The organism is Sinorhizobium prairiense, assembly GCF_029201645.2.
Classification (GTDB): Bacteria; Pseudomonadota; Alphaproteobacteria; order Rhizobiales; family Rhizobiaceae; genus Sinorhizobium; species Sinorhizobium meliloti_A.
On sequence record NZ_CP104131.1, the window covers coordinates 420,001 to 1,335,235 of the forward strand.

The following is a 915,235-nucleotide window of genomic DNA, read 5'->3' on the forward strand; positions in this document are numbered from 1 at the left end:
ACCTTAGATGCTTGGAAAATCATTTTGGTTGGCCGCTGGTATCGAAGCCTTGAGGCTTCGCAAGGCCAGAGGCCGTCGCCGGTTATCCGGCGTCAAGAAACCAAAGTGGTTTCCAAGCATTGTTGAAAGGTATCTTATCCTGAATTCAATAGGGATAAGAAGCGAACGCAGGGAACTGAAACATCTAAGTACCTGCAGGAAAGGACATCAACCGAGACTCCGCAAGTAGTGGCGAGCGAACGCGGACCAGGCCAGTGGCAATGAGGAATGAAGTGGAAGGATCTGGAAAGGTCTGCCGCAGTGGGTGACAGCCCCGTACACGTATAACACTCATTGTCCTTGAGTAAGGCGGGACACGTGAAATCCTGTCTGAACATGGGGAGACCACTCTCCAAGCCTAAGTACTCGTGCATGACCGATAGCGAACAAGTACCGTGAGGGAAAGGTGAAAAGCACCCCGACAAGGGGAGTGAAATAGAACCTGAAACCGGATGCCTACAAACAGTCGGAGCCCGCAAGGGTGACGGCGTACCTTTTGTATAATGGGTCAACGACTTAGTGTGACATGCAAGCTTAAGCCGGTAGGTGTAGGCGTAGCGAAAGCGAGTCTGAATAGGGCGTTTAGTATGTCGCATTAGACCCGAAACCGAGTGATCTAGCCATGAGCAGGTTGAAGGTTGGGTAACACCAACTGGAGGACCGAACCCGCATCTGTTGCAATAGATTGGGATGACTTGTGGCTAGGGGTGAAAGGCCAATCAAACTCGGAAATAGCTGGTTCTCCGCGAAAACTATTTAGGTAGTGCGTCGACCGAATACCCTCGGGGGTAGAGCACTGGATGGGCTATGGGGACTCACCGTCTTACTGATCCTAACCAAACTCCGAATACCGAGGAGTACTAGTCGGCAGACACACGGCGGGTGCTAACGTCCGTCGTGAAAAGGGCAACAACCCTGACCTCCAGCTAAGGTCCCCAAGTCATGGCTAAGTGGGAAAGGATGTGAGGATCCCAAAACAACCAGGATGTTGGCTTAGAAGCAGCCATCATTTAAAGAAAGCGTAACAGCTCACTGGTCTAAATAAGGGTCTTTGCGCCGAAAATGTAACGGGGCTGAAGCCATGCACCGAAGCTGAGGCTTATACACTTAGGTGTATAGGGGTAGCGGAGCGTTCCGTAAGCCAGTGAAGGGATACCCGTGAGGGGTCCTGGAGGTATCGGAAGTGCGAATGTTGACATGAGTAACGATAAAGAGGGTGAGAGACCCTCTCGCCGAAAGACCAAGGGTTCCTGCTTAAAGTTAATCTGAGCAGGGTTAGCCGGCCCCTAAGACGAGGCGGACACGCGTAGTCGATGGGAACCACGTTAATATTCGTGGGCCTGGTGGTAGTGACGGATTGCTCAACTTGTCCGGACTTATTGGATTGTCCGGGCGGGGACGCGGTTCCAGGAAATAGCTCCACCGTATAGACCGTACCCGAAACCGACACAGGTGGTCAGGTAGAGTATACCAAGGCGCTTGAGAGAACTATGTTGAAGGAACTCGGCAAATTGCACGCGTAACTTCGGAAGAAGCGTGACCCTTTTCTACGCAAGTAGGATGGGGTGGCACAGACCAGGGGGTAGCGACTGTTTATCAAAAACACAGGGCTCTGCGAAGTCGCAAGACGACGTATAGGGTCTGACGCCTGCCCGGTGCTGGAAGGTTAAGAGGAGGGGTGCAAGCTCTGAATCGAAGCCCCAGTAAACGGCGGCCGTAACTATAACGGTCCTAAGGTAGCGAAATTCCTTGTCGGGTAAGTTCCGACCTGCACGAATGGCGTAACGACTTCCCCGCTGTCTCCAACATAGACTCAGTGAAATTGAATTCCCCGTGAAGATGCGGGGTTCCTGCGGTCAGACGGAAAGACCCCGTGCACCTTTACTATAGCTTTACACTGGCATTCGTGTCGGCATGTGTAGGATAGGTGGTAGGCTTTGAAGCGGGGACGCCAGTTCTCGTGGAGCCATCCTTGAAATACCACCCTTATCGTCATGGATGTCTAACCGCGGTCCGTCATCCGGATCCGGGACAGTGTATGGTGGGTAGTTTGACTGGGGCGGTCGCCTCCGAAAGAGTAACGGAGGCGCGCGATGGTGGGCTCAGAGCGGTCGGAAATCGCTCGTCGAGTGCAATGGCATAAGCCCGCCTGACTGCGAGACTGACAAGTCGAGCAGAGACGAAAGTCGGTCATAGTGATCCGGTGGTCCCGCGTGGAAGGGCCATCGCTCAACGGATAAAAGGTACGCCGGGGATAACAGGCTGATGACCCCCAAGAGTCCATATCGACGGGGTTGTTTGGCACCTCGATGTCGGCTCATCGCATCCTGGGGCTGGAGCAGGTCCCAAGGGTTTGGCTGTTCGCCAATTAAAGCGGTACGTGAGCTGGGTTCAGAACGTCGTGAGACAGTTCGGTCCCTATCTGCCGTGGGTGTAGGAATATTGACAGGATCTGTCCCTAGTACGAGAGGACCGGGATGGACATATCTCTGGTGGACCTGTTGTCCTGCCAAGGGCATAGCAGGGTAGCTATATATGGAAGGGATAACCGCTGAAGGCATCTAAGCGGGAAACCCACCTGAAAACGAGTATTCCCTTGAGAACCGTGGAAGACGACCACGTTGATAGGCCGGGTGTGGAAGTGCGGCAACGCATGAAGCTTACCGGTACTAATCGTTCGATCGGCTTGATCGTTCCCATTGCTTATGCTCATCAAAGATGAGCATCATTCTTCTGTCCTCAAGCTGCCGCGATCGCAAGATCGCTGCGCTGCGGACGGCGCGCCGGACAACCGGCGGCTCGGCTCTGCCGGCTGCTGGAATGATCCGGACAAGACATCAAAAAAGACGTGTTCAAAAGAAGTCGAGCGTTAAACCGCCCGCTTCACCAGCTTCTCAATTCGGTTTGCGCCCATAAGGCGCAAATCTTGCGCTTTGCCGACCTGGTGGTTCTGGCGGGGTGGCTGCACCCGTTCCCATTCCGAACACGGCCGTGAAACGCCCCAGCGCCGATGGTACTTCGTCTTAAGACGCGGGAGAGTAGGTCGCTGCCAGGTCTGCAAATCGCAAGAGAAACAAACCGATCATCTTCTCTCACACGGCCGAAACAAAACGGCCAACAAACCGACCTTTGCTACGCAAAACTCGGACGGAATAACGAGATTTTGCTGCGCAAAACTCGGATAACGCGGGGTGGAGCAGCCCGGTAGCTCGTCAGGCTCATAACCTGAAGGCCGCAGGTTCAAATCCTGCCCCCGCAACCAAACACATATACATACGCATACACACGAAAAGGCCCGCATCAGCGGGCCTTTTCGCGTTTGGGGGAGGTCGAGCACGATCTCCTCTCACTGGATTAGAACTGCCAACTGACCGGAACCCAGGCATAGCCGGCGTCCGTCTTGAGCATTCGGCCAAGGCCCGGGAACGGATAGTGGAAGCCGAGGACGAGGAGCCGGTCTGCAGCCGCCATGTCGAAGATGCGGCGGCGGGATGCGAGTGCGGCGTCCTTGTCGCGATCTGGGCCGGGCAACCAGGGCCGGTCGACATTGACGATCGGGTGGTAGGCGAGATCGGCCGTCAGCAGCAGCTGATCGTTCCCGGATTGAACAAGGAAGTTCGCCATGCCTGGCGTGTGGCCGGATGCCGGAAGCGTGGTCAGCCCGGTAACGATCTCCGCGCCGGCTTCGTACAACTCGATTCCCTTGGTGACGGGTTCAACGCTCCGCTTGATAGCCGCTGCGAAATTGCGGCGAAAGTCCTCGGGCACCGGCATGTAGGAAAGATCCGGAACGTTACGGACGAAGAAGTCCCAATCGGCATGAGGCGCAAAGACGGCAGCCCGCGGAAATGCCTTGCCGCCCTCCGCTGTTCGAAGGTTGCCGACATGGTCCGGGTGCGTGTGCGAGACCACCACAACGTCTATGTCCTCCGGCCGTAAACCAACCGCGGCCAGGTTCTCGAAGATGCGACCGCCTTGCGGACCCATGGTTTGCCCGGCTCCGGCTTCGAGAAGGATCCGCTTGCCATTCGTCTCGAGAAGAAGCGTGTTGAGATTCAACGTCAGCCGGTCGGTCGGCAGGAAGGCGCGCCTCAGAACGTCCTGCAGCTCTGCCTCTGGCGCATTGCTGGCGTAGATGCGGGGAGGGCCGCCGATCAGCCCGTCGCTCAGCACGGTCGCCGAGATGTCGCCGACGCGGAAGCGGTAATAGCCGGCATTTCCCCCTGAGGCGGAAGCGACGCGGCGGGGGCTGCCCGCGCAGAGGCCGCCATCCCGGTCGGCAAGATCATTCCCGTGACCGCCGATGCGGCTGTCAGCATGATCTTCCTACGATTCAAAGTAATTTCACTCATGCTTTTGATCCGTTCGAATAGCTGATCTCAGGTGCTGCATCTGGTGCCGCCGTCTGGCGACTTCTTCTAGGGATGACACAGGTTGGACGTGAGGATAAGCTAATCAAAACCGATCAGCTTATTAAGCAGAGCTTTGCAATGCGGCCACTACGCCTCGACAGCTTGGAGATCTTTGAGGACGTCGTGCGCTGTGGTGGCTTTAGAGCCGCCGCGCTTGGCAGGGGTGTTTCGTCGTCCGCCATCAGTCAATCGATCAGCGTGCTCGAAGAAGCGCTGGGGATCCGGCTTCTGAACCGAACGACACGCAGCGTCGCGCCTACTGAAGCGGGCGAGCGGCTTCTCGAGCGGCTAAGGCCCGCTCTTTACGAAATCAGAACAGCGGTCGACGACCTCAATCAGCTTCGCGAGCGCCCATCAGGCACCGTGCGGATCAACGCACCGGGACCGGCCGCCGACCACGTTCTGTGCCCTCTGACCTTTGAGTTCATGAAAATTTATCCCGACGTCAATGTCGAGATCGTCAGCGATGCTGCGATCATCGATATCGTGGAGCAAGGTTTCGACGCCGGGGTGCGCTTCGGGAACCAGCTCGCCCAGGACATGATCGCCATGCCCCTCGGTCCGGCCTTGCGATATGCGATCGTGGCCTCGCCTGACTATCTTCGCAAATGCGGCCGACCCGGCTCACCAGGCGATCTCTTACAGCACGACTGTATTCGCCGCCGCTTCCCCGGCGGGACCATGGTGACGTGGAAATTTGCGCGTGACGGCGACGAAGTGGAAATCACCCCGAAAGGTCGGTTGACATTGAGTTCAGCGCATCAGGAGCTCCAGGCCGCGCTCGCGGGATCGGGAATCGCTCACCTGTTCGAGGATTATGTCCGTGACGATGTCGAACAAGGCAGACTTATTGAGTTGCTCTGCGACTGGAAGCAGAAGCTGCCGAGTTGGTATCTGTATTATCCGAGCCGGCGACATACGAGCGCGGCCGTGCGGGCTTTCCTCGAATTCATCCGCAATCAGAGATGGTATCCCGATCGCAAGGAAAGATGAAAGCAGCCCCGCAACAAGAGACATAAGAGCCGCAAAAGGCCTTTTCGGCGCCGGGTAAGGAGCGGCGAGCTCACCTCGAAAAAATGTCAGCGATGGTCGGTTCTCTAAAGCCTGTTGAGATTCGGGCCGCCCGCCGCCGCTTGTTTGATTTCCTCGTTCCTGTGATGCGCACAAGCATCTGACAGGATTACCTTTGCGCTATGAGTTATAGTGCGGTACATTACCTCCGCGGTGGAGATGAGGAATGATCGTTGGTTTTCGGGATGATTGGTTGCGGGCTTTTTTCGTGGACGATGCCCATTCTCGCAACATCCCGTCGGACCTTGAGGTCCGGTTGTTCCGCAAACTCCAGATGATCGATGATGCCACGACAGATCAGGACTTACGTGTGCCGCCCAGCAACTTCTTCGAGAAACTGCGCGGCAATCTGGCGGGTTTCCATTCGATCCGTGTGAACCAGCAATGGCGGCTGATCTTCCGCTGGGATGGCGAACGCGGCGAGGCGGACGGGATTTACCTGGACGATCACAGCTACCGATGAGAGCGAGGCAGATATGCTGACGACCAAGCGCAAGCCGGCGACTGTCGGCGAGATTTTGACCGAGGAATTCATGGAGCCGATGGGTCTGACGCAGGGCGCATTAGCCGAGGCGATGGGCGTGCAACGCAAGCACGTCAACGAGTTGTGCGGGAACCGCAGGAACGTGACCGCCGCAACCGCACTCATCCTTGCCCGCGTTTTTGGCAACAGCCCGGACTTCTGGCTCAACGTGCAGCGTCGCAACGATCTTTGGGAGGTAATGAACACGCCCAAGGAACGCGAGCGTGTCGAGCGAGCGCGACCGTTGAAGCACGCGGCATGAGCTGCATTATGGGAACCGCACTCGTCACGGGATGAGAGTAGAGAGGGTGCGGTCCCTCGGCGCGCTTCATAAACCGTGAAGATAGCGAGGCGGCGCGGAAGCTCCCGCCCGTATACATCGTCCCGCTTCGCTTCGATGCGAGATGTAGACGTACCTTTCATTGCGTCGCAGGTCGACCGTCCCCTCGCATATTCGCCATCGGAGATTGTAATCGCCACATATCCCCGGTTCCTCATTCCTGTGCATGTCACAGGAATCCAGCCAGACCAAGTCCTTGGGCTGAAAGAACGCGTTCCCGCGCCGCGGACGCGGCGCTGCTGGATCCCTGTGACGGAGCACAGGGATGAGGAAAAGGAGAGGGTGCAGTCCTCCGAAAACTTTCCTACAGCGCCGCGCTTCCTATGATACGCGCACCTGGAAGTGCTTTAAGCGCAAACCTTGTGACTGGCCGCGGTTTTGATTCGGGGATAGGCGTAAGCGTTGAGCTTGGAAGTCGTGTATCCTGCGCCAAGCAGCGCTTCGGCCATCTTTACTGCAGCAGTCACTCCATCGATTACCGGCACTCCCGTCGCTCTCTGGAGGCGGGCACACAAGGATGACATTCCCGCACAGCCAAGGACGATCGCTTCGGCACCATCCTCGGCTTTGGCGATCTCGATTTCCTTGAGCAGCAGCCGCTCGGCTTTTTGCGGATCTTCCTCGAGGGCAAGGACCGGAAGATCGATAGCACGGACTTTCCGGCAATGACGCTCGGCGCCGTAATCGCTGACCAGATCCTCGATGATCGGAACCGAGCGCGGAAGCGTCGTTATGACGGAGAAGCGACGGCTGATCGTCATGGCCACCTGTACCGCAGCCTGGCAAATACCGATCACGGGGCCTTTGGCGACTTCGCGCGCGGCATGCAGTCCGGGGTCGTCGAAACACGCTATGACATAGGCGTCGACGCCCTGCGCTTCGCCCTGGCGGATCTCCGCGAGCATTCCCGGAACCGACATGGCTTCATCTGCACCACCTTCAATACTGGCCGGCGTATCGGTCGGATTGGAGGCGGAGACGTGCGTGTGGGCATGTTTGACCAGCAAGGCGCTTTCGAGCGCTTGCGCGGTCATGGAGGCTGTGGAATTGGGATTGATGAGATGAATATGCATGATGAAATTCTCGGTTGCCTCTCATTGACGCCTATTTCTTTTTGACGAAATCGGCGATCGGCGGGGCCTTCAAAACGAACTGGCGGTCTGACGTGATGTAATTGTCGGCATGAAGCCGGGCGATCGGCTGGTAACGTTCCGGGTCCACATAATGACCGTCGGCGTCGAGGCAGTCGCGGCGCACATGCATGTGCACCACCTCGCCCAGTACGAGGGTGCGGCGGGGATAGTCGATCAGGCGCTCGACGCGGCACTCGAAGATGCACGGCGCCTCCTCGGCATAGGCAACATCGATCTTGCGGCACCGGGCGGCTTTCAATCCGGCCATTTCGAGCTCGTCGACCTCGCTGTCGAAGCCAAGGCCGCAGATCAACATCTGTTGAGACAACGCCATATCGACCATGCTGATGGCAAATTCACCGGAGCGGCGAATATTGACCATCGTGTCCTTCGGCTCACCGGTCAAACGCGGCTGGATGCCCAGGACGACGATGGCCGGATCATGTGAAAACACGTTGAAGAAACTCATCGGCGCAGCGTTGCTATGCCCGCTCTCGGAGCGGGTCGTCACGAGCGCGATCGGGCGCGGGCCGATGAAATTCGTCAGCAGCCGATAGCGGCTTTGCGGCTCAATTTCTTCGAAGTCGAATTCCATCGCGGTCCCAGAATGTCAGTCTTATGATCTACAATAAGCTTTCATATTGTAGACAATATTGCAAGCCATTTGAATCCGCGAGTTGACTTTTTCACGCGCTTGGCGATTGTCTGTTTCAGCAAGGAGAACAGGGTATGCGCGAACAAGCCGCGATGTCGGTCGAGCAGATTGTCGAAAGGGTATGGCTTTCCATCGCTGAACGGCGATTGCGTCCTGGCGTGCAACTCAAAGAAGAACAGCTGGCCTCGATTTTTCACGTCAGTCGCGCACGTGTTCGTCAGGCGTTGACCGTTCTGGCACGCGACGGCCTCGTAACGATCATTCCCAATCGCGGTGCTTTTGTTTGCAAGCCGTCGGTGGAAGAGGCTCGCGACGTGTTTTTCGTTCGCCAGGCGGTGGAGAGATGCGTCGTGGAGCGGCTCTGCAGTTCGATGTCGAAGGATAGCGTGAAGCGGCTCCGCGATCATGTCAAAAATGAGCGGATCGCCAATGCCGAAGACAGCACCACGGATATCATCAAGCTTTCCGGGGGCTTCCATCTTTTGCTGGCCGAACTGACCGGGTCGGATTTCCTGTTTACGACAATGCGCGACCTTATCGCCCGCAGTTCGCTGATTACGGCCGTTTACCGGAACACCACGCGCTTCAATTGCGGCCCCGACGAACATGCCGACATCGTCAAGGCGATTGCGGCGAAAGAAGCCCAGAGAGCCGTCCATCTCATGTCGCATCATCTGGAACATGTGGAATCCGAGCTCGACTTGAGCGAGATACGCGACTTTTCGCACGATCTGCGCGCAGCACTGGCTTGAAACGGCCGACCGCCGGCATTGTGATCTATTCCAAGACGTTGAGAGGCGGGACGCGGGCGGAAAACCGCACAGACTTTTCCTCATCCCGCTTCAGGTAAACGTTCCGCGATCACGTCCTCTGCCAGATGACAGGCTACCCGGGTGCCGTTTTGCAAGACCCGCACCGTAGGCACTTCCTTGGAGCAGCGCGCCGTGGCGATCGGGCAACGCGGGTGGAAGGCGCAGCCGGACGGCGGTTTCAGCGGGCTCGGCACTTCGCCGCTGGCCGGCTCGCGGTTGCGGTTCGGTGCCTCGATGTTCGGAATCGTCTGCAGCAGGAGCCGCGTGTAGGGATGGCGCGGCTGAGCGAACAACTCTTCCGTGTCGCCTTCCTCGACGATACGGCCCAGATACATCACCGCAATGCGGTCCGACATTTGGCGAACGACGCTCAAGTCATGGCTGATGAAGAGATAGGTAAGCCCCAACTCGTCCTGCAAACGGCGCATCAGGTTCAGCACCTGCGCCTGCACGGACACGTCGAGCGCCGAGGTCGGCTCGTCGCAGACCAGAAATTCGGGCTCGCTCGCCAGCGCGCGGGCGATCGAGATACGCTGGCGCTGCCCGCCTGAAAATTCGTGCGGGAACTTCTCGCCATCGGATGGCGAGAGCCCGACAATGCCCAGAAGCTCTTCGACGCGCTCCGTCACCTCGGCCGCGGTCTTGCGAAGCTTCAGTTCGCGCAGCGGTTCGGCAATGATGTTCTTCACCCGCCAGCGCGGATTGAGCGAGGCGTAAGGGTCCTGAAAGATCATCTGCGCCGAAAGCGGCGCGCCGCTCCGGCCGGGCGCAAAGCGCATTTCGCCGCTCGTCGGACGATGCAGGCCGGTGACGAGGCGCGCAACGGTGGATTTTCCGCAACCGCTCTCGCCGACAATGCTGAGACAACCGCCGGCGGGAACGGTAAAGCTGATATCGTTCACGGCCTGCAGATACTGTCGGGGCTTGCGCTCCACTACCCTGTTGAGCCAGGGAGCGGACACGTCGAATGTCTTGACCAGCCGGTCGACTGTCAGAGCCGGGATCTTTTGCAAAGGTTTGGTCATGCGGTGCCTCCTGCGCTCAGCCAGCAGGCGCTTGCACTCTGGCCGGCAAAAACGAGTTCCGGGCGTTCGCGCCGGCAGCGCGGCCCCGCCATCTTGCAGCGCGGATTGAAGGCGCAGCCCTCTGGTATCGCGTCCAGCCGCGGCATGGAGCCGTCGATCTGGTTGAGCCTCTCGACACGCGCGCCGAGCGACGGAATCGAAGCCATCAGGCCCTGCGTATAGGGATGGCGCGGCTGGTGCAGCACCTGTTCGACAGCTCCGATCTCGATCAGCCTTCCGGCATACATGACCGCGATGCGGTCGGCAGCTTCCGCGATCACGCCCATGTCGTGCGTGACGAGCATGACGGCGGCCTGCTTCTCCTTGCACAATTTGCGCAGGAGCGAGATGATCTGCGCCTGGATCGACACGTCGAGCGCCGTCGTCGGTTCGTCGGCGATGACGAGTTTCGGCGAGGCTGCAAGCGCCAGCGCAATCACGACACGCTGGCGCATGCCGCCCGAGAACTGATGCGGATACTGATTGACCCGCTCCTCCGGCGAGGGAATGCCGACATCGCGCAGCAATTGCACGGCGCGGGCGCGGGCTTCGGCCTTGCCGAGACCGAGGTGCCGGCGAATGGTTTCGACGAGCTGTGCGCCAACCGAAAACAGCGGATTGAGAGAGGTAAGCGGATCCTGGAAAATCGCACCGATCTCTCGGCCGCGGATTTTTTCCATGGCGCGATCATCGAGCGTATCGATGCGACGCTTGCCGAGCCAGACCTCGCCGCCGGCGATATGGCCCGGCGCTTCGAGCAGGCCTTGAATGGCGAGCCCGGTCATGGACTTGCCTGCGCCGGACTCGCCGACGACGCCGAGAATCTCACCCGGCCGGATCGACAGGCTGACGTCCGACAGCGCGGTCACCGTGCCGCGACGGCCCGGAAAATCCACACGCAGATTGCGAACTTCAATGACTGGTTCCTGGATGTCACCCATTTGCGTCCCCCTCTATCGGATAGCTGGGCGGGAAGATTGCGGCGACCGGAGGATTGTTCCAGCTCCGCTCGGGATATTTGGCGATCAGCCCGTCATATTGAGCCTGCGCCTGAATGCGCGCCTCTTGCATGTCGAAGCCGGCGAGCTGGCGATCCAGCATGGAGACGCGGCCATCGACGAAGACCGCATGCGTGATCTTGCCAGACCCCCCGGTGACGATCGTGGTGATCGGATCGATGGACGGAGCCATGACGGTGTCGTCGAGGCGGAAGACCGCGATATCTGCACGGGCCCCCGGTGACAGATGGCCGAGATCGGAACGGCCCAGTGCCTTTGCGCCGCCAATCGTCGCCGCATCGAACAGGTCGGCAGAACGCAGGCGGTCGGGTGCGCCGTCGGCGATGCGGCCCGTGATAAGGCCCGTAAGCAGGTTCATCAGCATGTCCGGCGGTGTCGTATCCGTCCCCATGGCAATATTGATCCCGCGCCTGACGCAGGCGGAGAAGGAGTTGAGGATGGAGCCGCCACGGCCCGAAACCAGCGGACAATGGACGATGGAAACGCCATTCGCCGCGTAAAGACCGAGATCCTCGTCCGTGGCGTTGGTGGCATGCGGCGCGATGAGGCGGTCGCTCAACAGACCGTGCTTTGCAAGCCAGCTCGGTGCGGTCGAGCCGTGCAGCATCCGCACCGTCTCCACTTCCATCGCGCCCTGTGCCATGTGCAGCCGGAATTTGCAGCCGAGATCGCGGGCGGCGGCATCGGTGCGCTGCAAAAGCTTGATCGTCGAGGTCTCGACACGGTCCGGCGCCAGCATGCCGCGCACCAGATCGCCATGGCTGCCATTCTGGCGTTCAATATAGGAAATGGCGTCGTTCAGACCCTGAAAGCCGCGCTCCTCATCGAAGACCGGCACCATCTTGCCCGGTGCTTCCAGCACCATGCCGCCCGAACGGTAGGCGGGGCTGAGATAGACACGCAGACCCAGTTCGCCGGCGGCTTGCGCAGCCGCATCGAACTCGGCGACCGTTTCACCCCATTCACGGTAAAACAGCGACGCAATGGGAGCGGCAGTGGTGATGCCGTTCAACAGCAGCTGGCCGAAAGCGAACCGCTTCTGAAAGGCCAGCGCCTCCTGCGTGTACATTTCATAAGGACCAGCTTCGACATAGGAACGCGGCCAGACGCGGCCCTTTGCCCAACCGGGATGATTGTCGATGCCGAGGATCGTCGTATCGAGATCCGACAGTGCGTCGAGATCGATCAGTCCAGGGCTGATCAAGGCATCGCCGAAGTCGATTCGGCGGGCCACTTCGCCGGGGAAACGGTGCCCGACGAATAGGATCTCGCCGTTCTCGAAAACGACCTCGCCATTGCGCAGAAGCCGGTGGCTGCCGTCTTTATGTCCGACCACCCAGCCGGCGGTGATCAGTGTGCGCCCATCCGGACGACGGCCGAGCGGAAGAGTATCGAATGTCTCGCTCATTACGGCATCTCCACCACAGCGACGCCCTGACGGGCCGTGACGCGACCGCCCTTGACGACCAGCGGACGCGGAGCGACGTCCACCACCGCATGCGCCAGCGTTTCACCGGTCAGCAGGGTGAAATCGGCATTGCAACCGACCTCGAGGCCGTAATTTTCCAGGCGCATGACATCCGCACCGCCCTGCGAGACGATGTGCAGCACATGTTCCAGATCGTGATCCGAGCGCACGCCGTTCTTCATCCCGATGACCTTGGCGCGATCGAGCATGTCCGGCTGACCCCACGGACCCCAGGTGTCACGGATGCCGTCACAGCCGCCGCCGATGCGCACGCCCGCTTCCTTCAGGCGCTTGATCGACGGCACTGTGGCCGAAGGCGCACCTGTCGTGAGGATGGCGACATCCAGAATGGCGAGCTGTTCGATCAGCTGGCCGACGCGCAGATAATCGTTCATGCCGAGCGCAAAGGCGTGGCTGATCGCCACCTTGCCTTCCATGCCGTTGGCGCGGATGCGCTCGAAGATGAGTTCCATGGTGAAGGCGCCGAGATCGCCCGTCTCGTGCAGGTGAATGTCGATCGGCACGCCATGCTTTGTGGCGAGCGCGAACAGAATGTCGAGCTGTCCCTTCGGATCGCGGTCGATGCCGCACGGATCGATGCCGCCCAGCACTTCGCAGCCCTGACGCAGCGCCTCGTCGAGCAGCTCCTTCGTGCCGGGCATGACCATCAGGCCCGACTGCGGGAACGCGACGATTTCGATGTCGATGACGCCCTTGAGTTTTTCGCGCGTTTGCCAGACGCCCTCCACCAGCGACAGGCCGTGGACCGGATCTATGTCGACATGGCTGCGGATATGGGTTGCGCCATGAGCCGCCAGACCGATCGCATGGCGCATCGACTGACGATGCGGATCTATGCCGATGTCCAGACGGTGCTCGCGCTCGAAATCGATGCGCTCGCGCAGGATCGCGGCGCGGTTGTTGACATGCCACGGCATGCCCCAGGTGGTCTTGTCGAGATGGGTATGCGCATCGATCAGGCCGGGCGCGACGATGGCGTTGCCGCCGTCTTCCACGGCCATTCCCGGTTCAGCCTCAAAACGCCCGAAACCGGCAATCTTTCCGTCCCTGATCAGGACATCGCAGGATTCTCCTGCCATCGGCCGGACATTGCGGAGCAAAAGGTCGTTCATAAGGCTTACCTCAGTTTCGGATTGAGAGCATCACGCAGCCAGTCGCCGAGCATGTTGACGGCCACGACCAGCAGGCAGAGCTGAATGACTGGGAAGAGCACGATCCACCAGGATCCGGAAAACAGGAACTGATTGCCGATGCGGATCAGCGTTCCCAGAGACGGCTGGCTCGGCGGCATGCCGATGCCGAGGAACGAAAGCGTGGCTTCGGTGAGGATCGCCATGCCGAAGTTGAGCGTGGCCGCCACCATGATCGGCGTCAGCGTGTTGGGCAGGATATGATTGGCCATGATGCGCCGGGCAGGGACGCCGATCAGCCGCGCCGCCGACACGTAGTCCTTTCCGGCTTCGACGATGGCCTGCGCGCGAACCGTGCGGGCATATTGCACCCAGGCGGATAGGGCGATGGCGAGGATGAGCACCGCAGACGCCCCGACCTCTCGCAGGCTGACGGGCAGCATCTGACGCACGACCGTCGAGACGAGAATGGCGACGAGGATGGTCGGAATGGACAGCGTGATGTCGCCGAAGCGCATCAGCAGATTGTCGATGAACCCGCCGAAGTAGCCGGCGATCAGCCCCGCGCTCATGCCGATCAGCAGGGAGAGCGCCACCGAGGCGATGCCGATGACGATGGAAATGCGCGTCCCGTAGAGAATGGCCGACAGCATGTCGCGGCCCTGCGTGTCGGTGCCGAGAAGATAGGGCCATTCTCCGCCTTCCTCCCATACCGGCGGCAGTTCGGCCTTCCACATGTCGAGCGCTGCGCCGTCATAGGGGTTCTGCGGTGCGATCAGCGGTGCGAACAGTGCCGTCAGGATCAGGATCGCCAGCAACGCGGCGCTGAACATCGCCGTCTTGCTATGGGTGAACGACCACCACAAATCGCTTTGGCGGATACGCTGGAAAAGCGATGGACGGGTGACGGGCGGAGTTTGAGAAGTCTGGATACTCATCGGTCTTGGCCCCACAGTCGGTTCAACGGGCGTTTCAGCGGGCTGTACGCAAGCGGGGATCGATTACCGCATAGGCAATGTCCACCAGCGTGTTGAGCACGACGAAGATGAAGGAAATGATGCAGAGATAGGCCGCCATCACCGGAATATCGAGGAAGGTCACGGCCTGGATGAAGAGCATGCCCATGCCTGGCCACTGGAACACGGTTTCGGTGATGAGCGCGAAGGCAATCAGCGAACCGACATTCATCGCGGTCATGGTCACGACCGGCATCAGGCAGTTGCGCAGCGCATGGCGGAAATAGATGCGCCAGCGCGGAATGCCTCGGGCGCGGGCAAATTTCACGTAATCAGATCGCAGCACTTCCAGCATTTCAGCGCGGACAAGACGCATGACCAGCGTGACCTGATAAAGCGACAGAGCGACGGACGGCAGCAGGATCGCCGCGCGGCCCGAAGGCGTCAGGAGCCCCGTCGACCAGAAGCCAAGCTGCACGACATCGCCGCGACCGAAAGCCGGGAGCCAGCCGAACGTAACCGAGAAGACGAGGATCAGCAGGATGCCGACGACGAAGCTCGGCAGCGAGACCCCGACAATGGAGATAAACTGCAGGCCCTCCGTATACCATTTGCCGCGCTTGATCGCGGTCAGCACGCCGAGGGGCAGGCCGAGCAGCAGGGAGATCAGCGTGGCAACCAGCACCAGCTCCAGGGTCGCCGGAAAGCGTTCGGCGATCAGGCTCAGCACGTCCTGGCCGTTGCGGTAGGAGATGCCGAAATTACCCTGCGCGGCGTTGACCACGAACCGGGTATATTGTGTCATCAGGCCATCGTTGAGGCCCAGCCGTTCGCGCAGATTATCGCGGTCGGTCTGCGTCATCTGCTCGTTGGCCATCATCTCGACGGGATCGCCCGCCAGCCGGAAAATCAGAAAGGCCAGCAAAGCGACGGCCAACATCACCATGACGGCGTTTGCCAGGCGCTTTATGATAAAAACCAGCATAGGAATTCCTCGGTCACAGGACGCTCCGGGAGTCCGTCCCGGAGCGTCGTGGATGAATTATTCGGCAAACTGCGTCAGCCAGTGGCGCGGCTTGTTGTCCGGCAGCTGCACGATCTTTTCGATCTTGTTCGACATGACCCAGGCCATCGGCTGCTGGTGCAAGGGCAGCATCACGATCTCGTCCTTCACCATTTGCAGCGCCTTGCTTTGCAGCGTCAGGCGCTTGGTGCGGTCCATTTCGGTCGACGCCTGCACGATCAGCTTATCGATCTCCGGATAGCTCCAGCCGCCCCAGTTGAAGACGCCGGCATTGGCCGTCTTCGTCTGAATCATCTGGAGAAGGATCGAATAGCTGTCGAGCATCGGTTCCGTGGCCCAGCCGATCAGATAGACGTCGGCCTTGCCGCTCGTACGCTTCGGCGCCTGTGCGGCGGTGGGGGCAATGTCGAGCTGCGGTTTGAAGCCTGCGCGGCTCAGCAGGTTCACCAGCCCCTGGCAAAGCTCTTCCTCGTTCACATAGGCGTCGGTCGTGCAAACCAGCGTGAACGGATAGTCCGAAGCGCCAGCCTCGGCCAGAAGCTTCTTCGAGAGGGCAGGATCGAATGCCAGCGTCGTGTCCAGCTCGGGAGCGTAACCCGGAATTTCCGGCGCGACCACCGCGCCTGCCGTGCGCGACTTTCCGCGCATGACGCGCTGCTGGATCAGATCCCGGTCGAGCGCATGGGCAAAAGCCTGACGCACGCGCAGGTCGTTGAACTTGTTCTCCGAACCGTTCGCGAGTTCCGGCTTGCGGTTGAAGCCGACCATGACGGTACGCAGATCGGTGCGCTCCATGACCTTCAGGTCGGGCTGCGCCTGCAGCCGCGGCAGATCCTGCGACGGTGCGTTTTCCGTGAAGTTGACTTCGCCGGAAAGGAGCGCGGCGACGCGCGTCGCCGCCGAGGTGATCGGCGTGAACTCGATGCGGTCGATGTTGGACTTGGAGGTCTTGTCCCACCAGTCCGGGTTCTTCACCAGGACCGTCTTGGAATCCGGGACCCGGCTTTCCAGCTTGAACGGACCGGTGCCGTTGGTGTGATAGGTGGCGTAGCCTTCGATCTTCGCGCCGACATCGGTCGGCTTTTCCGAATTGTTGGTCTTCAGCCAGCCGGCGTCGAAGACGTGGATGTTGGTGAGGTCGTTGAGAAGCAGCGGATAGGGCCCGCTTAGCTCGATATCGATCGTATGGTCGTCCACCTTCTTGGAGGACTTGTAGGCCGGCAGATTGCCGCGAAGCGGCGAAACCGGATCGCTGACGCGCTTCAGGGATGCGAGCACGTCGTCGGCAGTGAAATCCGCGCCATCGTGGAATTTCACGCCTTTGCGCAAGTGAAAGCGCCAGACCGTCTCGGAGACGGTTTCCCAGGATTCGGCTAGGGCCGGTTCGATCTTCAGATCGGCGTCGTAACGCACCAATCCTTCATAGACGTGATTGAGGAAGGACAGCGTATAGCTGTCGCCATAGGAATAGGGATCAAGCGAGTAGATATCGCGCGCCGCTCCCCATTTCAGCGTTTCGGCATGGCCGGACAAGGTCAGGCCCATCAGCATCGTGGCCGCGAGGCCAAGTTTCTTCATCATATGTTTGCTCCGCTTCTGGAAATTTGCGCCTCCTTTTCGGAGGTCTGTTGTCATGCACCGCCGCATCCGTCGCCGGTTGCGGTATTCTCAAATGCTTGCGCCGGATGGGCGCACACCGGGGTTGGGTGTGATTTTCCTCCATACGATATGACCTGCCTCCCAGGTCATATGAGGACAGTATGGCGATCGGCAAAAAGTTGTCAACGTGATTGTAGACAATATTTGTCCTGTCGGCAGTATCGGATATGTCGACAAAATGCTCGGTTCCGGGTGAGTCCCTACTGGACCTTCCATACCGGATAGCTCGGCTGGAAGATTTTCCCGACAGGCGGATGCTGCCAACTGCGATCCGGATATTTGGCAATCAGGCCGTCATATTGTTGCTGCGCCCGCTCGCGCGCCGCAATCATGTCGATGCCGGCGACCTTGCCGTCCAGCATCGAAAGCCGCCCGTCGACAAACACGGCCTGTGTCACCTTGCCGGAACCGCCGACGACCAGCGTGGTGACCGGATCGACGCTCGGGGTCATATGGACATCGTCGAGACGGAAGACGGCGATATCCGCTTTGGCGCCGGCGGCGAGCCTCCCGAGGTCGCTGCGACCCAGCGCTTTCGCGCCGCCGAGCGTGGCGGCATCAAACAGATCTCTGGAGAATACCGCATCCGCAGCCTTCTCGCCGATACGGCAGGCGATCAGCCCGACCAGCAGGTTCATCAACATGTCGGGCGGCGCGGTATCGGTTGCCATGCCGATATTGATGCCGAGCCTGCGGCAGGCGGCGAAGGAATTGAGAATGCTGCCCATGCGCGCCGAGACCAGCGGCGAATGCGCGATCGAAACGCCATGTTGCGCGTAAAGCTGCAGATCCTGTGGCGAGGCGTAGGTTCCATGCGGCGCGATCAGCCTTTCGCTCATGAGCCCATGATCCGCCAGCCATTGCGGCGCGGAAACGCCATGCAGTCTGCGCATGGTGTCGAGTTCCAGATTGCCCTGCGCCATATAAATTCTGACGCGGCAATCGAGATCGCGCGCCGCGGCCATGGTGCGCTGCAACAGAGGCAATGTGCAGGTTTCGATACGGTCCGGCGCCAGCATTCCGTTGACCAGGCCGTTATGACGGCCATGGTTGCGCTCGATGAAATCGATCGCGTCCGCAAGGCCTTGCAGTCCCCGCGCCTCATCGAATACCGGCTCGATACGCCCCGGACCCTCCAGGATCATCCCACCGGAGCGATAGGCGGGGCTCAGAAAGACCCTGAGCCCGAGATCGCCCGCCGCGTCGGCTGCAGCTTCGAATTCCGCAACGGTCTCGGCCCATTGGCGATAGTAGAGCGACGCGATTGGCGCGGCGGTGGTGATGCCGTTCAACAGCAGGAGGCCGAAACCGAACCGCTTCTGGAACGCCAGCTCCTCGGCGGAATACATCTCATAGGGTCCGCTCTCCACATAGGAACGCGGCCAGATGCGCCCCTTGGCCCAACCGGGCTGGTTGTCATGGACGAGCAGGTAGGTATCGAGATCGGACAGGGCGTCGAGGTCGATCAGGCCGGGGCTGACCAGCGCCGTACCGAAATCGATCCGGCGCGCCACGTCCCCCTCGAAACGCGGCCCGGCATAAAGCACCTCGTTTCGCTCGAGGACGATTTCGCCGTCGTGGATCAGAGCGTGACCGCCATCGCGCCAGGCGAGCACCCATTGTGCGGTTATCAGCGTTCGCCCCTCGGGCCGCTCACCCAGAACGAGCTGGCTGGAAAGATCAGGTTTCATGGGATTTTCGATCCTGCTGCATATCAAAAGAGCGCCTCACCGGGGTGAAACGCTCTGATTGCGGGCTGGAAGGTCAGGCCTATTCGGCCATTTGCGTATGCCAGTGGCGCGGCTTGTTGTCGGCACGGAAGTCCACGCTCTTGACCTTGTCCAGCATGCCCCAGGCGATCGGCTGCTGGTGAAGCGGGATCAGGATCGCCTTGTCCTTGGCGATTTTCAGCGCCTGTTCTTCCAGCGCGAGACGCTTGGCGGTGTCAGGTTCCTGTGCCGCCTTCTTCACCAGATCGTCGAGTTCCGGATAGGACCAGCCGCCATAGTTGGACACGCCCGTCGAGCCGCTGCGCGTGGAGAGAACCTGAGAGAGCAGCGAATAGGCATCGAGCGTCGGTTCGTTTGCCCAGCTCAGATTGAACATGTCGGCCTTGCCATTGGTGCGCTTCGGCTGCTGCACGGCGCGCGGGCCCATGTCGATGGTGGGCTGGAAGCCGGCACGCTTGAGCATGTTTGCAATGCCCGAGCAGATGTCTTCCTCGTTGATGCTCTCGTCGTTCATGCACAGATAGGTGAAGGCGAGATCCTTCTGGCCGGCCTCTTCGAGCAGCTTCTGGGCAAGCTTGGAATCGGCAGGCTGATAAGTGTCGAGCGACTTCGCATAGCCGGCGATTTCCGGTGCTATGAGCGAGCCGGAAGGCCGCGCCAGCCCTCGCATGATCTTCTTGTTGATGAGATCGCGGTCGATGCTTGCTTCCACGGCCTGGCGCACGCGAAGGTCCAGGAACGGGTTCGGACGCCCGTCTTCGAGCTTCTCCTTGCCGTTGAAGCCGATGAAAACCGTGCGCAATTCCGTGCGCTTGCTCACGGTGATACCCGGCGAGGATTCCAGACGGGGAAGATCCTGAATGGGGGCGGAATCGAGCAGATCGATTTCGTTGGAAAGAAGCGCTGCAACACGCGTTGCCGCCGACGAGATCGGAATATACTCGATCCGGTCCAGATTGTGCTTCTTCTGATCCCACCACTGATCGTTGACGAGGAGAACGGTCTTGCTGTCCGGGACGCGGCTTTCCAGCTTGAACGGGCCTGTGCCGTTCGTGTTGTGCGTGGCGTAATTCTCGGTGTTGGACGCAATATCGGTCGGCTTTTCTGCGTTGTTGTCCTTCAGCCATTTGGCGCTGAACATGAAGATATTGGTCATGTCGTTCAGGAACAGCGCGGTCGGTGCCGAAACCTCGATATCGACCGTGAAATCATCGACCTTCTTGACGCCGACATAGAGCGGAATGTTGCCGCGCAGGGGCGAAGTCGGGTCCGAAACGCGGTTCATCGAGGCGACCACATCGTCGGCCGTGAAATCCGCGCCGTCGTGGAACTTCACGCCTTTGCGCAGGGTGAAACGCCAGTGTTTGCTGTCGATCAGCTTCCACTCGGTGGCGAGCGCCGGCTCGATCTCGAAGTTCGGGCCATAACGGATCAGACCTTCATAGATGTGGTTCAGGAAAGCCAGATTGGATGTCGAGGGAACGGAATCCGGGTCGAGCGAATAGATATCTGCCCGGCTGCCCCAGCGCAGCGTGGCGGCACTTGCCGAAGTGGCCAGCACCGGCGCGGCAATAGCCGCTGCGGCCAGCGCCGATATCAGAAACCTGTTTAAACGCGACATGAACTTCCCCTTATGACGGTCGATAGAGTGGTTGGCCCGAATTTTTGGGCAGTATCATAATCGATTGTTTTATTGTCAACGATATTGTTGGCAATTATGAATCAGAACATCGACAGTTCGGAATGACATTACGGGGCGCGGAAACCACGCATCGAATAACGCCAACGGCATTTTTTAAGGGGAATAGGAAATGGATGGGCTCCTGCTGCTTCACGGGACGATCGTCACCGTCGACGAGACACGGCGGATCATCGACGATGGTGCGCTGGCAATCGAGAAGGACAGGATTGTCGACATAGGCACGTCGCAAGCGCTGGCTCCTCGTCATGCCGGAAAGAAAGTGATCGACTGCCGGGGCAAGATGATCATTCCCGGGCTGATCGATGCTCATGGGCATGCCGGCCATGCGCTTATCCGCAGCATCGGCGCCGACACCAATTCGCTGTGGATGCGCATCGTGACGCCGACCTACTATCACTATGTCACCCGCGATTACTGGTATGCGGATGGCCTCGTCTCGGGCCTGGAAAGACTTCGTGCGGGCGTGACCACCTCGGCCAGCATCATCACATCGATGCCGCGCAGCGACGATCCGGTATTCGCCATCAATCATGCTCGCGCCTATTCGGAACTCGGGCTTCGCGAGATCATCTGCGTTGGCCCAGCGGGTCTGCCCTGGCCGCAATCGGTCACGCGGTGGGAAAGCGGCAAGCCGGAGCGGCGCAGCGTCTCCTTCGAAGAGATGATCGAGGGCGCCGAAGCCGTCATCGAAAGCCTGAACGGAACCGCCGACGGGCGCATCAAGGTCTTCCTGACGCCATTCACGATCGTGCCTTCGGTCGAACCGTCGAACGCCTCGACGCCGGACTTTGCCGTCAATCTGACCGAAAACGACCGGATGCAGGCGCGGCGCATCCGTGAAACCGCGCGCAAATGGGGCGTGCGCATCCATTCCGATGCCTTCGCCGGACAGATACGCATGGCCTGGCAGGACAAGGAAAATGCGCTGCTGGGCCCCGATGTGCACCTCCAGCATTGCTGGGGAATATCCCACGAAGAGATCGACATCCTGGCCGAAACCGGCACCCATGTCACCCACGCGCCACCCGGACGCTCCACGCCGATCATGGAGATGATGGCCCGGGGCGTGCCGGTCGCGATCACTTCGGACGGCGCGGCTCCGAGCCGTCATTTCGATATGCTCCAGATCGCGCGCAGCGCCCAAGCCACCCAGCACATCCTGCACAATCACGACCGCTACATCCTGCCGCCGGGCAAGATCTTCGAGATGATCACCATCGATGCGGCCAGCGCCATCGGCATGGATCACGAGATCGGTTCGCTCGAGGCGGGCAAGAAGGCGGACATCGTCATCATCGACATGCGCAAGCCGCACCTGACGCCCAACTGGATGCCGGTTCACCGGCTGATCCACCAGGTTGTCGGCAGCGATGTCGATACGGTGATCGTCGACGGCAGGATCATCATGGAGGAGGGCAGGGTACTGACCGCCGACATGTATGAGGCGCTGGCTTTCGGTGAAGCCGAAGCAAAGGCGCTCGTGGAGCGGGCCGGTCTGCACGCTCACATGCACGATCCCGGCTGGAAGCAATTGCATCGCACGTTTCAAAGGCCTGTTCCGCTACCGCCCGTGCCGGAGCATTGAACTCACGCAGCTGATTGGAGACCGGGAAGCCCGCAATCATCCATGAAAGGCCAGCGACGCCGTTACCAGCCCGCGAAATCTCCAAGCAAGGCCCCATCGATGCGTCCGGCGGCCACATCGGCGAGCGCCTGGTCGAGCAGAGCGACACCCGCCTCGGCCTCCGCCTGCGTCAATGTCAGCGGAGGCGTGAGTTCGAGCACGTTGGACCGCATGCCGACATAATAAAGTACGAGGCCGAGTTGGAAGGCGCGGTAGACGGTGAGCGCCGCCTGACGCGAAGCCGGTTCGCGGCTGGCGGGATCGGTCACAAGCTCGACGCCGAGGGCGAGGCCGCGGCCACGCACATCGCCGATCAGCGCATGGCCGGCGGCAAGGCGGTCAAGCGCAGCGCGCAGCACCTTGCCGCTTCTTTCCGCATTCAGGACGAGGTGGTCGCGCTCGATCGTCTGCAGCACGGCCAGCGCGGCGGCCGCGCAGACGGGATTGCCGTGCACGGTCTGCAGCGAGAAGGCAACGCTGTGATTCATGATGGCTTCCGGACCGGCCACCGCAGAAATCGGCAGGCCGCCGCCAAGGCCCTTGCCGAAGACGACGATGTCCGGTTCGATACCGGAATGCTCGAAGGCGTTGAAGCGGCCGCTGCGGCCGAGGCCGACCTTCACTTCGTCCGAAACGATCAGAATGCCGTGCCTGCGGCAGAGCGCTTCCACCGCCTTGAAGAATCCGTCCGGCGGCACCAGCATGCCGCCGTCCGACTGAATCGGTTCGATGAAGAACGCTGCGACCTCTTCCGGCGGCACTTCGGTCGCGAAGAGCCGCTCGAGGCGGGCGAGCGCCGCGTCCCTTGCAACCTCGGGGCTGCCGGCGGCATAGCTGTTCGGATAGGGCACGAGCGTCAGGCCCTGGGCCCGACTGCCCTGTTGTGCCGGATGGCCGGAAACGCCCATGGAACCGATGGTGCCGCCGTGATAGGCCCCGTGGAACGCAAGAATGCGCGGCCGGCCGGTGGCGGCGACGACCATGCGGGCGACCGTCTCATTGGCGTCGGAGCCGGAATGGCCGAACCAGACGCGGCCGCGGGCGCGCTCAGGCACGAGCGAAAGCAGCTTTTCGGCAAGCAGCACGCAAGCCTCGTTGGCCGATGAAAGATAGCTCGCGCCCGCCTGATCGGAGAGCGCGCGGCCCACCGCCTCACGGATCGCCGGATGAGAGTGGCCGAGGCTCGCCGCGCCCCAGGAGGCGGAGAAATCGAGAAGCTGCCGCCCGTCGTCGGCGGTCAGATAGGCGCCGCTGCCCCCGACGACCGCCTGCGGAAAAAACCGCAGATGCGCCATTTTCGAAACCGAGCGGCTTTCGCGGGCGTAGAGATCGGGCACGCAGGCAATCTCCTCTATCTGAAAAAGGTGAGAACCTCTTCGAGCGAGACGACATGGCAGTAGATCATGTTGATGATCTCCAGTTCCCGCCGGTGCAGATCGTCCGTCGCCGCGGCGCCGCAATCGTCGACGACGACCACGCCGAAACTTTCATCCGCAAGGCTGCGCACGGTCGAGGAGACGCACTGGTCGGTGAAGATGCCGCAGCAGATGACGTCCTTGATGCCCATATTGTGCAGGACGAGGCGAAGGTTCGTACCGGTCAGCGCGCTGTCTGTCGTCTTTGTGACGACGATCTCGTCGCTACGCGGCTCCAGTTCCGGAACGATCTGGCCCTCGGGCAGCTCCTTCGGCAGGAGCAGGTAATTGAAGCCGGGCTTCTTCTGGCTCAGCGAGCGGTCGCGCCCGTCCGGCTTCAGGCAGGCGATGCGGGCGAAGATGACCTCCACTTTGCGCTTGCGGCATTCGTCGATCAGCCGCGCCGTGTTCGGTATCACCGTCTTGCGCATACGGTCGTAGAAAGGCTGCCAGCGGGCGGTTTCCTCAGGCGTATCCTTCGGGTCGAGATAGGTGTTCTGGATGTCGATGACCAGCAGCGCCGTCGTCGCCGGATCGAGCACGATGTCGTCCGGCTCCTCGGCACCGGCATAGTAGAAAGATCGGTAGGCGGTCTTCCAGCTCATGCAATTGTCTCCTTCTTGCGGCGGGCGCGGTTGAGGATGTGGCCTATCTCGCGGTTCGGGAAGAGGCCGCCCGGCTTGACGATCATTACCGCGATCATGGCGAGCGCGAGGACGATTTCCGTGAGGCCGACGACCTGGCCGGCGCCCAAGGCGGTGGCGTTGAGCGCGCCTTCCGTGCCGCGCAGCCCCTCATAGGCGAAGGTGACGAGAATCGTGCCGGCCACCGCGCCTGTCACCGTGTTGGCGCCGCCGATCACCAGCATGGTGATGATGAGGAACGTCTCCTTCAGATAGAAGGCCTTCGGCGCGAACGAGGTGATGAAATGTCCCCACAGCGCCCCGCCGATGCCGGCGATGAACGCGGCGAGGATGAAGGCGCGCCAGCGCAGATGCGGGATGTCGGCGCCGAGAGCCGCCGCGGCGACCTCGTCCTCCCGCGAGGCGCGCAGCAGCTTGCCTGTCCGCGATTCCTTGAAGGCAAGCGCCACAACCACCACGATCGCCGCGACGATGGCGGCGATCGGCATGTCCGTCGTCTTCGGCAGGCCGAAGAGCGTGCGCGGGCCGTTGGTGAAGGCGCTCCAGTTGTTCATGACCGTGTAGAGCACGACGAGCAGCGCGAAGGAGGTGATCACCGACGCCGCATCCGAAAGCCGCATCAGCGGATAGGCGACGACGGCCGCGACGACGGCGGCCAGCACGCCCGCCGCGAGCATGGCGAGGAGCGGCGAAACTTCCACGACCTTCATGAAATCGTAGAGATCGGGCAGCGCCATGCCCTTCATCTGAGCCGGGATGGTGAGCACGGCGGACGTGTAGGCGCCGAGGCCCATGAAGCCGATATGGGCGAAGGAGAGCAGGCCCGAATTGCCCATGAAGGTCTGCAGGCCGATGACCAGCACGAGCGAGATCAGCAGGTTGGTGGCGATACGGTCATAGAGGCGGATGCCGAGGAGCTGGCTTCCGACGGCGATGATGGCGATGACGCCGATGAGGATGAGGGCGGTGAAATAGGAGTGTTTCATGGTCGCGCTCCCCTCAGGTCCGCTGTCCGCTCGCCGGACCCCTGATGAGGCCGTCGGGGCGCCAGAGCAGGATCAGGATGACGAGGCTGAAGGTGAAGGCGTCGCGGAATTTCAGCAGGTCCTGCGACAGGGTGTAGTTGAGCGTGGTGTCGATGAGCGCGAGCAGGAAACCTCCGACAACGGCGCCGGGCAGGCTCCGCATGCCGCCGATGACCGTGGCGATGAAGGCGACGAGCAGCGGCTCCAGGCCGATGCCCGGAACGACGGTGCCGATGCGGCCGATCCAGAGAATGCCGACGACGCCGGCGAGGAAGCCGGAAAGGGCGAAGGCGGACGAGATGATGAGGTTCGCCGGCACCCCCAGCATGCGCGCCATGGTGAAGTTCGTCGCCGCCGCGCGCATCGCGATGCCGAGCGTCGTCCTGCGCATCAGGAAGGCGACGCCGGCGAGCAGCGCGATGGAGGCGGCGATGGTGATGAGGTTGCGGACCGGGGTGATCGCACCGGCGATCGAGACGGTCTGCGAGAAATGTCCGGCAGCGGCACGTTGCGTGGTCGCGGCGAGATGAACAGCAGCGCCGCGTTCTGCAGCAGGTTGGAGAAGGCGAAGGAGGTGATCAGCACCGCCGTCACCGATTTGGCCCGCACCGGACGGAAGGCGGCGTAGTCGGTGATGATGCCGAAGAGGATCGCCATACCGACGGCGAGCACCGCCATGACGAGCCAGGGCAGGCCCGAGCCGCTGGCGAGAAACATCGTATAGCCGGCCACCATGATGAGTTCGCCATAGGCGAAGTTCACGAGGCGAAGGATGCCGTAGATGATGACGAGGCCGAGTGCCATCAGCGCATAGGCGCCGCCGAGGCTGAGGACGTCGATGACGAACTGGATCGCGAAAGCCATGGATCAGCCTCCCAGATAGTGCGCGCTGAGGTCGCTGGTCGAGCGGATTTCCTCAGCCGTGCCGGATGCGACGATGGCGCCGAGGCGCATGACGAAGGCGCGGTCGGCGACGGCGAGCGCCTGGTTCACGTTCTGCTCGACGAGCAGGATGGTGAGGCCGGATTTCTTCAGTGCCTCGATCATCTCGAAGATGCGTTCGACGATGGCCGGCGCAAGGCCGAGCGAGGGTTCGTCCAGAAGAAGCACCTGTGGCCTCGCCATAAGCGCGCGGGCGATGACGAGCATCTGCTGCTCGCCGCCGGAGAGCGTGCCGGCCGCCTGTTTCGAGCGCTCGGCAAGGCGCGGGAAGAGCGTGTTCAGCTTCTCGAGGTTGTCGCGGTTGCCAGCTTGGTCGCGGCGATGGATATAGGCGCCGAGCATCAGGTTTTCGGCGACCGTCAGGTCCGGGAAGACGTCGCGGGTTTCCGGCACGGTGGCAAGGCCCGCGCGCACGACCTGTTCGGGGCTCGCCGCGGTGATGTCCTTGCCTTCGAGCGTGATCGTGCCGCCGGAGGCTTTGAGAGCGCCGGCGATGCACTTGATGGTCGAGGATTTGCCGGCACCATTGGCGCCGAGCAGGCTCACCAGCTCGCCCTTTCCAAGGGTGAAGCTGATGCTGCGCACAGCGCGGATCGCACCGTAGCTGACGGAAAGGTCGGCGACGTCAAGCATGGGCCGCCCCCTTGCCGAGATAGGCTTCGATTACGGCCGGGTGGCTGCGGACGTGGGCGGCGTCGCCCTCCGCGATCGTGCGGCCGGAGGCGAGCACATGCAGCCTGTGGCAGAGGCGCATGATGAGACCCATGTCGTGGTCGATGATGAGAAGGCCGAGCCCGCGTTTCTCGGGCAGTTCGGCGAGCGTGTGCAGCAGGGTTTCCGTCTCGGCATCGTTCATGCCGGCGGCGGGCTCGTCGAGCAGCAGAAAGCGCGGTTCGGCGGCGAGCGCCCGGGCGATTTCGACGCGGCGCTTGTCGCCATAGCTGAGGCTTTCGCCAAGCTCGTCCGCCTTCGCCGTCAGGCCGAGTTCGGCCAGCAGGTCCTTCGCGCGTTCAGCCGACACAGTGCGGGAGGCGCCCTTTGCCAGCGCCGCCGCCTCGACATTCTCCAGGACGGTCATCGAGTTGAAAATGCGCACGATCTGAAAGGAGCGGCTTACGCCCGCAAGCGCGATCTCGCGCGGCGAGAGACCCGACAGGGTGGTGTCGCCGGCGACGATCGTGCCGGTCGCCAGCTTCACCTGGCCGGTGATGGCATTGATGAGCGTCGTCTTGCCGGAGCCGTTCGGCCCGATGAGGCCGACGACCTCACCGGCGGAGACCGAGAGCGAGACATGGTCGAGTGCGCGCAGGCCGGTGAATTCCACCGACACGTCGTTTACCGCGAGACGCGTTTCAGACATGGCTTTTCCGAGGTGATGGGGCCGGCCTTGCGGCCGGCCCGAATTGACCGATCAGGGCTTGGGCAGGGATTCCGGCTTACGCCATCCAACGAAGCTCGGCTTGCCGCCCTTGAGCTCGATCACGGCCGCAGCCTTGTTCGGCACATGGCCTTCCTCGTTCGTGCCGTAGTCGAGATCGCCGGTCAGCAGCTTGAACTGGCCATCTTCAAGTGCCTTGGCGAGCGCTGCGCCTTCGGTCGTTCCGGCCGCCTTGACCGCCTCGGCGAGCAGCATGATCGTATCCCAGCCCGTCGAGACGAAGGACGTGTCCGGCGCCTTGCCGAACATCTCCTTGTAGAGCTCGATGAACTTCGGCATGTCCGGATGCGCTTCCGGGCCCATCCAGGTATGCGTGACGAAGTAGACGTCATTGCCGAATTTTTCGCCGAGCGCCTCGTGCATGGCCGGGTCGTCATAGGCGTCGCCACCGAGAACCGGCGCATCGTAGCCGACTTCGCGCAACGCGCGGATGATCACACCGATGTCCGTGCCGTAGGAGGAGACGAAGATCACGTCCGGCTTCTTGCCGAGCGCCTGGAGACGGGCGAGCTGGGCGGAAAAATTATTGTCGCCGTTCGTATAGGTGTCTTCGAGCAGAATCTCGCCGCCATCGGCCTTGAATTGCTCCACGAAATATTTCGAGAGCGATTTGGTATAGGCGATGAACTGGTCGGTGACGACATAGGCCGTCTTCCAGCCCTTTTCCTTGACGGCGAAATCGGCGGCCGTCGCACCCATCGTGGTATTCCACATGGAGAGCGTGAACTGCTTGTCGCCGAGCGACCAGGAGGAATAGAGCGGGTCGGAGGCGCAGGTCGAGATGCCGACGAGGCCCGCCGACTGCGCCTCACGGCTCGCGGGCGAACCGAAGTCGAAATCGCAGGGTGCGACGATGATCTCGGCGCCCTTGTCGATCAGTTCGACCGCGACATTGCCGACCGTCACCGGATCCGACTTGCCGTCGATATTGACGAATTCGACCTGCTTCCCCAGCAAGCCGCCATTGTCGTTGAGATACTTCACGGCGACCTTCGCGCCGTTGTAGCCGGGCGTGTCGAGGGGAGCCTGAATGCCCGTCATCGAGAGTGCGCCGCCGATCAGGATCTTGTCGTCGTCGGCAATGGCTGTGGAAGAGGCAAGCGCGAAGCTTGCCGCTGCCAGAAACAGTCTGGAAGTCTTGATCATGGTCGTTCCCCTTATTGATGCCATTCGGCGGTGATCGTTGTGCGGCCTGGTCTTCTGACCTTCTTGTGCGGACCGCCCTCGTATGCTCCCTATTTGCCTCCCGTCGGCCGTTCGGACAGGTTACTGCCCGATTTCCTTCAAAAGATCGTCGGTCGATATCTGGCGGCAATAGCCCTTGATTGCGCTCAGCGAGGTGTAGTGGCGTTCCTCCGAATAGGTGCCGCAGGCATCCGGTACGAGCGTCACCAGATAGTTGAGGTCGCAGGCGTCGCGCACTGCCGATTCCACGCATTGGTCGGTCAGGAGGCCGCACAGCACGATCTGCCTCACCCCGAGATTACGCAGCACATAGTCGATATGGGTGGAGACGAAGACACTGGAGGAACTCTTCGGGAAGACGATCTCGTCCTCCAGCGGTTCGAGCTCGTCGATTACCTTACCATCCCAGGAGCCTTTCGGCACGTTGAAGCCGGTGATCTTGTAGTCGAGGCTGCGGTCGCGGCCGTCCTTCGTCAGGCTCTCGATCGTCGTGTGCAGCACCTCGATGCCGGCCTTGCGGAAACCGGCGAGCAGGCGCTGCATGTTCGGTATCGCCACCTCGCGGATACGGTTGAAGTAGTAGCCGTACTTGCCGGCAATATCCGCATCCGAGACATCCTTGAACTCGCCCCCCTCGCGGCTGACGGAAAAGTTCTGCACGTCGATGAACAGGATGGCGGAAGCGGCCGGGTCGAGCGGCACGTCGCGGGTGGTCGGATGGTCAGCGGCCATCATTGGTTCCTTCGATGCTTTCTGCCGCAAGTCGGAGGGGGCCGGCCAGCCGGTCCGCCCATTCCTGTTGTCCGCGGGCGTCGTTGATGAGATCGTTGCGCACTTCGAGAAGCACATGCGGAATGCCGCGCCGCTCGCCGTGCACGGGGATCGTGTAGTCGGAGAGATCGTCGACGTGGTACGGCTCGTTGAGCCTGACGGTAACGTCCGGATTGGCGGCGCGGAAGACTTCGGCCAGCCGTTCGGCGAAACGGGCGTCGCGATTGTAGAGAAGGCCGAGTTCGAAATCCCGGACGGCGCCGGTCGCGCGCATGACGGGCGTGAAGCTATGTACCGAGACGAGGAAGAGCGGCTTGCCGGCCGCCTGTCGCCGGTCGAGCGCGACGGCGATCGCCTCGTGCAGCGGCTGATGGATTTCCACGTAGCGGCCGCGACGTTCGCGATCGGACAGGTCGGCATTGACCGGAACGACGGTTCCGTCGCTCTGCGCCACGAAGCAGTCCGTCGCTTCCAAGGGGCGATTGCAGTCGATGACGAGGCGGCTGTAGCGCTGCAGGACGAGTGCTGCATCGAGGCGTTCGGAAATGCCGCGTGCAACACCCTCGGCGCCGACGTCGTAGGCGATGTGACGGTCCATTTCCTCGGGTGCAATGCCGAGATCGCCAAGCGCTGCAGGCAGCGCGCGGCCCGCATGTTCGCAGGTCAAGAAGATCGCCGATCGGCCGGTAGGATTGATCCATTCTACGGGATCCGGGTCACCCGCCTGCAGCAATCTGGTCGTGTCGCGATCTGCGAGCCTGAGCATGAGATGAGATCCGTCGTGCGGTCCGGCGGTGTGGCCTTCGATGGCGAACAGTCAAAGAAATTTTTCAATCATAGTCAATCTGATTTTTCCGTTTGACTAATTTTTTTCAGGACGCGAATATTCGTTCCAACCAAGGGAAGACACACCGATGAGCGATGGGAAATCGTCGACGACGATCCGCACGAGGATCCGCGAGGCCGCCGGGCAGCTGACGGCCAGCGAGCGAAAGATCGCCAATGCCATTCTCGCCGATTACCCCTTCACCGGCCTGGAAAGCATTCAGGAACTGGCGGCCAAGACTGGCGTCAGCGCGCCCTCCATCACCCGTTTCGTCAGTAAGATCGGCTGCGGCGGTTTCCAGGACCTGCAACGGCAATTGATCGCCGAGCTGAAGGAGGGCCGGCGCTCGCCCCTCGACCTCAAATCCAGCCAGAGGCCGGTCGGCCATTCGGAGTTCCTGTCGGAATATGTCGCGCGTGTTTCGGCCGTCATGGGGGAAATGACGGGAATGGTTTCGCAGGCACAGTTCGACATTCTGGCCGAGCTTCTCGCCGACCCGTCGCGCAACATCTTCCTGCTCGGGGGGCGCGTCAGCAACAGCATCGCTTCCTTCCTGTCGATCCATCTCAGGCAGATCCGCAGCGGCATCTACCACATGGCCGACAACCCGGAGTTCTGGCCGGAGCATGTGCTGCGCATGCGCAGGAAAGATGTCGTGCTGCTGATCGATTTCCGGCGTTACCAGCTCAGCCTCGCACGCCTTGCCGAGAACATCGCCCAGAAGCGTGGCGCGACCATCGTCGTCGTCACCGACAAGTGGATGTCGCCGGCTGCCCGCAACGCCGATCACATCGTCGCGCTGCCGATCGACGCCGGCACGGCCTGGGACACGGTTTCCGCTGCCATGGCGCTCGTCGAGGCACTCATCGTGCGCGTCTCGGAGACCGATTGGGAGGCGACGCAGAAGCGCATCAAGGATTGGGACGGCATCCGCTTTGCGATGCCGGGCTACGACCAGGACAGGATCAACGGGGACGCAGATGAAACGTGAGGAAATGATGGTCGCCTGCTGCGGCGATCTCTCGGGCAAGGTGCGCGGCAAGGCCTTTCCGCTGGCGCAGATGGACAAGCGCTTGCAGCGGGGCGTCGGCTGGACGCCGACCAATGTACAGATCACCTGCTTCGACGCGATCGCCGAAAGCCCCTTCGGCTCGCTCGGCGACCTCGTGCTCATTCCCGATCCGTCGACCTGCGTCAGCTTCGAAAGCGAAGAAGGGGCGCCGAAGGAGAACTTTGTTCTCGGTAACATTCGCTATACCGACGGCCGCCCCTGGGAATTCTGCACGCGCTCTATTCTCGAGGCCGCCCTTGAGCGATTGCAGAGCGTGGCGGGTGTCACGCTTTACGGTGCCTTCGAGCATGAATTCCAGCTCAAGCACCGCGTTGGCGAAGTCGGCAAGGCCTTCACGCTCGGAGGGTTCCAGGAGGAACGGCATTTCTGCGAGGCGATCATCGCGGCAATGCGCGAGGCTGGCGTGACGCCCGATACGATCCTGAAGGAGTTCGGCGCCGGTCAGTTCGAGGTGACGATGGGTCCCCAGAGGGGCGTCACCATCGCCGACCATTCGCTGATTACCCGCGAACTTGTCGGCCTCGTCGCGCGCGAGCTTTCTTATGAGCCGACCTTCACGCCGATCCGCGATCCGGCCGGGGTCGGCAACGGCGTGCATGTCCACTTGAGCATGCTGGATTCGGCGGGTGCCCCGGTCACTTACGATCCGAACGGCAAACATGAGCTTTCCGAAGTTGCGGGAAAATTCGTCGCCGGCATTCTGAAATATCTCGACTCGATCATTGCGATCACGGCGCCGAGCGTGGTCTCCTACCTGCGTCTCACACCGCATCGCTGGAGCGCAGCCTTCAACAATCTCGGTTTTCGGGATCGCGAGGCATCGGTGCGCATCTGCCCGGTTTCCGACATCAGCGACATCGCCCGCGCCGCCCAGTTCAACTTCGAGTTTCGTGCGGCCGATGCGACCGCCAATCCGCATCTTGCCCTCGCGGCAATCGTCCACGCCGGGGTACAGGGCATCGAGGAGGGGCTCGCGGTGCCGGAGGCGACGCAGGAAGATCTTTCGCTCCTGAGCGCGGAGGCCCTTGCCGCCCGCGGCTACGTCCGCCTGCCGCAGACACTCGAAGCGGCCCTCCAGCGCTTCAAGGGCAATGCGACAGTGTGCAGCTGGTTCCCCGAAGGCTTTGCCGACGTCTACGTCAAGCATAAGGAGGGCGAGATCGCCTATCTGGCGGACAAGACGCAGACGGAGATTTGTGCGGCCTACGACAGCGTCTATTGACGGCAACTGCCGCCGCTGCCGTTTACGGCCTGATCCGTGTCGGGCAGATTGCCGCATTCTGCAGTTCGGCTTTGGGCGCGACGTCCGCAATCCCTATATAGTGGGCAGCAGATGTGACCGAACCGGGCGGATGGTATGAGCGACGAATTGCAGGGCCACGCTGTGCAAAGCCCCGCTATGCGCGAAAGCGCAAAAGCGGAGATGAAAGCACTCGGGATCGATGAAGCGTTCATCGGTAGGCTGGTCGACACGTTTTATGCGCGTGTGCTCGCGCATCCGGAGCTTGGGCCGGTATTCGACGCAAGGCTTTCGGGACGCTGGCCGGAGCACATGGAGAAGATGAAAAGCTTCTGGTCCGCCGTTGCCTTCCGCAGCGGCGCTTACGGGGGAAAGCCGGTGCAGGCGCATCTCGGCGTCGCCAATATGTCTCCGGAACTCTTTCCGAAATGGCTGGGGCTCTTTGCTGGGACGCTGGACGACATTGCACCGAATGAGGAAGCGAAGGCCTGGTTCATGGCCACAGCAGAGCGCATCGCGCGTAGCCTGACGCTCTCGCTCTTCTACAATCCGGCGCTCGACGACCCGGCACTCAAGCGCTCCTGAAGTTGGCCTTGGCGAGAGGTGTGCCGCTAGGCGAAATTTGATCAACCGACTTGGATGCGCGCGGCCGATGCTCAAGACCCGTGCCTACCGGCAGGGCGTCGTCATCGTGGTCGTGGTGATCTTCGACCAATGGCGCCGTCGCAGCATGACCCGCGTTTGAGGTCCATGAAGAGCAAGCCTCGAACCCGGCGCTGCAATAGAGCGGAGGCGGGAAAGGGTGCGCGGTTTTCCGTCGGGAAGTGCGTAGATTCAAAACGACAGAGCGTTTCAGCCTTTAAATGACACACTGAAACGCTCTATCTGGCGGTCACCTATTGCTTTGTCGGCGGCGAAGAGCTTCCTCTGTCGAAGATACCGCCGGCCTTCCAGCAGGGCATTTCCGGCTGGCCGGGACGAACATGCCGCCATCGAAGGTGTTGACCCCATGAACATCAAGCAACTGGAAGTCCTGCGGACACTCCTTGCAACCGGATCGACCATCGCGACCGCGAAGGCCATGGGTCTCAGCCAGTCGGGAGTGAGCCGCATGCTGCAGCAGCTTGAAAGCGATCTGGCTATCACGCTTTTCGCCCGCGACAAGGGCCGGTTGATTCCGACTCCGGAGGCGACGGTTCTTGGGCGTGATGCGCAAAACGTCCTGCTGGCCATCGAGCGCATGTCCGGCCATGCGGAGGACCTTCGCAACGGCTCCTCCGGGCCGGAGATCGTCCGCATCGGGCTGCCGAGCAGCATGTGGGAAAATTTCGCACCCGCCATGTTGATCGATTATGTCAGGGATTTTCCAGGCGTTCGCATCGAAACGTTCTTCGAGACGACCACGGCGATCACCAAACTGGTCGAGGAACGCGTGATCGACCTCGGTTTTTTACGTATCGAAGGCGAAACGGGGCCGGGCATTGCGATCGACAAGGTTGCGACCGGTGAAAGCGTCTGCGTCGTTCCGAAAGATCACTCGCTTGCCGAACTGCCCGAGATCACCATCAAGCATCTGAGAAACGTGCCGCTGATCCTGATCGGTCGGCAACGGCCGAACCGCATGGCGCTCGACCAGGCCTTTCAGCGGGCGGGGGTAAAGCAGATGGTCAAGATCGAAACCCACACCAACAGTTCTGCGTGTTCCTATGTCGCGCATGGACTGGGCGTGTCGATCATCAGCAGCTTCTATGCGAATCTCTACCGTCACCTGCCCGTCGTATACCGGCCGTTCGTGCCTCGCGCGACACAGGAATTCGGATTGGTGCGTGCCGCCGGAGTTCCGCTCTCCATCGCCGCCCAGGCGCTCAGCGACGCCCTGAAGAAGCAGATCCGGCTTTCGCAAGAAGGTCAATAAAAGCAAAATATTGGCTCTTTTTAAGCCCTCAGTTCCATTGCTCCGCAATCTTCCAAAGCCCGCATAAGGCTATGACGAATATGCATAATATTGCGCGGCATTCCTCATTCCCGCATAGTCTGGGCCGAAGAAACCGATGATGGCTCGATTTCAACTCGACCATCAATCGTGGGGAACCGATGCTACGCTTTATCCTGAGCCGTCTGATGATGGCGATTCCGACGATCGTGCTTGTCGCCGTGGCGGTCTTTGCACTGATCCGCTTCATTCCCGGTGACCCCGCCGCGTTGATGCTGGGGGACATGGCTCAGCCCGATCAGATCGCAGCAATGCGCGTGGAGCTCGGTCTCGACAAGTCCATGCCCCAGCAATTCCTGATCTGGGCCGGCGATGTGCTGCGAGGCGATTTCGGCCGCTCGATCGTCAATGACGAGGCCGTGCTGCCGCTGGTCGTTTCGCGCTTTCTGGTGAGTGCGGAGATCGTTGTCGTCGCCGTGCTTCTGGCAAGCATGATTGCCGTACCGGCCGGCGTAATTGCCGCGTGGCGTCAGAACAGCCTGACGGACCTGGCTCTGGTTGGAACGGCAACGGTTCTTCTGTCCATCCCGACCTTCTGGCTCGGCTTGCTACTGCTGTTGCTTTTCGGGCTTGAACTCGGCTGGCTGCCTGTTCTGGGCTATGTCTCGATCGGCGACAATCTGACCGCCGGTCTGCTCTATCTCGTCCTGCCCGTCGTGACGCTGGTCATCCATGAAGCGGGAGTGCTGATCCGCATGGCGCGTGCCTCAACGTTGGAAGTGCTGCGTCTCGATTACATTACCCACGCCCGTGCGAAAGGGCTGTCGGAAAGCGCCGTGCTCTGGCGCCATGCGTTCAAGAACGCCTTCGGTCCGACCTGGACGATGATCGGTCTCATCCTGGGCAATCTGCTGGGCGGCATTGCCGTCATCGAGACGGTGTTCACCATTCCGGGGCTCGGTCGACTGATGGTGGACAGCATTTTCGCGCGCGACTACCCGGTCATCCAGGGATGCCTTCTGTTCGTTTCGCTCTCCTATGTGCTGGTCAACCTCGTCGTCGACCTTCTCTACCCTCTCTTCGATCCGCGTGTTGTCGCCGAATGAAAAAGTTCACCCTCAACGGACTGATCGGCGGCATTCTGATCGCCATCCTGATCGTCACCGCTGCCGTCGGTCTCTTCTGGACACCGTTCGACCCTATGAAACTCTCCTTCACCGCGCGGCTTGCAGCTCCCGGCAGCGCGCATCTGCTCGGCACCGACGAATTCGGCCGGGACGTCTTGAGCCGCCTGATGGTCGGCGCCCGAGCCAGCGTCTGGATCGGCGCGCTCACCGTCGGCTTTGCCACTATCTGCGGGACGCTCATAGGCCTCATCAGCGGTTATGCGCGCGGCTGGGTGGACGGCATCATCATGGCTGTCAACAACGCGCTTCTCGCTTTTCCCGGCATATTGCTGGCGCTCGGGCTGCTCGCCGTCTTCGGCGCCAACCAGTACGGCATCATTTTCGCGCTCGGCATCGCCTATACGCCTTCCATGGCGCGCGTCGTGCGCGGCGCCGTGCTTTCGCTGAGGGAGCGGGAGTTCATCGAGGCCTCGCGGGTGATGGGCAATGGCGAACTTTATACGATGTTGCGCCATATCCTGCCGAATTGCGTCGCGCCGATCACGGTTCTCGCCACCTCCATGTTCGGCTGGGCCATCCTGTCGGAAAGCGCGCTCTCGTTTCTGGGCCTCGGCGTGCCGCCGCCGGCGCCGACCTGGGGCAACATGCTGGCGGCCGGGCGGCCATTCCTCCAGCAGGCCGCATGGCTCGGATTGTTCCCCGGCCTGTGCATCGCGCTGACGCTGCTTGGCATCAATCTTCTGGGCGACGCGCTCCGCGACCGGCTCGACCCGCGCATGAGGGGCCTGAAATGACGATGGACAAGCTTCTCACCGTCTGCGGCCTTTCGCTTGAAGTCGCAAGAACCGGCCATCAGGTCGTCAAGTCGGTCTCCTTCGACCTCGCGCCGGGCGAGATCTTCGGCATCGTCGGCGAAAGCGGCTCCGGCAAGACGCTGGCGACCCGAGCGCTGATCTCGCTGCTGCCGCCGACCGTCAAGGTCGCCGGCGGGTCGGTGTCCTACAGGGGCCGCGACGTGCTGAAGATGAAGGAAAATGAGCTTCGCCATCTGCGCGGTGCAGAGATCGGCGTCGTCTTCCAGGAGCCGATGACCTCGCTCAACCCGTCGATGACGATCGGCCGGCAGCTGGAGGAAGGCCTCATCCTGCACACCAAGGCCTCGGCGCAGGAGCGACGCTCCCTCATCCTCGACATGTTGAAGCGGGTCGGAATCCGCGATCCGGACGGGGCGCTTGCCTCCTATCCGCACGAGTTTTCGGGCGGCATGCGCCAGCGCATCATGCTCGCCTCCGTCATGCTCTTGAAGCCGTCGCTGCTGATTGCCGATGAGCCGACCACTGCACTCGATGCAGTCATCCAGCGCGACGTAATGGAACTGATGGTGGAACTGACGCGGGCGGAAGGTACGGCCGTTTTGCTGATCAGCCACGATCTTCCGATGGTGGCGCGCTACACGAGCCGTATCGTCGTGATGGAAAAGGGCTCGATCGTGGAACAGGGCCGGACCGAGGACCTGCTCACGGCACCGCAGCACCCCTACACAAAGAAGCTCCTCTCCTCGCTGCCCTTCCGCGGCCGGCCGCGCCAGATCGACATGACGAGGGTGCCCATGATCTCGGCCCGCGATATCATCGTGGACTATGCAGGCCGAAAGTCGCTGTTCAGGAAGAACAGGCCGAAGCGCGCGCTGCATGGCGTCAGCATCGACATTCACGAGGGCGAGGTCGTGGCACTCGTCGGCGGTTCCGGTTCCGGCAAGACGACGCTCGGCCGAACCATTGCCGGTCTCGTCACGGAAAGCGAGGGCCGCATCCAGTTCCAGGGACGGCCGCGCACCGAAAACTGGACCGATTATCGGCTCAACTGCCAGATGGTGTTCCAGGATCCCTATTCATCGCTCGATCCGCGCATGACCATCGACGCGCTGGTCGAGGAGGCGCTGAGGCTGGTCCCGGGCCTCGATGGCAAGGCCAAGCGCAAGCGTACCCTGGAAACGCTGGAGGAAGTCGGCCTCGGGGTCGACTATGCCGGCCGCTATGCGCACGAACTCTCCGGAGGTCAGCGCCAACGCGTCGCCATTGCGCGTGCGATCGCGCGGCGCCCGCGCTTCCTGATCGCGGACGAACCGGTATCCGCGCTCGACGTGACGGTCAGGGCGCAGGTCCTCGATCTCTTCTCGGATCTGCAGAAACGCTACGGCTTTTCCTGCCTATTCATCAGTCACGACCTCGGCGTCGTCGAACAGGTGGCCGACCGCGTCGTCGTCATGCAGGACGGCCGGATCATCGAGGAGGGAGATCGCGACACGATTTTCGACAGTCCGAAGGAAGCCTATACGCGCCGGCTTCTCTCGGCCATTCCCGCCCTCGACCAGAACGAAAAGGGCGGCGTGACACTCAAATGGCGTCTGGAGAATTGATGTGGATAGGCTAACCGATTCTGGCCCGGTGAAGGAAAGGCTTGCGGAGATCTGCGAGGCGCAGCCTTTCGTGTCACGCTTCGTTGTGCACAACCTCAGGACCGGAGAGACGATCGAACGCGGGGCCGACGAGGAAACGCCTTCTGCCAGCACGCGCAAGACCTCGATCATGATGGCGGCGCTGAAGGCGGTGCACGAGGGGCGGCTGGATCTCGACGAGCCCATCACTTACGAAGCCCGCTTTGCCGAGGAAGTCGCCAGCGGCATGTTCCGGTATCTGACGCCCGGGATCGTGATTTCGTTGCGCGACGCGATAACCGGTATGATGGTGCTGAGCGACAATGTCTGCACTAAGATGGTGTTCGAGCGTCTGACGCTGGAGGAAGTGGACAGCTACTGCAAATCGATCGGCATGCACGGTACGCATCATCGCTTCCTCATTCCGCCGCTGGCCCTGCCGCCGGACCATTCGCTGACCTCGGTCACGACCACGACAGCCCGCGACCAGGCCTTCCTGTTGCAGACGATCCTGGACGCGCAGACCTCTCCCGACGCGATCGCGAAGCTCGGCACATCGCCGCAGTTGTGCGCCTATGCCCTGCAGACGCTGAAGAACCAGATCCTGCGCTATGCCATTCCGTCGCGCCTGCCGTTCGGCACGGTGGTTGCGCACAAGGGCGGCACGGGCAAGCGCGGTCGCATGAATGCCGGCATCGTCTATCGCGACGGCGCCCCCTTCTACATCATCTCCGCCTATACCGACGAAGTGCCGCAGGTCATGCCGGACGGCACACCGGGTTACACGATGGCGCTCGAGACGATCGGCAGGCTCTCGCGTGCCTGCTGGGACGGATTCCACTCATAACGATCAATAAAGAGGGTAGAACAATGAAAAAGCTTCTTCTTGCGGGCGCCGCACTGCTCGCCACGGCCAATATGGCAGCAGCACGCGACATCACGATCGCGCAGAGCTCCGATCTGCGCAGCAACAATCCGGGCGTCAACCGCGACGGCAATACCGACAGCATCATCCTGCACATCGTCGAAGGCCTCGTCGGCTACAACAATGTCGGCGAAGTGAAGCCGCTCCTAGCCAAGAGCTTCGAGATGTCGGCCGATGGGCTGACCTATACGTTCAAGCTGCGCACCGACGTGAAATTCCACAACGGCAGACCGATGACGGCCGACGACGTGGTGTGGAACTGGACGCGCTACCTCAAGCCCGAGACGAAGTGGACCTGCCTGAAAGATTTCGCAGAAGGCGGGGCCGCGCCTGTCGCCGGCGTCAAGGCCACAGATGCGGCAACCGTCGAGATCACGCTCGCAAAGCCGTCGGCCGTTTTCCTTGGCCTGATGTCGCGTCCCGAATGCGGCTTTACCGGCATGATTTCGCCTGAATCGGTCGCTGCCGACGGCAGCTTCGTCCAGCCGATCGGGACCGGCCCCTTCATGTGGGGGGAATGGAAGAAAGGCGAGTACATCCATCTCGAGAAATTCCCGGATTATGTATCGCCGGCAAACGAAGGAAAGCCGGATGGCATGGTCGGTTCGAAGCGGCCCCTTGCAGACGGTGTCAAGTTCATGGTCATTCCGGATGCCTCGACCGTGAAGGCAGGTCTGGAATCCGGTGTGCTCGACACGGCGGAAATCTCGCCGGATCTCATTCCCGAATTCCAGTCGAGCGAAACGATGCAATTGATCGTCGCGCGCAATAACGGCAAGAACCTCTTCTACATTCAGACCCGCGACAAGGTCCTGAGCAATCCGGGCGTGCGCCGCGCCATGGCGATGGCGCTCGATCTGGATCAGCTCGTTGCTGCGGCCTCCAACGGCACGGGCGAGGCGAACGGCTCGATGGTGTCGCAGGACTCGGTCTATTTCAGCGAAACGCAGAAGAAGCGTCTTCCCTATGACATCGAGGCCGCCAAGAAGGAGCTGGCGGATGCGGGCTACAACGGCGAGCCGATCTCGATCATCGCCAACAAGCGCGGCAATGTGCCGAGCTTCCCGGCCGCCGTCATGGCGCAGGCGATGATGCAGCAGGCCGGCCTCAACGTACAGATCGAGGTTCTGGATTACGCAACTCAGGTCGACCGCCGCCGTTCCGGCAATTACCAGGTCATTTCGCAGTCGGTCGCGCCGCGTCTCGACCCCGCCCTGATGTATTCCTTCTACGTTGGCGACAAGGACGAGAACGCTTCCCTGATGTGGGACGATCCGAAGGCTATAGAACTGATGAACGCAGCCTATGCCGAGGCTGATCAGGGCAAGCGCCAGAAGATCTTCGACGAGTTCCACGAGCTCATGCTGAAGGAAATGCCGGGCATCTTCCTTTACGACATGGTCGATGTCTGGGGCGCGACCAGGAAGCTGAAGGGCCAGCCGGTCTGGCAGTCGAACGCCCGCCTTTGGGAGGTGTCGGTCGCCGACTGAGCCCCCTGATCGCCTGCGCCGGGCGGCAGAACACCGACCCGGCCAATCCATCACCCATCGGACCGACCCGGCGAAGCGACCTTTGCGTGTCTGAAGAGACGCGCAGCGCTGCAGGCGCCGGGGCGATCTCCTGCGCCCGCCCTTCGAAATGCGAGGACATGTCATGAACCGAGAGGACGTGATCTCGATCGCCACGGCGATCGAATCGATGAAACCGGAGTTTACCCGCTTGAGCGACAGCATCTGGGATTTCGCCGAGCTGAAATTCGAGGAGCAACGCTCGGCCGCGCTGCTTGCCAAGGCTCTCGAAGACAATGATTTTTCCGTTCGGCGCGGCGTGGCGGGCATGGGCACGGCCTTCATCGGCGAGTCCGGCAGCGGCAAGCCGGTGATTGCCTTTCTGGGGGAATTCGATGCACTCGCCAGCATGAGCCAGACGGCCGGGATTGCCGAGGCGAAGCCGCTTGTCGAAGGCGCCAGTGGCCATGGCTGCGGCCATAACCTGCTCGGCGTCGGTTCGCTGATGGCGGCAATCGCACTCGCCCGGCATCTGAAGGCCCACAATCTGCCCGGGACGGTGCGCTATTACGGCTGTCCCGGCGAGGAGGGCGGCTCCGGGAAGACCTTCATGGTGCGTGCCGGCCTGTTCGACGACGTCGACGCAGCGCTTACCTGGCATCCGGCACCGTTCAACGGAGTGCGCTCCACCAACAATCTTGCCGTTCTCGAATATTTCTACCGCTTCAAGGGCGTGGCCGCGCACGCCGCGAACGCAGCCCATCTCGGCCGTTCGGCACTCGACGCTGTCGAACTCATGAATGTCGGCGTCAACTTTCTGCGCGAGCACATGCCGCCGGATTGCCGGGTGCACTATGCAATCACCGATACCGGGGGCAGGGCGGCGAATGTCGTGCAGGCGAACGCCGAAGTGCTCTACCTGATCCGCGCGCCGGAAATGCTTCAGGCGCTGGATCTCGCCAGCCGCGTCGAGAAGGTGGCGCGTGGCGCAGCCATGATGACCGAGACGGAGGTGGAAATCGTCTTCGATACGGCCTCGACCAACCTCCTGCCCAATATCACGATCGAGACTGCCATGCATGACAATATGGTGGCGCTCGGCCCGATCGCCTTCGACGAGGCCGACGTCGCATTCGCCCGATCCATTCAGGAGACGTTCTCGCAAGAGGCAATCAAAAGCAGCATCCGCCTCTACCAGATGAAGCGCGACGTCTTCTCCAACGCCAATGTCGATGGATCGTCACCACTGCATCTCGGCCTGCGCGAATTCGAAGGCCATTCACACTTCCGTGCCGGCTCGACCGATGTCGGCGATGTCAGCTGGGTGACGCCGACGGCGCAGTGCTGGGCGCCGGCATGGGCGATCGGCACCAACCCGCATACCTGGCAGGTCGTTGCGCAGGGCAAAAGCCCGATCGCCCACAAGGCCATGGCGCATGCCGCCAAGACGCTCGCCACGACGGGTCTGTCGCTGATGACTTCGCCGGACCTGCTTGCCGCCGCCAGGGCGGAATGGCTGGAGAAGACGGACGGGAAATCCTATGTCTGCCCCATCCCGGCGGATGTCATGCCGGGGTCGCATTTTCATGATCCATCGGTCCGATGATGGTTTCGGTTTCGATCCTTCCGTCAGGGTCGACCGTCCCCACCACCTCGTGAGATGTTCTGCATCGGCAAATAAGCTTCGCCGGGCGTTCTTCTCTTCATCGAATCGCAAAAACACACTAGCTCTTCTGCCTTGATGGAATTGCTGACGGAAATCGCTGCGCGGGTCTTCCGGATTGCTGCAGAGGCGGCACGGGCCCAAAAACCATCTCGATCCAGGGCAGTAAACGGCAACTTATTGTACGAGGAGAACGGGTAGTGGCAAAAGCGCTTGTACTTGAAAAGAAGGGACAATTGTCGCTGCGCGACATTCCGGTCAGGCGGGATCTGTCGCCCGCCGACGTGCTGATCGGAATCCGCACCGTCGGCGTTTGTGGCTCCGATGTCCACTATTATACCCATGGAAAGATCGGGCCCTTTGTCGTCAACGAACCGATGATACTGGGTCACGAGGCCGCGGGCGTCGTCCTGGAGGTCGGCTCGGAAGTCCGGCATCTGAAGAAGGGTGACCGTGTCTGCATGGAGCCCGGAATTCCGGACCTCTCCTCCCGGTCATCCAAGCTCGGCATCTACAATGTCGATCCGTCCGTACGGTTCTGGGCCACGCCGCCGGTCCATGGATGCCTGACGCCCGAGGTCGTTCATCCGGCGGCCTTCACCTATCGCCTCCCCGACCACGTGTCCTTCGCGGAAGGGGCGATGGTCGAGCCGTTCGCGATCGGCGTGCAGGCCGCCCTTCGCGCGGGCATCAAGCCGGGGGATGTCGGCGTCGTCATGGGGGCCGGTCCGATCGGCATGATGACGGCACTGGCTGCGCTCGCGGGGGGATGCTCCAAGGTCTATGTGGCTGACCTCGCGCAGCCGAAACTGGATGTCATCGGCGCCTATGAAGGTATCGAGACAATCAATGTCCGCCAGCAGGCGGCATCCGAGGCTCTCGCGCAAGCGACGGGCGACTGGGGGCGGCATGTGGTCTTCGAGTGCTCCGGGGCCGCACCCGCAATCCTTGCTCTTCCGGGTCTTGCGCGTCCTGGCGGAACCGTCGTGCTCGTCGGCATGCCCGTCGACCCCGTCCCCTTCGACATCGTCGGTATGCAGGCCAAGGAGCTGCGGATCGAGACCGTGTTTCGCTATGCCAATGTCTACGACCGCGCCATCGAACTGATCGCCTCCGGCAAGGTCGATTTGAAACCGCTGATCTCTGCTACCATTCCGTTCGACGAGAGTATCGCCGCCTTCGACCGCGCCGTCGAGGCGCGCCCCACGGACGTGAAGATACAGATCGAAATGCCGGCGTAAGAGCCCGTGGCGCGGCTCTTCGAACGCGGGCGACGTGCCGGGGGTAAAGCTGATCGGCGTCACAGGTTGACTCTTCCCTCGCATATTCGCAAGCGAAAGTTGTAGGAGCCGCACATCTCGGTCCCTCATTCCTGTGCTCGTCGCGGGAATCCAGCCAGACCAAGTCCTTGGGCTGAAAGAACGCTTCCCGCGCCGCAGACGCGGCGCTGCTTTCATCCCTGTGACGAGCACAGGGATGAGGGTGGAGAGATTGCAGTCCTCCGAAAACTCTCCTACAGCGCCGCGCGTCTTATGCTGCATGTTTTCGTCCTTTGATCGACTACGAACAAGGAAACATGCCGACAAACCCGGCCAGAGCTTCCACGTGGTTTCCCGCCGGATCGGCCTGAAACCACGGGCAGGTTCTCCGGCCCGGTTACGTCCGCGGCTTCAGGTTCTCCGGGTCGTAGAGCGGCTTGTAGCCGACGCCGGCAACCTCGACCGGATAGGTCTCGGCAAAATACTCGACATTGAGCTTGCGGCCGACCTGGCAGTAGGACCAGGGCAGATAGGCGAGCGCGATGTTCTTCCCGATCGTCGGGCCGTAGGCGATGGAGGTGGTGTAGGAGCGGCGGCCGAGTTCGTCGACCAGCACCTCGCCGGTCTCCGGGTCCATGACCGGCAGGTTGCCGACGGGATAACGCTTCACCCCGTTCCTGTCGGTGTTCTCGGTCATGAGGAGCGTGCAGAGCATGGCGGGCTGGTGCTCGCGCGCCTTGTACTCCATATGCTTCGCCTTGCCGCGGAAGTCCGCTTCCTTGACCTTCGGACGGGCAAGGTCCGCCTCGATAAGATTGTAGTGGGTGAGAAGATCCGCGTTCTGCAGGCGGAGGCTCTTTTCCATCCGGCGCGAGTTCGCGTAGGTCTCGACGCCGAAGGCCATGACGCCCGTGGCGCGCAGCGCATCCCAGACGGCCAGGCCGTCCTCGTATTTCATGTGCAGTTCCCAGCCCTGCTCGCCGACATAGGAGATGCGGAAGGCGGAGACGGGCCTGCCGGCGATCTCGATCTGCTTGATCGCGGCGAAGGGGAAATTCTCCGGATCGAGGCCGGCCGGTTCCGCCACGACCTTCTTCAGCGTTTCGCGGGCATTCGGGCCCCAGATGCCGATGGTGACGAACTTCTCCGAAACGTCGGTGATGGTGACGTCGAGCCCCCGGTCTTCCGCGACACGGCGCATATAGTGGAAGTCACGCGGGCCGGCATCGGCACCGTTCACGAGGCGGCAGCGGTCGCTCATGCGGAAGACGGTGAAGTCGGCCCGCACCATGCCCTCGTCATCGAGGAAGTGGGTGTAGATGCCCTTGCCGATATTGCCGTCTCCGCCGATCTTGGCGGCGCAAAGCCACTCGAGAAGCTCCACATGGTCCGGCCCTTCGATATCCACCATGTGGAAGTGCGAGAGGTTGACGATGCCGCAATCCTCGCTCATCGCCAGATGCTCGGCGTTGGAAACGCGCCAGAAGTGGCGGTTGTCCCACTCGTTCTCGCGAACCGGAATGCGGTTGCCGTATTTTTCGAGCAGGTGCTCGTTGGCGGCATAGCCGTGGGCGCGCTCCCAGCCGCCGAGTTCCATGAAGTAGCCGCCGAGCTCCTTCTCGCGCTCGTAGAAGGGCGAGCGCTTGACGTTGCGGCCGCTCGCATAGGGCTCGCGCGGATGCACGGCCGGGAAGTAGATCTTCTGCGCCGCCTCGAAGCAGCGGCCTTCGATGAACTTCTCTTCGAGCTGGTGCGGGTAGAAGCGCGCGTAGTCGATCGAGGCGTGGTCGGTATGGGTACGCCCGTCCGTCATCCAGTCGGCGATCAGCTTGCCGTAGGCCGGTCCGTCCTTCACCCAGATGGCGACGCAGTACCAGAGGCCGCGTACCTTCTGGCTCTCGCCGCAGGAGGGGCCGCCGGCGGCCGATACCTGCAGCAGGCCGTTGAAGGAGTGGCCCTCGTTATAGCCGAGCTCGCCGAGGATCGGCGTAAGTTCCATGGCGCGCTCGAGCGGCTCGATGATCTGCTCCATATCGAGGTCGCGCTGCGAAGGCGACAGGCGTGCCTCGTGCTTTTCGAGGATGTCGCGCGGATGGCAGAGGCGCGGATTGTCGGTTTCGTAATAGCCCCATTCGATCTGGCCGCCCTCGGTGGTCCTCGGGTCGCCGGTGTCGCGCATATAGGCCGAGTTGCCCTGATCGCGCAGCAGCGGGAAGCCGATTTCCTTGCCGGTGCCTTCGAATTCGTTGTAGGGGCCGAAGAAGGTGAGCGGATGATCGACCGGCATGACAGGCAGGTCCTCGCCGACCATTTCAGCGATCAGGCGACCCCAGATGCCGGCGCAGACGACGACATGGTCGGCCATGATCGTACCGCGATGTGTGACGACGCCCTTGATACGGCCGTTTTCGACGAGCAGCGCAGTTGCCGGCGTATTGCCGAATATCTGCAGCTTGCCGGACTTTTCCGCCGCATCGACCAGCTTGCCGGCCACCGTCTGCGAGCGCGGGATGACGAGGCCGGCATCCGGATCGAACATGCCGCCCATCACCTGATCTTCCTCGATCAGCGGGAACAGCTTCTTGATTTCGGCCGGCGAGACATAGTGTGCGCGGGTGCCGAAGGCCTTGGCGGAGGAAAGCTTGCGCTTGATCTCCTCCATCCAGACGTGGTCGCCGGTGCGTGCGACTTCCAGCCCGCCGATCCGGGCGTAGTGACCCATCTTCTCGAAGAAGTCGATCGAATACTGCGTCGTCCAGACCGAGAGATAGTCGTGGCTTGTGGTGTAGCAGAAGTCGGATGCATGTGCCGTAGAGCCGATATCCGTCGGGATGCCCGACTTGTCGATGCCGACGATATCGTCCCAGCCACGCTCGATGAGGTGGTGGGCGATCGATGCGCCGACGATGCCACCCAGTCCTACGATTACGACCTTCGCCTTTTCCGGAAACTCTGCCATTGATGCGACCCTGGTTTGGTTTTGAAGCCGGATATTAGAGCCTGCCGCGCCGCGAGTTGAGCCTGTCTACGACATAATCGTCGTGCTGCACGACCAGAATGTTGCGGGCGGCGGGCGGGGACGGTCGCGGCCGCGAGGATGCTCATCTAGCTGATATAGCGAGAAAATACACCCTGCGGGGCGGCGAGGAACAGGTTTTTCCTCGAACAGGGAGGCGGCAGGCGGACGCGCCGCCGAAACGCGACCTTTCGGCAGCCGCCTTTACTCGCCGCCACCGAAGAAGGTGAGGCGCGTGAAGAGGACATAGTTCGATTCCGACACCATCAGCGCCACGAAGACGAGCACCAGCAGCGGGGGCAGAATGATCGCGTAGATCAGCGCCAGGCGTTCCCACGCCATATGCATGAACACGGCCACGATGAGGCCCGCCTTCAGCATCATGAAGATGAGGATCAGCGACCAGCGGAGATAGCCCTGCAGGCCGAAGTAATCGACGAGGTATGAAAGAGCGCTGAGGACGAAGAGCAGCCCCCAGACCAGGAGGTAGAGCTTGATCGGGTGCTGCTGGTGCTCCGTATGGGCGACCGCAGGTTGTGCCGGATGTATTTCCGCGTGAGCCACGATGCCCTCCCTCACCAAAGATAGAAGAATGCGAAGATGAAGACCCAGACCAGGTCGACGAAGTGCCAGTAGAGGCCGGTTATCTCGACGATCTCGTAGCGCCCCTTGCGGCTGGTGAAGAAGCCGCGCCGCTCCGTTTCAAAATCGCCGCGCCAGACCTTGCGGGCGACGATCAGCAGGAAGATCACGCCGAAGGTGACGTGGGTCCCGTGAAAGCCGGTGATCATGAAGAAGGAAGAGCCGAATTGAGCGGCTCCCCAGGGGTTGCCCCAGGGCCGCACACCCTCGGCGATCAGCTTCGACCATTCGAACGCCTGCATGCCCACGAAGGTGGCGCCGAAAAGCGCCGTCAGAAGCATGAGCGCCGCGGTCTTCCGCCGGTCGCGGCGGTAACCGTAATTGACGGCCATGGCCATGGTGCCGCTGCTCGAAATGAGAACGAAGGTCATGATGGCGATGAGGATCAGCGGCATGTGCGTTCCGCCGATTTCGAGCGCGAAGACCTCGCTCGGATTGGGCCATGGAACGGCGGTGGACATCCGCGCCGACATGTAGGCAAGCAGGAAGCAGCCGAAGACGAAGGTGTCGCTGAGGAGAAAGATCCACATCATGGCCTTTCCCCAGGAGACATCCTTGAAGGTGCGCTGGTCGGAGGCCCAGTCCGACGCGAGCCCGGCCAGACCGGCGGGGCGCGGGAGCGTTTCTGCTGCGGGCTTCTTCATCGGTGCAGACATGTTCAACGGTTCCTATGTCAGCAGTTGGCGGCAGAAATCGATCACGCCGCTGGCCCAGCCGGCAAAAAGAGCGAAGAGAACCAGCCAGACGATCAGCATGAAATGCCAGTAGATGGCGCAAAGCTCGATCGACAGGCGCGTTCTGTTTTCGAGCGGTGTTTGCGAGGCATGTGCGGTTACCCGGCCGAGAGCAAAAAGCCCCCCGATGATGTGCAGGCCGTGCATGCCCGTAAGCAGATAGAAGAAGCTGTTGGCCGGATTCCCGGCCAGGAAATATCCGGCGTCCGACAGCGCACGCCAGGCGAAGAGCTGACCCACGAGGAAAGCGAGGCCAAGGGCGAGCGCCGCCAGGAGACCGATCCGAGCTGCCTCGTCGTTCCGCCGCTCTGCCTCGACCCTGGTCCAGTGCAGGGTGATGCTGCCGGCGGCGAGGATGCCCGTATTGAGCCAGAGAAGGCCGGGCAAAGGCAGCGCGCCCCAGTCGGATGACGCCATGCGCATGAAATAGGCGCTGATCGCAAGTGAAAACAGCGCACCGACGACGGTGAGAAATACGCCGAGGCCGATTTTCGCCGGCGGCAAACGCGTTGCGCCCCGGCGGTCGTGGAAGTGACCGACCTCGAGCCAGGGGCGCGATGTCAGGCGTTGCCCTGCGAGCCACCAGACGACGATGGCGGCGATCGCCGCCAGAAAGAAGGCGGCGATGCTCATGAGACGGACTCGTGACTGAGGCGGCCGGGCGTCGGCTGGTTCTGCGGGATGAAATCTTCCGGCGCGCCGGGGACGCTGTAGTCATAGGCCCAGCGATAGACGACGGGCAGTTCATCGCCCCAGTTACCGTGAGGCGGCGGCGTCTCGGGCGTCTGCCATTCGAGCGTCGTCGCGCGCCAGGGATTGCCCCCGGCCTCCCGGCCATGGCGCAGGCTCCAGGCGAGATTAAAGAGGAACAGGATCTGCGCAGCGCCGACGAGAAACGCCATGACGCTGATGAAGGCGTTGAGCTCGGCGATCGAAGCCGTCACGAAAGCTGCCTCGCCGAGCTCGTGATAGCGGCGCGGGACGCCGATGAGGCCGAGATAATGCATCGGAAAGAAGATGGCGTAGGCGCCGATGAAGGTGACCCAGAAATGGATCTGGCCCATCGCCTCGTTGAGCATGCGCCCGGTGATCTTCGGATACCAGTGATAGATGGCGCCGAAGATCACCATGATCGGCGCCACGCCCATGACCATGTGGAAATGCGCGACAACGAACATCGTATCGGAGAGCGGCACGTCGACGACGACATTGCCGAGGAAGAGACCCGTCAGCCCGCCATTGACGAAGGTGACGATGAAGGCGAGGGCGAAGAGCATCGGCAGGGTCAGATGGATATTGCCGCGCCAGAGGGTGAGGACCCAGTTATAGACCTTGATCGCCGTCGGCACCGCGATGATCAGCGTGGTCGTGGCGAAGAAGAAGCCGAAATACGGGTTCATGCCGCTGACATACATGTGGTGCGCCCAGACGATGAAGGAGAGGCCGCCGATGATGACGATCGCCCAGACCATCATGCGGTAGCCGAAGATGTTCTTGCGGGCATGGGTGCTGATGAGATCGGAGACGATGCCGAAGGCGGGCAGCGCGACGATGTAGACTTCGGGGTGGCCGAAGAACCAGAACAGGTGCTGGAAGAGAATCGGGCTGCCGCCGCCATATTGCAGCTGCTCGCCCATCTCGACGATCGCCGGCATGAAGAAGCTCGTGCCGAGCAGCCGGTCGAAGAGCATCATGACGCAGGCGACGAAAAGGGCAGGGAAGGCAAGCAGCGCCATCACCGTCGCGGTGAAGATGCCCCAGACGGTCAGCGGCAGCCGCATCAGCGTCATGCCGCGTGCGCGGCCCTGGAGAACCGTCACGACATAGTTGAGGCCACCCATGGTGAAGCCGATGACGAAGATGATCAGCGACGAGAGCATCATGACGATGCCCCAGTCCCTGCCGCCGGGCGTGCCGGAAAGGACGGCCTGCGGCGGATAGAGGGTCCAGCCGGCGCCGGTCGGTCCTCCGGGGGTGAAGAAGCTTGCGGCCAGGACGATCACGGCGAGCAGATAGATCCAGTAGCTGAGCATGTTGGCGTAGGGAAACACCATGTCGCGCGCGCCGACCATCAGCGGGATCAGATAGTTGCCGAAGCCGCCGAGGAAGAGGGCGGTGAGCAGGTAGATCACCATGATCATTCCGTGCATGGTGATGAACTGATAGTAGCGCTCGGCATCGATCAGCTCGAATGTTCCGGGAAAACCGAGTTGCAATCGGATCAGCCAGGACAGCACCAGCGCCACCATTCCGATGGCGATCGCCGTCGTGCCGTATTGAATGGCGATGATTTTCGCATCCTGGCTGAAGACATAGCGCGTCCACCAGCTATGCGGATGGTAAAGCTCAACATCCTCGACTTCGGGAGGCGGAAGTGCCTCGCCAATACCGGACCGGACGTCGACCATCATATCTCCTCCCCAGGGGCTACTTCACGGCACCTCCTACTGCGCCGCTGAGGCGGCGACCGTGGTCGCCGCCGGGCCGAAGCATTCTCGCTCTTCTTCAAAAAGCGCGAATGCTCCGGTTCCTTGTTCGATCGCAACTCCGGACGAAAAGCCGCTACACGCTTTTCCTGGAATTGCTCTTGTTTCCGATGATGCGGACAGTTGCGAAAAGGTCTGCTGCTCGGCGAGCCAGGCCTGGTAGTCTTCTTCGGTGTCGACCACGACGGTACCGCGCATCTGCGGGTGCCCGACGCCGCAGAGTTCCGCGCAGAGTATCTCGAAGGTTCCGGTCCGCGTCGGCGTCAACCAGAAATAGGTGACCATGCCGGGCACCATGTCCATCTTCGCGCGGAATTCGGGGACGTAGAAATCGTGCAGGACGTCGACCGACCTAAGCAGCATCTTGACCGGCTTGCCGACCGGCAGGTGAAGCTCGCCGCCTTCGATGATGATGTCGTCCTGCCCGGCGGCGTCGTCCCGATTGACCCCGAGCGCGTTTTCGGGGGCGATATCGCGCGCTTCCGTCGTGCCCAGCTTACCGTCCGCGCCGGGCAGCCGGAAGCTCCACAGCCATTGCTGGCCGATCACCTCGACTTCGGTCGCATCCTGCGGGACGGTGACGAACTGGTTCCAGACGAAGAGGCCCGGCGCCAGCATCGCCGCGACACCGAAGGTCGTGCCCGTCGCGAGCCAGCCTTCGAGCCGCCTGTTCTCGGGCTCGTAAGCGGCGGTATTGCCGGGTCGGTGGCGGAAACGCAGGATGCAATAGGCCATGAACAGGACCACGGCGGTGAAGGCGATGCCGGTGATCCAGAAGGTGATGGTGATGGTATTGTCGATGTAATTCCAATTGGAGGCGATCGGGGTCCACCACCAGGGACTAAGCAAATGGAACAACACCGAGCCGACGGCCAGCAGAACCAGAATTACTACCACCGCCATTCCCTGACCCTCCCCCGCCGTGATCGGCCGTGAGACGAATACGCAATCGCAGAGTTCCGATCACAATTATTGCACGAACGGAAAATACTGGCAAATCATCGGGACGAGATCGAATTCTCGCTTCCCGCAAGTATTCCTATTTGGGATGCTGCTTCAGGTAGGCGATCACATTGGCAATCTCCTCGTCCTTCTTGAGGCCGGGAAATACCATCTTGGTGCCTTTGACCATGGCCCTGGGGTTATGGAGATACTCGGCGAGCGTCGCCTCGTCCCAGACGAGACCACCCTTGCCCGCATCGATCATGGCTTGCGAATATTTGAAGTCAGCATGGGTGCCGGCCGTCCGGCCGATGACGCCTTGCAGCGAAGGACCGACCTTGTTCTGGTCCTTGTCGATCACGTGACAGGTGGCGCATTTCTTGAAGACGGTGGCGCCGGCCTCGGCATCGCCCTCCTGGGCAAGCCCGGCGACCGGACAGAGCGAGAGTGCCGAAAAAGACAGGGCAGCAAGTGCAATTCGCATGATACTTCCTCAATTTCGCCCGGCGCGGGGCAAGGAAGGCTATCGTCAAATCTGCTTTGGCGGTGCTTGCTTCTCTTAAGGAATGGTGCGCCGGGGCGGTTGATACGTGCGACAGGAAAGAAGCTAGTCCTTGTCGTAGAGAAGTCAATTGCTCCTTCTGGCTAAGCCTGAACCTGCGGGCCGCCATTCGGCGCGTGCGTCAGACGCGCTTGCCCTCCGCATCGAAGAAATGCAGGTGGTGGGCGGGGAAGTGGACGGGGATCGTGCCGGACGCCGTCAGGAACGACCGGTCGTTGGTGAAGACCTTGAAGGGCGCCCGCCCGAGCGAGAGATGCAGGATGATGCCGAAGCCCGTCGGCTCGACGAGATCGACGCCGGCAAGCAGCGTCTCCGGGCCGTGGCCGGCAAGCACGACATGTTCGGGACGGATGCCGAGCGTCACCTTTGCGTTATTCGAAAGGGGCGCGGCCGCGTCGAGCGGGATGCCGATCTCATCCGACATCTCGAAGCGCGGCGCGTCGCCCGCGTGGTAGGTACCTTCGAAGAAGTTCATGCCCGGCGAGCCGATGAAGCCGGCGACGAAAAGATTGGCCGGACGGTCGTAGAGATCGAGCGGGCTTCCGACCTGCTGGACCACGCCGCCGTTCATGGCGACGATCCGGTCCGCCAGCGTCATCGCCTCGATCTGATCGTGCGTTACATAGATGGAGGTGGCGCCCAGATCCTTGTGCAGTTTCTTGATCTCGGCGCGCATCTGCTCGCGCAGGCGCGCATCGAGATTGGAGAGCGGTTCGTCGAAGAGAAACGCCTTCGGCTCGCGCACGATGGCGCGACCCATGGCGACGCGCTGGCGTTGGCCGCCGGAGAGCGCCTTGGGGCGGCGATCGAGCAACGGGTCGAGGCCGAGCTTGGCAGCGGCGCCAGCAACGACCGTCGTTATCCTATCCTTGGCCGTCTTGCGGAGCCTCAGGCTGTAGCTCATGTTTTTCGCGACCGACATATGCGGGTAGAGCGCGTAGGACTGGAACACCATGGCGATGTCGCGGTCCTTCGGGGCGAGTTCGTTGACCCGCCTGCCGGCGATGCGGATCTCGCCGCCGGTCACGCTCTCGAGCCCGGCGATCATGCGCAGAAGGGTGGACTTGCCGCAGCCGGAGGGACCGACGAGCACGACGAATTCGCCGTCGCTGATCTTGAGGTCGACGTCGTGCAGCACCGGGTGGGTACCGTAGGACTTCTTGATGTTGGCGATGTCGATGGAAGCCATTGCGTTTCAGCCTTTCACCGCGCCGGCCGTGAGGCCCTGGACGAGATAGCGTTGAATGAGGAGGAAGAAGAGGCAGGCCGGTATCAGCGCCAGCACGCCGGCGGCCATCATCTGCCCGAAGTCGACCGAGAATTTCGAAACGAAGGACAGGAGCCCGACCGGGAAGGTCGCCTGCGCGTTGCCGGAGATCAGCATCAGCGAGAAGAGCAGTTCGCTCCAGGCGGCGGTGAAGACGAAGCCGAGGGTCGCGGCGATTCCGGGCAGCGTCAGCGGCAGGATGATCTGGCGGAAGGCGACGAACTGCGTCGCGCCGTCGATCATCGCCGCCTCTTCCAGGTCCTTCGGAATGCCGTCGAAGAAGGACTGCATCAGGAATGTCGCGAAGGGAACGTTGAAGGCGGTGTAGACGACGACGAGACCGGTGAGGCTGTTGGTCAGCCCCAGCGGCGAGAGGATCTTGAAGATCGGCGCGACCAGCATCACCAGAGGAAACATCTGCGTCAGCAGCATCAGCGTGACAAGCCAGTATTTGCCGCGGAACCGGAAGCGCGAGAGCGCGTAGCCGGAGAGCGAGGCGAGGATGGTGACGATGACGGCGGTCGACCCGGAAACGATCAGGCTGTTGCGGAAGAACACCGGGAAGGCGCTGTGCCGCAGCACGAAGTCGAAGTGTTCGAGGCTCGCCCGCGACGGCCAGAGACGAATGCCCTCCGAATAGAGGAGATCGTTCGGCGTGACGGCGACCTTGAGCAGCCAGAAGAGCGGGAAGAGCGCGAAGGCGATATAAGCGAGGATCGCCAGGCGATGCGCAATGGTCAGAAATGCTTGTTTGGCGCGCATGGTCTCAATCCTTGCTCAGGAGCCACTGCCGCAGGATCACGATCAGCAATGAATAGGCGAGGAGCAGCGCCAGCAGCACCAGCGCGATCGCCGAGGCATAACCGAAATCCAGCCGCTTGAACGCCTGGGTGAAGATGTAGCTTGCGACGATCTGGGTTCGGTCCGCCGGCCCGCCATTTGTCATGACGATGATGAGATCGGCGAAATTGGAGATCCAGACCGTACGCAGCAGAATGGTGATCGCGATCGTGGGCGCCAGGAAGGGAAGGGTGATCGAAAGGAAACGCTGCACCGGGCCGGCGCCGTCGATGCTCGCTGCCTCGTAAAGGTCGCGCGGGATCGCCTGGAGCGCTGCCAGCAGTGTGATCGCGAAAAAGGGGATACCCCACCAGATATTGGCAATGATCGGTCCCCACATGGCAAGCTGGGGATCGGACAGAATGTTGGTCGGCTGGCTCATGATGCCGAGGGCGAAGAACCAGTGCGGCAGCGGACCGACGACGGGGTTGAAAAGCCAGGCCCAGTTGAGGCCGGCCAGGAAACTCGGCACCGCCCAGGGCAGGAAGACGAGCGCCTGTGCAACCGCACGCCCATAGAATGGCTTGTCGAGCAGGAGTGCCAGGATGAGCCCGAAGGCGAACTGCAGGAACACGGAGGCGCCGGTCCACCAGAGCGTGTTGCGCAGCGAACGGAAGAATGCCTGGTCCTGGGCGAGCGCACGGAAGTGATCGAGGCCGACGAAACCGCCGGAGAAGGGGTTGAGCAGCTGGATGTCGCGGAAAGCGTAGGAGATGCCGAGCACCAGAGGCACGAGCATGACCGTAACGATCAGGATGAGCGCCGGAGCGGTATAGAGATAGGGCGCAGAGGCGTCGGCGATCCGCTTCATCAGCGGCGGACGGGTTGCGGGCAGGCCGTCATGGCGTGCGGCATAGGCCATCGATCGAAATTTCCCCTTTTTGACCGCCGTTATCGATCGGCGTGCCTTTTCCTGCGTCGGACGACCGGCGGCGGCTGACCGCCGCCGGTGCCTGCGTTACTTCTTGCTTGCGAGGTACTTCTGCTGCGCCTTGGTCAGGTAGTCGGCCCATTGATTGGCGAGCTCTTCCGGCGTGATGTCGCCGAGCAGGGCCTCCTGGGTCGTCTTGATGGCGAGCGAATCCTTGAAGAAGGCGAATTCTTCGAGATAGGTCGGCATGACCGTCAGCACGACGTCCTTGTCGGCGAGTTCGTCGAACCAGCCCTTGAACTGCGGGCTCGCATAGAAGGGGTCCTTCTCGGCCGACTTATGGACGGGCAGCGCGCCGGTGCGCTTGTTCCACTCGATATTGCCTTCGGGGCCTTCCAGCGTTTCGATCAGCTTCCAGGAGAGATCTTTGTTCTGGCTGGCGGCAAGAATCGACCAGCCGGCAAAGCCGATCGTGGTAAAGGCCTTGCCGCTCGGCCCCTTGGGCATGGTGGTGACGCCGAAATCCTCCGGCTTCATGCGCTGGGCGATCGCGATCAACGCGTCCGGATCCTGGTCGAGGAAGGCGCAGGTGCCGCTGTAGAAGCCGGCGACGATCTCGTTGAAGCCCCAGTTGACGCTATCCTTGGGGGCGAGGCCGTTCTTGTAGAGGTCGATGACCCAGGTGAGGCCCTTGATCCAGCCCTCGCTGTTCATCGTCGAGGTGCCGTCCTCGTTGAAGAACTTGTTGTCGCCGGCCATGGTCGCGCCGAACATCACCCAGCCGTTGAGACCGCCCGGACCGCCGCGCAGGCAATAGCCCGATTTGCCCGGCAGCTTGGAGACCGCCTCGGAAGCCTTGACGAAGTCGTCCATCGTCTTCGGCGGTTCGGAGACGCCCGCTTCGGAGAGCAGCTTCTTGTTGTAGAACATCGCCCGGAGATAGAAGCCATAGGGCAGCATATAGGCGGTGTCGTTGACGTCGCGGCCGAGTTCGAGCGCGCGCTCTGTGAGGCCGGGGGTGTGCTCCCACTTTTCGAGATAGGGCTCGAGGCTTTCGAGCATGCCGTTATTGGCGTAGAGCGACAGCCAGGTGTCCGGCATTTCCATGACGTCGGGGATTTCGCCGGCCGAGACCATGGTCGCGAATTTCTGGAAGGCTTCGCCCCAGGGCAGCGAAATGATCTCCACGGTCGTGCCGGGGTTCGCCTGTTCGAACTTGGCGACGATCGACTTCAGCGTTTCGGTGCGCTCGGGGCTGGTGATGACCTCGACGAGCTTCAGCTTGGTGTCGGCAAGGGCGCTGCCGGCCATCAGCGTGGCAAGCAGGGTGGTGGTGATCAGTTTCCTCATTTTATCGTTCCCTTTGTTCTCGCTGGTTGCGTGTTCGTCAGCCTGATGAAGCGGCTGTCATCGCCGTTTCGAGATCGCTCCAGAGGGCCTCCGTTCCCTCCAGGCCGACATGGAGCCGTACCGACCGCGGTGAAATGCCGAAGGCTGCCGCGGAATTGGGCTCGGCTTTCTGCGCCAGGACGACTTCGCCCGGCACGATGAGGCTTTCGTGGCCGCCCCAGGAGACGCCGAGCTTGAAGAGTTTCAGGTGATCGGCGAAGCGGCGCACGTCGACGCCTTCGCGGAAGATGAAGGAGAAAAGTCCGGAGGTGCCGGAGAGACCGGGGGGCAGATGGTTGCCGAGGCCCGGGTGGCAGACGGTTTCGACCAGCGGATGCTCGGCCAGACGACGGGCGACCGCGAGCGCCGAGCGCTCATGTGCCTTCATCCGCACCGGCAGCGTGCGCATGCCCCGGATCAGCAGCCAGGCGTCGAAGGGCGAAAGCTTGCCGCCGAGATAGGGATAGGCTTCCGAACGGATGCGGCCGATCAGGTCGCTCGACCCGGCGACGACGCCGGCGACGACATCGCTATGGCCGCTCAGATATTTCGATGCGGAGTGAATGACGAGGTCGACGCCGAGCGAGACCGGCTGCTGAAACACCGGACTGGCCCAGCTGTTGTCGATGACCGTGACGATCCCCTGCCGGCGTGCGAGAGCCGCAAGCGCTGCGACATCGTGCGCGTCCATCACCCAGCTTGTCGGGCTTTCCATGTAGAAGAGCTTGGCGCCTGGAAGCGCCCTGGCAACCGCCTCTTCGTCGCGCCCGTCCACATAGGTGACCTCGATACGCATGCGCTTCAGATGCGTGCCGAAGAGGCGGAACGCATCGGGATAGACATGTTTCACGGCGACGATGCGGTCGCCCGGCTCGACGAAGGAGAGGACTGTGGAGGAGATCGCCGACATGCCGCTTGCGAAACCGATGGCGTCTTCGGCGGCTTCGAGCTTCGCCAGCATCTCCTCGAAATGCCTGACCGTCGGGTTGAGGCCGCGGGTGTAGATAGGCCGCACGCGCTCGCCCCGATAGGAAGCGACCATCTCGTCATAGTTCTTGAAGGTGAAGAGCGAGGTCTGCACGATCGGCGGTACGACTGCATCGAAAGCGTTGCTTTCGTCATGCGCGACGATAAGGGAGGCTCTCTCGAACGGATCGAGGCCGTTGTTCATTTGGACATTTCCTTGATGTCTTCCTCGACGACCGCGAGGATTTTCAGCGTTTCCGCGCGCGCGGCCTCGGCGTCCTGCGCCGCGATCGCATCGAAGAGCGTTCGGTGAAAGGGAAAGGAGCGCCTTGCGAAGTCCGAGCGGTCGAAGGGCTCGTCCCAGAAGCGTTCGAAGGCCTCGCGCATCTGTTCGAGCAGTTGCTTGAAGAGCGGATTGTGGGTCGCGTCGTAGATTGCAAGATGGAAGGCGAGGTCTTCCGGGCCGGAGGTTCCCTTGGCGAGATGGACCCGCTCCATCTCGTTGAGCTTCGTTTCGATGTTGACGAGGTCGGCCTCCGTGCGGCGCCGCGAAGCGACCATGCCGGCCTCGACCTCGATGCCGCGCCGCACTTCGAGCGTCTGCAGCAGCGCGTCGCGAAGGTGCTCCGTGTCGAGCGCCAGCGGCATGTGGATGGTTGCGGTGGAAATGGCGCGCAGGAGATAGGTGCCGCTGCCCTTGCGCGCCTCGACAACGCCGAGCGCCTGGAAATGGCTCAGCACCTCACGAATGGTGGAGCGGCCGACGGCGAGCGCCGCCATCATTTCCCGCTCGGCAGGCAAGCGATCCCCGGGGTTCAGCCCCGATCTTTGAATGAAATCGGCAAGAGCGGATATTACCTGCTGCGCCCGGTCTGCGGGCGGCAGGGGCAGGAGCATCGCTCTATCCTGCAGGGGCATCCGGTTCTCCCAAGAACCATAATTGGTCTGACATCTGAGCAATATGCAGGGGACAGGAGAGGTGGTCAAGGGCCAGATGAGCGTCGCGTTGCGTCTTGAGGTCTGCCCCTCACCCTAGCCCTCTCCCCGCTTGCGGGGAGAGGAGACGAGTCCGTATTGACCCATCGAGGCTGAAGCGGAACACAGGGGTGTCCCCTCTCCCCGCGCGCGGAGAGGGCTAGGGTGAGGGGCAGATCAGGGTGGTTACCCTACTGGAGCAGACGCAAGGCCTCATTCACCGCGCAAGCGCGAGCAGCTTGCCGATCGCCTGCTGATCGAAGCCGCCGATGCCCTCGCGGATGTCGGCGGCGATGGCTTGCGCCACGGCGTCCTCGTCACGCCGTCTCAGGGCCTCGATGGCCTCACGGTGACGGTCGATGACATAGAATTCCGTGACGTGCTCCATGGCAATGCCGAGGATCGGCCCGAGCTGGAGCCAGAGGCTCTCTACGAACGGCATGACGACCTGATCGGGATTGGCCGTATAGATCCGCCGGTGAAATTCCTGATTGGCGATCAGCGCCTGCGCTTTCTGTCCGGCCAGGATCGCGGCCTCGATCGCGTCATCCAATGCGATGATGCGGTCTATCTGCCGGTCGGAGAGATGGGCGACGGCCCTGCGCGCGGCGTGGCTTTCAAGCGCGATACGAAGCGAGATCAGCTCCTCGAAACGCGCCGGCGTGATTCGCGGCACGACGATCCGCCGGTTCTCCAGAAATTGCAGGGCACCGATCGAGGTCAGCTGACGCAGTGCTTCGCGCACCGGCGTGGGGCTGCTCTCCAGCGCATTTGCGAGCCCGCGTATGGTGACGGAGGTTCCGGGCCGGAAGGCGCCCACCATGATCGCCTGCCTGAGACGCGCAAAGGCATAGTCGTGGGTCGTCATGCCTTCCGGCCGATCAAGGGCGGGCAGAGCAAGGGTCTTCAAGACGGCGATTCCTCCCGCACGCGGGCGTTGGAACGAGTCGATCCTACCGACCCGGGGCAGCTTGACTTCAAAACTGCAACTATGTCAATTTCCCGATAATGTGATCACAAAAAGAAATACGATATGTCAATCGATGCGGACGACCCGGAAGTGTTCCAGTCCTGGCTTGAGCAGAACGGCCCGATAGAAAGTATCCAGGCGGTGATTTGCGACCTGAACGGCATCATGCGCGGCAAGCGGGTGCCGGTGGAGCAGGCCAGGAAGGTGCTCGGCGGCGGCATCCGCATGCCGCTCTCGATCGTAGGCGTCGACGTCTGGGGTGAGGACATCATCGGCAGCGCGCAGGTCTTTGCGACCGGCGACCGCGACGGCATCTGCGGCGTCACGGGGCGAGGGGCCCTGCCGGTCAACTGGACGTCGCGGCCGAGCGCGCTGGTTCCGCTCTGGCTGTTCGTCGAGAACGGCAGGCCCTTTCTTGCCGATCCGCGCCAGGCGCTCGCGGCGATCATGCGCGAATATCGCGAACTGGGGCTGCGCCCGGTGGTGGCGACGGAGCTGGAATTCTATCTCATCGATCCCGAGCCGGACAGCGCCGTCCCGCCGATCTCGCCCTATACCGGCAAGCGGCTCGATTCCGACGCGATCCTTTCGATCGACGAGCTCGACGATTTCGGCGAGTTCTTCTCCGACGTCTACAGGGAGTGCGCGCGGCAGAACGTGCCGGCCGATGCGGCGATAGCCGAAAACGGCATCGGCCAGTTCGAGATCAATCTGCTGCACAGCGACGATCCGCTGAAGGCGGCGGATGACGCGATCTTCTTCAAGCGCATCGTCAAGGGGGTCGCCCGCAAGCACGGGCTCGCGGCGACCTTCATGGCCAAACCCTACGGCACCCGTTCCGGCAACGGCATGCACATCCATTTCAGCCTGCTCGACGAGGAAGGCGACAACGTCTTCGACGACGGCAGCGACGAGGGATCGGCCGTGCTCAAGCATGCGGTGGCCGGCCTCCTGCGCGGCATGGCCGAGACGACGCTCATGTTCGCCCCGCACTTCAATTCCTACCGGCGGCTGCGGCCCGACACGCATGCGCCGACCTCGATTTCCTGGGGTTACGAGAACCGCACCTCGGCAATCCGCATTCCGGGCGGCAATCCGGCGGCGCGGCGGATCGAGCACCGCGTCGCGGGCGCCGACGCCAATCCCTATCTCGTCATCGCCGCGATCCTCGGCGCGGCGCTCGTAGGCATCCGCAACAAATGGAAGCCGCCGGCGCCCGTCGAGGGACGAGCCTATGCGACGGAGAAATTGCCCAAAATTCCTGCCGATTGGGGGCAGGCGGTCGACGCCTTCGAGGCCGGACCGATCGCCGCCGAGATCTTCGATCCCGTGCTTCGCTCCATGCTGATCGCCTGCAAGCGCCAGGAGATCGCCGGCTTCGCCGAGCAGGTCACGGATTACGAATTCAGCGCCTATCTGGAAATCGTCTGATGGCACGGAAGCAGAAATCCTACGCCGGGGACGGCAGCTACCCGACGAGCTATTACGCCGCCTCGCGCAACATCATCCGCAATCCGGTCATGCTGGAAGGCCGGATCGAAACCGACATCTGCATCGTCGGCGCGGGGTATTCGGGCCTGTCCACGGCCATTCATCTTGCCGAAAAGGGCTACAAGGTCACCGTGGTCGAGGGCGCGCAGGTGGGCTGGGGCGCCTCCGGACGCAACGGCGGCCAGATCGTCAACGGCCTCAATGCCGGCCTGGCGACGATCGAGCGCCGTTACGGCGAGGATGCCGCCCGCTTCATCGGCGGCCTTGTGCAGGAAGGCGGACGGATCATTCGCCGGCTCGTCAGCGAGTATCGGATCGAGTGCGATCTGAAGCCCGGCAATATCTATGCCGCCTATACCGGAGCCCACATGAAGGAGCTCGAGGCCAAGCAGGCGCTCTGGCGCAAACACGGAATGGACGATCATCAGCTTCTCGACCGCGAGGCGCTGCGCAAGCTCGTCGATTCCGAGGCCTATTGCGGCGGCATGCTCGACACCACCGGCGGCCATATGCATCCGCTCAATCTGGTGCTCGGCGAGGCACGCGCCCTGGAGAGCCTCGGCGGCGTGATCTACGAGATGTCACCGGTGACCCGTGTCGACCACGAATCGGCCCGGCCGACCGTCCATACCGAGAGGGGCGAGGTTTCCGCCCGGATCGTCGTGCTTTGCGGCAACGCCTATCTTGGCGATGCCGTGCCGAAGCTCGCCACCCGCGTCATGCCCGTTTCGACCCAGATGATCACCACCGCGCCGCTCGGCGAGGAGCTTGCCCATTCGCTGATCCCGAGCGACATGTGCGTGGAGGACGTTCGCTACATTCTCGACTATTTCCGGCTGTCCGCCGACAAGCGGATGATTTTCGGCGGCGGCACCGTCTATGGCGGTACCGACCCGGCGGATGTCGTGGCAAAGCTCAGGCCAAATCTCGAAAAGGTCTTTCCGCGGCTCAAGGGCGTGAAGATCGACTATGCCTGGAGCGGCAACTTCGCACTCTCCTTCACGCGCGTGCCGCAAATGGGGCGGATCGGCAGCAATACCTATTTCGCCCATGGCTATAGCGGTCATGGCGTGACGGGCTCCCACCTTTTCGGCCGCACTCTTGCCGAAGCGATCGACGGGGACGCGGCGCGCTTCGATGTCTTCGCGAAGCTGCCCTGGTATCCATTCCCCGGCGGACGGATGTTCCGCGCGCAGTATTCGACTGTCGGATCGTGGTGGTACATGCTCAAGGACGCCGTCGGCTGGTAGCCGGGGCGATCGCTTCTGGGCATCGGAGACCTTCCGCACTGCCCGGCAGGCCGGTTAAACGAATTTTTCATTTCTCGTTTGATCCGTGGGAAAAAATTATCTAGGAATTCGATCAAGAATATAGGAGAACAACGGCTACAGGCCACGCCCCAACAGCGGAGAGACATAATGAACGCGACCAAGGCGATGACCCAATCCCGCTATACCGTCTACCGGGCTCGACCAGGCCGTCGTCCGATTGCCAGACACTTTACCCAGGCCATCGCGGTGGCTGCAGCCTTCACTTTCATCTGCGCGCTCCTCATCGGCGCGTTCTGATTTCGCAACGGCTGCAGGTGCTCATGCATCTGCAGCCGTTCATCGGCCGGTGCCGTTTCCCGACACGCTCCCTTCCGCTTTTCCGCCCTTGTCCGCGTGCAGCCGCCGTCGTAGCCTTGCCGGCGGAAATCAGACGGGATGGAGGAGCGAATGCTCGACAAACGGAAATTCTACATCGACGGCAAATGGGTTGAGCCGGCCACGCAGAACGATCTTCTGGTGCTCAATCCGGCGACCGAGAAGCCGATAGCGGTTATCTCGCTCGGCACCGCTGCCGACGTCGACCGGGCGGTTGCAGCCGCCAAGAAGGCATTCGCAAGCTATAGCCGGACGAGCGTCGAGGAACGGCTGGCGCTGCTCGAAAAGCTGCTCGCGATCTACAAGCGGCGTTACGATGAAATGGCCGACACCATCACGGCCGAACTCGGTGCGCCGAGAACGATGAGCCGCGAGCAGCAGGCGGATGTGGGCGTCGGCCATCTTCAGGGCTTCATCGATGCCCTGAAGCGCCTGAAACTCAAGGAAAAGCTGCCGAACGGCGACACGCTCCTGCGTGAGCCGATCGGCGTCTGCGGTCTTATCACGCCGTGGAACTGGCCGGTCAACCAGATCGCGCTCAAGGTCGTCCCGGCGCTTGCGACCGGCTGCACCTGCGTCCTGAAACCCAGCGAATTCACGCCGCTGAACGCCATGCTCTACGCCGAGATGATCGAAGAGGCGGGCTTTCCGGCCGGCGTCTTCAACCTCGTCAATGGTGACGGCATTCATGCCGGGGCGGCGCTGTCGAAGCACAAGGACATCGACATGATGTCCTTCACCGGTTCGACGCGGGCGGGTATCGCCGTCAGCAAGGACGCCGCCGATACGGTCAAGCGCGTCACGCTCGAACTCGGCGGAAAGTCGCCGAACATCGTCTTTGCCGATGCCGATATCGAGGAGCGGGTGACCGCCAGCATTCTCGAATGCTTCAACAATTCCGGCCAGTCCTGTGATGCCCCGACACGTATGCTCGTCGAGCGCAGCGCCTATGACGAGGTCGTGGAAATCGCCAGGCGCGTCGGCATGGAGGCGAGGGTCGGCGATCCGACGAAGGATGGCTCCCATATCGGCCCGCTCGTCAGCCATATTCAGTTCGAGCGGGTGCAGGCGCTGATCGAAGCGGGCGTTGCCGAGGGCGCGACGCTCCTGGCCGGCGGCCCCGGCAAGCCGGAAGGCTTCGAGACCGGATATTTCGTCCAGCCGACGATCTTCGCCGATGTCGACAATTCCATGCGAATCGCGCGCGAGGAAGTGTTCGGACCGGTGCTTTCGATCATTCCCTTCGATACGGAAGAGGAGGCGATCGCGATCGCCAACGACACGAAATACGGCCTCGCGGCCTATGTCCAGACGCGCGACCGCGAAAGGGCGGAGCGGGTGGCATCGCGTCTCCGCGCCGGCATGGTGCACATCAACGGCGGTCCGCACCGCTACGGAAGCCCCTTCGGCGGCTACAAGCAGTCCGGCAACGGCCGGGAAGGCGGGATGTTCGGGCTCGAGGACTTCCTGGAGGTGAAAACGGTTCACCTGCCGGACGCAGCCTGACCGGTCGTTTCTCCCACGGCCGCACGTTTTCGCGTGTGGTCGTTTTTCGCCTATCGGGCGAATTCGGCTGTCGTTTGCGGCGGGATTCTGATAGCTGGCTTGCCGCGCGCCGGTTCTGCGCGCGCTTCCCAGCCATCGGACATCGCCGTGACCCAAGCCGCCAGTTCCGCCGCTCCCCGTAACAGACTTGCCATGGCCGCGCTCATCATCGGCGGTGCCGCCATCGGCGGATCGCCGATCTTCGTGCGGCTCTCGGAAGTGGGGCCGATGGCCACTGCCTTCTGGCGTGTCGCGCTGGCGCTGATTCCGCTGCTGGCCTGGTCACGGCTGCGCGGCGGCACAGCCGCGGACAAGCCCCCGCAGCGCCTGTCCGATTACGCTCAACTTGTCCTGCCGGGCGTATTTCTGGCCATCGATCTCGCAGCCTGGCACCTTGCGCTCACCATGACCTCGGTCGCCAATGCGACGCTGCTTGCCAATCTGGCGCCGGTCTTCGTGACGCTTGCCGGATGGGCTCTGTTCCGCTCGGCGGTCAGCGGCATCTTCCTGGGCGGCCTCGCCACGGCGATCGCCGGCGTAGTGGTCCTGAAAGGCGGTCCGACGGCACTCGGCGGCGGCGATCTCGCCGGCGATGGGATCGCCATCGTCGCGGCCGCGTTCTATGCCGGCTACATTCTCGCGATCGGGCGTCTGCGAAGCCGCTTCAGCACCAACCGGATCATGATCTGGAGCACCGCATCGGCAGCCGTTTGCATGCTGCCGATGGCCCTGTTGGCCGAGCCGTCGCTTTTCCCGACGAGCGCCTTCGGCTGGGCCATGCTCTTCGGACTTGCCTTCGTGAGCCACGCCGGCGGACAGGTGGCGATCACCTATGCGCTCGCTTTTTTGCCGCCGGCCTTTTCTTCGCTGACGCTGCTCCTGCAGCCGGTCGTGGCTGCGCTGCTCGCCTGGGTTCTGCTGAGCGAGCCGGTGGGCGCCATGCAGGCGATCGGCGGCGCGATCGTGCTGATCGGCATCCTGATCGCCCGCCGCGGCTGAGCCACTCAGATACCCGGCAGCTCGAATCGCGCGAGGCGCTCTTCGAGCTTGAGGATCGTAGCCACGTCCGCATTGGCGAAGGCGAAGCGCAGGTAGTTCTCCTGACCCTCGCCGAAATAATCGCCGGGCAAGCAGAGGACGCCGGCGAGCTTCGCCAGCTTCTCGGCGACGAATTGCGAACTCGATATCGGGGAAGGGGTGGCGGATATAGGCAAAATAGGCGCCCACTGCCTGAAGGTTCCATTGCGGCAGCCGGGTCATGATCGTCCTCAGCGCCTCGGCGCGGGCGGCGATTTCGGCGCGGTTGGCAAGCCGCCAGTCGGCAAGCGCCGGTATCGCTCTCGCGACGGCCGCCTGGGGGAACGCGGGGCGCAGATCTGGAGATTGTCCATGATCTTGGCGACCTGCTCGACCACCTGCGGTCCGGCGGTGATCGCGCCGAGACGATGGCCCGGAATGCAGAAGGACTTCGAGAAACTGTAAAGACCGATGAAACCGTCCTCCCAGCCCGGGGTTCGAAGCAGGCCGTGCGGCGCGGCGGCCGCATCCGGCAGGAAGTCGCGATAGGTTTCGTCCAGAATGAGCCAGGTTCCGTTCGCGCGGCAGAGGTCGTAGATGCGCTGCAGCAGTTGGGGCGGGTAGACCGCTCCCGTGGGATTGTTGGGCGAAACGAGCGCGAGTGCCCGGATGCCCGGCCGCAAGGCAGAGGCGATGGTCTCGACCTCGGGCAGGAACCCGGCGCCCGCATCGAGCGGCGCAAGCTCGACATCGATCCCCAGCATCGCCAGCGTGGTCTCCTGGTTGAAGTAATAGGGATTGGTCATCAGCACCGTATCGCCGGCCCCGGCAACGGCCATCGCGGCACAGATGAAGGCCTGGTTGCAGCCTGAGGTGATGTGGACGTTGCCGGCGGCGACCGCCGCGCCATAGAGCGACGCCACGTGCTCGGCATAGGCCTGGCGCAGTTCCGCTTCACCCTCGATCGCTCCGTAGCCCGTGTAGGCCGCCGACGCCGCGGCTTCGCCCAGCCATTTCAGCATGTCGGGATGAGCGGGATAGCCGGGCACGGCTTGGGAGAGGTCGATCAGGGGACCTTTTGCCCCGTCATAGGCCTTCGCCCACGCGAGCACCGAGGGTATCGGCGGCGGCGAGAGCTTTTCGACGAGGGGATTGAAATGCGGCATGGCGGATTTCCTGTTGTTGAAGCGGACGGGATTCTCAGCCCCGCATCATGATTTGATTTTGCGCCTCTGCGGACGTTCCGGACGCCGGTTGCGCGGCGGCGAACGGGGTTGAAGGCTCTTCGGTGTTGTCTTGCGGCCGGCATCTTCCGGCTTCGACATGCGGCTGCGGATGATCGTGCGGGCGGACATCTGCAGCTCCGGCATCGGATCGCTTTCGAGAGCGGCAAACAGCCAGTCGATGAAAACGCGGACGATCGGCGCGGCGCGAACTTCATTACGGCAGGCGACGAAAAAGGCGTCGTTGGCCGGAACCGTCAGGTCGAAAGGGGCAATCAGCTCGCCGCGGGCGATCAGGCTGCCGGCGGTGATCGTATCGCCGAGCGCAACGCCCTGATTGTGGAGGGCCGCCTCGGTCGAAAGCCGCGCATCGCTCATGAAATGCTGGCGGCCGCGCTGGAAATCGATCGCGTCGGCTGCGGCGAGCCAGGTGTTCCACTCGCGGCCGTCGTCGCCATGCAGCATCACGTGGTCGCGGATGTCCCGGATGGAGCGCAGCGGCCGCATGTTGAGGAGCGTCGGGCTGACGACCGGGAAAAGCTCGAGCCGGCTCCAGAGCCTCGACCAGCAGTCCTGCCAGTTGCCGTCGCCATAGAGCAGGCAGACGTCGACGTCCGGGGAATCGAGGTTCGCCTCGTCATTGGTGGCGATCAGCCGCAACTGGACATCGGGGAACTGCTCGGTAAAGAGGTGCAGGCGCGGAATCATCCAGAAGGAGAGCAGTGCCGGGACGCAGGTGACGGTGAGTTCCCCGCTCGTCGCGGGCCGCGTCATCGCCGCCGTTGCCGCGGCGATCTCGGCGAAGGCATGCGTCACCGCAGGCAGGAGCAGCGCGCCCTGCGGGGTCAGCTTCAGCCGCTTGCCGCCCCGCTCGAAAAGGGGCGCGTTGAAGGAGAGTTCGAGCGCGCGGATCTGATGGCTTACCGCGCCGTGGGTGACATTGAGCTCACGCGCCGCAGCGGAAACGGAGCCGCGCCGGGCGGTTGCCTCGAAGGCGCGCAGCGGATTCAGCGGAGGCAGGCGGCTCGACAAGAAGAAGCTCCGGAGAGGCGGCATCTATGTGAATTTTTCTCACATCAAACGCTATAACAATGTCAATTGCTTTTCCAGAAGAATTGTCTCCTGAATATGCGCAACAAAGGCAAAAGCCGGGGAACCTGATTGCGCCGCTTCAGATCGGCACACCGCAAGTCGTGACTTGCGGTGCATCATGTGCCAGCCCCGGCCGAACGATACGGAGGTCCGGCGCATGGCTTGGGATGAACAGAAGCTCAACGCATTGAAGGCGAAATATGGCGAGAGCCATGGCGGCGAGCTCTTCGATCCGACCTTCCGCAAGGTCGCGGACAAGATTTTCACGAAGAGCGGCACGCGGCTGGCGCCCTATTCCGGCATTCCGACATTCCTGACCGCACCTCACATGCCGGTCGATGCCGATGAGCCCGATTTCGGCAATCTTCAGGTGGCGATGATCGGCGTTCCCATGGACCTCGGCGTCACCAATCGCCCGGGATCGCGCTTCGGACCACGGGCGCTGCGCGCGATCGAGCGGATCGGGCCCTATAATCACGTGCTCGGCTGCGCACCGGTGCACGATCTCAGGGTCGCCGATATCGGCGATGTTCCCTTCCGCAGCCGCTATCGGCTCGAAATCAGCCACGAGGACATCGAGAAGCGGATCAACCAGATCGTCGATGCGGGCGTCGTGCCGCTCTCCGTCGGCGGCGACCATTCGATCACGCATCCGATCCTCAAGGCCGTGGGCAAGAAGCAGCCGGTCGGCATGATCCATATCGACGCGCATTGCGACACTGGCGGCGCCTTTGACCTGACCAAGTTCCACCATGGCGGCCCGTTCCGCAACACCGTCCTCGACGGCGTGCTCGACCCGACCCGCGTCATCCAGATCGGCATCCGCGGCTCGGCGGAATATCTGTGGGAGTTCTCCTACGAGTCCGGCATGACGGTCGTTCATGCGGAGGAGGTCACCGGACTGGGTATTCCGGCCATCATCGAAAAGGCGAAGAAGATCGTCGGCGACGGTCCGACCTATCTCTCCTTCGACGTCGACAGCCTCGACCCGAGCTTCGCGCCGGGCACCGGTACGCCGGAGGTCGGAGGCCTTACGACGCGTGAGGTGCTGGAGTTGATCCGCGGGCTGAAGGGCGTCAATCTCGTCGGCGGCGACGTCGTCGAGGTGGCGCCGCAATACGACACGACCACCAATACGGCCCATGCCGGCGCCCAGGTGCTCTTCGAGATCCTGAGCCTGATGGTCTTCAGTCCGGCCGTTGCCGGCAAGGGCTGATGCGCGGATGAACGATCCGAAATCGATGCGCATGGCGGGCACGAGCGGATCACGATAATCTATTGCCAGATCATTTTCCTTGCTGAAGCGAAGCGGGGACAAAGGGCGCAGGGAATCAACTAGAACAAGGGAACGCGGCGCAATCCGCCAAAAACAAAGGAGACATGCGATGATCATCAATTCCATCAAGCGCCGCACGCTGCTCGGTGCGGGGCTTGCCGGCGCGTCGATGCTGGCGATGCCGGCGGTGCTGAGGGCGCAGGACAAGTCGCTGAAGGTTGGCGTCTATGGCGGCTACTTCAAGGACTCATTCGACAAGAACATCTTCCCCGAATTCACCAAGGCGACCGGCATCGCGATCGAATCCGTCGCCGAGCCCACCGGCGAGGCATGGCTCGTCCAGCTCGAACAGGCCGCCCGCGCCGGCCAGGCGCCCGCCGACGTTTCCATGATGTCTCAGGTGGCAATGCTCAAAGGGCAGGCGACCGACCTCTGGACGCCGATCGACATGGCCAAGATCAAGAACGGCTCGAACCTGCTCGACCGCTTCGTCAACAAATATCCGGACGGCCGCATCGCCGGCATCGGCGCCGTTTCCTGGTACATCACGCTGGTGACCAATACCGACGTCTACAAGGAGGCGCCGACCTCGTGGCAGGCGTTCTGGGATCCGGCGAATGCCGACAAGCTCGGCCTCCTGGCGCTGGTCTCCAACTCCTTCCTGCTCGAAGTGACAGCCAAGACCTTCATGGGCGGCACCAATGCGCTCGACACGGAAGAGGGGGTTCTCAAAGCGTTCGAAAAGCTCGCCGAAGTGAAGCCGAACGTCCGTCTCTGGTACCGCGACGAAGCGCAGTTCGAACAGGCGCTGAAGTCGGGCGAAATCCCGATGGGGCAATATTATCACGACGTGACGGGGCTTGCCGCGGCGGATGGTCATCCGGTGCGTTCCACCTTCCCCAAGGAGGGCGGCATCCAGGATTCCGGCTGCTGGGCGCTTTCGCGCGCGTCGCAGAGGGTCGAGGAAGCCCACATCTTCATCGACTACATGTGCCAGCCTGCGGTTCAGGCGACGCTCTCGCGCAAGGTCGGCACCTCGCCGACGGTCAAACGCGAGTCCACCGATCTGACCGATAAGGAATTCGCTGCCGTCTCCTCGGACATCGAGCCGATCGTTCCGCGCTACGATCTCTACCAGACGAAGTCGGATTGGCTGAACCAGAAGTGGACGGAACTGATCGTCGGCTGAGGCCGGCCATGAGCCGCCGCCTCGGTATCCCGGGGCGGCGCAGCGTATTGCGCGACCTTAAACCGGAAGCGGTTTGGGGATAAGCTGATTTGATATTTCGAAAGTGTCACCGCGGCAGCGTCTGACGTGGCCGGTGACATCCGCGCATGAGGCGCGAAACGGGGAACATATGTCGGGACTTGCCCTTCAAAACGTCGTCAAGGAATTCGGGTCGTTCAGGGCCGTCAACGATGTCGACTTGATGGTGCCGCACGGCACATTCGTCTGCATGCTCGGGCCGTCGGGCTGCGGCAAGACCACGCTCTTGCGCATGATCGCAGGTCTGGACCTGCCGACCTCGGGCTCCATAGGGCTCGACGGCGAGGACATCACCCGGGTTCCGACGCATAAACGCAATCTCGGCATGGTGTTCCAGTCGCTGGCGCTGTTCCCCCACCTGACCGTCGGCGAGAATATCGCCTATCCGCTGCGCATCCGCGGCGCGCCCAAGGACGACCAGAGAAAACGGGTCGACGAGCTGCTTTCGATGATCCACCTGTCGGGCTATGCCGACCGGCCGGTCTCGAAGCTCTCCGGCGGCCAGCGCCAGCGCGTGGCGATAGCCCGGGCGCTGGCGATTTCGCCGAAGCTCTTCCTGCTCGACGAGCCCCTGTCGGCGCTCGACGCCAAGCTGCGCGAGGCGATGCAGGTCGAGCTCAGGCAGTTGCAGCAGAAGCTCGGCATCACCACCATCGTCGTCACTCACGACCAGCGCGAGGCGATGACCATGGCCGATACGGTCGTGGTCATGAACGGCGGCGAGATCCGGCAGGCTGCCTCGCCGATCGAGATCTACCGCCGGCCGGCCGACAGCTTCGTCGCCGACTTTATCGGGCAGACCAATCTGATCGAAGCGGAGGCGGACACTTCGGGCCGCGTGACGGTGCTCGGCCAGCCCGTGCCGGGCCTGCAGTTGCCGCCGGGTGCGGCGAAGGCGATGCTTTCGATCCGCCCGGAAGACGTGCACCTGACCGCGCCGGGTACCGGAGCGCTTTCCGGCACCGTGACCTTCGTGCGCGACCTCGGGGGCACGATCGAGACATTCGTCGATGTCGCCGGCCGGCAGATCGTCGCGGTCTCGACGCCGCGCGCCCGGCCGCAGGTGACGGTCGGCCAACAGGTCGGCGTCGCTCTCACGCCGGATGTCTGTGTGGTGCTCGCCAGATGAGACGCGAACCGCCCCGAACCTTCGGTGATTACCTGCCGATCCTCTTCCCTGCGGGAATGCTGACGATCTTCTTCGTGGTGCCCTTCGGCACGATGATCGCAGTCAGTTTCTTTCAGCGCCAGCAGGGCGGCTTCTATACGCCGGCCTTCGTCTACGACAATTATGCCCGCTTCCTCTCAGCCTTCTTCGGCGGCGTGCTCGGCTTTTCCTTGATGCTGGCGATCGCGGTCGCCGCGTGCTGCGTGGTCTTGGCGCTGCCCTTCACCTATCTGCTCACGCGTATGGCGCGCCGGGTGCAGGTCGTGTGGCTCGTCGCTCTGCTCTCCGTGCTTCTCTCTCCGAAGTCATCATCGGTTTTGCATGGTCCACCCTTTCTCGCGCACGGCCGGCATCACCAACATCCTCGTGGCGCTCGGGCTCATGGGTGAGGCGAAGGCGCTCACGCCGAGTTTTGCCGCTGTGCTGACCGGCATGGTCTATCAGGCCTTTCCCTATACCGTGCTCGTGCTTTTCCCCGCGCTCGTGCGCCTCGACCCGACACTGACGGAAGCCGCCCGCACACTCGGTGCCTCGCCGCTCAGGGCCTTCTTCACCGTCGTCGTTCCGGCGCTGAGAAACACGATCACCGCGACGCTGATCATGGTCTTCATCTTCGCGCTCGGCTCCTATCTCCTGCCGCAACTCCTCGGCCGGCCGCAGCACTGGACGTTGTCGGTGCTCATCACCGATCAGGCGATCTATCAGTCCAACATGCCCTTCGCCGCGGCGATGGCGGTGTTTCTCGTCCTGGTGACGCTTGGGCTGGTGGCTCTAACGGTCATCGCGGGACGGAAGGGAGAGGCGGCATGAGCACCATTTTCCGCAAGGTCTACTTCTCGCTGATCGGGCTCTTTCTCGCTTTGCCGCTGATCGTCGTCGCCGGCGTCTCGGTCAACGCCAAGCAGACGCTCGCCTTTCCCCCAGGGTTTCTCCACATCCTGGTACGGGGAAATCTTCCTGAACCCCGAATGGCGCAGCGCGCTTTTTGCCTCGGTGACGCTGGCGCTCCTTTCCGCCGTACTTGCGGTCGCGATCGCGCTGCCGCTTGCCTGGTTCCTGTGGCGGCGCGTCGCGCCATGGGCGAACGTCTTCCAGCTTCTGGGGGTCGCGCCCTTCACGCTGCCGCCGGTCATCACCGCGCTCGGCCTGCTCACCTTCTGGGCGACGGCCGGCTTTTACGGCCAGCCCTGGACCGCCGTCGTCAGCCACGCGATCTTCTTCGTGACCCTGCCGCTCGTCACGCTGTCTCTCGGCTTCACCTCGATCGACCGCTCGCTGGTCGAGGCGGCCTCGACGATGGGCGCGGACGACCGCACGGTCTTCCGCACCGTCGTTCTGCCGTTGATCCTGCCCTATATCGTTTCCGGCTATGCCTTCGCCTTCGTGCTGTCGCTCAATGAGTATATCGTCGCCTACATGACCGTCGGCTTCACGATGGAGACGCTGCCGATCAAGATCTTCAACGCGCTTCGCTACGGCTATACGCCCACCATGGCTTCCGTGACGATCCTCTTCGTCACGACGGCCGCGGTCATCTTCAGCCTCGTCGCCCGCTTCGGAGACCTGCCGAAGCTGCTCGGCGCCATGTCGTCGGACGGAAAATGATGAAGTTCGCTGCCCTGCAGATGAAGAGCATTGGCGGCGACGTTGCCGCCAATCTCGCCCGCATCGAGCGGGCGGCGATCGCGGCTTGCGGGAAGGGGGCGAGCCTGCTCGTCGCCCCCGAACTCGCAATCACCGGCTACGGCGCGGGGAAGCCATCCGCAGGCTCGCGGAGCCGGCGGATGGGCCGATCGTTCGAGAATTGGGGCGCATCTCGCTGCAAACCGGCATCGCCATCGTTGCCGGATTCGCGGAGCAGGACGCGGACGCCATTTACAACAGCGCCGTCCATGTCGACGCGGATGCCACCCCGATTGTCTATCGGAAGTCGCATCTCTATGGCGATTACGAGCGTTCGCTCTTCACGCCGGCGGAGCCCTCGACACGCCTGTTCAAACATCGCGGCGTCACTTGCGGCATGCTGATCTGCTACGACGTCGAATTCCCCGAAAACGTCCGTCGCCTGGCGCTTGCGGGTGCCGATGCGGTGCTGGTGCCGACGGCCCTCCCGGCCGGATGGTCCGGCACTTTCATCACCGACCATATGATCCGGACGCGGGCCTTCGAGAACCAGCTCTTCGTCGCCTATGTCAATCACTGCGGTTCGGATGACATGTTTTCCTTTGCGGGACTCTCGCTGATAGCGTCACCGGATGGCCAGGCACTGGCAAAGGCCGGTTCCGCGGATGAAACCCTGATCTTCGCCGAAATCGACCCGCAGGCATTTGCCATTTCCCGGGCGGAGAATACTTATCTCATGGACTTGAAACGCGGCTGATCTGCCAGATCGTTCTTAATCGGAGAACAATCTGTTCGCGTCGTCCCCCTTTTGGAAACGCTCGGTCGGATCGATATTGTGCTCAACCGAAATGCCCGCCCTGCAGCGCCGCGCAACTGACGCAAAAGGTGCTGCAGCATAGCGATAGGAGGCAATCATGAGCTTGCAACTGACTGGTATTCACCATCTGACCGCGATAACCGCCAATGCGCCGGAGAACCTGCGCTTCTACACGGGGACGCTGGGTCTCCGCCTGGTGAAGAAGACCGTCAACCAGGACGACACGACGGCCTATCATCTCTTCTATGCCGACGGGCAGGCGACCCCCGGCACGGATCTGACCTTCTTCGACTGGCCGGTCGGACCCGAGGGACGCGGCACGCACAGCATTTCGCGGACCGGGCTTCGGGTCGGCAGCGCAGAAACCGTGCGGTGGTGGAAGCGCCGTTTCGATGAGTTGGAGGTCGCTTCCGGCGAGGTCGCCGAAATCGACGGCCGTATCTCCCTCGATTTCGAGGACGGCGAGGGCCAGCGCTTCCGGCTCGTCGACGACGGTGGATTGGCGCCGTCCCACCCTTGGGAAAGGAGCCCGGTTCCGGCCGAGCACCAGATCAAGGGCCTTGGGCCGATCACCATCAGCGTGCCGGACCTCAGCAACACCGCGCTCGTGCTGACGCGTGTCATGAACATGGCCGAACTGCGGAGCTATCCGTCGCCCGATGGTGTCGGAGAGGTGCATGTCTTCTCGATGGGCGAGGGTGGGCCGGCGGCGGAACTGCATGTAGCGGTCCAGCCCGATCTGCCGGCCGCTCGCCAGGGGGCGGGCGCCGTCCACCACGTCGCTTTCCGGGCGCCGGATGTCGAAACGCTGCATCGGTGGACGGAGCGGCTCGGCGAGTTCCGCCTGCCGTCGAGTGGCGAGGTCGAGCGCTTCTACTTCCGTTCGCTCTACTTCCGCGAGCCGAACGGCATCCTCTTCGAGATCGCCACCGACGGGCCCGGCTTTGCGGTCGACGAACCGATGGAAACCCTTGGCGAAAGCCTATCGCTGCCGCCGTTCCTCGAGCCGAAGAGGGCTCAGATCGAGGCGAGACTGAAGCCTCTGGAGTAACGGCTGCCGTTCTCGCCGGGCCGGGACATGAAGAGCCGGAAGCGATTCCGGCTTTCCTTTTGCCGCGAGCCCGCTAGTTTTTTGACTGACGCGGGATTTGCGCGGCATCGCGCCAGCGAAAGGAATTTGTCGTTCATGACCAAGCTTCTCGGCATATCGGGCAGTCTGCGGAAGGCCTCCTTCAACACTGCATTGCTCAAGGCCGCACAAGCGGTGGCGCCGGACGGGGTGGAATTCGAGACCGCGACCTTGCATGGCATTCCGCTGTATGACGGAGACGTGGAGGCCGAAAGCGGCGTTCCGGCCGCTGCGGAAGCGCTGAAGCAGAAGATCGTCGCGGCGGACGGCGTCATTTTCTTCACGCCGGAATACAACAATTCGGTCCCGGGTGTTTTCAAGAATGCGATCGACTGGCTGAGTCGCCCGCCAGCCGACATAAAGAAGGTCTTCGGCGGCCGGCCGTTCGCGCTCGCCGGCGCATCTTCGGGAAGCTTCGGGACCATTCTCAGCCAAAACGCCTGGCTGTCGGTGATGCGGACGCTCGGCGCCGAAATGTGGTCGGGCAAGCGGCTGATGGTGCCGAAAGCCGATACATTGTTCGACGGCGACGGACAGCTGAAGGACGATCAGACCCTGGAGAGGCTGCGCGGCTTCGTACAGGCCTTCGCCGATCACGTCGCCGGCAAGGCATGACGCTCAGAGGCCGGATTCCGCGAGCCAGGGCCGGATAACGGCGATGTCTTCGACGCCTATTCCGTGGCCGGTATCGAGGTCGACTTCCTCGAAATCGGCTCCGCTGGCCCTGAGCGCCCTCTTCAGTTCCGGCGCGTGCTTGCCGTAGGGGTCGTCCTTGCCGGTGAGCATCAACACTTTGGTGCCCGCAAGGTCCGGTTCCGGCGCGCTTTCGAGCGCCGCCATCGCGCGCATCAGCACCGCGTTCCTGACAATGCCCGGGTGGAGATGCAGCACCGCGGCGAGCAGGTTGGCGCCGTTCGAGTAGCCGATGAACACGGTTTTCTCCGGGTCGAGGCCGTAGCTCTCGCGCGCGCCCTCGACGAAGGCGGCAAACGCTTCCGCTTCCGAGCGAATGTCCTGCTGGTCGAATTTCGTCATCGAAAAACGCCGGAACCAGCGCGGGAAGCCTTCCTCGGTGCTGCGGCCGCGCACGCCCAGGAGAGTCGCATGCGGATCGAGCTGACGGCCGAAGGGCAGCATATCGATTTCGTTGCCGCCGCTGCCGTGCAGCAGCACGAAGGTGCGATCGTTCGCCTTCTCCGGACGGTGGAACCGATGGATGAAGGGAAGCTCGCGCTGCGGCACCCTGGGTTCGCCGGGCAGCGCAAATTGCGGCAGCCTGACCAGCGTTGCCGTGGGATCGCTCGCCAGATGCGGGGGCAGGAACAGCGTCGTGCCGAGAGCATCCGGAGCTTCGTCGACGGTAAAGCCGGGCCCGTCCGTAGCGAGCTCGCAGAGCGCACCGCCGGGCTCGCGCACATAGAGCGAGAAGAAATATTTCCGGTCATGCGCATTGGTGGCGCCGGCGTGCTCCTGCTCGAGATCGGCTCTCACCGCAAGCACGGTCGCCTCATCGGGGGCGCGGAAGGCGATGTGGTCGATCGTGCCGGTACCAGGGGCGGCACTCCAGAAGCCGCCGGCATCGCGGACATCGATCACGTCCCCGGACGAGGAGGTGAGGCGGCGGATGCTCTCCGTCGCTCCGGTCTCGGTGTAGCCGAAGTGGTTTTGAAGGAAGTGCGCCGTGTCTTTAGGCTTTTCCGTGAGCACCGTCGCGCCGCGTAAGCGGCGGATCGAGTCCGTTTCGGGGATGTCGTCTCCCGCCCAGGGCGCAGGCTCCGCAAGCGCGTTCGTTCCCACCAGCTTGACGATCACGCCGTCCGGGTCCTTCAGACGCAGGACCGGTTCGCCGAATTCCTGCGACGGGCCGGTTGCCTGGATGTTGAACTTCAGCGCTCGCGTCATCCAGTAGCCGATGCTGTCAGGCGGAATGGCGAAGGCGATCTCGCTCGGCTGGCCGTGACCGACCCGGCCCGGAGAGCCGTCCTCCCAGACCAGGAAACTCACGAGAGAGCCCGGCGAGCCCGCGGCGTCGCCATAGAAGAGATGCAACTGATTGGGATCTTCGTAGCCGCCGGTCCGCTTGACGAGGTGCAGCCCCAGGAAGCCGACATAGAAATCGACATTGGGCTGTACCTTGCGGGCGATCAGGGTGATGTGGTGAATGCCGCTCGTCACGGTTTTGTCCTCCCTGCCGTCGTCCCGGCGAGAAACGACTGGAAGGCTTCGCCGTAATCCGGGTGCCAGCGTGAAAGCGGCGGCCGGTTTTCGACGATGTCTCCCGCTGCCCAAAGGATGCGCTTTTCATCCGTTGAACGCGCGACCTCGTTGTCGGGGCAAAGGATATAGAAGTCGCCGCGGGCAAGGCTCTCCATCATGAAGTCCACCGTCTGTTCCGGCGTCCAGGCGCCCGCCGGCTTCTCGGTGCGTCCCTGCGCGGTGAGGGACGTGTAGACGAAACCGGGGATCAGCAGATGCGCATTGACCTTGCAGTCCTCGGTATTGCGCAGTTCGTGCTGCAGGGCTTCCGTGAAGACTTTTACGCCCGCTTTCGAAAGGTTGTAGGCGGGATCGCCGGGCGGCGTGGTGATGCCCTGTTTCGAACCCGTGTTGATGATGAGCGCCGGCTGTCCGTGGGCAATCATCGCCGGGGCAAAGATGCGCGAACCGTTTATGACGCCCCAGAGATTGACGCCGATCACCGCTTCCCAGTTTTCGAGCGGCCCGAAGAGGAAACTGCCTGGCTGGACGCCGGCATTGTTCATCAGCACATGAACGTGGCCGAAGCGCTCGCGCGTCGCCCGCGCCAGGGCCACGAGGTCGTCCGCCCGCGACACGTCGGTTTCGACCGCGGCGACATCGCCGGAGCCGCCCGGAGCCGCCTTCGCTACCTCGGCTGCAGCTGCTTGCAGCTTTTCGCCGCCAAGATCCGCGAGCACGACTTTCATTCCGAGGCTCGCAAACCGCCGTGCCGAGGCAAGGCCGATGCCGGAGGCGGCGCCGGTCACGACGGCGACGTTGTTCTTGGCTATGGCGGAGTAGGACAACATGGGCTTCAATCCTGCTAGATGACGTTCATGAATTCGGGTCGGAGCGGGATAGGGGCGGAAACCGCGCCCATTTTCCTGCCCCGCTCCAGCGAAGGATAGAGGCAGACATAGGGTCTGGCCGCGGGCAAGTCCATGATCCGAGGCGGCGTTCACCAGCTTTCGTCTTCGGTCTTGTCGTTCTTTTGCGCCATGCTAGTGTGTCAAGTCTGCCCCATCCGCTCCGGTCCGCCGGGCCTCGAGATACCTCATGATAACCGAAGGCAAATTCAACAAAGGCACGCCCTGCAAAGAGTGTACCTTGCGCCCGCTTCCGCTGTTTCGCCCCTTCAAGGCGGAAGAACTTGCATTCGTCTCCCACTTCAAGATCGGCGAGCTCGTCTTCGATGCGAGCGCGACGATACTCGCGGAGGGGGAGCAAAGCGAGCATCTGTTCACCGTGCTTTCCGGATGGGGCTTTCGCTACAAGATGCTCGATGACGGCCGGCGGCAGATCCTGAACTACGTGATGCCGGGCGATATCGTCGGGCTGCAAGGCACTCTCATGGGCGAGATGCAGCATTCGATCGAGGCGCTTTCGCCGGTCGTGCTCTGCGTCTTCCAGCGCGACAGGCTCGGCGAACTTTACAGGCAGCATCCCGACCTCGCCTACGACCTGACCTGGATCGCAGCGCGTGAGGAGCGGATGCTGGACGAGAATCTGCTGAGCATCGGCCGCCGTTCCGCTCTGGAGCGGGCAGCCTACCTCATCGCCTTTCTTTACCAGAGAGCCGCCACGCTGGAGCTCTTCCGCGGCGGCTGGACTGTTATTCCCGTCACGCAGCAACACGTTGCCGACACGCTCGGCCTCTCGATCGTCCACACCAACAAGACGCTGAAGAAGCTGGCTGCCAGGGGCCTCCTGCGCTGGGCCGAGAAGGGCTGCGCCGTCCACGATATCGACGGCTTGCTTGCGCTTGCGGGCTGGGACGGATTCAGCGAGCCGAAGCGGCCGCTGATTTGATGCGAATCGTCATGCGTCTAATTACGTACAACATGTCTTTTTTAAATGCGCCCGGCCTCCCGGGTGTTCTATTAGCCGCTTCTTTATGGTCTCGGAAAAACGAGAGGCCGAGGATGCAGATATAATGCCAGTCAGTCAGGTTCCGCCGGCCATCAAGTCAGTCCTCGTCCTCGAGGACAATTTCCTTATCGCTCTGGACATGGAAGAGATGCTCGTCGCTCTCGGGGTGACGAGCGTTCACGTCGCCACCACCAGAGCAAAGGCGATGGAACTCATCGCCGATCATACGTTCGATTTCGCAATTCTCGACATCAACCTGGGGGACGACACGAGCTTTGCCGTTGCCGATGCGCTGATGGCGCGGGGCATCAGCTTCGGCTTCACCAGTGGCTACGGGGAACTGTTGGCGCTGCCGAGCCATCTTCGCGATGTTCCGAGGATCGACAAACCCTTCAGCGAGGGAACGCTCAGCAGCCTCATCGCCACGGCCGCCTCTTCAAGAGACATGTGACTGCCGTTGCGGCCTACGCCCTGCCGCGCGAGATGAACCAGGGATTGGCGAAGTCGCTGTCATCCGGTTGATTGCGCTTGCCGTAGCCGAGCGGATTGCCCGCCATTGTCAGTGTCTGGCCACCTGCCGCCCTCAGGATCGCGTCGCCTGCCGCGGTGTCCCACTCCATCGTCCGGCTGAAGCGCGGATAGATGTCGGCAATGCCTTCCGCCAGCAGGCAAAACTTCAGCGACGAGCCGACGGCCTCATGGTCGCTGATGCCCTGATCGGTGAGGAAGGAGATCGTTTCGGGGCTGTTGTGCCAGCGGCTGGTCAGCGCCATCGGCCGGTCGCCGCAGCGGCGGCAGCCGATGGTGGTCCATTCGCCCGTGACCTGGCCATCCCCGACCACCGCCTTCTTCGCCATGCCCGCAGCCGCCGAATAGATGAGGCCGAGAGCCGGTGCATAGACGACGCCGGCGACGGGTGCGCCGCTTTCTATGAGGCCGATATTGACGGTGAAATGGCTGTTGCGCTCGACGAATTCCTTCGTGCCGTCCAGCGGGTCGACGAGGAAGAAGCGCGTTCCGGCGATATCGGCAACGTGGCCTGCGGCGACCTCCTCCTCCGCGACGACCGGTATATCCGGGAAGGCGGCCGCCAAATCGGCAAGGATGATCTGCTCGGCGCGGTGGTCCGCATCGGTCACGGGCGAGGCGTCAGCCTTGTAGGTGACGGCCGGCCCGGCCCGGTAAATTTCCAGGATTGCTTGTCCGGCGGCGAGCGCCGATGTCTCCAGTATGTCCAGCATTGCTTCCTGTTCTTGCGGTCGAGGCGATTCGCTTTGGAGCGCTTCGCCTCTTATCAGACGGGCAACGGCCACTGTAGCACTTGAATTGCTGCGCGGGTCATTTGCCGCGGCGGGATGGGGCTTCCGCCCACGGTAATGCGCCCCGCTTCATTGCCGCTTTCTGCCCTTTGCTGCCGAAGGAGGCTATTTCGCAAGCGAATGCTGCTGAAATTTTCATTTTTCCGGCTCGAAAAGTGTCAAATCGATTTTATCGCGGAACAATTTGGTGGTGGCGCATTTTTAGCTTTCATTTTCAATTGAAAGCGGTATGAAATCGGGCCTAGCACATGCTCGAAAACGAGTATTAAAAAACAAGAGATCGGACCGACAGGATCCGGTCCAGGGGAAGATTGATGGAGTATTTTGTCCAGCAGCTCGTCAACGGGCTGACGCTTGGGTCTATTTATGGTATGATCGCGATCGGTTATACCATGGTCTACGGCATCATCGGCATGATCAACTTCGCCCACGGCGATATCTTCATGCTTGGCGGCTTTGCCGCATTGATCGTCTTCTTGCTTCTCACGACTTTCATTGCCGGCGTGCCGGTTGTACTGGCGCTTTTGATCATGATGGTCGTCGGTATGCTGACGGCTGCGCTTTGGAACTGGACCATCGAACGCGTGGCCTATCGCCCGCTTCGCGGTTCCTTCCGTCTGGCGCCGCTGATCACGGCGATCGGCATGTCGATCGTGCTGTCGAACTTCATCCAGGTGACGCAGGGCCCGCGGAACAAGCCTATCCCGCCTCTGGTCTCCTCGGTCTATGACCTGTTCGGCATCTCGGTTTCTCTGAAGCAGATCATCATCGTCGTCATCACGGCAATCCTGCTCTCGGTCTTCTGGTACATCGTCAACCGAACTCCGCTCGGCCGGGCCCAGCGTGCGACCGAACAGGACCGCAAGATGGCGGCGCTGCTCGGTGTCGATGTCGACCGCACGATCTCGGTGACCTTCATCATGGGCGCCGCACTCGCCGCCGTCGCCGGGACCATGTATCTGATGTATTACGGCGTGGTCGTCTTCACCGACGGTTTCGCCCCGGGAGTCAAGGCGTTTACCGCTGCCGTTCTCGGTGGGATCGGGTCGCTGCCCGGCGCCGTGCTCGGCGGCTTGCTGATAGGCCTCATCGAGTCGCTGTGGTCCGCCTACTTCACCATCGACTACAAGGATGTCGCGACCTTCTCGATTCTCGCGATCGTCCTGATCTTCAAGCCGTCGGGTATTCTCGGACGACCGGAAGTCGAGAAGGTATAGTTCCATGGCAAATGTCGCATCCACAACCGCAAGCGCCGGCAGCGAGCTGACGGCGCGGGCGCTCCGCGAGGCTGTCTTTGCGGGCCTCATCACGCTCGGAATGTTCGTGCTCTTCGTCGGCCTTAAGACCGACCAGAACATCCGCAACGAGCTCATCCTCACGCCGCGATTTGGCCTGCTTGCGACCTTCGTGGCCATCGCCATGGTCGGCCGCTTCCTCATGGTCGCCTATGTCCAGCCACGGTTGGCGCAGCGCAAGGCGGCAAAGGCGGCCGCGCCCGATGTGGTGAAGGAGGAGACCTTCTTCAGCCGCAACTGGTCGAAGATCGCGGTCATCCTGCTGCTGTTCTACCCACCGGTGATCGTCGCGCTCGTGGGCGTCCAGGGATCGCTGAAATGGGTCGACAATTTCGGCATTCAGATCCTCATCTACGTGATGCTTGCCTGGGGCCTCAACATCGTCGTCGGTCTCGCCGGGCTGCTCGATCTCGGCTATGTGGCCTTCTATGCCGTCGGTGCCTATTCCTACGCGCTGCTCTCCAGCTATTTCGGCCTGTCCTTCTGGGTGCTGTTGCCGATTGCCGGCCTTCTCGCCGCCTGCTGGGGCGTCGTTCTCGGCTTTCCGGTGCTGCGCCTCAGGGGTGATTACCTCGCGATCGTGACGCTCGCCTTCGGTGAGATCATCCGCCTCGTGCTGATCAATTGGACGGAAGTCACCAAAGGCACGTTCGGCGTTTCCGGCATCGCCAAGGCGACGCTCTTCGGTATCAAGTTCGATGCCACGAAGGACGGCTTCGCGGCAATGATGGGCCTGCCGATGTCTTCGGCCTATTACAAGATCTTCCTGTTCTATCTGATCCTCGGTCTCGCCCTGCTGACGGCGTTCGTCACGATCCGGCTGCGCCGGATGCCGATCGGCCGCGCCTGGGAGGCATTGCGTGAAGACGAGATCGCCTGCCGTTCCCTCGGCATCAACACCGTCACCACCAAGCTGACGGCGTTTGCGACGGGCGCGATGTTCGGCGGCTTTGCGGGTTCGTTCTTCGCGGTGCGTCAGGGATTCGTCTCGCCGGAATCCTTCGTCTTCCTGGAATCGGCCGTTATCCTCGCCATCGTGGTTCTCGGCGGCATGGGCTCGCTGACGGGTATCGCCATTGCCGCCGTCGTCATGATCGGCGGCACGGAAATCCTGCGTGAACTGACCTTCCTCAAGATGATCTTCGGACCGACCTTCACGCCGGAACTCTATCGCATGCTGATCTTCGGCCTCGCCATGGTCGTCGTCATGGTCTGGAAGCCGCGCGGCTTCGTCGGATCACGCGAGCCGACCGCGTTCCTGCGCGAACGCAGGGCAATCTCCGGCAGCTTCACCAAAGAGGGGCACGGCTGATGGCCTTGGGGACCGACACCATGACAAAAGACCCCATCCTCAAGGTTGAACGCCTGTCGATGCGCTTCGGCGGTCTCATGGCCATCAACGACTTCTCCTTCGAGGCGGAGCGTGGCGAGATCACAGCGCTGATCGGTCCGAACGGAGCGGGCAAGACGACGGTGTTCAACTGCATCACCGGTTTCTACAAACCGACGATGGGCATGATCACCATGCGGCAGAAGTCGGGCGCCGAATTCCTTCTGGAACGGCTGCCGGATTTTGAAATCACCAAAAAGGCCAAGGTGGCTCGGACCTTCCAGAACATCCGCATGTTCTCGGGTCTGACGGTGCTCGAAAACCTGCTCGTTGCCCAGCACAACAAGCTGATGCGGGCATCCGGCTATACCATTCTCGGCCTGTTCGGCTTCCCGGCCTATCGCGAGGCATCCAGGGAATCGATCGAGCTCGCCAGGCACTGGCTCGAAAAGGCATCGCTGACCGAGCGGGCCGACGATCCGGCCGGCGATCTGCCCTATGGTGCCCAGCGGCGGCTCGAGATCGCCCGCGCAATGTGTACCGGGCCGGAGCTTCTCTGCCTGGACGAGCCCGCGGCGGGTCTCAATCCGCGCGAATCGCTCGCCCTCAATGAACTGCTCCAAGAAATCCGCCGCGATACCGGCACCTCCATCCTGTTGATCGAGCACGATATGTCCGTTGTGATGGAAATATCGGATCACGTCGTCGTGCTCGAATACGGTCAGAAGATTTCCGACGGCACCCCGGACTTCGTGAAGAACGATCCAAAGGTCATTGCGGCCTATCTGGGTGTCGAGGACGAAGAGGTTGAAGAGGTGATCGGAGAAATCGAGGAAATCGAAGGCGAGCGTGGGGGGCCCGGACAATGACTGCGCCCCTGCTGCATGTGAGAGGCGTCGAGACCTATTACGGCAATATCCGCGCGCTGAGCGGCGTGGACATGGAGGTCCATCGTGGCGAGATCGTCGCGCTGATCGGCGCCAACGGCGCCGGGAAGTCGACGCTCATGATGACGATCTGCGGCAGCCCGCAGGCGCGCACCGGCTCGGTTCACTTCGACGGCCAGGACATCACGCGTCTGCCCACGCATGAGATCGCGCGTCTGAGGATTGCCCAGTCGCCGGAAGGGCGCCGGATTTTCCCACGCATGACGGTGCTCGAAAACCTCCAGATGGGTGCGAGCCTCGACAATCTGAAGCACTTCAAGGAAGACGTGGAGAAGGTCTTCACGCTTTTCCCGCGGCTCAAGGAGCGGCAGGCGCAGCGTGGGGGGACGCTTTCGGGAGGCGAGCAGCAGATGTTGTCGATCGGCCGTGCTCTGATGGCCCGTCCGAAGCTCCTGCTGCTCGACGAGCCGTCGCTCGGGCTTGCGCCATTGATCGTCAAAGGTATCTTCGAAGCGATCAAGGTGCTCAACAAGAACGAGGGCCTCACCGTATTCCTCGTCGAACAGAACGCCTTCGGAGCGCTCAAGCTTTCCGATCGAGGCTATGTAATGGTCAACGGCCGTGTGACGATGAGCGGGTCAGGCAAGGACCTCCTCGCCAATCCGGAGGTTCGCGCGGCCTATCTCGAAGGCGGCCGCCATTGATCCGCCGTGTGTGGAGTTGAGTGAGATGCAGGGAATTCTCTACGAAGAAGCCTCGATCTGGCAGTTTGTTTTCATCACCTGCGTTCTCGGGGGCTGGACCGCGTGGCGGACCGGCAAGAGCGTCGCGGAAAGCTGGGGTGACGTTCCGCGGCTCGTGATTTATGTCGCACTTTTGGGCTGGGGCATCCGGTTCATCCACCATGCGCTTTTCAACGGAACGATGTTCACCCTGCAATACTATGTAGTGGACACGGTCGTCCTTTTATTGTTTGCTGCCGCTGGTTTCCGTTACTATCGGACCAAGCAAATGGCCAGCATGTACTATTGGCTTTATGAAAAAACTTCGCCTTTCTCCTGGAAGGCAAAATAAGGGAACGGCGCGTGCCGGTCCGCGGCCGGTGCGAAAGAACACCGGCGCAATGATGGTGGGCATTGCGCAGGCTTATGAAACGAGACCCGCTCGAATATTTGGGAGTAACAAGATGAAAAAGTCTCTTCTGTCGGCCGTTGCGCTGACAGCAATGGTCGCCTTCAGCGGCACCGCGTGGGCTGACATCCTGGTCGGTGTCGGAGCTCCGTTGACTGGTCCGAACGCCGCCTTCGGCGCGCAGATCCAGAAAGGTGCAGAGCAGGCGGCCGAGGACATCAATGCTGCAGGCGGCATCAATGGGGAACAGATCAAGGTCGTACTCGGCGACGACGTTTCGGATCCCAAGCAGGGTGTTTCCGTCGCCCAGAAATTCGTGGCCGATGGCGTGAAATTCGTCGTTGGTCACTTCAACTCGGGCGTCTCGATTCCCGCATCGGAAATCTATGCGGAAAACGGCATCCTGCAGGTGACGCCGGCCTCGACCAACCCGCAATATACTGAACGTGGCCTGTGGAACACCTTCCGCACCTGTGGCCGTGACGACCAGCAGGGCGCCGTTGCGGGCGCTTATATCGCGGCCAATTTCAAGGACGCAAAAGTCGCCGTCATTCACGACAAGACCCCCTATGGTCAGGGCCTTGCCGACGAAACCAAGAAGTCGATGAACGAAGCCGGCGTCACCGAGGCGCTCTATGAAGGCATCAACACCGGCGACAAGGACTTCTCCGCACTTATCGCCAAGATGAAACAGGCTGGTGTCTCGATCGTCTATTACGGCGGTCTGCACACGGAAGCCGGCCTGATCATGCGCCAGATGAAGGACCAGGGCCTGAACGCGACGATGATGTCGGGCGACGGCATCGTCTCGAACGAACTGGCCTCGATTGCCGGCGATGCGGTCGACGGCACGCTGATGACCTTCGCACCAGACCCGCGCAAGAGCCCGGCTGCCAAGGACCTCGTCGAGAAGTTCCGCGCCGCCGGCTTCGAGCCTGAAGCCTACACGCTCTATGCCTATGCGGCCCTTCAGGTGATCGCAGAAGGCGCCAAGGCCGCCGGCAACACCGATCCGCAGGCGGTCGCCGAAGCCATCAAGGCCAAGGGTCCGTTCAAGACGGCAATCGGCGAGCTCGGCTTCGACGAAAAGGGCGACATCACACGCCCGGACTACGTCATGTACACCTGGAAGAAGGGTGACGACGGAAAGTTCAGCTACTTCCAGAACGAATAGTTCTTCTTACAGGCAATCTGGAAGGCCCGGCGGCAAACGCCGGGCCTTCTGCCGTTGTGCGCCCGGCATGGGCGCACTCTTGTCGCGGCTGACGCGATCCAGCGCCTCGGCAAGCACCATATCGAAGCGGCAGCGCGCGGAATCCATGACCAGCGCCTGGAGACCGGGCCGCTGGATCATGCTGGAGCCGGAGATGGAAGGGTCCACCTGCCTCCTTCTCGGCCCGTAGCCGGCACATGCGGAGCTGGTCGGCGATCGAGGCCTCGCGCTGCAGGTCCGAGGAACAGCGGGCGTAGACGGCAATCTTCACTGAGATTCGCTCCGAAGCATCAGGTGGTGCGCTTCCTCCGTCGCTTCGTCATCTGTATTCTTGAGCATAGCATTCCCTTGCCAACTGCCGTGCCAGGAAATCGACCACGCGCAGCCAGCGCGGGTCCGGATTGCCGCGGGGGGGGCGGCCACCGCGCTATCGCGCACTGTGGTATAGCGCGATGACCTATGGGATTCCCGCCTTGGCATCGCCATATCCCGCTCCGTCCCGCCTCTCGCCGACAACTTCGGCCATTGAATTGACCATCTCGTATTGCAGTATGCGATACAAACCCCTATATTCCCCCGAAGGAGACGAATGATGGCCAGCACAGCGGAACGCAAGGAATATCCCATCTCGATGCGCCTGCCCGAAGCAGACGTGGCGATGATTGATCGCGCTGCCAGCCTGCGGGGACGCTCGCGCACCGAATTCGTGCGCGATGCGGCGGTGCGCGCGGCCGAGGAAGTGGTCATGGAGCAAAGCCCGATCCGGATGAGCCCCGACAGTTTTGCCGCCTTCATGGAGGCCCTGTCCGCTCCGGCCGAACCTGTTCCCGAGATGGTCGAGCTGGCCAAACGGCCTGCTCCATGGGAGCCTGGCTACGTTCCGAGACGGTAATACCCGGTGCTATCCGTTCCCGAGCCGCTCTCCGCAGCGCATGATGTCTCGCAATTCTCGTGTGGCAAGCCGTCGCTCGATCACTGGCTGAAAACGCGCGCCCTGACCAATCAGGAGAAGGGGTTCACCGCCGTTCTCGTGGTGCATGAGGAAGGCCGTGCCGTCGGCTACTACGGTCTGGCGCCCACGGCGGTCGTGCCGTCGGTCCTTCCGCGTTCGATCCGCACTGGCCAGCCACCTGATCCCGTTCCCTGCCTCCTTCTCGGCCAACTCGCCACCGACACTCAGTGGGCAGGCTTGGGTATCGGGACGGGTCTGGCGAAGCACGCGCTACAACGCTGCGTCCGGGCGGCCAGCCTTATCGGCGGCCGCGCTGTGATGGTTAATGCGATTGACGTCGAGGCTTCGCTGTTCTGGCAGAGGCGTGGTTTCACGCCCTCGAAGGAAGATCCCTTCGTCCTGTTCCGATCCATCAGCGCCATCGCCGCCTCCTTCGCCGAGCGGTGACTATTCGGTCTTGGTGTTATCGGCTTAGCGCTGGTGTTCGAGCGCCGACGCTTCCTGTTCAATGATGCACTTTATCGCAGCAGCGATGCCCGGAGAGCCGCGATCTCTTGTTTCAGCCGGGCGACCTCTGCCGGCTCCATCCCCGTCGCATCGGCAATGCCGATCGGGACGCGGCTTGCTTTTTCCCGGAGCGCGCGGCCCGTCTCGGCCAGGCGCACGCGCACTTGCCGCTCATCGGCCTTGTCGCGGGTGCGCAAAATGTAGCCCATGGCTTCCAGCCGCTTCAGCATGGGAGTGAGCGTGCTCGACTCCAGGAACAGCTTCTCGCCCAGACTGCCGACGGTCTGGTCGTCCTTTTCCCAAAGAGCCACCATCACGAGGTATTGCGGGTAGGTCAGGTCGAGCTCGTCGAGGAGCGGCTTGTAGACACGCGTGAAGGCGTGATTTGCGGAGTAGATCGCGAAGCACAGGAAGTTGTCGAGCTTCATGAGTTCCTCCGAAGGAGGGAGGTTTGCCTTTGCCATCGCTTCGGTCCCGATTGTCTTTCCGACTATAATAAATCGTTCGCGATATAATCGCAAGGTATTGACGTTTGCCGCAGTCCGCGATAAATATCGTGCACGATTTAATTGTTGCCTATATAACTCCCGCGGCGATGATCGGATCGTGTGAATTTTGATCGGATTTCAGGGAAAGGAACATTTCCAATGACCAAGGCTCAGGCGAAGACAACCACGAACGACGTCTCCCGCAGAGAAATTCTGGCAGGCGCAATCGGCGCCGCTACCGCCGCGGCCGCACTCTCGGCCACCAGCCCGGCCGTCGCCGGTGGCGCCGAGCCGCAAGCCGGTGCGGCGGCCACGAGAGTAACCGGCAGCAGGATCAACACGCGTGATGGCGTCGAGATCTACTACAAGGACTGGGGTCCGAAGGACGGACCGGTGGTCGTCCTCAGTCACGGCTGGCCGCTTTCGTCGGACAGCTGGGAGGCACAGGCCTTCTATCTCGCCAGTAACGGCTTTCGGGTCGTCACCCATGACCGCCGCGGCCACGGCCGCTCGAGCCAGCCATGGGACGGCAACGACATGGACCATTACGCCGACGATCTCGCCGATCTGATCGAAACGCTGGACCTCAAGGACATCTTCCTTGCCGGCTTCTCGACCGGCGGCGGCGAAGTCGCCCGCTATATCGGACGCCACGGGACCGCCCGCGTCGCCAAGGCAGGACTGATCTCGGCAGTGCCGCCCTTGATGGTCAAGACCGACGACAACCCCGGCGGTCTGCCGAAGGAGGTCTTCGATGGCCTGCAGGCCGCCAGCCTCGCCGATCGCTCGCAGCTTTACCGGGACATCGCCTCGGGCCCGTTCTTCGGCTTCAACCGGCCCGGCGCGAAACCTTCACAGGGCATGATCGACAGCTTCTGGCTGCAGGGCATGACGGCCGGTCACAAGAACGCCTATGACTCCATCGTCGCCTTTTCGCAGACGGATTTCACGGAAGACTTGAAGAAATTCGACGTGCCGACGCTCATCATACACGGCGACGACGACCAGGTCGTGCCGATCGATGCTGCCGCCCGTGCCTCCAAGAAGCTGGTGCCTCAAGCCGAGTTGAAGGTCTATCCGGGTGCGCCGCACGGCATCACGGATACCCACAAGGACCAGCTCAACAAGGACCTGCTCGACTTCGCAAGGTCCTGAGCCAGCGGGAATGCAAAGCAGCTGAAAAGGGCACCCTCGGGTGCCCTTTTTGTATCCGACCGGCTACCCATCGGCTCGATTTCATGCACTATCCGGAAGGATTCCGGGAGACATATGATGACCGCCAAGCCGCGCATTCTTATCACTCGCCGCTGGCCGCAGGCCGTGGAGCGGGTTTTAGACGTGTCGGCCTCCTCGCTTTTGCGAGGCTTCGGCTCTTCCTGTGAAACAATGGTTTGACTTCTGCAACGCGGTTCGGGCGAAAACCCGTCCCAAGGGGAGCTTCGGCGAACGTCCATGGAAACGGCAGCGATCATCGCACCGCAGCGGGCGAGAGGAGAGGGGCGGCTCGTCGCCAAGGCCGAAGGCGGACGCACGCGCATCGCCGAGCTCTACCAGGAAGGCTGTGCGAAGATCCGTCTGCCCAGAACCTTCGATGCCTCGATGGAGGCCGTGCTCATCAATTCGTCGGGCGGCGTGACGGGCGGTGACCGGCTTTCCTGGGAATTCAGGGCGGGAGAAGGCACGAAACTCACGCTGACGACGCAGGCCTGCGAGAAGATCTACAAGGCAAGCGCCGGCACGGCCGAGATTGCGACGCGCATAGCGGTCGCCGCCGGCGCTCACGTCGACTGGCTGCCGCAGGAGACGATTCTGTTCGATCGGTCGGCCCTGTCGCGGAGCCTGGAGGTCGACCTCGCCGCCGACGCATCCTTTCTCGCGGTGGAGGCAGTTCTGATCGGCCGCAAGGCCATGGGCGAGGAGGTGCGCGCCGGCCTCTTCCGCGACAATTGGCGAATTCGAAGCGGCGGCAGGCTGATTCACGCAGAGAACCTCGCCTTGGCCGGAGACGTCGCGGCGCTTGCGTCGCGGCGAGCGGTCCTCGACGGCGCTTCCGCCTTCGCGACCCTCGTCTATGCCGCGCCGGATTGCGAGTCGCAGCTTTCCAGAATGCGTCTGGCGCTCGCGGGACATGCCCTGTCCGGCGTCAGCCATTACCAAGTCGGCGGTCGGGACAAGATCGTCGCCCGCCTTGCTGCGGCCGATGGGTTCGCGCTCAGAAAAATCCTGATCCCGCTCATTTCGCACTTGCGTAAAGACGCGTCTGTGCCGAAAGTCTGGACTCTCTGATCCCTGCAATCGATCTGGACGGCGACGCATGAATCTCACTCCGCGCGAAAAAGACAAGCTGTTGATTTCCATGGCGGCGATGGTCGCGCGGCGGCGGCTCGAGCGGGGCGTGAAGCTCAATCATCCCGAGGCTATCGCCCTCATCACCGACTTCGTCGTGGAAGGCGCGAGAGACGGCCGTTCCGTCGCCGATCTGATGGAGGCAGGCGCCCATGTTCTTACCCGCGATCAGGTGATGGAGGGCATTGCGGAGATGATCCACGACATCCAGGTCGAGGCGACTTTTCCCGACGGGACGAAGCTCGTCACCGTCCACGAGCCTATCCGCTAGCGAGGAGGCACCATGCTCAGCCTGCGTCCAAACTGCGAATGCTGCAATCGAGACCTGCCACCCGATAGCGACCATGCGATGATCTGCACCTTCGAGTGTACTTTTTGCGCCGGCTGTGCGGAAACGAAGCTTGGCGGGACTTGCCCGAATTGCGGAGGCGAACTGGTCCGGCGCCCGGTGCGGCCTGTGGCAATGCTGAAGAAATATCCGGCATCGACGGAGCGCGTCCTGAAGCCCGAAGGCTGTGCGCCCGAACGAGCCGTCTGAGGGGAACGAGCATGATTCCAGGTGAGATTATCGCCGCCGCCGGTGAGATCGAGTTGAATGCGGGCCTCGAAACCGTCAGCATCGAGGTTGCCAACTCCGGGGACCGACCGGTGCAGGTCGGCAGCCATTATCATTTCGCCGAGACCAATCCGGGCCTGATCTTCGACCGTGACGCCGCGCGCGGCAAGCGGCTCGACATCCCTGCGGGTACGGCCGTCCGCTTCGAGCCTGGACAGACACGGCAGGTGACGCTCATCCCGCTTTCGGGAAAGCGCGAGGTTTTCGGCTTCCGCCAGCAGGTCATGGGGAAGCTATGAGAGCGGCCGCTCCTGCTTTGAGCCTGTTGTTGTGCTGCACGGCTTCCGCCTATGCGCAACAGCCCGAGCCGGATTGCGGGAAGGCCGTGACCCAGATGGATCTCAACATATGCGCCGATCAGGACTACCGGGCGGCGGATGCGGAGCTGAACAAGACCTACCGCCTTGCGGTCGCGGCCATGCAGGCGACCGACAAGGAGCTTGGCGGCATCGACGCGGCGTACGTCGGAGCGCTCGAGGCACTGAAAAAAGCCCAGCGCGCCTGGATCGGTTATCGCGACGGCCAATGCGAACTTGCCGGGTTCGAGGCGAGGGGCGGCTCGATGGAGCCCATGCTGGTCTCCGGTTGCCTCGCAGAGCTGACACGCAAGCGCACGGCCGAGCTCAAGAAACTCATGGAATCTTCGGAGAATTGATCATTGCAAAGCGGCCGCGTCATCATGATCGTTGGCAATGGTGACGTGCCCGAGGGCGCTGCCGCGACGATCGATGCAGCCGATCTGGTGATCCGTTTCAACGATTGCCGCTCGGTCGGGAAGGGCGGCAGCAGGACCGATATCATCGCCGTCTGCAACACCGGCCGCCCGGCACTGTCAATGCTTGCCGGCGGGCGCTGGAAGACGAGCGCGCCGGTCCGGCAGGCACGCGAGCTATGGAGCGTCCGCGCCGGAGCCAGGTTCGCCGCGATGCGGGCAGCACTTGCCGAGACACATCCGGATCTCGACGATTTCTGCGACGACTATACGGCCGGCTTCGAGAGCTTCGCGCGGGCTACGGCACGCAAGCACCGGGTCATCGCGGCCGAGACGCATGACCGGCTGGAGCGCGATCTCGCCCGCTTCGCGCCGTCGCCTTATGTCGCGCCGTCGAGCGGCTTGGTGGTCATTTCCGACATCGTGTCGAGCTTTGCCGCAGCCGGCGACGATGTGGTGCTTGCCGGCTTCGGCCATATCGGCTGGCAGTGGCACCCGTTTGCCGCCGAGCGCCGCTATGTCGATGCGCTCGCAGCGCAAGGGCGGCTTCGCAGGCTTCATCCATTTGTCTCTTCAGATTTGCCCCAGGGAGCCTGAACCATGTCCTACAGAATGTCGCGCGCGGCCTATGCCAACATGTTCGGTCCGACCGTGGGCGACAAGGTGCGCCTCGCCGACACCGAGCTCTTCATCGAGGTCGAAAAGGACTTCACCACGCATGGCGAGGAGGTGAAGTTCGGGGGCGGCAAGGTCATCCGCGACGGCATGGGCCAGAGCCAGGTGACGCGCGAAGGCGGCGCGGTCGACACGGTGATCACCAATGCGCTGATCCTCGATCATTGGGGAATCGTGAAGGCGGATATCGGGCTGAAGGACGGGCGGATCGCGGCAATCGGCAAGGCCGGCAATCCGGACACGCAGCCGGGCGTCACCATTATCGTCGGTCCGGGCACGGAGGTTATCGCCGGCGAGGGCAAGATCGTCACGGCCGGGGGCATGGATAGCCATATACACTTCATCTGCCCGCAGCAGATCGAAGAGGCGCTGATGAGCGGCCTGACATGCATGCTCGGCGGCGGGACGGGACCGGCGCACGGTACGCTCGCCACGACCTGCACGCCCGGACCCTGGCACATCGCCCGCATGATCGAAGCGGCCGATGCGTTTCCGATGAATCTCGCCTTTGCGGGCAAGGGCAACGCGTCGCTGCCTGGAGCGCTCGTTGAAATGGTACTTGGCGGCGCGACTTCGCTGAAACTGCACGAGGATTGGGGCACGACGCCGGCCGCCATCGACTGCTGCCTCTCCGTGGCCGATGAATACGACGTGCAGGTTATGATCCATACCGATACCCTCAACGAAAGCGGATTCGTCGAGGATACGATCGCGGCGATCAAGGGCCGGACGATCCATGCCTATCACACGGAAGGCGCCGGCGGCGGGCATGCGCCCGATATCATCAGGATCTGCGGCCAGCCGAACGTCATCCCGTCCTCCACCAATCCGACGCGGCCCTATACGGTGAACACGCTTGCGGAACATCTCGACATGCTGATGGTCTGCCATCACCTGTCGCCCAGCATTCCGGAAGACATCGCCTTCGCCGAAAGCCGCATCCGCAGGGAGACGATCGCGGCGGAGGATATCCTCCACGATATCGGCGCCTTCTCGATCATTTCCTCCGACAGCCAGGCGATGGGGCGTGTCGGCGAGGTGGCGATCCGCACCTGGCAGACCGCCGACAAGATGAAGCGCCAGCGCGGACGGCTCCAGGAGGAGACCGGCGACAACGACAATTTCCGCGTCAAGCGCTATATCGCCAAATACACGATCAACCCGGCGATCGCGCACGGCCTCAGCCATGAGATCGGCTCGCTCGAGGTCGGCAAGCGCGCCGATCTGGTCCTCTGGAATCCGGCCTTCTTCGGCGTGAAACCCGACATGGTGCTCCTCGGCGGCACGATCGCAGCAGCACCCATGGGCGACCCCAACGCCTCCATCCCCACGCCGCAGCCGGTCCACTACCGGCCGATGTTTGGCGCCTATGGAAAGAGCCGGACCAACTCCTCGGTCACCTTCGTCTCGCAGGCGTCGCTCGATGCCGGGCTTGCCGGCAGGCTCGGCGTCGCCAAGGAGCTCGTCGCCGTCCAGAACACCCGCGGCGGCATCGGCAAGGCGTCGATGATCCACAACAGCCTGACGCCGCATATCGAGGTCGACCCCGAAACCTACGAGGTCCGCGCCGACGACGAGCTCCTGACCTGCGAGCCGGCGACGGTGCTGCCGATGGCGCAGCGCTATTTCTTGTTCTGAGCCGAACAGCCATGCATCGGCCGCATGGCTGCCATGCGGGAGGCCTCGAACCGTCGCTTTGATGCTGCACTGCAGCGGAAATTTCGTTAGGAAGGGCCTCGATTTCGCCGGTGCGCCTGTCCTCCCAAGACTGCGCCGCCGGCAGCCAGTTTTTAGGAGATGATGATGCTCGGCAGAAAAGTTCCCGCTGTAACCTTCCGCACCCGCGTCCGCGACGAGTCCGTCGGCGGTTCCAATCCGTTCCGCTGGCAGGACGTTACCTCGGACGACTATTTCGCCGGCAAGCGCGTCGTGCTGTTTTCGCTGCCGGGTGCTTTCACCCCGACCTGCTCGACCTACCAGTTGCCGGACTTCGAAAAGCTTAGCTCCGAATTCCGGGGTCTCGGGATCGACGAGATCTACTGCGTCTCCGTCAACGACGCCTTCGTGATGAACGCCTGGGGCAAGTCGCAGGGCCTTGAGAACGTCAAGCTCATTCCGGACGGTTCGGGCGAGTTCACCCGCAAGATGGGCATGCTCGTCGCCAAGGACAATCTCGGCTTCGGAATGCGCTCCTGGCGCTATGCCGCCGTCATCAACAACGGCGTTGTCGAGCAGTGGTTCGAAGAGGAAGGCTACTCCGACAATTGCGACAGCGACCCCTACGGTGTCTCCTCGCCGCAGAACATTCTCGCGGCGCTGAAATCCAAGAAGCTCGCCGCCTGATCCCGATTCTACCGAATCGATAAAGCCCCGGCTGCCGCAAGCAGGTTCCTGAAAATCCACGCGATTTTCGCCTTCTTGCTGGTGCCGGGGTTTTTTCTTGCTACAGTGAAGACTTCCAAGAGGAAGCGGAAGTGGGGGCGAGAACCGTTCACGTTTCCTCTTTCACCGGCAAGGGGAATGCAGAAATTCATGGTTTACATCATTGCATATCTGACGGCGCATGCGGGCAAGGGCGACGAGATCGTGGCGCTGACGAAGCCGCTGATCCAAGCGACGCTGAAAGAGGCCGGTTGCGTCAGCTATGAGCTCTATCGCAAGCCCACGGATCCCGATGCGCTGGTGTTCGTGGAAACATGGAAGGACAGGGCCGCTATCGATGCCCATTTCGCCGAACCGCATCTGAAGGCCTTTCAGACCGCGGCGGCAAGCCTGCTGGCGAGCGCCCGCGTCGAGATCGTGCATCCGGAAAAGATCGAGGTGGTCTGACGTGCCCTATCGCTCGACCGAAGTTCGTTCGCCCGGTCCGGGCGAGAGGGCGCCGCTCCATCGCCTGACCCTGACGCATGAGCAGCGCCATCTGCGCCGCAAGCTCCTGCACCTCGAAAACGACGATGTGGTGATGCTGGATCTCAAGGAGCCCGTGATGCTCGCCGATGGCGATCTCCTGGTGCTTGAGGGAGGCGGCCATATAGAGGTGAAGGCGGCAGCGGAGGCGCTTTACGACATCCGCGCGCGAAACGCGCTGCATCTGATAGAGCTTGCCTGGCATCTCGGCAACCGGCACCTGCCGGCGGCAATGGAAGCGGGGCGGATTCTGATAGCCCGCGACCCGGTCATTCGCGCCATGCTCGAGGGCCTGGGCGCCACCGTCGACGAAGTGATCGAACCCTTCCATCCCCTGCACGGCGCCTATCACCAGCACGGTCACGGCGCTCACCACCGTCATGGCTGAGAATGCCGATACGCAGTCGCTCCTGCGTCTCGTCACCTGGCTCTCGCCCGCCTTTCCGGTCGGCTCCTTCTCCTATTCCGGCGGTCTGGAGCAAGCGATTCATGACGGGCTTGTCACCGGTGCCGACGATTTGCGGCTCTGGTGCGAAACGCTCCTGGATCACGGCACGACGTGGAACGACGCGCTGCTTCTGGCGGAAGGTTACCGTGCATTTGACGATGCCGCGCGGTTGATTGCGGCATCGGAACTGGCCGAGGCGCTTGCCGGATCGCGCGAGCGGCACATGGAAACCATGCTCCTCGGCGAGGCGTTCCTGGCCGCCGCCGGCCACTGGCCGCACGCGGCGCTTAAATTTCCCGGCGGGAGAGCCGCCTATCCGGTGGCGGTCGGCGCGGTCGCCGGAGCGCACTCGACCGGCCTCGAAGCGGCGCTCGCCGCCTTCCTCAACGCCACCATATCGAACGCGGTGTCGGTGGCTATCCGCTGCGGCGTTACCGGCCAGCGCGACGGGGTCGGCATGCTTGCGTGTATGGAGGAGACGATAGGGGCGGCGGCAGCGCGCGCCGCGCGCGCCTCGCTCGATGATCTTGGCGCCGCGACGATCATCGCCGACATTGCCTCGCTGCGACACGAGATCTTGCATTCACGATTGTTCCGCACTTAACGGAACGACGGACGGACTTCGAAAGGATAGAAGAGATGCCATCGAAAAACGGTCCTCTGCGCATCGGTATCGGCGGCCCGGTCGGGTCCGGAAAGACGGCACTAACCGACAAGCTCTGCAAGGCCATGCGGGAGAAATATTCCGTCGCGGTGGTCACCAACGACATCTACACCAAGGAAGATGCCGAAGCGCTGGTGCGTATGCAGGCCTTGCCTTCGGAGCGGATCGTCGGGGTCGAGACGGGCGGATGCCCCCATACGGCGATCCGCGAGGATGCGTCGATCAATCTTCAGGCGATTGCCGATCTCAACCGCCGCATTCCCGATCTCGATGTCGTCTTCATCGAGTCGGGAGGGGACAATCTGGCAGCGACCTTCTCGCCCGATCTCGCTGATCTTACGATCTATGTGATCTCGGTCTGCCAGGGCGAGGAAATTCCGCGCAAGGGCGGACCGGGAATCACCAGGTCCGATCTGCTGGTGATCAACAAGAAGGATCTCGCCCCTTACGTCGGTGCCGACCTCGGGGTCATGGAACGCGATGCGGCACGGATGCGAGCCGAAAAGCCGTTCGTGTTCTCGGATATGAAACGCGGCGACGGGGTGGAGCGGATCGTCGACTTCCTGACGGTGCACGGGGGACTCTGAGGAGAGCACCCGGGCGCAGCTCTCGTCCTATTCCGCGGCCAGCGCCGGATGGCTGATGACCTTGCCGTCGGACTTGCGGCGCTTCTCGTCTTCGAGCGCCTTGATGCGCTCTTCGAGGCTCTCGATCGTGCTGCCCTGTTCGGCGGCAAGCTTGCTCAGCGCCTCCTGGTCGAGCGGCGGTTCTTCCTCGTCCTTCTTGCCGATGAAGCGGCCGAAAGCCCAGGCGAGGAGACGCGAGAGGTCGTCCATGATCAGGAAGAAGGACGGAACCACGACGAGGCTCAGGACCGTCGAGACGATAATGCCGCCGATGACGGCGATCGCCATCGGTGCACGGAAGGAACCGCCTTCGCCGACGCCCAGCGCCGAGGGCAGCATGCCCGCGGACATGGCGATCGATGTCATGACGATCGGACGGGCCCGCTTCCGTCCCGCCTCGATCATGGCAAGCGTCCGGTCCATGCCGTGATGCATCATCTCGATACCGAAGTCGACGAGCAGGATAGCGTTCTTGGTGACGATGCCCATCAGCATCAGGATACCGATCAGCACCGGCATGGACAGCGCGTTCTGGGTGAGGATCAAGGCGGCTGCCACGCCGCCGATCGCGAGCGGTAGCGAGAACAGGATGGTGAAAGGCTGTATCACATCCTTGAACAGGAGGATGAGCACGACCAGAACCATCATCAGACCCAGCAGCATGGCGTTGCCGAAGCTCTCCTGCATCTCGGCCTGCACCTCGGCGTCGCCGCTTTCGAGGAACTGGACCGTCGCAGGCAGATCGGCGTCGGCGGCGATTTCCCTGAAGCGGGCCGATGCCGTGTCGAGCGCCACGCCGGCGGGCAGATCGGCGCCGAGCTTGACGACGCGGTAGCGGTCGTAGCGCTTGATCGAACTCGGCCCTTCCGCATAGTTGATGTCCGCGACGCTCGACAGCGGCACGGTCGCTCCGGATGCCGTCTGGACCTTCAGGTTGCGGATCGCCGCCAGGTCTGTGCGAAAATCACGGTCGAGCTGCACCCGGATCGGGATCAGGCGCCCATCGAGCGCGATCTTCGCCAACTGCGCGTCGATATCGCCGATCGTGGCGATGCGGATCACCTCGGAGATCTGCGCCGTCGTAATGCCAAGGCGCGACATCTGGTCGTCGCGGGGCCGGATCTGCAGTTCCGGTCGGGGCAGCGCGCCCTCGGGGCTGACGTTGGCAAGCAGCGGGTCTCGGCGCAGATCCGCTTCCAGGGTGGCGACCGCCTTGTCGAGATCCTCCTCGTTGTTGGAAAGCAGGTTGAACGACAGGTCACGTTCGCCGCGATCGTTGAGCTTGGTAACGCGGACATCGGGAATCGATCGCAATCGGGCGAAGATTTCCCTCTCGATCTCGGATTGCGGCTTGATCCGCCCGGCCGGGGGCAGCTTCGGCAGGTATTCGCCGATCAGCGGCGTGCGGCCGATCACGTCGTTGACGACCTTGTTGATCAGCGAATGATCGAGCTTCTCGAGCAGCACCGTGACGGCAGCGCGTCGCAGCTCGAGGTCCCCCTTGGGCGAGGCGCCGCCGAGCACGAAGACGTTTTCCACGCCGTCGATATCCTTGACGCGATTGTAGATCTCGGTGGTGGTCCGGTCCGTGTCCGCGAGCATTGCGTCCGGCGGCAGTTCGATCGACAGGCTTACGCGCGAGCTGTCTTCCGGCGGCAGGAAGCTGCCCGGGACGAAGACGAGCAGCGCGACCACCGAACCGACCGAGAGCAGGATGGCGACGAGCAGCGTGGAGTAGCGCGTGTACCAGCGTTTCGTGGTGAAGCGTACGAGGCGCGTGTACTGGCGCATCATGAAGCCTTCATCATCATGATGCCCGCCGGCATCCGAAGGCTTCATCAGATAGGCCGCCATGACCGGCGTGATCAGGCGGGCGACCAGGAGCGAGAAGAACACCGAGACGGCGACCGTCAGGCCGAACTGGATGAAGTACTGTCCCGGAATGCCCGGCATGAAGGACACGGGCACGAAGACGGCGATGATCGTGAAGGTGGTGGCGATCACCGCAAGGCCGATCTCGTCCGCAGCCTCGATCGCTGCGCGGTAAGGCGACTTGCCCATCCGGATATGACGCTCGATGTTCTCGATCTCCACGATCGCATCGTCGACGAGAATACCCGTCGCGAGCGTCATCGCCAGGAAGCTGACGAGGTTCAGCGAGAAACCGAGCAGTTCCATCACCCAGAAGGTGGGGATCGCCGAGAGCGGCAGTGCGACCGCCGAAATCAAGGTCGCGCGCCAATTGCGCAGGAACAGCATCACGACGATGACGGCGAGCAGCGCGCCCTCGATCAGCGTATGAATCGCCGCCTCGTAATTGCCGTAGGTGAAGTAGACCGAATCGTCCACCATCTCGATGGAAACGTCCGGGTGCTTTGCCCGGATTTCATCGAGCGTCTTGCCGACGGTTTCCGCGACCGACACTTCGCTCGCCCCCTTGGCGCGGAACACGGCGAAGGTGACGCCGGGCTGCCCGTTGAAGCGGGAGAACGACTTCGGCTCCTCATAGGTGTCGATAACATTGCCGAGTTCCGACAGACGGACGAAGCGGCCGTTCGGCAGCGAGATCATCGTACTCGCCAGCGCCGTTACGTCGCGCGTGTCCCCCAACGTGCGGATCGCCTGTTCGCTGCCGCCCACCTGGCCGCGGCCGGAACCGAGGTCCATGTTCATCCGGCGAAGCTGGGCGTTGACGTCGGCGGCGCTGATGCCAAAGGAATTCAGGCGGTCCTCATCGAGCTCGACCCGGACTTCGCGGTCGGAGCCGCCGTAGCGGTCGACACGGCCGATGCCGGTCTGGCCTTGGATGGCGCGCTTGATCGTGTCGTCGACGAACCAGGAGAGCTCTTCCAGCGTCATGCCCGGCGACGAGACGGAAAATGTCTGGATCGCCTGGCCTTCCACGTCGACCTTGGAAACGATCGGCTCTTCGATCGAGGTCGGAAGATCGCTGCGGATGCGATCGATGGCATCCTTGACATCCTGCACGGCCTGCGTTGTCGGGACTTCCATGCGGAAGATGACGGCGGTCGTCGAAATGCCGTCGGTGATCGTCGACTCGATATGGTCGACGCCGGAGACGCCGGCGACCGCGTCCTCGATCTCCTTGGTGACCTGGGTTTCCAGTTCGGCGGGCGCCGCACCGCTCTGCGTGACGGCGATCGAAACGATCGGCACGTCGATGTTCGGGAAGCGGGTGATGGGCAGCGAATTGAACGACTGCCACCCGAGCACCACGAGCACGAAAAACGCCAGGATGGGCGCGACCGGATTGCGGATAGACCAGGCGGAGAAATTCATGGTCTCATGTTCCCGTCAGTTGGTTGCCGGCTCGGCGGATTCGACCGGATTGATGCGGTCGCCATCGCGCACATAGGCACCGGCCTTCGCCACCGCCTGTTCACCCGGTTCGATGCCGGAGAGTATCTCGATGAATTGTCCGTCCTGGATGCCCGTTTCGACAGGTACCAGGCGCACGACGCCGTCTTCTACCTTGCGGACGATGGACTTGCCGTCCTCCGATGTAACGGCCGTTTGCGGCAAAACCACCGTTTCCTTCTGCTCCGCCACGATCACCGCGCTGGCATACATGCCCGCGCGCGCCTTGGATGCGTCGGTCAGGCTGATACGCACCGTGCCGAGGCGCGTCTGCGGGTCGACCGTAGGGGCGATCAGGCGGATCTTCCCCTCGATGGTGGTGGTGCTGCCGGCAAGCTTGACTGTTGCGGTCTGCCCCACGGCAAGCTTGATCACATCGGACTCGGCGACATCGGCCCACATCTCGATTTCGCCGTCGCGAATGATCGCGAACAGCGGCTCGCCGCTGCCGCTGGCAATCGCCCCGACCTTGGCGTTCTTTCGCGAGACGACGCCGCTGACCGGCGCCTTCACGGCGGTCCGTGCAAGACGCAGGTCGACGTCGTCTATCTGGGCCTGCACTACCTTGATATCTGCCGTTGCGACGCTCACCGACTGCTCCGCCGAGCGGACGCGTGCGCGGCCCGCTGCGGCAAGCGCTTTCAAGCGGTCGGCCTCGGCAGTCGAGACCGTACCGTTTTCCGACAGCTGCACAGCACGGTTCGCGACGCGCGTCGCCTCTTCCGAATTGGCCGTCACTTCGGCAAGCTGGGCGTGCAACTGGGCGAGCGATGCCTCGGTCTTTGCGAGGTTGGCTTCGAGCTGACTTCTTTGCAGAAGCAGGGCGTCCTCGTTGAGGGTGGCCAGCGTGCTGCCTTTTTCCACCCGGTCACCGACGTCGACATTGAGCGACCGTATGGCGAGGCCATCCACCAGGGGAGAGACATAGATCTCCTCCACCGCCTCGATGGAACCGGTGGCGATGACGCGGTCGGTGATCGCACGCTTCGTCGCTTCGGTCACTACGATGGAGGGCGGCGCCTGTTTTTGCGGCGGCTTGGCGGCCTCTTCGGCCGAAGCGCTCACAAGCGCGGACAGGAGCATCGCTGCACAAGCGCCGATGAGAGGCAGGAGTTTCTGAGCCATAGGCCTGTTTTCCCGAAGCTGAAGCACACGTGCCCGATCACGCCCGCGCAGGGGCGAATATCCGGCCGCAATCACGCTATTTCACCTACAGCGCCGCGCGTCTTTTCGGACGCGCAAGGACCGCTGCAGCATTTTGAATCGCTGCCCGGGCAGCGGTTTCAAGCCACAGGCACCGGATGGGAAGAAAATTCCCTGATGGGCAATCCTAAAGAAATAAAGATTCCTCCATTCGCTTGCCCTCCAGTCAAACGTTCCGGCCTATGTAGTCGCCGGAGCAAATGCTTACAAGAGCGGCGAAGCAATGGTGCCTCACTATTTCTACTGTCATGCGTCTTCGGATGCAATACGGGTGCAACCTGAAGGTAGTCTTAACAACCACAGCGTGGTGAGCGATTTTCGCCGTTCGACAGCGGACCCGCCACGCCAAGCCATTGGAATCGAGCCTTTGTGGCGCGGGCGGGCGCTGGTCGGTGCGCTTCTCCGAGGAGTAACGCTGCGACCTTTGACCACGGGTGCGAGTTCGCGGCAAGCGGCACGCCTCCGCATAAGGAGCGCGCGGCGAGACCCACGCGCTCCTAATGTCATGCGGCGCCTTATTTCAGCGCCGCGTCCGTGATCTCGTGGGTCCAGGCGCCTTCCGGCTCCTTGGAAATGACCGGGTCGGAGCCGCCGGCCAGCAGCGACTGGACGGTGCGCTTGTAATCCGCCTCGTCGAGCGCCCCGCTGGATCCTGCAGTCAGCTTGGCGACTTCGCCCATCATGCGCTTCTGGTGCTTTTCCGTCTGCGCGCCGGTCGAGTCGTTCTCGAGCACGATATCGGCCGCCTCGTCCGGATTCTCCTCGGCATATTTCCAGCCCTTCATCGAGGCGCGGACGAACTTCACCATCTTGTCCTTGAAGGCCTCGTCCTTGAGCTTGTCCTCGAGCACGTAGAGGCCGTCTTCGAGCGTGGCGACGCCCTGGTCCTCGTATTTGAAGGTGACCAGATCCTCCGGCTTGATGCCGGCATCGATGACCTGCCAGTATTCGTTGTAGGTCATGGTGGAGATGCAGGCGGCCTGCTTCTGAATCAGCGGATCGACGTTGAACCCCTGCTTCAGCACGGTCACGCCATCCGGTCCGCCATCCGTCGGGATCTTCAGATGCGACATCCAGGAGAGGAACGGATATTCGTTGCCGAAGAACCAAACGCCGAGGGTCTTGCCCTTGAAGTCTTCGGGACCCTTCACCCCGGATTCCTTCAGACAGGTGAGCATCATGCCCGATGTCTTGAAGGGCTGGGCGATATTGACGAGCGGCACGCCCTTTTCGCGCGTGGCGAGGGCGGATGGCATCCAGTCGACGATGACGTCGGCGCCGCCGCCGGCGATCACCTGCGCCGGAGCGATATCCGGTCCGCCGGGCTTGATTTCGACGTCGAGGCCCTCTTCCTCGTAAAAGCCCTTGTCCTTCGCCACGTAGTAGCCGGCGAACTGCGCCTGGGTCACCCACTTCAGCTGCAGCGTGACCTTTTCGGCGGCATTGGCGTGGAAAGCGGCAAGCGAAAAGACGCTCGCTGCCAGCAGAATTCCAAGTTTCTTGTTCATTTCAGTTCCCTCTTATCGTTGCCTTGTCGTTCTAACACTTTGAAACTACGCATTTCGGCCGGGAAGGCCATTACGCATTTTCCCGGAAGTGCCCTGGAGCATTTCAATGTTTCATGGAAACACTGAAATGCTCCAACCCTTTGGTCCAACGCACTTCCGGACGGAAAACCGTTACACACTTTTCCTGGAAGTGCTCTAGGCTCGCCCACTGCGGATGGACGGATGCCAGAACGTGACCGCGCGCTCGATGAGCGCGACCACCCCGTAGAAGACGGAGCCAGCCACCGCCGCCACGGCGATTTCGGCCCAGACCATGTCGACGTTCATGCGGCCCACTTCCGTGGAGATCCGGAAACCCATGCCGACAATGGGCGTTCCGAAGAATTCGGCCACGATCGCACCGATCAGCGCCAGCGTGGAGTTAATCTTGAGAGCGTTGAAAATAAAAGGCCAGGCGGCCGGCAAGCGGAGCTTGACGAGTGTCTGCCACCAGGATGCGGCATAGGTGCGCATCAGATCGCGCTCCATGTGGCTGGCGGCTGCAAGGCCCGAAACCGTGTTCACCAGCATCGGGAAGAAGGTCATGATGACGACGACCGCCACTTTCGACTGCCAGTCGAAGCCGAACCACATGACCATGATCGGGGCGACACCGATGACGGGGAGGGCGGAGACGAAATTGCCGAGCGGCAGCAGCCCTTTCTGCAGGAAGGGCGAACGGTCGATGAGGATTGCGACGACGAAGCCGAGGCCGCAGCCGAGCGCGTAGCCGGTCAGCACGGACTTCAGGAAGGTCTGCCGGAAATCGGCCGCGAGTGTCGGCAGCGAGTTGATCAGCCGCTGCCAGATCATCGACGGCGCCGGCAACAGCACCGATGGGACGGCGAAGCCGCGGACGATACCTTCCCAGAGGACGAGTATGGTGATGCCGAAGAGGAGAGGCACGGCAAGTCGTGCCGCGTTGTTTGCGGCGTCGCTTGCGAACTGCTGCCGGACCAGCCATTCGTTGAAGGCCCAGGCAGCGAGCCAGAAGAGGATGGCGCCGGCGAGAGCGGCAATACTCATGGTTTTGCCCCCATGCGCTTCAGGACGGCCGTATGCGCCAGGCCGACGATCATGACGAGGACCGCGGCGAGTGCCGCAGCCATGAACAGCGCCGCCCAGATCTGCACGGTCTGTCCGTAATAGGACCCGGCGAGCAGGCGTGCTCCGAGCCCGGCAACTGCGCCGGTCGGCAGCTCGCCGACGATCGCGCCGACGAGCGAGATCGCGACGGCAACCTTCAGCGAGGTGAAGAGATAGGGCATGGACGAAGGCCAGCGCAGCTTCCAGAAGGTCTGGGCGGGCGAGGCGTTATAGGTGTGCATCAGGTCGAGCTGGATCGTTTCGGGGCTGCGCAGTCCCTTGACCATGCCGACGACCACCGGGAAGAACGAAAGATAGGTGGAAATCAGCGCCTTCGGAAGCAGGCCGGAAATCCCGATGGCGTTGAGCACGACGATGATCATCGGCGCGATCGCCAGGATCGGGATCGTCTGACTGGCGATCACCCAGGGCATGAGCGATCGGTCCATTGCGCGGTTGTGGACGATACCGACAGCCAGCAGCACGCCGAGCACCGTGCCGATGCCGAAGCCGAGCAAAGTGGCCGAAAGCGTGATCCAGGCATGATAGACGAGGCTGCGCTTCGAGGTGATGGCCTTATTGGCAGTCGTATCCCAGATTTCGGCGACCACCTGATGCGGAGCGGGCAGCACCGGGCGTTCCTGGGCCATGGTATTGCGGAGGATTTCGGAAAAGCCGATCTCGGTGCCGGCACGCGCGGCGGTATCTCTTTCGAAAGGTGCGTTCAGGAAAACCGCTGCGACGTACCAGCCGGCGATCAACAGGAAAACGACCGTGGAGACGGGAAGCAGTTTGTCCTTAAGGAAGCTCTCCTCGCGCATGGTCACGCTCTCCCGCCAGTCGTCGGACGCAGGTCGCGCAGCATGTTCCACATCGCCGCTTCGGCTTTGGTCATCTCCGTCCGGCGGCTACTCGTCATAGCTGTGCCCCGCTCTCAAGCCCTCGCGCACGCGATGCGCGATCTCGAGGAATTCCGGCGTCTCCCGAATGCCGAGCGGCCGTTCCCTCGGCAGCGTCGATTCGATCACGTCCGTGACGCGGCCCGGGCGGGGGCTCATGACGATGATCTTGGTCGAGAGGTAGACCGCCTCCGGAATGGAGTGGGTGACGAAACAGATGGTCTTGTTGGTGCGCGCCCAGAGTTTGAGGAGTTGTTCGTTCAAATGGTCGCGGACGATCTCGTCGAGCGCCCCGAAGGGCTCGTCCATCAGCAGGAGATCGGCATCGAAGGCCAGCGCCCGGGCAATCGACGCGCGCTGCTGCATGCCGCCGGAAAGCTGCCAGGGATATTTCTTTCCGAAGCCCGAGAGGTTGACGAGTTCCAGAGTCCGCTCGATCCGCGCCTTCCGGTCCTCGCTGGAGTAGCCCATGATCTCCAGCGGCAGCGCGATGTTCTTTTCGATCGTGCGCCAGGGATAAAGGGCGGCCGCCTGGAAGACATAGCCATAGGCGCGCTGCCGGCGGGCCTCCTCCGGCGTCATGCCGTTGACGGAAATGGTGCCGGCCGTCGCCTTTTCGAGATCGGCGATGACGCGCAGAAACGTCGTCTTGCCGCAGCCGGATGGGCCGATGAAGGAGACGAAGTCGCCCTTGACCACGTCGAGATTCACGCCGGTGAGTGCATTGACCGGACCGTCGCTGGTCTCGAACGTCAAACCGAGGTTCCGGGCCGAGACCACGGAGGCGGGATTGGATGTCATGGACGGATTCTCATTATCGACTGCCTGTGTCAGACTGCTATCCGGACCCGCAACATGCAATGGCGGATTTGCCGGCGAGGTCGCCTGCTGCTGGTTTTTCAGCGTATTCTGGAGGACGGTCATGTCTCGATCACCCAATCCTGGCTGTCGCGTGGTTCGCCCGGGCGATGCCTTTGCCGGCAAGCAGGGGCTCGATTATTTCGAGGGTATCGCCGCGGAAACGGTCGGCTCCACCGGCATCTGCATGCATCTCGTGACCATGCCGCCCGGTGCGCGCGCCAAGGCGCATCTTCACGAGACCCACGAAACGGCGATCTACGTGCTCTCCGGCGAAGCGCATACCTGGTTCGGCGAGCGGCTCGAAGAACACGTGATCACCAGGGCCGGAGATATGCTCTACATTCCCGCCGGCGTGCCGCACCTGCCGGCGAACCTCTCGCACGCCCCTTGCACGGCGGTGATCGCCCGGACGGATCCGAAAGGAAACGAGAGCGTCGTGCTGCTGCCCGAGCTCGACGGGCTCGTGCCCGCCTAGATCAATTCCGGGAAAAGTCATCAGCGCGATCGCCGTTTCTCGCATGCGATAAGGTTGCGGCATCTCTCAGACGCCGCTTGCGGGAATGCCGCTGCGCTGCACCGCCCGTGGCGCCGTCACTTCCTTCCAGGTGGAAAGCGCGGTGCTGACCGCCGGGAAGGGATCACGCCGGACGAATTCGCCGTGGCCCTCCCGGGTCTTCACGGTTCCGTCCTCGATCGAAACCACGCCGCGCGTCAGCGTGAAACGCGGAAGACCGGTGACCGTCTTGCCCTCGAAGACGTTGTAATCGATCGCCGATTGCTGCGTCTTCGCCGAAATCGTCTTGGAGCGCTTGGGGTCCCAGACGACGAGGTCCGCATCGGCGCCGACGAGGATCGCGCCCTTCCTGGGATAGATATTCAGGATCTTGGCGATATTGGTGGAGGTTACCGCCACGAATTCGTTCATGGTGATGCGGCCGGTCGCAACACCATAGGTCCAGAGCATCGGCATGCGGTCTTCCAGTCCGCCGGTGCCGTTCGGGATTCTGGTGAAATCGCCGACGCCGAAGCGCTTCTGCTCGGTCGTGAAGGCGCAATGGTCGGTCGCGACCACCTGGAGCGAACCGGAGGCAAGCCCCGCCCAGAGGCTGTCCTGGTGAAGCTTGTTGCGGAAAGGCGGCGACATAACCCGGCGGGCGGCGTGGTCCCAGTCCTTGTCGAAATATTCGCTCTCATCGAGCGTCAGGTGCTGGATCAAGGGCTCGCCGAAGACACGCATGCCCTTGGCGCGGGCGCGCCGGATCGCTTCATGCGCCTGTTCGCACGAAGTATGAACGATGTAGACGGGACAGCCGGCCATGTCGGCGATCATGATCGCGCGATTGGTGGCCTCTCCCTCGACCTCCGCCGGCCGCGAATAGGCATGTGCCTCCGGGCCGCTATTGCCTTCCGCCAGCAGCTTCGCCTGCAGTTGCGCCACCACGTCGCCGTTTTCGGCGTGGACCAGCGGCAGCGCGCCGAGCGCCGCACAGCGCTGGAAGGAGGAAAACATCTCGTCGTCGTCCACCATCAGCGCGCCCTTGTAGGCCATGAAGTGCTTGAAGGTGTTGATGCCCTTTTCCTTTACGATCGTCTCCATCTCGTCGAAGACCTGCTCGCCCCACCAGGTGATCGCCATGTGGAAGGAATAATCGCAGTTGGCGCGCGTCGACTTGTTGTCCCACATGGTGAGCGCCTCAAGCAGCGACTGGCCGGGCGAGGGGAGCGCGAAATCGACGACCATCGTGGTGCCGCCGGCGAGTGCCGCGCGGGTCCCGCTTTCGAAATCGTCGGAGGAATAGGTGCCCATGAAAGGCATTTCGAGATGCGTATGTGGGTCGATGCCGCCCGGCATCACGTAGCAGCCGGTGGCGTCGAGCGTCTCGGCGCCGGAGAGATTCGGTCCGATTTCGACGATCTTGCCGCCTTCCACCTTTAAATCGGCCTTGTAGGTCAGGTCGGCCGTGACGATGGTTCCACCCTTGATGACAGTGCTCATTGGTTCGTTTCCCTGGAAGGTGCCTTCGGCGGCTCAGGCCACCACGAAAAAGGGCGGAACCACCGTCCCGCCCGCAAAACTCATTCCACGATCTCCGCCGTCTCGAGCACGGCGTGGAACAGGACGTCCGCGCCGGCCGCGGCCCATTCCCTGGAGATGTCCTCCGCCTCGTTATGGCTGAGCCCGCCGACGCAGGGGCACATGATCATCGTGGTCGGCGCGACCTTTGCGGCCCAGCAGGCATCGTGTCCGGCGCCGGAAACGAGATTCATGTGGCTGTAGCCGAGCTTCTCGGCGGCGCCGCGTACAGTCTCGACCAGTTTGGGGTCGAAGGTGACGGGATCGAAATGCCCGACCGCCTCGATGGAACAGCCGACGCCGAGCCGCTCGCAGATTTTTGACGCTTCGGCTTCGATCCGGGCGCGCATGCCGTCCAGTTTGGCCTGGTCGGGCGAGCGGATGTCGACGGTGAACACCACTTGGCCCGGCAGGACGTTGCGCGAATTGGGCGAAAAGAACATCTGGCCGACGCCGCCGACGGCGCCCGGCTGGTTCTCCATGGCGACGGTCTGGACCATTTCGAGGATCCGCGCCATTGCGAGGCCCGCATTGACGCGCATGTCCATCGGCGTCGAGCCGGTGTGTGCTTCCCTGCCGGTCAGCGTGAACTCCAGCCACCAAAGACCCTGACAGTGCGTGACGACGCCGATCTGCCTGTTCTCGGCCTCTGAGGATAGGTCCCTGCTCGATGTGGTATTCGAAATAGGCGTGCATCTTGCGCGCGCCGACCTCTTCGTCGCCAAGCCAGCCGATGCGCTTCAGTTCGTCGCCGAAGCTCTTTCCTTCGGGATCCTTGCGGGCATAGGCGTATTCGAGGGTGTGGACCCCGGCAAAGACGCCGGATGCGAGCATGGCAGGCGCAAAGCGCGCGCCTTCCTCATTGGTCCAGTTGGTCACGACGATCGGGTGCTTCGTCTTGATGCCGAGGTCGTTCATCGTGCGTACGGCCTCGAGGCCGCTCAGGACGCCGAGGACCCCGTCGAACTTGCCGCCGGTCGGCTGTGTGTCGAGATGCGAGCCGATGTGGACCGGCAGCGCATCCGGATCGGTACCGGGTCGGGTCAGGAACATGGTGCCCATCTTGTCGACACCCATGGAGAGCCCCGCCTCTTCGCACCAGGACTGGAAAAGCCGGCGACCTTCGCCGTCCGCATCCGTCAAGGTCTGGCGGTTGTTGCCGCCGGCAACGCCGGGGCCGATCTTCGCCATTTCCATCAACGAATCCCATAGACGGTCGGCATTGACGCGCCTATTCTCGCCAGGTGCTGCCATGGCGTTCTCCTCTATTGTCGGCCAGTCCCTCCCGGGGATAGCCCTCATGTTCCCGTCGGCCGAATCGGGGCCTTGTTGTGATGCCCTTCGATCAGGCGTTGCCTTTGTCGGCAATCTGACTGATAATTTGACCGGTTGGTAAACATTACAACTTCCGTGGCGGCACTCAAGCCGGAAAAAGAAAAAAACAGGAGTTACTGCTCAAGAAATCGGCGCGTCCGAATATTGGGCAAATTGTGCCGACGTCTTTCGCTGGGGGCTTAGACAGGGGACGAGATGGTACTTCCGAGAGCGGCAAGAACCCAGAGGCGCACGCGCATCCAGGAGGAGAAGGAGGAGCAGATCCTCGAGGCCGCGCTGGAGGTGTTTTCCGCAAACGGCTTTCGCGGGTCGACGATCGATCAGATCGCTGACGTGGCGGGCATGTCGAAGCCGAACCTGCTCTATTATTTCCGCACCAAAGAGGCGATGCATCGCGCGCTGATAGACCGCGTTCTCGACACCTGGCTCGATCCTCTGCGCGCGTTCGATGCCGAGGGCAACCCGGTCGCCGAGATCCGCAGCTATATCCGGCGCAAGCTCGAAATGGCGCGCGACTTCCCGCGCGAAAGCCGGCTGTTCGCCAACGAGGTCCTGCAGGGCGCCCCGCGTATCGTGGACGAGCTCAAGGGTCCGCTGAAGCAATTGGTGGACGAGAAGGCCGAGGTTATCCGCAGCTGGGCCAAGGCTGGCAAGATCGCAAAATGCGACCCTTATCACCTCATCTTCGCCATCTGGTCGACGACGCAGCATTATGCCGACTTCGACGTTCAGGTGCGCGCCGTGCTCGGCCAGGAGAATGCCGGCGAAGGGCGCTTCGAGGACGCCGCGCGCTTTCTCGAGCGGCTGTTCGTCGACGGGCTGCAGGTGCGGGAGTAGCCTATCCGGCTGTGGGCAGGGATCGGGAGAGCTGCGCGGCGTCACCGACGATCCAGGTTTCCAGCGTTGCCTTGCGGCCCCGCAGGCTGATTTCGAGCCGTCTGTGGCCCTCGAAGCTTAAACCCGCGCGCTCGACCAGTTCGGCCGAAACGGCAAGCTCGACGTCGTGCTCCTTCGCGAGGCCTTCCAGTCGGCTCGCGGTGTTGATCGTGTCGCCGACGACTGTGAGCGAGGTTGCCTGGCCGTAGCCCATTTCGCCGATGATCGCCGGCCCCGCGTGAAGGCCGATGGCGAGCCTCAGCGGCTGCTCGAGCTCCCCTTCGAAAGTCTGGTTGAGCGCCCGGATTCCTTGCGACAACCGGGCGGCGGCCGAGAGGGCCTGGCGGCAGGCCTCCGGCAGAGGGGCCTTCAGTCCGAAGATCGCGAGCGCCCCGTCGCCGATGAACTTGTCGACGACGCCACCGGAACTTTCGACGGCTTCGCCGACGACCTCGAAGTAGCGGTTGAGCAGAAAGACCGTGTCGTAGGGCAGCCGGTGTTCGGCGATGCGGGTGAAATCACGCAGGTCGCAGAAGAGCACTGCGACGCGGCGCTCGCGTCCGCCGGCGTTCTGGCGGGCAAGCTGCGTCTTGATCCCGATGCTGTCGGTGTCGAGGATGGGCACGACGCTCACATTGTGCACGGGTCGAAACTGGCAGGCGAGGCGTACGTTCTCGGGAGCGCCGATGCGGGTCAGCGTCGCGAGTTCTGCGGCTTCCGGCGTCGGTTGGCCTTCGAGCCCCTGCGTTATCCGCACGCGACAGGTCGAGCAGCGGCCGCGTCCGCCGCAGACGGACACATGCGGGATTCCAGCCGCCCGACTCGCCTCCAGAACGCTGAAGCCGAGGCTGACGGCAGCGACCCGGCCGTCCGGATAACGAATGCGAATACGGCCGCGCGCCGGCAGGGCGCGCAGAACGAGGGTGCCGCCGATCAGGCTTGCGAAGGCGCCATAGAATGCCAGCCTGATCCTATCGAGGAGGGCAGGGTCGACGCGAGGTGCCTCGCTGGCATAGGCCCTGTCGCCATAACCGCCATGTTCGGCGTAGTCGCGCTCCAGCGATCGGGCGCCGTTGACGAAGCCGAGCAGTGCGAAGATCGGCACCAGCAGGGCGACGGTATAGAGCAGCGTTTCGTACTTCGGAAACCAGGCGCGGCCGCGCATCCAGAACCAGGCACCAAGGCAGGCGTGACCCCAGACGACGATGAGTGCAAGCGACTGGCGAGAGGTGTTGAACGAGCTTGACCAGAGAGTGCGCAGGATTGCGGGGTAGTCGGGGTAAACACCTGAAAGAAGCGGCTCCACGCGGGCGGCGACAACGTGAGGAATGAGCAGAAAGGGCAGGCTCAGGCCGAAGATGATCTTCAGGGCTTCGCCGACAGGCATCCGGAAGGTTTGCCGCCGGTAGAGACTGTCGAGCGCCATCAGGAAATGCAGCAACAACGCGCCGTAGAGGAGGGCCGTTCCGGGGATGCTCTGCCAAACCGAGGTGAAGAGCCGCCGGCCCGTTTCCATGGCTCCGATCGACACCAGGCCGAGCGCATGGTTCGAGAAATGGAGGAGCACAAAGACGCCGAGCACAGCCCCCGAAATCAGGTGCATCTTCTTGCGCGTGCTGGCGGATAGGATCGTCAAACAATCTTGCCTGGGTCTGGCGGCCTCGAAACAGGCTCGCGTCAATGTCCTCCTTATTAACCAGATCACCGATGCCGGCAACTTACGTTTTCTAAACGAATTGTTTCGCTTTTCGGGTCTTGCGCGGAGTGCGCATCTCCCATGCCGTCCTACTCCATGATGCGCGGCAATCCTGCGGCGAGTTTGTCGATCACCACCCGCAGTTTCGGCAGCATGTGCTGCGTTCGCGGCCAGACCGCATGCGCCTTGAAGATCAGCCCGGGGCGGTCGGTGAGGACGCGGACAAGCTCGCCTTTCTGCACGCGCTCGCGCACCAGCCAGCAAGGCAGCCAGGCAAGGCCGTGCCCGGCGGAAGCCGCATCGGCGATCGCGGCGAGATCATCGAGCCTCAGCCGCGTTTGCGGCAGCACGATTTCGGCCGCTTTGCCGTCGGATGGAAAGGACCAGGATAGCGGCTCGCCTCCACGGGCGTAGACGATGCCTTCATGTGCTGCGAGTTCGGCCACCGTTCTCGGCGTGCCGTGCGTTTCAAGATAGGCAGGGGAGGCGCAGACGGTCATCCGCTGTTCCGCCACCGTGCGCATCATCAGGCCGGAGCCGTTGCCGAGCGGGCTGTTGCGGATGGCGAGATCGAAGCCTTCGTCGAGAAGGTCGACGACCCGGTCGTTGAAGGAGAGATCGAATTCCAGACGGGGATGCGCCCGCAACAGGTCGCGAAGCAGCGGCGCCACGCATTGGCGGCCGAAGAGGACCGGCATCGAGATGCGCAGGCGGCCGCGAATTTCCCGCTTCCCGGATTCGAGGAGGTCTTCGGCCGTTCTGATTTCGCCCAGCGCTTTTTGGCAGCTCTCGTAGAAGAGCTGCCCTTCTTCGGTAAGACTCTGCGTCCTTGTGGTGCGGTGAAAGAGGCGCACGCCGAGCCGTCGTTCGAGCCGGGATACCGTCTTGCCGACGGCCGAGCGCGAAAGGTTGAGCCGCGCGGCGGCGGCGGAAAAGCCGCCGGCATCGGCAACTTCCACGAAAACCGAAATGCCGTTGAAGCGCTCCACGAATTGCGTCCTCTAAGGAACCAATGATGGGAAATCATATCGCAACCGAAGACGAATGTTCAACAGTATGGTCGCTTTACCGCAACGGATGAAAAGGAACGGGCATGTCCAAATGGATGCAGGAATGGAGCACGCAGACGGTGGGCCCCCACAATCTCAAGCGTGCCGAACGGCCGGTGCCGGAGGTCGGCGAGCAAGATATACTCGTGCGAACGCTTGCCGTATCGCTCAACTATCGCGACAAGCTGGTATTGGAGACCGGCATGGGGCTCGATCTCGCCTTCCCCTTCGTGCCGGCCTCGGATATGAGCGGAGTGGTCGAGGCCGTCGGCAAGAGCGTGAGGCGTTTCCAGCCGGGCGATCGCGTGATCTCCACCTTCGCCCCCGGTTGGCTTGACGGCTTACGACCCGGCACCGGCAGGACGCCTGCCTATCAGACGCTCGGAGGGGCGCATCCGGGCGTCCTGTCCGAATATGTGGTTTTCCCTGAAGGCTGGTTCGTCGCAGCGCCGAAGAGCCTCGACGCGGCGGAGGCGAGTACCTTGCCCTGTGCGGGCCTGACCGCCTGGTTCGCTCTTGTCGAGAAGGGGCATCTGCGGGCGGGCGACCGTGTCGTCGTGCAGGGCACCGGCGGCGTTGCGCTGTTCGGGCTGCAAATAGCCAAGGCGACCGGAGCCGAGGTCATCGTGACCTCGAGCAGCCGCGAAAAGCTCGATCGGGCTTTTGCGCTCGGTGCCGATCACGGCATAAATCGCCTGGAGGAGGACTGGGTGGAGCGCGTCTATGTGCTGACCGCGGATCATGGGGCCGACCACATTCTGGAGATCGCCGGCGGCGCCGGGCTCGAGAAGTCCCTGAAGGCAGTCGCGCCGGACGGGCGCATCTCGGTGATCGGCGTGCTCGAGGGCTTCGAGGTCTCAGGTCCGGTCGGGCCGCTTCTCCTGAAGTCTCCCGTGGTGCAGGGTATCAGCGTCGGTCACCGCAGAGCACTCGAAGATCTGGTCGGGGCCGTCGATCGCCTTGGACTGAAGCCCGTCATCGACAGCCGTTACAAGTTCACCGAGGTCCCCGAGGCCCTCGCGCATCTCGACCGCGGCCCCTTCGGCAAGGTGGTGATAGAGTTTTGACGCGATAGAAACGCGGGAGGGCGCCGGCGATGCCGGCGGCCCTCCGTCTCACTCGTATGTCTTCACTCGGCGGCCTGGCGGGCCATCGGATTATTCGGATGGGTCGTCCAGTTGGCGTAGTTCGGGTCGACCGGTTTCCCGGTGCGCCGGTCGAGCGTGCCGGCCGCGAGCGGCTCCATGGTGATGCAGTTCTCCACCGGGCAGACATTGACGCAGAGGTTGCAGCCGACGCATTCCTCCTCGATCACCTCGAAATGACGCACGCCATTGACGAATTGGGTGATCGCCTGATGCGAAGTGTCCTCGCAGGCGATATGACAGCGGCCGCATTTGATGCAGGCGTCCTGATCGATCTTCGCCTTGGCGATATAGTTGAGGTTGAGATATTGCCAGTCGGTGACGTTCGGGACGGCACGGCCGCTGATGTCGTCGAGCGACCGATGGCCCTTGGCGTCCATCCAGTCGGAGAGGCCCGTAATCATCTCCTGGACGATCTTGAAGCCATAGGTCATAGCCGCCGTGCAGACCTGCACGTTGCCGGCCCCGAGCACCATGAATTCCGCCGCATCCCGCCAGGTGGTCACGCCACCGATGCCGGAAATCGGCAGGCCGTGGGTCTCGGGATCACGGGCGATCTCGGCCACCATGTTGAGCGCGATCGGCTTCACGGCCGGGCCGCAATAACCGCCATGGCTGCCGCGGCCGTCGATCGAGGGCTCCGGCGAGAAAGTGTCGAGATTGACCCCGGTAATCGAGTTGATCGTGTTGATCAGCGATACCGCGTCGGTGCCGCCGGCCTTGGCAGCGCGGGCGGGCTTGCGGATGTCCGTGATGTTCGGCGTCAGCTTGGTGATGACCGGCATGCGCGTATATTGCTTGCACCAGCGCACCACCATCTCGATATATTCCGGCACCTGGCCGACCGCCGAGCCCATGCCGCGCTCGGACATGCCGTGCGGACAGCCGAAATTGAGCTCGATGCCGTCGGCGCCGGTCTCCTCGACCAGCGGCAGGATCGCCTTCCAGGCGTTCTCCTCGCAAGGCACCATGATCGAGGCGATCAGGGCACGGTCCGGCCAGTTCATCTTCACCTGCTTCATTTCGCGCAGATTCACATAGAGATCGCGGTCGGTAATGAGTTCGATATTGTTGAAACCCAGCAGCCGCCGGTCGGCGCCCCAGATCGCGCCGTAGCGCGGGCCGTTGACATTGACAACGGGCGGTCCTTCCTCACCCAGGGTCTTCCAGACGACGCCGCCCCAGCCTGCCTTGAAGGCGCGTTCGACGTTGTAGGCCTTGTCCGTCGGCGGCGCCGAGGCGAGCCAGAACGGGTTCGGGGATTTGATGCCGACAAAATTGTTGCGAAGATCAGCCATTGTTCTCGTCCTCTCGATCCTGTTCTGCTTTTCAAGCAACGGCGCTCGCCAGCGGCTGAGCCGCGGCGAAAGCCCGGTCGATCGATCCGGCGGCATCGCGTCCCATCGCGACGGCGGAAACGGTGAGGTCCTCGCCCCCGAGCACGCAGTCACCGCCGGCCCAGACCTTGTCGAGCGAGGTGCGCCCTTCCGCATCGACGACGATGCGTCCGCTTTCCATGCGTAGCGCACCGAGGCCGGAGGCCTCGAAGGTCTGGCCGATGGCCTTGAAGATCTGGTCGGCGGCAATGATTCCGGTCTCGCCGGTCGTCGTCAGCCTACCGTTCTCTAGCGTGGTGTAGTCGAGCTCGATGCCGGCGACCCTGCCGTCCTTGACGGCGATGCGCTTCGGCTGCAGCCAGTGGCGGATGGTGACGCCCTTGGAAGCCGCGAGATCCTGTTCGAATTCCGAGGCGTTCATGTGCTCCTTGCCGCGGCGATAGCAGATCGTCACTTCCTCGGCGCCGAGCAGCTTCGCCTGGACGGCCGCGTCGATCGCAGTCATGCCGCCGCCGAGAACCACGACGCGCCGGCCGACCGGAATGTCGGCCTTTGTCTTCGACTGGCGAAGTGCGGCAATGAAGTCGACGGCATCCTCGACGCCTTCGGCATTCTCGCCTTCGATCCGCAGTGCATTGACACCGGCAAGACCGAGGCCGAGAAAGACGGCATCGAATTCTTCCGCCAGATCGGCAAGGGAGAAGTCGCGGCCGAGCGCCTTGCCGTGGCTGACCTCGATGCCGCCGACCGAAAGCACGTATTCGACCTCTTTCTGGGCGAAGTCGTCGACCGCCTTATAGGCAGCGATGCCGTATTCGTTGAGGCCGCCGGATTTTTCGCGCGCGTCGTAGATCACCACGTCGTGGCCTTTTACGGCCAGCCGATGCGCGCAGGCGAGCCCCGCCGGCCCGGCGCCGACGACGGCGACCCTGCGGCCGGAACGAGCGGCGCGCGTATAGAATTGCTTGTTCTCCCGCATTGCGATGTCGGTTGCGTAGCGCTGCAGGCGGCCGATTTCGACCGGCCGCTCCTCGGCCGTGTTGCGTACGCAGGCCTCTTCGCAGAGCGTTTCGGTGGGACAGACGCGGGCGCACATGCCACCAAGTATGTTCTGGTCGAAGATCGTTTTCGCCGAGCCGATCGGATTGCCCGTCGCGATCTGGCGAATGAAGAGCGGGATGTCGATGGAGGTGGGACAGGCAGTCATGCAGGGCGCGTCATGACAGAAATAACAGCGGTCCGCGGCGACCAGCGCCTCGTGCCTGTCGAGTGGCGCATGAAGGTCGGAGAAATTGGCTTCGTACTCGGCAAGCGGCAGCCGCCCGCCGAGAATCCCAGATTGCGTCGTTCCCATTTTTGGCTCCCAATGTTTTCTCAGGATGACGGAACGGTAACACGCTTTATTTTTTTATCAAACGGTAAAATTTCCTTCCAAACCGCTGCAAAAGCCTGGAAAAGCGGACCTTGCCGGTGCCAAGGCGCGCCGCATATCGCCCCCCGTTTGACAGCGCATGGAAAATAGTGGCAGCAAATCAAGGGGAAGGGAGGCAATCGATGGCACGCAAGGCGGAAAGCAGCAACAGGCTGGACGATGCAGCCCGCGCAGGCTGGCTCTATTATGTCGCCGGCCGGACGCAGGACGAGATTGCGTCGGTCATGGGAATTTCGCGGCAATCGGCGCAACGGCTCGTGTCGCTTGCCATGGCCGAGCGGCTGATCAAGGTGCGCCTGGACCATCCGATCGCCGCCTGCCTCGAAATGGCGGCGCGTCTCAAGGAGAAATACGACCTCAAGCATGTCGACGTCGTTCCGAGCGACCCCGGTTCCCAATCCACGACCGTCGGCATTGCCGAGGCCGGAGCGGCGGAAATCGAGCGCTGGCTGAAGTCGGCCGAGCCCGTGGTGCTGGCGATCGGCACGGGCCGGACGCTGAAGGCGACCATCGACCAGCTGCCGTCGATGGAATGCCCGCAGCACCGTATCGTTTCGCTCACCGGCAATATCCGGCTCGACGGGTCGGCTGCCTATTACAACGTCATCTTCAGCATGGCGGACACGATCAAGGCGCGGCATTTTCCCATGCCCTTGCCGGTTCTCGTCTCCTCGCCGGAAGAGCGGGAAGTCCTGCACAAGCAGAGCCTGGTGCAGATCGCCCTGGAACTCGGCGCCGAGGCCGACGCCGCCTTCGTGGGCGTCGGCGAACTCGGGCCCGACGCGCCGCTTTGCGAAGACGGGTTCCTGGCGCGCGATGAAATGGCACGGCTGATGGCCGCGGGCGCTGCCGGCGAGATCTGCGGTTGGATGTTCGACCACGAAGGCGTGCTCCTGCCCGACAGCATCAATGAGCGCGTCGCCTCGGTTCCGCTGCCGCCGCGCGACCGCGCCTCGGTCATCGGGATCGCCAAGGGCAGGCGCAAATACGAAGCGCTGCGCGCCGCACTCAAGGGCAGGATCATCAACGGTCTCGTCACCGATGAGGCTACGGCCGACTATCTGCTCCGCGTCTAGATCGCGCAGCCGGCCGCGGGGCCGCGGCATCGGCGTCCTTCTCGTGAAATCCCTGTAAAAAATCCAAAGCTAAAACATCTTCTTAGCTGCTCTGCCGCACCGGAACGACAAATGCGGATTGACATTTCGTCTCAATCGGTGAGTAATTGCTCAAGAGCAAGGCAAATGCTCAATTTCTTCTGGGAGGAAGTCGATGAATTTGAGAACTTTTCTGCTGGGCACGTGCTCGGCAGTCGCTCTGGCGGGTCTGGCCCAAGCGGAGACGCTGACCATTGCCACCGTGAACAATGGCGACATGATCCGGATGCAGAAGCTGACGGACGATTTCACGTCGAAAAATCCCGACATCCAGCTTGAGTGGGTCACTCTTGAGGAAAACGTGCTGCGCCAGCGCGTCACGACCGACATCGCGACCAAGGGCGGTCAGTACGACATCATGACGATCGGCACGTATGAAGTGCCGATCTGGGCGAAGCAGGGCTGGCTCCTGCCGCTCGACAATCTCGGTCCCGAATACGACGTCGACGACCTTCTGCCGGCGATCCGCAGCGGCCTGACGATCGACGGTAAGCTCTATGCAGCACCGTTCTACGGCGAGAGCTCGATGGTCATGTACCGCAAGGACCTGTTCGAGAAGGCCGGGCTTAGCATGCCCGATGCGCCGACCTGGGATTTCATCGCCGATGCGGCCCGCAAGATCACCGACAAGGGCAACGAGATCTACGGTATCTGCCTGCGCGGCAAGGCCGGCTGGGGCGAGAACATGGCTTTCCTGACGGCCACGGCAAACGCCTTCGGCGCCCGCTGGTTCGACGAGAACTGGAAGCCGCAGTTCGATCAGCCGGAATGGAAGAACACACTCGACTTCTACGTCAAGCTGATGAATGACGCAGGCCCGCCCGGCGCCTCGTCCAACGGTTTCAACGAGAACCTGTCGCTGTTCCAGACCGGCAAGTGCGGCATGTGGATCGACGCGACCGTGGCCGCCTCCTTCGTGACCAATCCGAAGGAGTCGACCGTTGCCGACAAGGTCGGTTTCGCGCTCGCTCCCGACACCGGCCTCGGCAAGCGCGGCAACTGGCTCTGGGCCTGGAACCTCGCAATTCCGGCAGGATCGCAGAAGGCCGAGTCGGCGCAGAAGTTCATCGCCTGGGCCACGGGCAAGGATTATCTGAAGCTCGTTGCCGAGAAGGAAGGCTGGGCGAACGTTCCTCCCGGTACCCGCACCTCCCTCTATGAGAACCCGGAGTACCAGAAGGCGGCCCCCTTCGCGAAGATGACTCTGGACTCGATCAATGCCGCCGATCCGAAGAACCCGGCGGTGAAGCCGGTGCCCTATGTTGGCGTCCAGTTCGTGGCGATCCCGGAATTCCAGGGTCTCGGCACGGCGGTCGGGCAGGTGTTCTCGGCGGCGCTGGCCGGTCAGATGAGCGTGGATCAGGCGCTTGCCAGCGCGCAGCAGCTGTCGACCCGCGAAATGACCAAAGCCGGCTACATCAAGTGAGCTCCCAAGGAGCCGGAGCGTCTGCTGGAAACAGCGAACGCCCCGGCTACCTCCAGAGCGGGACGGGGAAAGGGGCAACCGCCTTCGATCCGCGTTCCGCTCTGACTTTTCCAATTCATGGCGCGCGTTCGGATGGCAATAACCGCGTCGACTTCACACGGGGAACGCCATGGCGACCTTGCACACCCGCTCCGCCGCGCGATTGATGATCGCGCCCTCGGTGCTCCTGCTTCTGGCCTGGATGATCGTGCCGCTGGCCATGACGGTCTATTTCTCGCTGCTGCGCTACAACCTGCTGATGCCGGGGATGGAGGAGTTCGCCGGGCTTACGAATTACACCTATTTCCTCACCGACCCGGCCTTCTTCCAGGCGATATTCAACACGCTCGCCATCGTTCTCGGCGTGCTCTTCATCACCGTAGTCGGCGGCATCGGGCTGGCGCTTCTTCTCGACCAGCCGATGTTCGGGCAGGGGATCGTGCGCATCCTGGTGATCGCGCCCTTCCTCATCATGCCGACGGTGGCGGCGCTGGTCTGGAAGAACATGTTCATGAATCCCGTGAACGGACTTTTCGCCTGGCTTGCCAAGCTGCTCGGATTGCAGCCGTTCGACTTTCTCGCCAACGCGCCGCTTCTCTCGATCATTCTGATCGTCGCCTGGCAGTGGCTGCCTTTCGCCACGCTCATCCTGCTGACGGCGCTGCAGTCGCTCGACGAGGAGCAGAAGGAAGCCGCACAGATGGACGGCGCAGGCGCGGTAAGCCGCTTCATCTATCTCGTCCTGCCGCATCTCTCGCGTGCGATCACGGTGGTCATCCTGATCCAGACGATCTTCCTGCTGTCGGTCTTCGCCGAGATCCTCGTCACCACCAATGGCGGTCCGGGTACGCAGAGCACGAACCTCACTTTCCTCGTCTACGCCCAAGCCCTTCTGCAGTTCGATGTGGGCGGCGCCTCGGCGGGCGGGATCATCGCGGTCATCCTCGCCAATATCGTCGCATTCTTCCTGATGCGCATGATCGGCAAGACGCTGGAGGCTTGAGACCATGGCACGCAATGTCTCTACCGGGCGTAAGCTCATCACGACCGTGGTGGCCTGGACGATCGGAATCCTGATCTTCTTTCCGATCCTCTGGACCTTCCTGACGAGCTTCAAGACGGAAGCCCAGGCGATCGCCTCTCCGCCGGTCTTCCTCTTCTTCGACTGGACGACCGAAAACTATTCCGAGGTGCAGAGCCGGTCGGATTACCTGAAGCACTTCATGAATTCGGTGGTCGTTTCCTTCGGCTCGACCCTGCTCGGCCTGTTGATCGCGATCCCGTCAGCCTGGGCGATGGCGTTCTCGCCGACGAAGCGCACCAAGGACGTGCTGATGTGGATGCTCTCCACCAAGATGATGCCGCCGGTCGGCGTGCTGGTGCCGATGTATCTGATATTCCGCAACTGGGGACTGCTCGACACGCGCACAGGGCTCGTGATCGTGCTGACGCTGATCAACCTGCCGATCATCATCTGGATGCTCTACACCTATTTCAAGGAGATCCCCGGCGAGATCCTCGAAGCGGCGCGCATGGACGGCGCCTCGCTCTCCAAGGAAATCATCTATGTGCTGACGCCGATGGCGATCCCCGGCATCGCCTCGACGCTGCTGCTCAACATCATCCTTGCCTGGAACGAAGCGTTCTGGACCTTGAACCTGAGCGCCGCGAAGGCCGCGCCGCTCACCGCGTTCATCGCCTCCTATTCGAGCCCGGAGGGCCTCTTCTACGCCAAGCTGTCGGCGGCCTCGACGATGGCGATCGCCCCTATCCTCATTCTCGGGTGGTTCTCGCAAAAACAGCTCGTGCGCGGCCTCACTTTCGGCGCAGTCAAGTAAGGGCGACGCGGTTCAAATAAGGGTAAAACCATGGGAAGCATCACTCTCAAGAACGTATCGAAGGTCTTCGGCGCCCACGCCGTCATTCCCTCGATAGACCTCGATATCACCGACGGCGAATTTGTCGTCTTCGTCGGCCCCTCGGGTTGCGGCAAGTCGACGCTTCTGAGGCTGATCGCCGGACTGGAGGACGTCAGCGACGGCGAGATCGTCATCGACGGCCGAAACGCCACCGAGCTGCCGCCGGCAAAGCGCGGCCTTTCGATGGTGTTCCAGTCCTACGCTCTCTATCCGCATATGAGCGTGCGCTCCAACATCGCCTTTCCGCTGAAGATGGCGGGCGAGGACAAGGCCACGATCGACAAGAAGGTCGAGGACGCGGCGCGCGTCCTCAACCTCACCGACTATCTCGACCGCAAGCCCCGCCAGCTTTCCGGCGGCCAGCGCCAGCGCGTCGCGATCGGTCGGGCGATCGTCCGCCAGCCGGAAGCCTTCCTTTTCGACGAGCCGCTGTCGAATCTCGACGCCGCGCTGCGGGTCAACATGCGACTGGAGATCAGCCAGCTTCACCAGCAACTGAAGACGACGATGGTCTACGTGACGCACGACCAGGTGGAGGCCATGACCATGGCCGACAAGATCGTCGTGCTCAACCGCGGCCGCATCGAGCAGGTGGGCTCGCCCCTCGACCTCTACCGCAGGCCGGACAATCTATTCGTCGCCGGTTTCATCGGGTCGCCGAAGATGAACTTCGTCACCGGTGCGCCTGCCGCGGCCCATCAGGCCCACACGATCGGCATCCGCCCGGAGCATATTGCCCTTTCGAAGGAACAGGGCACGTGGCGGGGCACGGTGGGAGTGGCCGAGCATCTAGGCTCGGACACCTTCCTGCACGTGCATGCAGACGGCATCGGTACTTTGACGGCGCGCGTCGGCGGCGACTTCGCGGTGACCCATGGCGATCAGGTCTATTTGACGCCGGATCCCGAGCGCCTTCACAGGTTCGATGAAAAGGGAATGGCAATTCGATGAAACGTCTTGAAGGAAAGAGCGCGTTGATCACCGGATCGGCGCGGGGTATCGGCCGCGCTTTCGCCGAAGCCTATGTGCGCGAGGGCGCCACAGTTGCCATCGCCGACATCGATATCGAGCGGGCGAGACGGGCGGCGGCGGAGATCGGGTCCGCGGCCTATGCGGTCGAAATGGATGTGACCCGGCAGGACTCCATAGACGCCGCGATCGCCGCGACCGTCGAACATGCCGGCGGGCTCGACATCCTCGTCAACAATGCCGCGCTCTTCGACCTCGCGCCGATCGTCGAGATCACCCGCGAGAGCTATGAGAAACTGTTCGCGATCAACGTCGCCGGCACGCTCTTCACGTTGCAGGCGGCCGCCAGGCAGATGATCGCGCAGGGCAGGGGCGGCAAGATCATCAACATGGCGAGCCAGGCGGGCAGGCGTGGGGAAGCTCTGGTGGCGATCTATTGCGCCACCAAGGCTGCGGTCATCAGCCTTACCCAGTCGGCCGGTCTCGACCTCATCAAACACCGCATCAACGTCAACGCCATCGCTCCCGGCGTCGTCGACGGTGAGCACTGGGAGGGCGTCGACGCGCTTTTCGCCAAATACGAGAACCGTCCGCGCGGCGAGAAAAAACGGTTGGTCGGGGAGGCCGTTCCCTTCGGACGCATGGGCACCGCAGAGGACCTGACCGGCATGGCGATCTTCCTCGCCTCGGCGGAAAGCGACTACATCGTCTCGCAGACCTATAACGTCGATGGCGGCAACTGGATGAGCTGAGGCTCGTTCGCGAAAGGATTGAAAGGATGGCGACCAAACTCTCCCTTGCCACGCTCGACGCGGTCAAAGCCAGGGCCGGCGTCCCGAACTACGGCCGGCATGACCTTCGGGCCGGCATCGTGCATTTCGGCGTCGGCAATTTCCACCGTGCGCATCAGGCGGTCTATCTCGATGACCTTTTCAACCTGGGACGCGATCGCGATTGGGCGATTATCGGCGCGGGTGTCCTGCCATCGGACAAGGTCATGCGCGACAAGCTCGAAGCGCAGGATTTCCTGACGACGGTGGTCGAGCAGGACAACAACCGCACGGGCGCGCATGTCACGGGCGCCATGATCGCCTATCTCGAGCCTGGCGACACGCCCGCGATCGTGGCGCAGCTCGCAAGCCCGCTCATCCGCATCGTTTCCCTGACGATCACCGAAGGCGGCTATTTCATCGATCCGGCATCCGGCGTCTTCGACCCGGCGCATCCGGCGATCGTCGAGGATGCGCGCGATCCGACGGCTCCAAAAACCGTCTTCGGCCTCATCCTGGCGGGGCTCGCCGAACGCCGCGCCAAGGGCATTCCGCCGTTCACGATCATGTCCTGCGACAATATTCCTGGAAACGGAGAGGTCACCCACGCTGCCGTCTCCGGTCTGGCGCGCCTTTCCGATCCGGGCTTTGCGGACTGGATCGATGCCAATGTCGCCTTTCCGAACGGCATGGTCGACCGCATCACGCCGGCAACCGGTGCCCGCGAGATCGGCATCGTCGCCTCGCAATACGGAATCGACGATGCCTGGCCGGTCTTTTGCGAGGAATTCAAGCAATGGGTGCTGGAGGACCGTTTCCCGCAAGGCCGCCCGGCGCTCGAAGAGGTGGGCGTGCAGTTCGTGCCGGACGTCGCGCCATACGAGCATATGAAGATCCGTATCCTCAACGGCGGCCATGCGGCGATCGCCTATCCGGCGGCACTGCTCGACATCCATTTCGTTCATGAGGCGATGGAGGAGCCGTTGATCCGCGCCTTCCTGTCAAAGCTGGAGCACGACGAGATCATCCCGGTGATACCGCCGGTTCCGGACACGGATCTGAAGGATTATTACAAGCTCATCGAGACGCGTTTCTCCAATCCGAAGATCGGCGACACGGTCGCGCGGCTGGCGCAGGACGGCTCCAACCGACAGCCGAAATTCATCCTGCCGTCGACGGCCGACCGCCTGCGCCGCGGCGAAGACGTCGTCGGGTTGTCGCTCGTTTCGGCGCTGTGGTGCCGCTATTTCGCCGGCAAGTCGGACAGCGGCAAGGAGATCGTTTTCAACGACGCCAACGCCGACCGGCTGCAGGCCGCCGCAGTTGCAGCGAAGGACGATCCAATGGCGTTCCTTGCGCTTGCCGACATCTTCGGCGATGTCGCGCAATCCGATCTCTTCCGCCGCCGTTTCGCTCACGCGTTGAAAGTGCTTTGGGAAAAGGGTACGCGTGCCACGCTCCAGCTTTATCTGGACGGAAACCTCGGGGAATGACGATGGTGGGGCACGCCTCCAGGCTGGTGATTTTCGATTGTGACGGCGTATTGGTGGACAGCGAACCGATTTCGCTCGGGGTCCTCGTCGACGCGCTCGCGGCTGCCGGCGTTTCGATGACGACCGAGGAGGCGAGCGAGCGCTTCCTCGGCCGCAGCTTGAAGACGATGTCGACGATCCTGCACGAAGAACACGGACTTGCGACCGACGAGGTTTTTCTCGAAGGCATGCGGACACGGCTCTATGCACGATTTCGCGAGGAACTGAGGCCAATCGCCGGCATACGCGAGGCGGTGGAAGGGCTGGGCACCGCCCATTGCGTGGCTTCGTCGAGCCAGCCGGAGCGCATCCGCCTCTCGCTGGCCGTGACGGGGCTCATCGATCTCTTCGAGCCGAACATCTTCAGCGCCAGCATGGTGGCGCGCGGCAAGCCGGCGCCTGACCTTTTCCTGCATGCAAGCGCTAAGATGGGCTATCACCCGTCCGATTGCATCGTCATCGAGGACAGCCCGGCCGGCATCGAGGCGGCAAAGTCCGCCGGCATGCGCGTCTTCGCCTTCGCGGGGGGCAGCCACGCACGAAACGACCGCCACCGGCGGACGCTCGCCAGCCTCGAACCCGACGTGCTGTTTGACGACATGGGCGAATTGATACAGTTTGTCCGTCAATAGGGAGAGCAGGACGGGGCGGTTTTGCTGCCGCGTCGTCCGGCTCGGCGAACATCCATCATTTTTTCGGGACGGGGGCATCCATTGATGCGCGAATATGTCGTGGCGGTCGATATTGGAACCGGCAGCGCCCGTGCCGGCGTCTTCGACCGGCAAGGTAGGCTCCTGGCGCGGGCCGATCGGACGATTGCGATGAACCGTCCGGAGGAAAACCACGCCGAACACGATTCCGAGGACATCTGGGCTGCGGTCTGCGGGGCGGTCGGATCGGCGCGCGAGAAGGCGGCTGTGCCGGCGGAAAGCATTGCGGCGATCGGCTTCGACGCCACCTGTTCGCTCGTCGTGCGCGATCGCGACGGCCTCCCGCTCTCGGTCAATCGTCAGGGGGAGGCACGCTGGGACACCATCGTCTGGCTGGACCACCGGGCGTTGGCGGAAGCGGATTTCTGTACGGCGACGAAACATCCCGTTCTCGATCATTCGGGGCGGGTGATGTCGCCCGAGATGGAAATGCCGAAGCTGATGTGGCTGAAGCGCAACCTCCCGCAGCAATGGGAACGGGCGGGGTATTTCTTCGACCTCGCGGACTACATGTCCTGGCGGGCGACCGGAAGTCCGGCCCGCTCGCGCTGTACGCTGACGGCAAAATGGAACTATCTCGCCCACGAGAAACGCGGGTGGCAGCAGGACTATCTGGAGCAGATCGGTCTTGAGGACCTCCTCGAACGTGGTGGCTTGCCCGAGGAGACGCTGCCGGTGGAGCGAGCCGTCGGGCGTCTGAGCGCGAGCGCGGCGGAGGAGCTCGGGCTCGACACCGCATGCCAGGTCGCGCCGGGGCTGATCGATGCCTATGCCGGGGCGCTCGGCGTGCTCGGCGGCTTCGCGGACGCGCCGGCGAAGCTGGAGCGCCAGCTCGCACTGATCGGCGGAACCTCGAGCTGCATTGTCGCCTTTTCCAAGGACATGAAGCCGGGTTTCGGCATGTGGGGGCCTTATTTCGAAGCGGTCTTGCCTGGGCTCTGGCTCATCGAAGGCGGTCAGTCGGCGACCGGAGCGCTGCTCGATCATATCGTGCGGCTGCACGGAGGCGGACTGCCACCGACGACCGAAACCCATGCGAAGATCATCGAGCGGGTGCAGGAAATGCGCGCGCTTCATGGCGCGGACTTTGCCCAGCGCCTTCACGTGCTTCCGGATTTCCACGGCAACCGGTCGCCGCTTGCCGATCCGCATGCACTCGGGGTCATCAGCGGGCTGCCGCTCGACTCCTCCTTCGATGCGCTGTGCCGGCTCTATTGGCGGACCTGCGTCGCGATAGCGCTCGGGATTCGCCACATCCTGGAGATGATGAAGGAAGCGGGCTACGAACTCGACACGCTGCACGTGACCGGCGGGCATGTGCGCAACCCCCTGCTAATGGAGCTTTATTGCGACGTCACCGGCTGCCGGGTCGTCGCACCGCAGGCGCCCGACGCCGTTCTCCTCGGCACGGCAATGACGGCGGCCGTCGCGGGCGAGCTCTATCCGGACCTCGCCAGCGCCGGACCGGCGATGTCGTCGGCTGGAACGGAACGGCTCCCCGACCCGGCGCTGCGCCGCATCTACGACCGGGATTATCGGCGCTTCCTCGCGCTCTATCGGCATCGCGAGGAGCTGGAGTCGATGGAGTGAATCGACATGCGAGGGGTGCAGATTTTCATCTGCAGATCTTGCCGATTATCCGCGGAACCTTTTTTCGCCTCGTGCATTATGGCGATAACCGGACGGTGACGCACATCGCCCCCAATGTGACGTCGGAGGCATACCGCCGGTTGCCAACTCACATCCCCCCTCAGTGAGTTGCCAAAGCTCAGCCAGTGCCCTTCCCTCGGCACTGGCTGTTTTGCTTCGGGCGATGCGACCGAGTTCCTGATGCGGGCGTTTGCTATGCGATGATCTTAGGCGCGGCGTTCCTGTGCTTGTCACAGGAATCCAGTCAGTTCAAATCTTCGGGCTGAAAGAAGGTTCTGGGCCGCAGACGCGGCGCCCTCATCCTGTGACGAGCATGGGGATGAGGGCCCCGACACTGTAGCAATGCCGCCGGGGCCCCTGTGGGTGAGGGCAAATCTCGACTCAGGCCGCAGCCTTCGTCGTCTCGTTGAAGAACAGCGCCTGGCTGATCAGGGCCTTCACCATTTCCGGATTGAAAGGCTTGGTGACGAGGAACGTGGGTTCGGGACGTTCACCGGTCAGGAGACGCTCCGGGAAGGCCGTGATGAAAATCACCGGAACGGCAGCCGTCTTCAGAATTTCGTTGACGGCATCGATTCCCGAGCTGCCGTCGGCGAGCTGGATGTCTGCGAGCACCATGTTCGGCTTCGTCGTCTCATAGAGGGCGATCGCTTCATCCTTGGTGCGTGCAATCCCGGTCACGCTGTGGCCGAGGCTTTCGACCATTTGCTCGATGTCGATCGCGATCAGCGGCTCGTCCTCGATGATCATGATCTCGGTTGCAACCTGACGGGAAATTTCCTGGGATGCGCGGTCGAGAAGTGCGGCCAGCTTGGCGGCGTCTACATCGAGTACTTCGGCGGCTTCCTGTGGGGTGAAGGCTTCGACCGATACGAGCAGGAACGCCTGGCGTGCGAGCGGCGAGACGGCCGCAAGGTTGACGGATGCGCGCTGTTCCCAGGCAAAGGGCGACACCGGCTCCGGCACGAGGACGGAAGACGATCCGAACATGGACGTGAAAAGACGGAACAACGCTACCCTGTCGCTGCTTGCTTCCGGAAAGATCGACGTATCCGCGATAAGTGCCTCAAGCACGGCCGCGACATAGGCATCTCCAGAGGTCTGCGACCCGGTCAGGGCACGCGAATAGCGGCGCAGATAAGGAAGAAATGGAGCAATACGGGTGGACAATGTCATTCAGGGACTCCCTCAATCCATGGGCGTAATATCGTTGCGAAAACGTTTCGCCGAAAAATGGTTCCGCTTCGGAACATTTCATTTTTCCGCTGCGTTATGGAGCAGGCGAACTTTCAAGGGCGAAATTGCAACAATGAGATATACGACAGGGGCAGGGCGGATGAGCGGTAAAAGTCCGTCCTCCGACGATCCGAATGCGCAGATTGCGGTGAAGCTGAAGGCCCTCTATCAGTCGGTGCAGGAGGAAGCGATACCGGCACGCTTTCTCGATCTACTGGAAAAGCTGGAAGCTGCGGAACAGCAATCGGCTCTGCAGGGCAAGGAGTAAGCGCCGGATGTCATCCGAAAATCAAGAGTTCAAGCGTGAGATGCTTGCCGCGCTGCCGAGCCTGCGCGCCTTCGCGATGTCACTGATCGGGCGACATGACCGGGCCGACGATCTCGTGCAGGACACGATCATGAAGGCCTGGGCCAAGCAGGATCATTTCGAGATCGGTACCAATATGAAGGCCTGGCTTTTCACCATCCTGCGCAACGAGCTTTACAGTCAGATGCGCAAGCGCGGGCGCGAGGTGCAGGACAGCGACGGCCATTTGACGGAGACGCTCGCCCACCACCCGGAACAATACGGCTCGCTCGATCTGCAGGATTTCCGTCGGGCGCTCGAACAGTTGCCGCCCGATCAACGCGAAGCGATCATCCTTGTGGGGGCCTCCGGCTTTTCCTACGAGGAGGCCGCCACGATTTGCGGCTGTGCGCTCGGAACGATCAAGAGCCGTGTCAACAGAGCGCGTCAACGGCTGCAGGAAATTCTCCAGGTTCAGGGAGAAAACGACTACGGGCCCGACGAGACCTCCGCACCCATCACCTCGCGTGCCTTCGTTTCCTGATGCGATCCTGCAGCGTCCTGTCGGCCGCGCGAAGTCGCTGTAGCACCTCGATCTGCTGCATGTTTTGTCCTTGAATCGATAGCGGTTCAAGGACATATGCATAGACCGGTGCCGGATTGAAGTTCGTGCGGCGCTCGAAAGAGGGCATTCGGAGGGCTGCGTTCGACCGAGGGAGCGTGGTCGCCATATTGCTCCAATTTGCTGTATGTTTTCCGCCCTAGACCGGCTCCGGTCGAAGGCAACATTCAGCGGAGCTGAAATTCAGGTGCCTGCGCGAGTTTGGAGTTCAGGCCGAATGCGTGAAAAGACAGAGGCGATGCTTCCAGCGGTAGCGCAGGTGCTCGACGCGCCGGAGCGGCTCGGCGTCCTTCAGGCCGCCGTGCCGGACATGTCGGTTCCCGACGAGGATTTCGACGGGCTGGCGCGGCTTGCCGCGAGCCTTTTCGACGCGCCTATCGCTCTCGTCAGCCTGGTCGACCGCGAGTGGCAATGGTTCAAGGCGTGCATAGGCACGGCTGAAACGCGGTCGCACGTTCGCGAGTCCTTCTGCGTCCATACGATTGCGGCAGGCGACGGCGGCCCCTTCCTCGTGCTTGATGCCTCCCGTCATCCGGCGTTCCGCCACCGCCGGGCGGTCGCCAGCCCGCCATTCCTGCGCTTTTATGCGGGCGCGCCGATTATTCTGGACGGTCAGGCGATCGGAACCGTCGCGGTTCTCGATGTCGAGCCCCGGTCCGAGGTCTCGGCCAAACGGCAAAGCGAGCTGCAGCGCATCGCAGGTGTCGCCGCCTCGCTGTTCAAGCTCAAGGACGAGACGCGCCGGCGTGCGCTCAAGGAGGCCGCGCTTTCCCGCGAGGAGCAGCGGCTCGCCATGGCGCTCGACGCCGCCAATGTCGGCAGCTGGCTCTGGGACATTCGCGCCGGCACGGTCTCCGGCAATGGCGCGATGATGCGCATGTTCGGTCTTCCGCCGGAGCGCACCGTCGGCGCCAAGGCGATCTTTTCCGCCATTCATCCCGAGGATCGCATCCCGACCTTCTCGAAGCTCCGTCAGGCGATGGCTGCCAACGAGGAATATGACGGCATGTTTCGCATCGGCACGAACGGGCGATGGCTTCTGGGCCGCGGCCGCGTGCACGACCGCGACAGCAAGGGCGCGCCCCTGAGCTTTCTCGGCATGACGATCGACGTCTCGGACCAGCAGGCGTCGGTGAACCGTACGCGACTGTTGCTGAAAGAGCTGAACCATCGGGTCAAGAACACGCTTGCAATGCTCCAGTCGCTCGCCCGCCAGACGCTCCGGCAAACGAGTGACCCGGCCGAGTTCATGACCGCCTTTGCCGGCCGCCTTCAGGCGATTTCCGAGGCGCACGGGCTCCTTTCCGACTACGAATGGGGCACGATCCACCTGTCGGAACTGATTTCGAAACAGTTGCTGCCCTATGTCAGCGATTATTCCCAACAGGTCGAGCTGCACAAGGACGAGATTCTTCTAGGTCCCGACCAGGCCGTTGGGCTTGGATTGGTGCTGCACGAATTGGCGACCAATGCGGTAAAATACGGCGCGCTCTCGGTGCCGACGGGGAAAATCGTGCTGACGGCGCGACGCGTGGTCGAGGACGGCGAGACCGTCCTGCATCTGACCTGGACCGAAGTGGGCGGACCGCCTATTCGCGAGCCGCGTCGCCGCGGTTTCGGCTCGATCCTGATCGAGCGCAGCCTGGACAAGATCATCGGGAGCTCGGTGAAAGTGGAATATCTGCCTGCGGGGGTCACGGCATTGATCCGACTGCCGCTTTGAGTGCAGTCTGAGGGACCGCGCCTCGGCGCACGGAAAAGGCCCCGCCGGGGCCTTTTCCGTGCGGAATCAACTATCGTCGCTGCGCTTGCGGCCCCGGCTCAGTCCCAGCAGCGCGGCAACGGCAATCCCGGTCGCGGCTCCCAGAAGCGGCTGTTTGCGCAGGATGCTTGTCACCGCAACGAGCGCAAGATTCGTCCGCATCGCCGAGCGGCGGCGGCGTTCGTCGGCAAGCCGGCGGTCGCGGGCGTTCAGCCCGGCCATGACGCCGATGACGACCAGAGCGGTCACGATCAGGGCGACGGTCACCGTCAGCGCTGCGGCGACCGGCGAATAGCGCGCCGAGAGAAGCAGGGCAATTGCTATCAGGGCGAAGACGTAGGCGCTGCCGAGAAGCACGGCGACGATGGCCCAGAGGACCACATTGCGTTTATAGCGCGACGCCGCAGCGGCGGCGTCGAACGCAAGCAGGGCCGACAGGACAGTTCCGAGTGTCCCCATAAGGTAGCTCCCCTTCATACTCGGTCAACGCGACGCCTGGCATCTCCTCACCGGCGCAGCAAAGCGGCTGCGATGAGGCCGATAACGGCTGCGGTGCCGAGCGTCGCAAGAGGGTGCTCGCGTATCGTGCGACGAACCTCTCTTTCCGTATCCGCATAGCGGCTGCGCAAGTCGGAAAGCATCTGCTCGCCGCTCTCCAACAAGGCGTGCAGATCGGTTTCGGCCTGGTCACGGGCGCCGCGCGCCTTGACCTTTGCATCACGCGAAGCCGCAGCCCCGCGGTCGGCAATCAGCGTCATGAGCTGCGCGATGTCTTCGCGTATTTCGTTGAGCTGATCCTCCATCGACGGGTCGATTGCGCTGCCGTTGCGCTTGCGGCTGCCCGAGCCCGAGAACATGCCTGTCGCCATTGTCTTTTCCCTCGCTGCTGTGCCGGCGCGAAACGGCCGGCATGTGGTCGGTTCATGCGAATCGGCCGGCGAAGGCACACTTCCCGGCTCTTTGTGCGCCCGATAGGACACGCGGCACTCCAAGCGGGCGCGGTCTACACGCCGGCATTGTAGATCAACGCATGAGGGAGGAATTTGTTTCGGTAATCCTGACGTTGCCGCTGTGAGCCCGGCTTCACATCGTGGCGGACTGCGGCAATACGAACGGGATATCCTGTGCCGGAGCGACGCTCACCCGCATGCGGCAGCCGAAGACCGCTTCCATGGTCTCGTCGGTCAGCACGTCTTTCGGCGCTCCGCGCGCCCGGATGCGGCCGGCTTTCATCATCACGATCTGATCGGCAAACATCGATGTAAGGTTGAGATCGTGCATGACTGCGACGACACCGCCGCCGTCGGCGCAGAATTGGCGCGCAAGCCGCATGATCGTGAGCTGGTGGCGGATGTCGAGGCTCGATACCGGCTCATCGAGCAGGAGATAGCGCGGTTCGCCGTCTGCGACCGGCGCCGAGATCTGGCAGAGGACGCGTGCGAGCTGCACCCGCTGCTGTTCCCCGCCCGAGAGTTCCTGGTAGAAGCGGCCGGAGAAGCCGGCGAGATCGACGGCCTCCAGAGCTTCGTCGGCTGTCCGGTCGCCGGCGGCCGCCTTGCCGCTTCCGGCTGCCTCGAGGCCGAGGCGCACGATTTCCCTGACGGTGAAGGGAAAGGAGATGACCGTCGATTGCGGCAGCACGCCCCGCTTCAGTGCGAGCTCCCATGGTTTCAGGCTTGCGATGTCGCGACCGTTGATGGTGACCTTACCGGCCGAAGGCGTGAGCTCGCCTGAGATCGCCTTCAAGGTCGTGGTCTTGCCCGATCCGTTCGGGCCGACGATTGCAGTCATCGCACCGGGGGCGGCGTCGAGGGAGACGCCGTGCAGCACCTGTCTTCCGGCAAGGCGGACGGAAATGTCGGATGCTCTGATCATGTTCGCAATCAAAGTCCCAAGTTCGACCGGCCCCTGAGCAGGACCCAGAGAAAGAAGGGCGCACCCACGAAGGCGGTGATGATGCCGATCGGCAGTTCGGCCGGCGACACGATGGTGCGGGCCAGCATGTCGGCGAAGATCAGCAGCGTGCCGCCAAGGAGGGCGGAGGCGGGCAGCAGGTAGCGGTGATCCGGGCCTATGATCAGCCGCAGGAGATGCGGAACGACGATGCCGACGAATCCGATGCCGCCGCTGACGGCCACCGACGCGCCGGTGGCGCCGGCAACGCTGAAGATGGCGATGTTCTTCAGCCGCTGAACCGGGACGCCCATGTGATAGGCGGCGGCTTCGCCGAGCGTGATGGCGTTGAGCCCGCGCGCCAGGAAGGGGACGACTGCAAGTGACAGGAGAATGATCGGTCCGGCGGCGCCGATCTTGGTCCAGTTGGCGCCGGCGAGCGATCCGAGGCCCCAGAAAGTGAGATCGCGCAGTTGTTTGTCGTCCGCGATGAAGACGAGTACGCCCGTCACTGCACCGGCAAGCGCGCCCAGCGCAATGCCCGCCAGCAGCATCGTCGCGACCGAGGTCTGGCCGCCGCGCGTAGCGATCCGGTAGAGCAGCAGCGTGGTGGCGAGGCCGCCGAGAAAGGCGCCGAAGGGGAGGGCATAGAAGCCGAAGACCGCGAACAGCGGGCCAAAGGCAACGTCACCGAGCACGATCAACAGCACCGCGCCGAGGCTTGCGCCGGAGGAAACTCCGACAAGGCCGGGATCGGCCAACGGATTGCGGAAGAGGCCCTGCATCACGACGCCGGAAACGGCAAGCGACGCGCCGACGAGCATGCCGAGAACGGCACGCGGCAAACGGATATCGAGGATGATGATTCGGTCGCGGGCGCTCATGGCCTGATCGGCCTCGCCGAAAAGCCACCGAAGGATATTGCCGAGCGAAGCGTCGGCGGCGCCGGTGGTGATGGAGGTCATGAACGTCACGGCCGCCAGTATCGCCAGAACGAGGATCAGGCCACGCGCCAGGCCCGCCCGGTCTCCGTTGCGCCAGTCGCGGACGATCCGGGCGGCAAGTGCCGGCTGGCGCATCGGGCCTTCCATGGCCTCACTGCGAGGCATTGGTCTTCTTTCCGTAAATTGCGGCGTTGAGTTCGCGGATAGCGCTTGCCGTGCGAGGGCCGAAGCCGAGCAGATGCAGCCCATCCATGCGGATCAGCGCCTTGTTCTTTGCCGCCGGGGTGAGGCTGAGGGCCGGAAGCGCGAAGAGTTCGTCGGGGCCTGCAGCATGGCTATCGCCGCGGTTCATCATCAGGACCACATCGGGCTTGGCCTCGATGATCGCCTCCTCCGTCAATGCCTTGTAACCGGGCGAGGTGCCGACGGCGTTGACCGCGCCGGCAAGCTCGATGATGCCGGCGGCGGCGGTGCCGGTACCGGAGGCGAGGATTCTGCCGCCCTGGGTGCTCAGAATGAAGAGGACACGCTTGCGCTCGCCTTCCGGGCGAGCGGCACTGTCGGCCACGGCGGCGGCGAGATCTCTCTCCACGGATTGCGCGAGCGTTTCGGCCTTTTCCTTCACGCCGAGGAAAGCTCCGACGGCGCGGATCTTGTTGACGATGCCGTCCTTGTCATAGGTCTCGGGGATGCTGGTGAAGGGAATGTTCGCCTCTTGGAGCACGGCGAGCGTTTCCGGCGGGCCGCTGCCCTCGACGGCCACGATTGCCGTCGGGTTGACGGCAAGAACGCCTTCGGGCGCCAATCGCCGCATGTAGCCGACATCCGGCAGCTTGGTCGCCGCCTCCGGGTAAATGCTGGTGGAGTCGCGGCCGACCAGGCGGTTCTCCTCGCCGAGCGCATAGATGATTTCGGTAATCGCGCCGCCCACGGAAACGACGCGGGAGGTGTCCGGCTGCTCGAGCACCTCGGCCATCGCCGGGCGCAGGAACGGAGGAGTTCCCGGCGCAAGCAGGGGCAGAGCGAAAGGCGCCGACAGCGCGAAGGCCGCGAGGGCCATTTCCCAACGCCGAAGACGGCGGATACCGAAGCCGTTCATCATCACTTCCTTTGATCTGTGCGTGTCGTCCCAAATCGCCGCCCGGTCGGGCGGCGCCATCAGGCCGCGACGACGGCTTCCAGGCGGGGCAGCGCCTCGACCAGGCTGCGCCATTCGGCCCTCTCCGAGGAACCTTCCTTCCGCTTTCCGAAAAACTGGATGATCATCTCGCCCTTGGCGTCGAGCGCTTCGAGGGAGGTCACGTGTCCGTCCGCGGTCGGCTTGCGCACGGCCCAGAGTTCGGCGATGTGATCGGTGCGCAGATGCAGATGGAAGGTTTCGTCCATCACGTTCAGCCACGGCCCCATGGTGCCGATCTTGACGACCGGACCGGAATGAATCTGGATGACGCCGCGGTTGCCGACGAAGCACATGATCGGCAGGGCCGTCTCTGCGGCATTGCGCATCATCATCTCGATGCAGGCCGTGTCGAGCCGCCAGGCAAAGTCGTCGCCGATCGCGTGCAGCGCCCGGCGCCGTCCGATATTGAGCTTGCGCAACATGCCGGGGAACTGATGCGTGTCCGTGAGCTTCGACCAGCGGTCGCGCAGCTCCGCCGTATCGACTGCCGCATCGGCCGAATCGTCGGCCGCGGGTGCGCCGGGATCGGCGATGAAGTCCTGCGACTGATCGTCCAGGCGAAGGTCTTCGACGATCTTCTCATAGGCGGCCAGGTTCGAGAGAGGACGCAGGTGAACCTTGTGGACGGCATTGCCCCACTTGTCGAAGAACTGCAGGCTGCGGCGAACCTCCCCTGTCGCATCCGTCTTGGTCACGGCGAAACCATGTGCCCAGGCGCCGGGAAAGATGCGCAGGTCGATTTCGGGACCAAGCACCAGAGCCGCGCCGTGCCCTTGCTTGATGTTCTCGTAGACGCCGACCTTTTCGTGGACGGCGCTTTCGTTGCGGGTAAGCGCAAGGACTTCGCCCAACTCCTCGACGCGCTCGAGGAAGCGGCTGGCGCTGCAGTCGATCCGGACGGCGGTGAGGCCGCATTCGGCAGCGACGAGCGCTGCCTCGGAGATGCCGAGCTTCGCGGCGATGTCGCGTTCGCGCAGCTTCGGATTCTCGGCGCGATAGGCCCGGATATCGGACGGGGTGGGGTGAGCGCTCTCAGTCATCGTCATCTCGTTACTTGTTCAGAATCAGCTTGCCCTGGCGGGTGATCTTCATTCGATAGATCGCCCCGTCGTGGGAAATGAGAATCTCGTTGTGGCCGCGGAAAAGGTCCTGGCTCTCGACGATCGGTTGCGGCCGGTTCAGCGGCGTCTCGGTCCGCCGGGATCGTGGATTATCGTTGTCGTTCGGTGTCACGGTTTTGCCGGTTCGCGAGTAGGAGACGAGACGAGTGCGTCATCCATTGATCCCGCCCATTCCAGTTAGTATCTTGACTTCACTACTCATATTTCATTAAGGACGCAATACCGGAATGTTGCGGTCAAGTTAAAAGGAACGCGTGCGGGAACCGAAAGGACCGCCGCGGACAGCGAGTGGTGCCAGGATGACTTATTTTTCCCGTTTTGCCTTTGCGGCCTTTGCAGCTCTCTTCACGGCAGGGGCAGCCGGAGCGCAGGATGCTGCCGCGCCAGCCGGCCTTTCGATCGAGCTCAACGAGATCGCGTCGTCGGAAAAGGGATGCAAGTTGACCTTCGTCGCCAGTAGCGCGCTCGCTCTTTCGAAGGTCTCGTTCGAATTCGTGCTCTTCGATCAGAAAGGTCTGGTCGAGCGCATGGCCGTGCTCGATTTCAGGGATCTTCCCGCGGGCAAGACGAAAGTCAGGCAATTCGATCTGCCGGGTACGAAGTGCGAGGCGGTGAAAAGCCTGCTGATCAACGATGCGCCGACCTGCGTCGGCGAAGGCGTCGACAAGGGTGCATGTATGACGGGCCTGAAGACCGGCTCGAAATCGGCCGTGGAGCTCAAGGGCTGAGGTTCGCGTTCTCGAAATTGCCGGCGGAAGGCAAGACAGAATGAAACACATGGTGAAATGGGCGGCGGCGATCGGCCTTTCCCTGCTGGCGCATGCCGGCGGGGCGATGTTGCTTGCTCCTGATGAGGAAAAGGAGCTGGCGCTCATCGCCGGCGGCTCCACCGTGGAAGTGTCGATGCTCGGCAACGCCTTCGAAGATGCCGTTCAGGCGGGGGACCCATCCGAAGTGGTGGAGCCGACGGAAGAGACGCCCGAGGAACTGAAGCCGACCGAGATCGAACCGACGGAAGAGGTGGTCGAAGCCGTAGAGCCGGTGCCGACCGAACCTGTTGCCCAGGAGCCGTCCGCGATGACGCCGACGGAGGCGGACGTCATACTCCCCGCGGAAGAGATGCCGGCGAGCCAGGCCGAAGAAGCAGACGTGATCGCAAGCATCGCTCCGGTCGAGACCGTCATTCCGCAGGAGAGACCGGACCCTGACGAAGTCTTGAAGCCCGAGGTCGAGAAGGTGGAGCCGAAGAAGGAGCCGGCGAAGAAAAAGAAGGTCGTCCGAAAAAAGGCAGGTGAGGGCGGCGCCCAGGCGAAATCGCAGAAAAAGGGCAAGACCGACGGCGTGGAGAATGCCACGGCGGCTGCCGCCACCGGCGAAAGCCGCGGTGCGTCGCGGGAAATCGGCAATGCCGCGGTGTCGAACTATCCCGGCAAGGTCAGAAGAAAGCTGACCCGCGCTATTCGCTACCCGGCCGAGGCCAGAAGGCAGGGGCTGCGCGGTGTTGCCCATGTCAGCTTTACCGTAACTTCCGGTGGTGGGGTGGCAAGGGTCGGCATAACGAAAAGCGCCGGTTCACCCGTCCTCGATCAGGCGGCGTTGGAAACCGTGCGCCGGGCGGCACCTTTCCCGGCCATTCCCGCCGGTGCGGGCCGCGACAGATGGGAATTCAACATCCCGGTGTCCTTCACCCGGTGAATTCAGGGCTGTGAATCTGCTTCCGCGAGCGAGGAAAAAGTCGCGAAGGCGAGCATCGAAATATATGATAAAAACACTCATGTTTATACTTTACTCCTGCTATCAAGTTTTATAGGTTGCCTCCGTCACGCAACCGATCGGTGTGTGCCAAATCTGATTGGCGATGGGCCGCAGGGCCGGCGTCGCGGAGCAAGACGGAGACGACGGATGGGTGGCAAGCGGCACCAGAATGCAGGCAAGGGCGGCAAGGGCAGGGCAAAGGATGCGCAGAGCGAGCCGCAATCCAATGCCGGAAAGGCGACGCTCGAGGGCCGCAGCTTCCTCTATGTCGGCGGACGCGACTGCCAGGTTGCGCATCTGCGCCAGATCGCCAGTTCCTACGGCGCGGAACTCATCCACCATGACGGCGGTTTACGGGAGGCGGTGTCGCGCATCGATCGCGTCCTGCCCTCGGTCGACTGCGTCTTCTGCCCGATCGACTGCATCAGCCACGATGCGTGTCTTCGCGTGAAGACCGGCTGCAAGAAGTGGGGCAAGGCCTTCGTGCCGTTGCGCAACGGCTCGAAGTCGAGTCTCGAGCGGGCGCTTCAGGATCTGACCGGAAACGGCAGCGAGAACTGAATCTTTTACGAGCGGTCAGACGGCATTCTCGCCGGCCGCATGGAGCTTCCAATGCATGACGAACGTCCCGATCAGATGACGATGATCGGTCTTCACAAACTCGCTTCGCAATTCGGTGACGGACTGGTTACCGAGCTCTACGAGCTTCTCACGCGCCGAGCACGGATGCTTGAGGAAAACGAAAACGTGACCGAATTTCCGACCTGGCAAGCGCGCCCGCCGGCGAGGGATACTCTCGGCCTTGCGCCGCCGAGCGGGGGATCTGTCCTGCTGTTTCCGTCAACGACAGCGCAGCCCGTCTCGCAAAAGAAGGCCTAGATCGCTTCCAGGAAACGTGTGTAACGGCTTCCGTCCGGAAGTGCGTTGGACCAAGGGTTAGGGCCTTCCAGTGTTTCCATGAAACATTGGGATGCGCTAATAGTTGAGGCGCGGGATGCGGGCGAAAAACCGCACACACTTTCCTCATCCCGCTACAGGAGAGCTAGCCATGTTTTTCGCCATGAACCGTTTCCGTGTCGCAGCCGGCCAGGAGGAGGCCTTCGAGGCGGTCTGGAAGGCGCGGGACTCTCTCTCTCGGAGATGCCGGGCTTCATCGAATTCCATCTGCTGCGCGGCGACAGCGTGCCGGAGGAAGGCTACACGCCTTTTATTTCGAAATCGGCCTGGGAGACCAAGGACGCCTTCATCGCCTGGACCAAGTCCGATAATTTCCGGGCGGCGCACCGAAGCGCCGGCGAAAACAAGGCAATGTATCTCGGTCCCCCGAAGTTCGAGGGCTTTACCGTCGTCGAGGGTGCCTGATCTTCAGCGCGCCGTCATGCTTGGCGAACCCGCGGCGGCTTGTTTGATTTCCTCATTCCTGTGCTTGTCACAGGAATCCAGCCAGACCAAGTCCTTGGGCTGAAAGAACGCTTCCCGCGCCGCAGACGCGGCGCTGCTGGATCCCTGTGACAAGCACAGGAATGAGGCGAGGAGAGATTGCAGGCCTCCGAATCTCAACAGGTGTGGTTCACTTTCATCCGGAAGGCCAGTTTGCCTCCGAAAATGTGCGACTGCATACTGAAACTCCCCTCTTACCGGAATTCCTGTACTTCGGGCTTGTCCCTCCTCACGCTTCCGGGCGCAGGAATGCCCCGATCGCGACGGCAAGCCAGCCGGCCATCATCGTCAGGCCCCCGAGCGGCGCCGACATTGGGAAGAGGCCGTGGCCCGAGAAATGGCGCATGGTGAGGTCTCCGGCAAAGAGTGCCGTGCCTGCCGCCAGCAGCAAGGCGGCGAGGGCGGCGGTGCGGAAGTGCGCCCATCCGGCATGAAGCGCGACGAGCGCCGGTGCGTGGGCGAGGCACATGGCCGATGCGCCGCCGAGAAGACGCGGATCGCCATGCGAAGCGGCGGCGGCACTCGCGACGCCGAAGAGGCCCATGAGGCCGGCTACGAAAAGCATGGTCGAGCGCAGTCCGCTGTTCGGCATCCTGGCTATTCCTTGTTCTGCATATGATGGGCGAGCCGGGTGATCGGCTCCAGAATGATCTCCCTCAGCTTCGGGTGGGAGACGGTTTCTTCGAGTGCGCGGGTGAAGCAGAGAAGCCATTCGTCGCGCTCGACAGGCCCGATCCCGGCAATGAAGTGCCGGCGACGCAGCATGGGGTGGCCGCGTTTCTGCACATAGATCGGCGGTCCACCGAGCCATCCGGTCAGATATTCGTAGAACTTTTCCTCGCTGCCGGTCAGATCCGGCGGGTGGATGGCGCGGCAGTTCGCCGCCTCGGGCAGGCTGTCCATCAGTTCGTAGAAGCGCCGCGTCAGGGCGCGCACGGTGGCGTCGCCACCGATCGCCTCGTAAAGCGTCGCCGTTTGCGGTTCCGTCATGGTCACATTCCTCGCCGGGATTGGTACAGCGCGCGACCCGTGCGGGCAATGGCTTGCCATTCCTTCGCTTGCGGCTTTTCGGCGCGGCAGACATCGTCGACTGCCTTCCCGCGCGACGAACATCGCCCCGAGGAAAGCCACTTGACAAACCGTCCAGACGGTATGTTTATGAGCTATGACAAACGCCCCTTCAAGAAAGAAGCAGCCGCAACGCGTCCGCCGGCAATTGCTGGAGGTCGCGGGACGCCTGTCGCTGGAGCAGGGCATCGCCGCGGTGACCCTCGACGCCGTATCGCAGGCGGCGGGTGTCAGCAAAGGCGGGCTGTTGCACCATTTCCCGAACAAGCTGGCTCTGCTCGACGCCCTCTTCGATGACCTCGTCGTGCGTTTCGACAGCGCCCTCGACGAAGCGATGGCCGGAGATGACGTCGAGAAGGGACGCTTTACGCGTGCCTATCTCGGCGTCTGTTTCGCGCTCGATGCGGAGGCGCAAGGCTGGCAGATGCTGACCATTGCGCTCCTGGCCGAGCCGCACCTCAAGGAGCGTTGGCGCGAATGGGTGGCGCGCCGGTCCGCGCAATTCGCCGCGACGGACAGTTCGCCAAATTGCCTGCTCGCCCGCTTCGCCGCCGATGGCGTCTGGCTGTCGGATCTGATGCGCAGCCACGACATCGAACCGTCGACCAGGGCAATCCTGCTTCAGAAACTCAACGCGCTTTCGCTGGAATAGAGGGCAGACCCGTGCCGCTTTCCCATACTTCGATCGGAGACGTTCCGTGAATCCCGCCACGCTCTACACCGTTCTGGTGATCGCCATCGTCTTCGAAGTGCTCGGCACGTCCGCCATGCAGGCGGCGCAGCACTTCACGCGGCTGACGCCCACCGTGCTCATGGTTCTGTGCTACGCGGTCGCCTTCTTCTTCCTCTCCTATGCGCTCCGCTACATCCCGGTCGGCATCGCCTATGCGCTCTGGAGCGGCCTCGGCATCGTGCTGATCTCGATCGCCGGCTACGTGGTTTTCGGTCAGAAGCTCGATCTGCCGGCCATTCTCGGGCTGGGGCTCATCATCGCCGGCGTGCTGGTTCTCAACCTCTTCTCGAAATCCACCTTCCATTGATCGCGGGGACGATCGCGGCCGGCTTCCTGCAAGTTTTCGCTACAGCCTATCCACTGAAATTCCCGGATATTCATTGAAATGCGCAATCCGTTTCAATAGCATCGCCTTTCGTCTCCGTCCGGACGCGAGGTGGCGATGTCCCATCCGATCCCCCTGATATAACGAAGGAAATTTGGGAATGCAGGCGGTTTTCGACGGCCATAACGATGTGCTTTTGCGCCTTTGGCAACATGCACGCGGCGGTGCCGACCCGGTGGCCGAGTTTTCGGAAGGCACCGATAAGGGCCATATCGATGCGGCGCGCGCCAAGGCAGGCGGTCTCGCAGGCGGCCTCTGTGCGATTTACGTCCCGTCCGGCGATCTGGTGCTCAAGACGCCGGATGAGAATGGCCATTACGCGACGCCCATGGCGGCGCCGCTCGACCACTTGCCGTCGCTCGCGACCGCCATGGAGCTCGCAGACATTGCGTTCAAGCTCGACCGTGCCGGCGCCTGGCGGCTTTGCCGTTCGGTTGAAGAGATACGCGCGGCAATGGCCGACGAGGTGTTTGCTGCCGTCCTGCATATGGAGGGCTGCGAGGCGATCGGGCCCGACCTCGCGGCGCTGGAGACCTTCCACGCCGCCGGACTTCGCTCGCTCGGCCCCGTATGGAGCCGCCATAACGTGTTCGGTCATGGCGTTCCCTTCGCCTACCCGATGTCGCCCGATACGGGGGCCGGCCTTACCGAAGCCGGCTTCGAACTCGTGCGCGCCTGCAACCGGCTCGGCATTCTGATCGACCTCGCGCACATCACGGAAAAGGGTTTCTGGGACGTGGCCAAGACGACCGACCAGCCGCTCGTCGCCAGCCATTCCAATGTTCATGCGCTGACGCCGGTCGCCCGTAACCTGACCGACCGGCAGCTCGACGCCATCCGCGAGAGCCGCGGCATCGTCGGCCTCAACTATGCGACGACGATGCTGCGCCCCGATGGGCAGGAGAACGCCGCGACGCCGCTTTCCGACATGGTCCGCCACGTCGACTATCTGGTCGAACGTATCGGTATCGATTGCGTGGCGCTCGGATCGGACTTCGACGGCGCGACCATCCCCGAGGAAATCGCCGACGCGGCGGGAAATCAGAAGCTCGTTGCCGCGCTGGAAGACGCCGGATATGGTGACGCCGACCTGGCGAAAATATGCCGGGAGAACTGGCTGAGAGTTCTGGGTCAGGCGTGGCACAAGCATGCCTGATCATCATGAAGAAAAGCCCGAGAAGGGTTAAAAGAGGGAAGCGCGATATGATGCACAAGCTCAACGGACGTTTTCGAGTTCTTGCCGCCTCGGCGGCACTCGCCATGGCAATGGGTGCGGCCCAGCCGTCCTTCGCGGAAACGCCGAAGGATACGCTGGTCGAGGGCTTCGCGTTCGACGACATCATCACCATGGATCCGGGCGAAGCTTTCGAGCTGTCGACCGCCGAGATGACCAGCAACACCTACAGCCTGCTCGTCCGGCTCGATCTCAACGACACGTCCAAGGTCATCGGCGACCTCGCCGAAAGCTGGACGGTCTCCGATGACGGCCTGACCTATACGTTCAAGCTCAAGTCCGGCATGAAATTCGCCTCCGGCAATCCGATCACCGCCGAGGACGTCGCCTATTCGTTCGAACGCGCCGTCAAGCTCGACAAGAGCCCGGCCTTCATTCTTACGCAGTTCGGCCTCACCGGCGACAACGTCACGGAAAAGGCGAAGGCCGCCGACGCCGAGACCTTCGTCTTCACGGTCGACCAACCCTACGCGCCGAGCTTCGTGCTCAACTGTCTCACGGCGACCGTCGCCTCCGTCGTGGACAAGAAGCTCGTGCTCGAGCACGTGAAATCCGTTACGCCGAGCGACGAATACAAATACGACAACGACTTCGGCAATGAATGGCTGAAGACCGGTTACGCCGGATCCGGTCCGTTCAAGCTGCGCGAATGGCGCGCAAACGAGGTCGTGGTTCTGGAGCGCAACGAAAACTTCTACGGCGAACCGGCGAAACTCGCCCGCGTCATCTACCGTCACATGAAGGAAAGCTCCGGCCAGCGGCTGGCGCTCGAAGCCGGCGACATCGACGTGGCGCGAAACCTCGAGCCGGGCGACTACGAGGCGGTCGGCAAGAATGCCGATCTGGCGATGGCGAGCGCGCCGAAGGGCACGGTCTACTACATCAGTCTCAACCAGAAGAACGAGACGCTGGCAAAACCCGAGGTGCAGCAGGCCTTCAAGTATCTGGTCGACTATGACGCGATCGGCTCGACGCTGATCAAGGGCATAGGCGAGATTCACCAGAGCTTCCTGCCGAAGGGCGTGCTTGGTGCTCTCAACGAGAACCCCTACACGTTCGACGTTGCCAAGGCGAAGGAACTGCTGGCGAAGGCGGGTTATCCCGACGGCTTCACGGTCACGATGGATGTGCGCAACACCCAGCCGGTGACCGGCATTGCCGAATCTTTCCAGCAGACGCTGGCCGAGGCGGGCGTGAAGCTCGAAATCATTCCCGGTGACGGCAAGCAGACGCTGACCAAGTACCGCGCCCGCAACCACGATATGTATATCGGTCAGTGGGGCATGGATTATTTCGATCCGCACTCCAATGCCGATACCTTCACCAACAATCCGGACAATTCCGACGAAGGCACGAACAAGACGCTCGCCTGGCGCAACGCCTGGGACGTTCCGGAACTCAGCAAGAAGACCAAGGACGCGCTCCTCGAACGCGACAGCGCCAAGCGCGCCGATATCTACAAGGAGCTGCAGAAGACGGTTCTCGAGAATAGTCCTTTCATCCTGATCTTTCAGCAGACGGAGGTCGCCGGCCTCCGTGGCAACGTCGAGGGCTTCAAGCTCGGACCGAGCTTCGACACCAACTACGTCTGGAACGTATCCAAGGAATAGTCGAAAGGACCGTTCCCTTGAGCATGAGCGGAATTGAACCCATGAGCGGGCGCCGGCGCGCCCGTTCCCGGAAGGCGTTTGTCGCGGTACTGCAGTTTCTCGTCGTCGTGGCAACCACCTATCTCGGCCTTCTCGCCGTCACCTTCTTCATCGGCCGCGTCATCCCGATCGATCCGGTGCTCGCCGTTCTCGGCGATCGGGCGCCGAATCACGTCGTGGAACGCACGCGCGAGGCGATGGGGCTCAACCTGCCGCTTTACCAGCAGTTCTTCATCTATTGCCGGCAAGCATTCACCGGCGACTTCGGGACCTCGGTGCTGACCACCAATCCGGTCATGGCGGATATCCGCCGCGTCTTTCCGGCCACCATGGAACTCGCGACGCTCGGAACCCTGATCGGCGCATTCATCGGCGTGCCGCTGGGCGTTCTCGCCGCCGTCAAGCGCGGCAGCATCGCCGACCAGGTTGTTCGCGTCATCGGCCTCGTCGGCTATTCCGTGCCGATCTTCTGGCTGGCATTGCTCGCGCTGCTCGTCTTCTATGCGCGGCTGCAATGGGTCGCCTATCCCGGCCGCATCGATATCGTCTACGAATACAGCTTCACGCCGGCCACCGGTTTCTACCTCCTGGACTCGGCCTGGCAGGGCCAATGGGACGTTTTCCGCGACGTCTTCCGGCACATCATCCTGCCGGCTTCGCTGCTCGGCTATTTCTCGCTCGCCTATATCAGCCGCATGACCCGCAGCTTCATGCTGAACGAGCTGCAGCAGGAATATATCGTTGCGGCGCGAGCCAAGGGCCTTTCGGAGGCGCGGATCATATGGACGCACGCGCTGCGCAATGCGGCGGTTCCACTGGTGACGGTGATCGCGCTCTCCTATGCCGGCCTGCTCGAAGGGTCGGTCCTGACGGAGACCGTATTCGCCTGGCCGGGGCTCGGCCTCTACATCACCAATTCACTGCAGAATGCCGACATGAATGCCGTTCTCGGCGGCACGATCATCATCGGATCGGTCTTCATCGCCATCAATCTCCTGTCCGATCTTCTCTACCGCACGCTTGACCCGAGGACGCGCGCCCGATGAGCCTTGCCACCGAAACACGCCCGATGACGCGCCGCGAGTGGCTGCTTTCAGATCGCCCGCAGTCGCGGACCCAGGCTCGGCTCGGCCGCGCCTATATGACCTGGCGGCGCTTCTCCGCCAACCGGCTTGCGGTGCTCGGCCTTTGCATTCTGCTGGCGCTCGTATTCGTTGCTATCTTCGCCGATGCGCTCGCGCCTCACTCTCCGGTCATCGGAAACCTTGCCGGCGCGCGGCTTCTGCCGCCCGGCAGCGAAGGCTACCTGCTCGGCACGGACGACCAGGGCCGCGATATTCTCTCACGGCTGATACACGGTTCGCGGCTGACGCTCCTCGTCGTCCTTCTCGTCGCAGTCATCGCGGCACCGGTCGGCCTGATCGTCGGCGCCGTCGCCGGCTATGCCGGCGGATGGGTCGACGCGGTCCTCATGCGCATCACCGACATCTTCCTCGCCTTTCCGAAGCTCGTGCTCGCGCTCGCCTTCGTCGCGGCGCTCGGCCCGGGGATCGAAAATGCGGTGATCGCGATCGCCATCACCTCCTGGCCGCCCTATGCGCGCATCGCCCGCGCCGAAACGCTGACAGTGCGCAATTCCGATTACATCGCCGCTGTGCGGCTGATGGGCGCCTCGCCCCTGCGCATCGTCTTCCGCCATGTCATGCCCATGTGCATGTCGTCGCTGATCGTCCGCGTTACGCTCGACATGGCCGGCATCATCCTGACGGCCGCTGGCCTCGGCTTCCTCGGCCTCGGCGCGCAACCGCCGCTGCCGGAATGGGGCGCCATGATCGCCTCCGGCCGGCGCTTCATCCTCGACCAGTGGTGGGTGGCGACCATGCCCGGCATCGCCATCCTGATCGTCAGCCTCGGCTTCAACCTTCTCGGTGACGGGCTGCGCGATGCGCTCGATCCTCGGGAGAGCGGCCAATGAGCGCGCTTCTGACAGTCGAGGACCTCCGGGTCCGTTTCCCGACGCGCACCGGGGTTGTCGAGGCCGTTCGCGGGGTTTCCTTTACCCTCGGGCGCGAGCGCCTCGGCATCGTCGGCGAAAGCGGCTCCGGCAAGTCGCAGACGGGCCGTGCCATCATGGGGCTGACGCCGCCGCACGCGGAAGTGACGGCGAAACGGCTTGCCTTCGAAGGGATCGATCTTCTTACGGCCTCCCCAAAACTCCGGCGGGACCTGCGTGGCAAGCGCATCGCCATGATCCTGCAGGATCCGAAATATTCGCTGAACCCGGTGATGAGCATTGGACGACAGATCGTCGAGACCTTGCGACGGCATGAGAAGGTCGGCCGCGCGGAAGCGCGGGAGAGGGCGCTCGACATGCTCGCGGCCGTGCAGATCCGCGATGCTTCCCGCGTCTTCGACCTCTATCCGCACGAGGTCTCGGGCGGCATGGGACAACGGGCGATGATCGCCATGATGCTGGTTGCCGGGCCGGAACTCCTGATCGCAGACGAGCCGACCTCGGCGCTCGACGTGACGGTTCAGCTCGAAGTCCTCGCGATCCTCGACAAGCTGGTGGCGGAACGCGGCATGGGGCTGATCTTCGTCTCGCACGACCTGCGCCTCGTCTCCTCCTTCTGCGACCGCGTTCTGGTGATGTATGCGGGCAGGATCGTCGAGGAGATCGCCGCTTCGGAACTCGGCAATGCCAAGCATCCCTATACACGAGGTCTCCTGAACTGCATGCCGGTGATCGGGTCGGATCGCCATCCGTTGCCGGTGCTCGACCGCAAACCGGAGTGGGCGCTATGACCGAGGCCGTATCCGTCGAAAATCTGAGCGTCGTCTTCGACGAGTTCAAGGCGCTCGATGCCGTCCGCGTGGATGTCGCGAAGGGCGAGTCCTTCGGCCTCGTCGGCGAATCCGGCTCGGGCAAGTCCACCCTGCTGCGCGCCGTCGCCGGCCTCACCGCGGCAAGTGAAGGAACGATCCGGGTTTCAGGCCGCGAGGTTCGTGGCACGCGTCGTGACAAGGCCTTTTATCGGGCGGTGCAGATGGTGTTCCAGGATCCTTACGGGTCGCTGCATCCGCGCCAGACGGTCGACCGGCAGCTGATGGAGCCTCTGGCGATCCACGGCATCGGCGACGGCGAGCGCCGCATCCTGAAGGCCCTGGACGAGGTGGGCCTCGGATCCGGTTTCCGCTTCCGCTATCCGCACCAGCTCTCCGGTGGCCAGCGCCAGCGCGTCGCGATCGCACGCGCCCTCATCTTGGAACCCTCGATCCTGCTCCTGGACGAGCCGACCTCGGCGCTCGACGCGTCCGTGCAGGCGGAAGTGCTGAACCTCCTCGAAGAGGTGCGGCGCGACCGCGGCCTGACCTTCATCATGGTGAGCCACGATCTCGGCGTCGTCACTCATATGTGCGAACGGCTGGCGGTGATGCAGAACGGCCGCGTTGTGGAGCGGCTGACCTCGGCCGACCTCGTCGCCGGCCGCATTGCGGAGGAATATACGCGCAATCTCATGGTCGCGAGCAAGGGGTTCCGGCGGGAAGCGGTGGCACGAAGCGCATAGTGTACCCCTCCGGCCGGCAGCGGGCTTGCTGCCACCTTCACCCGGATCGCGCTTTAACCCCGCGGCAGCTTGTCCCGTCCGATCAGCGCGCCATGGTGACCGATCACGGCGGCCGCAACGCGGGCGGCGAAGGCCGCGGCATCGGCGGGACTGTCGCCGCTGGCAAGGCGGGCGAGGAAGGAGCCGTTGAAGCTGTCGCCGGCGCTGGTCGTGTCGACGACGGCGGAAACCTGCGTGGCGGGAACGTGAACCCGGTCTTCACTCGTAAAATCGAGCGTGACGCCGTTTTCACCATCCTTGACCACAACGTTTTCGGCGCCGAGTGCCCGATAGCGCTCGATCGTCGCTTCCACGGATGCATCGCCGAAATGCGTGGCCTCGTCGTCGAAGCTCGGCATCACCATCGTTGCCGCCCGCGCACCGGCTTCGATCGTCGCGCGCATCCGAGCGGCGTCGTCCCAAAGGCGTGGCCGGATGTTCGGATCGAAGACGACCTGCCGCCCGCCCGCCTTTGCCCGCCGAAGCTCCGCAAGCAATGTTTCTGCCGCCTCCGGCGACAGGATCGCCAGGGTGATTCCCGAAAAGAACACCACATTCGCCGCCTCGATCGCCGTCCGGAGCCGATCGGGATCGTCCGCGAGCAGTTTCGCAGCGGAAGTCGAGCGCCAGTAGGAAAAGCTGCGCTCGCCGTTCTTGAGGTGGATCATATAGAGGCCGGGCGTTCGTCCTTCGATCCTGCGGATGTGCGCCGCGCCGACGCCGGTGCTCTCGATGAAGGCCAGCAGCTCGTCCGAAACCGTGTCGGTTCCGACGGCCGTGAAATAATCGACCGTCCAGTCCGCCGGCAGGAAGAGCCGGGCATAGTAGGCGGTATTGAAGGTGTCGCCGGCATAGCCCTTGCGCAGCATGTCGCGTTCCGCCTGCATGAGCTCCACCATGCATTCGCCGATCGAAAGCAGTTTGCCCGTCATTCAGTCCTCCCTTTCCGCTGATCCGAATTAAGCGCATGTCACTGCGCGAGCAAGCGAATGTTGACGGCGGCGTTTACTCGAAGAAGCGGTGAAGATAAATCTGGGTTGCTGAACCAACCATGGAGAGCTGCGCATGCCGGCGGCATCTGGATCGAACGAAAACTGGTGGCGCGGAGCGGTGATCTATCAGGTCTATCCGCGCTCCTTCCAGGATACGGACGGCGACGGAATGGGCGACCTTCGCGGTGTCACCCGGCGGCTTCCCCATATCGCCTCGCTCGGGGTCGATGCCATCTGGCTTTCGCCCTTCTTCACGTCGCCTCAGGCGGACATGGGCTATGACGTTTCGGATTATTGCGACGTCGATCCCATGTTCGGCACGCTCGCCGATTTCGACGAGATGCTGGCGGAGGCCCATCGGCTGGGGCTCAAGGTGATCATCGACCAGGTGATCTCGCATACATCCGACCGCCACCCCTGGTTCGTCGAAAGCCGCTCGAGCCGGACCAATGCCATGGCGGATTGGTATGTGTGGGCCGACCCGAAGCCGGACGGAACGGCGCCGAACAACTGGCTTTCGATCTTCGGCGGTCCGGGCTGGGAATGGGACGGGGTGCGCCGGCAATATTACCTGCATAACTTCCTGTCTTCGCAGCCGGACCTCAACTTCCACAACCCGGAGGTTCAGGAGGCGGTGCTCGCGACGGTCCGCTTCTGGCTCGACCGCGGGGTCGACGGTTTCAGGCTCGATACGGCGAATTTCTATTTCCACGACAAGCTTCTGCGGGACAACCCGCCGCTGGTGCCGGATCCGGACGCAACGAGCCGCGATGCTCCGGAGGTCAATCCCTACGGCATGCAGGACCACCTCTATGACAAGACGCAGCCGGAAAACCTCGGTTTCCTGCGCCGGTTTCGAGCGCTGCTCGATGAATATGGCGGCCGTGCGACGGTGGGGGAGGTCGGCGACGGGTCACGCTCGCTGCAGACGGTTGCCGCCTATACGAGCGGCGGCGACAAGCTGCACATGTGCTATACCTTCGACCTGCTCGGGCCGGAATTCACCGCGCGCCACTTCCGCCGCTGCGTCGAGAATTTCCAGTCTACGGTGACGGACGGCTGGGTCTGCTGGGCCTTCTCCAATCACGACGTCATGCGTCATGTCAGCCGCTTCGCGCCGCGCGAGGCCGACCGGCAGCGCGTGGCGAAGCTTGCGATCTCGCTGCTTGCCAGCCTTCGAGGCACCATCTGCCTTTATCAGGGAGAGGAGCTCGGCCTGCCGGAGGCGGAGCTTGCCTTCGAAGAATTGCGCGACCCATACGGTATCCGCTTCTGGCCGGCCTTCGCCGGACGCGACGGGTGCCGGACCCCGATGGTCTGGGAACGAGAGCTGACGAATGCCGGCTTTTCCGAGGGGCTCCCTGGTTGCCGGTGCGCGACGGGCACCGAAGGCTGGCGGTGGATGCACAGGAGGGCGTCGAAGGATCGGTGCTCGAGCATTATCGCCAGACCCTTGCGTTCCGTCGGGCGCAGTCCGCGCTGGTCGACGCAGACATGACCTTCCTGGGCACCAACCAGGACCTTCTGGTCTTCACCAGAGAAAAGGAAGGCGAGCGGCTGCTGTTCGTCTTCAACCTGACCCAGGAGCCGCAGACGTTTCACCTTCCGACGACGCTCGTCGCCGAGCCGCATCCCATGCCCGGTTTTGCACCGGTTTTCGCTGATAATGCGATCAGTCTCGCCGCGCTCGACGTTTTCTGCGGAAGGTTGCGCTAGTGGAGTCGAGGTGCGGCTGCGTCAGCGAATGCCGCGCCTCGACCCTCACCCGATCAGCATGAACCTGTCCACATCGACAAGCCCGCGGTCGGAAATCTTCAAATGCGGGATCACCGGCAGCGGCAGGAAGGCAAGTTGCAGGAAGGGCTCTTCCAGCGTGGCGCCCAGCGCAAAGGCGGCCTGACGCAGATGGTGTAGCGTATCGCGCACGCGCTCGTGCGGTTCTAGGCTCATCAGGCCGGCGACGGGCAGGGCGATCTCGCCGGTGACCTTGCCGTCCTCGACGACGACGAAGCCGCCTTTGATCTCGCGGAGCCGGTTGGCGGCGACTGCCATGTCCTCCTCGCTCACGCCGACGACACAGATATTGTGGCTGTCGTGGCCGACCGTGGAGGCGATCGCGCCCTTTTTCAGGCCGAAGCCCTGGACGAAGCCATTGGCATGATTGCCGTTGACCCCGTGGCGCTCGATCACGGCGACCTTGATGATGTCGCGGTCGAGATCGACGCCGGTCCGGTTGCCTTCGGCGGGCAGGCGATATCGGCGGTGTTCGGTGATGATCTTGCCGGGCAGGACGCCGAGCACCGAAGTCTCGCCTTCATTGTAGGGGAGGCCGAAGTCCGCAGCCTTGACCTCGCGTGCCTTGACGCTGTCGAGCCCCACCGGCTCGACCGGCTTGCGCCCGGCGAAGAGAGCATCCGTAACGCGCCGGCCGGCGGAGAGGACGAGTTCGGCCTTGCAATTTTCCAGGCTGTCGACGACGACGAGGTCGGCGCGCCAGCCAGGTGCCACGAGGCCGCGATCGCGCAGGCCGAAGGCGCGCGCGGCGGAAATCGAAGCGGCACGATAGATGGCGAGCGGCTCGACGCCGGCGGCGATAGCCGTGCGGATCATGTGGTCGAGATGGCCCTGCTCGGCGATATCGAGCGGGTTGCGGTCGTCGGTGCAGAGGGCCAGATAGGGCGACAGCCGCTCGGTGAGAATAGGCATGAGGGCCTGCAGGTCCTTGGAAACGGAACCTTCGCGAACGAGGATGTGCATGCCCTTGCGTATCTTTTCGAGCGCTTCCTCTGCGCTCGTGCATTCGTGATCGGTGCGGATCCCCGTGGCGAGATAGCCGTTCAGTTCCTTGCCGCGGAGCAGGGGGGCATGGCCGTCGATATGACCGTCCTGGAAGGCATCGAGCTTGGCGAGGCAAACCGGATCCTTGTTGACCACCCCGGGAAAGTTCATGAACTCGGCAAGGCCGATCACCTTCGGGTGGTGGCGGAAGGGCGTGAGGCGCTCGATCGGCAGGTCGGCACCGGACGTTTCCAGATGGGTCGCCGGCACGCAGGAGGAGAGCTGGACGCGGATGTCCATGATCGTCTCTGTCGCCGAATCCAGGAAATATTGTATGCCTTCGGTGCCGAGCACATTGGCGATCTCGTGCGGATCGCAGATAACAGTGGTGACGCCGAGCGGCAGCACGCAGCGGTCGAATTCGTGCGGGGTGACGAGTGACGATTCGATGTGGAGATGCGTGTCGATGAAGCCGGGAACGACGATGCGGCCGGTAACGTCGATCTCCTCACGGCCCTGGTAGTCGCCGCAGGTGCCGACGATCCGCTCGCCCGAAATGGCGATGTCGGAGGCGACCAGCTCGCCGGTGACCAGATCGAAGAACCGCCCGCCCTTGAGCACGATGTCCGCCGGCTCGCGGCCGACGCCCTGATCGATGAGACGCTCCAGCGCTTCGGACATGCGTGCACCTCGTCCTTGATATTGATTTCATGACAATAACCCTCTCCCCGTATCCGGGGAAAGGATTTGCCTTTGGCAGGAATGCCTCAGATATTGTTCTTCAGAACGTCGCGCAGCTTGTCGAAAAGCTCGTCGATCTGTTGCTTTTCGATGATCAGCGGCGGCGACAATGCGATGATGTCGCCCGTAGTGCGGATCAGCAGACCTTTCTCGTAAGCCTTGAGGAAGGCGGAGAAGGCGCGCTTTGTCGGCTCGCCGGCGATCGGCTCGAGTTCGACCGCGCCGATCAGCCCGATATTGCGGATGTCGATGACATGCGGGCAGTCCTTCAGCGAATGCAGCGCCTCCTCCCAGTAGGGCGCAAGTTCGGCCGCGCGCGTCAGCAGCCCTTCTTCCTTGTAGGTATCGAGCGTTCCAAGCGCCGCGGCCGAGGCGATCGGATTGCCCGAATAGGTGTAGCCGTGGAAGAACTCGATCAGGTGTTCCGGCCCGGTCATGAAGGCGTCGTGGATTTCCGATGTCACGAAGACCGCGCCCATCGGAATGACGCCGTTGGTAAGCCCCTTGGCCGTGGTGATGATGTCCGGCTTCACGTCGAAATATTGAGCGGCAAAGGGCGTGCCGAGGCGGCCGTAGCCGGTGATGACCTCGTCGAAGATCAACAGGATTCCGTGTTTGGTGCAGATTTCGCGCAGCTTCTGGAGATAGCCCTTCGGCGGGATGAGAACACCGGTCGAGCCGGCGACGGGCTCGACGATGACTGCGGCGACCGTCGAGGCGTCATGCAGGGTGACGATGCGCTCGAGTTCGGCCGCGAGGTCGGCGCCGTGCTCGGGCTCGCCGCGGGTAAAGGCGTTCTTGGCAGGCAGATGCGTGTGCGGAAGGTGATCGACGCCCGTCAGCAGCGTGCCGAACATCTTTCGGTTGGCGACGATGCCGCCGACCGAAATACCGCCGAAATTGACGCCGTGATAGCCGCGCTCGCGGCCGATGAGGCGGAAGCGCGAGCCATTGCCCTTGGCGCGGTGATAGGCGAGAGCCACCTTCAAGGCGGTATCGACCGATTCCGATCCTGAGTTGGTGTAGAGGACGTGGTTCATGCCCTCGGGCGCGATGTCGACCAGCCGGTTTGCGAGCTCGAAGGCTTTCGGATGGCCAAGCTGGAAGGCCGGCGCGTAGTCGAGTTCGCCCGCCTGTTCGCGAATCGCCTCGGTGATCTTCGGACGGCAGTGACCTGCATTGACGCACCAGAGCCCTGCAGTTCCATCGAGAACCGTCCGCCCGTCATGGGTGGTGTAGTACATGTCCTTGGCGCCGACGAACAGCCGCGGTTCCTTCTTGAACTGCCGGTTGGCGGTGAAGGGCATCCAGAAGGCTCTGAGGTCGTTGGGCGTGGTGTTCAGGCGGTTGGACATGTCTTTCCTCCTCGTCGAGTCCCGGCAATCTGGATTTGCCGGGGCGGATTCTCTACCCGTTGGTCAAACTATCAGCCCGCCGATGGGCGTCAAGCCAGGCGAAACGATCCGCTTTCCAGGGCCTCGATCAGGGCACTCAGCGTGTCCTCCCGAGTGTGTCCTTCGGTCGGGAGAACATGCCGCTCGAGGGGGCCGAGCGATGAGAGCTGCTGATGAAGCGCCGCGATGGGCACGGGGTCTGTCAATGTGCCCCCGCCGCGCTGTTGGCAGCGCCGGATGGCGACATCGAGCGACGGACGCAGAACGACGTAGTGGAGCGGTGCCGTGATTTTCCTGAATGGTTCAAGGAACCACGGTCCGACGATGCCGTCCACAATGACGAAATAGCCGCCATGTGCGTAGGTTGCGGCAACTTTCGTCAACACGTCGACAACGACGGCGTTTTGTTCGTGAGCTTCGGGCAGATAGGGCGGTATCGCCCCGTGTTTGATGAAATGCCAGAAGTCGTCGCAGTGAAGATGGACCTTCGATGATCCTGGCTCTGCCGCGAGCGCCTGCGCTGTCGTGGTCTTTCCGGAGCCGGGTGGCCCGGTGAGGATGAGAATTTCGCTTTCAAGGTTCATGGCATGATCATGTAGCACGATGTTGCGGGCCAGTCTGCGACGGGACCGAGAAGGCTCGCCCGCCAAAAATGAAGCCCCGCGATCGGATCGGCGGGGCTTGATGAGGCGTGCTGTTCGGTCGAACGGACGTGCTGGGAGGTTACGCCGATTTGCGAACCAGAGGCTTTTCGTCCACGGCATCGGTGTCTTCGCCGTAGATGTCGGATAGTGCGCCCAGAATCTTCAACACGGCGCCGGACGAGCTCGAATAGTAGATCGTCTGTGCGTCACGACGGGTGCTGACCAGATTCTGCGCACGAAGCTTCGAGAGGTGCTGAGAAAGAGCCGATTGGCTCAGCCCGACCTTATGGGCCAGGGCGCCAACCGCCATTTCCTCCTTGACGAGAGAGTCGAGGATGAGCAGGCGTTTCGGATTTGCCATGGCCGAAAGGAAACCGGCTGCTATTTCGGCGTCCTCGTGTTTTTCAGGCGGAAGAGGCTGCATCGTGTGCTCCATGCGAGAATTCATCACACGTAGTTATGATTGATGAAGCACGATAATTAGCCGTGATGCATAAAAGGGCAACCACCCCCTGCAAGAAATGGGGGTAGCTAAGATGCGATTAACGGTAAAGTTTTTTTAGAATTGGCCGTAATTCGGCCTCGTCGGCAAGGGGCGTCTCGAACTCCAGGCGGCGCAGACGGTCGCCGTCCGACAGGTCGAGCCCTGCCGAATCGATGCCGACGATCTTCCAGTCGCCTTCCGGTGCGCGGCAATGAGTGGTTGCATAATATCGCACGGCTTCGGCGTGATCGGCGTTCATGTGCTCGATCGCGCCGCCTTCCATTTCCGCGATGGCGGCAGCGGCCGGCGAAGCGATGGCGAGATCCTCCGCCGTCAGCACATAGGCGCGGCCGAAGCCGCCATTGAGGCTTGCCCGAAGCGGGTTGAGACGGAAGAAGCCGAAGTCCGGAAAATCGGCATAGAGCTTGGACTTGGGGTGCCGGCGAAGGAATCGTTCGCGAAGACGCAGGTGGAGCGCGCAATCGCGCGGGACGGCCTCCGCCTCGCACTGGACCGTCAGGCGCGGATGGGCGAGCGGGTCGCCTTTGCCCGGCTCGCCGGTCAGCAGCGAAGCGCGCCGGTCCGCCGTGAGCGCTTGAGTATGCGTCGACAGCCGCGACACGAGGATGACCGGCGTTCCGTCGATATCGATGCCGACGAGTACACGGCTGACGAAGGGATAACCATCGCTCCCCGGCTCGATCCCGGCAAGCGCGCCGCTTCTCGCCGAACGAAGAAGCACCCGGGCGAGCTTGCGTGCTTCCTCGTCCGTCTCGCGCAGCACACTGGGTTTCTCGCTCATGATCGACTCCTTCCGGCGGGCCAGCGTGCCGCGTCAACTTTTCTTGCGGTGGCGCGTCAATCCTTCGACGATGTTCTGGGCGTCGATGGTCCCGACGACGGAGCCGTTGTCGACCACACCTATGCTGCCCGGCTGACGCGACATGGCGTCGAGAATATCGACGAGCGGCGTAGTGGGCCTGGCCGTTGCCGAAACGCCGGTACTGGCGGCGGCTCGCCCGACGCCGGTCTGCATCACATCCTTCGCCGTCAGCATGGTGATCGGGTTCATGTGCTGGACGAAATCGGCCACGTACTGATTTGCCGGCTCCTTCACGATCTCCTGTGGCGTCCCGCACTGGATGATTCTTCCGCCTTCCATGATGGCGATGCGGTTGCCGATACGGAAGGCCTCGTCGAGATCGTGGCTGACGAAGAGAATCGTCTTTTTCAGCCGCCGCTGGAATTCGAGCAGTTCGTCCTGGAGGCGCGTGCGGATCAGCGGGTCGAGAGCCGAGAACGGCTCGTCCATCAGGAGGATCGGGGCGCCGGTCGCGAAGGCTCTTGCGAGGCCGACCCGCTGCTGCATGCCGCCCGAGAGCTCGTTGACCTTGCGGTCCGCCCACTTGGCCAGGTTGACGAGTTCAAGCTGCTCGCCGACGCGCTTTCTTCGTTCGGCATCGGCAACGCCGGCCAGTTCGAGCCCGAAGCCGACATTGTCCGCCACCGTTCGCCACGGCAGAAGCGCAAACTGCTGGAACACCATCGAGACCGTATGCATGCGGAAGTCGCGCAGAGACTTGGCGTTGCAGCGATAGGGGTTCAGCGATCCGTTCGCGGTCTTGACCTCGACCTCGCCGCGCACCACCGGCGCGAGGCCGTTGACGGCCCTGAGCAGCGTCGATTTGCCGGAGCCGGACAGCCCCATCAGAACGAGGATCTCGCCTTCATTGATGGTCAGCGAAGCGCCGGCGACGCCCAGTACTAGGCCTGTGGCGGCACCGATCTCGTCGCGCGTCTTGCCCTGGTCGACCATCTGCACCGCAATCTGCGGGTTTTTGCCGAAGATGATGTCGACATTCTTGAAAATGACGGCGTCGGTCATGCGCCTTCTCCTTCATCGGACGAGCGGAAAAGACGGTCGAGAACGATCGCGAGAATGACGATACAGAGACCGGACTCGAATCCCCTTGCGATGTTCACCGTGTTCAGCGCCCTGAGGACGGGCACGCCAAGACCGTCGGCACCGACGAGCGCTGCGATCACCACCATCGAGAGCGACAGCATGATGGTCTGGGTCAGGCCTGCCATGATCTGCGGCATGGCGAAGGGCAGTTCGACCTTGCGCAGCACCTGCCAGGGCGTCGCGCCGAAGGATTCGGCGGCCTCGACCAGCGCCGGCGGCGTCGAGATGATGCCGAGCCGCGTCAGCCGGATCGGCGCGGGAATGGCGAAAATGACGGTGGCGATCAGCCCCGGTACCATTCCGAGTCCGAAAAGGATCAGCGCCGGAATGAGGTAAACGAAGGTGGGGATCGTCTGCATCAGGTCCAGAATCGGCCGCATGATCGAGTAGATCCAGGCACGGCGCGCCGCAGCTATGCCGAGGGGCACGCCGACGGCCATGCTGACAAAGGTTGCCGCAAGAACCAGCGCCAGCGTTTCCGTGGTCTCCTGCCAATAGCCCTGATTGACGATCAGGAGTAGCCCGAGACAGGTGAAGGCGGCAATGCCGAGGGAGCGGCGGAACCACCATGCGAGCGCCGTCACGACGGCGATGATGATAAGCGGGTGCGGCGTCTGGAGGATGTAGAGCAGGACCGAAATGATCGCCGAAAGCACGTTGGCGAGCTGGTCGAAGAACAGGTTGAAATTCGTCGTCAGCCAGTCGACGAAAGACTTCGCCCAGGCGCCGATCGGGATGGGGTTTTCAGTCAGGAATTCCACGAAACAGGGTCCCTCTTGCCAGGGTCAACACTCAGGTCAAAAGACCGGTGGAAAAAGGCGGGGTGTTTCCCCGCCTCACTGCATTTCCCATATCGGAGCCGATTTGAGCACGGAACATGCAGCAATTCAAAATGCCACGCGTGATCTGCCGCCGGTCAGAGGCCGAGGGCGGTCTTGACCGCGGCCAGTCCGTCGCCGCCATCCTTGGTCGTGACCCCCGCAAGCCAGGGTTCGATGCTCTGCGGATTGTCCTTCAACCACGCGGCCGCAGCTTTCTCCGGGTCTTCGCCGTCGTTGAGGATCTTGCCCATGATCTCGTTCTCCATCTGGAGGGAGAATGAAAGGTTCTGGAGAAGCTTGCCGACATTCGGGCATTCGGTCGTGTATCCGGCGCGCACATTGGTGTGCACCGTCGCGCCGCCGTAGTTCGGGCCGAATACGTCATCGCCACCGGAAAGATAGGTGAGCTTGAAATTGGCGTTCATCGGATGCGGTTCCCATCCGAGGAAGACGATCGGGTCGCCGGACTTCTCGGCGCGGGCGACCTGCGCCAGCATCCCCTGCTCGGAGGATTCGACGACTTCGAAGCCCTTGAGATCGAAGGTGCCCTTTTCGACCATGTCGATGATCAGGCGGTTGCCGTCATTACCCGGCTCGATACCGTAGATCTTGCCGTCGAGTTCGTCCTTGTGGGCTGCGATATCCTTGAAGTCCTTGATGCCCAGTTCCACGCCCTTGGCATTGGTCGCAAGCGTGTATTTCGCGCCTGCGAGGTTTTCGCGCACCGTCTCGACGGATTTATCCTCGCGGTAGGGGGCGATATCCGCTTCCATGGTCGGCATCCAGTTGCCGAGGAAGACGTCGATGTCCTTGTTCTTCAGCGATGTGTAGGTAACCGGCACAGACAGGACCTTCACGTCCGTTTCGTAGCCGAGTGCCTCGAGGATGGTCGTCGCGGTCGCCGTGGTCGCTGTGATATCGGTCCAGCCGACGTCGGAGAAGCGGACCGTGCCGCAGCTTTCAGGTTCGGCTGCAAAAGCGTTTCCGGCGGTCAGGGTTGCCATGCAAACGGCTCCCGCCAGCGTGAATTTGAGAGAAAGCGTCCTTATCATCGTCGTCGTTCCCCTGCCTTGTGTTCTTTTTTAGCCAAACACCAATGAAGCGTTAGCCAAACACCAATGAAGCGCGAATTCAAGCGCCCTGGCGTTTAAAGAAGTGTATTGCCTCAGTACATTAACGGGATGCACAAAGCGACGCCTGATGTCGCAATGCCCGCGAAATACCGCCCCCCGATGCGAGCAGGACTTGCGGGCCATCGCATGTGCGCCCTCTCGGAAATCTGTGAGTCGCTGCGGGATGCTCTGGTCATCGGACGCGTGCCCCGTCATGTAGCGGGCACGATGTCCGGAGATGGGACCATGTCCAAACTTTATTTCAGCTATGCGACGATGAATGCGGGCAAGAGCACGCTGCTCCTGCAGGCCGCCTACAACTATCAGGAGCGCGGCATGCGCGTCGTGATGCTGATCGCAGCTTTCGACGACCGCGCCGGCCAGGGTCGCATCGCGTCTCGCATCGGGCTGGAATCGGGGCGATCCCCTTCCGCAGCGAGGACGATCTCCATGCGCTGATCGAGCGCCTGAACGGCGACGGCTCCGGTGAAATCGCCTGCGTCTTCGTGGACGAGGCGCAGTTCCTCGGTGAAGATCAGGTCTGGCAGTTGGCGCGTGTGGCGGATCGCCTCGGCATTCCGGTCATGGCCTATGGCCTGAGGACGGACTTCCAGGGCAAGCTCTTCCCCGGCTCCATGGCTCTGCTCGCTATCGCGGATGAGCTGCGCGAAGTCAGGACCATCTGCCATTGCGGGCGCAAGGCAACGATGGTCGTTCGCCTCGACGGCTGCGGCAAGGTCATGCGGGAGGGCGCTCAGGTGGACGTCGGCGGCAATGAGAAATACGTCTCCTATTGTCGTCGCCATTGGGAAGACCGGATGCGCGAAGGCTGAGGCGCAAGCCGGCCGGCGGCGATGCACCGGCCCTACTGTCGTGCGCTTGAAAAAGCGGCCACCGCCCTTGTCGATCCGTGCTAAACATCCTTTATATAAGTGCAATCAAGGGCTGAAATAGTCCGCTCGCACTGCTGGCTGGCTTAGGGGAGAAGGCAATGGCGACGCTTCAGAATTTTGACACCGAGATCGAGAAGACCAGAACCGTCGTCAAGGAGATGCGCAGCAAGCTCGAGCAGTCCGGCGTCGTTCTCGAGCAATTCGCCAAGGCGGACACCAAGCTCGGCGACGTCAATTTCGATATCGAGAACGCCCGCATTCAGGACGTCGTCAACCAGCAGAAGGTGATGGAAGCCAACATCGCCGATCTGATCATCGGACTGGAGGACGCCACCAACGTCTTCGGTGCCGAGTTCGAAAGCATGAAGAGCTACACCGGCTACGAGAAGTTCATCGGAATCTTCTCGAAGCAGAAGATGCAGAGGCTGCGGACCGATCGCGTGCGCAACATGTCGCTTGCCGGCAACCTGCAGGAACTGCTGTCGAAATCGGATACCATCGTCGGCATCCTCAAGGACCAGAAGGCGATTCTCGACCAGCGCTACAAGACCTCCGAGCAGAGCCTCATCCAGGTGATCGAGCGCCGCAAGGGCACGATGGCTGCGCTGGAACAGACTCAGAAGCGGATCGAAGAGCTCAACCCGCTGCTGCTCGATATCGAGAACAGGATCGCCGCCTCGACAGACCAGAAGACCCGAACCGACCTCGAAGGCGAACGCTCGCAGCTTGCGACCGAATACAATGAAAAGCAGGCGAAGGAACAGGAGCTTCTGGCCGAGAGCCAGACGCTCGAGCGCTACACGGCCATGTTCCAGACCTTCGTCGATTCTTTGAACAACCAGATCGCCGCCCAGAACACGCTGATCAACAAGCTTACCATCGACACGGAACAGCGCATCGTTCTCTACAAGGCACTGGAAGATTCGTTGAAGACGGCTGCGCAGCAGGACGTGGCGCACAAGATCAACACGCTCGGCAGTCAGGTGGACACGGCCGCCGAGGAGACCATGGCCGGGATCGGCGCGGCCGCACAGCGCCACATCGGCGATTTGCTCGAGATGCATGAAAAGAACATGCTCGCGACGCAGGATATCCAGCGGCGCAAGAAACTCGCCGACGACGCCTTCGCGCGCCGCTTCCAGACGGTGATGGACAAGCATAATGCAGCAAATTATGTGAAGCAGTGATCGGCAAGGCGGCAATGATCCGATCTGCGACCGCCTTTCGGCATTTGCCGGGAGAGCTGCCATGAATACCGCCATTCCTTCGGCCGTCAGGCAATATTTCGGCTCCGTCCGGGCGGCGCTCGCAGGGCTCGAGCTCTTCCTCGGAGACCGCAATTCGCCGCTTTACCGCGACAGCGTCGTCGGCGAAGTCATCGGTCCCTATCTTGCCCGGCTGAAAGCCTCGATCGCCTGCTGGGAAAACCGGATCGGTTTCGTCGAACAGTTTCGCATCTCGCGCGCCGAAAGCGGCTTTCCGGTTTTCCAGAACGTGCTGGAACTCGAAAACGACCGGCAGAATGCGGAGAAGCGGCTTGCGAGCATTCCTTCCGCCGATGCGCTGCGCGAGGAAATGGTCGATTTCATCCTGAGGCAGAGGGCGTTCCCCGAGGCGCTTCAGGTTCGCATGGCCGAAAGGCTCTATCTGGAGCAGATCGGCAAGGGGGATATCTTTTCGCCGTTCATCCTGCCGGAGACGATCCGGGTCGCGGTCAATCCGAAGACGATGCGGCCCTATTACGTCGTTTCCTGGGGCGCGTTCGACGGCAGTCAGACGCTGCCGATGATCTATATGGCGACGATCGAGGATTCCTCGGAGAATATCGTCGAGATGCTGGTGACCGAGGATGGCAAGCTCAATCCTGGAGTCGAGATTCCGCTGCCGGTCGGTGGCCTGCTCAATCCGGAGCTCGCAAGCCGTTTCGACGATTTCGCCTCCAAGAACAGCGCCTATTCGCTGACGCCGGCGACGATCGCCACAAATCTCGACAGGGACTTCCCCGAACTGCATCCGAAGCAGCTTCGCCGGATCGTGCTCGGCCCCTTCTATTCGGCGGGCATCACCGAGAACAATGCGAGGGTCAACGACATTCTCTCCAGGGTGCGCAAGACCGAGAATGCGTGGCTGCTCACCTGGACGGTGCAGGAGGTCTTCTCGAAGGCGGAGCGGCCGGCAACGCGTGGCTTCTGGTCCTCCACCCAGGCGCAGGAGGAGTTCCACATCGACACCACGGATCTGGAGGCGGCGCGCATGGGGGTAAGCGCGTATGAGAAGCATGCACTGGTGCCGCACGACGCGTACCAGGCGCTCTATGCCTCCGGCGAGGCCGCCCAGGTCTTCGGCGATTACAAGGTGCATGTCATATCCGGCAACCAGGTGGTGAGCGAGGTCTGAGCCATGGCATTGAACACAGGGCTGACGACGCTGCATGAGGACGAGATCGCCAGACATCAGGCGGTGGCGCAGAGCCTGGTCACCAAGCTTGCCGTTATCGAGCGGGACGATGGCGCGGCCGCCACGCCGCTGGCAGGGACGGGGCGCCGTTTCGTCTCGACGGTATCGACCGGCGGTCAGCGCCGCAGCCGCGAGGTCGAACTCGCACGCACCATCCAGGCGGTTCGCAGCGCCGACCCGCTCCTGTCGCCGGCGCAGCATTCGGTGCTCTATCGCACCCGTCGCGGCATCCAGGTGGCGCTGGCTGTTGCCGATGTCTTCGCGCGGCAGACGAACCTTGAACAATTGCAGGCGCGTAACGCCACCGCGCCGCTTACCGGCGAGGATGCGGCTCATTTCAAAGCGCTGCTCTCCGCTTCGGCCTATATCGCCGCCTTCACGCTTGCCGCCTATCTCGGCGCGACGCTGCAGGAAGAGGGCGAGCCGGTGGACGATGCCGCGGAGCCGGATTTCCTTTTCGACACGCCGCAGGATGCGCTGAAAACCATGGTCGCCGGTCTCGACCGCAGCATCGCCGGTGCGCCGGACGAGCTCGCGCTGGTCGCACGAGCCCGGGCCTTTTCCCGCATCGCGATCGAGGGTCTGATTGCGCGCAAGGCGCGTTTCACCGGTCTGCAGAATTTCGAGAGCGTGCATATCCGGCTCGACCAGGACGATTTTACGCTCAACGGTTTCGACGTCGCGCCGGGGCAGAAGCGCAAGCCGCTGGTGATGACCTTCAAGAAGCCCGAGGAGATCATCGGCAATCACATCGCCAAGTACCAGGCGCTGAAGCTCGCCAAGATGCTGATGGCCTACGACTTCGACCGGCAGATGAACCCTTTCGTCGAACTCGGCGGCTTTCTCTTCACCTTCATCGGCGACGGCATGCCCGGTACCGGCAAGACGATCCTGATCCAGATGCTAGCCGGCATGCTGCACGAATATTGCGGCATCGCCGGTTATCCCTTCCATTACGAGAATTTCGGCGTCGACCAGATTTCCTCCTATCAGGGCAAATCGGGCCAGAACTGCAAGGAATTCGTCAACAACGTCGTGAACCCGCGGGTGATCGGCTTCGGCACGATCGACGATGTCGACCAAGTGGCGGCAAAGCGCTCCGACGACCGTGCCTCGGCCGGTCAGCACGAGGTGACGGCAGTGCTGATGGAGAGCTTCGCCGGCGCCTCGACGGTGGTGCGCGGCAACTGCACCTTCGGCATGTTCTCCAACTATCCCGAGAATGTCGACGACGCGCTGCGCCAGCGGGCCGGTGCGCGCTGGCTGGTCGACGGGCCGCAGACGGAGGACGACTACATCGACATCTTCGCGCTGCTCGTCGGCAAGAACCACAAGATCCCGCTCGGCGAGCACGATCTCTACGCCGGTCAGGAGATCAAGCGCGCCGTCTCGCAATCCTATGCCGCGCATGCGCGACCGCAGGAGGAGGGGCTTGCCGCCGTCTGGGAGCGGTATCAGAAGGAGAAGGGCAAGATCGCCACGCTCGCCGATGTGGGCGCGTATCTGCACATGATCAAGGAGGCGGAACCCCGCTTCACCGGGCGCGCCATCAGGAACATCACCGATGCCGTCAAGCTGAGGGCCATGGACGTCGAACTGCCCGACGACTGGTTCCGGGACGCCGGCTCGTTCATGCATAGGTCCTACGACGAGAAGAAGGCGATGATCGAGCAACTGCGAGGCCCGATCACCATCGACATGGTGCTGCAGGAAATCAACCGCTATGCGGATAGCGAGTTCCGCTACACCGACAAATCCGACGATGCGGCCGTCGGCGAGATCATCCGCCGGGAGCGTCAGCGCGAGAGGGCGATCCGAGAGATCGAGACGATGAAGCGCGAGGGCAGGTGGCAGGGATGAAGGTTGTGCGTTCTAGACTGCCCCTCACCCTAACCCTCTCCCCGCAGGCGGGGAGAGGGGACGAGATCCTTTGGGCGCGTTATCGGGTGCGATTGAACACAACGGTGTCCCCTCTCCCCGCGCGCGGGGAGAGGGCTAGGGTGAGGGGCAACCCGCAAGCATGAGGGGCAAACCGCAAGCATGAGAGGAGCGAACGAACGACAGACAGAACGCGCGAGAGGTCTGCGGCAAAGCGACAATGAAGCAGAAGCGCTCCTTTGGTCGGAACCGAGAGGCCGGCGACTAAACGGCTTCAAGTTCGTCCGGCAGGTCCCCATCGGTCGTTACTATGCTGATTTCGCCTGCCGTGATGAGCGGCTGGTCGTCGAGGTCGACGGCAGTCAGCATCAGATCGGCAGCGGCGATGAGAGGCGCGACGCGTTCATGATCACGAATGGCTGGAGTGTGCTCCGCTTCTGGAATACGGACGTCTTCAATGACCGCGCGGCGGTGCTGGAGACGATCGTGGCGGTCCTGGAAAAGCGGATGGTGGGAGCAATGAGGAGTGCTGATTTGACCTTCATTCCGGGGAGAAGAGATGAGTCGGGCGTCGAAATCGGCGTCTCGGTCCGCCCCTCACCCTAACCCTTTCCCCGCAGGCGGGGAGAGGGGACGAACTTGCTTCTGGCCGGGGAGGTTGAAGCAGACCACGACGGTGTCCCCTCTCCCCGCGCGCGGGGAGAGGGCTAGGGTGAGGGGCAGAATGCTGAGGAGCATCGCCGCATGAAGCGCCTTTTGGAAGCGGAGCTCATCTATGGACGGCTGCTCGACATTTCCGAACCGCATCTCGTCTCGCGCTATAACAAGGCTCTCAAAGGCTTCGGGCTGAAACCGACGGCTCTTCAGCGGTTCAGCATCGACATGACCGGCTTCTCACCCGAAATCGCCGAGGAAATCGGCGACCGCGACTATCTGGATCCGAACCGGGTCAACCGGCGCTTCATCATCCTGACGCCGGCGCAGGCGGAGCTTCCGGTCGTGCACACGAGCTTCTCAAACACCGCGGCGCTGATGCACGAATTCTTCAACGCCAATGGCCGCGCGATCAATGCGATCACCATCAAGGATGCGCTCTACGGCGAGATCGAGGATTCGGTCTCGGTCGTCGAGGACATTGACGATCTGCTTTCCATCAACGAAGTCCGCTTCCGGGTGCTCTCGGCCGAGGACATGCTTGGCAAGGCGACCGAACTGCGCGAGCTCGTCGACCGGCTGAAAAAGGTGCCGAACGCGTGGGCGGACGACGCGATGCTCGATCGGATGGTCGAACTCGCCAGGACGACCGGCGACATAAGGCAGAACGTGCTCGTGCCGGACGAACTCGTCTTCCGCCATGAGGCCTTCTGGGCAAATCACTTCGGCGGCGTCTACGTCTTTCTCGACGAGAAGACGACGACGGTCATCTGCGACCCTTCCGTGCCCGGTTTTCGCCGTTCGCGGCCCTGGCAGGTCAGCTACATCGCCATAACCGACCACGCCCGCATCTATGACTTTCTGGCGACGACCAACCGGCTGCAATTGCCGCAGGCATCCTGGGTGCAGGAGTCCGGCCTCTTCCAGCATCGCGCGGACATGGTGATCCGTGGGCTCGTCAACGATGCCGATCCGCAGGCCGATCTGACGAGTGTCGACCGGATATGGCTCCAGACCTGGATCCACCGCAATGCCGCGCTCGTGGCGCGCGACGGAATTTACCCCTTCCTCCAGGAAATGGCGCGGGCGATCGCCGCGACGGGTACGATCAGGATGCAGGACGTCGCCCCGGAGAACCGGTTTCTGCTCGTCCGGGCCGCCCCGCAGCATCCGGATCAATGGCTCGTCAACCGCCTGATCTCCGAACTCGTCCCTCGCGATTTCGTCTCGCGATTCGTATTCGACAAGCAAGGCTTCTACAAAGCCTATGAGGGCTACAGCGAAAAGTTCCGCGAATATGTTGTTGCGACACTGACCGGCACATATCTCAAGGACAAGGCCGCCTTCCGTCATAAGCTCTACGGTCTCAAAGAGGAATAAAACATGTTCGATCCGATCGTTGCGTTCTTCCAGCGTGTATTCACGGCGATCGGCCGTGGCATCGGATTGGCGGTGGCTTGGCTTCTGTGGCCGTTCGTCGCGCTCGGCAACTGGTACCGGGGACGAAGCTGGATCATCAAGGGGCCGATCGGCCTGATCCTCCTCTGCCTCGTGCTCTTCTACGCCTACTTTGTCTGGCAGACGCAAGCCTGGACGAATTTCGACCCGGACTATGTCGACCGCTACAAGCTCGCCGACCGCAGGACTCCGGCCGGTTCGCCCGTCAGCGGACCTGGAACGACGACGGGCCAGTCCGGTTCTGCGGCTGACGCGAACCGAGCTACGGTCGCACCCTCCGCTGCGGACAGCACGACCGAGGCTCTCGCAGTGGCGGAGCTTCCGGCCGGAACGGTTTGCCAGACCTCGGCCGTCGTCGAGGTGGCGGCCGATCTCATCGACCTCAACGTCAATCAGAATGCCTGGATCTCGTCGATGCTCGGCTACAAGCTCGGCTTTTTCGGACTGGACTGGGACGATACGCCCTGGCTGGACAACAAGGCGTCCTTCCAGCGCGGCATCAATCAGGCGGTCCGGCGCACAGCGGTGGAACTGGTGGATTCGCTCGGCCGTGTCCGCGGTACATCGGAAGTCAATGCGGACCTGCAGAGCGCGCGCGGCAATATCCAGTTCGACGAGGAAACCTGGTATTTCGGCCTTAACCCCTTTGGTCCGAAGACCCCGACGCCCAGCTTCTATCGTTCGGCGATGCGCGACCTCAGGAAGTTCAACGTCTCGCTCGGCAAGTGCGAGGCGATCTTCGACGGACGGTCCGACAACATGGTCGAGTTCCTCGATCGCGTCGCCAATGATCTCGGCAACACCTCGGCGATCATCCGCGAACGATCGGAGTTCCACAATGGCGGCTGGTTCGACACGCGGGCCGACGACCGCTTCTGGTTCGCCTTCGGCCAGCTCTACGGCTATTACGGCATTCTCTCGGCTGCCGGTGCCGATTTCGAGAATGTCGTCACCCAGCGTGGCCTGGGGCCGATCTATACCGAGACGATGAAGCAGCTTCGCGCGGCGCTCAGAATCCAGCCGCTCATCATTTCGAACGGCCGCGAGGACGGCTGGATCATGCCGACCCATCTCGCGACGATGGGCTTCTACATTCTCCGCGTCCGGTCGAACCTCGTGGAAATGCGCGACATTCTTGCCCGTTGACGGGCGACGTGCGAGCCTAGGCAAAGGAACGGACCTGCGCACCCCGCGGAGGAGGCGGGATGCGCGAGGCAAACTGGGGGGAAGCCGTGGGAGAGGTAAAGTCCGACATCGAGATCGCGCGTGCCGCGCGCAAGCAACCGATTATGGAGGTGGGCGCCAAACTAGGCATTCCGCCGGAGCATCTGCTTCCCTATGGCCATGACAAGGCCAAGGTAAGCGCCGAGTTCATTGCGGCGCAGCAGGAAAAAAGGGACGGCCGGCTCATCCTGGTGACCGCCATCGATCCGACTCCGGCGGGCGAGGGCAAGACGACGACCACCGTCGGTCTCGGCGACGGCCTGAACCGGATCGGCAAGAAGACGATCGTCTGCATTCGCGAGGCGTCGCTCGGCCCCTGTTTCGGCATCAAGGGCGGGGCGGCGGGCGGCGGTTACGCCCAGGTGGTGCCGATGGAGGACATCAACCTTCATTTCACCGGCGATTTCCATGCCATTACGTCGGCGCATAATCTTCTCGCCGCCCTGATCGACAACCACATCTATTGGGGCAACGAACAGGCGATAGACATTCGCCGCATCGCCTGGCGGCGGGTCATGGACATGAACGACCGGGCGCTTCGCCAGATCGTCGGCTCGCTCGGCGGCGTCGCCAACGGCTATCCAAGAGAGACCGGCTTCGACATCACCGTCGCCTCGGAAGTCATGGCGATCCTGTGTCTGGCTATGGACATCAAGGACCTCGAAAGGCGGCTCGGCAACATCATCATCGGCTACCGCCGCGACAAGAGCCCCGTCTTTGCACGCGACATCAAGGCCGACGGGGCGATGGCGGTGCTGCTCAAGGACGCGATGCAGCCCAATCTGGTGCAGACGCTCGAGAACAATCCCGCCTTCGTACACGGCGGCCCCTTCGCCAACATCGCGCATGGCTGCAATTCGGTCGTGGCCACCACGACGGCGTTGAAGCTCGCCGACTACGTCGTGACCGAGGCCGGTTTCGGAGCGGATCTCGGCGCAGAGAAATTCTTCGATATCAAGTGTCGCAAGGCAGGTCTCAAGCCGGATGCAGCGGTGATCGTCGCCACCGTCCGGGCGATCAAGATGAACGGAGGCGTCAAGAGAGAGGATCTCGCCAGGGAGAACGTCGAGGCGCTGAGGAAGGGATGCCCGAACCTCGGCCGCCACATCCAGAACGTCAAGAAATTCGGCGTCCCCGTGCTCGTCGCGATCAACCACTTCACCTCCGATACCGAGGCCGAGATCCGTGCGATCAAGGACTATGTCCGCACGCTCGGCTCCGAAGCGGTCCTCTGCAAGCACTGGGCCGAGGGTTCGGCGGGCATCGAGGAGCTCGCGCGCAGGGTGGTGGATCTTGCCAATGCCGGCCATTCGCAGTTCTCACCGCTCTACGCGGACGAGATGCCTCTCTTCGAAAAGATCGAAACGATCGCCAAGGACATTTATCATGCGAGCGAGGTGATCGCCGACAAGGTGGTTCGCGATCAGCTGCGCACCTGGGAAGATCAGGGCTACGGCCATCTGCCGATCTGCATGGCTAAAACGCAGTATTCCTTTTCCACCGACCCGAATCTGCGCGGAGCGCCGACCGGTCACACCGTGCCAATTCGCGAGGTCCGGCTGGCGGCCGGCGCCGGCTTCATCGTCGTCATCACCGGCGAGATCATGACGATGCCCGGCCTGCCGAAGGTGCCTTCTTCGGAACGGATACGGCTGAACGAGCAGGGGTATATCGAGGGGTTGTTTTGAGGCGGCTCGGCCGCGCTGGCGCTCGCCGCAAGCCCCTTCTCCCCGCATGCGGGGAGAAGGTCGCGGCAGCAGGTTGAGAGGCGACCGCGCCTCCTCAGCGGCAATAGCGGTATCCGTTCTTTCTTTCGATAACGTCCAGATGCAGATGATCTTCATGCGCCGCGTCACTGCCGGGGTCGAGGACGGTCGTGAAATACAGGCAGGCCGAAGCCGTGACCGCCCGCTGGAACGCGCCGGTGAGTGTGCCGTCCTCGTCGCGGGGCTGGATCTCGATCGTCTTGTCGTTGCTGAGCGTGAACGAGGCGATGTCGACCGCGTTGCCGCGCGCATGTTCGGATATCTTGCCGGTCTCCGCATTGTTCCTCAGGCGGCAGATATAGGTTGATGCCTGGTTCAAGGCGACGATGCGGGTCTCGGCCCCGAAGGCGCTTCTGGTGGCCGGTGCCGCCGTTTCCTTCGTCCAGCGCGCGAGCGCCAGCGCCGCCTTGCAGCGCATCACCCCCTCGGGCTTCAGCGTCACATCGGGCAGTATCGCACTGACCCGGATCGGCTTGTCGATGCCGCAGCCCTTGCCGTCATCGATGCCATCGACCTCGGCAAAGGCGGCGCCGAGCGATTTCAATTCCGAGAGACAGGATGCATATTCCTTAGGGTTCTCTTTCTCGATCGTCAGCACAGGGCCGACGTCGAGGGCGTCGTCCTTCCAGCTCGGAGGCAATTCCTGCGCCGCCCGCGCACCGTCCTTCTTTTCTCCGCCGGATTTTTCCAGGCTCTCAGCATCACCCGGCGGTGGCGTAACGGGCTTGGGCGTGGGCGTCGGCTGGCCGCTGCCGGCGGACGGACGCGGCGCGGGTACCGGTCCGGTCTTCGGCAAGGCCGCTCCTGAAAGGAGAAACGCGGAGATCAGAATGATTCCGGCGTGGCGCATGAGGTCCTCTCCATCTTTTCTGCAGCCCCAGGCTTTTCTGCAACCCCAGACGGCGAAACGCACCGGGAACGATCCTGTTTCAAATTGTGCTGAAACTGAGGACGAAGGTCACACCGCAGGCATAAAGATGAGGAAGAACCCCCAAATATATATTGACAATTACACTCATGTTTTCTTATGTGGCTGAAATAAGGCGGAAATCGCCGCCTTGTTCGATTTCGCACTGCCCAGCCAGCCCTTGAGTTCGCCGCTCAACAGCAAGCCCGGCCAACACTTTCAAAGGACTGGTCCATGCTCAACCGGCATCATCGCCTGGCGCTTTTGGCTTGCACGGCATTCGCTACCCTCGCCGGAGCAACAATTTCTCATGCGCAATCCATCGAAGAGGCGGCGGGCGCCGCCGAAAAGCAGGGGCGCGTAACGGTCTTAAAGAAACTTTCCGTCAGGGGGAGAGAAAGAGGGCGTGGCGGACACACCGCTTGCAGAGCAGGTGACGGAAGAGGAACTGGACAACAACCAGATTTCGAGCTTCGAGGATCTGGGCAGGAGCCTCGAGCCAGGGGTGAACTTCAACCGCACGAATGGCAGCGTCAATATACGGGGCCTCGAAGGGCCGCGCGTGCTGACGACGATCGACGGTATTCCCATCCCCTTTATCGACGATGGGGCGCGCGACGCCGATGGAGGCATCGACAGCTTCGATTTTGCCGCCCTTTCGACGATCGACATCGTTCGCGGCGCCGATTCCAGCCGTGCGGGCGGCGGCGCGCTCGGGGGAGCCGTGGTGCTGCGCACACTCGAGCCGGAGGACCTGATCGGCGAGGGCAAGACCTGGGTGGTATCTTCAAATTCGCCTATGACGGCGAGGACGAAAGTCTCGGCGGGTCCGCTGCAGTTGCCGCGCGCTACGACGATACGGCGGTCCTTTTCCAGGGCGGCTACAAGAAAGGGCATGAGCAGGAAAGCAACGGCAACATTGGCGGCTATTCCACAACGCGCACCGAGGCCGACCCTGCCGACTACGATCAGAACAATCTCCTCTTCAAAGTAAGGCAATATACCGATAGCGGCCACACCTTCGGCTTTACGGCCGAGCGCTTCGACCGTGACAAGGACATCGATTTCATGTCCGGCCAGAGCCCTACCGGCAATTATCGGCCAGGTAACTACGACAAGCTCGACAACACCCGGCGCGAGCGCCTGTCGCTCGATTACGAATTCGAGGCCACCGACGACAACGCCTGGTTCGACAGCGCCTCGGCCACGATCTACTGGCAGCGCCTGCTTCGCGAGAACGGTAGCGACGCCTATCGCAGCACCTCGGTGATCGGGGATTATTCCCGCCTCAACGAGGCCGAAGAAGAGAGCTTCGGCGCCAGCGGTTATGTCGACAGGTACTTCGACACTGGCTCCCTGCAGCATAAGGTCACGCTCGGCGGCGACTTTGCCATCGGCAAGCTGCACCAATATTCCTCGGGCGAGGATAGCTGCGACACGGCGCCGAGTCCTTCCTGCAACTTCCTGCACACAAACCAGTCGGACAGCCCCGACGTCGACAGCAGGAAGATCGGCATCTACCTGCAGGATCGCATCTCGATCGGCGATGGTCCCTTCGCGCTGACGCCGGGCCTGCGCTTCGACTGGTACGATTATTCGCCGGAGAATACCGCCGCCTATATGCGCAACCCCAATTATGACGGCTTGCCGCCGGGACAGAGCGATCTGGCGCTGTCGCCGAAGCTTCTTGCAACCTATCAGGCAGCGCAAGAGGTCGAGCTTTTCGCGCAGTGGGCGATGGCTTTCCGGCCGCCGACGGCCGAGGAACTCTATCTGAATTACGGCGCGCCGGGCAGCTATCTGAGCATTGGCAATCCCGATCTCAAGCCCGAAACGAGCCATGGTTTCGAAATCGGCGCGAATCTTGGTGACGACGAGTTCGGCGGCCGAGTCAGCGCCTTCTACAACCGCTATAAGAACTTCATTGACGAACGCTTTTCTCGCGATCCGACCGGCATCTACCCGATCGGCATCACGGAGGCGATCAACCGTGCCAATGTCTCTATTCATGGAGTCGAGGTATCGGGCCATAAAGTCTTCGGCAATGGCGTCCATGTTCGCACCGCACTCGCCTATGCCTATGGCCGAGATCTCGATACCGACGAGGTGCTTGGCTCCGTTGCCCCGCTGAAGGGAGTCCTCAATGTCGGTTACGCCGCCGAAACCTGGGGGACTGACGTCATTCTGACGGCGGCGATGGACGTTTCGGACAAATCGACGAACACTTTCAAGGCACCGGGTTACGGCATCGTCGATGTCACCGGCTGGTGGGAGCCGGAGCAGTTGCCGGGTCTGAGGGTGAATGCAGGGGTCTACAACGTCTTCGACAAGACCTATTGGGATGCGGTGAACACGCAGAATGCGTTCACGCAGCCTGCCGAATTCTATTCGGAGCCGGGGCGAACCTTCAAGGTTTCGATGACGCAGCGGTTCTGAGGATCCGGCGGCACACATAGAGAGCGCGGCCGCTGTGGCCGCCTTCTTTTTTAAGGGACAGATTGGGTCCGCGGTTTTCCCGCTTGCGCGCCACTGCAAGCCGCGCTAACACTTCCGCCCATGGCAAACACGCAGAACATTTCGATCTGGTGGTGGGCTCGCTGAGGCGGCCTTGACCAGTCATGCGTGATTGAGAGATGGAGCCGCCCGGAGATTTCGAGGCGGCTTTTTTCGTATTCTGGCCGCGTGGAAGGACCGGGCTTTTACGGAGCGAGACGAATGGCAGCGGTAATTCTGGAAGACGGCGCGGAGAGTTATACCACGAAGGGTGGCATCGTCGTCACCCGCAAGCGGCGCGAGGCATCCTACAGCGACGCGATCGCCGGCTATGTCGACAGGCTCGACGAGCGGCGCGGCGCGGTCTTCTCCTCGAACTACGAATATCCCGGCCGTTATACCCGTTGGGACACTGCGGTGGTCGACCCGCCGCTTGCCATCTCCTCCTTCGGTCGCTCGCTCTGGATCGAAGCCTATAACGAACGCGGCGAAGTGCTGCTGGCGCTGATCGCCGAGGATCTGAAGTCCGTTGCCGACATTACGCTCGGCGCGCTTGCGCCCCGTCGTCTCGACCTCACAATCAATGAGCCCGATCGTGTCTTCACCGAGGAAGAGCGGTCGAAGATGCCGACGGTCTTTACGGTTCTTCGCGCGGTGACGAACCTCTTCCACTCGGAGGAGGGACTCGAACCTCGGCCTCTATGGCGCCTTCGGCTACGACCTCGCCTTCCAGTTCGATGCGATCGAACTGAAGCTCACCCGTCCGGACGACCAGCGCGACATGGTTCTCTTCCTGCCGGACGAGATACTGGTGGTCGATCACTATGCGGCAAAGGCCTGGATCGACCGCTACGATTTCGCCAGGGAGGACCTTTCGACCGAGGGCAAGGCAGCGGACATCGCTCCCGAGCCGTTCCTGAGCGTCGACAGCATCCCGCCACACGGGGATCACCGCCCGGGCGAATATGCCGAACTAGTCGTCAAGGCGAAGGAAAGCTTCCGGCGCGGCGATCTCTTCGAAGTGGTGCCGGGGCAGAAATTCTACGAGCGCTGCGAAAGCCGCCCGTCCGAGATTTCCAATCGGCTGAAGGCGATCAATCCGTCGCCCTATTCCTTCTTCATCAATCTCGGCAACCAGGAATACCTCGTCGGTGCTTCGCCGGAGATGTTCGTGCGCGTTTCCGGCCGGCGCATCGAGACCTGCCCGATTTCCGGCACGATCAAGCGCGGCGACGATCCGATCGCAGACAGCGAGCAGATCCTGAAGCTCTTGAACTCGAAGAAGGACGAGTCCGAACTCACCATGTGCTCGGACGTCGACCGCAACGACAAGAGCCGGGTCTGTGTGCCGGGCTCGGTCAAGGTGATCGGTCGCCGTCAGATCGAGATGTATTCGCGGCTGATCCACACGGTCGATCACATAGAGGGGCGCCTGCGCGACGATATGGACGCCTTCGACGGGTTCCTCAGCCACGCCTGGGCGGTGACCGTTACCGGCGCGCCGAAGCTCTGGGCCATGCGCTTCATCGAGAGCCACGAGAAGAGCCCGCGTGCCTGGTACGGGGGCGCGATCGGCATGGTCGGCTTCAACGGCGACATGAACACCGGGCTGACCTTGCGTACCATCCGCATCAAGGACGGGATCGCCGAGGTGAGGGCGGGTGCGACGCTCCTCTATGATTCCAATCCGGAAGAAGAAGAAGCCGAAACCGAACTGAAGGCCTCTGCCATGATTGCAGCCATCCGCGACGCCAAATCCGCAAACAGCGCCAAGGCCGCGCGCGACGTCGCTGCCGTTGGCGCCGGAGTGAGCATCCTGCTCGTCGATCACGAGGACAGCTTCGTCCATACCCTGGCGAACTACTTCCGCCAGACGGGCGCGATTGTCACCACCGTGCGCACGCCCGTGGCCGAGGAAATCTTCGACCGGGTCAAGCCCGACCTTGTCGTGCTTTCGCCCGGTCCCGGCACCCCGAAGGACTTCGACTGCAAGGCGACGATCAAGAAGGCGCGGGCGCGGGACCTGCCGATCTTCGGCGTCTGCCTGGGGCTGCAGGCGCTCGCGGAGGCTTATGGCGGCGATCTTCGTCAGCTGGCGATCCCGATGCACGGGAAACCCTCGCGCATCCGCGTGCTCGAACCCGGCATCGTCTTCTCCGGCCTCGGCAAGGAGGTGACGGTCGGGCGCTATCATTCGATTTTCGCCGATCCGTCCAACCTGCCGCGCGAATTCGTGATCACGGCCGAAAGCGAAGATGGTACGATCATGGGCATCGAACACAGCAAGGAGCCGGTGGCGGCCGTACAGTTCCATCCGGAATCGATCATGACGCTCGGCGGCGACGCCGGCATGCGGATGATCGAGAACGTGGTTGCCCATCTCGCCAAACGAGCGAAGACCAAGGCAGCCTGACCTCTTGCGCGTCGGCTGTATCGGCTCGAGGCATTCGACCGTTTGACAAGCGGCCCGTAATCGCCCATATGGCGCCCATGATCCGCCTGCGCGAAAACCCGCGCGGGCGGTTTTGCATTTGAATGGCCTTGCATCTGCAACTCGTTTGCATCTGCAGGAGGAATGACGATGACCGGAACCGACAATAGAACCGTCCTGCGACTCGCCTTCTGGGGCATCCCCCTGTCGCTGGCCGTGATGGGTCTTAAAATGCTCGCCTGGTGGGTGACGGGCTCGGTGGCGCTCCTGTCCGACGGGCTGGAATCCTCCGTCAACGTGGTCGCCGCGGTGATTGCCTATGCGATGATCGGCTATGCGGCAAAGCCGGCCGATGCCGATCACCCCTTCGGGCATCACAAGGCGGAATACTTCTCCGCGGTCATCGAAGGCGTGCTGATCGTCCTGGCGGCGTTGCTGATTATCTGGGAAGCCATCCCCGAAATGATGGCACCGGTGCTTCTGAATGCACCGACGCTAGGCCTCGCCATCAATTTTGCCGCCGGCGTCGTCAATGCGATCTGGGCCTATGTGCTTATCCGCGCGGGCCGCCGCCATCGCTCGCCGGCGTTGAGTGCGGACGGCCAGCATATTCTCTCCGATGTCGTGACCTCCGTGGGCGTGCTCGTCGGCCTTCTTCTCGCCATCGCCACCGGCTACGCGATCCTCGATCCGCTGCTCGCCGTGCTCGTCGCGGGCAACATCCTCTTCCAGGGCTGGAAGGTGATTTCGCGCTCCGTCGACGGGCTGATGGACAGAGCGGTGCCGGCGGACGAGGAGGAGGCGATCAAGGCGGCGATCGCGGCTAATGCCGGCGGGTCTCTCGGGGTCCACGATCTGAAGACGCGTCAGGCGGGCCCGGCGATTTTCGTGGATTTTCACATGGTCGTGCCGGAGGCGATGGCGGTCGGTGACGCGCACGATATCTGCGACCGGATCGAGGAGGCGATACGCGTCGTGCACTCAGGCGCGGAGATCGCCATTCACGTCGAACCGGAAGGCGAAAAGGCGCACGGGGTGCGCGTTAAAGTTAGTGGAGCATCACGGAAATGACCAAGACTGACGTATCTGGACTTTCACAACTGGGGACGAAGGTCGATCTGCCCCAGAGCCCGGAAGAAGCGGTGCTCGAAAGGGTGCCGAGCGGGCACGGCGGCACGGATTTCGTCGTGCGCTTTACGGCGCCCGAGTTCACCTCGCTTTGCCCGATGACCGGGCAGCCCGACTTCGCGCATATCGTCATCGACTATGTGCCGGACGGCTGGCTGGTCGAATCGAAATCGCTCAAGCTGTTCCTGCATTCGTTCCGCAACCACGGCGCTTTCCACGAGGATTGCACGATCGAGATCGCCAAGCGGCTGGTTTCGCTGCTTTCGCCGAAGTGGCTACGGATCGGCGCCTACTGGTATCCCCGCGGCGGCATCCCGATCGACGTTTTCTGGCAGACGGGAAACCCGCCCGACGGCGTCTGGCTGCCGGATCAGGGCGTGCCGACCTATCGCGGACGGGGATGATGGCGGTTGCCGATTTGCGAGGACCGTCTCGCCTCTATCTTTGGCTGGATCCGCTGACCTGGGGATGAGCCGCCCGCCGGTTCGGACGGATTGCCCTATCGATCGAGCCGAAGTGGTTTTGACAGGCCGATCTTTTCCAGTTCGGTCTGGAGGATCGGGTCGAAAGCGACCTTCCTCCAAAGCACTCGGTAGCCGAGACGCTGGTAGAGCTGAAGCGCCCGCTCGTTTTGGGCCGCCACCTGGATTGCGGCTTGCCTGTATCCACGCTCGGCGATTTGCGCTTCGAGCGCCTTTATGAGGGCCGATCCGGCGCCCCGTCCTTCGAAGGCGGGAGCCACCCAGATATCGCTGATGACATCGTCATCGTGCTCGCGGGCGCCGAGGCCGGCAGCTTCTCCATCGACTTCAGCGACGAGAATGCGAGGCCCCAGTTCTCGCACGAACGGCAGGAACGGATTGTTCTGTTCGGTGGCCGCCGCAACATGCGCCGGCACAAGCGGCTTTATGCCTTTGCGCCAGGCTTCAAGGCCGATTTGAGCGAGAAAGTCCGCCTCCTGCGGCAGCGCGGAGCGAACCAGTATCATCCGAGGATCAAGGCTGCGCCGGCTATGGCGGTGGCGCCGCCGACGATACGGGTGACGACGCCGCGCTCCGCAAGCCGGGCGAGCCCCATGCCGAGACCGATGCCGGCAATGTGCAGAAGAGCGGTTGCGATCACGAATCCTGCTGCAAACGACCAGGTGCCGGCCGAGCCCAACTCTCCGCCGTGGGCATGGCCATGGAAGAGCGCGAAGGCCGCGACGATGGCTGCAGCCGTTGCCGCGTCAAGCCGGACGGCTATGGCGACGACCAGGCCGAGCGCCACGACGGAGGCGAGGATGGCCGGTTCGACAAGGGGCAGGGGAGCGCCGGTGTGGGCGAGGACGAAGCCGAGCACCATCGTCGCGACAAAGGCAGCCGGCACGCTCCACAGCGCCCTGCCGCCGATCTGAGCCGCCCAAAGGCCGACGGCGATCATCGCAAGAACGTGGTCGGCTCCGAACAGCGGATGGGAAAGGCCCGCCATCACCGACCCGTGTTCGGCTGGATCGAGATGGGCGAAGGCAGGCGCGGAGGAGCCGGCGAAGAGCGCGGCGGCTGCGAGAAGGACGGATTTCTTCATTCTGGGCCCCGATACGGACATTGATGATCCGTTGATCTTATTGGGCTCCCACCGGCTGTCCATACGTCATTTGGCGGACCCTGTTTACCATCGCGCCGAGGCGGGCGGTTCGAACCGTGTTAACGCCGCCGTTTGCATTGTTTTCGCCGTCGAGTCGCATTATCTGGTTGGAAGACATTTCATGAGGAGTCCGAAGAATGCGGAACGACGACGACCAGGAAGAAAAGAAGACCGAATTGCCCTTGGGCAAGGAGACGGAGGCGAACCTTTTCAAGTCGCGTTCGATTTTCATTTACGGGACCATCACCCAGGAACTCGCGCAGAAGGTCTGCTCACAGCTCGTGGCGCTTGCCGCGGCCAGCGACGACGATATCCGCCTTTTCGTCAACTCGCCCGGCGGCCATGTCGAATCCGGCGACAGCATCCACGACATGATCAAGTTCGTGAAGCCGAAGGTCTGGACCATCGGCACCGGCTGGGTCGCGTCCGCCGGCGCGCTCATCTACGTCGCTGCGCCCAAGGAGCAGCGCCTTTGCCTGCCGAACACCCGCTTCCTGTTGCACCAACCCTCGGGCGGAACGCGCGGCATGGCTTCCGACATCGAGATCCAGGCACGCGAGATCATCAAGATGAACGAGCGTCTGAACCGGATCTTCTCCGAAGCGACCGGACAGCCGGTCGACAAGATCGCCAAGGACACGGATCGCGATTACTGGCTCGGTGCGGAAGAGGCGAAGGCCTATGGTCTCGTTTCGCGCATCGTCACCTCCATCGCGGAGATCTAGAGCGTCCGCCCCTCATCCGCCTGCCGGCACCTTCTCCCGCAAGCGGGGCGAAGGGACGCGAGGCGCCGCCTCAGACCCTTTCCCCACGCGCGGGGAAAGGGCTAGTCCTCGGACCAAACCCGAGGAAAGGGCACTCTTGCTCCGCATTACCAAGCCGTGTATAGGCTTTTCCATGACTGAGGCCGACGCACACAAGATCGCAGCGATCTTTTCGGGACACGATGCCAATCGTGCTCCTGCGCGCGCCTTCGCCTCCCTTCTTCTTCTCGGCCTTATCCGCGGTTGCCGGGTTCGCTGAGGAGCGCCCGGCGGCCGAAAAGCCTTGCCGGCACCTGCTCCTCGAAATCCAGAAAAGCTGAACCAAATCGCGCGGCCCCCGCGGCATCGCCATCGCAATGTCCCGAATGATCGGCTATTGCTGCGGCAGGCTACGCTCCAGTGACGAAGAGAAGCTGCACATGATTTTGAAATCGCATTCCATCAAGACCGGCATGCCCGAAGCGGCTGTGAAATATCAGCCCTATCCGCAGATCGCGCTGCCGGATCGCACGTGGCCGTCGAAGGCGATCACCGAGGCGCCGATCTGGTGTTCCGTGGATCTTCGCGACGGCAACCAGGCACTCGTCGACCCGATGGGTCACGACCGCAAGGCGCGCATGTTCCACCTCCTCCTGGACATGGGCTTCAAGGAGATCGAGATCGGCTTCCCCTCCGCGTCGCAGACGGATTTCGATTTCGCCCGCTGGTGCGTCGAGGAAGGCAACGTCTCCGAAGACGTGTCGCTGCAGGTGCTGGTACAGTGCCGGCCGGAATTGATCGCGCGGACCTTCGAGGCGCTTGAAGGTGCGCACCGGCCGATCGTGCATTTCTACAATTCGACGAGCGAGCTGCAGCGTCGCGTCGTCTTCGGCAAGGACGTGGCCGGCATCAAGCAGATCGCGACCGACGCCGCCAAGATGATCACCGACATGGCCGCGAAAGCGGGCGGCGGTTATCGTTTCGAGTACTCGCCGGAAAGCTTCACGGGCACCGAACTCGAAGTGGCATTGGAGATTTGCAACGCCGTGACCGAGATCGTCCGGCCGACGGCGGACAACAAGCTCATCATCAACCTGCCCTCGACCGTGGAGATGGCGACGCCGAACATCTATGCCGACCAGATCGAATGGATGTGCCGCAATCTCGACAATCGCGAGAACCTGATCGTCTCGCTGCATCCGCACAATGACCGCGGCACCGGCATTGCCGCAACCGAGCTGGGGCTGATGGCGGGCGCCGACCGTGTCGAGGGGACGCTCTTCGGCAATGGCGAGCGCACCGGCAACGTCGATGTGGTGACGCTGGCGCTCAACATGTTCACGCAGGGCGTCGATCCCAAGCTCGACTGCTCGGACATCGAACGGATCAAGGAAGTCTACGAATATTCCAACCAGATGGTCATTCCGGAGCGCCACCCCTATGTCGGCGAACTGGTTTACACGGCTTTCTCCGGCTCGCATCAGGATGCCATCAACAAGGGCATGAAGGCAATCAAACAGGCGAACAAGCCGACCTGGGAGGTACCCTATCTGCCGATCGATCCGCGCGATGTCGGACGCAGCTACGAAGCGATCATCCGCATCAACTCGCAGTCGGGCAAGGGCGGCATCGCCTATATCCTGCAGGAGGACTACGGGATCAATCTGCCGCGCAATCTGCAGATCGAGTTCCGTGAGGAAGTCCAGCGCATCACCGACGAGGAAGGCAAGGAGCTGCCCTCGAAGCGCATCCATCAGCGCTTCATCGAAAGCTATGTCGAGCAGCCGGGCGCGCGCATCAAGTTCGTCGACCATCACACCTACCCTGTAGGCGAGCACAAAGGCTTGCGCGTCGTTGCCGCCGAGATCACGGACGGCGGCGAGACCAGACAGATCGAGGGCAAGGGTACGGGCCCGATCGACGGCTTCATCAATGCACTGTCGATCTATCTCGGCGTCGAACTCTCGGTGGCGGATTACTCCGAGCATTCGCTGCAGCATGGTTCGAACGCCGCTGCGATCGCTTATGTCGAGGTCGAGTATCCGGGCGGCAAGCTCTTCGGCGTCGGCATCAACACCAATATCGTGGCCGCCTCACTGGAGGCGATCGTCTCGGCTGCCAACCGCGTTCTGGACGTGATGGGGAAGTGACGCGCTTGCCCTGGTAGGTGCCCCTTGCCCCGACCCTCTCTCCGCGCGCGGAGAGAGGGGAGACGGTATTGGGCGGCGCTCATTAGCCTGATCTTCGATAGGTGGATCGCGGAAACGCTCCCGACCCTGGCTCATATGCGCTGGCCCTGCCTCCTAGGGGAAGAAGGTCGCGACGGCTCTATGCAGGGCAGCTACTCGGTCTTGATCAGCGTCAAATGTTCGCCGCCACCGTTTCGGCAAGGTCCTGCAGAGCGGGGTCGGAAGACGGACCGATCATCACGAATGAGACGCTTTCCCGTTGCCACGATATCAAGCCGAGGTCGCCGCGGATGGTTTCGGTGAATTCGCCGGATTGTTGCGCGTCGCCTTGCTTGAGAAAGCAGATGGTGAAGACCTCTCCCTCCCGGTCGCGATAGACGAGCTGGGCAACCGGCCTGCCGTTGGCGGCAAGGAGCCTCGCCCCTTCGAAGGATAATCCCTTGCGGGCGAGATCGGGGACAGCGAAGGTCACGCCGACGCTTGCGGCAAGCCAGGTCTCGATCTCGGCCGCCTGCGTTCCCGGCACCTCGACCAGATGCTCCTTCTGGCGCGAATAGATGCGGTGAGACCCGACGATATCGTCGATCCAGGGGCGGTCATCGGCCTGGTTCATCGGCTCGGCGAAGTCCGTGGCGCTGCCGAGAATGAAGCCGGCGGCTCCGCCGAGCAGGAAAAGGGCGGTGGAAGCGGCGAGGATGCGCGGCCAGATGCGAGCGCTTCGTCTTGGAAGGCTGGCCGTCGTTACCCGCTCCGATTTCGGGTTGATGCCGGGGCCTTGCTTTATCTGGCGCACCAGCGCCAGCGGCACCGGATCATGGAGGAAGTTTTCGAAAGCCCCGTTGCCGAAGGCGCTGCCCGACTTGAGCTTGTCGAGCAATGCCCTTGCCTCGTCGTCGCGGGCGAGAAGAGCGTCAAGCTCGGATTTTTCGCTTTCCGCGAGTTCGCCGTCGATATAGGCGGACAACCGCACCTCGAGCGCCAGCCCCTTCGTTTGCAGCAACGGTCAGGCCCTCCTTTCCGTATTTTCGGACAACATGGCCGCGAGCCTGAGCCGCGCCGTCGACAGCCTGCTCATGACCGTGCCGACGGGGATGCCGAGGATCTCCGCCGTTTCCCGGTAGCTGTGGCCTTCGACATTGACGAGGAGGAAGACGCTTGCCAGTCCCTCCGGCATCGACAGGATCATCTTCTGCACCTGATTGGCATAGGCGGCCTTTTCGGCGGTTGCTTCGACGTGCGGTTCTTCCCGCTCGAAAACGTCGACCGCACCGGCGCTGCGCACTTTGCGCTTGCGGATTTCGTCCACCCAGAGATTGCGGGTCATCGCATAGATCCAGCTTTCCAGCCGGCCCTCGCCGTTCCAAAGGTGACCGCGCGCGATTGCCCGCTCGCAAACTTCCTGGACGAGATCGTCGGCATCATTGGCATTGCGGGCCAGCGTGATCGCGAAGCGGCGCAGTTTGGGCAGCAGGCTGACCAAATCCCGTCTGAAATCCTTCATTTCTGCCGCTGGGCGCATTGCTCTTCCAGTAAAACGTGCCGGATCGCCCGTCCATTCGCCATCGGGACGCACCATCAATGATATGGAACATTTGGTCCTAAGTCTGCAAGGGAAGAGCCGGAACGGAAAGAGGTTTTTGCGCCCCGGCAACCGGTTTTCCCCACGCCGCCGCGCGTCCTTGAATCGGCCGGGACCGAGAGGCTTCCGGCGGTTCAGAAATACGTCGTTTCGGCGAGCACCACGCCGGTCGCGTCCGGGTTGATCGCGTAGCGCTCCCGGGTCAGCCGCCAGTCTCCGGGCTCGCCGTCGACGGAAAAGAGATTATAGGCGGCGACGGGCTTGCTGCCTCCGGGACCCTGCGAGGCGGATGCGATGCCGACGACCGGCACCGGCCCCGTATGCCCCTTGAGCCAGTGGAGCGTATTGAGATGCGTGTGGCCGTGCAGAACCAGCTCGGCCCCGCCGGCGGAGATGGTGGCAGCGAAACGGCGGATGCCGATCATGCGCTTGTGCATCGAGGTCGCGCCGCGAATCGGCGGGTGATGGATCATGACGATGCGGAACAATCCGGCTTCGCCGGCCTGGCGAAGGAGGTTGACCGTCGCGCGCGCCTGTCGCGGCCCGAAATAGCCGCTCGCGGCGAAAGGGGGAGTGGCCACGGCCGTCGAGCAGCCGATGAGCGCCACCCTGCCGCGCACCCGCATATAGGGAAAGCAGGCATGCTTCTTCATCCAGCCGCTGGGGCCGTCGTCGCCGCGCATGAAGGGATACCATGCATGCGTGATCTTCTCGTATGCGCCGGGCACGTAGGCGTCGTGGTTGCCCGGAACCACCGAGATTTCATTGGGGTCGCCCGCTTCCGCGAGCCATTCGGTAACCGCCTCGATCTCGAGCGAAGAGGCGAGGTTGACGAGATCTCCGGTGATCGCCAGGTGATCCGGATTGCGCACCTCGATGTCCTGCATCAGGCAGTCGAGCGTCCCGGGAAAGAGATGGCGCACCCTGTTCCTGTGCCAGTTGACGAAACCGGTGATCCGCTTGGAGGCGAGTTCGCGGAGGGAGAGATCGGGCAAAGGCCCCAGGTGGACATCGGATATATGCGCAAGTTTGAACATTAATCTCGTCTAGCGCATATTCCCGGGAAGGGGAATCAGTAATGGACTATTCCCGGAAACCGTGAATGTGAGGAGAAGGCGTATGGACGAGAGCCGCGGGCCGGAGATACCCTCCTGGCGGCTCCGCTTTCTGACGCGGTTTGCCCATGTTTATTTCGCCCTGGCCCGCGGCATGACGCTCGGCGTGCGGGCTGCCTGTTTCGATGGTGAGGGGCGGGTCTTTCTCGTAAGGCATTCCTATCTGCCGGGCTGGCATCTTCCCGGCGGCGGACTCGACCGCAACGAGACTGCGGTGGAGGGCCTGGCCCGCGAACTCAGGGAGGAGGGCAACCTCGTGCTGACGACGGCACCGCTGCTCTTTCAGGTCTACTACAACCGGCGCACCAGCAAGCGCGATCACGTCATCTTCTTCCGCTGCGATAATGTCCGCCAGGAGCGGCCGAAGCGTGCGGATCTCGAAATCGCCGCGGCGGGCTTCTTTCCGCTCGACGACCTTCCGGCGGACACGACGCCTGCGACCCGGCGCCGGCTGGCGGAGCTCGCTGGAAGCGCGGCGCCCGATACGTTCTGGTAGGCGACCGATCGCGTCGGATCGCCCCCTTAGCCGCCTGCTTGTCCCTTCTCCCCAGCAAGCGGGTGATGGGACAAGCGGCTAGCGCCCATTTTCTCTCATCCCTGTTCAGAGGTTATCCCGCCCGTGCGGCGCTCCAAGGTCGAGCACCGGACCCGCCGGCACGATGCCCGTGGGATTGATCGTCGTATGGCTGCGGTAATAGTGCTGCTTGATGTGGTGCATATTGACCGTCTCGGCGACGCCCGGCACCTGGTAGAGCTCGCGCAGATAGCCGTAGAGATTCGGATAGTCCGCAATGCGGCGGATGTTGCATTTGAAATGGCCGACATAGACCGGATCGAAACGGACGAGTGTCGTGAAGAGCCGCCAATCGGCTTCCGTCAGGCGGTCTCCCGTGAGATAGCGCTTCGACGCGAGGCGGTTCTCCAGTTCGTCCAGCATGGAGAAGAGGGCGGCGACGCTCTCCTCATAGGCCGCCTGGCTGGTTGCGAAGCCGGCCTTGTAGACCCCGTTGTTGACCGCGTCGTAGATACGCGCATTGAGCGCGTCGATTTCGGGACGCAGATCTTGCGGGCAGAAATCTGCCGTCGAGCCGGTCAGACGATCGAAGGCCGAGTTGAACATGCGGATGATTTCGGCGGACTCGTTCGAGACGATCGTGTTCTTCCGCTTATCCCAGAGGACCGGCACCGTCACCCGGCCGGAATAGACCGGGTCGGCGCGCAGATAGACTTCCCAGAGCATGCGCGAGCCGAAGAGGTGATCGGCGGTGCCGCCGTTCTCGCCCTCACGGTCCTCTCCCTTGAATTCCCAGCCGTTGGCCAGCATTAGCGGGTCGACGATGGAAAGCGAGATGAGGTCTTCGAGCTTCTTGAGCTTGCGGAAGATCAGCGTGCGGTGCGCCCAGGGGCAGGCAAGGGACACATAGAGATGATAGCGGCCCGCTTCGGCCTCGAAGCCGCCTTCGCCGGAAGGGCCGGGCGATCCATCTGCCGTGATCCAGTTGCGGAACTGCGATTCGCTGCGCTTGAAATGACCGTTCGTCGCACGCGTGTCGTACCAGACATCCTGCCAGACGCCATTCACGAGCCTACCCATAGGCCAACTCCTTTCGATCGTTTGCTGACGCCATAATTAGTGCTGAGAACCGCGGCCGATAGATGTGAAATTCCGAACAGTGCGTTTTACCCTTTGACTGGCAGCATTTTTCTGCTATCGGCGAAACGGTAGCTCTTTCATCTGGGAAACGATCACAACAATGATCCTGTCGGGAAGCCTGCGACGACGCTGATGCTGCAAACGCCCATTCGGGGCGAGCCATCCTCCATGTCCGTTCGCATGCCGGTTCTCGACACATGAAAAAGCACGATCTCGTCTATCTGACCGAAGACGCATCCCACGACGCAGCCATCGAAATCATCAATGAAGAGGCGTTCGGGCCGGGTCGCTTCACCCGCGCCGCCGCGCGGATTCGCGAGCAGGGGCCCCATGACCGGGCGCTCTCCTTCATCTGCGCCGATAACGGCGAAACGATCGCGTCGGTCCGGATGACGCCGGTAACGGCCGGTTCGGTGAAAGGACATCTGCTCGGCCCGCTTGCCGTCCGGCCCTCGCACAAGAACCAGGGCATCGGCCGGGAACTCGTCCGTATTGCAGTCGAAGCGGCGCGCCGCAAGGGCACCGAAGCGGTTATCCTCGTCGGCGATCCGCCTTATTACCAGCCGCTCGGTTTCGAGAAGGTACGCCAAGGCGCGCTCCAATTCCCGGGTCCCGTCGATCCCGCGAGGGTTCTCGTCGTGCCGGTCGCGCCGGACGTTCACGCCCGGCTTGAAGGCGTGATCGCCTGGCGGGATGACGGCGCCACCTGCCTCACTGCGCGCACGGAGGCGCAAGGGGCGGCTGCCTGATCTCTGGACGTCGGCTATTCGTCGTCCTCGGCCCGAGAATGGCGAAGCCGTGGCCTCGTCGACGTTCACCGGCCCTCGCGATACCAGGTAGCGGAGATGAGGAAGAGCAGTGCCGCCAGGCCGAAGAGCTCCGCGAACAGCGAAAGGGAATCGATGCCCTTCAACACCGTCTCGTCGGTCATGCGCAGCGACAGGCGCTGATCGTCGGCCACGCGGACGGCGCCGCGAACCGGGAGGATAGACGGGAGGTCGACGGGTCCGTCGGCGCTGGCCAGACGGCGGACCAGGCCCTTCGTCTTCTCCGCCCAGGGTTTGATCTTCTCCTCCGTGGAAATCGCCGCCTTGAATTCGGGCGCATCGACGTTGCCGACATGGACGAGCGTCGTCAATTCGTCGTTGGCAACTTCGAAGAGGCCGATTTCATTGGTCTCGACCTCAGCCTTGTAGAGCCCCGGCTCGCCTTCCGTGAGCGTGACTTCCTGGGTCCGGCCGGAAGGATAGGTGAGGGTCGCCTGGCCGGGATCTCCTTCGATCGTCTGGCGCGTGATCTCGAGCGTCCGGCCCATCGCGCGGGCGGTGAGCGCCTCCTCTTCGAGCGCCGGCTCCTGCATAAGCCAATGCGCCGTGCGGCGATAGAGCGAGACATGCGGCCCACCCCCTTCGAAGCCGCGCGCCCAAAGCCAACCCTGGTCGGAGAGCAGCATGGCGACACGCCCCTTGCCGACGCGGTTGAGGACCAGCAGCGGCTTGCCGTCAGCAGCTTCCATTACCGTCTGCCCGAGCGGCCTGTCCACGTCGACGGTACGGAACCAGCGGCCCCAGGCCGGCGGTTCGTCCGCTGCCCCTTCGAGCCCGCGGGTGACCGGGTGCTTCTTTCCTTCCTCCGAGAGCCGGGGAAGAACGCCTTCTCGTTCATGACGCCGGTCGGCGTTGCCGGCAGCACCGCCGCAAGCGGGGTCGCGGCGATCGAATCGTCGCCGGCGTGCTCCGGCCCGGCGGCGATCAGCAGCGCTCCACCGTTCTGCACGTATTGGGCGATGTTGTCGTAATAGAGGATCGGCAGCACGCCACGATGCTGGTAGCGATCGAAAATGATGAGGTCGAACTCGCTGATCTTGTCGACGAAAAGCTCCCGCGTCGGGAAGGCGATGAGCGAGAGTTCGTTGATCGGCGTGCCGTCCTGTTTCTCCGGCGGCCGGAGAATGGTGAAATGGACGAGGTCGACCGCGGCATCGGATTTCAAGAGGTTGCGCCAGGCGCGCTCGCCCGCATGCGGCTCTCCCGAAACGAGGAGCACGCGAAGATTTTCGCGGATGCCGTCGAGCACATGCACGGCGCGGTTGTTCGTCTCCGTCACCTCGCCGGCAACCGGATTGACGGCGAATTCCAGGATGTTGTTGCCGCCGCGCGGAACGGTGAAGCTGAACGGAACGTCTGTGCCGGGCTCCGCCTGCTCCGTGGCGATCTCGTTGCCGTTCAGGCGGATCGTCACCTCGGCGCTGCCGCCGGGAGCCGCGCCGTCATCCACGACCCGAAAGGTCATTCTCTGCTGTTCGCCGACGATGCCGAAGCGGGGGGCGCTGACGATTTCGATGCGCCGGTCGAACTCGTCCGGCTTGCCGCTGATCAGGGCGTGGACGGGTGCATCGAAGCCGAGCTTCTGGTTGACGTCCGGCACGTCGTGGATCTGGCCGTCGGTAATGAAGATGGCGCCGCCGACACGGGCGGGCGGCACGTCTGCGAGTGCCGTTGTCAGGGCGCCGAAGAGCCTGGTCGAGGGCGCCTCGGTTTCCTCGCCGTCGGCGGCTTCGACAATACGCGCCTCGATCTGGGGGAAGCGGGAAAGGCGCTCCTTGAGCCCCTCGAGCGCCTGGTCGGTCTGCGCGCGGCGGTCACCGTTCTCCTGGCTCTGGCTGCGGTCGACAACGACGGCGACGATGGTGGAGAGGGGTTCGCGCTCCTCCTGGAAGAGGACGGGATTTGCAAGCGCGAGGCAGAATGCAGCCAGCGCCGCCGCCCTGATCCAGGCTCCCCGAACGCCGCGCCAGATACCGAGTGCCGCCAGAACAACTGCGACAAGCGCCAGTGCCCCGAGATACGGCCAGGCGAGAAGCGGCGAGAAATCGATTGTCATCGCCGGGTCCTCATTGTCCGAGCCGCTCGAGCAGGGCGGGCACGTGCACCTGGTCGGCCTTGTAGTTGCCGGTCAGCATGTACATCATGATGTTGACACCGGAGCGAAAGGCGTATTCGCGCTGCATTTCGTCCGGCGGCACGGTCGGTAGCAGTGCGACTCCATTCGAATCCACGGCCCATGCACCGGCAAAGTCGTTGCCGGTGATGATGATCGGCGTCACCCCGTCGCCAGGCCGCGCCGGCCGGTTGCTCGGTTCCTCGCGACTATCGAGCTGGGATTCGATCCATAGCGGGCTGCCGGTATAGCGGCCGGGAAAATTCGTCAGCAGATAGAAGGCCTTGGTCAGGACATGGTCGGCCGGAACCGGCTCCAGCGGCGGTATGTCGAGATTGCCGAGGATCGCCTGGAGACGTTCGGTGTTCGCGCTGGTTCCGTTCGAGGAAGAGCCGAGCGAGGAAAACTGATCACGCGTGTCGAACAGGACCGTGCCGCCCGCCCGCATATAGGCATCGATTCGGCTGACGGCTTGCGGGCTCGGCATGGGCGCGCTGGCGGAAATCGGCCAGTAGATGATGGGGTAGAGGCTCAATTCGTCCTTGGAGATGTCAAGGCCGACGGGCGCGCCGGGCTCGAGCGTGGTGCGATAGGTCAGGAAGTCGGTGAGGCCTCTCAGCCCGTCTTCGGAAAGGCGGTCCACCTCTTCCTCGCCGGTGACCACATAGGCGAGATGCGTGGTGTCCAGCCGCTCGAGGATGCGCTGGTCGTCCGGGCGCGTGTCGTCGGCAAAGGCCTGCGGCGGGGCGAGGAAGACGGTTCCGGCGAGGACTATGATGATTGCCGAAGCGGCCCTTGCCATCCGAGCGCGTGAAAATACGCCACCCATGAAGAGCACGATCAGAGCGTCCGCGAGCAGCAGCAGGAGGGCGAGCGTCATCAGCGCCGGCTTCAGCGACCAGCTTTCCGTACCGGCCAGCCGCTCGGAGGTATGAGGGCCGGCGGCGGTCATGTCGATCCGCTTGAGCTCGGCGTCGCGCGGCAAGAGGTTGAGCGCCGTGAAGCCGTCCTCGGACCCGTAGAGCCCCGGAGGATTGTCGGCTGTCGCGACCGGTGCCTTGCCGGGCACGATGTCGAGGGGACGGGCATTGCCCGTCTCGGCGACGAGCACGCCATCGGCGTTCAGAAGCCGGTAGGGCGGCAAGGTCTGCGCCTTCACGGCCTTGCCGTCGCTGGCGATACCGCCGCCGCGCGAGAGTTGGACACTGCGGCGAAGCATTTCAACGAAATGGCCCGAGATCGGCAGGTTCGACCATGTGGCCTCGGCGCTGACGTGAAAGAGCACGATGCGGCCCGCCCCGCGTGTCGCGGTCGTGACCAGCGGTGTGCCGTCGGCGAGGTTTGCCCATGTGCGCTCCGCCAGATCGGCTGTCGGTTCGGCCAGAACCTGACGCTTGACGAGAATGTCGGTGGGGCGGGCCATGCCGGCGAAGGGACTGTTGCCGGGATAATCGGCGAGCGGCTGCGGTTCGGACCAGGAGAGCGCGCCGCCGAGCGCCCGTTCGCCCTGGCGAAGCGTGACCGGGACGAGCGGATCGTCCGCAGGTGCGGCGGCCAGGCGGGGGCCGGCGAAGCGGATCAGCGTGCCGCCGTTGTCGATCCATTTCGCAAGCAGGGGATAGGTCTCTTCCGGCAGCCGTCCGATGTCGGCCATGATCAGAACCGAGGGGCGCTGCTCGAGAAGCTCCGGAATCGCAACGGCAAGATCGTTCTGGCGGGGCTCGACGAGATCGGCATAGGGGGCGAGCGCCCGATTGATATAGTCGAGCGGCGAGAGCAGCGGCTGCGACAGGTCACGTGCCTCGCCGCTCAGTAGAGCCACGCGACGGCGGCGGAAGCCGTCGTCGAGGAGATGCTGGGCGCCGGCGGTCGCGGCTCCTTCGATGCCGATGCGGGCGAAGTCGTTGCGCAGTTCGAACGGGGCCTCGATCATCCCCTTGGCGGTTGCTGCGCCGGGTGCGAAATCGATCGCCCCGCTGGCGATCGCCCGGCCGCGGGTATCGAAGGCAACGATGGGCAGGGAACGGCCATCGTCGGTCTTCAGCCGGCTCGCCGTCACCGACATGCCGCCGGACTCGTTGCTCGTCGCAGTGAGTGCCACGGCCTCGCTGCCGTCCGCTTCGATCACCTTGAGACCGGCCGCGCCGATCCCGGCCAGCGCCTCCATCGTCTTGCCGTCGCCCCCTTCGATGCCGTCGGTGATGAAGGCGACCGTTCCGGGAGGAGCGTCTTCGAAGGCCGCTTGCAAGGCCGCGATTGCGGAACCACGGTCGGCGGACAGCGGCTCGGGTCTGGCCGCCGCCAGCCGGTTGCGCGCAGTGCTCGCCGATCCCGGCGTCGCGTCGTGCTGGCGCTCTCCGGTGAAGACGATCGAAATCGCAACATCCTTCGCCTCGGCGTCGTCGATCAGCGCCGAGGCGGCTTCGACACGCCGCTCCCAGTCGGGCGCCGTTGCCCAACTGTTGTCGATCAGCAGCGCCAGGGGCCCGGAGGTCGCAAGTGTATTGCTGCGCGGGTTGAAGACGGGGTCGGCGATCGCGAAGATGACGGCCGCGGCCATCAGCATCCTGAGAAGGGTCAGCCACCAGGGGCTTTTCGAGGGTGTCTCCTCGCGCTTCATCACCGAAGCCAGGATGCGCAGCGGCGGAAAGATTTCGGCCGCAGGTCTTGGCGGCGTCATGCGCAGCAGCCACCAGATCACCGGCAGTGCCACGAGTGCTGCCAGAATGGCGGGGTTGGCAAAAATGAAAGAGAGGCCGCCGATCATCAGAGCCCCCCATGGGCCGCTCGGCCCGGCATGCCTGAAAGATGCATATGCACCGTGACCAGAGCTTCCGACGCCGCCCGATCCGTTCTGTGCGGAATGAAGGTCCAGCCGAGATGGCGCAGGCTCGTGCCGAGGCTGTCGCGGCGGGCGCGATAGGCACGCTGGTAGTCTTCGCGCAGGATCTCGGCACGTCCCGCGGTCAGCTTCTCGCCGGTTTCAGGATCGGTGAACTCGGTTCTGCCGGCATAGGGGAAGACCTCCTCCGCCGGATCGGCGATCTCCACGACATGGCCGCGCAGGCCCCGGCGGGCGAGCGGTCCAAGTCGTTCCATCACCCGGTCGGCGGGGTCGAGAAAATCGCCGATCAGAACGAGGTCGCTGGCGCCGCGGATCATTGCGGTATCGGGCAGGCCCTCCGAAAGCGGACTATGCATGATTGCGGTTGCCAGCCGCTCGGCGGCGTTGCGTGCCGAAACCGGCTCCATCACGCCCGGGCAGCCGATCCGCTCGCCGGAACGGGCGAGAATTTCGGCGAGCGCCAGCATCAGCACCAGAGCGCGGCTCTCCTTCGAAACGGCGCCGAGCGTCGATTTGTACATCATCGAGGGCGAGAGATCGGCCCAGAGCCAAATCGTGTGCGCTGCCTCCCATTCGCGGTCGCGGACATAGGTGTGGTCGTCCTTGGCGGAACGGCGCCAGTCGATACGCGAGAAGCTTTCCCCGTCGCTGTAGGGGCGGAACTGCCAGAAGTTCTCGCCGATACCGCGCTTGCGCCGGCCGTGCCAACCGGTGATGACCGTGTTGGCGATCCTGCGGGCCTCGACAAGACAGTCGGGCACCAGCATCGCGCGCTGCTGCGCGCGCGACAGGACCTCACCGGAAGGGGTACGCGCGACAATGTGCCCGATCGAGGCCATGCGTCAGCCCTTGGCCCGCTTCACCAGGTCGGCGATGACGTCGCGCACCGACATGCCCTCGGCGCGGGCGGCGAAGGTCAGCGCCATGCGGTGCTGGAGAACCGGCTCGGCGAGCGCAAGGACGTCGTCGATCGAAGGGGCAAGCCGCCCGTCGTAGAGCGCGCGGGCGCGGGCGCAGAGCATGAGCGCCTGTCCGGCGCGCGGACCCGGCCCCCAGGCAACGTTCTTGTCGGTGTCGGCATTGCCGTTGCCGGGGCGTGCGGAACGAACGAGCGCCAGGATGGCGTCGACCACCTTCTCGCCGACAGGCATCTGACGGATCAGCCCCTGGATCTGCTGCAGGCGGCCTGCGTCGATGACGGGCCGCGCCTCGGTTTCTGCGAGTCCGGTCGTCTCGAGCAGGATCTGTCTTTCGGCGGCAAGCTCGGGGTAGCCGACATCGACCTGCATCAGGAAGCGGTCGAGCTGGGCTTCGGGCAGCGGATAGGTGCCTTCCTGCTCCAGCGGGTTCTGGGTTGCGAGCACGTGGAACGGTTGTGGCAGGTCCTTGCGGTCGCCCGCGATGGTGATGTGATACTCCTGCATCGCCTGCAGCAGGGCCGACTGCGTGCGCGGCGAGGCGCGGTTGATCTCGTCGGCCATCAGGAGCTGCGTGAAGATCGGGCCGGGAATGAAGCGGAAGGAGCGATGACCGGCCGCGTCCTGGTCCATGACTTCCGAACCCAGGATATCGGAGGGCATGAGGTCGGGCGTGAACTGAATGCGGCTGTTGTCGAGCCCGAGAACGATGCCGAGCGTGGCGACGAGCTTGGTCTTGGCAAGCCCCGGAACGCCGACAAGCAGCGCGTGCCCGCCGGAAAGTACCGCGAGCAGCGTTTGTTCGACGACGCTCTCCTGACCGAAAATGACCTTGCCGATCTCGGCGCGGACCAGCGCGACCTCTCCGAGCGCCGCCTCGGCTGCGGCGACGATCGCCTTTTCGTCGGCCAGTTCGGTCGCGCCTCTCATTACACTCATTGCAAGTCTCCCGGTCGTCCGCTTCTGGATCGATCGCCGATGCCGGCTGTCCAGTTCCTGTTTTTCAATTTAGACCCCGCGGGGCGGCTGACAAGCCGCCGCCGTCGCACTATCTCGTGAGCTTGACACCAAAGCCTGAAGCATTGCGTTCCAGGCGCGAATGCGGACATATGCGCCGAAGCGAGCTTGTGGTGCATACCCGACGCTACAGCGCCGCGTCTTATCAGACGCGCTAGGCTTGCTGTAGCACTTTTAACTGCTGCATGCGTTTGTCCCCGATCGGTCACGAACAAGGACATGCAGCAGGCAACGGCGTCATGCTTCGGATGCAAGATCGAGACCAAACGGGACGGAACAATGGCAGAAGCCAAGATTCAGCAAATGGGCGATCCGGCCGGCCTGGCGGCGCTGATCGCACGCGCTGCCGGGCAGACGGGCGGCGAGGCGAGAGGGTTGCCGCCGGTCGACCGCTGGAATCCGCCGTTCTGCGGCGACATCGACATGGAGATCCGCGGCGATGGAACCTGGTTCTACATGGGCACGCCGATCGGCCGGCAGCCGCTGGTGAGGCTGTTCTCGACCGTGCTTCGCAAGGACGAGGACGGCAAGACCTATCTCGTCACGCCTGTGGAAAAGGTCGGCATCCGGGTCGCCGACGCGCCGTTCATCGCCGTGGAGATGAGCGTGACCGAGAAGGAAGGCGAGAATGTGCTGACCTTCCGCACCAATGTCGGCGACGTGGTCGAGGCGGGCCCGGAGCATCCCTTGCGCTTCGTTATCCACGGCGACAATCGTGAACTCAAACCCTATCTGCATGTGCGCGGGCGGCTTGAAGCGCTCGTCTCGCGACCGGTGATGTACGACATCGTCGAGCTCGGCGAGACCATCGCGGTGGAAGGGGTGGAGATGTTCTGCGTCAGATCGGCCGGAGCGATCTTCCCGATCATGCCCGCGGCCGAGCTGGAAGCTTTGTGCCGATGAACGGTCACCCATACTCCGCCGACGAATTCCGTCGCCGCGCGCTGCAGCAGGCGGGGGGGCCGATCGAGACTGCCTGGCGCGATCACGGCGATTTCCTGCTGAACCCGGGCATCGTATCCTATCTCGAGTCCCTGCATCTGAAGGACGCCGCAGTCCTCGTCCCCGTCGTCGACGACGGCGAAGACGCCAACGTCATCTTCACCCAGCGCACCTCGAATTTGCGCAAGCATTCCGGCCAGGTCGCCTTTCCGGGCGGTGCGGTGGATCCGGAAGATCACTCCATCGAAGTCGCCGCACTGCGCGAGGCTGAGGAGGAGATCGGGCTCGATCCGCGTTTCGTCGAGACGGTCGCGCGACTGCCGCATTACATGGCCATGTCCGGCTTCCGCATCACTCCGGTGCTTGCGGTGGTTCAGCCCGGCTTCGTGCTTGAGCCGAACCCGGAGGAAGTGGAGAGCGTGTTCGAGGTGCCGTTGTCGTTCCTGATGAATCCGCGAAATCATGGACGGGGAAGCAGTCACTGGCAGGGCGCTGAGCGCCATTTCTATCGTATGCCCTATGGCGAAAGGAACATCTGGGGGATCACCGCGGGGATCGTCCGCATGCTCTATGAAAGGCTCTATGCATGACTTCCATTGTCGCCGAGCGCTGGTTCCAGGCTCCTCATCTTCGCCGCATCTTCGACCTGTTGAACGCTGATGGCGGCGAGGTTCGGGTCGTCGGAGGCGCGATCCGCAACAGCCTCATGGGTTTGCCGGCCGGCGACGTCGACCTGGCAACCACCTGGCGTCCCGAGGAGGTGACCGAGCGGGCGGAGGGCGCCGGCATCAAGGCGGTGCCGACGGGAATCGACCATGGCACCGTGACGCTCGTCATAGAAGGTGTTCCCTATGAGATAACGACCCTGCGCCGAGACGTCGCGACCGACGGGCGTCGCGCCGAAGTGGCCTTCGGGACCGACTGGAAAGCGGATGCGGAACGCCGCGACTTCACCATCAACGCCCTCTACGCCGGTGCGGACGGCGAGATCATCGACCATGTCGGGGGCCTCGGGGACATCGAGACGCGGACGGTGCGCTTCATCGGCAGCGCGGCCGAACGCGTGGCGGAGGATTATCTCCGTATTCTTCGCTTCTTCCGCTTCTTCGCCCATTACGGCAGCGGCCGTCCGGACGCCGAGGGCCTGCGGGCCTGCGCCCAGGCCCGCGCGAAGCTCGCGACGCTTTCCGCCGAACGCGTGTGGACGGAGACGAAGAAGCTGCTTTCGGCCGACGACCCCGGCCGTGCGCTCCTGTGGATGCGGCAGGCAGGTGTGCTGAGCGAGATCCTGCCCGAGACCGAGAAATGGGGCATCGACGCTATCCCCGCGCTGATCGCGGCGGAGAAGAGTTTTTCCTGGCAGGCGGACCCGCTCCTGAGGCTTGCGGCGATGGTCCCGCCCGACGCTGACCGGCTCGAAGCCATGGCCAAACGTCTGCGGCTGTCCAAGGCGGAGAGCGCTTACCTCGACCGGTTCGCCGAAGCGCCGGAAATCGCCGCTACTCTTGCGGATGCGGCGCTCGAGCGCAGGCTCTATCGCCATGGCGCAGAAGGCATTGTCGTCCGGCTGAGGCTTGCGCTTGCCTCGGCACGCCGCAAGGCCGAAACCGATCCGGCATTCCTTGCCGACAGCGCGTCCTTTCACCGACTCCTTGCACGGGCGGAGAAATGGCAGCGGCCTGTCTTCCCGTTGAACGGTGCCGATGTCCTCAAACTGGGGGTTCCCGCCGGTCCCAAGGTGGGGGAAGTGTTGGCAGAGCTCGAAGCCTTCTGGGTCGAGCGCAACTTCAAGGTCGAGCGGGCGACCCTCGTCGCCCGGCTCGAGTCGATGGTGCGGTCGGGCTGAGACCGGTTCGAGCCGCGGTCAGGCGACCTTGGTTTCGTCGACGATGCGGGCCTTGATGTTGTCGACCATGTTTTCGCGGATGATCGTCTCGCCATGGGTCTCGCGCATGTGCTCGACGACCCGGCGCACGATTTCCGCATCATTGTCAGCGCGGGTGTGCCAAGCGCAACCCGGGACGAGCGAACCGCATTCGAATAGGCGCATGGTGTTCCTCCTTCCTACAATCGGCAAGCCTCCCCTTGAAAAGCCTAGCATCAACCCGCGCTCTCGCCAAATTGTTCCGGCCCGGACCCCGAGCGAAGAAAATCCTGTAAACGGGCGCTTTGTTGGTGCTATGCCTGTGGCAATCGAGGATCCAGCAAAGGCCGCATTCACACATGACCGCTGTTCAATCGGAACTGATTTCAGCCATTCGAAGCATTCCGGACTATCCGAAGCCCGGCGTCATGTTCCGTGACATCACGACCCTGCTCGGCAATCCGCGGGCCTTCCGCCGGGCGATAGACGAGCTCGTCCATCCCTATGCCGGTACCAAGGTCGACAAGATCGCCGGCATCGAGGCGAGGGGCTTTATCCTTGGCGGGGCGATTGCGCACCAGCTTTCGGCCGGCTTCATACCCATTCGCAAGAAGGGAAAGTTGCCGCACGACACGGTGCGGATCGCCTACAGTCTGGAATACGGCGTGGACGAGATGGAAATGCACAGGGACGCGGTCGCTCCCGGCGACAAGGTGATCCTCGTCGATGACCTGATCGCCACCGGCGGCACCGCCGAGGGCGCCGCCAAGCTCCTGAAGCAGATGGGTGCGGACATCGTCGCAGCCTGCTTCATCATCGATCTGCCTGAGCTCGGCGGGCGCAAGAAGCTCGAAGCGCTCGGCGTCAATGTGCGCACGCTCATCGAATTCGAGGGGCATTGAGCCCACAGGCTCATAGGCCAGGATCGAACAGCTGGCCCCGGCCATTCAAGCGAATTCGATGACCTTGCTCTCGAAGCGGATGACCGGCTCGCCGTGCTGGTTCTCGCCCTCGCAGAGGATCGTGTTGATCCGCCAGCCGGGTCGCGAGGCGACGATCCGGGCCTCCAGCAAAGTGACAGCATAGGTGATCGTGTCGCCGGCATAGACCGGCTTCAGCCACCTGAGTTCCTTGAAGCCGGGCGAGGGACCGAGCTTCGGCGCATGCAGTCCCTCGGCTGCAAGGCGGCGGCTCTCGTCTTTCCAGAACCGCAGGAAGCACTGCATCCAGCCGGCGCTGGTATGCCATCCGGAGGCGCAAAGACCGCCGAAAAGCGACTGTTTCGCCTGATGCTCGTCGACGTGGAAGGGCTGCGGGTCGAAATCGCGGGCGAAGCGGATGATGTCCTCCGCGGTGAATGTCAGGCTGCCGGTGACGACCTTGCGCCCGGCCTGGTAGAGCTCCTCCAGCGTCATCATGCGCGCGCCTCCCCATTGCGGCGCCTGAACATGACGGAGCATTCCGAAACCGCCACGGCTTCACCGCTCTGGTTCTCGATCTCGTTGCGAAATTTGACGAAGCCGATCGCGGGCTTGGTTTTCGACGGGCGCGCCTCCAGGACAAGGCTGAAGCCTGAAAGGATATCTCCGGCAAGGACCGGCTTCTTCCACTCCATGAAGTCGATGCCCGGCGACCCTTGCGAGGATGAATTGCCGAGAAAGGCCTCGATCATCATCCGCATGCCGACCGCGCTCGTGTGCCAACCGGAAGCGGCGAGGCCGCCGAGAATGCTGCTCTTGCCGACCTCTTCATCCAGATGCATGGGCTGCGGATCGAATTCGCTGGCGAAGGCGATCATGTCGTTGGCCTGCATCAGGACCGGGCTGTAGTCGAAACGCCGCCCCTGAGTGAAATCCTCGAAATAAAGCATGCCTCATTCTCTCCTTGGGCGACGCGCGTTCCAAGAGAACGCACAAAGGCCGGCCCTTACGTGGCTTCGGTCCGGCTGATTTTCCAGGTTGCGCATGTCGATTGTTCATGCGATCACCTTACCGAAAGTTGTGCGTTGCAGTATTTTCCCGCAAGGATCCGACCGTGACAGATTTGAACAAGGCCCTGGCGGCAGCCGCCGAAAAGGGACTCATATCAGCCGATCGTGTCAATGATCTTGATACTTTTCTTTCGGCGCGGGGGGTGAGTGCAGGCCCCGCAATGGCCGCAGCAAGCCGGCCTGGCGAGACATTTCACGATGCGCTAGCGGCAGAAGAGAGCGAGCAGCCGCGCTTCCTGCGCGGATTCCACGACATTCTTATCACGATCGGCGTGGTGGTCGTGCTTGTGGGTCTCTGGGGCATCGGCGGCACGATCGCCGTGCTGCCGCTAATCATCGTTCTGGCGGAAATACTCGTGCGCCGGCAGAGGCTGGCCTTGCCCGCGGTTGCGCTGACCCTGGCGCTCGTCCATTGGGTCGGGCAGGGAATGTACAACGTCATGGCGGCCGGACAGCCTGCGTGGACGAACGAGACCTATTTGATATTGGCCTATGTCTGCGCTTTTCCAGTCCCTCTGGGGCTGTTTTACTGGCGCTACAGAGTTCCCCTGTCTTTCGCCCTGTTCCTGCTGTCGATAGCAGCCGTGGCGGTCGCCTTCGTTTTCCTCGCTCTGGACAAAGCCTTCGGGGTCGACTTCGTTCTGGAACAGTATCCCCATCTGGTCGCAGCGATTCTTCTCGTGGCGGCGCTGGCGATTTTTGCGCTTGCCATGCGCTACGACATTTCGGACCCGCATCGTCTGACCTTGCGCTCCGACATAGCCTTCTGGCTGCATCTCGCCGCGGCGCCGGCCTTACTCCATGCGATGCTCGGTTTCATCGTCCTATCCGGTCAGGGCGACGTTTGGTGGAGAGGCGAGGGGGGCCTGGGTCAGTCAGCCGCCGTCATTTTCCTCGTGGCGCTTTTCATGACGATCGGTCTGGTGATCGATCGCCGCGCATTCGTGACGTCGGGCCTTTTGTCGCTGGGCGCAGCCATTTGGACGATCCTCCAGAAAAGCGGCGCCTCGCTCGATACCTACGTCTTCATCGCCTTCGCGGTGGTTGGGCTGACGGTACTCGTGATCGGCATTTTCTGGCAGCCGCTGCGCCGCGCAGCGATGAGCCTGCTGCCGGTCGCGATCACCGCGCGCCTGCATGCCGTGCGGTGATCCTGGCTCGCAACGGTTCCGCGCTTACGTATTGAACCGGAAATGGATGACGTCGCCGTCCTGGACGACGTATTCCTTGCCTTCGTCGCGAGCCTTGCCGGCCTCCTTCGCGCCGTTTTCGCCGCCATAGGCGATATAGTCGTCATAGGCGATCGTGTTGGCGCGGATGAAGCCGCGCTCGAAATCCGAATGGATGACGCCGGCGGCCTGCGGGGCCTTGGTGCCGCGCGGGATCGTCCAGGCGCGCGTCTCCTTCGGTCCAACCGTGAAATAGGTGATGAGATCGAGGAGCTTGTAGCCGGCGCGGATCAGACGGTCGAGGCCGGCTTCCTCGAGACCGAGCGCCGCGAGGAATTCCTTCGCTTCCTCTTCCGGAAGCTGCGCGACTTCGGATTCGATCGCCGCCGAAATGACGACCGTTTCGGCGCCCTGTTCCCTGGCCATCTTCTCGACGGCGCGGGTGTGCTCGTTGCCGGTCGCGGCGTCGCTTTCGGCGACGTTGCAGACGTAGAGAACCGGGTGTGAGGTGAGCAGGTTGAGGCTCTGGAGAATGCGAAGCTCGTCGGCGTCGAGCTTGGAAAGCAGGGTGCGCACGGGCTTGCCTTCCTGCAGCAGCTTCAACGATGCTTCCATGATCGGAAGCTGCGCCATCGAACTCCTTGTCCTTGCCGGTCGCACGCTTGCGCGTCTGTTCGGCACGCCGCTCGAGGCTGTCGAGATCGGCGAGCATCAGCTCGGTCTCGATGGTGTCGGCGTCTTCGACCGGATGGATGCGGCCTTCGACATGGGTGATGTCGTCGTCCTCGAAACAGCGCAGCACGTGGACGACGGCATCCACCTCGCGGATGTTGGCGAGGAACTGGTTGCCGAGGCCCTCGCCCTTGGACGCGCCGCGCACCAGCCCGGCGATGTCGACGAAGGAGATGCGGGTCGGGATGATCTCCTTCGACTTGGCGATGTCGGCGAGTTTGCGCATGCGCGGGTCGGGCACGGCGACTTCGCCGGTGTTCGGCTCGATCGTGCAGAAAGGATAGTTCGCCGCCTGCGCCGCCGCCGTCTTGGTCAGCGCGTTGAAGAGTGTGGACTTGCCGACATTCGGCAGCCCGACGATACCGCATTTGAAGCCCATGGCTATAATCCGTCGTTCCTGATTTCTTGAGCGTGGCTATGGGATAAAGGAGAGAGGCGGTCAAGCTTTTCGCGCCGGTCCGCTTGCTCCGGGAGCCGGGTTTCACTTGAATGCCGGGGGACGGAGCGCGATATTGGCGGTAGCGGAGCGAGGAAAAAGGTGGGCGGTTTGCCACCTTCGCCCGCTTGATCGCCAACGCTTTTCTCATGTCATCGACGGCGGATTACCCATGAGCGACAATGATGTAGCCGCAAAGCGCCTGACCAAGCCGAAGCTGGAGCGACCGAAGCTCTACAAGGTGCTGCTGGTCAATGACGACTACACGCCGCGCGAATTCGTGGTCATGGTGCTGAAGGCGGTTTTCCGAATGAGCGAGGAGGCAGGCTACCGGGTGATGATGACGGCCCACAAGATGGGCACTTCGGTCGTCGTGGTGTGTGCAAAGGACGTTGCGGAGACCAAAGCCAAGGAAGCGACCGACCTCGGCAAGGAGGCAGGCTTTCCGCTGCTGTTCACCGCAGAGCCCGAGGAGTGAGGCGGCGGCCTGCGCGTGGAGCGAAACCGCGCATTCCGGTCCCCTCATTTCTGTGCTTGTCACAGGAATCCAGCCAGACCAAGTCCTTGGGCTGGAAAGAGTCTTCCGCGCCGCAGACGCGGCGCTGCTGGATTCCTGTGACGAGCACAGGAATGAGGTAGGAGAGGTGCGGTCCCCCGGCGCGCTTCATAAACCAGGTTGACCATTGCCTCGCATATTCGCAACGGAAGTTGTATTAGCCGCACACCAGGTCCCTCATTCCTGTGCTTGTCACAGGAATCCAGCCAGACCAAGTCCTTGGGCTGAAAGAACTCTTCCCGCGCCGCAGACGCGGCGCTGCTGGATCCCTGTGACGAGCACAGGGATGAGGGGAGGAGAGATTGCAGTCCTCCGATACGTTCCTACGGCGCCGCCCGTCTTATGAGACGCGCAGAGGTCGCAGCGGCGCACGGTCGGTACTCGAGGAATTCAAGCGCATCGCCATGCGTGCCGACAAACCGACGAGAGCTTCAACGCCATTATCCATCTCGCGGCAGCCGTCATCTCAACAGGCCTTAATCCCCCTTCGGCCCGAACATCTTCTTCAGCATGTCGGCCATCGGCCCCGTCGCCGGCAGCTTCTTCGGCTGGGCCGTGACACGCGCCTGATGGACATGGGATTGCCCCGCCTGCTTCTTCGCAGCGACGGGTTTTTCCGCCTCCGGCTTGCCGCCGGTTGCCAGGGCGATCTTGTTCATGATCTGCGAATCCTCGCCCTTCACCAGCATGTCGGCATTGTCGGCGATCGCTTCGAGCAGCGGTGACAGCCAGGGCTGGTCGGCCTTGGCGAAGTCGCCGAGCACATGTGCGTGGACCAGATCCTTGACTCCGGGATGACCGATGCCGAGGCGCAGGCGGCGGTATTCCTTGCCGCAATGGGCATCGATCGACTTGATGCCGTTGTGCCCGCCGTGGCCGCCGCCGGTCTTGATCCGGGCCTTGCCGGCGGGAAGGTCCAGTTCGTCATAGATGACGACGATGTCCTTCGGCGCGAGCTTGTAGAAGCGCATCGCTTCGCCGAGCGCTTCGCCGGAGAGATTCATGAAGGTCTGCGGCTTCATCAGCAGGACGCGTTCGCCGTCGATCTCGCCTTCGGAGATCTCCGACTTGAATTTCCTCGACCAGGCGGAAAAGCCCTGGCGCCGCTGAATGGCGTCGACGGCCATGAAGCCGATATTGTGGCGGTTGCCGGCATATTTCGGGCCGGGATTGCCAAGTCCCGCGATGATCAGCATGCGGCCAAACTCCTGCATTCGCCCTGTGGCGATATATTTGAGTGGCAATCGCCACGCCCAGTTCCCTCAGCCCAAAATCACCGCCATCACCCAAAGTCAACGGCTATTTCCGATACCACTTTATCCGGTTCGCGCGCGGGAGGCAGCATTTGACGGGCAAAAGAAAACCCGCCCCACGAAAATGGGACGGGTTCTTTCACTCGGGGGCGATCCGGCGTGGAACAGGGCGTCCGCCGGAAACAGAGATCAAGCCTCTTCTTCGCCGCCTTCAGCTTCTTCTTCAGTCGGTTCGACTTCCTGCGTGCGGCCGGCGATCGTGGCAACCGTGAAGTCGCGGTCGGTGATGACCGGGGTCGCACCTGCGGGAAGCGCGACGTTCGAAATGTGAACGGTGTCGCCGATCTTGAGGCCGGTGAGGTCGACCGTCAGGAATTCCGGGATGTTGTCGGCGGAAACGTTGAGTTCGACCTCGTGACGGACGATGTTCAGCGCGCCGCCCTGCTTCAGACCCGGCGACTTCTCTTCGTTCTCGAAGCGAACCGGAACCTGTACGGATACCTGGCTGCCCTTGGTGACGCGCAGGAAATCGACGTGCATGGTGAAGTCACGCACCGGATCGAGCTGATAGTCCTTCGGCAGGACGCGGATCTTTTCGCCGTTGACGTTGATCGTCGCAACGGTGGTCATGAAACCGCCGCCGTGGATCTTCATCGTCACTTCCTTGGTGGAGAGTGCGATGGCAAGCGGGGCCTGCTTGTCACCGTAGATGACAGCCGGGATAAGACCGTTGCGGCGAAGTTCACGGGAGGACCCCTTACCAACCCGTTCGCGCGTCTCGGCCTTGAGCTCGTAGGTTTCGCTCATAGGTAGACCTTTCTATGTTGTTTGGAGAGTTCGTCCGTCAAGAATGCGGAAAAACCTGAAGCCGCCATGCGGCTTCATCCGCGTTGCCTCCAAGGGTGTCTGCGCGGACGCGGGGTCCATAACCGAGAACCGGCGCAAATGCAAGGCGCGGCGTCAGGCCCTCTTTTTGGCTAGACGCGCGAGCGCCAGCATGAGGCCGCCCGCGACAAGCCCCCAAAAGGCCCCCGACACGCCGGCGAAACCGACGCCCGAGGCGGTGACGAGAAACGTGATGGCGGCTGCTTCGCGGGTCTCGGCATTCGTGAAGGCGGCAACTGCGGAACCAGAAAAGGCGCCGATCAGCGCAAGTCCGGCAACGGCCTCGATGAGGACCGATGGGGCAAGGCTGACGAAGGTCGTGACGGCTCCGGCCAGGAGGCCGAAGACGACGTAGGCGATGCCGGCATTGATTGCCGACCAGTAGCGGCGCGTTCGATCCGGATGAGAATCGGAGCCGGCGCACATCGCCGCGGTGATCGCCGCGAGATTGACCGCATGTCCGCCGAAAGGCGCGCTCAGCAGCGTGAAAAGCCCGGTCGTGGCGAAGAGGGGACCCGGATCGGGGTGGTAGTCATTCACCTTCAGGACCGCGATGCCGGGAATGTTCTGCGATGCCATCGTAACGATGAAAAGCGGCAGAGCGATGCTGACCAGGGCGGAGGTGCTGAGGGAAGGCGGAACGAACTCGAGCTTCGGAACGAGCGCGGCGGAGAGCCCGGCCACGGCGCCCTCCGGCATCTCGATCCCGAAGGCGACGACGAGAACGAAGGCGACGAGCGCGGCGGGAACGGCATAGAGCCTGCTGAAGCTGCCGACGACGGCCCAGGCAAGAACGATAGGCAGGCCGAAGAGCGGGTTGAAGGCGATCGCCTTGACCGGAGCGAAGCAAAGGCTCAGGAGTACGCCGGCGAGCATCGCGTTTGCCAATGCCGCGGGGATGGCGGACACCATCCGGCCGAGGGGCTTCCACAGGCCGGCGACGATGATCAGCACTCCGCAGACGAGGAAGGCGCCGACGGCAGCGCTGAAGCCGCCTTCCACTGCGCCGGAACTCGCGAGCAGGGCCGCGCCCGGTGTCGACCAGGCGACGCTGACGGGAAGTCTCGTGACGGCGCTGATGACGATAGCGCAGATGCCCATCGAGACCGACAGCGCCATCAGTCCGGAGGCTGCCTGCGTCTCGTTCGCACCGACGCCGGCGAGCCCGTGCAGGACCACGGCGAAGGAGCTGGCAAAGCCCACGAATGCAATCAGCACGCCCATGAAGAGGCTTTGGACAGAGAAATCTCGGAGCATGGCGGACAACCGGGTGTTGCGATAAGCGAGGTTCCGTGTCGAGTAGCATATCCTCGCCGCCTGTCGATACCGATCTGACGGCGCGCGTCGAGGGCGGAACGAAAAAACCTTCGTCTAGCTGGACCTCCCGCAGCATCGATGCCTATAGTCAGGCCGGGGGAATTGCGCCGTGGGGGAGTTCGGCGCCTGGTTCCGCCGAAGAACGCTGTCCAAGCGGAGGAGGGGAGCGCGGGTCTCGCCCGTGTGCCTTGCTTGTAAGCGTTGATCACGTCCACGGGCCGGCAGGCCCGATCGCCGCGATCCAGGGAGGGAGCGAATGCCTTCGATCAGGGACCACTCCGAGCGGGTCTACCGCATCGCACATCAATCTTCCGCTGCGGTGACTTCGCCGGTCGCTGCATCGTGGCGCCGCTGCATGACGCTGCACGGCCTGGCGCCCGAGGAGGCGCGTTCACCCTGGCGGCTTTCCGAGAGCGAGTTCCGGCTGGCGCGCGAAAGCTCCGGCGTCCTGATCGCGGAGGCGAAAGGCGAGCTCGACCGGCTGTTCGCCACGGTCGGAAAGGCCGGGTGCTGCCTGCTGCTGACCGACGGAAAGGGCGTTGCGCTGGAACGACGCGGCGCCGGCGGCGACGATGCGGACTTTCGCGGTATCGGGTTGTGGTCGGGAACCGTGTGGAGCGAGGCGAGCGTCGGGACCAATGGCATCGGTACGGCGATCGCGGACGAGCGTCCGGTCCTCATCCAGCGCGACCAACACTTTCTCAGCCGCAATATCGGCCTGAGCTGCGCGACGGCACCGATCCGCGACGAGAGCGGCAAGCTCGCCGCAGCGATAGACATCTCCACCTGCCGCGACGACGCATCCGAGGTGACGCTCTCGATCCTCTCGCAGGCGGTGCGCGATGCCGCAGCGCGAATCGAGGCCAATCTTTTCCGCCGCGCTTTCGTCGGCGCTCGCATCGTTCTCGTCCCGGTCGATCGGACGGGACCTGCACTGCTTGCGGTCGACCGTGACGATCTCGTTCTCGGCGCGACGCGGGCTGCCCGGCTGTGGCTCGGACTCGACGACGAGCGTATCGCCGCCGGCGTCCCGGCTTCCGACCTGCTTCAGGAAGACCTGCCTGGCGAGGGCGGCGAATTGCCGGACGCCGAACGTGCGGCGCTGCGCCGCGCGCTCTCTCGGGCGAAGGGTAATGTGTCGATGGCGGCCGATCTCCTCGGCATCAGCCGCGCGACCCTCTACCGCAAGATGAAGCGGCTTTCTCTCAACTGATCGATATGGACGTCGACCTGTCGCAATTCTGAAACAGTCGGTGCCATCAACCGCGGCGCCGCCCTACCGGAAAAGCGCGTTGGGCCTCACTCTCCTTCCACAGCAACCGCACCGCTGTCATCCAAGGGAGGAAGTCCATGCTGCATCAGAAGATCGTCGAGAACCCCTACAAGCAGAATTACGGAAACTTCATCGGCGGCGAATGGCGCGAACCCGTTGCGGGCCGCTATTTCGACAACACGACGCCGATCACCGGCGGCACGCTTTGCCAGGTCGCGCGTTCAGACGCCGCCGACATCGAGCTTGCTCTCGACGCGGCGCACGCCGCAAGGGAGAAATGGGGCCGGAGTTCGGCGACGGAGCGGTCCAACATACTGATGAAGATCGCCGCCCGCATGGAGGACAATCTGGAGCTTCTGGCACGGGCCGAAACCTGGGACAATGGCAAGCCGATCCGCGAGACGATGGCCGCCGACATTCCGTTGGCGATCGATCATTTTCGCTATTTCGCTGCCTGCATCCGTGCGCAGGAGGGTTCGATCGGCGAGATCGACCACGACACCGTCGCCTACCATTTCCACGAGCCGCTCGGCGTCGTCGGCCAGATCATTCCTTGGAACTTCCCGATCCTGATGGCCGCTTGGAAGCTTGCGCCGGCGCTTGCCGCCGGAAACTGCGTCGTGCTCAAACCGGCCGAGCAGACGCCGGGGTCGATCCTGGTCTGGGCGGAACTTATCGGCGACCTCCTGCCGCCGGGTGTCCTCAACATCGTCAACGGCTTCGGCCTCGAAGCGGGCAAGCCGCTCGCCACCAGCCCGCGCATCGCCAAGATCGCTTTTACCGGCGAGACGACGACCGGGCGGCTTATCATGCAATATGCCAGCCAGAACCTCATCCCGGTCACGTTGGAGCTCGGCGGAAAGTCGCCGAACATCTTCTTCGCGGACGTCGCCAGCGAGGACGACGACTTCTTCGACAAGGCGCTCGAGGGCTTCGCCATGTTCGCGCTGAACCAGGGCGAGGTCTGCACCTGCCCGAGCCGCGCGCTTGTCCAGGAGAGCATCTACGACCGCTTCATGGAGCGGGCGGTAAAGAGGGTCGAGGCGATCCGGCAGGGCAATCCGCTCGATGAAGCAACGATGATCGGTGCCCAGGCTTCGAGCGAACAGCTCGAGAAAATCCTCGCCTATATCGAAATCGGCAAGGAGGAAGGCGCCGAGGTGCTGACCGGCGGCGGGCGCAATGTGCTCGAAGGCGATCTCTCGGGCGGCTACTACGTCAAGCCGACCGTATTCCACGGCCACAACAGGATGCGCATCTTTCAGGAGGAGATTTTCGGGCCGGTCGTGTCGGTCACGACCTTCAAGACGGAAGCCGAGGCGCTGGAAATCGCCAATGACACGCTCTACGGGCTCGGCGCCGGCGTGTGGAGCCGCGATGCCAATCGCTGCTACCGCTTCGGCCGCGCGATCGAGGCCGGCCGTGTCTGGACCAATTGCTACCACGCCTATCCGGCGCACGCCGCCTTCGGCGGTTACAAGCAATCCGGCATCGGGCGCGAGACGCACAAGATGATGCTCGATCACTACCAGCAGACGAAGAACATGCTGGTAAGCTACAGCCCGAAAGCGCTCGGCTTCTTCTGAGCCGGCCGGGCCCGTGCCGGCCCGGTCCTCGCGGCGGGCTCCCGATGCTTCATCGGGGGCCCTCCGGCTTCTGCGAATGAGGAGATGCAAATTGAGCGACGGAGCAACGGAGCCGCGCGTGCTTGCGACGGATGCGGCGATCGACCTCATCCGCGAAATCCGGCGCGATCATCCGGATATACTCTTTCACCAGTCGGGCGGCTGCTGCGACGGCTCGTCGCCCATGTGCTACCCGGCGGACGATTACATCGTCGGCGACAACGACGTGAAGCTCGGCGAGATCGACGGCGTGCCCGTCTATATCAGCTCGAGTCAGTACGAGGTCTGGAAGCACACGCAGCTGATCATCGACGTCGTGCCCGGCAGGGGCGGCATGTTTTCGCTGGATAACGGCCGGGAGAAGCGGTTCCTCACCCGCTCGCGCCTGTTTGGTGGGGGCGAGGTTTGCCTGGTGCAGCCCCGCGGTTGACCACGGGAAATTTGTTCGCGTGTTTTCGTTTCATGCTATCGCTGGTTATCTTCAAGCGATGGATGGCGGGCATGGACAAGCAGCAAGACAAGCACCTGAAATTCCGCGCATTGCACGATCGCGAGGGCGCTTTCGTAATCCCCAATCCCTGGGATGCAGGTTCTGCGCGCATTCTCGCGGCGGTCGGCTTCGAGGCGCTGGCGACGACGAGCGCGGGGCTTGCGTTTTCCATCGGCCGGAGGGATTCGGCGGCGGCTCTCTCGCGCGACGTCATATTGCAGAATGCCCGCGATATCGTCGAGGCGACCGAATTGCCGGTGTCCGCGGATCTGGAGGACGGCTTCGGTAAGGATCCGCCTTGCTGTGCCGAGACGATTTCGCTTGCGGCAGGCGTCGGGCTCGTCGGTGGTTCGATCGAAGACGCAACCGGTGATGCGGCCGATCCCGTCTTCGAGTTCGGCCTGGCCGTGGAACGTGTTGCCGCTGCCGCAGAGGAAGCCCGCAAGCACCCCTTCGTCCTCACCGCGCGCGCCGAGAACTTCCTGTGCGGACGGCCTGACCTCGACGATACCATCCGGCGCCTCGTCGCATTCGAGGAGGCCGGTGCGGATGTCCTCTATGCGCCGGGGCTGCCTGACATCAAGGCGATCCGAACGGTCTGCTCCGCCGTCAAGCGCCCGGTCAATGTGGTCATGGGGCTCGCCGGGCAGGTCTACACAGTGGAACAACTGCAGGAGGCGGGCGTGAAGCGCATCAGTGTCGGCGGCTCTTTTGCACGGGCGGCCCTTGCCGCACTCATGAGCGCGGCGCGAGAGGTCAAGGAGCACGGCACTTTCACCTATGCGAAAAGTGCCATGCCGGCCCGCGAGGCGGCATCATACATGCTGGACGTCAAGAGATGAACGACGTCCGCGTCTGATGAGACGCGCGGCGTCGTAAACGTCAATCGAACAGGCTCGATACCGATTCTTCCTGGCTCGTGCGGCTGATCGCCTCGCCGAGCAGCGCGGCGGTCGAGATCACACGGATATTGTGCGCGGACTGCACTGCCGTCGTCGGCTGGATCGAATCGGTGATCACCAGTTCTTTCAGCATCGAGGAGGTGACGCGCGCGACAGCGCCGCCGGAGAGGACGCCGTGGGTGATATAGGCAGTGACGCTGGTCGCGCCGTTCTTCAGCAGTGCCTCGGCGGCGTTGCAGAGCGTACCGCCGGAATCGACGATATCGTCGATGAGGAGGCAGTCCTTGCCGTTGACTTCGCCGATGACGTTCATGACTTCCGATTCACCGGGGCGGTCGCGACGCTTGTCGACGATCGCCAGCAGACAGTCCAGCCGCTTGGCGAGCGCCCGGGCACGCACGACGCCGCCGACATCCGGCGAAACGACCATGACGTTCTTGAGATTGTAGTTCTCCTTGACGTCTCGCGCGAGGATCGGAACGGCGTAGAGGTTGTCGGTCGGGATATCGAAGAAGCCCTGGATCTGCCCGGCGTGCAGGTCGAGGGTCAGAACGCGGTCCGCACCGGCTTCGGTAATGAGATTGGCGACCAGCTTGGCGGAGATCGGCGTGCGAGGACCGGGTTTTCGGTCCTGCCGGGCATAGCCGAAATAGGGAAGGACGGCGGTGATGCGGCGAGCCGAGGAGCGCCGGACCGCGTCGATCATAATGAGGAGTTCCATCAGATGATCGTTGGTCGGGAAGGAAGTCGACTGGACGATGAAGACGTCCTCGCCGCGCACGTTCTCGCCGATCTCGACGAAGATTTCCTGATCGGCGAAGCGCCTTACTGTGGCTTTGCCGAGCGGCAGGTTGAGATAGTTGCAGATCGCTTCGGCCAGCAGCCGGTTCGAATTGCCTGCGAAAACCTTCATTGACGGTCCGCCTTGAGCTGGCGCGGCCACGTCCGGTCGTCCGGGGGTGGGTTCTCCGCGCAGATTCCGTGAGCCATTCCGATTGCGGGCAATCACTGCGGACGGCCGCTGTCAGAGCTGATCGGCCGCTTTTTAGCGTCCTTGAAGGTGAATGCAAGGGGATTGCTGCGGCGCAACGCTCAATATCCGAAAAACTTTGCGCCAGCCGCCCAAGATGACGGCGATTCCGGGCCGATTGGCCGAAAATCGGAAAGCGCGGCAAGCGGAGCCCGAGCGGAGACGCTATCCCGCAGTCGACCGACGCCATTCGATGTAGGCGTCGATCGTCTGGCTGGCGATCGCCTCCATCGTTTCTGCCGGGACCGCGCTCCAGGGGTCGGCCGCTGTGTTTGCAACGGAGTCTTGTCCCTGGATGCGGTGCAGGCGATTGCCGCTGCCGTCGAGTATGTCCCAGACATAGACGACCGTCGTCTTGCCGCCGTCGTTGAGCGCTGAAAAATATCCCTTGAGGATATGGTCGCTGGTTTTGTCGGTCGAGCTCTTGATCGCGAGGCCCTGACTGCGCGCCGAGGCTCCGAGCTGCTTCGAGAGCGGCGTGACCGCCTGGACCGGTGCGCCGATGATCGGCAGAAAACGGATTCCGCCCGAGCCGGTCGCAGCTGCCGCAGGCGATGCGGCGGCTTGCTGCGTCGGCGCGGGCGCCTGCGTCGTTTCGACCGGTGGGGGCTGCTCCTCGCCGCCATTGTCTTGCGTCGCGTCTTCCACGGGCGGTGCCTGATGCCGGGCGATCCGGGCAGGCGCCGACTGAGGCTGCATCGTCTGTACCGGTGCTTCACCGCCGGCGAGACGGTTTGCCTGGCCTTCCAGCGTGCCGGCCGGGTCGGTGTAGTCGCTATAGCCGACATTGTCGGCGGCGTGCTGCGAAGGCGGGCTCGAAATGTTCGGCTGTGCCGCGAAGGCGGCGGAGCGGCCCGGCGGCACGCTTTCCACCGGCATCACCGCGGTCTGCGCCGACATGGAGTCGAGATCCGACTGGGTCACCGGAGGGGAGCGGAAAGTGCCTTCGCCCACATCCACCTGCGGGATCAGGGCGTCGGTCGTGTTGCAGCCGGCCAAGGCGGCGGCAAGGCCAAGGCTGGCGATCGGATTGATCTGCTTGCGCATCGTTCCCACCGTCTCCGCTAGATCACGATGATTCGAGGTCGAGCCGACCTAAAATCGTGACCGTGATCGCTTCCAAAGAGCGAGAGCGGGACGCGGGCGGAAAACCGCACGCACTTTTCCTCATCCCGCCCTCGAACATCCCGGCGCCGGCTGCAGCGCCGCGCGCCCTATGGACGCGCAAAGGTCGCTGCAGCAGGATCAGCCGCCGGCGCGTTCTTCACTTTCGACGGAAATCATAGGGCGATTTCCTTACGCAGATATGAAGTCCAGTCCGTAGCGCGAGAGCGGGCGGGGGGTGTCGGCCGTGGTGAGATAGGTCTGGCCGAGCGTCATGGCGGTGCCGCTGTCCGAATCCATGATGATCATGTGGACGAAGAGGGACATGTCCGGCTCGATCTCCTGCGGATTGCCGATGTGGAACATCTGGTGTTCCATCCAGGAGGGCGAGAAGCGTGCGCCGAGCGAATAGCCGCAGGCGTTCAGACGGTGCCGGGCAAGGCCGCGCTCGTCCATGATCTTTGCATGCACGTCGAAGACGGTCCCGAAGGTATTGCCGGGTCGAAGCACCATTTCGATCGCCTGGATCGTTTCCCTGCAGGCGCTGTAAAGCTCGCGGTGGCGGTTGGTGGGCTCGCCGATCACGACCGTGCGCATCATCGCCGCATGGTAATGGGCGCTGACACCGGCCCATTCGAGCGTGAGCTGATCGTTGGCGTCGAGGTTGCGCCGGCCGGCCTTGTAGCGGCAGAGCAGTGCGTCGGCCCCGGAACCGATGATGAACTCATTGGCCGGATAGTCGCCGCCGCCGGCGAAAACGGCACCCTGCATGGCCGCGAGGATATCCGCCTCGCTGCCGCCCGGGCGGATGAGTGGCAGCGCCGCGTCGAGCGCGTCGTCTGCAAGGCTCGCCGCCTTCTCGACATAAGCGATCTCCGCCGGGCTCTTGATCAGACGAAGGCGGCTGACGAGCAGCGACGCGTCGACCAGTTCCCCGAAAGTGGAGAGCTGGTGGTCGACGAGGCGCGCCGTTCTTCCCGTCATGCCGTGGGTGTCGTATTCGACGCCGATGCGGCGGCCGAGGAGATCGAGTTCACTGAGCAGGTTCTTGAGGTCCATGGCCGGATCGGCATTGACTCGATCCACCCATATTTCGATGCGCTCGATATTCGACGTATGACGCGCCTGGCGCAGGTCGGCCGAACGGGTGAGCAGGACCATGGAACCATCCCGCTTGACCACCAGCGACTGGAAGAAGCAATAGCCGAAGGTGTCGTAGCCGGTCAGCCAGTACATGCTCTCCTGCGCGAAGAGCAGTATCGCGTCGAGCTTTTCTTCCTGCATCTTGGCCGTGAGCCGCGCCAGGCGGGCCGCATATTCTTCTTCGGCGAAATGAAGCGCCATCTCAAACCTCCCGTATGGAAATCGCTGATATCTGCCGCCCGTAATCAGGCTCCTGCCTGTGCGTCGTGCGGCGATAGGAGAAGAAGCGGTCTTCGTCCGCATAGGTGCAGATGCCGAGGTGTTCCGCCGTCACGCCGGCCTCGGTCAGCCGCCGGACCGTCAATCCGGGAAGGTCGAACATGGCGTGGCCGTCGCGGCCCGACGGCGTGAAAAACGACGCATAGCTTGCCTCGGTGGCGACGAAGCGGGCTACGAATTCGGGGCCGACCTCGTAGTGGCTCCGGCTGATCGACGGTCCGAGACAGGCGATGATGCGCTCGCGGCGGGCGCCGAGCGAGATCATCGCTTCGACGGTGCTTTCGAGCACGCCGCCGAGCGCGCCCTTCCATCCGGCATGGGCGGCACCGATGACGCCTGCTTCCGGATCGGCGAAAAGGACCGGACCGCAGTCGGCGGAGAGAACGCCGAGGACGATGCCGGGCGTTGCCGTTACCAGCGCATCGGCATCCGGCCGCGCGCCGTCGTAACCGGCGTCGACGATGATCGCGTCCGGCGAATGGACCTGGTGCACCGTGGCAAGTTGTCGTGGCTCCGCGTCGAACCAGCGGGCGACCCGGGCTCGGTTCTCGCCGACCCGTTCCCGCTCGTCGTTCGAGCCGAGACCGACATTCAAACCGCGGTAGATGCCCTCGGAAACGCCTCCCTGGCGCGTGAAATAACCATGTGCGATTGCCGGGCCTGCCTTTGCGGCGAAGAGCGGGCTCTGCACAGGGGATAGCGAGGCATCATCCTGCATTCGGTGTTTTCGCCCTCGTGATTTTCTAAGCTTCGTTGGAATTGAGGGCGCGTTGCGGCCCGTCGACTTGCAGCTGATTTGCCGGCGCGATGTTGACCCGGCAGGCGGGGACTGTCAATCGCCCTGCCGAGCCGAGAGACCCGAGGCGGTGCACGGCCGGCGCTAAGACGCCTTCTTCCGGAAGGGCGCCAAGGCGACTTCCGGACTGCTTACCACCAGCACCTTGAACAGCTCCCCCATCCTGCCCGCGCCGGAGCCCGCAAGCCGCTCGACATCGTCGCGGATGCTTTCCTGGGTCGTGTCGTCCTTGTCCCGGCCGAGTGCCGCAGCGCGTTCCAGGAGTCCGAGGCCGACCAGGAAATCACCCTGACGGGCAAGTCCGTTGATCTGCACACCCTCCGCTTTCGCACGGCTCGCCAACTGCTCGAAATCGACATGGCTGGTCAGGTCGGCGAGACCGGGATTGGCAAGCGGCGGATCATATTCGTGATTGCGGACGGCCTGCAGCGTGTCGCCGTAGCCGGTCGCCAGATGGCCGTAGTCGATGATGATCGCCGTGCCGCTGCCGGCCCGGAGGCGCTCGCAAAGCGCGGCCATCACCGCGTCGCGGGCGGGGGAGATTTCGAAGACCGTGCCTTCCGCGACGGTGGGCGCGGGAGAGGGCAGCAATGCGGGATCAATGCCGGCAATGCCTGCGGCAAAGGTCAATCGGCCCTCCGCATCGAGGCCGACCATGCGCTCACGGAAGCCCAGTGCGGTCCGCACGAACTGACGGATCGGAATTGCGTCGAAAAGCTCGTTCGCAGCCAGGAGCAGGAATCCGGAGGGAAGGCTGTCGAAGCTCTCATGCCAGCGGACCTTGCCTTCGTGTTCAGCCAAGGTCTCGGCCTGCAGCTTGCGAAGCCGGTCGCTGGTTTCGACGAGATGAACGGTTGCGGTCCGGTACAGCGCCGGCGCCAGCCGCCGGATGACGCGGAGCATGTCGGACATCATCGTGCCGCGGCCCGGACCGATCTCGGCGATAATCGCGTCCTCAGGCGTGCCGTGCTGCTGCCATGCATGCACGAGGAATATGCCGATCATCTCGCCGAAGAGCTGGCTGATCTCCGGCGCGGTGGTGAAATCTCCCGCCGGCCCGAACGGTTCGCGGACGCGGTAATAGCCATGCTGCGGATCGGCAAGGCAGAGGGAGAAATAGTCGGTCACGCTGATCGGTCCGTTGGTCCGGATCAGCGCCTTGACCTTGTCGGCGAGAGGATTCGTCATGACTTGTCCAGTCAAGCGGCGGCAGCCGCGCTGCGCGCCCGCGCAATGGCCCAGATTCCGACCAGTAGCATCGGCAGTGAAAGTACCATGCCCATGGTAAGCCAGTCCCCCGCAAGATAGCCGATCTGTGCGTCCGGTTCGCGGAAGAATTCCACGAAAATGCGGCTCGCGGCATAGCCGCAGACGAAGATGCCGGTGACAAGGCCGGGTATTTTCAAGGCTCTGCGGCGATAGACGAACCAGGCGAGTACGACCAGAAGCACGATGCCCTCGAGGCCCGCCTCGTAAAGCTGACTGGGATGACGGGCGAAGGGGCCTCCCGTCGGGAAGACGACCGCCCAGGGCATCGAGGACAGGCGGCCCCAGAGTTCTCCATTGATGAAATTGGCGATGCGCCCGAAGAAGAGCCCGATCGGCACCACTGCTGCCACGACGTCGAACAGGCTCCAGAGGGGGATGGCGTTCCTGCGCGCAAAGATGATCATCGCCAGCGTGGTGCCGAGAAGGCCGCCATGGAAGGACATGCCGCCGTTCCAGATCTGGATCGCGCGGACGGGATTCTCGAGGATGGAGCCGAGATCGTAGAAAAGGATGTAGCCGATGCGCCCGCCAAGTACGATGCCGCCGGCCGCCCAGAGCAGGAAGTCGTCAAGCTGCGCCAGGTTGAGGGGGGCGATGCCGTTGCGCCAGAGCGAAGCGTTCTGGATTATGCGGCGCGCGTAGAGCCATCCGAGGAGTATCCCCGCGACATAGGCGAGCCCGTACCAGCGCACGGCGAGCGGCCCTATCGTGAAGATGACGGGGTCGATTTCGGGGAAGGGCAGGATGGCGAGGCGGGTCGCGATTGTTTCCAAGGTCTTCTCTCGTGCCGGACCGATGATTTCGGCGGAACATGACGAGCGAATCCGGCGCGGTCAAGCACCCGCTGCCGCCGCGCAGCGACGCCCCCGCCTCTTCGAACGTAGAAAGGTGCCCGCAGTACGCTATACTGCCCCATCGCCCCATCGCAAATTCAAGGACCCTGGAGAACGTTGAGCGGCGTCACGGACGTCATTTTCCTTGCATCCTCACGCCGGGGACCCTACCTGAAATCATGAGCTCCGCCGCATGTGGCGGGATGGAAATGGAGACCAGAAAGATGAGCACAGGCGCCAACCGTATTCTCGATGATCTCGCTCGGCTGATGACGGATGCGGCGGGTGCGGCCCAAGGGGTGCGGCGCGAGGTCGAGGCGGCATTCCGGGCGCAAACCGAAAACTGGCTGAATTCGCTCGATGTCGTGAAGCGCGAGGAGTTCGAGGCGGTCAAGGAGATGGCCGCACGGGCACGGGACGAAAACGACGCTCTCCTTACTCGTATCGAAGCGCTGGAAGCACGTTTGGCCGCGACCGGTCCGGCAGCCGGCGACATCACGACGGGCAAGTAAAAAACCTGCCGCAGGTTGGCCTTCGGTCGCCGTCTACCCTCGAGCCGTGTGCCTTTCCGGTTCTCACGGATGCGAATGCGGCGCGGGGCCAATCGGCCACCCCGCCGTCGCCCGGCGCATTTCACTTCGTCAGCGTCACGGTTAACAAAAACTGAAAAGTTTTCCACCTGTGGACACTGGCAAAAAACCTTTATCGCAGAGTCGTTTAAGCAGCCGCGCTGAATCAGATTCATAGCGCGGGGCGCAATTCTTCCCGGCAATTTTTAGGCTCAGGGGCTGGCACGCTGACTCTGCCGTTATACACTGATTTTAAATGATGATTCGACACGGACCAAGCAAGCTCCGGGCAGGGTGAGTAAGCCAGGATAGTCGCAGGTCCAGCAATCATAGTGTGTTCGTATCCGGTATTGGGTTTGCAGTGTTGCGTCCTGTGAGCGTGACTTTGCGCGCCTTAGCCGCGCCTTTAGGGTGATGCATGAGCCTTTTGGAAATGGAAGTCGAGCGCCAGTCCAACCCGGTCGATATGATCGAGTTCGTTGCCGCGAACAATGACTGGTCGTTCGAGCGATCCGGCGAGGACGAAATTGCCATGACCGTCGAAGGCAGGTGGGCGGACTACCATGTTTCCTTTTCCTGGATGGAGGAGTTCGAGGCGCTGCATCTGGCCTGTGCCTTCGACATCAAGGTGCCGGACAGCCGCGCAAACGAGGTGATACGACTTCTGTCCCATATCAACGGCCAGGTGCTGATGGGTCATTTCGATCTTTGGCGCCAAGAAGAAGTCATCATCTTCCGGCAATCTCTGTTGCTCGCCGGTGGAGCGGAACCGACGAACCAGCAGGTCGAGGTGCTCCTGTCGAACGCGCTCGACGCCTGCGAATCCTATTTCCAAGCGTTCCAGTTCGTCGTTTGGTCGGGCATGGACGCGCAGCGCGCGGTCGACGCGGTATTGTTCGAGACCGTTGGGGAGGCATGAAGTGAGCTTTGCCGTTTCGGGTCCGATCGTGCTCGTCGGCGCCGGCAATATGGGCGGCGCCATGCTCGCGGGCTGGCTGAAGAGCGGAGTGCGCGGCAACGACGTTCTCGTCATCGATCCGGGCCCGTCACCGGCGATGGCAAAGCTGCTCACGGATAGCGGTGTGCAACATGCGACCTCCGCTCCGGCGGGCGCCGAGGCGGGCGCGATCTTCATCGCGGTCAAGCCGCAGGTAATGGAAACAGTGCTGCCACCCCTGAAAGGGCTCGTCGGTCCGCGAACCGTGATCGTTTCGGTGGCCGCCGGCAAGACGCTCGGTTTCATCGAGCGGCACCTGGGTGAGGCGGCGACGGTGCGCGCCATGCCGAATACGCCGGCCATGATCGGACGTGGTGTGACCGGCGCCTTCGCGAATGCGCGCGTCAGCGATGCTCAGCGCGCCCTTGTGCATGATCTGCTGAAAGTCAGCGGCCCCGTCGAATGGGTCGGGAGCGAAGCGGATATCGATGCCGTGACCGCCGTCTCCGGCAGCGGCCCGGCCTATGTCTTTTATCTCGTCGAGTGCATGGCGGAGGCCGGGCGCAAGGCCGGACTCGAGGCGGACCTAGCCATGCGTCTTGCTCGGGAAACCGTCGCGGGGGCTGGTGAACTCCTCCATCAGTCCCCCGACGATGCAGCGCGCCTGCGCCAGAACGTCACTTCGCCCGGCGGTACCACGGCGGCTGCACTGGCGGTATTGATGGCGGATGACGGCATGCAGCCGCTCTTCGACCGGGCCATTGAGGCGGCGCGCAAGCGCGCGGAAGAACTGGCCGGGTAATTCCAGGCGAGAACGGCGCGTCTCGCAGTTCACTTTGAAGTTGTCGCAATCGTTCACGTTTCCGGTCGTACGTCGAATCGACCCATCGACGTGATCCGGGGAACATTCATGACCGAAATCATTTCCTACGCCGATTTCGAACGCGTCGACATACGTGTCGGTACAATCGTGGAAGCGGAACCCTTTCCCGAGGCGCGCAAGCCGGCAATCAAGCTCAAGATCGATTTCGGCCCTGACATCGGCATCAGGAAATCCTCCGCGCAAATCACGGCGCACTACAAGCCCGAGGAACTCGTCGGCAGGCAGGTTCTGGGTGTCGTCAATTTTCCGCCGCGCCAGATCGGCCCCGTCCGTTCCGAGGTGCTCACGCTCGGCTTCGAAGACGAGGCCGGTGCGATCGTGCTCGCATCCACCGACAAGCCGGTGCCGAACGGCAAGAAGCTGATGTGATCGTCCCCGTATTTACGTCGGGACACGCACCGTCGCGCGCAGGCCGCCGAGGGGGCTGTCTGCGAGCGTGACATTGCCGCCATGGCTGCGGGCGATGTCGCGGGCAACGGCAAGGCCGAGGCCGGTGCCGGAACTGTCGAGATTGCGGGCTTCGTCCAGGCGGAAGAACGGTTTGAACACGTCTTCGCGTGACCGCTCGGGAATGCCCGGGCCGTCGTCATCGACTGTGATGGTCAGCCATTTCGCGCTCTGGCGGGCCTCGATATGCACGGTGTTCGCATAGCGATAGGCGTTGGATGCGAGATTGGAGATGAGCCGCGTGAAGGCGTTCGGCCTCACGTGAATCTCGTTCTCGCCCTGGATCTCGGTCGTCAGCGTCTTGCCGTACAACTCCGCCTCCGCCGAAAGCCGCGCCATCAGATCGCTGAGTTTCAGCTGGCCGACATCCTCTTCCGCGTCTCCTCGGGCGAAGGCGAGGTAGCCTTCCAGCATGTTCTGCATGTCCTCCACGTCCTGGTTGAGGCTTTCGAGGTCCGGATTGTTGCCCACAAGTGCCAGCTGCAGCTTGAACCGGGTCAGGATCGTCCTCAAGTCGTGGCTGACACCGGTCAGCATCGCGGTGCGCTGTTCGATCTGGCGCTCGATCCGCTCGCGCATCAGGATGAAGGCGAGACCAGCCCGCCGAATTTCATTGGCACCCCGCGGTGCGAAATCGTCGATCTTCTGTCCCTTGCCGAAGCTCTCCGCTGCGCTTGCGAGCGCCAGGATCGGCCTGATCTGCCCGCGCAGGAAGAGAATCGCGATCGTCAGCAAGACGAGAGACGCACCGACCATCCATACGAGGAAGATGTGTGTGTTCGATGCATAGGCCTGGTTGCGGCGGGCATAGACCCTGAGAATGCGGTCGTCTTCGAGCTTGATACGAATTTCCACGATCTTCGAATTGCCGACCGTATCGATCCAGAAGGGACGCCGGATCTGGTCCGAAATCTCCTCGCTGAGGATCTGGTCGAGGATTTCGAAGAAGGGCTTGGGGCGTGGCGGCGGCAGCTCTCCGCCGGGCTCGACGGTTATGTTGAGGTCGAGCTGATCGCGGGCGATGCGGACGATCTGGTCGATATCGCCCTCCCGCGGGAAGGTCGTGATCAGGTCGACGATGGCGGCGATGTCGTTGGTCACCGCCGAGGAGAGGCGCTGGGTGACGAGTTGCCAGTGCCGCTCCATGAACACGAAGGCGACCACGGACTGCAGCAGCACCATCGGGATGACGACGATCAGAAGCGAGCGCGCGTAAAGACCCATCGGCAGCCGGCGCCGCAGCCAGCGGACCACGCGCTTCCAGCCGCCGTCCGCGGGTGTCGTTCCTTCGCGCTTCAAACCGTCAAAGCTTGCCATGGCCCTTGATCCGGCTCTCGTTTCTGCCCATCGTCAGTCAACGCTCAGCCGGTAACCGATGCCGCGAACGGTCTGCAGCCAGACGGGGTTGGAAGGATCGTCCTCGATTTTACGCCTTAGCCGGTTTATCTGCACGTCTATCGTCCGCTCGCCGACCTCGGCGTCGTCGCCGATCAGCTCGTGGCGCGGAATGGTTTCGCCGGCGCGCTGCGAAAACAGCGTCATGATCTCCTGCTCACGGTCGGTGAGGCGGATATGGTCGGCTCCGCGGCGCAATTCCTTGCGCACGACCGAGAAGGTGTAGGGCCCGAAGATAACCTGATCGACCTTATGTGTCTGTGTCGGCTGGTTGCGGCGCAGAATATTGTTGATGCGGAGCACGAGTTCGCGCGGCTCGAAAGGCTTCGGCAGGTAATCGTCGGCGCCCGCCTCCAGCCCTTCGATACGCGAATTCGCCTCCGCCAGGGCCGTCAGCATGATGATCGGCACCGACTTGATCTGCCTGAGACTTTGCGTCAGAGCGATACCGCTTTCCCCCGGCATCATCACGTCGACGACCAGAAGATCAAAATCGATTCCTATCAGCTTTCGCCGGGCCTCGTCGGCATCGGCTGCCGTCGTTACGCGAAATCCCTGTTCGACCAGATAGCGGTTGAGCAGGTCGCGGATGCGCCGGTCATCGTCGACGACCAGAAGATGCGCCGCATCGTCGGAGACTGTCGCCTTTGCTATCATCTTTCGGTACCCTCATTGCCGGTCAAGCCGGAAAGGCTGCGCCAAAAATGCCGGAGACCGTGCAGCACAGGCGCCGCGGTCTCCCATTCTCATTCAAGGGGCTACCCGTTCTGCCACGAACGACGAGCCGACGTCCAATCAGACGCGCACAGGTCGCGTAACATTTTGAATCGTTGTGTGACTCTCGGGCGGCTTCCCTGCAGCGCCGCACAGTGAATCAGCCCGCAACGTCGTTCATCATGTTGGCGAGAAACCGCTTCACGGTTTCCCGCGCACCCGGTCCGGCCCTTGCCAATGCATCCGCTATGCGGCGGGACTGTGGTTCGGCAAGCGCCCGCGCCAGGGCCTGGCCTTCCGGCGTCGTGTAGAGCATGCGCTGCCGCCGGTCTTCGGGACCGGTTACCTGCCGGATATAGCCGGAATCGATCAACTGCTTGAGGACACGGGCAAGGCTCTGCTTGGTGATCTTCAGCGTTTCGAGAAGGTCCGCGACCGTCATGCCGGGTTCGCGGTTCACGAAATGCACGACGCGATGATGCGCGCGGCCGAATCCGCTCTTCTCGAGAATGGCGTCCGGGTCGCCGGTGAAGTCGCGATAGGCAAAGAAAAGCAACTCGATGATCTCGAAATCTATCGTGTCCACATCTTCGCCAGCGCTGTCGCTTACGCTCTTGTTCCTGATCTGGCCGACCACGCGGTCATATCCTTTCAATCGAAATGCCGTTAGCGAAACATACCGCAATATATGTCAGTTTGGTTGACATATTTCCATCGAGTCGCATTCATTCAGGGCGAAGACACGCACATGGCGCCTCGGCGACACGCAGAAAAGGCGGCCGCAGCCGCCTTTTGCATTACGATGGATGTCGCCTGAAGACTCACGCCTGCTTGCCGACGAACTGCCCGACAATGCCGTTGAGAACGCCGCCGCCGACGAGAGCGCCGATTGCCTGCATGGCCAGACCGGTCGCGGCGGCCTCTCCGCCAAGCATCTGGATCAGGAACCCGCCGCCGAGGCCGCCGATGGCACCGACGATCGTGCGTGCCACGACTCCGAATGCCTGCTGCTTCAGCATGGCGCTGGCGGCGTTTCCGCCAGCTGCCCCCGCAATCAACTGGGTAATGATAGGCACTAATGCTTCCATCGATCCCTCCGTCCTGCGACCCCTCATCCAGAGCCGCGACATACCGGACAATCCGGCACGGGAAGGTTGAAGGCGACGGGGAGAATTGTCAATTTTGCCACCACTGGTGTTGGCCACAGGCGGCGATCCGGAAGCGGGCCTGTGGGATAGTCGCTTGAGTTGTTTCGGGAATTTATTTCGGGCGCGCGCGAGCGCACGAGGATCCTCGAAGCGGCATCGCTCGTGCTCTCTCCTGCCGGCGCGCTTCCGACGGGTGATTCGCCATGACGCAGCGTTCTTAAATTGACGCTGCGCCACTGTGCTTTCCCGCTTTTCGCCTGACGATTAGCGATAGACGTAGACAACCCTTCTTGTCCCCGGATCGACAAGGACGGGCTGGCCATTAATGGTCACGTACTGATACTCGTAGTCGGGAATTGGCTGGACGGCCACCGTGTTCGGCAGCGTGGCACCGACGACGGCCTCTCCATCTACATAGACGGTGTCGACCGGGTTCTCGGTGATATAGGTGCGGACCGTAGGAGGCGGAGTCACCGCTTCGACCTGCTCGACCGGACCCACCAGTTCGAGCGGTTCGGACGGCGCCACCACGGTCTCGCCCTCATAGGCGACCGTCGGGACCGAGAGCTCCGTGCGGCGTTCCTGGATAACGGCTGTCGTACCGCCCATGTCCGTGGCCAGGTAACGGGCGTAAGCCCAGCCGCGCAAGCCGTTGACGTCGATGCGGCACCAGTTGCTTCCCTCCATGCAGCCGTCGAGCACGGCAGCACTGCCGCGCGTGGCGACACCGACCGCAGGATATTGCGGGCCGGGTCCCGCACGCACATTGAGGTCCGTCAGCGTCGTTGCGCTCATTTCGGCATGGGCTGCGGGAATGGCGGCGAGCATCGCGCCGGCTGCCAAAGCCGCTCTGAGCGGGGCCGCTTTGAACAGAGTTGGAGAGAGGGTCTTCATCATCTTGTTCCTTCATTTGCAGGCCAGAACGCGCCGCGCTGCAGGGATGTTCCCCCGTCACATCACGAAATGCAGGGATGAAACATATTGCCGTCGCCAAGCGTTGCCCGGACTGAAGGAAGCCGACGAAGTCTTCGCTCTATTGTTGGCCGGCAAGGCGCGGCTGAATTATCGATTTCTATCCGACACAGGATGGCTCCAAGCCGGGAGTGACGAGATGCAAGGTGAGATTTCGGACGATGCCAAGCTTGCCGCCAAACGGTTGCGTCCGCTGGTGGTGGTCGTCGTGACAGCCAAGCTCGTGGTTTCGGTGCTGTTGCTCGCGACGGTGCACTATTCGCCGCCGGCTTCGGAAATCGTGGCCCTGCGCTGATTTGCGCTGTCATACCGCTCGCTTATCGCTATAGCTGGGAAAACGGCCTGGATCGGGAAGGGCTTCTCACTTCCAGGCTACCTCACGAGCAAGAGCGAGGCATGGTCCGATGTTACAGGCAGGCATTATCCCGGTAACGCATTTCGAGCAGAACTGTACGGTCCTGTTCGATAGCGAGACCAAGGAAGGCGTGGTCGTCGATCCCGGCGGCGACGTCGACATCATCCTGCAGACGATCCGCGAGAACGGCATCGCGTTGAAGGCTATCTGGCTCACACATGGTCACATCGATCACGCCGGCGGCGCCAAGGAATTGAAAGAAGCACTGGGGCTCGACATTGTCGGACCCCACAAGGACGACCTTCCGCTGCTCGAACGGCTGGAGGATCAGGCGGAGCGCTTCGGCCTCGCGATGAAGGTTCAGAACGTCGTACCAGACCGCTGGCTTGAAGAGGGCGATACCGTCTCCTTCGGCAACCACGTCTTCGAGGTCTTGCATTGCCCCGGCCACGCGCCCGGTCATGTGGTCTATTTCAACCGGGCACAAAACTTCGCCCATGTCGGCGACGTGCTTTTTCACGGCTCCATCGGCCGCACCGACCTGCCGGGCGGCAATCATCAGCAGCTTCTGGATTCGATCCGGGACAAGATACTGCCGCTCGGGGACAATGTGGGCTTCATCTGCGGCCACGGACCGGGCGGGCAGATCGGTGAAGAGCGACGCAGCAATCCGTTTCTCCGCGGTCTTTGACGAGCGGTGCGAATAGAAAAGGGCGCATGACTTTTCCAGTCATGCGCCCTTTCGGTTCATACGCGTTTTCAGCCGGCGTTGCAGAAATGGCTGCGGCCGTCATAGCCGACGAAGGTTCCGGTGTCCGGATCGAACGAGCGATAGCGCTGCGAGCAATAGCGATACCAAGCCGGTGTCCAGGGCTCGAGGCCGTAGGTCTCGACCGCCACAGGACGATAGACGGGCCGATAAACCGGGCGCGGACGATAGACGGGGCGGGGCTCGTAATAGTCGGGCTCCGGATCGATATAGACCCGCTCGCCATAATAGCGCGGCGGCGGCGGCGAAGCGATCGCGCTGCCGATGAGCGCGCCTGCGGCCAAGCCGACGGCGCCCGCTACCCATGCATCGTCGTTATTGCGATGGCGGTGCCCTGCCTGGGCGGTGCCGAAGGTCGGGATAACGATGGCGGCCGCGGCGACCGACAGGACGGCTGCTTTGATGAATTTGTTCATGGGCTTCAATCCTATGCATGCGACCGGATGGTTTCCGGATTTCATGATGAACAAAGTCTATATAAGCCAAACTGAACGGAGCCTGAACGAAAAAACCCGGCAAAACTGCCGGGCTCGAACTTAACTTTCAGCAGAGAACAGCGTTAGCCGACGATCTGCAGGTTGACCGCCTTCGGTCCCTTGCCGCGGCGATCCGGCTCGGTGTCGAAGGATACCTTCTGGTTTTCCGTGAGGCCGCTGAGGCCCGAGGCCTGCACGGCAGAAATATGCACGAAGATGTCCGCGCCACCGTTCTCAGGCTTGATGAAGCCAAAGCCCTTGTCTGTGTTGAAGAATTTTACAGTGCCAGTCTCGGCCATGCGTCAGGTCCTTTTCTCTCCACCCGCGTTGCGGGCAGCATTGCAGTTTTGCCCGGTATGGGCGTGGGGGCAGTTCTCGACAATTGAGGAAAGGGTCCTGGTTATCGCGACCAGCCGCAGGAAGGAATAACAGCCTCCCCCCGTTGGCCGCCCGGAGTGGGTTGCGTCTCCGGCCCGCTTTTATTCAAGATCTTCCCGTGTTCGCAGATTGCCCGAACACAGTAAGAGTGATGGGTTTATTTTGAATTGGCAAGCAAAACTTTTCTGACGAGGTATTGCGTCTTCTCATTGCTCAAAAAGAGGTCAGTTGGTCGTTTTGACTCGCCTGTTCAAAAAGCATCGCAAGCTGTTGAATTCAAAGCTTTTCAACCAAGGATCGGGATGCGGCTGGATCATTTGCGCCAAATTGCGTCGCTCATGGGTATGCCGCAACTTTGTGCAGCCTGGTTTCTCGGTCCAAGCGCCTGATATCGCTCGTCGTTCACGCAGCGCACGGGTGCGAGGGGCCATGGCCTGCAGGCCTACAGAAAAACTGCAGGATATATTGCCGACTCAAGCGCAATTCACAGTTCCAAGCAAAATTGAGGGGTTTCCGAGAGTATTAGTAGTATTAACCCCGATGCGAACCGCGCGGAGAAATTGCACGGAACGGCCAGCAGAAACCGCTGTTCAGACAGCAGCTTCGGCGGCCTCGCCGCGTTTCTTCGTCAGTTCCGGCACGAGCTCGACCGCAAGCATGGCCAGGAAGATGACGGCGCAGCCGACGTAGCCGACCGGAGTGATGGTCTCTCCGAGCAGCAGCACCCCGAACAGGGCGGCGAAGAGCGCTTCGCTCGAGAGGAAGATGGCAGCCTGCGGCGCCGTCGTATAGCGTTGGCCGACGACTTGGCAGATGAACGCGATGCCGCTCGAGAAGATCCCGGCGTAGAGGATCTGCGGGAGGGCGCCGCTGATCGCGTCAAGGCTCAGCGGCTCGAGCAGCCCGGCCAGTGCGCAGCCTGCAACGGCACAGACGGCGAACTGCGTCATCGACAGGAGCATCGGCCGGCCCGTGGCCGGAGCGAATAAGCCGACCAACATCAGCTGAACCGCCCAGAACAGGGCACAGACGATCGTCAGCATGTCTCCGCCGGTCAGCGCCGAAAGCGCGCCGCCACTCAGGAGAAAGATGCCGAAAGCCGCGAGCAGGGCGGCCGGCCAGATGACCCAGTGCGGCCGGCGGCGCAGGAAGACGACAGTCAGTACCGGGACGAATACCACGTAGAGCCCGGTCAGGAAGCCGGAATTGGTGACGGTGGTGGTGAGGAGGCCGTATTGTTGCGTGACGGCTCCGCCGAAAAGCGCCAGTCCGACGAAGACGAAGTTGCGCATGGCGTTGCGCGGCAAGGGCGCAGCGGCCTGCCTGTTTTCAAGGAGCGCCAGGGGCAGTGCCACGAGTGTCGCGATCGCAAAGCGCAGGCCGATGAACCAGAGCGGTCCGATCGCGTCCATCGCCGTCGACTGCGCTACGAAGCCCGCACCCCAGATTGCACCGGAGAACAGGAGGAAGAGATTGGCTTGAATGCGAGTCACCGCTGGCTCCGGGTCGTGGTCCTGCTCACGGGAGGCGCGCGATCTTCGCGCCATATTCCGCGACTTTCGAGAATCACTCCGAAGCCATGCTGCTCAGGTGATTGCGACCTCGCTCTATCAGTTGCGTTTTTTTCGGGCAAGCCGCTCCGTGTCGCCGTCAGGCTGGGCAGCCGTTCCGTAGCGGACTCATTGCGTCGGAGCTTTGGAGACCCTGAGCACTGCGCCGTCCTCCTCGTCGGTGACCATGATCAGTGCCCCGTCGGAAGCGACGATGACGTCGCGGATGCGGCCGAATTCGCCGTCGAACAGCCGTTCCTCGTTGGTCACGGCGCCGGTCTCGTCGCGGTCCAGGCGGGCAAGCAACTGGTACTTCAGTGCCGCGATCAAAAGGTCGCCGTTCCACTCCGGAAACATTTGGCCGCGATAAACGGCGATCGCGCCGGGCGCGATCGATGGGTCCCAATAGAAGAGCGGCTGCTCAAGACCTTCCTTCGCGGTGCCCTCACCGATCTCCACTCCGGAATAATCCTTGCCGAAGGTGATCACCGGCCAGCCGTAGTTTCTGCCGGGCTGCGGGTTGTTCACCTCGTCGCCGCCGCGCGCGCCGTGCTCGACGGTCAAAAGCTTGCCGTCTTCGGGATCGAAGGCGATACCCTGGGGGTTGCGGTGCCCTATGGACCAGATCTCGGCCAGGCCGCCGGTGCCGCCGCGATAGGGATTGGAGGCGGGAATGCTGCCGTCGGCGTTGATGTGGAGGATCGAACCGGCATGGTCGCGCGGGTCCTGGGCGCGCTCGCCTTCGCCGCGATCGCCGATGCCGAAGAACAGGCTGCCGTCCTTGTCGATGGCGATGCGCGAGCCGAAGTGCTGCCCCTTCCGGGTGAACCTGTTCATCCGGAAGATCTCCTTCATATCCCTCAGGCTCTGCTCGTCCTGCGAAAGAGCCGCCCGCACGAGAACGGTGCCGTAGCCACCATCACCACGGACGGAAAGAGTGAGATAGAGTGTCCTGTTGGTCGCAAATTGCCGATCGAGGGCGACGTCCAGAAGACCGCCCTGGCCGTGAGCGGCCGCTTTCGGCACCCCCTTGATCGCAGCCGACAGCTTGCCGTCGCGCAGGATGCGCAGCCGGCCGGGTCGTTCGGTGACGATCAGCGCCCCGTCGGGCATGGCTTCGACCGCCCAGGGATGCTCCAGCCCCGAGGCAAGCGTCTCGACGAGAACGGTTCCTGTCTGCGTGGAAAATTCGCGCCTCTCCTGCGCAGCGGCAGGGGAAGAGGCGAAGGCCAGAAAGAGCGAGACTGCAGCCGCCGTCGAGAATGTAAACACTGTTCCGATGTCCCTTGAGCCGCCAGTATTCCAGCGCGAGTGCCGCATTGCATTCCTCCGGTCCGTCCGTCTGAGCAAATGCATCGTGCCGTCTCGGAGGTCCGAACGCGCGAGCAACGCGCAAACTGGAGCGGCACGCACGGGCCTTCAAGTCAAATCGGATCAAAACGGCTTTATCGCACCGATCCTGTGGTGAGCGGTCCCGGCGCTTCTCGGATCGCCTCGAGGCGCGTCGGCTGGGGTTCGCTTTCCGTCGCCGGACGATGTCGTCCTCCGGAGTTTTGCTGGAGCAGATACTGCGCGACCTCGTCTTTGGCCTTCACGTAGAAGCCTTTGCCGACGAGCATCAGGCCGGCAAGGGCGAATAGGGCGACAATCGCAACGACGATTGTCTGGATCGCCGACAGTCGTGCGAAGAGGTCGGCGTTCGGATGCGACGCGTTATCGTTGTCAGCCATGGCGCGCGGCTTCGGACTGGACGTGGGCCGTCGCGGGCTGCTGCCCGCTGTCGGCTTGCGTCGTCACCTGCGTCATCAATCCGAGGACCATCACGATGCAGGCCGCAAGTGCGGCGAGCGCGATATAGAAACCCCAGCGTGCCTCGTTGCGGCGGGTGCGCGAGGCGGCGACTTCATCATCGAGAAACATAGCATACCCCCAAGATGCCGATGCATCCGCATCGCGAATTGGCGCTTGGAAATCGGCTCTTGCGGGACGGAATTGCGGCGCGCTGAGACAGTTGTTGTGGCGAAAAAAAGGCACGTCTCGGCCGCGAAAAAGCACGGTAGTATCCGGGCGGAGGCGCGTCGACCGATGGTGCGCCGGCAGCCGCTCGTCCGCACGAGGCAATCCGGTTTCGATCGATTGCTTTGATTGCACCCATGAAACTTTGTCATGGTGACGCATTTTGCGCTGACTTGCCGCCGTTTTTCGCCTGAGGCGCTTGCAAGACCGGGCGTCTTTCGACATAGACCTAACCGCTCAGGGAACCCCGGTTTTCCGTTCCGTAGCGTCTCACGCCGTCTCGAAACGATCAGGAAACACACCATGGCCTTCCTTGCCGATGCCCTTTCCCGTGTAAAGCCGTCCGCCACCATCGCTGTTTCGCAGAAAGCCCGCGAGTTGAAAGCGAAAGGCCGCGATGTCATCGGCCTCGGCGCAGGGGAGCCGGACTTCGACACGCCTGACAACATCAAGAAGGCCGCGATCGACGCGATCGATCGCGGCGAGACGAAGTACACGCCGGTTTCCGGCATTCCGGAACTGCGCGAAGCCATTGCGAAGAAGTTCAAGCGCGAGAACAATCTCGACTACACCGCGGCGCAGACGATCGTCGGCACCGGCGGAAAGCAGATTCTCTTCAACGCCTTCATGGCGACGCTCAACCCGGGCGACGAAGTCGTGATCCCGGCGCCGTACTGGGTCTCCTATCCGGAAATGGTGGCGCTGTGCGGCGGCACACCCGTCTTCGTCTCGACCAAGCAGGAGAACAATTTCAAGCTCAAGGCCGAGGATCTCGACCGCGCGATCACGCCGAAGACCAAGTGGTTCGTCTTCAACTCGCCGTCCAACCCCTCGGGCGCGGCCTATTCGCATGAGGAGCTCAAGGCGCTCACGGACGTCCTCATGAAGCATCCGCATGTCTGGGTTCTGACGGACGACATGTACGAGCACCTGACCTATGGCGACTTCAAATTTGCGACCCCCGTCGAAGTCGAGCCCGGCCTCTACGAACGCACGCTGACGATGAACGGCGTCTCCAAGGCCTACGCGATGACCGGCTGGCGCATCGGCTACGCGGCCGGGCCGCTTCATCTGATCAAGGCGATGGACATGATCCAGGGCCAGCAGACTTCGGGCGCCGCCTCGATCGCGCAGTGGGCGGCCGTCGAGGCGCTCAACGGCCCGCAGGATTTCATCGGGCGCAACAAGGAGATCTTCCAGGGCCGCCGCGATCTCGTCGTCTCGATGCTGAACCAGGCCAAGGGCATTTCCTGCCCGACGCCGGAAGGCGCCTTCTACGTCTATCCGTCCTGCGCCGGGTTGATCGGCAAGACCGCGCCCTCGGGCAAGGTCATCGAAACGGACGAGGATTTCGTCTCCGAGCTTTTGGAGACGGAAGGCGTGGCTGTGGTCCACGGCTCGGCCTTCGGCCTCGGCCCGAACTTCCGCATCTCCTACGCAACCTCCGAGGCGCTGCTGGAGGAGGCTTGCCGCCGCATCCAGCGCTTTTGCGCCGCCTGCAGGTAATGCTCCTGCAGACCCACATGAAAGAGCCCGCTGCAACGGCGGGCTTTTTCATGTTCAGAGCTTGATTCAGCGATCTGCCAGTCCGATTCAAGCAGCAGTCCTACCCCGTTGAAACAGAATCACTTTCGCTTCCGGATCACTTCGACGACGGCGGAGATGTCGTCGCCGTGGCCCCCACTGTCGACGCGGTCGCCCGCCAGCCGCAACATGGGTTGCATGAAATCGGGGGCGACGCCCTGTTCTTCGCTTGCCCTCACGATGTTCGCGAGCGCGATCTTCTGCATGGCGATGTTGGAGACGACATCGCGGCCATGCATGCCGCTATCGATCTTGCCGGCGAGGTCGGGCAGGGTACCGCTCATCGCCTCGATCCAAGGCAGGAGCAGCGGCAGGAAGTCGACGGCCTTGCCTCCGGCGCTGGTCACCAGCGCGCTCGCGTGCAGGAAGCCCGAGAAGAGCCCGTACATGCCTGACAGCAGCGCTATGTCGTAGAGCGAAGCCAATCCCTCGTCTTCGCCAAGGTGACGGCTTTCGGCAAGGGCTTCGAGGGCCGAACTGTGCCGATCGAATAGCGCACGCGAGCCGCTGTAAAGGATCAGGGCGCCGGCCCCGCCGATCATCGGCGGGATCGCCATGATCCCCCCGTCGAGATAGATCGCTGCCTTGGCCGCCAGCCACGTGCCGAGTTCCCTGGCGTCACCCGGCGTGCCGTTGGTCAGGTTGAGGAGGTCACGGCCGGCAAGCGCCTCCTCCGCCTGTTCCAGGACCGCACGTGCGGCGGGGTAATCGACGAGGCAGAGGATGGCGAGTTCGCTCGCTGCAATCGCTTCGGCCGGGCTTTCCGCGATCTTCGCACCGGCACCGGCAAGCGGCTCGGCGCGCGATCGCGTCCGGTTCCAGACCGTGACGCTATGGCCGTTCTTGAGAAGCGTGCGTGCAAGCGCCGTCCCCATGGCGCCCATGCCGAGAACTGAAATGCTGCTCATGGATCGTACCTTTCTCGAAATCATTCAGGCGGCGGTCGAGAGCTTCTGGCCCAGGCCGCCGTCGACGGCGAGTTTCGCGCCGGTCGTGAAGGTCGCCTCGAAGGCGAGGAAGAGCACGGCGCGTGCCACTTCATCCGCGGTGCCGTTGCGCTTCATCGGCGTGATGTTGTCGCCGAGCGTCTTGAACTCGGCGCGCTCGGCTTCGGTGATGCCGGCGACGCCCTTGGTCGGCGTGTCGATGAAGCCGGGGCTGACGCTGTTGACCCGGATACCGCGCGGCAGAAGCTCGGCGGCGAGCACGGATGCGAAGGAGACGAGTGCCGCCTTGCTCGCGCTATAGACGCTCATGCCCGGATGGCCACCCTCGTCGGCGACGGAGGAGGTGAAGACGATCGATCCGCCTTCGCGGATCAGAGGCGTCAGCCGCTGCACGGTGAAGAAGGCGCCCTTGGTGTTGACGGCAAACTGGCGGTCATAGGAGGCCTCGCTCACCTGATCGAAGGGCTCGAGCTCAGAGACGCCGGCATTGATGTGCAGGAGATCGATCGCTCCGAGCGTCTGACCGACGGTCGCACCGAGCACGGCGATTTCGTTGAGATCGGCGATGTCCGAGCGCAGTGCATGCACGCGCGGGCCGAACTCTTCCCTGATGCGGGCGAGGTTGCTCTCATTGCGGCCCGTGAGCAGTACCTCGGCGCCGCCTTCGACAAGCCGTCTCACGGTCGCCAGGCCCATGCCATGGGTCCCGCCGATGACGATCGCCTTCTTTCCCTGATAGTTGCCCATGTTCGTTTCCTTTCGGTTCAATAATGATGACCAACAGATGCATCTGTGGACGAACTTGTGCTAGATGGCTCTGCGTGGATCTATCGTTCACGCTTGTGGATGATAGAAAGCCATGGCCAATCTCAACGATTTCACGTTCTTTGTTCACGTCGTGGACCACGGGGGTTTCGCGCCGGCCGCGCGAGCGCTGAACCTGCCGAAATCCACGCTCAGCAAGCGCGTGGCCGAACTGGAAAAGGATCTCGGCGCCCGGTTGATCAACCGCACGTCGCGTCATTTCGCTGTGACCGAAACCGGCAAGGATTTCTATCGCCACGCGGCGGCGATGATGATCGAGGCGGAAGCGGCGGAGAATATCGTCAGGGGCAGACTTGCCGAACCGAGCGGCACGGTGAGGATCACGGCTTCGGTGCCGACCGCGCAGCTATCCCTGGCGCCGCTCCTGCCGCAGCTCGCACTTGCCTATCCGAAACTGCGGGTGACGCTGCATGCGACGGACCGCTTTGTCGACGTCATCCAGGAAGGCTTCGATCTTGCGGTGAGAGACCATTTCGCACCGCTGCCGGATTCGGGCCTCGTCCAGCGCCGCGTCGGATTTCAGGCTAAGCTGATCGTCGCCTCACCGCTCTATTTGCGAGGGAACGGCACTCCCGAACGCCCGGAGGACCTCGATCGTCATGATGGGCTGCTCACGTCGCTGGCGTCCGAAGGCTGGGTGATGGAGCGCGCCGATGGGGCGACCGTGTCGGTCTCGCCGAGGCCGCGTTTCGTGGCCGACGAATCCCGCGTCCTGCGAGAAGCTGCGCTCGCGGGTCTCGGCATCACCACCTTGCCCGGCAAGCTTTGCCAGCAGGAGATCGAAAGCGGCACGCTTGTCCGCATTCTTCCGGAGTGGACCGCCGGCAAAGTGATGACGACGATCTTGATGCCGCACCGGCGCGGGCAGCTCCCCTCCGTGCGGGCAACGGTCGATTTCATCGCCGAGCGTCTCGTCGACGGCTGATGCAAGAAGGCCCGCACGAGGCGGGCCTTTAGAAGAACTCAGCGCTCGGCGAGTGCCGGTTCGCCCTTCTTCTCGCGAATGAGATTCAGGAAGCGGCGGAAGAGGTAGTGGCTGTCCTGCGGTCCTGGCGACGCTTCCGGGTGATGCTGGACGGAGAAGATCGGCCTGCCGCCGACGCGCAGGCCGCAATTGGTGCCGTCGAAGAGCGAGATGTGAGTCTGTTCAACACCTTGCGGAAGCGAGTTCGCATCGACCGCGAAGCCGTGGTTCATCGAAACGATCTCAACCTTGCCGGTGGTGTGGTCCTTGACCGGGTGGTTGGCGCCGTGGTGTCCCTGGTGCATCTTCTCGGTCTTGGCACCGAGCGCCAGTGCCAGCATCTGGTGGCCGAGGCATATGCCGAAGACCGGGATATCCGTCTTGAGAAGGTCCTGAATGACCGGCACGGCATATTCGCCCGTCGCGGCCGGGTCGCCCGGGCCGTTCGACAGGAAGATGCCGTCCGGCTTGAGCGCGAGGACTTCCTCGGCGCTCGTCTGCGCCGGAACGACGGTGACACGGCAGTTCAGACCGGCGAAGAGGCGCAGGATGTTGCGCTTGACGCCGTAGTCGAGAGCCACGACGTGATAAGCGGCGTCGGTCTCGCCCAGCGTCGAGTAGCCCTCGTTCCAGACCCACGGCTTCTCGTTCCAGCGATAGGACTGCCCGGACGTGGCGACCTTGGCGAGGTCGAGGCCTTCGAGGCCGCTCCAGGCCTTTGCCTCGGCTTTCAGCGCCTCGACGTCGAAGACGCCTGCCGGGTCGTGGGCGATGACGCCGTTGGGCATGCCGTTTTCGCGGATCCAGGCCGTCAGCGCCCGCGTGTCGATGCCGCAGAGCCCGATGATGCCGCGCGCCTTCAGCCAGGCGTCGAGGTGCTTGGCGGCGCGGTAGTTGGAGGGCTCGGTGATGTCGGCCTTGAAGATGACGCCGACGGCACCGTTGCGGGCGGCAGGCGTAAGATCCTCGATGTCCTCGTCATTGGCGCCGATATTGCCGATATGCGGGAAGGTGAACGTGACGATCTGGCCGAGATAGGAGGGATCGGTCAGGATTTCCTGGTACCCGGTCAACGCCGTGTTGAAACAGACCTCGGCCTGAACCTTACCGGTCGCGCCGATGCCCTTGCCTTCGATCACCGTGCCGTCGGCCAGAACGAGCAGGGCAGTGGGTTTCTGGATTGTCCATGCGGGTGTCGCGGTCATCGTCTCTATCCCGTTGTGGCCGAAAGCGAGGCTTGAAAGCCGGTCGGTTCAGGGCCATTTCAGATCGCATGCGGCATGGCGCGCGGAAACCCCGCGGGAGAAAGTTCATGCCGATGTACGTGCAGGTGCCGGAAAATAGCCAAAGGCTCTGGCAAGGTCAACCAGACGCTGTGAATTGTTCCGAAATAAAATGCGTTATAATTCAATCGGTTGCCAAAGACGTTTGATTGTGCCTGCCGCACTGGTTTAAGACGATGACAAAAGGACGCATCGAACCGGCCCCGCAGATAGAGCCCTGGGGTCGGTTTCGACATGGAGTTAAGACATGCGCGAGCATTTCGCCAATGCACTGAAAGAAGCCCTCAAGGCCAAGGATACCCGGCGCATCTCGACCGTCCGGCTCATCCAGGCTGCGATCAAGGACCGCGACATCGCCAATCGCGGCCACGGCAAGGACCCGGTCGGCGACGACGAGATCCTGCAGATCCTCGCGAAGATGATCAAGCAGCGCGAGGAATCGGCCCGAGTCTATGACGAGGGCGGCCGGCCGGAGCTTGCCGAGCAGGAGCGGCAGGAAATCGCCATCATCAACCAGTTTCTGCCGGAGCAGCTTTCCGAGGAAAAGGTCAAGGAAGTCTGCGCCAAGACCGTCGCGGAAATCGGTGCGCACGGGCTGCGCGACATGGGCAAGTGCATGAACGCCCTGAAGGAGCGTTATCCCGGCAAGATGGACTTCGGCAAGGCCTCCGGGGTGGTCAAGGACCTCCTGAAGTAAGCCGCAGCGCCCGCTCCGGCGGGCGCGCATTCCTTAAGGCCGCTGACGGCAAACGACCCGCGCCGCGCCGGCCGACAAGCGTTACCTCCTTGGCTTGAGCCCGTGCCTGTGAATAGCGGGCAAGGCGCAGGCTGCCTGTGGCTTCCTTCGGCCATGCCGCTTATATGGAGGTTTGCATGCATGTCGTTGCCCGAAGCCGCTGCACGGGCTCGGGCGACATGCGGTAGAGGTAACCATGCGCTTTTCACCGTCCTTCCTCGACGAGATACGCGACCGCGTCCCCATTTCGGACGTGATCGGCAAGCGCGTCACCTGGGACCGGCGCAAGACCAATGTTCCGCGCGGCGATTATTGGGCCTGTTGCCCGTTCCACGGCGAGAAATCTCCGAGCTTCCACTGCGAGGATCGCAAGGGCCGCTATCATTGCTTCGGCTGCGGCGTTTCCGGCGATCATTTCCGCTTCCTGACCGAGCTCGAGGGCCTGAGTTTTCCGGAAGCCGTGCAGCAGATCGCCGATTTGGCGGGCGTCCCGATGCCGCAGCCGGACCCGCAGGCCGAGCAGCGCGAGCGGGAACGTACGAGCCTGCTCGACGTCATGGAACTGGCGACGCAGTTTTTTCAGGATCAGCTTCAGACGGCGAACGGGGCAAAGGCGCGCGCCTATCTGCGCGAGCGCGGACTGACCGGCCGCACGATCGAGACGTTCCGTCTCGGCTTTGCACCCGACAGCCGCAATGCGCTGAAGGAGTTTCTCGCCGGAAAGGGTATTGGCAAGGAGCAGATCGAGGCCTGCGGCCTCGTCGTGCACGGCGACGACATTCCGGTTTCCTACGACCGCTTCCGCGACAGGATCATGTTCCCGATCCCGTCCGCCCGAGAAAAGGTGATCGCCTTCGGCGGCCGCGCCATGTCGCCGGACGCCCCGGCAAAATATCTGAACTCCAACGAGACCGAGCTCTTTCACAAGGGCAATGTGCTCTTCAATTTCGCCCGCGCCCGGCGGGCTTCGCAGGGTGCCGACGGCGCAGGCACGATCATTGCCGTCGAAGGCTATATGGACGTGATCGCGCTTCATCAGGCGGGGATAGAAAATGCCGTTGCGCCGCTCGGCACGGCGCTGACCGAAAATCAGCTCGATCTCTTATGGAAGATGACGACCCAGCCGGTGCTCTGCTTCGACGGCGACGGCGCCGGCGTGCGCGCCGCCCATCGGGCCGTCGATCTCGCGCTGCCCCATTTGAAGCCTGGCCGGTCCGTGCGCTTTGCCCTGTTGCCGGAGGGCAAGGACCCGGACGATGTGGTGCGCCATGACGGACGCGAGCCTTTCGACAAGGTGCTCGCCAATGCCCGCTCGCTCGCCGACATGGTCTGGCAGCGCGAGGTGCAGGGCGGCGATTTCGACACGCCGGAAAAACGCGCCGAACTCGAAGCGCGGCTGCGGCAGGTGACCTCGGTAATCGCCGACGAGAGCGTGCGCCGCCATTATGGGCAGGACATGCGCGACCGCCTGAATGCGTTTCTTCAGGGGAGCGCGCCGTTCAGAGGCGAAAGGCGGCCGTTCGAGCGAGCCGGGAGGCAGGCGGGCAGGCAGGGTGGCAGGGGCTGGTCGCCGGCTCCCAACCCGGTCATGGGCGCGGCCGTGGAGGCTGGGACCGCCGGCAGTTCCAAACTCAATCAGATGCTGAAGGCCCGCGGCTCGCTTCGCCCGCCGGTACTTCGCGAGAGCGTGCTTGCGTTGACGATCGTCAATCATCCGCAATTGCTGTTCGACGAGTATGACGAGATTGCCACGATCGAGTTCGACCACCGTGATCTGCAGCGCTGCTGGGCTGCGGTTCTGAACGCGGCGGCGGCGAACGGATTGCGGCTCACGCGGGAAACCCTCATGGAGCAGCTCGAGGCGGAGGGATTCTCCACGCTGATCGCCGCTCTGGACCGGCAGGTGCGCTATGCGCGGCTCTGGACCGCAACGGCGGCGGCGGCTCCGGAGGATGCACGCGAAGGTTACCTTCAGGCCCTGACGCTTCATCGGCGGACGAAGGCGCTGCTCTGGCAGAAGCGGGAACTCGAGCGCGAGATCGCGGAAGCCACGGCGTCCGAAGACGTGGAGCAGGGTCAGCGGCTCGTGCGCGCCATGGAGGAGGTGCAGCTCGAGCTTCACCGGATGGACAAGCTCGAAGCGATCATCGAAGGCTTCGGCGTGCTTTCCGGCCGCGTCAAGGGCCCGGCGGCTCGTTAGCCGATACTCTCACGACGGGCCGGTTGAGCAGCGGCCCGAGCCGGTTTGCCTTCAATCAGCCGCGAACTCCATACTGCGTGCTCCCGATGAAAGCGATTCCATGCCCGAAAGCCACAACACCGCCCGCCTGTTCGAAACGGAAGGCCTCAGCAATCCCCTCGATCTCCTGAAGCGTATCTACGGTTATTCCACCTTCCGCGGCCAGCAGCAGGCGGTCGTCGACCATGTGGTTGCCGGTGGCGACGCCGTCGTGCTCTTTCCGACGGGGGCGGGAAAATCGCTCTGCTTTCAGATCCCGGCGCTCTGCCGCCGGGGCGTCGGCATCGTCGTTTCGCCGCTGATCGCCCTGATGCGCGACCAGGTGGAGGCGCTGAAGCAGCTCGGCATCCGGGCCGCGGCACTCAACTCTTCATTGACGCGGGACGAGGCGATCGCGGTCCGCCGCGCTCTTTCGAGAGACGAACTCGATCTCCTCTACGTGACGCCGGAGCGCGCCGTCACCGATGGCTTCGCCGAAATGATCGCCGATGCCGACATTGCCCTTTTCGCGATCGACGAGGCCCATTGCGTATCGCAATGGGGACATGACTTCCGCCCGGAATATCGCGGTCTCGGCTGCCTCGCCGAGCGCTTTCCCGGCGTGCCGCGCATCGCGCTTACCGCCACCGCGGATCCCCATACGCGCGACGATATGATCGAGCGGTTGGCACTCGGCGGCGCGCGTGTTTTCACCTCCAGCTTCGACCGACCGAATATCGCCTATGAGATCGTGGAACGCGATCAGCCTCGCCAGCAATTGCTGCGCTTCCTGTCGCGCTTCAAGGATGCAAGCGGCATCGTCTATTGCCTGTCGCGCGCGAAGGTCGAGGACACGGCGGAATGGCTCGATGCACAGGGCATCCGTGCACTTCCCTATCATGCCGGCATGGAGCGGGCGGCGCGCGACGCCCATCAGGATGCATTCCTGAAGGAGGAGAATCTGTGCCTCGTCGCAACCGTCGCCTTCGGCATGGGGATCGACAAGCCGAATGTGCGCTACGTCGCCCATCTCGATCTCCCGGGCTCGGTCGAGGCCTACTACCAGGAGACGGGGAGGGCGGGTCGCGATGGCCTGCCTTCCGAAGTGTGGATGGCTTATGGCATGGCCGACGTCATCCAGCGCCGGCGGATGATCGACGAGGGCGGTGCGCCCGAGGAAATCAAGCGCATCGAGCGGGCGAAACTCAATTCGCTGCTTGCCATTTGCGAGACGGCAGGCTGCCGGCGCCAGGCCATCCTCGCGCATTTCGGTGAGGCTCATCCGGGCGGCTGCGGTCATTGCGACACCTGCCTGAAGCCGGTCGAGACCTGGGACGGCACGGAAGCGGCGATCAAGGCGCTTGCCGCCGTCTACCGGACCGGAGAGCGCTTCGGAACCGGCCATCTGATCGATGTGCTTACGGGCAGCGTGAACGAGAAGACGGAGCGCTTCGGCCATGTCGACATGCCGGTCTTCGGGGCCGGCAAGGACCTGCCGGCGCGCACCTGGCAGTCGATCTTCCGGCAACTGCTCGCCGCCGGGCTGATCTCCGTGGACCACGGCGCCTTCGGAGCGTTGAAGCTCGAGCCCGAGGCCCGCAGCGTCTTTCGCCGCGAACGGCAGGTGCTCTTCCGCAAGGACCGTCCGAGTTCCGGCAAGGCCAAAGCCGCACGCGGGTCGAAGGCGACCGGCGAACGATCGGACCTCGCGGGATCCGATCTCGAACTGTTCGAGCGGCTCCGGTCCGAGCGCCTCTCTCTCGCCCGAGAGATGGACGTGCCGCCCTATGTCGTCTTTCCGGATACGACCTTGATCGCTCTCGCCAAGCGGCGCCCGCGCGATTTCGACGAATTGCTCGACGTTCCCGGTATCGGCGAGAGCAAGCGGGAGAGATATGGCGAAGCGTTTCTCGCCGTGATCGAGGCGTTCGAGGGCTGAAGTCGAAGCGGGATGATGGAACCGCCCTCATCCCGGTGGGGCGTGGGCGCAGCATCGAAACCGATTCCATGAGCAGTGCCATCGTGATAGTCGTCTAGACTGGTGAAATGAAGTTCTGTCTCGAAAGCACGCAGCCCATGACCACGGCCTTCCTCTCCCATCTCCGTTCGGAACTCGAAAGCCTCAGGCGGGCCGGGCTCTATAAGTCCGAGCGGGTCATCACCTCCAAGCAGTCGGGCGAGATTGAAGTCGCTTCCGGCGAGCGCGTCCTGAATTTCTGCGCCAACAACTATCTCGGCCTCGCCGACAGCGAGGAGCTTGCGGAAGCCGCGAAGAGCGCGCTCGACCGTTACGGCTACGGCATGGCGTCGGTGCGCTTCATCTGCGGCACGCAGGAGGAACACAAGGAGCTCGAAGCGCGCATATCCTCCTTCCTCGGCATGGAGGACACTATCCTCTATTCCTCCTGTTTCGACGCCAATGGCGGTTTGTTCGAGACGCTGCTCGGCGAGGACGACGCGATCATCTCAGATGCGCTGAACCATGCCTCCATCATCGATGGAGTGCGCCTCTCCAAGGCGAGGCGCTTCCGCTATGCCAACAACGACATGGCAGCACTGGAAGAGGAGCTGAAGAAGGCGGAAGGCAGCCGTTTCAAGATGATCGCCACCGACGGCGTCTTCTCGATGGACGGCATCATCGCCAATCTCCAGGGCGTCTGCGATCTGGCCGAGAAATACCACGCCATGGTCATGGTGGACGACAGCCATGCGGTCGGTTTCGTCGGCAAGCATGGGCGCGGCTCCGCCGAGCATTGCGGCGTCGAGGGACGGGTCGATATCATTACCGGTACGCTCGGCAAGGCGCTCGGCGGCGCTTCGGGCGGGTATACCTCGGCGAAGGCCGATGTCGTCGAGTGGTTGCGCCAGCGCTCGAGGCCCTATCTCTTTTCCAATACGCTCGCCCCCGTCATCGCGGCCGCTTCTCTCAAGGTTTTCGAGCTGATCGAAGACGGCGACGCTCTGCGCAACCGTCTTTACGCAAACGCGGCGCTCTTCCGGAGCGAGATGTCCAGGCTAGGCTTCACGCTTGCCGGCGAGGGCCATCCGATCATTCCGGTCATGCTTGGAGATGCGGCGCTCGCACAGGAGATGGCGGCGCGCATGCTGAAGAAGGGCGTCTACGTCGTGGGCTTCTCCTTCCCGGTGGTGCCGAAGGGGCAGGCCCGCATCCGCACGCAGATGTCCGCGGCGCACAGCGAAGCGGATGTCCGCCGTGCGATCGCGGTCTTCGAGGAGGTGGGCCGCGAACTGGAGGTGATCTAATTGGCACAGGCGAGGATCGAGCGATGACCAACATGATGAAGGCACTCGTCAAGACGAAGCCGGAGGTCGGCCTCTGGATGGAGCGCGTGCCGGTGCCGGAAGTCGGCCCGAACGACGTCCTGATCCGTGTCAGGAAATCGGCAATTTGCGGCACCGACGTCCACATCTGGAACTGGGATCAATGGGCGGAGAAGACGATCCCGGTGCCGATGGTCGTCGGACACGAATTCATGGGCGAGGTCGTCGAAGTCGGGCCGGCCGTCAGCAAGCATCATGTCGGCGAGCGCGTTTCCGGAGAAGGTCACATCGTCTGCGGCAAATGCCGCAATTGCCGCGCGGGCAGGGGGCATCTCTGCCGCAACACGCTCGGCGTCGGCGTCAATCGCCCCGGCTCCTTCGCCGAGTTCGTCTGCCTTCCCGAATATAATGTCGTGTCGATCCCCGACGACGTGCCGGACGAGATCGCCGCAATCTTCGATCCCTTCGGCAACGCCGTGCATACGGCGCTCTCCTTCGATCTCGTCGGCGAGGACGTTCTGGTCACCGGTGCCGGGCCGATCGGCATCATGGGAGCGTTGGTGGCCAAGCGTTGCGGTGCCCGCAAGGTGGTGATTACCGACATCAACCCCGTTCGTCTGGATCTCGCGCGCAAGCTCGGCATCGACCACGTCGTCGACGCTTCGAAGGAAAATCTTGCCGACGTCATGCGGGTGATCGGCATGACCGAGGGCTTCGATGTCGGGCTGGAAATGTCGGGCGCCGCGCCCGCGTTCCGCGATATGATCGACAAGATGAACAATGGCGGCAAGATCGCGATCCTCGGCATTGCACCGGCGGGCTTCGAAATCGACTGGAACAAGGTCATCTTCAAGATGCTCAACCTCAAGGGCATCTATGGCCGCGAAATGTTCGAGACCTGGTACAAGATGATCGCCTTCGTCCAGGGCGGGCTCGACCTCTCGCCGATAATCACCCACCGGATCGGCATCGACGATTTTCGCGACGGCTTCGAGGCGATGCGCTCGGGCAATTCCGGCAAGGTGGTGATGGACTGGTAGACGGAGTCGCGGTCGCGATCGATTGCCATCAGGATTCTTCCGGAAAAATCGCGCAACCCTTGTCTTTCTTTGGGGCGCTCCTACATGTTGAGCGAAAGCTGATAAACAGCGCAAAATCCCGTCCATGAGCGTTTTTTGCCGATTTGCGCGGTTTTTCACCGGAAATGCTTGACGGGATCAAAAATTCTGGGAATCACCATTTCAAGCAGAAATGGCGACATGGTACGGCGGATAGGAAATCATGCCAGGGACGTTTCAGTGGCAGGACTGTCGAAGCTTGCCCGTTCACCGCGATCGCTGTCGTGGTTAATCAGGAATTAAATATCATCCCGTTACGTCAGGGGAAATAATCGGTGGCGGGTACGCGGCGTGCCCGGACCTCCGAGTAGCATTGATTACCGGGCGCCGGCCGGTTGCGACAAGGAAAGCGACGAATAAATGGCAACAAAAGTCAAAGAAAACGAAGAAGCCGACGTTGAACGTGAAGGTGCACCGGACGGTCCGCTTCTCGATCTTTCCGACGATGCTGTCAAGAAGATGATCAAGGCCGCCAAGAAGCGCGGCTATGTGACCATGGACGAGCTCAACTCCGTTCTGCCCTCCGAAGAAGTGACTTCCGAGCAGATCGAAGACACGATGTCCATGCTTTCCGACATGGGCATCAACGTCATCGAGGACGAGGAAGCCGAGGAGGCTGCCGCCAGCGACGACGATGACGGCGCCGACGAGGGCGAAAGCGAAGGCGGCGAACTCGCGCCTGCCAGCGGCACTGCGCTTGCAGCCAGCAAGAAGAAGGAGCCGACCGATCGCACCGACGATCCGGTGCGCATGTATCTGCGCGAGATGGGCTCCGTGGAGCTTCTCTCGCGCGAAGGCGAAATTGCCATTGCCAAGCGGATCGAGGCCGGCCGCGAAACGATGATTGCCGGGCTTTGCGAGAGCCCGCTTACCTTCCAGGCGTTGATCATCTGGCGCGACGAGCTGAACGAGGGTCAGACCCTTCTGCGCGAGATCATCGATCTCGAGACGACCTATTCCGGCCCCGAGGCAAAGGCTGCACCGCAGTTCCAGAGCCCGGAAAAGATCGAAGCCGACCGCAAGGCTGCGGAAGAGAAGGAAAAGGTACGCAAGACCCGCGCTGCGGCGAACGACGACGACATCACCAATGTCGGCGGCGAAGGCCAGCCATCCGAAGAAGAAGAGGAGGACGACGACGAGTCGAACCTCTCGCTCGCCGCGATGGAAGCGGAACTGCGTCCGCAGGTGATGGAGACGCTCGACGTCATCGCCGAAACGTACAAGAAGCTCCGTAAGCTGCAGGACCAGCAGGTGGAAGCGCGCCTTGCCGCGACCGGCACTCTGTCGCCGGCGCAGGAGCGCCGCTACAAGGAGCTGAAGGACGAGCTGATCAAGGCCGTGAAGTCGCTGTCGCTCAACCAGAACCGCATCGACGCTCTGGTCGAGCAGCTCTACGACATCTCCAAGCGCCTGACGCAGAACGAGGGCCGCCTCCTGCGCCTGGCCGAATCCTATGGTGTCAAGCGTGAGGCGTTCCTGGAGCAGTATTCCGGCGCCGAGCTCGATCCGAACTGGATGAAGTCGATCAGCAATCTCGCCGGCAAGGGCTGGAAGGAGTTTGCCAGGGCCGAAAACCAGACGATCCGCGACATCCGCCAGGAGATCCAGAACCTTGCCACCGAGACCGGCATTTCCATTGCCGAGTTCCGCCGCATCGTATCCATGGTCCAGAAGGGCGAACGTGAAGCGCGTATCGCCAAGAAGGAGATGGTCGAGGCCAACCTTCGTCTGGTGATCTCTATCGCCAAGAAGTACACGAACCGTGGCCTGCAGTTCCTCGATCTGATCCAGGAAGGCAACATCGGTCTGATGAAGGCGGTCGACAAGTTCGAGTATCGCCGCGGTTACAAGTTCTCGACCTATGCGACATGGTGGATCAGGCAGGCGATCACCCGTTCGATCGCCGACCAGGCCCGCACGATCCGCATTCCGGTGCACATGATCGAGACGATCAACAAGATCGTGCGCACCTCTCGCCAGATGCTGCACGAGATCGGCCGCGAGCCCACGCCGGAGGAACTGGCGGAAAAGCTCGCCATGCCGCTCGAAAAGGTGCGCAAGGTCCTGAAGATCGCCAAGGAGCCGATCTCGCTCGAAACGCCGGTCGGCGACGAGGAAGATTCGCATCTCGGCGATTTCATCGAGGACAAGAATGCGCTGTTGCCGATCGACGCGGCCATTCAGGCGAATCTGCGCGAGACGACGACGCGCGTGCTCGCCTCGCTCACGCCCCGCGAGGAGCGCGTGCTGCGCATGCGTTTCGGCATCGGCATGAACACCGACCATACGCTGGAAGAAGTCGGCCAGCAGTTCTCGGTCACCCGCGAACGCATCCGGCAGATCGAAGCGAAGGCGCTGCGCAAGCTCAAGCATCCGAGCCGTTCGCGCAAGTTGCGCTCGTTCCTGGACAGCTGATCCCAGGACCTTCCAAGAAGTAACGAAGCCGGGCCTGGATCTAGCGCCCGGCTTTTCTTTGTGCGCAGGGCGTGGCGCAAAACCGTACCTCGTTTTCCTCGAAATGCTTTATACTTTGCGCGTTGCGGCAGAGAAGGTCGCTCCCTCCCATCGCCGGGAACTTGGCGTTCCGAGGCCGCATATGAGTGCGCGAATGCGCTGCGGTATTCTTCAGATACAGGGCATCCTTGAGCGCCTTCGGCCGAAGGCGGGATGCTTTGCGGGAGGTGTGAGATGACGACTTACGTTCTGCTTCTCAATTGGACCGAGCTGGGTATCAGGAACGTGCGCGAGTCGCCGAAGCGGCTCGATGCGGCAAGGAGGCAGCTCGAGGAAATGGGCGGTTCCTTCAAGGATTTCTATCTGACGATGGGCGAACACGACATGGTTGCGATCTGCGAAGCGCCTGACGACGCAGTCGCTGCGCGCTTCGCTATCACGCTCGGCATGAACGGCAATGTGCGTACGCGCACGCTGAAAGCCTTCCCGGAGGCCGCCTACCGCGAACTGATCGGTACGCTCTGATCGAGCGCTTCCGGATCGCCGCTCATCTGCCTGCCGGCGCCTTCTCCCCGCAAGGGGCGAACGGAGTCATTCGCCCGCTCCCCGCCTGCGGGGGAGCTCGGATTCTAACCCGAGGAGAGGGGTAGCCCACTTCGCCTACGCATAAAAACCGATCCTTAAGATTTACGTCTTATCAACCTCTCGCAAACGAGAGGTTCCGCGATGCGTTGCGTTTTTGTCGTCGTCCTCCTGTTGTTGGCCGGCTGCGGGACGGTGCCGAGAGAGACCCGGAACGCCTGTGCGGTTTTCGAGCAGCGAGATGGTCTTTTCAACAATTGGCGCAGGGCTGCCTACGCGGCAGAGCGCGAATACGGCGTGCCGGTCCCGGTGTTGATGGCGACGATCTATGCCGAGTCAGGCTTTCGCCATAATGCCAGGCCGCCTCGCACGAAACTCTTCGGCTTCATCCCGTGGACAAGGGTCTCGTCGGCCTACGGCTACTCGCAGGCGCTTGACGGCACCTGGGCGCGCTATCAGTCCGAGACTGGCCGGTGGACGGCGCGCCGATCGGATTTCGGCGACGCGATCCGCTTTATCGCCTGGTATCACAATCAGAGCCATCAGCGGAACGGCATCGCTCTCAACGATACCTACCGGCTCTATATCGCCTATTACCACGGCCACAGCGGCTACGCCCGCGGCAACTGGAGCGATACGGCAAAGGCAGGCGCCAAGAGAGCATCCGGCATGGCTGCGAACTACGCGCGCCAGCTGCGCGGCTGCGGCTCCTGACGCGAGCGGATGACGGCAGCCATCAAAATGTCGTCCCCCTGTCGGATCCTGCGCTCTTCGATCGTCCTTGTGATGTCAACGTGGAGGAGACGAAAATGGCGTATGTGGACGGTTTTCTCGTTGCAGTGCCGACGGCCAACATAGAGGCCTACAAGAAGCTGGCGAGCGCGGCGGGTGCGGTGTGGAAGGAGCATGGCGCGCTCAATTACGTCGAATGCCTCGCAGACGACGTGCCCTATGGCGAACTCACATCATTCCCGCGCGCGGTTCAGGCAAAGGACGACGAGACCGTCGTCTTCTCGTGGATCGTCTACCGGTCGCGTCAGGACCGGGACGCGATCGTCGCCAAGGTGATGACGGATCCGAGACTGCAGGGCGACGAATGGAAGTCCATCTTCGATGGAAAGCGCATGATCTATGGCGGGTTCGAGGCTTTCCTCGAGTTATAGAAACGGCGTTGCAGCCTGCGGTACGATCCCGTAAGTCATGGGGCGAACCGGATGCTAGACAGGCCCCGTACGTCTCTGGACATGCGGGGTCACAGCAGCGCCCGGAAGCTCGCGGAGGGGAGAATGGCGCAGACTGTCATCGCCATATCTACGAAAGGGCAGGGGCTCTACGAGTTCACGGCCGCGGCCGGCGACTTCGTGCGCGCGTCCGGGGTGGGTGACGGATTGCTCACGGTTTTCGTCCGTCATACTTCCGCTTCGCTGATCATCCAGGAGAACGCCGATCCGGACGTGAAGCGTGACCTCCATGCCTTTTTCCACCGGCTGGTACCGCCGTCCTCCGATCGCTCGATGAGCTGGATCGTCCATACGATGGAGGGGCCGGACGACATGCCGGCTCATATCAAGGCGGCACTCACACAGGTTTCGCTCGGCATTCCCGTCATGCAGGGACGCCTGGCGCTTGGAACCTGGCAGGGGCTTTATCTCTTCGAACACCGCGACCGGCCGCACCGCCGCGAGATCGTCCTGCATCTCGGCAGCTGACGAGGCGCAGGTGCGGCGGCCCGCGCAGGCGCTACCATTTTCTCTTTCCGCGCGGCCGGCGCATTGCGGTAGAGTGAAGCGGGGACAATGCGGAGGAGAAAATGACAGACGCCCAGACGATAGCCAGCCGTTTCATCGAAGCCCTGAACGACCGCGACTTCGACACGCTTTCCCGTCTCGTCGGCGAGGACGTCGCGTTCGACTCGCCCACCGGGGAGCGAACCCTCGGCGCCGGCGCGCTCAGGAGCTGGGTGATGAATTATTTCCGCCATTTCGACGAGAGCTTCGGCGACGTCGTGTTGATGCGGGACGCCGGCGGTGAGCGGGTGGCGGCGGATACGACCGCGCGCGGTACCTATCGCGAGACCATGGCCGGCTTTCCCGAAGCCTCCGGTCAGGCCTATTCCATTGCGAGCGTCTTCGTCTTCGAGATCGAGGACGGTCTCGTTGCGCGACTCAGCCACTATCGCAACAGCCGCCTCTTCGAGCGCGAGCTGGCGGGGTGAGCCCGTCTTAACCGTCTGACGCCAACGCACGTCCGGACGAAGAACCTTTATACACTTTTCTGGAATCGCTCCTTAGCCTGTCGGATCAATAACTTACCCTGCCGGAATGTACCGGGGGTTTGGAGCGATTCATGGCGCGTCGGGGGCGTGATCAACCTGAATACTGCATGAACGGAGGGTTCCGGTGCCGTTCAGTTTGGCGGGCCTATGTTTGCCTCAATCGTCAACCAGAACCGCTTCGTCACACCGGAGAAAAGCAATGAAAAAGTTCCTCGTTAACGCCGCCGTCGCTGCAGTGATCGGATTGACCGGTCTGGTTTCCACGGCCTCGGCGCAGTCGCTCACCCTGGAATTGGGTCCGGGCGGCGGCGTCCACTACCGCGACTATGACCGCCACGACGACTGGCGCGATCGTCGGCACTATGACCGCCGCGACCGTCGCGGCCGCTGTGCACCGGGCCTCGCCGTCGAAAAGGCACGCGATCGCGGGCTCCGCCGCGCCTATGTTGCCGACGTCACGGGTCGCCGCGTCGTCGTCGAAGGCCGCCGCCATGGGCACCGCCAGGCCATCATTTTCGCCAATGCACGCGGATGCCCGGTCATCGGCCGCTGGTAAATCCCCGGTTTTCCGTCTCGTCTCCCCCGGCCGACGGAAATGGAGCCCTCACGCCCTGGCGTGGGGGCTCTTTGCTTTGCGCTTCGGACCCCGTTACTGATTGACGGCGAACGTCACGTTGACGGTGACGTTATAGGCATTCTCGCCGGTCGCCATCGGAACCGAATCGGCGGCGGCAAATTCCTTCGCCATGCTGCGGACCACGGGGATCGGTTCGGGCCGGGAGGGCTGCTCCGCGATCTCGATCACGCGTCCGAGCGAGACCCCCGCCGCCTCGGCCAGAACCTTGGCCTTGTTGATGGCGTCGGCGACTGCGGCCTTGCGGGCTTCCGTGATCACGGCATCCGGCTTGTCGTTGGTGAACTCGATGCCGCCGCCCTGATTGACGCCGAGGGTCACGGACTTGTCCAGGATCTCGCCGAGCTGTCCCAGATCCCGCACGCGCACGCCGACGCCGTTGACGACCTGATAGCCCACCAGTTCCGGCGGCCGATTACCGCCATCATTGTTCGGCGGATAGTGATATTGCGGATTGATCGAGAAGCCGCTCGTCTGCAGGTCGCGCTCGGCGATCCCGGCCTGCTTCAATGCCGAGAGCACGTCCGCCATCGCCTTGTTGTTGGCATCGAGCGCTTCGCGCGCGGTCTTGGCGTCCTTGACGACGCTGAGCTGCAAAATCGCCATGTCCGGAGCGGTCGTCGAGCGGCCCTCGCCGGAGACCTTGATCACCGCCTGACGGCCCCTGACACCGTCCGGGCGCCCCTTGCCATCTCCCTTGCCGGCGGTGCTCTCCTGCGCCGCCGCCGCGGCTGCAAAGGCGCCGGCAAATGCGGCTGCGACTGCGGCGACATGAACGGTACGGGCAATGCGTGTAGAAAACATGGACGTTTCTCTCCGGTTGTTTATCCTCGATTCCATGCTTACTGATTGTGTAGCTATTGCGGCAATGGCTTGTCGGCAAAAAGGTTTTACGCTAGAGCCTGCACAGCGGACTGCCATTGGTCCGCAACCGCCGGCGACGACGGCAGGGCCTGTAGCTCAATGGTTAGAGCCGGCGGCTCATAACCGCTTGGTTGGGGGTTCGAGTCCCTCCGGGCCCACCAAACCACCACTAAGTGGTTGGAATTCTAAAAACAAAAGCAATATCAATGCTGTACTTAGCTCCTCTGCTACACTAGACTGCTACACTATGAGGGATAAGACAGTGGAAAAAGTCACGGGATTGATACGACGCGGCAGCACCTACAGCCTGCGTAGGCGTGTTCCCACTGATTTGGTCCGGGTGATCGGAAAGAAGGAAATAACGATCGCCCTGGGCACGTCTGACCACAGGACGGCAGCGAAGCAGGCGCGAATTGTCTCTGTCCAGCTCGATATCCAATGGGGCAAACATCGCGAGGCGGTGAAGAAAGGCGAAGTGATCACCGCCGATGGCGTTGTAACCGAAGGTGACCTGCGACACGCCGTTATTGGCGATTTCTGGAGGCGTGAGCAAGGCGCAATTGTCGTCGTGGATGATGACGTCCGAGACAGCCTTGAACACGAGATTGGCGGGTTTGAAATGCGAGACCCTTCCGCCGAAGCCGCGGTCTTCGCCCAGGCGCGATCAATCATCACAGAGAAAAAGCTGAATATCCCGCTGCCTGCCGATCGGAAGCTCGGAGAGCCTCCGCAACCCTTCACGGCGTCGCCGGAGCTACTACGGCTGCTGGAGCTTATTCGCCGGGGAGATATCGAGCACCTTAAACGGATGCTCGACCGCATGGACGGTGGGCATGGCGATACCGCGCATGATCCGCTCTTCGCTGGCGTCAACTCTGTTTCGCAGGCCCCGGCATTAAGCGACAGCATCACCTTGGGCGAGGCAATACAGCGGATGGAGACCGACCCCCTGCGGGCTCAGTTCGGCGACACTGCAGATGCCAAATATGTGGTGACCTTCAGGGCGATGAAGGAAGTCATCGGGATTGACCGCAAGCTCGCCTCGATCACCCGCGCCGAATGCGCGGCCGTCCAAGAGCTGATCGCCGGTATGCCAGTCAATGGAAAAAAGTTGAAGGCCTACGACAAGTGCAAGACGGTGCGGGCCATCGTCGCGCTGGCTGCCGAGCGGAACGACAGGAAGATGTCACCGACGACGATCACCGTCTACACGCATACGATGAGCGCCTTTTTTAACTGGTGCATTAAGAAGGGCCTCCTGACCTTCAATCCTGCAACCCGCCTCGCCCCAAGCAAGGGCACTGGCGCCGTGTCTAAGCGCCCCTTCAAAATTGAAGAAATGAACAAGGTCATTGCGGGCCTGGACGAATGGTCAGACGGCGGCAAGCTCTCAGGACGCTGGTGGGTGCCGATGATTGCGATCTTTTCAGGCATGCGCATGGGCGAGATTGTCAGCCTCTCGATTGATGACATTGGCGTGCGGGACGGCGTGGAGTGCTTTACGCTCCGCAAGACGCAAGACAGGAGCCTGAAGACGCCTGGCAGCGAGCGCATCATTCCAGTGCATCCTGAGTTGGTGAAGCTCGGCTTGTTGCAACGCGTTGCAAGAATAAGGAAAGATGGCGCGTCTCGCCTGTTCCCCGATCTGCCCGGCGACACGCAAGACGAGCTGTCGGACTTGTTCCAGAAGCGCTTCGCCTATTGGCAAAAGAAGGTACTCGGTATCAGCGAAAAGGGCGTGTCGTTCCACTCTTTCCGGCATGGCTTCCGCGACGCGCTCCGCGAGGCGGGCGTGCCGATCGACGCGACGCGCGCCCTGGGCGGGTGGGCCCGTTCTGGCGGGGTCGAAGAGCGTTATGGGCAGGGCACCCGCCCTGCAACGCTTTCCCGCTGGTTGGCGGAGGTCGCCTATGATGGTTTGATCCTTCCTAACCCGCGCTAACGGTAGCAGCGGCAGGTCAACGGTTCTTCTCGAAACAACCGCCATGATCCTCACCGTCGGGGAACTTGCTCACCAAATCGAGCCTCAACCGGTTCTGGGCATTCTGACACGCCCTCGCGGTGTTGAACTCCTGAACAATCGTGACCGTCGGCATAGGCGACGTGCCTACGTAGAAAATAAAAATGAGTATGTGCGGCATTGGCGTTTTTCCTCGCGATCTTTCCTGATTTCGCAAGACCAGCTTCAACGGTCTGCTATTTTCGTGGCGTACAGCGCAGCCGCAACCGGCAAGCCGAGAAAATCGAAATAGTAAGCCACGCGGGCAATGCGCGCTCACCGGACAACTGTGTCTGTATTCTGACCGGGGAAACTATCTGGGGGCCATCCCAGCTTGTCTACAGCGCCATACAGTCTCCCTATTTCGGGATAAGCGCGCTCGACTGCACGCCGGTCGTGCTGCTTGAACAAAGGGTGATTAATCGCGGAGAGCAAGACGGTCGAAACGTTGCCGGCCGCAAAGCCAACCTCAGAGAACAGGCCGTTCGTAAAAAACACGATTGCTTGGGGCCAAGGGGTAGAAGGTTTTTGCCTTTCTTCAATTTCAGTCAGGGTTTGCATTACCTCCCGGTGCCACGGTTCCTGAAAGGAAGCTTTCGTGTCATGCTTTAAATTCACATCGATAAAGATGATCCGTTCGTTGGCAGCGGCTTTCGATAACGCTTTTTGAAGAAGCCGATAGGTCCCTGCCTTTCCGTCCTCAGATCGACCTCGATGCCTACTTTTCGCCTCGACAGAGTATGCTCTTTTTGTTGATCTGCTGACGGCATTGAACTCGCAATGTGTTGAGTGTAGATCGCTCTCATCCTCAAACTCGACGTTAAAGCCGGCTCGGATAAGCGACGCAGCAATGAACAACTCGTATCGCGCGCCCTGATACTGTCGCGTGTTCTTCAGGCGCTTAGTAAGGACTTCTTGCATCTTCGCATTATCGGCTAGCGTGAAAATGTCCCAAGCGACATGAATGAAGGCCTCCATTTCTGCATTCACGGCAGCAAGCTCGCCCTTGCCGTTTTTTCCCGGGCGACCCTGCCTGCCAGCAGTTGTCGAGCTAGCGGGTGCTGCGGGGCGGAACGATCTGTTTCCGCGTCAACGATTTCGCGCCCGATATATTGGAGACCATATGAGATAAGAAACTCACGAAAACACCATGCGCTCGGAATTGAAAAAATTTGCGTACCCGCAACGACCACCCGGTTGCCGTCTATCTCAGCCTGAAGGGGAGCCCTTGAGCTTCCGAACCGAGCGAGTTGCTCTACCAGAGACCTCATTCGCAGGTCGTTTTTTTCAGCGTTGTCCGAGTTGTCCCACTGCGCCATAGAGCCTTACCTGACCTCGTGGTATCCGAGGGCTTTCAAACTTGCCTCGTTGGCCTTGGGATGGCACGTCTCTATGCCTCGCTTTGCTTGTCCGGGCATGTCCTATCCGTGCCTTTTATGTGCGAGCCAAGAAGTCTCTCACCTGATCACGAAATGGCAGCATCCGCCGATAAGCTCGATGAGAAAGAGCAAGCTCGTACTGAAGGTTTTTCTTGATCTCGGCATGTAAGTGTATGGCATTTCGGGCTTCGTAAATCTCGATTAATTCTGCACAAAGCGTCTCGGTTATAATTCCGATTTCTGCGGCGCACTTAGCTTTGGCGTCAAATCGTACCTTTGTCTCATCGTTCGCTCCCACTCCCTCATAGGTTGGAACTATTTTCTTGCCATCGTGAGAGAGATGCTTATCGAGTGCGGCCTGCTTTGCTTGCGGCACGGAAATCTTTATGAGCCGGTCAAATTTCATGAGTTTTTCGACCCTCGGATCAGATCTCAATCGATCGAACAAGACGTGATGGAGTACAGCTTCGTAAATTGACGCATAAAGCAACACCTGTATCCGCACTTGCGCTCTCTGTAGCCAGTCCTTGGCGCTTAGCCCTTCAAGGATTTTATAAAGATAGCGTGCGGATTTGAACTCCTCCATAAGGCGACCCGCCAAGTGGGCATCAGATATGAAATCGAACAGGCCTCCGTTGACCTCATTCAGAGGTAAATCCCGCTCAGCATAATTAATGACGTCATGCTGAAGCTGTTCAGGCATTGGCATTGCAATACTCCGTTTTTCCACTTCATTTCTAGGTTGCAGTCGACCAGAGCGCAATGGTGTGAAATTTTAAGTGAAGGGTGTTAGACGCTTTCAGCGGGTAGGGGATGAGAGCCTCGATGAGGACAAGCCAGAAGTAAGCGCTTGCGGCTTATAGCCCACTATCATTCCGGGGGAATACGTTAAGAATGCAATCGCCAAAATTCTCGCAGAAGAAGCCCGATCTCAAAGACGTAATCAACAGCACCCGGCTGAAATTGACGTGGAAGTCCAAGGTTCGCGACGCAGCACGAACTCAACCCATCCCGGACCCAGTTGAACATCTTGATTTCCACATTGGATTGAGCGTGAACTGTGAAACTATCGAAGCGGAGGTACTCTCGGGGGAATATGTTCCGGGGGCCGTGCTCCGGCTACTTTCGGAAAAGTCGAAGGGGCTATGCCGACAACTCGTAATCCCTAACGTCAAGGACGCACTAGTCCTTCAAGCCTTGTCTGACGCGTTATGGGTTGAACTTAAAGAAAAGGCTCCTTCACAGAACGCCTTTTATGCGCCTCAAGATCAGGCTTTTTCGAAACCTCTGAAAGGCTTGGAGAACGAATACGGCCCTGTGAACGCGTGGCTGAACTTTCAGGAAAAAATAATAGGTTTCTCCGAAGCGTGCGACTATGTCATCGTAACCGATATAGCCAATTATTATGACTGCATATCTTACGATCACTTGAGAAACATTCTTGCTGATCTATCAATTGCCAGAGAGCACGCTCTGGATCTTCTAATCTACACGCTATCCCACATGCTTTGGCAGCCTGACTACATGCCTCGGGTTCAAACTGGATTGCCTCAGATGAATTTGGATGCTCCCCGGCTGCTGGCCCATTGTTTTCTCTTTGAGATTGACGGCCTTCTCAAGAATGGTCTGACCGTAAACTTTGCCCGGTACATGGACGATATCGACATTGGTGTGGACAGCCGCGCCAGCGCTAAGCGAGCCCTTCGGGATCTGGATTTGGCGCTACAAACGCGGCAGTTGAGGCTCAATACCGGAAAAACCAAAATCCTTAATAGGGAAGAAGCGGCGAAGCACTTTAAGATCCGCGAAAACGCTTTTCTTGACGGTTTGGAAGAACGGATCAAATCAAAAGAGAGCGGAGGCTCTTCCTGTGCTCACGAGGCCAAGTTTCTCAACTTCGGCATAGGGTGGGGCCTGCGGGGGCAGTGCTTTGCGACTGGAAACGGCGAGAAGATCCTCAAGAGGTCGGTCAACTATCTCCGGCGAACGGGTGGCCTTATGGAACCCGTAGACTTTCGAAGCATCCTTCTGAACTGGCCCAACTCTAGACAGGTGGCACTGAACTGGTGGGTGAATTCCGCATCGCCGGATACGTATTTGTCCATTTTGACCGAGCTAGTTTCCGACGATCATCTAGTCGACGACATTGGACCTATTCAGATTTGCAATGCTTTGGTTACGGCGCGGCTGCAAGATCAAGCAACGACCGACGGTCACATTAAAACGATAGCAACCGGGCTGCCGTTAAAGACACCGCTCGGCTTCAACGGAGCAGCGTGGTTACTTTCGAAGTATGGCAGCGCTGATGACCTCATATCGCTGATTGAAGGCAACGTGAGCGTTTGGAGAACGAAGGAGACGGTGTCGAGAACGGTTGGCGGCCTCTTTCCCCGGTTTTTCGGGACAAACCAGTTAGCCAAGTACGAGAATATAATTCTTCGTTCGGGCTCAAAGCCAGCGCAACAAGTTCTTTCTTTTCATAAGGAACTAAGTTCAACGCAAGTAGGATTTTCCGCCGTAAAACCGTTCATCATGGCTCCTAATCCGTCGCTTCCAAATCGTATTTCGCACGCAAAGCTCCTGATGGTAGCGTCGGCTCTACAGAACGAAAGTGTTCCGGTTCAGGCTCGTTTACAGCTTTGGGAGAAGCACGCGATTGCTTTCGAAGATCCCTACTATGCGAAGAACACTCCGATGAAGCCGCTTGAGAAATAGCGGTGTTCGCCGATGATATTCCTGAATACAGCAAAGCCGACGGCGTAAGTCTGCTGGGGCCACAGAAACTATTCCGGATGATCCTCGACGCCGGTCTCTCGCCTGGCTGCGGGAGCTGCATCGGGGCGAGGCTATCTTTTCTTCTGCATGATCGCCTCACGGGCCAGTCGTGGTTCCGTTACAGAGCGATGATGCTTGCGAAGTTGGGCGAGGAGCATTGTCTGTTGCCGGTCCTGCGCAAGTTGAGCATACGCTTCCTCGAACATAGGCTGGAAAAGAAGGTACTGCTGATAGCATCCGCTTTCGATGACGGGCTGTGGAAGCGGGCTATCGTCATCTGGGTCTGCATCATGAGAGAACCATTCGGGAAAATTGGCGCTGAGCTTGCGATGAAGATACGCGAGGCGATTGCCGACGATCCAGCAGAAGAAGACCGCACGTGTTGCTGGTGATGATGCCTTGCCACCGTAACAGGCAGACCAGCCTTTAAACGGGCCATCCCAGGTGCTCGGAGTTGCGCCGGTGGGCCAACCAGAATTTGTGAGCGATGCACCTGTTGTGCGGGTACCGGCCACGGCCTCTTCTTTTCGCCAGCCGGCGCGTAGACGGTGACGCAGAGTGTCGGGTTTCTGACCGGTGAGCGCCGCGACCTGCGGCAACGGTAAATCCGAGCCTTTGTATGGCAACGTAATTGAGGTCATCCGGTTCTGTGCTTGCTCGGCTTTTGTCGCCCAGCGCACCTTTCCAGGTGCGTATTCTAGATCGGCGGTGTTGATCCGGTCTACGGTATGCGATCGAGAGGGCGCCTGCCGTAAGTGTTGGAGAAAAAATTTGAACGGGCGCAAGTCATCGTGAACGATTGCCTTTTCCTGCTTCGCGCGGGCGAGCATGCCGGTATGGGATGAGTGCTCATGCGGAAACAGCTTGCGAAGCGTACGCACTGAATTTTGCTCTACGAAGTCGTCCAATTCTTCGTCGGAGATATGCGTGCAAGCCTCACAGGATTTGGGATGGGTTACCGTGTAACCTATCCGTGATCCTGCCTTTGTTTCACGATTGAATTTGCTCGATTTTTGCTCATTTTCCGGTTCCTTGCACGATGCCTCTTCGAGTGGGTCAATTCCGGCATGCTTGCGCGCTTCGAAACTTCTGGGATGGCTAGCGCGAGCGTCAGCAAACGGAATGATCGTGGCGGAATGCGCGTGGGCGCGATTTGTGGGCATGGGGGGTTCCTCTTCTTCCAATTACCAGGACCGGCCGACTGCGAAGGGGGGAAGAAGAGGCTTTGAGGAAGCGCTCGCCCTATACAGTCGGGCCGGTCAATCGACGGGAGCTAACCGCGACCTTCTGGTCTCTCATCCATAGCATTTGCGGAACCTCGCGTCTCGCCAAAAAGATTGCAACCCGTTGCAAAATCAATGGTTTAGACGAACACTCGGCCATACTATAGTATCAAAGTTTCGATAGGCCTGGCCTTCAAAATGGCGACGATAGGGGCGGGTGTCAGCACTCTAGCCGGGCGGTTGCGGGGCACGTCGTATATCGGCTTGCCGTACCCAGCGTGCGACCAGGAATACAGGCCGCCAGCTTGCACCAGGAACGCGACGCCAGGTGATCGTTCGCCCGCCACGAAGACGCCGTCAGGCAACTCCCCGAGGGAGGCGACGAACGTGCGTTTGTGGCCACGTGCGTCAATGCGGGCCTGGTGCAGGGTGCCGTCAATCTCGACGGCTGGCGGCTTGTCGCCGAATGCGGCCTGCCAGCCCTCACGGAAGGCGTCATAGGCCGGTCGCCTGCACGAGGCACACGGGCGATGACCGGCCGCCAGGGCGGTCGTCTCATCTGCGAAGAAAAGCGGCGTGTAGTTGCCAGCCGTGTCGAATGCGACCCGGTGACCGGCCGGTGAGTGCAGGGTGCACGATATCCAGCGCTTGAGCTTCCAGGGACGGCAGACGGTGCCATCTGGGGCGTGCAGGTCGCCCCGGTTGCCCATGAGCCTCCCCGGTGCGAGGTCGCCTCGATGTCCCCGAACGGCGTCACACGGTTGCGGCGGGGTCTCTCGACCATTTTCTTTATCCATGTAGTTTTCTGCAACGGCTCACCGGGCAATCAGGCTCCGGACCACTGACGGCGACAACGGGGAGCCGCTGGTGCTCACATGGCCTCGCGTTGCCAGCTCGGCCGCGATCTCGCGCAGCGATAGGCGATTGCCCTTCCGGTCCTTACGGTGCAGGCGGCGTGCCAGGGCGACCAGGTGGGGCGTGCGCTCTGCATGGGACTTCCGGCCCTCGACCTTCGCGCCGGTTGCCCGCTTGCGTTCACGAGCGGCTCGGAGCTTTGCGACCAGGCGAGATTTTTCGAGCTGAGCGAAGGTGCCTGCAATCTGCCGCATGGCGACCTTAAACGGGTCCTCAGTATGGGTGAGATCGTCGCCGGTGCTGGTGAGCACGGTGACGCCTCGGCCGATCAAAGCGAGGATGCCCAATTCCTGCGTGACCAGGTCGCGAGCAAAGCGGCTGGCATCCTCTACGATCACAACACGCACGCCGTTGCCCTCGATGCGGTCCAGGAGCGCGGAGAAGCCGGGCCTGGTCTCTATCGGGTCCGCACCACTGACGGCCGCGTCATAGAACTCATCAACGATGCTGTAGCCGTCGCGTCTGGCGAAGGCAGTGATGGCTTCCCGCTGCCGCCGATCGCTGTCCTTATCTGAGCCGACATTTGCGGCCGACGAGGTCCGCAGATAGGCCACTGCCTTCGTCTTTCCCTTCGTGGTCGCCACTCGGCCGCCCTCTCTGTTTTTTATTCTCAAGAATTTAGAACATATGTATGAGTGTTTGTCAATAATTTCAAATATTTGCAACGAGTTGCAAATTGCGGGGAAGCTAACATTTTGCTATCGTCCAGACCTGTTGAACTAAGGATTTGCACCATGACCACCCGCTCCCAGGCCCATGCAGAAAACGTCGCCCGCGCGAAGGCGATGGACGACAAGCTCGCAATATTCGGCAGCCGGCATTCTCCGGCGATCGGCGTCTCGAAAACCGTCGAAGTCCGCCGCAACATGCTGGATGTGGGCGCCAGTACCGTCGCCGCTCCGGTGCGGTGTGCAAAGGCTGATCGGGCGGCACTGCATCCGCGCCTTAAGTCGGTCGAGGGTCGGTTGTCCCATAACGCCGCCCGCCTGCTCGATCATGTGGTCCGGATGGACGAACAATTCGGCGGAAGCCGTTTGATCGATGTAGTCGTGCAGCAGATCGCCAGCGCGTTCGATCTCCCTGAAAAGGAAGCCGAAGAGGCGCGCACCGAGCTCGAACAGCTTGGACTGATTTCATGGTTCGATAATTTCTCTGGCGATCGCGGCTTCCGCCCGACCGTCTGATGTGAGTAGTGCGCGGCGTGCGTGGGCGCGCTTGCGATCGACGTGACGGCAGGCTGCGCCTCGGTCACGTCACAGGCGGGGAGCTGGGTTTATCTCGGCCTACGGCTCTCCGCCCCAATCCTACTAGGCTCGGGACCCATTGATTAGCGAACTTCCACCTTAAAGTTGGCCAGGATTTGCGCGGACGCTCAAGACGGTGCGTGTCGTCGGGTCATAATCGCATTCATAGGTGTGAATGATCCACGCCCCGAAGCCATTCTGAAACTTGATCTTGTCACCCACATAAGTGACGGTCTTCTCGCTTTGATCAAGCCACAGCGCTCGGGGCAGTTTCGGTTCCGTCCAGCCGTCCGTCCATTCGAAGTTGTTCTTTGCCAGACGTTGAACTGGTTCCTGGCAATCGAGGCCGGCTCGCGCTTGCCATTTGCTAGCCCAGCAATCCAAGTCTGCGGCGCACTCAGCGTCCTTTTTTCGAGGGCGGCGGTGGTTGCCGCTGTGTCGGCTGGATTGGGCTCTTCCCCGACGAGAAGTACCAGTAGGCCAGGACTAGCAGGATTGTCCCCAAACAAGGTTATCGGCAGCGTAGTTTTTCTTTTCCATCATCAACCCCCAGCACATGCAACCTTTAGATAGCGAAATCCTGTGGCGATCGCCAGTGGGTTAATTGCCTCCAGACCGCTTCATTGTGGGGATGAATGGTCGTGCGCTTCTCGCCTGGAATTTACGTCGGATCAGAGTTTCGAAGGGTCTTTCCCAAGAGAAGTTGGCCGCCGACGCAGGCGTGGATCGCGCCTACTTTGCCAAGCTTGAGCGTCAAACCGCCAACGCCGGAGTTGACGTCCTCGACAAGCTCGCGCGAGCCCTCTCGGTGGAACTGTCGGAATTTTTCGTGAAGCCGACAGAAGGTGCCACGCCTCCCGCAGCCCTTAAAGGCGGGCGAAAAAAGGCAGGTTAATCGTCATCGGTATGTCGAGCGCGCGGCCCCTAGAAGGCGATATTTCCCATCAGTTGGCGCGAAACATTACAACGGTAGTGCTGTCGCCGGGCAGAAAATGAATAGCTGATCACCAACGCCATAAAGCGTCCACCGGCAGCAGCATCGGGCTGACCAGTCGTGACACGGCTTCCCTTGAAAGATGCGCGGCGTGTGGTTCCCGCCTTGACGCGCCCACAAATCTGCTACACATTCGCTACGCAAGCAGGGGTATGACTACTTGTTTTGATTGAAGAATTTTCTTTTCTTGGGGTTTCCCTCCGGGCCCACCATTTTTCTTATAGCCCCGCACGAACGTCTGAACTCACCGCCATCGACGGCTGAACTCTTCGGGCAAAAAAAGACCGCCGCGGGATGGCCCGAGGGTTCGCGCTCGTGACCCAGACCTGCGCAGTCTCGTCGATGCAAGGCTGAAGACCCAGTTAGACCCGAGCGGTATCGCTTCTTCGGAGCGCCGTCAGGAGCCCTTGCGCCTGACGGCTCACCGATAATCGATCCGGACAGGGATATGAAGACGGTGGAACAAGGCGCTTCACTGCGGTTTGGTGCGCCACCGCGCCGGAACTTGAAGCGATAGGCGGTGTCTATTGCGAGAACTGCGACATAGCGGCAATCAGTCCCGATGGACCCGATGGAGTACGCCCATATGCCGTCGATCCAGAAAGGGCCGAAAGGCTTTGGCGCGAGACTGTCGGTCTGACAGGTTTAGAACCTAAGAGAGCTTGACAAAAACGGCCCGTTCCCGATGGTCTCATGACCAAAGCCACGTAATCTTGACAAACTCGATGAAAATCGATGGACGACGTCCCTCTTCGGAAGCATAAATGTGCGCCGGGGGCGTCTTTATTTCAGAATCACCAATTTTGGACTGACGTAGCGCTCAGTCCGTATCAAATTTTCAACGGTCATTCAGGATGATGCAATGGAAGGGCAGGCACTCCCAGCCGGAACTGCTATAGCTGACGTCGCGGTCACCTTCGGGCCATTCTCCCTTTATCCTGGCAGACATGTTCTGCTGAAGGAAGGCGAACCCTTGTCGATCGGCTCGCGCGCGCTCGAGATACTGATCGCGTTGGTGGAGCAGGCGGGCGAGCTTGTAAGCAAAGCCGATTTGACCGCAAGGGCCTGGCCAAATGCGGCCGTGGAGGAGTCCAATCTAAGGGCGCAGATCGCATTGCTCCGAAAGGTGCTCGGCGACGACCAGGCAACTCCCCGCTACGTCGTCTCCGTTCCCTCGCGAGGCTATCGGTTCGTTGCTCCGGTCACCCGAATGCCACTCGAACCTGCTGCAGGGGAATTAGTCGACAACAACCTTCCGAAGCAACTTACGCAGGTGATCGGGCGCGAAGAAGCGATCAAGATCGTGGAAGGGCGGTTCCAACGATTCCGGATTGTCACTATCGTCGGGCCTGGCGGCATGGGCAAGACGACGGTCGGCATTCGCGTGGCAGCCCAGCTCCTGTCATCGCACAAAGACGGCATTTGTTTCCTTGACCTGGCTCCGATAACGAATCCGCAGCTGCTCCCGTCTATCTTGGCCTCGGCACTCCGGCTGACAGAGACATCGGACGATCCGACGAGGAGCCTGATCGGCTTTCTCCGCGGAAAGAGAATGCTGATCGTTTTCGACAGCTGCGAACACATCCTCGAGGACGCCGCACGACTGGCGGAAACATTGCTCCGTGAAGCACCGGAAGTCGCGATTCTGGCAACCAGTCGCGAAGCGTTGCGAGTGGAGGGCGAAAGTGTTTACAGGCTCCCACCTCTCGACATGCCGCCATCGGCAGTCGTCCTGACCGCCGACGACGCATTGAAATATCCAGCCATCCGTCTGTTCGTGGAGCGGGCTGCCTCTTCCGGAAGCGGGTATTCCTTCGATGACGACGAAGCTCCGGTCGTGGCGCACATATGTCGGCAGCTTGACGGGATCGCTCTGGCAATCGAACTCGCCGCGGCACGGGTCGAGGCATTCGGCACGCGCGGCATTGCCGAACTTCTGAACGATCGCCTGCTACTGCTGACAGGTGGGCGGCGCACGGCTCTTCCCCGTCACCAAACCTTGGCGGCTATGATCGAGTGGAGCTACGGAGCACTTTCGGCTCGAGAGCAGACGGTCCTGCGTCGCCTAGCGATATTAGGAGGAGAGTTCGGACGGGAAGCTGCCGTGGCGGTCGCCACCGATCAAAACAACCCGCAGCCCGATGTGCCGGCACGCCTGGCGGACCTCGTCGCCAAGTCCCTCGTATCGGTCGACAAACAAGGGAAAGGCGTCAGGTACCGCCTTCTCGACACGACACGAGCGTTCGCTTTGGACAAACTTCGGCAAGAAGGAGAGACCGATGCCCTCGTCCGCCATCTGGCGCAATATCTGTGCACAATCCTTAGTCACTCGCAGGACGAGGTCGAGACCCTTCCGAACGAAGAATGGATGCTGAAATACGCGTCCAATATCAACAACGTTCGCTTCGTTCTTGATTGGGCCTACGCAGAGGGCGGCGACGTCGAGATCGGCCTTGCGATCACAGTGGCCGCAATTCCCATTTGGTACCAGCTTTCTCTTGTCGACGAATGCATGACGAGCGTTCAGCGCGCGTTACTTGGGATCGCGCCCGGAGAGCGAAGAGACGACCAAGCCCGACAAATCACGCAGCTCTACAGAGCGTTGGGGTTGTCGCAGGCGTTTAAAATCGGTTTCGCCCCGCAAGCTCTCGCCGCCTTCGCGAAGGCTTTCGATATATCGAAAGAGTTCGGCGATCTCGACGCCCAAGCCGAAGCCCTCTGGGGCCTGTGGATGGCCCAGGTGGGCATGGGCGAATACAGAGAATCGCTGGGAACCGCGGAACGTTTCGTCGCGCTCGGCGGCAGCGGCCTTGACCGTTTCATTGGCGATCGAATGCTCTCCATGACACTGTTTTGTGTCGGCGACTTCCCCGGTTCCCGCCGTCACGCAGACCTGATGATGACACACGACACCTCGGCCGAGACCGCCTCCGCAGGGTCGGTTCGCTTCAGGTTCGGTCAGTCGGTCGCCGCGAAAATCCAGCCCGCTCAGCTGCTTTGGGTACAAGGGCTTCCAATCCAGGCGATCGCGGCAGTAGATAGCGCCGTCGAAGCCGCCCGCGCCTCCGGCCATGCGATCTCGCTGTGTGAGGCCCTGGCGCGCTGGTCCTGTCCTATCCTGGTCCATGTGGGTGACTTTGCGGCAGCGGATACGGCCGTCATTGAACTCATCGATCTTGCAAAGACGAACGCGCTCGGTCCATGGGAAGTGTTTGGGCGGTGCTGGAAGGCGACGTTGTTGATACAGCGGGGCCTCCCAGACAGAGGCGTTCCCCTGTTGCGGAACGGACTGACCGAACTGTCGCGTGTCAAACTCTTCAATCTCTACAATGTGAGATTTCTAGGCTTTTTGGCCGACGGTCTCTCTTTGCTCGGACAGCATGCCGAAGCCCGCACGGTAGTCGAGGCGGCGATAAACGCCAGCGAAGAGAGGGAGGAACTCTGGTGCGTCTCCGAACTCCACCGTTTGAAGGGCGATGTGATGCTCCGCGGCGGTGGCGATATCGAAGCCGTCCAGCGTTGCTATCTCCGCGCTCTTGAAGTGGCGCGGCGGCAGGACGCGATCTCCTGGGAGCTTCGGGCGGCAACGAGCCTGGCCAAGCTGGCGGGCGACCACGGATACCCCGCCGACGCGCGTGCTACCTTAGCCTGCGTCTACGCGCGTTTCACCGAGGGGTTTGAAACGGCCGACCTAGCCTCCGTCAGGGAGTTGCTCTCGCGGATGGCCTGACCCCTCAGGTGGGGCTGTGCGGGCGCTGTCACAAGAATTCACCATGATTCACTGGCCCAACAACGTATCGGTCTGCATCTTCTGCTCGTCGCATAGTCGTCGACCGCATGAAAGGCAAGCAGATGAAGACCACCGCAACCACCATGGACGCCCTCGTCCTGAATGAACACAACTCGCATTTCGTTCGCACCAGGATGGCCTGCCGAGCGCCGGTGACAGGCGAGGTGCTGGTGAGGGTCAAGGCGAGTAGCGTCAACCCGCTTGATCTCAAGATTAAGAGCGGCCAGGCTCCCCATGCGCGGCATCCCTTGCCGGCCATTCTCGGCATGGACGTCTCCGGCGTCGTCGAGGCCGTAGGACACGGCGTCGCCGCGTTCAAGCCCGGCGACGAGGTTTTCGGAATGACGGGCGGTGTCGGTGGTCTCCAGGGTTCGCTGGCCACCTTCGTCACCGTCGACGCCGACCTGCTTGCACCCAAGCCCGACAACCTGACCATGCGCGAAGCGGCGGCGCTGCCGCTTGTCTTCATAACCGCGTGGGAAGGTCTCGTGGATCGCGCGGACGTAAAGGCGCGGCAGAAGGTGCTCGTGATCGGTGCCGGCGGTGTCGGCCATGTCGCCATCCAGATCGCGCGCGCTTTGGGAGCCGAGGTCTTCGCGGTCGACAAGTCGTCCAAGCACAGCCAAATCGAGGAGCTCTGCGCTACAGCAATCGACCGCGATCAGACCGCCGAGGAGTATGTGAAGGACCATACAGGCGGACGCGGCTTCGACGTCGTCTACGACACCGTGGGCGGGTCCGGGATCGACGCCGCTTTCAATGCGGTGAGCCGCTTCGGACACGTCGTGAGTTGCCTCGGGTGGGGCACCCACTCACTAGCTCCGCTCTCCTTCCGGGCTGCGAGCTACTCAGGCGTCTTCACGCTGCTGCCGATCCTGACCGGAGAAGGACGCGCCCATCATGGAGCGATCCTGCGCGAGGCCAAGCGCCTCGTCGAAGCCGGAAAGGTCACACCTCTCCTCGACGCGCGCCGCTTCAACTTCGAAACCGTCGCCGAAGCATATGCCGAAATCGAGAACCGGACTGCCAGGGGGAAGATCGTCGTCGACGTCGCCGAGTAGCCGGAACCCACCGCCAACTCATCCAAACGCTTGGAGGAATTACGTCATGCCATTTGTCAATGTGAAACTGGTTGACGGCGTCTTCACGCCGGAAGAGAAGCACGCCATGGCTAAGGCCCTGACCGACGTCATGGTCAAGTTCGAAGGCTCGGAAGCCTTCCGCGAGGTCGTGTGGGTCCTGATCGAGGAGCTCCACACCGACGGTTGGCACATCGGCGGCCGCCCGTTCGAGGGGCCCAAATCGCTGATGACGACACTTTCGAAGTCCAAAGAGGTGGTTGAGATGATCGACGGCACGCCGACGACCCGAAAGGAATGGGCCGCGGCGGCACCTGTCCTGGGCTGATCCCATTCACTAACGGCGACCACAATAAAGCGGCCGGGCGTAATCCGGCCGATAGCGGAGCCGTGTTCACGCCACTGCGGGAAGAGATATGATTACCAGAGAAGCGTTTCCGATGCTCACGGCGACGAGACGTGAAGTCCTGACAGGAACCGCCGTCGTCGCACTTGCAGCGACGCTTCCTTTGGAAGTACTGGCCGCCACGGCCTCGTCGAATCCAACCACCCCAATCCTTGAAGGGAGCGAGACCATGAACAGCATCACGACCAAAGACGGCACGCACATTTTCTACAAGGACTGGGGTCCCAAGGACGCGCAGCCCGTCGTTTTCCATCACGGCTGGCCGCTTTCCGCCGACGACTGGGATAACCAGATGCTCTTCTTCCTGGGTAAGGGTTACCGCGTCATCGCCCACGATCGGCGAGGGCACGGACGCTCCAGCCAGACGTCCGGCGGCAACGATATGGACACCTACGCCGCCGATGTCGCGGCGCTTGCCGAAGCGCTCGACCTCCGGGACGCGATCCACATCGGCCACTCGACGGGCGGCGGCGAAGTCACAAGGTATGTCGCCCGGCACGGCAAGGGCCGGGTCGCCAAGGCCGTCCTGATTTCCGCCATTCCTCCCGTTATGGTCAAGTCTGCTAAGAACCCCGGCGGACTTCCGATCGAGGTCTTCGACGGCTACCGTGCTGCTTTGGCGGCGAACCGCGCGCAGCTCTATCTCGATATCGCCAGCGGCCCGTTCTACGGCTTCAACCGCCCCGGCGCAGCCATATCGGAAGGCACCATTCGCAACTGGTGGCGACAGGGGATGATGGGCGGAGCGAACGCCCACTACGAATGCATCAAGGTCTTTTCCGAGACCGACTTCACGGAGGACCTCCAGATCATCGACGTGCCCGTTCTGGTCATGCACGGCAGTGACGACCAGGTCGTTCCGATCGCGGACTCCGCGGAGTTGTCCGTGAAGCTGCTCAAGGACGGCAAGCTCAAGGTCTACGACGGCTATCCGCATGGAATGTTCACGACGCATGCCGACGTGATTAACGCCGACCTGCTGGCCTTTATCAAAGCGTGACGCCCCGGGCAGGCCGCGAGGTCTGCCCTACCTCCCACAAATTCAGCTGGATAGCCGTCGGCTCGCCTGCGACCGGCTGCGGAAAGGTATGCCATGAAATCCGAACACATGCTCTCCCGTCGTGGATTTTGCCTTTGCTGCATCGGGGCGGCGGGCTTCGCGGCTACCAGTGGCTGGATGAGTCCCCGCGCCACCTACGCCGAAGCGCGCGGCTTGGTGAGCCTCATCAAGGATAGCGCCGCCAGTGCCAAGATCGCCACCCACAAACTGCGAGGAAACGTCACCGTCCTCGAAGGCTCCGGCGGCAACATAGCGGTCCTGGACGGCAAAGACGGCCTCTTCATGGTGGACGCAGGCATCAGCGTCTCCAAGACGCAGATGACGAAGACGCTCGCGGCGATCTCCGCCGAGCCCGTCACCCACCTCATCAACACCCACTGGCACTTCGACCACGCGGACGGAAACCCGTGGCTTGGCGCGGGTGGAGCCAAGATCATCGCCCACGAGAACACCCGCAAATATCTCTCGCAGGTGCACAGGGTCGAGGACTGGGACTACAATTTCCTGGCCCTGGAGCCCATCGGCGTGCCCAAGCATGTCTTCGCGAAGGAGCATTCGCTCAAGCTGAACGGCCAGTCGCTGGACATGAAGTATTACGGCCCGGCGCATACGGACGGCGACATCTCCGTGATGTTCGGCGAAGCGGATGTCCTCCATGTTGGCGACACCTACTGGAACGGCATCTACCCCTTTATCGACCACTCGACGGGCGGCAGCATCGACGGGATGATCGCCGCGTCCGACGCCAATCTGGCCGCCTCGACCGACAAGACCATCATCATTCCCGGCCACGGAAACCCCGTGAGTAACCGGGCGGAGCTCCAGGCCTTCCGCGACATGCTCGTCGCCATCCGGGAAAACGTCGCGGCGCTCAAGCGCGAGGGGCGTTCAAAAGACGAGACCGTAGCCGCCAAGCCCACTGCAGCTTTCGACGCTAAGTGGGGCAAATTCGTAATCGACCCGGCGTTCTTCACCAAGCTGGTCTACGAGGGCGTGTAACGCCTGACCCGCAATAACCGTTTTCCTGGCGCGTCCCTCCCCATCCTCCCGCGCGCCAACGGGACGCCCCCATCGGGGCGTCCCGGCATCAAACCGTCGCAGCAGTCTGAACCCTCAGGAGACAGCCATGTCCGAAGCGAAAAGCGCGCTCTTCATCGACATTCCGGTCGAGCTCAAGGAAGTGAAATCCGTCCATAGCATCGGAGGCCTCGAGTTCGAAGGCGATCTTCCCGCGGCGCTGTTCCATCTCCAACTGATCACAACGGACATCGCGAACTGGAAGGCGGCATCCGACATCATCGTGGTCTTCCACACCAACGCCGGCCATGTCACCCTCGACGATGCCGCCTACAACGCCTCCCGCAACATCGCCACGGGCAACCCGTACAAGAAGCTCGTCTCCGATCTCATAGATGTCGGCGTGAAGGTCGAGCTCTGCGGGGCGACCGCCAAGGTCAACGGATGGGGCAACGCCGACCTCCTTCCCCACATCAAGATCAACCTCGACGCGATGGCGCGCACGATCCAGCTCGTGCAGCAGGGTTTCGTCAAAATCACCGAGTGACTTCACGCGCTCCGTCCGGGTGACGGCTCGATCTGCAGGAGGCTCACATGCTTCAAGTCCCACAATTCGGATTCCATTCGACGGCGTCGGAAGTCTTGAGCGACGTCGACCTCCATGGGAAGACCATGATCGTCACGGGAGGCGCTAGCGGTATCGGGATCGAGACGACGGCTGCGCTCGCCGCTGCCGGCGCGTCCGTCGTCATCGCCGTCCGTCGCCCGGAGGCCGCCGAGGAAGTCGCGCAAGACCTCAGGATCAGGACGGCCAATCCCGACATTTCGGTCCGGTCGCTCGACCTTGCCGATCTCCGCTCTGTCGGCCGCTTCATCGAAGACTGGGAGGGCCCGATCCACGCGCTCATCAACAACGCGGGAATCATGGCTTTGCCGGACCTTCGGCGCTCTTCTCAAGGCTGGGAGATGCAGTTCGCGACCAATTACCTGGGTCACTTCGCCTTGACCCTCGGCCTCCGCCGGCACCTTGCCAACGCCCAGGGCGCGCGTGTCGTGTCCGTGAGTTCGAGCGGCAGCCTCTTCGGACCCGTATTCTGGGACGATCCCCACTTTCGCTTTATTCCCTATGATCCGCTGCTGGCGTATGCCCAGTCGAAGACCGCGTGCACGCTGCTCTCCGTCGGGATCAAACAGCACTGGAAGGACGACGGGATCGTCTCGAACGCCCTCAACCCCGGCGCGATCGCCACAAACCTTCAGCGCCACACCGGAGGGCTCCGCACCCCAGAGCACCTGCGCAAGACACCCGAGGAGGGGGCAGCGACGTCAGTCTTCGTCGCTGCCTCCCCATTGGTCGAGGGCACCAACGGGCGCTACTTCGAGAACTGCGCTGAGGCACCGATCGTCCAGAGCCGTCCTCAGCTGAAGTTGGAGGGCGTTCCCGGCTACGCGCTCGACCCCTCCAACGCGGAGAGACTTTGGCATATGGCGCTGAAATTCCTGGAAGAGTGCCGATGAACACGCTCCAACACGTGGGTTCCATGTACGAAAATCACCTCGGGTGCGGCTTCCCCCGATGCGCGACAGAGCTCGCCTTCTTGAACATGGCCGGAGTGTGACCCGTGAATTTTGGACGATCAGACAACAGTTCAGGACTAATCGACCTCAAACGTCCAGAGCGAGCGCCTTATGTAGGCCTCCGAACGGAGAATGCAAATGCAGGATAATTCACAGGCATTCGATGAGATCGCAATGAGGAAAGCCCGCTATTGCCGATATGTCGACACCAAGCACTGGGAGAAATTCCGGGAGCTTTTCGCCGACGCGCCGACCATCCGTTTCGTTGATCCCGAAGGGCATACGATCCATGCCTTCACGTCGGTCGACGAATTCGTCACGACAAGTGCCAGCTACCTTGAAGGCGCGCGCACGATTCATCACGTCCACAACGCAGAGATGGAGCGCGTCGCGGAAGGTCTGGTCGACGCAATCTGGTCGATGGAGGACTACTTGGTCTTCCCGCCCGCGAACGATGAACGCCCCGCCAGCATGCACGGCTACGGCCACTATTACGAAACCTGGGAGTTTCTGGACGGACACTGGCGTATAGCCAAGCTGGAGCTTCGCCGAACCATTCTGGAAATCTCGCCCAAGGAGCGTTTGCAATGACCCAGGGCCCCATCGGAGTGGGCATCATCGGCCTCCATCCGGACCGCGGTTGGGCATCGACCGCCCATGTGCCCGCGTTGCGTGACCTCGAGCAGTTTCGACTTTCCGCAGTGAGCCACACCCGCATGGAGATCGCAAAGGCATCGGCCGAGAAGTTCGGTTTCGACCATGCCGTTTCGTCGACGGAGGAACTCGTCAATCATCCTGAGGTCGACCTAGTCGTGGTCACGGTCAGGGTGCCGGAACATCTTGGGCTGGTGACGGCGGCCCTGGAAGCCGGGAAATCCGTGTTCTCGGAGTGGCCCCTCGGTATGAACCTGCGCGATGCGGAAACCATGAACGCGCTCGCCTTGGAGAAAGGCGTCTCGGCGATGATCGGGCTCCAGACCCGGGCAAACCCGACCATCCGGCATATGCGGAGGCTCGTTTCCCAAGGCTATGTCGGCGAGGTTCTCTCCGCGACGGTCATCGGTTCGGGGATCACGTGGGGCGAAGAGATCGAGGAAGCGTTCCGCTACACGCTCGACCCTTCCCAGGGCGCGAGCATGCTGCACGTGCCGTTCGCACATACGATCGACGCTCTGACTTTCGCTCTGGACGAGGATTTCCAGACCGTCTCCGGCACCCTCGTCAGCCGCCGCCCGACGATCAGGATGACCGAGAGCCAGGAGGTCGTCCCGTTCGAGGTCGCCGATCAGATCGCCTTCACCGGCAAGCTCGCCAATGGCGCGCTGATCACCAGTCACTTCCGCGGCGGGCTGTCGCGTGCGACCAATTTTCACCTGGAGATCAACGGAAGCAAGGGCGACCTGTTGCTGACAAGCCCCGTGGGCTACGTGGGCCTGGGTGGATTCAGACTCATGGGCGCTCAGGACGGCGAGACCTTGCATTCGCTCTCCGTACCGGACGACTTCGGTGCCGACGAAAACGTGCTCACGGGGAACGTCAAGAAACTCTACGAACTCTTCGCGTCCGACATTACCTCAGGCACGCGCCAGAGCCCGACATTCGGGGATGCCGTCAAGTTGCACCGCCTTATCCATGCGGTTGAGCACAGCCGAGGAGTGGCGCGCGATGTCTGAGACGATGAGGGCATTGGTTATGTACGAGCCGGGAGGACCCGAAGTCCTGCAGGTCCGGGACGTGGCGAACAGCGCGCATGGCATCGCGGTAATACCCAGCAGTGGGCGAATCTACACGAAAATCTTTCCGCCCTACGCGTTGCTGATCGAGAGCTATCAGAAGGCGCAGGAAGTCGCCACCAACCACGAGCAGCTGGATTAGGCTCGGGGCTGAGCACGGCCGTTGGTCCAATGCAAACAAGGGTTCGACCACTTATGGACGGTTTTGCAAACCGATCGCTTGGTCTCTCCAGTATCGAAAGAATTCGTTGCGCTGCAATCGCGTGCGCCCTTCCTGGATGGTGGTCGTCAAACAGGAAGGGCGACAGTTCACGACTTACGGGTTGACCTTCTCAATGTCGGGCAGCGCCCAGGACTTGTCGAAGAACGCCTCTGTCGGGCCATAGAAGCGGAAGTAGGCGAACCATCCCTTGTCGGGGTTGGTCTGCACCCAGTTCGCCTCCTTGCCATCGGGGGCTTTCGGGCCGAAATAGACGTCGACCGATCCGTCCTCGTTCGCGACGATGTCTTCCTTGCGCGATGAGATGTCCGGCCGTCCCTGCTCGGTGACCGGCATCTGCCGCGTCGCCTCGTCATAGGCGGTGACGGACCAGAAATTCTTTGCCGGCGGATTGGCCGGGACATGAAGTTTGTAGGTGTTCTCGCCCGAGAGCCATGCCCCGTCCGCGTCCTTGTAGGACGCGATGTAGCGCTGTCCGACGCCCACAGTCTGGGTCAGCATCGCCTTCGAAATCACGACGGCCTCGTAGAACCACGCGGCGCGCTCGTCGAGCTGATCATAGGTGTTCGCCTTCTGATCGGTCGCCACGACCAAAGCATGCTTCCAATTGGTCCCCTCCCAGAAAGGAGGCTCCACCCTTTTGTCGGTGGTGTTCGCCTTCGCCATTGCCTCGCCGACCAGAACCCCGTCCTGGAGCAGTTTGCTCTGTCTTTCGTCGGGCTTGAATGGCCGCCCTCTCTCGAGGCCGAGGAATTTCAATTGAGCCAGGATCAGCCGGTCGCGTTCGTCGATGGGGTTGCGCTGGATGACTTCGTTCAGACTGTCCCAGTAGGTCATGCCGCGTGGTGGCATCTGGCTCCACTTCTTGTCACCGGCGGCGCGTGCCGGCATCGGCTCGCCAGTGCCTTCGACAGTCCAGGAGTAGGTCTTGATCTGCGGGATCATCTCGGCGATCGCCTTTTCCTTGTCGGCATCGAGCAGCCGGAAGCCGGCGAAGACGTCGCGGCTCGTGGCCTGCACCACGAAATAGCCGGGTGCCTCCACCGGTCCGTATCCGGGCGGCATGATCAGGTATTTTCCACCCTTGCCCATGTCGGGGCCGACGACGCCGAGATCGGCAAGCACCCGCTGCCACGGGTCGAGGATCATGCCCGCGATCAACCCCGGAGGCACTTCGACGACGAAAGGACCAGTTTCCTTCAAGTCGATAAAGGTGGCGATGTAAGGCGTCGTGTAGTTCGGCGTCAGGATTCCCAATTTTTCGGCGAAGTCCAGATAGGTGAGCATCTCGCCGCTCTTGCCGCCGAACACGCTGTAGTGGGCGCGACGCCATTCGTTCATACCGACCGCCGGGATGCCCCAGAGATAAGCTTGCGATGCGCGCTGGAAGTCCATCTCGTCATACAGCTTTTTCACCGTCTCGGCGGATGGATATCCGCTCTGGAAGTTCAACTCGCCGATGCGGGTTTTGACCGCGGCATCGCCCTCGAAGGGGTTCGCCTCCTCAGCCCATGCGACCGATGCGCTGCATAATGCCGATCCCAAAAGAGCCGATGTCAGAATTTTGGAAAGCACGGTCATGATCGTTCTCCTGCAGGTTGGTTTCCGGTCCGGGGCCGGCCAATCGGCCCGCCGAACTTTGATTTCGCTAGCATTCTCGGCCGTGGCAGCCGTCTCGCCTGGAACGGGATTTTGTCATTTGATCTTCTCGAAATCGCCCGGCTTCCAGCTGTAGTCGACGGCGCGCTCGCCTGGACCGTAGAGCCGAAGGATGGCGAAGAAGCCTCGGCCGGGAGCCGTCGCCAGCCAGTTGGCTTCCTTGCCTTCGGGAGCCTTCGGCCCGACGTAAAGGTCGATCGTGCCGTCTGCATTGACGACCGGTTTGTCGCGAGAGCCGAGCGACGGGTAGCGCCGCTCCTCGGTCGCAAGGCCCGATGCGTTCTCCGCCTCGTAGAGCGTCAGCGACCAGAACAACTCGGCCGGTACATCAGGCGGCAGCGTCACCTTGTAGGAATTGTCCCCCGACAGCGGCGTGCGGTCCGCATCATTGAAGGCGATTGCGTAGAAGGCACCGCGGCCCGGCGTCAGCGACACCATACCGGGGCTGATTGAATAGTAATCCGTGAACATCCATGCCCGGTGCTCGATGTCCGTGAAGCCGTGTTCCCGGTTCACCCAGGATAGGTCGATCGACTTCTCCGGTCCTGGTTCGGCGGCGGTGTTTATCGGATTGGTCCAGCGCCGATCTGGCCAGACGAGGAGCGACTTACCGCCGACCTCCTCGCTAAGGCCGATGGCGCGACTCATCTTATAGCCGACGTCCGCTGCGGTGTTGAGGATTGCCCGCGTCTGCGGAGAGGGCGAGAAGGGTTCCTTCGCGATCAGGCCGACATTGGCGAGGAGACCAAGACCGTCCGGTCCCGCCAGATTCTGGCCTTCACGATCGATCAGCCACTTCAACTGCTCGAACGCCGAGATATCCGAGCGCGGCAGCATGTTCGCGTTCACGCCAGAAGCATTCGGAAATTGCATCGGCTTGCGCTCGCTCTCGGGGAGGTTCAGCGGATAGAGCTTGACCTGTTCCACCAGTTTGTTGGTGGGCTCGAGATTGTCCGGATCGTCGTAGAATGCGCGTAGGAATACGAAAAGGTTATTGGTGCCCGAGCGGTAGATATAAGCATCTTTGGGTAACTGTCCGTCATAGCCAGGCGGCGTGATGACGAATGTACCGCCTTTGCCCGCATCGGGGCCGGGCAGGCCGACGTCGCCGAAAAACTTGCCGCCGTCCATCGGGATCGGCCGCTGCCAGAAGTCAAGCAGGATGCCCTGAAGTTTCGGAGGTGCCTCAAATACGATCGGACCCGTCTCGCCCATGTCGACGAAAGCCATCGCATAGATCAGGTCGGAGTTCGGCGTCGTCACCATTGTCTTGGTGTCAAGCCTCTCTTTCCAGACGGGCATCACGTTGTAGCCGGTACCAAAGACGTCCTCGGCTCCGCTCCTCATGCCCAGCGTGTTGATCAGCGGTAAGGCCCAGATATAGGCTTGGGTCGCCTGCTGAAAGAGAAGCTCGTCCTTCAGTGTCCTGGCAGTCTCGGCCGTGGGACGGTTCTGCTCGAACGGTAGGTTGGCCAGTCGATCGAAGCGTGCCTCTTCGGCCGCTGCCGAACCGGTCAGTCCCAACGCAAGGAATGCAGCGGCTATCGATGGAAATGCGGTCGTGCGTTTCATGATACTCGGCCTTCTGCTGTGGTTGGTGTTCCAATGCCGACATGCCGGATTTTCGGGCAGACTATGCACCCCCGCGCCCGCAGGCGGCTATGCGTTTTTTGCCAATCTCAGAACCAGGCCCGTGAAATCGCGCGGAGGGATTGTGCGGCTACGGTTGCGCTGGGCTTCTCTCCGAAAAGCTCCTGATACCAGCCGGACATGCGCCCGTGTTCGGCAATGCCCCACTTTTTGGCGCTTGCCGATATGGTCGCCAGTTGATCGACAGCCATCAGATCGCGGCGAATTCTATGCAGCCGAAGCCTGCGCAGATAGTGGTTGGGCGTATCGCCCAGCACCTCGAGAAAGGCGCGGTAAAGGGTGCGACGGGACGATCCGCACGCCGTCGTGATATCGGTTATCGATATAGGACTTGCGAGATGCCGGTCGATATATTGTTGCGCCAGTCGAACGATGGTTTCATAGGACGAAGGCCGGCTTGCGGTGGTCGTCCCACGATCGTTTGCGTAGTGAGAAATTACGGCCCGCAACATCGTGCTTCCTATGTGGACGCCGGCCTCTGTTTCTTCTCCCAGGTGCACCCGGAGCAACGCTTCTCTCAGCTCTTTGAGTTTTTCCTGGGCCAATGGCTTGGAATGAACCGCGGATTGCAGACACCTGCGGCCAAGACCATCCTCCAGCCGGCGCAGATCAAGAGTTGCCGTTACATACATCGATCCTGGTGCGCATAGGACGTCGACTTCGCAACCCGGAAGGAGAATACCCACCGTTCCTTCCGGGGCCTGTCGCAGACAAACTCGAAATCCACCGACCTGGGAGAGCACAATTCCGACGGTGACGGCAGCGTCCGACAGGACACCCCTCGCCATCGCATTCCCCGCGATAAAGCCCGAACTGAGAATCACGCCGTCATATGTGCTGAAGGCGAGACTGCCGCCGATCTTGCGCCCCGCCATTTGCACTGCGTCCAGGTCGGCGCCCAGTACTGCATTTCGAAGGCCTTCGATGTCTTGCAACGGGAAGCGCTGCCAATGATCGGCCTTTGCATCCGGGAACGGATCACCGCTTAGCTTCTTCAAGGCTGCGACATGGCCATGGACCACGCTCTCCAATTTGCATCCCCAAAAGACGAGGATGGCAGGAAGGAAGCGTTCCCTCTATGCGCCTTTTGCCAATCTAGTGGGCTGTCGAGCCTTCCTGTGCGGATTCGGACTGCTTGAACGCTGCTAATGTTTCGCTCGGCAGTTCCCCGAACAATTCGCGATACCATCCCGCCAATCTGCCGAGTTCGCTGATGCCCCACTCATTTGCCACGACCGCGATGGTGCACGCTCGTTCCCGATCAGTCGCGAGGCCCCGTCTTATTCTGTGCAGCCTTAGACGCCGGACGTATGTTTGGGGAGTGTCGTCGAGGATGTCCGCGAACGCGCGGTAGAGCGTACGACGCGAGGCGAAGGCGGCAGCGGCGATGTCATCAAGCGCTATCGGCTCGGAAAGGTGTTCGACTATGTAGGCTCTGGCACGCGCCACGATCCTCGCATGAAGATGTGTGTTGGCCCGGCGTCCGTGGTTGTAAGGGGGGCGACCAAGATGATTGATGAGCGCTCTCAGCAGCATCTTCCCGAGACCGGGCCGTGCGGGGTTGCCCGTGTGGATGCGGCTAAATTCCGCCGCAAGCGCCGTTACCACCTCCGGCGTCATGGATCGATTGTGGATCCCAGTTCCGCCCAGCGCAGCCCTGTCCAGAACCATTCCGTTTTTTCCGGCTTCCTGCTCGAGCTGATCGGCGGAAATCGTCGCTACGGCGTACATGGAGCCCGGCGCGTAGAGAGAATCGTGTTCGTCCCCTCCATGATATATGGCCACGTCTCCAGTTTTGACCTCGGTGAACGAGTGCCAGGATGATCCGGGAAGCCAAAGGCCAAGCCCCAAAGAAAGAGTGTCCGGGGAGAGAGGTCCGCGAAGCGCCACACGGCCTTCTATAAAGCCGCCGCTGTATGTCACGCCATCCTGCTCGGAGAATATGAGGCTCCCTGACAGCTTGCCACGCGCCATCTGTGTAGCTTCCATTCCGGCACCATGCACGGCATCGGACAGGTCTTCGACTTGCGATATCTCGATACGGTGCCAGGGGGACGGGACCTGCTGGAGAATTCCTTCCATTCCGAAACAGCCCTCTTTTCGGAGAAGTTTCATACCGCAAACGGCCTCGGCGCGAGCATTCCATCAACACGACTTCAGCTTCGCCGATCGTTTCACTACCCAGGATTGATACAATAGAGGAGCGCTTGCCGGGGGGCCAGTGTTCATCGTCATCGCAATGCGAGAACTTGACGGCAATAGTCCCCGGTTCGAGGCCTGCTGAGGTTCAGGCCGCCCGCCGCGGCTAATTTCATTTCCTCATTCCTGTGCTTGTCACAGGAATCCAGCCAGACCAAGTCCTTGGGCTGAAAGACCTTTTCCCGCGCCGCAGACGCGGCGCTGCTCTCATCCCTGTGACGAGCACAGGATGAGGAACGAGGAGACGTTGCAGTCCCCGAAAACTTTCCTACAGCCGCGCATCTACCGACGCCACCTCCGCGATGTCCTAGAAGTGTCGTGGCAGTCGATCCGGTAGTGACAGCTGTTGGCGCGGTGCAGCCCTAGACAGTGCTCACCTGAACGTGGCGGCAATCTCCCCCCTCCTTCACCTCCAATAGGGGCACCCGAAACGTGCACCGGTATCCGGCACTCATTGTCAGAAAGTCTTGTGACGAATCGGCAGGCCCGCTAATTTCCGCAGCACAGGCTTGGCCCACGCCTCCTCCCTCCTTTCGGGGAAGTATCGCACATGCAGGGTAACGACATCATCATCGAACCATCTGTTCGAGCATCGCATAAGGAGGGATTGCGCTTCTGGCTCGGAGTGGAGGTTCTTCGATGAAACTTTCTGCCCCCATTTTCCAGTTGAAACGCCGAGCCAAGCTCATGGCCCGGAATAATAGTGTCCCCCTGCACGAAGCACTGGACCAAGTTGCGCGTGAGGAAGGGTTCGCGAGGTGGAGCCTCCTCTCGTCCCAAGTCGCAGCGGCATCACTGTCCAGATCAATCCTAGCTCGGCTGGATAAGGGTGATTTGCTCTTGATGGCCGGCCGCCCAGGACATGGCAAGACCACGCTCGGCCTTCAACTGTTGCTCGACGCTGCGCGAGACGGCAGAAAGGCGGTCTTCTTCACGCTGGAATTTACCGAACAGCAGGCGAGGCGACACCTTCGTTCTTTGGACGAGGGACCCCACGGTTTTTGCGACAAGCTGGAAATCTTGACGTCTGATGATATTAGCGCGGACTACATCATCCGCCATTTATCGGGGTCGGAGCGCGGGACGGTTGCCGTGATCGACTATCTGCAGATACTGGATCAGCAGCGAACTAAGCCAGCACTGTCGAATCAAGTTAGGGCTCTTCGCGACTTTGCCAAACAGACTGGAGTTGTACTCGGATTCATTTCGCAGGTAGATCGGTCGTTTGATCCGGAAAGCAAGCGTCTGCCGGACATTCGGGACATTCGTCTTCCAAATCTCGTTGATTTGGGGCTCTTCAACAAAGCCTGTTTCCTACATAACGGTGAGGCCCAGCTTCAAGACGTTGCCTAACGCGCTCAACTCCCGCGATGCCCTGGAAGTGTCGCGGCAGTCGATCCGGTAGGGACAGCTGTTGGCGCGATGCAGCTCTGGACAGCGCTTGCATGAACGTGGCTCACCTAACGGTTGCCGGTTTTCCAATCACAGGATTTCGATTTTACGCCAGCCGTTTTCAGCAATACGCTTCACTGACGAAATGCTGGAGAATCGCCATGAACCGCGCGCTTGCATTCACAGTGGCCGTCCTGGCCTGCTCTCCACTGTCGGCACACGCCCAGGACACTTCCATGAGCTTCTTCGTCACCAGCGCAAATCCGGGCAGGGGTGGCGACCTCGGAGGACTGGCCGGAGCCGACGCATACTGCAATTCCTTGGCGACGGCGAGTGGTTCGACGGGCAAGACCTGGAGAGCCTATCTATCCACCGACACCGAGAACGCCAGGGATCGGATCGGAAACGGTCCCTGGTACAACGCCAAGGGCGAGAAGATCGCCGACGATGTCGCCTCCCTTCACAGCGACGGCAACAACGTGACGAAGCAGACTGCTCTCAACGAGAAAGGCGAAGTCATTCCCGGCCGTGGCGACAGCCCCAACCGCCACGACATCCTGACTGGCTCGAAACCAGATGGAACTGCCGCACCGGAAACCTGCGGCAATTGGACAATGGGCGGCGCGGAGGGCGCGGCGATCGTCGGCCACAGCGACCGAACGGGCCTTGACGATTCCGATGCGGCGAAATCCTGGAATTCGTCGCATTCGACGAGGGGCGGCTGCTCGAACGAGGCATTCAAGGGAACCGGCGGAGACGGCCTCTTCTACTGCTTCGCAAGCAATTGACGGTGGCAGGGCCGCTCGCGGCATACACCCGGTGCCGAAAAGCAAGCCGGCGCCACCAATAAAGAATGGGCAACGCGTTTCCGTTTGGGCACGATCTCGCTTGAATAGCTGACCGAAGGCGTTCAGGTCAGAAAGGGCATGATATCTACGCCGTCTCCTGGGAAGACTGTGATGTGCGGGTGGTCCTGGAACAGCCGCGCCGCGGCCTCGATGCTTTCCGCTTCGACGACAAGGTAGCCGCAAAAAGGGTTCACGGCATCGGCGATACCGTCCCTGGCTACGCGTGTCGTCTTGCCCACCATGCCACCACGATCGAGGATGAATGCGGCGTTTCTGTCCTCCCATGCTGCCCACTGTTCCAGTCCGACCGCGTCGATCGCGTCCTGCTCTGCCTTGGGCAGACTGCGGAAGGCGGCGAGGTCTTCGGGCTTCATGGTATACACGGCTAGAAAACGGGGCATTGGCGCTCTCTTCGTGGTGGTAGATGGCTGCCAACTTACACCGTGTGCGGCCGAAGTCACCCGCATTGCCGCCACTTGTTTGATTTCCTCATTCCTGTGCTTGTCACAGGAATCCAGCCAGACCAAGTCCTTGGGCTGGAAAGGCTCTTTCCGCGCCGCGGACGCGGCGCTGCTCTCATCCCTGTGACGAGCACAGGAATGAGAGCGGGGAGGGTGCGGTCCCTCGGCGGGTTCTATAAACCGTGAAGATAGCGATGCGGCGCGGAGGGTCCCGGGTCACGCCCCTGTACAGCGTCCCGCTTCGCTTCGATGCGAGAATGTAGACGTACCCTTTCATTGCGTGACAGGTTGACCATTCCCTCGCATATTCGCAACGGAAGTTGCAGTAGCCGCACATCCCGGTCTCTCATTCCTGTGCTTGTCACAGGAATCCAGCCAGACCAAGTCCTTGGGCTGAAAGAACGCTTTCCGCGCCGCAGACGCGGCGCTGCTGGATCCCTGTGACGAGTGTTTAGCTCGGGGAGATAGCTGACACCTGTTCGGATAGATCACTGACGGATTGCTTGGTTGTCAAGTCGATGGCTGCGATGCGGAGGGCAGCGAAGAAGATGCCGTATCGCCCGTCCGTGTCGAGCGGGCGAATGGCGATGCGTTCGCCGCAGAAGGCCTTTGGGACTTTCCACTTGCGGCCTTTGAAGCTGACATAGGCCTTGGTGCTGGGGACGGTGCGGACGACCTCGCCTTCATCGTAGATCACCTCTGGAAGGTGCTCGGGCATGGGGCGCGAACTGGGACGATAGCGACGGGCCGGCACGTCGAGATCGAGCGCGGCATGGGGCCGCTCGAAATTATAGAGTTCACGCCAGGCATCGAAGGCGCGCTGGACGGCAGCCAGATCGGAAAATCGGGCGAAATCGAATATTTCGGCCTTGAGCGTGCGATGGAAGCGCTCATTCTTGCCGCGGCTCTGCGGATGATAGGGCCGGCTATGCAGGAGGCCGACGCCGAGCTTCAACAGCCACACGCCAAGTCTTGTCCAACGCTCGCCCGAGGCCTCGCCCCAGGGCGCGCCATTATCGACGAAAAGGGCGTCCGGCAGGCCGTAGCGCCGGAATGTCCGCTCCAGATGGCCGCGCACGGTCACTCCCTGCTGGTTGGCGCAGGCCGCCAGGCAAGGCACGAAGCGGGAATGGTCGTCCACCATCGTCAGCGGATGGCAGCGCGTGCCATCGCCGAGCCGAACCCAGCCCTTGAAATCCATCTGCCAGAGCTGGTTCGGCGCCTCCTTCTCGAAACGCTGGGTCGCCGGCGCGCCACCGACCGGCGGCATGATCCGCTCATGCCGCTTCAGGATAGCATGAACCGTCGAAGGCGCCGGCGCATGCTGCCCCCGGTCTTCCAGAACGCGCGCGATCTTGCGTGCGCCCCACGCCGGATGCGCATCGCGCACCGCAAGCACCTCTGTCTCCACCGCCGCGCTCGACTGCAACGGGCTCACATGCGGGCGGCGCGAGCGATCAGCCAGCTCCCGGTCACCTGCCTGCCACCGCGCCAGCCATTTATAGCCCACATCGGCACTGATCCCGAACCGCCGGCACAGCTCCCGGCGGTTCGCACCCTCCGCCAGCGCCAGCCGCACAAATTCCTGCCTCTCTCCCATAACCGACACCTCTTTCCACGGCATGGACAACCTCCTCGCGAAGCCGATCCATGCCACTATGAACGTGTCAGCCATCTCCCCGAACACCTGTCAGTCATGTGTCCGGGCTATACAACGAGCACAGGGATGAGGTGGAGAGGGTGCGGTCCTCGGCGCGTTTCATAAACCGTGAAGATAGCGAGGCGGCGCGGAGGGCCCAAGTCACGCCCGTATACCACGTCGCGCTTCGTTTGGACGCGAGAATGTAGACGTGACCTTTCATTGCGTGACGGGTTGACCGTTCCCTCGCATATTCGTAACGGAAGTTGTATGGGCCGCACATCCCCGGTCCCTCATTCCTGTGCTTGTCACAGGAATCCAGCCAGACCAAGTCCTTGGGCTGAAAGAACGCTTCCCGCGCCGCCGACGCGGCGCTGCTGGATCCCTGTGACGAGCACAGGGATGAGGTGGAGAGGGTGCGGTCCTCCGCTATAGCCCTTTGAGTTGCTGCATGTTTTTGTCCTTTGATCGGCTACGATCAAGGAAATACCTCGGCATTCGTGTCGTAAAAGCCTAGTGTTACGTCGGTCATCATCGACGGCAATTATAAAGAAGGGGTGACCGCGTCCGGGCGCAATCCGGTCGGTTGCCGATTACCGAAGAAGTCCATCGCGCCCGAACTCCTCCCATCCGGCCAGGTTGGAGGCGACGTCTCCGTGTTCGGAATTCGACCCGCCCTTGGTGGTGTTTCTCAACGATCGCGTCAACTTCGCCTTGTACGCAGCCCGTCTGCGGTTCTCGGCGGCAGCCGCCGCGTCTTCCTCGCGCCAATCTTCGACGACGCCTCGATCGAGAATGTCTCCGACAATCCTCGGGTCGAAGACATGAAACGTTATCTTCCTGGCGCGTCCGCGCAGCTTGACCGTTCGCGTTCCAGCACTCGGCAAGCGTCCGTCGGCCAGCCAGCGATGTCTTTCGCTCGTCTTGATTGTGAGAATGTCCTCGATCTCGCGCGGTATCACCGGAAGGGTCTCGATGTTTACCAACGCCTCGGCGACGACAGCCGATGCGGCGTGGAACGCAGCCTTCTCGCTTGCGGACATCATAAGCGTGAGCTCGCGACCATCGAGATTGAGCGATTTCTTCGTGGCAGACGGAAGCCGCGCGCGAATTTCCAGAAGGATGCCCTTCATGCGGACGGATGAACCCAATGTCGCCGCTGGCGGCAGCACCCACGTCTTGAGCAGCTCTATGCGACTGTTGTCGTGTTTCGGCATCAGGCTTAGATGGGTCGCCTTCTTTAGATCGTCAATGACGTCATGCTGTCGGAGACAGAGCGTCCTCTAGGGTCAAGCGAAGAAGTATGGTAAGCGCCAGCCAGACAACAACAGGAGTATAATGTGAGCGAACCGACCGTCGCAGATGCGATAAACCGCATTTATGAATCGCTCCAGGCGGACAATGCCGACATCGACGCGCATATCGCGACTCTCAAGGCAGCGTTGACGCGGGAGGGGTTGAAAGAGGCCGTCTTTGATCCGGGCAGGCTCGCGCAGAACAACCGTTCTGGCAGGAAGCTGATGCAGGCCTACTTTCGGCAGCGCGGCGTCACGGTCAAATACTCGGCTTCGTAAAACCGTCCCATGTCGTCAGACATTGCCGTAGGAGACGGCCGAGCTGATCACCCGGCGGGGCTGCCGCCACGAGCGCAGCCGGCCGACTGGCGCGCCGCATCGCATTCGTCGCACCCTGCCTCTACCGGATGCAGGAAGACGAGTGGATCGCGGGCCAGTTGATCCGTGGCGATCCTCGCGATGTCTCGCGAGCGGATCAGGCGAGCATGGGCATGGCCGACCGGGCCCTCCCGCTGCAAGCCCTTTCGCCTCAGCCAGGTGTCGGCAAGGTTGAAGTTCTGGCAGCAGTGATCGTTCTCGCGATAGTCGATGCGGATCGGCCTGCCGTTATCGAGGACCGTACAGTGTTTCGGCACTCCATAGGGGACCTTCGCCATCAGCTCGGCGAGATGCAGCGTGGTGTCCGAATCGTGCCCGACGCCGAGGAGGAGCACTTGCCCGTCTAGTTCGTGGATACGCCCTATCGGACTTGCGGGAGCGTGCGGGGGCAGGGGCAGAGTGTCTGATGTGATGCGTGCTGCAAGCGGGCCGGCTGCCGCAAACGCGAACGGATGGTTGCTGCGCGTCACATTCTCCAGACGCCAGAACGTGTCGGCGAGTATTCCCAGATCGGATGTTGCAGGTGTCGTCGCGGGGTCGAACGGCTCGTCGTCAAGACCGGACCATGATGGCATGACGAGTGTGCCCTCCGGGCCAATGGCGGCACGCAGAGCGGCAATCACGCCCAGCGGCCCGCCTTCGACAGGCCTGACGCTGCGAAAGGAACTGTGAACGAGCAGAACGCCTCCAGGCTTTACCCCGAGCGCAATGAGTTGATCAACGATTTGCGAAGTCCGCCATTCATATTGTTGAGTCATGGATTGCCTATTGGTAACCGCTGGCATTGCGACAGCAAAAAGCGCGCTTGTTTGGGCCAAGCGCGCTCCGGCGAACGATCTGCAGCGGGGTTACGGCACCCTCGATCGATCCCGTTGAACATAGCATGAAAACGGCCGGCGAACAACGATGCGGAAGCTCCGCGGACGCCGTCTTGGGCTGCGTCCTTAACAGATATAAGCGGCAATGAGTTGCCATGTTCCGGCTTTTCGAGCATGTTCGCATCTGGGCTGCATGCGTTTCCGCATCGGGCTGGGAAGTGAACAAAGGGACGGGCAGGTATGGCTCCGGGCGTCGCAGCCGCACATCCGGAGGCATGAACCGTGCCGATCGGTGGCTGCGCCTGCAGAGATTGCCGGTCTGTTCGGCGTCCGTCCTTCTTTCTCCAGCGATGAGCCGTGGGGCGACGTTGGTTGCAGCGTGCGCTTTGGTGTTCGTGCCGAAGGGGCAGGAGAGGGTTGGTGAACGAGATGTCGACGGTCTCGCCGGTCGCCGGCGGCGCTTCCACTATTCGAGCCATTTGAGGTTTTCGTGGCGGGGCCGCATTATCGTCTGCAGACATTCGGGGAGTTGCGGCTGGTCGATTCCGGCGGCGTGGTTGTGGCGTGTCCCGAGCGGGGGTCGCTGATACTCGCCTATCTCTGCGTGTCCGGGGAGAAAACGGCTTCCCGTGAAAAGCTCGCAATGCTGATCTGGCCCGAGCGGGAAAAGAGCGTCGCTTTCAAGAACCTGCGGTCGACATTGTGGCGCATGCGCCACCTTGCTGCGGAGTCGGGGCCGCTCATTACGGCGACGGAAACCGAGGTTACGCTGGGGGAGATTACCTGCGACGTCGACGGTTTCGAGGCGCTGGAACGGTCGGAAGAAGCGTTCCGCACCGGGCTTGCGCTCTGGCGCGACGGGTTTCTGGCAAGCGCGGATGTGCCGCCGGGCCGCTATGCGGATTGGGTCGGAGAACAGCGGCGGCTGTTCACGCAGGTGATGCGTGCGGCGCTTCTCGGCGGCGAAGAGCGGTTTGCCGACAGGTCTCTGCGGCGCAGCGCGTGCATGCACCTCCTCGAGCTCGATCCGATGGATACGGCCGTGCGTGCGATCCTGGAGCGGATGACCGGCGGGGGGCTGGTCATCGGGGCGGCAAGCCGGAAAGGGCCCGGCTGCCGCAGGCTGCGTTTGGCAGGGAGTTCGCAAGGGAGGCGAGTGCTTTGCCGGTTGCGCCGGCACCCCGTGTCGCTCTGCTTCCGCCGGCGGCCTTCGGCAGCGATCCGATGCTTCACGCGGTCAGCGTGGCCGTGGTCGAGGACATCACGATCGGGCTATGTGCGCAACGATCGATGTCGGTCGTTGCTCCTTACACGGCGGAGCGGATACGGGATGCCGTGGACAAGGCTGCGTTCCTGGAAAAGCATGGCGTCACCTATGCGCTCGACTGCCGCATGTCGGACCAGGGACTTTTCACGCAGCTCATATTTCTGCCCTCCGACGCGATCGTCTGGGCGGAGCGGTTTGCGATATCTCCGGTCGGTCTGCTCCAGCAACGCCAGGAAATCGCCTTTCATGTCGCCCGGGCGGTGACGGAGCAGGTCGAGACCGGCCGTGCCGCGCGTATCGACTATCTGGCCCATCCGGAGGCCTATTACGCCTACCTCGCCGGCCTGCGAAACCTCTCCAGCGTGGGGCTTCCCGAAATCCGCAGGGCACGCCGCGATTTCAGGGCCGCGCTCAAACACAAGCCGGATTTCGCTCCGGCGCTGAGCGGGATGGCGCGCACCTATGCAATCGAGTGGATCCTGACGGCCCGCGGCGATCGGGAACTTCTGTCGGTGGCTGAGCATCACGCCAAGGGGGCGATCGAAAGCAATGAGGACCTGCCCGGAGCACACCGCGAGTTCGGCGTCGTCAAACTCTATCAGGGTGATCTCGACGAGAGCCTTGCGGCGCTGGATCTCGCCGAAAATCTGAGCCCGCATTATGCCGACGTGCTTTACAGCCACGCCGATACGCTCGTTCATGTCTCCCGTCCGCGCGACGCGCTGGACAAGCTGGCCAAGGCGCTTTCGCTCAATCCGCTGGCGCCCGACACGTATTTCTGGAGCGCTGCCGGTGCCAGCTATTTCCTCGAAAACTATGAGGACGCGATCGGCTACGTTCAGAGAATGAAGGACAAGTCGCCTGGCGACAGGCTGCTTGCGGCAAGCTGGGCGATGCTCGGCGACCAGAAGAAAGCACGGGCGTACCGGATGCGGGCGTTGAAGAGCAATCCGACATTCGACGTCGACAAGTGGCTTGCCGTCGTTCCGATGAAGGAACAATGGCAGAAGGACCTCTATCGTGAGGGGCTGAAAAAGGCGGGGTTTTGAGGATGAGGGATAGCGATATGGCGAAGGTTGTTGTGATAGGCATTCCCGGCGAGCCGGGTCTGTGGCTGGCGGACCTGGGGAGCGGAACCGTGAGGCCGCTCGATCAGGTGACGGGCGACCTGGCCGCGGCGGACAAGCTCCGTGCACAAGGGGGGACGATCGTCAAGAATGTCGACCTCGCAGTGGCTGTGTCCTCCGCCGACAAGGTGTTTTCGGGCCATTTCGACGGGTAACCGGTCCCGGCATGGGGGTGGGGCCGACTTGCGCAATGAATATTCCGATCGTGTGCTGAGTCCGGAAGAGACCTTCGACCGTGTAAGGCCTCTGCTTTCCGGTTTCGGCATAACCCGCATCGCCAGGCACACGGGACTGGACAGGACCGGAATCCCGGTCTGGTGCGCCTATACGCCGAATGCGCGATCCATCGTGGTTGCACAGGGCAAAGGGCTGACGGATGCGGAGGCGAAGGTTTCCGCCGTCATGGAGGCGCTGGAGCGCGCTGTTGCCGGCGAACCCGCGGTCGAAACCATAGTGGCCACGATGCGCTCCCTGCGGGCGTCCGGGCGGACCGTGAACCCGCTTCCGGGGCTGATTGCGGCCGGGCAGGAGGAAATCGGACCGGACGAAGAACTGCTCTGGGCTCCCGGCTCCGACCTGATCTCCGGCCGCGAGGTGCTCGTACCGCTCGACGCGGCGCAGTTGGACCGTACCCGGCCTTCGCGTTTCTGGATGTCGTCGGATGGGCTCGCATCGGGAAATTCCATTCAGGAAGCGACATTGCACGGGCTGCTGGAGCGCATCGAGCGCGACGCCCATGTCCTGTGGGGCGTGTCAGGGCCGCAGAGCCGTTACCGAAAGTGCGTTGCTCCCGAGGGGTTCGGCGATGCAGCGCTGAATAGTCTCGTCGAGCGCATCAGAGCCGCCGGTCTCGATCTCCGGCTTTTCGACATTACCAGCGACATCGGTATTCCCTGCTTTCTGGCACTGCTCGGCCCCTCCGACATCACCATCAGGGACGATGGTCGTTTCGTCGATGTGACAAGCGGCTGCGGGGCGCATGTCTTTGCCGTTCGCGCGGCGATCAGAGCGGTGACCGAAGCGGCGCAGTCGCGGCTCACCTTCATGAGCGGCGCGCGGGACGACGTCTTTCCCGAAACCTTCAGCCGGCCTTTGCCGGACTCGACCCGCCGGGCCTTCCTCGCGGCGCCGTGCCTGCATGCGCCGGCGGCGCCGCGAGCCGGCGGCGATCCGGATGGGCTGCTGCGGCACACCATCGGTCATCTAGAGGATGCAGGCGTGCAATCAGTAATTGTGGTGCGCCTGTCGGATGAAGCTCTGCCGTTCGCGGTCGTCAAGATCTTCGTTCCCGATCTTGAAAACCCTGACGGCGAAAGAGCGCGCCGTTTCGGTCCGCGCGCGCTTTCCAAAGCGCTCGCATCATAAAGGAGCAGACCCGCAAAGCATTTGGCGAGGTCCACTCCGGTACTCTACCGGTGCGAGTGCAACGCTCGTGCAACGCGCGGAAAATCCGAACTCGTCTATAGTCGCCGTCAGGGAAGCGCACGGAATGGGGGTTCAAATGGATAATCATCCTTCGTCCTTGACGGATACTGAAACGGAACTTGCGAGCATCGCCAGAATGCTCAGCCACATTCGCGATAGCGCCCGCGCATTGGACGCTCAGGCCGTCGAATATTGCGTCGAGATGGCGCTGCAGGCCGTTGCCAACGAGTTGCGGGATCGCAGCGAGCTCGTCATCGCGGCGGCGGGCTTCGACGCCAGAATTCACTCGCTGCAATAGCAGCGGGCGCGGGTCGCGTCGCAAAGGGCCAAGGCGGCTTCGCCGTTCAGAGACGGTGGGGCGATCCATGGTCGGGCGGGAAAAAGCGCGCTTCGGGAAGACCCGCGGCGCGCTCTCACGTCTAACGATCCAGCTCCGGGTAAACCCTGTCGAGAAAACCGGGCCGCAGCTTCTCGCCTATCATGCAGTCTGCCGCGGCTTCGCCGGCTGCAAGGCGGAGCGCCGGCGCGGGAGTGAGGTCGCTTACTTCCAGGATAAGCTTCTGGCGGATTGCGATTGCGAAATCCTCGGGCTCATGGACGGGCAGGACGAAGGAGCCGGGGCCGCCGATGACGCATTCGGCGTAATACTGGTCGAGCGGCCCGGTCGAGACCGACGGGCGGATGAGGATCGCAAGCCCGTTGATGATGATTCCGCGCGATACGGCATCGTTGCGGGCAGGCGTGACCGGCGGCCCGGTATTGTTCGGTCCGTCACCGGAGATGTCGAGGACCCGTCGCGCACCCGAAAAGGCGTTCGAATCGATGAGGCTCGTGCCGAAAAGGATCGCGTTGGAGATCGAGGTGCCGCGCCGCGTCCCGATCGGCCGCGCCTCCAGCTTGACGGCGAAGGCTTCGGCATCGGCAGCATTTTCGATCACCTGCCAGTTTACGACGGAGGCCTCGTTTACCAGCCCTGCCCATTCGAAATAGCCGATTGCGATCCGCCCGAGGAGCCCGCCCTGGACCGCATTGATGAAATCCGGGTGTCGCAGCGCCTGCAGATAGCCGGAGCGCTGCACGCGCGCCTCCTCCATGTCCATCGAACCCGACATGTCGACAGCCAGCAATAGCTCCACGTCCACGTCGGCGGCCATGGCTGCCGACTGTATCGGGCTCCCGCTCAGAGCCAGGATCAATGCTATCGTGCCTAACATCGCATCAGCCAATCATCGTGGATCACGCGTTGGGCGTTCTGCCCCTCTATCCCGGGCACCGCGATTTGCCGTAAAACCGGCCTCGGCCTCCGGGCCGATGTAATCCGATGAATGTACCACAGGATTGGAAATCCGCGACGGCTGGCGCGACGCGGGCCTACAATATTCGGTGATCGCGGCAATGGCTGCGTCACCCGCCGCAATGTCACCAACGTCATCGAAGAATAGGCCACAATGTTTCACTCGAGCTGGAACTCGGATATCGCATGCGTCGACCGGCTGCAGCGCGCGGCGTTCGGCTACTTTCTTCGTCATTCCGATCCGGCAACCGGTCTGGTGGCCGACACCTCGCGCGAGGGTTCTCCGTCGAGCATCGCCGCCACCGGCTTCGGACTGGCAGCCTATCCGGTCGCGGTCGAGCGCGGCTGGATCGGGCGGGCGGAGGCAGCCCGGCGTGTGTTGGCCACCCTCGCATTCTTCGCGGCGAGCCGGCAGCAGAGCGACGTACGGGCAAGCGGCTATCGCGGCTTCTATTATCATTTCCTCGATATGCGGTCGGGAGAGCGTGCCTGGCGCAGCGAACTCTCCACGATCGACACCGCGTTGCTCCTTGCCGGTGCCCTGGCCGCAGCGGCCTATTTTTCCGGCTCGGGCGGGCAGGAGAGGGAGATCAGGAGCCTCACGGCGTTTCTCTATGAACGGGCCGATTGGAACTGGGCGCTCAATGGCGGCGATACCGTCACAATGGGCTGGCGGCCGCCGGGGCGCTTCCTGAAACACCGCTGGCGGGGCTACAGCGAGGCGCTGCTCCTTTATGTCCTGGCACTGGGATCGCCGACACGACCGATCATGCCGCAGAACTACGACGCCTACACCGCGGCGCATGAATGGCTCACGCTCGACGGGGTGGCGCATCTCCACGCCGGCGCGCTCTTCGTCCACCTGTTTCCGCAGGCCTGGATCGATTTTCGCGGCCTTCGCGACCGGGGGATGCGTGAAAGGGATAGCGACTATTTCGAAAACTCCCGGCGGGCCATCAGGCTGCAGCGCGCCCACGCCGAAGAAAATCCCCATGGCTTCGCGGGTTACTGCAGCCATCTATGGGGCTTCAGCGCCTGCCACGCGCCGAAAGGCTGGCTGCGGCTTCGCGGCGGGCGGCGGCAGAGATTGCTCGGCTACGAGGCACGCGGCGCACCATTCGGCGCCGATGACGGTACGCTTGTTCCATGGGCGTCGCTCGCCGGCCTGCCGTTCGAGCCGGACGCGTGTCTCGGCAGCCTTTCCCACCTGATGTCGCATTATCCCGCGCTCGTTAAGGAGGGTTGCCTTCCCGGCGGCTTCAATCCCAGCCTGCCTGGGGACGGCCCCGAGGGTTGGGTGGACGACAGAATCGTCGGGCTTGACCAGGGGCTCGTGGTCATGATGATCGAGAACTGGAGAAGCGGCCTGATTTGGGAACTGACGCGCAGCATTCCGGCATTCAGCCATGGGTTGAGCAGGGCCGGCTTTGCGGGCGGCTGGCTTTCGTCGACGCTGCCTCGAGTTCGAAACGAGGGAAGCGGCCCGAAGCGGCTTCGTTCCCGTCTGGAGTGCCGCGATGGTTGCCCTTGTTCCTGCGCTGGCTTTTGCCGCCGCTATCGGATCCGGTCTGATGGCCGGGCTCTTCTTCGTCTTCTCGGTCTGCATCATGCAGGCGCTGTCGCGGCTCCCGCCTGATCAGGGGGTCGCCGCGATGAACGCCATCAACGTGGTCATTCAGAACCCGCTGTTTCTCTCCGCCTTCATGGGTACGGCGCTGCTTGGCCTGATCCTCCTCGTCATGGCCTTCATCTGGGGCGGGCAGGGGAGTTATCTGCTGGCAGCCGGCGGTCTCGTCTACCTTGTAGGCACGCTCGCGGTGACGGTCGCGATCAATGTTCCGCTGAACGACGCGCTTGCGGCCGCCCCTGCCGGCCAGGCAGCCGCCGAGCTCTGGCAGCAGCGATACCTGACCGACTGGGTCCGCTGGAACCACGTGCGCACCTTCGCTTCGACAGGCGCGCTCGCCCTTTTCGTGCTCGGCTTCGCGCGAATTTAGAACACTCCTGGAAAAGTGACGAACGGTTCTCCGTGCGGAACCGGATCGTTTTGAAGAACCGGATCAGCGCCCGGCATAGCGTGGCTCTCGCCGCTCTCTCCAGGCGGCAAGCCCTTCCTTGAGATCATGGCTCGGAACCAATCGTGCGAATTGCTCGCTTTCGCAAAGCAGACCTTCTCCGATGGCCATGTTGAGACCACGCGTCACGGCCGTGATGATGGCGGCGGTGGCAAGAGGGGAATGGCGGATGATGCGATCGGCAAGCGCTCGGGCCGAGGCGATCAGTTGATCATGCGGCACGACGGCATTGACGAGCCCTATGTCCAGCGCGCGTTGGGGCGAGAATGCGTCCCCGGTCAGGAGCAGCTCGAGCGCACGCTTTCGCCCTGCCAGGCGAGGCAGTCTCTGCGTACCCCCGAATGTCGGCGGCATGGCAAGCTTGATTTCCGGTTTGGCGAAGCGAGCCCGCTCGCTCGCTATCGCGAGATGCACCGCTTCGGTCATTTCGCAGCCGCCACCATAGGCGAGACCGTTGACGGCAGCGATCACAGGCTTCGAAAAAGCCTCCAGGCGATGCGTCAGCTGTTGCCCCCGCCGGACAAAATCGCGGCCGGCGGCGTTCACGCCTTTGGCCACGCTGCCGGCGAATTCGTGAATGTCGCCGCCTGCGGAAAAGGCGCGATCGCCGGCGCCGGTGAGGATGACTGCCTGCACCGTCTCGTCGATTTCGACACGGTCGAGAAGGGCTAAAAGTCGATCGATCAGTTCGTAGTTGAGGGCATTCAGCTTTTCGGGCCGGTTGAGGGTAAGCAGGGCGATGCCGGCCGAAATTTCGATAAGAACCGTATCGGACATGAATTGTCTCCCATCAAGTATTGACGAGTGGAGGCTAAGTCGGCGACAAAGGAATGTATATTCACTAGTCGGTATACATAGCCCATGACGACGGCACCGAACACACGCGAACGCATCGTTTCCGCCGCTTCCAAGCTGTTCTATGCCGAAGGGATCCGCGCCGTCGGCGTGGACGCAGTCGCCGAAGCGGCCGGCGTGACGAAGCGAACGCTCTATTATCACTTCAAAAGCAAGGACGACCTGATTGCCGCCTATCTCGAGGGGCGCGATCAGCCGAACCTCAAGCACTTCCGGAAATGGTTCAGCGAAACCGAAGGCGAGGTGGCATCGAAAGTCGAGGGCATCTTCCTCAATCTTGCCCGCGTCGCCCGACAGCCGAAATGGAAGGGCTGCGGCTTCCTGCGCACCTCCGCCGAACTCGCCGGCATGCCGGGGCACCCGGCGATCCGTATCGGCGCCGCGCACAAGAAAAAATTCGAGGACTGGCTCCGGCAGGTGTTCGAGGCAGAAGGGATCGTGGAGGCGGAAGCGCTCGCGCGGCAGGTCCTGTTGCTCCTCGACGGCAGCTTCGCCGTCGTTCTGCTCCACCGTGATCCGAGCTATATGGAGACGGCGGGGACGGCCGCGGCCTCGCTCGTCAAGCTGGCGCTATCGGAGCGGACAATCGGGAGGGTCGAATGACAGTACGACGCATCGTTCCTAATCTTCAGGTGTCCGATCCGCTTCGGGCGCAGCGGTTCTATGCGGACCTGCTCGGCCTGGAGGTGGTGATGGATCACGGCTGGATCGTTACATTTGCGGCGGTTGGCCGCTCCGCCATGCCGCAGGTGAGTTTCGCCACCGAAGGCGGGTCCGGAACGCCGGTCCCGGCGCTCTCGATCGAGGTGGATGACGTGGACGAAACCTATCACCGCGCCACGGCCGCCGGTGTGGAGATCGTCTACGATATCACCGACGAAAGCTGGGGCGTGCGCCGGTTCTTTCTGCGCGATCCGTTCGGCAATATCGTCAACGTCCTTTCGCATCGGGCGAGGGCTTGACCCCGATCTTCCCCTGAAATCGAATGCCGCGGCGCTCGCGCCGGCCCACATCATCGGCCGCCGCATGGTGCGGGAGGATTTCGAGCGGCTGACCGCCGTCAACGACAACAGGCCCGACATTTCCAGCAGCAGCCTAGATCATCGTCAGCGCGTTTGCGACGTCGGCGACGAGATCGTCCGGGTGCTCGATGCCGATCGACAGGCGGATCGTGGATTCGAGCACGCCGATCCGGGCGCGGACCTCGATCGGCACGCCGGAATGCGTCATTGCCGCCGGGTGGCTCGCGAGCGATTCCGTACCGCCGAGACTGACGGCGAGCTTGAAGATCTGCAGTGCGTTGAGGAAGCGGAATGCCGCCTCCTGGCCGCCGGCGATGTCGAAGGAGAAGGTCGATCCAGCGCCGGTGCATTGCGTGGCGAATACACGGCCGACCGGCGTGTCCGCGTCGTGGAACGGCAGATAATGGATCCGCTCGACCTTGGGATGGTCACGCAGGAATTCGGCGACGATGCGGGCGTTGTCGTTTGCCTTTTCCATACGCACCGACAGGGTTTCGAGCGAGCGGCCGATCATCCAGCAGGAATGCGGATCGAGCTGTGTGCCGATCGAGCCGCGCAAGGCCTTCACCTGCCTGATCAGCGCTTTGGAGCCGAGAACGGCGCCGGCGATCAGGTCGGAATGGCCGCCGACATATTTGGTCAGGGAATAAAGGGAAAGATCCGCCCCGTGTTCGATCGGGTGTTGAAAGACAGGGCCGAGCAGGGTGTTGTCGCAGGCGACGATCGGCCGATGCGCCTGTCTTTCTCCGATTCTTTCGGCAATGCGCCGGATCAACGCGACGTCGACGAGGCTGTTGGTGGGATTGGCCGGCGTCTCTATCAGGATCGCGGAGACCCGCCCCTTGCTCATCGCTTCTTCAGCCGCGGCATTGACGGCCGCCTCGTCCGTACCATCGCCAAAGCCGACCGCGGAGACACCCAGATTGAGGAAGGTCTTGGCGAGCAGCGTTTCGGTGCCGCCGTAAAGCGGCTGGGAATGCAGGATGGAGTTCTCCCGGCCGCACGAAAGCGAGAAGCGTCGTGGCGATCGCCGACATGCCGGAGGAAAAGAGCGCGCCGGCTTCCGCTCGTTCGAAAATGGCGAGCCGGTCTTCGACGATCTCGCTGTTCGGGTGATTGAAGCGGGAATAGACGAGCCCGGCACCCACGCCAGCGGGCGGTTCGCGCCGACCGGAGACGAAGTCGAAGAAGTCGCGGCCCTCCTCGGCGGAGTGGAAGACGAAAGTCGAGGTGAGAAAGATCGGCGGCTTGACGGCACCCTCCGAGAGCTCGGGGTCGTAACCATAATTCAGCATCAACGTTTCGGGATGCAGTTTGTGGTTGCCGATATGGGTCTTGGAGGGGTGCGGCGCGGTCATGGGTTTTTCTCCTTGGCGCAGGCAGACTCTACTTCCGGCTTAAATATACCAAACGTCTGCGTCCGATCCTTGCTATTTGCGATCACTTCGTTTTGATGCCCGCATCTCTTGCCGGTGCAAAATCCTCGACAGTGCCTCTGCTGCACGTTTTTGTCCTTTGCAGCAGGCCAGCGGGAATTGACTACACGCCGGCGGAAAGCGACATTGCCGCCAGCGCGCGAAGTGGAGTCCGCCATGGAACACGTTCAGCAGACGGACCTGCAGAGACCGGTGCACCGTCACATCTCCACCTTCCTGCGTTCGTTTTCCACAAGCGGCCTCCTCGTCGGCATTCTGTTCTTTGCGGTTTCGTTGACTCCGAGTCTGATACCCAGGCCCTATCTGATTCAGGCCGTGATCTCCGGATTTTCCCTTGCAGCCGGCTACGCGATCGGCGTGTTTCTGCGCTGGCTCTGGTCCTTCTTCGAACTCCCCGAGCCCACGGTGCGGCGCGCGCGAACTTTGAAAATCGCCGCTGCGATCGTTTCGATAGCGGCCGCGGCCGTATTCCTGTGGCAGGCGGCGCATTGGCAAAACACAGTACGGCACATCATGGGTCTCGAGCCCATCGAGAGCGCCGAGCCGCTCCAGCTCGGCCTGACAGCCGTGCTCATGTTCATCGTCCTGGTCCTCCTGGCGCGGCTGTTCCGGCTGACCTTTCGCGTTCTTTCCCGATGGCTGCAATATTTCCTCACGCGGCCGATCGCCAATGCTCTCGGCGGGCTGGTGGCGCTCGCCCTGTTCTGGTCGGCTGCGAACGGCGTGATCTTCAAGTTCGCGCTTCGTGCCGCAGACAGTTCTTTCCAGCAACTCGATGCACTTATGGATCCCGAGATCGCACCGCCTGCCGATCCCGCCAGGACGGGGAGCGGCGCGTCGCTCGTGCACTGGGACGAGCTCGGGCGGCAGGGACGGCAGTTCATCGCGTCCGGCCCGACCGGCGCCGACATCGGGGCGTTCTTCGGGGCTACAGCTCCCGATCCCGTGCGTGTCTATGTCGGGCTTAATTCCGCCGAGACCGCGCGGGAGCGGGCGAAGCTGGCACTGGAGGAGCTGAAGCGCGCCGGAGGCTTCGAGCGCAAGTCGCTGATCGTCGTCGTGCCGACCGGCACCGGCTGGATCGACCCCGCGGCGCTCGATACGCTCGAATATCTGCTTCACGGCGACGTCGCGAGCGTGGCCGTGCAATATTCCTATCTCACCAGCTGGCTCTCCCTGCTGGTCGAGCCGGGCTATGGTGCCGAAGCGGCCGACGCTCTCTTCGACGCGGTCTATGGCTACTGGACGACGCTGCCCAGGGATCGTCGGCCCAAGCTCTATCTGCACGGGCTCAGCCTTGGCGCGATGAATTCGCAAGGATCGGTCGATCTCTTCGATGTCATCAGCGACCCCTTCCAGGGCGCGCTCTGGAGCGGACCGCCGTTTCCGAGCACGCTCTGGCGTTCGGTGACGGCTGACCGCGTCGCCGGCTCGACCGCCTGGCTGCCGCGCTATCGCGACAGCTCCGCCATCCGCTTCACCAGTCAGGAGAATGCGCTGGACATTCCCGGTGCGCGCTGGGGCGCGATGCGGATCGTCTATCTGCAATATGCCAGCGATCCGGTGACCTTTTTCGATCCCCATTCCTTCTACCGGGAGCCGGACTGGATGAAGCCCCCGCGGGGGCCGGACGTTTCGCCGGCGCTGAGCTGGTTTCCCGTGGTCACCGGACTGCAGCTGCTTGCCGACATGGCGCTGGCGACGACCTCGCCGATGGGCTACGGCCATGTCTACGCACCGGAACACTACATCGACGCCTGGATGGCGGTTACCGATCCGCAAGGGATTACGGCCCAGGATGTCACGCGATTGAAGGCGCAATTCAGCAAGCGGTGAGCTGCCTTCATCGCTCCGACCGCAGAGAGAGGCCGGGACGCCGCAAGCTTCCGATACGTCTAGGTCACGAACCCCGACAGCAGCCCCTCCATTGCGCCGATGATCTTGCGATGCTGATGGGCATGGCGGGTGCGGAGACTCGTTGCCGCATAGACGGTCTGCGGGATGACCGGCGCGTCGGCCACGACGGCAACGCGGTCGGCGAGCCGATCGGCAGTCGCCTGCGTCACGTAAGCTGCGCCGCCGAGCGTGCGCAACAGGTCCGTGACGGCCATGTTCTGGCCGGCGGCGAGCGAAGCTCCCGAAAGATGCGGAAGCGCCAGGCGGTGCGCCCGGTCGAAGGCCGGCGAGTAACTCGAACGGATATAGGTTTCAGGCTTCACACCGGCCATCTCGGAAGCATCGGTGCTGACCAGCACGTAATGCAGTTCGCCGATCCGTTCATAGTGAAGGTCGGGCAGGAAATGCGGTGTGTAGAGGATCGCGAGATCCAGCTCCCCGGCGGCAAGATCGCGGTTCATCTGGTTCGAATAATCCGCCTCCATATAGATCTCGGTTGTCGGCAGGTCGCGGCGGATCGCAGCGACCCAGCGGCCGGCAATGGTCTCGGCCAGGTCGTGCTGGATTCCGAGCCGCATCGAACGTTCCAGAGCGCCTGCACTCGCGACTGCACGGGTGGCCTCATGCCACTGGTTTTGCAAGGCTTTCGCATAATCGAGAAAGCGCAGTCCGGCGGCGGTCGGAAGGGTTCCGCCCTTGTTGCGGGTGAAGAGCTTGCGGTTGAACTGCGTCTCCAGGGCCTTCACCCGATGAGAAACCGTGGATTGCGTGATGTTGAGGCGCTCGGCGGTCCGGTTGAAGCTGCGCGTTTCCATCAGGTCAAGAAAGGTCTCGATCAGGTCAACCTGCATTTGTGTCGCTCCTTGCTCCTCCCGCCAATCTAATCGAATTCTTCGATCAATAAAGCTGAATCGCCGCGCTTGATGGCATCAGGCTTCCCCGTCAAAGATCGCCGTAACAGAGGGAGCCAGCATGTCCAATTTGCCGTCTCACGCACGTGTCGTGATCATTGGTGGGGGAGCCGTCGGCGCCTCCTCGCTCTACCATCTTGCCAAGGCCGGTTGGACCGACTGCGTGCTTGTTGAAAAGAACGAGCTCACGGCCGGCTCCACCTGGCATGCGGCCGGCAACGTGCCGACCTTCTCCTCATCCTGGTCGATCATGAACATGCAGCGCTATTCGGCTTCGCTCTATCGCGACCTGGGAGCGCTCGTCGATTACCCGATGAATTATCATGTGACGGGATCCATCCGCCTCGGCCATTCGAAGGAGCGGCTGCAGGAGTTCAAGCGCGTCGTCGGCATGGGCCGCTACCAGGGCATGGACCTCGATATATTGACGCCCGAGGAAATGCGCAGCCGCTATCCCTTCCTCGAAACGCATGACCTGACCGGCGCGCTTTACGATCCCTATGACGGCGACATCGATCCGGCGCAGCTGACCCAGGCGCTCGCCAAGGGCGCGCGCGACATGGGCGCGAAGATCATCCGCTTCTGTCCCGTGACCGGTGCCCGGCGCGAAAGGGATGAATGGGTGGTCGAGACGGCGCAGGGCGAAATCCGCTGCGAATACGTCGTCAACGCCGCCGGATATTATGCCCGCGAGGTCGGGAAGATGTTCGGCCGCGACGTGCCGATGATGGTGATGAGCCATCAATACGTTCTTTTCGACGAGATTCCGGAACTTGCCGCCTGGTCGAAGGAAGCCGGGCACAAGCTGCCGCTCCTTCGCGACGTCGACTCCTCCTATTATCTCCGCCAGGAGAAATATGGCATGAATCTCGGGCCATACGAGAAGAACTGCCGCGCTCACTGGGTGAGGCCCGATGACCCGATGCCGGAGGATTTTTCCTTCCAGCTCTTCCCGGACGACCTTGAAAGACTGGAATGGTATCTGAACGATGCGGTCGAGCGCGTGCCGATCCTGGGGACGGCAGGTCTTTCGCGCGTCATCAACGGACCTATTCCCTATGCGCCGGACGGCAATCCGCTGATCGGGCCGATGCCCGGCGTGCCGAACGCCTTCGAGGCCTGCGTCTTCACCTTCGGCATCTGCCAGGCGGGCGGGGCCGGCAAGGTGCTCGCCGAATGGGTGACCGAAGGCCGGACCGAATGGGACATGTGGTCCTGCGACCCGCGCCGTTACACGGACTATACCGACCAGGACTATTGCATCGCCAAGGGGATGGAGATCTACGGCCACGAATATGCGATGCATTTCCCGAAGCACTACTGGCCGGCCGGGCGCGGCAGGAAGCTCTCGCCGATCCATGATCGCGTTGCGGCGCTCGGCGCGCAGTTCAAGCCCTATAACGGCTGGGAACGCGCCATGTGGTACGCGAAACCCGGCGACGACACGTCAGAGGCTGCGACGCAGACCTGGGGAAGGGAAGGTCCCTGGGCGAAGCGGATCGAGGAGGAGTGCCTGGCCGTGCGCGATGCCGCCGGCATTCTCGACCTGCCGGGCTTTTCGCGCTTCCGGCTGAAGGGGGAGGGCGCGCGCGACTGGCTCTCCGGCCTCATCACCGGCCGCGTACCGAAGCCCGGCCGCATCGGGCTGGCCTATTTCGCCGACGACAAGGGCCGCATCCTCACCGAAATGTCCGTCATGGCGATCGAGGAGGATTTCTTCTTCCTGATCACCGCGGCGACGGCGCAGTGGCATGATTTCGAGTGGCTGCAGAAGCATCGCCCGGCGGACGCCGCCTTCACGCTGGATGACGTGACGGTGAAATTCGCCTGCCAGATCCTGACGGGGCCGAAATCGCGCGCGATCCTGGCCGAGGTCTCGGACGCCGACCTTGCGAAGGGGTGGCTGACGCATCAAACGGCGCAGATCGCCGGCCGCTATTGCCAGCTCGTGCGGGTCTCCTTCGCCGGCGAACTCGGCTGGGAGATCCACACGAAAGTGGAGGATACCGCCCCGGTCTTCGATGCCGTTTGGGAAGCCGGGCAGAAGCACGGCCTCAAGCCCTTCGGAATGGAAGCGCTCGACAGTCTGCGCATCGAGAAGGGTTACCGCGCCTGGAAGGGCGATCTCTCCACCGATTACACGGTTTTGCAGGGCGGGCTCGAACGCTTCGTCGACTGGTCGAAGCCGGATTTCAGGGGCAAGGCCGCCCTGGAGCGTGAGAAGCAGCAGGGCGTCACGAAGCGCTTCGTGACGCTGACGGTAGAGCCCGGCGATTGCGACGCGCCCTATATGTCGACGCTCTGGTCGGGCGGCGAGGTCGTCGGCGAGACCACGTCCGGAAACTGGGGCTACCGCACCGGCAAGTCGATCGCACTCGGCATGCTGCGCGCCGATCTGGCCGTTCCCGGCCAGGAGGTCGAGGTAGAGATTTTCGGCGACCGCTTCAAGGCCGTCGTCCAGCCGGACCAGCCGCTCTGGGATCCCTCGAATGAAAGACTGAAGGCATGACGAAGCCCATTCCCGCAAAAGCGCGTGTGGTCATCATCGGCGGTGGCGTTTCCGGCTGCTCGGTCGCCTATCATCTGGCGAAGCTCGGCTGGACCGATGTGGTTCTGCTCGAGCGCAAGCAGTTGACCTGTGGCACGACCTGGCATGCGGCCGGTTTGATCGGCCAGCTGCGCGCTTCGCAGAACATGACACGGCTCGCGAAATACTCGGCCGATCTTTACGTGAAGCTCGAGGCGGAAACCGGCATCGCTACCGGCATGCGCCAGAACGGCTCGATCACCGTGGCGCTGACGGAAGAGCGCAAGGAAGAGATCTACCGGCAGGCCTCGCTGGCGCGCGCCTTCAACGTCGATGTACGCGAGATCACGCCCGACGAGGTCAAGGAGCTTTACCCCCACCTCAACGTTGCCGACGTGAAGGCGGCGGTCCACCTGCCGCTCGACGGGCAGTGTGATCCGGCCAACATCGCCATGGCGCTTGCCAAGGGTGCGCGGCAGAACGGTGCGACAATCGTCGAGGGCGTGAAAGTCACCTCGGTGCTGAAGAAGGACGGCCGAATAACCGGCGTCACCTGCGAGCAGAACGGTGAGAGTTTCACGATCGAGACGGAGAATGTCGTCAACTGCGCCGGCATGTGGGGCAGGGAGCTTGCCCGGCAATCCGGCGTCACCGTGCCGCTGCACGCCTGCGAGCACTTCTATATCGTCACCGAGGCGATACCTCACCTCAGCCGCCTGCCGGTGCTGCGCGTGCCGGACGAGTGCACCTACTACAAGGAAGATGCCGGCAAGATGCTGATCGGCGCCTTCGAGCTCAAGGCGAAGCCCTGGGGCATGGAAGGCATCCGCGAGGATTTCTGTTTCGACCAACTGCCGGAGGACTTCGACCATTTCGCCCCGATCCTCGAAATGGCCGTCAACCGCATGCCGATGCTTGAGACGGCGGGCATCCATACCTTCTTCAACGGTCCGGAAAGCTTCACGCCAGACGACCGCTACTATCTCGGCGAGGCGCCGGAGCTCAAGGGCTACTGGGTGGCAGCCGGTTACAACTCGATCGGGATCGTCTCCTCGGGAGGCGCCGGCATGGCGCTGGCGCAGTGGATGAACGACGGCGAGCCGCCCTTCGATCTCTGGGAGGTCGATATCCGCCGGGCGCAGCCCTTCCAGAAGAACCGTTCCTACCTCAAGGAACGTGTCAGCGAGACGCTGGGTCTGCTTTACGCCGATCATTTCCCCTATCGCCAGATGGCGACCGCCCGCGGCGTTCGCCGCTCGCCCATCCACGAACATCTGAAGGCGCGCGGTGCCGTCTTCGGCGAAGTGGCGGGATGGGAGCGGCCAAACTGGTTCGCAAGGGACGGCCAGGAGCGCGAATACCGCTATTCGTGGAAACGGCAGAACTGGTTCGAAAACCAGCGGGAGGAGCATCTCGCCATCCGCAATGGGGTCGGCCTTTTCGACATGACCTCCTTCGGCAAGATCCGCGTCGAGGGCCGCGATGCGCTCGCCTTCCTGCAGCGGCTTTGCGCCAACGAGATGAATGTCGAGCCCGGCCGTGTGGTCTACACCCAGATGCTGAACGCCCGCGGCGGCATCGAAAGCGACCTGACCGTCACGCGGCTTTCGCAGACCACCTTCTTCCTCGTCGTGCCGGGGGCCACGCTGCAGCGCGATCTTGCCTGGCTGCGAAAACATGTGCGCGACGAGTTCGTGGTGATCACCGACGTCACCGCTGCCGAAAGCGTACTCTGCGTCATGGGGCCAAGGGCACGCGAGCTCATGCAGAGGGTGAGCCCGAATGATTTTTCCAGCGAGGCGCACCCCTTCGCCACCGCCCGCGAGATAGAGATCGGGATGGGCCTCGCCCGCGCCCACCGCGTCACCTATGTCGGCGAACTCGGATGGGAGCTCTACGTCTCCACCGACCAGGCGGCGCATGTGTTCGAGACACTGGAACTGGAGGGGGCCGATGTCGGGCTGAAGCTCTGTGGCCTTCATACGCTCGATAGCTGCCGGATCGAGAAAGCCTTCCGGCATTTCGGCCACGATATCACCGACGAGGATCATGTGCTCGAAGCGGGGCTCGGCTTTGCGGTGAAGCCCAGAAAAGGCGAGTTCATCGGCCGCGAGGCGGTGCTCACCAAGCGCGACGAGGGTCTTTCGCGCCGGCTGGTGCAGTTCCGGCTTTCAGATCCGGAGCCGTTGCTCTTCCACAACGAAGCGATCGTGCGCGACGGAGAGATCGTCGGCACGATCACGTCGGGCAATTACGGCCACCATCTCGGGGGTGCGATCGGGCTCGGCTATGTGGCCTGCCAGGGTGAAAGCGAGGCCGATGTGCTGGCTTCCGCTTACGAGATCGAAATCGCCGGAACGCGGGTCAGGGCCGAGGCTTCGCTGAAGCCGATGTACGACCCGAAGGCGGAGCGGGTGCGGGCCTGAAAAGACTGCCCCCATACGCCTGCCGGCACTTCTCCCCGTTTTGACGGGGAAAGGGAGATGCCGTGCAGCCCACCCCCGCGTGCGAAAACCGAGGGAGAGGGGCAAAGAACAGACGACGACAGCGCCATTGGGAGATGAATGATGGCTGAGGAATGCGCAGTTGCGGCTTCGAGACGGTCCGGCGGACGGGCGGCGCGCGTTGCGCTTCGTTCGTCGCCGCTCGCCGAAAACATCCGCCCCGTTCGTCCGGGCCTTTCCGGCGGACAGTACAAGCCGCTGACGGAGGCCAACGTCAGACGGATTCACGAGGCGGCGCTCGATGCGCTGGAACAGATCGGCCTTGCCAACGCGCCGCGATCCGGCGTCGAGATCATGACCGGCGCCGGGGCTATCCTCGGCGAGGATGGACGACTCCGCTTCCCGCGTGCACTGGTCGAGGACATGCTGGCCATCGCTGCGCGCGACATCACCCTTTACGCGCGCGATCCGAAACAGGACCTCGAACTCAGCGGTACGCGCGTCTATTACGGTACAGCGGGCGCGGCGGTTCACGTGGTCGACGTCGAGAAGCGCGAATACCGCGAATCGACCGCCAAGGATCTCCTGAACGCGGCGCAGCTCGTCCATCACCTGGACAATGTCCATTTCTTCCAGCGAGCCATGGTCTGCCGGGACGTTTCAGACAATTTCCTGATGGACATCAACACGCTCTACGCCTGCTGCGCCGGAACGACGAAGCATGTCGGCACGAGCTTCTCCGATCCGTCGCATGTGGAGGGTTGCTTCGACCTCATTCACATGATCGCAGGCGGCGAGGACAAGTGGCGGGCGCGGCCCTTCGTTTCGAACTCGAACTGCTTCGTCGTGCCGCCGATGAAATTCGCCGAGGAAAGCTGCATCACCATGGAGAAGTGCATCCGTGGCGGCATGCCGGTCCTGCTGCTATCCGCCGGACAGGCGGGGGCGACTGCCCCGGCGCCGCTCGCGACCGCCATCGTGCAGGCGGTTGCCGAGTGCCTTGCCGGCGTCGTCTACGTCAATGCGCTTTCGCCCGGCCATCCGGCCGTCTTCGGCACCTGGCCGTTCGTCTCCGATCTGAGGACGGGCGCCATGTCCGGCGGCTCCGGCGAACAGGCTCTGCTGACCGCAGGCTGCGCGCAGATGCACCAGTTCTATCGCCTGCCCGGCGGCGCCGCCGCCGGCATCGCGGATGCGAAGCTTCCCGACATGCAGGCCGGCTGGGAACAGGCGATCTCCAACGTGATGGCGGGGCTTTCGGGGCTCAACATGGTCTACGAGGCGGTCGGCATGCATGCATCGCTCCTCGGCTTCTGCCTGGAGTCGCTGGTGCTCGGAGACGACATGCTGGGCCAGGTGCAGCGCTGCATCCGCGGCATCGACGTAACGGAGGATTCGGTTTCGCTCGAGACCATGCGTTCGGTCTGCCTCGACGGCCCCGGCCACTATCTCGGCCATCCGCAGACACTCGGGCTGATGCAGACGGAATATATCTATCCGGCCGTCGCCGACCGCACGAGCCCGAAGGAATGGGTCGAGATCGGCCGGCCGGATCTCGTCGCCCGCGCGATCGAGAGGAAGAACCGCATCCTGGCAGACGCTGCCCCGTCGCTGATCTCGCCGGAGGCCGACCGGGCGATACGGGAGCGGTTCGGCATCTTTTGTTGACGTGTCGATTCGCCGTCAGCGTCGACCGGCACCTCTGACCTCGCTTACCCTATAGGTCCATTTCGGCGCAGTCGGCGCTTCATCCGGCCTGTAGGGGAAGGTCAGGAACGTCTCGAATGGGCGGTTCTGGCCGCCCGGCACCCGGAGCAGGATGAGAGCCGTATCCTCGCCGATACGTTTGCAGGCGTCCTGCGGGCAGTCCTCGAGCGTCACCGTGAGACGAAAATATTCGAGCGTGACGTCCGACGCATTGGCTGCGGTGCCACGGACCCGAAAGGTGCGCTCGGTTTCGTTCGGTTCGAACGCCATGTCCCGCAGGGTGATGTCGGCGACGGTCAGCCCGGCGGCGGGCCGGCTCGGGGCCGGCTCCGGGGCTTTGTCCGGAGCAGCTTCGTTCAGCCAGACGAGAAAAGCGACGCTGAGCCCCAGCGCAACCGCAATGGACAGGACCGGCTCGATCCAGCTGCGGAAGCGACCGTAACGGGCCGCGAGATACACGATCGCCAAGCCCAACGGTAACGCAATCAGCCACGCCATGAAGTTCCTCCTGCGAGAACCTTATATAGGGCGAGGCGGCGCTGGCAATCTTTGGGGTACGCCCGGCCGACACCCTTCTGCCAATCCGGGGCAGGTTCAGCCGGCGGTCATTTCTTCAAACTGATCCAGTAGGTGCCCTCGAAGGGAACTGCAGCGAAGCGCCGGTCGATTTCGGCAAGCGTCGCCGCGGGATCGACGTCGGGGAAGAGGTCGGGGCGAAGCCAGGAGGCAAAGGCTTCCGCTGCGACGATGTTCAGCGGAACGGCGTTGAAGAAATTCCAGAGGCCGTGCACCTGCCCGTTGCGGACGGCCGCGATGCTCTCCATCACCGGTTTGTCCACGGCCTGCGCCAGGGTCCGCTCCGCCTCTTCGGCCTTGACGCCGGGCCCGATCGAAAAGCCGCTATATTTCCCGCCCGGCGACGAGGTGGCGATATAGACGTCCGGGTTCTCGGCCATGACGGCTTCCGCGTTCATCATGCCGCCCGGGCGCGGCAGCGCGCCCTCGGCGATGTTGCGGCTGCCGGTGACGGCGATGAATTCGCCCAATCCGCCGACGCCGTAGGCCCAGCAGCAACGGTCTGGCGCGGGAAACGCTTCCATGAGGACTTTAGGGCCGGCCTCGGAACTCTTGGCGACGCGATCGCGGATGCGGGCAAGACGTTCCTCATAGAAGCGGGCGAACTCCTCCGCCTGTTCTTCTCTCGAAGACCCTGCCGAGGAGACGTATGTTGGCAGGCGTGTTTTTGAGAGCTTCGTTGTTGAAGTCCACGACGATGACGGGCACGCCGGTGCTCTCGAGGTATTCCATCGCACGCTGGCCCGCTTCCGTATCCGCCTGCCAGTTGGCGAGAACCGCAAGATCGGCCTTCAGCGTCAGGATCGTTTCGAAGGAAAGGCCCGGTCCGCTGCCGTCGTCGATCAGCGGCACGTCTGCGAGTTTCGGAAACTTGCGAACGAAGCTCTCATAGATTTCCGGATTGTCGCCTTTCATGTCGCCGGACCAGCCGGCGAGCAGACTTACCGGGTCCGGATGGATGAGCGAGAGGGCGACGAGATTGAAGCCGCTGCCGAGAAGCACCGCCTTGGGGGGCGCGGGGATCGTTACCTGTCTTCCGACTGCGTCTGTGACCGTGATCGGCCATTGTGCCTGCGCCAGCGCGGCGAACGGGAAGAAGAGGATCGACAGGAGGGCAATGGCCTGAAGGAAGGGGCGGCGGCGTGGGAATGGACGAGACAAGCTATTGTTTCCTTTGGCTTGGAAGGGCGCAGAGGCTGCCGCAGCTCGGAATGCCGGGGAGGAGATATCTCAGACAGCAGATCTTGCGCCGACAGACGCGCGTCCCGTCCTCTTCCTCCTGACGCAGACAGTCGAAGAAAGGATTGGGAGCGCCGTTGGGCATCAGACGGCAGCCGACCATGGCATCGGCCTGGTCGCTCATGGGGTCGGTCCCCGCGGTTCGAAGCGCATAATCGATGTAAACGGCGGCATTGTTCCAGGCGAGCCTCGGCGATATGCCGCCGGCTGCCTTGAGATGCGGGACCACCTTGGCAAGATGCTCGTCCATGAGCGAGCCGATCAAGGCGAAGATGTCACGCCCGTCATCGTCGCGCCACTGACCTGCCGTCGCGACCCCGAAGGCGCGGGGCAGCCCGTCGTCCGAGAGCGCCACCGTCATTTGGTCGAAATCCGCCGGCAGCGCCTGGTGGTCCAGCACCCGGGCGATGACATAGGGGATGGTCAGGGCCGAGAAATAGTAGAGCGACCACATGGAGGCGACGGCGCGGCGGTCGGTGCCGCCGGAGGCCTCGGCATAGTGCGAGAGCGTCCGGTCGAAGGCGCCGGAAGCGAAAAATTCCGGCAGCGAAATGCCGTCGGAAAGATTAGCCGACAGCATCATTTTCTCGTTGCACCAGGCATGCGGGCCGGCAAAGGCCGCCGACAGACCTTTCGGCTCGTCGATTACCGCCACGCTTCCATGCCCGGCTGTTGTCATGAGCTCACCAGTTGTAACGCAGCGAGCCGATGACCATGCGGCCCTGATCGCGATGGCAGTAGCCGGCAGTGCACACGGCCTCGCGGCGGTCGAAGAGATTGGTGGCATTCACCTGCAGATGCAGACCGTCATATTTCTGGTCGATCGCTGCGAAGTCGTAGCCGACAGAAGCATCGAAGAGAACGCGCGAACTATTCTTGAAGGTGTTTTCGTCATTACCGTAACTCGATCCCACGAAACGCGCGCCTCCACCCAGGTTGAACCCGTAAAACGGGCCATCTTCCGGCAATGTATAATGGGCCCAGATCGACGCCATATGCTGTGGTGCGGAAGATACATAGTTGCCGATCGTGCCTTCGGGGCCCTGAATGATCTTGACATCGGTATAGGCGTAAGAAGCGATAAGCGAAAGGCCGTTGTCAAGGCTGGTGTTCGCTTCGATTTCGAAACCGCGCGAACGCAGTTTGCCGCGCTGGACCTGTATGTTGGTGACGCCGTCGGCCTCGAAATAAAGGCCATTCTTCTGATCGATGTTGAAGAGAGCGGCGGTGATCAGCGTATTGCTGTTCGGCAGGAGGTACTTGACGCCGACTTCCTGTTGTTCGCTCTCGGTCGGTTTGAACGGCTGGTGCGTTTCCTGGTTGGTGCCGGCATTGGGTGTGAAGGCCGTCGAGTAGCTTATATAGGGCGCCAGTCCGAAGTCGGTCTGGTAGGTGAGCCCTATGCGGCCGGAGAACTCCTTGTCCTTCTGCGAAACCGACGTCAGCGAATCGCTGGCAAGGTCGGTGGTGTCCGTATCGGTAGATACCCAGTCGTAGCGCCCGCCCACCGTCAACGTCCAGGCGTCGTAGCGGATCTGGTCTTGCAGATATGTGCCGAGCTGCCACTGGTCCTGGACCGTACGCGTGTTGAAGTCGATCGCGTCGACCGGACGCCCTGCGTCGGATTGTCGGTATCGAGCGGCGGCGACACGCCGCGTCCGTCGAGCGCACGGAAACGCAGTTTCGTATAGTCGACCCCCGCAAGCAGCGTATGCTCCAGAGCGCCGGTGTCGACTTTGGCTTCGAGCTGGTTGTCGATGACGAAGGCGGTCAGCCGCTCGTCATACGTGCCGGCGGCGCTGTCGAGCAAAGTCGGGTCGTCAGCGTTCGGGGCGTAGGCGAAGTCCCAGTCGGCGTCGATGTTCAGCGTCGATACACGCGCGTTCTGGCGGAAGACGAAGGTGTCGTTGAGCCGGTGCTCGAATTCGTAGCCGATGCGTCCCTGCTTCTGTATCGAATCGTTGAAGTCGGGGTTGCCGGCAAATATGTCGGTCACTTCGCCGGTCAGCGGGTCGTTGTAATAGGTCGCGGTGCCTCCGGTCTTGGTGCGCGAATACTCGCCGAGAACCGTCAGCTTCGTGTCTTCGTCCGGCTTCCAGGTGAAAGCCGGTGCGATATAGGCGCGGTCGTCCGCAAGGCCGACCTGCTCGGTGTCGGCATCGCGCAGCAGGCCGGTCAGGCGATAATAGACCGGGTCGGTCTCGTTCACCGGGCCCGAGAAGTCGAACTGGCCCTGATAGCGGTCGTGACTGCCGTATTGGACCTGCACCTCTCTCAGCGCATCTTCCGTCGGCCGCTTGGTGATGAGGTTGTAAAGACCGCCGGCGCCCGTTGCACCGTAGAGGGCCGATGAGGGTCCGCGCAGGATCGAAACGCCTTCGAGCCCGTAGGGTTCGTTCTTGAAGACCGAGTCGACAGCCGCCGGCTGGCGGAGATTGTCGCGGAAGATGCCGGTAAAGGTTACGTCGAAACCGCGGACGAAGAATGCGTCGAAGCGAGGATCGAAACCATAGGCGCCGACGCGCGTGCCCGGCGTATAGGCGAGCGTCTCCAGCAGCGTCTGCGGGTTGCGGTCCTTCAATTGCTGTTCGGTCACCGTGGAAATCGATTGCGGAGTCTCGAGGAACGGCGTGTCGACTTTGGCGCCCGTGGCGCTGCTGATGCCGACATAGCCTTCGGCCGTGATCACGCCGCCACTGCCGTTGACCACCAGCGTTTCGAGCTCGGTCGAATCGCCGCCGGAAGCGGTTTCCTGCCCTGCTTGCTGCGCCTGGGCCGTGGCGACAAGGGCGAGGGCGGACGTTCCGGCGAGAGCAGCGCGAATGAGGGGCAGGAGGAAGGCGGATTTCGAGGGCATGCAACGCAACCTTACAGAGATGTATGTTATGTTCTATAAGGTGACCTATTCACTCATGATTGTTGCGGGCGCAAGCTCTTTTCATGACTTTTTCAGTCATGTTCCGGAAGTATGTGTGAAAAGTGCAACATCGGCGAATGCGCGGGCAGGGGAGCAGCCGGCCCGTGAGGGTTTGGATGGGCAAGTGGAGTGCGACGCGGCATGCCCCCAGAGCATTTCAATGTTTCATGGAAACCTTGAAATGCTCTAACCGATTGATCCAACGCACTTCCGGACGGAGAACCGTTACACTTTCCTGGAAGCGCTCTCACCTCTCTCGAGGAAGCGAGGGACCGCGGCGAGGCTGCCGCGGGCCGCCTCGCCGGACCGGCGGCAGAAGGTCGCCGGCAGGCGGATGAGGGGCGCGTAAAATTCAGCCGTGATTGATCATGATGTGACGGACGGCGGTGTAGTCCTCCAGCGCATAGACCGACATGTCCTTGCCATAGCCCGACTGCTTGATGCCGCCATGCGGCATTTCGTTGGTCAGCATGAAATGGGTGTTGATCCAGGTGCAGCCATATTGCAGGCGGGATGCCGCTCGCATCGCCTTGCTGATGTCCTTCGTCCAGACCGAGGAGGCGAGGCCATAATCGCTGTCGTTCGCCCAGGCCACGGCATCGTCCTTTCCGGTGAAGCGCGTGACGGAGACGACCGGGCCGAAGACTTCGCGGCGGACGATCTCGTCCTCCTGAGTGGCGCCCGCGACGACCGTCGGTTGGAAGAAGAAGCCTTGCTCGCTGCCCGTGCCACCGCCGGTGGTGATCTCGATGTGCTTCTGATCGGCGGCCCTTTCGACGAAGCTTGCCACGCGGTCGCGCTGGCGCCTGGAGATCAGCGGACCGATCTCGTTTTCCGTGTCGTCGTCGAGATTGTAGCGGATGGTCGAGACGGCCGATGTGAGGTCGGCGACGAGTTTCTCGTAGATTCCGGCTTCGGCATAGATGCGGCAGGCGGCGGTGCAGTCCTGTCCGGCATTGTAGTAACCGAAGGTGCGGATGCCGTTGACCACCGCCTCGAGGTCGGCGTCGTCATAGACGATGACCGGCGCCTTGCCGCCGAGCTCGAGATGGGTGCGCTTCACCGTCTTGGCGGCGGCCGCGAGCACCTTCTTGCCGGTGGCGATGTCGCCGGTGATCGATACCATGCCGATCTTCGGATGGTTGATCAGCGCATTGCCGACGGTTTCGCCGCGGCCGGTGATGACGTTGACGACGCCTTCGGGGAGAATGTCGGCGAGGAGCCGCGCGAGCTTCAGCGCCGTCAGCGGCGTCTGCTCGGATGGCTTGAAGACGACGGTGTTGCCGCCGCCGATTGCCGGCGCCAGCTTCCAGGCCATCATCATCAGGGGATAGTTCCACGGCGCGATCGAGCCGACGACCCCGATCGGGTCGCGGCGGATCATCGACGTATGGCCCGGCAGATACTCGCCCGCCGTCGGCGCATGCAGATTGCGCACCGCGCCGGCGAAGAAGCGCCAGCAGTCGATGATCGCGGGCAACTCGTCGTTCTTCACCGCATTGATCGGCTTGCCGCAGTTCAGCGCCTCCAGCGCGGCGAATTCGTCGGCTTCTTTCTCGATGGCATCGGCGACCTTCAAGAGGGCGTTGGAGCGTTCGGCCGGCGTCGTCTGCGACCAGCCGACGAAGGCGCGCTCGGCAGCGTCGACGGCGGCGTCGATCTGCGCGTGGGAGGCCTCGGCGAGGTCGATGATCCCGGCGCCCGTCCTCGGATTGAGAATGTGTTCCTCGGCCTCGGTTCCGGCTTCGAAGCGCGATCCGATCAAGAGCTGGGTGTCCATGTCTGTTCTCCCTTCAAGTGCGAAATGTCATTTGCCGGCGCCGGCGATCTGGTCGCCGTCGCGGGTCAGGTAATACGCGCCGAGGATCGGCAGGAAGGTGGCCATCACGACGACCATGGCGACGACGTTGGTCACCGGGCGCTGACGCGGGCGGATCAGCTCTTCCAGCATCCAGATCGGCAGGGTCGATTGCTGCCCGGCCGTGAAGGTCGTCACGATCACCTCGTCGAAGGAAAGCGCGAAGGCGAGCATGCCCCCGGCGAGCAGGGCCGTGCCGATGTTCGGCAGGATCACGTAGCGGAAGGTCTGGAAACCGTCGGCGCCGAGATCCATGGAAGCCTCGATCAGCGAGCCGGAAATCCGGCGGAAACGGGCGACCGCATTGTTGTAGACGACGACGATGCAGAAGGTCGCGTGGCCGAGCACGATGGTCCAGAAGGAGAAGGGGATGTCGGCCATGGAGAAGGCCGAACGCAGCGCAATGCCGGTGATGATGCCGGGAAGCGCGATCGGCAGGATAACGAGGAGCGAGATCGTCTCCCGGCCGAAGAAGCGGGTCTGGCTGACGGCCGCGGCGCACAGGGTGCCGAGGACGAGGGCGACCGCCGTCGCGATCGAGGCGACCTTGACGGAGAGCGTCAGCGCCGCCCAGACATCCGGCCGGTTCCAGGCGACGGCGAACCATTGCGTGGTGAGCCCCGGCGGCGGAAATTGGTAGCTCTTTTCCTCGGTGGTGAAAGCATAGAGAAAAATCAGCAGGATCGGCAGATGCAGGAAAGCGAGGCCGGCGGCGGCCGCGATCTTCAGACCCAATGGAGCGGAGTTCGCCTTCTCAGAGCGCATCGAAGGCCCCCATGCGTTTGGCCATCCAGAGATAGGCGCCCATGATGACGATCGGCACGACCGTGAAGGCGGCCGCGAGCGGGATGTTTCCGGCGGTGCCCTGCTGCGCGTAGACGGCCTGACCGATGAAGAGCCGCGACGAGCCGACGATCTGCGGAATGATGTAGTCGCCGAGGGTCAGCGAGAAGGTGAAGATCGATCCGGCGACGATGCCCGGCAGCGCCAGCGGAAAGAGCACATGGCGGAAGGTCTGGGCGGGCGTTCCGCCGAGATCCGAGGAGGCTTCGACCAGATTGGCCGGCACGCGCTCGAGCGCCGCCTGGATAGGCAGGATCATGAACGGCATCCAGACATAGACGAAGACGATGAAGGTGCCCGTATAGCTGACGGACAGCGAGTTGCCGCCGACGACCGGAAGAGATAACCAGGCATCGATCAGCCAGAGAAGGTTCAGCTTTGCGAAGAACCAGGTCAGGATGCCTTCCTTGGCGAGGATCAGCTTCCAGGCATAGATCTTGACGAGATAGCTCGACCAGAGCGGCAGCATGACGGCGAGATAGAAGAGCGCCTTCCATTTCCCGCGCGCGTAGCGGGCGGCGTAATAAGCGATCGGAAAGGCAATGAGCGCCGAGACGAGCGTCACCAGAGCGGCCATCGAGACGGTGCGGATGATGATGTCGAGATTGGCTTCGCTCAGGAGCTGCCGATAGGTCGCAAGCGTGAACTCGTAATTTATGAGCCCGGAGAAGTCGTCGATAGAGAAGAAGCTCTGCAGCAGCAGCGCGAAGAGCGAACCGAGATAGACGATCCCGAGCCAGAGAAGCGGCGGTGCGAGAAAGATCGCCAGCAGCACATGCGGGTGCCGCCAGAAAAAATCCGAAAGGCGGCCGGCCGGGCTGCGGCGCTGCGGAAGAACGATGCTTTCGGCGACGATCGTCATGCGTCCTCCATCGGGTGGAGGTCGTGCGCGGCGAAGCTGATCGTGACCGGACTGCCGACCGCGGGAACGCGACGCGCCGCCGGGCTCGCCACGGCGATGCGGGCACCTTCGACGTCGATCACGATGCGGTTGGTGGCGCCGAGGAAGCTCTGCGAAGCGACGGTGCCGGAAAGGCTCAGCGCTCCGTCGCTCGGCGGCGCGATGGCAACGGCCTCCGGGCGGAGGCTCGCGAAGGAAGCCTTCAGTCCCAATCTGCGGCAGAGGTCCTCCGAAAGCACGTTGGAGGAGCCGACGAAATCGGCCACGAAACGGGTCTGCGGGCGGTTGTAGACTTCTTCCGGGCTTCCGAGCTGCTGAATACGCCCCTCGTTGAAGACGGCGATCCGGTCGGCCATCGACAGGGCTTCGCCCTGATCATGGGTGACGAAGACGAAGGTGATGCCGAGGGACTTCTGCAGCGTCTTCAATTCCTCCTGCATCTGTTCGCGAAGCTTCAGATCGAGCGCGCCCAACGGCTCGTCGAGAAGCAGAACCTTGGGCTTGTTGACGAGCGCGCGGGCGAGCGCCACGCGCTGGCGCTGGCCGCCGGAAAGCTGTCCGGGCCGGCGCGTGCCGTAGCCCGGAAGCTTCACCATGGCGAGCGCATCCTCGGCCGCCCTGCGGCGCTCCTCGCGTCCGACGCCCTTGACCATCAGGCCATAGGCGACGTTGTCGAGAATGGAGAGATGCGGGAAGAGGGCGTAGTCCTGGAAGACAGTATTGACGCTGCGCCGGTACGGCGGCACGCCTTCGGCAGTCTCGCCGAAGATCTCGATATGGCCTCCGGTCGGCTGCTCGAAGCCTGCCATCAGCCTCAGGCAGGTGGTCTTGCCCGAGCCCGACGGACCGAGCATCGCGAAGAACTCGCCCTCGGCGATCGCAAGGTTCACGCGATCGACGGCACGGACGGCGCCGAAATAGCGGGAAACATTGTCGAAGAGGACGGCGGTCATAGGAATGCTCCAGGTAATTGTTGCCGCTCATCCGCCTGCTGGCACCTTCTCCCCGCTTGCGGGGAGAAGGGACTCGCGGTCGGTGCCTCGCCTGTATTCCGGGGCGAGGCCTTTGCGGAAGCGTTCCCTGTCCCCGCGAGCGGAAGACGGCCAGGATGAGGGGCGATGCTTGCGACGCGGTTGAGACCGGCTTACCGCCCGCCGATGACGCCGATATAGTCGGAGACCCAGCGATGATAGGGCACGCATTCGCCCTGGCTTTCGCATTTCGTCACGGGCGTCTTCCAGAACTTGACCTTCTCGAAGTCGTCATAGCCGTTGGTCTTGCAACCCTCGTCGGTCAGAAGATCGTTGCCTTTGCAGGCGGCACCGACCGAGGGATTGGCGCCGAACCAGGCGGATACATCGCCCTGGACCTTCGGCGAGAGCGAATGCTCCATCCACATATAGGCACAGTTCGGATGCTCGCTGTCGGCATGGAGCATGGTCGTATCGGCCCAGCCCGTCACGCCTTCTTCCGGGATGACGGAAGCGATCGGCTGCTTCTCCGCTTGCATCAGGTTGACCTGGAAGGGCCAGGAGCCGGAGGCGACGACGCCCTCGTTCTTGAAGTCGTCGATCTGGATCATCGCGTCGTGCCAGTAGCGGCCGACGAGGGTGCGCTGGGTACGCAACAGATCGAGTGCGGCCTTGTACTGATCTTCGTTGAGCTCGTAAGGATCCTTGATGCCGAGCTCGGGCTTGTGCGCCATCAGGTAGTTGGCGGCGTCCGCGACATGGATCGGGCCGTCATAGGCCTGGACGCGGCCCTTGTTGGACTTGCCGTCGGGCAGCGTCATCTCCTCGAAGACGACCTTCCAGCTCTTCGGCGGCTGATCCTTGAAGGCCTCGGTGTTGTACATCAGCACGTTCGGGCCCCAGACATAGGGGGTGCCGTAATGGACGCCGTTGGCGGTGTGCCACGGGGCGTTCTGCATGCGTTCGTCGATCGTTTTCCAGCTGGGGATGAGATCTGTATTGATCGGCTGGACGCGCTTTCCAGCCACGAGGCGCAGCGATGCGTCTCCGGAGGCCGTCACCAGGTCGAAACCGCCTTCGTTCATCAGCGCGACCATTTCGTCGGAGGTCGCCGCCGTCTTGACGCTGACCTTGCAACCCGTCTTCTTCTCGAAATCGGTGACCCAGTCGTAGTTCTTGTCGGTCTCGCCGCGCTCGATATAGCCCGCCCAGGCGACGATCGAGAGCGCACCTTCGCCCTGACCGAGCTCTTTCAGCGGCTCCTGCGCCAGCGCGGGGGCGGCGAGGCCCAGCGACAGGGTAAGTGCCGTGCAGGATTTCAGGATCTGCTTCATCGGAAGTCTCCCCAGTTTCATGCCGTTAGCGGCTTTGTTCCCGGATCGAAGCGTGCCTTGGTTTCTCCGTATTCGCAAATTCATTAATCAGAATGCCGATATCGGGATTTCCGATATCGCGGTTCATCGCGGGCGGGCGCTGCGCAGCGCTTCGGCCACGCCGACGAAATCGCGCGCGGACTGTGGCAGGCTCGAACCCTTGCGCCAGACCATGCCGACCTGCACGACCGGCAGCGCCCCGGAAACGTCGCGGCTTTCGATCCGGTCGCCTTCGAGCGACCAGGGGCGGTAGACGAGATCAGGCAAAAGCGCGATGCCGGCACCGGTCGCGACCAGGCTTCTGACCGCCTCCACGGAGCGGGTGCGGAAGGCGACATGCGGACGCGCGCCGAGCGCCGTCAGGAGTTTTCCGGTATTCTCCTCGATCTCGTCTACCGTCAGCATGATCAGCGGCTCTCTTGCGATATCCTCGACCGAGATGATGTCGGCGCTGACGAGCGGGTGGCCGATCGGCAGCCACAGGCGGTAAGGGGAGGTTTCCAGGATTTCCGCCTGCAGCGCCATGCGGTCGCGCAGGTTCGAAATGACCATCACGGCGACGTCGAGCTCGCCGCCGATCAGGAGGTGCTCGAGATAGGAGCCGTTGTCCTCGATGGCGCTCACCTCGATGCCGGGGCAGGCGCGGCGGTAGCGGGCAAGCAGGTCGGAGAGCACGTAGCCGGCGACGAGGGACGTGACCCCGAGATTGAGCTTGCCGCCGCGTTCCTCGCGGCTGTCGGAGAAGCTGCGCCGCGCATCGGAGACATCGGCGAGGATCTTGGTCGCATGGCGCAGAAACTGATGCCCGTTATGGGTGATCGCCAGGCCGCGGGGGTGCCGGTCGAAGAGCTCGACCCCGAGATCGGTTTCGAGCTCCTTGATTGCCTCGGTGATCGATGATTGAGAGATGGAGAGGTTCTGCGCCGCGCGGGTGACCGAGCCCTGCTCGGCGACGGCGACGAAATATTGCAACTGCCGGAGTGTGAATGCCATGTGCGAATTAACACCGTGCGCCGCAGGGAACGCAAGCACGGCGTGAACGGCGGCAGGGGTGACGCATTTCGTCGTGCACGCCGGAGCGACGCTGTTAAGGTGCGGTGAGGGGGAATGGGATGGATTCGAAAACGACAAAGCCGATGCCGACAGAAGCGGGGATTCGCGCCTTTCACCAACGTTGCGAGGCGTTCTATCCCGCCGATGCGGTCAATGCCTCCGTCGAGCAGCAACGGCAATGGTACGATGCACTCTGCGCCGAATTCGACGCGCCGTCTCCCGAAGGGCTGACCCGGCAGGACGGGCGGCTGGCGGGACGAATTCCGGTGCGGTACTACCGTCCGGCGGAGGTCGCGAGCGAGACACGCGTTCTCTATATCCATGGCGGCGGGTTCGTCGTCGGCTCGCTTGAGAGCCATGATGCGATCTGCGCCGAGCTTGCCCATGGTGCACGGGTCGAGCTGGTGTCGGTAGACTATCGCCTTGCCCCCGAACATCTATGGCCCGCAGCCTTCGAAGACTGCTATGACGTGCTCGAAGCGCTTCTTGCCGATGGGCGTCCGCTCGTCGTCGCCGGCGACAGCGCCGGCGGCAACCTGTCAGCCGGAATCGTACTGAAAGCGAAGGCTGAGGGGCTCGCCGGCATCGTCGGCCAGGTTCTGATCTATCCCGGCCTCGGAGGCGATCTGACGCGCGGCTCCTATATCGAGATGGCCGAGGCGCCGCTGCTTTCCACCGCCGACGTCGACTATTACCGCGAGGTGCTGAAAGCGCCGGCGGATGAGCCGTTTGCGCACCCGCTGAAAGCCGCGGACCTGTCCGGGCTTCCCCGGCCTATATCACTGGAGCCCATTTCGATCCGCTGCGGGATGATGCGCGCGCCTATGCAGCCCGGCTCGCCCAGGCCGGCGTGGACGTCACCTACCAGGAAGAGCCGCAGATGGTGCATTCCTGGCTTCGAGCGCGCCACATGAGCCCCGGTGCGCGGGACGGCTTCGTCCGTCTCGTGCAAGCTGTGGCACGATTGACCGGCACGGCTTGAGTCGGCGATGAGCGGCGAGACCGATCTCCAGCGGCTGCTTGCAGAATTGGAGCCGGTGCTACGTGACGGCGAATATGTCTATTGCACGGTTGAAAGTCGTGCTGCGGCCTGGTTCGCGCTTGAGCCGATCGGAACCTTTCGCGAAAATGAGGGGATTACGCTCATCCTCGAGCAGACCCGTGCCGAGGCGGCGGGACTTTCCTATGGACCGGTGCTGCGGCTGATTACGCTGGGCGTCCATTCCGCACTCGAAGCCGTGGGGCTGACGGCGGCGGTTTCAGGCGCACTGACGCAGGCGGGCATCAGCGCCAATGTCGTCGCGGCCTATTACCACGACCACATTTTCGTGCCCACGGCAGATGCAGAAAGAGCCGTCCAAGTGTTGCGGGCGCTCAGCCACGGAAACGCGAGCGCCCGATGAAATTGCCCCTGGCTCACTCCCCCCGACAGGTCGCGGGTAGCGGGACGAGGGGCAGTCGCGCCGAGCCTCACATGAAATCCCGCCGGATCCGCTTTTCGAAGCTCTTCTCGAAGATCTTCGTCTCTCCCTCGAAAGCCTCAACCCTGGCGGAGGTGATCCACTCGCTTTGCGTACAGCCGAGGCGGGAGGTCGAGACGGTCTTCAGCGATTGCTGCCCACGCCGCGCAATACAGGTCCAGGTCGAAGCGCCCGTCATCGAGTGTGGATCGTCCGGCGCGATCGTCCAGGTTTCTTCGCGGATGTCCTGCGTCGCATTGCCCGTGCCGGGATGCTCGACGAGGCCGGTATTCTCGTAGATCCGATAATGCGTCAGGCCCTTGGTCATGTCGCGTTCGACGGTGCGGCGCGTTTCGGACGGCGAATGCTCGATATAGTGCGGCAACGGGTCGGGATTGGCCGGCTGCGGCACGACGATCTCGCGATGGTCGCCGAGAAGCGGCAGGGAAAGCGAGACGCTGGCCGTATCGATCGTGACGCCCGGATCGGTCGGCGACGGCAGGATGATCGGCCAATAGGAGGTCGACAGCGACAGGCGTATGCGGTGACCGTTGCGGAAGCGATAGCCGCAGGCATCGAGCACCAGCGTGACGCGCGTCTTGCGGTTCTTCTCCAATGGCACCGGCCTGGCATTGCCGTTGCGGTGCGCCAGGTTGAGGACGCCGAAGGCGACGCGGGTTGCCGTTCCGTCCGGATGGACATCGACGATACGCGCGACGAGATTGGCGGTTTCGGCACTGCAGGAAAGCTCGAGGTCGAGCACCGGCTGGCCGAGATAGTCCTCTGCCTCGAGCAGCGGGCGCGTGTCGAAAGTGAGCGAGCCCGCATCGTCGATGCGCTGGTCGCCGGGCATCTCGGCGTCGGGCTTCAGCGTGAAATACTCACCGGCAGCGGTGCCGGTATCGAGCGGCGAACGCAGGTAAACATCGCCGATCCCGCGCCTGGACGGGGAACCGGCCGCCAGGCCTCCCTCGCTCGAAACCGCGAAGGTCCGCATTTCCGGCGTGCTCCAGCGGTCCTTGGCGATCCAGCGGCCCGGGTCTTCATTGCGCCTGACCGCAGGCCTCGGGCCGTCGAGGATATAGGCGCGCATCTGCGGCAATTGCTCGGCATCGTTCTTTTCGTCGCGAAGCCAGCGGTTCCACCAGCGGATCGCCTCTCCGAGAAAGTCTGCTCGCGGCTTCGGCCAGGCGAAATGCGGATATTTGTGGACCCAGGGGCCGATGAGCGCCTTGGCCTTGCCGCCGAGCCCCTCGACCGCCTTGATCGGCGTGTTGCGGTAGCCGTCCGCCCATCCGGCGATCACCAGCGCCGGGATCGGAAAGCCGTCGAAATCCTCCGAGATCGAGCCATGCCGCCAGAAATCGTCGCGGCGCTGGTGCTCCAGCCATTCCTCCAGGAAGAAGGGCTCGTTCTCGAGGCGCTCCAGCCACATCTCCCGCCAGCGCTCGCCGACGAGTTCCGGATCGGGCGATCGAGACTGGTAGGCGAGCATGGTTGCCGCCCAGGAGAGTTGAGCCGAGAGATGGCAGCCGTTCTTGTAGTGGATGTCGTCATTGTAGCGGTCGACGGTCGAGGCGATCGAGATCACCGCCTTGAGAGCCGGCGGCTTGAGTGCCGCCACCTGCAGACAGTTGAAGCCGCCCCAGGAGATGCCCATCATCCCGACCTTGCCGTTCGACCAGGGCTGTGCCGCAATCCATTCGATGATCTCGCAGCCGTCGGAGAGTTCACGCGGCGTATATTCGCCGTCGATCACGCCCTCGGACTCGCCCGAGCCGCGGATGTCGACGCGAACGCCGGCAATCCCGGCGGCCGCGAAGGCAGGGTAGGTGGATTCGTCGCGTGCACAGGTTCCGTCGCGCTTGCGGTAGGGCAGGTATTCCAGGACGGCCGGCACCGGCTTCTGCTCGGTGCCCTCGGGCATCCAGATGCGCGCGGCGAGCCGGGTCCCGTCCTTGAGGGTTATCCATTCGTTTTCGATCACGGTGAAATTGCGCTCGACCATGTTGGCTGCCTCCGATCGGTGCGTGACTGTTGAGACGCGAGGCGCAGGCGGAAAACCACCTGCGCCTGCTCATTGCACTTTAGCTGTCGAACCAGACGCGGCTTCCGACGTAGCCGTTGGAAAGGTCGTTGCCGATGTCGTGCACGAAGCCTTTCAGCGAAGCGGAGGCGGCGTTCACATAATCGTTGAAGACGGGCAGGATGAGACCGCCTTCGTCCCGCACCATGAGTGCCATGGTGTGGTAGAGCTCCTTGCGCTTGGCTTCGTCAAGTTCGGAGCGCGCCTGCAGGAGAAGCTTGTCGAAGTCCTCCCGGTTGAACCGCGTGTCGTTCCATTCCGCACTCGACAGATAGGACGTGGAATAGCGGGAATCCTGCGTCGGGCGACCGCCCCAGTAGGAAGCGCAGAAGGGCTGGACGTTCCAGACATTGGTCCAGTAGCCGTCTTCCGGCTCCCGGCGTACTTCGATTTCGATCCCGGCCTTGCGGGCGCTTTCCTGGAAGAGGACGGAAGCATCGACCGCACCCGGGAAGGCGGCATCGGAGGTGCGCAGCAGGATCGGCCGGTCGTGGCCGGACTTCTTGTAATGGAAGGCGGCCTTGTCGGGGTCGTAGGCGCGCTGCTCGATGCCTTCAGGTGCCAGCGCGTAGTTTTCGTTGACCGGATAATCGTTGCCGAGCGTGCCGTAGCCGCCGAGCACACGGTCGAGAATAGCCTGCCGATCTATGGCATATTTCAGCGCGAGCCTCAGGTCGTTGTTGTCGAAGGGGGCCGTGTCGCAATGCATGAGGAAGCTGTAGAAGCCCTTGCCCGAGGTCTGCAGGATCTCGACGCGGGGCGCACGCTTCAGCAGCGGCACGGTCTTCGGATCGACGCCGTTGATGAAATGCACCTGCCCGGATGAAAGCGCCGCAATGCGGGCCGTGTTGTCGTTCATGACGATGATCTCGACGCTGTCGACATAGCCGCGGTCCGAACGCCAGTCGGCGGTGTTCTTCTCGAAGGTTGCCCGGATGCCGGCCTCGTAGCTTGCCAGCTTGTAGGGGCCGGTGCCGATCGGCGAGGCGGGGTTGTCGACGCCGCCGCCGGGCTGGATGATGAGATGATAGTCGGTCAACAGGAGGGGCAGGTCCGCATTGCCTTCCGTCAGCGTCAGGACGAGGTCGCCGGCTTTTTCCTCGATCGTCTTGACGGACCGCATCAGCCCGAGCGCTCCCGACTTGGAGCCTTCGTCGGAATGCCGCTTCAACGTTGCGATCACGTCTGCGACGGTGAGTTTCTTGCCGTCGTGGAAAGCGATGTCGTTCCGGATCTTGAACGTCCAGACCGAAGCATCCGCCGACGACTCCCAGGAGGAGGCGATCGCAGGCAGCGGAGCGCCGGTCTCGGGATGGAACTCGACCAGCGTGTCGCCCCAGAGATGGCCGATCACGAAAGATACCGAACCGCTATAGGTTGCCGGATCGAGCGAATCGGTCGTCGCTCCGCCGTCGAGACCGAGCTTCAGGTGGCCGCCGCGTTTGGGCTCCTGCGCCCGTGCCTCGCCCAAGCCGATGGAGCTCCCGATGCCGGCGGCGAGGCCGAGCGCTGCCGTGCCTGCGAGGAAGCCGCGCCGGTTGATGCCGGCCGGTACGATGAGGCCGTCGGGACGCTTCGTGAAGTCGGTCATTTCCAGTTCCCCTTGTGTGTTTTGTTCGAGAGAAACCTAACGCCTGGCAGGCCCCAGACAATTTCGCGACTTGACGCGATTTTTCGCTAGTTTACGCTGGCTGCAATTCGAGGGGTGGAGCACTTGCAGCCGGACGACACATTCGTAACAAATCTGCGTTTTGCCTGTGCGACGCGGCGCTCGATCTCCCAGATCTGCCGCGAGATCGGCATCAACCGTCAGCAGTTCAACCGCTACATCAACGGTGAGGCGCACCCCTCGGCGCACAACGTGCAACGGATTGCCGCGTTCTTCGGACTTGCGGCCGAGGATTTTTCGCTCTCACCCAAGCTGTTCGAGGCGCGCATGACCCGCCCCGAGCGGCACCGGCTGGAAGCGGGTCAGCTCCTCGAAGGGTTCCCGGGCGATGCCGCAGCCCTTCGCCACCATTTCGGCTACTACCAGACCTATCACCTTTCGCTCTCCTGGCCCGGCTTCGTGGTCTGTTCCTGCGCGCATATCTATGAGGAAGGCGGCTCGATCCGGGTGAAATCGATCGAGCGCATTCGCGACAAGGCGAACGAAATCGAACAGTTCTCGAAATATGTCGGCCTCGTCACCTTCTGGCGAAACCGCATCTTCATAGCCGAGCGCACCGTGGGGCAGGCGTCGATGCTGGCGCAGACGATCCTGATGCCCTTCGAGGTGCACCAGCGGGTCTATCTGCGCGGCACCACGATGGGGGTCTCGTGGCGCAAGGAGAACCTGCCCTACGCCTCGCGGATGATCTGGCGGCATATAGGGCTGGATCCGGACAAGCGCCAGATGCTTTCGCGCTGCGGGTTGCTTCCTTTCGGGTCGCGGCATCTGCCTTCTGCGGTCCGGCGCTTCCTGGAGACGCCGGAGGCCGAAGTGCTGACCATTCCCGCAGAATACTGACGAGTGCGCGTGGCGGCCGCCACGCGCATTCAATTGCCGGCGCTCTCCATCCGTCGCGTCTGCAGGACCTTTTCCAGCCAGCCGATTTCCATTTCGGGAACCGACTTCAAAAGCAGATCGGTATAGTCGTCGAAGGGCGGCGAAAGGACCTTAGACTTCGGACCGAAGCGCACCAGCCGGCCGCGATGCATTACGGCGACGCTGTCGGCGATTGCCCGGACGATCGCGATGTCATGGGTGATGAAGACGTAGGAAACGGCGGTTTCCTCCTGCAGCTTCAGAAGCAGGTTCAGAATGCCCTCCGCCACCAGCGGATCGAGCGCCGAGGTCGGCTCGTCGCAAAGGATGAGTTCCGGTTGGGCGGCAAGCGCCCGGGCGATCGCGACGCGCTGCTTCTGTCCGCCGGAAAGCTCGGCCGGATAACGATCGAGGAAGCGGGTGCCCATTTCGATCTGATCGAGCAGTTCCTTCACCCGCTCGGTCTTCTTGGCGCCATGCATTCCGAAGTAGAAGGAGAGCGGCCGGCCGACGATGTCGCGCACCGTCTGGCGCGGATTCATCGCCGTATCGGCCATCTGATAGATCATTTGGATCCGCCGAAGCTCGTCGTTGGTTCGCCCCTTCAAGGCTTTCGGCAGTTCCTTTCCTTCGAAGGTGATGCGCCCTTCGCTCGGCGGCAGCAGGCCGGTGATGACGCGTGCGAGCGTCGACTTGCCCGATCCGGAACTCCCCGACGACTGCAAGCGTCTGCCCCTTAGGCAGATGCATCGAGACGTCGTGCAGCACCTTGAAGCCGTTGGCGTAGCCGGCATGCACATGTTCGATCTTGAGAAGCGCTCCGGTCTGGTCCGGGGCCTCGACGCGTTTTTCCTGGCGGACGCTGACGAGGGCGCGGGTGTATTCTTCCCTCGGGGCCTCGATCACCTGCTTCGTGGTGCCGTATTCCACGGTCTTGCCGTGACGCAGCACCATGATGTCGTCGGAGATCTGGGCGACGACTGCAAGATCGTGGGTGATGTAGAGGGCCGCCGTGTCGGTCTCTTCGATCGCGTGCTTGATGGCCGCGAGCACGTCGATCTGGGTCGTCACGTCGAGTGCCGTGGTCGGCTCGTCGAAGACGATCAGCTCCGGATTGGGGCAGAGAGCCATGGCGGTCATGGCGCGCTGCAACTGTCCGCCCGACACCTGGTGGGGATAGCGGTCGCCGAAGGTCTCCGGATTGGGAAGGCCGAGGACCTCGAAAAGATAGAGCGCGCGCCTGGTCGCCTCTTCACGGCTCATGACGCCGTGACGGACCGACGCCTCGATCACCTGATCGCCGAGCTTGTGCGCCGGGTTGAAGGCGGCTGCGGCGGACTGCGCGACGTAGCAGACATTGCGCCCGCGAACCGCGTTGATGCCGCTGCGGCCGAGCTTCAGGATGTCGCGGCCGTTGAGCAGCACCTCACCGCCGGTGATCCTCACCCCGCCGCGGCCATAGGCGAGCGCCGAAAGGCCGATGGTCGACTTGCCGGCACCGGACTCGCCGATGAGACCGAGCACCTTGCCTTTTTCGAGATCGAAGGAAACGCCCTCGACCAGCGTCACCACCTTCGGCGGTTCGCCCGGCGGATAGCTCGTCGCTTCGATCTTCAGGTTCTTGACGGAAAGCAGCTCAGGCATCGCCGCGGCCTCCTTTCAGGCTCGAGGTGCGCTTCATCAGCCAGTCGACGACGAGATTGACGCAAATGGCGAGGGCGGCGATCGCTCCGCCCGGGATGAGCGCGGCCGATATGCCGAAGATGATGCCATCCTTGTTGTCCTTGACCATGCCGCCCCAGTCGGCGGCCGGCGGCTGGATGCCGAGGCCGAGGAAGGAGAGGGTGGAGAGGAACAGGATCGAGAAGGCGAAGCGCAGACCGAACTCGGCGAGCAGCGGCGACAGCGTGTTCGGCAGGATTTCCCGGAAGATGATCCAGACATTGCCTTCGCCGCGTAACCGCGCAGCCTCGACGAATTCCATCACCGCGACATCGAGGGCGACGGCGCGGCCGATGCGGAAGACGCGCGTCGAGTCGAGCACGGCCATGACGAGGACCAGGATCCACAGATGCTGCGGCAGCACCGCGAGAACGACGAGTGCGAAGATCAGCGTCGGCACCGCCATCATCAGATCGTTGAAGCGGGAGAAGAACTGATCGACGAAGCCGCCGGTGACGGCTGCGGTGAAGCTCAGGATCATGCCGAGAGCGAAGGAGAGCACGGTTGCCGCCAACGCCACGAAGATGGTCGTGCGGGCACCGTAGATCAGGCGCGAGAGCAGGTCGCGGCCGAGATTGTCCGTGCCGAGCAGGAAATCGCCGCCGGCCGGGAGCCAGATCTCGCCGACCACTTCCCGCTCGCCGAAGGGCGCGAGAACGGGCGCGAAGAGAGCGCACAGAAGCGCGATCGCGATCCCGATGATGCCTATCCAGGCACTGAAGGGAATGGATTTCAGGTTCATCGCGGGTGCCTCAGTCTCGGATTGGCGAGAATGGCGAGAATGTCGGCCGCCATGTTGAGGAAGATGTAGAAGGCCGCAAAGATCAGCCCGCACGCCTGCACGACGGGCATGTCGCGCACCGTCACGGCATCCACCATGTATTGCCCCATGCCGGGATAAACGAAGACGACCTCGACCACGACGACGCCGACGACCAGATAGGCAAGGTTCAGCGCGATGACGTTGATCACCGGGGCCACGGCATTGGGGGCGGCGTGCCGTGCGATGATGCGGAACGTGCCGAGCCCCTTGAGTTCAGCGGTTTCCACGTAGGCCGACGACATGACGTTGAGGATGGCCGCGCGCGTCATGCGCATCATATGGGCGAGGACCACGAGCACGAGGGTCGCGACCGGAAGTGCGATTGCCGAAAGGCGGTCCATGAAGCCCATGCTGGCGTAGACGGTGGCCGGGAAGGTGGCGACCCCCATTTGACGGCGAAGAACATGATCAGCAGATAACCGATGAAGAACTCCGGCAGCGAGATCGCCGCAAGCGATATCACGTTGATGATCTTGTCAGGCAGGCGGTTGCGGAATTGCACCGCGAGCATCCCGAGTCCCACGGCCAGCGGTACGGAGACAAGCGCCGCGAAGAACGCCAGGAAGAGCGAGTTGCCGAGGCGGTTGCCGATCTGCTCGCTGACGGAATTCCTGCTCGCCCAGGACGTGCCGAAATCACCCTGCACGGCGCCGCCGAGCCAGCTGAGATAGCGCTCGCTCCAGGGGCGGTCGAGCCCGAGATCCTTGCGGATGTTCTCGACAGCCTGCGGCGTCGCCGACTGGCCGAGATAGGTGGTGGCGAAATCGCCGGGCAACGCCTCGATGCCGCCGAAGATCATCAGCGACACGGCGAAGAGCAGGCCGACGCTCAGTCCCAGGCGCTGAAGGATCAGCGCCGCGAGAGGACGGCGAAAGGCGAAGCGCCGCCAGAACGTGCCGCCGAGCTCGTCGGCGGCCGGGTCGGGTTTGGCTGGGGCACCGGAAAGATCGGGGGACCGCAGGGCTGTCTCGCCTGCGGTCGCATCCGTCACGACCGGACCCGTGATCGGTCCGCTTTCCATCATCAGGCGTCCAGCCATACCCTGGTCGCGACATAGCCGTTCGACATGTCGTTGCCGATGTCGTGGACGTAGCCCTTCACCGTTTTGCCGGCCGCGTTCACGAAGTCGTTGAACATCGGCAGGATCAGGCCGCCTTCGTCGCGCACCATCATCGCCATGGTGCGGTACATGTCCTTGCGCTTCGCTTCGTCCAGCTCGGAACGTGCTTCGAGCAGGATCTTGTCGAAATCCGGACGCTTGAAGCGGGTATCGTTCCAGTCGGCTGTCGAGAGATAGGCGGTGGAGTACATCTGATCCTGGGTCGGACGCCCGCCCCAATAGGATGTCGAGAAGGGTTGGACGTTCCAGACGTTGGACCAATAGCCGTCGCCCGGCTCGCGCTTGACCTCGATCTCGATGCCCGCCTTCTTGGCGCTCGCCTGGTAGAGGACGGCGGCATCGACCGCGCCCGGGAAAGCGACGTCCGAGGTGCGCAGCAGCACCGGACCGCTATGGCCGGATTTCTTGTAGTGGAATGCCGCCTTGTCCGGATCGTAGGCGCGTTGCTCGATACCTTCGGGGAAGAGCGCATAGGTGTCGTTGATCGGGAAGTCGTTGCCGACCTTGCCGTAGCCGCCAAGAATGCGCTGTACCAGCGTCTCGCGATCCATCGCGTATTTCAGCGCCATGCGAAGGTCGTTGTTGTCGAACGGCGCCGTGTTGCAATGCATGATGAAGACGTAATGTCCTCGGCCCGACGTGTTGAGGATTTCGACGGTCGGCGCCTTCTTCAACAGGTTGACCGTCTTCGGGTCGACGCGGTTGATGAAGTGGACCTGGCCCGAGGACAGCGCCGCGATGCGCGCCGTCGCGTCGTTCATCGCGATCAGTTCGACGGAATCGACGTAGCCGCGGTCGGTGCGCCAGTCGTCGGCATTTCTTTCGAATGTGGCCCGCACGCCCGGCTCGAAGCTTGCGACCTTATCAGGGGCCGGTCCCGATCATCGCGTCGGGATTGTCCGTGCCGCCGTTCGGCTGGATGATGAGGTGATAATCGGTCAGCAGCAGCGGCAGGTCCGCATTGCCCTCCGTCAGCGTCAAGACGAGCTTGTCGCCGTCGGCCTTGATTTCCTTGATTGATTTCATCACGCCGAGCGCGCCGGACTCGGACTTTTCGTCCGTGTGTCGCTGCAGGGTCTTGATGACGTCGTCGATCGTCAGTTCCTTGCCGTCGTGGAATTTGACGCCCTTGCGGATCGTGAAGGTCCAGGTGGCGGCGTCGGCGGAGGGTTCCCAGGATTCTGCAAGCGCCGGCACCGGTTCGCCGGTCGTCGGGTGGCTCTCGACGAGCATGTCGCCCCAGTTCCGGCCGACCACGAACATGAATTGCGACAGCGCCTTTGCGGGATCCCGCGAATCGGTGGCGGCTGCCCCTTCGAGGCCGAGCTTCAGGTGACCGCCGCGCTTCGGCTCCTGCGCCGCGGCGCTGGACGCGAAGAGCGTATTCGCCGTAGACACGGCAATGCCGAGGGCGGCGGCGCGTCCGAGAAATTCACGCCGGTTCATTTTGCCGAGCATGACCTGACGTGCCAAATAGTCTTTGTAATCGCTCATTCCCCTGTTCCCTTCTTCAGCCGGCATTCGCCGTTCGTTGTGATTGGTAGAGTGTTCGCGTATTTGCCATCGGTCGAGATGGCCGGAGGTGGTTTGCAGTCCACCGGGATCGTCTCTATCCTGACCTCCTTGTCGTCTCTTTGCGCGTTATCCGCGTTGTTCATCCATAAGGCTAAACGCTTGGACGTGGCTTGTAACGTCCTAAATTATAAATCTTTTCCATAAGCATGTCTTATGGAAAGACTGCTCAGCCGCACGCGCCGGTGCTCGCGACGCGTCACGCTGAAGGCCGGCATCCTCCGGCTTCCACTCTGTCCGCGGCCGAAGAGGCCGCGTATCTCAGCGTCCCTTCCAGACCGGGTCGCGCTTCTCCGCAAAGGCGCGGGCGCCCTCGAGCTGGTCCTCGCTCGAATAGAGGACATCGACTGTCCTGAACTGGCGACGGGTGACCTTGTTCATGGTCGTCTGGAAGTCCCGGCCCTCGGCATCGCGGACCACTTCCTTGATTGCGGCATAGACGAGCGGCGGGCCGCTTTCGAGCAGGCGCGCCAGTTCCCAGGCCCGGTCCATCAGCCGTCCGGCCGGCAGGATCTCGTTGACGAAGCCCCAGCGGTTCGCTTCGACCACGTCGAGCCAGCGGCCGGTGAGCAGCATGTCCATGGCGATATGGTAGGGGATTCGCTTCGGCAGCTTGATCGAAGCGGCATCGGCGAGCGTGCCCGAGCGGATTTCGGGGAGTGCGAAACTCGCATGTTCGGCTGCGAGGATGATGTCGGTCGAAAGCGCGATCTCCAGGCCGCCACCGCAACAAATGCCGTTGACGGCCGCGATGACGGGCTTGTTGAGGTCGCGCAGTTCCTGCATCCCGCCGAAACCGCCGACGCCGTAGTCTCCATCGACTGGATCGCCTTCCGCGGCCGCCTTCAGATCCCAGCCGGGGCAGAAGAATTTCTCGCCGGCGCCGGTGACGATCGCGACCCTGAGCTCCGGGTCGTCCCGGAAATCGCGGAAGATTTCGCCCATGACGCGGCTGGTCTTCAGGTCGATGGCGTTGGCCTTCGGCCGGTCGATCGTGACTTCGAGAATGCCGCCTTCGCGGCGCGTAAGGATCGGTCCGGTCATGGGCGTCATTTCCTCCGGCGGATCAGGGCGTCGGCGGCAACGGCTCCGTGGCCGTCCGGCAGCACCATTATAGGATTGATATCGAGTTCTTCGAGTTTGGAAGCGTTTGCAACGACATAGGATGCCGCGGCAGCGACAGTTCCTGTCAAGGCGGCGATATCGCCCTTGGGATTGCCGCGATAGCCGTCGAGCAGCTTGGCGATCTTCAGGCCCGCAATCGCATCGCGGATCATCTCTTCGGTGACCGGCAGCGTGAGGATCGCGGAATCCTCCAGCAATTCGACGAGAATTCCGCCCGCGCCGATCGTCAGCACCGGACCTGCGACCGCGTCGCGCATCGCCCCGACGATCAGCTCCGCCACAGGCCTGGCGATCATCTTCTCGACGAGGTAACCGGAGGCGACCGCAGCCATGCCTCGCGCCGCCGTGATGACCTCCTGACGGCTTGTCAGATTGACCTTGACCGCACCGGCTTCGGTCTTGTGCGCCACGCCCAGGCCCTTGAGGACCACGGGGAAGCCGAGGGCCTCGGCCGCCGCTGCGGCTTCCTCGACTGTCGCGGCGCTCCTGCCACCGGGAACGATGACGCCCGCTGCCGCGAGCTCAGCCTTCGCTTCGGCTTCGCTCAGGGTGACGATCTCGCCTCCCTCAGTACGCGAGCGGAGGAGGGGAGGTGCTGCGGGCTTTGACCATATCGCTCCGATCGCAGCGGCGGTCTCGATGGCGGCGAGTGCCTCGTCGATGCCGAAGAAGGGCACGACGCCCGCCGACACCAGCGAGAGAGCGGTTTCCTCGGGCATGTTCTCGCCGAGGCTCGCAACGATACCGGCGACCGCGCCGGTAGCCTTCGTCGCATCGATGATCGCCTCACAGGTCGTGACCCAGTCGGCCGCGTCGCATCGGTCGAGCCGCGGGAAATCGAGCACGATCAGGTTGAGGGCATAGCCGCCGCGCATCATCGCCGTGAAGGCGGCCGTCTGCTTCTCGCGATTTCCCCAGACGAAGGTGTGGTAGTCGAGCGGATTGGCGATCGTCACCATTTCGCCGAGGCTTTCGCGCAGCGGCTGGCGCTGTTCCTCCCTGAGTGCCCGGAAATTGACTTTGCGCCGGACGCCGGCATCCGCCATCAGCGATGCCTCGCCGCCCGAACAGCTCATCGAGGAGATATCGGCGCTGGGCAGCGGCCCATGAAGATGCAGCAGCTTCAGGGTTTCGAGCAACTCGGGCAGCGTATCGACGCGGCCGATGCCGAGGCGGGCGAGCAGGGCCGAGGAGACCCGGTCGTTGCCGGCTAGCGAGGCGGTATGGGAGACGGTTGCAAGCTGGGCTGCTTCCGATTTCCCGACCTTCAGCGTGACCACGGGTTTGCCCAGCTCGCGTGCGCGGGCGGCAAGCCTTTCCAAAGCCTCGATGCTGTCGAAGCCTTCGATATGGAGACCGACGGCGGTGACGCGCGGATCCTCGAGCACGGCGCAGGCGATGTCGGAAAGGCCCGTCTGCGCCTGGTTGCCGGCCGTCATGACATAGGCCAGCGGCAGCCCGCGCTTCTGCATGGAGATGTTGCAGGCGATGTTGGAAGATTGCGTGAGGATCGCGACGCCGCGTTCGACCCGAAGCATGCCGTGCTGGTCGGGCCAGAGCAGCGCGCCGTCCAGCATGTTGATGAAGCCGTAGCAGTTGGGCCCGACGATCGGCATGTCGCCGGCCGCCGCGACGAGCGCCTCCTGCAGGTCGTTGCCGTCGGCAAGCTCGTTTGCCGCCTCGCGGAAACCGGAGGCGTAGCAGACGGCACCCCCGGCGCCGCGCGCGGCGAGATCGCAGATGATCTCGATCGTGAGCGCGCGGTTGACCCCGACGAAGGAGGCATCCGGCGCCCCCGGCAGTTCGGACACCGAGCGGTAGCAGCGGCGGCCGAGGATTTCTTCTTCGCGCGGGTGGACCGGCCAGATGTCGCCGGCAAAGCCCATCTTGTCGCATTGTTCGATGACGCGGCGCGCCTCCTTGCCGCCGAAGACGGCGATGGAGCGTGGGCGGATGAGACGGTCGAGGGAGCGGGGAGTGGGGGTCATGCCGCGCCCCCGTGGAGTGCGCGGGGGAGATGCCCGGCAGGGCAGAGGGGGGTAATTTGCGGAAGCTCGCCCATCGCTCAAGCCCCCAGCGGCCGGAGCAGATCGCGGCTGATGATGTGTCGCTGGATCTCGGACGTCCCATCCCAGATACGCTCGACGCGGGCGTCGCGCCAGAAGCGGGCGAGCGGCAGGTCGTCCATGAGTCCCATGCCGCCATAGATCTGGATCGCCTCGTCTGTGACGCGGGCGAGCATTTCGGTGGCATAGACCTTGGCCGAAGCGATCTCGCGGTTGGACGGCAGGCCCTGGTCGAGCCGCCAGGCGGCCGAGAGTGTCAGAAGGTCGGCCGCGTCGATTTCGGTGATCATGTCGGCAAGCTTGAAGGAGACTCCCTGGTTGGCGCCGATCGGCTTGCCGAACTGCTTGCGCTCGGCCGCGTAGGAGAGTGCGTAATCGAAGGCGCGACGGGCGCGGCCGACGGAGGTGGCCGCCACGGTCAGGCGCGTGGCGTAGAGCCAGTCATTGGCAATATCGAAGCCCTTATGGGCCTCGCCGAGGATCTGGGCGGAAGGCAGCCGGCAGTCGTCGAAAGTGAGGATGCAGTTCTTATAGCCGCGATGCGAGACGGAATTGTAGCCCTCGCGGATTTCGAAGCCGGGGGTGCCGCGATCGACCAGGAAACAGGTGATCTTCTTCTTCGGTCCGCGCGGCGTCTGCTCCTCGCCGGTGGCGACGAAGACGATGACGAAATCGGCAATGTCGGCATGGCTGATGAAGTGCTTCGTCCCGTTGACGATCCAGTCGTCGCCGTCCTGCCGTGCGAAGCATTTCATGCCGCGCACGTCCGAGCCGGCATCCGGTTCGGTCATGGCGAGCGCGTCGAACTTGTCGCCGCGGACGGCGGGGAGCAGGTATCGCTCCCGCTGATCCTCGTTGCAGGCCATCAGGATGCCGGACGGCCGCCCGAAAAAGACGGTGAGGCCCATGGACCCGCGGCCGAGCTCGCGCTCGACCAGAGTGAAGGTCAGATGGTCGAGGCCGGCGCCGCCGACCTCTTCCGGGAAGTTGCAGGCGAAGAAGCCGAGTTCCTTGCATTTGCGGGCGATTTCCAGCCCGAGTTCGCGCGGCACCACTCCGGTCCGCTCGACCTCGTTCTCATGCGGATAGATCTCGGTCTCGACGAAGGTGCGGACCGTGTCCACGATCATCTGCTGTTCTTCGGTCAGTGCGAAATTCATTGTTCTCCCTCGTCAATTCTGGTCCGCGCGGCAGATCGCTCCTCAACGATCTGCTGCGGGCTCTCGGGCGGTGCCCCTCTCCTCGGGATAATCCGAGGACTATCCCTCTCCCCGTCGGGACGTCCTTGGGACGGGGAGAGGTGCCGGCAGGCGGATGAGGGGCTCTTATCCCGCCAGCATCGCCATCACCGTCTCTGCCCCACATGCCGTCCCGCGCCCTCGGGCGCGTCCAGCTTCGCATGACCTTCCGCGATCGGCTTCAGCTTGGCCATCACCTCCGTCGGTGCCGGCACGGATTTGCCGGCCTTGGCGTCGACATGCAGCATCATCTGTTCGGCGGTGGCGATGAGGTCGCCCGACGCCGCATCGTGAATGCGCGTGAAGAAGTGAATGCGCTTCTCGTCCGACGAAAGAAGCTGCAGGGTCGTATAGAGCGCCTGTCCGAGCTTGGCTTCGCCGAGATGACGGATGTGGGTCTCGACCGTGTAATAGCTGTGGCCGGTCTCGACATAGGCGAAGTCGACGCCGATCAACTTGAGCAGTGCGTCCGAGGTGTCGCCGAAGAGCTGTAAGTATCGATGCTCTGTCATGTGGCCGTTGTAGTCGACCCAGGCGGCGTTGACCCTGGTATCGACCAGACGCAGCGGCCCGGACGCGTCCAGGCTCTTCGACGGACTGCCGCCCTTTTCCCAAAGCCGCTTCTCGAAATCGGCGAGCAGCTTGCCGGCACCCCAGCCTTTGCCGCCGTCGCCGGCCTTCAAGGCATGCATGATGCCGACGAGGTTTTCGTCCCGGATGCGTTCGAGTTCGCGGATGGAGCGACCGGCGGCCTGCGCGTCCGATTGTGCCCCGATCTTCTCGACGAGCGCGTCGTCGAGATCGACCACGTCGGTGAATTTCGTCCAGGGCCATTTGAGGCAGGGGCCGAACTGTGCGAGGAAATGGCGCATGCCCGCTTCGCCGCCGGCGATGCGATAAGTCTCGAAGAGACCCATCTGTGCCCAGCGCATGCCGAAGGAATAGCGCATGACGTCGTCGAGCGTCTCGGTATCGCAGATGTCGTCCTGGATCAGCCAGAGTGCTTCGCGCCAGAGCGCCTCGAGCAGGCGGTCGCCGACGAAGGCCTCTATCTCCTTGGCGATGACGACGCCCTTCATGCCGATCTCGGCAACCGCTTCCTCGGCGCGCCTGATCGTTTCCGGCGACGTCTTCTTGCCGCCGACGAGCTCCACCAGCGGCAGCAGATAGACCGGGTTATAGGGATGGGCCACGAACATGCGTTCGGGGTGTTTCATCTCGGCCTGCAGGTCGGACGGGAGCAGGCCCGAAGTGGAGGAGCCGATGAGGGCGTCGGGCCGGGCGGCGGCATCGATCTCGTTGATGACGCCGCGCTTCAACGGCAACCGTTCGGGCACGCTTTCCTGAATCCAGTCAACGTCCTCGACTGCTTCCTGAACGCTCTTGCAGAAGGTGAATTTGCCGCGCGGCGGAAGCGGCGCCATGGTCAGCATGCCATAGGCGCGTTCCGCGTTGGCCATGACCTCGCCGATGATGCGCTCGGCTTCCGGATGCGGGTCGAAGATGTTGACGTCTATTCCTGCAAGCGCAAAACGCGCAGCCCAGGCCCCGCCGATGACGCCGCCGCCGATACAGGCGGCCCTGGTGATTGTGGTCATTCCCCTCTCCATTCAAAATGTCGTAAGAGCCGCTCCCGATCCCTTCGGGACCGACCTCCCCACAAAGGGGAGGGACAGGTGGCGCCTGCCGCGGCAGGTTAAGTCCTCCCCTTGTGGGGAGGGTTGGGAGGGGTCTTGTTACCGCTTCGTCAGCTTCAGCTTCCTGCGGACCTCTTCCGGACCGATGATCTTCGCGCCCATGCTCTCGACGACGGAAACCGCTTTCTCCACGAGCTGGGCATTGGTCGCCAGCTGGCCCTTGCCGACATAGAGATTGTCTTCCAGGCCGACGCGGACGTTGCCGCCGGCAAGGATTGCGGCAGCGGGATAGGCCATGGCGTTGCGGCCGATCGAGAAGGCGGAAAAGGTCCAGTTCGAGGGAACGTTGTTGACCATGGCCATGAAGGTGTTGAGATCGTCCGGCGCGCCCCACGGAATGCCCATGCAGAGCTGGATCAGCACCGGATCCTCGATCAGGCCTTCTTCGGCGAGTTGCTTGGCGAACCACAAATGGCCGGTATCGAAGGCCTCGATCTCCGGACGCACGCCGAGTGCGGTCATCTGCCGTGCCATCTCGCGCAGCATCGACGGCGTATTGGTCATGACGTAATCGCCGAGCGAGAAATTCATCGTGCCGCAGTCGAGCGTGCAGATTTCCGGCAGGCATTCGGCGACATGCGCGACGCGTTCGGTGGCGCCGGCCATGTCCGTGCCCTTCTCGTTGACGGGGAAGGGGCTCTCGACGTTACCGAAGACGAGGTCTCCGCCCATGCCGGCGGTCAGATTGAGCACCACATCGATGTCGGCGGAGCGGATGCGGTCGGTCACCTCCCTGTAGAGGTCGAGCCGCCGCGCAGGCGCGCCGGTGTCGGGATCGCGGACGTGACAGTGGACGACCGCGGCACCCGCCTTGGCGGCCTCGATCGCCGATTCGGCGATCTGTTTCGGCGTGACCGGAACGTGGCTGGATTTCGAGACAGTGTCTCCGGCGCCGGTGACGGCGCATGTGATGAACACCTCGCGGTTCATGCTGAGCGGCATTGATGTCCTCCCTTTCATTGCCCGTATTACGGGCCAGAAAGTGCCGCGCTGCTTTTCATTAAGAGAAGCATTCTATACATTATCGGAATTCTCTGGAGGAAGTTTTGTCGTGGACAGCAGCATCGCGCAGGCGCAGCATATCGACCTTCTGATCTTGCCGGAGACCAATCTCATCCTTGTCGCATCGGTTGTCGAACCGTTGCGCGCCGCCAATCGCATCGCCGGGCGCACGCTTTACAGCTGGAGCCTGTTCAGTCCGGACGGGAGGGCGATCGAGACGAAGAGCGGCATTCCCGTCCCGGTGGCCGGCGCCTTCCGCCCGCAGCGCGAGACGGCGCCGCTCTTCGTGCTTTCCAGCTACCACTGGCAGCGCAGCGCCACCTCGCAGCTCAAGATGCTCCTGTCGCAGACGGCGCGGCACCGGGAGATGATGGCCGGAATCGAATCCGGCTCCTGGCTGCTGGCGGAGACGAGCCTCCTCGACAATTTCTCGGCCACTACCCATTGGGAGGATTTCGAGGATTTCGCCGCCGCCTATCCGCAGGTGACGATGGTGCGCGAGCGTTTCGTCATCGACCGAAAACGCATCACCACCGGCGGCTCGCTGCCGACGCTGGACCTGATGCTGGAACTGATCCGCCGCGCGCACGGCTATTCGCTGGCGCTCGAAGTGTCGCGCCTCTTCATCTACGAGCAGGAACGCACCCGCGGCGACCTCCTGCAGGTACCCGCGATCGGCAACATGCGCATTCTCGAGACTCGCGTCGGCGCCGCGGTCAAGCTGATGGAAGAAACGGTCGAGGCTCCGCTGACGCTCGCGCGGCTGGCGCGCCGCGTGGGGGTCAGCGCCCGGCACCTTCAGGATCTCTTCAAGGAGACCATGGGCGTCGCGCCGCACGAACACTATCTGGCGCTGCGGCTGAACGCAGCGCGGCGCAAGGTGATCGAAACGCGGATGGAGTTCGCCGACATTGCGGCGATTTCCGGCTTCAACTCGTCATCTTCATTTTCGCGCAGCTACCGCGCGCATTATCGCGAAAGCCCCAGCGAGACGCGCCGGCGGCTCAAGCTGAAGAACTGATTCAACGGCTTCAGGCGGAAGTTGAGCGAAGGTGAGTTTTGCGAGTCGAATCAGAGGTCTGCGGCCAATCCATCGAGAGATGATTCAGCGATCAGACCACCGTCTCGCCCCCGTCCACCACGAGGATCTGTCCGGTCATGTAGGAGGAACGGTCGGAAACAAGGAAGAGGATCGACTCGGCGATCTCGTCGACGCTCGCCCAGCGCCCGAGCGGAACCCTCTCGCGGATATAGGCTTCGATGGCCTCGCGCCCGCCCATCTGGTCGATGAAGGGTTCGTTGAAGGGCGTGTCGACCCAGCCGGGGCAGAGAGCGTTCACCCTGACACCGTATTTCGCATAGTCGCCCGCCATCTGCCGGGTCATGGCGATGACCGCGTGTTTCGTCGTCGTATAGGCGATCATCTCACGATCGTAGAGGACGCCGGACGAAGACGACGTGTTCACGATCACGCCGCGACCGGCCGCCTTCATCGAGGGCATGACGAGGCGTGCAGCCATGAAATGGGCGCGGACGTTGAGGTTCCAGGACCGGTCGAAACCCGCCACCTCGACCTTTTCCAGGTCGCCGGCGACCTGCGCGCCGGCGTGATTGTGCAGTATGTCGATCCGCCCGTGCCGATAGAGGACATCGGCGATGCCGTCCGCAAGCGCTTCGTCGTCGGTGACGTCGACCGCGAGCGCTTCAGCGCTGCCGCCCCCGGTGGCGATCGCCGCCACTGTTTCGCCCGCGGCTTCCACGCTGCGGTCGACGACGACCACATGGGCGCCTTCGCGGGCCATGATGGCGGCACCCGCCCGGCCAATTCCGGAGCCCGCTCCGGTCACGATCGCGATCCGGTCATTCAGGATCATGGTTTCACTCCCCGGATTTGCTTTTCTTTTCGCGCATGAGCACGCGGGCGGTCAGGATAAGGAACAGCGAGGCGACCAGGACCAGGGTCGCGATCGCGTTGATTTCGGGCGTCACCCCGCGGCGGATCGAGGCGAAGACATAGATCGGCAGGGTCGTCTTCGAGCCGGCGACGAAGAAGGCGATGATGAAGTCGTCGAAGGAGAAGGTGAAGGCGAGGAGAAAGCCCGCGAGGATCGACGGCAGGATCTGCGGCAGCACGATCAGCCGGAAAGTGGTGAGCGGCGTCGCATAGAGGTCGCCCGACGCCTCGACGATGTCGCGGCCGAGGCTCGCGATGCGCGCCTTCACGATCATGGTGACGAGCGCCATCGAGAAGAGCCCGTGGGCGGCGATGATGGAGCCGTAACCGAGTTCCCAGTTGCGGCGGCTGATCGCCCGGCCAGAGGGCTGCGATCGTCGGGTTGACGAAGGAGAAGACAGCGACGAGTGCGACCAGCGTCGCGATGCCGATGACGACGCCCGGGACGACGATCGCCGCGGCGAAGAGAGCATCGAAGAGCGCGCGCATGCGAGAGCCAAGCCGTTCCATGCCGAGCGCTGCCATGGTGCCGAAGACGGCGGCAAGCGTGGCGCTGGTGAAGGCGATGATCAGGCTGTTCTGCAGCGCCGAGACGAGAAAGGTGTTGCCGAGCGCCTTGCCGTACCAGGCGAGCGAAAAGCCCGTGAACTCGCTCGCATTACGGCCGGCATTGAACGAGAAGAGCACGACCAGCGCGATCGGCGCATAGAGGAAGAGATAGACGGAGGAAATGAAGGCGCGCATCAGACGAGATCCACCTGTCTTGTTCCGGCGACCTTCCAGGCGATTCGCATCGCCACCATGAGCACGACGACGACAACGGCGACGAGTGTTACGGCGATCGCCGATCCGAAGGGCCAGTTCCGAGACTGCAGGAAGAGATCGACCAGCGCATTGCCGATGAAGAAGACCTTGCCGCCGCCGAGCAGCTGCGGGATCAGATACTCGCCGAGAAGCAGGATGGTGACGAGCGCGACGCCCGTCATGACGCCCGGCAGCGACAGCGGCAGAGTGACACCGAGAAAGGTGGAGACCGGCTTGCCGCCAAGATCGGCCGAAGCCTCCAGCAGGCGGCGGTCGAGCTTTTCCAGGCTCACATAGATCGGCATGATCATCAGCGGCAGATAGCCGTAGACGATGCCGAGCAGCACGGCGCCGGGCGTATTCAGCATGCGGACGTCCTCGATGCCGATCATCGACAGGAGATTGGGAATGCCGCGCGAGCCGAGGATGTACATCCAGGCATAGGTACGCACGAGCAGGCTCGTCCAGAAAGGAACGACGACGAGCGAGACGAGTATGAGGCGGTAGCGCGGATTTGCCTTGACGGCGAGGTAATAGGCGACCGGATAGGCGACGATGAGGCAGAGCAGGGCGCCGGCCGGGGCGAGCATCAGCGTGTTCCAGAAGGCGGCCGCGCGAGTCGGCAGATTGGCGAACTGCGCAAAGGTGAAGGCCGGCTGGTATCCGCCTTCAGGCGCCCGCTCGCCAAAGGCGAAGACGAGCATGGCGATGAATGGGAGAACCAGGAAGACGGTGAGCCACGCGGCCGCCGGCGCAATCAGCGCCGCCGTAACCAGTTTCCTCTTCGTGTTCGTTGCTGCCTGCATGATTTGTCCGTGAACTGGAATGAAACTGCCCCTCACCCTAACCTCTCCCCGCAGGCGGGGAGAGGTTAGGGACGTCGCGGCTTGTGTCCTTCTCCCCGTTAAACGGGGAGAAGGACGCGGCAGCGGGATGAGGGGCATCTTGCCCGTATGTTCAAGCCGATTTGAAGCGCGCCATCAGCTCGGCGCGGCCGGGATCCGTCAGCGTCACCGCAGCGCCGAATTCGAGCGGGGTGAGGGCCGCTTCGTCCGGATAGACGATCTTGTTCGAGGTGACATCGGCCGGGAGCAGCTTCATGACGCGGCTGTCGGTCGTAGGCGCGCCGTTGGCGATGTGTTCTTTAACGGCATTTTCCGGGGTCATCAGGAAATCGAGCAACGCGTAGCCCGCGGGCTTGTTCGCTGCACTCTTCGGGATCGCATAGAAGTCCGACCAGATCTCGCCGCCGTCCTTGCCGAGCACGAACTTGATCTCCGGCATGTCGCGATTGAGTTGGGCCCCGTCATTGGTCCAGCACATGGTCATCCACGCATCGGTCGCGCGCATCGAGGGCTGATAGTCGCTGTTGATGGCATAGAGATGCGGCTTGACCTTGATCAGCAACTCTTCGGCCTTGGCGAGCTCTTCGGGCTTGACCGAATTGAAGGAAAAGCCGAGCGAGACCAGCGCGTTGCCGATGGTGGTGAGCTGATAGTCGTGCACCATGGCGCGGCCGTCGGCTTCCGTCATCGCGACCTCGAAGAAGTCCTTCCAGCTCGCAACCGGCGCCTTGATCTTGTCGGAATTCACCGCGATCCCGGTGGTTCCCCAGTTCTTCGGCACGGCATAGGTCTTTCCGTCGACGATGCCTTCATTGGTGAAGCGCTCATTTTCCGTAGAGGCGTCGTAGTTGGGCAGCTTGGAAAGATCGAGCTCGTCGATCAGGCCGAGCTTCACATAGGTCGAGATCGTGTAGTTCGTGGGGACGAAGAGGTCCCAGCCGGTGCCGCCCGCCTGCAGCTTCGCCAGCATTTCCTCGTTGGAACCGAAGACGTTGACTTCGACCGCAACGCCGGTCGCAGCGGTAAAGGCTTCGAAGGTGGCGGGGTCGTGATAGTTCGGCCAGGTGGCGATCGACATCTGCGTGCCGAGGTCGCCGGCGGCGTAAGCGGCGGAGTTGAAGAGGCCGGGCTGGCGCGCCAATACGGCCGTCGCGAGGCCGAGGCCGGTGACGCCGAGGAAGTGACGGCGCGAAACGGAGCCGCGCTTCAGGCGCATCAGCTCGTCGGCAAGCTTGTCCGCGGTGATCGGGGCATTCTCTCTGTACCACTTGGTCATGATGCTGTTCCCTTATCGTTGACGTCAATTGATTGCGGCAGATCGGGCCCTTCAGGCCGGAAAGACATGCATTGCATTCGGGTCGAAGCTTAGCCCGATCCTTTCGCCGGGCTCGGCGAGATCGCTGTCGTTCAGGCTGCGGCGGTCTGCGGTAACGAGAAAATCGCCGAGGCCCTCGACCTCGACCGAATATTCGACGGACGAGCCCAGGAAGATACGGTGGGTCACCGTGCCGCGCAGCGCAGCGCTGCCGTCACGCACCAGGCTTATCGCCTCCGGGCGCAGCGCAACCATGACCGGGCCTGCCGTGCCGTTGGCGCGGGCGGGCTTGGCAAGTCCGACGCCATTGGCGAGGAGGACCGCGCCGGCGCCGGGTTCGATCGACCCGGCGATGCGGTTGGCCTTGCCGACGAAATCGGCGACGAAGAGACTTGCCGGGCGGTCGTAGATCTCCTGCGGCGGTCCGATCTGCACGATGCGGCCGGTGCTCATGACGCAGACGAAGTCGCTCATCGAGAGCGCCTCTTCCTGATCGTGCGCGACGAGCACGAAGGTGATGCCGAGCTCGCGCTGCAGGCTCTGCAGTTCGATCTGCATGGCGGTGCGCAGCTTCTTATCGAGCGCTGCGAGCGGCTCGTCGAGGAGCAGCACCTTCGGCTTGTTGACGATGGCGCGGGCGAGCGCCACGCGCTGCTGCTGTCCGCCGGACATTTCGTGGATCCGGCGCTTGCCGAAGCCGCCGAGGCGGACCATCTCCAGCGCCTCCTGAGCACGCCGGGTGATCTCGGCGGCCGGGATGCGGGGACGCATTTGCCTCAAGCCATAGGCGACGTTCTGCTCCACATCGAGATGCGGGAAAAGCGCATATTGCTGGAACACCATGTTGACCGGCCGGCGATAGGCAGGCACGCCGTTCATTGGCTGGCCGCCGATATAGACCATGCCTTCGCTCGGCTGCTCGAAGCCCCCGATCATGCGCAGGCATGTGGTCTTGCCGCAGCCGGATGGGCCGAGCAGCGCAACGAAGGCGCCCTTCGGCACCGTCAGGTTGATGTCCGATACGGCCGTCACGCTGCCATAGCGTTTGGCGACCGAACGGAATTCGATGTCGTTCGTCGAAGCGGATGTCACGTCTGTTCCCTGCGGTCGTTCTTGGAATTGCTCGCGGTTCTGCACCGCCGCTTCCACCGTCATTATCGGATAGCCTAGTCAAAAGCGCCCGGGCCGGTATATACCCCAAGAGAGGTATTTCAACCCAAAACGCCCTGTGGGAGGAGTATACCCCAGAGCGGCGGAGCGACCCGGGAGAACCGTTTGGGCATCGACCTCGACAGACTTTTTCAGGCGATGGCGCCGCTGGTGAACGGCGCCCCGATGGAAGACGAGGCTGTCGGCTGCACATTCCGGGGACTGATGTCCACCCTGATGACGTTCGATTACGTCGTCGTCTTCGCCTATCGGGGAAAAGAACGGCCGCTCGACCTTTACAGTACGTTCGACGCCGAGGATCACGTGCTCTTCGTGAGCCTCTATCAGGCTGGACCTTATCTGCTCGATCCGTTCTATCACGCCGCTCGTGCCCCCAAGCCCGGCGTGTGGCGCATGCGCGAACTGGCGCCCGACCGCTTTTTCTCGAGCGAGTACTACCGGACCTACTACGTCCAGACGGGGCTTGCCGAGGAGGTCGGCTTCTTCGTGCCGGTCAGCGAACAGGTCACCGTCGTCCTCTCCTTGATGCGGCGGGAGGCGACGGGGGTCTTCAGCGCGACGGAATTCGCTTTGCTGAAGAAGGCGGAGCTGCTGGTGGCGGCCCTCGTGCGCCATCATTGGGCGGAACTCGACCGTCGCTTCGATATGGCGCTCGCGAAAAAGGGCCGGGGCCGCCGGAAGGCGGCACATCCTCCGGCTGACGGGGTCTGGCGGCACCTCAATCTTACCGAGCGGGAAGCGGCGATCATCGAACTCGTGCTCCAGGGCCATTCTTCCGAATCGATCGGATTGAAGCTCGGCATTTCGACGGGCACGGTCAAAGTCCACCGCCGCAACGTCTATCGGAAGCTCGGCATTTCCTCGCAAACCCAGCTCCTGTCTCTCTACATCAAGAATCTCGGCCATTAGAGAGGCGGGCTTCCGCTTCTGCCGATCACCTGACGCCGTCGGCTTTCGAAAACTCCGCGGGACGCATCGCCGATGTGCCCGCGTTTTTTCGGCATGCGACCAACTGAGACTTGACAATTTTTTCAACCCGTGAAAATTATTTCATATCGAGATAAAAATATCATGCGCTGCAAAATTTATCATGCAGCGCAGCATCGGGTGGGAGGATATGGCGAGCATCGGTGGAATGGCTGTCCGCGAGGACGAGGCGAGCATGGCGACCCGCGCCGCCTGGCTGCATTACGCCGGCGGGCTGACCCAGGCCGAGGTCGCCAAGCGCCTGGGGCTCACGTCGCTCAAAGCACACCGGCTGATCATGAAGGCCAACCAGGAAGGGTTGGTGAAAGTCTATATCGACGGGGACGTCTCCGAATGCGTCGAGCTGGAGCAGAAGCTTTCCAGCCGTTACGGCCTGGACTATTGCGAGGTGGTCCCGGACTTCGACAGCGACGACCTGCCGCTGAAGGCGCTCGGCATCTCCGGGGCGCAGTTTCTCAGACGCGAGATCGAGCGCGGAGAGACGGCGCTGATCGGCGTCGGCCACGGACGCACGCTCGCAGCCAGCATCGAGTACATGCCGCGCACGGCGAGCAACAACACCCGCTTCGTTTCTCTGCTCGGCGGGCTCACGCGAAAATTCTCCGCCAATCCGCATGACGTTATCCACCGCCTGGCAGAGCGCACGGGCGCCGAAGCCTATGTGATGCCGGTGCCGTTCTTCGCCAATACGGTCGAGGATCGCGATGTCCTTTTCAGCCAGCGCGGCGTGCGGGAGGTCTTCGATCTCGCGAAGTCGGCCGACCTTCTGATGGTCGGAATCGGCACGGCCGAGCGCGAGGCATCGCTTGTGGCGACCGGGATGATCGAGATGCGTGAAATAGCGGAGATCCAGAAAGCCGGCGGCGTGGGCGAGCTGCTCGGTCACTTCTTCGACGAGAAGGGCAGGCCGATAGAGACCGCGCTTTCGAACCGCACCTTCACGCTTGGCCGGCAGGACCTGAAGAACCGCCGCACCGTGGCGATTGCCGGGGGCAGGGTCAAGACGCGCCCGATTCGCGCGGTCCTGGAGAGCGGGTTCCTGAGCGGACTCATCACCGACGAGCGCACTGCGCAGACGCTCGCCGCTTGAGAAAACACGGGACCGAGGAGCGACGAAAATCGGCGCTGCGGTCCAGGGAGGCAATACCGGTTGGGTAGCCGGCAGCTCAGTCGAGCAGTTTTACCCGTAGTGGAGGAGAAAACAGATGTACGACAAGGAGAAAGACCTCATTGGCGCATTCCTGCGCGGAGAGGTGGACCGTCGCGGCCTGTTGAAGGGCCTTGGCGCGGCAGGCCTGACGGCGGGCACCGCCGGCACCCTGTTCAACATGATGTCGACCCAGGCGCTTGCCGCCGACTTCGACTGGAAGGCACATTCCGGCAAGTCGCTGAAGCTGCTCCTGAACAAGCATCCTTATGCGGATGCGATGATCGCCAATCTTCAGGCGTTCAAGGACCTGACCGGCATCGAAGTGACCTATGACGTCTTCCCGGAGGACGTCTATTTCGACAAGGTGACGGCGGCGCTCTCTTCCGGCTCGTCGGAATACGACGCCTTCATGACCGGCGCCTACATGACCTGGACCTACGGTCCGGCCGGCTGGATCACGGACCTCAACGAGTGGATCAAGGATCCGGCGAAGACAAATCCGCAATATGGCTGGGACGACTTCCTGCCGGGCGTCAAGGCTTCCTGCGCATGGAACGGCCAGCCGGGGGTGCGCTCGGTTCGGAAGATGCCAAGCAATGGTGCATTCCGTGGGGCTACGAGCAGAACAACCTCTCCTATAATCAGGAGATGTTCGAAAAGGTCGGCGCAAGCGTTCCGAAGAACCTCGATGAACTCGTCGCTACCGCGGCAAAGCTCAACAAGGACGTGGGCGGCGGCGTCTACGGCATCGGCGTGCGCGGGTCCCGTTCCTGGGCGACCATCCATCCGGGCTTCCTTTCCGGCTACGCCAATTTCGGCCAGAAGGATCTGAACGTTTCGGAGGACGGCAAGCTTTCGGCCGCGATGAATACGCCTGAATCCAAGGCCTTCCACGCAAAATGGGTGCAGATGATCCAGGAGAGCGGCCCGAAGGACTGGTCGACCTATACCTGGTACCAGGTCGGCACGGACCTCGGCGCCGGCGCCTCCGCCATGATCTACGACGCCGACATTCTCGGCTACTTCATGAATGGCGGCGATAACAAGATGGCCGGCAAGCTCGCCTACGCGCCGTTTGCCGCCAACCCGGAAGCAAAGGCTCCGACGCCGAACATCTGGATCTGGTCGCTGGCCATGTCCAACTTCGCGAAGGACAAGGATGCGACCTGGTACTTCCTGCAATGGGCATCCGGTCTCGAGCACGCGATCTTCGGCGCGACCAAGATGGACTTCGTCAACCCGGTCCGGGCATCGGTCTGGAAGGACGAGATCTTCCGCGAGCGGTTGAACAAGAGCTATCCCGGTTATGTGGAGATGCACGACGTTTCGGCGCCGGGCGCGAAGATCCACTTCACCCCCCAGCCGCTTTTCTTCGACCTCACCACCGAATGGGCGGCGACGCTGCAGAAGATGGTGGCGAAGGAAGTGCCCGTCGACGAGGGTCTCGACAGGCTTGTCGAGAGCATCGACCGGCAGCTCGCGGAAGCCGGGCTCGGCTGATCGCACCTCCGGCTTGGAGCGGAGGCGGGCGGACATCATCGAACGTTCGCATCCATCCCGCTCCAGGCCAGCCCGCCGCCGGAGGGCCGCCGTTTCGGCACGAAAAGCAAATGGAAGAGGGGGTCTGGCTGCGCCGGCCGCGGCCGACCCCTTATGTCATAGACACAGGCATTTAGACGGAGCTGGCCATGGCTTCAGTAACGCACTCCAGCCCAAGGGGCAGCAGGTTCGGAATCAGCAAGAGGGCCTTGCCCTATGTGCTCTCCCTGCCGGCGCTTCTCGTGTGCATCGGTATCCTGATCCCGTTCTTCACGGCGGTGATCTATTCCTTCCAGCGCTACCGGCTTAGCCAGCCCTGGGCACGCCAGTTCAACTGGGGTGAGAACTATCTGAACTTCTTCACCGATCCGGGTTTCTGGAACACGCTGAAGATCTCGCTGCTCTATGCCGGCGTCACCGTGACCCTGGAGCTGCTGCTCGGTCTCGGCATCGCGCTGCTCCTGCAGCGCCGCTCCACGGTCAACAACTTTATCTCGATCATGCTGCTCCTGCCGCTGATGACGGCCCCGGCGCTCGCCGCGCTGATGTGGAAGCTGATGACCAATCCCGGCTTCGGAATCCTGAGCTATCTCGCAAGCCTCGTAGGCCTTGAGAATTTCCGCTGGGCCTCGTCGCCGGACACGGCTCTGCTGACCGTCGTGCTGGTCGACATCTGGGTCTATACGCCCTTCATCATGATCCTGCTGCTCGCGGGCCTCCGCTCGCTGCCGACGCAGCCTTTCGAAGCGGCGGCGCTCGACGGCGTGCCGCGCAGTTTCGTCTTCTTCCGCATCACCTTGCCGATGCTGACGCCCTATATTCTGACGGCGACGCTCTTCCGGCTGCTCGATTCGATCCAGCAGTTCGACATCATCTACGCGATGACGCAGGGCGGACCCGGGGACACTCTGACGGTCTTCCAGGTCGAGGCCTACCTCAACTTCTTCCAGTCCACCAATGTCGGGCGTTCAGCGGCGCTGCTGATCATCCTGTGGGCGATCACCTACGCCCTGTCGAACATCTTCATCAAGAACTGGCTCCGGCTGCGCGAACGCGCCCGCGGCGAAGCGTAAGGAGGCCGAAAATGGAAACCACCTCTCCGGTCGAAAGGCTCCTGCGCGGCGTCGCGCTCACCCTGGTCGTCGTCTTCTTCATGTTTCCGATCGTCTGGATCTTCCTCATGTCGTTCCAGACGAACGAGACGATCCTCCGAATACCCCCATCGGTGGTCTTCACGCCGACGCTCGAGAATTATGCGGCGCTGATCACCGGCAAACTCCAGACGGCTTCCGGCACGCTCGATATCGCCTTCATGCGCAATCTCGGCAATTCGGTTCTGCTGTCGGTCGCTTCCGTAGCTCTGGCGCTGGTCCTCGGCGTGCCGGCGGCCTATGCCTTCGCGCGGCACAAGTTCAGAGGGTCGGAGGACATCGCCTTCACGCTGCTCTCCTTCCGCTTTGCTCCGCCGCTGCTCGTGCTGCTGCCCCTGACGCAGTATTTTCAGTGGCTCGGCCTCTCGAACACCTATTTCGGTCTCATCTGGATCTACCAGCTGATCTGCCTGCCGCTCATCCTCTGGATCGTGCGCGGCTACTTCGAGGACATCTCGGCCGATGTCGAACATGCCTATCGCATCGCCGGCCACTCCTGGTTCTCGACGTTCCGCAAGATCGCCCTGCCGCTGGCAGGTCCCGGGATCGCAGCGGCCGGTCTGCTCGCCTTCATCTTCGCGTGGAACAATTTCGTGTTCGCCCTGGTGCTGGCGTCCGCGGACAAGCAGCCGGTGACAGTCGGCGCGCTGGCTTTCGTCACGGCCTCGGGCATCCAGTACGGCCAGATCGCCGCCGCGATCGTGCTCTCGATCACGCCGACGCTCGCACTCGCACTCTACGCCCAGCGCTACCTCGTCGAAGGCCTGTCGCTCGGCGCGGTGAAGGGATAATCGAATGACAACACTGCAACTGAAAAACATCGTCAAGCGCTACAAGAGCCAGGCGGTTCTGGACGATCTCTCGCTCGACGTGGCCAATGGCGAGCGACTGGTGCTCTTCGGCCCGTCCGGTTCCGGCAAGACCGTTCTGCTCCGGCTGATCGCCGGTGTCATCGAACCGGATGGTGGTCGGGTCCTGATCGGCGGCGAAGACATGACCGACGTGGACGCGGAGCATCGCGGGCTCGGCATGGCGTTCCAGAACTTTGCACTGTTCCCGCATATGAGCGCCTTCGACAACATCGCCAGCGCGCTGACCTCGCGGAAATCGTCCCGGGACACGATCGCCGCCGGCGTGCACAAGGTCGCAAAGCTCCTGAAGATCGATCATGTGCTGAGCCATCATCCGAAGGCGCTCTCCAACGGCCAGAAGCAGCGCACGGCACTTGCCCGCGCCCTCGTGGGCTCGCCGCCGCTGCTGCTTCTCGACGATCCGCTTCGCAACGTCGACGCGAAGCTGCGCTTCGAAATGAGGTTGGAACTGCCGCGCCTGCTCGCCGCTCAAGGGGCAACGGTCATCTACGTCACGCAGGACTACAAGGAGGCAATGGCGCTCGGCGACCGCATCGCGGTCATGGCGCATGGGCGTATCCGCCAGATCGGCACGCCGGCGGAAATCTACAACGCGCCCGCCGATATAGAGATCGCCCGGCTCTTCGGCGATCCGACCATCAACCTGCTCGATGTCGTGCCGCAGCGCGGACCGGACGGCGCGTTCGTCGAACTCTCCGACATGCGGCTGCGCCTACCGGGCTTCGGCGCGCAAATTGTCGAAAAGCAATGCGTTCTCGGCCTGCGCCCGGAGACGATCGCTTTTACCGAAGCCGCCGCGCAGGGCGCGATCCCCGTGACGGTCGAGGCGGAAACGCCGCTCAACGAGAAGACCGTGACGCTGGCGCTGACCGCCCGCGGCCGCGAGATCTTGGTGTCCCGTCCTGCCGGTACCCCCGGCCCGGTCGCCGGACCGGCGCATATCGCAGTCGACGGTCGGGCGGCCTTTCTGTTCGACAAGGCGACGGGCCAGCGCATCCTTCCTTCCGAACTGGCATCCAAGCGCGATGGAGAAGCGGCATGAACGCTACCGCTCTTTTGATCGACAATGTCGACAAGTTCTATGGCCCGGTCGACTACGGCGTTCACGCCGTGAAGCAGCTGAACATGGAGGTGAAGAAGGGTGAGATCATCGCGCTTCTGGGCTCCTCCGGCTGCGGCAAGACCTCTACCCTTCGCATGATCGCCGGCTTCGAACCGGTATCGCGCGGCACGATTTCGGTCGCCGGCCGGCAGGTGCATATGCTTGCGCCGGTCCGCCGCAACGTCGCCATGGCCTTCGAAGGCTATTCGCTCTATCCGCCGCTGACGGTACGCGAAAACATAGCTTTTGCGCTCAAGGCGTCGAAGCTCTCTCAAAGCGTCGTCGAAGAGAAGGTAGCGAGCATCGCCAAACTGCTCGAGATCGAGGATATTCTCGGCCGTTATCCGAGTTCGATTTCCGGCGGTCAGCAGCAGAGGGCGTCCCTCGGACGCGCGCTTATCCGCGACGCCGACCTGCATCTCCTCGACGAACCGATGGGCCAGCTCGAGCCGCAATTGCGCGCCGTGCTGCGCGGCCGTATCAAGCACTACATCAAGGAACGCGGGCTCACCGCCATTCTCGTCACCCACGATCAGACCGAAGCGAACGCGCTCGCCGACCGGATCGCCGTCATGGAAGGCGGCGTGCTGCAGCAGTTCGATACGCCGCAGAAGATCAAGGAGCGGCCGGCGAATCTCTTCACCGGAACCTTCGTCGGCGAGCCGCCGATGAACGTCTTCGAGGCAAGCGTCAGCGGCACGGACGCCCGCGTGACCTTCGGCCTCAAGGACGGGGTCCGGCTCGAATACCAGGCCGCCGATTTCTCCCATGCCGTTCGCAATGCGCTGATGAAGCGCCAGAATGTGGTTCTCGGCATCCGGCCCTATTCCGTCCGGCGCAGTGCAGACGGGGTGACGGGGCGTGTTGCCGTCAATCAATGGCTCGGCGACCAGACCCATATCGCGGCCGATTTCGCCGGCGGCACCATGGTGCTCGTCGAACACGACCGTACCAGCCTGGAGATCGGTCAGCCGATCGGCATCCGGCTCGACCCTGCAAGCCTGCACGTCTTCGACAGCGAGAGCGGTATGGCGATTTCGCACGGCGAGGAGCTCGCCTGATGCGCGACATCCTCATCGGCATCGATGCCGGAACGTCCGTCATCAAGTCCGTCGCCTTCGATCTCGGCGGCCGGCAGCTGGCGATGACGGCGGTTCCGAACAGCTATGAGGCGGTGGGCCGCACCGGCAGCGTTCAGGAGTTGCGGCGTACCTGGACGGACACGGTCAAAACACTGGTCGAGCTCTCGGCCAGGATCGAGAACCTCCCTGGCCGTGTTGCCGCCATCGCGGTGACCGGTCAGGGGGACGGCACCTGGATGATCGACAGAGAGGGCGAGCCGGTGGGCAAGGGCTGGCTCTGGCTTGATGCGCGCGCGAGCGCAATCGTCGAACGCCTGCGGGCCGAAAGCGGCGATGCGGAGCGTTTCTCGCGCACCGGCTCCGGACTTGCCGCCTGCCAGCAGGGCCCACAGTTGCGCTGGATGAAGGATCATGCACCGGAGATGCTGAAAGGTGCTGCGACCGCATTCCATTGCAAGGACTGGCTCTATTTCAATCTCACGGACAGGCGCGCGACCGATCCCTCGGAAGCGAATTTCACCTTCGGCGATTTCCGCAAGCGCCAGTATTCCGACGACGTGATCGACTTTCTCGGTCTCAACGAACTCAAACACCTGCTGCCGGAAATCGTCGACGGGGCGAGCACGCATCACCCTCTCTCGGCTGCCGCCGCAGCCGCCACGGGCCTGCCGGCGGGGACGCCGGTGGTGCTTGGCTATGTCGACGTCGTCTGCACGGCGCTCGGCGCTGGCCTCTACGATCCCGGAACCGACACGGGCTGCTCGATCATAGGCTCGACAGGCATGCACATGCGTCTGGCCGCCGGCGCCGACGATGTTCGGCTCAACCAGGATCACACCGGCTACACCATGTGCATGCCGATTCCGGGCACCTATGCGCAGATGCAGTCGAATATGGCTGCGACGCTCAATATCGACTGGATCCTGCAGTTTGCGGGAGGTCTCCTCAAGGGCATGGGGATCGAGAAATCGAAGAACGATCTGCTCACCCATGTGGATGGCTGGCTTTCCGAGGCGAACGAGACTCCGCTTCTCTTCCAGCCCTACATTTCGGAGGCCGGTGAGCGCGGCCCCTTTGTCGATGCTTCGGCCCGCGCCTCCTTCGTCGGGCTTTCGATCAATCACGGCTTCGGCGACATGGTGCGTGCGGTCTTCGACGGTCTCGCCTTTGCCTCGCGGGATTGTTACGCCGCGATGGGGCCGCTGCCGGCCTGCGTTCGTCTGTCGGGCGGCGCTGCGCGCAGCGCCTCGCTGCGCCGCATTCTCGGCGGGGCTCTCGGCGCCAGCATCCAGACGAGCGAACGCGAGGAGGCGGGTGCCGCTGGTGCGGCGATGATCGCCGCCGTCTCTCTCGGCATTTATCCCTCGATGGCCGACTGCGTCCGCGAATGGGTGCGGCCCCACCATCGGCCGGCGGAACCCGCGGATGAAGAGCTTGCGCGCCGCTATGACGCGCTTTTCCCCGCCTACAAGCAGTCGCGCCTTGCGCTTCAACCCGTCTGGCATGCGCTCTCCCACGCAGCCGGAACGGGAAACCAACAGGAAAGACCGCAATGAAGAAGATAGCCATTATCGGCGACCGGTTCATGCTGCCGGATGTTTTTCGCGACAAGATCGTCGAGGCATGCGGCGACGGGCATGAGATCAGCATGCTCGAACTGCCCTGGCCGGACGTGCCGATGGAGCACGGCTATGCCGTGGAGGGCATGGACGGCCTCAAGGAATATCTCGGCAAGCCCGGCGAAATCGTCGACTTCGTCGGCGATGCCGAAATCCTCGTGACGCAGCTTGCGCCGCTGTCGCGAACGATGCTGGCTGACCTGCCGGGATTGAAGCTCGTCGCCGTGTCGCGCGGCGGTCCGGTCAATATCGACATGAAAGCCGCTCGCGAGGCGGGCGTCCTCGTCGTCAACACGCCCGGCCGCAATGCGAGTGCCGTCGCCGAATTCACGATCGGCGCCATCCTCGCGGAGACGCGCCTTATCCGCGTGGGGCACGAAGCGCTGAGGCGGAGCGAATGGCGGGGCGATCTCTACCGTGCCGACCGCACCGGCCGCGAGCTTTCCGAAATGACGGTCGGCGTCATCGGCTACGGCAATATCGGCACCAAGGTGGTCCGCCTGCTTCGTGCTTTCGGCACCAAGGTGCTCGTCCACGATCCCTATGTTCAGCTCAGCGCCGAAGACAGGAATGCCGGCGTCGAGCACGTCTCGCTCGACGAACTGCTTGCCCGCGCCGACCTGGTGACGCTGCATCCGCGCGTCAGCGAAGAGACGAAGAACATGATGAATGCGGAAACCTTCGCGAAGATGAAGCCGGGGGCGATCTTCGTGAACACGGCCCGCGGACCGCTCTGCGACTATGACGCGCTTTATGAGAATCTCCTCAGCGGCCATCTCGCAAGCGCGATGCTGGAGACCTTTGCCGTCGAGCCCGTTCCGGAAGGCTGGCCGCTGTTGAATCTTCCCAATGTGACGCTGACGCCGCATATCGCGGGCGCGTCGGTACGCACCGTGACCTATGCGGCCGAAATGGCTGCCGAGGAAGTGCGCCGCTACATCGCCGGCCTGCCGCCGGTCAATCCGTGCTGAGGTGGGACGATGAACGAACTTCAACTGCGCCAGTCGATCATCGACCATTGCCGCCACATGAATGCGATCGGCCTCAACCAGGGCACTTCGGGCAATATCAGCCTGCGCCATGACGGCACGATGCTGATCACCCCGTCTGCGATCCCCTATGCCGAGATGACGCCTGACATGATCGTCGCCATGCCGATCGACGGCGAGTATGGCGCCTGGGCAGGCCCCAAGAGGCCGTCGGTCGAATGGCCCTTCCACCTCGACATTCTGCGGGCGCGGCCGGATGTCGGCGCCGTCGTTCATACCCACGCGACCTTCTCGACGATCCTCGCGATCGCGGGCAAGCCGATTCCCGCCTGCCACTACATGATCGCCGCCTTCGGCGGTTCCGACGTGCGCGTCGCCGATTACGCCCGCTACGGCACGAAGGCGCTGTCGGAGAACGTGCTGAAGGCGATGGAGGGGCGTTCCGCCTGCCTCATGGCCAATCACGGCATGATCGCGACCGGTTCGAGCCTGGAAAAGGCGATGTGGGCGGCGGTCGAGCTCGAGACGATCGCCAAGCAATATTACCACGCGCTCCTGATCGGCGGCCCGGTGGTCCTGCCTGAGGAGGAAATCGCCGGCGTCATCGAGGGATTTGCCACTTACGGCCATCAGGACAAACCCAACGGCGAGGCCGCCTGACCGCATGACGACGACAGGAGACAAGCACGTGAGTTCCGAAACCGGCACATACGACCTTTTCGTCATCGGCGGCGGTATAAACGGGGCGGGCATTGCCCGCGACGCGGCAGGGCGGGGGCTCTCCGTCCTGCTCTGCGAGAAGGACGATCTGGCGCAGGGCACGAGTTCCCGCTCCGGCAAGCTCGTTCATGGCGGCTTACGCTACCTCGAATATTACGAGTTCCGCCTGGTGCGCGAAGCCCTGATAGAGCGCGAGGTTCTGCTGGAATCCGCACCTCACATCATCTGGCCGATGCGTTTCGTGCTGCCGCACAATCCGGCCGACAGGCCGGCCTGGCTCGTACGGCTCGGCCTCTTCCTCTACGATCACCTGGGCGGCCGCAAGCGCCTCCCCGGCACGCGGGTGCTCAACCTGCGTACGGCCCCGGAAGGCGCTGCGATCAAGCCGGCCTATCGCAAGGCCTTCGAATATTCCGACTGTTGGGTGGACGACGCCCGCCTCGTCGTGCTCAACGCGCTCGACGCGAAAAAGAAAGGCGCCCGGATACTGACCCGCACCGCCTGCACCGGTATTCGCCGGCGAGGCGATCTCTGGCATGTCGAGATGACCGATGCCGCGACCGGAGCGAAGACGGAGGCCAAGGCGCGCTGCGTGGTCAACACCGCCGGGCCCTGGGTCAACGACGTGATCGGCCGCGTTGCGGGACTGAATTCGAGCCGCAGCGTCCGCCTCGTCAAGGGCAGCCACATCATCGTGCCGAAGTTCTGGGAGGGGCGGCAGGCCTATCTCGTCCAGAACCCCGACAAGCGCGTGATCTTCATCAATCCCTATCAGAACGATCTGGCGCTGATCGGCACCACGGATATTCCCTATGACGGGCGGCCTGAGGACGTCACGGCGGACGAAAACGAGGTCGCCTATCTCCTGAAATCGGTGAACCGCTATTTCAAGCAGCAACTGGCGCCGGGCGACATCCTTCACAGCTTTTCGGGTGTGCGTCCGCTTTACGACGACAATGCCGAAAATCCGTCGGCAGTGACGCGCGACTATATTTTCGAGCTCGACGCCGCCGGGAAGGACGCGCCGCTGCTCTCGGTGTTCGGCGGCAAGATCACGACCTTCCGCAAGCTTTCCGAGCACGCGCTCGAACGGTTGAAGCCTTTCTTTCCGAAGATGGGCCCGGCCTGGACGGCGCGTGCGCATCTGCCGGGCGGCGACATGGCGGATGCGGATTTCGACCAGTTCCTCGGCGACCTGCGCGCGCGCTACCGGTGGCTGCCGTCGGACCTCGCCAAGCACTACGCCCGGCTTTACGGCACGCGGGCGCATGATCTGATCGGCAGCGCCACGTGCCTCGACGAGCTCGGGACGGCGTTCACGCAGCTCTTCCGGGAGCGGGAAGCCCGCTTCCTCATAGAGAATGAATGGGCGCGCACGGCGGAAGACCTGTTGGAACGGCGCACCAAACACGGCCTGCATATGAGCGACGCCGAGAAGCGGGCCTTCAGCGGCTGGTTCGAGGGCCAGCAGGCTGCGGCGTGAGAAGGAAGAATTGATGTTGCGAAGCTCCGAATTCGAAGCGCTTCTCGATCTGTCGGCGCGTGTCGGCGCCGATCCGGATCTCGTTCAGGGCGCGGGCGGCAATACCTCGATCAAGGAAGGCGGAACCCTCTGGATCAAGGCTTCCGGCCTGTGGCTTGCCCATGCCCGTCGGCGCGACGTGATGGTCGCGGTCGCGCTCGACCCGTTGCTCGACGCATTGGAGCGGGACGACCCGGCGACGGAGAAGGCGCAGGATTTCGTCGTCAAGGATCTGAACCCCTCGGGCCTCAGGCCGTCGATCGAAACCACGGTCCACGCGCTGATGCCGCAGAAGGTGGTGGTTCATGTCCATTGCGTCGAGACGATCGCGACTGCCGTTCACGCCGACGCGGCCGCGATTGCCGAAGAGAAGCTTAAGGGCATTCCCTACGCCTTCGTTCCCTATGCCAGACCGGGGCTGCCGCTCGCCAAGGCAATTGCCGAGCGGATTCGGGATGACACCTCGGTCCTGGTACTCGGAAATCACGGGCTTGCCGTCGCAGCCGAGACGGTCGCGGACGCGGCGCGTCTTCTCGCAGAGGTATCCCAGCGCTTCGCCGTGCCCGTGCGGCGGGCGCCTTCCGCCGACCTTGAGGCGCTGTCGCGCCTTGCGGTCAACAGCGCCTACCGGCTGCCCGACGACGGTCGGATCCACGATGCCGCGACCGATCTCGAAAGCTGCAGAATTGCCGCGGGAGGCAGCCTCTATCCGGACCACGTGATCTTTCTCGGCAAGGGATCGGTTGTCGCCGCTCCCGGAGAGAACGCGCTCTCTCTCGAAGAGGGATTCCGTCGCGCGGGAGAGAGCCTGCCGCCGGTCCTTCTCTTTCCCGGCAAGGGCGCCTTGGTGCTCAAGGATATCTCTGCCGGCGCGCTCGCCATGGCGCGCTGCCTTTCGGACGTGACGGCGCGAATCCCGGAGGGTGCAAGGCTGCGCTATCTCACCGATGCGGAAAACGCGGAACTTCTCGGCTGGGACGCGGAAAAATACCGCCAGCAACTGAACCGTGCAGGGCAGGTGCTGCAATGAGCGGCCGGGGCAAGCTCGTTCTCGGCATCGACCTCGGCACGTCCGGTGCACGTGCCGTGGCGATGACCGCTGCGGGCGAGATCGTCGCGTCGGGCGCAGCGAGGCTTGCCGCCTTTTCCGATGACCATCGCGATCCGCTTGGCTGGTGGAAGGCGGTCCAGGCCGCGCTTGCGCAGGCACTCGAAGCCGTCGACGGCTCGCATATATGTGCGCTCGGCATCGACGGCACGTCGGGCACCATGCTCCCGGTCGCTGCCGACGGAGCGCCGCTCGCGACGCCGCTCATGTATAACGACCCGGTCGGCGATCCCGCCGTTCTGGAGCGTATCGCCGTCCATGCACCCAAGGAGAGTGCGGCACATGGCGCGACGTCGGGCCTGGCCAAGCTGCTGACTTTCCAGTCGCTGCCAGAGGTCTTCCGTGTCATTCACCAGGCCGACTGGATTGCCGGCCATTTCACCGGGCTTTATGACGTCAGCGACGAAAACAACGCGCTGAAGACCGGCTACGATCCCGTTGCCCGCAACTGGCCGGAATGGCTTGCGCGGACCGGCGCGCGTGTCGATCTTCTGCCCGATGTTCTGCCGGCGGGGGCGCCGGTCGCGACGATCTCGCCGGCCGCGGCGGAAGCCTTCGGACTGCCGAGCGAAGCCGTTATCGTTGCGGGTACGACGGACGGCTGCGCCTCCTTCCTCGCGACCGGCGCTGACCGGCCGGGTGACGCCGTCAGCGCGCTGGGCACGACGCTGACGGTGAAGATGCTCTCCGACAAGCCGCTCTTTGCCCCGGAATTCGGGCTCTACAGCCACCGGATCGGCGATATGTGGCTTGCCGGCGGCGCCTCCAATACCGGTGGCGCGGTTCTCGCCGCGCATTTCAGCAACGATCGGATCGCCGAGCTTTCGGAGCAAATCGACCCGGCGAGCGATACGGGCCTCGACTTCTATCCGCTGCTGAAACCCGGCGAGCGGTTTCCGGTGGCCGATCCTGCCTTCATGCCGCGCATGGAACCGCGCCCGACGGAGGACGCCGAATTCCTGAAGGCGATCTTCGAGGGCATCGCGGGGGTCGAGCGTCTTGCTTATGAGCGGCTCGTATCCCTCGGCAGCCCGGCCCTGGGTTCGATCCGCACCGTCGGCGGCGGCGCGAAGAACGGGGTGTGGACCGAAATCCGAAAACGGAGGCTCGTCGTTCCCTTCCTGCCGGTGCTATCGGAAGAGGCGGCTGCCGGCGCCGCTCGCCTGGCGCTGTCGGGAGCGAAAGAGGCGGGCGTGCTATGAGCGTCGTCCGGGAAATTCCAGCCCTCTCTGCGATATCGGACGCATATGATGCCTTTCTCGTGGATCAATACGGAGTGCTGAGAGACGGTCGCGGGCCCTATCCGGGTGCGGCGGAAACGCTTGTCCGTCTCAAACAGGCCGGAAAGCGGGTCATCATCCTCTCCAATTCCGGCAAGCGCTCGGCCGAGAACGATCGGCGGCTGGAGGCACTCGGTTTCCAATGCGGAAGCTGGGACTGGTTCCTGACCTCGGGAGAGGTTGCCTGGCAGCTCTTGAAACGGGAGGCCGAAGGCGAGGGTGGCGCAGCGCGCAAGTGCCTTCTGATCAGCCGCGACGGCGATCAGTCGCCGCTCAAGGGGCTGAACCTCGTCCGCACCGAGAGCGGTGAAGACGCCGACATCGTGCTGCTGGCGGGGAGCGAGGGCGATATCCATCCGCTTGCCTATTACGAAGTTCTGCTGGGACCGGCTGCCCGGCGAGGCATCCCGTGCCTCTGTACCAACCCGGACAAGGTTATGCTGACGAGGAGCGGCCCGGCCTTCGGCGCCGGTCGCATCGCCGAGCTTTACGAAGAGCTGGGCGGTCCTGTGCGCTGGATCGGCAAGCCGTTTGCCGACATCTACGACTTCGCGCTCGATTTTCTCGGGCGGCCGGAGCCGCGGCGCGTCTGTGCCATAGGCGACAGCGTCGAGCATGACATTGCCGGGGCTGCGGCGGCCGGGCTCGGCTCGGTGCTCGTCGCCACCGGAATTCTCGAGCAGCGGCCGGACGCGGAGCGCCGGCAGCTCTTCCGGGAGCACGGCGCGAGCCCCGATTTCATCCTCCCGAAATTCCTCTGGTAGCAAGGAGCCGGCAATGGCCTTCACGCTGTCGCTCAACACCAATCCTCTGGTCAACCGCTTTGCCGAGGCGGACGACCTGATCGACACCATCGCCGAGAAGATCCGCATCGGTTACGTCCAGCTCACCCATGAATTCGTCAATCCGGGCTGGCCGGCGGCGACGATCAACAAGACGCTGCGGCAGTTTCGAACGGCGCTCGGCCGTACCGGCGTGAAAATCACCTCCGGCATGACAGGCCCCTATGGCCGTCTCAATCATTTCGGGCATCCCGACCCGGACGTCCGGCGCTATTATGTCGACTGGTTCAAGACTTTTGCCGATATCTCCGCCGAGCTCGGCGCCTCCGGCATGGGTACGCAATTCGCGATCTTCACGCTCAGGGATTATCACGACCCGGCGCGTCGCGAGGAACTGATGACGATCGCCATCGAATGCTGGCGCGAGGTGGCAGAGCACGCCAAGGCCGCGGGCCTTTCCTATGTCTTCTGGGAGCCGATGTCGGTCGGCCGGGAGTTCGGCCACACGATCGAGGCGTGCAGGGCGCTCGACCGGCGTCTGGCGGCAGCCGACCTGCCGATCCCGATGAGGATGATGGTCGACATCGATCATGGCGACGTCACATCGCCGAACGCCGCCGACGTCGATCCCTATGCCTGGGCGGAGGCCTTTCCGCGGCAGTCGCCGATCATTCACGTCAAGCAGTCCTCGATGAACAAGGGCGGACACTGGCCCTTCACGGCCGCCCACAACAAGGACGGCAGGATCACGCCCGAACGACTGCTCGAGGCCATCAGGAGGGGAGGCGGGACGGACAACGAAATCTGCCTGGAGCTTTCCTTCCGGGAGCGCGAACCGACCGACCGCAACGTGGTGGAAATGATCCGGGAGTCGGTTGAATTCTGGGAGCCCTTTATCGACACGGGATTCAATGCTTCGAAATTATCACAATGAAATGTAACAAAATCCCATATTTTAGTTGAAATATCACAGAAGACTGTTACCTTTCCCTTGGCGCAGCCGAGGCTGCACCTGACGGGACGATGCGATGAAACCGGAAGACAGACGCCAGGCGATCATGGATGTCCTGATGGAGGCGGGAACAGCCTCCGTCGAGGAACTCGCCCTTCGCTTCGGCGTCAGCAAGATGACGGTTCATCGCGATCTTGACGATCTCGAACAGGCGGGGCTCCTGCGAAAGGTCCATGGCGGCGCTTCCATCCAGTCGAGCCCGCAATTCGAAAGCGATTTCCGCTACCGCGAAAAGATCGCGACGGGCGAGAAGCGCCGCCTTGCGGAACATGCCGCGACGCTGATCGAGCCCGGCCAGAGCATCATCATCGACGACAGCTCGACGGCCGGAGCGATCGCCGGGTTTCTAAGGGATATTCGCCCGCTCACCGTCATCACCAACAATCTCGGCGTCATCGCCGATCTTTCGGGAGCCCCGGGCATCAACCTGATCGCGCTCGGCGGACATTACAGCAAGAAATTCAACGGCTTTTTCGGTGTCGTCACCGAGGAGGCGCTGCGTTCGCTGCGCGCCGACGTGGCCTTCCTGTCGAGTTCGGCCGTCGAGGGCGCGTCAGCGTTCCACCAGGATCAGGAGGTCGTGCAGATCAAGCGCCAGATGGTGAAATCCGCCAGCCGCAAATATCTCCTGGTGGACCACGGCAAGTTCGGCCGGTCGGCCCTGCATTTCCTGACGGGGCTGGAGGCCTTCGATGCGGTGCTGACCGGAAGCGAAGTGTCCGAGGGGAATACGGCGGCGCTCGGCGACGCCGGCGTCAAGCTCGTCAGGATCGACAATCGGAAAATATTGGAGAACGCATGAGCAAGACTGGTCTCTGGGTCGGCACGAGCTGGAAGATGAACAAGACGCTGGCCGAGGCAATGGTCTTCGCCGACGGTCTTGCGGCCGCCGACGATGGGCGCGATCAGCGGATACAGCGCTTCGTCATTCCTCCGTTCACCGCCGTGCGGCAGGTGAAGGAAAGGCTTAAGGCGACGAGCGTCAAGATCGGTGCGCAGAACATGCACTGGGACGATGCGGGCGCCTGGACCGGCGAAATTTCTCCGGTCATGCTGAGGGATTGCGATCTCGACATCGTCGAGCTCGGCCACAGCGAGCGGCGGGAGCATTTCGGCGAGACCGACCGCACCGTGGGCCTGAAGACGGCAGCCGCCGTCAAGCATGGGCTCGTGCCGTTGATCTGCATCGGCGAGACTCTCGCGGAACGCGAAGCGGGCGAGGCGGATACGGTCCTGAAGCGCCAGGTGGAAGGCGCCTTTGCCTTTCTCGAAGGCGCGGCGCGGACGGCGCCCGTTCTCCTGGCCTATGAGCCGGTCTGGGCGATTGGCGTCAACGGCATACCGGCCACCGCCGACTATGCGGATGCCCGCCACCGCCGCATTGGCGAAGTCGCCGAGCGTGCACTCGGCGTGAAGGTTCCGGTACTCTATGGCGGCAGCGTCAATCCGCAGAACTGCGAGGAATTGATCCTCCAGCGCCATATCGACGGGCTCTTCATCGGCCGCTCCGCCTGGGACGTGGGCGGCTACCTCGACATTCTGCAACGCGTAGCCCGGGCGATCTGAGCATCGCCGGGTCAGGCAACAACACCTTACGGAAAGGAAACGACATGAAAATCGCGATTGGAGCCGACAGTGCCGGCAAGCCCCTGCTCGACGTCATCGCCGCGCATCTCGCCAAGAGGAGCGATCTCGAAGTCAAGGACCTGAGTCAGACCGGCTACTATGCCGATCTCTCCCGCGATCTGGCGCAGACGATCACGGCCGGCGAAAACGAGCGCGGCATTCTGATCTGCGGCACCGGCATCGGCGTGTGCATCTCGGCCAACAAGGTGCCGGGCATCCGCGCCGCGCTGACCCACGATACCTATTCCGCCGAGCGGGCGGCCAAATCCAACAACGCCCAGATCATCACCATGGGCGCGCGCGTCATCGGCCCGGAACTGGCGAAATCGATCGTCGATACGTGGCTGGCCTCCGAGTTCGACCCCAATGGTCCGTCGGCGGCAAATGTCGAAGCGATCGACCGCCTGGATCAGGCGAAGTAACGGTCGCGAATTCTGCGGCGCGTGCTGATCCTCCCTCATGCGCACGCAGCGAGACGCCCGGCAGCAATGCCGGGTGTTTTCGCTTCTGGAACAGGATTGGTTTTGATCCTGTAGCCTTCCAACCCGAAACGTCGTGATCTGGTACGCGCGGAAAGGTGACCGCGCACGCTACGCCGCGGATCTCAGTCCCACTGCGGCGGCCAGACTCCGTGCGCGCTCCAGGCACGCCGGTTGCTGATCGGCAAACCGCCCGGCGTCGATTTCCATGATCAGCGTCGTGTCCGGAAGGAAGGTCAACTCGGAGAAAATGTCGTCCCAGGCAATGTCGCCCCAGCCGATCGGCAGATGCAGGTCTCCGATGCCGAGTGCGGTCGCCTCTGCCGGATGATAGAAGCGGGTCATGGAATAGGGCAGCCCGAAACTGTCGTGGACATGCAGGTGACCAGTCACCGGCGCCATTGTCCTCAGCTCGTCGCGGAAGTCGAGTCCTCGATGCGTCGCTTCGATATAGGCATGCGAGAAGTCGATGAGCGCGACGACGTTGTCGGAACCGATCGCCCGCACGGTTTCGGCGACCTGCCTCGGCGTCTGCCGATACTGGCCGGTTTCCGTCGTGAAGATGTTTTCAAGCGCGATGCGTACTCCGTACGCTTTTGCGATCTCCGCCATTTCCGCGAGGGCATCGCGTTCCATCCTGTCGAGATCGGCGGCGCTTTCTCCGGGGGCGAGCTGCGCCGCGCCGGAGTGATGAACGAGGATCCCGGCGCCAAGCCGGTCACACAATTCGAGCATCGCCCTCACGACCTTTTTCTGCAGATGATGATGCTGGCGATCCATGAAGTTGGACAGGATCTGACCGTGCAGCGAGAGCTTTTTGAAGGAATATTTCTTCGTGATGTCGGCGACGCGCCGGACACGGTCTTCGATGATGCGTCCGCCACTGACGATTTCTTCGCCGTAAATTCCGATTTCGCAGGCGTCAGCACCCGTTTCGGCAACTTCGCGTAAGGACGCGTCCAGGCTCGAAAGATCGCCCTTGCCGGTCCGGTTGCAAAAGCCTACGGCGGAAATGATTTCGTTCATTGGGTTTCTCCTTCTCGATGGACGCGATCAGATTGTTTCGAATGCCGGTCGAGCGGCGGAAGCAGCGACGGCGCGAGGTTCCAGATCGACCCCGATCCGCCGGCCTGACCTCGCGGTCGAAAACGTGCAATTGCGCCAAAGGCAGCTCCAGGTCGATCCAATCACCCGGCCGGACGCGCACTTTCTCGTCCACACAGGCGGCGAAGGGACGGCCATGCAGCTCCGCGTGAATGACGCGGCCGGATCCGAGCTCCTCGACGAACTCGACCTTGATCGCGACGCCGCCTTTTGCTTCGGGCGACACGATGCACTGTTCCGGGCGAATGCCGATCGTGATGTTTCCTGCGCCCAGACGCGCCGCAATCCTCCTGTCGATCGGCAGCTTCGCGCCGGCGAAGGTCAGGCAGGCGTTGCCGACGTCGATCTCGGCATCGAACAGGTTCATGGCCGGCGAGCCGATGAAGGACGCGACGAAGATGCTTGCCGGACGATGGTAGATGTCGAGCGGCTGTCCTACCTGTTCGACGAGGCCCTTGTTCATGACCACCAGCTTGTCCGCGAGCGTCATGGCTTCGACCTGATCATGGGTGACGAAGATGGACGTTGCCGAGAGACGCTGATGCAGCTTCCGGATCTCGGCTCGCATGGTGACGCGCAGTTTGGCGTCGAGATTCGAGAGCGGTTCGTCGAAAAGGAACACGCTCGGTTCGCGGATAATCGCGCGGGCCATGGCAACGCGCTGGCGCTGACCGCCGGAAAGTGCCGCGGGCTTCCGATTGAGATAGTCGGAAAGCCCGACGATCTTCGCTGTTTCCTCGATGCGGCGCAGCCGCTCAGCCTTCGGTATGCCCGCCACCTTCAGGGCATAGCCGATATTTCCGGCGACGGTCATGTGGGGATAGAGGGCGTAGTTCTGGAACACCATGGCGCAGCCGCGTTCGCGCGGCTCAAGCCTGTTGACGACCCGCCCGTTGATGGCGATCTCCCCGGCGGTGATTTCCTCCAGCCCCGCGATCATCCTCAGAAGCGTCGATTTCCCGCACCCGGACGGACCGAGGATAACGACGAATTCTCCCGACGCGAAGGCGAGGTCGATGCCATGCAGGGTAGGGACCTTGCCGTAGGACTTGCGCACGGCGCTAATTTGGATGTCAGCCATGAACGCGGGCCTCTCTGTCTGTTTCTGTTTGGGAAATGCGATTCATTTTTCGGTCGCCACGAGCCCGCGAACGAACCACCGCTGGAGGACGGCAACGACGATGAGCGGGGGCAGCATGATGATCAAGGATCCGGCAAGCGTCACGTTCCAGTCCGGAGTGCCGTTTTCGGACGGCAGGAGCGCAATCAGCGACATCATCGTGGTCTTGTATTGAGGGTCCGTCACCATCAGGAGCGGCCAGAGATACTGGTTCCACCCATAGACGAACATGATCGTGGTCAAAGCGAGCATGTTCGTGCGCGACAGCGGCAGCAGCATATCGATGAAGAAGCGGATCGCACCCGACCCGTCCATCCGCGCCGCCTCTGCCAGTTCGTCGGGCAGGGTCAGGTAGAACTGGCGGTAGAGGAACGTTCCGGTCGCGGTCGCGATCAGGGGCAGCGTGAGGCCGGCGTAGGAGTTGAGAAGGTTCCAGTCGACCGAGACTTCGAAGCCCATTACTGCGGAGATCAGAAGCCGGACGGGTTGGAACGGATCGGCAGCGACGGCATAGGTGGGCACCACGCGCACCTCCAGCGGCAACATCAGGGTAATGAACACCATCCAGAAGAAGAAGCCCTTCAGCGGGGTTCGGAAGAAGACGATGGCGAAGGCCGTCAGCGCCGACAGGGCCACTTTGCCGATCGTGACGAGGCTGGCCATGACCAAACTGTTCAGCATCGCCGTTCCGAGATTGGCGCGCTCCCATGCGGCCCTCATGTTCTCGATCAGGCGATCCTGCGGCAGAAGACTGAAGGGTACGGCGTTTACTTGCTGAAAGGTCTGGCTGGCGCCCGACACGATCACGATGAAAGGGCCGATCAGCAGCAGGAAGCCGAAGATCATCACGCCGTAGGTGAGGGCGTTGGCGAAAGGTGTCCGCTGTATCATGTGAGCCTCACTTGTAGTGGACCTGGCGCTCGATGAAGCGGAACTGGATGAAGGTGAAGATCATGATGAGACCGATGAGGACGAGGCTTTGCGCCGACGCGCCGGAATAGTTCAAGCCGCGGAATGCCTCCTCGACGATGCGGTACACCATCACATCCGTGCCGTGGTTCGGCCCGCCCTCCGTCGTTCGGTCTACGATGCCGTAGGTGTCGGCCCCGACGAATCCCTCGGTCATCATGATGACCAGCAGGAAGAAGAGCGTCGGCGCCAGCATGGGTACCTGGATATCGACCGCACGGCGGACGGGGCCGGAGCCGTCCATGGCGGCAGCCTCGATAAGCGAACGGGGGACCGACTGAAGGCCGGCGAGAAGGAAGATGAATGTGTAGCCCGCCCATTTCCACGCAAAGACGACGATGACGAGAATCAGGGCGTGGCTGCCGTATTTGGCCGGGTTCCAGAAATCCGGGAAAGCCGCGTTGACCGATGCCATCAGTCCGCGCTCCGGCGACAGGATAAAGCGGAAAGCCATGCCTGCGGCCGGGCCTGCAATCGCATAAGGCAGAATGTACAGAAACCGGAACGGAGCTGAGGCCGGCAATTGCCGATCGACCGCAAGCGCAAGAACGAGGCCGATGAAGATGGTGGCCAAGGTGCCGCAAAGGGCGAATGCCAGGCTGATACCGACGGAGTTCCAGTAGAGCGGATCGGCGAAAACCTCCTGGAAGTTGGCAAGGCCGACGAATTCCGCGGCGCCCCCGAACGGCGGCTCCAATGTGAACGCCCATCGCAGCACGGCGACTGCTGGCCAATAGAAAAACAGCAGGATCAGGATGATCTGCGGCAGGGCGAATAGGCTTGGCAGCCACCAGCTGCGAAAGGCCGCACGCTTGTCCATAGCTTCGATTTCCGATGTGCAGGAAGAAAATCGGGCCTGCCGACGTCACGGCAGGCCCCGGATCGGATCAGATCTAGTTCAGCGTCTGTCCGGCGTAGGTCTTCTCAAAACGGCGCAGGACGGCATTGCCGCGTTCAACGGCCCTGTCGAGTTCCGTCTGCACGTCCGCGTTCTGCATGAAGATCGCTTCGAGGGCGGTCGCGAGTTCCTTGCGGACTTGCGTGAAGCCACCGAGGCGAATGCCGCGGGTGTTCTCCGAGGTCGGAGTAAAGGACAGGCTCTCGATGGCGAGCTCGCGTCCCTTGTAGGGTGCCTTGTCGTAGAACCCGTTTGACTTCATGGCGTCGAACCCGGTCCTGGTCACCGGGATATATCCGGTTACCGTGGACCACCACTCGGCCATTTCGGGTGTCGCGAGATAGTTGAGGAAGGCGGCCGCGCCCTTGTACTCCGCTTCCGGACGGCCGGCGAGCACCCAGAGCGACGCGCCGCCGACGAGAGAATTCTGCCGCTCGGTGCCGTTCCATACGGGCAGCATGGCGACGTCCCACTTCACCCCCTCGGGAAGGGACTTGCCGACGGTGCCATGGTCGGCGATCGAGGTCTGTATCATCTGGCAGGTCTGCGACGTGAAGGCCGGGACGAGATCCATGCCCAGCTGCTTGGTCTTGACCACGAACAGCTTCTCGTCTGCCATTTTCTTGAAGAACTTCACATGGTCCACGAACCTGGTCCTGTTGACGACCAGCTCGGCATCCAGCCCGTTGTAGCCATTCCCCCTGGTGGCGATCGGCTGGTTGTGGATGGCCGAAAACTGCTCCATGAGCTGCCAGGTATCGAAGTTGAAGGCGAGCGGGCATTCGTATCCGGCTGCCTTCAATTTGCGGGCCGCTGCCTCGACCTGTTCCCAGGTGTCCGGCTTGAAATCGACGCCGGCCTTCTCGAAGGCGTCGACATTGTAGTAGAACATCGCAGTCGAGGAGTTGAACGGGAAGGAGTTCAGTTCTCCCTTTGCCGTCGCATAATAATTGGCGATGCCGCCGAAATAATTGTTCCAATCGATGCTGTAGCCGTTGTCGGCCATCAGCTTCCTGGCGGGCACGAATGCACCCGAAAGCATCATGTCCAGAGTGCCGGCATCGTAGATCTGGGTGATTGCCGGCTGCTTCTTCGCGCGGTAGGCGGCAATCGTGTTCTGCAGGGTCGCGTCGTATCCGTTTTGCGAGGTGCAGACGATCTCGAATTCGGTCTGGCTTTCGTTGAACTTCTTGCAGGCATCCTGGACACGTTCCCCAAGATCGCCCGAAAGGCCGTACCAGAACTCAAACTTCGTCTTTTCGGCTGCAGCCGCCGGCAGGCCAGGCGCGATGCCTGCGACCAAGCCGATGATAAGGGACGTAGTGACGGAGATTCTCATTGCAAAGCGCTCCCTGCAGATTGTTGGCATGAATGAAGCCGAGCGCTTGCTACCAGTTGAGTGTGACAGTCGTTGCCGATCTACATGATGGAAAAATGAAAGTTTGATCGCGGGACGAGGCGGCCGCCGCGACCTTCGCCCCGCCTGCGGGGAGGTGCCGGCAGGCGGATGAGGTGGAAATGCCGCCCGTCACCACTTCTTGCTGAGCTTCAGCGTGAAGGTCCGGCTTTCGCCATAGCCGCAGGTCAGGAGGCCCTGGCAGCCCGCGACATAGTCCTTGTCGAACAGGTTGGCGACGTTGAGCGACGCCGTCCAGTCGTTCTTCTCGTAGCGGATGGCGGCATCTACGAGCGTCGCCGCCGGGACCTTCTTCGTATTCGCGGCGTCGGCCCAGGACTCGCCCTGGCGGCGCACGCCCGCACCGAGGCTCATGCCTTCGAACGCGCCGCCGGTCACGGTGTAGTCGAGCCACAGAGCGGCCTGAGTCTCGGGTATGAGATAGGGCGACTTGCCGAGCAGCGACGGGTTGGCGTCTTCCGTGATCTCCAGATCGGTATAGCTGAACGCCGAGACGATCTTCCAGTTTTCGTCGATATTCACCTTGCCCTCGAGCTCGAAACCGCGGGAGCGCACCTCGCCGAGCTGTGTGGAAACACCGAGTGTGTCGGTCACCTGGACGTTCTGCTTGGTTATCTCGAAGACCGAGGCGGTGAACAAACCATCGATAAACGTCGGCTCGTATTTGATCCCCGCTTCGTATTGGTAGCCTTCTTCGGGCTTCAGGGGCACAAGCGTCGTGACTGCGGGATCCGGGTTCGAGTCGCGCGAGCCCACCAGCGGATTGAAGAATGTCGCTGCGCTCAAATAGGGCGTAACGCCGCTTTCGAACTCGTAGGCAAGGCCGGCCCGGCCGCTGAGCGCTCCGTCGTCATATCCGAAGTTCGAAGGTGCGGCCCAGGCCGTGGCGCCGTTCCTGAGGTCGGTGTCCACATAGTCGTATCGCCCATTGAGCGTGGCCAGCCAACCGTCGCCGAACCGCACTTGATCCTGAGCATAAATGCCGATCTGCTGCTGCGTGAAAACCTGGTTGATGTAGACGGATTTCGGGCCCTGCGGCACACCATAAACCGGATCGGTCGGGCTGATCGGTGTTGCGCCTCCCGAGGCGCCAATGTGGTCCAGTCGGTAATATTTGTAATCCAGGCCGGCGAGGAAGGTGTGGCTCGTGGCGCCGAGATCGAATTCCGTCTCGGCGCGGTTGTCGATCGCAAAGCTGTCGACTTTCGAGGTGGCCTCGAAACCGATGCGGTTCAGGAGGTAGTCCGGAGCGATCGGATCGACATTGCCGAAGCCCGGGCCGACATAGCCGTAGGGATACGGATAGTTCTCGTGTTTGTGGAGATGGGCATAGCGGGCGTTCTGCGTGAATTTCCAGCCGTTGTCGAAGTCGTGCGTGAACTCGTAGCCGACCATCTGCTGGGCGTAGGTTCCTTCGTCCATGTCCGGCTCGCCGAAATAGGCGTCGCGGTCGATCTTGCCGAAGGGAGCATCGACCACGGTTCCGACATAGGGCAGGAAGCCGTTGCCGACATGAACCTGGTCCAGACCCTGGAGCAGGCCGAAGACGGTCAGGCTGGTCGCGTCGTCGGGTGCATAGGTTACCTGAGGAAGGATGAAACCGCGCAGGTCCTCGGAATAGTCCGAATAGTTGTCGCCGCCGGCGACCTTTCCGGTCAGGCGGTAGCGAACCGTTCCGTCATCGTTCAGCTTGTCGTTGATGTCGAAGCCGGTGAAGGCGTTGCCGTCGCTGTTGATGCCGACTTCGGTGTAATAGAGCGGCTCATCGAGCGGACGCTTGCTGATCAGATTGATGATGCCGCCCGGATTGGACCCGCCATAGAGCACGGAGGCCGGGCCCTTCAGCACCTCGATCCGCTCCAGCATGAAAGGGTCGATCTGGAAATTGCCGAAACCGAAGCTGAAGAGCGGCAAGCCGTCGAGGAAGAGGCCGGTCTGGGCCGCATCGAAGCCGCGGATGTAGAACCAGTCCGTGTCGGGATCGGTGCCGAAAGGTGCCGACGTGACGCCCGGCGTATAGCGCAAGGCCTCGTCGACCTTGTTGACCACGGCGCGATCGTCCAGTTCCTCGCGGCCGACGACGGAGACCGACTGGGGGATTTCGTTGAGCGGCGTGGCGGTCTTCGACCCGGTTGCGGTCGCCTTTGCGACGTAGCCGTCCACCGGTCCGCTCGCGTTGGCGCCCGTCGCATTGCCGCCCTCGACGACGATTCGCTCGAGCTGCGTGGCGTTTCCCTCCTGCGCCAGCGCCATTCCGCTCATCATCAGCGGCGCGAGCGCTGCTCCGCTCGCCAGAAGAGTCTTCAGATGCGCCCCGCGAATCCTGAACTTCATCTCAATCATGCCTCGAAAAATCGGCCGGCCCCGCGTTGCCCCGCGTGACCGGCACTGTCGACGATAAGATGAGTGTCTAGATCAACTATTTTGGCGGCGCTTGTCCCGATATCGGGAAATTGAACGATTTTGGGCAAAACTGCGCGCTGCCGGCGGACTGGTCAGGCGGTGTGACTTTTCTTCCAAAAGGCCGGAGTCGTGCCGACTGCCTTGCGAAACACACGGGTGAAGTGCGCCTGATCGGCAAAGCCCGTCTCGGCGGCAATCGAGGTCAGCGGGGCGTCGCTCCTGAGCAGCATCTGCTTTGCCCGTTCGACCCGCGCATCGATGTGCCACTGGTGAGGCGCGACACCCGTCGAAGCCTTGAAGGCATGGCTGAAATGCGATTGGGAAAGGCCCGTGAGGTCGGCGAGTTCCTCGAGCCGGACATTACGGGCGAAATTCTCCTCGATGAAATCGACGGCCCGCCGCAATTGCCACGCCGCAAGCTGGCTGCGCTTGCGGCCGCTTCGCTTGCCGATCTTCATGAGATCGATGAAAAGCGCCACCGTGAGGCCGTCGCCGTAAAGATCGTGGAGGGGCTGGGGATTGAGGCACTCGGCTGCGATCAGGCCGGCGATCGTAAGGAAGCGTTCGTCCTGGAACATCAGCCGGGGCGTCTCGATTGCCGCGGCGTCCAGGTCTTCCTTCAGGCGTCTGCCGAGCGCATCGATGTCGAAGTGAAGATCGAGATGCCGGATGTAATGGATGTCGACGACATCGGTCCAGAGCTCCATTCCGGCCGGGATATAGGAGAGGGCCTGCCGATGGTAGTTCTGGACGGCACCCTTGCCGTTTGCGGCGAGCTTCACCCTGCAATTGCCGCCGCCCTTGGCGTCGAGCACGATGAACATGCGGGGGTCCTCGGCGATATAATAGCCGCCCGCATGCGGAACGCATTCCACATCCCAGACATCCGCGACCACACCATTCCACTCTCTGCGGTTGAGGCCGCCGATGATCGAAAACCCGCTGATCCTGTTCTGCATGCGCGGCTGAAATGTCATCGTCGCTTTCTCCGGTCCTGCCGGCTTGCCAAGCCCGACCGCAGTAATCCTTCAGGTGTTGTTCAAGTTTGTTATCGCGGATCGCGTGGGGTTTCAATCGCTTCAGTGTGAAGGCGCGGCCGATGCCGACCGCGCCCTTTTTCTGAATGGAATTGGTACATCTGCGCCTCTCGGGTTTAGCCCCGGGGAGAGGGGCAGCACCGTTTCAGGCGTCGACCAGCGCGAGCTTCGCACGCGCATCGAGAATCTGCGCGCAGGCATTCGCGGCTTCCTCGCCCTTGACGACGAAATGGTCGCGGAAGAAGGCGATCAGAGGCTCGCTTTCCTGGAAGTTGTGGGGTGTCAGGACCGCGGAGAGCACCGGCACGTCGGTATCGAGCTGGACGCGCATCATGCCGTCGAGCACCGTCCCGGCGACGAAGTCGTGGCGATAGATGCCGCCATTGACGACGAAGGCGGTGCCGAGGATCGCCGCGTAGCGGCCGGTCCTGGCGAGCGCCTGCGCATGCAGCGGGATTTCGAGCGCTCCCGGCACGTCGAAGATCTCGACATCGGCGGCGCTGCCGCCGAGTTTCGTCCATTGCGCAATGAAGGCGTCGACGCAACGATCGACGATATCGGCGTGCCAGCGGGCGCGGACGATGGCGATCTTGGCGGAGGGATGGGAAAGTATGGTCATGGTCTCAAGCCTTTCAGGGTTGGCATTTTCCAATGATCCCGTCGGGCGAACATGCATGTGCGAAGACCCCGGGGAGGGGCGACGCCTCTGCTTGCTCTCTTCCATCCGGACTATAACCGTCGGCTCCGGAATTCGACCGGATCTGCTGACCTTCGCACGAAAATGCGAAGCGCTCGCGGGCTTCGACCACCGACCATTCCCGATCCTGTGTTCGCTACCGCCGGTGGGGAATTTCACCCCGCCCTGAGAACGCTTGCGACTATAGCGGCTGTTTCGCCGCCGTCAAATCTGTGCTGCGACGTAACAGCGAAAAATCACGACAGAATTTTCCAAGGATTTCGCGCCCCTGAACAATTCATTCCCGCCGGTCTATTCGCGGATGACGAGCAGGTCCTTTGCCGCGAAGCGCAGCGTGACGCTCTCGCCGGCGACCGGTGGGGTCATGCCCGGATCGTTGAACATATCGAAGGAGATGATGTCTTCGCCGACCCGCAGCTTGGTGCGGATGACGGAGCCGAGAAAACTCCTCGATACGACTTGGCCCGGAAGTGCGGTATCGCCCCTGGCACCCTCGGCGATTGAGCCTGCTTCCGGCCTGAGTGCCAGCGAAATGCTGTCGCCGCCCTTTGCCCCGGCTATCGGCTCTTTCAGCGAAATCCGCTGCCCGCCGATGGTGACCGCGCCGCTTGCGGGATCGGCCACCTTGCCCTCGATGATGTTGAGCGTGCCGACGAAGGAGGCGACGAATCGTGTGGCCGGGGTGTTGTAGATCTCGAAAGGGGTGCCGATCTGATCGGCGCGGCCGGCATTCATGACGACGATCCGGTCGGAGATCGACAGTGCCTCTTCCTGGTCGTGCGTCACGAATACCGTGGTGATGCCGAGCTGCTGCTGGATCTGCCGGATCTCCTCCCGCAGCGAGATGCGGATTTTTGCATCGAGCGCGGAGAGCGGTTCGTCGAGGAGCAGCACCTGCGGCTTGACGGCGAGGGCGCGGGCAAGCGCCACGCGCTGCTGCTGTCCGCCGGACAATTGATAGGGGAAGCGGTCCGCCAGATGCTCGAGCTTGATCAGTCCGAGCATCTGCTTCACCCGTGCCTCGATCTCCGTTTTGGAAGCGCCGGCGACCTTGAGGCCGAAGGCGACATTGTCGTGAACATTCATGTTGGGAAAGAGTGCGTAGGCCTGGAACACCATGCCGATATTGCGCTGGTTGGGCTTGAGCGTGCCCTGGTCCTTGCCGTCGATGAAGATCGAGCCGCCGGACGGCGTTTCGAAGCCGGCAATCATGCGCAGTATGGTCGTCTTGCCGCAGCCGGAGGGGCCGAGGAAGGAGACGAACTCGCCCTGGTCGATCCCCATGTCGAAATTATGCACGACCTGGACCGGGCCGAAGGATTTCTGGATGTTGGTCAGTTGCAGGAATGCCATGTGATCAAGCCTTGGCCGGAGCGGATTTCTGGAAGCGCGATACCAGCTGGATCAATCCCATGCTGAGCCAGGTGATCGCGAATGCGATGACGGCGAGCGCCGAAGGCTCGTAGGCCTTGTTGGCGCCGACAAGCTGCAGATAGGGGCCGAAGGCCGGGCGGTTGAGGAGCGCCGCCATGGTGAATTCGCCCATGACGATCGCGAAGGTGATGAAGGCACCGGAAAGCACGCCGCTCATCACATTCGGGAAAATGCAGCGGAAGAGGATGGTCGGCCATTTGGCGCCGAGGCTTTCCGCGGCCTCCGTCAGCGTTCTGACATCGATGGCCCGCATCGCCGTGTCGACGGCGCGGTACATATAGGGAAGCGACAGCGTCATGTAGGAGAACATCAGGAGCGCGTTGGTGCCGGAAGTGGAGCCGGTCAGCGGCAGGAACGAGGACGAATTATAGAGTCTGAGATAGCCGAAGACGATGACGATCGCCGGAATGACGAGCGGCAGCAGCGTGATGAACTCGATGACGGGGCGGACCTGGGGCAGGCGCAGGCGCACCCAATAGGCGGTCGGCACCACCAGCAGCATGCCGAAGATGATCGTGAAAAACGCCATCAGCATCGAATAGCCGAAGGTCTCGCGAAACTGGAAGTCGGAGAAGACCGACCGGTAAGCGTCGAGGGAATAGGCATCGCGGCGCATGCGCAGCGAGAATTCCACCGTGCCGAGCAGCGGGACGATGAAATAGCTCGCTCCGATGGCGATGGCGATCCAGGCACCGAGACGTCTTGCTTTCATTTCTGCCACCGTTCGGCGCGCATCCGCAGCCAGATGTAGAGAATATTGGAGATGCCGGTGATGACGATCATGCCGAGCGCCAGCGCATAGCCGAGGTTCGGATTATGGAGCACGTCGCCGCGGATCTGCGCATAGAGCAGGATCGGGACGATATTGAGCGAACTGCCGGTCAGCGCGTAGGCGGTGGCGATCGCGCCGAAGGCGTTGGCGAAGAGCAGGAGCGTCGTGCCGAGCAGGCTCGGCCAGAGGATCGGCAGCGCCACCATGCGCCAGTATTGCCAGGTGGAGGCGCCGAGAATTTCGGAAGCTTCGCGCCATTCCTTCTTCATGCCGTCGAGCGCCGGCGTAAGGATCAGCACCATCAGCGGGATCTGGAAATACATGTAGGTGATGGTGAGGCCGAGGAAGCTCAGGAGATTGAAGCCCGTCGAATAGAGATTGAAGCCGAACCAGTCGCGCAGAAACACGGTGACAAGACCGGTGCGGCCGAGGGTCGCGAGAAAGGCGAAGGCGAGCGGAACGCCCGCGAAGTTGGAGGCGACGCCGGAAAAGGTGAGGAGCCCGGAGCGAATCCAGCCCGGCAGCCCGCCAAGCACGATCGCCCACGCGAGGAAAAAGCCGATGAGCGCGCCGCCGAGCGAGGAGGCGACCGATACGCGGATCGAAATCCAGTAGGCGGAGAGGATCGAGGGCGTGAAGAGATCGCCGATATTCTTGAAGGTGAACTCGCCTGCAGGCGTGAGGAAGGCGCCGGTGACGAGATAGAGCGTCGGAACGACCAGGAACATCAGCGCGAAAATCATGAAGGGCGCGATGCCCAGCCAGTCGATGATCGCTCGTTTGCTGATCAGGGGTGCTGCTGCTGTTGTCGTGGTCATAAAGCTTTCGGCTGTCCCGGCGTCGGAGGAAAATGACCTCCCCGCCACGTACGAGGCGGGGAGGTACGCAATGGCAGTTACTGCACGCTCGCGCCGACGACGCTGTCCCACTTGGTGGTGATCGCTTCCTTGCCCTTGGCCTGCTCGTCGAGTGTCGGGAACACGGCCTTTTCGTAGGATGCGGCCGGCGGCAGCTTGTCGAGCATTTCCTGCGGAACCTTGCCGTTCTTGACGAGGTCGTTGAAGCGGATCGGGTGGCAGTAGCCCTTCAGCCAGCCGAGCTGACCTTCGTCCGAATAAAGATATTCCATCCAGAGCTTGGCGGCGTTCGGATGCGGAGCGAAGGCAGAGATCGCCTGCACATAGACGCCGGCGACGACGCCGGAGGCCGGGACGACGACTTCGACCGGCGGGTTGCCGTTCAGGCTGTCGCGCCAGGAGAGGCCGTTATAGTCCCAGGCGATGATGATCGGCGTCGAGCCTTGCGCAAGCGAGGCGGACTTGCCGATGACCGGGACGAAGTTGCCGGCCTTGTTGACCTCGGCGAAGAAGGCCAGGCCCGCTTCCCCGGCCTTTGCCGCATCGGTTTCACCGGCCGCGAGGCCTGCGGCGTAGACCGCCTGCACCGCCTGGTTGGATGCGCGCGGATCGCCGGCGAGGGCGACCGAGTTCGCATAGTCGGACTTCTTGAGGTCCGCCCAGTCCTTCGGCACGTCCTTGACGATATCGGTGTTCACCACGAAGGAGAGAACGCCGTAATAGTCGCCGTACCAATAGCCTTCCGGATCCTTGGCCGTGTCCGGAATAGTGTCCCAGGTAGAGACCTTGTAGGGCTGAATCAGGCCTTCGGCCTTGGCCGAGGGGCCGAAAGAGAGGCCGACGTCGATGACGTCGGGGGCCTGCGGGCCGGTGTTGCCCTTGTTGGCCTTGATCGCCTCGATCTCGTCTCCGGAGCCCGCATCCGGGTTCAGTTCGTTGACTTCGATGCCGTATTTGGCCTTGAAGCCGGCGATCACGTCGCCGTACCCGCACCAATTGTGCGGGAGCGCGATTGTCGTCAGCGTGCCTTCCTTCTTGGCGGCTGCGATGAGCTCTTCGCTCGGCTCGGCAACGGCTACTGCCGTCGTTGCGAGCAGCATGGCGGTCGAAAGCGAGAGCAGGCGTTGAGTCCTTGAAATCACTGGCGTTCTCCTTATTGGGTTTTCGTTCAATTTCGCCGATGCAGTTAAAGATATGCGATGAAGCTTATGTGACAGGCCTTGTCCCGCCTGCGGCAGATATGTCGGCTTCGGAGCAATCCGCCCCGGTTGCATTCGAATGTCGCCTGATTGCTCTTCCATCAGGGAATTCAAGCCGCCGGAGCCCTCCTAGACCGGCTTGCGGAAAATGCGGGTGGAATCGAACAGGCCCTCCAGCGTCCTCATCCGGTCCCGAGTTTGGTCCCAGTTCGAGCTCTGTACCGCCTCGATCAGCGCCTCCACGAGGAAGAGCAGCATCACGGAACTGTCCCATGCGGAGGGAACCTCGATCCGGGCGCGGAAGACCTTCGATGAAGACTTGGCGACCGGAGAGCCCCACTGGTCCGTGAAGAGGATGATCTCGACGCCGCGGTCTCGGGCGGAGCGGGCGAGCGTTTCCATCTCCTGCTCGTAACGGCGGATGTCGAACAGGATGAGGACGTCTCCCGGGCGCATGTCCAGCACGTAATGCGGCCACGAACTCGGGTTCGCGGCGATCTGCGTCACGCCGGTTCGGATGACCTGAAGATGAGTGAAGAGGTAATCCGCGAGAGAGCGGGTGATGCGCCCGCCGACGAGATAGACCCTGCGCTTCAAATCGGCAACGAGTGCGGCGGCCGTGTCGAACTCCGCGGGTTCGATCTGCGACAGCGTCTGGCGCATGTTTCCCATGACCGCGTCGGCGAAGCGGTTGAGCGTATGCGTCCCCGGCGCGCTGGCCGCCCAGCGGTCGTGCTTGGCGATCGGATTGGAGATCGTCGCCTCGAGCTCCTGATGAAGCCGTGCCTGAAAGTCCGGGAAGCCGCGAAAACCGAGCTTCTGAACCATGCGGGCGACCGTCGGCGTCGAAACGCCGGCGTTCTCGGCGACCGTGGTGATCGAACCGAGACCGGAGACCGGGTAATTGTCGAGAAGTGTCTCCGCCAATTGCTTTTCGGCGCGCGTCAGCGCGGCGAAATGTGCGTTGATCACATCCGACACCGTCATGGAAGCCGTGTTGCCGTTCAATGTCGTCCCCTTGGCCGGTCTTTGCCAGCTTGCCGGAAATTAAACATCGCTGTCACAATCGGAGTCAATCGCAATTTTGAAAAGATCGTTTCAGTTTTCCATTGACACGTGCCGATTCGTGAAGAATTCTCTTCACAACCATCGTCTGACGAGGCATTGGGGGCCGGTTTTGACGGGACTTTTGACTGAGGCAGAGGGCGACCCGGTCGCGATAGAGAACGCCGAAGCGAAGGGAGAATTCCTCTTCGTCTGCGAGCATGCCTCGAACCGGATGCCCGAGCGGCTGGGAACGCTCGGCCTTTCGAAGGAGGCGCTCGAGAGTCATGTCGCTTGGGATCCCGGCGCACTGGCAGTCTCCCGATTGCTCTCCGAAAAGCTTGACGGCACGGTCATCCATCAACGTTTTTCCCGGCTCGCCTATGACTGCAACAGGCCGCCGGAGTCTGACGCGGCGATGCCTGTCCTCAGCGAGGTCTATGACGTGCCCGGCAACAGGACCATGTCGGCGGCGGAGCGGCGTTCGCGGGTGGAGGAGATCTATCTGCCGTTTCAGGAGGCGGTGACGCGCGCGGTCGCAGACCGCAAGGCCGCAGGCAGGCGGCCGGTTCTCGTGACCATGCATAGTTTCACGCCGATCTATTTCGGCAAGCCGCGGACAGTCGAGTTAGGCATTCTGCACGACGCCGACAGCCGGCTCGCGGACCGCATGCTTGCCGCCGCAGCCATCGGCGAGGCGGGTTACGAGGTCCGCCGCAACGAGCCTTACGGGCCGGCCGACGGTGTGACGCACAGCCTGATCGAGTACGGCGTCCGCTTTGGCGTGCCGAATGTCATGATCGAGATCCGCAACGATCTCATCCGCGATAAAGTCGGCCAAAGGGTCATGGCCGATTATCTGGCGGGGCTGCTCGCGAAGAGCGTGGCTGCCCTTCCGGCGCACTAAAAGACCCTGGGGAGCGGCAAAGCCGCGGTGCTGCTCCGGTTTCCGGAGCAGGGGTGACATGATCTTCCGCAATGGCGCGGCGGGTCTTGGAGAAACAGGGGAAAAGGATGTCAGACTACACCGAAGTCGACAAGAAGCAGGATATGCAGATCCTGCATTCGATGGGCTATGCCCAGGAACTCGAAAGGCGAATGAGCCAGTTCTCGAATTTCGCCGTCTCGTTCTCGATCATCTGCATTCTGTCCGGTGGCATCAACTCGCTGGCGCAGGCGACTTCCGGGGCCGGAGGCGCCGCGATCGGCATCGGCTGGCCGCTCGGATGCTTCATCTCGTTTGTCTTCGCGGTCGCCATGGCGCAGATCAGCTCCGCCTATCCGACCGCCGGCGGCCTCTATCACTGGGGTTCAATCCTCGGCAACCGTTTTACCGGCTGGCTGACCGCATGGTTCAATTTGCTCGGTCTGGTCACCGTTCTCGGCGCCATCAATGTCGGCACCTATTATTTTTTCATGGGCTCGTTCGGAACGCCTTACTTCGGTCTCGAGGACACGACGATGACGCGCATCGTCTTCCTGGCGATCATCACCGGCGCGCAGGCGCTCGTGAACCATATGGGCATCGGACTGACGGCGAAACTCACCGACTTCTCGGGCTATCTGATCTTCGTTACCGCGATCCTCCTCGCGCTGGTCTGCCTTGCCGCTGCCGACACCTACGAGATCAGCCGTCTTTTCACCTTCTCCAATTATTCGGGCGAGACGGGCGGCAATGTGTGGCCGCAAACCTCGGGAACCTGGGTGTTCCTTCTCGGGCTGCTGCTGCCGATCTACACGATCACCGGCTATGACGCCTCTGCCCATACCTCGGAGGAAACGGTCAAGGCCGCACATTCCGTGCCGCGCGGCATGATTTCCTCCGTGCTCTGGGCCGCTCTCTTCGGCTACATCATGCTGTGCTCCTTCGTATTGATGATTCCTGATATGGACGAGGCTGCCAAGCAGGGCTGGAACGTGTTCTTCTGGGCGATGGACGCCCAGGTCAACCCGATCATCAAGGATATCCTCTACCTCGCCATATTCGTCAGTCAGTGGCTGTGCGGGCTGGCAACGGTTACCTCGGTTTCCCGCATGATCTTCGCCTTCTCGCGGGACGGCGGCCTGCCGGCCTCCAAAGCGCTGTCGAAGGTGAGCCCGACCTATCGCACGCCGGTGGCCGCCATCTGGACGGGTTCCATTCTTGCGGTGCTCTTCGTCTGGGGATCGTCGTTGGTGTCGATAGGCGACACGCCGGTTTACACGATCGTCGTCTCCTGCACCGTCATCTTCCTGTTCTTCTCTTTCGCGATCCCGATCACCCTGGGTCTGTTCGCCTGGGGAACATCGAAGTGGGACAAGATGGGGCCGTGGAACCTCGGTGAGGGCATGTTCAAGCTCTTCGCTATCCTTTCTATCGTCGCCATGGTGCTGATCTTCGTCCTCGGCATTCAGCCGCCGAACGACTGGGCGCTCTACATCACCGTCGGCTTCCTGATCGTGACCGGCATCATCTGGTTCGCCTTCGAAAACCGCCGTTTCCGCGGCCCGCCGATCGGCGACGAGGTTGCGCGCCGCCAGGCCGAGATCGCCGCTGCCGAAAAGGCGGTCGGCGAAGCCTGAACCAACATCAAGAGAGTGGGGGTCGCGACCGCGATCCCCGCTTCGTTTCGCGGTTCAAGGGAACGGCCGCGCCGAACATGGGATGACACTTTCATGAGCTATTCGTTCGAGGAACTGAAAGAGGATGTTGCCGCCGGCCGCATCGACACGGTGCTCGCCTGCCAGGTGGACATGCAGGGCCGCCTGATGGGCAAGCGGTTTCATGCGGAATATTTCGTGGAAAGCGCATGGAAGGAGACGCATAGCTGCAACTACCTGCTTGCCACAGATATGGAGATGGAGACCGTTCCCGGCTACAAGGCGACGAGCTGGGAGAAAGGGTACGGCGATTACACGATGAAGCCGGACCTCTCGACCCTCCGGCGCATTCCGTGGCTCGAAGGCACCGCGCTGGTTCTCTGCGACATGCTGGACCATGACACGCATGCGGAAGTGCCGCACTCGCCGCGCGCCATTTTGAAGAAGCAGGTGGCGCGCCTCGAAGCCTTGGGCTTCAAGGCCTATATGGCGAGCGAACTCGAATTCTTCCTCTTCGATCAGTCCTATGACGATGCGAGGCTCTCGGGATATCGCGACCTGCAGCTCGCCAGCGGCTACAACGAGGATTACCACATCTTCCAGACGACCAAGGAAGAGGATGTGATGCGGGCGATCCGCAACGGTCTTCAGGGTGCCGGGATTCCGGTCGAGAACTCCAAGGGCGAGGCGTCCGCCGGCCAGGAGGAGATCAACGTCCGTTACGCGGACGCCGTGACGATGGCCGACCGGCATGCGATCATCAAGAACGGCTGCAAGGAAATCGCCTGGCAGCGCGGCAAGGCGATCACCTTCCTTGCCAAATGGAACTACTCGGCCGCCGGCTCCTCGTCGCACATTCACCAGTCGCTCTGGAGCAAGGACGGAGAAACGCCGCTGTTCTTCGACAAGAACGGGCAGTATGGCATGTCTGAGCTCATGCGCCACTATGTGGCCGGTCAGCTCGCCCATGCGAGCGAGGTCACCTATTTCCTGGCGCCCTATATCAACTCCTACAAGCGCTTCATGGCCGGTACCTTCGCTCCGACCAAGGCGATCTGGAGCAAGGACAACCGCACCGCCGGCTATCGCCTCTGCGGTGAGGGCAGCAAGGCGATCCGCATCGAATGCCGCGTCGGCGGCTCCGATCTCAATCCATACCTTGCCTTTGCCGCCCTGATCGCGGCCGGCATTTCCGGCATCGAGAACAAGATGGAACTGGAGGCACCCTTCGTGGGCGACGCCTACCAGGGCAAGGAGGTGCGCGAGATCCCGCATACGCTGAGAGAGGCGAGCGAGGCGCTTTCCGGTTCGAAGATGCTGCGTGCCGCCTTCGGCGAAGAGGTTGTCGATCATTATGTGCACGCCGCAGAATGGGAGCAGCAGGAATATGACCGGCGGGTGACCGACTGGGAGGTCGCGCGCGGGTTCGAAAGGGCGTAAAACGCCCCTCCACAATCCCTCCCCACGAGGGGGATGGGCTACGTTGCGGCACCCTCCTATCGAAAGCCGATGCCTCCACAAGGAGCATGGCCGAATTACCGTGCGGAGCGGTGCCGCAGGTCAAGCCCCGCCCTCGCGTGGGAAGGGTTGGGAGGGGAGTTCATTGTGAAATGAGAACAGGAAGACGATCATGACGATGATCCGATGTGTTTCGCCGGTCGACGGCGAGGTTTATGCCGAGCGCCCGGCAATGCCGCTGGAGATGGCGAGGCAGGCCGTGGCACATGCGCGCCTCGCGCAGAAGGCCTGGGCCAGGCGCCCGCTCGATGAACGTGTGAAGCTGGTGCTTGCCGGCGTGGCACGCCTCAACGAGATGGTCGACGAGGTGGTGCCGGAACTCGCCTGGCAGATGGGCCGGCCGGTACGCTATGGCGGCGAATTCAAGGGATTCAACGAGCGCTCCAATTACGTCGCCTCGATCGCGGCCGATGCGCTGAAGCCGCTCGTCGTGGAGGAGAGCGACCGCTTCGAGCGGCGCATCGCGCGCGAGCCGCATGGCGTCGTCTTCGTCATTGCTCCGTGGAACTATCCCTATATGACCGCGATCAACACGGTCGCGCCGGCGCTGATGGCCGGCAATACCGTGATCCTCAAACACGCCAGCCAGACGATCCTCGTCGGCGAGCGCATGGTGCGCGCCTTCATCGAGGCGGGCGTTCCGGCGGACGTCTTCCAGAACCTGTTCCTGGATCACGACACGACGGCGGCGCTGATTGCCGCCAAGAGCTTCGACTTCATCAACTTCACCGGATCGGTCGAAGGCGGCCGGTCGATCGAGCGGGCGGCGGCCGGCACCTTCACCGGCCTCGGCCTCGAACTCGGCGGCAAGGATCCTGGCTATGTAATGGAGGATGCCGACCTCGACGCGGCCGTCGACACGCTGATGGACGGCGCGACCTACAATTCCGGCCAGTGCTGCTGCGGCATCGAGCGCATCTATGTGCATGAGTCGCTCTATGACGCCTTTGTCGAGAAATCGGTCGCCTGGGCGTCCAATTACAAGCTCGGCAATCCGCTCGATCCGGAGACGACGCTCGGTCCGATGGCAAACAAGCGCTTTGCGGCAACCGTGCGCAATCAGATCGCCGATGCGATCTCCAGGGGTGCCAAGGCGCTGATCGACCCGAAGCTCTTCCCGCAGGACGATGGCGGTGCCTATCTGGCGCCGCAAGTCCTTGTCGACGTCGATCACTCCATGGAGTTCATGCGCGAGGAAACCTTCGGGCCGGCCGTGGGCATCATGAAGGTGAAGAGCGACGCCGAGGCGATCGAATTGATGAACGACAGCCGGTACGGTCTTACCGCGTCGCTCTGGACGAAGGATGCGGAGCGCGCGGCGCGGATCGGCAGTGAGCTCGAAACTGGCACGGTTTTCATGAATCGCGCCGACTATCTCGATCCGGCGCTGTGCTGGACCGGCGTTAAGGAGACCGGCCGGGGCGGCTCGCTCTCGGTGCTCGGCTTCCACAACCTCACCCGCCCGAAATCCTATCACCTCAAGAAAGTGACCGCATGACCATCACCGCCAACTGGAGCTATCCGACCGCCGTCAAATTCGGCGCCGGCCGGATCAAGGAGCTTGCCGACCACTGCAAGGCGCTCGGCATCAAGAAGCCTCTGCTCATAACGGATCGCGGACTTGCCCCGATGGCGATCACGCAGCAGGCGCTCGATATTCTGGAAGCGGGTGGCCTCGGACGCGCGATCTTCGCGGACGTCGATCCGAACCCCAACGACAGGAACCTCGAAGCCGGCGTGAAAGCGTTCCGTGACGGCGGCCATGACGGCGTCGTCGCCTTTGGCGGCGGCTCGGGCCTGGACCTCGGCAAGTGCGTTGCATTCATGGCCGGCCAGACGCGGCCGGTCTGGGACTTCGAGGATATCGGCGACTGGTGGACCCGTGCGAGCGTCGAAGGTATCGCGCCGATCGTCGCCGTGCCGACGACCGCCGGCACCGGGTCAGAAGTCGGGCGCGCCAGCGTCATCACCAATTCGGCAAGTCATGTGAAGAAGGTGATCTTCCATCCGAAGTTCCTTCCTGGCGTCACGATCTGCGATCCGGAATTGACGGTCGGCATGCCCAAGGTGATCACCGCCGGCACGGGCATGGACGCCTTTGCCCATTGCCTCGAAGCCTATTCGTCTCCCTTCTATCACCCCATGTCGGCAGGTATCGCCCTCGAGGGCATGCGGCTCGTCAAGGAATACCTGCCGCGCGCCTATAAGGACGGCACCGACCTCGAAGCCCGTGCCAATATGATGAGCGCGGCGGCCATGGGGGCGGTCGCATTCCAGAAGGGGCTCGGCGCGATCCACTCGCTGTCGCATCCCGTCGGCGCGATCTACAACACCCATCACGGCATGACCAACGCCGTGGTGATGCCCCCGGTCCTGCGGTTCAACCGCTCCGCGATCGAGGAGAAGATCGGTCGCGCCGCCGCCTATCTCGGCATTGCGGGCGGTTTCGACGGCTTCTATGACTATGTGCTGCAGCTCCGGGAGGAACTCGGCGTTCCCGACAAGCTGTCGGCGCTTGGTGTCGGCACGGACCGTATCGACGAGATGGCCGAGATGGCGATCGTCGATCCGACGGCCGGCGGCAATCCCGTCGAACTGACGCTCGATGCTGCCAAAAAGCTGTTCGCCGAATGCATTTGACGGGAGCCGTCGTTAATTTTTTCGAGCCCGGAAACCCATGTTTTCCGGGCTTTTTCGTTGCTCTTCAACGGAAAATGCGCCCCACGGTTAACTTTTGGGGGCCAAAAGTTTCCATTTCGTTAACCATGTTCTGCAAGGTTCTATTAAGGAAACCGCGCGCCGGGGCATCGCTCGGCGGACCGGAAACGAGCAAGGACGAGGTGAGAGAAATGGCGGTCATCACATTCGCCAATGCAAAGGGCGGTGCGGGAAAGACGACCGCGGCGCTGATCCTGTCGACGGAACTGGCGAGGCAGGGAAACCGCGTCGTGGTACTGGACGCCGATCCGCAGCGCTGGATCACGAGCTGGTCCGAAGTGTCCGGCCGTGTCGCCAATCTCGAGGTGATCTCGCACGTCACTCCGGCTTCGCTTCCCTGTCATATCCGCGAACTCAAGGGTGAGGCCGATTTCATCGTCATCGACCTCGCCGGAGCCAAGGACGCGATCGTCGCCTTGGCGCTGGGGCTGTCCGATCACGTGCTGATACCGGTTCAGGGCTGTGCCATGGATGCGCGGGGGGCCGTACAGATTCTTGAACTTATCCGCCATATCGGAGAGAAGGCGAGGGTACGCATCAACCACTCGGTCGTGTTGACGCGCGTCAATTCGCTGGTGACGACGCGAGCGCTGCAGACGATCAAGGCGCTGCTCGCCTCCCGCGGCGTTTCGGTCCTCGATACGCCGATCGTCGAGCGTGTTGCCTATCGCGAAATCTTCGAGTGCGGCGGCACCCTGCAGATGATGGACCCGAACAGGGTCAGCAATCTCGACAAGGCGCGCGAAAACGCATACGCGCTTGCCGCCGAGGTGCAGAACCTGCTCCCCGTGACCGCACGCCGCGCCCTGATGTCCCGTCTGCGCTCGGCTTTGCCGCGGGCGGCGTAGCGATCGATCGCGAAGGGCGTTGCCGTTCAGAACCTTTTATCGATGAAATGCTTGGCCTGGGCGCCGGCGTGGTAGAAGACGGATTTCAGAGTCCGCCACGGATCCGGCGTGACCGGCGTCTCGGCAAGCGGGATCGCGGACGTGTCGCCGGTGACGTGACGGGCAAGCGCGCGGCCGAAGACCGTACCTGGGGCTATGCCGCGGCCGTTATATCCGCTGATCGATACGACATTCGGGGCGAGCACATGCATGGCCGGCAGATTGTTCGTGGTCATGCCGATGCGGCCGTCCCACCAATATTCGAAGCGGAAATCCCCGATAAAGGGGAAGAGCTTGCGCAAGGACCGGGCGGCGAAGGCCCGGTGTGTGCCCGCGGCGATCGCATCGAGCCTGCCGATCGATCCGAAAATCAGCCGGTTCTGCTTGTCCATGCGGAAGGAGGTCATCACCAGCCCGGTGTCCCAAGCCCCCTGCCGTTCGGGCAATATGCGCTCGGCCACGTTGTCGGGCAGCGGATTGGTCGCGAACTGGAAATAGGGAAGGATCGTCAGTTCCTGCCGATACTCCTTCCATGGGACATCGGTGACAAGGCCTCCATAGGCGTTGGTCGCTAAAATGACGTGACGGGCCGTGACCGTCCCCCGCCCGGTCTTCAATTTCCAGAGATCGCCTTGGCGGCTGGCTCCAAGGAGGGGGGTATCGGTGAAGATTTCGGCGCCGGCGGCAAGCGCCGCGCGCGCCAATCCCCGCGCATAGGCGAGCGGCTGTATCGTTCCGGCGCGACGGTCGAGCAGTGCGCCTGTGAAGCACTCGGCCCCTGAAAGCGCGTGCGCCTTTTCTGCCGAAAGCACCTCAACCGGAGCACCGCGTTTTTTCCATTGCGCCTCGCGCTCCCGGATTTCCTTGAGCCCTTCCGCGCCGACCGACATATGCAGCGTGCCGTTGCGAACGGCTTCGCATTCGATTCCATGTTTCGCAACGAGATCATAGACGAATGACGGGCCGTCGCCGAGTTCGTCGAGAAGCCGATTGCCCGCGGCTGCTCCGAGCGTTGCAATCAGGTCGTCGGGCTGCACCCACATGCCGGCATTGACCAGGCCGACATTGCGGCCCGAACCCCCGAAGCCGATCATCCGCGATTCGATCACCGCCGTCCTGACGCCTGTCTCGGCCAGATGAAGCGCGGCCGAAAGGCCGGTGAAACCACCTCCGACGATCGCCACCTCGACCGCCAGGTCGCCTGCTAGCGGAGCGGTGCGCGGAGCGGCCGGTGCCGTCGCATGCCAGAGATTGGGGAGAGCACGCTCCGTTGCCATCGCGGACAGTTCCTTAGAGTCAGGGGTGTTTCGCCTGTGATAAAGGCAATGCGGCGGAGTTTTTCATGACAATGTTTCATGATGTCATGAGCCTGCTGCGGCCGGCAGGGCCGCATGGCATTCGAGGCAGCTCAAGCGTGTCGCGATCATGCGCATTCACGCGGCACGTTTGGCTGATTGTCGTGCGTCAGTCGACGAATTCGACCGTGACGCCAGTGCTCACCATCTTGCCGAGTTCGGTCGCATCCCAGTTGGTAAGGCGGACGCAGCCATGGCTCTGGGTCTTGCCGATCTTCGACGGCTCCGGTGTCCCGTGAATGCCGTAGGTCGGCTTCGACAGTGCGATCCAGACGGTGCCCACCGGGCCGTTCGGACCCGGCTGCAATTGCAGGATTCTGTCGTTCGCGCCCTGCTGGAAGTTGATCTTCGGGTTATAGGTATAACCAGGATCGAAGGCGATACGCTCGACATGCACCGTCCCGGAAGGCGACGGCGTGTCGGAGGAGCCGATTGTGGCCGGATAGGCGGCGATCAGTTTCCCCGCTTCGTCGTAGGCGAGCACCTGCTTGCGGGCCTTGTCCGCGAGGATGCGCGCCACCTTGCCCTTCTTGTTCGGGCCGGGATTGACGACCTTGATCGTTGTGCCGGGAATTGAAAAATCGGCACCGGGATTGAGCTCGCGCAGATAGGCCTCGTCCATGTGGAACTTTTCGCCGAGCATCTCCGTCACGGACGTGAACGACAGATGCGGCAGCTGCGCCTTGTGTGCGTAATCTTCCGGGATGGAGGCGACAAAGGGGCCGGCCGCATCCGCCGCGGTGATCGTGTAGGTCGTAATCGGCAAGCCGCCGTTGAAGCGCAGCCGCTCGAGAATGTCTTCGGTATTGTTCGGATCGAGCGTTTCACCCGTTGCCTGCTGCCAGGCTTCAATGGCCTTGGTGACGTTCGAGCCCATCTTGCCGTCGATCACGCCGGGAGAAAAGCCTTCGCGGTCGAGGAAGACCTGCAGGGCAGCGATCTCGGCGCGCGACTTTCCCCTCACCGTCATGGCCGGCGGCATCGGCTGTGCCAGCGGGTCATCGTATTGCGGATCGTAGGCGGCCTCTTCACGATCGGAGAGCGAGGGAAGGCTGTTGGGCAGATCCTCGCGCTCGACCGGAGCGGGCGCAATATCGCGATATTCGGGAATGGCGCCGGTAAACTCGCCGGGCTCGGAATAGCCGTAACCGCGATCGCGGGGATCGGGATAGCCATCGCGCCCGTATTGGCGGCGCCGCTGTCCGCGACCATAGCCGTCATTCGGCACGACGGTGGCGACGATATTGCCCCACGGATCCACGAGCACCGTGCGTCCGCGCCGGTCGCGCATGGCGTGAACCTCGGCCTCTCCTGGGATATAGTCGAGAATGTCGCCTTCGGGGGTGACGAGCATCACGTCGCCGCCGCCCCAATAGCCACCATAGGCATCCTGTGCGTTGGCGGGCGCAAGCTCCACGGCGATGAGGGCGAATGCTGCGAAGAGCGAAAGGCCGGTGCGGGTCGCGGGCGTCACTCAGGGAACCTGTCTTCATGGCGGTTGCTTTGCGGCGGTACATACCGATTTGGACGTTAATGTGAAAAAAGTGAATTCATCATGAACAGCCGGTTAAATTAGTTAGGCCAACATCCTGCCCATTGCAACGCTCGCCGAAATGGCCCGGTTCCGAGGCTTCGACTATCATGGATTCTCTGCCTGATTCCGGGCTCCTTCTGAGGAGGTGAAATGCGGACGACCTTGAACGCGACCGATGGCGCCGCGATCCACCTCCTGTTCGACCCGTCCTCGGCACTCGATGTCGCGGCCTTCGTCGTCGCCGGCGTCGACCTGTCGCCCGGCGCGGCGATCCCCTCGGACGGCGATCCGCGGATCGACCGCGCGCTTGCGGGTTTCCTGTTCACCTGCGGTCCTGAGCACATTCGTCATCCCGAGGCTCTGGAAGGCGGCGCCGGCGCATATTATCCCCTGCACGGTTCGCTCGCCGGAACGCCTGTCAGCCAGACCGAGATGTGCGGGGCAGGCGATCGCCGTACTGCGGTGACCGAAGTCGATCTCGCCTGCGGCGGCCGAGCGGCCATAGAGCGGCTCTGGCAAGTCGATGCGGCCGCGCACGCCGTGACGCTTGCCGACCGCGTCGTCAACATCGGTTCGTCGGCCTTTGCGCCGATGATGATGTATCACATGAACATCGCGGGCCGGCTGCTCGGCGAGATGACGCGGATCGAAAGCCCGTCGGTCGACGGCGGATCGCTTCCCTGGCGCTTCGGCGAGGGGGATAGCGCGCATTTCTGCCGGCCTGCCGTTGCCTGTGACGGATGGTCGGAGGTGGCGCTGACCGCAATGCCGGGTCTTCACGGGCGTGCACTCCGTGTGCGGTTCCGGACCGAGACGCTGCCGTTCCTGCAGATGTGGCGCTGTCAGCGCGGCGGCGCCAACGTCGTCAGCATCGAACCGGCCTCGCATCGCCTGGCGAAACGGCCCGAACTTGCCGCAAACGGGGAGCTTGGTGCTCTTAAGCCCGGTCAGTCGCGTGAATATCGCCTGGCTTTCACCGTCTCCCGATGACGCCTTCTCGATTGACGCCGCCCGGCGCCGGGCCTAAATCAGGGCAACGCTTTTCTTGAGGGACGCCACATGGACATTCGCCAGATCAACGATGAGTACTCGGTTTCGGGCCAGATCACCGTCGACGACCTCGACGAGATCAAGGCGCTCGGCTTCAAGTCCATCGTCTGTCATCGCCCGGATTTCGAGGCCCCCGATCAGCCGACCTTCGACGCCATCGCGGCACGTGCCCAGGAACTCGGGCTGGAGATCACCCATATCCCGGTCGGCCCGATGGGCGTGACCGCGGACGCGGTCAAGAGCATGGTCGACGCACTGGACGAGTTCCAGCGACCGATGCTCGGCTATTGCCGCTCCGGCGCCCGCTCCACCGCAGTCTATCAGCAGACGCTGCACATTCGGGGCTGAGGCGGGCCCGGCTGCAGCCGGGCCACCAAATGCACTCACCCGTTCCGGATTTCGCTCAGCGTCCGCGTCGGCGTGATCGCTTCCGGATCGAGCTTGATCTCGATGATAGCCGGCTTGCCGCTCTCACGCGCCCGCAGGAAGGCGCCTGCAAATTCTTCCGTCCTCGCCACCGTTTCGCCGTGGCCGCCATAGGCGCGGGCGAGCGCTGCGAAATCCGGGTTCGTCAGATCCGTCGCGCTGACGCGGCCGGGATATTCGCGCTCCTGGTGCATGCGGATCGTACCGTAGATACCGTTGTTGACGACGAGCACGATGATGGGGAGTTCGTAGCGGACGGCGGTCGCGAACTCCTGGCCGTGCATGAGGAAACAGCCGTCCCCGGCGAAGCAGACCACCTCGCGGTCGGGATGCAGATGCTTGGCCGCGACTGCGGCCGGCAGGCCGTAGCCCATCGAACCGGAAGCGGGAGCAGCCTGCGTCCCGTAACGCCGGAAACGGTGGAAGCGATGGAGCCAGGTGGCGTAGTTGCCTGCACCGTTGGTGAAGATCGTCTCCGGCCTCGTATTCGCCTCCAACCAGTTCACGATCGGGCCCATCTGCACGTCGCCCGGTCCCTTTTCCGGCGGCGTCGACCATTTGAGGTAGGCCGCATGCATTTCCCCGGTGCGGGCGGACCAATGGGGCTCGGCCGAAGGCGTCAGGCTCGAGAGCGCCGCGACGAAGTCGCGCGGGCTCGCGGCAATTGCGAGGTCCGGACGGTAGACCCGGCCGAGCTCGCCCGGATCCGGATGGACATGCACCAGGGTCTGCCTGGGGTAGGGGACGTCGATCAGCGTGTAGCCGGAGGAAGGCATCTCCGAGAACCGCCCGCCGACGAGGAGGACGAGGTCGGCATCCCGGATCTCGCCTGCCAGCGACGGATTGATGCCGATGCCGACATCGCCCGCATAGTTCGGATGCAGGTGGTCGAAAAGCATCTGGCGGCGGAAGGAGCAGCCGACAGGCAGCTGCCAACGCTCGGCGAAGCTCTGGAATCCGGCTACGGACTCGGCGGACCAGCGGGTACCGCCGAGAATGGCGATCGGCCTTTTCGCGGTGGAGAGAAGCTCTGCAAGCTGGGAGATCTGGCCTGGGCCGGGGTGGCTTTCCACCGGCCGGTAAGCGCGTGCGGCCGGTGCTTCGGCGCTCTGTGTCAGCATGTCTTCCGGCAAGGTCAGGACCACGGGGCCGGGACGGCCGGACGTCGCGACGGCGAAGGCGCGCGTCACGAATTCCGGGATGCGCGCCGGATCGTCGATTTCGCCGACCCATTTTGCGACTTCGGTAAAGGCCCGGCGATACTCGATTTCCTGAAAAGCCTCCCGCTCGCGGGCGTCGCGCTGCACCTGGCCGATGAAGAGGATCATCGGAACCGAATCCTGCCGGGCCACGTGGAGGCCGGCGGAGGCATTGGTCGCGCCGGGGCCGCGGGTGACCATGCAGATGCCGGGCTCGCCCGTCAGCCGGCCCCAGGCATCCGCCATCATTGCGGCCCCGCCCTCCTGCCGACAGACGACGACCTCGATGTCGGCGTCGTAAAGCGCATCGAGCACCGCCAGATAGCTTTCTCCCGGTACGCAAGAGATGCGCTTCACCCCGTTTGCGGCAAGCGCCTCCACCACCAGTTGTCCGCCCGTTTTCATGTGCACCTCCCAAATGCTGTCCTGTTTCGCCGCTGTCAGATCGCCGGCGACACCGGCGCGATACCCGCCGTCTTCTGCACCTGTCGCTCGCGCCAGATGATATAAAGTCCTGAGCCGATGATGATCGCGATCCCCAGCCATTTCAGCGCGTCCGGCAGATCGCCGAAGACGAGCCAGCCGAAAATCGTCGCCGAGACGATCTCGAGATATTGCAGCGGCGCGAGCACCGAGGCCGGCGCCGCCCGATAGGCATAGACGCCGAGCACGCCGGAGATCGTCGCAGTGACGCCGACTCCCAACAGATAGTACCAGGCGCGGCCGTCCGGCCAGACCGGATCGAAGACGCTCGATCCGCTGCCCTCGCCGGACCAGAGCAGCGCGAGACAGAAGAGGCCTCCCCAGATGCCGGCATGGAACTGCATCGACCAGGGGTCCTCGTTCTGCGCGACCATGCGCGTCACGAGCAGGAAAACGGCGAGACCGAAGGCGGCGACGATCGGCAGAAGCGCGACCCAACCAACTTCCTGCATGCTCGGCTGGATGACGAGCAGCGAACCGAGGAAGCCGACAGCGCAGGCGGTATAACGGCGCCAGCCGATCGTCTCCTTGAGGAAAATGCTGCCGAGAATGGTGAGGATGATCGGTTCCACGAAGAAGATGGCGATGGCATCGGCCACCTCCATGACCTTCAGCGTGGTGATGAAGGAAAGCATGGTCACCACCAAAAGGCCGCCGCGCAGCGCATGCAGCGCACTCTTGCGCCAGGTGAGATCGAACAGCGTGCCGCGCAGAAGGACGATCGGCAGGATGAAGACGATCTGCAGCAGGAAGCGTGCCGCCGTGATCTCGGCCGAAGGAACCGTCGCTATGGCGAGCTTCGAGAAGATGTCGATCAGCGGCGACAGCAACACCGAAAGGACCATCAGCGTCAGGCCGTAGGAGATCCGGTTGTGGTCGATTGCCGCCTTGGAAAGGGAGAGCTCGCTCATGGACGGTGCCGCTTTCCCCGACTGCCTTCAGGCACCAGGCGGCGAACTCCGTCATCGCTTTTTCCCGTCCGATCTCGTTCAGCGTTTCTTGGCGCATGCCCTCGTGAATTGCGATCGTGACATCCGTCATGCCCCGCGCTTTCATGCGGTTGCCCAGCCAGCGAACGGCCTCTCCGTTGAGGGTGGAAGGATCGGCGCTGCCGCCGACGAGGTGAACCGGCAGGCTTGACGGTAGCCGCCACAGCCGGTCGGAGCGGGCCCCGGCAAAGGCGAAGGCGAATACGTCGAGCCACAGCGATACGGTCGGGTCGAAACCACAGAGCGGATCTTCGAGATATTTGGCAACCTCGCTTCTATCGCGCGAGAGCCAATCGAAATCGGTCTGCCGGTCGGCGATGCTGGTGCTCCAGGCACCGAAGGTGAGTTTCGTCACGAGCGGACTTGGCACGTCCGAACCCTTCAGCATCTTCTCGATCGCCAGCAGCAACTGGCCGCCGCGCCCGGCAAGGCCGGGCCGGAAATTGGAGTTCCACACAGCAAGCGCGTCGTAGAGTTCCGGATCGGTTTCGGCGGCGTTAAGCGCGATCAGGCCGCCCATCGAATGGCCGAACAGCACGACCGGCAGGCCGGGATGGCTGGCCACCGCCATATCGCGGAGCGCGCGGAGATCCGCGACGACCTTGGCAGCGCCATCCCGCTGCGCGAACATGGCGGGACACGCATCGGGGGCACAGCTCGTGCCGTGGCCGCGGTGGTCATGGGCGTAGACGTGGAAACCTTGGCCGGCCATGGCTTCGGCAAAGCGGGCATAGCGGCCGGAATGCTCGGCAAGGCCGTGGCTGATGACGAGAATGCCTTGCGGTTCACCCGCGGCGCCGAGATGGCGCCAGCCGAGCGTCGCGCCGGTCGGGCTTCGATGCGTCCTCACCTGACCGAACATGCCATGCGCTCTCCCCACTTGCGGATGCCGTGCGGATATCAAATCGATTTGGGTGGGAAAGGCAACCGCAGCTTGTTGCTCGTTGCGCATGAGATCACAACGAATCCGCAGATGCGATTCAGGGTTGCAATTTTCCCGTATATGGCGTTATTTGTTCCCGTTTTGTTTCCTTTAGAGGGTTTGGGGCAATGAAGACAAGGGCGATGATGCATCTGATCAGGTTGGCGGCGCTGGCGCTGGGTTTGGCGAATGCGCCCCTCGCTGCGGCTCAGGAGAGTGAGGCGAGCGAGGGCGAAACCGGCGCGGGAAGGACGGAATATGTCCTCGCCGTGAGCTGGCAGCCGGGATTCTGCGAGACGCGGCCCGATCGCAAGGAATGCGTCGATCAGACCGCGGATCGCTTCGACGCCACGAATTTCTCGCTTCATGGACTATGGCCGCTCAAGAAGAGCTATTGCGGCGTGGAAGCGGATCTGAAAGCGCGCGACCGCAAGGGCGATTGGCTGGAACTGCCGGAAGTCGCCATGGGGGACGAGACGGCCAAGCGCCTGCTCGTCGCCATGCCAGGCGTCATGTCCGGTCTGGACCGGCACCAATGGCTGCGCAACGGTACCTGCCAGACGGCAAATGCCGAGGACTATTTCGCGCTGCAGCTCCGGCTTCTGGACGAGCTCAACCGGTCGGCGGTGCGTGCGCTCTTCGCCGGCGGGATCGGCAGGGAACTCGACGAAAAACAGATCAAGCAGGCCTTCGACCAGACTTTCGGGGCGGGGGCCGGAGACCGGGTGCGCATGCGTTGCCAGTCGGTGAACGGCCGCGACGTGATTACCGGGCTGACGATCGGGCTCTCGGGCGACCTCTCGGGCAAAGCCGAGCTGGCGGATTTGATCCAGGCGGCGGGGCCGACGGAATTCAAATGCGCAAAGGGGGTCGCAGACGCTGCCGGGCGGGGCTGATCCGGACCGCAATTCGCATTGAGGAAGCGGCGGGGGAGCGTGGGGGCAAGGGCCTTTGGCGTTGCCCCGCCACCATAATTCGCCTACATAGCGGGCAAAATTCCCTTCCGATGCGGAGCATTTCCTTTATGGCACGTCAATTCATCTATCACATGGCCGGGCTGAACAAGGCCTACGGCAACAAGAAGGTCCTCGAGAACATCCATCTCTCCTTCTATCCGGAGGCGAAGATCGGCATTCTCGGCCCGAACGGGGCCGGTAAGTCGACCGTGCTCCGGATCATGGCCGGCCTTGATACCGAATATACCGGTGAGGCCTGGGTCGCCGAAGGTGCGAGGGTCGGCTATCTCGCACAGGAGCCGCAACTCGATCCTCAGAAGAACGTGCTCGATAACGTGATGGAAGGGGTGGCTGCCAAGAAGGCGATCCTCGACCGCTACAACGAGCTGATGATGAACTATTCCGACGAAACCGCGGAAGAGGGCGCCAAGCTCCAGGACGTCATCGACAGCCAGAACCTCTGGGACCTCGACAGTCAGGTGGAAATGGCGATGGAAGCGTTGCGTTGCCCTCCGGGCGATGCGGAGGTCACCAATCTCTCCGGCGGCGAGAAGCGCCGCGTGGCGCTTTGCAAGCTTCTGCTGTCGCAGCCCGAACTGCTTCTGCTCGACGAACCGACCAACCACCTCGACGCGGAAACGATCGCCTGGCTCGAAAAACACCTGCGCGAATATCCGGGCGCCGTGCTGATGGTCACGCACGATCGCTACTTCCTCGACAACGTCACAGGCTGGATTCTCGAACTCGACCGCGGACGGGGCATTCCCTATGAGGGCAACTACTCCGCCTATCTGCAGGCGAAGGCCAAGCGCATGGCGCAGGAAGGACGCGAAGAGGCTGCCCGCCAGAAGGCCATCAGCCGCGAGCAGGAGTGGATCTCTTCGAGCCCCAAGGCCCGCCAGGCGAAGTCCAAGGCTCGTATTCGCGCCTATGACGAGCTGGTCGAGGCGGCTGCGGACCGGCGTCCGGGCGATGCGCAGATCGTCATTCCCGTGGGCGAACGACTGGGGCAGGTGGTCATCGAGGCGGAGAATATTTCCAAGGGTTATGGCGACCAGCTGCTGATCGAAGGCCTGAGCTTCAAGCTGCCGCCGGGCGGCATCGTCGGCGTCATCGGCCCGAACGGCGCCGGTAAGACGACGCTCTTCCGCATGATCACCGGGCAGGATCAGCCCGACGACGGTTCCATCCGGATCGGAGACAGCGTGCAGCTCGCCTATGTCGACCAGAGCCGCGATGCGCTCGACGCCAACAAGACGGTCTGGGAAGAAATCTCGGGCGGCAACGACATCATCAAGCTCGGCAAGCACGAGGTCAACTCGCGGGCCTATTGCTCGACCTTCAACTTCAAGGGCGGCGATCAGCAGCAGAAGGTCGGCACGCTTTCGGGCGGACAGCGTAACCGCGTTCACCTTGCCAAGATGCTGAAGTCCGGCGGCAACGTCGTCCTGCTCGATGAACCGACCAACGACCTCGACACCGAGACCCTGGCCGCACTGGAAGATGCGCTGGAAAACTTCGCCGGTTGCGCTGTTATCATCAGCCACGACCGCATGTTCCTCGACCGCCTTGCCACCCATATCCTCGCCTTCGAGGGCGACAGCCACGTCGAGTGGTTCGAAGGCAATTTCGAGGATTATGAAAAGGACAAGATCCGCCGCCTCGGCCCGGACTCGGTCAACCCGAAGCGCGTAACCTACAAGCGCCTGACGCGTTGACCGTCATAGGTTTGCGGCGGCGCATCGCTGACGGCGTTCTTTGAGTCTGTACATCCAGCGAAGGCGGCCTCTCCCGGTCGCCATCGCCGGGCTTCGCCGCCGTAATCCTCGGGGCTTGACCCGAGGATCCGTTCACAAGCCACCGATACTCAAACAGGCGGCGTTACGCGCAGTCCCGTTGCATGCACCGCGTCATCCACGGAGTTCGGCTCCTATGCCCGGCGTGTGGATCCTCCGGTCCAGGCAGAGGATGACTGTCGGGGTCACGGCTGAGGATGAATGTCGGGGCCGAGGCAGAGGGGGTCGACGGGCAGAGCCGCTCCCCAAGCGTTCTGAAATCTCCACAAATCGTAGCGCGCCATTTGTCGGCCGGGCGACCGCAAGGTCCGGCCGTTCTATCCTCCAGGCGCCATTCTATTGCCTCTATGCGCAAATCTCTTGCGCAGCTGTCACAAATCACATAAACATATCTTTATGTGTTGATGGGGAAGGCTATGGCTGATCGGGAAACGCTTGGTTTGGATGCGCTGGTCGACGTCCTGAAGGCGGCGGGCGAGCCGACGCGCCTGCGCCTGCTGGCCCTTCTCTCGGCCGGTGACCTGACGGTCACCGATCTTACTGAAATTCTCGGGCAATCGCAGCCGCGCATTTCCCGTCATCTGAAATTGTTGGCCGAGGTCGCGCTCATCGATCGCTATCAGGAAGGCGCCTGGGCCTATTTCCGCCTGCGGCAGGAGGGCCGTCGCGTCGCGCTGATCCGCGAGCTTCTCGCATCGGCCGCAGCCGACGATGCAATTCTGGCCAGGGATGCCATCCGCCTTGCCACGTTGAAGAGAACCCGCGCGGAGAAGGCGCAGGCCTATTTCAGCCGCAACGCCGCCGAATGGGACAAGCTCAGACGTCTGCACATCGCCGAAGGCGACGTCGAGGCGGCGCTCAAGGCGATGGTCGGCGACGAGCCGGTCGACAGCCTGCTCGACCTCGGCACAGGAACCGGACGTATTCTGCAGCTCTTCGAGGGTATCTACCGCCGCGGGATCGGGGTCGACGCCAGCCGCGACATGCTGGCGGTCGCGCGGTCCAACCTGGACAAGGCCGGCATCACCAAGGCGTCGATCCGCCACGGCGACATCTTCAACCTGCCGCTTGATGGTCAATCCTTCGATCTCGTCACGATCCATCAGGTGCTGCATTATCTCGAGGTGCCCGAGGCGGCGATTGCCGAGGCGGCGCGCATGCTCGTCCCGGGCGGCCGGCTCGTGATCATCGATTTCGCGCCGCACGGGCTTGAACACCTGCGTGACGACCATGCCCATGCGCGCCTGGGCTTTTCGCACCAGACAATGAGCGAATGGCTGCAGAAGGCCGATCTTTCGCTCGAGAAGACGACCGATCTTGCGCCGGAAGGCGGGCAGGAGGGGAAGCTGACTGTCACCATCTGGCTGGCGCGCGATCAGCGCGCGGTCGAAACCGTTGCCGACTTGCCGCGCCAGCGCCTTCATGCAGGGGGAGTTTGAGAATGAACGGACGGACGCCTTATCCCGTGGACTGCGACGGTCTTAGATTTTCCTTCGAGTACTTCCCTCCGAAGAACGACGAGATGGAGGCGCAACTCTTTCAGACCGTCACGGCTCTCGCCGTCTTCGCGCCCGCCTTCGTCACCGTGACCTACGGTGCCGGCGGGTCGACCAAGGCGCGCTCCCTGACGACGGTCAAGCGGATGATCGGGGAGATGGAGATCCGGAATACGGCCGCGCATCTCACTTGCGTCGGCGCGCCGAAGGCGGAGGTGGATGCGGTCATCGACGAGTTCGTCGCCTGCGGGGTGCGCCATTTCGTGGCTTTGAGGGGTGATCCGCAAGGCGGTATCGGCAGCGTCTACGAGCCTTTCCCGGGCGGCTACGAAAATGCCGCCGCCCTCGTCGAGGCCCTGCGGGCGCGCGGCGATTTCGAGATCTCCGTCTCCGCCTATCCGGAAAAGCATCCGGAGAGCCCCGACGTCGCTGCCGACATAGACATGCTGAAGCGCAAGGTCGACAATGGCGCAACGCGCGCGCTTACGCAGTTCTTCTTCGACAATGACGACTTCGAGCGCTATCTGGAACGCGTAAGGCGCGCGGGCATCGCGATACCGATCGTACCCGGCATATTGCCGATCAATAATCTTACCCAGGTGCAGAAATTTGCCGGTCTTTGCGGCGCCAGAGTTCCGGAGTCGATCGTTTCGCGGCTGGGCCCTCTTGACGATCAGCCGGAAGGGCGTTTCCGGGAGGCGGCCCATATCGCGGCCGAACAGATCACCGATCTCGTCCGGCGCGGCGTCAGCGATTTCCACCTCTACACGATGAACCGCCCGCAGCTCATCACTGCCGTTTGCGAACTGATGGGCTATGATCCGGAACTCGCGCCGGCTCAGCCGGCAGACACGGAGCGCCCGGTCCGGGCGGTCGCGAGGGCATGACGGCCGACCTCGGATAAGCAGCACCATAGCGAAAGCCCATGAATGCCGCAGCATTCATGGGCTTTCTGATTGTTGCAGCCTGTCGAACTATTGCGCCTGAGCGGCGGTGAGACCTTGCTGCAAAATGGATTTTCCGGAAATTAAAGTCCCCGTTTCGGCTGGACTGTCAGTGGCCCTGAATCACACGAAAAGCATTACGGCCACGAATGCGAACGCTGCACTGATCATAAGGACGTTCAACGAGTGTGTAAGTCCCATAAGCTGATCCTCCCTGCGTTGACGGGTAAAACATAGGGCGAAAAAACGGCATGTGAAAGCGAAACTTGTGCTGCACTGCGAAATTTCCTATCTCCGATTTTTTCATGAATACATGTAATATGTTGAAAACAATCAACTATTTAGAATGCCACATTTTATTCACAATTCCTGCCAGGAGGTTAATGTAAACATCTGTAACGCTGCGTGAGTGTGTGAAAAAGTCGGTGAATCAGTCTACCGGCGCCCGCGGGGCGGATCGTGGCGCGCGGAACGGTCACCGTCCGGCGGAATATCCGAGCTTCAGGACGCGCCCATCCAGGATCGCCAGGCCGACGGCGATGAGCAGCATGCCCCCGATATCAGTCGCCTGCAGTATTTCTCCCAGGAAGAGATAGCCGAGCAGGATGGCGCTTGGCGGGACGAGCAGCGTTACCAGCGAGGTGTTGGTGGCGCCCGCTTCGGCCATGATGCGGAAGAACAGGATATAGGCATAGGCGGTTGAAACGAGCGCCAGTCCGAGGATCGCGAGCACGGTCGTGAGCGGCGGCATGGGCAGGGTCCATGGCATGTCGACGAGAACCGCGACCGGCAGCATGATGAGTGTCGATGCGGTCAATTGCCCGGCGGCCGTCACCGGCGCGGCCAGATTGCGGAAGCGTCTGCCGTAAGAAGCGGAAAACCCGTAGCTGACTGCCGCCAGGACCGGCAGGACCAGCGCCCAGAGCGGCACGTCGCCGGCAGCGCCGAAGAGGCCGGCAAGCGCACTCGGCCCTATGAGCACGACGGTACCGGCAAGCCCGAGCAGGCAACCGCTGAACTTCGCGGTGCTCAGCTTTTCATCCTCGGTCGCGACATTCGCGATGAGCACCGTCCAGACCGGCGTCGTGGCGTTGAGGATTGCAGCGAGACCGGCGCCGATATGCGTCTGGCCGAGAAAGATGAACGCATGCGGAATGGCGTTGTTGATGAGCCCCATGAGCAGGAACTCGCGCCAGCGCCCGGCGAGCGCCGGATATATGCCGTGTCGCCCGCGAAGATAGAGATGCAGGGCGAGGGCAGCGAGGCCGAGACGCAAAAGCACGAGCGTGAAAGGCGGCACATGGGCAACGGCCACCCGGGCGAAGAAGAAGGAACCGCCCCAGATGAGACCGAGCAGCCCGAGCAGTGCCCAGAGGCGCATGGTCATGTGGGTGCTGATGGAATTTGCGGGTGAAGCCATATCTTGCCTGCGCAGCAGCTGCCGCATCGGCCCGAAATCGGACGATTTCGGAAAGCACGATGCGTCGACCGAATAAGTTGGAGCGCACTTCGTGCGCCCATCCGGAACGACCGCGCTCTAAGCCGGAATAGGAGCCCGACAATTCAGAATTGTGCAAGCAGTATTGCGGCGAAGCGGGTGTCGCCACCCGCTTCTTGCGTCCTGCCAAAGGTTAAAGCGCCTCCAGCAGGCCCGGTGTTGCCCAGCCGTCGGCGGGAAGGCCGAGCTTCAACTGCTCCTTCTGCAGTGCGGCCCGCGTGCCCGAGCCGAGAATGCCGTCGATCTTGCCGACGTCATGACCAAGCGCCTGCAATCTGGTCTGCAGGGCTTTCATCTCGGCGTCGCCGAGCCCCGGTTCCGGATTGCCCTGCTGATAGGGAGGCGCACCGGCAAGCCGGGTCGCGAAATAGGCGGCGGAGGTCGTGTAGATGAAGGACTGATTCCACTCGAGATAGATCTTGAAGTTCGGGTAGGTCAGGAAAGCGGCGCCTTTGCGGCCCTGAGGGAGAACCAGCGAGGCTTCGAGCCCACTGTTGGAGGTGTTGCCGTCACGCGGCGTGACACCGAGTGCGAACCAGTCGCCGGCGGTCATGCCGGACTGCAGGCCCGTCTTCTCCCAAGGCAGTTGCTCCGGGACGCGGACCTCCTGAATCCACGGCTCCCCGCGCTTGAAGCCCAGGCTCTGGATGAATTTCGCCGCCGTCAGAATGGCATCCGGAGAACTCTTCTTGAGATTGACATGACCGTCGCCGTCGCCGTCGACGCCATAGGCGATGATGTCCTCAGGCAGCATCTGTACCTGGCCGATCTCGCCCGCCCATGCGCCCGTGGTCGTCGCGGGATCGAGATCGCCGTGCTGCACCATCTCGATTGCAGCGAGAAGCTGCGGCCGGAACATTTCCGGGCGGCGGCAGTCATGCGCCAGCGTCACCAGCGCGTTGCGCGTATTGAAATCGCCCTGCACGGCGCCGAAGTCGGTTTCCATCGCCCAGAATGCGGTGATCACGGGCGCCGGTATGCCGAATTCCTGCTCGGCCCGGTCAAAGACGTCGGCATATTCCCGCATCTTCTGCGCACCGATGTCGAGGCGCGACCTGCTGACGGTTCGCTTCGAAAATTCGGTGAAGGTCTGCTTGAACACGCCCTGGGTGCGGTCGCGGATGAGCACCTTCTGGTCGATCGCGGCGCCTGCGAGGGCCCGATCGGCGACGTCTGCGGGAATGCCCTTGGCGACCGCTTCGGCCTTGACGCCCTCCAGAAAGGAGCCGAGGTCGCCGCCGCACGCGGCGGCTGGGTTTCCCGACTGAGCCGGAGCTTGCGCCAGGGCCGGCGTGCCGGCGAGGGCAAGGAATCCGAGGGAGAGAAGGGCTTTGCGCGCTGTGCCTGTCATTACAATTCCTTTCCGTGGCCGGCCGCACGGAATGCCGCCGGGCCCGAAGTCTGTCGAGAATGAAATCTATCGATGCTCTCTCAGAGCATTATGACCGAATGAAGAAAAATGCGGACCATGCCGCCCCGTCCTCCGGTCTATCTTGCCTGCGAGACGGTCGCGACCCACTTCTGCCAGTTCCTAGTGGAACCGGCGAAGGCGTTGATGTCCGTGCTGCCCTGAATGCCGGGGATCACGCCGGTGCTGGTATATTGCCAAAAGGCCCAGCGGCGTTCGACGTAGATGTCCTTTGGGTGCTTGGCTACCGAGCGCACCCAGAAATGATAGTCGTTGAAGGCGCCGACCAGATTGTCGCGGTGAAAGTCGACGGACGTGTAGATGATCGGGCGTTTGCCGTAATGGGCCTCGAGCCGGTCCATGAACCGCTTCATTTCGGACCGTACGGTGTCCGGCGCCGGCCGGTAGCGGCAGGTCTTCGATTCGCCGTTCCATTCGACATCCAGGACGGGTGGCAGGTGGACTGCGCTCGTCGGCACGTTGGCAATGAACCAGTCGGCCTGGGCGTCGGCGGTGGAGCAGAAATAATAGAAATGATAGGGCGCGTAGGCGAGGCCGACGGCGCGCGCCTGCTGCCAATATTCGTGGAAGCGCGAGTCCACCCGGTCCTTGCCTTCGGTTGCCTTGATGAACGCGAACGACACGCCGGAATTCTTGACCTTTCGCCAATCGATGTCGCCGTTCCACTTGGAGACGTCGATTCCGTGAACGCTGTGATGGTGCGGCGTGCGGCCGCCGAAATCCTGCGGATCCGTATCGTGGAAGCGCGGCTGAATGGAGGCCGTCTTGACGAGGTCGTAATCGGTGGAGGTACAGGAAGAGAGAATGGAGGCGATGGGCAGCAATGCCAGGAGAAGCCGGCGCATGGGGGTTCCGTTTCGAGACGAACGACGATCCTGCCTCACGCGATGGTTTCCATGATTGGTGATGTCCCCCAGGGAGGCGTGACCTCCTTTTCACCATATCATCGTAAAAATTGCGTTAGCTCAAGTGGGAATTGCAGCCGAATGCTTTCCGCCATCGTCCGCTACGGTGCCGCGCGGCGATAGACGGCGAGCCAGGCATAACCTCGTCCGAGCGATCTGACCTCGAGCGCCGCTCCGTCTCTCTCGGCCCTTTTGCGCATCGCGTCGAAAAGCGATTCGCGCGGCGTGACGTGGAAACGTCCGAGCCAGGCCTGGAGGAGGCGGCGGAAGCCGGCCGGCCAACCTTCCTGCTGGCCGAAATCGACGATATGCAGCGAGCCGCCCGGCTTGAGCGCGGCAATCGCGGCATCGACGGCCTTTTCCCATTCGGGAACCATGGAAAGGGCGTAGGAGATGACGATCCGGTCGAAACCTTCCTGATCGAAGGAGGCGGCGGTGAAGTTCGTCGCGTCGGCGACCCGCAACACTGCGTCCGCCCGATTTTGGCGCCGGAGCTTGGCTTTGGCGGTCGCCAGCATTTCGGCCGAGATATCGAGGCCGAAGAGGCGCGCGCCGGGGTAGAGTTCCCCGAGCATGGCGAGATTGCGGCCCGTGCCGCAACCGACTTCCAGCACGGATGCACCCGGCGGCGGGTTCAATTCACGGATCAGCGTGTCACGGCCGAAGAGATAGTATTTGCGAGTGAAATCATAGATGTACCGCTGATAGCGATACATGCGGTCCATGAGGTGAGCCTGGCTTTCATTCGCAGTCTGCACGGCGCTCATGCTTTCTTCCGATAGATGTGGAAGCCGCCATAGATCGCCGACCGGTCCTCGGCGCCGAGCCTCATCGAGGTCTCGGCATCGTAGTGCCACTGATCGAGGAGCGTGGTGGAGAGGCGCCCCGGCAGGATGCTCGCTTCCGCCGCCGTGCGGAAGATCACCGCCGCGCCGACGTCGGCGGTGCGGGTGATCTCCGTCCAGAGGTCGTTCAGCTGCTGGTCGGTCATCCAGTCCTGTGCGTCGAGGAGCACGTAGCGGTCGACGGAGGCGGCGGGCTTGCCGGCGAGAAGCTCGGTGAAGCTCGCATGGTGGATCTCGACGCGCTCCGCATTGTGGCGAATCGCTTCGTATCGCGATGCCTGAAGATAAGGCGGCAACTCGCCCTCGTCCGGCCGCGGGTAGCGCCGCGCAAAGGCCTGCCAGGCGAAGTAGTTATCGCGCAAGGGGAAATGACAGGTCAGCTTTTCCAGGCGATTGCGCAGCACCGCGGCGAGGGATTTCTCCCTGCTCAGGCTCGCGAGTTCGTCGAACTGCTGCGGCGGAATGCCGAGGCCGAAAAGGGAGCTCTTGCGGCTGGTGATCCACCGGATGACCGGACGCTCGAAGAGCGGAGCGAGCTTGTCGTCGAAGAACTGCCGCTGCTCGCGCATGGAGCGCGCCTTTGCGAAGTCTTCAGGATTGACGCCGTGCAGCCGTGCGAGAACATGGCTCGCGGCAATGAAGCGGCCGAGCAGGCCGGTACGGTAAATGTTGCGCCCGAAGACGCCGATGCGCCGGCGGCCGGTGAGGTCCCGGCCGTTCCAATAGGCGCGGGTTGCCGGATCGAGCTTCGGAGCGAGGAACACGTCGTAAGCCTGGCCATTCGTGCGCGTACCTTCGACGGCGAGGAACCGCACCACGTCCTTGTGGCTCGGCAGGTGGCGAAAGGCCGAAAGCTTCAGCCGGTTGAGCGCGATGTGATGGGGATTGAGATCGACCACGTCTATCCGGGCAGGCGCGGCCGAGAGGTAGGTCAGCATGTTGCAGCCGCCGGAACCGATCGTCACGATCCGATGCCCGGGTCCGATCTGCATCGCTTCCATGTCGACAATCGGGTCCTCCCAGATCTGCGGGTAGACGAGTCCGGAAAAGAGCAGACCGAACAGGCGTTCGGAGAGACCGGCGGGGAGAGAGGTTTATGCTGCAGGAGTGCGCTTTTCAGTTTCGGATTCTTCTTGCCGAAGCCGGCATCCGGGGCGAAGTCGGTCATCTTGCCTATCGTCCAGTTGAAACTGAGCCGCTTCTAAGGTGACTCGGCTACACTTTGATGACGAGGTTTCGCACAGGGGCTCGCAGGGATTCGGGTATTGCCACTCATCCGACTGGTCAGACGGGCGAAAGCGCAGTAGCACTTATGCGAAGAGCGGGAGGGCGAGAATGAAGGGTCTTCTGAAGACGCTTGGCGGACTGGGGGCGGCCGCGCTCGTGGGCCTCGTCGGTTGGCTGGCGCTGTTTCCGCCTGAACTCCTCAAGGTGGGAGACGGCTATGCCGCCAAGATCGTCTGCTCCAACGTGTTCCTCGCCGGACGCGATCCGCAGGAAGTGCTGGCGCAGGACGTGCAGGCGCCCGGCCACCCGCTGCTGAAGCTCGTGCGCGTTTCGGTCGATCGGGAAGAGCAGAGCGTGACGGCGCGTATCCTGGGCTTTGCCGCACCCGGCCGCGCCGTCTACCGTCCGGGCAGCGGTTGCGCCAATGTGAGCGGAGGCAGCGCCGAGGCCATCGCGGGGATGCGCGGGACCGAGTCGGCGACGGCGCCTCTCGCCCACGATCCTGGCGTCGACTGGCCGGACGGGGACAAGCCGGACATCGACGCGGCCATGCAAATGCTTGTCGAAGATCCGGCACTGGCAGGTCCGGGCATGCGCGCAATCGTGGTCGTCAGGGATGGCAGGCTGGTCGCGGAAACCTATGCGGCGGGCTTCGACCGGAACACGCCCCTGCTCGGCTGGTCCATGACGAAGTCCGTGACGGCGGCGATCATCGGCCGGCGCATTGCCGAAGGGCGGATGGATCTGGCCCAGACCGATCTGGTGACCGAATGGAACGGCGACGAGCGGGCTCGCATCAAGCTGACCGATCTTCTCGCGATGCAGAGCGGGCTCGATTTCAACGAGGATTACGGCGACGTCACGGACGTGACGCGCATGCTCTATCTGGAAAGCGACATGGCCGGCTTCGTCGCCTCGAAGCCTCTGGAGGCGGCTCCGGGCACGAAATTCGCCTATTCGAGCGGCACGAGCAATCTTCTGTCCCGGCTCTGGATGGAGACATTCGACGATCCGGCCGAAGCGCTTTCCTATCCGCGCGAGGCGCTCTTCGCTCCGCTCGGGATGACGAGCGCCGTGATGGAGACGGATGCAAGCGGAACCTTCGTCGGTTCTTCCTACATGTATGCGTCGGCGCCGGACTGGGCGCGCTTCGCCGAGTTTCTGCTTCAGGACGGAAGCTGGAAGGGGAGGCGGCTCCTGCCGGAAGGTTACGTATCCTTCATGCGCACGCCGACTGCGGCTTCCGGCGGCGACTACGGGGCCGGCCAGGTTTGGCTCAAGGAAAACGGTATCCGCGCCGGAACGGCGAATTTCCCGCCCGACACGTTCTGGATGCTTGGACATGACGGGCAGGCGATCATGATCGTCCCCTCGCTTCGCCTCGCGGTCGTCCGCCTGGGGCTGACACCGTCGCGCCTCGGCTACGACGTGCAGAAGCTGAATGCGAGGATAATCGACGCGCTCGATTGAGCGATGTCCGGCAGACAGGCCAGCCGCTCGGCTTACCTCATATTCAGCTCGTCGAGCATGCCCTTGCGCTTGGCATGGTAGTAATAGCCGCTGGCATAGAGCCTTACCGCGCCGTCGTGCTGGTTGTCGGCAACCATCCACGCTCCGCGCAGATACTTGGTCGCGTATTTGAGGTTGGTTTCCGCGTCGAAGAGCCCTTCGGCCGGACCCTCATAGCCGAGACCCTTGGCCGTGTTATAGCGGATCTGCATCAACCCGAAATTGCCTTTGCTGTAGGCGCGGGGGTTGTAGTTGCTCTCGCGCCTGACCACCCGGTGCACCAGCTCGAGCGGCAGACCGTTCAGCTCGGCATAATATTTGATCAGCCTGTCAAGCTCCGGCCGCGAGCTGGTCGGTGTTTTTCCGGACTTCAGCGAATCGGGGATGACGCTTGCGACCGCGCCGACTGCGGTGCCGAACACGCCCGTCTTCGGGCGCTCCGTCGGAACGATCATGCGCTTGGCGACAAGCGTTTCCAGACCGACCGGCTCGCCGGTGTCGAAATCCGACTCCCACGAGGCGGCAACTCCGATAAGCGGGGCGGACTGATGTCCGGCGCCTTTCTCGGGGACCGGCGGCGCGGCTGCCGGGGAGGTGCCTGCCGAGGCGGGTGTCGCCATCGCTACTTCAAAGGGCTGCGCGGGTTTGGCCGCCGGCACGGCGACCGACTGGGGAGCCGCGAAAGCGAGGGTCGTGTCTGTCGCGGGCGCCGTCTTCGTTTCGCCAGCGACATCAGTTCCTGCGGCGCTTGCCGGCGCCGCCGACGAGGTTGGTGCGGTCAATGCGGCCGAGGTGCTCGCCGTTGCGCCGATCGGCGCAGGCAGTGCGTAAGCCGTCGTCTCCGTTCCCGGCTTCGGCAGGGGCGTGACCGTCTGCACGGCCGTTAACTCCGCAAGCGACGTATGCTCGACCGTGGAACATCCGGAAGCAACAGCGACGGAAACGAGGGACACGGCGGCAAGTGCCCGCTTCGAAAGGGGAATACGGAATTTCGCCATGCTGTCACTTTCGTGCTTCTGGGCCCCGTAGCCCCTGCAAATCAGCGGTTGCCACCCCGCCGCGCTTGAATCTCCATTAACCTATGCCGCCGGTTGCGGCAAGCGCGTGAGAGCATTTCAGAGACTGCTCATGTCAAGTCGTGGCGCGCTTCAGACCCGCCGTCAGCAGGCCGGCGCCGATGAGCAGCGAACCACCGAGGCGATTGACGATGCGCCGGACATTCGGCTTGCGGATGGTGCTTCCGGCCGCGGCAGCAAGCCAGGCATAAAGCGCCGCGTTGATCGTGGCGAGTATCAGGAATGTCGTCTCGAAGATCGCCATCTGCGCGAAAAGCGGCCGCGACAGATCGAGGAACTGGGGCAGGAAGGCGACGAAGAAGAGAATGCTCTTCGGGTTGAGTGCGGTCACCGCATAGGTGTGAACGAAGATCCGCAGCGGCCTTTCTGCAGGACTCGTTTCAAGGGTGTTCCCGCTGTCGTTGCCGACCGGCGCCTTCCAGAGCTTGATGCCGAGCCAGACGAGATAGGCGGCGCCGACCCACTTCAGCACGGTGAAAATCGCCGCCGAGGTTGCAAGCAGAGCGCCGAGGCCGAGCATCGACGCCGTCATTGCGGTGAAATCGCCAAGAGCCACACCAGCCACGGTCGCCCCCGCGATCTTGCGGCCGTGGCCGAGCGCATAGGATATGACGAGAAGGATCGTGGGGCCGGGAATCGCAAGCAGCACCGCAGATGCGGCGGCGAAGGCGAACCAGTGTTCGAAGGACATGAGGGGCTCCGCGGTTGAATGGCTGCTGAAGAGGAGGGAGCCATGCCGGCGCGCAGCCGTCAACTCCTCTCGAGCGGAAGCCTCCGGTGAGAAGCGGTTCGCCGTTTCAGAAAACAGCGAACCGTTCCTCGTCCTTTATCAGTCGGCCACCTGCCATTTCTGACCGACGACATCCATGACCTCGCCGAACCATTTCGCGGACGTGTCGAAATGCTTTCCGCCCTTGATGCGCGGGAACTCGATCGTGCGCAGCCGCCCGCCCTGGTCCTCGTCGTGACCCGTCACGCCGGAGACCTTGTTGAGCGCGCTCTCGACCGCCAGATCGACCATGCTCTGGATGAGGCGCAGATCGTCGACATTGGCGGGGGCGGAGCGGGCATAGTAGCCGGACTTCTGCACCATGGACCGCTCGGCGCCGAGGAGCGCCGCAAACTGCTTGGAGAACCAGTTGCCGACGTTGATCGTATCGATCTTCACGTGGCCGAACGCGTCGCGCTTGACCGTCTCGCCGGCGGCCTCCCGCTCGGCGACGATGGCATCGAGGCAGGCGCCTTCGCTCACGAACAGCGTGACGAACCCGGCGCGATCCATGACTTCGCGCAGGCGCTCGGCTTCCGCTTCCAGATCGAACGCCATCTCGGGAAGGTAGAGGCCGTCGATGTTCTTCAGCTGTGCGTTCATCATGAAGCCGTCGACATATTCCTTGTTGCCGGCCAGCTGGATATAGGCGCGCGCGGTTGCCGCGGTCAGCCAGCCGCAGTGGCGGCCCATGACTTCATGGACGACGAGGGTGCGCGGCGCAGCGCTCTGTTCGTTGCTGACATGGTCGAAGAAGCGTGCGCCGTATTCGGCCGCCGTCCAGGCGCCGAGTGTCTGGCGGATGGGCACCACGTCGTTGTCGACCGTCTTCGGCAGCCCCACGACCGTCAGATCGTAGCCGTTGGCTCCGAGATAGGCTGCGAGATCGGCCGCCGTGGTGTTGGTATCGTCGCCGCCGATCGTGTGCAGGATGCTGATGCCGTCGGAGGCGAGCCTCTCGGCCGCAACGCGCAGCGGATTCTCCCCTTCCTTGACGAGGCCGCGCTTCACGCAGTCGGCCGTGTTCGTGAGTTTCACGCGGCTGTTGCCGATCGGCGATCCGCCGTGGCGGTGGAGCACATGCGCCTTCTCGCGCATGGCCGGCGTGATTTCGATCCGGTCGGCGAGAAGCAGGCCCTGATAGCCGGAACGGTAGGCCACGAGCTCATAGTCCGGCGCGATGTCCGTGTAGCGTTCGATCAGGCCGCCGACAGCGGATGAGAGGCAGGGCGCGAGCCCGCCTGCCGTCAACATTGCGACTTTCTTCTTGGCCATGGGGTCCTCCTGGGGATTTCGGCATCAAGCGATCGCTCGTGAGATCAACCGCATTCTAAATCCTTGCCTTAGATCAAAGATAGCGGTGGTCTAACCCAAATCCGATGGAAATTAAATGACAGGGTTGTGGATCACGAGAAAGGGGAACCGGCCGCGCGGTTGCAGCGTTGCGCCTGAAGGTCGCACGGCGCCGTCCAGGAATTCGATTGAGATTTGTGACGATATGAATTATTGAGGGGCCATCACAAATTCGTCATCCATGATGGTTGACGCGGCTCTGCCGCTTGCAAATCGCCACCGCATCAGATCATGCTCGCGTGGTGGACAGGGAACAATCGCACTCATGTCATTTTGGGACAGCCTCCTCAAAATCGTCACGACCACTGGTAACGCCCTTACGGGAGTGGTCGAGGCGGTCCGGACGCTCTTCGAAGGAGATCCGGAAACCCGGCGAAAGGTCGCCTTTTCGGTCGCCATGATCGCGCTTTCGGCGAAAATGGCGAAGGCCGACGGCATCGTGAACGAGGCCGAGGTGAGCGCCTTTCGCGACATCTTCAAGTTTCCCGCGGACCAGGCGAGGAACGTCGCCAGGCTTTACAATCTCGCCCGCCAGGACGTTGCCGGCTACGAGGCCTATGCGGAGAAAATGGCTTCGCTCTGCTCCTCTTGCGAGAGGAATTGCCCGATTCTCGAAGACATCGTCGACGGCCTGTTCCATATCGCGAAATCGGACGGGGCGGTGCACGAGAAGGAGCTAACGTTCCTGAGGCGTGTGGCTGAAATATTCAGGATGGACGACGAGCATTTCGGGTGCATCATGGCGCGCCACGTTCATGGCGACGACCGCGATCCCTACCAGGTTCTCGGCGTTTCGCCGAAGGATGACTTTTCCGCGATTCGCAAGCGCTATCGCGTTCTCGTTTCCGAGAACCACCCGGACATGCTCGTGGCGCGTGGCGTGCCGGAAGAGTTCCACGCGATCGCCAACGATCGCATGGCCGTGCTCAACGCGGCCTACGAGGCGATCGAAAGAGAGCGCCGCGCCGCATGACATCCGAGACCTGCGACTTCCCCGGCGCTCATCTCGTGCCCTCGCCCAACCATGGCGAGCGCGCCGGCGGGCGCAGGCCGGATATGATCATCCTTCATTACACCGGCATGGAGACGGCGGCGTCCGCGCTCGATTGGCTCTGTCGCGAGGAAAGCCAGGTCTCCTGTCATTATTTCGTAGACGAGGAGGGGCGAATCGCCCAGCTGGTGCCGGAAGAACGCAGGGCCTGGCACGCGGGCAAGGGCGTCTGGAAGGGCGAAACGGATATCAATTCGTGCTCCATCGGGATCGAGATTGCCAATGCCGGTCACCCGGGCGGCCTCCCGGACTTCCCTGAAGCGCAGATCGAGGCGGTCGCCGAATTGTGTCTGGACTGTGGCGAACGCTGGCAAATCACCCCGGAGAGGGTGCTTGCGCATAGCGATATCGCGCCGATTCGCAAGGTTGATCCTGGAGAAAATTTTCCTTGGGATGTGCTGTTTCGTCGCGGGGTCGGACACTGGGTTGAACCGGCCTCCGTGAGGGGCGGTCGCTTCTTCCAGCGCGGCGACCGGGGCCAGCCCGTGGAAGCACTCCAGTCCATGCTTTTGCTTTATGGTTACGGAGTTGAAATCACAGGGGATTTCTGCGCGAAGACCGAAGGGGTGGTCGCTGCGTTCCAGCGCCATTTCCGACAATCGCGAGTGGACGGCATCGCCGACGTTTCCACCATCGATACGTTGCACCGCCTGCTTTCGACATTGCCGATTCTGGCCGCCTGAAAAGCGATTTTTGTCCGCCCTAAATTAGCGTCTGATTGATTTTCGTGCACGATTTTCTCGTGCTGCCACATGTTTACCATGATGCGCCGGTCATTTCCGTTGCATCAACTGCAGGGGATGTGGCGCCGGGCGCGGCACTCTTGTCAATGAAAACGATCGGGAAATTCGATCGTCGCGGTGGGGTGCGCCGCGCGATCGGTTCCCCAGACCGGAGACTTCAAACTAAATGAGAATAGCGTCTGTTGCTGCGGTGGCGGCATGCCTTGGCATGTTCTTCGCCGCGATTGGTACGTCGTATGCAGGGGGCATCGACAAAACCGTCAAGACTTCTGCAATTCCGTCGGTAAGCAGAACGACGGGTTATCCGAAACCCGACCTGACTTTGCCGCGCGGATCCCAATATACGATCCTCATCCAGTCCTATGCCAAGCAATACGGCATTCCCGCCGACCTCGCTCACGCGATCGTCGAGGTCGAGAGCAACTTCAATGCCAAGGCTCGCGGAAGCGCCGGCGAAGTCGGCCTGATGCAGATCAAGCCGGCCACGGCCCGGATGATGGGCTATACCGGCTCGATCAAAGACCTCTACGAGCCTGAGACCAATATCAAATTCGGGATGAAGTACCTGGCGAAGGCGCAGGAGCTTTCGGACGGGACGACCTGCGGCACCATCCTCAAATACAATGCCGGCCACGCCGCGAAGCGAATGAACCCCGTTTCGAAGCGCTATTGCGGTAAAGTCAAGAACATCCTGGACTGGTTGTGATCTATCGCATGTGACGCTGTAAGACATACGCCGGGTGGGTATTGCGTTCCGGCATATTGTTGATTGTCCGAAGGAATTCGGTGCGAAAGCCTGAACGGCGTGCTATCTCGGTCGCGAAGCGAACATCGGGGAAAGGCATGTCGGAGAGCGTTGATTTCGTTATCATTGGCAAGGGGATGATGGGCGCCGCAGCGGCGCGTCACCTTGCGAGGGCGGGCGCCGGTGTCGCGCTTATCGGCCCCGATGAGCCGGAGGACTGGGCGAACCACGGCGGCGTTTTCGCCAGTCATTACGACAATGCCCGCATCACCCGTACGATCGACGACGACCCGGTCTGGGCGCGTCTGGCCCGGCGCTCGATCGATCGGTATCCGGAAATCGCACAGGAAAGCGGCGTCGAATTCTATTTTCCCGTCGGCTGTCTGATCGCGGCCCCAGCTCCCGGCGGCGCGTTCGATTATCTCGAGAATGTCGAGCGTGCCCGCGACAGGCTCGGCGTCGAGGCACCGCTGATCCTTGGCGACGACCTTGCCGGGCGGTTTCCCTGGTTCCGCTTCCCGCAAGGCTATGCCGGCGTTCACGAGGCAAGCGGCGCAGGCTACATAAATCCTCGCTCGCTCGTCCGTGCGCAAACGATCGCGGCCGAGAAATCGGGTGCACGGGTGATCCGCTCGGAGGTGATCTCGGTCGAAGACGGTCCGGATCACGTGGTGGTCGGCACGACCGACGGCCACCTGGTACGGGCCGGCCGCGCCCTGGTCGCCGCGGGCGGCTTCTCGCTTTCGCAGGCGCTTCTTCCGCGGCCGCTCGACCTTGCGGTAAAGGCGCGCACCGTGCTTTTTGCGGAGGTGGGCGCGGATGATCTTTCCTTCTATGAAGGCATGCCGTCGCTGATCGGCGTCGCGCCGGAGCAGGAGAGAAGCTATTACCTGTTGCCGCCGGTTGCCTATGCCGATGGCAAACACTACGTAAAGATCGGCGGCGATCCGACCGATCGGATCCTTGCGAGCGAGCGGGCGATCAGGGACTGGTTCCGAAGCGGTGCAAACGCGGAAGCGGCCGAACACATGCGCGGACTGCTCGCCGAGACGATCCCCGCCTTGAGACCCGTTTCGACGCATTATTCGCCCTGCGTCACGGCGTTCACGCGACACGGCTATCCTTATATCGGTTTCGTGAGCGACCGCATCGCCGTGCTCACAGGCGGCAACGGCCAGGCTGCCAAGAGCTCCGACGAGATCGGCAGGCTTGGCGCGTTGCTAATGACGGAAGGCCGGCTCGAGGCGGACGGGTACGAAACGGACTTCGCGGTCGCGTATCGCTAAGTAACCGCCGGACCGCGCGGCCGTGCCGATTTCTCTGGCGCTTGCCGTCCCGGTCGTTTAATGAGCCTCTGCCAGTTGGCCGGGCAGCCGCGCCTCGCAAGTGCCGAAAGGCCGCGGGGCGAGGAAAGTCCGGGCTCCACGGAAACACGGTGCCGGATAACGTCCGGCGGGGGCGACCCCAGGGAAAGTGCCACAGAAAGCAGACCGCTCCGCTTGCGGAGTAAGGGTGAAAGGGTGGGGTAAGAGCCCACCGCGGACATGGCGACATGGACGGCACGGCAAACCCCACCGGGAGCAAGACCGAATAGGGACGACACGGGCGCGCAAGCGCCCAGCCGGTTTCCAGGCGCGTCGTCCGGGTGGGTTGCACGAGGCTGCGCGCAAGCGCAGCCCCAGATGAATGGCTGCCACGTTTCGTCTCTCCGGAGGCGGAGCCATACAGAACCCGGCTTACAGGCCAACTGGCTTTTTTCTTTGCAGCTTTCGCCACTGCGGCAAAGTACGTCTCCTCAATTCCCTGACTCAGCGAATCACGCCTGCGAGGCTCGCCGCACCTCACGGACGCGGCTCGCTTTTGCGCGCGATTCCAAGGCATTAGGGTTTGGATCGTAACCCTTTGTTAAACTTAACAACCTATCAATATTTGATCATCCGCAAGGCTGGTTACGAGCTTCTCCCATTGACGCCCATATGGTCCCATGTTATCCCATAATGGTACTGCGCAAGGGCCATGCAATGGCCCTCCATCGCGAAATTCGAGGCTTCCGTCGATGGGAAGATCAGGCGGGCACGCACGTGCCCGGCGGGGGATCCATGCGCGGTGGTGCGAGTGTATGTGCGGGCCGATGATCGTGGTCCGTCAATCGGAGGCGGCCGTTTCGCGTCATGAACCGCTTCTTGTCGCATGTTACGAACCGGATCGATGCCAAGGGGCGGGTCTCCGTCCCGTCGGCCTTTCGCGCCGTGCTTTTGGAGGCAGGCGTGCGGGAGTTATACTGTTTTCAGGACTTCGTCTTTCCGGCGATCAGCGTCGGCGGGCCGGAGCTTCTGGATCGGTTCGAGAAGCAGATGGCCGCCGAGGATCCCTTTTCGGATGCGGCCAACGAGATGTCGCTCCTTGTTCATGGGGGCGGGGTCTATGTGAAGCTCGACCCGGAGGGCCGGCTGATGGTGACGGATTTCATCCGCGACTTCACCGGCATCTCGAACGACGTGACCTTCGTCGGGCGGGGCGATCATTTTCAGCTCTGGGATCCGCAGGCGTTTGCGAGGGCGCAGGCGGAGGCCAGAGAAGGGCGCAAGCAACGGGGGCTGCGTTCACAATAGAATGGAGAGGCGGAATGGTGACGGATCAAGGCGGCGGAACTTCTGATGCCGACGGCGGACCGGTTCGTCACATTCCCGTCCTCCTGAAGGAAGTTCTCGCGGCTCTGGATCCCGCTCCCGGCAAGATCGTTCTCGACGGCACTTTCGGCGCCGGGGGCTACGCATCCGCCATTCTCGATGCCGGTGCCGACGTCATCGCGCTCGACCGCGATCCGACGGCGATCGCCGCGGGGCAATCCATGATGCACGCGAGCGGCGGGCGGCTGAAGCTCGTTCATTCCCGTTTTTCCGATCTGGCCGAGCATGCGCCGGCACAGGGGCTCGACGGCGTCGTGCTCGATATCGGCGTCTCTTCCATGCAGATCGACGAGGCGGAGCGCGGCTTCTCCTTTCAGAAGAAGGGGCCGCTCGACATGCGCATGTCGGCCGCCGGCGTCTCCGCCGCCGATGTCGTCAATCGCGCGAAGGTGTCGGACCTCATCCGCATCTTCGGCTTCCTCGGAGAGGAAAAGCAGGCGGGGCGGATTGCGCGCGCCATCGAAAAGCGCCGCGCCGAGACGCCGTTCGAGACCACCCGCGATCTCGCAAATCTCATCGAGACGGTTACGCCGCGCAAGGCCAAGGACAGGATTCACCCCGCAACGCGTGTCTTCCAGGCGTTGCGCATCTTCGTCAATGACGAGCTGGGCGAGCTCGCCCACGCCCTGTTTGCGGCCGAACGGGCTCTGAAACCTGGCGGCCGGCTCGTCGTCGTTACCTTTCATTCGCTCGAGGATCGAATCGTAAAGACGTTCTTCCAGGATCGGTCCGGCAAGGCTGGCGGCTCCCGCCATCTGCCGCTGGTGACGGCGCGCGCCGCAACCTTCACGCCAGTCGGCAAGCCTATGGTCGCGGCAAGCGAGGAGGAGGCGTCCCGCAATCCTCGTGCCCGGTCCGCGAAGCTGAGAGCGGGTGTCCGCACCGAGGCTCCGTCGCCGGGCGCCGATCTTTCGATTTTCAATCTGCCGGAACTGGCGAGCCTTGCAAGGCTGGGGGGCTAGAAGACGATGCTCAGAACGCTCGATATTGTCCTGATCGTCATCATGACGGCGGCCGCGACGGTCACCTACACGATCAAGCATAAGGCCGAGAACAAGCTCGAAGAGGTGCGCAGGCTCGACGCAGCGATAAAGCTCGAAGAGGACACGATCGATCTGCTCAAGGCCGACTGGGCGCTTTCGACCCAGCCGAACCGGCTGGAGAGGCTGGTGACCGTCTTTGCAGCCGATCTGCAACTCGCGCCGACCCCCTCGACGCAGCTGGCGCGGCCGGAGGAGCTGCCGATGCTGAGGGCTGATCTGCCTCCTTCCGAAGAGGATAAGAAGGCCAGGGACCAGGCGGCGGACAATATCGCCGCCGTCATCGAGGCCGACAATATCGCAACAGGTTCGGTGGCGCGCTGATGTCGTTTCTCTCGTATCATGGTGCTGAAGAGCAAGGCGCATTTTTCGGCGGGCGGCAATAACCGCCCCGCCGACAGCGGGCTCAACGTCACTTTCGAAGGAACGCGCAAGAAGAGCGCAAGCCGGGCGAAAAGCCGGGTCGCGATCATCATCGCCAGTTTCGGCCTCGTTTACGCGGCGATCGGAGGACGCCTCGTCCAATATGGTCTCGCGCAGCCGGAAACGGTCTCCTCGATCGGCCGCGCCGATAGTCTCATGGCCTCGCGGCCGGACATTCTCGACCGCAACGGCGAGGTTCTCGCGACCGATATCCGTACCGTCTCGCTCTATGCGGAGCCGCACAAGATCGTCGATGCCGACGAGGCGGTGGAGCGATTGGCGACGGTGCTTCCCGATCTCAACGCGCGCGAAATCTACAACAAGCTCAAGTCGAATTCGCGCTTTCAATGGCTGCGCCGGCAACTGACGCCGAAGCAGCAGAGCGAAATCCTCGCGCTCGGCATTCCCGGCATCGGCTTCCGCCCGGAGAAACGGCGCTTCTATCCGGGAGGGCCGACTGCCGCCCACATCCTCGGTCACGTCAACATCGACAACCGCGGCGTCGCCGGTATGGAGCGTTACATAGACGAGCAGGGTCTCGCCGATCTTGCGGCGATCGGAATGACCAGCGATGCCAAGCTCGAACCGGTCAGGCTTTCGATCGACGTGCGCGTGCAGAACATCGTGCGCGACGTCATCGACGCAGGCATGAAGAACTACCAGGCGATTGCCGCCGGTGCCGTCGTCCTCGACGTCCATACCGGCGAAGTGCTGGCCATGGCCTCCGTGCCGGATTACGACCCGAACAGGCCCGCGGAAGGCGCCGAAGAGGGCTGGATGAACCGCATGTCGAACGGCACGTTCGAGATGGGCTCCACCTTCAAGACCTTCACCATCGCCATGGGTCTCGATTCCGGCAAGGTGACGCTCAACGACAGTTTCGATGCGACCGCGCCGATCCGCATCGGCGGATTCACGATCAAGGACTTCCACGGCAAGCGCCGCGTACTGACGGTGCCGGAAATCTTCCAGTATTCCTCGAATATCGGCACCGCCAAGATCGCCGACCTGATCGGCATTCCGGGCCACAAGGAGTTCCTCACCCGGATAGGCCTGCTGACGAGGCTTCCGACCGAACTGCCGGAAGTAAAGGCGCCAAGCCAGCCGCGCGAGTGGAAGAAGATCAACTCGATCACGATCTCCTTCGGCCACGGCGTTTCGACGACGCCGCTGCAGACGGCGGTCGCAGGTGCCGCGCTGGTCAATGGCGGCAAACTCATCCCGCCGACCTTCCTGCCGCGCAGCGAGGAAAAAGCGAGCGAACTTGCGAGCGCAGTGGTCAAGAAGAGCACCAGTGAAGACATGCGCTATCTGCTTCGCTGGAACGGCATCGCGGGTTCGGGCAAGCGGGCGCTCGTTCCGGGGTTCAATGTCGGCGGCAAGACCGGCACGGCCGACAAGGTCGTCAACGGCCGCTATGCCAGCGACCTGAACTTCAATGCCTTCCTTGCGGCGTTTCCGATCGACGATCCCAAATACATGGTGCTGACCTTCATCGACGCGCCCAAGACCGGCGAAGGCGGGGGCCGCACGGCCGGTTCGAATGCCGCCCCGATGGTGCGCGACATCATCAGCCGCTCCGCTCCGCTGCTCGGCGTGGAGCCGAAATTCGGACAAGACGGTTCTGCCTTGCTTGTGTCTTATTGACCGTGAAATGAAAGGCGGAGGATTCGCGATTCCGCTGCATGGCTCCGTGAACCGGAGTCGATTCAAGGACCATACCATGCTGCATTCAAAGTGTTACGGCGACCTTTGCGCGTCTGAAAAGACGCACGGCGCTGTTGGATCATATCGATGTGAGACGTGCAGTTCATGAAGATCACGGACCTGGCGGGATCGAATTTCCCGGAACTTTCGGCGCAGCTGAAGGGCGACGCCGCGACCATCGAGATCGGCGGCATCACGGCCGACAGCCGGCAGGTCAGGCCCGGCGACCTCTTCGTCGCCGTTGCCGGATCGAAGGCGGACGGGGCTGCTTACATAGCGGATGCGCTGTCTCGCGGAGCCTCGGCGGTCGTCGCCGGAAAAGGCGCCCAGGCGGAAGCGGGTGCGCCCGTCTTTGCGATCTCCGAACCGCGAAGGTTCCTGGCAAAGGCGGCATCCAGCTTCTACGAGCGCCAGCCGGAGACGATGGTGGCGGTCACGGGCACGGCGGGAAAGACGTCCGTTGCCTCCTTCACCCGGCAGATCTGGGCGCATAGCGGCTTCTCGGCGGCGATGATCGGCACCACGGGAGTGGTGGCGCCCGGCCGCACCGAATACGGCTCGCTGACGACCCCCGACCCGGTATCCCTGCATAAGCTGCTTGCCGAACTTGCCGATGAGGGCGTGACCCATGCGGCAATGGAGGCTTCGAGCCACGGCCTGGACCAGTGCCGGCTGGACGGGGTCAACCTCGCGGCCGCCGCCTTTACCAATCTCGGCCGCGATCACATGGATTACCATCCGACGGTCGAACACTACATGGCCTCCAAGATGCGCCTCTTCGGGGCGCTCCTGCCGAAAGGTTCGCCGGCGGTGATCTTCGCGGACGACCAATGGTCCGCCGAGGCGATCGCTGCCGCTCGCAAGGCCGGCCACGATGTGCGCACCGTCGGGCGCAACGGCGATTTCATCGCGCTGAAGCGCGTCGAGCATTTCCGCCACAAGCAGTCGGCGGAGGTGCATGTCGGCGACGACATCTACGAAATTCACGTGCCGCTCGCCGGTGATTTCCAGATCGCCAACGCGCTCGTTGCCGCGGGGCTCGCAATGTCCACCGGGATCACCGCAAAGGCGGCATTCTCGGCGCTGGAGAGGCTGCAGGGCGCTTCGGGGCGGCTGGAGCTCGTCGGACAGACGAAGGACGGCGCACTCGCCTATGTGGACTACGCCCACAAGCCGGACGCACTCGCAAACGTGCTGGAGTCCGTGCGTCCCTTTACCACCGGCCGGGTCGTGGTGGTTTTCGGATGCGGCGGCGACCGGGACAAGGGCAAGCGCCCGATCATGGGAGAGATTGCCAGCCGCCTCGCCGATGTCGTGATCGTCACCGACGACAATCCGCGCTCGGAAGTACCGGAAGTGATCCGTGCCGAGATCATGGCTGCGGCCAAGGGGGCTACGGAAATCGGCGATCGCGCCGAGGCGATCCGTGCGGCCGTCGGAATGCTGAAGACCGGCGATACGCTGATCGTTGCCGGAAAAGGGCATGAAGAGGGGCAGACGGTCGGTTCGGTGACGCTGCCTTTTTCCGACCACGCGGAGGTCCGCAAGGCACTGGGAGGTCTTTGATTTGAACTGGCTCTGGACAAGCAGCGATCTTCTGGCCGCCATGAACGGCCGCCCGGTCGGGAACCTGCCCGAAGGGATCACCGGCATTTCGATCGACAGCCGCACGATCGGCGATGGCGAGGCCTTTTTCGCGATCAGAGGCGATCGCGTCGACGGCCACGACTATGCCGGGATCGCGCTTGCAAACGGAGCCGCGCTCCTGGTCGTCAGCGAAGCGAAACTCCCGGCGCTGGGGCGCCTGACCGCCCCGATGATCGTCGTCGACGACGTGCTGGAGGCGATGATCCGGCTCGGTTGCGCCGCCCGCGACCGCAGCGCGGCGAAAATCATCGCCGTCACGGGATCGGTGGGCAAGACCACCACGAAGGAGATGCTGAGGCACGTGCTGTCGCCCCTCGGTCGGGTCCACGCCTCCGTGGCGTCCTTCAACAATCACTGGGGCGTGCCGCTGACGCTTGCGCGCATGCCGGAGACGACCGATTTCGGGGTCTTCGAGATCGGAATGAACCATGCGGGCGAAATTCTGCCGCTGACACGGATGGTCCGCCCGCATGTCGCGGTCGTGACCAGCATTGCCGCCGCCCATCTGGGCAATTTCACGAGCCTGGACGAGATTGCGGCCGCCAAGGCCGAGATCTTCGAAGGCGTGGTCAATGGCGGCCATGCGGTCATCAATCGCGACAGCGCGCAATACGAGCTCCTCGAAAGGGCGGCTGCGGCGGCGGGGGTCAGCCATGTCCATTCCTTCGGCGCAAATCCGAGATCGGAGTTCCGTCTGGCCGAGTTTGCCGGGGGAGCGGAAAGCTCGGTGCTCTGGGCCGCCGTCGGAGGCAGAACGCTTGAGATAGCGATCGGGGCACCCGGGCGCCATATTGCCGAGAACGCCTTGGCGGCGATCGCCGCGGCGACGCTGGCAGGCGCGGATACCGATCGCGTCGTCGCGTCGTTTGCGACGATGCAGCCGGAAAAGGGCCGGGGGCTGCGGCATCACCTCAGGATCGGCACCGGGCACCTCACCGTGATCGACGAAAGCTACAACGCCAATCCCGCCTCGATGCGGGCGGCGATCTCGCTTCTGCGCGATGCAGAGCCGTCACCCGGCGGGCGACGCATTGCCGTTCTCGGCGACATGCTGGAAATGGGCGAGCATTCGGCGGCGGTTCATGCGGCGCTTGCGAGACCCATTGTCGAGGCGGGTATTGCCGATGTCTGGCTGGCCGGACCAGAGATGGCCCATCTGCGCGACGCCCTGCCGCCGGAGGTATCCGTCGTCCATCGGGACCGGGTGGATGATCTCACGGGCTACGCGCTCGGAGCTGTCGCGGCCGGGGACGTCGTGATGGTCAAGTCTTCGAAGGGCACCGGTTGCGCAAAGATCGTCCAGGCGCTTCTCGATGCCTATCCGCAGGAGACGGCCGGAGCAGGGGAAGTATAGGGACGTTGCCATCGCTGCATGTTTCCTCGAACCCGGAACCGGTCTGCGGAAGAACATGCGGCTACTGAAAGCGCTGCGGCGGCTCTTGTACGCCCGAAAGGGTGCGCGGCGCCGCAGTGCTGGTGGATACGGCCTTCGGCCAGGGGAAATGGCCTAACATAGTCGAACGCAAGCGGGTATCTTCTGGCAGATGATTCTGTTGGACGATGTCCGATTATAAACTTCTGGGGGAAAGGTCCCTTATGCTGATCTGGCTTGTGGAACTGGCGGACCACTTTCAATTCTTCAATCTCTTTCGCTACATCACCTTCCGTACGGGGGCGGCTCTCTTCACCTCTGCCTTGATCGTCTTCCTGTTCGGCCCCGCCATGATCGCATCGTTGCGCATCCGCCAGGGCAAGGGCCAGCCGATCCGTGCGGACGGCCCCCAGACGCACTTCAAGAAGGCAGGGACCCCGACCATGGGCGGGTTGATGATCCTGACCGGCATCGTGGTGTCGTCGCTGCTCTGGGCCGATCTATCCAGCATCTACGTCGTATCGACGCTTCTGGTGACGCTCGGGTTCGGCGCGATAGGCTTCTACGACGACTATCTGAAGGTGACGAAGCAGTCGGAAAAGGGCTTCTCCGGCAAGGCACGGCTCGGCATCGAGTTCGTGATCGCCGCCGTTGCCGTCTTCTTCATGATGCAGGCGGCGCTTTCCGCGGGGGCGGCGGGTTCCACCTTCGGCTCGTCGGTGACCTTTCCCTTCTTCAAGGACCTGATGCTCAATCTCGGATATTTCTTCGTGCTGTTCGGCGGGTTCGTCATCGTCGGCGCGGGAAATTCCGTGAACCTGACCGACGGTCTCGACGGGCTCGCGATCGTTCCCGTCATGATCGCGTCGGCCGCATTCGGGCTGATCGCCTATCTTGCCGGTAACGCCGTCTTCGCCAATTACCTGCAGATCCATTTCGTGCCCGGCACCGGCGAACTCGCGGTGATCCTCGGCGCCGTGATCGGCGCGGGTCTCGGCTTCCTGTGGTTCAACGCACCGCCTGCTGCGATTTTCATGGGCGATACGGGTTCGCTTGCGCTCGGCGGCCTGATCGGCACCGTGGCCGTCGCGACCAAGCACGAGATCGTCATGGTCATCATCGGCGGGCTCTTCGTCATCGAGACGCTGTCGGTCATCATCCAGGTCTTCTGGTTCAAGCGCACCGGGCATCGCGTATTCCTGATGGCGCCGATCCACCATCACTTCGAGAAGAAAGGCTGGACGGAAAGCCAGGTGGTGATCCGCTTCTGGATCATCGCAGTGATCCTGGCAATGGTCGGCCTCTCCACGCTGAAGCTGCGGTGAGCCACGATGATCCCGGTCACCTCATTCAAGGGCAGGAAGGTCGCACTCTTCGGGCTTGGCGGCTCGGGGCTCGCGACGGCTCAGGCACTCGTTTCGGGCGGCGCCGATGTCGTGGCGTGGGACGACAATCCTGACAGCGTCGCCAAGGCTGCCGCGGCCGGGATAACCACGGCTGACTTGCGCGGCGTCGACTGGCATGACTTTGCCGCTTTGGTGCTTTCGCCCGGCGTGCCGCTGACGCATCCGAAGCCGCACTGGAGCGTCGATCTCGCGCATCAGGCCGGCGTCGAGATCATCGGCGACGTGGAGCTCTTCGTGCGTGAGCGACGCAAACACGCGCCCGACTGCCCCTTCATCGCCATCACCGGCACCAACGGTAAATCCACGACGACGGCGCTGATCGCCCATATTCTCAGGACGAGCGGGCGGGACACGCAGCTCGGCGGCAATATCGGCACCGCAGTGCTCACGCTGGATCCGCCGAAAGCAGGGCGCTTCTATGTCGTCGAATGCTCATCCTACCAGATCGACCTTGCGCCCACGCTCGACCCGACCGCCGGGATACTGCTCAACCTGACGCCGGATCACCTGGATCGCCACGGCACGATGCAGCACTATGCGGATATCAAGGAGCGTCTGGTGGCGGGGAGCGGAACGGCGGTCGTCGGCGTCGACGACAGCCTCTCGAGCCTGATCGCGGATCGGGTGGAGCGGGCAGGAACAAAGGTCGTGCGCATATCGCGCCGCCATCCGCTTGCCGAGGGCGTATATGCCGAAGGCTCGGCGCTGATGCGGGCGCAGGACGGGGCATCGTCGCTCTTTACCGATCTTGCCGGCATCCAGACGCTGCGCGGAGGGCACAATGCCCAGAATGCCGCGGCTGCGATCGCCGCCTGCCTGGCGGTCGGCATCTCCGGGAAGGAAATCGTGAACGGCCTAAGGAGCTTTCCGGGCCTCAAGCACCGGATGCAGCCGGTTGCGAAAAAGGGCGAGATCGTCTTCGTCAACGACAGCAAGGCGACCAATGCAGAGGCTGCAGCCCCGGCGCTTTCGAGTTACGACCGAATTTACTGGATCGCCGGCGGTCTGCCGAAGGACGGTGGAATCACGTCACTGGCGCCGTTCTTCCCGAAGATCGTAAAGGCCTATCTGATCGGAGAAGCGGCCCCCTCCTTCGCGGCGACCCTCGGCGAAGCAGTGCCCTACGAAATCTCCGGGACGCTGGAGAAGGCGGTTGCGCACGCGGCAGCGGATGCGGCGCGGGACATGCAAGGCCCTGCGGCCGTGATGCTTTCCCCGGCTTGCGCAAGCTTCGACCAGTACAAGAATTTCGAGGTGCGCGGAGATGCCTTCGTCGGCCATGTGGCGGCGCTCGAGGGCGTGAGCATGCTGATTTGACGGCTTCGGCCGGTAGTGGATGTTGGCGCGGTACGCGCCCGGAAAGGGGACAGACTGATGGTAAGCCGAGCCGAACGTGGCCCCGTGGCCGACTGGTTCTGGACGATCGACAGATTTTTTCTCGCCGCCTTCATCCTGCTGATGGGCGTGGGCTTCATGCTCTCCTTCGCCGCAAGCCCCCCGGTCGCCGAACGGCTCGGCCTCGACAGCTTCCACTTCGTCAAGCGCCATGCGCTCTTCCTCCTGCCGTCGCTGGTGGTGATGGTCGGCATCTCCTTTCTCTCGCCGCGACAGGTGCGGCGCACGGCAATCATCCTGCTCGTGATTTCCACGGCGATGATGGTGCTGGCTCTGTTCTTCGGCCAGGAGGTCAAGGGCTCCCGGCGGTGGCTGGCGCTCGCCGGCATTTCGATACAGCCCTCGGAATTCATGAAGCCCGCCTTTGTCGTAGTCTGCGCCTGGCTTTTCGCCGAACATGCGCGGCAGCCGGAAATTCCCGGTAATCTGCTTTCGATCCTCCTCTTTGGTATCGTCGGGGCGCTCCTCGTTGCCCAGCCCGACCTCGGCCAGACCATCCTCACTGCGGCGGTCTGGGGCGGCATGTTCTTCATGGCCGGCATGCCATGGCTCTGGATCATCGTGCTCGCGTCGGTGGCGATAGGCGGATTTTTCGCCGCCTATTCCATCCTGCCCCACGTCGCCGGCCGCATCGACCGGTTCCTGACCGGCGAAGGCGATACGTTCCAGGTGGATACGGCCCGCGAGGCGATCATTCGCGGTGACTGGTTCGGCCGCGGCCCTGGTGAGGGCGTGGTGAAGCGCATCATTCCGGACAGCCATACGGACTTCATCTTCTCCGTCGCTGCGGAGGAGTTCGGCATCGTCTTCTGCATGGTCATCGTCATGATCTTCGCCTTCGTGGTCATGCGCGGCCTCAATCATGCCTTCCGCGAGCGCAACGATTTCAATCGATTCGCGGTTGCCGGGCTGGTTCTGCAAATCGGCATCCAGTCGATGATCAATATCGGCGTGAATCTCGAGCTGCTTCCGGCCAAGGGCATGACGCTCCCGCTGATTTCCTATGGCGGGTCGTCGATGGTGGCGATCTGCGTGACGGCGGGGTTCATTCTGGCACTGACGCGTCATCGGCCGGAGAAACGTGCCGTCGAGCGCAGCCTCTTTCGATCGGGCGTCGGAGTGCCGGCGGAGTGAGAGATGGATAAAGGCATCATTCTTCTTGCCGCCGGCGGAACCGGCGGGCACCTCTTTCCAGCCGAGGCGCTTGCGCATGAGCTGAAAGCGACGGGCTATTCCGTGCATCTGGTGACGGACAGCCGTGCCGAACGCTTCACGGGGAAGTTCCCGGCCGACGAGATTCATGTCGTGCCGTCGGCGACGATCGGTTCGAAGAACCCGATGAAACTCGCCCGGTCGGTGTGGAAGCTCTGGACGGGGCTGAGGGCGGCCCGGCGACTGATTGCCAGGCTTAGGCCCAGGGCCGTCGTCGGCTTCGGCGGCTACCCGACGGTGCCGCCGCTGCTTGCGGCCACGGGCATGGGCATTCCGTCGATCATCCACGAACAGAACGCGGTGATGGGCCGCGCCAACAAAATGCTCGCATCGCGGGTCAAGGCCGTCGCCGGCGGCTTTCTCCCGGAAGGCGCCGGAGCCTTCGCGGCGAAGACCGTGGCGACCGGAAATCCTGTGCGTCCGGCGGTGCTGAAGGCTGCCGGGCTTCCTTATGCGCCGGCTGCCGGCGATGCGCCCTTTCATCTCGTGGTCTTCGGCGGCAGCCAGGGCGCGCAATTCTTCTCGAAAACGGTGCCGCAGGCGGTCTGCCGGCTCGACGACGCGCTGCGCCAGCGGCTGAAGGTGACGCAGCAGGCCCGGCCCGAGGACCGCGAAGGCGTCATCGCGGTCTACGAGAAGCTCGGCGTTCCCGCTGAGGTATCTCCCTTCTTCACCGACATGGCCGGTCGGATCGCTTCGGCGCAGCTCGTTATATGCCGCTCGGGCGCGTCCACCGTTTCGGAAATCTCGGTCATCGGACGCCCGGCGATCCTGGTGCCGTATCCCTACGCTCTCGACCACGACCAGGCAGCCAATGCCGCGGCACTCGCCGCGAAAGGGGGGCGCGCGTGATCGCGCAGGTGGAGCTCAGCGCCGAGCGGCTCGCCGGCATCCTTGCGGATGCGATGAGCAACCCGGATGCGCTGGCGCAGATGGCGGCCGGCGCCCGCCAGACCGGCAAGCCGGATGCCGCGCGCTTGCTTGCCTTGCTGGTAGAGGCTATTGCCAGCGGCTCGACAGTCGCGAAGTTCAAGGAAACACGCTCATGAAGATGCCGAAGACGATCGGGCTCGTACATTTCATTGGTATCGGCGGCATCGGCATGAGCGGTATTGCCGAGGTCCTGCACAATCTCGGCCATCGCGTCCAGGGTTCCGACCAGGCCGACAGCGCCAATGTGCAGCGTCTGCGGGAAAAGGGCATCAGCGTCTCCATCGGGCACAAAGCGGAAAATCTCGGCGATGCCGAGGTGGTCGTCGTCTCGACGGCGATCAAGAAGGACAACCCCGAGCTCATCGCTGCCCGCGAGAAGTTCCTGCCGGTCGTGCGGCGTGCCGAGATGCTTGCCGAGCTGATGCGCTTCCGCAATGCAATTGCGATCGGCGGGACCCATGGCAAGACGACGACGACCTCGATGGTCGCCGCCCTGCTCGATGCGGGCGGCCTCGATCCGACCGTGATCAACGGCGGCATCATCAACGCCTACGGCACCAATGCGCGCATGGGCGCCGGCGAATGGATGGTGGTCGAAGCAGACGAATCCGACGGCACGTTCCTGAAGCTGCCGGCCGACATCGCGGTCGTCACCAATATCGATCCGGAACATCTCGACCACTACGGCAATTTCGACGCCGTGCGCGCGGCCTTCCGGCAGTTCGTCGAGAACGTGCCCTTTTACGGTTTTGGCGTGCTGTGTCTCGACCACCCGGAGGTCCAGTCCATGGTCGGCAAGATCGAGGATCGGAAGGTCGTCACCTACGGCGAGAACCCCCAGGCCGACGTGCGCTTCCACAATATCCGCATGGACGGTGCGACCTCCATCTTCGATATCGAGATCCGCCGCCGCCGCACGGGCCAGGTGATCGCGATCAAGGACCTCAGGCTGCCGATGCCCGGACGCCATAATGTCTCCAACGCCACGGCTGCCGTGGCGGTCGCACAGCGGCTCGGCATCAAGCCCGAGGACATTGCGAGAGGTCTTGCCACCTTCGGCGGCGTGAAACGCCGCTTTACTCTGACGGGTGAGTGGAACGGCGCGCGCATCTTCGACGATTACGGCCACCATCCCGTCGAGATCAGGGCGGTCCTGAGGGCGGCGCGCGAGGCGTGCCAGGGGCGCATCGTCGCGGTCCACCAGCCGCATCGCTACTCGCGCCTGTCGAGCCTCTTCGAAGACTTCACATCCTGCTTCAACGACGCCGATACGATCCTGCTCGCTCCGGTCTATGCGGCCGGCGAGGAAGCCATAGAGGGCGTCAGTTCGGAAGCGCTTGTCGACCGCATCAAGGCTGCCGGCCATCGCGATGCCCGCCACATCCCCGGACAGGAGGCACTGGCGCCCGTTATCGCGAAGATTGCACAGCCGGGCGATTTTGTGGTTCTCTTGGGAGCTGGCAGCATTACCTATTGGGCCGCGGCCTTGCCCAAGCAGCTCGCGGAAATTTCAGGAAATCGAGCATGAAACAGGTCAACGGTCAGAAACTTCTCGATTCGCTCGGAAACGGCGTCGCTGCAATCCGCGGACGTCTCACGCCCGATGCGCCGATGGACCGCGTTACCTGGTTTCGGGCGGGCGGTCTCGCCGAGCTCATGTTCCAGCCGCACGACACCGACGACCTCGTCGCCTTCCTGAAGCTGGTGCCCGAAGAGGTGCCGGTAATGGTCGTCGGCGTGGGCTCCAACCTGCTCGTGCGCGACGGCGGTATTCCGGGGGTCGTCATCCGGCTTTCGGCGAAGGGCTTCGGCGATCTCGAACTCGCCGGTGAAAACCGCATCAAGGCGGGCGCGATCTGCCCGGACAAGAACATCGCCGCCATGGCGCTCGACCATGGTATCGGCGGCTTCTACTTCTATTACGGCATTCCCGGTTCGATCGGCGGGGCACTCCGCATGAACGCCGGCGCCAATAGCGGCGAAACCAGCGAACGCGTCGTCGAGGTCCATGCCGTCGACCGCAAGGGCAACAGGCATGTCCTGAGCAAAGCCGAGATGGGCTACGGTTACCGCCATTCCGGCGCGGCCAAGGAGCTGATCTTCACGCATGCGATCTTCGAGGGCTATGCGGAAGACAAGACCAAGATCCGCACCGACATGGACGCCGTGCGCCAGCATCGCGAAACGGTGCAGCCGATCCGCGAGAAGACCGGCGGATCCACGTTCAAGAACCCGGACGGCTATTCGGCCTGGAAGCTGATCGACGAGGCCGGCTGCCGCGGGATGATGATCGGCAATGCCCAGATGTCGCCGCTTCACTGCAATTTCATGATCAATACCGGACAGGCGACCGGCTACGAGCTCGAATATCTCGGCGAGACCGTGCGCCAGCGGGTGATGGAGCATTCCGGCGTCAAGCTGGAATGGGAAATCAAGCGGGTCGGCAATTTCATGCCGGGCTATGAAATCAGGGAATTCCTCGGCCGCGCCACGGCCTGATCCGAAATCGGGACCAAGAAAAAGGCCGCGGCGGATATCCGACGCGGCCCTTTTTCAGGATTATTCCATCTCTCAGCCCGAGACCTCTTCCTCGTTCGAAAGAAGCAGGCAGACGAGCGTGATCGATGCCGCCGCCAGCAGATAGTAGCCGACATGGCCGAGGCTGTAATTGGTCGCGAGCCAGGTGGCGATATAGGGCGCCAGCGACGCGCCGAAGATGCCGGCGAGGTTGAAGGTCATCGAGGCGCCGGTATAGCGCACCGCCGTCGGGAAGGGGGCCGCCAGCGCCGCGCCGATCGGCCCGTAGGTGAGGCCCATCAGGCCGAGGCCGACGATCGAGAAGACGAAGGCCCCGCCGAGACCGGATGACAGAAGCGGTGCCATGAAGAGGCCGAAAACGCCGATGCCGATCGTCGTCAGCACCAGCACGAGGCGCCGGCCGAAGCGGTCCGAAAGTATGCCGGAGACCGGGATCATCAGGCCGAAGAAGACGACGCCCGTCATCTGTACGAGCAGGAACTGTTCGCGCGAATAGCCGAGCTTGGTCGTGCCCCAGGAGAGCGAGAAGACGGTCATCAGATAGAACAGGACGAAGGTCGCGAGCGCCACGAAGGTGCCGAGTACGAGGCTTCGCTTGTGCGAGCGAAAGATCGCCGCGACCGGCACCTCGACACGCTCGTGCTTGTCGATCGCCTTCTGGAATTCCGGCGTTTCGGTGATCTTCAGGCGGACATAGAGGCCGACGATCACGAGCAGGACGCTGGCGATGAAGGGAACGCGCCAGCCCCAGGCGAAAAAGGCCTCTTCGCTCATGACTTCGCCGAGGATGAGGAAGGTTCCTGCCGACAGGATGAAGCCGATCGGCGCGCCCAGCTGCGGGAACATGGCGTACCAGCTCCGCTTGCCTTCGGGCGCATTCTCGGTGGCGAGCAACACCGCGCCGCCCCATTCGCCGCCGAGGCCGAGGCCCTGACCGAAACGGCAAAGGGCAAGCAGCAGCGGTGCCACGACGCCGATCGTCGCAAAGGTGGGCAACAGGCCGATGATGACCGTGGAAATGCCCATGGTCATCAGCGCGGCGACGAGCGTCGCCTTCCGGCCGATCCTGTCGCCGAAGTGACCGAAGATCACGGCGCCGAGCGGGCGGGCGAAGAAGGCGATCGAAAAGGTGGCGAGGGACTGCAGCATTGCCGAGGTCGGATCGGCTGCAGGGAAGAAAAGGTGCGGGAAGATGATCACCGCTGCGGTCGCATAGACATAGAAGTCGAAGAATTCGATCGTGGTGCCGACCAGGCTGGCGAACAGCACCCGGGCAGGGGAGTTCACGGCCTGCCGATGCAATGCACGATCCTGCGGCGACAGCGAGGTTGTCGCGTCTGTCATTGGTTCGTTCCTGTGGCAATTCGCGGGAAAGCGAGTAACTCTCCCCGCCGGAATTGCGTAGTTTCAGAGGGTTAGATCAGTTCGCTGTCCCATGGACGCAAAAAAATGATCTGGCGGTTATGCCGTCTTGGGAGGCGGGCGGCCGGTTCTTAGCGCAAGTTTTCACATCGAGAAAGTCCGATTTCGTAAGAAATGCGAACTAAATGCGCTTGCCGGCGCAGCAATATTCCACCGGCGCATCGCCCCGGCTTGCTCGAGCAGTCGACATGCCCACCTACATGAATTCATGGGCTTCCCGTAATGCGGGCATTGACAGAAAATACATCTTCCGCTTGACGAGAATCGAATACTGGAGAACTCTCGTCGGCGAAGCGTTTTGCTTCGATTTGGGGGAATATTCATGTTCAGAAAGCTCTCTGCAGAATTTCTCGGTACTTTCTGGCTCGTTCTCGGCGGGTGCGGCAGCGCCGTACTTGCCGCTGCCTTCCCGGAGGTCGGCATCGGCCTGCTCGGGGTCTCCTTTGCCTTCGGCCTTACGGTGCTGACCATGGCCTATGCGGTCGGCGGAATTTCCGGCGGCCATTTCAATCCGGCGGTATCGGTCGGACTTGCCGTTGCCGGCAGAATGCCGCCGGCGAGCCTCGTCGGTTACATCATCGCGCAGGTCGCCGGCGCGATCGCCGCAGCTGCCGTGCTCTACGTGATCGCCAGCGGCAAGGCCGATTTTCAGCTTGGCAGTTTCGCCGCCAATGGTTACGGCGAACATTCTCCGGGGGGCTACTCGTTGACGGCGGCTCTCGTCACCGAGGTCGTCATGACCGCCTTTTTCCTGCTCATCATTCTTGGCTCGACGCATGGCCGCGTGCCTGTGGGCTTCGCGCCCATCGCCATCGGCCTTGGGCTGACCTTGATTCACCTCGTCTCGATCCCGGTCACCAACACCTCCGCAAATCCGGCCCGATCGACCGGACAGGCGCTGTTCGTCGGCGACTGGGCCATTTCCCAGCTCTGGCTCTTCTGGGTCGCACCGCTGATCGGTGCAGCCATTGCCGGAATCGTATGGAAAATCGTCGGCGACGACAGCTAGATCGGGAAAGATAGCGCCACGTAAGACCGTGTAGAGCCCGCTTGCACACGCAGGCGGGCTCTGCCTTTCCTAAGATTATTTCCCTTGCAAGCCACAGAAAGCTCTGATTCAGCTAGGAAATCTTGTCTCTGATTGATTCTGGGCGGGTTTCGCCGAAGCGCGTTTCGCGGCGAGAGTTAACCAAAGTAAACACTTCATTAACCATAATGTCGTTGTAGTGGTTTCACGCGACGGTCACGCGAATCGAGGCTTCGAAATCAGCCAGGTGCAAGCAAGCTTCGCGATAGTGGCGTATTGTTTGGGGGTTTGAATGAGCAGCAAGCATGTTGCTGTCCTGTTGGGCGGATTTTCCTCGGAGAGGCCGGTGAGCCTGTCTTCGGGGACGGCTTGCGCGGATGCCCTGGAGGCGGAAGGCTATCGCGTCACGCGCGTCGATGTCGGTCGCGACGTCGCAGCGGTTCTTCAGGAATTGCGCCCGGATGTCGTCTTCAATGCGCTTCATGGGCCGTTCGGCGAGGACGGGACGATCCAGGGCATTCTCGAATATCTCGAGATCCCCTATACCCATTCGGGCGTCCTGGCTTCTGCACTGGCCATGGATAAAGACCAGGCAAAGCATGTCGCCAAGGCTGCCGGCATCCCGGTTGCCGAGGCGCTGGTCATGGACCGGCGCAGCTTCGGCAATCAGCATCCGATGAAGCCGCCCTATGTGGTGAAGCCGGTTCGCGAGGGGTCGAGCTTCGGGGTGGTGATCGTCAAGGAGGATCAGTCGCATCCGCCTCAGGTGATCACCTCAAGCGAGTGGCGCTACGGCGACCGCATCATGGTCGAGCGCTATATTGCGGGACGCGAATTCACCTGCGGTGTCATGGGCGATGTCGCCCTCGGCGTCACTGAAATCATCCCGCAGGGGCACGCCTTCTACGATTACGACTCGAAATACGTAAAAGGTGGTTCGAAGCACGTCATACCTGCGCAGATTTCACCAAATATTTACCAAAAAATACAAACACTGGCGTTGAAGGCGCATGAGGCGATCGGTTGCCGCGGCGTCAGCCGGTCCGACTTTCGTTTCGACGATCGTGGGGATGGTGAGGGCGAGTTGATCTGGCTCGAGATCAATACCCAACCCGGCATGACCCCAACGTCCCTGGTGCCCGAAATGGCGCAGCATGCGGGCCTTCAGTTCGGTGAATTTCTCAGGTGGATGGTGGAGGACGCGTCGTGCTTGCGCTGAGGGGCAGAAGGGGCAAGAGGGTTCGTTACCCGGCCGGCGCTGTCGCCGAGGCGGATGAAGCGTTCGTCCTGCCGCGGCCGCTGCGCAAGGGCGTGCGCTTTCTGATCAGCCTTGGCGCCGGTCGAATCCGCTTCCCGAATCATACCGGAACGGTTTCCGCCGCAGCTTTCATGGTGGCCACGGGCCTTTACGGCATGTCGCTCGGCGGCCACACGCAGAGCTTCGCGCAGGTCTCGACGACTGCCGCCGGCTTCGCGATCGAGGACGTCCGCGTCTCCGGCAACGCGCAGACCTCCGAGATCGACATTCTCCAGCAGCTCGGCCTGGACGGCACGACCTCACTGGTGGCGCTCGATATCGAGGAGGCGCGTCGGCTGATCGGCGAACTGCCCTGGGTGGAGACCGTCACGGTGCGCAAGATCTATCCGGGTACGATCGAGGTCGTTCTCAAGGAGCGCGAAGCCTTCGGTATCTGGCAGCACGGATCGGATCTCTCCCTGATAGAGCGCAGCGGCAGCGTCATCGCGCCGCTCAGGGACAACAAGTTCGCCAGCCTGCCGCTTTTCGTGGGCCGCGACGCGGAGACGGCGGCGGCCGCGTTCTACGATGAATTTTCCCGCTGGCCGGAGTTCCGCTCCCGCGTCAGGGCCTTCGTGCGCGTGGCCGGGCGTCGCTGGGATCTGCGGCTCAACAACGGCGTCGTCGTGAAGCTTCCGGAAAAGGATGTTGCCCGCGCGATGAGCGTGCTCGCCGGTATGCAAGACACGCACCAGCTGCTGGAGCGCGACATCGCCGCCGTCGATCTCAGGCTCGAAGACCGCACGACCGTACAGTTGACGCCGGAAGCCGTGAAGCGCCGGGAAGTCGCACTCAAGGCGAGGGAGAAAATGCTGAAAGCCCAGGAGAAGCGGATATGAGTTTGTTCGGATCCGCCAATTTCGGCCTTCCGCGTCTGAAACCTTTGCCCTCGAAGCGGTCGCATGTCGTGTCGGTGCTCGATATCGGCTCGACCAAGGTGGTATGCATGATCGGCCGCCTGACGCCGCGTGCCGAGAGCCAGATCCTGCCCGGGCGCACGCACAGCATCGAGGTCATCGGCATCGGTCACCAGAAGTCGCGGGGCGTCAAGAATGGCGTCATCGCCGATCTCGACGCGGTCGAAAGTGTCGTCCGGCTTGCGGTCGATGCAGCCGAGCGCATGGCGGGACTGACCATCGACAGCCTCATCGTGAATGTTTCCGCCGGCCGCCTGCAGAGCGACGTCTATACCGCGACGATCGATCTCGGCGGGCAGGAGGTCGAGGCGAACGATCTGAAGAAGGTACTCGCTGCCGCGGGTCACCAGTCGCTGCGCACCGATCGTGCGATCCTGCACTCTCTGCCGACCGGCTTCTCGCTCGACGGCGAGCGCGGCATCCGCGACCCGCTGGCGATGTTCGGTGACGTTCTCGGCGTCGACATGCATGTGCTGACGGCGGAGCGGCCCGCACTGAAGAACCTTGAGCTCTGCGTCAACCGCGCTCACCTCTCGGTCGAGGGCATGGTCGCGACGCCCTATGCCAGCGGCCTTGCGGCACTCGTGGATGACGAGGTCGAGCTCGGATGTGCGGCCATCGACATGGGCGGCGGTACGACGACGATCTCGGTTTTCGCCGAAGGCAAGCTCGTCCATGCGGATGCCGTCGGGCTTGGCGGCCACCATGTCACGACCGATCTTGCGCGCGGCCTGTCCACCCGCATCGAGGATGCCGAGCGCCTGAAGGTCGTGCACGGTTCGGCGCTTCCGAACAGCGCGGACGAGCGCGATATCATTTCGGTTCCGCCGATCGGCGAAGACGACCGCGACCAGCCGACGCACGTGCCGCGCGCTCTGGTTTCGCGCATCGTTCGCGCTCGCATCGAAGAGACGCTGGAACTCATACGCGACCGCATCCAGCGGTCCGGTTTCAGCCCGATCGTCGGCAAGCGGATCGTATTGACGGGGGGAGCCAGCCAGTTGACAGGCCTGCCGGAAGCGGCGCGGCGCATCCTTGCACGCAATGTCCGCATCGGCCGCCCGCTCGGCGTATCCGGACTGCCGGCCGCTGCCAAGGGCCCGGCCTTCTCCACGGCCGTCGGGCTGATGATCTACCCTCAGGTCGCCGACCTCGAGACGCATGCCGCCGGCAGCGGCATGTTCTCCACCCTCGGCGGCAACAGCCGTTTCGCCCGCATGGGGCAATGGCTGAAAGAAAGTTTCTAGACCGCTCGGCATAGCGCCGAACGGGACAGGTGTTCGAGTTTGAAGGAATTGGCCGGCTCGGCAAGGCGGCCAGGGAAAGAGAAGGAACAGGACTATGGCCATCAACTTGCAGAAGCCGGACATTACCGAGCTGAAGCCGCGTATCACGGTCTTCGGCGTCGGCGGCGGCGGCGGCAACGCCGTCAACAACATGATCACCGCCGGGCTCCAGGGCGTCGATTTCGTCGTCGCCAACACGGATGCCCAGGCACTCACCATGACCAAGGCCGAGCGGATCATCCAGATGGGTGTCGCCGTCACCGAAGGTCTTGGTGCCGGCTCGCAGCCGGAAGTCGGCCGTGCGGCCGCTGAAGAATGCATCGACGAGATCATCGATCACCTGCAGGGCACGCATATGTGCTTCGTCACCGCCGGCATGGGCGGCGGCACCGGCACGGGCGCTGCTCCGATCGTCGCCCAGGCTGCCCGCAACAAGGGTATCCTCACCGTCGGCGTCGTCACCAAGCCGTTCCATTTCGAAGGCGGACGCCGCATGCGGATCGCCGACCAGGGTATTTCCGATCTTCAGAAGTCGGTCGACACCCTGATCGTCATCCCGAACCAGAACCTCTTCCGCATCGCCAATGACAAGACGACCTTCGCGGACGCCTTCGCCATGGCCGATCAGGTTCTTTATTCCGGCGTCGCCTGCATCACCGACCTCATGGTCAAGGAAGGCCTCATCAACCTCGACTTCGCCGACGTCCGTTCGGTGATGCGCGAAATGGGCCGCGCCATGATGGGCACGGGCGAAGCCTCCGGCGAAGGCCGCGCAATGGCCGCTGCGGAAGCTGCGATCGCCAACCCGCTGCTCGACGAAACCTCGATGAAGGGCGCTCAAGGCCTGCTCATCTCCATCACCGGTGGCCGCGACCTCACGCTGTTCGAGGTCGATGAGGCTGCGACGCGTATCCGCGAGGAGGTCGATCCGGACGCCAACATCATTCTTGGCGCGACCTTCGACGAGGAGCTCGAAGGCCTCATTCGGGTTTCGGTCGTCGCGACCGGCATCGACCGCACGGCCGCGGAGGTGGCCGGCCGCTCCGCCGACTTTCGTCCGGTAGCGCCGAAGCCGATCGTCCGCCCGTCCGCCGCCGTTCCGGCCCAGCCGCAGCCGACTGTTTCGCTGCAGCCGGCCCCGCAGCCGCAGCCGGTGCAGCAGCCGCTCCAGCAGCAGCAGAATGTCGACCACATCGCGCTCGCCATTCGCGAAGCCGAAATGGAGCGCGAACTCGACATCGCTGCGCGCACCCAGGTCGCCGCACCGCAGCCGCAGCCGCAGCCGCAGCCGCAACTGCAGGAAGAGACCTTCCGTCCGCAGAGCAAGCTTTTCGCAGGCGTCGCTCCGGCGGAGGCCGCACCGGTCATGCGGCCGGCGCAGCCGGCACCGCGCCCGGTCGAGATGCAGGCGCCCGTTCAGCCGCAGATGCAGGCACAGCCGGTCCGGCAGGAGCCCACCCCGGTCGTGCGGCAGCAGGCCGAGCCGGTACGCATGCCGAAGGTCGAGGACTTTCCGCCGGTCGTGAAGGCGGAAATGGATCACCGGACGCAGCCGGCGCCTGTGCATCAGGAGGAACGCGGACCGATGGGACTCCTGAACCGGATCACGAGCTCGCTCGGGCTGCGTGAACGGGAAGCGACGAATGTCTCGTCCGACATGACCGCCGCCGCACCAAGCGCCGCCTCGCAACAGCGCCGGCCGCTTTCGCCGGAAGCCAGCCTCTATGCGCCGCGTCGCGGCCAGCTCGACGATCACGGTCGCGCTGCGCCTCAGATGCGGTCGCATGAAGACGATCAGCTCGAAATTCCGGCGTTCCTGCGCCGCCAGTCGAGCTGATACCTACGGTGCCGTGCGTCCGATCGGACGCGCAACGTCGCCGTGGTACTTTCAGTCGCCGCAGTTTTTCCTGAGCCGGCTCCGGTTCAGGGAAACATGCGGAGACCGTTCCTTCACCTTGCCGATGCCCGGGCGCCAGCCCGGGCATTTTCGATTTCTCGCGTGAAATCAGACGCTTGTCATTTGCATTGCGCGCATATGAATTGCGTAACAAACCGAAACGAACAGTGATTTGGAATGGTGTCTCCAAACTCTTATTTTCATCATCGGAATTGGGGACGCATACGATTCGATCGGGCGCTGTTCAGTTCGAAGACGAGATTTCCGCCGACTGGCGCGGGATCGCGGTACTTCGTCTTGTGTCTTGAGCAACGTGGCACCCTCTAGGATTTTGGCCGAAGGCCGCCTTGATTGAAAGTGACGAGAATGGGAATCGAACTGCTCGGGTTTCAGACGACGATTGCAAACCCGATAACCCTCAAGGGAATTGGCGTTCACTCCGGTGCGGAAGTCGAGATCACCTTCCAGCCGGCCGATGCCGACGCCGGGATCGTGTTCCAGCGTGTGCTTGCCGGCGGCCGGGTGAGCGAATTCCGGGCCGTCTCGTCGCAGGTCGGCAACACCGATCTCTGCACCGTCCTCGGCCTCTCGCCGGCAACCTCGATCGCGACGATCGAGCATGTCATGGCGGCGGTCTATGCGCTCGGCCTCGACAATCTGTCGATCGAGGTGCATGGCGCCGAAATGCCGATCATGGATGGCAGCTCAGCTCCCTTTATCGAGGCGATCGAGCAGGCAGGTATTCAATCGCTTGCCGAGAAGCGCCGCTATATCCGCATCCTAAAGCCGGTGCGCATCGAATCGGGCGCTTCCTGGTCGGAATTCACGCCCTATGACGGCATGCGCTTCGAAGTCGAGATCGATTTCGACTGCCCGCTGATCGGCCGCCAGGCATGGAAGGGTGACATGACGCCTTCCGTTTTCAAGCGGGAGCTGTCGCGGGCGCGTACTTTCGGCTTCATGCGCGATGTGGAGCGCCTTTGGGCAGGCGGTTTCGCGCTCGGCTCGTCACTCGAAAACTCCGTGGTAATCTCGGACGACAACGCGGTCATCAATGTGGAGGGACTGCGGTATACGGACGAGTTCGTCCGCCACAAGACCCTCGACGCCGTAGGCGATCTTTCGCTGGCGGGCGCTCCCTTCCTCGGCTGCTACCGCTCCTATCGCGGCGGGCACCGGATGAATGCCAATGCCCTCAAGGCATTGCTCAGCGATCCGATCGCCTATGAGGTGGTGGAAACGGCAACGCCGCGTCAGCGCACCCGTTCGCGGGACATGGTGGCGGTTGCCGCACCGGGCTTCGCGCCCTGGTCCGCCTGACGGCACAGGACATTCTTCTCCAGTCGCCGGCCGAAAGGCCGGCATTTTTATGATGATTCGATCGTTGCCCCGAGTAACGCGTGTTCTTCGGCACCGATTTTCACGGTGCCAGAGGCGCTTTACACATCTGAAAAGGGGTGCAGCCCTGCAGGGCGCCACAAATTTGCATGAATTGCCGATCATGACGTTGCGGTCTTGAGGTAACTTGCTCTAAAACGCGCAAGTCTGGCGCGATGCTAGGCGCTGAGTGAAACGGGAATATCCGATGGTTCTTGCAGTTTCTGTCGACATAAGAAGATCAGCGCGCGTCGCCGCGGTCGTTCTTGCGGCTATCGCCGGCTCCAGTCTGATCACGGCCTGCCAGAACGATCCGGACATCGACATCACCAAACTCACGGCCGAGACCGATCCGCCGGACGTGCTCTACAACCAGGGCCTCGCAAACCTGAACGCCGGCAAGACGACGGAAGCGGCGCGGAAGTTCGAGGCGATCGACAAGCAGCATCCGTTCTCCGAATATGCCCGCAAAGCGCTGGTCATGAATGCATTCGTATCCTATCGCAACGGCCAGTATCAGGACGCGATCAACTCGACAAACCGTTATCTGAACCTTTATCCGCAGTCGGAAGACGCGGCCTACGCGCAATATATCCAGGGCCTTGCCTATACGAAGCAGATTCCGTCGGTGACGCAGGATCAAAGACCTGCGGCGAAGGCGATCGAGGCGATGCAGGTCGTCGTCGACAAGTATCCGGACTCCGAATATGTCGACGATGCGCAGGCAAAGATCCGCTTTGCACGCGACCAGCTCGCCGGCAAGGAGATGCAGGTCGGCCGCTATTATCTCGAGCGCAAGGAATACCTTGCGGCGATTTCACGCTTCCGCACCGTCGTCGAGCGATATCCGACCACCAATCAGGTCGAGGAAGCGCTCGCCCGTCTCGTCGAAGCCTATTATGCGATGGGCGTGACTGGGGAAGCCCAGACGGCGGCAGCGGTTCTCGGGCATAACTACCCCGACAGCCAATGGTATGCCGACTCCTACAAGCTGCTGCAATCCGGCGGGCTTGAGCCGCGCGAAACCGGCACGTCCTGGATCGCGCGCGCGGGAAAGAACCTCATCGGCGCGTGATTTTCCCGGCGCCCGACAACGAAGATATGAAACCGGATGCTCGCCCAGCTCGCGATCCGCGATATCGTCCTGATCGAACGGCTTGACCTCAGCTTCGATGCCGGGCTTTCGGTGCTGACCGGCGAAACCGGCGCGGGCAAATCCATCCTTCTCGACAGTCTGTCGCTCGCGCTGGGCGGCCGCGGCGACGGTTCGCTCGTGCGTCACGGCGAGGACAGAGGCCAGGTTACCGCTGTCTTCGACGTTCCCGCCGGCCATGCGGCGCGGCTCTTCCTGCGCGAGAACGGCATCGACGACGATGGCGATCTGATCTTCCGCCGTGTGCAATCGGCCGACGGCCGCACCAAGGCGTTCATCAACGACCAGCCGGTGAGCGTCCAGCTGATGCGGCAGGTCGGCCAGACGCTCGTTGAAATTCACGGCCAGCACGACGATCGGGCGCTTATCGACACCGACGCGCACCGCACGCTGCTCGACGCTTTCGGCGGCACGACCGAAGCTGCGGAAGACGTCGCGACCTTCTATCGCGGCTGGAAGGATGCCGAGCGCTGTCTGAAGAAACACCGCGAGAAGGTGGAGGCAGCAGCCCGCGAGGCGGACTATCTGCGTTCCTCCGTCGAGGAACTCGAGACGCTTTCGCCACGCGACGGCGAAGAGGAGGAACTCGCCGAGAGCCGGGCCCGCATGATGAAGGTCGAGCGCATTGCCGGAGACATCAGCGAGGCATCCGAGTTTCTGAACGGCAACGCCTCGCCGGTACCGCTCATCGCGTCGCTCGTCCGGCGGCTCGAACGCAAGAGCCATGAGGCACCCGGCCTGCTCGAAGAAACGGTCGAGCTTCTGGACGGGGCGCTGAACCAGCTCGCGGATGCCCAGATGGCGGTCGAGCGCGCGCTCCGCAATACGGAATTCGATCCGAAGGAACTCGAGCGCGTCGAGGAGCGGCTTTTTGCTCTGCGGGCCGCGAGCCGCAAATATTCGGTTCCCGTCACCGAACTGCCGGCACTTGCCGCGCGGATGATCGCAGATCTTGCCGATCTCGACGCCGGCGAGGAGAAGCTGAAGCATCTGGAAATACAGGTCGCCGAAGCCAGGGCGGCCTTCGACGTTGCGGCCCGCTCGCTTTCCGAGAAGCGCCACAATACGGCTGCTGCGCTTTCGGCCGCCGTCATGGAAGAATTGCCTGCGCTGAAGCTCGAACGCGCCCGCTTCATGGTGGAGGTGACGAGCGATCCGGGATCGCCGACGGCCGACGGGATCGATGCGGTCGAATTCCACGTCCAGACCAATCCCGGCACCAGGCCGGGCCCGATCATGAAGGTCGCTTCGGGTGGCGAGCTCTCGCGCTTCCTGCTCGCGCTGAAAGTGGCGCTCGCCGACCGCGGTTCGGCGCCGACGCTCGTCTTCGACGAGATCGATACCGGCGTCGGCGGCGCCGTGGCGGATGCGATCGGCCAGCGCCTGAAGCGACTTTCGAAAACCGTGCAGGTGCTTTCCGTCACCCATGCGCCGCAGGTTGCCGCGCGTGCGGCGACGCATCTCCTGATTTCGAAGGGGCCCTCCGCGGAAAAGACCGAGATGATCGCCACCCGCGTCGCCCGCATGGACGAAGCGGCACGCACGGAAGAGATCGCCCGCATGCTCGCCGGCGCCTCGATTACCGAGGAGGCAAGGGCTGCGGCTGCGCGATTGCTCGCCGGCAACGGTTGAATAGCCCTCACTTATCTTCGTATCGGTTACCCTCAAATCGATTCCGATTTTAAGAATCATGCAGTAAAAGCGACTCCAAAGTTCTGGAGCCGCATCCATGCTGAATCAAAGAAAACCCGTCGAACAATTGAACGAAACGGAAGCTGCCGAGGAACTCGCCTTCCTGGCGGCGGAGCTTTCCCGCCACGACGTACTCTATCACGGCAAGGATGCTCCGGAGATTTCGGATGCGGACTACGATGGGCTGAAGCGGCGGAACGATCTCATCGAAGAGCGCTTTCCGGCACTCGTCCGCGAGGACAGCCCCTCGCGGAAGGTCGGTGCCGCGCCCTCGCTCACCTTCGCGCCCGTCGCCCATGCGCGGCCGATGCTGTCGCTCGACAATACCTTCTCGGACGAGGACGCCCGCGCATTCGTCGCCGGCGTCTACCGCTTCCTCGGCCAGCTCCCGGACGGCTCGATCGCCTTCACGGCCGAGCCGAAGATCGACGGGCTATCCATGTCGCTGCGCTACGAAAACCGGCGGCTCGTCACGGCTGCGACCCGCGGCGACGGCACGACCGGGGAAAACGTCACGGCCAATGTTCGTACCATCGGCATGATCCCGCAGACGCTTCCGGCCGACGCGCCTGACGTCGTCGAGATCCGCGGCGAGATCTACATGGCGAAATCGGACTTCGCCGCGCTCAATGCCGAAATGGCGGCGCAGGGCAGGCCGCTCTACGTCAACCCGCGCAATACGGCGTCGGGTTCGCTCCGTCAGCTGGACGCGAAGGTGACGGCGAACCGCAAGCTGCGCTTCTTCGCCTATGCCTGGGGCGAGATTTCGGCCATGCCTGCGGATACGCAGCTCGGCATGGTGGAGACCTTCAAGGCCTGGGGATTCCCGGTCAACCCGCTGATGCAGCGCTTCTTCTCCGCCGACGCGCTCCTGGAGCACTATCACCATATCGAGCGGGAGCGTCCGGACCTCGACTACGACATCGACGGCGTCGTCTACAAGGTCGACCGGCTCGATCTGCAGGCCAGGCTCGGCTTCCGCTCGCGCAGTCCGCGCTGGGCAACGGCGCACAAGTTTCCGGCCGAACAGGCGTTCACGCGTCTGAAGGGCATCGACATTCAGGTCGGCCGTACCGGCGCCCTGACGCCCGTCGCGCGGCTGGAGCCGATCACGGTCGGAGGCGTCGTCGTCACTAACGCGACGCTGCACAACGAGGATTATATCCGGGGCGTCGGCAACACCGGCGAACCGATCCGCGATGGGCGCGACGTCCGTATCGGCGACATGGTGATCGTCCAGCGGGCAGGGGACGTGATCCCTCAGATCGTCGACGTGGTGATGGACGAGCGGCCGGAAGGCGCCGAGCCCTACAGGTTTCCCACGACGTGCCCCATCTGCGGCAGCCATGCGGTGCGCGACATCAACGAAAAGACCGGCAAGGTGGATGCCGTGCGCCGCTGCACGGGCGGCTTCGTCTGCCGTGCGCAGGCGGTCGAGCATCTGAAGCATTTCGTCTCGCGCAATGCCTTCGACATCGAAGGCCTCGGCTCCAAGCAGATCGAGTTCTTCTTCGAAAGCGAGGACGAGAATCTGAGGATCCGCACCGCCCCCGAGATCTTCACGCTCGAACGCCGCCAGGAGCAATCGCTCAACAAGCTCGAGAACATCGATGGATTCGGCAAGGTAAGCGTCCGCAAGCTGTACGAGGCGATCAATGCCCGCCGCTCGATAGCGCTTCATCGCCTGATCTATGCGCTTGGCATCCGCCATGTGGGCGAGACCACCGCCAAGCTGCTTGCGCGTTCCTATGGCAGCTACGAGCATTTCGGGGCGGCCATGACCGAGGCGGCAGGCTTTTCGGGAGATGCCTGGAACGAGCTGAACAGCATCGACGGCATTGGCGAGGTGGTCGCTCGCGCCATTGTCGAGTTCTACAAGGAGCCGCGCAACCTGAAGGTCGTTTCCGAGCTGCTGCGCGAAGTTACGCCCGAAAGCGCGGCATTGCCCGTGGCGATCGACAGCCCCGTCGCCGGCAAGACGGTCGTCTTCACGGGATCGCTCGAGAAGATGACGCGCGAGGAGGCGAAGGCAAAGGCGGAGAGTCTCGGCGCCAAGGTGGCGGGATCGGTATCCAAGAAGACCGACATCGTCGTTGCCGGCCCGGGCGCAGGCTCGAAGCTCGACAAGGCCCGCGAACTCGGCGTCCAGACGATGGACGAGGACGAGTGGCTGGCGTTGATCGGCGGGTAGCGTGTTTTGTTTCTCCCGCAAGCGGGGCGAAGGGGATTCGCGGCGCCCCTCCCAGTCCCTTCTCCCCATGGACGGGGGAGAAGGTGCCGGCAGGCGGATGAGAGCGATGCCGCGTGACCCGTTGGTTTAGATCGTCACGCCTGCTGCTCAGCCGACATGTCCATCCACATGAACTCCCAGACGTGGCCATCCAGGTCCTGGAAGCTGATGCCGTACATGAAGCCGTAGTCGATCGCCGGCTTCCATGGCTTGCCGCCCGCGGCAATAGCCTTGTCGAACATGTCGTCGCATTCGGCACGGCTTCCGGCGGAGAGCGCGGTGATGACTTCGGTGCCCTTTGCCGTGTCGCTGATCTCGCCGACGATGAAGCTACGGAACTTCGGCTCGGTCAGAAGCATGGCGAAGATATTGTCGTCGATGACCATGCAGGCGGCGGTCTCGTCGGAAAACTGCTCGTTGAATGTAAAGCCCAAAGCGGAGAAGAAGGACCGCGAGGCTTTCAGATCCTTGACCGGCAGGTTGACGAAAATCATGCGCATGGGGTGCTCCTTGTTGAAGATGGTTTCGCTTCGATGAGCCAAGGACGAAGACATGTGCCGCGTGCCGACAGGTCTCGTTGAATTTTGCGACCCCTCGTACTCGACCGCGGTCTGAGACGCCGATCAGGTGCGGCGCTTCGAATTTGAGCCCATTTCCGTTTGTGTTTTTGCGCTGCACAAGATAGATCTTGCAGCCAAAATTTGTGCAATTGCCTTTTCGCGGGGCTGGCGCCCGCAGCCGCGCGTCTTATCGGACGCGCAACTGTCGCTGTAGCATTTTGACGATGCAGGAGCCATATCGGCGAAGCGGGGCGTGTCTGACGTCCCGGCGGATTGGAGGGTCCGAAATGAGAACCATCAGCACCATCGCCGAACTGCGAGAGGCCCTTGCCGAGCATCGGCGCGCGGGCAGGTCCGTCGGACTGGTCCCCACCATGGGCTATCTTCATGTCGGCCATATGGAACTCGTGCGCCGCGCCCGCGGCGAGAACGACGTGGTCGTTGCCAGCATATTCGTCAATCCGCTGCAGTTCGGCGCGAACGAGGATCTTGGCAAATACCCGCGCGACCTCGCCCGTGATCGGGCGCTGCTGACCGATGGCGGCGTCGATTTCCTTTTTGCCCCCGGCGTTTCCGACATGTATCCGCGGCCGATGGAAACGGTGGTCGACGTGCCGAAGCTCGGCTCCGAGCTCGAAGGCGCGGTGAGGCCCGGCCATTTCGCAGGCGTCGCGACCGTCGTCACCAAGCTCTTCAACATCGTCCAGCCGGACCGCGCCTATTTCGGCGAAAAGGATTTCCAGCAGCTCCAGATCATCCGGCGCATGGTCGAGGATCTGGCGCAGCCGGTTACGGTCATCGGCGTACCGACGGTGCGCGAGGAGGACGGGCTCGCCTGTTCGTCGCGCAACGTCTATCTGACGACACAAGAGCGGCGTGCAGCCGCGATCGTGCCGAAGGCGCTGGACGAGGCCGAGCGGCTGATCGCAAGCGGCGTCACCGAACCGGCCGCAATCGAGAAGGGTGTCTTGGAGTTTCTCGCCGGCGAGCCCCTGGCGCGGCCCGAAGTGGTGGCGCTGCGCGACCCGGAAACGCTTGAGCCCGTCGGCGAGATCGGAGAAAAGCCGGTCCTGCTCCTGCTCTTCGTCCTCTTCGGCACCACGAAGCTGCTCGACAACCGCGTCATAGCCCCGAAATCCGCCCGTTTTGCAAAGGTAGCCTGAGAATGAGCGTCCAGACCACGAAACGGCGGCTCAGCCCCGCCAGCATCGAAGCCCTGAAGGGTGAGCGCCCGATCGTCAGCCTGACGGCCTATACGACGCCGATCGCACGTCTTCTCGATCCTCATGTGGATTTCCTCCTCGTCGGCGATTCGCTCGGCATGGTTCTCTACGGCCTCGATACGACCGTCGGCGTCACGCTCGACATGATGATTGCGCATGGCCAGGCGGTCATGCGCGGTTCGGAGCGCTGTTGTGTCGTCGTCGACCTGCCTTTCGGCGCCTATCAGGAATCCAAGGAACAGGCCTTCCGCAGCGCCGCGCGCATCCTGAAGGAAACGGGCTGCAGCGCAGTGAAGCTCGAGGGCGGGGCCGAGATGGCCGAGACGGTCGAATTCCTTGTCAGCCGTGGCATTCCGGTGCTCGGCCATGTGGGCTTGATGCCGCAGCTCGTCAACACGACGGGCGGCTACCGCTCGGTCGGGCGCAACGAGAAGGAAGTGGCCAAGATCCGCCGCGACGCCAAGGCGATCGACGATGCCGGCGCTTTCGCCATCGTGGTCGAAGGAACGGTGGAGCCGGTCGCCCGCGAGATAACCGCCACGCTGCGCGCGCCGACCATCGGCATCGGCGCTTCGCCGGCCTGCGACGGCCAGATCCTGGTATCGGACGACATGCTGGGTCTTTTCAACGATTTCAAACCGCGCTTCGTCAAGCACTTCGCCGAACTGGCACCGACGATCTCAAAGGCGGCGGAGGCCTATGCCAACGAGGTGAAGGCACGCACTTTTCCCGGCATAGAGCACACGTTTCAGGTAAAGCGCTGACGTGTCGGGGCGGGCGCCTTCCTTGCGTCCGCCTTCTTATGGTTGGCCGGCCGAGCACCTGGTCTTCCGTGCGCTTGGAATGACGCGCGCCCAACCATCAGAAAATTCAATCGCCGCATCAGAGTAATTGAATTGTCGCGATGTGCGGCAGCCCCTATCTGTCCGGCAGTCAATCTGCCGGCATGCTCGTTACGAGCGGCCCCCGCGGGAGAATTTCATGAGCAGAGGCGATTTCCGGGAAGGGCTTCGCGGCGGCTTTCCGATCATGCTGGCGGCATCGCCCTTCGGCGCGCTTTTCGGCGCGCTTGCGGTGGATAACGGTTTTTCGATTGCCGATGCGGTATTCATGAGCGCCACCGTCTATGCGGGTGCAAGCCAGATGGTCGGCATAGAACTCTTCGGAAGCAACGTGCAGCCCTGGCTCGTGGTGCTCTCGGTCTTTGCGGTCAACTTCCGCCACGTGCTCTATTCCGCTTCTCTCGCCAAGCACATCCGCCATTTCAGCTTCGCTCAAAAGCTGATCGCCTTCTTTCTGCTCGTGGATCCGCAATATGCAGAGACCGAACAGCGCGGCGAGCGCGGATTGCCGGTCACCTTCGCCTGGTATGCGGGCTTCGGCGTCGTGATCTATGTTCCATGGATCATCAATACGCTGATCGGTGCGATTTTCGGGCAGCTGATCGGCGATCCCAAAGCGATCGGTCTCGACGTGCTCCTCCCGATCTACTTTCTGGGGCTGGTGATGAGCTTCCGCACACGCGACCGTTTTCTGCCGATCGTGGCCGTGAGCGCCGTCGCCTCGGTGGCGGCGATGCATTTCGTCGGCTCCCCCTGGCATGTCAGCATCGGCGCGCTTGCCGGCATCGTGCTCGCGGCCTGCATGCCGCCGAAGCGACCGGCGATCGAAGCCCACGCCGTGGAAAAGGAGGCCTGATCCTTGGACGCGCAACACCTCGATCTGCTCTATCTCATCGTTGCGGCCGCAGTCGCCACGTATGTCACGCGCTTCGGTGGCTACGTGCTCATCACGCAGCTGAAGTACATTCCCCGCGGATCGAATCTGCGCTGAACGCAGTCCCCGCGGCTGTATTGACGACGCTGGTGGCGCCCGCCTTCGTCTATGGTGGCATGGACGTCGCCGCAGCGATGCTCGTCGCCTTCGTCATCGGGCTGCGCTTCTCGACGCTTCGTATGCTGCTCGTCGGCTGGATCGCGGTCATGGCGATCCGGCACCTGATCATGTAGGTTCCCGCCCGCCTGAGCACGGGTCCGGCCGCTCGGATTGGCGCCGGGCCGGTTCTGGACTATCATCCTCTCGTTGCCGGGGAGGCAGCCGCCCCCGGCCCACGGAGGAGCGACCATGATTACCAGAATTTCCGTTGCGCTGTTTCTCGCGCTTGCGCCTGTCCCCGCTTTTGCGAATCAGTGCCCCTCCATGATGCAGGCCATCGATGCGGCCATGCCCAACGCATCATTGTCCGAGGCCGACATGGCCAAGGTGAAACAGTTGCGCCAGCAGGGCGAAGACTTGCACAAGGCCGGCGACCATGCGGGCTCGGAAGCAGCGCTCGGCCAAGCCAAGACGATGCTCGGTATTTGACTGGGAACGCGCCGTGATTCGGCATTCAGACGATTGTCGGATGAAGGCCTGTCGAGATTCGGGCTACCCGCCGCGGCTTTTTTGATCGCCTCATCCCTGTGCTCGTCGCGCCGCAGGCGCGGCGCTGTCCTCATCTCTGTGACATGCGCAGGGATGAGGAAGGAGAAGAGATTGCAGTCCCGAAAAGGTTCCTGCAGCGACCTTTGTGTGTCTTATGAGATGCTCTAAGGCTGCGATCCAGTAAAATTCGCGGGTTACGCGAAAGCGTCGCCGCAAATATAACCATGCTGTTGGTTGAGAAATCGACCCTCCCAACGGAGGCCCGGCGGTACCCCAGCCCCAGCCCACACCGCCGGGCCGCCCGGTTCCGCGCTACCGTGCGATTGCTTCCGTAGCATTGACCAGCCAGTCTCTCGTCTCCGCGTCCGACAGCAGCGGCATCAGCTTTTCCCGCGTTTCTGCGTGGTAGGCATTCAGCCAGTCGAGCTCGTCGTCGGTCAGCAGGGCGGGAAGGACGAGCCGGCGATCGATCGGGCAGAAGGTCAGCGTGCCGAAGCCGAGCATCGGCTGGTCGCCGCCATCGATCTCCTCCGGCTGGCGGACGACGACGAGATTCTCGATGCGGATGCCGAAGGCACCGGGGCGATAGTAACCGGGTTCGTTGGACAGGATCATGCCCGGCAGCAATTCCTGCGTGGCAAGCCGGGCAATGCGCTGCGGTCCTTCGTGGACCGAGAGATAGGAGCCGACACCGTGGCCGGTCCCGTGCGCATAATCGGCGCCCGCCTTCCACAGTGCGATCCGGGCGAGCGGATCGAGATCGACGCCCCGTGACCCCTTCGGGAAGCGCGCCGTGCTGATTGCGATCATGCCCTTGAGCACGAGCGTGAAGAATCGCTTCTGTTCTTCCGGCACCGCGCCGATCGCGACCGTGCGGGTGATGTCGGTCGTGCCGTTGATGTATTGCGCGCCGGAGTCGATCAGGAACATGGTACCCGCCTCGATCCGCCGGTCGGTTTCGTTCGTGACGCGGTAATGCATGATTGCGGCATGCGAACCGGCGCCGGCGATCGTGTCGAAAGAAACGTCCTTCAGGGGGTTCTGCATGCGCTCGCCGACGGCCGCGCGCATTGCCTCCAATTGCCTGGTTGCGCCGATTTCGGTGACGCTGCCGGGCTCCCTCGCGTCCAGCCAGGCGAGGAACTCGACCATCGCCGCACCATCCTGCAGGTGCGCCCGGGTCGATCCGGCGATCTCGGCTGCATTCTTGCAGGCGCGTGGCAGGCGGGCGGGATCGACCGCCTCGACCACCGAACCTTCCTTCCTGCGAATCAGCTCGCCGATCGCAAAGGGGGCGAGATCCGGATCGATCATGATGGCTGCGCCGGTTGAGGCGAGGGCGGCGAGCCGATCGTCGAAGGTGGCAGGCGCCATTATATCGGCGAGCTGCGTCAGGTAGGCCTCCTGCTCGATGCCGGTCTTGCGTTTGTCGAGGAAAAGCTCGGCGCTGCCGTCCGCATGGACGATGGCGCGTGCCAGCGGGTGCGGCGTGTGCGGCACGTCGCTGCCACGGATGTTGAAGGTCCAGGCGACGGAGGAGGGATCGGTAAGTATGACGGCCGCGGCCTTCGCCTTTGAAACGCCCGACGCGATCTCCGCTATCTTGTCTCTTGCCAATTGTCCCGCATGCTCGACCGGCTGGATCGTCACAGGGCCGAGCGGCGCTGCGGGACGGTCGGTCCAGAGCCGGTCGAGCGGATTGTGGTCGAGGAGGACGACACTGCCGCCGACCGCCGTCAGCGCCTTTTCGAGCCGGCGAACTTCCGCCGCGGTGTGCAGCCAAGGATCGATGCCGAGGCGGAAGCCCTTGGGGCCATGGCGCTCCAGCCAGACATGCGGCGGTTCGCCGATGAGATCGCCGCCGGTGAAGACGCTGCCGTCCACCTGCTCCTTGAGCTGGGTTACATAACGGCCGTCGACGAAGACGATCGCTTCGCGCTGCGTCACGAGCGCTACACCGGCCGAACCGGTAAAGCCCGTCAGCCACGACAGCCGCTCGGAACTGCGGGGCACATACTCCCCTTGAAATTCGTCGGCACGCGGCACGAGGAAGCCATCGACGCCCAGGGTTGCGAGGGCGGCACGCAGGGCGGTGGTTCTCTCCTTGCCGAACTGGGGCGTGGAGGTGACTTCGAAGGATTGGAACATGGACTTTCCCGGTAAGCTTGGCGGAGAACCGCAGGTGAGACGAGCATGTTAATGCATCTCTTCCAAAAGTGTGCAGCGGTTTTGGGGTAACGACCCGCATAAAATAACAACTTAAGATCCGCTCCCGGAGAGGGAGGCGAAATTCGCGTGAACGTCCGGCACCTCGGGCAGCCATTTGCTCATTTGTAATACATATGCACGCGGCGCATGGCACCCATGCCCGAATGTGGCTTTCTCTATCGGAATTATAGGTTATAAGCCGCCTCAACGAACACGGACGAACGTCCGCCGGTTCAAAAGACTGCAGTTCCGAGAATAGTTGGTCATCTGTTCTCCTCCTCCCTCAGGGTGGCCAGCTTCGGAACGGTAGAGCCCGCTTGAGCGCTCCTCCTCCTCAAGCTCGCGGGTATGGTCGGCCAAAAGCCGGTCAGCAGGCGATGCTTCGGCATCGCCTTTGTTTCGAGAAGGCCGCCCGTCATGATGGACCGGGCGGCCTTTTCGTTTTCTCGGCTCCCGTTTCGGTCGATACGGAGGTTCCTGTGGAAAGAGGCGATGTCCACGGGAAAACAAATGAAGAACGGTTTGCTTCGTGATATGCCCGCTTACGGTCGACATGCGAGGATATCTCTCAAACGGAGCATGCAGAGGTAGAGCAGCGATGCTGAAAACCGATACCCGCCAAGCCAATTGGCGCCGTGCCAATCCGGGAAAATATGACGCTCATCTCGCTGTGCAGCGAGCCGTGAAGGCAGGCGAGCTGGAAAAGCAAACGTGCGAGGTTTGCGGGATCGAAGCGGTCGATGCTCATCACGATCAATACGACGAGCCTTTGAAGGTGCGGTGGTTATGCCGCCGACATCACACGAGGCTTCATCATTACGGCGAAGACATGTTCCCGATCAGGGATGCGCTTTAGGGCATTCCAACGTTTCATAGAAACACTGAAGCGGACGCCGCGACCGGACGCGTCTGCGACAAGCGTGACTTATCTGGTCAGATGAATGGTTACCCAGCCATTGCGCCAGATGGTGCACGCGTGTCTGAGGTTCTGGCCGTTATAGGCGGCGAGCACCTTCCAGCGCTGTTCGGCGAGAATGCCGGAGAGGATGACCGAACCGCCCGGAGCGAGGTTGGCCACAAGTTGCGGCGCCATCTTCATCAGCGGCCGCGCCAGAATGTTGGCGATGATGAGGTCGAAGGGGCCGTTGGCGCTGAAGGTGGTCGAGTGGAAGCCGGGCGCCGTGGCGAAGGTCAAGCCGTTGACGACGCCGTTGCGACGGGCGTTGTCGGCGGCGACGCGCGTTGCGATCGGATCGATGTCGGTTGCGAGCACCGGAACATGCAGGAGCTTCCAGGCGGCGATCGCCAGCACGCCGCTTCCCGTCCCGAGGTCGAGCGCGTTGCGGACAGGCCGGGATCGGGCGACGGAGGCAAGCATTTCGAGGCAGCCGGCGGTCGTGCCGTGATGGCCGGTGCCGAAGGCCTGACCGGCATCGATCTCGATGGCAATCTCGCCCGGCTTCACCTTGTCGCGATCGTGCGAGCCGTGGATGACGAAGCGGCCCGCGCGCACGGGGGCGAGGCCCTCCAGCGACTTGGCGATCCAGTCGACATCCGGCAGCACTTGGCGCTCGATCGGAAGGTGCGAGAATTCGGCTTCGAGTGCCTGAGCGAGGCGTGATCTCACGCTCTCCTCTTCATCCGTCATCATGTAGACGGAGGCCTCCCAGACATCCCGCTTCTCGTCGATCTCCATGGTCGCGATCGCGTAATCGTCTTCTTCGAAGATTGCGCTCATGACGTCGAGGACGGCGGCCGCCTGCTTCTCGGTAGTGGTAACGAAAAGGCGTATCTCGCTCACGGTGCTTTCCTTCGGCATGCAGCCATTCAAAAGGGCCACAGTGGCTTCGGCGCGTCCGAACGGATGCGCGCGTTGTGGGCGGTTCGCCGCTATCATGAATGAGGTACAAAGGCCAAGCGCCGGGATTGCCGGCGCCCGCAGGATACACGGGCAAACCTTGTTAGCCGCGCGTGAGGTTTTCCAGCTTCTTGACGGCCGTTTCGGGACTTTCGCCATAGGCGATCGTTCCGCTGAACTGGCCGTTGGCGTCGAGCAGGAAGACCGAGGCGGTATGATCCATTGTGTAGTCGCCGTCCGGCTTTGCCTCGTCGGTGGGGACTTTCTTGTAATAGACGCGGTAACCCTTGACCATTTCCAGCACCTTTTCGGGCGGACCGGAGATACCGGTGATGCGCTTGGACACGTTTGAAACATACTGGCCGAGCACTTCGGGGGTATCGCGCTCCGGATCGACGGTGATGAAGTAGGCCTGCAGCTTGTTGCCCTCGGGGTCGACCTTGTCGAGCCAGCCGTTCAGTTCGAACAGCGTGGTGGGGCAAACTTCCGGGCAATGGGTGAAGCCGAAGAAGAGCGCCGTCGGCTTGCCGGTGAACGCTTTCTCGGTGATGGGCTCGCCATTCTGGGCGACGAGGGTAAAGGGTACGCCGAAGGGGCCGGATGCGGCCTGCTGCTTCGACTGCGTCATGTCGAAGGTCAGCCAGCCGAGGACGGCCACCATGACGAGAATGGCTACCCAGAGAACGATGCGTATGGATTTCATTATTGCCACCAGTCTGTTGCTGCCCCGACGCATCTGAAACGGACGCACGGCGCCGTCGGGCCGTCAGGAATGTAGCGTTGATACCGCTTCGGACACACGGGTGCAAAGGGGACAATTGCCGCAGGTGTGCTCGAGGCGATGCGTCTCAAATGCACCAGGCGAGACCGGCTTGCGCCAGCGACAGGAAAATGTCGGCGCCATTCGCGATCCAGCCCCTGAAGGCGAGCAGAAAGACGAGCGCGAGCACGCCCGTGGCAAGGGCGAAGATCAGGGGAGAGAGCGACTTTTTGGTGTCCGTGCGCATAAGGCGATCATAACACCATGAGACGGAAGGAAAAGGGCAGCAGCGGTCGAAACGCGCGAAGTTCCGCAAAGTCGCGGCCCGTGTTTTAGCGATTGTTTAAGGTCTGTTTGCCACTGTCCACAGACGCGGAGAAGTGAACCACTTCGATATGACATGAGGTCATCCGGTTTGATCGAGCCCGGTTTTCCGCATCGATCGCAACGGAGGACCCCGCCTGCCGCGGCGGGTCCAGCTATGGACTGTCATATCGATGAACACCCTTGCATCCGCCAGGAGAACGCTCTCCGTCAGCCAACGCCTTGCGACGCTTGCGGGGGCAGCTTTTCTCGGTTTCGGTTCCGTTCTCGCCGTCGGCCTCTATGAGCAAGGCAGCTCGCAAGAGGCGCTCGACAAGGCGGTTGTCGCTCAGCGCGACATGGGAACGATAGAGGAAATGCGCCTTGCCCGCCTGAAGCTCGTGCTTGCGGCAATGGACACCATCGTCGACCGCGGCGAACGCCGGATACAGCCGGAGCGTGCGGCCCAGATCAAATCCTCGGCAGAAGTCATCGAGGGCAGGCAAGCCGATCTCGAGGCGCTCGCGCGTCTTGTCGGCAAGCCGGAAGTTCTTGCCGGTTACGAAGCGGATATCGCCCAACTGCGCAAGGCCGTCGAGCAGGACCTGAAAGCGCTCGTGGAGGCCGGAGCGCCAGGCGAGGAATTCGCCCGCATCGACGATGTCATCGACGCCGCAGGCGAGCGCGTTGGCGCATCGCTTGCGCAACTGGCCGATGCCGCAGCCGGTCTGGCCGCGGCGCGCATCGCAGATGTCCGCACCAGTGGTGAGCATGCGCTCATGCTCCAGGCAACCGCCTGTTTGCTGGCAATGGCGACCCTGATCGGCCTTATCTGGTTCCATGGGAACGTCTTGCGCCGGGGCATCCTCGGTCTGCGCGACGGCATGCGGCGAATACATTCGGGCGAGCTCACGACTGAAGTGGCGGGGCTCGACCGCGGCGACGAAATCGGCGAGATGGCACGTTCGGTGGAGCTTTTCCGGGTCTCGGCAATCGAGAAACGCGCGCTCGAGGAGGGGGCGAGGGCGAGTCGGCAGGAAATCGAGGCGGAACGCGAGCGGCACGAGACGGAGCGCGAGCAGGCTATCGGACGGATCAAGACCGCAGTCGAAGCCCTCGGCGGAGCGCTCAATCAGCTTGCAGACGGCAATCTGGCGGTTGCCATCCGCGAGCCTTTCGATAGCGGGCTCGATGCGTTGCGCCGCGACTTCAACGACACGGTGGAACGGCTGAGCCATGTCCTTTCGAGTGTCACGGAGAATACCGCCTCGATCGAATCGAACGGGCGGCAGATGCGTAGCGCGGCCGACGATCTGGCTCGGCGAACGGAAAAACAGGCCGCATCGCTGGAGCAAACCTCGGCCGCGCTCGAGGAAATCACCGTCACTGTGAAGACAGCGACCGAGCGCGCCGAAGAGGCAAGCCATATGGTCGACGAGGCCCGCATCAATGCCGAGGAGTCCGGGCGCATCGTCGGCGAGGCGATCGCCGCCATGGCCCGCATCGAGGGCGCTTCCAGCGAGATAGGCAAGATCATCGACGTGATCGACGAGATCGCGTTCCAGACCAATCTGCTGGCGCTCAATGCCGGGGTCGAGGCCGCGCGGGCGGGGGAGGCCGGCAAGGGCTTTGCCGTCGTTGCCCAGGAGGTGAGGGAGCTCGCCCAGCGCGCTGCCGGTGCCGCGAAGGATATCAAGGCTCTGGTGAGCCGCTCGGGCAACGAGGTCAAGACCGGCGTCAGGCTGGTTCAGGAGACCGGCGACGCGCTCGGCCGCATCGGTGCCAAGGTGGCCTGCATCAACGAACATATGAGCTCGATCGTCATGGCGGCGCGCGAGCAATCGACGGGCCTGCGCGAAATCAATACCGCCGTCGCTCAACTCGATCAGATGACGCAGCAGAATGCCGCCATGGTCGAGCAGACCAATGCGGCGAGCCATACGCTTGCGCAGGATGCAGAGAAGCTCAGCGAGATCGTCGGGCAATTCCGCCACGGGCAGGCGCGCGAGACGGCGATCCGCACGGCGGCGATCCGGCCGTCGGGCAGGGCAGGCCCGGCGAGGCCAGGCGCTCCGGCCGGGGCGGCAACAGCGACTGCTGCCGCGCCCGTGTCACTTCGCAAGCCCGCGGCCGCGCAATCATCCACGCGTTCAGCTCCATCTCCAGCAAAGGCGCTGATGGGAAAACTGGCTGGCGCATTCGGCAACATGCCGGGATCAACGCCGTCGGTAACGGCGTCCGGTGAAAATTGGGAAGAGTTTTGATCATGAGCAACGCAATCAAGCAGTCAGGCGCCTATCTCGAAATCGTCTCCTTTCACCTTGGTGAACAGGAATTCTGCATCGACATCATGGCAATCCGGGAAATCCGCGGTTGGGCACCGGTTACGCCGATGCCGCACACGCCGCCGTATGTTCTCGGCCTCATAAACCTGCGCGGTGCGGTGATCCCGGTCATCGACATGGCCTGCCGCCTCGGCATGAAGATGACCGAGCCGTCGGAGCGCTCCGCCATCATCGTCACCGACATCAATGGCAAGCTCGTCGGACTGCTGGTCGAGCAGGTCTCCGATATGATGACGATTCGCAGCGAAGACCTGCAGCCCGCGCCGGAGATCATCCCGGAAGCCCAGCGCGCCTTCTGCCGCGGCATCGTCGCGCTTGAAAAATCCATGGTCTGCTTCCTCAATCTCGACACCGTCATCGCCGAGGAACTGGCCCAGGCAGCCTAATCACGATTTTTCAGGTCGGCTCGGCCCTGAAAGCATGACTGCCGGACCGCCAGGGACGGTTTCCGAATGGGCCCGCGAAAGCGGGCCTTTTCGCATGAGCCGGCGGACGCTCGGCGGCTGCTGCACGGCGATCGGCATCACGGCGGAGCGAGCAAATGTGAAAACGTAGCGGTCGCACGCAAGGAACCCCTGCACGCCAAACGAGTTATGCACAGGCAGCATTTGGCGAGAAGCCGTCTGCTGGTGATTACAGCCTCCGCGTTTGGAAGCTGATGTGGAAACAGACAGGAGCAACGCCATGAAAGTTTCTTTCAGAACATCGCTCGCTGCATTTGCCCTCTCATCGGCGCTTGCCGGCGTCGCCGTGCCGGCCTTTGCAGACAGTTACTATCAGGGCATCGACCCGCATAATCCTCCGGGCACTCAGAACAGAGGCGCGGTAATGGTGCCGGCCCGTCCGTATTACGTCGATCCTGCCCCGACCGGCAGCGTCTATGTCGATCCCGCACCGACGGGCAGCGTCTATGTCGATCCTGCGCCGACCGGCAGCATCTACATGGAACCGGTGCCGGGCAGCCGGGCGAGCAACGCTCCCGGCCGAGTACGGGAGCACTATACGAACGAGTATCAGGGCCCCGGTGACGGGGACTATTATCAAGGCATCGCGCCTCCGGCTCCCCGTCCCTAAACATTCCTGATGCCTTCGAGCGCATTGCGCTTTCGCGGACCACCGCCTTCAGAGGCGATGGTCCGCCGCTGCATGCTCTTTCAGGCTGAGGACGCGCCCGCAATGCCACCTTGGTCGGTGCAGGGGGCGGTCAAGTTACAGTTACGTAATGAGCATCACTCTTGGATGAGCAAAAGTGACAAATCGTCAAACGCTTTCGACCGGTGCCCGGTGTTATCTTTGTAACCGCAGCATCCGTAGGAGGCTCGTATGCTGAACAGTAGCATCCATTGGGAGGTGGGATGCCTAACGGACATAGGAGTTAATGTCATGAGACTTTCTCTGAGAAAATCATTTGCTGCATTTGTCCTGTCATCCGCCTTGGTGGGCGCCGCGGCGCCAGCCTTTGCGGATAGCTACTATCAGGGCCTCGACCCGAACCACCCTCCGGGGACGCAGAATCAGGTGCGCATGCCGACGTCGCGTAACCTGCCTCCGTCTTCGGTCGACCCGACTGCGACAGGGAGTATCGACGGAGGTCGTATGATGTCTCCGAACGGTACCTACCAGGAGAGATTCGACCCGGGTGAGGGCGACTACTATCGGGGTATTATGCCGCCTAAACCGTAAGGCGCGAAATCAGCTACTGCATGTTTCATCGAGGCGCACCAGCTCAAGAAATTATGTATGCGGCGTAAAATGCGGCAGACGTTAGTCTCGCAGAAGCGCGCGCTGTAGCTCGGAAGGGGAGTGCGGAAACCCGTACTCCCCTTCCGGCCGTTTGATCTGCTGCGTCTGCCGGATCGCTTATTCCGGCCGCCCATTCTTCCAGGTGACCGGCTGGCCATAGAGCGGGACCGTGGTGATCGACATCTTGGCCGAACCGTCGGTCAACTGCCTCGAATGCGCCAGATAGATCAGCGTGTCGTTGGCCTTGTCGTAGATACGGGTCACCAGCAGGTTTTTCCAAATGAGGGACAGTCCGGAACGGAAGACTTCCTCCCCCTCCTTCGACAGGTCGATATCGCCGATGGCAATGGGGCCGGTCTGGCGGCAGGCGATGGAGTTGTTCGACGGATCCTCGAACCAGTTGCCGTTCTTCAGGCGGTCGATGACGCTGCGATCGAAATAGGTGACGTGGCAGGTAACCCCGGTCACCTTCGGGTCGCTCACGGCATCGATCTTGATATCGTTGCCGAGCCAGTCGACCCCGACCTGGCCGACGGTTTCGGCGTGGACGGGCGCAACCGCCGCGGCCGAGACGGTGAGGCCGGCGACAAGCAAGGCACGGATGCGGCGCAACATGAGTATCCTCCAATGAACTGCACCGTTCAGATAGGCAGCGGATGCTGCAATGCAAGCACCGGCCGCCACGCCCGTCGATATGCAGGATCCATCGTGCGAGAAGTCACGCGGAGTGGCGCAGTTCCGACCGGGCGGCACGCGCTTCGCGCAATTGCGCGGCGGCTGCCGCGAGGGCGCGGGCGCTGGCGTCGATGCGGCGATCCCTTGCCACCGAGCAACGGTCGCGTCCATCCGCCTTCGAGTCGTAGAGAGCAAGATCGGCGCGTATCATCACGTCGGCAATCGTTTCGCCCGCTATGGCGGCGGCGATCCCGATGCTCACGGTCAAACGGATGCGCTGATGCGAGCGGCCGGCAGGCGTCTCGCGCACCACGCGGCAGATGTCCTCCGCCAGCGCCTTTGCCTGCTCTTCCGTGTGATCCGGCAGGACGATGCCGAATTCCTCGCCACCGATCCGTCCGAGGACGCCCCGTCCGGCGAGGAAAGCCGAGACGGTTTCGGCAAAATGCGCGAGCGCCATGTCGCCGCAGGCGTGCCCGTACTGATCGTTGATCTGTTTGAAGAAATCGAGGTCGAGCAGCAGGAAGGCAGCCGGCTCCTGGCGTGCCAGGCACTCGGCGAAGATCCGCTCGCCCTCTTCCATGAGCGTCCCGCGCGACAGCGCACCGGTCAAGCCGTCGCGTGCGATCATAGCCCTCAACCCGGCGATGATGCGGGCCTGCATCGTAAGGAACACGGCCAGGAAGACGAGGGAAGGCACAGCACCCGCATGGTGACGAGCAGGAAATCAAACAGCATCGAAGCGGGCGGGCCCGGGGGCCCCGGCAAGACGTGCGACGATGGGCCGAGAACATGAGCAAGGGCGGTGAAAACCACGGCGGCGGAGCCGACGACTACGATCCCGATCGCCGGCTTTTCGCTCGGCCAGCGGTCGGCTGCGGCCAGACCAAGGACGAAAAGTGGAGCCGCGACAACGCCCGCAACGACAATCAGGGCCGCGGCCGGACTGTCATGGCCGCCGAGCGCGATGATGAAGCCGAGCACGCCGCTCGTGAATGCGAGCACCAGACAAAGCGATGCCGGCATCGACGATGCGAGGAACCAGCGGAGGCCCTGTAGGACGAAGAAGAGGGAAACGGCAAGACCCGCATAGCCGAACATTGCAGCGACCGGCGCCTGCAACGCCGCCGCGACCGTCAAAGCGCCTGCCGAAGCTGCCGAGAGCGCGCAACCCGCGGAGAACTCCCGAACAGCGGCGACCGGCCGCAGAGAAAGGAGAACGGGTAGCATGGCAAGAAGGGCGATGACCGGTATGGCGGAGAGAAAGCTCATTTCGAAACGGCCTGTCGTGCTAAAATAAAGTGCGGCTTGCGTTTCAGCCATTATGCAAGGCCATTGGTAACGATGGCGCATTAACGAAAGCTGGCGAAATTCGCTGCAATTTGAGCGATCACTCTCTCCATAGTTGTGGCAATCGGTAGCGGCGCTTTTCAGGGAGCGATGTCATGGCCCAGGAAGGCATATCCTTTGCAGACATACCCTTTGCAGACAGGGCCGATGCGGGTCGAAGGCTTGCTCGCGCCATCGAAGCGCATCTCACCGAGAAAGCGGACTTCGCCGACCCGCTGGTGATGGCGTTGCCGCGCGGCGGCGTACCGGTGGCCTTCGAGGTGGCAAAAACCCTCGGCGCGTCCCTCGAACTCCTCATCGTTCGCAAGATCGGCGCACCCGGTCATCCCGAATTCGGTCTCGGAGCGCTGGTCGACAGCGACGAGCCGCAGGTCGTCCTCAATGCCGAGGCAATGCGTATCGTCAGTCCTTCCGAGAAGTACGTGCAGGCGGAGACCGAGCGGCAAAGGCTCGAACTCGCGCGCCGCCGCGTCCTCTATCTGGGCGATCAGACGCGAATTTCTCCAAGCGGGCGCAATGTCATCATTGTCGATGACGGTATTGCCACGGGGGGAACGGCCAAAGCTGCGGCGAAAGCCCTGCGGCAGGCAGGCGCCGCGGCGCTGATGCTCGCCGTTCCGGTCTCGCCGAAGAGCGCGATCGTCGCCCTGCGGGACGAGGTGGACCGGCTCGTCTGTCTCGCCACCCCCACCCCTTTCCATGCGGTCAGCGTCTATTACGACGATTTCGAGCAGACCACGGATGCCGAGGTGATCGCGCTGTTGAGACAGGCGAGGGGCGGATAAACGGGGTCTTGCGCTGGGGCGGTGACACAGGCTTCCGGCAAAGATAGTTGTAGTGCGCCTGAATTTGCGAACGGGGATTGAGAATGTCCGACTATCTTGCCATACGCCCGGTAACGCGCCTCGACTATGAGCAGTGGTTGCCGCTTTGGAACGGCTACAACGCCTTTTACGGCCGAGCCGGTGAAACGGCGCTCCCTCCCGACATCACCCAGATGACCTGGTCGCGCTTCTTCGATGCCTATGAGCCGATGCATGCGCTGGTCGCCGAAAGCGAAGGGCGGCTCATCGGATTGACGCACTATATTTTCCACCGCAGCACGACGTCGATCCAGCCGAACTGCTATCTGCAAGACCTTTTCACCGATGGGGCCGCCCGCGGCAAGGGGGTCGGCCGGGCGCTTATCAACGGCGTCTACGAAGCGGCGAAACGCGCGGGGTCGCCGCGCGTCTATTGGCTGACCCACGAGACCAACCACACGGCGATGCAGCTCTACGACAAGGTGGCCGAGAAGTCGGGCTTCGTCATGTATCGAAAGATGTTTTGAGGGCTGGGATAGGGTAGAGCGGAAAAGCGCTGCACATTTTTCCGGAAGTGCTTACACCGGCTCTACGAACCCATCCAGCACGCGCTTCTGCCCGGCGCGGTCGAAATCGATCGTCAGCTTGTTGCCCTCGATCGCCGCGATGTTGCCGTTGCCGAACTTGATGTGGAAGACCCGGTCGCCGACATTGAAACGGGAGGGCTCGGCGCTCGTCGACTTGGCGACGAGCTCGCCTTCGATGGTGCGGGTGCGGGGCCCCGATTCGCCGTAACCGATGCGTTCGATGGCGTGGCCGGAGCGGGTGCCCCAATTGTCGCGGGTGGCGTCCGAGCGGTGCTGCTGGGCGCGCTTCCAGCCGGGCGTCTGATAATTGTTCTCGAAGGGATCGGCCTTGTCGAAGCGCGACTGGCCGTAACCGCCGCGACCGTAGCCGCCATAAGAGACCTCCTGTTCGGCGACTTCCACATGGGCGAGCGGCAACTCGTCGAGGAAACGTGAGGGAAGCGTCGATTGCCAGAGGCCGTGGATGCGGCGGTTCGAAACGAACCAGATATGACAGCGGCGCTTGGCGCGGGTGATGCCGACATAGGCGAGGCGGCGTTCCTCCTCCAGACCTGCGCGGCCGCCCTCGTCCAGGGCGCGCTGATGCGGGAACAGCCCTTCCTCCCACCCCGGCAGGAAGACGGTGTCGAATTCCAGCCCCTTGGCCGAATGCAGCGTCATGATGGAGACGGCGTCCATATTCTCGTTCTGCTCGGCGTCCATCACGAGGGCGACGTGCTCGAGAAAGCCGCGCATGGATTCGAAGGCTTCCATCGAACGAATGAGTTCCTTCAGGTTTTCCAGGCGCCCGGGCGCTTCGGCCGATTTGTCGGCCTGCCACATGGCGGTATAGCCGCTCTCGTCGAGGATCTGCTCTGCAAGTTCGGTGTGCGGCGTCGATTCGAGCAAAGCCTGCCAGCGGCGGAAATCGGCGACGACGTCGAAGAGGCCCTTGCGCGCTTTCGGCTTCAATTCGTCCGTCTCGACGATCTCGCTCGCCGCGGACAGCATCGGGATGTCGCGGGCCCGGGCATAGTCGTGCAGGGTACGGACGGTCGTCTCGCCGAGGCCACGCTTCGGCGTGTTGACGATCCGCTCGAAGGCGAGATCGTCGGCGGGCTGACAGACGAGGCGGAAATAGGCCATGGCATCGCGAATTTCGAGCCGCTCATAGAAGCGAGGGCCGCCGATGACGCGATAGTTGAGGCCGAGCGTGACGAAGCGGTCTTCGAACTCGCGCATCTGGAATGAGGCGCGCACGAGGATCGATATGTCGTTCAGGTTGTGCTTCTTGCGCTGGAGCTGCTCGATCTCTTCGCCGATCGCGCGAGCCTCCTCCTCGGAATCCCAGGCGGCATGAACATGCACTTTCTCGTCGTCGGGATTGGTGCGCTCGGTAAAGAGCGTCTTGCCGAGCCGGCCCTCGTTATGGGCAATCAGATGCGCCGCCGCGCCGAGGATGTGCTCGGTCGAGCGGTAGTTGCGCTCCAGCTTGATGACCTTGGCGCCGGGGAAATCCTTCTCGAAGCGGAGAATGTTGTCCACCTCGGCGCCGCGCCAGCCATAGATCGACTGGTCGTCGTCGCCGACGCAGCAAATGTTGACGGTGGGCCTTCTCTCTTCGGCGCCAGGGGAATGCCCCTCCCCAACCGCTCCCCACGAGGGGGAGGGGCTAGACTGCGGCGCCGCAGGGCTTGGGGAGGGGTTGTTCTTCCCGGAACCCTGCGTCCGCTGGGCCAGCAGCCTCAGCCACATATATTGCGCCGTGTTGGTATCCTGGTACTCGTCGACGAGGATGTAGCGGAACTTGGCGTGATACTCCTTCAGCACGTCCGGATTGGCACGGAACATGCGGATCGGATGCAGCAGCAGATCGCCGAAATCGCAGGCATTCAGGGTCAGCAGCCGGTTCTGGTAGGCGGCATAGAGTTCGCGGCCCTTGCCGTTGGCAAAGGCGCGGGCATCGCCTTCGGGGATTTGCGACGGGTCCAGGCCCTTGTTCTTCCAGGTGTCGATCATGCCGGCGAACTGCTTGGCCGGCCAGCGCTTGTCGTCGAGGCCCTCCGCCTGGATGAGCTGTTTGATAAGTCGAACGACATCGTCGGTGTCGAGGATGGTGAAGTCGGACCGCAGGCCTACCAGTTCGGCATGGCGGCGGAGGAGCTTGACCCCGATCGAGTGGAAGGTGCCGAGCCAGGGCATGCCCTCGACGGCGTGGCCGACGAGCACGCCGATGCGCTCCTTCATTTCCCGCGCCGCCTTGTTGGTGAAGGTGACGGCGAGGATCTGCGAGGGATAGGCGCGGCCGGTCGAAAGGATATGGGCGATCCGCGTCGTCAGAACGCGCGTCTTGCCGGTGCCGGCGCCGGCGAGCACGAGCACCGGACCTTCCAGCGCCTCGACTGCCTCCCGTTGCTCCGGGTTGAGCCCGGAGACATAGTCCGGTCGCTGGGCCTTGTCGCGGGCGGCCATGGCGCGCGCCGCGATGCCGCCGCCGGCGGCCGCGGGTTTCCGCGGCGCGGGTTCCTCGTCGAAAAAGGGAATATCGTCAAAACCTTTGGTCATGCGGCCCAATGTAGTGATTCGGGACCGAAAGGCCAGAAAGGATGTTCTTCTTTTATTCCGGAACCTTCGCCCGCTCGCGCATGCCTGTGGAAAGACTGATGTTTTCAGGTCGGCATGCCGCCGTCTATGTTTTGCCGGACGCGTCGAACACCGGATCGACCGGGACCTGCAGGGCCGTCGCCAGCTGGTTGGTCTTGGCGGCGAGCGAAATGACGCGCAGGAGATCCGCGTGCTCGGCGTCCGTCATTCCCTTGGTCCTTGCGGCGGCGGTGTGGGAATGAATGCAGTAGCCGCAGCCATTGCTCACGGAAACCGCGATATACAGCATTTCCTTCACCAGCGGGTCGAGCGGCGAAGGCGTCGCCATTACCGCCTTGACCTCCGCCCAGGTCCGCTCCAGCAGTTCGGGGTCGAAGGCGAGCCAGAGCCACATATTGTTGATGAAGTCCGATTTCCGAGTCGCCCGGATGTCGTCGAAGACGGCCTTGACGCGTGGGTCGGATTCGGGACCGGATGGCGGCGCCACAGTGCTCATGCTTACTCCATGCGTTTCAAACGAGGGCGAAGACGCGGGCCGGGCCGCCGGTGCCGCCACGGTGCTTTGGTGCGCCGAGGACCAGCGTCGCGCCCTTGGCCGGCACCTTGTCGAGATTGGCGGCCGCCTCGAGGCCCCAGCGGCCTTCCGGCAGCCAGGCGTAATGAGTGGCGAAATCGGGCGAAATGCCGTGATCGAGCGAGAGGGTATCGACGGCGATGCCGGCTGCCTTCGTGTCCTCGATCAGGAACTTGGCCGCTTCCACGTGAAAGCCGGGGAAATGCATCTTACCGGCCGTGTCTGCATTGCGGAACTTGTCGGTACCGAGATGATCCGACCAGCCCGACAGCATGGCGACGCAGGCGTTTTCGGGAATGTCTCCATTGGCCGCAATCCACGCCTTGATGTCGTCCGGCGTCAGCTGCGCATCCGGATCGGCGGCCGCCTTCTCGCGGATGTCGACGACGCAGAGCGGCACGAGCAGCTTGTCGAGGGGCAACTCGGCGACTGAAAGGCCGTCGGCGGAGAAGTGCAGCGGCGCGTCGACATGAGTCCCGGTGTGCTCGTTCACCCGAAGTTCGAACAGGTTGAACTTGTGTTCGGCATATTTGAACTTCTGCTCCCGGAAGAATTGCTGCTGACCGAAGAAAGTCGGAAACTCCTCATGAAGTTCATGGGTGAGATCGGTGACGCTGCCGTGGCCGGCGGCAAGCGCCGGAGGTGCGATCCCCATGCCGGCGGCGGCAATGCCTGCCGTACCGACCGCGGCCGCACGGAGCAAACTCCGCCGCGACATCATCCGCTGCTTGACCGATTCGATGACGCATGCATCGCACATTGCCGTCTCCCTTCGTGTCGAGAGCCGGCCCGAAACAGCCGCCGGCGACGAACAGAATAGCCGAGCCACGCAAGCTGTAAACATGCCGCCGACCCGCCGCCAGCGTGTGCGGTTCAGGACGGGCGCAGGGGCCATCATGCCGCCACCAAAATCGCTTTTGTTACAATTGCGTAATGATGCCATTCCGAGATTGCCCGGACGTCTGCAAACAACGATAATCGGCGCAAATCGGAACGTTCCATCGGGTGCGCGCCTCGTTGGAGCGCCCTTTTCTTTTGGAGGGCTTTTTCTTTTGGAGAGCTTTTCTTTTGGAGACATGAATGCGCTTTTGGAATCAGCTCGCGATCAGCGTCGTCGTCCTCGCCGTCGGGGGCGCCGCGTGGGTGCGCTTTGCGCCCGGCGCGGGTGAGACCTTGGCGGCGATCGGGGTTTCGCAACCGTTGATCGATGCGTTGTCGGGACCAAAGGACGGCGAAGGGGCAAGGGGCGGTTCGGGCAATGGCGAGCGCGGGCAGGGTCGACGCAGCGGCTTCGCGGAAGCCCCCCTGGTCGTCGTTAAGCCTGCCGAGCGCGCCGTCGTCAACGACAGGCTGAACGCGATCGGCAACGGCGAAGCGATCCGCTCGGTTACGGTGACGCCGACCGCAACGGGAAATCTCACGGAAATACTGGTGAAGTCGGGCGACAGGATCACGGAAGGCCAGGTTATCGCGCGCCTCGACAGCGACGACCAGATGATCGCTGCCGAGCAGGCGCGGCTGACCCGCGACAGTGCCCGGGAGAAGGTCGAGCGCTACCGCAATCTCAGCACCGCGCGCGCAGTGACGGCCGTCGAGGTGCGTGACTCCGAAATCGCGCTGCAGGCAGCCGAACTGGCGCTGAAAACCGCCGAGCTCGACCTGAAGCGCCGCGATATCGTGGCGCCCTCCAAGGGGGTGGTCGGGATCATCACCGTCAATATAGGAGATTACGTCACGACCTCGACGCCGATCGCCGTCGTGGACGACCGGTCGCAGATCCTCGTCGATTTCTGGGTGCCCGAGCGCTTCGCAGGCAAGATCTCCGTCGATCAGCCGGTGACCGCGAGCGCGATCGCGCAGCCAGGGCGTGCACTCCAGGGCGTCGTTCACGCGATAGACAACCGCCTCGACCCGGAGAGCCGGACGCTCCGGGTCCGGGCGCGACTCGAGAATCCGGATGACATGCTGCGCGCCGGCATGTCCTTTTCGGTCACCGTGGCATTCGACGGCGACCGATATCCCACCGTCGACCCGCTGGCGATCCAGTGGAGCTCCGAAGGCTCCTTTATCTGGCGGGTCAAAGGCGACAAGAGCGAGCGCGTGCCGATCAAGATCATCCAGCGCAATCCCGACAGGGTGCTTGTCGATGCGGACCTCGCCGAGGGCGACCGCGTCGTGACCGAGGGCGTGCAGCGGCTTCGCGACGGCGGCGTGGTGCGGATCGCCGGCGAGCCTGCGGCCGAGGCCGAGCAGAAGGTCGCGGGAGACGCGAAATGAATATCGGCATGGGAGGCCATCAACCAGGCGGAGGGCAGGGCGGAAAGACGGGCTTCACCGCACTTTTCATCCGCCGGCCGATCTTCGCCCTGGTCGTCAACACGTTGATCGTCGTGGCCGGTCTTGCCGCCTGGAACGGGGTCGAGATCCGCGAACTGCCGCAGGTCGACCAGCCGGTGGTCTCTGTCACGACCGAGTTCGACGGCGCCTCGCCGGAAACGATCGATCGTGAAGTGACCTCGGTCATCGAAGGTGCCGTCTCGCGCGTGCAGGGCATCAAGGGCATTTCGTCTTCCTCGTCATTCGGGCGCAGCCGGGTGACGCTCGAATTCTCCGACACGACCGATATCGGCCAGGCGGCCAACGACGTCCGCGATGCTCTCGGCCGGATCACCGGCCAATTGCCTGATGATGCCGACGAGCCGCGCATTGTGAAGGCGGATTCCGACAGCCAGCCGATCATGCGCCTTGCATTGACCTCCGACACGATGAGCATGGACGACATGACGCTGCTCGTCGAGAACGAGATCAGCGACCGGCTGGCCGCGGTCGAAGGCGTTGCCGACGTCACCGTCTACGGCGACCAGGAGAAGATTTTCCGGATCGACCTGAATCAGGCGAAGCTCGCCGGACGCGGAGTCACCGTGGCCAATCTTCGCGAGGCGCTTTCCGACGCCTCCTACGATGTGCCGGCGGGCTCGCTGACGAGCGCAAGTCAGGACATATCCGTTCGGGCGACGGCCGACCTCCAGACGCCCGAGCAGTTCGAAAACCTGATGCTCGGCAACAATGTCCGGCTTCGCGACGTCGCGACCGTGACCCTCGGCCCGGATACGGGCACTTCGGCGCTGCGCTCCAACGGCCGCGAGGGTATCGGCCTCGGCATCATCCGCCAGGCCCAGTCGAACACGGTCGATATTTCCGAGGGCGTGCGCAGCGTCGTGGACGCGATCTCCTCGGATATCCTGCCGCCCGGAACCGAGCTCAAGATCACCAGCGACGACGCCGTGTTCATCAACGGCGCCATTCATGAGGTGGAGATCGCACTCTTCGTCGCAGTTTTCATCGTCACCCTCGTCATCTACCTGTTCCTGCTCGACTGGCGCGCGACGCTCATCCCGACCATAACCATGCCGATCGCGCTGATCGGAACGGTGGCCGCGATCTATCTTGCGGGCTTTTCGATCAACATCCTGACGCTTCTGGCGATCGTGCTTGCGACCGGGCTCGTCGTCGATGATGCGATCGTGGTGCTCGAAAATATCGTGCGGCGCCGGGCCGAGGGCCTCGGTCCGCGCGCCGCCGCCGTCCACGGTACGCTCGAGGTCTTCTTCGCCGTGCTCGCAACCACGGCTACGCTGGCGGCCGTGTTCGTTCCTCTCTCCTTCCTGCCGGGGCAGACGGGCGGGCTCTTCCGTGAATTCGGCTTCGTGCTCGCCTTCTCGATCCTCCTGTCGTCCTTCGTCTCGCTGACGCTCTGTCCGATGCTCGCCTCGCGCATGCTGACGAAAGAGCCGCATGAGCATGAGGGGTGATGCAGCGCTTCGGCCGGCGCGCTTCCGCCTTCTACCGCGTGACGCTTCGCGCCTGCCTCAACGCGCCGCTCATCGTCTTCGCGGTGGCCGCCTTCTTTACCGCCGCCGGCGCTTTGGGCTTTCTGACGCTCAAGTCGGAGCTGACGCCGAACGAGGACCGTTCGCAGGTCATGCTGCGGATCAACGCGCCGCAGGGCGTCTCGCTGGAATACACGCAGGCACAGCTGCGCCGCATCGAAGAGGGCCTGCAGCCGCTGCTCAAATCCGGCGAGATCAGCAATGTGTTCTCGATTTCCGGTCAGGGCGGCTCGGCCAATAGCGGCTTCATGGTCCTGACGCTTGCCCCATGGGAAGCGCGCGAGCGTACGCAGGGCCAGATCGTCGCCGACATCAACAGGGCGACCTCGAAGATCCCGTCGGTTCGCGCCTTCACCATCCAGGCGAACAGCCTCGGTATCCGCGGTGCCGGCAGCGGCCTGCAGGTCGCGCTTGTCGGCAACGATTACACGAAGCTGGGCGACGCGGCGGCGAAGCTCGTCAGGGCGATGGAGGATACCGGCCGCTTCGAGAATGTGAGGCTCAACTACGAGGCCAACCAGGCGCAATTGTCGGTGACGATCGACCGGGAGCGCGCCTCCGACCTGGGCGTGGACATAGGTGGCCTCTCCTGGGCGCTGCAGGCGATGCTCGACGGCAGCAGCGTCGTCGATATCTTCGTGGAAGGAGAGGCCTATCCGGTCAAACTGCTCTCTTCCACCGAGCCGCTCAACGACCCGACGGATCTGCAGAACATCTTCGTCAAGGCCGGCGACGGCCGCATCGTGCCGATGTCGTCCATCGCCACGGTCGAGGAGAAGGCAGTGGCGCCGCAGCTTTCCCGCGAATCGCAACTGCGCGCCGTTTCGCTGTCGGCCGGCCTGAAGTCCGATCTCGCACTCGGCGAGGCGCTGTCGATGGTCGAGGAGATGGCCGAGCCCCTTCTGCCGCCCGGATCGCGGATCATGCCGCTTGCCGAAGCCGCGACGCTGGACGAGAACGCCAACGGCCTGTTCGTTACCTTCGGCTTCGCGCTCGTCATCATCTTTCTGGTGCTTGCGGCGCAATTCGAAAGCTTCGTGAGCGGCCTCATCATCATGTCGACCGTGCCGCTCGGTCTCGCCTGCGCCGTCTTCGCAATGATCGTGACCGGCAACACGCTCAACATCTACAGTCAGATCGGGCTCGTCATGCTGGTCGGCATCATGGCCAAGAACGGCATCCTGATCGTCGAGTTCGCCAACCAGCTCCGCGACCGTGGGCAGGACGTCCGCAGCGCCATCGAGAATGCCGCCAATATCCGTCTTAGACCGGTGATGATGACAATGATCGCGACTGTCGTGGGCGCGGTACCGCTGGTTCTGGCAAGCGGTGCCGGCGCCGAAGCGCGCATCGCCCTTGGCTGGGTGCTCGTGGGTGGGTTGGGCCTGGCGGTGGTCGTGACGCTCTATCTGACGCCCGTCGCCTATCTGGTCATTGCCCGCTTTACCAAGCCGCATGCCGACGAGGAGCGGAAGCTGCTGGAGGAGATGAAGGCGGCCGAGGTGCTCAAGATCTGACATGGTCGAAATCTGAGGCAGCGGCAGGTGGCGCGGCGCAATTGCCGCGGATCGTCAGAAGCCGCCTGCTGCGGCAGCGAGATAGATGAGGGTAGCGAGCGCACCGAGGGCGCTGCGGCCGGCATGGAGCCTGCCCCAGCGCTCGATCAGTTCGCGGGTTTCCGCATTCGCCTGATCCGGACGGGTCGTCTCCAGGCGCTGGTTGACGGGCATGATGACGAAAAGCGTATAGGGCCAGTTGAGTATGATGACGGCCGCTCCCAAACCCCAGAGCGCATCGCCTGACTGCCACCATGCCACAGCGCCGAGGAGGCAGGAGACGATCGCGAGAGGAGCCTGCATCTCGAAGCCGCGCCGATAGGCGGGTACCCATTCCCGCAACGCTGCACTTCCGTCCAGCGCCAGTCTGGCAGGCTGTTCAGCCACATTGATGTAAATGGCGGCGCCGAAGAAAATCGACGCGGTGATCAAAGCAAGCAGCCCGAACATGCGAACGTTCTCCCTTTCCGGACATAATATCCTATAGGCCTGATATCCTATAGGCCTGCAAACAAAAGACGCATTCGCTGCGGTGCCCTGCACTCGGCCGGACTTGTGACAAGCCGGTATCACCGGCGGTAATTTTTTAACGCGGTGCCGCTCCAAACCGGTGAACTTCTGGACAAAGTGATTCCAATTTGCACAGTAGCCCATTGAAATGTAAGCGCTTCCGGCCGGCCGGCCGGCTGGGGCGCGTGCGGACAAGGACGGTGTCGATCTTCGAAGCCGTCCAAAGCGCTCGCGACGGATTTGCGAGAGTGGAGACGGGAGAGTGAGCCCTCGCGTATTTTCCTTGTCGCGCCGGACCGGGTGCCCTTAATTCGAGTGCGAATTGGGGATAGATTGTGCGGGCGCTCAAGACGAAAGAGCGCTCTTCCGGGGCCGCGAAGGCGCATCGGGAGATGAGAAGGAGAATTTTCGTGGCGGTGAACGCAATCCGGGCAGGGGCGAGAAACGAGAACGGTATCGCGGCGGCCAAAACACACCTCGCCACACGCTTCGGCGATCGATTCCAGACCGGTGAAGCGATCCGGGCCCAGCACGCCCACACGACGACCTACATTCCCGCGCAGCTGCCCGATGCCGTGGTTTTCCCCGAAAGTGCAGCCGAGGTGCGCGAGGTCGTGGAGATCGCATGTGAGCACCGCGTGCCGCTCATCCCCTTCGGAACGGGCTCTTCGCTCGAAGGTCACGTCAACGCGCCCCATGGCGGCATTTCGGTCGACATGATGCGGATGAACCGCGTGCTTGCGGTCAATGCCGACGACCTGGACTGCACGGTGGAGCCGGGCGTGACGCGGGAGGAACTCAACAGCTTCCTGCGCGACACCGGTCTCTTCTTCCCGATCGATCCGGGCGCCAACGCTTCGATCGGCGGCATGGCGTCGACGCGTGCATCGGGCACCAATGCGGTGCGCTACGGCACCATGAAGGAAAACGTGCTCGCCGTCACGGCCGTCGTCGCCGGCGGGCGCGAAATCACGACGGCCCATCGGGCGCGCAAGTCGTCGGCCGGCTATGACCTGACGCGCCTCTTCGTCGGCGCGGAAGGCACCCTCGGCATCCTCACCTCGATCACGCTTCGCCTGCAGGGCATACCGGAGGTGATTTCCGGCGGCGTCTGCCCTTTTCCGACGATTGCCGACGCCTGCAATGCCGTGATCCTGACGATCCAGTCCGGCATCCCGGTGGCGCGCATAGAACTCCTGGACGCGTTGCAGATGAGGGCGTGCAATGCCTATTCGGGCCTGACCTACCAGGAAACGCCCACCCTTTTCGTCGAATTCCACGGCAACGGGGAGAGCGTCGAGCTGCAGTCCCGTCAATTCGGCGAAATAGCGTCGGAATTCGGTTCTACGGGTTTCATCTGGACGACCAATCCGGAAGAGCGGGCACGGCTCTGGAAGGCACGGCACAACGCCTACTGGGCGCAGAAGAGCCTCATGCCCGGGCGCGCCATTCTCTCCACCGATGTCTGCGTGCCGATCTCGCGTCTTGCCGACTGCGTCGCGGCGACGCATGAAGACATTGCTGCGCATGGTTTGGTCGCGCCGATCGTCGGGCACGCCGGCGATGGAAATTTTCATGTGGGGCTGCTCTTCGACGACACGGATGCGGCTGACGTGGCGCAGGCGGAGGCTTTCGTCGAGCGGCTGAATGGGCGGGCGCTCTCCATGGACGGCACCTGTACCGGCGAACATGGGATCGGGCAGGGCAAGATGCCGTTTCTTGCGGCCGAACTCGGCGATGCGCTGGATCTGATGCGGCAGATCAAACGCTCTCTCGATCCCGACAACATCTTCAATCCGGGCAAGATCTTTGCCTGAGACTTGCAAAACCGGCTCAAAGCCGCAATGCAAGGGACGGACGAACTGACGGGAATGTGACACGGTGCTGGCGCGAATTCTGGTTACCCTCGGAGGACTGTTGGTCGTCGCGCTCTTTGCCGCGCTGATCGCACCCCTGTTTATCGACTGGACCAGCTTCCGTGCCGATTTCGAGCGGGAGGCAAGCCGCATCATGGGCAAGCCCGTGGTGGTCCATGGCAGCGTCGATGCGCGTCTCATTCCCTTTCCTACGGTCACGCTCAACGACGTGCGCGTCGGAGCGAGCGACGGCGGCGCACCGCTGATTCAGGTCGCGCAGTTTTCGATGAGCGCGGAGCTTGCGCCCTTCCTGAGCGGCGAGGCACTGATCTTCGACATGCGGCTCGACCGGCCGAAGGCGCGGCTCCGGCTCCAGCCCGATGGCACGCTGGATTGGGCACGCGGGTCGCGCGCCGCGATTCCCGCCAACACGGTCATCCTGGAGAGGGTGGAGATCGCCGACGGCGAGATCGAGTTCGTGGATGAGCAGACGGGGCGCACGCGCCGGGTCAGTGAGCTTTCCGCCGACCTCTCGGCCCGCACGCTCGCCGGGCCCTGGAGGGTCGAGGGCCGTGCGACGCTCGACGGTGAGGCGGGAAGCTTCTCATTGACGAGCAACACCGTCGACGAAACGGGCGCCTTGAGCCTGCGGGCGCGGCTGGTGCCGGACGAACGGCCCTTCGGCGTGGAGCTCGACGGCGATCTGAAGATCGTCGATTTCAGACCGGTTTATGCCGGGCGCTTCACGCTCACGGAGAACCGGCCCGCCAGCGAGGTCAAGGCGGACGGCGCCCTTCGTATCAACGGCGAGTTCCAGCTTACCAATGAAAGCATCCGCGTACCGGAATACCATTTCGAAATAGGGCCGCCCGACGATCCCTATATCGTCACCGGCGAGGCGACGCTCGACACCGGCAAGGACCAGCGGTTCCTGCTGATCGCCGACGGCCAGCAGATCGATGTCAGCCGCATCGGCAATTCCGGCAGCAGCGGCAAGACGGGGCGCGATCCGGCCGTCTCGCTACGCCAGCGGATCGACGCAATGCTGGCGATCGCCGCCGATATCCCGATCCCGCAGGTGCCGGGACGCGCCAGTCTGAAACTTCCGGCGATCGTGATCGGCGACACGACGGTGCGCGACGTTCGCCTTGACGTCCGGCCCGACGGCGCCGGCTGGATCGTCGACAATGCGGTCGCACTCCTGCCCGGCCGCACGCAACTGGAAGCCAAGGGCCGGCTGAGCCTCAAGGAGCAGCGCTCCTTTCGCGGGGACCTCGTCATCGCTTCGAACCAGCCGTCGGGATTCGCGAACTGGCTGGCGGGATCGGTCGATCCGGCGATACGCACGCTGAAAACGGCCGGGTTTTCGGCGACGGTCAATCTGACGGACACTCTGCAGCAGTTTGAAAACCTTGAAGTGGCGGCGGGTCCGGCCACGCTGCGCGGCAGGATCGAGCGCCAGTCCTTCGCCGAGCAGCCGCCCGCGCTGTCGCTGCAGTTGAAAGGCAACCGCATAGATATGGAGGCGCTTCAGGCCCTCGCCGGTCTTGTCGCGGGCGACGCCTCCACCGGGACGTTGCTGCAGCACGCCATCGCCGCCGACCTTTCCGCCGAGACATTCTCCGCCTTCGGTGAGGAAGCGCAGGACGTTCAGGCGGTACTCACCTTCAAGAACGGCCAGCTGCAGGCGGAGCGCGTGGCGATCGGCGCTCTTTCCGGCGCACAGCTTGCGTTTTCCGGCCGCATCAGCGGCGGGCTCGAAAAACCGGTCGTGTCGGCGAAGATGAAACTCGCCGCGGAGGAGCTTACGCCCTTCCTCGAAATGATCGGACGGCATAGCGCGGCCCATCCGGCGCTGGCACGGCTGATCAAGGCCGGACCCTATTACTCGGACGCTGCTTTCGACGTAACGCTGACGGCCGGCAACAAGGAGGGGAACGCACCCTTCACCTTCGGCGTGATCGGGACCGCCAATGGAGGCAAGATAGCCGCCAGCTATCAAGCGCCCGATGTCGCCCAGGCGCTCGCCGGCCAGGGCATGCTGCTGGAGGCGACGCTCGAGAATCCGCAGACATCCGTTCTCCTGGGGCAGGCCGGATTGGACCCGCTGCCCTTCGAAGCGGACGCAAACGGCATTCTTGCCATAAAGCTGCAGAGCACGGAGGGCTCGAAGGCAAATGGTTCGCTGACCTTCACCACGGAGCGGACGTCGCTTGCGGCGAACGGTGTCTTCGATCTTGCGCGCGCGCACTACCTCGAAGGGCAGGGGAAGCTCACTCTGAAGTCCGAGGACCTGGAGCCCTATCTCATGTTGCAGGGCATCGGGCTGCCGCAGATGGGCAGCGGTTTGCCGGTAACGGTCTCGGCCGAGTTTGCGACCGATGCCGAAAAAATCGCAGTGACCGCAATCGAGGGCAAAGCCGACCAGAACGGCTTTGCCGGCGCGCTTTCGATCGACCGCAAGGTCCTCGGCAAGGCGCAAGGGGAGCTTTCGGTCGATGCCCTCGATCTCGCCTGGCTCGGCGAAGGAATTCTGGGGCAGGTTCACGACGCAAGCACCGGGGGACTGGCGCTGGCACCGGTCGTAAAACCGGCATGGACCGGGCTCGATGTGGCGCTCAACGTAAGTGCGAAGCGCTTCTGGCCAGGCGTCTACGGTCCGGTGACCGGCTTTGCCGGGCAGCTGCAATGGAAGGGCGATGAACTCGCACTCAGCGATGCGACGGGAGACTGGCTGGGGGCAAGCTCGCGGGGCGGCTGCAAATCGGCAATGCCAACGGCTCCGGCTACCTGCGCTCGAAGTTCGATCTCACAGGTGCCGACATTGCCGAAACGGGTTGGGTGCGGCCGACGGGCCCGGTGGCGACCGGCCGCTTCGATCTTGCCGTGGCGATGGAGGCTGCCGGCGCAACGCCGCAGGCAATGGTGCAATCGCTCAGCGGATCTGGAACGGCGACATTCAACGGGCTTACTCTCAACGGCATCAATACGGCGGCGCTGCCGCAACTGATGGCGGCGGCGGACGCAATGAAGACCGATATCTCGCCCGATGCGATCCGCAAGGCTGCAGAGAACCTGCTCTTCACCGGCCAGTCGGTCGTCGGCGCTGTGAAGGTGCCCTTCGGCATTGCAGGCGGAACCGTCAGGGCGCAGAACGTCACCGCTGGTGATGGCAACGCTGCTTTCAGCGGGGAGGCTGCTTTCGACTTGCCTGCAGGGCGAATGAGCGGGGCGATCGATCTGACCTTCCGTCCCGGCGAGGAGGCGCTTGCGGGAGCCGAGCCTCGCGTCCGGTTCTCCTATGCCGGGCTGCTTGCATCGCCCGGCGTGACGGTCGATGTCACGGAGCTGTCTAACTTCCTGTCGCTCAGAGCCTTCGAGCGCGAGCGCAGGCGTGTCGAGACACTACAGGCGAATGTGCTCGAAAAGCAACGCTTGCGCCGCGAGGTCGCGCTTTACCGGGCGCGCGCGGCGGAGCGTGAGCAGCAGCGCTTGCGGACGATCGCCGAGGAGCGCCGCCGTCAGGCAGCGGCGGCGGAAGCGGCGCGGATGCGGGCGGAGGCGGAAGCACGGGCGGCCGCTGAACGCCGTGCGGAGGATGAGGAGCGGCTGAGAATGCGGCAGCTGCCGCCGCGCAGCATCGGTCGTCAGCAGACGCCTGTCGCTCCGTCGCAGGATGCCCGGCGCGGCGGCCAGTTGCCATCGCCTTCCGGCAACCCGGGCGGGCAAAATGCCGGACCACCGGCTGGTCAGGGCCTGAATTTCGATTTGCTTCCCGACATTACCGTGCAGTAGCAGGCGACCGGCGAGCAACGGCATTGTTCCCGGAGGTGGCTCTATGCCTCGCGCACCGTCCCTTCGCGTGCCTTGACCCAGGCGAGCACATAGACCCGCAAGGCCGACGACAGATTTCCATCCTGGCCGCGGCCGTCGTCGATCTCGGCAATGAGCCGCGCGAGCGGCATGTCGCGGTCCTTGGCGATGGATTTCAATTCCAGCCAAAAGGGTTCTTCGAGAGTGAAGCTGGTGCGGTGTCCGTGCAAGGTGGCCGAATGCTTGACGACCTTCCCCATGCTCATAAACGGATTCAAGCAGCTGCCGATCGGATTCGGAAAGCTGCCGCAAGTCCTTGAGTGGGAATCGCTTTTGCGGCTGCGGTCGTCACGGCTTCTTCCGGTCGATTGAAGCCTCGCCGCCCGCTTGCTCGAGCCTGCCGTGATCAAGCGTCTTCGCGGCCTTTTCGTTCAAGGCCTTGGTCAGGGCCTTCTCGGTCTTGCTGCGGCCGAAGGTAAGGCGATTCTGCTCGGCCTGCTTTTCCTTTTCAGTCCGAGCCTGGCGTTTGCGGAACTGACGCAGATTGATCACGTCGCCGGCCATGGTCCGCGCCTCCTCGCGTCGTCAGTTTTTCTTGCGGAAGGAATCGAGCGAGACGACGGAAGCGCCGCCGCCCTTCGGGCCGTCGGGCTTTTCCGTGCTTTCGTCAGTTGCGGCCTCGGCAGCTTCATCGAGCGGATAAGCGGTTATTTCCGCCGAATCGGCTTCTTCTTCCTCGCCGGCCGCCACATCGAACTCCAGTTCGAAGTTGACCGAGGGATCGTAGAAGCCGCGAATTGCATTGTACGGGATCACAAGCTTTTCCGGTGTGTCCGAGAACGAAAGGCCGATTTCGAAGCCGGTCTCGGTAACCTTCAGATCCCAGAACTGGTGCTGGACGACGATCGTCATCTGTTCCGGATACTTGGCCTTGAGATGTTGCGAGATCCGGACACCGGGCGCACCGGTCAGGAACGTAATGAAGAAGTGGTGATCGCCGGGCAGGTGGCCCGTAGCGGAAACTTCGGCCAACACCTTGCGAATGACGCCGCGAAGCGCGTCCTGCGCCAGAATGTCGTAGCGAATATGGTCCTGGCCCATTTGGTCCCCGTTCTCTTCAAGTCACTTGATGCATGATTCCTGCAACCGGAACTCCATTCAGGAAATCATGCAGCGATTTAAGGTGCTACAGCCAAACCTGCGCCTTGACTATGTCTGCGCCGTGGCCTGCTCCTTCATTGCCCGTCTGTTTATGACGAGTCAATTATTGAGGCATCTATAGACCATTTCACGACAGGGGAGAAGGTGAAGGCTTCTGTTGCCAGGTGCCTTCGGACCCCGCCTTACGGTGCTACCCGGAAGGACTTGATTTGAAGTGTCGCACCGCCGTTAGGCAGCGAGACGTGCTTCAGCATAGTTGTCGTTTGCAACTATAAGTTTAGCCCGATAACGGTGGTACAATGCCGAGCAAAAAGTCGATCTTTACGCCCTTGTCGATCCTATTTCGCCCCCATCAAAAGCCGGTCTGCACCAGGCCGGTTTTTGGTGGAGGCGCCGGGTACCGCCCCCGGGTCCAATGGGTTTATTGCATCGCCCGTTTATTGCCATAGCCGCCCGAAGACGGCACTCGTCATATAGGTCTTTCCGACTGCCAAGAAAAGGGCTTCTCGAGGGAAATGACGGATTTATGTCGGTCTCGCCAACTCCGCACGAAATGCTTGACTTACACGAGCGGCGTGAAAAACTCCGCCTGCTGCACGCGGTTCGCGAGAAGGGCGGCAGCTTTTGAGAGCAAGTGCAAAGTGGAGGCTTCATGACTGATTATCTTGCAGACGTGCAGAAGTATGACAGCAGCGCCGACGAAGCAGTTGTCAACAAGATCGTGCGCCATCTCGGTATCGCCCTTCGCAATAAGGATTCCGCCCTCGTTTCGGCGTCGGATCCAAAAGAACTGGAACGCGTCAAGGAAAAGTGGTGTGAGAAGAAACTCGGCGTCGGCGGGTCAGATGCAGATGCCGCTGTTGCTGCGGCGGCCAAAGCGATGGCGGATGATCGCAGCAAGTCGCGTGTGACCTTCTACTATCTGGTCGCCAAGAATCTGGGCAAGCTCCAGACGCTCTGATCCAGGTTGGCCGGCAAAGCGCTTTCCGGTCGGCGACGAGCCGGCCGGGCGCCAGAGCTGCCCCGGCGGCGCCGTGACCCGGCGCCGATCTCTTTTATTCGCCCCCGTTTGCGCTATTCGCGGGCGCCGATGCTGTCGGGCCACAACGACTGAATTTCTTTGGGCAAGGCGTCGCGTACCTTTGCAGTCTGGCCAAGGTCGACATGCCGCGCCAGGACCCGAAATACGCTACGCGCCGCGTCGGCCGGATTGACCGGTCGCGTATCCTTCATACCCTCCGCGATCCGGGCGAGAAATTCGTCGAGCGAACGAGTGCCCTTGTCCGGTGGGTGGTTCGGCCGGTATTGATCGTAGTAGGCGCCTCGTACGATCAGCGGAAGTTCCGCGCCGAGATGGGCCGCGATTTCCGGAGGAAGCCGGTCCCGCAGGACCCGCAGCACAACTGACAGGATGTGCCAGGCGACTTTCCGGTCGGGACCGTGTTGTTCCATGATCTCGCCGAGCCAGATATGGGTCGTTTGCAGTGTCTTCTCGAAGACGTCGAGACCTGTGGCGCTCATCGTCACCTCCCTTGCTTGATGGCTGAAGCGCAACTGCATGTCTCTTTGGCGGGAACCGGTTCAGGCGGTCAGAGCCCGTTCAGGCGTGAACATGCAGAATTTCGCGTCCCGCGAAGAACGCGGCGCTGTAGATTGGCCTAACAGCCATACGCCGCGATTGTTTCGCCGCTGCCGGTAAATACTGCTCCGCCTCGTGCTGCCGAACGGGGCCGCGATTGCGGAACATTCACGGTTCAGTGCGGTTAACCGAGGAAGTGAACCAGGGGCGCCCCGGAACAAGTCGCAGAGCAGGAGGAAGGCCGATGACATCGTCCAAACATCCGAAGACACGCCGCCCGAGCGACAAGGACCTGAAGCAGGATCCCGGGATCGGACGCACGAAGGGCATTGGTGGACCGTCAGACTACGAAGCCCTGAAACGCGGCAACACTATTGAAGGAGATGTCGCGAACGACACGACCGCGCAAGGCGGCGCAAATCCGGACCAGCGCGGTCGCAGCAACAAATAGGAGCAAGGCAATGGTCGGCAGAAAGACGCAAGAGCAGCAGAAGCGCGTGCTGCAGGGCCGCGAGAACACCTCCAACGCAGACAAGGACTTTAATGCCGAAGCGGATCTGCACCGTTCCGACGCTTTGAGAAAGGCACAACGCAAGGGACAGGATTTGAGCACCGAGCATGGCGATGCCCGCGAGGCGGACGATCGCAGCATTCTGCGTGGGAAAAATCAGGAGAGCAGGCATCACAAGGGCGCCGGCGACTGACCTAGCTGGCCGGCATTTCCGAGAATAGGTGAAAGGAGACTGCGATGGCTCACGCCAGCAAGAAGAACATGGGAAAGCCCGACAAGGGCAAGGGCGACGGTAGCGGTGCGAAAACCGAACTGAAGGAAGGCGTCCTCGGCGAAAACGACGTTCTGTCGAACAGGGACAAGGCGCAGCATTCCGACTCGCGCGGCCTCGACGAGAGGGCGGTAAGGAACGAGCAGTATCAGGACCACGCCGCAAACCGACGCCCGTCGAAATGAACCGGCGGGCGCGTATGCCGGAGATCTTGACGGGGCTGGTTGGCCCGACCGAGGGACGGTCGTGCATGATGCGAAGTGCGGGAAAACACCTTTCCACCATTGGTTCGCGCGGCGGTTCGTTCTATTTTCGACGCTACGAACGAATCGTCGGCGGAAAAGCATGCGACAATATCTCGATCTCCTCGAACATGTGATCACAACGGGAACCGACCGGGGCGACCGTACGGGTACGGGCACGCGCTCCGTTTTCGGCTATCAGATGCGCTTCGACCTGTCGCAGGGTTTTCCGGTGCTGACCACCAAGAAGCTGCATCTGCGCTCGATCATTCACGAGCTTCTCTGGTTCCTCAGGGGCGACACGAACGTCGCCTATCTCAAGGAAAACGGGGTGAGCATCTGGGACGAATGGGCGGACGAAAACGGCGAGCTCGGACCGGTCTACGGCTATCAATGGCGCTCCTGGCCGACGCCCGGCGGCGGACATATCGATCAGATCGCGGCGCTCGTCGAGGGCCTGAAGACCAATCCGAATTCCCGCCGCCACATCGTTTCGGCCTGGAACCCGGCGCTTGTGGACGAAATGGCGCTCCCGCCATGCCACTGCCTGTTCCAGTTCTACGTGGCGGACGGGAAGCTCTCCTGCCAGCTCTACCAGCGCTCGGGCGATATCTTTCTCGGCGTACCCTTCAATATCGCTTCCTACGCTCTGCTGACGATGATGGTGGCGCAGGTGACAGGGCTCGAAGCCGGCGATTTCGTTCATACGCTGGGTGACGCACATATCTACCGCAACCACTTCGAACAGGCGCAGCTGCAACTGACGAGAACGCCGAAGCCGCTGCCGAAAATGGAAATAAATCCGGCGGTGAAGGATATATTTTCGTTTAGATTCGAAGACTTTGAGCTCGTCGGCTACGAAGCCGATTCACATATCAAGGCGCCGGTCGCGGTCTAGCTAAGCACTCCGGGCAAAGCCGGCTCCCGCGTTTCCCGGTGGTGCCCCAATGGGAGGTTTCCATGCTGACGCTGATCCACGCGCCTTTGTCGCGCTCATCGCGCATCATCTGGCTGCTCGAAGAACTCGGTGCCGACTACGACATCCGTTATGTCGATATCCGCCGTTGGGACGGATCCGGCGGCCCGGACGAAAACAATCCGCATCCGCACAAGCAGGTGCCGGCACTCCTCCACGACGGGACATTGATCTGGGAGTCGGTCGCGGTCGTGCAATATCTGACGGATCTCTATCCCGATTGCAGCCTGAGCCGGCCGCCCGGCCATCGCGAGCGCGGCGCCTATCTGTCGTGGCTCGCCTACTATGCCGGTGTCATCGAGCCGACCGCTCTCGCTCATATATCCGGAGTGACGGTGAACAATCCGGGGCTCGCGAGGCTTTACACCGAAATGTGTGCGCATGTGATCGACGCGCTTACGCGGCACACCTATCTCCTTGGCGAATCGATGAGCGCGGCCGATCTGTTGCTCGCAAGCGCATTGCAGTGGATGCGCAAGATCCTGCCGGAAAGCGATGTGATAGATCGCTATATTCGCGTCGTCACGGACCGGGCGGCGCTGGTTCGCGCGCGTGAAATCGACAGCAAGCCGAGTGGCTTTCATGACTGAGGCGGAGCAGAAGGTGACCACCCGACCGAAGATCGTTTTCGTCGTCGCTGTCGCAGCGAATGGAGTCATCGGCCGCGAGGGCGATCTGCCCTGGCGGCTCTCGACCGATCTCAAGCGCTTCAAGGCGCTGACGATCGGCAAGCCGGTCGTCATGGGACGTAAGACCTGGGCCTCGCTCGGGCGACCCTTGCCCGGCAGGCCGAACATCGTCATCAGCCGCAACCCCGATTTCGAGGCTCCCGGCGCGGAGGTGGCGCCGTCGCTGGAAGTGGCGCTCACGATCGCGCGGGAGCGGGCGGCCGCGGTCGGGGCCGACGAGGTTTGCATTATTGGTGGCGGCGAGATCTACCGTCAGTCGATCGGCATGGCCGATGTGCTGCACGTGACCGAAGTGCAAGCGGAGGTGGATGGCGATACACGCTTCCCTTCTATCGACCCGTCGATTTTCGAAAAGGTGCTGGAGGAAGACCTTCCGCGCGGCGAAAAAGACAGCCACGCGATGCACTTCGTGACCTGGCGCCGCCGCACGTCGCCGCCAGAAGGTGCCGGAGCCTGAGCGGTCTCGGTGCTTATCCACGCACTTGCCTATCGCTGCGGCGGGAGCGGTGAACAATTTTAACGCATTTACGGTGAACTCGGCCGTATCGCGTTGAAAGCAATGCACATGATACCTATAACGGGTTCACATCGTGACCGGCCGCAATGCCTGCGGGGCGTTCAGCGACAGAGTTTCTTGGAAGTGAGGATTTGATGCCCTGGAGCAATCAGAATGGCGGCGGCGGCGGCCCGTGGGGCGGCGGCGGCGGCAATCAGGGGCCATGGGGCCAGGGGCCCAACCGGCCACGCGGCGGAAGAGGCGGTCCGCCGGATCTGGAAGAGATCATCCGGCGTGGCCAGGATCAGTTGAAAAACGTGGTGCCGGGAGGCTTCAACGGCGGGATCTTCGTCATCGTGGGCCTGTTGGTCCTCGGCTTCGTTCTGCTGAATTCCATCTATACCGTTCAGCCGGATGAACGCGGCGTCGAGATGCGCTTCGGCAAGCCGAAGGAAGAAATCTCCATGCCGGGCCTGCACTATCACTTCTGGCCGCTCGAAACCGTCGAGATCGTCAAGGTGACGGAGCAGCAGCAGAATATCGGCGGCCGCACGGGCCAGTCGAATGCCGGCCTGATGCTCAGCGGCGATCAGAACATCGTCAACGTGCAGTTCTCGGTGCTGTTCTCGGTTACCGATCCGAAGGCCTATCTCTTCAATGTCGAGAACCCGGCCGACACGCTGCAGCAGGTGGCCGAAAGCGCAATGCGCGAGGTCGTCGGCCGCCGTCCGGCCCAGGATATCTTCCGCGACAACCGCCAGGCGATCGCCGCGGACGTGAAGAACACGATCCAGGCGACGATGGATGCTTACGGCGCCGGCATATCGGTGAATACCGTAGCGATCGAGGATGCCGCACCGCCGCGTGAGGTGGCCGATGCCTTCGACGAAGTGCAGCGCGCCGAACAGGACGAGGACCGCTTCGTGGAGGAGGCGAACCAGTACGCCAACCAGGTGCTCGGCAGGGCTCGCGGCCAGGGCGCCCAGATCCGCGAAGAGGCAGCCGCCTACAAGGACCGCGTCGTCAAGGAAGCTCAGGGTGAGGCTCAGCGCTTCATCTCGGTCTACGACGAATATTCCAAGGCCCCCGAGGTCACGCGCAAGCGGCTTTACATCGAAACGCTGCAAGGCGTTCTCGGCAAGTCCAAGAAGGTCATCCTGGACGAAAAGAACGGCCAGGGCGTGCTGCCCTACCTGCCGCTCAACGAAATCGGCAGGCCCGTTCAGTCGGGAGGAAACCAATGATCAACAATCGCAGTTCAATAATCCTGATCGTCCTCGCCGCCGTCCTGTTCGTCGTCTATTCCTCGGTCTTCGTCGTGAACGAGCGCCAGCAGGCGATCGTCGTTCGCTTCGGTCAGATCCGGGAGGTGAAGAGCGAACCGGGTCTTTATTTCAAGCTTCCATTCGGCTTCATGGACGCCGATCGCGTCCAGTATGTCGAAGACCAGGCACTCCGTTTCGACCTCGACAATATCCGCGTGCAGGTCTCCGGCGGCAAATTCTACGAGGTGGATGCATTCGTCGTCTACAAGATCGCCGACCCCCGCCGCTTCCGGCAGACGGTTTCCGGAGACCGGGAATCTGCGGAGTTCCCGGCTTAGGACGCGCCTCGATGCGTCGCTGCGCCGGGTCTACGGTCTGAGGGGATTCGAGGCGGCGCTTTCCGACGAGCGCGCATCGATGATGCGTGAGGTCCGTACGGACCTCAGCGCGGATGCCGAGTCGCTTGGTCTCAATATCGAGGACGTGCGCATCCGCCGCACGGACCTGACCCAGGAAGTCTCGCAGCAGACCTACGATCGGATGAAGGCGGAACGTCTGGCCGAAGCCGAACTGATCCGTGCCCGGGGCAACGAGGAAGGCCAGCGACGCCGCGCGATTGCCGATCGTCAAGTGGTCGAGATCGTCGCCGAAGCGCAGCGTGATTCGGAAATCCTGCGCGGTGAGGGCGAAGCGGAGCGGACGCAGATATTTGCCGACGCATTCCAGCGCGATCCGGGCTTCTTCGAGTTCTACCGGTCGATGGCTGCCTATGCGCAGTCGATCGGCAGCCCGGATACAACCATCGTGCTGTCGCCGCATTCGGAATTCTTCCGTTATTTCAACAGTGCGGACGGTGCGGACCAACCGCCACCGAGCCCGGGCCTGGCGGCGCCGACCACCGCAGATTGAGCGGACGATGTCCGACTTTCTGACCGGTCTGGCTTTTTTCCTGATCATCGAGGGGCTGGTGTACGCACTGGCCCCTTTGGTTTTGGTGGAACTGGCGAGGCGATTGCCGTATGTCCCTGAACATCAGCTCCGATTGGCCGGATTGACTTCGGTGGCCGTCGGCGTCGGGCTCGTATGGTTGCTTCGAGGATAATGCGAATGCCACATAAATTGCTCATCCGGCTGGTCGATGCCGAATATGCCATTACCCGTTTGAACGTCGGATCCGCGATTCCGGAGTGGCTGCCGGGCCCGGGGTTCTGGACGGTTTCCAGTTCCCGCGAGGAAATGACGCTCGTCTGTCGTGCCGCCCGTGTCCCATCGAGCGTGCAGAGTTCGCTCGGCTGGCGCTGCTTCCGCATCGAGCAGCACTTCAGTTTCGACGTGCCAGGCGTTCTATCGTCGGTGCTGCGACCGCTCTCGGAGGCAGGTGTCGGCGTCTTCGCCAATTCCACCTTCAGCACCGATTACGTCTTCGTCGCGGGGTCCAACCTCGAGCAGGCCGTGGAGGCTCTGAAAGAGCACGGGCACGAAATAACCATCTGAGGCGCCGCCGGTTCGCTGCCCGGATCAGGAAATCGTGTTTGGACGCTTCGGAATTCCGCCGTATCTTCAAGAGAAGGTTCGCGTGATGCGCGTCTCGATCGGGTCGCGCTGCGCTGTAGTTCGTTGCAGCCGAGCGATGTTCATGCATCATCCTTGCCGGACGACCGGGGGCCGGCGTTATGTAAGGGAAATGATAGGAGCCTAGCGACTTGTCGAAACGACCCGAATTCTTCCGCGGCCTGGTGCTGGCGGCCGCGACGGCACTCATATTCACCAATGCGACGCTGGCCCAGACGGCCACGTCCCGGCCTGCCGGCCAGCCCGCCGTCCGTTGCCGATCTCGCCGAGGGACTGCTCGACGCCGTCGTCAACATCTCGATTTCGCAGAACGTCAAGAGCGACGACAATGCGCCGATGCCGCAGGTGCCGGAAGGATCGCCGCATCAGGAGTTCTTCGACGAGTTTTTCAAAGGACAGGGCGGCGAGGGCGGCCGGCCGCGCACGGTCAACTCGCTCGGTTCCGGATTCATCATCGATCCGGCCGGCTACATAGTCACCAACAACCACGTCATCCAGGATGCCGACGATATCGAGATCAATTTCTCCGATGGATCGAAGCTGAAGGCGAAGCTTGTCGGCATGGATACGAAAACCGACCTCGCCCTCCTGAAGGTCGAACCGAAGAAACCGCTCAAGGCCGTCTCCTTCGGCGACTCGCGAAAGATCAGGATCGGCGATTGGGTGATGGTCGTCGGCAATCCGTTCGGCCTGGGCGTATCCGTCTCCGTGGGCGTCGTCTCCGCACGCGGCCGCAATATCAATGCCGGCCCCTACGACAGTTTCATCCAGACCGATGCGGCGATCAACCGCGGCAATTCGGGCGGTCCGCTTTTCAACATGCAGGGTGAGGTCGTCGGCATCAATACGGCGATCCTTTCGCAGACCGGCATGTCGGTCGGTATCGGCTTTGCCGTGCCGGCGGAGCTTGCGGTGAACGTCGTCAATCAGCTCAGGGAATTCGGCGAGACGCGCCGTGGCTGGCTCGGTGTACGGATCCAGCCCGTCACCGACGATATCGCCGAGAGCCTGAAGATGGAGCTCCCACGCGGCGCGCTCGTTTCGGGCATCATCGAGGGCGGTCCGATCACCAAGGGCGAGATCAAGCCGGGCGACATCATCATCCGCTTCGACGGAACGGACATCGCGGAAATTCGCGATCTCATGCGCACGGTCGGCGAGAGCCCGGTCGGCAAGGCGGTCGATGTGGTCATTATCCGCGACGGCAAGGAGCAGACCGCTCGGGTTACGCTCGGCCGGCTGGAGGATGGCGAGCAGCTCGCCAATGCGAAACCGGGCGAAGTGCTGCCGAACGGCGGTGAGGCGAAGCCCGGCGAGCCGCCGGCCGCGCAACTGCCTGCAAGCGACACCGTGCTCGGAATGAAGCTTGCCGAGCTCGACGCCGACCGCCGCCAGAGTTTCGGCATCGTCGAAAGCGTCAAAGGCGTCGTGATCACCGAGGTGCAACCCAATTCGCCCGCTGCCGAGCGCCGGGTGGAGCCGGGCGAGGTGATCGTCGAACTCGGTCAGGAAGCGATGGAAACGCCGGAGGATGTCACCTCACGCGTCACCGAACTGAAGGCCGACGGGCGCCGCAACGCCTTGCTGATGATCGCGAACAAGACCGGCGAACTGCGTTTCGTGACGGTGCGGATGGAATAGAGCGCGCGCTCTCGGCCGAGGCGACGGGGCGCTACCGCTTCGCGGCAAGGCCATCCCGCCGCCATTCTTCCGCGGTTATTGCGTAAAGCACGTGGCGTTTGAGCTGCGGATGCGTGTCCGGAACGCCGGAATGATCGAAGTCGCGCATGGAATCGGGGCGCATGCCGATCCGCTTCATCACGGCGGTGGAGCGCGTGTTGGCCGGAACGGCGATGGCAACGATCTCCCCTAGCTTCCTCTCGCCGAATCCATAATCGAGAAGCGCCCGGGCTGCGTCCGTCACGTAGCCCTTTCCCCAATGGGGGAGAGCCAGGCGCCAACCGATCTCGACGGTGCCGTCGGGCAGGTGCGGTTCGAGATCGGTGCGTGCAAGTCCGCAGAAGCCGACCGGTGCGTCGTTCTCACGGAGCGCGAGCGCGAAGAAGCCGAAGCCGGTTTCGAAGATGTTGCGGTTGTTGCGGTCGAAAAGCGCGTCGGCCTCCGCGCGGGTGCGGCGGAACGGGAAGAACTCCATGACCGTGGGATCGTTGTTGATCTCGGCAAAGAGTTCGCGGTCGGTCTCGGCCCAGGCACGGAGCCTGAGCCGCTCGGTCTCTAGAATGATCACGTCACGAAATCCGTCTTGCGGTATCCCTGGAGATAGAGCAGGGCGGTGAGGTCGCCATGGTCGATGCGGATCTTCGCCTGTTCGGCAACGACGGGCTTAGCGTGGAGCGCCACTCCAGTGCCGGCAAGCTGCAGCATTCCGAGATCGTTGGCACCGTCGCCGACGGCGATGACGTCCGCCGGCGTGATGCCGAGCCGTTCAGAAATGTCGATGAGCGCGTCGACCTTGGCCTGCTTGCCGAGGATCGGCCGGGCAACGTCGCCGGTCAGCTTGCCGTTCTCTTCAACGAGAATGTTGGCACGGTTTTCGTCGAATCCGAGCTTCTCTGCGATAGGGCCGGTAAATACGGTGAAGCCGCCGGAGACGAGGGCGCTGTAATGTCCCTTCGCCTTCATCGTAGCAATCAGTTCGCGGCCACCCGGCGTCAATGTGATACGCGTGGCGATGACCTCCGCGACGACGGTAACGGGCAGGCCCTGGAGAAGCGCCACTCTTTCGACGAGTGCCGGCTCGAAAGCGATCTCGCCGTTCATGGCGCGCGCGGTGATTGCCGCGACCTTTTCCTTCAAGCCGACTTCCGCGGCCAGCTCGTCGATGCATTCCTGCCCGATCATGGTGGAGTCCATGTCGGCAATCAGAAATCGCTTGCGGCGGCTTTCGGCATCTTGCACGGCGACGTCGATCGCGGCGCCGGCGACCGCCTGGCGCAGCCGAGCTTCCGCTTCGCCGGCCTCGGCGCCATCCCTCAACACGATGTCGCAGGCAATACCGTCCGCGAGCCAATAGAGCCCGGACGCGTCGAGGCTTTCCGCTGCAGCTTCCGCGCGTGCTGGCGACAGAACGGGATTTGACGGATTGGCGATAAGCGTGGCAACGAGAGCCATGGTGCAAAACCTTGCGAAAGACATCGACGCGATCCTGATAACCGGGCCGACCGCCAGCGGCAAGTCCGCGCTCGCGGTGAAGCTCGCGCAAAGACACGGCGGCGTCGTGATCAATGCGGATAGCATGCAGGTCTACGGGACGCTGAAAGTCCTGACCGCGCGGCCGGATGAAAGCGAGATGGGGGGCGTCGAGCATTTCCTCTACGGTCACGTCCCGCCGGGCCGGGCCTATTCCACCGGCGTGTGGCTCCGCGAAGCGGAAGCGCTGGTGGCGCGGCTGAGAAAGGAAGGGCGGCTGCCGGTCTTCGTCGGCGGCACGGGCCTCTATTTCAAAGCGCTGATCGGAGGGCTATCGGATATGCCCGAGATTCCGCCGGCGATCCGCCAGCGCCTGCGTGCGCGCCTGACGGAGGAGGGCGCCGAGGCGCTGCACGGTGAACTTTCCGAGCGCGATCCGGAGACGGCGGCGCGCGTGCAACCCGGCGATGGGCAGCGTATCGTGCGCGCGCTGGAGGTAATCGAGGCCACGGGAAGGCCGATAGGATCTTACCAGCAGAGCCGTGGGCCGGTGAACATCGACCCGGCGCGCGCGCAGAAGATCGTCGTATTGCCGGAGCGGCGGCTTCTTCATGGCCGTATTGATCGGCGCTTCGAGACGATGCTTGCGAGAGGCGCCGTCGAGGAGGTGCGCGCGCTTCTCACGCTTCGCCTTCCTCCGGAGATGCCGGTGATGAAGGCGATCGGCGTCCCACAGATCGCCGCGATGCTGAGAGGCGAGATGAGCGAGGCGCAGGTGATCGAGGCCGGCGCGGCGGCAACGCGGCAATATGCCAAGCGTCAGATGACCTGGTTTCGCAACCAGCTTGACGAGACCTGGCAGCGTATCGAGGGTCCGGATGCCTTGGACTGAACAACGAGCACAGGGCTGAGGCTCCTTGAGCATTATGCTGCGGTCTGAAGCGGCATCAGAAGCGTCAGTCGATGCCGTGCTCCTTCAATACCGCCTCCTCGTCGCCGCTGATCCAACCGAAAATCTTCGGCTCGCCGCCACGCAGCTGAACGAGGTAATGAACCTCGAAATCGATGGTGACATTCGGCTGTTCCTCGGCGTCGAAGACGGAGCGCCAATCGACCCTTACGAGAAAATGCAGCGCATCGATCGGCGTTACCGTGGTTTTGCGGATCTTCAATTCCCTGGTGCCGATAGCACGATAGCGGGCATAACCCTTTTCCATCGAAGCCGTCAGGGTCTCGTCGTTTTTTCCCGTCATGACTCCGGCCGGTGAGGCGGCGATAAAGTCCGTGGCGAAGGCGGAGGTCGTACTTCCGACCGGAAGCGCCCCCGCAAGGACCTGATTGGCCATGCTCTCGTAGCGCTCGAAGAAGCGCGTCAAAATCTCTTCCATGATTTTCATCCCAATTTGCTCCGCGTAACGGAGGCGGAGGCTTGCGGGCCGTCAATCAACCGGCGTGTGCTGGTGTTGAATAAGCTTCCAGTCTGCTCCCACGCCGTGATAGGTCGAGGTACAACAGGCCGCATAAGGCCCACCTTCCGCGCGTCGCGCCTCCGCAAGATAGCCGAGCACGATGAAGTTCTCGCCGATCCGGCTCATGACTTTCTCGCTGATCGTGAGATGTTCCCACCGCGGAATTCCCTGGAGACTTCGGATTATGACCGATCGTCCGCGCAGCAGACCAACCGGCGCAGGGAATGCCATGATGCAGTCTTCGTCCAGCAATTCGCGATAGGGATCGGAGCCCTCAAGCCAGAGGCGCCGCTCGTTTCTCCATGCGTCAGTGTCGTCCATGATCGTCTCCTCGCCTTGACGTCACCTCAACGCTTGAGAGGAGCCCCCGGATCCAAAATTGCAATCAGGGCAGGTTGAGCGGTCAGGACGCACCGTACCCTCCGCTTCCGTTCTATTTGCGGATGAGGCTGCCGAGTGGTCGCCTGAGCAGGCTTTCGCGAAGGGACCCCTCGTGACGCGGTGCCGGCGTGGCGAAGCCTGCATCCGGTTGGCCGGGCGCCTCGGCGGGCCGGCCCGACATCCGTTCCGCCTCTCCGGACAGGATCTGCTCGCGGATCCGGCTGAAGCGTTCGAACTCCTGGTTTCCCGGCTCGGACGGGCGGGGAAGCATGTCGGGGCTATAGGGCTCGAATGCGGGGTATCGTCGCGAATGGGAGTCCGCGATCTCGGTCCCGGTGCTTCTCCCGCTCCCGTTATTGTCCTCGAGCGCCGGCGCCTGCTTGGTCTGTGACGCCAGATAGCTCTGTTGGAAACTCGATATGTCGGGACCGTTGACGGCACGCATTCGGCTGATGATCGAACGGAGGTCGGCGAGGGGCGGCGCGTCGTCGTCAACCTTGTCGGTGATGCCGTGGGCGCGGGGCAACCGCGCATCGTCGACGCGGGCAAAGCGCATGCGCATCGGCACTGCGACCGCCTCGCCGAATGCGATTGCCTCGCCGTTGCCGATCGAGGAAATGAAGCTGGTGGTGGAGATCGACGAATTGGCGATCGCCGAACGGATGATTTCCTGGTCGCGATCGTTGGCGAGCCGCATGGCGAAGACCGTCGAGCATTGCGACAGGATCGTCGGATCGAGCTCGCCCGGCCGCTGGGTAATGATGCCGAGCGAGACTCCGTATTTGCGACCCTCTTTGGCGATCCGTGAAATAGCCTGGCGTGTCGGCACAAAGCCGAGCGACGGATCGGCCGGCACATAGCGGTGCGCCTCTTCGCAAACGACCAGCATATGAATGGCGCCATTGCCCCAGAGGCCTATCTCGAAGGCCATGCGGCAGAGCACGGAGGCGAGGGAGTTGACGACTTCCGAAGGGATCCCGGCAAGCTCGAAGGTGGCGATCGGCTTGCCGTCGCCGGGAATGCGGAAGATCTTTGCAATCGTGTCCTCGATCGTGTCCGTGATCGTGTTCTGCGAGAACATGAAATGGTAGCGCGGATCGTTGACTGCGGAGACGATCCTGACCTTGAGGGAGCGCAGGTACGGCTTGTCGTTGCGTCCCTCCAGCCGACCGATGCGCTCATCGATCAGCGCCAGAAGATCGGCAATACGGTATGGGACGGGGGTATCCGCGGTGATCGAGCTCTTTTCCGTCTGCCGCCGCATCAGCGCGGATTCTCCGCCCTTGAATGCCTTTTTCGCGTCGGCGATGACGTCCCGCAGGATATCGAGTTCGTCCGGCACCGGCGGGCGTCCACGAAAGATGACCTCGGCCAACTCCTCGAGCCGGAAGAACCAGAACGGGAGGTCGAGCGTATCCGTGTCGATTACCACCGCCTGGTCGGGAAAGGCGGCGGCGAACTCGTTGTGCGGATCGAGGATCAGCACACGCAGCTTCGGGTCGGCGGCGATCGCCTTGTTCAGGAGCAGTGTCACGGCGGTCGACTTGCCGACGCCGGTGGTGCCGACGATGGCAAAGTGCTTGGCAAGCATGGAAGGCACATGGATGGTGGCGTCGAGACTTTCGTCCTGCGTCAGCTTGCCGATGACGCAACTGTCCGATTGACCGGAGTCGTAGATGCGGGCGAGATCGCTCACGCGGATGCGGTGGGCAATCGCTCCGAGATAGGGATAGCGGCTGATGCCGGCGGAAAACTCTTCCCGCCCATCCGCACCGACATGAACCTCGCCCATCAATTCGACTTCGATGCGGAAAGTATTGTTGACCTCTTCGCCCCAGCCCTCGGAAACGGTCTGCATCGAATAGACGAGTGCGACGACACGGTTGGTGCCGACGGAAATCGAAACCAACTTGCCGACCGACCAGAGCTCGGTGAGCGAAGTCTCGCCATTTTCGGCGACCGCCGCGATCGTGGCGCGCGAGCCGTTGCAGGCGACGACCCGCCCGAGAAATCGATTGCCGGGCTTGAACGTATCGCGGCGATCCGTCTCGGCGGCGCGAGGCGCCGATTGATTTCCACTTTCGAGCAACGCAGCACCTCGGGCGAAAACGCCAATCAGCAGCAGGATGCGCGCCGAATCCGGCGCCTTTTCCTTGCTGCGTCCCAGGATAGCGGCTGCGGTTTAATAACTGGTTGCTCGCAGGCCGTGCCGATCGGGACCCGCCAAAGCCGTTGACGGATGGGGAATTTCCGTTTAACAAATCGCCCCATGAAAAATTTCGCGGTTATTCTTGTGGTGGGACGGCGCATGGGCAGGATGGTGTAACCATCCGGCGGTAGCCACCCATGCGCTGAACGAGGCTCCTGACGGGGCCTTTTTTTATGCCTTCAAACACGTTATTCACCCAAACCTGAACGAGGGACGGAAGCAGGCCAATGAGCGGAACTGAGAACCAGATGACGGGCGCGGAGATCGTTCTCCAGGCTTTGAAAGACAATGGCGTCGAACACATCTTCGGTTATCCCGGCGGTGCCGTGCTCCCGATCTACGACGAGATTTTCCAGCAGGAGGATATCCAGCACATCCTCGTCCGCCACGAGCAGGGCGCCGGCCATATGGCCGAAGGATATGCCCGCTCCACCGGCAAGGTCGGCGTCATGCTGGTGACTTCAGGCCCGGGAGCAACCAATGCGGTCACGCCGCTGCAGGACGCGCTGATGGACTCGATCCCGCTCGTCTGCATCTCGGGGCAGGTACCGACGTCGCTGATCGGCTCGGACGCCTTCCAGGAATGCGACACGATCGGCATCACCCGGCCCTGCACCAAGCACAACTGGCTGGTCAGGGACGTCAACGAGCTCGCCCGCGTCATCCATGAGGCTTTCCGCGTTGCTCAGTCGGGCCGTCCGGGTCCGGTCGTCGTCGACATTCCGAAGGACGTTCAGTTCGCAACCGGTACCTATACGCCGCCTTCGGCCGTTCCGACACAGAAGAGCTACCAGCCGAAGACCCAAGGGGACCTGAAGAGGATCGAGGAGGCGGTCGCGCTCATGAAAACGGCGCGCCAGCCGGTCATCTACTCGGGCGGCGGCGTCATCAATTCCGGGCCGCAGGCCGCACATTTCCTGCGCGAACTGGTCGAGCTCACCGGCTTCCCGATCACGTCGACGCTGATGGGCCTCGGCGCCTATCCGGCCTCCGGCAAGAACTGGCTTGGCATGCTCGGCATGCATGGGACCTACGAAGCCAACCTGGCGATGCATGATTGCGACCTCATGATCTGCATCGGCGCGCGCTTCGACGACCGGATCACCGGCCGGCTCAATGCCTTCTCGCCCAACTCGAAGAAGATCCACATCGATATCGACCCGTCCTCCATCAACAAGAACGTCCGCGTCGACGTTCCGATCATCGGTGACGTCGCCGCTGTGCTCGAGGACATGATCCGCCTGTGGCGTGCTGCGGCCAAGACGGTCGACCAGGCGCGGCTTGGCGACTGGTGGAAAGAGATCTCCAGGTGGCGGGCGCGCAACTCGCTGGCCTATACGCCGAGTGCCGACGTCATCATGCCGCAATATGCGATCCAGCGGCTTTACGAGCTCACCAAGGACCGCGACACCTACATCACCACCGAAGTCGGCCAGCACCAGATGTGGGCGGCGCAGTTCTTCGGCTTCGAAGAGCCGAACCGCTGGATGACCTCGGGTGGCCTCGGCACCATGGGCTATGGATTCCCGGCCGCGGTCGGCGTCCAGGTCGCGCATCCGGAGAGCCTTGTCATCGACATCGCCGGCGACGCCTCGATCCAGATGTGTATCCAGGAGATGTCGTGCGCGGTTCAGTACGGCCTGCCGGTCAAGATCTTCATCCTGAACAATCAATATATGGGCATGGTCCGGCAGTGGCAGCAGCTCCTGCACGGCAACCGGCTGTCGCATTCCTACACCGAGGCGATGCCGGACTTCGTCAAGCTCGCCGAGGCCTATGGCGGCGTCGGCATCCGTTGCGAAAAGCCGGGAGAGCTCGACGATGCGATCCGGCAGATGATCGACACACCGGCCCCGGTCATCTTCGACTGCCGCGTCGCCAATCTCGCAAACTGCTTCCCGATGATCCCTTCGGGCAAGGCGCATAACGAGATGCTGCTCCCCGACGAGGCAACGGACGAGGTGGTCGCCAACGCCATCGATGCCAAGGGCCGCCAGCTCGTTTGAGGACAAGGTAGGAACAGGAAAATGAATGCACATCTTCAGGCGACGGGCTCCGCCTACTTCATCGCCAAGGAAACGGAGCTTGCGGAAACGCACACGCTTTCCGTTCTGGTCGACAACGAGCCGGGCGTGCTCGCCCGCGTCATCGGCCTTTTCTCCGGCCGCGGCTACAATATCGAGAGCCTGACGGTCTCCGAGACGGAGCACGAGGCTCATCTCTCGCGCATCACCATCGTGACCCGCGGCACGCCGCACGTGCTCGAGCAGATCAAGAACCAGCTCGAACGTCTGGTGCCGGTGCACCGGGTCGTAGATCTCACGGTCCGCGCCGCCGGTCTGGGCCATGAGCGGCCGATCGAGCGCGAACTGGCGCTCGTCAAGGTACACGGCTCGGGAGAACATCGGGTGGAGGCGCTCAGGCTCGCCGACGCCTTCCGTGCCTCGGTCATCGACGCCAACATCGATCACTTCGTATTCGAGATCACCGGCAAGCCTTCCAAGATCGAGCAGTTCATCGCCATCATGAAGCCGCTCGGGCTGATCGAAGTCTGCCGCACCGGCATCGCCGCGATGAACCGCGGGCCCCAGGGAATGTAAAGAAGCGAGGAAGATCGCGCCCTTCGGGGCGCGCGCCTCCCCACAGGTGGGAGGGGCTGCACCCGCCGCACCCTTTCAAGCCCACTTCACCCGTCTGGGTACCCTATGGCATCAAATCACCTCCAGCCGCGTCTTCCTTCGCGGCGGCGGGAAGTGGCGGTCGAGTTCGTCGAGATTTTCCGTCGTAAGGCGGATATCCATCGCGTCGCGGTTTTCGCGGGCGCGTTCGGGGGAACCGGTCTTCGGGATCGAAATCACGCCGGAACGCGTCTTCAAAAAGGCGAGTGCCACCTGGGCGGGCGTCGCCTGATGCGCCTTGGCGACATGAATCAGATCGGCGTCATGCAGAAGGCGGCCCTCGTCAAGCGGTGAGTAGGCCATGACCGGCACGCCTTGATCGCGGCACCGGGGCAGCAGGTCGAATTCGATGCCGCGGCGGGCGAGATTGTAGAGCACCTGATTGGCCGCGACGTTGCCGCCGTCAGGAACGGCCGACAGCTCCTCCATGTCGTCGACGTCGAAATTGGATACACCCCAGGCACGGATCTTGCCGGCCTTCTTCAGCTCTTCGAAGGCGGCGACAGTTTCGGCGAGCGGATAGCCCCCGCGCCAATGCAGAAGGTAAAGATCGACGCAGTCGATGCCGAGATTGCGCAGGCTGCGTTCGCAGGCGGCAACCGTACCCGCGCGGCTGGCGTTGGAGGGCAGCACCTTGCTGACGACGAATGCCTCGTCGCGCCGACCCCGGATCGCTTCTCCCACGATACGTTCGGCAGCGCCGTCGCCGTACATCTCTGCAGTGTCGATCAGCGTCATGCCGAGATCGAGCCCGGTCTGCAGGCTGCGGACCTCGTCGGCGGACTTCGCGCGGTTTTCGCCCATGCGCCATGTCCCCTGGCCGAGCGCGGGAACCTTGCGGCCGTCCTTGAAAACGATGGTCGGGATCGGTTCGTGCATAGGGATTGTCCTGAGAGTTGCTCCAGTTCCGAGATTTAAGGCCGCGTGGGGGAAAGTCCACAAGCAAGTCGCAGCATTGCGGCCGTGACACGCCGCCGCGTGCGGTCGCGCCGATAGTCTTCTCTCGAAAGAAAATAAAATTGTGCCTTGTAAGAAACACAATGATGACCTACATAGCTCGGTATCGATATTGATCGACGATATTTGTTTCTGCGCCAAGGCGCATCGTCACGAAAATCCTGACAACATCGGTTTTGATACACCGTTTTTATGCGGTGGCGGTTTTCCATGGCTATTGAAAGGACATCGACGTGGCTTCTGGAACGGTAAAGTGGTTCAACAGCACCAAGGGCTTCGGTTTCATCCAGCCAGATGACGGCGCCGCTGACGTGTTCGTCCATATTTCGGCGGTTGAACGCGCCGGCCTGTCCACGCTGAAAGACGGGCAGAAGGTAAGCTTCGAGCTGACGCAGGATCGGCGCTCGGGCAAGACCTCGGCGGACAACCTTCGCGCTCTCTGAACGGATTGCGCGTTTGTGCCCTAACACGGCACTTCATGACATTGTTATCTCCCCGCCCGTGACCACGGATGTACTGGCGCGGCGGGTTGAGATGATGAGGAAGGTCGGGCCTGTCCCGGCCTTTTTTATTGGCTGAAATTTGATGGAGGATCTCGCATGAAGGACGTCGGCAATCGTATTTTCAAGGCCGAGAAGAAGAACCCTGCGGATCGCGCGGATCAGGCCACAATTGCGTCACGCGCCATTATCGAGCAGGAGGCTGCAGCGCGTGTGAAGAAGACGGCACGCCTCAAACAGATGCGGCTGGAGAAAGAGGCCGAGGAGGCGGCAAATCCAGTTGCCGCCCCCGCCAAGAAGGGCAAGGCGCAGAAGCGAAAGTAGGCGGACCTTACGGCATATTTCCCAAATTCGGCGTTTGCCCTCCAACAGGGCGGCGGCAAGGGATGGCAAATACTACTCGCGCATCCCGCGCGGCCGAGACTCCTACCTTTGTGCGGCAACGAGCAGCATCATCGGCCGGTCGACCTCTTCCGCGAGCTCCGGCTTGCGGGCGATCTCATCGGCGGTCGGGCTCCACTCCTGAACGCGGCGGATCGAAAAACCGGCTGAAATCAGGGTGTTCAATGTGGTGCCGAGCGTGCGGTGATACTTGACGACGCCCTTGGCAAGCCAGTCGGTGACACGCTTTCCTTCGGCCGAGTAGCGATCGAGCGGCCAGATGCGGCGGCCCTCGGCGTCCGTGGACCAGCCAGGGTTCGTCGGAGCCATGTAGACCGGATGTTCGATGGTGAAGACGAAATGCGATCCGGGCAGGAGACTCCTATGGATCGTTCGCACCAGCCGGTCGAAGTCTTCGATATAATGGAAGGCGAGCGAGCTATAGGCGAAGTCGAAGCTCGCCTCGGGCAAAACCAGATGCTCGAGGTCGGCGATTTTATACTCGACCGAAGGATCCTCCGTTTCTTGCCGCGCGCGTGCGATCATTTTTTCGGAGAGGTCGAGGCCAAGGACATGGGCTGCGCCGTTCTCCCGCGCCCAGCGGGCGAACCAGCCGAAGCCGCAGCCGAGATCCAGGACGCGCAAGTCCCTGAGGTCGGGCAGCATTGCGCGGATTGCCGGCCATTCGGCAGCGCCGGCGAGTCCATGCAGGGATCGACCGAGTTGACTGTAGCCGGTGAAGAATTCGGGTTTGTCGTAAACGTTCTGTGCCATTTTCCATCTCCATGATGACGATGGACGGACGCCTGAATTAGAAGAAAGCCCCGTCCGCTTTGAGCGAGGCTGAGGGGTTGCGCGTGCCTGCGCGTATAATAGACGCGCGGCGCTGTTGTCAGCGTGTGCGAAGCCCCTGCATCCCGCCTGTTGGGATGCCGGCGAACCGGGCGACAATGTGGGTGTCATGTTCACACATAGCGTGGCTATCCCATGGAAAAGGTTCAGGGGTCAAGGCGGTGCAGCATCCCCGGCTTTCGGTTTGTCACCGTGACAAGATTTGGGTGGCGGTTGCATTTGGGTCAGCTAGCTTGACCCACCAGGGTCGCCGCCCGCGAGATTACGCGACGCGAATCCCAGGTTTGTAGCGGCGTTTTCGGCAGACCCGCGGCTTTGGAGGAACTCATGCAACTGGATACGCTTCTGGCGCTGTTCCTGTTTGCCTTAACGACATCGATCACGCCCGGACCGAACAACATGATGCTGTTCGCCTCGGGCGTGAACTTCGGTTTCGTGCGCACGATTCCGCATATGCTGGGGATCGGCATCGGCTTCTTCGTTCTTCTCATTGCCGTGGGGCTCGGTCTCGGCGCGCTGCTTCATTCCGTGCCGCTCCTCTATACGGCCCTGAAGTTCGCCGGAGGCGCCTATCTCGTCTGGATCGCCTGGAAGATCGGCACGTCTCGCTCGCTCGGCGAAGGAAAGGCGAATGCAGTGCCGATGACCTTCCTGCAGGCGGCTGCTTTCCAATGGGTCAATCCGAAGGCCTGGGTAATGGCGGTTTCGGCCATGGCCACCTATACGAGCAGCGACAGCTATCTCATGAGCGTGCTCGTCGTCGGCGTCGTCTTCGCGCTCGTCAATGTGCCGAGCGTTTCGACCTGGGCGGGTTTCGGCTCGGCCCTCAGGCAGTGGCTCTCGGAACCTGCGCGGCTCAAATGGTTCAACATCACCATGGCCGTCTTGCTCGTCGTCAGTCTTTGGCCGATGCTCAGATAGTCCGCCGACAGCGACGTTTTTAGGGTCACGCATCAAGATCAGTAGCCTTCGGTAGAGGAGCCAGGAATGTCCGAGCATCATCATGGGCATGGCGACGATCACGGCCATCACCACGACAACCATCTGACCGACATGGAAGCCCGGGTAAAGGCACTGGAGACGGTGCTGACGGAAAAGGGTTTGATCGATCCTGCGGCGATCGACGCGATCGTCGAGGCGTACGAGACGAAGGTGGGACCGCGAAATGGCGCACGAGTCGTCGCCAAGGCCTGGAGCGACGTCGATTTTGCCGATTGGCTGAAACGCGACGCGACCGCGGCGATCGCCAGCCTCGGTTTCACCGGGCGCCAGGGCGAGCACATGCGTGCGGTGTTCAACACGCCCGAAACGCACAACCTCATCGTCTGTACGCTGTGCTCCTGCTATCCCTGGGCAGTGCTGGGGCTGCCGCCCGTCTGGTACAAGGCGCCGCCCTATCGTTCGCGCGCGGTTATCGATCCTCGCGGCGTGCTTGCCGAGTTCGGGCTCGAGCTGTCGGCTGAAAAGAAGGTTCGCGTCTGGGATTCGACGGCCGAACTGCGCTACCTCGTGGTGCCGGAGCGGCCGGAAGGTACCGATGGCTTCGGCGAGGACGCCCTGGCAGAGCTCGTGACGCGCGATTCCATGATCGGCACCGGGCTCGCCCTTTCGCCGGAGGGGGTACGATGAACGGGCCGCACGATCTCGGAGGTCAGCATGGCATGGGTCCGATCGCTCCGGAACGCAACGAGCCCACATTCCATGCAGAGTGGGAAAAACGGGCGCTCGGCATCACGCTTTCCTGTGGCGCTTTCGGTGCCTGGACGCTGGACGAAAGCCGGCACGCGCGCGAAAGCCTGCCCCCGGCGACCTATCTTTCCGCGAGCTATTATGAAATCTGGACGCGGGCGCTGGAAACGCTTCTGAAGCGCCACGGCTTCGTGACGGAAGCCGAGCTCGACGCCGGCCACATGCTCGACAAGGGGCGGGAGCCGAAACGGGTGCTCACAGCGGATATGGTAGCAGGCGTGCTCGCCAAGGGCGGGCCATGCGACCGGCCGGTCGAAACGCCGCCGCGTTTTGCCGCCGGCGAGAGAGTGCGTACGAAGAACTTCAATCCGGAGAGCCACACGCGCCTGCCGCGCTACGCCCGCGCCAGGACAGGCATGGTGGAGGCCGTGCAGGGTGGCTTCGTCTTCCCGGACGACAACGCCCACGGCAGGGGCGAGAACCCGCAATGGCTCTATACGGTGGTCTTCGACGCCGGCGAGATCTGGGGTGAGGGCGCGGACCCGACGCTTACCGTCTCTATCGATGCCTGGGAGAGCTATCTTGAACACGCATAGATCGACGCCTGCTCCTGCCCGTTCCCCGCTTCTGGCTTCGGCGGAACTGCCAAAATCGCGCGAGGGCGATCCCGTCTTTGCCGAACCCTGGCAGGCGGTCGCCTTTGCCATGACCGTGCGGCTTCACGAGCAGGGTGTATTTTCGTGGAGCGAATGGGCGGAAGCGCTTTCGGCCGAGCTCTACAAGCCCGGCCGCAGGGCGGACGGCAGCGACTACTACGATTGCTGGGTTGCGGCGCTGAGCCGTCTGGTAACGGAACTCTCCCTCGCTTCCGGCCGTGAACTGGAAGCGCTGGTCGGCAGTTGGCAGCGCGCAGCGGAAGCGACGCCGCACGGAACGCCGATCGCGCTCGCGAATGATCCTCTGCGTTGAGGGATTGTCCGACGGCGGTTCAGGAGCTCTCCGAAGCCTCGAACTGGCGATAACATTCGTCGGCAACCTTCTGCAGCAGGGCGCGCGGCACTTCGCCCGTCACGGCGTAGCCGATTTCGCCGTCTATCCAGTAGAAGGTCTCGACTTCACCCCGGCTGGATATACGGAAACTCGTTTCGCGATTTTCCGGGTTGCGGCCGAGAAGGACCGTTAGCCGTTCCCCCGTCACGTCTTCATACATCAGCATTGCGCCTGCCGTATCGTTGACCGGCACGAGGCGCCCGCCGACGAGCGAGAATCCCAGCGAGGACAGGTCGGGAATTTTCAGCCCATAATCGAGGCGTTTGCCGAGCCATGTGGCGAGATGCTCCCGCTCGCCGGCACCGACCTCCACTGGGTGGCGGACTTCGCTGGCATAGATCAGAAATGCCGATTGTGCCTGCCGGGGGAGCGCCTCGGAGGCATCGGCGGACTCGCGCGGCGGAGCCACGAGGTCAGGTCCATAGGCTCCGGCGAGCGCGCCCGCGGCAAAGATCAGAAGCCCGGCGGCGAGACGTCGCAGCGTCGGCACCGCCGATGCCCATCCGGTACTCCGTGATTTTCGGCGGGCGGATATAAGCGAGCGATCTTCCTCGCCGCTGCGGGCATAAGAGGCGAAATGCTGCTTCAGCGCCGTCGCCTGCGCCTGCCACTGACGGACCTCTTCGGCCTTTGCCGGCTGCTTTTCCAGCCAGGCTTCGATGCGCTCGCGCTCCGGTTGCGCCAGGTGGCCATCCACATAGGCGTGGAGATCGTCATCGGAGACGGTTTCGAAGTCGGCGCTCATTTGGGTCTCCGCAGGGCGATCACGTTATCGTCCTTCATCGCTTCGGCGAGTTGGCGGCGGGCTCGCGAAAGGCGGGACATCACGGTCCCGACCGGAATTTCCATCATGTCTGCCACATCCTGATAGCGATATCCCTCGATGACGACGAGCATCAGAACGGCGCGATTGTCCGCGGAGAGCCGCTCGAGTGCGCGCAGCAGACGCTGCCGCTCCAGAGGATCCGCATTGTTTTCCTCCGCGCGAAGGCCGAGCGTCTCGTCAAGCTCCACTTCCGGGTGCTGAGCGCGGCGGCGTCGCCCGTTGCGATAAAGATTGGTCATGATCGTGAAGACCCAGGCGCGAAGGTTCACGCCTCGCCATTGCGCGCGTCTCGTAAGCACTTTTTCGACGCAGTCCTGCAGCAGATCTTCGCCATCCGTATCGGAACGCGCGAGGCTGCGCGAGTAACGCCTGAGCGCCGGAATCAGCGCCAGGACGTCCTCCTCGAACGGGTCGGCGGAGGAGATTTCCTCCCCGCGCGTTTATTCAAGCCATCACGGCCGTGCGGCATCCCATACGCCCTTCACGCCGTCGCCGGTGACGTCACCCATTTTCTTGTCCTTCACCCAGAAATAAAGGGGCATGCCGTCCTTCGCCCATTGTTTGCTGCCGTCCTTTCGCTCCACGACCGAAAAGGCACCCTCGGCCGTTGCGTCGCCTTCCACCATGAAGGGCGGCCAATTCGTGGCGCAGGCATCATAGCAGGCAGAGACGCCCTTTTTGTCGTTTTTGAAAGTGTAGAGCGTCATGCCGTTTTCGGCGGCGAGCACCGGCCCTTTCTCCGACTCGACCGTTTTCACGGGCGGAGCGGCAAAGGCGGCGGCGGCCGTGGCAAGTGAGATGGCGATGGTCAACGCAAGCGTTCTCATGGGCGTTCCTTCCTCAGATGTCTTCGACGTAGAACCGCGCTCGGGCGGGTTCGAGGATAAGACACGGAACGCTACGGATTTATTCCCTGCGCAAGTAACGATTGTGGCGCTGGGTTTATGCCCGGTCGGCGACGAAGCGGGCGAGGGCGGGGCCGATCAGCGTGATGATGAGCAGACGGGTCGTCTGCAAGGCCATGACGAATGGCAGGTCGACGTCACTCGAGGCAGCGATGACGGCGATCGAATCGAGCCCGCCGGGACTGGTCGCGAGATAGGCGGTCAGCGGATCGGTCCCGGCGACCTTGACGAGCAACAGAGCGAGAAAGCCGGAAAAGGCAATCAGCACGAGGATGGAGACGATCGTCGGCATCAGAGCGCGCCGCGCATGCACCAGAATTGCCCGCGTGAAGCCGAGGCCGATATTCCATCCGAGCATCGCGAAAGAGAGCGCCAGCAGCCATTGCGGCAGTTCGATCGTAAGCGTTCCGGTAATGTTGAGGGCCGAGCCGATTGCAAAGGGCACGAGGAAGGCGCCGGCCGGGACACGCAGTATCTTGCCAAGGAAGCCGCCCGCGATTCCGACGGCGAGCGCCATGATGAAAGGCAGACCGGCAAGCGGGGCGAACCAGTGAGGTGCCGTTTCGGCTTCGACGCCGCTCACCCAGAGATGAGACACGATGGTCGCCGTGCTGGCGACGAAGACGACGCGCAGATATTGCATGAAGGCGACGAGCCGGGCGTCCGCGCCATAGGCATCGGCCATCAGTAGCATGGTCGAGGCAGCGCCCGCCGACGAGCCCCAGATCGCGGTCGTGCCCGGCAGGATGCCCATCCGGGTGATCGTCCAGCCGCAGAGCGTGCTGACGCCGATCACCGAAAGAATGATGGCGAGAAAGAGGAGCCAATTGCCGGAAAAGGTCACGAGAAGATCGGGACTCATCGAAGCGGCGATCATCATCGCCAGCACGACCTGAACGCAAAAGAAGAGTTGTCGCGGCAGCCGGATCGTTCCGCCATTCATGCCGACGAGCGCACCGGCGATCATCGGCCCCATCAGCAGCCCCGCAGGAATTCCGATCATTTCGAGGAGGCCGGCGAAGACGGCGGAGAGCAGGGCCAGCAGACACCACTGCCAAACGGCGGACAGACGTCCCAGTCCGCCGTTCCTGGGCAGCGTCGGGGTTGAGGGCTGTTCCGGCTTCAAGGTCATTCTCCGGCGGGCGGCGCGACTTCCTGCACACTGTATGCAGCGCACCGTTGGTAGCAGGATCGGCCGCCCCAATTCAAGGTGCGGTGCAAAAAAGTGCCACAGCCGTTTTGCCGGAAGTCGGCCACAAAGTCGTGGATTGCTGACGTGATGGCCTCCCGCAGCAGCACCGCACGAGCTTCGTTGGCTGGCCGGCCAAATCCGCACTTGCGCCGGGCGGCCGAATCCTGACACTCAAGGTCATGCAGTTCGCTCCGCAACAGGATGAGGCCCTGAAGGCCGTTTCGCAATGGTTGAAGGGAGGCCGATCGCAGCTCTTCCGGCTGTTCGGCTATGCCGGCACCGGCAAGACGACGCTCGCCCGCCATTTTGCAGAAAATGTCGATGGCGAGGTGGTGTTCGCCGCGTTCACCGGCAAGGCTGCCCAGGTGCTGCGCTCCAAGGGGGCCACGAACGCCAAGACGATCCACTCGCTGATCTACCGACCGCGCGGCGAGGAGGAAGTGGAGGACGAGGAGACCGGCAAGACCTCGATTGCGCCGATGTTCGCGATCAACCGCCAGAGCCCGGTCGCGAAAGCGGCGCTGATCATCGTCGACGAATGCTCGATGGTGGACGAGGCGCTCGGCAAGGATCTGATGAGTTTCGGCACGCCGATCCTCGTTCTCGGCGATCCCGGACAATTGCCGCCGGTTTCCGGCGGCGGCTACTTCACCAATCACGAACCGGATTTTCTCCTGACGGATATCCATCGCCAGGCGAGGGACAACCCTATCATCCAGCTCGCCATGCAGGTGCGCGAGGGCAAGGAGATCATGCACGGCGACTACGGCACCGCCCAGGTCATCTCCAAGGGGCAGGTGACACAGCCTATGGTGCTGGAAGCCGATCAGGTATTGGTCGGGACCAACAGGACACGGCGGCGCTACAACCAGCGGCTTCGCGAACTGAAGGGCTTTACCAGCGAATATCCGCAGTCCGGCGACAAGCTCGTGTGCCTTCGCAACGATCCGGCCAAGGGGCTGCTCAACGGTTCGCTCTGGCAGGTGATGAGTTCGTCAAAGGAGACGGTCAAGCCGGGGATCAACCTGATGATCCGCCCGGAAGACGACGACATGGATCGCGGCGCCGCCAAGATCAAGCTCCTGAAGGCGGCTTTCGAGGACGTCGAGGGCGAAATCCCCTGGTCCACGCGCAAGCGTTACGACGAGTTCGATTACGGCTACGCGCTGACCGTGCACAAGGCCCAGGGCTCGCAATGGAACAACGTCGTGCTTTTCGATGAGAGCTGGGCTTTCCGCGATACGCGCGAACGCTGGCTCTACACGGCGATCACACGCGCCGCCGAGCGGTTGACGATAGTGCGGTAGGACTCTGGCCCATCAACCCTTCTGAATCGCGAGATGGGCTCCCAGTCCGATAAGGGTTGCGCCGCCGATGCGTTGAAAAAGGTGTTGCGCTCGGCCCGAACGCTTCAATCTCGATACGACGGCGCTTGCAAGTACGACGCAGAGGACGTCCGCTGACGAGAATACCAGGTTTACGACCGTTCCGAGGATGAGGAACTGAGCCCATACCGGAAGCGCGGCGGAGGCATCTACGAACTGCGGCAGAAACGCAATGAAAAATAATGCGGTCTTTGGGTTCAAAACTTCCACGACCACGCTCTCGGCAAATGCGCGACGGCCCGATTTCGGATCCGCCTCAGGTAGAGGAGCATGTTCCTGAGCTTTCCGGCAGAAGAGAGAAATGCCGAGCCAAATCAGATAGGCGGCGCCGGTCAATTTGACCGCCAGATAAAGTGTAGGTACGGCATGGAAAAGAATAGACAGCCCGCCGGCGGCGGCAGCTACGTGCACATAGCCGCCGATGTGAATGCCGAGAGTGGCCATCAGCCCGGACCATCGACCGCGCGCCATAGTCTGGGCCGCGGCATAGAGCATAGCCGGCCCTGGAATAAAAGCGAATAAGGCGGTGGTGATGAAGAAGGTAATTAGCGATCCGGCCGATGGCATGTTTGCTCCTCTTGCGGCTGCCGACAGTCCGACTACTATAGCGCAAGTGAATCCGCGTCTACAATGAAGAGCTGCAGGGAGGGGGTTGCTGGCGTTGACCGCTCGTGCCAGCTAGTAAGTCGGTGCTATCTGTAATTGCGGCAGCGGCCTCGGGGCGGTCTTCGTCAAGTCAGGCCCTTCATCGCTCCATTTCTGTCCCTCGTTGATAAGCTCCTGAAGAAGCTGCGCCGCCAATTCACGCTCCGCCTTGCTTCCAAACCGATAGGAGGGTGGCGTCGACGCGGGATCGCGAGCGAATGCATAGGCGGTTTCGTAATCCGGAATCCTCGGTTGATAGGCGTCGCTCGCGGCAATATCGATTGTATAGCGCTGGAGTGCCGAGGCGAGATTGCGCCAGCGGATCCAGTAATGGTTCTCGAAGGAGAACCGGGCGAATGCCTCGCCGGCGGCCGTGCCTTTTTTCGAGACGGTCGCGAGGACCTCTTTCGACATGGCGAGGTTCAGGCCACCTTCCTGCGGGCTCAACGAGACATGGACGATGCGTTCGCGATGCCCGGGCGCGCGCGACTGGAGGAGATCGCGCCAGTTCTGCATGGTCGCGACGATCGCGAAGACGAAGGCGCAGAGTTCGTGAACTGCCGACTTGTGTGCAATCGGCTGATAGTGCCGCTGCCATCCTTGCCGGTTGTTCTCCGGCAGAAAGACCTCCGGCCGCGAGCCGGTATCGGAGGTTCCCGGATAAACGAGATTGATGGCGAAGGTGGGCCATCGCGGCAGCGCCCGGTCGAAGAGGTGGATCGGGAAGTTGCTGCTGATGCCGCCGTCGGAGAACCAGCAGATCCGGAACGCGGCGGGCCTGGCCCTGCGCTTCTTGCCGCCGGTGGTCAGCGCTTCCGTGCTGTCCAATACGGTCTTCTGTTCGTCCTCGTCCGAAGTCGTATCTTCAGCTTCGTTTTCTCCGTCGGATTCCGGCGGGCTTTCGCGGCGGGCCGGCTCATGCAGCGGCACGGCGCTGATCAGGAGGGGGAAGCTGAGGCTCATGCGCGTTGCGACGAGCACCGGCATGTCGGCGCCATGCGGTAGCAGATAGTAATCCTCACCCGCCACGGTGACCGGCTCCCCGGCCTTCTCTACCATCCAGTCGACGACGATCTTCGGAAAAAGCGCTTCGAATTCCGTGCGCCTGAACCAGAAAAGCGCGCTTTCGAACGGCAGGCTGCGCGGTTCCTGGTGCGATATGCCGGTCGTGATCATCTTCAGGGTGACGGCCCGGTCGGAGCCCGGTTCGCCGGGGTAGCGCTCCGCCGTCCAAAGATCGCCGAAGGTGAGGGGCTGGTCCGAAGCCTTGCCGGACAGTGCCTGCAGGGTTTCATGGAGCCAATCGGTCAAGATCATCTTTCCTGGGCGGGCGGGCTGATCCGGTGCCGTGCCGGTACAGAGGCCCATCAGATTGCGGCGCAGGACACGAGCGATGCGCAATACCGAGAACACCGCCCCTCCCAGATAGGCGCAGACCGCAGCCGGTAGAGCCGCCGCCATCATGCCGGTTTGCCCCCCGACAGCATAGGCAAGACCCGTGAGGGCCGCGAGCAGGAGCAGCGTTTCGACGGGTGCGATGAGCACGACGCTTCCAAGAAGCGCAAGGCCTTTGCGAAGAACGCCGGCGTTGCCGGCGAGTGTGACGAGCAAACGGAATGCCTGACCTGCGCCGGCCGCAGGCTGGAGGAGGCCGTTGATGAAGCCGGGAGAGGCGAGGTTCGACGATGCCTTCGCAAGGCCTTCGAAACCGACGTGCTCCTCTGGTTGAGCGATCGCCGCCTTCATCTGCTTCCGCCGGTCTCCGACTGCGGCCGCCGCACAAGCCGCAGCTGCGATCGCCCCGGCCGACGTGCCGCCGATATTCTTGAACCGGTAGTCCCGCGCAAGCGCCAGAGCGGCATTCGGGTAGACGATACCGCTGGTGATGCCGCCCTTCATGACGAGATCGCAGTATTTCGCGGGAGTGCGTGCCATCGATCGTCTCCTGATGCAGATGTGACGAAAAACCATCCTCCAGGCGCCGGGTGCCTGCGCCGCCTCTCTTGCAAGGTTGCGCTCAAACCGTGCGGCAATCCAGTAGCGCCTGCGGTTACGGCGTGGTCCTTGCAGCACAAGAAGGCGCGTCTTAACGCTCATCGAAGGGGAAAGGTTGCCCGGCTGCGCGTTTTGCAACTGCCCGCCGATTGACATTGCCCTGACGGGCAATCAGCCTTCCCCGAGTCGGTCCCGACACCGCGTGCAGTCAGGGGTGATATTTTCCGCACTCAGGTCGGGATCACGTCGGAAAAATGCGAGGCAGACAGGTCGCCCTTAGGCAGCGCCGCGTATCTGAGCGGACCTGGCAGGCGAATGCGGGAGTGGTGCATGCTGCGCGAGAGCCGGACCAAAACACCACGAGGAGCGGCCGAGCGTGGGAAGCGCCCGGGCGGCTCTTCCGTGCGTGGCGGCGAGCGGCGTATCGTCACGGCGCTTTGCTATGACCTGGTCGGGTCGACCGATCTGATGCACGTGATGGATATCGAGGACTATCAGGAACTGATGTCCGCCTTTCAGCTTGCTTCCAAACAAGCGATCGCATCGCATTCCGGCGTGATGCAGCATGAGGCCGGCGACGGCGGTGTTGCGCTCTTCCCGATCGAACTAGAGGCGAAGGACGCCGCCTCGCTCGCAATCCGCGCTGGGCTCGGGATCGTAGAGGCCTGCAAGCGCGTCGGCCGCGAGGCGGGGCAGGACGATCTCCAGGTCCGCGTGGGCATCGCCACGTCGGTAGCCCTCGTTCGCGAAGGATCACGCGAAGGCTGGACTCGGGAACCGGTCACAGGCGCGGCGCTTGCCATGGCTGCCCGGTTGCAGGCCATCACGGCCCCGAACAGCGTTCTGGTCTGCGAGGAGACACGTCACCTTGCCGGCAGATCCCATGCCTTCGTGTTTCAGGGCAGCAAGGAGCTCAAGGGCTTTGCGGCGCCCGAGAAAGTCTGGCGCGCGCTCGGTCATAAATTGGGAGTGGACCGCTTCTATGCCTTCGGACGGATGGGCGGGCCGCTTATCAACCGCGAGAACGAACTGAATACCATCGGGCAACTTTGGGATGGCGTCCTTGCGGGACAAGGCTCCGTGGTCCTGATCCAGGGGGACGCCGGCATCGGCAAATCGCGTCTTCTCAGGGAAATTCGCAGGCGGACGCGCGCCAAGCGTTCCAAGCTTCTCTTCTTCCAGTGCCTGCCCGGCGGTTTCCGCTCGACACTTCATCCTCTCTTGAACAATCTCCCCGAGGCGGCGTCGGGGAGCGGAGGGCAGATGGGTCCGACGGCCGCTGCGGTGGCGGCGCTGTTCGAACGCAACGGTATCAGGGACGCCGAGGTCGTCGATGTCTTCTCCTACCTGCTCGGGGCGCAGGGCAGCCGTCTGCAGTCGAACGAAGATCCGAAGGCGATCCGCGAGAAGGCTCATCGCGCCATGCTCCGTGCATTGGAAGCCGTGTGCCGACGCGGGCCGGTGGTGGTGGCTGTCGAGGACGTCCACTGGATCGATCCGACATCCCGTGACCTGCTTGGCGAAGCTGCGAGGATCATTGCAAAATTCCCCGTCTTGCTCGTTACGACGTCGCGTCCTTCCTATGCTTCGGAATGGCTCGACGCCGCCAACCCGACGCGGCTTCCGTTGCGGCCACTTGATTCGGACGAAACCAGGCTGGCGATAAAGGCAAAATGGCCGGAGCACCGCCTGGCGCTGCTTCCCGATCTCTTCGATGCGACCGAACGGATATCCGGTGGCGTTCCGCTCTTCATCGAGGAGATCTGTCAATGGGTGTCGCAAAATGTCGAGCCCGACACGATGCGCCTGTCGGAGAGCGCCAACCCGTCGCATGTGTCGGCGTTCGAGTCGATACTGGAATCCCGCCTGCAGCAGCTCGGCACGGCCAGGGAGGTCGCGCGCGCGGCGGCAGTCGCCGGCACGCAGGTGACGTTGCCGCTGCTTCGGGCTCTGTTACCCGATTTCGGCAAGAGCGCGCTTGCGAACGCGGCCGATACTCTCTGCGAGACGGGATTCCTGACGCGGATAAGGGTGCCGGGGCGCACCGCCTACGGCTTCCGGCATACGCTGATCCAGGAGACGATCTACAATGCCGTGCTGCGCAAGCAGCGGCAGGTGCTGCATCGGCGGCTCTTCACAGCGGTCGACCAAAATCGTGGCATGGCGGCCTGGATCGATACCGGCGCGCTTGCCGAACATGCGGAAAGGGCGGGGCTTGTCGAAGAGGCCGTCCCCTTGTTCATCGCCGCGGGAAAGGAGAGTTCGAGCCGGTCCGCAATGATAGAGGCGAGGCAATTTCTGGAACATGCCCTGGAGCTTTGCGGCCAATTGAGCGAGAGCGACACCGCCGAACCTCTGAAGCTTTCGGCGTTGACGGCCCTCGGTCCGATTTTGCTAGGAACGGTCGGCCTGAGTTCCGACCCCGCGCGAAGGCTTTATGAGGACGCGGTGGAGATCGCCCGGCGACGACCGATGTCCGAGCAGTCCCAATGGTTTCCGATATATTGGGGTTGGTGGCTTACCGGACAGGACTTCCGTATCATGCACGACCGTGCCCTGGAGGTGCGGTCGATGCTGTCGAAGGCCAACGAACCGGAAATCCAGCTCCAGGTCAACCACTGCATTTGGGCGATCGATTTCAATCTCGGCCGCCATCGGGAAACGCAGGAGGCGATCAAGGCCGGCCTGGCGCTCTATGACGAGAAGCGCGCCAAAGAGAGCCGAACGGAATTCGGCGGGCATGATGCGAAGGTTTGCGGCCTCGGCCAACTCGCGCTCTCCCTATGGCTCACGGGGCGCACGAAAGCCTCGGACGCGGCGCTATCGAGAATGATCGCTTTCACGGACCGGATAGCGCATGCCCACAGCAAGGCACACTCCCTGGATACCGAAGCGGTGTCTGCTTTTTACCGGGACGATTTCGAAAGGCTCGTCGAGGTTTCGGCACGAATGGCGGATTTCGCAAAGCGGCACAAGATGCAGTCCCTGTCCGGCCTGTCGATTCTCTTCAGCGGGTGGGCCGAGGCGCACCGCACGAGCCTTGCGAGTGGCCATGCCACCTTTCAAAACGGCCTGGCGCTTCTGCGCGAACTTGGGACGGTGGCGGATCTGCCGATCTATCTCTGCATGCACGCTACCTTGCTGGGTCTCGCCGGCAAGATCGAGCCGGCGATCGACGTCGTTAACGAAGCGATCGGTAGGGGGGAGGAAACCGGCCATGCCTATTGGCTGGCGGAGTTGCACCGATGCCGCGCCATTCTCCGGGCGCGGGCAGGCGAGCGTAAGGATGCCGTCGCTACAGACCTGCGGTGCGCCGTTGAAATCGCGGAAAGCCAAGGGGCGACGGCGCTCATCAGGCGAGCGAGGCATTCGATGCGGGAGCTCGGCATTGCCATCGGGCGCTGAACGAAACGGTGCGACATTGAACGAGGGCGCACGCGGCCCCCTCGCTGATCTCTATGCCTCGTTCGTGTCCGCGCGGAAGGCGCCCTTTTCGGATGATCTGGTCGAGGGGAGCCTGGAGCGCTGTCTCGCCGCCCTGCCGCCACTCTGCCGCCGCGCGCGCATCACCCGCCTCGGCGATCTGACGGGGCTCGACCGCATCGGCCTGCCGGTGATGCAGGCTGTCCGCCCTGCCGCGCTTTCAGAGGTCACGTCTCTCGGACGGGGCCTGTCGAGAGCGGAGGCGGCAGTCGGCGCTCTGATGGAATCGCTCGAGCGTTATTTCGCCGAGACCATTCCGGCGGAGCGGACCTTTCTGGCGACGGCCGACCAGCTCGAAATCGCCGACGACCTTTTTGACAACCTCGTGGTTCCGCAGTGGCGCGGGAAATGGCGGCAAAGGACAATTGCGTGGATCGACGGTATCGATGTCGTCGGCGGCTCGGCGCACCCGGTGCCGCTGGAACTTGTGCATACGTGCTACAGCGAACCGCAGCCGTCCCATGACGGCGTCTTTCTGCGAACAACCACCGGGCTTGCCTGCCATACGAGCCCCCATGGTGCTTTCCTGCACGGATTATGGGAATGCCTTGAACGGGACGCCATCGCACGCGCATTCGCAACACACGGCTTCTTCGACCGGTGGCGCATTGCGCCCCACGGACTCGGTGACGGGGTGGATCATATCCGATCGCTCGCGGGCGCTCGCGGGATATCGTTTGCACTGTGGCGCGCTCCGTCGCCGGCGGCTGTTGCCGTCGTCTGGTGTCAGACGGTCGAGGCCGGGTTCTTCGGGGAACCGATCCTTGCGTTGCCGACGGAAGGCTACGCCGCCGGGCCCAGCATCGAAATGGCGGCGGCAAGCGCAATGCTGGAGGCGCTCTCGGCAAGGGCAGGGGCGATCTCCGGCGCCCGTGACGACCAGACGAGGGAACATTACCGCAGGAGCACCGATGCCGCGGTGGCGAAGGCCCGCGAGCTCGTCCTCGCCGATGCGGCGGCCAAGCCGGCAGAGCCGACGCCCGCGGCGACTCCGGATCCCGGTACATTGGTAGACCGGGTGGTCGAAGCCGGTCTTGGACCTGTGCTGGCCATTCCCGTGGGCGCCGACGAGGAGGCGGGTGTCCATTGCGTGCGAACGGTTCTTCCCGGAGCCTCTCCCTTTTTTGTCCTGCGATGAGTGTGCGATGGCCGGCCGAGGCGACAATCCGATCCTAGTGTTTCTCGGTCCGACGCTGCGTCTTGCCGAGGCGGAGAAAATCCTCGACGCGATTTATCTGCAGCCGGCCGCCCAGGGGGATGTCCTGCTTGCGGCACATGCCTTTCGACCGCGGGCCATGATTTTGATCGACGGCCAGTTCGAAGACAGACCGGCTGTCCGGCACAAGGAAATTCTCTGGGCCATGGCGCAGGGGATCGTCGTTATCGGCGCCGCCAGCATGGGCGCGCTCCGAGCCGCGGAGCTTGACGCTTTCGGCATGATCGGTCTCGGTCTCGTCTACAGGTGGTATCGACGCTTCGGACGTGGTCCACTTTCCAACCCTGCCCCCGACGATGCGGTCGCGGTACATTCGGGGCCGCCGGAACTCGGCTTTCCGCCTTTGACGGATGCACTTGTCGACCTGGAGCGAACCTTTTCCGCGTGGTGGCGCCTGGGTGTCGTCAGCCGTTCGGAACGCGAGAGACTTACAACGTTTGCGCGAAATCTGAACTTCCGGGAGCGCTCGCTTTCTGCGGTCTTGCATGCCGCGGGCTGGGCTCAGGAGAGAAGCAAGGAACTGCGGGAGCAGATGGTCGGACAGAAGAGGCACGACGCGATCCTTGCACTACAGCAAGCGCCAAGCCTTCTGGAGCAGCATCGCGGCACGCAGCAAGATGGCGACTGGATCGCGACGAACACCTTCCTCCGCGACCTGGAAGCAGGCGGCATTGACTCGAATTTGGTGAACACCTATAAATTGAAACCATAATTTAGGCATTTTCATCCGGGGGGCAGTGTGCGATGCGTCTGCTTCGAGACGAAGCCCTCGAGTCCGGCGATTCCCGTCTGGGCACGCGGTTCTGGATTTTCCCTCAGCCACCCTTCATTCCGGGCTATGAAAAACCGGACCGCGTCTGGCTGCCCATACCGAGGGATGAGATCGGCGAAGGCCCGAGCGACGCGACGATGTATGTCGTCGATCCGCTCGATGACAAGGAACCCTACGGCTTCGACCGGCTGCCGCCGTTTCACGGCGCCGCTCGCGCACCGGTGGGACCGGGTCCGGATCGCCATTTCGACAACCTGTCTCCCGACTCCCGGGCGTTCCTGCCTGTGCATGCCTATGCCTGTGTCCACTTCGTTCTCAACATCTGGCAGAGCTATCTGGGCAGACCGGTCCGCTGGTTCTTCGATCAGACCTTTCCGCGGCTGGAGATCGTTGCCTTCGTGAATTGGGACAATGCCCAGGCGGGCTACGGCTTCCTGGAGCTTGGCTGTTCCGACATCGACGGAATAAGGCGGCCCTATGCGCTCAATTTGGACACCATCGCTCACGAGACCGGACATCTCATTCTCCTTTCTGAAACCGGCATTCCGACGGCTGTGTCACATGGAGGCGACTTCTTCGCTTTTTCCGAGGCCTTTTCAGACCTTGTGTCGCTGATCTCGTTCCTGCACTTCGATTCCGCGATCGACAGGCTGCTCAGGCGGACGAAAGGGAACCTCCTTCTCTATAACGAGCTCAACCGCTTCGCCGAGACGAGTCCGGAAACCCAGATCCGTCTCGCCACGAATTTTCGCCGCATGTCAGAGGTCACGCGCGAGGTGCATGACCGCGCACTGCCGTTCGTGGGCGCAATTTTCGACTCGATCGTCGAGCTCTATCATCGCGAGCTTGTGGCACGCGACTGTGCCGACATACGGCTGCTCGATATCGACCTCCGGCATCTGGAGCAGGATGATTTCGACCGGTTCCGCCAGGCAACGGCAGAGGCTTTCCGGATCAAGCCGATGATCTTCGGACTTGCGCTGCGGTCGGCCCGCGACGCGGTTGGGCAGGCGCTGGCAGCCTCGCTGCGGTCGGTCAATCCGGACACCTTGCGGCTGGATCAGGCCGCGGCCGCTGTCGTCGCGGCTGCCGATGGAACGGCCGCCGGAGTTCTGGAGGCGAATTTCGCATGGCGTGAAATCATCAGCTCGAGATAGGGGACAGAAAAGGAGAGGAAGATGAGCAATTGCAGCAGCCATCCCGGGGTGGGCAAAGAGCCGGACGGCCTGTCCAAACCAATCTACGATACCTACAATCCGAGCGAAGTACGTCTCTACGGGCGACCGGCAACGCGAGAAGAGATATTCAAGATCACGGACGAGCAGATCCGGCAAAGAATCAAGTCGTCGCTACGCGAAACTTCGCTTCGGGACGAAGACCTGAATACGCTGGTGAGAATAGTAAAGGAGGCGGCGATCGGAACGGTCGACAACGACGTTCTCGCCGGTATCTTAAAGCAGCAGATCGTCCTCGCCATTTTCGATGATGAGCTGAAGTTCAGTCAGCTTCCGGTCAGCGTCAACATACCGGCGAAGAATTTCGAAAAGGGCGGCGAACGATACATCAAGAGCATCGGCGTGATATACGGCTATGCCTATGAGGGGCATTGTTACAAGTTGCCGAAGCCGCAGATCATGTATCTGCCGGAAGAGCCGCGGGAGATCCTCGGCGGGGATTGCGGATGCGACTGCGGATATGTTCCCGAACTCGGCTACGCCGTATGGCAGATCGACAAGCTCGAGCGCGTCATTGCGCTGGACGTCCGCTCCGACGACGTGAAGACCCTGGTGCTCGACGAGAACATGCCCGGCAGCCGGTCGCCCATGGCCTATGCGCAGGTCATGGCGCTGGCTCCGCAACGGCATCGCGACTGAGCATCCTTGGCCGAGCGGCGGCGCTGCCCTATTGGAGGCTGCCGTCGCCGCTTCTGTCGGCTGATTTGAAGTCGGCCATGACCCTGTTGAGGAACTCGGTTCGGCTGAGCTTCCCGTCGCGATCGGCGTCGGTCGCGGCAAATTGCTGCGCGTTCAGAACCTGCGCCACTTCTTCCGAGCGCAGGTTTCCGTCCTTGTTCCTGTCCAGGTTCGCGAAGGCCGAGGTCATGAAGGCCTGGTATTCCGGCCGGTCGACGGCGCCATTCCCGTCACGGTCGAGACGATTCATCTGACCCTGGTTCATGGCCACCGGCTGATCCTGCGCCGCTGCTGCAATCACCTGGCAAAGCGCGAACACCGCCACGAGGACTGGTCTCTTCATCACCCCGTTCCTTTGGGTCAGGTGCAGGTCAGGGCGCTGCCCGCCGCGCTGCCGAGTACGGCACCGCCGCCCACGGCCCAGAGTTGTCCGGTTCCCGATCCGATGGTCGCGCCGGCCAGACCACCGACGACCGCGCCACCGACGGTGCCTGCGATGCAGCCGAACTCACCGGTCCGCCCCCCGGTCATCGAGGCGGTTTGGCAGCCGGACAAGGCGAAGCAGGCTGCGAGAGCGAGAGCGATCGTGCAATTCTTCATTTCTTCCTCCAAGCATTTCGCCCGTATCAAGTACAGATCGTAGGAGGCGCCATCGAGTGGCGTCGAATGGAAAAGGGCTTCCGAATAACTCCTTCGTAAGAAGAGGGTTCTTCTGTTCCATCGGAAGCTGCCCTTCGGAAGAACACGCGGTCCATCCGGAAAGACGTGCGGACTAACGGCAAATACTACCGCTGCCTATGCGTGAAAACAACTCTCGGGCCAGTTGGCCACCGATCACCAATGGCAACATATGATGTGGGCCGTGATTATGCCGGGTCATATTCCCGCTCAGCGGCGTCCCACCGGATGAAGAACGCCCTGTGAAGAGTTCAGTGACCGTTGATCTTGTGCGGACTGCTGACCGAGAGGATGAAGAAGGGCTCGTCGCCCTTGAGCGGCTTTAGTTTCTGCTGACAGTTCCACGCCTCCTGGAAGCTTTCGCGCGTCAGCAGCTTGCGGTACTGAGCGGTCGCCGACATGCATCGCATCAGCGTGCTTTGCAGGCCTTCCAGTGCGGCATGGGCATAGATTTCGCCGTCCAGGGCAAAAAGCTGTGCCGCAAGCGAGGTGCTTTCGTAGAGAATGTCGGCCTCGCTATCGAGCCGGTCCGCTGTAATGAAGTCCTGGCGCAGGGGGATGCCTTCGCCGTCATGGGAAAGCGTGACCCGGATGCCGGCCGCAGGCGCATCATACCAGGTGAGCGCTATGGAGAATGCAAGCGCCTGATTGCCCGAAACCGACGCGCGGCCGCCGTCGGACGCGGTTGCCTGCCCGAGCGTTCCGTGACGAAGCGCCGCCTCGCGCAACTGCGCGGCAAACCGTCGGGTGCTCTTGTGCTGCGGGCCGGTCACGCTGATGCTGACAGAGGGAAGGCCCCTGACGGCGGCCATAGGACCATTGACGAGCTTGGCCTCGGCATCGATCTCGAGCGACATTTCCGACGCCGGCAGAGGAACGAAAAGGAGAAGCGGCAGCACCGTGAGCACGGCCCAGGGAGAGGAGAAGGGGGCGGGCTGCCAGGGCGGCCTGCGCCCGGACTGCCGGCTGCGGGTGCCTGCGGTATCGTGACCTGAAGACACAGGCACACTGGACGACCGCCGGCGATACTCCGGCACATAGGTCCCCTTGGGCATGGCGATCTGCCATTCTTCGTCTGCGCCGTCCGTTTCGTAAAAGGTCTTTAGCAGCTTGCGCAGCTTGCCGGCATGGACGCGGACAAGCGGATCGCTGTCCGCATTGAATGTCTGGCTGCGTCCGAAAACATCGATGGCAATCGAATAGCCCTTCAACTGGGCGCCTTCACCGAGGATCTCTTTTTCCACCACATAGGCGAGAAACGCCCGCAGCCGCTCGGAGCGTTGAAAGCCTTTGCTATCGAGAATCCGGGCGAGCGCTCGCCGGATCGTCTCATTGCATGGCCTTTCGGCTGGCGTCATCGATGGCTCCAATAAAAGATGCGGCTCAAATTGTTTTAGAACATAAGCAACCTTAGCCTGATTCGAAACTTAGGCCCAAAGATGGTGGTTGTCAGGCCGCGCGTCAAAAAGTGCGCGTTCTCGGGCTCCGCAGCAGAAATGCGTGGATTGGCGGGGCGCGCAAGGCCGTCGCCTGCACGGTCCTCTATGGACGGGCAGGCGAGGGCGCCTAAAACGGCGCGATCACTGGCCGCTGCTATATTCGAGTTTCGGGTACCAGTCGGCACCTCGTCCCTCTGGCGTGGTGTCGAGCAGGGTCCATAACGGGTCGGGATCGGGTGCGCCGCGCGGATCCTGGCCCGGATCGGCCATCTCGCCGCTGATCTCCGCACTCCAGAAGTGCCGGATCTTTCCGTCTCTCCGCGTGAAGACGGTATAGCCCGGAACGTCCTCATCCTCGGCACTGACATAGTCTCGGGTGAAGGCGCCGTCGCTATCGGAATAAACCTTCAATTGCGTCCAGCCGCGGGCCTTCTTTGCGGCGAGCAGTCTCTCCACGGGCGAACGGGCGACCATGGCGAGTGCCACGCGTTGCTCGATATCGGGCACCTTGCCCTCCCAGCCGGCCATCAGGGAGGTGCACATGGGGCAGGGTCTTTCGCGCTGCGGCCCGAACATATAGCTGTAGATGATGAGGGTATCCTTGTCGCCGAAGAGATCGGCAAGTGTGACGGTTCCGCTCTCACTCTCGAAACGGTAGGTTTTGGTCACTTCGCCCCCCGGCGGCAATCGCCTGCGCAGCTCCGACACCCGCTCGATGTGGCGCCTCAATTCGATCTCCTCGGCGAGAAGCGCGTTACGCGCCCGGCGGTAGTCGGGACTTTCGTTGGGAAAGCGGGCGCGGTTACGCGCTGCGAGTTCCGTAGCGGTGGTCTGCATCGTCATGATCACTCTCCTCCGGTTACTGCGGCATCAATCAATCATCGGCAGTAACGTTGATATCAACCTATCTGATCGCTGTCAAAGAGGCGTCATGTGATGGGGCCGGGCAAAGAGCGATTTCGGTTTCCTGAAAACTGCGGTAGAACAGCAGCGTAGCCATCATTCGGCCCCTCGTTCAATTGGGGCGTTTCGTCCGAAAGTTCCGATATGCCTGCAAAGCTCTCCGTAAATCTCAATGCCATTGCCATGCTGCGCAACCGGCGCGATCTCCCCTGGCCGTCTGTGACCGGCCTCGGCCGCACCGCCTTGCAGGCGGGAGCGAGCGGACTGACCGTCCACCCGCGCCCGGACCAGCGGCATATCCGCTTTTCCGATCTCCAGCCGATCCGCGACCTGATCGACGACGAGTTTCCGGCTGCGGAATTCAACATGGAGGGCTTTCCGAACGAGGCGTTCCTCGAACTGGTCGAGCGGCACGAACCCGAGCAGGTGACATTGGTGCCGGACGATCCGGCACAGGCAACCTCCGATCACGGCTGGGATTTTCGCAAGAGCCATAACCTGCTCGGCAACGTCGTCGGGCGGCTGAAAAAGAGAGGTTTCCGCGTTTCGCTGTTTGCCGACGGCGTTCCCGACCCGGAGGCGCTGAAGCTTGCCAAGGAGACCGGGGCCGACCGTATAGAGCTCTATACCGGACCCTATGGCGGCTGTTACGACGATCCGGAAAAGGCCGAGCGGATCGCGATCGAGCTGGGCCGCACCGCGGAGATCGCGATCGGCCTTGGTCTGGCCGTCAATGCCGGCCACGACCTGACCGTCGCCAACCTGCCATTGCTCGTCAAACACATTCCCGAACTCGCCGAGGTTTCGATCGGACACGGGCTGACGGCCGATGCGCTCGAATACGGAATGGCCGAGACCGTACGACGCTTCCGCCGCTCCTGTGGCGAGACGGCTTAGGGCGACGGATTAGTAGCTCGGCGCGCCTCTTGTTGCGTGTCGCTTTGACGAGGGATTCTCGCGCGTACCTCTTTTGATGTGAAGCTGCGCGCGCCGACTGCGGGCAGCTGAGGCCAAAAAAAGCGACGGATCAACGCAATTGAGTTCAGTTTGGGCTCCACTTGTATTATAGAGGTCACACTACAGCGTTATCGATCAAGTTATTTCGAATAAATTTATTGCAGGTGCTCGAGGATTGCTCAGATGGAGTACCGAAAGGATATTGACGGGCTGCGAGCGATCGCGGTCCTGCCGGTAGTTTTGTATCATGCCGGCATTCCGGGTTTTTCCGGCGGGTTCGTGGGCGTCGATATCTTTTTCGTGATATCGGGGTTCCTGATCACGGGAATACTCCATAAGGATCTTGCCGAAGGTCGCTTTTCGCTTGCTACGTTTTACGAGCGGCGTGCCCGGCGAATATTGCCGGCGCTTTTCGTCGTCGTGGCGACATGCCTTGCTGCCGGTGTGCTTCTCCTTCTGCCGGACATGCTGGTCGGCCTTGCGCGTTCGGCACTGGCGACGATGATGTTCGCCTCGAACGTCTGGTTCTGGTTCTCCACTTCCGACTACTTCGCTCCAAGTGCGGATCTGGAACCCCTGCTTCATACCTGGTCGCTGGCCGTCGAAGAGCAGTTCTACATCGTCCTGCCGCTGCTCCTCTGGTGGCTCTACGGGAGGCCGCGCAGGGCCGTTCTCGGTGCGCTTGTCGGTCTCTGTATCTTCTCCTTCCTGCTTTCCGTCTGGGCGACGGGTCCCTATCCGCAGGAGAGTTTCTATTTTGCTCCGACACGGGCCTGGGAACTTGGGCTCGGTGTGCTGCTGGCGCTCGGCGTGTTTCCGGCCTGCCGGAACGCGTATCTGGTCGAGGCGATCGCGCTGTCGGGGATCGCGGCAATCTTCATCGCCGTCGCGCTCTATAGCGCCGCGACGCCATTTCCAGGCATTGCCGCCGCGCTGCCATGCTTCGGAGCCCTGGCGTTGCTCTGGTCGGGCGAGCAACGGCAGACGGCCGTAGCGCGCATTCTGTCCAGCCCGGTGCCGGTGGCGATCGGCCTCGTCTCCTATTCGCTCTACCTTTGGCACTGGCCGATCATCGTTTATTTTCGTTTGACCCTCGGTACGCTGGACCTTCCTTACGCGCAGGCTTCGCTTGCGATAGGCCTTTCCTTCGCCTGTGCCTTCGCGAGCTGGCGTCTGGTCGAAAGGCCCTTCCGTCGTCGGCCGCCGATTGGAATTTCGCGGCAACGCATTTTCGCCTCCGCGCTCGCCGGCGCTGCCGTCCTCTCGGTCGTTTCAGCAGTCGTAGACCTGCGGGAGGGTTTTCCGGAACGCCTTCCGCAGGATGTCCGACTTGCCTATGCCGGCAGTCGCGATATCGACGCGCGCCGCGGGCGGTGTGACGGCAAGCTGCCTAAGGACGGACTGTGCCGCATCGAAGGCGAAGCAAGTTCGCCCTCGGATCGGAGGAACGACGTGCTCCTATGGGGTGACTCCCATGCAGGGGCGCTTTTGTCGGGCCTCGATTTCCTGATGGACGGCCGGAAACGAGGCGGCGCGGTCGCCTTCAAGGGCGCATGCCCGCCGATCCTCGGCGTGCAGCGGGTGGATCAGAAACACAGCGGAGATTGCGTCGCCTTCAACGCGGCCATCATGGCGATGCTGGAACAAAGCGATGATTTTCCGATCGTCGTCCTCAGCGCACGTTGGCCGCTCGCAGCGAACGGTAAACGATATCCCGGGGAGACGGGACGCCCCGCAATCCTCGACCGTCTGGATTTCGAGGAGGCGAGCCTTGGCACCGCCGGAAACTACGCGATTTTCAAGAGCGAGTTTTTGAGGACGGTTCGGGAGATCCGCGACACCGGCCGGCGCGTCGTCATCGTGGATGGGATACCGGAGATCGGCTGGTCTGTTCCGCACGCGTTGGGGCTGCACCGCCTCATCGACGCCGACCTGCCGCCTCCGCCAACGCGGCAGGCAGTCGATGCACGCAGCGCGAAGGCCAATTCGGTCCTGGCCATTGCCGACGAGGACCTGGGCGTACAGCGCGTCAGTGCAGTGCCGCTCCTCTGTAATCCGGTCTGCGCTGTCGAGAAGAACGGCATTCCCCTATATTCCGACGACGACCACCTCAGCGTCTACGGTGCGATGACCATCGTGCCGAGGATGTTCAAGGATCTCATGCCGAGCGACACCAATCGCCGGCTCAGGCCCGGTTAGTCGTATCGCCGGAAAGCCGCGCGCTCCAGCTCTGTCTACCAGGACGATCTTGCGCGCCAAACTCCGTCCATGCAATATCCATACATTGTAAGACTCGAAAGGCTACGATGGACGTGGATCGCGTGGAGGTTTCCTGGATGCCGGCGCTCGGTCAAGCGCGAGGACCGCTGTATCTCGCAATTGCCGACGAGATCGCCGCGGACATCGCGGCGGGTCGACTTGAGGGTGGAGTGCGCCTGCCGCCGCAGCGCGCGCTGGCGGCCGCGCTCGGCATCGACTTTACAACCGTCAGCCGCGCCTACAACGAAGCGCGCCGGCGCGGTTTGGTCGAGGGTCGCGTGGGGCAGGGTACCTACGTCACGGCTCGGCGCCGGAGCGCCGCACGTCCCTCCTCGGGCGGTCTGGCGGGCGGCCTGCTGGGCGGTCTCGTCGACATGAGCATGAACCTGCCGCCGCTCTTCGACGACCCCGCCCTGTCGGAGAGAATGTGGACGGATGTTGCGCCTCTCGACCAGCGTGATCCCGAACTGCTGATGCGCTACCAGCCCGTCGGCGGCACGGAGCGGGACAGGGATGCCGGTGCAGCCTGGCTCAAGCCGCGGCTCGGCGACATTCGAGCCGATCGCTTGGTCGTCTGTACAGGAGCGCAAGGGGCTCTGCTTGCGAGCGTCGGGATGCTGGCGACCAAGGGCGACAGGATCTGCGCCGAGGCGCTCACCTATCCCGGCCTCCGTTCACTGGCGGCGCATATGGGTATCGAGCTCGTGAGCGTCCGGATCGACCGAAACGGGATATTGCCCGACGGGTTCGAGGAGGCGTGCGCCCGGCACAAGCCGAAGGCGCTTTACTGCAATCCGACCCTTCACAATCCCACGACCGCGACGCTTCCGCTCGAGCGCCGCGAGGCGATCGTGGCGATTGCACGCCGTTACGGCGTGGCCGTGATCGAGGACGACGCCTACGGCGCCTTGCCCGCGAACCCCGTTCCGCCACTGGCCGCGCTCGCGCCGGACCTCGTCTTTCATATAGCAGGGCTTGCCAAGTGCCTCTCGCCGGCGCTCCGCATCGCCTATCTCGTCGCGCCCGATCGATCGGCGGCAGTCCGCCTCGAAGGGGCGATCCGAGCGACAGTCGGCATGACGTCACCGCTTTCGGCGGCTATCGCCACGCGCTGGCTGGAGGAAGGAACGGCGCAAGCGGTCCTGGGAGCGATCCGCACGGAAGCCGGCGCGCGCCAGCAGATCGCGATCAAGAGCCTCGAGGACGCCGATCTTCTCACCGATCGCGAGGGGTTTCATCTCTGGCTGAAGCTGCCCCCCGCTGGAATCGCGGCGAGTTCACGGCGCAGCTGCGAACGGCGGGGATCGGCGTCGTCGCCAGCGATGCCTTCGCGATCTCCGACCCACCGGAAGCCGTCCGGCTCGGTCTGGGGTCTGCGCGGACACGCGATGAACTGCGGCACAGCCTGGAGGTCATCGCCGGTCTCCTCGCTCAGTCGCCGGCGGCCCGAAACCTCATCGTTTAGCGGTGATGCTCTCGTGCGAAGGTGCTGCGTGGAATTGCCGCGCCCCCGTATGCATACAATTTATTGTTCTTGTATGGTTTGTATGTCATATTTTGGGGGTCGCCGAAGCGGCTGGTGCCTGGTCGACGGGAACGTCTCGCAGGCTTGCGGGTTTGCGGGGGCATGCAGAAGACTGAAAGGAAGAACGATGTCGGATCATGAGTGGCCGCCTCTGTCGCCGCTGCATACGGGATTACGAGGTCGCTGCCCCCGTTGCGGCCAGGGACATTTGTTCGATGGTTTCCTGAAGCTCAGGCAAGGATGCGAAGTCTGCGGCCTGGACTATTCTTTCGCCGATCCCGCGGACGGTCCTGCTTTCTTCGTCATATGCTTTGCCTGCGTGCCGAGCGTGTTTCTCGGCGTGTGGCTGGAGGTGCAATACAACGCCCCACTTTGGGTCCATCTCCTGGTCACCGGGCCGTTCATGTTCCTGACCTGTATTCCGCCGTTGAGGCCATTAAAGGGCTGGTTGGTGGCGAGCCAATATTTCTACAAGGCCGAGGAGGGCAGGGTAGCTCGCCGGGCCGCAGCGTCCGCGCCGCAGAGTTCGAGCGAGACCGCCTTGCGCTGAACGTCGACCTCCACCCTCGAATTGGGCCGGAATTCCGAACAGCTGCGCATTCTTCTGCTCCCGTTTTTAAAAAGGCCCGGTCGTTTGCCGGGCCTGCCGCTTCCTCATGTTCAGCGGACGAGTGCCGACTTATTCGCCTCGAGGAAGGAGGCGAGGTCGATGGGGGCCCTTCCGGTAAGCCCGGCGGTGTCGTCGGTCACGATGTCGAAATGTCCTTTGCGGGCATTGGCGTCGAAGGAGACGAGGATCGGGACGAAGAAGTCCGGCAGACCCGCATTCTTGAGACCGCCAGCCAATGCCTCGTCAGTGACATGGACGACCTCGAGCGTCTTGCCGGTGGCCTTGGCAACAAGGTCGGCGATCTCGCCGGTTGTGAGGGCCTGCGGTCCGGTCAGGGTGTAAGTGCGGCTTTCGGTCGAGCTTGACTGGAGAGCGGAAGCGGCGGCGGCGGCAAGATCACGGCGCCCGATGTGGGAAATACGGCCATCGCCGGCGGAGGAGAACCATTGTCCTGCCGCGAGTGCGTGCGGGAGCGACAGGAGGAGGTTTTCCATGTACCAGGCGTTACGCAGGATCGTGTAGGGAATTCCCGTCGCCTTGATGGCTTCTTCGGTGCCGAGATGATCGGACGCGAAAGGGATCACCGAGGTTTCCGGCAGCGGCATCGACGTATAGAGGATGTGCTTCACCGCCGCTTTCCTGGCCGCTTCGACGGCGGCAAGGTGCTGCTTCAGACGCTTGCCCGGTTCGTCGAGAACATTCGTCGAAATGATGAGTATGCGGTCGGCGCCGGCGAAGGCCCGCTCGAGCGAGGCCGGATCGTCGAAGTCGGCGGCACGGGTCTCGACGCCCTTCGCTGCGTAGTCCGCCAGTTTGGCGATGTCCCGGCTGGTGGCGGTAATATCGGCCGGCTTCGTCTTGCCGGAGGTCAGGAGCGCATCGAGCACGAGTTTGCCGAACTGTCCGGCGGCGCCGGTTACGAGCAGTCTTCCAGACATGATTTTCCTTTCGTTTCCACTCCAGCGCGTCGCTCAGCATGTCCTGTCCACATGATCTCATCCCGAAAGCTGGTCTCTTTTTGAGAGTTACTCTTATCCCGTGATCTGCTAAGAGCTGTAAAGGAGGCAGTTTTTTCTGCCGTGGTTACGGAAAGGGTACCGCCATGACCAGGGCGTCGGGCACGTTGAAGGGCAAGCGGGTGGCAGTCGTCTGCGGCGTGCCTATGGACATCGACAATTGTCCGGTGCGGGACGTAATGGACAATATCGGCGGTAAGTGGAACTCGCTGATGATTCTGTCGCTCGCCGACGGTCCTTTGCGCTTCTCGCAGCTCAGGCGGCTCATCCCGGACATTTCACAGCGGATGCTGACCCAGACGCTACGGGACCTGCAGCGTGATGGTTATCTGCGCCGTACCGTTTACCCGACGCAGCCCCCGAGCGTGGAATACAGCCTCACGGATATCGGGCGCTCGTTTCTCGTCGTGCTAAGGGTCTTCGTCGACTGGTCGCTGGAGAACCACCAGGCTATCCGGCAGGCGCGGGCGGAGTACGACGACACGCCATAGGCGGATTGTCGCCACAGGCCTGTGGCATCGCCACACTCATGCGATCGGTATTGCTCTCGGTGCTGCGGTGGGCCTGCTATATCAGCGCCTTTCGGCGGTGCAGCTTACTGCCGGTCGCCAAGCGAGAATTCGACCGCCGCCTCCGCATGGATGGCGGTGGAATCGAAGCCCGGGAGCGGCAATTCGGCCGGATCGAAAAGCAGGCAGATTTCGGTGCAGCCGAGAATGACGGCGTCCGCACCCTCCGCCTTTGCTTTCTCGACGAGCCCGATCATTGCCGAGTGCGAGACGTTCAGCACCTGGCCGGCGCAGAGCTCGTCGAAGATCACGTTGTGAGTGAGTGTCCGGCCATCCGCATCGGGTACCATCAGGTCGATATCATGTGTGTTCATGCGCTCGGCATAGAAGCCGTGTTCCATGGTGTAGCGTGTGGCGAGCAACAGGGGCTTGCGGCTGCCGGCGGCCTTCAGGCGCAAGGCCGTTTCGTCGATGATGTTGATCAACGGGACGTCGACGGAGGCACGCACCGCGTCGGCAATGATGTGCATGGTATTGCTGCAGATCAGGATGCAGTCCGCGCCGCCGGCGACGAGCCCGCGGGCGACATCGGAGAGAAGCAGGGCGGCGTCGTCCCAATGGCCGGCTCTCTGCAGGTCCACAATCCCCTGGAAGTCGACGGAATGCAGAAGCACTTCCGCCGAATGTAATTTGCCGCGTCGCTTGCGCACGGCCTCGTTGACCAAGCGGTAATAGACTGCCGAGCTTTCGAAGCTCATGCCGCCGATGAGGCCGATTTTCCGCATTTCCATCGTCGTTCCTGCTGCTGCCCTTTGGCCGTCGGGAACGCTTCGCCACGTTCCCCGTTCCATTGCTAGATTATCGTGCGGGCCCGGTTGCATGTGTTTGCTTTGATCGGCGCTTGGCCAAATTTTAGCAAGCCGTTTGCGCCCGAATCCAGATGCCGCGAAAAATTTCGGCGCACTCTATGGCAAGAGCAAGGAGTCGGAGCGTGCTTGACGAGAGAGACCGGAAGCTGCTCATGCTTCTGCAGCAGGATGCGAGCGTCGCCATGGGCGACCTTGCCGAGAGGGTGAGTCTTTCGCTTTCCGCCTGCTCGCGGCGCATTCAGCGGCTGGAGGAGGCCGGCTATGTCACCCGGCGCATCGTCGTCCTCGACCGGGAAAGGATGGGCGTGCCGACCACGGTTTTTGCGCTGATCAAGACGGCGCATCATTCCGACGACTGGATCGAAAAGTTCCGCAGGGCGATCAGCGACATTCCGGAGATCGTCGAGGCGCACCGGCTGACCGGCAATTACGATTACATCGTCAAGGTGGTTCTGCCGCGGGTCGAACACTACGACGTCGTCTACAAGCAGATCGTGCGGAAGGTGGAGCTTTTCGACGTTTCCGCGTCGATTTCGATGGAAGTCCTGAAAAGTGGTACCGCAGTGCCCGTCGGCTATGCGGAATAGGCCGCCGAAACGTCCGGCGAAGACCATTCGCGGATGCAATGCAGCCATGCCGGGCAACGGCTTGCGCTCCCGCGTGTGGAGTTCAACAGTGTTGCCAGCTCGATGTGAGCGGATGAGGAACAGGACGGAAGACCATGCAGGAAAGACATCATGTCGTCGTGGTCGGCGGAGGTTTCGGCGGGCTGCAACTCGTCAACGACCTCAAGGGTGCGCCGGTCAGGGTCACGCTGATCGACCGGCGCAATCATCACCTTTTCCAGCCGCTGCTTTACCAGGTGGCGACCACGGTGCTCGCAACCTCCGAGATCGCATGGCCGATCCGCCGGCTCTACCGCGACCGACAGGAGGTGACGACACTGCTCGGCGAGGTAGCGGGCGTCGATACGACTGCGAAGGAAGTGACGCTCGTGCATGGGCAATCGATCCCCTACGACACCTTGGTCCTGGCGACCGGCGCAACGCACGCCTATTTCGGACATGACGAATGGGCGGCGGTCGCGCCTGGGCTCAAGACCCTGGAGGATGCGACGACCATTCGCCGCCGCGTGCTCATCGCCTTCGAGCAGGCGGAGGTGGAGGAGGACCCCGCCAGGCGCGACGCACTGCTGACCTTCACGATCATCGGCGCAGGACCGACCGGGGTCGAGCTTGCGGGCATCATTGCCGAAATGGCCCATAGAACGCTGCCCGGCGAGTTCCGCCGGATCGATACCCGTCTGGCCCGCGTGGTGCTCGTCGAAGCCGGCCCGCGCATTCTTCCCGCCTTCAGCGAGGAGCTTTCCGCCTATGCTTCCCGCGAACTGGAGAAACTTGGCGTCGAGGTGCTGACGGGCACGCCGGTGACCGACTGCACCGAGGAGGGGGTCACGATAGGCGAGAGCTTCGTCGCGAGCCGGACGCTCGTCTGGGCGGCCGGGGTCCAGGCCTCGCCCGCCGCCAAATGGATCGGCGCCGACGCGGACCGCGCCGGCCGCGTTAAGGTCGGGCCCGATCTGACCGTGCCGGGCCATCCGGACATCTTCGTCATCGGCGATACGGCATCCGTCATCCAGGAAGACGGCAAGCCGGTGCCCGGCATCGCGCCCGCGGCCAAGCAGCAGGGGGCCTACGTCGCCCAGGTGATCCGTGGCCGCTTCACGGGCTCTCCGGCGCCGGGGTCGTTCCGCTACCGGCACCAGGGAAGCCTGGCCACCATCGGCAGGCGCGCGGCGATCATCGATTTCGGCCGGATCAAGCTCAAGGGGTCGCTTGCCTGGTGGATCTGGGGCATTGCCCACATCTATTTCCTGATCGGTACCCGCAGCCGCTTTGCCGTGGCCTGGAGCTGGCTATGGACATATCTGAGCGGCCAGCACAGCGCCCGACTGATAACGCAGAAGGATACGCTTCGGGAGGAAAGGTGACCGCGGGGCGGATCTTCCACCTATTGCCAAGGCCGGACGAAAATCGGACAGTCCCGTGAAACGACAGTTTCATGGGAGTGCCAATGGCCGCCAAAGAACGTTCCTTCCTCGCTCGCGTCCGCGAAATTCTACCCGAATTGCACCCGGCCGAGCGGCGGCTCGGCGATTTCCTCTGTGATTTTCCGGGGAGATAGCCAGCTATTCCGCGCAGGAGCTGGCGGCTTTGGCCCATGTATCGAAAGCGACCGTGTCACGCTTCGTTCAGCGCCTCGGCTACGAAAACTACGAGGAAGCGCGGCGGCACGCGCGCGCGGACAAGCAGACCGGGTCGCGCCTTTTCCTCGCGACCGCCACCGATGCCGACGGCCGGCAATCGGTCGCAGCGCATGTCGCCCAGGGCGTCGCCAATCTGGAGGCCACGTTCCTTGCGATCGGCGAGGCTGAGATCGATGCGGCTGCCACGGCCATCCTGGAGGCCCGCAAGGTGTGGGTCATCGGCTTTCGCGCCAGCCATTCCTTTGCGACCTATCTGCAATGGCAGCTCACGCAGGTGATCGAAAACATCGCTGCCATTCCCGGAGGCGGGCAGACGCTCGGCGAGCATCTGGTCAGCATCGCGCCCGACGACGTCGTCGTTCTCTTCGGTCTGCGGCGCCGCGTCGCTCTGATGGAGCAACTCATGGCGCAGGTGGAAAGAACCAAGGCGAAGTTGCTCTACATCACCGATGAAGGCGTGCCTCTCCTGAGCGGTGCGGCTTGGCACTTCCGTTGCCAGACCCTGGCGCCGGGGCCGCTTTTCAACCATGTGTCGGTGATGGCGCTCTGCCATCTCCTGACCACACGCTGCATCGAGACCGCAGGCGTTGCCGGCCGGAACCGGCTGCGCGGTATCGAGGCACTGAACGACACGCTGGAAGAGCTGTGAGCCCGTCGCAGTAAGGATCGCAACGGCTTGGCGCACGAAGCTCGCCATCGATATGCCCCGGCCGGAACGCCATGTTCGTGGAGGCCAAGCCTGCCGGAAGGGCAGGAATTCCTCTCCGTCGCCCCCTGTGGATTCAGGGCTATGAAACTGCAGTTTCTTGATGTATGATTGAGAAACTAAGTTTTCACGCTCGTTCAACCACAAGGGGAACAACAATGGCAGCGGAAAATATGGTGCCGACCGGCGGGAGTTCGCCGGTCATTCGACAACTGGAATCGGCTTTCACCAAAATCGGCGTTACCGGCGCGCACAAGCAGATTCTCGCCCTCGTCCTGATCGGTTGCCTGTTCGACAGCTTCGAACAGAACACGATCGGCGTCGCCGGCCCCATTCTCAAGGAGCACTGGGGCCTTACCGGCACGGATATCGGGTTTCTCAACACGATCACCTTCGGCAGCGCCGCGGTCGGGCGATTGCTGTCGGGCATTCTCGGCGACCGCTACGGCCGGCGGGTGATGCTGACCATCAATCTCCTGCTCTTCACCATCGGCTCGGCGGCCTGCGCGATGGCGCCGAACTTCACCATGCTTTGTTTTGCCCGCGCGATCGTCGGCTTCGGCGTCGGCGGCGAAATCTCGACGGCGGTGACAATGCTCTCGGAATTCTGCTCGCCGAAGTTTCGCGGCACGGCGGCGGGTCTCGTGAATGTCGGCGCCGGCGGGTTCGGCAACTTCCTGGCGCCGGCATTCGGCCTGCTGATATTTACGCTTTTCCCCGGAGAGAACAGCTGGCGCTGGCTGTTTGCGTCGCTGGCGCTGCCGGCGCTTCTGGTCGTCTTCTATCGCCGCTTTGTACCGGAGACGCCGCGGTTCCTCGCCTCGAAGAACAGGATCGGCGAGGCGAACAAGGTACTGTCCATCCTGGCATCAGGCTCGTTGAAACCGCGCAATCTCGTGGTGCAGGAATACCTGACGACAGACCATATGACGGACGAGGCAACCGAGAAGAGCGACTGGCGGGAACTCTTCCGCGCACCCTTCATCGGGCGGACCATACCGGTAGCGATCGCCATTCTCATGAGCTATGGCGCGCAATTGTCGGTCTTGACGCTGATGCCCGTCATCTTCGTGTCGATGGGCTATACGCTCTCCGGCAGCCTGCTCTACAGCATGATCATCCAGAGCGGCAGCGTCCTCGGTGCGATCGCCGCTTCGATGTTCGGCTACTATCTGCCGCGCAAGAAGGTGCTGACCGTGGGTGCGGCGCTCGCCTGCCTTGCGGCGGTGTCGATCGTCGCTCTCGGCACCAATATCTACCTTGTTCTCCTGTTCGGAGCCATCTTCCAGTTCTTCGTCCTGCTGCTCAACACGTCGATCTGGATCTATGCGCCGGAACTGTTCCCGACGAGAATTCGCGCCTTCGGGGTGGCCCTCATTCTGGCAACGGGATCGGCGGCCGGCTCGTTCGTGCCGACGATTTCCGGCATGCTGTTCGACAGCTACGGAATGATCGGCGTCTTCGGGCTTGCTGCGGGAATGTATGCGGTCTTCGCATTCTGCATCCAGCTTGGCCCGGAAACCTACGGCCGATCGATGGAGGATCTCTCGCTGCCGGCGGAGGCCGATCAGCCCAAGGCAGCGCAGCAGGGGCCAGTCGTCGCGGAGCTCAGAACGTGAACTCCCATCTCCTGCTGATCAACCCGAACAGCTCGCAGGCGACGAGCGAGATGATGGCCTCCATCGCGCACAAGGCTGCGAATGGACGCCTGGCCGTGGCAAGCGCCACGGCCAGGCGCAGTCCCCGGATGATCCTGAAGCCGGACGAACTGGCAGCCGCCGCCGACGAGGTGGTGGAAATCGGCACCAGACACGAGCCGGGCTGCCTCGGGATCATCGTCAGCGCCTTTGGCGATCCCGGCCTTGCCCTGCTCCGGGAGCGTGTCGGCATTCCCGTCGTGGGCATCTGCGAAGCTTCGATGCTGGAGGCTTCGCGGGATGGACGACGGTTCGGCGTTGCAACCACGACGCCCGACCTCGCGGATGCGATCGCAGAGCGGGCACGGCATCTGGGGCTTTCCCATCTCTACTCCGGCATCCGCTGCACGCCCGGCGATCCGCTCGCCGTATCCCGAGACGAGGAGCGCCTGCGGTCCTCGCTCTGGCATGCAGTTCGCGCCTCCGTCGACCTGGATGGGGCGGAGGCAGTCATCATCGGCGGCGGCCCGCTCGGACAGGCGGCCGAACAGCTGCAGCCGCTATTCGATGTGCCCGTCATCGGCCCTATCCCGTCCGCCGTAACGCGGGTTCTCGGGCTGTTGCAGGTCGATGCCTGAGCGCAGGTTTCGGGCGGAACTTGGAAACCGTCACGTTTCATGATCTTAATTCGGTCCAGCCGGATCGTTCCGCCGTCTCATCGAGCCATCGAAGCGATCCTGCTCCTCCCGGCTGTCTACCAATCACCGTGATCAGGGAAGCGGACATTCGATGTCTTCCGCCGAAACGCCCGAAATCAGTACAGCTCTCGTCGAACAGTTGATTTCCGAGCAGTTTCCGCAATGGGCGGACCTGCCGATAAGACCGGTCGAGTTCGGAGGGTGGGACAACAGGACCTTTTACCTGGGCGTCGATATGAACGTGCGGTTGCCGAGCGCCGCCCATTACGCGCTTCAAGTGGAAAAGGAGCAGCACTGGCTGCCTCGCCTTGCGCCGTACCTGCCGTTGCCTATTCCTGCGCCCTTGGCCATCGGGCGGCCGGGCAGGGGCTATCCGTGGCATTGGTCCGTCTATCGATGGCTCCCGGGCGAGACCGCGACCCATGCGTCCATCGCCGACCTCGGCAGTTTTGCGACGACCCTCGGTGAATTCCTGGCTGCGCTGCAACGGATCGACGCGCGAAGCGGTCCGCCGCCCGGACAACACAATTTCTTCCGAGGCGGCTCTTTGGCCGTCTACGACCACGAAACGCGCCGGGCACTCGAAGCGCTCGAGGGCAGGATCGACGTTGCCACCGCACGTGTGGTGTGGGAGGCGGCGCTTGGCTCCGCATGGAACAATGCTCCCGTCTGGTTCCATGGCGATGTCGCCTCCGGCAACCTCCTGGTCGAAAACGGCCAGTTGAGCGCCGTGATCGATTTCGGCACGTCCGGCGTCGGCGATCCGGCTTGCGACCTGTCGATCTCCTGGACGATGTTCGATGAAACAAGCCGCGCCGCATTCCGGGACGCCCTTCCGCTCGACGAAGAGACCTGGGCGCGTGGCCGTGGATGGACCTTGTGGAAGGCCCTGATCGTTGCCGCCGAGATGCCGGGCACCGATCGGCGGGAAATCGAAAAATCGCGGCGGGTCATCGATGCGGTTCTGTCAGATCACCGTCGCTATGGGTAGCGAACTTCAATCCCCCGTCCTGTGGCCGCACGGTTCAACCGGAAACGCGCGCGGTGGACTGGCCGCACCACGACTGTGGCTGCCCGGTTCGCTTTCTGGCGAGCCCTTCCGATATGAGGATGTCTCCGAGGGATCTGCCGTTCCTGACGACGAGCCGCCGCTTTCCGGGCTCGTCGCCCAGGGTGGCTTCGGATGCAACGAGGGCGAAGTTTCCCGAATTCAACAACTCTCGCAACCGTGCCTTGGCATAAGAGCCGCGCGACCGTTCCTCGTCGCATTTCGCGAGCTTCGTTTCCGGCGCGTCTATATCGGCGATGAGAATTCTCTGGCCCTGGTAAAGAAAGGTATCGCCGTCGAGAACGCAGTTATCATGGCGGATGCCGCAAAAATAGAAGGTGCCGCTCTCGGCCGGGCGCAGGTTCGCCTGTTCGAGAGACTGCCTAACCGGTAGTTCGACGGGTGCAGGCGGGATCAATGCGGACTTCGGCGCTATCGACCCGGTCTGATCCTTCGGACGGAAAGGGATCGGAATGGTCGCCAGTTCCACCTTTTTTGGCGGTTTCTTCTCGGCCGGCATCTTCGCCTGCGCTTTTTTCTCGGACGGTTTCTCGGCGTGCGAGAGCAGTGCCGTCACCTTCGATGCCCCGGGGAGATGTCCTAACTCCCCCCGGTGCTCGTAGGCCACAATCCCGCCGACGATGACTGCTGCCGCCAGATACCAGCGGCCCATACCGCTCCGGCTGCTCTTGCGGGCCGTGCTGCGCTTTCGTCTTTTGGAATTTGCCTTGGTCATGGGATTCGGTCCTCGATTGCGGCGGCATTATCGGGACCAGGGGTTAGTGAAAGGTTGTCGTCGCTGCACGGGTCAAATCATTTCAGTTTTACACACTCTTCCTGATCCCGCTCTGACGACACCGCTGCCAAAAGGGAAGGGCGGCACCTGCGGGAGCCGCCCTTCAAGGGTTACCGTCGACGTTGCTGGACAAGCGCCCCGGCTTGTCACTTTCCCTGTCCGGCCGTAAGCCGTCGACGGTCGCGATCGCTGTTCTCGCTGATGCCAGGGACTTCCGTCACCGCGGCCATGGCCGCGGCTGCTTACTTATCGCCCTTGTCCTTCCCGCCTTTGCCTTGGCCGTCCTGATCGCCCTTATTGTTGTCCTGGTTACCCTTGCCGCCGTCCTGATCGCCCTTATTGTTGTCCTGGTTACCCTTGCCGCCGTCCTGGTTACCCTTGTCGTTGTCCTGGTTGCCCTTGCCGCCGTCCTGGTTACCCTTGCCGCCGTCCTGGTTGCCCTTGCCGCCGTCCTGGTTACCCTTGTCGTTGTCCTGGTTGCCCTTGCCGCCGTCCTGGTTACCCTTGCCGCCGTCCTGGTTGCCCTTGCCGCCGTCCTGGTTGCCCTTCCCGTTGTCCTGGTGGCCCTTGCCGCCGTCCTGGCCGCCCTTCCCGTTGTCCTGGCCGCCCTTGCCGCCGTCCTGGCCGCCCTTCCCGTTATCCTGGCCGCCCTTACCGCCGTCCTGATCACCTTTGCCATTATCCTGGTCACCCTTGCCGGGATCCTGACCACCACCGCCGCCGTTGTCGCCGCCGCCGCCGCCGCCACCACCGCCGCCACCGCCGCCACCAGTGCCGCCGCCCTTGTTGCCACCGCTCTTGCCGCTGCCTCTCGTCGGACCGCTTGCAGTGGAGTCACTGCGATCGTGGCGTCCGGTGCCCGCACCAATGGTCGCCGTCGTCAGGGGCGGACACATCTTAATCTGCGCGGGGTGAGAATCTTCGACCGGTTTATTGCAACGCAACATGCCGCGAAGTTGTCTTCCGAAAGCGGACTGCACTGACGGGCAGTCATGCGCTGGCGCTGTACTGCATCCGCATCCGTCGTAACGATTACGGCTCCTATCGTGGCCGTGGATAGTATGAAAAATGTCCGAAATATCGATCTATTAATTCTTTTCATTTCTATACTCCTAAAAACATTAACTTTAAAAATACTTTTTAGAATTGAATTAAAATTACCTGTGGTCAACTTACGAATTGTTAGTAGATGGCCATATCACTGCCTCATTTCGGGTTATCAACCATGGCTTAATCTATCTTAGCTAGTCTCTACGGCGAACCGGGGGACTTATGCCCGCCGTTGGAGAACGCCTCGTGAAACGCTTCATTGCGCAGACAGTCTTTTTGTTGCTGATCGCGGCCCCTGGGGCTGCCGATGCCGGTACAACTATGAGGACCGCCGGCAAGGCCTTCGCGCCGCCGGCCTTCGCATCCTTCTGCGCCCGCGAGCCGCGGCTCTGCAACACTGGCGGCGGCAAGAAGGCCGTCGTTCTCGCCCCGGAAAAGATCAGCGAGCTCAAACAGATCAACAGCACCGTCAATGCAAGCATCCGCGAACGCAGCGACCGCGCAAATGTCGGCAAGGACGATGACTGGCGCGTGCCGACCGCTTACGGAGACTGCGAGGACTTTGCAATTCTGAAGAAGCGGGAACTTCTGAAGCGGGGGTGGCCGGCCTCGGCTCTGCTACTCACGGTTGCGCGTTATCGCGGGGAGGGCCACACGGTTCTCACCGTCCGCACGAGCGAAGGCGACCTTGTGCTCGACAACAGGACCAACTCGGTCAGAGATTGGTCACGCACTCCTTATAATTACTTCGCCCGACAGTCCCAGTCGAACGGTAAGCGCTGGGAATTGATCGCAGGCGCGCAAAATATCTGACTTCGACTGAATGGGCGCTTTTGCAGGGCGGGAAAACCCGTATTGCGTGGAATTGATCTAATCCGCGCTGAGGGCCACCGCCGGCTGGAGGCGCGATGCATTTCTGGCCGGCAGATAGCCGAAGAGCAGGCCGGTGAGAAATGCACAGGCGAACGCAAGCGCGACGGGGCCGGGCGTGAAGCTGACGGGCATGCCGAAGGCTTTAGCGGCGTAACCGGTCGATAGACCCGCCACGACGCCGATCGCACCGCCGATCGCGGAAACGACCAGTGCCTCGACGATGAACTGCACGAGTATGTCCCGCTCGCGCGCTCCGGTCGCCATTCTCACGCCGATCTCGCGTGTGCGTTCGCTGACGCTGACGAGCATGATGTTCATCACGCCGATGCCGCCGACGAGCAGCGAAATCGCTGCGACCGATCCCAGGAAGAACTTCATGGTGTTCGAAGTCTCGGTAAAGGCCTCGCGCACGGAGGACATGTTGGTGATCTGGGTATCGTCCTTCCTGTGGCGCTCGTTGAGCAGTGCCTGAATTCTCTCCTGGGTCAGGTCTATTGCCGCGGCATCCTGCACCTTGACGGTGATCGTGCGGATGTTGCGCTGCCCGAAGAGGCGCATGCTGCCGGTCGTGAGCGGCACGAGGACCACGTCGTCCTGATCGTTGCCGCCGGCGCTGGCGCCCATCCCGCTCATCACCCCGATCACCTGGAAGGGAATTTTGTTCACGAGCACGTATTGACCGATCGGGTCGGAGCCCTCCGGGAAGAGCGTCTTGACGACGGTCTCGCCGAGCACGGCGACCGGTGCGTATGTTTCCATGTCGTTCCGGTTGATGAACTCGCCGCGGCCGATCTTCCAGGACTTCGCTTCCGTGAACTGCGGCACCGTTCCGTTAGCGGTGGTCTGATAGTCGATGTTGCCGCGCCGAAGCGTCACGGTGCTCGTCATTTCCGGGACGGCGAATGCGACATTCGCAAGCTCCGTGATCGCGTCCGCATCTGCCGGCACGAGGGTAACATTCGTCCCGCCGGCGCTGCCGCGGAAATTCGCCATGCTGGGGCGGACGACGAGAAGATCCGACCCCATCGACGAGATGCGGTCGAGTACCGAATTCTGCGCGCCGGTGCCGATGGCGAGCATGGCGACAACCGAGCCGACGCCGATGACGATGCCGAGAAGCGTCAGGATCGTACGGAAGAGGTTTGCCCGCAGCGCCCGCAGTGCCATCTTCACCGCTTCCGAGACGTCCGCGATCGCCGCGAAGCCCTCACGCGTGCTTTGGGCGAGACCGATGGCTGCGTCGGGATTGCTGCGTCCCTTCTTGGAGCGGTCGGCAACGATCCGCCCATCGCTGATCTCGATCAGCCGGTCGGCCTGTGCGGCGACCTCGCGCGAATGGGTGATGACGATGACGGTGTGGCCGTTTTCGTTCATATCCCGAAGGAGGCGCATCACCTCTTCGCCGCTCTGGCTGTCGAGCGCGCCGGTCGGCTCGTCGGCAAGGATGACGCGGCCTCCATTCATCAGGGCGCGGGCGATCGAGACGCGCTGCTGCTGGCCACCGGAAAGCTGGTTCGGACGATGATCGAGCCGTTCGCCGAGCTTGAGCGACTGCAGGAGCGCCTCGGCACGATCGTGCCGGTCGCGGGCGGAAACGCCGGCATAGACGGCGGGTACCTCGACATTCTCCCGGGCGCTTGCGGTCGGGATCAGATTGTAGGACTGGAAGATGAAGCCGAAGGTGCGGCGGCGCAACGCCGCGAGCGCGTCGCTGTCGAAGCCGGAGACGCTTTCGCCTTCGATGAAGTAGTTGCCCGAGGTCGGCTGGTCGAGGCAGCCGAGAATGTTCATCAGCGTCGACTTGCCGGAACCGGACTGGCCGATGATCGCGACGAACTCGCCGGCCTCGATGTCGAGGGATACATGGTGCAAGACGTCGACGGCGATGTCGCCGTTGAAATAGGTCTTGCTGACATCCCGGAGTGAAATGAGCGGGGCCATCGGCGTGCTCAGAACATCGGCGGCATGCGCATGCCGCGCCGGTTGGTATTGGGACCGCGGTTGCCGTTCGTGGCGGAGGCAGCGTCGACGACGACTTTCTCACCTTCCTCCAGCCCGCGGAGGATTTCGGCGCTCACCCGGTTGCGGACACCGACCCCGACGGTGCGCGTCTGCCTCGCACCGGACGGCGCGACGACGGTCACTTCCGCTCTTGCGGGCCCGTCGGAGGCCGCCGCCTCCATGGTGCGGAGTGCCGTGCTCGGGACGACCAGCACATTCTTGGCCGCCGCCTGGACGAAGAAAACCTGCGCGCTCATCGACATCATCAATTCGCCCGTGGGATTGGGGACATCGAACAGGGCATAGTAGAGGACGACGTTGTTCTCGGTATCGGGCATCGGCTCGATCTGACGCAACTTGCCGGTGAAGCGCTTTCCGGGCTGTCCGAGAAGGGTGAAATACGCATCCATGCCGAGCCTCAGCTTGCCGACATCGGCTTCGGAGACCTGCGCCTTGACCGTCATCGTGGAAAGATCGGCGATGGTGACGATCGTCGGCGTCGTCTGGTTTGCGTTGAGGGTCTGTCCCTCCTTGGCGGGATCGTCGACGATGGTGCCGGCCATCGGAGCATAGATCTTGGTATAGCCGAGATCGACCCGGTCCCCGGCAAGGGTGGCCTTCTGCTTGCGGATCTGCGCCTCGATCGCCTGCACATCCGCTCCAGCGGCCGCATGATCGGCGACGGCCTGGTCGAGCGTCGATTGCGAAACGCTTTTCGTGGCGACGAGATTGCGTTGACGCTCGATATTGGCCTGCTTCAATACGAGCTGGGCCTTCTTCGAGACGAGCTGCGCTTCAAGATTGGCCAGTTCCGCCTCGTCGATCTCGATCCTGTTCTCGATGGAGGCGGGGTCTATCTCGGCGATGAGCTGGTTCTGTTCGACCTTGTCGCCGATCCGGACATGCAACGACTTCAACTGGCCGGAGACCTGTGCGCCGGCATCGACCGATTTGACCGCCTCCAGCGTGCCGACGGCAGTCACGCTCTCTTCGATGTCGCCGCGCGTGGCCGCCTGAGTGATCATGGTGGTGGCCGGCTGCGCGCCCTGGCGGCTCCAGGCATAGTAGCCCGTGCCGACGATAGCGAGCATCAGGAGCGCAAAGATCCAGCGGCGGCGCGACGGGCGCTTTTTGCGTGGCGGCATCACCGGAGCCGGGATGACGGTGACGTTCGACGGTGTCGAACGCGACGCTTCGTCCGTCGTCTTGGCTGTCTTGCTCATCGTTTTTCTCTATCCCAGGCATCTTCATTCAACATAAAGATCAACCCGATTAGCGAAAAGCTTTGAGATCATTATATTTTCGTAATGTAGGGAGGCGCGCACCGGTAAAGCGGGCGCGGGGGCGACGCAGGCACGGAAATCGGAGTCCCGCCAGTGGGGTGCTCCCATTTTTGTGCGGGGCTGCGCTTGAAACGAACCGGATATCCAAAACCGCTTGACGTCGCCGGATCGGACAATTAGAAACCTCACGAACCGTACCGTACGGTACTGATAGGGCGAAGCGAGTGCAAAGCGTCGGAGCGATAAGAGAGGCAGGTGCCGCAAACGGCCTGACCGAGCGCCAGGGAGCGGTGCTCGAACAGGCTTTGCGCCTGCTTGTCGACGGGGGCGAAAAGGCGCTGACGACGGCGGGAGTGGCGCGCGCGGCGAACTGCTCCAAGGAGAGCCTCTACAAGTGGTTCGGCGATCGTGAAGGGCTCCTTTCGGCCATGATCGCCTTTCAGGCGAGCAAGGTTCGCACGCTCGACGTCTCCGCCGCAAAGCTGGACGGGGGCAGCTTGAGGGTGCATCTCGTCGCTTTCGCCAAGGACCTTCTCGACGTGCTGGCGGGCGACGTGTCGCTGGCGCTCAACCGGCTGGCGATCGGACAGGCGAGCCGGGAAGGCTCGAAGCTCGGCCACATGCTGCAGGAACGCGGCCGCCGGCAGATCGGACGCAGGGCGGGAGCGCTGCTCGAAGCGGGCCGCAAGGCCGGTCTCCTGGCTTTCGACAACGCTGACGAAGCCTATGGCGCTCTTTACGGGCTCGTCGTCTCCGACTGGCATTTGCGCATGCTTCTCGGCGAGGAGCCGGGTAGCCTGAAGAAGGATTTCAGTCGCAGGGCGGAGCGGGCGGTCGACGCCTTTCTCACGCTCTACGGCGCGAAAAGGTAGGGCGGCCGTATCTGCGGCTGCCAAAGCGAAACGGACAAGCAAAGGGAAGGAAAAATCGATGCGCGTCTATTACGATCGTGATGCCGATCTCAACCTCATCAAGTCGAAGAAGGTCGCCATCATCGGCTACGGCAGCCAGGGCCGCGCCCATGCGCTGAACCTCAAGGATTCCGGCGCGCAGAACGTCGCCATTGCGCTTAAGTCGGGTTCGGCCACGGCAAAGAAGGCCGAAGCGGACGGCTTCAAGGTCATGACCGTTGCCGAAGCTGCCGCCTGGGCCGACCTGATGATGATGGCGACGCCGGACGAGCTGCAGGCCGACATCTACAAGGCCGAGATCGCCGGAAACATCCGCGACGGCGCGGCAATCGCCTTTGCGCACGGCCTGAACGTCCACTTCGGCCTCATCGAGCCGAAGGCCTCGGTCGACGTCGTGATGATCGCGCCGAAGGGCCCGGGTCATACGGTCCGCGGCGAATACCAGAAGGGCGGCGGCGTCCCCTGCCTGGTCGCCGTTCATCAGGACGCTTCCGGTAATGCCCTCGATCTCGCTCTCTCCTACGCCTGCGGCGTCGGCGGCGGCCGCTCGGGCATCATCGAGACCAACTTCAAGGAAGAGTGCGAAACCGATCTCTTCGGCGAACAGGTCGTTCTCTGCGGCGGCCTGGTCGAACTCATCCGCGCCGGTTTCGAGACGCTGGTCGAGGCCGGTTATGCGCCGGAGATGGCCTATTTCGAGTGCTTGCACGAGGTGAAGCTGATCGTCGACCTGATCTATGAAGGCGGCATCGCCAACATGAACTACTCGATCTCGAACACGGCCGAGTGGGGCGAATACGTCACCGGACCGCGCATCATCACCGAAGAGACCAAGGCCGAGATGAAGCGGGTCCTCAAGGACATCCAGACCGGCAAGTTCACCTCGGAATGGATGCAGGAATACCGCTCCGGTGCCGCCCGCTTCAAGGGTATCCGTCGCGTCAACGACTCTCACCAGATCGAGGAAGTCGGCGCGAAGCTGCGCGCGATGATGCCTTGGATCGGCAAGAACAAGCTGGTCGACAAGGCGAAAAACTAAGATCTGCCTGCAATGAACAAAAGGGAAGCCGGAGCCCACGCTCCGGCTTCTTCATATGCAGCGGCTTACATCGGATCCTTACCCTTCATGGCATTCGCCATATGGGACTTGCATTTTTCCTGATCGTTCGCCGCCAGTGCCTCCTTGGCCATGGCGAGTTCCTTCTGCGCCATCTCCTTCCGACCCGTGTCGGTGATCTGGCCCACGTCAGTCTCGAGCTTCGTCATGCCTGCCTGGTCGCAAACCATATCGGCCTGGGCAAAGGCTGGGGACACGCAAGCGGCGGATATCGCGGCTGCAACCAACATTTTTCTCAACATCTGTAACCTCCAGTTTCGTCGCTTCATGCGATACACGGCTCCAAACCACCGAGGGACCGATCAGTTCCTTGCCGCAAGCTGCCGGTGCTCCCGTACGCAAAGCCGTCACACACTTTCCTGGAGTGCTCTAAGCACGCAGTGACGCGCCGCAGATGCGTCCGGCATTGAGAATCGCGACGGCGTCGCTATCCTGCGAGGCGCGGGCCTTCGGCCAGCCTCCGAGCGAGGGCGAAATCCGATGTCACCAACACGCCGTAAGCTGACCACCATTTTCTGCGCCGACGTGCAGGATTATTCGCGCCTGATGGGGAAAGACGAGGAGGGAACGCTTCAGGCTCTCAAGCGCAGCCGGGATGCCATGGCGCGCCTGATCGAGGCGCATGAGGGACGGGTGGTCAACACATGGGGCGACGGGGTGATCGCGGAGTTTCCGAGCGTGGTCGAGGCGGTGAGGGCGGCGATAGACGTTCAGAACGAGTTGGCCGGACTGAATGCCGAGCGACAAGGCGAGGCGCGGATGGATTATCGCATCGGCCTCAATCTGGGCGATGTGATCGCTGACGGCGACGACCTTTACGGCGACGGCGTCAATATCGCGGCCCGCCTGCAAGCCTCGGCGCCGGCCGGCGGCATCGTGATTTCGAGCACCGTCTATGATCAGGTTCGCAACAAGCTGGCCGTCGGCTTCGAATTTCTTGGCGCGCTGACGGTCAAGAACATCGACGGGGGCATTCCGAGTTATGTGGTCCAGATCGGAGCGGCCGAGGGCGCGGTGTCGCAAAAACGGGGCCGCGACTGGGGGAGACCGGGTGCACATTCGGACCGCGGGACCCCGGCCGCCGAGACCGGGGCACGGCGAGCGACGATCGTAGGACGCGCAGCGGCAGGCCGTCGCTTTTTCGGCGTTCTCGCCGTAGCCGCCGCGGCGGTCGTTGCCATAAATCTGCTGTCGTGGGAGGGAACGTTCTGGGCCAGATGGCCCCTGTTTGCGCTGGCCTTGATCGCGATGCTCGGTGGCCTATGGACGTCCACGCGGCTCGACCGCGGACTGGCCCTGCTCGGGGTAGCCGGATTTGCGGTCCTTGCGGTCAATCTCCTTTCCTGGGAGGGAGATTCTGGGCGGTATGGCCTCTGCTTGGAATTGCGGTGGCGGCGGGACTTCGGTGGGTCACGCACCGTCCCGGACGGTGAGCACCGGCTCGCATAGGTTAAGCGGCGAAATGCATGCGGTGTAACCGGAAGTTGACGGGACTCGGCAAGCCGTGCATTGTGCCCCCAAGGAAGATAAAGCTCAGCAGGCATTCGCATAGGAACGACGTTCAGATAAATCTTTTCGGGGGGCACTGTGAGAAGAGGCCGGGAGTTCCTTTGCGCGGCGGCGCTGGCGTTGGCCGTGGCTGCGCCGGCAGCGGCGGCGGATCTGGTGATCGCGATGCCGCCCTGGCCATCCGGACAGGCAGCCGCGAACATTCTCAAGCTCGGCATCGCCAAGAAGTTCAGCCTCGAGGGGGAGGTGCGCGAACTCGGGACGCTGACCGCCTTCATCGGCCTCGAAAAGGGCGAGGTCGATATCCAGCCGGAGGTTTGGCGGCCGAATTTCGACGAACTCGTCCGTAAATTCGTCACCGAAAAAGGCGTCGTGACGCTCAGCGAGCGTGCGGTGCCTGCATGGCAGGGGCTTTGCGCCACGCCGGAAGCGGCTGCGACGATCAAGTCGGTCGCGGATCTCGGCGATCCGGCCAAGACCAAGATACTGGATACCGACGGCGACGGGCGCGGCGAAATGTGGATCGGCGCCGCCGAATGGCTTTCGACGGGCATCGAACGGGCGCGGGCGGCGGGCTACGGCTATGCGGCGAACCTGACGCTCGTCGAGGCCAAGGAGGAAGTGGCGATGGCGGCGGTCGACGCGGCGATCGCGACCGCGCGCCCGATGGTCTTCTACTGCTACGCTCCGCACCACGTTTTCAAGCTGCACCAGATCTCCCGACTCGAGGAGCCGCCTCACGACCCGGCGAAATGGAAGATCGCGCCGCCGAACGACCCGCTATGGGTCAGCAAATCGAGCGCCGCCACGGCCTGGGACGCCGGACAATTTCAGATCGGCTATGCGACGGCCTTCGCAAAGAAGCATCCGGAAGTCGCGCAGTTCCTTCAGAAGGTAGATTTCTCGCCGGATGAAGTGACGGCGATGAGCTATGCGCTCGAAGTCGAGCGGCAGGCGCCTGCGGACTACGCCAGGAAATGGGTTGAAAGCCACGCGGAACGGATCGACGGATGGGCGAAATGACGATGCTCCAGACGCTCTCGAAAAGACAGGCAGGCCGGCGTAAATTCGGCAAGGCGCTGCTTCTCCTCGGTCTTTGCCTCGTTCCGCTTGCAGCGCTTGCCCAAACCCAGATCTACGATTCCAAGACGAAGAAATGGGTGAACTACGACAAGAGGAAAGCGCGACAGTACTTCGCGCGAAACAATCAGGTTCCCGAGGCCTTTCGCCGGCAGATGGTGCCGTTCCGCACGGCAGAAGTTCCGGGCACGATCATCATCGATGGCAACCAGCATTTCCTCTATCTCGTGCAGCCCGGCGGTCAGGCGATCCGCTACGGCATCGGTGTAGGCCGCGAAGGTTTCGGCTGGGCGGGCATCGTTCGGGTAGGGCGCACGGCCGAGTGGCCGACCTGGACGCCGCCGGCCGAGATGGTCGCGCGCGATCCGAACGCGGCAAAATGGGCAGGCGGCATGCCGGGCGGGCCCGACAATCCGCTAGGCGCTCGCGCGCTCTACCTTTACGAAGGTGATAACGATACGATCTACCGCATCCATGGTACGGTGGAGCCCTGGACGATCGGGCTGGACGTTTCCTCCGGGTGCATAAGAATGAACAATGATGACATTATCGACCTGCATTCGCGCGTCAGCGTGGGCGCGAAGGTCATCGTGCTGATGCAGGGGGCTGCTCTCTACAAGGGCGTGTGACCGGCCGAAACGCGGCCGCACGGGCGAGAGCGCGAAGATACGGGCGATAGGCCAAGACCGGAGGATGTGGATTTGTCGACGAGTAAAGCGGGAAGCCGTCCAATTCAAGCGTCTGTGATGGCTGCGGTCTTTCTTCTTGCCGCATGCCAATCGACCCCGGAGCCTCAGGAAATGGCCCGCACGAGCCTCCAGACAGCCCCCGCCGACCTGCAGCTCTTGTGCGCCAATGCCGTGGTCGCCCAGGCCGGCGGCGCCAAGGTCCTGCCGATGAGTTCTCGACAGCTCGATGCGACGAGCTACAGCGTCGACCTCGATGCCGCCGGTCGCAAGTTTACCTGCATCGTGGACAGCAGCGGCAGCGTGAAGTCGGTCCAGCCGGCATAGGTGTTCAAGACGGCGTTTTTCAAACAAACGCCCCTTCCGGCTCGCTTTTGCGGCGCAGTATAAATGTTGCGCCGCATGAAAAATAAAGAATAGAGTTCTCTTCCGGAGGTTATCCGGAGAATTTTCTTCCAAAAATTCTGAAATTGTGTTCTGATACCCTTGTGGGTAGGAGGAGCACTATGTCCACGATCATACAGCACTTCGCTCTTTTCGATTTGCTTATCTTGGCTGGGATCTCTTTTCTTCTGATCTGCAGCTATTTCGACGAGGGTGAGGCCTGAGTATCAGGAAGCGTTCGCCGCCTCCTGCCGACCGGAACTTATCCGGTCCGACCCTTGGCGTCTCGAGCCGAAGCGGCTAGCCGATCGTTGCCTGACGGTGCCGACGGCCACGGCGTCACAGTCCCGTGTGCCTCGATCCCGTACGCCGCGCCTCCCATTTCCAGCGAGCGTATCGGAATGTCTGTAGCTGCACGGTTGCCTGTAACGGCGCAGGCGACAGCTGAGGCAAAATAGGTCAGGAATATTGACTTAAATAGTGCGCTGTGTTCATGTCCCTCGGGTGCAACCGGGAGGACCTCCATGCTGGATTGGGAAAGCATTTTCGCCACGCGCTCGAGCCGGATGAAGGCTTCGGAAATCCGCGAATTGCTGAAGCTGCTCGATCGTCCCGACATCATTTCGTTTGCGGGCGGAATTCCCGATCCTGAGCTTTTTCCGAATGATGCGTTCAGGGAAGCTTACGCCGAGATTTTCGATGGGCCGTCGGTCGGTGCCGCGCTGCAATATTCGGTGAGCGAGGGCTATCGGCCGCTTCGCGAGTGGCTCGCCGGGCAGATGGCGGCACTTGGCATTCCGGCGAGCGTCGACAACATCTTCATCACCTCCGGGTCGCAGCAGGGGCTCGACTATCTCGGCAAGCTGTTTCTGTCGCCGAAAGACACGGCGCTCGTCACCTGGCCGACCTATCTAGGTGCGCTACAGGCCTTCAACGCCTATGAACCCAATTACGATCAGCTGAACCCCGCCGGCAACCGGACGCCGGCAGCCTATGCCCAGGCTGCAGCGGAAGCGGGCGGGCGCGTCAAGTTCGCCTATCTCTCGGCCGACTTTTCCAACCCCACCGGCGAGACGGTGGGTCGTGCCGGGCGCGAGCACGTCCTTGCACTTGCCGAGGAGCTCGACATCGCCATCATCGAGGATGCGGCCTACCAGTCGCTGCGTTATGACGGCGAGGCGATCCCGCCGATCCTTGCGCTTGAGATCGCCCGCAAAGGCGACATAAACAGCACGCGCACGATCTATTGCGGCAGCTTCTCGAAGACGCTGGCGCCTGGCCTTCGCGTCGGCTGGATCTGCGCCGCCGAACCGGTGATCCGCAAGCTGGTGCTGATGAAGCAGGCCGCCGACCTTCACTCCTCCACCATCAACCAGATGGCGATCGCGACCGTCGCCGGGCGGGGCTTCGAGGCGCAGGTGGCGAAAATCCACAAGGCCTACAGGCAGCGGCGTGACGCGATGCTGTCGGCGCTCGAAAAATACATGCCCGCCGGCGTCACCTGGACGAAGCCCGAAGGCGGCATGTTCATCTGGGTCACGCTGCCGAAGGGGAGCGACGGCGCTGAGCTGCTGGCCAAGTCGATCCAGACGGCCAAGGTGGCGTTCGTCCCCGGCCGCGCCTTTTTCGCCGACGGGTCCGGCGAAAACACCCTGCGGCTCAGCTTCTCCTGCGCCAACGACAGGATGATCGACGAGGGCATCCGCCGGCTGGCCGATCTCATTCGCGGCGAGGTCGCGCAGGCGGCCTGAGTGGAAGTCGCGGCAGGCTGACGATTTTCGCCCCTCATCCGCCTGCCGGCACCTTCTCCCCGCAAATCGGGGAGAAGGGACAAGCGGCATGCACTCAGTTCCAATGAACGGTTGCGGAGAGATATCGAGCGGCTACCGCGAGTCTCCTTCGCCCCAATAGCGGGGAGAAGGTGCCGGCAGGCGGATGAGGGGCGGCCGCGGGTTCATAAAGAGCTGTCGTCGCTCAAATATGCGGCCCGAGCAGCGACAGATCGGCTTTGCCGAGGCGGTCCTTGGCGGTCCAGAGCTGATGCCAATAGGGATAGATGACCGGCGGCAGGCTGACGGCGTCGAGGAGCTCGCGTTCCTCGTCGGTGAGCTTCAGGCCGGCAGCGGCGAGATTGTCGCGGAACTGCTCCTCGGTGCGCCCGCCGATGATCACCGAGGTGACGGCATCTCGGCCGATAAGCCAGGCGAGCGCGACCTGCGCCGGGGACACGTTGCGCTCGGCGGCGATCGCCACCAGCATATCGACGATCTTCCACAGCCGTTCCTCGTCGCGGATCGGCGGCTCGTTCCAGCCGGCAAGCTGGCGGGTGCCTTCCGGCGAGTGTCCGCGCCTGTGCTTGCCTGACAGAAGGCCGCCCGCCAGCGGGCTCCAGACGAGGATGCCGAGACCCTGATCGATGGAGATCGGGACCAGTTCGTACTCGGCCTCGCGCGCTTCGAGCGTGTAATGAATCTGTTGGCTGACGAAGCGCTGGCGGTGTTCGAGCGCACTGATGCCGAGTGCCTTCATGATGTGCCAGCCGGAATAGTTGGAGCAGCCGATGTAGCGCACCTTGCCCTGGCGCACGAGCGTATCGAGCGCTTCCATGGTTTCCTCGAGCGGCGTCTGACCGTCCCATTCATGAACCTGGTAAAGGTCGATTACGTCGGTCTTCAAACGCTTCAGGCTCGCCTCGCAGGCGTGGACCAGGTGATGGCGCGACAGGCCTCCGTCATTGGGGCCGGGGCCCATCGAGAAGGGCGCCTTGGTGGCGATGAGCACGCCGTCCTTGCGCTTTCCTCCGAGAACTTCGCCGATGATCTCCTCGCAGGTGCCGGTCGAATAGATGTCCGCCGTATCGATCAGATTGACGCCCGCATCCAGGCAGAGGTCGACATAGCGGCGGGCATCCGCGACACCGACATCGCCGACCTGGGAGAACTTTCCGCCACCGCCGATCGTCATCGTACCCATGGTGATGGTCGAGATCTTGAGCCCGGAGCGGCCGAGCCGACGATATTCCATTGTCTCGCTCCTTGTGTTGTTGGTCGCCTATAGGATGTTAGAGGAATCTTGTCGGTATCGCGTCCTTATAGGGAAACAGCGGGAAGTAAGGCCGCGCCTCGGCCAAGGTGCGCTGGAAGGAGGGGCGCTCCAGCAGGCGCTCGAAATAGGCGCCGAGGTTCGGATGGGTGCCGTCGAACGGGGCCACGATACCGGCGTAGAAGAGGGCGGGCGCGGCGGCGCAGTCGGCGATCGAGAAGCTTTCCCCGACCGCAAAGCGCCGGTCGTCGAAGTGGCGTTCGGCAAGGTCATACGCGTTCGCCAGCGCCGCTTGCGCATCGGCGACGCCGCGCCGGTCGTTCTCGCCGGAGGCGCGCAGCGTATCGGTCACGATCTTCTGCATCGGGACCTGGACGTAGAGGTCGAAGAAGCGGTCCCAGAGCCGCGCCTCGAGCGCCAGGGCGTCGTCGTGCGGTATCAGCGGCTGCTCACCGGGGTAATGCTGGTCGAGATATTCGATGATCACTGAGGTTTCCGGCACCGTCCTGTCGCGTGCAGCGTCGTGCAGCACGGGAATCTTGCCGACGGGCCAGACCTCCAGATAGCGAGCATGCTCCGCCGGGTCTCCGAGATCCACGACCTGCGGGGTGAACGGCGTGCCGGCTTCGTACAGCGCGATCAGCACTTTGTGACAGAAGGAAGCAAGCGGATGAAGGTAGAGGGTGAGTGTCATGCGACATGTCCTTGGGCCGGCCCCAGTGACTATAGCGCGGATTCGGGAGGGGAAAAGCAGGCTTCTCTGCAGTGCCCTTTAAGGTGGAAATTCCTCATAACCCTAACCGGCGGTTGCCATGAAAATGCCGGGATGCCCTGATGGTTTGCATCCGGCACGCAGCCGCCCAGGATCCCGCTCGATGTTCATTGCCCATCTTCCCGCCGGTTACATTCTCACCCATTGCATCGCTCGAAAGAATGAAACCATCCGATCCCGCGCGCTCGCGGTAGGGCTGATCTTCTCCGTGCTTCCGGATTTGGATCTGCTTTATTTTTTCCTCGGAGACGGCCGGCGTACGCCACATCACGACTACTGGACCCATTTGCCGATTTTCTGGCTGGGGGTTGCGGCGCTCACGGCCGCGGCGCTGATCCTTGCCGGGAAGCGGCACTCTATGTTTGTTTCTCGTTTGGGTCGCGCTCGCCAACGTGATGATGCACCTTCTTCTCGATTCGATCGCCGCAGACATCCGCTGGCTCCATCCCCTTTCGGGGACCCGCTTCAACCTCGTCGAGGTGCCGGCGCGCTTTGAGCCCTGGTACCTCAATTTCATACTGCACTGGACGTTTGCGGCGGAAATTGCGATCTGCGCGGCCGCGTTGTGGGTCTGGCGGATGCAAAGGCGCAGGAACCGTGATCGCAGGGTCGAAGGAAACGCCGCAGAGGGGACCGAGCGAATTCACGCATGAAAACGACGCGCAAGGGCGCGTCGCAAAGTGGTACCAGCCGACAGCGCCGCGCGCTCATCAGACGTGCGAGGATCGCCGTAGCTGCTGTGCAGCCGCAGGGCGCGCCTCAGCGCGCGCGGGCTACTTTCTTCGGCGACGGCAGCAGACCTTCGCGCTGAAGCTTCTTGCGCGCCAGCTTGCGGGTGCGGCGGACAGCTTCTGCTTTTTCGCGGACGCGCTTTTCGGACGGTTTTTCGTAGGCGCTGCGCATCTTCATTTCGCGGAAGACGCCTTCACGCTGCATCTTCTTCTTGAGAACGCGAAGAGCCTGGTCGATGTTATTGTCCCTGACGAGTACCTGCAAAGTATATCCTTTCCGTTTTTATAGGATTGCTGATTGGGTTCTTTATTTCGGCGTCCTGATGTTCAAGGGTTTGAACCAGGGCTTGCCTTCGACCGATGCCGTCTGGCCGTGTTCCTGGACCGGCGAAGCCGTTTCCGAAGGATCGATGTCGTGTTCGAAGATTCGCCGTTCGAAGTTCTCCGTTCCGAACCGCACCCGATATTGCGCTTCCCCATGTTCGGCCGCGGGCAGGATGGACACGATGCGGCAGGTCCGGTCCGCAGCGGCCGTGCGCGTGAGATCGGCTCTCAGGACGACACTGTCGCCAACGCTGTAGGTGTTCCGGCCCATGGCCATCTCCTTCGTCCGTGCCACCCCGGGGGCGGCACAAGCAAAAAAGGCCGGGCGTTACCCCGACCTCCTCTTGAGCGCCGCGCGTCTTTACCAGACGCGCTGGGGCGCCCCGTCATTCAAACGCTCCCTGCCAGTACATCCGTGGTCAGCGGAGGCGAATGACGAATTTATGCGGCCCGCAGATTGTCTGCAGAGCTCTTGCCGGACTTGTTGTCGCGGACGATGTCGTAGGTAACCTTCTGGCCTTCTACGAGCGAACGCATTCCAGCGCGTTCAACGGCGGAGGCGTGCACGAATACGTCCGTGGCGCCATCGTCGGGCTGGATGAAGCCGAAGCCCTTGGTGCTGTTGAACCACTTTACGGTGCCTGAGTTCATAACGATTTCCTTTCAATCGCTAGAGTTCCCGGACGAATATCAGCCCGGTTTGATCGATATTGAGAGGAAATCTGACGAAGCGCTTCGGCGCGTAGACAAAGGTCACAAGCAAGTTTCGATGAGCTATATATAAACGCTGCTTCGAGATATGCAATGGATGAACCGAATTTAATTGTGCGAGGGACTCACCCCGTCCCGAAAATACGATCAAGCCGCTGATTTGAATCGCCAATAATATTTTAGAGAGATCGTCCGAGAACATTCGTGGAATACTCCGGTCGGCCGACGAGCTGAGGGTTTTCCGGCTTTTCGCTGTCACATCCCTGTAAAACACCCGCTCTATCCCTCGGCGCGATCTTTCTCCGACCGAGGGCAAATTCATGAAAACGCTTCTCCCTGCCGTCGCCGCAGCGCTCGTCGCCGGCCTCCTGTCCACTGCCGCTTTCGCGGAAAGCCTCGTGCTTTACACCAGCCAGCCGAACGAGGACGCGCAGGCGACGGTGGACGCGTTTCAGGCCGCGAATCCGGGTGTCGAGGTCGAGTGGGTGCGGGACGGGACGACGAAGATAATGGCCAAGCTGATGGCGGAGATCGAAGCGGGGAACCCGGTGGCGGACGTGCTTCTGATCGCCGACACGGTGACGATGCAACGGCTGAAGGAAACGGGATATCTGATGCCCTACAAATCTCCGGAAGCGGCGGCTTATGACGCCTCGCTCTTCGATGCCGAGGGCGCCTATTATTCGACGAAGATGATCACGACCGGCATCGTCTACAACGCTTCCGCTTCGATGAAGCCGGCCGGCTGGCAGGATCTTGCGAAACCCGAGGCCAAGGGTCTGGTCACCATGCCGAGCCCGCTCACCTCGGGTGCGGCGCTGATCCATGCCCAGACGCTTGCCGGCATCGACGGGCTCGGCTGGGACTATTACAAGGCGCTCGCCGAAAACGGCGCGACGGCCGCCGGCGGCAATGGCGGCGTATTGAAGGCGGTCGCGACCGGCGAGAAGGCGTATGGCATGGTGGTCGATTTCATGGCCATCCGCGAGAAGGCCAAGGGTGCGCCGGTGGAATTCGTCTTCCCGGCCGAGGGCGTTTCCGCCGTCACCGAGCCGGTCGCCATCCTGAAGACCGCAAGAAACCCGGAGACAGCAAAGAAATTCGTTGATTTCCTGCTCTCCGAGGAGGGCCAGCAAGTGGCGGTGAAAATGGGCTATATCCCGGCGCGCGACGGCATGGCCTTGCCGGAGGGCTTCCCGGCGCGCGAGACGATCAAGGTGCTGCCGGTCGATGCTGCCGAAGCCGTGAAGAACTCCGAGGCGGACCTGAAAACCTTCTCCGGCATTTTCGGTACCAACTGACCTCTCGATGCCGGACACTGACGAGATCGCCCGCAGCGGGCGCCGGATATCTTGCGCGCCGGCTGCCGACCGGAGTGCCGAGGGTGGTTCCGGCTTGAAAAAGCTGGAGCGCCCGCTGAGCGTTCTGTCGAAGGCGCGGTCCTGGCTGTGGCTTTGGTTCGCATTCGGCGGCGCGATGGACGAGGCGGCAGACCGGAGCAGGGAACCGAGCCGGGCTCCGCTACCGAAACCGCTGACGAGGACGCTGCGCGGCTTCGAGGTGCCGCCGTCGCCTTACGTGACGGAGGGTCGATCACCTAGGGCGAACTCCTCGAAGGCCGGGACGGGGTGGCGAGCGGCATATTTCCGGCTCCGTGGCCCGCGCATGTCTGCGTGCGGGGAGCCCGCATGGCTGCTGGCATTGGTGTTCGGCGCAGTCTTTCTGCTTTCGGCGCTGCCGCTGATCCGACTCGGATGGGCCGGTATCAAGGGCCTCGAAGGAGGCGAGGCGGTGGGGGTGCTCTTCGAGGCGGCGACCTTTGCGGCGCTCCGCAATACGCTGATCACGGCGGCCGGCGGCACGGCGATCTCGCTCTTCGTGGGGGCACTCTTCGCCTTTGTCGTGGCGCTTACGGACATCCGTGGCAAGCTTGCCTTGAGCTTCGCCTTCATGCTGCCGATGATGATCCCCCCACAGGTGACGGCGCTCGCCTGGGTGGAGATGTCGGGTCCATCGAGCCCCCTTCTCAAGACGCTGGGGCTTGCGCCGCCGCTCGGCAGCCCTCAGCCACTCTATTCGCTTGCGGGGATCGCCTTGCTTCTCGGCGTACAGCATGCGCCGCTCGTCTTCCTGGCGATCAGGGCCGGACTTGCAGCGGCGCCCCGCGACGGGGTCGAAGCGGCGCGGCTTTGCGGCGCCTCGCCCTGGCGCGTCCTTCGCGACATCGTTCTGCCGCTTTCCTCTCCGGGGCTCATCGCCGGAGCGGCGATCGCCTTCGTATCCGGTATCGGCAATTTCGGTATCCCGGCGATACTCGGCATTCCCGCCTCGATCGAAACGCTGCCGACCTTGATCTTCAGCCGGTTTGCGAGTTTCGGTTCGTCCACCTTCGGCGAAATCGCGGTGCTTTCGACGCTGATCGCCCTGATTTCCGCCGCAGGGCTGCTTCTGCAGCAGCGAGCGCTCAAGCGCAGAGACTATCGCCTGATCGGCCTTGCCGGCGCGAGGGCCGCCTTCACGCTCGGGCGCATGCGGTTCGCCGCGGAGGCGCTGCTTTGGACAATCCTGGCGCTGCTGCTGGTCGCACCGCTTCTGGCGCTCGTCGCAAGTTCCCTGGTGCCGGCCTACGGCGTGCCGCTCAGTTTCGACACCATGACCTTGAACGCCTATGGGGAAATACTCTTCCGCCAGTCGATGACGTTGACGGCGCTCAAGAATTCCCTTTTCCTCGCCTCCGCCGCTGCAGTCGGCCTGCTTGCGGTCACCGTACCGGCCGGTTACCTGCTCGTGACGCGGCGCGGGCGGCTTGCCAGTCTGATGGCGATCCTGATCGAGATCCCCTATGCGCTGCCCGGCATCGTGCTCGCCGTCGCCTTCATCCTTGCCTTCGCGGCACCGCTGCCGCTGATCGGCGTTTCGATCTACGGTACGATCTGGATCATTCTTGCCGCCTATTTCTCCTCCTTCCTCGCCGTTAGCCTCAAGCCGGTGATGAGCGCCTTCCTGCAGATAGATCCCTCGCTCGAGGAGGCGGCGCGGCTTGCGGGCGCGGGGTTCCTGCGCCGCATGCGCGATGTGCTGCTGCCGCTTCTGGCGCCGGCCGCCGGCGCTTCGGTCATCCTCGTCTTCCTGATCGCGGCGAACGAATTGACCGTCTCGGCGCTCCTCTGGTCCGCCGGCACGCAGACGCTCGGCGTCGCGATCTTCAATCTCGACGACAGCGGCTCTTCCGATCTCGCCTCGGCGCTCTCGGTGCTCGTCGTCGTCATGGTCATCGGGCTGATGTCGGCGCTGGAATTCTTCGCGAAATATTTGCCGGAGGGCGTGCTGCCATGGCGCAACTGATCCTCAACCACCTGACCAAGGACTTCGGCAGCAAAGGTGCAGAGCAGGTGAGGCCGGCCGTTTCGGACGTGTCGCTGGCGCTGCGCAAGCAGGGGTTTCTCGCGCTGCTCGGGCCTTCCGGCTGTGGCAAGACGACGGTGCTCCGGATGATCGCCGGCTTCGAGCAGCCGACGGACGGCTCGATCGAGTTCGGCGAGCGCCGGCTTTCGGATGCAGCCCGTGTGCTGCCGCCGGAGAAGCGCAACATGGCGATGGTATTCCAATCCTATGCGCTCTGGCCGCATATGACGGTGGCGGAGAATGTCGGCTACCCCTTGAAGGTCCGCGGCTTTTCCGGCGAGGCCTGGCGCAAGCGGGTAGGCGACGCGCTTTCGCTGGTGAAGCTTACCGATTTCGCCGATCGGCGGCCGGCTGTACTTTCCGGCGGCCAGCGGCAGCGTGTGGCGCTGGCGCGCTGCCTGGTCACGGAACCGGACGTGGTGCTGCTCGATGAGCCGCTCGCCAATCTCGATCAGCACTTGAGGAAGTCGATGGAGGAGACCTTCCGCGCCTTTCACGAGCGCTCCGGCGCGACGATGATCTATGTGACTCACGACCAGGCCGAGGCGATGGCGCTTGCGACCGACGTCGCGGTGATGTCGGAAGGCAAGCTTCTTCAGGTGGCGCCGCCGGCGGAAATCTATGCGCGGCCTGAGGGTCGGGTGGTGGGGGGTCTGATCGGTCGCGGCGCGATCGTGCGGTTGAATTTGCCGGAGGGAGCGGGGCGTGCGCTCGACTGGCCGCTCCTCCGCGCTGCGCTTGCCGACAGGCGCGGCGGCAAAGGGCATGCAGTCGAAGCGCATGCAGGCGAGGGGCCGCTTTGCGACGTGCTCATTCGTCCGGAGCAGGTTCGTCGGGATGGCGAAGGCATCCCGATGCGGGTTCTCTCCTCGGTCTTCGAGGGCGAACGCTCCGCACTCACACTCGCGCTGCCCGACGGGCAAAGCCTCAAAGCCTATAGCAGCGTGCCGCTCTACGACGGTGCTCGCGTTCCTTTCGTCGTGAGTGGAGGCTGGCGGCTTTAGACAAAGCTTGCGGCGACAGGCGGCCTTGCGGGCCGGAACCAGCCTTGGCCTTGCACGTTCCACCGTGCAGCACGACAATAGCGGCGGCTAAAGATCGAGCGGATCCGGCGGCCGGTAACAGAAGGAGGCGGCACGCAGATGTATGTCATGGCTCTTGCGACGGATTACGACGGTACACTGGCCGATTACGGTGCCGTCCGTTCGGAAACTCTGGAGACCTTGAAGAGGCTGAAGGAGAGCGGGCGCAAGCTTCTGCTCGTGACCGGGCGCGAACTGCCGGACCTCAAGAGCGTGTTTCCCGAAATCGATGTGTTCGACAAGGTCGTCGTCGAGAACGGTGCGCTGCTCTATACGCCGGAAACCGGCGAGGAGCGGCTGCTTGCACCCTCGCCGCCGGAGGCCTTCATCGAGCGCCTCAAGGAGAAGGGCGTCGACAGGATGTCGGTCGGCCGTTCCATCGTCGCCACCTGGGAGCCGTTCCAGACAGCCGCGCTCGAAGCGATCAACGAGCTCGGCCTCGAACTCGAGATCATCTTCAACAAGGGCGCCGTCATGGTGCTCCCGACGGGTGTGAACAAGGCCACGGGGCTGAAGGCGGCCCTGAAGGAGATGGGGCTTTCCTTTCTCAACGTGGTAGGGGTCGGCGATGCCGAGAACGATCATGCGCTTTTGAGGATGTGCGGCTGCGGAGCCGCCGTGGCCAACGCCTTGCCGGCGCTCAAGGACACTGCCGACGTGATCCTCGAGGGTGTGCGCGGGGCCGGCGTCGAGCAACTGATGAACCGGATCATGGAGTCCGATTATGCGTTGTGCGCGAGTGCCCGCCACCAGGTGCCGATCGGTGAGGATGACGAAGGGCCGGTGGAGATCGGACCGCAAGACGTGCTGCTGATAGCGGGGAGTTCCGGCATCGGCAAGTCGAGACTGGCGACCGCCCTTGCGGAGCGATTACGGGAACGGCGCTTCCAGCTCTGCATATTCGATCCGGAGGGCGACTATGAGGGGCTTGAAGGCGCGGTGACCGTGGGGAACGGGTCTGTCGCGCCTACGGGCAGGGAGGTGCTGGAGCTCCTGGCCAATCCGGACGATAACGTCGTCGTCAGCGCAACAGGCGTCGAGCCCAACGACCGGCCCGAGTTCTTCGCCGGCCTGATGCCCGACTTGTCGGCTCTGCGTGCCAAGACCGGCAGGCCGCACTGGCTGATTATCGACGAGGCCCATCATCTCATGCCCGCAGCGCGCGACAGTGCCTCGCTCGCGCTTTCCGACGACCGCTCCGGCATGATCATGATCACGGTCCACCCGGACTCCGTCTCGCCCGATGCTCTCAAGGAGATCACTGCGGTCGCAGCGCTCGGTCCCAAGGCGCGCGACGTAATCGCGACGGTTTGCTCCGTCTTGGGTGAGGCGCTGCCGGACGGGCTGGATGCTGCTTTCGGGGAAGACGAGGTTCTTTTCTGGCGGCGCACGCCGCCCGCGCCGGTTCGGCGGATCAAGAGCGAGCAACCTCGGGAAGCCCGCAAGCGGCATACGCGCAAATATGCGGAGGGCCGGTTGGGCGAGGAGGCAAGCTTCTATTTCCGCGGTTCGAAGAACGAGATGAATTTGCGCGCCCACAATCTGACGATGTTTCTGCAGATCGCCGAAGGCATAGACGACGCGACCTGGGAGCACCATCTGCGCCACGGCGATTACTCGAAGTGGTTCGAGGAACACATCGGCGACGAGGAGTTGGCCGAGGAGGCTGCGGGCATAGAAGAGGATCGTTCGCTCTCGCCTGCCGAAAGCCGGCAGAGGCTGGCCGAGGCGGTGCGCCGGCGCTACACCGCGCCCGCATCCGAAGCGGGTTGAGCCGGCGCCCGCGGCGGGCGTTGAAGAGACGTCTCTTTACTTTTTCGGCTTCTGCTTCGAGGCGGCGCTGCGGCCGTCGGAGCTTTTCGAACGTTCGTCGAACCGATCGGCGCCTTTTCTAAGGTCCGATCCCTTTTGTGCTTCGGTCTTTTTCTCTTCCTTGGCGGCGCTTTTGTGCAGGCCGGTGCTGGATTGCTTGCCCTTCGCCGTCGGGGCTTGTTCGGTACCCATGGCAGCCATTCCTCCTTGCGCGAAACCCAGATTGAACGTGCCCGGATATTTCTTTGTTCCCCTGCCGACGAAGGTAGTTGTGGACTGCCATGATTTTGTCGCTCTTGCCTTCTCTGTGGCTTTTTTGAATTCCTAGAATGAAGGCGCCTGATTCGCGCCGCACCGCATTCGCTCTCCGTGTTCCGAGTTTTCGGGCGGCCGGGGAACTGCCCAAGGAGAAGAACCATGACGGAATACAAGAAGCCGATCATTACCGAGATGCGCCCGAAGATCACGGTCATCGGCGTCGGTGGCGGCGGCGGCAACGCGATCAACAACATGATCGCCGAAAACCTGCAGGGCGTCGATTTCATCGCCGCGAACACGGACGCGCAGGCGCTGGCGACGTCGAAGGCGGAGCGGCGAATCCAGCTGGGCGCTGCCATCACCGAGGGTCTCGGCGCCGGTTCGGTACCCGACATCGGCAATGCGGCCGCGCAGGAATCGATCGACGAGATCATGGACCACCTCGGCGGCACGCATATGTGCTTCGTCACGGCAGGCATGGGCGGCGGCACCGGTACGGGAGCGGCGCCGGTGATCGCGGAAGCGGCGCGGCGGGCCGGGATCCTGACGGTCGCGGTCGTCACCAAGCCCTTCAGCTTCGAGGGACAGCGGCGTATGCAGACGGCGGAGCTCGGCGTCGAGCGGCTGCGGGAGAGTGCAGACACGGTCATCGTCATCCCCAACCAGAACCTCTTTCGCATCGCCGATGCCAAGACGACCTTCGCCGACGCATTCATGATTGCCGACCGGGTCCTCTATTCGGGCGTCAGCTGCATCACCGACCTGATCGTCAAGGAGGGGCTGATGAATCTCGACTTCGCCGACGTCAAGACGGTGATGAAGGGCATGGGCCGGGCGATGATGGGCACGGGCGAAGCGACCGGCGAGAACCGCGCGATGCTGGCGGCGGAAGCGGCGATCGCCAACCCGCTGCTCGACGAAGTCTCCATGCGCGGTGCCAAAGGCGTGCTCGTGTCGATCTCCGGCGGAATGGACATGACGCTTTTCGAGGTGGACGAGGCGGCGACTCGCATCCGCGAGGAAGTTTACGACGAAGCCGACATCGTCGTCGGTGCGATCTTCGACCGGAGCCTGGACGGCACTTTCCGCGTGTCCGTCGTCGCGACCGGCCTCGACAGCAACCGCGGAACTCAGGCGACGGCGCCGGAGGCCATGAACGGCCAGGCGGCCGCCGTTCCTTCGCGCACGCTGCAATAGGATAGGGCGACCCGGGGATACCCCCGTACGGGGGAGATGTCACGAAAGTGACGAACGGGGGCGGGGTTTCAGGGAACACGACCCTACCAAAGTTTGCCCCTCACCCTAGCCCTTTCCCCGCAAGCGGGGAGAGGGGACGTGCACCACGTGGGCGATTTTATTTGCGGTTACGCTATGGTGGACAGGCGCCGCCGCTTGTCCCTTCGGGCGGGCCATTCGGCAGCAGCTGGATATCAGTCAGGCAGGCCGGCGCGGCGCAGATCGCTGACGAAACGGGCGATGAAATCTTCCGGCATGACCGGCACGCTGCCGAAGTAGAATTCGGCGCGGGCCGTTTTCACGGTCATGTCCGGGCGCCGGCGAAGAAGGTTTGCCACGGCCGAACTGCGTTCGTCGGTCCGGTCGATGGCACCGAGCGAGGCCGCCAGGACCATTGCCGGCCAGAATGTGGCGTTCTCCTGGCGCAGGGAGGCACGGGCCGCTTCGGCGGCTTGCGCGAAGCGACCCGACTGATAGTGGGCGATAGCCACCATATTGTAAAAGGTCCACAGATGCGGATCGCGGGGGCTCAACCGGAAGGCTTCGTTGATCGCGGCAATGCCTTCCTCCGGGCGGCCGACATAGCAAAGCGCTTGCCCGAGGGCGAAGTGGCCCTGGGCGAAGCTTGCATCGAGCCTCAGCGCATTCCGCAGGTGGTCTATGCCACGCTGCGGCTGGCCGCCGAGCGCCCGTGCCCGGCCGAGCGCAAGATGGGCGGCCGGCTCACGGTCGTCGAGCGCGATTGCGCGTTCCGCGAGCGCCGTCGCGTCGGCGATCCGCTCGGCCCGCTCTTCCAGAGGGCCGTACCAGCCGAGCTGTATATGGACATAGGCAAGCCGCGCATGGGCCTGGGCAAAGGCGGGCTCGAGATCGACCGCCCGCTCGAAGAGCGTCTTGGATATCCTCAGATTTTCCAGATCGAACTTGTAAAGATGCCATAGCGCCTTCAGGTAAATGTTCCAGGCATCCATGTCCGTCGCGGTGTGGCCGCGCAGCGCAGCGAATTCGATGAAGCCGAGTTCCGGCTCCACGGTGCCGGTGATCTGCCCCGCGATCTCGTCCTGGAGCACGAAAACATCGTCCAGCATGCGGTCGTAGCGTTCTGCCCAGAGCAGCATGCCGGTTTCGCCGCTCAGCAATTGCGCCGTGATGCGGATGCGGTTGGCCGCGCGACGTATGCTGCCTTCGATCACATATTTGACACCCAGGTCTTCCGCCACTCTCCTCGCGTCGACCGCCTTCCCCTTGAAGGTGAAGGAGGAGTTGCGAGCGACGACGCGCAGCCACCGGCATCGGGCGAGCGTGGCGATCAACTCTTCGGTAAAGCCGTCGGAGAAATGTTCCTGTTCGTCGGCGCTCGAAAGATTCACGAAGGGCAGGACCGCGATCGATGGGCGCTTCTTACCGGGCAGGGGGTCGGTTTGCGCCGGCGCCGGCGGCACTTCCCCTGCCGCGCCGCCCGGCTGCCAGCGCCAGGCGCGCAGCGGACCGGGAAGATCTGCAAACGTCCTGTAGCCGATTTCGGTCAAGGGGAAATCCACCTTCAAGCCGATCTGGTCATAGACCTGCTGCGACACGCACACGCCGCCGGGCGGCGCCATTTCCTGCAGGTGCTCGGCAACGGCAATGCCTTCGCCATGGATGTCGCCATCGTCAGCGACGATATCGCCGAGATGGACGCCGATGCGCAACTCCAGACGCTCCGCTTCGGCGCCTCCGGCGTGATCATGCATCGTTCGCTGGATCGCGACCGCGCAGGCGACCGCATCGAGAACGCTTGCGAATTCCGCGAGCGTCCCGTCTCCCGCCTGCTTGACGATCCTTCCGCCATGGGCCGCGACCAAAGGTAGAATGAAGGCATCACGGCATTGCTTGACCGCCCGGTACGTGCCTGCTTCATCCAGCCCCATCAGCCGGCTATAGCCGACGACGTCCGCGTCCATGATCGCTGCCAGCCGCCTCATGCCGTCCGTCTCCCGGCGATGTCGTGAGCGAAAATACCGATCGGTTGAACATGTGTGAGCGGTAATTCGTGCGTACTTTCCGGTCCGCTCCAAAGAGCCGCGGACGCCATGAAAAATCGCATTGCGATCGCCTCGAGTGGGAGAGTAGCAATGGGGAAGCGGCAAGTCTATCGGGGCGAAGACCGCTATCTACGGCTGACGCGCCAGATGACATTGCCGACATCGTCGGCGACGAGCAGGGCGCCCTGCTCGTCGATCGCAACGCCGACCGGCCGGCCCATCGCCTTCCCGCTCCGGCTGACAAAGCCGGCGAGGACGTCTCTCGGTCGGCCGTTCGGCTTGCCCTTGGCAAAGGGAACGAAGATCACCTTATATCCGCTGTGGACGCTGCGGTTCCAGGAGCCGTGCTGGCCTACGAAGGCACCGTTGGCATAGGCGCGCCCGAGCGATGCGCCTTCGGAGAATGTCAGCCCCAGCGAAGCGGTGTGCGAACCAAGAGCGTAGTCAGGTTTTACCGCCTTCGCCACGAGATCCGGGCGCGGCGGCTTGACGCGCGTATCGACATTCTGACCGAAGTAGCTGTAGGGCCAGCCATAGAAGGCGCCGTCCCTGACGGAGGTCATGTAGTCCGGAACGAGATCGTCGCCGAGCTCGTCACGCTCGTTGACGGCGACCCAGAGCTCGCCGCTTTCCGGGTTCCAGGACAGGCCGTTGGGATTGCGCAGGCCCGAAGCGAAGACCCGGGTGCGGCGGCTTGCCTTGTCCACCTCCAGAACGGCCGCGCGATATTTTTCCGCAGCCATGCCGTTTTCCCCGACATTGCTGTTGGAGCCGACGGTGACATAGAGCTTTCGTCCGTCCGGGCTCGCGATCACGTCTTTCGTCCAATGGTGATTGAGATTTCCCGACGGCAGGTCGATGATCTTTTCCGGCGTGCCCAGGCGAGTCTGACCGCGGGAATAGGGGAATGCGACGAGCGCGTCGGTATTGGCGACATAGAGCTTGCCCTTGGAAAGCGTCATGCCGAAGGGAGAATTGAGGCCTTCCGCGAAGGTTCTGCGAAGATCGGCGATACCGTCGCCGTCGGTATCGCGCAGAAGCGTGATCCGGTTGGCGCTTGGCGGTGCGGCACCCGCTCGTTTCATCGCCAGCTTCATGAATGCCTTTTTGAGGCTGAAGCCTTCGTCGTGCTTGGCCGGTGCATTGGTTTCGGCCACCAGCACGTCGCCGTTCGGCAGTACATGCAGCCAGCGCGGGTGATCGAGGCCCGCAGCGAAGGCGTTCACCTTCAGCCCTTTTGCGGGTGTCGGCGTGGCGCCTTCCTGCCAGCCTTTTGCGTCGGCGATGTTGACGGTCGGGATCACCGTGGGGTTCGGCTTCGGCAAAGTCGGATTCGGGCCGTAGCCGACCAGGCCCGTCGTGCGAGCCGCATTTCGGGCCGAAACGCCGGCGCAGCCGGCCATAAGCGCACCGGCCATGGTGATGACGATCAGGTTTCGCGGAACGGTAGTCATGCCATGCCCTCCCGAAGAGATCGGCCGCTCTCGCAGTGAGACAGAACGCTGTGCCATACTATTCCCTTCCGCATCCGACTGGCAGCGTTCTCCGCTCGTTCCCTGCAATCTTTGCGAGGGGCGCATTCGGGAGTATTCTCTCCTGCAGCAAGAAAAAAATCGGGGCGCAGCGCGTCTCCAGACGATGCTTGTGCCTCTTCAGCGATTGTGAATGCCCGCGAAAAAGTCCGCTCCCAAAAGGGGAGGGAGTTCGCGCGCAGCCTTGGGAGGAAAGCATGAAACACAAAGCCGAAAGCGGGGGGCCATCGCGCCGCAAATTTCTCCGCGGCGCCGCAGCGGCCGGGGCGGCCATGGCTGCAGCGCCGAGCATCGTGAGGGCACAAGGGCCGGTCAGCATGCGCTGGCAAAGCACGTGGCCGTCCAAGGACATCTTTCACGAGTTCGCGCTCGACTTCGCAAAGAAGGTCAACGATATGACTGGTGGCGACCTCAAGATAGAGGTGCTTCCGGCCGGTGCCGTCGTGCCGGCATTCGGACTGCTCGACGCGGTTTCCGAAGGAACGCTCGATGGGGGCCACGGCGTGATGGTCTATCACTACGGCAAGCAGACTGCGCTGGCGCTGTGGGGATCGGGGCCCGGCTTCGCCATGGACGCTAACATGATGCTGGCCTGGCACAAATACGGCGGCGGCAGGGACCTGCTCGCCAAGCTTTACGAGTCGATCGGCGCCAATGTCGTGTCGTTTCCCTACGGGCCCATGCCGACACAGCCGCTGGGCTGGTTCAAGAAGCCAGTCGCCAAGGCCGAGGACCTGCAGGGATTGAAGTTCCGCACCGTCGGTATCTCGATCGATGTGTTCACAGGGCTCGGCGCAGCGGTCAACGCCTTGCCGGGAGGCGAGATCGTCGCCGCACTCGACCGCGGTCTGCTCGACGCGGCGGAATTCAACAATGCCTCATCCGATCGCCTGCTCGGCTTTCCCGACGTTTCCAAGGTGTGCATGCTGCAGGGCTATCATCAGAATGCCGAGACATTCGAGATCCTGTTCAACAAAGGAAAGTTCGACGGCCTGCCGGACCAGATGAAGGCAATCATAACCAATGCGGTGGACGCGGCGTCGGCGGACATGGCCTGGAAAGCGATCGACCGCTACTCCACGGACTATCGCGAGATGCAGACGGCCGATCAGGTCAAGTTCTACAAGACGCCCGAAGCGATCCTCAAGCGGCAACTCGAAGTCTATGACGAGGTGGTGAAGAAGAAGTCGGCGGAAAATCCGGTGTTCAAGGAGGTTCTGCAGTCCCAGATCGCCTTTGCCGAACGCGCGACACGCTGGGAGCAGGATACCGTCGTCAACCGGCGGATGGCCTTCGACCACTATTTCGGGCGAGACGGGGTCGCCAAGTCGCTCTGACTTCATCCGATCCAGCACATCACCGGCGCGGGGCCGGTGATGTACGGTCAGGACCTGGCCATCCCGGGGGTGCGCGTGAACGTTCAGCATCTGCTCATGAGGATCGACGCCATCAGCGTCTGGACCGGCAAGGCGGCGGCGTGGCTGATCATCGGTCTGATGATGCTGGTCTGCGGTGAAGTCTTCAAACGCTATATCCTGAACATGCCGACCGCATGGATCTTCGATGCCAGCAACATGCTCTACGGCAGCCTCTTCATGCTGGCGGGCGCCTATGCCCTGGCGCAGAACGCGCATGTGCGCGGTGATTTCATCTACAGTTCGTTGAAGCCGCGCACGCAGGCGGCGTTGGACCTCATCCTTTACATCTTCTTCTTCCTGCCCGGGATCGCCGCCCTCATCTATGCAGGCTACGACTATGCCGCATTGTCATGGCGGATCGGCGAGCACTCGACGGTGACCGCCGAAGGGCCGCCGATCTATTACTTCAAGACGGTCATTCCGATCGCAGGCGCACTCGTCATTCTTCAGGGACTGGCGGAGATCCTGCGCTGCATCGTCTGTCTTAGAACCGGGGCGTGGCCGGCGCGGCTGAAGGACGTCGAAGAGATCGATGTCGTCGCCGAGCAGCTTGCCCATAGCGAGCACCTGGACGAGGAAACGCGTGAAGCTGCCATCGAACGCGCGCAGGATATCGACAGGGCGGCCCGGCAGCGCGGCCTCGGAGGGGAGAGCGGTGAGTGAACCTTTTCTTGGTTTGACGATGCTGGGCCTCATCGTGGTCGTGATCATGATGGGATTTCCGACGGCCTTCACCCTCATGGGTCTCGGAATGCTGTTCGGCTTCTACGCCTTCTACAATCCGGTGGAACCCTGGATCGACAATCGCGTCTTCGATCTCATGGTCCAGCGCACCTACGGCGCCATGACCAATGACGTGCTGATCTCCATCCCGCTTTTCGTGCTGATGGGCTACGTGATGGAGCGCGGCGCGCTGGTCGACAAGATGTTCTACAGCATACAGCTGTCATTCCGGCGCGTTCCGGCATCGCTCGCGGTGACAACGCTCATCGTCTGCACCTTCTGGGGCATCGCCAGCGGCCTCGTCGGCGCCGTGGTTGTGCTGATGGGGGTGATCGCCATGAACCCGATGCTGCGGGCCGGTTACGATGTGAAGCTTGCCTCGGGCGTCATCACCGCCGGAGGCACGCTGGGCATCCTGATCCCTCCATCGGTGATGATCATCGTCTATGCGGCCGTCGCCGGCCAGTCGGTGGTCAAGCTTTATGCGGCGACGATGTTTCCCGGCTTCTTTCTGGCGCTCCTCTATCTCGCCTATGTCCTCGGCTGGGCGATGCTCAATCCGAAGATCGCTCCGAGTCTGCCCGAGGAACAGACGCGCGTCCCGGTGCCGCCATGGATGAAGCATTTCGCAGAGGTCTATTCACCCAACATGCTCGCCGGTCTTCTCGCAGCGCTCGTCTCGCCATCACGCGCGCTCGGGATCAAAGGGGAAGAGGGACGGCTCACCTATTGGAAACTCGTCAAGAACCTTGCTGCGGCGCTCTTCCCGCTTCTGCTGACGGCGTCCACGCTCTGGCTTCTCTGGTGGTATGTCGTCATTCATCAACAGGCGGCCGCGACCGAAGCACCGGAGGGGCTGGAAGAGCTCGGCGCGCCGGTAGCCGATGCCGGGCCTGCAGCGGCTGGCGGCCCTGCGACGAGCTTCTACGTCTGGTTCGGCCTTGCCGCCGCAATCGCCGTCTTCGCGCTGCTGCGCTACTACCGCAACATGACGGCGGAACGGCTGCAGGTGGTGAAGCTCCTCGTTTCCTCCGTCATGCCGCTCGCAATCCTCACGGTGGTGGTGCTCGGGGTGATCCTGTTCGGCATAACCACCGCGACGGAATCCGCCGCCGTCGGCGCGGCCGGTGCCTTCCTGCTGGCGCTCCAGGCGCGGAACTCTCGACTGGCAGCGCACCAAGGAGGCGGTGTTCCTGACCGCGAAGACGACCGCCATGGTCTGCTGGCTCTTCGTCGGGTCGGCGCTTTTCTCCGCCGTTTTCGCGATCCTCGGCGGACAGGCGCTGGTGGAGCAATGGGTTCTCGCGCTGGATCTCACGCCGGTGCAGTTCATGATCCTGTCTCAGGCGATCATCTTCATTCTCGGCTGGCCGCTCGAATGGACCGAGATCATCATCATCTTCGTGCCGATCTTTCTGCCGATGCTCCACCATTTCGACATCGACCCGATCCTCTGGGGCGTGCTCGTCTTCGTCAATTTGCAGGCTGCGTTCCTGTCCCCGCCGGTTGCGATGTCGGCCTACTATCTCAAGGGCGTGTCGCCGCCGCAGGTTACCCTCAACCAGATATTCGCGGGCATGATGCCTTACATGCTCATCGTCATTCTCTGCATGATCATGATGTATATCTGGCCGGGCATGACGCTCTGGCTGCCCGAATATCTCTATGGCTGACGCGCTTGCTGCGGCGTTGAACGGCGCCGCGGAAATGACCCGGCGCCAGGAGCGCCCATACAAAACCAGGGCCCGCCGTCAGCGAGCGGGTCCTGGTAAATTGCGGCGAAAATTTCAATCTCTCTATTTTCCCGGCGGCAATATCACACCCGGCTGCCAGACGCCCCGGGCATATCCATCACTCTCCGCCCGGGGGCTGCCGCGAGCTCGACCGGGTAAATCCTCGCAATCGGCGTTCACCCCGAAGGGAGCTCCGATCTAAATTGCTACTGAAATCATTTCCCTGATTGCACCGTTAGTTTTGACGAGATCGGTGGCCTTGGTCCAGTAACTTTTCAGGGCGATTTGTTACGAACTACGACCGATTCTTGCGCAGCAGGCGGCTTGGAGAGCGGTACAACCGAGCGCTTCCTGTAAAGATTTCATAAAAGCCGAACGTGTTTGGTAACGATCTTAAAATTAGTTAATGCTTATGTGTTGCGGTGGGGCTGCTGAGAGGGAAGGCTATGAGGGCCGCGACGTTCCGCCTGCATCTGAGAAGATTGGTGCGCGACAGGGGCGGCAACTTCGCCGTTCTGGGCGCGATCGCTTTCGTTCCGATCATCGGCGCGGCTGCGCTGGCGATCGACTTCGCCGGGGCTTACCTGGAGGCGGAGAAAATCCAGAGCGCTCTCGATGCGGCCGCGCTCGGCTCGGTCCGGGCCTATGGCGAGGGCGCCACCGAGGACGAGGCCTACGCCGCGGCGCAAAAGTTCTTCTGGAGCAATTATACGCTGCCGCAGGAGAGCGTCGTCGACGCGCTGGCCGTCGCCACGGAGCCGTCCACGCAGGCGCTGTCCGTAAAGTTCACGCGCAATGTGAATGAAGATACCGCTACCGCCGAGTTCGTGCTGGACCACAAGCCGCTCTTCCTCGAGCGCCTGCCGCTGCAGATCCGGCGCCTGGCGATTGCTGCGCGCGCCTCCGGGGCGGAGGCCTGCATTCTTGCGCTTCATCACACGGCAGACCGGGCATTCGAGGTCAGCGGCAGCGCAATTGCCGATCTGACGGGATGCGCGGTCCTTTCGAACTCCGACGACGATCAGTCGGTCTATATCGGCGGCTCAGGCAAGCTCAAAGCCGAGTGTCTTTACGCGGCGGGCGGCATCTACAGCTCGCCGCAGGCGGTACAGCTCGCCTGCGAGGCCGCCGTGGAAGGATCGCCGCGCATACCCGATCCATTTGCGAGCAAGGTGCTCCCCAGGCCTTCGGGCTGGACGGATCTTTCCGGCTGCGGTCAAGCCTACGTCGCCGGAGGCGGCGGCAACGGCGATTGCAACGGCACCGGAAAGACACCGAAAAATGCCGACGGCTATGTGGTGACGCTGAAACCCGGTACCTACGGAGGCCTGGATCTGAAAGGAGCAGTCGCACTCCAGGCGGGCAATTACATCATCGACGGCGGCCGGCTCGAACTCGGCAGCCAGACGGTCGTCAGCGGTCAGGGCGTGACCTTTTTCCTGATCAACGATGCGGAACTCAGGATCAATGGAGGCGCCACCTTCAATATCTCGCCTTCGCTCGAGGGCAGTTGGGCCGGCTTCTCGATCGTTGCAGAGCACGGCAACACCGCACCAGCCGTCATCAACGGCAACAGCAAATCCTCGCTGACAGGGATCCTCTATTTGCCCGACGCCGGCGAGCTCCAATATGCCGGCAACGGCACGACCAGCGGTGAGTGCATCAGATTGATCGCACAGGAGATCACGCTGATCGGCAACAGTACTTTCAAGATGGATTGCAGCAAGGAGCTTGCCAATACCCATTTCAATTATCCGGGCGCCATTCGTCTGGTGCGCTGATCCTGAAAGCAGCGACGCCAGGCCGCCATGCTGGCCGCCGGGGCGGGATAAGGGTCAACAGCCGCCGACCGATAGGCAAAAACGCGCCAATTTCGGGCCACAGTAGCGAATTGGCGAAGAAATCGACGCCAATTGCGCAAGTCAAGCGGTCTTTGCCACAATTTCGCTTCACCTAGCCGGCAAGTTTTCGCCTGCTGACCACCGGCTGGCAGGGGAATTTCGAACTCTCGCAAAGCGAACGCCATCAGGTTGGGGGCACGGCCATTGCAATTCGCGGGCCGGCTGCAACACCGCGCTGAAAATCCATATTCGGTTTTCGGAGACGGTCATGTGCAGCCTCAAAGCGCTAGAGAGTCCTTTGTGCTTTGTGCCGAAGGCGTAGTGCAGCCTTGACGGCTGCCGACACGGTACCGCTCACGGGCGGACCGTGCAGCGATCCAGGCATGCGGCCTTGGCGCCTTTAACGGCGCTGGGCGAGGCCGTCGCTGCACGCCTCGGTGGAGGACGCTCTAGCCCTTTGATTCCGGAGCCATCTTCATCTGCGATCGGGACGCATTCCCGAATGCGGAGCGGCTCGGCGCGTGCATATGCGCGTCTGCGGAAGGGGCGAACTCCTTGCGATGGACGGAGACGAAGAGGCAGGCGAAGGCGGCATGACGCCGTCCGCGCCGGCTGCATCTTTTGGATCGAAGTCAATCCGGAAGATGCGGCAAAACCAGGTGCTACGGCGACTTTGCGTCTGATTGGACGCGCAGCGCCGTGAGGGAGACCAACTCATGAAGGTTGTCGCGCTTCTGACTGCAGCATTTCTTGCGCTTACGTCACCCGACACCGCATCAGCGGGAATGCTCACCCAGGCCCAGCAATATGCCGGGCTGCACGAGGTGAAGAACAACAGGCGCCTGCGCGCCGCTCTCGGCATCAATCCGGCCCGTACGCCCTGGTGCGGCCATTTCATGGGGATGGTTGCCCGGAAATCCGGCCGGCAGCCACCGAAGAGCTATGGCATCGCCCGCTCGTGGCTGAGGTTCGGTGCGCCCGTCAAGCTGTCCTACGCAAAGCCGGGCGACGTCGTCGTCGTCAGAGCCGGACGGAGCTATCACGTCGGCGTCCTGTCGCAGATGTCCAAATCGACCGCACGTCTTATCGGCGGCAACCAGTCGGGTCGCGTGCAGTTGTCCTATTTCAGCCGGGCCCAGGTGGTGGCGGTAAGACGATAGCGGCCAAGGCCGCGCACGGGCTCATCGCAAGGTTCCCGGCGGACGGCGACGCCGCGGAGGGCTCGCGCGCGGCACAATCTGCAGCTTTACACTCTTGCTCGTCCCGCTCTAATCTCCGCGGCAATTCAATGTGGAATTGCCCCTGATGTCGCTTCGCCTTGCCACCTTCAATATCGAAAACCTCATGAGCCGCTTCGATTTTTCCGGCTTTCGCAACCAGCTCAAGCAGGATCGGGTGTTGCGGCTCTTCGACGTTCGCAGCGAGGCGGAATACCAGCGTCTGGAAGAGGCACGCACGATCGCGCATACGGACGACACCCGGCAGATGTCGGCGCTGGCGATTGCCGATTGCGACGCCGATATTCTCTGCCTGCAGGAGGCCGACAACATGGCGGCGCTGCAGGCCTTCGAATATGGCTATCTGTTTCGCATGGCCGGCAACGGCTATCGCCAGAAATATCTGATCGAAGGCAACGACTCCCGCGGCATAGATGTCGCCGTGCTGATGCGGGAGGAGACCCGCGACGGCCAGAAGATCGAGTGCCTGGAGGTAAAGAGCCACGCTGCGCTCACCTATGAGGATCTCGACCTTTTCAACGACGAACTGGCACTTACGAACCGGCCCCGCGACCGCATCTTCAAACGCGATTGCCTCGAATTGGATGTGAGAATCGGCGGGAGGCCGCTGACCCTCTATGTGGTGCATCTCAAGTCCATGGGGCCGGCGCGCGAAGGTCTCGACGGCCGGCAGGCGACGATGGCCGTGCGTGTCGCGGAGGTGAAGGCCGTGCGCCATATCATCGAACGCCGCTTCGGCCGCGGACATACGGCCGACAAAGTCTTCGCCATCTGTGGCGATATGAATGACTATCAGGAGAAGGTGAAGGTGCTGGGCGACCGGCGCAACGGCTATGAATTCGTGCCGCATGAGGAAACGACGAGCGCGCTCGACATCCTCAGTCACGACGGTTTTGTCGAAAATCCCAATCTGCGCCGGCCGGTCCTCGACCGCTGGACGCTCTTCCACAGCAGGGGGCCGGAAGATCGGCATCTCTGCCAGCTCGACTATATCTGGCTGTCGCCGGAGCTGGCGCGCCGCAACGCGGCCCGGCTGCCTGAAATCATCCGTTCCGGGCAGCCCTATCGCACGATCTTTCCCGCGGGGCAGGAGGTCGAGCGTTATCCGCGCACCGGCTGGGACCGTCCGAAAGCCTCCGACCATTGCCCTGTTGTAATGACCTTGGATATTTGAAGATGACCTTACTGGAAACCAGCCAGGGGCAATGGCCTCTCGACGGGACGATCTTCCCGGTCTCGGACATCGATATAGAGGTCTCGCCCGAGCCCCATCCGTTCCATCTGGCAGAGGCGGATCGGGCGCGCGAAAGCTGGCGGCGGGAAATCGCCGCGAACCCACACCTTTTCGACGGCCGGATGGTACTGCAGAGGTCGGTCCGGATCACGGACGGGCGCATCAGCGCGCGAGCCCACATCGTTCCCTATTCGACCTTTCTCTGGTGGCGGAAAACGAGGGCGGCGGGCGCGAGCCATATCTTCGGCATGCCGATGCTCGTCTCTTCGGACGGCGCTTTGATCGCGATCCGAATGGGTGCGCACACGGCCAATCCGGGCCGGGTCTATAGCCCCGGCGGTTCGCTGGAGCCGGAGGACATCATCGACGGGCGCTGCGACGTCGCGCGCAACATCGCGCGCGAGGTCATGGAGGAAACCGGCATCTCGCTTTCCGAGGCGATCGCAGAGCCGGGCTGGCACGCCATCCGCATGGATGGCACCCTTACCGTTTTCCGCGTTTTCCGATTGGCGGCCACGGCGGAGGAAATCCTTGCCCGGGTGGCGGCGCATGTTGCTGCCGATCCCCATCCCGAGATCGACGAGGCGGTGGCGATCCGGGGGCCAGAGCCGACCGCACATAATTATCCGCCGTTCATTCCACCCATACTTGAATGGCTTTTTGCGCGTAGCCGCGGGCAGCAGATGGCGTGAAGGTACGTCGCCGCGGGCATTTTGCCTTGCCGCCGGGGCGCTGGCGTTGCAAGGTCGCGAGCGGTGCGGCACAGCAGAGTTTTGACCCGACGTCGCGGCGTCGGCAGACGGGATCTTCGTAATACCGCGCTACCCGGACCTAATCCACAACGACCCGGACCAATAAGGGGACATGTATGGCACGGCGTTACGCGATCTACGATGTCTTCACCGAGAAACGGCTGGCGGGCAACCCTCTGGCAGTGGTGTTCGAGGCCGAGGGGCTTGCCGAGGAAGCCATGCAGGCGATCGCCCAGGAGTTCAACCTTTCGGAAACGGTTTTCATCCTGCGGCCCGGCAACGCCGCCCATTCCGCCCGGCTTCGGATATTCACGCCGGCACACGAACTGCCCTTCGCCGGACACCCGACAGTCGGAGCGGCCGTAGCAATTGCGGAAGCGGCCTATGGGGAGGCCAACAGTGCGCTCGAACTGATGCAGGTACTGGAAGAAAGCGTGGGGCCGGTCCGCGCTGCCGTCAGGCTGAAGCCGGGAGCGGCGACCTTCGCCGAATTCGACCTGCCGCGCAAACCGATCCGGCTCCACGCGCAGTTGGACCGGCAGGAGATCGCCGACGCCCTTGCGCTCAAGACGACGCAGGTCGGCTTTGAAAATCATGTGCCGTCGTTCTGGAGCGCCGGCGTTCCCTTCGTCATGGTGCCCCTTCATGACGTCGGCGCGGCGGCTTCGGTGGAATTCGATCCGCAGCGCTGGGAGCACCTGGCACCGCTTGCCGAGGGCCGGCTCGCTGCAGCCTATCTCTACTGTCGCGGCGGCATCAATCATACAGCCCGCTTTCATGCCCGGATGTTCGCCCCGGGCATGGGCCTCGTCGAAGACCCGGCAACCGGCTCGGCCGCGGCCGCTCTTTCAGGCGCCATCAACTTCTTCGACGGCCTGGTCGATGGCCACCACCCCATGCTGATCGAGCAGGGGGTCGAAATGGGCCGCCCTTCCTTCATTCATCTGCATCTGGACATCGCGGAGGGCAAGATCGCGAGCGCGCGGATAGGCGGCCATGCCATAAAAGTTGCCGAGGGGGAATTGACGGTCTGAAGTGGCGGCGAAGGACGCACGAATGCACCGCGCTGAAATTTTTGCAGAAAACTTGCAAAGGGCGCTGGACAAGCCCGGCGAACGCCATTATACGCCCCACCAGACCGCAGCGAAGCGGTTCCGGTCGGGTGATTAGCTCAGTTGGTAGAGCAGCTGACTCTTAATCAGCGGGTCCACGGTTCGAGCCCGTGATCACCCACCAAAAACCTCAAATTCTCTGGCAATGCAGCAATGGTTCGGCCTACGCCCTGATGGCTCGGGCTCAGCTGACGAGCGGACTGCGCATAGTCGCCACAGCCGCTTGTGTATGACCGGCGGGAGCACATTCCGGGAAAGATCAAGAACTTCGTCAAGCTTGGCAGCCGGACCCTGCGACCGCAGCACCCGTTTGCATTCTAGGCCGACGGTTCTGCCCTCAACCGGCGCAAGCTTCGCGGTTGCGGCGGAGTTGAATTCGCGCGCCGATGCCGATAAACGCTTCCTCTCGCAGCGGTCGATCGGGAGCAGACCTTGAAAGAACTTCACTATCCTTTTCGCCGAGCTGAGAGCGAGCGGGTTCGCAGAGGGATATTCGATCGCGTTCTTACCCGTTACGAAACCTACAAGCTGACGGCGCGGGTCCGCAAGCGGAAGCGGACGATCGAGATGTCGTGCCTGACGCCGGGCGGGCAGCGGACGCTCGGCAAGGAAGACATTCCGCTCGTGTTCAATACGCATAACGACCGGAAGCTGCTGCCTTCGTTTCTCGCGCACTACCGAAGGCTCGGCGTTACCCGCTTCATCTGCGTCGATGACGTATCGTCGGACGGGACACGGGACTACCTGCTTGCGCAGGCGGATGTGGACCTTTGGAACTCGCCGGTGCGGTATCGCGATGCCCGCAGGGGGCGTGAATGGCGAGAGGCTCTGTTCGAGCGCTATGGCTGGAACCGGTGGTATCTGAATGTCGATTCCGACGAGTTCCTGATCTACGAGGATTGCGAGAACCGGCCGCTCGAAGCTCTTCTGCGGGCGCTGGAGAACAAAGGGGAAAAGCGCCTCGCAGCCCCGATGCTCGACATGTATCCGATCGGACCGCTCGGGGCTGCCACGCTCGACAGCGATGATGGCCGCATGCCGTGGGAAATCGCCGATCATTTCGACGGCTCCGGATACGAGATCAGCCATACGAAGCGGGCGATCAGCATCACGGGCGGTCCGCGGAAGCGCAAATTCGCCCATCTGCTCGAACTCATCAAATATCCTGTCATCTTCTGGGATAGCGAATGCAGCCTCGGCGTCAGCATTCATCAGCCGTTGCCCTGCGAAAGGAATTTCACCGCCGTCTCCGGTGTGCTGCTGCACTTCAAGTTCTTCTCCGACTACAAGGAAAAGATCGAACAAGCAGTCGCCGACGGGCAGTATTTCGATGCTGCGGCCGTCTACCGCAAGATGTTTGAAGATCTTCAGGAGACCGGTGAGTTCGACTTTTCCGATGCGTGCTCGACGCGGTTCTCGAGTTCCAGGCAGTTGCTCGAACTCGGCTTTATTGGACCCCTGCGCTAGCCCTAGCCGCGTCCGAGGCATCGGGAGGAACGGCGCCAAACGCCTCAATCGGGTGGACAGTTTACCGTTAGCTCACACCGAATACGAGGAAAGACGGGGCAGCACTCTTAAATTCCTGCGCCTCTGGCTCTATATGACCTCGTATTGACCGATTGCGGTCGAGAGACAGGGAAGGGTGGAAATGCAGCGTTTCGGACGTGTTCTGGCCATTGCGGCAATCGGTGTTGCGGCGATGATGACGGTGGTCGACGTCGCTGACGCGAGGCGGGCAGGCGGTGGCTTCGGCTCGCGCGGCAGCCGGACCTTTTCCGCCCCGCCGGTCACTCGGACGGCACCGGCACCGGCCGCGCCGATCGACAGAACCATGACACCGCGGCAGAGCACCCAGCCCTCTACCGCGACCAATCCGGCCAGCCAGAACCGGACCAATGCACGGCCGGGCTTTTTCAATGGTTTCGGCGGATCCATGCTCGGCGGTCTCATGATGGGCGGTCTCATCGGCATGCTGCTCGGCCATGGCGTCGGCGGCGGCATCGGCTTCCTCGGCCTGCTGCTGCAGGTCGGCCTCGTCGTTCTGCTGATCTCCCTGGCAATGCGCTTCTTCGGCCGCAACCAGCGTCCGGCCTATTCGGCGCCCGCTGCCTCGGCCCGCTCTTCGGCGGCAGCCGGCGCAGCCCCGTCCTTCCGTATTCCGCGGATAGGTGAAGCCATGGGTGGTGCTGCCACAGGGGCGTCAGCCGCCGCACCGGTACCGGTGCAGACAGATGAGATCAGCGTGGGCCAGGACGATCTCGATCGCTTCGAGGCGATGCTGAAGGATGTCCAGGCTGCCTACGGAGCGGAGGATTATGCGGCGCTGCGTAAGCTGACCACACCCGAAGCCATGTCCTACCTCGCGGAAGAGCTGAGCGACAACGCAACAAAGGGTCTCAAGAACGAAGTCCGCGACGTTCACCTCGTTCAGGGCGACCTCGCGGAGGCATGGAGAGAAAACGGTACCGAATATGCGACGGTCGCCATGCGCTACGAGAGCATCGACGTGATGCGTGACAGGGCCACAGGCAGGGTCGTGAGCGGCAATGCCGACGAGGCGACAGACGCCGTCGAGATATGGACGTTCGCGCGAAAGCCCGGCGCCGACTGGCAGGTATCTGCCATCCAGGGCGTCGAGGCCTGAACGCCCGCCAGCCTGACCGCCGGGCGGCAAGCCTGCCACCGGCATCATGATCCGATCAGAAGAAGGCGAAGATCGGCTATTGACGGCGCTGCTCTTTGCCGCTCTTTTCTGACGGGCGGATTCGCCTTAACATCTTGAATTCCGGTTGAGTTCTGCGCGGTGGTTCGTTCAGTCCGGCACGTGTCGGCCCGCTGATCTTTCGCCCGCAGCCGATCGAGGAGCGGCGATATGACGAAGCTTGGCAAGACGGGTGGCAGCGCGCGTACAACGTTCTGCGCTGCGGCGATCACGGTGTGGGCCCTTGCCGCCGGCGCCGCCGCAGCGGCGGATTGCAAAAGCGCTGCTGGACCGGGTACGGACTGGCAGGATTGCAACAAAAAGCAGATCATGCTGGGTGGTAGCGACCTCCCGGACAGCAATTTGTTCAACACCGATTTTACGATGACCGACCTGCGCGGGGCCAATCTCACGTCCGCTAATCTGGAGAAGGCGACGCTCGTTCGTGCTTCGCTCGCCAGGGCAAAAGCGGACAAGGCGAATTTCAGCAGGGTGGAGGCCTATCGCGGCAACTTTTCAGCCATCTCTGCGGAGAATGCATCCTTCGCGAGTGCCGAGCTGCAGCGCACTGACTTCAGCGGAGCACGGCTGGCAGGCGCCGACTTCGAGAAAGCGGAACTCGGGCGCGCCAATTTCGACAAGGCCGTGCTGACGGGCACGCGCTTCGCGATGGCCAATCTTTCGCGCGCCAAGCTGAGCGGTGCGGTTCTCGAAGGACCGATCGATCTGGATCGCGCCTTTCTTTTCCTGACGAGGATAGAGGGCGTCGACCTTTCCAGAGCGTCCGGGCTCACACAGGAACAGGTCGATCTCACCTGCGGTGACGGCGCGACCAAGTTGCCGTCGGGACTGGCCGCGCCCGCTAAATGGCCGTGCCCTCCCGACGACGATTGAAGCGTGAAGGGCGGGCGCTTCAACGATCACCGTTCGGTGCCGCAAGCTCGGCGGACACAAGCCTGAGACCCGGTCGTGCCTGCTGCGAACTCCGCGCCGGCTCTCCGTTGCGGCCGATCGTCCTGTGCCGCCGCTTCAGCCAGATCATAGCCGAGAGTGAAGGCGATTTTCTTCAGCATTTCGCGAGCGCGAAACTCATGACGGGCGATGGCCTGGCTTTCGGTGACGAAGTAGGCGGCACTGACAGCCTCGATGAGATTGAGGGCAGCGAGATTGACGACGGCGTATGTCTCGGCGCGGATCACAGGGCGCCTCCGAATTGCTGCCGGGGATTGTGCGTACCGAGCTGCCGCTGGACCTGGCTCGCATCTGCGCCGCTGCCGAACTCGCGCTCGCGATCGAGTGCGAAGAAGGCGTCGTCGACGAGATCCGTCGCGGGCCGGGCTTCACGCTGGAAGACATGCCCATCTGCACCAAGATGCCAGGCGAGCGAAGCCAGACTGGAATAGGCGGAGGAGAGAAAGCACTTGAGCGCCATCTGGTTCTGCGCGTCGGTCGAACGGAGAAAGTCGGCGGCGAAGAGTTCGTCGACCTGGCCATGAAGATCGGATCTGATTCGGGGGAGGGACATGTGGCGCTTATTCTCCTCGTATCGCTGCCGGCGTTCGTCCGCCGTGCAATTCTGCCCTGTGTTCACCCAACATTGCATCCGACACGATACATGTCAACATGAATTGTGTTGAGTCAGCCGACATGAGTGATGCCGTCGGGGTGCGGCAAAGGAATAAGCTCGCTGGTTCGACTTTCGCCCGACGACTGGGGGGCTTTGCGTCCCTCAGGCGTTGCCGGCGAGCGCGATATAATGGACGGAGTGAACGGTACAGGCTTCGAAGCGCAGTTCCTTATGGGGGTTGAACTGCTCGAGAACCAGTTCGGAGCTGTTGTGGCGCACGAACTTCTTGACGTAGGCCAGCAGGGCCCCGCCTTCTTCCAGCCGAATCTGAGCGATCACGTAGTCGCCTTTCCGGACGCGGCGGCTGGGATCGACGAAGCAGACCTCGCCGTCTTCGTAGCGCGGGTACATCGAATCGCCTGAAACCGAGACCGCATAGGCGCCCGAGATGTCCGAGAGTATCGGCGGCGCCATGACTTCGTACAGCACGTTGCCGTTCATTATGAATTCACCGTCAACCCCGCCGACTGCCTGACCGAAGACCGGGATCTTTTCCCCTGGCCGATTACCTTCGCACCGATCCGGGCGTTCGGCGCGTCGACTTCGGCCATTGTCGAGCCGGTCGCGGAGCCCGTGGAGCTTCGGCGGTCGGTGCCGGTCAGCAGCCAAAGCGGATCGACATTGAACTTGCGGCCGTAGATCTCCGCTTCGCTGAGTTCGAACTCATTCTGCCCATTCTCGTGGGCGCGATAGGTCGAGGCCACGATGCCCAAGGCATTCGCTGCGTCGGAGGCGAACCGATAGCCCGCTTTGACGCGCGCCTCGCGCAATCTTTCAGCTCTTTCGCTCATGATACGGGACTTAGCAATGTTGATAACATAAATCATGTTGACAACACGACATTATAGATGTCATTGGTAAAGTCAAGTCGCGGCTGCGGAGGCACCGCGACTGCTGGGAGCACGGGAAAGGGGAGTTCGAGAACAGTGGCGGAGAATTCGGAGCTGGCAAGGCAAACTCGACACTATCGCAGCGTACGGGAGCGGCTGGCTCGCCCGAGCGAAGCGATGGGCAGATCTGCGCGCATCAAAGAACTCGAAGGACAATTGGTCGACCTTGCTTCCGACAACGAAGCGAAAGGACGGCGGATTGCGAGACTGGAAGCCGATCTCGCCGATGCGGAAGCGCGGCTGCTCGCCCAGGCCCGAATTCTGCTTGGCAGCCGAGATAACGGTGCGTCGAATGAGGACGGCCGCGGCAGAGCGCCGATCGAGGAGATCGTTGCCGCCGTGCTCGAGGATTTTCCCGGTGTTAGCTGGGACGACATCATCAGTGTGCGCCGGGAGCGCCGGCTGGTGAAGCCGAGGCATGCCTGCATGCGCGCGGTCTATGAGCGCCGCCGGGATCTCTCGCTGGCGGGGATCGGCCGCATCTTCCATAGAGACCACACGACCGTGCTTGCGGTCGTGAATGATGGCGGTGCCGGAAGCCGGGCAGCTTCCAGAGATGACACCTTCGGCTGAGCCTTGCGGCGGCTCGTATTCCATACCCACCCTCAGTTCACCCTGAATACCGTCACGTCCCGCCGCTTCACGGCAGGTCGCCCGCAACGGATGTCTCAATCACCACGCTCGAAAGGATTCCCATGTTGACCAAGGCTCAGAAATTGCGTGCAAAGCGCAAGGCACAACTCGGACGGCCGCGGAAGGCCAATGCCGAGCGCTTTGCATGCGGCAAGATAAAGCCGGAGTGGTCCAAACAGGAAAGCGAAAAGGAAGCGACGGCTGTGGCGCTTGCAGCGCGCAAGCGCATGCATGGCCTCGAGTTCCAGAGGCGCGCTCGCCGGCTACACGCTCGGCCGGCTGTTTCTAGACGGGCGGATTACCGAGCAGCAGCGGGAGGCGGGCGACGACTACGCGGCGGCGATGGTGCGCTATTATCATTTGACCGGCATTCCGTTTCCAAGCGTCAGGGCCCAGCAGATCGGCCACGTAAGAGGACATGCAAGCGAGCCGAGCGAGGCTCGCGCCGTGAAGGCGAAGAACGCGGCGGAGAGAATGATGAGGCTTGAAGGCCTGTTGCTCGGATGCGAGGAGGGGCGGCAGGTGAAAGCCACCGTCTTCAACGTCTGCGTGATGGATTATGAAGGGTTGAGAATGATGCCGGAGGCCCAATTGGATTGGCTGAAGCGGGGCCTGAATGCCCTCCTCTTCGAAAAGGGCTTGCGTGAATATGGGAAGAAGGATATTTCGTTTGCTCCATAATAGGAATAATATCCTATATTTCGATCCGGCCTAAGCCGGTTCAGACCGTGCCACAAGAATGCCGGGCAAACCATCGTCCCAAAACCGCTGCACTTTTGGGCGAATAAAGGTTAAATGCTTTCAATGCGAAGGTGCCTCGAACGAGCATGTCGAGGCGCATCGACCGTTTCCCCGGAGCAGAAAGAAGGTGAGTCCGTGAAAGCTTCAGCAATGCTCGCCTTTGCGGTGATTGCCGTAGCGACAGGTATGCTACCGGCACAAGCCCAGACGTGCAGCACCGGACTTTGCGCCGGTCGTCCCGCGGGCAGCAGCAACCACGATCTCTTCATCGAGAGGGAATACCGCGACTTCCTGCAACAGCGATATCCGAACTACGGCTCCCGCTATCGCGGCAGGGCTCCCGACATCGGCATAGGCCCCGGTGCGACGGTGGGAGGCCCTTCGCCCCGGGCGGTGGACAGATCGCGCCTGCGCCAACGGCAAAAGGGGCAGTTCGACGCCAATGCGCATCTTCGCTGGTGCCAGGAGCGCTACGCTTCGTATCGCGCTGCGGACGACACGTTTCAGCCCTTCGACGGCGGGCGCCGCCGGTGTAACTCGCCTTACAATTAGAGGGGGTAACCCCTCAGCGCGTTTTGCGCAGGAGCTTAACAGCGACGTAAGCCGCGGACTGCGCCTGAAGCTGAGTGGCGAACTGACCCTGGGCCGGATAGGTGACGCCGCGATAGCTGAGGACGAAGGCCCAGCGCCCGTTCGTTCGCTTTTCGACCCTGATTTCGGCATCGGGCTTGTTATCTGGACTCACCGCAGTCTTCCTCGTTCGCCATTCAGCGCCGGCATGACCCCGGCGCGAGTAACTTGCGCATCCGGCGGCGGAAAGCAAGAGTTCGCGGCGGTGCCCGGCATGCCTGAAGCGCTGCCTGCCGCACCTGTAAATGGTCCAGTGCAGGTTTGAACGTCGTGCCCGGTTACTCGACGGATTTAACCGGGCCGAAACGCTCCATGACGAACGAAGTCTGGACGCCACCCTGCAGGCGGTCGGTCTTTTCAAGTTTTACGCTGGCGAACTGACCGGATTCGGCGAGGGGCGTGCGGTGCCAGGCCGTGGTGACGAACAAGCCGGCACCGACGATGAAACCGACGGCGACATAGATCCAAGGATTGCGCATGGACGAAGCTCCTTCTCTCGGGAAGGCAAATGCATTGCGGGCTGTCGTGGTTCCCCGACGATCGGGATACTGGCCTAAATTTCAGTCTCTATAGTAATGTTCAAAGCAATGTGTGTTGCCTCGGCACGAAACGTCGTCCGACATCGAGCAACGATAGCGAACCGATCGCTGCCGTTCATCCGAGACATCATTATCGAAATATATACCCAAGCCCTCAAGCATCAGCCTTTCAGGATTGAAGCAGAGGCCAATGTCTTATGCAAGGAAATTATAATATACATCTGTACAACAAAATTTGAGCGGCCTCTTCATCAAGCAGGCATCCGAGCAGCGGGTTCATAGCGGCCTGCGCGTTGGCAGCAGCAGGCGAACTTACCTCCTGCGGTCCGCCAAGAGACATCGGAGAGATTTCCCGTGGGTAAATCGAAAAACAAGCGCTCTTGGCGTGACGAAGGCTTGCGCACCGAGAGGCATTTGCGGTATTCCATAAATCAAGGATAGGAATTTTATCCTCTCAGGGCTTCAGCATCGTGATCTATGGCTCGTTGAGATTCTGATACCCGCCCCGGGTTGTCCAGTGCTCGTCACAGGGTCCAGTGAGACCAAGCCCTTGGGCCGAAAGAACGCTTCCCGCGCCGCAGACGCGGCGCTGCTGGATCTCTGTGACAAGCACAGAGATGAGGGAGGGGATTGCAGTCCTCCGATATGTTTCCCGGGCCGCGCAGTCGGCAAGATGGCTTAAATACACGCAAACGGCAGCTGCCGTAATGTCCACCCTCCCGATCTCCTCATCCCTGCGACAAGCACAGGGATGAGCACGGAGGAGGAATTGCAATCCTGCTCTGATCCTGCGGAGGCGACCTCGAAAACGTCCGGCGCTCCTCTCGGCGCGGCGTGCTCCTCACTTCCAATTCATGGTTCACGGCGATGCCGCGCGTTCCAAGACGCCGCGGCGCCGTGTGCGGCCGGCGATGCGCTTCCGCGTCACCCGAATCCGCGAGGCGGATTCTGCGTGAAGACGCGTTGACCCCAAAATCTCGCATGATCCAGGCGCCAGCGGCGCCGGGCGAGTGGGCGGCATCGCCGGCCGCAAATGAATTTGATCCACCGCAATACCCGCGAAACGCAAATGTTCATGAGGAGAAGTCCATGAGTGAAAGGAAGGGCCAGCCCCTCCTGGGCCAACGATGACACTTAAACAGGCGTTATCGAGGTGGCGGGAACAGGCGGCATCCAACATGCTTTCCCAATGGATCCGCTTCAGAGACCTGGCTTCGGCGACCGGAGGCGGTTAGCCTAAGTACTCGACTGCTATGACGAGGTTGCCGAAGAGTATCTGCCCCGGGTCGCCTGATACTCTCGGGGTGTAGTAAAGAGGAACGACGCGGGGACGTCCGCTCCAAAGGCGCAACGTAGGAAAACCAGTGTGGCTCACGCAGCAGGCATCCTGCTGCGAGGGGGCGTTCCAAAAGCTGAACGTGTAAGATGAGGCCGACATATCCCGCAACTGGATCACGTGCTCACCGATCGGCACGAAACAATCATCTTCTCCATCGCACCAGCCGCTCGTTTGCTCGAAACTTCTGTCAGGCATTTGAAGCCAGGCCTTCACGAAGTATTGCGGTTCGCCCCGTTCCCCCGCAGAGGCGGAGATCGTCGATGCGGCAATGAGAAAGGCGGTGGCGAGGCTTCGGCGCATATTCCCTCCGTGGCGGTTTTCTCTTCGATAAACGAGGCGGCACAGTCCTGTTGCGCCAATCTGATCCGGGATTCTGGCGCAATTATGGATTGCATATGGCGGGAAGATTGTTCCAGAAATTGTGGTCATGAGCTGCCGGCCCGAGAAGGACGAGGAGCGGAGAAATTCATGATGAAAGATCAGAGCACCATGCCGGAGGCGGAAGCGCCGGACGCGGCGGGCATGCCGGCTGCGAGAGGTGAGGGCAGCCCGCTGGGGAGCAGCTTTCTCGGTGCCGTGCGCGCGGATTTCGCCCAGCATGGCAGCGAGGTCATCGCTCGCATTCGCGACGAGAAGCCGGAAGCCTATCTGAAGCTCGTCGCCTCGGTTCTGCCGAAGGACCTGAGTGCAGCAACCGGCGGGGTTGACGATTTGTCGGACGAACAGATCATCGACCGGATCCGCGCGCTGGACGCTGCGATCCGGCCACTGCTTCCAGCCAGGAAGAGGGCAGGCGGCCTGCGAAAGCGCGTGCCGCCCGCGAAAGTGCAGCTTTAATGCGTCGGCGCCACTCTTGCCGAGACAGACGCTTCGCTGCTCGAGAAGATGATGACGGCAAAGAGCAGAACGCCGGCGAAGGCGATGAGCGACGAAACGGCGACGATCGGCTCCACGGCCGTGTTTCCGGAAAGCATCAGGTAGAGCGACGGGATCAGGACGGCCACCCCGAAGGTGTAGACCGCGTACTGAATCACCGCCAGCCGCCTTGCCGCCTTTTGAGGATTAAGCGCGTGATAGCCGCCGAAAATCGCCATGGTTACCCAGCCGAGCAGATTGGCGTGGGCGTGGGCGCCCGTTGCGGCATGGTTGCCTGTGATCGACATATGCAGGCCGATCGAAATGCCCAGGATCAAAAAAACAATCGCCGTTCTGAAATAAAGATTTGCAATACGTGGCATCGGTTTCCCCTCCGAGAAAAAAAGAAAATTAGCATGTTCTCATGCGTATGAGAACATGCAGATAAAAGGCCCTTTCACGCCGTCTCGCTGTTCCAGATGTGACAAATCGGAAAACGAGAATCAGGCTTCCAAGGAAACTGCCCGTTCTGATTGAGTGTTGCCCGCATACGGGTCGCGTGGGGCGTGGAACATATTCTGACTTCTCGCATTCGTAGGATGAACGATGTTCTTTGTAGCGCACCCACATCTTCGGAGGCGCGCAAAAGTCGCTGCAGAAACTCGATTTGGCGCGTGATTTCGTTCGCAGAAATTTCGATCGTGCAAGGGAGAACCGCAATATGCTTGGCACCGTCCTCCTCATTATTCTGATCCTGCTTTTGATCGGCGCCATTCCGGCCTGGCCCTACTCGTCCGGCTGGGGATACGGACCTTCGGGAATTCTCGGCGTTCTGGTCGTGGTCCTGTTGATCTTGCTCTTGATGGGCAGAATCTGAAGGCCCGAGGCACACAGAGCCGATTTCACCAACTCGCGCCGTCGATAAGGCGGTGCGGGATGTCTTCCCAGACCGAACGATCGAAGACGCGCATGTTGACCCCCATGCGCGGTGAGCTGCGGCCGGCCGGCGACCAGTGGGTTATGCAGCCGCAAACGCCGCAGTGATGCATGGTCAAGGTCCTGTCGCCTTGGACATATCCGACGAGCTTTCTTTCAGGATCGGTGATGCTGACCTCGCTGGAAGGGTAATAGCCCCAAAGCGTGCCGAGCCTGCTGCAGAGCGAGCAGTTGCAATCGCCGAGCGTCTCCGGGCGGACGGGGACCGCGACGCGGACCGCCCTGCAATGGCAATGGCCTTCGATCATGATTTTCTCCCATCGGCGCTTCGTATGTCAGCACGGCATTGGGGACATTATTGATCTTATTCCGGCGCAGTCCAGCAAAGACGAAGCGATGCTTACGCCGGCTACGACCGCAATTCGCAAAAATATAGAGGCGTGATCACGGATGAGCGTATCCAACCCATCCGAGGGGACAATTGTGTCCGGCCTTTCCGCGATGCTCAGGGAACAGATGCTGCTGATGGCGGAGCTCCACAGGCGGCAACGAACGAATATCCTTGCCGCCTACCGGCCCTATGCCAAGCAGCGGGAGTTCCATGCGGCGGGCGCGGCTTTTCGCGAGAGGCTGTTCATGGCCGGCAACCAGCTCGGCAAGACGCTGGCCGGCGCAGCGGAGGCGGCGATGCACCTGACGGGGCGCTATCCCGACTGGTGGCAGGGCCGGCGGTTCGACCGGCCGATCGTCTTGCTGGCGGGCTCGGAGTCCTATGAACTGACCCGCGACGGCGTGCAACGGCTCTTGGTCGGGCCGCCCCTCAACGAGGAGGAGTGGGGCACCGGATTTCTCCCGAAAGCGGCGATCAAGGCGACGACGCGCCGCGCCGGCGCTTCCGGTGCTCTCGACAGCGTGACGGTGCGGCATGTTTCGGGCAGAGCCTCGACGCTGCTCTTCAAGGCCTACGAACAGGGGCGCGCCAAATGGCAGGCCAATACGGTGGATTACGTCTGGTTCGACGAGGAGCCGCCGGAAGACGTCTATTTCGAAGGGATTACCCGCACCAATGCAACGCGCGGCGCCATCGCGGTCACCTTTACGCCGCTCAGGGGCCTGAGCGCGGTCGTGGCCAGGTACCTCATGGAAAAATCACCGGATCGCGCGGTCATCACCATGACGATCGAGGATGCGGAGCACTATACGCTCGAGGATCGCCAGCGGGTGATCGACAGCTATCCCGCCCATGAGCGCGAGGCGCGCACCAGGGGCGTGCCGGCGCTCGGATCCGGCAGGATATTTCCTGTGACGGAGGAGAGCATACGTGTCGATCCGTTCGAAATCCCAAAGCATTGGGTGCAGATCGGCGGGCTCGACTTCGGCTGGGACCATCCTTTCGCGGCGGTGGGCTGCGCCTGGGACCGGGACGCGGACGTCTTCCATGTGACGAAGATTTATCGCGAGCGGGAGGCGACGCCGATCATCCACGCGGCGGCATTGAAGCCGTGGGGAGCGGCGATGCCCTGGGCATGGCCGCACGACGGATTGCAGCACGACAAGGGGAGCGGCGAGCAACTGGCGGCGCAATACCGCGCGCAGGGATTGGCCCTTCTTCCCGAGCGGGCGACCTTCGACGACGGCACCAACGGCGTGGAAGCGGGGCTTTCCGACATGCTGCAGCGGATGCAGACGGGGCGCTGGAAGGTCTTTTCCACCTGCACGGAATGGTTCGAGGAGTTCCGCCTCTATCACCGCAAGGACGGCAGGATCGTCAAGGAACGCGACGATCTGATCTCCGCCTCACGCTACGCCCTGATGATGAAGCGCCACGCACGGGCGAACAACGGCTACGCAAACTGGAACTTCACCGCCAGAAAGGTTCTCTGATGGCCGCAATGACCGATGAACGCCTGTCCGCCTACGTCAGCCGGCTGGTGAAAGACTGCGAAAACTACCGCGACGAGCTGGCGGTCGACCGCATCAAGGCGATGGAGTATTACGACGGTACGATGAAGGACGTGCCGGCGGATGCAAACCGCTCCAAGGTCGTCTCGCGCGACGTCCGCGCTGCGATCAAGAAGGTGCTGCCCTCGTTGATCCGTACCATCCTCGGCAACGACAAGGTGGTGGAATACGCCCCGGTCGACGAAGGCGACGAGGCGGCGGCAGATCAGGCGAGCGATTACATCAACTATGTCGTCTTTCCCGAAAGCAATGGCTACGACGCCGTGCAGGACGCGGCGCATGATGCGCTGAAACTCAGGAACGGCGTGATCCGCTGGTGGTACGAGAAGCAGACTTCCATTGCGATCTCGGCCCATACCGGTCTGGACGAAGCGGCGCTCGTCCAGCTCGTCGGTGACGACGAGGTGGATGTGCTGGAACAGTCGCAAACGGTCGAAAGGATCGAAACGCCGCAGGGGCCGGTGGAGCAGCCGAGCTACAGCGTCAAGATCCGACGCCGCACCGAGCGCGGTACGCCGAGGCTGGCGGCGGTGCCGCTCGAGGAATTCCTGATCCATCCGGACGCCATCTCGATCGAGGACAGCGCGATCACCGGCATCGTCAAGCGGATGCGGCGCTCAGACCTGATCGCCATGGGTTATGACCGCGGCCTGATCGAAGGCCTTCCGGCTTCGAACGGCGGAAGCGGACGCGACGACGAGGTGTTCGCACGCCGGCGCGAAGCCTTCGAAGCCGGGGATGCCGTGCCGAAGGCGCTGGAGGAGGTGGACTATTACGAGCTCTACGTGAAGGTGGACGCGGACGACGACGGCATCGCGGAGCTGCGCCGCCTCGTCTTTGCCGGAGGCACCGGCGAAGAGCACCTGCTCTCGAACGACGAATGGGACGAGGTGCCCTTCGCCGATCTGATCGTCGAGCGGCGGCCGCATCAGCGCGAAGGCAATTCCGTCACCGACGACATGGCGGAGAAGCGGCACATCGGCGTGATGGCCCAGGAAGTCGAGAAGATGCGGCCGGACGCAGTGTCGCGCCGCCCTGACGGGCTCCGCCAAGTCGACTACGGCAAGCTTTTTACTGCTGGAAGGAAGAAATGATGGCTCCATCCTTCATCTTCGGTGGGAATACGGGCGAGACGCCCCGATCAGTCAAGCGCAAGCGGGATCTCGTCATGGCGATCATGGGTGCTTCCGCTGCGCCCAGGAACGTCGGCGAAGGCCTCAATGCGCTCGGCTCCGGGATTGTCGCGGGCATCATGAACCGGCGCGCCGACAAGGCCGAAAAGAGTGGCAGGGCCGGTGCCGACAGTGTGTTCCAAGGCATCGTGAACAGGATTACCGGTCAAGCGCCGGATGCGGAAGGGTCACGCATGGTTTCGACCGGGGCAGGGCCGGCGAGCACTGGCCCTGTATCTTCGGAGTCTTCCGCTTATCGAGATGCAATCGCCTCGATCGAGAGTGCAGGCAGCGGCGGCTACAAAGCGGTTGGCCCGACGCATCCGAAAATGGGCCGCGCGCTCGGCCGATACCAGATCATGGAGGCCAATGTCGGCCCATGGTCTCGCGAAGTGCTCGGCCGCGAAGTATCGCCGGACGAGTTCATGGCCGATGCGCGGATTCAGGACGCCATTTTCGACGGCAAATTCAACAGCTATGTGCAGCAGTTCGGTCCAGAGGGCGCGGCTCAGGCGTGGTTCGCGGGCCCCGGCGGGGTCGGCAAGACAGACCGGAAGGATACGCTCGGAACCGACACAGGCACCTATGGACGCAAGTTCATGCGCGCCCTTGGATCACAGGGACAGCCGCAGAAAGCCGCCGGCCGCGATCCCTCGATCGGGATGCCGCATCAAACCGCCGCGGGCGCGGTCAACGCCATGAGTGCGGGGATAAGCAGCCCTTCAGCGTCGCTTTCGGAAGAGGTCGCCGCCTTCGAGCAGACGCCTGAGTACCGGGCCCAATTCCCCGGCATGAACGTGCCGCAGGGCATCCCCGCGCAGTTCCAAGGCTCCCGGAAGCTCGCCAATGCGCAGGGCGGCATCATGCCGGCGCTCATGGGCGGCGCCCCGGCCTCGCCCGAGCAGATCGCAGAGGCGCAGGCGATCGGGCAGCAGCAGGCGCCGCAAGCCCCGACCCGGATGGAGCTACTTCAAGCCCTCGGCAATCCGTTCCTCAGCGAAGAGCAGCGCGCGATTCTGCAGACACTCTATCAGCAGCAGGTGCAGCAGTCCGATCCGGTGCGATTGATGGAGCTTGAAAGAGGACGCCTTGAAATCGATGCCATGCGAAACGGCGAATGGTCAAAACTCGATGACGGCAGACTCTACAATCAGCGTACGGGAGAAGTGAGGGGCACCCGAACCAAACCGAACGCGTGCCTCCCGAACTTGTCCTGAGCCCGCGATACGGCGTTGACAACGTGGTCGTACGACCCCTGCCTGACGACGTCAGTTTGTCGAAGCAACCCAAGGGCCGGGTGTGGCGCTGGCGGGGCTGAGGCAATCAAGGAAGAGTGTTGCCGGCAGTCCAGCGGAATGAACGAAACGGGAAAACACGGGCGGTTCTTCGGAGCCGCCTTATTTCATGGAGGTTACGATGCCACGCACAGGCGGAGTTTATTCACCACCTGCCGGCACGAAAGGTGTGTCCAATACGACCATTCAGAGCGTGCCCTTACAATGCGCTTGTGGATGACCTCAGCGCCGACGCCAATGCCGCGCGGCCGGTCACGGCAGGAGGGACGGGGGCGACCTCGGCAAGCGCAGCGCGGACCAATCTCGGATTGGCGATCGGTACGAACGTGCAGGCCTACGACGCCGGCCTGCAATCGATTGCCACGCTCGCGACTGCCGCCGACAGGATGATCTACACAACGGCAGCCGATGCCTATGCCACGACGGCGCTGACGCCGTTCGCGCGCACGATCCTCGGCGACGCAGACGCAGCGGCGGCGCTGACGACCCTGGGTGTGTCCGCCTTCGCCAAAGCGATCCTGGACGACACGGATGCGGCTACCGCCCGGACGACGCTCGGAGTGGCAATCGGAGCGGACGTGCAGGCCTACGACGCCGGTTTGCAGTCGATCTCCGGGCTTACGACCGCCGCAGACAGGACGATCTACACGACCGCATCGGATGTCTATGCGACCACGGCGCTGACGCCATTTGCGCGAACGATCCTCGACGACACCAGCGCCGCTGCCGTGAAGACCACGCTCGGCCTTGCGGCAGTGGCGTCGTCCGGATCGGCCTCGGATCTCAGCTCGGGAACGATTTCCGACGCACGGCTTCCGGGCTCGATGGCGGGCAAGAATTTCTCGTCGGGCATAAGCTTCGCCAATGCGGTTGCTGCCGGGAGTACCGATCTTTCGAAGCATATCCAGCTCTACAGCGGTTACGGATTCACGATCACGGGTTCGACCCTGAACTATACGGTCCCGGCCAACTCCTCTCATGTGTGGAACGTCAACGGAACGGAAGTCGGCCGCCTCAATTCCTCGGGCCTGACGCTGGCAACACCGCTTGCGCTCGCCGAAGGAGGTACGGGCTCGACGGACGCCGCGACGGCGAGATCCAATCTCGGTGCGAACAGCGCTTCCAATCTCACGACCGGAACCGTTCCGAACGCCAGAATTTCCGGAGCCTATGACGGCATCACGACGCTCGGCCAGACCGGCACCCATACGATCACCACCCCCGGCGAGGCGATACGTATCGTTGGCCCCGCCTCCACCGACGATCCGTATGTGAGCTTCTATAAGGGGGCCACTCGCCAAGCTTATATCCAGCACACCGACGGCACGGGGTGAATCAAGGGTTTCGCATTTATAACGATACGGCGACCGGCGGCGACACGGCCCTCACACTGAAGAATTCCGGCGGCGTCGACAGCCTGGAATTCCAGGTCAACGGCGCCGAGCACGTCGTCTATCACTCCGGAAATCTATCCTCGGCCGACCTTAACTCGATCTATGGCTACACGCCGGCGTCAAACGCGGTCAGTACCACTGCCGGCAACGGCTTGACCGGCGGCGGCACGCTTGCGGCAAGCCGGACCCTGACGCTCGGTACGCCTGGCGACATTACCAACTCGACGACAAACTCCGTCACCTCTACCAGCCACACCCATGCCCTCGGGTTTACTGCGGCGGAGGTCTATATTGGAACTGGTGCCAACGACACGAGCTTTCCGCTCGGCCACATTGTGGCACTGGGTAACGACGCCAACATTGCACGCAATGCCTCCGGCACCCCCACGCTCCACAATTCGATCAACAGATACTACGTCCCGTCGACCCACCCGAACGCCGGAGCAGCATTGGCGGGGACCTGGCGCTCACGCGGGGTCGTCAATGGCAACGGCGAGTACAACATCATGCAAAGGGTCGCTTAAATGGAGAAGTCGATTTTCGAGGTGGTCACCGTCCACAAGGTTGCTGATACGCTGACCCCTGGCGTCTACGACCTTGATCTCACGTTGAAGATCAACGGCGTGGAGGAACGTTTCGAACACTACGTTTCCACGCCTGACGACTCGATCGGTGCGAACCCAGCAATCCGTACGTGGATGAAGCAGCATCCGGACTTCCCGGTTCAAAGCTATGTACCGCCGACGACGGAGCAAGTCCGTGCGTCGCTTCCGCTACTCACCACCCGTCAGTTTCGTCTAGGCCTCGTCAACAACGGGTTTACTTCGGCTCAGGTCGCGGCCGCTATTGAGACAATGCAGGAAGGTCCTGAGAAGGAGGTTGCGAAAATTGAGTGGGAATACGCCACCACATTCAACCGCGCGCATCCGCTCATAGCCCTCATTGGCGCCGCACTCGGCCTCTCAGACGAGCAGATTGACGCAATGTGGTCCACATCTGCCGACCTCTAGACTGTCCTACCACGGATCGACATACAGAAATGAGCGCAGTAGGCAGGTGCGCCGTGGCAACGAAACAATTGCCGCCAAATGGACATTAGAAAATCCAAAAAATCTTATACCGAGTTCTTTCGTCGCGCGTCGTTCCAACACATCCTAAAGAATTTCATCCGCGTCGACCAGCTGACATCTGGAAGCTTCTTTACAAGGTCGTAGCATCCCAGAGTATATTTCAGCCTCTGAGTTAGACGATCACGAAAACTCTTGGCCCCATAACGCGCCTCAGAGCCAGATCCCTCTGTGAAGTCGAATGTTGGTCCGTCGACGTACACTACGAGGTCGCGGACGACAAGTTCTGAAACGACGTATGATGCGAAACACCAAGGATTTCCAAGTTCGAACCAGCGTTCCATGAGCATTTCTTTTGCGCTGGCTCTGTACAGACCGTAGATCCACTCAGCCGGGAACGTTAGATTTCTCGGGACCTTGCCTGATGCGTATTTACTTGTGAATTCGAAGACAGAGTCGTCCGGGGCTTTGATTCTGGACCCGCTTCGCCCTACCAGCTTCGTCGAGCATGCGGCAAGAAGCTTTCCGGGATTTTCGTCAAGTGCTTCAACCAAGCGCGCGAGAAAATCCGGCGACGAATGGTCATCGCATGCGCGCAGGCAAAAATATTCGCCACGTTCGGCGCCGAGCCGGACTGCTCTCGCGAAGTTATCGATCGCGCTTACATGTTCTGCGCATTTGACGACGGAGAAGCGTTCATCCGACCGGCAAAATTGCTCGGCTATGTCGACCGTCTTATCCGTCGATTTATTGTCGAGAATGATTGCTTCGAAGCCATCGAACGTCTGTTCGGCAATGCACCGTAGACTGCTGGTGAGTGTCTTTTCGCCATTGTAGACGGGGAAAACGACGACAACCTTCGGCTTGGGCACTGATTTTATCTCTACCGTTGAATCAGTCTTGCACATATCCAATGGCGCAACGATCCGCAACGGGCGTCCATGGCGAGAGCGCCAAGCGCTTCTTCGGCGACAGCATGCTCGCAACGGACGAAGGCCTGTTGAGGAGATCAAACAAGCCGCGGCGGGTATCCCGAATCTCAACAGGCCTTAGTCCGCCTGTTTTCGCCGACGAACTGCAATTTCAGCGGAAAGGAAACCCATGACCCAAACCGTGCCTCCGGGCGCGGCGATGCTGCTCGACTTTATCCGGGAGGCGGAAGTCGGCAGCAAAGGCCGCGCGTCTTACGACGTGATCTACGGACATAACCAGGGAAAGCTCACAAAGCCGCTTACGCACATGGCGATCGCCGAGGTGATCCGTGCGCAGAAGGGGTGGGCGAGGGCGCATGGATCGAGTGCGGCGGGGGGCTATCAGTTCATGCGGGCCACGCTCTCCGGGCTTTTGAAGGAAGTACCGGGACTGGGCGGAGATCAGCGCTTCGATCCTGCGCTTCAGGACCGGCTCGCCCTTCACCTTCTGAACCGCCGTGGTTTCGCCGGCTTTATCTCCGGCGAAATCCGCCCCGTTGAATTCGCGAGGCGCCTGGCGATGGAATGGGCGTCTCTGCCGGTTCTCGCCGATAGCCAGGGTGACCGGCAGCGGATAAGGCGCGGGCAGTCCTATTATGCCGGCGACGGGCTCAACCGAGCGCTGGTGCGGCCGGAAAAGCTGGAGGCCGTGCTTCGCTCGGTGCTGGCAGCCGGTCCACGAGAGGTCGAGGCGGACCGCGCGGGCGAGGCGGCGGCGGTTGTGGTTCCGGCACGCCCGCGCAAGCCGGTTTCCCGGTCCGGCCGCTTCTGGACCTGGTTGCTGACGGCCGGCGGCACGATCGTCACGGCGCTGAAGGAGCTGAACCTCGTCGCGCTGGATTGGCGGGTGCAGCTTGCGATCCTCGTCATAATCGTCAGCTTTGCCGTTTACGCGATCTGGTCGATGCCGGCGGTCCGCGACGCTTTGAGGCTCACACGATGACGTTTCCCTGGAGCAACCTGGTCATCGCTGCCTTGATCCTGGCCGGAATTTCCTGGGCCATACTCGAAATCCGTTCGAATGCCGCGCAGGCGGTCCGCAATTCAATCGAAAGGCAGAACAATGAAGCAGCAAAGGGCGCTGACGCGAAGCGCTTTGACTATGACGTCTGTTCTTCTTCTGGAGGGCTGTGGAACTTCGGCACCGGTCGATGTGAGCGGCCTTCGCAGCATCGTGGGAACTGAGCTTGCCGGCGCCCGCGGCGCGACGCAGATCGACCAGCGCAAGATCGACCGCACGGTGGTCGGCCTCTGCGCGGCATCCGTCTGGACCAGGGCGGAGTGTGCGAGACACGGGGAGGGCGGAGATGATTGAGGCCGGCGTTCACCAGCAGCTCGGCACCTTGGTCGCCGAGGTGAAGAACCTGCGGGAGGACCTACGCCGATCGGAGGACAGGTCGGATGCCGGCCGCGTATCCATGACGCGCCGGATGGACGAGTTGGTCGAGCGCATGCGGACCCTCGAGGGCTCGATGATGCTCGTCAAGGACGATATTGCCGCAATGAAACCGGTGACCGAGGACGTGCGCAAATGGAAGCTGATGGGGATGGGCGCTCTCGGCGTTATCGGCATTGGCGGGGCGGCGCTCGGCGTGACCTTTGCCGATGTGGCAAAACGCGTGCTGTTGCTCACGAAGGCAGGGTAGAGAAATTTTCGCAGTAATTACGTTGCAGCGGCGCTGAAGGCGCCGATGCAATAGGTTCCTTTTTTACCGCAATCCGTTGGCCCGACCGGTGTCACTTTCCTCGAAGAGGCTCCAGGGTGCTCCGGCGCAGGAACGTAGCCCAATTCAGTCGTCGTCGAAGAGTGGAAGATCGCGATAGCGGCGGCTTACCAACCGCAACGATCGGTCCGGCTCTATGACATAGCTTTCGTAGACCCGGCGGCCGAATCGATCGATGAACTGATGCGGCACAATGCTGCCGACCGGTGCCTTGGTAAGCCTGGTGCGCGGCTGGCCACCATAGGTGATGCTGCCGGGAATCGGCTCCAAATAGGGCGAATAGCCCATCGAGGTCGCCTCACAGCCGGTCAGAAGTGTGAGCATGCACAGGATAGGAAGAACATATTTCATGACGATCCTCGGCACTTGCATGATTCTCGCCGGCATTCAGTCGCTGAAGATGTCGTAATCTATGCGGCGGCTGGTCAGTCGCAACGAGCGGTCCGGATTAATGACATAGGTCTCGTAGACCCGGTGACCATAGGTGTCGAAGAACTGGTGCGGCACCATGCTGCCGATCGGCGCCTTCGTCAGCTTCGTTCGCGGCTGACCGCCATAGGTGATGCTGCCGGGAATCGGTTCCAGTCTGGGGCCGTAGCCAACCGTTTGCGTCGATGTACAGGCGCTGAGCGTGACCGCGGCGCAGAGGGTGAAGAGAGCTGTGCTCAGGGCACCGCGCCTCCCGATGGACGTGTGGGGATGTCCTGCAGCGGCCTGCATTGTCGCACGGTTCTCCGGCTTCGTTTCGGATTCGGGGAAGATGCGGTAGGCTGCGGCGGATTGCATCGCGTGACGGTTCATGTACATGCTTCGCCTCACATGAGTTGCACCACCTTATTCCTTATTCGACAACGTGCAAAGAAAGCAGGAAGTTCGGCGTGTCGCGGCAACCACCCGCGTTTCGTGGGGATTTCGCGATATTTCGATTGCATAGGCAGAAATCTTTGAACGATGTAATGGCCGAAGCCCGCCGATGCTCGCGCAATGCCGCCCGAACCTTCGGGTGGTATCGCGCGTTTGATCCGGTGTCGGTAAATGGGCTTGCAAACAGAACCCCGGTTTCCGACGAGTTCGCTGCTCAGGTACTGCCCATGACCGCCGAACAGACCCTTTCGTTTCTCGTGCTCGGCGCCATGATGATCTTCTTCATTTGGGGTCGCTTTCGCTACGACATCATCGCCTGCTCGGCGTTGATGCTTTCGGTAGCCGTCGGCATCGTTCCGTTCGATAACGCTTTTGACGGCTTCAGCGACGACATCGTCATCATCGTCGGCAGCGCACTGATCGTCAGCGCGGGCGTTGCGCGTTCGGGTGTGGTCGATGCGGCCATCCAGCGATTTCTTCCGGACCTGCAATCGGTAAGGGCACAGCTCGCTCTTCTCGTCGTTACGGTCACGGTCCTTTCCGCCTTCATCAAGAACATCGGCGCGCTTGCGATCATGATTCCGGTAGCGTTCCAGTTCGCGCGTCGCTCGAATGTGCAACCGTCCGTCTTCCTGATGCCTATGGCTTTCGGCTCGCTGATCGGTGGCCTGATGACGCAGGTCGGCACCTCGCCCAACGTGGTCGTGTCCCGGGTGCGTGCGGATCTGACGGGCGAGAGTTTCACCATGTTCGACTTCACGCCCGTCGGCGCTTCGCTGGCACTGGTCGGCGCGGTGTTTCTGCTGTTCGGCTATCGCCTGGTGCCGGAGCGGAAAAGTCAGCAGGTCGGCATGCATCAGGCGATCGAGATCACCGACTACACGTCCGAGGCGATGGTGCCCGCCGGATCGCCGGTGATCGGCAAGCCGCTCAGTAATCTGGTCAAGATCGGCGATGGCGGAGCCGTGGTGATCGCCGTCTTCCGTCGCGGCACGCATCTGGCGCCGCTGCCCGATGTCGTCGTCGAACTGGACGATATCCTTCTGCTCGAAGGCGGTCCCGCTGCGCTTGACCGCATCGTCTCCCAGGCAAAGCTCAAGATCTCCGGCGATCGTGCGCCGATGCCGAACGACAAGGAGAAAGCCGAGACCGAAGCCATCGAGGCGGTGATCGCCACCGGCTCACCGCTCATCGGCATGTCGGCTCAGCGCCTGGCGCTCTTCAACAATCACAACATCAACCTGCTGGCCGTCAGCCGCCAAGGCGAACGACTGAAACAGAGGCTTGGCAGCATCAGGCTGCGGGCCGGCGACATCGTCGTGCTGCAGGGTACCCGCAGGGACTTGCCGTCTTTCCTGCAGGACTTCGGCTGCCTGCCGCTCGCACAACGGGAAATCCTGCTCGGCACCATTCGCCGTGCCACCGTCCCGTTGCTTGTTCTGGCGACCGCGATGGGGGCGACCGCGGTTGGGGTCGTGCCTGTGCAAATCGCCTTTTTTGCCGCGGCGCTTGCCATGGTGGTGTTTCGCGTCATCCCTCTGCGTGACGTTTACCGCGCCGTGGACGGACCGATTCTGGTCATGCTTGCCGCGCTGATTCCCGTCAGCGACACTTTACGCACGACGGGCGGCTCGGACCTGATCGCGGGCTGGCTGAGCGGGATGGCGGTGAATCTACCGCCTGCGGGGGCGCTTGCCATCATGGTCGTTGCGGCCATGGCGGTGACACCCTTCCTGAACAATGCCGCCACGGTCCTCGTCATGGCGCCGATTGCCGCCAGTTTTGCAACGGCGCTCGAATACAGGCCAGACGCGTTCCTGATGGCGGTAGCGATCGGTGCCGGCTCTGACTTCCTCACGCCGATCGGCCACCAATGCAACACGCTGGTAATGGGACCCGGGGGTTACCGGTTCAGCGACTACCCGCGACTGGGGCTGCCGCTTTCCATCGTCATCGTGATCGTCGCGGTGCCGATGCTGATGTGGGTCTGGCCGCTGCGTTAGAATGCCGGGGACAAATGAAACCGCGCGAATACGGATCGCCTGCTAAATCGCAGGCATTCGGTGGAAACGGCCTGATCGCCGCCTATCTTGCGGCGGAAGCGTATCTTTTGTGGAATTGCTCTGGCAGCAGGGAGGCATGTGGGCGTCATGACTGGCGATATCGAGATCTGTACGCCGGAAGAGGTGCTGAAATTCTGGTTCACGGAACTTTCCTATGACCACTGGTTCACGCCGGATCCCGGACTCGATGAGCAGTGCGCGCGGCGATTTCAGGCGTCGCACCTGGCCCTGTCCAGAAACCTCGACAATGTCTGGCGCGAGACCCCGCAGAACTGGCTGGCGGCCGTCATTCTTTTCGATCAGATGCCGCGCAACATGTATCGCGGGTCGCCCTTGGCCTTTGCCACCGATTGTCTGGCATTGCGCGAGGCGAAGCTCGCCATCGGCGCGAGCGCCGACATGGCAGTGCCGACGGAATGGCGCGCGTTTTTCTATATGCCCTTCGAACACTCCGAAAACCTGACCGACCAGACCATGTCGGTCAAGCTGTTCACGGAACTAGGAGACGCCGGCTACCTCGACTATGCGATCCGGCATCGGGACGTGATCGAGCGGTTCGGCCGCTTCCCGCATCGCAATGGCATTTTGGCCCGCACTTCGTCACCGGCCGAGGAAGAGTACCTCGCGCAGCCCGGCGCCGGGTTCTAGACATGAACCATGGCGGAAAACGCTGAGATCAGGAGGAAACCATGAGTGCCGGAGAACTGCCCTGGCAAGGGGGATGCCGTTGCGGAGAGGTCCGCATCAAGGTGAGCGCGCAACCGCTTCTCACGATGGCATGCCATTGTACCGGCTGCCAGCGAATGACCGGGAGCGCGTTCTCGCTGAGCGTCGCCATTCCGAGCGAAGGCTTCGAGGTCACACGCGGCGAGCCTGTCATCGGCGGCCTTCATGGCGCAACGCGCCACTATTTCTGTCCTCATTGCATGAGCTGGATGTTCACGCGCCCGGAAGGCATGGACTGGTTCGTCAATCTCCGCGCGACCATGCTCGACGATCCCAGCTGGTGCAGGCCTTTCATCGAAACCTGGACCAGTGAAAAGCTGCCGTGGGTGAGCACATCCGCCGTTCATAGCTATGCGGCGTTGCCACCGCTGGAGGATTACGAACAGTTGCTGGCGGACTACGCCGCGCATTCCGAAGGGGATTGAACCGCGAGACTGTTCGGATCGGCCCGGATCTCAAAGGGTTTGCATCTTTTCGCCGTTATGCATGTGCAGACCGGTCATCGGCGAAGCCTGGAGGGGTTCTGCGCGGCGCAGGGATTATCGAAGGGTAGGAAATTGCATCTCCTGGATAAACTAAGGGCGCTTTTGATTGCCCTGTCTTTCGGTGCGCTGACGCTTGCTGCCGGCGGATACGCAGTTGCGCAGGAGCCCGCGCCGAGCGTCGAGCAAACGCGGCCGGTCGCACCGGCCGCACCCGCCCAGCCTGCCCAATCCGGCCAGCCCGTGCCGCAGGCCGAACCGGCACAGCGGGCGGAGCAAACGGGGGCCGGTCAGGCGCCGGATGCCGCATCGCCGGTACTGGAGCAGGCGGAGGGTCAGCTTGCCCAGGCCGACCGGGAGCTGAAGCGTCTCATCGGGCGTACCAATGCCGTCGAGGACGACGACGCCATGCTCGCCGAACTCAGGGTGCAGGTCGACGAGCTTTCGAAGCAGATCATCGCGGCCTCCGTTCCGACTCGTCCGAGGCTCGACGAAATCAAGGCGAGGCTCACGGAACTCGGCGATCCTCCCGGTGAGGGACAGCCGCCCGAAGACGCGGTCATCACCGATGAGCGCAAACGGCTCCTGGCGGAGCGCGGGGCGATCAATGCTCTGACGGGCAAGGCGGAGAACCTATCGATCGAGGCGAGGAAACTTGCCAACCGGATCACCGCGACGCGCCGGGCAATCTTCTCCAACACTCTGCTGAGACATACGGATGTCTCGGCGGCGATGCTGAGCGAGGCAATCACTGCAACGATGCATGAAGCGATGGCACTGTCGCGCAGCATCGGCGGTTGGCTGACATTCGCCTGGAACTACAAGCGCGTGCCGCTGCTGAGCGCGATCTTCCTTTCGCTCTGCGCCGCGCTGCTCTTCCTGGTCGGCGGTTACAGGCTTTTTTCGCCGGTCCTCATGCGCGACGAAGAAGACGACGAGCCCACCTATTTCCGGCAGCTTTCGCTTGCGTTCTGGTCGACGCTCATCCCCACTCTGGCGCTCGCAGCCTTCGCTATGTCGAGCTACTTCTTCCTAAGTAGTTTCAACGTCTTGCGGCCCGATATAGCTCCCATCGTTGCGATCACGCTCGCCATGGGCGTCGTGCTGTTCTTCATAGCCAGGCTGGCAGGCGCGGTGCTATCGCCGCACCGGTCGAGCTGGCGGCTGGTGCGTGTTTCGGATCGCGGTGCCAAAATGCTGATGGTGCCGATCTTCGCGATGGCGCTCGTCAACGGGCTCGACTATCTGCTCGGCAGCATCAGCGAGTCGCTCGGTTCCCCGGTGGTGTTGACGATTGCCAAAAGCTTCGTGGCATCCATCATCATCGGTCTCATTCTGATGTCGATGGCGTGGATCCGGCCTGTGCTGAGGGCCGATGAGCCTTACGATGCACCGGGACATGCCTGGCCGCGGGTAATCTCGCTCTCCTTCCTCCTGCTGGGGGCGGCGCTTATCGCGACTGCATTGTCGGGCTATGTCGGCCTGGCGCGTTTCATCGCTACCCAGATCACGGTAACGAGCGCGATCCTTGTGACGGTCTATATCGGCCTCCTTACGGGCAAGTCTGTCTCCAAGCAGGGCGCGTTTGCCGAAACGGTAGCCGGTCGTTATCTGGAGCGCCGCTTCCATCTGGAGCCGGTTGCGCTCGACCAATTCGGCCTTTTTGCCGGTCTCGGCATCTATGTGCTCGTTCTCTCCTTTTTCATCCCGCTGATATTGATGCAGTGGGGCTTCAAGACTGCGGATATCGAGTCCTGGGCCTATCAGGTGCTGACCGAAATCAGGATCGGTACGATCACGATTTCGCTGGTGGGCATTCTCGCGGGAGTACTGCTCTTTGCCCTCGGCTATCTCGTCACGCGTTGGGTGCAGCGCTGGATCGACGGCAACGTCATGGCGCGCAGTCGTGTCGACGCCGGCGTGCGCAACTCCATACGAACCGGTATCGGCTATATGGGTGTGGGCATTGCCGGCCTTATCGGCTTGTCTGCCGCCGGCATCGATCTTTCGAGCCTCGCCCTCGTCGCCGGCGCTCTCTCCCTCGGCGTCGGTTTCGGCCTGCAGAACATCGTCTCCAATTTCGTTTCGGGGCTGATTCTGCTGGTGGAGCGTCCCTTCAAGGTGGGCGACTGGATCGTCAGCGGTACGACCGAAGGCTTTGTGCGGCGCATCTCCGTCCGCGCGACCGAGATCGAGACCTTCCAGCATCAGTCGATCATGATGCCGAATTCCCTGCTCATCAACGCGTCGGTCGGGAACTGGACGCACCGCAACAAGCTCGGCCGGTCGGAAATCGCCGTGACGGTGACCTATGCCAGCGATCCGCGCCGGGTTATCGAACTGCTCTACGAAATCGCCGCAGCCCATCCGATGATCCTCAAGAATCCGGCTCCGAATGTCGGCTTCACGGCCTTCGAAGACGAGCGAATGACGTTTGAATTGCGGATCTATGTCGCTGACGTGCTGACGGCCGGCGGCGTCCGCAACGACCTTCGCGTCTCGATCTACGAGCGCTTTCGTGACGAGGGGATCGGCGCGCCGTTCCCGATGAAGGTCGAAGATGTAACGCCTGAGGAAGAAGCCGGAAGCGCCGGCGCCGAACCGTCTGTGAGCGAAAAAGAGAAGGCCTAGGCTGGCTGAAAACAACGCCTGACGCGCCGGTGCTGTTGGCGAAGGCCGGAAAAGCGAAGAAGGAGCGGAAATGCCGCTCCTTCTTCTCTATTTGGCCGGGCCCCGGCCGCACGTTGAAATTATGCACTTCCGCACGGAAAACCGTTACGCAGGTTTCCCGGAGCGCTTTACAGCCCAGCCAGCGCCTGAGCCACCGGCACAACGTGCGGCCACACCTCCATTGTGCCGCGATAGATCATGTCGAGTGCGACGTACAAGATGATCGCCAGGCCGATGTAAGCGATCCAGTGATAACGGCTGAGCAGGCGGGCAATAAAGCTGGCGGCGATGCCCATCATCGCGATCGAGAGCGCCAGACCGAAGACGAGCACGGTCGGATGCTCTCGGGCGGCGCCGGCGACGGCGAGGACGTTGTCGAGCGACATGGACACGTCCGCTATCACGATCTGTGTTGCCGCTTGTTTGAAAGTCTTCTTTGGGGCCGAGGCGTCCGCATTTTTGAGCCCGTCAACGCCTTCGTGACCGCCAGTGCGAATCTCGCGCCACATCTTCCAGCAGACCCAAAGCAGGAGAAGCCCGCCGGCGAGCAGGAGCCCGATGATCGCCAGCAGTTGGACCGTAAAGATGGCGAGCACGATGCGAAGCACGGTGGCGGCGAGAATGCCGACGAGGATAGCCTTCTTGCGCTGCTCCAGCGGCAAGCCGGCTGCTGCAAGGCCGATAACGACAGCGTTGTCGCCGGCAAGCACCAGGTCGATCACAATGACCTGCAGCAGTGCCGTCAGGCCGGCGGAAGTGAAAATCTCCATGTGTGGTAACCCTTCTTGTCCCCGAAACGCCTGCGGCGTCGCAAAACGCATAGACCGCGAACAATCGACGGATCAAGTGGGCCGGGTCAACTAATCGGCACTTTCGAAAGAGATACGCTCGTCGAGCAGCTTCCGGTGCCTCCGGCGCGGCTCGAGCCGCCGCATCGTTTTTTCCTGCACGCCTTACGCTTCGAGAAATTCTGCGCTACCGCGCCGCGCGTCTCATCAGACACCCAAAGGCCTGCAGCACTTCGATCTGCCGCATGTTTTTGACCTTTGCTCGGTTACGATCAAGCAAATATGCGGTAGGCTGGCCGCGGCTAGAGGGGTGGCCGGCGCCTTCTTCTCGCGACGGGAAGGCGGCCGGCCGAAACGGGGGCGGCGCTCGTGCGCCGAATGTGATGAAGACGTATGCTGTTGTTCTGGTGCCTGCAATGCTGTGGGCTGGCGTGGCCCATGCCGCAACTGTTACAAACACGGACGGCGAGGCCGCTGTTCTGGTGATCGTCGAAGGGGAGAGCCGGGTCGAAGTTGCAATCGATGCAGGTGCCACGGAAGTGATCTGCCCCGGCGGCTGCTTCGTCACTGCGCCGAGCGGCGACCGCGTGGGGCTCCAGGGCGACGAGACGATCGAAATCGTCAACGGCTCCGTCGTTGTGAAGTGACGCCCCTCCGGGAGCCGGAGGTTGGAGTCTTTCCACGACAATTGCGGGGCCGTAGCCCCGCATCAGTGACGAACGACGGCACTATAGGCAGAAGATCAGCTCAGCTTTCTTCGCCGCTCCAGCTCCGCTTCGGTCGGCTGGTCGAACTCGAACGAACCTGGCACGACAGGACCGCTGCGGACGTATTGGTTGACGGTGACGCCCGTCCCCGAGACTTTTGAACCGACGAGTTTCAACGCCATCGGCATGGCGCCGTGACCGAAGAGCCGCTTGCCCTTTCGGAGCACGACCGGAAAGTACGAGATGTACATCTCGTCTATCAAATCATTGCTGAACAGGGTCTGCAGGAAATCGGTCGAACCCTGGGTCAACAGATCGGGGCCTTCCTCGCTCTTGAGTTTCTTGAGCGTGGCTACCGGGTCGGACCCGAGAGTACGGCTATTTTGCCAGTCGAGCCTCAGATCGGGGTTGCGCGTAGCGACATATTTGGTGATCCGGTCAAAGAGCGGACCGATCGGATCGTCAGGGCCGGCATAGGGCCAGTGTGCGGCGAAGATGTCGTAGGTCTTCCGACCAAGCAGAAGATCGAACGGCCTGGAAAACATCTCGTCCACCGCTTGTCCCATGGTTTCGTCGAAATAGGGAGCGGCCCAGCCGCCATGGTCGAAGCCGCCGACCGGGTCTTCGTGCGGTCCGCCCGGCGCCTGCATGATTCCGTCAAGGCTTACAAATGCGCCAACGATGATCTTTCTCATTCCGGCTCTCCTCGTTCGTGGTGTTACCGAAGCTAGGACGCTGGACGAAGGCCGATACCGACAGAAACGCCACAAGCTGCAAGAATTTCTTTGAGAACTTTAGCGCAGGAGCGGCTCACGGGATCGCGAAAATGCTGATCTCGTTGGCGATCCCTCTTAGCGCCACGTTGTGCGCCACCGGGCTTAGGCCCCGATCAGAGAGCACACTGGATGCTCGAGGATCCTCGAGGACGGAGCCGGTCGCGAAGATCTCACGCGAGGTGGCGAGATGCTGGACGCGCGAGGCGATGTTGACGGTCTGACCGAAATAGTCCTGCCGGTCGTTGAGATTGACCGCGATGCATGGCCCCTCATGGATGCCGATCTTGAGGAGCAGGTCCTCGCTGCCGCGCTCTTCGTTGAGTCTGCGCATTGCCTCGCGCATCCGCATTGCCGCGGTGATAGCCCGGTCGGGCGCTGGAAAAGTTGCCATAACCGCATCACCGATCGTCTTGACGACGGCGCCGGTCTCGGCCGCGACGATTTCGTTCAAGACGTTGAAATGCGTTTTCACCAGGTCGAAGGCCGCGAGGTCGCCAACGCGCTCGTAGAGTTCCGTCGAGCCGCGCAGGTCGGTGAAGAGGAAAGTAAGGCTGGTGATTTTCAGCCGTTGGTCCACATCGAGCGTGTCGGTGCGGTAGATGTCGCGGAATGTCTGGTTGGAGAGCAGCCGCTTGGCGGTGAGAAACGGCCGACGGCGGCCGAGCAGGGCATGCAGCGCTTCGCCTGCCACGCAGATCGAGGGCAGGGTACGAACTTCGGCGTGGTTCTCCACCGAAACGCGCAAGGGGCCGGGCGGCAAGCTCAGCGTCTCGTGATGGCGGTGCGAGCGATCGAAGACGAGCCCGAGATTCCTCCTTTCCCTTGTCGGTTCGCCGCTCACATCCAGGAATTGCGCAGCATGCGTCACCGGCTCGAAGACGATGACGAACTCCGCGGGAAGCTGCAGCGAGATCACGGCTTTCTCGCCAGGCGGCAGTTCCAGCGCCTCCAGCAGGAATTCATCGACCTTTGCTTCGTAATCCTCTTCCGGCAGGTCGATGCCGGAACCCCAGTAGATCTGGCGGAAATATTCGGCCGGCGGCAATTCATGCGGCGTATGTGCTCCTATGTGGCGCACGCGCGGACTGATCGTGAAGGTGACTTCAACCATCTCGTCGAGCGTCGGCTCGTAACCGGCGGCACAAAGCGCGCAGGTATATTCCGTACTCTGCACCGTCTTAAGGGACGTGTTGGCATCGAGTACACCGCCGCAACCCGGACAGAGCACGTTCCAGGAAAGCTCGAAAATTCCCAGGCGCGAGGCATGCAGAAAGCCTGCGATCGTCTCTTCCTCGTCGAGTCCCTCGCGCGCGGCGAATGCGAGCGCATTGACGCGGCAAAGCTTGTGATCGGGTGCATCCAGAACGAGCCGCTCGAATGCATCGGCGACCTCCGTCCTTGCCGAATGGCGCAGCACATCGAAAAGGGTTTGGGCCTCGCTCATGAACACATCTTATACGGAAATCGGCGGGCGGTCAGTCCGCATTTCGATTTGGGTACAAAGTAATTTTATATTTTAAGTAATATAATCTATATTTATAGAGCGAAAAAATATTTTCAGCTGCGTCTCGATTTATACTTTGAAATTTAATATTAGTGGCCTGCTTCGCAATTCATGGGGGAAGAGCGACATGACCACAGTCGTGGGGACGGCCGGAGACGATACGCTAACCGGAACCGGGGAGAAGGATCGCATCTGGGGTCTAACCGGCGCCGATGAGATCGAAGCTGGCGGCGGCGATGACCTCGTCGACGGTGGGGCGGGAAACGACCGTCTGACAAGCAGGAGCGGGTATGACCGACTCGACGGCGGCGAGGGAGATGATCTCATCAGCCTGATCGGGACCGGCGGCGCGGTTACAGGCGGTGCCGGCGTCGATACGCTGGTGGTCGACCTGTCGAGCGTCAGCTCGGACGTCCGGTTCAGCGGCGAGCACGGTCACGGCATCATCGGCTACAACACGGCGAACTGGGAACACATCTTCTTCAATCGCATCGAGCGGCTGGTGCTGACGACAGGCAGCGGCAACGACCGGATCTTCGGCGCCACCACCGACGACATCATCTCGACCGGCGCCGGGAACGACGTCGTGGGCCCATATGGCGTCGACGGCGACGACGGCACCAGCATGCTCGGCGACGACACGATCGACACAGGCAGCGGCGGCGACATCATCAACGACACTGTTGGCGCGAACCGGATCTTTGCCGGCGACCACAACGACATCATCATCACCACGCTTTCCTCCGCGGTGATCGACGGCGGGAGCGGCTGGGATAAACTATCAATCTTCGATGAAGGGCGAACCGACGACGTCACCGTCGATTTCGGACAGGGGTTTGCCTCGACGGGCACGCGGATCGGCGGGATCGAGGTTGCCAGCGTGGATCTCGGCGGCGGCAGTGATACGCTGATTGCCGGAAATCTGTCTTCGCTCAGCGCCCATATGGGCGAGGGCGACAATTATGTCGCCGGCAGCAGCGGCAGGGACTATGTCGCCTCCGGAAGCGGCGACGATGCCCTTTATGGGGGCGCTGGCGATGACATCCTGATCAGTGCCGGCGGAAACGACGTGCTCGTCGGCGGCGATGGGAACGATGACATCTACGACGGCGGAACGAGTTTCGGCGACGGAGAGACATATATCGACGGCGGCGCCGGCGACGACCTTATCCAGGTGGTTGCGCCATCAGGCTTTATCGATGGCGGGACCGGCAGCGATACGTTGCGCGTCGTCGATCCCCTGCCGGGCACGAATTTCGACGCTTCGACCGGCATGCTGGGTACGTCGCTGATCTTTACCGGGATCGAGAGGTTCGAGCTGTCCGGCGGCTCGGGGAACGATACCATCCGCACGCTTGGAGGCAACGACCAGCTCGCCGGCAACGCCGGCAGCGACCGTCTGGACGGCGGCGCCGGAAGCGACGTGCTTTGGGGGGCGCGGGTGACGATGTCATGACCGGCGGAGCAGGCGCAGATACCTTCCTTTGGTCGTCTGATACGTTTTCGTTCTCAGGTGTGGATCGTATCACGGATTTCGATGCGGACGGAGGCGACCTGCTGCGCTTTACCGGATATGCACCCGACACGACGCGCATCGACAGCTTCGCCGACCTTGTTGCCGCCGCGACGGAAACCGAAGACGGGCTCTACATCGCCTTCAACGGGTCCGATACATTCGGTCTGTTGCTGGACAAGGTCGCACTTGCCGACCTTTCGGCGGATGATGTCGTCTTCGTTTGAGGGATGCCTTCGCCGGACATCGGGATGAGTGCGCCCATTAACACCGGATAAAGCGTTTTGCTCCTCAGGGTGCCTTCCGGGGACACTCTTTTTCATAGGCGATCAATGTCATTCTTCGGCATTTCCGGAATGTACTTTTCCGGCGAATCCCTCGGCGAACACCGTATCGTGCTTGCCGAGGACTCCAACCTCTTTGCCTCGATGGTCTCGAAGCGGCTGAAGGAGCTTTTCGATATCGACGTGATCGTCTGTCGCGACTACGAGGACTTGCAGTTCGCGGTCGAAAACGCTTCCTTCGCGCCATCTCTGGCGATTTCCAATATCAACCTTCCAGGCGCCGAGAACGGCGAAGCGCTCACCTACCTGATCGAGATGAGCGTACCGACGATCGTCTTCACCGGCTCGTTTCAGGAGAGCACGCGCGAGGCGATCCTCGCCAAGGACATTGTCGATTATGTCATCAAGGACAGCGTCTTTGCTGTCGATATGCTGGCAGAATCCGTCTGCCGATTCCTGACGAACCAGCAGCATCACGTGTTGATCGTCGACGATAGTGCGACGGCCCGGGCCGTGTTGACGACGCAGTTGAAGCGCTACAATTTCAGAACGAGCTCGGCGGAAAGCGGCTCTGCGGCGCTGGAAATCCTGAAGAGCAATCCGGACATCGCCCTCGTCATAACCGACTACAATATGCCCGATATCGACGGTTTCGAACTTACGCGGCGAATCCGCGCCGCCCACGGCCCGCATCAGCTAAGGATCATCGGTGTGTCGTCGTCGACGGACCGGCTGCTTTCCGCCCGTTTCCTCAAAGCCGGCGGCAACGATTTTATCGTCCGTCCTTTCGTCAACGAGGAGTTCTACTGCCGCGTCAATCAGAACCTCGATACTCTCACCAAGGTGAGAACGTTGAATGCGAGGACCAAGATTCCGGCCTGAAGGGCGATTGCCATTCGGGCGACCGGCGCCGATTGAGGTCGGAATTTGCCGTGCCGGACTGGGTTACAACAGAAAATCTCCCGTCGCGAGGCTCTTCAACCCGGAAAGCTCGATCTGAAAATCAGCGCGGCCGTCGCCGTTGACATCACCATAGATGATCGTCTTGTCGTCGAGGGTGCCCGCCGGATTGAACGTCTTGTAGATGAGCTCGCCCGCGTGACGGGAGAATTCGCCGGTGCCTCGCCACGTGAAGGCCTGATTGCCGGCCGCGCCGGTGTTCGCATCGATGGCCGATAGATCGAGTCGATCGAAGCCGTTCGCGAAATCTGTCACGGTGTCGCGATGTCCGGCACCAGAGGCCGGCCCATATGCAACATTGTTCACATAGCCGGAGAAACCGGGCGCCGAGTTGTTGGTAGATTTGAAAACGAAGATATCGTTCCCCGCTCCTCCCGTCAGCAGATCGGCTCCTGCGCCGCCAATGATCGTATCGTTGCCGGCTGCGCCATTGATGACATCGTTGCCCGCTCCTCCGTCAAAGGTCTCGTTCGCGGCGGTGCCGGTGAGGCGGTCGGCGCCGGCCGAGCCGATATACCGCTCAATGGCGTCGGTGACGGACACCCTGACCGTCTTGGTTGCTTCTAGTCCTGTTCCGACAGACGGGTCGTCAAGCCCGATGGTCACGTCGAGGTATGGGTTTGTCTCGAAATCGAGCCGTGCTCCTGCCTTCAACCAGAGGACGTTGCCGCGGATTTCGAACAGCGACGCATCCGCGCCACTCAAAGTCAGCAGATTGGTCCCCTGAGTGTCGTCGGCGATCACAAGAGTAGCAACCTTCTGGGCCGTTCCCGTCGAGGCATCTTCGGCAATGCGGGTGAGGTGCTGTGTGAGCGTAAGGCTAGGAGCGTCGTTGACGGGGTTGACGGTGAAATTGAATGTCGCAGGCGTCGGCGCGGAGTTGTCCTCGTTGCCGTCTTCGACGACGACCCGGAAGGAGGCGGCGGTGGTCTCCGAGCCGTTGTGGCGGAAGGAGACGAGGCCGGCTGCGAGTTGCGCCGCCGTAAAGCTGGCGGCCACTGACCCGTTGACGAGGACAGAGCCATTGACGGCGTTCGAGACGTTGAAGCTAACACCCGCTGCGGTGTCGTCCGGATCGGAATAGCCGAGATCGGCCGTCGTGAGCTTATAGGTTCCGCCCTCTGCGACCGCCGCTCTCAGATCGCCGCTGCGTATGGGAGCGTCGTTGACGGGGTTGACGGTGAAATTGAATGTCGCAGGGGTTGGCGCGGAGTTGTCCTCATTGCCGTCTTCGACGACGACCCGGAAGGATGCGGCAGTGGTCTCCGAGCCGTTGTGGCGGAAGGAGACGAGGCCGGCTGCGAGTTGCGCCGCCGTAAAGCTGGCGGCCACTGACCCGTTGACGAGGACAGAGCCATTGACGGCGTTCGAGACGTTGAAGCTAACACCCGCTGCGGTGTCGTCCGGATCGGAATAGCCGAGATCGGCCGTCGTGAGCTTATAGGTTCCGCCCTCTGCGACCGCCGCTCTCAGATCGCCGCTGCGTATGGGAGCGTCGTTGACGGGGTTGACGGTGAAATTGAATGTCGCAGGGGTTGGCGCGGAGTTGTCCTCGTTGCCGTCTTCTACGACGACCCGGAAGGAGGCGGCAGTGGTCTCCGAGCCATTGTGGCGGAAGGAGACGAGGCCGGCTGCGAGTTGCGCCGCCGTAAAGCTGGCGGCCACTGACCCGTTGACGAGGACAGAGCCATTGACGGCGTTCGAGACGTTGAAGCCAACACCCGCCGCGGTGTCGTCGGGATCGGAATAGCCGAGATCGGCTGTCGTGAGCTTATAGGTTCCGCCCTCTGCGACCGCCGCTCTCAGATCGCCGCTGCGTATGGGAGCGTCGTTGACAGGGTTGACGGTGAAATTGAATGTCGCAGGGGTTGGCGCGGAGTTGTCCTCATTGCCGTCTTCGACGACGACCCGGAAGGAGGCGGCGGTGGTCTCCGAGCCATTGTGGCGGAAGGAGACGAGGCCGGCTGCGAGTTGCGCCGCCGTAAAGCTGGCGGCCACTGACCCGTTGACGAGGACAGAGCCATTGACGGCGTTCGAGACGTTGAAGCCAACACCCGCTGCGGTGTCATCCGGATCGGAATAGCCGAGATCGGCCGTCGTGAGCTTATAGGTTCCGCCCTCTGCGACCGCCGCTCTCAGATCGCCGGTGCGTATGGGAGCGTCGTTGACAGGGTTGACGGTGAAATTGAATGTCGCAGGGGTTGGCGCGGAGTTGTCCTCATTGCCGTCTTCGACGACGACCCGGAAGGAGGCGGCAGTGGTCTCCGAGCCGTTGTGGCGGAAGGAGACGAGGCCGGCTGCGAGTTGCGCCGCCGTAAAGCTGGCGGCCACTGACCCGTTGACGAGGACAGAGCCATTGACGGCGTTGGAGACGTTGAAGCTAACACCTGCTGCGGTGTCGTCCGGATCGGAATAGCCGAGATCGGCCGTCGTGAGCTTATAGGTTCCGCCCTCTGCGACCGTCGCTCTCAGATCGCCGGTGAGCGCGGGAGCGTCATTGACGATGCCGTCGACGAGGATGGAGCTGGTCGGCGCTATATTGTTCAAGGTAAGCAGAGCGCTGTTGCCGGCGCTGTCGCTTATAGTCGCCCCATTGAGCGTGACGGGGCCGAGCGTGATGCCGGTCCAATCTGCCTGGTTATCGGCAACCGTCAGTCGGAATGCCAGAGCGGTGCTGCCGCTTCCTGCAATATATTCGGCATAGGCTGTCCCGCCCATATCGAGCATAACCGCAAGTCGCGGAACGCCGTTGGTGGTGTCCACGGTCACCGCCTCATGGAAGTTGATCGCGAAGTCCAGACTGTCGCCGAATTTGTAAGTGCCGGCTGCAGGCACTCCTACGCTGGTGACCGTCGGCCCAACGCCGTCCACGACGATGTTGTTCTGCGCGGCGATCGAGTTGGCGCCGCCCGGCGTCGGCAGTGTCAGATCGGCGCCGACATTGGTGGCGCTTCTGATCGCTCCGCCGTTCGCCGCTAGCGCGGAGATGCCCGCATAATCCAGATCCGGAGCCAGATCGCCCGCCTGAACCGTGTAGCTGAAGGACAGCGTATTCGATCCGGAACCCGAGACATACGCGGCAAGCCGTTCGGTGGCGCCGGTTTCCAACAGCAATGTCGGCGTTCCGCCGGTGGTGTCGACGTTGACCACCCCGTCGAAAGTTACGGTCAGTGTGATCGTATCTCCTGCCTTGTAGACTCCGTCCGGTGCGGCAGCGTCGACGCTTAAGACCTGCGGAGCCGGCGACACGACGGCGATGGTGATCGTATCGCTATCGCTTTGCGCACCGCCCGAACCGGAATGCCCCTGATCATTGGTTGTGATCTTTAGTGAGGCGTCGCCCGAATAGCCGGGGCTAGGAGAGAAAACCAGCCCGTTCAGTGCGACGTTGATGTCGCTCAGGGAACCCGCAAAGGTCATGCCCGAATCGGACGTGCCGGTGCCGGCAATAAAGGTCAGACCCGTAGTGCCGCTCAGCGTAAGCTGGCCGTGTTCGGCGGTAAGCGTCACCACGACCGTACCGCTGCCGGCATCGACGTCGGCAATCGAAATTAGATTTCCATCTGCAATGCTGAAGACGAGGGCGCCGTCGGCTAGGACCGATTGCCCGACCGGGACGTGGTTTACGGGTGCATCGTTCACGGCAGTCACTACGAGCGTCGTGGAGGAAGCATCGCTTTTCGCGCCGCCGGACCCCGCGTTGCCGAGGTCGTTGATCTCCGTCGTCAGAACGACGTTGCTGGTCGAGTTGGACACCGGCGTAAATGTGACATTCGAACCGGCGATGAAGGCATTGATGTCGGCCAGGGAGCCGGACATTTCCAGCGATGTGCCCGTGCCGGAAACGGTAACGCCGCCCGCTGAATGCGCCGAGAGCAATCCCGAGGCGACGCTGAAAGTAACTGTAACGGTGCTGGACCCTGCATCCGCATCAGCGAAGGAGATGCCCGTAATTGCCGTCGCGGTGTCCTCAGAAATACTGACCACAGCGGGAGCCGAAACCGTCGGGGCGTCGTTGACCGCCGTTATTTGCAGCGCCGTCGTTTCCGCCGCGGTCTGCGCGCCGCCGCTGCCTGTGTTTCCGCCATCGGTGATGCTCGTCGTGAGGGTCACGTTGCCGGTCGCATTCGCGGCCGGCGTGAAAGTCACGTTTGCGGCTGCAATGAATGCGTTGATATCGGCCACCGTGCCGGTGAGCGTGAGGCCCGTCCCCGTTCCGCCTGCGGTTACGCCGCTGCCGCTGACGGCCGAGAGCGATCCCGATGGCACGGAGAAGGTAACGGTCACGGAACTGCCGCCAGCGTCGGCGTCGGAGAAGGAAATGCCCGTGACAGCGGCCGCGGTGTCCTCCGTGAGAGCGATTGCACCGGGCGCGGAAATTTGCGGCGCATCGTTGACGGAGCCGACGTCGATGATCTTCGTGGCGGGAGCGCTGTCGCTCGTGCCGTCATTGGTGGTGAAGCTGATCGTACGGGCCGCAGCCGTGGGGGCCTCGGAGGTGTTCAAATAAGTGACGGTCCGTAACGCCGCCTGCCACTGCGCGACGGTTGCCGTTCCGCCCGGCGACGTAAGGGTCAAAACGCCTGTCAGGGAGCTATAAGTGGCATCGATGTTCCCGAACGCGGCCGAACTGGTATTCGCGAAGGCCAGAACGTCCTGACCGGAATGAAAGTTTCCGGTGATCTGGACGGTCGCCGAGGCGAGCGTGCCGTTGTCGAGGTCGGACACGGTTCAGTCCGGTGTCGATCGCCACCGGTGCATCTCCCTCAGTAAAGGATCCGGTACCGCCGGACGTCGTCGTCACCGGAGCGTCATTGGCTGCGATGAGATTCACCGTCGTCGATGTCGTTGTCGAATTGCCGCCTTCGGCGTCGCGGACCGTAACAGAGACGGTCCTTGTGCCGGTGGGCGAGGCGCCCATGTTGGCGTAGGTCAGGTTGTGAATAATGGCTTCCACTGCGGCGCCCGAAGCGTTGCCGTTCAAAGCGACCTGCAGGAAGCTGGACCCCGCACCGCCTCCGCTCATTGTTCCGATAGCGGTGCCACCAAAGGTAACGATCGTACCTGAAATTCCGATTTGCCCGGCACCCGTTCCCTGGTTTTGCAGACCGAGGACATCTTCGCCTGCAACCACTCCGGAAAGCGTGAAACGTATCTGTCCACCGCTCCAGCCGGTATTGTCAGCATCGACGACGGCAGCCAGACTTATGGTATCCACAAGTATCGCAGCTTGACTGCCGCTGACATAGTCCTTTGCGTCGGAGGCATCGAAATTGGTAACAACCGGCCGGTGGTTCGCGTCGATGGTTATATTATCGAGCCAAAAGCTCATCGTGCCGGTGGTCGTCGTCTCCGGAATGATGAGATCTTGCAGGCTGAGCGATGCTCCTCTGCTCATAGCGGGAACATTGCCGGCAAAGATCGCCCGATAATAATAGGGCCCGACGCCATCGCCGTGAATATTGTCGTCGTACCAGGTGGTTCCGTCCAGACCGAGTCCCGGCGACCAACCATTCACGACCAAAGGATCGGCGTTCACGCTTATCTGGTAGTCGTAGAAGTCGATCAAAGCTCCGGTTGCGCTGGTGATGGCGATCGAAAATTGTTCGCCGCCATAGGCCGGGTCCTCGGCGAAATTGAAACGGCCGTTGTCGAAATTGGCACTCCAATTTCCTTGCGCGGATATCGTGAAAACGAGCCCGCCGGCGCTAAGGACATTATCGGCCCCGCCGGCCGATCCGTCGGTGATCTGCCCGGCGGAAAAGTCGATTAATGTTTGCGCCATTGTCTGCACTCCTGCAATATCTGCCGCGATCGCCTGGAGGGACGGCACTGACTCCAAGCCACGGGCGTGTCCGCCCTGTCTTTGTCTACGACGCTGTTTATGTCACAAGCGTCTGAAGAAAACTCGTAATACATTGATTAAAAAGGTTTTTGTGTTCGCTTACGATGCGGCCGCCTTGTGTCTTTGCCCCTACCACTCGGCGTCCCGCAAGGTCACATTCGCCAACGGATTCCGACCCGCACCACATCGAAATCGAGATCGCTTTCGTAGCGCGGGAACGCGCCGACCGGTTCGATCGCTGCGCCCGAGGCGGTCACCTTGCCGAAATCGTAATGAAGATATTCGAGCGTTGCCGACCAGTTCTCCGCAAAGCGCCACTCAGCCCCAGCACCTGCCACCCAACCGCTCTTTGTTCCTCCGCCGGAAACGTTCATCTGACCGATCGTCGGCCAGTCGCTAAGGTCGTAGGCGCGCACGCCGATATCGGCCACGGCGACACCGCCGGTCACATAAAAGAGCAGGTCGTCGGCGGCTAGTCCGGCACGAAGACGCGCGGTGCCGACCCAGTCGGTGTCGAAGCTTGCATGTGTGTCGTTGACGATTGCGGACGTGCCGGTGCCGGCAAGATTCATAAGGCTGAAATCGACTGCGCCACCGAAGACGAGTGTCAGCCCTTCGACATCGAATTGCCGGTCGCAACCGGCTTCGATCCCGCCGACTGCTCCGTGATCATCGCTCTTGATCACCTCGTAGGGCGGACCGACACTGTTCCAGGAGGTTCCGTCCGTCGCGAATGGCCCCTGGGTGAACGGCTTATCGGTTGCTTCGGCATCGGCGCGGCCATAGCCCGCATTTGCTCCCAGATAACAGCCCGACCAGTTTCGGGAGGAAGTCAGTTCGTCGGCGAAGGTCGCGTGAGCGCTTGTTACCGTCAGCGCGATGGCGAAGGCCACGGGCGAGGCGAGACCGGACATATTATCTCTCGTGATATATGATAAACAACTTATAGATGATTGTGCTGATGGAATTCTCGTTATGCGACCATAAGTAAGACGGCGGCCCAAAGAAAGTGGGCGCTTTGCACAATCATTAATTTTTTGTGAGAGGGCGCCGTTTATCCGGAGAAAATGGTGCTCCGGCCCAATTGAAGGCGGCGAAAAGCGAAATCCCTCACTGCTGCGCGGCGGCGCGGCCGGAGAGCGAAGCCCGCCGTTTCCCTGTTTCAATGAAACAGGGAAACGTTCTAACAGTTTGGAATCACACACTTCCACACGGAAGAGCGTTACACCCTTTCCGGAAGTGCTCTAAAGCAATCGGCCCGTACGAACGAATCAGGGTTTCGACCAACCCGGCAAGGTCCCAGAGGATCGAATAGACGCGATCTACCGTGCCATCTGCAGCGTCAGCTTGCGCTCGGCGCGTTCCTGCTGCGGCGAGCGGTTGTAAAGCTCGCGGTAACACTTCGAGAAATGCGAAGCGGAAACGAAGCCGCAGGCGACGGCGACTTCCACAACCGGCATGGACGACTGGATAAGCAGGTGCCGGGCGCGGTCGAGGCGGATTTCCAGATAATAGCGGGCAGGCGATCTGCCCATTTCCTGGCGGAAAAGCCGCTCTATCTGACGGCGAGACAGGTCCGCGCTTTCTGCGATCTCCAGTAGCGACAGCGGCTCGGAGAGGTTGCTCTCCATCAATTCGATGATTGACAGGACCTTTGCGTTCTGGACGCCGAGACGCGCTCTCAGCGGCAGCCGCTGGCGGTCGTGCGGCCCGCGCACCCGATCCGTCAGCGCCTGTTCGCATACGCGGTTGACGAGGTTCTCGCCGAAATCCTGATCGATCAGGTTCAGCATCATGTCGAGTGAGGCGGTGCCGCCGGCGCACGTGTAGATGTTGCCGTCGATCTCGTAGAGGTCCGCATATACATCGGCCTGGGGGAAGCTCTCGGAGAAGCCCGGCAGGTTTTCCCAATGGATCGCGCAGCGCTTGCCCGTGAGCAGGCCCGCCGAGGCGAGCACATGGGCGCCGGTACAGAGACTGCCGACGGCGATGCCGCGATTATAGGCTTCGCGCAGCCATGCATTCACCGACTTGTTCTGGAAGTCCTCGACATAGACGCCCGAACAGACCAGCACCATCGATGGGCGGCTTTCTCCGGCGAGATATTTGCGTTCGTCGGCGAGCGAGGTGTTGACTTCGAGCGCAATGCCCGCCGACGAATAGACCTTTTGCCCGTCGGTCGAGGCGAGACGCCACGTATAGGCTTCATAACCGAGCATCCGGTTTGCGATGCGGAGTGTCTCGATCGCCGCCGAAAAGGGCAGCATCGAAAAGTTTGGCACCAGAAAGAAGACGAGCGAGCGCTTCTTCGTCAGCGGTTTGTGCATAGAACCTCCCAGGCTAAAGCACGTTGCAGAGATAGAATTCATGCGACGCACTTCAGGTCGTCGCTTCCGTGCATGTCGTCAGCCCCAAACCGCTGCGCACTTTTGGGCGACACGCATTTAGGCTCGTATATTCGTCGCTTGGAATATGCGCTTCAGCTTGCCGAATTGCGACATTGGCATGGAAAGCCGCGACGGGGAAGAAATTTCGCATTGCGACATCCATCGGCCCGGGCCTCTCGCGGGCCGGATCGACGAGTATATGGAATGCGACAAGATCACGGACCGCGATGACGTAATCGAGCAAAAATGAGGCAAACTGATCGAAAGCTGCGCAAGAGCGCCTGAGTTGCGACTTTGCCGCCAGCGACTTTTCACCTTCGCGGAGTCTGGATGTCGGTATCTGACAAGACGCATTGGAGAGCGCGCAGCTTCGTGGCCTGGCGTCAAGGCAACACAGCGACGGCGCGGCTTGCATGGGCGTCTGAAATCAGGGTACCCCCCTATGCTATGTCCCACACGATCAGAGATCAGGAAAAGTTGCTCGCCCGTGTCCGCCGGCTAAAGGGGCAGATGGAAGCGGTCGAGCGTGCGCTCGAAGCTCGCCAGGCCTGCGGCGATATTCTCAACCTCGTCGCCTCCGTGCGCGGTGCAGTCAACGGGCTGACGATCGAACTGATCGAAGATCATATTCGCGGCCACGTCGCCGGCCACGAATCTCAAGGAGAGCGCGAAGAGGGCGCTGCCGAACTGATCGAAATCGTCAGGAGATACCTGAAATGAGCGAAACCCATTCACCGGCGCCCACTGGTCATGATCATGTATTCCTCGGCGACAATCACCAGCGCAACGAAAGGCGCACCTGGTCCGTCATCGCACTGACTGCGGGAATGATGGTGGCGGAGATCGCCGCCGGTACCTTTTACGGTTCCATGGCATTGGTCGCCGACGGCTGGCACATGTCGACACACGCCGCGGCCCTGCTCATCGCGGCGCTCGCCTATCTCTATGCCCGGCGTAACGCGCGCAACCCACGCTTTACCTTCGGTACGGGCAAGCTTGGCGATCTCGCCGGTTTCTCCAGCGCGATCGTACTTGCCTTGATCGCGCTGCTGATCGGCTGGGAAAGCCTCTTGCGGCTTGCCGATCCGGTGGCAATCAGTTTTCCGCAGGCCATTTCGGTGGCCGTACTCGGACTTGCGGTCAATCTCGCCTGTGCCTGGCTGCTTCGTGAGGATCATTCACATCACCACCATAGTCACAATCACCACGGCCATCATCACCATCACGAGCACCACCATGGCGTCTCGGCCCAGGGGCGGGACAACAACCTGCGTGCCGCCTACCTGCATGTGCTGGCGGACGCGCTCACCTCGGTCCTTGCGATCGTCGCGCTTGCGGCCGGCAGCGTCTTTGGCTGGATATGGCTCGATCCGATGATGGGCATTGTCGGCGCGCTGGTGATTGCCCGCTGGTCATGGGGCCTGATACGAGACAGCGGCAGCGTGTTGCTCGATTACATTCCGCCGGGCGAGGACCTGCCCGACGAAATACGCGCGGCAATCGAGCGGGACGGGGATCGGATCACCGATCTGCACGTGTGGCAGCTTGGGCCCGGCCACCACGGTGCCATCGTTTCGCTGGTGACGAAGAATCCGCAAAGTCCGTCGAGCTACCGCCGCAAGCTCGAGCACATCCACGAGCTTTCGCACGTGACGGTCGAGGTCGAACCGCTGGCGGCCTGAGAGGCAGATCGATCTATCGCGCCTTGCGTCGTGGGTAAGGCGTCTCGCCGCGGGCAAGCATGCCGACATATTTTTCGATGCGCGCAGCCCGCGTCTCGGTCTTCTTCGCATCGTGAATGCGAAATAGGATTGCGTAGCGATTTTGGCTGTCGAGTTCGTCGAACAGCATCTTAGCCGCTGCGTTCTGCGCAAGCGCATGGTGAAGATCGTCGGGCACGGTCGCCTTGCTCGGCGGTGGCGCGGCGGCATCCCACCGGCCGTCGTTCTTAGCGCGTTCAACTTCGGCAAGGCCGCGCGGCATCATGCGCCCCTCGGCGATCAATTCGGTCGCCCGAGCGCAATTCACCTGCGACCATCGGCTGCGCGCACGGCGCGGCGTGTATTTGTTCAGGTAAAAGTCGCTGTCGGATCCAATACGCTGACCGTCGATCCAGCCGTAACAGAGCGCCACATCGAGCGCCTCCCTCGGCGTGATGGTCGCTATCCCGGACGCCTTCTTGGCGAATTTCACCCAAAGCCCCTTGCAATCAGGTCCTTGCTCCGCGATCCACGTTTCGAAGGTCTTTGCGTCCGCAAAATGGATCACCGGCAATTGGGCTTCACTCTCACTCATCAGGATTACCGATCTACTGGGGAACTCTCGACACGGACCGCTTTTACAAAAGCAAAAACATGCCACAGATGCCAGCCGCAAATATTACCAGGAGGCGAGGGGTCGTCCGGGCAAAGGCAGTCACAGGTTGCGCAGCGCTGCAAAAATTGTGTTGCTCATGTCGGGGAGCGGGAGCCTCGCTCGTCTTATCATCGAAACCGGCACAGGCCGGTCCCAAACCGAGGAGAAGAACGATGTTCCGCACCGCCCTGATTACCGCGACGCTGCTCGTTGCGGGCGCCACGCTTGCCCGATCCGAACCGGCGGGCGATCGGGTCAAGGTCAACGGCATGGAAATGTATTACGAAGTCTCGGGCGAGGGCGACCCGCTCATCGTGCTGCATGGCGCCTACATGAACATCCCTTCGATGGGTGCCATTATCCCGAAGCTCGCCGAGACCCACAAGGTCTATGCGATCGAGTTTCAGGGCCACGGCCGCACCACGGATATCGACCGGCCGATCACCTATCCCAATCTTGCCGATGACGTCGCAGCCTTCATGGATGCCGTGAAGATCGAAAAGGCCGATGTCTTCGGCTACTCGATGGGTGCGGCTGCCGGTCTGCAGCTTGCCATTCGCCATCCGGAAAAAGTCAACAAGCTCGCCGCCGCCTCCGTGGCCTATGATGCCGAGGGCTGGCAGCCGGCGTTCAAGGCCTTCATTCCCCAGATGTCGGTCGAGATGTTCGTCAACATGCCGTTTGCCGAGGACTATCGCAAGCTAGCAGCCAATCCCGACGGCTTCCCCGAGCTCGTCAGGAAACTGATCGCGCTGGAGAAGGAGCCGATGGCATGGGAAGCGGACGTCAGGGCATTGAAAACCCCGGTTTTGATCATCACCGGCGACGCGGACGTGGCGACGCTCGAACATTCGGTCGCTCTGTTCCGGCTGCTCGGCGGGGGCGTCATGGGCGACATGGGCAAACCACTGCCCGCCTCTCGACTTGCCGTCCTCCCGGCGACGTCGCACACCGCCGTCATCAGCCAGCCCGAGCTGCTTCATGCGTTCGTCGAACCTTTTCTGAAGGGCAAGACGCCGAAGGGATTCTTCGAGTAGGGAGCACTTGCTGGCGCCAAGTGCTTGGCGCTTTTCGAAACAAAAAGGGCATTCCGTTGCGGGAATGCCCTTATAGTCTGGTCTTGCGGTCAATGCCGGGAGGATGGCATCTGCAGTCTTTATTCATTGGTCCGTCTTATGCACTGCATCATCGACGGAGGGGAAGCCGATATCCTTCAACGTGTCATAGGAGAGGTTCTCCAGGACACGTTCGTTGCGGTGGCGCTTCCAGGCGGCCCAGGCACGTGCCCGCAGGTTGAAAAGTCCGGGCAGGGCTGCGAGACCCGGGCTCGATGCGGATGAAAAATGCTCGTTCATAGACATAGCTGGTTCCTTCTGAGTTCCTCAAAAGGTCGCGACCATGGACGTTATGGTGCAACGCGATTGATCATTCAAACGAATATGTTTGATGCGATTCATCAAACCCCGTGATTGATTTCGCCTGCTTTAGTCGTTCTATCGCATGCTCTGATCGGTTGCTGTTCCGCGGGTAACAGGTCGTTTCGGACCCTGGCTGGCAGTCTCGCCAATTGGCGGCGTGTTTCCACCCGATTCCTGACTAGATTGCCGGCACGGCGCCGTTCGGCAATCCGTTCGATAAGAGATCGGGCATGCCACAGCATCGCCAGAACGATGTCCCCGTCATCGATGGTTCGAGCCTGCCTGGGCGCCCGGCCGGTGGGCGCGGCACTCGGGCCCGGTCTTTCGTCAGGGGCGCCATTATCGATCGCCAACATCAGAGCCGACATAGCCTTCTCCTTCTGGTTCAGGGCGTTTCCGTCCCTTGGAGGCTTGACTATCGCGCATGCGTGATGTTCAATCAAACGAAATGAAGTTAAGTTATCTTTCAGTTTTTCTGATCTAGGGTGCCGCCATGAACATGATGATGCGCCACGCGCTTCCGCTGCTCGAAATGGACGTGCTCAAGACTTTCGTCGCCATTGCCGAGACCGGAAACTTCACCACCGCCGCGGAGACGGTCTACCGCACGCCTTCAGCCGTTTCGATGCAGATCAAGAAGCTCGAGGAAATGCTCGGCTGCACGTTGTTCCTGCGCGACGCCCGCTCGGTGTCGCTGACGCCGAAGGGCGAACTCCTGCTCGGCTATGCCCGGCGGCTTCTATCGCTCAACAACGAGACGGTGTCCCGCTTCCTGTTGCCAGACATGAACGGGGTGGTGCGGGTCGGTGCGCCGGAGGATGTCGGCGAGCGAATTCTGCCTGATGTATTGAAGCGCTTTGCCGAGACGTATCCGAACGTCACCATCGACGTTTCGATCGGCATGAGCAACGCGATGCGCAAGCGGGTCGACGAGCATCGGCTGGACATCGCCGTGTTCAACAGCCTTTCCGAGGACTCTGCCAAAGGCGCAGAAATCCTGATGCAGGAGAAACTGGTCTGGGCAGGTGCGAAATGCGGGAACGCGCATCTGCGCGATCCTCTGCCGGTTTCCATGTGGGAGGACGGCTGCGTCTGGCGTGCCGATGCGGTCGAGAAGCTGTCGCGTGCGGGCCGCAAGTTCCGCGTCGCCTTTTTGAGCGCCTATACGACCGGACAGCGTGCGGCTGTTCTCGCCGGGCTCGCGATCGCGCCGCTGCCGCGCTATCTCGTCCAAGGCGAGATGGTCCAGCTCGGCGAGCGTGACGGCCTGCCGGATCTAGGTCACTACAACATCGGCCTCAAGGTCATCGAAGATGCGCCGGCGCCGGTTCTGGCGGTCGCGGAGCATGTTCGCGCTGCCTTCGCCGAGCTGCAGATGCAGGCGGCATAATTCCGCAAGCGGCGTCCCGGGACCGCCAAACGACTCGGGAAGCAAACGTCGCGCGATACCGGGTGGACGATCATAAGTTTTGGCTTATAATAAGCTATGACTTATGATCAGGATAAAGCCTTTGCTGCGCTCGCCGATCCAACGCGCCGTGCCATCTTCGAGAAGGTGGCTGAGCGGCGGCAGTCGGTCGCCGAGATCGCCCGGGCGATGCCGGTTTCACAGCCGGCGATCTCACAGCATTTGAAGATACTGAAGGCGGCACATCTCGTGCGCGACGTGCCGTCGGGTGCGCGGCGAATCTCATTCGATCGATCCCAACGGGCTGGGGCCGCTCAGGAAATGGCTCGACCGATTCTGGGATGATCAACTCGCCGCATTCAAGCAGGCGGTCGAGGCGGCCGAGTGGTCTGAAAAAGCCGAAGAGTAACTCTGTCGCGATCTCACGGGAGGAGACCTCATGAACATGATCGAGCCGGCACCGGTCCGTAAGTCGGTTACGGTGCGTACATCGCCGCAGCAGGCGTTCGACATTTTCGTCAGCGGAATGGGGACGTGGTGGATCAAGGGCCACAGCCTCACGCAGTCCGGTCAAAAGACGGTTGTGGTAGAGGCCGTCGCGGGTGGCCGCTGGTACGAGATCGGCAACGCGGGAGAAGAATGCGAGTGGGGGCGTGTCATCGCGTGCGACCGACCGAACCGAATTCTCTTCGACTGGCAGCTCAACGCCGATTTCGACTACGATCCCGGCCTGCATACCGAAGTGGAGATCCTGTTCGAGCCAAATGGGGAAGGTGGCACGACCGTCATTCTCGAGCACCGCCATCTCGAAAATTACGGCGTGAAGGCCGAGGAAATGCGCGGTATTTTCAATTCGGAAAACGGCTGGGGCGGCCTGTTGGCGTCCTATGTGGAGATGGCAGCAGCTTGAGTTCACCGTTCCCGGTCATCATGCCATTCAGAACCTATGGCTGGCTCTGCCGACCGATCGGCCCATAAAGCGTATATGGGGACTGCAATCGGCGCGGGAAGCGTTCTTCCTGCCCAAGGACTTGGTCGGCTGGATCCTTGTGACAAGCACATTGACATGAAACAAGCCGCCGCGGATATCGCGACTCTCAACAGACTTTAATCCGGCTGGGAAATGCTGGCCATTCTGGCCAGCCGTTGGAATGCTGTCGGAGCCATGGGCTCTGCTTCGAGCCGTTTGCGGATGAGCGCGGCGCATTCGTCAGGCGTCATCATGGACGTGTCGACTGCGAGATCGTAGATACCGGGGCGATGCACCTCTCGCTGCCAGGCGAGCACCTGGCGCGGAACAGGCTCCGCCTCGCTGCCGGTGAGGTAACCGCCTTCGCGGCCGAGCTGGCCGCGATTGCGCCGCTCCATTATCGTCTCGACCGGACACCGCACCCCGACGAAGAGGACGGGAAGGCCGAGAAGCCGCCGAGCGCAGTCGGGGAGGATATGGCGTGGTTCGCCATAGGCCTCGTGATGCCCGACATCGACGACAACGTTCAGACCCAGCCGGCTATGCGCGGCAACGGACTCGTAGAGGGCAGCATAGAATAGGGGTACGAGCGCTTCGATTTCAGGCAATTCACCGCCGGGCCGCAACCCGATACCCGGCAGGTAGCGGCGAGGCATTACTCGCTCCATGTAAGTGTCGACGCCAAGGTTCATCCATGGCCCGTCGAATGTCTCCTGGATCACCTCGGCTATGCTCGACTTGCCGGACCGCGGCGCCCCGTTGAGAATGACGATTCGTCCAGGATTGCGGCCGCTTTTCATCGGATCTCCTCGGCCGTCGACACAAGGTCCGGCTATTCGAAGCGGTGAGACGAGGCGGGGGCTACTCCCTGCTGCGTCGCCGTCTGCGGCCGCCCCCTTCGCCACCGTCGTCGATCAGTGCCTTGCGCGCCGGCAGGGTAACCACTTCGGCGAGTTTCGGGAAGGCATCCACCTTGTTCGGCATCGCCATGGCGTTGACGAAATGCTCCTGAAACTTCGATTCAAGCGCCGTCTCTATCTTCTCGATTTTCCTCACTGTTTGCTCGATCTCGCGGCGGTGACCGCGATTGAGGAGCGCCATCAGCGCGCCTGTGCCGGCGGCATTGCCGACCGACTTCACTTCGGTGAGGTCGCAATCGGGAATCAGTCCGAGCACCATGGCATATTTCGGATCGATGAAGGAGCCGAAGGCACCGGCAAACCGGATCGTGTCGACGTGATCGACACCTTGTTTCTCCATGAGCAGCTTGATGCCGGCATAGAGCGCGGACTTGGCGAGCTGGATCGCTCGGATATCGTTCTGCGTCACGGTGATGCGCTGTTCGCCTTCGTGGAGCAGATAGGAGAAGGTGCGGCCGTTCGGGATGATGCGCGGGCTCTTCGCGACCATTGCGCCGTCGACGACGCCGTCCTGCGAAATGATGCCGGTGAGGTACATCTCCGCGACGACTTCGATGATCGCCGAGCCACAGATCCCTGTGACACCGACTGCCGCAGCGGCCTCGGCGAAACCTTCTTCATTCGACCATTTGTCGACGCCGATCACCCGGAACCGCGGCTCCAGCGTCTCGGGATCGATGCGAACGCGCTCGATCGCTCCGGGTGCGGCTCGTTGGCCGGAGGAGATCTCGGCCCCCTCGAAGGCCGGTCCGGTCGGCGATGAGGCGGCCACGACGCGCTCCCTGTTGCCGAGCACGATCTCGGCATTGGTGCCGACATCGACGAGCAGCATCATCTTATCCTGACGATGCGGCCCTTCGGAAAGCGTCGCACCCGCGGCGTCCGCTCCGACATGGCCGGCGATGCACGGGAGCATATAGAGGCGCGCGCCGCGATTGACCTCGATGTCGATTTCGTGCGCCCAATATTGCAGGGCGCCGGAGACGGCCAGTGCGAATGGCGCCTGGCCGAGTTCCGTCGGGTCGATCCCGAGGAACAGGTGATGCATGATCGGATTGGCGACGACGACCATGTCGAGAATGTCGCGGCGGTCGACCTCGCCCTCGGCGCAGACCTTGCCGATCAGGCCGTTCAACGCTTCGCGTACCGCTTTGGTCATCGCCTCGCGGCCATCCGGATTCATCATCACATAGGAGACGCGGCTCATCAGATCCTCACCGAAGCGGATCTGCGGATTCGATGTGCCGGAGGAGGCCACGATGCGTCCGGAGAGCAGCGATACGAGATGCATCGCAATCGTCGTCGAGCCAATGTCGCAGGCGACGCCATAGGCCTCGTTCTTCAGCCCCGGCCAGAGAGCGACAATGAAGGGACGCGAGGAGTCCATGTCGCGATGGATCGCCGCAGTCACCGCCCAATTGCCCTTGCGCAATATGCCTTGTACCTGGGGGATCAGGTGGGGGGCGATCAGAAGGTCCTTCCAACCCCAGTCTTTTTCCAGGACGACCTTTAACCGATCGAGATCGCCGAGCGGCTTATGCATGTCCGGTTCGTCGATCTCGACATAGCACAGTTGCACCGCCGCATTGCGCTCGATCACGCGGTCGGTTGCGGCCTTGCGCACCACCTGTGCGTTGATGACGGTGTCCTGCGGCACGTCGATGACGAGATCGCCGAGAATCTGGGCCGAACAGGACAGCCGCCGCCCGTCAGGCAATTCGCGCACGCTCGCGTAACGCTGCTCCTTGGGACCAATCGGCGAGATATGGTCGTTGGATGAAACGATCTTGTGCTTGGCGAAATTACCTTCCTGGACGGAAACCTGGCAACGTCCGCAGGTGGCGCGGCCGCCACAGACGCTTTCGACATAGACCCCAAGTGAACGTGCGGCGTCGAGGATCGGCGTACCGACGGGGAAACGGCCACGTTTGCCCGAGGGCATGAAGAGCACCAGCGGATCGTTCTTTTCGTCCTTCGAGGGCACGTTCAACATTTTCTGTCTCGCCAGCAGTTTATTTCGCGAGCCGGCGGGCGTTTGCCCGCACGCGCTTGGCATAGGGCCGAACTGCGGCCGCCGCTATCCGGTTGTGCGCGGCGGCAGAGCCCGGCTTTCCGGCGGCCAGTGCCGCGGCCGCACCCATCCCTTCCTTCACCAGGGCGACATTCGCGGCGACGACGCTTTCGGCGACAGCCGCCATCTTTTCGGTCACCATCCGGCTTGCCTCGACATAGTCGGTTGCCGAGCCGGTGATAGCGGCTACGGCCATGGCCTGCGTACGCGCGGCAATGACCATGGGTGCCTGAAACCAGAGTGCCGCCAGGTCGCTTGCGAAGGAGTGGTGCCTGGCCATTTTTACTCCGCCCGTGCGACGCCGGCGCGCGCCGCGCGTCCGCCGCGCCGCCCGCCGGCACCCGCCGGTGCGGCCGCAGCAGCGACGGCCTGGCCGCCTTCGGCCGGCTTGTGGTCGCGATAGGTCATGATCCAGTTTGTGCAGTTCGGGTCGGTGCCGTTAAGCACGTTTGCGGCTCGAACCGCCTCCATCTCCTGCGGACGGCAGGGGTTCATGATGGCCGAGGTCATGCCGGCGCCGATCACCATGGGGATGAAGCCGGCATTGATGCCGTGGCGATGCGGCAGGCCGAAGGAGATGTTGGAGAGGCCGCAGGTGGTGTTGACCTTGAGCTCTTCGCGAAGGCGGCGAAGCAGCGCGAAAACCTGCTGGCCCGCAGATCCTAGTGCGCCGATCGGCATGACCAGCGGATCGACGACGATATCGTGCGGCTTGATGCCGTAATCGGCGGCGCGCTCGACGATTTTCTTGGCGACCGCGAAGCGGACGTCCGGGTCCATTGAAATGCCGGTCTCGTCATTGGAGATCGCCACCACCGGAACGTCGTATTTCTTGCAGAGCGGCAGGATCGCTTCGAGCTTCTCTTCCTCGCCGGTCACCGAGTTGACGAGCGGGCGGCCCTTTGCGACGCGCAGGCCGGCTTCGATGGCGGCAGTAACCGAACTGTCGATCGACAGCGGCACGTCGACGAGGCCCTGAACGATCTCCAGAGTCTTGACCAGGAGCGGCGGCTCGGTCTCGTTCGGGTCGACGGCCGTCACGCCTGCATTGACGTCGAGCATCGTCGCGCCGGCGGCAACCTGCTCCAGCGCATCCTTGATCACTGTGTCGAAGTTGCCCTCGATCATCTCGGCGGCGAGCTTCTTACGGCCGGTCGGATTGATGCGTTCGCCGATGACGCAGAAGGGCTGGTCGAAGCCGATGATGATCTCGCGGGTGGCGGAGGCGACGATGGTGCGGGTCATATGAGATCCTCTGAACCTTGAGCGTTGGCCTATGTAATAGGGCCGTTCTGTGTTTGTAAGGCGCTGGACGAGCAGGAGCGCCGGTTATCCTCTGCTAAAGCCGCCAACTCACGGCTTTATCTCAATGCGGGTGGTGCGCAGCGGCCTCGGCCATCTGCTGCTGATTTTCTTCTTTGCCTTCGCGGATATGTTCCAGCCGCTCCGCAACCAGCGCATCGGTCGGCGCGGCTTCGCGAGTCCAGGGTTTGCGGCCCCTCAGGACACCTGATTCATGGACGATTTCGGCAACATACTCTTCCTGGCGGTAGGCCATGACGTGGACGCCGGAAACGCCCTCGATCTCCTTCACCTCGTTCATGATGTCGATGCAGAGCTGCTTGCCTTCCTTTTTCTGGTCCTGTGCGCCCTCGAGCCGCTTGATGATGCTGTCCGGAATGTGGATGCCCGGAACATTGGAGCGGATCCAGCGGGCAGTCTTGGCGGATGCCATCGGCCCGACGCCCACCAGGATGTAGCACTTCTCGTGAAGACCGAGATCGCGCACCTTCTTCATGTATTCGCGAAACATCGGAACATCGAAGCAATACTGGCTCTGCACGAACTGTGCGCCGGCCTCGATCTTCTTGGCGAGGCGATAGGGGCGGAAATCATAGGGCGGAGCGAAGGGGTTGATCGCTGCTCCGAGGAATACCTGAGGCGGCGTCGTCAGCTTGCGGCCCGAAAGAAACTTTGAATTGTCGCGCATGATGCGCACCGTCTCGAGCAGGGACATGCAGTCGAGATCGAAAACCGGCTTGGCCCCGGGCTGGTCGCCCGCCTGCACGCCGTCGCCAGTGAGGCACATGATGTTCTGGACACCCATGGCCGAGGCGCCGAGCACGTCACCCTGAATCGCAATGCGGTTCTTGTCGCGGCAGGCGATCTGCATGATCGGCGCATAGCCCATGCGCGTCAGGAGCGCGCAGATGCCGACGGATGACATGTGGCAGTTGGCGCCTGAAGCGTCGACCGCATTGATGCCGTCCACCCATCCGTCGAAGACTGCCGCTCGCTCGTAGACGTCCTGGGGATCGGCGCTGTCCGGCGGATTGAGTTCGGCGGTAACTGCGAACTCGCCGCGGCGCAGCACGCGCTCCAACCGCCCGCGCGAGGAATGGCCGGGCAGGGGATCGAGCGGTGCGCCGGGATCGTGGGGATTGATGTCCGGAACTCATTGCTGCGGACCTTCCTTGTTCGCCGCTTCGCGGGCGGCCGCGGCCTCGGCCGTTACCCGCAACCAGGACGAGGTTTCGCGCAGCGACTGGTTGACCGGTTTCTGCACGTTCATGATTGCATCACCCTTCACCATGTTCTGCGAGCCCTTCCACGCCTGCACCCAGACGCAGGGCATGTCGGGTTCGACTTCGCAATTGCCGTTTGCGCGTACGCCGCCGCAGGGGCCGTTCCTCAGCTGTTTCGGACAGTTCATGGGGCACGACATACCAGTTGAGGACAACGCGCACTGGCCGCACATGCGACAGTCGAACAGGAAGCCCTTGACGTGACGCTCGACGAAGGTGACAGGCCTTTCAACCCGGTTGTAGCCGATTGCGTTCCAAAGCGGATGGAGAAGCAGGAACATGTCGGCGAAACGGTTGTAGAACCACTCGAGGAAACGCGAATTGCGCACGGCCCAGAGACGTACCGTGTATTTGTGGCGCGAGCGGCGGCTGGGCGACACACCCTGGGGCGTATAGGCGCCCGTCGCCGCCTTCCTGGCGGACTGGGCGTTGCCGGTCACGACCTTGGGGTCAGGCATTGTCCCGGCCTCCAGCCTTGACGAGTGCGACGAGGCGCTCCCGGTCATAGGCGGCTTCCAATTCCGCGGCCGCCCTGTCGGCTTCCGCCTCGAGGTCGTCGGAGACCGGAACGGGATCGGCCTTGCGCCATTCGGCGAGATAGTCGTCGGTCTCGGCGGCTCCGGTGCGCATGGCGCACATGTCGATCGCCTCGGTGAAACGCAGCGAGAGCTCGCGTTTGGCGGTCTTGCGGCCCTGCTTGATGATGACTTGCGCGGGGATATCGCGCCAGTAGACGATAATGCGGTCTGCCATCGGATTCCTGTTCTCCTATAGGGGCGACAATGCGCATGTCCACGCGCCGTGGCTCACCTTGCCACGACGTCCGATATGTCCAAAAACGACGCTGCACGATCGCGCATGCGAACCTTGCGTTCGCGGAGCGCGCCGCTTGTGCCGGCGCGGCGAAATGCCTGCCTTATCGGCGGCGACAAAGGACCGGGAATAGGCGTGCACCGGCCTTCGGATGGTCCTTAAGAATATCATGAATCTTGCATTCACTGCGTGTTCACCTGGCCGGCGGCAAAAGCTCTGACCTATTCGAACAGATAGGTGTGGAGATGAAGAAGATTGGGATACTGTTCCTCGCGGCTGTGACGGCTTTCACCGCCTATGCGCCTGCGCAAGCTATGCCCTTCCCAACCGTTCCGGTGTCGCAGGCGAGCGACGTGCAGACGGTCGACCACCGCGGCTGGCATGGTCACCGACATCGCCCGCGGCACGGCTGGCGCCGGCACGGCCATCGTCACGGCTGGTATAACGGGCATCGCGGCTACAGCTATCGCCGCCACGGCTACCGCCGGCACAGCGACGGCTGGTGGTATCCTCTGGGAGCCTTCGGTGCCGGCATGATCATCGGCGGCGCCATTGCCCAGCCGCGTTACGCAGAGCCACGCTATGCGGCGCCGGGACTGCCTTCCAGCCACGTCAACTGGTGCTATGACCGCTACCGCTCGTACCGCGCTGCGGACAATTCCTATCAGCCCTATGGTGGCCCAAGACAGCAGTGCTATTCGCCCTATTACTGATGTGTCGCGAGGCCGTCCGTCGGTAACGGGCGGCCTTAAAAGCGCGTCGCGCCGAAGGGCGGCTCAGTAACCCGAACTGCCGCCTCCCGAACTGCCCATGCTGCTGCCGCCGGAACTGCTTCCGGCAGGGTTCATCGTGTTTCGGCTGGACTGATTTGTCATGCACCCGACGAGTGTCAAAAGGGCAATCGCGGCTGCGAGTATCGTCGATCTGCGGGCCATTGTCTCTCTCCCATCGTGAATTGGATAGGACATGTGACGGCGCCCAACTATTCCCTCGGGCGGCACAAACGCCGACTCAGAGGGATCAAATCTCGATCAGCGATGTCGTTAGATCGCCATAGCCGGTATAGCGGTACTCATATTCGAGCCCGAGAATATCGGCGGCGCGACGCGCCTTTTCCTGCAACACCGCGTCCTCCTGCTGGGAGAGATAGACGAGCTTGCGGTAGTGGCCGAAATACATGTCGCGCAGTTCCGGGTGCCGGTCGAGGCCGAGCGGCTCGATGACGAAGGCTTCGAACTGCCGGGCAAGGAAATCCGTCAGGAAGAAGGCTGTGATGTCATCGTCCCAGCGGGCTGCGAAATCCGTGTTTCCGGCAAAGAACGAGTAGCAATGCGGCCCCGGGATGCGCGTCACCCCTTCCTCTTCGCAGAGGCGGTCGATAAGCCCGCCGGTGCCGCAATCGGCATAGGCGATGAAGATGCGCTCGAAACCGTTGGCGCGCGCCCGGGTGATAGCCTCACGCAGGCCCGGAGTGATCTTTTCCGGCGTGTTGTGCCAGATGGCCGGCAGACAGTTGAGCTCGATGTGGTCGAGCCCGTTGGCCGCGCAGACGGCAAGAATTTCGCGCGCGATCGCGCCGCAACCAATGACATGAACTTTCTTCGGTTGTGCACGTTCTCTTGCCGACGTTGCGTTTTCCATCTTTATTCCGCCTTGCATCAACAAAGGAATCACGGTCATGACGACAAAATCCATCGCGACCATCGGAGCCGTTTTGATAGCGCTGGCAACCCTGAGTTCCTGCGCAAACACGATCCGCGGCGTAGGACAGGATACTGCAAACGCAGTAAACGCGACACAGGGAGCCGGCCATCGGGTCGCCAAGGCCGCCAACTGACGGCCTGAGCGCAAGATCGACGTTCTTTCCGAAAACAAAAAAGCCGGCTGCTCGTTCACACGGGCAGCCGGCTTTTTCATGTCGGATCGTCTCAGCCGGCTGCGAGCTGATTGTGCTTGCGCTTCATGTAGTCCTTGGCCGTCTCGACGGCGACGGCCGCATCGCGGCAATAGGCGTCGGCCCCGACGGCCTTGCCGAATTCCTCGTTGAGCGGTGCACCGCCGACGAGGACGACGTATTCGTCGCGCAACCCCTTTTCCTTCATCGTGTCGATGACGACCTTCATATAGGGCATGGTCGTCGTGAGCAGGGCAGACATGCCGAGGATGTCCGGCTTCTCACGCTCGAGCGCTTCGAGGTAGTTCTCGACCGGATTGTTGATGCCTAGGTCGACGACGTCGAAGCCGGCGCCTTCCATCATCATGCCGACGAGGTTCTTGCCGATGTCGTGGATGTCGCCCTTGACCGTGCCGATTACCATCTTGCCGAGCTTCGGGGCACCGGTTTCAACAAGCAACGGGCGCAGGATGAACATGCCGGCCTTCATGGCATTGGCCGAAAGGAGCACTTCCGGGACGAAGAGAATGCCGTCGCGGAAATCGATGCCGACGATGCGCATGCCTTCGACCAGAGCCTGGGTCAGGACGTCGTAAGGCGTCCAGCCACGCTTGAGGAGGATGCGCGTCCCTTCCTCGATTTCCTCCTTGAGACCGTCATAGAGGTCGTCATGCATCTGCTGCACGAGTTCCTCATCGGAAAGGTCCTCGAGAATGATTTCATCGTCTGCCATAGTTGGGTTCCTCGGTTCCTGGCACAGTCATTTCGCACGGGTGGCACGAGAGAGGGCGCAATCCGGACGCGTCGCCCAATCCTTAGCGGGCTATACCTAAAAATCTCTTGTTGAAAGCGACGTCGCATGTGATGAAAAACGACGGCGCCCGGTGTAAATGCTCCCACGCGACGGCGGCGGCATTATTCCGCGGTTCGGAATCTGCCGCCTGCAAAATTATACAGCACTTCAAGGCGTTAGAGTGGCGCTTGCGCGGTGCCGATCTGAAGCAGCCGAAAGACGACTGCAATGGCAGCGACCGCAGACCGAGTGTCTAAGATGCGCCAGCCGTTGGCGCATTAAGACCCGTACCGGTCCGGCGCCTTGGTAGCATTAGGTCAAATCGACTACCGGATGCATATGCCCGCCGCTGGATCAGCCTCGCGAAAGGGGTATGCACCCACCCATCAAAGTGTTGCGGCGTTCATCGCGCATGATGCGCGGGGCACCGCGGGAAGAGGAATGAGCGAATGAGCGACGTTACAGAACAAGGTGCGGCCGAAGGCGGCGGACGCCGCGCGCGTGGCGAGGGGCGGGGAGCGGCAGCGCGTCGCGCTTCCCGCACCGGCGGTGGCCCGGGACCGTCTCTGCCCTATATCCAGCGCAGGATTCGCGAATACGAAGTTCTTGACGAGGAAGGGCTGCAGCTCATCGAACGCAACGCCGAGGTCGTTCTCGAAGAGATCGGCATCGAGTTTCGCGACGATGCCGAAGCGCTCGATCTGTGGAAGGCCGCTGGTGCCGACGTGCGCGGTCAACGCGTGCATTTCCCGAAGGGACTTTGCCGCGAGCTCTTGAAGACGGCGCCGAAGGATTTTACCTGGCACGCGCGCAACCCGGAGCGCAGCGCTCAGATCGGCGGCAAGGCGACCGTCTTCGCGCCGGTTTACGGCCCGCCCTTCGTGCGCGATCTCGACGGCAACCGCCGCTATGCGACGATCGAGGATTTCCGCAACTTCGTGAAGCTCGCCTATATGGCGCCGTCGATGCACTCTTCGGGCGGCACGGTATGCGAACCGGTCGACATCGCCGTGAACAAGCGCCACCTCGATATGGTCTATAGCCATATCCGCTATTCCGACAAACCCTTCATGGGATCGGTCACCGCGCCCGAGCGCGCCGAAGACACGGTCGCAATGGCGAAGATCCTTTTCGGCGACGATTTCGTCGAGAACAATGCGGTGACGTTGAATCTCATCAACGCGAACTCGCCGATGGTCTTCGACGAGACGATGCTCGGTGCCGCGAAGGTCTACGCCCGCCATAACCAGGCTTGCGTCGTTTCGCCCTTCATCCTGTCGGGTGCGATGAGCCCGGTCACGGTCGCCGGCACGCTGACGCAGATCCTCGCCGAAGTGCTCGCAGGTGCGGCCTTTACCCAGCTCATCCGCAAGGGCGCGCCGGTGCTGTTCGGCACCTTCGCCGCATCGATTTCGATGCAGTCGGGCGCGCCGACCTTCGGCACGCCGGAGCCGTCGCTCGTCTCCTACGGCGCTGCTCAGCTGGCTCGCCGCCTCGGCCTGCCGTTCCGTACCGGCGGTTCGCTCTGCGGCTCGAAGGTTCCGGATGCGCAGGCCGCACATGAATCGGCAAATACGCTGAACATGACGCTGCTTGCCGGCACCAACTTCGTGCTGCATGCAGCCGGCTGGCTCGAGGGCGGTCTCGTCTCGTCCTACGAGAAGTTCATGATCGACCAGGATCAGCTCGGCATGATGCAGAAGATGGCCGAGGGCGTGGACCTTTCCGAAGACGCGCAGGCGCTCGACGCCATCCGCGAAGTCGGCCCCGGCAGCCACTATCTCGGCTGTGCACATACGCAGGCGAACTTCCAGAGCGCCTTCTATCGCTCGCCGCTCGCCGATAACAACTCCTTCGAGCAGTGGGAGATCGAGGGCGAGAAGCGGATCGAACAGCGCGCCAACGCGCTCGCCCGCTCGTGGCTCGAAAACTATGAGGCGCCCTATCTCGACCCGGCAATCGACGAGGCGCTGAAGGAATTCATCGCCAAGCGGAAGGACTCGATGCCCGACGCCTTCACCTGAAAGGCTCCCGAGCGAGCCAGGGAGCAAGGCGGCGCGGCGCAGGTGGCCGATATGATACAGAAAGAGGTCTGGCGCCCGCATTACGAAACTCAAGGGCCGAAACCGAAATGACGGCTCCTTACGCATCGGAAAGCGATGTGCTTGAAACCATCCGTGCGGCGCTTGCGCCGCACGGTCTTTTTTGCGCGGAACCGTGAACTTCGCACCGGGCGAGGGGGCGCCGACGCTCGAAGGAGGCAAGTCCGCGGCGAGCGTGGTGCTGATCGGCAATGTCGGCGGCTCGGTCTGGAAGTCCTTCAGTCGGTGGCGCGAAGGCGAACCGGACGGCGGCGGTGCGGAGCCGCTCGACAAGTGGTCGAAGCAGGTCATCCGCCCGGCGGCTGCGGCAGCAGGCGCCTCGGCGTATTTTCCATCCGATCCCCCTTGGCAGCCCTTCCAGCAATGGGCAATGCATGCCGAGGGGCTGAAGCCGTCGCCGCTCGGCATCCTCATTCATCCGCGCTACGGCCTATGGCACGGCTATCGCGGCGCGCTGGGCTTCGATCGAGCCATGCCGGTGACGGGCGAGCCGGCGGGTGGCCACCCCTGCGAACGCTGTGTTGGACGGCCCTGCCTTTCTGGCTGCCCGGCGGACGCCTTGGCAGGCGCTACGTTCGATATGGGGCGCTGTCGCGGGCATCTGAGAACCGGAGAAGGGGTGACCGGCTGCCTTGCTCACGGCTGTCTGTCCCGCGATGCCTGTCCGGTGGGGTGCGACTATCGCTATCCGGCGGGGCAATTGCGTTTCCATATGGCGGCGATCGAGCTTTAATCAGCGCGCGCCCGCATAAATCCGCTGCAATCCATGCGATGCTACGTCCTATGATTCCCTCCGGGTCTGTTCGATGCCGCTGTTTACAAGAGCCTTCATCGCCGGCGCCGCCCTTCTATCCGCCGGTCTGGCTGCACCCGCATTCGGTGCCTGTCGCGATGTTCTCCATCTCGGCGAAACCTACCTCGCCTGCAGCTTCGACCCGGTGACGAGCGACATACGGCTCTACAACAAGGATCAGACGGGGGTGCCGTTCAGGTCCTTCAGGGCGCTGTCGCTCGAACTTCGTCGTCGCGAACAGTATCTCGTCTTCGCGATGAACGGCGGCATGTACCACGAGGACCTCGCTCCGGTCGGGCTGCATGTGGAGGAGGGTGCGGAACTGGCGCCGCTCAATAGAAATCCGGGTTGGGGCAACTTTCACATGCTGCCGAACGGCGTCTTTTATGTCGGCGATGGCAAGGCCGGGGTCATGGCGGCGGAGGCCTATCGCCTTGCCGGCATCGAGCCGCGTTTCGCAACGCAATCCGGTCCGATGCTCGTCATCGATGGTGCGCTGCATCCCCGTTTCCTGCCGGATAGCGACAGCCTCAAGACCCGCAACGGCGTCGGGGTGACGAACAGCGGGGAGGTGGTCTTCGCCGTGTCGAAACGGCCGGTGCGCTTTCACGATTTCGCGACTTTGTTTCGCGACGCGCTCGATTGCCCGAATGCGCTCTTTCTCGACGGAACGATCTCGAGCCTTTATGCGCCGGAGATCAATCGGCACGACCGGCTGTTTCCGCTCGGCCCGATCATCGCTGTCGTCGCGACGTTTCCACGCTGACTTCTCGATCCGTCGATCCGTGATGATGTATAATAAGTCTAATGTTGACAAAACGTATAAATCGTTTCAGATGCATGCATGAATATAGATCCGGGCCTTCCCACCTGTCTTGCTATGCACGCGCCCTCGGCCGCGGCGATAAGCGCGTTGCTTTACCCGCATGCGGAGGTCGTTCTGCACGATCTGTCCACCGGCAAGATTGCGGCTCTCTGGAACGCCTTTTCCGGTCGCACCGCGGCGACCGACTCCCTCATCGAGGATGGCCTGGACGGCATGGCTGAGGGCGCCTGCGTGCTCGGCCCTTATGAGAAGACGGGTGCGGACGGACGGCGGCTGAAATCGGTTTCGGCGGTGCTTCGCAACAATGAGGGACATGCCGTCGGGCTGCTCTGCATCAATCTCGATGTCTCACGAATCGATGACGCCGTGAGGCTGCTCGCGGCCTTTGCCGGCACGCCGGAACCACGGCCGCCGGCATTGTTTTCGCGCGACTGGCGCGAGGAGATCAATGCAGCGCTGCACGCTTGGCTAAAGGTGAGAGGCCTTGCGCTTTCCGCCTTGAAGCGCCCGGATCGCGTGGCACTGGTTGCGGCCCTCGAAGAGCAGGGGCTCTTCAAGACCCGCAATGCGGTCGACCATCTGGCGAGCCTGATCGGCACCTCGCGCGCATCCATCTACAACTACCTCTCGGCCGCGCGCGAAGAAGGCGCCGCCTGAATCTCGCGTTCAAAGGAAAGAACGACCATGACGACTTTGCCGGCCTTTCGCCTCGAGACGCATTTCTCGCGCTGGGAGTTCACGGCGCGCCACCACATGACCGCGAGCGACAGCGAAACCATGTCGATGGCGGAGCTGCTTTCCTGCGCCGACGACGCCGATCGCGACGCGTGGGAGCGGCTGACGCTCGGCTATACCGAGACCCATGGCGCTCCGGCGCTCCGCAAGGCGATCGCCGCGACCTATGAGGGGCTGGAGCCGGAAGATATCCTCTGCTTCGCCGGTGCCGAGGAAGGGCTCTACTGTGCCATGCTGGCTGCGCTCGGTCCCGAGGACCATGCCATCGTCACCGTGCCCAATTACCAGTCGATGGAAACGCTTCCGGTCACGCTCGCCGCGTCGGTGAGCGGCGTTGCACTCCGTCCCGAGAACAATTGGCAGATCGATATCGCCGATGTCCGGGCGGCGTTGCAGCCGAATACGAAGCTGATCGCGGTCAATTTCCCCAATAACCCGACGGGTGCTGTCGCCGAGCCGTCGGTCTTTCGCGCTCTCGCGGCGCTCTGCGCCGAGCGCGGCATTCATCTTTTCAGCGATGAGGTCTATCGAGGACTGGAGCGCGATGAGGAGAAGCGCCTGCCGCAGGCGGCCGAACTCTTCGATCGCGGTATTTCGCTCAACGTCATGTCCAAGGCCTATGGCCTTCCAGGTCTTCGGATCGGCTGGATTGCCTGCCGCGATCGCGCGCTTCTCCAGCGCATGGAAGGCATGAAGCACTACCTCTCCATCTGCAACTCCCGGCCATCGGAGGTACTGGCGACGATCGCGCTGAAATCGCGCCATCGGATACTTGAACGCAATCGCGCGCGCTGCACGCGAAATCTCGAGAAACTCGGAGCCTTCTTCGCCGAGTTCGCAGATCTCTACGCGTGGCAGGCGCCGGACGGCGGCTGCGTCGGCTTCGCCCGCTATCACGGGGCAGACGGCGTGGAGGAACATTGCCGGCGGCTTGTCGAGGAATCAGGCGTGCTGTTGCTTCCTTCGAGCCTTTTCGTCTCCGATCTACTGCCGGTCCCGCAGGATCGCTTCCGCGTCGGATTCGGCCGCAGGAACATCGAAGAGGGGCTCGAAGCCTGGCGCCATCACGTGCTGCGGGCGCCCGTGAGGTGATCGGCGGCGTGGCGCCGGCCGATTCCGTGTTAACGATGCGCCAACCTCATGGAAGTACCTGCCTCGCATTATGCATTATAGACCCGAGATCGACGGGCTGCGCGCCGTCGCCGTAATACCCGTCCTGCTGTTTCATGCCGGTTTCGGCTTTATCTCTGGCGCTTTCGCGGGAGTCGACGTTTTCTTCGTGATCAGCGGCTTTCTGATCACGAGCCTCATTCACCAGGAGATCCGCAGCGGCGCATTCAGCGTCGTCGCTTTCTATGAGCGGCGTGCACGACGCCTCGCGCCAGCGCTTCTGTTCGTCTGTGTGGCCTCTATTCCCTTCGCGCTCATGTGGATGCTGCCGAAGGAATTGAATGAATTCGGCAAGAGCCTCTACGCGGCGAACTTGTTCGCGGCCAATTTCTTGTTCTGGGACCAGACGAACTATTTCACGCCCGACACCGATCTCATGCCGCTGCTTCACACCTGGTCCCTTGCGGTCGAGGAGCAGTTTTACATCGTCTTTCCCCTACTTCTGCTTTCGCTGCGCCGCCTGTCGGAGGCGACCGGGCTCAAGGTGATCGTCGCGGCGACGGTTCTGAGCTTCGGCGCGACGCAGCTTTTCGCGCGCATCGATCCGGCGGCAAACTTCTATCTCCTGCCCAGTCGCTTTTGGGAACTAGGCCTCGGTGCCGCCGTCGCTCTCTCGGGTGTTTCAAATCGTGAATTCTCCAGATCCGTCCGCGAGTGCTTCGCCTGGGGCGGGCTTATCCTCATCGCTGCAAGCTATCTCTCGACAACCGACACGCAACATTATCCGGGCTGGGCGACCGTTCCAGTCGTCGCCGGTACGGCCCTTGTTCTCGCTTTCGCTCGCGGCGACACGCTGATCGGCAGGTGCCTCTCGGCCCGCCCGCTCGTTGCGATCGGCCTCTGCAGCTACAGCCTCTATCTCTGGCATCAGCCGGTATTCGCATTTGCGCGCCTGCGCACGAGTGACGGAGTGACGCCTGCCGGCTACGCCGGCCTCATCGTGCTCTGCTTCGGTCTCGCCTACCTCAGCTGGCGATATGTCGAAGGTCCCTTTCGCAATCGTGCCCGTCTCGGGCGGAAGGCGATCTTCGCAACGGTCGCGGCGGTGGGGTCCATGGCCGTTGCGACTGGCCTGGTGCTCGACGGCAGCGACGGTCTCGCCTCCGAGAATGCCGAGCTTGCCCGCCTCACCAAGCCGAGCGTCGGCATAGGGAAGGATTGCAATGCGGTTGTCGACCTGAAATGCGGCACAAGCAGCGAACCGGTCATTGCCGTCTGGGGGAACTCCTTTGCCAGGCACCTCGTCGATGGCATTCTGGCCTCCGAACCGGGCGCACGGCTTGTACAACTGACGAACAACAATTGCGGTCCGCTCGCCGGCCTCGCCCCGATCAAGGCCAAGTTCGAGCCCGCTTGGCCGCAGGAGTGCATCGAGCACAACAGGGAGGTGCAGCGCTTCCTTCTGGCGCACAAGTCGATCCGCTATGTCGTGTTGTCCTCGCCGCTGAATCAGTATTTGGAGGAAGAGACGATGCTTCTCGACGGTAAGGGAGTGGTGCCGTCGGACGCTCGGACCGTGACCGGCAGTTATCGGGCAAGCCTCGCATGGTTACGGCAGAATGGCTTTCGGCCGGTCGTCATCGCGCCGCCGCCGCAGGATGGTCGCGATACCGGCCTTTGCGTCGCGCGAGCCCGACTGCTTGGAACCTCCGCCGATGACTGCGGGGCGTCACTTGCGAATGTCCGGACCCACGACCGTGACGTACTCTCGATTCTGGCGGACATCGCCAGCGACTATCCGGTCGTGAGCTTCACCGATTATCTCTGCGGCGGGGGCCGCTGCAGAACCGAGGACAGGGGAGTGGCGCTTTTCGAAGACCATGGGCATTTTTCCGAAGAGGGATCCCGTCATCTCGGTGCCGCGCTTCAGTTCTACCCGGCATTTGCCAGTGCTGCGGAATATGGCTGCTCCACGGAGCGCGGTCGGCTCGGGGCACCTTTGCGGGATTTGCGATCTCGGCGAAAATGTCGCTTTGGTGAGCGCCAGCGCGAGCGACGCCCCGCCGGCGCAAATGCGCACTCACCCTGGTCCCGTAGAATAGGATAGCTCCGGCTTTGCCGCCGGAGCTTCCGCAGGCATGACCTTAGGCGCGCCGACGGCGCTCTCGGGCCGGGGCGGCGGGACCTTCATTTGCCGATTTGTTCCGCAACGGACCGATTTTCTCGACAATCGTATCGAGCGTGGGGCGTTCACCCCTGGTGTGATTGTCGATCGCGAGCCGCATCGCGGCCAGATGGTTGCAGGAGGTGCCGCAACAGCCGCCGATGATCCTGGCGCCGGCGTCGACGGCCAACCGGGCATATTCGGCCATCAGCGGCGGAGTGCCGGAATAGTGGATCTCCGAGCCGCGGAATTCGGGAATACCGCAATTGCCCTTGACGACGATTGTCGCCTCCGGGCTGGCAGCCGTCATGTCGAGCAGCGAGGAAAGAATGTCGGACGCCCCGACGCCGCAGTTCGCGCCGACGGCAACCGGACCGTCGCCGATATCGGCGGCGACGCCGTGAATGTCTTTCGGGTGCAGGCCCATCATCGTCTTGCCGGCGGTGTCGAAGGAACCGGTGTAGACATAGGGAAGGCCGACCTTCGCCGCGGCTTCGGCGGCCGCACGAATTTCGTCCGGAGAGGACATGGTCTCGATCCAGGCGACCTCCGCGCCGCCGGCTTTCAGGCCCTCGATCTGTTCGACGAAGGCCGCGACCGCGTCTTCATAGGAGAGGGCGCCGAGCGGGATCAGCAGCTCGCCCGTTGGGCCGACGGATCCGGCCGTAATGACCTTTCGCGGCGCCTGGTCGGCCACCGCGCGCGCGATCTCTGCGGCCCGCTTGTTGAGCTGGTAGACCCGGTCTTCGGCCTGATGAAGCTTCAGTCGGTGGCGTGTGCCGCCAAAGGAATTGGTGAGAATGATGTCGGCGCCGGCATCCACGAAGTCCTGATGCAGCTTGGTGATGTTTTCCGGTTTCGTCTCGTTCCACATCTCCGGTGCCTCGCCCGCTTCGAGCCCCATGGCGAAGAGCGACGTGCCTGTGGCGCCATCGGCAAGCAGGACGCCCTTCTGGGCGAGGAGATCGGAAAGGGCATGGACTGCAACGGACATCGGATTTTCCCGGCTGAATGGAACTGCAATAAGATATAAAGATATCTTTATGTGTTGGCAACAGAATTGCGCCGATCAGCGCGGCAATTCGTTCGCAAGCAGCGCAGCTAGATCGGTTGCGGGCTTCTCTGCCCGGGCGCGCAGACGCAGGCTGAATTCCGCCGGAGGCAGGGATGGCAAGCCGAGATGGGCAGGAGCGCGCTCGATGCCGGTGCCGAGAAATCTTTCCGTCCGGGTCGTAACGGCGATGCCGCTCAAGACGGCGGCGCGCAGGCCCGACAGGCTGGGGCTCGTTGCCGCGATCCGAAACCGGCGGCCGGTTCTCTCGAGGGACGATATGGCGGCGGCGCGGAAGCCGCAAGGTGGGTCGAGCACGGCGAGGGGAGCTCCTCTTCTTCCGTTGCCAAGCCTCTGTCGGAGCCGAGCCAAAGCATCTGTTCGCGGAGCACGAGCAATTCGTCATCTGCAGCCGCCTGTCGCATGGCAAGAAGAATGTCGATCTGGTTCTGATCGAAGGCGGCCGTCAATTCTTTCGACCGCCCGATCCTCAAATCCAGGCGAATGCGTGGATGGGAACGCGCGAAGCGGCGCAGCAGTCCGGGCAGCATCGTATCGGCAAAGTCCTGAGTGCTGCCGAGGGAGATCCGTCCATCGGCGCGCGCGCCCCTGAGGCTGAGCCAGGCGTCGCGGTGCGCATCCAAAATACGCCGGGCATGGGCGGCGAGCTCCTCTCCCACGGGCGTGAGCACGCGTCCGCGTCCGGCGGGCGCAAGAAGGCGCTCGCCGATCAGTGCTTCCAGCCGCTGCATTTGTGCCGTCACGGCGGAGGGCGAACGGTTGACGGCGGTTGCCGCTCTTGCAAGCGAGCCGCCCTCGGCGAAGGCGAGAAAAGTGCGCAGCAGCTCGGGATCGATCGGATTCATGCTTCAATTTTACAGAAGTGTATCTGCAAAACAATTCGATTTTGTTGATGTGGCGACGATGGCAAATTGACGAGGTGTTTCGAAGAAAGGAACCTGTGATGCCCATCATCAACATCAGCGTTACCGGACAGCCGGAGCCGGAGCTTTCGGCGAAAATAGCAACAAAGGTAAGCGACCTCACGCAGTCGCATCTTCGCAAGGACCCCTCGGTGACGGCGGTCGTCGTCAGCTATGTCGATCCGCGGCATTGGTTCGCGGGCGGAAAGTCGCTCGCCTCGCAGCAGAGCAGCAGTTTCTGGCTCGACATCAAGGTTGTCGACGGCACCAATACGAAGCAGGAACTTGGTGCCTATGTCGAAGCGATCTTTGCGGCCTTCGAGGATATTCTCGGGATGGTCCATCCCGAAAGCTACGTGCTCGTGCATGAGGTACCGGCGGCAGCCTATGGCTATGGAGGCAAGACGCAGGAGTTCCGGTACATCAGCGGAAGGCTGGGGGTCACTTGACTATCCGCTGTTGAGGGCGCCCACGGGCGCCCTCAAAGCCAGTCAAGCCGCCTGCCGGTCGGTATGCTGCACGGGCGTCACCATGGCGGAGATGATCATCTGCAGGTCGATAGCACCGATCGGGCGACCGTTGGCGTCGACGACATGGGCGTTGCTTATTTGCGCGCCGGTCATGGTGCGAGCGGCCGCTTCGAGCACGGTGCCTACGGCGAGCGGCAGGCCTTCCGGGCTTCCGGAGAGCGGCCGCATGATCGTCTCCACGTTGACCACCCGCCCGCGGTTCACTTCCTTCACAAAGGCCGTGATGTAGTCGTCGGCTGGCGAGAGCACGATTTCCTGGCCGGTTCCCTGCTGCACGACGCGGCCGTCGCGCAGGATGGCGATCTTGTCGCCGAGCCTCAGGGCCTCGTCGAGATCGTGGGTAATGAAGACCACCGTCTTCTTCAATTCCTTCTGCAGTTCGAGCAGGACCGACTGCATGTCGACGCGTATCAGCGGATCGAGTGCCGAATAGGCCTCGTCCATCAGCAGGATGTCGGCGTCGTTCGTAAGCGCGCGGGCAAGGCCGACGCGCTGCTGCATGCCGCCGGAAAGCTGGTTCGGATAGTGCTGCTCGAAGCCTTGAAGGCCGACGCGCTCGATCCAGCCAAGCGCACGCTTTTCGCTCTCGCGCCGATCGATACCCTGTATCTCAAGACCGTAGATGGTGTTTTCGAGAACCGTGCGATGCGGCAGCAGTGCGAACTTCTGGAAGACCATCGCCGTCTTGTGACGGCGGAACGCGCGAAGGTCGTTCTCGTTCATCTTGCAGACGTCGACGCCGTCGTAGAGGACTTCGCCCGAGGTCGGATCGATCAGCCGGTTGATGTGCCGGATCAGCGTCGATTTGCCGGACCCCGAGAGCCCCATCACGACCGTTATGCAGCCGCCCGGCATGGAAATGTTGATGTCCTGCAGTCCGAGCACGTGGCCGTGCTTTTCGTTGAGTTCGGCCTTACCCATCCCGTTCTCGACGAGTTTGACGTAATCCTCTCCGCGCGGGCCGAAAATCTTGTAGAGGTTCTTCACCTCGATTGCGTGACTAGCCATGGACAACCTTTCCCCTTCTCTTGGCTTGGAGCTTTTACGCCGACTGCGTTTTCGCGGCGCTTCCCGCTCCTTGCATCAGAACTGTGACAGCGGAACACGCCGACCGCTTTACTGTTTGCGACGCAGGCGCGGCTCGTGCGTCGCGCATCAGGCAGCCGCATCCTCGAAGGGGCGCTGGAATCGATCATCTTCACGATTTCGCGCCGATCCGACCGAAGATCACAGTGATCTAGAGCGCGGCCTTCACCTTTTCGGCGACCTCCGGGCCTACCCACTGCGTCCATATCTCCTGGAAGTTTTCGAGGAAGTAGCGGGCGGCGCTTTCGTTCGTCCCCTGGTTCTGATCCATCCAAGCCAGAATTTTGTTTACCGCCGCGTTTTCCCATTGCCGCGCCTGGACGTAGTCCATGGCGCTGCCTGCTCGATCGGCAAAGGACTTGGTCACCACGGTATAGACGTCCGAGACCGGATAGGAGTTTACTTTTGGGGTCGGGCAATTCGGGGCGGCAGTGCAGGAGTCCCATTCCGCCTTGTCGTGATCCACGCCGAAAGACAGCAAGGTCATCTCGTACTTGCCGAGCAAGGCGGTCGGAGCCCAATAATAGCCGAGCCAGCCGGTCTTCTTCTCGAATGCATCGGCGATCGACGCGTCAAGCCCGGCAGCGGAACCGGGATCGATCAGCTGGAAGCCGGCCTTGTCCGCTTCGAGAGCCTTGTAGAGGTTGGCGGTGGAGAACCGGCAATTCCATGTTGAAGGACAATTGTGGACCGCTCCCTTTGCGGGGTTCTCGTGAGAAGGGAAGAGTTCCGGGTGCTTCAACGCGTCCTGCACCGTTCGAATGTCCGGGTGCGCGTCGGCGATGAACTTCGGAATCCACCAGCCCTCGACCCCACCTTCGCTCAAGATCCTGGCGCCTTCGACGAGGCGGCCCTCCTTGATTGCGGCATCGAAGGGCGTGCGTACGGAGTTGATCCACAGCTCCGGCACCAGGTCGGGCTCCGCCTTCTCGTTCATCGAGGTGAAGGTCAGCATCGTGTCGCCAGCGACGAGCTTCACACTGCATCCATAGCCGTTTTCCAGAATGAACTTGTCCACGTGAGCCGCGACGCCCGCCGAGGCCCAGTCCATCTCGGCGATGCTGACGCCGCCGCATTCGGCAGCCCCGGAAGGGCCTGCCAGAGACCATATGCCCGCCGTGAGGATGAGGGTAGCAAGGAGTTTTTTCATGTCCGTCGACACCTTCACGTCACTGCGGCCACGCATGGTGGATGGAGCGCCGCCTAACCGCTCCCGCGCTGAAGCTGCCGGCCCACTTCGTTGTCATTGCGGCAAGCCTAAGTGTTCGCGTCGAGAAATCAACCTTTTCGATCCGGCGCCGGTCGCCGGCGGCATATTGCGCCGCGACGAGCTCGCGGTACCGAGGACGCGAACGGCGAAATCGCCGAAATTCACCTTTGGTTAAGGCCTCAATAACGATCCGGTAAGGTTGTGGGGATAATTGTCTGCCTGCGGCGGGCGACTGCCGCAGGTCCGGATCAGGTAGTGCGTACCGGACCCGATATTCAGCGGAACGATCTGATCGCCGCACCCTTCCGTTCCAACGGTTGGGTGCGGCTTTTGCATTTCAGGGCAGGAATCGTGAAGAAACCGCCCCGAAAAGGGGGCGGTTTCGAACGCGACGTGGCGCTTTATCCGACGTTGGACGTGCGGATGAGGCCGAGTGGGCCGACCGGCGCTTCCGCGACCACATTACGGACGCGGGACTGACCGTTCGGCGCCTTGGAGTTCCAGGCGATCTGAACGAAGTTGGGTTTGCCGAAAACGAACAGCATGACTTTCTACCTTGGGAGACCGGGCAATTTTCCGGCGGGTTTCGATGGCGCGGATATAGGCTCTTGCCGCGACGGCTTGAATGCCAGGCTCGGCACCGCATGTCGCAATTGAGCTAGCTCGCGAGAATCTTCAGATCCTGAAAAATAAACGGCACACAGGTTTCATCCTCCCGCTCCAGAACGCTTGAAGAAGGCCGGAAACGCACCGCGAACGCCGGTGACGCAATCATGGCGGAATCGCGTCGGGACGGAGCTTTGCGGCAGGCGGTTTCGATGCTACGGGAAAGGCATGACACGCAAGATCATGCTGCAGGGAACCGGCTCGGATGTCGGAAAATCGGTACTGGTGGCGGGCCTCTGCCGGCTCGCATCCAATCATGGCCTCAGCGTAAAACCGTTCAAGCCCCAGAACATGTCGAACAATGCCGCCGTTGCCGACGACGGCGGCGAGATCGGCCGTGCGCAATGGCTCCAGGCGCTTGCCGCACGCGTGCCGTCTTCCGTGCATATGAACCCGGTGCTCCTGAAGCCGCAATCGGACGTGGGCAGCCAGATCGTCATCCAGGGCAAGGTGGCCGGCCAGGCCAAGGGGAGGGACTACCAGGCTCTCAAGCCAAGGCTCCTCGGCTCTGTCATGGAGAGTTTCGAGCAGGTGTCAGCCGGCGCCGATCTCGTGATCGTCGAAGGCGCCGGTTCGCCGGCCGAGATCAATCTGCGCGCCGGCGACATCGCCAATATGGGCTTTGCCACCCGCGCTGACGTACCCGTCGTTCTCGTCGGCGATATCGACCGCGGTGGTGTCATTGCGTCCCTGGTCGGCACGCATGCGATCCTGCCGGAGAACGACCGGCGCATGGTCACCGGCTACCTCATCAACAAATTCCGCGGCGATGTTACGCTCTTCGACGACGGCATCGCATCGGTCCGCCAGTTTACCGGCTGGCCTTGCTTCGGCGTCGTGCCCTGGCTGAAAAGTGCCGGGCGGCTGCCTGCCGAAGACTCCGTCGTCCTCGAGAGGCTGACGCGGGGCGGCGGCAGGGCGCTGAAGGTCGCGGTCCCCGTCCTGTCACGGATCGCCAATTTCGACGATCTCGATCCCCTGGCCGCGGAGCCGGACGTCGACATCGTCTTCGTTCGGCCGGGGGCGCCGCTTCCAGACGATGCGGGCCTCGTCGTCATACCCGGCTCGAAGTCCACCATTGCCGATCTGGAGGATTTCCGCAGGCAGGGCTGGGACCGGGACCTCGACCGGCATATGCGCCGCGGTGGGCGGGTCGTCGGTATCTGCGGCGGCTATCAGATGCTCGGAAGCCGGGTTACCGATCCGCTCGGTATCGAGGGCGGCAAGCGCGCGATTGAGGGGTTGGGGCTGCTTTCCGTCGAGACGGAGATGGCTCCGGAAAAGACGGTTCGCAACAGCCGCGCCTGGTCGCGAGAATACGACGTCGCGCTCGAAGGCTACGAAATCCATCTCGGCAAGACGACCGGCGCCGATTGCAGCCGCGCGCCGGTCGAGATCGACGGCGGCCCGGATGGAGCGATGTCGGCGGACGGCCGCGTGATGGGCACCTATCTGCACGGTCTTTTCGCAAGCGACGCCTACCGTTCCGCGTTGCTCAAGAGCTTCGGTATCGAAGGCGGGGGAGGCAATTACCGCCAGTCGGTGGATGCGGCTCTCGACGAGATTGCCGGGGAACTCGAAGCGGTACTCGATCGGACATGGCTCGGCACGCTTTTGGGGTAGGGCCGGCCGGACGAGGCGTGCCCTTTCGGCATTTCTCACCCGGACCGTATGGTGTCTGAAGCGCAGAAAACGGCTCGTTGAAAGGATCGAAATGCAGCAATACGACGACGATCTTCGGCAGTTCGAAGCCCAGGGCGCACCGGCTCTGCCTCCGGCCGCGGAGCAGGGCTATGTGGAGCGCGATGGCGCCCGGATATGGTATTCGACATATGGCGCGGGAGCACCGGTGGTCCTGTTGCACGGCGGCCTCGGCCACAGCGGCAATTGGGGCTATCAGCTTGCGCCGCTTCTTGAGGCCGGCCGTCGCGTCGTGCTCATCGACAGCCGCGGACATGGGCGCAGCACGCGCGATGAGCGGCCCTACAGCTACGAAGTGATGGCGTCCGACGTCCTTGCCGTCACCGACATGCTGGGACTTCAGAAATTCGCCGTGGTGGGCTGGAGCGACGGGGCGTGCATCGGTCTGGTGCTTGCGAGCGAGGCTCCAACGCGCGTTGTCGGCGTCTTCTTCTTCGCCTGCAACATGGACCCGAGCGGCGCGACAGAATTCGAGGCCACTCCCGTTATCGACCGTTGCTTCGCCCGGCACCGGAAAGACTATGCCGAATTGTCGGCGACGCCTGATGAGTTCGATAACTTCGTCTCGGCCGTCAGCGAGATGATGAGTACGCAACCCAATTACTCGGCGGGCGACCTCGCCGGCATCCGAGTGCCGGTCGCGATCGTGCAGGCCGAGAAGGATGAGTTCATAAAAAGAGAGCACGCCCAATATCTCGCGCGGAGCATTCCCACAGCCGACTTGATCACGCTTGAACACGTCAGCCACTTTGCGCCGCTGCAGAGGCCCGACGTGTTCAACGGCGCCATGCTTGCATTTCTCGACAAGGTGCTTCCAACCGGGACCTGAGGCTTTACACCCGTCGTCACGTTCTCCGTTGCATACGCCTTGCGAAAAATGCAGCATGGTTTTGGGGTAGGACGACCTCTTCGCCGCTGTGCATGGCGACGGCGTCCGGGCGAAGGGCGCTGCCATGGCACGCACGCAGCTAATAGGGGTCATTATCGGCCTGGTGATCGTCGCGGCGCTCACCGTGCTGCGCGCAAGCGATCCGCCACTTTTGCGTCTCGCCCGCGATCTCACTTTCGACGAGTATCAGCGCCTGGCGCCGCGCAGCTTCGAGGACGTTCCGGTTCGCGTCGTCGACATCGACGAGGCATCGCTGAAAGAGTTCGGCCAGTGGCCGTGGCCGCGCGACCGCGTTGCCGCACTGGTCGACCGGCTCTCGGAAATGGGGGCGGCGGTGATAGCCTTCGACATCCTGTTCTCCGAACCCGACCGTCTTTCGCCGCGCAGCGTCATGCGCGATGTCGCCGGGGTCGATCCGGCGCTCCTTGAGCGGCTGCCGGACAATGACGAGATACTCTCCCGATCGATCGCCGACCGGCCGGTCGTGCTCGGTTTCGGCCTTTCCAACGCAGGCAACTACCGGCCGCCGGTGAAAGCGGGTTTCGCCTTCACCGGCGAAAGTCCGCTCGATGCGCCGCCGCGGCTTACGGCTGCGACTCCTTTGAGGCCACAACTCGAAGCCAGTGCCGTGGGCCTGGGCCATATCAGCCTCAATCCCGGCAGGCCGTCGGCCGTTGTGCGCGCCGTCCCCCTGCTGTTGAGCGATGGCGAGCAACTCTATCCGAACCTGGCCCTCGAAGCGCTGCGCGTGGCTCAGGGCGCTTCCACCTACATCGTAGCGGGTGCTCCGGATGCGGCTGATACCATCACGCTGATAAAGGTCGGCGAATTCGTGGTGCCGGTGACCGCGGCGGGCGAACTCTGGCTCTATGTCAGTCCCGATCGCGGTGAAAGATATGTCTCTGCCGGCCGGGTGCTGGCGCCCGGCGGAGTTTCCGCAGAGACGAGGGCAGCGATCGAAGGCAGTATCGTATTCGTGGGCACGTCGGCAGCAGGCCTGCAGGACATCCGCACCACGGCTCTTGGACACGACGTGCCCGGTGTGTCGCTGCACGCGCAGACTGTCGAGCAGGTTCTCTCGGGCCGTTTTCTCTCCCGTCCGGATTGGGCGGACGGGCTGGAAATCCTTGCGATCGCGGCTGCAGGCAGCCTGCTCGTCCTGCTGACCACCTTCGTCAGCCCGGCCGTCGCGCTTGCCTGCGGCCTTCTGATAACCGCGCTGGCCCTCGCGGCCTCCTGGTCAGCCTTCCTCTATGCAGGTCTGCTATTCGACCCTCTGGCTCCGATCCTTGCCGGATCGATCACCCATTTTGCGGCAACCGCCTATCGTTTCCTGGTCATAGACCGGGAGCGGCGCGTGGTTCGGCGCGCCTTTGGCCAGTACCTGTCGCCCTCGCTCCTCTATCGCATCGAGCATACGCATGACGCCCTGCGTCTCGGCGGCGACGATCGTGAGTTGACGATCATGTTCGTCGACGTGCGCAACTTCACGGAGATCAGCGAGCGCCTGACGCCGGGAGAGGTGGTCCGGTTTCTCAACACGCTTCTCGACGCGCTGAGCCGCCATGTCATCGCCAATGAGGGCACGCTCGACAAGTTCATCGGCGATTCGATCATGGCGTTCTGGAATGCGCCCGTCGACGTCGCCGATCATCCCGGCAAAGCCATCCGCGCCGCCTTGGCCATGCGCGAGACGCTCGCCCGCCTCAACGAGAGCGACGCCTTCGGCTTCGGGAGCGACCAAAAAGTGGCGATCGGTGTGGGGATCCATACCGGGCTTGCCTGCGTCGGCAATATGGGAGCGGAGATGCACTTCAACTATTCGGCCGTCGGCGACGCGGTCAACGTCGCCGCCCGGATCGAGGCCGCCTGCAAGGACGTCGGCTTCGATATTCTGATATCCGAGACGACGGCGGATTTGGGCGAACGTTGCGCCGTGCTGGAGGCGGGGGCGCTGGCGCTGAAGGGCAAGAGCACGCGAACGCGCGTATACGCCGTGATCGGTGACGAGCATATGGCCGCTTCGGCCGAGTTTTCCGAGCTGCAGCGCATTCATGAACAGTTGATCGGGGCGATGCGTTTAAGGTCACGGCCCCGCAGAGAACTCGTCAATGCCGCAAAGCTCAAGGCTCCGGCTCTGTGCGGGGGATTATCGGATTTCTACCGCCGCATCGGGCGCCGGACAGACCACTTTGCCGGTGAACCTTTGCCGTTCGCAGACGAAGTCAGATCCGCCGAATAGAGAGACCATTTGATCCAACGCACTTCCGACGGAAAACAGTTACACACTTTTCCTGGTGCTCTAACCGCGGCCCTTCTTCGTGCCTGTATCCACTTGCCCGTTCTTGCCGGTATCTTGGCCCTTCTTGCCTGTGTCCTGCCCCTTCTTGCCCGTGTCCTGCCCCTTCTTCCCCTTGTCGAGGCCACGCTTGCCCGGCTCGTTGCTGGGCGTCTTGCCCGGGCGGGGCGCCTTTTGCGGGCTTGCTTTTTCGGGCGGCCGCGCCCGTTCCGGCGTGGTCGGTTTGATCTCGATCGCGGCTGAAATACCGCAACTGCCGCTCATGCTGCCGAAGGAGGCAGAAAGTCTTTGGTCGCCCGAAAGAAAGGGCAAGGCCTTCCGGTTTCCGAGTGTCGCCAGTGTGCGGCGACCGGCCTTGTGCGTGTCCGTCATGGTGCCGTCGCGCTTTGCGATCACGCAATCGCAGCGTCGGGTGAGCTGCTGGCATCCGGCCGGGCCGCAGAACCGGGCCGCGCCCTCCAGGAGAACGATCGCCGTCGTTCCGTCGTTGCCGATGTAGAAGTCGAACACGGTTCCGCGTACGCCGATCGTTCCGGCAGGCGTCAAGATCTGATAGGCCGAGTGCTTCGAATTTCCGCTGATCCAACGGAACGTGCCTTTGGCGGCGGCGACGGTGAGTTGCTGCACCGATTTCGAATCGTTGAAGACGAACTTGTCGATGACGACGGAAGAGCCTGCCCCCACCGCCAATTTACTGCCGTCGCGGAACACGAACTGGCCGAGCCCAGATCTGGACGTGCTTATGCGCTCGTCCCGGTGAACAGCGTCCCGCTCCACGAGCGGCCCGCCGCTGCCGGTGACGACCGTCCTGATCCGGACCGCTTCTCCAACCGGTTCGGCGGCAATCGTCGGCATGGAACCGTAAAACGCTGCGGCCAAAGCAGCGATTGCGGCACGACGCAAGTGAAACATCGCACCCTCCACGATGATCTCCTGCGGCCGACGTGGTCCGGGGATCATGAGCGTGAATGATAACCGGATCGACACAATGTCGCCGGACCCCAAGCATTCATTCTTATCATGGCCGGGCCGGAAGTGTCTGCTTACCCGTTCGGGGTAGCCGGCGCGAAAGCGCATTTCTGCCGTAATCGGCGGTCCCGGTGTCGCAGGCCGTCGATTGACTTTGCCGCCGCCGCTTCATAATTAACGCAGTATGGATGGTTCCCTCGTGCCGAGGTGGGGCGAGGGAGTAAATGGGAATGCGACGGGGCGGACCCACGCCGGGCGCCCTTATCGCAGCCGACCCCGCGACTGTAGAACGGTCAGGGTTCGCCATCGGGCATTTCGCCGGATTTCAACGCGCTGCATGGGGCAGTCTCGTGAAGTTTGGCGGCATGTCGGAAAAGCCACTGGCGTGGCATTGCGATGAGCCAGGCAGGACGCCTCTTCTTCTACGAATCGTCCGCCTTTCGCGATGCCGCAAACGCCGGGAAGGCGAGGCGAGCCCGTTCGGTCTTTTGCCGCATCGTTTTTCGGGCCGAGCCGGTTCGTCGAACGTGCGGCCATGAGGATCGTGACGCCGTGAGCCAGGAGACCTGCCATCCGTCAGGGCATTCCGCCCGAGGGGAGATGCTCCCCGATGCCAGCACGGAGGTTGTCGTGGCTCACAGGTTTTCGATCGAACGCGTTCTCGGCGCGCGCCGTTGCCGCTATAGCCTTCTCTAGGGCAGGCGGTATGGACATTTCCAATCTCGGCCCGATCCTCGTGCTTGGCGGCGCGCGTTCGGGAAAATCCACCTTCGCGGAAAAACTCGTCGAGGCCACCGGGTCTCCGATGCACTATCTTGCGACCGGCCGGGCCTTCGACGAGGAGATGCGGGAACGCATCGCCCTTCACCAGGCTACTCGGCAGGGGAAGGGTTGGACCACGCACGAGGAACCGCTCGATCTCGTGGGGCTGCTTCGCCGCATCGATGAGCCCGCCCGGGCTGTCCTCATAGACTGCCTGACCCTGTGGGTGACCAATCTGATGATGGAGGAGCGCGACATGGCCGCCGAATTCGCCGCGCTCGCCGCCTTTCTGCCCGCGGCGCGCTCGCGAACTCGTTTTCGTCTCTAATGAGGTCGGTCTCGGGATCGTCCCGGAAAACCGGATGGCGCGCGACTTTCGCGATCACGCCGGCCGGCTCCACCAGATCGTGGCGGAGAAATCCGCAGAAGTTTACTTTGTCGCGGCCGGACTGCCGCTGAAAATGAAGGGTTGATTCATGACACTCGCAAGGGCGCCGCAGGGCAAAATACCGGCTACCGTCATCACCGGCTTTCTCGGTGCCGGCAAGACGACGATGATCCGCAACCTGCTGCAGAATGCCGACGGCAAGCGTATCGCGCTGATCATCAACGAATTCGGTGATCTCGGGGTCGACGGCGATGTGCTGAAGGGCTGCGGAGCGGAAGCCTGTTCGGAAGAGGACATCATCGAACTGACCAATGGCTGCATCTGCTGCACCGTTGCCGACGACTTCATCCCGACCATGACGAAGCTGCTCGAGAGGGAGAACCGGCCGGATCATATCGTCATCGAAACCTCCGGACTGGCGCTGCCGCAGCCGCTCGTCGCCGCATTCAACTGGCCGGACATCCGCAGCGAGGTAACGGTCGACGGCGTCGTTACCGTCGTCGATAGTGCGGCGGTCGCCGCGGGCCGCTTTGCCGATGATCACGACAAGGTAGACGCGCTGCGCGTCGGCGACGATAATCTCGACCACGAGAGCCCGCTCGAAGAACTTTTCGAGGATCAGCTCACCGCCGCGGACCTTATCGTTCTCAACAAGACGGACCTTATCGACGCCGCGGGGCTGCAGTCCGTGCGCGAAGAGGTGTCCTCCCGCATCAGCCGCAAGCCGACGATGATCGAGGCGAGGAACGGCGAGGTAGCCGCCGCCATCCTGCTCGGGCTCGGAGTGGGTACGGAGGGCGATATCGTCAACCGCAAGTCTCACCACGAGATGGAGCATGAGGCAGGCGAGGAGCATGATCATGACGAGTTCGACAGCTTCGTCGTAGAGCTTGGCGCCGTAGCCGACCCTGCTGCTTTCATCGAGAAGCTCAAAGGCGTCATCTCAGAGCACGACGTGCTGCGCCTCAAGGGCTTCGTCGACGTTCCGGGCAAGCCGATGCGCCTCTTGGTCCAGGCGGTCGGCAGCCGCATCGACCAGTATTTCGACCGCACATGGGCTTCCGGCGAAACACGCGGCACGCGTCTCGTCGTCATCGGGCTGCATGACATGGACGAGCCCGCCGTGCGTGCAGCGATTTCGGCGCTCGCGTGAAATGGCTTCGACTTTGAACGAGGAGTCCAGGGAGCATCCATGCATCTCCTCCTAGCTCAGAAAGGAACGATCGCCGACGGTAATGAGGCGATCGACCTGGGACAGAGCCCGGGCGACATATTGTTCCTGTCGGCGGCCGATACGGAGCTTGCCTCGATCGCGGCTGCCCATCGTCAGCGCGCGGGCGCAAGAAGCCTGCGGATCGCCAGCCTGATGAATCTCATGCACCCCATGTCGGTCGACACTTACGTCGAACGCACGGCGAGGCATGCGAAACTGATCGTCGTACGGCCGCTCGGTGGTGCGAGCTACTTCCATTACGTCCTCGAGGCGCTCTACGCCGCGGCGATTGCGAATAAGTTCCAGATCGCCGTGTTGCCGGGCGACGACAAGCCGGACCCGGGCCTCGACCCGTTTTCCACCGTATCGGTGGAAGATCGGCAGCGCCTTTGGGCGTATTGCACCGAAGGCGGCGCGGAGAATGCCGGCCTGTTCCTCGATTACGCGCAGGCATTGATCGATGGCGGCGACAAGCCGCAGCCGGCGCGGCCGTTGCTCAAGGCGGGGATATGGTGGCCTGGCAGGGGCGTGATCGGCGTTGAGGAATGGGTGCGCCTGTCCGAATCGCGTCGGGCTGCAACCCCCGGTCAGGTGGACAGTGCGGGACACGAACCCACCGTCGCCATCTGCTTCTACCGCGCGCTCGTCCAGAGCGGAGAGACGAAGCCGGTGGAGGCGCTGATCGAGGCTCTGGCGGCCGAGGCTGTGCGGGCGCTCCCCGTTTTCGTCTCCAGCCTCAAGGATCCGGTCTCGATCGGCACGGTCGAAGCGATCTTCGCCGAAGCAGTGCCGGATGTCGTGATGAACGCCACGGGCTTTGCCGTTTCCGCACCCGGCGCCGACCGCCAGCCGACCGTGCTCGAATCAGGCGGCGCGCTGGTGCTGCAGGTCATCTTTTCCGGCTCGTCGCGGGAGGCCTGGGAAGCTTCGGCTCAAGGGCTGATGGCCCGCGATCTCGGCATGAATGTCGCGTTGCCGGAGGTGGACGGGAGGGTTCTCTCCCGTGCCGTTTCCTTCAAGGCTGCCTCGGTTTACGACCCGCTGGTGGAGGCCAATATCGTCGGACACGAGCCGCTTGCCGATCGCGCGCGTTTCGCGGCGCGCCTCGCCGCCAATTGGACGAAGCTGCGCCGGACACCGCCCCGGGGCCGCCGGGTTGCCATCGTTATGGCAAACTATCCGAACCGCGACGGGCGCCTCGGAAACGGCGTGGGTCTCGATACGCCTGCCGGCACGATCGAAGTGCTGAAAGCGATGACGGCAGAAGGCTATGCTGTCGGCAATGTTCCTGATGACGGCGACGCGCTGATCCGCTTTCTGATGGCCGGGCCGACCAATGCGGCGAGCGGCGACCGTGAAATCCGCGAAACGATTTCCTTGAATCACTACAAGGGTTTCTTCGAAGCGCTTCCGAAAAAGATTCAGCAGGAAGTGACCGCGCGCTGGGGCGCGCCGCAGGCCGACCCCTTCTACATCGACGGCGTATTCGCTCTGCCGCTCGCGCGCTTCGGCGATGTGCTCGTGGGCATCCAGCCGGCGCGCGGCTACAATATCGATCCGAAGGAAACCTATCACGATCCGGACCTCGTGCCGCCGCACGGCTATCTCGCTTTCTATGCCTATCTGCGCGAGGTATTCGGCGCCCATGCGATCGTCCATATGGGCAAGCACGGCAACCTCGAATGGCTCCCCGGAAAGGCGCTGGCGCTTTCCGAAGAGTGCTACCCCGAGGCAATATTCGGCCCGATGCCGCATCTTTATCCCTTCATCGTCAACGATCCCGGCGAGGGCACGCAGGCCAAGCGGCGAACGAGCGCCGTCATCATCGATCATCTGACGCCACCTTTGACGCGGGCGGAGTCCTACGGACCGCTGAAGGACCTGGAGGCGCTGGTCGACGAATACTACGAGGCTGCGGGCGGCGATCCCCGGCGGCTCAGGCTGCTCAGCCGGCAGATCCTCGATCTCGTCCGCGACATCGGCCTCGACCACGACGCCGGCATCGAGAAGGGCGACAGCGAGAACCAGGCGCTCGAAAAACTCGATGCCTATCTCTGCGACCTTAAGGAAATGCAGATCCGCGACGGGTTGCATATCTTCGGCCTGGCGCCGGAGGGAAGGCTATTGACCGATCTTACGGTCGCGCTCGCCCGTGTGCCGCGGGGTCTGGGTGAGGGCGGAGATCAGAGCCTGCAGCGGGCAATTGCGGCGGACTTGAGATTGCACGTGGCTTTACCGCAACCCTTCGACCCGCTCGATTGCGTCATGTCCGATCCTTGGGCCGGCCCGAAGCCCGATCTTCTCGTCGCCCTGTCGGACGCGCCATGGCGCACCGCCGGCGACACCGTCGAGCGCATCGAACTGCTTGCAGCGAAGCTCGTTTCAGGCGAAATCGTCTGCCCGGTGGGATGGACCAACAGCCGCGCCGTACTTGACGTGGTCGAGACGCGGCTGAAGCCTTCGATCCAGAGCTCCGGCGAGGCGGAAATTAAGGGTCTGCTGACCGGCCTCGACGGCCGGTTTGTCGCCCCGGTCCCTCGGGTGCGCCGACGCGCGGCCGTCCGGACGTGCTGCCGACGGGGCGCAACTTCTATTCGGTGGACAGCCGCTCCGTGCCGACTCCGGCGGCCTATGAGCTCGGCAGGAAATCGGCGGAGCTGCTTATCCGCCGCTACCTGCAGGACCACGGCGAATGGCCGTCCTCTTTCGGATTGACGGCCTGGGGCACCTCCAACATGCGTACCGGCGGCGACGACATCGCCCAGGCATTGGCACTGATCGGCGCAAAGCCCGTCTGGGACATGGCCTCGCGCCGCGTGACCGGCTACGAAATCGTTCCGCTTGCCGTTCTCGGCCGTCCCCGTGTCGACGTCACCCTGCGTATATCCGGCTTCTTCCGCGACGCCTTTCCCGAGCAGATAGCACTCTTCGACAAGGCGGTCCGCGCGGTCGGCGCGCTCGACGAGGACGATGCCGACAATATGATCGCCGCCCGCATGCGTGCCGAAACGCGGCGGTGGGAAGAGCGGGGCGCCGACGTGAACGAGGCTCGACGCCGTGCCTCCTATCGCGTCTTCGGTGCGAAACCCGGCGCTTACGGAGCGGGCCTGCAGGCGCTTGTCGATGAGAAGAACTGGGAAACGCGCGGCGATCTTGCCGAGGCTTACCTCATCTGGGGCGGTTACGCTTACGGTGCCGGCGAGGATGGAAAGGCGGAGCGGGGCCTTTTCGAGGAGCGCCTGCGCTCGATCGAAGCCGTGGTCCAGAACCAGGACAACCGCGAGCATGATCTGCTCGACAGCGACGACTACTACCAGTTCGAGGGCGGCATGAGCGCTGCGGCTGAGCATCTCGGCGGTCAGCGTCCGGCCATCTACCACAACGACCATTCGCGCCCCGAAAAGCCGGTCATCCGCTCGCTCGAGGAGGAGATCGGCCGCGTGGTGCGTGCCCGCGTCGTCAATCCGAAGTGGATCGACGGCGTGATGCGCCACGGCTACAAGGGAGCCTTCGAAATCGCCGCGACGATCGATTACATGTTCGCCTTCGCTGCGACCACCGGGGCGGTGCGCGATCATCATTTCGAGGCAGCCTATCAGGCCTATATTGCCGACGAAAAAGTCCTCCGGTTCCTGCGCGAAAAGAACCCGGCCGCGCTTTCGGAAATATCGGAGAGGCTGCTGGAGGCGATCGACCGCGGCCTATGGAACCCGCGCTCCAACTCGGCGCGATTCGAACTGAACAGCCTTTCCGGCCGCGCGGCTACCGACCGCCTGATGGCCGGAAACCAATAGGGAGGACATCATGAACGACGAGACCGCGAATACCGGCGAACCGATCGCCGAGAAGGACGAAGCGCGCCACGCCATGAAGATGGCGAAGAAGAAGACCGCCCGCGACAAGATCATGGCCACCAAAACGGACGAAAAAGGCTTGATCATCGTCCACACCGGCAAGGGCAAGGGCAAATCGACGGCCGGCTTCGGTATGATCTTTCGCCACATCGCCCACGGAATGCCCTGCGCCGTCGTTCAGTTCATCAAGGGCGCCATGCACACGGGCGAGCGTGATCTGATCGAGAAACATTTCGGCGATATCTGCCAGTTCTACACGCTCGGCGAAGGCTTCACCTGGGAGACGCAGGATCGCGCGCGCGACGTCGCAATGGCGGCAAAGGCGTGGGAGAAGGCAAAGGAGCTCATCCGCGACGAACGCAACTCCATGGTGCTCCTCGACGAGATCAACATCGCGCTGCGCTACGACTACATCGACGTCGCCGAGGTCGTGCGCTTTCTCAAGGAGGAAAAGCCGCACATGACGCATGTGGTCCTGACCGGCCGCAACGCCAAGGAAGACCTGATCGAGATCGCCGATCTGGTAACGGAGATGGAACTGGTGAAACACCCCTTCCGCTCGGGCATCAAGGGTCAGAAGGGCGTGGAATTCTGATGACGCAGGCCTGGCAGTTCTGGGCGCTGCTCTCCGCGGTCTTCGCAGCGCTGACTGCCATTTTCGCCAAGATCGGCGTCGCAGACGTCACCTCGGACTTCGCGACGCTGATCCGAACAGCCGTCATTCTTGTCGTTGTCGTGAGCATCGTTGCCGTGACCGGACAATGGCAGCGCCCGACGGAGATTTCCGACCGAACCTGGCTCTTCCTCGGTCTGTCCGGTCTTGCGACAGGGGCTTCGTGGCTCGCTTATTTCCGCGCGCTCAAGCTCGGCGATGCCGCTCGCGTGGCACCGGTCGACAAGCTGTCGATCATATTCGTCGCTGTGTTCGGCGTGCTCTTTCTCGGCGAGAAGCTCAATCTGATGAACTGGCTCGGCGTCGGCCTGATTGCGGCCGGTGCGCTTCTGCTGGCGGTATTCTAGCGAGCACGGCAAGATCCGGACAGGGAATCGTCGCCCCCATGTCCTTTCGTATTGACAAGTCGTATCCTAACGTTAGGCTTGGCTGAAATTATCTGTCGGCATCTGGGCCTCGAAGGGAAACTTTGTTTCTCTGCGGGGCCTTTTTGCATTTGAGGGGCGAATGAAAGGCAACGTTACCTACCCGGTAGGAGTATTGTTCTCTCGGAGCGGGAGCTACGCGCAGCCGGCGGGCCAAGGCTTTGGCGGCGCAATGGCAGCGATCGAGCATGTCAATGCGTCCGGGCGTTTTCCGTTCAGGCTCGAGGCCCATCATCTCGATCCCGCAGGCGAGGCGGATCGCTATGCACCGCTTTGCAGGCAGCTGATCCGCGAGCACGGTGTGCGCCATGTGGTGGGCTGCACCACCTCCTGGAGCCGCAAGGAAGTGATACCCGTGGTCGAGAAGCTCGACGCGCTGCTCTGGTATCCTTGCGTCTATGAAGGTTTCGAGGTTTCCGAAAACCTTATCTACGTTGCCGCCTGTGCCAACCAGCACCTGGTGCCGCTTCTCGACTATATCGCGCCGCGGTTCGGCTGCAGGGCGATGCTTGTCGGCTCCAACTATATCTGGGGCTGGGAGACCAACCGAATCGCACGCGACATTCTCCATCGCTCGGGCGGCGAGGTCCTGGGCGAGCGTTTCGTGTCGATGGGAGATACGGATATCGTCCACCTGATCGACGAGGTGCGCGAGAAGAAACCGGATTTCATCCTGAACAACCTGATCGGCCCGTCGTCATACGCTTTCCTGCGCGCGCTTAACGCTCTCGCTGAAGCGGATGATCGCTTCCATCCGGATAAATGCCCGGTCATCAGCTGCAACCTCTACGAGGGCGAGATCGCCGGGCTCGGACACGCCGCGGCGGGGCATTTCACGGTCAGCTGCTATTTCCGCACGATCCAGTCGCCGGAAAACGACTCCTTCCTGAAGACACTTGCGGCGCTGGATCCGGGCGCCGTAGTCGATGCCTTCTATGTGCAGGCATTCAGTGCCGTGATGATGATCGCCGAGGCGATCGCGCGCAGCGGCAGCGACGATGCGGATGGTGTACGCGCCGCCCTGTGCGGGCGGGCGGTCGATACACCGCTCGGGGCCATCAGCGTCGATCGATGGACGAACCATGTGGAATTGCCGGCCCATATCGGCCGCGCGGGCGCAGATGGCAGTTTCGAGATCGTCAAGCGCTCGTATGAAGCCATCACGCCGGATCCGTTCCTGACATCCACGCCGCTTGTCCGCCCGATGGGAGGGAACGAGGCGCGGCCTGAGCTGAAGGTGGTGAAATGAGATCTGTTCATAACACCCCGAATTTCGATGGCTGGCGGGCGCTCATCCTGCACCGGCCGCATCAGAACGTCGACGCTCTCTTTGCCCAATGCGCCCGCATAGGCATTGCGGCGGAACAGGCCTGGCCGGATTTTCCCGGTGACCGATCTGCAGAGGAGTTCAACGTCCTCCTGATCGACGCAGATATGGGCCACGACGAGCAATTTCCCTGGCGTCAGGGGGAAGCCCCCATGCCGATGATCGCACTGATCGGCTCCGAGGCACCCGGCCGCATCGCCTGGACTATCGCGCAAGGGGCCGACGCGCAGCTTCTGAAGCCCATCGGCAGCGCCGGGCTGTACAGTGCTCTGATGGTCGCAAGCCACAGTTTTGTCCGCCGCCGTGCGCTCGATCGTGACGTCGCCGCATTGAAGCATCGCCTCACGCGGCGCCAGGAACTTGCGGAGGCAACGGCACTGCTGATGCTCCGGAAGAACTGCGGGGCCAGCGAAGCCTACCAGCACCTGCGCCTGACCGCGATGTCGAGCAGCTGCAGCATCGAGGACGTCGCCGCGGCGATCGTCCAGGAATTCGAGAACCACGGATTGAAGAATGCCGACCATGGTCGCTGAAACGGCGCGCAGCAAAGAGAATAGGACACCGGGCGTGTGGACGCGCCTCCTTCGCAGGCCGCTTGCGCTCATCGGTCTTGCGGTCATCATCGTGGTGGTGGGCGCAGCAGCGCTTGCGCCTTGGATCGTGCCCTATGACCCGCACGAGCAGTTCTTCGAGGGTCTGACCATCGAAGGCGCGCCGCTGCCGCCCAACAGCCAATTCTGGCTCGGTACCGACCTTGTCGGGCGCGACCTCCTGAGCCGTCTGATCTATGGCGCGCGCACCTCGCTCGTCATCGGCGTGGTCGCCAATGGCATTGCCGTCGTCATCGGCTCGCTCGTCGGCATTGCAGCCGGGTATTTCCGCGGCTGGGTGGACACCGTGCTGATGCGCTTCACCGACCTGATGATGGCCTTTCCGGCGCTCCTCCTTGCCATCGTTCTGGCCGCGATCTTCACACCCAGCCTGTGGATCGTTGCGATGGTCATCGCCATGGTGAACTGGGTGCAGATCGCCCGCGTCGTCTATACCGAAACCCGCTCGATAGCCGAGCGCGATTTCGTGACTGCCGAGCGGGCCATGGGGGCCGGCGCCGGCCGCATTCTCTTCCGTCACATTCTTCCGCATCTCCTGTCCACGATCATCGTCTGGGCGACGCTCGGGATTGCGACGACGGTGCTTTTGGAGGCGACCCTTTCATTCCTCGGTATCGGCGTGCAGCCGCCCATCCCCTCCTGGGGCAATATCATCTTCGAAAACCAGACCTATTTCACGTCGGCACCGTGGCTGGTGTTCATACCGGGTGCGGCGATCCTGGCGCTCGCGCTCGCCTTCAACCTGGTCGGCGATGCGCTGCGGGATGTTCTCGATCCGACGCAGCAGGGGAGGCATTGATGGCAGCCTATATCGCGCGGCGACTGCTTCAGACGGTCGTCATCCTGCTTGGTATCAGCTTCGTCACCTTCGTTCTCCTCTATCTGATACCGGCCGATCCGGCCAGACAGATCGCCGGCCGCAGCGCAACGGCTCAGACCGTGGAGAACATCCGCGAACAGCTCGGGCTCAACCTGCCTTTCTACGAGCAGTATCTGCGCTATGTTTCCGGCCTCGTGCAGGGCGACTTCGGCCGCTCCTACCTGCAGAAGACCGAAGTCGCGACGCTGATCGCGTCGCGGCTTCCCGCAAGTCTCGTGCTGATGGCCGGAGCCATCACTTGTGAACTGATCTTCGGTCTCACGATGGGGATCGTCGCGGCGCTTCGGCGCGGCTCACGCACCGACGATACGCTGATGATCGCCTCTTTCGTCGGGGTGTCGGCGCCGCAGTTCGTGATCGGCATCCTGCTGCTTTATGTCTTCGCCGTGAAGCTCGGCTGGTTCCCGATTGGCGGCTATGGCACTTTCGCCCATCTGGTCCTGCCCTCCGTTACGCTCGGCTTTCTGGGCGCCGGCTGGTATTCGCGCATGATGCGTTCCTCGCTGATCGAAGTGATGCGCCAGGATTTCATCCGCACGGCGCGCGCAACCGGTGCCGGCCGCGCCAAGGTCCTGTTCCGGCACGCAATGCCCAACGCGATACTGCCCGTTATCGCGATGATCGGCATCGACATCGGTTTGTTCATGTCCGGAATAGTCGTGGTGGAAAGCGTCTTTGGCTGGCCCGGCATCGGCCAGCTTGCCTGGCAGGCGATCCAGCGGGTGGACATCCCGATCATCATGGGCGTCACGCTCGTCTCTGCGTTTGCCATCGTGCTCGGCAACCTGCTCGCCGATCTCATCACACCGCTTATCGACCCGCGCATCAAGCTGCGCTGACGCGGGAAGAACCAACAGCAGCACGAAGAAAGGAACTTCAGATGAGGAACTTGCTACTGGCCGGCGTCTGTGCCGCTGCCCTCTTGGGAACTCCTGCGCTTGCCGACGACATCAAGCAGGGCGGCGAAATGACCGTCACCTACAAGGACGATGTTTCGACACTCGATCCGGCGATCGGCTACGACTGGCAGAACTGGTCGATGATCAAGTCGCTGTTCGACGGCCTGATGGATTATGTCCCGGGCACGACCGAGCTGCGTCCCGACCTTGCCAAATCCTACGAAATCTCTGAAGACGGCAAAGTCTTCACGTTCAAGCTGCGCCAGGGCGTCAAGTTTCACAATGGCCGCGAGCTGACGGCCGAAGACGTGAAATATTCGATCGAGCGCGTGGTGAACCCGACGACCCAAAGCCCAGGCGCCGGCTTCTTTTCGACGATCAAAGGCTTTGAAGATGCCTCTGCCGGCAAGGCGGAGGGGCTGTCCGGCATCACGGTGCAGGATCCGCACACGATCAGGTTCGAACTGACCCGTCCCGACGCCACATTCCTCCACGTCATGGCCCTCAACTTTGCGCATGTCGTGCCGAAGGAAGAGGTCGAGAAACACGGCGCCGACTTCGGAAGAATCCCGTCGGTTCCGGCGCGTTCAAGCTTGCCGAGTGGACGCTTGGGCAGCGCCTCGTTTTCGAGCGCTTCGCCGACTACTGGAACGAAGGGCTTCCGAAGCTGGACCGCATCACCTTCGAGGTTGGCCAGGAGCCGGTCGTCGCGCTGCTTCGGCTGCAGAATGGGGAAATCGACGTGCCCGGGGACGGCATTCCGCCGGCGAAGTTCGTCGAAGTGACGAATGATCCGAACTTCAAGGACCTGATCATCCAGGGTGGCCAGCTGCACACCGGCTATGTGACGATGAACGTCAAGATGGCTCCCTTCGACAAGGTCGAGGTGCGCAAGGCTGTGAACATGGCCATCAACAAGGATCGTATCCTGCGTATCATCAACGGTCGCGCGGTTGCCGCCAACCAGCCGCTGCCGCCCTCGATGCCTGGCTACGCAAAGGACTATGCAGGTTATGCCTACGATCCCGACGGTGCCAAGAAGCTGCTCGAGCAAGCTGGCCTCGCGGACGGGTTCTCGACCGAACTCTATGTCATGAACACCGACCCGCAGCCGCGCATCGCCCAGGCGATCCAGCAGGACCTGAAGGCGATCGGCATCACGGCATCCATCAAATCGCTCGCACAGGCCAATGTCATTGCGGCCGGCGGCGAGGAAAACCAGGCGCCGATGATCTGGTCGGGCGGCATGGCGTGGATTGCCGATTTCCCCGATCCCTCGAACTTCTATGGTCCCATTCTGGGTTGCGGCGGTGCCGTGCCGGGAGGCTGGAACTGGTCCTGGTACTGCAATGAAGAGCTCGACAAGAAGGCAGCCGAAGCCGACGCCATCGTCGACCCGGCAAAGGCCGCGGAGCGCGAGGCCCTGTGGCGCGACATCTATCTGAAGATCATGGAGGACGCGCCCTGGGCGCCGATCTTCAACGAGGAGCGCTTCACCATCCGCTCCGAGCGTATCGGCGGCGACGACAAGCTGTTCGTCGATCCGGTCCACATCCCCGTCCATTACGATCAGGTATATGCAAAAGATGTGCAGTAACTGCGACTACACCATCCACGGACGCCATCACCATTACGGCTGGGATCATTCGATCCCGCCGGCGGAAACCGTGGCGCCCGGCTCGCGGCTCGAGTTCAATTGCCTGGACTCCGGCTCCGGTCATTTCACCGCCGACAGCACGGTTGCCGATGTCTCGACGGTCGATTTTACGAAGGTCAATCCGGTCACCGGTCCCATCTATGTCGATGGGGCCAAGCCGGGGGACGCCCTGAAGGTGACCATCGAGCACTTCAAGCCGAGCGGCTTTGGCTGGACGGCCAATATTCCGGGCTTCGGGCTCCTCGCCGATCAGTTCGCCGAGCCGGCGCTGACACTCTGGAAATATGATCCGGCTACGCTCGCTCCCGCAGCCTTCGGCGAGCTCGGCCGGGTTCCCCTGAAGCCCTTCGCCGGCACGATCGGGCTCGCGCCGGCAGAGCCGGGGCTGCATTCCGTAGTTCCGCCGCGGCGGGTAGGAGGCAATCTCGACATTCGCGATCTAGCGGCGGGAACGACCCTTTACCTGCCCGTCGAGGTGGAGGGCGCCTTGTTCTCCATCGGCGACACGCATGCGGCGCAGGGGGATGGCGAAGTCTGCGGCACGGCCATCGAAAGCGCGATGGATGTGGTCGTGAAGCTGGAGCTGGTGAAGGACGCCAATCTCAAGATGCCGCGCTTTACCACGCCGGGCCCCGTCACACGGCATCTCGACGCCGAGGGTTATGAGGTCACGACCGGCATTGGAAGCGATCTGATGGAAGGTGCGCGTGCGGCCGTATCCGGCATGATCGACCTTCTCTGTGCGACACGCGGCATGAAGCCGGAAGACGCCTATATGCTGTGCTCGGTCTGCGGCGACCTCCGCATCAGTGAGGTCGTCGACCAGCCGAACTGGGTCGTGTCCTTCTATTTCCCGCGCATCGTCTTTGCGTGACGAACGGCCCTGTTCCGCCTCGGCGGGGCAGGGCGTCCTCCTGATGACATTGCCGAGGCCTCTGCCCGATGACTTCCTCTCTGCTTTCCGTGAAGGAACTGACCGTCCAGGTGGCCACGCCGACCGGGCCGAAGGTCGTGGTGGAGCGTCTGTCCTTCGATCTTCTTCCCGGCAGGACGCTTTGTCTTGCAGGCGAGAGCGGATCGGGAAAGTCGATGACCGCGCTTTCGCTGATGCAGCTGCTGCCGAAGCCGATGGCACGTATTGCGGGCGGCTCGGCCACTCTCGATGGCGAGGACATATTGGCGCTTCCGGAAGCGCGCATGCGGCAAATTCGCGGGCGCAAGATCGGGATGATCTTCCAGGAGCCGATGACCTCGCTCAACCCGGTGATGACGGTCGGCAATCAGCTGATCGGTGCGATCACCGCGCATGGAAACGCCAGTGGCCGGCGCGCCGCGCGGGTGCGGGCCGTAGAACTCCTGGACCAGGTTCAGATCCCGGAGCCGGAGCGGCGGCTCGGCCAATATCCGCACGAGCTTTCCGGCGGCTTGCGTCAGCGCATCGTCATCGCGATGGCACTCGCGCAGAACCCGCGAATTCTGATCGCCGACGAGCCCACGACGGCGCTCGACGTAACGGTTCAGGCGCAGATCCTCGCCCTTATTCGCAAGCTGCAGGCCGATCATGGGATTTCGGTGATCATGATCACCCATGACATGGGCGTGGTCGCGGAGATGGCCGACGAGGTGCTGGTGATGAAGCATGGCCGCACCGTCGAGCACGCAACCAGCAGGGATCTTTTCGCGCATCCGCAGGATGCGTACACGAAGGAACTCCTTTCCGCTGTGCCGCGCCTCGGCGAAATGGCGGGGACGGAGGCACCGAAACGCGCAGCGGGGAAGGCGGTCGCGGCAGGATCTCAGCCAGGCGACGAACAGCCGATGCTCCTGGTCGAGAACCTGACGGTGCGTTTCGACATCAAGGGCGGCATCCTTCAGCGCCCGGTCAGGCGACTTCACGCGGTGGAAGGCATTTCTTTCTCCGTGCGCAGGGGTGAGACGCTGTCTCTCGTCGGAGAATCCGGTTGCGGCAAGTCGACGACCGGCAAGGCGCTCTTGAACCTTGTCCCGTGGACGGGAGACATCCGGGTCGACGGACGCTCCACGCATGGCTTGCGGGGAGCACCATGCGGCCCATCCTGCGCGACGTCCAGATGATCTTTCAGGACCCTTACGCATCGCTGGATCCGCGAATGCGCGTCGGCGATCTGGTGGCCGAGCCACTGGTGATCCACGGCCTTGCAAGCGGAAGCGAGCTGCGTGACCGGGTGGAGTATCTTTTCAAGCGGGTCGGATTGTCGCCCGAGCAGATGAAGCGCTACCCGCATGAGTTTTCGGGCGGTCAGCGGCAGCGCATCTGCATAGCGCGCGCCCTGTCTCTCTCACCGAAGCTCATCGTCGCAGATGAGTCCGTCGCGGCACTCGACGTGTCGATCCAGGCTCAGGTGCTCGATCTCCTGCAGGACATCCAGGACGAGACCGGCGTCTCCTACCTGTTTATTTCTCACGACATGGCAGTCGTCGAGCAAATCAGCCATCGGGTAGCGGTCATGTATATGGGCCGTTTCGTCGAAACGGGCACGCGGCGGCAGATCTTCGAGAATCCGCAGCATCCCTATACGAAGAAACTGATGGCTGCCGTTCCCGTGGCAGATCCGGGTCGGGCACGCCGGGACTTCGTGCCGAAAGCGGAAGACCTGCCCAGTCCCGTGCGCGCCCTGGACTATGTGCCGTCCTTCCCGCCGCCATCGGATCTGGGCGGCGGACATCTCGTCTGGAGCGGCTGAACGCTCATCGGTTTTCGACTGGCCTAAAGCCCCAGCCAGATCCGCAGCGGATATCCCGGATCGGCGAGCAGCCGGATGGCGAGCGCGATCGAAACGACGACCAGCAAAGGCTTGATGATCTTCGCGCCCTTTGCCATCGCATAACGCGAGCCGACCTGCGCGCCGAGGAACTGGCCGACGCCCATCGTCAGGCCGATCTTCCAGAGCACGACGCCGCTAAGCAGGAAGACGAAAAATGCGCCGATATTGGAGCCGAAATTCAGGAATTTCGTGTGCGCCGTCGCCTTGAGGATGCCGTAGCCTGCGAGGGAGACGAAACCGAGCATGAAGAAGGAACCTGTGCCCGGACCGAAAACGCCGTCATAGAGGCCGATCAGGGGCACGAAGGTGATGGTGAACAGGAACACCGACAGCCGCCGATGCTTGTCGATGTCGCCGATATTCGGCTTGAAGCCGAAGTAGAGCGCGATGCCGATCAACAGGAACGGCAGCACAGCCTCCAGGACGTCCGCGGGAACGACCGTCGCCAGCAAGGCGCCCAATACTGCGCCCGCCGCCGACATCAGGGCCATCGGGAGCTGCTCCCTGAGGTTCACATGGCCGTGCCGGGCATAGGCGATGCTCGCCGACCCGGAGCCGAAAAGGGACTGCAGCTTGTTGGTGCCCAGCGTCTCGAGCGGTGGAATCCCGCAATCAGCATGGCCGGGATGGTGATCATCCCGCCGCCGCCGGCGATCGAATCGATGAAGCCGGCAAGGAATGCGGCCGCAAAAAGAAAGAGCAGTATGTGGAGGGCTAGGTCGTGCACTGGAGTCTCGAGCAAATAGGGCGGCGGAACTGCTTCAGCCGCCTTGTGTCAGAGCTGACGCCGAAATGCAAAGAATTGTCTTGAGGGCGATTTCGTGGCCGCACGGTTTGCGACACGTGGATGGCGCAATCCGGTTTGACCGACCTGAAACGCTCCGATAAAAATGACGATCATGCGACGGCGTCCGTTCAGGCGGACTGAAAGAGCGTCCGGTGCGGCTGACCCATGCAGGGGGCTTGATCCGGTGCTGTCCGGACCGGTACGTGGCATCTGCCAGGCCGGCGCTTCGTATGGAACGCCGACGCCGCATGGGAGCCGCACCGCATATGCCTTCCGCCGAAGGACACATCACCGCCGAACTCGTGCTCGGCCTTGGCTGCGAGCGCAACACTGCGCCCGAAGAGGTGATCGCGCTTGCCGAACAGGCGCTGGCGGATGCCGGCGCTTCCGGCACGGATATCGCACTCGTCGCCTCTCTGGATGCGCGGACCGATGAGCCCGCGATCCATGCGGTGGCGCGGCACTTTTCGGTGCCCACGCATTTCTTCGACGCTGCCACGCTGGAGGCGCAATCGTCGCGTCTAAAAAATCCATCGAAGGTCGTCTTTGCCCATACGGGTTGCCACGGCGTCGCTGAAGGCGCGGCTCTGGCGGCCGCCGGGTGCGACGCGGTTCTGCTTGTACCTAAGATCCGATCGGTGCGGGCGACGGCGGCAATCGCCGGACCGGCTGATTTTGCAAAGGGAGCCGTGTGATGGCCTCGGCCGAATTTTGCAGTTTCTTTGATGAGCGGATTCAATTATCTGCCATTGTTTCCTGCATAACGACTTCAAGTTTTTCCTTCGTCGGATCGGATAGAATGCCTTGCTTTGCCCGGAGTATCGACCGATGACCGACATGTTTGCCGGCCTGCCTGATCTCGAGCCGGGTTCGGTCTGGCTCGTCGGCGCGGGCCCGGGCGATCCCGGCCTTCTGACCCTGCACGCAGCCAACGCGCTTCGCCAGGCGGATGTGATCGTTCACGATGCGCTGGTCAACGGTGATTGCCTCAAGCTCGCCAAAGCGAGTGCCGCACTCGAATTTGCGGGCAAGCGCGGCGGCAAGCCTTCGCCGAAACAGCGCGATATCTCGCTGCGGCTGGTCGAACTGGCACGTGAAGGGAAGAGGGTGCTGCGCCTCAAGGGTGGCGATCCCTTTGTCTTCGGCCGCGGCGGAGAGGAGGCGCTGACCCTGGTCGAGCACCGCATCCCGTTTCGCATCGTTCCCGGGATCACCGCGGGCATAGGCGGGCTTGCCTATGCCGGTATTCCGGTCACGCATCGGGAGGTGAACCACGCGGTGACTTTCCTCACCGGCCATGATTCTTCCGGCGTCGTGCCGGACAGGATCAATTGGGAAGGCATTGCCAAGGGCTCTCCGGTGATCGTCATGTACATGGCGATGAAGCATATCGGCCAGATCTCGGCCAACCTGATCGCCGCCGGCCGCTCGCCGGACGAGCCTGTGGCTTTCGTCTGCAATGCCGCGACGCCGGAGCAGGTGGTGCTGGAAACCACGCTTTCGTCCGCTGAGACCGATGTAACCGCTTCGGGGCTCGAGCCGCCGGCAATCGTCGTCGTCGGCGAAGTCGTCCGGCTGCGCGCCTCGCTCGACTGGCTTGGCGCTCTCGATGGCCGGGCGCTCGCTCCCGATCCGTTTTCGAGCCGCATTCTCCGGAATCCGGCATGAATGGAGTGATGATTGCAGCCCCGAGCTCCGGCTCGGGCAAGACCACGGTCACGCTCGGCCTGATGCGGGCATTGAAACGGCGCGGGCTCTCGATCGCGCCTGGAAAGGCGGGACCGGACTATATCGACCCGGCTTTTCACACGGCTGCCAGCGGCAAACCCTGCTTCAATTATGACCCTTGGGCAATGCGCCCCGAACTGCTCCTTGCCAATGCGGCGGCTGCGACGGAAGACGGGTCGGTGCTGATCATGGAGGCGATGATGGGCCTCTTTGACGGCGCGGCGGATGGCACGGGCGCGCCGGCGGATCTCGCCGCAGCACTCGGACTTGCAGTGATCCTGGTCGTCGATTGCGCGCGCCTCTCCCATTCCGTGGCCGCCCTGGTTGGCGGCTATGCCCGTCACCGCGACGATGTCCGTGTCGCGGGCGTCATTCTGAACAAGGTCGGCAGCGACCGGCATGAGGGAATGCTGCGCGATGCGCTTGCCGGTATTGCGATGCCGGTCTTCGGCGTGCTGCGGCAGGACGCAGCGTTGAAGCTGCCCGAACGCCACCTGGGCCTCGTACAGGCAGGCGAGCATGGATCGCTGGAAGCCTTCATCCATCACGCGGCAATGCGGGTCGCATCGGGTTGCGATCTCGAGGCGGTGCTTGCTGCGGCGACGCCGCTGACGGTGGGAGAGACGGCCGGGACGCTAACGCCGCTCGGCCAGCGGACAGCCGTCGCACGAGACGTGGCCTTCGCCTTCTGCTACGAGCATCTTCTTTCCGGCTGGCGCGGGCAGGGGGCCGAAATCACGTTCTTCTCGCCTCTTGCGGACGAGGGGCCCGATCCGCTTGCCGATGCGGTCTATCTCCCCGGCGGTTATCCCGAGCTTCATGCGGAACAGGTCTCCAATGCTTCGAATTTCCGCGCTGCCATGCACAAGGCCGCTGGAGACGGGGCGCGCATCTTCGGGGAGTGCGGCGGCTACATGGTGCTGGGCGACGGGCTTGTCGCGGCGGATGGCGGGCGTTACGAGATGCTCGGGCTTTTGCCGCTCGTCACGAGCTTTGCCGAACGCAAGCGGCATCTCGGCTACCGGCGCGTGACACCGGTCGACGACGTGTTTTTCCGCGGACCGATGACCGCGCACGAATTTCACTATGCCACGATCGTTTCGGAGGGAGCGGCTGAGCCGCTCTTCACGGCACGGGACGCGGCAGGGCTCGATCTCGGCCGCGCCGGCCTCCGTCGCCGGAATGTTGCCGGCTCCTTCATGCATCTCATCGATTTCTCGGAATGATCATGGCTGCTCCCATCATTCATGGCGGCGGGATCACGGAAGCTGCAGCGCGCTTCGGCGGCACGCCCGACGACTGGCTTGATCTCTCGACGGGGATCAACCCGTGTCCCGTCGCCCTGCCGGAAATCGACGGGCGCGTCTGGCACCGATTGCCCGATCAGCATGTGGAAGAGGCGGCGCGTGCGGCGGCCAGGGGCTACTACCGAACCGGCGAACTCATGCCATTGCCGGTGCCCGGAACGCAGGCCGTCATTCAATTGCTCCCGCGGATCGCGGTTCAGGGAAAGCGCGTCGCCGTATTTGCGCCGACCTATGGCGAATATGCGCGCGTTCTGAAAGCCGCCGGCCTTTCCGTCGACTCCGTCACATGCGCCGGTGATCTCCAGACGGCGCACGGCCTGGCGGTCGTCGTCAATCCGAACAATCCGACCGGACGGCTCTTTCCGCCGGAGGAAATCCTTGCAATGGCGGAAGCGATGCGGGTGCATGACGGCCTGCTCGTGGTGGATGAGGCCTTCGGCGATCTGGAGCCGGACGCAAGCGTCGCCGGACACGTTGCCGCCAATGACAACCTCGTCGTTTTCCGTTCTTTCGGGAAATTCTTCGGTCTTGCGGGCCTTCGGCTCGGCTTTGTGGTCTCGAACCGGTCGATCGAGCAGTCGTTTCGTGACTGGCTCGGCCCCTGGTCGGTCTCGGGTCCGGCACTTGCCATTTCGGCGAAGCTGATGGAAAGCGACACGCCGGGGATCAAGGCCGGCATCGCGGAACGCAAGGCCGCGCTCGACGCGGTGCTTCTCGGCGCGGGGCTCGAGGTGGTCGGCGGCACCGGCCTCTTCACGCTCGTAGAACACGAACGGGCTTACGATCTTCACGCGGCGCTCTGCGAGGCGCATATCCTGACGCGAAAGTTCGACTACGATCCGCGCTGGCTGCGTATCGGATTGTCGCCGAACGCGCAGGGCGACCGTCGTCTCGCCGAGGCTTTGAACCGGATGGGTGTGTAGTGTCGGCTGAAATACTTCTGATCCTCGTGATGGCGCTGCTGCTGGACCGCATCCTCGGCGATCCGGACTGGCTCTGGTCGCGTCTGACCCATCCGGTGGTGTTCTTCGGCAAGGCGGTCGAATTCGTGGACGAGGCGCTTAACCGCGGCGAATTCACCAAGGCCTGGCTGAAATTCCGCGGTGTCGTCGGCATTCTGGTATTGCTCGCCGGAGCCACGGCCTTGGGTGTCGTGCTCGCGCGGCTTTTCGATGTGCTTGGCGCCCTCGGCTCTTTGCTGGAGGTTGTCACGGTGGCCGTCTTCCTCGCCCAAAAGAGCCTTGCCGATCACGTTTCCCGGGTTGCCGTCGGCCTGCGACGCGATGGACTTGCGGGTGGCCGCAAGGCGGTATCGATGATCGTTGGGCGCGATCCGAACACACTCGACGAGCCGGCCGTCTGCCGGGCGGCGATCGAAAGCCTTGCGGAAAACTTTTCAGACGGCGTCGTCGCTCCCGCTTTCTGGTATGCGGTTGCCGGACTTCCCGGACTTCTTGCCTACAAGATGCTGAACACGGCTGACTCGATGATCGGCCACAAGAGCCCGAAATATCTTCATTTCGGCTGGGCTTCGGCGCGGCTCGACGATCTGGCGAACCTGCCCGCGGCCCGGCTCTCGGCCCTCCTGATTGCGGCCGGCGCCTATTTCCGGCGCGGTGCGGAAGCGGCGAAAACCGCGATCGAGGTGGCGCGGCGCGATCACGGACTTCACCGCTCGCCCAATTCCGGCTGGCCCGAGGCTGCGATGGCAGGCGCCGTCGGCATTCAGCTTGCCGGCCCGAGAAATCTATGGTGGCGTGAAGGTCGACGAGCCCATGATGAACGATGCCGGACGTGCGGTTGCTGCCATAGAGGATATCGAGGCTGCGGTCACCGTCTTCTATGCGGCCTGCTCCGTGATGGCGCTCGCTTTCGCGATCGTCGCCTTGCCGCTTCTGGTTTTCTTCTAGGTAAACGGCCCTCTCCTGGCGGTTTAGCAACATCTGTTTCAAATCGCGGTGGCAAAAGCCTGTGGGGCATTGGCTTTTCCGGTGCATTTTTCTATAGGGTTCGCCAGAGACTCGAATTTTAAGAGGTATGCGCGTGACAGCTACATTCGACAAGGTTGCCGATATTATCGCGGAAACGAGCGAGATCGATCGCGAGACGATCAAGCCGGAAAGCCACACGATCGATGATCTCGGCATCGACAGCCTCGACTTTCTCGACATCGTTTTTGCGATCGACAAGGAATTCGGCATCAAGATCCCGCTGGAGCAGTGGACTCAGGAAGTCAACGAAGGCAAGGTCTCGACCGAGGAATACTTCGTGCTGAAGAACCTCTGTGCCAAGATCGACGAGCTGCGGGCCGCCAAAGCGGGTTGAGGAAGCCTCAAGCGGCTTTCCGCGTGGATTACGCTTTCATCTGCGATCGGAGTTCTAGCGATCATCGCTGACACGGATCGGCCCTTTCCCGATGCCGCCTGTCGCGCCCCGCGCTTGACAGGCGGCATCGGCATTTTTACTTGAGCGCGAAACGAATGGGATGAGCCTGAATGCTCCTTGAATATTTCCAGATGATCGACCGGGTCGAAACCGTCGATCTGTCGGCAGGCCGTCTCGTGGCGCGCTCGGTCGTGCCGGAGAAGAGCCCGGTATTCGAGGGGCATTTCCCCGGCTATCCGCTGGTCCCGGGCGTGCTGCTTATCGAAACCATGGCGCAGGCTTCCGGTTTTCTCGTGCTGGCCGCCACGAAATTCGCCGCAATGCCGTTCCTGATGACGGTCGATGGTGCCAAGATGCGCAGCTTCGTCGAACCGAATGCCGAGCTTGAGATAGAGGCTCTGCTCGAGCACGAGGGATCCGGCTTTGCCGTGACGAAGGCCAGGATTGCGTCTGGCGGCAAGAAGATATGCGATGCCCAGCTGAAGCTGAGGACGATTCCGTTCGACCAGGTGCCGCTGGGCGACATCGTGCGCAAGCGTGCGGAAGAACTGGGGCTCATGGCCGCGATGGCCGGTTCGGAGAAGTGAAGATGAGGAAATCCGCGAACGATGTGGTGATCACCGGGGTAGGCATCGTGACGAGCCAGGGCGTTGGCGCCGAGCCTCACGTGGCGCTGCTCGGCGCGGCCGAGCCGCCTGAGGCCCGCATAGAGACAGAACGTTTCGCACCCTATCCGATCCATCCGTTGCCGGAAATCGATTGGTCGCAGCAGATTCCGAAACGGGGCGATCAGCGGCAGATGGAGAACTGGCAGCGCCTCGGCGTTTTCGCTGCCGGCCTGGCGCTCGACGACGCTGGTCTCAAGGACAACCTCGAAGCCTGCGGCAGCATGGACATGATCGTCGCGGCCGGCGGCGGCGAGCGCGACATCAATGTCAACTCGCTCATCGTCGACGAGGCGCTGAAGCGCAACGACCGCGAACGGCTCTTGAACGAGAAGCTAACGACGGAACTGCGCCCGACGCTGTTTCTGGCGCAGCTTTCGAACCTTCTCGCCGGCAACATCTCCATCGTGCACAAGGTTACGGGTTCGTCGCGCACTTTCATGGGCGAAGAGGCGGCCGGCATTTCCGCGATCGAGACGGCCTTTGCCCGCATTAAGGCCGGTCAGTCGAGCCACACGCTCGTCGGCGGTGCATTTTCGGCCGAGCGTCTCGACATCGTCCTGATGATCGAGGCGATCCAGGGCCATGCGCTCGGTGAATGGCATCCGATCTGGTCGCGCAGGCCCGAGGACGGGGGCGGTATGATCCTCGGCTCCGTTGGCGCCTTCCTGGTTCTGGAGTCGCGCGAATATGCCGAGTCGCGCGGCGCCCGCATCTATGCGACGATCGATGCGATCGGCGGCGACCGCGGCAGCCGCGAGGACGGGCGGCTCGAAGCGCGCCTCAGATATTTGTCGAAACCGGCCCTGGAGCTCGATCCGCAGTCGACCGTCGTCTTTTCCGGCACCTCGGGCTTCCATGACCTTGCCGGACGGGAGAAGGCGTTTCTCGAGACCGAACTCGCCGGCCGGCCTGTCCGTGCCTATGGCGGGCTCGTCGGTCACGGCATCGAGGCGCAGTTTCCGGTCGGCATGGTCCTGGCCGCGCTCTCGCTCGGACACGCAGCCAAGGTTCCGCCTTTCGACCCCGCCGCCGAAGCCCCGATGCTGGCGCCGGCCAGGGCGGCGGTCGTTACCACCATCGGCCACTCCCGTGGCGAAGGCGTCGCCGTGCTTGCCGCGGAATAAGGAGCTCGAACTATGAGCAAGGCTTATAAGGACCACCTCGGCCGTCCGATCGTTGCTGTCACCGGCATGGGCGTCATCACCTCGCTCGGGCAGGGGCTCGACGATAACTGGGCGGCGCTCACCGGGGGCGTATCGGGCATCCACAGGATCACCCGGTTCCCGACCGATGCTCTTTCGACCCGCATCAGCGGCACGGTCGACTTCATCGAGATCCCTGCGGAGAATGCCGTCGAGCGTTCCTATGCGATGGCGCGTGAAACGACGCTGGAGGCCCTGGCGCAGGCCGGCCTTTCCGGCGAATTCAACGGCCCGCTGTTCCTGGCGGCCCCGCCGATCGAGCCTGAGTGGAATGCCCGCTTCGAGCTTGCCGACCGATCGCCGCCGTCGAGCCAGCCGGGCGACGCCTATAACCGCTTCCTCGCGGCAATGCGGCAGAAGGCCGATCCGGCCTTCCACGAGGCCGTCCTTTTCGGCTCGATCTCGGAGCGTCTTGCCGATCGATTCGGCACGCGTGGCCTCCCGGTGACGCTTTCGACGGCCTGCGCATCCGGGGCGACCGCCATACAGCTCGGCGTCGAAGCCATCCGCCAGGGAAGGACCGACAGGGCGCTCACCGTTGCGACCGACGGCTCGGTCAGTGCCGAGGCTCTCATCCGCTTCTCGCTGCTCTCGGCGCTCTCCACACAGAACGAGCCGCCGGAAAAGGCTTCGAAGCCCTTCACCAAGGATCGCGACGGTTTCGTGATTGCGGAAGGCGCCGCGACGCTCGTGCTCGAATCGCTGGAAGCGGCGGTCGCCCGCGGCGCGCGCATCTACGGCATTCTCAAGGGCTGCGGCGAAAAGGCCGACCTCTTCCACCGCACGCGTTCCTCCCCCGATGGCGGACCGGCGATCGCGACGATCCGCGCAGCGCTTGCGGATGCGGGCATCGACGAAGCCGGGATCGGCTACATCAATGCCCACGGCACCTCCACGCCCGAAAACGACAAGATGGAGTATTTGTCGATGTCCGCGGTTTTCGGCGAGCGGTTGCCGTCGATCCCGGTCTCATCCAACAAGTCGATGATCGGCCACACGCTGACGGCAGCCGGTGCGGTCGAAGCGGTCTTCTCGCTCCAGACGATGCTCAGCGGCACGCTGCCGCCGACGATCAACTACCAGAACCCCGACCCCGCGATCGTTCTCGACGTCGTGCCGAACGTAAAGCGCAGCCAGCAGGTGACTGCAGTGCTGTCGAACTCCTTCGGCTTCGGCGGCCAGAACGCCAGCCTCGTCATGACCGCCGAGCCGGCTTGAGCCGCTCGAGGACCGAATACCTGCCTGCCGCAAAGGAAAAACCATGCGCGCCCTGCAATTGCTCGATGACCGCAAGCTTGAAATCACCGATCTGCCGGAGCCGGAGGCACCCGGCCCTGGCGAGGTGACGCTGCGGGTCAAGGCGGTCGCGCTCAATCATATCGACGTCTGGGGCTGGCGCGGCATGGCTTTCGCCAAGCGCAAGATGCCGCTCGTCATCGGCGCGGAAGCCTCCGGCGTGGTGGAGAGCATCGGTCCGGGCGTCGCCAATGTGCTCCCCGGCCAGCTCGTCTCGATCTACGGTGCGCGTACCTGCGGCCTCTGCCGCCCGTGCCGCGAGGGGCGCGACAATCTCTGCGAACATGTCGGAGGCGTCCATGGCTTCCATCTGGACGGCTTCGCGCAGGAGAAGGTCAACCTTCCGGCGCGCCTGTTGGTGCCTGCACCCCGGGTGTCGATGAAATCGGCGCGGCGCTGGCGCCGGTCACCTTCGGTACCGTCGAGCACATGCTGTTCGACAACGCCAGGCTCGAACCCGGCGAGACGATCCTCGTCCATGCGGGCGGATCCGGTATCGGCACGGCCGCGATCCAGCTCGCCAAGAAGATCGGCTGCACGGTCATCACCACAGTCGGATCGGACGACAAGATCGACAGGGCGAAGGCTCTCGGTGCCGACCACGTCATCAATTACCGGACCGATCGTTTCGAAGGCGTCGTGCGGAAGCTGACGAAGAAAAAGGGCGTCGATGTCGTCTTCGAACATGTCGGCAAGGATACCTGGGCGGGCTCGATGCTGTCGATGAAGCGGGGCGGGCGCCTCGTGACCTGCGGCTCGACCTCCGGCGTCTCGACCGACATGAACCTGATGATGCTGTTTCAACAGCAGCTGAAACTGCTCGGCTCCTTCGGCTGCCGCATGGAGAACATGGCGAACGCCATGCAGAAGATGGGGCGCGGGCTCGTTCACCCGGTGATCGATACCGAGGTGGGGCTCAACGATATCGACCGTGCGCTGGAGCGTATGGAGTCGCGCCAGATCTTCGGCAAGATCGTGTTGCGGATGGATTGATCTTCGTGCGGATGCTGATCACACGGCTGGTGCTTGCTGCGGATCGTTTCCGTCAATGGTCGATCGCGCAGTTCGTCCTGCTGCTTCTCACGATACTCAAGCTCTTCCCCCGGACATGGCGATCAACTTCATGGATCGCGTTGCCCGCTGGATAGGGCCGAAAACCGGTCGTCACAAGCTGACGCTGATCAATCTGCGCAATGCCTTTCCCGAGAAAAGCGATGCCGAGATCGCGGCGATCGCGCTCGAAAGCTGGGGTAATATGGGGCGGCTCGCCGCCGAATACGTGTTCCTCGATCAGCTCTTCGACTTCGATCCGGCGCGCGCGGAGCCGGGCAGGGTGGAGGTTTCGGGCATCCCTCTCTTCCTGGAGCTGCGAGACAATCCGCGGCCGTTCATCGTCTTCACGGCCCATAGCGGCAATTTCGAAATGCTGCCGGTTGCCGGCTCGGCTTTCGGCCTCGACGTGACGGTGCTCTTCCGGCCGCCGAACAATCCCTATCTCGCCGATCGGGTATTCGAATTCCGCAAGGAGCGCATGGGCAACCTCGTGCCGTCGCATGCCGGCTCCTCCTTCGCCCTTGCCAGGCAGCTCGAACGCGGCGGCGGAGTCGGCGTGCTCGTCGACCAGAAGTTCCGCAAGGGCCTGAAGACGAAATTCTTCGGGCAGCCCGTGCAGACGAACCCGCTGCTTGCCAAGCTCGTCCGCCAGTTCAATTGCGAGGTCTATCCGGCCCGTTGCATTCGCCTGCCCGGCAACCGCTTCCGGCTGGAGCTCGAGCCGGCGGTCGAAATCCCCGCAGGGCCGACGGCAGCGTCGATGTCACGGCAACGGCGCAGATGTTGAACGACAAGGTCGAGAGCTGGGTTCGCGAATATCCGGGCCAGTGGCTCTGGTATCATGACCGCTGGCACATCAAGCGGACGATTTGAGCCGGTCTCCTGACGGACATCTTTCCCCTCGGAAGCTGCCGCCTCCTTAAATCGGTGCCGATTTAGGGATTGTCTCGAGTGCGCCGGGCATGCGCGAAGAGAACCGTGACGGCGTCAGCCGAAGGAGGAAACGAGATGGCACAGGAATGGCCGATGTTCATCCTGCAGTGCATCGTCGTCTTCGGGCTCGTCGGCGCGCTGTTCATCCGCTTCGGCGAATGAACAGGCTTACGGCTACTGCGCCGACCACACCGCCAGCTCATAGCCATCGGGGTCGGCAAAATGGAACCGCCGGCCGCCCGGGAAGGTGAAGATAGGCTTCAGGATCTTGCCGCCTGCGGCTTCGACCCGTCGCTGAGCGTCCTCGATCTGGTCGGCATAGATGATGACGAGCGGACCGCCGCTGCGAACCGGACCAAGTGTGGTGAAACCGCCCGTCAACCGCCCGTCGGCGAACTCGCAATATTCCGGGCCGTAATCCGTGAAGGTCCAGCCGAAGGCGCTGCCGTAGAAGGCCTTGCTCGCGGCGATATCCGTCACATTGAACTCGACATAGTCGATGCGTTTGTCGTTACCTTTGCTGGCCATTGGCTTTGCCGCCTTCCTGCTTGTGATTACCGGTTTCCAGGATGGATTTGAGCGCGGCAAGATCCTTTTCGACCCAGGCCGCGTCATCGGCGAATTGCGCATCGGTCATGCCGGGCTGCCTGAGCAGGGTGAACATGACTTCCGCGCCGTCGCCGTTCGGCACGACGCGAAGCGCATTGTGGACGCGCGCGCCGTTATCGAGTGTCACGAGGTGGTCGACCACACCGAATTCGTTGTCGGCGACGAAGCGGACGCGGGCATTGCCGAGAGGCCCGGGTGCGATCCACTCGTCGCCGTCGCGCGTGAGCCCGGAGGAGAGACCGGTCGCCCAGAGCGGCATCTTCTCGTGGTCTGCCATGAAGGCATAGACCTCGCGCCAGTCGCGCTCGATCGAGGTGTGGATAATCCGGGCCGTCATCGTCGCCATGCGTTCCTCCGTCCTGGAATTTATAGCATTGCTCCGGGCAACGGTCTTGAACGAAACGGCCAACCTTGCCGCCGACGGGCCCATGCACCTAATAGTCTTTTGAATCAGTCTGTTATGTGGGAATTCTCAACCCGGCCAAGGCCGAAGCGCGCGGCCAACTGTCGCTGGATTTCGCGCGGCGTGAAAGATGTGAGCCCTCTTGCCTCCCGGGCAAGATGGGCCTGATCGGCATAGCCGGCATCGGCAGCAATGTTTGCCAGCGTGTCCCCGGGCCGCGCGCGGCAGGCGGCCAGGAAGCGCTGCAGGCGCAGAATGCGGTCGAGGGTCTTTGCGCCGTAGCCGAGATGCTCGTGGCACAGACGGCGAAATGTCCGCTCGCTGGTACCGATCTCACGGACAAGGGTCCGGACGGGATCGTCTAAGGTCAGCCGGTCGAGCTGGAGATGTGCGACGCAAGCCGCAATGTCCGGCGGCGGAGGCTCGGCGCCGGCGGATAGGCGTCCAAGCAGAGCCGCAGCAAGAACGCCGAGCCGCTCCGGCGTGCTCGCTGCTTCGCGCATCCGCTCCTCGATTTCGTTCGCAGCCGGACCCCAGACGAGATGGAGCGGCACCGTTTGGCCGGTGATTTCGCGGAGCGGCGTGCGTAACCACGGCGCCGCCGCGCCGATCCGGAACCGAGCGCCGATGATGGTTTCGCCGGCAGGAAGCTTCGGAAAGGCGGCGACCCTGTCGGGACCGACGATGGCCAGCCCCTTCGACGACCAGATGATGTCGCTGCAACCGTCCGGGACGACGGCGATGGTCGAGGGGGCGCCGTCGGGCATGCGGTGCAGCCAGAGGCATTTGAAGTAGGAGGCGAGCGCCGCAGGGGGCGACTGCTCGCGGTAGATTCCGCTCGTCTGGGCGAGCGCGGGAGGGCAGAGCCTCGGCCTATCGACGCCTGGACAGCCGGTCGCAACCTCCCGCTGGAGCCGGTCGGCGGCGCCAGCGTCTTTGTGGTATGCCGGGCAGGACGTTCCCATTGCCCTTTTTGCGCCGGCGAACCCGCGCGGTCAATGCCCTCTCACCGAGGCAAGGAATGCCTCGGCGGTCCCGCCCTGTCGCTAATCGCGCGACCAGATCTCGCCATCAATCTTTCCCTGCAGCTCCGGATAATCGGCCGCGTGGAAAACCGGGACGGCGCCCGCTTTGCGCTGTTCGAAATAATCTTTCGTCAGCTTTGCGATGGTCCCCGAAAGGAGCAGGATCGCGACGAGATTGATCGTCGCCATCAGTCCCATGGAGGCGTCGGCCGCGTCGAAAACGGTGCTGATACTTTCGTAGGCTCCCCAGACGACCATCGCCAGCGTGGCGCAACGCATGATCATAAGCCCGAGTCGGTTGCCCCCGCCGAGATAGGTCAGCGCGTTTTCGGCGTAGGAATAGTTGCCGATAATCGAGGTGAAAGCGAAGAAGAAGATCGCGATGGCGATGAAATAGGTCCCGGCCGAGCCGATATGCGTGCTCATCGCTGCCTGTGTGAGCTGTGTCCCGGTGACGCCGGAGCCGGGTTCCAGCGTGCCCGAAAGCAGGATCATCACCGATGTCGCGGTGCAGATCAGTATCGTGTCGATGAAAACGCCCAGGGACTGCACGAAGCCCTGCGACGAGGGATGGTGCGGTACAGGCGTCGCCACGGCTGCGATATTCGGAGCCGAACCCATGCCCGCCTCGTTCGAGAAGAGGCCGCGTTTGACGCCGTTGAGCATCGCCGCAGCAATCCCGCCGGTGATGCCGCCGGCCGCTTCCTGAAAACCGAAGGCGCTCGAGATGATCGTCCAGAGTACGCCCGGCACCGCCGAGGCATTTGCGATCAGCACGTAGACGGCCGTGAGCAGATAGGCCGCGGCCATGAAGGGGACGACAATCTCGGCGACGCGGGCAATCTGGCGGATGCCGCCGAAGATCACCACGCCGGAGAGTAGCGCAACGGCCACGCCCACTGCGAGTTTGGGCACGCCGAAGGCGCCTTCGACCGCATCGGCGATCGAGTTTGCCTGAACGGCGTTGAACACGAGACCGAAGGAAAGGATAAGGCAGGCCGAGAAGATCGTGGCCGCCCAGGGCGCATTGAGGCCGCGAGCGATATAGAAAGCCGGCCCGCCGCGATATTGCCCGTCCTCGTTGCGTATCTTGTACAGCTGAGCCAGCGCGCTCTCGGCATAGGCGGTCGCCATGCCGACGAACGCCACGATCCACATCCAGAAGGTCGCGCCGGGTCCGCCGAGATAGAGAGCGACCGCAACGCCTGCGAGGTTACCGGTTCCGACACGTGAGGCGAGGCTGACCATAAGCGCCTGGAAGGGGCTGATTCCGGCCGCATCCTTGCTGCCGCCGCGGCTTAAGACCCGGAACATTTCGGCGAAATGAACGATTTGGGGAAAGCCGAGCCGGACCGTGAAATAGAGGCCGACCGCAAGCAGACCATAAATGAGCACATAGCCCCAGAAGATCGTGTTCAGAAAGCCGATGATCGTTTCCATACGGTCCTCGCTCCTATTGCATTGGAGGTTGCGCCGGCCCCATTCCCGTCGCGCGGGGACTCGGACGTGTTCTGCGGCATTAGGGCGCAAACTCGACTTAGATCAAGGCTCTACGGGGCTGGATCGGGCAGAACACGCGGCAGGAGGCGATATATCCCGTGGATTCGCTTCGGACGCATGTAGAATGAGGATGTAGAGGGTGCCTTCCGGCGCGTGTTCACGGCGTCGAACAGGGGCCGGAAAAGGTTTGATTTTGTCAGGAACGGCTTGTCGTAAATCGATTTGAATGCCAAAACAGCCTCCGCCGCCGCGTGCCGTCGGTCCCTGATTTTCTGGGGGTGACAGACACGCGCAGATCAATTCGAAGGGCCGGCACGCGCGCGATTGCGCGCCGTGGCCGGCTCTCCCTGTCCAATGGAGGCAATCACGTGTCACAGGCGGAAATCGGCCTAATCGGTCTCGGAGTCATGGGCTCGAACCTGGCGCTCAACATCGCTGAAAAAGGCAACAGGATCGCCGTTTTCAACCGCACGGTCGACGCGACGCGCAAATTCTATGCTGAGGCCGGCGCGCTGAAGGACCAGATCGTTCCCTGCGAAACGATCGAAGAATTCGTCGCCGCCATCCGCCCGCCGCGTCCGATCATCATCATGATCAAGGCCGGCGATCCGGTCGACCAGCAGATGGAGGCCCTGAAACCCCATCTCGCCAAGGGCGACATCATGATCGATGCGGGCAACGCCAATTTCCGCGACACGATGCGCCGTTTCGAGGGCCTGAAGGATTCGGGCCTCACCTTCATCGGCATGGGTGTCTCCGGTGGCGAGGAAGGCGCCCGTCATGGGCCCTCGATCATGGTCGGCGGCACGGAAGAATCCTATCGTCGCGTCGAGAAAGTTCTGACCTCGATCGCTGCGAAATACGATAGCGACCCCTGCGTCGCCTGGCTCGGCGAGAACGGGGCGGGGCACTTCGTCAAGACGATCCACAACGGCATCGAATATGCCGATATGCAGATGATCGCCGAGATTTACGGCATCCTGCGTGACGGATTGAAGATGACGGCACAGGAGATCGGCGAGGTCTTCGGTGCCTGGAACAAGGGCCGGCTCAACTCCTACCTGATCGAAATCACCGAGAAGGTCCTGAAGGCCGCCGATCCGCTGACCGGCAATCCCATCGTCGATATGATCCTCGACAAGGCCGGTCAGAAGGGCACCGGCAAATGGTCGGTGATCGAGGCGCAGAACATGGGCGTGCCGGCGACCGCGATCGAGGCGGCGGTCGCAGCCCGCAGCATCTCCTCGGCGAAGGAAGAGCGGGAAGCCGCCGAGAAGGTTCTCGGTCTGCCGCCGGTCGGCGAAATCAAGGTGGCTGACAGGGACGCTTTCATCAAGGACCTCGAAAACGCGCTGCTCGCCGCCAAGATCGGCGCCTATGCGCAAGGCTTCGCAGTGATGGCGGCGGCTTCGAAGGAGTTCGGCTGGAACCTGCCGATGCCCACGATCGCAAAGATCTGGCGCGCCGGCTGCATCATCCGCTCGCAGTTCCTCGACGAGATCACCACCGCCTTCACCAAGGCACCGGATGCGGCGAACCTGATCGTCACCCCGGCTTTCGCTGCCATGGTCAAGGAGAGCGATGGTGCATTGCGACGGGTGGTTTCGACGGCCGTTCTCGGCGGTCTTCCGGTGCCTGCGCTGGCCTCGGCGCTCGGCTATTTCGACAGCTACCGCCGCGGCCGCGGCACGGCCAATGTCATCCAGGCGCAGCGCGACTTCTTCGGCGCCCACGGGTTCGACCGTATCGATGGCGCAGACAGCCATCACGGTCCGTGGGGCAGCGGCCTGAACGCTTGAATTCGCATGAGTTTAGAGGGGCGGATGGCCGCCCCTCTAAAGCGGGGCGAGGAAAAGTGTGTGCGGTTTTCCGCCGGCATCCAGCGTCTCAACTTGTTATGAATCGATCGCGGTCGTGATTTTAGGTCGAACCGACCTTAAATCATCGCGATCCGGCGACAAGTCCAGGCAAGCTCCGGCGTCTAAGATCTCAATAAGGGAGCCATTCGAGAAGGCAGGCATGAAATTCACAGTGATCGAAGGGGGCAAGGCGGCGGAGGTCACGGCCGCCGGATCGATGACCATCCGCGACGAGGCGGAGAGACGCATAAAGGCGGCCGGTTATGAGCAGTGGAGGGTGCGGAGTCTGGCAACGGGCGCGCCTATCCCGGGGCCAATCCGGTACCTGAAGATGCAGATCGATTTCGTCGCCGGAAAGCTCGAGCAGCTCAATCCCGTCCCAAGCGATTTTACCGACGACAAGTACTGGCCGGCCGCGAGGATTTGAGCCCTGCTGCGTCGGCGCGGAAGCGTTCTCTTGACGCGAGGTTTTCGGCGGGTCGGCTCCCTATGGCAGGCCCAGGAATCGGGGTGGCCGCAACAGGCACGGCAGATCTATGATACCGCCGACCTCGCCATCGGCGGCTGGAATTCCGGCTGGCTGAGGCTCTGAAGCGTATCTGGGGGGTGGCCTTCGATATGGCCGATCACAGCCTTTGCGAGCTCGCGCCCGGCAATGCGGATGTCCTCATACATCGTCATGACTTCCGGGCGCAGCCAGCGCAGGAAGTCGCTCGGCACTTTCGACACCATTTCCGCGTCCTCCCCGACCTTCTTGCCTGCCGCTTCGATCCCGGCAATCAACGCGATCGCGCCGGAACCGCTGCCGGACACCACGCCGTCGGGGGCATCGGGGGAACGCATCAGCTTCTCGAACGCATCACGGATGGCAACCAGGCTGTGGTCGATGTTGACCTGGTGAAAGCTTACCGCTTCCGCGCCGAAGTCTTTCAGGCCCCGCTCGAAGCCGGTGCGCATGTGCGAATGGAAGGTCAGATTCGGCGGCGGTTCGAGGAGCACCAGCCGCCGCCTGCCGCGGTCGACGAGCTTGCGGACCGCCTCGTAGGCGAAGCGTTCATTGTCGAAGTCGTGATAGGGATGGATCAGCCCCATTTTGGTTCGCCCATGGGTGGCGAAGGGCAGGTGGCGCTCGGTTAGAAGCGTTACCCGCGGATCGTTGGGCTCGGTCCGCGAAATGATCACCCCGTCCGCCGCGCCGGTATCGAGAATGTAGCGGATCGGGCCGAGCGGATCCTTGGCCGAACTGTAAGGCGTCACGACCAGGTGGTATTGCGTGCCGGCGAGAATTTCGGTGATGCCGATGACCATGGGGCTGGTAATGCCCATGATCTCTTCCTCCAGCGTCAGCACGAGACTGATGACATTCGTCTTGCCCGTTCTGAGGCGGACGCCCGCCCGGTTGGGCTGATAACCGATCTGTTTTGCTACCAGGCGGACGCGCTCCTTGGTTTCCGCACCGATGTCCGGAGCATCCTTCAGGGCACGCGAGACGGTCGTAACACCGAGCCCGGTCATGAAGGCGATCGTCTTAAGGGTCGGTCTGCCGCCTTCGACCGGCGGCGCCGTCGTCGCTCTGTTCTTCGTCTTGCCATCCATGCCCGTCACGCCAATCCGCTCTCCTGAATCGCGGCCCTCGTCGCTACCCTTCAACCGGAGGCCGCGTCGTCCCGCCTTATATACGAACTACGGCTGCCGGCCACATCCGTCTACGCCTGAGTTCAACCCAAAATCTGTAACGATACAGGAGCGATGTCGAGCATTTTCGTTGCTGCAATGCGAAGGGCGTAACCCTCAGGTTGAGTTGCGCTGCGGAGAGCGTCGATGTGGCGTATGGGAAGCCATGAAAGGTTTCGCCGGGATGAGAGATCTGCGAAAACGCCCAAAATCAACGAGCTTATCGCGATTTCCCGTCGAGTTCCTTGCCTCTCGACAGGCGTTCCACCTACGGGCGAGCGCCACTGAAAGTTGTATTTGTGTATTTGTCGTGAATTGCCCGTTGTAGGTGTTGCGCAGAGAAAATCTTTGAACTAAGTTTTTCCGGCAACGTTACAGTGAGGGAGGACACTCATGAAATTGCGTTTTCTAGCTGCCGCTTTGGGCGCAGCCACTGCCTTGCCATTCGGCGCTGCCAACGCGACCGATCTCGAGGTCACGCATTGGTGGACTTCGGGTGGTGAAGCCGCGGCGGTTGCCGAGCTGGCGAAAGCTTTCGATGCGACCGGCAACAAGTGGGTCGACGGTGCGATCGCCGGCTCCGGGGGCACCGCACGCCCGATCATGATCAGCCGCATAACCGGCGGTGATCCAATGGCCGCCACCCAGTTCAACCACGGCCGTCAGGCGGAAGAGCTGGTGCAGGCGGGCCTGATGCGCGATCTCACCGACATCGCCACCAAGGAGAATTGGAAGGAAGTCGTGAAGCCCTCGAGCCTGCTCAACTCCTGCACGATCGAAGGCAAGATCTATTGCGCGCCGGTCAACATCCATTCCTGGCAGTGGCTGTGGCTTTCGAATGCAGCCTTCAAGCAGGCGGGCGTCGAAGTTCCGAAGAATTGGGACGAGTTCGTCGCTGCGGCCCCGGCGCTCGAGAAGGCCGGAATCGTTCCGCTCGCCGTCGGCGGCCAGCCATGGCAGGCGGCGGGCGCCTTCGACGTGCTGATGGTTGCGATCGCCGGCAAGGAGAACTTCGAGAAAGTCTTCGCCCAGAAAGACGAGGAAGTGGCAGCCGGGCCCGAAATCGCCAAAGTCTTCAAGGCTGCCGACGATGCCCGCCGCATGTCGAAGGGCACCAACGTCCAGGATTGGAACCAGGCGACCAACATGGTCATCACCGGCAAGGCTGGCGGGCAGATCATGGGGGACTGGGCCCAGGGCGAGTTCCAGCTTGCGGGTCAGAAAGCCGGCGTGGACTACACCTGCCTTCCGGGTCTCGGCGTCAACGAGGTGATCTCGACCGGCGGCGATGCGTTCTACTTCCCGCTTCTGGAGGACGAGGAGAAGTCGAAGGCGCAGGAAGTGCTGGCGTCGACCTTGCTCAAGCCGGAAACGCAGGTGGCCTTCAATCTGAAGAAAGGCTCTCTGCCGGTACGCGGGGACGTCGATCTTGCGGCTGCGAACGACTGCATGAAGAAGGGGCTCGATATCCTCGCAAAGGGCAATGTGATCCAGGGCACGGACCAGCTTCTGTCGGCCGACAGCCAGAAGCAGAAGGAGGACCTTTTCTCCGAGTTCTTCGCGAACCACTCCATGACGCCGGAAGATGCGCAGAAGCGTTTCGCCGACATCATCGCGGCTGCGGATTGAGAGCGGCGCTCCAGGCCCCGCGCTTTGACGGGGCTGATCTTCCCTCGCCGGGAGCACGGTGAAAACGCGCCGCCTGCGCTGATTTTGTCGGCGCAGGCGTGGCGGGCGAGGGAGGCAAACGGGCCTCAGCCGCATTGCCGCAGGTGCCCGATTACATGAAAACCTTTTGCAGTTCGGAGGAGGAAACATGACAGGTCTAACACGTGGTTCGGCGCGGCCGAACCAGTGGCTGCGAAACCTGAATGCGAAGATCGCCTCTATCCCGATGATCCTCACGGCCTTGGTCATCTTCGTGGGCGGTACGGCCTGGACGGTCGTCTACTCCTTTACCAATTCCAAGCTCCTGCCGCGGCTCGCCTTTGTCGGCTTCGACCAGTACGAGCGGCTGTGGGCTGCGCCCCGCTGGCTGGTCTCGATCCAGAACCTGGCGGTCTTCGGTTGCCTCTCGCTGATTTTCAGCCTGGTGATCGGCTTCGTGCTGGCCGCTTTGATGGATCAGAAGATCCGTTTCGAGAACACGTTCCGGACGATCATGCTCTATCCGTTCGCCCTGTCGTTCATCGTCACCGGCCTCGTCTGGCAATGGCTGCTCAATCCGCAATACGGGATCCAGTCGATCGTCAGGTCGCTTGGATGGACGAGCTTCTCCTTCGACCCGCTCTACAACTCGAACATCGTCATATACGGCATTCTCATCGCCGCGCTGTGGCAGGGAACGGGCCTCGTCATGTGCCTGATGCTCGCCGGGCTGCGAGGGATCGACGAGGACATCTGGAAAGCGGCGCGGGTCGACGGCATCCCGATGTGGAAGACCTATGTGCTGATCATCATCCCGATGATGCGCGGCGTCTTCATCACCACTCTGGTGATCATCGCGAGCGGCATCGTCAAGGTCTACGACCTCGTCGTGGCGCAGACGAGCGGCGGCCCGGGGATCGCCTCCGAAGTGCCGGCCAAATACGTCTACGACTACATGTTCCAGGCGCAGAACCTGGGCCAGGGCTTTGCCGCCTCCACAATGATGCTCGTGACTGTCGCGATCATCATCGTGCCGTGGGCATATCTGGAGTTCGGAGGAGGCCGCAAGCGTGGATAACATCGCAAACAACAGCATGGCCGCGGCTTACGAGACTGCTCCCGGAACTCGTGGCCGGCCCTCGCGGCAGAAAGCCGCGCAGGACGCTCTCCCGCCGCAATATCATCGTCTACGGCACTTTGATCGTCGTGGCGCTCTACTATCTTCTGCCGCTCTACGTGATGATCGTGACCTCGCTCAAGGGCATGCCCGAGATCCGCGTCGGCAACATCTTCGCTCCGCCGCTCGAGATCACTTTCGAGCCCTGGGTGAAGGCCTGGGCGGAGGCCTGCACCGGACTGAATTGCGACGGGCTTTCCCGCGGCTTCTGGAATTCGGTGCGCATCACCGTGCCGTCCGTGATCATCTCGATCGCAATCGCCTCCGTGAACGGCTACGCGCTCGCCAACTGGCGGTTCAAGGGCGCCGATCTGTTCTTCACCATCCTTATCGTCGGCGCCTTCATCCCTTACCAGGTGATGATCTATCCGATCGTGATCGTGCTCAGAGAAATGGGCGTCTACGGGACGCTGACCGGCCTCATCATCGTGCACACGATTTTCGGCATGCCGATCCTGACCCTGCTTTTCCGCAACTATTTCGCCGGGCTGCCGGAGGAGCTCTTCAAGGCCGCACGCGTCGACGGCGCCGGGTTCTGGACGATCTATTTCAAGATCATGCTGCCGATGTCACTGCCGATCTTCGTGGTTGCGATGATCCTCCAGGTGACCGGGATCTGGAACGACTTCCTTTTCGGCGTGGTCTTCACCCGGCCGGAATACTACCCAATGACGGTTCAGCTCAACAACATCGTCAATTCGGTTCAGGGCGTGAAGGAATACAACGTCAACATGGCGGCCACGATCCTGACCGGCCTCGTGCCGTTGACGGTCTACTTCGTGTCCGGCCGCCTGTTCGTCCGCGGCATCGCAGCCGGCGCAGTGAAAGGATAAGCAAGCATGACAAGCGTATCTGTCAGGGATCTGTCGTTGAATTTCGGCGCCGTCACCGTGCTCGACAGGCTCAATCTCGACATCGATCACGGGGAGTTTCTCGTCCTGCTCGGCTCTTCCGGGTGCGGCAAGTCCACGCTGCTCAATTGCATTGCCGGGCTGCTCGACGTCTCCGACGGGCAGATCTTCATCAAGGATCGCAACGTCACATGGGAGGAACCGAAGGACCGCGGCATCGGGATGGTGTTCCAGTCCTATGCGCTCTATCCGCAAATGACCGTCGAGAAGAATCTCTCTTTCGGCCTGAAGGTCGCCAAGATCCCGCCGGCCGAAATCGACAAGCGCGTGACGCGTGCCGCGGAGATCCTGCAGATCCAGCCGCTGCTCAAGCGCAAACCCTCGGAGCTCTCCGGCGGTCAGCGGCAGCGTGTGGCGATCGGCCGGGCGCTGGTGCGCGATGTCGACGTCTTCCTGTTCGACGAGCCGCTGTCGAACCTCGACGCCAAGCTTCGCTCCGAACTGCGCGTGGAGATCAAGCGCCTGCATCAGTCGCTGAAGAACACGATGATCTATGTCACCCATGACCAGATCGAAGCGCTGACGCTCGCCGACCGGATCGCCGTCATGAAAAGCGGCGTGATCCAGCAACTCGCCGATCCGATGACGATCTATAACGCCCCGGAGAACCTCTTCGTCGCCGGCTTCATCGGTTCGCCGTCGATGAATTTCTTCCGCGGCGAGGTGGAGGCAAAGGACGGACGCAGCTTCGTTCGGGTCGGAGGCATCGCTTTCGACGTGACCGACTATCCGGCGCACACCAGGCTGCAGCCCGGCCGGAAGGTCGTTCTCGGCCTGCGGCCGGAGCACGTGAAGGTCGATGAGGCGAGGGACGGCGAGCCGGCGCACCAGGCGGTCGTCGACATCGAGGAACCGATGGGGGCCGACAACCTCCTATGGCTGACATTTGCCGGCCAATCGATGTCGGTGCGGATTGCCGGCCAGAGGCGCTACCCGCCGGGCAGCACCGTGCGCCTTACCTTCGACATGGGCGTGGCGTCGATCTTCGACGCCGAGAGTGAAAACCGCCTCTGACGAGCCGAGAAGGGGACCGGGATACCAGGCTCGGTCCGCATCGATGAAACGGCGCCGGTGCAGGCCGCCCGGTGCACGAATGGATCATGGAAATGCCCTCCGAAACCCCGAACCGCGATTCCATCCGCATCGACCTTTCCGGCGATTGGCTGCTTGCCGCCGCCGACAACAGCCACGCCCTGACGATCGCGCTGCCGGGCGACGTGCATAGTGCGTTGCAGCGAGCCGGCATCATCGCCGATCCCTATCGCGGCCGAAACGAGGCCGATATCCAGTGGGTCGCCCGGAAAGACTGGGTGCTCGAGCGCACCGTCGTCATCGATGCCGACGATCTGAACGGGGGATGGTATCTCGACTTCGAAAGCATCGACACGGTCGCCTCGGTCTACGTCAACGATGAGCGCGTATTGCAGTCCGAGAATTGCTTCCGCCGTTATCGACCCGACGTATCGGACGCGATCGTCGCCGGCGAGAACCGCATCCGCATCGTGCTCCATTCGGCAATTGCCGAGGGAGCGCGGCGGCAGGCGGCGCAACCCTTCTACGTGCCCTACCATGACGGCAATTCGCCGATCGCCAACGGCAACATGCTGCGCAAGCCGCAATGCCATTTCGGCTGGGACTGGAATATCGCCATCGCGCCGCTCGGGATCTACGGCTCGTTGGCGCTCCGCCGGCTGGAAACGGCTCGCATCGAACATGTCACCACGCGCCAGATGTGGCTTGATGACGGCAGCGTCGATCTGCAGGTGACGGTCCAGCTTTTCGCCCGCGATCCCGGTATCGTGCCGGTTCATTTCATGCTCGACGGCGTGCGCGAACGACTGGATTGCGCGGTCGGCGCCGGGGAAACGCGCCTTACCCATGTCTTCACGGTGCAGGAGCCCAGGCGCTGGTGGCCGGCCGGCAGCGGCGATCAGGCGTTCTCGACCCTCAAGGTGGAGGTGCCCGGCGAAACCGTCACGCGGCAGATCGGCTTCCGCACGATCGAGCTCGTCACCGATAAGGACGAGGCGGGAAGCCGCTTCGCCTTCCGGGTAAACGGCAGGGAGATCTTCTGCCGCGGGGCCAACTGGATACCGGCGGATGCGCTGATGTCGCGCGTCACGCCCGAAAGTGTCGAGGACCTTCTCCGCTCGGCGGTGGACGCGAACATGAACATGATCCGCGTCTGGGGCGGCGGCTTCTATGAACCCGACTGGTTCTACGATCTATGCGACCGGCTCGGTCTGCTCGTCTGGCAGGACTTCATGTTCGCCTGCAATCTCTACCCGTCGACGCCGGATTTCCTGGAGAACGTTGCGGCCGAAGTGGACTATCAGGTCAGGCGGCTTTCGACCCATCCGTCCGTCGCGCTCTGGTGCGGCGACAACGAGCTTGTCGGCGCGCTTACCTGGTTCGAGGAGAGCCGCAGGGATCGCGACCGCTATCTTGTCTCCTACGACCGCCTGAACCGGACGGTCGAGGCGTCGATGAAGCAGGCCTGCCCGGAAGCGATCTGGTGGCCGTCCAGCCCCTCCGTCGGATACCTCGATTTCGGCGACGCCTGGCACGCCGACGGGGCCGGCGACATGCACTACTGGTCCGTCTGGCACGAGAACAAGTCCTTCGACAATTACCGCACCGTGCGGCCGCGCTTCTGCTCGGAATTCGGATTCCAGTCCTACACCTCGATGCCGGTCATCCGGCAGTTCGCCGAAACGCGCGACCTCAACATCGCCTCGCCGGTGATGGAGACGCATCAGAAGAATGCCGGCGGCAACGAACGCATCGCCGGCACCATGTTCCGCTACTTCCGGTTCCCCAAGGATTTTCCGAGCTTCGTCTATCTGAGCCAGATCCAGCAGGGCCTGGCGATCCGGACGGCCGTCGACTACTGGCGGTCGCTGAAGCCCCATTGCATGGGCACGCTCTATTGGCAGCTCAACGACACCTGGCCGGTCGCGTCCTGGTCGAGCCTCGACTATGGCGGACATTGGAAGGCGATGCACTACATGGCGCGCCGCTTCTTCCAGCCGGTTGCCGTTGCCGCAATTCCCTCCACGGATGGGCGGGAAATCGCCTTCTCGATGGTGAACGACACGGCCGAGCCGGTGACGGTCGAGTTGCAGGCGTTCCTGGTTTCGCTCGACGGCACTCGGCAGCCGCTGCTCGCCGCCGCGGGGACGTGCCCGGCCGATCGCGCGTCGACCCTCGTGACCATCGCCGCGAAGGATATTCCACCCGACACGCTGCTCTTCTGGTCTTTCGAAGCTTCGAACGGGGCAACGGGCGAAGGACACTATGTCCACGGTACCTATAAAGCGCTCGATCTCGTGCCTTCCGGCCTGACCATCGAGACAGCGCCTCGGCCGGACGGTTCCTTCGATGTCGCCGTAACGGCCGCCGGGCTGGCGCTGCACGTCATGATCGAGGCCGATGTCGAGGGACGCTATTCCGACAATGCCTTCGATCTGACCGCCGGCGAGACGAAATCGATCCGATTCACGCCAAGGCTGCCGGTCGACGCGGGCGTGAGCCCACGCTTCAGCGCCTACGATCTCGAATCCTGCCAGGGAAAAGGGTGAGTCCCATTTTACGCGCACTCCCAGGCAACCGTTCAACGAACCACCAGGAGATTTCCATGAAAGACGTCAGCTTCCAGCTCTACAGCGCCCGCAATTTCCCGCCTTTTGCCGAAGTCCTCTCTGCTGTCGGCTCCGCGGGCTACACACAGGTGGAAGGCTACGGAGCCCTTTACGCGGCCCTCTCGGATGCGGAGATCGCCGATTTCAAGGCCGGGCTCGATCGTAACGGCCTCTCCATGCCGACCGCGCATTTCGGCCTGGATATGCTGGAAAGCGACGCGCCCCGCGTGCTTGAGATCGCCGAGGCGCTCGGCATTCGCGCTATCTATTGCCCTTACCTGATGCCGGACCAGCGCCCGATGGATGCGGGCGGATGGCGAGCATTCGGGGCACGGCTGCAGGCGGCCGGCAAGCCGTTCCGCGACGCCGGGCTCGACTTCGGCTGGCACAATCACGACTTCGAGTTCCATGCACTCGCCGACGGCTCGGTGCCGCTCGACCAGATTTTCGCCGGCGGCCCGGACCTTTCCTGGGAGGCGGATATCGCCTGGATCGTGCGCGGCGGGGAGACCCCTTCGCCTGGATCTCGAAATATCCGACCCGCATCACGGCCGTCCATGTCAAGGACATCGCGCCCAAGGGCGAGAATGCGGACGAGGATGGTTGGGCCGACGTCGGGGAGGGAACGCTCGACTGGAAGGCACTGATCCAGGCGCTTTCCAGAACTTCGGCCAAGTATTTTGTCGCCGAACACGACAATCCCAGCGACTTCAGGCGTTTCGCCAAGCGCTCGCTGGCTTCGATTCAATCCTACTGATCGACGGAAAACTCCCATGACAAAAGAACTTGGTGTCGGCATCGTCGGATGCGGCAATATCTCCACGACCTATTTCAAGCTTGCTCCACTGTTCAAGGGCATTCGGATCGCCGCCTGTGCCGACATCAATCCGGCGGCGGCGGAAGCACGCGGCGCCGAATTCGACGTGACTGCGCAGAGCATCGATGCACTGCTCGCCAATCCGGAAGTTGACATCGTCGTCAATTTAACAATCCCGGAGGCGCATTTTCCGGTCTCGAAAGCCATTCTGGAAGCCGGCAAGCATGTCTATTCCGAAAAGCCGCTTGTGCTCTCGCTGGAGCAGGGGGAGGAGCTAAGGAGAATTGCCACCGGAAAGGGGCTGACGGTCGGTTGCGCACCGGACACTTTCCTGGGTGGGGCGCACCAGCTTGCCCGCGCCTATATCGACGCCGGCAAGATCGGGCAGGTCACCTCCGGTACATGTCATGTCATGAGCCCGGGCATGGAGATGTGGCATCCGAATCCGGACTTCTTCTTCCTGCCGGGCGGCGGGCCGATTCTCGATCTCGGACCCTATTACATCGCAAACCTGATCAACCTGATCGGACCGGTGAAACGGGTCGGCGCACTCTCCTCCATGGCGAGCACGACGCGGACCATCACCAGCGAACCCAGAAACGGCGAGGTTATCCCGGTCAAGACACCCACCAACATTCACGCCCTGCTCGAGTTCCAGAACGGCGCAACCATCACGCTTTCGGCAAGCTGGGATGTCTGGTCGCATCGTCATGCGAATATGGAGCTTTATGGCACCGAAGGCTCGCTCTTCGTTCCGGATCCGAATTTCTTCGGCGGCACGGTCGAGGCGAGCGGGCGGAATAAGGACATCCAGCCGCTCGAAATGTGGGAACACCCCTTCGCCGTCAACAATTGGGACCATCCGCTCGGCCCGATCGCCAATTATCGGACGGCGGGGCTCGCGGATATGGCGGACGCAATCCTCAAGGGGCGCGATGCCCGCTGCTCGCTGGAACGCACGCTGCACGGTGTCGACGTGATGGTGTCGATCCTCAAATCCGGCGAGGAGGGAAGTTTCGTCACGCTGTCGACAACCTGCACCCAGCCGGCGGCGCTCGGCATTGAAGAGGCGCAGGCGTTGCTGCGCTGACCCTCCTCCGTTTACCGGAGCCTCGCGGGTGCCATCCGCCTGCCGCCACCTTCTCCCATTTTGATGGCGAGAAGGGGCCGCCAGGCGGATCAAGGGCCCTTCATCGATCTGCTGCCCCTTGAGGACCCTCGTGGGGAGGGGTATTCAACGCCACCGAAGCGAACGAGGAACATGAGTCATGGCCTGGAAACCGGCGGAAAACAGATACGAGAAGATGAAGTACAATCGCTGCGGCCGGAGCGGCTTGAAGCTCCCGGCGATTTCGCTCGGTCTTTGGCACAATTTCGGTGGCGACACGCCGCACGACCGCAAGGTGGACATGTGCCGCACGGCCTTCGACCTCGGCATCACCCATTTTGATCTGGCGAATAATTACGGTCCGCCGCCCGGCTCGGCCGAAATCGCCTTCGGCGAGATCATGCGCACCGATTTCGCCGGCCTGCGCGACGAACTCATTATCTCGTCGAAGGCGGGTTATGACATGTGGCCCGGCCCCTATGGCGAGTGGGGCAGCCGGAAATATCTTGTCGCCTCTTGCGACCAGAGCCTCAAACGCATGGGGCTCGATTATGTCGACATCTTCTATTCCCATCGCTTCGATCCGGAAACGCCCCTCGAGGAGACTTGCGGTGCGCTCGATCACATCGTCCGTTCGGGGCGTGCGCTTTATGTCGGCATCTCGTCCTACAACTCGCAGCGTACCCGCGAGGCGGCGGCGATCCTGAAGGAGATGGGCACGCCCTGTCTCATCCACCAGCCGAGCTATTCGATGCTTAACCGTTGGGTCGAGGACGACGGCCTCGTCGACACGCTGGAGGAGCTCGGCATCGGCTCGATCGTCTTTTCGCCGCTCGCGCAGGGCATGCTGACGACGAAGTACCTGAGCGGCATTCCCGAGGACAGCCGCGCCGCGCAGAACCACTTCCTCAAGAAGGATTTCATCCGTCCGGGGATCATCGACAATATCCGCAAGCTGAACGCGATCGCCGAACGGCGCGGCCAGACGCTCGCTCAGATGGCACTCGCCTGGGTGCTGCGCGGCGGCCGCATCACCTCGGCGCTGATCGGCGCCAGCCGTTCCGCACAGATCGTCGATTGCGTCAAGGCGCTGGAAAACGACGCTTTCACATCAGAGGAACTGAGCGAAATCGACCTTTACGCACGCGAGGCCGACGTCAATCTCTGGGCCAGATCCGCCGAGCTCTGAATCGGTTCGAATGCATTGATTTGCCTCGATTTTGGGCAATTTCCAACCGCTTGCGACGTCTTATACAAAAGTCGAAGAAGACGCCGCGACACGGTCGCTGGACATGCATTATCGATTATGTATGGTGCACGTGTGCCGCGGTGCGCGAAGCCTTCGCGGGCTTCGGCGTTGGCGGCACTAACGAGGAGGAAAGAGACCTTGCGACGTCCCGGATGGGCGGACGGGGGCTCGATGGGCAGTGACGCGGCCGATCCGTGTCGCACTGCTCATGGCGGGAACAGGGAGGAACCATGGATCGCCGTTCATTCATCAAACATGCGAGCATCGGCGGCCTGGGTGCGGCTGCTGCATCGACGCTGGCTGCGCCGGCCGTTGCGCAGACCAATCCGAAGGTCACCTGGCGCTTGACGTCGTCCTTCCCGAAATCGCTGGATACGATCTATGGCGGCGCGGAAGTGCTGTCGAAATACGTGTCCGAAGCTACCGACGGAAATTTTCAGATCCAGGTCTTCGCCGCCGGCGAAATCGTCCCGGGCCTGCAGGCAGCGGATGCGGCGGCTGCCGGGACCGTCGAAGCGTGCCATACGGTAGCCTATTATTACTGGGGTAAGGATCCTACCTGGGCGCTGGGCGCTGCCGTGCCCTTCGCACTCAATGCCCGCGGCATGAACGCCTGGCATTATCATGGCGGCGGCATCGACCTCTTCAACGAGTTTCTCGGAACCCAGGGCCTCGTCGGCTTCCCGGGCGGCAATACCGGCGTTCAGATGGGCGGCTGGTTCCGCAAGGAAATCAAGACCGTCGCCGACATGAAGGGCCTGAAGATGCGCGTCGGAGGTTTCGCCGGCAAGGTCATGGAACGCCTCGGCGTCGTTCCGCAGCAGCTCGCCGGCGGCGACATCTATCCGGCTCTCGAAAAAGGCACGATCGACGCGGCCGAATGGGTCGGTCCCTATGACGACGAGAAGCTCGGTTTCTACAAGGTCGCGCCCTATTACTACTATCCCGGCTGGTGGGAAGGCGGTCCGACCGTGCATGCCATGTTCAACAAGGCAGCCTTCGACGGCCTGCCGAAGGCTTATCAGTCGCTCCTGCGGACGGCCTGCCAGGCGACCGACGCGAACATGCTGCAGAAGTACGACTATCTCAACCCGTCCGCGATCAAGCAACTCGTTGCGGCGGGGGCGAAGCTGAGCCCGTTCAGCCCGGAAATCCTGTCGGCCTGCTTCGACGAGTCCAACAAGGTTTACGCGGAAATGGAAGCGTCGAACGCGCCATTCAAGAAGATCTGGGAATCGATCAAAGCCTTCCGCGCGGAGTATTTCCTCAACGCACAGATTGCGGAATACAACTACGACACCTTCATGATGATCCAGCAGCGGAACGGCAAGATCTGACGCTGCGCTGAGGGGCACTTTTTCGAAGTTGCCCCTCATCCGCTGCCGCGACCTTCTCCCCGTTTGACGGGGAGAAGGGACTAGCTGCAGGTGAGTTTCTTCCCATTAAGCCATTTGAGGACCGGAACATTGCCGCGGGTCCCCTTCGGGCCGCTTGCGTGCAGGCTTTCCGTCGTGGCCTTTTATGAAAGTGCGCCGATCCAGCTCACGCGACCTGCCGCTTCTTTCGAAGGAAGTAAGCCAAGGCTGCAATCAGGACGGTGCCTACGATGAACAGGAATGCGGCGGCAGCAATGGCGGGGCTGATGTTCTCGCGTATCGTGGAGAACATCTGCCGTGCAACGGTTCTCTGGTTGGGACCCGCGACGAACAGCGTCAGCACCACCTCATCCAGCGAAGTCGCAAACGCGAAGACTGCTCCTGAAATGATTCCGGGCATGGCCAAAGGCAGTGTAACCGTCTTGAGGACGACCGTCGGCGATGCTCCGAGGCTCGCCGCAGCGTTTTCAAGCCGACGGTCTATGCCCTGTAGGGCGGCCGTGACGTTCACCACCACGAACGGGATGGCGATCACCGTATGAGCTACGATCACTCCCAAATAGGTATTCGCGAGCCCATACTGGGCGAACATCAACTGCATACCGACGCCCAGCACCACCGCTGGAACCACCATCGGAAGCAGGAACACAGTGCGGAAAAAACCGAACAGGAGCGATACGGATTTTCCGCGAAGCCCAAGCGAGGCGACCGTACCCAGCACGGTGGCAAGCACCGTCGTTCCTGCTCCGATGATCAGGCTGTTGATAATCGAGCGCCGCCAGGCATCGGCAGTGAACAATTCATCGAACCACCTCAACGAAAAGTCAGGGATCGGATAGTTGAGGAACACGCTGTCGGTGAAGGCCAGCGGCAGGATCGCAAATAGCGGGGCCATGAGAAAGATGACGACGGCCGAGCCGAATATCGCCTTGGACAGGGAAAGCGTCCTCATGCCCTGGCCTCCTCGGATGAGAGCCGCAGGTAGACGACGTAAAGGATGATCGTTGCGGTCAGGAGAACGATCCCGAGCGCGCCTGCCATGCCCCAGTTGGCCGCGCCCGTTGCATAGTAGGCGATCACGGCGCTGATCATCTGATCCTTTGCGCCGCCGATCAGTGCAGGTGTGATGTAGTACCCAAGAGCGCTCATGAACACGAGCAGCGATCCGGACACGACGCCTCGCAGGCTGAGTGGCAGAAGCACCGAAAGGAATGATCGGAAAGGTGACGCGCCAAGTGAGGCCGCGGCTGGCATCAGGTTCTTGGGAATGCCGATCAAAACACTGAAGATCGGCAATACCATGAAGGGAAGCAGGACATGGGTCATGGCGATGACGACGCCTAACCGATTAAAGACCAAAGGCAATGGCCCGTCCGTCAGGCCGATTGCCTGGAGCGTCATATTGATCAGACCATTGTCTTGCAGAATGATGTACCAGGCGGCCGTTCTGACGAGCAGCGATGTCCAAAGCGGGAGCAGAACCGCTCCAAGCAGGAGTTGACGCCTCCAGCCAGTGGTCGAGGCGGCCACCATCGCGAAGGGCAATCCGATCAAAACGGTGCAGACGGTCACCATGCCCGCCATGACCATGGTGCGAAGCAGCGTTTCGCGGTTTGCCGAGGTACCGGCCGGCGCGTCGACCACGTTGCCATTCTTGTCACGCGTCAGGTCGACAGCCGCAAGAAGATTTCGGTCGGTGACAGGCGAGCTTGCGGCGTCCTGGACTGCAATCCAGAATGCCGGGTCGTTCCATCGCCGATCGACGGAGGTGAGGTCACCGAGGCTAGGGTCATCGGCAACGGCCGTCCTGGTCTTGCTCATCAATGTTCGAAAACCCGACTTCGCGCTGTTCAGCCGTCGAACGAGGTCACCAAACAATTCGTCGTCCTGTATTCCCTGAATGTCGACGACCAGCGCTCTCTGCGCCTCCACCGGCGGAGCGCTCGAGCGGTCCCATCCGTCGAGGGCAGCAGCTACGGTAGGTAGCGCGCGAGACGCGACGGGATCGGAAACGGCGGTCTTCATCATGGTTCCCAAAGGGACGATGAAAAAGAACAGAAGGAATAGCGCAAGGGGCGCAATCAGGACGAACGATTTGGCATGCTGCAGGAACCGGGAGCGTTGCTTCATGCGACGATCCAGCATTGTTCGGGTGAGAACGAGGCGACCGCCTCATCACCGATCCGAGGCGTGGTTGCTTTCCTGGTAGACTTGATGACGAGAGACCCGTTTGCCGCCTCGACGACGACCTGCAGGTGGTCACCGCGATAGACCACATCAGACACCCTGACCTTCAATTCATTCCTCGATCCGTCGGAAGAACCGAGTTCGATGCGCTCGGGCCGGACCGAGACTTTCACGTGCTTGCCCGGTTCGTGCTTTGCGGCTGACGCGACCTGGAGTTGCTGGCCGCCATCGACCGCAATACCCAGCAAACCGTTTTCGGACGTCGTCACTTTGCCGCTGAGCAAGTTGGTTTCGCCAATGAATTCGGCGACGAATTGCGTCGTCGGACGGTCATAAATTTCGGAAGGCGTGCCGATCTGCTCGATCTTTCCGTGATTGAAAATGGCGATTCTGTCCGACATCGTCAGCGCTTCGGCCTGATCATGTGTCACGAAAACAATGGTCAGACCCAATCGATGATGGATATCGCGAATGTCCATCTGCATCTGCTCGCGAAGCTTTTTGTCCAGGGCCCCGAGCGGTTCGTCCATGAGGACCACTTCAGGTTCGAAGACGAGCGCTCGCGCCAGCGCTACACGCTGCTGCTGACCGCCCGACAGCTGGATCGGCCGCCTGTCGTGGAACGCCCCGAGTTGGACCATATCGAGAGCCTTGCCGACGCGATCGACGATTTCACCGCGGGACACCCGACGCATCTTGAGCGGAAACGCTACATTCTCCGCAACTGTCATATGGGGGAACAGAGCGTAGTTCTGGAAAACCACGCCCATGTTCCGTCTGTGGGGCGGCAGTGCATCGACCCGCTTGCCCCTGACGGAAATTGATCCGCTGGTGGGGGCCTCGAAGCCGGCCAACATCATCAGAAGTGTAGTCTTGCCTGAACCGGATGGTCCGAGCATGCTGACAAACTCGCCCTTCTCGATAGCCAGGTCCAGTTTATCGACGACGGTCATGGCGCCGAACGCTTTGCTGACTTTGTCGAAGTGAATGAATGCGTTGCCCATCGTCACCTACGCAAAATGGAGGAGGGCCACCCCCCAAACGATCAAAGGGTTATGTTGCCCCATCGATCGGGGCAACAGAGCGGCGGTAAATTAACTGAGACGATCGCCTACTGAGCCAGCCAGGCGTTGAAACGCTGGGTGAGCTCTTCCGAGTTGTCTGTCCAGAAGTCTACGTCGAGAGCGACGGCACCATTCAGGTTCTCTTCCGTCGTCGGCAGCTCCTTCTGGAACTGTTCCGGGACGAGCTTGGTCGCACCAAGGTTCGGAAGCCCGTATGCGATATACTCCGGAAGCTTCGCCTGATTTTCAGCCTTGCTCGCGTAGGCAATGAAGTCCATGCCGGCGTCCTTGTTCGGGCTATCCTTCAGGATTACCCAGCTGTCGATTGCATAGACGCTGCCGGGGAAAACGAAACCGAACTTCTTGCCCTCGCTGCGATTGATCCCGCTGATGCGGCCGTTATATGCGGACGTCATGACGACCTGGCCGGAAGATAGCAGCTGGAGTGGTTGTGCCCCAGCGTCCCACCAGATGATATCCGCCTTCAGTTCGTCTAGTTTCTTGAATGCGCGATCAACGCCGCCTTCGCCGCTCAGAACGTCGTAAACCTGGTCCGCAGGGACGCCATCTGCCATCAAGGCGAACTCAAGCGCATATTTGGGGCCCTTGCGCAGGCCGCGTTTACCCGGGAATTTCGTCGTGTCCCAGAAATCGGCCCAGGTCTTCGGACCTTCCGCCAGCTTGTCACCATCGTAGGACAGGCCGGTCGACCAGACGATATTGCCGACACCGCAGTCGCTGACGGCCGCCGGGAGATACGCCTCCTTCCCGCCCATCTTCTGCCAGTCGATCTTTTCGTAGATGCCGTCGGCGCAACCAAGAGCCAACTCTTCGGCTTCGACTTCGACGACATCCCAGTTCGGCACGCCGGCCTTCACCTTAGCCTGCAACACGCCGTATCCGCCCTCCCAGCTTTCATCGAGAACGGGCTTTCCAGTTTCCTTCCCGAATGTCTCGAAGAAGATTTTTCTTTGCGCGTCCTGGAAATTCCCACCCCAGGATACGACTGTCAGGTCGCGTGATTGCGCACCGACGACGCTCGTCGTCAGGACGCTAGAGGCAATGACAGCAGCTTTAAGGATTTTCATCGAGCCCTCCCCATTAGTGTTTTCGACTGCACGATACAAAGCAGTTTTCAGGGGTTTGGGAAGGGCACTAACCGCTCTGGTCACTATTCTCACCACTCGGATCGAGTGACGCCTGCGTCAATAGGTCGGCGGCGTAATCGCGCTCACTATTTCGCTCGGGCCATCGTGGACGTTGCGGAATCGATGCGGAAGCCGACTATCGAAATAGTAGCCGTCACCCGCGCCCAAGATACGCTTCTGGTTGCCCACCGTCACCTCGACGGCTCCGGACAGAACCATGCCGGCCTCCTGTGCCGCATGGGTGAATTCCTCTCCGGTATCTGCGCCGGTCGCGTAACGCTCATGGAGCATAAGCATCTGCCTGTTCGGATGGTCCAGACCAATGACGCGGTAGGAAATCGTGTCAGCCTTTCCAATCTCGATGAGGTCGGCCGAGGAATAAAACGGCGTATATGGAAGACTCGATTGCAGGTCGGAAAAGAAGCCGGGCAACGTCGTGCCCAGGGCGTCGAGGACCGCGCCGAGCGTGTCGATCGACGGGCTCATTCGGTCTCGCTCGATCAATGAGATCGTAGAATGTGAAATGCCCGACCGCGCAGCCAGTTCTCTGACTCCCAAGTCTCGCCTCCGGCGCAGTTCACGAAGTTTGCTTCCGATTTTCGGCATTCGTCGATTCCTTAATCTGATCGGTTCGCGCCAGCATGGCATCCCCGGCGCGCGCTTCCTACTTCCGGAGATCGTCGGGCGCGCAAAGTGGTGAGAATACTGAACGGGTGGTTTGCGGGCAATTGCCCGTCTGCCGCGGTTCCACGATGCTGAGACACCACCGCACACAGGAGATTTTAATGACATCGCGTCTCGCCGCATTGAATGACAGGTTCATCCAGATCAAGAAGCCTACCCGTGACGCAGTCTCCGACACGGCTCCGGTCGAGAAGACGGTCAAGGATATCATCGCAAATGTGCGTGAGCGCGGCGACGCCGCTGTTCGCGAATACTCCGCAGCCTTCGATAAAGTGGAGCTTGAAAAGTTCGAAGTAAGCGAAGAAGAGAGGCTGAAGGCCGTAGCGGAACTCGATCCGCAGACCCGCGAAGACACCGAATTCGCCATCGCGAACGTCCGCGCCTTTGCCGAAGCTCAGCTCAAGACCATCCTCCCGCTTGAAATCGAGACACTGCCGGGTCTGCACCTCGGCCACCGCGTCATCCCGATCGAAGTCGTGGGGTGCTACGTGCCTGGCGGTCGGTATCCTCTCCTGTCGGCGCCGGTCATGACCATCGTACCGGCTAAGGTCGCCGGCTGCGACCAGGTAATCGCCTGCCTCCCGCCAAACGCACACCCGGCCATGATCGCGGGCTGCCATCTGTCAGGTGCCGATCGCATCTTCCGTGTAGGCGGAGCCCAGGCAATCGCGGCAATGGCATCAGGCACCGAGTTCAATCCCGGCGGTCGACAAGATCGTTGGCCCCGGCAACGCATTCGTCAACGAAGCCAAGCGCCAGGTGTTTGGTCAAGTCGGCATCGACCAGCTTGCCGGCCCGAGCGAAATCTTCATCGTCGCCGACGAAACCGGCAATGCTGCTATGATCGCCACCGACCTCCTTGCGCAGGCAGAACACGATGTTCGCACCCGCGTCGGTCTGATCACGACCGACCGCAAGCTCGCGGAAGCTACCCTGGTCGAAGTCGAAAGGCAGTTGCAGGACCTCTCGACTGCCGATGTCGCGTCGGTAGCCTGGAAGGATTATGGGGAGATCACCGTCTGCGAAGACGAAGCAGCGATGATCGCCTATTCAGACTACATCGCAGCCGAGCATCTTCAGGTTCACACCCGTGATCCGCAGGCCACCGCCAAGAAGCTCCGCAACTACGGTTCACTCTTCATCGGCGAACTGGCCAGCGTGGTTTACTCCGACAAGTGCTGCGGCACCAATCACACCCTTCCGACCATGGCCGCTGGCCGGTATACGGGTGGGCTCTGGGTCGGCTCCTACGTCAAAATCTGCACGCATCAATGGTTGGATGAACGCGGCGTTGCCGCGGTCGCTCCTGCCGCTGTACGGCAGAGCGCTACAGAACGGCTCGAAGGCCATCGCCGCGCAGCCGCTCTGAGGCTCAGCCCCCGGCAATTCGCTGCCGATTGATCCGTCCTTCCAAATGGAACGATGCAAAGAAGCCACCCGGCCGGTGCCGGGTGGCTTCTTTGTATCGGCCAACGGTAAGCCGTCGGCCTGCTTGTGGAACGCACTTCAGTTGAACGACGGCGGTGCGCTGAGATCGGGAGCCGGGTTGTTCTGCTGCGGCGCCGTATTCGGTTGGGCCGGCTGCTGGCCAGCCCCGTCGAGCGGGCTGCCGCTTGGTAGCTGCAAGCCGCCGGGAAGACCGAGGCCGCCGCCGTTGTCGGGCAAGGTCAGGCCGCCTCCGCCGTTGCCGAAGCCCGGAACTTCGATCTTTATCGTCGACGGATCGACGCCGGTGCCGCTGCCTTTGTAATGCAGCACCATCTGCGGGAACATGAGTGTGAGCGCAATCATGATGATCTGTATGCCGACGAAAGGTACTGCGCCCGATAGATCTGCCCCGTCGTCACCGGCTCCATCTTCTTGCCGGTCACCTTGTCGAGATCAGGGGACCCGGGCTGCGACGGAGCGCAGGTAGAAGAGTGCGAAACCGAAGGGCGGATGCATGAAGCTCGTCTGCATGTTGATGCCGAGCAGCACGCCGAACCAGATCAGATCGATGCCCAGCTTGTCGGCCGCCGGTGCGAGCAGCGGCACGATGATGAAAGCGAGCTCGAAGAAATCGAGGAAGAACGCCAGGAAGAAGACGAGCACGTTGACGGCGATCAGGAAACCGATCTCGCCGCCCGGGAGCGCGGTCAGCAGATGTTCCACCCAGAGGTGTCCGTTGACGCCGTAGAAGGTGAGCGAAAAGACCCGGGCGCCGATCAGGATGAACAGCACGAAGGCGGAGAGCCGTGTCGTGGAGGCGAGCGCGGCGCGGACGACCTCCATGTTCAGCCGGCCCTTGGCCGCAGCCATGACAAGGGCACCGACGGCTCCCATGGCTCCGCCTTCGGTCGGGGTGGCGATGCCGAGGAATATGGTGCCGAGAACCAGGAAGATCAGGGCCAGCGGCGGGATCAGCACGATGATCACCTGCTGGGCCAGACGCGAAAGCGCGTTGATCTTGAGCGCCCTGTCGGCGAGGGCGACCAGATAGATGAATATGGTACCCACCGTCGCTCCGAGGATGTCCGCGTTTTCGCCCTGTGTCGGCGAAAGATAGACGTGTGCCGCATAGGCGATTGCGCAGGCGACCAGGAGCGCGATCGCAAGCGAGGTGACGCCGGACCCGAGGGTGCGCGCTTCCAAAGGCAGCGCCGGCATGGAGTGCCGCTTCACGAAGGTCATCAGCAGGATGTAGCCCATATAGAGCCCGGTCAGAACGAGACCGGGGATGAGGGCGCCGGCATACATGTCGCCGACCGAGCGGCCGAGCTGGTCGGCAAGAACGATCAGCACGAGCGACGGCGGGATGATCTGCGCGAGCGTGCCGGATGCAGCAATGACGCCGGTGGCGATGCGGCGGTCATAGCCGTAGCGCAGCATGATCGGCAGCGAGATCAGACCCATGGCGATCACGGAAGCCGCAACGACGCCGGTGGTGGCCGCAAGAAGCGCGCCCACGAAGATGACAGCGTAGGCAAGCCCCCCGCGCACGGGACCGAAGAGCTGGCCGATCGTGTCGAGAAGATCCTCGGCCATGCCCGACCGTTCGAGCACTATGCCCATGAAGGTGAAGAAGGGGATGGCGAGAAGCGTGTCGTTCGACATGACCCCCCAGAACCGTTCCGGCAGTGCGTTCAGCAGGGGCCAGGAAAGATTGATGGAATCGGACAAGGGCGCGAGTTCGACGCCGATGATGAAGAAGAGGAGACCGTTGGCGGCAAGCGAGAAGGCGACCGGATATCCGAGCAGCAGGAACACGATCAGCGACACGAACATGATCGGCGCCAGGTTTTCAGCGACGAACTCGATCATGAGCGGGCCTCCGGCGATACCGTGTCATCGAGCGGTGCATGAGCCGGAACGTAAGGCGTCGGATCGTCCATGTTTCCGGTCATGATCGCGATCTTCTTGATGATTTCGGATACGCCCTGCAGGGCGAGAAGAACGAAGCCGATCAGCAGGATCGCTTTCGCCGGCCATAGGATGAGCCCGCCGGCGCTCGAGGAAAGTTCGCCCGAAACATAGGACATCCGTACGTAGGGCACGAGGTAATAGAGCATGAGAAGCACGAAGGGCATCAGGAAGAAGACGTGTCCGAAGAGGTCGATCCAGTGCTGCACGCGGCGCGAGAACATTCCGTAGACGACATCGATGCGGATGTGCTCGTTCTGGCTCAGCGTGTAGGCGGCAGCGAACATGAAGGCGGCGCCGAAGAGATACCACTGCGCCTCCAGCCATGCATTGGACGACATGTTGAACACTTTTCGGATGACGGCGTTGCCGGCGCTCACGAGCACGGCCACCAGAATAAGCCAAGAGACCGCCTTGCCGATCTTTTCGGTAATGGCGTCGATCAATCGGCTGAAGCCGAGTAACGGTTTCATCGAGTTCCTCCCCGCAATGGTTTTTGTTTTTTTGCCAAGCACAGGCAGAGTGCCCATTTCAAGCCTGCTTTCAAGTGCGATGGCCGATTTTCCGGGATCAGGGGCGGGGTCTCAGACGAAAGTCGAATACCGTCCACCGGCGAATGATCAAAACTTAGGCACGCAGGCGCGCTTCCCGCCGATGTTCCGCCGCAGCTTTCGTGGAAAATGGAGCCCGCGCAGGGGACTTCAGGCGATTCGACAGGTGGCAATCTGCCGGGATGCCGGTCTGGGGACGCTGCGCGAAAGGTCTTGAAAAGACGGTGAGCTTGGGGCTGGATGCGGCACCGCGAAGAGGGAGATGCAAGAGATGAACGCGACGATCCGGAACCCGATCCTGCCCGGTTTCAATCCGGACCCGTCCATCTGTCGGGTCGGCGAAGACTATTACATCGCGACCTCGACATTCGAATGGTACCCCGGCGTGCAGATTCACCATTCGCGCGATCTCGTGAACTGGCAACTCGTGCGCCGTCCGCTCGAACGCGCAAGTCAGCTCGACATGCGCGGCAACCCCGACAGTTGCGGCGTATGGGCTCCGTGCCTCTCCTATTGCGACGGGCTGTTCTGGCTCGTCTATACAGACGTCAAACGCCTGGACGGCAACTTCAAGGATGCCCACAACTACATCGTGACTGCGGAAGCGGTCGAGGCCACCTGGTCCGATCCGGTCTATGTCAATTCGTCGGGATTCGATCCGTCGCTTTTCCATGACGACGATGGCCGCAAATGGTTTCTCAACATGAAGTGGAACCACCGCTCCGAAAGCTTCGGCGGCTCGCCCAAGAGCCCCGCTTTCGACGGTATCCTGCTGCAGGAATGGGACGAGCGAACCCGCAAGCTCGTGGGCCTGGCGAAGAACATCTTCGCCGGCAGTCCGCTCGGCCTCGTCGAAGGGCCGCATCTCTTCAAACGCGACGGTTGGTATTACCTGACTGTCGCCGAGGGAGGGACAGGTTACGACCACGCCGTGGGCATGGCGCGGTCCCGGACCATCGACGGACCTTACGAGATGCACCCGAATGTTCATCTCATCACATCCAAGGGTCACCCGGAGGCGGCTCTGCAACGCGCGGGGCACGGGCAATATGTCGAGACGCCGGACGGCCAAGCCTATCATACGCATCTTTGCGGCCGGCCGCTGCCGCCGCAGCGACGCTGCACGCTCGGCCGCGAGACTGCGCTGCAGAAATGCGTCTGGCGGGAGGACGGATGGCTCTATCTCGAAAATGGCGGCCCGGTTCCCGAGGTGACCGTGCCCGCGCCGGGAGCCGCAGGAACCGTCGCTGAGCGTGTCCTTTTTGAAACGGACTTTGACGAGCAGGTGCTTCCGCCGGAGTTCCAGTGGCTGCGCACCCCGGTCCCGGAGCGGATATTCTCGTTAACCGCCCGGACCGGGCATCTCCGTCTCTTCGGCCGCGAGAGCATCGGCAGCTGGTTCGAGCAGGCGCTGGTGGCGCGGCGACAGGAACATCATTCCTTCCGCGCGGAAGCCGTCGTCGATTTCGCTCCTGACACATATCAGCAGGTCGCGGGTCTCACGCATTATTATAACCGGCACAAGTTCCATGCCCTCGGCGTCACACGGCACGAAACCCTCGGACGTACCCTCACCGTACTCTCCTGTCCGGGCGATTTTCCGAACGGGCGGTTGACCTATCCGGTCGGCAGCGGGATCGCCGTACCCGACGGTCCAATTCATCTCGCCATGGAGGTGAGAGACAACGATCTCCAGTTCTTTTGGCGGGGGGCGGACCAGGCACAATGGCTGACCATCGGGCCGGTGCTCGACGCCGGCGTGATTTCGGACGAAGGTGGGCGCGGCGAGCACGGTTCCTTCACGGGGGCGTTCGCCGGCATCTTCGCTTTCGATATCTCGGGTTGCGCGATGCCTGCCGATTTCGACCGGTTCCGTTACCAGGCGCTTAGCGTTTGAAATGCGGAAAGTTTATGAGAGAACTCTTATAAGCATCGGTAATCATTACTTATTTGTAATGTCAGGCTTCATATTCGGTTCAGGAAGGAAGGCTTAGTTTCGGGGGGTAATAACGAAAGGAAACCCCATGAAACGCCTTCTGATCGCGCTCGTCGCCAGCTCGTTCCTCGCCACTCCGATGGCGCTTGCTCAGCCGGCCGGCTCCTTCGAGCTTGCGCAGGCGCATGATCGCAATCGCCACAGGCACATCGATCGTCATGTCGAGAAACGTGTCGACCGACACGTCGAGAAGCATGTCGAAAAGCGCGTGATCGTCAAAAAGCACCGCTGGGCGCGCGGCCACAGGCTGAGCCCGTCCGAGCGGCGCCACATGGCCTATGTCCGCGACTACCGTCGCTACAAGCTGCGGCCGCCGCCACGGGGCCAGCAATGGGTGCGCGTCGACAATGACTTTCTGCTGATCAGCCTCGCAACGGGCGTGATCGCAGGCCTCGCATCGGCCTATTGACCTTGCGTGTTCCTTTTTAACGACCCCGATTTTTCCCTCATCCCTGTGACGAGCACAGGGATGAGGCGAGCAAACAAGCGGCGGCGGTGCCCCGAATCTCAACAGGCCTTAGCTCGCCGAAGAAAGGCATTCCTTCAGCGAAACGCCGATGTTTTCCATCATCTGGAAGTAGAGATCCGGTCCGGCCTCGAGGGTGCCGGCTTCCGGATCGAGCGTGCCGGATTTCGCCGGCGTGCCTTCGATGACGACACTGACGAGTTTAGGCTCGAACTGCGGCTCGGCGAAGACGCAGGTCGCGCCCAACTCCTTGATCTTCGCGCGGATCTCGGAGAGCCGTTCCGCGCCGGGCAGCACCTCCGGGCTGACGGTGATCGAACCCGCGACGCGCACCTTGTAGCGGTTCTCGAAATACTGATAGGCATCGTGGAAGACGACGAAAGGCTTGTCCTTGATTGCAGTCACCGTCTCGGCGAGACCCTTGTCGAGAGCGTCGATCCGATCGTTGAACCTCTCCAGATTGGCCTTGTAGGTGGCGGCGTTGGACGGATCGGCCGCGGCCAAAGTCTTCTCGATCTCCGTCGCCATGGCCTTGGCGTTCATCGGATCGAGCCACATATGCATGTCGAATTCGCCTTCGGCATGATGATGATCGCCATGCTTATCGGCATGCTCGGCACCGTCCGCTTCGCCGGCATGGGCATCGCCGTGATCTTCGTGGCCGGCTTCCCCGCCGTGCCCCTCTTCCCCGTGATCATGCCCCTCGAAGGCGCCGCCCTCGCGGAACTTCAGCTTCTCCAGCCCGGGAGCTTCGCCGAGTTCGACCACCTGGGCACCTGTGCCGAGCGTATCAAGCGGCTTGTCGAGGAAAGCCTCCAGGCCCGGTCCGACCCAGAACACGACCTTTGCCGCCTGCAGTGCCGCGGCGTTCGACGGCTTCATGGTGTAGGTATGAGGGGAGGCGCCGCCCTCGACGATGAGCGAGGGTTCGCCGACGCCCTGCATGATCGAGGCGACCAGCGAATGGACCGGCTTGATCGAGACGACCACATTGGGCGCCTCCGCAAATGCGGGGGAGGCAAGGAGAAGCGTCGAGGCGAACAGGAGGGCAGTCGTCGAATTCATCGTTTTCTCCGAATTGTCCGGTTGCTGCAGCCGGCGTTTACGGCCGGACATTGCTTGAAACGGCGTTGTTATGTTATTACATCAATTGCGTTATGCTATAACGTGTGCGATAGCCAGTGGCAACCACCAGCCGGAACTTTTTGATGTTGAACTTCCGATCACCAGAAACGACGCCCTTGGTCAGCCTCGCCAATGCCGGGGTGCGGCGAAACGGCAGATGGCTGGTGCGCGGCGTCGATTTTTCGATCAGCCGCGGCGAGATCGTCACCCTCATAGGGCCGAACGGGTCGGGAAAATCGACGACGGCGAAGACGGCGATCGGGGTTCTCAAGCCGGATGAGGGACACGTCGACCGGCTCGCAGGGCTGAAAGTCGGCTATGTGCCGCAGAAGCTTGCCGTCGACTGGACGCTGCCGCTGACGGTGGAGCGGCTGATGACGCTGACTGGCCCACTCAAGGGGCGAGAGATCGAAGAGTCGCTCGCAGCGACGGGCATGCTGCACATGGCGAAGGCCGAGGTGCAGCACCTTTCGGGTGGCGAGTTCCAGCGGGCGCTGCTTGCCCGCGCGATCGCCCGCAAACCCGACCTGCTGGTCCTGGACGAGCCGGTGCAGGGAGTCGATTTTTCCGGGGAGATAGCCCTCTACGAATTGATCAAGCAGATACGCAACCGCACCGGCTGCGGTATCCTGCTCATTTCCCACGATCTCCATATCGTCATGGCGGAAACCGATACGGTCGTCTGCCTCAACGGCCACGTCTGCTGTCGCGGAACGCCGCAGGTGGTGAGCCAGAAGTCCGGAATATCTCAAACTCTTCGGCCGCCGGGCCGCCGGCGCGCTTGCGGTTTACAGTCATCACCACGACCATACGCACCTCCCGGACGGGCGGGTGCTGCATGCCGACGGCAGCATCACCGAAAGCTGCTTCCCGGACGACGGCCACCATCATGACGAAGAGGCCGACAACATTCACGATCACGATCCGGACTGCGGCTGCGGCCATCACGCGCGGCTCCAGGGTTACGGGACGGAGAAGCGCGATGCTTGACGATTTCTTCATTCGCGCGCTCGTCGCCGGAATTGGCATCGCCATGGTCGCCGGGCCGCTCGGTTGCTTCGTCATCTGGCGTCGCATGGCCTATTTCGGCGATACGATGGCACATTCGGCGCTGCTCGGGGTGGCGCTCTCGCTGCTCATGGACCTCAACCTCATGGTAAGCGTGTTTATCGTCGCTTCCGTCGTCTCGGTGCTGCTTCTCTTCCTGCAGAAGCGCGGCGCGCTCTCCACCGACGCGCTGCTCGGCATTCTCTCGCACTCGGCGCTGTCGATCGGCCTCGTCATCGTCGCCTTCATGACCTGGGTCCGGATCGACCTCGTCGGCTTCCTCTTCGGCGACATCCTCGCGGTGTCCCGCGCCGATATCGACATCGTCTGGGGCGGTGGCATTCTGGTGATCTTCGCGCTGGTCTATCTCTGGCGGCCGTTGCTCGCATCGACCGTCAATCCGGAGCTGGCCGAAGCGGAAGGCCTCGAGCCCGAGAGGGCGCGGTTCTTCTTCATGCTGCTGATGGCTCTGGTGATTGCGATCGCCATGAAGATCGTCGGCATCCTGCTGATCACCTCGCTGCTGATCATACCGGCGGCAACCGCCCGTCGCTTCGCCTCGTCTCCGGAAGTCATGGCTGTCTACGCCTCGCTGATCGGCGCGGTCGCCGTTGCCGGCGGGCTTTTCGGCTCGCTTCACTGGGATACGCCGTCGGGACCGTCGATCGTGGTTGCCGCGCTGGTCCTTTTCGTGCTGAGTCTGCTGCCGGTCGGCCGCCGGATCGAGAGCGCCCCGCATACTTCGGATGGAGGACATCACTGATGGTTACGCCCCAACTGACCAAGAACCAGTCGCTGGTGATGGGGGCGCTGGCCCATTCGGACGGTCCGATGAGCGCCTACACCATTCTCGACAAGCTGCGCGACAATGGCTTTCGTGCACCGCTGCAGGTCTATCGCGCGCTCGACAAGCTGCTCGAATACGGGCTGGTTCATCGGCTGGAGAGCCTCAACGCCTTCGTGGCCTGCAGCTGCCCGCATGAACACGAGCACGACCACGGTGTCACGGCCTTCACCATCTGCGAAGGCTGCGGCCAGGTGACCGAGTTTCATGACGAGGTGATCGAGGATCGGCTTTCCACGCTCGTGCGCGCGCAGGAGTTCAAGACCGAGAAGACGACGATCGAGATCCGCGGACACTGCAAGAGCTGCGCGTGAGGCCGCGCATCAATCCAGCAGCGTAAGTTGGGCGGCGTAACGCTGCCAATTCTTCACATAATGTTCGGCCGAACGCTTCAATCCCTCGACGGCGGCGTCATCGAGGGTCCGCACCACCTTGGCCGGAGCGCCGACGATGAGAGAATTGTCGGGGAATTCCTTCCCCTCGGTGACCAGCGCGTTGGCGCCGACGAGGCAATTGCGGCCGATCTTCGCGCCGTTCAATATCGTCGCTCCCATGCCGATCAGCGAATTGTCGCCGATGGTGCAGCCGTGAACGATAGCCCGGTGACCGATGGTGCAGCCTTCGCCTATGGAAACCGGGTGACCGGGATCGACATGGATGATGACGGCCTCCTGGATGTTCGTGCGCGCGCCGATGCGGATCGGCTCGTTGTCGCCGCGCAGCGTCGCGCCGAACCAGATGCCGACATCCTCGCCGAGCTCAACCTGCCCGATGATGGTTGCGTCCGGCGCCACCCAGAAGCTGCCTTCGGTCGGCGTCTGCGGTCTGAGCGGTCCTAGAGCGTAAAGCGGCATGGCTGCGTCCTTTGGTCGAAGGCGGTGAATTTCGCCCTTCCGTTTCTCAAACGATGTTGACGGAGATCGCGCCGATCCCGTCGATGCCGCAGGCTACGACATCGCCTTGCGTGACGGCACCCACACCTGACGGCGTTCCGGTCATGATGATGTCGCCCGGCGCGAGAGTGAAGAGGCGGGAAAGCTCGGCGATGATCTCGGGCACCTTCCAGATCATCTGGTCGAGGTCGCCCTGTTGGCGCAGTTCGCCATTGACCTTGAGCCATATATTGCCGCTTGCGGGATGACCGATCGCGGTGACTGGGACGATCGCGGAAACCGGCGCGGAATGCTCGAACGCCTTGGCGGCCGTCCACGGCTTGCCTGCCTTCTTGGCTTCCGCCTGCAGATCCCGGCGGGTGAAGTCGATGCCGACGGCATAACCGAAGATGTGATCGGCGGCCTGCTCGACGGGAATGTCCGCGCCCCCGGTGCGCATGGCGACGACCAGCTCAACCTCGTGATGAACGTCGGAAGAGCGCGTCGGATAGGGAAAATCCTCGCCCGGCGGCAGAAGATTGTCGGCGTTTTTCTGAAAGAAGAAGGGCGCCTCACGGTCCGGGTCGTGACCCATCTCGCGGGCGTGGGCCGCATAGTTGCGGCCGACACAATAGACCCGGCGCACCGGAAACCCGACGGAGCTGCCGGAGATCGGCAGCAGGACGAGGGGCGGGGGTGTCAGGGCTGTCTGCATGATCGTCCGGCTCCATCATTCGGTCTCGGTCTGGCCCGAGCGGTTCGTTCGCAGAAATCGACGCACCAGCACCGCCCCCTGAGGTCGGGGCGACGCCGAAGCGAATCTGGAGAGAAGGACGTTAGCAGCCGGACGGGCTGCTGCAATAGGCAGGGCGTGAGAATGATGCCTGAGCCGTGCTCTCCGGGTCAGGCGCAGCGCGCATAGGCCTCGAGTTGGTCACGCGTGAGGAAGCGGCCGTCGGACCGCGAGTTGAGTTCCGGATGACTGTATTCGAGGCTTGGTACCTGGGGAAGCTCAAGGGCCTGGCGCACGGTCATGATGCCGATTTCCTTACGGCCGCTTTCGCGCCTCATGCTGACTTCGACGATACGATAGAGATTACGCTCTCTCATCATAGCTCTCCCGTATTATTTCTTATGTCCCTCTTTTGATGGGACCTTAAACATTCGATATTGGTTTTTGTAAGACGGAATAGAATATAACGCCGCCAGATGAAGCCTTCACGACAGAAATCGGGCGAATTCGCGAAGATTTCACACTCATTTCGAGGCTGGACCGCGCGATTGCAAAGATCGCATTCTCATATTCGCGGATTAACACACGGGAACGGTTATATTAGAGGTTTCTTTGTTTTTCAAGCCGACCGGCCGGGTGTGACCGAATATTGCGCCGCACAAGAATTGTATTACCAATACACGGGGTCCGACTGGAGGCGCCCAGCATCGATCCACCCAGGCGGAAAATCGTCGCCAATCAGCCATCGTCATCGACAACCTCTATAACCGCAAGCGCAAAGGATCGATCAGTGTTGCGGTCGGTTGCCCGGTATATCGTGAGCTAAGGCCTGTTGAGATTCGGGCCGCCCGCCGCGGCTTGTTTGATTTCCTCATTCCTGTGCTTGTCACAGGGGTGCAGCCAGACCAAGTCCTTGGGCTGGAAAGGCTCTTTCCGCGCTGCAGACGCGGCGCTGCTGGATCCCTGTGATGAGCACAGGGATGAGGACGGAGGAGAGATTGCAGTCCTCCGATACCTTCCTGAGGCCTGTTGAAATTCGGGCCGCCCGCCGCCGCCTGTTTGATTTCCCTCATTCCTGTGCTCGTCACAGGAATCCAGCCAGACCAAGTCCGTGGGCTGAAAGAACGTTTCCCGCGCCGCAGACGCGGCGCTGCTGCATCCCTGTGACAAGCACAGGGATGAGGAGGGAGGAAAGATTGCCGTCCTCTGAACAGTTTCCTACAGCGCCGCGCGTCTTATGAGACGCGCAAAGGTCGCTGGAGCACTTTGAGCTGCATCGCCATGTGTGCCGACGAAACCGAATAGAGCTTCAACGCCATTATCCATCTCTCAGCAGCCGTCATAAACTCAAAATGAATCTCAACAGGCCCTAGTGCGCTTTAAGACGCGCCTCCTCAGCGGCGGAAAGAAAGAGTCTGCGTGCTTCCTCGCAGGTACGACGCCCGTCGATCGCGGCGCGGCACGCGCTGCGCGCGGCGACATAGTAGGGGCCGCGATACGGCCAATGGTCTGCGAGGCAACGGAGCGCGTCGGACGGTCCCTTGACCATGCGCACGTCACCCCCGGTCATTCCAAGCTCGATGGGATTGCTCCACAAGACCTGCATGCTTCTCCTCCTGGATCGCAGCGACGCAGCAATCAGGCCGCGTCAGGGTATGTTCGGTTCCAATCGGGCGACAAAGCGACGGACACCGGCTTCGATCGCCGCTTTCCCGTTCCCGGGATCATGTACAAGAACGCTGTCGGGCCTGCCGGGTTCCCTCCCGAGAAGCCCGGAGAACGAGCCGAGCGCTTCAATGTAGCTCAGGGAATCCGGTTTGTCCGCAATTTTGCTGGAACACGATTTTCCTCCTGCCCGCCGCCGCGGCCGATCAGATATCTTCGCCGCAGCGACGCTTTGCTCATGGTCGAAGGAGCCCTTATCTGGAGTTGTCCTTTCCCTCGCCACCCGTATTGCGCTGCATCCCCTCAAAAGGCGGGGTTTCAAGCACTTGGCCCCCATTCTATACCTTTTCTGCTGTTGGAGGGCTCGAATGGTGAGGGTTGCAGAGATCCGTTTGACTTGGTTGCCGCTGCAGAATGGGACTTTCTGCGCGATGCTTGGCAGACATGAAGTCGCCTTCGTCATGAAACGTCAGGCCATGAGCGATTGGGCCTGGCGCATCTCCCATTGCAACGGTACCGGTGAAACGGGCTTCCGCTACGCGCCGACGCTCGAGGGCGCCAAGGCGGAGGTTCTTGCCGGCATCCAGGAGTGGTTCCGCCAAGCGGGATTTCAATGAGCTTCGACCGCGTCTGATTGCGGCAGTAGAGCGGGATGAGGAGAAAAGTGTGCCGTTTTCCGCCCGCATCCCGCTCTAACTTCGTAGAGTTCGATCACGTTCATGATGTTAGGTCGACCCGACCTGAATCATCGTGATCCAACGACTATTGCTACCGTGTCAGTCGCTCGACGTGGAAGCGGGAGTTTCGCCGCCGCCGGAGCCGCTATCCTGGCCACCGCCTGAGCCGCTGTCCTGACCGCCGCCGGAGCCTTCGCCGCCACCGGAGCCTTCGCCGCCACCGGAGCCGCTGTCCTGACCGCCGCCTGAGCCGCTATCCTGGCCGCCGCCGGAACCGCTGTCCTGGCCACCGCCGGAACCGCTGTCCTGGCCACCGCCGGAGCCGGTATCCTGACCGCCGCCGGAGCCGGTATCCTGGCCGCCGCCGGAGCCGCTGTCCTGGCCACCGCCGGAGCCGGTATCCTGACCGCCGCCGGAGCCGCTGTCCTGACCGCCGCCGGAGCCGGTATCCTGACCGCCGCCGGAACCGGTATCCTGACCGCCGCCGGAACCGCTGTCCTGGCCACCGCCGGAACCGCTGTCCTGGCCGCCGCCGGAGCCGGTATCCTGACCGCCGCCGGAGCCGCTGTCCTGACCGCCACCGGAGCCCGTCTCCTGACCTCCGGCTGGCGCGCTCCCGGCGTCGGCAACCACAAGGACGTCACCATGAGGACCGGCAAGCGCTGTACTCTGACGCAGGCCGTCATCGAACGACGCGAGTGAGGCAAATGGCGTGGCAACGACATAGGCGAGACCAAGCAATGAGCCGATGATAGTTTTTCCTGTTCTACGCATTGTCCTGCTTCCTTCCCTGAAAGTTTAGGACATGTTTCGAACCTCAGCCTCCAGCGCGGCGCAGGATGGCACAGAAAGTGATGCCTTACGCAAGAATATTATAACCGTCTGATCTTCAACTGAATATCCAGTTACAGCCCTCAGGAGCCGCCCGAATTTTGCCACAAGATACAATCGACAGTATTAGTTGCGAAGGAACAATACATCCGAACATCTGTTTCGGATCTGTTTCTTCTATCGGTTATATTAACGATCCCTCTTTCACTCGGCGATTGTGCACGTGATTTGCTACAAGCCTCGGACCGCTGCCGTATGTAGCAATGAGCTGACGAGACAGGATGGAATCGGGCCACAGACGAGAAGACGGAAAGCCGGTATTTCAAGGCACCCGTCTTTGCGGTGGCCGCCGTCGCATGGAGGCCTATCCGGCAGGAAGATACGGCTGCTTCGAGTCCCCCGCGAATATCCTCGGTTTCGCCGAGTCCTCACGGGAGAACGCGGATGACCGTCTTTCCGGCGCGTCGCTCCGTAGAATTGAAGGTGGCGATCGCATCGTCCAGACTTGAAATCTTGCCGATGTTCGTCCGCAGTCTTCCGTCCCGGACGCGCTGAACGATCTCCGAGAGCTGGCCACGATCAGCCTCTACGACGAAGTCAACCACCAGGCCATCCACAGGTCGGATATCCGTCGGTCCGACGGCTGTCACAAGCGTTCCTCCGGCCCGGATCAGCGGTACGGACCGCCTCTGAACATCGCCGCCGATAACGTCGAATACCAGATCGACGCGGCCGACGTCTTCCAGGGTGTCGTTTCCAAGATCGACGAATTCATTTGCACCGAAGTCCAGAGCTCTCTGGCGGTCAGCGGCGCGTCCGGTGCCGATGACATAGGCGCCGGCTTCCCGCGCAAGCTGGGTCACGATCGAGCCGACGGCGCCAGCTGCGCCATGTGCGAGGACGCTCTGCCCCGCCTGAAGGCGGCCATGCTGAAACAGTCCCTGCCATGCGGTCAGGCCGGATATTGGCAGGCTTGCGCCCACCGTGAAGTCGACGTTGCCGGGCAATGGCGCGAGGTTGCGGGCCTCCATGGCGACGTACTCAGCGAGTGTGCCGTCGCGATACCAGTCCGACAGGCCGAACACCCGCTGGCCGATCGACAGCCCCGTGGTGCCATAGCCCAGCGCGGTGATCACACCGGCCAGCTCATGGCCGAGAATCGATGGCGTCCGGTCACGAAAGGCCCGATCCGTCCAAGTTGAAGGCCAATCCAGTTCGGTGTTGACGAACCCCGCCGCATGAACCTCAACGACGACGTCGTTTATCGCGGCCTGCGGCTCGGGTCGCTCCACCAGCTTCATTCCGGCTGTTCCCGCAGCCTGGTCGGTCACTACGATCGCTTTCATGGGAATTGTCTCCTCAGATATTTGTTGGCTTGTAATAATTCAGGCGTGGAAGATGTTTTCGATCTCCCGCGCAACTCGTTACCGGCTTGACGCCTTTTCAAAGACCTTGTTGTCGAGTTGCTGTGTGATGTCGCGCGGCGAGCCCGGCTTATTTCGGGTTCAACCGCGCGGAGATTGCGACAGGACCGGGCTTAGATAGAGCCGGCCGGGGTAACGGCGGGAAAGTCCCGCTCGGGGTCGAACACATTGTTGAAGAAGTTCGTCAGGGAGTACATGGCGACCAGCGCAACGATCTCGATGATGTTCGCATCGGTGTAGCCGACGTCGCGGACGGCTTTCAGATCGGCATCACCAACGTGCCCTCGGGCCTCGATGACTTTGCGCGCGAACTGGACTGCGGCGTCTCGTTTCGGGTCGTTTGCATGACCATTCCGGGCGAGAATGATGTCATCCGCCGATAACTTTGCCATATGTTCCGCGGTGTAGCTGTGGACCGTCAGGCAATAATTGCAGCCATTCACCTCCGAGACGGCAAGGCCGATACTATCGCGCGTCCTCACATCGAGCGCCTTGCTGAGGGAGCCAAGCAGCGTGGCCCATGCGTTGAACGCGATCGGGCTCTGCGCGAAGGCCGCCATCATATTTGGGGTGAACCCGATGCTCTTCGTGAATGCATCGAGAGTTGGTTTCGATTCTGCCGGTACATGTTCGGGTTCCAGGGCAACAGTTCTAGACATCATACTCTCCATAAGTAACTGTTTGGACTGTGGATTATGCAAAGGACAGGACGTCGGCCACCGGCAGGCGCGGCTTCTGCGGCCAGTTGCCGGTCCGCTCCGGCCCGACGGTCAGAAGCATGACCGGCACTTCGTCCTCGGTCAGGCCGAACTCGCGGTGCACGGCTTCCGCGTCGAACCCGATCATCGGCGTCGAACCCAGGCCGAGGGAGCGAGCTGCATAGATGATGGCCGCGGTGCCGAAGGTAGCGGAACGTACCGCCTCGTCGCGCTGCCGCTGGGGTTGACCGTCATACAGCCCGCGAGCGGGGATTTCCCATTCCGGCACCAGGTGCGCTGGCATGATGCCGGCTTCCACTACCGGCGCCAGGCGCTCCGGGACGGTGCTGGCATCGGCCAACCTGCCGACGATGATGAAGGTAACGGCGGCGTCGGTGATTGCGGGCTGGTTCCAGGCGATCGGACGTAGCCGTGCCTTGGCGTCAGGCGTACGGACTGCGATAAACCGCCAGTTCTGCAGGTGGAACGATGTCGGCGCGGAGGTGCCGATCCGCACCAGGTCGCGGATCTCACCATCGCTCAGGGTGGCGGCTGGGTCGTAGTACTTGGCAGCACTACGGCTCAGAATGGTTTCGATGACGGCATTCGTCGGCGTTGGCTGCGCGTGCGAATGGGACGGTTGGGGCGCGAGAGCGATTCCGGGGATCTCGGTCCGTGCGTGGATTTCGACGTCTGTGCCGGTTGCGGTTTCGTTGGCGGCGATACTGATGCAGTTCATTGGATGGCTCCTTCATCAAGTGATGACGGAACCCAATTTACGAATGACGATGCAAACATCGAGACTGGATTGGCTCAATATAATGCGCGAAAGGATCAATCTGGCGGATATCAGCTAAGATCGTCCTGGGCCTACGCGCCATTGTGCGCCAGTCGGCGCCATTCCCCCGGCGTCATCCCCATCCTTTCCGCAAACACCCGTCGGAATGCGGAAACGGATTGATATCCCACCGTCTCGGCCACGGCTTCAGTGCTTATTGCCGGCTTCTTGAGTTCGTTGGCTGCCAAACTCATGCGGAGATCGGTCAACAAATCGAGCGCGGAGCAACCTAGCCTGTCTTGAAAGTGCCGCATGAACGTGGCGCGTGACATGCCGCACAAATCCGCCAGATCAGGCAGTTTCCATGGATGGGCCGGATCGCCAAGCATGGCCGCAATGGCTGGAGCAAGTCGCGGATGGCCGGCCAGGGCCAACAAGCCTTCGGGGGCTTTCTCGGATTCGCTCGCCGCTCGCAGTACCAGTGTGAACAGGGCCGAAGAAAGGGCGTTGAGAACGGCGCGTCCTCCCGCTCGGTCGCCGGCGGACTCCATACGCATCAGCCTCACCAGACTGGCCAGTTGGTTGGAAGCGGAACCGATACCATCTTCTCCACGGCTGTCCGTGGCCCGCGCCACGAGATTTGTGGGCAGGTAGTTACGGATCAGTCGATCATGGGGCGGCGCGATGAAAAATCGACCGCACAACAGATCGAGTTGCTCGCCCTGGCTATCGTTCTCGCTCAGCATCCATCCGGCAGACCTCCGGTGTTGCCGGGTATGGATAGGAGTTTGCCCGCTACCGTCGTGCAGTACATGCGCGGCACCATGAGGTAGCAGCACGATATCTCCGCTCACCAACTCCCTCGTCGTTTTCGTCTCCGGATCCTCGAAAATGGCCCGACCCTGGACGATGGCGTGGTAGGGGATTTCGTTCGCCGCAGCCCGGCCCCAGTCCACGCGCCATGGCGCACCGTAGGTACAGCGGACCTCGAGCTGACCGGTTACGGTGACGATTTGCAGGAGATGGCTCAACCAATCGACTTCAGACATTGGACCTCGAGACTTTCAGGAAATCGCCATGTGATTGAAATAGTCGCGGCAGACATCCTCGACCGGGATGATCGCCTTTCTGCCCATTCCGGCACTTCGCTAGACGATGGTGCCCATGTTTTTGCTATAAGCCTCCGGCCATTTGCTACATTGTAGCAATAGCACAGCAGGAACGGGCTAAAAACGCGTCAAATGAGAGCCAACCGGACATGAAAGAAACAGCGCAAACCGCTGGTAAGCAAGATAAAAACAGGTACTTCAAGGCACCCGTCTTTGCCGTTGCGCCGATGATCGATTGGACAGATCGTCATTATCGGTTTTTCGCGCGCCTGCTCTCGAGGCATGCTTTGCTCTATACGGAAATGATCGTCGCGGATGCGATTCTGCGCGGCGATCGGGAAAAGCTGCTCGGCCACGATGCCTCTGAACATCCGGTCGCCCTGCAGCTCGGCGGCAGCGATCCGACGAAGATGGCGGAGGCGGCGCGCATTGCCGAAGGCTTCGGCTACGACGAGATCAACATGAATGTCGGCTGCCCGTCAGATCGGGTGCAGTCCGGCACCTTTGGCGCTTGTCTGATGCAGGAGCCGGCGTTGGTCGCCGACTGCATCGCGGCGATGAAGGCGGCGGTCAAGATTCCGGTCACGGTCAAATGTCGTATCGGCGTCGACGATCAGGATCCGGAAGTCGCGCTTCGCGACCTCGTCGGGCGCGTCAAGGATGCCGGAACGGATGCCGTGTGGGTGCATGCGCGAAAGGCATGGCTCAAAGGACTGAGCCCGAGAGAGAACCGCGAGGTTCCGCCGCTCGACTATGGCCTCGTACACCGCCTCAAGGCGGAAAATACGAATCTTTTCATTGGTCTCAATGGGGGTCTTCAAAAGCTGGATCAGGCGCTGTCCCACCTCGATCCGCGGTCGCTACCGAGGGGAGGAGCCACCGGGACTGCGGCAGAGGCCGCATGCGGCGCTCCTCTCGACGGTGTGATGCTGGGCCGTGCGGCCTATCACGACAGCGGCCTGCTGACTGCCGCCGACGGCTATTTCGTCCACCCGCTGACGGGGGCCGCGCCCATGCCGATCGACCCCGACGGCTTTTCCGATCGTAACCATAATCTGTCGCTGGAATTCTGGTCCGGTATCCGCGATGCCATGGCGAACCATGCCGCTGCGCATATCGAGAATGGCGGCCGGCTGATCCATGTGACGCGGCACATGGTCGGGCTCTTCCAAGGCTGGCCCGGCGCGCGGCGCTATCGTCAGATACTCTCTGCCGACGCCACCCGCAAGGACGCCGGTCCGCAAGTCATCCACACTGCTTTCGACGCGGTGTTCGAGGCGGTAACGGCAAGGCAGGCGGCAGAGTGACGCGACTGCGCCGCCAGTCTCCTTCGCCGGCGAGGGGAAGGCGGGCGGCGGGTGGGATGGGGTGCTCTCCAACGAAAAGCGGCGCCTCTTGCGAAGCGCCGCTCTTCACGCTTTGTCGAACGCCAGGCTTAGAGAGCCTGGAGGTTGACGGCCTTCGGGCCCTTGCCCATGCGATCCGGCTCCGTGTCGAAGCTGACCTCCTGGCCATCGTTCAATGTCGTGAGGCCTGCGGCCTGGACAGCGGTGATGTGGACGAAAACGTCCTTCGAACCGCCTTCCGGCGTGATGAAACCAAAACCCTTGTCCTGGTTGAAGAATTTGACGATGCCTTTGGTGGCCATGGAAGAAGTCCTTTTCCTTCAGTCTGTCTTTGCCGCAACCCTGCGCTTCAATATCACGCATCGGTTGCTTTAGGTAGTGTGTCCGCGCCCCCGGAAGGAAGCGAACGTGTCGTCTTCAGCGAAATGCGCTGAAAGGCGTCGAGTGGTCACGATATCGGGGAAAAGACGTCTACGATGCCGCTTGCGGCTGTCCCGGCGTCAAGCCAGGCTCAAAGCGAAAGTCCAGTCTCCGGGATTGAAAACGCCCGAACGGCAATAGGATTGGCAGTATTCCGTGAAAAAGGCAAGGGGAGTTCTTGCGGTCCCGCACCTGCGGGCAATGCCTTATGCCGAAGGCGCCCGCGTGACCTCGCGGTGCCGTGTGTCGCGAGGCAAATGTCGTGGATTGCCTCGTTTCGACCACATTTTCGTCGCGGCACTAGGTTGAGCCTGCACTCTCCCCGTGAGCCTCGCGGGCTTGCTGCTGCCGCGGCGAACCGGTAGGTCTGTACCGGAAACGAATATGCGAGTTGACGATGAGCAGGTGGCCGGCGTGATTGATCCCTATGCCCTCCTTGGAATTGAGCGCGACGCCGACGAGCGGGCGGTCCGGACGGCCTATCGCCGGGCGGTGAAGACCGCGCATCCCGACCGCGGCGGTGATGCCGAGCAGTTCGGCAAGCTGCAGGCGGCCTACGATCTCCTGAAGGATCCGGTGCGCCGCAAAGTCTACGATGACACCGGTTACGATCCCCAGCTCGCCGACCCGAAAGACCTCAAGGGCCTCATGATGCTGGAGACCCTCGTCAACGACTTCATACTCGATGAACGCGAGCCCGGTAGTTTCGATCCGGTGGCGGCGATGCGACGCAAGCTTTCCGATGACATCGTCAAAAACCGCTTCCACATTTTGGAACTGGAACGCCACCGCTCCCGCGTGCGCAAGCATCTCGACCGCATCGGCAGGCGGCCCGAGACAGACGTGCTCGGCTCCATGCTGCGCGCCCGCAGCCAGTCGATCGCCGAGGCGATCAGGAACGCCGAAGCCCAGATCGAGGCGATCGAGCAGGCCTACTCCATGCTCGAGGGATATTCCTACGAGTTGGAAGCGGTGGAGGCGAAGGCGCGCGCGGCGGAGTAGAGCAGGTGCGGTCGTCGGTCCATGGCAGGGTGACCGCTCGTTGGAGCTGTGAAACGCGAAGCGCATAGTTCAACAAGCCCGACTTTCTCCGGAACGCAACGGGAGCCGGACTGGCCGTGCCGGCTATGAGAGCCGGCCACGGCGCTCTCGTCATTTGCCATCGGCGCTGTCGAGCGCTCCTGCGAGCAATCCTTCAGGCGCCCGACCCGCCGTCATCGCTGCTATCGTGGTCCTGGTTAGTCCTGGTTACCTTTAAGGCCGCGATCTTGGCTGCCTTTGCCGTTGTCCTGGTTGCCCTTGCCGTCGTCCTGGTTGCCCTTGCCGTGGTCCTGGTTACCCTTGCCGTGGTCCTGGTTACCCTTGCCGTGGTCCTGGTTACCCTTGCCATGGTCCTGGTTACCCTTGCCGGTGTCTTGACCACCGCCACCGCCACCGCCGCCGCCGCCGCCGCCACCGCCGCCGCCGCCGCCGCCGCCGCCGCCGCCGCCGCCACCGCCGCCGCCGCCGCCACCGCCGCCGCCACCGCCGCCACCGTCATCGCCATTCAGGCCGCGGGTGGAGGTCGTGGAAAATGAATTGCCGATGGCCGCCGTGGAGAGGGGCGGGCATTGCTCTATTTGCCCGGCCGTGAGGATTTCCGCTCTGTTCTGAGCCATGCAGCAAGCTTCGTAGTTGGCGTCGGTCAGAGGGCTGCACTGCTCGGCCATGAGCATGGGGCCCGTAAGGTTCTGGGCGTGCGCGGGAATCGTTGCCGAAGTTGAAAAACCGACTGACATAAGAGCCAGACCGGTGCTCGTAAGAAATACATCCAGGGTTTTCATATTTTCCTCCCTAAATTAGTGACAACTTAAATTCGTGTCGGGAAGGAAATGTTCCGTAAAAATTTAAGGGTTTCGCGGGTATGTCGGGCTAATCATTTCGGGCTACCCATAAAAAATTGGGGTAACGGTGGCGTCGTTGCACTCGTTCTGAGGTCGCTCTCGCAGCGACCGCTTTGGTTGATTCGATGTCTGGAAAGGCCTGGCAACGGCCCAGTGTCAGTCCTATCGGGATCCTTGGATCCCGATAGGGCTGGCTCAGCGTCCCGGACGCCCCGTCTTGCCCTTCGTCCGGCTCTTGCGCCGCTTTTCCTCCGCCGGCTCCTCGTAGGACCCTACGCCCGGCTTGGCGCGGGTGAGGGTCGGCTTCTCCGGTGCCGGTCCCGGTACCGGCTTCTCCGTGCGGCCGACGGTCATTTCGTCCAGGGTGTTTTTCCTGAAAAGCGACTGCCCCTCATCTGCCTTTCGGGCACCTTCTCCCCGGCCGCGGGAAGAGGGGATCGCCACGTCGCGGCCCATTTCATCGAGTTCGGGTTTGCGGAAGAGGGGACGTTCGGTGTCGGTCCCCGGGCCCATATTGTCGAGCGAGGGCTTCTGGAAGTAGGATTCTGTCTTTCCCTCCCCCTTGTGGGAAGGGTGGCCCGAAGCTCCGGGAGGGGTGTCGCCTTGCCCCTCCGCAACCCTCCCCACAAGGGGGAGGGTGTCCATTGTGCCGGGCATGCCCTTGCTGGCCCGCTTGCTGCTCTCCTGCGATTTCGCTTCCTCTCGCGCCATCGGGTCGTCCAGCACGGCCAGTTCGGCCGCCTTGAGGCGCTTGATCTCGTCGCGCAGGCGTGCGGCCTTTTCGAAGTCGAGATCCGCGGCGGCGTCGCGCATCTGTTTTTCCAGTGCGTTGAGGTGCGCCTGGAGATTGTTGCCGACGAGGTGGCCGCCATCGGCAAAGCCCTTGCCGGCGACGCCGGAAATATCGGCGCGGACATGGTCGCGTTCGTAGACCGAATCGAGGATGTCGGAGATCTTCGCCTTGACCGATTCGGGCGTGATGCCGTGCTCGGCATTGTAGGCCATCTGTTTCTCGCGGCGGCGGCTGGTCTCCTCCATCGCCCGCTGCATCGAGCCGGTGATCGTGTCGGCATAGAGGATGACCTTGCCGTCGACGTTACGGGCGGCGCGGCCGATCGTCTGGATGAGCGACGTTTCCGAGCGCAGGAAGCCTTCCTTGTCGGCATCGAGAATGGCGACGAAGCCGCATTCGGGAATATCGAGACCCTCGCGCAGGAGGTTGATGCCGACCAGCACGTCGAAGGCGCCGAGGCGCAGATCGCGGATGATCTCGATGCGTTCGAGCGTGTCGATGTCGGAATGCATGTAGCGCACCCGCACGCCCTGTTCGTGCAGATACTCGGTCAGGTCCTCGGCCATGCGCTTGGTGAGCACGGTGACGAGGGTGCGGTAGCCCGCTGCGGCGGTCTCGCGGATCTCGCCGAGCACGTCGTCCACCTGCGTCTTGGCGGAGCGCACCTCCACCGGCGGATCGATGAGGCCGGTCGGACGGATCACCTGTTCGGCGAAGACGCCGCCGGCCTGTTCCATCTCCCAGGCGCCGGGCGTTGCCGACACGGCGATGGTGTCGGGGCGCATTGCGTCCCATTCCTCGAAGCGCAGTGGCCGGTTGTCCATGCAGGAGGGCAGGCGGAACCCGTACTCGGCGAGCGTCGCCTTGCGGCGGAAGTCGCCGCGATACATGCCACCGATCTGCGGAATGGTGACGTGACTCTCGTCGATGAAGATCAGCGCATCGTCCGGAATATATTCGAACAGCGTCGGCGGCGGCTCGCCCGGCCTGCGGCCGGTGAGATAGCGCGAATAGTTCTCGATGCCCTGGCAGGAGCCGGTGGCCTCGAGCATCTCGATGTCGTAACGGGTGCGCTGCTCCAGCCGCTGCGCTTCCAGAAGGCGCCCGGCGCGTTCCAGTTCGGCGAGACGCTGGCTCATTTCCTCCTTGATCGCCTTGATCGCGGCGTTCAGCGTCGGCCGCGGCGTCACATAGTGCGAATTGGCGTAGATCTTCACCGACTTGAGGTCACCGGTCTTCTGGCCGGTGAGCGGATCGAACTCGGTGATCGAGTCGATCTCGTCTCCGAACATCGAGATGCGCCAGGCGGCATCCTCCAGGTGGGCGGGAAAGATTTCGATCGTGTCGCCGCGCACGCGGAAGGAGCCCCGCTGAAAGTCCATGTCGCGGCGCTTGTATTGCTGCGCGACCAGGTCGGCCAGCAACTGGCGCTGGTCGAGCCGGTCGCCGACGCTCATCTGGAAGGTCATTGCCGTATAGGTCTCGACCGAACCGATACCGTAAATGCAGGAGACCGAGGCGACGATGATGACGTCGTCGCGTTCGAGCAGCGAACGCGTCGCCGAGTGGCGCATGCGGTCGATCTGCTCGTTGATCGACGATTCCTTCTCGATGTAGGTGTCCGAGCGCGGCACGTAGGCTTCCGGCTGGTAGTAGTCGTAATAGGAGACGAAATATTCGACCGCATTGTCCGGGAAGAAGTTCTTGAACTCGGAATAGAGCTGCGCGGCAAGCGTCTTATTCGGAGCCAGAATGACGGCCGGGCGCTGCGTCGCCTCGATTACCTTGGCCATGGTGAAGGTTTTTCCCGAGCCGGTGACGCCGAGGAGCACCTGATTGCGCTCGCCCGAGGTGAGGCCGTCGACCAGGTCCGCGATCGCCGTCGGCTGGTCTCCGGCCGGCTCGTAGTCCGATTGCATGCGGATCGGGATGCCGCCTTCGGACTTTTCAGGCCGGGCCGGGCGGTGAGGCGTCCAGAGCTTGCCGTCCTTGAACAGCGGATTGCCGCTCTCGATGAGCTTGGCAAGCGCCTCGACGGTGGCGGTGACGCCCGAGCCGGAGGTGAGCTTGTCGGCATCCTCCAAGGCGACATCGAGGCCGGCCACGGGATTGAGCCCCGCGGCCGCACGCGTCTTCGGATCGGTCGTTCCGCCCATCGATGTGCCGCGGGCCGATTTCGACGCGGAGATCTCCACCTTCTTGCGATGCCTGCCGGCCTTGGACGCAACTTCGCGCCGGCTCTCGAAGGTGCTCGCTTCCGCTTCCGATTCGAGCTGCTTCACCCAGTCGGAGACATTGCCGGAAAGGGGCGTACCGGAAAGCGGCGCCTGCGGGGCTTCTTCGAAGCCGCCGGGTGCCGACGATTTCTTCGGGGAATTCTTCGGTGATCTGGCCATGCCGGGAATATGGACAGAGTCCGGTCGAAAGTGAAGGGGGAACGAGTACAAAAGGGAAACGGAAGACCGCGATCCTCACTCGTTTCCTGACCTCCGAGGCGAGGGCTTGAACCGACGGTCGCATCGCTGCACCGGGAGCCGAAGGCACTTGCAACGCCGGCACTCGGCGGAGCATTCTCGGCTTGCGATTCGCGCTCTTCCCGAGGTTTCCATGCCATTTGCCATCAATCCTGCGTATGTCTGGCCGGTCATCCTGCTGCTCCTCTCCAACGTCTTCATGACCTTCGCCTGGTACGGCCACCTGAAGTTCACTTCGTCGCCGCTCTACATCGTCATCGCCGCAAGCTGGGGGATCGCCTTTTTCGAATATTGGCTGGCCGTGCCGGCAAACCGCATCGGACACTCTGTCTATTCGGCCGCGCAATTGAAGACGATGCAGGAGGTGATAACGCTCACCATTTTCGTCCTCTTCTCGATTTTCTGGCTGAAGGAACCGATCGGCTGGCATCAGTTCATCGGCTTCGCGCTGATCGCGCTCGGGGCGTCGTTCATCTTCAAGGGGTGAGACATCGCCACGAGCGGCATCTGCCCCCGTCAATCGAGAAGGTCGAAGGCGCGATACATCCATGTGAGCTGGTAAAGAACCGCGCCCACCAGAAAAGACGCATGGAAGCGCCGGTCGGGCGTGACCGCCGCGATGATGCAGAACGCGATATAGGCCGCGTTGCGAAGCGGATATTCGATCCCGAAGGACTGGAAATAGGCCTTGCCCTTCAAGGCTGTGTCGATGAGGTCGACAGCGAATGCGATGGCGAGGAAGCCGAAGAACCAGGCGCGCCTGGACATAAAATAATGTTCGTAGCCGCTGTACTCGTCGAGAGTCGTCGGAAAGAGGAAGACGCAGAGGAGGAAGAAGACGCAGCTATAGAGGATGACGAACAGGTAGACGCTGACGTCGATCACCGCCAGCGAGTGCAGATGATACTCCCACCACCAGAAATGGACGAGGAAGAAGAACATGAACAGCACCCAGCCGAGGTGTATCCAGTAGACCTTCGTCTTGCCCGGGTGCTGCACGAAAAGCGCAACGCCGCTGAGGAGCCGCGCAAGCGAGAGGCTGATCACCATGCCCATGACGACGCGTATATGCGAAAAGATCGCCGGATCGGGCTGCACCTGCTCCATGAACCAGGCCCTTATTGCTCGGCCGGAACCGGCGTCGGCTTGCCGGTCGAGTCGAGCGCGACCATCACGAAGATGGCGTCGGTGACCTTTTCCATGACATGCGAGAGGTAACGCTGTGCCCATGCCTCGACCTTGAGCGTCATCGACGTCCGCCCGACCTTTACGATGTCGGTATAGATGCACAGTGTGTCGCCGATCTTCACCGGCATGGCGAAGGCCATTTCCTTTACCGCCGCAGTCACGACGCGGCCCCTGGCGCGCTCGGCGGCCCGGATGCCGCAGGAAAGGTCCATCTGCGCCATGACCCAGCCGCCGAAGATGTCGCCGGCGGCATTGGCGTCGCCGGGCATTGCGAGGGTGCGCAAGGTCAGTTCGCCATTCGGCTTGCTTGCTGCGTTCATGCGGCCTGTCTCCCTGTTGACGAACAAGGTTTAACGCACTGCCGTCAGGCGAGCAAAGAGGCGCCGGAACAATTCCACGCTGAAGAAGCAAAAGGCGGCACACGTGACGGTGTTATCGTTAATTTGATCACCCTCAAATCTAGTGAGCGTTTGTTAGGAGCTTTGCAAATAGCCGCTCATATTCTGCATGCCTCGAAATGGAGGCAGGGGATGAGAAGAATTCGAATTTCGGCGCGTCTTTACGCGCTGGTCGCGTTTGCGCTTTTGACGATGGCGGCGGCGCTGACCTTTGGACTGATCCAGGCGCAGGACAAGCTGGTTGCCGAGCGCAAGGCCATGCTCGCGGCGATGAATGAGAACGCGATCAAGGTTTTCGACGCCTATCACGGCCAGGAAAAGGCCGGCACGCTGACGCGCGAGGAGGCGCAGGGCCGCGCACTGGAGGCAATCCGGGCGATGCGCTATCAGGACAGCGGCTATTTCTGGGTGAACGATATGCATCCGAAGATGGTGATGCATCCGATCAAGCCCGAACTCGACGGCGCCGACCTGACGCAGAACAAGGATCCCAACGGCAAGTTCCTGTTCGTGGAATTCGTCAAGACGGTTCAGGCGCACGGCAAGGGCTTCGTCGATTATTACTGGCCGAAGCCCGGCGCCGACCAGCCCGTGCTGAAATATTCGCACGTGGCCGGTTTCGAGCCCTGGGGATGGGTGGTCGGTACCGGTGTTTATGCCGACGACCTGGCCGCCATGTTCCGCGAGCGCGCCTGGCAGATGGCCGGCATTCTGGTCGCGGCAGCGCTCGCGATCCTCATGGCGGCACTGGCGATCGTGCGCAGCGTCGTTCGGCCCATCGAAAAGCTGAAGGTCTCGATGCGGGCGATCGCAGACGAGGACCTTTCCTCGGATGTTCCGGAAACCGATCGCGGCGACGAGATCGGGCAGATGGCACAGGTGCTCGTCGTCCTGCGCGACTCCGTCAAGGAGCGCCTCGAACTGCGATCGCGCGAGGCGGAGCAGCAGGACCGCCTGGACGCAGAACGGCGCGGCAACGAGGAGCGCCAGCGTACGACTGCCGCTACCCAGGCCGAGGCGATGGAGACGCTCGGCGGCGCGCTCGAGCGGCTGGCAAACGGCGACCTCACCGCCGCGGTGGCCCGGATCGCGCCGGAATACGCCAAGCTCAAGGACGACTTCAACACGGCGGTCGCCGCGCTTCGCGACGTCATCGGCGCCATTTCCCAATCCACCGAAATCGTCCATGGCAGTGCCGCCGACATTTCAGAGGCCGCCAACAATCTTTCGCGCCGGACCGAACAGCAGGCGGCGGCACTTGAAGAGACGGCCGCAGCTCTCGACGAGATCACCTCAACCGTACGCCAGGCGTCGGATCGTGCCCTCGAAGCGCGCGACATGGTCGACGAGACGAAGGCGAGCGCGGCGAAATCCGGTGGTATCGTGCGTAATGCGATCGATGCAATGGGGCGGATCGAAGCCTCGTCCAGCCGGATAAGCCAGATCATCGGCGTGATCGATGAGATCGCCTTCCAGACGAACCTGCTGGCGCTGAATGCAGGCGTCGAGGCGGCGCGGGCAGGGGAGGCCGGCCGCGGCTTCGCCGTGGTTGCCCAGGAGGTCCGCGAACTTGCGCAACGCTCGGCCGGCGCAGCAAAGGAGATCAAGGAGCTGATAGGCACCTCGGTGAAGGAGGTTGGCGCCGGCGTCGAACTCGTCCGCTCGACGGGCGATGCGCTGATGGAGATCGAGGCTCTGGTCAACCGTGTCAACGAGCAGGTGGCCGCAATCGCGACCGCTGCTCGGGAACAGGCGACCGGACTGCAGGAGGTCAACACGGCTGTCAACAGCATGGACCAGATGACGCAGCAGAACGCCGCAATGGTCGAGGAGACGACCGCGGCAAGCCAGACGCTGGCGCAGGAAAGTCGCGAGCTGAAGGCGCTGCTCGAACAGTTCAGGCTCGGGGAACGGGGCGCACAGCCGGCCTTTGGCAGGGCAGCCTGAGGCCATCGTAGCCGATCAATGGTCAAAACATGCGGCACCACAGCGCCGCGCGTCTTATAAGATGCGCGGCGCTGTGGGAAGCTTTTCGGAGGACTGCAATCTCTGTGCTCGTCACAGGGATCCAGCAGCGCCGCGTCTGCGCGGGAAGCGTTCTTTCAGCCCAAGGACTTGGTCTGGCTGGATTCCTGTGACAAGCACAGGAATGAGGAAATCAAACAAGCGGCCGCGGGCCTCTTCGTTCAACCGATGTCGTTCGGGCGGGTGAGCCTGCTCCTGTCGGTGGTGCGTGGATGGCGCATCTCGCGGGAGTTGACGTCTGGCCGCAAGACAGGCGAGATGGTGCGACGGGAGGACGGTCGCTATCCGGCGATCCGGCCGCATCCGAGATGCCAGCCAAGGGGGAGACCTGTGTTGCCTTTCAAGCGTTTCATCATGAAGTCTGCCGCCATTTTCCTGGCCGCCGCCGGCTTTCTTTCTGCCTGTACCGTGGTCGTCGACGAGCCGCGCCCCGGTCCGGGACCGATCCGCCCGCCGGGTCCGCAAATGTGCACGATGGAATTCGCGCCCGTCTGCGGCGAACGCGGCAATCGCATTCGAACCTTCCCCAATGCCTGCCAGGCACGCGCCGACGGCTTCCGTGTCGTTCATCGCGGCGAATGCCGTCCGGCATCCCGTCCGCCGGAAGAGCGGGCCTGCACGCGCGAGTTTTCGCCGGTTTGCGGCCAGCGCGGCCCGCGAAGGCAGACCTTCCCAAATTCGTGCATGGCGCTCGCCGAAGGGTTCCGCGTCGTCGCACCCGGAGAATGCCGCCGTGAGGATGATCGCCCGCAACAGCCGCAATTCTGCACGCGCGAATTCGCGCCGGTCTGCGGCGAGCGCAATGGACGATCAAGAACGTTCCCGAATGCCTGCGAGGCACGAGCGGACGGGTTCCGCGTCGCCCATCCAGGGGAATGCCGTTAGTCGGACGAAAACCCACAAAGAAAAGGCCCGCACCCGTAAGGATGCGGGCCTTTTCTTTTGTCCCGCTCGCCCGATTGGCGTGCGGCCTGCAAGGCTTCGTTTACCACGTTTGCTTAAATTGCTTTGCAAAGCCGACTTTCTCGACCGAGCGCCCGTTTGGCGACATTCCGCAGGTTCATTCTCGGCTGTGGGCAGGCGGCGCACGGACAAGGCCGAAGCTTTGTCATGGATGAAGGCGGCAATCAGTATGGCGTATGTTTCTCTTCTTCATCGTCCATTGGCGGCGCTGCTGTTGTCCATTCCGCTCGTTGCCTGCACGACCGACGTGCTTGCGCCACCGGCCCGCATCGACGGGAGCTCCCGTGTCGGCGCGATCGGGCCGGCGCCTGCAGCCATGCCGGAGCAGGAAGTCGCTGCCTATCCGTCGTCAGAGCCGGTCGCCATGGCCAGCCAGACCTCCGTTGCCCGCGTTTCCAGTAATGCGGCCCTTGCACCGCAGGGCCAGGTCGCCGCGGCCGGATCGATGACGGTTCCGCCCGAGGGGGTGAATATGGACGCCATGCTCGGCGTCGAACCGGTGGTCGGCCTGGCGCAGGAGCAGGCCGGTGAGATCGCCGAGGGGAATACGACGCAGCCGGTCGTGGCCGGTATCGGTGACAGCGATGTGCGCCAGCTTGCCGGAGCGCCGCAGCCTATGCCGATGCCTGAGGCGAATCCCGGCTATGATCCCGACCTGCCGCCCCTTGCGCCCGCGCAGAGCGCGGCCGAGGAAGTGAATAGAAGGCGTGTTCTCGAGCCGCAGCGGGCGACGCGCACTGAGCAGCCGCAGCAGATCGCTTTCATACCGCGCGCCCGCAGCCCGCTGTCCACGCCGGAATACACCGGCGAAATGCCGGGCTCGGAGGTCGCGTGCCGGCAGCGGTTGAAGAAGCTCGGCGTCGTCTTCCGCGACGTTCCGCGAGTCCGTAACGGGCCGTCCTGTGGCATCGACTACCCGATCGAGCTCAGCGGCCTGTCCGGCGACATCGCCGTCAAACCTGCGGTGAAGCTGAATTGCCAGGTAACGGAAGCCTTCGCCAAGTGGGTGAAATACGAGCTGGCGCCGTCGTCGCGCTACCGTTACTGGTCGGGCGTCAAGACGATCAAGCCCCTCGGCGGCTATTCCTGCCGGACGATGAACTCCCGCCGCGGCAATCCCATGTCGGAACATGCGCGCGGCAACGCGATAGACGTCGGCAAGTTCGTGCTGAAAAACGGCAAGGAAATCGATGTGCGCAAGAAGGGCTTCTTCGCTTTCCGTGAGCGGGGGCTCCTGAAAGCGGTGCGCACGGACAGCTGCAAGTACTTCCACACGGTGCTCGGACCAGGCAGCGATCCTTTCCACAAGGACCATTTCCACTTCGATCTGCGCACGCGCAAGTCCGGTTACCGGCACTGCGATTAGCACGCTGCACAAGCGGACCATCGGTTGGACGGCCCGGCTGACGCCGCGATGGCCTCATGTCGGAGGAGGAGTCGACGATGTCGGTGCAGGTGTTCAGGGGTATCCGGCTTCTCCCGGTCGGAAAACGCCCGCAAGCGAACGCGGCGGACGACGCCGAACGCGCGGCCGTTCCATTTTATCGCTGCAAATAACCCTGCACGCCAATTGTTGACATAAAAAATCAAGTTATCTAACACCGGTTTTGTACCGGCGTGCTCGGCTCGTTGCAAAGCGAGTTGGCCGTCTCGGTCGATGTTCTTAGAGGGGTATCTATGGAACTGCGTGTTGGACTGCTGGCTGTCCTGCTGGCAACGGTGAGCCGTGCCGCTTTGGCACAAGATGCGACGGTACTGGATCGCATCGAGGTGAGGGGCACCTCGACGGCGACGATAGGCACGGAACCGGAAGACTATGCCGGAGGGCAGGTAGCGCGCGGTGGTCGCGTCGGCTTGCTCGGCAACCGCGACTTCATGGACACGCCGTTCAACATAACCAGCTATACCGCGGCGACGATCGAGAATCAGAATGCGAAGACTGTAGCCGACGTTCTGGCCAACGATCCGTCGGTCAGGAGCACTCACGCCTCCGGCGGAATGCTGGATTCCTTCTACATCAGGGGGTTTCCGCTCAACGAGGGGAATTTTGGCGAAGTCTCCTTCGACGGGGTCTTCGGCGTCGCTCCCACCTTTCGCCTGTTCACCGACTATGCCGAACGTGTGGAGGTTATCAAGGGACCGACGGCACTCCTTTACGGCATCTCTCCGAACAGCAGCGTCGGCGGCAGTATCAATATCGTGCCGAAACGCGCGCCCGAGGTTGATCTGACTCGCGTGACGACCGACTATGCCTCCGATCTTTACGGCGGCGGACATCTGGATGTCAGTCGCCGCTTCGGCGACCAGCGTCAGTTCGGCGTCCGCCTCAATGGCAGTTATCGCGGCGGCGACACCGCCATCGACAACCAGTCACTCGACGTCGGTGTCGGCGCAATCGCGCTCGACTACGAGGGCGAAGGCATCCGGGCGACCCTGGACGTCATCGGGCAACGGCAGGACGTCGACGCCCCGCTGCGCCCATTCTTCCCGTTTGGGAATTTCGAAATTCCCGAGGCGCCGGGTGGCCGATCCAATATCCAGGAACCCTGGGAATGGGCGACGACCGAGGACCTGTCCTGGTTGGGGCGGGTCGAATACGACCTGAGTGACGCGGTCACCGTCTTCGCGGCCGTCGGTGGCGGGAATTCGCGGGTCGAGCGCCTCTTTGGCACTCCGCTGCTTCTTAACTCTGCCGGCGACGCCAGTGTCACCCCGCAGAATTTTGTCTTCGATGTCGACCGTCTGACGGCGGAGGCGGGCGTTCGCGCCGAGTTCGAGACGGCGGCCATCGATCACTCGGTCACATTCCAGGTCAGCGGGCTTCAGCAACGTCTCGCGCGCGGCTCTAACTCTGGAATCGCGCAGCCAACCAATATCTTCGATCCGCTTCCTCGTCCCGAGCAGGAGGTGCCGCAGCCGACCCATGTGCCAAGAGCTTCGGAGAATATCTTCCATGGTTTCGCGCTTTCCGACACCATGTCGATGTTCGATGAGCGCGTGCAACTGACCTTGGGTGGGCGCTGGCAGCATATCGATACCGAAAACTACAGCCCTGCCACGGGCGCCATCACCGCATCTTCCGACGAGAGCGCTCTGACGCCGCTCGCTGGCATCGTCTTCAAGCCGTGGGAAAACGTCGCGCTTTATGCCAATTACGTTGAGGGCCTCAGCGTCGGCGACACGGCCCCGGCGACGGCCGTCAATTCGGGCGAGACGCTTGCGCCCTACCGATCAAGACAATACGAGATCGGCACCAAAGTCGATCTCGGACGCGTGGCGGTGACCGCCAGCGTGTTTCAGATCGAAAAGCCGTTCGGCGTGCTGGAGACGCAGGGCGGCGGCCTGGTCTTCGCGGAAGGCGGCGAACAGCGCAACCGCGGCGTCGAGTTGAACGTCTTCGGCGAGGTGACACCCGAAATCCGGGTTCTCGGTGGTGTCGCCTTCATCCACGGCGAAATCACGAAAACGAGCGATGACGCGGCGCGTGGCAATACCCCGATCGGGGTGCCCTCTCTGCAGGTCAATCTGGGGGCGGAGTGGGATACGCCCTTCTTGCCTGGTCTGACGCTCACCGGCAATGTCATCCACACGGACGAGCAGTTTGTGAATACGGCAAACACCCAGGAAATTCCCTCCTGGACCCGGCTTGATCTCGGCGCCCGCTACTTGACCGCGATCAACGAGAGGCCGGTCACGTTCCGCGCCAATGTCGAGAATGTCTTCGACCTTGACTACTGGTCCGGCGTTGCAAGTTACGGCACCCTGTCGCAGGGTGCGCCGCTGACGGTGAAGGTCTCCATGACAACCGACTTCTGATTCCACCGAGTATGCCCATGGAGGCGCCGTCGGGCGCCTCCGGCCGTCGGGCGTGCGGTCGAACCGGATCAGCAACCCGCGGATGCAGGCGTGACCGCGTACCTCACGAGCGTAGAAAAGCGAAGGCGAGACGCTCCGTGGAGAGCCTCACGCGCTTGAATCACCAGGCTGGGCCGATCAGTCAGTGCTGTCGACGAGGCTGACGGCATAGCCGGGACGATAGGGGATGGGCAGAAAACGCCGGTGATACTCGGCAAATGTCGCGTCCGGATCGAGGCTGGCAAAGAGTTCCGGGTGGAGCCATTTCGCCAGTTGCTGGACGGCGAAGAATTCATAGGGGCTGTTGTAGAACTGGTGCCAGATGCCGTGGAAGGTCCGGGTCTTCTGGGCTGCGATGTCGGTGTAGGCGCTGCGGCTGGTGAACCATTCGAGCTTCTGCCGGGTCACCGTCTCATCCGCGCCGGGTCCCAGGGGGATCCAGTGCCCGCCCGGCACGTAGGCTTCCCAGTCGGCGCTGGTAACGACGACATGTTCGGGATTGGCGGCGATCACCTGCTCCGGATTGAGCTGTCCGAACGTGGAAGGAAGAATGTCGCTGCCGATATTGAGGCCGCCGGCGAGTTCGACATACTTGCCGAAGTTTTCGGCCCCGAAGGTAAGGCAGCAATCGTCGGCATAGCCGCCGATCCTCTCGATGAACACCCTCGGGCGCTCGGGCTTGGACGTGCCGATGACGTCGGTCACTCGTGCCATCGCTTCACGGCGGAATGCGATGATCTCTTCCGCGCGCGCCTCGCGCTCCATGATCTTCCCGAGCAGACGGATGGTAGGCTCGGTGTTCTTCAGCGGATGATGGCGGAAATCGATATAGAGGACCGGGATCTGGAGCTCCGCGAGCTTCTCGATATATTTGGCATCTTCGTTCGCACGCATGGCCTCGAGATTGAGCAGGACCACGTCGGGTTTCAGGACGATTGTCGATTCTATGTCGATCAGACCGTTTTCCTTTCCAGGAAATGCCGGAAGTTCCGCCAATCTGGGAAAGGCTTCGAGGTACTGCCTGTATGTCGCCGGATCGGCCTCGATCAGATCGTCGCGCCATGCGACGACGCGAGCCAAGGGATCTTCCGGCTCGAGCGACGCAACAAGGTAGAGTTGCCGCCCCTCACCAAGCAGTACGCGCCTGACCGGCGTATTTACCGTCACCTCGCGGCCGGCGATATCGGTGACCGTGATCGGTGCAGGCTTCTCCGCCTCTGTCCGCTCCCCGGTGAACGCAACGGCCGGAACCATCAGGACCAGAAAGGCGATTGCGGCGCAAAGCACCGAAAGTTTTCTCCTCACGACAATTCTCCTCCCTCGAATGATTGACGCGGCCCGTTCCGCAGACAGAGCGCCGACTCGTTCGGTTTATCTCGTGGCCGAAATCGATCGCGCCGGCGAGAGAGACCATTGTTCGGGCGGCGGGCCCTCACGCACGCTTTTGCATCGCATATATATCTTGATGACCGCAATCAAGTTAGGCAGCGCTCGAGATTGTTCGGCATCGTTACGACGCGGCGCGACGCGAGAAAGATTTTATCGGCTCGCCGAGGAAAGGCGGCACGGCTGGTGTCCGCACTCCAAGAGATTCTACTGGCGCACGGGCAGCAGTCGCTAAGCGGAGCGGCGGCCCTTGACAGAGCGTCAACGTAAATTTGGCTTGGACGGGCTGCAAATCCATGTGAATCGGCCCATATAGAGCAGCACCCTGCCGTCTTTGCACCTCTTCCCGGATATGTTTCATGGCGCCAATCGTTTCCATCTCCAATCTGTCGAAGACCTATGCCTCGGGGTTTCAGGCCCTGAAGGGCGTCAGCCTCGATATCGAAGAGGGCGAAATTCTTGCCCTCCTCGGTCCGAATGGTGCCGGCAAGACGACGCTCATCTCGATCGTCTGCGGTATTGTCAATGCGACGGGCGGCCAGGTTACCGTCGGTGGCAACGACGTCGTGCGCGACTTCCGCCAGACACGGGCGATGATAGGCCTTGTGCCGCAGGAACTGACGACCGATGCTTTCGAGACGGTGTGGAACACCGTTTCCTTCTCGCGCGGGCTTCACGGCAGGAAGCCGGATCCGGCGCATATCGAAAAGGTACTGAAGGACCTCTCGCTCTGGAACAAGAAGGACAGCACGCTGCGCGAGCTTTCCGGGGGCATGAAGCGGCGCGTGCTGATCGCCAAGGCGCTCTCGCACGAGCCGCGCGTCCTTTTCCTCGACGAGCCGACGGCCGGTGTCGACGTCAGCCTGCGAAAGAGCATGTGGGAGGTCGTCCAGCGGCTGCGCGCTTCGGGCGTGACGATCATCCTCACGACCCACTACATCGAGGAAGCGGAGGAGATCGCCGACCGGATCGCGGTGATCAACAGCGGCGAGATACTGCTCGTCGAAGACAAGAATGCGCTGATGACGAAACTCGGACGCAAGCAGCTGCGCGTCGATCTGGCCCAACCTCTGGAGCGGGTTCCCGATTCTCTTGCCTCCTACAATTTGTTGCTGGAGGGCGAAGGCGAACGCCTGATCTATGAATACGACACGAGCGCTGATCGGACGGGCATCACGTCGCTGCTCGCGGCGCTGGCCGAGGCGGGCATCAGGCTCCGGGACATTTCCACGAGGCAGAGTTCGCTCGAGGATATTTTCGTTGAGATCGTGGAGGCGGGGCGATGAACATAGAAGCAGTCAAATCCATCTATTTCTTCGAAATGGCACGCACACGCCGCACGCTTCTGCAAAGCGTCGTGTCGCCCGTCATCTCCACTTCGCTCTATTTCATCGTTTTCGGCGCCGCCATCGGTGGACGCATCCAGGAAATCGACGGAATTTCCTACGGTGCCTTCATCACGCCCGGATTGATGATGCTGACGCTTCTGACGCAGTGCATCGGCAACGGCTCATTCGGTATCTATTTCCCGAAATTCACCGGCACGATCTATGAGGTGCTGTCGTCACCGATATCCATGCTGGAGATTGTGCTCGGTTATGTGGGAGCGGCGGCGACAAAGGGGATGATGATCGGTACGATCATCCTCGTCACGGCCTCGCTGTTCGTCGATCTCAGCATCGCCCATCCCTTCGTGATGCTTTTCTTTTTCGTTCTGACGGCGGTGACCTTCAGCCTGTTCGGTTTCCTGATCGGCATCTGGGCGAAGGATTTCGAGCAGCTCAACCTCATTCCGATGCTGGTGGTCCCGCCGCTCGTCTTCCTCGGCGGCAGCTTCTATTCGATCGACATGCTGCCGCCATTCTGGCGGGCAGTAAGCCACTTCAACCCGGTCCTTTATCTGATCAGCGGATTCCGCTGGAGCTTCTTCGAGATCTCCGACGTAAATCCGCTCGCCAGCGCGGCAATCATTCTCGTCTTTCTCGCCCTCTGCATGTCCGCACTGACATGGATATTCCGGACCGGGTACAAGTTGCGCAACTGAGGTTGGATCGGCGGGGGCTCAGTCCCTGAGCCGGAGCTCGCCGCTGCGCATCTGCAGGAAGTCGAGGGTCGAGAGGAAGCTCATGCCGAGCAGGCTGCTGTCCAGCCGCCCCTCGGCCGCGACCATGGCGCGGATATTCGTCCGCCGGATCGGTCCGATCGCGATCTCCGGCAGGATGACCGGTGCCGCAAGCGCCGGCCCGTTCGCGGTCATGACAGTGATCGTGTAGCCGAGATCGGCGACGTCGAGACCGACCATCGCCGCGTCCTCATGGGTGAGCACGATACTGCTCGCGCCGGTGTCCACAAGCATGCTGACCTCACGCCCGTTGATTGTCGCATCGGCGGCAAAGTGGCCGTCGATCCGCTTGTGAAGCACCACCTCCTGCTGACCCTCGCTGTCGGTGATGACCATGGCCCTGCCGGGCATAAGTCCTGCCAGCACCCGGTCGCCGACGGACCGAAGGTCGAAGCGGTAGACATAGAGTGCAACTAGGACGAACGCAATCAGCAGCCAGATCGCAATCTGTGTCAGGCCTTCGCCCAGCGTTCGGCGGCTTCTGACGATACCGGCGGCAAAAAGCGTTGCCAGCGCGCCGAGGGCTACGAGCTGTCCGAAATCGTCGTTGTTCATGCCGAACGTTCGGCCGGAATCGTGATTGATGATCAGCAGTACGAGGCCGATGCCGAGTATTGCGAGGAGGACGATCAGTCTGCTCATGAGCCGTTTTGTTCTCGCGCCATGCGCGACCGGCGCGTCTCCCGCCGCGGTTTGCGCTCGACCGTTTCCAGTCGCGCCGGCAAGGCCTGCATGATCGTGTGCCGTTCGGTATCGGTGTAGAGCGTCCAGGCGCCGATCTCCTGACGTGTGCGCCCGCAGCCGAAACAGTAACCGGTCCTATCGTCGATCGTGCAGACGAGAATGCAGGGAGATTCCATGATCGGGACGATGCTCTGCTGTTTCGTTCGAAAAATATATCGGCCTTTCAGATGGCCAGTGCAAGAGCGCCCAGAACGGCGATCTCCGTCAGTTGCTGGGTGGCGCCGATGGTGTCGCCGGTATGGCCGCCGACCTTGCGTAAGGCAATCCGCGTGAAGCCTGGCACCGCAAGCCCGAAGGCAGCGAGCGAAAGCAGGACGGCGACGGTCGGGATGTCGGCCAGGAAAAACAGCACGAGCGCGAGGAGCACGCCCGAGCCGAGCGCAATCGATGTCGCCTGCGGCTCGGGTAAACCGGCCGAGGCGGCGACCCCGCCGCGGCGGGCAGGCGGGAGGCGGGACCAGTGCCAGACCATCGCGGCGCGGCTCAGCGCAGCGGTGGCAAGCAGCGCAATTCCGCCGCCTGTCGGCGTCAGCAGCGGCAGGAAGGCAGCCAGGGCCGAGACGCGAAGGCCGAAGGAAAGAATGAGGGCAACCGCGCCATAGGTGCCGATCCGACTGTCCTTCATGATCTCCAGGGCGTTTTCCCGATCGCGCCCGCCGCCGAAACCATCGGCCGTATCCCCAAGGCCGTCCTCATGCAGGGCGCCGGTGACCATCGCCTGCACCGCGACGACGAGGGAGGCGTTGAAGAGCGAGCTCGCGTGAAGCGCGCCCAGAAGGACCGCTATCACGGCGGCAGGAAGGGCGATCAGGATACCCGCAAGAGGGAAGGCGCGCACGGCGCGGCCGAGCCCGCCGTCATAGCCGCGGAAATATCGATCCGGCACGGGAATGCGGCTCAAAAAGGCAACCGACCGTGCGACGTCGTCCCAGAGCTCGCGAATATCTGCCATCTCGTCTCCCGCATCCCGAATCGCCCGGCGTTCCGCGGGATCATGCGAGACGACGGCAAATGGCGCAAATGCCGTTGCCGCGGGCGGCATCACACTCTATGACGAGCCCCGAACGAGTTTCACGTTGCAAGGATGATCCATGAGCGCCAGCGGCCTGCCGTTTGATGATTTCCGCGAACTACTGCGCAACCTGCCGGGGCCGGATACGGCGGCACTCGTTGCGGCGCGCGAGCGGGACGGGCAATTGACGAAGCCGCCCGGCGCTCTCGGGCGCCTCGAGGAAATCGCCTTCTGGCTTGCCGCCTGGACGGGACGTCCGCCGGCGGTTAACCGACCGCTCGTCGCGATCTTCGCCGGCAATCACGGCGTGACCCGTCAGGGAGTGACGCCCTTTCCCGCTTCGGTGACGGCGCAGATGGTCGAGAACTTCGCCGCCGGCGGTGCTGCCATCAACCAGATCTGCGTGGCACACGATCTCGGCCTCAAAGTCTTCGATCTGGCGCTCGACTATCCGACCGGTGATATCACCGAGGAACCGGCTCTCACCGAGCGCGACTGCGCCGCCACCATGGCTTTCGGCATGGAAGCGATTGCCGGCGGCACGGATCTGCTGTGCATCGGCGAAATGGGCATCGGCAACACGACGATCGCGGCCGCCATCAACCTCGGCCTCTATGGCGGCACGGCAGAGGAATGGGTCGGTCCCGGCACCGGTTCGGAAGGCGAGGTGCTCGCGCGCAAGATCGCCGCCGTCGAAAAGGCCGTGGCGCTGCACCGCGATCACTTGTCCGATCCGCTCGAAGTCATGCGGCGGCTCGGCGGCCGCGAGATCGCGGCGATGGCGGGCGCAATTCTCGCGGCGCGGATGCAGAAGGTGCCCGTCATCATCGACGGCTACGTCGCGACCGCGGCCGCGGCGATCCTCAAGGCCGCCAACCCGGCGGCGCTCGACCATTGCCTGATTGGCCATGTTTCAAGCGAGCCCGGTCACATGCGGGCGATCGAGAAACTCGGCAAGACACCGCTCCTGGCTCTCGGCATGCGGCTTGGCGAAGGCACGGGCGCGGCTCTTGCAGCAGGCATCGTCAAGGCGGCGGCTGCCTGCCACAGCGGCATGGCGACCTTTGCGCAGGCTGGCGTAAGCAACAAGGAGTAAGGCAGGCCCGGCCCGCCCACGCGCGTCAGCACGCTCGGAGCTTGCTGTCGATCGGCCGTCATGCGTGCTATGCTCGTGCCGTGCAGCTATTGATGCGGGGCGGCTTCTCGCATATCGGGGATAAGTCGGGTCATTCGGTTCGGGTGGCCTCGCAATGCGGCATTGCCACCGCCTTTGATTCGCCTCAATAGGAACGTCGAAGCTGTGCCCTCTCCCAACCCGCGAGAAGAAATGGACGTCAAGAACACTACCTCCCGCAACGGCGCCACCGCGCCCGTTCAGAAGCATCGTGGCTTCCGGCACCTTTTCGCGGCGGCCAGCTATTCCTTCGGCGGTGCGAAGCGCCTGATCGGCGAGGCGGCCTTTCGGCACGAACTCATCGCCTTCGCCGTCGCGATGGTCGCGTTCACGATCGTCGGCGCGAACCTGTTCCAGTATGTCGCGATGGCAATCCTGTTTCTGCTGATGATGGCCTTTGAGGCGATCAACACCGCGATCGAGGAGATTGTTGACCGCGTCTCGCCGGAGATCTCGGAGATGGGCAGGAACGCCAAGGATCTCGGCTCCTTCGCGTGCCTTTGCCTCATTCTCGCCAATGCGGCTTATGCGCTGTACGTGATATTTCTCGCTCGCTTCCTGGGCTGATCCGCGACGCCGGCACCACCCTCATTTCCGTGACAGGCACGGGAATGAAGAAGTGGAGCACGCCCGGCAAGCGTTTACGCGAAGCTCCTTCGCCGGCGGGTGAGGGACGGGACGTCCTCGACCGGGGGCAAGCTCTGCAGAACGCGACGCGGCGGCAGGATAGCGATCGCCTCGGTACCTTCCCGGAGCTTCGAGCGCAGGATGAACTGACCGCCATGCTTGGCGAGGATCGCCTGGACGATCGGCAGACCGAGGCCGGTGCCCTGTTCGGCGCTCTTGATGGCGATCGAACCCTGGCCGAAGGCGGATAGGACGATCGGGATCTCCTCTTCCGGAATGCCGGGGCCGTTGTCTCTGATCGAAAGATATTGCCCGCCGCCGGCGGTCCAGCCGACTTTTACGCTGACCTCACCGCCCGACGGGGTGAACTTGACGGCATTCGAAAGAAGGTTGAGGGTCACCTGGCGCATGGCTTTCTCGTCCGCCCAGACGGACGGCATCGCCTGTTCGAACTGATGGCCCATGGTTATGTTCTTGCCGCGCGCACGGAGCTGAACCATGCCGATGCAATCCTCGACGATTTCCGCCAGATTTACCGCATCCTCGCTGAGCTCGTACTTGCCGGCTTCGATACGCGAAAGATCGAGAATTTCGTTGATGAGATTCAAGAGGTGCTCGCCGGAGCGATGGATGTCCAGCGTGTATTCCTTGTAGGTCGGGTTGGCGAGCGGTCCGAGCACCTCTGTCGACATGACCTCCGAGAAGCCGAGGATGGCATTGAGCGGCGTGCGCAGCTCGTGCGACATCGAGGCCAGGAAACGCGATTTGGCGAGATTCGCCTCTTCGGCGCGGCGGCGAGCCTCGTCCGACATGGACTTCGCCACCTCGAGTTCGGCGATGAGATCGTCCTTCTCGGATTGTACCGATAGGATATGGACGTTGGCGCGGTTCATCCTGTCGGTCATGAACGCCAGAAAGACAAGCGAGAGCGCCAGAATGCCCGTGAGGCCGACATCGACCGCATCACCGGTCGTGAGTGAGGAGAAGCCGAGCGCGGCCATGACAGGCAGAAACGTGTAATAGAGGGCGTTCCGCAACAGAAAAGTGCCCATGGCGGTGACCGCAAGGGCAATGAAGAGCACCGTTCCCTCGAAGAGACCGGAAGCGATCTCGCCGCAGGACGCACAATCCGGGAGCGTGAAGATCGCCCAGCAAAGGCCGGTCAGCATCTGGCCGGCGAGGAAGCGGCGGCGCCAGACGGACACTTTCTCGGCGACCACATCCTCGCGCTTGGCCTTTCGCGCGAGAAAGATGGTGACCGCATGCGCGGAAAGCGCCAACAAGGCCCAGGCGAGAAAATGCGGGTCGCCCGAGAGGTAGATGCCGCTGGCGGCGATCAGGATCACGAGGAGGGGCAGGGCCATCGCGCCGTGGAGCACGGAACTCGATGTGTAGCAGGAGCATTTCCCGTTCGAAGCCGGAGGGTGCCGAGGAACCGGTCTGCAGCCGCTGACGCGTCGCGCGAACGGTCTTCGAAACAGCCTTGTTTCGATGGCTCCGCGACTTGTCCACGATGATCTTGTCGGTCGATGTGCTGGCGGCGATGCTCATGCTTCTGGTCAGGATTGGGTTCAGCTTGCACTCTAGGATGCAATCCTTAAGAAGTTGCTGCCCCCATGAAGGATTCGGCAACCATTGTGGCGCGATTGCGGTTTTCGAGGCCGGGATGGGCAGGAAGAACAACACGAGGAGGCGTGGGGCGTGAAGTCGGAAAACCGCAGATTCCGGATCGTCGGCGGCAGCGGCGCAGGCCCGGGCTCTTCCGGAAGGCGCTTTGGATTTGGTCGCTCCGGGTTTCCCGAGCGGCGCAGGAGACCGTCCGGCAGCGGCGGCATGGCCGGCGGTTGGATTTTCCTGATCCTGCTCGGCATCGGCGCCTACATAGCCGCGCAGCTGCCGCCGTCGGAACGGCCCGTGACCGGCGAGTTGCGCGGCTCGGCGTCGGTGAGCGATGGCGACAGCCTGCGGCTCGACGGACGCCGCATACGCATCGAAGGCATCGATGCCCCGGAGATCGGCCAGATGTGTCGACGCGGGGAAACCGCGTGGGACTGCGGCGCCCAGGCGCGGCAACGGTTGATTGCTCTCATCGCGGGAACGGCGACCGTCTGCCGGCTCCATGGCCATGATCGCTATGGTCGGGAACTCGGTGTCTGCGCGGCTGGCGGGACCGACCTCGGAAGAGAAATGGTCCTCTCCGGTCATGCGGTCAGCTATGGGCTCTACCGTGACGAAGAGGAAACGGCGCGAACGGGCCGGCGAGGGCTCTGGGGCGGCGATTTCGTCAGGCCGCAGGAATGGCGGCGTTCGAACGGCGGTGCAGAGGAGACCCCGCACCGGGCGGGTGACTGGCTGGCGGCCATTATCCAATGGCTTCAGGAGTATTCGAGCGCGATCATGGCGAGGATCGGCGGTGACTGAGGAGCGGCTGCAGGCGTTGAGGGCGGCGATCTCGATCTGTCGCCGATGCCGTGACGAGCCGGCGCGCGGCGAAGACCACCGGCTGCCGCACGAGCCGAGGCCGGTGGCGGTGCTTTCCGCGTCGGCGCGGATTCTGATCGCCGGGCAGGCGCCCGGATTGCGGGTCCATGAAAGCGGCCTTCCCTTCAACGATGCCTCTGGCGATCGGCTGCGGCAATGGCTGTCGGTGGACCGGGCGGCATTCTACGATCCGCAAAATTTCGCCATCGTGCCGATGGGTTTCTGTTTCCCGGGCTACGACAGCCACGGCAGCGACCGGCCGCCGAGAAGCGAATGCGCGCCGCTGTGGCGGCAGAGGGTGATGGACGCGATGCCGCAGATCGAGCTGGTGCTTGCGGTCGGTCATTATGCGCAGCGTTGGCATCTCGGAAGGGAGTGTCCCAAATCCATGACGGAGACCGTGCGCAACTGGCAACGCTACGCGAGACGCAATTCCGGCGTCTGCGTATTGCCGCTGCCGCATCCGAGCTGGCGCAATACCGGTTGGCTCCGGCGTCATCCCTGGTTTGAGGCCGAGTTGCTGCCCTTCCTGCGCGAACGGGTGAGGGCGCTGACGACGTGAAACAATTTTCTTTATTTTCACAATTACCGCGCTATAGAGGGAAAAATATTCGAGAGGATTTTCCATGGATCGCCTAGACCGCAAGATCCTGCGGCTGTTGCAGGAAGACTCGACCTTGGCCGTAGCCGACCTCGCCAAGAAGGTCGGGCTTTCCACGACGCCGTGCTGGCGGCGCATCCAGAAGATGGAAGAGGAAGGCGTGATCCGCCGCCGTGTCGCGCTTCTCGATCCGGTGAAGGTCAACACCAAGGTCACCGTATTCGTTTCCGTGCGCACCAATTCGCATTCGATGGAGTGGCTGCGGCGGTTCTCCGAAGTCGTGGCGGATTTTCCGGAAGTGGTGGAATTCTATCGCATGAGCGGCGACGTGGATTATCTCCTGCGCGTGGTCGTGCCGGATATCGCCGCCTATGATGCCTTCTACAAGCGGCTGATCGCCAAGATCGAGATCCGCGACGTCTCCTCGGCCTTCGCAATGGAGCAGATCAAGTATACGACGCAGCTGCCGCTCGATTACATGGTCATCGACCAGGCGAAGTCGAGCGAGGACTAGAAGACCGGGTCGTTATCCTCGCTCAAGCCGGGTATGACGCGGAGGGATGCTGCGATAGGTCCTCAAGACATGCGGCTGCCCAGCCGCGTGCAATGCCGATCTCGATGGTTCGATACGGCTCCCGCTACCCTTTCTCCGGCGCGAACCTCTCCACCCGCCATCCACGGGCAGGTTTGACGACTGCGTGCCGCCATAGAGGCCATTCAACCGGTGATGACGATTAGTAGCGGCCGGGATTTCGACCCTTTCCGTTGAAACATCGGGTCGGAAATGCTATCTAGATTGCATATCTAGATAGGTGGTTGCCATGGCCCTGAGCATCAAGACAGAGGAAGCGGACCGGCTGGCGCGGGAGTTGTCTCGCCTGACCGGCGAAACCATGACCGACGCCATCACGCAGGCCATGCGCGAGCGGCTGGAACGGCTGCGTGCCGAGCGGGAGGCGCAGGCCGACTATGTTGCGCGCATGAAGGCCTTCGTCCGCGAGCGCGCCGGCCGCTACGATCGCCGTCCGGTCACGAAACAGGAATGGGATGAAGCGGTTGGCGATACGGCTGAAGAACTCGGTGTTCCCCGTTGATGGTCGTGGACGCGTCCGCCATCATCGCGATCATGTTCGAGGAGGCGGAAGCGCCTGACTGCATGGCCGCTCTTCAAACAGAGGCCCTGCGCCTCATATCGGCTGTGAACTATGTCGAAGCCGGTACTGTCATGGCCGGCAGGATCAAGGATGGAGACTGGCATGAGGCGATTGCCGATCTCGACGCGTTTCTGTCCGACTTCGGCATAGCGATTGCGCCCATAGACGATAACCTTGCCCGTGCCGCCATGAGGGCGCGTCTGGATTACGGCAAGGGATTCGGCACGCGGGGCGGCCTGAACTTCGGCGATTGCTTCGCCTATGCCCTGGCCAAACGGCATTCCGCCCCTCTTCTCTACGTTGGCCACGATTTCGCGCTCACCGACGTTCAATCTGGACTGGCGCGCTAGACGCAGAGAGTCCGGGTGGAGATGAAGAATGGCGAGGCCTCGAAGAACGAGGTTTGTCAGGCTCGGTTAAAACTCGGGCTTGACTTGAGAAACCATTCGCGAGCCGCTGGAAAGCCGCTGGCGGACCCTGCTGTTCGTCAGTTCGCGCAACGCGTCCTTGCCCGTCCATCGTGCCGTACGGTCCGTGCTCGCCGCGAGCTTTTGCGCGAGCGCCAGGGCCGGTCCGTGGCAGGCGGGGCTGCGCTTGCCGATCTGCCTGAGTGCCCAATTGACCGACTTCTTCACGAAGTTGCGCTCGTCGGCGGCGTGAGCCTCGATCAGCGGCAGCCAGGCAAGCAGCGTCGAATCCGGCTCCTTCTTGAGATGCACGGCGGCTGTTGCGATCATCGCGAAGGCCAGGCGGCGGACGAATTCCCGCTCATCGGCGGCGAATTCAGGAATGAGCACTTGCTCGAGGCGCGCTCCGACGAAGAGGTCGGCAACGGTATCGACCACTTCCCAGGAGTCGCAGGCATTCGCCCATTGCCGCGCTTCAGCAAGCGTCAGCGCCTTCGGGTCCGCGGTGAACGCTGCCAGCAGGCGTGCTTCGCGGATGCCGGAGGTCCAGAGGTCGAGCGCACGGGCATGGTCGGTCTTTACCCTGCGCGCGACGCGACGAAGCTCAACGTTCGAAACGCCCAGGGCGGTTTCGGTCGCAATGCCGAAGCGCGCCATGCCGGCGATGTTTTCGTCCGAGCCGAGGGCGCGGAGATATTCGATGATCTCTTCCGCCGTCGACGCCGGGGCCGGCGTCATTTTTCGAGCCGGGCGAGCAGGGAAGACGTATCCCAGCGATTGCCGCCGACCGCCTGGATGTCGCCGTAGAACTGGTCGACGAGGGCGGTCACCGGAAGCTTGGCGCCGTTGCGCCTGGCCTCGGCAAGGACGATGTCCAGATCCTTGCGCATCCAGTCGACCGCGAAGCCGAAGTCATATTTGCCTTCGTTCATGGTCTTGTGGCGATTTTCCATCTGCCAGGAACCGGCCGCTCCCTTGGAGATGACCTCGATCACCTTCTCGATGTCGAGTCCTGCTTTCTTGCCGAAGTGGATTCCCTCTGCGAGCCCCTGGACGAGGCCTGCGATGCAGATCTGATTGATCATTTTGGTCAGTTGGCCGGCGCCGGCGGGGCCCATCAAGCCGACCATCCGGGCATAGGCGTCGATGACGGGCCTGGCCTTGTCGAAGGCTCCCGCATCGCCCCCGCACATGACGGTGAGCACGCCGTTTTCCGCTCCGGCCTGCCCGCCGGAGACCGGCGCGTCGATGAAATGCGCACCCTTCGCCGCCGCCGCGGCGTAGAGCTCGCGGGCAACCGCGGCCGATGCCGTCGTGTTGTCGATGAAGATCGACCCGGCTGCCATCGTTTTGAAGGCGCCGTTCTCTCCCGTGGTGACGGAGCGGAGGTCGTCGTCATTGCCGACGCAGGCGAAGACGAAATCCTGGCCCTTGGCCGCTTCGGCTGGCGTTGCGGCGGTCCGGCCGCCGAATGCGGCTGCCCATTGCTCCGCCTTGGCTGCAGTCCGGTTATAGACCGTCACATCGTGCCCGCCGCGGGCCTTGAGATGACCGGCCATCGGATACCCCATGACGCCGAGACCAATGAATGCGACTTTGGCCATTTCCTTGAGACTCCCTTATCGATGGCGTGTTTGCGGCCGACGATAGCCGCGGCCGCAGCAGCCTGCAATCAGGGTTTGAAGCGGGCGGTCACCAATTGGCCGGCAATCGGCTCGCCTTCCTCCATGCGCACCGTGATGTCGGTGATGTCGACGATCTCGAACCCGGTCGCCGCCAGGCGCTCGCGCAGGTAGGTTTCCGAGTGGGCGAAGCGCTGGTGCGGTCCGACGGCGAAGCCTTGTCCCGCCGGGGTCTCGCCCGGCAGGCTCTCGCTCGAGAAGATCAGGAGCCCGCCCGGCACCAGATTGTCGACTGCGCCGAAGAACAGCGGCTCCAAGGCGCCGATATAGGGCAGGACGTCGGTTGCGGCGATCAGGTCGAACGGTTCGTCGTCATTGTCGTCGAGGAAATCGACCGCCTCTGCGACATAGAGCGTCTCGTAGAGGTCCTTCTCATGGGCGATCTCAACCATGTTTTCCGAAAGGTCCACGCCGGTTATATCTTCCGCCATGTCGCGTAGCGCGCCTCCGGTCAGCCCGGTGCCGCAGCCGAGATCGAGAATCCGCTTGAACGGTCCGAGCCCGAGCGCCTGAAGCCGCTGGCGCACGAGCAGTGGCACGCAATAGTGGAGCTGGTCGACGAGAACATTGTCGAAGACGTCGGCGTGCTGATCGAAGAGCGTTGCCACATAGGCGTCCGAAGCCTTGAGCGGCGTCTCGCCCCGCCCCATCGATGCAAGCCGAACGGCGGCGCCGCCGTGGTCCTCCGGGTCGATTTCCAGGACTTCCCGATATGCGGCGGCCGCCGCGTCGAAATGCCCGGACTTCTCCAAGGCAAGCGCGCGGTTATAGGCCTCTGCGAGGGCCTCCTCGTCGATCTTCTTGATTTTCTGCGTCATGGGCGCTTCATACGACCCCCGGCGGCCTTTGACAATCGCCGGTCGCGGCCGTCCCTGTCACTGACCGTTTCAGCTCGATAATAACCTGTTCTTTGGCGGAACGGCGACGGTTTCCGTCAATGTGGGATTAAACCACCTCGCGGCCCGAGGAGAGGTCCCGCCGAGGCGGCGATGGGAACATTCGCCTGCGGTAAAGATTTTGACCAGGTCGGGGACGCGCGCCATTTAACCTTGATCGAAAAGGAGTCATCATTCCTAAAAGAATGAAAAATCGGGAGGAATGCCGATGTCTGCCGAATTGAGCCCGTTGACATTGGAAACGGAGATACCGGAGCGGCAGACGCCGCCTCTGCCGCAGACACCGCAGGAGACGATCAACGCGATCATCCACTATTATCGCGGCGAAATCGGGCGGATGGCCGGTTGGCGGGACCGCATAGACCGAACATCGAACTGGGCGATCACCGTGGTCGCAGCGATGCTTTCGGTCTCGCTCTCGACGCCGTCGTCCCATCACGGTGTTCTTCTCTTTGCCATGCTGCTCATCAGCCTGTTGCTGCTGATCGAAGCGCGGCGTTACCGTTTCTTCGACGTCTATCGCGCCCGCGTGCGCCAGATGGAACGCGGCTACTTCGCGCAAATTTTGTGCCCTGAAGGCACGCCGAGCTTCAAATGGTCGGTGTCGATCGCCAAGAGCCTGCGCCAGCCGGCTTTCCTGATGGGCTACAGGGAGGCCCTCTGCCGGCGGTTACAGCGCAATTATTGCTGGATGTACCTGATCCTGCTCCTGGCATGGGCGCTGAAGATTTCCTCCCCGAAGATTTCGAGCACGGGAGAGCCTTTCGGCCATGTCCGTTCCTGGGCCGATGTTGCCGAGAACGCCGCTCTTGGTCCCGTGCCTGGCCTTGCCGTGGCGATCGGCGTCGCGCTCTTCTATGCGGTCGTGCTCTACGGTTCGCTCCACAGGGCGACAGGCGCCGGCGAATTGGCGCATGGCGAGGTTCATGTCTGAGACCTGCGTGCACCGCTGCGCCGCATTGCTGATCCCGCCTTCAGAAATTCTCAGTTGATGCGGGCGCGCAGGCCTGCTTCAACTGCGCTTCTCTCGGTCATGCCAAAAGGAGCACAAGATGAGCGAACAGAAGGTGGCGATCGTCACGGCCGGCGGTTCCGGCATGGGGGCCGAGGCGGCAAGGAGGATGGCGGCAGAGGGTTACAGGGTTGCCGTCCTTTCTTCGTCCGGCAAGGGCGAGGCGCTCGCCAAGGAACTCGGCGGAATCGGCGTTACCGGATCTAACCGGTCGAACGACGATCTGAAGCGGCTCGTCGACGCAGCCTATGATGCCTGGGGGCGCGTGGATGCGCTGATCAATTCGGCAGGGCACGGCCCGCGGGCTCCGGTGCTCGAACTCACCGACGAGGAATGGCACCGGGGTATGGATGTCTATTTCCTCAATGTCGTGCGGCCAACCCGGCTGGTGACGCCGATCATGGTGGAGCAGAAATCCGGCAGCATCGTCAATATTTCCACCTACGCCGCCTTCGAACCCGACCCCTTGTTTCCGACGTCGGGGGTCTTCCGTTCCGGGCTTGCGGCTTTCACCAAACTGTTCGCCGATCGGTATGCCGCCGACAATGTCCGCATGAACAATGTTCTGCCCGGCTTTATTGACAGTCTGCCCGAAACGGAGGAACGGCGTCAGCGGATTCCGATGGGACGTTACGGCGCATCGGAGGAGGTGGCCGAGTTGATCGCCCTGCTCGCAAGCGATCGCGGAGGCTATATCACCGGCCAGAACATCCGGATCGACGGCGGCATCACCCGATCCGTCTGACATATCCGACAACGACGTGCGCCGGAACCTAATGGACGATAAACTCTCCCTGGAGAGCCCGCCATTCGGAGGCCGAAATCAGCTTTCGGTGCACATAGCGTACCGAATGCAGCGGGCCGTCCAGCTTCTCCTGCCAGAATTTGAGGAAGCTGTGCATTTCCGGAAAGTCCGGCGCGATGTCGTAGTGTTGCCAGATGTATGTCTGCAGGAAAGCCGGGTGGTCGGGCATCCGATAAAGTATCTGAGCCGTCGTCAGCCCGTAACCCTTGAGCTGCAGTTCCATGTCGTTCGTCATGCGGACCTCACTTTTCACAAAGGTTGGTCTCTATGATGGAGCGCTTAATTGCTTAATCAAGCGTTAATGTAGGTGAGTGAAGCGAGAAATGACCTACAAAAACAAGCGCTTGGCAGCAGATGACGGCGAGTGCTGCCAAGCCGGCCACCGGAGTCCGGCTTGCGGCCCGAGGCGCGTTCAGCGCTTCAGATGGCGGGTCAGGCGGGCTTCGAGCCAGCCCCAGATGTTGCGCAGCAACTCCACCATCAGCAGATAGAGGATCGCGGCCCATATATACATCTGGTAGTCGAAGGTCCGGGAAAAGGCGCGCCGAGTCTCACCCATGAGGTCGAAGACCGTGACGATCGCCACGATTGCCGAGCCCTTGATCATCAGGATGATTTCGTTGCCGTAGGGGCGCAGCGCAACGATCATCGCCTGGGGCAGAATGACCTTGAAGAAGGCTACGCGTTCCGGCAGGCCGAGCGCGGCCGCCCCCTCGCGCTGGCCGCGCGGCACGCTTTCGATGGCGCCGCGCAGGATTTCCGCCTGATAGGCGGCGGTGTTCAGCGTGAAGGTAAACAGCGCACAGTTCCAGGCATCGCGGAAGAACCACCACAGTCCCGCGGATTCGAGCTGCGGACGGAAGCTGCCGAGCCCGTAATAGATGAGGAAGAGCTGGGTGATGAGCGGCGTCCCGCGGAAGAAGTAGACATAGGCGTAGGCAAACCAGCCCCATAATCTGTTCTTCGACATGCGCCCGAGCGCCACCGGCAGCGAAACGACGGCGCCCATGAGGATGGAGGAGGTGACGAGTGTCAGTGTCACCCCAAGACCGGAAAGGAAGCTCGGCCCATAGCGAGAGAATTTCTCCGGGTCCCAGCCGTTGACGACCGTCAGGAAAATCCCGACACCGAGCGCCAGCCAGATGCCGAGCGCCACGCTGCCGAAAAAGCGCGAGAAGGTGTAGGGCTTCGGCGGCGCCGGCGGGGGCGCCTGCGGCGGGATCATGGTTTCGGCAATGCTCATCGGCGTGCCTCCGCGCGCTTGGTCGAGCGCTCGAGCGCCGAGAATACGACCGAGGAGATCATTGCCAGGACGAGGAACAGAACGCAGGCGATGCCGAAGAATTCGAAAGCGTGCTTGGTCACCCGGGCCGCGACGCCGGTTTGGCGCAGGATATCCGGCAGCCCGATGACCGAGACGAGGGCGGTGTCCTTGAGCAGCGCCATCCAGAGATTGCCGAGGCCGGGCAGCGCGATGCGGATGAGCTGAGGCAGAATGATGAGGCGCATCGTCTTGCCCCGGTGCAGGCCGAGCGCGTCACCGGCCTCGTACTGACCGTGGGGAATCGCCTTGAAGGCAGAAAGCAGCACTTCGGAACAATAGGCCGAAAAGACCACGCCCAGAGCGATCATCCCCGCAACGAAGGCGCTGATCTCGACGGCGCCCGTATAACCGATCGTCGCCAGGAACTGCTGGGCGAGGATCTGCAGGCCGTAATACACGATGAAGAGCGTAAGGAGCTCCGGCAGGCCTCGGAAAATTGTCGTATAGATGTTGCCGGCCAGCCGCAGGGATCTTTCCTCGGATTGCTTGGCGAGCGCAATGAAGAAGCCGATGATCAATCCCACTGGAAGGGTCGCGATCGCCAGGCTGGCGGTGACGAGGAATCCATAGGCGATTTCATCGCCCCAGCCTGCGTCTCCGCACGCGAGAAGGGTATCCGATCCGAACCACCGAAATACCCCGAGAGGACCGCATAGCGGATCGATGATCGCGCCGATCCAGGAGAGACCGGAGGAAAGGGCGGCAAACAGTCCGCTCATGCCAATAGTTCCCGTTGCGTATTCTGGCGTCTACCGCGTTTTTGTTCTTCAGCCGCGCCGCGCGCTAGACGCTTATTTTCGTGATTCCTTGTCAAACAAAAACGGCGGAAGGGCAAGCCCGTCCGCCGTTGCATTTTCTTCATCAACCGAGATTTTCCCGGCATAAAGCCCTAAGATGTGCAGGAATCGCCGAGATCAGCTGCCGTAGACGTCGAAGGGGAAGTACTTTTCGTTGATTTCCTTGTACTTGCCGTTCGCGCGGATGGCGTCGATCGCCTTGTTGAACTTCTCGCGCAGAGCGTTGTCGCCCTTGCGGAGCGCGATACCCGCGCCTTCGCCATTGATGACCGGATCGATCGGCAGGGTGCCAAGCAGCTTGCAGCAGGCGCCATCGTCCGTCTTGAGCCATTCCGAAAGCACGACGACGTCGTCGATTGCCGCGTCGATGCGACCGTTGGCGAGGTCGAGCTTGTATTCATCCGCGGTCGGGTAAAGCTTCAGTTCCGACTCTTTCATATGCGCTTCCGCATAGTTGGAGTGCGTGGTCGAACTTTGTGCGCCAAGCATTTTGCCGGAGAGGGCTGCTGCCGTCGCCTCGGTGATCGGCGAATCTTTCGGCACCGCGATGGCCGGAGGCGTGTTGTAGTACTTGTTGGTGAAGTCGACCTTTTCCTTGCGTTCCTCGGTGATCGACATGGACGCGATGAACGCGTCGAATTTCTTGGCGATCAGCGCCGGAATGGCGCCGTCCCATTCCTGGGTCACGAAGGTGCAATCGGCTTTCATCTCTTCGCAAAGCGCCTTGGCGATGTCGATGTCGAAGCCGGTCAGCGTGCCGTCGGACTCGAGATTGTTGAAGGGCGGGTAGGCGCCTTCGGTACCGATGACGATCTTTTCGCCGTCAGCCATGGCAGCGCCGGCCATAAGCACGAAAACGGCAGCCGATACCGTGGCTGCCAGACGTCTGGAAATACGCATGATGTCCTCTCTGTTGGCTCGGCATCCGGTTCTTCTTGTTTCGCGGATGCCAAATGGCGCCGGAGCTTCAAGCCGCCGGTTGCGGCGATATTCGTACGGATTTCCTGCAAAAATCAACTGGAAAGCTTTGCTTCCCACTACTTGACGCGAATCAAGTCCTTCGATTGTCGCATAAGTTGCGCTAGAAGATGAACGGGCCGTTCAGGACCGGTTAATGTCGCCTTCGATAGGCCTTGCAGCGGAACCGATCCGCAGTTGCGGCGTTGCGGCTACGGCATTTCGGCCGAGGCAAAAAAGGCCGGGACCGCGGATCATGGCCCTGTGACGAGGGCGCCATGGTGGGCGAGGCGATTGGAGTCGCGTTTGCACACCAGCGTCAGGACCTCCGAACAAGAGGAAGAAAAAAATGTCGATACGATCCAGACTTTTCGCAACAGTGGCCTTGCCCGTTCTTTCGGCCTCCCTGATGATCCAGCCGGCCTTCGCTGACAGCCTGACTGCTCCGTTCGAAGTCGCTCAGGAAGGAGAGGGCCAACAGTCGCCCGAGGATCTGCTGTTGCTGAAGCGCAAGCAGCGTCAGGCCGAGGAATCGCAGGGGCAGGCGGAGGAGCAACAGCCGCAGGCCGAGGAGCAGCAAAAGCCGCGCAGGAAGCGCCAGCAGCAGGCCGAAGAACAGCCGGCAGCCGAAGAGGGCGCCCCGCGGCAGGCCGAAGAAGAGGCTCCGCGGCGCAAGAAGCGCCAGCAGCAGGCGGAAGAGCAGCCCGCAGCCGAAGAGAGCGCTCCGCAGCAGGCCGAAGAAGAGGCTCCGCGGCGCAAGAAACGCCAGCAGCAGGCCGAAGAGCAGCCCGCGGCTGAAGAGAGCGCTCCGCAGCAGGCCGAAGAAGAGGCTCCCCGGCGCAAGAAACGCCAGCAGCAGGCCGAAGAGCAGCCCGCAGCCGAAGAGAGCGCTCCGCGGCAGGCCGAAGAAGAGGCCCCCAAGCGCAAGAAGCGCCAGCAGCAGGCCGAAGAGCAGAAGCCTGCGGCCGAGGAGAGTGCTCCCCAGCAGGCCGAAGAAGAGGCCCCCAAGCGCAAGAAGCGTCAGCAGCAGGCGGAAGAGCAGCAGCCCGCAGCCGAGGAGGGCGCGCCGCAGCAGGCCGAGGAACAGGAGCCTACGCGTAAGAGACGCCAGCAACAGGCCGAAGAGCAGCGGCAGACGGAAGAACAGAAGGCCGCCGAGCAGCCGAGCGCCGAACCTGAGAGCGGCACGACCGCCAAGCAGCCCGCGACAGAGACGCCCGCCGAGCAGACGGGCGAGGGCGAGCAGCAGTCGATTCCCGGCGCCGAACAACCCGCAACCGCTGAACAGCAGGGTGAGCAGCCCGCCGGCCAACCGGCTCCCGAAGTCGTCGATGAGCGCTCGACGGAAGAAAAGCAGAAAATCGCGGAGGACCCCGCAGCCTCTGACGAGACCGTCGTCTTGCCTGTCGAGAAAGGCGCGGCTGTCCTCGACAGCGACAAGGATGCCGACATTTCCGGCGGCAACCAGGCGCGAGAAACACGGCGGAAGCAGCGCGAGGAATTGCGTACGACCCAAGAGAGCGTAGAACCGCCGGCCGACGATGCAGCGGCGCAGGCTGCGATCCCGGCCGAAGCCAGGGAAGAAATTCCTCAGAAGATCGAGGCTGTGCTCAGCGAAGAGGGCGAGCGGGTTGAGGAGGCGCCGACCTTTGCGGTGCCGCAGACGACCAACATCATCAACAACACCGTCATCAACAACACAACGGTCAACAACACGACCGTCAACAACACCACCGAGAACAACGTCACGGAGGTGAGGGTCGTCGAAGAAAACGAGGACCGTGTCATCCTCGGGGTCGGCGATCGCATCTTCGTGCGCGGTGACGACCGGCCGCGCCTGCGCAGGAATTCGGAAGAGAGCTATTATGAAAATCTCTCGCGAGGTCGCGTCCGTGAAACGATCGTCCGCCCGGGCGGCTATCGGATCGTCACCATCTACAACGAATACGGAGACATCCTGACGCGCACGCGCGTCGATCGTGACGGCGAGGAATACGTCATGATGTACGCGCCGGAATACGAAGAAGACCGGCCCGCAATCATAGACGTAGGTTACGACCTGCCACCGATGCGCCTGACGATACCGGTGGACGAATATATCGTCGATGTCGCCGAGGATCCGGACCGGGATTACTACGAGTTCCTGTCCGAACCCCCGGTCGAGTTGGTCGAACGCGTCTACACCATCGATGAGGTGCGTCACTCCGCCCGCCTGCGCGACAAGGTTCGCCGAATCGACCTCGACACCATCACCTTCGCGACGGGAAGCGCCGAGGTATCGATGTCGCAGGCGAAAACCATGCGCAACGTCGCGGAGGCAATGAACAAGATCCTGGAGAAGGATCCGGGTGAAACCTTCTTTATCGAGGGTCACACGGATGCCGTTGGCGCCGACCAGTCCAACCTCGTCCTTTCCGACGAGCGTGCCGAGTCCGTCGCAGTGCTCCTGACCGAGGTCTACGGCATCCCGGCCGAAAACCTCGTCACCCAGGGCTATGGCGAGCGGTTCCTCAAAATCCGCACGGACGGGCCGGAGCAGGAGAACCGCCGCGTCACCATTCGCCGCGTCACGCCGTTGGTGCGTCCTGTAGCGCAGCGGTAGATCAACGAGGCGTGCGAACTGACATCGGGGCCGGGAAACCGGCCCCGATTATTTGTGCGTTCTGCAACCCGCCTGTGCGCTTGGATTGATGCCGTCCGCTCGACCGTCAGTCACGCAGTCCGATGACCTTCTCGATGAAATCGGCGATCGCCTGCGTGTCGTCCAGGTCGAATACGGGGAGGCCGGCGTCCGCGACCGAATGATCGGCAGCGATGGCCAGGATGTGCGGATCGTTCGGTGCGAGCGGTTCGCGATTGGCAGATTCCTCGCGGCGCGCCTCGATTTTCGGGACAGGCTCGCGCTTGTAGCCTTCGATCAGTACCAGGTCGCAAGGGGCAAGCCGGGACAAGATCTCTTCGAATGTGGGCTCCGGCGCCCCACGCAATTCATGCATGATCGCGAAGCGCGTCGACGAAACGATCGTTACCTCGTGCGCGCCGGCCTCGCGGTGGCGGTAGCTGTCCGCGCCGACCTTGTCGATGTCGAAGTCGTGATGCGCGTGCTTGATCGTGGAGACCATGTAGCCGCGGCGGGTCATTTCGCTGACAAGGCGGACCATCAGGCCGGTCTTCCCGGAATTCTTCCAGCCGGCGATGCCGAAAATCTTCGGTGGGCGCAAGGGGTCGTTCATGGTTCGCGATCCTCGATATAGGGCAACCAGGCCTCAGCCCGCTGAAGCTCTTCGGGCGTGTTGATGTTGACTGCCGGAGGGAAGGTGGCATGGGAGGGGCCGTCTGGCATCGAGAACGTCCTCGGCTATTCCAGGGGGCCGCCGAGTGCGCGTTGCGCGACCGCCCGCCGGCCGCGCTTGCTCTCGCGGTAGAACGTATAAAGGCCGGAACCGATGATGATGGCGACGCCCGCCAGCATCCAGCGGTCCGGCGTCTCTGCGAAGAAGACGACTCCGAGGGTGATCGACCAGAGAAGACTCATATAGCGAAATGGCGCAATCACGGAGATCTCGCCCTCGCGCATCGCGAGTACGATCGTCTGGTAACCGAGCATCAGAAGCACACTGGCGCCGGCGATATGGCTGAGCGACGTCGTAGACATCGGTTGCCAGCCGCCGAGCGGGACGATGAGGGCCGCACCGACCAGCGTCGTCACGAGTGAGGTCGTCACCGTGATGTACAGCGACGGCACGTCGGTGCCGATGCGGCGGGTGCAGAGGTCTCGTGTCGCAGTGAAAAAGACGCAGGCGACGACGGTGAGGGCCGCCGCGGTGAAGCCCTCGGGACCGGGGCGCAACACGATGAGGACGCCGGCGAAGCCGACGACGATCGCCGCCCACCGCCGCCAGCCGACGGGCTCGCCGAGGAACAGCGCAGCGCCGAGCGTGACCGCCAGCGGAAGTGCCTGCATGATCGCCGAAGCGTTGGCGAGCGGGATCTGGCCGAGCGCGGAGATATAGGTCACCGATGCAAGCGCCTCCATGGCGATGCGCAGCAGGATGGCCGGCCTGAAGATCGTCCGAACCGGCCGGAAGGCGCCGAACCGGTATGCGACTACGACCACCATCAGCGTCGTCAGCAACCCGCGGATGAACATGATCTGGCCGGTATTCATCGCGCCGGTGACCGATTTTACCAGCGCATCGTTGCAGGCGAACCCGATCATCGCGAGGCACATGAAGACGATGCCGCGGAAATTGGCTGACGAGCGCATTCTCATTCCTGATAGCTGTGGCCGAACGGCGCGAGCCTCCCCGGCGTGGCGAATCCCTACTGCATGTTCCCTTAAATCCTATCCGATTAAAGGACAAAAACATCCGGAAGATCAAAGATCTGAGCGCTTCAAAGCCGATGAGGTAGGAGATGACGCGCATCGCCCGCGGCGCTCGTGCCGAGCAAGGCATTGCCGCTTGTCTCTTCGCCCCGCTTGCGGGGAGAAGGTGCCGGCAAGCGGATGAGGGGCAAAACTGTTATCCCCCGGTGACGCTCATGTGCCGGGCGACGGCGGGGCGGTTGTGTTCGCGGTCGATGATGAAGTCGTGGCCCTTCGGCTTGCGGCCGATCGCCTCGTCGATGACCTGCCCGAGATAGGCGTCGTCGTCGGTGGCGCGCAGTGCGGCGCGCAGATCGGCGGCGTCGTTCTGGCCGAGGCACATATAGAGCGTGCCGGTGCAGGTCAGCCGGACGCGATTGCAGCTTTCGCAAAAATTGTGCGTGAGCGGCGTGATCAGGCCGAGGCGCCCGCCGGTCTCCGCGACCTCGACATAGCGGGCCGGGCCGCCGGTGCGGTAGGGAATGTCATTGAGCGTGAAGTCGGCCCCGAGCCGCCTGCGCATCTCCGAGAGCGGCAGGTAATGGTCGGTCCTGTCCTCGTCCACTTCGCCCATCGGCATGGTCTCGATCAGCGTCAGATCCATGCCGCGGCCATGCGCCCAGCGCATCAGGTCCGGTATCTCGGCATCGTTGAAGTCCTTGAGGGCAACGGCGTTGATCTTCACCTTCAATCCGGCTGCCAACGCCGCGTCGATGCCTTCGTGCACCCTTGCCAATTCGCCCCAGCGGGTGATCTGGCGGAACTTGTCGGGATCGAGCGTGTCGAGCGAGACATTGATCCTCCGCACGCCGCAGTCGACGAGTTCGGCGGCGAATTTCGAAAGCTGCGAGCCATTGGTGGTGAGTGTCAGTTCGTCCAGCCGTCCCGCTTCGATCTCTTTGCCGAGTTCGCGAATGAGGAACATGATGTTCTTGCGCACCAGCGGCTCCCCGCCGGTGAGCCTCAGCTTGCGTACGCCCTTGGCGATGAAGGCGGAACAGAGCCGCTGGAGTTCCTCCAGCGTCAACAGGTCCTTCTTCGGCAGGAACGTCATGTGCTCCGCCATGCAATAGGTGCAGCGGAAGTCGCAGCGGTCGGTGACAGAGACGCGCAGATAGGTGACCGCGCGGCCAAATGGATCGACCATCGGGGCAGTCGTGGTGTCGAGCGGTCTGGCGTGGGTCTGGTCTATAGCGGCCGTGTTCAAGTCTTTTCTCCCTGCGCTTTCAATGTCGTGGTCAAAAAGGGTCGCGTCAAGGCGCATCCTGTCGCAAACTGTTTCAAATATCTGGAAAGCCTTCTGGGGGCGATTTCCGGCCGTTCAATTCTGCTTTACTGAACGGGGACGAACACGGAGCAATGACGATGAGCGAATTCTGGCCGACCGAACTGCGGATATCCAGGGACCGCCACCGCCTGTCCGTCACCTTCGACGACGGCGTGGCCTTCGACCTATCCGCGGAACTCCTGCGGGTCCTCTCGCCCTCGGCAGAGGTGCAAGGGCACGGGCCGGGCCAGCGGGTGACGGTTCCGGGCAAGCGCAACGTCCAGATCATCACGGTCCAGCCGACGGGAAATTACGCGGTGCGAATCGGTTTTGACGATTCTCATGACACCGGCATCTATACCTGGACCTACCTGCGGGAGCTCGGCGAGAAAGGCGAAGAGCTGTTCAAGGCCTATGAGCAGGAGCTCGCCGACAAGGGTATGTCGCGCGACAAGACCGAAAAGCCGCGCTGACGTCTCGCAGCCTTTGGTGACCGCCGACCGGCAGCCTCGGTCAGCCTCCCGCCGCCAATTCATCTTCCTTGAGCAGGGTGGCGATGATCCGCTCCATCGACTCGGCGACCTTGACGCAGTCCTCGATCGGCTCCCCGCCGTGCGAACTCTCGATGAGCGCCGTCTGAATTTCCATTGCTTCCTCGGTCAAGGTCCTTCCGGCTGAGGTCAGCGACAGACGCAATACGCGTTTGTCTCTTGCGTCGCCTCGCCTTTCGATGAGGCCGCGCTTTTCGAGCTGCGGCAGCAGCATGCTCATGTTCGAGCGGCCGACGAGCAGCTTGCGTGCAAGCTCCTGCTGGGTGATGCCGTCGAAGCGGTAGAGATTGACCAGGATGTCCAGGTGCGGCGGCTTCACATCCAGATGGCTCAGCCGCCGCGTCAATGTCTGCTGCATCAGCTGACAGGCGCGGGCAACGGCGATCCAACTTCGAAAACGAGGGTGATCCCAGGGAAAGTGGTGATTTTCGATCTGTGCTTGCTTTTTGTTCATCGTTGTACAATTATGTTCATGATTGAACATTAGAAGGCTCCACTATGCCATCCTTTGCGATCAAGGTCATCCGTCTATCGCTGAAGGCCGTTTCCGCGTTTTCGGCCGATAAGGCAGGCAAGTCGGCATTCTGGATCTTCTGCCGCACTCCGAGCCGAAAGCCAAAAAGCGGCAAGGAGGCGGCGCTGCTCAAAGCGGCAGTGCCGATCATGCAACGGTCGCGGAAGGTCACGTTGTCCTTTGCGGGCGGCTGGGCTGCCGCTCGCCATTTCGAATGCCGCAACGGCGGTCGCGGGCCGCGGGTACTGGTCGCGCACGGCTGGGGATCTCGCAGCGACTATCTGGCAACGCTGATCGATGGCCTGCTCTCCTCGGGCGCGGAGGTCGTGGCGCTCGACTTGCCGGGTCATGGAGCGTCGCCCGGGCGGACGCTGACCATGCCGCAAGCGGTGAGGGCGATCGATGCGGCGTGGCGCCATTTCGACGGATTCGATGTCGGTATAGGCCATTCCTTCGGCGGCGCGAGCCTCGCCTGCGCGGCCGGGGCAGTGCTCTGCGACGTACCGGCGCGCGTTCCGGGGAAACTGGTCCTGATCGGTGCGCCAAGCGAAATGACTTGGCTCTTCAGGGGCTTCGGCCGGATGTTGGGGCTCGCGCCGAAGGCGCAGGCAGCTTTCGAGGGCATGGTGGAGCGGCTCTCCGGGCGTCGCATCGAGGGATTCGATGCCACCCGCATCCTGGCGGCACTCCGCAAGCCGGTTCTGGTCATCCATGCCGAGGACGACAAGGAGGTCCCCGCCGATCACGCGCGCCGCTACGGCGCTGTCGGACCAAATGTGGAATTGCACTGGGCGAACGGTCTCGGGCATCGCCGCATCGTTTCCGCCGCTCCGGTCATCGAGAAGATCAACGAATTTCTCTGGGAGCGCAGGAAAGAGGCTCCCATGTCAAAAATCGCCTGATGGCGTCATCAGGTCGTCATGCTATTCCTCGAAACGGGCGCGCAGAGATCGCGATTTCGGCGTGACAGCCGCAGCACCGTTGCAGGAGGGATGAGATGACGATTATCGGAACGGTCGAGGAGTTGCAGGCGCTCTATGGCGGAGCGAGCGAGGCATCGATCGTCAAGGTAACGGCTGCACTGACGGCCGAGTACCGGGAAATGATCGAAGCGTCGCCCTTCGCAGCGCTCGCCACCGTCGGTCCTGAGGGACTCGACTGTTCGCCGCGGGGCGACGATCGATGCGTCGTCCGCGTCGCGGACGACAAGACCGTGCTGATGCCCGACTGGCGCGGTAACAACCGGGTGGACTCGCTTGCAAATATCGTGCGCGATCCGAGAGTGGCGCTGCTCTTCCTCGTGCCCGGATCGAATACGACCATCCGCATCAACGGCACCGCCGTCGTCAGCGTCGACCCGGCTTTGACCGGTTCCTTCGAGATCGACGGGAAGCACCCGCGCAGCGTCGTCGTGGTCACGATCGGCGAGGTCTATTTCCAATGCGCCCGGGCTCTGATCCGTTCACAGCTCTGGAATGCGGAGCGCTTCGCCGATGCCGCCTCGCTGCCGACGCCGGGCGCGCTGCTGAAGGCTGCCAAGGCCGATTTCGACAAGGAAAGCTATGACCGGGAGTGGCCCGGCCGCGCCGCGAAAACCATGTGGTAGGCGGCCGCGGCGGCTACATGTCGAGCCGCGGCCGCCTGAAGTCCGATCAGGCCGGGCCGATCATGGTCTCGGGGCGGACGACGGCGTCGAACTCCTCGTCCGTGACGTAGCCGCCGCCTACGGCCTCTTCGCGAAGCGTGGTGCCGTTCTTGTGTGCGGTCTTGGCGATCTTGGCCGCGTTGTCGTAGCCGATCTTCGGCGCAAGCGCAGTCACCAGCATCAGCGAACGGTCGAGCGCCGCCTTGATGTTGTCCTCCCGCGCCTCGATCCCGACGATGCAATTATCGGTGAAGGAGATAGCCGCATCGGCGAGCAGCTGCACCGACTGCAGGAAGTTGTAGGCCATCAGCGGATTGTAGACGTTGAGCTCGAAATGGCCCTGGCTGCCGGCAAAGGTCAGCGCCGCATGATTGCCGAAGACCTGGACGCAGACCTGGGTGAGCGCTTCGCATTGAGTCGGATTGACCTTGCCCGGCATGATGGACGAGCCCGGCTCGTTTTCCGGCAGCGAAAGCTCGCCGAGGCCGGAGCGGGGGCCGGAGCCGAGGAAGCGGATGTCGTTGGCGATCTTGAAAAGCGCGGCGGCGGTGGCGTTGATCGCGCCGTGGCTGAAGACCATCGAGTCGTGTGCGGCCAGTGCTTCGAACTTGTTCGGCGCGGAAGTGAAGCCGATGCCGGTGATGCCGGCGATTTCCTCGGCGACCTTCTCGGCAAATCCGACGGGCGCGTTGAGCCCGGTGCCGACGGCGGTCCCGCCCTGGGCGAGCTCGCAAAGGCCGGGGAGCGTCATCTCGATCCGTTTGATCGAGGAGGCGACCTGCGCAGAATAGCCGGAAAACTCCTGTCCCAGAGTCAGGGCGTTGCGTCCTGCGTGTGGGTGCGTCCGATCTTGATGATGTGATCGAAAGCCTTCACCTTCTCTTCGAGCGCCTTGTGCAAGTGCTTGAGCGCCGGCAGCAGATCGTGGATCACGCGCTCCGCGCAGGCGATGTGCATGGCGGTGGGATAGGTGTCGTTCGACGACTGGCTCATATTGACGTGATCGTTCGGATGAACCGGTTTCTTCGAGCCCATGACGCCGCCGAGCAGCTCGATCGCACGGTTGGAAACGACCTCGTTCGCATTCATGTTCGACTGGGTTCCGGAGCCCGTCTGCCACACGACGAGAGGGAAGTGCTCGTCAAGCTTGCCGTCGATCACCTCCTGCGCGGCCCTGACGATCGCGTCGCCGATCGTCGGGTCGAGGCGGCCGAGCGCCATGTTGGCGCGGGCAGCCGCCTGTTTGACGATGCCGAGTGCACGCACGATTGCCAGAGGCTGCTTTTCCCAGCCGATTTTGAAATTGCCCAGCGATCGCTGGGCCTGTGCGCCCCAATAGCGGTCGCTCGCCACTTCGATGGGGCCGAACGTATCTGTTTCCGTGCGGGTCGATGTCATCGCGATACCTGCTTTCGTCATGCGGTTCATGAAGCCGAGGCGGGGAACCGGGTCCAAAGCCGATCTTCCTCCCCGCTGCCGGGCATTTCTCTGCCTCGGCCATGACGCCTTGTAAAGGGGCCGCGGGGGCTTGGAACGCCTACAATCGTTTGAATTGCCGCCGAGCGGCAAGCCGCGATCAGGCTTCGCTCACAAGGGTTTCCGGCCGGCACGATGTGTCCTTTCCGTCACATCCGCAATCTTCCGTTGCGCATCTTCCCTGTGTCGCAGGGAACATCGGCATGGCGCCGCGGCGTTCAAAGTGGATGCAAATCAGATTTTTAGACGAAGGGTCATGGCTGAAAACGGGACGCGGCGATACGCGGGGCGCGGATTCGGGAGGCTTCGTTTCCTTTTCATTCACCATCCTTTTCTATAACTCTCGGAGCACGAGGGCGTGGCGAGAATCTGGCGGCGACTGCATTCGGCGGCGACGCAATACGGGGACGTTTATATCTATGAGAACTATCAAGTCGGCAGCGATTGTCGCGCTCATGAGCGGCTGTGCGGTTGCAACCATGGATGTGCAGCCGGCGTCTGCAATCACCTTCATGGACTTCATCCGCGGAGGCAAGAAGCGCGATGCGCAGGAGCAGGTGCAGCCTCGCCAGCAGGTTCCGGGCGTGGACATGTTCGCGCCGCAGCGGCTTGATCAGAAGGTGGCGAAGCCTCCGCGCATCACCGGCCCGCGCTATTATACCTATAAGGCGGACCCGCTGCGCCGGATCGCGACGGACCGTCTGGTCGATCCCGTCGTTACCGGTTCGGTGCTGAACGGAGCCCTGCCGCCGATGCTGCGCTCGCCGCTTTCCGATGCGCGCCAGTTTCTTCCGGAAATCAATGTGCGCGCGCCCGGCGAGGTGGCGAAAGCTGTCGAGAATTTCTACGGCACCCGGTCGGATTTCCTGTGGATCGAGAGGACGGGCGTCAACGGCCGTGCCAAGGCGGCGCTGGCCGTCCTGTCCGACGCTGCGAAGGTCGGTCTCGACCCGCTCGACTACGCCATCGTCATTCCTCCGGAAGATTTCGACCGCGGCGACATGATCGCCCGCGAGAAGGATTTGGTGCGCTTCGAAATCGCGATGTCCGCGGCCGTGCTCACCTATGTCCAGGACACCGTGCGCGGCCGTATCGACCCGAACAGGATATCCGGCTATCACGACTTCAAGCGGAAAAACGTCGATCTTCTTGGCTTTCTGGAGAAGGTCGAGACAAGCAGTGATGTCGCGGCGCTTGTCGAAAGTCAGAATCCGAAAAGCGCACAGTTTACGGCATTGAGGCAGGAACTCGAGCGGCTTCGGACGCAGGTGGAAGCTGTGCCACGGGTGGAGATCGCACCGGGGACGTTGCTGAAGCCCGGCGAACGCAATCCGGAACTCGCGAATGTCATCGCCGGAATCAAGTTGAAAGCCTCGGAAGCGTTGAAGACGGAGCATGCGGTCGTGCTCGCGGCCTATGACGGGACGCCGGACTACACGCCCGAGCTGGTGCCGGTCGTCGAGGCCTTCCAGAAGGAACATGGCCTGAAGGCGGATGGCATTGTCGGGCAGGCGTCGATACGCGCGCTCACCGGCGGCGATACGACCGAAGGGAAGATAGACAAGGTCGAAATCGCGATGGAGCAGGCGCGCTGGTTGCCGGATGGGCTTGGCGAGCGCTATGTCTTCATCAACCAGCCGGCCTTCACCGCCTCCTATACGGAACAGGGCACCGAGCAGTTCTCCATGCGCGTGGTCGTCGGTTCCAAGGCCAACCAGACATATTTCTTCCAGGACGAAATCCAGACGGTCGAAGTAAATCCCTATTGGGGCGTGCCGCAGTCGATCATCGTCAACGAGATGCTGCCGAAGCTTAGAAACGATCCGGGCTACCTGGATCGGATGGGTTATCAGGTGGAAGTCGGCGGCCGCGTTGTTCCTTCCACCGCGGTGAACTGGTACGGATCGACGAACTCGGTCGCCGTGCGTCAGCCGCCGAGCAGCGACAATGCGCTTGGCGAACTGAAGATCCTCTTCCCCAATGCGCATGCGATCTACATGCACGACACGCCGTCGAAGAGCTTCTTCAAGCGTGATCAGCGGGCGCTCAGCCATGGCTGCGTGCGTCTTGCCGATCCCCGGCGGATGGCGGCGGCGGTTCTGGGCGTAAGTGTCGATGATGTCGGCATGGAAATATCAGGCGGCCGCAACAAGGCGCTGCCGGTGTCCGCCAAAGTCCCGGTCTATGTTTCCTACTTTACCGCCTGGCCGAACAAGGACGGGACCGTCGAGTATTTCGACGACGTCTACGAGCGCGACATGTATATGAATCGCGCATTCGAGGCGACGCGCAAGGCGCGGAGTTTGGAAGGTTGAGGAGGGTGGGCCGCGTTACACGAGCGGCCCCTTTCACTTCGGCTTGCGGGAGAGCACGGTCTCGACCAGATTCGGTGTCAATTCGTCGAAGTGCCCGATGATTTGGTCGGGCAGCAAGCTTTCTATCGGCACGTCTGAATAGCCGAAGGGCACGACGATCGACGGAACGGAGGCATTTCGGGCGACGAGAACGTCGTTGAGACTGTCGCCGACCATGACCGCCCGTTCGGCCACCCCACCGGCATTCGAGACCGTCGACAGCAGGTGGTCGGCATGCGGTTTGCGCACCGTGAAGGTATCGCCGCCGGATATCGCCGCAAAGCGGCCAAGTAGCCCCAACCCCTCCAAAAGACGCTTTGCCAGCATTTCCGGCTTGTTGGTGCAGACGGCGAGTTTCAGCCCCGCATCCTGCAGGCGGTCGAGCGCTTCGACCAGCCCGGGATAGGGCAGGGATTCACCCGGCATCGATCCGTGATAAAAATCGACGAACTCTTTCATCTGCCAGGACAGTTCTTCTTCGGCAATCGTTCTGCCGCGAAGCGCGAAAGTCCGCTCGATCATGGCCCGTGCGCCGTGGCCGACCAGATGCGTGAGGTCCGCATAGGTCACCGGCTCGATACCGGCTTGCGTCACCGCATGGTTCAAGCTGGCGACGAGATCGGGCGCTGTGTCGACGAGCGTACCGTCGAGATCGAAGACGACTAAGGGCAGGGACACCGGCAACCTCGTTCTGCAAAACCTTGTCCGACCGGGTAGGCGAAGTCGGCGTGGAATGCAATGGCGACCTAGGTCGTAGCGCTGCCGGAATCCGGTTCAGGCCGTGCATTTTGACTTTTGTTTGCCGCTGCGGGCGTGTAAGTGTCTCAGCGGAATTGGACGGTGGCGGCCGAGGGCGACGCCCCCGCCTGACGTGGATCGAGAGGGAGCGAGTGGCGCATGGACGCCCGCCAAATGAAGATCAAGGCCGCCGAAGCGGCGCTTGAACATGTCGAAAACGGCATGCGGCTTGGAATAGGCACAGGCTCGACGGCTGAAGAATTCGTCCGATTGCTGGCCGAGAAAGTGGCATCCGGCTTTCAGATCTCCGGCGTCCCGACGTCCGAGCGGACTGCGCGCCTCTGCCTCGAGCTCGGTGTGCCTCTGAAGTCGCTCGACGAACTGCCGGAACTGGACCTGACGATCGACGGGGCCGACGAGGTCGACGGAAAGCTACGCCTCATCAAGGGCGGCGGTGGCGCGTTGCTGCGCGAGAAGATCGTCGCGAGCGCCTCGGCGCGGATGATTGTCATCGCCGACGAATCGAAGGTCGTGGACGTGCTCGGCGCTTTCAAACTGCCGATCGAGATCAATTCTTTCGGCCAGGTCGCCACGAGGCTCGCAATCGAAAAGACCGCTTCGCGTCTGGGTCTGGCAGGAGACATCGTCGTGCGATCCTCCGGCGACGGAGCCTTCACGACCGATGGCGGACACCTCATTCTCGATGCATCTTTTGGCCGTATTCCTGATGCAGATGCGCTCGCGGTGGAGCTGAACGCCATCCCGGGCGTCGTCGAGCACGGGCTTTTCATAGAAATGGCGTCGATGGCGATCATTGCCGGTCCTGAGGGAGCGCGCACGCTTACGGCCTCTTGAACCGCTCCGGCCAGCGGCGCGGGGCGTATCGAGAGACAGACTTTTGCACAGGTCAGCCAGGCGGCGGCTATCGGCCGGGCGGCAGGTGCCAACACAGGAGCATGGAAAATTATGAACAAATTCGCAGGTCTTGCCCGCACTTTCGCTACTGCTGCGATCCTCGTTTCGGTTGCGGTTCCGGCGGTACGGGCGCAGGACGTGACGGAAGATCAGATCAAGGCTGCGCGTGCGACGATCGCCGCGCTCGGCGTGACCAACAGCTTCGACAACATTCTGCCGAACCTCGCCGAACGCCTGAAGAACACCCTCATTCAGGCTTCGCCGAACCATCAGGAACTGATCACCGCGACCGTGGACGAGAAGGCGCTCAGCCTCGCCGGGCGGCGTTCGGATCTGGAGCGCGAAGCCGCCACCATCTACGCGAAGACCTTCACCGTCGAAGAACTGAACGCCATCGCCGACTTCTACAACTCGACCGCGGGCAAGAAGCTTCTGAACGACGGCCCGATCGCCTCGCGTGAGATGCTGAAGGCCGCCGACATCTGGGCTGCCGGCGTTTCGCGCGACCTGACCAGCGAAGCGACGAAGTCGCTCGACGAGAAGATCGGCAATGCGCCGGCGGCAAATGCCGGCACCGCGGCGCCTGCGCAATAACGACGGGTCGAACCGGCGGTCTGGCCGCCACCTGACGGCACGAGTTTAACCGCAAGACAGGAGCCCGGAGCGATCCGGGCTTTTCTTTTTTTGCGCCGCAATACTATATCAGGGGCGAAAGGCGACTCCGTTTGCGCTTTCCAGCCCGACGTCTCCCGGCCGACGGCCTATTCGACATTTCACTTCCTGCAGGAGTTCCCATGAGCGCTTTCGACTATGACCTCTTCGTGATCGGCGGCGGTTCGGGCGGCGTGAGAAGCGGACGGCTGGCTGCGGCGCTCGGCAAGAAGGTGGCGATTGCCGAGGAGTTCCGTTACGGCGGGACGTGCGTCATCCGCGGCTGTGTACCGAAGAAGCTTTATGTCTATGCCTCGCAGTTTGCGGAACATTTCGAAGATGCCGCCGGCTTCGGCTGGGTCGTCGGCGAGAGCCGTTTCGATTGGGCCAAGCTCGTTGCCGCGAAGGAACAGGAAATCGCCCGGCTGGAGGGTCTTTACCGTAAGGGCCTGGCGAATGCCGGCGCCGAGATCCTGGATACGCGCGCCGAACTCGCCGGTCCGAACACCGTGAAGCTGCTTGCTAGCGGCAAGACCGTCACCGCGGAGCGCATCGTTATCGCGGTCGGGGGACATCCGAGTCCGCATGACGCGCTGCCGGGCCATGAACTGTGCATCACCTCCAACGAAGCCTTCGATCTTCCGGCGCTGCCGGAATCGATCCTCATTGCCGGCGGCGGCTACATCGCCGTGGAATTCGCCAATATCTTCCACGGGCTGGGCGTGAAAACGACGCTGATCTACCGCGGGAAGGAAATTCTGTCCCGCTTCGATCAGGATATGCGGCGTGGTCTGCACGCAGCCATGGAGGAGAAGGGAATCCGCATCCTCTGCGAGGACATCATTCAGTCGGTGTCGGCGGATGCGGACGGGCGGCGGGTGGCCACGACGATGAAACATGGTGAGATCGTCGCCGACCAGGTGATGCTGGCGCTCGGTCGTGTGCCGAACACGACGGGTCTCGGGCTTGAGGCCGCCGGCGTCAGGACCAATGAGCTCGGTGCAATCATCGTCGACGCCTTTTCGCGCACGAGCACGCCGGGGATCTACGCACTCGGCGATGTGACCGATCGCGTGCAGCTGACCCCGGTGGCGATCCACGAGGCCATGTGCTTCATCGAGACGGAATACAAGAACAATCCGAGCTCGCCGGACCACGACCTGATCGCGACTGCCGTCTTCTCGCAACCCGAAATCGGCACGGTCGGGATCACGGAAGAGGAAGCGGCCCGGAAATTCCAAGAGATCGAGGTCTATCGCGCCGAGTTCCGGCCGATGAAAGCGACGCTCTCCGGCCGTAAGGAGAAGACGATCATGAAGCTCGTCGTCAATGCCTCTGACCGCAAGGTCGTCGGGGCGCATATTCTCGGCCATGATGCGGGCGAGATGGCGCAGTTGTTGGGGATTTCGCTGAAGGCCGGCTGCACGAAGGACGATTTCGACCGGACGATGGCGGTTCACCCGACGGCGGCGGAGGAGCTCGTCACGATGTATCAGCCGAGCTATCGCGTGAGGAACGGAGAGAGGGTCGGCTGAGCCTTGTCCGCCGGCGTCGTGGCAGTCCACGTTTTCTGGTAGGATGGCTTTCCAAGCCCCCTGTTAACGTTTATAAGCCCGCATCCGCGAAAGTAGTCCGCCCCGGGCGTTGTGGCAGATCGCAGGTATCGGCGGGGCTGCCGACGCGGACGCATGCAAATCCGGATGCCGGGCGGCGTGACGGCCGCAGGGCGCGACGCGGGCCGATCCGCGTCAGACAACAGGTGATGGAAATGGCACAGACTTGGACTCCGAACAGCTGGCGGCAAAAACCCATTCAGCAGGTGCCGGACTATCCGGACCTCGCAGCGCTCGATAGCGTGGAGGCGCGTCTTGCCAAGTATCCGCCGCTTGTCTTCGCCGGAGAGGCGCGCCGTCTCAAGAGCGCACTTGCCAATGTCGCCGAGGGCCGCGGCTTCCTGTTGCAAGGGGGCGACTGCGCCGAGAGCTTCGCCGAGCATGGCGCCGATACGATCCGCGATTTCTTCCGCGCCTTCCTGCAGATGGCCGTCGTCCTGACCTTCGGTGCGCAGCAGCCGGTCGTCAAGGTGGGCCGCATTGCCGGCCAGTTCGCCAAGCCGCGCTCGTCGGGCGTTGAAAAACAGGGCGATGTGACGCTGCCGAGCTACCGCGGCGACATCATCAACGGCATAGAGTTCACGGAGGAGGCACGCGTGCCCAATCCGGAACGGCAGGTCATGGCCTATCGCCAGTCCGCGGCCACGCTGAACCTGCTGCGCGCCTTCGCCATGGGCGGTTACGCCAATCTCGAGAACGTCCATCAGTGGATGCTCGGTTTCGTCAAGGACAGCCCTCAGGCAGAGCGTTACCGCAAGCTCGCCGACCGGATCTCCGAGACGATGGATTTCATGAAGGCGATCGGTATCACGGCTGAAAACCATCCGAGCCTGCGTGAAACGGATTTCTTCACCAGCCACGAAGCTCTGCTGCTCGGTTACGAGCAGGCGCTCACGCGCGTCGATTCGACCTCGGGCGACTGGTACGCGACGTCCGGCCACATGATCTGGATCGGCGATCGTACGCGCCAGCCCGATCATGCGCATATCGAATATTGCCGCGGCATCGAGAATCCGCTTGGCCTGAAGTGCGGCCCGTCGCTGACGGCGGACGGCCTTCTCGAATTGATCGACATCCTCAATCCCGCCAACGAGGCGGGACGTCTCACGCTGATCTGCCGCTTCGGCCACGACAAGGTCGCCGAGCATCTGCCGCGCCTCATCCGAGCCGTCGAGCGGGAGGGCAAGAAGGTGGTGTGGTCCTGCGATCCGATGCATGGCAACACGATCACGCTCAACAATTACAAGACCCGACCGTTCGAGCGGATTCTGTCCGAAGTCGAGAGCTTCTTCCAGATTCACCGCGCCGAAGGTTCGCATCCGGGCGGCATCCATATCGAGATGACCGGCAACGACGTCACGGAGTGCACCGGCGGCGCGCGTGCGCTTTCCGGCGACGACCTTGCCGATCGCTACCACACCCATTGCGATCCGCGCCTCAATGCCGACCAGGCACTTGAGCTGGCCTTCCTGCTCGCCGAGCGGATGAAGGGCGGCCGCGACGAGAAGAAGATGGTCGTCAACGGCTGATCGCTTCGATAAAGCCATCGGTTCAATATTTCTGAACCTGCGGCGCATTCTCTGAATTTGACTTTGGCCGGGCCAGCTTGAAAGCTTGCCCGGCTTTTTATGTGTTGAAGGGCACAGGTTCGAAGGGGGCAGACGATGGAAATAAACGAGGGCGGTTGCCTTTGCGGCGCTGTGCGTTTCAAGACGCGCGGAAAGCTTCGCGAACTGATCTTCTGCCATTGTTCTCAATGCCGAAAGCAAACCGGGCTCTACTACGCGGCCACGAATGTGCTCGACAGTGAAATGGAAGTGGAAGGCGTCGAGAACGTGACCTGGTACCGTTCCAGCGATGAGGCGCGACGCGGTTTCTGCCGGCATTGCGGATCGGCCCTGTTCTGGAAGGCGGATGGACTGGACTACACGTCCATTCTCGCCGGAACGTTTGACGGGGCGGTGGCGCTCGAGCCCGGCTATCACATCTTTTGCGCGGACAAGGGGAGCTATTACGACATCGGCGACGACCTGCCGCGCTTTCCAGGATCGCGGCCGTAGCGTCATAAGGCGTACAGCGAATGCTCGGCAGTCAAGCACCCCAATCGGAGGCTTGATCATAGGCGCTGGCCAAAGCCTCGATCTTGACCGCCTGCCAGGAGACATATTCCTCGATCAGCCTTGCGCTCAACCAGAACCGTCCGCGTCGTCCATCCTCGGATTTGCCAAGGAACCCGGCCGCGTCGGCGCTGGCGAATATCCGGCGGACATGGGTATTCGATATCAGGTAGTGCTCGGCGAGTTTCGCCAGGCTGACATCGACCCATACCTTGCCGTCCATCGGCACGAATTCGCAGACGCGCGTCATGAGATCGTCGAGGATCACGCCGCCCGATTCGGACCAGACAAAGATGGCGACACCCTTCGGCGGCGTCGTCCATCTGCCGTCGGAGAGGAGGCGCCGTGCCGCGAGCGGCTGGGCGCGTTCGAAAATCGACTTGTCCGCCTCGACGCGTGAGACTCTGGTTCCGCCGTCGAGGAGATCGATCGTGCTCATCTGACTCTTGAACCAGAGTCGCATCGCGGTCTCGCTGACCTCGGTCGGCTCGAGAGGGCGCGCTCTTTTGGTACGTCCGCCGGATGCCGGCTGAAGCAGCTTGTAAGCGACCAGTTCCGCCAGGAATGCGGCCGCCGTGTTGCGGCTGGCGCCTCCGGTATCCCGCATGAATTTGAGCAACCGCGCGGCAGTGATGCCTGATTCCGGGTTGTTGGCATCCCGTTCGAGATGCAGGGAATAGGCCGCTTGGGTCAGCATCCACTTCTGGTGTGACGCCACCAGCCGCGCAACGCGCGGGAAGAGGTCATTGACGGCGATCAGCGTTCGCGCGCCTGCCTGCAATATTTGCGGGAAATTTGGATTTTGCACCAAGTCGCTAACCGTCAAGCCGGTTGGTACCTGCTGCTCAGAGCTGCCCTTCTCCGCGACCCGCTGCATCTGCTGCGCGCGCCCCCACTCCTGCGCTGGGGGCACTGCAATGGTCCCTTCGCCCCGCATTTACCATTCACGCGTAATGAACAATGCGCAAGGCCTGCGATTTGTTTCACACGAAATTGAAATCGGCACGTGTGCGAGCGCTTTACTGAACAAGAACGGGCCGTTGGCATTTGACGCCGGTGAGGCGCACGTCGGCCTCGCCGATGCGCACGCCGACGAGGAGCAGTAGATTGTAGAGCAATTGATCGACGGGTGCGGTCACCGCGCCGAGTGTTTGCGCCAGGGCCTGCTGCAATAAAGTCGGACTTCCGATCGAGAGGAGACCGCCCACATTGATCTGGGCGTCGAGATTGCCGAGCAGGGTCTTGGTCGTGGAAGAGAGGATATCCCTCGTCGAAACGCTCTTGATCGTCCGCGAGGCAACCTCGGTGGGGCTGAATGCCAGGCGAGAGGGTTGCAGGTTCTTGGAACTCGACATGGGCGATGCCGTCGATCTTGATGAGACCGTCGAGGAGCCGCGCCCGGGTCACCCGGGCGTCGGACGAAAAGCTCGACAGGACGGTGGGATCGACATCGCCGAGGGCGATCTCCGCCACGCCGGGAACCGCATCTATGATCACCGCCGCATTCTCCGGCGTTCCGCCGTAGCAACGGATATCCGAGAGCTTTGCTTCCGCATGGGCGAGTTCGACATAGATCGGCAGCCGAATGCGGGTCCCGGCGAGAGCCGCGAGACCGTCGATGACGACTTCGACGGCGAGGCGCGTCTGTGCCGTTCTTACTGCCGCGCCCGGTGAACCAAGGCGATGGCTCGGCGTTTCCACGGGCGGTTCACCGATTGCGAGCCTGACCTTTACCGAGGCAATACCTGGCAGGCCCGCAACGGCGTCGAGCGCGATCTGATGTTCGCCGTTGGCAATCACCGCAGCGGCAGAGACGATTTGCAATGCACTGACTTTCATCGACCAGTCCGAGCCCGCATCTATGCTGAGGCTCTTTTTCGGATCGATGTTGAGGATCTGCGCCAGAGTGAATGTCTGCCTGTTCCCGGCTGTTGCGAGTTCGACGGACTTGAGCGCTGAAGTCACCGTTCCGGAAAGCCCCTGCACGAGCCGCAGCGATCCGAGCAGTTGCGGCATCGTCAGCTCCGTCGCCAGCACGTCTTCATAGGAAGCGGCCGTGAGACTGAGGCGGGTGGCGATGATCTTGAGGAATGGCTGGATATCGATGTCGGCGTCGATCAATGCCTCGTAATCCATGACCTTCAGCGCCACATTGGTGCCGAGCATCTGGCCGAGGATCGCGTTCAAGAGGCCACCATTGAGGCTGGCAAGGCGGGAGCCGACGGAGAAGGCAGCGATTTTCGAACTCGCCGCGGTGCCGATCACGCTCATATCGGGCGAGTCACTGAACAGCGCCGCAAGATAGATTTCGCCCTTCTTCTCAAGCGTAACCTGGACGGCGTCGGCGGGCAGGGCCCCCCTGATGAACCGTTGGCCGGCATCGATCGTCGGGTCGGGGACATAGCGCCCGCGCACGATCGTAGCCACCCCCTTTGCGGCGGTCTCGACATCGTTGGGCAGGAGCTTGCCGTCCACAGTCAGCAGCCCCGAGGGAGTCGAGACGGCGAAGCCGAGACCGTTGCTCCGGAAGTGGGCGAGCACGGCCTCTTCGGCTGAACTTACATTGGCGGCGGCCGCGATCGAGGCGAGGTCCGCAACAGACTGCAGCTCGCGCCGCTGAAGGGTGAGATAGCCGTAATCGATGCCGAGCCCCATCGACGCGACCACCAGCGGCATGACGAGGGCCGCCGAGACGCCGATATTGCCGGTGCGGGACTTCAGGCATCGCAGGAAGACGGATTTCGCTCCATGCATCTCAGATGCCTCCCACGCGTATCGTCGCGTAACGCTCGATCTGCTCACCCGGCAGGGCAAAGGTGAAGAGCTTCCAGATGGGGAGGTCGCTTGCGTCATAGGAGATGGTGACGGTGAACTGGTTGGTATTGTTGGCGTCATCGCGCACGGTGACGTTCATGCGGGAGGAGTCGATGAAGGTCTGGCTCATCGTCGTGCGCCGGATGTAATCGGTCGCAAGGCGCTCCCGCTCCTCTTCGGAAAGGCCCGCAATCGCCGTCCGTGCCGCATCCGCGGCTATCTGCTGGATCGAATGTGCGGCGCTCAGATAGATCCCGTAGGCTATCAGCGTCAGCACGCACATGAAGAAAAGCGGCGCAATGACTGCGAATTCAATGGCGGCAGCACCCTTCCGACTGCCGAGCAGGCGGTTGAAAACGGACATGCGGCACCTCCGAAGTATTCTGAGTATTTGTTTCCCATTGCCTCTGCAGCTTCAGGCTGCGCCACAATCGTTAATTATTCTATACGCCTGCAAGTATTTGTTTTTGCTTGTGGAAAATCGAAATTTAGGAAATATTTATTCGCGTTTTAATTGAATTCGGTGGGGTCTGCCACATTTTCCCGAGGGGGCACGGTTCGCCCGGAATCAAGAAGCGTTTCACTGCTTGTCGAAAGCAGTGAAACGCTTCGTGGAGCCGGGGGATTGGCCGTCCTAGCCGAGTCCGTTCACAAACCAGCGCTGTAAAGCTCGGCGTGGGACTTGAAGAAGCGCTCGGTGCTGTAGCGCTTGCCGAACATCATGTCGTGCTGCAGGAAGCGGTAGTCACGCAGCGATGCGGGGATCTTCGGCTGGCGCAGCCAGTCGGCGACCTCCTTGCCGTTCTTGCGGATCAGCATGTAACGGTCGAGGACACGGTAGTGGTCGTAGACCTTGCCGAGGAACCCCGTGTAGTAGGGATGCTCGTAGCCCGCCTGTTTCAGGATCTGGTAGGAAAGGAAGGCCGGGCTGATCGTGCCGATGTTCTTCTTCGGCCCCGTCTTGTTCGACCAGACGACGAGCGGCGTCTCATGCTCGGCCTTCATCTGATCCTTCGGTCCCTTGCGCTCGGCCGTAATGCCCTTCATGTAACCGGTGCTGGAATAGACGGTGTTCAGCGGTGGGAGGTGGTCGCCGAAGAGAACGATGATCGTCTCCCGGTCGCGCTCTTTCGCCCAGTCCATCAGCATCTTGAGGCTGTCGTCGGCTTCCTTCACGCCTTGCGCATAGGTGGCGAGCACCTGGCGGTCGGCCTCGGGAAGATCGCCCTCGACTTTGATCGTATTCTTCGCATAGCGGTTGGCCTCATAGGGACCATGGCCCTGCAGGGTCACCGCGAAAAGAAGAACGGATCCTCCACCTCGTCCGCCTGGCGGATGATTTCCTTCGTCAAAGACTCGTCCGACGCGAAGATGCCGCGCTTCTGCATGGCCGGCATGTTCTCTTCCGACCGGAACATGTCGAAACCGAAGGCCTTGTAGACGGCTGTGCGGTTCCAGAACCATCCCTGGAAAGGGTGAATGGCGCGCGAAACATAGCCTTCGCCGCGGAAGAAGGTGGCGAGCGAGGGAATCGGATTGCGGATATATTGCTGGTAGGGGATGCTGCCATAGGGCAGGAACGCGTTGGAAAAACCGGTCAGCGCTTCGAATTCGACATTGGCGGTCATGCCGCCGAATTCCGGAGAAAAGACGTTGCCGCCCTGCAGTTCACGGATCGTCGGCATGGGATCGGGCGTGAGCTTCACCTTGGGAAGCCGCGTAGGATCCCAAAAGACTCGCTCATCAGCACGATCACATCCGGTTTGCCGCGATGGGTCGTGCCGGCGGGAAGCGACTTTACCGGAATCCGGTCGATCGCGTCCGCCATATAGCCGGCCGGCGCGTTTACGTTGGCCATCGGGAGGTTGATGGCAAAAGCAAGCGCGAAGCCGTTGTGGCGGTAGTTCTCGGTCTGGTCCCACATGATGGGGATGACACGAAGCCGGTCACGGATCCACGAGAACTGGTTGTAGTCCATGATGTTCCAGAATGCGACCAGCAGCGGCAGGGCGAATGCGATCCGCATCAGCCGCTCCCGCCGTGTCAGCTTGGGAAAATTCCGCCAGGCGAACCGCAGCAGGAGCGCGCCAACGACGATGGCCGCGATCAAACCGGCGACGACGCCGACTGCGGTCCACGGCCTGTCCTTCACGAGTACCGGCATCAATTCCATGATCTGCCGGCCGAAAAGGAAATCGGTCGGATAGAGCGGATCGGACAGGAAGACCTGCTTCTGCTGACTGATGAATGCCGGCACAACGGCGAGCGGCGCGACGAGCAGCGCGGCCTTGTGCTCGCGGCCGAACAGGGCATCGACGCCGAGCATGGCGAGGAAGAACACGGCGACCGTGGTCCAGGCCGGGCGCATGGGATCGGTGAAATAGGCGACGGTTTCGGGCAAGGACCAGCGCACGATCAATTCGACGGTGAAGACGAGCGCCGTCGCAATGAGAAGCGTGAAGAGCGCACTGCGGGCGCCCGACAGGGTTCTCGTATATCTTGCGGAAGAGCCTTGCCCGTCGGCGTAGACTTGAGAGCTGCTCACGGCGGAATCGATACGGGCCAACGGGCGTCTCCAGTTTCACAAATATTTCACTCTACCGTCATACGACTGTCATCTTGAACAGGGGATGAATGGCGGAAACGGCGCGGCCGCTGCCAGGTTCCTGTGGCGGCTAAAGAATTTCTGCGCTGCGCTTAACGGTCCGAAAACACGAAGCTTTTCGGATTTTTTCAGCCGGATCTCGATTGAGTGCGGGTTTTTTTCTCCCGGATGCGGTAAGAACAGCGCGAACGACACATGCATTCGCTGACGAGAGACGACGGGCCCGCTCATGACTGCACAGAAAGCCGCTCCCTCAACGCTACGGATCGCCGTGGCACAGCTCAATCCCACGGTCGGAGACATTGCCGGCAACGTCGCGAAAGCACGCGAGGCGCGAACGGCGGCGGCGCGCGAAGGCGCCGATCTCCTGCTTCTGACCGAGCTCTTCATCTCCGGCTATCCGCCGGAAGACCTCGTCTTGAAGCCCGCTTTCCTGAAGGCCTGCGAGCAGGCGGTGGAGAAGCTTGCGGCGGAGACGGCAGATGGCGGGCCGGGCGTCGTCATCGGCTTTCCGCGGCAGGCCGCCGGCCTCCGGCACAATTCCGTTGCAGTTCTCGATGCTGGGACGATCATCGCCATCCGCGACAAGGTCGACTTGCCGAACTACGGCGAATTCGACGAAAAGCGCGTCTTCGACGCGGGTGAGATGCCGGGCCCGGTGAACTTTCGCGGCGTGCGGATCGGCATACCGGTGTGCGAGGACATATGGGGCGATCTCGGCGTCTGCGAGACCCTCGCGGAGAGTGGCGCCGAAATCCTCCTGTCGCCGAACGGTTCGCCCTACTACCGAGGCAAGGTCGACGTGCGCCATCAGGTGGTGCTGCGGCAGGTGATCGAGACCGGTCTGCCGATGATCTATGCCAACCAGCTCGGCGGCCAGGACGAGCTGGTTTTCGACGGCGCGAGTTTCGCCTTCAACGCGGACAAGTCGCTGGCATTCCAGATGAGTCAATTCGAAGAGGCGGTGGCCGTCTCCGAATGGAAAAGGGGCGCGGGCGGCTGGACCTCGACCAACGGGCTCAAGTCGCGCATACCGGAAGGCGAAGAGGCGGATTACCGCGCCTGCATGCTGGGCTTTCGCGATTACGTCAACAAGAACGGCTTCAGGAACGTCGTTCTCGGCCTGTCCGGCGGCATCGATTCGGCGATCTGCACGGCGCTTGCGGTGGATGCGTTGGGCGAGGAGCGGGTTCGCACGGTCATGCTGCCCTACCGCTACACCTCGCGCGAGTCGTTGCAGGATGCCGAGGCATGCGCCAAGGCGCTCGGCTGCCGCTACGACATCGTTGCGATCGAAGAGCCGGTCGAGGGCTTCCTCAGCGCGCTCTCCGACATGTTCGAGGGAACCGAGGCGGGCATTACCGAGGAAAACCTTCAGAGCCGTACGCGCGGGACGATCCTGATGGCGATATCCAACAAATTCGGCTCCATGGTGGTGACGACGGGCAACAAATCCGAAATGTCGGTCGGTTACGCCACGCTTTACGGCGACATGAACGGCGGCTTCAATCCGATCAAGGATCTCTACAAGATGCAGGTTTACGCGCTGGCACGCTGGCGAAACGGCACCGTTCCGCCAGGAGCGCTGGGCCCGTCTGGCGAAGTCATTCCGCAGAACATCATCGACAAGGCGCCGTCGGCCGAACTCCGCCCCGACCAGACGGATCAGGATTCGCTGCCGCCTTATCCGGTGCTCGACGACATTCTCGAATGCCTGGTCGAGAAGGAAATGAGCACGGAGGAGATCGTCGCGCGCGGGCATGAAGAGGCAACCGTTCACCGGATCGAGCACCTGCTCTACATCGCTGAATACAAGCGCCGCCAGTCGGCGCCGGGCGTGAAGATCACCAGGAAGAATTTCGGCCGCGACCGGCGTTATCCGATCACCAACCGCTTCCGCGACAGGGGGTAGCATGCGCAGTTCGGTGGAGGTCTTCGACATCGCGACCGGCGAGACGCGCGTCGTCTGGCAGACGGAGCGGCTGGTCGAGGCACCGAACTGGTCACCCGACGGAAAATTCCTCATCATCAACGGCGACGGCAGGCTTTATCGGCTTGGCTTCGACGGTTCCGAGCCCACGGAGATCGATACCGGCTTTGCCCGGCGCTGCAACAACGATCACGGGATTTCGCCCGACGGCAGCACGCTCGTGATCAGCGACAAGACGGAATTCGGCAGTTCGGCAATCTATCTCCTGCCGGCAGAAGGCGGCACGCCGCGGCTCGTCACACGCAACCTGCCGTCCTACTGGCACGGTTGGTCGCCCGACGGGCGCATGCTGGCCTATTGCGGAATCCGCGATCAGGTCTTCGACATCTACACGATCCCGGTCGAAGGCGGGGAGGAACGCCGCCTGACGCAGGGGCAGGGCCGCAATGACGGGCCGGACTGGTCTGCGGACGGGGAGTGGATCTATTTCAATTCAAGCCGTACCGGCCGCATGCAGATCTGGCGGGTGAGGCCGGACGGCGAGGATCTACAGCGTATCACCGACAGCCCTTACGGCGACTGGTTTCCGCATCCGTCGCCGGACGGTAGACACCTGCTCGTGCTCTCCTATGACGGCGATGTCTTCGATCACCCGCGCGATCTCGACGTGCGTCTCCGCCTGATGGATGCGGACGGCGGCAATGCGCGCGTACTGTTCGAACTCTTCGGCGGGCAGGGGACGGTGAACGTCCCGAACTGGTCGCCCTCGGGCACCGCCTTTGCCTTCGTACGTTATCAGCCGGAGGAATAGCCGGCGGGGTCAGACACGCGGCAGATTGTAAGGGGTGATTACTTCGACGGCGAAAAGATGCCGCTTTTCGGAGGCGCGCAGCGCGCCCCGGCGCTCCATAACCGCGTGGAAAGCCATGCGGACGTCCGTTTTCAGATCGTGGTGAAGAACGAACTGGACAAGGCCCTGACGCAGGAGGTCCAGATTGTCCTCGTCGAGGTCGTGAGCGACGAAAAGAAGGCAGCCGCGCTGCAACTGTCTGAAGGCGTCGAGCACGGCGGGATTGCCTCCGCCGATCGAATAAACAGCATTGATCTCCGGATGGCTGCCGATTGCCTTGAGGGCAAGTGCGCCTGTCTCCTCGTTCCTGCCGTGGCCCTCGCTGATCTCGATCACGCCGATATGCGGATATTTTTCCCGCAGCACGCGGCGAAAGCCGATCTCGCGTTCCTCTTCGCCGCGAAAGCGGCTGCTCGATATGGTGACCAGCACCGTCGCAGGACGGTCCGCGAAGCGCTCGCCGATCAGGTAGGCTGCGGTTTCCCCGGCGGCGCGGTTGTCAGCCCCCGCATAGGCCGTCCGCGATGAATGCGGCAGATCGGTAACGAGCGTGACGACCGCAACTCCCGCTTCTTCGAGCCGCGCTACGGCGCCGGCAATCTCCGGCACGTCGGGCGCCTTGAGGACTACTCCGTCGGTTCCGCGAAGCCGAATACGGTCGAGCAACTGGCTGATGTCCTGCGGCCGCATGGTCTCGGCGAAATGGAAGCGGGACCGGAAAACGGTAGGCATGAAGGTCGCGGCTTCGCTTTCGAATGCCTTGCGAACCGCTTCGGTAAAGCGTTCCGGTGCCTCCATCACCACGTCGACGGCAAATTTGCGTCCTTGTATCTCAAGGCCGGCCTGCTGCCTCTCGAGTTCACGAATGGCTGCATTGACGCGCATTACCGTTTGCTGGCGCACGCCCCTCCGGCCGTTGAGGACGCGATCGACGGTCGCCGTACTGAGTCCCGCCTGGAAGGCGATGTCCTTGACGAGAAACGGATGTGCCACCGATCCCTCCTGATGGCTTTTTGATGGATTCCTGCTCTATAACAGAAGCGGGCAAGCCGTATAGTCGGATTATCGTCGTCCTTGAGGAGGAGAACTGATGAAGACGGACAATCCCGCGAGAGCGCGTCTGGAACGCGTCTGGCTCAGTGAGGCGGCCTGCGATATCGAGGAATTTCGCGCCGCGGTCGAGCACCGTGGCGGCCTGGCGGACTATCCGCACGCGGCAGACTGCCAGAAGAACGTCCTGATCTATGACAGCGCCCGTCTTATCGGTGATTGCGGCACGCAGGACGGCAGGCGGTCGGTGCTTGCGGAGATCTGCGAAGTGCTCGCGACGGGGCCGGGCGTCGCGGTCTTCAAGCGTGCCTTCACCGATACGCATGTGGTCGACGAAGCGAGCCGCATCTTCGATGAGATCATCGAGGAGCAGCACCGCACCAACAGCGGCGGCGGCGATCATTTCGCCAAGCCCGGCGCCAACGACCGGATCTGGAATTCTCTGGAAAAGCACTGCCTGAAGAACCCTGAGAATTTCGCCGCCTACTACGCCAACGCCATCATCGCGCTTGTCAGTGAGGCATGGCTTGGTCCGAGCTACCAGATGACGGCGCAGGTCAATCGCGTCAATCCGGGCGGCGCGTCTCAATCGCCGCATCGCGACTACCATCTGGGCTTCCAGACCTCGGCCGTCATAGAGCAGTATCCGGCGCATGTGCACAGGCTCTCGCCGGTCCTGACGCTCCAGGGCGCGGTCGCTCATTGCGACATGCCGGTCGAAAGCGGGCCAACCTTGTTCCTGCCCTATAGCCAGACGTATCTGCCTGGATATCTCGCTTTGAGACGGCCGGAGTTCCGCGCCTATTTCGAAGAGAATCATGTGCAATTGCCGCTGGAGAAGGGCGATGTCGTGTTCTTCAACCCGGCACTTTTCCACGCCGCGGGCAGCAACCGGTCTGCGGGAATCAAGCGTGTGGCCAATCTTCTGCAGGTATCCTCCGCCTTCGGCAGGGCGATGGAAACGGTGGATCGCGAACACATGTGCGCCGTGCTCTTTCCGGCTCTGAAAGTCCTTGCGGCCGGCGGCAAGCTCACGCAGGACGAAATTGCCCATGCGGTTGCCGCGTGCGCCGAAGGCTATTCATTCCCGACCAATCTCGATCGTGATCCGCCGGTTGGCGGTCTGGCGCCCAGGACGCAGGCGCAGCTGATGCACGAAGCGCTTGCCGGTGAATGGAGTGCCGAGGCGTTTGCCGAGGCGCTGGCCGATCAGGCGGCGAGAAAGCTAAGCTAAACCACCTGGCTCAATGCACGGTCACGAAGCCATATTCACCAACATATCAAAGGGAGGAACAGGATGAGCACGGACCACGCCCGTTTGGACGGGAAGATCGCCATCGTGACCGGTGGCACGCAGGGGCTCGGTGCCGCGATTGCCGCACTCTTTGCCGAGCGTGGCGCCGCCGGCGTCGTCATTTGCGGGCGCAACGCGGCGAAGGGCGAGGCGAAAGCTGCCGAGATCGCCGCGGCGACCGGTTCGAAGGTCGTCTACGTACCGGCGGATCTCGAGCGGGTGGAGGATGCCCGTGCGGTCGTGGCGGCTTGCGACCGCGCCTTCGGCGGTGTCGATGCGCTGGTCAACGCCGCAGCGATCACCGACCGGGGCACGATCCTAGACACTAGCCCGGAACTCTTCGACCGGATGTTCGCGGTCAATGTGCGGGCGCCATTCTTCCTGATGCAAGAGGTGATAAAGGTTATGCGGCGGGAGAAGACGGAGGGCACGATCGTCAATATCGGCTCCATGTCGGCGAAGGCGGGCCAGCCCTTCATCACAGCCTATTGTGCGTCGAAGGGGGCGCTGGAGACGCTGACCAGGAACACCGCCTATGCCGTCCTGCGCAACCGGATACGGGTCAACGGCCTCAACATCGGCTGGATGGCCTCGGAAGGCGAAGACCGCATCCAGCGCGAATATCACGATGCGCCAGCGAACTGGCTGGAAAAGGCGGCGGCGAGCCAGCCCTTCGGCAGGCTCGTAGATCCGGCCGAGGTCGCGCGCGCCTGCGCCTATCTCTCATCGGCAGAATCCGGCCTCATGACGGGTTCCGTCATCTGTTTCGATCAGTCGATCTGGGGGGCCTATGACGCCTCGCCTCATCCGGAGGCACCGCTCTGAAGCTCTCCTCTTGCTCGCCTTGCGTTTCGAGGGGAGCTGTGGCCATATGCCGCCGTCAGGTGCCCGCGAAATGCGGGAGAATCGGGAAGCCGGTGCAGTTCCGGCACGTGCCCAACGCTGTGACGGGGACGTTCTCGCCAGGTTGGTCTGAATCTTTCAGACCTTTGCCACTGAATCTTCACGTGATTCGGGAAGGCGGCGCGAACGGATGATCCGAAGTCAGAAGACCGGCCTGGCGAGATAGACCGGCCCCGCGCGGACGGCGGGAGGTTTCCGCATTGTTGGGGATCGAACGATGCTGCCTGAACAGAACGGCTGCCTTGCGGCGGCCGGAGCTTTTTCGCCGGACGAGCGCGCCGCCGTCTATCGTGCCATAGAGACCCGCCGCGACGTGCGCGACGAATTCCTGCCCGAACCACTGCCTGAGGATCTGGTCGCGCGACTGCTCGCTGCGGCGCACCAGGCGCCGTCCGTCGGCTTCATGCAACCTTGGAACTTCGTGCTCGTTCGTCGGGACGAGACGCGGGAGAAAGTCTGGCAGGCATTCCGGTGCGCCAATGACGAGGCCGCAGAAATGTTTTCCGGCGAAAGGCAGGCGAAGTATCGCTCGCTGAAGCTCGAAGGCATTCGCAAGGCGCCGCTCAGCATTTGCGTGACCTGCGACCGGACGCGCGGCGGAGCGGTCGTCCTGGGCCGCACCCATAATCCGCAGATGGATCTGTACTCGACCGTTTGCGCCGTCCAGAATCTCTGGCTTGCCGCGCGCGCCGAAGGGGTGGGCGTCGGCTGGGTCAGCATTTTCCATGAGAGGGAGATCAAGGCGATTCTCGGGATTCCGGAGCATATCGAAATCGTCGCCTGGCTTTGCCTGGGTTTCGTCGACAAGCTGTATCAAGAGCCGGAACTCGCCGCGAAGGGCTGGCGGCAGCGCTTGCCGCTCGAAGATCTCGTTTTCGAGGAAGGCTGGGGTGTCCGTTAGATCACGATGTTAGGGTCGATCTCAGGCCTGTTGATATTCTGGATACCCGACGCGGCTTGTTCGATACCCTCATTCCTGTGCTTGTCACAGGAATCCAGCCAGACCAAGTCCCTGGGCTGAAAGAACTCTTCCCGCGCCGCAGACGCGGCGCTGCTGGACCCTGTGACAAGCACAGGGATGAGGGTCGAGAGGGTGCGACCCCTCGGCGCGTTTCATAAACCGTGAAGATAGCGAGGCGGCGCGGAAGCTCCCGCCCGTATACAGCGTCCCGCTTCGCTTCGATGTAGTAGCCGCACATCCCCGGTCCCTCATTCCTGTGCTCGTCACAGGAATCCAGCCAGACCAAGTCCTTGGGCTGCAAGAACGCTTCCCGCGCCGCAGACGCGGCGCTGCTGGATCCCTGTGACAAGCACAGAGATGAGGGTCGAGAGGGTGCGACCCCTCGGCGCGTTTCATAAACCGTGAAGATAGCGAGCGCGGAAGCTCCCGCCCGTATACAGTGTCCCGCTTCGCTTCGATGTAGTAGCCGCACATCCCCGGTCCCTCATTCCTGTGCTTGTCACAGGAATCCAGCCAGACCAAGTCCTTGGGCTGAAAGAACGCTTCCCGCGCCGCAGACGCGGCGCTCACCTCATCCCTGTGACGAGCACAAGGGATGAGGTGAGGAGAGATTGCAGTCCTCCGAAAAGTTTCCCACAGCGCCGCGCGTCTTATCAGACGCGCAAAGATCGCTGCTTAACGGGCTCTAGATCAAGAATATGCGTGATTCCAGCAGAATGCTCGCAACGGCGCCTGTCAATTGTCCTGCAGCGGCTGGTATCGCGGCCCAAGCGGATGCTTGAGGTCGATCGCGCTCTCTTCCTGCGGAAGGAAAGTCGGACCGACGATGCGGACCTTGTTTTTGGTCGGGTCGTAGGGCCGCTCTTCTATCGGCTTGGGCGGCGCCTTTCTCTCGCTGCCGATGGTAATGACCGATGGGCTGACGGCGGTGAGCTTTCCGGCAGAGCCTGTCTTTTGCCTGTTGGCATCCGTTGCGGAATCCGGAATTCCGCAGCCACAGATGCCCGGTGAGCCGACACCGCGCGCCCGGTAGGCAAAGGCCGTTGGGAGGTCGGTGTAGGGTCGGCCGGTCGTTGCCGAAACCATCCGGTCCGCTTCTTCCGTTGCGAGCACATGGTAGTAGAGCTCCGTCTCCGCACCCGGGCAGCGCGCGCGGCAGAGATCGGCGTCGCGACCGAAGTCCGCCGGCGTGGCATGCGAGGAGATGGGAAAGAAGGCGCCATCGCATGTTCGCACGCACATGGTTCTGAGGCTGCCGGCGAAATCGGGCTCCATGAGCGGAAGCTCTGCCCCGGGGGCGTCGAGTAGTAGCGGATAGGCATCGCTGTCCGGCGGCAGGTCCCTCAGGATGTTCCGGTGAACCTCCGTTTCCCGGGCGGCGGCGTTCGCAAACTCGCCTCCGGCGCTTCCGGTATCCCAGGCCTCGCGCACCCCTGAGCAGCCGTTGAGTTCCATTGCGGCGAGGATGCGCCGCCGAACGTCGTCGTCGCCACCGCCGATCAGATGCCTGCGCTGCGCCTTGAGTTGCCGCAGATTTTCCTCCATCCGCGCGATCGTGCCGTCGAGTTCGGCGCAAGCCGCCTCGTCATCGCCGCCGATAATGACGACGCTGTCGCTGCTGCATTCCATTCGGCGGCGATCGTTCTTGGCGCGTCGCAACTCGATGTTCTGGCGGGAGACCGCACCTGTGAAATCGCGCAGGCTGGCATTCGTCGTGAAACCTGTGGGAAGGCCGGCGAGGCGGGCGCTCAGCCGTTCGCAAACGCCGGATGCCGCAGCCGGACCGGTTGTCGCCAACGCGAGCGGTACGAGAACCGCCGCGATGCGCCGGATCTTGGATGCCACCTTCGGGGACGCGGACACGTGCTTCTTCCTGCCTTGCAGCGGACCATTGCCGATGTGTCCGCCTTACCGCCTCATCATAGGACCTTGTCGAGATGGTGCAACGGGAAGAGGGCATCTGCGTTAATTTGCGATGCCCTTGAATGGAAAGCAGTGGGCCGTGCGCCTGCACGGCCCGGAATATCGGGTCAGGCGGCGCGTGCCGTTTCGAGCGACATCGGGCGATCGAGGACGGTACCCTCGATGGAGGCCACCGCCTTCATCGTTTCGAGCAGGTTCCTGCTTACCTCCCAGGCAATGGCGACCGCATGGACGGAGCCGATCCTGTGCGGGTCGGCTATGCGCTCCCCGGGCAACCCATGCGGCGGAACATTCGCTCCAGGAAAACGTCGGTGACCGTGACGATATGGCTGATGCCCGAGGCAAGGCTCATTTCGCCCACACCGCACATCAGTTCGGCCGCGGCGATGGTGACCTGGTTCGATGCGCGATCCTGGGAAATTTCGGGATCGATGCAGAAGCGGCTCGATTCCCACACCGACGCGCTGCGGATTTCCGGATTGTCCCCGAGCAGGATCGGGAACGTATCGTCCAGCATATTCGGACCGAGCGTCGGAAGGAGCCTGAGAGAGCCACGAATCTTGCCAGTGTCGGGCGAGTACGACATGACATAGAGCGGATTGGCCTTGTCGTAGTGGTCGATTTCCCAGTCCCCTTCGGTCTTGACGTCCCACTTCAAGAAGTCGTGGAATACGCGCTTACGCAGCCGGAACATCTCGTCGATGGCCTGGGGATGCTGGCTGCGACCGTTTCCGTTCACTATCCTGATCATTTTTCGCTCCATGCGTGATTACGCGATGTAGCGATGCTGTCAGGCTCGGATGACATATGTAACTGTCTATAGTGACAGTTTATTTTCTTGTTTTTTCCCAATAGATTTGTGGGGGAAACTGCGAGTGGCCGGTCCTGTCCCGGGCCGGCAACCCGTCAGATGGTGGGGATAAGAGCGTGTCGAACAGCGTGCGCTACGGCTTGCGTGTTGGACACTACATTGAGTTTGCGGCGGGCATTGGTCATGAAGAAACGCACGGTTCGCTCGGATATCCCGAGAATAGTTGCAATCTCCCAGTAGCTCTTGCCGGCCGCCGACCAGGTGAGCACTTCGGTTTCCCGCCCGGTCAGGCGGAGATCGCGCTCGTCGAGCGCCCCGGCCATGGCCGAATGTTCGAGCATGGAGGCGTGGAACAGGTTGGCAGCGAGCTGGAAATCGCGCAGATGGCAACGGCGATAGGCGGACCACTCGACCGGCGACATATTGGCACCGATTGCGAGGAGCGCCATGCGGCCTGCAGGCGAGGGGAGCGGCAAGGCGACGCCTTCGGTGGAAAGCCCGATCTCCTCGGCCGCCTCGAAGAGGGGCTCGCATTCCGGAAAGCGGCGCCGCGCTGTCGCCCATTCCACGGGCCTGACACCGCCTAGCGCAAGCTTGAGGATCGGGTCGATTCTGTAAAGCTCCCTGGCGGCGTAGATTTCAGCGGCGTAGGCGCCGAAAGTGTGATGCAGGCGGCAGATTCTCAGACCATCCGGAAGCGACTCCGCCTCCAGATACAGAAGATGCGAGATGTTGAAGGTTCGACGCATCAGGGCGAAGAAGCGCTCGGGGTCGGCGCAACCTCCATATTCCACGATATCCAGCAAATTGAGGACAGCTTGTTGATTAGTCATGCCGTAACACCGAAACTTGCCCCTATAATAAACATGGTTTACGGCGGCCGGTTTTGTCTAGTGCAATATTTCATAAACGGTGCAGTAATCCGGTCTATACAATCATAAGTTGAGTTTTGAGCCTAATATCGCTAGCGCGGCCGCGTCGGTTCCCCTGGAAGCAGCGTTTTTTTGCCCTCCATCGCCAATGAGGAGGCGCGCCATCCCTCAGACGGGATGGCTCGATTCGACGACGGCCAGCGCCGCCATATTGACGACGCCGCGCGAGGTAACGGACGGCGACAGGATATGCGCCGGCAGCGCCGAGCCCAGAAGGATCGGGCCGACATGCAGGCTGTCCGTCATGGTTTTGACCACGCCGAGCGTGATGTTGGCGGCATCGAGATTGGGGAAGACGAGCAGATTCGCTTCGCCGTTCAGCGTGCTGTCCGGCATCACGCGTTGGCGCAGGACCTCGGAGATGGCGGAATCGCCATGCATTTCTCCGTCCACCTCCAGATCGGGGGCTAGCTCGCGCACGAGCTGCAGTGCGGTGCGCATCTTGAAAGCGCTCTCGGAATCGCGCGAGCCGAAGTTCGAATGGGAGACGAGGGCGGCACGTGGCGTGATGCCGAAGCGGCGGATTTCGTTTGCAGCCATTACCGTCGTCTGAGCGATCTCCTCCGCGCTCGGGCTGAAGCTCACATAGGTATCGGTAAAGAAAGTCGCGCCGCGTTGTGAGATCAGGAGGCTGAGCGCCGAGAAGTCGAGTACGCCCGGACGCTTGCCGATGATCTGCGATACATCGCGCAAATGCTTGCTGTAGCGTCCCTCAACCCCGCAGATCAGCGCGTCTGCCTCGCCGCGCTTGACGGCGAGCGCACCGATGACCGTCGTATTCGTGCGCACGATCGTGCGGGCCGCCTCGGGAATGACGCCGAGCCGCCCGACGAGGGCGAAATAATCATCGACATAGTCGCGATAGCGCGGGTCGCCTTCGGGATTGACGACCTCGAAATCGACGTCGGGCCGGATTCTGAGGCCGTAGCGCCGCAGTCGGGTCTCGATGATTTGCGGGCGGCCGATCAGGATCGGCTTGGCTGTGCCTTCCTCCAGCAGAACCTGGGCGGCCCGCAGCACCCGCTCATCTTCGCCCTCGGCGAAGATGACGCGGTTCTTCGTCGCATTCTTCGCTGCAGCAAAGACCGGTTTCATGATGAAGCCGGAGCGGAAGACGAAACGGTTGAGCTTGTCGAGATAGGCGTCGAAGTCCTGGATCGGACGCGTGGCGACGCCGCTTTCGGCTGCAGCCTTTGCCACGGCCGGCGCAATCCGCAGGATCAGCCGCTGATCGAAAGGCGAAGGGATCAGGTAATCGGGGCCGAAGACGGGCGTTTCGCCGGAATAGGCGCGCGCGGCGACATCCGACGGCTCCTCGCGGGCAAGGCCTGCTATCGCGCGCACCGCCGCCATCTTCATCTCTTCGTTGATGGTGCGTGCGCCGCAATCGAGCGCGCCACGGAAGATATGCGGGAAACACAGGACATTGTTGACCTGGTTCGGAAAATCCGAGCGTCCGGTGCAGATCATGGCATCGGGGCGCGCGGCGCGGGCCACTTCGGGCATGATCTCCGGCGTAGGATTGGCCAGCGCCATGATCAGTGGCTTTTCGGCCATCCGGGCCAACAGTTCAGGCTTGAGAACGCCGGCGGCCGAAAGCCCCAGAAACACGTCGGCTCCGCCGATGCTGTCGGCGAGCACACGATTGTCGCTCTCCTGCGCATAGACGGCTTTCCACTCGTCCATCAGGGCCTCGCGCCCTTTGTAGACGAGACCTTCGATGTCGTGCACCCAGATGTTTTCGCGCTTGGCGCCCAGCGTGACGAGGAGGTTGAGGCAGGCAAGCGCCGCCGCCCCGGCACCTGAGGCCACGATCTTGGCCTCGGCAATGTCCTTGCCGGCAAGTTCCAGGCCGTTCAGGACGGCGGCAGCGACGATGATCGCGGTCCCGTGCTGGTCGTCGTGGAAGACCGGTATTTCCATTTTCTCGCGCAGACGCCGCTCCACCTCGAAACATTCGGGAGCTTTGATGTCCTCGAGATTGATGCCGCCGAAGGTCGGCTCCAGCGCCGAGATGACGTCGACCATCCGATCGACCGTCGGTGCGTCGATCTCGATGTCGAAGACGTCGATCCCCGCGAACTTCTTGAAGAGAACGGCCTTCCCTTCCATCACGGGTTTGGAGGCGAGGGGACCGATATTGCCAAGGCCGAGAACGGCTGTGCCGTTGGATACCACGGCGACGAGATTGGCGCGGGCGGTGAAATCGGCGGCGGTCTCGGGATTGTCCTTGATCGCGAGGCAAGGTGCGGCGACCCCCGGCGAATAGGCGAGCGCCAGGTCGCGCTGATTCCCGAGTGGCTTGGTCGGCTGAATCTCGAGCTTGCCGGGGCGAGGATAGCGATGGAAGAAGAGTGCCTGCTGATCGATGTCTCCGCTGGCGGGAACGGCCTGGGATTTCGCTTTATCGCCCGTGTTCATGCCTTTGCATTCCTTGAATTCTTGCGTGGGACCCGAGAGCGCGGTTCAGGAAATCGCGTTCACGTCCGGTGCTGATCGATGTCGTGCCTTTTGGCATGAATCGCCCGGCAGGTACAGTTTCGACGCGGTTCTTTCCAGCCATGGTTACGCGGCGCTTGCTGCGTGCTCCGTGTCCCATGTCATCTTCCTGAAACACGAGTTTGATTTTGACGGTCGTGAAACGGCTAAAAACCAGGATGAGGCTGGCATGGCGGCGGCATCGGCATACCAACAGAATTCCGTTCTGAAACTGCGGACGCTTTTCATTTCCGATGTTCATCTGGGCTCGAAAGCGGCCAAGACGGACTTTCTTCTGGATTTCCTGCGGCACCATGAGGCGGAGACGATCATCCTGGTCGGCGATATCGTGGACGGCTGGCGTCTCAAACGCAGCTGGTATTGGCCGCAATCGTGCAACGACGTGGTCCAGAAGCTTCTGCGCAAGGCACGAAAAGGCACGCGCATCATCTACATCCCCGGTAATCACGACGAGTTCCTCCGGGAGTTTCCGGGCGTTCATTTCGGCGGTATCGAAGTGGCGCAGCGCTATCTTCACAAGGGCGCGGACGGGCGGACCTATCTCGTGCTGCACGGCGACGAGTTCGACGTGGTCGTGCGCAACGCACGCGTTCTCGCCTATCTCGGCGACTGGGCCTACGACATGGCAATCGCCATCAATATTGGCCTTGCGGCCATACGTCGTCGTCTCGACATGCCTTACTGGTCGTTTTCCTCCTGGGCCAAGCTGCAGGTCAAACACGCGGTGAACTTCATTGGCGAGTTCCAGAAAGTCGTGACCGAGGAAGCCCGTCGTCACGACGCGCAAGGGGTGATCTGCGGCCACATCCATCATGCGGTCATCGAAGACATCGACGGCATCAGGTACATCAACACGGGCGATTGGGTGGAGAGCTGCACGGCAATCGCCGAGCATCACGACGGCACGATGGAGCTCATCACCTGGCACCAGATGCGCGGCGACAGCGCCGCTGGGCAGCGAGCCGGCGAGGCCGAGACAATGCCCGTCAGGCGGCTTGCACCGCAGGCCGCCTGAGTGATTTGCGGGGCAAGGAAAAGCCGCGGAAGGGTCTGACTATCGTTCCGGTGGACAAGCGTCCGCGGTGACGACGAGCCGATGGCAAACACACGCGCGGTTGTGTTAATGGTGGCCCACAGCCATCAGGTCCCTCCATGATTCCGTCATCTGCTCCCGCATTCGTCGCGGGGCCCCCGCCGCGCCATTTCGCACTCCGCATCGCGCTTCTCTTCTCAGCGCCGCTGATCGTCAACGGTTTCGCGATGCCGTACTTTCCGGTCTGGCTGAGCAGCCTGTCGCTCAGCGACTTCGAAATCGGCATAGTGCTTGCAGTTCCGATGTTCGTCCGGGTGATCACCGCACCGCTGGCGGGCGTTCTCGCAGACCGAATCGGGGAGCGGGCGATCGTCCTGATCTGGTCGGGCATCCTGTCCTTCGCCGGGGCAATCGTTCTTTTCTATGCGCAGAGCTTCTGGCCGGTGCTCGTCATCTACACGCTGCAATCGGCGGTTTATTCGCCCTATGTGCCGATCGTTGAGGCGATAGCACTTTCGGGCGTGCGGCGCTGGGGATTCGACTATGCGCAGATGCGTGTCTGGGGATCGGTCGCCTTTATCGGGGCGACGATGCTGGGTGGCTGGCTGATCGGAGTCGTCGGCGGGCAGATGGTCCTGCCCGCAATGGCGGCAGGCTTCGCGCTCACCATACTGTTGGCGGTGGCCGCGCCGCGTGTCGGCCGTCCGCGCAGGCCATCACCGATTACCGCAATCACCGAGCCGCCGCCGCAATCGCTGCGCCAGGCGGACCTGCAACTGCTTTTGGTCGGCGTGACGCTGGTCAACAGCAGCCATGCGATGCTCTTCGCCTTCTCTGCCATCTACTGGCAGCATATAGGCTACAGCGGCACGCAGATCGGCATTCTCTGGAGTGCCGGCGTCGCAGCGGAAGTGCTGATGTTCTTCCTTGCCAGGGCGATCGTCCGCCGGTTCAGCGTCTGGACGATGATTTTCTCCGGCTGCCTGCTCGCGGTCGTGCGCTGGCTGATTTTTCCGATGGATCTCGGCTTCTCGGGCTATTTCGTTCTGCAGTGCTTCCACGCCTTCACCTATGCGATCATGCATACGGGCATGCAGCACAAGCTGGTCGAGCGTGTCGCGGAGGAGCAGGAGGCGTCGGCGCAGGGGCTTTACTTTTTCTACACCGGCATCTTCACGGCGATCTTCACCTTTCTGTCGGGCTATTTCTACGCCTGGTTCGGCGTCGACGGCTTCTACTCCATGTCGGTGGTCGCGCTTTCCGGCTGCCTTTTCACTTTCCTCGGCTGGTATCTTCAGCCCCAGAGGCTGGCTTCCGGCGGAAAGACGAGCGAGGCCTCGTAGCGAAGGCCCGGCGTGCGGTCTTTCGAGAGCAGCAGCGGTCCGTCGAGATCCACGAAATCCGCGCCCTGCGCGACAAGCACCGCCGGCGCCATGGCGAGCGAACTGCCGACCATGCAGCCGACCATGATCTTCAGGCCGAGGGCTTCGGCCGCGGCGCGCATGCGCAGGGCCTCGGTCAGCCCTCCGGTCTTGTCGAGCTTGATGTTGACCGCATCGTAGCGGCCGACGAGCCTTTCGAGGTCCTCCGTGGCATGCACGCTTTCGTCGGCGCAGACGGGTACGGGGCGGGGCAGGGAGGCGAGTATCTCGTCGCGGCCGGCCGGCAGCGGCTGTTCGATGAGGCTGATGCCGTTCTCGGCGCAGGCGGTGAAATGGGCCGTAAGGTTGGCTGCCGTCCATCCCTCATTGGCGTCGAGAATGATGCGGCTCGCCGGCGCGCCGCTCCTGACGGCGCGAATGCGCGCCGTGTCGTCTGCCGTTCCGACTTTCACCTTGAGAACCGCCCGATGGGCGTGTTTCTCGGCCTGGGCCCTCATCTCATCCGGTTCGCCGAGCGATAAGGTGTAGGCGGTGGTCAAAGGCGTCGGGCCGGCTATTCCGGCGAGCGCCGCAGCGGAGCTTCCACTGCGCTTTGCCTCGAGATCCCATAGGGCGCAGTCGACCGCGTTTCGAGCGGCGCCGGCCTTCATCGCCTTCTGCAGGTCCGTGCGTGTCATACCCTCTTCGATGAGCTGTCGTACGGTCTCGATGGCGCTCAGCACCGACTCGACCGATTCGCCGTAGCGCGCATAGGGAACGCACTCGCCCCAACCCGATAGCTCGCCGTCGGTGACGCGGCAGGTGACGACGCTTGCCGTGGTTTTCGAGCCACGCGAAATGGTGAAAGCCCCGGCGATCGGGAAGTGTTCAACGGTGGCTGTAAGAGAAATCGGCATAGGGACCCCTTGACTTCATACGCTCCGGACCGCGGACGGCGGACTTTCGCGAAGCTTCCGGCCCATTGTGTCATTTCTGTCGCACCAAGGGCACTGTACGACTTTGAATTCCCGCATGATTTTGTCATCAAATCGATTCTGGTTTAAGAGACTATGCGGAGAACGAACTGAAAGACCGATATCACGTGACGCGTGCCCAAACAGAGACCGCTGCCGACGTCGTCGTCGATGAGGGCGCCGCCGGAAACGGTCGGCGCTATGTGTTCAGCGGCGACTGGCGGCACGAGACCGCGGAGGAGATGGCCGCCAAGCTGAAGCGGCTTGAAAAGCCCTCCGATGGGCAGAGCGAGTTTGACTTCTCCGGCATCACCGCGATGGACACGGCCGGTGCATGGATCATTCGCCGCTTCATGCACGGGACAGCCGACGACGTTCGGTTCACGGGCGGCGAGCGTTATGCCGAACTGGTCCGCGCACTGCCGAAGCAACTGCGCAGCCCGGAAGAGAGTGGTACCAGAATGCCGCTTTTTCAGCGGCTGTTTACGCCCGTGGGTGAGCTGACGGTCTCCATCTGGACCGACACGGTAGCGGCCATGTACATCCTGGGGTCTGCGGTACGCGGCGCGCAGATGAAGCTCGGGCGTCACGCGGGCGTTTCGCCTGCTGCGATCGTCCATCAGATCGACCGCATGGGCGTCATGGCGACGCCCATTATCACCCTGATGTCGTTCCTGATCGGCGCCATCATCGCGCAACAGGGAGCGTTCCAGCTCCGTTCTTTCGGAGCGGAAATTTTCGTCGTCGATCTCGTCGGCATCCTGCAATTGCGCGAGATCGGCGTGTTGCTGACCGCGATCATGATCGCCGGTCGGTCGGGCAGCGCGATTACCGCCGAGATCGGCTCCATGAAGATGCGCGAAGAGGTCGACGCGCTCAAGGTCATGGGCTTGAGTCCGGTCGGCGTTCTCGTCTTTCCGCGTCTCGTGGCGCTGACGATTGTCTTGCCGCTCCTGACGATCATTGCGAACTTCGCCGCCCTTGCCGGCGCCGCCATGGTGGCATGGGCCTATTCCGACATCACGATCCCGACCTTTTTGGCGCGGCTGCAGGAAGCTGTCGATTTCTCCTCGGTCGCGGCCGGTATGATCAAGGCCCCCTTCATGGCCTTGATCATCGGCGTCGTTGCCGCAGTCGAGGGACTGAAGGTCGGCGGCAGCGCCGAGTCGCTCGGGCGGCGTGTGACCTCCTCCGTCGTCAAATCGATATTCGTCGTGATTCTGATCGACGGATTGTTCGCCATGTTCTACGCGGCAATCGATTTCTGAGGTAGGCGAACATGGTTCAAGCGGTCATCGAAAAGCAAGCGGATGCGGGGAGAAGCGAGAGGCGGTTCTCTCCGTGCGCGATCTGACCGTCGGCTTCGGAGACCATGTGGTTCTCGACAATCTCAATCTCGAAGTGCTGCGTGGTGAAATCCTCGGCTTCGTCGGCGCCTCGGGTACCGGGAAGTCCGTACTGATGCGCACGGTCCTTCGGCTTCTGCCCAAGCGTTCCGGCACGATCGAAATTCTAGGCGCCGACTACGACAAAATGGGCGAGGCCGAGCGCATCGCACTCGATATGCGCCTCGGAGTGCTGTTCCAGCACGGCGCGCTTTTCTCGGCCCTGACGGTGCGTGAGAACATCCAGGTGCCGATGCGCGAATATCTGGATCTGCCGCAGGACCTGATGGACGAACTCGCGCGCCTGAAAATCGAACTGGTCGGCCTCGCACCGGAGGCCGCGGAGAAATACCCTCGGAGCTTTCCGGCGGCATGATCAAGCGCGCGGCGCTTGCGCGCGCGCTTGCGCTCGATCCCGATCTCGTCTTTCTCGATGAGCCGACATCCGGAACTCGATCCGATCGGGGCCGCGGAGTTCGACGAGTTGATCGCCAAGCTGCGGGACACGCTTGGATTGACCGTGTATATGGTGACGCACGATCTGGACAGCCTGTTTTCGGTCTGTGACCGGATCGCGGTGCTCGGCAACAAGCGCGTTCTCGTCGAAGGCACCATCGAGGATATGCTCGCCTGTGACGAGCCCTGGGTGAAGTCTTATTTCCGGGGCAAGCGCGCAAGGGCGATCGTGCGCGAGCAGGATTGAGACGAGAATGCGGGAGGCGGGGGAGCTACAGCAAGCCTGCTCGCAGAATACATGAACAGGCGGCAAGGACCGCAAAGGTAGGTAATGCCGATGGAAACTAAAGCGAATTATGCCATTGTCGGCTTCTTCACCGTCCTGGTCATCGCCGCGGCCTTCGGCTTCGTCTATTGGATGTCGCAATATGGCCGAACCGGCCAGATGGTCGAACTCGTCGTCAACATTCCCGGATCGGCCAATGGTCTGTCGGTGGGCTCACCGGTGCGCTTCAACGGCATCAACGTCGGCAGCGTGCGCAATCTTGCGATCGATGCCAATGATCCTCGCTATTCGATTGCGATCACCGAAGTCTCGGCCGATGCGCCGGTCATGAAATCCACAACGGCGACGCTCGAGGTGCAGGGGCTGACGGGAGCGGCCTATATCGAGCTCAGCGGCGGTCGCAAGGGGGACGAGAATATCCTCAAGACCGCGCTGGAAAACGGCACCCAGGCGCACATCCTTGCCGATCAGTCGAGCGTCACCAGCCTGCTGGCGACCGCGGACCAGATCCTCGACCGCGCGAATTCGGCGATCACGGATATCCAGAGCTTCGTCACCGACGTGCGTGGCCCGCTGACGGCCACCATCGGCAACGCGGAGCGCTTTTCCAAGGCGTTGGCGGACAATTCCGGTGCGATCGACCAGTTCCTGAAAAGCGTCGAACAACTGTCCGGCTCCGTCAATGCTGCATCGAAGAAGCTCGATGATACGCTTGCGAGCGCGGACAGGCTGATCAAGTCGGTCGACCCGAAGAAGATAGACAACATCGTCAGCAATGCCGAGCAGGTGAGCAACAATCTGAAGGATGCTTCAGGCGGGGTATCGGAAGCGATCGCCGGATTCCGGCGCACGGTGGAAACCTACGATCAGTTCGGCAAGAGCGCGCAACAGACGTTGAAGCGGGTCGATACACTGGTGGCTGCCGTCGACGCGCAGAAGGTCGGGCTGGTCGTCAACGATATCACGGCCGCGAGTGCGGACGCCCGCAAGATCGCCGCGCAGGTTTCGGACTTTGCCGAAAAGATTTCCGCCCGGCAGGGGGACATCGATCAGACGATCACCGATTTCACGCAAATGTCCAACAAGCTGAATGCGGCATCGAACCGGGTCGACAGCATCCTGGTGAAGATCGACGGCTTCCTCGGCGACGCGGACGCTCCGTCGCTTTCTGCGCAGGCACGCGAAACGCTCGAGTCCTTTCGGCGGGTGGCGGAGAACCTGAATGCGCAACTGGGCCCTATAGCCGAAAATCTCAAGCGTTTCTCCAATTCGGGACTGCGGGACGTCGAGGCGCTCGTCGGCGACACGCGTCGCACGGTTCAAAGCCTGCAGAATACGATTTCCGAGTTCGATAAAAATCCGCAGCGGCTTCTGTTCGGCGGCGAAACGGTTAAGCAATATGATGGCCGCACGCGTCGGTGATTCGTTTATCGACGGTCGCGGGCAGGTTGCGTTGAGGGCGGGAAGCTGAACGGCGCCGCGTTGCTAGGGGATATTTGGCGTATGGGTTTTCCGGGTCTGGTAGGTTTTCGTGGCGCGAGAGGGGCCCGGTCTGCGGTGGTTCTTGCATTGGCGGCGATGCTGGCGGGGTGCGGCTCGCGCCAGGCGGCCAACGACACGTTCAGTCTGGCGTCCGTTCCTGCGGTGGAGCGTCCGGGAGCTACGAACCGCCAGCTTCTCGTGCCTGAACCGACGGCGCTGAAGACGCTGGGCAGCGACCAGATCGTCGTTCGTCTTTCGAGGTCGGAACTGCAATACCTCGCCAGGGCCCAATGGGGAGACAGTCTGCCGCGTATGGTGCAGGACAGGCTCGTCCAGACATTCGATAACACCGGCAGGATTCGCGTCGGTAAACCCGGCCAAGGGCTCGCCATCGATTATCAATTGATAACCGAGCTCAGAGCCTTCGAAATATCCACCGATGGACCGGCAACGGCGGTCGTCGAGATATTCGCCAAGCTACTGGACGACCGGAACGGTACCGTCCGCAAACAGCAGGCCTTCCGCGCCGTCGTGCCCGTGCGTGGCGCCGGCAATCCCGCCTTCGTCACCGCACTCGACGCCGCTTTCGCCAGGGTCGCGGCCGACATCGTCGGCTGGACGCTCAGCTCCATCTGAGGGAAGCCGTCTCTCTGATGATTATTTCTGATCTGAGATCAGCCGCATTTGTGCAGGTGAGGGGCCGCTCACCCGCGCCCCGCCTTCGCGCGTTCGATGCGATTGACGACTTCGGCGACGCCTTCGACCGATAGGGCCGCCTCCTCGGCGCGGGCGATCTCCTCTTCGGTCGCCACCGTACCGGCGAGCAGGATCGTACTGCCCGAGCCCGTCACCGTGACCTCTATGGCGTCGAGGCCCGGCGCGACCGCAAGACAATGAGCGACCCGGCGCTCGAGTTCGGCGGGATCTTCGGCAGGCAGCCTCTCGGGGTCATCGCCGAAGAATGTCCTTTTCTTGAAGACCATGCGTCGCTCCTTCTCTCCTGGAGAGGGAAACGCCGACGCGGCGCATTTGTTCGCCGCCTCAACGATGGTCGAATAAGCTGCGATTCACGGCCAGCGTACGAGTGGGGGCAGGGAGGAGAGGATCGACTCCACGTTGCCACCCGTCCTGAGACCGAAGATCGTGCCGCGGTCGTAAAGCAGGTTGAACTCGACGTACCGGCCGCGGCGCACGAGCTGCTCGTTTCTATCCTGTTCGGTCCAGGGCTTGTGGAAATTCGTCCGGACGATTCTCGGATAGACGAGTGCGAAGGCTTTGCCGACATCGCGCGTGAACGCGAAATCCGCGTCCCAACCGCCGAGCTCCTCCGCAGAGCGCAGCCAGTCGTAGAAGATCCCGCCGGTGCCGCGCGGTTCGTTCCGGTGTTTCAGGTAGAAATACTCGTCGCACCACTGCTTGAATTTTGCATGATCGGCGACGGGGTGCCTATTGCAGGCGATCTCCATGGCACGATGAAAAAGGACGGTATCCGGATCGGTCATGATGCGCCGGCGGTCCAGGACCGGCGTGAGGTCCGCACCGCCGCCGAACCAATTGCTGGTGGTCACAACCATGCGCGTGTTCATGTGCACGGCAGGGACATTGGGGTTGACCGGGTGGGCGATCAGCGAAATGCCGGATGCCCAGAAGCGCGGATCTTCGCTCGCGCCGGGAATTTGGTCGCGGAACTCCGGCGAGAACTCGCCGAAGACGGTGGAGGTGTGAACCCCCACTTTCTCGAAGACGCGCCCTTCCATCATGGACATGCGACCGCCGCCACCGGCACCTTCCTCGCGCAGCCAGTCCTTGGCGAGGAAACGGCCTGCCGGACGATCCGACAGCGGACCTGTCAAATCGTCCTCGATCGCCTCGAAGGCGGCGCAGATCGTGTCGCGGAGGCTTTCGAACCAAGCCTTCGCCGCTGCTTTCTTGTCTTCGATGTCGGCCGGCAGGCCCTGTGGCAGTTGCGGTCTTTCCATGGGAATGCACTTCCGTTCGCGGATTTCCCTGCTGAAAACCGCCGATTCGATGTCGCCGCCACAGTCCATATTTTCAGCGGCTTGGCAACGGTGCCACGGCGACAGCGACAGTCTACCGCAATCAGGGCCTCATCGCAGGATCGGGACAAATGACTGGCAATAATGCGGCGCTCATCCTATCTTTTCGCCAGAGGTATGGCCCATGGCGAAGATACCCCCAGGACCGCCGCTGGACGGCTTGCGGCGCCAGATCGCCCGGCATCGCCGGGAGCACCCCACACGAAGAGACGGGCTTTTCGTGCGCGAGACGTTTCGGCTCGAGCGCGATGCCGCGCGGGCCAAGGCGCGGGAGTGGTTCGATACCTGGCCAAAGGCTGCCTATTGGACCGAAGTCGAGAGCTGGCGCCAGCTCGAAGGCGGCGAGATCGAGTTCACGATGCGCCGTCTCCCGAGCGCAGACTGATTGCCCCCGATCCCACCGTTCATACCGACAGGCAAGATGCATCTTTGTCCATCGATAATAGCGTGGCCAAGATCATGGCGGCGCGATAAACCAGTTTGTGTCTCCCTCTCGCCATTGCGCGTATTCCCGAACCTGCCCCGATGCCCGTTCTCCGTTCCATCATCGTGCTCTCCATCACCCAGATCATCGCTTGGGGAGCGATGTTCATGTTCGTCTCGGTGACGGCGGTCGGAATGGCGAACGATCTTCTCCTGAGGCCTTCGGCAATCTATCTCGGCCCGACCGTCATGCTGGTCGCGATGGCCTTCTGCTCACCGCTGCTTGCGCCGGTCTACGCGCGCCACGGGGCGCGGCTCGTGCTCGCTTTCGGTTCGGCAGCCGCGGCTCCGGGGCTGTGGTTGCTGGCCGGCGCCGGAGGTCCGGTTTCCTATTTTGCGGCCTGGGGCATTCTTGGTCTGGCCGGGGCGGCAGCACTCACGACTTCGGCTCAGGTGTTCCTCACGGAGATCGCGGGCGAGGGCGCGCGTCGTGCCATAGGGGCGCAGATGCTCGCCATGGCGCTCGCACCCACGATCGCCTGGCCGGTCACGACTTTCTGCGAGGCGGCTCTCGGTTGGCGCGGCACATTCGTTCTTTATGGCGCGGTGATGCTCCTTGCCTGCGCGCCCTTGCATTTTTTCGCTTTGCCCAGGCGCGAGCCGCCAAAATCCGATCCCCGGGTCGCCAAATCGAATCGATCTGCGTCGCCGGCTGTTCGTCGCCAGTGGCGCGTCGTTGCCCTGATCACGGCGGCGGTCGCGCTCAACGGCTTTGTTACCTGGGGTTTTCAGCTTGTGGTGATCGATCTTTTCCGCAGCTTTGCCGTGCCGGGCTATCTGGCGGTCGGCTTCGGGTCGGCCATCGGGTTCATCCAGCTCTCGGCGCGGCTTTTCGATTTCCTCGGCGGCAATCGCTGGGACGGGTTGACGACGGGCTTGGTTGCCGCGGCGATCATGCCGCCGGCACTGCTGGCGCTCGCGCTTGGGCAAGGGGCGGAATGGTCGATCGTTCTCTTCCTCGTGCTCTATGGCCTTTCAAGCGGCGCCATGTCCGTCAGCAGGGCGACGATGCCGCTCGTCTTCTTTTCTTCTACGGAATATGGGGCGGTGGTGGCGCGCCTCGGCCTGCCGCTCAACCTGGCGTTCGCCGCCGCCCCGCCGTTCTTTTCGTTCCTGCTTGGCGAGGCGGGCAACAGGTGGACGCTGGCGTTTGCGCTTCTCTGCTCCCTCGGTGCGTTGGCCAGCATGGCTCTGCTCTCCCGTATGAGGCCTGGACAGTCGGGTCAGCCGACTAACTGGCCTCATGCTCCGCCCCATCGGCGGGATCGATGAGGCGCGGCCCCGTTCCTTCGGAGGCAAGAACGTCCCATGGATTGCGCAAGGGACAGTCGCGCATCGACAGGCAACCGCAGCCAATGCAGCCTGTGAGCTGATCGCGTAGCGCCGTCAGCTTGGCGATCCGCTCGTCGAGCTGCTGCCGCCAGGTCTTCGAGAGCCGTCCCCAGTCGTCCACCGTCAGCGGCCGGTCGTCGGGGAGCACCGATAGGGCCGACTGGATCTCGGCAAGCGGGATACCCGTACGCTGGGCAACCTTGATCACGGCCACCCGCCTCAGGACGGAACGCGGGTAGCGCCGCTGATTGCCCCGGCTGCGATTGCTGCGGATGAGGCCCTTGGTCTCGTAGAAATGAAGCGTCGACACCGCGAGGCCGCTGCGTTCGGCCACTTCGCCGACCGTCAGTTCGCGCTTGACATCATTGGGTTTGTCTTTTTTCACGGCTGCTATTGACCTCAACTATAGTTGAGGTTCTATAGCATGAGCTCCCTGTAACCGACAACATGGAGCCGACATAGCATGACTGAAAAGATGACCCTTGCCCTGATCTACGGCAGCGCACGGCAGGGCCGTTTCTGCGACACGGTCGCGAGCTGGCTCATTCGTGAGCTCGAGACGTCCGACGTGTTCAGCCTGACGATCATCGATCCCGTCAGAATGAAAAGCGCTCGCGGCGACAAATCCGCCGGTCCAGCCGAGTGGATGGAGCGGAAGGTCGCCGAAGCGGACGCATTCATCGTCATCACTCCGGAGTACAACCACGGCTACCCGGCGGCCTTGAAGGAGATGATCGATGCGGTCTATGAGCCCTGGCACGCAAAGCCGGTAGCCTTCGTTTCCTATGGCGGCGCATCGGGCGGCATACGGGCCGTCGAACAATTGCGGCAGGTCTTCGGCGAATTGCACGCCGTCACCCTTCGCGACGGAATCTCCTTCGCGAAGGCCTGGTCGAAGTTCGATGCGGCGGGAAATCTCTACAAACCGGAAGAGATGCGTGCGCCGCTATTCCTGATGATCGACCGGCTGACCTGGTGGGCGCGCACCCTGAAATACGCCCGCAAGGCAACGCCCTACAACGAGATCGCCGCATGACCGCCGTCAGGACACCGGACCGGGGTGCCGCTGAGGGCCGCCGCTCGTTTCGGCTCAGAAGGCGCCGGTCTGCCGCAGCGCTTCTCCAGCGATCATGGCGGTTGCCATGGCGATGTTGAGCGAACGCTGGCCGGGCGCCATCGGTATGAGGATGCGCGCTTCGGCCCGTTCGTGGACGTGATCGGGTACCCCGGCGCTTTCCCTGCCGAAGAGAAGGACGTCGTCCGGCCGGAAGCTGAAGCGCGTATAGGGGGCGGCCGCCTTGGTGGAGGCGAGCACGAGGCGTCTGCCGGTGCTCGACCGCCATGTTTCGAAACGCTCCCAGCTGACGTGCCGAGTCATGGTCACCGCCGCGATATAGTCCATTCCCGCACGCTTGAGATTGCGGTCCGAAAGATCGAAACCGGCAGGCTCGATGATGTCGACCGAAAGACCGAGGCAGGCGGCGAGCCGCAGGATCGTTCCGGTATTGCCTGGAATGTCAGGCTGGTAAAGGGCGATGCGGAGGTCGTTCATGCGCTTGTCGATAGAATGGATTGGAGCGTGGGAGTGATTGATGACGGTTCCTATGCCACCGATCGGCTTCGCGATCCATGGTCGGGTGTCCTCCGAGACGATTCATTCGGGGCCGCTTCTTTTGCCGCCGCTAATTTGTGCCGTATTGGCAACAGACCAACGGTCGGCGAAAAATTGGTCAAGAAAATGCCTGCGACAATCTGGCATGGCAGCACGAATAAGGTTAAAGCTCTGTCCTCTTCAACGCGAACCGAAGGAGGCATGCATGACTGTTCTGATGTTGACGCGCCTCCCACGAGTAACACGGCCTTTCCTGGCCTGACCGGTTCCGCGCCTCTGCTTTTTTTCGATCGAGCGATGCGCGCTCCGGTTCATCCGGGGTCATGCTCCGCTCGCGGGCGTCATTTCCGGGTTGTATTTTTCAAGATAAAGAATGCGGGGCGACCCGCTTTCCTTCAAGCTATCTGAAGGGGCTAGACAATGTTCGGCTGGTTTGAATCCCGCCTCGATCCTTATCCGACGGAGGAGCCGAAGCTTCCGCCAAAGGGTCTCTTTGCCTTTTGCTGGCACTATACCAGGCCCGCGGCTCCGTGGCTCTTGATCATGTCGATCTGCACCATGCTGATCGCGATCGGCGAAGTGGCCTTGTTCCAGTTCCTGGGCAATGTGGTCGATTGGCTGTCCACCGCTGACCGCGAAACCTTTCTTGCGACCGAAGGCGGCAGGCTCGCCTGGATGGCAGCCCTCATTCTTATCGGTCTGCCGGGGCTGGTCGCCCTCGACTCCTTCGTGATGCATCAGGTGTTGCTCGGCAATTATCCGATGATCGCGCGGTGGCAGATGCATCGCTATCTGCTCAGGCAGAGCATGACGTTCTTCGCCAACGAGTTTGCCGGGCGCGTGGCGACGAAGGTCATGCAGACGTCGCTCGCGGTCCGCGAAACGGTGATGAAGATCCTCGACGTCTTCGTCTATGTGGTGAGTTATTTCGCGACGATGCTGATCGTCGTGGCGGCCGCGGATTGGCGCCTCGTGATGCCGCTCGGGCTGTGGCTCGTCATCTATATCGTGATCGTCACCTATTTCGTTCCGCGGCTGCAGAAGATCTCCAAGGAACAGGCCGACGCGCGCTCGATGATGACCGGACGCATCGTCGACAGCTACACCAATATCGGGACCGTCAAGCTTTTTCCCATGCCGGGCGGGAGGAGACATACGCCCGCGCGGGCATGGACGAATTCCTGAGCACCGTGTACCGGCAGATGCGGAAGGTCACGCTCTTCCACATATTCGTCTACGCAAACAACTGTATCGCCCTTTTTTCCGTCGGCGCTCTCGGAATCTATCTGTGGCTGACGAGCGGAATCTCGATCGGCGCGATCGCGGTCGCGATCGGTCTTGCCATGCGCGTCAACGGCATGTCGCAATGGATCATGTGGGAAGTGTCGGCGCTGTTCGAGAATATCGGCACTGTCTATGACGGCATGGGCATGATGACCAAGGCGCACGACATCGTCGACAAGCCGGCTGCCCTGACGCTCAAGGCGGACCAGGGTGCGATCAGCTTCGAAGACATCCGCTTCCATTACGGCAAGGCCAAGGGCGTCATAGACCGGCTTTCGCTCGATATCCGGCCCGGGGAGAAGATCGGGCTGGTCGGCCGCTCCGGCGCCGGCAAGACGACCTTGATGAACCTGCTTCTGCGCTTCTACGATCTGGAATCCGGCGCGATCCGGATCGACGGCGTGGACATCTCGACCGTCACCCAGGACAGCCTGCGTTCCCAGATCGGCGTCGTGACGCAGGACACGTCGCTGCTGCATCGCTCCATTCGCGACAACATCGCCTATGGGCATCCGCAGGCAAGCGACGACGACATCATCGCCGCCGCGAAGAAAGCGAATGCCTGGGACTTCATCCAGACGCTCGAAGACAATCTGGGCAGGCGAGGGCTCGACGCTCAGGTCGGCGAACGCGGGGTCAAGCTTTCGGGCGGTCAGCGGCAAAGGATTGCGATCGCCCGTGTTTTCCTGAAGGACGCACCGATCCTCATCCTCGACGAAGCGACGTCTGCGCTCGACTCGGAGGTGGAGGCGGCTATTCAGGAAAATCTCTTCGCACTGATGTCCGGCAAGACGGTGATCGCCATCGCGCATCGCCTATCCACGCTGACGGAGATGGATCGCCTGGTTATCCTCGAAGCCGGCCGGATCGTCGAGACCGGCTCTCACGGCGAACTCGTCGCCAGGCGCGGCATTTATGCCGATCTCTGGTCGCGCCAGTCCGGCGGCTTCATCGCCGACGAGGTCGAAAAGGAGGAGGCGGCGGAGTAATCCGCCGCCTCCGGGCCACTGCCGGCTCCGCGTTCAGCGGGCCGGCGTTACGCAATCGTAATGGGCGCGGAAGCGAAAACGGATTGCCCGGATTTCAGAACCGCCTATATCGGAACGATGCTGCGCGCCATCGTCAAGATTTTCGAAAACTGGATCGACCCCTTTGCGCCGCGCGAGCGGCTGCAGCCGCCGCGGTCGCTCTTGGGTTATGCCTGGTTTTACGCCAGCCAGGCGAAAGGTCCTTTCCTCGCCATGGCCGTGCTCGGCGGTCTGGTGGCGATGCTGGAAGCCGGCCTGTTCTATTTCGTCGGTCGGCTTGTCGATGTGCTCGATACGATCCGACCGGAGGACGGCTGGCATGGGTTGATCTCGACCAACGGACCGGAACTGCTCTTCATGCTGCTGACGGTCCTGGTGTTCCGCTTCCTTGCGGTGACGCTTGCCGCGCTGGTGGAGGAGCAGTCGATCATCACCGGCTTCCTGAACCTGGTGCGCTGGCAATCCTATGTCCATGTCGCGCGCCAGTCGCTCTCCTTCTTTCAGAACGACTTTTCCGGGCGTATCGTCACCAAGGTCTGGAGCGGCGCACAGGCGACGAGCGACCTGATCGTTTCGCTGTTGCAGGTGGTTTGGTTCATCGTCATCTACACGGCCTCGACCATGGCGCTGATCGCCCAGTTGGACTGGCGGTTGGCGGCGATGGTCGCCTTCTGGATCGTGATCTTCCTGGTGCTCGCGCGCTATTTCGTCCCGCGCGTGCGCAAGCATGCCCGCGACACGGCGGAGATGGCGTCGATGCTGAACGGCCGCATGGTCGATGCCTATGCGAACATTCAGACGCTGAAGCTGTTCGGCAGTGACGAGGAGAACGACCGTTATATTCGGGGTGGGTTCCACCGCTTCCAGGGAGCAGTCATCCCTTTCACGCGCCTGCTGACGGGGGTCAGGGCATCGCTCGCGCTTTTGTCCGGCATGATGATCGCGGCGATCGCGGTCTACGCCGTTCACTTGTGGTTGGCGGGCGCGGTCAGTTCCGGCGCCGTCGCGTTCACCCTGGCGCTGGTCCTGCGCCTCAACATGCTGCTCGGGCGGATGATGTCGCAATTCAATGCGATCATGCGCAATATCGGCACGATTCAGAATTCGGCGGAGCTGGTATCGCAGCCGATCGGGCTGACCGACCGGCCGGGCGCACCGGAACTGCGGGTCAGCCGTCCGGAAATCCGCTTCGAACATGTGACGTTTCACTACGGCAGGGGCGGAGGGGTCATCGACGACTTTTCGCTCACCATCCGACCGGGGAGAAAGTCGGCATCGTCGGCCGTTCGGGTGCCGGCAAGTCGACCCTCGTCAATCTGCTGTTGCGATTCTACGATCTCGAAGGAGGGCGGATCCTCATCGACGGACAGGACGTCGCTGCCGTCCGGCAGGAATCGCTGCGCAGCCAGATCGGCATGGTCAGCCAGGACACGTCTCTTTTGCACCGGTCGATCCGCGACAATATCCTCTTCGGGCGACCGGGGGCGGGCGAGGAGCAATTGGTCGAGGCGGCGCGCAGGGCGGAAGCCCATGACTTCATCGTCGGTCTGCAGGATCAGCGCGGCCGCAGAGGGTTCGATGCACATGTGGGTGAGCGCGGCGTCAAACTTTCCGGCGGCCAGCGCCAACGTATCGCAATTGCCCGGGTCATGCTCAAGGATGCGCCGATTCTCGTGCTGGACGAGGCGACTTCGGCGCTCGATTCGGAAGTGGAAGCGGCGATTCAGTCCAATCTGGAACGGCTGATGCAGGGCAAGACGGTGCTGGCCATCGCGCATCGGTTATCGACGATCGCCGCGCTCGACCGTCTCGTCGTCATGGACAGAGGCCGTATCGTCGAGGACGGCACCCATGCCGAACTGATCGCCAATGGCGGTCTCTACGCCGATCTCTGGTCGCGCCAGTCGGGCGGTTTCATCGCGCGCGAAGAGGCCGCGGAATAGGGCGCTCCGCGGCGCGGCTATAACGCGTCAAGTCCTTGTGCCAATTGGTCGCGCCTTTCCCCGCGACAATCTGCCCGCGGCCCCTTGTCAAGGCTGGACATAATCTGCGATCAGGCATAGAACGCGCCGGATTGATGGGGAATCTGCGTGCAGAATTTTTCCCGGATTCTGACATCCGATCCGTGGCTTGCCTCAAGGGGCCGGATGGGGTGCCAGCGTTTGACGGGGCGTGGTTCCAGGCTCGGGACGGGGCAGGAAGCGCGCCGGGGGCGGATGCGGTTTCCGCAACATTTGCGTGAGAGGATGTTTTAGCCGTGAGCGAACACGAGACTTCAAGCGAGACCATGGGCGAGCCCACTCGCCGCGATTTCCTATACCTGGCTACCGGTATGGCCGGCGTTGTCGGGGCCGGTGCGGCGGCATGGCCGTTCATCGATCAAATGCGTCCGGACGCATCCACGCTGGCGCTTGCTTCGATCGAAGTCGACGTTTCGAGCTTGCAGCCGGGCATGTCGCTGACGGCGAAGTGGCGCGGCAGGCCGGTCTTCATCCGCAACCGCACCGATAAGGAAGTGGAAGAGGCCAAGGCCGTAGCACTCGAAGAATTGAAGGATCCGGTGGCGCGCAACGCCAACCTTCCGTCCGATGCCGAGGCAAACGATCTCGATCGTTCCGCCGGCGAGGGCAAGGAAAACTGGATCATCATGGTGGGGGTCTGCACCCACCTCGGTTGCGTTCCGCTCGGTCAGGCGGGCGATTTCGGCGGCTGGTTCTGTCCCTGCCACGGCTCGCACTACGACACGGCCGGCCGTATCCGCAAAGGCCCGGCACCGGAAAACCTCGCCGTGCCGACCTTCTCGTTCGTTTCCGACACAGTCATCAAGATCGGTTGAGGGGACTACTGATAATGAGTGCTGATCATTCAACCTACACGCCAACGACAGGCATCGAGAAGTGGGTTGACTCCCGTCTTCCGCTGCCCCGGCTCGTTCACGACTCGTTCGTCTCCTATCCGGTTCCGCGCAACCTGAACTACGCTTACACCTTTGGTGCTATGCTTTCGGTGATGCTGATCGTGCAGATCCTCACCGGCGTCGTCCTGGCCATGCACTATGCCGCAGAAACGAACGTCGCCTTCAATTCGGTCGAGAAGATCATGCGCGACGTCAATCACGGTTGGCTGCTGCGTTACCTGCACGCCAACGGTGCGTCGTTCTTCTTCATCGCGGTCTACCTGCATATCGCCCGCGGCCTCTATTACGGCTCCTACAAGGCGCCGCGAGAGATCCTCTGGATCCTCGGCGTGGTCATCTATCTCCTGATGATGGCGACCGGCTTCATGGGCTACGTGCTGCCCTGGGGGCAGATGTCCTTCTGGGGGCAACCGTCATCACCGGCTTCTTCTCGGCCTTCCCGCTGGTGGGCGAGTGGATCCAGCAGTTCCTGCTCGGCGGCTTCGCCGTCGACCAGCCGACGCTCAACCGCTTTTTCTCGCTGCATTACCTTCTGCCGTTCATGATCGCAGGCGTCGTCGTCCTGCACATCTGGGCGCTGCATGTCACCGGCCAGACCAACCCGACCGGGGTGGAGGTCAAGTCCAAGTCCGACACCGTGCCCTTCACGCCCTATGCGACGCTGAAGGATGCGCTCGGTGTATCGGTTTTCCTGATCGTCTATGCCTGGTTCGTCTTCTACATGCCGAACTTCCTCGGACACCCGGACAACTATATTCCGGCGGACGCGCTGAAGACTCCTGCTCATATCGTTCCGGAATGGTACTACCTGCCGTTCTACGCGATGCTGCGCGCCATCACCTTCAACGTCGGCCCGATCGACTCCAAGCTTGGCGGCGTTCTGGTGATGTTCGGCTCGATCCTCATCCTGTTCTTCCTGCCCTGGCTCGACACGTCGAAGGTCCGCTCGGCTGTCTACCGCCCCTGGTACAAGCTGTGCTTCTGGATCTTCGTTGCTAACTGCATCATGCTCGGCTGGCTGGGTTCGCGCCCGGCGGAAGGCCTCTATGTCGTGATGTCGCAGCTCGGCACGTTGTATTACTTCGCCTTCTTCCTCGTCATCATGCCGATCCTCGGTCTGATCGAGACGCCGAAGCGCATTCCTAACTCCATCACCGAAGCGGTGCTGGAAAAACAGAATGCCAAGGCGCAGTTGAAGCCCGCACGCGCCTGACCGGAACAGCGATCGATAAGGAATCCACAACAATGAAAAAGCTTGTTACAGGCATTCTGTCACTTGCTGTCGTCGCCGGTCTCGGGTTTGGAGCGGCTGTCGCGCAGGACGAAGCGGGCGGCGAGGAGCACGCCGGGGGCACGCCCCACTACCCGATCCACAAGCCGGAACAGCAGGACTGGACTTTTGCCGGGCTGTTCGGCCACTACGACAAGGGGCAGCTGCAGCGTGGCCTGAAGGTCTACACCGAGGTCTGTTCGGCCTGCCACTCGATGCAGCTCGTGTCCTTCCGGACGCTCGAGGACCTCGGTTACTCCGAAGCGCAGGTGAAGGCCTTCGCTGCGAATTACGAAGTCGAGGACGGTCCGAACGCGGATGGCGAGATGTTCACGCGCAAGGCCGTTCCGTCCGATCACTTCCCGTCACCCTTCCCGAACAAGGAAGCAGCGGCTGCTTCGAACAATGGCGCGGCACCGCCGGACTTTTCGCTGATCGCGAAGGCACGCGGCATCGAACGCGGTTTCCCGCAATTCGTCTTCGACATGTTCTGGCCCTACCAGGAAGGCGGTCCGGATTACATCCATGCGCTTCTGACCGGCTATCAGGATCCGCCGGCGGGCGTGGAAGTGGCCGAAGGCACGCATTACAACCCGTATTTCGCCAGCGCCGCGGCACTGGCGATGGCACCGCCGATCTCCGACGACCAGGTCACCTATGACGACGGCGCCCCCCAGACCGTGGACCAATATGCCAAGGACGTCTCGGCGTTCCTGATGTGGGCCGCCGAGCCGCATCTGGAAGATCGCAAGCGCACCGGCTTCATGGTCATGGTGTTCCTGCTCATCTTCACGGGCCTAATCTACCTGACGAAGAAGTCGGTCTACGCGAACAAGGAACATTGATCCGGTTTGCTTGCTGGCCAGCAGGCCTGACCGACAGGAAGCCTCGGTGTTTTTTACCGGGGCTTTTTTGTGGCATGCGGGCAGAACGCAGAATTCGAAGCGAAGGCCTGCCGCAGCTATTCTCCCCATAAGGGGGAGACGACACGCGGCTTGACCTTCACCGATCCCAAACAATGCCGTTGGCAGACCGCGTCGCTTGAAGCGAGTGCCAGCCGGTTTCTCTCCGTGGCAACGGCTCCCCCGGAGGACTCTTCCCGCGCCGCAGACGCGGCGCTGCTGGATCCCTGTGACGAGCACAGGGATGAGGGCGGAGAGGGTGCGGCCCCTCGGCGCGTCCTATACCGTGAAGATCGTGAGGCGGCGCGGAAGGTCCCGGGTCACGCCCGTATACAGCGTCTCGATGCGAGAATGTAGACGTAACCTTTCATTGCGTCATAGGCTGACCATTCCCTCGCATATTCGCAAGCAATAGTTGTAGTAGCCGCACATCTCGGTCCCTCATTCCTGTGCTTGTCACAGGAATCCAGCCAGACCAAGTCCTTGGGCTGAAAGAACGCTTCCCGCGCCGCAGACGCGGCGCTGCTGGATCCCTGTGACAAGCACAGGGATGAGGGTCGAGAGGGTGCGACCCCTCGGCGCGTTTCATAAACCGTGAAGATAGCGAGGCGGCGCGGAAAGGTCGCGGGCCAGGCCCGTTTACAGCGTCCCGCTCCGCTTCGATGTAGTAGCGGGACATCCCGGTCCCTCATTCCTGTGCTTGTCACAGGGAACCAGCCAGACCAAGTCCTCGGGCTGAAAGAACGCTTCCCGCGCCGCAGACGCGGCGCTGCTGGATCCCTGTGACGAGCACAGGGACGAGGGCGGAGAGGGTGCGATCGCTCGGCGCGTTTCATAAACCGTGAAGATAGCGAGGCGGCGCGGAAAGGTCGCGGGCCAGGCCCGTTTACAGCGTCCCGCTTCGCTTCGATGTAGTAGCGGGACATCCCCGGTCCCTCATTCCTGTGCTTGTCACAGGAATCCAGCCAGACCAAGTCCTTGGGCTGGAAAGGCTCTTCCGCGCCGCAGGCGCGGCGCTGCTCTCATCTCCGTGACGAGCACAGAGAGAGATGAGGAAGAGGAGAGATGAATAGAAACGGCCCCGTCTTGCGACGAGGCCGTTCCCGAGAGACCGATTGCTGTCCGTGTCAGCTGAAGCGCCCTGCCGCGTGGGCAAGCATGGTGTAGACCTTGCCCGTATCGGACGTCAGGTAGGTCTGGGTGATGCGCTTGTCGGGATCGTTGCGCGCCACATCGGCGAGCAGCTTTTCGAAGTCGGCGATATAGCGGTCGACGGCGGTGCGGAACTCCGGTTCGCGATCGTATTTGCGCTTGATTTCGTCAAAGGTCTGCTGCCCCTTCAGCGTGTACAGGCGGCGGGTGAAGACGTCCCGTTCGCCGCGCTGATAGCGCCGCCAAAGCTCGACGGAGGCGTCGTGGTCGATCGCACGCGCAATGTCCACCGAGAGCGAATTCAGCGACTCGACGACATGGCGAGGGTTGCGGCTGTCGCCGGCTTTTGCCACCGGTTGGCTTTCCGGCGACCGCGGCCGCGCTGCTGCAGGCTCTTCCTCGCGGGAAGCCGCGCGCAGGAGATCGCGCATCCAGCCGCCGCCCTCTTCGGCGCGTTCCTCCGTTGCCGGCGGCCGGGCAGGCTGCAGCGGGCGGGTGGCCTGCTCTATGCCCAGGCTTCCGCGCAGAGCGGCATTCGGAGCCGGCTGCGGTGCGGCAGGATGCGGCACGGCGGCTTGCGGCAGCGATGACTGCGGTGCGACGGCTTGTGGCGCGACGACGCGGGCTGCCGGGGCAGCGGGGGCTTCCTGCTGGCGAACCGGCTGGGCGACTTCGAGCTGCGAGGAAGACTTGCCGATGATCTCGGACAATTCCTGCAACGCCTTGATCTGTTCGCCGACGGCGCGCCGCATCAGCGCGGCATTTTCCTTGGCCTCTTCCGGAAGGTCGAAAGCGCCGCGCTTCAATTCTTCGCGCGTCATGTCGAGTTCCTTGCGGATTTCGCCGGCGGAACGACGGATGTCGTCGGTTGCGCCGTTGAAACGGCCGATCGCATCCTCGATCGCCTGGCGGACGGCTTCGCGCAACTGTGCTGCGACGCCATCGGACTTCTTGCCGCTCTCGGCCAGCATACGCTCGACGTCGGAGACCGACGCACCGATACTGCCGCGCAGCCGCGAGGCCGCGTCCTTGGCACGCTCTTCCACGGTGGCGAACGCGCCTTCGAGCGCCTGGCGGGCTTCCTCGCCGGTCTTTGCCATGACCTGCCGCAGGGCCTCGGAGGCGCTGAGTGCACGTCCTTCGACCTGCGAAAGCGTCTTGTTTGCGTCGGCAAAGGACGTCTCGACGCCGGAGCGCAGTCTGTCGGCGATCTGGCGTGAACGTTCCTCGGCCTGCGAGAAGACCCCTTCGACCGAAGCGGCGGCTTCATCGCTCGCCTTCACAAGCGTATCGCGCAGGGCCTCTGCAGCCTCGATTGCCCGCTGTTCGGTGTTCGACAGCAGTCGGCCCACATCGGCGAAGGAGGTTTGGATCCCGCTGCGCAGATTGCCGGCAACCTGACCGGAGCGTTCCTCGGCGCGCTGGAAGGCGCCGTCGACGAAGCCCTCGAGAGCGCGCATGGTCCGCTCGATCTCCTCCGAACGCTGGACGAGGCCGACCGAGAGTGTCCGAAGCGCGTCCTGGCGCTCTTCGAGCGTGCTCACCAGGTTCGACTGGGCGGCCGCCAGGAGGTCGGAAGCCTGTCCGAGTACCTTCGAATGGTCTTCGAAGCGGCCGACGATGCCGCCGATCTGCGACAATGTCGAGGAGGAAATGTCCGACAGCTTGTCGACTTTGCCTTCGATCAGGCGGGTCGAGGTGGAGAGCATGTCGGAGGCTTGCCGCGCCGTTTCCGAGACCTTTGCGGCGGTCGCCTCGAGCCGCTGGTCCATATCTCCGAGGTTGCCGCTCGCCTGGTCGATGACCGTGGCGATCGCCGAATTGCTCGACGCAAGCTGATCGATCAGGCCCATGGCCGTCGACTGCAGCCGGTTCTCGACCATTTTCATCGCCTTGGCGGTCTCTTCCGCACGCAACGAGATGGCGTCGAGCGTCTCGCCGGTCCGTTCGGTAATGGCGTTGATGAGCGCGGCGTTTTCGGCACGCAGGCGGTCGGCGCTTTCCTGGGTGAGGGAAGCGATGCGTTCGGCGGCCTCCTTGCCGGTGGCGGCGTATTGTTCGATGACAGGGCGAGCCTGCTCGTCGAGAAGACGCGACAGTTCCATCGAGCGCCCGGCAAGCATCGAGTTGAGTTCGCGGGTGCTTTCGTCGAGCGTGCTGCGGATGGACTGGCCGCGCGCATCGAGCGCTTTCTCCGCCTCGGTCAGGCTCTGCTGAATGCTCTTGGCATGGGTCGCGATCTGGCTGTTGGTCGAGGCCAATCGGGCGGTCGCCGTGTCCGCGGCTTCCGCGACCGAGCGGGCGAGATCGGCGTGGCGTGCGGCCGTGGCCGATGCGGTTTGCTCGATCGACGATGCAAATTCGGCGTTGCTCGCGGCGAGCGCACCCGCGAAGTCGGCGCCGGCCTTGGACAGGAGCCCGGCCGACCGGGCGGCTTCCGCGTCGATCTCCTGGGTGGCGTCGCTGACGGCACCACGCAGGCTGGTTACGAGCGCCGCAGCTTTCCCTTCGATCGTGCGGTTTACGTTGTCGAGGCCGATATTGAGGGCCCGATCCATCGTGCCGAGCCGCTCCTCGATCCGGCCCGTGCCGGCTTCGATGGCAGTCGATATGCGCGTTGCCGCAGCTTCGCTGATCCGGTCGATTTCGCCTGCGCGCTCACCGAGGCTGTCGGCGATCCGCTGGCCGGCATTGTCGACGATCGCATTGACGCTGCCGACGCTGTCGCGGATGCGCTCCTCGAGGGAGCCGAGGCTCGTTTCGATGCGCGCGCCGGTATCACCGAGAATGGCGTCTACATCGCCCACGCTGCCGCGGATGCGCTCTTCGAGGGAGCCGAGGCTCGTTTCGATGCGTGCGCCGGTTTCGCCGAGAATGGCGTCGACGTCGCCGACGCTGCCGCGGATGCGCTCTTCGAGCGAACCGAGGCTTGTCTCGATGCGCGAGCCGGTTTCGTCGAGGCGGCTATTGACGCCGCTGATCGAAATGTCGACGCGGTTGGTGAGCGTGTCGGCCGCCAGACTGATCTGATCGGCTGTTTCGGCCAGACGTTCCGCAATCTCGCCCGTCGTCGAGCGCATGCGGGAGTCGAGCGCCTCGGCGCTGCGATCGATCGCTCCGGCGATCGATGCCTGGCGCTCTTCCAGCGACATTTCGAGCATGCTGGCGCTGGTCGCCAGTGTGGTGGCCATCGCCATCGACTGGTCGGACAGCAACTCTTCGAGCCGCTCGCGTCCCTGGCCAACCGAGAGGTTGATGGTGTTGATCCGCTCGTCGAGGGTCGTGCGCAATTGCTCATGGGTGGTCGCCAGCGTATCGCGCAGTTGCGCGGCCTTGCCGGAGAGCGTCCGATCGATCTCGGTGGCCTTGTCGGCAAGCGATGCGGTTGCTTCCGACGTGCGGGCGGCGAGCGCCTCGGTGCTGCGCGCGATCGCACCGGCGATCGATGCCTGGCGCTCTTCCAGCGACATTTCGAGCATGCTGGCGCTGGTCGCCAGGGTCGTTGCCATCGCCATGGACTGATCCGAGAGCAGTTCTTCCAGCTGCTCGCGGCCTTGGCCGACGGCAAGGTTGATCGCCGTGATCCGGTCGTCGAGCGTCGAACGGATCTCGTCGTGCGTCGTCGTCAGCGTATCGCGCAGGTGCGAGGCCCTGCCGGTGAGCGTCTGTTCGATCTCGGCCGCTTTTCCTGCAAGCGAAGCGGTTGCTTCCGACGTGCGGGCGGTAAGCGCTTCCGCAATTTCGGCGCTTGTACCGGCCAGCGTCTCGGAAATCTTTCCGACTCGGCTGCTCAGGTCCTCGGCAATGCGGGCGCTGGTATCGGTGAGCGTATCGGCGATCAGGCTGACGCGGCCGCCCAGGTTTTCGGCGACTTCGGAGACGCTCTGCGAAAGCTTGTTTTCGATCTCGCCGACGCGGTCGGTCATGGTCTCGGCGACCGCCATGGCGCGGAAAGTCAGGCTGTCGGCGACGTCCTCGGCATGACGGCTTAGCGAGTCAGCCATTTCGCTGGCGCGGGCCGACATGGTGGAATTGATTTGCGTCGCGCGCTCGGCGAGCACGCCGTCGAGCGCCGCTGTCTGGTTGGACAGTGCGTCGGTGATCGACTGCCCACGCTCGGAAAGGACACGCTCAAGCCGGTCTGCTGTGCCGCCGACGGCACTTTCGATGACGCTTGTTCCTGAGGCGAGGGCGCTCGACAGCGCGGCGGTCCGTTCCGAAAGCGTGTTGTCGAGCCGATGCTGGCTTGCGGCGATCGCGCTCGTGATCTCGTCGGTGGAGCCGGTAAGAGTCTGCTCGATGCGGGCATGAGCAGACTGCAAGCCCTCGATGAAGGCCGATGTACGGGAGTCTAGTCCGTCCGTCAGGCTTCGCTCGCTCGCCGTCAGCGCGTTGGCAAGCGCATCGGCACGCTGGCCGAAGCCGTTTTCGATGCGCTCCTGCGCTTCGGTCAGCGCGCCCATCAGCGAGCCGGTCTTGTCCGAAAGCACGCTCTCGATGCGGTTGTGCGCGTTGCCGATCAGGCTGCTGAGCTCGGAGGTGCGGCTGCCGATAGTCTCCTCGATGAAGTCCTGCGTCGCGCCGAGCGCCGTTGCCAGGGTGAGCGACTGGTCGGACAGCGCCGAATTGATCTTGTCCACGCTGCTGTCAAGGGCGCCGCCGATCGCCTCCGAGCCGCCGGAAACGGTCTCGTTGATCCGGTGGAGGCTTTCCATGAGCTTGGTGTCGAGCTGGCTGGCCCGCTTGTCGAAGGCGCTTGCAAATTCGTGGAAGCGTTCGTCGAAGGCGCTTGCCAGTTGGCCGACCGTCGTCTGCAGCTTTTCCTCGAAAAAGCCGCCGCGCAGATCGAGATCCATGATGGCGTCGTCGGCGCTCGACTTGAGGCTCTGGCGGAAGCTCGCTCCCTTTTCGTCAAGGGCCGAGTTGAGCGAGGAAAGCACGTCGTCGAGACCGCCGGAAATCGCCTGCTGGCCTATCCTGAGGCTCTCATTGAGGTCACGTGTGCGGGCGATCAGCGTCTCGTTGAGCTGACGGGCGCGTTCGTTCAGGGCGGCGTTGAGCTTCTCGGTATTGGCGTCGAGCGTCGAGGCACGGGTTTCGAATTGGCTGAGCAACTGCTCGCCACGCTGCGTCAGGTTATCGCTGAGCGCATCGAGACGCGCGTCGAACTCATTGCTGAGCGCCACTCCGGCGGTCGTAACGCCGGAAAGCAATGCGTCGGTCCGGGTGGTCAGCATGGTGCTCAGATTTTCGAGCGCATGGTCCGATTTGTCGGTAAGTGCCGCGGCCCGGGTATCGATGAGCGAAGCGAAGGCCTCCCCGGAAACGGCGATGCGCGACGCAATGTCCTCGCTTGCAGTTTCGAGATCGTCCTTCAGCTTGGTATGCGCGCCGGCGATAGCCGTGCGGATCCGATCCGAATGGCCGATGATCGCCTCGCGTTCGAGACCGAGCTCCTGGACGAGCGTGCGGACACGCAGTTCGTTTTCGCTGTAGCTGCGCTCGAGTGCGCTGACTTCCGAATGCACGAGCGCTTCGAGCTCGGTTGCCCGGGCGATGGTGCGCTCGATGCCCTCGTTCATCGCCGAGACTTCGCGGCGCACGGCCTGACCGACCGTCATGACGCGGTCGGCGGCATTGGTTTCCGGCTCGGCGAGGCGCATCGCGACCTCTGCCATCGAACGCGCGGCGCTGCGCAGTTCCTGAGCACGCGCGATCATGATCGCGAAGGAGAAGAAGAGCATGACGGGCAGGGCGATGCCGAGCAGGATGCCGATCGCTCCAGGCATTGCCGCGAGATCGCCGAGAGAGCGGATCTGCCAGATCCCGGGCGCATAAAGAAGGTGGGCGACGCCGAGTCCGGCCACTGTCCAGACCAGCGAGACGATCGCAGCGACGCGGATTGCCGCGCGGCTCGAGCGGACCTCCAGCGAGCGCAGCATGGCGGCCGGGGATTTGCGCGTGTCATCGTTGGCCGGCGCCAGGGGGGCTGCTTCGGAGCCATTTCGCTCGCAAAACTGCGCGGTGCTTCGGCGCCGCGCGCGGGCTTCGCAGCTTCCTGTTGCGTTCGTGCGGCGCGGGCCTCACCGGAACCGGCGGCCTGGCGGGCGCTCTCGGACACACTTTCCGGCACCGGCTCGTCCAGGGAAGTCTCGTCGTTCAAGGCCGACTTCAGGTCGTCAAAGTCGATCTTCAGGGCAGCTTCCAGCGCCTGGAACGCCTTTTCGTCGATCGACTCGTTGGTCTTCTTCGTCGCCATACGGATACGCCTCACTACTATTGCCCGATGATGGCCGTCTTCCTGTGCCGCCAGGTGCCCAGCGGAACATCCGAACCAGGGCGGTGACCGCAAGGTCCAAGCTTCGCAACGAAGCCACAGATTGACTGATCACCCATTACATCGCCTCGATGGATAGCCGCAGCCTATGCCCTGCGACACCTTGGGACGCAGCTTATCCACCGGAACAGTTGCCATTTTCATATACGGACCCGTTCCTAATCGTATCGTAGTGACACATTAGCCGGGCTCTTACAATTATGAGCGTTCCCCATTCATTAAAATCCTAATGATTTCTTAACGGAAGCGAGCGCTCGGGACCCGAAAAGCCAAGGGAATCAGCCGGTTTAATGGTCGTTAACCATTTCCTCAATTTTTCTGCCTCCATTGCGCCGCGTTTTAGGTCAATGGCAGTGCCGCGCACCGATATTCCTGTTTGAAAACGGTGCGATTGTTTACGCGAAATCGATTGTAGGAAGCGAGCCCATGGCGACACTCAAAATAGCCTTCGAGGCACCGGACATCCCCGCAAGTTCCACTCCCTCCAGCAGGAATCCCATCGACCTTGCGCATCTCTACAGACAGACCATGGGGGACACGGCGCTCGAGATCGAGGTTCTGAAGCTCTTTGCGCGTCAGGCACGTCAGGCGATGGCCGAGATGGCGGAACGTGACGCAGAGGCCTGCAGCCAGGAGGCCCACCGTCTGAAGGGGGCGGCTCTCGCGGTCGGTGCGGTCGCGGTCGCCGAGGCTGCAGCCGCCATCGAGACATGTCCCGCCGATGCTGCTCTGCGGAGCGCTCTCGGCGCTGCCGTTCTCGAGGCTGAGCTCTTCGTTTTGAAACTCTGCCGTTGACCTGAAGCGCGCGCACCTATCGGGCGCAAGAGCGGGTGAGGAAAGCGGGCGCGGTTTTCCGCTCGCATCCCGCTCTAACTTTTGGGGCCGGTCACGCTCATGTCGGTCGACCCCGACCTAGAAACATGAACGTGATCTGGCTGCAGCTTGTCGTTATTGTGCATGTCGTTGTCCCAAAACCGCTGCGCACTTTTGGGCGGGATGGCTTAAAACCTATCATTAAACGCGATCTGCCCGACCGCCGCGGCAATTTGAGGCTGTGCGGACCGGCCGCATTGTGTTGACTGGCCGGTTGATTTGTTGGAAGAACGTGCCCTGAATTCAAAGCCGGGGCACCGCCTAGTCCTGACAAGCCCTGTGCCAGCCGGCCGGCCCCTCAATTCGTTCCGGAAAGAAAAATGACAAAACTTACGATCGTAGCCTTTGACGGCGCGCGCCACGAACTCGATGTCGAGAACGGCTCCACGGTCATGGAGAATGCGGTTCGCAATTCGGTCCCCGGGATCGAGGCGGAGTGCGGCGGGGCCTGTGCCTGCGCCACCTGTCATGTCTATGTCGACGAGGCCTGGGCGGCGCAGGTCGGCACGCCGGAAGCGATGGAAGAGGATATGCTGGACTTCGCCTACGACGTGCGTCCGACCTCGCGTCTCTCCTGTCAGATCAAGATGAGCGAAGCTCTGGACGGGCTTGTCGTTCATGTCCCCGAGCGCCAGGCCTGATCGGCTCGAACGGGCCGTCGTTGCAAAAAAAGCCTCGCCGGTCAATCGACAAGCGAGGCTAGGAGGGCGCATCGCATGCAGATGAGGGAGGGAACATCTGCCGCACCAGGACACGCCAGGAGAACCTGTGCTGCCTCATCGTCCGGATAATGCTGCAATAGCCGAAGACGACGAAGCCAAACTCACGCCGGTTGCCACTAAAACGCGAGATCTCGGTATTGATCCGCAATCCAATGTCAACTTCATCGAGCAGTTGAACTTCGGTTCCTCCGCTCGTTGCATGACTTTAATATAGCTGAGTCGGCTGCGCCCCGCTATCACTAGATTCCGCCAGTAAAATACTGTGGGTTCCCGGCGTTTTCTTCTGAAGCGGAAACTATATCCCACCGTTTCTTTGGGGTATTCCGATCGAAAGCGCGGACACGGTCCCGCGCTTCGCGCCGCGGCGATGCACGGCCTGCCTCACGCCATCAGCGGGCCTTGGCGTTCTTCTTCAGGCTTTCGAGGCGGTATTGCAGCAACCGGATCATCCGCCGGTCGAAATTCGCCGCCTCGGTGCGGTCGAAGCGCGCCTGGTCCTTGTCGTGCCGCTCGACTTCTTCGGCGCTTACTTCCGCTACCCGGGCCTGCATGCGCTCGCAACTGTCCTCGGCTTTCAGTGAAAGCAGTGCCTTTTCCATCTGGCGCGCGTGGATGCGCGCGATCTCCGCATGGCGTTCCTCGTGGCGCTTGATGTCGCTCGCCAGCGTGTCCCAGACCAGGGCCAGATCGCGGCCCGCCTGTCGACGATGCTTCCAGCGTGGCAGAATGATGCGCGTGTTGAGCGTGACTTTGGCCGAGCCCACCGCGCAGCGGTCGTCGCGACTAACATAGGTGACCGTGCCGCCGAACTTGATCCGGGTGGCGCCCGGATGCCGCGTTCCGGTGCTCTTCATCATAGGGCCGGACGCCGAAAGCGCCTTGTCGAGTTCTGCGGCCGTGCGCCCGCCGATCGAGAAGTAGGAGATTCTCTTGCTGATCAGTGTTTCGCCCGAGGCGTTGCCGAACGGGACTCCGACGAGCAATGCGACCAGGGCTGCACGCAGCGGGATGTGTAGTCGGGGCATGGAAGCGCGTTCTCGCCGGTTGAACTTCATTGAAGCTTGGGGCATAGCCAAAGCCAGCGCAACACAAATCGGCCCCAACCGACGTCGACAAGCTTGCAAGGTGTGTGAGGAAGGCGTCATAACATGTTGCTTTCGAATGATATATTTGCACCATGACGGGCGGTGAATTCAAACCGTTCAGCTGCGGACCGGAACAATGACATACGATCCATTTCAGCCCTGGCGCTGGCAATTGGCGCATGGACGCGATCTCGAACTGGGCCCGCGTGGCGTTTTGATGGCGATCATCAATGTTACACCGGATTCATTTTCCGACGGCGGGCGCTTCGCTGATCCCGACGCTGCTGTCAGAGCTGCGCTGCGCGCATTGGAGGCGGGTGCGGAAATCCTGGATATCGGCGGCGAATCCACGCGACCGGACGCCAAACCGGTCAGCGCCGACGAGGAACAGGCCCGCGTTCTGCCCGTTATCGCCGCGATCGCGCGGCAGTCCCGGGCCGTCATCTCGGTCGATACCTACCGCGCGGAAACCGCGCGTTTGGCGGTTCACGCCGGCGCCCACATCGTCAACGACGTGCACGGGTTGCAGCGCGAGCCGGCGATCGCGGCCGTGGCGGCCGAGACGGGTGCGGGGCTCTGCATCATGCATACCGGACGCGATCGGGAGAAACTGAGCGATGTGATCGAGGATCAGTTCCATTTCCTGGAACGGTCTCTGCGGATCGCCGCCGACGCCGGCGTGGCGCGGGAACGGGTCGTGCTCGATCCGGGCTTTGGATTCGCGAAGGACACGAACGAGAACCTCGAACTGATGGCGCGCTTCAGGGCGTTGCATGGGTTTCGACGGCCGCTTCTTGTCGGAACTTCGCGCAAGCGCTTCGTCGGTGCGGTGACGGGCCGAGAGGCGGAAGACCGCGACGTCGGTACCGCCGCGACGACGGCGCTCCTCAGAACTGCCGGCGCTGCGATTTTTCGGGTACACGATGTCGCAATCAACAGGGATGCGTTAGCGGTGGCCGATGCTATGCTGGCCGCAAAGATCAGCTGACGGGACATGAAGCCATGACTGCGACCTACACGATCACACTGAAGAACTGCGCGTTCTTTGCCCGCCATGGCGTGCTCGACGAAGAGGAGTTTCTCGGGCAGCGTTTCTTCGTCGATGCGGAACTGGTCGTCGACCAGGGGACGGCGCTTGCCGAGGACTGCATCGACGACACCGTGCATTACGGCATCGCCTTCGCCGAGATCGAGAGGATCGTCACTGGACGCCGGCGTTACCTGATCGAAGCGCTGGCGCTTGAGGTCGCCAAGACGCTTTGCGCCCGTTTTCGCCAAATTCGCCGGGCAAAGGTCTCCATCCGCAAGCCGAACGCGCCGGTTCCGGGCATCCTGGACTACGTGGAAGTCACGGTCGAGCATGTCGCCGAATAGGAGCTGGCGGCACGCGATACTCGGTCTCGGCGGCAATCTCGGCGATCCGCGCCGGTCGATGGCAGAAGCCCTGCGGGCGCTCGATGCGCGGTCGGATTGCCGGATCGTCGCGGTTTCGCGGCTCTACCGCACGCCGCCATGGGGCAAGACGGATCAGGATTGGTTCTTCAACGCCTGTGCGGAAGTCGAAACGACGCTGGAACCAGAGGCATTGCTTGCCGCCTGTCTCGAGATCGAACGAGCCATGAAGCGTGTGAGAATGGAGCGCTGGGGTCCCCGCACCATCGACATCGATCTCCTGACCTTCGGTGACCTCAACAGGGCGAGCGCGACGCTCACGCTGCCTCATCCGCGCATGACCGAACGCGGCTTCGTGCTGAAGCCGCTCGCCGACTTTGCCGCAGACCTTACCGTCGACGGACGGACAGTCAGAGAATGGCTGGGCCGGGCGGCATGTGAAGGGTATCGAAGTGGCCGACGAAAACGTCGAATGGTGGCGCGCGGAGCAATAAGCGGAGAAGCCGTGCTCGTACAGGTCTGTCGGGAAGGGTGGTTACTCGATCGAACCGACGGCGATATCGTCCATCTGCCGGTTGAGGCTCACACCGATGACCGGAACCATGGTGTCCTCGACCTTCACCGAGATCGTGATGTTCATTGTTTCTTCGCCGTGCAGGCGCGCGATCATCGCGCCATTGAGCTTTTTGCGGTTGATCCCGACGACCACCTTGTCCTTGGCAACGCTGCCGGACACGACGTCGAGACCCTTGCCCTCGGCACCGTCCAGGAACTTTCCGGTGTAGCTGTTGCCCTTCCGGACGATCGTCGCCGACATCGGCTGCTTGAATACCCCGACGCGGCAGAAGCCGTCCAGCTTCAGGCCGGCTTCGTTGCCGGGTGCCGCTTCACCGGTAAGATCGCAGGTAAACTTCGTGCCCTTGTACTTGCCGGCAACGATTTCGCCCGGGCCTTTCCATTGCCCGGCAATCCTGTCGAAGAACGCCTTGTCACGGGCGCCGGAGAACGCGGGTGTCGCAAGGCCCGCGGCGGCGACGAGCGCGATAACGGCAATGCCGCGAACAATCGGAGAAGGGCGCGAGAGCATGAGCAGTCCTTGATGGATCAAGCTGGAAACTGACGTCTACATTGCCGTGAAAATGGTTAACGGATGGTTTCAGCCCGGCTTCTGGGCCGCTTATCTTGCGTAGAGGGCAGGGCGCGCCGGCGATCGATCGACGATCAGCCGGCTGCGTCCTCGGACCGTGCGGCGCCGGGCGCCAGGTCGCCCAGAAAGTCGCCGATACTGGGGCGCTTCAGCGCGCGAAACGGCATCGGCCTGCAGAGATCCATCGCCGCGATCCCTATGCGCGCCGTCATCAGCCCGTTGATCACGCCCTCGCCGAGGCGGGCGGACAGCTTGGATGCCAGGCCGTGGCCGAGGATCTGCTGGATGAGGCTGTCGCCGACGGCGATCGAGCCGGTGACGGCGAGATGCGCGATGACGTCGCGCATCAGGCGCAGCAGGCCGAGCGTGCCCGGGCGGCTGCCGTAGAGTTCGGCCATGGCACGGATCAACCGCGCGGATTCGTAGATCACGTAGCCGAGGTCCACGAGTGCGCGCGGACTGACGGCAGTCACGATCGACACCCGCTTCGCGGCGCCAAGAATGATCCGCCGCGCCTCGCGGTCGAGCGGCGCCAGCAATTCACGCTCCGTCAGTTCGATGAGATGGGGTGCATCGATGATATCGCCCTCGGTCTCCGTCAGGCGGGCACGGCCCTTGGCCGTCCGGGGATTGCCGGCGAGCAGGTGAACGAGCCTCGCGGTCGCAGCACGTGCGGCTTGCGTCTTTCCGGCCGCGGCGGCCGCGGCCAGATCGGCTTTCAGCGTCTGGACGGCAGTCAGTTGCATCATGCCGAAGACTTCGCGCGCGACCACGATCAGGAAAGCGACGACGCCGATCGCCACGACTGCGACGGCTCCGTAGCCAAGCCAGTCGGCGCGCGAAAGAGGTCGCGCACAAGCCGGTCGATCCAAAGCCCGACCGCGAGCGAAATGAGGATGCCGAAAGCCCCCCGGCGATCTTGCCGAAGGAGAGCCGGCGCCGTTGCGGCTTTGCTTCCGGCAGGTTGAGCGATTCGATCGCCGCGGTGGTCCCGATGAACGGGTCCTCGGCATCGGGCGTCATGACGATCTTTTCGCTGAAACTCCCCGGTGGGCGCCGCGGCGTCTGTTCCATCTCGCGTTTGGTGGCCTCCTCGGCCTCGACGGAAAAGGCGGCCGGCCTGCGTCGACGGTCGTTGAAGTCATCACTCATGCTAGGCGATCTCCGAGTAGGAACTGCATGGCCCTGTCGAGCCGGATATGCGGCACGGAGAGTTTCAAACCGCCGCGCGTCTCCTCGAGATGCGGCGGCCGGAAGCGGACGAAATTCAGTTCCGGCATTGCCTGCTCCGGGGCGGAGGCGGATAGGGCCGATGCGGAGACGCGGTCGACGGCTTCAAAAAGAAGTTCAGGATCTTCCGGCAAGTCTCCAGGAAATATTGCTGTTTTCTTTTCGCCGTCGAATATCTCGCCATTGATCTTCTCACCGGCGATCGGCGTTCCGACGATCACGGGCAAACGATGGCCATCGTGGTCTACGGTGGCCTCCCGCGTTGCTCTGACAGATGCGAGCGCCATGACCTCAAGGCCCGCCCCGCTCATTCCTATTCGCTCGGTCGCCCGGCTGACGAGGCGAGCCGTGATGCGCTCCAGCCGGTCGTGACTTTCGTGGTGCAGGTGATCGGCCTTGGTGGCGGCGATCAGTACGCGGTCGATCTTGCGCGTGACGAACGAAGTCAGCCAGGAGTTGACGCCGGGCCGGAAGCAGGCAAGCACGTCTGCCAGAGCCTGTTCCAGATCCTTCAGCGCCTCCGTGCCGCGGTTGACCGCCTGAAGCGCGTCGACAAGCACGATCTGGCGGTCGAGGCGGGCAAAATGTTCGCGGAAGAACGGTTTTACCACATGCGTCTTGTAGGCTTCGTAGCGGCGCTCCATCATCGCCCAGAGCGAACCCTTTGGGGCGCGGCCCGCAGGCAGGTCGGGGAGCGGCGAGAAGGTAAGCGCCGGCGACCCTTCGAGGTCGCCCGGCATCAGGAAGCGGCCAGGCGGCAGGGTGGAGAGGGACCGGTCGTCGTCCTTGCAGGCCTTGAGATAGGCGGTGAAACTCTCGGCAAGCCGGCGGGCGCTGCCTTCGTCGGCCGGCGCCGAGGCTCCGAGCGCGACGGCAAGTCCCAACCACTCGCTCGACAGGTCGGCGCGCATGCCGGTGCGTGCGCGTTGAACCGTTGCGTCGCTGAACTGCCGGAAATCCTGGCCGAGCAGCGGCAGATCGAGCAGCCATTCGCCGGGATAATCGACGATGTCGATCGACAGCCGCCCGGGAGAGAACAGACGGTTCCAGCCGCTGGCGCTTTCGTAATCGAGGGTGATCCGCAGCTGCGATATGGCCCTGGTCGAATCCGGCCAGGACCGATCCCGGACCAGCGCCGCAATGTGATCCTCATATTGAAAGCGCGGCACCGCGTCGTCGGGCTGCGGTTCGAGCCGGATCTTGGATACCCGGCCCGACCGGACCGGTTCGAATACCGGCAGCCTCCCTCCGTTCAGCAGGTTGTGGACGAGCGAAGAGATGAAAACGGTCTTGCCGGCCCGCGAAAGGCCGGTGACACCGAGCCTGACGGACGGGGTGACGAGACCCGCGGCGCGGTCGGCGAGATTGTCCAGGGCGATCAGCGCGTCGTCTTTGAAACTGGTGAGAATGGGCGCCAAATTGTTTCGTCCCTTCGGGAATGATGAGCGGTACGTTTGCTTTGCCGATATCCCAACCGGGTCGCGGGCATCCGCGTAGCGTCTGGAGCGATATAGGAAATGTTTCCGTCAGCGCAACAAGGCGAAGCGAATTCGCCGTTTCCGCAGGCGGAAGCGGCTGGCAGGGCCTCATCCTTTCGCGGCTTCTTCAAGGGCGGGAACGAGGAACTTCGAAAGTGTCGCTGTCCATGCCCTTCCGGCTTTCGGCGGCGCCGCAAAATCGATCACCGCCATTCCGGCCGGCGGATATCCGTCAGCGAGTGCCGCAGCCGCCCGTTCTTCGCCCAGAATTCGTCGAAAGAGCTCCTCCATCATCGGATTGTGTCCGATGATCATCAGCGAGGGTCGGCTCGCATGCGCCTCGACAAGGTCGGCATAGACGGTCGTGGGACCGGTATAGAGTGGGTCGAGGTACCGAATGTCGATATCTTCGCCAAATGCGCGGTATAGCGGTTCGGCCGTCTGCCGGCAGCGGACAGCCGTCGAACGAAGAATCAGGTCCGGCCTGATGCGATGGTCGGCTGCGGACTGTGCCGTGAGTTCCGCCTCCGCAAAGCCGACATCGTCGAGCGCGCGATCGAAATCGCTCTGGCCGGGCAAAGCCCAGCCCGATCGGGCGTGGCGAAGAAGCAGAAGCTGGAAGGCCGGGACGACGCTGTCTTGCATGTATTCACCCGGTGTTGGAAATCCCCAGGATGGAGGCGCCCGTGGTGCCGACGGCTGGAAACGCCTTGCGGATGCTCCGTTGTCCCGCCGGTCGGCGTAAAGATCAAGCCGCGTTTCGCGGTTTTTTGATCCGGTGCGCCCATTGAACCGATGCGGGTCGCGCACCAAATGTCGCAATCCGAAATGCCGCCGTGCTCGCCCGTGGAACGTCAAGCGGCCGATGCCGTCGGCGGTGAGCGGTATTTCGGCGTTCAAGACTTTGCGTGTAATTGTGATGAAATATTAGCCGGTTAGCCTGCGATGCGGGCAGTGTTAAAATGCAGTTAAGCACTGATTACAAGGCTTGAATCAGAGCTTCCATAGGTCTATACACCGCCGCAATGAGATGTTCTTCAGGAGAATCGCGTTGAGTGAGAAGATCGATCTTAGTACCTATGTCCTGTCGGAGGACGAGGATTTTATGAATGCGAACCACCGGGCATACTTTCGTGCGAAGCTGAATGCCTGGAGAAACGACATCCTTCGCGAGGCCCGCGAGACACTGGATCACCTGGCGGAGGAGAGCGCCAATCATCCTGATCTTGCGGACCGCGCCTCGTCCGAAACGGACCGGGCGATCGAGTTGCGCGCTCGGGACCGTCAGCGGAAGTTGATTGCCAAAATCGATGCCGCGTTGCAGCGGCTCGATGAAGGCACCTACGGCTACTGCGAGGAAACCGGGGAGCCGATCGGACTGAAGCGCCTGGACGCCCGGCCGATCGCAACTCTCTCGATCGAGGCGCAGGAACGTCACGAGCGTCGCGAGAAGGTCTACCGGGACGAATAAGTCCCGGGACACCGTTGGGACTATCGAAAACGGCGCGGTTCGACCGCGCCGTTTTCATTTGTGCACCGATGCGTTGTTCCGCGGCGTACGAGTTACAATTTGCGGCTCACGGAGATATCGGCGAGCATCCTTTCCATTTCTTCTTCGATCGTCGGCTCCTTGCGGGTCTCCTGCGAAGGCGATCCGAGTACCGGTTCCTGGCGACCGGCGGGCCTGATCTCCGGACGCGGCGGCCCTGAAGGTGAGAAGCGCTGGAGATCGCCGCTGATTTCCGCATCGAGCATGCGCTCGAATTCCGCGGCCGCTTCCGGCGCTGCGGGCCGAGGCGGGAGAGATTGGCCCGGCATGCCCTTTACCGGCTCGAGCGCCGTAAGCGGGACGGGGCGCTCTTCGCGAGCAGCGGGCTCCACCGGAAGCGAGCGGTCACGCACCGCGCTGAAATCGGTGTGCGACGGCTCGATGGCTGATACCGGCGGAATGTGAGGCGCAGGTAAAGGCCTGGAGACCTGCTGCGGCTGCGGTGAGCCGAGTGCGGGGCCTTGCTGATCCGGAACCACCCGCACCGGAGGCTCCGGGCGCGCGGCGACCCGCGGCGGCTCGCTCGGGCGCGCCGGTTGCCGAACGGGATCGGCGGCAGCTTCCGTCGGGAGAGGGCGTTCGGGCGGGACAGGGGAAGGAACCGGCTGAGGCCGGGTTTCCGCAATCGGGGCGCGGGTCGTCTTTTCTTCCGGCTCCGCCTGAAGTGCGGCAGGAACCGGAACTTCTCCCTCGGGCGCGATGCGGCTTTCGATCACGATGTCCGTCGGGCCGCCGATCATGATCAGGTGCTCGACGTCGTCGCGGCGGACGAGCACCAGCCGCCGACGCGTGTCGACTGCGGCGGCATCGAGCACCGCGAGCCGCGGCTGCCTGTTCTTGCCGCCGCGGACGAAGGGAGAGGAGGGCTTGTTGCGCATGAGCCGAAGCACGGCGACGAGGCACAAGAGACCGATCGCAACCGCTCCGGCGGCGATCATGAACCGGCTGGCGTTGTCCCCGAGGATTGTTTCCAACATAGGCTGAACTCCTTACTGCCGCTTCGCATGTCAATATTTGACGGCTTTTTTCGGGCTTGGACAAGCTTCGGCCCGACATTCCCTGTGAATTGACCGCAGCGCTTCCGCAGAGACGCTTTTTGCTGTTATCTCTGATTGTTAAAGATGATTCCAGGTCGATGCGCGAAAGCGCGGAGGGCGGCCATCGATTCGCGACGATGCCTTCGGACCCGGCCACCGCATGGTTCCTCAAGCCGGAAACGGATTGGGGATAATCATGCGGCAATTCAAAGTATTGCAGCGGCCCTTGTGCATCCACGGGGATGTACGGCACTGCAAGCGCTCGGGATCGCGTTCGATGCGACCCGGCAGCAGGTGAGGACCCGATGACGAAATTGCGGCAGGCAGGTGACTACCAGATGCCGGTCGTTGACCGGGGCGTTCGTCCGGGAACCATCCTCAGGATCATCCTGCTTGCGATCGTCCTCACCGCGTCGGCTGCCGCTTTCGTCGTCTTCAAGGACCAGCTCGAAAACGAGATCGTGCTCGGCATTCTCGGCGTGCTGGCCATGGTGGGCATATTCTTCCTCGTTTCTTCCGTCATCGGTTTTATCGAAGTGATGCCGCAATCGCGGCCGGACGAACTGGCGCGCGCCTTCCTCGACGCGCATGAAGACGGGACGATCGTGACCGACCGCAAGGGGCGCATCATCTATGCCAACGCAGCCTATGGTGCCCTGACGGGCACCAAGAGTGCGGCAGGCATCCAGTCGCTCGAAACGATCCTGTCGCGCAACCGCGAGGCCACCGAAGCGATCTATCGCCTGACCAACGGTCTGCATGAGGGCAAGCAGGGACATGAGGAGTTCCGGCTGCTGAAACCTCTGGCAAACGGCAAGGTGGCCGGTTCCGGCGCCCATTGGTATCGGCTGAAGGCGCGGGTATTGCCGCTCGAGGATGCCGACAGCAATCCGCTCTACTTGTGGCAGATCGCGGATATTACCGCGGAGCGCGACGAGCAGGAGCGCTTCTTCAAGGAACTGCAGAACGCGATCGACTATCTCGACCACGCACCCGCGGGCTTCTTCTCCGCCGGGCGCAAGGGCGAGATCTTCTATATCAACGCGACGCTCGCCGATTGGCTCGGAGTAGACCTGACCAAGTTCCAGCCTGGCTCCGTCAGCATTGCCGATCTCGTCGCGGGCGAGGGGCTGGCGCTGGTACAATCGGTACAGGCGGAGCCCGGTCTCAAGAAAACCAAGATCCTGGACCTCGATCTCAGAAAGACCAACGGCCAGAGCCTGCCGGTACGCCTGATTCATCGCGTTTCCTCGGCACGGGACGGTGCGCCCGGCGAAAGCCGGACGATCGTGATGTCGCGGGAAGGCGACGACGGCGATCAGTCGGCGTCGAATGCCGCGATGCGGTTCACCCGCTTCTTCAACAACACGCCCATGGCGATCGCCTCGGTGGATGGAGACGGCCGCATTCTCCGAACCAACGCTCCGTTCATGAAGCTCTTCGCCGGGCTCGTTTCGCAGGACGAGGTCGAGCGTGGGGCCCTGATCGACGCCGTGGTGCACCAATCCGAGAGAGGGCGTCTGCAGGAGTCGCTGGCTGCCGCGAAGGACCGGCAGAGCGATATTGCCCCGATCGACGCGCTTCATCCCAAGGATGATGGGCGTCACTTCCGCTTCTACGTCAATGCCGTCATCGACCAGAGCGATCAGGCGCCCGAGGAGGCTGCGATCATCTATGCTCTGGAGATCACCGAGCAGAAGGCGCTCGAAAACCAGATGGCGCAGACGCAGAAGATGAATGCCGTGGGAACGCTCGCCGGCGGCATCGCCCATGATTTCAACAACGTCCTGACGGCCATCCTGCTTTCCGCCGACCATCTGCTGCTATCGGCGCGGCCGGCGGATGCGACCTTCGCGGACCTGATGGAGATCAAGCGTAACGCCAACCGGGCAGCCGTGCTTGTGCGGCAGCTGCTCGCCTTCTCGCGCAAGCAGACGATGCGTCCGACGGTGCTCAATCTCACCGACGTCATCGGCGATCTCAGGATGCTCGTCGACCGCATGACCGGCACCAACGTCAAGGTGGAGGTCGACTATGGCCGCGATCTCTGGCCGGTGAAGACCGACCTCGGCCAGTTCGAGCAGGTGCTCCTGAACCTCGCCGTCAATGCCCGCGACGCCATGCCTGCGGGCGGGATCATCACGCTCAGGACGCGCAATCTGCCGGCGAGCGAAGTGTCGGCGCTTGGACGGCGCGAACTGCCCGAGGAAGACTTCGTCATGGTCGAGGTGTCCGACCAGGGCACCGGCATTCCGCCGGAAATCATGGACAAGATCTTCGAGCCCTTCTTCACCACGAAGGATGTCGGTAAGGGCACAGGGCTCGGACTGTCGATGGTTTACGGCATCGTGAAGCAGTCCGGCGGCTATATCTATCCCGAGTCGGAGATCGGCAGCGGTACGACCTTCCGCATCCTGCTGCCGCGGCATGTCGACGTGCCCGAAATCCAGGACGAGGACGCGTCCGCAACGCATTCCGCGGCGCCGGCGAGGAGCGAACCGGTTGCGGTGCCGATGCCTCGGGCCGAGCCTGCCGACCTGACCGGGATTCGGCGGTCGTGCTGCTCGTCGAGGACGAGGAAGCGGTCCGGCGCGGCGGCAAGCGCATGCTGGAGACGCGCGGCTATACGGTTCACGAAGCGGGATCGGGTATCGAAGCGCTGGAGATCATGGACGAACTCGAAGGCGCCGTCGATATCGTGGTCTCGGACGTCGTGATGCCGGAGATGGACGGGCCGACGCTGCTGCGCGAGCTGCGCAAGACGTATCCGGACCTGAAGTTCATCTTCGTATCCGGCTATGCCGAAGATGCTTTTGCGCGAAATCTGCCGGCCGACGCGAAGTTCGGCTTCCTGCCGAAGCCCTTCTCTCTGAAGCAACTCGCGGTCGCCGTGCGCGAGATGCTCGACAGCTGACGAGGTTTCTCCTCCGAACCTGTGCTCTTCGCCGTTTGCCGGCATCTTCCCCATTTCGATAGGGAGAAGGGCAAACGGCGGCGCGCCAGATCCCCTTCGCCTTTTTATTCCATTTCTGCGGTTACTTCGCAGCGAGTGCGACAGCGATCCCGGCGGCAAGGCGCGCATTGTTCTCGACCAGCGCGATATTGGTTTCCAGGCTGCGTCCGTCCGTCAAACGGAAGAGGTTGTCGAGCAGATACGGTGTGACCGCCTTGCCGGAAATGCCCTCGCTCGCCGCATTGTCGAGTGCGCGGGTGATGTAGATCTCCATCTCCTCGCGCGGGATTTCGCTTTGTTCCGGCACCGGATTGGCGACAAGCATTCCGCCGTCGATCCCGAGCAACTCGCGCGTCCGCTGAAAACTGGCGATTGCCGCCGGGCTGTTCAGCATCAGCGGGCTCTTGAGGCCGGATTCACGCGACCAGAAGGCCGGGAAGTTCTCGCTGTCATAGGTCACGACAGGGACACCGCGGGTTTCGAGCACTTCGAGCGTCTTGGGAATGTCCAGAATGGCCTTGGCGCCGGCACAGACGACAATGACGCCGGTACGTGCGAGTTCGTCCAGGTCCGCCGATATGTCGAAGCTCTGCTCCGCTCCGCGGTGAACACCGCCGATGCCGCCGGTCGCAAAAACCCGGATGCCCGCACGGGCAGCGGCGATCATCGTTGCGGCAACGGTCGTGGCTCCGGTGCGGCGTTCGGCGATCGCAAAGGCGAGATCGGCGCGCGAAAGTTTCATCGCGCCCTGCGTCTTCGACAGCGCCTCCAGTTTGGCATCGTCCAGACCGATATGGAGGACCCCGTGGATTACGGCGATGGTCGCGGGCACGGCACCCTGTTCGCGGATGATCGTCTCGACGCTGCGGGCCATGTCGAGGTTGCCGGGATAGGGCATGCCATGCGTGATGATCGTGGATTCCAGCGCGACGATCGGCGCACCTCGTTGCTTGGCGGCCGCGACTTCATCTGAATATTCCATCGGCAGGGACGGGGAGGAGGGTTTGGTCATGATCGTTTCCTTGATTGATGACATCCGACGGCAAATTGCATCGGGGGTGCCTGATCGATTCCGGTGCCTGGAGCAGAGGGTGCGGAAGAACCGCCCGCATTCCGCGCTACCCGGCTCCCATTCAGCTGCCAATTCTCATGCCAGCATTTCCGCTTCCGGCACAAGGCGCAGCACTTGCTCCAGCTTGTCAGGCAGCATCTCTTCGGAGGCAGCGTAGGGCGAATGCAGCGTTATGACGGCGGCCGCCATGCCCCAGCGCAGGCAGTCGGCAAGATCCGCACCGGCAAGCCGGGCGGCGAGAAAGCCCGAGGCAAGCGCATCGCCGGCGCCGGTGACGTCGGCAAGTGCCGAAAGAGCCGGCGGCGTAGCGAGGCAGGCACCCTTGCCGTCGAAGGCGACCGCGGCCCGGCCTCCGCGCGTCACGACACCGCCGGAAAGACCGGCGGAGCGCAGCAGCAACGGCCATTCCGCGGCGGTTGCGGCCTCTGTGCCGGTCAGCGCGCGCGCCTCCGCCTCGTTCATGAACAGGAAATCGAGCCCATCGAGGCACGCGCGGTAGCGGACCACCTTTGCCGGAGAAACGGCGATACCGGCACGGAGCGGGCTGAACTTCGCGGCGGTGCCGGCAAGCGCCGTCAATGTCTCCTCCGGCAGATTGGCGTCCATCAGCACGAGTTCGCTCGCCGCTAAAATCTCGCGCGTGGTCCGCTGCTGCAGCCGGCGCGGCGTAAACAGAGCATAGAGGTCCATGTCCGCGAGCGCGATGACGAGGTTGCCGTCGTTTTCCAGGATTGCCGTATAGCTCGGCGTCTTGCGATCGAGAAAGGTGAAAGGGCGATCGATCACACCGGCAGCTTCCGCAGCGGCCGCCACCGTGTCGCCGGCGGGATCGCCGCCCCGCGGGCTGATCATGGTTACGCGATGGCCGAGGCGCGCGAGATTTCTCGCTGCATTGAAGCCGCCGCCCCCGGCTTCCTCGAACCAGGTGCCCGGATTGCTCGCGCCCGGTGTCGTCGCGCCGCTGATCCGGCCGCGCCGGTCGATATGAGCGCCGCCAAAAACGGCTATGTTCTGCGACTTCACCTGTGCTTGCATCTGGTCCTCGATGAAGGGCGGAGAAAAGGTGGCGAAGTCTCTCTTCCGCCGGCATTCCGATCTATCGTTTCGGACTACCTTTTAGGGCTTTGTCCGGCTTTGATCCATCGTGAATCACGAAGCGAATCGGGGCGGCGCGTGAAAGCCGGCATGCGTTGACGCGCAACTTGTGGATACTGTGGACGAAAGGCGTGAACAAGAATCGAACGTAGTGAAATATGCCGTGCAATTTCAATTGCTTGACGTGCCATTGCCAAGTTGGAACAAAACATGTACAAAAAGGCTTGCGGCGGCTTCATTGCCTCGATAGCTCCAATAACTTAAAGGTGGACCAATGGCACAAAATTCTTTGCGGCTCGTAGAGGACAAATCGGTGGACAAAAGCAAGGCACTTGAAGCGGCTCTTTCCCAGATCGAACGTTCGTTCGGTAAGGGATCGATCATGAAGCTCGGAGCGAAGGACAGCGTAGTTGAGATCGAAACCGTCTCCACCGGTTCGCTCGGCCTCGACATCGCGCTCGGCATCGGCGGCCTGCCGAAAGGCCGCATCATCGAGATCTATGGACCGGAAAGCTCGGGCAAGACCACGCTGGCGCTGCAGACCATTGCCGAGGCACAGAAGAAGGGCGGCATCTGCGGCTTCGTCGATGCCGAACACGCACTCGATCCGGTCTATGCGCGAAAGCTCGGGGTGGATCTCGAAAATCTTCTGATTTCGCAGCCAGATACGGGCGAGCAGGCGCTGGAAATCACCGATACGCTGGTCCGTTCGGGTGCGATCGACATTCTCGTCATCGATTCGGTGGCCGCACTCGTGCCGCGCGCCGAAATCGAGGGCGAGATGGGCGACAGTCTGCCGGGCATGCAGGCGCGCCTCATGAGCCAGGCGCTGCGCAAGCTTACGGCATCGATCTCCAAGTCAAACTGCATGGTGATCTTCATCAACCAGATCCGCATGAAGATCGGCGTGATGTTCGGCTCGCCGGAAACGACGACGGGCGGCAATGCGCTCAAGTTCTACGCCTCGGTGCGCCTCGACATTCGCCGTATCGGCTCGGTCAAGGAGCGCGAGGAAGTCGTCGGCAACCAGACCCGCGTCAAGGTCGTCAAGAACAAGATGGCACCGCCCTTCAAGCAGGTCGAGTTCGACATCATGTATGGCGAAGGCGTTTCGAAGACGGGCGAATTGATCGATCTCGGCGTCAAGGCGGGCATCGTCGAGAAATCGGGCGCCTGGTTTTCCTATAACAGCCAGCGGCTCGGCCAGGGACGGGAAAACGCCAAGCTCTTCCTGCGGGAGAATCCCGAATTGTTGCGCGAAATCGAGACGGCTCTGCGGCAGAATGCCGGTCTCATCGCCGACCGGTTCCTGGAGAATGGCGGGCCGGAAAGCGACGGCGACGAAGCCGCCGACATGTAATCGGCAGCAACCGTCTGGTTGAAGCATGCGAAGCCGGCCGTCGTCACCCGCGGCCGGTTTTTTGCTGCCCGCTGGACAGCATGAAATGCGAACGATAAAAGCCTGTGGTTCCGACGGCTCGGCCGGCGGGAGGCGTGACGTGATTGAACGCGACGCGCCTAAGCGCGGGGTTGAAAAGTGCGGCTTGCAGCCTGGAGAGATCGGGCTGCCGCCGGAGTGTACACAGATAGGACGCAAGATGAGCGGCGTGAATGAAATCCGGTCGATGTTCCTCGACTATTTCCGCAAGAACGGTCACGAGGTCGTGCCGTCCAGCCCACTCGTGCCGCGCAACGACCCGACATTGATGTTCACCAATGCGGGCATGGTGCAGTTCAAGAATGTGTTCACCGGCCTCGAGCAGCGACCCTATTCGACCGCGGCGACGGCGCAGAAATGCGTGCGCGCCGGCGGCAAGCATAACGACCTCGACAATGTCGGCTACACCGCCCGTCACCACACCTTCTTCGAGATGCTCGGCAATTTCTCCTTCGGCGACTATTTCAAGGAGCGCGCGATCGAGCTTGCCTGGAACCTGATCACCAAGGAATACGGGCTCGATGCCAAGCGTCTGCTCGTCACGGTGTACCATACCGACGACGAGGCATTCGGCCTTTGGAAGAAGATTGCCGGCCTGAGCGACGATCGCATCATCCGCATCGCGACGAGCGACAACTTCTGGGCCATGGGAGACACCGGTCCATGCGGCCCGTGCTCGGAAATATTCTACGATCACGGCGATCATATCTGGGGCGGACCTCCCGGCTCGGCCGAGGAAGACGGCGATCGCTTCATCGAGATCTGGAACCTCGTCTTCATGCAGTACGAGCAGATCACCAAGGAAGAGCGCGTCGACCTGCCGCGGCCTTCGATCGACACGGGCATGGGGCTGGAGCGCGTGGCCGCCGTGCTCCAGGGCCAGCACGACAATTATGACATCGACCTTTTCCGCGCGTTGATCGCGGCTTCCGAAGAGGCGACCGGCGTGAAGGCCGAGGGGGACCGGCGTGCGAGCCATCGCGTCATCGCCGATCATCTGCGTTCCTCCGCGTTCCTGATCGCCGATGGGGTTCTGCCGTCGAACGAGGGCCGCGGTTACGTTCTGCGCAGAATCATGCGCCGCGCCATGCGCCACGCACAGTTGCTCGGCGCGCGGGATCCGCTGATGTGGAAGCTCCTGCCGGCGCTCGTGGGCCAGATGGGCCGCGCTTATCCGGAACTCGTCCGCGCCGAAGCGCTGATCTCGGAAACGCTGAAGCTGGAGGAAACCCGCTTCCGCAAGACCCTGGAGCGCGGCCTCAACCTTTTGGCGGAGGCTTCGGCCGATCTTTCCGAAGGCGACCAGTTCAACGGCGAGACGGCGTTCAAGCTCTACGACACCTACGGTTTTCCGCTCGACCTCACCCAGGACGCGCTGCGCGCCAAGGGCATCGGCGTCGATACGGACGCATTTACGGCCGCCATGCAACGGCAGAAGGCCGAGGCCCGCGCCAACTGGGCCGGCTCCGGCGAAGCCGCGACCGAGACCATTTGGTTCGAGCTCAGGGATAAGCACGGCGCGACCGACTTCCTCGGCTACGACACCGAGTCGGCTGAAGGGGTCATTCAGGCGATCGTCAGGGATGGTGCCGTCGTCGAGGCGGCCACCAAGGGCGAGAACGTACAGCTGGTTCTGAACCAGACGCCTTTCTACGGCGAATCCGGCGGCCAGATGGGCGACACCGGCGTCATCACCACCGAGACCGGCAAGCTTACTGTGACCGACACGCAGAAACGTGGCGAAGGGCTCTTCGTCCACTATTGCACCGTGGAGGAAGGCAGCGTGAAGACCGGCGAAGCGGCTGCCCTGACGGTCGACCATGCGCGCCGTGCGCGCCTGCGCGCCAACCATTCCGCGACGCACCTGCTGCACGAGGCACTGCGCGAGGTCCTCGGTACCCATGTTGCCCAGAAGGGCTCGCTCGTCGCGCCTGAGCGCTTGCGCTTCGACGTCTCGCATCCGAAGCCGATGACGGCGGAGGAGCTGAAGATCGTCGAGGAGATGGCGAACGAGATCATCGTCCAGAACACGCCGGTCGTCACACGGCTGATGAGCGTCGACGATGCGATCGCCGAGGGCGCCATGGCGCTCTTCGGCGAGAAATACGGCGACGAGGTGCGGGTCGTGTCCATGGGGCAGGGCCTTCGCGGCTCCAAAGCTGGCAGGCCCTATTCGGTCGAGCTCTGTGGCGGTACGCATGTGTCCGCTACGGGCGATATCGGCCTCGTTCGCGTCGTCTCGGAAAGCGCTGTCGGCGCCGGCGTGCGCCGGGTGGAGGCGCTGACCGGTGAGGCCGCGCGAGCCTATCTCAACGAACAGGATGAGCGGGTCAAGACGTTGGCATCTGCCCTGAAGGTCCAGCCCTCGGATGTCCTCGGGCGCGTCGAGGCGCTGCTCGACGAGCGCCGCAAGCTGGAACGGGAACTTACCGAGGCGAAGAAGAAACTCGCGCTCGCGGGTGACGGTCAGAACGGCTCCGGGGATGCTGCCCGCGACATCGGCGGCGTCCGGTTCCTCGGCAGGGTGGTATCCGGCGTCGAGCCGAAGGACCTGAAGAGCCTTGCGGACGACGGCAAGAAGACGCTCGGTTCGGGCGTGGTCGCCTTCGTGGGCGTCAGCGGCGACGGCAAGGCGAGCGCCGTGGTGGCGGTCACCGACGACCTCACTTCGAAAGTCAGCGCCGTGGATCTGGTGCGCGTCGCTTCGGCTGCGCTCGGCGGCAAGGGCGGCGGCGGGCGGCCCGACATGGCCCAGGCCGGCGGTCCGGACGGCGGACGTGCAGCGGAGGCGATCGAGGCGGTCGCCGTAGCGTTGGCCGGTTGAGCGGCGTGGTGCGAAAAGACGAATAATGGGCGCTGCGGCGCCCTTTTTCATGTGCGCCGTTCGCTGCGGATTGTGTCGAGTGCCGCCGGAACCGAGGCGCGCATCAAGACACGCGGTGGACGCACGTGGTGTTGATACAAGGCGCGACGAACCTGCGTATTGGCACCGACGATAATGACGCGCACGCCGATCCTCTCCGCCTTGCGCAACGTCCCTTCGATGATGTTCGCGGCGGTAGAATCGATGAAGGGGATTTCCGAGCAATCGAGAATGAAGTTTCGGCGCTGATCGGCGATCCGATCGAGCACCGCGGCAACGGTGGCTGCCGAGCCGAAGAAGAAGACGCCTGCAATCCGATAGATCACCGTTTCGGGATCGTCGCCGATGACGGGGTGCTCTTCGTCGCCGTTCCCCGCTTGCAGCAGCTCGAGCGACTTCATTTCACCGACCGAAATGCTTTTCGCCATTCGATTGATGAACAGGAGGGCGCCGAGCGCAACTCCGATCACTATCCCTTCTGTCAATTCGCGAAAGACAACGATGAAAAAGGTCGCGAGCAGCACGACGGCATCACCGTAGGACGACCGCAAGAGCGCCATGAAGGCCGGCTTCTCGATCATGTTCCAGGCAACGACTGCAAGCACGCCGGCGAGGGAAGCGAGTGGGATATAACTTGCGAGCGGTGCGGCAAGCAGCATGAAGAGAAGGAGAAAGACCGAATGCAGCATGCCAGAAACGGGGCTGGTGCCTCCGGCGCGAACGTTGGTTGCCGTGCGGGCAATGGTTCCGGTGACGCAGATGCCGCCGAAGAGCGCCGAACCTAAATTGGCAACTCCCTGAGCAATCAACTCCATGCTGGATCTATGTCTGCGTCCCGTCATGCCATCGGCCACCACGGCCGAAAGCAGTGACTCGATCGCGCCGAGAAGAGCCAACGAGACCGCGTCCGGAAACACCGCAACGGCTTTCTCAAGGGAGACCGGCGGCAAGGTCGGAAGCGGGAGGCCGCGCGGAATACCGCCGAAACGGCTGCCGATCGTGTCCGTCGGCAAAGACAAGGCGGCGACGAGCACCGATGCGGCACCAACGGCAATCAGCATGCCGGGCCAATGCGGCCTCGATCGGCGCAGCGCGAGAATGATGCCGATCGTGAGGGTGGCGGTCACCACTGCCGCCCAATTGACCGTGTCGGCAGCCCGGCCGAGTGCCACGGTCTTTTCGACGATCGGCCCGGGTTCGCTGCCCGAAAGCGTCAGGCCGAAAAGGTCGCGCAACTGGCTGGCGAAGATGATCACGGCAATCCCTGCCGTGAAGCCGACTGTGACGGGGTAGGGGATGAATTTGATGTACTGTCCGAGGCGCAAGTAGCCGGCCGCAACGAGCATGATGCCAGCCATGGCAGTCGCAAGCAGCAGGCCGTCGATGCCGTGCCGGGCACCGGTCGCGGCGACGAGAACGATGAAGGCACCCGCCGGACCGCCGATTTGGACCCGGCTGCCGCCGAGGAGTGAAACGAGGAAGCCGCCGACGATTGCGGTATAGAGGCCGCGATCGGGTGTTACGCCGGAGGCGATGGCGATGGCCATCGAAAGCGGCAAGGCGACGATGGCGACCGTCAGGCCGGCCAGAGCGTCCGCTTTCAGCCTGGTGCGGCCGTATCCCTCGGCGATCACGCTGACAGTTTTCGGGATAAGAGAATCGGGCATCGGAGAAACCTTCGAGATCCGCCACGTTTGCAGGATCCTGCGCGCCGGGCATTGTCAGCCTATCTGAGTCGCATTGCCGCACAAGCGGAGCGGGCAGCACTTAGGTCAGCAGGATTTGTCAAATCGATCCGTGGTTTGAAGGCGGTCGAGCGAAGCGCAGAAGGTTCGATATGACGGGCGGTGCATGGGCTACATATGAGAGGCGGCTTCATCGCGTCTCGGCCTATATCTACGGGCATCTCGATGAAGAACTGGATCTCGGCCGGTTGTCGGAGATCGCATGTCTTTCGCCGCACCACTGGCATCGCATCTACCGGGCGGTAAATGGCGAGACATTGGCGGCGACCGTTAAGAGATTGCGGCTGCAGCGCGCGGCGGCAGAACTCGTCCAGACCGATCTTTCCGTCGAAGCGATCGCGCGACGCTCCGGCTACCCGAATGTTCAATCCTTCAACCGCACCTTCAAGGCGGTTTATGGCCTTCCGCCGGCGCGCTACAGGAAGGAGGGGAGCCACAGGGCCTTTGAAACCGCCTCTACGGAAGGAAATGCTGTCATGTACGATGTTGACTTGAGGACGATAGAGCCTCTGACCCTGGCGGGTGTCGCCCATTCCGGTTCCTACATGGGTATCGGCGAGGCGTTCGAAACGCTTTACGGTACCCTTTTTGCACGCGGCCTCTTTCGGCCGGACATGGAGATGGTCGGAATCTACCTGGATGACCCGGAACTCGTGGAGACGGATAAGCTCCGATCCTTCGCCTGCGTGACGGTCAACGGCGAGCACGCGGCCGAGGCGCCGCTGACGCCCAAAAAATCGAGGGCGGGCACTATGCCGTGCTGCGGCACAAAGGCCCCTATGCCGACATGCCGAAGGCCTATCGATGGCTTTATGGGACCTGGCTTCCGAACTCCGGCCGCGAAATCCGCGACTGCGTCATGTTCGAGAAATATCTGAACAACCCGCGCGAGGTGGCCCCGACCGAGCTGCTTACGGAAATCTACCTGCCGCTCAAGTAATGCGGCTCCATTTTGCTCGTACCATTCAAGCAAGAAACCCGGCACAAGGCCGGGTTTCGCAGTTGTGGCTGTCGGGCTGGCCGCTTAGGCGGCCATTGCCTTCCTGAGGTTCTCGTCGATCTTGTCGAGGAAGCCGGTGGTCGACAGCCAGGGCTGGTCGGGGCCGATGAGGAGTGCCAAGTCCTTGGTCATGAAGCCCGATTCGACCGTATCGACGCAGACGCGCTCCAGCGTTTCGGAAAACTTCGCGAGTTCGGCGTTGCCGTCGAGCTTGGCGCGGTGGGCGAGGCCGCGGGTCCAGGCGAAGATCGAGGCGATCGAGTTGGTCGAGGTTTCTTCGCCTTTCTGGTGCTGGCGGTAGTGGCGCGTCACCGTGCCGTGGGCGGCTTCCGCCTCGACCGTCTTTCCGTCCGGCGTCATCAGCACCGAGGTCATCAGGCCGAGCGAGCCGAAGCCCTGCGCGACGATGTCGGACTGCACGTCGCCGTCATAGTTCTTGCACGCCCAGACATAGCCGCCGGACCACTTCAGCGCCGAGGCGACCATGTCGTCGATCAGGCGGTGTTCGTACCAGAGCTTCTCGGCCTTGAACTGGGCGGCGAATTCCTCGTCGAACACCTTCTGGAAGATGTCCTTGAAGCGGCCGTCATAGGCCTTCAGGATCGTGTTCTTGGTCGAGAGATAGACCGGAACCTTGCGCTGCAGGCCGTAGTTGAACGAGGCGCGCGCGAATTCGGTGATCGATTCGTCCAGGTTGTACATGGCGAGTGCCACGCCGGCGCCCGGCGCGTCGTAAACGTCATGCTCGATCGTCTGGCCGTCTTCGCCGACGAACTTGATCGAGAGCTTGCCCTTGCCCGGGAATTTGAAATCGGTTGCGCGGTACTGATCGCCGAAGGCGTGGCGGCCGACGATGATCGGCTTGGTCCAGCCGGGAACGAGGCGCGGCACGTTCTTGCAGATGATCGGCTCGCGGAAGATGACGCCGCCGAGGATGTTGCGGATCGTGCCGTTCGGCGACTTCCACATCTTCTTCAGCTTGAACTCCTCGACGCGGCCTTCGTCCGGCGTGATCGTGGCGCATTTGACCCCGACACCGTGTTTCTTGATGGCGTTTGCGGCGTCGATCGTCACCTGGTCGTCAGTTGCATCACGGTTTTCGACGCCGAGGTCGTAATATTCGAGATCGAGGTCGAGATAAGGATGGATCAGCTTGTCCTTGATGAACTGCCAGATGATGCGGGTCATCTCGTCGCCGTCGAGTTCGACGACCGGATTGGCGACCTTGATCTTTGCCATTGATATGCCTCGTAGCTTGCGGAACACCGCGTGCGGCATTCCGACGGTGGGAGAAATCCAGAGCCCTATAGCACTGTGAGCCAGCAAGGCAAAGCATGCTTGGCCGAAACTTTGGACCAAGGCGGCGAGCTCGGAATCGGCCGGTCGCGCCCGGTCTTCAGACCGGGGGCCGGTCACCTCACGTCTTTGAAAAGACCGCGCGAAAGGCTATTTCAGAAATCGAGCGGCGGCGTGCTTCAACTGTTTTTGCGCGTCGTCATCCCACAAACGCTGCACGCTGCGGGCGTGCGGACAGGCAGAGGCGCCATGACGTTCAGGCTTCGCTTCCGGGACTGGCTGCTGGCCAATGATCCGGCCTTTTCCCGGCTGCGGCAGGCGTCCCGCATAACGGCGACGGTGGTGATCTCGGTTGCTCTGCTGATCGCCTTCCATTTCATCGCCACACCGCTGCCGCCGGCCGCCTATGGGCTTGCGATAACGCTTTCGATCGAAGGCGGCCTGGCGGTTCGCGACCGGACAGCCTCGGAACAACTGGTCACGCGTATTCTGGCGGTCGTCACGGGCGTTGCGATGGTCACGCTCGCCTCTACGCTGGAACGCTACCGGCACGTTTCCGATCTCGTTTTTCTCGTGGTGATCTTCGTAGCCGTCTATGGCCGCGCCTTCGGTCAGCGGTGGTTCGCCGTCGGCATGTTCGCCTTCATGTCCTATTTCACCGGAGCCTATCTGCGCCCGTCGCTGGATCAGTTGCCGGCGCTGGTTCTCGGTGCCGGGATCTCGGCGGCGACCGCGCATCTTGTGCGAACCGTCCTTCTTCCGGACGACCGCTACCGTGATCTCCTGAGGGCGATCGCGAGCGTCCAGCAGAGAGTGGATGAAATCCTTCATGAGATCGCAGCGGCTGCGCGCAGGCCCATTCTCAAGGCTGCCGATCGCCGCAGGCTGCACGCGCTGGAGGAGAGATTGAAGGAAGCCGTGTTGATGGCGGAGAGCTTCATTGCGACGGACAACCGCCGCCCGGCGCCGGAACCCGGCGTCGTCTCTGCGGACCTCGCCATCGGGCTCTTCGACATTCATCTTGCGGCCGAGAGCGTGATCGTGCTCAGCCTTCAGGCAATGCCGCCTGCGATAGTTGTCGACGCAGCCCTGGCGAAAAATTCGGGCGAGATAGAACGGGGAATGCAGTCGCTGGGCGAGGCGAATGTCAGGCAGCTCGAGGCTGCGAGGGCTCTGCTTTGGCTTCATACGGTTCGAGATCGCCTCGATCGCAGTCTGGGCGCCCTCAAGGAGGCCGACCTCGACGAACCGCATCCGGTGCCATCTCCTGAGCCCTCGGCGGCAGTGGCTCGCTTTTCCATGGCCGACCCGGCTTTACGGAGCGCGATCCAGATTACCCTCGCCTCGGGCATCGCAATGGTGTTCGGCCTGATGCTTTCACGCGAGCGCTGGTTCTGGGCGGTTCTCGCTGCGTTCCTCGTCTTCACCAATACGCGCTCCCGGGGTGATACCGCAGTGAAGGCCTTGCAGCGGTCGGCCGGCACATTGGCGGGCATCGTCGTCGGACTTGCGGCGGCAAGCGCGATCGGCGGGACTGTCTATATAGTCCTGCCCCTGGGTGCGGCCTGCATCTTTCTGGCCTTCTATTTCCTCCCGGTCTCCTACGCGACCATGACGTTCTTCGTCTCGGTCGTCCTCTCTCTCGCCTACAGCCTGCTCGGCGTTTTGACGCCGCAGCTTCTGGAGCTGCGTCTCGAGGAGACGCTTGTCGGCTCAATCGCCGGCGCGGCGGTAGCTTTCGTCGTGTTTCCGACGAAGACCCGCACGACGCTCGATGGGGCGATCAGAAACTGGTGCGACAAGCTCGCCGAATTGCTGGAGGAGGCAAGGAGGGGAACGTCAGGCCTTGATCTCGTCAGCCGGTCGCAGGCGCTCGACCGCGCCTACAGGGACCTGGCCGCTGCCGCCAAACCGCTCGGCGTCTCCTGGCAGCTCGTCACCCGCCCGGGGCATGTGCGCCAGACCCTGGCGGTGTTCATGGGCTGCACCTATTGGGCGCGCATATTCGCGCGAAAGATGTCGCAGGCCGCGGAAAGCCCGGATGACTTCGCGGCGCAGATCGCGGAAAATCTGAAGCTCGCAAGCAAGGTGCGCGAAACCGGAGCGGACTATTTCTACCGGTCCCGGAGCGTCGCTGCGCCGGTCGAGCGTCATCTGCCGGTATCGCGCGACGACGCAGGCCTTGGGCTGGAGATGGTTGCCGTTTCGCTCGGGCGTCTTCATTCGCCGCGCGTGCGGCCCGCCGGGCAGGAGCGCGGGCTTTAAATCCGCGTCCATATATGCGAGGGAAGCGCCGAACAGAAGGCACACAGGCGATGGCAGGCACAAACAGCGAGCGCGAACTTTTAACGGAAGGTCCGGCGATCATTCTCGCCTTTCCCCAGCTCGGCGAGAATATCGGCATGGTGGCGCGCGCCATGGCGAATTTCGGCCTGTCCGAACTGCGCCTCGTCAGCCCGCGCGATGGCTGGCCGAGTGAAAAGGCACGCTCCGCCGCCAGCCGCGCCGATCACGTGATCGACGGTGCCAAGCTCTACGAAACGCTCGAAGAGGCGCTCGCCGACCTCAATTTCGTCTACGCGACCACCGCGCGCGACCGCGACGGCTTCAAACCCGTGCGCTCGCCGATCGTCGCCGCCCGGGAACTCCGTCACCGGTTCAAGGAGGGCGAGAAGGTCGGCATCATTTTCGGCCGCGAGCGCACCGGACTGACCAATGCCGAGGTCGCGCTTGCCGACGAGATCGTGACCTTTCCGGTCAATCCCGCCTTCGCTTCGCTGAACCTCGCCCAGGCAGTGCTGCTCATGTCCTATGAGTGGCTGAAGACCGGCATGACCTCCGAGGACGAGACATCTTTCCAGGCGAGCCAGCAGCGCCCGGCGACGAAGGAGCAGTTGCATGGGCTCTGCGAGCATCTGGAAGAGGCACTCGACGCGCGCAACTATTTCCGTTCCGCCGACAAAAAGCCGAAATTGGTCGAGAATCTGCGCGCGGTTCTGACCAGACCATCCTTTACCGAATCGGAAATCCAGGTGCTGCGCGGCGTCATTTCTTCGCTCGACCGTTTCACGCGCGAAAATCCGCGTGGCTCCGCAGCTCCGCCCGGGCATAGCAGGAAAGAACAGAGCGGCGGTGACAAAGACTGAGCTGAAGCCCATTCTCGTCTTCGACAGCGGGATCGGTGGCCTGACGGTGCTGCGCGAGGCGCGCGTGCTGATGCCGGAGCGGCATTTCATCTACGTCGCCGACGATGCCGGTTTTCCCTATGGTGGCTGGGAGGAGGGCGCTCTGAAGGAGCGGGTGATCGCTCTATTCGGTGGGCTGCTTGCCGAGCATGATCCGGAAATCTGCATCATCGCCTGCAATACGGCATTCACGCTCGTCGGCGCGGATCTGCGCGCCGCCTATCCGCAGATGACCTTCGTCGGCACCGTTCCGGCCATCAAGCCTGCGGCCGAGCGCACCCGCTCCGGCCTCGTTTCGGTGCTTGCGACTCCGGGAACCGTAAAGCGCGCCTACACCCGCGATCTCATCCAGTCCTTCGCCTCGCAATGTCACGTCAGACTGGTCGGCTCGGAGAACCTCGCGCGCATGGCGGAAGCCTATATTCGAGGCGACGCATTGGGTGACGAGGCGGTTCTCGCCGAGATCGCGCCCTGCTTCGTGGAGGCGGAGGGAAAGAGAACCGATATCGTCGTGCTGGCCTGTACGCACTATCCTTTCATGGCCAATGTTTTCCGCCGGCTGGCGCCCTGGCCGGTAGACTGGCTGGATCCGGCCGAAGCGATCGCGAGGCGGGCTCGCTCGCTGGTGCCGCTGCCGAACGGGTTCGAGCCATTGAACGGCGAGGACCCGGCGATCTTCACATCGGGCAATCCCGATTTCACGACACGCCGTCTGATGCAAGGCTTCGGCTTGAGAGTTGTTGCCGCTGCCGCAACTGCGGACAGGCGCGAAGCGGTCACCTAAATCGGCGCACGACATTGCTGCGCATGTCCGAGAGCGGCATTCGAGCGCCAACTATTCCCTGTGGGTTTCCATAATCGGCGGCACGTTCGAGCGCGATCCATGCTAGGTGTTGCCCGTTTTGGCGACCCGTCCGCGGCCGCGAATCAACCCGTCACGAAGAGGTAAGGATGAAAGTCGGCATCGACATGGGAACGACGTCCGAAGGGACCTCGGCCTCGCTCGATATCGAAGAGCTTCTGGCGACGCGTCTTCTCGTGCAGGGCAATTCCGGCTCCGGCAAGTCGCATCTGCTCCGCCGTCTGCTGGAACAATCCGCGCCCTGGGTGCAGCAGTGCATCATCGATCCGGAAGGCGATTTCGTCACGCTTGCCGACAAGTTCGGCCATGTGGTGATCGAGGGGGAGCGTACCGATGCGGAGCTCATCGGCATCGCCACCCGCATCCGTCAGTACCGCGTTTCCTGCGTGCTTTCCCTCGAAGGGCTGGATGTCGAGCAGCAGATGCGCAGCGCCGGCGTGTTTCTGAATGCAATGTTCGATGCGGACCGGGAATATTGGTATCCCGTTCTGGTGGTCGTCGACGAGGCGCAGATGTTCGCACCGTCGGTCGGCGGCGACGTCTCGGAGGAAATACGCAAGGTTTCGCTCGGCGCGATGACCAATCTCATGTGCCGCGGCCGCAAGCGCGGACTTGCCGGCGTCATCGCCACCCAGCGCCTCGCCAAGCTCGCCAAGAACGTGGCGGCAGAGGCCTCGAACTTCCTGATGGGACGCACCTTCCTCGACATCGACATGCTGCGTGCCGCCGATCTGCTCGGCATGGACCGGCGCACCGCCGAGATGTTTCGCGACCTGAAGCGGGGCTCCTTCGTGGCGCTCGGTCCCGCGCTTTCCCGCCGGCCGTTGAGGGTAACGATCGGTTCGGTCGAGACCTCGGCACGGTCGATGAGCCCGAAGCTGATGCCGCTGCCCGAAGCGCCGCAGGACGTGGCGGACCTGATCTTCACGCCCGACCCGGAGGAATTCACCCGCCCGGTCGTCCGCCGCACAGCGCCGCAGCCGCGCCCCGCGAGCGATATTCTCGCGGAGCTGTCGCGACCAAGGCCCGAGCCCGCAGCGCCCGTGGAGGCCAAGCCGGTGCCACCGGAAATCTCGGCGGAGGAGCGGGAGGCGCTGATCGGCAGCCTCTTTGCCGAAATCGTTGCAAATCCGGAAGCCGCGTTCAGGCCCGATGCGGAGCTCTACCAGGACTTTCTCGTGCGCTGCCGCATTCGCCGCGTCCCCGGACCCGCGCTCTCCTTGAGCGCATTCCGCCGCAAGATGGCCGTTGCCCGATCGGGCATCGATGCCGAGACGGCGGAAAGCGAGGATTGGGCCTCGGCGATTGGGCTGGCCGACCGGGTCACGGAAGACCTGCAGGCGGTTTTCCTGATGTTGGCACAGGCGGCCCTGCGCGGGCTGCCTTGTCCGTCGGACGCTATGATCGCCCGCGCCTACGGAACGCATTCGGCCCGTCGCGCACGGCGATTGCTCGGTTATTTCGAAGAGCAGGGGCTCGTCGTGGTGCATGCGGATTTCTCCGGCAAGCGCATCGTCGCTTTCCCCGACCTCGGCAAGGAAACGGCTCCGGGCGACGCCAATGCCCCGGACACGGGCGATTCAACGCGCGCGGCCGCCGAGTGAAATTGAATTCGGAAGTGCGGCTGAATTTGCCATTGTTCCTGTCATATTCCGTTGACAATTCGCCGCCCAGTGCTTAAAGACCCGCTCAACGCCGGGCAGTGATGCCCGGTGTTTCATTTGACATGTCCCGTGGTTTCTCCGGCAGCGTGATCGTGAGAAGCCTGTCAGAGCCCCAAAAATGGGTTCAGAGGAGGGCGTGTTTCCTTGATCCGGTTTGGCAGCAAACCGGTGTAACACTTTGAAAGGAAATGCGATGAGCAAGCGCGAGTCGTCCAAGTACAAAATTGACCGCCGTATGGGCGAAAATATCTGGGGCCGTCCGAAGTCCCCGGTGAACCGTCGCGAATATGGCCCGGGCCAGCACGGCCAGCGCCGCAAGTCCAAGCTTTCCGACTTCGGCGTGCAGCTGCGCGCCAAGCAGAAGCTGAAGGGCTACTACGGCGATATCCGTGAAAAGCAGTTCCGTGCGATCTTCGCCGAAGCATCGCGCCGCAAGGGCGACACCCCGGAGAACCTGGTCGGCCTGCTCGAATCGCGCCTCGACGCGATCGTCTACCGCGCCAAGTTCGTTCCGACCGTTTTCGCCGCGCGCCAGTTCGTCAACCATGGCCACGTCAAGGTCAACGGCGTTCGCGTCAATATCGGTTCCTACCGCTGCAAGCCGGGCGACGTCATCGAAGTCAAAGAAAAATCCAAGCAGCTCGTTACGGTGCTCGAAGCCGTACAGCTCGCCGAGCGTGACGTTCCTGATTACATCGAAGCCGATCACAACAAGATGGTCGCGACCTTCGTTCGCGTTCCCGCGCTCTCGGACGTGCCGTACCCGGTCGTCATGGAGCCGCACCTGGTCGTCGAATTTTATTCGCGTTAATCAGGCCCGCCTGAACGAATTGGAAAACCGCCCGGAGACGGGCGGTTTTTTTGTACGAAGTTGCCGGACGAATCCCATAGACTGGAGGCGGGCGCAGGACGGAGTGTCCTGAACGAGACCGCTTCCGAAGTGAGAAGTGCCGTATGCGTGAGCCGAAACCGCAAGAAGACCTCCAGGCGATCATCGACGACATCTTTCTGGAACTGACGCCGCGCCTCGGCGAAGGGAAGGTTGCGGATTATATTCCGCAGCTAGCACGCGTCGATGCCCGCCACTTCGGCATGGCGATCGTCACAACGGGCGGCAAGGTCTATCGCGCCGGCGATGCGGAGATGCCGTTCTCCATTCAGAGCATCTCCAAGGTGTTCACGCTCACGCTGGCGCTGGGCAAACACGGCGAAAACATCTGGAACCGGGTTGGGCGCGAGCCTTCGGGCTCGGCCTTCAATTCGATCGTGCAGCTCGAGCATGAGGGCGGCAAGCCGCGCAACCCCTTCATCAATGCCGGCGCGATCAGGATAAGCGATCTCATTCTCGCCGGCCACACGCCGAAGGAGCTGATCGGGGAGATCGTTCGCTTCGTTCGTTATCTCGCGGATGACGAGGACATCGTGATCGATCATGAAGTCGCACGCTCGGAGACCGCGACCGGTTACCGCAACATCGCGCTTGCGAATTTCATGCGCTCCTTCGGCCGGCTCGATCATCCGGTCGAGCACGTGCTCGGCGTCTATTTCCATCATTGCGCGCTCGCGATGACCTGTAGCCAGCTCGCCAAAGCCGGTCTGTTTCTGGCCGCCGGCGGCACCAACCCGCTGACCGGGCATTCGGTCGTGTCGCGCCAGCGCGCGCGGCGCATCAATGCGCTTATGCTCACCTGCGGCCATTATGACGGCTCCGGGGATTTTGCCTACCGGGTCGGTCTGCCGGGGAAGAGCGGCGTCGGCGGCGGCATCATGGCGGTGGCGCCGGGCAAGGCGTCTATTGCCGTCTGGTCGCCGGGGCTCAACGAATACGGCAATTCGCTGCTGGGGTCGCTGGCGCTCGAAATGCTGGCTGCGCGTACGGGTTGGTCGGTGTTCGGGCCGTAAGCGCGCGGAAAGCCGCCGCCCCTGTACCCTTCACGGGACGCCGGGGGCCCACACGCCCGTTTTTTCTTGATCTTCCCGGCCGGACGGGGCAAGTGCTGCTTCAGAAAACAGAGCGCAACCTGCGCTCTGCACAATCCGAGATTGCCGCCATGGAAGTCGCACAATCCTCCCCCGACGAGACAGGCAGCGTCATTGAAGATGACGCCGCATTCGAAGGTGCGGCCCATCCGCTTTTTTCGCGCATGCCGTCCTCCGTCTCCTTCAACAAGCTGCGCAAGCGCCTGCTCAGGCAGGTGCGCCAGGCGCTCGACGATTTCGGCATGCTCAAGGGCTCCAGACGCTGGCTTGTCGGCGTTTCGGGTGGAAAGGACAGCTACAGCCTGCTGGCGCTGCTGATGGACCTGCAGTGGCGGGGTCTGCTTCCCGTCGAAATCGTCGCCTGCAATCTGGATCAGGGGCAGCCGAATTTTCCGAAGCATGTCCTGCCCGACTATCTCCGGTCCATCGGCGTCGAGCACCGCATCGAATACCGCGACACCTATTCGATAGTGAAAGAGAAGGTGCCGGCGGGCGCGACCTATTGTTCGCTCTGTTCACGGCTGCGGCGCGGCAATCTTTATCGCATCGCCCGGGAGGAGGGCTGCGACGCATTGGTGCTTGGCCATCATCGGGAAGACATCCTCGAAACCTTTTTCATGAACTTTTTCCATGGCGGGCGCCTGGCGTCGATGCCGGCAAAGCTTCTCAACGACGAGGGCGATCTGATGGTTCTGCGGCCGCTTGCCTATGCGGCAGAGGACGATCTGGCGAAGTTCGCCGCGGCCATGGAGTTCCCGATCATCCCCTGCGACCTCTGTGGCTCGCAGGATGGGCTCGAGCGCAATGCAATGAAGGCGATGCTTGCGGATATCGAGCGGCGCATGCCGGGCCGCAAGGACACGATGCTGCGCGCGCTCGGACACGTGAACGCCTCGCATCTGCTCGATCCGAAGCTTTTCGACTTCCAATCCCTCTCTCCGGAGCCCAAAGAATGAGCCATTCCGTCGACATCGCCGCACTTGCCAACCTGCTGCAGGAAGCGGCGGTAAAGGAAATCCTCCCGCGCTTTCGCAATCTCGGCTCCGGCGATGTGCGGATGAAATCGGAAGCGATCGACCTGGTGACGGAAGGCGACGAGGCCGCCGAGAGGCTGATCAAGGCGAATATAGACGCGATTGCGCCGGGGGCCGTGTTCATCGGCGAGGAATCCGTCGCCGCCGATCCGGCGCTCCTCGACAAGCTCGCCGGTGCAGATCTCGCGATCGTCGTCGATCCGATCGACGGCACCTTCAATTTCGCAGCCGGCCTGCCGCTCTTCGGAGTGATGGCGAGCGTCGTTGCCGGGGAGAGACCGTCGCAGGGATCATCTACGATCCGCTCGGCAACGACTGGGTCATCGCCGAGCGGGGCTCCGGCGCGTGGATGTGCCGGCCCGACGGGACGCAGGAGAGACTGTCGGTCACAGCCGGGGTCACCGTCGACAACATGGTGGGCGTCGCATCGGCCGGGTTTTACGCGCAGGCCGAGCGCCGCATCGTCATGGGCAATATGGCGAAGGTCCGGATGGCCACGAGCTATCGCTGCGCGGCGCATGAATACCGAATCTTTGCCGGCGGTCATCTGCACTTCCTGATGTATCAGAAGCTTATGCCCTGGGACCACCTTGCCGGCACCCTGATCGCCGAAGAGGCCGGCGCCTATGCGGCCCGTTTCGACGGCTCGCGTTATCTTCCCGCGCACACGAACGGCGGGCTGCTTCTGGCGACCGACAAGGAGAGCTGGGAGGAGTTGCGGCGGGAGGTCTTCACCGTCTGATCTGAAAAGCCCTTTCGAACGACAGAGGCCGCCCGGTTTTCCGGGCGGCCTCTGTCGTTAGACCCGATGCACCCTCCGGACGGAAGACCGCTACACAGTTTCCTGGAAGTGCTCTAAAGGTGTCCGCCGCCGTGTTCGTGCGTCCCATCGCTGTCGCCCGGATGGGTGAACAGCTTTCCATTTTCCGCCCAGAGCGTTGCGAGGATGGTCAGCACGCCGAACAGGGCGTAGCCGCCGAAGAGCGGCTGCAGCGTGCCGTTGAAGAGCTGGCCGACGGCACCGCCGATCAGCGCACCGCCGGTGGTGGAGACGAAACCGGTGACGGCGGTTGCCGTGCCCGCCAGATGTCCCATAGGCTCGAGGCTGATGGCCGTGAAGTTGGTGGCGATGACGGCGAAGAACATCAGCAATAACGAAAACAGGAGATAGCTGATGGCGAAGGCCGGAGTGCCCGCGAGCGACAGGACGTAACCGGTCGCAGCAAAGAGGGTGAAGAGGATCATCGCGGCATGCGAGATGCGTCGCATGCCGAAACTGCGCACGAAATAGCCGTTGGCGAAGTTCGCGACCGCTATCCCGCCGGCGGTGCCTGCAAAGGCGATAGGCATCCAGTCACTGAGGTTGTAGACCTCGCCGAAGACCTGCTGAACGCTGACGACATAGGCGCAAATGACGGCGGTAAACAGGGTCATTCCGATCATGTAGCCGCAGGTGATGCGGTTCGTGAGCACCGTGCGGAAGCCGGAAAGGACCGCTCCCACCGAAAGCGGCAGACGTTCCTCCTTCGGCAGGGACTCCTTCATCCGGGTCAGCGCCCAGACGAACAGGGCGGTGCCGACGACGCCGATCAAGATGAAGATCCAGTGCCAGTCGGCATAGGCGATCACCACTTGGCCAAGTGTCGGGGCGACGATCGGCACGATCATGAAGACGATCATCACATAGGACATGACGCGCGCCATGTCGCGGCCGCCGAAACAGTCGCGGACGATCGCCATGGTCGTGATGCGGACGGCGGCACCGCCGATGCCCTGGATGAAGCGGAGCAGGAGCAGCGTCTCTATGCTTTCGACCCAGGAGGCGGCGAACATCGACACGCTGAAGAGTGCAAGGCCGCAAAGGAGAACGGACCGGCGCCCGAAGGCATCCGAAAGGCTCCCGAAGAATATCTGGGAGAGGCCGAAGCCGAGAAAGAAGACGCCGATCACGAGTTGCGTATCGTTGGCGTTGGCAACGTTGAGCGTCTGGCCGATGCTCGGCAGAGCCGGCAGCATGCTGTCGATCGCGAGCGCAATGCTCGCGGTCATGACTGCAATGGTGACGATGAATTCGACAAGGCCCATTCCGAGACGCGCGGCGCCCGAAGCCTGATCGGCATGGCCCGATGATTGTTCACCAAGCGAAGATTGTTGGGAAACGGAAGTCATGTTCAAAACATCCAAAATGGACTGGGAGGAAAAATCGGTGGCCTCGAGCCGATCCGGCTAGCCTGCCGGATTGTGCGGTTTGAAGAGCTTGCCGCCCTCTGCGATCAGCACGCAGACAAGCGCCACGAGTGCGACCGTGAAGAAGCCGACCGCAAGGGGCGTGACGCTGTTATCGAATGCCTGGCCGATGAACGCGCCGATGATTCCGCCGCCGATCGTCTGCGTGAAGCCGAGAACGGATGAGGCGGTGCCGGCAACGTGGCCGAGCGGTTCCATCGCCATGGCGTTGAAGTTGGCGGCGATCAGCCCGAACTGGAACATGGTGGCGGCATGAAGGAGCATGAAGACCGGCAAAGGCAGCGGCCCGATCAATGAAGCCGACATCCAGATGAAACTTGCCAGGGTGAAGCCGAGAAGCGCGGCGTGCGACAATGCCCGCATGCCGAACGTCCGGACAAGTCGCGAATTGGTAAAGGAGGCGACCGCCATCATGCCGGCGAAAGCGGCGAATACTGCCGGAAACCAGACGCCCAGGCCATAGACGCCGACGAGAATTTGTTGCGCCGAGTTGATGAAACCGAAGAGACCGCCAAGGAGAGCCGACGTCGCGAGCGTATAGAACAGCGCCAGCCGGTTCGTCAGCACGATGCGGAAGCCCGCAAGTATGGACGAGGCCGTGAAGGGGCGCCGGTTGGCGGGGGCCAAAGTCTCACGAAGGCGCAAGGCGACCGGAAGCGCTACGGCAACCGCGAACAGTGCGATCACGACGAAGATCATGTGCCATTCGGAAAAGAGCATGATCAATTGTCCGATGCTCGGCGCGATGACCGGGACGATCATGAACACCATCATTACCAGCGACATGATCTCGGCCATCTGCCGCCCGCCATAGACATCGCGCACGATGGAAACGGTGATGACGCGGGTTGCCGCCGCGCCTATGCCCTGAACGAGCCGAAGGAAGAGGAGTGTCGTGAAGGTCGGTACGAAGACGATCGCGAGAGCGCTGACGCCGTAAAGGGCCAGCCCGCCCAACAAGGGTGCCTTTCGCCCGAAGCGGTCGGACAGGGGGCCGAAGAACAGTTGCGCGAACCCCATGCCGAGCAGGTAGGCGGTTATGACGTATTGCCGATGGTTCTCATCGGCCACGCCGAGGCTCGCGCCGATTTCCTGCAGCCCGGGCAACATGATGTCGATCGAGATCGCATTGATGGACATCAGCATGGCCATCAATGCAATGAACTGGACTTTCGTCAGCCCGGAGAGGGTGGCGGCTTGGTCTATGGGCCTTGTCATTTCATACATCCTGCCGGCTGCCGCTTTCCCGGAGCCGGTTCTTTGCCACGCCGAGCCAGTGCGTGGCACGTTTCGCAATGATTTGGATCTGCTGAATAAATTCAGTCTTTTGTTGTGTCGGATCGAAGAAGGACGCAGTACTCGCCGGCGGAAGAGGCCGCACCCTTGGGCAGGGCTGCGTACGAGACCGCGCGGCCGGTCGTCCATGACGCCCATGACTGGCGTGAATTTCGCCGCCCGCTCATGAAGCGTATCGAACATTAGGCGCGCGGCATATTGCTTCGGAATCAAAAAAGGCGGTTACCCGCCTTTTCCGATCATCGCAAAGATGCGGTTCGGAGGGTGTTAGGCGGCGCCCTTGACGGAAATACCCTGTCCCTGAAGAAGCGTCTGCAACTCGCCCGCCTGGAACATCTCCCGCACGATGTCGCAACCGCCGACGAACTCGCCCTTTACGTAAAGCTGCGGAATGGTCGGCCAATTGGAATAATCCTTGATGCCCTGACGCAGATCGGCATCGGCGAGCACGTTGATGCCCTTATAGTCGACGCCGACGTAATCCAGGATCTGCACCACCTGGCCGGAGAAACCGCACTGCGGAAACTGCGGCGTTCCCTTCATGAAAAGAACGACGTCGTTGCTCTTGACCTCGTTATCGATGAAATCGCTGATTCCGCTCATCTTGTCTTCCTTCCTTCGCCGGTTTCAAGGACCGGATATCGATTGGGGTCTAGATAGCACGCATGGACGTGGTTTTCACCACCCAATCGCAAAATTATTGATGGTCCCTCAAAGTTCGGCTTCCGCACCACTATCCGCGGGACACGAGGGCTAGGGGATCTAGGCCGAGCGGCGGCGCAGTTTGCTCCGGGAAGCCGCGGTCCGGCGACGGCTCACCTGCTTCTTTGCCGGTTTACGCAAGGCCGCCTCGACGATGTCAGCCAGTATGCCGCCAGACTTGGCTTTCCTGCTTCGCCGTTTCGCCCGTTTGGCCGCGGTTCCGGTCGCTCTGGTTTTCTTGAGGATCTCTTTCAATGCGCTGTCAACGACCCCGCTTACGAGCTCCTTGATCAGGTCGACCATTTCCGCCTCACTCCGGCGCGCTGGTTTGAAGGGCGAGCGCATGCAGAATGCCGCCCATGTTGCCCTTCAGGGCGTTGTAGACCATCTGGTGCTGCTGCACGCGCGTCTTGCCACGAAACGCTTCGGCCACGACTTCGGCGGCATAGTGGTCGCCGTCACCGGCCAGATCACGAATCGTGACCTTTGCGCCGGGAATCCCGGCCTTGATCATGTCTTCGATATCGCCTGGTGCCATGGGCATGATACGCCAACTCCCTTGTAATTTTGCGGCGCGGCGGCATTGCCGCCGCCCGCTATGAACTAAAGGGAACACGATTCAGGGGCCGAAGGCAAATGCTGTTTCGGCCGTCTGCCGGCCGGCGGGTCAATTGTCCGGTGCGAGATCGCCACCCATGTAATTGGGGAACCACGCCTCATGTGCGGAACGCAATTCGTCGACGGATACGGGCCTGGCGTTTCCGAGCTGCACCGCATTTCCGCCTGTCCTGCCGATCACCGGCAGCGCAACGCCGGCGGCTTTTGCCCGCGCGGCCACCGTCTCGGCCGAACCCTCCGCGACGGTTACGACATAGCGCCCCTGGTCTTCGCCGTAGAAGACCGGGATCGGGTCGTGTTCCGGCGGTGTATCGATCGTCGCGCCGATGCCGGAAGCGATGGCCATCTCGGCCACGGCGAGCGCAAGTCCGCCCGAGGAGCAGTCGTGCACGGCCGTAACCAGGCCGTCCTCGATCAATCCGCGAACGAAATCGCCGACCTTGCGTTCATGGCCGAGGTCGACATGCGGCGCGGGACCGTCGGTGCGGCCATGGATGTCGCGCATGTAGACCGACTGGCCGATATGCGTTCCCCAGCTCTGCGGAGCACCGGCGAGGAGGATGGTCTCGTTCGCCGCAGCAAAGCGAATCCGCGCCATCTTCGACCAGTCGCGGACGAGGCCGACGCCTCCGATGGTAGGGGTCGGCAGGATCGCCTGGCCGTTGGTCTCGTTGTAGAGCGAGACGTTGCCGGAGACGATCGGGAAGTCGAGTGCCTGGCAGGCTTCGCCGATACCTTTGATCGCATGGACGAGCTGGCTCATGATCTCCGGCCGTTCGGGATTGCCGAAGTTCAAATTATCTGTGGCGGCGAGTGGCAGCGCGCCGGTCGCAGTCAGGTTGCGCCAGCACTCGGCGACCGCCTGCTTGCCGCCCTCGAACGGATCGGCTTCGACGTAGCGCGGCGTAACGTCCGAAGAAAAGGCAAGTGCCTTGGTCTCATGGCCCTCGACGCGGATTACGCCGGCGTCGCCGCCCGGAAGCTGCAGCGAATTACCCTGGATCAGCGTGTCATACTGCTCATAGACCCAGCGGCGCGAGGAATTGTTGGCGGAACCGACAAGCTTCAGAAGCGCATCGGACACATCAGCCTGCGGAATGTCGTTGGTGGCGAGCGGCGAGGGTGTCCTTGCCGGCGTCCAGGGGCGGTCGTATTCCGGCGCCTCGTCTCCGAGTTCCTTGATCGGCAGGTTCGCGACTTCTTCGCCCTGGTGCAGAATGCGGAAACGCAGGTCGTCGGTGGTCTTGCCGACGATCGCGAAATCGAGGCCCCATTTGACGAAGATGGCCTTGGCTTCCTCTTCCTTTTCCGGGCGCAGCACCATCAGCATGCGCTCCTGGCTTTCCGAAAGCATCATCTCATAGGCCGTCATGCGCTCTTCGCGCACCGGCACCTTGTCGAGATCGAGTTCGATGCCGAGATCGCCCTTGGCGCCCATTTCGACGGCCGAGCAGGTGAGTCCGGCAGCGCCCATGTCCTGGATCGCAATGACCGCACCGGTCTGCATCAGCTCCAGGCAGGCTTCGAGCAGGCACTTCTCGGTGAAGGGATCGCCAACCTGAACGGTCGGACGCTTCTCCTCGATCGACTCGTCGAACTCGGCCGATGCCATCGTCGCGCCGCCGACACCGTCGCGTCCGGTCTTGGCGCCGAGATAGACGACCGGGAGGCCGACGCCTTCCGCCTTCGAGTAGAAGATCGCGTCGGTCTTGGCGAGCCCCGCAGCGAAGGCATTGACGAGGATGTTGCCATTGTAGCGCGCGTCGAACTCGACTTCGCCGCCGACCGTCGGCACGCCGAAGGAATTGCCGTAGCCGCCGACGCCTGCGACGACGCCCGAGACGAGGTGGCGGGTCTTCGGGTGATCCGGTGAACCGAAGCGCAGCGCGTTCATCGCCGCTACCGGACGCGCACCCATCGTGAAGACATCACGCAGGATGCCGCCGACGCCCGTTGCCGCTCCCTGGTAGGGCTCGATGTAGGAGGGATGGTTGTGGCTCTCCATCTTGAAGACGACGCAGTCACCGTCGTCGATGTCGACCACGCCGGCGTTCTCGCCCGGGCCCTGGATGACGCGAGGCCCCTTGGTCGGGAGCGTGCGAAGCCATTTCTTCGAGGACTTGTACGAGCAATGCTCGTTCCACATGGCGGAGAAGATGCCAAGCTCCGTAAAGGTCGGCTCGCGCCCGATCAGGTTCAGGATGCGTTCGTATTCGTCGGACTTGAGCCCGTGCGAGGCGATCAGGTCCGGGGTGATGGGGCGGGTGTTGGAAATCGTCATCGTCGACCGTCAAATCCTTCGGGCGGCGCGCAACCCTGGCTTCAAAGGGAAGGCGCGTGCGTACCGCAACGTAACAGGGGCGCTTTGCGGCTTCTTTAGCCTATGCTGCGACGCGGCGCGACAGAAAAATACGGTCGATCAACAGGGCGGCAGCCCGGATTTCAGCCCGTCGGACCGGGACTTTAGAACTGGTAGCCGAGCATCAGCCCCGCACGCGTGAGCCCGTCGTTCGGGCCGTCGCAGAGGTTGGCATTGGACGCATGCTCGACCGTGGCCGAGAGATTCCAGTGATCGTCGAAACGGTAGCCCGCTGCTGCATATTCGCGAAACAGCAGCCTGCAGCCGAGTTTCGGTCCGTCCGATCCATCGTCATTGAGATCGCCGTCATGCACCGTGCCGCCGGCGCCGAGCTCGATGAAAAAGCGCTCGGTGATGTCGGCATTCCAACTCAAGCCGGCGTAGATTTCGTTTACGCCGCTGGACGAGGTCGCGACGGACGCGCCGGCATGGATCCGCGGCCGCAGGATTTTCTCGACAAGGCCGCTTGCGCTGCCGGCGCCGAGCGGATCGAAGAACAATGTAGCGGAGGGGAAGACCCCGTCTTCCTGATTTGAGCCGTTGCCGATCGAGGTCGTAGCGCCGAACCGCAATTCATCGAAGACACCTTCTGCTGCACCGGCCTGAGAACCGATGAGTGCGCTCGAAAGCGTCAGGGATGCTGCAACGAATGTAAACGGTCCCCGACCTGCAAACGAGCGGAAATCCTTCATGCTCAAACCTTCCAGTGCGAATCAATTCTGCGGGATCAAAAGCAAGAATAGATTGCCGAGGCTTGTGCGAAAGTCACCTCTAAAAAGTAATCAATCGAAACTGTCGTATCCGGCGCGCCCGCTATCGAGAAGACGGCGCAGTATTTCGAAGCCTCTTCGCACCTCGGATCGTTCGGTGGGCGAGGAGAAACCGACGCGGATACGGTGAAAAACCCGGTCGGAGCGTCCGGCCTTGAATTCATCCTCATCGTCGATAAGCACGCCCTCCTGCAGGGCGGCCTGCTTGAAGGTTCCGGAAAGCCAGGGCTCGGGCAGCTTCAGCCAGAAAAACGGAATCTTCGGATGCGAGTTGAAATCGAAGCCCGTGAAGATCTCGCGCGCCAGAGCTTCGCGTGCGCCTATTTCCTCGACGCCGCGATTGCGCAATACCGACGCCGATCCGGAGAGGACCAGACGGGCGCAAAGCTCCGCGAGAATGAAAGGCAGGCCGCCGCTCACCATCTTGTGGGCTACGCGGATGCGCTGGCTGAAATGCGGCGGGCAGGCGACCCAGCCGCCGCGTACGCCGGCAGCAACGGACTTCGAAAGACCGCCGACGAGGAAGGTTCGCTCGGGCGCAAGTTCCATCAGCAATGGCAGCGGGTCCCCGGTCATGGAACCGTAGAGATTGTCCTCGACCAGCCAGACGCCGTATTTGCGCGCGATGTCGGCGATTGCCTGGCGCCGGTCGAGCGGCATGACCGCCACCGTAGGGTTCTGCGCGCCGGGCATCAGAAAGGCGAGTTTCGGGTGCTGCTGGGCACAGACACGCTCGAAATCTTCCGGCCGCATCCCGAATTCGTCGCATTCCACCAGCGCGATCCGCCGGCCGATGAGGCCCGCGCTGCGGCTGATCTGGGAATAGGTCAGCGTCTCGAAGGCGATGCGGTCGCCCGGGGAGGTGACGGCCGAGATCACCGCGACGACTGCGGCATGAGCCCCAAGCGTCGGGACGACCGTTTCCGGCCCTGGCCGGAAATTGCCGCGTGCCAGCCATTGAGATCCAGCCTCGAACCAATGATCCGGAAAGTTGCGGGCATAGCTCGCAATGTCCCCGTGATGCTCGCGGCTGATGTCTCCGAGCAATTGCGCCAGGATGTCGCCCTGTCCGATATCAGGAGCGGCGGTGCTGTCGAAGCGGAGCTTGCCGGCGGGCGCTATGAGCGGGCGCGTCCCTGAAAGCGACGTCGTCAGCGGATCCGACTGCTCCGGCGGCCGGCTTTCCGGATGATCGAGAACGTAGGTGCCGCGGCCGACCTCGCCGCTGACAAGGCCACGTTCGCGGACAATGCCGTAGGCGCGCCCGATCGTGCCGATCGTGACCCCTACATCGAAGGCGAGATTGCGCTGGGGCGGCAGCTTCGTACCCGCGGGCAGTGTGCCGTTGCCGATCGCCTCTTCGATCTGGTCGGCGATGCGCGCGTAAAGCGGCCCGTGACCTTCTTCAATGTCGGGAAGCCAAGTTGTCATAGTGACAATTCTCTATATTGCGCGACATTTCATGTCAATTATCTCTATGGCAGCAGATGCAATGCGAGCAATGGTGATGACAATGGGTGCAATTGATGCAATTCAGCCCCGGGAGCGCAATCCGCGGCCACCGGCCCGCTTCGGCATTGATTCACGAAGTGGCGCGGGAAACTTGTTGTCGCGGCTTTGGCAGCTTTATAGCAAACTGGCGTCCAAGAGGCGCAGCCGTCTGGCGCTCGACGAACTGAGCACGCATCTGCTCGACGATATCGGTGTGAGTGAAAAAGAGGCGCGGCGTGAGTCGGCCGTCCCTTTCTGGCGGTAGGTGTCCGGCGATTGCTTCCTCGCTGTCTCGTCACAGCGATGAGAGCGGCGCCGCGTCTGCGGCGCGGAAGAGTCCTTCCAGTCCAATGACTTGGTCTGGCTGGATTCCTGTGACAAGCACAGGAATGAGGGCCGGGGAGGTTTGGTCTCTACAACGTCCGATTGCGAATATGCGAGGGAATGGTCAACCTTTCACGCAATGAAGGGTTACGTCTACATTCTCGCATCGAAGCGAAACGGGACGCTGTACACGGGCGTAACCCGGGACCTGCCGCGCCGCCTCCTCGAGCACCAGAACGATCTGACGCCTGGGTTCACGTCCAGATACGGCGTGAAGACCTTGGTGTGGTTCGAGGAGTTCGACCTGCTGACTTCCGCCATCATGCGGGAGAAGACGATGAAGAAATGGCCGAGGAAGTGGAAGCTTAAGTTGATAGAAGAATTGAACCCGGAATGGGAAGATATCTCCCACTATCTTCACGGTTTATGGAACGCGCCGAGGGACCTTCTCCACCCTCATCGCTGTGCTCGTCACAGGGATGAGAGCCGCGCCGCGTCTGCGGCGCGGAAGAGTTCTTCCAGCCCAAGGACTTGGTCTGGCTGGATTCCTGTGACAAGCACAGGAATGAGGGTCCGGGGATGTGCGGCATCGCACGAAATTTCTAACATGCAGATACGAGGGAGGCGGGCACGGGTGTTACGGCAACCTTCGCTCCCCTATCCGCACGGCCTATGGGAAGTGCTTCGAGGGACCGCACCCCTTCCATCCTCATCCCTGTGCTCGTCACAGGGATCCAGCAGCGCCGCGTCTGCGGCGCGGAGGAGCCTTTCCAGCCCATGGATTGGCCGGACTCCTCCGCGAGAGCATCGCCTCGCGGAAGGGCGCGTTGCCGAAGATGGTCGGATCAGCTGCAGCCTTTGCCGCCGGCGGCCCAACGGCGCACGTCCGCGGCGATGCGCGTCCCTACGGGCTCGCTCATCAGCGGGCCGAACGCCTGCAGGCGGGCTGGTTGACCCTCGGCCTCGACCACGGCAAGCGGGCGCGATTCCGGTGATTTGCGCGGGACAATCAGGATGCGCGGGCGTCCGGAGAAGGAGTTGAGTTCGGGGGCGAGGCGATAGGCTTTGAACGCCGCATCGCCCGACTTGAACCAACAGCCATTCGCGCCGAGAGCGATGCGTTCCATGGTCGGCAGCGCGGCGGAACTCGCGGCCGGTGCTGCGGGACGCCCCGACTGGCAACCGGCGACAAGCGTCAGGCTGGCGGCAACGCAGGCGAGCGCAAGGGAACGTCCGTTAACAATGGATGACATAGGAGGTCTCACGGGAACTGGTGGCGAATGCCGCCTTCCAGCGGCGACCGGAGCAATTTCATAAGTACGAAGCGATTTTCCGCCCGTAGTGCTACATGACAAAACTTAAGCAGCAATTACGTCCAGCGCCGAGGCGAAGAGTCCTCGGCCGTCCGCGCCGCCATGGGCGAACTCGATCAGATTTTCCGGATGCGGCATCATGCCGAGCACATTGCCCTTCGCGTTCAGGACGCCGGCGATGTCGTTGACGGAGCCGTTCGGATTGGTGCCTTCGGCATAGCGGAACACGACCTGGCCGCTGCCTTCGATTGCCTTCAACGTTTCCGCATCGGCGAAATAGTTGCCGTCATGGTGGGCGACAGGGCTGCGGATTACCTGACCCTTGGCGTAGGCGCGGGTGAAAGCGGTGTCGGCGTTGACGACTTCCAGCTTCACCTCGCGGCAGACGAACTTCAGCGAGGCGTTGCGCATCAGCGCGCCGGGCAGGAGGCCCGCTTCGACGAGGATCTGGAAACCGTTGCAGACGCCGAGGACGCGCACGCCTTGCTCCGCCTTGGCCTTGATCGCCTGCATCACCGGCATGCGTGCAGCGATCGCGCCGCAGCGCAGATAGTCCCCATAGGAAAAGCCGCCGGGAATGACGATCAGATCCACATCCGGGATTTCGGTCTCGGTCTGCCAGACGGTGACAGGCGCCTTGCCGGAAATCTTCGTCAGCGCTGCGATCATGTCGCGGTCGCGATTGAGACCAGGAAGCTGAACGACGGCGGACTTCATGACGTACCTATCTTGCCTTTGCCCCCGGCATATAAGGATTTCCGGGGCTGTTTCAACGCAGTGCAATGGCCGCCCCCGCCGTCAGGCGAGGGAGATGCTGTAGTTTTCGATAACGGTGTTGGCGAGCAGCTTTTCGCACATGGCCTTGAGGTCGGCTTCAGCCTTGGCCTTGTCGGCGGTTTCGAGCTGCAGATCGAAGACCTTGCCCTGTCGCACCTGGCCGATGCCGTCAAAGCCGAGAGCGCCGAGAGCGCCTTCGATAGCCTTGCCCTGCGGGTCGAGAACACCGTTCTTCAGCGTCACGGTTACGCGTGCCTTGATCACTTTTGTTTATCCCCGAGATTACTTGACCAGCACCGGACCCGAACCGCGCGGCGGTTCGTTTTCATTGATGATGCCGAGGCGGCGGGCCACTTCCTGATAGGCTTCGACAAGTCCGCCCATATCGCGGCGGAACCGGTCCTTGTCCATCTTTTCCTTCGTCTCTATGTCCCAGAGACGGCAGCTGTCGGGGGAGATCTCGTCGGCCAGGACGATGCGCATCATGTCGCCCTCATAGAGGCGGCCGCATTCGACCTTGAAGTCGACCAGCTGGATGCCGACGCCGAGGAAGAGGCCGGAAAGGAAATCGTTGATGCGGATGGCGAGCGCCATGATGTCGTCGAGTTCCTGCGGGCTCGCCCAGCCGAAAGCCGTGATGTGCTCCTCGGAGACCATCGGGTCGTCGAGGGCGTCGGCCTTGTAATAGAATTCGATGATCGAGCGCGGCAGGACAGTGCCTTCCTCGATACCGAGGCGCTTGGCGAGAGAGCCGGCGGCAACATTGCGCACCACGATCTCCAGCGGGATGATCTCCACTTCCTTGATCAACTGCTCGCGCATGTTGAGGCGGCGGATGAAATGGGTCGGGATGCCGATCTTGTTCAGATGCGTGAAGATGTACTCGGAAATGCGGTTGTTGAGTACGCCCTTGCCGTCGATGACGTCATGTTTCTTCTTGTTGAAGGCGGTGGCGTCGTCCTTGAAGAACTGGATCAGCGTGCCCGGTTCCGGACCCTCGTAAAGGATCTTGGCCTTGCCCTCGTAGATACGGCGGCGACGATTCATGGATCTGTCTCTGTGGTTGTTGGCGCTCTTGGGAGGCGCATTGGGAATTTTCTCAGCGGGTCCATATCCGAAAAGAAGACAATTAACAATCGGCGTGTCTTTCCATCCCCGGATTAGATTAGGCTATCATGAAAGTCGCCGAAGGCGAAAAGGCGCATTGCACTTTCGAGAGCCTTTTGGTTTATGGCGATGGTGCTTCGGGCAGCATATTTTTCAGGGAGATCGATTGATGACGACGATGCAGGATCGCGAGAAGGCTTTCGAGGCGAAGTTCGCGTTGGACGAGGAATTGAGGTTCAAGGCCACCGCGCGCCGCAACAAACTGCTTGGCCTTTGGGCCGCCGGTCTTCTCGCCAAGTCCGACCCGGAAGCCTATGCGAGCGAGATCGTCGCCGCGGATTTCGAAGAGGCCGGGCACGAGGACGTCGTGCGCAAGATCAAGGCCGATTTCGACGCGGCTGGCGTTGCCATATCCGAGGACGACATTCGCGTCCGCATGATTGAATTGCTCTCGGAAGCGGTTGCACAGCTACAGAAAAACTAAACGACACCTGCATGCCGCCGCCCGGCAGAGACCGGGCGGCGTTTCTTTGAGCGGCGCCCCCGCTGTCATGCGAAGACGCGACCATCGAAGAGTTTTCGCGCGGTTCGTAGAAACGAGCATTCCTCCACGCTGCCGGCGTCGTCGAGCCGAAGCAGGATTTCCATGCGGCCGGTCGGGTGCTCGACGGCCAGGGTTTTTTCCTCGCCCTCCGGCAAGGTGGCGAGGGACGCTGCGGGACTGTTTGGCAGCAGGCACGCCGTGGCCACGCTGAGCGCGCCAAAGACGCCGATCGAAGCATGCACGCGGTGGGGAATGAGGCTGCGGGTCATGATGGCGCCGCCATTCACCGGAAGGGCGACCAAGGTCATCTTGGGGACCGACTTTTTCGTGACGTCACCTAAATTCATCAGCGGTCCTGCGGCGAGGCGGATGCGCTCGATATGCGCCTTGACAGAACTCGTTCGCCTCGAGCTCTTCGCGGCTCTCATATCCCGTCAGGCCGAAATCCGCCGCCCGCATGACCACGACCGGCATTCCGTTGTCGATCAGCGTGCAGGCAACACCCTCGATCTCGTTTGCGGCCGAGCCGGTGGGCAGCAATGCGCCGCAGCTTGAGCCGGCGGCGTCCGTGAAGGTCAGATAGACGGGTGCGGCGGAAGTCGGCACCCCGTCGATCGACGCGTCGCCCGTATAGACGGGTCGGCCTTTCGCGGTGCGGATGCGCGCGACAGCAGACTGGGACGTGTTCTCCATGTAGATGCGGATGGCGGTTTCGCCTTCCGCGGCTTCGACCAGCCCGCGCTCGACGGCAAAAGCGCCGACACCGGCAAGGATATTGCCGCAATTCTGGCTGTCGCTTACCAGTGCCTGATCGACGAAGACCTGGAGAAAGAGAAAATCTACGTCGAAACCGGGCCGAGCCGAGGCGCGGACTACGGCCACTTTGCTTGTCAGCGGATCGGCCCCTCCAATGCCGTCGATCTGACGCTGGTCGGGCGACCCCATGATGCGCAGCAGGAGCCGGTTGCGCTCCCCAGCGTCGGTCGGAAGATCGTCCGCGAGAAAATAGGCGCCTTTCGACGTGCCGCCTCTCATCATCATGCACGCAATGCCGTCTGGCGTCATGTGTTCACTCCTGTCAGGTCGTTTCAAGGAAGAGGAAGCGCGAGCAGCTTGCCGAATACCAGATAGGCGATCGCCCAGAAGCCGGCCCCGGTTGCTGCGGCTCGGACGAGCGGCTTCTCGCCCGGAAAGAGCAGCGTCGCCACGCCCGCGCCGATTCCGAGGCAAAGGGCCAGCCCGATCCAGTTCGCGCCGAGACACACGGCGACGAAGAGGGCCATCAGGCCGCTGACGCGCGCAATGTCGACCCTGCCGTGCGTTCCGCCGAGATCGACGCCCCTTAGGACCTGAACGAGATAGACAGCCGACACCGCCGTACCGAAGACAGCAACCTGAATGGGCAGCGAACCCGGCCCGACATCGCCTCGTGAATGTCCAGCCGGCAGCCCGAGGCTCAACAGCAGGAAGCCCGCATTCCAGCCGATGCACACAAGAGCCGCGACGAGGTTTTGCCAATAGTGCCCGTGAGGTGCCTCCCCGCCGTGCCCGGCGGAGAGATCATGTTCCGGAGCACCCGATGCGTGACCGCTCATTCGACGTATCCGTTGGCCTTGAGAAATTCGAGCTGGTTGGTGAGATCGCTCTGCGCCCGTTTGGTGAAATCCTCTTCCTTCCAGTCGGGGCTATCCTGGAACTGCTCGGTCTGGAACTTCTTCCAGTCCTCGGATGCAGTCACTTTGTCCACTGCAGCCTGGATGGCGCCGACGGCGTCGTCGGGTGTTCCCGCCTTTACCGCGATACCGCGCCAGACCGCCCCCTCGATGTCGTAGCCCTGCTCTTTGAACGTCGGTACGTCGGGCAGGAATGCGCTACGCTCGTCGGTCGAAACGCCAAGCAGCTTGATTTCGCCGCTTTTGACCTGCGCAAGGCCGGTCGATGGCGTCATCATGGCAGCATCGAGGTGCTTGCCGAGGAGGCCGAGCGTCACCTTGCCCGACGCGTCATGCGGGATCCAGCCGCTTTCGAAGCCGCCCTTCTTCATGAGCTGGTACAGCATGTACTGATGAAAGCCTCCGGGCGCATGGCCGCCGACTTTCAGGCCGTTCGGATTGTCCTTCATGTATCCGATGAAATCGTCGACGGTCTTGAATTGGCTGTCGGAAAGCACTGCAAGCGAAGACGGCTCCGACTGCATGGCCCGAAGCAGGCGGAAATCCTCGAGTTCGAAGGGAATGAGGCCTTGGGCGATGCCGAAGGTCAGTGTCCCGGTGAGGACGAGGATGTTGTAGCCGTCGGCCGGCTGCGTCATGATCTGCGAGACGCCGACGGCGCCGCTGCCGCCCGGCCTGTTGTCCACTTTCACCGTCCACCCTGCCTCCTTTTCCAGGAGCTCGGCGAGCTTGCGGCCGTAAGTGTCGAGCGCTCCCCGGCACCCGCCCAAACCACCAGCGTCACCGGCTTTTCCGGAAATTCCGCGGCGAGGGAGTTCGCCGGTGCTGCAAATCCCGACAGGACGAGGGCCAGCCCCACAGCCGCGCCTGCCATGCGCGCGCCGAACGTTCTTCTTGTAATACTCATGTCTTCTCCTCCAGTTGGATGCTTTCAACGGACAGTGCAGTCCGCCGTTTCTTCGGTCCGCGCACTGGCGCGGCGCGCCTGGATCCGTCGCCAAAGCGGCGTCAGCAGGCTGACGAGGCTCAGGATGAGGAAGATCAGGCTGATCGGATCGGTGACGAAGATCGTGTAGTCGCCTTGCGAGGACACGAGCGCGGTACGATAGTTCGACTCCACCAGATAGCCGAGTACCATAGCCAGAATGACGGGGGCGACCGGGAAGCGGAGCTTCTTCATGAGATAGCCGACGACTCCGAAGCCGAGCATCAGGTAGACGTCGAACATCAGGTTGCGGATGGCGAAGGCGCCGAGAACGGCAAAGGCCATGATGCCGACGGCGATCACGGCGTCGGGCAGCCGCATCACCCGGGCCATGAGCGGCAGGAAAAGAGAGCCCGCGGCATATTGCACCAGCGACGCGATGATTGTCCCGAAAAGGATCGCATAGACCAGCGACGGCGCTTCGTTGAAGAGCTGCGGACCGGGATGCAGTCCGTGCATAATGAGTGCGCCGACCATGATCGCGGTCGTCGGGGAACCGGGGACACCGAGCGCAAGGAGGGGCACGAGTGCGCCGCCGACCGTGGCGTTGTTGGCGGCTTCAGGTGCCGCGATGCCGTTTGCGGAGCCATTGCCGAACTCTTCGGGATGACGGTCGCGGGCGCGGGCATAATCGCGGGCGACCCAGCAGGCGATGTTGCCGCCGACACCGGGAAGAATTCCGAGCAGGGTGCCGATGACCGAACCGGAGAGCATGGAGCGCCAGGTTTCCTTCCACAGGGCCGCTGACATGAACACGTGGCCGACCTTGTCCTTGATGGACGGCGCAGACACCACGCGGCTCTCGACCATCGCGAGCGCTTCCGACACGGCGAAGAGGCCGATGAGTGCCGCCAGAAACGGTACGCCCTCATAGAGCTGGAAAAGTCCGAAGGTGAAGCGCGGCGTGCCGGCGATCGGATCTATGCCCACCGTCGCCAGCGCAAGACCGAAGGCGGCACAGGCAAGACCCTTCACCAGCGAACCACCGGACAGTGCCGCGACCGAGCTCAGGCCGAACACGCCGACGGCGAAGTACCCGGCCGGTCCGAACTTCAACGCCAGCGAGGCGAGCGGCATGGCCAGCAGCAGCAGCGCAAGCCCGCCGAGAACCCCGCCGACGGTGGAGGCAGTCAGCGAAATCGAGATCGCCTCATTCGCCTTGCCCTGTCGAGCCATGGAATAGCCGTCGATCGCGGTCGCCGCAGCGGCGGCCGTGCCCGGGGTCGACAGGAGGATCGCGCTGATAGAGCCGCCATATTCGGCTGAGGTATAGAGCGAGATCATCAGCAGCATGCTGAGCTCGGGGCCGAGATTGTAGGTGAACGGGATGAGCAGGCTCAATCCGATCGACGGACCAAGCCCGGGCAGGGCGCCGATGACGATCCCGAGCAGGGCCCCGGTGACGAGTACGGCAACGCCGGAAAGGCTGAAGATGACGCCGAGCGACTGTAAGATACCGTCCATCTCAACTGTCCTTCGCCAGGCGGCGTGCGAGCACCGGCACGAAACCGCGATAGCCGTCATTTACGGAGAGCCCCTGATCCTTCATCGCCGCATGAGCGGCAGCGATCGTCTCGCAGGCAGCGCGCGACATGGGGGCGTTCAGTCCGAGCGATTCGATCGTCTCGGCTGCTTCGGTCATCTCTGTCACGCGACGGGCGCCGTGCTCGAAGGTTCGGGACAGGTAATAGTCGGCCACATTCCGCCAGTCGAGGCCGGGAAAGGTCTCCTGGACCGAATCAAGAATGCGCTCGGTAACGCCGGCCCGCTCCGCCGAGGACAGAGCTTCGATCAGCAGGGCCTCGACACCTTTGATCATCACCGAACGGATCATCTTCAGCGACGAAGCCTGGCCCGGGGTATCGCCGACCGCTTCGAGGTTCATGCCGAGCGCGTTCAGGCGCCCCGCCACCTCGACGGCACGCTTGCCCGCGACGAGGATCGGAACCTTCTCGGCATAGGGTGGCACGCGCGCCATGACGGCGCCTTCCACGAAGCTGCCCTTCCCGGTAGCGATCGCGCCGGCTGCGAGGGCCTTGGTGTCCGGCCCGACGGAGTTGAGGTCGATGAAGACCGCCTCGCCGGAAAGATGCGGCGCCGCCGAGGCGGCGACGGCCTTCGTCGCGGCACCGACGACGAGCGACAGGACGACATCCGCGGAAGCAATGCCGGCCACGTCGTCGAGCGGTTCGACACCGAGTTCGGCCGCTCGTGCCCGCAGGGCGTCGGAAGCAGCCGGGTCGTTGAAGCGCAAATCGTAAGCGGCGAGCCGCGCGGCGTTCCGGCCGCCAAGCCCACCGGCGATGGACTGCGCAGCCTCGCCGAAGCCGATGAATGCAATCGTGGTCATTCGTCCTCCCTGTGGAAATGGCTCCTGCGCCATCTCCCGCTTCAATCGATGTATTTCAGTCCTTTGGCTGCGAGTGCGCCGCGCATGTCGTAGATGTCCAGTCCCAGTTCGCCGGCAGCCAGCCGCTCACGCGTCTTGCGCTCCTTCTCAAGCCTCGCGCGCGAGGCCGCGACGGCTTGTTCTGCCTGCGCTTTCGGCACGACCATGACCCCGTCGTCGTCGGCGATGACGACATCGCCGGGGGTCACGGTGGCGCCTGCACAGACGATCGGCACGTTGACCGAACCAAGCGTCGCCTTCACCGTTCCCTGTGCCGAGACGAACCGTGACCAGACGGGAAAGCCGATTTCCTCCAATTCGCTGACGTCCCGGACCCCGGCCTCGATGATCAGACCGCGCACGCCACGCACCATAAGGGAGGTTGCAAGCAATTCGCCGAAATAGCCGGCGTCGCACAGCGAGGTCGGTGCGACCACGAGAATGTCGCCTTCGCGGCACTGCTCGACCGCCACATGGATCATCCAGTTGTCGGCAGGCGGTATCGAGACCGTCACCGCCGTACCCGCCACGCGCGCCCCGCGCCAGATGGGGCGCATATAGGACTGCATCAGGCCGATGCGGCCCATCGCCTCGTGGACCGTCGCGACGCCGCACTCCGCCAGGGCATCGACAAGGCTCTGACCGGTCCGCTCGATATTCCGGTGAACGACGCTCATGCCAGCGCTCCATGTCCGAGTGTACCGGTGACATGCGGAAAGACGGCCTCGTAGGCCTCTCCATAGGTGATCTTGTAGTCGGAATTGCGCGAGGCCTGGACGCCTCGCTGGAGGGCGACACGGGTATAATATTCCCAGAGATGCTCTTGTCCCTCCATGCACTTGATCGCCGCCAGTTTCTTCTCCCAGACATCGGTGATGTCGAGCAGCAAGTTTGGCTTCCAATTGCATTGTTCCGGCTGGTGCGGCTCGAAGAGATAGACAGGCGGGGCGCCGAGTACGGACGTGCCGGGCTTGTGCCCATGCGCCTGGGCTATCACACGCGCATGCTGCGCAAAGTCGGTCGCCATCGGGTGATCGAAGTTATAAGGGTCCTGCCGCGAGTGCGTCAGCATGAACTCCGGGCGTATTTCGCGGTAGAGGTCCACCAGCCGATCGAAGGCTTCCGGCGTCACCTGCATGGGGTAGTCGCCGAGATCGTAGAACAGGATATCGCGAACGCCGAGCGCCTTCGCGGCGTTTTCCGCCTCGCGCCGACGGTCCGCCTTCACGGCCTCGAGAGTCATTCCCGACTTCTTCCAGAGCTTCGCCAACTCGCCGCGCTCGCCGAAGGACAGGCAAACGACTGTGACTGCATAACCCTGTCTTGCGTGGGCCGCGATCGCGCCGCCAGCCCTCCAGACGAAGTCGGCCGAATGAGCGCTGACGACGAGTCCGGTCTTTTGATGCATATCCATGCTCCTTCATTCTTCGGAGTGGACACTGGCATCCGACAGGGCCCGGGTGCTAATACGAAAGCCGAGCCGAGCTATAGTTTTTTTCGAATCTGTCTCTGGAGCACAGATGATCGCAATGGATATCAACATCCGGCATCTGCGGGTCTTCATGCAGGTCTGCGAGACGTGCAGCCTCAACCGCGCGGCCGCCGAGCTGCACATTTCACAACCCGCCGTCTCTGTGGCGCTCGCGGGGATCGAGCGCCGCTTCGGCGCGAAACTCCTGTCGCGCTATGCTGCCGGCAGTCAGCCGACGGCGGCCGGCGAGGTTCTCTTGACGCGGATACGCCGCATGGAGAACCAGATCGCATTGGCGCTGGCCGAGCTCTTCGGCATGAGTTCGCAGCGCGATCCGACGCTGGTCGCCAAATGTATCGCGCGAATAACCTTTCGGCAGATCGAGGCGCTGATCGCCCTTTCCGGCAACGGTTCCATCACCGAGGCGGCGCGCAGCGGCGGCGGCTCGCCGGCGGCGCTGCACCGGGCATTGCATGACCTGCAGACCAATATCGGCAGGACCATCCTCATGCGCAGCCCGGCCGGCGTTGCGCCGAATACACTAGGCCGCCGCCTCGCGATGCGCTGGCAGGTGGCCCTCACCGAACTGGAGCAGGCGCTGGATGAAATCCGCGAAATCGAAGGGCGCATGGAGGGGCGGATCAAGATTGCAAGTCTTCCGCTTGCGCGCACCCTGTTGATTGCGCGCGCCGTCAACCCCCTTATGGCGGAGCACCCGAATGCCCGGGTGGAAGTCATGGATGGCTCCTACGAGGCTCTGTCGCAGCAGTTGCGCACCGGCGCGAGCGACATTCTGATCGGAGCGCTGCGCTCGGGCAGCGACCTCGATGGGTTGCGGGCGGAGCCCCTTTTCGACGACCCCTACGCGGTGGTCGGACGATCCGGGCACCCGCTTCTCAACAGCAGCGGAAAGGGTGCATCGCTTGACCAGCTCGCCGCCCAGCAATGGGTCGCCCAGCGTCCCGGCACGCCTATACGCGCCGCCTTCGATGCGCTTTTTGCTGGTTTCGGGGACGCGCCAAGGGCGAGTATCGAGACGAGCTCGCTCGTTCTCACGCGTGCCATCATTCTGGAAAGCGACCGGCTGTCGATGCTCTCTCGCCGCCAGATCGCCATCGAGGAAAGAGAAAATCTCCTTGGCTGCATTCCGGTCGCCGATGAGGTGCGCAGCCGGCTCCGGACGCGCACGATCGGTGTCACCGTTCGGGAGAACTGGTTGCCGAGCAGGCTTCAGAAGACCTTTCTCGAATACCTGCGTGTGGCGGCAGCGGGTCTCCGCCAGGCGTGAGTTGCGGCGTCCAACGCTGACGTGTCCTACGCCCGCAGGCGGCTCAGGAACTGGGCGAAGACCATCGAACCTTCCGGCCAGGGGCCGTGGCCGGACTCCGTATTGATGTGGCCGGCGTCGCCGGCATCGACGAGCAGCGATCCCCAGGCGTTGGCGATGTCGCCGGCGTGCTCGTAGGAGCCGAAGGAATCGTTGCGGCTGGCCACCATGATCGACGGGAAGGGCAGGGGATCGCGCGGATAGGGGCCGAAGGTCATCAGGTGCTTCGGCCGGATATTCGGGTTGGCGACGTCCGGCGGCGCAACCAGGAATGCGCCGGCAATCTGCCGCGTGCAGTGAGGCAGTGCGTGGATCGCCGTGGCAACGCCGAGCGAATGCGCGACAATGACGACCGGCTTCTCTGCGGCATTGACCTCCTCGATCATGCGCGCCACCCAATCCTCCCGCACCGGCTTCGACCATTCTGCCTGCTCGACGCGGCGCGCGGTCGACAGTTTACGCTCCCATCGGGTCTGCCAATGGTTCGGGCCCGAGTTGGTGTAGCCGGGAACGATGAGGATATGTGTTTCGGAAACCTTCATGATCGTCGCGATTTGAAGTCGAAAAAGGCCGAAGTCAAGGCGGAGGCGACAGAGGCGGCATTTTCTGTATAATCACACTCACAGTCGCGGTTCGACAGCGGCCCATCTTTTAACACCACTGTCGCGGGTCCGTGGCTGCTCTGGTTCGTTGAGGAGTGTGAGCCATGACAACCTTCCATGTTCTGTCGGGGGCAGATCCGACCGTCGCGCATCCCGGCATACGAAAGATTGGCATTGCGGATGTGTTCGACGCGTTGCGTCTCGGGCTGGATGACTTCCGGGAAAAGCCGTCGCATTATGTTTTTCTGTGCCTCATATATCCAATCGCCGGCGTCGTGCTGATGACGTGGAGTGCGGGAGCGAACATGTTGCCGCTGCTCTATCCGCTCGCTTCCGGCTTTGCCCTCATCGGGCCTGTTGCCGCCATCGCCCTCTACGAGGTCAGCAGGCGTCGCGAACTCGGCATGGACGCGCGGTGGCCGCACGCAATGCGGCTGCATCGCCATCCGGCAATTCCCTCGATCCTCGCGGTTGCCGCTGTCCTCTTCGTCATCTTCGTCGTCTGGCTGCTGGTCGCCCAGGGTCTTTATCTAACCATCTTCGGTTCGACGCCTCCGGCTTCGATCTCGGAGTTCTGGACCAGTGTGACCACCACCGAGCAGGGGTGGAACCTGATCCTGGTCGGCAATCTTGTCGGCTTCGTCTTTGCCGTCGTCGTGCTGTCGATAAGCGTCGTCACCTTCCCGCTGCTCCTCGATCGCGACGTCGGTGCGCTGACGGCGATGGAAACATCGGTCAGAGCGACGCTCGCCAATCCGGTGCCGGTGGCCCTATGGGGCTTGATCATCGCCGCCGGACTGGTGATCGGCTCCATCCCGGTCTTCGTCGGCCTTGCCGTCATCATGCCGATCTTCGGCCACGCGACGTGGCATCTCTACCGCAAGCTGGTGGAACCGGCCGGTCCGGCGCGATAGGTCTCCCGCTCGAGCGGGGAGTTGGGAGCGACCGCCTCAACATCCCGCTCGGATCGCCACTGATCAGCGAAAGAACTTGTAATAGGATGAGATCTGGGCTGCCGTGTTCGAGGACAGGTTCAGCTTGATGCCGATCCTGTCGCCGCGGACCCAGCGCACCATGCCGGAGAGAAAGCCGAGCTCCTCGCTCCGGATCGTCACTTCCTGACCGGTCCGCGCGCCGATATCGAAGAACAGCCTGAAGCAGATGCCTTCGTCGGAAAGATCGACCACAATCCCGTTGGTCGAACCTGTCTTGCAAGTGACGGTCCCGGTTATCTTCGTCTTTTCGCGCGAAGAGGCGCGCTGAAGGCTGTCCTTGTAAACCATGGTTTTCTCGAAACCTGATTGCGACAGCTGCAAGCTTCACATGGAGCACCTAAAGGACCGCTAAAGACTTCGCCCGCATTTGAACGAAGGACGTCAAATGCGGGCCATGGAAAACGTGCGCCATTCCGGGATCAGCGGTTTCCGTTCTACCTAGACGGAACCGAAAACCCGCCGGAAGATCGTGTCGACGTGCTTGGTATGATAGCCGAGGTCGAATTTCTCCCGGATGTCCTCTTCGGAAAGAGCTGCACGGACTTCCGTGTCAGCGAGCAGTTCTTCGAGGAAGTCCTTGCCCTGTTCCCAGACCTTCATGGCATTGCGCTGTACGAGCCGGTAGGCATCCTCGCGCGAAACACCGGCCTGGGTGAGGGCGAGAAGAACACGCTGCGAGTGAACAAGTCCGCGGAACTTGTTCATATTCTTCAACATATTGTCCGGGTAGACGAGAAGCTTGTCGATGACGCCGGTCAGCCGGGCTAGCGCGAAATCGAGCGTGACCGTCGCATCCGGACCGATCATGCGCTCGACCGACGAATGCGAGATATCGCGTTCGTGCCACAGGGCGACGTTTTCCATGGCCGGAACGACGAAGGCGCGGACCATGCGGGAGAGTCCCGTCAGGTTCTCCGTGAGCACCGGATTGCGCTTGTGAGGCATGGCGGAAGAGCCCTTCTGGCCCGGCGAGAAATATTCCTCCGCCTCCAGAACCTCGGTGCGCTGCAAATGCCGGATCTCGGTTGCAAGACGCTCGATGGAGGAGGCGACGACGCCGAGCGTTGCGAAATACATCGCGTGGCGATCGCGCGGGATCACCTGAGTCGAGACGGGTTCAGCCTTGAGGCCGAGTGCTTCTGCCACATGTTCCTCGACGCGGGGATCGATATTGGCGAAGGTGCCGACCGCTCCGGAAATGGCGCAGGTCGCGATCTCTTCGCGTGCAGCGAGAAGGCGCTGCTTGCAGCGGTCGAACTCCGCATAGGCAAGCGCGAGCTTGACGCCGAAGGTCGTCGGCTCGGCGTGAATGCCGTGCGAACGGCCGATGGTCACCGTGTCCTTGTGCTCGAAGGCACGCCGTTTCAGCGCCTCGAGCAGCTTGTCGAGATCGGCGAGCAGGAGATCGGTCGCGCGAACGAGCTGAACGTTGAAGCAGGTGTCCAGCACGTCGGAAGAGGTCATGCCCTGATGGATGAAGCGGCTGTCGGGGCCGACGAATTCCGCAAGATGGGTGAGGAAGGCGATGACATCGTGCTTGGTGACGGCTTCGATCTCATCGATGCGGGCGACGTCGAAGGTTGCCGCGCCGCCCTTTTCCCATATGGTCTTTGCAGCTTCCTTGGGGATTACGCCGATTTCGGCCAAGGCGTCGCAGGCATGCGCCTCGATCTCGAACCAGATGCGGAACTTGGTTTCCGGCGACCAGATGGCCACCATTTCCGGCCGGGAGTAACGGGAGATCATGGGCTTCAAGCTTTCGTCGAGAGTGGAGGATGGCTGTGCCTCTATCAAAGATGGCGGTGAAGCTCAACGCCGTTGCCGCGCGTCCGATCGCGCGAGCAGCAAACTCGTTGCCACGAGCGCGACGGCACCGAGCGGCAGATAAAGGCGAACGCCGAGGACCAGAAACTGGTAGAAGGCGGCCAGCGACGTGAACGCGAACTGGAACATCCAGGTGGGAGTGCCGGTCGTCGCATGCCACTGCGCATAGAAAGCGCGGTAGTCGAGCGCGAACAGGAATGCCGTCGTTCCGATCGTGCCGGCGGTGAGACACAGGAAAAAGGCCGAAAAGCGTGTCTCGACCGGTCGGTTCTGCGACAGGCAACGGGCGGCAAATAGCGAGAGCGGCCATGCGATGAGGCCGCCCCATGCGTAAAGCGCGAGGATGCTTTTCAGGTGGAAGGTGGCGTCATTTTCCCGCCACCAAAGTGCAAGCCACGCCGAGAGCGCCATCGCGAAGCCCCAGCAGAGCGCGCCCAGGATCGCTTCCCGCAGGCTCGGAAGCGAATGCGCGAGACGGAAGCGCTTCGGCCGGTCCGGGGCTGCGACGAGCACCTTTGCCCGGACCGCGGCCTTCCCCTCCATCAACCGGGAATCCGCACCGGTACCGCGATCCAGCGGCCGTCGGTGGTGCCCTCGAAGCCGAGCAACTCGACCAGGATCATCACTGCATGGACCTCGGAGCCATCGGCCTTGACATGGGTCACGACGCCGCCGATGCGGTAGCTCGTCGGGCAACGCCGGCTCAGTGGGATCCGCTGATCGTCTTCGAGTATTTCCGCTGCGGGTTTTCCGGCCTTCTCGGTCATCGTCAGACGGAAGCCTTTGACCTCTTTCAGAAAGCCCTCGCAAATCCCTTCCGGTTCGAAGACCTTCTCTTCGAGCTTGAGCGTATAAACCTTGCGGAACGATGCGTCGGCGGGAAATGAGGAATAGGTCAGTGTGCGCGGCTCTGCATCGAGCTCGGTCACAGGATTATAGGCGGCGAGCACTCCCGGCGTGTGGTGGAGACGATAGGCATCGATGAGCGGCGCAGAGCGCCTGTGGGCTTCACCGCGCGCCGTGTGCAGATCGGCTCCGTCCTCTTCCGCAACGGCGCGCACGGGCGCGCCTGGCAGGAAGGCGTCGGTATTGGTGTCGAGAACGTAGATCGTCGAATAGGGAAAGCCGGAGCCGTCCTGGATACCGTATTCCTCAAAGGCGAAGACATCGCCATCCGATGAAAAGCCGATCGGTTGGAAGGCGGCATAGTCACCGGCCGCGGCACCGGACGCGGCAAGCATCGCCACCATGATGCCGGCAGTTGCTGCGCGCGCCTTCATCCGCGTGCCTTCTCCGCCTGTGTGCGGAGCAATTCGATGGCGCTTCGATACGCATCGACGGAATCGCCCTTGAAGATGGCGGAGCCGGCGACCAGCACATTGGCGCCCGCTTTCGCTGCGACGCCGGCCGTATCCGGCGCGATACCGCCATCCACCTCGATCTCGATCGGGCGACTGCCGATCATTGCCTTGATCCGCCGGATCTTCTCCTCCGTCGCGCCGATGAACTTCTGGCCGCCGAAGCCAGGATTGACCGTCATCACGAGAACGAGATCGACGGTGTCGAGGACATATTCGATGGCGCTTTCCGGCGTCGCCGGATTGATGGAGACGCCGGCTTTCTTTCCGAGCGACTTCACAGTCTGCAGTGAGCGGTGCAAATGCGGGCCTGCTTCGGCATGGACGGTTATGATGTCGCAACCGGCCTTCGCGAAGGCTTCGAGGAAGGGATCGGCCGGCGCGATCATCAGGTGGCAGTCGAAGGTGGCCCGGGTGTGCGGGCGCAGCGACTTGATGACGTCGGGCCCGAAGGTAATGTTCGGTACGAAATGTCCATCCATGACATCGAGATGGATCCAGTCTGCGCCGGCCTCGGCGACGTCGCGAACCTCCTGGCCGAGTTTGGAGAAGTCGGCCGCCAGGATCGACGGGGCAATGCGAATTGGGTGGGTCATCATCGGGCTCCGGCTCTTTCCCGCGCCATAGCATTCTCGGGCCTCCCGAACAACCGGCGCGAAGATCAGGAGCGTGAGGACCAGGCAGGTATCAGATCGTCTCCGGCATCTCGTGCATCGTAGACGCCGCGCGCGATCGCACGGGCCATCGTGGCGGCTGCCGCGGCGCTGAGATCGATGAAATCCTGAAGCAGTGGCGTCTTTCCGCTCGTGCCCGTCGACAGCGCGAAGACCAGATCGCCGTCCAGGGGCGTATGAGACGGCCACAGGGCACGCGAAAAGCCGTCATGGGCCGCAATCGCCAGACGCTTGGCCTCCGCCTTGGTGAGCAGCGCATCCGTGGCTATGACTGCGATGGTCGTGTTCGTCCCCGGCGCTAGCCGCTCCCGAAATTTGAAGCGCGGGGTAGCGGCGTCCTGCGGCCAGGGCGTGGGCTGGCCCAGCCCGCCGAACTCGTCGTCCATCTCGAAGGGTGCAGCCCAGAAATGAGGTGTGTCGCCGACGGTCGCGGAGCCGACGGCATTCACGGCCACGAGGGCGCCGACAGTGATCCCATTGGCCAGCACCGTCGACGCGGAGCCGAGACCGCCCTTGAAGGTCGCCGTAAGCGCGCCCGTGCCTGCGCCGGTGCTGCCGGTGCCGAAGTCCGCCGATACCGCTCGCGCCGCTTCGTAGCCGAGATCGCGATAGGGAGCGTAGCGTCCCCAATCCTTGTCGCCGCCATTTGCCAGATCGAAGAGGATCGCCGCGGGCACGATCGGCACACGATGCGGGCCGACGGCGAAACCGCGCCCCATCTCGCTCAGCGCCGCCTGAACGCCCGAGGCGGCATCGAGGCCGAAGGCCGAGCCACCGGAGAGCACGATCGCGTCGACCACCTGGACCGTATTGTGGGGCGCAAGCAGCTCGGTCTCGCGCGTACCGGGAGCGCCACCGAGAACCTGAACGGCGGCCGTCGCCGGCGGATCGCAAAGCACGGCCGTAACCCCGGATTTCAGCCTGACATCCTCAGCATTGCCGACCAGCAATCCTGGCACGTCCGTGATGAGATTTCTGGCCCCTTTCCGCATCATTCCATATTGTCCGTAACGGTTGCATCGACGAAACGCCCGTCCTGCCATCGCATCAGCCTGTAAGGGGTTTCGGCAAGCTCGTGCGCATTGTTGAACCCGATCGGCCCGAGCACCGTCGGATAGGGTCCTTTCGTCAGGGCATCGGCAAGCGAGCTGCCGTCTTTTGCCGCCTGGTCCTTTGCCTGCTCGAGGAGCGACACTGCGGCAAAGGCGGGCAGAACATATCCCTCGGGCTCGATCTCGGCGGCGCGCATGGCCTTTGCCACCGCCGCAGCCTCCGACGATCGTGCGGGGTCGGGTATCGTCATGGCAAGGACGCCGTTCTCGAGCGGCACGTCGAGATCGGCAGCGTTCAGCGTGTCGCCGCCAAAAAGGGTTATCGGGACGTTTTCCGCTTTCGCGTCACGCGCAATCACCGCCGTATCGTTGCGATCGCCTCCGGTGAAGACATGCGTTGCACCGCTCTTCGCCAGTCGCCGCACGAGGCTCACCTGCTGCTCCTGCGAGGGGCGGTAGGTGTCGGTGAAAACCGGCGTTATGCCGATCTCGGCCAACCCGTTGCGCACGCTTTCGACAAGCTCGCGGCTGTGGATCGTCCCGTCGTCGATCAGAGCGAGCGGCCTGCCTTTCCAGTTCGCGACGATGGCATCGGTGATCGCCGCCGCTTCAGCGTTGCCGCCCGGCGCCAGGCGATAGAACGGCCACTCCTTCTTGAGTGCGTCCTCCATGAGGATGTCGGAACGGACGCTGACGGTGATCGCTGGAATGCCGGCTTCGGCCAGGGCCGGGAGCGCGGCCTCAAGGCTCTCGGTGCACAGAAAGCCGATCGCCGCTTCAGCGCCGCTTGCGAGCAGGGCCTTCGTCAGGGCCTCGCCGCCGGCAGGATCGCAGGTTTCGTTGATCGGGATCACCTGGCTTCCGCGGTCGCCGGCCTGGAATGCTGCCCCGGCAGAAATCTGCCTGCCGAGGGAGGCGAAAGGCCCTTCCTCGGGAGCCACGACCGCGACCTTAACGCCGGCGGCGAAAGCAGGACCGGTCAGCGCAAGTGCAGCGACAAAGAGGCTGGTGGCGATTGATCTAGGCATGTCATTTCCCGCTATCGACCGCCATGTTTTAAGGATGTGGGCGCGCCCGTCAAAGGAAAAGATCGAGGTATAACGAGGCTTTGTCGCCGCATCGATTGCAAGCGCCGCTGATCCGCAAGATTCTCGCATCGCCGGGTTTCATATTTTCCGCGAGAGTCTATGTATGTGCGAGATATCGTTCCGGAGCGAGATGTGTTGGAGAAGACCCGGCTGGACCCGATAACCTACCGTGATGCGATGAGCCGCATGTCGTCGCATGTGCAGCTGATCACGGCGGCCGATGGCAAGGAGCGGCGTGGCGTCACGATCACCGCGTCCTGTTCGGTATCGGACGATCCGCCGACAGTGCTCGCTTGCCTCAACGCAGCCAACCGGCGCAACGACATCTTTTCGCGTGGCGGCAGTTTCGCGCTGAACCTGCTCGGCTCCCAGCATCACGCCCTGGCTCACGCCTTTTCTGGCCGCGACCAGCTCGACATGGAACGACGTTTTGCCCTCGGCCGGTGGACGCAGCGCACGACCGGTGCACCCATCCTCGTCGAGGCGATCGCTGCCTTCGACTGCCGCCTGATCGAAGTCAAGGAAGTGGCCACACATCTCATCCTTATCGGCGAGGTCGTGGATGTGCAGCTCGGCCCGAAGCAGCCACCGCTCATTTATGTGGACCGCGGATATCACACGCTATAGGTTTTCGTCCACGCGGGAGGAAGCATGGCGAGACAGGTGACAGGAAAGCTGCCTCAGTCCATCGACGAGACGAGGGCGATGCTGGAGGCGCAGGATTATCTCGCCGGAACCGCGCTTGCGACCGTTCTCTTCCTGGCCCTCAGGATGAAGCGCCCGCTATTCCTCGAAGGCGAGGCCGGCGTCGGCAAGACCGAGATCGCCAAGGTGCTGGCGCGCGCCCTCGACCGACCCCTTATCCGGCTTCAGTGCTACGAGGGACTGGACGTCGCCTCGGCCGTCTACGAATGGAACTATCCCGCCCAAATGCTGGAAATCCGCCTGTCGGAAGCGGCGGGCACCGTCGACCGCCAGAGAGTGGAAAGGGACATCTTTTCCGAGCGGTTCCTCATAAGACGGCCGGTGCTGCAGGCGATATCGACGACGGCCGGGCGGGCGCCGGTGTTCCTGATCGACGAGCTCGACCGCACCGACGAAGCTTTCGAGGCCTTTCTCCTGGAGGTGCTTTCCGATTTCCAGGTCACGATCCCCGAGCTCGGGACGATCAGGGCCGACGAGCCGCCGATCGTCATCATCACCACCAACCGGACGCGCGAAATCCACGACGCCTTGAAGAGGCGCTGTCTCTATCACTGGGTCGACTACCCCAGGGCGGCGCAGGAACTGGAGATCATCCGCCGCAAGGTCCCGGGCTGCAACGCGGCGCTTTCGCGCGAGATCGTTGCCTATGTTCAGAGGTTGAGGGCGCTCGACCTCTTCAAGAACCCCGGCGTCGCGGAAACGATCGACTGGGCCACGGCACTTACGGAGCTCGACGCGCTGGCTCTCGATCCCGAGACGGTGGCCGATACGCTCGGGACGCTTCTCAAATATCAGGACGACATAGCCCGGATCGAAGGTGCCGAAGGCCGCCGCCTGCTTGCCGAGGTAAAGGCCGAATTGCTGGCGCAGGGCTGAGCAGGATGACCGCCGGAGCCCATGCGAATGACGGAAGGCTCGCCGATAATATCGTCTTCTTCGCCCGTGCCCTCAGGCGGGCGGGACTGCGGATCGGTCCGGCCGCCATCGCCGACGCGATCGGTGCCGTGAAGCTGATCGGCATCGGCTCCCGCGGCGAATTCTATGCAGCGCTCCAATGCACCTTCGTCAAGCGGCATGAAGATCAGGCCGTATTCGACGAGGCGTTCCGGCTGTTCTGGCGCTCGCCGGATCTGGTGAACAAGATGATCGCGCTCATGTCGCCCATTGCCATGCCCCGCTCCGGGGAGGATCGGCGTCGGCGCGCCGGCGAAGAACGCGTCCGTGATGCGCTTCTTGCCGGCCGGGACGGCGCGCAACAGCCAAGCGAAGCGCCGGAGGTGGAGGTCGACGCACGCTACACGGTCTCGGGGCGCGAACTCTTCCGCAAGGCGGATTTCGGCCAGATGACGGCCGCGGAGATCGCGGAGGCAAGAAAGGCATTGTCCGCAGTCCTGCTGCCGCTCGACCGGGTACGCACGCGCCGCTATCGACGCTCCCACCGCCCGGTGCGGATCGATCCGCGCTCCACCATGCGAGATGCCATGCGGTTCGGCGGGGACTTCATCCTGCCGCGCTTTCGCGAGCCGCGGCTCGTCCATCCGCCATTGGTCGTGCTTGCGGACATTTCCGGATCGATGAGCAAGTATACCCGGATATTCCTGCATTTTCTGCACGCCCTGACCGAACAGCGCCATCGTGTCCATACTTTCCTTTTCGGGACGCGGTTGACGAATGTCACGAGGCAGATGCGCAACCGCGACCCCGACGAGGCGCTGGACGACTGCATCGCGGCAGTCAAGGACTGGTCGGGCGGCACGCGTATCGGAGAGACGCTTCACGAGTTCAACCGCCGTTGGTCGCGCCGGGTGCTCGGGCAGGGGGCCGTTGTCCTCTTGATGACCGATGGGCTCGAGCGCGACGATACGGCCGAACTGGAGATCGAGATCGATCGCCTGCATCGCTCCTGCCGCCGTCTCGTCTGGGTCAATCCGTTGCTGCGTTTCGACGGTTTCGAGGCGCGCGCCCGAGGTGTCAGGGCCATGCTTCCGCATGTCGACGAGTTCCGCCCGATCCACAACCTCGAATCCGTCGCCGATCTGGTGAAATCGCTGTCCGGGCGCGGAGCGCGCGATGCCGATCCGCGGCGCTTCCTGAACCATGGACGGCCGGCCGTTGACCGCGCGCCGGCGAATGCGTCACAGTGATGTGACTTGATCCGATGCAGGATCATCGCCTGAGTGCAATTTTCGGAGTTGCAGCATGCAGAACGAGCCGAACATCCTCGATCCTCTGGAGGTGGCCGAGACCTGGCACGGCCAAGGTCGCTCCGTGGCTCTCGCGACCGTGATCGAAACCTGGGGTTCCGCGCCCCGTCCCGTCGGCAGCCATCTGGTGATCGACGGCGAAGGCAATTTTCAGGGTTCCGTTTCCGGCGGCTGCGTCGAGGGCGCGGTTATTGCGGAGGCGGCCGAGGTGATTGCGTCCGGTACGCCGCGGGTTCTCGAATTCGGAGTGGCCGATGAGACGGCTTGGCGCGTCGGCCTTTCCTGCGGTGGCCGGATCCGCGTCTATGTCGAACGAATTGACGGCTGAACGATGGAACTGAGCACACTGCAGACCCTCAATCTCGCCCGTGCGTCGCGGCGCGCCGCCGTCGTCGTCGGGGATCTTTCGGACGGCAGCAGTCACGCTTTTGTCGAAGGCGATCGCATTCCCCCGAATGGGCCGCGCCCGTCTCCGAAGCGCTGCACTCGGGCCGGCCCCGTCTTCTGAAGGTCGAGGAAAGGGCGTTTTTCATCAACGTTCATCTGCCGCCCCCACGTATCGTCGCGATCGGCGCGGTTCACATTTCGCAGGCATTGGCGCATCTGGCGCCGGTCGCAGGGTTCGACATGGCGGTCATCGATCCGCGTACCGCCTTTGCAACGGCCGAGCGTTTCCATAGCGTCGAGCTTCTTGCAGACTGGCCCGAAGACGTTCTGCCCGCTCGACCGCTCGACCGCTATACGGCAGTCGCCGCTCTCACGCATGATCCGAAGATCGATGACTATCCGATCAGGGCGGCGCTGGAAGCGGGATGCTTCTATGTCGGCGCGCTTGGCAGCCGCAAAACCCATGCGGCTCGGACCGAACGCCTGCAGGCGCAAGGGGTGCAGGGGGAGGCGATCGCACGTATCAAGGCCCCGATCGGCCTCGATATAGGTGCCGCGAGCCCGGCCGAGATTGCGGTTGCCGTGCTGGCGGAAATCATCGGGGCGTTGCGGCGTCGCGACGTGAACCTGCCGGTGGAGGGGGCCAAGTGAGGTTCGGACCCGTGCGGCTTGCCGATGCCGAAGGCGCTCTCCTGGGCCATTCGGTAAAGATCGGCACAATGAAACTGGCGAAGGGGCATCGCCTGAGCGCCGACGATGTCGCGGCACTTGCCGAAGCGGATCTTACGGAGATCATTGTCGCGAGGCTCGAGCCGGACGATCTGGCGGAGGACGAAGCCGCGGCGCGCATAGCTGCGGCGATCGCCCCGGATCATCTGCGATTCTCGCGGGCTGCCACGGGCCGGGTCAACGTCTATGCTACCGTTGCCGGTCTTTTCGTTGCCAATCGCGCCGTTGTCGATCAGCTGAACCGTATAGATCCGGCGATCACGCTCGCCTGCCTTGCCGATCATGTTGCCGTCGACGCGGGCGACATGGTGGCTACGATCAAGATCATCCCGCTGGCGGTACAGCAAGCGCTCGTGGAGCGAGCGCAGGCACTGCTTCGGGCGGATCTGGCCTTCGAAGTCAAGCCGTTCACGCCGCGGCGCGCGGCCCTGGTGGCGACCGAGCTGCCTTCGTTGAAGGGCCAGGTGATGGACAAGACGCGCGCCGTTCTCACCGCAAGGCTCCTGCAATCCGGCAGCCGCCTCGATAGCGAGCAACGCGTGGCCCACACCACCGAAGCGGTCGCCGCCGCGATCTCGGACGCTGCCGTTTCGCACGACCTGATCATCGTCTTCGGCGCTTCGGCCGTGGCTGATCCGGACGATGTGATCCCTGCCGCCATCCGGCGCGCGGGCGGCGTCGTAGAACACGTCGGAATGCCGGTCGACCCGGGCAATCTGCTCGTGCTCGGGCGGCTAGGGGATATTCCGGTCCTGGGTGCTCCCGGATGTGCACGAAGCCCGCGAGAAAACGGCTTCGACTGGATTCTCGATCGATTGATCGCGGGCGAGTGGCCGAGCAATGCCGACATTACCGGGCTCGGCGTCGGCGGATTGCTCAAGGAAATCCCGACGCGTCCGCAGCCTCGGGAAGGCACCGGCGGCAAGCGGCCGGGTCCCGTCTGGATCGTGGTGCTCGCAGCCGGCCAGGCGAGCCGGATGGGGCCGGATGGCCGCCACAAGCTGCTTGCGGAGTTCGAGGGCATGCCGCTCGTGCGCCGGTCGGTGGAAACCGCCATCGCCGCGGCTCCGGGCAGAGTGATCGTGGTAACAGGGCATCGGGAGGCGGAGATCCGGGCGGCACTCGCGGGGCTGCAGGCCACATTCGTCTCGAACCCCGATTACCCGAGCGGGATGGCGGCTTCGCTGATTGCGGGTCTCTCCGCCCTCGATGCCGACGCCGGCGGGATGCTCGTCATGCTTGCCGACATGCCGGGCATCACTTCGGCACACCTGGCGAAGTTGATCGCTGCCTTTGAATCCGAATCCGGCCGTGCCGTGGTGCGTGCCGTCGCCGACGGGCAGCGCGGCAACCCGGTCATTCTGCCGAAGGAGACCTTCCATGCCGTCCGTCAGCTCGTCGGCGACGTCGGGGCGAGGCACATCGTCGAGCGCTGCGGCTTGCCGGTGATCGACGTCGAACTCGGTGCTGCGGCGCGTCTTGATCTCGACACGCCGGAGGCGATAGTGGCTGCCGGCGGGCTATTGAGGGATTGAGCGATGGACAATGCGGCAATCGAGGAGATTTTCGAAACACTCGGCCCGGTCAAGATTCGCCGCATGTTCGGCGGCAAGGGCATCTATTTCGACGGCATCATTCTTGCGTTGGAAGTGAACGGCGAAATTCTTTTGAAGGGCGATGCCGAATCGGCGCCGGCGCTCGAGGAAGCAGGCGCGCGGCAGTGGACCTATGAAGGCAAGGGCAAGCCGGTGAAAATGCCCTATTGGAGCATCCCCGAGCCGGCTTGGGACGACCCGGATGAAATGGCGCGCTGGGTTGGACTTGCCTATGCGGCCGCGCTCAGGGCGAAAAAGTAGGGTGAGTGGCGGGGTTCAGGCGAGCGCCCGCACCGCATCAGCCGCAAATCGGGAGAGAGGCTGGGGCAGGGCGGTCAGGTCGAACCAGCGGATGTCGGAGAGCTTGTCCGGCTCGGTGAGACGCGGCTCGCCGGAAAAATTTTCCGTTACATAGATCAGCGAGATCCAATGTTGCCGATCGGCTTCGATCATCTGTTCGCTGATGCATAGAAAGCGGGTCGAATGGATGGAAAGGCCACTTTCCTCCTCCGCCTCGCGTCGGGCCGCATCCTGCGCGAGCTCCATATGATCGACTTTACCGCCGACGATGCTCCAGTGACCGGCTTCCGGCGCCTTCAGGCGTCGGCAAAGGAGGATCTTTCCATCCCGCAGGATTGCCAGACCGCAGCCGAGACCGGGGAAATCGATACCGGGCAGTGCCATCAGCGGAGAATCAGGCCTTGCCCATGATCAGCATGAAGGCCGGAATGTCGTCACCGAAACCGACCGGCGTCGGACCGTCGTCATGATCGCGGCGGTTGCGCTGGCGACGGTCGCGATTGTCGTCATTGGCTGCATTCTGCGCGCGGCCGGGACGGTCGCTACGGCCGTTATGACGATCCTTGCTGTCGGCATTGCGTTCGATCTTCACCGCGTCGACCCTTTCCGGGACTGTTTCGAGTTCTTCTGTATTATTGCCTGAAGCCGTGACAGGTTTGCGATCGGCGTGAACCTTGCCGGGACGCTCCCTCTTCCGATCCTTGCGCCCGTCGCTGCCGCGGTCGCGACGGCTGTCGTGGCTCTCCATCGGCTCGGGCAATTCCGAAAGGTCGCCGTTGAACCATTCGACCTTCTGGCCGATCAGTTTCTCGATGGCATCGGAAAACTTCGTCTCGCGCTTTGTGATGATCGTGAAAGCGGCGCCGGAGCGGCCAGCACGGCCCGTTCGGCCGATGCGGTGGACATAGTCTTCAGCGTGGATCGGCACGTCGAAATTGAAGACATGGCTGACGTCGGGAATGTCGAGCCCTCGCGCCGCGACGTCGGAGGCGACCAGAAGCTTGATGTTGCCGTCCTTGAAATTGGCGAGCATGGCCATGCGTGAACGCTGATCCATGTCGCCGTGCAGCGCGCCGACCGAAAAGCCATGGCGATCGAGCGAGCGGAAGAGTTCGGCGACATCCTTCTTGCGATTGCAGAAGATGATCGCGTTCTTCAGGTCCTCCTGGGACCGAATGAGTTCACGAAGCACCGCGCGCTTCTCGTAATCCTTGCCGTGTGCGGCTACGAAACGCTGCGTAACGGTTATGGCCGTCGAGGACCGGCGCGCCACCTCGAGCCGCTCCGGATTCTGCAGGAAGCGATCCGCAAGCTTCTGGATTTCGGGCGGCATGGTCGCGGAGAAGAACAAGGTCTGGCGCGTGAAGGGAATGAGCTTCGCGATTCGCTCGATGTCGGGAATGAAGCCCATGTCGAGCATGCGGTCGGCCTCGTCGATGACGAGGATCTCGACCCCGGTCATCAGAAGCTTGCCGCGCTCGCAATGGTCGAGCAGGCGGCCGGGCGTGCAGATCAGCACATCAGCGCCACGCTCGAGCTTGCGGTCCTGCTCGTCGAAGGAAACTCCACCGATCAGAAGCGCGATGTTGAGCTTGTGATTCTTGCCGTATTTGTCGAAGTTCTCTGCAACCTGCGCAGCGAGTTCGCGCGTCGGCTCGAGGATCAGCGTACGCGGCATGCGTGCGCGTGCGCGTCCCTTTTCCAGAAGGGTCAGCATCGGCAGCACGAAGGATGCGGTCTTGCCGGTTCCGGTCTGGGCGATGCCGAGAATGTCGCGGCGCTGAAGCGCCGGCGGGATGGCACCGACCTGGATCGGTGTCGGTATCGTGTAGCCCGCATCGGTAACTGCGGAGAGAACTTTCTGGCTCAGGCCAAGGTCAGCGAAATTGGTCAAAGGGGAAACTGTTTCCGTTCCGGTTCTGATGAACTCTGATCGATCGTTGGAAAATGCAGCAGCATGTGGCGGCGCTCATACGACCAAAGGCGCCGAAAGTCAAGAAATCCAGCACGTTGAAACACTGGAAGTTGAATCCACCCGATTCTCATGCTTTTCGCGTCAGGCGCGGGAGAGGTAGCGGCCCGCACGCCCATTGTCAATCGAGATAGCCGGCGAGCTCCGTTCCGGCCCTCAGGAAGCGCGCCGGATCGACGGCGTGCCCGTTCAGGCGAACCTCGTAGTGAAGATGCGGTCCCGTCGACCGTCCGGTACTTCCCGACTTGGCAATGACCGCGTCTGCCTTCACCACATCTCCGACATCGACCAGGATGGCCGACAGATGTGCATAGCGGGTCGAGACGCCGTTGCCGTGATCGATTTCGATCATGTTTCCATAGCCGCCCGCAGAACCCGCAGCCGTTACGGTGCCATCGGCGGTCGCGCGGACTCGCGTGCCGGTCGGTGCGCGAAAGTCCGTCCCCGCGTGCAGCGCCGGCCGGCCGAGAAACGGATCCAGGCGATTTCCGAAGCCGCTGGAGACATCGGCTGCCGGCGCCGGGCTGGCGAGAGGAAGTCTTTTTGCTGCGTCACGGGTCTGCTCGAGCTCCAGGAGAGCAGTATCGAGACCGACCAGGAACCGATCGAATACGTCTCCGTCCTGCGGTTCGACGAAGGGACCGCCGACACCGGCTTCCGCGACCGTATCCTTGGCGAGCGCTTCGTCGGCTGCGGGAAGCGTGAAACCGGTATCCTCCACGATCGCCCTGATCGTCGCGGACGTCCTTAGTGCGCTGTCCGTCATCTGCCGGAGATGCGCCATCTGTTCGCGCTCCACGCCCTTAAGCGAAAGCGTAACATTGGAAAACACCCGGTCGGTTCGGTCGGAAGCGCTTTCGCCATCCACATTCCCGGAGGAGACGGGTGCATAGCCGAGTACGGCGGAGCGGGGAGGCCGGTCATCATCCTTGCCGGCAATACCCATGATCGTCTCGATGGCCTTGACGCCGCTCCGAGCTTCTGCGCGCCCGTCATAGGCCAGCGGTTCCGTCGCCGGCAGAGTGTTTTGCTGTCCGGCATGATCAAGGGCCGTACCGTTTTCCGGGAGTGCGCCGAACTGGCCGCTTCTCGAGGTCAGTGCCAGCTGCCGCTGCAGAAGCTTCTCGACCTTCTGCTCGACAACCTGCTGATCCAGCAATTGCCGGCTCGTGACACGGTCCACCTGCGCTCGCAGTGCAGCGATCCGGTCCTCGTATTCATGCTGCATGCGCGCCTGCCGTGCGATCGTTCCGCCGATCAGGTCGTCGCGAAGCACCAGATACGTGGTTGCGGCGAGATATCCTGTGCCGAACATTCCCAGGAAACAGATGGCCAGGGTCGTCATCCATGGGCGGACAGTCATGTGCCGGACCCTGTCGCCGCTCGCCAGGATCAGGACGTGACTTTGCCTGCGTTTGCCGAAGGCGTTTACCGAACCAACAGACACCACATCACCCCCGCCGATGCGCCCCAGTTGCGCGTCAGTAGACGCGCTGCGCCGTAGTTCGCGTTGCTCGACGGCAATTACACTTTGTTAGGGTTAATAAAGCGTGTGTGCGAGACGCTATCTCAGATGTTGGTGGAGGCGGTCATCGATCGGTAGAAGGAGGGGGTCAATCCCGCCTCCGCCCGGGCAATGTCGTTGAACGGGGGTTTGAGCGGTCCCCGGAAATTCGCCCGCACGAGCGTTTGAAAGGTGGCGGCGGGGTCCTTCTTCTGCCGGGCGCAGAGAAAGCGGAACCATTTCGCTCCGACCGCGACGTGGCCCTTCTCGTCTTCGTAGATGACGTCGAGGACGGCAGCGCTCTCATCGTCGCCGGTCTCCCGCATCTTCGCACGCAGTGCCGGAAGTCACATCAAGGCCACGGGCTTCGAGAATCAGCGGAACGACGGCCAGGCGGGCGGTCAGGTCGTTGCGCGTGTCGTGCGCCGCCTGCCAGAGGCCGTCATGGGCGGGAAGGTCGCCATAATCTGCGCCGAGGTCGTTCAGCCTTTGCCGTACCATGCGAAAATGCTTGGCCTCTTCGAAGGCAACCTGCATCCAACCGTCGAAGAAGGAATTCGGCACCGGCTCGGATGCAAAGCGTGCGATGATGTCGAGGGCCAGATCAACGGCGTTCAGTTCGATGTGGGCGATGGCGTGCAGCAGAGCGATGCGCCCTTTCAGCGAGCCGAGCGAGCGCCGCTTGACCTGGGTCGGTGGCGTCAGAACGGGTCTTTCCGGGCGGCCGGGCCGTTCGGGCACGGCGCGGTCCAAAGGCGAGCGCAGGGACAGCGTTCGCGCCTGCCAGCGCCGCGCCGCCTCCTGCGCAAGTTCGGTCTTGACGGCAAGATCGGCGGCACGGATCGCTTCGACGGCGGCGCCGCGCAGGCTGTGGAATTGCGGAAGTCGCGTCATGGTCTTGCCGTATCTGCTCAAAGCGCCTTTGCGGCGGCCAGAACCTCGTCGGCGTGGCCGGGGACTTTGACCTTTTCCCAGACGCGGCTGATCACGCCCTGCCGATCGATCAGGAAGGTGGTCCGCTCGACGCCCATGTATTTGCGGCCGTACATGCTCTTCTCGACCCACACGCCGTAGGCGTTTGCTACAGCCTTGTCCTCGTCGGCGCCAAGGGCGACCGTAAGGTCGTATTTCTTGGTAAAACGATCGTGGCTCTTGGCCGAATCGGGCGATATGCCGACGAGCGCAATCCCCGCTTCCTGGAATTCCTTCTGCAGAGCCGAGAAGGCGATAGCCTCCTCCGTGCAGGCTTTGGTATCGTCCTTCGGGTAGAAGAACAGAACGATCGGCTTTCCGCGCAGCGCAGCGAGCGAGATCGAACCGCCGCCATCACGAGGGAGTTCGAATTCCGGGGCGATATCGCCTTGTCCCAATCCTGCCATGATCAAACCTTTCTTACGTCACGTTTTGTGGGCATTCCGCGGTTAATGCATGTCCCAAAATCGTGCAGCGTCTTCGGGATCGAATGCAGTGCGCTTGAGGCATATCGGAGATCGCCGAAGTCCGTCCAGAAGAGTTGTGGTAGATTTGACAGGTGCCGGACGGCTTCGTAGCTACTGTATGATCCTTTAACTCGGATTCGAGTGGAGGTGAAATCGTGCTGGCTCAATGCCACAAGCGATCTTGCGCGAAAGGGGAAATGGCTAGTCCACTCGCTCCCGCGAGAGGCGAAGCATGTTGATTTGGTTGGACGAGTATCGATCTAAATGGGGCGAATGAAAGACCCGGCCATCGCTCACGTGGCAGCGGCCCGATGGGAAACACGCAATGGGGCGATCAGGTCGGACGCTCGGGCCGATGACTGAAATCCGCGGCGAAAAAGTCGACTTTCGCAGAGAGGACATCGTCGCGCTGCACGCGTTGCCCTCGGCCCAGGCGCACGACCCGGTCATTGTGCACACGCCCCGCCCGGGCGGGGCGTGGCGCTTCTGCGCACGGCTTTTCCTGTGCTGTTCCCTCCTTGTCTTCATCGCCGTTGCTTCGCTCGTCGCCATCATAGAAAGCGGGGTCGTCGACGGACCGTTGAATGCCCGGGCACGCAACGCGCTCAACGCCGCGCTCGGCCAGGGTTACCGCGCCGATGTCGAAAGCACAGTCATCCGCTTGACAGGCGGCGGCGCAATTGCGCTCAAGGCGCGCGGCGTGACTTCTGAAGGAGAGCGGTTCGGGCCGGCACCTCGCCAAGCTCGGTGCGATCTCGATCGCCCTCGATCCCTTCGCGCTGGCGACCGGCCGCATCGACGTCTCAAGGCTCGAAGCGGAAGGAGGCGAACTCGACACCGGCCTCTTGCCGCGCGGCGAGCCGATCGATCTCACCGCCATCCGCATCGCAGATGTGGGTAACGCGCTTGAGGAGCTGTTCGCGCAGGGCGACCGGATGTCACGGTTGACCGCGGGGCGGGCGACGCAGACCGTCGTGCTCTCGGATTTCAGCCTGAAAGTCAGCGGCGTCCGGGGGCGCGTTGTTCCCGTCGAGATCAAGACGCTGGAATTCAGCCACGATCCGGACAGTTCGATGCGCGTTGCCGGTACGATCGCAGTCGATGGGACAGAGTCGCTGCTGACGGCAAAGGCTCTCGGCAACAATGGGCGCATTGCTGCCTTCGAGGCCCGCCTCGACGCGCTCTCGCTCTCGCCGTTCCTCTATCACGGGAAATCGGCCAGGGAGGAGGCCTTCGGCATCGAGACCACCGCCGATGTGACGCTCAACGCGTCTCGCGCGACGGACGGCAGGAAGCCTGCACTTACGGCAACCGTCAAGACTTCCAAGGGCTCATTCCACGCCGGCGGTCTCGTCTCGACTCTCAATTCCTCTGACCTGAACCTCTCCTACGATTTCGAGCGGGCCTCCGTCGAAATTCTATCGTCGATGATCAGGATCGGCCGTTCGAGCTTCCCTTTTACCGGCGCCCTGATCGACCTCGACAAGATCGCCGGCGCCGATCGCAAGGGCTTTGCGGTCGATCTTCTGCTCAAGAACGCCAGTTCCGATCCCGAAGACATTCAGGAGCGGCCGCTTGCCTTTGACGCCAAGGCGAGCGGCCGATTCGAGTCCGACGCGCACCGGCTGATCTTCGATCAGCTGGCAATATCGAGCCCGCTCGGTTCCATGGCGGGCTCGCTCTCGGTCGCCTTCGGCAAGACGTCGCCAAGGATCAGTTTCGCCGCACTCAGCGACAGGCTGCATGCCCGGGCGGTGAAGCAGCTGTGGCCATGGTGGCTCGCGAAGGGGGCTCGCCGCTGGGCGATCGGCAATCTCTTCGGCGGGACGGTGAGCGATGCACGCATCGAGGTCTCGATACCAGAGGGGCGCATCGCCAGCAGCGGCGGTGAGTTGAGGCTCGACGAAAAGGAGCTCAACATCAACTTCGCCATCGACGAGACGCGCATCAACATCGCCGGTGAGATCCCGCCGCTGCGCGACACGGCCGGGCACTTCAGCCTGAGCGGCGAGCGCATGTCCGTTGCCGTCCGGAAGGGCGCCGCCTTTTTCCCGTCCGGGCGGTCCGTCGCCTTGAACGGCGGGGATTTCGTTATCGCCGACGTCTATGAGAAGCCGCTGATGGCGGAAATGAAGATCGAGGTCGCCGGACAGGCGGACGCGATAGCGGAGCTCGTTCGCTACAAGCCCATCCAGGCCCTTCAGAAGACGCCTTTCGCGCCGGAGGATTTCGCCGGACCTATGACGGCGCTGGTGGGCGCGCGGTTTGGCCTCATATCCGACCAGATGCCGCCGCCACCGCTGTGGCAGGTGGAAATGCAGCTTGAGGACGTCACGATAAAGCGGCCCATAGCGGGACGATCGATCGCCAATCTCGACGGTAAGATGCGGATCGACAACGAGCGTGCGGTGCTTCAGGCGAATGCCCTCATCGACGGTGCGAAGATGCGTGTCGCGCTCACCGAACCGGTGGACGGCTCGGCCGGTGTGACGAGAACGCGAGAAATCTCGGGGACGCTCGACGATGCGGCGCGGGCGAAAATCGCCCCGGCGCTGTCCGGCATCGTAAAGGGGCCCGTCGGCATCGACGTATCGCTTGCGGAAGACGGCAGTCAGGCGGTGAAGGCCGACCTCGGCAAGGCCGTCCTGTCGCTTCCCTGGATCGGCTGGAGCAAGGGGGCGGGCATCGCCGCACAGGCGGCGTTCACAATCCGGCCCGTCGGCAGCATCACGGAAATAAACGACCTCCGGCTCACCGGTGAGGGTTTTGGCGGCACCGGCGAATTGCGCGTCGACGAATCGGGTCTTGCAGCGGCGCGGCTGCGCGGCGTGCGCCTCGCAAGCGGAGACGATTTCGCCGTCACGGTCGGGCGCAGCAATGGAGGCTATTCGGTGGACCTGACCGGCACTGCGGCTGACATCCGGCCGGCGCTCGCCCGCGTGAAGAGCGGATCGGGGTCGAAAGGGTCGGGCAATGTGAAGATCAATGCGCGGCTCGATCGGGTTACCGGCTTTAACGGCGAAGTGCTCTCGAATGTAAACCTGGCCTATTCGAGCCGCGGCCAGCAGATCGACGATGTCGATCTTTCTGCATTGACTGCAAGCGGTCAGGCCGTCGTCGCCAGACTGGTGAAGGCCGGGGCGGACAACACACTGGAACTGACGACAAGCGATGCCGGGGCTTTCGCGCGCTTCATCGATATCTATCGCAATATGCGCGGCGGCCTCCTCAATCTGCGACTGCGTGATCGCGGGGCAAATTCCTGGCGTGGGACCGTGGATATCCGCAAGTTCTCGCTCGTCGGGGAGCAGAGGCTGCAATCGATGGTCTCGACACGGGCGGGGCAGGACGGGCGCAGCCTCAATGAGGCGGTCCGGCGCGATATCGATGTGAGTACGGCTCAGTTCGAGCGTGGTTACGCGCAACTCCTGCTGGATCAGGGCGCGATCCGCGTCGGCAGTGGGGTCGTCCGCGGCGTCGACGTCGGCGCGACGTTCCAGGGTACCGTCCGCGACTCCAACGGCCGCATGGACATGACGGGAACGTTCATGCCGGCCTATGGATTGAACCGGCTCTTCGGTGAGCTGCCGCTGATCGGTGTCCTGCTCGGAAATGGCCGTGACCGCGGTCTGCTCGGCATCACGTTCAAACTCACCGGTCCGTTCAGCCAGCCGAATCTGACGATCAACCCGCTGTCGATCATAGCGCCGGGCGTCTTCCGCAACATTTTCGAGTTTCAATAAAAAGGCCGGCGCTGCGGCCGGCCTCAGGTTCCCATTGCCTTGTCACCCGCTCACACGGGCCGAACGAGCAGGTGCTTCTTCTTGCCGAGCGAGAGCTTGATGACGCCGTCGCCGGTCACGTCGCCGCTTCCGATGATGCGGCGTTCGTCGCTGACCTGATCGTCATTGATCCGGACGGCGCCGCCCTGAACATGGCGGCGCGCCTCGCCGTTCGAAGCGGCCAGACCGGCGCGGACCAGAAGCGTCAGCAGGCCAAGCCCCGATTCGAGTTCGGGAGCCGGGACCTCGACCGAGGGCAGGTTCTCGGCAAGCGCACCTTCCTCGAAGGTCTTGCGCGCCGTCTCGGCGGCCTGCTCCGCCGCCGCCCGCCCATGCAGCATGGCGGTGACCTCGGTTGCCAGAACCTTTTTGACCTCGTTGATCTCGGAACCGCCGAGCTTCGACAGCCGGTCGATTTCAGCCATCGGCAGCGTCGTGTAGAGTTTGAGGAAGCGGGCGACGTCGGCGTCCTCGGTGTTTCGCCAGTACTGCCAGAACTCGTAGGGTCCGAGCATATCCGGATTGAGCCACACGGCACCGCTCAAGGACTTGCCCATTTTCGCGCCGGAGGCCGTGGTCAGCAGCGGCGAGGTGAGGGCGTAGAGCTGCGGCGTTCCCATCCGGTGGCCGAGATCGATGCCATTGACGATGTTGCCCCACTGATCCGAACCGCCCATCTGGAGCCGGCATCCGGTGCGCTCGTAAAGCTCGACGAAGTCGTAGGCCTGCAGGATCATGTAGTTGAATTCAAGGAAGGACAGCGACTGCTCGCGCTCGAGCCGCATCTTGACGCTGTCGAAAGACAGCATGCGGTTCACCGAGAAATGCCGGCCGACGTCGCGCAGAAATTCGAGGTAGTTGATGCCGAGCAGCCAGTCGGCATTGTTGATCATCAGCGCGTCCCTGGGGCCGTCGCCGTATCTCAGGTAGTTCGAAAAGACCGTCTTGATGCTCGCTATGTTGGCGGCAATCGTTTCGGGCGTCATCAGTTGCCGCGCCTCGTCCTTGAAGGACGGGTCGCCGACCATGCCCGTGCCGCCGCCCATCAGCGAAATAGGACGGTGTCCGGTCGCCTGCAGCCAGTGCAGCATCATGATCTGAATGAGCCCGCCGGCGTGCAGGCTCGCAGCCGTGGGGTCGAAGCCGATATAGGCGGTCACGGTTTCCGTCCGGAACAGCTGGTCGAGGCCGGCATCATCCGATGTCTGATGGATGAAACCGCGTTCGCTGAGAGTATGAAGGAAATCGGACTTGAACTCGGACATAACCTGTCTCTTTCGGCTGGGTAGAACGTGTGCGCCGGGCCTTTATCACTGTTTCTTCGAAAGTGCACGTTTTTGCTTGGCGGGTGTTTTGCTATGAACGCAGACGCGGGTAGGAAGCGGCGCGCGTTCGGCGGAGGATAATGCATGGGCAAGGTATTGGCGGCGATCGGCCTGATGAGCGGCACGAGCATGGACGGCATAGATATCGCAGTCGTGCGAACGGACGGTGACACCATCGTCGATCGCGGCCCGTCCGCCGGATATACCTATGATCCGCAGTTCCGGGAACGCCTGAAACAGGGCCTCGAAGATGCCCGGTCGATTGTCAAACGAGAAGAGCGGCCGGGTACTCTCGCAGACCTTGAGCGCGACCTGACGCTGCGGCACGCACTGGCCGTCCGGATGTTTCTGCATGAAAACAATATTTTACCCGATAATGTTGATGTAATAGGTTTTCACGGTCAAACCGTCCTGCATCGCCCTGACCAAGCCTTGACGGTACAGCTTGGCGATGGCGATCTGCTGGCGCGGGAGACCGGGCTCGACGTGGTCTATGACATGCGGGCCAATGACATGGCCAATGGAGGCCAGGGCGCGCCACTCATTCCCGCCTATCACGCCGCCCTGGCGCGCGGTCTCTCCGAGATCGGGGCGTTCGCCACTCCCGTCGTCTTCGTCAATATCGGCGGCATTTCCAATCTCACCTACATAGGCGCAGGCGAAGAAATCGTCGCTTATGACAGCGGACCCGGCAATACGCTGATCGATCAGTGGGTAGAGGCTCACGCCGGCATTCCCTACGATCAGGGCGGCATGATCGCGAGCGAGGGCGGCGTCCTGCCGGAACTCGCCGACCGTTATCTTTCTCACCCGTTCTTCAGTGCTGAGAAACGCCGCTCGCTCGACCGTAACGACTTCGCGCCTCCGGCGGCAAGCGATGCCAGCCTCGAGGATGGCGCGCGTACCCTCGCTCATGTGACGGCTGCCGGCATCGTCCGGTCCGCGCGCCATCTTCCGGCAAGTCCGGCAACCTACGTTGTCTGCGGCGGCGGCCGCCTGAACTCCGTAATCATGAGCGACCTTCGCGCGCTTGCGGAAGCGGAGGGCGCGCGCGTGCTTGCCGCGGAAGCGGCGGGTCTCAACGGGGATTCGATGGAAGCGGAGGCCTGGGCCTACCTCGCCGTGAGATCGCGGTACGGATTGCCTTTGACCTATCCGGGGACGACCGGCGTCAGCCGCCCGGTAAGCGGAGGTCGGCAGGCCGCAAAACCCGCACAAGCCGAGTCGGCTTAATGATTTCTTCGCGCGCCTTCGCTAATCTACGCCACGACAGCGGAGAGCCGTGGGCTCGTTGACCGCGGAAGGACTTTCGGAACTTCGATGGGTGGTGCACTTTCACTTCTGGCGGTGAATTTCGTCATTGCCCAGATATTCGCGGCGGCTTTTCTCGTCATCGCCGCGAAACGACGTCCGGGGCGGCCGGCAGCCTGGTGCGCCGCTGGATTTGCCATAGCCTCTCTGGCTGCGATTTGTGAAGCCGTTCTGCCGTTTACGCCTGTACCCAAGCTCTTCGCCGTCGGGGCTTTCGCAAGTGTCCTTGCCGGCTTTTGTCTCCTGCGTTTCGGCCTCGGGCTCTTTTATGGCGTACCGTCAAAGCCGTGGGCCCTTGCGGCTTTCTTCGCCGCTTCGGTAATCCTCGATCTGTTTATCTACGATCTTCCGCGCGGAACGTTGCGGCACGCCTTCTTCTACCAGGCGCCGTTCTTCCTCATCCAGGCCTGGACCGCAGCCGCGGTTATCCGTTCCCGGCGCCGCTCCTACGCGGACTGGATCCTAATTGGCTTCCTCGCGATGAATGCGCTCCATTTCCTCGTCAAGATCTATGCGGCCGTCGCCGCGGGGGCGGGCGCCACGGCTTCGGACTATCTTCAGAGCCCCTTCGCCTTGATTTCGCAGGCGTTCGGCGCCGCGCTGATCGTCGGGACCGGCGTCGCGATGTTGGGCGTCATGGTCAAGGACATCATTGACAAGGCACGCGCCAGCTCCGAGACCGACGCCCTTTCGGGTCTCCTGAACCGGCGCGGCTTCATCGAGCGCGTCGCCCCTTTGTTGCCGACCCGCAACGCCGAGGGTCCGGGCGCGCTGATCCTTACGGATCTCGACCGGTTCAAAGGCGTCAACGACACCTATGGCCACCACACGGGCGACGAGGTAATCCGCCAGTTCGCGCGTGTGCTTCTCGAACTCATGCCCAGCCGTGCTGCGGCGGCACGCCTCGGCGGCGAGGAGTTTGCGGTGTTTCTTCCCGGCGTGAGCCTGAGCGATGCGCGTGTCGTTGCTCAGGGAATGCGTGCCGCCACCGCCTCAACGCCTATCCCCGGGCTCCCGGAGACGGCGACGATCACCGCAAGCTTCGGTGTGGCGGCGATCGAACCGGGAGAGCCGCTGGAAACGGCGCTACAGAGGGCGGATAAGGCGCTGTACGCTGCCAAAGCCGCGGGGCGCAATCGTGTCGAATCCGCAGAGCCGTCCGCGCGTGTCGTGACCCCCGCTGTTTCCCAGTGGATCAAGCGAAAGTTGTAGGGGCCGCACATCCCCGGTCCCTCATTCCTGTGCTTGTCACAGGAATCCAGCCAGACCAAGTCCTTGGGCTGAAAAGGCTCTTCCGCGCCGCAGACGCGGCGCTGCTGGATCCCTGTGTCAAGCACAGGGATGAGGCGAGGAGAGATTGCAGTCCTCCGAAAAATTTTCCTACAGCGCCGCGCGTCTTATCAGACGCGCAAAGGTCGCTGTAGCACTTTGAGTTGCTGCATCTTTTTGCCATTGATCGGCTACGATCAACGGAACAGCGCGCTCGGTACTCAAGGAATTCAAGCGCATTGCCATGCGTGCCGACAAAACCGACCCGAGCTTCAACGCCATTATCCATCTCGCAGCCGTCATAAACTCAAAATGAATCTCAAACAGGCACTAGACGCACGGCAAGCGACAGCCCGGGAAACGTGCAGGATTCCCGGGCTGCCTCATGGAATGGTGCGGTTCAGCGGATGCGTTTTGCCGCGGGCTCGGGTACCAGTTCGCCGTTGAGCCGGCGGTCGAGATAGTCTTCGCATTCGGCCATGAGGGTCTCGACCTGGCCGTTGAAGAAGTGGTTGGCGCCCGGTACCGTCTTATGCGTGATCAGGATGCCCTTCTGCGTCTTGAGCTTCTCGACGAGCCCATTGACGTCCTTTTCCGGCGCGACCTTGTCGGAATCGCCGTTGATGATCAGACCGGAAGAGGGGCAGGGCGCCAGGAAGGAGAAATCGTAGATGTTCGGCTGCGGTGCCACCGCCATGAAGCCCTCGATTTCCGGACGCCGCATCAGCAGCTGCATGCCGATCCAGGCGCCGAACGAGTAGCCGGCGACCCAGCAGCTCTTGGAATCGGGGTGCAGGCTCTGTACCCAGTCGAGCGCGGACGCGGCATCGGAAAGCTCACCGGCACCATGGTCGAATTCGCCCTGGCTGCGGCCGATGCCCCGAAAATTGAAGCGCAAGGTGGTGAAGCCGCGCTTCTGGAACATGTAGAAGAGCTGGTACACGATCTGATTGTTCATCGTGCCCCCGAACTGCGGGTGCGGATGCAGGATGATCGCAATCGGTGCGCTCTTCTGCTTCGAAGGCTGATAGCGGCCCTCAAGGCGACCGGCCGGTCCGTTGAAAATGATTTCGGGCATTGGCTCTCCGGGAGTGCTTTGGTTCAATTCCGTCGTTCTTGGTGCCGATCTGTCTTGACTAAACCAGTCAGCTTTTCTAGAACCTACTTTAGAACCGTTCAAAACTTTGGTGCGGACCTCCGCATAAGCTTCGTCTCTTAAGGCAAGCGGCGCGGAAAATTCAAGGAAAATGCAACGGGCCGTTCGAAGCGGTCGCAGCAGCCTAGCGAAGGAATCGATGTCGGGATCGCGCATCTACATGGACTGGAACGCCACGGCGCCGCTTCTGCCGGAAGCGCGCGAGGCGCTCCTGTACGCGCTCGATCAGCTCGGCAATCCCTCTTCGGTCCACGGCGAAGGGCGTGCGGTGCGCGCTCTTGTCGAGAGCGCCAGACGCGATGTTGCCACTCTGTGCGGCGCGCAACCCGCAGCGGTCGTCTTTACCAGCGGCGCGACGGAAGCGGCGAACATGGTGCTGACGCCGCAGTTGCGCATGGGGCGCACGCCGCTCAAGGCAGGCAAGCTCTATGTTTCGGCGATCGAGCATCCGGCCGTGCGCGAGGGCGGGCGTTTCGCGCGCGAGGATGCTTGCGAGATACCGGTGACAAATGCCGGGATCGTCGACTGCGCAGCGCTCGACGATCTGCTTCAGGCCCATGACCGTGAGACCGGTCTGCCGATGGTGGCCGTCATGCTTGCCAATAACGAAACGGGCATCATTCAGCCGGTCGCCGAGGTTGCGGCGATCGTGCGCGCACATGGCGGTATCCTGGTCGCCGATGCGGTCCAGGCGGCCGGCCGTCTGCCGCTTTCGATCTCATCGCTCGGTGCTGACTTTCTGATCCTGTCGTCGCACAAGATCGGCGGCCCAAAGGGGGCGGGCGCACTCGTCGCCCGCGGCGAGATCATGATGCCTTCTCCACTGATTCGCGGCGGCGGACAGGAAAGGGGCCACCGTTCGGGGACCGAGAATGCAGCCGCGCTTGCGGGCTTTGCGGCTGCAGCACGCGCCGCGGCTGGGAATATCGACGGGCGCATGGCCGCCATAGCCGCGCTGCGCGACGGCCTCGAGGCGGAAATGCAGTCCTGCGCCCCCGATGTGGTGATCCACGGGCGCGACGAGCCCCGCCTGGCAAATACATGCTTCTTCACGCTTCCGGGGCTGAAGGCCGAGACCGGACAAATCGCTTTCGATCTCGAGGGCGTCGCCTTGTCGGCAGGCTCGGCCTGCTCGTCCGGGAAGGTCGGGCAAAGTCACGTCCTGACCGCCATGGGCTACGATCCCCGCCAGGGTGCGCTCAGGATTTCGATCGGCGAGGCGACGACGCAAGCGGAAATCGAGCGCTGCGCGGCAGCATTCGCGAAAGTGGCGGCGCGGCGCCGCTCGGCCGGACAGGCGGCGTGAAGCGGAGAGCATTGAATGAAATTGCGGAAAAGCAATTTTCCGCTTGGCAAATGGGGTGAAAAGCGCCTTTTAGCCATTACATAAGCGGTGCGCGAATACTTGCATCGTATTGACAAGCTGCCGGACCTTGGATCCGGCGAGATTGGAGAACGACATGCCTGCCGTGCAGGAAACCATTGATCAGGTCCGCCAGATCGACGTGGACCAGTATAAATACGGCTTCGAGACGACGATCGAGATGGACCTTGCTCCGAAGGGGCTGTCCGAGGATATCATCCGCCTGATCTCGTCCAAGAAGAACGAACCGGAATGGATGCTCGAATGGCGCCTGGAGGCTTATCGCCGCTGGCAGACCATGGAGGAGCCGACCTGGGCGCGCGTCCGCTATCCGAAGATCGACTTCAACGACATCCATTATTACGCGGCGCCGAAGGGCACCACCGGGCCGAAGTCGCTCGACGAGGTCGACCCGGAACTCCTCAAGGTCTACGAGAAGCTCGGCATTCCGCTGAAGGAACAGGAAATTCTCGCCGGCGTCGAGAAGTCGAAGATCGCCGTCGATGCGGTGTTCGATTCGGTCTCCGTCGTCACCACCTTCAAGGAAGAGTTGAAGAAGGCCGGCGTCATCTTCATGTCGATCTCCGAGGCGATGCGGGAGCATCCGGACCTCGTGCGGAAGTATCTCGGTACGGTGGTGCCGCAGTCGGATAACTTCTATGCGACGCTGAACTCAGCGGTCTTCACCGACGGCTCCTTCGTCTATGTGCCGAAGGGCGTTCGGTGCCCGATGGAGCTTTCGACCTATTTCCGCATCAACGAGAAGAACACGGGCCAGTTCGAGCGTACGCTCATCATCGCCGACGAAGGCGCCTATGTCTCCTATCTCGAAGGCTGCACGGCGCCGCAACGCGACGAGAACCAGCTTCATGCGGCAGTGGTCGAACTGATTGCGCTCGACGATGCCGAAATCAAGTACTCGACGGTGCAGAACTGGTATCCTGGCGACAAGCAGGGCAAGGGCGGCATCTATAATTTCGTGACCAAGCGTGGCGATTGCCGCGGCAAGAACTCGAAGATCTCCTGGACCCAGGTCGAGACCGGGTCGGCGATCACCTGGAAATATCCGTCCTGCATCCTGCGCGGCGACGGTTCGCGTGGCGAGTTCTACTCGATCGCGGTTTCCAATGGTCACCAGCAGATCGACTCGGGCACGAAGATGATCCACCTCGGCAAGAACACGTCGAGCCGCATCATCTCCAAGGGCATTGCAGCCGGTGTTTCGGAAAACACCTATCGCGGTCAGGTCTCGGCGCACCGCAAGGCCGAGAACGCCCGCAACTTCACCCAGTGCGATTCGCTTCTGATCGGCGATCGGTGCGGTGCGCACACGGTGCCCTATATCGAGGCGAAGAATTCGACTGCGCAGTTCGAGCACGAGGCGACGACGTCCAAGATTTCCGAGGACCAGCTTTTCTACTGCCTGCAGCGCGGCATTCCGGAAGAGGCGGCGATCGCTCTGATCGTCAACGGCTTCGTCAAGGAAGTTATCCAGGAATTGCCGATGGAATTCGCCGTCGAGGCACAGAAGCTGATCGGCATCTCGCTCGAAGGCTCCGTGGGCTAAGGCCCGTCCGAATACCGAACCGGCGCACGGAATTTGTGCGCGATAGAAGATTTCGTTTCCCAAGAGGACGAACACACATGCTTGAAATCAAGAACCTGCACGCACGCATCGCCGAGGACGGCACAGAGATCATCCGCGGCCTGAACCTGACCGTGAAGGCCGGCGAAGTCGCGGCCATCATGGGGCCGAACGGTTCCGGCAAGTCGACGCTCTCCTACATCCTGTCGGGGCGCGAAGATTATGAAGTGACCGAAGGCGACATTCTTTATAACGGCGAAAGCATCCTGGAGCTCGACGCTTCGGAGCGAGCCGCGAAGGGCATCTTCCTCGCCTTCCAGTATCCGGTCGAGATCCCGGGTGTCGCCACCATGCAGTTCCTGAAGGTGGCGATGAACGAACAGCGCAAATACCGCGGCGAAGAGGAACTGACGACGCCGGAATTCATGCGCCGCGTCAAGGAAGCTGCCGCCGAGCTGAAGATCGCGCCCGAAATGCTGCGCCGTCCGCTCAATGTCGGCTTCTCGGGCGGCGAGAAGAAGCGCGCGGAAATCCTGCAGATGGCTCTGCTCGAGCCGAAGCTCTGCGTTCTCGACGAGACCGACTCCGGCCTCGACATCGATGCGCTGAAGATCGTTGCCGATGGCGTCAACGCACTGCGCTCGCCTGATCGCGCTGTCGTCGTCATTACGCACTACCAGCGCCTGCTCAACTACATCGTTCCGGACACCGTCCATGTGCTCTACAAGGGCCAGGTCATCAAGTCCGGCGACAAGACGCTGGCGCACGAACTCGAGGCCAACGGCTACGCGGATATCATCGAGGCGGCAGCCTGACGCCTGTCGAAGGAGTGTTCGAATGAATATGCAACAGGCCATTAAGATGACGGCGGCCGAAACGGCGCTCGTCGATGCCTATACGGCGCAGATCGGTGATCTGCCGGGCGACGGGGCTGTGCTGTCGCTTCGCGACACGCTGGTTCACGAGTTGAAGACGGCAGGTCTGCCGACGCGCCGCGTCGAAGCCTGGCACTATACCGACCTGCGTACGCTGCTGCGGGCGGTGCCGGCGGCCGATCCGGCCGCCTTTGCCGACCGCGTCGAGCCGGTCGTCCCGGGCTCGTCTGTTCTGTCCGTGCGCAACGGCCAGGCGGATATCAAGAGCGTTCCCGAAGAGCTGACCACTCGCTCCTATACCGAGAGCCTGCTCGATGGCTCGGCGGTAGCCGGGCTCTCCGTGCTCGGCTCGGATGATGCGATCGGCCGGATCAATGGCGGCCTCGTGCGCGGCGGACTGGAAATCACCGTCGCCGCCGGCGCGCAGATCGAAGCTCCGATCGAAATCCAGGTGGTTCAGAGTCATGGTCAGGCGCATACGCGCTTTCCGGTCTCCTTCGGCGCCGGCGCGAAAGCGACCGTAATCGAACGCCATCTTTCGACGAATGCGGAGCCGAGCTTCGTTTCCTCGGTAAGCGACGTGACGCTCGCAGACGGCGCCGACGTGATCTGGATCATCCTGCAGCAGCAGGGTCCGGCGGACACGCATCTCGGCCAGATCCGCTTCGATCTCGGCAAGGACGCGAAGCTGCACCTCTTCGTCATCAACGCCGGCGGCAAGCTGGTCCGTCAGGAACTGCATGGCCGTGCGAGCGGCGAGGGCTCCGACCTGACGCTGCGCGGCATCAACCTGCTCGGCGGGGACAGCCACACGGATCTGACGTTCACGCTGAGCCACAACGTGCCGCACACGACGTCGAGCGAGATCATCCGCAACGTCGTCTTCGATCGGGCGAAGGGCGTGTTTCAGGGCAAGATCCTGGTCGCACAGGACGCGCAGAAGACCGACGCCAAAATGTCGTGCAACACGCTGCTCTTGTCCGACGACGCGGATTTCTCTGCGAAGCCGGAACTCGAAATCTTTGCAGATGACGTGCAGTGCGGCCACGGTGCAACGGTCATCGATATTGATCACACGCAGCTCTTTTACCTTCTCGCTCGCGGCATTCCGGAAAACAAGGCGCGCGCCATGCTCGTCAATGCTTTCGTCGCCGAGATCGTCGAGGAACTGGAAGACGACGAGGCACTGGTCGAGGCGCTGGAAGGCATAGTCGCGGCCTGGCTCGAAAAGCACGCCTGATTGGATAGAGACATGGAACATCCTGCGCCGCCGGTAGCGGCATACGACGTCGAAGCGGTCAGGAAGGATTTCCCGATCCTTTCACGGACGGTCTATGGCAAGCCGCTCGTCTATCTGGACAACGGCGCGTCGGCGCAGAAGCCGCAACTCGTCATCGACGCCGTTGCCCATGCCTATTCCAACGAATACGCCAACGTCCATCGCGGCCTGCATTTCCTGTCGAATGCCGCGACGGAAGCCTACGAACAGGCGCGCGAAAAGGTTCGCCGTTTCCTGAATGCGCCCTCGGTCGACAACATCATCTTCACCAAGTCCTCGACGGAGGCGATCAACACGGTCGCCTACGGTTATGGAATGCCGCAGCTCGGCGAGGGGGATGAGATCGTCATCTCGATCATGGAGCATCACTCCAATATCGTTCCCTGGCACTTTATTCGCGAGCGACAGGGCGCGAAGCTCGTCTGGGCGCCGATCGACGACGACGGCGCGTTCCACATCGAAGACTTCGTCAAATGCCTGACGGAGCGGACGAAGCTCATCGCCATCACGCACATGTCGAACGCGCTGGGCACCGTGGTCCCGGTCAAGGAGATCTGCCGCATTGCCCGCGAGCACGGCATTCCGGTGCTTGTCGACGGCAGCCAGGGTGCGGTGCATATGCCCGTCGACGTCCAGGACATCGATTGCGACTGGTATGTGATGACCGGTCACAAGCTCTACGGTCCATCCGGCATCGGCGTGCTCTATGGCAAGACCGAACGGTTGAAGGAAATGCGCCCCTTCATGGGTGGCGGCGAGATGATCGAGGAGGTGACCGAGGACCGCGTCACCTACAACGATCCGCCGCATCGCTTCGAGGCCGGTACGCCGCCGATCGTCCAGGCGATCGGGCTCGGCTATGCGCTCGATTACATGGAGAAGGTCGGCCGCGAGGCGATCAGGGCTCATGAGGCGAGCCTGACGGCCTATGCCCGCGAGCGCCTGTCCTCGATCAATTCGCTGAGGGTTTTCGGCGACGCACCCGGCAAGGGGAGTATCTTTTCCTTCGAGATCGCCGGCATCCATGCCCATGACGTGTCGATGGTCATCGACCGTGCCGGCATTGCCGTGCGGGCCGGAACGCATTGTGCGCAGCCGCTCTTGAAACGGTTCGGCGTCACCTCCACATGCCGGGCGTCCTTCGGTCTCTACAACACCACGGCCGAGGTCGATGCGCTGGCGGACGCGCTGGAACACGCACGCAAGTTTTTCGCTTCAGGGAGACGGACATGGGTCTCGAGCAAACACAAGAAAAAGTCGACGTCCGCGAAGGCATCGTTCATTCGGCCATTCCGCCGGAGGAACTGGCGCGCCTCAGCGATGACATCATCGCGGCGCTCAAAACCGTCTATGACCCGGAAATACCGGCGGACATCTTCGAACTCGGCCTCATCTACAAGATCGACATCGAAGACGACCGTATGGTGAAGATCGACATGACGCTGACCGCGCCGGGCTGCCCCGTTGCCGGTGAGATGCCGGGCTGGGTCGAAAATGCCGTAGGCGCCGTCGAGGGCGTTTCGGGCGTCGAAGTGTCGATGACCTTCGATCCGCCGTGGACGCCTGACCGCATGTCGGAAGAGGCGCAGGTTGCGCTCGGCTGGTATTGAGCACCTGCCGATATTGATCCGTCGGCACGCGGGCATTACATTCAGTCTGGAAGCGCCGGGCCTTTAACCCGGCGATACGAAGGAGATGGAGCCTATGGGCTTTGCCGTTATGAGCCTGACCGATGCCGCCGCCAGCCGGGTTCGGTCGATCGTGGAAAATGCCGGAGGAGAGGCCAAAGGCATCCGCGTCAGCATCAAGAAGGGCGGTTGCGCCGGCATGGAATATGCCGTCGATCTCGTGAGCGAACCCAATTCGAAGGACGACCTGGTCGAGCACCAGGGGGCGAAGGTCTGGGTGGCCCCAGAGGCCGTGCTTTACCTTCTGGGCACGCAGATGGATTTCGAGACCACCACGCTGCGCTCGGGCTTCACCTTCAACAATCCTAATCAAACTTCTGCCTGCGGCTGCGGCGAGTCGGTGGAACTGAAGCCGGCCGATCTCGCGGCACTTGCCGAGCGCGGCGACGCGGTGGTCCGCGCCAGCTGATTCCGTGGGCGTATCCGCCCCTCATCCAGCCTGCCGGCCCTTCTCCCCGTTTTGACGGGAAGAAGGGACTTAGTCCCGCCGTCATTCCGTCTTGATCTCTCCCATGCGGTTCCATGCATCGAGGCCCGCGATCTTGTAGGCTTCGGCCAGGGTAGGGTAGTTGAAGGTATTCTCGACGAAATATTCGACGGTGCCCTTCAGGTTGAGGACGGCTTGGCCGATATGGACGAGTTCGGTCGCACCTTCGCCGATGATGTGGACGCCGAGCAGCCGCCTCGTCCTAAGCGAGAAGATCATCTTCAAGAGTCCCGAATCCAGGCCCATGATGTGCCCGCGCGAAGTCTCGCGGAACCGGGCGATGCCGCATTCGTAGGGAATTCCGCGCTCTTTGACCTCTTCCTCGGATAGGCCGCAGGTGGATATTTCCGGCACGGCATAGATGCCGTAGGGGAAATATTTCTGCGGCTCCTTGGCGATTGCGCCGACCGCAACACGGGCCGCGATGCGGCCCTGTTCCATCGAGGTCGAGGCGAGGCTCGGAAAGCCGACGACATCGCCGGCGGCGTAGATATTCGGAACGGTCGTCTGGAACGTTTCCGGATTGACGGTCAGCCGACCGCGGGCGTCGGCCTCGAGACCTGCCGCAGGAAGATTGAGCGCATCCGTCGCGCCCATCCGGCCGGCGGCGAAAAGCACCATGTCCGTCGTGATCTTGCGGCCGTTGTCGAGGCTAAGCAGCACCTTGCCGTTGTCGAGCCGCTCCACTTTGTCCGCCTTCTGGCCCAAGTTCAGTTTCATCGCGCGGTCGCGCAACTGATAGGTGAAGTCCTCGACGATCTCCCGGTCGATGAAATCGAGCATGGTGTCCTTCGGGTCGATGACCGTTACCTGGATGTCGAGGGCGCTGAAGATGGTGGCGTATTCGATGCCGATGACGCCGGCGCCGATCACCACCAGCGAGCGGGGCAGTTCACGGATGTCGAGCAGTTCGTCACTGTCTACGACCGTCCTGCCGTCGAAAGGCATGTAGTCAGGCCGAAAGGGCTTCGTTCCCACTGCAAGCAGGATGCTGGTGCCGGAAACGAGCATGCTCTCGTCGTCATCCTTGGAGATCTCGAGCGTCGCCGGCCCGACGAAGCTCGCCCTGCCACGGATGTGCTGTACGCGGTTTCGCGCGAACTGGTGTTCGAGCACCTCCACCTCGTGGTTGAGCGTTATGATGAGACGACGGCGCAGATCTTCGGCGCTGATCTCCTGCTTGACCCGATAGGAGCGGCCGTAGAAGCCGCGCTCGCGCCAGCCGGTCAGGTTGAGCGCCGTTTCACGCAGCGTTTTCGACGGAATGGTACCGGTGTGGACGGAAACGCCGCCGACCCGTTTTCCCTGTTCGATGACGAGCACCTTCTTGCCCAGCTTCGCGGCCTGGATGGCGCCCCTGCGCCCGGCCGGACCACTGCCGACAACGATGAGATCGTACTGGTTCATGAACGCTTCCCCTGCTCGCGTGAGAATCGTTGTGCGATGCGGCATCTTTCGCGCAGGCACAGCTATATCGTCAATCGCACCGTTTGATGACGTGCAATGCCGCAGCGCCCTGTTCTGGATGCGTCTGCTGCATATTTTCCATCAGAACAATCGAAGCCCTTTGAGGCTGACGTGGCCGTCTTTGCCGATGATGACGTGATCGTGAAGCGCGATGCCGAGCGGCTTGGCGGCCTCGGCGATGAGCTTGGTCATGTCGATGTCGGCACGTGACGGCGTCGGGTCGCCGGAGGGATGGTTGTGCACTAAAATCAAGGCGGTAGCGGAAAGTTCTAAAGCGCGCCTGACCACCTCGCGGGGATATACGGGCGTGTGGTCGATCGTTCCTTGCTGCTGAACCTCGTCGGCGATCAGCGTGTTGCGCTTGTCGAGGAAAAGGATGCGGAACTGCTCCTTCGTCTCATGCGCCATCGCCGCGTGGCAATAGTCGATCACGGCGCTCCAGGAGGACAGAACCTGTTTGTTGCGCAATTCGCTCCTGAGCATGCGGTGGCTGGCGGTCGCGACGAGCTTGAGATCGAGCGCGACGGACTCTCCGACGCCTTTGACTTCCTGAAGGAGGTGCAAGGGAGCGCCGAAGACGGCTGCCAGCGTGCCGAAGCGGTCGAGCAGCGCCTTGGCGATCGGCTTGGTATCGCGGCGGGGTATGAGGCGGAAGAGGATGAGCTCGAGGAGTTCGTAATCCGCCAGCGCCGCATCCCCGTGTTCGCGGTAGCGGGCTCTCAGGCGGTCCCGATGGCCGTGATAGTGCGTATCCGTCGCCGGCGCGGTTGCGTGGCTGTCGCGGGTCGGCTTCTGCGGGAAAAACCGGCGTTCGTCCGCGGCGTCGAAAAGGTCGTCGGGTTCGGCGGGCGGGGTCTTCGTCACGCGTCGCCCGCGACGTGAATGCCGGGCTTGAAGAGGCCGGCCGGTGAGAGCGTGAATATCTCGCAGCCGTCCGCCGTGACGCCCACCGTGTGTTCATATTGGGCCGACAGGGATCGATCGCGCGTAACCGCCGTCCATCCGTCCGAGAGGACCTTCACATGCGGGCGGCCAAGATTGATCATCGGTTCGATCGTGAAGATCATGCCTTCCTTGAGCTCCGGCCCGTCATTGGCGCTGCCATAGTGAAGGATATTGGGCGCGTCGTGAAAGAGCCGGCCGACGCCGTGACCGCAGAAGTCGCGAACCACCGAACAACGCTCGGCTTCCGCATAGGCCTGGATCGCCTCGCCGATTGCCCCCGTGCGCGCGCCCGGGCGAACCGCCGCTATGCCGCGCATCAGGCATTCATGCGTTACGTCCAGCAGGCGCTCGGCGGCACGCTTTATCTCTCCGACGGGATACATCCGGCTTGAATCGCCGTGCCACCCATCGACCACATAGGTCACGTCGATGTTGACGATGTCCCCTTCGCGCAGCGGCTTGTCGTTGGGGATGCCGTGACAGACCACGTGATTGATCGAGGTGCAGGAGGATTTCGTGTAGCCGCGATAGTTGAGGGTTGCAGGGAGCGCGCCGTGGTCCATGCCGAACTCGAAGACGAAGCGGTCGATCTCGTCCGTGGTCACGCCCGGGCTCACGCGCGCCACGAGCTCGTCGAGGCAGCGCGCGGTCACCTGACAGGCCTTGCGCATGCCTTCAAACCCCTCCGGCCCGTAAAGTCGAATGACACCGGTGTTCTTGTAGGGAGCCGCGTCGGCCTCGATGTAAGTTACCATTCCAGATTTCCGTTGTTTCAGGCGATTTTCATAAAACAGCAGGGACCGGTTCGTCCACTACGATCGGTCCTGCCGCCAGGATTTGCGCCGGCGATACCGCGCATTTGACCGCATAGGCCTCGACGCCGCGTGCGCTCGCCCTTTCGAAAGCACGAGCATAGACCGGGTCGAGCTCACGGCATATGCGGAAGCGACTGCAATCGCCTCTCTGGATAAGATAGAGCATGATCGCGCGGTGTCCCGCCTCGACCATATCGCCCAGTTCCTCGAGATGTTTCGCACCGCGTTGGGTCGGGCTGTCCGGGAATTCGGCGAGACCGCGGACGCGGCTGAAATGGACGTTCTTCACCTCGACATAGGCGAGGCCCTTTTCCGCATCACTAAGCAGAATATCTATCCTGGAGTTGCGGCCGTATCTCTGCTCGCGCCGGAGCGTGCCGTAGGTGTGAAGATCGCCCACCTGTCCGGCCATGATCGCCTCTTCGGCGATCCGGTTCGGCAATCCGGTGTTGATGCCGACCAGCGTGCCGTCCGCCTCGACGATCTCCAGCATGTGGCGATACTTGCGCGTCGGACTGTCGTGTTCCGAGAGCCAGACCGGCGAGCCCGGTGTGGTCAGGCCACGCATCGAGCCGGTATTCGGGCATGAACCCGTGATTGCCGTTCCATCGGCCAGAATAGCGTCGAACAGGAAGCGTTTGTAACGCTGCACAAGCGTCGCAGGGACGAGCGGGCGAGGGTAATTCAAGGGGATTGCACTCTCTGCGGTCAGGCGCGCACGCGCACGTAGGAGCCGGGCGCTTCCTCGATGGAATTGAGCGGACCTCCGGCCTTGCGCGCCGGGATCCTGCGTTTGTCGAGCCGTTCGACCCAGCCCTGCCAATGCGGCCACCACGACCCGGCCGTTTCCTTCGCCTTACCCATCCAGGTATCGAGGTCGCCCTTCGGCGCGCCTCCCGTCCAGTATTGATACTTGCTTCGGGCGGGAGGGTTGACGACACCGGCGATGTGCCCGGAGCCGGAGAGCACGAAGGTCACCTTGCCGCCGAAGCTGCTGCTGCCGAGAAAAACCGACTTTGCCGGCGCGATGTGGTCCTCTTTCGTCGCGAGATTGTAGATCGGAATCTTTACGTCGCTGAGCGAGACGCGGCGGCCGGCAAGCACCATCTCGCCCTTGGAGAGCCTGTTCTCGAGATAGCAGTTGCGCAGATAGAAAGAGTGGTTGGCCGCGGGCATTCGCGTCGAATCGGAGTTCCAGTAAAGCAGGTCGAAGGGCAGGGGATCCTGGCCCTTGAGGTAATTGTTGACGAAATAGGGCCAGATCAGTTCCGAAGCCCGGAGCATGTTGAAGGCAGACGCCATCTTCGAGCCTTCGAGGTAGCCGGTGGCGCTCATATTGGCTTCGAGGTGGCGGATCTGGTCGTCGTCCACGAAGACCTTGAGATCGCCGGCGTGGGTGAAATCCACCTGCGTGGTGAAGAGCGTCGCGGAGCGAATGCGGTCGTCGCCTTCCGCGGCATGGAGCGCCAGGGTGGCGGCGAGCAGCGTCCCGCCGACGCAATAGCCGATGGAATTGACTTCGCGCTCGCCGGTTGCCTGCTCGATAATATCCAGCGCGAAACCTATGCCTTCGCGTGCATAGGCTTCCCAATCCTTGGAGGCATGGCGTTCGTCCGGGTTTACCCAGGAGATGACGAAGACCGTGTGGCCCTGGTCGACCGCCCATTTGATGAAGGACTTCTCCGGGTTGAGGTCCAGCACGTAGAATTTGTTGATCCAGGGCGGGCAGATGAGCAACGGCCGCTTCAGCACGGTCTCGGTGCTCGCCTCGTATTGCAGCACCTGGCAGACATCGTTCTGCGCGATCACCTTGCCCGGAGTGATCGCGATGTTCTCTCCGATGGCGAACTTGCTGGTGTCCGTCTGGCGGAGCCGAAGCTCGCCGCGCCCGGCGGCTATGTCTTCCGCCAACATCTGCATGCCTTTCACGAGATTGGCGCCGCTCGACGCCACCGTTTCGCGATAGAGCTGCGGGTTGGTCGTGATGAAGTTGGTCGGGGAAAGAGCGCTTGCAATCTGGCGTACGTAGAAGGCCGCCTTGTGGCGGGTATGATCGTCAAGGCCCTCGGCGTCCTTCACCATGCGCTCCGCCCAGTCGGAGGTGACGAAATAGGCCTGGCGGATGAAGTTGAAAAACGGATTCTTCACCCAGTCTTCGTCGGCGAAGCGCTTGTCGTTGCGCTGGAGGTTGGCCGGGTCCTCCACGGCGTCACCGGCCATGCGGTGGAGCGTCCGCGACCACATATCGAAGAAGCTGCCGAGAAGATGGGTCTGGGCTTCGAGTGTCCGCCGGGGGTCGGAGAGCCAGTATTCCGAGACCTTGGAAAGCGTCTTGACCATATCGGAGACGGGCTCGGCGAAACTATCGGTCTTCTCGCCCGCTTCGCGCGGGGCGAGCCATGCAGAAGCGGCTTTTCCGAGCTGCTCTGCCGCACGAGCCATGTTGATGGCCAGGCTTTCGGGATCCTTGACGATGTAGGGCTCGACAGATTTCGGGTCGAAGCCGGCAAAGCCCGTAGCGCCCTCAGCCTTCTCTGCTGTCACCCGGCGTCCTCCACAGCATCTTGTTTGTTTTGTATTTTTACATTCTGCCCGAAAATGATTACAAGGGCTACTGCATGTTCCCGTGATCGTAGCCGGTCGAAGGACAAAAACATGCAGCAGATCAAAGTGCTACAGCGACCTTTGTGCGTCCCGAAAGACGCGCGGCGCTGTAGCGCATCGTTGCGCCGCAGAAACAGAGGTCATCGCCAGCATGCTTGCCGTCGGAAAACAGCGTTCGCTTTCTTGGATGTCCGCACTGATTCTCGCAGGCGTGCTCGCGGGCTGCAATTCGACGGCGGACCTTGCCACCTATCCTTCGGTTTACGGTCAAAAGCCCGCCGCCATGCAGCAGATGACCAATGAGGAGGCGCTGAACATGCAGGGGCAGTTGACCGCACTTGCCGGGCAGCGCCGGTCCGGCGCGATCTCCGAAGCCGAGTACCGGCGTCGCCTGAAGGAATTGCAGCTTCTGGCCGAGCAGCACGGTGCCGACACGCTGAAACAGATCGAGAATTAGCGCTTGCCTTTCTCGTGTTTTGGCCGCAAAGCGTTGAATGGCCGCGATGGCGGCCGTTCACCCCGCGCATGTCGAGCGAAGAGCCCAAGGGCTGCAAAGACGCGCGCCAAATGAGGTCTGGAGATGGAAGAGTTTCATAAAGTCCGGCGTTTGCCGCCCTACGTTTTCGAACAGGTCAACCGTTTGAAAGCGAGCGCGCGAGCGGCCGGTGCTGACATCATCGACCTCGGTATGGGCAATCCGGATCTTCCGACCCCGCAGTCAATCGTGGACAAGCTGTGCGAAGTCGTCCAGGACCCGCGGACGCATCGTTATTCGTCATCGAAGGGCATTCCCGGGCTGCGCCGTGCGCAGGCCGCCTATTATGCACGCCGCTTCGGCGTCAAGCTCAATCCCGAGACGCAGGTCGTCGCGACCCTCGGCTCCAAGGAAGGCTTCGCCAACATGGCGCAGGCCATTACCGCACCCGGCGACGTCGTCCTCTGCCCGAATCCGACCTATCCGATCCACGCCTTCGGATTCCTGATGGCAGGCGGCGTCATCCGCTCGATTTCGGTCGAGCCGGACGAGAGCTTCTTTCCGCCGCTCGAGCGTGCGGTCCGGCACTCGATCCCGAAGCCTCTGGCGCTGATCCTCAACTACCCGTCCAATCCGACGGCTCAGGTCGCGACGCTCGATTTCTACAAGGATGTCATCGCGTTTGCGAAGAAGCACGACATCATCGTGTTGTCGGATCTCGCCTATTCGGAAATCTACTTCGACGACGCACCTCCCCCTCGGTTCTGGAAGTGCCGGGGGCAACCGATGTGACCGTCGAATTCACCTCGATGTCGAAGACCTTCTCCATGCCCGGCTGGCGCATGGGCTTCGCCGTCGGCAACGAGCGACTGATCGCGGCGCTGACGCGCGTGAAGTCCTATCTGGACTATGGCGCATTCACCCCGATCCAGGTAGCTGCGACGCAGGCACTGAATGGCGACGGCAGCGATATCGCCGAGGTACGCGCCATCTACAAGCGGCGCCGCGACGTCATGGTGGAAAGCTTCGGCAAGGCCGGTTTCGAGGTTCCGCCGCCGCCGGCGACGATGTTCGCCTGGGCGAAGATTCCCGAGAAGTTCCGCCATCTCGGCTCGCTCGAGTTCTCCAAGCTTCTCGTCGAGAAAGCGGATGTCGCCGTTGCTCCGGGTATCGGCTTCGGCGAGCAGGGAGACGACTATGTTCGTCTCGCTCTGGTGGAGAACGAACACCGGATCCGCCAGGCCGCGCGCAATATCAAGCGCTTCCTTTCTTCGGCGGACGAGACGATGCACAACGTCATCTCGCTCAACGCACATCGGTAAGGAGCCGGGCTGTGCCCGTTTCCGCACCCAAATTGCCCCGCCTGGTCTGGCGGGGCGCCTCTACGTGTTAGGAACTTGCTATGGCAGATGCCCTCAAAATCGGCATTGCGGGCTTGGGGACCGTCGGTGCCTCGCTCGTGCGGATTCTCCAGGATCGTCATGAGACGATGGCGACCACATGCGGCAGGGCGATCGAGATTACGGCCGTAGCGGCAAGAGACCGGGCGAAAGATCGGGGCGTGAAGCTTTCGGACATCGCCTGGTTCGACGACGCAGTTTCCCTGGCGTCTGAAGCAGACATCGACGTCTTTGTCGAACTGATGGGCGGCGCCGGAGACCCGGCCTATTCTTGCGTGAAGGCGGCGCTCACGCGCGGCGTCCATGTGGTGACCGCCAATAAGGCGCTTCTGGCAGCACATGGTGTCGAACTGGCGGAAATTGCCGAGAAGCATGGCGCACTTCTGAATTACGAAGCTGCGGTCGCCGGCGGCATTCCCGTCATCAAGGCGCTTCGCGAGTCGATGACCGGCAACACGATCTCGCGCGTCTACGGCATCATGAACGGCACTTGCAATTACATCCTGACGAAGATGGAGAGGGAGGGTCTCTCCTTCGAGGAATGCCTCAAGGAGGCTCAGCGGCTCGGCTATGCCGAGGCCGATCCGGCCTTCGACATCGAGGGCAACGACACCGCGCACAAACTCTCGATCCTGACGAGCCTTGCCTTCGGCACCGCGATTGCTGCCGACGACATCTATCTCGAGGGCATCACCAACATCTCGATCGAAGATATCCAGGCGGCTTCCGACCTCGGTTACCGCATCAAGCTTCTCGGAGTCGCCCAGCGGACCGATAGCGGCATAGAGCAGCGCGTCCATCCGACCATGGTACCTCACGACACCGTCATCGCGCAGGTCGACGGGGTGACCAATGCGGTTGCGATCGAATCCGACATTCTTGGCGAACTCCTGATGGTCGGCCCGGGCGCGGGCGGGGACGCGACCGCCTCGGCCGTGCTCGGCGATATCGCCGACATCGCCAAGAGCCGACCCGGCGCGCAGCACGTGCCGGCATTCGGCCGTCCGGCGAAGGCGCTGTTGCCCTATAAGCGCGCCCGGATGCAGAGCCATGAGGGCGGCTACTTCATCCGGTTGAAAGTGGTCGACCGTACGGGCGTCTTCGCCAATGTGGCGAAGCACATGGCGGAGAACGACATCTCGCTGGAATCGATCATGCAGCATTCCAAGCACTATGCCGACCCGGCCGAGCCGAAGACGATCATCCTCGTCACGCATGCGACATCAGAGGCTTCCGTCCGCAAAGCGATCGTCTCGATCAAGAGCGAGGGCTATCTCGTCGGCGAGCCGCAGGTTATCAGGATCGAGCGTCCGAAGGCCTGGTGACCGCGCGTCCTCATCAAATCTGTTGAGAAGCCGCTGCGACCGGCGACTTGCAGGCCGAACTGCACCCCCGCCGGTTTTTCAGTGCCGAAATCTTCGCTAAGAACGGAGGGACTTCGGGCGGGTAGACAGATGGACGTTTTGGCGGATCCGATCCAGCGGGCATTTCTCGGCGTTGAACGCTCGGTCAGCGGTCAGCGCTGGGTATCGCGCCTCGATCAGGCGGGCCAGAACCGTGCCCTGGCCATCAGTCAGATCCACGGCTATTCCGAACTCATCGCGCGCGTGCTTGCCGGGCGCGGCGTCGGACTGGACGACGCGTCGGCATTCCTCGAGCCGACGTTGCGCGCACTGATGCCTGACCCCGACACCCTGACCGACGGCCGCAAGGCGGCCGAGCGGCTCGCGGATGCCATTCGTCGCCGCGAGAAGGTGGTGATCTTCGGGGATTACGATGTCGATGGTGCGGCCTCGTCCGCGCTCATGGCGCGTTTCCTGCGGCATTTCGATATCACCGCCGAGATCTATATTCCCGACCGCATTTTCGAGGGCTACGGTCCGAACCCGCAGGCGATCGATCAATTGATCGATCGGGGCGCCGAACTGATCGTCACGGTCGACTGCGGCTCGACGAGCCATGAAGCCCTGGCGGTGGCGGCAGAGCGCAGGACCGATGTCGTGGTCATCGACCACCATCAGGTCGGCTCGGTGCTGCCGCCGTGTCACGCCCTGGTGAATCCCAACCGGGAGGACGACCTGTCGGGGCAGGGCCATCTCTGCGCGGCGGGCGTTGTCTATCTTGTACTGGTCAATACATTGCGCGTGCTCCGCCTCAGGGGCGACCCGCGCGCGGCATCCTTCGACCTCCTGTCGCTGCTCGACCTGGTGGCGCTTGCGACCGTCTGCGACGTGGTGCCGCTCAAAGGCCTCAACCGGGCCTATGTCGTCAAGGGCCTGCTTGCTGCGCGGCACATGGGCAATGCGGGTCTCGCCGCACTCTTGCGCAAGGCGGCGATCGGCGGACCCGTGACGCCCTATCATCTCGGCTTCCTGCTTGGCCCGCGGATCAATGCCGGCGGGCGAATCGGCGACGCTGCGCTCGGCAGTCGTCTGCTGACCCTCGACGATGCCGCGGCGGCGGAAATCATCGCCACCCAGCTCGATGAACTCAATCGCGATCGCCAGGCGATGGAGGCGGCGATGCTTGCGGAGGCGGAAGCCGAGGTACTGGCGGAATACGGAACGGGCGAGGGCGCGTCGGTGATCGTCACTGCCCGGCAGAACTGGCACCCCGGGATCGTCGGCCTCATCGCGGCACGCATCAAGGAGAAATTCCGCCGGCCGGCTTTTGCGATTGCGTTCGATCCGAACGGCCGCGGAACCGGATCCGGCCGTTCGATCAACGGTTTCGACATGGGGCGGCTCGTCCGTGCGGCCGTCGACAACGGCCTGCTGGTCAAAGGCGGGGGACATGCAATGGCCGCCGGGCTGACGGTCGAGCGCGGTAAGCTCGGCCAGCTTCGGCAATTCTTCGAAGAGCGCGCCGAAGCTGCCGTTCGCGATCTCGTCGCCGTCCAAACGCTCAAGGTCGATGGCGCGCTGGCAGCGGCCGGGGCGACGCTCGACCTCGTAGATCTTCTCGACCAGGCGGGACCCTATGGCTCCGGCCATCCGCAGCCGCTCTTTGCCTTCCCGCAACATCGACTGCGCGATAGCCGTCAGGTCGGGGCCAACCACGTGAAGGTGACGCTCGAGGGGCAGGACGGCAGCCGCATGGAAGGCATCGCCTTCCGCGCGACGGAGACGCCGCTCGGCGATTTCCTGCTCGGCAGCCGCGGCGCCACCGTTCATGTCGCGGGTTCCGTGTCAGCGGATCTGTGGCAGGGGACACGCAAGGTTCAACTGCGCGTGACGGACGCCGCGAAAGCAAATTAAACGCCGAGGCGGAGCGAACGGGTGTAGCCGACTCAGAGACTTACGGACTTTTCTTAAAGACTTTGAAGAGGAATGGCACGCCCAACGGGAATCGAACCCGTGTTTCCGCCGTGAAAGGGCGGCGTCCTAGACCGCTAGACGATGGGCGCCTGCTGCAGCGATTTTGTGCGTCTGAAAGGCGCACGCGCTGTAAGACAAGGCGGCTTATAGAGAGCGCTTCGGATTCTCGCAAGAGACCGCGGGCGGTAAATTTCGATTTTTCCTGGGAAAAGATCGGGAGCAGACGCAAGCGCTATTCGGAAGCGAAATGATGCGCGCGCAAGGTGAGGAAATGGTACGCCCAACGGGACTCGAACCCGTGTTACCGCCGTGAGAGGGCGGCGTCCTGACCGCTAGACGATGGGCGCCTGCTGGTGACGATCAGCACCATACTATGAAAAACATGAAATAGAAAAGAGGTGGAATGGCACGCCCAACGGGAATCGAACCCGTGTTTCCGCCGTGAAAGGGCGGCGTCCTGAGACCGCTAGACGATGGGCGCCTGCTGCAGCAAGCCTGATGCCTCTGAAAAGACGCAAGCCGCTGTAAGACAAGGCGGCTTATAGAGAGGGCATCGGATTCATGCAAGTGATCGGAGGCGATTATTTTGCTTTTTCGGCAAGAGATCCGCACAGGTCAACTCGATCCTATGGTGACGCAAAGCAAAGACGTCCCATCCACATACAAGGCGAAGTATCCACAAGTATAAGAGGAGAAATTGGCACGCCCAACGGGAATCGAACCCGTGTTTCCGCCGTGAAAGGGCGGCGTCCTAGACCGCTAGACGATGGGCGCCTGCTGCAGCAAGCCTTGTGCCTCTGAAAAGACGCAAGTCGCTGTAAGACGAGGTGGCTTATAGAGAGGGCTTCGGATTCCCGCAAGTGGCAGTTTTCATTTTTTGCGGGAAAAATCACTGCTGCTCACGATGGGCCTTGTTAACAGGAGCGATCGCCGATCAGCCTTTGCGACGGCGACAGCGCCAGTTCCAGTCGCGCTGGGGACCGATGTCGATATGGACGGAGTTGGTATGGCAGTAGGTGCCGACGCCGCCCCGGCCGGGGACGTTGCGCAGGAAATTCGCGAGCTCCCACTTGCTGACGCCCGCCACCTGGATGTCCGCCGCCTCGCAGCGCGTATGAAGGGACTGGCGCTTGCGGTTGACCTTGATGGCGCGAAGGCCCGAGGTGACCATGACTTTGCGGCCGTAATGACCTTCCACCGTCTTCAGGATGTCGAGAAGCTGCGGTTTGAAACAGCCTGTCTCCACCTTCTCCGTTTGCAGGATGAGGCCGCTCGGCGTGAGTCGGGCAAGGCCCGAGAGGTTCGCCACTTCCACGGGCGCGTCGTCCTCGTCAGCCTCGTGCGCTTCGTGTTCCATGCTGAAGAGCGGGTTCATATTGACGCCGGGCAGTGACGTATAGGCGAGGGAAGCGACCTGCGGCTGTCCCGCATTGCTTGCGGTAATCGTTTTCTTCTCGCCTGCCGGCACAGCGCGTGTCGATTCGGCCCGCTGTTTTTCCCTGCGCTTCGGCGCAAACAGGCTTGCGAGGGTCCAGGTCTTCTTCGTCTCTTGAGTCTCTTTCTCACCGTGGTCGGAGCCCGCCGGCTGGGTGGCATCCGCCGGCGTCCGCGAGGCGACTTCGACCGGCTGCAGGGCGGCCGCCGTCGCACCTGATAATGCGGCCTGCGCGCTCAAAGGCAACGGAACGGCCGCGGGCGTATCCCTTTCGCCGGTGGCTGCCGGCGTTGCGGCAGCAATCGCTTCGTTTGTCGCGGGAGCTTCGCCTGCCGCGCCCTGTTGCGCTTGAATCACCGGTTGAGCCTCGGACTGTCCGTTGCTGAAGAGACTATTGGCCTTGGCATTCATCGTCGGCGATGCGACGGCCGACGGTGCTGCCGTCGGCTGGCTGCTTGGGTCCGGCCGCGCCTCGGCGGACGGTCCTGCCGGCGATTGCCCGTAGATGCTCGATGTTGTCGCGCGCAGCGCAGTGCCCTGCATGGCCAGACCGGGCTGCATGGCGGCGCTGTTCTGGCCCGCTTCACCGTCGGGCACCTGCGCCGTCGCGCCGGCGCCAGCCTCTTGCTCGTCCCGCATCGTCTCCTCGGATGCGGCCGGCGCTGCTTCAGCCACCTGTTGGGAATTGAGCGGGCTGATCGTCTCATTGTCGGCGACTGCCGACACACAGCTCGCCAGTGCCAGAAGCGATACGGATAATGCTGCGGCGCGTCCGATCGTCAGGAGACTGTATCCTGGTTCCAGATGTTGCAACGCCTTTTCCCCGCTCTCCGTGCATGCGGGTTGCTTTGCACCGCGCACACAACACGTTCCGATTCCGAATACGCTCCGGAACGGCACAACAATTTCACGCGGAGGGCGCTAGGCTCCCCACGGGAAAGGTCAGGCAAGTATAGGGCTATCCCCGCAAGTGACGACGAAGCAGAGCCCCGTTTCAACGTCTGCGCGGCAAGGTAATGAACGCCGCGTGTTTTGTAAACCTGCACCAACCTATTTCAGCTTCGCAAAATATAAGCGAAAGCCCGGCAATAGCCGGGCCTGAAGATCATCCGCTGTTCTATTGATCCTCTTGCGCCGGCCGGTGCCGCGCCGCTCGGCAGGGCCGGCGACGGCTGACGATTAGCCGGTGGCAATTGTGCGAGGCTTACCAGACACCCGTATTGGCCATGGAAGCCCAGGGTTCCTGAGCCGGCAGGTGCTCGCCTTTTTGCAGGATCTCGATCGAGATGCCGTCCGGCGACCGGACGAAGGCCATGTGGCCGTCGCGCGGCGGGCGATTGATCGTAACGCCGTTGTCCATCAGATCCCTGCAGAACGCGTAGATGTCGTCGACCTCATAGGCGAGGTGGCCGAAATTACGCCCGCCGGCATATTCCTCGGAATCCCAATTATAGGTGAGCTCCAGGCAGGGCGCGGCTTCCTCCTTGGCGCGGTCGAGATCGCCGGGCGCCGCGAGAAAAACGAGCGTGAAGCGGCCTTTCTCGTTGTCGTATCGGCGAATCTCCTGGAGCCCGAAAAGCTTGCAATAAAAATGAAGAGCCTGGTCGAGGTCTTTGACGCGAACCATCGTATGCAGATACCGCATTGGAGAATGTCCCTGTTTCGTGGAAGATGGCGTATAGTGAGGCGACGGCAAGCCAGACGCAAGGCTGCATGCCTATAAACGTCTCAGGTCAAAATATGTCGAGGGGCTTGCACACGCGCAGCGGGACGATGTTATTCTGGCCCATAAGAATCAGTTAACCGTATCGAAGTGTTGCGCGTAACGAGGGGCTGCGAGAATGGCTGACAGGACATCTTCGAAAGACGTCATCCATAATGGCGAATTCGGTAACGACGCGCTTGATCTCATCGAAATTACCGGGGTCATAAAGTGGTTCGACGTTGCCAAGGGATTCGGCTTCATCGTTCCGGACAACGGCATGCAGGACGTTTTGCTGCATGTGACCTGCCTCAGACGCGACGGATATCAGACCGTTCTGGAAGGTGCCCGGGTCGTCGCTCTCATTCAGAAGCGGGATCGTGGCTACCAGGCCTTCCGCATCCTCTCGATGGACCAATCGACGGCCGTTCACCCCTCCCAGCTGCCACCGGTCAGAACGCATGTTCAAGTCACACCGACGAGCGGCCTCGAACGTGTGCTCGTGAAGTGGTTCAACCGAACCAAGGGATTCGGCTTCCTGACGCGCGGGGAGGGCACCGAAGACATTTTCGTGCATATGGAAACGCTGCGCCGCTTTGGCCTGACGGAGCTGAGGCCCGGCCAAGTGGTACTCTGCCGCTTCGGGGACGGGGAGAAGGGCCTGATGGCTGCGGAGATCCATCCCGACGGGCCGACGCCGACCACGCGGTCGCACTGATGCCCGGAGTGGTCGGCATAGCAGCAAGAAGCGCCCTGACGGCGCTTTTTTTGTTGTCGCTGCTCGTCGCCTCGGCCATGGCCGAGGTTTCCTTTGCAAAGGAGCGGGTGCGGCTGATAACGGCGAGCGGACGCACGCATGACCTTACCGTCGAGCTCGCGACCCAGCCGGATCAGCGGGAGCAGGGGCTGATGTATCGCCGGCAGATGGCGCCGGATCACGGCATGCTGTTCGATTTCGGCGAGACGCGGCCGGTGATGATGTGGATGAAGAACACCTATCTGCCGCTCGACATGCTCTTCATCGCGCGTGACGGCGTCATCCGTACCATCCATGAGAACGCGGTTCCGCATTCGGAAGCCATTATCGATTCCAGAGAACCGGTGGCCTACGTGCTCGAGCTTAACGCCGGAACCGTGAAGCGACTCGGCATCAGCCCCGGCGACAGGCTCGAAGGCGCGGGACTTCCGGCCGCGGAGCGGGCGAACTGAAGCATTCGCCGGCTCCGCGCCAGCCTCGAAATTTGCTGTTGCAGCCGCAGGGCGAAGCGTGTATCTCCGCCTTCGTGGTGCGGAGTGTAGCGCAGTCTGGTAGCGCATCTGGTTTGGGACCAGAGGGTCGGGAGTTCGAATCTCTCCACTCCGACCATCCAATCACGTGAAAACATTGATCTCTTGGTCAACGGGAGCTGTTAAGAACAATGTCCGCGAAGATCTATCGCCCCGCAAAGACAGCAATGCAGTCCGGCAAGGCCAAGACGCATCTGTGGGTGCTGGAGTTCGATCAGGAAAGACCGCGCACGATCGACCCGATCATGGGCTACACGAGTTCCGCCGACACCCGGCAGCAGGTTCGCCTGACCTTCGAGAGTGCTGAGCAGGCGATCGCCTATGCCGAGCGCAACGGCATCGAGTATCGCGTGATCGCGCCCAAGGATGCGGCTCGCAAGAATGTTTCCTATTCGGACAATTTCCGTTTCAACCGGATGCAGCCCTGGACCCATTGAGGCTCACGTGCTGAGACGGCCCCTTAGCTCAGCTGGATAGAGCACCTGCCTTCTAAGCAGGTTGTCGCAGGTTCGAGTCCTGCAGGGGTCGCCAAACCACCCTCTAAGTCATTGATTCTAGTTCAGGTGCGGCCGGTCGGGGTCATAGGTGCGACCTACATTCTGTTCGCAAGGCGTTCCGAGGCTGCCTTGGCGCTTTTTTCCGCTTCTTTCGTGTAGATCTCGGCCATTGCGAGTCGAGCCCAGCCTTACATCGCCATCAACTCATGAGCCGTTGCGCTCTCGTCGGCGGCTATAGGACTCTGTCCGCAAATCAGGACTGGCCATATCAACCAAGTGGTCTAGTCCATCCGCCCGAATAGTCTCTTTCGGTTTGAGGCCTTAGAAACTTGGCAGGTAGCGCTATGCTTACTCACGTCATGAGCGCTCTGCCGTCGCCCACCCGGAGGGGATAGAATGCTTTTACGCGGAACAAGCTTGGCCGACATCATCCGTGGTCTTTTTGGCAACAACGAGATTTGGGGTTATGCAGGCGACGATTATCTCTACGGCGGGCAGGGCGATGATAAGCTCTACGGTGGCGATGGCCACGATAATGTCGAGGGCGGCGCCGGCAACGACTATCTCTCCGGCGGTCTCGGCGACGATAAACTCTACGGTGGCGATGGCAACGACTATATCGAGGGCGGTGCCGGGAATGACTATGCCGAAGGTGGCGATGGCGACGATCGATTCAAAGGTGGGGCTGGGAACGACACGTTCTTTGGCGGACGAGGAAACGACATTTCCGATGGTGGAGATGGCAACGACACGTTGCATGGCGGTGAAGGCCATGACCACTTTCTGGGTGGCCGTGGTAACGATGTAATCTACGGTGGCAATGGCGAAGAGTATATTGATGCTGGTGATGGTGACGACATCATCTTCGCTGGCGCGGGAAATGACGGCTTCAATAACCGCGTGAACCCTGCAACTGGGAAATTGACGCAGCAGGCGGTCAGCGGCGGCGCAGGCAATGACATAATCTATGGCGAAGGCGGCGATGACGCCCTTAAGGGCCAGTCGGGGAACGACCGTACGTACGGCGGGAGCGGAAACGACATCGTCGATGGCGGTAACGGTGACAATTACCTGGACGGCGGCGACGGCAATGATGTGTTGGATTCGGAAGGGGGGACCGATGAAGCGTATGGCGGTAGAGGCAATGACAGAATTTCCGTGGGGGCGGGCAACGATCGGGCGTTCGGGGATGACGGAGATGACATTCTAACAGGCGGCGCCGGCGACGATGATCTGAGTGGCGGCAACGGTCATGATCGCCTGGTCGGCGGGGCGGGAAATGACACCCTCTATGGCGACGCTGGCGAAGACACAATCTCCGGCGATGGGGGAAGGGACGTACTCTGGGGCGGAGCCGACGCCGACCGCTTTGTCTTTCGAGGGCCGACGGTATTGACTGATCGGGATTCGGTGATGGACTTTCAGGATGGTCTCGACATGTTTGTCATCGAGAAGCTTGGGGTTAAATTGTATTCCAATACTGGCGCGGCAGGTACGATCTACGCGTACGATACCGCTGGCGGTGACGTGCTGGTGAAGGGCTTTGATTCCGGTGGACGCGAGTTTTCAGTTCTCGTTGACGATCAGAACGGCGTTATCACCGCTACCAGTTTCTCGAGCGCAGACTTCATCTTTGCATAAGCACTCAAAAGGGGGTGCCGCCAAAGCGGCCCTCTTTCGATCCTGTCTGTGACGCATCCCGGATTTCTCCAGCATTGACAAAGGTCCCCGCCGAAGTTCGTTTACGGCAACGAGAATGGCTGGATAGCTGGGCTCTCTAGCGATCCGTCCGATTGCAAGGGCGCGTGACCTGTCACGCACTACGTTCGGCCCGGATCATGAGCAGGAATGCGGCCAGATCGCGCCATCTGATGAAACGAGGTGCGAGCTCGCATGCCTCCGCCGTCGGCTGCGGCTCGCGGACTTCGACGATACGAAACCCGGCATCAGCGACGCCGTTGAGATATTCGCCGATAGTGCGGGGAAAGCGTGGCACCTCAAACGGTACGACGTCATCGTCGCTCGGTCGGTCGCCAAAGCGCCATCTCTCGACGAAATCGGTTTGATCGAAATAGCGCGACACCACCAGCCCCGTCGCCCTCCCGTCGCCCTCCTTCTGCCATCGTAACCCGGGAGTGATGAAACAGGGGTGCAGGATGCTGAAGGCGATAAACCCGCCGGGGCGCAGCAACCTGAATGCCTCACGCATGGCGGCTGGGAAGTCCGGCCCATCCATCAATGCCATGGTTGAGACGACGGCATCGAAGGAGGCATCCTCGAAACCGGTGTTCTGGCTATAAGATTTAATCGCGTAGTGGATGCCGAGCGGCTGCTGCTCTTCAATTGCGCGAGCATGGCGGATCATCTGCTCCGAAAGATCGATGCCGGTCATTCGAGCGCCCATTGCGGCGAACCGCCTCGTATTGGAAGCTTCGCCGCAGCCGAAGTCGATCACGTCCAAGCCGCTGATTGAGGGAAGGAAGGCCAGGAATGCCGGGAGCGTAAATAGGTCTCGATAGGTATCGTAACCCTGTCGAACATCATGTGCCCATTGATCGGCATTGTCGTTCCATCGGGCCGCAACGTCCGCCTCCGATAACTGGGTCACGCTGTGCTCCTTTTTGGGATACGATTTGTCCATGTTTGTTTCGAACGAGCCGGCAATAGTATGATACTACGTCCACCGCTGAGAAGAGGACCACATGAGCGACGACAAGATCATTAAATTCGAGCGACGGAAATCGAAGCCGCAGCCGAGAGCGGTCGCTCCAGTGCGGCGGAAGGCGCTTACCTGGCTTGCCGTTATAGCCGGGCTGGTCCTGGTGTGGGCGTACTACCAGTTCATCGCGCCGCCGAGCATGCCATAAGCTGCGCTTCGTTGGGGCAGGCTTCGACCTTATCCGATCACAAAGGAAGCCGACGGCCCGGCGACCCTGCTTCGAAATCAGCCCAATCATCGCCACCCGAATGGGTAGGTTAACACCCCGGCAATCGGAGCGTATTCTTCTGTAAGACGGCATCTATATTCCATGCCGCCATCCTTTTGGGAGGATGCCATGGCTAGACTTCTGACTGCCATGTTCGTCGCGTTCGGCATTTGCCTCTTTTCGCTCGCCTCTGCCAAGGCCGACCCCGGCGACGACGTAAAGGCCGCCTACTCGGCGTGGGACGCAGCATTCAACAATGCGGACGCAAAAGCCATCGCGGCGTTTTACACGGACGACGCTATATTCTTGCCTGCCACCCATGACGTGATCAAGGGGCCCGCCGGCGTCGAGAAATTCTTTGGCGGAATCTTCGGCATGGGCGTGACGGGTCACAAGCTTGAATTGATCGAGGTGCAAGGCGAGGGCAACCTGCTGATCGGCACAGCGAAATGGTCGGCCAAGGGCAAAGACGCCAAAGGTGCCGATCAGCCATGGGCTGGGGTGGCAACCCATGTCTTTGAGAAACAGGCAGACGGCAGCCTGAAACTCAGAGTGCACACCTTCAACTGACAGATCCACGTCTCCCGGGAAGCCAAGTGGGATAGTGAACTATCTTGCAAATGGCCTTCGGCTTCTTTGGGGCCGCCGGCAACCACGACGGGTTCCGACCGCCGGGGCGATGATCGACCCGGTAGGCGGCGCCTCCGGTTCCCGCTCGACGGCAAGTATGCTCATCACGATAGAGATGAGCACGAGTATGAGCACCAGAAAGGCGAGTCCCGCTTTATCCATCCCCCATCATGGCAAGCTGAATGCGAGCAAACCGGGGCAAACATCGACGAAGAAGGTCACCGATGCCTGTCACGGTTAATTTTATTTGAATCAGGCCTGTTCCCGCGCAACCGGGCATCTCGACACCGGACGGCACACAGTTATCCCGCGAATGCTCCGGACGGCTGCGTTCCGTCCCGGCCGATCGCTTGCCACGCGCGGCGTTCAGGAATGCAGCGTCAGTTTTTTCAGTATCTCCGCCTGGTCGCCGCAGTTGGGTACCTGACGCTCTTCCAGCAGTTGCTCGAAAGCACGGCCGAGCAAATCTCTCCTGGAAGGGCCCTAGCCTTAGGCTGCCGCGCTCCGCGCCTCGTTCAATGCCGTCCGAACATGAACGTGGTGGCGCAAAATGAGCGCGTAGATCGCCGCGTAAATGCCGATCACGATCACGCCCACCCATTCGATCCTGAACGGCGTGAACTGGTAGGCCATTACCAGGCCGAGCTGAAGAAGGAAGTGCAGCGGATAGTATGCTCTCGCGCCGAGCCGCGATTTCGTCCAGCCGAGATTAAGTCCGTAGAGACGGATCAGGGAGTCGAGCGAATTCACGACGAAGATGATGCCGACCGTGACCATGAACCAGTTCAACCACGTCGGAATGACGATCTGCTGCTGGAAATAGATGTAAAGCACCGCGAACCACACCGCCAAGGGGATCGAAGGCAGGAGGACCATTGCAACCGCCAGCCGCCATGTCCTCAGCCCTCCGACGAACATGGAAACGAACTGGCCGATCATAATGCTCCAGGAGAACCACCAGAACAGGTAGAACTCGTGATATTCTGTGATCGGACTGACGAAGCGGTTCAAGTTGGCAAAATAGTCCGACAGCAGGCCCACATTCGATACGAGCCCGCTGAGGCCTGTATTGCTGTAGAAAAAGGCGGCTGCCAAAAGGGCCGCGAGAGCCAGGGTCACGAACATCCATGTCGAGGTGACCGCCAGCCACTTCATGAAATTGACGTTGCTGCTGGAATAGACGGACGCCGCGATGACGGCGACGACGATAGCCCAGCGCGCCGGCATCGAGATCCCCTCGATATAGCTCGGCAAGGCCGTGAGGAAGAGATAGCAGGTGAACGCGCATGTCGCGATGACCGTGAGATTGTAGACCCATTTGACGGCCGCGATCTCGAAGATCTTGAGTCGCGGTTCGAGCACCACGAAATAGAAGGCCGAGAGGAAGTACATCATCCAGACCAATGGTCCCCACATGCCGAACTCGATGGCGAG

General features: G+C 62.4%; 768 protein-coding genes, 9 tRNA genes, 2 rRNA genes, 2 other RNA genes, 89 pseudogenes and 2 riboswitches (2 of these 872 running past the window's edge). Of the genes and pseudogenes, 484 read left to right on the plus strand and 386 right to left on the minus strand.

Features of this window, described 5'->3' with window-relative positions; all coding sequences use genetic code 11:
- The 3 genes from N0Q91_RS04655 to N0Q91_RS04665 all read left to right on the plus strand — a co-directional run.
- A 23S ribosomal RNA gene (locus tag N0Q91_RS04655) occupies positions 1 to 2,733 on the plus strand; it begins 130 nt to the left of the window's first position.
- 246 nt (positions 2,734 to 2,979) lie between these two features.
- Positions 2,980 to 3,094, plus strand: a 5S ribosomal RNA gene (rrf, locus tag N0Q91_RS04660).
- A 130-nt stretch (positions 3,095 to 3,224) separates the two neighbouring features.
- Positions 3,225 to 3,301, plus strand: a tRNA-Met gene (locus N0Q91_RS04665).
- 92 nt (positions 3,302 to 3,393) lie between these two features.
- On the opposite strand, the pseudogene N0Q91_RS04670 reads toward N0Q91_RS04665, so the two are convergent.
- A pseudogene (locus N0Q91_RS04670) lies at positions 3,394 to 4,358 on the minus strand (MBL fold metallo-hydrolase).
- Positions 4,359 to 4,463: 105 nt separating this feature from the next.
- Here N0Q91_RS04670 and N0Q91_RS04675 point away from each other — a divergent pair.
- From N0Q91_RS04675 to N0Q91_RS04685, 3 genes are all read left to right on the plus strand, one after another.
- Positions 4,464 to 5,444, plus strand: a complete 981-nt coding sequence (locus N0Q91_RS04675; RefSeq protein WP_275597440.1) for a LysR family transcriptional regulator — start codon at positions 4,464 to 4,466, stop codon at positions 5,442 to 5,444.
- A gap of 244 nt (positions 5,445 to 5,688) precedes the next feature.
- Entirely contained in the window at positions 5,689 to 5,985 is a 297-nt protein-coding gene (locus N0Q91_RS04680) for a type II toxin-antitoxin system RelE/ParE family toxin (RefSeq protein ID WP_275597441.1), read from the plus strand.
- A gap of 13 nt (positions 5,986 to 5,998) precedes the next feature.
- Positions 5,999 to 6,307, plus strand: coding sequence for a HigA family addiction module antitoxin (locus tag N0Q91_RS04685; RefSeq protein WP_100671964.1), 309 nt, complete (start codon positions 5,999 to 6,001; stop codon positions 6,305 to 6,307).
- Positions 6,308 to 6,732: 425 nt separating this feature from the next.
- On the opposite strand, the gene N0Q91_RS04690 is transcribed toward N0Q91_RS04685, so the two are convergent.
- On the minus strand, positions 6,733 to 7,458 hold the full coding sequence (locus N0Q91_RS04690; RefSeq protein ID WP_275597442.1) for an aspartate/glutamate racemase family protein: 726 nt from the start codon (positions 7,456 to 7,458) through the stop codon (positions 6,733 to 6,735).
- 31 nt (positions 7,459 to 7,489) lie between these two features.
- Positions 7,490 to 8,113, minus strand: a complete 624-nt coding sequence (locus N0Q91_RS04695) for a flavin reductase family protein (protein WP_018095871.1) — start codon at positions 8,111 to 8,113, stop codon at positions 7,490 to 7,492.
- Between the two features lie 134 nt (positions 8,114 to 8,247).
- Here N0Q91_RS04695 and N0Q91_RS04700 point away from each other — a divergent pair, with 134 nt between their 5' ends.
- Positions 8,248 to 8,925, plus strand: coding sequence for a GntR family transcriptional regulator (locus N0Q91_RS04700; protein WP_018095870.1), 678 nt, complete (start codon positions 8,248 to 8,250; stop codon positions 8,923 to 8,925).
- Between the two features lie 80 nt (positions 8,926 to 9,005).
- Here N0Q91_RS04700 and N0Q91_RS04705 read toward each other — a convergent pair whose 3' ends face one another.
- From N0Q91_RS04705 to N0Q91_RS04745, 9 genes are all read right to left on the minus strand, one after another.
- Positions 9,006 to 10,010 carry an ABC transporter ATP-binding protein gene (locus N0Q91_RS04705; protein ID WP_275597443.1) on the minus strand — a complete coding sequence of 335 codons (1,005 nt, stop codon included), beginning with the start codon at positions 10,008 to 10,010 and terminating at the stop codon, positions 9,006 to 9,008.
- Positions 10,007 to 10,990, minus strand: coding sequence for an ABC transporter ATP-binding protein (locus N0Q91_RS04710; protein WP_018095868.1), 984 nt, complete (start codon positions 10,988 to 10,990; stop codon positions 10,007 to 10,009). Before N0Q91_RS04710 ends, N0Q91_RS04705 begins: the two co-directional genes overlap by 4 nt.
- On the minus strand, positions 10,983 to 12,476 hold the full coding sequence (locus N0Q91_RS04715; protein WP_275597444.1) for an amidohydrolase family protein: 1,494 nt from the start codon (positions 12,474 to 12,476) through the stop codon (positions 10,983 to 10,985). The genes N0Q91_RS04710 and N0Q91_RS04715 overlap by 8 nt, the downstream gene beginning before the upstream one ends.
- On the minus strand, positions 12,476 to 13,669 hold the full coding sequence (locus N0Q91_RS04720; RefSeq protein WP_100671960.1) for an amidohydrolase family protein: 1,194 nt from the start codon (positions 13,667 to 13,669) through the stop codon (positions 12,476 to 12,478). The genes N0Q91_RS04715 and N0Q91_RS04720 overlap by 1 nt, the downstream gene beginning before the upstream one ends.
- Before the next feature lie 5 nt (positions 13,670 to 13,674).
- On the minus strand, positions 13,675 to 14,625 hold the full coding sequence (locus N0Q91_RS04725; protein WP_275597445.1) for an ABC transporter permease: 951 nt from the start codon (positions 14,623 to 14,625) through the stop codon (positions 13,675 to 13,677).
- 34 nt (positions 14,626 to 14,659) lie between these two features.
- Positions 14,660 to 15,628, minus strand: coding sequence for an ABC transporter permease (locus tag N0Q91_RS04730; protein WP_018095864.1), 969 nt, complete (start codon positions 15,626 to 15,628; stop codon positions 14,660 to 14,662).
- Positions 15,629 to 15,685: 57 nt separating this feature from the next.
- On the minus strand, positions 15,686 to 17,248 hold the full coding sequence (locus tag N0Q91_RS04735; protein ID WP_275597446.1) for an ABC transporter substrate-binding protein: 1,563 nt from the start codon (positions 17,246 to 17,248) through the stop codon (positions 15,686 to 15,688).
- A 278-nt stretch (positions 17,249 to 17,526) separates the two neighbouring features.
- Positions 17,527 to 19,017 carry an amidohydrolase family protein gene (locus N0Q91_RS04740; RefSeq protein WP_275597447.1) on the minus strand — a complete coding sequence of 497 codons (1,491 nt, stop codon included), beginning with the start codon at positions 19,015 to 19,017 and terminating at the stop codon, positions 17,527 to 17,529.
- Positions 19,018 to 19,096: 79 nt separating this feature from the next.
- On the minus strand, positions 19,097 to 20,677 hold the full coding sequence (locus tag N0Q91_RS04745; protein ID WP_275597448.1) for an ABC transporter substrate-binding protein: 1,581 nt from the start codon (positions 20,675 to 20,677) through the stop codon (positions 19,097 to 19,099).
- A 190-nt stretch (positions 20,678 to 20,867) separates the two neighbouring features.
- Here N0Q91_RS04745 and N0Q91_RS04750 point away from each other — a divergent pair, with 190 nt between their 5' ends.
- Complete coding sequence (locus N0Q91_RS04750) at positions 20,868 to 22,343, plus strand: amidohydrolase family protein (RefSeq protein WP_275597449.1); 1,476 nt, start codon at positions 20,868 to 20,870, stop codon at positions 22,341 to 22,343.
- Between the two features lie 62 nt (positions 22,344 to 22,405).
- Here the strand turns inward: N0Q91_RS04750 and N0Q91_RS04755 are convergent, their stop codons facing one another.
- The 9 genes and pseudogenes from N0Q91_RS04755 to N0Q91_RS04795 all read right to left on the minus strand — a co-directional run bounded on the left by N0Q91_RS04755 (position 22,406) and on the right by N0Q91_RS04795 (position 30,568).
- Positions 22,406 to 23,719, minus strand: a complete 1,314-nt coding sequence (locus N0Q91_RS04755; RefSeq protein WP_275597450.1) for an aspartate aminotransferase family protein — start codon at positions 23,717 to 23,719, stop codon at positions 22,406 to 22,408.
- A gap of 14 nt (positions 23,720 to 23,733) precedes the next feature.
- Positions 23,734 to 24,402, minus strand: coding sequence for a cysteine hydrolase family protein (locus N0Q91_RS04760; protein WP_275597451.1), 669 nt, complete (start codon positions 24,400 to 24,402; stop codon positions 23,734 to 23,736).
- On the minus strand, positions 24,399 to 25,427 hold the full coding sequence (locus N0Q91_RS04765) for a branched-chain amino acid ABC transporter permease (RefSeq protein WP_275597452.1): 1,029 nt from the start codon (positions 25,425 to 25,427) through the stop codon (positions 24,399 to 24,401). Before N0Q91_RS04765 ends, N0Q91_RS04760 begins: the two co-directional genes overlap by 4 nt.
- A 13-nt stretch (positions 25,428 to 25,440) precedes the next feature.
- A pseudogene (locus tag N0Q91_RS04770) lies at positions 25,441 to 26,330 on the minus strand (branched-chain amino acid ABC transporter permease).
- 3 nt (positions 26,331 to 26,333) lie between these two features.
- Positions 26,334 to 27,041 (minus strand): ABC transporter ATP-binding protein, encoded by a 708-nt coding sequence (locus tag N0Q91_RS04775; RefSeq protein WP_275597453.1) that lies wholly within the window; start codon positions 27,039 to 27,041, stop codon positions 26,334 to 26,336.
- Positions 27,034 to 27,768, minus strand: a complete 735-nt coding sequence (locus N0Q91_RS04780) for an ABC transporter ATP-binding protein (protein WP_275597454.1) — start codon at positions 27,766 to 27,768, stop codon at positions 27,034 to 27,036. Before N0Q91_RS04780 ends, N0Q91_RS04775 begins: the two co-directional genes overlap by 8 nt.
- A 51-nt stretch (positions 27,769 to 27,819) precedes the next feature.
- Positions 27,820 to 28,992: an ABC transporter substrate-binding protein gene (locus N0Q91_RS04785; protein WP_018095853.1), complete on the minus strand. Its 1,173-nt coding sequence runs from the start codon at positions 28,990 to 28,992 to the stop codon at positions 27,820 to 27,822.
- A 120-nt stretch (positions 28,993 to 29,112) separates the two neighbouring features.
- A complete protein-coding gene (locus N0Q91_RS04790) occupies positions 29,113 to 29,763 on the minus strand; it encodes a cysteine hydrolase family protein (RefSeq protein ID WP_275597455.1) in 651 nt (216 codons plus the stop codon).
- On the minus strand, positions 29,753 to 30,568 hold the full coding sequence (locus N0Q91_RS04795; RefSeq protein WP_275597456.1) for an N-formylglutamate amidohydrolase: 816 nt from the start codon (positions 30,566 to 30,568) through the stop codon (positions 29,753 to 29,755). The genes N0Q91_RS04790 and N0Q91_RS04795 overlap by 11 nt, the downstream gene beginning before the upstream one ends.
- A gap of 148 nt (positions 30,569 to 30,716) precedes the next feature.
- Between N0Q91_RS04795 and N0Q91_RS04800 the strand changes: the two genes are divergently transcribed.
- From N0Q91_RS04800 to N0Q91_RS04850, 11 genes are all read left to right on the plus strand, one after another.
- Positions 30,717 to 31,619, plus strand: a complete 903-nt coding sequence (locus N0Q91_RS04800) for a MurR/RpiR family transcriptional regulator (RefSeq protein WP_275597457.1) — start codon at positions 30,717 to 30,719, stop codon at positions 31,617 to 31,619.
- Positions 31,609 to 32,922 (plus strand): glutamine synthetase family protein, encoded by a 1,314-nt coding sequence (locus N0Q91_RS04805; protein ID WP_275597458.1) that lies wholly within the window; start codon positions 31,609 to 31,611, stop codon positions 32,920 to 32,922. Before N0Q91_RS04800 ends, N0Q91_RS04805 begins: the two co-directional genes overlap by 11 nt.
- Before the next feature lie 135 nt (positions 32,923 to 33,057).
- Positions 33,058 to 33,525: a group III truncated hemoglobin gene (locus N0Q91_RS04810; protein WP_275597459.1), complete on the plus strand. Its 468-nt coding sequence runs from the start codon at positions 33,058 to 33,060 to the stop codon at positions 33,523 to 33,525.
- Between the two features lie 424 nt (positions 33,526 to 33,949).
- The gene (locus tag N0Q91_RS04815; RefSeq protein WP_275597460.1) at positions 33,950 to 34,855 is read left to right on the plus strand and encodes a LysR family transcriptional regulator; all 906 of its coding nucleotides are present in this window, start codon (positions 33,950 to 33,952) and stop codon (positions 34,853 to 34,855) included.
- A 179-nt stretch (positions 34,856 to 35,034) separates the two neighbouring features.
- Positions 35,035 to 35,979, plus strand: coding sequence for an ABC transporter permease (locus N0Q91_RS04820; RefSeq protein WP_100671946.1), 945 nt, complete (start codon positions 35,035 to 35,037; stop codon positions 35,977 to 35,979).
- Positions 35,976 to 36,794 (plus strand): ABC transporter permease, encoded by an 819-nt coding sequence (locus tag N0Q91_RS04825; RefSeq protein ID WP_275597461.1) that lies wholly within the window; start codon positions 35,976 to 35,978, stop codon positions 36,792 to 36,794. The genes N0Q91_RS04820 and N0Q91_RS04825 overlap by 4 nt, the downstream gene beginning before the upstream one ends.
- Entirely contained in the window at positions 36,791 to 38,419 is a 1,629-nt protein-coding gene (locus N0Q91_RS04830) for a dipeptide ABC transporter ATP-binding protein (RefSeq protein WP_275597462.1), read from the plus strand. The genes N0Q91_RS04825 and N0Q91_RS04830 overlap by 4 nt, the downstream gene beginning before the upstream one ends.
- 1 nt (position 38,420) lies before the next feature.
- Positions 38,421 to 39,284: a serine hydrolase gene (locus tag N0Q91_RS04835; protein ID WP_275597463.1), complete on the plus strand. Its 864-nt coding sequence runs from the start codon at positions 38,421 to 38,423 to the stop codon at positions 39,282 to 39,284.
- Between the two features lie 23 nt (positions 39,285 to 39,307).
- On the plus strand, positions 39,308 to 40,852 hold the full coding sequence (locus N0Q91_RS04840; RefSeq protein WP_275597464.1) for an ABC transporter substrate-binding protein: 1,545 nt from the start codon (positions 39,308 to 39,310) through the stop codon (positions 40,850 to 40,852).
- 163 nt (positions 40,853 to 41,015) lie between these two features.
- On the plus strand, positions 41,016 to 42,476 hold the full coding sequence (locus tag N0Q91_RS04845) for a M20 family metallopeptidase (protein WP_275597465.1): 1,461 nt from the start codon (positions 41,016 to 41,018) through the stop codon (positions 42,474 to 42,476).
- A gap of 257 nt (positions 42,477 to 42,733) precedes the next feature.
- Positions 42,734 to 43,774 carry an NAD(P)-dependent alcohol dehydrogenase gene (locus tag N0Q91_RS04850; RefSeq protein WP_275597466.1) on the plus strand — a complete coding sequence of 347 codons (1,041 nt, stop codon included), beginning with the start codon at positions 42,734 to 42,736 and terminating at the stop codon, positions 43,772 to 43,774.
- Positions 43,775 to 44,189: 415 nt separating this feature from the next.
- On the opposite strand, the gene N0Q91_RS04855 is transcribed toward N0Q91_RS04850, so the two are convergent.
- The 14 genes from N0Q91_RS04855 to N0Q91_RS04920 form a co-directional block, all read right to left on the minus strand.
- Positions 44,190 to 46,751 carry a GcvT family protein gene (locus tag N0Q91_RS04855; protein WP_275597467.1) on the minus strand — a complete coding sequence of 854 codons (2,562 nt, stop codon included), beginning with the start codon at positions 46,749 to 46,751 and terminating at the stop codon, positions 44,190 to 44,192.
- A 261-nt stretch (positions 46,752 to 47,012) separates the two neighbouring features.
- Positions 47,013 to 47,372, minus strand: coding sequence for a cytochrome C oxidase subunit IV family protein (locus tag N0Q91_RS04860; protein ID WP_018095800.1), 360 nt, complete (start codon positions 47,370 to 47,372; stop codon positions 47,013 to 47,015).
- Between the two features lie 11 nt (positions 47,373 to 47,383).
- Entirely contained in the window at positions 47,384 to 48,106 is a 723-nt protein-coding gene (locus N0Q91_RS04865; protein ID WP_275597468.1) for a heme-copper oxidase subunit III family protein, read from the minus strand.
- Between the two features lie 12 nt (positions 48,107 to 48,118).
- A complete protein-coding gene (locus tag N0Q91_RS04870; protein ID WP_275597469.1) occupies positions 48,119 to 48,817 on the minus strand; it encodes a cytochrome c oxidase subunit 3 in 699 nt (232 codons plus the stop codon).
- The gene (ctaD, locus tag N0Q91_RS04875) at positions 48,814 to 50,595 is read right to left on the minus strand and encodes a cytochrome c oxidase subunit I (protein ID WP_375341922.1); all 1,782 of its coding nucleotides are present in this window, start codon (positions 50,593 to 50,595) and stop codon (positions 48,814 to 48,816) included. The genes N0Q91_RS04870 and ctaD overlap by 4 nt, the downstream gene beginning before the upstream one ends.
- Positions 50,596 to 50,628: 33 nt before the next feature.
- Positions 50,629 to 51,573, minus strand: coding sequence for a cytochrome c oxidase subunit II (locus N0Q91_RS04880; RefSeq protein WP_100671936.1), 945 nt, complete (start codon positions 51,571 to 51,573; stop codon positions 50,629 to 50,631).
- A gap of 136 nt (positions 51,574 to 51,709) precedes the next feature.
- Entirely contained in the window at positions 51,710 to 52,096 is a 387-nt protein-coding gene (locus N0Q91_RS04885) for a c-type cytochrome (RefSeq protein WP_275597471.1), read from the minus strand.
- 199 nt (positions 52,097 to 52,295) lie between these two features.
- A complete protein-coding gene (locus N0Q91_RS04890; protein ID WP_275597472.1) occupies positions 52,296 to 53,363 on the minus strand; it encodes an ABC transporter ATP-binding protein in 1,068 nt (355 codons plus the stop codon).
- 6 nt (positions 53,364 to 53,369) lie between these two features.
- On the minus strand, positions 53,370 to 54,203 hold the full coding sequence (locus N0Q91_RS04895) for a carbohydrate ABC transporter permease (protein ID WP_018095793.1): 834 nt from the start codon (positions 54,201 to 54,203) through the stop codon (positions 53,370 to 53,372).
- A gap of 4 nt (positions 54,204 to 54,207) precedes the next feature.
- Positions 54,208 to 55,143 carry a carbohydrate ABC transporter permease gene (locus tag N0Q91_RS04900; RefSeq protein WP_018095792.1) on the minus strand — a complete coding sequence of 312 codons (936 nt, stop codon included), beginning with the start codon at positions 55,141 to 55,143 and terminating at the stop codon, positions 54,208 to 54,210.
- Positions 55,144 to 55,239: 96 nt separating this feature from the next.
- Positions 55,240 to 56,502: an ABC transporter substrate-binding protein gene (locus N0Q91_RS04905; RefSeq protein ID WP_100671932.1), complete on the minus strand. Its 1,263-nt coding sequence runs from the start codon at positions 56,500 to 56,502 to the stop codon at positions 55,240 to 55,242.
- 37 nt (positions 56,503 to 56,539) lie between these two features.
- Positions 56,540 to 57,712 (minus strand): PLP-dependent transferase, encoded by a 1,173-nt coding sequence (locus tag N0Q91_RS04910; protein ID WP_100671931.1) that lies wholly within the window; start codon positions 57,710 to 57,712, stop codon positions 56,540 to 56,542.
- Complete coding sequence (locus tag N0Q91_RS04915) at positions 57,709 to 58,425, minus strand: FadR/GntR family transcriptional regulator (RefSeq protein ID WP_100671930.1); 717 nt, start codon at positions 58,423 to 58,425, stop codon at positions 57,709 to 57,711. Before N0Q91_RS04915 ends, N0Q91_RS04910 begins: the two co-directional genes overlap by 4 nt.
- 274 nt (positions 58,426 to 58,699) lie before the next feature.
- Positions 58,700 to 59,392: a GntR family transcriptional regulator gene (locus N0Q91_RS04920; RefSeq protein ID WP_275597473.1), complete on the minus strand. Its 693-nt coding sequence runs from the start codon at positions 59,390 to 59,392 to the stop codon at positions 58,700 to 58,702.
- Between the two features lie 123 nt (positions 59,393 to 59,515).
- Between N0Q91_RS04920 and N0Q91_RS04925 the strand changes: the two genes are divergently transcribed.
- The 5 genes from N0Q91_RS04925 to N0Q91_RS04945 all read left to right on the plus strand — a co-directional run bounded on the left by N0Q91_RS04925 (position 59,516) and on the right by N0Q91_RS04945 (position 65,133).
- Entirely contained in the window at positions 59,516 to 60,883 is a 1,368-nt protein-coding gene (locus tag N0Q91_RS04925; protein ID WP_275597474.1) for a glutamine synthetase family protein, read from the plus strand.
- On the plus strand, positions 60,880 to 62,193 hold the full coding sequence (locus tag N0Q91_RS04930) for an NAD(P)/FAD-dependent oxidoreductase (RefSeq protein WP_275598089.1): 1,314 nt from the start codon (positions 60,880 to 60,882) through the stop codon (positions 62,191 to 62,193). Before N0Q91_RS04925 ends, N0Q91_RS04930 begins: the two co-directional genes overlap by 4 nt.
- A gap of 168 nt (positions 62,194 to 62,361) precedes the next feature.
- Complete coding sequence (locus N0Q91_RS04935; protein WP_275597475.1) at positions 62,362 to 62,511, plus strand: hypothetical protein; 150 nt, start codon at positions 62,362 to 62,364, stop codon at positions 62,509 to 62,511.
- Positions 62,512 to 62,661: 150 nt separating this feature from the next.
- Positions 62,662 to 64,095, plus strand: a complete 1,434-nt coding sequence (locus N0Q91_RS04940) for an aldehyde dehydrogenase family protein (RefSeq protein ID WP_275597476.1) — start codon at positions 62,662 to 62,664, stop codon at positions 64,093 to 64,095.
- A 147-nt stretch (positions 64,096 to 64,242) separates the two neighbouring features.
- Positions 64,243 to 65,133, plus strand: a complete 891-nt coding sequence (locus N0Q91_RS04945; RefSeq protein WP_375341872.1) for a DMT family transporter — start codon at positions 64,243 to 64,245, stop codon at positions 65,131 to 65,133.
- A gap of 5 nt (positions 65,134 to 65,138) precedes the next feature.
- On the opposite strand, the pseudogene N0Q91_RS04950 reads toward N0Q91_RS04945, so the two are convergent.
- Both N0Q91_RS04950 and N0Q91_RS04955 read right to left on the minus strand, forming a co-directional pair.
- Positions 65,139 to 66,317, minus strand: a pseudogene (locus N0Q91_RS04950) (aminotransferase).
- Between the two features lie 45 nt (positions 66,318 to 66,362).
- A complete protein-coding gene (locus tag N0Q91_RS04955; RefSeq protein WP_275597477.1) occupies positions 66,363 to 67,430 on the minus strand; it encodes a LysR substrate-binding domain-containing protein in 1,068 nt (355 codons plus the stop codon).
- A 193-nt stretch (positions 67,431 to 67,623) separates the two neighbouring features.
- On the opposite strand from N0Q91_RS04955, the gene speB reads away from it, so the two are divergent.
- The 8 genes and pseudogenes from speB to N0Q91_RS04995 all read left to right on the plus strand — a co-directional run bounded on the left by speB (position 67,624) and on the right by N0Q91_RS04995 (position 75,361).
- Positions 67,624 to 68,682 (plus strand): agmatinase, encoded by a 1,059-nt coding sequence (gene speB / locus N0Q91_RS04960; protein ID WP_275597478.1) that lies wholly within the window; start codon positions 67,624 to 67,626, stop codon positions 68,680 to 68,682.
- A gap of 169 nt (positions 68,683 to 68,851) precedes the next feature.
- Entirely contained in the window at positions 68,852 to 69,931 is a 1,080-nt protein-coding gene (locus tag N0Q91_RS04965) for an ABC transporter substrate-binding protein (RefSeq protein WP_275597479.1), read from the plus strand.
- Positions 69,932 to 70,100: 169 nt separating this feature from the next.
- On the plus strand, positions 70,101 to 71,138 hold the full coding sequence (locus tag N0Q91_RS04970) for an ABC transporter ATP-binding protein (protein ID WP_275597480.1): 1,038 nt from the start codon (positions 70,101 to 70,103) through the stop codon (positions 71,136 to 71,138).
- Positions 71,135 to 71,987: pseudogene (locus N0Q91_RS04975) on the plus strand (ABC transporter permease). Before N0Q91_RS04970 ends, N0Q91_RS04975 begins: the two are co-directional and overlap by 4 nt.
- A pseudogene (locus N0Q91_RS04980) lies at positions 71,984 to 72,782 on the plus strand (ABC transporter permease). Before N0Q91_RS04975 ends, N0Q91_RS04980 begins: the two co-directional pseudogenes overlap by 4 nt.
- Positions 72,779 to 73,557, plus strand: a pseudogene (locus N0Q91_RS04985) (carbon-nitrogen hydrolase family protein). The pseudogenes N0Q91_RS04980 and N0Q91_RS04985 overlap by 4 nt, the downstream one beginning before the upstream one ends.
- A gap of 157 nt (positions 73,558 to 73,714) precedes the next feature.
- A complete protein-coding gene (locus N0Q91_RS04990; RefSeq protein ID WP_275597481.1) occupies positions 73,715 to 74,668 on the plus strand; it encodes a ring-cleaving dioxygenase in 954 nt (317 codons plus the stop codon).
- A 135-nt stretch (positions 74,669 to 74,803) separates the two neighbouring features.
- Positions 74,804 to 75,361 (plus strand): NADPH-dependent FMN reductase, encoded by a 558-nt coding sequence (locus tag N0Q91_RS04995; RefSeq protein ID WP_100671918.1) that lies wholly within the window; start codon positions 74,804 to 74,806, stop codon positions 75,359 to 75,361.
- Between the two features lie 3 nt (positions 75,362 to 75,364).
- Here N0Q91_RS04995 and N0Q91_RS05000 read toward each other — a convergent pair whose 3' ends face one another.
- Both N0Q91_RS05000 and N0Q91_RS05005 read right to left on the minus strand, forming a co-directional pair.
- Positions 75,365 to 76,921, minus strand: coding sequence for a VOC family protein (locus N0Q91_RS05000; protein WP_275597482.1), 1,557 nt, complete (start codon positions 76,919 to 76,921; stop codon positions 75,365 to 75,367).
- A complete protein-coding gene (locus N0Q91_RS05005; RefSeq protein WP_275597483.1) occupies positions 76,918 to 77,793 on the minus strand; it encodes an SDR family NAD(P)-dependent oxidoreductase in 876 nt (291 codons plus the stop codon). Before N0Q91_RS05005 ends, N0Q91_RS05000 begins: the two co-directional genes overlap by 4 nt.
- A gap of 247 nt (positions 77,794 to 78,040) precedes the next feature.
- Between N0Q91_RS05005 and N0Q91_RS05010 the strand changes: the two genes are divergently transcribed.
- A complete protein-coding gene (locus tag N0Q91_RS05010; protein ID WP_275597484.1) occupies positions 78,041 to 78,793 on the plus strand; it encodes a Crp/Fnr family transcriptional regulator in 753 nt (250 codons plus the stop codon).
- A gap of 124 nt (positions 78,794 to 78,917) precedes the next feature.
- A complete protein-coding gene (locus N0Q91_RS05015; protein WP_100671914.1) occupies positions 78,918 to 79,304 on the plus strand; it encodes a response regulator in 387 nt (128 codons plus the stop codon).
- Positions 79,305 to 79,317: 13 nt separating this feature from the next.
- On the opposite strand, the gene cysQ is transcribed toward N0Q91_RS05015, so the two are convergent.
- The gene (gene cysQ / locus N0Q91_RS05020; RefSeq protein ID WP_275597485.1) at positions 79,318 to 80,094 is read right to left on the minus strand and encodes a 3'(2'),5'-bisphosphate nucleotidase CysQ; all 777 of its coding nucleotides are present in this window, start codon (positions 80,092 to 80,094) and stop codon (positions 79,318 to 79,320) included.
- A gap of 392 nt (positions 80,095 to 80,486) precedes the next feature.
- On the opposite strand from cysQ, the gene N0Q91_RS05025 reads away from it, so the two are divergent.
- The 6 genes from N0Q91_RS05025 (at position 80,487) to N0Q91_RS05050 (ending at position 85,989) form a co-directional block, all read left to right on the plus strand.
- Positions 80,487 to 81,389 (plus strand): branched-chain amino acid ABC transporter permease, encoded by a 903-nt coding sequence (locus N0Q91_RS05025; RefSeq protein WP_003525638.1) that lies wholly within the window; start codon positions 80,487 to 80,489, stop codon positions 81,387 to 81,389.
- Between the two features lie 4 nt (positions 81,390 to 81,393).
- Positions 81,394 to 82,779, plus strand: a complete 1,386-nt coding sequence (locus N0Q91_RS05030) for a high-affinity branched-chain amino acid ABC transporter permease LivM (RefSeq protein ID WP_275597486.1) — start codon at positions 81,394 to 81,396, stop codon at positions 82,777 to 82,779.
- A complete protein-coding gene (locus tag N0Q91_RS05035; protein WP_275597487.1) occupies positions 82,779 to 83,666 on the plus strand; it encodes an ABC transporter ATP-binding protein in 888 nt (295 codons plus the stop codon). Before N0Q91_RS05030 ends, N0Q91_RS05035 begins: the two co-directional genes overlap by 1 nt.
- Positions 83,663 to 84,388, plus strand: coding sequence for an ABC transporter ATP-binding protein (locus tag N0Q91_RS05040; protein ID WP_275597488.1), 726 nt, complete (start codon positions 83,663 to 83,665; stop codon positions 84,386 to 84,388). The genes N0Q91_RS05035 and N0Q91_RS05040 overlap by 4 nt, the downstream gene beginning before the upstream one ends.
- A gap of 25 nt (positions 84,389 to 84,413) precedes the next feature.
- Complete coding sequence (locus tag N0Q91_RS05045) at positions 84,414 to 84,758, plus strand: DUF6867 family protein (protein ID WP_275597489.1); 345 nt, start codon at positions 84,414 to 84,416, stop codon at positions 84,756 to 84,758.
- Between the two features lie 112 nt (positions 84,759 to 84,870).
- The gene (locus N0Q91_RS05050) at positions 84,871 to 85,989 is read left to right on the plus strand and encodes a branched-chain amino acid ABC transporter substrate-binding protein (RefSeq protein WP_018095763.1); all 1,119 of its coding nucleotides are present in this window, start codon (positions 84,871 to 84,873) and stop codon (positions 85,987 to 85,989) included.
- Positions 85,990 to 85,995: 6 nt separating this feature from the next.
- Here the strand turns inward: N0Q91_RS05050 and N0Q91_RS05055 are convergent, their stop codons facing one another.
- A complete protein-coding gene (locus N0Q91_RS05055) occupies positions 85,996 to 86,196 on the minus strand; it encodes a recombinase family protein (RefSeq protein WP_234819222.1) in 201 nt (66 codons plus the stop codon).
- Between the two features lie 424 nt (positions 86,197 to 86,620).
- Here N0Q91_RS05055 and N0Q91_RS05060 point away from each other — a divergent pair, with 424 nt between their 5' ends.
- Together N0Q91_RS05060 and N0Q91_RS05065 are read left to right on the plus strand one after the other, a co-directional pair.
- Positions 86,621 to 86,920 carry a type II toxin-antitoxin system TacA family antitoxin gene (locus tag N0Q91_RS05060; protein WP_018095760.1) on the plus strand — a complete coding sequence of 100 codons (300 nt, stop codon included), beginning with the start codon at positions 86,621 to 86,623 and terminating at the stop codon, positions 86,918 to 86,920.
- A 6-nt stretch (positions 86,921 to 86,926) separates the two neighbouring features.
- The gene (locus N0Q91_RS05065) at positions 86,927 to 87,427 is read left to right on the plus strand and encodes a GNAT family N-acetyltransferase (protein ID WP_275597490.1); all 501 of its coding nucleotides are present in this window, start codon (positions 86,927 to 86,929) and stop codon (positions 87,425 to 87,427) included.
- A gap of 71 nt (positions 87,428 to 87,498) precedes the next feature.
- Here N0Q91_RS05065 and N0Q91_RS05070 read toward each other — a convergent pair whose 3' ends face one another.
- Positions 87,499 to 87,951 carry a MarR family winged helix-turn-helix transcriptional regulator gene (locus tag N0Q91_RS05070; RefSeq protein WP_275597491.1) on the minus strand — a complete coding sequence of 151 codons (453 nt, stop codon included), beginning with the start codon at positions 87,949 to 87,951 and terminating at the stop codon, positions 87,499 to 87,501.
- A gap of 183 nt (positions 87,952 to 88,134) precedes the next feature.
- On the opposite strand from N0Q91_RS05070, the gene N0Q91_RS05075 reads away from it, so the two are divergent.
- From N0Q91_RS05075 to ureG, 14 genes are all read left to right on the plus strand, one after another.
- On the plus strand, positions 88,135 to 89,130 hold the full coding sequence (locus tag N0Q91_RS05075; protein ID WP_275597492.1) for an alpha/beta fold hydrolase: 996 nt from the start codon (positions 88,135 to 88,137) through the stop codon (positions 89,128 to 89,130).
- A gap of 117 nt (positions 89,131 to 89,247) precedes the next feature.
- Complete coding sequence (locus N0Q91_RS05080) at positions 89,248 to 89,370, plus strand: hypothetical protein (RefSeq protein WP_272939031.1); 123 nt, start codon at positions 89,248 to 89,250, stop codon at positions 89,368 to 89,370.
- Positions 89,371 to 89,427: 57 nt separating this feature from the next.
- Positions 89,428 to 90,261, plus strand: a complete 834-nt coding sequence (locus N0Q91_RS05085; protein ID WP_275597493.1) for an urease accessory protein UreD — start codon at positions 89,428 to 89,430, stop codon at positions 90,259 to 90,261.
- A 28-nt stretch (positions 90,262 to 90,289) separates the two neighbouring features.
- Positions 90,290 to 90,592, plus strand: coding sequence for an urease subunit gamma (locus N0Q91_RS05090; RefSeq protein WP_100671906.1), 303 nt, complete (start codon positions 90,290 to 90,292; stop codon positions 90,590 to 90,592).
- 12 nt (positions 90,593 to 90,604) lie between these two features.
- Entirely contained in the window at positions 90,605 to 90,859 is a 255-nt protein-coding gene (locus tag N0Q91_RS05095) for a DUF1272 domain-containing protein (RefSeq protein ID WP_100671905.1), read from the plus strand.
- Between the two features lie 11 nt (positions 90,860 to 90,870).
- Positions 90,871 to 91,176 carry an urease subunit beta gene (locus N0Q91_RS05100; protein WP_003525615.1) on the plus strand — a complete coding sequence of 102 codons (306 nt, stop codon included), beginning with the start codon at positions 90,871 to 90,873 and terminating at the stop codon, positions 91,174 to 91,176.
- On the plus strand, positions 91,173 to 91,592 hold the full coding sequence (locus N0Q91_RS05105) for a lysozyme inhibitor LprI family protein (protein WP_275597494.1): 420 nt from the start codon (positions 91,173 to 91,175) through the stop codon (positions 91,590 to 91,592). The genes N0Q91_RS05100 and N0Q91_RS05105 overlap by 4 nt, the downstream gene beginning before the upstream one ends.
- A 3-nt stretch (positions 91,593 to 91,595) precedes the next feature.
- Positions 91,596 to 92,246, plus strand: coding sequence for a Urease operon accessory protein (locus tag N0Q91_RS05110; protein WP_275597495.1), 651 nt, complete (start codon positions 91,596 to 91,598; stop codon positions 92,244 to 92,246).
- Between the two features lie 3 nt (positions 92,247 to 92,249).
- Positions 92,250 to 93,962, plus strand: a complete 1,713-nt coding sequence (ureC, locus tag N0Q91_RS05115; protein WP_275597496.1) for an urease subunit alpha — start codon at positions 92,250 to 92,252, stop codon at positions 93,960 to 93,962.
- A gap of 165 nt (positions 93,963 to 94,127) precedes the next feature.
- A complete protein-coding gene (locus N0Q91_RS05120) occupies positions 94,128 to 94,667 on the plus strand; it encodes a peroxiredoxin (protein ID WP_275597497.1) in 540 nt (179 codons plus the stop codon).
- 189 nt (positions 94,668 to 94,856) lie between these two features.
- Entirely contained in the window at positions 94,857 to 95,153 is a 297-nt protein-coding gene (locus N0Q91_RS05125; RefSeq protein WP_080636521.1) for a putative quinol monooxygenase, read from the plus strand.
- A gap of 1 nt (position 95,154) precedes the next feature.
- Positions 95,155 to 95,619, plus strand: coding sequence for an urease accessory protein UreE (gene ureE / locus N0Q91_RS05130; RefSeq protein ID WP_275597498.1), 465 nt, complete (start codon positions 95,155 to 95,157; stop codon positions 95,617 to 95,619).
- Positions 95,612 to 96,283 (plus strand): urease accessory protein UreF, encoded by a 672-nt coding sequence (locus N0Q91_RS05135; protein WP_275597499.1) that lies wholly within the window; start codon positions 95,612 to 95,614, stop codon positions 96,281 to 96,283. Before ureE ends, N0Q91_RS05135 begins: the two co-directional genes overlap by 8 nt.
- A gap of 35 nt (positions 96,284 to 96,318) precedes the next feature.
- Positions 96,319 to 96,930 (plus strand): urease accessory protein UreG, encoded by a 612-nt coding sequence (gene ureG / locus N0Q91_RS05140; protein ID WP_275597500.1) that lies wholly within the window; start codon positions 96,319 to 96,321, stop codon positions 96,928 to 96,930.
- Between the two features lie 27 nt (positions 96,931 to 96,957).
- Here ureG and N0Q91_RS05145 read toward each other — a convergent pair whose 3' ends face one another.
- From N0Q91_RS05145 to N0Q91_RS05170, 6 genes are all read right to left on the minus strand, one after another.
- On the minus strand, positions 96,958 to 100,269 hold the full coding sequence (locus N0Q91_RS05145) for an efflux RND transporter permease subunit (RefSeq protein ID WP_275597501.1): 3,312 nt from the start codon (positions 100,267 to 100,269) through the stop codon (positions 96,958 to 96,960).
- A gap of 15 nt (positions 100,270 to 100,284) precedes the next feature.
- Entirely contained in the window at positions 100,285 to 101,472 is a 1,188-nt protein-coding gene (locus tag N0Q91_RS05150; RefSeq protein ID WP_275597502.1) for an efflux RND transporter periplasmic adaptor subunit, read from the minus strand.
- A gap of 593 nt (positions 101,473 to 102,065) precedes the next feature.
- The gene (locus N0Q91_RS05155; protein WP_100671896.1) at positions 102,066 to 103,058 is read right to left on the minus strand and encodes an ABC transporter substrate-binding protein; all 993 of its coding nucleotides are present in this window, start codon (positions 103,056 to 103,058) and stop codon (positions 102,066 to 102,068) included.
- 195 nt (positions 103,059 to 103,253) lie between these two features.
- Complete coding sequence (locus tag N0Q91_RS05160; RefSeq protein ID WP_018095743.1) at positions 103,254 to 104,123, minus strand: ABC transporter permease; 870 nt, start codon at positions 104,121 to 104,123, stop codon at positions 103,254 to 103,256.
- The gene (locus tag N0Q91_RS05165; protein WP_127710203.1) at positions 104,120 to 105,004 is read right to left on the minus strand and encodes an ABC transporter permease; all 885 of its coding nucleotides are present in this window, start codon (positions 105,002 to 105,004) and stop codon (positions 104,120 to 104,122) included. The genes N0Q91_RS05160 and N0Q91_RS05165 overlap by 4 nt, the downstream gene beginning before the upstream one ends.
- An 87-nt stretch (positions 105,005 to 105,091) precedes the next feature.
- Positions 105,092 to 105,883: an ABC transporter ATP-binding protein gene (locus N0Q91_RS05170; protein ID WP_026168675.1), complete on the minus strand. Its 792-nt coding sequence runs from the start codon at positions 105,881 to 105,883 to the stop codon at positions 105,092 to 105,094.
- 121 nt (positions 105,884 to 106,004) lie between these two features.
- Between N0Q91_RS05170 and N0Q91_RS05175 the strand changes: the two genes are divergently transcribed.
- Entirely contained in the window at positions 106,005 to 106,418 is a 414-nt protein-coding gene (locus tag N0Q91_RS05175; RefSeq protein ID WP_100671894.1) for a cupin domain-containing protein, read from the plus strand.
- A 66-nt stretch (positions 106,419 to 106,484) separates the two neighbouring features.
- On the opposite strand, the gene hydA is transcribed toward N0Q91_RS05175, so the two are convergent.
- Together hydA and N0Q91_RS05185 are read right to left on the minus strand one after the other, a co-directional pair.
- The gene (hydA, locus tag N0Q91_RS05180; protein ID WP_018095739.1) at positions 106,485 to 107,939 is read right to left on the minus strand and encodes a dihydropyrimidinase; all 1,455 of its coding nucleotides are present in this window, start codon (positions 107,937 to 107,939) and stop codon (positions 106,485 to 106,487) included.
- 80 nt (positions 107,940 to 108,019) lie between these two features.
- Positions 108,020 to 109,271: pseudogene (locus N0Q91_RS05185) on the minus strand (M20 family metallo-hydrolase).
- 276 nt (positions 109,272 to 109,547) lie between these two features.
- Here N0Q91_RS05185 and rutR point away from each other — a divergent pair.
- A complete protein-coding gene (gene rutR / locus N0Q91_RS05190) occupies positions 109,548 to 110,189 on the plus strand; it encodes an HTH-type transcriptional regulator RutR (RefSeq protein ID WP_003525590.1) in 642 nt (213 codons plus the stop codon).
- Position 110,190: 1 nt separating this feature from the next.
- Here rutR and cyaC read toward each other — a convergent pair whose 3' ends face one another.
- Together cyaC and N0Q91_RS05200 are read right to left on the minus strand one after the other, a co-directional pair.
- Positions 110,191 to 111,864 (minus strand): adenylate cyclase CyaC, encoded by a 1,674-nt coding sequence (gene cyaC, locus N0Q91_RS05195; RefSeq protein ID WP_275597503.1) that lies wholly within the window; start codon positions 111,862 to 111,864, stop codon positions 110,191 to 110,193.
- A 149-nt stretch (positions 111,865 to 112,013) separates the two neighbouring features.
- Positions 112,014 to 112,913 (minus strand): LysR family transcriptional regulator, encoded by a 900-nt coding sequence (locus N0Q91_RS05200; protein ID WP_127710195.1) that lies wholly within the window; start codon positions 112,911 to 112,913, stop codon positions 112,014 to 112,016.
- A gap of 104 nt (positions 112,914 to 113,017) precedes the next feature.
- Here N0Q91_RS05200 and N0Q91_RS05205 point away from each other — a divergent pair, with 104 nt between their 5' ends.
- Complete coding sequence (locus tag N0Q91_RS05205; protein ID WP_275597504.1) at positions 113,018 to 114,040, plus strand: zinc-dependent alcohol dehydrogenase family protein; 1,023 nt, start codon at positions 113,018 to 113,020, stop codon at positions 114,038 to 114,040.
- A 62-nt stretch (positions 114,041 to 114,102) separates the two neighbouring features.
- Here the strand turns inward: N0Q91_RS05205 and preA are convergent, their stop codons facing one another.
- Positions 114,103 to 115,416 carry an NAD-dependent dihydropyrimidine dehydrogenase subunit PreA gene (preA, locus tag N0Q91_RS05210; protein WP_026168674.1) on the minus strand — a complete coding sequence of 438 codons (1,314 nt, stop codon included), beginning with the start codon at positions 115,414 to 115,416 and terminating at the stop codon, positions 114,103 to 114,105.
- A 31-nt stretch (positions 115,417 to 115,447) separates the two neighbouring features.
- Positions 115,448 to 116,809, minus strand: a complete 1,362-nt coding sequence (locus N0Q91_RS05215; RefSeq protein WP_275597505.1) for an NAD(P)-dependent oxidoreductase — start codon at positions 116,807 to 116,809, stop codon at positions 115,448 to 115,450.
- 200 nt (positions 116,810 to 117,009) lie between these two features.
- On the opposite strand from N0Q91_RS05215, the gene N0Q91_RS05220 reads away from it, so the two are divergent.
- From N0Q91_RS05220 to N0Q91_RS05260, 9 genes are all read left to right on the plus strand, one after another.
- Positions 117,010 to 117,963, plus strand: a complete 954-nt coding sequence (locus tag N0Q91_RS05220) for a sugar-binding transcriptional regulator (protein WP_018095731.1) — start codon at positions 117,010 to 117,012, stop codon at positions 117,961 to 117,963.
- Positions 117,964 to 118,156: 193 nt separating this feature from the next.
- The gene (locus N0Q91_RS05225; RefSeq protein WP_275597506.1) at positions 118,157 to 119,467 is read left to right on the plus strand and encodes an ABC transporter substrate-binding protein; all 1,311 of its coding nucleotides are present in this window, start codon (positions 118,157 to 118,159) and stop codon (positions 119,465 to 119,467) included.
- Positions 119,468 to 119,636: 169 nt separating this feature from the next.
- Positions 119,637 to 120,509, plus strand: coding sequence for a carbohydrate ABC transporter permease (locus N0Q91_RS05230; protein WP_018095729.1), 873 nt, complete (start codon positions 119,637 to 119,639; stop codon positions 120,507 to 120,509).
- Positions 120,510 to 120,513: 4 nt separating this feature from the next.
- Positions 120,514 to 121,344, plus strand: coding sequence for a carbohydrate ABC transporter permease (locus N0Q91_RS05235; RefSeq protein ID WP_018095728.1), 831 nt, complete (start codon positions 120,514 to 120,516; stop codon positions 121,342 to 121,344).
- 30 nt (positions 121,345 to 121,374) lie between these two features.
- On the plus strand, positions 121,375 to 122,376 hold the full coding sequence (locus N0Q91_RS05240) for an ABC transporter ATP-binding protein (RefSeq protein WP_275597507.1): 1,002 nt from the start codon (positions 121,375 to 121,377) through the stop codon (positions 122,374 to 122,376).
- A complete protein-coding gene (locus N0Q91_RS05245; protein WP_275597508.1) occupies positions 122,373 to 123,146 on the plus strand; it encodes an L-iditol 2-dehydrogenase in 774 nt (257 codons plus the stop codon). Before N0Q91_RS05240 ends, N0Q91_RS05245 begins: the two co-directional genes overlap by 4 nt.
- 26 nt (positions 123,147 to 123,172) lie before the next feature.
- A complete protein-coding gene (locus tag N0Q91_RS05250) occupies positions 123,173 to 124,657 on the plus strand; it encodes a mannitol dehydrogenase family protein (protein ID WP_100671884.1) in 1,485 nt (494 codons plus the stop codon).
- Positions 124,654 to 125,328, plus strand: coding sequence for an HAD family hydrolase (locus tag N0Q91_RS05255; RefSeq protein ID WP_198516699.1), 675 nt, complete (start codon positions 124,654 to 124,656; stop codon positions 125,326 to 125,328). Before N0Q91_RS05250 ends, N0Q91_RS05255 begins: the two co-directional genes overlap by 4 nt.
- An 84-nt stretch (positions 125,329 to 125,412) precedes the next feature.
- Entirely contained in the window at positions 125,413 to 126,996 is a 1,584-nt protein-coding gene (locus N0Q91_RS05260; protein WP_275597509.1) for an FGGY-family carbohydrate kinase, read from the plus strand.
- Between the two features lie 441 nt (positions 126,997 to 127,437).
- Here the strand turns inward: N0Q91_RS05260 and rsiB1 are convergent, their stop codons facing one another.
- Positions 127,438 to 128,232, minus strand: coding sequence for a PhyR-type response regulator RsiB1 (rsiB1, locus tag N0Q91_RS05265; RefSeq protein ID WP_003525566.1), 795 nt, complete (start codon positions 128,230 to 128,232; stop codon positions 127,438 to 127,440).
- Positions 128,233 to 128,392: 160 nt separating this feature from the next.
- Between rsiB1 and rsiA1 the strand changes: the two genes are divergently transcribed.
- The 3 genes from rsiA1 to N0Q91_RS05280 all read left to right on the plus strand — a co-directional run bounded on the left by rsiA1 (position 128,393) and on the right by N0Q91_RS05280 (position 130,923).
- Positions 128,393 to 128,560, plus strand: coding sequence for an anti-sigma factor RsiA1 (gene rsiA1, locus N0Q91_RS05270; RefSeq protein ID WP_018095722.1), 168 nt, complete (start codon positions 128,393 to 128,395; stop codon positions 128,558 to 128,560).
- A 7-nt stretch (positions 128,561 to 128,567) separates the two neighbouring features.
- The gene (locus tag N0Q91_RS05275; RefSeq protein ID WP_275597510.1) at positions 128,568 to 129,122 is read left to right on the plus strand and encodes an RNA polymerase sigma factor; all 555 of its coding nucleotides are present in this window, start codon (positions 128,568 to 128,570) and stop codon (positions 129,120 to 129,122) included.
- Between the two features lie 295 nt (positions 129,123 to 129,417).
- Entirely contained in the window at positions 129,418 to 130,923 is a 1,506-nt protein-coding gene (locus N0Q91_RS05280) for a sensor histidine kinase (RefSeq protein WP_018095721.1), read from the plus strand.
- Positions 130,924 to 130,989: 66 nt separating this feature from the next.
- On the opposite strand, the gene N0Q91_RS05285 is transcribed toward N0Q91_RS05280, so the two are convergent.
- From N0Q91_RS05285 to hemP, 7 genes are all read right to left on the minus strand, one after another.
- On the minus strand, positions 130,990 to 131,421 hold the full coding sequence (locus N0Q91_RS05285; RefSeq protein WP_018095720.1) for a hypothetical protein: 432 nt from the start codon (positions 131,419 to 131,421) through the stop codon (positions 130,990 to 130,992).
- 47 nt (positions 131,422 to 131,468) lie between these two features.
- Entirely contained in the window at positions 131,469 to 131,831 is a 363-nt protein-coding gene (locus N0Q91_RS05290; RefSeq protein WP_018095719.1) for an ElaB/YgaM/YqjD family protein, read from the minus strand.
- Between the two features lie 214 nt (positions 131,832 to 132,045).
- The gene (locus N0Q91_RS05295; protein WP_275597511.1) at positions 132,046 to 132,837 is read right to left on the minus strand and encodes a heme ABC transporter ATP-binding protein; all 792 of its coding nucleotides are present in this window, start codon (positions 132,835 to 132,837) and stop codon (positions 132,046 to 132,048) included.
- Positions 132,838 to 132,845: 8 nt separating this feature from the next.
- Positions 132,846 to 133,964 carry a FecCD family ABC transporter permease gene (locus N0Q91_RS05300; protein WP_275597512.1) on the minus strand — a complete coding sequence of 373 codons (1,119 nt, stop codon included), beginning with the start codon at positions 133,962 to 133,964 and terminating at the stop codon, positions 132,846 to 132,848.
- Complete coding sequence (locus N0Q91_RS05305; protein WP_275598091.1) at positions 133,951 to 134,901, minus strand: heme/hemin ABC transporter substrate-binding protein; 951 nt, start codon at positions 134,899 to 134,901, stop codon at positions 133,951 to 133,953. Before N0Q91_RS05305 ends, N0Q91_RS05300 begins: the two co-directional genes overlap by 14 nt.
- 56 nt (positions 134,902 to 134,957) lie before the next feature.
- Positions 134,958 to 136,019, minus strand: coding sequence for a hemin-degrading factor (locus tag N0Q91_RS05310; protein WP_275597513.1), 1,062 nt, complete (start codon positions 136,017 to 136,019; stop codon positions 134,958 to 134,960).
- A 10-nt stretch (positions 136,020 to 136,029) separates the two neighbouring features.
- Positions 136,030 to 136,212, minus strand: coding sequence for a hemin uptake protein HemP (gene hemP / locus N0Q91_RS05315; RefSeq protein ID WP_375341870.1), 183 nt, complete (start codon positions 136,210 to 136,212; stop codon positions 136,030 to 136,032).
- A gap of 187 nt (positions 136,213 to 136,399) precedes the next feature.
- On the opposite strand from hemP, the gene N0Q91_RS05320 reads away from it, so the two are divergent.
- The 5 genes and pseudogenes from N0Q91_RS05320 to hmuQ all read left to right on the plus strand — a co-directional run bounded on the left by N0Q91_RS05320 (position 136,400) and on the right by hmuQ (position 139,217).
- Positions 136,400 to 136,828, plus strand: coding sequence for a hypothetical protein (locus N0Q91_RS05320; protein WP_127710171.1), 429 nt, complete (start codon positions 136,400 to 136,402; stop codon positions 136,826 to 136,828).
- Between the two features lie 40 nt (positions 136,829 to 136,868).
- Positions 136,869 to 137,795, plus strand: coding sequence for an energy transducer TonB family protein (locus tag N0Q91_RS05325; RefSeq protein WP_275597514.1), 927 nt, complete (start codon positions 136,869 to 136,871; stop codon positions 137,793 to 137,795).
- 207 nt (positions 137,796 to 138,002) lie between these two features.
- The gene (locus N0Q91_RS05330) at positions 138,003 to 138,416 is read left to right on the plus strand and encodes a DUF2325 domain-containing protein (RefSeq protein WP_275597515.1); all 414 of its coding nucleotides are present in this window, start codon (positions 138,003 to 138,005) and stop codon (positions 138,414 to 138,416) included.
- 51 nt (positions 138,417 to 138,467) lie between these two features.
- Positions 138,468 to 138,734, plus strand: a complete 267-nt coding sequence (locus N0Q91_RS05335) for a hypothetical protein (RefSeq protein ID WP_275597516.1) — start codon at positions 138,468 to 138,470, stop codon at positions 138,732 to 138,734.
- Positions 138,735 to 138,903: 169 nt separating this feature from the next.
- Positions 138,904 to 139,217 (plus strand): annotated as a pseudogene (gene hmuQ, locus N0Q91_RS05340) (heme-degrading protein HmuQ).
- Between the two features lie 307 nt (positions 139,218 to 139,524).
- Here the strand turns inward: hmuQ and N0Q91_RS05345 are convergent.
- Positions 139,525 to 139,887, minus strand: a complete 363-nt coding sequence (locus N0Q91_RS05345) for a DUF423 domain-containing protein (protein WP_018095708.1) — start codon at positions 139,885 to 139,887, stop codon at positions 139,525 to 139,527.
- Positions 139,888 to 139,892: 5 nt separating this feature from the next.
- Positions 139,893 to 140,285, minus strand: a complete 393-nt coding sequence (locus N0Q91_RS05350) for a globin domain-containing protein (protein WP_275597517.1) — start codon at positions 140,283 to 140,285, stop codon at positions 139,893 to 139,895.
- A 175-nt stretch (positions 140,286 to 140,460) separates the two neighbouring features.
- Between N0Q91_RS05350 and N0Q91_RS05355 the strand changes: the two genes are divergently transcribed.
- The 8 genes from N0Q91_RS05355 (at position 140,461) to N0Q91_RS05390 (ending at position 147,933) form a co-directional block, all read left to right on the plus strand.
- Entirely contained in the window at positions 140,461 to 141,015 is a 555-nt protein-coding gene (locus tag N0Q91_RS05355; RefSeq protein ID WP_275597518.1) for a TetR/AcrR family transcriptional regulator, read from the plus strand.
- Between the two features lie 46 nt (positions 141,016 to 141,061).
- Positions 141,062 to 141,403, plus strand: a complete 342-nt coding sequence (locus tag N0Q91_RS05360; protein WP_018095705.1) for a DMT family transporter — start codon at positions 141,062 to 141,064, stop codon at positions 141,401 to 141,403.
- A gap of 178 nt (positions 141,404 to 141,581) precedes the next feature.
- Positions 141,582 to 142,637: a dipeptidase gene (locus N0Q91_RS05365; RefSeq protein WP_275597519.1), complete on the plus strand. Its 1,056-nt coding sequence runs from the start codon at positions 141,582 to 141,584 to the stop codon at positions 142,635 to 142,637.
- A gap of 47 nt (positions 142,638 to 142,684) precedes the next feature.
- Positions 142,685 to 144,325, plus strand: a complete 1,641-nt coding sequence (locus tag N0Q91_RS05370; protein WP_100671868.1) for an ABC transporter substrate-binding protein — start codon at positions 142,685 to 142,687, stop codon at positions 144,323 to 144,325.
- 23 nt (positions 144,326 to 144,348) lie between these two features.
- Complete coding sequence (locus tag N0Q91_RS05375) at positions 144,349 to 145,410, plus strand: ABC transporter permease (RefSeq protein WP_033047285.1); 1,062 nt, start codon at positions 144,349 to 144,351, stop codon at positions 145,408 to 145,410.
- Entirely contained in the window at positions 145,407 to 146,339 is a 933-nt protein-coding gene (locus N0Q91_RS05380; protein WP_100671867.1) for an ABC transporter permease, read from the plus strand. The genes N0Q91_RS05375 and N0Q91_RS05380 overlap by 4 nt, the downstream gene beginning before the upstream one ends.
- On the plus strand, positions 146,336 to 147,169 hold the full coding sequence (locus tag N0Q91_RS05385) for an ABC transporter ATP-binding protein (protein ID WP_275597520.1): 834 nt from the start codon (positions 146,336 to 146,338) through the stop codon (positions 147,167 to 147,169). Before N0Q91_RS05380 ends, N0Q91_RS05385 begins: the two co-directional genes overlap by 4 nt.
- A complete protein-coding gene (locus tag N0Q91_RS05390; RefSeq protein ID WP_275597521.1) occupies positions 147,166 to 147,933 on the plus strand; it encodes an ABC transporter ATP-binding protein in 768 nt (255 codons plus the stop codon). The genes N0Q91_RS05385 and N0Q91_RS05390 overlap by 4 nt, the downstream gene beginning before the upstream one ends.
- Before the next feature lie 53 nt (positions 147,934 to 147,986).
- On the opposite strand, the gene N0Q91_RS05395 is transcribed toward N0Q91_RS05390, so the two are convergent.
- Positions 147,987 to 148,904, minus strand: a complete 918-nt coding sequence (locus N0Q91_RS05395; RefSeq protein ID WP_275597522.1) for a sugar kinase — start codon at positions 148,902 to 148,904, stop codon at positions 147,987 to 147,989.
- A 133-nt stretch (positions 148,905 to 149,037) separates the two neighbouring features.
- On the opposite strand from N0Q91_RS05395, the pseudogene bglA reads away from it, so the two are divergent.
- Positions 149,038 to 150,680: pseudogene (gene bglA, locus N0Q91_RS05400) on the plus strand (beta-galactosidase BglA).
- A 45-nt stretch (positions 150,681 to 150,725) separates the two neighbouring features.
- On the opposite strand, the gene ade reads toward bglA, so the two are convergent.
- From ade to N0Q91_RS05440, 8 genes are all read right to left on the minus strand, one after another.
- The gene (gene ade, locus N0Q91_RS05405; RefSeq protein ID WP_275597523.1) at positions 150,726 to 152,423 is read right to left on the minus strand and encodes an adenine deaminase; all 1,698 of its coding nucleotides are present in this window, start codon (positions 152,421 to 152,423) and stop codon (positions 150,726 to 150,728) included.
- An 86-nt stretch (positions 152,424 to 152,509) separates the two neighbouring features.
- A complete protein-coding gene (gene aptA / locus N0Q91_RS05410) occupies positions 152,510 to 153,838 on the minus strand; it encodes an omega-aminotransferase AptA (RefSeq protein WP_018095695.1) in 1,329 nt (442 codons plus the stop codon).
- 89 nt (positions 153,839 to 153,927) lie between these two features.
- A complete protein-coding gene (locus N0Q91_RS05415) occupies positions 153,928 to 154,461 on the minus strand; it encodes an ATP-binding protein (RefSeq protein WP_275597524.1) in 534 nt (177 codons plus the stop codon).
- Between the two features lie 139 nt (positions 154,462 to 154,600).
- Positions 154,601 to 154,945 (minus strand): ArsR/SmtB family transcription factor, encoded by a 345-nt coding sequence (locus N0Q91_RS05420; protein ID WP_020487479.1) that lies wholly within the window; start codon positions 154,943 to 154,945, stop codon positions 154,601 to 154,603.
- A 118-nt stretch (positions 154,946 to 155,063) separates the two neighbouring features.
- Entirely contained in the window at positions 155,064 to 155,807 is a 744-nt protein-coding gene (locus N0Q91_RS05425; protein WP_275597525.1) for a HugZ family pyridoxamine 5'-phosphate oxidase, read from the minus strand.
- A gap of 33 nt (positions 155,808 to 155,840) precedes the next feature.
- Entirely contained in the window at positions 155,841 to 156,890 is a 1,050-nt protein-coding gene (choV, locus tag N0Q91_RS05430) for a choline ABC transporter ATP-binding protein (RefSeq protein WP_100671860.1), read from the minus strand.
- On the minus strand, positions 156,887 to 157,732 hold the full coding sequence (gene choW, locus N0Q91_RS05435) for a choline ABC transporter permease subunit (protein ID WP_003535852.1): 846 nt from the start codon (positions 157,730 to 157,732) through the stop codon (positions 156,887 to 156,889). Before choW ends, choV begins: the two co-directional genes overlap by 4 nt.
- Positions 157,733 to 157,887: 155 nt before the next feature.
- On the minus strand, positions 157,888 to 158,844 hold the full coding sequence (locus N0Q91_RS05440; RefSeq protein WP_275597526.1) for a choline ABC transporter substrate-binding protein: 957 nt from the start codon (positions 158,842 to 158,844) through the stop codon (positions 157,888 to 157,890).
- A gap of 306 nt (positions 158,845 to 159,150) precedes the next feature.
- Between N0Q91_RS05440 and N0Q91_RS05445 the strand changes: the two are divergent.
- From N0Q91_RS05445 to N0Q91_RS05480, 8 genes and pseudogenes are all read left to right on the plus strand, one after another.
- A pseudogene (locus N0Q91_RS05445) lies at positions 159,151 to 159,737 on the plus strand (thymidine kinase).
- A gap of 158 nt (positions 159,738 to 159,895) precedes the next feature.
- Positions 159,896 to 160,984 carry a coiled-coil domain-containing protein gene (locus N0Q91_RS05450; protein ID WP_100671857.1) on the plus strand — a complete coding sequence of 363 codons (1,089 nt, stop codon included), beginning with the start codon at positions 159,896 to 159,898 and terminating at the stop codon, positions 160,982 to 160,984.
- 61 nt (positions 160,985 to 161,045) lie between these two features.
- On the plus strand, positions 161,046 to 162,194 hold the full coding sequence (locus tag N0Q91_RS05455) for a hypothetical protein (RefSeq protein ID WP_275597527.1): 1,149 nt from the start codon (positions 161,046 to 161,048) through the stop codon (positions 162,192 to 162,194).
- Positions 162,195 to 162,197: 3 nt separating this feature from the next.
- Positions 162,198 to 164,114: an AAA family ATPase gene (locus N0Q91_RS05460; RefSeq protein WP_275597528.1), complete on the plus strand. Its 1,917-nt coding sequence runs from the start codon at positions 162,198 to 162,200 to the stop codon at positions 164,112 to 164,114.
- Between the two features lie 180 nt (positions 164,115 to 164,294).
- Entirely contained in the window at positions 164,295 to 164,738 is a 444-nt protein-coding gene (locus N0Q91_RS05465) for an endonuclease domain-containing protein (RefSeq protein ID WP_275597529.1), read from the plus strand.
- A gap of 138 nt (positions 164,739 to 164,876) precedes the next feature.
- Positions 164,877 to 166,166 (plus strand): DUF6638 family protein, encoded by a 1,290-nt coding sequence (locus tag N0Q91_RS05470; protein ID WP_275597530.1) that lies wholly within the window; start codon positions 164,877 to 164,879, stop codon positions 166,164 to 166,166.
- 3 nt (positions 166,167 to 166,169) lie between these two features.
- Positions 166,170 to 167,390 carry a DUF2333 family protein gene (locus tag N0Q91_RS05475; RefSeq protein ID WP_275597531.1) on the plus strand — a complete coding sequence of 407 codons (1,221 nt, stop codon included), beginning with the start codon at positions 166,170 to 166,172 and terminating at the stop codon, positions 167,388 to 167,390.
- Positions 167,391 to 167,449: 59 nt separating this feature from the next.
- Positions 167,450 to 169,156: a formate--tetrahydrofolate ligase gene (locus tag N0Q91_RS05480; RefSeq protein WP_275597532.1), complete on the plus strand. Its 1,707-nt coding sequence runs from the start codon at positions 167,450 to 167,452 to the stop codon at positions 169,154 to 169,156.
- A gap of 94 nt (positions 169,157 to 169,250) precedes the next feature.
- On the opposite strand, the gene N0Q91_RS05485 is transcribed toward N0Q91_RS05480, so the two are convergent.
- Entirely contained in the window at positions 169,251 to 170,084 is an 834-nt protein-coding gene (locus N0Q91_RS05485; RefSeq protein ID WP_275597533.1) for an extensin-like domain-containing protein, read from the minus strand.
- A 291-nt stretch (positions 170,085 to 170,375) separates the two neighbouring features.
- On the opposite strand from N0Q91_RS05485, the pseudogene N0Q91_RS05490 reads away from it, so the two are divergent.
- The 5 genes and pseudogenes from N0Q91_RS05490 (at position 170,376) to queF (ending at position 176,597) form a co-directional block, all read left to right on the plus strand.
- Positions 170,376 to 172,577 (plus strand): annotated as a pseudogene (locus N0Q91_RS05490) (TonB-dependent receptor, heme/hemoglobin family).
- A gap of 120 nt (positions 172,578 to 172,697) precedes the next feature.
- Positions 172,698 to 172,742, plus strand: a complete 45-nt coding sequence (gene trpLE / locus N0Q91_RS05495) for a trpE operon leader peptide TrpLE (protein WP_178385068.1) — start codon at positions 172,698 to 172,700, stop codon at positions 172,740 to 172,742.
- Between the two features lie 114 nt (positions 172,743 to 172,856).
- Positions 172,857 to 175,047 (plus strand): annotated as a pseudogene (locus tag N0Q91_RS05500) (anthranilate synthase).
- 168 nt (positions 175,048 to 175,215) lie between these two features.
- A complete protein-coding gene (gene yiiP / locus N0Q91_RS05505; protein ID WP_275597534.1) occupies positions 175,216 to 176,136 on the plus strand; it encodes a cation diffusion facilitator family transporter YiiP in 921 nt (306 codons plus the stop codon).
- Positions 176,133 to 176,597: a preQ(1) synthase gene (gene queF, locus N0Q91_RS05510; RefSeq protein ID WP_275597535.1), complete on the plus strand. Its 465-nt coding sequence runs from the start codon at positions 176,133 to 176,135 to the stop codon at positions 176,595 to 176,597. The genes yiiP and queF overlap by 4 nt, the downstream gene beginning before the upstream one ends.
- Positions 176,598 to 176,692: 95 nt before the next feature.
- Here queF and N0Q91_RS05515 read toward each other — a convergent pair whose 3' ends face one another.
- Together N0Q91_RS05515 and N0Q91_RS05520 are read right to left on the minus strand one after the other, a co-directional pair.
- A complete protein-coding gene (locus N0Q91_RS05515; RefSeq protein WP_275597536.1) occupies positions 176,693 to 177,181 on the minus strand; it encodes a GNAT family N-acetyltransferase in 489 nt (162 codons plus the stop codon).
- A complete protein-coding gene (locus N0Q91_RS05520) occupies positions 177,178 to 177,759 on the minus strand; it encodes a HupE/UreJ family protein (RefSeq protein ID WP_275597537.1) in 582 nt (193 codons plus the stop codon). The genes N0Q91_RS05515 and N0Q91_RS05520 overlap by 4 nt, the downstream gene beginning before the upstream one ends.
- Positions 177,760 to 177,956: 197 nt before the next feature.
- Between N0Q91_RS05520 and N0Q91_RS05525 the strand changes: the two genes are divergently transcribed.
- Positions 177,957 to 178,544 (plus strand): ATP-dependent Clp protease proteolytic subunit, encoded by a 588-nt coding sequence (locus N0Q91_RS05525; RefSeq protein ID WP_003534438.1) that lies wholly within the window; start codon positions 177,957 to 177,959, stop codon positions 178,542 to 178,544.
- Between the two features lie 458 nt (positions 178,545 to 179,002).
- Positions 179,003 to 180,712 carry a 2-isopropylmalate synthase gene (gene leuA, locus N0Q91_RS05530; RefSeq protein WP_275597538.1) on the plus strand — a complete coding sequence of 570 codons (1,710 nt, stop codon included), beginning with the start codon at positions 179,003 to 179,005 and terminating at the stop codon, positions 180,710 to 180,712.
- A 211-nt stretch (positions 180,713 to 180,923) separates the two neighbouring features.
- Here the strand turns inward: leuA and N0Q91_RS05535 are convergent, their stop codons facing one another.
- The 3 genes from N0Q91_RS05535 to N0Q91_RS05545 all read right to left on the minus strand — a co-directional run bounded on the left by N0Q91_RS05535 (position 180,924) and on the right by N0Q91_RS05545 (position 183,367).
- The gene (locus N0Q91_RS05535) at positions 180,924 to 181,751 is read right to left on the minus strand and encodes an anti-sigma factor family protein (protein ID WP_275597539.1); all 828 of its coding nucleotides are present in this window, start codon (positions 181,749 to 181,751) and stop codon (positions 180,924 to 180,926) included.
- 3 nt (positions 181,752 to 181,754) lie between these two features.
- Positions 181,755 to 182,270, minus strand: a complete 516-nt coding sequence (locus N0Q91_RS05540; protein WP_275597540.1) for an RNA polymerase sigma factor — start codon at positions 182,268 to 182,270, stop codon at positions 181,755 to 181,757.
- 194 nt (positions 182,271 to 182,464) lie between these two features.
- Positions 182,465 to 183,367 (minus strand): metallophosphoesterase family protein, encoded by a 903-nt coding sequence (locus N0Q91_RS05545; RefSeq protein ID WP_018095668.1) that lies wholly within the window; start codon positions 183,365 to 183,367, stop codon positions 182,465 to 182,467.
- Positions 183,368 to 183,449: 82 nt separating this feature from the next.
- On the opposite strand from N0Q91_RS05545, the gene N0Q91_RS05550 reads away from it, so the two are divergent.
- Positions 183,450 to 183,941 (plus strand): NUDIX domain-containing protein, encoded by a 492-nt coding sequence (locus N0Q91_RS05550; protein ID WP_100671842.1) that lies wholly within the window; start codon positions 183,450 to 183,452, stop codon positions 183,939 to 183,941.
- A gap of 105 nt (positions 183,942 to 184,046) precedes the next feature.
- On the opposite strand, the gene N0Q91_RS05555 is transcribed toward N0Q91_RS05550, so the two are convergent.
- Positions 184,047 to 185,039: a glutathione S-transferase family protein gene (locus N0Q91_RS05555; RefSeq protein ID WP_127710119.1), complete on the minus strand. Its 993-nt coding sequence runs from the start codon at positions 185,037 to 185,039 to the stop codon at positions 184,047 to 184,049.
- 257 nt (positions 185,040 to 185,296) lie between these two features.
- Between N0Q91_RS05555 and N0Q91_RS05560 the strand changes: the two genes are divergently transcribed.
- Positions 185,297 to 185,848, plus strand: a complete 552-nt coding sequence (locus tag N0Q91_RS05560) for a GNAT family N-acetyltransferase (RefSeq protein WP_275597541.1) — start codon at positions 185,297 to 185,299, stop codon at positions 185,846 to 185,848.
- A gap of 65 nt (positions 185,849 to 185,913) precedes the next feature.
- Here N0Q91_RS05560 and N0Q91_RS05565 read toward each other — a convergent pair.
- The 4 genes and pseudogenes from N0Q91_RS05565 to N0Q91_RS05580 form a co-directional block, all read right to left on the minus strand.
- Positions 185,914 to 187,982: pseudogene (locus N0Q91_RS05565) on the minus strand (hypothetical protein).
- Positions 187,983 to 187,992: 10 nt separating this feature from the next.
- Entirely contained in the window at positions 187,993 to 190,806 is a 2,814-nt protein-coding gene (locus tag N0Q91_RS05570; RefSeq protein ID WP_275597542.1) for a DUF4159 domain-containing protein, read from the minus strand.
- Positions 190,806 to 191,723 (minus strand): DUF58 domain-containing protein, encoded by a 918-nt coding sequence (locus N0Q91_RS05575; RefSeq protein ID WP_275597543.1) that lies wholly within the window; start codon positions 191,721 to 191,723, stop codon positions 190,806 to 190,808. The genes N0Q91_RS05570 and N0Q91_RS05575 overlap by 1 nt, the downstream gene beginning before the upstream one ends.
- A gap of 3 nt (positions 191,724 to 191,726) precedes the next feature.
- The gene (locus N0Q91_RS05580; RefSeq protein WP_275597544.1) at positions 191,727 to 192,740 is read right to left on the minus strand and encodes an AAA family ATPase; all 1,014 of its coding nucleotides are present in this window, start codon (positions 192,738 to 192,740) and stop codon (positions 191,727 to 191,729) included.
- 357 nt (positions 192,741 to 193,097) lie between these two features.
- On the opposite strand from N0Q91_RS05580, the gene N0Q91_RS05585 reads away from it, so the two are divergent.
- Genes N0Q91_RS05585 through N0Q91_RS05595 form a run of 3 tightly spaced genes read left to right on the plus strand, consistent with a single transcriptional unit; the run spans position 193,098 to position 195,606 of the window.
- The gene (locus N0Q91_RS05585; protein ID WP_275597545.1) at positions 193,098 to 193,721 is read left to right on the plus strand and encodes a DUF1285 domain-containing protein; all 624 of its coding nucleotides are present in this window, start codon (positions 193,098 to 193,100) and stop codon (positions 193,719 to 193,721) included.
- Complete coding sequence (locus N0Q91_RS05590) at positions 193,718 to 194,350, plus strand: CoA pyrophosphatase (RefSeq protein WP_018095659.1); 633 nt, start codon at positions 193,718 to 193,720, stop codon at positions 194,348 to 194,350. Before N0Q91_RS05585 ends, N0Q91_RS05590 begins: the two co-directional genes overlap by 4 nt.
- A complete protein-coding gene (locus N0Q91_RS05595) occupies positions 194,347 to 195,606 on the plus strand; it encodes a CCA tRNA nucleotidyltransferase (RefSeq protein WP_275597546.1) in 1,260 nt (419 codons plus the stop codon). Before N0Q91_RS05590 ends, N0Q91_RS05595 begins: the two co-directional genes overlap by 4 nt.
- A gap of 18 nt (positions 195,607 to 195,624) precedes the next feature.
- Here N0Q91_RS05595 and N0Q91_RS05600 read toward each other — a convergent pair whose 3' ends face one another.
- On the minus strand, positions 195,625 to 195,810 hold the full coding sequence (locus N0Q91_RS05600; RefSeq protein ID WP_003534500.1) for a DUF1059 domain-containing protein: 186 nt from the start codon (positions 195,808 to 195,810) through the stop codon (positions 195,625 to 195,627).
- A 173-nt stretch (positions 195,811 to 195,983) separates the two neighbouring features.
- Here N0Q91_RS05600 and N0Q91_RS05605 point away from each other — a divergent pair, with 173 nt between their 5' ends.
- Entirely contained in the window at positions 195,984 to 196,526 is a 543-nt protein-coding gene (locus N0Q91_RS05605; protein ID WP_028010466.1) for an adenine phosphoribosyltransferase, read from the plus strand.
- 45 nt (positions 196,527 to 196,571) lie between these two features.
- On the opposite strand, the gene N0Q91_RS05610 is transcribed toward N0Q91_RS05605, so the two are convergent.
- Together N0Q91_RS05610 and N0Q91_RS05615 are read right to left on the minus strand one after the other, a co-directional pair.
- Positions 196,572 to 197,042 carry a MaoC family dehydratase gene (locus tag N0Q91_RS05610; RefSeq protein WP_100671835.1) on the minus strand — a complete coding sequence of 157 codons (471 nt, stop codon included), beginning with the start codon at positions 197,040 to 197,042 and terminating at the stop codon, positions 196,572 to 196,574.
- Positions 197,039 to 197,494, minus strand: coding sequence for a MaoC family dehydratase (locus N0Q91_RS05615; RefSeq protein WP_100671834.1), 456 nt, complete (start codon positions 197,492 to 197,494; stop codon positions 197,039 to 197,041). The genes N0Q91_RS05610 and N0Q91_RS05615 overlap by 4 nt, the downstream gene beginning before the upstream one ends.
- A 164-nt stretch (positions 197,495 to 197,658) precedes the next feature.
- On the opposite strand from N0Q91_RS05615, the gene N0Q91_RS05620 reads away from it, so the two are divergent.
- Entirely contained in the window at positions 197,659 to 198,765 is a 1,107-nt protein-coding gene (locus tag N0Q91_RS05620; RefSeq protein ID WP_275597547.1) for a hypothetical protein, read from the plus strand.
- A gap of 24 nt (positions 198,766 to 198,789) precedes the next feature.
- Here N0Q91_RS05620 and ychF read toward each other — a convergent pair.
- A pseudogene (ychF, locus tag N0Q91_RS05625) lies at positions 198,790 to 199,894 on the minus strand (redox-regulated ATPase YchF).
- Positions 199,895 to 200,123: 229 nt separating this feature from the next.
- On the opposite strand from ychF, the gene clpS reads away from it, so the two are divergent.
- The gene (gene clpS, locus N0Q91_RS05630; protein WP_028001145.1) at positions 200,124 to 200,429 is read left to right on the plus strand and encodes an ATP-dependent Clp protease adapter ClpS; all 306 of its coding nucleotides are present in this window, start codon (positions 200,124 to 200,126) and stop codon (positions 200,427 to 200,429) included.
- A 554-nt stretch (positions 200,430 to 200,983) separates the two neighbouring features.
- On the opposite strand, the gene pth is transcribed toward clpS, so the two are convergent.
- The 3 genes from pth to N0Q91_RS05645 form a co-directional block, all read right to left on the minus strand.
- Entirely contained in the window at positions 200,984 to 201,703 is a 720-nt protein-coding gene (gene pth, locus N0Q91_RS05635; RefSeq protein ID WP_275597548.1) for an aminoacyl-tRNA hydrolase, read from the minus strand.
- A gap of 246 nt (positions 201,704 to 201,949) precedes the next feature.
- Entirely contained in the window at positions 201,950 to 202,567 is a 618-nt protein-coding gene (locus N0Q91_RS05640) for a 50S ribosomal protein L25/general stress protein Ctc (protein WP_018095651.1), read from the minus strand.
- A 153-nt stretch (positions 202,568 to 202,720) separates the two neighbouring features.
- Positions 202,721 to 203,902: a benzoate/H(+) symporter BenE family transporter gene (locus N0Q91_RS05645; protein WP_100671829.1), complete on the minus strand. Its 1,182-nt coding sequence runs from the start codon at positions 203,900 to 203,902 to the stop codon at positions 202,721 to 202,723.
- A gap of 316 nt (positions 203,903 to 204,218) precedes the next feature.
- On the opposite strand from N0Q91_RS05645, the gene N0Q91_RS05650 reads away from it, so the two are divergent.
- The 4 genes from N0Q91_RS05650 (at position 204,219) to N0Q91_RS05665 (ending at position 208,192) form a co-directional block, all read left to right on the plus strand.
- Positions 204,219 to 205,175, plus strand: a complete 957-nt coding sequence (locus N0Q91_RS05650; RefSeq protein ID WP_275597549.1) for a helix-turn-helix domain-containing protein — start codon at positions 204,219 to 204,221, stop codon at positions 205,173 to 205,175.
- A gap of 137 nt (positions 205,176 to 205,312) precedes the next feature.
- Complete coding sequence (gene adh / locus N0Q91_RS05655) at positions 205,313 to 206,821, plus strand: aldehyde dehydrogenase (RefSeq protein WP_275597550.1); 1,509 nt, start codon at positions 205,313 to 205,315, stop codon at positions 206,819 to 206,821.
- Between the two features lie 91 nt (positions 206,822 to 206,912).
- Positions 206,913 to 207,290: a DUF779 domain-containing protein gene (locus N0Q91_RS05660; RefSeq protein ID WP_003532871.1), complete on the plus strand. Its 378-nt coding sequence runs from the start codon at positions 206,913 to 206,915 to the stop codon at positions 207,288 to 207,290.
- Between the two features lie 71 nt (positions 207,291 to 207,361).
- Positions 207,362 to 208,192, plus strand: coding sequence for an isocitrate lyase/PEP mutase family protein (locus N0Q91_RS05665; protein ID WP_275597551.1), 831 nt, complete (start codon positions 207,362 to 207,364; stop codon positions 208,190 to 208,192).
- Between the two features lie 40 nt (positions 208,193 to 208,232).
- On the opposite strand, the gene N0Q91_RS05670 is transcribed toward N0Q91_RS05665, so the two are convergent.
- From N0Q91_RS05670 to lgt, 6 genes are all read right to left on the minus strand, one after another.
- A complete protein-coding gene (locus N0Q91_RS05670; protein WP_018095645.1) occupies positions 208,233 to 209,165 on the minus strand; it encodes a ribose-phosphate pyrophosphokinase in 933 nt (310 codons plus the stop codon).
- Positions 209,166 to 209,447: 282 nt separating this feature from the next.
- Positions 209,448 to 210,329 carry a hypothetical protein gene (locus N0Q91_RS05675; protein ID WP_275597552.1) on the minus strand — a complete coding sequence of 294 codons (882 nt, stop codon included), beginning with the start codon at positions 210,327 to 210,329 and terminating at the stop codon, positions 209,448 to 209,450.
- Between the two features lie 249 nt (positions 210,330 to 210,578).
- The gene (locus N0Q91_RS05680) at positions 210,579 to 211,730 is read right to left on the minus strand and encodes a M24 family metallopeptidase (RefSeq protein ID WP_018095643.1); all 1,152 of its coding nucleotides are present in this window, start codon (positions 211,728 to 211,730) and stop codon (positions 210,579 to 210,581) included.
- A 1-nt stretch (position 211,731) separates the two neighbouring features.
- Positions 211,732 to 212,526 (minus strand): peptidoglycan editing factor PgeF, encoded by a 795-nt coding sequence (pgeF, locus tag N0Q91_RS05685; protein ID WP_275597553.1) that lies wholly within the window; start codon positions 212,524 to 212,526, stop codon positions 211,732 to 211,734.
- A gap of 162 nt (positions 212,527 to 212,688) precedes the next feature.
- Complete coding sequence (locus tag N0Q91_RS05690) at positions 212,689 to 213,792, minus strand: class I SAM-dependent methyltransferase (RefSeq protein WP_275597554.1); 1,104 nt, start codon at positions 213,790 to 213,792, stop codon at positions 212,689 to 212,691.
- Positions 213,793 to 213,803: 11 nt separating this feature from the next.
- Positions 213,804 to 214,646: a prolipoprotein diacylglyceryl transferase gene (gene lgt, locus N0Q91_RS05695; protein WP_275597555.1), complete on the minus strand. Its 843-nt coding sequence runs from the start codon at positions 214,644 to 214,646 to the stop codon at positions 213,804 to 213,806.
- Between the two features lie 284 nt (positions 214,647 to 214,930).
- Here lgt and N0Q91_RS05700 point away from each other — a divergent pair, with 284 nt between their 5' ends.
- From N0Q91_RS05700 to N0Q91_RS05715, 4 genes are all read left to right on the plus strand, one after another.
- A complete protein-coding gene (locus N0Q91_RS05700; RefSeq protein ID WP_275597556.1) occupies positions 214,931 to 215,218 on the plus strand; it encodes an accessory factor UbiK family protein in 288 nt (95 codons plus the stop codon).
- 475 nt (positions 215,219 to 215,693) lie between these two features.
- Positions 215,694 to 216,194, plus strand: coding sequence for a type III secretion system chaperone family protein (locus tag N0Q91_RS05705; RefSeq protein WP_018095638.1), 501 nt, complete (start codon positions 215,694 to 215,696; stop codon positions 216,192 to 216,194).
- Between the two features lies 1 nt (position 216,195).
- Positions 216,196 to 217,014 carry a pyrroline-5-carboxylate reductase gene (proC, locus tag N0Q91_RS05710; protein ID WP_275597557.1) on the plus strand — a complete coding sequence of 273 codons (819 nt, stop codon included), beginning with the start codon at positions 216,196 to 216,198 and terminating at the stop codon, positions 217,012 to 217,014.
- Between the two features lie 108 nt (positions 217,015 to 217,122).
- Positions 217,123 to 217,464: a tRNA-binding protein gene (locus N0Q91_RS05715; protein WP_018095636.1), complete on the plus strand. Its 342-nt coding sequence runs from the start codon at positions 217,123 to 217,125 to the stop codon at positions 217,462 to 217,464.
- A gap of 12 nt (positions 217,465 to 217,476) precedes the next feature.
- Here N0Q91_RS05715 and N0Q91_RS05720 read toward each other — a convergent pair whose 3' ends face one another.
- The 5 genes from N0Q91_RS05720 to N0Q91_RS05740 all read right to left on the minus strand — a co-directional run bounded on the left by N0Q91_RS05720 (position 217,477) and on the right by N0Q91_RS05740 (position 221,693).
- Positions 217,477 to 218,859, minus strand: a complete 1,383-nt coding sequence (locus N0Q91_RS05720) for an ATP-binding protein (protein WP_100671822.1) — start codon at positions 218,857 to 218,859, stop codon at positions 217,477 to 217,479.
- A 33-nt stretch (positions 218,860 to 218,892) separates the two neighbouring features.
- Positions 218,893 to 219,594, minus strand: a complete 702-nt coding sequence (locus N0Q91_RS05725) for a response regulator (protein ID WP_013844742.1) — start codon at positions 219,592 to 219,594, stop codon at positions 218,893 to 218,895.
- Positions 219,595 to 219,811: 217 nt separating this feature from the next.
- Positions 219,812 to 220,288 (minus strand): MarR family winged helix-turn-helix transcriptional regulator, encoded by a 477-nt coding sequence (locus tag N0Q91_RS05730; protein ID WP_026168663.1) that lies wholly within the window; start codon positions 220,286 to 220,288, stop codon positions 219,812 to 219,814.
- 184 nt (positions 220,289 to 220,472) lie between these two features.
- The gene (locus tag N0Q91_RS05735; RefSeq protein ID WP_100671820.1) at positions 220,473 to 220,739 is read right to left on the minus strand and encodes a hypothetical protein; all 267 of its coding nucleotides are present in this window, start codon (positions 220,737 to 220,739) and stop codon (positions 220,473 to 220,475) included.
- Positions 220,740 to 221,063: 324 nt separating this feature from the next.
- On the minus strand, positions 221,064 to 221,693 hold the full coding sequence (locus N0Q91_RS05740; RefSeq protein ID WP_275597558.1) for a DUF1236 domain-containing protein: 630 nt from the start codon (positions 221,691 to 221,693) through the stop codon (positions 221,064 to 221,066).
- A gap of 4 nt (positions 221,694 to 221,697) precedes the next feature.
- Between N0Q91_RS05740 and N0Q91_RS05745 the strand changes: the two genes are divergently transcribed.
- Positions 221,698 to 222,066, plus strand: a complete 369-nt coding sequence (locus N0Q91_RS05745; protein ID WP_275598157.1) for a hypothetical protein — start codon at positions 221,698 to 221,700, stop codon at positions 222,064 to 222,066.
- 109 nt (positions 222,067 to 222,175) lie between these two features.
- Positions 222,176 to 222,817, plus strand: coding sequence for an MBL fold metallo-hydrolase (locus N0Q91_RS05750; RefSeq protein WP_275597559.1), 642 nt, complete (start codon positions 222,176 to 222,178; stop codon positions 222,815 to 222,817).
- Positions 222,818 to 222,885: 68 nt separating this feature from the next.
- On the opposite strand, the gene N0Q91_RS05755 is transcribed toward N0Q91_RS05750, so the two are convergent.
- The 6 genes from N0Q91_RS05755 to N0Q91_RS05780 all read right to left on the minus strand — a co-directional run bounded on the left by N0Q91_RS05755 (position 222,886) and on the right by N0Q91_RS05780 (position 227,219).
- Positions 222,886 to 223,311 carry a BA14K family protein gene (locus N0Q91_RS05755; RefSeq protein ID WP_100671817.1) on the minus strand — a complete coding sequence of 142 codons (426 nt, stop codon included), beginning with the start codon at positions 223,309 to 223,311 and terminating at the stop codon, positions 222,886 to 222,888.
- A 143-nt stretch (positions 223,312 to 223,454) separates the two neighbouring features.
- Entirely contained in the window at positions 223,455 to 223,670 is a 216-nt protein-coding gene (locus N0Q91_RS05760) for a cold-shock protein (RefSeq protein WP_003532915.1), read from the minus strand.
- Positions 223,671 to 224,339: 669 nt separating this feature from the next.
- Positions 224,340 to 225,242, minus strand: a complete 903-nt coding sequence (locus tag N0Q91_RS05765) for a DMT family transporter (RefSeq protein ID WP_275597560.1) — start codon at positions 225,240 to 225,242, stop codon at positions 224,340 to 224,342.
- Between the two features lie 186 nt (positions 225,243 to 225,428).
- Positions 225,429 to 226,619 carry a PQQ-dependent sugar dehydrogenase gene (locus tag N0Q91_RS05770; RefSeq protein WP_275597561.1) on the minus strand — a complete coding sequence of 397 codons (1,191 nt, stop codon included), beginning with the start codon at positions 226,617 to 226,619 and terminating at the stop codon, positions 225,429 to 225,431.
- Between the two features lie 125 nt (positions 226,620 to 226,744).
- Positions 226,745 to 227,029, minus strand: a complete 285-nt coding sequence (locus N0Q91_RS05775) for a hypothetical protein (RefSeq protein ID WP_275597562.1) — start codon at positions 227,027 to 227,029, stop codon at positions 226,745 to 226,747.
- Complete coding sequence (locus N0Q91_RS05780) at positions 227,022 to 227,219, minus strand: hypothetical protein (RefSeq protein ID WP_275597563.1); 198 nt, start codon at positions 227,217 to 227,219, stop codon at positions 227,022 to 227,024. The genes N0Q91_RS05775 and N0Q91_RS05780 overlap by 8 nt, the downstream gene beginning before the upstream one ends.
- A 399-nt stretch (positions 227,220 to 227,618) precedes the next feature.
- Between N0Q91_RS05780 and N0Q91_RS05785 the strand changes: the two genes are divergently transcribed.
- On the plus strand, positions 227,619 to 228,821 hold the full coding sequence (locus N0Q91_RS05785; protein ID WP_275597564.1) for a pyridoxal phosphate-dependent aminotransferase: 1,203 nt from the start codon (positions 227,619 to 227,621) through the stop codon (positions 228,819 to 228,821).
- 119 nt (positions 228,822 to 228,940) lie between these two features.
- Here the strand turns inward: N0Q91_RS05785 and N0Q91_RS05790 are convergent, their stop codons facing one another.
- Together N0Q91_RS05790 and N0Q91_RS05795 are read right to left on the minus strand one after the other, a co-directional pair.
- Complete coding sequence (locus tag N0Q91_RS05790) at positions 228,941 to 229,807, minus strand: NAD(P)-dependent oxidoreductase (protein WP_018095623.1); 867 nt, start codon at positions 229,805 to 229,807, stop codon at positions 228,941 to 228,943.
- 24 nt (positions 229,808 to 229,831) lie between these two features.
- Entirely contained in the window at positions 229,832 to 230,593 is a 762-nt protein-coding gene (locus N0Q91_RS05795) for an SDR family oxidoreductase (protein ID WP_018095622.1), read from the minus strand.
- 112 nt (positions 230,594 to 230,705) lie between these two features.
- On the opposite strand from N0Q91_RS05795, the gene N0Q91_RS05800 reads away from it, so the two are divergent.
- Positions 230,706 to 231,596, plus strand: coding sequence for a LysR substrate-binding domain-containing protein (locus N0Q91_RS05800; RefSeq protein ID WP_275597565.1), 891 nt, complete (start codon positions 230,706 to 230,708; stop codon positions 231,594 to 231,596).
- Between the two features lie 38 nt (positions 231,597 to 231,634).
- On the opposite strand, the gene carA is transcribed toward N0Q91_RS05800, so the two are convergent.
- Complete coding sequence (gene carA / locus N0Q91_RS05805; RefSeq protein ID WP_100671811.1) at positions 231,635 to 232,840, minus strand: glutamine-hydrolyzing carbamoyl-phosphate synthase small subunit; 1,206 nt, start codon at positions 232,838 to 232,840, stop codon at positions 231,635 to 231,637.
- Between the two features lie 325 nt (positions 232,841 to 233,165).
- On the opposite strand from carA, the gene N0Q91_RS05810 reads away from it, so the two are divergent.
- The 12 genes from N0Q91_RS05810 to N0Q91_RS05865 all read left to right on the plus strand — a co-directional run bounded on the left by N0Q91_RS05810 (position 233,166) and on the right by N0Q91_RS05865 (position 246,139).
- Positions 233,166 to 233,615, plus strand: coding sequence for a GatB/YqeY domain-containing protein (locus tag N0Q91_RS05810; RefSeq protein WP_018095619.1), 450 nt, complete (start codon positions 233,166 to 233,168; stop codon positions 233,613 to 233,615).
- A 235-nt stretch (positions 233,616 to 233,850) separates the two neighbouring features.
- Positions 233,851 to 235,854: a DNA primase gene (gene dnaG, locus N0Q91_RS05815; RefSeq protein WP_275597566.1), complete on the plus strand. Its 2,004-nt coding sequence runs from the start codon at positions 233,851 to 233,853 to the stop codon at positions 235,852 to 235,854.
- A 100-nt stretch (positions 235,855 to 235,954) separates the two neighbouring features.
- On the plus strand, positions 235,955 to 237,811 hold the full coding sequence (gene recQ / locus N0Q91_RS05820) for a DNA helicase RecQ (RefSeq protein WP_275597567.1): 1,857 nt from the start codon (positions 235,955 to 235,957) through the stop codon (positions 237,809 to 237,811).
- Positions 237,812 to 237,948: 137 nt separating this feature from the next.
- Entirely contained in the window at positions 237,949 to 239,136 is a 1,188-nt protein-coding gene (gene kbl, locus N0Q91_RS05825; RefSeq protein WP_275597568.1) for a glycine C-acetyltransferase, read from the plus strand.
- 23 nt (positions 239,137 to 239,159) lie between these two features.
- Positions 239,160 to 240,194 (plus strand): L-threonine 3-dehydrogenase, zinc-binding type, encoded by a 1,035-nt coding sequence (gene tdh, locus N0Q91_RS05830; protein WP_100671807.1) that lies wholly within the window; start codon positions 239,160 to 239,162, stop codon positions 240,192 to 240,194.
- A gap of 438 nt (positions 240,195 to 240,632) precedes the next feature.
- Positions 240,633 to 242,687 (plus strand): RNA polymerase sigma factor RpoD, encoded by a 2,055-nt coding sequence (gene rpoD, locus N0Q91_RS05835; protein WP_018095614.1) that lies wholly within the window; start codon positions 240,633 to 240,635, stop codon positions 242,685 to 242,687.
- Between the two features lie 273 nt (positions 242,688 to 242,960).
- Positions 242,961 to 243,251 carry a GYD domain-containing protein gene (locus N0Q91_RS05840; RefSeq protein ID WP_003532955.1) on the plus strand — a complete coding sequence of 97 codons (291 nt, stop codon included), beginning with the start codon at positions 242,961 to 242,963 and terminating at the stop codon, positions 243,249 to 243,251.
- Positions 243,252 to 243,452: 201 nt separating this feature from the next.
- Positions 243,453 to 244,022, plus strand: a complete 570-nt coding sequence (locus tag N0Q91_RS05845; protein ID WP_018095613.1) for a transglycosylase SLT domain-containing protein — start codon at positions 243,453 to 243,455, stop codon at positions 244,020 to 244,022.
- Between the two features lie 95 nt (positions 244,023 to 244,117).
- Complete coding sequence (locus tag N0Q91_RS05850; RefSeq protein WP_275597569.1) at positions 244,118 to 244,471, plus strand: DUF1428 domain-containing protein; 354 nt, start codon at positions 244,118 to 244,120, stop codon at positions 244,469 to 244,471.
- A 123-nt stretch (positions 244,472 to 244,594) separates the two neighbouring features.
- Positions 244,595 to 245,017, plus strand: a complete 423-nt coding sequence (locus N0Q91_RS05855; RefSeq protein ID WP_275597570.1) for a secondary thiamine-phosphate synthase enzyme YjbQ — start codon at positions 244,595 to 244,597, stop codon at positions 245,015 to 245,017.
- Between the two features lie 101 nt (positions 245,018 to 245,118).
- Complete coding sequence (locus N0Q91_RS05860; protein WP_100671805.1) at positions 245,119 to 245,523, plus strand: ketosteroid isomerase-related protein; 405 nt, start codon at positions 245,119 to 245,121, stop codon at positions 245,521 to 245,523.
- A 259-nt stretch (positions 245,524 to 245,782) separates the two neighbouring features.
- The gene (locus N0Q91_RS05865) at positions 245,783 to 246,139 is read left to right on the plus strand and encodes a hypothetical protein (RefSeq protein ID WP_018095609.1); all 357 of its coding nucleotides are present in this window, start codon (positions 245,783 to 245,785) and stop codon (positions 246,137 to 246,139) included.
- Between the two features lie 93 nt (positions 246,140 to 246,232).
- Here N0Q91_RS05865 and N0Q91_RS05870 read toward each other — a convergent pair whose 3' ends face one another.
- Positions 246,233 to 247,021: an SIMPL domain-containing protein gene (locus N0Q91_RS05870; RefSeq protein ID WP_003537551.1), complete on the minus strand. Its 789-nt coding sequence runs from the start codon at positions 247,019 to 247,021 to the stop codon at positions 246,233 to 246,235.
- A 145-nt stretch (positions 247,022 to 247,166) separates the two neighbouring features.
- Here N0Q91_RS05870 and N0Q91_RS05875 point away from each other — a divergent pair.
- Together N0Q91_RS05875 and N0Q91_RS05880 are read left to right on the plus strand one after the other, a co-directional pair.
- A tRNA-Ile gene (locus N0Q91_RS05875) sits at positions 247,167 to 247,242 on the plus strand.
- A gap of 101 nt (positions 247,243 to 247,343) precedes the next feature.
- Entirely contained in the window at positions 247,344 to 249,023 is a 1,680-nt protein-coding gene (locus N0Q91_RS05880) for a site-specific integrase (protein ID WP_275597571.1), read from the plus strand.
- A gap of 16 nt (positions 249,024 to 249,039) precedes the next feature.
- Here N0Q91_RS05880 and N0Q91_RS05885 read toward each other — a convergent pair whose 3' ends face one another.
- The 3 genes from N0Q91_RS05885 to N0Q91_RS05895 form a co-directional block, all read right to left on the minus strand.
- A complete protein-coding gene (locus N0Q91_RS05885; protein ID WP_275597572.1) occupies positions 249,040 to 249,222 on the minus strand; it encodes a hypothetical protein in 183 nt (60 codons plus the stop codon).
- Positions 249,223 to 249,356: 134 nt separating this feature from the next.
- A complete protein-coding gene (locus N0Q91_RS05890) occupies positions 249,357 to 250,058 on the minus strand; it encodes a hypothetical protein (RefSeq protein WP_275597573.1) in 702 nt (233 codons plus the stop codon).
- Positions 250,059 to 250,514: 456 nt separating this feature from the next.
- Positions 250,515 to 251,168: a hypothetical protein gene (locus tag N0Q91_RS05895; protein WP_275597574.1), complete on the minus strand. Its 654-nt coding sequence runs from the start codon at positions 251,166 to 251,168 to the stop codon at positions 250,515 to 250,517.
- 185 nt (positions 251,169 to 251,353) lie between these two features.
- Here N0Q91_RS05895 and N0Q91_RS05900 point away from each other — a divergent pair, with 185 nt between their 5' ends.
- A complete protein-coding gene (locus N0Q91_RS05900; RefSeq protein WP_275597575.1) occupies positions 251,354 to 253,174 on the plus strand; it encodes an RNA-directed DNA polymerase in 1,821 nt (606 codons plus the stop codon).
- 131 nt (positions 253,175 to 253,305) lie between these two features.
- On the opposite strand, the gene N0Q91_RS05905 is transcribed toward N0Q91_RS05900, so the two are convergent.
- The 3 genes from N0Q91_RS05905 to N0Q91_RS05915 all read right to left on the minus strand — a co-directional run bounded on the left by N0Q91_RS05905 (position 253,306) and on the right by N0Q91_RS05915 (position 255,926).
- Positions 253,306 to 254,397 (minus strand): hypothetical protein, encoded by a 1,092-nt coding sequence (locus N0Q91_RS05905; RefSeq protein WP_275597576.1) that lies wholly within the window; start codon positions 254,395 to 254,397, stop codon positions 253,306 to 253,308.
- Between the two features lie 221 nt (positions 254,398 to 254,618).
- Positions 254,619 to 255,167, minus strand: coding sequence for a hypothetical protein (locus tag N0Q91_RS05910; protein ID WP_275597577.1), 549 nt, complete (start codon positions 255,165 to 255,167; stop codon positions 254,619 to 254,621).
- Between the two features lie 105 nt (positions 255,168 to 255,272).
- A complete protein-coding gene (locus tag N0Q91_RS05915; RefSeq protein ID WP_275597578.1) occupies positions 255,273 to 255,926 on the minus strand; it encodes a recombinase family protein in 654 nt (217 codons plus the stop codon).
- 81 nt (positions 255,927 to 256,007) lie between these two features.
- On the opposite strand from N0Q91_RS05915, the gene N0Q91_RS05920 reads away from it, so the two are divergent.
- The 12 genes from N0Q91_RS05920 (at position 256,008) to N0Q91_RS05975 (ending at position 268,415) form a co-directional block, all read left to right on the plus strand.
- The gene (locus N0Q91_RS05920; protein WP_275597579.1) at positions 256,008 to 256,556 is read left to right on the plus strand and encodes a hypothetical protein; all 549 of its coding nucleotides are present in this window, start codon (positions 256,008 to 256,010) and stop codon (positions 256,554 to 256,556) included.
- A 763-nt stretch (positions 256,557 to 257,319) separates the two neighbouring features.
- Positions 257,320 to 257,511, plus strand: coding sequence for a helix-turn-helix domain-containing protein (locus N0Q91_RS05925; RefSeq protein ID WP_375341869.1), 192 nt, complete (start codon positions 257,320 to 257,322; stop codon positions 257,509 to 257,511).
- 961 nt (positions 257,512 to 258,472) lie between these two features.
- Entirely contained in the window at positions 258,473 to 261,340 is a 2,868-nt protein-coding gene (locus tag N0Q91_RS05930; RefSeq protein WP_275597580.1) for an ATP-binding protein, read from the plus strand.
- Positions 261,341 to 261,462: 122 nt separating this feature from the next.
- Entirely contained in the window at positions 261,463 to 262,461 is a 999-nt protein-coding gene (locus tag N0Q91_RS05935) for a zinc-dependent alcohol dehydrogenase family protein (protein WP_275597581.1), read from the plus strand.
- Positions 262,462 to 262,507: 46 nt separating this feature from the next.
- Positions 262,508 to 262,807, plus strand: a complete 300-nt coding sequence (locus N0Q91_RS05940) for a tautomerase family protein (RefSeq protein ID WP_056584964.1) — start codon at positions 262,508 to 262,510, stop codon at positions 262,805 to 262,807.
- 88 nt (positions 262,808 to 262,895) lie between these two features.
- A complete protein-coding gene (locus tag N0Q91_RS05945) occupies positions 262,896 to 263,885 on the plus strand; it encodes an alpha/beta fold hydrolase (protein ID WP_100671801.1) in 990 nt (329 codons plus the stop codon).
- A gap of 93 nt (positions 263,886 to 263,978) precedes the next feature.
- Positions 263,979 to 264,944 carry an MBL fold metallo-hydrolase gene (locus N0Q91_RS05950; protein ID WP_275597582.1) on the plus strand — a complete coding sequence of 322 codons (966 nt, stop codon included), beginning with the start codon at positions 263,979 to 263,981 and terminating at the stop codon, positions 264,942 to 264,944.
- Positions 264,945 to 265,071: 127 nt separating this feature from the next.
- The gene (locus tag N0Q91_RS05955; protein WP_018095588.1) at positions 265,072 to 265,509 is read left to right on the plus strand and encodes a DsrE family protein; all 438 of its coding nucleotides are present in this window, start codon (positions 265,072 to 265,074) and stop codon (positions 265,507 to 265,509) included.
- 125 nt (positions 265,510 to 265,634) lie between these two features.
- Positions 265,635 to 266,480 carry an SDR family NAD(P)-dependent oxidoreductase gene (locus N0Q91_RS05960; protein ID WP_127712776.1) on the plus strand — a complete coding sequence of 282 codons (846 nt, stop codon included), beginning with the start codon at positions 265,635 to 265,637 and terminating at the stop codon, positions 266,478 to 266,480.
- Positions 266,481 to 266,678: 198 nt separating this feature from the next.
- Positions 266,679 to 267,131 (plus strand): nuclear transport factor 2 family protein, encoded by a 453-nt coding sequence (locus N0Q91_RS05965; protein ID WP_100671799.1) that lies wholly within the window; start codon positions 266,679 to 266,681, stop codon positions 267,129 to 267,131.
- Positions 267,128 to 268,213, plus strand: a complete 1,086-nt coding sequence (locus N0Q91_RS05970) for a Gfo/Idh/MocA family protein (protein WP_275597583.1) — start codon at positions 267,128 to 267,130, stop codon at positions 268,211 to 268,213. The genes N0Q91_RS05965 and N0Q91_RS05970 overlap by 4 nt, the downstream gene beginning before the upstream one ends.
- Positions 268,206 to 268,415 (plus strand): hypothetical protein, encoded by a 210-nt coding sequence (locus tag N0Q91_RS05975; RefSeq protein ID WP_338282557.1) that lies wholly within the window; start codon positions 268,206 to 268,208, stop codon positions 268,413 to 268,415. The genes N0Q91_RS05970 and N0Q91_RS05975 overlap by 8 nt, the downstream gene beginning before the upstream one ends.
- A 174-nt stretch (positions 268,416 to 268,589) precedes the next feature.
- Here the strand turns inward: N0Q91_RS05975 and N0Q91_RS05980 are convergent, their stop codons facing one another.
- The 4 genes from N0Q91_RS05980 to N0Q91_RS05995 form a co-directional block, all read right to left on the minus strand.
- Positions 268,590 to 270,074, minus strand: a complete 1,485-nt coding sequence (locus N0Q91_RS05980) for a DUF1254 domain-containing protein (RefSeq protein ID WP_275597584.1) — start codon at positions 270,072 to 270,074, stop codon at positions 268,590 to 268,592.
- A gap of 114 nt (positions 270,075 to 270,188) precedes the next feature.
- Positions 270,189 to 271,724, minus strand: coding sequence for a DUF1254 domain-containing protein (locus tag N0Q91_RS05985; RefSeq protein WP_275597585.1), 1,536 nt, complete (start codon positions 271,722 to 271,724; stop codon positions 270,189 to 270,191).
- Positions 271,725 to 271,831: 107 nt separating this feature from the next.
- Entirely contained in the window at positions 271,832 to 272,824 is a 993-nt protein-coding gene (locus N0Q91_RS05990; RefSeq protein WP_275598093.1) for a helix-turn-helix domain-containing protein, read from the minus strand.
- 73 nt (positions 272,825 to 272,897) lie between these two features.
- Positions 272,898 to 273,884: a helix-turn-helix domain-containing protein gene (locus N0Q91_RS05995; protein WP_275597586.1), complete on the minus strand. Its 987-nt coding sequence runs from the start codon at positions 273,882 to 273,884 to the stop codon at positions 272,898 to 272,900.
- A gap of 756 nt (positions 273,885 to 274,640) precedes the next feature.
- Here N0Q91_RS05995 and N0Q91_RS06000 point away from each other — a divergent pair.
- Together N0Q91_RS06000 and N0Q91_RS06005 are read left to right on the plus strand one after the other, a co-directional pair.
- The gene (locus tag N0Q91_RS06000; RefSeq protein ID WP_127712825.1) at positions 274,641 to 275,354 is read left to right on the plus strand and encodes a DNA helicase; all 714 of its coding nucleotides are present in this window, start codon (positions 274,641 to 274,643) and stop codon (positions 275,352 to 275,354) included.
- Between the two features lie 200 nt (positions 275,355 to 275,554).
- On the plus strand, positions 275,555 to 276,181 hold the full coding sequence (locus N0Q91_RS06005; protein WP_100671791.1) for a hypothetical protein: 627 nt from the start codon (positions 275,555 to 275,557) through the stop codon (positions 276,179 to 276,181).
- Between the two features lie 122 nt (positions 276,182 to 276,303).
- On the opposite strand, the gene N0Q91_RS06010 is transcribed toward N0Q91_RS06005, so the two are convergent.
- The 4 genes and pseudogenes from N0Q91_RS06010 to N0Q91_RS06025 all read right to left on the minus strand — a co-directional run bounded on the left by N0Q91_RS06010 (position 276,304) and on the right by N0Q91_RS06025 (position 279,558).
- The gene (locus N0Q91_RS06010; RefSeq protein ID WP_275597587.1) at positions 276,304 to 276,642 is read right to left on the minus strand and encodes a hypothetical protein; all 339 of its coding nucleotides are present in this window, start codon (positions 276,640 to 276,642) and stop codon (positions 276,304 to 276,306) included.
- A gap of 253 nt (positions 276,643 to 276,895) precedes the next feature.
- Positions 276,896 to 276,979: pseudogene (locus N0Q91_RS06015) on the minus strand (GIY-YIG nuclease family protein); the annotation flags it as partial.
- A 174-nt stretch (positions 276,980 to 277,153) separates the two neighbouring features.
- Positions 277,154 to 278,326: an IS481 family transposase gene (locus N0Q91_RS06020; protein WP_275597588.1), complete on the minus strand. Its 1,173-nt coding sequence runs from the start codon at positions 278,324 to 278,326 to the stop codon at positions 277,154 to 277,156.
- Positions 278,327 to 278,934: 608 nt separating this feature from the next.
- The gene (locus N0Q91_RS06025) at positions 278,935 to 279,558 is read right to left on the minus strand and encodes a hypothetical protein (protein ID WP_275597589.1); all 624 of its coding nucleotides are present in this window, start codon (positions 279,556 to 279,558) and stop codon (positions 278,935 to 278,937) included.
- A 123-nt stretch (positions 279,559 to 279,681) separates the two neighbouring features.
- On the opposite strand from N0Q91_RS06025, the gene N0Q91_RS06030 reads away from it, so the two are divergent.
- Positions 279,682 to 279,915: a hypothetical protein gene (locus N0Q91_RS06030; RefSeq protein ID WP_275597590.1), complete on the plus strand. Its 234-nt coding sequence runs from the start codon at positions 279,682 to 279,684 to the stop codon at positions 279,913 to 279,915.
- A 47-nt stretch (positions 279,916 to 279,962) separates the two neighbouring features.
- Here N0Q91_RS06030 and aac(3)-IV read toward each other — a convergent pair whose 3' ends face one another.
- Entirely contained in the window at positions 279,963 to 280,772 is an 810-nt protein-coding gene (gene aac(3)-IV, locus N0Q91_RS06035) for an AAC(3)-IV family aminoglycoside N-acetyltransferase (RefSeq protein WP_275597591.1), read from the minus strand.
- 455 nt (positions 280,773 to 281,227) lie between these two features.
- Here aac(3)-IV and N0Q91_RS06040 point away from each other — a divergent pair.
- From N0Q91_RS06040 to N0Q91_RS06055, 4 genes and pseudogenes are all read left to right on the plus strand, one after another.
- Positions 281,228 to 283,148: pseudogene (locus tag N0Q91_RS06040) on the plus strand (AfsR/SARP family transcriptional regulator).
- A gap of 17 nt (positions 283,149 to 283,165) precedes the next feature.
- Positions 283,166 to 283,381 carry a hypothetical protein gene (locus tag N0Q91_RS06045; protein ID WP_100671978.1) on the plus strand — a complete coding sequence of 72 codons (216 nt, stop codon included), beginning with the start codon at positions 283,166 to 283,168 and terminating at the stop codon, positions 283,379 to 283,381.
- Between the two features lie 28 nt (positions 283,382 to 283,409).
- Positions 283,410 to 284,591: a YcaO-like family protein gene (locus N0Q91_RS06050; RefSeq protein WP_275597592.1), complete on the plus strand. Its 1,182-nt coding sequence runs from the start codon at positions 283,410 to 283,412 to the stop codon at positions 284,589 to 284,591.
- 124 nt (positions 284,592 to 284,715) lie between these two features.
- A complete protein-coding gene (locus N0Q91_RS06055; RefSeq protein ID WP_275597593.1) occupies positions 284,716 to 284,949 on the plus strand; it encodes a hypothetical protein in 234 nt (77 codons plus the stop codon).
- A 121-nt stretch (positions 284,950 to 285,070) separates the two neighbouring features.
- Here N0Q91_RS06055 and N0Q91_RS06060 read toward each other — a convergent pair whose 3' ends face one another.
- Entirely contained in the window at positions 285,071 to 285,865 is a 795-nt protein-coding gene (locus N0Q91_RS06060; protein ID WP_100671784.1) for a DUF1194 domain-containing protein, read from the minus strand.
- A 234-nt stretch (positions 285,866 to 286,099) separates the two neighbouring features.
- Between N0Q91_RS06060 and N0Q91_RS06065 the strand changes: the two are divergent.
- A pseudogene (locus N0Q91_RS06065) lies at positions 286,100 to 287,410 on the plus strand (glucoamylase family protein); the annotation flags it as partial.
- A gap of 52 nt (positions 287,411 to 287,462) precedes the next feature.
- Positions 287,463 to 287,942, plus strand: coding sequence for an anthrone oxygenase family protein (locus tag N0Q91_RS06070; RefSeq protein WP_100671782.1), 480 nt, complete (start codon positions 287,463 to 287,465; stop codon positions 287,940 to 287,942).
- 63 nt (positions 287,943 to 288,005) lie between these two features.
- Here N0Q91_RS06070 and N0Q91_RS06075 read toward each other — a convergent pair whose 3' ends face one another.
- Positions 288,006 to 288,797 carry a crotonase/enoyl-CoA hydratase family protein gene (locus N0Q91_RS06075; protein ID WP_275597594.1) on the minus strand — a complete coding sequence of 264 codons (792 nt, stop codon included), beginning with the start codon at positions 288,795 to 288,797 and terminating at the stop codon, positions 288,006 to 288,008.
- 84 nt (positions 288,798 to 288,881) lie between these two features.
- Here N0Q91_RS06075 and N0Q91_RS06080 point away from each other — a divergent pair, with 84 nt between their 5' ends.
- Together N0Q91_RS06080 and N0Q91_RS06085 are read left to right on the plus strand one after the other, a co-directional pair.
- Positions 288,882 to 289,478: a TetR/AcrR family transcriptional regulator gene (locus N0Q91_RS06080; RefSeq protein WP_275597595.1), complete on the plus strand. Its 597-nt coding sequence runs from the start codon at positions 288,882 to 288,884 to the stop codon at positions 289,476 to 289,478.
- A complete protein-coding gene (locus N0Q91_RS06085) occupies positions 289,475 to 289,837 on the plus strand; it encodes a glyoxalase superfamily protein (RefSeq protein WP_275597596.1) in 363 nt (120 codons plus the stop codon). The genes N0Q91_RS06080 and N0Q91_RS06085 overlap by 4 nt, the downstream gene beginning before the upstream one ends.
- 133 nt (positions 289,838 to 289,970) lie before the next feature.
- Here the strand turns inward: N0Q91_RS06085 and N0Q91_RS06090 are convergent.
- Positions 289,971 to 291,255 (minus strand): annotated as a pseudogene (locus N0Q91_RS06090) (cystathionine gamma-synthase family protein).
- Between the two features lie 234 nt (positions 291,256 to 291,489).
- Between N0Q91_RS06090 and N0Q91_RS06095 the strand changes: the two are divergent.
- Complete coding sequence (locus tag N0Q91_RS06095) at positions 291,490 to 293,169, plus strand: alpha/beta hydrolase (protein ID WP_275597597.1); 1,680 nt, start codon at positions 291,490 to 291,492, stop codon at positions 293,167 to 293,169.
- A gap of 59 nt (positions 293,170 to 293,228) precedes the next feature.
- Here the strand turns inward: N0Q91_RS06095 and N0Q91_RS06100 are convergent, their stop codons facing one another.
- Entirely contained in the window at positions 293,229 to 294,080 is an 852-nt protein-coding gene (locus N0Q91_RS06100) for a LysR family transcriptional regulator (protein WP_100671776.1), read from the minus strand.
- Positions 294,081 to 294,201: 121 nt separating this feature from the next.
- Here N0Q91_RS06100 and N0Q91_RS06105 point away from each other — a divergent pair, with 121 nt between their 5' ends.
- The 3 genes from N0Q91_RS06105 to N0Q91_RS06115 all read left to right on the plus strand — a co-directional run bounded on the left by N0Q91_RS06105 (position 294,202) and on the right by N0Q91_RS06115 (position 300,779).
- On the plus strand, positions 294,202 to 296,649 hold the full coding sequence (locus tag N0Q91_RS06105; protein ID WP_275597598.1) for a GcvT family protein: 2,448 nt from the start codon (positions 294,202 to 294,204) through the stop codon (positions 296,647 to 296,649).
- On the plus strand, positions 296,646 to 299,093 hold the full coding sequence (locus tag N0Q91_RS06110) for a GcvT family protein (protein WP_275597599.1): 2,448 nt from the start codon (positions 296,646 to 296,648) through the stop codon (positions 299,091 to 299,093). Before N0Q91_RS06105 ends, N0Q91_RS06110 begins: the two co-directional genes overlap by 4 nt.
- A gap of 141 nt (positions 299,094 to 299,234) precedes the next feature.
- Complete coding sequence (locus tag N0Q91_RS06115; RefSeq protein ID WP_275597600.1) at positions 299,235 to 300,779, plus strand: trimethylamine methyltransferase family protein; 1,545 nt, start codon at positions 299,235 to 299,237, stop codon at positions 300,777 to 300,779.
- A gap of 15 nt (positions 300,780 to 300,794) precedes the next feature.
- Here N0Q91_RS06115 and N0Q91_RS06120 read toward each other — a convergent pair whose 3' ends face one another.
- From N0Q91_RS06120 to N0Q91_RS06165, 10 genes and pseudogenes are all read right to left on the minus strand, one after another.
- Positions 300,795 to 301,316, minus strand: a complete 522-nt coding sequence (locus tag N0Q91_RS06120; protein ID WP_275597601.1) for a hypothetical protein — start codon at positions 301,314 to 301,316, stop codon at positions 300,795 to 300,797.
- 107 nt (positions 301,317 to 301,423) lie between these two features.
- A pseudogene (locus N0Q91_RS06125) lies at positions 301,424 to 302,555 on the minus strand (ABC transporter substrate-binding protein).
- Position 302,556: 1 nt separating this feature from the next.
- Positions 302,557 to 303,288, minus strand: coding sequence for a siderophore-iron reductase FhuF (gene fhuF, locus N0Q91_RS06130; RefSeq protein WP_275598094.1), 732 nt, complete (start codon positions 303,286 to 303,288; stop codon positions 302,557 to 302,559).
- Between the two features lie 28 nt (positions 303,289 to 303,316).
- Positions 303,317 to 305,490, minus strand: a pseudogene (locus N0Q91_RS06135) (TonB-dependent siderophore receptor).
- 412 nt (positions 305,491 to 305,902) lie between these two features.
- Positions 305,903 to 307,330, minus strand: coding sequence for a gamma-aminobutyraldehyde dehydrogenase (locus N0Q91_RS06140; protein WP_275597602.1), 1,428 nt, complete (start codon positions 307,328 to 307,330; stop codon positions 305,903 to 305,905).
- Between the two features lie 27 nt (positions 307,331 to 307,357).
- Entirely contained in the window at positions 307,358 to 308,173 is an 816-nt protein-coding gene (locus N0Q91_RS06145) for an ABC transporter permease (protein ID WP_018095553.1), read from the minus strand.
- Positions 308,163 to 309,113, minus strand: coding sequence for an ABC transporter permease (locus N0Q91_RS06150; RefSeq protein ID WP_018095552.1), 951 nt, complete (start codon positions 309,111 to 309,113; stop codon positions 308,163 to 308,165). Before N0Q91_RS06150 ends, N0Q91_RS06145 begins: the two co-directional genes overlap by 11 nt.
- Positions 309,110 to 310,105, minus strand: coding sequence for an ABC transporter ATP-binding protein (locus N0Q91_RS06155; protein WP_275597603.1), 996 nt, complete (start codon positions 310,103 to 310,105; stop codon positions 309,110 to 309,112). The genes N0Q91_RS06150 and N0Q91_RS06155 overlap by 4 nt, the downstream gene beginning before the upstream one ends.
- Before the next feature lie 191 nt (positions 310,106 to 310,296).
- Positions 310,297 to 311,457 carry an ABC transporter substrate-binding protein gene (locus N0Q91_RS06160; protein WP_275597604.1) on the minus strand — a complete coding sequence of 387 codons (1,161 nt, stop codon included), beginning with the start codon at positions 311,455 to 311,457 and terminating at the stop codon, positions 310,297 to 310,299.
- A gap of 123 nt (positions 311,458 to 311,580) precedes the next feature.
- Positions 311,581 to 312,489 carry a LysR family transcriptional regulator gene (locus N0Q91_RS06165; RefSeq protein ID WP_018095549.1) on the minus strand — a complete coding sequence of 303 codons (909 nt, stop codon included), beginning with the start codon at positions 312,487 to 312,489 and terminating at the stop codon, positions 311,581 to 311,583.
- Between the two features lie 119 nt (positions 312,490 to 312,608).
- Here N0Q91_RS06165 and N0Q91_RS06170 point away from each other — a divergent pair.
- Together N0Q91_RS06170 and N0Q91_RS06175 are read left to right on the plus strand one after the other, a co-directional pair.
- Positions 312,609 to 313,531, plus strand: a pseudogene (locus N0Q91_RS06170) (alpha/beta hydrolase).
- A gap of 7 nt (positions 313,532 to 313,538) precedes the next feature.
- Positions 313,539 to 313,952 (plus strand): ACT domain-containing protein, encoded by a 414-nt coding sequence (locus N0Q91_RS06175; protein ID WP_127711298.1) that lies wholly within the window; start codon positions 313,539 to 313,541, stop codon positions 313,950 to 313,952.
- A 67-nt stretch (positions 313,953 to 314,019) separates the two neighbouring features.
- On the opposite strand, the gene N0Q91_RS06180 is transcribed toward N0Q91_RS06175, so the two are convergent.
- Complete coding sequence (locus N0Q91_RS06180; protein ID WP_275597605.1) at positions 314,020 to 316,017, minus strand: CocE/NonD family hydrolase; 1,998 nt, start codon at positions 316,015 to 316,017, stop codon at positions 314,020 to 314,022.
- A 79-nt stretch (positions 316,018 to 316,096) separates the two neighbouring features.
- Complete coding sequence (locus N0Q91_RS06185) at positions 316,097 to 317,686, minus strand: ABC transporter substrate-binding protein (RefSeq protein WP_275597606.1); 1,590 nt, start codon at positions 317,684 to 317,686, stop codon at positions 316,097 to 316,099.
- A gap of 123 nt (positions 317,687 to 317,809) precedes the next feature.
- Here N0Q91_RS06185 and N0Q91_RS06190 point away from each other — a divergent pair, with 123 nt between their 5' ends.
- Positions 317,810 to 318,604 carry a helix-turn-helix domain-containing protein gene (locus tag N0Q91_RS06190; protein WP_100671976.1) on the plus strand — a complete coding sequence of 265 codons (795 nt, stop codon included), beginning with the start codon at positions 317,810 to 317,812 and terminating at the stop codon, positions 318,602 to 318,604.
- 29 nt (positions 318,605 to 318,633) lie between these two features.
- Here N0Q91_RS06190 and N0Q91_RS06195 read toward each other — a convergent pair.
- The 9 genes and pseudogenes from N0Q91_RS06195 to bcoG form a co-directional block, all read right to left on the minus strand.
- Positions 318,634 to 320,266 (minus strand): annotated as a pseudogene (locus N0Q91_RS06195) (ABC transporter ATP-binding protein).
- Positions 320,259 to 321,086, minus strand: a complete 828-nt coding sequence (locus tag N0Q91_RS06200; protein ID WP_100671758.1) for an ABC transporter permease — start codon at positions 321,084 to 321,086, stop codon at positions 320,259 to 320,261. The pseudogene N0Q91_RS06195 and the gene N0Q91_RS06200 overlap by 8 nt, the downstream one beginning before the upstream one ends.
- Positions 321,083 to 322,206: pseudogene (locus N0Q91_RS06205) on the minus strand (ABC transporter permease). The gene N0Q91_RS06200 and the pseudogene N0Q91_RS06205 overlap by 4 nt, the downstream one beginning before the upstream one ends.
- Positions 322,191 to 323,781 (minus strand): annotated as a pseudogene (locus N0Q91_RS06210) (ABC transporter substrate-binding protein). The pseudogenes N0Q91_RS06205 and N0Q91_RS06210 overlap by 16 nt, the downstream one beginning before the upstream one ends.
- A 339-nt stretch (positions 323,782 to 324,120) precedes the next feature.
- Positions 324,121 to 324,903, minus strand: a complete 783-nt coding sequence (locus N0Q91_RS06215) for a carnitinyl-CoA dehydratase (RefSeq protein WP_275597607.1) — start codon at positions 324,901 to 324,903, stop codon at positions 324,121 to 324,123.
- Positions 324,904 to 324,908: 5 nt separating this feature from the next.
- Complete coding sequence (locus N0Q91_RS06220; protein ID WP_275597608.1) at positions 324,909 to 326,972, minus strand: acetate--CoA ligase family protein; 2,064 nt, start codon at positions 326,970 to 326,972, stop codon at positions 324,909 to 324,911.
- 77 nt (positions 326,973 to 327,049) lie between these two features.
- A complete protein-coding gene (locus tag N0Q91_RS06225) occupies positions 327,050 to 328,210 on the minus strand; it encodes an acyl-CoA dehydrogenase family protein (protein ID WP_127711286.1) in 1,161 nt (386 codons plus the stop codon).
- 185 nt (positions 328,211 to 328,395) lie between these two features.
- Positions 328,396 to 329,886 carry a carnitine 3-dehydrogenase gene (locus tag N0Q91_RS06230; protein WP_275597609.1) on the minus strand — a complete coding sequence of 497 codons (1,491 nt, stop codon included), beginning with the start codon at positions 329,884 to 329,886 and terminating at the stop codon, positions 328,396 to 328,398.
- A gap of 138 nt (positions 329,887 to 330,024) precedes the next feature.
- Positions 330,025 to 330,927 carry a 3-dehydrocarnitine:acetyl-CoA trimethylamine transferase BcoG gene (gene bcoG / locus N0Q91_RS06235; protein WP_018095527.1) on the minus strand — a complete coding sequence of 301 codons (903 nt, stop codon included), beginning with the start codon at positions 330,925 to 330,927 and terminating at the stop codon, positions 330,025 to 330,027.
- 109 nt (positions 330,928 to 331,036) lie between these two features.
- Here bcoG and N0Q91_RS06240 point away from each other — a divergent pair, with 109 nt between their 5' ends.
- Complete coding sequence (locus N0Q91_RS06240) at positions 331,037 to 332,008, plus strand: GlxA family transcriptional regulator (RefSeq protein WP_275597610.1); 972 nt, start codon at positions 331,037 to 331,039, stop codon at positions 332,006 to 332,008.
- 91 nt (positions 332,009 to 332,099) lie between these two features.
- On the opposite strand, the gene N0Q91_RS06245 is transcribed toward N0Q91_RS06240, so the two are convergent.
- The 5 genes and pseudogenes from N0Q91_RS06245 to N0Q91_RS06265 form a co-directional block, all read right to left on the minus strand.
- Entirely contained in the window at positions 332,100 to 332,861 is a 762-nt protein-coding gene (locus N0Q91_RS06245; RefSeq protein ID WP_100671753.1) for an SDR family NAD(P)-dependent oxidoreductase, read from the minus strand.
- Positions 332,862 to 332,865: 4 nt separating this feature from the next.
- Positions 332,866 to 333,685 (minus strand): annotated as a pseudogene (locus N0Q91_RS06250) (ABC transporter permease).
- Complete coding sequence (locus tag N0Q91_RS06255; protein WP_018095523.1) at positions 333,685 to 334,551, minus strand: ABC transporter permease; 867 nt, start codon at positions 334,549 to 334,551, stop codon at positions 333,685 to 333,687. The pseudogene N0Q91_RS06250 and the gene N0Q91_RS06255 overlap by 1 nt, the downstream one beginning before the upstream one ends.
- A gap of 151 nt (positions 334,552 to 334,702) precedes the next feature.
- The gene (locus N0Q91_RS06260) at positions 334,703 to 335,866 is read right to left on the minus strand and encodes a polyamine ABC transporter substrate-binding protein (RefSeq protein ID WP_275597611.1); all 1,164 of its coding nucleotides are present in this window, start codon (positions 335,864 to 335,866) and stop codon (positions 334,703 to 334,705) included.
- Positions 335,867 to 335,917: 51 nt separating this feature from the next.
- Entirely contained in the window at positions 335,918 to 336,997 is a 1,080-nt protein-coding gene (locus tag N0Q91_RS06265; RefSeq protein ID WP_275597612.1) for an ABC transporter ATP-binding protein, read from the minus strand.
- A gap of 183 nt (positions 336,998 to 337,180) precedes the next feature.
- Between N0Q91_RS06265 and N0Q91_RS06270 the strand changes: the two genes are divergently transcribed.
- The 18 genes and pseudogenes from N0Q91_RS06270 to derI all read left to right on the plus strand — a co-directional run bounded on the left by N0Q91_RS06270 (position 337,181) and on the right by derI (position 356,038).
- The gene (locus N0Q91_RS06270; RefSeq protein ID WP_275597613.1) at positions 337,181 to 337,984 is read left to right on the plus strand and encodes a helix-turn-helix transcriptional regulator; all 804 of its coding nucleotides are present in this window, start codon (positions 337,181 to 337,183) and stop codon (positions 337,982 to 337,984) included.
- Positions 337,985 to 338,192: 208 nt separating this feature from the next.
- Complete coding sequence (locus N0Q91_RS06275) at positions 338,193 to 339,152, plus strand: sugar-binding transcriptional regulator (protein ID WP_100671974.1); 960 nt, start codon at positions 338,193 to 338,195, stop codon at positions 339,150 to 339,152.
- A 115-nt stretch (positions 339,153 to 339,267) separates the two neighbouring features.
- A pseudogene (locus tag N0Q91_RS06280) lies at positions 339,268 to 340,712 on the plus strand (ABC transporter substrate-binding protein).
- Between the two features lie 188 nt (positions 340,713 to 340,900).
- Positions 340,901 to 341,824, plus strand: a complete 924-nt coding sequence (locus tag N0Q91_RS06285; RefSeq protein ID WP_018095517.1) for a carbohydrate ABC transporter permease — start codon at positions 340,901 to 340,903, stop codon at positions 341,822 to 341,824.
- Positions 341,825 to 341,835: 11 nt separating this feature from the next.
- Positions 341,836 to 342,693 (plus strand): carbohydrate ABC transporter permease, encoded by an 858-nt coding sequence (locus N0Q91_RS06290; RefSeq protein ID WP_275597614.1) that lies wholly within the window; start codon positions 341,836 to 341,838, stop codon positions 342,691 to 342,693.
- Positions 342,694 to 342,697: 4 nt separating this feature from the next.
- A complete protein-coding gene (locus N0Q91_RS06295) occupies positions 342,698 to 343,816 on the plus strand; it encodes an ABC transporter ATP-binding protein (protein ID WP_018095515.1) in 1,119 nt (372 codons plus the stop codon).
- Positions 343,813 to 344,937 carry an ABC transporter ATP-binding protein gene (locus N0Q91_RS06300; RefSeq protein ID WP_127711264.1) on the plus strand — a complete coding sequence of 375 codons (1,125 nt, stop codon included), beginning with the start codon at positions 343,813 to 343,815 and terminating at the stop codon, positions 344,935 to 344,937. Before N0Q91_RS06295 ends, N0Q91_RS06300 begins: the two co-directional genes overlap by 4 nt.
- Positions 344,937 to 346,514 carry an FGGY-family carbohydrate kinase gene (locus N0Q91_RS06305; RefSeq protein ID WP_275597615.1) on the plus strand — a complete coding sequence of 526 codons (1,578 nt, stop codon included), beginning with the start codon at positions 344,937 to 344,939 and terminating at the stop codon, positions 346,512 to 346,514. Before N0Q91_RS06300 ends, N0Q91_RS06305 begins: the two co-directional genes overlap by 1 nt.
- Complete coding sequence (locus tag N0Q91_RS06310) at positions 346,511 to 347,548, plus strand: 2-hydroxyacid dehydrogenase (protein WP_275597616.1); 1,038 nt, start codon at positions 346,511 to 346,513, stop codon at positions 347,546 to 347,548. The genes N0Q91_RS06305 and N0Q91_RS06310 overlap by 4 nt, the downstream gene beginning before the upstream one ends.
- A 9-nt stretch (positions 347,549 to 347,557) precedes the next feature.
- A complete protein-coding gene (locus N0Q91_RS06315; RefSeq protein ID WP_275597617.1) occupies positions 347,558 to 348,226 on the plus strand; it encodes a class II aldolase/adducin family protein in 669 nt (222 codons plus the stop codon).
- Positions 348,227 to 348,230: 4 nt separating this feature from the next.
- Entirely contained in the window at positions 348,231 to 349,769 is a 1,539-nt protein-coding gene (locus N0Q91_RS06320) for a glycerol-3-phosphate dehydrogenase (protein WP_275597618.1), read from the plus strand.
- 13 nt (positions 349,770 to 349,782) lie between these two features.
- Positions 349,783 to 350,838 carry a class II aldolase/adducin family protein gene (locus N0Q91_RS06325; protein WP_275597619.1) on the plus strand — a complete coding sequence of 352 codons (1,056 nt, stop codon included), beginning with the start codon at positions 349,783 to 349,785 and terminating at the stop codon, positions 350,836 to 350,838.
- On the plus strand, positions 350,835 to 352,118 hold the full coding sequence (locus tag N0Q91_RS06330; protein ID WP_275597620.1) for an FGGY-family carbohydrate kinase: 1,284 nt from the start codon (positions 350,835 to 350,837) through the stop codon (positions 352,116 to 352,118). The genes N0Q91_RS06325 and N0Q91_RS06330 overlap by 4 nt, the downstream gene beginning before the upstream one ends.
- Positions 352,115 to 352,960: a TIGR01459 family HAD-type hydrolase gene (locus N0Q91_RS06335; protein WP_275597621.1), complete on the plus strand. Its 846-nt coding sequence runs from the start codon at positions 352,115 to 352,117 to the stop codon at positions 352,958 to 352,960. The genes N0Q91_RS06330 and N0Q91_RS06335 overlap by 4 nt, the downstream gene beginning before the upstream one ends.
- Positions 352,961 to 352,973: 13 nt before the next feature.
- Positions 352,974 to 353,912, plus strand: a complete 939-nt coding sequence (locus N0Q91_RS06340; RefSeq protein ID WP_275597622.1) for a sugar phosphate isomerase/epimerase family protein — start codon at positions 352,974 to 352,976, stop codon at positions 353,910 to 353,912.
- Positions 353,913 to 354,006: 94 nt separating this feature from the next.
- Positions 354,007 to 354,792: a DeoR/GlpR family DNA-binding transcription regulator gene (locus N0Q91_RS06345; RefSeq protein ID WP_275597623.1), complete on the plus strand. Its 786-nt coding sequence runs from the start codon at positions 354,007 to 354,009 to the stop codon at positions 354,790 to 354,792.
- Entirely contained in the window at positions 354,789 to 355,556 is a 768-nt protein-coding gene (locus N0Q91_RS06350; RefSeq protein ID WP_275597624.1) for a triose-phosphate isomerase, read from the plus strand. Before N0Q91_RS06345 ends, N0Q91_RS06350 begins: the two co-directional genes overlap by 4 nt.
- A gap of 44 nt (positions 355,557 to 355,600) precedes the next feature.
- Positions 355,601 to 356,038, plus strand: a complete 438-nt coding sequence (gene derI, locus N0Q91_RS06355; protein WP_003537271.1) for a D-erythrulose-4-phosphate isomerase — start codon at positions 355,601 to 355,603, stop codon at positions 356,036 to 356,038.
- A gap of 168 nt (positions 356,039 to 356,206) precedes the next feature.
- On the opposite strand, the gene N0Q91_RS06360 is transcribed toward derI, so the two are convergent.
- The 13 genes and pseudogenes from N0Q91_RS06360 to N0Q91_RS06420 all read right to left on the minus strand — a co-directional run bounded on the left by N0Q91_RS06360 (position 356,207) and on the right by N0Q91_RS06420 (position 371,010).
- The gene (locus N0Q91_RS06360) at positions 356,207 to 357,121 is read right to left on the minus strand and encodes a sugar phosphate isomerase/epimerase family protein (RefSeq protein ID WP_100671738.1); all 915 of its coding nucleotides are present in this window, start codon (positions 357,119 to 357,121) and stop codon (positions 356,207 to 356,209) included.
- A 109-nt stretch (positions 357,122 to 357,230) separates the two neighbouring features.
- Positions 357,231 to 358,280, minus strand: a pseudogene (locus tag N0Q91_RS06365) (ABC transporter ATP-binding protein); the annotation flags it as partial.
- Positions 358,281 to 358,322: 42 nt separating this feature from the next.
- Entirely contained in the window at positions 358,323 to 359,210 is an 888-nt protein-coding gene (locus N0Q91_RS06370; protein ID WP_275597625.1) for an ABC transporter permease subunit, read from the minus strand.
- Between the two features lie 7 nt (positions 359,211 to 359,217).
- Positions 359,218 to 360,108 (minus strand): carbohydrate ABC transporter permease, encoded by an 891-nt coding sequence (locus N0Q91_RS06375; RefSeq protein ID WP_100671735.1) that lies wholly within the window; start codon positions 360,106 to 360,108, stop codon positions 359,218 to 359,220.
- Between the two features lie 73 nt (positions 360,109 to 360,181).
- Positions 360,182 to 361,525 carry an extracellular solute-binding protein gene (locus N0Q91_RS06380; protein WP_275597626.1) on the minus strand — a complete coding sequence of 448 codons (1,344 nt, stop codon included), beginning with the start codon at positions 361,523 to 361,525 and terminating at the stop codon, positions 360,182 to 360,184.
- A 189-nt stretch (positions 361,526 to 361,714) separates the two neighbouring features.
- Positions 361,715 to 363,946, minus strand: a complete 2,232-nt coding sequence (locus tag N0Q91_RS06385; RefSeq protein WP_275597627.1) for a TonB-dependent siderophore receptor — start codon at positions 363,944 to 363,946, stop codon at positions 361,715 to 361,717.
- A 152-nt stretch (positions 363,947 to 364,098) separates the two neighbouring features.
- Positions 364,099 to 364,983: an AraC family transcriptional regulator gene (locus N0Q91_RS06390; protein WP_275597628.1), complete on the minus strand. Its 885-nt coding sequence runs from the start codon at positions 364,981 to 364,983 to the stop codon at positions 364,099 to 364,101.
- 205 nt (positions 364,984 to 365,188) lie between these two features.
- Positions 365,189 to 365,662 carry a 6,7-dimethyl-8-ribityllumazine synthase gene (locus N0Q91_RS06395; protein WP_018095501.1) on the minus strand — a complete coding sequence of 158 codons (474 nt, stop codon included), beginning with the start codon at positions 365,660 to 365,662 and terminating at the stop codon, positions 365,189 to 365,191.
- Between the two features lie 89 nt (positions 365,663 to 365,751).
- Positions 365,752 to 365,917: riboswitch (FMN riboswitch) on the minus strand.
- A 114-nt stretch (positions 365,918 to 366,031) separates the two neighbouring features.
- The gene (locus N0Q91_RS06400) at positions 366,032 to 367,093 is read right to left on the minus strand and encodes an ABC transporter ATP-binding protein (RefSeq protein WP_275597629.1); all 1,062 of its coding nucleotides are present in this window, start codon (positions 367,091 to 367,093) and stop codon (positions 366,032 to 366,034) included.
- Between the two features lie 4 nt (positions 367,094 to 367,097).
- A complete protein-coding gene (locus tag N0Q91_RS06405) occupies positions 367,098 to 367,886 on the minus strand; it encodes an ABC transporter permease (RefSeq protein WP_275597630.1) in 789 nt (262 codons plus the stop codon).
- Positions 367,883 to 368,764 (minus strand): ABC transporter permease, encoded by an 882-nt coding sequence (locus N0Q91_RS06410; protein WP_018095498.1) that lies wholly within the window; start codon positions 368,762 to 368,764, stop codon positions 367,883 to 367,885. The genes N0Q91_RS06405 and N0Q91_RS06410 overlap by 4 nt, the downstream gene beginning before the upstream one ends.
- Before the next feature lie 77 nt (positions 368,765 to 368,841).
- Entirely contained in the window at positions 368,842 to 369,945 is a 1,104-nt protein-coding gene (locus N0Q91_RS06415) for an ABC transporter substrate-binding protein (protein WP_018095497.1), read from the minus strand.
- Between the two features lie 186 nt (positions 369,946 to 370,131).
- Positions 370,132 to 371,010 (minus strand): MurR/RpiR family transcriptional regulator, encoded by an 879-nt coding sequence (locus N0Q91_RS06420; protein WP_275597631.1) that lies wholly within the window; start codon positions 371,008 to 371,010, stop codon positions 370,132 to 370,134.
- Between the two features lie 169 nt (positions 371,011 to 371,179).
- Here N0Q91_RS06420 and N0Q91_RS06425 point away from each other — a divergent pair, with 169 nt between their 5' ends.
- The 6 genes from N0Q91_RS06425 (at position 371,180) to N0Q91_RS06450 (ending at position 378,710) form a co-directional block, all read left to right on the plus strand.
- A complete protein-coding gene (locus N0Q91_RS06425; protein ID WP_100671729.1) occupies positions 371,180 to 371,953 on the plus strand; it encodes an N-formylglutamate amidohydrolase in 774 nt (257 codons plus the stop codon).
- Positions 371,954 to 372,060: 107 nt separating this feature from the next.
- Positions 372,061 to 373,608 carry an amino acid permease gene (locus N0Q91_RS06430; protein WP_275597632.1) on the plus strand — a complete coding sequence of 516 codons (1,548 nt, stop codon included), beginning with the start codon at positions 372,061 to 372,063 and terminating at the stop codon, positions 373,606 to 373,608.
- Between the two features lie 93 nt (positions 373,609 to 373,701).
- Positions 373,702 to 375,066, plus strand: coding sequence for a glutamine synthetase family protein (locus tag N0Q91_RS06435; RefSeq protein WP_100671727.1), 1,365 nt, complete (start codon positions 373,702 to 373,704; stop codon positions 375,064 to 375,066).
- Positions 375,067 to 375,256: 190 nt separating this feature from the next.
- Positions 375,257 to 376,642 (plus strand): aldehyde dehydrogenase family protein, encoded by a 1,386-nt coding sequence (locus N0Q91_RS06440; protein ID WP_127711242.1) that lies wholly within the window; start codon positions 375,257 to 375,259, stop codon positions 376,640 to 376,642.
- The gene (locus N0Q91_RS06445; RefSeq protein ID WP_018095489.1) at positions 376,639 to 377,784 is read left to right on the plus strand and encodes an iron-containing alcohol dehydrogenase; all 1,146 of its coding nucleotides are present in this window, start codon (positions 376,639 to 376,641) and stop codon (positions 377,782 to 377,784) included. The genes N0Q91_RS06440 and N0Q91_RS06445 overlap by 4 nt, the downstream gene beginning before the upstream one ends.
- A gap of 209 nt (positions 377,785 to 377,993) precedes the next feature.
- The gene (locus N0Q91_RS06450) at positions 377,994 to 378,710 is read left to right on the plus strand and encodes an AAA family ATPase (protein WP_003529183.1); all 717 of its coding nucleotides are present in this window, start codon (positions 377,994 to 377,996) and stop codon (positions 378,708 to 378,710) included.
- 26 nt (positions 378,711 to 378,736) lie between these two features.
- Here N0Q91_RS06450 and N0Q91_RS06455 read toward each other — a convergent pair whose 3' ends face one another.
- Positions 378,737 to 380,026, minus strand: a complete 1,290-nt coding sequence (locus N0Q91_RS06455; RefSeq protein WP_275597633.1) for an NAD(P)/FAD-dependent oxidoreductase — start codon at positions 380,024 to 380,026, stop codon at positions 378,737 to 378,739.
- A 187-nt stretch (positions 380,027 to 380,213) separates the two neighbouring features.
- Positions 380,214 to 381,621, minus strand: a pseudogene (locus tag N0Q91_RS06460) (L,D-transpeptidase family protein).
- 167 nt (positions 381,622 to 381,788) lie between these two features.
- Here N0Q91_RS06460 and N0Q91_RS06465 point away from each other — a divergent pair.
- Together N0Q91_RS06465 and N0Q91_RS06470 are read left to right on the plus strand one after the other, a co-directional pair.
- On the plus strand, positions 381,789 to 382,628 hold the full coding sequence (locus N0Q91_RS06465; protein WP_275597634.1) for a DUF4432 family protein: 840 nt from the start codon (positions 381,789 to 381,791) through the stop codon (positions 382,626 to 382,628).
- A gap of 69 nt (positions 382,629 to 382,697) precedes the next feature.
- On the plus strand, positions 382,698 to 383,036 hold the full coding sequence (locus tag N0Q91_RS06470; RefSeq protein WP_010969769.1) for a protein tyrosine phosphatase family protein: 339 nt from the start codon (positions 382,698 to 382,700) through the stop codon (positions 383,034 to 383,036).
- A gap of 35 nt (positions 383,037 to 383,071) precedes the next feature.
- On the opposite strand, the gene N0Q91_RS06475 is transcribed toward N0Q91_RS06470, so the two are convergent.
- From N0Q91_RS06475 to N0Q91_RS06485, 3 genes and pseudogenes are all read right to left on the minus strand, one after another.
- Positions 383,072 to 384,718, minus strand: a complete 1,647-nt coding sequence (locus N0Q91_RS06475; protein ID WP_275597635.1) for a thiamine pyrophosphate-binding protein — start codon at positions 384,716 to 384,718, stop codon at positions 383,072 to 383,074.
- A gap of 35 nt (positions 384,719 to 384,753) precedes the next feature.
- Complete coding sequence (locus N0Q91_RS06480) at positions 384,754 to 385,707, minus strand: DMT family transporter (protein WP_275597636.1); 954 nt, start codon at positions 385,705 to 385,707, stop codon at positions 384,754 to 384,756.
- A gap of 133 nt (positions 385,708 to 385,840) precedes the next feature.
- Positions 385,841 to 386,737 (minus strand): annotated as a pseudogene (locus N0Q91_RS06485) (alpha/beta hydrolase); the annotation flags it as partial.
- Positions 386,738 to 386,835: 98 nt separating this feature from the next.
- On the opposite strand from N0Q91_RS06485, the gene N0Q91_RS06490 reads away from it, so the two are divergent.
- From N0Q91_RS06490 to metF, 4 genes are all read left to right on the plus strand, one after another.
- A complete protein-coding gene (locus N0Q91_RS06490) occupies positions 386,836 to 387,603 on the plus strand; it encodes a ribonuclease T2 (RefSeq protein WP_275597638.1) in 768 nt (255 codons plus the stop codon).
- Positions 387,604 to 387,731: 128 nt separating this feature from the next.
- Positions 387,732 to 389,381: an energy-dependent translational throttle protein EttA gene (gene ettA / locus N0Q91_RS06495; protein WP_275597639.1), complete on the plus strand. Its 1,650-nt coding sequence runs from the start codon at positions 387,732 to 387,734 to the stop codon at positions 389,379 to 389,381.
- Positions 389,382 to 389,875: 494 nt separating this feature from the next.
- Positions 389,876 to 390,898 carry an ArsR/SmtB family transcription factor gene (locus N0Q91_RS06500; protein WP_275597640.1) on the plus strand — a complete coding sequence of 341 codons (1,023 nt, stop codon included), beginning with the start codon at positions 389,876 to 389,878 and terminating at the stop codon, positions 390,896 to 390,898.
- A 2-nt stretch (positions 390,899 to 390,900) separates the two neighbouring features.
- A complete protein-coding gene (gene metF, locus N0Q91_RS06505; protein ID WP_275597641.1) occupies positions 390,901 to 391,842 on the plus strand; it encodes a methylenetetrahydrofolate reductase [NAD(P)H] in 942 nt (313 codons plus the stop codon).
- Positions 391,843 to 392,374: 532 nt separating this feature from the next.
- Here the strand turns inward: metF and N0Q91_RS06510 are convergent.
- The 5 genes and pseudogenes from N0Q91_RS06510 to N0Q91_RS06530 form a co-directional block, all read right to left on the minus strand.
- Positions 392,375 to 393,319 carry a DMT family transporter gene (locus N0Q91_RS06510; RefSeq protein ID WP_275597642.1) on the minus strand — a complete coding sequence of 315 codons (945 nt, stop codon included), beginning with the start codon at positions 393,317 to 393,319 and terminating at the stop codon, positions 392,375 to 392,377.
- A 211-nt stretch (positions 393,320 to 393,530) separates the two neighbouring features.
- Entirely contained in the window at positions 393,531 to 394,748 is a 1,218-nt protein-coding gene (locus N0Q91_RS06515; protein WP_275597643.1) for a lytic murein transglycosylase, read from the minus strand.
- 137 nt (positions 394,749 to 394,885) lie between these two features.
- On the minus strand, positions 394,886 to 395,671 hold the full coding sequence (locus tag N0Q91_RS06520; RefSeq protein ID WP_275597644.1) for a glycoside hydrolase family 25 protein: 786 nt from the start codon (positions 395,669 to 395,671) through the stop codon (positions 394,886 to 394,888).
- 161 nt (positions 395,672 to 395,832) lie between these two features.
- On the minus strand, positions 395,833 to 396,498 hold the full coding sequence (locus N0Q91_RS06525) for a class I SAM-dependent methyltransferase (RefSeq protein WP_275597645.1): 666 nt from the start codon (positions 396,496 to 396,498) through the stop codon (positions 395,833 to 395,835).
- Positions 396,495 to 397,744, minus strand: a pseudogene (locus tag N0Q91_RS06530) (BtaA family protein). Before N0Q91_RS06530 ends, N0Q91_RS06525 begins: the two are co-directional and overlap by 4 nt.
- Positions 397,745 to 397,911: 167 nt before the next feature.
- Here N0Q91_RS06530 and N0Q91_RS06535 point away from each other — a divergent pair.
- The gene (locus tag N0Q91_RS06535) at positions 397,912 to 399,273 is read left to right on the plus strand and encodes a serine hydrolase domain-containing protein (RefSeq protein ID WP_275597646.1); all 1,362 of its coding nucleotides are present in this window, start codon (positions 397,912 to 397,914) and stop codon (positions 399,271 to 399,273) included.
- 32 nt (positions 399,274 to 399,305) lie between these two features.
- On the opposite strand, the gene N0Q91_RS06540 is transcribed toward N0Q91_RS06535, so the two are convergent.
- The 3 genes from N0Q91_RS06540 to N0Q91_RS06550 all read right to left on the minus strand — a co-directional run bounded on the left by N0Q91_RS06540 (position 399,306) and on the right by N0Q91_RS06550 (position 402,432).
- Entirely contained in the window at positions 399,306 to 400,310 is a 1,005-nt protein-coding gene (locus N0Q91_RS06540; RefSeq protein ID WP_275597647.1) for a transglycosylase SLT domain-containing protein, read from the minus strand.
- A gap of 133 nt (positions 400,311 to 400,443) precedes the next feature.
- On the minus strand, positions 400,444 to 401,079 hold the full coding sequence (locus N0Q91_RS06545) for a LysE family translocator (RefSeq protein ID WP_275597648.1): 636 nt from the start codon (positions 401,077 to 401,079) through the stop codon (positions 400,444 to 400,446).
- Positions 401,080 to 401,217: 138 nt separating this feature from the next.
- Positions 401,218 to 402,432, minus strand: coding sequence for a pyrophosphate--fructose-6-phosphate 1-phosphotransferase (locus tag N0Q91_RS06550; RefSeq protein WP_018095469.1), 1,215 nt, complete (start codon positions 402,430 to 402,432; stop codon positions 401,218 to 401,220).
- 343 nt (positions 402,433 to 402,775) lie between these two features.
- On the opposite strand from N0Q91_RS06550, the gene N0Q91_RS06555 reads away from it, so the two are divergent.
- The 17 genes and pseudogenes from N0Q91_RS06555 to murB all read left to right on the plus strand — a co-directional run bounded on the left by N0Q91_RS06555 (position 402,776) and on the right by murB (position 421,373).
- The gene (locus N0Q91_RS06555; RefSeq protein WP_275597649.1) at positions 402,776 to 403,483 is read left to right on the plus strand and encodes a J domain-containing protein; all 708 of its coding nucleotides are present in this window, start codon (positions 402,776 to 402,778) and stop codon (positions 403,481 to 403,483) included.
- Entirely contained in the window at positions 403,480 to 404,244 is a 765-nt protein-coding gene (locus N0Q91_RS06560) for an N-acetylmuramoyl-L-alanine amidase (RefSeq protein WP_275597650.1), read from the plus strand. Before N0Q91_RS06555 ends, N0Q91_RS06560 begins: the two co-directional genes overlap by 4 nt.
- A gap of 226 nt (positions 404,245 to 404,470) precedes the next feature.
- A complete protein-coding gene (locus N0Q91_RS06565; protein WP_275597651.1) occupies positions 404,471 to 405,010 on the plus strand; it encodes a lytic transglycosylase domain-containing protein in 540 nt (179 codons plus the stop codon).
- Between the two features lie 137 nt (positions 405,011 to 405,147).
- On the plus strand, positions 405,148 to 406,335 hold the full coding sequence (locus N0Q91_RS06570; RefSeq protein WP_275597652.1) for an NAD(P)/FAD-dependent oxidoreductase: 1,188 nt from the start codon (positions 405,148 to 405,150) through the stop codon (positions 406,333 to 406,335).
- A gap of 71 nt (positions 406,336 to 406,406) precedes the next feature.
- An RNA gene (gene rnpB / locus N0Q91_RS06575) (RNase P RNA component class A) lies at positions 406,407 to 406,804 on the plus strand.
- 416 nt (positions 406,805 to 407,220) lie between these two features.
- A complete protein-coding gene (gene mraZ, locus N0Q91_RS06580) occupies positions 407,221 to 407,661 on the plus strand; it encodes a division/cell wall cluster transcriptional repressor MraZ (RefSeq protein WP_018095464.1) in 441 nt (146 codons plus the stop codon).
- Between the two features lie 14 nt (positions 407,662 to 407,675).
- Positions 407,676 to 408,701 (plus strand): 16S rRNA (cytosine(1402)-N(4))-methyltransferase RsmH, encoded by a 1,026-nt coding sequence (gene rsmH / locus N0Q91_RS06585; protein ID WP_275597653.1) that lies wholly within the window; start codon positions 407,676 to 407,678, stop codon positions 408,699 to 408,701.
- Positions 408,702 to 408,707: 6 nt separating this feature from the next.
- A complete protein-coding gene (gene ftsL / locus N0Q91_RS06590; protein ID WP_275597654.1) occupies positions 408,708 to 409,103 on the plus strand; it encodes a cell division protein FtsL in 396 nt (131 codons plus the stop codon).
- Between the two features lie 18 nt (positions 409,104 to 409,121).
- A complete protein-coding gene (locus N0Q91_RS06595) occupies positions 409,122 to 410,849 on the plus strand; it encodes a peptidoglycan D,D-transpeptidase FtsI family protein (protein ID WP_275597655.1) in 1,728 nt (575 codons plus the stop codon).
- Positions 410,850 to 411,014: 165 nt separating this feature from the next.
- Complete coding sequence (locus tag N0Q91_RS06600) at positions 411,015 to 412,475, plus strand: UDP-N-acetylmuramoyl-L-alanyl-D-glutamate--2,6-diaminopimelate ligase (protein WP_275597656.1); 1,461 nt, start codon at positions 411,015 to 411,017, stop codon at positions 412,473 to 412,475.
- 1 nt (position 412,476) lies between these two features.
- Positions 412,477 to 413,910 carry a UDP-N-acetylmuramoylalanyl-D-glutamyl-2,6-diaminopimelate--D-alanyl-D-alanine ligase gene (locus N0Q91_RS06605; RefSeq protein ID WP_100671698.1) on the plus strand — a complete coding sequence of 478 codons (1,434 nt, stop codon included), beginning with the start codon at positions 412,477 to 412,479 and terminating at the stop codon, positions 413,908 to 413,910.
- Between the two features lie 242 nt (positions 413,911 to 414,152).
- Positions 414,153 to 415,253: a phospho-N-acetylmuramoyl-pentapeptide-transferase gene (mraY, locus tag N0Q91_RS06610; protein WP_018095458.1), complete on the plus strand. Its 1,101-nt coding sequence runs from the start codon at positions 414,153 to 414,155 to the stop codon at positions 415,251 to 415,253.
- A gap of 6 nt (positions 415,254 to 415,259) precedes the next feature.
- Entirely contained in the window at positions 415,260 to 416,651 is a 1,392-nt protein-coding gene (gene murD, locus N0Q91_RS06615) for a UDP-N-acetylmuramoyl-L-alanine--D-glutamate ligase (RefSeq protein WP_275597657.1), read from the plus strand.
- A gap of 57 nt (positions 416,652 to 416,708) precedes the next feature.
- The gene (gene ftsW, locus N0Q91_RS06620; protein WP_275597658.1) at positions 416,709 to 417,863 is read left to right on the plus strand and encodes a putative lipid II flippase FtsW; all 1,155 of its coding nucleotides are present in this window, start codon (positions 416,709 to 416,711) and stop codon (positions 417,861 to 417,863) included.
- A 3-nt stretch (positions 417,864 to 417,866) separates the two neighbouring features.
- A pseudogene (gene murG / locus N0Q91_RS06625) lies at positions 417,867 to 418,990 on the plus strand (undecaprenyldiphospho-muramoylpentapeptide beta-N-acetylglucosaminyltransferase).
- Positions 418,987 to 420,402 (plus strand): UDP-N-acetylmuramate--L-alanine ligase, encoded by a 1,416-nt coding sequence (gene murC, locus N0Q91_RS06630; protein WP_018095454.1) that lies wholly within the window; start codon positions 418,987 to 418,989, stop codon positions 420,400 to 420,402. Before murG ends, murC begins: the two are co-directional and overlap by 4 nt.
- On the plus strand, positions 420,399 to 421,373 hold the full coding sequence (gene murB / locus N0Q91_RS06635) for a UDP-N-acetylmuramate dehydrogenase (RefSeq protein WP_275597659.1): 975 nt from the start codon (positions 420,399 to 420,401) through the stop codon (positions 421,371 to 421,373). Before murC ends, murB begins: the two co-directional genes overlap by 4 nt.
- 72 nt (positions 421,374 to 421,445) lie before the next feature.
- On the opposite strand, the gene N0Q91_RS06640 is transcribed toward murB, so the two are convergent.
- Positions 421,446 to 422,756 (minus strand): MFS transporter, encoded by a 1,311-nt coding sequence (locus tag N0Q91_RS06640; RefSeq protein ID WP_275597660.1) that lies wholly within the window; start codon positions 422,754 to 422,756, stop codon positions 421,446 to 421,448.
- A gap of 400 nt (positions 422,757 to 423,156) precedes the next feature.
- On the opposite strand from N0Q91_RS06640, the gene aqpZ reads away from it, so the two are divergent.
- From aqpZ to ligA, 9 genes are all read left to right on the plus strand, one after another.
- Positions 423,157 to 423,843, plus strand: a complete 687-nt coding sequence (aqpZ, locus tag N0Q91_RS06645; protein WP_275597661.1) for an aquaporin Z — start codon at positions 423,157 to 423,159, stop codon at positions 423,841 to 423,843.
- A gap of 310 nt (positions 423,844 to 424,153) precedes the next feature.
- Positions 424,154 to 425,080: a D-alanine--D-alanine ligase gene (locus tag N0Q91_RS06650; RefSeq protein ID WP_275597662.1), complete on the plus strand. Its 927-nt coding sequence runs from the start codon at positions 424,154 to 424,156 to the stop codon at positions 425,078 to 425,080.
- The gene (gene ftsQ / locus N0Q91_RS06655; RefSeq protein ID WP_275597663.1) at positions 425,068 to 425,997 is read left to right on the plus strand and encodes a cell division protein FtsQ; all 930 of its coding nucleotides are present in this window, start codon (positions 425,068 to 425,070) and stop codon (positions 425,995 to 425,997) included. Before N0Q91_RS06650 ends, ftsQ begins: the two co-directional genes overlap by 13 nt.
- Positions 425,994 to 427,322: a cell division protein FtsA gene (gene ftsA / locus N0Q91_RS06660; RefSeq protein ID WP_010969742.1), complete on the plus strand. Its 1,329-nt coding sequence runs from the start codon at positions 425,994 to 425,996 to the stop codon at positions 427,320 to 427,322. Before ftsQ ends, ftsA begins: the two co-directional genes overlap by 4 nt.
- Before the next feature lie 94 nt (positions 427,323 to 427,416).
- A complete protein-coding gene (ftsZ, locus tag N0Q91_RS06665; RefSeq protein WP_275597664.1) occupies positions 427,417 to 429,198 on the plus strand; it encodes a cell division protein FtsZ in 1,782 nt (593 codons plus the stop codon).
- Between the two features lie 426 nt (positions 429,199 to 429,624).
- A complete protein-coding gene (lpxC, locus tag N0Q91_RS06670) occupies positions 429,625 to 430,578 on the plus strand; it encodes a UDP-3-O-acyl-N-acetylglucosamine deacetylase (protein ID WP_275597665.1) in 954 nt (317 codons plus the stop codon).
- Between the two features lie 265 nt (positions 430,579 to 430,843).
- On the plus strand, positions 430,844 to 431,710 hold the full coding sequence (gene bamD / locus N0Q91_RS06675) for an outer membrane protein assembly factor BamD (protein WP_018095445.1): 867 nt from the start codon (positions 430,844 to 430,846) through the stop codon (positions 431,708 to 431,710).
- A gap of 36 nt (positions 431,711 to 431,746) precedes the next feature.
- Positions 431,747 to 433,420 (plus strand): DNA repair protein RecN, encoded by a 1,674-nt coding sequence (gene recN / locus N0Q91_RS06680; protein ID WP_275597666.1) that lies wholly within the window; start codon positions 431,747 to 431,749, stop codon positions 433,418 to 433,420.
- 97 nt (positions 433,421 to 433,517) lie between these two features.
- Positions 433,518 to 435,671 carry an NAD-dependent DNA ligase LigA gene (ligA, locus tag N0Q91_RS06685; RefSeq protein WP_275597667.1) on the plus strand — a complete coding sequence of 718 codons (2,154 nt, stop codon included), beginning with the start codon at positions 433,518 to 433,520 and terminating at the stop codon, positions 435,669 to 435,671.
- Between the two features lie 134 nt (positions 435,672 to 435,805).
- Here the strand turns inward: ligA and N0Q91_RS06690 are convergent, their stop codons facing one another.
- Positions 435,806 to 436,210: a VOC family protein gene (locus N0Q91_RS06690; protein ID WP_026168647.1), complete on the minus strand. Its 405-nt coding sequence runs from the start codon at positions 436,208 to 436,210 to the stop codon at positions 435,806 to 435,808.
- A 347-nt stretch (positions 436,211 to 436,557) separates the two neighbouring features.
- Here N0Q91_RS06690 and panC point away from each other — a divergent pair, with 347 nt between their 5' ends.
- The 5 genes and pseudogenes from panC (at position 436,558) to N0Q91_RS06715 (ending at position 439,857) form a co-directional block, all read left to right on the plus strand.
- A complete protein-coding gene (gene panC / locus N0Q91_RS06695; RefSeq protein ID WP_275597668.1) occupies positions 436,558 to 437,433 on the plus strand; it encodes a pantoate--beta-alanine ligase in 876 nt (291 codons plus the stop codon).
- Positions 437,434 to 437,435: 2 nt separating this feature from the next.
- On the plus strand, positions 437,436 to 438,257 hold the full coding sequence (gene panB, locus N0Q91_RS06700; protein WP_018095440.1) for a 3-methyl-2-oxobutanoate hydroxymethyltransferase: 822 nt from the start codon (positions 437,436 to 437,438) through the stop codon (positions 438,255 to 438,257).
- A 217-nt stretch (positions 438,258 to 438,474) separates the two neighbouring features.
- Complete coding sequence (locus tag N0Q91_RS06705) at positions 438,475 to 439,191, plus strand: AzlC family ABC transporter permease (RefSeq protein WP_018095439.1); 717 nt, start codon at positions 438,475 to 438,477, stop codon at positions 439,189 to 439,191.
- A gap of 3 nt (positions 439,192 to 439,194) precedes the next feature.
- Positions 439,195 to 439,502: pseudogene (locus N0Q91_RS06710) on the plus strand (branched-chain amino acid transport AzlD family protein).
- Between the two features lie 115 nt (positions 439,503 to 439,617).
- The gene (locus N0Q91_RS06715) at positions 439,618 to 439,857 is read left to right on the plus strand and encodes a PA2433 domain-containing protein (RefSeq protein WP_100671686.1); all 240 of its coding nucleotides are present in this window, start codon (positions 439,618 to 439,620) and stop codon (positions 439,855 to 439,857) included.
- Positions 439,858 to 440,229: 372 nt separating this feature from the next.
- Here the strand turns inward: N0Q91_RS06715 and N0Q91_RS06720 are convergent, their stop codons facing one another.
- Complete coding sequence (locus N0Q91_RS06720; RefSeq protein WP_275597669.1) at positions 440,230 to 442,065, minus strand: aminopeptidase P family protein; 1,836 nt, start codon at positions 442,063 to 442,065, stop codon at positions 440,230 to 440,232.
- A gap of 658 nt (positions 442,066 to 442,723) precedes the next feature.
- On the opposite strand from N0Q91_RS06720, the gene N0Q91_RS06725 reads away from it, so the two are divergent.
- Positions 442,724 to 442,981 (plus strand): hypothetical protein, encoded by a 258-nt coding sequence (locus N0Q91_RS06725; protein WP_003536225.1) that lies wholly within the window; start codon positions 442,724 to 442,726, stop codon positions 442,979 to 442,981.
- Positions 442,982 to 443,050: 69 nt separating this feature from the next.
- On the opposite strand, the gene N0Q91_RS06730 is transcribed toward N0Q91_RS06725, so the two are convergent.
- The 3 genes from N0Q91_RS06730 to N0Q91_RS06740 all read right to left on the minus strand — a co-directional run bounded on the left by N0Q91_RS06730 (position 443,051) and on the right by N0Q91_RS06740 (position 444,990).
- Positions 443,051 to 443,926, minus strand: a complete 876-nt coding sequence (locus tag N0Q91_RS06730; RefSeq protein ID WP_275597670.1) for a 50S ribosomal protein L11 methyltransferase — start codon at positions 443,924 to 443,926, stop codon at positions 443,051 to 443,053.
- Between the two features lie 160 nt (positions 443,927 to 444,086).
- Positions 444,087 to 444,686, minus strand: coding sequence for an SCO family protein (locus N0Q91_RS06735; protein ID WP_275597671.1), 600 nt, complete (start codon positions 444,684 to 444,686; stop codon positions 444,087 to 444,089).
- Positions 444,687 to 444,831: 145 nt separating this feature from the next.
- Positions 444,832 to 444,990, minus strand: a complete 159-nt coding sequence (locus N0Q91_RS06740) for a hypothetical protein (protein ID WP_100671682.1) — start codon at positions 444,988 to 444,990, stop codon at positions 444,832 to 444,834.
- Positions 444,991 to 445,240: 250 nt separating this feature from the next.
- On the opposite strand from N0Q91_RS06740, the gene N0Q91_RS06745 reads away from it, so the two are divergent.
- The 4 genes from N0Q91_RS06745 (at position 445,241) to N0Q91_RS06760 (ending at position 449,074) form a co-directional block, all read left to right on the plus strand.
- Positions 445,241 to 447,310 (plus strand): methyl-accepting chemotaxis protein, encoded by a 2,070-nt coding sequence (locus N0Q91_RS06745; RefSeq protein ID WP_275597672.1) that lies wholly within the window; start codon positions 445,241 to 445,243, stop codon positions 447,308 to 447,310.
- A 2-nt stretch (positions 447,311 to 447,312) separates the two neighbouring features.
- Positions 447,313 to 447,777 carry a chemotaxis protein CheW gene (locus N0Q91_RS06750; RefSeq protein WP_003536237.1) on the plus strand — a complete coding sequence of 155 codons (465 nt, stop codon included), beginning with the start codon at positions 447,313 to 447,315 and terminating at the stop codon, positions 447,775 to 447,777.
- 298 nt (positions 447,778 to 448,075) lie between these two features.
- Positions 448,076 to 448,465, plus strand: coding sequence for a hypothetical protein (locus N0Q91_RS06755; protein WP_275597673.1), 390 nt, complete (start codon positions 448,076 to 448,078; stop codon positions 448,463 to 448,465).
- A 249-nt stretch (positions 448,466 to 448,714) separates the two neighbouring features.
- Positions 448,715 to 449,074, plus strand: coding sequence for a hypothetical protein (locus N0Q91_RS06760; RefSeq protein WP_275597674.1), 360 nt, complete (start codon positions 448,715 to 448,717; stop codon positions 449,072 to 449,074).
- 177 nt (positions 449,075 to 449,251) lie between these two features.
- On the opposite strand, the gene N0Q91_RS06765 is transcribed toward N0Q91_RS06760, so the two are convergent.
- Together N0Q91_RS06765 and N0Q91_RS06770 are read right to left on the minus strand one after the other, a co-directional pair.
- Positions 449,252 to 449,749 carry a CreA family protein gene (locus N0Q91_RS06765; protein WP_100671677.1) on the minus strand — a complete coding sequence of 166 codons (498 nt, stop codon included), beginning with the start codon at positions 449,747 to 449,749 and terminating at the stop codon, positions 449,252 to 449,254.
- Positions 449,750 to 449,852: 103 nt separating this feature from the next.
- Positions 449,853 to 451,132: pseudogene (locus N0Q91_RS06770) on the minus strand (GGDEF domain-containing protein).
- Between the two features lie 122 nt (positions 451,133 to 451,254).
- Here N0Q91_RS06770 and N0Q91_RS06775 point away from each other — a divergent pair.
- Entirely contained in the window at positions 451,255 to 451,944 is a 690-nt protein-coding gene (locus N0Q91_RS06775; RefSeq protein ID WP_275597675.1) for a phosphoribosyltransferase, read from the plus strand.
- Positions 451,945 to 452,027: 83 nt separating this feature from the next.
- Entirely contained in the window at positions 452,028 to 452,489 is a 462-nt protein-coding gene (locus tag N0Q91_RS06780) for a GNAT family N-acetyltransferase (protein WP_100671674.1), read from the plus strand.
- A 51-nt stretch (positions 452,490 to 452,540) separates the two neighbouring features.
- Here N0Q91_RS06780 and N0Q91_RS06785 read toward each other — a convergent pair whose 3' ends face one another.
- From N0Q91_RS06785 to N0Q91_RS06795, 3 genes are all read right to left on the minus strand, one after another.
- Positions 452,541 to 455,093 carry an ATP-dependent helicase gene (locus N0Q91_RS06785; protein WP_275597676.1) on the minus strand — a complete coding sequence of 851 codons (2,553 nt, stop codon included), beginning with the start codon at positions 455,091 to 455,093 and terminating at the stop codon, positions 452,541 to 452,543.
- Positions 455,094 to 455,217: 124 nt separating this feature from the next.
- Positions 455,218 to 455,628, minus strand: coding sequence for a carboxymuconolactone decarboxylase family protein (locus tag N0Q91_RS06790; RefSeq protein ID WP_275597677.1), 411 nt, complete (start codon positions 455,626 to 455,628; stop codon positions 455,218 to 455,220).
- A 16-nt stretch (positions 455,629 to 455,644) separates the two neighbouring features.
- Positions 455,645 to 456,466, minus strand: coding sequence for a cyclase family protein (locus tag N0Q91_RS06795; RefSeq protein WP_127711979.1), 822 nt, complete (start codon positions 456,464 to 456,466; stop codon positions 455,645 to 455,647).
- A gap of 320 nt (positions 456,467 to 456,786) precedes the next feature.
- Here N0Q91_RS06795 and N0Q91_RS06800 point away from each other — a divergent pair, with 320 nt between their 5' ends.
- On the plus strand, positions 456,787 to 457,983 hold the full coding sequence (locus N0Q91_RS06800; protein ID WP_275597678.1) for an efflux RND transporter periplasmic adaptor subunit: 1,197 nt from the start codon (positions 456,787 to 456,789) through the stop codon (positions 457,981 to 457,983).
- Positions 457,980 to 461,113, plus strand: a pseudogene (locus tag N0Q91_RS06805) (efflux RND transporter permease subunit). The gene N0Q91_RS06800 and the pseudogene N0Q91_RS06805 overlap by 4 nt, the downstream one beginning before the upstream one ends.
- A 54-nt stretch (positions 461,114 to 461,167) precedes the next feature.
- Here N0Q91_RS06805 and N0Q91_RS06810 read toward each other — a convergent pair.
- Complete coding sequence (locus N0Q91_RS06810) at positions 461,168 to 461,602, minus strand: anthrone oxygenase family protein (protein WP_127711985.1); 435 nt, start codon at positions 461,600 to 461,602, stop codon at positions 461,168 to 461,170.
- A gap of 470 nt (positions 461,603 to 462,072) precedes the next feature.
- On the opposite strand from N0Q91_RS06810, the gene N0Q91_RS06815 reads away from it, so the two are divergent.
- Both N0Q91_RS06815 and N0Q91_RS06820 read left to right on the plus strand, forming a co-directional pair.
- A complete protein-coding gene (locus N0Q91_RS06815; RefSeq protein ID WP_275597679.1) occupies positions 462,073 to 463,479 on the plus strand; it encodes an FAD-binding oxidoreductase in 1,407 nt (468 codons plus the stop codon).
- Positions 463,480 to 463,579: 100 nt separating this feature from the next.
- A pseudogene (locus tag N0Q91_RS06820) lies at positions 463,580 to 467,313 on the plus strand (AsmA family protein).
- A gap of 41 nt (positions 467,314 to 467,354) precedes the next feature.
- Here the strand turns inward: N0Q91_RS06820 and N0Q91_RS06825 are convergent.
- From N0Q91_RS06825 to ssrA, 4 genes are all read right to left on the minus strand, one after another.
- Positions 467,355 to 467,597 carry a ribbon-helix-helix domain-containing protein gene (locus tag N0Q91_RS06825; protein WP_127711991.1) on the minus strand — a complete coding sequence of 81 codons (243 nt, stop codon included), beginning with the start codon at positions 467,595 to 467,597 and terminating at the stop codon, positions 467,355 to 467,357.
- An 82-nt stretch (positions 467,598 to 467,679) separates the two neighbouring features.
- Complete coding sequence (locus N0Q91_RS06830) at positions 467,680 to 467,895, minus strand: DUF4169 family protein (protein WP_127711993.1); 216 nt, start codon at positions 467,893 to 467,895, stop codon at positions 467,680 to 467,682.
- Positions 467,896 to 467,916: 21 nt separating this feature from the next.
- Positions 467,917 to 468,432 carry an SspB family protein gene (locus N0Q91_RS06835; protein ID WP_018095413.1) on the minus strand — a complete coding sequence of 172 codons (516 nt, stop codon included), beginning with the start codon at positions 468,430 to 468,432 and terminating at the stop codon, positions 467,917 to 467,919.
- A gap of 203 nt (positions 468,433 to 468,635) precedes the next feature.
- Positions 468,636 to 468,995: a transfer-messenger RNA gene (gene ssrA, locus N0Q91_RS06840) on the minus strand.
- A 149-nt stretch (positions 468,996 to 469,144) separates the two neighbouring features.
- Between ssrA and N0Q91_RS06845 the strand changes: the two genes are divergently transcribed.
- The gene (locus N0Q91_RS06845; RefSeq protein WP_100671663.1) at positions 469,145 to 469,453 is read left to right on the plus strand and encodes a DUF2853 family protein; all 309 of its coding nucleotides are present in this window, start codon (positions 469,145 to 469,147) and stop codon (positions 469,451 to 469,453) included.
- 113 nt (positions 469,454 to 469,566) lie between these two features.
- Here N0Q91_RS06845 and N0Q91_RS06850 read toward each other — a convergent pair whose 3' ends face one another.
- Positions 469,567 to 470,013, minus strand: coding sequence for a DUF2267 domain-containing protein (locus N0Q91_RS06850; protein WP_100671662.1), 447 nt, complete (start codon positions 470,011 to 470,013; stop codon positions 469,567 to 469,569).
- Between the two features lie 302 nt (positions 470,014 to 470,315).
- On the opposite strand from N0Q91_RS06850, the gene N0Q91_RS06855 reads away from it, so the two are divergent.
- The 11 genes and pseudogenes from N0Q91_RS06855 (at position 470,316) to N0Q91_RS06905 (ending at position 477,734) form a co-directional block, all read left to right on the plus strand.
- A complete protein-coding gene (locus N0Q91_RS06855; protein WP_018095410.1) occupies positions 470,316 to 470,522 on the plus strand; it encodes a hypothetical protein in 207 nt (68 codons plus the stop codon).
- Positions 470,523 to 470,532: 10 nt separating this feature from the next.
- Positions 470,533 to 470,775, plus strand: coding sequence for a hypothetical protein (locus N0Q91_RS06860; protein ID WP_010969715.1), 243 nt, complete (start codon positions 470,533 to 470,535; stop codon positions 470,773 to 470,775).
- Between the two features lie 44 nt (positions 470,776 to 470,819).
- Complete coding sequence (locus tag N0Q91_RS06865; RefSeq protein ID WP_100671661.1) at positions 470,820 to 471,038, plus strand: hypothetical protein; 219 nt, start codon at positions 470,820 to 470,822, stop codon at positions 471,036 to 471,038.
- Positions 471,039 to 471,198: 160 nt separating this feature from the next.
- Positions 471,199 to 471,993 (plus strand): thymidylate synthase, encoded by a 795-nt coding sequence (locus N0Q91_RS06870; protein WP_275597680.1) that lies wholly within the window; start codon positions 471,199 to 471,201, stop codon positions 471,991 to 471,993.
- Between the two features lie 62 nt (positions 471,994 to 472,055).
- Positions 472,056 to 472,661, plus strand: coding sequence for a glutathione S-transferase (locus N0Q91_RS06875; RefSeq protein ID WP_018095406.1), 606 nt, complete (start codon positions 472,056 to 472,058; stop codon positions 472,659 to 472,661).
- Complete coding sequence (locus N0Q91_RS06880) at positions 472,654 to 473,217, plus strand: dihydrofolate reductase (protein WP_275597681.1); 564 nt, start codon at positions 472,654 to 472,656, stop codon at positions 473,215 to 473,217. Before N0Q91_RS06875 ends, N0Q91_RS06880 begins: the two co-directional genes overlap by 8 nt.
- A gap of 194 nt (positions 473,218 to 473,411) precedes the next feature.
- Complete coding sequence (hflK, locus tag N0Q91_RS06885) at positions 473,412 to 474,500, plus strand: FtsH protease activity modulator HflK (protein ID WP_100671658.1); 1,089 nt, start codon at positions 473,412 to 473,414, stop codon at positions 474,498 to 474,500.
- Positions 474,497 to 475,430, plus strand: a pseudogene (gene hflC / locus N0Q91_RS06890) (protease modulator HflC). The gene hflK and the pseudogene hflC overlap by 4 nt, the downstream one beginning before the upstream one ends.
- Before the next feature lie 7 nt (positions 475,431 to 475,437).
- Positions 475,438 to 475,623, plus strand: a complete 186-nt coding sequence (locus tag N0Q91_RS06895; protein WP_018095402.1) for a DUF2065 domain-containing protein — start codon at positions 475,438 to 475,440, stop codon at positions 475,621 to 475,623.
- Positions 475,624 to 475,628: 5 nt separating this feature from the next.
- Positions 475,629 to 476,015, plus strand: a complete 387-nt coding sequence (locus N0Q91_RS06900) for an ACT domain-containing protein (protein WP_003534920.1) — start codon at positions 475,629 to 475,631, stop codon at positions 476,013 to 476,015.
- Positions 476,016 to 476,224: 209 nt separating this feature from the next.
- Positions 476,225 to 477,734 (plus strand): annotated as a pseudogene (locus N0Q91_RS06905) (Do family serine endopeptidase).
- Positions 477,735 to 477,765: 31 nt separating this feature from the next.
- Here the strand turns inward: N0Q91_RS06905 and N0Q91_RS06910 are convergent.
- Together N0Q91_RS06910 and serB are read right to left on the minus strand one after the other, a co-directional pair.
- Entirely contained in the window at positions 477,766 to 478,341 is a 576-nt protein-coding gene (locus tag N0Q91_RS06910; protein WP_275597683.1) for a GNAT family N-acetyltransferase, read from the minus strand.
- The gene (gene serB, locus N0Q91_RS06915) at positions 478,338 to 479,225 is read right to left on the minus strand and encodes a phosphoserine phosphatase SerB (RefSeq protein WP_275597684.1); all 888 of its coding nucleotides are present in this window, start codon (positions 479,223 to 479,225) and stop codon (positions 478,338 to 478,340) included. Before serB ends, N0Q91_RS06910 begins: the two co-directional genes overlap by 4 nt.
- On the opposite strand from serB, the gene miaA reads away from it, so the two are divergent.
- A complete protein-coding gene (miaA, locus tag N0Q91_RS06920) occupies positions 479,224 to 480,135 on the plus strand; it encodes a tRNA (adenosine(37)-N6)-dimethylallyltransferase MiaA (protein WP_275598095.1) in 912 nt (303 codons plus the stop codon). The genes serB and miaA overlap by 2 nt on opposite strands.
- A gap of 64 nt (positions 480,136 to 480,199) precedes the next feature.
- Here the strand turns inward: miaA and N0Q91_RS06925 are convergent, their stop codons facing one another.
- From N0Q91_RS06925 to N0Q91_RS06935, 3 genes are all read right to left on the minus strand, one after another.
- Positions 480,200 to 480,640 carry a DUF6841 family protein gene (locus N0Q91_RS06925; RefSeq protein ID WP_100671652.1) on the minus strand — a complete coding sequence of 147 codons (441 nt, stop codon included), beginning with the start codon at positions 480,638 to 480,640 and terminating at the stop codon, positions 480,200 to 480,202.
- A 42-nt stretch (positions 480,641 to 480,682) separates the two neighbouring features.
- Positions 480,683 to 481,033: a hypothetical protein gene (locus tag N0Q91_RS06930; RefSeq protein ID WP_100671651.1), complete on the minus strand. Its 351-nt coding sequence runs from the start codon at positions 481,031 to 481,033 to the stop codon at positions 480,683 to 480,685.
- 112 nt (positions 481,034 to 481,145) lie between these two features.
- Positions 481,146 to 483,182 (minus strand): ATP-binding protein, encoded by a 2,037-nt coding sequence (locus N0Q91_RS06935; protein ID WP_275597685.1) that lies wholly within the window; start codon positions 483,180 to 483,182, stop codon positions 481,146 to 481,148.
- Positions 483,183 to 483,529: 347 nt separating this feature from the next.
- Here N0Q91_RS06935 and N0Q91_RS06940 point away from each other — a divergent pair, with 347 nt between their 5' ends.
- Positions 483,530 to 485,308, plus strand: coding sequence for an acetolactate synthase 3 large subunit (locus N0Q91_RS06940; RefSeq protein ID WP_018095394.1), 1,779 nt, complete (start codon positions 483,530 to 483,532; stop codon positions 485,306 to 485,308).
- A gap of 21 nt (positions 485,309 to 485,329) precedes the next feature.
- Positions 485,330 to 485,902 carry an acetolactate synthase small subunit gene (gene ilvN, locus N0Q91_RS06945; protein ID WP_018095393.1) on the plus strand — a complete coding sequence of 191 codons (573 nt, stop codon included), beginning with the start codon at positions 485,330 to 485,332 and terminating at the stop codon, positions 485,900 to 485,902.
- A 111-nt stretch (positions 485,903 to 486,013) separates the two neighbouring features.
- Here the strand turns inward: ilvN and N0Q91_RS06950 are convergent, their stop codons facing one another.
- Positions 486,014 to 486,859, minus strand: a complete 846-nt coding sequence (locus N0Q91_RS06950) for an aldo/keto reductase (RefSeq protein WP_275597686.1) — start codon at positions 486,857 to 486,859, stop codon at positions 486,014 to 486,016.
- 311 nt (positions 486,860 to 487,170) lie between these two features.
- Between N0Q91_RS06950 and N0Q91_RS06955 the strand changes: the two genes are divergently transcribed.
- Together N0Q91_RS06955 and N0Q91_RS06960 are read left to right on the plus strand one after the other, a co-directional pair.
- Entirely contained in the window at positions 487,171 to 487,380 is a 210-nt protein-coding gene (locus N0Q91_RS06955) for a cold-shock protein (RefSeq protein ID WP_003533862.1), read from the plus strand.
- Between the two features lie 156 nt (positions 487,381 to 487,536).
- Positions 487,537 to 487,761 carry a hypothetical protein gene (locus N0Q91_RS06960; protein ID WP_003533858.1) on the plus strand — a complete coding sequence of 75 codons (225 nt, stop codon included), beginning with the start codon at positions 487,537 to 487,539 and terminating at the stop codon, positions 487,759 to 487,761.
- 102 nt (positions 487,762 to 487,863) lie between these two features.
- Here the strand turns inward: N0Q91_RS06960 and N0Q91_RS06965 are convergent, their stop codons facing one another.
- Positions 487,864 to 488,592 carry a class I SAM-dependent methyltransferase gene (locus tag N0Q91_RS06965; RefSeq protein ID WP_275597687.1) on the minus strand — a complete coding sequence of 243 codons (729 nt, stop codon included), beginning with the start codon at positions 488,590 to 488,592 and terminating at the stop codon, positions 487,864 to 487,866.
- Between the two features lie 405 nt (positions 488,593 to 488,997).
- Between N0Q91_RS06965 and N0Q91_RS06970 the strand changes: the two genes are divergently transcribed.
- The 4 genes from N0Q91_RS06970 (at position 488,998) to N0Q91_RS06985 (ending at position 491,328) form a co-directional block, all read left to right on the plus strand.
- Positions 488,998 to 489,591, plus strand: a complete 594-nt coding sequence (locus tag N0Q91_RS06970) for a LysE family translocator (RefSeq protein WP_018095390.1) — start codon at positions 488,998 to 489,000, stop codon at positions 489,589 to 489,591.
- Positions 489,592 to 489,657: 66 nt separating this feature from the next.
- The gene (gene nthA / locus N0Q91_RS06975; RefSeq protein ID WP_127712018.1) at positions 489,658 to 490,299 is read left to right on the plus strand and encodes a nitrile hydratase subunit alpha; all 642 of its coding nucleotides are present in this window, start codon (positions 489,658 to 489,660) and stop codon (positions 490,297 to 490,299) included.
- Positions 490,296 to 490,955, plus strand: a complete 660-nt coding sequence (nthB, locus tag N0Q91_RS06980; RefSeq protein ID WP_100671645.1) for a nitrile hydratase subunit beta — start codon at positions 490,296 to 490,298, stop codon at positions 490,953 to 490,955. The genes nthA and nthB overlap by 4 nt, the downstream gene beginning before the upstream one ends.
- Positions 490,942 to 491,328 (plus strand): nitrile hydratase accessory protein, encoded by a 387-nt coding sequence (locus N0Q91_RS06985; RefSeq protein WP_275597688.1) that lies wholly within the window; start codon positions 490,942 to 490,944, stop codon positions 491,326 to 491,328. Before nthB ends, N0Q91_RS06985 begins: the two co-directional genes overlap by 14 nt.
- A 19-nt stretch (positions 491,329 to 491,347) precedes the next feature.
- Here the strand turns inward: N0Q91_RS06985 and N0Q91_RS06990 are convergent, their stop codons facing one another.
- The 4 genes and pseudogenes from N0Q91_RS06990 to N0Q91_RS07005 all read right to left on the minus strand — a co-directional run bounded on the left by N0Q91_RS06990 (position 491,348) and on the right by N0Q91_RS07005 (position 494,266).
- Positions 491,348 to 492,154 carry an anti-sigma factor family protein gene (locus N0Q91_RS06990; RefSeq protein WP_275597689.1) on the minus strand — a complete coding sequence of 269 codons (807 nt, stop codon included), beginning with the start codon at positions 492,152 to 492,154 and terminating at the stop codon, positions 491,348 to 491,350.
- A pseudogene (locus N0Q91_RS06995) lies at positions 492,151 to 492,704 on the minus strand (RNA polymerase sigma factor). The gene N0Q91_RS06990 and the pseudogene N0Q91_RS06995 overlap by 4 nt, the downstream one beginning before the upstream one ends.
- Positions 492,688 to 493,062 (minus strand): COG4315 family predicted lipoprotein, encoded by a 375-nt coding sequence (locus N0Q91_RS07000; RefSeq protein WP_100671642.1) that lies wholly within the window; start codon positions 493,060 to 493,062, stop codon positions 492,688 to 492,690. Before N0Q91_RS07000 ends, N0Q91_RS06995 begins: the two are co-directional and overlap by 17 nt.
- Positions 493,063 to 493,177: 115 nt before the next feature.
- Complete coding sequence (locus N0Q91_RS07005; RefSeq protein ID WP_275597690.1) at positions 493,178 to 494,266, minus strand: AbrB family protein; 1,089 nt, start codon at positions 494,264 to 494,266, stop codon at positions 493,178 to 493,180.
- 245 nt (positions 494,267 to 494,511) lie between these two features.
- Here N0Q91_RS07005 and N0Q91_RS07010 point away from each other — a divergent pair, with 245 nt between their 5' ends.
- Positions 494,512 to 495,639 carry an ATP-dependent DNA helicase gene (locus N0Q91_RS07010; protein WP_018095382.1) on the plus strand — a complete coding sequence of 376 codons (1,128 nt, stop codon included), beginning with the start codon at positions 494,512 to 494,514 and terminating at the stop codon, positions 495,637 to 495,639.
- Between the two features lie 12 nt (positions 495,640 to 495,651).
- On the opposite strand, the gene N0Q91_RS07015 is transcribed toward N0Q91_RS07010, so the two are convergent.
- Together N0Q91_RS07015 and suhR are read right to left on the minus strand one after the other, a co-directional pair.
- Positions 495,652 to 496,284: a LysE family translocator gene (locus N0Q91_RS07015; RefSeq protein WP_018095381.1), complete on the minus strand. Its 633-nt coding sequence runs from the start codon at positions 496,282 to 496,284 to the stop codon at positions 495,652 to 495,654.
- Between the two features lie 111 nt (positions 496,285 to 496,395).
- Positions 496,396 to 498,297, minus strand: a complete 1,902-nt coding sequence (gene suhR, locus N0Q91_RS07020; RefSeq protein WP_275597691.1) for an RpoH suppressor SuhR — start codon at positions 498,295 to 498,297, stop codon at positions 496,396 to 496,398.
- Positions 498,298 to 498,687: 390 nt separating this feature from the next.
- Between suhR and N0Q91_RS07025 the strand changes: the two genes are divergently transcribed.
- Genes N0Q91_RS07025 through N0Q91_RS07045 form a run of 5 tightly spaced genes read left to right on the plus strand, consistent with a single transcriptional unit; the run spans position 498,688 to position 505,702 of the window.
- The gene (locus N0Q91_RS07025) at positions 498,688 to 501,762 is read left to right on the plus strand and encodes an ATP-binding protein (RefSeq protein ID WP_275597692.1); all 3,075 of its coding nucleotides are present in this window, start codon (positions 498,688 to 498,690) and stop codon (positions 501,760 to 501,762) included.
- Positions 501,746 to 502,978 (plus strand): YcaO-like family protein, encoded by a 1,233-nt coding sequence (locus N0Q91_RS07030; protein WP_275597693.1) that lies wholly within the window; start codon positions 501,746 to 501,748, stop codon positions 502,976 to 502,978. Before N0Q91_RS07025 ends, N0Q91_RS07030 begins: the two co-directional genes overlap by 17 nt.
- Positions 502,979 to 502,985: 7 nt before the next feature.
- Positions 502,986 to 503,768 carry a TfuA-like protein gene (locus tag N0Q91_RS07035; protein ID WP_275597694.1) on the plus strand — a complete coding sequence of 261 codons (783 nt, stop codon included), beginning with the start codon at positions 502,986 to 502,988 and terminating at the stop codon, positions 503,766 to 503,768.
- 32 nt (positions 503,769 to 503,800) lie between these two features.
- Positions 503,801 to 504,985: a gluzincin family metallopeptidase gene (locus N0Q91_RS07040; RefSeq protein WP_275597695.1), complete on the plus strand. Its 1,185-nt coding sequence runs from the start codon at positions 503,801 to 503,803 to the stop codon at positions 504,983 to 504,985.
- Between the two features lie 21 nt (positions 504,986 to 505,006).
- On the plus strand, positions 505,007 to 505,702 hold the full coding sequence (locus tag N0Q91_RS07045) for a hypothetical protein (RefSeq protein ID WP_100671635.1): 696 nt from the start codon (positions 505,007 to 505,009) through the stop codon (positions 505,700 to 505,702).
- A 28-nt stretch (positions 505,703 to 505,730) separates the two neighbouring features.
- On the opposite strand, the gene N0Q91_RS07050 is transcribed toward N0Q91_RS07045, so the two are convergent.
- The 4 genes from N0Q91_RS07050 to N0Q91_RS07065 all read right to left on the minus strand — a co-directional run bounded on the left by N0Q91_RS07050 (position 505,731) and on the right by N0Q91_RS07065 (position 508,701).
- Positions 505,731 to 506,084 carry an EF-hand domain-containing protein gene (locus tag N0Q91_RS07050; RefSeq protein WP_275597696.1) on the minus strand — a complete coding sequence of 118 codons (354 nt, stop codon included), beginning with the start codon at positions 506,082 to 506,084 and terminating at the stop codon, positions 505,731 to 505,733.
- A gap of 17 nt (positions 506,085 to 506,101) precedes the next feature.
- The gene (locus N0Q91_RS07055) at positions 506,102 to 506,341 is read right to left on the minus strand and encodes a glycine zipper 2TM domain-containing protein (RefSeq protein WP_018095373.1); all 240 of its coding nucleotides are present in this window, start codon (positions 506,339 to 506,341) and stop codon (positions 506,102 to 506,104) included.
- A gap of 329 nt (positions 506,342 to 506,670) precedes the next feature.
- Positions 506,671 to 507,777: a hypothetical protein gene (locus N0Q91_RS07060; protein WP_100671633.1), complete on the minus strand. Its 1,107-nt coding sequence runs from the start codon at positions 507,775 to 507,777 to the stop codon at positions 506,671 to 506,673.
- Between the two features lie 222 nt (positions 507,778 to 507,999).
- Complete coding sequence (locus N0Q91_RS07065; RefSeq protein WP_100671632.1) at positions 508,000 to 508,701, minus strand: DUF899 family protein; 702 nt, start codon at positions 508,699 to 508,701, stop codon at positions 508,000 to 508,002.
- A gap of 204 nt (positions 508,702 to 508,905) precedes the next feature.
- Between N0Q91_RS07065 and N0Q91_RS07070 the strand changes: the two genes are divergently transcribed.
- From N0Q91_RS07070 to N0Q91_RS07085, 4 genes and pseudogenes are all read left to right on the plus strand, one after another.
- A complete protein-coding gene (locus N0Q91_RS07070; protein ID WP_275597697.1) occupies positions 508,906 to 509,658 on the plus strand; it encodes a pyridoxine 5'-phosphate synthase in 753 nt (250 codons plus the stop codon).
- Between the two features lie 243 nt (positions 509,659 to 509,901).
- Positions 509,902 to 511,917: an acyltransferase family protein gene (locus tag N0Q91_RS07075; RefSeq protein WP_275597698.1), complete on the plus strand. Its 2,016-nt coding sequence runs from the start codon at positions 509,902 to 509,904 to the stop codon at positions 511,915 to 511,917.
- 107 nt (positions 511,918 to 512,024) lie between these two features.
- A pseudogene (locus tag N0Q91_RS07080) lies at positions 512,025 to 513,442 on the plus strand (aminotransferase-like domain-containing protein).
- Between the two features lie 283 nt (positions 513,443 to 513,725).
- Positions 513,726 to 514,052, plus strand: a pseudogene (locus N0Q91_RS07085) (DUF983 domain-containing protein); the annotation flags it as partial.
- A 110-nt stretch (positions 514,053 to 514,162) separates the two neighbouring features.
- On the opposite strand, the gene N0Q91_RS07090 reads toward N0Q91_RS07085, so the two are convergent.
- Positions 514,163 to 515,050, minus strand: a complete 888-nt coding sequence (locus N0Q91_RS07090; protein WP_275597700.1) for an SDR family oxidoreductase — start codon at positions 515,048 to 515,050, stop codon at positions 514,163 to 514,165.
- 164 nt (positions 515,051 to 515,214) lie between these two features.
- On the opposite strand from N0Q91_RS07090, the gene N0Q91_RS07095 reads away from it, so the two are divergent.
- Positions 515,215 to 515,619, plus strand: coding sequence for a winged helix-turn-helix transcriptional regulator (locus N0Q91_RS07095; RefSeq protein WP_275597701.1), 405 nt, complete (start codon positions 515,215 to 515,217; stop codon positions 515,617 to 515,619).
- Between the two features lie 104 nt (positions 515,620 to 515,723).
- Here the strand turns inward: N0Q91_RS07095 and N0Q91_RS07100 are convergent, their stop codons facing one another.
- Entirely contained in the window at positions 515,724 to 516,428 is a 705-nt protein-coding gene (locus N0Q91_RS07100) for an aspartate/glutamate racemase family protein (RefSeq protein WP_275597702.1), read from the minus strand.
- A 200-nt stretch (positions 516,429 to 516,628) separates the two neighbouring features.
- On the opposite strand from N0Q91_RS07100, the gene N0Q91_RS07105 reads away from it, so the two are divergent.
- The 6 genes and pseudogenes from N0Q91_RS07105 to N0Q91_RS07130 all read left to right on the plus strand — a co-directional run bounded on the left by N0Q91_RS07105 (position 516,629) and on the right by N0Q91_RS07130 (position 522,804).
- On the plus strand, positions 516,629 to 517,093 hold the full coding sequence (locus tag N0Q91_RS07105; protein ID WP_003533799.1) for an Lrp/AsnC family transcriptional regulator: 465 nt from the start codon (positions 516,629 to 516,631) through the stop codon (positions 517,091 to 517,093).
- Between the two features lie 134 nt (positions 517,094 to 517,227).
- Positions 517,228 to 518,496 (plus strand): NAD(P)/FAD-dependent oxidoreductase, encoded by a 1,269-nt coding sequence (locus N0Q91_RS07110; protein ID WP_275597703.1) that lies wholly within the window; start codon positions 517,228 to 517,230, stop codon positions 518,494 to 518,496.
- 83 nt (positions 518,497 to 518,579) lie between these two features.
- Positions 518,580 to 519,421: pseudogene (locus tag N0Q91_RS07115) on the plus strand (MurR/RpiR family transcriptional regulator).
- Positions 519,422 to 519,636: 215 nt separating this feature from the next.
- A complete protein-coding gene (locus tag N0Q91_RS07120) occupies positions 519,637 to 521,097 on the plus strand; it encodes an MFS transporter (RefSeq protein ID WP_275597704.1) in 1,461 nt (486 codons plus the stop codon).
- Entirely contained in the window at positions 521,094 to 521,753 is a 660-nt protein-coding gene (locus N0Q91_RS07125; RefSeq protein WP_275597705.1) for an aspartate/glutamate racemase family protein, read from the plus strand. The genes N0Q91_RS07120 and N0Q91_RS07125 overlap by 4 nt, the downstream gene beginning before the upstream one ends.
- A gap of 151 nt (positions 521,754 to 521,904) precedes the next feature.
- A complete protein-coding gene (locus N0Q91_RS07130) occupies positions 521,905 to 522,804 on the plus strand; it encodes an aminoglycoside phosphotransferase family protein (RefSeq protein WP_275597706.1) in 900 nt (299 codons plus the stop codon).
- A 34-nt stretch (positions 522,805 to 522,838) separates the two neighbouring features.
- Here N0Q91_RS07130 and N0Q91_RS07135 read toward each other — a convergent pair whose 3' ends face one another.
- Together N0Q91_RS07135 and N0Q91_RS07140 are read right to left on the minus strand one after the other, a co-directional pair.
- Positions 522,839 to 523,597 (minus strand): thermonuclease family protein, encoded by a 759-nt coding sequence (locus N0Q91_RS07135; protein WP_275597707.1) that lies wholly within the window; start codon positions 523,595 to 523,597, stop codon positions 522,839 to 522,841.
- Positions 523,598 to 524,079: 482 nt separating this feature from the next.
- Positions 524,080 to 524,759 (minus strand): annotated as a pseudogene (locus N0Q91_RS07140) (hypothetical protein); the annotation flags it as partial.
- Positions 524,760 to 524,929: 170 nt separating this feature from the next.
- Here N0Q91_RS07140 and N0Q91_RS07145 point away from each other — a divergent pair.
- Positions 524,930 to 525,520: a transglutaminase-like cysteine peptidase gene (locus N0Q91_RS07145; RefSeq protein ID WP_100675112.1), complete on the plus strand. Its 591-nt coding sequence runs from the start codon at positions 524,930 to 524,932 to the stop codon at positions 525,518 to 525,520.
- 57 nt (positions 525,521 to 525,577) lie between these two features.
- Here the strand turns inward: N0Q91_RS07145 and N0Q91_RS07150 are convergent, their stop codons facing one another.
- Both N0Q91_RS07150 and macA read right to left on the minus strand, forming a co-directional pair.
- The gene (locus N0Q91_RS07150) at positions 525,578 to 527,521 is read right to left on the minus strand and encodes a MacB family efflux pump subunit (protein ID WP_275597709.1); all 1,944 of its coding nucleotides are present in this window, start codon (positions 527,519 to 527,521) and stop codon (positions 525,578 to 525,580) included.
- Between the two features lie 8 nt (positions 527,522 to 527,529).
- Entirely contained in the window at positions 527,530 to 528,804 is a 1,275-nt protein-coding gene (gene macA, locus N0Q91_RS07155; RefSeq protein ID WP_275597710.1) for a macrolide transporter subunit MacA, read from the minus strand.
- 284 nt (positions 528,805 to 529,088) lie between these two features.
- On the opposite strand from macA, the gene N0Q91_RS07160 reads away from it, so the two are divergent.
- The gene (locus N0Q91_RS07160; protein WP_018095354.1) at positions 529,089 to 529,736 is read left to right on the plus strand and encodes a TetR/AcrR family transcriptional regulator C-terminal domain-containing protein; all 648 of its coding nucleotides are present in this window, start codon (positions 529,089 to 529,091) and stop codon (positions 529,734 to 529,736) included.
- 31 nt (positions 529,737 to 529,767) lie between these two features.
- A pseudogene (ilvC, locus tag N0Q91_RS07165) lies at positions 529,768 to 530,814 on the plus strand (ketol-acid reductoisomerase); the annotation flags it as partial.
- A gap of 65 nt (positions 530,815 to 530,879) precedes the next feature.
- Here ilvC and N0Q91_RS07170 read toward each other — a convergent pair.
- Positions 530,880 to 531,134, minus strand: a complete 255-nt coding sequence (locus N0Q91_RS07170) for a hypothetical protein (RefSeq protein ID WP_018095352.1) — start codon at positions 531,132 to 531,134, stop codon at positions 530,880 to 530,882.
- Positions 531,135 to 531,372: 238 nt separating this feature from the next.
- Between N0Q91_RS07170 and N0Q91_RS07175 the strand changes: the two are divergent.
- The 5 genes and pseudogenes from N0Q91_RS07175 (at position 531,373) to N0Q91_RS07195 (ending at position 536,302) form a co-directional block, all read left to right on the plus strand.
- Positions 531,373 to 532,325 (plus strand): annotated as a pseudogene (locus N0Q91_RS07175) (adenylate/guanylate cyclase domain-containing protein).
- 154 nt (positions 532,326 to 532,479) lie between these two features.
- Entirely contained in the window at positions 532,480 to 533,424 is a 945-nt protein-coding gene (locus tag N0Q91_RS07180; protein ID WP_275597711.1) for an ABC transporter substrate-binding protein, read from the plus strand.
- The gene (locus N0Q91_RS07185) at positions 533,412 to 534,110 is read left to right on the plus strand and encodes a L,D-transpeptidase (protein WP_100675116.1); all 699 of its coding nucleotides are present in this window, start codon (positions 533,412 to 533,414) and stop codon (positions 534,108 to 534,110) included. The genes N0Q91_RS07180 and N0Q91_RS07185 overlap by 13 nt, the downstream gene beginning before the upstream one ends.
- Before the next feature lie 117 nt (positions 534,111 to 534,227).
- Positions 534,228 to 534,494, plus strand: a complete 267-nt coding sequence (locus tag N0Q91_RS07190; RefSeq protein WP_234819379.1) for a hypothetical protein — start codon at positions 534,228 to 534,230, stop codon at positions 534,492 to 534,494.
- 581 nt (positions 534,495 to 535,075) lie between these two features.
- On the plus strand, positions 535,076 to 536,302 hold the full coding sequence (locus N0Q91_RS07195) for an aminotransferase-like domain-containing protein (RefSeq protein ID WP_275597712.1): 1,227 nt from the start codon (positions 535,076 to 535,078) through the stop codon (positions 536,300 to 536,302).
- A gap of 223 nt (positions 536,303 to 536,525) precedes the next feature.
- Here N0Q91_RS07195 and N0Q91_RS07200 read toward each other — a convergent pair whose 3' ends face one another.
- Both N0Q91_RS07200 and N0Q91_RS07205 read right to left on the minus strand, forming a co-directional pair.
- Positions 536,526 to 537,575, minus strand: a complete 1,050-nt coding sequence (locus N0Q91_RS07200; protein ID WP_275597713.1) for an aldo/keto reductase — start codon at positions 537,573 to 537,575, stop codon at positions 536,526 to 536,528.
- A gap of 37 nt (positions 537,576 to 537,612) precedes the next feature.
- Complete coding sequence (locus N0Q91_RS07205; RefSeq protein ID WP_275597714.1) at positions 537,613 to 538,287, minus strand: glutathione S-transferase family protein; 675 nt, start codon at positions 538,285 to 538,287, stop codon at positions 537,613 to 537,615.
- Positions 538,288 to 538,468: 181 nt separating this feature from the next.
- Here N0Q91_RS07205 and N0Q91_RS07210 point away from each other — a divergent pair, with 181 nt between their 5' ends.
- Positions 538,469 to 538,861 carry a hypothetical protein gene (locus N0Q91_RS07210; RefSeq protein ID WP_275597715.1) on the plus strand — a complete coding sequence of 131 codons (393 nt, stop codon included), beginning with the start codon at positions 538,469 to 538,471 and terminating at the stop codon, positions 538,859 to 538,861.
- Between the two features lie 263 nt (positions 538,862 to 539,124).
- Here N0Q91_RS07210 and rpsU read toward each other — a convergent pair whose 3' ends face one another.
- The 3 genes from rpsU to N0Q91_RS07225 all read right to left on the minus strand — a co-directional run bounded on the left by rpsU (position 539,125) and on the right by N0Q91_RS07225 (position 540,071).
- Positions 539,125 to 539,361 (minus strand): 30S ribosomal protein S21, encoded by a 237-nt coding sequence (gene rpsU, locus N0Q91_RS07215; RefSeq protein ID WP_003537123.1) that lies wholly within the window; start codon positions 539,359 to 539,361, stop codon positions 539,125 to 539,127.
- A gap of 42 nt (positions 539,362 to 539,403) precedes the next feature.
- On the minus strand, positions 539,404 to 539,691 hold the full coding sequence (locus tag N0Q91_RS07220) for a cold-shock protein (protein ID WP_100674880.1): 288 nt from the start codon (positions 539,689 to 539,691) through the stop codon (positions 539,404 to 539,406).
- A gap of 170 nt (positions 539,692 to 539,861) precedes the next feature.
- Positions 539,862 to 540,071 (minus strand): cold-shock protein, encoded by a 210-nt coding sequence (locus N0Q91_RS07225; protein ID WP_018095341.1) that lies wholly within the window; start codon positions 540,069 to 540,071, stop codon positions 539,862 to 539,864.
- A gap of 380 nt (positions 540,072 to 540,451) precedes the next feature.
- Here N0Q91_RS07225 and N0Q91_RS07230 point away from each other — a divergent pair, with 380 nt between their 5' ends.
- From N0Q91_RS07230 to N0Q91_RS07245, 4 genes are all read left to right on the plus strand, one after another.
- Positions 540,452 to 541,432, plus strand: coding sequence for an ABC transporter substrate-binding protein (locus N0Q91_RS07230; RefSeq protein WP_275597716.1), 981 nt, complete (start codon positions 540,452 to 540,454; stop codon positions 541,430 to 541,432).
- Between the two features lie 7 nt (positions 541,433 to 541,439).
- Positions 541,440 to 543,476, plus strand: coding sequence for an ABC transporter permease (locus N0Q91_RS07235; protein WP_275597717.1), 2,037 nt, complete (start codon positions 541,440 to 541,442; stop codon positions 543,474 to 543,476).
- The gene (locus N0Q91_RS07240; protein WP_275597718.1) at positions 543,464 to 544,540 is read left to right on the plus strand and encodes an ABC transporter ATP-binding protein; all 1,077 of its coding nucleotides are present in this window, start codon (positions 543,464 to 543,466) and stop codon (positions 544,538 to 544,540) included. The genes N0Q91_RS07235 and N0Q91_RS07240 overlap by 13 nt, the downstream gene beginning before the upstream one ends.
- Before the next feature lie 138 nt (positions 544,541 to 544,678).
- Complete coding sequence (locus N0Q91_RS07245; RefSeq protein WP_275597719.1) at positions 544,679 to 546,391, plus strand: HAD-IIB family hydrolase; 1,713 nt, start codon at positions 544,679 to 544,681, stop codon at positions 546,389 to 546,391.
- 36 nt (positions 546,392 to 546,427) lie between these two features.
- Here the strand turns inward: N0Q91_RS07245 and N0Q91_RS07250 are convergent, their stop codons facing one another.
- Complete coding sequence (locus N0Q91_RS07250; protein ID WP_018095335.1) at positions 546,428 to 546,622, minus strand: hypothetical protein; 195 nt, start codon at positions 546,620 to 546,622, stop codon at positions 546,428 to 546,430.
- 225 nt (positions 546,623 to 546,847) lie between these two features.
- Between N0Q91_RS07250 and ftsZ (N0Q91_RS07255) the strand changes: the two genes are divergently transcribed.
- The gene (ftsZ, locus tag N0Q91_RS07255; RefSeq protein WP_275597720.1) at positions 546,848 to 547,885 is read left to right on the plus strand and encodes a cell division protein FtsZ; all 1,038 of its coding nucleotides are present in this window, start codon (positions 546,848 to 546,850) and stop codon (positions 547,883 to 547,885) included.
- 233 nt (positions 547,886 to 548,118) lie between these two features.
- Here the strand turns inward: ftsZ (N0Q91_RS07255) and N0Q91_RS07260 are convergent, their stop codons facing one another.
- Both N0Q91_RS07260 and N0Q91_RS07265 read right to left on the minus strand, forming a co-directional pair.
- Positions 548,119 to 549,888 (minus strand): adenylate/guanylate cyclase domain-containing protein, encoded by a 1,770-nt coding sequence (locus tag N0Q91_RS07260; RefSeq protein WP_275597721.1) that lies wholly within the window; start codon positions 549,886 to 549,888, stop codon positions 548,119 to 548,121.
- Positions 549,889 to 550,073: 185 nt separating this feature from the next.
- Positions 550,074 to 551,402: a PQQ-dependent sugar dehydrogenase gene (locus tag N0Q91_RS07265; protein WP_275597722.1), complete on the minus strand. Its 1,329-nt coding sequence runs from the start codon at positions 551,400 to 551,402 to the stop codon at positions 550,074 to 550,076.
- 275 nt (positions 551,403 to 551,677) lie between these two features.
- Here N0Q91_RS07265 and N0Q91_RS07270 point away from each other — a divergent pair, with 275 nt between their 5' ends.
- From N0Q91_RS07270 to N0Q91_RS07330, 13 genes and pseudogenes are all read left to right on the plus strand, one after another.
- Positions 551,678 to 552,817, plus strand: coding sequence for a TRAP transporter substrate-binding protein (locus tag N0Q91_RS07270; protein WP_275597723.1), 1,140 nt, complete (start codon positions 551,678 to 551,680; stop codon positions 552,815 to 552,817).
- Between the two features lie 39 nt (positions 552,818 to 552,856).
- Positions 552,857 to 553,561 (plus strand): TRAP transporter small permease subunit, encoded by a 705-nt coding sequence (locus tag N0Q91_RS07275; protein WP_275597724.1) that lies wholly within the window; start codon positions 552,857 to 552,859, stop codon positions 553,559 to 553,561.
- Positions 553,554 to 555,294: pseudogene (locus N0Q91_RS07280) on the plus strand (TRAP transporter large permease). Before N0Q91_RS07275 ends, N0Q91_RS07280 begins: the two are co-directional and overlap by 8 nt.
- Before the next feature lie 506 nt (positions 555,295 to 555,800).
- Positions 555,801 to 557,135 (plus strand): TadE/TadG family type IV pilus assembly protein, encoded by a 1,335-nt coding sequence (locus N0Q91_RS07285; RefSeq protein WP_275597725.1) that lies wholly within the window; start codon positions 555,801 to 555,803, stop codon positions 557,133 to 557,135.
- Positions 557,136 to 557,911: 776 nt separating this feature from the next.
- Positions 557,912 to 558,355 carry an NlpC/P60 family protein gene (locus tag N0Q91_RS07290; RefSeq protein WP_100674869.1) on the plus strand — a complete coding sequence of 148 codons (444 nt, stop codon included), beginning with the start codon at positions 557,912 to 557,914 and terminating at the stop codon, positions 558,353 to 558,355.
- A gap of 145 nt (positions 558,356 to 558,500) precedes the next feature.
- Positions 558,501 to 559,607 (plus strand): endonuclease/exonuclease/phosphatase family protein, encoded by a 1,107-nt coding sequence (locus N0Q91_RS07295; RefSeq protein WP_275597726.1) that lies wholly within the window; start codon positions 558,501 to 558,503, stop codon positions 559,605 to 559,607.
- A gap of 2 nt (positions 559,608 to 559,609) precedes the next feature.
- Positions 559,610 to 560,359, plus strand: coding sequence for an NUDIX hydrolase (locus N0Q91_RS07300; protein ID WP_275597727.1), 750 nt, complete (start codon positions 559,610 to 559,612; stop codon positions 560,357 to 560,359).
- A 176-nt stretch (positions 560,360 to 560,535) separates the two neighbouring features.
- Entirely contained in the window at positions 560,536 to 561,453 is a 918-nt protein-coding gene (locus tag N0Q91_RS07305; protein WP_018095325.1) for a PhzF family protein, read from the plus strand.
- Positions 561,454 to 561,579: 126 nt separating this feature from the next.
- A tRNA-Lys gene (locus N0Q91_RS07310) sits at positions 561,580 to 561,655 on the plus strand.
- 104 nt (positions 561,656 to 561,759) lie between these two features.
- Positions 561,760 to 561,852, plus strand: a pseudogene (locus N0Q91_RS07315) (Stf0 family sulfotransferase); the annotation flags it as partial.
- 246 nt (positions 561,853 to 562,098) lie between these two features.
- Complete coding sequence (locus N0Q91_RS07320; protein ID WP_275598097.1) at positions 562,099 to 562,998, plus strand: glycosyltransferase family 2 protein; 900 nt, start codon at positions 562,099 to 562,101, stop codon at positions 562,996 to 562,998.
- 181 nt (positions 562,999 to 563,179) lie between these two features.
- Positions 563,180 to 564,175 carry a Tim44 domain-containing protein gene (locus tag N0Q91_RS07325; protein ID WP_275597728.1) on the plus strand — a complete coding sequence of 332 codons (996 nt, stop codon included), beginning with the start codon at positions 563,180 to 563,182 and terminating at the stop codon, positions 564,173 to 564,175.
- Positions 564,176 to 564,403: 228 nt separating this feature from the next.
- Complete coding sequence (locus N0Q91_RS07330; protein ID WP_275597729.1) at positions 564,404 to 565,126, plus strand: pentapeptide repeat-containing protein; 723 nt, start codon at positions 564,404 to 564,406, stop codon at positions 565,124 to 565,126.
- 19 nt (positions 565,127 to 565,145) lie between these two features.
- On the opposite strand, the pseudogene N0Q91_RS07335 reads toward N0Q91_RS07330, so the two are convergent.
- The 3 genes and pseudogenes from N0Q91_RS07335 to N0Q91_RS07345 form a co-directional block, all read right to left on the minus strand.
- Positions 565,146 to 565,431 (minus strand): annotated as a pseudogene (locus N0Q91_RS07335) (hypothetical protein).
- Positions 565,428 to 565,757, minus strand: coding sequence for a hypothetical protein (locus tag N0Q91_RS07340; protein WP_100674862.1), 330 nt, complete (start codon positions 565,755 to 565,757; stop codon positions 565,428 to 565,430). The pseudogene N0Q91_RS07335 and the gene N0Q91_RS07340 overlap by 4 nt, the downstream one beginning before the upstream one ends.
- A gap of 204 nt (positions 565,758 to 565,961) precedes the next feature.
- Positions 565,962 to 566,650, minus strand: a pseudogene (locus N0Q91_RS07345) (LexA family transcriptional regulator).
- A 135-nt stretch (positions 566,651 to 566,785) separates the two neighbouring features.
- Here N0Q91_RS07345 and N0Q91_RS07350 point away from each other — a divergent pair.
- The 3 genes and pseudogenes from N0Q91_RS07350 to N0Q91_RS07360 all read left to right on the plus strand — a co-directional run bounded on the left by N0Q91_RS07350 (position 566,786) and on the right by N0Q91_RS07360 (position 568,675).
- Complete coding sequence (locus N0Q91_RS07350; RefSeq protein ID WP_275599863.1) at positions 566,786 to 567,322, plus strand: helix-turn-helix domain-containing protein; 537 nt, start codon at positions 566,786 to 566,788, stop codon at positions 567,320 to 567,322.
- Positions 567,323 to 567,444: 122 nt separating this feature from the next.
- Positions 567,445 to 568,063: pseudogene (locus tag N0Q91_RS07355) on the plus strand (hypothetical protein).
- 246 nt (positions 568,064 to 568,309) lie between these two features.
- Complete coding sequence (locus tag N0Q91_RS07360) at positions 568,310 to 568,675, plus strand: BA14K family protein (RefSeq protein WP_275598098.1); 366 nt, start codon at positions 568,310 to 568,312, stop codon at positions 568,673 to 568,675.
- Between the two features lie 13 nt (positions 568,676 to 568,688).
- Here N0Q91_RS07360 and N0Q91_RS07365 read toward each other — a convergent pair whose 3' ends face one another.
- The 3 genes from N0Q91_RS07365 to N0Q91_RS07375 all read right to left on the minus strand — a co-directional run bounded on the left by N0Q91_RS07365 (position 568,689) and on the right by N0Q91_RS07375 (position 570,931).
- A complete protein-coding gene (locus tag N0Q91_RS07365) occupies positions 568,689 to 568,868 on the minus strand; it encodes a hypothetical protein (protein WP_275597732.1) in 180 nt (59 codons plus the stop codon).
- 163 nt (positions 568,869 to 569,031) lie between these two features.
- Positions 569,032 to 569,232, minus strand: a complete 201-nt coding sequence (locus N0Q91_RS07370) for a hypothetical protein (RefSeq protein WP_018095315.1) — start codon at positions 569,230 to 569,232, stop codon at positions 569,032 to 569,034.
- A 1,291-nt stretch (positions 569,233 to 570,523) separates the two neighbouring features.
- On the minus strand, positions 570,524 to 570,931 hold the full coding sequence (locus tag N0Q91_RS07375) for a hypothetical protein (protein WP_345774917.1): 408 nt from the start codon (positions 570,929 to 570,931) through the stop codon (positions 570,524 to 570,526).
- Positions 570,932 to 571,102: 171 nt separating this feature from the next.
- Here N0Q91_RS07375 and N0Q91_RS07380 point away from each other — a divergent pair, with 171 nt between their 5' ends.
- Positions 571,103 to 571,468, plus strand: a complete 366-nt coding sequence (locus N0Q91_RS07380) for a hypothetical protein (protein ID WP_275598099.1) — start codon at positions 571,103 to 571,105, stop codon at positions 571,466 to 571,468.
- Here N0Q91_RS07380 and N0Q91_RS07385 read toward each other — a convergent pair.
- Entirely contained in the window at positions 571,465 to 571,869 is a 405-nt protein-coding gene (locus tag N0Q91_RS07385) for a hypothetical protein (RefSeq protein ID WP_018095312.1), read from the minus strand. The two genes, N0Q91_RS07380 and N0Q91_RS07385, sit on opposite strands and share 4 nt — an antisense overlap.
- Positions 571,870 to 572,207: 338 nt before the next feature.
- Between N0Q91_RS07385 and N0Q91_RS07390 the strand changes: the two genes are divergently transcribed.
- The gene (locus tag N0Q91_RS07390; protein ID WP_020487478.1) at positions 572,208 to 572,363 is read left to right on the plus strand and encodes a DUF3309 family protein; all 156 of its coding nucleotides are present in this window, start codon (positions 572,208 to 572,210) and stop codon (positions 572,361 to 572,363) included.
- A gap of 25 nt (positions 572,364 to 572,388) precedes the next feature.
- Here N0Q91_RS07390 and N0Q91_RS07395 read toward each other — a convergent pair whose 3' ends face one another.
- Positions 572,389 to 572,730: a GFA family protein gene (locus N0Q91_RS07395; protein WP_018095310.1), complete on the minus strand. Its 342-nt coding sequence runs from the start codon at positions 572,728 to 572,730 to the stop codon at positions 572,389 to 572,391.
- 142 nt (positions 572,731 to 572,872) lie between these two features.
- Between N0Q91_RS07395 and N0Q91_RS07400 the strand changes: the two genes are divergently transcribed.
- The 6 genes from N0Q91_RS07400 to N0Q91_RS07425 all read left to right on the plus strand — a co-directional run bounded on the left by N0Q91_RS07400 (position 572,873) and on the right by N0Q91_RS07425 (position 579,255).
- Entirely contained in the window at positions 572,873 to 574,306 is a 1,434-nt protein-coding gene (locus tag N0Q91_RS07400; RefSeq protein ID WP_275597734.1) for a terminase large subunit domain-containing protein, read from the plus strand.
- Entirely contained in the window at positions 574,306 to 575,478 is a 1,173-nt protein-coding gene (locus tag N0Q91_RS07405) for a portal protein (protein WP_275597735.1), read from the plus strand. The genes N0Q91_RS07400 and N0Q91_RS07405 overlap by 1 nt, the downstream gene beginning before the upstream one ends.
- Positions 575,478 to 576,773, plus strand: coding sequence for a hypothetical protein (locus tag N0Q91_RS07410; protein ID WP_275597736.1), 1,296 nt, complete (start codon positions 575,478 to 575,480; stop codon positions 576,771 to 576,773). The genes N0Q91_RS07405 and N0Q91_RS07410 overlap by 1 nt, the downstream gene beginning before the upstream one ends.
- Positions 576,774 to 577,063: 290 nt before the next feature.
- Positions 577,064 to 578,185: a hypothetical protein gene (locus tag N0Q91_RS07415; RefSeq protein ID WP_275597737.1), complete on the plus strand. Its 1,122-nt coding sequence runs from the start codon at positions 577,064 to 577,066 to the stop codon at positions 578,183 to 578,185.
- Positions 578,182 to 578,769, plus strand: coding sequence for a hypothetical protein (locus N0Q91_RS07420; RefSeq protein WP_275597738.1), 588 nt, complete (start codon positions 578,182 to 578,184; stop codon positions 578,767 to 578,769). The genes N0Q91_RS07415 and N0Q91_RS07420 overlap by 4 nt, the downstream gene beginning before the upstream one ends.
- Positions 578,770 to 579,255, plus strand: coding sequence for a hypothetical protein (locus N0Q91_RS07425; RefSeq protein ID WP_275597739.1), 486 nt, complete (start codon positions 578,770 to 578,772; stop codon positions 579,253 to 579,255).
- An 85-nt stretch (positions 579,256 to 579,340) separates the two neighbouring features.
- Here N0Q91_RS07425 and N0Q91_RS07430 read toward each other — a convergent pair.
- Positions 579,341 to 580,184: pseudogene (locus N0Q91_RS07430) on the minus strand (glycosyltransferase family 2 protein).
- A gap of 229 nt (positions 580,185 to 580,413) precedes the next feature.
- Here N0Q91_RS07430 and N0Q91_RS07435 point away from each other — a divergent pair.
- From N0Q91_RS07435 to N0Q91_RS07445, 3 genes are all read left to right on the plus strand, one after another.
- Complete coding sequence (locus N0Q91_RS07435; RefSeq protein WP_275597740.1) at positions 580,414 to 581,226, plus strand: lysozyme family protein; 813 nt, start codon at positions 580,414 to 580,416, stop codon at positions 581,224 to 581,226.
- Between the two features lie 120 nt (positions 581,227 to 581,346).
- Positions 581,347 to 581,598, plus strand: a complete 252-nt coding sequence (locus N0Q91_RS07440; RefSeq protein ID WP_275597741.1) for a hypothetical protein — start codon at positions 581,347 to 581,349, stop codon at positions 581,596 to 581,598.
- Positions 581,591 to 581,929, plus strand: a complete 339-nt coding sequence (locus tag N0Q91_RS07445; protein WP_127711004.1) for a DUF1515 family protein — start codon at positions 581,591 to 581,593, stop codon at positions 581,927 to 581,929. The genes N0Q91_RS07440 and N0Q91_RS07445 overlap by 8 nt, the downstream gene beginning before the upstream one ends.
- A gap of 144 nt (positions 581,930 to 582,073) precedes the next feature.
- On the opposite strand, the gene N0Q91_RS07450 is transcribed toward N0Q91_RS07445, so the two are convergent.
- Both N0Q91_RS07450 and N0Q91_RS07455 read right to left on the minus strand, forming a co-directional pair.
- On the minus strand, positions 582,074 to 582,358 hold the full coding sequence (locus tag N0Q91_RS07450) for a hypothetical protein (protein ID WP_026168635.1): 285 nt from the start codon (positions 582,356 to 582,358) through the stop codon (positions 582,074 to 582,076).
- Between the two features lie 36 nt (positions 582,359 to 582,394).
- Positions 582,395 to 582,814: a hypothetical protein gene (locus tag N0Q91_RS07455; RefSeq protein WP_345774895.1), complete on the minus strand. Its 420-nt coding sequence runs from the start codon at positions 582,812 to 582,814 to the stop codon at positions 582,395 to 582,397.
- Positions 582,815 to 583,098: 284 nt separating this feature from the next.
- Here N0Q91_RS07455 and N0Q91_RS07460 point away from each other — a divergent pair, with 284 nt between their 5' ends.
- From N0Q91_RS07460 to N0Q91_RS07475, 4 genes are all read left to right on the plus strand, one after another.
- Positions 583,099 to 584,874 (plus strand): SLC13 family permease, encoded by a 1,776-nt coding sequence (locus N0Q91_RS07460; protein ID WP_275597742.1) that lies wholly within the window; start codon positions 583,099 to 583,101, stop codon positions 584,872 to 584,874.
- Positions 584,875 to 585,021: 147 nt separating this feature from the next.
- Entirely contained in the window at positions 585,022 to 585,582 is a 561-nt protein-coding gene (locus N0Q91_RS07465) for a DUF924 family protein (RefSeq protein ID WP_100673781.1), read from the plus strand.
- A gap of 41 nt (positions 585,583 to 585,623) precedes the next feature.
- Positions 585,624 to 586,085: a GFA family protein gene (locus N0Q91_RS07470; RefSeq protein WP_275597743.1), complete on the plus strand. Its 462-nt coding sequence runs from the start codon at positions 585,624 to 585,626 to the stop codon at positions 586,083 to 586,085.
- Between the two features lie 39 nt (positions 586,086 to 586,124).
- On the plus strand, positions 586,125 to 588,773 hold the full coding sequence (locus N0Q91_RS07475; RefSeq protein WP_275597744.1) for a mechanosensitive ion channel family protein: 2,649 nt from the start codon (positions 586,125 to 586,127) through the stop codon (positions 588,771 to 588,773).
- Positions 588,774 to 588,940: 167 nt separating this feature from the next.
- Here N0Q91_RS07475 and N0Q91_RS07480 read toward each other — a convergent pair whose 3' ends face one another.
- Positions 588,941 to 589,582 (minus strand): TerC family protein, encoded by a 642-nt coding sequence (locus tag N0Q91_RS07480; RefSeq protein WP_275597745.1) that lies wholly within the window; start codon positions 589,580 to 589,582, stop codon positions 588,941 to 588,943.
- Between the two features lie 401 nt (positions 589,583 to 589,983).
- On the opposite strand from N0Q91_RS07480, the gene N0Q91_RS07485 reads away from it, so the two are divergent.
- Complete coding sequence (locus tag N0Q91_RS07485; RefSeq protein ID WP_198516835.1) at positions 589,984 to 590,247, plus strand: hypothetical protein; 264 nt, start codon at positions 589,984 to 589,986, stop codon at positions 590,245 to 590,247.
- 95 nt (positions 590,248 to 590,342) lie between these two features.
- Here N0Q91_RS07485 and N0Q91_RS07490 read toward each other — a convergent pair whose 3' ends face one another.
- Together N0Q91_RS07490 and N0Q91_RS07495 are read right to left on the minus strand one after the other, a co-directional pair.
- Positions 590,343 to 591,002, minus strand: coding sequence for a dihydrofolate reductase family protein (locus N0Q91_RS07490; RefSeq protein ID WP_275597746.1), 660 nt, complete (start codon positions 591,000 to 591,002; stop codon positions 590,343 to 590,345).
- A gap of 115 nt (positions 591,003 to 591,117) precedes the next feature.
- Positions 591,118 to 592,527 (minus strand): adenylate/guanylate cyclase domain-containing protein, encoded by a 1,410-nt coding sequence (locus N0Q91_RS07495; RefSeq protein ID WP_275597747.1) that lies wholly within the window; start codon positions 592,525 to 592,527, stop codon positions 591,118 to 591,120.
- 187 nt (positions 592,528 to 592,714) lie between these two features.
- Between N0Q91_RS07495 and N0Q91_RS07500 the strand changes: the two are divergent.
- Together N0Q91_RS07500 and N0Q91_RS07505 are read left to right on the plus strand one after the other, a co-directional pair.
- Positions 592,715 to 594,327 (plus strand): annotated as a pseudogene (locus N0Q91_RS07500) (SMc04171 family calcium-binding repeat protein).
- Between the two features lie 105 nt (positions 594,328 to 594,432).
- Positions 594,433 to 595,266, plus strand: coding sequence for a response regulator (locus N0Q91_RS07505; protein WP_018095292.1), 834 nt, complete (start codon positions 594,433 to 594,435; stop codon positions 595,264 to 595,266).
- Positions 595,267 to 595,329: 63 nt separating this feature from the next.
- Here the strand turns inward: N0Q91_RS07505 and N0Q91_RS07510 are convergent, their stop codons facing one another.
- The 4 genes from N0Q91_RS07510 to N0Q91_RS07525 form a co-directional block, all read right to left on the minus strand.
- Positions 595,330 to 599,163, minus strand: a complete 3,834-nt coding sequence (locus N0Q91_RS07510) for a cadherin-like domain-containing protein (RefSeq protein WP_345774969.1) — start codon at positions 599,161 to 599,163, stop codon at positions 595,330 to 595,332.
- A 775-nt stretch (positions 599,164 to 599,938) separates the two neighbouring features.
- On the minus strand, positions 599,939 to 601,177 hold the full coding sequence (locus tag N0Q91_RS07515; RefSeq protein WP_275597748.1) for a hypothetical protein: 1,239 nt from the start codon (positions 601,175 to 601,177) through the stop codon (positions 599,939 to 599,941).
- 164 nt (positions 601,178 to 601,341) lie between these two features.
- Positions 601,342 to 602,103: an outer membrane protein gene (locus N0Q91_RS07520; protein WP_275597749.1), complete on the minus strand. Its 762-nt coding sequence runs from the start codon at positions 602,101 to 602,103 to the stop codon at positions 601,342 to 601,344.
- Positions 602,104 to 602,511: 408 nt separating this feature from the next.
- Positions 602,512 to 603,516: a GlxA family transcriptional regulator gene (locus tag N0Q91_RS07525; protein ID WP_275597750.1), complete on the minus strand. Its 1,005-nt coding sequence runs from the start codon at positions 603,514 to 603,516 to the stop codon at positions 602,512 to 602,514.
- Between the two features lie 507 nt (positions 603,517 to 604,023).
- On the opposite strand from N0Q91_RS07525, the gene N0Q91_RS07530 reads away from it, so the two are divergent.
- Both N0Q91_RS07530 and dmeF read left to right on the plus strand, forming a co-directional pair.
- Positions 604,024 to 604,296, plus strand: a complete 273-nt coding sequence (locus tag N0Q91_RS07530) for a metal/formaldehyde-sensitive transcriptional repressor (protein ID WP_018095287.1) — start codon at positions 604,024 to 604,026, stop codon at positions 604,294 to 604,296.
- A complete protein-coding gene (dmeF, locus tag N0Q91_RS07535) occupies positions 604,293 to 605,258 on the plus strand; it encodes a CDF family Co(II)/Ni(II) efflux transporter DmeF (RefSeq protein WP_275597751.1) in 966 nt (321 codons plus the stop codon). Before N0Q91_RS07530 ends, dmeF begins: the two co-directional genes overlap by 4 nt.
- 13 nt (positions 605,259 to 605,271) lie before the next feature.
- Here dmeF and N0Q91_RS07540 read toward each other — a convergent pair whose 3' ends face one another.
- Positions 605,272 to 605,871: a YdeI/OmpD-associated family protein gene (locus N0Q91_RS07540; protein WP_100673772.1), complete on the minus strand. Its 600-nt coding sequence runs from the start codon at positions 605,869 to 605,871 to the stop codon at positions 605,272 to 605,274.
- A gap of 233 nt (positions 605,872 to 606,104) precedes the next feature.
- Between N0Q91_RS07540 and N0Q91_RS07545 the strand changes: the two genes are divergently transcribed.
- Positions 606,105 to 606,968: an alpha/beta fold hydrolase gene (locus tag N0Q91_RS07545; protein WP_018095284.1), complete on the plus strand. Its 864-nt coding sequence runs from the start codon at positions 606,105 to 606,107 to the stop codon at positions 606,966 to 606,968.
- Positions 606,969 to 607,091: 123 nt separating this feature from the next.
- Here the strand turns inward: N0Q91_RS07545 and N0Q91_RS07550 are convergent, their stop codons facing one another.
- Entirely contained in the window at positions 607,092 to 607,292 is a 201-nt protein-coding gene (locus N0Q91_RS07550) for a hypothetical protein (RefSeq protein ID WP_018095283.1), read from the minus strand.
- Between the two features lie 550 nt (positions 607,293 to 607,842).
- On the opposite strand from N0Q91_RS07550, the gene N0Q91_RS07555 reads away from it, so the two are divergent.
- The 3 genes and pseudogenes from N0Q91_RS07555 to N0Q91_RS07565 all read left to right on the plus strand — a co-directional run bounded on the left by N0Q91_RS07555 (position 607,843) and on the right by N0Q91_RS07565 (position 609,667).
- Complete coding sequence (locus N0Q91_RS07555; protein ID WP_018095281.1) at positions 607,843 to 608,739, plus strand: LysR substrate-binding domain-containing protein; 897 nt, start codon at positions 607,843 to 607,845, stop codon at positions 608,737 to 608,739.
- Positions 608,740 to 608,835: 96 nt separating this feature from the next.
- Positions 608,836 to 609,166: pseudogene (locus N0Q91_RS07560) on the plus strand (ArsR/SmtB family transcription factor).
- A gap of 30 nt (positions 609,167 to 609,196) precedes the next feature.
- Positions 609,197 to 609,667: an SRPBCC family protein gene (locus N0Q91_RS07565; protein WP_275597752.1), complete on the plus strand. Its 471-nt coding sequence runs from the start codon at positions 609,197 to 609,199 to the stop codon at positions 609,665 to 609,667.
- A 197-nt stretch (positions 609,668 to 609,864) separates the two neighbouring features.
- On the opposite strand, the gene N0Q91_RS07570 is transcribed toward N0Q91_RS07565, so the two are convergent.
- The 7 genes from N0Q91_RS07570 to N0Q91_RS07600 form a co-directional block, all read right to left on the minus strand.
- Positions 609,865 to 610,527, minus strand: a complete 663-nt coding sequence (locus N0Q91_RS07570) for a phosphotransferase-like protein (RefSeq protein WP_275597753.1) — start codon at positions 610,525 to 610,527, stop codon at positions 609,865 to 609,867.
- A gap of 61 nt (positions 610,528 to 610,588) precedes the next feature.
- Positions 610,589 to 612,640, minus strand: a complete 2,052-nt coding sequence (locus tag N0Q91_RS07575; RefSeq protein WP_275597754.1) for an ASKHA domain-containing protein — start codon at positions 612,638 to 612,640, stop codon at positions 610,589 to 610,591.
- Positions 612,641 to 612,659: 19 nt separating this feature from the next.
- Positions 612,660 to 612,998: a hypothetical protein gene (locus N0Q91_RS07580; protein WP_018095276.1), complete on the minus strand. Its 339-nt coding sequence runs from the start codon at positions 612,996 to 612,998 to the stop codon at positions 612,660 to 612,662.
- A 2-nt stretch (positions 612,999 to 613,000) separates the two neighbouring features.
- Positions 613,001 to 613,963 (minus strand): methyltetrahydrofolate cobalamin methyltransferase, encoded by a 963-nt coding sequence (locus N0Q91_RS07585; protein WP_100673765.1) that lies wholly within the window; start codon positions 613,961 to 613,963, stop codon positions 613,001 to 613,003.
- A 121-nt stretch (positions 613,964 to 614,084) separates the two neighbouring features.
- On the minus strand, positions 614,085 to 615,164 hold the full coding sequence (locus tag N0Q91_RS07590; RefSeq protein ID WP_275598102.1) for a methylenetetrahydrofolate reductase: 1,080 nt from the start codon (positions 615,162 to 615,164) through the stop codon (positions 614,085 to 614,087).
- Positions 615,165 to 615,173: 9 nt separating this feature from the next.
- The gene (locus tag N0Q91_RS07595) at positions 615,174 to 615,761 is read right to left on the minus strand and encodes a methylenetetrahydrofolate reductase C-terminal domain-containing protein (RefSeq protein ID WP_275597755.1); all 588 of its coding nucleotides are present in this window, start codon (positions 615,759 to 615,761) and stop codon (positions 615,174 to 615,176) included.
- Positions 615,754 to 616,056 carry a virulence factor gene (locus N0Q91_RS07600; protein ID WP_003530676.1) on the minus strand — a complete coding sequence of 101 codons (303 nt, stop codon included), beginning with the start codon at positions 616,054 to 616,056 and terminating at the stop codon, positions 615,754 to 615,756. The genes N0Q91_RS07595 and N0Q91_RS07600 overlap by 8 nt, the downstream gene beginning before the upstream one ends.
- 305 nt (positions 616,057 to 616,361) lie before the next feature.
- Here N0Q91_RS07600 and N0Q91_RS07605 point away from each other — a divergent pair, with 305 nt between their 5' ends.
- Positions 616,362 to 616,829: a BA14K family protein gene (locus tag N0Q91_RS07605; RefSeq protein ID WP_275597756.1), complete on the plus strand. Its 468-nt coding sequence runs from the start codon at positions 616,362 to 616,364 to the stop codon at positions 616,827 to 616,829.
- Positions 616,830 to 617,136: 307 nt separating this feature from the next.
- Here the strand turns inward: N0Q91_RS07605 and N0Q91_RS07610 are convergent, their stop codons facing one another.
- Positions 617,137 to 617,757 (minus strand): DUF1638 domain-containing protein, encoded by a 621-nt coding sequence (locus N0Q91_RS07610; protein WP_275597757.1) that lies wholly within the window; start codon positions 617,755 to 617,757, stop codon positions 617,137 to 617,139.
- A 37-nt stretch (positions 617,758 to 617,794) separates the two neighbouring features.
- Between N0Q91_RS07610 and N0Q91_RS07615 the strand changes: the two genes are divergently transcribed.
- Positions 617,795 to 617,953, plus strand: a complete 159-nt coding sequence (locus tag N0Q91_RS07615) for an entericidin domain-containing protein (protein WP_029956755.1) — start codon at positions 617,795 to 617,797, stop codon at positions 617,951 to 617,953.
- Positions 617,954 to 618,044: 91 nt separating this feature from the next.
- On the opposite strand, the gene N0Q91_RS07620 is transcribed toward N0Q91_RS07615, so the two are convergent.
- On the minus strand, positions 618,045 to 618,743 hold the full coding sequence (locus N0Q91_RS07620; protein ID WP_013844598.1) for a cobalamin B12-binding domain-containing protein: 699 nt from the start codon (positions 618,741 to 618,743) through the stop codon (positions 618,045 to 618,047).
- Positions 618,744 to 619,252: 509 nt separating this feature from the next.
- Here N0Q91_RS07620 and N0Q91_RS07625 point away from each other — a divergent pair.
- From N0Q91_RS07625 to N0Q91_RS07650, 6 genes and pseudogenes are all read left to right on the plus strand, one after another.
- The gene (locus N0Q91_RS07625) at positions 619,253 to 620,827 is read left to right on the plus strand and encodes a trimethylamine methyltransferase family protein (RefSeq protein WP_018095268.1); all 1,575 of its coding nucleotides are present in this window, start codon (positions 619,253 to 619,255) and stop codon (positions 620,825 to 620,827) included.
- 107 nt (positions 620,828 to 620,934) lie between these two features.
- A pseudogene (locus N0Q91_RS07630) lies at positions 620,935 to 621,638 on the plus strand (ferredoxin).
- Between the two features lie 73 nt (positions 621,639 to 621,711).
- The gene (locus tag N0Q91_RS07635) at positions 621,712 to 622,464 is read left to right on the plus strand and encodes a phosphodiester glycosidase family protein (RefSeq protein WP_275597758.1); all 753 of its coding nucleotides are present in this window, start codon (positions 621,712 to 621,714) and stop codon (positions 622,462 to 622,464) included.
- A 78-nt stretch (positions 622,465 to 622,542) separates the two neighbouring features.
- The gene (locus N0Q91_RS07640; protein ID WP_275597759.1) at positions 622,543 to 623,181 is read left to right on the plus strand and encodes a helix-turn-helix transcriptional regulator; all 639 of its coding nucleotides are present in this window, start codon (positions 622,543 to 622,545) and stop codon (positions 623,179 to 623,181) included.
- Between the two features lie 27 nt (positions 623,182 to 623,208).
- Positions 623,209 to 624,351, plus strand: coding sequence for an aminotransferase class I/II-fold pyridoxal phosphate-dependent enzyme (locus N0Q91_RS07645; protein ID WP_275597760.1), 1,143 nt, complete (start codon positions 623,209 to 623,211; stop codon positions 624,349 to 624,351).
- A gap of 70 nt (positions 624,352 to 624,421) precedes the next feature.
- Positions 624,422 to 626,476, plus strand: coding sequence for an acyltransferase family protein (locus N0Q91_RS07650; RefSeq protein WP_275597761.1), 2,055 nt, complete (start codon positions 624,422 to 624,424; stop codon positions 626,474 to 626,476).
- Between the two features lie 37 nt (positions 626,477 to 626,513).
- On the opposite strand, the gene bmt is transcribed toward N0Q91_RS07650, so the two are convergent.
- Positions 626,514 to 627,527: a betaine--homocysteine S-methyltransferase gene (gene bmt / locus N0Q91_RS07655; protein WP_275597762.1), complete on the minus strand. Its 1,014-nt coding sequence runs from the start codon at positions 627,525 to 627,527 to the stop codon at positions 626,514 to 626,516.
- Positions 627,528 to 627,602: 75 nt separating this feature from the next.
- Positions 627,603 to 628,450, minus strand: a pseudogene (locus N0Q91_RS07660) (LysR family transcriptional regulator).
- Positions 628,451 to 628,548: 98 nt separating this feature from the next.
- Between N0Q91_RS07660 and N0Q91_RS07665 the strand changes: the two are divergent.
- Positions 628,549 to 628,956: a tautomerase family protein gene (locus N0Q91_RS07665; RefSeq protein ID WP_275597763.1), complete on the plus strand. Its 408-nt coding sequence runs from the start codon at positions 628,549 to 628,551 to the stop codon at positions 628,954 to 628,956.
- A 42-nt stretch (positions 628,957 to 628,998) separates the two neighbouring features.
- Here the strand turns inward: N0Q91_RS07665 and N0Q91_RS07670 are convergent, their stop codons facing one another.
- The 3 genes from N0Q91_RS07670 to N0Q91_RS07680 all read right to left on the minus strand — a co-directional run bounded on the left by N0Q91_RS07670 (position 628,999) and on the right by N0Q91_RS07680 (position 631,878).
- Positions 628,999 to 630,045, minus strand: a complete 1,047-nt coding sequence (locus tag N0Q91_RS07670) for a quaternary amine ABC transporter ATP-binding protein (protein WP_275597764.1) — start codon at positions 630,043 to 630,045, stop codon at positions 628,999 to 629,001.
- A gap of 229 nt (positions 630,046 to 630,274) precedes the next feature.
- Positions 630,275 to 631,273: an ABC transporter substrate-binding protein gene (locus tag N0Q91_RS07675; protein WP_275597765.1), complete on the minus strand. Its 999-nt coding sequence runs from the start codon at positions 631,271 to 631,273 to the stop codon at positions 630,275 to 630,277.
- Between the two features lie 461 nt (positions 631,274 to 631,734).
- The gene (locus N0Q91_RS07680; RefSeq protein WP_010969600.1) at positions 631,735 to 631,878 is read right to left on the minus strand and encodes a hypothetical protein; all 144 of its coding nucleotides are present in this window, start codon (positions 631,876 to 631,878) and stop codon (positions 631,735 to 631,737) included.
- Between the two features lie 289 nt (positions 631,879 to 632,167).
- Here N0Q91_RS07680 and N0Q91_RS07685 point away from each other — a divergent pair, with 289 nt between their 5' ends.
- The 3 genes from N0Q91_RS07685 to cyaD2 all read left to right on the plus strand — a co-directional run bounded on the left by N0Q91_RS07685 (position 632,168) and on the right by cyaD2 (position 636,831).
- Entirely contained in the window at positions 632,168 to 633,622 is a 1,455-nt protein-coding gene (locus N0Q91_RS07685; RefSeq protein ID WP_275597766.1) for a cobyric acid synthase, read from the plus strand.
- Between the two features lie 91 nt (positions 633,623 to 633,713).
- Positions 633,714 to 634,529, plus strand: a complete 816-nt coding sequence (locus tag N0Q91_RS07690) for an alpha/beta fold hydrolase (RefSeq protein ID WP_275597767.1) — start codon at positions 633,714 to 633,716, stop codon at positions 634,527 to 634,529.
- 124 nt (positions 634,530 to 634,653) lie between these two features.
- Entirely contained in the window at positions 634,654 to 636,831 is a 2,178-nt protein-coding gene (gene cyaD2, locus N0Q91_RS07695) for an adenylate cyclase CyaD2 (protein ID WP_275597768.1), read from the plus strand.
- Between the two features lie 60 nt (positions 636,832 to 636,891).
- Here cyaD2 and N0Q91_RS07700 read toward each other — a convergent pair whose 3' ends face one another.
- On the minus strand, positions 636,892 to 637,800 hold the full coding sequence (locus N0Q91_RS07700) for a FecR family protein (RefSeq protein WP_275597769.1): 909 nt from the start codon (positions 637,798 to 637,800) through the stop codon (positions 636,892 to 636,894).
- A gap of 763 nt (positions 637,801 to 638,563) precedes the next feature.
- Between N0Q91_RS07700 and cobU the strand changes: the two are divergent.
- From cobU to N0Q91_RS07760, 12 genes and pseudogenes are all read left to right on the plus strand, one after another.
- Positions 638,564 to 639,092, plus strand: a pseudogene (gene cobU, locus N0Q91_RS07705) (bifunctional adenosylcobinamide kinase/adenosylcobinamide-phosphate guanylyltransferase).
- Between the two features lie 3 nt (positions 639,093 to 639,095).
- Positions 639,096 to 640,160, plus strand: a complete 1,065-nt coding sequence (gene cobW, locus N0Q91_RS07710; protein WP_275597770.1) for a cobalamin biosynthesis protein CobW — start codon at positions 639,096 to 639,098, stop codon at positions 640,158 to 640,160.
- A gap of 39 nt (positions 640,161 to 640,199) precedes the next feature.
- Positions 640,200 to 644,014, plus strand: a pseudogene (gene cobN, locus N0Q91_RS07715) (cobaltochelatase subunit CobN).
- Between the two features lie 10 nt (positions 644,015 to 644,024).
- A complete protein-coding gene (gene cobO / locus N0Q91_RS07720) occupies positions 644,025 to 644,669 on the plus strand; it encodes a cob(I)yrinic acid a,c-diamide adenosyltransferase (protein ID WP_275597771.1) in 645 nt (214 codons plus the stop codon).
- On the plus strand, positions 644,669 to 645,094 hold the full coding sequence (locus tag N0Q91_RS07725; RefSeq protein WP_275597772.1) for an EamA family transporter: 426 nt from the start codon (positions 644,669 to 644,671) through the stop codon (positions 645,092 to 645,094). The genes cobO and N0Q91_RS07725 overlap by 1 nt, the downstream gene beginning before the upstream one ends.
- 160 nt (positions 645,095 to 645,254) lie before the next feature.
- Entirely contained in the window at positions 645,255 to 646,421 is a 1,167-nt protein-coding gene (locus N0Q91_RS07730) for a transporter substrate-binding domain-containing protein (protein ID WP_275597773.1), read from the plus strand.
- Entirely contained in the window at positions 646,418 to 647,032 is a 615-nt protein-coding gene (locus N0Q91_RS07735) for an ANTAR domain-containing response regulator (RefSeq protein WP_100673743.1), read from the plus strand. The genes N0Q91_RS07730 and N0Q91_RS07735 overlap by 4 nt, the downstream gene beginning before the upstream one ends.
- Positions 647,013 to 647,909, plus strand: coding sequence for an ABC transporter permease (locus N0Q91_RS07740; RefSeq protein WP_102761297.1), 897 nt, complete (start codon positions 647,013 to 647,015; stop codon positions 647,907 to 647,909). The genes N0Q91_RS07735 and N0Q91_RS07740 overlap by 20 nt, the downstream gene beginning before the upstream one ends.
- Complete coding sequence (locus N0Q91_RS07745) at positions 647,909 to 648,829, plus strand: ABC transporter permease (protein ID WP_018095246.1); 921 nt, start codon at positions 647,909 to 647,911, stop codon at positions 648,827 to 648,829. The genes N0Q91_RS07740 and N0Q91_RS07745 overlap by 1 nt, the downstream gene beginning before the upstream one ends.
- 227 nt (positions 648,830 to 649,056) lie before the next feature.
- Positions 649,057 to 650,486, plus strand: a pseudogene (locus tag N0Q91_RS07750) (ABC transporter substrate-binding protein).
- Complete coding sequence (locus N0Q91_RS07755) at positions 650,476 to 651,420, plus strand: acetamidase/formamidase family protein (RefSeq protein WP_275597774.1); 945 nt, start codon at positions 650,476 to 650,478, stop codon at positions 651,418 to 651,420. Before N0Q91_RS07750 ends, N0Q91_RS07755 begins: the two are co-directional and overlap by 11 nt.
- A gap of 68 nt (positions 651,421 to 651,488) precedes the next feature.
- Positions 651,489 to 653,269: pseudogene (locus N0Q91_RS07760) on the plus strand (ABC transporter ATP-binding protein).
- 23 nt (positions 653,270 to 653,292) lie between these two features.
- Here the strand turns inward: N0Q91_RS07760 and N0Q91_RS07765 are convergent.
- Positions 653,293 to 654,030, minus strand: coding sequence for a TSUP family transporter (locus N0Q91_RS07765; RefSeq protein ID WP_345774970.1), 738 nt, complete (start codon positions 654,028 to 654,030; stop codon positions 653,293 to 653,295).
- A gap of 373 nt (positions 654,031 to 654,403) precedes the next feature.
- Here N0Q91_RS07765 and N0Q91_RS07770 point away from each other — a divergent pair, with 373 nt between their 5' ends.
- The 11 genes and pseudogenes from N0Q91_RS07770 (at position 654,404) to N0Q91_RS07820 (ending at position 664,649) form a co-directional block, all read left to right on the plus strand.
- Complete coding sequence (locus N0Q91_RS07770) at positions 654,404 to 654,832, plus strand: cobalamin biosynthesis protein (protein ID WP_275598104.1); 429 nt, start codon at positions 654,404 to 654,406, stop codon at positions 654,830 to 654,832.
- A 133-nt stretch (positions 654,833 to 654,965) separates the two neighbouring features.
- Positions 654,966 to 655,805, plus strand: coding sequence for a uroporphyrinogen-III C-methyltransferase (cobA, locus tag N0Q91_RS07775; RefSeq protein WP_275597775.1), 840 nt, complete (start codon positions 654,966 to 654,968; stop codon positions 655,803 to 655,805).
- Positions 655,802 to 657,091 carry a cobyrinic acid a,c-diamide synthase CobB gene (locus N0Q91_RS07780; protein ID WP_100673737.1) on the plus strand — a complete coding sequence of 430 codons (1,290 nt, stop codon included), beginning with the start codon at positions 655,802 to 655,804 and terminating at the stop codon, positions 657,089 to 657,091. The genes cobA and N0Q91_RS07780 overlap by 4 nt, the downstream gene beginning before the upstream one ends.
- 2 nt (positions 657,092 to 657,093) lie before the next feature.
- Positions 657,094 to 658,095, plus strand: a complete 1,002-nt coding sequence (gene cobD / locus N0Q91_RS07785; RefSeq protein ID WP_100673736.1) for a threonine-phosphate decarboxylase CobD — start codon at positions 657,094 to 657,096, stop codon at positions 658,093 to 658,095.
- A pseudogene (gene cbiB, locus N0Q91_RS07790) lies at positions 658,095 to 659,082 on the plus strand (adenosylcobinamide-phosphate synthase CbiB). Before cobD ends, cbiB begins: the two are co-directional and overlap by 1 nt.
- Before the next feature lie 127 nt (positions 659,083 to 659,209).
- Complete coding sequence (locus N0Q91_RS07795) at positions 659,210 to 659,497, plus strand: acyl carrier protein (RefSeq protein ID WP_010969581.1); 288 nt, start codon at positions 659,210 to 659,212, stop codon at positions 659,495 to 659,497.
- 170 nt (positions 659,498 to 659,667) lie between these two features.
- Entirely contained in the window at positions 659,668 to 660,144 is a 477-nt protein-coding gene (locus N0Q91_RS07800) for a 3-hydroxyacyl-ACP dehydratase FabZ family protein (RefSeq protein ID WP_003530766.1), read from the plus strand.
- A 2-nt stretch (positions 660,145 to 660,146) separates the two neighbouring features.
- Positions 660,147 to 661,349 (plus strand): beta-ketoacyl-ACP synthase, encoded by a 1,203-nt coding sequence (locus N0Q91_RS07805; protein ID WP_275597776.1) that lies wholly within the window; start codon positions 660,147 to 660,149, stop codon positions 661,347 to 661,349.
- 12 nt (positions 661,350 to 661,361) lie between these two features.
- On the plus strand, positions 661,362 to 662,645 hold the full coding sequence (locus N0Q91_RS07810; RefSeq protein ID WP_018095236.1) for a beta-ketoacyl-ACP synthase: 1,284 nt from the start codon (positions 661,362 to 661,364) through the stop codon (positions 662,643 to 662,645).
- A 43-nt stretch (positions 662,646 to 662,688) separates the two neighbouring features.
- Positions 662,689 to 663,716 (plus strand): annotated as a pseudogene (locus tag N0Q91_RS07815) (zinc-binding dehydrogenase).
- An 11-nt stretch (positions 663,717 to 663,727) separates the two neighbouring features.
- Positions 663,728 to 664,649, plus strand: a pseudogene (locus N0Q91_RS07820) (lipid A biosynthesis lauroyl acyltransferase).
- A 234-nt stretch (positions 664,650 to 664,883) separates the two neighbouring features.
- On the opposite strand, the gene N0Q91_RS07825 reads toward N0Q91_RS07820, so the two are convergent.
- From N0Q91_RS07825 to N0Q91_RS07840, 4 genes are all read right to left on the minus strand, one after another.
- Positions 664,884 to 665,237, minus strand: coding sequence for a VOC family protein (locus tag N0Q91_RS07825; protein WP_127711086.1), 354 nt, complete (start codon positions 665,235 to 665,237; stop codon positions 664,884 to 664,886).
- Complete coding sequence (locus tag N0Q91_RS07830; RefSeq protein ID WP_275597777.1) at positions 665,221 to 665,664, minus strand: SRPBCC family protein; 444 nt, start codon at positions 665,662 to 665,664, stop codon at positions 665,221 to 665,223. Before N0Q91_RS07830 ends, N0Q91_RS07825 begins: the two co-directional genes overlap by 17 nt.
- A gap of 104 nt (positions 665,665 to 665,768) precedes the next feature.
- Positions 665,769 to 666,686, minus strand: a complete 918-nt coding sequence (locus tag N0Q91_RS07835; protein ID WP_275597778.1) for a helix-turn-helix domain-containing protein — start codon at positions 666,684 to 666,686, stop codon at positions 665,769 to 665,771.
- Positions 666,687 to 666,767: 81 nt separating this feature from the next.
- Positions 666,768 to 668,186, minus strand: a complete 1,419-nt coding sequence (locus tag N0Q91_RS07840; RefSeq protein WP_100673729.1) for an alanine/glycine:cation symporter family protein — start codon at positions 668,184 to 668,186, stop codon at positions 666,768 to 666,770.
- Positions 668,187 to 668,614: 428 nt separating this feature from the next.
- On the opposite strand from N0Q91_RS07840, the gene gnd reads away from it, so the two are divergent.
- Positions 668,615 to 670,045, plus strand: a complete 1,431-nt coding sequence (gnd, locus tag N0Q91_RS07845; protein WP_275597779.1) for an NADP-dependent phosphogluconate dehydrogenase — start codon at positions 668,615 to 668,617, stop codon at positions 670,043 to 670,045.
- A gap of 220 nt (positions 670,046 to 670,265) precedes the next feature.
- On the plus strand, positions 670,266 to 670,532 hold the full coding sequence (locus N0Q91_RS07850; RefSeq protein ID WP_275597780.1) for a hypothetical protein: 267 nt from the start codon (positions 670,266 to 670,268) through the stop codon (positions 670,530 to 670,532).
- A gap of 107 nt (positions 670,533 to 670,639) precedes the next feature.
- Here the strand turns inward: N0Q91_RS07850 and N0Q91_RS07855 are convergent, their stop codons facing one another.
- Positions 670,640 to 671,701, minus strand: a complete 1,062-nt coding sequence (locus N0Q91_RS07855) for a LacI family transcriptional regulator (RefSeq protein WP_275598105.1) — start codon at positions 671,699 to 671,701, stop codon at positions 670,640 to 670,642.
- A 471-nt stretch (positions 671,702 to 672,172) separates the two neighbouring features.
- Between N0Q91_RS07855 and N0Q91_RS07860 the strand changes: the two genes are divergently transcribed.
- The 9 genes and pseudogenes from N0Q91_RS07860 to N0Q91_RS07900 all read left to right on the plus strand — a co-directional run bounded on the left by N0Q91_RS07860 (position 672,173) and on the right by N0Q91_RS07900 (position 683,666).
- Complete coding sequence (locus tag N0Q91_RS07860) at positions 672,173 to 673,408, plus strand: ABC transporter substrate-binding protein (RefSeq protein ID WP_275597781.1); 1,236 nt, start codon at positions 672,173 to 672,175, stop codon at positions 673,406 to 673,408.
- A gap of 187 nt (positions 673,409 to 673,595) precedes the next feature.
- Positions 673,596 to 674,504, plus strand: coding sequence for a carbohydrate ABC transporter permease (locus N0Q91_RS07865; RefSeq protein WP_100673725.1), 909 nt, complete (start codon positions 673,596 to 673,598; stop codon positions 674,502 to 674,504).
- A pseudogene (locus tag N0Q91_RS07870) lies at positions 674,497 to 675,436 on the plus strand (carbohydrate ABC transporter permease). Before N0Q91_RS07865 ends, N0Q91_RS07870 begins: the two are co-directional and overlap by 8 nt.
- A 6-nt stretch (positions 675,437 to 675,442) precedes the next feature.
- Positions 675,443 to 676,528 carry an ABC transporter ATP-binding protein gene (locus N0Q91_RS07875; RefSeq protein ID WP_018095222.1) on the plus strand — a complete coding sequence of 362 codons (1,086 nt, stop codon included), beginning with the start codon at positions 675,443 to 675,445 and terminating at the stop codon, positions 676,526 to 676,528.
- Between the two features lie 92 nt (positions 676,529 to 676,620).
- On the plus strand, positions 676,621 to 679,095 hold the full coding sequence (locus tag N0Q91_RS07880; protein ID WP_275598106.1) for a beta-mannosidase: 2,475 nt from the start codon (positions 676,621 to 676,623) through the stop codon (positions 679,093 to 679,095).
- Positions 679,096 to 679,151: 56 nt separating this feature from the next.
- Positions 679,152 to 679,912, plus strand: a pseudogene (locus tag N0Q91_RS07885) (sugar phosphate isomerase/epimerase family protein).
- Between the two features lie 16 nt (positions 679,913 to 679,928).
- Complete coding sequence (locus N0Q91_RS07890; RefSeq protein WP_275597782.1) at positions 679,929 to 681,062, plus strand: Gfo/Idh/MocA family protein; 1,134 nt, start codon at positions 679,929 to 679,931, stop codon at positions 681,060 to 681,062.
- A 178-nt stretch (positions 681,063 to 681,240) separates the two neighbouring features.
- The gene (gene mgrA / locus N0Q91_RS07895) at positions 681,241 to 682,269 is read left to right on the plus strand and encodes an L-glyceraldehyde 3-phosphate reductase (protein ID WP_275597783.1); all 1,029 of its coding nucleotides are present in this window, start codon (positions 681,241 to 681,243) and stop codon (positions 682,267 to 682,269) included.
- 290 nt (positions 682,270 to 682,559) lie between these two features.
- A complete protein-coding gene (locus tag N0Q91_RS07900) occupies positions 682,560 to 683,666 on the plus strand; it encodes a TRAP transporter substrate-binding protein (protein WP_275597784.1) in 1,107 nt (368 codons plus the stop codon).
- Positions 683,667 to 683,871: 205 nt separating this feature from the next.
- Here N0Q91_RS07900 and N0Q91_RS07905 read toward each other — a convergent pair whose 3' ends face one another.
- From N0Q91_RS07905 to relB, 5 genes are all read right to left on the minus strand, one after another.
- Positions 683,872 to 684,657 carry an ABC transporter permease gene (locus N0Q91_RS07905; RefSeq protein WP_100673718.1) on the minus strand — a complete coding sequence of 262 codons (786 nt, stop codon included), beginning with the start codon at positions 684,655 to 684,657 and terminating at the stop codon, positions 683,872 to 683,874.
- Positions 684,654 to 685,835, minus strand: coding sequence for an ABC transporter permease (locus N0Q91_RS07910; protein ID WP_275597785.1), 1,182 nt, complete (start codon positions 685,833 to 685,835; stop codon positions 684,654 to 684,656). Before N0Q91_RS07910 ends, N0Q91_RS07905 begins: the two co-directional genes overlap by 4 nt.
- Positions 685,832 to 686,896, minus strand: a complete 1,065-nt coding sequence (locus N0Q91_RS07915) for an ABC transporter ATP-binding protein (protein WP_100673717.1) — start codon at positions 686,894 to 686,896, stop codon at positions 685,832 to 685,834. The genes N0Q91_RS07910 and N0Q91_RS07915 overlap by 4 nt, the downstream gene beginning before the upstream one ends.
- 107 nt (positions 686,897 to 687,003) lie before the next feature.
- Complete coding sequence (locus tag N0Q91_RS07920; RefSeq protein ID WP_100673716.1) at positions 687,004 to 688,044, minus strand: ABC transporter substrate-binding protein; 1,041 nt, start codon at positions 688,042 to 688,044, stop codon at positions 687,004 to 687,006.
- Positions 688,045 to 688,161: 117 nt separating this feature from the next.
- Positions 688,162 to 688,710 carry a type II toxin-antitoxin system RelB family anti-toxin gene (gene relB, locus N0Q91_RS07925; protein WP_275597786.1) on the minus strand — a complete coding sequence of 183 codons (549 nt, stop codon included), beginning with the start codon at positions 688,708 to 688,710 and terminating at the stop codon, positions 688,162 to 688,164.
- 179 nt (positions 688,711 to 688,889) lie between these two features.
- Between relB and hisD the strand changes: the two are divergent.
- Positions 688,890 to 690,189 (plus strand): annotated as a pseudogene (gene hisD / locus N0Q91_RS07930) (histidinol dehydrogenase).
- A 105-nt stretch (positions 690,190 to 690,294) separates the two neighbouring features.
- On the opposite strand, the pseudogene N0Q91_RS07935 reads toward hisD, so the two are convergent.
- Positions 690,295 to 692,088 (minus strand): annotated as a pseudogene (locus tag N0Q91_RS07935) (TRAP transporter large permease).
- Complete coding sequence (locus tag N0Q91_RS07940) at positions 692,085 to 692,660, minus strand: TRAP transporter small permease subunit (protein ID WP_100673713.1); 576 nt, start codon at positions 692,658 to 692,660, stop codon at positions 692,085 to 692,087. Before N0Q91_RS07940 ends, N0Q91_RS07935 begins: the two are co-directional and overlap by 4 nt.
- Positions 692,661 to 693,009: 349 nt before the next feature.
- Between N0Q91_RS07940 and N0Q91_RS07945 the strand changes: the two genes are divergently transcribed.
- Together N0Q91_RS07945 and N0Q91_RS07950 are read left to right on the plus strand one after the other, a co-directional pair.
- Entirely contained in the window at positions 693,010 to 694,635 is a 1,626-nt protein-coding gene (locus N0Q91_RS07945) for a glycoside hydrolase family 43 protein (protein ID WP_275597787.1), read from the plus strand.
- 127 nt (positions 694,636 to 694,762) lie between these two features.
- On the plus strand, positions 694,763 to 695,143 hold the full coding sequence (locus N0Q91_RS07950; RefSeq protein WP_275597788.1) for an RcnB family protein: 381 nt from the start codon (positions 694,763 to 694,765) through the stop codon (positions 695,141 to 695,143).
- Positions 695,144 to 695,251: 108 nt separating this feature from the next.
- Here the strand turns inward: N0Q91_RS07950 and znuA are convergent, their stop codons facing one another.
- Complete coding sequence (gene znuA / locus N0Q91_RS07955) at positions 695,252 to 696,265, minus strand: zinc ABC transporter substrate-binding protein ZnuA (RefSeq protein ID WP_275597789.1); 1,014 nt, start codon at positions 696,263 to 696,265, stop codon at positions 695,252 to 695,254.
- 143 nt (positions 696,266 to 696,408) lie between these two features.
- Here znuA and N0Q91_RS07960 point away from each other — a divergent pair.
- From N0Q91_RS07960 to N0Q91_RS07970, 3 genes and pseudogenes are all read left to right on the plus strand, one after another.
- A pseudogene (locus tag N0Q91_RS07960) lies at positions 696,409 to 697,315 on the plus strand (metal ABC transporter ATP-binding protein).
- Complete coding sequence (znuB, locus tag N0Q91_RS07965) at positions 697,308 to 698,135, plus strand: zinc ABC transporter permease subunit ZnuB (protein ID WP_275597790.1); 828 nt, start codon at positions 697,308 to 697,310, stop codon at positions 698,133 to 698,135. The pseudogene N0Q91_RS07960 and the gene znuB overlap by 8 nt, the downstream one beginning before the upstream one ends.
- Positions 698,135 to 698,530, plus strand: a complete 396-nt coding sequence (locus N0Q91_RS07970) for a Fur family transcriptional regulator (protein WP_003536852.1) — start codon at positions 698,135 to 698,137, stop codon at positions 698,528 to 698,530. The genes znuB and N0Q91_RS07970 overlap by 1 nt, the downstream gene beginning before the upstream one ends.
- A gap of 9 nt (positions 698,531 to 698,539) precedes the next feature.
- On the opposite strand, the gene N0Q91_RS07975 is transcribed toward N0Q91_RS07970, so the two are convergent.
- From N0Q91_RS07975 to N0Q91_RS07990, 4 genes are all read right to left on the minus strand, one after another.
- On the minus strand, positions 698,540 to 699,070 hold the full coding sequence (locus tag N0Q91_RS07975) for a gamma carbonic anhydrase family protein (protein ID WP_275597791.1): 531 nt from the start codon (positions 699,068 to 699,070) through the stop codon (positions 698,540 to 698,542).
- A 46-nt stretch (positions 699,071 to 699,116) separates the two neighbouring features.
- The gene (locus N0Q91_RS07980; RefSeq protein ID WP_102761302.1) at positions 699,117 to 699,803 is read right to left on the minus strand and encodes a fumarylacetoacetate hydrolase family protein; all 687 of its coding nucleotides are present in this window, start codon (positions 699,801 to 699,803) and stop codon (positions 699,117 to 699,119) included.
- Positions 699,804 to 699,991: 188 nt separating this feature from the next.
- Entirely contained in the window at positions 699,992 to 700,201 is a 210-nt protein-coding gene (locus tag N0Q91_RS07985; protein WP_100673707.1) for a hypothetical protein, read from the minus strand.
- 989 nt (positions 700,202 to 701,190) lie between these two features.
- On the minus strand, positions 701,191 to 701,427 hold the full coding sequence (locus N0Q91_RS07990) for a DUF982 domain-containing protein (RefSeq protein WP_003536844.1): 237 nt from the start codon (positions 701,425 to 701,427) through the stop codon (positions 701,191 to 701,193).
- A 427-nt stretch (positions 701,428 to 701,854) separates the two neighbouring features.
- Between N0Q91_RS07990 and N0Q91_RS07995 the strand changes: the two genes are divergently transcribed.
- Entirely contained in the window at positions 701,855 to 702,103 is a 249-nt protein-coding gene (locus N0Q91_RS07995; protein ID WP_100673706.1) for a hypothetical protein, read from the plus strand.
- Positions 702,104 to 702,262: 159 nt separating this feature from the next.
- Here N0Q91_RS07995 and N0Q91_RS08000 read toward each other — a convergent pair whose 3' ends face one another.
- The 5 genes from N0Q91_RS08000 to N0Q91_RS08020 all read right to left on the minus strand — a co-directional run bounded on the left by N0Q91_RS08000 (position 702,263) and on the right by N0Q91_RS08020 (position 706,943).
- A complete protein-coding gene (locus N0Q91_RS08000) occupies positions 702,263 to 702,937 on the minus strand; it encodes a hypothetical protein (RefSeq protein ID WP_275597792.1) in 675 nt (224 codons plus the stop codon).
- Positions 702,938 to 703,422: 485 nt separating this feature from the next.
- On the minus strand, positions 703,423 to 704,340 hold the full coding sequence (locus N0Q91_RS08005; protein WP_100673704.1) for an NADP-dependent oxidoreductase: 918 nt from the start codon (positions 704,338 to 704,340) through the stop codon (positions 703,423 to 703,425).
- A gap of 191 nt (positions 704,341 to 704,531) precedes the next feature.
- Positions 704,532 to 705,077, minus strand: coding sequence for a carboxymuconolactone decarboxylase family protein (locus tag N0Q91_RS08010; protein ID WP_275598107.1), 546 nt, complete (start codon positions 705,075 to 705,077; stop codon positions 704,532 to 704,534).
- Positions 705,078 to 705,111: 34 nt separating this feature from the next.
- A complete protein-coding gene (locus N0Q91_RS08015) occupies positions 705,112 to 705,855 on the minus strand; it encodes a nitroreductase family protein (RefSeq protein WP_275597793.1) in 744 nt (247 codons plus the stop codon).
- 131 nt (positions 705,856 to 705,986) lie between these two features.
- Positions 705,987 to 706,943, minus strand: a complete 957-nt coding sequence (locus tag N0Q91_RS08020) for a cupin domain-containing protein (protein WP_275597794.1) — start codon at positions 706,941 to 706,943, stop codon at positions 705,987 to 705,989.
- A gap of 209 nt (positions 706,944 to 707,152) precedes the next feature.
- Between N0Q91_RS08020 and dusA the strand changes: the two genes are divergently transcribed.
- Positions 707,153 to 708,310, plus strand: a complete 1,158-nt coding sequence (gene dusA, locus N0Q91_RS08025; RefSeq protein WP_275597795.1) for a tRNA dihydrouridine(20/20a) synthase DusA — start codon at positions 707,153 to 707,155, stop codon at positions 708,308 to 708,310.
- Positions 708,311 to 708,438: 128 nt separating this feature from the next.
- Here dusA and N0Q91_RS08030 read toward each other — a convergent pair whose 3' ends face one another.
- Positions 708,439 to 708,651 (minus strand): cold-shock protein, encoded by a 213-nt coding sequence (locus N0Q91_RS08030; RefSeq protein WP_003535347.1) that lies wholly within the window; start codon positions 708,649 to 708,651, stop codon positions 708,439 to 708,441.
- Between the two features lie 502 nt (positions 708,652 to 709,153).
- Here N0Q91_RS08030 and N0Q91_RS08035 point away from each other — a divergent pair.
- The gene (locus tag N0Q91_RS08035) at positions 709,154 to 709,771 is read left to right on the plus strand and encodes a J domain-containing protein (protein ID WP_018095192.1); all 618 of its coding nucleotides are present in this window, start codon (positions 709,154 to 709,156) and stop codon (positions 709,769 to 709,771) included.
- Between the two features lie 236 nt (positions 709,772 to 710,007).
- Here the strand turns inward: N0Q91_RS08035 and N0Q91_RS08040 are convergent, their stop codons facing one another.
- Both N0Q91_RS08040 and uvrB read right to left on the minus strand, forming a co-directional pair.
- Positions 710,008 to 710,592, minus strand: a complete 585-nt coding sequence (locus N0Q91_RS08040) for a hypothetical protein (protein ID WP_275597796.1) — start codon at positions 710,590 to 710,592, stop codon at positions 710,008 to 710,010.
- Between the two features lie 255 nt (positions 710,593 to 710,847).
- The gene (uvrB, locus tag N0Q91_RS08045) at positions 710,848 to 713,841 is read right to left on the minus strand and encodes an excinuclease ABC subunit UvrB (protein ID WP_275597797.1); all 2,994 of its coding nucleotides are present in this window, start codon (positions 713,839 to 713,841) and stop codon (positions 710,848 to 710,850) included.
- Positions 713,842 to 714,052: 211 nt separating this feature from the next.
- Here uvrB and N0Q91_RS08050 point away from each other — a divergent pair, with 211 nt between their 5' ends.
- Entirely contained in the window at positions 714,053 to 714,406 is a 354-nt protein-coding gene (locus N0Q91_RS08050) for a DMT family protein (RefSeq protein WP_100673067.1), read from the plus strand.
- Between the two features lie 29 nt (positions 714,407 to 714,435).
- On the opposite strand, the gene N0Q91_RS08055 is transcribed toward N0Q91_RS08050, so the two are convergent.
- Positions 714,436 to 715,026, minus strand: coding sequence for a hypothetical protein (locus tag N0Q91_RS08055; protein ID WP_275597798.1), 591 nt, complete (start codon positions 715,024 to 715,026; stop codon positions 714,436 to 714,438).
- Between the two features lie 11 nt (positions 715,027 to 715,037).
- Complete coding sequence (locus N0Q91_RS08060; RefSeq protein ID WP_018095187.1) at positions 715,038 to 715,427, minus strand: acyl-CoA thioesterase; 390 nt, start codon at positions 715,425 to 715,427, stop codon at positions 715,038 to 715,040.
- A 210-nt stretch (positions 715,428 to 715,637) separates the two neighbouring features.
- Between N0Q91_RS08060 and N0Q91_RS08065 the strand changes: the two genes are divergently transcribed.
- The 4 genes from N0Q91_RS08065 (at position 715,638) to N0Q91_RS08080 (ending at position 722,309) form a co-directional block, all read left to right on the plus strand.
- Positions 715,638 to 717,452, plus strand: coding sequence for a methyl-accepting chemotaxis protein (locus tag N0Q91_RS08065; RefSeq protein ID WP_018095186.1), 1,815 nt, complete (start codon positions 715,638 to 715,640; stop codon positions 717,450 to 717,452).
- A gap of 408 nt (positions 717,453 to 717,860) precedes the next feature.
- Positions 717,861 to 718,415, plus strand: coding sequence for a Kazal-type serine protease inhibitor domain-containing protein (locus N0Q91_RS08070; RefSeq protein WP_275597799.1), 555 nt, complete (start codon positions 717,861 to 717,863; stop codon positions 718,413 to 718,415).
- A gap of 247 nt (positions 718,416 to 718,662) precedes the next feature.
- On the plus strand, positions 718,663 to 719,859 hold the full coding sequence (locus N0Q91_RS08075) for an extensin-like domain-containing protein (RefSeq protein ID WP_275597800.1): 1,197 nt from the start codon (positions 718,663 to 718,665) through the stop codon (positions 719,857 to 719,859).
- A 311-nt stretch (positions 719,860 to 720,170) separates the two neighbouring features.
- Positions 720,171 to 722,309 carry a TonB-dependent receptor gene (locus N0Q91_RS08080; protein WP_275597801.1) on the plus strand — a complete coding sequence of 713 codons (2,139 nt, stop codon included), beginning with the start codon at positions 720,171 to 720,173 and terminating at the stop codon, positions 722,307 to 722,309.
- A gap of 177 nt (positions 722,310 to 722,486) precedes the next feature.
- Here the strand turns inward: N0Q91_RS08080 and N0Q91_RS08085 are convergent, their stop codons facing one another.
- Entirely contained in the window at positions 722,487 to 723,602 is a 1,116-nt protein-coding gene (locus N0Q91_RS08085) for an ABC transporter substrate-binding protein (protein WP_275598108.1), read from the minus strand.
- A gap of 491 nt (positions 723,603 to 724,093) precedes the next feature.
- Between N0Q91_RS08085 and N0Q91_RS08090 the strand changes: the two genes are divergently transcribed.
- Together N0Q91_RS08090 and N0Q91_RS08095 are read left to right on the plus strand one after the other, a co-directional pair.
- Positions 724,094 to 725,020 carry an ABC transporter ATP-binding protein gene (locus tag N0Q91_RS08090; RefSeq protein WP_275597802.1) on the plus strand — a complete coding sequence of 309 codons (927 nt, stop codon included), beginning with the start codon at positions 724,094 to 724,096 and terminating at the stop codon, positions 725,018 to 725,020.
- The gene (locus N0Q91_RS08095; protein WP_003535321.1) at positions 725,017 to 725,778 is read left to right on the plus strand and encodes an ABC transporter permease; all 762 of its coding nucleotides are present in this window, start codon (positions 725,017 to 725,019) and stop codon (positions 725,776 to 725,778) included. Before N0Q91_RS08090 ends, N0Q91_RS08095 begins: the two co-directional genes overlap by 4 nt.
- A gap of 18 nt (positions 725,779 to 725,796) precedes the next feature.
- Here N0Q91_RS08095 and N0Q91_RS08100 read toward each other — a convergent pair whose 3' ends face one another.
- The 3 genes from N0Q91_RS08100 to N0Q91_RS08110 are packed head-to-tail and all read right to left on the minus strand — an operon-like array spanning position 725,797 to position 727,552.
- A complete protein-coding gene (locus N0Q91_RS08100) occupies positions 725,797 to 726,498 on the minus strand; it encodes a TIGR02281 family clan AA aspartic protease (protein WP_100673071.1) in 702 nt (233 codons plus the stop codon).
- Entirely contained in the window at positions 726,495 to 726,716 is a 222-nt protein-coding gene (locus N0Q91_RS08105) for a DUF1289 domain-containing protein (RefSeq protein WP_020487477.1), read from the minus strand. The genes N0Q91_RS08100 and N0Q91_RS08105 overlap by 4 nt, the downstream gene beginning before the upstream one ends.
- 47 nt (positions 726,717 to 726,763) lie before the next feature.
- Positions 726,764 to 727,552: an adenosylcobinamide-GDP ribazoletransferase gene (locus tag N0Q91_RS08110; RefSeq protein ID WP_275597803.1), complete on the minus strand. Its 789-nt coding sequence runs from the start codon at positions 727,550 to 727,552 to the stop codon at positions 726,764 to 726,766.
- A gap of 139 nt (positions 727,553 to 727,691) precedes the next feature.
- On the opposite strand from N0Q91_RS08110, the gene cobT reads away from it, so the two are divergent.
- Together cobT and N0Q91_RS08120 are read left to right on the plus strand one after the other, a co-directional pair.
- Complete coding sequence (cobT, locus tag N0Q91_RS08115; protein ID WP_275597804.1) at positions 727,692 to 728,708, plus strand: nicotinate-nucleotide--dimethylbenzimidazole phosphoribosyltransferase; 1,017 nt, start codon at positions 727,692 to 727,694, stop codon at positions 728,706 to 728,708.
- Positions 728,709 to 728,939: 231 nt separating this feature from the next.
- On the plus strand, positions 728,940 to 729,353 hold the full coding sequence (locus N0Q91_RS08120) for a diacylglycerol kinase (RefSeq protein WP_100673072.1): 414 nt from the start codon (positions 728,940 to 728,942) through the stop codon (positions 729,351 to 729,353).
- A 74-nt stretch (positions 729,354 to 729,427) separates the two neighbouring features.
- On the opposite strand, the pseudogene N0Q91_RS08125 reads toward N0Q91_RS08120, so the two are convergent.
- A pseudogene (locus tag N0Q91_RS08125) lies at positions 729,428 to 730,964 on the minus strand (sensor histidine kinase).
- Positions 730,965 to 731,114: 150 nt separating this feature from the next.
- Between N0Q91_RS08125 and N0Q91_RS08130 the strand changes: the two are divergent.
- The 5 genes from N0Q91_RS08130 (at position 731,115) to N0Q91_RS08150 (ending at position 733,999) form a co-directional block, all read left to right on the plus strand.
- Positions 731,115 to 731,834 (plus strand): thermonuclease family protein, encoded by a 720-nt coding sequence (locus N0Q91_RS08130; RefSeq protein WP_275597805.1) that lies wholly within the window; start codon positions 731,115 to 731,117, stop codon positions 731,832 to 731,834.
- A complete protein-coding gene (locus tag N0Q91_RS08135; RefSeq protein ID WP_275597806.1) occupies positions 731,827 to 732,456 on the plus strand; it encodes a uracil-DNA glycosylase family protein in 630 nt (209 codons plus the stop codon). The genes N0Q91_RS08130 and N0Q91_RS08135 overlap by 8 nt, the downstream gene beginning before the upstream one ends.
- A gap of 64 nt (positions 732,457 to 732,520) precedes the next feature.
- Positions 732,521 to 733,009, plus strand: a complete 489-nt coding sequence (locus tag N0Q91_RS08140) for an Lrp/AsnC family transcriptional regulator (RefSeq protein ID WP_003535303.1) — start codon at positions 732,521 to 732,523, stop codon at positions 733,007 to 733,009.
- 307 nt (positions 733,010 to 733,316) lie between these two features.
- Entirely contained in the window at positions 733,317 to 733,589 is a 273-nt protein-coding gene (locus tag N0Q91_RS08145) for a type II toxin-antitoxin system VapB family antitoxin (protein ID WP_275597807.1), read from the plus strand.
- Positions 733,589 to 733,999: a type II toxin-antitoxin system VapC family toxin gene (locus N0Q91_RS08150; protein ID WP_275597808.1), complete on the plus strand. Its 411-nt coding sequence runs from the start codon at positions 733,589 to 733,591 to the stop codon at positions 733,997 to 733,999. The genes N0Q91_RS08145 and N0Q91_RS08150 overlap by 1 nt, the downstream gene beginning before the upstream one ends.
- Positions 734,000 to 734,065: 66 nt before the next feature.
- Here the strand turns inward: N0Q91_RS08150 and N0Q91_RS08155 are convergent, their stop codons facing one another.
- The 3 genes from N0Q91_RS08155 to N0Q91_RS08165 all read right to left on the minus strand — a co-directional run bounded on the left by N0Q91_RS08155 (position 734,066) and on the right by N0Q91_RS08165 (position 736,556).
- Positions 734,066 to 734,794, minus strand: a complete 729-nt coding sequence (locus N0Q91_RS08155; RefSeq protein ID WP_275597809.1) for a DNA alkylation repair protein — start codon at positions 734,792 to 734,794, stop codon at positions 734,066 to 734,068.
- Entirely contained in the window at positions 734,791 to 735,660 is an 870-nt protein-coding gene (locus N0Q91_RS08160) for an NAD(P)-dependent oxidoreductase (RefSeq protein ID WP_275597810.1), read from the minus strand. The genes N0Q91_RS08155 and N0Q91_RS08160 overlap by 4 nt, the downstream gene beginning before the upstream one ends.
- Before the next feature lie 68 nt (positions 735,661 to 735,728).
- Positions 735,729 to 736,556, minus strand: coding sequence for a class I SAM-dependent DNA methyltransferase (locus N0Q91_RS08165; RefSeq protein ID WP_275597811.1), 828 nt, complete (start codon positions 736,554 to 736,556; stop codon positions 735,729 to 735,731).
- A 286-nt stretch (positions 736,557 to 736,842) separates the two neighbouring features.
- Between N0Q91_RS08165 and N0Q91_RS08170 the strand changes: the two genes are divergently transcribed.
- Both N0Q91_RS08170 and N0Q91_RS08175 read left to right on the plus strand, forming a co-directional pair.
- A complete protein-coding gene (locus N0Q91_RS08170; RefSeq protein ID WP_198516786.1) occupies positions 736,843 to 737,568 on the plus strand; it encodes a DUF2270 domain-containing protein in 726 nt (241 codons plus the stop codon).
- A 118-nt stretch (positions 737,569 to 737,686) separates the two neighbouring features.
- Entirely contained in the window at positions 737,687 to 738,391 is a 705-nt protein-coding gene (locus N0Q91_RS08175; protein ID WP_275597812.1) for an SDR family oxidoreductase, read from the plus strand.
- Positions 738,392 to 738,419: 28 nt separating this feature from the next.
- Here the strand turns inward: N0Q91_RS08175 and N0Q91_RS08180 are convergent, their stop codons facing one another.
- The 4 genes from N0Q91_RS08180 to N0Q91_RS08195 all read right to left on the minus strand — a co-directional run bounded on the left by N0Q91_RS08180 (position 738,420) and on the right by N0Q91_RS08195 (position 741,472).
- The gene (locus tag N0Q91_RS08180) at positions 738,420 to 738,686 is read right to left on the minus strand and encodes an usg protein (protein ID WP_026168618.1); all 267 of its coding nucleotides are present in this window, start codon (positions 738,684 to 738,686) and stop codon (positions 738,420 to 738,422) included.
- A gap of 177 nt (positions 738,687 to 738,863) precedes the next feature.
- Positions 738,864 to 739,694 (minus strand): ABC transporter permease, encoded by an 831-nt coding sequence (locus N0Q91_RS08185; RefSeq protein ID WP_275597813.1) that lies wholly within the window; start codon positions 739,692 to 739,694, stop codon positions 738,864 to 738,866.
- Entirely contained in the window at positions 739,691 to 740,494 is an 804-nt protein-coding gene (locus N0Q91_RS08190; protein WP_100673080.1) for an ABC transporter permease, read from the minus strand. The genes N0Q91_RS08185 and N0Q91_RS08190 overlap by 4 nt, the downstream gene beginning before the upstream one ends.
- A 195-nt stretch (positions 740,495 to 740,689) precedes the next feature.
- A complete protein-coding gene (locus N0Q91_RS08195; RefSeq protein WP_275597814.1) occupies positions 740,690 to 741,472 on the minus strand; it encodes an ABC transporter substrate-binding protein in 783 nt (260 codons plus the stop codon).
- A 406-nt stretch (positions 741,473 to 741,878) separates the two neighbouring features.
- Between N0Q91_RS08195 and N0Q91_RS08200 the strand changes: the two genes are divergently transcribed.
- Positions 741,879 to 744,131: an OmpA family protein gene (locus N0Q91_RS08200; RefSeq protein WP_275597815.1), complete on the plus strand. Its 2,253-nt coding sequence runs from the start codon at positions 741,879 to 741,881 to the stop codon at positions 744,129 to 744,131.
- A 106-nt stretch (positions 744,132 to 744,237) separates the two neighbouring features.
- Here the strand turns inward: N0Q91_RS08200 and mobB are convergent, their stop codons facing one another.
- The 4 genes and pseudogenes from mobB to moaA form a co-directional block, all read right to left on the minus strand.
- A complete protein-coding gene (gene mobB / locus N0Q91_RS08205) occupies positions 744,238 to 744,762 on the minus strand; it encodes a molybdopterin-guanine dinucleotide biosynthesis protein B (protein WP_275597816.1) in 525 nt (174 codons plus the stop codon).
- Positions 744,759 to 744,839: pseudogene (locus tag N0Q91_RS08210) on the minus strand (molybdenum cofactor guanylyltransferase MobA); the annotation flags it as partial. The gene mobB and the pseudogene N0Q91_RS08210, both read right to left, overlap by 4 nt.
- A 48-nt stretch (positions 744,840 to 744,887) precedes the next feature.
- Positions 744,888 to 745,796 (minus strand): DMT family transporter, encoded by a 909-nt coding sequence (locus tag N0Q91_RS08215; RefSeq protein WP_018095157.1) that lies wholly within the window; start codon positions 745,794 to 745,796, stop codon positions 744,888 to 744,890.
- 256 nt (positions 745,797 to 746,052) lie between these two features.
- Positions 746,053 to 747,102, minus strand: coding sequence for a GTP 3',8-cyclase MoaA (gene moaA, locus N0Q91_RS08220; RefSeq protein WP_275597817.1), 1,050 nt, complete (start codon positions 747,100 to 747,102; stop codon positions 746,053 to 746,055).
- A 158-nt stretch (positions 747,103 to 747,260) separates the two neighbouring features.
- On the opposite strand from moaA, the gene N0Q91_RS08225 reads away from it, so the two are divergent.
- The gene (locus N0Q91_RS08225; RefSeq protein ID WP_275597818.1) at positions 747,261 to 747,635 is read left to right on the plus strand and encodes a gamma-butyrobetaine hydroxylase family protein; all 375 of its coding nucleotides are present in this window, start codon (positions 747,261 to 747,263) and stop codon (positions 747,633 to 747,635) included.
- 40 nt (positions 747,636 to 747,675) lie between these two features.
- Here N0Q91_RS08225 and N0Q91_RS08230 read toward each other — a convergent pair whose 3' ends face one another.
- A complete protein-coding gene (locus tag N0Q91_RS08230) occupies positions 747,676 to 748,167 on the minus strand; it encodes a MarR family winged helix-turn-helix transcriptional regulator (protein WP_275597819.1) in 492 nt (163 codons plus the stop codon).
- 44 nt (positions 748,168 to 748,211) lie between these two features.
- On the opposite strand from N0Q91_RS08230, the gene N0Q91_RS08235 reads away from it, so the two are divergent.
- Together N0Q91_RS08235 and N0Q91_RS08240 are read left to right on the plus strand one after the other, a co-directional pair.
- Positions 748,212 to 749,129 (plus strand): alpha/beta fold hydrolase, encoded by a 918-nt coding sequence (locus N0Q91_RS08235; protein ID WP_275597820.1) that lies wholly within the window; start codon positions 748,212 to 748,214, stop codon positions 749,127 to 749,129.
- Between the two features lie 95 nt (positions 749,130 to 749,224).
- Positions 749,225 to 749,833 carry a pyridoxamine 5'-phosphate oxidase family protein gene (locus N0Q91_RS08240; RefSeq protein ID WP_100673088.1) on the plus strand — a complete coding sequence of 203 codons (609 nt, stop codon included), beginning with the start codon at positions 749,225 to 749,227 and terminating at the stop codon, positions 749,831 to 749,833.
- Positions 749,834 to 749,879: 46 nt separating this feature from the next.
- Here the strand turns inward: N0Q91_RS08240 and fumC are convergent.
- Positions 749,880 to 751,270: pseudogene (gene fumC / locus N0Q91_RS08245) on the minus strand (class II fumarate hydratase).
- A 497-nt stretch (positions 751,271 to 751,767) separates the two neighbouring features.
- On the opposite strand from fumC, the gene N0Q91_RS08250 reads away from it, so the two are divergent.
- A complete protein-coding gene (locus N0Q91_RS08250) occupies positions 751,768 to 753,663 on the plus strand; it encodes a L,D-transpeptidase family protein (RefSeq protein WP_275597821.1) in 1,896 nt (631 codons plus the stop codon).
- Between the two features lie 33 nt (positions 753,664 to 753,696).
- Here N0Q91_RS08250 and N0Q91_RS08255 read toward each other — a convergent pair whose 3' ends face one another.
- A complete protein-coding gene (locus N0Q91_RS08255; protein ID WP_026168614.1) occupies positions 753,697 to 754,380 on the minus strand; it encodes an HAD family hydrolase in 684 nt (227 codons plus the stop codon).
- Positions 754,381 to 754,599: 219 nt separating this feature from the next.
- Here N0Q91_RS08255 and rpiA point away from each other — a divergent pair, with 219 nt between their 5' ends.
- The 5 genes from rpiA (at position 754,600) to N0Q91_RS08280 (ending at position 759,679) form a co-directional block, all read left to right on the plus strand.
- On the plus strand, positions 754,600 to 755,295 hold the full coding sequence (rpiA, locus tag N0Q91_RS08260; RefSeq protein WP_018095149.1) for a ribose-5-phosphate isomerase RpiA: 696 nt from the start codon (positions 754,600 to 754,602) through the stop codon (positions 755,293 to 755,295).
- A gap of 111 nt (positions 755,296 to 755,406) precedes the next feature.
- Positions 755,407 to 755,949: a DUF2059 domain-containing protein gene (locus N0Q91_RS08265; RefSeq protein ID WP_100673090.1), complete on the plus strand. Its 543-nt coding sequence runs from the start codon at positions 755,407 to 755,409 to the stop codon at positions 755,947 to 755,949.
- Between the two features lie 200 nt (positions 755,950 to 756,149).
- Entirely contained in the window at positions 756,150 to 757,541 is a 1,392-nt protein-coding gene (gene gor / locus N0Q91_RS08270; RefSeq protein WP_275597822.1) for a glutathione-disulfide reductase, read from the plus strand.
- 233 nt (positions 757,542 to 757,774) lie between these two features.
- Positions 757,775 to 759,148 (plus strand): class II 3-deoxy-7-phosphoheptulonate synthase, encoded by a 1,374-nt coding sequence (locus N0Q91_RS08275; RefSeq protein WP_275597823.1) that lies wholly within the window; start codon positions 757,775 to 757,777, stop codon positions 759,146 to 759,148.
- Between the two features lie 135 nt (positions 759,149 to 759,283).
- Positions 759,284 to 759,679, plus strand: coding sequence for a GFA family protein (locus tag N0Q91_RS08280; protein WP_275597824.1), 396 nt, complete (start codon positions 759,284 to 759,286; stop codon positions 759,677 to 759,679).
- A gap of 31 nt (positions 759,680 to 759,710) precedes the next feature.
- On the opposite strand, the gene N0Q91_RS08285 is transcribed toward N0Q91_RS08280, so the two are convergent.
- The 4 genes and pseudogenes from N0Q91_RS08285 to N0Q91_RS08300 all read right to left on the minus strand — a co-directional run bounded on the left by N0Q91_RS08285 (position 759,711) and on the right by N0Q91_RS08300 (position 765,116).
- Positions 759,711 to 760,649 (minus strand): hypothetical protein, encoded by a 939-nt coding sequence (locus N0Q91_RS08285; protein WP_198516788.1) that lies wholly within the window; start codon positions 760,647 to 760,649, stop codon positions 759,711 to 759,713.
- A 106-nt stretch (positions 760,650 to 760,755) separates the two neighbouring features.
- Positions 760,756 to 762,490: pseudogene (locus N0Q91_RS08290) on the minus strand (TadG family pilus assembly protein).
- Position 762,491: 1 nt separating this feature from the next.
- Complete coding sequence (locus N0Q91_RS08295) at positions 762,492 to 762,914, minus strand: TadE family protein (RefSeq protein ID WP_100673095.1); 423 nt, start codon at positions 762,912 to 762,914, stop codon at positions 762,492 to 762,494.
- A gap of 284 nt (positions 762,915 to 763,198) precedes the next feature.
- A pseudogene (locus N0Q91_RS08300) lies at positions 763,199 to 765,116 on the minus strand (LTA synthase family protein).
- Between the two features lie 268 nt (positions 765,117 to 765,384).
- Between N0Q91_RS08300 and N0Q91_RS08305 the strand changes: the two are divergent.
- Together N0Q91_RS08305 and N0Q91_RS08310 are read left to right on the plus strand one after the other, a co-directional pair.
- Complete coding sequence (locus N0Q91_RS08305; RefSeq protein ID WP_100673097.1) at positions 765,385 to 767,067, plus strand: NAD+ synthase; 1,683 nt, start codon at positions 765,385 to 765,387, stop codon at positions 767,065 to 767,067.
- Between the two features lies 1 nt (position 767,068).
- Positions 767,069 to 767,896 (plus strand): TolB family protein, encoded by an 828-nt coding sequence (locus N0Q91_RS08310; protein WP_275597826.1) that lies wholly within the window; start codon positions 767,069 to 767,071, stop codon positions 767,894 to 767,896.
- A 9-nt stretch (positions 767,897 to 767,905) separates the two neighbouring features.
- On the opposite strand, the gene N0Q91_RS08315 is transcribed toward N0Q91_RS08310, so the two are convergent.
- Complete coding sequence (locus N0Q91_RS08315; protein ID WP_275597827.1) at positions 767,906 to 768,928, minus strand: LacI family DNA-binding transcriptional regulator; 1,023 nt, start codon at positions 768,926 to 768,928, stop codon at positions 767,906 to 767,908.
- Between the two features lie 97 nt (positions 768,929 to 769,025).
- On the opposite strand from N0Q91_RS08315, the gene N0Q91_RS08320 reads away from it, so the two are divergent.
- The 3 genes from N0Q91_RS08320 (at position 769,026) to bluB (ending at position 772,083) form a co-directional block, all read left to right on the plus strand.
- Positions 769,026 to 770,219 (plus strand): phytanoyl-CoA dioxygenase family protein, encoded by a 1,194-nt coding sequence (locus N0Q91_RS08320; RefSeq protein ID WP_275597828.1) that lies wholly within the window; start codon positions 769,026 to 769,028, stop codon positions 770,217 to 770,219.
- A 63-nt stretch (positions 770,220 to 770,282) separates the two neighbouring features.
- Complete coding sequence (locus N0Q91_RS08325; RefSeq protein WP_275597829.1) at positions 770,283 to 771,104, plus strand: SDR family oxidoreductase; 822 nt, start codon at positions 770,283 to 770,285, stop codon at positions 771,102 to 771,104.
- Positions 771,105 to 771,144: 40 nt separating this feature from the next.
- A riboswitch (cobalamin riboswitch) is annotated at positions 771,145 to 771,354 on the plus strand.
- A gap of 45 nt (positions 771,355 to 771,399) precedes the next feature.
- Positions 771,400 to 772,083 (plus strand): 5,6-dimethylbenzimidazole synthase, encoded by a 684-nt coding sequence (gene bluB, locus N0Q91_RS08330; protein ID WP_275597830.1) that lies wholly within the window; start codon positions 771,400 to 771,402, stop codon positions 772,081 to 772,083.
- A gap of 795 nt (positions 772,084 to 772,878) precedes the next feature.
- On the opposite strand, the gene N0Q91_RS08335 is transcribed toward bluB, so the two are convergent.
- From N0Q91_RS08335 to N0Q91_RS08350, 4 genes and pseudogenes are all read right to left on the minus strand, one after another.
- Positions 772,879 to 774,006, minus strand: coding sequence for a DUF2865 domain-containing protein (locus tag N0Q91_RS08335; protein WP_100673104.1), 1,128 nt, complete (start codon positions 774,004 to 774,006; stop codon positions 772,879 to 772,881).
- Positions 774,007 to 774,173: 167 nt separating this feature from the next.
- Positions 774,174 to 774,817: pseudogene (locus tag N0Q91_RS08340) on the minus strand (acyl-homoserine-lactone synthase).
- 155 nt (positions 774,818 to 774,972) lie between these two features.
- Positions 774,973 to 775,710: a helix-turn-helix transcriptional regulator gene (locus tag N0Q91_RS08345; protein ID WP_018095134.1), complete on the minus strand. Its 738-nt coding sequence runs from the start codon at positions 775,708 to 775,710 to the stop codon at positions 774,973 to 774,975.
- A gap of 207 nt (positions 775,711 to 775,917) precedes the next feature.
- On the minus strand, positions 775,918 to 778,230 hold the full coding sequence (locus tag N0Q91_RS08350; protein ID WP_100673238.1) for an NADP-dependent malic enzyme: 2,313 nt from the start codon (positions 778,228 to 778,230) through the stop codon (positions 775,918 to 775,920).
- 247 nt (positions 778,231 to 778,477) lie between these two features.
- Between N0Q91_RS08350 and N0Q91_RS08355 the strand changes: the two genes are divergently transcribed.
- Positions 778,478 to 779,323 (plus strand): UDP-2,3-diacylglucosamine diphosphatase, encoded by an 846-nt coding sequence (locus N0Q91_RS08355; protein ID WP_275597831.1) that lies wholly within the window; start codon positions 778,478 to 778,480, stop codon positions 779,321 to 779,323.
- Between the two features lie 137 nt (positions 779,324 to 779,460).
- On the plus strand, positions 779,461 to 780,684 hold the full coding sequence (locus N0Q91_RS08360) for an MFS transporter (RefSeq protein WP_100673106.1): 1,224 nt from the start codon (positions 779,461 to 779,463) through the stop codon (positions 780,682 to 780,684).
- On the opposite strand, the gene dgcA is transcribed toward N0Q91_RS08360, so the two are convergent.
- Complete coding sequence (gene dgcA, locus N0Q91_RS08365) at positions 780,636 to 781,619, minus strand: N-acetyl-D-Glu racemase DgcA (protein WP_275597832.1); 984 nt, start codon at positions 781,617 to 781,619, stop codon at positions 780,636 to 780,638. The two genes, N0Q91_RS08360 and dgcA, sit on opposite strands and share 49 nt — an antisense overlap.
- A gap of 185 nt (positions 781,620 to 781,804) precedes the next feature.
- On the opposite strand from dgcA, the gene N0Q91_RS08370 reads away from it, so the two are divergent.
- The 4 genes and pseudogenes from N0Q91_RS08370 (at position 781,805) to N0Q91_RS08385 (ending at position 785,921) form a co-directional block, all read left to right on the plus strand.
- A complete protein-coding gene (locus N0Q91_RS08370) occupies positions 781,805 to 782,944 on the plus strand; it encodes an ABC transporter permease (protein WP_100673108.1) in 1,140 nt (379 codons plus the stop codon).
- 11 nt (positions 782,945 to 782,955) lie between these two features.
- Positions 782,956 to 783,764 (plus strand): annotated as a pseudogene (locus tag N0Q91_RS08375) (ABC transporter ATP-binding protein).
- Positions 783,765 to 783,854: 90 nt separating this feature from the next.
- A complete protein-coding gene (locus N0Q91_RS08380; protein ID WP_164867046.1) occupies positions 783,855 to 785,225 on the plus strand; it encodes an MlaD family protein in 1,371 nt (456 codons plus the stop codon).
- A gap of 81 nt (positions 785,226 to 785,306) precedes the next feature.
- Positions 785,307 to 785,921, plus strand: a complete 615-nt coding sequence (locus N0Q91_RS08385; RefSeq protein WP_100673111.1) for an ABC-type transport auxiliary lipoprotein family protein — start codon at positions 785,307 to 785,309, stop codon at positions 785,919 to 785,921.
- A 68-nt stretch (positions 785,922 to 785,989) separates the two neighbouring features.
- On the opposite strand, the gene N0Q91_RS08390 is transcribed toward N0Q91_RS08385, so the two are convergent.
- Entirely contained in the window at positions 785,990 to 786,268 is a 279-nt protein-coding gene (locus N0Q91_RS08390) for a BON domain-containing protein (RefSeq protein ID WP_100673112.1), read from the minus strand.
- 84 nt (positions 786,269 to 786,352) lie between these two features.
- Positions 786,353 to 787,264: an oxygen-dependent coproporphyrinogen oxidase gene (gene hemF / locus N0Q91_RS08395; protein ID WP_275597833.1), complete on the minus strand. Its 912-nt coding sequence runs from the start codon at positions 787,262 to 787,264 to the stop codon at positions 786,353 to 786,355.
- 202 nt (positions 787,265 to 787,466) lie between these two features.
- Between hemF and N0Q91_RS08400 the strand changes: the two genes are divergently transcribed.
- Positions 787,467 to 787,727, plus strand: a complete 261-nt coding sequence (locus N0Q91_RS08400) for a hypothetical protein (RefSeq protein ID WP_003534130.1) — start codon at positions 787,467 to 787,469, stop codon at positions 787,725 to 787,727.
- 140 nt (positions 787,728 to 787,867) lie between these two features.
- Positions 787,868 to 789,097, plus strand: coding sequence for an MFS transporter (locus tag N0Q91_RS08405; protein WP_275597834.1), 1,230 nt, complete (start codon positions 787,868 to 787,870; stop codon positions 789,095 to 789,097).
- On the opposite strand, the gene soxR is transcribed toward N0Q91_RS08405, so the two are convergent.
- On the minus strand, positions 789,057 to 789,542 hold the full coding sequence (gene soxR, locus N0Q91_RS08410) for a redox-sensitive transcriptional activator SoxR (RefSeq protein ID WP_100673114.1): 486 nt from the start codon (positions 789,540 to 789,542) through the stop codon (positions 789,057 to 789,059). The two genes, N0Q91_RS08405 and soxR, sit on opposite strands and share 41 nt — an antisense overlap.
- 78 nt (positions 789,543 to 789,620) lie before the next feature.
- Between soxR and N0Q91_RS08415 the strand changes: the two genes are divergently transcribed.
- A complete protein-coding gene (locus tag N0Q91_RS08415; RefSeq protein WP_010969495.1) occupies positions 789,621 to 790,193 on the plus strand; it encodes an NADPH-dependent FMN reductase in 573 nt (190 codons plus the stop codon).
- Positions 790,194 to 790,247: 54 nt separating this feature from the next.
- On the opposite strand, the gene N0Q91_RS08420 is transcribed toward N0Q91_RS08415, so the two are convergent.
- Positions 790,248 to 790,709: a tRNA (cytidine(34)-2'-O)-methyltransferase gene (locus N0Q91_RS08420; protein ID WP_100673115.1), complete on the minus strand. Its 462-nt coding sequence runs from the start codon at positions 790,707 to 790,709 to the stop codon at positions 790,248 to 790,250.
- 480 nt (positions 790,710 to 791,189) lie between these two features.
- Between N0Q91_RS08420 and N0Q91_RS08425 the strand changes: the two are divergent.
- The 5 genes and pseudogenes from N0Q91_RS08425 (at position 791,190) to N0Q91_RS08445 (ending at position 798,113) form a co-directional block, all read left to right on the plus strand.
- Positions 791,190 to 793,042 (plus strand): annotated as a pseudogene (locus N0Q91_RS08425) (ABC transporter ATP-binding protein).
- 60 nt (positions 793,043 to 793,102) lie between these two features.
- Positions 793,103 to 795,024: pseudogene (locus N0Q91_RS08430) on the plus strand (ABC transporter ATP-binding protein).
- Positions 795,025 to 795,338: 314 nt separating this feature from the next.
- The gene (gene petA / locus N0Q91_RS08435; protein WP_275597835.1) at positions 795,339 to 795,917 is read left to right on the plus strand and encodes a ubiquinol-cytochrome c reductase iron-sulfur subunit; all 579 of its coding nucleotides are present in this window, start codon (positions 795,339 to 795,341) and stop codon (positions 795,915 to 795,917) included.
- 14 nt (positions 795,918 to 795,931) lie between these two features.
- Positions 795,932 to 797,211: pseudogene (locus N0Q91_RS08440) on the plus strand (cytochrome b).
- A 32-nt stretch (positions 797,212 to 797,243) separates the two neighbouring features.
- On the plus strand, positions 797,244 to 798,113 hold the full coding sequence (locus tag N0Q91_RS08445; RefSeq protein ID WP_275597836.1) for a cytochrome c1: 870 nt from the start codon (positions 797,244 to 797,246) through the stop codon (positions 798,111 to 798,113).
- A 1,184-nt stretch (positions 798,114 to 799,297) separates the two neighbouring features.
- Here N0Q91_RS08445 and N0Q91_RS08450 read toward each other — a convergent pair.
- Positions 799,298 to 805,581 (minus strand): annotated as a pseudogene (locus tag N0Q91_RS08450) (apolipoprotein A-IV repeat region-like domain-containing protein).
- A 504-nt stretch (positions 805,582 to 806,085) separates the two neighbouring features.
- Here N0Q91_RS08450 and N0Q91_RS08455 point away from each other — a divergent pair.
- Positions 806,086 to 806,454, plus strand: a complete 369-nt coding sequence (locus N0Q91_RS08455; RefSeq protein WP_275597837.1) for an Hpt domain-containing protein — start codon at positions 806,086 to 806,088, stop codon at positions 806,452 to 806,454.
- Between the two features lie 398 nt (positions 806,455 to 806,852).
- Complete coding sequence (locus tag N0Q91_RS08460) at positions 806,853 to 807,173, plus strand: 2Fe-2S iron-sulfur cluster-binding protein (RefSeq protein ID WP_029957011.1); 321 nt, start codon at positions 806,853 to 806,855, stop codon at positions 807,171 to 807,173.
- 470 nt (positions 807,174 to 807,643) lie between these two features.
- On the opposite strand, the gene N0Q91_RS08465 is transcribed toward N0Q91_RS08460, so the two are convergent.
- Positions 807,644 to 808,279 carry a DUF922 domain-containing Zn-dependent protease gene (locus N0Q91_RS08465; RefSeq protein ID WP_275597838.1) on the minus strand — a complete coding sequence of 212 codons (636 nt, stop codon included), beginning with the start codon at positions 808,277 to 808,279 and terminating at the stop codon, positions 807,644 to 807,646.
- A 196-nt stretch (positions 808,280 to 808,475) separates the two neighbouring features.
- Here N0Q91_RS08465 and folP point away from each other — a divergent pair, with 196 nt between their 5' ends.
- From folP to folK, 3 genes and pseudogenes are all read left to right on the plus strand, one after another.
- On the plus strand, positions 808,476 to 809,327 hold the full coding sequence (gene folP / locus N0Q91_RS08470) for a dihydropteroate synthase (protein ID WP_275597839.1): 852 nt from the start codon (positions 808,476 to 808,478) through the stop codon (positions 809,325 to 809,327).
- Positions 809,328 to 809,341: 14 nt separating this feature from the next.
- On the plus strand, positions 809,342 to 809,713 hold the full coding sequence (folB, locus tag N0Q91_RS08475) for a dihydroneopterin aldolase (RefSeq protein WP_018095110.1): 372 nt from the start codon (positions 809,342 to 809,344) through the stop codon (positions 809,711 to 809,713).
- Positions 809,700 to 810,225, plus strand: a pseudogene (gene folK / locus N0Q91_RS08480) (2-amino-4-hydroxy-6-hydroxymethyldihydropteridine diphosphokinase). The gene folB and the pseudogene folK overlap by 14 nt, the downstream one beginning before the upstream one ends.
- Positions 810,226 to 810,266: 41 nt before the next feature.
- Here the strand turns inward: folK and N0Q91_RS08485 are convergent.
- The 4 genes and pseudogenes from N0Q91_RS08485 to N0Q91_RS08500 all read right to left on the minus strand — a co-directional run bounded on the left by N0Q91_RS08485 (position 810,267) and on the right by N0Q91_RS08500 (position 814,231).
- Positions 810,267 to 810,818 carry a hypothetical protein gene (locus N0Q91_RS08485; protein ID WP_018095108.1) on the minus strand — a complete coding sequence of 184 codons (552 nt, stop codon included), beginning with the start codon at positions 810,816 to 810,818 and terminating at the stop codon, positions 810,267 to 810,269.
- Between the two features lie 134 nt (positions 810,819 to 810,952).
- A pseudogene (locus N0Q91_RS08490) lies at positions 810,953 to 812,030 on the minus strand (YcjF family protein).
- Entirely contained in the window at positions 812,027 to 813,526 is a 1,500-nt protein-coding gene (locus N0Q91_RS08495; protein WP_275597840.1) for a YcjX family GTP-binding protein, read from the minus strand. The pseudogene N0Q91_RS08490 and the gene N0Q91_RS08495 overlap by 4 nt, the downstream one beginning before the upstream one ends.
- A 168-nt stretch (positions 813,527 to 813,694) precedes the next feature.
- Positions 813,695 to 814,231 (minus strand): SixA phosphatase family protein, encoded by a 537-nt coding sequence (locus N0Q91_RS08500; RefSeq protein ID WP_275597841.1) that lies wholly within the window; start codon positions 814,229 to 814,231, stop codon positions 813,695 to 813,697.
- Positions 814,232 to 814,637: 406 nt separating this feature from the next.
- Here N0Q91_RS08500 and dksA point away from each other — a divergent pair, with 406 nt between their 5' ends.
- Positions 814,638 to 815,057: an RNA polymerase-binding protein DksA gene (gene dksA / locus N0Q91_RS08505; RefSeq protein ID WP_003532995.1), complete on the plus strand. Its 420-nt coding sequence runs from the start codon at positions 814,638 to 814,640 to the stop codon at positions 815,055 to 815,057.
- Between the two features lie 92 nt (positions 815,058 to 815,149).
- On the opposite strand, the gene N0Q91_RS08510 is transcribed toward dksA, so the two are convergent.
- Positions 815,150 to 816,112, minus strand: a complete 963-nt coding sequence (locus N0Q91_RS08510) for a flagellar biosynthetic protein FliO (RefSeq protein WP_275597842.1) — start codon at positions 816,110 to 816,112, stop codon at positions 815,150 to 815,152.
- Positions 816,113 to 816,477: 365 nt separating this feature from the next.
- Here N0Q91_RS08510 and cckA point away from each other — a divergent pair, with 365 nt between their 5' ends.
- The gene (gene cckA / locus N0Q91_RS08515; protein WP_375341939.1) at positions 816,478 to 818,889 is read left to right on the plus strand and encodes a cell cycle histidine kinase CckA; all 2,412 of its coding nucleotides are present in this window, start codon (positions 816,478 to 816,480) and stop codon (positions 818,887 to 818,889) included.
- The gene (locus N0Q91_RS08520; RefSeq protein WP_375341940.1) at positions 818,778 to 819,086 is read left to right on the plus strand and encodes a response regulator; all 309 of its coding nucleotides are present in this window, start codon (positions 818,778 to 818,780) and stop codon (positions 819,084 to 819,086) included. The genes cckA and N0Q91_RS08520 overlap by 112 nt, the downstream gene beginning before the upstream one ends.
- A 121-nt stretch (positions 819,087 to 819,207) precedes the next feature.
- Here N0Q91_RS08520 and N0Q91_RS08525 read toward each other — a convergent pair whose 3' ends face one another.
- Both N0Q91_RS08525 and N0Q91_RS08530 read right to left on the minus strand, forming a co-directional pair.
- Positions 819,208 to 820,137: a pseudouridine-5'-phosphate glycosidase gene (locus N0Q91_RS08525; protein ID WP_100673131.1), complete on the minus strand. Its 930-nt coding sequence runs from the start codon at positions 820,135 to 820,137 to the stop codon at positions 819,208 to 819,210.
- A gap of 135 nt (positions 820,138 to 820,272) precedes the next feature.
- On the minus strand, positions 820,273 to 821,232 hold the full coding sequence (locus tag N0Q91_RS08530) for a carbohydrate kinase family protein (RefSeq protein ID WP_275597843.1): 960 nt from the start codon (positions 821,230 to 821,232) through the stop codon (positions 820,273 to 820,275).
- Between the two features lie 334 nt (positions 821,233 to 821,566).
- On the opposite strand from N0Q91_RS08530, the gene recA reads away from it, so the two are divergent.
- Both recA and alaS read left to right on the plus strand, forming a co-directional pair.
- Positions 821,567 to 822,652, plus strand: coding sequence for a recombinase RecA (gene recA / locus N0Q91_RS08535; protein ID WP_010969478.1), 1,086 nt, complete (start codon positions 821,567 to 821,569; stop codon positions 822,650 to 822,652).
- 238 nt (positions 822,653 to 822,890) lie between these two features.
- Positions 822,891 to 825,554 (plus strand): alanine--tRNA ligase, encoded by a 2,664-nt coding sequence (gene alaS / locus N0Q91_RS08540; RefSeq protein WP_275597844.1) that lies wholly within the window; start codon positions 822,891 to 822,893, stop codon positions 825,552 to 825,554.
- A 47-nt stretch (positions 825,555 to 825,601) separates the two neighbouring features.
- On the opposite strand, the gene N0Q91_RS08545 is transcribed toward alaS, so the two are convergent.
- Positions 825,602 to 827,260, minus strand: coding sequence for a SulP family inorganic anion transporter (locus N0Q91_RS08545; protein ID WP_275597845.1), 1,659 nt, complete (start codon positions 827,258 to 827,260; stop codon positions 825,602 to 825,604).
- 170 nt (positions 827,261 to 827,430) lie between these two features.
- On the opposite strand from N0Q91_RS08545, the pseudogene N0Q91_RS08550 reads away from it, so the two are divergent.
- A pseudogene (locus N0Q91_RS08550) lies at positions 827,431 to 828,278 on the plus strand (AraC family transcriptional regulator).
- 84 nt (positions 828,279 to 828,362) lie between these two features.
- Here N0Q91_RS08550 and N0Q91_RS08555 read toward each other — a convergent pair.
- Positions 828,363 to 829,577 carry an NADP-dependent isocitrate dehydrogenase gene (locus tag N0Q91_RS08555; protein ID WP_010969471.1) on the minus strand — a complete coding sequence of 405 codons (1,215 nt, stop codon included), beginning with the start codon at positions 829,575 to 829,577 and terminating at the stop codon, positions 828,363 to 828,365.
- Between the two features lie 306 nt (positions 829,578 to 829,883).
- On the opposite strand from N0Q91_RS08555, the gene N0Q91_RS08560 reads away from it, so the two are divergent.
- The 8 genes and pseudogenes from N0Q91_RS08560 to N0Q91_RS08595 all read left to right on the plus strand — a co-directional run bounded on the left by N0Q91_RS08560 (position 829,884) and on the right by N0Q91_RS08595 (position 839,101).
- Positions 829,884 to 831,899 carry an FUSC family protein gene (locus N0Q91_RS08560; RefSeq protein ID WP_275597846.1) on the plus strand — a complete coding sequence of 672 codons (2,016 nt, stop codon included), beginning with the start codon at positions 829,884 to 829,886 and terminating at the stop codon, positions 831,897 to 831,899.
- A 50-nt stretch (positions 831,900 to 831,949) separates the two neighbouring features.
- The gene (locus N0Q91_RS08565) at positions 831,950 to 832,780 is read left to right on the plus strand and encodes an RNA methyltransferase (protein ID WP_018095098.1); all 831 of its coding nucleotides are present in this window, start codon (positions 831,950 to 831,952) and stop codon (positions 832,778 to 832,780) included.
- On the plus strand, positions 832,767 to 833,603 hold the full coding sequence (gene murI / locus N0Q91_RS08570) for a glutamate racemase (RefSeq protein ID WP_275597847.1): 837 nt from the start codon (positions 832,767 to 832,769) through the stop codon (positions 833,601 to 833,603). Before N0Q91_RS08565 ends, murI begins: the two co-directional genes overlap by 14 nt.
- 167 nt (positions 833,604 to 833,770) lie before the next feature.
- Positions 833,771 to 835,285, plus strand: a complete 1,515-nt coding sequence (locus tag N0Q91_RS08575; protein ID WP_275597848.1) for a helicase HerA domain-containing protein — start codon at positions 833,771 to 833,773, stop codon at positions 835,283 to 835,285.
- 253 nt (positions 835,286 to 835,538) lie between these two features.
- On the plus strand, positions 835,539 to 836,156 hold the full coding sequence (gene rpsD, locus N0Q91_RS08580) for a 30S ribosomal protein S4 (RefSeq protein ID WP_003533017.1): 618 nt from the start codon (positions 835,539 to 835,541) through the stop codon (positions 836,154 to 836,156).
- Between the two features lie 143 nt (positions 836,157 to 836,299).
- Positions 836,300 to 837,247: a glutaminase gene (locus tag N0Q91_RS08585; protein WP_018095095.1), complete on the plus strand. Its 948-nt coding sequence runs from the start codon at positions 836,300 to 836,302 to the stop codon at positions 837,245 to 837,247.
- Positions 837,248 to 837,396: 149 nt separating this feature from the next.
- Positions 837,397 to 838,281, plus strand: coding sequence for a tRNA 2-thiocytidine(32) synthetase TtcA (ttcA, locus tag N0Q91_RS08590; protein ID WP_275598109.1), 885 nt, complete (start codon positions 837,397 to 837,399; stop codon positions 838,279 to 838,281).
- A pseudogene (locus tag N0Q91_RS08595) lies at positions 838,278 to 839,101 on the plus strand (inositol monophosphatase family protein). Before ttcA ends, N0Q91_RS08595 begins: the two are co-directional and overlap by 4 nt.
- Positions 839,102 to 839,214: 113 nt before the next feature.
- Here the strand turns inward: N0Q91_RS08595 and N0Q91_RS08600 are convergent.
- From N0Q91_RS08600 to N0Q91_RS08635, 8 genes are all read right to left on the minus strand, one after another.
- On the minus strand, positions 839,215 to 840,528 hold the full coding sequence (locus tag N0Q91_RS08600) for a multidrug effflux MFS transporter (protein WP_275597849.1): 1,314 nt from the start codon (positions 840,526 to 840,528) through the stop codon (positions 839,215 to 839,217).
- 57 nt (positions 840,529 to 840,585) lie between these two features.
- Positions 840,586 to 841,833 carry a multidrug effflux MFS transporter gene (locus N0Q91_RS08605; RefSeq protein WP_275597850.1) on the minus strand — a complete coding sequence of 416 codons (1,248 nt, stop codon included), beginning with the start codon at positions 841,831 to 841,833 and terminating at the stop codon, positions 840,586 to 840,588.
- A 336-nt stretch (positions 841,834 to 842,169) separates the two neighbouring features.
- Positions 842,170 to 842,505 carry a Grx4 family monothiol glutaredoxin gene (gene grxD, locus N0Q91_RS08610; RefSeq protein WP_100673141.1) on the minus strand — a complete coding sequence of 112 codons (336 nt, stop codon included), beginning with the start codon at positions 842,503 to 842,505 and terminating at the stop codon, positions 842,170 to 842,172.
- A 159-nt stretch (positions 842,506 to 842,664) separates the two neighbouring features.
- Positions 842,665 to 842,907: a hypothetical protein gene (locus N0Q91_RS08615; RefSeq protein ID WP_100673142.1), complete on the minus strand. Its 243-nt coding sequence runs from the start codon at positions 842,905 to 842,907 to the stop codon at positions 842,665 to 842,667.
- 7 nt (positions 842,908 to 842,914) lie between these two features.
- Complete coding sequence (locus N0Q91_RS08620) at positions 842,915 to 843,148, minus strand: BolA/IbaG family iron-sulfur metabolism protein (protein ID WP_003531391.1); 234 nt, start codon at positions 843,146 to 843,148, stop codon at positions 842,915 to 842,917.
- A 123-nt stretch (positions 843,149 to 843,271) separates the two neighbouring features.
- The gene (gene purL / locus N0Q91_RS08625; RefSeq protein ID WP_275597851.1) at positions 843,272 to 845,503 is read right to left on the minus strand and encodes a phosphoribosylformylglycinamidine synthase subunit PurL; all 2,232 of its coding nucleotides are present in this window, start codon (positions 845,501 to 845,503) and stop codon (positions 843,272 to 843,274) included.
- 182 nt (positions 845,504 to 845,685) lie between these two features.
- Positions 845,686 to 846,273 (minus strand): acyloxyacyl hydrolase, encoded by a 588-nt coding sequence (locus N0Q91_RS08630; protein WP_275597852.1) that lies wholly within the window; start codon positions 846,271 to 846,273, stop codon positions 845,686 to 845,688.
- A 90-nt stretch (positions 846,274 to 846,363) separates the two neighbouring features.
- A complete protein-coding gene (locus N0Q91_RS08635; protein WP_275597853.1) occupies positions 846,364 to 847,782 on the minus strand; it encodes an aminotransferase-like domain-containing protein in 1,419 nt (472 codons plus the stop codon).
- A 1-nt stretch (position 847,783) separates the two neighbouring features.
- Between N0Q91_RS08635 and N0Q91_RS08640 the strand changes: the two genes are divergently transcribed.
- Entirely contained in the window at positions 847,784 to 848,107 is a 324-nt protein-coding gene (locus N0Q91_RS08640; protein WP_275597854.1) for a DUF1127 domain-containing protein, read from the plus strand.
- 198 nt (positions 848,108 to 848,305) lie between these two features.
- Positions 848,306 to 848,593: pseudogene (locus N0Q91_RS08645) on the plus strand (GIY-YIG nuclease family protein); the annotation flags it as partial.
- Between the two features lie 418 nt (positions 848,594 to 849,011).
- Here N0Q91_RS08645 and N0Q91_RS08650 read toward each other — a convergent pair.
- The 4 genes from N0Q91_RS08650 to purC all read right to left on the minus strand — a co-directional run bounded on the left by N0Q91_RS08650 (position 849,012) and on the right by purC (position 851,303).
- A complete protein-coding gene (locus N0Q91_RS08650) occupies positions 849,012 to 849,419 on the minus strand; it encodes a hypothetical protein (protein ID WP_018095082.1) in 408 nt (135 codons plus the stop codon).
- 105 nt (positions 849,420 to 849,524) lie between these two features.
- Complete coding sequence (gene purQ, locus N0Q91_RS08655; RefSeq protein WP_275597855.1) at positions 849,525 to 850,196, minus strand: phosphoribosylformylglycinamidine synthase subunit PurQ; 672 nt, start codon at positions 850,194 to 850,196, stop codon at positions 849,525 to 849,527.
- An 81-nt stretch (positions 850,197 to 850,277) separates the two neighbouring features.
- The gene (gene purS / locus N0Q91_RS08660; RefSeq protein WP_003531405.1) at positions 850,278 to 850,520 is read right to left on the minus strand and encodes a phosphoribosylformylglycinamidine synthase subunit PurS; all 243 of its coding nucleotides are present in this window, start codon (positions 850,518 to 850,520) and stop codon (positions 850,278 to 850,280) included.
- Between the two features lie 18 nt (positions 850,521 to 850,538).
- Positions 850,539 to 851,303 (minus strand): phosphoribosylaminoimidazolesuccinocarboxamide synthase, encoded by a 765-nt coding sequence (gene purC, locus N0Q91_RS08665; RefSeq protein ID WP_003531407.1) that lies wholly within the window; start codon positions 851,301 to 851,303, stop codon positions 850,539 to 850,541.
- A 229-nt stretch (positions 851,304 to 851,532) separates the two neighbouring features.
- Between purC and N0Q91_RS08670 the strand changes: the two genes are divergently transcribed.
- A complete protein-coding gene (locus tag N0Q91_RS08670) occupies positions 851,533 to 851,847 on the plus strand; it encodes a DUF1476 domain-containing protein (RefSeq protein WP_018095079.1) in 315 nt (104 codons plus the stop codon).
- 65 nt (positions 851,848 to 851,912) lie between these two features.
- Here the strand turns inward: N0Q91_RS08670 and N0Q91_RS08675 are convergent.
- The 7 genes and pseudogenes from N0Q91_RS08675 to N0Q91_RS08705 all read right to left on the minus strand — a co-directional run bounded on the left by N0Q91_RS08675 (position 851,913) and on the right by N0Q91_RS08705 (position 858,362).
- Positions 851,913 to 852,972: pseudogene (locus N0Q91_RS08675) on the minus strand (4-oxalomesaconate tautomerase).
- A 23-nt stretch (positions 852,973 to 852,995) separates the two neighbouring features.
- Positions 852,996 to 853,502, minus strand: a complete 507-nt coding sequence (locus N0Q91_RS08680; protein ID WP_127710039.1) for a tripartite tricarboxylate transporter TctB family protein — start codon at positions 853,500 to 853,502, stop codon at positions 852,996 to 852,998.
- Positions 853,499 to 854,487 (minus strand): annotated as a pseudogene (locus tag N0Q91_RS08685) (tripartite tricarboxylate transporter substrate binding protein). Before N0Q91_RS08685 ends, N0Q91_RS08680 begins: the two are co-directional and overlap by 4 nt.
- Before the next feature lie 24 nt (positions 854,488 to 854,511).
- A complete protein-coding gene (locus N0Q91_RS08690; protein ID WP_100673149.1) occupies positions 854,512 to 856,029 on the minus strand; it encodes a tripartite tricarboxylate transporter permease in 1,518 nt (505 codons plus the stop codon).
- A 1-nt stretch (position 856,030) separates the two neighbouring features.
- Complete coding sequence (locus N0Q91_RS08695; protein ID WP_275597858.1) at positions 856,031 to 856,915, minus strand: NAD(P)-dependent oxidoreductase; 885 nt, start codon at positions 856,913 to 856,915, stop codon at positions 856,031 to 856,033.
- 41 nt (positions 856,916 to 856,956) lie between these two features.
- Positions 856,957 to 857,631 (minus strand): 4-carboxy-4-hydroxy-2-oxoadipate aldolase/oxaloacetate decarboxylase, encoded by a 675-nt coding sequence (locus N0Q91_RS08700; RefSeq protein ID WP_275597859.1) that lies wholly within the window; start codon positions 857,629 to 857,631, stop codon positions 856,957 to 856,959.
- Entirely contained in the window at positions 857,628 to 858,362 is a 735-nt protein-coding gene (locus N0Q91_RS08705; RefSeq protein WP_275597860.1) for a PIG-L deacetylase family protein, read from the minus strand. The genes N0Q91_RS08700 and N0Q91_RS08705 overlap by 4 nt, the downstream gene beginning before the upstream one ends.
- Positions 858,363 to 858,474: 112 nt before the next feature.
- Between N0Q91_RS08705 and N0Q91_RS08710 the strand changes: the two genes are divergently transcribed.
- A complete protein-coding gene (locus N0Q91_RS08710; protein WP_275597861.1) occupies positions 858,475 to 859,713 on the plus strand; it encodes a LysR substrate-binding domain-containing protein in 1,239 nt (412 codons plus the stop codon).
- 26 nt (positions 859,714 to 859,739) lie between these two features.
- Here the strand turns inward: N0Q91_RS08710 and N0Q91_RS08715 are convergent, their stop codons facing one another.
- Entirely contained in the window at positions 859,740 to 860,294 is a 555-nt protein-coding gene (locus N0Q91_RS08715; RefSeq protein ID WP_100673153.1) for an RBBP9/YdeN family alpha/beta hydrolase, read from the minus strand.
- A gap of 164 nt (positions 860,295 to 860,458) precedes the next feature.
- On the opposite strand from N0Q91_RS08715, the gene N0Q91_RS08720 reads away from it, so the two are divergent.
- Positions 860,459 to 861,268 (plus strand): DUF2189 domain-containing protein, encoded by an 810-nt coding sequence (locus N0Q91_RS08720; RefSeq protein WP_100673154.1) that lies wholly within the window; start codon positions 860,459 to 860,461, stop codon positions 861,266 to 861,268.
- Positions 861,269 to 861,331: 63 nt separating this feature from the next.
- Here the strand turns inward: N0Q91_RS08720 and N0Q91_RS08725 are convergent, their stop codons facing one another.
- From N0Q91_RS08725 to N0Q91_RS08755, 7 genes are all read right to left on the minus strand, one after another.
- Positions 861,332 to 861,637, minus strand: coding sequence for a PilZ domain-containing protein (locus tag N0Q91_RS08725; RefSeq protein WP_100673155.1), 306 nt, complete (start codon positions 861,635 to 861,637; stop codon positions 861,332 to 861,334).
- Between the two features lie 150 nt (positions 861,638 to 861,787).
- Positions 861,788 to 863,095, minus strand: coding sequence for an adenylosuccinate lyase (gene purB, locus N0Q91_RS08730; protein WP_018095067.1), 1,308 nt, complete (start codon positions 863,093 to 863,095; stop codon positions 861,788 to 861,790).
- A 63-nt stretch (positions 863,096 to 863,158) separates the two neighbouring features.
- On the minus strand, positions 863,159 to 863,716 hold the full coding sequence (locus tag N0Q91_RS08735) for a hypothetical protein (protein ID WP_275597862.1): 558 nt from the start codon (positions 863,714 to 863,716) through the stop codon (positions 863,159 to 863,161).
- Complete coding sequence (locus tag N0Q91_RS08740) at positions 863,716 to 864,453, minus strand: DUF2259 domain-containing protein (protein ID WP_275597863.1); 738 nt, start codon at positions 864,451 to 864,453, stop codon at positions 863,716 to 863,718. Before N0Q91_RS08740 ends, N0Q91_RS08735 begins: the two co-directional genes overlap by 1 nt.
- Positions 864,450 to 865,130: a ribulose-phosphate 3-epimerase gene (rpe, locus tag N0Q91_RS08745; RefSeq protein ID WP_275597864.1), complete on the minus strand. Its 681-nt coding sequence runs from the start codon at positions 865,128 to 865,130 to the stop codon at positions 864,450 to 864,452. The genes N0Q91_RS08740 and rpe overlap by 4 nt, the downstream gene beginning before the upstream one ends.
- 62 nt (positions 865,131 to 865,192) lie before the next feature.
- Positions 865,193 to 866,200 (minus strand): P1 family peptidase, encoded by a 1,008-nt coding sequence (locus N0Q91_RS08750; protein WP_275597865.1) that lies wholly within the window; start codon positions 866,198 to 866,200, stop codon positions 865,193 to 865,195.
- Entirely contained in the window at positions 866,197 to 867,285 is a 1,089-nt protein-coding gene (locus N0Q91_RS08755; protein ID WP_100673243.1) for a branched-chain amino acid ABC transporter substrate-binding protein, read from the minus strand. The genes N0Q91_RS08750 and N0Q91_RS08755 overlap by 4 nt, the downstream gene beginning before the upstream one ends.
- Before the next feature lie 159 nt (positions 867,286 to 867,444).
- Between N0Q91_RS08755 and N0Q91_RS08760 the strand changes: the two genes are divergently transcribed.
- The 7 genes and pseudogenes from N0Q91_RS08760 to N0Q91_RS08790 all read left to right on the plus strand — a co-directional run bounded on the left by N0Q91_RS08760 (position 867,445) and on the right by N0Q91_RS08790 (position 873,226).
- The gene (locus tag N0Q91_RS08760) at positions 867,445 to 867,972 is read left to right on the plus strand and encodes a flavin reductase family protein (protein ID WP_018095061.1); all 528 of its coding nucleotides are present in this window, start codon (positions 867,445 to 867,447) and stop codon (positions 867,970 to 867,972) included.
- Positions 867,973 to 867,996: 24 nt separating this feature from the next.
- A complete protein-coding gene (locus N0Q91_RS08765) occupies positions 867,997 to 868,926 on the plus strand; it encodes an AAA family ATPase (protein ID WP_100673160.1) in 930 nt (309 codons plus the stop codon).
- Between the two features lie 5 nt (positions 868,927 to 868,931).
- The gene (locus N0Q91_RS08770; protein ID WP_275597866.1) at positions 868,932 to 870,194 is read left to right on the plus strand and encodes a vWA domain-containing protein; all 1,263 of its coding nucleotides are present in this window, start codon (positions 868,932 to 868,934) and stop codon (positions 870,192 to 870,194) included.
- A 55-nt stretch (positions 870,195 to 870,249) separates the two neighbouring features.
- Positions 870,250 to 870,582 carry an XdhC family protein gene (locus N0Q91_RS08775; protein WP_018095058.1) on the plus strand — a complete coding sequence of 111 codons (333 nt, stop codon included), beginning with the start codon at positions 870,250 to 870,252 and terminating at the stop codon, positions 870,580 to 870,582.
- Positions 870,583 to 870,585: 3 nt separating this feature from the next.
- A pseudogene (locus tag N0Q91_RS08780) lies at positions 870,586 to 871,292 on the plus strand (XdhC family protein).
- Positions 871,289 to 872,905 (plus strand): NTP transferase domain-containing protein, encoded by a 1,617-nt coding sequence (locus N0Q91_RS08785; protein WP_275597867.1) that lies wholly within the window; start codon positions 871,289 to 871,291, stop codon positions 872,903 to 872,905. The pseudogene N0Q91_RS08780 and the gene N0Q91_RS08785 overlap by 4 nt, the downstream one beginning before the upstream one ends.
- A 3-nt stretch (positions 872,906 to 872,908) precedes the next feature.
- Entirely contained in the window at positions 872,909 to 873,226 is a 318-nt protein-coding gene (locus tag N0Q91_RS08790; RefSeq protein ID WP_100673164.1) for a TfoX/Sxy family protein, read from the plus strand.
- A gap of 15 nt (positions 873,227 to 873,241) precedes the next feature.
- Here N0Q91_RS08790 and N0Q91_RS08795 read toward each other — a convergent pair whose 3' ends face one another.
- The 5 genes and pseudogenes from N0Q91_RS08795 to N0Q91_RS08815 form a co-directional block, all read right to left on the minus strand.
- Positions 873,242 to 873,649 carry an NUDIX hydrolase gene (locus tag N0Q91_RS08795; protein ID WP_100673165.1) on the minus strand — a complete coding sequence of 136 codons (408 nt, stop codon included), beginning with the start codon at positions 873,647 to 873,649 and terminating at the stop codon, positions 873,242 to 873,244.
- Between the two features lie 10 nt (positions 873,650 to 873,659).
- Positions 873,660 to 875,159, minus strand: coding sequence for a DEAD/DEAH box helicase (locus tag N0Q91_RS08800; protein WP_100673166.1), 1,500 nt, complete (start codon positions 875,157 to 875,159; stop codon positions 873,660 to 873,662).
- A 199-nt stretch (positions 875,160 to 875,358) separates the two neighbouring features.
- Positions 875,359 to 876,684, minus strand: coding sequence for a M23 family metallopeptidase (locus N0Q91_RS08805; RefSeq protein WP_275597868.1), 1,326 nt, complete (start codon positions 876,682 to 876,684; stop codon positions 875,359 to 875,361).
- Positions 876,685 to 876,806: 122 nt separating this feature from the next.
- Positions 876,807 to 877,635: pseudogene (locus N0Q91_RS08810) on the minus strand (ferritin-like domain-containing protein).
- 17 nt (positions 877,636 to 877,652) lie between these two features.
- Positions 877,653 to 878,120: a peroxiredoxin gene (locus N0Q91_RS08815; RefSeq protein ID WP_275597869.1), complete on the minus strand. Its 468-nt coding sequence runs from the start codon at positions 878,118 to 878,120 to the stop codon at positions 877,653 to 877,655.
- Between the two features lie 385 nt (positions 878,121 to 878,505).
- Between N0Q91_RS08815 and N0Q91_RS08820 the strand changes: the two are divergent.
- Positions 878,506 to 881,923, plus strand: a pseudogene (locus N0Q91_RS08820) (YhdP family protein).
- A 50-nt stretch (positions 881,924 to 881,973) separates the two neighbouring features.
- Here N0Q91_RS08820 and tyrS read toward each other — a convergent pair.
- Positions 881,974 to 883,227, minus strand: coding sequence for a tyrosine--tRNA ligase (gene tyrS, locus N0Q91_RS08825; protein WP_275597870.1), 1,254 nt, complete (start codon positions 883,225 to 883,227; stop codon positions 881,974 to 881,976).
- 144 nt (positions 883,228 to 883,371) lie between these two features.
- On the opposite strand from tyrS, the gene N0Q91_RS08830 reads away from it, so the two are divergent.
- Both N0Q91_RS08830 and N0Q91_RS08835 read left to right on the plus strand, forming a co-directional pair.
- Positions 883,372 to 884,520 carry an anhydro-N-acetylmuramic acid kinase gene (locus tag N0Q91_RS08830; RefSeq protein ID WP_275597871.1) on the plus strand — a complete coding sequence of 383 codons (1,149 nt, stop codon included), beginning with the start codon at positions 883,372 to 883,374 and terminating at the stop codon, positions 884,518 to 884,520.
- An 87-nt stretch (positions 884,521 to 884,607) separates the two neighbouring features.
- A complete protein-coding gene (locus N0Q91_RS08835; protein WP_275597872.1) occupies positions 884,608 to 885,810 on the plus strand; it encodes a GGDEF domain-containing protein in 1,203 nt (400 codons plus the stop codon).
- A gap of 457 nt (positions 885,811 to 886,267) precedes the next feature.
- Here N0Q91_RS08835 and N0Q91_RS08840 read toward each other — a convergent pair whose 3' ends face one another.
- Entirely contained in the window at positions 886,268 to 886,945 is a 678-nt protein-coding gene (locus tag N0Q91_RS08840) for an alpha/beta hydrolase (RefSeq protein ID WP_018095045.1), read from the minus strand.
- A gap of 217 nt (positions 886,946 to 887,162) precedes the next feature.
- Here N0Q91_RS08840 and N0Q91_RS08845 point away from each other — a divergent pair, with 217 nt between their 5' ends.
- The 7 genes and pseudogenes from N0Q91_RS08845 (at position 887,163) to sufA (ending at position 894,222) form a co-directional block, all read left to right on the plus strand.
- Positions 887,163 to 888,329: a cysteine desulfurase family protein gene (locus tag N0Q91_RS08845; protein ID WP_275597873.1), complete on the plus strand. Its 1,167-nt coding sequence runs from the start codon at positions 887,163 to 887,165 to the stop codon at positions 888,327 to 888,329.
- 154 nt (positions 888,330 to 888,483) lie between these two features.
- On the plus strand, positions 888,484 to 889,953 hold the full coding sequence (sufB, locus tag N0Q91_RS08850; RefSeq protein ID WP_003531481.1) for a Fe-S cluster assembly protein SufB: 1,470 nt from the start codon (positions 888,484 to 888,486) through the stop codon (positions 889,951 to 889,953).
- 77 nt (positions 889,954 to 890,030) lie between these two features.
- Complete coding sequence (gene sufC / locus N0Q91_RS08855) at positions 890,031 to 890,786, plus strand: Fe-S cluster assembly ATPase SufC (protein ID WP_003531483.1); 756 nt, start codon at positions 890,031 to 890,033, stop codon at positions 890,784 to 890,786.
- A 22-nt stretch (positions 890,787 to 890,808) separates the two neighbouring features.
- On the plus strand, positions 890,809 to 892,086 hold the full coding sequence (gene sufD / locus N0Q91_RS08860; protein WP_275597874.1) for a Fe-S cluster assembly protein SufD: 1,278 nt from the start codon (positions 890,809 to 890,811) through the stop codon (positions 892,084 to 892,086).
- Between the two features lie 12 nt (positions 892,087 to 892,098).
- Positions 892,099 to 893,340 (plus strand): annotated as a pseudogene (locus tag N0Q91_RS08865) (cysteine desulfurase); the annotation flags it as partial.
- Positions 893,341 to 893,354: 14 nt separating this feature from the next.
- Positions 893,355 to 893,735: an SUF system Fe-S cluster assembly protein gene (locus tag N0Q91_RS08870; RefSeq protein WP_018095041.1), complete on the plus strand. Its 381-nt coding sequence runs from the start codon at positions 893,355 to 893,357 to the stop codon at positions 893,733 to 893,735.
- A gap of 94 nt (positions 893,736 to 893,829) precedes the next feature.
- Positions 893,830 to 894,222 (plus strand): Fe-S cluster assembly scaffold SufA, encoded by a 393-nt coding sequence (sufA, locus tag N0Q91_RS08875; protein ID WP_018095040.1) that lies wholly within the window; start codon positions 893,830 to 893,832, stop codon positions 894,220 to 894,222.
- An 81-nt stretch (positions 894,223 to 894,303) separates the two neighbouring features.
- Here sufA and sthA read toward each other — a convergent pair whose 3' ends face one another.
- From sthA to phaC, 5 genes are all read right to left on the minus strand, one after another.
- On the minus strand, positions 894,304 to 895,707 hold the full coding sequence (gene sthA / locus N0Q91_RS08880) for a Si-specific NAD(P)(+) transhydrogenase (RefSeq protein ID WP_275597875.1): 1,404 nt from the start codon (positions 895,705 to 895,707) through the stop codon (positions 894,304 to 894,306).
- A 141-nt stretch (positions 895,708 to 895,848) separates the two neighbouring features.
- Entirely contained in the window at positions 895,849 to 896,631 is a 783-nt protein-coding gene (gene radC / locus N0Q91_RS08885; RefSeq protein WP_275597876.1) for a RadC family protein, read from the minus strand.
- Complete coding sequence (map, locus tag N0Q91_RS08890) at positions 896,628 to 897,467, minus strand: type I methionyl aminopeptidase (protein ID WP_003537051.1); 840 nt, start codon at positions 897,465 to 897,467, stop codon at positions 896,628 to 896,630. Before map ends, radC begins: the two co-directional genes overlap by 4 nt.
- A gap of 28 nt (positions 897,468 to 897,495) precedes the next feature.
- Entirely contained in the window at positions 897,496 to 898,215 is a 720-nt protein-coding gene (gene sfsA / locus N0Q91_RS08895; RefSeq protein ID WP_100673178.1) for a DNA/RNA nuclease SfsA, read from the minus strand.
- A gap of 20 nt (positions 898,216 to 898,235) precedes the next feature.
- Positions 898,236 to 900,071, minus strand: coding sequence for a poly(3-hydroxyalkanoate) polymerase subunit PhaC (phaC, locus tag N0Q91_RS08900; protein WP_275597877.1), 1,836 nt, complete (start codon positions 900,069 to 900,071; stop codon positions 898,236 to 898,238).
- Between the two features lie 211 nt (positions 900,072 to 900,282).
- On the opposite strand from phaC, the gene N0Q91_RS08905 reads away from it, so the two are divergent.
- From N0Q91_RS08905 to recJ, 4 genes and pseudogenes are all read left to right on the plus strand, one after another.
- Entirely contained in the window at positions 900,283 to 900,588 is a 306-nt protein-coding gene (locus N0Q91_RS08905; RefSeq protein ID WP_018095035.1) for a hypothetical protein, read from the plus strand.
- 123 nt (positions 900,589 to 900,711) lie between these two features.
- Positions 900,712 to 901,928: pseudogene (locus N0Q91_RS08910) on the plus strand (LL-diaminopimelate aminotransferase).
- An 80-nt stretch (positions 901,929 to 902,008) separates the two neighbouring features.
- Complete coding sequence (locus tag N0Q91_RS08915; protein WP_100673182.1) at positions 902,009 to 903,331, plus strand: homoserine dehydrogenase; 1,323 nt, start codon at positions 902,009 to 902,011, stop codon at positions 903,329 to 903,331.
- Positions 903,332 to 903,460: 129 nt separating this feature from the next.
- Positions 903,461 to 905,263 (plus strand): single-stranded-DNA-specific exonuclease RecJ, encoded by a 1,803-nt coding sequence (gene recJ / locus N0Q91_RS08920; protein WP_275597878.1) that lies wholly within the window; start codon positions 903,461 to 903,463, stop codon positions 905,261 to 905,263.
- 73 nt (positions 905,264 to 905,336) lie between these two features.
- On the opposite strand, the gene N0Q91_RS08925 is transcribed toward recJ, so the two are convergent.
- The 6 genes from N0Q91_RS08925 to N0Q91_RS08950 form a co-directional block, all read right to left on the minus strand.
- Positions 905,337 to 905,412, minus strand: a tRNA-Glu gene (locus N0Q91_RS08925).
- A 183-nt stretch (positions 905,413 to 905,595) separates the two neighbouring features.
- Positions 905,596 to 905,670, minus strand: a tRNA-Glu gene (locus tag N0Q91_RS08930).
- A 57-nt stretch (positions 905,671 to 905,727) separates the two neighbouring features.
- Positions 905,728 to 905,804 (minus strand) — tRNA-Glu (locus N0Q91_RS08935).
- Positions 905,805 to 906,021: 217 nt separating this feature from the next.
- Positions 906,022 to 906,097, minus strand: a tRNA-Glu gene (locus tag N0Q91_RS08940).
- Positions 906,098 to 906,257: 160 nt separating this feature from the next.
- A complete protein-coding gene (locus tag N0Q91_RS08945) occupies positions 906,258 to 907,571 on the minus strand; it encodes a D-Ala-D-Ala carboxypeptidase family metallohydrolase (protein WP_275597879.1) in 1,314 nt (437 codons plus the stop codon).
- Positions 907,572 to 907,962: 391 nt separating this feature from the next.
- A complete protein-coding gene (locus N0Q91_RS08950) occupies positions 907,963 to 908,403 on the minus strand; it encodes a VOC family protein (RefSeq protein ID WP_275597880.1) in 441 nt (146 codons plus the stop codon).
- Positions 908,404 to 908,599: 196 nt separating this feature from the next.
- On the opposite strand from N0Q91_RS08950, the gene N0Q91_RS08955 reads away from it, so the two are divergent.
- From N0Q91_RS08955 to N0Q91_RS08980, 6 genes are all read left to right on the plus strand, one after another.
- Positions 908,600 to 909,178 carry a cold-shock protein gene (locus N0Q91_RS08955; RefSeq protein WP_003530922.1) on the plus strand — a complete coding sequence of 193 codons (579 nt, stop codon included), beginning with the start codon at positions 908,600 to 908,602 and terminating at the stop codon, positions 909,176 to 909,178.
- Positions 909,178 to 909,669: a DUF192 domain-containing protein gene (locus N0Q91_RS08960; protein ID WP_018095030.1), complete on the plus strand. Its 492-nt coding sequence runs from the start codon at positions 909,178 to 909,180 to the stop codon at positions 909,667 to 909,669. Before N0Q91_RS08955 ends, N0Q91_RS08960 begins: the two co-directional genes overlap by 1 nt.
- An 80-nt stretch (positions 909,670 to 909,749) precedes the next feature.
- Positions 909,750 to 909,826, plus strand: a tRNA-Pro gene (locus N0Q91_RS08965).
- Between the two features lie 52 nt (positions 909,827 to 909,878).
- Entirely contained in the window at positions 909,879 to 910,184 is a 306-nt protein-coding gene (locus N0Q91_RS08970; RefSeq protein ID WP_003530925.1) for an ETC complex I subunit, read from the plus strand.
- Between the two features lie 17 nt (positions 910,185 to 910,201).
- Positions 910,202 to 910,278, plus strand: a tRNA-Arg gene (locus N0Q91_RS08975).
- Between the two features lie 362 nt (positions 910,279 to 910,640).
- Positions 910,641 to 911,885, plus strand: coding sequence for a calcium-binding protein (locus N0Q91_RS08980; protein WP_275597881.1), 1,245 nt, complete (start codon positions 910,641 to 910,643; stop codon positions 911,883 to 911,885).
- A 172-nt stretch (positions 911,886 to 912,057) separates the two neighbouring features.
- Here the strand turns inward: N0Q91_RS08980 and N0Q91_RS08985 are convergent, their stop codons facing one another.
- Positions 912,058 to 912,885, minus strand: coding sequence for a class I SAM-dependent methyltransferase (locus tag N0Q91_RS08985; RefSeq protein WP_275597882.1), 828 nt, complete (start codon positions 912,883 to 912,885; stop codon positions 912,058 to 912,060).
- Positions 912,886 to 912,946: 61 nt separating this feature from the next.
- On the opposite strand from N0Q91_RS08985, the gene N0Q91_RS08990 reads away from it, so the two are divergent.
- Both N0Q91_RS08990 and N0Q91_RS08995 read left to right on the plus strand, forming a co-directional pair.
- Positions 912,947 to 913,111 carry a hypothetical protein gene (locus tag N0Q91_RS08990; protein WP_018095026.1) on the plus strand — a complete coding sequence of 55 codons (165 nt, stop codon included), beginning with the start codon at positions 912,947 to 912,949 and terminating at the stop codon, positions 913,109 to 913,111.
- A 189-nt stretch (positions 913,112 to 913,300) separates the two neighbouring features.
- Complete coding sequence (locus N0Q91_RS08995) at positions 913,301 to 913,741, plus strand: YybH family protein (protein ID WP_275598110.1); 441 nt, start codon at positions 913,301 to 913,303, stop codon at positions 913,739 to 913,741.
- 549 nt (positions 913,742 to 914,290) lie between these two features.
- On the opposite strand, the gene N0Q91_RS09000 is transcribed toward N0Q91_RS08995, so the two are convergent.
- Positions 914,291 to 915,235, minus strand: partial view of a BCCT family transporter gene (locus N0Q91_RS09000; RefSeq protein WP_275597883.1) — the 3' portion only. Its footprint extends 222 nt past the window's final position; only the last 945 of its 1,167 coding nucleotides appear in the window; its start codon lies beyond the right edge, outside the window — the gene reads right to left on this strand; the stop codon is at positions 914,291 to 914,293.

Bases quoted from the DNA above. Each gene is read 5' to 3' on its own strand.
- N0Q91_RS04675 (WP_275597440.1), top strand. From the start codon at position 4,464: ATGACACAGGTTGGACGTGAGGATAAGCTAATCAAAACCGATCAGCTT.
- N0Q91_RS04680 (WP_275597441.1), top strand. From the start codon at position 5,689: ATGATCGTTGGTTTTCGGGATGATTGGTTGCGGGCTTTTTTCGTGGAC.
- N0Q91_RS04685 (WP_100671964.1), top strand. From the start codon at position 5,999: ATGCTGACGACCAAGCGCAAGCCGGCGACTGTCGGCGAGATTTTGACC.
- N0Q91_RS04690 (WP_275597442.1), bottom strand. From the start codon at position 7,458: ATGCATATTCATCTCATCAATCCCAATTCCACAGCCTCCATGACCGCG.
- N0Q91_RS04695 (WP_018095871.1), bottom strand. From the start codon at position 8,113: ATGGAATTCGACTTCGAAGAAATTGAGCCGCAAAGCCGCTATCGGCTG.
- N0Q91_RS04700 (WP_018095870.1), top strand. From the start codon at position 8,248: ATGCGCGAACAAGCCGCGATGTCGGTCGAGCAGATTGTCGAAAGGGTA.
- N0Q91_RS04705 (WP_275597443.1), bottom strand. From the start codon at position 10,010: ATGACCAAACCTTTGCAAAAGATCCCGGCTCTGACAGTCGACCGGCTG.
- N0Q91_RS04710 (WP_018095868.1), bottom strand. From the start codon at position 10,990: ATGGGTGACATCCAGGAACCAGTCATTGAAGTTCGCAATCTGCGTGTG.
- N0Q91_RS04715 (WP_275597444.1), bottom strand. From the start codon at position 12,476: ATGAGCGAGACATTCGATACTCTTCCGCTCGGCCGTCGTCCGGATGGG.
- N0Q91_RS04720 (WP_100671960.1), bottom strand. From the start codon at position 13,669: ATGAACGACCTTTTGCTCCGCAATGTCCGGCCGATGGCAGGAGAATCC.
- N0Q91_RS04725 (WP_275597445.1), bottom strand. From the start codon at position 14,625: ATGAGTATCCAGACTTCTCAAACTCCGCCCGTCACCCGTCCATCGCTT.
- N0Q91_RS04730 (WP_018095864.1), bottom strand. From the start codon at position 15,628: ATGCTGGTTTTTATCATAAAGCGCCTGGCAAACGCCGTCATGGTGATG.
- N0Q91_RS04735 (WP_275597446.1), bottom strand. From the start codon at position 17,248: ATGATGAAGAAACTTGGCCTCGCGGCCACGATGCTGATGGGCCTGACC.
- N0Q91_RS04740 (WP_275597447.1), bottom strand. From the start codon at position 19,017: ATGAAACCTGATCTTTCCAGCCAGCTCGTTCTGGGTGAGCGGCCCGAG.
- N0Q91_RS04745 (WP_275597448.1), bottom strand. From the start codon at position 20,677: ATGTCGCGTTTAAACAGGTTTCTGATATCGGCGCTGGCCGCAGCGGCT.
- N0Q91_RS04750 (WP_275597449.1), top strand. From the start codon at position 20,868: ATGGATGGGCTCCTGCTGCTTCACGGGACGATCGTCACCGTCGACGAG.
- N0Q91_RS04760 (WP_275597451.1), bottom strand. From the start codon at position 24,402: ATGAGCTGGAAGACCGCCTACCGATCTTTCTACTATGCCGGTGCCGAG.
- N0Q91_RS04765 (WP_275597452.1), bottom strand. From the start codon at position 25,427: ATGAAACACTCCTATTTCACCGCCCTCATCCTCATCGGCGTCATCGCC.
- N0Q91_RS04775 (WP_275597453.1), bottom strand. From the start codon at position 27,041: ATGCTTGACGTCGCCGACCTTTCCGTCAGCTACGGTGCGATCCGCGCT.
- N0Q91_RS04780 (WP_275597454.1), bottom strand. From the start codon at position 27,768: ATGTCTGAAACGCGTCTCGCGGTAAACGACGTGTCGGTGGAATTCACC.
- N0Q91_RS04785 (WP_018095853.1), bottom strand. From the start codon at position 28,992: ATGATCAAGACTTCCAGACTGTTTCTGGCAGCGGCAAGCTTCGCGCTT.
- N0Q91_RS04790 (WP_275597455.1), bottom strand. From the start codon at position 29,763: ATGGCCGCTGACCATCCGACCACCCGCGACGTGCCGCTCGACCCGGCC.
- N0Q91_RS04795 (WP_275597456.1), bottom strand. From the start codon at position 30,568: ATGCTCAGGCTCGCAGATCGCGACACGACCAGATTGCTGCAGGCGGGT.
- N0Q91_RS04800 (WP_275597457.1), top strand. From the start codon at position 30,717: ATGAGCGATGGGAAATCGTCGACGACGATCCGCACGAGGATCCGCGAG.
- N0Q91_RS04805 (WP_275597458.1), top strand. From the start codon at position 31,609: ATGAAACGTGAGGAAATGATGGTCGCCTGCTGCGGCGATCTCTCGGGC.
- N0Q91_RS04810 (WP_275597459.1), top strand. From the start codon at position 33,058: ATGAGCGACGAATTGCAGGGCCACGCTGTGCAAAGCCCCGCTATGCGC.
- N0Q91_RS04815 (WP_275597460.1), top strand. From the start codon at position 33,950: ATGAACATCAAGCAACTGGAAGTCCTGCGGACACTCCTTGCAACCGGA.
- N0Q91_RS04820 (WP_100671946.1), top strand. From the start codon at position 35,035: ATGCTACGCTTTATCCTGAGCCGTCTGATGATGGCGATTCCGACGATC.
- N0Q91_RS04825 (WP_275597461.1), top strand. From the start codon at position 35,976: ATGAAAAAGTTCACCCTCAACGGACTGATCGGCGGCATTCTGATCGCC.
- N0Q91_RS04830 (WP_275597462.1), top strand. From the start codon at position 36,791: ATGACGATGGACAAGCTTCTCACCGTCTGCGGCCTTTCGCTTGAAGTC.
- N0Q91_RS04840 (WP_275597464.1), top strand. From the start codon at position 39,308: ATGAAAAAGCTTCTTCTTGCGGGCGCCGCACTGCTCGCCACGGCCAAT.
- N0Q91_RS04845 (WP_275597465.1), top strand. From the start codon at position 41,016: ATGAACCGAGAGGACGTGATCTCGATCGCCACGGCGATCGAATCGATG.
- N0Q91_RS04855 (WP_275597467.1), bottom strand. From the start codon at position 46,751: ATGGCAGAGTTTCCGGAAAAGGCGAAGGTCGTAATCGTAGGACTGGGT.
- N0Q91_RS04865 (WP_275597468.1), bottom strand. From the start codon at position 48,106: ATGTCTGCACCGATGAAGAAGCCCGCAGCAGAAACGCTCCCGCGCCCC.
- N0Q91_RS04870 (WP_275597469.1), bottom strand. From the start codon at position 48,817: ATGAGCATCGCCGCCTTCTTTCTGGCGGCGATCGCCGCCATCGTCGTC.
- ctaD (WP_375341922.1), bottom strand. From the start codon at position 50,595: ATGATGGTCGACGTCCGGTCCGGTATTGGCGAGGCACTTCCGCCTCCC.
- N0Q91_RS04880 (WP_100671936.1), bottom strand. From the start codon at position 51,573: ATGGCGGTGGTAGTAATTCTGGTTCTGCTGGCCGTCGGCTCGGTGTTG.
- N0Q91_RS04885 (WP_275597471.1), bottom strand. From the start codon at position 52,096: ATGCGAATTGCACTTGCTGCCCTGTCTTTTTCGGCACTCTCGCTCTGT.
- N0Q91_RS04890 (WP_275597472.1), bottom strand. From the start codon at position 53,363: ATGGCTTCCATCGACATCGCCAACATCAAGAAGTCCTACGGTACCCAC.
- N0Q91_RS04895 (WP_018095793.1), bottom strand. From the start codon at position 54,203: ATGCGCGCCAAACAAGCATTTCTGACCATTGCGCATCGCCTGGCGATC.
- N0Q91_RS04900 (WP_018095792.1), bottom strand. From the start codon at position 55,143: ATGGCCTATGCCGCACGCCATGACGGCCTGCCCGCAACCCGTCCGCCG.
- N0Q91_RS04905 (WP_100671932.1), bottom strand. From the start codon at position 56,502: ATGAGGAAACTGATCACCACCACCCTGCTTGCCACGCTGATGGCCGGC.
- N0Q91_RS04910 (WP_100671931.1), bottom strand. From the start codon at position 57,712: ATGAACAACGGCCTCGATCCGTTCGAGAGAGCCTCCCTTATCGTCGCG.
- N0Q91_RS04915 (WP_100671930.1), bottom strand. From the start codon at position 58,425: ATGCCCCTGCAGGATAGAGCGATGCTCCTGCCCCTGCCGCCCGCAGAC.
- N0Q91_RS04925 (WP_275597474.1), top strand. From the start codon at position 59,516: ATGTCAATCGATGCGGACGACCCGGAAGTGTTCCAGTCCTGGCTTGAG.
- N0Q91_RS04935 (WP_275597475.1), top strand. From the start codon at position 62,362: ATGAACGCGACCAAGGCGATGACCCAATCCCGCTATACCGTCTACCGG.
- N0Q91_RS04940 (WP_275597476.1), top strand. From the start codon at position 62,662: ATGCTCGACAAACGGAAATTCTACATCGACGGCAAATGGGTTGAGCCG.
- N0Q91_RS04955 (WP_275597477.1), bottom strand. From the start codon at position 67,430: ATGCCGCCTCTCCGGAGCTTCTTCTTGTCGAGCCGCCTGCCTCCGCTG.
- speB (WP_275597478.1), top strand. From the start codon at position 67,624: ATGGCTTGGGATGAACAGAAGCTCAACGCATTGAAGGCGAAATATGGC.
- N0Q91_RS04965 (WP_275597479.1), top strand. From the start codon at position 68,852: ATGATCATCAATTCCATCAAGCGCCGCACGCTGCTCGGTGCGGGGCTT.
- N0Q91_RS04970 (WP_275597480.1), top strand. From the start codon at position 70,101: ATGTCGGGACTTGCCCTTCAAAACGTCGTCAAGGAATTCGGGTCGTTC.
- N0Q91_RS04990 (WP_275597481.1), top strand. From the start codon at position 73,715: ATGAGCTTGCAACTGACTGGTATTCACCATCTGACCGCGATAACCGCC.
- N0Q91_RS04995 (WP_100671918.1), top strand. From the start codon at position 74,804: ATGACCAAGCTTCTCGGCATATCGGGCAGTCTGCGGAAGGCCTCCTTC.
- N0Q91_RS05005 (WP_275597483.1), bottom strand. From the start codon at position 77,793: ATGTTGTCCTACTCCGCCATAGCCAAGAACAACGTCGCCGTCGTGACC.
- N0Q91_RS05010 (WP_275597484.1), top strand. From the start codon at position 78,041: ATGATAACCGAAGGCAAATTCAACAAAGGCACGCCCTGCAAAGAGTGT.
- N0Q91_RS05015 (WP_100671914.1), top strand. From the start codon at position 78,918: ATGCCAGTCAGTCAGGTTCCGCCGGCCATCAAGTCAGTCCTCGTCCTC.
- cysQ (WP_275597485.1), bottom strand. From the start codon at position 80,094: ATGCTGGACATACTGGAGACATCGGCGCTCGCCGCCGGACAAGCAATC.
- N0Q91_RS05025 (WP_003525638.1), top strand. From the start codon at position 80,487: ATGGAGTATTTTGTCCAGCAGCTCGTCAACGGGCTGACGCTTGGGTCT.
- N0Q91_RS05030 (WP_275597486.1), top strand. From the start codon at position 81,394: ATGGCAAATGTCGCATCCACAACCGCAAGCGCCGGCAGCGAGCTGACG.
- N0Q91_RS05035 (WP_275597487.1), top strand. From the start codon at position 82,779: ATGGCCTTGGGGACCGACACCATGACAAAAGACCCCATCCTCAAGGTT.
- N0Q91_RS05040 (WP_275597488.1), top strand. From the start codon at position 83,663: ATGACTGCGCCCCTGCTGCATGTGAGAGGCGTCGAGACCTATTACGGC.
- N0Q91_RS05045 (WP_275597489.1), top strand. From the start codon at position 84,414: ATGCAGGGAATTCTCTACGAAGAAGCCTCGATCTGGCAGTTTGTTTTC.
- N0Q91_RS05050 (WP_018095763.1), top strand. From the start codon at position 84,871: ATGAAAAAGTCTCTTCTGTCGGCCGTTGCGCTGACAGCAATGGTCGCC.
- N0Q91_RS05060 (WP_018095760.1), top strand. From the start codon at position 86,621: ATGGCCAGCACAGCGGAACGCAAGGAATATCCCATCTCGATGCGCCTG.
- N0Q91_RS05070 (WP_275597491.1), bottom strand. From the start codon at position 87,951: ATGGCAAAGGCAAACCTCCCTCCTTCGGAGGAACTCATGAAGCTCGAC.
- N0Q91_RS05075 (WP_275597492.1), top strand. From the start codon at position 88,135: ATGACCAAGGCTCAGGCGAAGACAACCACGAACGACGTCTCCCGCAGA.
- N0Q91_RS05080 (WP_272939031.1), top strand. From the start codon at position 89,248: ATGACCGCCAAGCCGCGCATTCTTATCACTCGCCGCTGGCCGCAGGCC.
- N0Q91_RS05085 (WP_275597493.1), top strand. From the start codon at position 89,428: ATGGAAACGGCAGCGATCATCGCACCGCAGCGGGCGAGAGGAGAGGGG.
- N0Q91_RS05090 (WP_100671906.1), top strand. From the start codon at position 90,290: ATGAATCTCACTCCGCGCGAAAAAGACAAGCTGTTGATTTCCATGGCG.
- N0Q91_RS05095 (WP_100671905.1), top strand. From the start codon at position 90,605: ATGCTCAGCCTGCGTCCAAACTGCGAATGCTGCAATCGAGACCTGCCA.
- N0Q91_RS05100 (WP_003525615.1), top strand. From the start codon at position 90,871: ATGATTCCAGGTGAGATTATCGCCGCCGCCGGTGAGATCGAGTTGAAT.
- N0Q91_RS05105 (WP_275597494.1), top strand. From the start codon at position 91,173: ATGAGAGCGGCCGCTCCTGCTTTGAGCCTGTTGTTGTGCTGCACGGCT.
- ureC (WP_275597496.1), top strand. From the start codon at position 92,250: ATGTCCTACAGAATGTCGCGCGCGGCCTATGCCAACATGTTCGGTCCG.
- N0Q91_RS05120 (WP_275597497.1), top strand. From the start codon at position 94,128: ATGCTCGGCAGAAAAGTTCCCGCTGTAACCTTCCGCACCCGCGTCCGC.
- N0Q91_RS05125 (WP_080636521.1), top strand. From the start codon at position 94,857: ATGGTTTACATCATTGCATATCTGACGGCGCATGCGGGCAAGGGCGAC.
- N0Q91_RS05135 (WP_275597499.1), top strand. From the start codon at position 95,612: ATGGCTGAGAATGCCGATACGCAGTCGCTCCTGCGTCTCGTCACCTGG.
- ureG (WP_275597500.1), top strand. From the start codon at position 96,319: ATGCCATCGAAAAACGGTCCTCTGCGCATCGGTATCGGCGGCCCGGTC.
- N0Q91_RS05145 (WP_275597501.1), bottom strand. From the start codon at position 100,269: ATGAATTTCTCCGCCTGGTCTATCCGCAATCCGGTCGCGCCCATCCTG.
- N0Q91_RS05150 (WP_275597502.1), bottom strand. From the start codon at position 101,472: ATGGCTCAGAAACTCCTGCCTCTCATCGGCGCTTGTGCAGCGATGCTC.
- N0Q91_RS05155 (WP_100671896.1), bottom strand. From the start codon at position 103,058: ATGAACAAGAAACTTGGAATTCTGCTGGCAGCGAGCGTCTTTTCGCTT.
- N0Q91_RS05160 (WP_018095743.1), bottom strand. From the start codon at position 104,123: ATGAGTATTGCCGCTCTCGCCGGCGCCATCCTCTTCTGGCTCGCTGCC.
- N0Q91_RS05165 (WP_127710203.1), bottom strand. From the start codon at position 105,004: ATGCGCGAGGAGAGCTTCCTTAAGGACAAACTGCTTCCCGTCTCCACG.
- N0Q91_RS05170 (WP_026168675.1), bottom strand. From the start codon at position 105,883: ATGACATCCAATCCCGCCTCCGTGGTCTCGGCCCGGAACCTCGGTTTG.
- N0Q91_RS05175 (WP_100671894.1), top strand. From the start codon at position 106,005: ATGTCTCGATCACCCAATCCTGGCTGTCGCGTGGTTCGCCCGGGCGAT.
- hydA (WP_018095739.1), bottom strand. From the start codon at position 107,939: ATGAGCACTGTCATCAAGGGTGGAACCATCGTCACGGCCGACCTGACC.
- rutR (WP_003525590.1), top strand. From the start codon at position 109,548: ATGGTACTTCCGAGAGCGGCAAGAACCCAGAGGCGCACGCGCATCCAG.
- N0Q91_RS05205 (WP_275597504.1), top strand. From the start codon at position 113,018: ATGTCCAAATGGATGCAGGAATGGAGCACGCAGACGGTGGGCCCCCAC.
- preA (WP_026168674.1), bottom strand. From the start codon at position 115,416: ATGGCTGATCTTCGCAACAATTTTGTCGGCATCAAATCCCCGAACCCG.
- N0Q91_RS05215 (WP_275597505.1), bottom strand. From the start codon at position 116,809: ATGGGAACGACGCAATCTGGGATTCTCGGCGGGCGGCTGCCGCTTGCC.
- N0Q91_RS05220 (WP_018095731.1), top strand. From the start codon at position 117,010: ATGGCACGCAAGGCGGAAAGCAGCAACAGGCTGGACGATGCAGCCCGC.
- N0Q91_RS05225 (WP_275597506.1), top strand. From the start codon at position 118,157: ATGAATTTGAGAACTTTTCTGCTGGGCACGTGCTCGGCAGTCGCTCTG.
- N0Q91_RS05230 (WP_018095729.1), top strand. From the start codon at position 119,637: ATGGCGACCTTGCACACCCGCTCCGCCGCGCGATTGATGATCGCGCCC.
- N0Q91_RS05235 (WP_018095728.1), top strand. From the start codon at position 120,514: ATGGCACGCAATGTCTCTACCGGGCGTAAGCTCATCACGACCGTGGTG.
- N0Q91_RS05240 (WP_275597507.1), top strand. From the start codon at position 121,375: ATGGGAAGCATCACTCTCAAGAACGTATCGAAGGTCTTCGGCGCCCAC.
- N0Q91_RS05245 (WP_275597508.1), top strand. From the start codon at position 122,373: ATGAAACGTCTTGAAGGAAAGAGCGCGTTGATCACCGGATCGGCGCGG.
- N0Q91_RS05250 (WP_100671884.1), top strand. From the start codon at position 123,173: ATGGCGACCAAACTCTCCCTTGCCACGCTCGACGCGGTCAAAGCCAGG.
- N0Q91_RS05255 (WP_198516699.1), top strand. From the start codon at position 124,654: ATGACGATGGTGGGGCACGCCTCCAGGCTGGTGATTTTCGATTGTGAC.
- N0Q91_RS05260 (WP_275597509.1), top strand. From the start codon at position 125,413: ATGCGCGAATATGTCGTGGCGGTCGATATTGGAACCGGCAGCGCCCGT.
- rsiB1 (WP_003525566.1), bottom strand. From the start codon at position 128,232: ATGACATTGTCCACCCGTATTGCTCCATTTCTTCCTTATCTGCGCCGC.
- rsiA1 (WP_018095722.1), top strand. From the start codon at position 128,393: ATGAGCGGTAAAAGTCCGTCCTCCGACGATCCGAATGCGCAGATTGCG.
- N0Q91_RS05275 (WP_275597510.1), top strand. From the start codon at position 128,568: ATGTCATCCGAAAATCAAGAGTTCAAGCGTGAGATGCTTGCCGCGCTG.
- N0Q91_RS05280 (WP_018095721.1), top strand. From the start codon at position 129,418: ATGCGTGAAAAGACAGAGGCGATGCTTCCAGCGGTAGCGCAGGTGCTC.
- N0Q91_RS05285 (WP_018095720.1), bottom strand. From the start codon at position 131,421: ATGGGGACACTCGGAACTGTCCTGTCGGCCCTGCTTGCGTTCGACGCC.
- N0Q91_RS05290 (WP_018095719.1), bottom strand. From the start codon at position 131,831: ATGGCGACAGGCATGTTCTCGGGCTCGGGCAGCCGCAAGCGCAACGGC.
- N0Q91_RS05295 (WP_275597511.1), bottom strand. From the start codon at position 132,837: ATGATCAGAGCATCCGACATTTCCGTCCGCCTTGCCGGAAGACAGGTG.
- N0Q91_RS05300 (WP_275597512.1), bottom strand. From the start codon at position 133,964: ATGCCTCGCAGTGAGGCCATGGAAGGCCCGATGCGCCAGCCGGCACTT.
- N0Q91_RS05305 (WP_275598091.1), bottom strand. From the start codon at position 134,901: ATGATGAACGGCTTCGGTATCCGCCGTCTTCGGCGTTGGGAAATGGCC.
- N0Q91_RS05310 (WP_275597513.1), bottom strand. From the start codon at position 136,019: ATGACTGAGAGCGCTCACCCCACCCCGTCCGATATCCGGGCCTATCGC.
- N0Q91_RS05320 (WP_127710171.1), top strand. From the start codon at position 136,400: ATGACTTATTTTTCCCGTTTTGCCTTTGCGGCCTTTGCAGCTCTCTTC.
- N0Q91_RS05325 (WP_275597514.1), top strand. From the start codon at position 136,869: ATGAAACACATGGTGAAATGGGCGGCGGCGATCGGCCTTTCCCTGCTG.
- N0Q91_RS05330 (WP_275597515.1), top strand. From the start codon at position 138,003: ATGGGTGGCAAGCGGCACCAGAATGCAGGCAAGGGCGGCAAGGGCAGG.
- N0Q91_RS05335 (WP_275597516.1), top strand. From the start codon at position 138,468: ATGCATGACGAACGTCCCGATCAGATGACGATGATCGGTCTTCACAAA.
- N0Q91_RS05345 (WP_018095708.1), bottom strand. From the start codon at position 139,887: ATGCCGAACAGCGGACTGCGCTCGACCATGCTTTTCGTAGCCGGCCTC.
- N0Q91_RS05350 (WP_275597517.1), bottom strand. From the start codon at position 140,285: ATGACGGAACCGCAAACGGCGACGCTTTACGAGGCGATCGGTGGCGAC.
- N0Q91_RS05355 (WP_275597518.1), top strand. From the start codon at position 140,461: ATGACAAACGCCCCTTCAAGAAAGAAGCAGCCGCAACGCGTCCGCCGG.
- N0Q91_RS05365 (WP_275597519.1), top strand. From the start codon at position 141,582: ATGCAGGCGGTTTTCGACGGCCATAACGATGTGCTTTTGCGCCTTTGG.
- N0Q91_RS05370 (WP_100671868.1), top strand. From the start codon at position 142,685: ATGATGCACAAGCTCAACGGACGTTTTCGAGTTCTTGCCGCCTCGGCG.
- N0Q91_RS05375 (WP_033047285.1), top strand. From the start codon at position 144,349: ATGAGCGGAATTGAACCCATGAGCGGGCGCCGGCGCGCCCGTTCCCGG.
- N0Q91_RS05380 (WP_100671867.1), top strand. From the start codon at position 145,407: ATGAGCCTTGCCACCGAAACACGCCCGATGACGCGCCGCGAGTGGCTG.
- N0Q91_RS05385 (WP_275597520.1), top strand. From the start codon at position 146,336: ATGAGCGCGCTTCTGACAGTCGAGGACCTCCGGGTCCGTTTCCCGACG.
- N0Q91_RS05390 (WP_275597521.1), top strand. From the start codon at position 147,166: ATGACCGAGGCCGTATCCGTCGAAAATCTGAGCGTCGTCTTCGACGAG.
- N0Q91_RS05395 (WP_275597522.1), bottom strand. From the start codon at position 148,904: ATGACGGGCAAACTGCTTTCGATCGGCGAATGCATGGTGGAGCTCATG.
- ade (WP_275597523.1), bottom strand. From the start codon at position 152,423: ATGTCCGAAGCGCTGGAGCGTCTCATCGATCAGGGCGTCGGCCGCGAG.
- aptA (WP_018095695.1), bottom strand. From the start codon at position 153,838: ATGTCCAACCGCCTGAACACCACGCCCAACGACCTCAGAGCCTTCTGG.
- N0Q91_RS05415 (WP_275597524.1), bottom strand. From the start codon at position 154,461: ATGAACCTTGAAAGCGAAATTCTCATCCTCACCGGGCCACCCGGCTCC.
- N0Q91_RS05420 (WP_020487479.1), bottom strand. From the start codon at position 154,945: ATGCAGCCTCTTCCGCCTGAAAAACACGAGGACGCCGAAATAGCAGCC.
- N0Q91_RS05425 (WP_275597525.1), bottom strand. From the start codon at position 155,807: ATGAGCGAGAAACCCAGTGTGCTGCGCGAGACGGACGAGGAAGCACGC.
- choV (WP_100671860.1), bottom strand. From the start codon at position 156,890: ATGACCGACGCCGTCATTTTCAAGAATGTCGACATCATCTTCGGCAAA.
- N0Q91_RS05440 (WP_275597526.1), bottom strand. From the start codon at position 158,844: ATGATAAGGACGCTTTCTCTCAAATTCACGCTGGCGGGAGCCGTTTGC.
- N0Q91_RS05450 (WP_100671857.1), top strand. From the start codon at position 159,896: ATGGCGACGCTTCAGAATTTTGACACCGAGATCGAGAAGACCAGAACC.
- N0Q91_RS05455 (WP_275597527.1), top strand. From the start codon at position 161,046: ATGAATACCGCCATTCCTTCGGCCGTCAGGCAATATTTCGGCTCCGTC.
- N0Q91_RS05460 (WP_275597528.1), top strand. From the start codon at position 162,198: ATGGCATTGAACACAGGGCTGACGACGCTGCATGAGGACGAGATCGCC.
- N0Q91_RS05465 (WP_275597529.1), top strand. From the start codon at position 164,295: ATGAGAGGAGCGAACGAACGACAGACAGAACGCGCGAGAGGTCTGCGG.
- N0Q91_RS05470 (WP_275597530.1), top strand. From the start codon at position 164,877: ATGAAGCGCCTTTTGGAAGCGGAGCTCATCTATGGACGGCTGCTCGAC.
- N0Q91_RS05475 (WP_275597531.1), top strand. From the start codon at position 166,170: ATGTTCGATCCGATCGTTGCGTTCTTCCAGCGTGTATTCACGGCGATC.
- N0Q91_RS05480 (WP_275597532.1), top strand. From the start codon at position 167,450: ATGCGCGAGGCAAACTGGGGGGAAGCCGTGGGAGAGGTAAAGTCCGAC.
- N0Q91_RS05485 (WP_275597533.1), bottom strand. From the start codon at position 170,084: ATGCGCCACGCCGGAATCATTCTGATCTCCGCGTTTCTCCTTTCAGGA.
- yiiP (WP_275597534.1), top strand. From the start codon at position 175,216: ATGACCGGAACCGACAATAGAACCGTCCTGCGACTCGCCTTCTGGGGC.
- queF (WP_275597535.1), top strand. From the start codon at position 176,133: ATGACCAAGACTGACGTATCTGGACTTTCACAACTGGGGACGAAGGTC.
- N0Q91_RS05515 (WP_275597536.1), bottom strand. From the start codon at position 177,181: ATGATACTGGTTCGCTCCGCGCTGCCGCAGGAGGCGGACTTTCTCGCT.
- N0Q91_RS05520 (WP_275597537.1), bottom strand. From the start codon at position 177,759: ATGAAGAAATCCGTCCTTCTCGCAGCCGCCGCGCTCTTCGCCGGCTCC.
- N0Q91_RS05525 (WP_003534438.1), top strand. From the start codon at position 177,957: ATGCGGAACGACGACGACCAGGAAGAAAAGAAGACCGAATTGCCCTTG.
- leuA (WP_275597538.1), top strand. From the start codon at position 179,003: ATGATTTTGAAATCGCATTCCATCAAGACCGGCATGCCCGAAGCGGCT.
- N0Q91_RS05540 (WP_275597540.1), bottom strand. From the start codon at position 182,270: ATGCGCCCAGCGGCAGAAATGAAGGATTTCAGACGGGATTTGGTCAGC.
- N0Q91_RS05545 (WP_018095668.1), bottom strand. From the start codon at position 183,367: ATGTTCAAACTTGCGCATATATCCGATGTCCACCTGGGGCCTTTGCCC.
- N0Q91_RS05550 (WP_100671842.1), top strand. From the start codon at position 183,450: ATGGACGAGAGCCGCGGGCCGGAGATACCCTCCTGGCGGCTCCGCTTT.
- N0Q91_RS05555 (WP_127710119.1), bottom strand. From the start codon at position 185,039: ATGGGTAGGCTCGTGAATGGCGTCTGGCAGGATGTCTGGTACGACACG.
- N0Q91_RS05560 (WP_275597541.1), top strand. From the start codon at position 185,297: ATGAAAAAGCACGATCTCGTCTATCTGACCGAAGACGCATCCCACGAC.
- N0Q91_RS05570 (WP_275597542.1), bottom strand. From the start codon at position 190,806: ATGATCGGCGGCCTCTCTTTCATTTTTGCCAACCCCGCCATTCTGGCA.
- N0Q91_RS05575 (WP_275597543.1), bottom strand. From the start codon at position 191,723: ATGGCCTCGATCGGGCACATTGTCGCGCGTACCCCTTCCGGTGAGGTC.
- N0Q91_RS05580 (WP_275597544.1), bottom strand. From the start codon at position 192,740: ATGAGTGTAATGAGAGGCGCGACCGAACTGGCCGACGAAAAGGCGATC.
- N0Q91_RS05585 (WP_275597545.1), top strand. From the start codon at position 193,098: ATGGCAGAAGCCAAGATTCAGCAAATGGGCGATCCGGCCGGCCTGGCG.
- N0Q91_RS05590 (WP_018095659.1), top strand. From the start codon at position 193,718: ATGAACGGTCACCCATACTCCGCCGACGAATTCCGTCGCCGCGCGCTG.
- N0Q91_RS05595 (WP_275597546.1), top strand. From the start codon at position 194,347: ATGACTTCCATTGTCGCCGAGCGCTGGTTCCAGGCTCCTCATCTTCGC.
- N0Q91_RS05600 (WP_003534500.1), bottom strand. From the start codon at position 195,810: ATGCGCCTATTCGAATGCGGTTCGCTCGTCCCGGGTTGCGCTTGGCAC.
- N0Q91_RS05605 (WP_028010466.1), top strand. From the start codon at position 195,984: ATGACCGCTGTTCAATCGGAACTGATTTCAGCCATTCGAAGCATTCCG.
- N0Q91_RS05610 (WP_100671835.1), bottom strand. From the start codon at position 197,042: ATGATGACGCTGGAGGAGCTCTACCAGGCCGGGCGCAAGGTCGTCACC.
- N0Q91_RS05615 (WP_100671834.1), bottom strand. From the start codon at position 197,494: ATGCTTTATTTCGAGGATTTCACTCAGGGGCGGCGTTTCGACTACAGC.
- clpS (WP_028001145.1), top strand. From the start codon at position 200,124: ATGAGCGACAATGATGTAGCCGCAAAGCGCCTGACCAAGCCGAAGCTG.
- pth (WP_275597548.1), bottom strand. From the start codon at position 201,703: ATGCTGATCATCGCGGGACTTGGCAATCCCGGCCCGAAATATGCCGGC.
- N0Q91_RS05640 (WP_018095651.1), bottom strand. From the start codon at position 202,567: ATGAGCGAAACCTACGAGCTCAAGGCCGAGACGCGCGAACGGGTTGGT.
- N0Q91_RS05645 (WP_100671829.1), bottom strand. From the start codon at position 203,902: ATGCTCCGAGATTTCTCTGTCCAAAGCCTCTTCATGGGCGTGCTGATT.
- N0Q91_RS05650 (WP_275597549.1), top strand. From the start codon at position 204,219: ATGCCTTCGATCAGGGACCACTCCGAGCGGGTCTACCGCATCGCACAT.
- adh (WP_275597550.1), top strand. From the start codon at position 205,313: ATGCTGCATCAGAAGATCGTCGAGAACCCCTACAAGCAGAATTACGGA.
- N0Q91_RS05665 (WP_275597551.1), top strand. From the start codon at position 207,362: ATGGACAAGCAGCAAGACAAGCACCTGAAATTCCGCGCATTGCACGAT.
- N0Q91_RS05670 (WP_018095645.1), bottom strand. From the start codon at position 209,165: ATGAAGGTTTTCGCAGGCAATTCGAACCGGCTGCTGGCCGAAGCGATC.
- N0Q91_RS05675 (WP_275597552.1), bottom strand. From the start codon at position 210,329: ATGCGCAAGCAGATCAATCCGATCGCCAGCCTTGGCCTTGCCGCCGCC.
- N0Q91_RS05680 (WP_018095643.1), bottom strand. From the start codon at position 211,730: ATGGCGCTTCATTTCGCCGAAGAAGAATATGCGGCCCGCCTGGCGCGG.
- pgeF (WP_275597553.1), bottom strand. From the start codon at position 212,526: ATGCAGGATGATGCCTCGCTATCCCCTGTGCAGAGCCCGCTCTTCGCC.
- N0Q91_RS05690 (WP_275597554.1), bottom strand. From the start codon at position 213,792: ATGACGAATCCTCTCGCCGACAAGGTCAAGGCGCTGATCCGGACCAAC.
- N0Q91_RS05700 (WP_275597556.1), top strand. From the start codon at position 214,931: ATGAGCACAGGCGCCAACCGTATTCTCGATGATCTCGCTCGGCTGATG.
- N0Q91_RS05705 (WP_018095638.1), top strand. From the start codon at position 215,694: ATGAGCCTTTTGGAAATGGAAGTCGAGCGCCAGTCCAACCCGGTCGAT.
- N0Q91_RS05715 (WP_018095636.1), top strand. From the start codon at position 217,123: ATGACCGAAATCATTTCCTACGCCGATTTCGAACGCGTCGACATACGT.
- N0Q91_RS05720 (WP_100671822.1), bottom strand. From the start codon at position 218,859: ATGGCAAGCTTTGACGGTTTGAAGCGCGAAGGAACGACACCCGCGGAC.
- N0Q91_RS05725 (WP_013844742.1), bottom strand. From the start codon at position 219,594: ATGATAGCAAAGGCGACAGTCTCCGACGATGCGGCGCATCTTCTGGTC.
- N0Q91_RS05735 (WP_100671820.1), bottom strand. From the start codon at position 220,739: ATGGAAGCATTAGTGCCTATCATTACCCAGTTGATTGCGGGGGCAGCT.
- N0Q91_RS05740 (WP_275597558.1), bottom strand. From the start codon at position 221,693: ATGAAGACCCTCTCTCCAACTCTGTTCAAAGCGGCCCCGCTCAGAGCG.
- N0Q91_RS05750 (WP_275597559.1), top strand. From the start codon at position 222,176: ATGTTACAGGCAGGCATTATCCCGGTAACGCATTTCGAGCAGAACTGT.
- N0Q91_RS05755 (WP_100671817.1), bottom strand. From the start codon at position 223,311: ATGAACAAATTCATCAAAGCAGCCGTCCTGTCGGTCGCCGCGGCCGCC.
- N0Q91_RS05760 (WP_003532915.1), bottom strand. From the start codon at position 223,670: ATGGCCGAGACTGGCACTGTAAAATTCTTCAACACAGACAAGGGCTTT.
- N0Q91_RS05770 (WP_275597561.1), bottom strand. From the start codon at position 226,619: ATGCGGCACTCGCGCTGGAATACTGGCGGCTCAAGGGACATCGGAACA.
- N0Q91_RS05775 (WP_275597562.1), bottom strand. From the start codon at position 227,029: ATGGCTGACAACGATAACGCGTCGCATCCGAACGCCGACCTCTTCGCA.
- N0Q91_RS05780 (WP_275597563.1), bottom strand. From the start codon at position 227,219: ATGTTTCTCGATGATGAAGTCGCCGCCTCGCGCACCCGCCGCAACGAG.
- N0Q91_RS05785 (WP_275597564.1), top strand. From the start codon at position 227,619: ATGGCCTTCCTTGCCGATGCCCTTTCCCGTGTAAAGCCGTCCGCCACC.
- N0Q91_RS05790 (WP_018095623.1), bottom strand. From the start codon at position 229,807: ATGAGCAGCATTTCAGTTCTCGGCATGGGCGCCATGGGGACGGCGCTT.
- N0Q91_RS05795 (WP_018095622.1), bottom strand. From the start codon at position 230,593: ATGGGCAACTATCAGGGAAAGAAGGCGATCGTCATCGGCGGGACCCAT.
- N0Q91_RS05800 (WP_275597565.1), top strand. From the start codon at position 230,706: ATGGCCAATCTCAACGATTTCACGTTCTTTGTTCACGTCGTGGACCAC.
- carA (WP_100671811.1), bottom strand. From the start codon at position 232,840: ATGACCGCGACACCCGCATGGACAATCCAGAAACCCACTGCCCTGCTC.
- N0Q91_RS05810 (WP_018095619.1), top strand. From the start codon at position 233,166: ATGCGCGAGCATTTCGCCAATGCACTGAAAGAAGCCCTCAAGGCCAAG.
- dnaG (WP_275597566.1), top strand. From the start codon at position 233,851: ATGCGCTTTTCACCGTCCTTCCTCGACGAGATACGCGACCGCGTCCCC.
- recQ (WP_275597567.1), top strand. From the start codon at position 235,955: ATGCCCGAAAGCCACAACACCGCCCGCCTGTTCGAAACGGAAGGCCTC.
- kbl (WP_275597568.1), top strand. From the start codon at position 237,949: ATGACCACGGCCTTCCTCTCCCATCTCCGTTCGGAACTCGAAAGCCTC.
- tdh (WP_100671807.1), top strand. From the start codon at position 239,160: ATGACCAACATGATGAAGGCACTCGTCAAGACGAAGCCGGAGGTCGGC.
- rpoD (WP_018095614.1), top strand. From the start codon at position 240,633: ATGGCAACAAAAGTCAAAGAAAACGAAGAAGCCGACGTTGAACGTGAA.
- N0Q91_RS05840 (WP_003532955.1), top strand. From the start codon at position 242,961: ATGACGACTTACGTTCTGCTTCTCAATTGGACCGAGCTGGGTATCAGG.
- N0Q91_RS05845 (WP_018095613.1), top strand. From the start codon at position 243,453: ATGCGTTGCGTTTTTGTCGTCGTCCTCCTGTTGTTGGCCGGCTGCGGG.
- N0Q91_RS05850 (WP_275597569.1), top strand. From the start codon at position 244,118: ATGGCGTATGTGGACGGTTTTCTCGTTGCAGTGCCGACGGCCAACATA.
- N0Q91_RS05855 (WP_275597570.1), top strand. From the start codon at position 244,595: ATGGCGCAGACTGTCATCGCCATATCTACGAAAGGGCAGGGGCTCTAC.
- N0Q91_RS05860 (WP_100671805.1), top strand. From the start codon at position 245,119: ATGACAGACGCCCAGACGATAGCCAGCCGTTTCATCGAAGCCCTGAAC.
- N0Q91_RS05865 (WP_018095609.1), top strand. From the start codon at position 245,783: ATGAAAAAGTTCCTCGTTAACGCCGCCGTCGCTGCAGTGATCGGATTG.
- N0Q91_RS05870 (WP_003537551.1), bottom strand. From the start codon at position 247,021: ATGTTTTCTACACGCATTGCCCGTACCGTTCATGTCGCCGCAGTCGCA.
- N0Q91_RS05885 (WP_275597572.1), bottom strand. From the start codon at position 249,222: ATGCCGCACATACTCATTTTTATTTTCTACGTAGGCACGTCGCCTATG.
- N0Q91_RS05890 (WP_275597573.1), bottom strand. From the start codon at position 250,058: ATGGAGGCCTTCATTCATGTCGCTTGGGACATTTTCACGCTAGCCGAT.
- N0Q91_RS05895 (WP_275597574.1), bottom strand. From the start codon at position 251,168: ATGCCAATGCCTGAACAGCTTCAGCATGACGTCATTAATTATGCTGAG.
- N0Q91_RS05900 (WP_275597575.1), top strand. From the start codon at position 251,354: ATGCAATCGCCAAAATTCTCGCAGAAGAAGCCCGATCTCAAAGACGTA.
- N0Q91_RS05905 (WP_275597576.1), bottom strand. From the start codon at position 254,397: ATGCCCACAAATCGCGCCCACGCGCATTCCGCCACGATCATTCCGTTT.
- N0Q91_RS05910 (WP_275597577.1), bottom strand. From the start codon at position 255,167: ATGGGCAACCGGGGCGACCTGCACGCCCCAGATGGCACCGTCTGCCGT.
- N0Q91_RS05930 (WP_275597580.1), top strand. From the start codon at position 258,473: ATGGAAGGGCAGGCACTCCCAGCCGGAACTGCTATAGCTGACGTCGCG.
- N0Q91_RS05935 (WP_275597581.1), top strand. From the start codon at position 261,463: ATGAAGACCACCGCAACCACCATGGACGCCCTCGTCCTGAATGAACAC.
- N0Q91_RS05940 (WP_056584964.1), top strand. From the start codon at position 262,508: ATGCCATTTGTCAATGTGAAACTGGTTGACGGCGTCTTCACGCCGGAA.
- N0Q91_RS05945 (WP_100671801.1), top strand. From the start codon at position 262,896: ATGATTACCAGAGAAGCGTTTCCGATGCTCACGGCGACGAGACGTGAA.
- N0Q91_RS05950 (WP_275597582.1), top strand. From the start codon at position 263,979: ATGAAATCCGAACACATGCTCTCCCGTCGTGGATTTTGCCTTTGCTGC.
- N0Q91_RS05955 (WP_018095588.1), top strand. From the start codon at position 265,072: ATGTCCGAAGCGAAAAGCGCGCTCTTCATCGACATTCCGGTCGAGCTC.
- N0Q91_RS05960 (WP_127712776.1), top strand. From the start codon at position 265,635: ATGATCGTCACGGGAGGCGCTAGCGGTATCGGGATCGAGACGACGGCT.
- N0Q91_RS05965 (WP_100671799.1), top strand. From the start codon at position 266,679: ATGCAGGATAATTCACAGGCATTCGATGAGATCGCAATGAGGAAAGCC.
- N0Q91_RS05970 (WP_275597583.1), top strand. From the start codon at position 267,128: ATGACCCAGGGCCCCATCGGAGTGGGCATCATCGGCCTCCATCCGGAC.
- N0Q91_RS05975 (WP_338282557.1), top strand. From the start codon at position 268,206: ATGTCTGAGACGATGAGGGCATTGGTTATGTACGAGCCGGGAGGACCC.
- N0Q91_RS05980 (WP_275597584.1), bottom strand. From the start codon at position 270,074: ATGACCGTGCTTTCCAAAATTCTGACATCGGCTCTTTTGGGATCGGCA.
- N0Q91_RS05985 (WP_275597585.1), bottom strand. From the start codon at position 271,724: ATGAAACGCACGACCGCATTTCCATCGATAGCCGCTGCATTCCTTGCG.
- N0Q91_RS05995 (WP_275597586.1), bottom strand. From the start codon at position 273,884: ATGGAAGGAATTCTCCAGCAGGTCCCGTCCCCCTGGCACCGTATCGAG.
- N0Q91_RS06000 (WP_127712825.1), top strand. From the start codon at position 274,641: ATGAAACTTTCTGCCCCCATTTTCCAGTTGAAACGCCGAGCCAAGCTC.
- N0Q91_RS06005 (WP_100671791.1), top strand. From the start codon at position 275,555: ATGAACCGCGCGCTTGCATTCACAGTGGCCGTCCTGGCCTGCTCTCCA.
- N0Q91_RS06010 (WP_275597587.1), bottom strand. From the start codon at position 276,642: ATGCCCCGTTTTCTAGCCGTGTATACCATGAAGCCCGAAGACCTCGCC.
- N0Q91_RS06020 (WP_275597588.1), bottom strand. From the start codon at position 278,326: ATGCCGTGGAAAGAGGTGTCGGTTATGGGAGAGAGGCAGGAATTTGTG.
- N0Q91_RS06025 (WP_275597589.1), bottom strand. From the start codon at position 279,558: ATGCCGAAACACGACAACAGTCGCATAGAGCTGCTCAAGACGTGGGTG.
- N0Q91_RS06045 (WP_100671978.1), top strand. From the start codon at position 283,166: ATGGCGAAGGTTGTTGTGATAGGCATTCCCGGCGAGCCGGGTCTGTGG.
- N0Q91_RS06055 (WP_275597593.1), top strand. From the start codon at position 284,716: ATGGGGGTTCAAATGGATAATCATCCTTCGTCCTTGACGGATACTGAA.
- N0Q91_RS06060 (WP_100671784.1), bottom strand. From the start codon at position 285,865: ATGTTAGGCACGATAGCATTGATCCTGGCTCTGAGCGGGAGCCCGATA.
- N0Q91_RS06070 (WP_100671782.1), top strand. From the start codon at position 287,463: ATGGTTGCCCTTGTTCCTGCGCTGGCTTTTGCCGCCGCTATCGGATCC.
- N0Q91_RS06075 (WP_275597594.1), bottom strand. From the start codon at position 288,797: ATGTCCGATACGGTTCTTATCGAAATTTCGGCCGGCATCGCCCTGCTT.
- N0Q91_RS06080 (WP_275597595.1), top strand. From the start codon at position 288,882: ATGACGACGGCACCGAACACACGCGAACGCATCGTTTCCGCCGCTTCC.
- N0Q91_RS06085 (WP_275597596.1), top strand. From the start codon at position 289,475: ATGACAGTACGACGCATCGTTCCTAATCTTCAGGTGTCCGATCCGCTT.
- N0Q91_RS06095 (WP_275597597.1), top strand. From the start codon at position 291,490: ATGGAACACGTTCAGCAGACGGACCTGCAGAGACCGGTGCACCGTCAC.
- N0Q91_RS06100 (WP_100671776.1), bottom strand. From the start codon at position 294,080: ATGCAGGTTGACCTGATCGAGACCTTTCTTGACCTGATGGAAACGCGC.
- N0Q91_RS06105 (WP_275597598.1), top strand. From the start codon at position 294,202: ATGTCCAATTTGCCGTCTCACGCACGTGTCGTGATCATTGGTGGGGGA.
- N0Q91_RS06110 (WP_275597599.1), top strand. From the start codon at position 296,646: ATGACGAAGCCCATTCCCGCAAAAGCGCGTGTGGTCATCATCGGCGGT.
- N0Q91_RS06115 (WP_275597600.1), top strand. From the start codon at position 299,235: ATGGCTGAGGAATGCGCAGTTGCGGCTTCGAGACGGTCCGGCGGACGG.
- N0Q91_RS06120 (WP_275597601.1), bottom strand. From the start codon at position 301,316: ATGGCGTGGCTGATTGCGTTACCGTTGGGCTTGGCGATCGTGTATCTC.
- N0Q91_RS06140 (WP_275597602.1), bottom strand. From the start codon at position 307,330: ATGGACACCCAGCTCTTGATCGGATCGCGCTTCGAAGCCGGAACCGAG.
- N0Q91_RS06145 (WP_018095553.1), bottom strand. From the start codon at position 308,173: ATGCGCTCTGAGAAGGCGAACTCCGCTCCATTGGGTCTGAAGATCGCG.
- N0Q91_RS06150 (WP_018095552.1), bottom strand. From the start codon at position 309,113: ATGACGATCGTCGCCGAAAGCATCGTTCTTCCGCAGCGCCGCAGCCCG.
- N0Q91_RS06155 (WP_275597603.1), bottom strand. From the start codon at position 310,105: ATGACCGCCGTCCTCTTCGACAATGTTTCCCGCTATTTCGGCGCCGTC.
- N0Q91_RS06160 (WP_275597604.1), bottom strand. From the start codon at position 311,457: ATGAAGCAGATCCTGAAATCCTGCACGGCACTTACCCTGTCGCTGGGC.
- N0Q91_RS06165 (WP_018095549.1), bottom strand. From the start codon at position 312,489: ATGGCATTCACACTCCGGCAGTTGCAATATTTCGTCGCCGTCGCCGAG.
- N0Q91_RS06175 (WP_127711298.1), top strand. From the start codon at position 313,539: ATGAGCGGCGAGACCGATCTCCAGCGGCTGCTTGCAGAATTGGAGCCG.
- N0Q91_RS06180 (WP_275597605.1), bottom strand. From the start codon at position 316,017: ATGGTCGAGCGCAATTTCACCGTGATCGAAAACGAATGGATAACCCTC.
- N0Q91_RS06185 (WP_275597606.1), bottom strand. From the start codon at position 317,686: ATGACCGACTTCACGAAGCGTCCCGACGGCCTCATCGTACCGGCCGGC.
- N0Q91_RS06200 (WP_100671758.1), bottom strand. From the start codon at position 321,086: ATGAACCTGAAATCCATTCCCTTCAGTGCCTGGATAGGCATCATCGGG.
- N0Q91_RS06215 (WP_275597607.1), bottom strand. From the start codon at position 324,903: ATGACCGGACCGATCCTTACGCGCCGCGAAGGCGGCATTCTCGAAGTC.
- N0Q91_RS06220 (WP_275597608.1), bottom strand. From the start codon at position 326,972: ATGACCCCCACTCCCCGCTCCCTCGACCGTCTCATCCGCCCACGCTCC.
- N0Q91_RS06225 (WP_127711286.1), bottom strand. From the start codon at position 328,210: ATGAATTTCGCACTGACCGAAGAACAGCAGATGATCGTGGACACGGTC.
- N0Q91_RS06230 (WP_275597609.1), bottom strand. From the start codon at position 329,886: ATGACCACAATCACCAGGGCCGCCTGTATCGGCGGCGGCGTCATCGGC.
- bcoG (WP_018095527.1), bottom strand. From the start codon at position 330,927: ATGCCGCTCAGCATGAACCGCGAGGTGTTCATCACATGCGCCGTCACC.
- N0Q91_RS06245 (WP_100671753.1), bottom strand. From the start codon at position 332,861: ATGATCCTGAATGACCGGATCGCGATCGTGACCGGAGCGGGCTCCGGA.
- N0Q91_RS06255 (WP_018095523.1), bottom strand. From the start codon at position 334,551: ATGCAGGCAGCAACGAACACGAAGAGGAAACTGGTTACGGCGGCGCTG.
- N0Q91_RS06260 (WP_275597611.1), bottom strand. From the start codon at position 335,866: ATGACCAAGTGGTACAGAGAGAATGCCCCGATCACCGCGGACAAGCTT.
- N0Q91_RS06275 (WP_100671974.1), top strand. From the start codon at position 338,193: ATGGCGAGCATCGGTGGAATGGCTGTCCGCGAGGACGAGGCGAGCATG.
- N0Q91_RS06285 (WP_018095517.1), top strand. From the start codon at position 340,901: ATGGCTTCAGTAACGCACTCCAGCCCAAGGGGCAGCAGGTTCGGAATC.
- N0Q91_RS06290 (WP_275597614.1), top strand. From the start codon at position 341,836: ATGGAAACCACCTCTCCGGTCGAAAGGCTCCTGCGCGGCGTCGCGCTC.
- N0Q91_RS06295 (WP_018095515.1), top strand. From the start codon at position 342,698: ATGACAACACTGCAACTGAAAAACATCGTCAAGCGCTACAAGAGCCAG.
- N0Q91_RS06300 (WP_127711264.1), top strand. From the start codon at position 343,813: ATGAACGCTACCGCTCTTTTGATCGACAATGTCGACAAGTTCTATGGC.
- N0Q91_RS06305 (WP_275597615.1), top strand. From the start codon at position 344,937: ATGCGCGACATCCTCATCGGCATCGATGCCGGAACGTCCGTCATCAAG.
- N0Q91_RS06310 (WP_275597616.1), top strand. From the start codon at position 346,511: ATGAAGAAGATAGCCATTATCGGCGACCGGTTCATGCTGCCGGATGTT.
- N0Q91_RS06315 (WP_275597617.1), top strand. From the start codon at position 347,558: ATGAACGAACTTCAACTGCGCCAGTCGATCATCGACCATTGCCGCCAC.
- N0Q91_RS06320 (WP_275597618.1), top strand. From the start codon at position 348,231: ATGACGACGACAGGAGACAAGCACGTGAGTTCCGAAACCGGCACATAC.
- N0Q91_RS06325 (WP_275597619.1), top strand. From the start codon at position 349,783: ATGTTGCGAAGCTCCGAATTCGAAGCGCTTCTCGATCTGTCGGCGCGT.
- N0Q91_RS06330 (WP_275597620.1), top strand. From the start codon at position 350,835: ATGAGCGGCCGGGGCAAGCTCGTTCTCGGCATCGACCTCGGCACGTCC.
- N0Q91_RS06335 (WP_275597621.1), top strand. From the start codon at position 352,115: ATGAGCGTCGTCCGGGAAATTCCAGCCCTCTCTGCGATATCGGACGCA.
- N0Q91_RS06340 (WP_275597622.1), top strand. From the start codon at position 352,974: ATGGCCTTCACGCTGTCGCTCAACACCAATCCTCTGGTCAACCGCTTT.
- N0Q91_RS06345 (WP_275597623.1), top strand. From the start codon at position 354,007: ATGAAACCGGAAGACAGACGCCAGGCGATCATGGATGTCCTGATGGAG.
- N0Q91_RS06350 (WP_275597624.1), top strand. From the start codon at position 354,789: ATGAGCAAGACTGGTCTCTGGGTCGGCACGAGCTGGAAGATGAACAAG.
- derI (WP_003537271.1), top strand. From the start codon at position 355,601: ATGAAAATCGCGATTGGAGCCGACAGTGCCGGCAAGCCCCTGCTCGAC.
- N0Q91_RS06360 (WP_100671738.1), bottom strand. From the start codon at position 357,121: ATGAACGAAATCATTTCCGCCGTAGGCTTTTGCAACCGGACCGGCAAG.
- N0Q91_RS06370 (WP_275597625.1), bottom strand. From the start codon at position 359,210: ATGATACAGCGGACACCTTTCGCCAACGCCCTCACCTACGGCGTGATG.
- N0Q91_RS06375 (WP_100671735.1), bottom strand. From the start codon at position 360,108: ATGGACAAGCGTGCGGCCTTTCGCAGCTGGTGGCTGCCAAGCCTATTC.
- N0Q91_RS06380 (WP_275597626.1), bottom strand. From the start codon at position 361,525: ATGAGAATCTCCGTCACTACGTCCCTTATCATCGGCTTGGTCGCAGGC.
- N0Q91_RS06385 (WP_275597627.1), bottom strand. From the start codon at position 363,946: ATGATTGAGATGAAGTTCAGGATTCGCGGGGCGCATCTGAAGACTCTT.
- N0Q91_RS06390 (WP_275597628.1), bottom strand. From the start codon at position 364,983: ATGACATTTCAGCCGCGCATGCAGAACAGGATCAGCGGGTTTTCGATC.
- N0Q91_RS06395 (WP_018095501.1), bottom strand. From the start codon at position 365,662: ATGACCATACTTTCCCATCCCTCCGCCAAGATCGCCATCGTCCGCGCC.
- N0Q91_RS06400 (WP_275597629.1), bottom strand. From the start codon at position 367,093: ATGGCATTCCTGCAACTGACCAACATCCAGAAATCCTTCGGCCCGGTC.
- N0Q91_RS06405 (WP_275597630.1), bottom strand. From the start codon at position 367,886: ATGAAAGCAAGACGTCTCGGTGCCTGGATCGCCATCGCCATCGGAGCG.
- N0Q91_RS06410 (WP_018095498.1), bottom strand. From the start codon at position 368,764: ATGACCACGACAACAGCAGCAGCACCCCTGATCAGCAAACGAGCGATC.
- N0Q91_RS06430 (WP_275597632.1), top strand. From the start codon at position 372,061: ATGTCAGACTACACCGAAGTCGACAAGAAGCAGGATATGCAGATCCTG.
- N0Q91_RS06435 (WP_100671727.1), top strand. From the start codon at position 373,702: ATGAGCTATTCGTTCGAGGAACTGAAAGAGGATGTTGCCGCCGGCCGC.
- N0Q91_RS06440 (WP_127711242.1), top strand. From the start codon at position 375,257: ATGACGATGATCCGATGTGTTTCGCCGGTCGACGGCGAGGTTTATGCC.
- N0Q91_RS06445 (WP_018095489.1), top strand. From the start codon at position 376,639: ATGACCATCACCGCCAACTGGAGCTATCCGACCGCCGTCAAATTCGGC.
- N0Q91_RS06450 (WP_003529183.1), top strand. From the start codon at position 377,994: ATGGCGGTCATCACATTCGCCAATGCAAAGGGCGGTGCGGGAAAGACG.
- N0Q91_RS06455 (WP_275597633.1), bottom strand. From the start codon at position 380,026: ATGGCAACGGAGCGTGCTCTCCCCAATCTCTGGCATGCGACGGCACCG.
- N0Q91_RS06465 (WP_275597634.1), top strand. From the start codon at position 381,789: ATGCGGACGACCTTGAACGCGACCGATGGCGCCGCGATCCACCTCCTG.
- N0Q91_RS06470 (WP_010969769.1), top strand. From the start codon at position 382,698: ATGGACATTCGCCAGATCAACGATGAGTACTCGGTTTCGGGCCAGATC.
- N0Q91_RS06475 (WP_275597635.1), bottom strand. From the start codon at position 384,718: ATGAAAACGGGCGGACAACTGGTGGTGGAGGCGCTTGCCGCAAACGGG.
- N0Q91_RS06480 (WP_275597636.1), bottom strand. From the start codon at position 385,707: ATGAGCGAGCTCTCCCTTTCCAAGGCGGCAATCGACCACAACCGGATC.
- N0Q91_RS06490 (WP_275597638.1), top strand. From the start codon at position 386,836: ATGAAGACAAGGGCGATGATGCATCTGATCAGGTTGGCGGCGCTGGCG.
- ettA (WP_275597639.1), top strand. From the start codon at position 387,732: ATGGCACGTCAATTCATCTATCACATGGCCGGGCTGAACAAGGCCTAC.
- N0Q91_RS06500 (WP_275597640.1), top strand. From the start codon at position 389,876: ATGGCTGATCGGGAAACGCTTGGTTTGGATGCGCTGGTCGACGTCCTG.
- metF (WP_275597641.1), top strand. From the start codon at position 390,901: ATGAACGGACGGACGCCTTATCCCGTGGACTGCGACGGTCTTAGATTT.
- N0Q91_RS06510 (WP_275597642.1), bottom strand. From the start codon at position 393,319: ATGGCTTCACCCGCAAATTCCATCAGCACCCACATGACCATGCGCCTC.
- N0Q91_RS06515 (WP_275597643.1), bottom strand. From the start codon at position 394,748: ATGACAGGCACAGCGCGCAAAGCCCTTCTCTCCCTCGGATTCCTTGCC.
- N0Q91_RS06520 (WP_275597644.1), bottom strand. From the start codon at position 395,671: ATGCGCCGGCTTCTCCTGGCATTGCTGCCCATCGCCTCCATTCTCTCT.
- N0Q91_RS06525 (WP_275597645.1), bottom strand. From the start codon at position 396,498: ATGAGCGCCGTGCAGACTGCGAATGAAAGCCAGGCTCACCTCATGGAC.
- N0Q91_RS06535 (WP_275597646.1), top strand. From the start codon at position 397,912: ATGAAGGGTCTTCTGAAGACGCTTGGCGGACTGGGGGCGGCCGCGCTC.
- N0Q91_RS06540 (WP_275597647.1), bottom strand. From the start codon at position 400,310: ATGGCGAAATTCCGTATTCCCCTTTCGAAGCGGGCACTTGCCGCCGTG.
- N0Q91_RS06545 (WP_275597648.1), bottom strand. From the start codon at position 401,079: ATGTCCTTCGAACACTGGTTCGCCTTCGCCGCCGCATCTGCGGTGCTG.
- N0Q91_RS06550 (WP_018095469.1), bottom strand. From the start codon at position 402,432: ATGGCCAAGAAGAAAGTCGCAATGTTGACGGCAGGCGGGCTCGCGCCC.
- N0Q91_RS06555 (WP_275597649.1), top strand. From the start codon at position 402,776: ATGTCATTTTGGGACAGCCTCCTCAAAATCGTCACGACCACTGGTAAC.
- N0Q91_RS06560 (WP_275597650.1), top strand. From the start codon at position 403,480: ATGACATCCGAGACCTGCGACTTCCCCGGCGCTCATCTCGTGCCCTCG.
- N0Q91_RS06565 (WP_275597651.1), top strand. From the start codon at position 404,471: ATGAGAATAGCGTCTGTTGCTGCGGTGGCGGCATGCCTTGGCATGTTC.
- N0Q91_RS06570 (WP_275597652.1), top strand. From the start codon at position 405,148: ATGTCGGAGAGCGTTGATTTCGTTATCATTGGCAAGGGGATGATGGGC.
- mraZ (WP_018095464.1), top strand. From the start codon at position 407,221: ATGAACCGCTTCTTGTCGCATGTTACGAACCGGATCGATGCCAAGGGG.
- rsmH (WP_275597653.1), top strand. From the start codon at position 407,676: ATGGTGACGGATCAAGGCGGCGGAACTTCTGATGCCGACGGCGGACCG.
- ftsL (WP_275597654.1), top strand. From the start codon at position 408,708: ATGCTCAGAACGCTCGATATTGTCCTGATCGTCATCATGACGGCGGCC.
- N0Q91_RS06595 (WP_275597655.1), top strand. From the start codon at position 409,122: ATGGTGCTGAAGAGCAAGGCGCATTTTTCGGCGGGCGGCAATAACCGC.
- N0Q91_RS06600 (WP_275597656.1), top strand. From the start codon at position 411,015: ATGAAGATCACGGACCTGGCGGGATCGAATTTCCCGGAACTTTCGGCG.
- mraY (WP_018095458.1), top strand. From the start codon at position 414,153: ATGCTGATCTGGCTTGTGGAACTGGCGGACCACTTTCAATTCTTCAAT.
- murD (WP_275597657.1), top strand. From the start codon at position 415,260: ATGATCCCGGTCACCTCATTCAAGGGCAGGAAGGTCGCACTCTTCGGG.
- ftsW (WP_275597658.1), top strand. From the start codon at position 416,709: ATGGTAAGCCGAGCCGAACGTGGCCCCGTGGCCGACTGGTTCTGGACG.
- murC (WP_018095454.1), top strand. From the start codon at position 418,987: ATGAAGATGCCGAAGACGATCGGGCTCGTACATTTCATTGGTATCGGC.
- murB (WP_275597659.1), top strand. From the start codon at position 420,399: ATGAAACAGGTCAACGGTCAGAAACTTCTCGATTCGCTCGGAAACGGC.
- N0Q91_RS06640 (WP_275597660.1), bottom strand. From the start codon at position 422,756: ATGACAGACGCGACAACCTCGCTGTCGCCGCAGGATCGTGCATTGCAT.
- aqpZ (WP_275597661.1), top strand. From the start codon at position 423,157: ATGTTCAGAAAGCTCTCTGCAGAATTTCTCGGTACTTTCTGGCTCGTT.
- N0Q91_RS06650 (WP_275597662.1), top strand. From the start codon at position 424,154: ATGAGCAGCAAGCATGTTGCTGTCCTGTTGGGCGGATTTTCCTCGGAG.
- ftsA (WP_010969742.1), top strand. From the start codon at position 425,994: ATGAGTTTGTTCGGATCCGCCAATTTCGGCCTTCCGCGTCTGAAACCT.
- ftsZ (WP_275597664.1), top strand. From the start codon at position 427,417: ATGGCCATCAACTTGCAGAAGCCGGACATTACCGAGCTGAAGCCGCGT.
- lpxC (WP_275597665.1), top strand. From the start codon at position 429,625: ATGGGAATCGAACTGCTCGGGTTTCAGACGACGATTGCAAACCCGATA.
- bamD (WP_018095445.1), top strand. From the start codon at position 430,844: ATGGTTCTTGCAGTTTCTGTCGACATAAGAAGATCAGCGCGCGTCGCC.
- recN (WP_275597666.1), top strand. From the start codon at position 431,747: ATGCTCGCCCAGCTCGCGATCCGCGATATCGTCCTGATCGAACGGCTT.
- ligA (WP_275597667.1), top strand. From the start codon at position 433,518: ATGCTGAATCAAAGAAAACCCGTCGAACAATTGAACGAAACGGAAGCT.
- N0Q91_RS06690 (WP_026168647.1), bottom strand. From the start codon at position 436,210: ATGCGCATGATTTTCGTCAACCTGCCGGTCAAGGATCTGAAAGCCTCG.
- panC (WP_275597668.1), top strand. From the start codon at position 436,558: ATGAGAACCATCAGCACCATCGCCGAACTGCGAGAGGCCCTTGCCGAG.
- panB (WP_018095440.1), top strand. From the start codon at position 437,436: ATGAGCGTCCAGACCACGAAACGGCGGCTCAGCCCCGCCAGCATCGAA.
- N0Q91_RS06705 (WP_018095439.1), top strand. From the start codon at position 438,475: ATGAGCAGAGGCGATTTCCGGGAAGGGCTTCGCGGCGGCTTTCCGATC.
- N0Q91_RS06715 (WP_100671686.1), top strand. From the start codon at position 439,618: ATGATTACCAGAATTTCCGTTGCGCTGTTTCTCGCGCTTGCGCCTGTC.
- N0Q91_RS06720 (WP_275597669.1), bottom strand. From the start codon at position 442,065: ATGTTCCAATCCTTCGAAGTCACCTCCACGCCCCAGTTCGGCAAGGAG.
- N0Q91_RS06725 (WP_003536225.1), top strand. From the start codon at position 442,724: ATGCTGAAAACCGATACCCGCCAAGCCAATTGGCGCCGTGCCAATCCG.
- N0Q91_RS06735 (WP_275597671.1), bottom strand. From the start codon at position 444,686: ATGAAATCCATACGCATCGTTCTCTGGGTAGCCATTCTCGTCATGGTG.
- N0Q91_RS06740 (WP_100671682.1), bottom strand. From the start codon at position 444,990: ATGCGCACGGACACCAAAAAGTCGCTCTCTCCCCTGATCTTCGCCCTT.
- N0Q91_RS06745 (WP_275597672.1), top strand. From the start codon at position 445,241: ATGAACACCCTTGCATCCGCCAGGAGAACGCTCTCCGTCAGCCAACGC.
- N0Q91_RS06750 (WP_003536237.1), top strand. From the start codon at position 447,313: ATGAGCAACGCAATCAAGCAGTCAGGCGCCTATCTCGAAATCGTCTCC.
- N0Q91_RS06755 (WP_275597673.1), top strand. From the start codon at position 448,076: ATGAAAGTTTCTTTCAGAACATCGCTCGCTGCATTTGCCCTCTCATCG.
- N0Q91_RS06760 (WP_275597674.1), top strand. From the start codon at position 448,715: ATGCTGAACAGTAGCATCCATTGGGAGGTGGGATGCCTAACGGACATA.
- N0Q91_RS06765 (WP_100671677.1), bottom strand. From the start codon at position 449,749: ATGTTGCGCCGCATCCGTGCCTTGCTTGTCGCCGGCCTCACCGTCTCG.
- N0Q91_RS06775 (WP_275597675.1), top strand. From the start codon at position 451,255: ATGGCCCAGGAAGGCATATCCTTTGCAGACATACCCTTTGCAGACAGG.
- N0Q91_RS06780 (WP_100671674.1), top strand. From the start codon at position 452,028: ATGTCCGACTATCTTGCCATACGCCCGGTAACGCGCCTCGACTATGAG.
- N0Q91_RS06785 (WP_275597676.1), bottom strand. From the start codon at position 455,093: ATGACCAAAGGTTTTGACGATATTCCCTTTTTCGACGAGGAACCCGCG.
- N0Q91_RS06790 (WP_275597677.1), bottom strand. From the start codon at position 455,628: ATGAGCACTGTGGCGCCGCCATCCGGTCCCGAATCCGACCCACGCGTC.
- N0Q91_RS06795 (WP_127711979.1), bottom strand. From the start codon at position 456,466: ATGTGCGATGCATGCGTCATCGAATCGGTCAAGCAGCGGATGATGTCG.
- N0Q91_RS06800 (WP_275597678.1), top strand. From the start codon at position 456,787: ATGCGCTTTTGGAATCAGCTCGCGATCAGCGTCGTCGTCCTCGCCGTC.
- N0Q91_RS06810 (WP_127711985.1), bottom strand. From the start codon at position 461,602: ATGTTCGGGCTGCTTGCTTTGATCACCGCGTCGATTTTCTTCGGCGCC.
- N0Q91_RS06825 (WP_127711991.1), bottom strand. From the start codon at position 467,597: ATGAGCATGGGGAAGGTCGTCAAGCATTCGGCCACCTTGCACGGACAC.
- N0Q91_RS06830 (WP_127711993.1), bottom strand. From the start codon at position 467,895: ATGGCCGGCGACGTGATCAATCTGCGTCAGTTCCGCAAACGCCAGGCT.
- N0Q91_RS06835 (WP_018095413.1), bottom strand. From the start codon at position 468,432: ATGGGCCAGGACCATATTCGCTACGACATTCTGGCGCAGGACGCGCTT.
- N0Q91_RS06845 (WP_100671663.1), top strand. From the start codon at position 469,145: ATGACTGATTATCTTGCAGACGTGCAGAAGTATGACAGCAGCGCCGAC.
- N0Q91_RS06850 (WP_100671662.1), bottom strand. From the start codon at position 470,013: ATGAGCGCCACAGGTCTCGACGTCTTCGAGAAGACACTGCAAACGACC.
- N0Q91_RS06855 (WP_018095410.1), top strand. From the start codon at position 470,316: ATGACATCGTCCAAACATCCGAAGACACGCCGCCCGAGCGACAAGGAC.
- N0Q91_RS06860 (WP_010969715.1), top strand. From the start codon at position 470,533: ATGGTCGGCAGAAAGACGCAAGAGCAGCAGAAGCGCGTGCTGCAGGGC.
- N0Q91_RS06865 (WP_100671661.1), top strand. From the start codon at position 470,820: ATGGCTCACGCCAGCAAGAAGAACATGGGAAAGCCCGACAAGGGCAAG.
- N0Q91_RS06870 (WP_275597680.1), top strand. From the start codon at position 471,199: ATGCGACAATATCTCGATCTCCTCGAACATGTGATCACAACGGGAACC.
- N0Q91_RS06875 (WP_018095406.1), top strand. From the start codon at position 472,056: ATGCTGACGCTGATCCACGCGCCTTTGTCGCGCTCATCGCGCATCATC.
- N0Q91_RS06880 (WP_275597681.1), top strand. From the start codon at position 472,654: ATGACTGAGGCGGAGCAGAAGGTGACCACCCGACCGAAGATCGTTTTC.
- hflK (WP_100671658.1), top strand. From the start codon at position 473,412: ATGCCCTGGAGCAATCAGAATGGCGGCGGCGGCGGCCCGTGGGGCGGC.
- N0Q91_RS06895 (WP_018095402.1), top strand. From the start codon at position 475,438: ATGTCCGACTTTCTGACCGGTCTGGCTTTTTTCCTGATCATCGAGGGG.
- N0Q91_RS06900 (WP_003534920.1), top strand. From the start codon at position 475,629: ATGCCACATAAATTGCTCATCCGGCTGGTCGATGCCGAATATGCCATT.
- miaA (WP_275598095.1), top strand. From the start codon at position 479,224: ATGGTGCAAAACCTTGCGAAAGACATCGACGCGATCCTGATAACCGGG.
- serB (WP_275597684.1), bottom strand. From the start codon at position 479,225: ATGGCTCTCGTTGCCACGCTTATCGCCAATCCGTCAAATCCCGTTCTG.
- N0Q91_RS06925 (WP_100671652.1), bottom strand. From the start codon at position 480,640: ATGAAAATCATGGAAGAGATTTTGACGCGCTTCTTCGAGCGCTACGAG.
- N0Q91_RS06930 (WP_100671651.1), bottom strand. From the start codon at position 481,033: ATGGACGACACTGACGCATGGAGAAACGAGCGGCGCCTCTGGCTTGAG.
- N0Q91_RS06940 (WP_018095394.1), top strand. From the start codon at position 483,530: ATGAGCGGAACTGAGAACCAGATGACGGGCGCGGAGATCGTTCTCCAG.
- ilvN (WP_018095393.1), top strand. From the start codon at position 485,330: ATGAATGCACATCTTCAGGCGACGGGCTCCGCCTACTTCATCGCCAAG.
- N0Q91_RS06950 (WP_275597686.1), bottom strand. From the start codon at position 486,859: ATGCACGAACCGATCCCGACCATCGTTTTCAAGGACGGCCGCAAGGTT.
- N0Q91_RS06960 (WP_003533858.1), top strand. From the start codon at position 487,537: ATGAAGGACGTCGGCAATCGTATTTTCAAGGCCGAGAAGAAGAACCCT.
- N0Q91_RS06965 (WP_275597687.1), bottom strand. From the start codon at position 488,592: ATGGCACAGAACGTTTACGACAAACCCGAATTCTTCACCGGCTACAGT.
- N0Q91_RS06970 (WP_018095390.1), top strand. From the start codon at position 488,998: ATGCAACTGGATACGCTTCTGGCGCTGTTCCTGTTTGCCTTAACGACA.
- nthA (WP_127712018.1), top strand. From the start codon at position 489,658: ATGTCCGAGCATCATCATGGGCATGGCGACGATCACGGCCATCACCAC.
- nthB (WP_100671645.1), top strand. From the start codon at position 490,296: ATGAACGGGCCGCACGATCTCGGAGGTCAGCATGGCATGGGTCCGATC.
- N0Q91_RS06990 (WP_275597689.1), bottom strand. From the start codon at position 492,154: ATGAGCGCCGACTTCGAAACCGTCTCCGATGACGATCTCCACGCCTAT.
- N0Q91_RS07000 (WP_100671642.1), bottom strand. From the start codon at position 493,062: ATGAGAACGCTTGCGTTGACCATCGCCATCTCACTTGCCACGGCCGCC.
- N0Q91_RS07010 (WP_018095382.1), top strand. From the start codon at position 494,512: ATGCAGTTCGCTCCGCAACAGGATGAGGCCCTGAAGGCCGTTTCGCAA.
- N0Q91_RS07015 (WP_018095381.1), bottom strand. From the start codon at position 496,284: ATGCCATCGGCCGGATCGCTAATTACCTTCTTCATCACCACCGCCTTA.
- suhR (WP_275597691.1), bottom strand. From the start codon at position 498,297: ATGGCACGCACTCCCGCGAAATACTGCGATCTCGTCATGAAGGGCGGC.
- N0Q91_RS07025 (WP_275597692.1), top strand. From the start codon at position 498,688: ATGCTGCGCGAGAGCCGGACCAAAACACCACGAGGAGCGGCCGAGCGT.
- N0Q91_RS07035 (WP_275597694.1), top strand. From the start codon at position 502,986: ATGGCCGGCCGAGGCGACAATCCGATCCTAGTGTTTCTCGGTCCGACG.
- N0Q91_RS07040 (WP_275597695.1), top strand. From the start codon at position 503,801: ATGCGTCTGCTTCGAGACGAAGCCCTCGAGTCCGGCGATTCCCGTCTG.
- N0Q91_RS07045 (WP_100671635.1), top strand. From the start codon at position 505,007: ATGAGCAATTGCAGCAGCCATCCCGGGGTGGGCAAAGAGCCGGACGGC.
- N0Q91_RS07050 (WP_275597696.1), bottom strand. From the start codon at position 506,084: ATGAAGAGACCAGTCCTCGTGGCGGTGTTCGCGCTTTGCCAGGTGATT.
- N0Q91_RS07055 (WP_018095373.1), bottom strand. From the start codon at position 506,341: ATGAAGAATTGCACGATCGCTCTCGCTCTCGCAGCCTGCTTCGCCTTG.
- N0Q91_RS07060 (WP_100671633.1), bottom strand. From the start codon at position 507,777: ATGACGCCAGCCGAAAGGCCATGCAATGAGACGATCCGGCGAGCGCTC.
- N0Q91_RS07065 (WP_100671632.1), bottom strand. From the start codon at position 508,701: ATGACGATGCAGACCACCGCTACGGAACTCGCAGCGCGTAACCGCGCC.
- N0Q91_RS07070 (WP_275597697.1), top strand. From the start codon at position 508,906: ATGCCTGCAAAGCTCTCCGTAAATCTCAATGCCATTGCCATGCTGCGC.
- N0Q91_RS07075 (WP_275597698.1), top strand. From the start codon at position 509,902: ATGGAGTACCGAAAGGATATTGACGGGCTGCGAGCGATCGCGGTCCTG.
- N0Q91_RS07090 (WP_275597700.1), bottom strand. From the start codon at position 515,050: ATGTCTGGAAGACTGCTCGTAACCGGCGCCGCCGGACAGTTCGGCAAA.
- N0Q91_RS07095 (WP_275597701.1), top strand. From the start codon at position 515,215: ATGACCAGGGCGTCGGGCACGTTGAAGGGCAAGCGGGTGGCAGTCGTC.
- N0Q91_RS07100 (WP_275597702.1), bottom strand. From the start codon at position 516,428: ATGGAAATGCGGAAAATCGGCCTCATCGGCGGCATGAGCTTCGAAAGC.
- N0Q91_RS07110 (WP_275597703.1), top strand. From the start codon at position 517,228: ATGCAGGAAAGACATCATGTCGTCGTGGTCGGCGGAGGTTTCGGCGGG.
- N0Q91_RS07120 (WP_275597704.1), top strand. From the start codon at position 519,637: ATGGCAGCGGAAAATATGGTGCCGACCGGCGGGAGTTCGCCGGTCATT.
- N0Q91_RS07130 (WP_275597706.1), top strand. From the start codon at position 521,905: ATGTCTTCCGCCGAAACGCCCGAAATCAGTACAGCTCTCGTCGAACAG.
- N0Q91_RS07135 (WP_275597707.1), bottom strand. From the start codon at position 523,597: ATGACCAAGGCAAATTCCAAAAGACGAAAGCGCAGCACGGCCCGCAAG.
- N0Q91_RS07145 (WP_100675112.1), top strand. From the start codon at position 524,930: ATGCCCGCCGTTGGAGAACGCCTCGTGAAACGCTTCATTGCGCAGACA.
- N0Q91_RS07150 (WP_275597709.1), bottom strand. From the start codon at position 527,521: ATGGCCCCGCTCATTTCACTCCGGGATGTCAGCAAGACCTATTTCAAC.
- macA (WP_275597710.1), bottom strand. From the start codon at position 528,804: ATGAGCAAGACAGCCAAGACGACGGACGAAGCGTCGCGTTCGACACCG.
- N0Q91_RS07170 (WP_018095352.1), bottom strand. From the start codon at position 531,134: ATGTTGAGAAAAATGTTGGTTGCAGCCGCGATATCCGCCGCTTGCGTG.
- N0Q91_RS07185 (WP_100675116.1), top strand. From the start codon at position 533,412: ATGGGCGAAATGACGATGCTCCAGACGCTCTCGAAAAGACAGGCAGGC.
- N0Q91_RS07190 (WP_234819379.1), top strand. From the start codon at position 534,228: ATGGCTGCGGTCTTTCTTCTTGCCGCATGCCAATCGACCCCGGAGCCT.
- N0Q91_RS07195 (WP_275597712.1), top strand. From the start codon at position 535,076: ATGCTGGATTGGGAAAGCATTTTCGCCACGCGCTCGAGCCGGATGAAG.
- N0Q91_RS07200 (WP_275597713.1), bottom strand. From the start codon at position 537,575: ATGGAATATCGTCGGCTCGGCCGCTCCGGGCTCAAGATCTCGACCATC.
- N0Q91_RS07205 (WP_275597714.1), bottom strand. From the start codon at position 538,287: ATGACACTCACCCTCTACCTTCATCCGCTTGCTTCCTTCTGTCACAAA.
- N0Q91_RS07210 (WP_275597715.1), top strand. From the start codon at position 538,469: ATGTTCATTGCCCATCTTCCCGCCGGTTACATTCTCACCCATTGCATC.
- N0Q91_RS07220 (WP_100674880.1), bottom strand. From the start codon at position 539,691: ATGGGCCGGAACACCTACAGCGTTGGCGACAGTGTCGTCCTGAGAGCC.
- N0Q91_RS07225 (WP_018095341.1), bottom strand. From the start codon at position 540,071: ATGAACTCAGGCACCGTAAAGTGGTTCAACAGCACCAAGGGCTTCGGC.
- N0Q91_RS07230 (WP_275597716.1), top strand. From the start codon at position 540,452: ATGAAAACGCTTCTCCCTGCCGTCGCCGCAGCGCTCGTCGCCGGCCTC.
- N0Q91_RS07235 (WP_275597717.1), top strand. From the start codon at position 541,440: ATGCCGGACACTGACGAGATCGCCCGCAGCGGGCGCCGGATATCTTGC.
- N0Q91_RS07240 (WP_275597718.1), top strand. From the start codon at position 543,464: ATGGCGCAACTGATCCTCAACCACCTGACCAAGGACTTCGGCAGCAAA.
- N0Q91_RS07245 (WP_275597719.1), top strand. From the start codon at position 544,679: ATGTATGTCATGGCTCTTGCGACGGATTACGACGGTACACTGGCCGAT.
- N0Q91_RS07250 (WP_018095335.1), bottom strand. From the start codon at position 546,622: ATGGGTACCGAACAAGCCCCGACGGCGAAGGGCAAGCAATCCAGCACC.
- ftsZ (WP_275597720.1), top strand. From the start codon at position 546,848: ATGACGGAATACAAGAAGCCGATCATTACCGAGATGCGCCCGAAGATC.
- N0Q91_RS07260 (WP_275597721.1), bottom strand. From the start codon at position 549,888: ATGAGGCGGCTGGCAGCGATCATGGACGCGGACGTCGTCGGCTATAGC.
- N0Q91_RS07265 (WP_275597722.1), bottom strand. From the start codon at position 551,402: ATGACTACCGTTCCGCGAAACCTGATCGTCATCACCATGGCCGGTGCG.
- N0Q91_RS07270 (WP_275597723.1), top strand. From the start codon at position 551,678: ATGAAACACAAAGCCGAAAGCGGGGGGCCATCGCGCCGCAAATTTCTC.
- N0Q91_RS07275 (WP_275597724.1), top strand. From the start codon at position 552,857: ATGTACGGTCAGGACCTGGCCATCCCGGGGGTGCGCGTGAACGTTCAG.
- N0Q91_RS07285 (WP_275597725.1), top strand. From the start codon at position 555,801: ATGAGGGCCGCGACGTTCCGCCTGCATCTGAGAAGATTGGTGCGCGAC.
- N0Q91_RS07290 (WP_100674869.1), top strand. From the start codon at position 557,912: ATGAAGGTTGTCGCGCTTCTGACTGCAGCATTTCTTGCGCTTACGTCA.
- N0Q91_RS07295 (WP_275597726.1), top strand. From the start codon at position 558,501: ATGTCGCTTCGCCTTGCCACCTTCAATATCGAAAACCTCATGAGCCGC.
- N0Q91_RS07300 (WP_275597727.1), top strand. From the start codon at position 559,610: ATGACCTTACTGGAAACCAGCCAGGGGCAATGGCCTCTCGACGGGACG.
- N0Q91_RS07305 (WP_018095325.1), top strand. From the start codon at position 560,536: ATGGCACGGCGTTACGCGATCTACGATGTCTTCACCGAGAAACGGCTG.
- N0Q91_RS07320 (WP_275598097.1), top strand. From the start codon at position 562,099: ATGTCGTGCCTGACGCCGGGCGGGCAGCGGACGCTCGGCAAGGAAGAC.
- N0Q91_RS07325 (WP_275597728.1), top strand. From the start codon at position 563,180: ATGCAGCGTTTCGGACGTGTTCTGGCCATTGCGGCAATCGGTGTTGCG.
- N0Q91_RS07330 (WP_275597729.1), top strand. From the start codon at position 564,404: ATGACGAAGCTTGGCAAGACGGGTGGCAGCGCGCGTACAACGTTCTGC.
- N0Q91_RS07340 (WP_100674862.1), bottom strand. From the start codon at position 565,757: ATGTCCCTCCCCCGAATCAGATCCGATCTTCATGGCCAGGTCGACGAA.
- N0Q91_RS07360 (WP_275598098.1), top strand. From the start codon at position 568,310: ATGCTACCGGCACAAGCCCAGACGTGCAGCACCGGACTTTGCGCCGGT.
- N0Q91_RS07370 (WP_018095315.1), bottom strand. From the start codon at position 569,232: ATGCGCAATCCTTGGATCTATGTCGCCGTCGGTTTCATCGTCGGTGCC.
- N0Q91_RS07375 (WP_345774917.1), bottom strand. From the start codon at position 570,931: ATGCGCCGAAGCCTCGCCACCGCCTTTCTCATTGCCGCATCGACGATC.
- N0Q91_RS07380 (WP_275598099.1), top strand. From the start codon at position 571,103: ATGAAAGATCAGAGCACCATGCCGGAGGCGGAAGCGCCGGACGCGGCG.
- N0Q91_RS07385 (WP_018095312.1), bottom strand. From the start codon at position 571,869: ATGCCACGTATTGCAAATCTTTATTTCAGAACGGCGATTGTTTTTTTG.
- N0Q91_RS07390 (WP_020487478.1), top strand. From the start codon at position 572,208: ATGCTTGGCACCGTCCTCCTCATTATTCTGATCCTGCTTTTGATCGGC.
- N0Q91_RS07395 (WP_018095310.1), bottom strand. From the start codon at position 572,730: ATGATCGAAGGCCATTGCCATTGCAGGGCGGTCCGCGTCGCGGTCCCC.
- N0Q91_RS07400 (WP_275597734.1), top strand. From the start codon at position 572,873: ATGAGCGTATCCAACCCATCCGAGGGGACAATTGTGTCCGGCCTTTCC.
- N0Q91_RS07405 (WP_275597735.1), top strand. From the start codon at position 574,306: ATGGCCGCAATGACCGATGAACGCCTGTCCGCCTACGTCAGCCGGCTG.
- N0Q91_RS07410 (WP_275597736.1), top strand. From the start codon at position 575,478: ATGGCTCCATCCTTCATCTTCGGTGGGAATACGGGCGAGACGCCCCGA.
- N0Q91_RS07425 (WP_275597739.1), top strand. From the start codon at position 578,770: ATGGAGAAGTCGATTTTCGAGGTGGTCACCGTCCACAAGGTTGCTGAT.
- N0Q91_RS07435 (WP_275597740.1), top strand. From the start codon at position 580,414: ATGACCCAAACCGTGCCTCCGGGCGCGGCGATGCTGCTCGACTTTATC.
- N0Q91_RS07440 (WP_275597741.1), top strand. From the start codon at position 581,347: ATGAAGCAGCAAAGGGCGCTGACGCGAAGCGCTTTGACTATGACGTCT.
- N0Q91_RS07445 (WP_127711004.1), top strand. From the start codon at position 581,591: ATGATTGAGGCCGGCGTTCACCAGCAGCTCGGCACCTTGGTCGCCGAG.
- N0Q91_RS07450 (WP_026168635.1), bottom strand. From the start codon at position 582,358: ATGAAATATGTTCTTCCTATCCTGTGCATGCTCACACTTCTGACCGGC.
- N0Q91_RS07455 (WP_345774895.1), bottom strand. From the start codon at position 582,814: ATGTACATGAACCGTCACGCGATGCAATCCGCCGCAGCCTACCGCATC.
- N0Q91_RS07460 (WP_275597742.1), top strand. From the start codon at position 583,099: ATGACCGCCGAACAGACCCTTTCGTTTCTCGTGCTCGGCGCCATGATG.
- N0Q91_RS07465 (WP_100673781.1), top strand. From the start codon at position 585,022: ATGACTGGCGATATCGAGATCTGTACGCCGGAAGAGGTGCTGAAATTC.
- N0Q91_RS07470 (WP_275597743.1), top strand. From the start codon at position 585,624: ATGAGTGCCGGAGAACTGCCCTGGCAAGGGGGATGCCGTTGCGGAGAG.
- N0Q91_RS07480 (WP_275597745.1), bottom strand. From the start codon at position 589,582: ATGGAGATTTTCACTTCCGCCGGCCTGACGGCACTGCTGCAGGTCATT.
- N0Q91_RS07485 (WP_198516835.1), top strand. From the start codon at position 589,984: ATGAAGACGTATGCTGTTGTTCTGGTGCCTGCAATGCTGTGGGCTGGC.
- N0Q91_RS07490 (WP_275597746.1), bottom strand. From the start codon at position 591,002: ATGAGAAAGATCATCGTTGGCGCATTTGTAAGCCTTGACGGAATCATG.
- N0Q91_RS07495 (WP_275597747.1), bottom strand. From the start codon at position 592,527: ATGAGCGAGGCCCAAACCCTTTTCGATGTGCTGCGCCATTCGGCAAGG.
- N0Q91_RS07505 (WP_018095292.1), top strand. From the start codon at position 594,433: ATGTCATTCTTCGGCATTTCCGGAATGTACTTTTCCGGCGAATCCCTC.
- N0Q91_RS07510 (WP_345774969.1), bottom strand. From the start codon at position 599,163: ATGTCCGGCTCCCTGGCCGACATCAATGCCTTCATCGCCGGTTCGAAT.
- N0Q91_RS07520 (WP_275597749.1), bottom strand. From the start codon at position 602,103: ATGTCCGGTCTCGCCTCGCCCGTGGCCTTCGCCATCGCGCTGACGGTA.
- N0Q91_RS07525 (WP_275597750.1), bottom strand. From the start codon at position 603,516: ATGCACAAACCGCTGACGAAGAAGCGCTCGCTCGTCTTCTTTCTGGTG.
- N0Q91_RS07530 (WP_018095287.1), top strand. From the start codon at position 604,024: ATGTCCCACACGATCAGAGATCAGGAAAAGTTGCTCGCCCGTGTCCGC.
- dmeF (WP_275597751.1), top strand. From the start codon at position 604,293: ATGAGCGAAACCCATTCACCGGCGCCCACTGGTCATGATCATGTATTC.
- N0Q91_RS07540 (WP_100673772.1), bottom strand. From the start codon at position 605,871: ATGAGTGAGAGTGAAGCCCAATTGCCGGTGATCCATTTTGCGGACGCA.
- N0Q91_RS07545 (WP_018095284.1), top strand. From the start codon at position 606,105: ATGTTCCGCACCGCCCTGATTACCGCGACGCTGCTCGTTGCGGGCGCC.
- N0Q91_RS07550 (WP_018095283.1), bottom strand. From the start codon at position 607,292: ATGTCTATGAACGAGCATTTTTCATCCGCATCGAGCCCGGGTCTCGCA.
- N0Q91_RS07555 (WP_018095281.1), top strand. From the start codon at position 607,843: ATGAACATGATGATGCGCCACGCGCTTCCGCTGCTCGAAATGGACGTG.
- N0Q91_RS07565 (WP_275597752.1), top strand. From the start codon at position 609,197: ATGAACATGATCGAGCCGGCACCGGTCCGTAAGTCGGTTACGGTGCGT.
- N0Q91_RS07570 (WP_275597753.1), bottom strand. From the start codon at position 610,527: ATGAAAAGCGGCCGCAATCCTGGACGAATCGTCATTCTCAACGGGGCG.
- N0Q91_RS07575 (WP_275597754.1), bottom strand. From the start codon at position 612,640: ATGTTGAACGTGCCCTCGAAGGACGAAAAGAACGATCCGCTGGTGCTC.
- N0Q91_RS07580 (WP_018095276.1), bottom strand. From the start codon at position 612,998: ATGGCCAGGCACCACTCCTTCGCAAGCGACCTGGCGGCACTCTGGTTT.
- N0Q91_RS07585 (WP_100673765.1), bottom strand. From the start codon at position 613,963: ATGACCCGCACCATCGTCGCCTCCGCCACCCGCGAGATCATCATCGGC.
- N0Q91_RS07595 (WP_275597755.1), bottom strand. From the start codon at position 615,761: ATGCCTGACCCCAAGGTCGTGACCGGCAACGCCCAGTCCGCCAGGAAG.
- N0Q91_RS07600 (WP_003530676.1), bottom strand. From the start codon at position 616,056: ATGGCAGACCGCATTATCGTCTACTGGCGCGATATCCCCGCGCAAGTC.
- N0Q91_RS07605 (WP_275597756.1), top strand. From the start codon at position 616,362: ATGAAGAAGATTGGGATACTGTTCCTCGCGGCTGTGACGGCTTTCACC.
- N0Q91_RS07610 (WP_275597757.1), bottom strand. From the start codon at position 617,757: ATGGAAAACGCAACGTCGGCAAGAGAACGTGCACAACCGAAGAAAGTT.
- N0Q91_RS07615 (WP_029956755.1), top strand. From the start codon at position 617,795: ATGACGACAAAATCCATCGCGACCATCGGAGCCGTTTTGATAGCGCTG.
- N0Q91_RS07620 (WP_013844598.1), bottom strand. From the start codon at position 618,743: ATGGCAGACGATGAAATCATTCTCGAGGACCTTTCCGATGAGGAACTC.
- N0Q91_RS07625 (WP_018095268.1), top strand. From the start codon at position 619,253: ATGAGCGACGTTACAGAACAAGGTGCGGCCGAAGGCGGCGGACGCCGC.
- N0Q91_RS07635 (WP_275597758.1), top strand. From the start codon at position 621,712: ATGCCGCTGTTTACAAGAGCCTTCATCGCCGGCGCCGCCCTTCTATCC.
- N0Q91_RS07640 (WP_275597759.1), top strand. From the start codon at position 622,543: ATGAATATAGATCCGGGCCTTCCCACCTGTCTTGCTATGCACGCGCCC.
- N0Q91_RS07645 (WP_275597760.1), top strand. From the start codon at position 623,209: ATGACGACTTTGCCGGCCTTTCGCCTCGAGACGCATTTCTCGCGCTGG.
- N0Q91_RS07650 (WP_275597761.1), top strand. From the start codon at position 624,422: ATGCATTATAGACCCGAGATCGACGGGCTGCGCGCCGTCGCCGTAATA.
- bmt (WP_275597762.1), bottom strand. From the start codon at position 627,527: ATGTCCGTTGCAGTCCATGCCCTTTCCGATCTCCTCGCCCAGAAGGGC.
- N0Q91_RS07665 (WP_275597763.1), top strand. From the start codon at position 628,549: ATGCCCATCATCAACATCAGCGTTACCGGACAGCCGGAGCCGGAGCTT.
- N0Q91_RS07670 (WP_275597764.1), bottom strand. From the start codon at position 630,045: ATGGCTAGTCACGCAATCGAGGTGAAGAACCTCTACAAGATTTTCGGC.
- N0Q91_RS07675 (WP_275597765.1), bottom strand. From the start codon at position 631,273: ATGAAAAAACTCCTTGCTACCCTCATCCTCACGGCGGGCATATGGTCT.
- N0Q91_RS07680 (WP_010969600.1), bottom strand. From the start codon at position 631,878: ATGCTGTTCGTTTTCGGCAAACCCAACTTCGTTCAGATCGCCTGGAAC.
- N0Q91_RS07685 (WP_275597766.1), top strand. From the start codon at position 632,168: ATGACACGCAAGATCATGCTGCAGGGAACCGGCTCGGATGTCGGAAAA.
- N0Q91_RS07690 (WP_275597767.1), top strand. From the start codon at position 633,714: ATGCAGCAATACGACGACGATCTTCGGCAGTTCGAAGCCCAGGGCGCA.
- cyaD2 (WP_275597768.1), top strand. From the start codon at position 634,654: ATGGCACGCACGCAGCTAATAGGGGTCATTATCGGCCTGGTGATCGTC.
- N0Q91_RS07700 (WP_275597769.1), bottom strand. From the start codon at position 637,800: ATGTTTCACTTGCGTCGTGCCGCAATCGCTGCTTTGGCCGCAGCGTTT.
- cobW (WP_275597770.1), top strand. From the start codon at position 639,096: ATGACACTCGCAAGGGCGCCGCAGGGCAAAATACCGGCTACCGTCATC.
- cobO (WP_275597771.1), top strand. From the start codon at position 644,025: ATGAACGACGAGACCGCGAATACCGGCGAACCGATCGCCGAGAAGGAC.
- N0Q91_RS07725 (WP_275597772.1), top strand. From the start codon at position 644,669: ATGACGCAGGCCTGGCAGTTCTGGGCGCTGCTCTCCGCGGTCTTCGCA.
- N0Q91_RS07730 (WP_275597773.1), top strand. From the start codon at position 645,255: ATGAAAGGCAACGTTACCTACCCGGTAGGAGTATTGTTCTCTCGGAGC.
- N0Q91_RS07735 (WP_100673743.1), top strand. From the start codon at position 646,418: ATGAGATCTGTTCATAACACCCCGAATTTCGATGGCTGGCGGGCGCTC.
- N0Q91_RS07740 (WP_102761297.1), top strand. From the start codon at position 647,013: ATGCCGACCATGGTCGCTGAAACGGCGCGCAGCAAAGAGAATAGGACA.
- N0Q91_RS07745 (WP_018095246.1), top strand. From the start codon at position 647,909: ATGGCAGCCTATATCGCGCGGCGACTGCTTCAGACGGTCGTCATCCTG.
- N0Q91_RS07755 (WP_275597774.1), top strand. From the start codon at position 650,476: ATGTGCAGTAACTGCGACTACACCATCCACGGACGCCATCACCATTAC.
- N0Q91_RS07770 (WP_275598104.1), top strand. From the start codon at position 654,404: ATGCCTTCCGCCGAAGGACACATCACCGCCGAACTCGTGCTCGGCCTT.
- cobA (WP_275597775.1), top strand. From the start codon at position 654,966: ATGACCGACATGTTTGCCGGCCTGCCTGATCTCGAGCCGGGTTCGGTC.
- N0Q91_RS07780 (WP_100673737.1), top strand. From the start codon at position 655,802: ATGAATGGAGTGATGATTGCAGCCCCGAGCTCCGGCTCGGGCAAGACC.
- cobD (WP_100673736.1), top strand. From the start codon at position 657,094: ATGGCTGCTCCCATCATTCATGGCGGCGGGATCACGGAAGCTGCAGCG.
- N0Q91_RS07795 (WP_010969581.1), top strand. From the start codon at position 659,210: ATGCGCGTGACAGCTACATTCGACAAGGTTGCCGATATTATCGCGGAA.
- N0Q91_RS07800 (WP_003530766.1), top strand. From the start codon at position 659,668: ATGCTCCTTGAATATTTCCAGATGATCGACCGGGTCGAAACCGTCGAT.
- N0Q91_RS07805 (WP_275597776.1), top strand. From the start codon at position 660,147: ATGAGGAAATCCGCGAACGATGTGGTGATCACCGGGGTAGGCATCGTG.
- N0Q91_RS07810 (WP_018095236.1), top strand. From the start codon at position 661,362: ATGAGCAAGGCTTATAAGGACCACCTCGGCCGTCCGATCGTTGCTGTC.
- N0Q91_RS07825 (WP_127711086.1), bottom strand. From the start codon at position 665,237: ATGGCCAGCAAAGGTAACGACAAACGCATCGACTATGTCGAGTTCAAT.
- N0Q91_RS07830 (WP_275597777.1), bottom strand. From the start codon at position 665,664: ATGGCGACGATGACGGCCCGGATTATCCACACCTCGATCGAGCGCGAC.
- N0Q91_RS07835 (WP_275597778.1), bottom strand. From the start codon at position 666,686: ATGGGAACGTCCTGCCCGGCATACCACAAAGACGCTGGCGCCGCCGAC.
- N0Q91_RS07840 (WP_100673729.1), bottom strand. From the start codon at position 668,186: ATGGAAACGATCATCGGCTTTCTGAACACGATCTTCTGGGGCTATGTG.
- N0Q91_RS07850 (WP_275597780.1), top strand. From the start codon at position 670,266: ATGAAATTCACAGTGATCGAAGGGGGCAAGGCGGCGGAGGTCACGGCC.
- N0Q91_RS07855 (WP_275598105.1), bottom strand. From the start codon at position 671,701: ATGGATGGCAAGACGAAGAACAGAGCGACGACGGCGCCGCCGGTCGAA.
- N0Q91_RS07860 (WP_275597781.1), top strand. From the start codon at position 672,173: ATGAAATTGCGTTTTCTAGCTGCCGCTTTGGGCGCAGCCACTGCCTTG.
- N0Q91_RS07865 (WP_100673725.1), top strand. From the start codon at position 673,596: ATGACAGGTCTAACACGTGGTTCGGCGCGGCCGAACCAGTGGCTGCGA.
- N0Q91_RS07875 (WP_018095222.1), top strand. From the start codon at position 675,443: ATGACAAGCGTATCTGTCAGGGATCTGTCGTTGAATTTCGGCGCCGTC.
- N0Q91_RS07880 (WP_275598106.1), top strand. From the start codon at position 676,621: ATGCCCTCCGAAACCCCGAACCGCGATTCCATCCGCATCGACCTTTCC.
- N0Q91_RS07890 (WP_275597782.1), top strand. From the start codon at position 679,929: ATGACAAAAGAACTTGGTGTCGGCATCGTCGGATGCGGCAATATCTCC.
- mgrA (WP_275597783.1), top strand. From the start codon at position 681,241: ATGGCCTGGAAACCGGCGGAAAACAGATACGAGAAGATGAAGTACAAT.
- N0Q91_RS07900 (WP_275597784.1), top strand. From the start codon at position 682,560: ATGGATCGCCGTTCATTCATCAAACATGCGAGCATCGGCGGCCTGGGT.
- N0Q91_RS07905 (WP_100673718.1), bottom strand. From the start codon at position 684,657: ATGAGGACGCTTTCCCTGTCCAAGGCGATATTCGGCTCGGCCGTCGTC.
- N0Q91_RS07910 (WP_275597785.1), bottom strand. From the start codon at position 685,835: ATGAAGCAACGCTCCCGGTTCCTGCAGCATGCCAAATCGTTCGTCCTG.
- N0Q91_RS07915 (WP_100673717.1), bottom strand. From the start codon at position 686,896: ATGGGCAACGCATTCATTCACTTCGACAAAGTCAGCAAAGCGTTCGGC.
- N0Q91_RS07920 (WP_100673716.1), bottom strand. From the start codon at position 688,044: ATGAAAATCCTTAAAGCTGCTGTCATTGCCTCTAGCGTCCTGACGACG.
- relB (WP_275597786.1), bottom strand. From the start codon at position 688,710: ATGCCGAAAATCGGAAGCAAACTTCGTGAACTGCGCCGGAGGCGAGAC.
- N0Q91_RS07940 (WP_100673713.1), bottom strand. From the start codon at position 692,660: ATGAAACCGTTACTCGGCTTCAGCCGATTGATCGACGCCATTACCGAA.
- N0Q91_RS07945 (WP_275597787.1), top strand. From the start codon at position 693,010: ATGAACGCGACGATCCGGAACCCGATCCTGCCCGGTTTCAATCCGGAC.
- N0Q91_RS07950 (WP_275597788.1), top strand. From the start codon at position 694,763: ATGAAACGCCTTCTGATCGCGCTCGTCGCCAGCTCGTTCCTCGCCACT.
- znuA (WP_275597789.1), bottom strand. From the start codon at position 696,265: ATGAATTCGACGACTGCCCTCCTGTTCGCCTCGACGCTTCTCCTTGCC.
- znuB (WP_275597790.1), top strand. From the start codon at position 697,308: ATGCTTGACGATTTCTTCATTCGCGCGCTCGTCGCCGGAATTGGCATC.
- N0Q91_RS07970 (WP_003536852.1), top strand. From the start codon at position 698,135: ATGGTTACGCCCCAACTGACCAAGAACCAGTCGCTGGTGATGGGGGCG.
- N0Q91_RS07975 (WP_275597791.1), bottom strand. From the start codon at position 699,070: ATGCCGCTTTACGCTCTAGGACCGCTCAGACCGCAGACGCCGACCGAA.
- N0Q91_RS07980 (WP_102761302.1), bottom strand. From the start codon at position 699,803: ATGCAGACAGCCCTGACACCCCCGCCCCTCGTCCTGCTGCCGATCTCC.
- N0Q91_RS07985 (WP_100673707.1), bottom strand. From the start codon at position 700,201: ATGATGAGAGAGCGTAATCTCTATCGTATCGTCGAAGTCAGCATGAGG.
- N0Q91_RS07990 (WP_003536844.1), bottom strand. From the start codon at position 701,427: ATGCAGGTCTTGTGGAGCAATCCCATCGAGCTTGGAATGACCGGGGGT.
- N0Q91_RS07995 (WP_100673706.1), top strand. From the start codon at position 701,855: ATGGTGAGGGTTGCAGAGATCCGTTTGACTTGGTTGCCGCTGCAGAAT.
- N0Q91_RS08000 (WP_275597792.1), bottom strand. From the start codon at position 702,937: ATGCGTAGAACAGGAAAAACTATCATCGGCTCATTGCTTGGTCTCGCC.
- N0Q91_RS08005 (WP_100673704.1), bottom strand. From the start codon at position 704,340: ATGAAAGCGATCGTAGTGACCGACCAGGCTGCGGGAACAGCCGGAATG.
- N0Q91_RS08010 (WP_275598107.1), bottom strand. From the start codon at position 705,077: ATGTCTAGAACTGTTGCCCTGGAACCCGAACATGTACCGGCAGAATCG.
- N0Q91_RS08015 (WP_275597793.1), bottom strand. From the start codon at position 705,855: ATGAACTGCATCAGTATCGCCGCCAACGAAACCGCAACCGGCACAGAC.
- N0Q91_RS08020 (WP_275597794.1), bottom strand. From the start codon at position 706,943: ATGTCTGAAGTCGATTGGTTGAGCCATCTCCTGCAAATCGTCACCGTA.
- dusA (WP_275597795.1), top strand. From the start codon at position 707,153: ATGAAAGAAACAGCGCAAACCGCTGGTAAGCAAGATAAAAACAGGTAC.
- N0Q91_RS08030 (WP_003535347.1), bottom strand. From the start codon at position 708,651: ATGGCCACCAAAGGCATCGTCAAATTCTTCAACCAGGACAAGGGTTTT.
- N0Q91_RS08035 (WP_018095192.1), top strand. From the start codon at position 709,154: ATGCGAGTTGACGATGAGCAGGTGGCCGGCGTGATTGATCCCTATGCC.
- N0Q91_RS08040 (WP_275597796.1), bottom strand. From the start codon at position 710,592: ATGAAAACCCTGGATGTATTTCTTACGAGCACCGGTCTGGCTCTTATG.
- uvrB (WP_275597797.1), bottom strand. From the start codon at position 713,841: ATGGCCAGATCACCGAAGAATTCCCCGAAGAAATCGTCGGCACCCGGC.
- N0Q91_RS08050 (WP_100673067.1), top strand. From the start codon at position 714,053: ATGCCATTTGCCATCAATCCTGCGTATGTCTGGCCGGTCATCCTGCTG.
- N0Q91_RS08055 (WP_275597798.1), bottom strand. From the start codon at position 715,026: ATGGAGCAGGTGCAGCCCGATCCGGCGATCTTTTCGCATATACGCGTC.
- N0Q91_RS08060 (WP_018095187.1), bottom strand. From the start codon at position 715,427: ATGAACGCAGCAAGCAAGCCGAATGGCGAACTGACCTTGCGCACCCTC.
- N0Q91_RS08065 (WP_018095186.1), top strand. From the start codon at position 715,638: ATGAGAAGAATTCGAATTTCGGCGCGTCTTTACGCGCTGGTCGCGTTT.
- N0Q91_RS08075 (WP_275597800.1), top strand. From the start codon at position 718,663: ATGGCGTATGTTTCTCTTCTTCATCGTCCATTGGCGGCGCTGCTGTTG.
- N0Q91_RS08080 (WP_275597801.1), top strand. From the start codon at position 720,171: ATGGAACTGCGTGTTGGACTGCTGGCTGTCCTGCTGGCAACGGTGAGC.
- N0Q91_RS08085 (WP_275598108.1), bottom strand. From the start codon at position 723,602: ATGGTTCCGGCCGTTGCGTTCACCGGGGAGCGGACAGAGGCGGAGAAG.
- N0Q91_RS08090 (WP_275597802.1), top strand. From the start codon at position 724,094: ATGGCGCCAATCGTTTCCATCTCCAATCTGTCGAAGACCTATGCCTCG.
- N0Q91_RS08095 (WP_003535321.1), top strand. From the start codon at position 725,017: ATGAACATAGAAGCAGTCAAATCCATCTATTTCTTCGAAATGGCACGC.
- N0Q91_RS08100 (WP_100673071.1), bottom strand. From the start codon at position 726,498: ATGAGCAGACTGATCGTCCTCCTCGCAATACTCGGCATCGGCCTCGTA.
- N0Q91_RS08105 (WP_020487477.1), bottom strand. From the start codon at position 726,716: ATGGAATCTCCCTGCATTCTCGTCTGCACGATCGACGATAGGACCGGT.
- N0Q91_RS08110 (WP_275597803.1), bottom strand. From the start codon at position 727,552: ATGGCAGATATTCGCGAGCTCTGGGACGACGTCGCACGGTCGGTTGCC.
- cobT (WP_275597804.1), top strand. From the start codon at position 727,692: ATGAGCGCCAGCGGCCTGCCGTTTGATGATTTCCGCGAACTACTGCGC.
- N0Q91_RS08120 (WP_100673072.1), top strand. From the start codon at position 728,940: ATGGACGTCAAGAACACTACCTCCCGCAACGGCGCCACCGCGCCCGTT.
- N0Q91_RS08140 (WP_003535303.1), top strand. From the start codon at position 732,521: ATGGATCGCCTAGACCGCAAGATCCTGCGGCTGTTGCAGGAAGACTCG.
- N0Q91_RS08145 (WP_275597807.1), top strand. From the start codon at position 733,317: ATGGCCCTGAGCATCAAGACAGAGGAAGCGGACCGGCTGGCGCGGGAG.
- N0Q91_RS08150 (WP_275597808.1), top strand. From the start codon at position 733,589: ATGGTCGTGGACGCGTCCGCCATCATCGCGATCATGTTCGAGGAGGCG.
- N0Q91_RS08155 (WP_275597809.1), bottom strand. From the start codon at position 734,794: ATGACGCCGGCCCCGGCGTCGACGGCGGAAGAGATCATCGAATATCTC.
- N0Q91_RS08160 (WP_275597810.1), bottom strand. From the start codon at position 735,660: ATGGCCAAAGTCGCATTCATTGGTCTCGGCGTCATGGGGTATCCGATG.
- N0Q91_RS08165 (WP_275597811.1), bottom strand. From the start codon at position 736,556: ATGACGCAGAAAATCAAGAAGATCGACGAGGAGGCCCTCGCAGAGGCC.
- N0Q91_RS08170 (WP_198516786.1), top strand. From the start codon at position 736,843: ATGTCTGCCGAATTGAGCCCGTTGACATTGGAAACGGAGATACCGGAG.
- N0Q91_RS08175 (WP_275597812.1), top strand. From the start codon at position 737,687: ATGAGCGAACAGAAGGTGGCGATCGTCACGGCCGGCGGTTCCGGCATG.
- N0Q91_RS08180 (WP_026168618.1), bottom strand. From the start codon at position 738,686: ATGACGAACGACATGGAACTGCAGCTCAAGGGTTACGGGCTGACGACG.
- N0Q91_RS08185 (WP_275597813.1), bottom strand. From the start codon at position 739,694: ATGAGCATTGCCGAAACCATGATCCCGCCGCAGGCGCCCCCGCCGGCG.
- N0Q91_RS08190 (WP_100673080.1), bottom strand. From the start codon at position 740,494: ATGAGCGGACTGTTTGCCGCCCTTTCCTCCGGTCTCTCCTGGATCGGC.
- N0Q91_RS08195 (WP_275597814.1), bottom strand. From the start codon at position 741,472: ATGCGTATTTCCAGACGTCTGGCAGCCACGGTATCGGCTGCCGTTTTC.
- N0Q91_RS08200 (WP_275597815.1), top strand. From the start codon at position 741,879: ATGTCGATACGATCCAGACTTTTCGCAACAGTGGCCTTGCCCGTTCTT.
- mobB (WP_275597816.1), bottom strand. From the start codon at position 744,762: ATGAACGACCCCTTGCGCCCACCGAAGATTTTCGGCATCGCCGGCTGG.
- N0Q91_RS08215 (WP_018095157.1), bottom strand. From the start codon at position 745,796: ATGCGCTCGTCAGCCAATTTCCGCGGCATCGTCTTCATGTGCCTCGCG.
- N0Q91_RS08225 (WP_275597818.1), top strand. From the start codon at position 747,261: ATGAGCGAATTCTGGCCGACCGAACTGCGGATATCCAGGGACCGCCAC.
- N0Q91_RS08230 (WP_275597819.1), bottom strand. From the start codon at position 748,167: ATGAACAAAAAGCAAGCACAGATCGAAAATCACCACTTTCCCTGGGAT.
- N0Q91_RS08235 (WP_275597820.1), top strand. From the start codon at position 748,212: ATGCCATCCTTTGCGATCAAGGTCATCCGTCTATCGCTGAAGGCCGTT.
- N0Q91_RS08240 (WP_100673088.1), top strand. From the start codon at position 749,225: ATGACGATTATCGGAACGGTCGAGGAGTTGCAGGCGCTCTATGGCGGA.
- N0Q91_RS08250 (WP_275597821.1), top strand. From the start codon at position 751,768: ATGAGAACTATCAAGTCGGCAGCGATTGTCGCGCTCATGAGCGGCTGT.
- rpiA (WP_018095149.1), top strand. From the start codon at position 754,600: ATGGACGCCCGCCAAATGAAGATCAAGGCCGCCGAAGCGGCGCTTGAA.
- N0Q91_RS08265 (WP_100673090.1), top strand. From the start codon at position 755,407: ATGAACAAATTCGCAGGTCTTGCCCGCACTTTCGCTACTGCTGCGATC.
- gor (WP_275597822.1), top strand. From the start codon at position 756,150: ATGAGCGCTTTCGACTATGACCTCTTCGTGATCGGCGGCGGTTCGGGC.
- N0Q91_RS08275 (WP_275597823.1), top strand. From the start codon at position 757,775: ATGGCACAGACTTGGACTCCGAACAGCTGGCGGCAAAAACCCATTCAG.
- N0Q91_RS08280 (WP_275597824.1), top strand. From the start codon at position 759,284: ATGGAAATAAACGAGGGCGGTTGCCTTTGCGGCGCTGTGCGTTTCAAG.
- N0Q91_RS08295 (WP_100673095.1), bottom strand. From the start codon at position 762,914: ATGTCCGTTTTCAACCGCCTGCTCGGCAGTCGGAAGGGTGCTGCCGCC.
- N0Q91_RS08305 (WP_100673097.1), top strand. From the start codon at position 765,385: ATGACTGCACAGAAAGCCGCTCCCTCAACGCTACGGATCGCCGTGGCA.
- N0Q91_RS08310 (WP_275597826.1), top strand. From the start codon at position 767,069: ATGCGCAGTTCGGTGGAGGTCTTCGACATCGCGACCGGCGAGACGCGC.
- N0Q91_RS08320 (WP_275597828.1), top strand. From the start codon at position 769,026: ATGAAGACGGACAATCCCGCGAGAGCGCGTCTGGAACGCGTCTGGCTC.
- N0Q91_RS08325 (WP_275597829.1), top strand. From the start codon at position 770,283: ATGAGCACGGACCACGCCCGTTTGGACGGGAAGATCGCCATCGTGACC.
- bluB (WP_275597830.1), top strand. From the start codon at position 771,400: ATGCTGCCTGAACAGAACGGCTGCCTTGCGGCGGCCGGAGCTTTTTCG.
- N0Q91_RS08345 (WP_018095134.1), bottom strand. From the start codon at position 775,710: ATGACTAATCAACAAGCTGTCCTCAATTTGCTGGATATCGTGGAATAT.
- N0Q91_RS08350 (WP_100673238.1), bottom strand. From the start codon at position 778,230: ATGAACACGGGCGATAAAGCGAAATCCCAGGCCGTTCCCGCCAGCGGA.
- N0Q91_RS08355 (WP_275597831.1), top strand. From the start codon at position 778,478: ATGGCGGCGGCATCGGCATACCAACAGAATTCCGTTCTGAAACTGCGG.
- N0Q91_RS08360 (WP_100673106.1), top strand. From the start codon at position 779,461: ATGATTCCGTCATCTGCTCCCGCATTCGTCGCGGGGCCCCCGCCGCGC.
- dgcA (WP_275597832.1), bottom strand. From the start codon at position 781,619: ATGCCGATTTCTCTTACAGCCACCGTTGAACACTTCCCGATCGCCGGG.
- N0Q91_RS08380 (WP_164867046.1), top strand. From the start codon at position 783,855: ATGGAAACTAAAGCGAATTATGCCATTGTCGGCTTCTTCACCGTCCTG.
- N0Q91_RS08385 (WP_100673111.1), top strand. From the start codon at position 785,307: ATGGGTTTTCCGGGTCTGGTAGGTTTTCGTGGCGCGAGAGGGGCCCGG.
- N0Q91_RS08390 (WP_100673112.1), bottom strand. From the start codon at position 786,268: ATGGTCTTCAAGAAAAGGACATTCTTCGGCGATGACCCCGAGAGGCTG.
- hemF (WP_275597833.1), bottom strand. From the start codon at position 787,264: ATGGAAAGACCGCAACTGCCACAGGGCCTGCCGGCCGACATCGAAGAC.
- N0Q91_RS08400 (WP_003534130.1), top strand. From the start codon at position 787,467: ATGGCGAAGATACCCCCAGGACCGCCGCTGGACGGCTTGCGGCGCCAG.
- N0Q91_RS08405 (WP_275597834.1), top strand. From the start codon at position 787,868: ATGCCCGTTCTCCGTTCCATCATCGTGCTCTCCATCACCCAGATCATC.
- N0Q91_RS08415 (WP_010969495.1), top strand. From the start codon at position 789,621: ATGACTGAAAAGATGACCCTTGCCCTGATCTACGGCAGCGCACGGCAG.
- N0Q91_RS08420 (WP_100673115.1), bottom strand. From the start codon at position 790,709: ATGAACGACCTCCGCATCGCCCTTTACCAGCCTGACATTCCAGGCAAT.
- N0Q91_RS08445 (WP_275597836.1), top strand. From the start codon at position 797,244: ATGAAAAAGCTTGTTACAGGCATTCTGTCACTTGCTGTCGTCGCCGGT.
- N0Q91_RS08455 (WP_275597837.1), top strand. From the start codon at position 806,086: ATGGCGACACTCAAAATAGCCTTCGAGGCACCGGACATCCCCGCAAGT.
- N0Q91_RS08460 (WP_029957011.1), top strand. From the start codon at position 806,853: ATGACAAAACTTACGATCGTAGCCTTTGACGGCGCGCGCCACGAACTC.
- N0Q91_RS08465 (WP_275597838.1), bottom strand. From the start codon at position 808,279: ATGCCCCGACTACACATCCCGCTGCGTGCAGCCCTGGTCGCATTGCTC.
- folP (WP_275597839.1), top strand. From the start codon at position 808,476: ATGACATACGATCCATTTCAGCCCTGGCGCTGGCAATTGGCGCATGGA.
- folB (WP_018095110.1), top strand. From the start codon at position 809,342: ATGACTGCGACCTACACGATCACACTGAAGAACTGCGCGTTCTTTGCC.
- N0Q91_RS08485 (WP_018095108.1), bottom strand. From the start codon at position 810,818: ATGCTCTCGCGCCCTTCTCCGATTGTTCGCGGCATTGCCGTTATCGCG.
- N0Q91_RS08500 (WP_275597841.1), bottom strand. From the start codon at position 814,231: ATGCAAGACAGCGTCGTCCCGGCCTTCCAGCTTCTGCTTCTTCGCCAC.
- N0Q91_RS08510 (WP_275597842.1), bottom strand. From the start codon at position 816,112: ATGTTGGAAACAATCCTCGGGGACAACGCCAGCCGGTTCATGATCGCC.
- cckA (WP_375341939.1), top strand. From the start codon at position 816,478: ATGACGAAATTGCGGCAGGCAGGTGACTACCAGATGCCGGTCGTTGAC.
- N0Q91_RS08520 (WP_375341940.1), top strand. From the start codon at position 818,778: ATGCTGGAGACGCGCGGCTATACGGTTCACGAAGCGGGATCGGGTATC.
- N0Q91_RS08525 (WP_100673131.1), bottom strand. From the start codon at position 820,137: ATGACCAAACCCTCCTCCCCGTCCCTGCCGATGGAATATTCAGATGAA.
- N0Q91_RS08530 (WP_275597843.1), bottom strand. From the start codon at position 821,232: ATGCAAGCACAGGTGAAGTCGCAGAACATAGCCGTTTTTGGCGGCGCT.
- recA (WP_010969478.1), top strand. From the start codon at position 821,567: ATGGCACAAAATTCTTTGCGGCTCGTAGAGGACAAATCGGTGGACAAA.
- alaS (WP_275597844.1), top strand. From the start codon at position 822,891: ATGAGCGGCGTGAATGAAATCCGGTCGATGTTCCTCGACTATTTCCGC.
- N0Q91_RS08545 (WP_275597845.1), bottom strand. From the start codon at position 827,260: ATGCCCGATTCTCTTATCCCGAAAACTGTCAGCGTGATCGCCGAGGGA.
- N0Q91_RS08555 (WP_010969471.1), bottom strand. From the start codon at position 829,577: ATGGCAAAGATCAAGGTCGCCAATCCGGTCGTCGAACTCGACGGCGAC.
- N0Q91_RS08560 (WP_275597846.1), top strand. From the start codon at position 829,884: ATGACGTTCAGGCTTCGCTTCCGGGACTGGCTGCTGGCCAATGATCCG.
- N0Q91_RS08565 (WP_018095098.1), top strand. From the start codon at position 831,950: ATGGCAGGCACAAACAGCGAGCGCGAACTTTTAACGGAAGGTCCGGCG.
- N0Q91_RS08575 (WP_275597848.1), top strand. From the start codon at position 833,771: ATGAAAGTCGGCATCGACATGGGAACGACGTCCGAAGGGACCTCGGCC.
- rpsD (WP_003533017.1), top strand. From the start codon at position 835,539: ATGAGCAAGCGCGAGTCGTCCAAGTACAAAATTGACCGCCGTATGGGC.
- N0Q91_RS08585 (WP_018095095.1), top strand. From the start codon at position 836,300: ATGCGTGAGCCGAAACCGCAAGAAGACCTCCAGGCGATCATCGACGAC.
- ttcA (WP_275598109.1), top strand. From the start codon at position 837,397: ATGGAAGTCGCACAATCCTCCCCCGACGAGACAGGCAGCGTCATTGAA.
- N0Q91_RS08600 (WP_275597849.1), bottom strand. From the start codon at position 840,528: ATGACTTCCGTTTCCCAACAATCTTCGCTTGGTGAACAATCATCGGGC.
- N0Q91_RS08605 (WP_275597850.1), bottom strand. From the start codon at position 841,833: ATGTATGAAATGACAAGGCCCATAGACCAAGCCGCCACCCTCTCCGGG.
- grxD (WP_100673141.1), bottom strand. From the start codon at position 842,505: ATGAGCGGAATCAGCGATTTCATCGATAACGAGGTCAAGAGCAACGAC.
- N0Q91_RS08615 (WP_100673142.1), bottom strand. From the start codon at position 842,907: ATGGTCGACCTGATCAAGGAGCTCGTAAGCGGGGTCGTTGACAGCGCA.
- N0Q91_RS08620 (WP_003531391.1), bottom strand. From the start codon at position 843,148: ATGCCCATGGCACCAGGCGATATCGAAGACATGATCAAGGCCGGGATT.
- purL (WP_275597851.1), bottom strand. From the start codon at position 845,503: ATGACGATTTCCAACACCCGCCCCATCACCCCGGACCTGATCGCCTCG.
- N0Q91_RS08630 (WP_275597852.1), bottom strand. From the start codon at position 846,273: ATGAAGGATTTCCGCTCGTTTGCAGGTCGGGGACCGTTTACATTCGTT.
- N0Q91_RS08635 (WP_275597853.1), bottom strand. From the start codon at position 847,782: ATGACAACTTGGCTTCCCGACATTGAAGAAGGTCACGGGCCGCTTTAC.
- N0Q91_RS08650 (WP_018095082.1), bottom strand. From the start codon at position 849,419: ATGTCATCCATTGTTAACGGACGTTCCCTTGCGCTCGCCTGCGTTGCC.
- purQ (WP_275597855.1), bottom strand. From the start codon at position 850,196: ATGAAGTCCGCCGTCGTTCAGCTTCCTGGTCTCAATCGCGACCGCGAC.
- purC (WP_003531407.1), bottom strand. From the start codon at position 851,303: ATGAATCGTCGCCGCCGTATCTACGAGGGCAAGGCCAAGATCCTTTAC.
- N0Q91_RS08670 (WP_018095079.1), top strand. From the start codon at position 851,533: ATGACGACGATGCAGGATCGCGAGAAGGCTTTCGAGGCGAAGTTCGCG.
- N0Q91_RS08680 (WP_127710039.1), bottom strand. From the start codon at position 853,502: ATGAGCGGTCACGCATCGGGTGCTCCGGAACATGATCTCTCCGCCGGG.
- N0Q91_RS08690 (WP_100673149.1), bottom strand. From the start codon at position 856,029: ATGGACGGTATCTTACAGTCGCTCGGCGTCATCTTCAGCCTTTCCGGC.
- N0Q91_RS08695 (WP_275597858.1), bottom strand. From the start codon at position 856,915: ATGACCACGATTGCATTCATCGGCTTCGGCGAGGCTGCGCAGTCCATC.
- N0Q91_RS08700 (WP_275597859.1), bottom strand. From the start codon at position 857,631: ATGAGCGTCGTTCACCGGAATATCGAGCGGACCGGTCAGAGCCTTGTC.
- N0Q91_RS08705 (WP_275597860.1), bottom strand. From the start codon at position 858,362: ATGCATCAAAAGACCGGACTCGTCGTCAGCGCTCATTCGGCCGACTTC.
- N0Q91_RS08710 (WP_275597861.1), top strand. From the start codon at position 858,475: ATGATCGCAATGGATATCAACATCCGGCATCTGCGGGTCTTCATGCAG.
- N0Q91_RS08715 (WP_100673153.1), bottom strand. From the start codon at position 860,294: ATGAAGGTTTCCGAAACACATATCCTCATCGTTCCCGGCTACACCAAC.
- N0Q91_RS08720 (WP_100673154.1), top strand. From the start codon at position 860,459: ATGACAACCTTCCATGTTCTGTCGGGGGCAGATCCGACCGTCGCGCAT.
- N0Q91_RS08725 (WP_100673155.1), bottom strand. From the start codon at position 861,637: ATGGTTTACAAGGACAGCCTTCAGCGCGCCTCTTCGCGCGAAAAGACG.
- purB (WP_018095067.1), bottom strand. From the start codon at position 863,095: ATGATCTCCCGTTACTCCCGGCCGGAAATGGTGGCCATCTGGTCGCCG.
- N0Q91_RS08735 (WP_275597862.1), bottom strand. From the start codon at position 863,716: ATGGAGGGGAAGGCCGCGGTCCGGGCAAAGGTGCTCGTCGCAGCCCCG.
- N0Q91_RS08740 (WP_275597863.1), bottom strand. From the start codon at position 864,453: ATGAAGGCGCGCGCAGCAACTGCCGGCATCATGGTGGCGATGCTTGCC.
- rpe (WP_275597864.1), bottom strand. From the start codon at position 865,130: ATGATGACCCACCCAATTCGCATTGCCCCGTCGATCCTGGCGGCCGAC.
- N0Q91_RS08750 (WP_275597865.1), bottom strand. From the start codon at position 866,200: ATGATGCGGAAAGGGGCCAGAAATCTCATCACGGACGTGCCAGGATTG.
- N0Q91_RS08755 (WP_100673243.1), bottom strand. From the start codon at position 867,285: ATGCCTAGATCAATCGCCACCAGCCTCTTTGTCGCTGCACTTGCGCTG.
- N0Q91_RS08760 (WP_018095061.1), top strand. From the start codon at position 867,445: ATGTATGTGCGAGATATCGTTCCGGAGCGAGATGTGTTGGAGAAGACC.
- N0Q91_RS08765 (WP_100673160.1), top strand. From the start codon at position 867,997: ATGGCGAGACAGGTGACAGGAAAGCTGCCTCAGTCCATCGACGAGACG.
- N0Q91_RS08770 (WP_275597866.1), top strand. From the start codon at position 868,932: ATGACCGCCGGAGCCCATGCGAATGACGGAAGGCTCGCCGATAATATC.
- N0Q91_RS08775 (WP_018095058.1), top strand. From the start codon at position 870,250: ATGCAGAACGAGCCGAACATCCTCGATCCTCTGGAGGTGGCCGAGACC.
- N0Q91_RS08790 (WP_100673164.1), top strand. From the start codon at position 872,909: ATGGACAATGCGGCAATCGAGGAGATTTTCGAAACACTCGGCCCGGTC.
- N0Q91_RS08795 (WP_100673165.1), bottom strand. From the start codon at position 873,649: ATGGCACTGCCCGGTATCGATTTCCCCGGTCTCGGCTGCGGTCTGGCA.
- N0Q91_RS08815 (WP_275597869.1), bottom strand. From the start codon at position 878,120: ATGGCAGGATTGGGACAAGGCGATATCGCCCCGGAATTCGAACTCCCT.
- tyrS (WP_275597870.1), bottom strand. From the start codon at position 883,227: ATGTCCGAGTTCAAGTCCGATTTCCTTCATACTCTCAGCGAACGCGGT.
- N0Q91_RS08830 (WP_275597871.1), top strand. From the start codon at position 883,372: ATGGGCAAGGTATTGGCGGCGATCGGCCTGATGAGCGGCACGAGCATG.
- N0Q91_RS08835 (WP_275597872.1), top strand. From the start codon at position 884,608: ATGGGTGGTGCACTTTCACTTCTGGCGGTGAATTTCGTCATTGCCCAG.
- N0Q91_RS08840 (WP_018095045.1), bottom strand. From the start codon at position 886,945: ATGCCCGAAATCATTTTCAACGGACCGGCCGGTCGCCTTGAGGGCCGC.
- N0Q91_RS08845 (WP_275597873.1), top strand. From the start codon at position 887,163: ATGTCGGGATCGCGCATCTACATGGACTGGAACGCCACGGCGCCGCTT.
- sufB (WP_003531481.1), top strand. From the start codon at position 888,484: ATGCCTGCCGTGCAGGAAACCATTGATCAGGTCCGCCAGATCGACGTG.
- sufC (WP_003531483.1), top strand. From the start codon at position 890,031: ATGCTTGAAATCAAGAACCTGCACGCACGCATCGCCGAGGACGGCACA.
- sufD (WP_275597874.1), top strand. From the start codon at position 890,809: ATGAATATGCAACAGGCCATTAAGATGACGGCGGCCGAAACGGCGCTC.
- N0Q91_RS08870 (WP_018095041.1), top strand. From the start codon at position 893,355: ATGGGTCTCGAGCAAACACAAGAAAAAGTCGACGTCCGCGAAGGCATC.
- sufA (WP_018095040.1), top strand. From the start codon at position 893,830: ATGGGCTTTGCCGTTATGAGCCTGACCGATGCCGCCGCCAGCCGGGTT.
- sthA (WP_275597875.1), bottom strand. From the start codon at position 895,707: ATGAACCAGTACGATCTCATCGTTGTCGGCAGTGGTCCGGCCGGGCGC.
- map (WP_003537051.1), bottom strand. From the start codon at position 897,467: ATGGTAACTTACATCGAGGCCGACGCGGCTCCCTACAAGAACACCGGT.
- N0Q91_RS08905 (WP_018095035.1), top strand. From the start codon at position 900,283: ATGCTTGCCGTCGGAAAACAGCGTTCGCTTTCTTGGATGTCCGCACTG.
- N0Q91_RS08915 (WP_100673182.1), top strand. From the start codon at position 902,009: ATGGCAGATGCCCTCAAAATCGGCATTGCGGGCTTGGGGACCGTCGGT.
- recJ (WP_275597878.1), top strand. From the start codon at position 903,461: ATGGACGTTTTGGCGGATCCGATCCAGCGGGCATTTCTCGGCGTTGAA.
- N0Q91_RS08950 (WP_275597880.1), bottom strand. From the start codon at position 908,403: ATGCGGTATCTGCATACGATGGTTCGCGTCAAAGACCTCGACCAGGCT.
- N0Q91_RS08955 (WP_003530922.1), top strand. From the start codon at position 908,600: ATGGCTGACAGGACATCTTCGAAAGACGTCATCCATAATGGCGAATTC.
- N0Q91_RS08960 (WP_018095030.1), top strand. From the start codon at position 909,178: ATGCCCGGAGTGGTCGGCATAGCAGCAAGAAGCGCCCTGACGGCGCTT.
- N0Q91_RS08970 (WP_003530925.1), top strand. From the start codon at position 909,879: ATGTCCGCGAAGATCTATCGCCCCGCAAAGACAGCAATGCAGTCCGGC.
- N0Q91_RS08980 (WP_275597881.1), top strand. From the start codon at position 910,641: ATGCTTTTACGCGGAACAAGCTTGGCCGACATCATCCGTGGTCTTTTT.
- N0Q91_RS08985 (WP_275597882.1), bottom strand. From the start codon at position 912,885: ATGGACAAATCGTATCCCAAAAAGGAGCACAGCGTGACCCAGTTATCG.
- N0Q91_RS08990 (WP_018095026.1), top strand. From the start codon at position 912,947: ATGAGCGACGACAAGATCATTAAATTCGAGCGACGGAAATCGAAGCCG.
- N0Q91_RS08995 (WP_275598110.1), top strand. From the start codon at position 913,301: ATGGCTAGACTTCTGACTGCCATGTTCGTCGCGTTCGGCATTTGCCTC.